Genomic DNA, 922746 nt, shown 5'->3' with positions numbered 1-922746 from the left:
ACTTGGTGATTCGTTAGCCTATGGATTTCAACCTGATCTCGACTTCAGTCATGGGTACGCTGAAGATTTTTACGCTGACCTCAAAAACCACGGCACGTCCAGTTACGCGAATCTAGGATGTCCTGGTGAGACCTCAACGTCGATGATCAATGGCGGTTGCACATTCTCAGTGTTACGCAAATTCCCGTATATTGGCTCGCAGCTTAATGCCGCGGTTATCTACCTTAAATTGAATCCAGGTAGGGTAAGTCCAGTCACCCTGGATATTGGGGCCAACGACATGCTACCTGACATCAACAAATCGTCATGTACGGTCGACCCTAAGTGGCCCACAGATCTGGCACAGATGGATACGAATCTGCAGCAGGTTATATTGCCAAAGTTGTCCGCCGCCATGACGGTGAACGGTCAGCGCACAGGCGATCTGCTCCTGATGAATTACTACTACCCCTACCAGAATCTCTGTCCCACGCTGTTGCCATACATCCAGCTATTCAACCAGCATCTGGCGGCAGATGCCAGCGGCTATGCAACTATCGTTGATGTATTTACGCCCTTCGGCGGCGCGGCCACCCCCAATCCCAATATCTGTAGCGATACCTGGATGTGTAGCATCTTTAAAGACATCCACGCAAAATCGGCTGGCTATAGGGTCATAGCTAATGCCTTTGAACAGACTGCCGGCTACTAACTACCGTCCACCTTATGTGCGTGCCTCCTTACGTACTCACTCTATACAGTCGCGCTATAGTAGTCTATCAGACATCATTTGATGGGAAAGCAGGAATGCAAGGCGCAGCCTGCATCCTGACTCGAAAAGCGGGGATGCAAGGGGCGGCGAGCCCCTTGACTGGGGGTTCGGGGGCTGTGCCCCCGGCAACTCTCCCCCTCCCGCCCGCGTAGCGGGCGAACAACCCATCAAACAAGTTTTGACAAAGCACTAGAAACAATAGCGCATAGACATGTGCCGCCCGGTTACACCCGTGAGGAGTAATGGTACACATCAGGCCGGGTGGCACATCATATCTAAAGCCAAAAATCAGTTGTTATCTATATACGATCAACCGTTATATACTATGCGATGGTATTTTTTACCCATTGGTGCCATTCCCTTCGTCTCAGTTGCTACTACTGCCTATTTGCCCTGTTGAATGCAATACACTGCTGTATCTTGTAGTATTTTTTGTCGTCCACTATGAAAAAAGGATCGATAATTGTATGAGGAAATTCGGTAGGGACACCCTGGGGGCGATGACGCGCCCACGTACACTTTCCTGGCGTCTATTGTTAGTATTTGGTCTACTATTACTGCTATTCGTTCAAGCTTTACGTTCCTCTTCAGCAGCAAGTGCAAACCCCTCTATCGCGGCTCCATCTGGACCTGGAGATCTCTCTTATTTTGATCAGGCTCGTAAGGATTGTGTGGGCACGGCCCGAAACACGACCTCGAAGGTCTGGTTCACGCTGGCGGATGGGGTGCTGAGCGATGTTTATTATCCCACGATCGATAATACCAATGTAAAGTCGCTGCAATTTATTGTGACCGATGGCAGCACGTTTACTGATCTTCAGACACGTGACACGACCTATACGGTGCAGGAACTCAATGGTCCAACCCTGGCCTGTCGTGTGACGACAACGGCGAAGAGTGGCAAGTATCGGGTGGTGACGGACTATGTGACCGATCCCGCGCGCAATGCGGTGGTGATGCGCATGCATTTTGAGCCACTCAGTGGAAAACTCTCAAGCTATAAACTCTATCTACGCTATGATCCGACGATCAATGGCAATGGCGGTGGTGGCAGCGGCAATGGTGGCGCGGACAATGCGACCGTGGATACGACGACCGGGCATGTGCTCCCTGTGGCCTTTGATACGCAGACAAAGACGAACGCGGTCAATCGTGATTATGGGGTTCCAGTCTATAGCGCGCTGGCGGCCTCGACGGCGTTTACTCAGGTTTCAAATGGCTTTGTGGGCACAGATAGCGATGGCTTGAAACAACTTGATGCCTCACATACACTCACATCTCTTTATAATGCGGCCTCCAATGGAAATATTGTGCAGACCGCGCAGGCTGATCTCTCACATAGTGGTGAGTTCACCCTGGGACTGGGCTTCGGGCAATCCCAGGCCGAGGCCGTGAAGACGGTACAGGGAGCGGTCGCACAAAACTTCAATGTGGTGCTGGCAAAATATACGGCTGGCTGGCTGCAATATGATGCGAAGTTGACGTTACAACGCCTGATGCCGGCAGCGAAGTCACGCTCCAGCATAGATTTCGCACGCCTGATCAATGAATACTATCTGAGCGTCAACGTGGTCAAAGCCTCAGAGGACAAGACCTATCCTGGCGCGCTCGTGGCGGGACTGGCTTCTCCATGGGGACAGGCCACCTCGGCGGGTGATCCTAATAACACCTACTTTGGCTCGTATCGCGAGGTTTTCGCGCGCGACCTCTATGAAACCTGGACCGCCCTGTATACCGATGGTGATCGGGAGACAGCACGTGACGCGGTCAATTTCCTGTTCAATCGCCAGCAGCAGGCAGATGGCTCGTTCCCACGTAATAGCCTGTTAAATGGGAAGCTCGCCCCCGATTCATTCAATACGCAGCTTGACGAGAACAGCTATCCTATCCTGATGGCCTATCAGATGGGCATGACGGATAGCACGCTCTATAAAAACCATATCAAGCCAGCAGCGAATTTTGTGGCCAGTCATGGTCCGGCCTTTGGTGTGGAGCGCTGGGAAGAGCAGGGAGGCTACTCGCCTTCTACAATCTCAGCCGAGATCGCGGGACTGGTAGCCGCCGCTGATATTGCGCGTAAGAACAACGATGTGGCGAGCGCGAATATCTGGCTGGGCGTAGCGGACGATATGCAGCGTTCAATCAAAAAATGGACCCTGACAACAAATGGTCCACTCTCCTCACAGCCCTACTTTATCCGCCTCTCTAAAACGGGTGATCCAAATGCCGCGATCTCTTATAATCTGGGCAATGGTGGTCCAACCCTGGATCAGCGCTCGGTGATTGACGCAGGCTTCCTGGACCTGGTACGCCTAGGCGAACTGTCGGCCACCGATAAAGATGTTGTAAACTCGCTCGCGGTAGTGGATAAGACCATCAAAGTACAGACGCCCAATGGTCCGGCCTGGTATCGCTATAATGGCGATGGCTATGGAGATGGCGCCTCAGACGGGCATCCATGGGCACCCAGTGGACAGGGTACAGGTCATCCCTGGCCGGTACTGGGTGCTGAGCGTGGCGAGTATCAACTCGCGACCGGTGATATTCCCACAGCGGTCTCGCTACTGGATACATTACAGAAATCCACTTCGGGCGTTGGCTTGTTGCCAGAACAGATCTGGGAGTTACCAAATCTGCCAGCATCTCCCTATGGAACCGATCCAACCAAAGCCTCGATTGGCTTTCAAACTGGCAAACCTGATGGCTCGGCCTCACCACTCACCTGGGCCGTCGCCTCATATGTACGCCTCTTCAACGATACATTATCCAACAAGTTGATCGAGCAGCCGCAGAATACCTACAATCGCTACGTTGCCCATCAAGTCGGGCAGACCGAGTTGAGCGTCACAGCACCAAAGGATCTCTCGGCCGTGACCGCCTCACCGGTTGTAGTTACTGGAAAAACCACACCGGGAAATACGGTCTATGTTGCGGCGACCAATACCGATCAACAGAACCAGACCAGCACCATCCAGGCACAGGTCGCGGCGGACGGTACATTTACGGCTTCGCTGCCAATTACTGGCGGCACCACGGTACTCAATACCGTCGCGGTCAGTCCGACTGGCGCCACAGCCCATGATCAGCGCACCGTTGTCTATGACTTTACCCCCGGCAAACTGGTCTATGATGCCAATGATCCGGCCAATGATGATAATGGTCCAGGAAATTATGCCTATCCAACGGCCTCGGACTTCCATGCCGGCGCCTACGATATCCAGAATTTCCGCATCTATGATGATGGCACCAATATCATCTTCAAGTTGCAGACACGCGACCTCACCCCAACCTTTGGGAGTCCACTGGGCGCGCAACTGATCGATGTCTATGTACATAATCCCACGGCGACCGCCACCTCGACGGCGGCGGCCTATCCGCAACGCAACTATAGCATCGCGCCAACAGCGGCCTGGAATCAGTTGATCGAGGTACAGGGCTTTGGCCAGCGCTACGTTGACGCGCAGGGCACATCGCTGGGAACCGTGCAGATCAACGCCAATGCCATCTCGCGCTACATTACCTTTAGCGTCCCGAAAGCTACGCTGGGAACACCGGCCTCTGGTTGGGGCTTTACCGTCACCCTGACCGGACAGGACGGATACAGTCCAGACCTGGCCCGAGCCTTCACAGCCACACCAGGAGGATACTCCTTTGGCGTCTGTGCAGTGGCCAGCAGTGATCCCCATTGTACGGTTGATCCCAATACAGTTCCTAAAGTCATGGATACCCTCACCCCAACCGGCGTAAACCAGTCCGACGAACTGGATTACACGAAACATCCCATAGTGCTACAAGACGTCGTGATCCCATAAGATCACTCCATACAACAAGAGAGAAGCGGACGGAACGTGTTTTTCCGTCCGCTTCTCTCGTTTTAGCCAGCCTGACATTCCTCCTGAACAACACATCCCCTCATTTATGTAACATCAATGATTTGTAACAAGTGTTAATTATAACAAAAATGCATATGTAACACCTGTTTACGATACTTTAACCCTGGCATTACTTCACATTAAAAGTGGGATCGTATGCTATCAGCAGATCCGTGAAGTTGCATACAGGAAGCCTCACGTTTCCGGTCTTTATTTTATTGAACCATCACCTTAGCGCCATGGTATGTTCTATCCGCATCAGGAGGTCATTTCATGATTCCAAAAGCCTGGGAAGGCACCACAACCGTTAACTTACCATATCCAACAAGCTTGATTGTCTACATTGTCATCTGGGCGGCAGTCATCGCTGGTCTGTTCTTTGTCTATCAGCGTAGCCGTTCGGCTGGCTTTGTCCGCTGGACCACACAGGACATTCTGATTGTTGCGATTATGGGCGTGCTCCTGGAAGTTTATGATAATTTGCTGGGCGATCAATTTATTACACCGATCATTCAGCTCATTCCATTTGGTCATCTGCTGGCCTTAAATGATCTGCCCTACATGTTCTTGCTCATGGTCGGTATCGCGCTCATCCGTAAGCCGGGCTGCGCCACCGCCATGGTCTTCCTCAATTTTATTTTGATGCAATTGCTCTACAGTGGTAGCGGTATTAACGTCTTGATGTGGCCTTATGGACTGCTGCAAGGACTGCTGCTGGATATTTATATTGTACAACGTGGTGGTCGAGTATTTAGCCGTGGCGGTTGGGTTGCAGTCATCGATGGCTTGATCCTGGGCGCCCTGCGCGCATTCCCTGCGGTCACCGTGCAGAGCGCGTTCCTTGGTCCCCTGCTGGAAGGTTCAACGAAAACACTCGGTTATATCTTCTTCTACACCCTGTTAAACACGATTGGTAATGGCGTTGAGGCCGCGATCTCGGGTCCACTGGCCGTACGCATTGCACGTTCCGTCAATCCAGGTGCTGAACGTCCCCTGACTCGTGAAAAAACCGTTCCAGTAGATAGCACGCTACAAGGAGGGAGCGCATTATGAATCCAGTTTTTCTCAGACGTACGGCGATCGCGGGACTGATCCTGACCGTTTTGCTGGCCTTAGATGGCATTTATATGATTGTCAGCAATTATCAGCCCGATGATGCCGGTGATCATCCCCTGCATATGTCAGACGGAACAACGGTCCTGATTGCGGCGGCCATACTCTTAATTGTGACGGTCGTAGCCTTTATGCTCTCACGGCGTCCACAGACCCAGGTAGCCACAGCAGGAGTCACACCGGAAGTCGACACAACCGGTGAAGCGTTGGCCGACACGAGTACTGCAGGAGTCACACCGGAAGCCAGTGCTGCCGGTGAACAGCCAGAACGAAGTTAAGAGGTACAAAAATAAATTATGCCTGCAATTCATGTGGATAGTGTATCGTTCACGTATGCTGGTTCGGTGCAACCCACGCTGCGTTCACTAAACGTAACCATTCCAGAGGGTGAATTCCTCTTGCTGGCAGGGCCATCCGGGTGCGGGAAATCTACTCTCGCCCTGGCCCTGGCCGGCCTGATCCCGACACGCATCGCGGGTGCATTCGAGGGACACATCTATCTGGATAAAAATGATGTGAGTGCGATGGAACTGCACCAGGTATCCCAACACATCGGCATCGTCTTTCAAAATCCAGATGAGCAACTGGTCCATCTCGATGTGGAGTCAGAGGTCGCTTTTGGTCCGGAGAACATGGCGCTACCAAACGAGGAGATCGAACGCCGGGTGGCACAGTCGCTGGCCTACACACAGATGGAACAATTGCGTACACTGGAAATCTTCGCGCTCTCCGGTGGCCAGAAACAGCGTGTGGCGATCGCCGCCACGCTCGCCATGCAATCCCGTATCTTGATCCTGGACGAACCCACATCCGACCTTGATCCGGTCGGCACACAGGAAGTACTGGGAGTCCTGCGCTCTTTAAATAAAGAGTACGGCTGGACGATTATTCTGATCGAACATAAAATCGACGAAGTGATCCCCTGGGTCGATCGTGTGCTCCTGATGGATGAGGGACGCATTACCATTGACGCGCCAGCACGGACGGCATTCACTGACCCCACAGCATGGCAACATCTGGGCGTCTCCATTCCACAAATGATCACCCTGGCACATACATTACCAGAGGTCTTTCAAGCTACGCTCCCACTGTCCGTGGATGAAGTTTATGCGGCACTGCGTAACACATCGTATGCGCAAGTACTCCGGCAGCAAGCACGGCAAGCTATCGCTATTCATCCGCTGGCAAGCAGACAGGAAAAGAACATCCTCTCCTGGGAAAAGGTCAGCCTGCGCTATGGCGCCAAACGGGTGCTTGATGAAGTGGATCTCAATGTCTATCAGCAGGAGTGGGTGGCATTGATCGGCGCTAATGGCATGGGCAAAACATCGCTGGCATCACTGGCGATGGGCTTTCAAGCACCGACGCATGGACAGATACAGTATGAGGGCCGACAGGTCATCCCCGGTCGCATCTCACGACAATCCGAGCACATGGCCTATCTGTTTCAGGCCGCCGATAAGATGCTCTTTACGGCAACCGTCGAGCAAGAACTCTTGTTTGGACTCAAGCATCAACGCAAAAAAAACAAACAGGCAACCATGCCCTATAGCATCGACCAACTACTGGAGATTATCGATCTCAGCGCATACCGTGACTTTAATCCGTTCCATCTCAGCCATGGTCAACGCAAACGCCTGGCACTGGGCGCCCTGCTCACCCGCTATCCACGCGTCTTTATCCTGGATGAACCAACCACAGGACAGGATGAAGGGCACGCACACGCCTTTTTACAATTTTTGGAACAGTTGCGTGAACGAGAACAGCTAACCTACTTGATGATCACACATAATATGGAGTCCGTGGCTCAATATGCGAGCCGTGTCGTGGTCCTCAACGACGGGCAGATTGTAATGGATGATGCACCCTCATTCGTCTTTGCACATGGCGAGGAACTGGCACGCTATGGGATTCTCCCACCGCCCGTTTCACGGCTCCATGCACGCTTATGTGAAGGCGATGCGCAACAGGTCGCACTGAATATTGATGTACTGGTAAAAGCATTTCAGGCGGTAAAGGCATTGTTATGATCAACTGGCTACACTATTTTCTCTGGCAATCGTTGCTCGGGCGTACCATCATTGGTTACCTGCTCATGTTTGTAGTGCCATTAATCCTACCCGTGATCTTTATCACGCTGGTAGGGGCACGTGGCCTGCGTCACATGTTTTCCTACGAGCCACAACAAACATTTGTCCACACGCTCGATCCGCGCATTAAAGTCCTGTATCCATTTATCATCAGCACCCTGAGCATCCTGCTCAACTGGAACTTTGTCTATCCTTTGTTGCTCTTTACCCTTATTCCCTGGATCCTGGTTCGACCTTCTTCGGCACGCGCACGTGTCGTACTGACCATGGTGATGACGCCAGCGCTGGGTCTGATCTGGTCACAAAGTCTGTTTTATACCATATCTACAACCAGCCTGCATATGATCTACAGTTTTCCGCCAACCTTAAGCTGGCTAGGAACGCCAGGATTATCCATAGAAGGTCTCTTAAACGGCTTACAGCAAGCCGGACGCGTCATGGTAGCAACATCAGCCACACTTATCCTGTTACTGACCACCAAACCATCCGAGGTCATCTGGGCTTTTTATAAGTTTCGCATGCCGGCCGCGGTTGGACTTGCATTCACGGTGGCGCTACGCTTCTTGCCACAATTGATTGAGCGCACAACGGTCCTGTTGCAAGTGGTCCAGGTACGAGGCTATGATCTGAGCCGGCCTGGCTGGCGCGAACTCAATGCCTGGCCCGGTTACCTGAGCCGTATCTTCGCCGTCATTCCTATTGTAACGGTACCACTACTCATCGGCTCGCTACGCTCCACCTCCACGACCGCCATGGTCGTCGACGCGCGCGCCTTTGGGACACAGCAGAAAAGATCGTTCCTGCACGAGCACCGGCTACAGAAAAATGATTATCTCGCCATCAGCGCACTTGCCTTATTGGCGGCAATCGTGTTTCTATTACTTATACTGCATATCGCGACGCGCCAGGCCTAAAGTATAAAAACAGAGCGCATCCTATAAAGCATACAATCAATTTTAGTTAGAATGGTATAAAGAAAAATGATCTCTGAAAACAAGCTATCCACACTCACAGGTCGGACATTCAGTTGCTTATTATTTGATCTTGGCAATACGCTCTGGCAACGCGATATACCGCGCTTAACGGAACTGGAGCAGGCAACAATTCAACAGGCGGCCCAGATCGCACGGCGCTTTAGCGCGTCAACTCCGCTGGCACAGTATGATGATGTCAACTTAGGAACAGAGTTGCGCGAGGAAATGCTACAACAATTCCACCTTGCAATCGCACAACGGCCAGGCTTTGAACCAACGGGAGCCGCTATGGTCGAGCAGGCATTCCTGGCCCTGAGCTTCTCACAAGGCGACAACAAGGTTTTTGAAGATATTTTTGAGGCGCTGCGCGTCCCCATTTTTCAATCCCGTGAACTCTTTCCTGATGTAATAGCGACCTTAAAGGAATTGCAGCGACGCTCATTTCAACTGGGAGTAGTCACCAATCGCTACTGGGGAGGCGAACCCTTTCAAAAAGATCTCCAGATTATGGGCATGACTAACTATTTTGAGCCGCATCAGACCATCGTTTCAGCTGATGAACATATTCGCAAACCGAATCCACAGATCTTTGCGCTGGCCCTCACCGCATGTCAGGCGGATCCACGCGAGACTATCATGATCGGCGATTCACTGATCGCTGACGTGGCCGGCGCGCAACAGCTGGCCATTTTCTCTGTCTGGAAGCCATCACGCTATCAAGAAGTCAGTCAATATCTGGCCGATACCGAAGGTATGACGGTCAATGAGTATAACCACCGCCAACTGGCCCTGCTCAAAGAGCATGCAACCATAGAGCCCCCAACCATTCCCACTGAACACTGGAAAGATCCCTACCTGCAGCATTTCGCCTCTGGCCTGATACGCCCCCAACTCATCATCAATAATGTCAGTGAACTTTTAGCATGGCTATAAAACAACCAGCACTGGGCACTGACCACAACAACAATAGTAAGTAACTATTCAAACCTGGTCCATACCTGCGGCATGGACCAGGTTCTTTATATGTGGGTGCAGAAAATCGTCGGTTGTGCCGACGATTTTCTGCACCCACATATAAAGTATAGGACTATCTGGTTTGCCATAGAACGAGTTCAGTTTTTTTAACGTAATGAATTCCAAGGTAATGATTTATTACGAATGCATATAAACTCGCAGGAGAAAAATAAATGCAAGACAAAACTTTCTCGGAGGCCGTCCAGGAGTTACACGATCGCATATCCAGTAATGTCCAGGAATCTATGCACCATATGCTGCTTTATCGTACAACCGCCACCAATGCAACGCTGCATATTACAGATGACACAATACGGACGGTGGTCACCAATGAATTGATTACTGATCAACTTATTGCTCTCCTCAATTTGATCAGAGATTTAGGTATGATCGATAGGGTACAGCATGAAGAGTTCAAGACCTATCTGCTACGCGCACTGGCTATTCAACATAATGAAGCGACGAAGTGGGATCAACCCGAGCAGTAGGTCCGGCGGTATTCTATCTATGCTATAGAAAACATCCCATAGCTATAATCAAAAAAAACATTATGATACTTATGGGGCGCAAAGGGTCTGCCAGGCGACGTTCGCCAGGGATGTGCTGATCACCGAGAAATCTATCTCGCGGCGATCACGCAACCAGAGGCGTACCAGTTCACGGCTGGGACCAAAGATCAAGGGAATATAGAGTTCCCGAGGATAGCGGGCGACAAGACCAGTTTCGATGAACGGTGAGAGCCATGCATAGATCCGCATGGGAAGTACTTCGGCGGCCTGGTGAATAGCGTGCACTTCAACGCCAAGATATTCGATGCTGTTGGCCTGAATCATAAAACGGCCCAGATCCACATGCCGGGCCATCCAATCAAAATAGGTAGAGATCAGGGCTTTGATGCCTTCTTCGGGCTGCTTGTTGACAAATGCTTCCAAGAGTTGAGCGTTCAGATCATTACGGCCCTCAACGTGCAAAGTGAGGGCTAGTGTCTCTTTGTTCTCAAAATGATGATAGATACTGCCAGTACTGGCACCCGATAACTGCCGAATATCCTCCATGGTAGTGTCGGTGTATCCTTTGGTCAGAAAAGATTGTAGCGCCGCTTGCAGGATGGCCTGCCGGCGCTGGGCGGTGGCGGTACTTCGGTAGGAAACACTATCAACCATGGTAAAACTCCTTTTAATTACACTGCTCCTATGTGCTTAAGCAACTTCATTGTTGCGCTTACAAGCAATATCTTCGTACAGCATGCTTCTTTCACTTTTTTCTTGCAAGTATCTTATCATAACCTTGACTAGAATTCTATTCTAGAATATCATTCTAGTGGAACGTTTAAATACGTTTATACGGAGATTGGCAAAAACCCTTTTTTTGTAACTAAGGAGAACTCATGGGAACTGCGATACGGCATGTGGAGGGGCGTGAAGCAAGGGCCCAGCGGCCAGTGGGACCAAATTATAAGTGGATTGCGCTCACCAATACGACGCTGGGTGTATTGATGGCAAGTATCGATTCGAGTATTGTCTTGATCTCGTTGCCTGCGATTTTCAAAGGCATCAACATTAATCCGCTAGCACCAGGAGAAACTGGTTACTTTCTCTGGATGCTACTGGGATATATGGTGGTGACGGCGACGTTACTGGTGACCTTTGGGCGTATCTCGGATATGTTTGGGCGGGTACGCCTCTATAATCTTGGTTTTGCGATCTTTACTGTAGGCAGTATTTTACTCTGGCTCACACCGGGCACCGGCAACACGGGCGCCCTTGAATTGATCCTGTTCCGTTTTGTGCAGGGCATTGGCGCGGGCTTCCTCTTCTCGAATAGCGCCGCTATCCTGACGGACGCATTCCCGGCTCATCAGCGTGGTTTCGCGCTAGGCACCAATCAGGTAGCGGCCATCCTTGGCTCGGTGATTGGCTTGATTCTGGGTGGTGTCCTCTCCTACTTCGATTGGCGCTTAGTCTTTCTGGTCAGTGTACCAGTCGGCATTGTCGGCACCATCTGGGCCTATACCATGCTGCGCGAGGTCGCTACGATCAAAGGCAAACAAAAGATCGACTGGGCTGGCAATATCACCTTCGCCGTTGGCGCGACCGTTTTGCTGATCGGCATCACCTATGGCATCGAGCCCTATGGCGACTCACCAACTGGCTGGGGTAATCCGCTGGTACTCGGGGCGCTGGCCCTGGGAATCATCCTGCTGGCCATCTTCGTCTGGGTCGAACTACATATGGAAGATCCAATGTTCCGGCTGGACCTCTTTAAGATCCGTATGTTTGCCGCCGGTAATATCAGTAGTTTTCTGGCTAGTATCGCTCGCGGTGGTCTGCAGTTTATGCTGGTGATCTGGCTGCAAGGCATCTGGTTGCCGCTACACGGCTATAACTATGATGTCACACCATTATGGGCCGGCATTTATATGATCCCATTGCTGGTAGGCTTCCTGTTAATGGGACCATTAAGTGGCTACCTCTCAGACCGCTTTGGAGCGCGCCTCTTCTCAACCCTGGGCATGGTCATTCAGGCAGTGTGTTTCCTGCTCCTGAATTTGCTGCCCGCCAACTTCGACTATATCTGGTTCGCCATCCTGATCTTCTTCCTGGGGCTGGGACAAGGCATGTTCTCCTCACCCAACACTTCGGCGGTGATGGGCAGTGTTCCCGCGGATCAGCGTGGTGTCGCTTCCGGTATGCGCGCCACCTTCCAGAACTCGGGCTCGATTGTCAGTATTGGTGTCTTCTTCAGTCTGATTACCGCTGGTCTGGCGTCCGCGCTCCCACAATCTCTATCCAGTGGACTGACCGGAGCGGGCGTACCAGCGGAAGTCGCCAATAAAATAGCGCACCTGCCACCCACGTCGGCCCTGTTCGCCGCATTCCTGGGGTATAATCCAATGGGCACGCTGTTGCCGCCAGCGGTACTAAAAGCCTTGCCGCTCGCGGATCAACACAATCTGCTCGGGCATACTTTCTTCCCGAATCTGATCTCGACACCATTTATGGATGGCATTCATAGCGTCTTCTATCTCTCCTGTGCCATGTGTCTGGTGGCCGCCGTCGCTTCGCTGCTACGCGGTAAACACCAGAGCACGGCAAAGCCCGTAGCGGCCAGTACTGGTGAAGATGTGACGGCGCAAGAAGTTTCCACGGCCGCCCCGCTAGATGCATCTCGTGCGGAAAGATAAGCGCGGCACAGCTACCCAGAGCGCTGATTGAAAACATCCAGTTAAAGGTGGTGGATGATAGATGCAAGGTTCAATCCACTACCTTTAGCAGCAGAACATGTTCATTTAGTGGAAAGAGAAAAATCTTATGGCAGAATTTATCGAACAGGATATCGTCCCTGGTGTACAATTTATCTCGGGCGGGATCTGCAATCGCGGCATCATCGCTGCGGGTGGAGATGTACTGGTAATCGATTCTGGTATCAGCGTAGCCGAGGCTGCACCATTACGGGCTGCAGTCAATAATCTACGCGATCAGAAGAGAGCTCTAACTTTATTTAATACCCATCCCCATCTGGATCATGTCTTTGGCAATCAGGCATTCGCCGATGCGACCATTATCGCGCATCAGGGTGTACGCGATAACATGCTCACGACAGCCGCAGCCACCCTGGAAGGCATGAAGAAGAACAATCCACAGATGGCCGAACAGCTCGGTGACGTAATCATTACGCCACCCAACCTCACCTTTCAGGATAGGGTAACCATCTTCGTGGGAGAGATCGAAGTACAACTAATCTACATCGGGATCGCCCATAGTCCCAGCGATAGTGTAGCCTGGCTACCACAATCCAGGACACTCTTCGCAGGCGACCTCCTCTTCAACGACATCGTGCCAGCCATGCCTCCTGGCGGCAACGCGGCTGCCTGGATTACGGCACTCGACACATTAAAAGATTTGGGGGCCGAACATGTCATCTCGGGCCATGGTCCATTCAAAACCCCACAGGCACTCGATGACCTGCAAAGCTGGATCAAGCAACTCTATCAACAGGTAACGAACGCCATCGACAATGGTTGGGACAAAGAGACCGCTATCGCAAAGATTCCGGCCGAAATGCAAAGAATCGCCCCACGTGGCCATGACGAGCGCTTTCCGGGCGCAATCGGACTGGTCTATGATGAAATACAGCGTAAAACTGCTTAAGTGATCATAGCTCATCTTATCCCATATCTCATAAGCAAAAAAGCGTTGGATCTGATCAGATCCAACGCTTTTTTGCTTATGAGATATGAGATATTCTACCTATTCCCCTACGATTTGTTGATGAAATAGATATGACTGGATAAATTCTGAAAGCGTGATAAGTGTTTTACAGGAAGATAGCGAGACAGCAAGCATGCTCAAGACACTTTATCCCATATGTACTGAGGAGATATACATCGAATATGCGCGCGTGAGATCAAAATGATGGTCATACATAGGAGATCTTGAATGAGCATACAAAGTTTAGTGCTGGCGATCGGTGCTGGCCTTACCCTTTTCTATAGCATCATTAAAACATTTGAAGTAATCACAGCCTTCGTGAAGCATTCAGCACAAAAGAAGAAACGGCTGGCATTCATCTTGATTGGCATCGTATTTGCCATCGTATTTGGATATGCATCCTATAACACAGCTATACCTGCCGCCAACCATAGCAGCACCCCTACTAAAACACCTGCGCCCCTTATCTCCATGGCGCCACATTCAGCCACAAACCCGCTCATCAATACTACTTCCATGCCATCACCAACCTCAAATGATCCAGCCCCATGGTTGGATACTGAATGCGCGCCACAATCCCAGCAGCCAGATATGGGCGGCAACCAATCAACCGATGGCAATGTTGGCAGTTGTATAAAGGTCATGGCAGGATTTCATTATTGGTCAGAAGATTCAGGTGCCCAGGCGACCTGGATCATTAAACATCCAGTGACATCATATGTGACGAGTTGCCAGGTTGACGCCTGGATGCCCAAAGGGGATAAAGCGTCCAGTACGAGTACACGGTATGACTTCTGGCGTGATAATACATGGCTCGGCTGGCCCGGTCATGATATAAATCAGGATACAACACGCGTAGGATGGTTCTCGATAGCCACCACCTTGAATGTAGATGGCGACCCGGCTAAGGTACGTGTCACAGCTAAACCGGATGGCGGCACAGGAAATATCGCCTTTGCAGCCATGCGCTTCATCTGTCAGCACTGATCTGCCATGCACAATGGCCTGGATAGTTTGTAGCTGGATTGCACGTTATCCAGGCGCAGCATGCTATTTTCTACCTGAGCAGGCTCAAGCTATCTAGATCACGGGCAGCATTGAGCAAGCACTGAAGTTTGGGCCACCAGTAGCTACGAGATGAACCGTTTGTCTGGTCCCAGATAGCCACTTGTAGAAAGACCAGGATCATCAAACGATAATCTTCAAGCAGTTGATCCCAGCTATAGTCGATGATGCCGGATGCCTGTAGCGTCGTAAAATATCGACGTAGCAGGTTTATTTCCCGATCGTTTTCGTGGCGCTGGGCCGATGTCCAAAAAGAGGCACACATGATGACCAGGTCATATGCCCCAATGCCAGCATAGGGAGATTGCCAATCCAGCAGATAAATGGAACCCGCCTGTCCGGTTCGCGGCACCAGAAAATTCGCTAAATAGGCATCGTTATGGGTCACGGTCAAATGCTGCCTGCCTGGAAAGCGGTGTGAAAGAGAGCGTTCCCACAGCGCTGGCAGTAAGCGCTGAATCTCATTGATATCGTGAACGACATCGAGTGGTAACCAATTTTCTTCAGCGGTAAGCAAGGACTGCCAGTTTTGCTGACATTCCTGACAATACGCACGGAAATGTCCTTCATCCTGAAAAATAGTATCCAGCACAAGAGGATAAGTTCCTAGCTGCGGATCGTCCCACCAGGTCGCATGGAAGGCCGCCAGAGTTTCCACAATCTGACCCAATAGAGCCTCGTCAGGCATATACGAGCCATAGATCTGTTGCTGGCGGGTGATGGGAGGTTGATGGGTAGCACTGAGGTCCTGTAGAAGGAGCACGGAATTTTCAGTAGCCTGATCATATTCAGCAACAAAATGTGGAATGAGCATCGGCAATCGCTCAGCCTGCCGATCAATCAACCGATAAAATTCCACCTCCCGACGACCATCCTCCCTTCCCCAATCCGCCTGCACATTCCTCTTAACAACCAGGGCCGACGGTAACTGTGGCATAGTATCCATTGAATACGTCACCACAAGATGCTGGACATGCGAATTAAACGCCTCGTTCTCAGTCACCTGTACCTCAACCGCACGTCCATCCTGAAGAACGCCTGCCTGGTAAAGCAGCGTAGTCAACTCGTCTGGGGTCATATTCTGGCCTCCATATTTATATGCGCAATAATAAATTCCTTCCTATTTTATGCATGTATGACGCTATCGTCAATCGAAAGCGCACTTGAGGGTGCCATGCATTTTTTGCAAGAGCAGCCATGGACCAGGGACCCATCCCCTCATATATCTCACATCGCGATATGTCATCCCCAGCATGATCATGATGAGGGACGTTCACGTGAGGCGAGGAGACAGCAACCCATGTCAAAGCACCTGTTTACGATCATGATCCCCGTCTCCTCACCCTATGTGAACATCCCTGAGCTTGTCTATGATGGTATGCAGGCCGTTGCAGAAAAATGCATGACACCCCCGCACTTGATGTTTATCGATAAGTTATGAGAAAGCTTTTTGATGAATTTCAAGGCGAGTTTTTCGAATTTATTGAGAATTTGAAATAATGGGAATAAACAGTTGGTGGTCCATGTTAATATAAGTGTATGACATCAAAAAGAAATTGGATTGCTTCTGTGGGAAATGGTTTCTCCGGGCTTCAATGTTTGAGAGATGTTCGCACAGGAGTATAAACACATGAGATTATATGTTGGGGGACTCCCCTATCAGACAACAGAGCAGGACCTTGGCGATCTTTTTGCACAGGTAGGCGAAGTCACACAGGCTTCGGTTATTACCGATCGTGATACTGGTCGCAGTAAAGGTTTTGGCTTTGTCGAAATGGCTTCCGATGGGGAGGCTCAGGCCGCTATCTCACAGTTGAATGGAACCTTGCTGGGAAATCGTACGATTATTGTTAACGAGGCACGTGAGCGCCAGGCAAGTAACAATCGTGGTTTCCAGAGCCGAGACAACTATTCACGCAATAGCCGCTACTAAATTCTACCGCCAGGTAGGATAAAGCGTATCAAAGATACAAAAAAGAGGGTTAGCCTGTTGGTTAACCCTCTTTTTTTATACGCTGTTGGATAATCGCAATGCGCATCATCCAACAGCGTATAAAAAACGTTTGAGTGTCGCAGTAACAACAAACCAGCAGGATTTTCGGGTCTAAAAAGACCCTTTTATGGCTTTTCTAGCGTCTAATGACAGATCACCTGAAAGCAAGGAGGCTGCTACTATATTATTGAGTAATGTATTCAAGTTGGCAGCCACTTTACTGTTATGGTCAAGGGATACAAATGAAAGACAACGAATAAAATGATTATGTGCCAACTTCAGGGAGCTTGCTAATGCTTTTTACGATTGATCCTTTACATAGTCTGGTTGAATTCAGGGTACAGCATTTGAAGATTAGTATTGTCAAAGGGCGTTTCTCAGAGATGCATGGGACGATCCAACTGGACGCGAATACACCAGAGAAAACAACGGTGCAGGCGGCGGTGAAGACTGAGAGTATTTATACGGGTGCCTCACAACGCGATGCACACTTACGGTCAGCCGATTTTTTTGATGTGGCGAAATATCCAACTATTTCTTTTGAGAGCACACAGATGCGGCTCGTGGATCAAACACGCTGCTATATGGAAGGGCTCTTCTCAATGCATGGCGTGACACGGCCAATTACGTTCCAGGTAACCTATACCGGCACGAACCGCGATCCCCTGACAAATGCCTGGCGTATCGGTATTTCAGCCACGACAAAGATTGATCGTCGAGACTTTGGCATGGGCTTTAACCGCCTGATCACAGATGGAATCGCAGCTATAGGAAATGAAACGATTATCGAGATCCATATCGAGGCCATCCAGATGCTCTAACATTCTTCCTGATGAGCTTCTTGGAGTACTATGGAGCAAGAAAAGCGATAAAACGTGGCAGGGTCATGCTTAAGAGGCCTGCACTAATAAGGATGACAGATAATGCCAGCAGTTTATTGCGTTTCCCGCGCAACGTGAGCGCCATCAGACTATACCAGATCAGCCAGCAGGCCAGACAGACTGGCAAACTAACGGTCATAGCGGTCCAGGCACCCAGCCAGGAAAAGCCATCGTGCACAATCACCCCCAGGAAAAAGATCAACGGTAATCCCCAGGTTACAATCAGAATCCAGGTTTTCGCATGTGACAATAGAAATGTCCCATACTGGATTCTCTTTGTAGCCTTGCGCTTCCCCCATTGCTTGCGCGTCACCTGTAGACGTTGCAGGACGACCGCAACAATGAAGACCTGCGTACAGAGATCAAATAAAAAGACCAGTGTCCGCGTCCACACGGTCGTTGGCTCGATCTCTGAGATGCTCCAATCATAGCTACTTGGCATATTGAAGAGCGAGGAATCCAGCATATGGGCCAGACCAAAACGGAGCCAGTGCCAGTAGCCATTCTGATGAGCCGCGAAGCCGCCAAACTCGATGGCCACGTGGCGGCAAACCTGCGAAAACGAGACCAGGGTTACGATGACACCCAGTAACGTCATTGAAAGATGGAATGGCGCATTCTCCTTCTTTGTAAACTCTCCCTCCATCAGATAGACATACATGATAAAGGAGGCCAGTAGTAGCAGAAATCCATAGCAAGCAATACTTAAAGGATTCCACAGGCGGCTCAAGGCCTCGATGCAGGCGAGCAGCACATAAATGACAAATGAGCCCAGTGCCATAAAAATTGAGAAAAATATAATTTCATCCAGTTCTGCTCCCCGCTGCTCCTCCTCCTTTGGCATCTCTATATAGGTTGCCGTCACTACCGTAGTCTCTATCTCTACCGTTTCTTTTTCCACACAGATGTCCTCTACAGACTTAAAATATACATAACTGCATGTACAGATAGCCTCTCAGTTGTCCCGCGCACAAAGTTGTTCATGAAAAAGTTGCACATGGAGTTAAATAAGATATTTTTTGAAAATTTGAATTAATTTATATTATTCTACAAAAGAAACTTCATACACGCAACAATAGAGACTATTGTTGCTGTGTTGTTCTTTAATGCTTCTCTCTGGCGCCTGCGGCGCCGGTTTGTGGGTTGTATGTGTGAGTCTGGGCGCCTGCGGGCGCCCAGACTCACACATACAACAAAGGGGGTGGGCCGCTGGGGTGCCTATCCCCACACTTTCCACAAAAGGAAGGGTAGGTCGCTGGGATGCCTGTCCCCACACCTTCAACAAAAGGAAGGGTGGGCCGCTGGGGTGCCTATCCCCACACTTTCCACAAAAGGAAGGGTAGGTCGCTGGGATGCCTGTCCCCACACCTTCAACAAAGGGGGTGGGCCACTGGGACCCAACCCTCTTTTCGCACGCAATGGGAGCTATGGGGTAAAGATTATGTTGGCGTTTGAGCTTTTGATCATGGCGGCGGATAGGTTGTCTTTGAGTTGTCCGGCAATATCGAGGTGTTTGAAGGTGACGTTAACGATATGGTCGTCCATACCCTGGATGACTGAGGGATTATTGCTGGCCTCATAGGCGGTAAAGTTGGAGATCTCGACGTTCTTGATCAGTCCGATGCCTGAGCGGTTGGTGATGGCGATGTCGATCAGGCGTTGCTTGGAGTTACCTCCGACGCTTTCGGACCAGTTGTTGCTATAGGTGATGTTTTCCATGGTGTTGCCGTCGGCCATATAGAGGGCGATCACGCGATCGGCGTGCACGACGTTGTTGTGGGAAAACGTGATATCGGAGAGCGTATCTTTGGTCTCGGTACCAACTTTCAAGGCGGACTTTTTGGTGTAGCAAACGGCGTTTTGGATCAGGATATGTTGGGTCGGTCGGATCATGTGGAAGGCGCCACTGGTCTTGATGGCGAAGCAGTCATCAGTGGTATAGATGAAGGCTCCATCGATGGTTACGTTACGCGAACCATCGGGATCGATGCCGTCATTATTGGTGTTATCGGCATCATTCAGGAGTTTCAGGTCATTGATCTTCACCCCATCTGAAGCCACCAGATGCACTGTCCAGGATCCTGAGTCACGCAGGATCAGGTCCTGTAGCACGATATCTTTGGCATTGATGGTGCGAATAATCTTGACGCGTCCTTCTGAGCCACCTGACCGACGTAGCTCCATGCCGCGCAGATCTATGGTGCCACGACCATAGAGTTTGACATTCTGGACATCCCGGAAGAGTAGGAAATGATCATGGGTATCTTGCGCTTTGCCACTCCCTGAGAGGAGCGCGCCACTGGACAGGTAGAGGGACACATTGCTTTTCATGGTCAGGGTGCCGGTAATATATTTGCCTTTGGGAAAGTAGACAATACCTTGCGTTTTGGCTGCTTCGTCGATAGCCTGCTGGATCTGCTCGGTCTGTAGCTTGTTACCGCTGCGATCGGTGGCATACTTCGTGACATCAAGGACATTATGATCACCGATCGCAGGCGCATTCTCCTCAGGCGCATCCGCAAAAATGAACAGCTTCTCACCATTCGCCTGCAGGATAAGTTTGCGCGGCTGGTCGATAGAAAAAGTCAGGGTATTCTGCTTAACGGCAGGATGGATCTGATAACTTTTGGGACTGATGGTGTAGCTGGCCGCGTCTGGAGAGGTAACTGCGATGTTGGCCGTGCCCTGAAAAGCAAAACGAGCATAGTTCACATCTTTATACTTCTCAACAAAAACCTCCTGACCATCCACCATCACTTTAATCGAGCTCCTGACAGCTCCTGGTGTCTGATCATATGGAAAGAGCATATCTTTCTGGGTCTCTTGACGCGGCGTCACGGCAAGCGTACCCGTTGTCTTGGGCGCAACAGTTGGCTTATGCACCTGCGGAGCCAGTAACCGGGGCACATTCAACGCAGCCACTGTCGCCAGCAGACCGGCAATGAAAAGTCCAAGCACAAACAAGGCCAGTTTTTTTCTGGAGTTACCCATCACTATCTATCCTCTTTTCTACTCAAACCACGTTTCCCATGGTTCGAAGGTAATAGATGAAGTCATCTCACAATGCGCATAGCTATCCGCTGGCCACTCTGCCTCCTGGAGACAAGCAATGATGTGAATGATTTCATGGCTGTAGGATTTATGTTGTCAAGATAGATAATCGGGTCATCGTGGCAATTCCTGCTATGATCATATACATGATCATCTATTTAGAGAAAAGCTACCCCAAATCAAGCGATACTATGCGGACTGACATAATGTGCTGTATACTTATTACATTCCAGGGATATGTCAAACACTTACTGGTCTGTTCTTTGTTGGTAACAAGGTGTGATACAAAGTAAGGAAGTGCGCAAATGACGACTGTTGTATTACTTGGGACGTTAGATACCAGAGGACCTGAGTATGCGTATGTGCGTGAGCGCGTTGTGGCGCAGAGTTGTCGTGTCCTGCTAGTCGATGCTGGCATCAAAGGTGAGCCCACGATCCACCCTGATATCTCACGTGAAGTAGTGGCTCGTGCAGCCCATATTGATATTTCCCAACTCGCTACGGTTGATCAAAATGCCGCGATCGCGCTGATGGCAAAGGGAGTAACCAGAACCATTGTAGAACTCTTCGCCCGTGGTCGTCTCCACGGCATCCTGGCCCTGGGTGGAGGTGGAGGATCACGGCTCGCCACCGCCGCCATGCGTTGCCTACCACTGGGTGTCCCCAAAATGCTTGTCTCACCATTAGGATCTGGAGATATACGACCCTATGTTGGAAGCATGGATATCTCGGTCATGTATTCAGTCGTAGAGATGCACGGGCTCAATCCTGTCAGCGAACGCATCCTATCTAATGCCGCCGCCTGCATCGCGGCGATGGCTCAGGCCTATAACGCCTTCGAACTCTCCCCACGCGCGCGTCTCCATCCCTATCTGTCCTATCCCGCTCCCGACATAACACCGGCCACGTCTCACTAATGGACTGACCCCCTTCATGTGATACGCTCTTCGCCCGCTACGCGGGCGGGAGGGGAGGAGGTTTCGGGGGCACAGACCCCAATCCCCCAGGCAAGGGGCTCGCCACCCCTTGCATCCCCGCTTTGCACATGAGCCAGGTCAGAGCAGCAGGCCCTTGCAAACCAATAGTATTATCTGGTTAGCAAGGGCTTATTGGATAGGCTAGCTGTCAGCATCAAGCTCGGTAAGGGTCTGGTGAATTTCGATGAGCAGGTAGTCGATGGCGGTCAGGAGTGGCTGGGCTGGTTGATCCTGGCGCAGAACCGTGAGTCGCTCACGGGCTGTCTGGACGAAGGTATGGTAGAACCAGAGCTTGTCGGCTTTGCCACGTGTAAAAGCAGCGTAGGCGGCCTCGCCCTCAATGTAGACCTGCTTACGAAGGTCACGAGCATTTTGTAGTTTGTCGGCGCACTTGATGAGCAGAGCCTCCATTGATGCCACCTTAACCTGCTGGAGATACCCTTCTTTACGCTCACGCCAGGGCGCTTTCGTCGCTCCTCCGGTTCCTGGCTCGGTACATTCCTCAACCAGCGCCAGCACATCAGGACCGAGTTGGTTCAGGATCAATTCCCGCGTGGCCGCACCCTGATCCTCAATAGCATCATGGAGGAGGGCCGCAGCCACCGCCACCTCTGAGGCTCCATTGGATTGGACAATGCCAGCAACCTCCATCAGATGCCCCAGATATGGTGTATTGGGAACAAGCGAGGCTTTACGCGTCTGCGTGGCGTGCAATTGGGCCGCCAGCGCAAAAGCACGGGTCAGTAGAGTTTCCATATGGCATCCTTTCCGTACGACTTCAGAATATCTTCAGGTTTTCAGAATAAGGGGCGGAACGTGGAGAGGAGATATTCTGCAATTTTCCAGTAGAATGGGCGATGCTCCCATTGGGCGAGGGTTAGCTCGTAGGCCTGGGATGAATCGTATTCAAAAATCTTTTCCATCTGCTGAGCGACTGCAGGACTATAAAATTCAATATTGAGCTCAAAATTGCCAACCATGCTCAAACGATCCAGATTGGCGGTTCCAACGGTCGACCAGACACGATCCGCGGTCGCGGTCTTTGCATGTATCATAGCATCCGAGTACAGCAATAGGCGAATGCCACCCTTGAGACATTGGGTATAAAAGCCGTGCGAGAGCCAGTCGGCAATGATGTGATTGGACTTGGCAGGAACCAACACGCGGACATCGACCCCACGATGAGCAGCCTTCAAGAGTGAATGCAGGATCGCACGATCAGGAATAAAGTAGGCATTGGTCAGGTAAAAACTTTTCTGCGCCCGATCAATGGTCTCCAAATACATCGAGCGAATCGGAAACATCAGTAGCGTCGGATCATTACGCTGTACAACCAGGTCGGCATTCCAGTCCCGTTTCGCCAGATCGGGGAGTTCCGGCTGGCGTCTCTTTTTATGTTCATTCCAAAAATCAATAAAGGTATTTTCGATCTCCAGCGTCCCCGGACCCTTGATGCGGGCATGCGTGTCACGCCATTTGCGCGCATAGAGGGCACCGATATTATAGCCACCAATATACCCGATATGATCATCGATAACCAGCACTTTACGGTGATCGCGCGCATACGTCTTGAGCGTAAAAGGACGAAAGGGAAACGAGATAAACGGATAGCGCAGGACGTGGATGGTGGGATCAAATTGAAAGAGACTGGATGAGACAACCAGATTGGCGAACTGGTCATAGATAATATAGACGTCAACCCCGCGCCGTGCAGCCTGTACCAGGGCATCCTTAAACTTGTTGCCGACCACATCATCCTTCCAGATAAAGGTCTCAAAAAAGATACGCGTCTGAGCCTGCTTGATGTCTGCCAGCATGGCCTGATAGAGATCGCTGCCGTACGTATAGAGTTGTACCTCACTATCATCCACCGCTACAGGAGGCTCATTACGCAGGCTTAAGAAATGTCCTTGCGAGCGACCATGCTTGCGCACACTATCGACCAGCACCAGCACAATACTCACAATTGTGGGTGGAACAAACAGGGCAGCCAGCAACCAGCGCAATAGCCGACTCACCGGTATCCAGGACAATCTAGCGCGCATAACAGATCCTCTCTCCATCTCCAACACACCACTGGCTCAGCACCAATACTCCTATACAGATAGTATTCGACATGCCAGCCTGATTGTCACCCCTCAAAGGAATGATCTTTGCCCATACACACCGCTCAATTGTGGATTTTTTACTATCTCCATGGTTTATAATAGAAGGCAATCTATTGTCAATTTTGCCTTGCTTTAAAGATGGGTCGTAAGCCCTATCTGGTGACTCACAACGCAAAACTTGACGTTCGTGCGCTATTTCTTTAGAATTGAGCAAGCAAGGTAAGCATGCGATTAGATCACGCATAATATAAAGGAGCAAGGATGGCGGATCGCATTGGGCAGCGACTAGGAAACTATACAATAAAACAACTCCTGGGCCAGGGCGGCTTTGCCGAAGTGTACCTCGGCGAGCATCTCTACCTGAAGTCACTGGCTGCCATTAAGATACTTCAGACGAGGCTGTCTGGTTCTGATGATACAGATAGTTTCTTGACAGAGGCACAGACCATTGCGCGGTTATCACACCCGAATATTGTGCGTGTAATGGATTTTGGTATTGATGGTGAGACGCCATATCTGGTGATGGATTATGCACCCAATGGGACGTTGCGGCAACGCCACGCACGTGGGAATCCGCTACCGCTGGCAACGATCCTTCCCTATGTGCAGCAGGTCGCGGATGCATTGCAGTATGCCCATGATGAGCATATTATTCACCGCGATATCAAGCCAGAGAATATGCTGCTGGGCAAGCGCAACGAGGTACTATTGAGCGACTTCGGCATCGCGCTGGTGGCCCAGAGCTCACGCTATCAAGGGACGCAGGATGTGATTGGAACGGTGGCTTATATGTCACCTGAACAGATCCAAGGTAAGCCTCGACCGGCTAGCGACCAGTATTCACTAGCGATTGTCGTCTACGAGTGGCTGACGGGCAATCGTCCATTTCATGGTTCATTTACGGAGATGTGTACACAGCATATGTTTGCCGCGCCACCACCGATCCGTGAGAAACTGCCCAATATCGCTCCCGAGGTCGAACAGGCCGTGATGCGGGCAATGGACAAGGATCCCAAGAAACGCTTTGAGCATATCAAGGATTTTGCTGCGGCCCTGCAACAGGCTGGCCAATCCTATCAAACAGAGTTGATGCCGCCAACCACCTCAAGTGCAGGCTACGGCACGGTCGCGATGCAAAGCAACACAACCAATCCTGTTCAGACCAACAATCAACCAGGCATGACACCACCAATAACGGCGGCGCCATATACAGCCATGCAGTCTCAGCCGTTTGGTCAGCCTGGCGGCAATGCCACAAATAATTCCAGGCAGACGCAGCAGGAGCAGAGATCGGCACAGGCTGGCATATCACAGCCGCAACAGCCAAACTTGCTGAATCAGACAAACCAACCTGCCAATACGGCGTATTCATCGACAACAGTAGCCCAGACTGGTTTTAATGTTGGTAGCAATCCAAATAATGCTCCCTACCAGCAGTCTCAGCAGCCCAATCAAACGCCAAATGCAGGCGGCCAGTTTGGTCCGCAAAAGATGATTCTACCGGGTCAGCCACCCCAACCCGGCTATCCCAATGGTCCACAGCAACAGCGACCGCCGGGACAGCAGTTTGGAGGCCCTCAGGGTCAGCGACCTCCACAACAGCACTATCCAAATATGGGACATGCACCGGTACAACCACCCTATCAGCAGCGACCGCAACAGTTTGGGAGTCCTCAACAGCAACAGGGGCAGCAATTCGGCGGTCCTCAGCAGGGGCAGGGATATCAACACCCCAACCGGCCCTCTCAGTTTGAACAACAGAGGCCGGCTCCGAGGCCAGCTCCGCCACCTCGTCAATATGAGGACTATGATGATCCACCGGAGCGGCCACAGTCGCGTGCGCGGGTCGCGGACGAGCCACGCGCCGCCCGTTCACGTAGCGCGCCAGAGCCACAGGAATCGCTGGCCGAGTGGTTGGGACCACTGAATAGTTTGAAATGGCCAATTATCGCCACGGTCGTGGGTATTATCCTTTTCTGCTTTTTGCATAATTTCCGGCCAATCATCTATTACCGTGCCATCCCAATGGTCCTGGTCCTTCCACTGTTCTTTGGGGCAGCCTTTGGTCCAATAGTTGGCATACTCGTCGGTGTTGGTGGAGCGCTGGTCGCCGATTTTATGTATCGTGGTAATGACAGCCTGGTCAACGCACTCACCCATACCGCAAGCTTCGCACCACTGCATAACTGGTGGTTCCCACTAGCCTTTTATGGCTTTGCCGGACTGCTCACAGGACTCTCTATGCTGCGTCCAAGAAAGTTTCCAAGTATTGGCTCATCGATTCGTGCCAGCCTGCTAGCAGTGATTGCCATGGCCGCCGCACTCGGCTATATCCTGTACAGTGCTAAAGCGCTGCGACTCTTTCCCGAACTCGGCATAATTATTCTGGCCAACATCATCGTCAGCCTGATCATCCTGCTCATCTACAGCATCATGGGACGCCTGATCGATCCAGCCTAAACGCACCCGACATGGTTGGTAGTAATGAATGCCAACCATGTCAACAAAGCGTCCACCCCCAGCGAGCCGCTCCCCAGGCGTAACGGCAGGGCTTGTCCCTGCGACCTGTACCACGTACGACCAGGAACAAGTCCGAGGGTGAACACACTTCGCTGCGCCGCCTCAACACGACCACGTGCCTAAGAGACATTTATTACGTAAAACGGTAGAAGAGGAATGCCTCCGACTCCAATCGAGTGGTGTCATGTACGTCGGATGGCGCCATAAGCGGGCCGAGCGTACGTGGAGTGGGCGCCACACGCAAGGCCGCACTGCTGGGTTTTCGTGGGCCAACGTGTATGAACGACGCGCAGTGCTGTGGCGCCTACACAAATCGTGGTTGGGGGTACCGGGCGGAACAGGGACATACGATATGTTAGATCTGGTCCCATCCCGATCCAAACCAGATCGCGAACCATGCTTCGTGTGTTTACACGTTGCTGAGCAAACATGCTTGAAGAAACATGATTGGTGTAGGCGCCACAGGCATATATGCTTTTCTACATGTTTCGCCTTCGAAAAAAGCTATATGTCGGCCTTGCGTGTGGCGCCCACTCCACGTACGCTCCGCTGGCTTCTCACGTCTTCCACTCGATGCACAATGCGTTGCTTTTTCCACCGTTGTCGAAGCTACGGTTGGTTGTTTTTATTGGTGGATCTTGCGCGCTGGTGGGCTACGGCTTGCTGCCAGGCGGGCATGGATCGCGGCTCGGCTGGAGTTTGCGCCACGCTATCTGCTTTTTTACCGGTGGCTGGCTTACGAGCAACGGCTGGCTTCTTCTCCGCTGCTGGTTTAGTACGCACGGCTTTCGGCTTTGATGCGGCGGTCGCTGCTCCCTCCTGTGTCTTTGGCTTTTTGACGGCGGGTTTCTTAGCGGTCGTAGTCTTTGGAGTGGTGGCCTTTTTACGTGGCACGGCAGCCTTGGGTGCATCCTTTTCGGTCGTCCGGGCACGTGAGACTTTTGGCCTGGCGGTTGAAGATGCGGCGGCGCTGGCAGTCCTGGGTTTGGTCGGACGAGTTGGAGCGGCCTTTGCAGTACTCGCACTGGTGCGACTACGCGCTGGTCGGACGGCCTTTTCGCCTATGGCGGGCTTTTTTGTCGTTGTTGCACGGCGCTTGCGTGGAGCGGGCAAATCGACCTCAGCCACGGTTGCCTCGCTGTGCATTGAGATCGTGTCCTCATAGAAGATATTCTCATCCTGCTTCCCAGCTTTGCCAGGAGCATGCAGGACCAGACGTGGACCACGCTGCTGCACCAGCGCGGCCGTTGGCCACTCGGCACCAGAGACACCCGTTGTTTGGACAGGATCGATGGCAGCCACAAACGTCGCCACATCGGGATAACGATCCTGATACTCTTTATCTAATGCTCGCAATAGAGCTTGCTCTATATGGAGAGGAAGATCGGGCCGCAGTTGCGTAGGAGGAACCGGTGGCTCATGGAGATGCTGTTGCTGTAAGGACTTTACATCGTCTCCCTCAAAGGGACGCCGGCCCGTTAGCATCTCATAGGCCATACATGCCAGCGCATATTGATCGCTCTCACGGCGCACCTTACCATGAAACTGCTCCGGCGCCATATAGGAGGGAGTGCCACCAATATTTTTGCCCTGCGCACTCGTCGATTTCAGGACGCGCGCAATATCAAAATCCGAGATCAACGCCTGATCCTCGGCATTAAATAAAATATTCTCTGGCTTCAAATCACAATGCACAATATTATGATCATGGGCAAACTGTAATCCCTCACCAATCTGACGGATCAGAAAAAGAACTTCATTGATTGGTAGAGGACGGTTACGCTTATGCTGCAAGTAATCACGCAACGAGCCATGTGGTGCAAACTCCTTCACGATATAAGGAGCATTCTCGTACGAACCAAAATCGATCACAGCGAGAATATGGGGATGTTGAAGTTGCTCCAGAATGTGGGCCTCTTGATATAAAATATCATGTTTCGCCTCAGGATCAACAAAGGTTCGATGTAAAATCTTAATCGCGACAATGCGCTGCGACAATGTGGTATGGGATGCCTTATAGACATAGGCATAAGCGCCTTGCGCGATCTCACTTACAATGCGGTAATTACCAATCTCTTGTCCTATCTGGAACACCATAAAAACTCCTCGCTACGTTTCTTGCTAAAAAATTCCTCCACATGCCTTAAGCGCTATGAATAGACGCAACTATTATATCACGCCTCGCGCCTGCTGCGCGCGCTTTCCTGAGTGTGTTGCTGCGGCCGCCGCAGCAACACACTACACATGATGACTATTAAATCCGCTTTATTTTAAAAGCGAGTGCGCTGGCGTGGTATCGCGTAGAAACACGATGAGATCAAACCACTGTTTGACTGGACCGGCAGTAGACAAATCTTCTCTACCAAGACCGTATTTCTGATACACGTGATTCCCATTAAACCAGTTGCTAACTGGCCCTGCAGGGGTGGTACGCAGGTCCAGGCTATACAGCGGCTTATTGGCACTGGCGAATACTTCTCTGATTATTGGTTGTTGGCGCTTGTGAACAGGCAGCCAGCATAATGGTAAGACTGAAGAGAAAAGGGAAAAAGTGACAAAGGCTGCGCTTATATGTGATCATTGCTCCTCCTAAGCTTTAAACAACATATAACATTTTCCATAGTTTTATGTGCTAAAAAGAAAAAACGGCAGTCCAGGTGATAAGCAAGCACACCATCGCCTAATACAAGAGACTTCCTTATCATAATATAGCTATTTGTAATTATGTATATAACATAAAGCTATAAACAAGTCAAGATGATGATCAGATGGAAGAGCACAAAAACGCAGGAGAAGTATTTTACGAGGAAAGAAAGCAGCAAATTGACAAGGTGCTGAAACTTTGTTACAGTGGGGATCCAAAACGCAGTTTGTGTGTATCAGGGACCCATGCCTGAAGGCGGGGGCTTGCTTCGGTAAATGGATAGCGAGAAATTAGATGCCAACACAACTTCCTTCGATTGTTGATGTAGCCAAAAAGGCTGGTGTCTCGGTTGCGACGGCCAGCCGGGTGATGAGTAGCTCTACCTATCCAGTCAGTGGAACAGCACGTGAGAAAGTGCTCAGCGCAGCCAGGGAGCTAAAATATGTCCCTAATTCATTGGCACGTAGCCTGAAGATCCAGAGAAGCAAATTGATAGCGGTCCTGGTCGGAGATAATGCCGATCCTTATTTTGCCCAGGTCGCGCGCGGAGTTGAAGAAGTGGCCAATGCACACGGCTACCTGACCATCATGTGCAATACCGGACGTGATCCTATGCGCGAACTTAGCTATCTCCAGACACTGCAGGACTATCGGGCCGATGGAATCATTTTTAGCAGTAGTGGTCTCAGTGAGATTGACTATCCAGAGCAGGTCCAGATCGATGAGCTGGTAGAGAAGATCCAGGAACGTGGGGCCGCGATTGTCACGCTTTCGCCTCATAGCATCAAAGCTCCTTCGATCCAGAGCGATAACATTGGCGGAGCCTACGAACTCACAGCTTACTTAATCTCGCTAGGTCATCGGAGAATCGCCTTCGTGACCGGTCCTGATAAAGTCGCAGTCTCTGAACAGCGCCAGCAAGGTTATACCCGTGCCCTGACCGAGGCGGGCATCCCACTCTCACCCGAACTGATAATCCCCGGAAACTTCACCCAGGCAGGTGGCGAAAGTGCCGCATCAATACTTGTCCAGCTACCGACTGAGCAGCGTCCCAGCGCCGTCTTTGCCTGTAACGACGAGACCGCCTTTGGCCTGATGAACGGCCTGCGCCAGCATGGCTGGCGGCTTCCCGAGGATATCTCGATCTGTGGCTTTGGCGATATCCCGATGGCACGCATGGTCACGCCATCCCTCACAACCGTCAGCATTTCGTTGCGCCAGTTAGGTCAGGCCGGAGCCCAGAAGGTGCTCTCGCTCCTCCAAAACAAGCAGCAGGAACCAGAGCCAACCACCGAAATCCTACCGGCCATGCTCATCAAACGTAATTCCACCATCCCGTATAGCTCTCATGCAAATTAAAAACGTAGTAGTATAAAGAGAGCTATTTTCAAAGCAACCACACATAGATCGGGCTATCTAGATGGTTGCTTTATAGGAAAGGAGTTTTTACAGTAATGCTAGAAGTATACTTCGTGTATGGTTTGATTCCGCTGTTTTTTATTATTCTAGGTATAATCATCTATTCTATGTTAAAGCAAGACAATCAGCCAGCACACCCAACAAAAAAGATTGATGAACAGTCGAAAAAGTCTACTGATAAGATCAACACTGTTCCAGCTGGAACACTGGCTGAACAGGAATAAGTCTTTACCAGAAAAGAACCATGCCTATGTATTAAGATCGCGTGTGGTGCGATCTGGTTCAATTTCCTCTTTGTTGGTTGGAGCTATAGCAACCGCCCCATTGTCATCGGTCAGGGTGAACTGGTCGCGATGCGTATGCCGCCACTCGATCCAGAACGCAATGAGCAGGGCCTGCAGAACACCAGCAATAGGGGAGGCCAGGAGAGCACCCCAGATACCAAAAAGTTCTGAGCCCGCGATCAAAGCCGCAATCGAGACGATCGGATGCAGTCCTACGGCCTCACCAACGATGCGGGGGCCAATGATATCACCTTCCAGTACGTGAACGACAATAAAGTAGATCAGCACAAAAAGAGCAATCAACCAGCCTTGTGTCAGGGCAATCAGGGTACAGATAGCTCCAGAGACCAGGGTTCCCAGGATAGGAATGAATTCCAGGATAAAGGCCAGCACGCCCAACAGGAGCGCATAGGGAACGTGAAAGAGCGCCATGCCAATCCCAACCAGGAGTCCTACCATGACCGCCAGGAGCAACTGACCACGGATATAGCCTCCAACTATTTTCTGCAGTGTATCCACTAAAAAGTTAGCACGCCACTGCTCGGGTAGATTCGAGCGCACCCAGCCTTCAATTCTGGCGCCATCGATCAAGAAGTAAATTGTAAATACCGCCACCACTACCATATCCAACAGGAAATCCAGCACACCGGTAATCAAGGGCAAGGCACTTCCGACTGCCCCCTCCGCACGTGTCACGACCTGCTGTCTCACCTGCACAATCTGGTCCGGTGTAATACCCAGCGAAATCAAGGTCTGTTCCAATGGCGACCTGTTACCATTCTTTGGCGATAACAAGAAATCAAAAAAACGTGAGAGCGAACTAAACTGGTGCAGGGCCGTGATCGCCACAAAATAGAAGATACCACCCAGGATAGCCAGGGATAACAGGCACATCGCGACAATCGCAAAAGGACGAGGAATATATTTTTCCAGCCAGCGTACACCCGGTGCCAGGGCGTAAGCGAGTAGAGCCGCAATCACAATCAACAAAAGCGCCCGTATAATATGTGCGGCGCCCCAGAATACGACCGCCACAACACCTACCCATGCCAGAATCGCCAGCGCGATATCACGTCTGCGCCTCCACTTTAAATCGGTCACCTCGTCACGCGGCAACCTTGGGATGCGACCAATAATAGCCATAAACATTGAGCCTTTCAGATAAACGCTTTACAGATAAAAGAAAATACTATCCCCTATTTAGACGTTGCAGATAGACAAAACGCATAATAAATTCTCTATCCTTTTATTAGAGCCAGCCCTTTTGTTCAGCAATATGTGCGGCTTCAATGCGATTACGAGCCCCCAATTTCTGGATAGCGACGGAGAGATAATTGCGTACGGTACCTTCAGAGAGCGCAAGGGTATTGGCAATAGTAGCGATAGTACTGCCTTTGGTGGCTGCAGCCAGGACGGCTCGCTCGCGCTCTGTCAGTGGATTGTTGCCCTCGCTTAAGGCGCTCAAGGCCAGGGTTGGATCAACGACACGCTCACCATCCATAATACGGCGAATCGCGTTGGCCAGTCGCTCGGCTGGAGCATCTTTGAGCAGGAAGCCAACGACTCCGTTCTCCATTGCCTGACGCAGATAACCGGGGCGCCCAAAAGTAGTGAGAATGAGGATACGACAGGCTGGCAGTTCGGTATGCAGCAGACCCGCCACCGTAATACCATCACTCCCAGGCATCTCAATATCCAATAAGGCAATGTCTGGTCTGGCCGCACGTGCCATGACCAGGACTTCGTCGCCACGGCTCACCTCCGCCACAATTTCGATATCACCTTCAAGGGTCAATAGAGCGGCCAGCGCGCCCCGTACCATCGCCTGATCTTCCGCTATCAATACACGAATCATTCTGAAGGGCTCCTTTCTGCAGAACTGATAGCAAGCGCGCTCGCAGGACGTAACTTGTGGCTATAGGGTAGGGTGATCGTCAGACGAAACAGACCATTAGCCAATAACCCAGACTCACAGGTGCCGGACAGAGCCTCAACGCGCTCAGCGAGTCCACGCAACCCATTACCTCTAGTGGACTGCATCTCCGAGCGGGGAACAACGCCATCATTACTGATGGTGAGCGTCACCGTGTCATTTGCGCGGTGAAGGGCAATCGTACAGTGGTGCGCGCGGCTATGGCGAATAATATTGGTGACCCCCTCACGTACCGCCCAGGCCAGCACACTTTCGATGGTCGTAGGAAACAATATATGGAGTTCAGCATCCAATGGCGGCTGATAGTCGATGCCCGCTGCAAGCAGAAGTTCACTGGCACCATGTAACTCATTTTCCAGAGTAGGCTGGCGATAGTTCGCTACCGCCTCACGCACCTCTTGTAGAGTCGCACGCGCAACCTGCTCGATATCAGCAATCTCACTGATCGCTCGTGCAGGCACCTTATCAACCAGGCGTCTGGCCAGCTCACTTTTCAGCGCAATCAAGGACAAGCTATGTCCGAGTACATCGTGCAGATCGCGGGCGATACGCAGGCGCTCATTCACCACAGCCAGGCGCGCGATCTCTTCACGGGCAATGCGTAGTTCCCGGCTCATTTTGATGGCGCGGATCACGATCATCACGATAAAACAAACGGCCAGTATAAATACAGTCGCCTGCAACAACTCCAACCAGCTAATAGTCACAAAGCGACTGAGCAAAATAATCGAGATCGCCAGCGCAATTGCGCTCCAGATAGCCGGCTTTGTACGCAGACTACCACCGATATAGCTACTGGTAAAAATGAACGGCGACAACCATTTATCAGCCGGACCGGATAGGGCCAGCACAAAGCCAAGTACCACCATACCCACTATCTTCAGCCAGATAGCTCGCTCACCCTCCTCCCGTGGCGCGATCCCAGCCATTATGCACCCTGCTATTTGCCAGGTAGCCCATAGATAGAGAGCAATAAAAAGAGCGGCCACGACAAGTATGATGATAAGCCGAAAAGGAGTTGTCCTATCTGCCTGTAACGTATCCACAATGGGTGGAATGATAAATGGTAACCAGATCACCCATACCAGCCAGATTAAGTAGCGTGATATGGGTGAAGAGGAGATCATGCTCGGGCTCTCTACATCTTTTGTATCCATCTGCTTCCTCTTGCATGATTTTTTGTGCCTGAATGGTTGGAATATGGCTTGCTTACGCTCCTACAGTGACCGACTGGACAGGCTTTACATTGGCAGCAACGGCTCTGGCCGTGGCGATCAAGGTGATCGCAATGGCCAGATACCAGACTTCCTGCACACTCAGTACGATATCGATACTGTTTTGCATGGGTGTAAAGGTACCGATAAAGCCAAGGATGACCAGCGCGACACCCAGGACAAAGGCGATGTAGCTAAAGACACGGTGCACCAGGCGTGTACGGTAGAGAACAATACCAATCGCAATCAGATTCGCTGGTGCGGGCGCAATAACATAAGCGTGCTGGATGGCTTTGATCAGGTTCAGGCTGACTCCCAACGTCGCCATATCGCCACTGACACCACCAGCAATCGCACTGAGGTAGAATGAGACCTCGACAAAACTGATACCCACAATGACTGTAGCGGCAAAGGCGGTTACCAGACCGGCCAACGTACGCGTAGCACCAGCCAACTGCAGCAGACCCAGCATAAAAATGACCTCTAGTAAAGATCCAATCCCCTGTAACCATGCCCCAGCTTCAATCAACACCTGATGTTCTTTCCCCCAGACAACAATCTGAGCGATGCTTGCACCGGCGGGCGGGGCTGGATTAATAGAGAAAGAGGCCATTAAAGCTACAACTCCCAGGATACCACAGATAGCGACCATAATGCGATATAAACGTGATGACATTTCTTTTTTCTCCTTTAAAAGTAGATAAAACGAAAATTTCATTGTTGGAAGTACGGCTCTTGTTGTGTGCCTGCACGTTCTTCGTTGTTTCTAGTGTAGTCCGAAGCAGAGCCGTTTTGTAGTGAAGGGCATCATAAACCTGGCATGACAAATGTCATATATTTGCAGCAGCATGCACACCATGGGAGTTACCACCTTGCGAGCCAGCAGAAATTCAAGCCATTGTAAATATGGGCTATACTAGCAGGAGTATGATAAATCACTTCTTTACATTGAAAGGCTAAAAATATGTATATTGATCTGCGTAGTGATACAGTAACCCATCCAACTCCTGCTATGCGTAAGGCGATGTATGAGGCCGAAGTTGGCGATGATGTGTATGGGGAGGATCCTACGATTAATCGTTTGCAGGAACTGGCCGCTAAGCTGACGGGTAAGGAGGCAGCTCTGTTCGTGCCAACCGGGACGATGGGGAATGCTATTGCGCAGTTGACGCATGCGGGCCGTGGGCAGGCGGTGATCGTTGGGGATCAATCGCATATTTATCATTATGAGGCCGGTGGTGCCTCCACGCTTGGTGGCTCACCAATGTATGTCGTGCCGACACATCCAGACGGCATGTTGGATATGGATGCCTTACGGGGCGCCATCGCCGATGAGAGCGATGAGCATACGGCTGCCACGGCATTGATCTGTCTGGAAAATAGCCATAATCGCTGCGGAGGAACCGTATTAAGCCAGGAGCAGGTCGCAGCGATCGCGACGCTGGCCCATACCAATGGCATAGCGGTCCACATGGATGGAGCACGCATCTTTAATGCCGCCACCGCCCTGGGGATTCCTGTGCGCGACCTGGTACGCGATGTCGACTCGGTCATGTTCTGCTTATCAAAAGGCCTGAGCGCCCCTGTAGGCTCAATGCTGGTCGGCTCCCGCGAGTTTATACGCCGCGCACGCCGGACCCGTAAATTGCTCGGTGGTGGCATGCGTCAGGCTGGAGTCCTGGCTGCCGCCGGCATCGTCGCCCTTGAAGAAATGGTTGAGCGCCTCGCCGAAGATCACGAGAACTGTGAACGCCTCGCCTATGGACTGGCCGACCTGCCCATGGTCTCAATCCAGACCGATCAGGTCGTCACCAACATCCTGCTCTTCTCACTCCACAACGCCGATGGACAGGAATATAACACCAATCAGATCGCCCTCTTCCTCAATAAGGCCCGCGAACATGGAGTTCTATTAGGACCCATGGGCGAAAAAAATATCCGTGCCGTCACCCATCACGGCATTGAAGCAGAACATATCGATCAAGCTCTCGCTGGTATCCAGGCAGCCCTACAAGAAATAGCACACCTGGAGTAACCAGCTTTTAAATATGCTGCGCAACCAGCTTTTGCTATACTGCGCAAACCAGCTTTTGCTATGCTGCGCAAACCAGCTTTTGCTATGCTGCGCAAACCAGCTTTTGCTATGCTGCGCAAACCAGCTTTTGCTATGCTGCGCAAACCAGCTTTTGCTATGCTGCGCAAACCAGCTTTTGCTATGCTGCGCAAACCAGCTTTTGCTATGCTGCGCAAACCAGCAAATATGTTACAAAATCGTGCGCATTGCGCACGATTTTGTAACATATTTAAAAAAAGCATGGGCACTTTAGTGCCCGCGTGTGGCAGGGCTATACGCTCCCCAATAAGGGCAAAAATCCAGCACAGCGCTAAAAACTCTAATGAGAAAGCGCATTCGTAGCAAAAAACGCCAGGACAAGAATACCACTCACAACAAGCGCAAATACAATACGCAAGAGCACCCGCGATGCCCTCGGACCAATACGTTTTGAGATAGGGGGCCGCCCATTCATGCCCATTTTTTATCCTCCATCGCCTTTGGTAGCCTACTGCTAAAGATAGGGCGCATTACAAAAAATATGCCTTACTGTTCCTATCATATTATTCTTTTCCACTACCTAAGACGAGGGGGATATTGAATCCTAACAGTTACTGTTTTCTATGATCTTTTCTTCCTACACTCATCGCAATCACACATCGCACGCAATTTTTCGTACGTATAAATGCCCGTCTTATGACCATCTTCCCAGACCGGGGTTAGTCCATAGCGGCCAACCGGCTCGATATTAATCAACGTTGTCTCTTCACGACTCAGGCTCTTCTTGCTGGCCAGTACACCTGGAACGCCACCTTCACCAGCACACCAGGCACAGGGACAGGCCCAGCGCAAGCGCTCCCAATCGTGTTTACTCTCGTGCTCGTCAGTCCACGATAAGTAGAGTACCCGGTTCTCCTCATCGAGAAAAAATGAAGTCGGCGAAACATTGCTATATTGTGACATAGAGGCTCCTCTTAAACCATTTCTATTCGTGGTGTAATAATTTTTTTTGATGCAATGCTATTATAGTGCTTTCACGCTACATAGGTCTATAAAAGAAAACAGTGTCAACAAGCTTATATCATCCCGAGGACCCAGACACAGCACACAAAAACCCCTTGTATACAAAATAACATGAAATATACTACGGTCTATCGGTAATATCTTCGTTACTCTCTCAGCGTAGCGACGTTTTAGCAAATAGAAACCATTGGGGGAAAGTGATGAAGATGACGGATATTATCTTAATTATTAGCGTGACTGTTACCTGCATGCTAGTGCTCTGGATAGCATTAACAGCAACACGGCAACAAAAGCAAGGTATTGAAAAACTCTATAGTCAGTTACAGGGCTGGATAAAAGCTCAAGAGGTGCGTAGGAAACGTTGGGAGGAGCAACAAGAGAAAGATCGGGCTATGATGGAGGCTCGGTTGATGGCGCATATTGAACATCTACAACTTGAAGAGCGCCGCCGCAAGCTCCAGGAGACGGATCGGGCAATCTATGAGCTTTCACATCTACCACGCATCGAAGATACACCACTACCAACAAAAATTCACATTGCCGATCCTGTGAATGCGATGCCACAAATGCCCCGCAGTTTCCACGGAGCGAATCTAGCGGGCTTTGATCTCTCATATCGCTACTTACGCTATGCGGATCTGCGTAACGCCAATCTGGCCCAGGCCAATCTCTTTATGGCCGATCTCACAGGAGCCTGCTTACGCGGCGCCAAGCTGAACCGGGCCGACCTATCAGCCGCGAACTTTATGCATGCCGACCTGACCGATGCAGATCTTAGCGAAACCAATACCCTGGTCACCGACTTTTACGATGCTATTCTGGTTGGAGCCAACCTGCGCAATACACGCAACCTGACCAATGAACAGATCCGGGGAGCCATCGTTGACCGCACAACCGAGCTAGACAAAAAAATTGATATCACGCTTCCCCGCATTCCACGGATCGCCCTCCATTAAAATTAGCGGTGGAGATCTACATACTATACGCGCATTATAAATGCATCCTTTGAATCAGGAGAGGATGCTAGCGTGCTATGCTATACTACAAAAAGCGCTGTAGCCATACATTCTATTTCTATTGAAGGAACAAAATATATGTCACAAGAACATCCTCTTCCACTGGCAGGAAAGGCTGCTTTGATCACGGGCAGCAGTCAAGGTATTGGCCGGGCTATTGCTTATCGCCTGGCCCAATCAGGAGCAGATATCGTGATCAACTATCGCAGTAATGCCGCCGCGGCTGAAGAGGCAAAAGCAAGTATCGAGGCGCTGGGCCGGCGCTGTATCGCGGTCCAGGCAGATGTCAGCAAGGAAGAAGACGTCACCCGACTCTTCGCGGAAGCGACAAAAGCTTTTGGTCCGGTGGCAATCCTGGTGAATAACGCTGGTACGACCCGCGACAAATTGATTATTCAGATGTCGCTGGCCGATTTTGAACACGTGATGGATACCAATCTACGAGCAGCCTTTCTCTGCACAAAAGCCGCGCTACGCGGGATGATGAAGGCCCGCTGGGGACGCATAGTCAATATCGCCTCAGTTGCCGGCCTGATGGGTCCTGCTGGCCAGGCCAACTATGGCGCATCGAAGGCCGCAATTATTTCTTTGACATTGAGCACGGCCCGCGAAATGGCGAGCCGCAATATTACCTCCAACGCACTGGCCCCCGGCTTCATTCCAACTGAACTCACATCAGTCGTCAATGAACAACAACGCCAATATATGCTGGATAATACGCCACTTAACCGCTTTGGTACTACCGAAGAAGTTGCTGCCGCCGCCGCATTCTTATGCTCACCGGAAGCAGGCTATATCACAGGTCAGGTTCTCGCAGTGGACGGTGGAATGTCAATACATATGTAGTTTGCATGCCAGCACGCCGAATTATAAGAAACAAAGTTAGTGAAACAAGTTGGCGTTGAAAACCATCTAACTTTTTAACAAGAATTTGTTAAGGAGGGCTTATTATATTATGGGTCTTATTGAAACTGATGAAACGAATCTTTATACTTTTGAGCCATTTGCGGCTCATGAATTTTATACAGAGGTAAACCGGGCGCTGGTCAAGCAGACGCTGGCCCATCTGAAACCAGCGGCGGACAACGCCACGCTCACTATTGTAGATATGGCCTGCGGAACCGGTGCGGTAACACGTCTTATCGCCGAAGAACTGGTCCGACAGGGTCGTACTGACAATATTAAACTGGTTGGTGTGGATCCTTCGGCCGAAGCTTTGCGCCGTGCCGAAAAGGGAATGGAAGAGTCAGGCCTGCCTATTACTGCGACCTTCCTGCAAGGTGAGGCTGAAGATCTGCCAAAGATCGTACAGAATGTTGATGCTGCCTTCTTCTGTAACGCCATCCACCTGGTACCAGACAAACTGGCCGCCTTCCAGCAGGTCTCCTCTATCCTGGCACCCGGAGGTATTTTCGGCTGTAATAGTGCCTTCTATGAAGGAACGTATGTTCCTGGTACCGAGCGCTTCTATCGCTTATGGACACGACGAGCAGTTGGCTGGCTGAAAAAAGAGCATCCGGAGGCCCATCTGTCCCGCGAGGCTAAGGCGATGGCGATGCAGTGGCTCACCAAGGATCAGTATATTCAGGATTTGCAGCAGAGCGGCTTTGAGAAGGTTGAGACGCAGCAGACTGATGCGATCATTTCGCTGGACGGCTGGCGCGATCTGGGTCAGTACTGGCTCTTTATTGAGGGTGCTTTGCCGGGGATTCCGCTGGCGCTTGGTGCTCAGGCGTTGGATGTGGCTGTTTATCAGGCTGGTGAGGAGATGGGGCTTAAAGAGGTGCCGCGCACGTGGCTGCAGATGGTGGCTATTAAGAACTAATTCTGTTTTTTCTTTGGGCGCACTCGGGCACTAAAGTGCCCGGCATTTTAAAAAATAGGGAGTGTTGTGGAACAGGCTGCGCACCGCGCAGCCTGTTCCACAACACTCCCTATTTTTGGGGATTTGGGATGCCTGACAACACTCCCTACTTTTTGGGGATTTGGGATGCCTGACAACACTCCCTACTTTTTGGAGCAGAGTTAACTAAAGTGCATAATATTTTTGGAGCAGAGTTAACTAAAGTGCATAATATTTTTGGAGCAGGGTTAACTAAAGGACGTAATATTTTTGGATCGGGGTTAACTAAAGTGCCTAAAATAGTGGATTGACCGTGTACATAGTAGTTCATTCATTTCTGTAACGATAGTATGCGTGAAGATTGAGAATAGAGGGGAACTACAAATACTTATGAATATGTTCCAAAAAAACTGGAAGGTGCTGGCGGTTGTGGTGGGGGCAGGCGTGGCTCGTGAGTTTTTGCAGCGACGTCATCTGATTGATTTACATGGGAAGGTGGTGTTGGTGACTGGTGGTTCGCGCGGGTTGGGATTGGCGATCGCTGAGGAGTTTGCTCACGAGGGTGCTAGACTGGTTCTGTGTGCACGCGATGGACAAGAATTGGATCAGGCACGCAAACAGATCGCGAGTCTGGGGGCGGAGGTTTTTACGGTTACCTGCGATGTGTCGAATCCACAGGAAGTAGAGAGGACGATAGAGCAGGCGACGGCCCAGTTTGGGGGTATCGATGTGCTGGTCAATAATGCCGGTATTATCAGTGCCGGTCCCTGGCAGACGTTGACGCGCGAGGATTTTAAGAACTCGATGGATACGATGTTCTGGGGTACATATAATATGACGATGGCGGTCCTACCTCAGATGCGCGCACGCCAGAGCGGACGCATTGTGAATATCGCTTCGGTCGGTGGTCGCGTCAGTGTGCCGCACCTGCTGGCGTATTCCAGTGCCAAATTCGCCATCGTTGGCTTCTCTGAAGGACTGCAAGCTGAACTGGCACAGGATGGTGTACGCGTCACGACGGTTATTCCTGGTTTGATGCGCACCGGCTCACAGGTCAATACAGTTATGAAAGGTGAGAGCCATGAAACAGAATATACGCTCTTCACCTTGTTGGATACACTGCCACCATTCTCTACCAGCGCCAGGCATGCGGCCAAAAAGATCGTGCAAGCGACCCGCAAAGGCAGCCGAGAAATCATTATTACTCTGCCCGCCCAGATCCTGGCTCGCCTTAATGGAGCTTTTCCCGAGCTCGTCTCCGGCATTATGAGCATCTCTACACGCTTCCTTCCCAAAGGAGACGGGAAAGGCAATACAGCCTATACCGGTCGCGAAAGCGAAAACATCATCACTCGGTCTTTTCTCACAGGATTGGGTCAACAAGCCTCACGCGACTACAACGAAAATCCCAATGACTAGTAGTCTTGTAGTGTGAGGTGGCAGGAAATTGTCGGCTGAGCCGACAATTTCCTGCCACCTCACACTACAATTTTTTGCTTTTACCCTTGCAAATCCCTGCTCTAAGCATCAATGGCACAAGTTGACGTTATGAGCATTAGCTGATATGATGATGAATACTGGGGTGCTTTACATAGCAATTTCAGCGATAGGGTAAAAAATATGCAAGAAGCACGTACATGGCGCGAATTATTAGGAATAATTATCAAGGATAATAAAGAAAAACAACATTTAATAGAAACGTTAAAGATTACTCCTATTACACTCACCCGCTGGATCAATGGCGAATCGGATCCACGCCCACAAAATCTGCGACAATTACTGAATGCCTTACCACCAAAGTATCAAGAACTGATGCGCAAGTTAATCAAAGAGGAACAGGGATTTGGAGACTTTACCCCTCCAATCCTGGAGCCGATGATTACAACTATTCCGTCAGAATTTTATTCCCGAGTCCTGGCAGCCCATGCCTCAACCACAGAGAATCTGCGCTTCTGGTCTACCTGCAACCTTATCTTACAACAGGCCCTGGGCCATTTAGATCCGGAACGGCGCGGCATGTCTATCTGGGTGGTGCGCTGCATGCCTCCATCTGGACCCTATTATAAGGTGCGCAGTCTACGTGAGAGTGTCGGAATAGGTACACCCCCCTGGGGCAACAATCTCGAACAAAATGCCATGTTTCTCGGAGCTGAATCCCTGGCCGGCAACGTGGTCACGCTCTGTCGACCAGGCATTATCCAGAATCTAGAGATCGAGCACAATCTGATGCCAGCAACGCACGTTGAACATGAGAAAAGCGCGGCAATTTACCCTATCCTTAATGCTGGACGCGTCGGTGGGGTACTGCTGGTCTCAAGCGCAGAAATCAACTATTTTCTGCCATCTGCACGCGTCAATCTGGTTAAAGGGTATGCCGATCTGGTAGCACTGGCCTTTGAGGCAAAGGATTTCTATCCTCCAGAAGATATTGCCCTATCAGTCATGCCGCCACACGCTCAACAGAAACCCTATTTTACCAGGTTCCGGCAGATGGTCTCTGAAACTATTCTACAGGCGGCCGCCCAACAACAGGTTCTAAGTAATCTGCAGGCCGACCTGCTGGTCTGGCAAAAATTGGAAGAAGCTCTGTTAGAGCTTTCCATCAGATGAGTATGTGAATTGTATCCAAAAGCACCAATTCAGTATTCTTAGCTCTGTATTTTCCTGAAATGTTCTTGCTAGCTATTGAAAGAAGGAAAAAGCCACGAAATCGACCAGTTTCTTCGAAGAGTTCGAACAACACATTGATCCACGCTGGACCCAACGCTGTGTAGGCACAGGTACATTAGGAATTGAGGATTCTGCGCTACAAATGCAGCTGGCAGAGACGGCGGACGGTGCCTATGCGGATGCACAGATCGATGACTATGGACAGCTAGCACGCTCGCAATTCCCCTGGCGTCCACCGTTGCGGATGGAGGTACGAGCACGCTCATCGGCGCCTGCGGCCAATGCGGAGACAACGGCTCAGGACCTGAGTGTGTTGCGCGGGACGGCCGGCTTCGGTTTCTGGAATTATCCTTTCTCAGTGCGGGGCGATATCCTGATGTTACCAGAGGCGGTCTGGTTTTTCTATGCCTCGCCCCCCTCAAATATGGCCCTGGTTCCAGGTATACCCGGCTGGGGTTGGAAGGCCCAGGTTGTCCATAGCATGCGTCCCGGCGCCTTATTAGCAACCCTACCAACGGCGCTCGCGACAGGGTGGGGACGCTTAAGTCGAGATACAGCGCCAGCAGCCCGCTGGTTACAAAGATTGAGCGGCACCCGGGAAGCGCTTCTGGACGTTGATATGACCGGCTGGCATACTTATACTCTTGAATGGTATCCCAAAGTCGCCCGCTTCTGGGTCGATGGTATCCATGTCCTGACCGCGCCCAATCCACCCACACGCGCACTCGGCTTTGTCGCCTGGTTGGATAACCAGTATGCGGTCGCAACTCCACAGGGCTCACTGCGCTTCGGGGCCATCGCCACACCTGAACAATGGTTCGCCATTGATAGCATCAATATCAACACCAACTAAAAAAAGGTTCGCCCTGGCGAGAGGCGAACCTGAACTTATAGGACCAATGTACAGACACTATTCTTTGTCTGACAAAGGCAAAACTTCATCGATAAGGCCATACTCGACAGCTTCCTGAGCGCTCAAGAAAAAGTCACGCTCAGTATCCTTGCGAATGCGCTCCAGGCTCTGTCCGGTATGTTTATGGATAATACCATTGATCACATCCCGGGTGTAGAGGATCTCACGAGCATGGATATCGATGTCTGTGGCCTGTCCACCAATACCACCCTGGATCAGAGGCTGGTGCATATGAATGCGAGCATTGGGCAGTGAACGGCGGCGACCTTTGTCACCAGCCAACAAGAGGATGGTACCAAAGCTGGCCGCATAGCCAACACAGGTCGTAGCAATCGGACAAGGCAACGAACGCATCGTATCGTAAATGGCCAGTCCTGCCGAGATGACACCGCCAGGTGAACTGATATATAGATTGATCTCGCGCTCCGAGCTTTCAGAGGCCAGGAACAATAACTGGGCCACAATCAGGTTGGCCATCGTATCCTCAACCGGACCATTGACCATAATGATGCGCTCCTTGAGCAAGCGCGAATAAATGTCATAGGCACGTTCACCACGACCAGTATTCTCTAACACGGTTGGTACTAATAAACTGGACATATCTTTAAGCTCCTTTCAAGCCAATAGGTTATGCATGAATGTTTTGACGTGTAAAGTAATAGTAGACACGAGACCCATTGCCAGTCGCACGCTCATCAACCACACTCACCAGAATCCAGCCCTCGCTTCCCAGAGCATTCAATTGCTCCGCATCGGGCAATGCATCCTCTCTGGTATTGATGGTCAGCAGATGGTATTCCCATTGCACCTGCTTGACAGGAGGCTGCTCATAGATGGTAGGAATTGGTAAGGATGAACGGACTTCAGGACCAGATAACATAGGTGAACGTCCAACAGATGGTGTAAAAAACATAGAATGGTCCTTTCTCTTCTTTAGCAATCAACTAAGCTTTTTCATAGCTCACGAGTAGCGTACATGTCACATCTCGCGACACTTCTTGCTACACCTTGAATATAGCAGGCTCATAGCCTATACTGATAGGGTATATCTATGCTGTTAGCATAGGTCGAATTCTGAGCAATGCTCTAAGCATAGGTCGAGACAAAATCTTTGTGGTGGTCATATGCTTTAATATAAAGAAGTATATTTATAAGAAAATGAGGGTGAAAACTATGGCGGACCTACAAGAAACAATCGGACGTGTTGTACGCCAGGAACGGCAATACCGCAGCCTGACGATCAAAGAACTGGGAGAAAAAGCCGGACTGTCAGAAATTTATGTCGGCGAAATTGAGCGTGGCCAAAAGTATCCGTCCGCCAAAGTGCTGGAAAGTCTGGCCCAGGCACTGGGACTGGATCTAGCGGAATTACTGGAACTGATGGCAGAAGAGATCAGAAAGGATCGCGAGCCAGAATACACCCGTGTCATCGGCTTCACCATTCCTACCACACCCAACCAGCCACGCCGTACAGTGGTCAAGCGTATCGTCAATCTGCTCGACGAAGGAGAGATCGAGAGCGTCGCCAACTTCAGCGCCTTCCTGCTCTCTAAACATCTAACCCCACAATAGCAACAGGACAGAAAAAAGCGCGGCCGCAATCGAGCCGCGCTTTTTTCTGTCCTGTTGCTATTGAACTTGCAAGGTAGCTTTTTTGTTATCGACAGGATGCCCCTCTTTAGCCGCTCGGCGTTTGGCAAGCATACTGGTGACCCAACGATAAAGGAAAATGAAAAAGAAGAGATAGACAGCCCCTTCCAGATACCCTCCAAGCACGTCAGTAAACCAGTGATCACCTTCGAGGATGCGCGAATAGCCAATGACTAAGATGTCATAGACAGCATAGATTTGCAGAGGCAGCAGGAACCAGCGATAGCGCCATTCGCGAACCGGTCGCAGAAAGCTTAGGTAAAGCAGAAATCCGTAATAGGCAATATCGTGCTCAGTGTGACCAGATGGATAGGTGGGAAATGGCACAATCGCTCCAGCCACGTGGATGTGATCAGTCTTTGGATTTGGTCGGGGACGGCCAACCAGATCGTCGGCGAGCACATTGAGTCCTGCGGAACTCATCACGGTCACCACCAGGAAAACGACTGATTGCAGCCAGGTCAGCGGCGATTTGCCACGCAGTTTGAAGATCAGAGCCATAACTAACATAAAGGTCAGCCAGGTACCCAGAGCAATCTCAGACGGTAAAGGATCATTGAGAGTGCTAGGAAAGATCAATAAGGCAGTAATGAAGGCCGGCAATTGAAATCCCTGGATCGCATGTGTCATGGTCAAATCAATGGGATAGGGCTTAGGATGGCCATGGACAATGAAACAGGTGATAATAAATACAATAAGTCCAATACACCAGGCAATAAATTGGATGCGATAGCGCCGCATTGCATCCTGGCGATCTTCTCCACCGGCCGTTGTCTGGGCCGTTGGGCGCTGTATTCCTTTAGGATCAGTTGTTGAAGACATTGTTATCCTCATTTTTCTTTTTTAAGATGAATAAATCTATCTGCATAGATTACGTTTTGTTGAACTCATCTGGATACAATGTCAGCCGCAGAAGAGAATATACAGGTATTAGCTGCATATTATGTCACCAAAAAGTCATGGCCCGCCTGTTCCAGGACTACTCTGGCCCGCTCAAGTTGAGGCTCTTTGAGGAGGATATAATCGGTGTCAAAGGTCGAAATAGCAAAAATGGAGATCTGTGCCTGTGCCAACACTTCTGCCAGTGAGGCCAGAATGCCGACCAGCGAAAAGTCCAGCGTCCCCACAATCTTGATTGCTCGCCATGGCTGCTCACACCGTATGCCTTCAGGCACAGCCGACGCCGCACAGACAATCGACAACTCATCCCCGGTAGCCGTAATCGAAAAGAAGCCATGCCGCTGTACAGCCCAGCCAGGAAGCGGCTCATCCGCTGCCAGCCGACAGACCGCCAGCGTTAATGGCACAATAGCCAGCTTCATCATACCCTCTTCTCTCTATATAGAATCTAGCAACATTTCTTCCACGTAATAACCATATATTTACCTATTATAAATACGAGGATAGAACATGGCAGCAATTCATGCAACCATTACAGGACAAGCGCTAGATGTTGGTGGAGAAGTATTTATCTACATCTGTTTTTTCATATTCCTTTTCATTGCAATGTATACATATATAAAAGAACCCAAACCATTCCTTAGAGGAACGCTTGGGATCATCTCCATCCTGATAATCACCATACTTTACTTTGTCGGGATCATTTTTTTCCCCGGCAGCCGCTATATACCGACTTTTATGCATAGTAGCCCTCCATCGGCTGCAGTCTTTACCATCGGGTATCTGACCTTAGTGCGTAGACCTTATCGCGTTGTTACGATCATCATGGCGGTGCTGCTGGTCTTGCTTGTAGTTTCATACATAAGTGCGGTACTTTTCGATTGAGCGCATCTCTGCACGAGGCACCATACTTAATCATCAGGGGGGTACGTATTTTTGCATTCGCCTCTTGCGGGTACAACGGGAGCATATGCTGAGAAGAGGCAAGAAGGCAGAAGCAGTTACTAGCTCGAAATGGCTATTTCCTAGCCTTCTTAGTGGTGGGCGTTACTCTTGTCTGGACAAACCAACATAGGAACAGGGGAAAGGAACCACGACGAGAAGGGGGCACCATGCCTACCCGCAAGCGGAAACGCCGCGAACGCACCCACAACTGGCAAGACATTCAGCAAGCAACCCTCTGGCCTGAACAGGAGGTCTACGAGCGTCTGCGCCCATTGTCCTGTTCGGGGAAACAGCAGCCGAGCGTGCCAAAGAAACTGGGATAGCGGCAGGCGTGGCAAAATTATATAGAATCGCACTTATACGTTACTTGGAATACCCCTTTGTGGTAGAATAGAGCTAGAACCCTTGTACTACCCTGATCTCATTTTAACTGTACTGGTATGCGTCTCATGCGCGTAGAATCAGCCTACCAGGCCTACAAGGAGGAAATCATGGCAGAAAACAAAACCACTCCCAACGACCAGGATGTTGAACAATTTCTGAACAGCATCTCTGATGAGCAGAAGCGGAAAGATAGCTTCACACTCTTGGAACTCATAAAGCAGGTCACTGGAATGGAACCCAGGATGTGGGGCAGCAGTATCGTTGGATTCGGCAGCTATCATTACAAGTATGAAAGTGGACGCGAGGGTGATACGATCCTCGCTGGCTTCTCGCCTCGCAAGCAAAATTTGACGCTTTACAACATGGGCAGCGTTGAACCGTCTCACGACCTGCTCAAGCAATTGGGCAAACACACCAGAGGCGGGGGGTGTCTTTACATTAAGCGTCTTGACGATGTTGATCTGCCCACGCTGAAACGTCTGATCGAAGAGTCAGTCGAACATGTCAAACAGAAGGCGAAGACCCAATAATGCCATCTCCTGATCTGTACCTGTTTTCCTCTGCTTTGAGGTGATCATCAGTAACGATAAGCATGATGATTCCTTTCTCGTAAGGAGCACTCACGAATGAGTGTTCTGCCAGAAAAGTATACCAATCATGACTGCTGTGCTAGCCTGTTCAGAGGGCTTGTTTTCCCGCAAGAGGCAAGTGCAAAAATACGTCCCCCCTGATGATTAAGTATGCGGAGCACGATATACCACCAGGCATACCGCTCCCCTTGCAGTTGGCCAACTGCAAGGGGAGCGGTATGCCTGGGTTTACTGATGTTATAGGCGGGGATCAACGGGCTCGCTTTCGAGGGCGAGGACGCCGAAGACGCATTCGTGGACACGGCGCAGTGGCTCATGGTGTGCAAAGCGTTCCAGGGCTTCGATACCGAGGGCGAACTCGCGCATGGCAAGCGAGCGTTTAGCACTCAGACCACGTTTGCGCAGGCGGGCCAGATTCTCAGGCACATCATATTCCAGTCCGTAGATGATGCGCAAATACTCTGATCCACGGCATTTAATGGCCGGCTGTAAGGTTCCACGCCTGCCGGTGGCGATGAAGTCAAAGGGCTTGACAACCATGCCTTCACCACCATGGGCCGTGACCTGCTTCCACCAACCAATTCCCTGCTCGACGCTGGCGGGATCATTGACATCCACAATCAAATAGGGGGTGGCCAGCAGGATCTTTTCGTCGGCGCGACAGATCTCGGCCAGGGTCTGCATATGCCAGACATGATCTTTATCGATGTAGAGCTTGCCTTCAGTAGCCAGCAGGTGGAATGGCGCTATCTTTAGATCGTCGATACTATTGACGGGCCAGCAATACTGGCGATATGCGTCCACATAACGTCGGGCCAGTCCCTGCCGCTGCCGATAGCTCTCCAAGACCGCATCAATATTTTCGCTGCCATCACTACGCGCCTGTTCAAGGGCCTGCAAAGCTTGGTCCAGGCCCGTACGCGAGGCCGCGCCAACGGCGGCATATTGCTTGAGGACCAGGGATTGCGCTTTAACGGACCATGGCAAGAGCTCGCAGTCCAGACAGACCCAGTCTGTCTCGAAGCGTTCCCAGAAATTGGTGGCGGTCAGGGCTTGCTGCACACGCTGTAGGAGGGTGGCTTCCAGTTGCTGATCATCAAAGAAGCGGCGACCGGTACGCGTGTAACAGATACCGATACCTTCATTGATCACGCCAAATCTGTTCCGGGCCGCCTGCTCATCACGACACACGATAACGATGGCACGTGACCCCATATGTTTTTCTTCGCAGACGACGCGCTCGACTCCTTCATGGCGATAATAGGCAAACGCCTCCTCGGGATATTCAAGCAGGCCCGGTTCCTGCGTGGTTTCGCTCGGCGACATCGTGGGCGGCAGATAGATCAGCCATTTGGGATTGGCGGCAAAGCGGCTCATAACTTCCAGAGCAGCAATGGCATTTTCTTCACGGATCGTGACTTTGTGCTGCAGACGTGTCTGCACCAGACGCTTCCCAATCACATCCTCAACATCCAGCACCTCATCATTAGCCTGCTGGGCCGAAAGGACATCCGGCGTCTCGACAGGATGTAATGAGCGCACAGGCTCACAATAGACCTGCCGGGCCTCTACCTCTACCAGTTGCTGTTCAGGATAACGCAAGGCGGTCAATTTTCCACCGAAAACGCAGCCTGTATCGATATTGATCGTATGATTGAGCCATGCAGGTGCGGGGACAGGCGTGTGACCATAGACAACCATGGCGCTCCCGCGATAATCGGCGGCCCAGTTATAGCGAATGGGCAAACCAAACTCATCGGTCTCACCGGTAGTCTCGCCATACAACGCAAACTCGCGTACAGCGCGTGAGCCACGTCCCTGCATGCCGGCTTGCAAGCCAGCATGGGCCACCACCAACTTACCAGCATCCAACACATAATGACTGGTCAGGCCATCAATAAAATCGACCACGCGCTGTTTGAAGTCCGGCGGTTCCTGCTCCAATTGTTGTAAGGACTCGACGATACCATGTTTTAGCGAGACATCCTTACCTTTGAGCTTGCGCAACAGCTTGACGTCATGATTGCCCGGCACACACAGCGCCACACCTGCCGCGACCATATCCATCACCAGACGCAAAACGGCCGGCGTGGCTGGACCACGATCTACCAGATCACCAAGAAAAACAACTTTGCGCCCCTCTGGATGCGAGACCTGAAATTGTGGGATCGCCTGCTCGTCGTGCCGGATGTCATAGCCAAGCTCCTGGAGCAGTGCAGACAATTCAACAAAGCAGCCATGCACATCACCAATAATATCGAATGGACCATGCTCATGCTTCAAGTTACTATAGAGCCGTTCGCGCTCAATCTGCACATCTGCGATACGTTCAGGACTAGAAAGGGTATAGATATTGTGGAAGCCCTCGGTTTTCAAATTACGTAGCGACTTACGCATCTGGATCAACTGGTGTCGCACCACATGCGGTCCAAATTGGCGATCTGCCCGCTCCCGATTACGGTCCTGGCACAGCTTTTCAGGCAGGTCAAAGACGATCGCGGTCAGCAAACAATGATACTGACGGGCTAACGCGATCAGGGCCTTGCGCGACTCTGGCTGTACATTGGTCGCATCGATGACGGTTAATTTACCAGCCGCCAGACGTTTAGCAGCGATAAAGTGCAGGACCGCAAAGGCATCCTCCGTGGCCGCCTGATCATTCTCATCGTCAGAGACGAGGCCACGGCAGTAGTCCGAGGAGATAACCTCGGTCGGTTTAAAATGGGTACGGGCAAAAGTGGACTTACCTGAGCCGGATGGACCAACCAGGACGACCAGCGAGAGTTCTGGAATAGTTACTTTCATATCTCATCCTCTGCATTAGCAGCTCTAAGCGAGAAAACGCCCATTTGTGAAGGGGCTCCGACCTCAGTATCCTCAGTCCCAATAGGCGCGAAGCGTACCTGATAGCCAGAGCGCTCAGCGACCTGTGCGGCCCAATCCTGGAATTGTGTCCGCGTCCATTCAAAGCGATGGTCCTGATGGCGAAACGTGCCGGCATCCAGGGTCTCGTATTTGACGTTATACTCGGCATTCGGCGTAGTGATGATCACCGTAGCAGGATGTGCAAACTCAAAGAGCACACGCTCAAAGGCGCTCAGACGCGCTGGATCCAAATGTTCAATAACTTCAATGACAGCGGCAGCATCATAGCCGGCCAGACGCTTATCGCGATAGGTCAGGGCACCATGCAGCAAGGTAATACGGGCACGCTGACGAGGCGCCATGCGCTCCATATGCAAACGCTTCTGCGCCAGTTCCAGAGCATGATAAGAAACATCCAGTCCCAGGATATGCTCAAAATTTTTCTCTTGTAGTAACTTCTTGAGCAAGCGACCCTCACCACAACCCAGATCAAGCACACGTCTGGCTCCACTCTGCTTCAAAACCTCCAGTGCCGCATCCAAACGCTGTTCGTGCAGACTGGTACGCTTTTCTTCAACGGCAGGTACGCTCTCCACGGCAGGCTCAACATCTATAATGCTACCGGACGTAGTTACATCTGCTTCCTCGGCCTCAGTTGCCGAGGCTGTATCCTCTTCCTGCTGCACATCTTCAGTTAGCAGGCGCTCCAAAGCATCACGGGTCAAATTATGTTTATGGCGCAGATAATTATAAGCGATCTGCCGACGCTCGGGATGACCCTGGAGCCAGCCACTCCCACGCTTTAACAGCTTCTCGACCTCGTCGTTGCCGATCCAGTAGTGCTTAGCATTATCCAATACCGGAATCAAGACATAGAGATGGGTGAGCAATTCACTCAGACGACAGGTGGCCCTGAGTGTAAGCGTAAAGTAAGGGCTGTCCCCCCACTCAGGGTGTTCCGCATCCAGGCCATGTTGTAGCGTCTCAACCTGATAGCCAAGTGGCTCAAACAGTTTTCGTAGCCACTCTTCCCCCTTACGCGAAGGGATAACCGTGATTTTAGCCTCCAGAGGGATTGCTGAGGTAACCAGCTCCGGTCGCTGCTTGCAACGTCCATTCAGGGCCGCCCCAAACACGTCGGCCAGGGCGACGCTCAGAAACGAGGAGGCGACATAGGGCCGATCATTCACATATTGATCCATGGAGATACTGCTATCCTTGCTACGTACCAGATCAACAGTATTGATATCCAGTAACAACGCTGCGGTACAGCGCTCGATGCTGGTCTCCGTATAGAACACGTGGGCCTGACCAAAATTCAAAGAAAAGCTCTGCAGGCTCGCAGGATTTTTGTGCAGCAGATAGCCAAGATCTGTGGCTGGCTGATGTGTGGTCGAAATCGTCAATAACATAGCTGTGCTGACCCATTTCTACAAAAAATGTAATGTCTGACGGGTGATGGGTATGCTGTTTTAGAGCGAAAAACTGCCTGCATTATAACAAAATTGCATTCATCCGTATAGCAGAGGAAAAGAATGGGTCGCCAGGAAGAGGACTATGTTAAGGGACCGGCATCGCCAATGAGGTGGAAGGCGGCCCAGAAGTAGGGGTGGATGCGATAGGAACGATCGGAGGCGCGGGCACGGGCGATAAAGATGCGCTGGGCGTAGGCGAGCGCGGCGGCTTTGCTGGCTCCTTGCAGTAAGACCTGGTAGAAAAGCTCCATGAGCTCGGCACTGCTGGCATCGTCGACCTTCCAGAGGGTGGGCAGCAAGGAGGCGGCACCCGCATAGAGGAAGCCACGACCAAGGCCCATAACCTCATCAACACCCCCAACAACGGCCCGTCCGGTCTCACAGGCGCTGAGTACGAGTAGTGAGCAGCGCGCCAGATTCAGGTTGAAGACTTCGATGGTACTGAGTTGGCGATCGGCCAGCTGGATATGGGAAAAATTCGGTGCATCCAGGCGGAAAAGGCCGTGGGCCGCGATATGCACAATCGGGCTGGATGGTCCACGATTCCATAACAGCGAGGCGGTAGCAGCCTCGTTGAAGGCAGCAGGAACCTGTAATTGTTGCGCCACCGTCTGCGCCTCCTGAATGGCATAGGCGAGCCGACCATTATCCGATAAGCCCATCACCAGTGATTTGTAGAGGGGCACGTGCTGGGATAGCACAGACTGACCGCGTTTGCGGCAGATGTCCATCAAGCTGGCCGATGGCAGATAGGAAAGCTCGGTCCGTTCGATCACAAACTGGGTACCATCATAGAGGCAGTGGAATGGGATGTAGTGCAACATACCATAGGGCACAACGGTCAGGTGCCGACAATGCTGGATTTGTGCTGAAATGGGTGCCAGTAACAGATCATAGAGGCGCTTAAGCAGACCCAGGCTATTGCCCTGTAGACTATGAAAAGCCTGACCTTGATCACTGGTCATGGCGGCCCGGCCCGAGAGATCCAGGTTCGTACGCCAGAGAGAATACAGGCGTTCCAGTTGAGGGACCGCACCTGGCACGCTACTCACCGTCACAGACTCACGCGTCAACTGGAAAATATAGAGATCCTGATCCGTCAGATAGTACTCAACCAGCAGCGTTCCCGTATCTAGTTGCCTACCCAGGGTAGAAGCACTGGAATCGGACCAGTTGGAACGGGGGCGCGAAACCAGGGAGCCGGCGGAACGCAATTGGATCTGCTCAAATAGCTGCTCGATGCGGCGCTCACGACGCTGCATCTCCTGACGGGCTGTATGAGGATCAACCGAGCGGATACGCATGATTGCGGTATCACTTAAATTCGCTTCGTCCTCGGTATGGTAGACAATCGAACTAAACCAGGCCTGCTCTTCACGAGCCTTCACCAGAGCATCCAGGATATCCTCACTCATACGATCATCGGCCCGCAGACGAATATCGATGTTGTGGCGCAGATAATCACCCAATACACGCGACTTGGCCTTCTCCACATACGTCAACGCCTGCGCCACCTCTCGACGGCGTAGCGCCAGAGTAATTGCCCGCTGATAGATCCCACCTTTATTTTCCAGGAAACTGGTTCGTTCATCCAACACCAGGCGGCTCTGGACTTCATCGATACCCTGGATCGCACGATCATAATAGCTGGCGGCACCCACCAGATCATCGCGCCGCTCGGCCAGTTGGCCCAGGAGATCAAAGCAGCGATATTGCAGATCCAGCAAACCCTGTCCCTGAGCAACATCCAGGGATTGCGCGCAGAGATCCTGTGCCGTAAGGATATCGCCATGGGCATCGGCGATACGGGCCTGAAGCAGGATAGCCTGGGCTAGGCGGGGCAGATCCTCCTGCTCGGCAAAGATATCCGCGACATATTCGACCTCAACCGCACTGGCCTCAACCTGCTGGTCCGCGAAATAGAGCTCGGCCCGCTGTAGACGAGCCAGGGCTGCCAGGCGATTAAAACCACCGGCCTCAAGGAGATTACTGGCCTCACGGAGCATCTCTTCCGAGCCACGCACATCATCCAATAAGATTGCCGCGGCAGCTTGCTGCATCAGAGAACGGGCCAGATAGTGGGATTGGGCGGGCGCGGTACGGAAATACTCGACGGTCTCGCCAGCCAGATCATAGGCCTCATGGGCGCGATTAAGGCGCACCAGACAGAGGCACATCTGCTGCGCTACCTCATAAGCCGCAAAGATGATGGCATGGCGCTGAAAGCGCTCACGGCTCTGATTATATAGCAGCAACGCCCGGCTATAATGACCCTGCGACGCCGAGATCTCAGCAATATTGAGCTCTTCACGCGCCACCGAGATCTCTTCCTGATCCCCATAGCGAGCGAACGTTGCCCGGGCCTGCTCATGAAGCGCCTCGGCCTCACGAAACTTCCCCTGGGCCGCCAGTGTCAGCGCTTTATTTCCCTGAGCCCGTGCCAGATACAGGTCCACATCCTGTCCATGTAAAAGATAGGTTTCAATAGCGCGATCAAATAATCGTAATGCCTGCTCATAGTGACCAAGCTCGTAATTAAAGATCGCCGCATTCGCATCAATCTGGCCAGCCCGTAGCAGTTTGCCATGGCGCATAAAAATTGTCCGCGCCGCCTCAGCATCCTGCAACGCTTCGCTGGTACGGTTAAGTCCCAGACAAGCATTAATACGTCCAAAACGCGTCCGTGCCCAGCTTACCTCATCCTTAATAGAGAGAAACTCATCGCCAGCCGCGTCAAAAAACGGCAAGGACTCCTGGTTGCGCCCCAGACGCCGCAAGGCATCGCCACGCGCCATCAAGCCAAGGGCATGATAATAGACACTTTTGGTCAGATCCCCGATCAGCAAAAGATACCCTGAAAGCGTCAGTGAACGCTCGGCATCAATATTCCAATGGTGATCGGCCTCTTTTTTCAAGGCATACACCAGCCGATCAAGGGCGGCGGAACTAAAGAAAGGCACATGATCCTGCAATAATTGCCGACCCTGCTCCTCATTCATTCCAACCACTGCAGCCACTAGATCCTGAGGGGTCATATGTTTATCAACTTATAGTATTTATTATTCTTGCTTATTCAGGGGCAATTGATCCACAACAACGATACCTTCGGGCAACTGCACTTCCATGGTATAGGTGGCGGGATCAAGGGCAGAAAAGATGACATTCCCTAATTCATCAATATGTTGTGTCTGCACCACACCTGCATCTGTCAGCAAGCGGGCCGTTGTTCCCTGCAAAGCATTGACGGCGGTCCCTTGCCGCGTGACAAAGCCAATCAACTGTAGAGCCCCTCGGGACTTGGGACTATGCTCTAGTTGCAAAGAGATCATGACATCATCTGCCATATAGTTGCGCGGCCAGTTAAGATCCTGGCCGCCAGCACTACGCTGATAGGCAAGTCCAGGCTGTGGAGGCAGGAGGAGCGCAGCAATACGCCGGATTCCTGACGCGGCCTGATCGCGAACCTGCTCAATCGTACGTTTAATCTCTTGCAATGGCTGCTCGCTAACGGGTACAGCAGGTTGCCCCACTTCTTGTCCGGCAGCGACAGGAGCATACACCAGCGGCTCTACAGCCATGAAGTTGGTTAATATCGCCATTTCAGCACTACAGAGCACACACATATGTAAGTGCAACTGCACCGATGAAGCCACATTACCATCAAGCATCCCTAGCAGGTATTCACCCAGCACCTGATTCGGCGGGCAATCCCAACGATAGAGTCTGCGAGTAAGCTTACCCTCTACCTGGCGGTAAGAGGCAAGTTGAAACGAACATTTTTGACAGCGCGCAAGGTGCTCAACCACCGCGGGCCGCACTTTTTCGCCCTCAAGGTAGGCAATGAGTTCCTCATTACGAATCGCACCTGGTTCACTACACTCCATGACAAATCCTCTAACACCAACAAAGGATACAGGTTTAGCACCAGTCTTCTTTGTGCATACACTCAACAAGTAATCGTGCTACTAATCGTTTTGGATAAGTACAGCAGCCAGACAAAGAATTGAAAATAAAGGGCACTAGCATCCCCTCATCTATCTATTCCACGCATCAATACCGTTCAGCCAGCCCAGTATCTTTCTTCTTCTCCAAAATAAACGAGGTCATTCACAATTTTAGGACGTGTTTATTTGTATTTTGCTTACTATTAGCATAGCTTAACGCCAAAAGAGGGACTGAAGGCGGCGATTACGGCGTAGACGCTCCAACACATTACGCTTGATACGATACACATCATCGACCGAAGCGAAATAGCGTGGATGCTGGCGACAGATCTCTCCCGGCTTCATACCATGCACATATGCTTCATAAATCAGAACTCTCTCATCTTCACTACGTACCTCCTCCAAAATGAGTTTCCATAGATCTTGCGCAGAAAGATTTGACACCACATCATCGGCGGGATCAGCACTGGCAGGCTCATGCTCAATGGATTCCAATGTATCCTCATACTGGCGAGATTGACGTACACGTACTTCATCGGCCACCACGCTATGGACACACATCTTGAGATATTTCAATATGGCGGCCAGGGTATCAAAATTGCTGATTTTCGTCGGAGTAAGCGCCTGCGCAAATTTAGCGAACGCGGCATTCACAAGGGGAGCGCTCCCGTCCTGACCCAGAATTGGTGTCGCGCTTTGATGCTGCGTCACCCAGGTCAGAACCAACGGCGCATATTGCTGATAAAGACTTCCCCACGCCTCATCATTGCGGTACAGAATAGCGCGACGAAATAATTCAAGGCAAAAACGATCATTTGAGGCGCTCTGTTTCAGAAATTTGTTGGTCTCCTCAGAACAACAACGGGCCAATTCAGTGATTGAAAGTAGTTCAGTTTGTGGTGTGCTGTCACCCGATCCTCCTCGATCGTGCGATAATCCAGACGATTGAGTTGGGTTGTGAGACTCCATCGACATGCTCCCTGCTTCCAGACTACTACATATTTTCGGCTAAAGATGGCTGAACGTGCTGATGGTATAGCATTAGACAGAGAATGATGAACGTTTTTATATGTACGCAAGCACATCTCTAAGCTGTTTTCACCTATTATCGCACTTTTACGGAGTGATAGCTATATATCCTTACCTTTTCCTACTCTGGACATGCTGATTAAACGACTATTTACTCCACAATTTCAGCACGCCGGACATGATGTATAGGCTGCTTGTAGGCTTGCTTCAACGGCAATCTCTACACAATGAGTAGCAAAATGTCTATCCTCTATTTATATGGATTTATGGCAATATTGACATTTAAAGGTTTTTATATTATATATAGCTGTAAGGATTTTTCGACAATTAATAACAAATTCTCCACAATGGATGAAATATCCAGACATGCCTCCGAAGAACATGGTTCATAGCTACACTATTCAGAACTTCAGGCTCTGAATAACAAAGGAGACAAGATGACAGCGCACAATTTTCGAGAATTAACCACAACGTTAGCCCACACAACTTCCCGTCGGCGCGCGATCAGAGTTATCTTTACTGGAACGTTAGCAGGGCTAGGAGGACTACTCGGTCTAAACCACCTCGAAACTGCTCGGGCAGACGCCTGTCTGGGGCCCACAAAACACTGTAACCACGACAACGAATGCTGCTCGAAACATTGTTTTTACGATGGACATGCTAACACCACCATCTGCGCATAAATAATCTCTGGCAAAAAAGAGGAGTGAAGATGAAGGCTCACACATTCGATGCTTTGACCAGAGCGCTGGGTACGACCACCTCACGCCGGCAAACCTTCAAGATACTCTTTGCCAGTGTAGCCGGAGGTATACTGAGCTCTGGTCACCTACCCATTGTCTATGGCGCAGGTTGTGCAGATATAGGATCAGCCTGTAAGCAAAACAACCAGTGCTGTACCTATACCTGTGATAGCGACCGCTGTAGCTGTCGCAAGAATGGGATCGACTGCAGCGATAGTAGTCAATGCTGCACCAATACTTGCGACAACACTACTGGAAAATGTGGATGTAGGAAGAGTGGGGTGAGTTGTGACAGCAATATTGAATGCTGCTCCGGCAACTGTACGCTGGGAGTTTGTAAGTAATACCGTAAAGTAAGGTCGCAACCATCCTGCATAATTCCTACCCACGAAGTTATATGAGCTCAAATAACACGAGAGAGGGAAAAAAGAAGATGACAAGCAACCATTTCGATGATTTGACCAGAGCTCTGAGTACCACAACCTCGCGTCGACAGACCTTCAAAATACTCTTTGCCAGTGTGGTCGGAGGCGTGGTGGGTCTGAGTAGTATGCAGGTCACCCAGGCAGCCGGTTGTGCAGCCGTTGGATCAGCCTGTAAACAGAACAACGAGTGCTGTACCTATACCTGTGATAGCGGTCGCTGCGGTTGCCGCCAGAATGGAACAAAATGCAGTGCTGATAGCCAGTGTTGCACCAACACCTGCGACACCACCAGTGGAAAATGTAGTTGTAAGAAGCATGGCATCAAATGCACCAACAACATCGAGTGCTGTTCAGGTACCTGTACCGCTGGCGTCTGTAAATAATCCACGTAAACGCGAAAACATGAGTTACCCCGAATTTTAAGAGCGGGTATTCTCTTTTCCTCAATGCGCCTGAGAAGCGGGGTTGCAAGGGGCAGCCAGCCCCTTACCGGGGTTCGAGGGGTATTCCCTCGTTTCTCTTCTTTCCCCGGGCGCCGCCTGCGGCGGCGCGCAAAAGGAAAAAAAGGGGGTTGCGGGGGACACCCCCGCCCCCCCGGCAGGGCGCTCCGCCCCTGCACCCCGGTTTTGGATTTTTGTTCCACAAATTCGAGGTGACTCATGTCTTCTTTTTTGCAGGGGTGCAGGGGATGGCAATCCCCTGATTGGGTTCCAGAGCTGTGCCCTGGTCTCCTTCCTCCCCTCTCGCTTGCCCGCGTAGCAGGCAGACAGCGAACCCACCTGAACACTTATTGAACATAAACATAAACAAATACCATATATTTTTCAGCACATAACATTACCATATACAAACTGAATTTTATTGTGCTATATTTTTAAAGAGCAGTACGTTCATTCTGACACAAGGAATCATAAATACATAACCGATCTGCCTTAAATCAATGAGCGAATAAAGGAGAATGGTACTGCTTATCAGGGTATTTTGCTTAGTAAAATAGCAAAATCATCACAAATACCGTCATTTATGCTATGCTTGTATAAATTTCCACGATAGAAGATGCTAAAAATGCCAAGGCTAGGACGGAGCATGATGCCGATGTCACTACGACGGGGTATCCCGACTGATCAGTTAACGAATGTATTGCAAGTAATTCAGCTTGGACGCAGAACAGGCCAACTTTCTGTTGAGCGCGGAGAAGGCACACAGAGAGAAACTGGCGAAATAACATTTGCGAACGGCCATATTACTGCTGCACAAAGTGGACAACTCGATGGACGAATGGCATTGGATTGGCTGAAAACCTGGGGACCTTGTCGCTTTGTTTTTGTAAATACCCAGACTGATCGGATCACAGGCCCTATGACAAATATTCAAATGTCACCGTCAACGCCATCGACACTTCCAACCACCCGGCCATCTTTTCCTGCCATATCCTCCACAACGGATCCTAAACAGCGTGCGATAACAGGACCATTGCAGGCAATGCAGCAACAACCACCTACTTTATATGGGCCACAACGTACCTGTGCCGCGGATGAAGGATTAAAACGATTAGCGCAGGCAAACGCTTCACGCCTTCATCGCCATCTTTATCTTCTAATCGATGGAAATCGACCTTTCACCGAGTTGGTGCGCTTGATGGGCCGACAACCTGGAGAAGTACAACAGATCCTTCGTGATCTGGAACGTATTGGCATCATCCAAATCCCTTAATAGTAATAAAGGATATTTTATCTATGGCTCAAAGAGATATACAAGCAAACAAACGTAGCTGGTTCCCTTTACCAGTACGCATCTCCTTCGGATATGTATTAGCCGCGCTTATTCCACTCGCCCTGGTACTTGCTTTTGTCTTGACTCAGACGCGTCCGACCCTGGTTGATCAAGCCAAAACATCGATGACCAACGATGCGCAAACACGTGTCCAGTTGATTGACACCTATTTTCGTGAGCGCAAACTGGATGCATTAACCCTGACCCAGGTAGCCAGCGTCCAATCGTTTCTGGCACTGCCACCAACAGACCCATTCTACCAGGACAGCAAAATGCATGCTGCCTTCGCATTGCAAGCCGGCTTATCTCGTAATCCTGACTATACCTACTGGTCCCTGTTTGACGCCAGAGGCAACCTGATCAAATCAGTGCCAGATGGAGTGCCCAGGCACGGTAACAGTTATTTTACAACCGAGCAATTTCAAAGCGTCAAAGCGGGTAATGCTTTTATTTCGCCCGTCTTTTATGCTCCAGACAAAAAAGTGGCCAGCGTTGATATTTATGCACCAGTCAATGCGCAGACCTTAAATCCCAAAGTCAAAGGAAAATTCCTGGGTTTTATGCGCGCCACACTAAGGCTCAATTATATCTGGAATGAGATCGTAAAGAAGGATCTCAATGCGAATGGTCAGAATAGCTATGCTTTTATCACGGACGAAAACGGCGTGCGCATCGCAGATACCAATCCCGATCGCCTGTTTACCACCATCAAAAAGCTCCCGGATAATGTCCAACAGGACATCATGGACCAGCAGCGCTATGGCAGCCAGTCTGAAATCACCGCTCCAGAGGATACTAATATCAGCAGCCAGACAGCAGATAACTTCCAGACCCGTCCTCAAGGTCAGCAAGAAGACTTTCAGGTGGTACGCAAGGCGGCAAGCAGCGTCCCCTGGCAATATTTTGTGCTCAGCCCAATTAATAGTGTCACCAATATCGCTAATCAGCAAACATTGAATATTATGCTGCTGGCCGCGTTCGCCTCATTGCTGGTCGCCATCGCAGGCTATGTCACCAGTCGGAGTATTTCACGTCCAATCATGAATGCGGTCGAACAGCTACGTGGCAATAGCCAATCGTTGAATACCCTGGCCCAGAACCAGCAGGACGCCGCTGGCGAGCAGATCTGGGTGGTAGATTCCTCGCAAGTTGGATTGCAATCGGTGCAATACTATACCGATGCAGCCCAGGTCGCCTCCAAGAAACTGGTCAACACCACGCAAGGACTCAAGCAGCAATGGGGCTATGTCACCCAGCATCAAGCCGAGCAGGCATTGGACGATATTATGAATTCCTCGAAGTATCTCTCCAATGCGCTCGAATATCAGTATTCCAGTAACCAGAAACTGGCCACAGCCCTCAAAGTCGCGACCCAGGTGACCGAACAGCTGCATCTAGGCGCCACCTCAGCTACCGAGGCCGCCGAACAGCTAGAGCAGGTTGTGCAAGAACTACGCTCCGTCGTCGGACGCTAAATCCACTATAGCCTTTACTTTAGGAGTTCTGTGATATTTGCTAAGGTTAGCGAATATCACAGAACTCTTGAAGCATAGCAATTCTCATGCTCCTCCTCAATACTTCTACCATCTTTCACCATACCACTTACAAATTTCAGGATTATAAGTCTATGCCATAGTCTTTTATTCCTGAAAAGCAATTTTATGCTAAGTTAGTGGAGCCGCTTATCACTCACATCTCCAATTGATACATTTCGCTATGTCATCAAGGCCTATCAGACTCCAGGTTCCCTCCAAATACTGAATATATTGAATCTCGTGAGCATCCTTATTCCGATTGTGACCCTGATTATTGGCTGGAAGCGTATCCCGCTCCACTACAGTCTTTTCGCGGTTATACTGATTCTATTCGCAACTATTTACCCAATGGGAACTGCAAATGCCCTGACATCGGTACCACGTTTTATGACAGTCGTTTTCCCGGTAACGATCATTTTTGCCAGCATCAAATGGCCGCGCTTCGATCATATCTATCTGGCACTAACCCTTCCCATTTTTGCGCTAAACGTCTTACTGTTCTTGAACCATTATTGGGTGGCTTGAAAACAAACAATGTATGCAGGCCAGCAGGTTCCTATTGACGACTGCATAGAGACTGGCCTGAGCAACAGCCAGTAAGAAGAGAAGGACCGGAATAATGACTATTCCAGTCCTTCTCTTTATGGGTAAGTTTATTCGCCGTAAGGGACCCAGATGTTTTTGATCTGGGTGGCTTCGCGCAGGAATTCTTGGCCTTCACCCTGGGGTCGGTGTAGCCAGTTGCGGCTGCGACCGTAGTTGACCCAGGTGCGTTTCATGTTGCTGGTGGAGGCGAGCTCAACGGTTTTGGAGCCTTCGGCTGTGCCGAAGTACCACATGGCGTTCACGTCGTGGTGCTCGGCCAGCACTTTACTGAGCTCTTCACGGTTACCGGTGACGATGTTGACGACACCTGCGGGCAGGTCTGAGGTCTCGAAGATCTGATAGCAGTCGGTGGCGCTCAGAGGTGCCTGCGTGGAGGGTACCACGACGACACTATTGCCCATGGCGATGGCTGGCGCGACCAGTGAGATGAAGCCAAGCAATGGATATTCGTCGGGACAGGCGATTCCGACGACGCCAATGGCTTCTTTCATGGCCAGGACGACACCACGCATGGGTGGACGGTGCACACTGCCTTCGTATTTGTCGGCCCAGGCGGCATAACTAAAGAGGCGCGACAGGCTGGTCTGGACTTCGCCGAGGGCATCGGCATACTCACGTCCCGTCTGCTCGACGATGCGACGGGCAAACTCGGCTTCACGTACAGCTAGATTTTCGGCGATGTAATACAGGATCTGGGCGCGGTTATGGGTGGTAGCACCAGCCCAGGAACTGGCTTTGTGCGCGGCTTCAACCGCATTACGGATATCCTTGCGATTGCCTTCGCCGACTTCACCGATGATACGTCCGTTGCCAGCGGTGATCGTCAGGCTATAGCCAGAATCTGGCCGGACCTGCTTCCCACCAATAAAGAGTTTTGGGGTCCGATCAATGGACGGCAATGAGCTCTGATCCTCAGTTGTCAGGGCCTCTAAAGCATCGGTATGCACAACACCGTTGCCGGTGCCCTCGTCAGCATCCTGGTCTGCTACCACAGCTGGAGCCGTCGCGTTTTTCGGCTGCGAGCGAGCAAGCCAGGCCGGCTTGACATACTCATAGAGTCCTTCTTTGCCACCTTCACGGCCATAACCACTCTCTTTATAACCACCAAAACCACAGGCGGCATCAAAGAGATTGGTGCTATTGACCCACACGCTGCCCGCTTTGAGCTTAGGAGCAATATCCAGGGCCAGATTGATGTTGTCGCTCCAGATACTGGCAGCCAATCCATAACGGGTATTGTTGGCGATCTCAACCGCTTCAGATGGTGTTCGGAAGGTGAGCGTGACCAGCACAGGACCAAAGATTTCGACCTGCGCCAACGTGGAGGCCGGGGCAACATTGGTGAAGAGGGTTGGTGGGAAGAATGAGCCGTCTGTAGGACAGGCCGTAGACGGTTGCCAGAGCTGTGCCCCCTCTTTCACACCAATATCGACCAGCTGCTGGATCTCGGCACGCTGTCCCGGTGAGACGATAGCACCGATATCCATGGTCTTATCCAATGGATCTCCGATGCGCAGGTTTTCCATACGGGCACGTAGTTTGTTAATCAGACGCTCGGCGATATTTTCCTGGACCAGTAAGCGGGAGCCGGCGCAGCAGACCTGGCCCTGGTTAAACCAGATGGCGTCCACGACACCTTCAACCACGCTATCCAGGTCGGCATCGTCAAAGACGATAAAGGGAGATTTGCCACCCAGCTCCAGCGAGAGCTTCTTACCACTACCCGCGGTAGATTTGCGGATACTGCGCCCAACATCGGTGGAACCGGTAAAGGCAATCTTGTCGATATCAGGATGATTGACCAGGGCATCACCGGCCTTGGAGGCCTCGCCAGTTACAATATTGACGACACCAGCGGGCAGCCCAACCTCTTGCAGGATCTCAGCGAACTTGAGCGCGGTCAGCGAGGTATAACGGGCCGGTTTGAGGACGACGGTATTGCCCATGGCGATAGCGGGCGCGATCTTCCAGGCCATCATCAGCAGGGGAAAGTTCCAGGGAATAATCTGACCAACCACACCGACCGCTTGATAATCTGGTAGCTCGCTCTCCATCAACTGCGCCCAGCCGGCATGAGAATAGAAATGGCGGGCCACCAGTGGGATATCCAGATCGCGGGTCTCACGAATGGTCTTGCCGTTATCCAGCGCCTCCAGCACGGCCAGCAAGCGGGAATGCTTCTGGATATGGCGGGCAATGGCATATAAATAGCGCGCACGCACATGGCCCGGTGTCTTGCTCCAGGACTTAAATGCCTGACGTGCCGCCGCCACAGCCGTATCTACATCAGCTTTATCGGCAGACGCGACCTTCGTCAGGGTCTTACCATTAGCGGGATTGTTGCTCTCAAAATAATTGCCCTGATCCGGCTTGACCCACTGGTTATTGATAAACAGCTGGAACGGCTCATGCTCTTTAATCCAGGCCAGAGCCAGGGAAGACGATTCAGGAGCTGGACCATACTCCATTGTTTCAAAAATTTCCATAACGCTCATACTTGACGCCTCCCTCAACTAAACCATTGGATTTTCATAAGCGGCCGCATACTGGCCGGTAACATAGTGGGCCAGCTGGCGCTCAATGTCCGATAGCAGACCACTGGCTCCAAAACGGAACAGTGAATTATTTAACCACTCGTTGCCGAGCTCTTCTTTGATCAGTGCCAGCCAATCAAGCGAAGCTTTAGCAGCACGAATACCGCCGGCAGGCTTGAAACCAACCTTGTAGCCGGTCTGCTCATAATAATCACGGATAGCACGCACCATGACCAGTCCAACAGGCAAGGTGGCATTGGTCGGCTCTTTACCGGTCGAGGTCTTAATAAAGTCGGCTCCAGCCATCATACAGACCAGACTGGCCATGCCAACGTTGCGTAAGGTTGCCAGTTCATGGGTCGCCAGGATCGTCTTCATGTGGGCATCACCACAGGCCGCACGGAACGCCTTAACCTCGTCATACAGCGCCTGCCAGTTACCGGTCAGGACATGATGACGCGAGATCACGATATCGATTTCCTGCGCGCCAGCCGCCACAGAAGCTGAAATCTCCTGCAACTTCTGGTCAAAGCCATTCAAGCCGGCAGGAAAACCAGTCGAGACTGCGGCTACGGGAATATCACTCCCCTTCAGGGCCTCGACGGCCGTAGCGACAAAGTTATGATAGACACAGACGGCACCGACATGCAGTTCCTCAAAGCCTAAAGCTGAGAGGAGCTCCTGCCGCACAGGCTGGCGTGCCTTGGCACAGAGGCGCAGCACATTACCAGGAGTATCATCACCGGCCAGGGTCGTTAAATCCAGACAGGTCACAGCCCGTAGCAGCCAGGCCGCCTGCCAATCCTTTTTTACCGTACGTCGTGTTGGCAACGTAGCGGCGCGACGCTCAATAGCGCTACGATTGATATGGACGCGATTGACCCATCCCATATCCAGCAAAAGGCCCGGATTACGCACCAGGGCCTCGGTCTTTGCCGGCTCCGAGCCAGCCACAGACGCGGCACGCGATTTTGTCGTGGTCATGAATTTTTTTCCTTTGGTGGTATACACAGCAACATCATCGTATCTATAAGAAATATAATAAAGGACTAACGCCAGCGCTCCACCAGTTCCACCCAGTGTGCTTCATGGGCGGTCAGCAAACGCAACGTCGCCACCATCTTCGATGTCTCCCGTATACCAATCTGTTCTTCTTCTTCGCTCGTCACGGATTCGCCGAGCGATCGACGCATAGTAAAAAGCAACCATCCCAACCAGGTTCCCATACAGCCATGGAGCGCGTCCCGACCAGTGTCCTGGATCACGCCACCGGCGGCGGTATAACCAGCAAGAATGGCAGAAAATATTTCTTCACGTGGCTGGCCCGTAGTAATCCCACTCCAGGTCAGAGCCGTCCGGACCAATTCCATCGTTGGATTAATCCAGCCAGCCGCCTCCCAGTCAATCAACCAGGGGCTAGACTCGCTGCTCCAGATGACATTACCGGGCTCACAGTTGGTGTGGCTGACCAGCATATGTTGTCCCAGCACGGTCCCTGCCTCCTCATAGGCACGCGTCCACTCAAGCAATTGAGGTAAGAGTGAGCGCACAGGATTAGCCCAGGCCAGATTAAGGTCAGATGCTTGAAAGGTCAGAATATCCCAATCCTCATCATGCAAATGTTTCCAGACAAATGGAGGCAATTCGGGGATCGTCAGTTGGAGCGCATGCAGTTGGGCCAGCAAGCCTCCAAGCGTGTTGGCAGCATGCAGGTCCAGACTGCTGGCAGACAGCAGCGGGCCTTCAATCCATGGATAGACCAGCAGCGCCATGCCATCCAGATTGTAGATAACATCTCCATCCGCCAGTGGGAGCGCTGCCACTGCAGGAATACCCCGTTCAGCCATCAGGTGAGCGATTTTTTCAGACATACGATAGGCATCCAGAGTATCTGGCTCACCCATCATCGCCGGATTCAACTGCTTGATGGCAAATACTCCCTGGCTGGTCTCTAGCCGACACACATGATGTAACAGCCCACCAGCCACAGCCTGAAGTTCACCACGTGGCTTGCCCAACCCTCCCATGGTACACACACGTTCAACATCTATTGTCTTCATGCAAAACCTCTAAATTCCAATTAATGCTTTGTGTCCCATAAGAGGAAGCTCACAACGCTCCCAAGAACTCGCACCGCAAAAAAAGAGCTTCTTAATCTACTGATAGCTAACCCAATTCTATCATAAGAATCCCAGCCTGAAAATTGAAAGCGTGTGGGCAACTATGTTACACTGCCTGTGCATTTATATCAATTGTAGTTATCAGGCATTGAAAGGCTTGTGTGTGGTGAGCGAAATTCAAGAATCTTTAGAGTGGATGTCTATCCTGCAAGCGGTCCTGGATCTGGATGTGCGGGCATCACTATCTCGGCTGGATCAAAGTGGCATTATAGCGTATACCGATGGAGCCTGTATCAAAAATCCAGGTGGGCCGGCAGGCTGGAGCGCCCTATTGTGGGCCGCCTGCGACTCGGTCAATGGCCAACTGCCGTCCCATGCGGAGTGCCTGGAGTGCTATGGACATATTCCACGCGCAAAAACAACGACAAATAATCGTGCAGAGATCTCAGCCGTGCTGGCCGTTCTCTCACTAGCACCACCTGCCCTACCACTAACCATCCATAGCGATAGCGAATATACCATCAAGGTCGCAACCGGGGAATACCAGATGAAGGCCAATCCTGACCTGTGGGAGATCTATCGTAAGATGCTCAGCTATCGTAAAACCAAACCAAAATTCAACTGGGTACGTGGACACGCCGGACATCAACAAAACGAGCGCGCCGACTATCTGGCCGGCCTGGGTGCCTGGAATAAGGACGAGGGTGCCTTCAAGAAATGGCAAGAATCCCAGAGCCCTGAAGCACGTAGCGGGCTCTCAGGTCCACAGGTCTCACGGGTGCGCCTGAATATCAAAAACCTCAAAACTTACTTTGATGCCATGGATGTCGATAATTCTCGCATCACGCCACAAGAACGCAAATTCATCGACGAGATGGCGAAACGCTGCCAGAAAAACACGTTTGTCCCATCCGAGAAACAAAATACCTGGATCCAGACCCTGGTTACCAAATATCGACTCGGATAGGACAGTTGCCGCTCATATAATTGAGCGGCAAACCAAAGTGCTTTTCAGCTACGTGTCATTAGTGGTCTTCGTGGTGATCACGAACCATTTCAAGTACCACCGCGAGCGCGATCATAAAAGGAACATCCACACCAGGCGCAACATCGACCGCATAGGATTCATGGAAGAGCGACAACTCACGACCCACCTGACCCATGAGATTGCCAGCATCATCGCTCACGGTAAAGTTCCAGTTCCAGACACTACCATCAATATGGAAGACCATACCGTTGCCACCTGTAACCTTGAAACGCTCACCAAAGAGATGAAACTGCTCATGGACATTGGCCCAATGCTCACCATTACGATAAATGTCATAACTTGGCTTTAAAGAAAGCATATGCTGCTTGATCTGGATCAAATCCTGACCGCTATAGCTATCCCGTATGATCAGGTTATCGCCAATATGAAAAAACTTTCCATGAATCTCAAAAACCGCATTACCGGCATCGTCACGTACCGTAAAAGTATCAGTCAAACCCCAGGCATGTTCCCTCAGATGATAGCGCATGGTTCTATCTGCCTTTCAGAGCGTGTCTAATGCTCACAATCGAGCGTTAAAGCGTTCATAGAGTTCCAAGCAGTTAAGGTAGCACGATCCGCTTGGCTTGAACGACATTACGCTTGCTACGTTTACCTTCCACAATCACGACCGCGCCTTCTGTCAATTCCTGCATAGCGGCGTTGAGGTCGTTGACATAGTGACCATGATGATCAAAGATCGTGGTCTTCGCATTGACGACCACAGCACCAGGAGCAGACTGGCCGCTACTTTTCTGGACGGCACCAGCAATAACATAGGTATCAGATACAGCGGCGTTTGGAGCTTTAGCGAAGACAGCAACTTTACGGCCATGCTGCGAGAGCGACTCCATTACATCGGGCAACTCGCGGCTCAGCTCTTTCTGATGCTCTTCCCGCTTTTCAGAGATCTTTTCCTGCTTTATTTCTGAAGAAGCCAGGGTCTCCTCAACCGCAGTCTGTTTCTGCGATGAAGTCTCAACTGATCGATCGTCTTCCTTCGTGAAACGGCTGAATAGGCCACGTTTCAGCTTCTGACCGGAACTTGGAGCGCTCTCCGCATTGGTGATCTGCTCTTGCTTATCTTCAGGATGATAGCCATGCTCAAACAACTCATCGTCATAAGCACGAGGAATAGCGACAGGGAGAGCTTGAGGCAGGGTATCAATCTGATAGGTAACAAACACCTGTTCCTGCGCCTCTTTATCCAATTTAGACAACTTTTTATAATCGGCGGCGCTCAAGTAATCTTTCAGCTTGACTGCGCTACCATCTACCTGTAAGGCAATAGTGGCGGGAACCTTAATGCGTAAATGGGATCCTTTGAAGTATTGAGCCGTCGTATTATCGGGTTTCTGACGTAACAACAACGATGTGACCTGCTGCAGGGTGCTCAATGGATTTCCAGCGGTAATTACACAAACATCGATCTGGCCATCGTCAACATACGCTTCAGGAGTCATACGCTGAGCAGTAGCGTAGCGGCGGGTATTGCCCAACACAACCTGTATCGCTTCACCCTTCCAAAGAGAGTCACCGGCCTCACCTGACTGAATCTCAATCGGGTAAGGATGCTGTTCGGGTAGCTCCTGGGCCGCCGCCAGGCCGACCGCAGCAGTTCCAATCTGATACTTCAAGGGCTTGGAAACATTGCCCATCACGGCCGCATCCAGCCCGAGACCGGCCATTAACAAGAAATGATGGCGTACCTTAGCGCTCTCCTCGGCTGCCTTCTTACGAGACTTCTCAAGAGAGGCTCCGGATGGCTGGTCTTCGCCAGGAAATGCGATAGAGCGCACAAAAACGCAACCCACATCCACTTTACGTACATCGCTATTGAGCAGGGTCAATGCAGCTTTGACAGGATCGGCAGGAACACCAATCTCGCCCGCCCACACATTAGCGGTTCCACCAGGAATCAGGCCAACGATCGGACGCTTTCCCTTGGCGCTCATTACGCCATTGACCACTTGATTCAGTGTGCCATCGCCACCATAGGCAATGAGAAGATTCTTCTTTTGCTCGGTTGCTTCACGAGCCTGCTCCATGATATGGCCGCCATATTCTTTCAGGCCAATCTCAGTTTTCCAACCACCAGCTGCCAGAACAGCCAGGATATCAGGTAATTTCGCTGTGTTCTCGCCAGCCCTGGGGTTAATAAGAAATGATGCATTTTTACCAGACATAGAATACCCCTTATGACTCTATTTAAAATGTTAACTATTTCTCATAGGATACGCGAAAATCAAGAGTCCAGTTTCAAACATAGGAATTATTCGATCAAAAAAAAGAGCTCAAATAGGAGAAGCCCCAGCGACAAAATGTTGCTGGGGCTTCTCTTGAATATGGGATGGGTTATTTGACGAGTACTTTGACTGCCTGAACAATGTCATGGGCGCTGATGCCGGCTTCTTCGATCAGCTCAGCGGGCTTACCGGAGCTAGGCATCGATTGGACAGCGAGCTTTACAACCTGAGGCATTGGAGCATCTGCCTGGGAGAAAGCTTCCAACACGGCTTCGCCAAGTCCGCCTTCGGGCCAGTGGTCTTCAACGGTGATGATCTTGCCACCTGCCTCCTGGGCAGCGGCGAGCAGGGTCTCATCATCGATAGGTTTGACCGAGTAGGCGTCGATAACACGGATAGTGATGCCCTCTTCCTGCAGTTCTTTGTAGGCCTGAATGGCTTCGTGCAGCGTGATACCGGCCGCCACAACGGTTGCCTGGTCTTTATCTGACTGATAGACAACCCTACTACCACCAATGGAGAAGGTGTCGTCAGGACTGTAGATGACCGGTGTTTTTTCGCGGGTAGTACGGATATACATAATACCACCGTGATCAGCCATCTGGGCGACCAGTTGGGCGGCCTGGTTGGCATCCGATGGATAGAGGACGGTGCTGCCAAAGACAGCACGCATCATGGCCAGATCCTCTAAGGCCATCTGCGATGGTCCATCTTCACCAATGGAGACGCCCGCATGCGAACCGGAGAGACGAATGTTGGCACGTGAGATGGCCGCCATGCGGATAAAGTCATAGGCGCGTGACATGAAGGCCGCAAAGGTGGAGGCAAACGGAATCTTGCCACGCACCTGTGTGCCAACGGCAAAGGCCACCATCTGCTGTTCCGCGATATACTGCTCAAAGAAGCGATCAGGATAGGCTTTAGCAAACTCGTTGGCATAGGTTGAGTTGCTAACCTCACCATCCATCGCTACGACATCAGGATTTGCCGCACCAAGGGCGAGCAGCGCATCACCATAAGCTTTACGGGTAGCTTCTTTGGAATTGAGCTCATAGCGTGGCAGCTTGATTGGCTGTTTGGCAGCTTCTGGAGCTGGCTTATCATTTGCTGGCTTCTGAACCGGGAAGACCATACTGCGTACCTGTGGATTCAGTTCCGCGATAGCTTTTTCTTCCTGCTCGGCATCCAGGGCCTTACCATGCCAGCCTTCCTTATTCTCAAGGAACGAGACGCCTTTACCTTTCATGGTTTTAGCCACAATCAAGGTTGGGCGATCAGCGGTTTCAGCAGCCTGGCGATAGGCATTATCGATCTCTTCATAGTTGTGGCCATCAATCACAATAGCGTTCCAGCCAAAGGCGCGACCACGCTCTGCATAGGCCTCAGTATTCCAGCCCAACTCGGTCTCGCCACGCTGTCCCAGGCGGTTACAGTCGATGATCGCAATCAAATTATTCAGTTTATAGTGGCTGGCAAGGTGGAACGCCTCCCAGTTAGATCCTTCAGCGCTCTCGCTATCACCCAGCAAGACCCAGACTTTGTAAGGAAGCTTATCCAGATACTTACCAACAGCAGCGATACCCACGCCAACGGGCAGGCCCTGTCCCAGGGAGCCAGTCGCGACATCAACCCAGGGAATCTCAGGTGTAGGATGACCGGCCAGGCGGCTACCAAACTTACGCAGGGTTAGCAACTCTTCATCGGTGATCGCGCCTGCTGCCTTATACATAGAATACAGAAGGGGAGAGGCATGGCCTTTCGACAAAATGAAATGGTCATTATTAGGATTCTTCGGATCGTCGAAATCGTAATGGAAGTGGCTTAACATCAGAACCGACATCAAGTCTGCAGCCGACATAGATGAGGTGGGATGTCCTGAACCTGCCGCAGTTGTCGCACGTATACTATCAACACGTAACTGCTGAGCAAGATTCGTCCATTGCTGCACTCGAGAAGTTTTTTCTGCCGTTGTCATATGCACTCCTAACTAAATGAGTATCTTACGCGTATAACTGGGAATTTATCACGCCTGCAAATAATAAGCAAATAACGCAACAAATGTCTTCTAAGCACCTTCACAAAAAAGGCGGAGAAAAAAACAGTTGAAGCCACTACCCTCACTATTGAGAGTAAGAAATATCAACTCCCTCTTCTTACTGTATAGAATCCAACAAGGCTGCAGTATTCTCTCCATAGCAGCCCAGGCCTGTCTGTTTTAATCGACTCCCAGTCATAAACCGGAAGAAGCCGGGGCTCTGTATCCAGCATAAAGCAGTCTGGACATCTTCTAACACGAATTGACGCGAAGAAATAGTTTCAGTACGCAGACAAAGAAAGCACAAAAGGTGAAAAGACTAGAGATAAAATTATGAGACATACACACCGCCGTGGTTAGATCAGTTGTGTATGTCTCATGTGTGGCCTGGCTGGATTAGCGGTTGGCTTTTGGGGCCAGTGCCCAGAAGAGCAATCCTGCCAGCACAAAAAACAGGACCAGCATGAAACCCATAATGGGATCGACAACGCCGGTGATTGGAAGTTGGAAAACGGCTGCTACAAGTAAATAAAGCAACCACAGTCCTCCCAGGACCGGAAAAATGTATAAAAAGTTGAAGCGTGCACGTGGATTGGGTTCACGGGCAACAACTTCGTAGTCTGAATTTAGTGGCTCCATATGTTACCTTTCCTTCATGACTGGGATGACATATTTATTGGCTTGCTTGCGATATGAAATATGTCGAGTTAAGCACATGATAGATAATATCTGCAGGCTGGCCGTTTTTGGGGCGGCCTCCTTTATTGCAAATCATATTATAGTCGTTCATCCCCATCAGCGCAACTTATAGAAAACAAGTAACGCTGCAGGGCGGACCCGCAGCGTTACATATTTGCGCGCATATAAAAAAAAGGCCATCAATGGCCGTAGCTGCAGAGGTCTAATTGGTTTTCATTGGGTAGGTCGGGATAAGTGGGTGCGAGAAGGTCATCCAGGAATGAAATAGTGGGAAAAGCATGGCTCTTGTTGAAGTGACGACGCAGTTGAAATGCACTTACTTGATACATAGAGCCGTCGGAGGCGGCGATAAGATGTCCTTCAGCAATTGCGCTACAAACATCAGCAAGAGTCGGGATATGGTCGGGCATGAGACTCCTCCCCTACAAATATACTGCGGCGTGTTTGACAATCGACGCAACAACAGTTGAAAACATTCAGTACCAATTATTGACACGGCTAAACGTATGAACTGGTTTCACCGTATCTCTCTACTCAGGACACTGGCTAAGCGCCTGTTTGATGTGGCAATCGGCTGACCGCATCACGATCTCCCATTGCCACCTATCGGTCTCTGACGTTTAGCCCCTCCACTATCCGCCACCACTCAGAATATTTGCCGGTAATTACTCTTCGTCTGCCTGATTAGGATCATCAACCACCGCATCATCATCCAACAAACCCCTCATAGGATCAATATACATCACTCGTCGGATCAGGTCAATCTGTTTAATGACCTCTTTTATGGCTGGGATCAAAAATTGCTGACCCTGTGGTCCTTTGAGCACATAGACATCATTTCCGCCGGTAGCCCAGATATCGGTGATCGTGCCGACCTCTTGTCCATCCATGCGTAAAACCTGCAGACCTAGAATATCATGCTGATAGTAAGAATCAGGGGGAAGTTTAGCAAGCTCGTCAAGGGGGACCATAATCGCACGGCCACGCAATTTTTCGGCCGCGTTAGGTTCATCAATGGACTTGAATTTGATCAGCAATTGGTCGCCTTTATGGGGGCGTACACCTTCAATCTCATAGCGCGTATGGTCGGGAGCAAGATACACCGCCTTCAGTTTGAAAAAGCGGTCTGGGACATCACTTAGTGAGAAAACCCTTACCTCACCCCGGATACCAAAAGGGGCCACTATATTAGCGATAGTAGCCCATTCTGTCGTGTTTTTCATTGGCACTTTGCTCTATTTCTGTCTGACCAGCCTGAGAGAGCACCAACACGATATACCTGGCCCAGAGGTCAGATGATATGTGCCGGGCAGATAGGCTTGTGCTGCGAGCTGGTACACAATAAACTTATTGAATCTCTAGCGAAGTATGACGACCTTCACGTGTTCCGCCGGCGCGCATCAATGTACGCATAGCTTTTGCAACACGCCCCTGACGACCAATCACTTTACCAAAGTCATCAGCCCCCACGTGGAGTTCTAACACGAGCGCATTGCGGTCATTGCGAACTTCACGCACCTCGACGGCCGAGGGGTCGTCTACCAGCGACTGAGCGATATACTCAATCAATTTCCGCATATAGTATCCTTACTGCAGATACAACTAAGCCTCTTTAGATGTTTTCTGTTCAGCAGTCGCAGCTTTGGCTGCAGTTTTCTCCTGAGTGAAACGCTCTAGAATGCCAGCGCGCTTGAGGAGCAGAGAAACGGACTCTGTGGGTTGCGCACCATTTTTTAACCAGCCGAGAGCTTTTTCCTCATTGATGTTGATCGCGGAAGGCTCGACACGTGGGTTATACCAGCCGATATTCTCGATAATGCGGCCATCACGAGGAGAACGTGCATCAGCCACTACAACACGATAGCTAGGGGCTTTCTTCATCCCCGTACGTTTTAAGCGAATTTTGACAGTCATGCTTTGTTATTTCCACCTCTGCCCCACACAAAGGGGGCTGTATTTTCAGCAGCGCCACGTTTTACATAGCACTAAAAGTGCCCCTAAATTACGGCTTGATTAGAATAGCACGGAGCGGCCAAATTGTCAATGTCAAAGGATATTGCTCTCAAGCTGTTCTTAAGATATATTTCATTATGCAAACAGTAGTAGAGAGGATGCCGGATTGCGCATATTGCGCGCAATCCGGCATCCTCTCTACTACGAAGATTTTTAGCCTAGTTCGCCGATATGGTGCAGGCGAACGAAGTTGGTGCGCATACGGCTGGCGACGGGCATGCCGCCCATGATGACGATGCTGTCACCAGGTAGAATTTCATGTTCTGCCTGCAGCTTTTTTTCCACGATCTCAATCAACTCTTCCGTTGAGCCGGTGAGGGGGATGATATGTGGCCAGACACCCCACCAGAGGCAGAGGCGATGATAGACCTCTTTGGAAGGTGTATAGGCCATAATTGGTGTGCGTGGACGATCTTTGGAGACCAGTTGCGCCGAAGTACCACTTCTAGTGAAGACAGCGATATATTTCACACTGGCCTCTTCCGCCAGAGCTTTGGCGGCATGACAGACCGCGCGATCCTGAGTCAATAAAGGCACATGACGTTGATAGTTCATCAAACCTTCGCTCTCGGTCTGACGCGCAATGCGATCCATCATCTTCACAGCTTCAATGGGATAGGAACCGGCGGCGGTTTCAGCGCTTAACATTACGGCATCGGTACCGTCAAAAATAGCATTTGCGACATCGCTGGCTTCAGCACGCGTTGGACGTGGATTGCTGATCATAGATTCAAGCATCTGGGTGGCGGTAATCACCGGCAGATCCAGATCATTGCAGCGCGAAATAATATGTTTTTGGATCAGCGGAACGCTCTCAGGGGCCATCTCTACGCCTAAATCACCACGGGCCACCATGACCCCATCGGTAACGCGCAAGATCTCATCAAGGCGCTTCACAGCTTCCGGCTTCTCCAACTTGGCAATCAAGGGAATAGGTCCATACGCAGTTTCACAACCCAGTTCGGACTGAATCGCTTCAATCTGCTGGCGGGCCGACAGGATATCTTCCGGCCTGCGCACAAAACTTAAGGCAACATAATCAACCCCATGCTGCACCCCAAAGCGTAAATCGGCTAAATCCTTCTCCGTCAAAGAAGGAGCACTCACAGCAACCCCTGGTAGATTAATACCCTTATGCTCTTTTAACAGACCGCCATGCACAATCTCACAATGCACATCGGTCGCATTTTTGTCGATCACACGTAACTCAAGAAGTCCATCATCGAGTAAAATGCGATCACCAATCTTAACATCCTGTGGTAACTGCTTATAGGTCGTCGCTACACATTCGGAGGTGCCTACAACCTCACGCGATGTAATCGTAAGCTGAGCCCCATCCACAAGGCGGACCGGCTGCCCGTCCCGGAGGAGTCCTGTACGAATCTTCGGACCTTGCAGATCTTGTAAGATAGCAACCGGAATATTTAAGCGCTTCGATATACTACGAACACTTTCAATGACCTTCGCGTGGCCTTCCTGTGTCCCATGGGAAAAATTCAAGCGAGCCACATTCATCCCTGCAAGCATCAGTTTTTCAAGCTGTTCATCACTATTAGTTGCGGGTCCAATAGTACAGACTATTTTGGTGCGTCGCATATACTTATTCCTCATTTAATAAAATATTTCAAGGCTTTCCTTGCCTCCTTCTTTGACTGATGGAATGCAGGTTGCCTGATAATGCAAGCCATCGTATGGCAATTGTAGCATTATGAAAAGAGGAGTCGCAATACGTAGTGCTTATCTATAGGTTTAAGAATTTTGCCTACCCGGCCCTCAAGCATATATGCTATACTTTGAGAAGAATACCCCTTAAGGACCGCGGCGGATAACAGTGCAGTTAGCCGCCGCATGTCATTGCAATGAGGCACTGAATGGCATGATTATGTAGATCCTGGCATTCAACAAGATAGAGAGAGATGGAGTAATAAAGCAATGACCACTCAGGAACGAAAGGCAATTCCAGTACCACAGGTCGAGCCACGAGCGACTATCCCTCCCCAGAATTTGCGTGTACCTGGTCCTACTCCTGTACCCCAGGAAGTACTGGATGCTCAGGCGGCTCCGATGATTAATCATCGTGGACCTGAATTTTCCGCCATTATGAAACGTGTTACCCCACGTCTACAATATTTTTTCCAGACAGCATCGCCCGTGTTAACCTATCCAGCCTCCGGTACCGGTGCGCAGGAATGCGCGGTGGTGAATGTTTTTTCGCCTGGCGATCATGTTGTCTCAATTATTATTGGAAATTTCGGTACCCGGCTGGCAAAAATCGCTGAGGCCTATGGCTTGAACGTCTCGCGTATCGAGTTCGCCTGGGGTGAGGCCGCCGATCCTGCAGTAGTTGAAGCACGGCTCAAAGAACTGGCTCCATACAAGGGTGTATTGATGACGCACAACGAAACATCGACAGGCGTCACCAATGATATTCAAACCCTGGCCGCGCTTGTGCGCAAGCTGAGTCCTGATGCACTGGTTGTAGTGGATGCGGTTAGCTCACTGAGTAGTTTGCCCTTAGAAATGGATCCCTGGGATCTGGATGTGGTCTTTACCGGATCACAAAAGGGCTGGATGATTCCTCCTGGCATTATGATGATCGCGGCCAGCGAGCGCGCCTGGCAGGCACATAAAACGTCAAAACTCCCCCGCTTCTATTGGGATTGGAGCTCGACACGGAAGCAGTTGGAGACCAGCTGGCAGCATCCAACGACGCCGCCCGTCTCCTTGTTCTATGCCCTGGATGTCGCGTTAGAAATGATGCTGGCCGAGGGACGCGAGGCGATCTTTGCACGCCACAAGAAAGCTGGCGAGTATGTGCGTGGCCGTGTGCAGGCGCTGGGACTACAATTGCTGGCAACTGATGCCAGATATGCCTCCAATACGGTGACTGCAATTAAAGCTCCTGAAGGCATTGAAACAAAAGCGCTATTAAAGAAGCTGCGTGAAAGCGAGCATATCGTTCTGGCCGATGGGCAGGATCATATGAAGGGCAAAATGTTCCGCATAGGACACCTGGGCTACTTCACAGATAGCGATCTTGAACAAACACTGGATGCAGTAGAGCGCCATCTTAAAGAACTTGGCTATCAGGGTTAAGCCAGACGGCGAGAAAGAGAGCAGATCCATGGCAGACGTACGTGCTGAGGTCGAAAATCCACAGGAACAGACAGGGCCTGTAAAGATTCTGATTACAGATCGTATTGCACACGAGGGTGTGGCCTTTTTGCGTGAGCAGCTACCGGATGCCCAGATCGATGAGCGACCTGGGCTGAAACCGGAGCAGTTAAAAGCGATTATTGGTGAATATAGCGCGCTGGTGGTACGTAGTGAGACACAGGTGACCAGCGATATTTTAACGGCGGCGCACAATCTCAGGATTGTGGGTCGCGCTGGCGTGGGCGTCGATAATATCGATACCGCAGCGGCAACCCGGCAGGGTATTATCGTTGTCAATTCGCCAACCGGCAATATTATGGCCGCCGCAGAACATACGATTGCGATGCTGATGGCGCTGGCCCGTCATGTGCCAGCCGCCGATGCCAGCATGAAAGCGAATAAGTGGGAGAAGAGCCGCTTCCTGGGTATCGAAGTACGCAACAAAACACTTGGCGTGATTGGCCTGGGTAAAGTAGGTATGGCCGTGGCGCGACGGGCACAGGGACTGGAGATGCAGATCATCGCCTTTGATCCTTTTGTCTCAACCGAGCAGGCTCGCAAGTCTAATGTCACCATGCTCAGCCTGGAGGACGTTTTAAAGCAAGCTGATTTCATCACCCTGCATACCTCCCTGACCAGTGGCCCCAATGGCACGCGCGGCCTGATTAGTGAGAAAGAGCTGGCAATGATGAAGCCTGGCGCGCGCCTGATCAACTGTGCGCGTGGTGGACTGATCGACGAAGAGGCTCTACTCAAAGCACTGAACGAAAAACATATCGCGGGCGCGGCACTAGACGTTTTCAGCCAGGAGCCGATACGCGATAATGCCCTCTTACAGCAGCTCATCGCGCACGAGCATATCATTGCGACTCCCCACCTGGGAGCATCTACCGAAGAGGCACAGGTCGGGGTTGCCACCGACGTAGCGGAGCAGATCGTATCAGTACTTAGTGGTGGCTTCCCACGCGCGGCCGTCAATGCCCCACTGATCCTACCAGAAACACTCAAAATTCTGCAGCCTTATATGGTTCTGGTTGAAAAGATGGGACGTCTATACACCCAGCTACAGCCCGAGCCATTGCGCAAAATCGAGCTCACTTATAGTGGCGAAATTGCCAGCTACGACCTGCGCCCACTGCAGGCTGCGCTGGTCAAAGGGCTGCTGGAGTCGGTTTCAGAAGCGCACGTCAACATGATCAACGCCCAGGTGCTGGCGAAAGAATGGGGTATCGAGATCGTTGAACAGAAATCAACGACCCCGGCCGAATTCGCCAATCAGGTTACCCTGCGTGTCAGTAGTGAGAGCGGAAGCAATACCAACAAAGACGACTATGTCAACGTTATCAGCGGAACCGTTATGCACAACGAGCCACGCATCGTCCAGGTCGGACCTTACTGGACCGAGTTTGTGCCAGAGGGACCAATCCTCTTCTGCCGCAACATCGACCAGCCAGGCATGATCGGACTCGTTGGTACCGTGCTGGGCAAAGCCCAGGTCAATATCCGCCACATGGATGTTGGACCCAGCGAGCGCAAAGCTCGTTCCTATGAGCTTGCCCGCCCAACCGAATCAGCCCTGATGGTCATCTCTGTGGATAATCCCATTCCCGAATGGGCCCTTGACGAAGTCAACCAGACCGGCACCATTTATGGCGTAAAGATGGTTAATCTGTAAAACAACAAGCAGCGCCGCCGAAATTTTTTTCGGCGGCGCTGCTTGTTGTTTTACAGATTAACCTATGATCTGCGCCCGCTATGCGGGCGGGGGAGGAGAGAAGGTTCGGGGGCACAGCCCCGGAGCCCCCAGTCAAGGGGCTCGCCGCCCCTTGCATCCCCGCTTTCTTGTTACTTGAAGGGGATCGAAGCTCTAGTACAGGTATGTATTAGCCTGCGCGATAGCGGCGGCGACGTGAACCGAGGCCACGCGTGAGCAGGTGCCAGATACCAATCATGATGATAGCACCAATCAACCCGCGCAGCAAAGGCACACCGAACCAATAAATATCACCAATGCCCGTAATGTTGATAACGCGAGTCATCAACCAGACGCCGATGACACCAGCAATAATCGCGCCGATGATTCCCAGGGGAACTCTCCATCCCACAATGAACTCTGCAATCACACCAACAACTGCAGCGATCACGATATACATGATCAAGTCAAGACCAATTGTCCATACATTGGAACCAATCTGAATTTTCACAGCATCTGCAAGAACCAGCATAGAATTCTCCTTTACGTCGTTTCTCAGTTTTTGCCAGGAAAACGCACGTTGCCACGATAATAAAGTCCATAAGGCCGGTAAATAAAAAAAACAGCTAAACCGTGCAATCGGCAAATATGCTTCTCCCTATCTATACGTTTTAGCACGACTATAAAGTTTCGAGAAAGAGCACAAAAAACTGATGACATGAAAAAGCTTATAGCTGACGTTACTTTTGGGACAGGCATAGTACAATGTACAACAGAAGGTTTATGTTCTACGTAGGATCTAAAGAAGAGCCTATCAGTTTGATTAACTGTGACAATAGAAACATGTCAATGAAAGGAACCAGGGATTGAATACTGCCACCCCCTCAGTTCAACGAAAATATTTCACCAAGCCAACGCCAACGCAGGCACGCTTTGCATTCGTCATTTTGCTCATTATAAATATTCTCAACTATACCGACCGTTCCGTCCTCGCAGCGGTCCAGATCCTCATCCAGAAAGAGTTCGGATTAACAGATATTGAGCTTGGCCTGCTCAATTCCTCATTTCTGTTTATCTATGGACTGTCAACACTGCCCATCGGCATCTGGGCGGATCGAGGAGTACGCAAGAATATTGTGGCCATCTGTGTTACCCTCTGGAGTATCGCCACAGCCCTGAGCGGTATGACCCATAACTTCATACAGATCTTCCTGACACGTTCCGTCCTGGGCATCGGAGAGGCTGGCTATGCACCGGCATCCGTTTCATTGATTGGAGACTACTTCCACAAAGAGAAACGTGGCCTGATGCTCTCCATCTGGTCCATTGGCAATCTGATTGGTACTGCGATTGGATTAATCGTGGGTGGCATTATTGCTGAAGCCCTGGGGTGGCGCTGGGTCTTTTATGTGGTCGGTATACCAGGACTTCTGGCAGCCTTTTTTATCTGGCGCGCCGTAGAACCTAAGCGTGGAGCTTTTGACCGTGAAGGAGACAATAGTAGCAATGATGCTGCGGCCGCACATGGCAGTATTGGTGGCAATATCCTTCAGGTCATCCGCCAACTTCTGAAAACACCAACCTACTGGGTACTGGTAGCTGCATTTATCTGTAGCTTCTTTATCATCGGGGCCGCACTCTCCTGGGTTCCAACCTTTCTGAGCCGCGAATTTGGTCTGTCCATCAGTCAGGCCGGAACAATATCCGGTGGCGTCCTAGCCGGCGGTAGTCTGGTCGGAACACTGATTGGCGGCTGGCTCTCCGACTTCCTGCAGCGCAAGATGCCAGAGGGGCGTATGATCATAACCACCATCGCCTTCCTGACTGGCGCACCACTAACCTGGGTGGCTCTTTCCATGCACCAGTTAGCAGCTTTCATTGCGGTCTTCTCCTTTGCCATCATCTGTCTCAGTCTTTGCCTGGGACCGATCCAGGCCATCATCCAGGATATCACCCTACCGGAAATCCGCTCCACGGCCGTAGGTCTGGCCCTGCTGCTAGGACATCTGTTGGGAGATGCGGCTTCACCACTGATTGTGGGCCTCATTAGTGATAGCACCCACTCGCTCGGCTTTGCCCTGCAAATTACCGGTCCGACCTGCCTCCTGCTGGCCGGCTTGATCTGTGTTATCGGTGTCAAAACTGTCCCTAAAGATATGGAAAAGATGCGCAAACACCTCAACGAAGAATACAACGCCTCCTAAACAGGCAAAACGGCCGCCGGGAGAAACTGGCACTCTCCCGGCGGCTATTTCTTTGGCAGACACAGGCATACAAAAAAGCCACCTGGATATCCAGGTGGCTTTTGAAAAAGCGGGTTACGGGGATCGAACCCGTGATCTCAACTTTGGGAAAGTTACATGTTAGCCACTACACCAAACCCGCATCTGTCCTTGACTGACATAGAAAAGTATACCTGATATCCATACAAAAGTCAAGGCATTTTTTCCCCTTTTCCCTTTTCTCCCAATTTCTCATAGGGGCCGATGTCGCCTTAAGTATGATATGATACAAGCAAAAAGCAACGAATTTCTACATAGGGCGTATATTATTGCAGGGCCTACTATTCTTTATTATTCATAGCCTCTGGAGGACGATATGGGACTTTTTAGTCGATTTATGAACCTTTTTCGCATCCGTGCCAGTTCTGCCCTGGATAAAGCTGAAGATCCTGGTCAGGTCATGGATTATTCTTATGGAAAGCAGCTTGAGCAGTTACAGCAGTTAAAGCGATCGATTGCTGATGTGGTGACCCAGGAGAAGCGGCTTGAGCTCCAGCAAAAACAGGTGGCAGATAAAGTGACGACGCTGGATAGACAGGCTCAGCAGGCCCTACAGGCTAACCGAGAAGATCTGGCTCGCCTGGCCTTGCAGCGCAAAGAGACACTGATCGTCCAATTAACGAGCTATGAGCAACAAATTGCGCAGCTCAAGGCCCAGGAAGAGAAACTGATTACCATGGAGCGCAATGTCTCGTCCCGGGTTGAGACGTTCAGGACGCAGAAGGAAATGGTCAAAGCGCAGTATGGCGCCGCCCAGGCTCAGGTGAAGATTAATGAGGCGCTCACCGGTATTTCGCAGGAAATGACCGAGATGAATCTGGCTATGCAGCGGGCACAGGATAAAGTACTGACCATGCAGGCCCGGGCCAACGCTATGGATAGCCTGATCGAGCAAGGTGCTCTAGGAGAGCAAGGACTACTCGGGGCCGGAAGTAGCGATACACTTGACCGAGAGTTGCAGCAAATTACCGCCCAGCAAAATGTTGAAGCACAATTGCAGGCTTTAAAACAACAACTGCAACTCGAAGGTCCGAATGTGCAACAAAAACAAATTAAAGGGCCAGCTACAGAATTGTAGTTAGCCCTTCTTTTGCTCTTTTTCTTTACGTGCCTTATCCTTATAATAGGATTTCGGCTTAGGACGACGCTCAGTGTCTACATAGGCCGCGGGAGCGGAATCTTCACGCGCCATGATTTCTGTCTCATCGCGTTCACTGATCAGCTCTTGTAGATCATTGTAGACGTTGTAGTTATCTTGCGTTTCAGGCATGCGCAACATGTGACGCAAAACTTGTACTTGAGAAATACTCGTACGGTCATTTCTGGCAGATTCGGCCTTCTTCAGCAATTTCTCAACTTGCTCCATGCTATCATCATGCGCTCCAATACCTTCGAGCCGCTGTCTCACCACCAATAACTGCTCGTATAAGTTCATTGTGACACTCTCCTCAAGAATAGCAGACCTTAAAAATCCACTTAAGGTTATGGTAACATAGAGCATAAAACCCGTCAAATTAACGCAACGGGTTAGTACAATTCATTGGGGGTGTGTCTGGCTCCCATGCGGTGTGTTTTTAGCCAGCCTGGGGAGCGCAGGCGTCCCCATTCTTGTTTTATTGGTTGGTGCAGAAATGGCGCATTCGCGCCATTTCTGCACCAACGATGAAAGAGCATGTGAGCTGATATGTTGCCACCAAACGATGAAAGAGGATGTGAACTGATATGTTGCCACGACCCTGCGAGAGAAAAGATGGCCATCACGAGAGTAAGGCACACACTTAAGATTTGTTTTCGACAAAAACGCCGACTGGACTTTCTTGCGGCTGGCTGCTTTCTTCGGGAGTGACAAAGACGAGATTGGTGTAAAATGTGCTGCCACCGTTGAAGTCGGCGAGACGGTCCGAGGTGGTCCAGTTAATGTTGCGCTGGTCGGGACTGAATTTTGGCCACCAGACGGTGGTGGTGGCGAGGACACCAGGACGGACAACTTCTGAGACTTCGGCGACGAGCCGGCACCAGCCACGTTCGTTGCTGACATGCACCAGTTGACCAGAGCGAATACCCCGTAGCTTTGCGTCTTCGGGATTGATACGCAGGGTTGGAGCGTGCTCTTTGGTCATCAAGGTCTGCTGGTTGGCGAATGTAGAACTGATAAAATGATGGGCCGCAGAACTGAGTAAGGGGAGTGCCTCACCTTTTGTCGCAGGCCGAAGTGGATCTGGTCGGGACTCGACTTCAGGGACCCAGCCGGGCATTGGATCATAGCCTTTAGCGGCCGCTTGTTCTGAGTAGAATTCAACTTTGCCTGAAGGGGTGCGGAATTTACCATCGCTGAAGGGAATACGCTCATGTTCGGGAATGGCCAATGGGATCGAGCCTTCAGCCTGGAAGCGTTCAAGGGTCAGGCCCGCCAGTAGCGGCTGCCGGGCCGCCGTTGTTGTTAGCACCTCGTCAATGATCTCATTAGCATCCGCGGTTAACCAGGATTCCTGGAAACCCATGGCTGCAGCCAGGGCGCGCATGACATCCCAGTTGCTACGCGCCTCACCTTGAGGCTCGATGGCAGGCGTATTATATTGCAGGAAGAGATGCCCATAGGGCTTATGGATATCCACCTGCTCCAGCTGGCTAGTCGCCGGCAAAATAATATCGGCATAACGAGCAGTATCGGTCTCGAAAAGCTCATGGACAACCGTGAAGAGATCCTCACGCATCAAGCCCTCGACGACCTTACCCGCATTGGGCGTTGAAGCTACGGGATTAGCATTATAGACATACAGCGAGTAAACGGGAGGATCGGCCTCACCGGTCAGGATAGCGCCCAGGCGATTCATATTCAAGCTACGGGTAGCTGGCGGACAGGCGGGGTCATCACCACGGCCAACAGTCGCGCGATCCCACTTCAACCAGTCACTGGTACTATACATCAAGCCCCCACCGGCCACACCATATTGTCCCACCACAGCAGGCAGGCAGGCCAGAGTACGTACCATCTGACCGCCATTGGTATGGCGATTAATGCCATCAGAGATCCTGAGTAGCGCAGGCGCGGTCGTGGCATATTCCCGGGCCAGCGTGACAATTGTCTCCACGGCCAATCCGGTAATCGCCGCGGCCCGTTCTGGCGGATATTGCTGGATGCGTTCTCGTAGCTGCTCCCAACCAAGCGTATGCTCGGCGATCCAGGCAGTATTATGCAGACCTTCATTGACCATGACATACATCATGGAGAGGGCCAGCGCGGCATCACTTCCGGGCAGGGGCTGGATATGTTGATCGGCCGAACGAGCCGTCAAAGTACGAATAGGATCAATGACGATGACACGTGAGCCGTTGCGCTGAGCTTCGCGCAAGAAAGGCATGACGTGCGGCGCCGTACTGGCAGGATTACTACCCCAGATCAGAATCAACTTACTCTCAGCTAGGGACTCTGGAGAAGCAGCGAGACGGCCGCCAACAGTCAGTAAGACAGCCTCTTCAGCGGCATGGCCACAGATCGCACGCTCAAGCTGGCTGGCACCCAGGCGATTCCAGAAACGCGAGTCGGTCACAGCTCCCTGGACTAATCCCAGCGTACCGGCATAGCTATAGGGTAAAATAGTTTCCGCGCCATGCGTGTCTGCTAACTGACGCCAGCGGCCAGCAATCTCAGCGATCGCTTCATCCCAGGAGATACGCGTAAACTGGCCGCTCCCCTTGGGTCCACTGCGGCGTAGAGGATACAGCAGACGTTCTGGATGATAGACACGTTCAAGATAGCGATTGACCTTGGCACACAACCAGCCACGCGTAACCGGATGGTTCGAGCGTCCCTGCACCCGTACGGCACGACCCTGTTCATCCACATGCGTCTCTAACGCACAGGTATCGGGACAATCATGGGGGCAGGCACCATACACAACACGCAACTGGCGACCATCAGCACTTTTCGCAGGGGTATTCAGCGACATACATCCAGCTCTCTTTCCAGCTCCTTGTAGATAGAACAAGCATAATAGAATTAGCACACATAAACCGTGTAACGGCACTCAGGTTTGAGGAGGCCCACACTCCTGACATCAGGAGTTATTATCATCCCAGGACCCTTCAGCAGTCAACCAGTCCAACATTGCATCAGGCATCAACGAGACAGAACCCTGACGTTGTGAGCAACGGGGCAAGCTATGGAGGACGGTAGAACCATATTCTTTGGAAGTCACACGGCGATCGAATAAGACCACAGTATTCCGCTCACGGCCACTCCATATAACACGATCAATGACTCGTCGCACACGCTGCGTCGCCATCGGCACCGTCAACTGGCGGAGTTGATCAGAATATTGTTCGGCACGCGCCGCAAGGGGAGGATCATTCAGGACCGGCATCGGCAAGCGGGCAATAAATAGACAGGTGGGTGTGCGCGCAACATCATCCACACTATCCCAAAAGCTCCCCGTACCAAGGATCACCACGCGTTCCTGCGATTGAAAAACCTGCCAGAGTTGGCGCGGAGAGCCGTCCGCTCCCTGACCCAGGACCAGGATATCACGCGCCTCCAGGATGGGTTTTATCGCCGTATAGGTACTACGTAGAGCAGCATGGGACGTGAAAAGGGCGACAACTTTGCCTTCGAGAGCCGTAGCGATATTGATCAGGGACTCCTCAACATGACGCTGATACTGTGGCGAATTCGGCTCAGGCACATCGTTTGGCAGATAGATCAGCGTCTGTTCAGCGTGATTGGCTGTCAGGGAAGTCTCAGCAATCGATTCCTGCTCCAGTCCCAGACGCTGACGGGCAAAGCCAAAAGAACCATCTACCGACAGGGCGGTACCAACAAAAATCGTACCAGTGTGTTCCTGCAATAGTAACCGTTTGAAGATAGCCGAAGTCTGCACCAGTTGAGAATGTAAGATTGGGGCATGCTCAACAGCTAAAGAACGTGTAGCGGGGTCAGCCGCATTCCTGGCCGCATTCTGCTGGGTCGCAGGCATCGGCGGTGTCCGTAGCCAGTGGACCGAATCGCTTTCCTCAAGAGACATCGCCTGCTGCACCTTCTGTACCAACTCACCCAATTGATAGGCCGTAGTCACCAATTCTGAGGCCACGGAACTATCCTCACCACTCCCCTTCTCAGGCTTACGGCGCCCCTTCTGAGCAGAAAGAATGGTTTTTTCGGCCAGATTGGCCATATCGATGACGGCCCGCAAACGCTGTGAAGCCTGCTGCCAGGCCTGATTGGCCTCATCCCAGGAACCAAGCTGGCGAATATTTCCATTGATGCGCAACGGCTGATCCGCCCGTTCATGTCCACGAGCATGAGCGCGATGCGCCGCATCCGAACGTCCCTTGCCACTTTGAGCAGAATCTTCAACCAGCGCGAGAAAGGCCGCGAATAAACGCTCAACCGACGCCCGTGCCTGACGCAAGGTCTGAAACCACTGTAATAAACGCTGATCCAGTTCAGCCTTCGTCACCGTCTGCGTAGTCGACAGGCCACCAGGACCATTCTCACGCAAAACCGGAGCAGCCAGCGCCAATAAGCCTTGATAGCGTCCGTCCGGCAACTCGGTACCAATCGTATTCAAGAGCCGTAGCACCTGTACCTGATCAAACTCTGAGCCTCCCCAGCGAATATTCTCTTCCTCCAGCAAATCAGCATCCAGGATCAAGCGACGATCAACATCGGCCAGCAAAGGATGGGACAGACACAGGTCATCGAAGAGTCCAGTATGGGTCGTCACCACCAGTTGAGCAGCTTTAATACGCTCCTCGGCCAGTTCGACAAAACAATAGCCTTTCCGGCGATATGTGCAGTTCTGATAACTCTTCTCAAAGCGTGGATCAAGCGAGCGCTTCTGCTCAAAATCGGACGAAATTCTATCCCAGGCTGCCATCTCTTGCTGCAAGAGTGTCAGCTCACTACGATTACCTTGCAGCGTCTCATGGGTCCAAAGCCGCAGCTTGGCCAGACCACGCGCCTGCTCGGCCGTGAGTTCACCACTGGTACGGCGCATGGCCGCGCCAAACCAACGATGGGTGCAGAGGTAACCGCCATGTTCAGCCATATACGCGACAGGGATCTGAGCATGAAGTTGGGCCTGCAGGGTGGGGAGAATGATATCAATTAAACGGCGGGCATACTGCTGATTCACACAAGCGATCACTAAACGGCGTGGAGGCTCAGCAGGCCCAGGTTCTTCAGCCAACCATTCAAGCACAGGCCGCAAAGCAGCATCATAATCATGTCCACCCAGCGTAAGCTCCAACAACAATGGCGCACGCTGCTCTAAAGACTGGCGCACGGCGGCCCTGGCACTATCACGTTGGGCGCTCGGCTGCTGGCCATCAGGAGCTATGTGTACGGGAGGATCAATAGCCGGAATCACCGCAGGAGTTGCGGGTTCGGCGGCACTGGCCACATCGCGACCAACCGCGAAAGAAAGGACCCGTGGATCCATACCCAGTTGAGCAGCAAAGCGATCACCCAGGCTGCCACGGGACAGGCGACCCATCAACCCATCACGCTCCTGCCGATCACGCAACTCCTGCCGAAAGAAATGCAACAAAGGCCAGGACCGAGGCGCATCCAGATTCGCCAGATCATTCAGCACATCCAGGTCCACTTCCTGCAGACGCTGATGTAGTACATTAAAGACCTCCATGGCCAGTACCGTATCCACCATAGCACGATGGCGATCATGTGGCACCCGCACACCCAGAGCCTCCGCGACCTGTCCCAGATTATAGCTAACCAGTGACGGCAATAAAACAGTTGCCATCTCAAAAGTATCGATGAGAGGATTCGAGCGAGCGATGCCGCGCATCCGTAAGAAGCTCGCATCAAAAGGAATACTATGTCCAACAATCGGCAGGTCTGCCAGGAAAGCCTGCAAATCCTTAGCGACAGCCGCAAACGGAGGTGCGCCAACCAGATGCTCTGGCTTAATACCAGTCAAGCGCTGCACCCGATAAGGAATAGGACGTCCGGGAGTCACGAATGTCTCTAATGTATCGATGACTTCAGTCCCTTGAAACTTTACAGCAGCGATCTCCAGGATCGTATCTTGCTCGGGATGTAAACCGGTCGTCTCTAAATCAAGGGCAACACGAATGGCTGGTCTTTTCGCCATAAATTCTCTGTCCTCAGCTCTCTCGACTACATTGAACAAACAACATCCCCGTACCTATTGGGGAGACAAGGGGGATGGCGACCAGTTCTCCAGTAAAGCATGCGCCTTAAGCGCTGCTCGTCCGCGATGGCTAATCTGGTTTTTCTGCGCTGGTGGAAGTTCAGCGGTTGTCTTTCCGAGTTCTGGAACCAGGAAGATAGGATCATAGCCAAACCCGTTGGCTCCACGGGGTGGATCAGTAATGACGCCTTCAATCGCCCCATCAACACTCTGATGATACCCGGAAGGTTCAGCGAGCGTAATCACACATTTGAAACGGGCGGTCCACTGATCTGCAGGAACATTGCGTAAGCGCTCATAGAGAAGCGGGAAACGTTGCTCATAGGGGGTATCAACGCCCGCAAAGCGAGCGGAATACACTCCAGGTTCCCCTCCAAGGGCATCAATTTCCAGACCAGAGTCATCAGCCAGTGTAAGTACACCTGCTGCACGAGCATATGTCAGAGCTTTTAGTTCCGCATTTTCCAGAAAGGTCGTACCCGTCTCTTCTACATCAAAATCGATAGCGAGGTCTTTTAGCGAGAGCAATTGATAAGGTAGATCCTGAAATATTGCTCGATACTCTTCCAACTTATGACGATTTGTGGTTGCAACCAGTAGGACGCGCATACAAAACTCCAAACTAGACGGGATCGAAACGTTGGACTCTATTTTACCATACCATAGTAGAGTTGTCGAGATGAACATTTCTGTATTTAAGCACTAGAAATCATTACGAGATGCATCAATTGCAAATAAGAAAATACACTTGGACTATAATCGCCTGGTTGATGCTTGTCGCCTGGGCACACGCCTCGCGCCTGCGGCGCTCGCCTATGTTGTGTGAGGATGGTGCGCGGCCGCGGCCGCGCACCATCCTCACACAACATGTGGGATGCAGACTGGTAACCATCCTCACACAACATAGTGGGATGGGGGAGTAGTATTTTTGGGAGGGGAGAAAATTTGTGTTCTAAAGCGCTTGACATAGCATAGGTTTACAGGTATAATCGGCAGTGTTAAGAGGAGCGGACATAAATCATTATGGACTGGTTCCTGCGACAATACCCGCCGATGTAGCTCAGGGGTAGAGCAACGCTTTCGTAAAGCGTGGGTCGTCGGTTCAAATCCGACCTTCGGCTCTTTTTTATGACCAAAACCCTCATAAAGCCGCTTCAGTACTGGCTTTATGAGGGTTCTTTATTTATCGCTACAAGGCCTACTGTAGCAACGCTTATTTATTGCTCAGATTTATCATCTTCTGACGGTTGAGACTCACCTTTTGCTGTCTCCTGGCTCTTCTTGCCCTCGACTGGGGGTTCGGGGGCTGTGCCCGCGGCAACTCCCTCCTCCCCCTCCGCCCGCGTCGCGGGCGAACAATCCATCAAAAGAAGTTTGACAAAAGCAATAGGCATTTGAGGTGACTTTTAGGTTATTGAGAAAATGTGACTTTATCGCTTCGTGTAAAAGCACAGAAGGTCGCAAATTGTGCGATATATTTGTGTTTATGTATTTAACTTGTCTTTGACAAGAAGGGAAGAAGTAGAGATGTCACTTCTTAACACGGCGCATACTCAGCCCGCTACGGCAGGCTCCACAAAGTTTTTATCTTCACGTGGTGGTCGTCTGGGTATCATGGCGACGATTGTAGTACTGTTGGGTGCGATCATATTTTTTGCTTTACAGCAATTGAGCACCTCACACGCGGCATATCAGCAACATAAACAATGGCACGCTCCAGCCATCACCAACATCAATGGGCTGAAAAATATCTCGCAGATCGGGAGCACAGCTAACGTGCTCGATTTCACTGGAAAAAGAGCCATGGTTGATCCTAACCCTTACAAGATCGTGATCACCCCGGCCAATCTATCATCAACGCTGAAGGCTGGCGATGTACTTGTCTCTAATATTGGTAATGAGGACAAGGGTATGACGTTGGTAAAGTTCGCTCCGGTTGCGGGCAAGGGACGCGTCTTTAATATGCCAGCCGCCAACGGCGTATCGGGTCCCTCGGCGATGGCCTTCGACGGCGGCAGGCTGCTGGTGGCAAACTCGGCCGGCAATGACGTGTTGATCCTTAATGCCAATGGCTCCATTTTCCAGACCCTGAAAAGTCCCCTCTTCAATGGACCCTGGGGCATTACGGTTGGTCAAACCAACAATAAAGATATGGACAATATCGCGACCTTCTTTACCAGCAACAAACTTGACGGCAAGATCTTGCGCGTCGATATCAAGCAGCAGGAGCGCGGTAAGCCTGTCAAATTCAAGGTAACGCAGATCGGCCAGTTCGGACTGCGGGATAAGATTTCGAAGATTGAGCTGCGCTGGCTGCCGGAGCTTAAAGTTGGCCACGACAAATGGAAAGATGTCCTGCTGGCCGTTGATCCTTCAACCAACCGCATCGCTGGCTATCCATTCAGCAGCAAGCTCAAGCACTCGGTAAAATCGCAGACCATCTTCAAAGGTGGACCATTGAATAACCCCGGCGGCATGACGATCAATCCTTTAAATGGTGACGCGCTGGTGGTAAACCTGAATAACAATAATCTGGTTGAGATCAATCTGCAGAAGGGGACTGTGGTTGGGGTAAAACAGGTCGATCCGGCCATGGTCGATGCTCAGGGCAACAACTCGGCCCTGTTTGGCGTCGCGGCGGCGAAAGATCAGCAGGGGAACCTCAAGGTCTACTTCACCAATGATAATACTAATAGCTTGAATGTGCTATCCAAATAATCCTTTTGTTTTGCAAGCCGTAGTGCTTTGTCAAACTTTGTTTGATGGATTGTTCGCCCGCGACGCGGGCGAGAGGGGGGGAGTTGCCGCGGGCACTGCCCCCCCGCGCCCCCAGTCAAGGGACTCGCCGCTTGATCATGCCCCGGCATGCTCGCTTGCATCCCCGCTCCCCTATCAAATGAACTTTGACAAAGCACGATGGATATACAGATAATAAAAAGGTACCCCTCCTTATTTACCTTCGATGCAAACTTCGTTACACGGAGATCGCGCTGACCTCTTTTGCGCTTCGCTTTAAGTAGGGCTGGTTGTGTTATTATAAATAGATAAGCACGACTATAGTGGTCTATTTCCGATAGAGGGTGAGATTATTGGGTAAGAGACGGAAAGCGTGGGTACGTGTATTTTTGCCGATGGCGCTTGTAGTGCTGGGGCTGTCGACATTGGCTACGCTATTGTATACGGGGACGATATGGCCGAATGCCTGGTTTGTAGCGGATTATCCTGTGCGCGGCATCGATGTATCGAGTTACCAGGAGCATGTTGATTGGAGGAGCGTGGCCCAATCGGGCCAGTTTTCGTTTGCCTTTATTAAGGCGACCGAGGGCAAGAATTATAAAGATGCCTATTTTCAGGAGAACTGGCGCGGGACTAAAGAGCAGAATATTCTGCGTGGCGCCTATCACTTCTATTCTGACTATAGAACTGGCATTGAGCAGGCCAACAATTATATTAGTGTGGTGCCTAAAGAAGCCGGGATGCTGCCACCTGTGCTGGATCTAGAGGTCTCTGGTAATGACCATAGCATGATGTTGCGTGAGCTCAATCGTTTCATTAATCGCCTGCAGCAACACTATGGCGTGAAGCCAATTATTTATACCGATCACGATCGATATACCGAATATATTCAAGGCAACTTTGCGAACTATACGATCTGGATACGAGATGTCTATACGCCAGTCCAGTGGAACAAGGTCCAGAATTGGAGCTTCTGGCAATACAACAATCGTGGCCATGTTCCCGGTGTGTCCGGCTATGTTGATATGAATGTTTTTTCGCGTCCGCAAAAAGAGCTCGCTGCGCTGGTCCTTTAGCTATTGAGGAAGCGTGCGCTATCTTGACGCTTCCTCCGGGCATGATGATCATGTTATATGTGGACAGGCCTCACGGAAGGCTTCTACCAGTTCGCCAACTTTGAGGATCGGGCGATGCATGGCGGATGGGGTGGAGAGGTTGAGGGTGAGTATTTTGCTGTTGATCTGCCGCAGTTCTTCGTCGTATTGGATGGCGGCTTTTTCGACAGAGGCGTTGAAGCTGCGCTTCTCGCTTTCGAAGGGAGCAATGCGGCGGTGGGACAGTTTCTTCCTACGCGTAATCAGGAGCGCGACTCTGGCGTTGGTGCGTTCAAGCGCCCGATCAATCTGTCGCTGTAACTCAATTTCAAATGGCACATAGCCGTTATTCTTCAGCAGTCCATAAGCCATACGATTATCATCATCTGGCTTCAGCTCTAGCTCTAAGGGCTTACCCATACCTTTCAGATTATCAAAATCGCCACGGGCCTGGGCGCTACGGATCTGCTCTTCAACATAATCCCCCATACGGCGACCACGGTAGCTCTGCTTATTTTCTTCGGTCTCGGTTGAAGGTTTATCCATTCTTTTACGCCAATCAACAAAATCCATCGGAAAACCTCCTTAATTTTCCTGCGTTGTAGTATCTATACGATCCTTTTTATCTATTATAACGTTTTTGATGGCATCTCGTGCAACCTCATAGACCTCTATCAGGGGGAGCTGGCGCATGGTGGCGATGCGCTGGCATTCTTCGTATTCGGGAGATGCGCTGATGAGTTGTGCTCCCAGGCGCTTGATTTTGACCAGCATCGGGCCGAGAGCGGTGTCGATGCGTACCTGCTCTCGCTGCGCTTTCAGGCGGCGAATATGCTGGATGCGTACACCAAGGGTGGGGGTTTCGCGCAATAAGATGAGCGCCAGTTGGTCTCCCAGAGAGACGGGACAGATGACGGTCAGGAGCGTGGCGGGCCGATTCTTTTTCATTTGGAGAGGGGTGTAGGTCACGTCCAGGGCGCCGAGCGTAAAGAGCCGCTCCATCAGACCACCCAGCAGTTCACCAGTCATGGTATCCAGGTTTGACTCGATTACCGCGACCCAATCGGTATCAGCATCCATGATACTGGCAGGTTCCTCTACCTCAGTGGAGGTCCCGAGGTAGAGGCGCATGGCAGCAGGCGGATTTTGGCTCGTGCTGCCAAAGCCATAGCCAACGCGCTCGATTGAGAAGACCGGTACTTCAAAGCGTGCACAGGTGACGAGAAGCGCGGCTCCGACCGGTGTGACAGGCTCACCGCCCGAAGAAACGGGCTTCCAGCTAGCCCCCGACGCACGCAGGATCTCCAGCGTCACTGGCGATGGTGCCAGGTCATGCTCTCCCTCAAAACCTGTATTTAGCGGCAAGGGTGAAGCGTACAGTTCGCTTATATTGAGTTCCAGCAGCCCAGATACAACGCAGACAAGTTCCATCAGCGCTACGGAAGAAAGCTGGATAGTAGTCAGGGGGGTGTCATGCACAACAGATTCAGCCTCAGCCAGACAGCGTAGACAGGCCAGCACACGGGCGATCACAGGCTCAGGTAAAGCGGAACTTTTTAGCTGCTGACTCCACGCATCCAACGAACGCAGCGTAACCTGATCCAGTGATGTCCAGGCCAGACGGATGCCAGAGGCCCCCCGTTCAAACACCTGAAGTGGCTCAACCTGATAGATGTCCAGGTCTACGGCGGCCAGAGCGCGCCGGATGCTAGCTACGGACAAGCCAAGATCCATCAGGGTAGACAACCACAAGGAGCCACTGCTCCCCAGCGAACAATCTATAAACGCCATCTTCCGCGTCATATTTTCAATGCTCCTCTTGCTTGCAACCTCGACCCAGAGAACCAATACATTTCGCTTCATAACAGCGCGTAGCGGTAGGTCTTGTACCTGCAACCTGTAGACGTATAACCATGCACAAGCAGTACGCAGCACGCGCCTGATCTGTTCGCCGTCATACGATCATGTGTTTGAAGAACATTTCGTACGTGAACAGGTTGCAGGTACAAGACCTGCCGCTACAATGCCTAACCGAAACGTGTTGACCACGGGGGCGGCCGTTGCGTTCAGTATGGCATATTGGCCATACAGGAGCAAGCGCAAGCAGGCTTTGATCTGTAGGTACTAATATGCCAATATGAAGACAAGATGATAGCTACAAGTTGTCTGGATCTGGCCGCAAGCCATGGGGGATATAGGCCATGCAATCAGGCTCACAGATCAAGGACTGCGATAGGATGCGCATGGCCATCTGTAAACGATTGCGTACGGTGCGATCAGAAATGCCAAGGATGGTGGCAATATCTTTCTCGGTTTTGTCTTCCCAGTAAACCAGGTGGACAACTTCAGCCAGACGCTGGGGGAGGCGCTTGACAATATCCATCAAAAAACTGGAGTCGATGGCGTGCAGGATGGCGTAGGCACGCTCATCCTCGATTTCGTAGGGGTTATGTAAAACATCGGCATGGACAACCATATCGTCGAGACGATAAACCAGGCTACGAGGGATGCGGCGCCCCTTCTCGACGTGCGCGGAACTTAAACGTCCTTCACGTAACATAAAGGAGCGGTATACATGCATACGCTCATAACCAAGGCAATGCACAAAATTCTCTTCCCAGAAGTGACGTTGAGGATCAAAAATGGCTTTGAGGATTGCTTCATTTAAATCAGCGCATAAATCAAGGCTCATATTCCGCTGCTCATCCCAACCCAACTCATAACATTTTTGCGCGATACCCTTGGCCCAGAACTCGTTTTTCGCCAGGGAGCGAGCAACGATGATGGACGCCAGACCCTCGCAGACCGCATCCTGCTGCATCTGGCGAGCCGCCCGTAAGGACTTTACTAAAACTTCGCGGGGGAAATCCTTTTGTTCCACGGTAGACCAGAAATCCTGTGAATCATATGCGGGAAGTGTTTCAAACACCTTTAATAAATGTGAGCGCCGCTGGTTAACATCAGCATAATAATTGGAAACCAATGCCTCCTCCCTTCCACAACCACTGATACAGGACCTGCTTTACAGGCAAGCCCCAACCAAACAATCCCTGCATTATTTGTGATGCTTTGAATGAATTGCACTATTATAGACTGCAACCGCTAAAACGTCAATAGCTTTATCAGGTAGAATTCTTCGCCACTTATACAATACCCAGCAAAGACAAAGAACAGGAAAAGACCAGAGGATCTTTTCCTATTCTTACCCATTCTTGTGACGATAGATGGTTGATTGGCGCTATTTGCCAGTCTGGTGATAGGCCAGAGCGTTACGATAGACTTCAACATAGCGCAAAGCCGAGGCGTTCCAGGAATGATCGGCCGCCATGCCACGCAACTGCAAGGTATGCCAGAAATTCTTAAAAGGGTACAGGGCCAGCGCACGCACAATCGCGGCAAAGAATTCCCAGGCATCATAATTCTGGAAGACAAAGCCATTGCCATCACTGGTATGGGGATTATATTCCTGAACCGTGTCGGCCAGACCGCCAACGTGGCGCACAATGGGCACACAGCCATAGCGCATCGCATACATCTGGTTGGTGCCACACGGCTCAAAACGGGATGGCATCAACAACATATCACTACCAGCATAGATGCGCTGCGCCACCTCCGTATTAAAGGTCAGGAAGATCGCCACCTGATCCGGATAGCGCGCCGCCAGATTCTGGAACATCTCATGATAATGTTGATCGCCCACGCCCAGCAGCACAAACTGCACGCCCTGGGCCAGTAAAGGATGAATGATCTGCGCCAGCAAATCAAAGCCTTTCTGGTCTGCCAGCCGTGAAATCATCGCCAGCATCGGCACATCCGGCTTCACCGGCAAATGAGCCTGCTCCTGAAGAGCCGCTTTATTCTCTGCCCGCTTCTCCAGACTCGTTGCATCATATTGCGTATGGATATGATTATTGGTGGTAGGATTATTTTCCTGATAATCCACTCCATTTAAAATACCAAACAAGCGATCGCGCCGGGAGCGCAACATATGATCCAGTTTCTCCCCAAAAGTCGGCGTCAGAATCTCCTGGGCATAGCGCTCACTCACCGTCGTCACCGCGTCCGCGAAGAGGATTCCCCGGCCCATAATATCCACCACATTCGCCAGTTCAGCGATCTGCGGATAGACAAAGCCGTTCGCGGCCACGCCGGCCACCTCAAGTAAGCGATAGCCAAAGATACCCTGATATGCCAGATTATGGATCGTATAGACCGACGCCGTATGGGAAAAGAACTCATCTTCCCGATACAAAGTATGTAGCCAGTTAGGCACAATGCCCGTATGCCAGTCATTGCAATGTACAATATCCGGTGACCAACCTAAAGCCCGCACAGCCTCCAGAGCTGCCCGGCAAAACAAAATAAAACGCTCACCATCATCGGTATATCCATAAATATTTTCACGATCAAAGTACCGTGGCGCATCAATCATATAGACAGGAATATGATTCCCGATCTCCGCCTGCCGTACGCAAGCCGAAACCTGGAAATTGCCCATCGGCACAGAAATCGTATCAAGGCTCGTCGTCAACTGAAAATGCTCGGCATCAACCTGACGGTAGCGCGGCATCACCAGGCGTACATCATGCCCAAGAGCTTGTAAAGCCTTTGGTAAGGCACCCACAATCTCCGCCATACCACCGACCTTCACAAACGGCTCAATTTCAGCAGCAAGGATCAGTACCTTGAGAGGTTGTTCAGACTGCATACTAGTTCCCTCCCACTCACGAAATGTACCCCATTATAGCATGTTGGCATGGTTGGAAGAAAGGTAACCACGTCCACACGTGCTCAAAACTCATCGCGATGCGCCTGTTGTGGTCGGCAGAACTCCGTTGTAATCAGTGCAATTGGATGTCAAATTGGCTGCCAGCAATACATATCAGCCAACGCCTCTACACCTCGGTTTGTCAGCTATGAGTAAGATCACTAATACGTGATTGAAGGATTGCAGCAAGCGCAAAACAATCGAGTGGTCAGGCAGGATGGTGAGAAAGTCATCAAAGGCTTCTCAGCCTGAAATTGAGCCTCTGAATCAACATCCAGATAACAAGAGGCGAGAGTATTTCTTGTCGCAGTTCCAGATAGCGATCTACCCTTTGATCATCAATGAGCACTTGTACCTCATAAGAAATTTACAGAATGACTTTACTACCTTCCGCAATATGCTTTCAACCTCTCCAGATAAAATTATGTGCACAAATAACTATAAGCAACATTCAATGGTTAGTATGGTACCAGTTTTTGTGAGCAAGCCCTAGAGCAAGCCTTGAGATGCCCAATATTGGCTCCAATCATCAGGAAAGTATATATAATCTCTTCGTTTTATTGCTCCATAATCCTTACCGCGTTTTTGTATGAAGTCCTCAATCTCGTTAAAGGTGATATTAGCCCATGGGCCTTCTATTTTGAGGGTGTACAATACTTTGTGAATGTCCCTGTCCCAAGGCGCTATGTGATGGATGTATATCAATTCCTCGCCGAGCGTGAGCAAGCAGGCGCTTCTAGCTCTGCTAATAAAGCAATTAATGATCATGCTAGCGGCGATAATCGAACTCAATGGTGGGCCGTCACTTTGGCCCATGTCCAAGCCCCTGTTTACGATTATGATCACCGTCTCCTCGCCCCATATCTAAGCCCCTGAGCATGTCCACGATGGTATGTATGTCGTTGCAAAAATTGAATGATACCCAACCATACCCCAGCGATCCCTCACCCTCATCACGAGCAAGCCCACGTAGTTACGACCTTCAACGGTCGTTTGCCACCCGCCGCAGCGAGGTGGCCCGGTATCATCTTCGTTCGGCTCCTTCACCGCCGTCACCTCGCCCAGAGAGAGGGCCTCTGCGATACCTTTGGGGGGTTCCTTTTGGGCACCGCGTGAGGCACCGAGTTAGCCTGGAAGGAACTGCATCGCGGGGATACTGGGCCACTACGCTGCGGCGGGTGGCAAACGACCGTTGAAGGTCGTAACTACCTTGTTTGTCTCTGGGTGATGAATCCCATGGTCCACATCTCGCTGCAAAATTCGCAGGCCTAATTCATGTTACATCAAGGGTGTCGCCTGGAACGGAGAAACCGCATCGTGTTGAAGCAACCGAACCGTACCAGGCATTTGTCTTTTGTTACTCTTGTACCACTCCATCGGTACTTAACAGACTCTCACTCACATTAACAGATTCGCCTAACCAGTCTTCAGCCGTTACAGCTTCAGCGAGTTCTTTGACGAGCTCAACCGTCTTCACGCTTACTGTGATGACTTGTTTGATTAAGCGTAGGATGTACTGAGGATCATCCAGGCGATTGGGATCACTCTCAATGCCGCTGCGTTTATCGGTCGAAACCTGATATTGATCGATCACCCATTCCAGAGCCGAGCGATTGCCTAAGCGATATTCAAAGCACTCCTGGGGAATACCTGCTATGGTCAGGCCCTGGCTATATACGAGGGATCGTTTATCTGCTGCAAGCTTCATCTTCTCAACCCGTAGACGCTGGACAAATGGGATATTCTTATCAGCTACAAGCTCTAGAGGATACTCTTCTGCCTGCTCATAATTTACATGCAGTTCCATCAATTGCTTGCCGACACTCACGCACGCCTCAAACGCTTCCTGGCTCAGCACCAATGGGATATGTGGCAAGTCACGCTTCAGGTTCTCTTTGTATAGCGCGCGATACTGTGGATGGTGCAACAGTCCGTAGACATAGTGGAAGATATCCCACTTTGAGACTTCGGAGCCATATTTCTCCTGGAACTGCTTGAGCGCCCAATCTGTGATGTTCTCACGGTGATTGATGCCATCATTTGAATAAGTGTAAAAGGGAAAGCATTGTATCGTGGAATTGCCATTTATACCACATTTAACATCGACAATAGTATTAACGGCCAAGAAGGTTAAGTGATCTGCTCCAGGCCCAATAGTGCAAATAGCAGTATTCTTACTTTCTTGGGTTGGAAAAAAAGACCGTAATAAATATTGCCTCTCGTTGAGCAAAGAATCAAAATACAAATACTGCCTTACAAAGGGACGATATATACAATCTCTGATATTTTGCCGCACAAATGAAAGGCGCTTACCATTCAATAAAGACTTTTTTAGAGTCTCACTCCACTTGATTTTTTTATCGTCTGAAGTTACAAAACTATCTATCTCTAAGTCAGTTCTTGCTTTATTATTCCAACGATCTAAATCTGCATTGTAGGTATCAATAATAGTTTGTAATTTCTTTTCTAAGTTTTCTTCATCAAAATCATACACCCAAGGATCACGATTAGTCTTAACACCCCCTCCATATGTTTTAAAAATTGTGTTTTCGCTTTCCACCAAAGATGATTTACTATCTTTCGTCCCCAAAGGAGGAAACGAAGAGTATTCAACTTTCATGCCTTCTGTAATCCACGTATTTCTCTCATCCGGATGTAAATCTAACCAATTAATACCATTAATACTTTTGCTTTTACTCAGGGATGCTAATTTTTCTGTTTTTCGCCAATATTCTGGGACTCTGTGATATTTAAGTGTAGATTGAACAGCTTTGGAATTACGTACAGCAAGTGTAATGCCTACTCCTAGTTTGATGCCAAAGACATTATGGGTGGTACCAGAAAGTTTAGGGTTTTTCACTACATTACCATGTAGGTCCACATGATAAATTTGAGTAAAATGCTTTTGTAAATGCTTGCGCATACCATCAAAAGCAATCTGATCAATGAAAGAATTATTGGTAACCAGGCAAACGATTCCATCACGATTTCCTAAGCGATCTACTGCCCATCGGAAGAATTTGACATAAACATCACCTAGAGCAATTTTATTACTTGCTTGTGAATCTTTCGCATATGTTTCTCGCACACGCGCATCAATAATAGGATATTTGCGATTTTTATTGTTGTCGTTCTCACTCTTTTGCCACGCATTATATGGAGGGTTTCCGATCACTACCATAACATCAGCTTCTTTTTCTCGTTTAACCCTTGTTGTATTTTCCTCAACAAACATTTCGAGCGCCATTTGTTGGCCTTCTGCCAACTCCAAGGTATCGGCGAAACAGATACCTTCAAACGGCTCATACTGGCCCATTTTGGCATAGTATTCGTGCTCAATGTTGAGGGAGGAGATATAGTAAGGGAGCAGCATGATTTCGTTACAGAAGAGATCTTCTTTGTATTTCTTTTCCAGGTTGAACTCGTCGATGCGGCGAATGATGTTGACGATAAAGTTGCCGGTACCGGTGGCTGGATCAAGGATCTTGACGCCTGGTGTCTCAATTGACTTACCAAACTCTCGCTTCAATACTTCATCAACGCTCTCAACCATGAAGTCTACGATCTCCTGGGGCGTGTAGACAATGCCGTGAGTATCGGCCTGTTTCGCAGAGAAGCTCTGGAAGAAGCGTTCATAGACGGTATTCAAGAACTCCTGACGCGCACTCCAACTTTCTCGCTCGATGGCGGCGCGCTCAATGGCGACATAGAAGCGGTCCAGGGTCTTCAGGAATTCATTGCGGTTAAAGGAGCGGCTGGCCAGGGCGCGCACGACCTTTTCGATCTCAGAGGCGATGATGTTGTTGTTGACGAAATCAGGATTATTGAAGACGGTACGGAATAAGCGCTCCGTTAGCAGGTGCTGCACTAGCATCTCATCAATGGCGGCATCATTCATTTTAGGATCAAGCGAGGTACGGCAGACTTCAGCGAACGTCGCAAATGAGTCCTGGAATTTTTTATTGAGCTTATGCTCATCTTTAATGATATTGAGGAGCGCCTGGGCGTTTTCCGGAATGCGTTCCTTGAATTCCTCAACCGCTTCCTCAAAGTTCTCAATATCAGGCTCTACATAGGTGAAGAAATCACGGAGGAGGTCAATGACACGGTTGGCATCTAACAGGTCATATTCGTTCGGGGTGCTACGTTTCCCTTGATACAGGACGGCCCGTTTACTATCCTCAAACAAGGTATTGGTGAGTGGATAGCCGGTGGCGATCTTTTTGCGAATCTCTTCGTCTAAGTTCACCTTTGGTCCTTTGGCTTCCCAGTAACCGCGACGGATACGGAACTCGTCCAGGACAACACCATCGGGTCGAATTCTATCTATGGTCATTTCAGGAGCAAGGGACCAGCCACAATGCCTGGCGACTGCGGATAGCATATTCTGGAAGGCGGCACGCAGGCCTAGTTCGTAGTTAGCAACTTCCTGGTAATCTTTTAGCTCGGTATAATACTGCCTGACAATCTTCTTGAGGTAATTGCGATCAATATTCTGTGGTGTACGTGCCATATTCTTTCTCCCAGCTTCCCCACCCCTGGCATTTTTCTTATTACTCTTCGTCTCTGCTTCGGTGTCAGGATCGTCGGTTCCATGTAACTGATTGACAACTTTACGGATACCTTTAGCGACATTGGTGAGTGCAGCGTCTTCATTTGACCACATTTTAACAGGCTTTCTATTGTTAGGCAAAGGTGCGAGCTTTGCGAATGGCGCATCTTCCCAGTCACAGGGATGCAGAAGGATCGGAATAACACGTGCCTCGCCTGCATCATGGCGTCTCAGGGCTTCTTGCGCTTCAACGCTGTAGCAGTAGTCGGAGGCGATAAAGTCCGCACTCACAAGCAGAAGGATAATGTCAGCGGTCATGAGGTGAGCGCGCAACTCCTGATCCCACAACGTTCCAGCGCTAATATCTTGAGAAGACCAGGTTGAAATCAAATTCTGTCGCACGAGGAGCGAAAGATGTTTATTTACCTTCTTCAGTAGTTGTTTATCTTCATCTGCATATGCATAGAACAACTCGAATGTATCAGTTGGCACTCATAGCACTCCTTGCAAAGATAAGACGCCTATGAAAACAGCAATGAGAGAAAAGAAATATGGGTACAGGCTATGCTTCAGGATTACTGGCATCCGGACGAGAATGGGGCTCTCCGCGTACATCCATCAGATCGTCTAGTGGAACGTTCAACGCCCAGGCAATCTTCACTATCGTGCTTAATGAGACATCCCGAGTTGGATCCTGAAATATGCGTTTAACGGTCTTGAAGTCTACATTGGCAGCACGCGATAAAGATGATTGATTAAAACCTTTTTGCGTCGCGATCTCTTTTACCTTTAATTGTATCTCCATCGCACTAATATATCAGCGTTCCCTTCTTGACAACATTGGTCTTACCGAGTTAACCTTTTGTACTAACCACATAGGTTACCCTTTTAAGGTTAGCCAGGCAGGAATTGTCCCCCCAATCCTTTTCGGTCAAAGGGGAAAAGGAATACCCCCTATGCTATGGCGTGACGTCGTGTACGTCAAATGGCGCCATCAGCCAACCGAGTGTACGTCGAGTGGTACCATAAGCCGGCGTTGCGTACGTCGAGTGGGCGCCACACGCAAGGCCGCACTGCTGGGTTTTCGTGGGCGAACATGTCAGAACGACTCGCAGTGCTGTGGCGCCTACACGAATCACGGTGAATGTTGCCTGAGCATGTTGGAACATGGATGTGTGAGGCAATGTCCCATGATCGCCCACCAAACCGTTCCGGAGCGACCATGCATCAAGAAACATGATTCGTGTAGGCGCCACAGGCATGCGATGCTTTCTTAACACGTATCACCGTCGATCATGCCGCATGCCGGCCTTGCGTGTGGCGCCCACTCCACGTACGCAACGCCGGCCCATACCCCCAATCGACGTATGCAACGCCGGCTCATGCCCCCACTCCACGTCACGTCATGGAGCCAGAGATATCATTCTTCCCCCTTAACCGAAAAGGATTGGCCGGTTTGCCAGACGCTGATGAATGCGGCGGCGGCATTACTGGTGGCAAGGCCCATACGGGACGTTTCCATGGATATAGGAAGTGAGGCTATTTCGGGGCCATCGAGGAAGATGCGCAGGCACGCGGGCTGGCATTGTAGGCGCAGGGTATGCCAATCATGGAGGTCACTACCCTGGGGTAGCTGCTGCTTGATGGGATCTGCCAGGCCTGCGACACGCAGGCTGACGCCGGTCGGCTCCTGGACAAACCAGACGGTGATCGGTGCGCGCTCCGGTGCGTGCAGGACCAGGCCCAGGGCGGCTTCAGCGTTTTCCGCGCGCTGCGTCAGTTTCATGGTGGCACTCCCCTCGCTCTGGCTATAGCTCTGGCCTTTGTAGAGCATATGCGTGCCGGTAGCTGAACTTGTCTGGTGGAGCGCGTCGTCGTGGATCTGCCAATCCTGTAGATCAGTGGCGGCGCTCCAGCCAAGCATGGCGGGCGTGTGGTCGGCGCTGAGAAATTCGTCGCGATAATGGTCGGTGAGGCTGATGGCACTGAATGCGGCACTGCACTGCTCTGTGATTAAGGCAAAGCTATGCATAACATGGTCCAGGACTACGTCCATCATCGGTAGGCCGTCAAACTGGATGGTAAGGATATGGCCGGATTGGGAGAGCAGGAGTTGATGCCAGCGCTCAAGGATGGTGTTGGCCGGTAAGGCTCGGGCCTGCGTGCTTCCAGTCTGGAGGTTCGTACAGACCAACTGCTTATCGGCTGTAATGGTACATTGGATGGCATCACGCTTGTTATTATCCTGGAGCAACACGCCATAAGTGCCTTGTCCACTCTCCTGTTTAAGGTTCACTTCCAGGAGCCAGTTAGCACTGAGCCGTGTTTGCTGGCATAATATGGACCGTTTCAGGCTTTGATCATGCTGCACCACCGCCCCTTCTTCTACTACAACCTTCCACTCACCCGAGGTTGCCTGCCAGTTGGACGATAATGCAGGCGCGGCAAAAAGGTCACGCAGACGTGGCATCGTGGGAACTGGCTGAGGCGTGTGGGTCGCGGCAGGGGTCCACAATTCATCGCCGTGGAGAAACAGGCGATCCAGACAGGGCTGGCGCTCAGTCATCCCTGGTTGGGTCGCGTGATACGCTATGTAGTGGTCCACGTTATTGGGTCCGAGCACGATTGAGTTATGGCCTGGACCAATCATCCATTCATCACCATGTACCAGACGAGGATCGCCCTGCCGACCGGACCAATCATGCCAGGAGGTATCCTGGAGGCCGCCCGGCCCCATTGGCCTCTCCGCACTGGCGTAACTCATGGCATAGTTGTCGCGATAGTAACATCCCCCGGAGTACATCTGATAATAGTTTCTGCGCTGGCGCAATACGGCCGGTCCTTCCACCGTATACCAATCCACTCCCCCCTTGGATGCGCGTCGCTGTTCAAATATCTGCCATGCCTGTGTGGGACGCGTCACCCGCGTAATGGGTCCCTGTACAGTAAATGGATCCAGCAGGCGCGCCACGGCATTCCCACTGCCAACCAGGCCAGACTCAGCATCTAGATACTCAATCGTCATGTAGAGATACCATTGACCATCATCATCTTTAAACACATGCGGATCAATGGCCCAGGGAACAAGGCCAGCGGTGAGATCATGACCACTATCCACAAAGGGTCCCTCCGGTTGATCCGCAACGGCGACACGGATACTGCCCGCGAATTCTTCGGTATGGACCGCATAATACATAAAGAACTGCCCATTCGATACCGTCACCTCGGGCGCCCAGTAGAAAAAGTGTGGCGCCCCAAGGTGGGCCATGGCCTTTCCCACCTCTTGCCAGGAAACCATATCAGTACTGGTCAAAATAGGAAAGACCCGCGCCTGCTCAGTTGGATGGGCTATATTTTCGGTGGCGTACGCATAATAACGTCCGCGCACTTTTAACACAAATGGATCGGCAAAACCTTGATGCCAGAATGGATTGCTCCATGTTGCTTGCTGCTTTACTGTCATTACGATTGCTTTCAATACAATTGGCGTGCATTGTGCTCACCCGGTCTACCTGCCAAAATTGCCTGGCGTTGGGACAGGCTGGGCATGGGTTGTTGGTCCCTGCACCTGTGGCTTATCGTCCTTCCAGCTTATACGATCCAGCCACATGGTGCGGCTATCGCCACGCGATCCATCGGAATTGGTATTCCAGGCATGATAGATGATCCAGGTCTGATCACCAAGTTGGAACACGGTCTGTCCGCCAGGACCAATGACAAAAGGCGACTGCTTCATTTGACTGGCCAGGATAGGATTCTCAGCAGCTTGCTCACAGGGTCCGGTTGGACTCTGGCAGAGGGCATAACCAACGGCATAGGTCTGATCAGCATAGTTATTGGCGGAAAAGAAGAGGTAGTATTTTCCATTGTGCTTAAACATATTCGGGGCTTCAACCAGATCTCCCTGCCAGCTTTTGTCGTTATGCATCAGTTGCGTCGGCTTGCCGGTGACATGCAGACCGTCGGCAGACAATTCCTGGGCCCAGAGATAGGTTGGTAGATGCAAACTATTGCCGTCATTTTTGAAGTAGAGATAAAGCTTATCACCATCACGGAACGGCGCTGGATCGATGCTTCCCCCCTGGTCAGCCTGACAGATAAGCGGCTTTGTACTGCTATCCTTGAATTTACCTTCCGGCTTATCACTCACGGCCACACTGATACATTGTACATTCGTTTGCGCATCACGCAGCGTATAATACATCACATACGTATTGCCCAGTTGAATCACATCCGGTGCCCAGACATAGGAGCCGCCCGCCTGCGCCCAGGCAGGGAGAGCCGGCAGCGCATCCGAGAGCATATCCCAGTGAACCAGATCACTGGAACGAGCAACCTGGATATTTTTGCCTGCGGCATTCGTGGCGTAGGTATAATAAAAATTGCCCGCGCGAATAATGCCTGGATCGGGAAAATCACTATCAAGTACCGGATTCTGAAATGTTGGTTGCATGGTTCCCGCCTTATTCTTTGACTGTGTATCCTGACTTTGCTGACCGCATCCGGTAATACCGTTCAAGAGTATCACCGGCACGAGGAGCGATCCCAGCAAGGTTGATAGTACGCTTTTACCTTTGAGGTAAGAGCGCAACAGCGACATACTCATCACTTACCCCTTCAAGCCTGCGTTAGCCACACTCTGGACGATAAAGCGTTGGAGCGCGATATAAATGATCAACACAGGGATCGCGACAATTACAGCCGCCGCCATAGTTGGTCCATAGAGTGTCACATACGAGCTTTGCAGGGTGCTCAAGCCGGGAGGAAGCGTATACATATTGGGATCCTGCAAGATCAGCAGAGGCCAGAGGAAATCGTTCCAGCTAGCCAGAAAGGTAATCACAGCAAGCGTTGCCAACGCTGGCTTTGAAAGAGGAAGCACCACGCGATAAAAGATCTGGAAGGTCGTAGCCCCATCGATCTGCGCCGCCTCCTCCAGTTCTTTAGGGATAGACTGGAAAAACTGACTCAAAAAGAAGACACCAAACACACCCGCCAGACCGGGCAGAATAACACCGGCATAGGTATTCAGCAGTCCCATATTGTAGATCGTCAAAAAGTTAGGGATCAAAAACATCAATCCTGGCATAAACAACGTGGCCAGCATCAATGTAAAGATCAGCTTCCGACCAGGAAACTCAAGCCGAGCATAGGCATAGGCAGCCAATGCATCCAAAAACAAGATCAGTCCAGTACTGATCGCCGAGATCCCCAGACTATTCAGGAACCAGCGCACAATCGGCGTGTCTGGATTACTGAAGAGATCGCTATAGTTCTTCCAGGTAAAACGCTTCGGAATCCAGCGAATATCCTGCAAGAACCATTCCGCCTTGGGCTTAAATGAAGTTGAAAGCATCCACAACATCGGTAGGATGATGAGGAGTGCGATAAACACCAGAATAATATAGATCAATGTACGCTGCGTGACCATACTCAGTACACGCCTTCTTTTCAGATCAACATCCTGACGCGCATCCAGTCTATTGTGAGGCACGCGGGAATGAGTACTCGTAGCCATCCTGATTTACTCCCTTTCTATTCGTCTATCCAGTGCAACTGCGCAACGGCGGCGTTCATCAGGTGCGCTCCCTGAAGAGACGGAAGTTCGTATATGAGATCGCAATCATAATAATGGCCACCACAAAAGACATGGCCGCCGCGCTCCCCACAAAGTGTCGAACAATACCATTGTTGTAGATCTCATACATCACCGGGGTCGTTGCGCCACCACCCGAAGGCATTGCTGGTCCACCCTGGGTCATGATAAATGGCTGCCCGAACAGATTAAATGAGGCAATGATTGAGGTAATCACGATGAACAGCAGGATTGGCCTGAGGAGCGGCAAGGTGATACGCCACAAGAGATGCCATTTGTTCGCGCCATCCACACTGGCGGCTTCATACAACTCACTGGGAATATTCTGCAAGGCGGCCAGCAAGATGATCATATTGAAGCCCATTGTCCACCAGATAGTCGCGACAACGATCGCCACCCATGCCCATGGGAGCGTCGATAACCATTCCGGCGTATCTATATGAAAGAGGGCAAGATAATTATTGACCAGCCCACCCGTACTCTGAAAGATCCACCACCACAGGAGTCCGACAACCGAGACTGAGAGCACCCATGGAGCAAAATAGATCGTCCGGAAGACCGTTACGCCTGGGATCTTCGCGTTTAAGAGCAGTGCCAGTAGCAACGGTATGATCACCAGCAACGGCACACTATAGACCACAAATTGCAGCGTATTCCACAAAGAGTTCCAGAATTCCTGAAACACGACTGTTCCCTGTGTGAAGAGATCGATATAATTTTGCAGTCCAACAAACGCATTGGTACCAGGCTGCAAGTAGTCGTAACGAAACAGACTTAAGTAGAGTCCATTAAAGAATGGATAGCCAATAAAGAGTACAAAAAAGAGTAAATGTGGCAAGATGAACAGGTATGGTGTAATTTTGATTTTGCGGGATGTTCTTCTGGGCGTGTCTTGAATGATACGCTGCGGCTGTAGTATGCTCGCCATTGATGCCGCCTTTCTCCTCTAGGGGTTCTATCGCGCTCTCTCGCCGGGGTGCAGGGTCCTCCCTGCCGGAGGGCTAGCCACCCTCCTGCACCTCCCAGACGGGATGACTCATAAGATAGTGGTAGAACGCAATATACATCTTTAAGCTTAGAGTGTGTCTGACTCCCATGATGGCCATCTTTTCTCTCGTTGTGCTTCAGTAGCGTAGCAGTTCACATCCTCTTTTCTCGTTGGTGCAGAAATGGCGCGCATGCGCCATTTCTGCACCAACTAATAAAACAAGAATGGGGGCGCCTGCGCTCCCCAGGCTGGCTAAAAACTCACCACTCCCATTGGGATGGGAGTCAGACACATGCTTATGAATTTTTCGGTGCTGATCCATATTTCTGCTGATTCTGTTTCAGGATCTGGTTGGCCTGGTTGACAGAAGTATCAAGGGACTTCTTGACATCCTGACTGGTTCCAGCCATGATGGCGCCGATGGCGTTGCTCAAGGGAGCGAAGGAGTCAGAGATACCTGGTACAGAAGGTGGGAAAACAGGATTTTCGACGGACTGTGAGAGCGACTTCATCAGAGGAATGCTCTGCACGGATGCATCGTTGCGGGCCTTACGATAAGCGGGCAGGTCACCACCCTGGGCCATCTTGGCTGAATTATCGACAAGGTATTTAATGAAAGTAGCGGCCGCCGAACGTGTACAGGTGTTGCTCTGCTTGTTAGCAGGAATGGTCAACGAGCCCATACCAGCCCAGGTCGCGGGCTGCGAGCCAATCTGAGGGGTAGCCGCCGCTTTACCAGCGAATTCAACAGCATCGCCAGTCACATTGCTATTCTGCCAGATACCATTCCAGATCATGCCAACGTTCCCTGTCTTGAAGGAGTTCACATCTGCATCAACAGGAAGTTTTGGCTGCGAGTATTTGCTCTGGGCATCCTTCATCCATTGTAATGCTTTAACACCAGCAGGACTGTTCCAGGTTGCCTGTGTATTGTCAGCATTGAATTCGTTGCCACCAAACTGGTGCAAGAGTTGTTGGAAGATCTGCTGGACCGGGAAACCAGTGGTAATCTGGAAACCGTGCTTGCCGCCGGCATTCATCGCGGCCGCGGCACGCTGGAAGTCTGCATCGGTAGTGGGAGGATTACTCAGGCCAGCTTTTTTCAAGAGATCTTCATTGTAAAAAGCGGTCATGGGATTAATGAACAGTGGAATACCATAGCGTTTGCCCGCTACTTCATCCTGCGACCAGGCACGATCTGGAAAATCGTTCTGCGTGTAGCCGATCTTTGACATAACGTCATCAATGGGTGAAATTACATTGCGGAACGCCTGGGTTGCAATCTGATCTTCATTAATGATCGCGACATCAGGTAGTGTTTTGGACGCCGCCGCTGTATCAAGCTTGGTAGCGAAGTTGTTCAGAGGAATAATACTCATCTTCACCTTACTCTCAGGATGAGCAGTATTAAATTGGGTCACCAGTTGCTGTATAAAGGGGCCATCAGGGCCACTCAAAGCATTCCAAAAGGTGAGTTGCACATTTGAACAGTTGCCATTGCTAGCATTACCTGTGTTCGTATTCGTCGCACCTGGACCACCGCATGCTGAAAGCACAACGGCAAGCACGGTCAACATGAGTGCAGGTACACTCATCATCTTCTTTGACCTGGAAAGCATATTCTGTCCTCCATAAATACAAGTATCTCTTCTTCGAGCCTGGCCTACCTTCTGTAAGATAGATATCAATAGCAATGACAACATGTCGTCATGTTGATATGCCATCGAACGCCATAAATCCAAATTACCATCCATGGGCGCTTGCTCTGACAATCATGTTCATGCATCATCACACGTCTATGTATTGCGCGTAGTGTATTGAGCCCGGTGGTATAGTATTTACAACGTTGTAAATACTATACCACCGACATTCTTTATCTGTCAATAGTGGTTTTTTATGAAAGAACTGGTATGAATTGACAGCTCAGCACGCCTATGCTACAGTCTTTTTACTAAACACAAGAATAAATTTTAGAGGGGAGACCTCATGTGGGAGTTACATTGAAAGATGTGGCGCGAAGGGCAGGCGTCTCGATCAAAACAGTCTCGAATGTGGTCCATGGTTATGAGCATGTCACGGTTGAAATGCGCCAGCGCGTAAATAAAGCGTTGGAAGAATTAAACTACCAGCCCAATCTACCAGCCCGCTATCTCCGTCAGGGTCATGTAAGCATAGTAGCCCTCGCGATCCCATTTCTCACCAATCCCTATTTCTCCGATATTGGCAAAGCCGTCGTGAGCGCCGCAAACGCACGCGCGTATACCGTATTGATTGATTCCACAGATGGAGAGCGCGCCAAAGAAATGATGGTAATCAACGGCATGTATCCCCACCTGATCGACGGCGTCATACTCAGTCCTCTGGCGTTAGAGGCAGAGGATCTTCTGTCTCGCCGTGTGGACGTACCCATTGTGCTGTTAGGCGAGCGCCTGTTCAATGTTCCTTATGACCACGTGGTAATTGATAATGTAGCCGCAGCTCGCCTTGCGACCAGCCATTTAATCAGCCTGGGTCGAACCCGCATTGCGGCTATCGGCGCGCAAGAAATTAGCGCCGGTGATACCGCCCGTCTGCGCTTACAAGGATATAGAGAAGCACTGACAGAAGCGGGCCTGGCCTACAACCCTGATCTGGTCACACGCTCGTTATCGTATGATCGCATTGATGGCATTCAATCAATGCACCAGTTACTGGCCTCTGGCACGCCTCCTGATGCCGTCTTTTGCTTTAATGATTTGCTGGCATTGGGAGCTCTGCGCGCGCTCTACGAAGCTGGATACCGTGTTCCAGAAGATGTGGCCGTGGTTGGCATTGATGACATTAAAGAGAGCGCCTTCTCCATGCCTTCGTTAACCACCATCGCGCCCAATAAACAGGAGATTGGCGATCTGGCCGTGGCCTTTCTACTTGATCGCATCGCGAAAACCTATACCGGACAACCACGCCAGACGCAAGCCTCATTTGAACTCATTGTACGTGAAAGTACCGCTGGCCGCGCCGCATCCCCTCAGCAAACTTCCCCCATTGTACCCAGACCAGAATGACACGCTCCACGCCAATCTCGTCTGTTCTAAAATGGGTCATATGACAGGTGCGACTATCCATACTTCTATGGCACAATTCTGGGGATATGGAACATAAATACATGCAATATGGATAAATATTTACCTTTCCAATAGAAGTATGTTACTATATCCAAAATGATCAAGCAGAACCAGAAGTACGCATAGTCTTGATGCATTCTTCTGGTTCTGCCATGCCTTTTGGAGTTTGGAGCTTATCCATAGAACTTCAGAGGGCGGTGATAGCAATCTGTACGATGCAGGAGTTCATCTCAATGGGACTATTTCAGTGGCTATGGAAGGGCCTTAAAGGTTCCTTCGTAGAACACGCCGATCAGCGCCTGGTCAAAGTTGGAGATCGCGATTATGTCGAGAATGCCCCCTACGTGCTCCCCAAAGACGAACAGGAAATCGATCGCCTCGACCTTCAACACTATGTTTTCCGCTATATGCTGCGCGAAAATTACGTGGCTCCCCTTAAACATCCTAATCGCGTTCTGGATATTGGCTGTGGGACCGGCCGTTGGGCAATTGAGATCGCGAAAAGCTTTCCTTCGGCCGATATTGTTGGTCTGGATATCGTGAAACCGACGCTTGATGCGGCACAGCGACCAGCGAACGTTTTATTTTTACAGCGCGATGTCCTGAAGGGTTTACCATTTACCGATCAGACTTTTGACTATACCCATATGCGTTTCTTGATTGGTGCCTTGCCGGTCACTGATTTTCAGAATGTGGTCAATGAGATGAGTCGCGTGACCACACCAGGTGGCTGGATTGAGCTGGCTGAACCTGGCATGATCATTAATGCCGGGGTTGGGCTGCAAACCTTATGGGGCTGGCTGATCGAGTTTGGCAATCAGCGTAATATCGATCTGGCGGCGAAGAAACGCCTGGATACGTTCCTTAAAGACGCAGGGCTGACCAATATTTCGTATAAAGAGGTGACGTTTCCACTGGGTGACTATGCAGGCCAGTCAGGGCATCTGGCCGGTAAAAATATTTTGATCCTGCTGGAAGCGGTCCGTGCCCCCATTCTTGGACTGAAAATCGCTACGGCCTCCGATTACGATATGATGCTTTCCAGGGCGAAGGCTGAATTATCTGCCCCGAAGGGCTCCTGCTCAGCTCCTATGCGTATTGCTATCGCGCAAAAAAAGTAATGAAAGACTGACTCAAAAAAAACGGGAGTGGAGATCAAGTTGATCTCCACTCCCATTTTTTTAAGTTAGTCTGGTACTGATGGGTTGGTCGCCCGCTACGCGGGCGACATGGGGGAAGCCGAGGGCATAGCCCCCGAACCCCCAGTCAAGGGGCTCTCCGCCCCTTGCATCCCTGCTTTCACTGTCAAATGGTGTCTAGACACGATAGCGATTACGTGTCAGGAAGAAGAACTGGATGGCACCCAGGACCGCGAACAGGGCAAGCATAACGAATGCATCTTTGGCGGTAGCGGGGGTACCAGGAATGGTGTTCGGAATATTGGGCGGCGTCTCTTCCGCCGCAAAGTTTGCCATCGAGAAGAAAGCAAAAGAGGCCAGATAGACGAACAGACAGGTGCCCATCACTAACCATTGTCCCAGACAACCCAGATTGTTCTCACCAACGACGGCAAACTCACGGCGAGCCGTGATGGTCCAGACGGTGGCAACAATCAAGATGCCGGCACACAGCATCATAGCCGTTGGCAAGGCAGTAGGAGCAGTATGCATGACCAGAGCGGTCAAAGCGATGACCGCAGTAATCACAACACTACCAACAACAACCAGGTTACGATTAGACTTCCAGGCCCAGACGGCAGCCAGCATGGCGCCAAAGAAACTGGAGGTAACGATCGCATCCACGATATAACCAGCATCCTGCGAGAAGGTACAGCTGTTTGGAACAGCGGTCGCACGCAAGCAGTTGGTCAGGTAAGGTCCAAGCACAGGCAAGGGATGAATGAGAGCCAGCAGAGGATACGCAATAATCCAGAGCAGGACAAAGACAGCGCCGGTCTGGGCTAATCCCAGCGCACCAATCGCGTACAGACCAGGCATGACACGTTTGCGGACCGGGCGCATCAAATAATGTAAGCGCAGTCCGAAAGCACCCAGGGCCAGGAAGACGGCAATACCCAGCACGATATTCTGGAAAAGAGCGCCGGCCACATCATAGTTGTAGCAATACAGGAACACAATCAGCAGCAGGCTGGAGATAATAATCATCCAACGGATAGCTGGAGTTGTGCCCAGGTCACGGCGATCTGGATTGCGCAGTTCGCCCATAGCCAGCACACTATAGAAGACCGTTGCCACACCCACAAAGAGAATGATCAGTCCAATAGCCACCAGGTCAATGGCGTCTGGCTGGAACCAGAGGAAGTACCCACCGAGCAGAGGCAAAATTTTGGTATCCGCATGGGGGAAATCCCGATAACCGGTCACAGAAACCAGTATGGTCACAGCAAGGCCAACCACCGTCACAATACCACCAACGCCAGCAAGTAGCGCAGGAGGCAGAAGCGGTTTGGGATCGAACAGAAGCTCGATCACCATGACGACAGCAAAACAGGCCAGACAGATCAAGCCGAGGCTCAAAGAACCACGCTCAAACTCCACCAGACTGGATGCAGTCATCGCATTATAAACATAGCCGGGAATTTGCCCGACGAGGATCGCGGCAAGCAGGAAAAAGCCAATGGCAAAAACCATCGCACGTGCCCACGATATTCGCTCTGGCAACTCACGTTGTTGCGTCACTTGTTGCATGAATCGCAATTCCTTTCGACATGCTGTCCATATCCATCGCGACAGCATGAGCAGCGATCAGAATCAGGAATAACATCGCGCCCCTTGAGAGGCGCGATGGAAACATTTACTTCACAATAACCAGTTGAGCCACCATATCCGGGTGGATCGAGCAGTAGTACAGCAGGCGATGCGTGTCAGAATTGGCATTATAGGCCGCTTCGGTCACGGTATAGGTGAAGGTATCATTTGTCGCCAGTTGCTTCTTGGAGTCAAAGATATTGCTGGCCGGTTTTGGACTGGCAATATCCTGGCCCTGCACAGCAACGACTGTGTGCGCAAGCTTCGACTTATTCACCCAGGTAATTTTTGTGCCGACCTTCACTTGCATGTTAATCGGACTAAAACAGCCCTGCTGGCTCTGACAGGTAACACCATTGGACCCATTATCTACGATGTCCACCGTAATATTTGTCTGGCTGGTCATATCTTTGGCCGCGCCAAATTGACCTTGTTTCCCATAGGTTACCGCGGCATTATACAGACTCGTATTGTTTGCCTGCAGGTACGCGGGTAAATCATTGAAACCATTCTTCTCGTGGTTTTTTGGATCACTAGAACGGATAAGAGCCATCAAATAATCAACATCATTGCTTAAGAGTCCACCGCCATACTCTTCCGCACGCGGAACCGCGTTCGGGTTAACGGGCTGATGTACCGCCTTTGGATTATAGACGCCACCAGAGATAATGCGCCGCAGCTCATTATCGGTTACCGTCTTAAAATAATCCATGGTATAACCGTTATAGGTCACATCCTTGACTTTATCATTGTCAATCGCAAAACACTGGTCTGTACAGACCTGGGCATACGTCTGCATGCCACGTTCAATGGCAAGATTTTGCTGCTTCGTCGTAGCCTCAACCTGATTTCCACCCTCAACGATCCAGAAAACAGGGATCATCAGAGCCACCAGGCCCAGCATAATCAATGAGCCAAAGCCCGTTTTCTCGACGGTATTCGTCTTTGAGTAGAATATATACAGCAAGCCACCGACGACTACCAGCAGGATGACGATACCCACGATAGCTTGTACTAAATTTCCCATAATACACACCTTTTGATATGCATCCTATCAGTCCCTCGCCCATGGAGAGCGTCAACCTCAAGGTGTTTCTCACCGATCTTTATCTTGTCACAAAAGCACACTGCCTCTGCAGGTCCATCCAGGCCAGTTAGAGCGAGACGACCTGTAGAGACAGCTTTGCTCATGAGATATTGGTTTACGAATGCATATCTGACACATGTCAGACTTATCATGCACAGCGCTACGCTGAACACTCCACCGTTGGTGCAGCAATCAACTTCGTCGTGGCATCCGGGTGTGCAACAGTCGAGTTAATCGTACCCGTATTCACAACCACATCATCGCCCTGAAGCACCATCTGGAAGCGGTCAAGGCTACGAGGAGCCGGACCATCCAGGAACTCACCGGTGACGTTATAGTGGGAACCATGACAAGGGCACTTAAAGCTCACACAATTGTCACGGAACGGCACGGTACAACCCAGGTGCACGCACTTCTGGTACAGAGCAATCCAATAGGAGCCATCCTTAGGATCTTTAACCACATTTTCCGACGTCAACTGCTCTTTCAAGACATCGCCCTTCAACAGGAAGGCTGTCGAAGGATCCAGGTGAATGACATAAGCACGTGCGGTCGGACGATGGTAGACGCCCTGAATCTCTAATTTGAAATCTGCTGGCTTTGAAGCCTTAAACTCACTGGCTTTTCCCACGGTAATCGCCGAACCGAAACCGCCCGACAGATTAGGGAACATATAGTAGAGCGCGCCTGCAACCGAAGCTGTAGCCGAAACACCCCATACTGCCAACATTGACCGGCGAAGGAAACGTCGGCGTGAGATACGCTGCTTGGCAAGCTCGGCAGCTTCCGCACCACCACCATGCAGTACTTCATACTGCTGCGGTGAAATGGGAGGTGTATCAATACTCATAGTTAGTAATCCTCTTTCCTCAGCCTATAAATCAAAGTAGACATGCACCCATGGCCAGACCCAGAGCCAACCAGGTCCGCGGAAGAAGCTACCAGCTAGCGTAATCACCGCCCAGAAGACAACAAACATAGTGAATGTTACAATTGCAACTTTACGATCCGCATAAGCACGGCTAGGATTACGATCGATATAAGGTAGCACCGCAAGGGCGGCCAATGTAAAACCTGGTACCAGCACACCGGCCGTGGTCGGTGGGAAGTAGTGCAAGAGTTCCTGCAAGCCCAGGAAGTACCATGGCGCTTTTGCCGGGTTCGGCGTTGAATTCGGTGTCGCCGGTTCCTGCAAAGGAGCATCAATAACCAATGAGAGCAGAGTGATCATGACCATCAATGCAGTCGCCGCGAAAAACTCGCGAACGAGCAGGTGAGGCCACACGAAGACAGAGTCTTCAAGTGGCTTCTCTACACGCGTAATAGCTTCCTGCTTCACAACTGCCAGGGTACGATAACGCCGCTGAGTTGCCCCCACTGGCGCCTGTACCTTTGGTTCTTTCTGTTCAATCGACATAGAGGTATCCTCTCATGGTACCGCAGCACATACTGCGGTACGCCTCATTATCCGCGTGTACCAGCGACAGCCTGATCGCGCTCAGCACGGGCTTCCAATTCACGACGGGAAGGAGGAGGAGGTCCTGCCTCACCACCATCTTTACGGATGCGCCAGAAGTGAACAGCCATCAGAATAGCACCGGCTAGTGGCAACAGGATCACGTGACCAACATAGAAACGGATCAACGTAGCCTGACCAACAGCACCGCCACCAACCAGAACTTTGTAGACAGGGTTGCCGAGCAACGGTGTGTACGGAGCCAGGTTGGTACCCACAGTAATAGCCCAGATCGCAATCTGGTCCCAGGGCAGCAGATAACCGGTAAAGCTTAAGAACAGCGTTACAAAGAATAACAATACGCCAACCACCCAGTTGAACTCTCGGGGTGGCTTATACGCACCATGGTAGAACACACGAATCATGTGTAGGGTTACCGACACAACCATCAAGTGGGCCGCCCATCGATGCATATTACGGACAAGGTGACCAAATGAAACAGCACTACTTAACTGGTTAATATTTTGATAAGCAACGTTGGTGTCTGGAACATAATAGAACATAAGAAAGACACCGGTGATAGTCAGTAGCAAAAACAGGAAAAATGAGATACCGCCCATACACCAGGTGTAAGTAATCTTCATCGCCTGACGGCTAACCTTAACGGGATGAAGGTGCAAAAATACGTTACTCATCATTACCAGTGACTGGTTCAATGGAGTATCTGGATAACCATGGCGGAAGATGGAACGCCAAACTTGGCTCTCGACGATCTTCTGCGTGGCTACGTCGAGTAAGCTTTTATTAGTAGAGCTCACTGTGCCTCCTCAAAAGAATCAGGCCTGAAAAAGGGAGAAAGGCCTGCTCAGGTTGGAAAGATATTATCGCCAAAATTCTTGTTGCAATGTGACGCTGATTATAGCATACGAGCCTCAACACTGGTACCCCTCTAGCTAACATTTTGGGTCAGCATCCTGATCTAGCCTGGCTTTTTTCTCATGTCCAGCCAGATCAACATATGGTAGAAGTTAGAATTTTTGCCCTCTTTACTATAGATTATAATGGATTGTCTAGACTAAGTGGAAGAGAGACGGATGATTATCCCAGATATCTCACACCTTCCGCTAGACATGTAAACCTAAGATACTCCCCGCTTTAAGCAGAAGCATCAGGTACTCACCTGATTTTTTTATGCGGTATACCTGATTTTTTTGGAACTGGTCACAGACAAGATTTTTCCCTGCAGTGGGGGTCCTATGTCACCAGGACCCCCTTAGACAGATCAACACAGGAGAATCCTGGTTTGACGTTCGGCACAATAACCGATACAATTACAATATATTCAATTGTTATCTTCAAAAAAAGTGTCGATAAAAGAGATTTCACCATGCCCGATGCCGAACTCATGACGTCAAATACGCGCAAAAGCAACAAATTCCTGGGCGCAATGAACGAGCTATCAGTCTTTAACCGCGTACTGCTAGCCAATAGTGCCATCATCTTTGTGGGAGCAACCGGAGGAACCTGGTTAGCCACCAGACTCAATACGTTTTCCTACGTCCCCCTGATCATCTTTGTGGCAGTGGGATGGTTGGTGAGTATTGCGCTGAATTTTGTACTCTTGCAGTTCGCATTTCGGCCACTGCTGGATCTGGGAAAGGTGATGAATCGGGTACAGGCCGGCGATCGCACGATGCGGGCCCCGCTCACTGGAACCGATCCACAGGCAGACCAATTGGCGCGCACCTTTAATATGATGCTGGAAGCCATCGATGAGGCCAACCGCCAACGCGCTGCTCAGATCATTAACGCGCAGGAAGAAGAACGCAAACGCGTGGCGCGCGAGCTCCACGACGAAACCTCACAGGTGTTGACATCTTTGTTGATTAGTCTGGCCGTCCTTGAAGAGTCCATTACCTCGCCAGAGGCCCGTGAACGCATTGCTGAGACCCGACAACTGGCACACCAGACCCTGCGTGCTATTCGTAGCCTGAGCATTGATCTACGCCCAAGCGCCCTGGATGATCTCGGCCTGCTACCCGCGCTCCGCTGGTATATCAAGGAATATCAACAGAAATTCGCCATTGAGGTAGATTTCCAGACCACCGGCCTCAAGGATCGCCTGACATCTGAAATCGAGACCGTCCTGTATCGCATCGTGCAGGAAGCCCTGACGAACGTGGCACGGCACTCGCATGCGCAAAAAGTACAAGTCATTTTAAGAGAACATGATCAAGCCATCGACGCCACAATCTCAGATAATGGTGATGGATTTGATGTAGAGAAACTGAAGAAGAAACCCAGCATCGGACAAGAACGCGGCTGGGGACTGGTGGGAATGTATGAACGCGCCCAGTTGCTGGATGGCACCCTTGATATCGATTCACAACCTGGCAAAGGGACAATCATACGCGCCCACATCCCAATCCAACTGGCATCGTCCCAATCTGATATGGTTGCGACACATTGAACCTGATGCATATCAGCTATTATTGATAGGAAAAAACTTTATTCATTTACTGGCATGCATGCTACCCGGAAAGCATGCCGCTCAATGGCGTGGGCAGTGTTCACGATCGCTTTTCAATAGCATGAAGGTTAGGAAAATATGAAGATACGCATATTATTGGCGGATGATCATACCATACTACGGGCCGGTCTAAAAATGATGTTGAACGCCCAACCAGACATGGACGTTGTGGGAGAAGCGCAGGACGGACGGCAAGCGATCCAGGAGGCACAAAGAATTCAGCCGGATGTTATTCTGATGGATATCACCATGCCAGACATCAACGGCATCGAAGCCACCAGACAAATTAAGCGCCTGATACCAGATGTCAGAATCCTGGTACTGACCATGCATGAAAATGACGAATATGTCTTCCAGGCCTTACGCGCAGGTGCTTCAGGCTACATGCTCAAAGAGGCCGCCGACACCGAACTTATTACCGCCATCCACGTCATTAAAAGCGGACAATTCTACCTCTCGCCCACGGCCCAATCAGTCGTCGTAGGCGATTACCTGCAACGTGTACGCACCGGAGAAGAGCGCGACAGCTATAGCAGCCTCACCGAGCGCGAACGCGAAATCCTGAAACTGGTCGCCGAAGGTCACACCAACAACCAGATCGCCGAACGCCTCATCATCAGTCCCAAAACCGTCGACACCCACCGTACCCATATCATGGACAAACTCAACCTGCACAGCCGCGCCGAACTCGTCAAATACGCCATGCGCCGAGGCCTCCTCGAAGACTAACCCCAACCAGCAACATCGTCCATGCCCCCGCTCACACAGCGGGATTGTTAAGGGCAGCCGCCCTTAACCTGGGGTCTGGGGCTGCGCCCCGGTTCTCCCCCCTCTCCCTGCCGCCGTAGGCGGCAAATAAAAAAACAGAAAAGGCGCCCGCCATACACTAGCAAAGGCAACCTCTTCTGCTCTTTTTGTGACCAATCCTCACTATATGGACTGATCATCATCATCATCAAAATCAAGAGAATCACTATTCTCTTCCGCAAAATATTCATCGCTATAGAAACCAACGTCTTTACCGACATACACGCTCACGAGAAAATCATCACGCGGCATATCGGCCGACAAAACAAGATCTTCATCAATCTGCTCAATCAACTTCGTCAGGTCAGCCTCCTCCAGCTCACGCTCCAGAATCAGCGTACCATGGACCGCAGTGGTCGTGAAGTGAATATCCACCGTCCCCAGACGATTATTACTCTGCAGGTTATTTCCCTGCATAATATAATACCCCTCTGAATGAGGAGTGCGGAAATGGCGCTCGAAATGTATATCGTCCATGTAGTTCTGTATGTGTGCGCAGCAGACAAGCTAGCTACGCGCTCCTTTCTCCAATGCGTTTAGCAGATTTTATCTTACAACTCTATACAGTTCACACGCTTGAATGGCACCGTGCGTCAACCTGCATACAATTGAAACAGCGACAAAATAGTATCAGCCTACGTGTGTAGAACTAACAGTCATTATACCATACATATCCGCTCAAACACCCCACTCGAACTGTGACCAACATGGCCTTCGGCCGGGAACCTATGCAGCATGAATTACAACCAGGCTAGTGCTTGATTTCCACTCCTACCGAGAAGCGTGATGCCAGCCACACTCGGGCCCTGAAGGGCCCATGCTTCTTTTATATGTGGTGTCAAAAACTGAGCTTTGCTCAGTTTTTGACACCACATACCGTTGCAGCGCCAGCGGCGCGAAAAAAATGACCAGCGGGGGCATGGGTTTCATGGCAATCAAACCCTATCTGACACGAAAAGGACTATCATACACTATGTATGATAGTCCTCAAAGATATTGGTGAGACCTTTTAGCGCAGATGCAAAGAGCTACGCGCCGGAACAAAGACAAGCCGTTCTTCATCCTGGAAAACATTTTTAGGGGCAATCTGTTTCCAGGTATAGAGATGGTTATTATAGGTAGTCGCATAGAGCGTACCTGTATAGTTAGCACCAGACAACTGGAAATCCCCACTGATCTGCTGCCAACTCTGACCAGCAAAAGAGATAGGGGCACCAGCCTTTGCATTGGTCATCCCTAGTTGAGTCGCCTGCTGCTGGAGATATTTGGTCGCATCACTGCTATCACCTTGCGTCAAGGTGATTTGAGCTGTATTGCTACTATCAGCCAGATTCATGGCCGTTCGAGTATTTTGCGACTTCCAGCCGGTGGGATACGTGATGGTAGCGCCGATACCATTATTGGTCGCAACCTGCACAGGATTGGTATCCGCGGAAACGGTGAACGGTTGCGCCACTACAATCCAGCTGCCAAGCGCCAGTACACAAATGATCACCAGTGCAATAGCTGCGATCAAGATCGTACGCTTCTTGCTCTTTGGAGCATGAGCTGGAGCCATCGGGGTCAATGGTTGCGCCGATGACTCAGGTCGCGCCTGCACGGGCGCAATCGCGGCAGCCTGTCCTTCATTGAAACCCGGTGCCGAGTGATCTCTGAGCGCATCTGGATGACCGGGATGCGAGGGACTGGAAGTCGCTGGCTTCTTTACATCCTGCATCTGCCACTGGGCTGTCGGCATCTGCTCAATATCTGCCCGATCCGCCCGAGCACGTGCCTGCTCATGCTGTTTCAGCTGCTCTTGTGCCGAGACCGAGCTAAGGGGCGTCGTTGGTAAATCAGGAACAGATGATTCCTCAGCGCTTCCCTTGTGAGGAAGTGGATAGTCAGTTAAAGGACCCGTAGGAAGTTCTTCAACCTGCTCTTCCTGCGTCTCCGGTCCTGGCTTCGCCGGACTGGCGGCCGGTGTTTCATCCCAGACCGTCGTACGCAGGTCGCGCTCCGGCTGAGGGGTGGATGGGAGCACAGGCAGTTCGGCCTGGCCAGCATCCTTACGTTCTATCACTGTATCATTGCCCGTCATCACATGCGTCATTGGCTGGGGCCAGGCAATATCATTGGAGGAGGTACCACTACTCGGACGTGGCATTCTGACCCCTCCCGGTTTACGCGGACCATTCGGCAAACCAGGATTACTGGGCGAACCTGAAGTCGGCTTGCTGGGAATACGGGACTCCACCTCACGTCCAGCGGCAGGAGTGACATCACTTTGTGATTTGCTTTCCTCCGGTGCAGGCTCATGCTTCTCTTGAACCGGAGCCACTGAAGCAACCGGTCCATCAGACGCCTCATAGCCTGGGATGCCCAACCACGGAGTTACATTGGACCCATCATGTCCCTGAATGCCCAGCCAGGGAGTCACATTCGTCGTATCAGGTTTATTCGCCTTACCAGGCTGTTGGGCTACCTGTTCTTGTACATGCTCTGCAGGCATTTCGCTCTTGGCTGCCTTGCTTGCTTGAGGGCTTAATGGATGATCTGAGACCAGCGTTCCACAATTCGTACAAAACCGTGCATCATCTCGCGGTAACGCTTTCCCACAATGACTGCATACTATCGCCACGGAGCATCTCCTATTATCTAGCTCTTATCAGATCTTACGGTAGCTGAAAAGCAGCAAACAGTCAAGTAACGACACCACATATAGCACATATATACAATACTATACATATACACAATAACATTTCGTAGCTAACACCATACACAATTTTTTAGTCTCACCCTTCCACAGCCACGCCATACACAATTTTTTAGTCTCACCCTTCCACAGCCACGCCATACCAATTTTGTGCGGTGCAAGAAGTGCGCAGTGCGCACTTCTTGCACCGCACAAAATTCCTCCTCGCGCGCCGCAGGCGCGCAAACTCAAGCTCGAAAAAGCAATTGACATAGAAATAAAAAGCATCAGCCAGAGGCTGATGCTAAAACATAAGAAGATTATGCTTTTATCTATTCGGTGCGTGGTTGAATGCTCAAGCGTTAACTAGAACTACTTCTGTTGTCAACTCCTTGCTGCAATCATCTCCAGGGAGGAGGGGATGGCGGCGGAGCATCTTGTACAGTCCTACGAGTCCTCCCATCCCGCAGTGGAGCCGATGGTGGAGGTGGCGTTTGTTGATTCGGTGATGCTGGTTTAGGCGAGAACTGCTGATTAGGCACCTTAGAACTCAAGGCAACAATAATTTCATCCACGGCCGTACCAGTTCTCTGGGTAGGTAATGTTCCCTCATGCAAATGACGTGCAAGCGTATGGATCGCATTTTGTTCCTTGAAACGTTCTTGTTCAAGATTGGCATTCTTGGCTAAGCGAGCCAGAAGATTGTTCAATGAATAGGCAACACGCCAGAGGATGTTATCCTGACTCAACGGGGCACGCGCGGTAAAATCCCCGTTCGCAGCACGTGTATGTGTCTGCATGATAACCTGAATACCATTTTCTAGCTGCTGCTTTAATCCCAACTCTTCTTCCTGACGCGCAATCTCACGGCGTTCAAGTTGAATAATCTCTTCCGATCGATCAAGGTTAGCAATCGCCTGATTAGAACTTGAGACAATGATAAAAGAGAAGACAGCCACAATAATTTGAACCTCGAAAAGTCCAATGAGAATTGTTGGGTTGTTTACATACAACGTCTTCAATGCAGGCGAAAGAAATTTCGACTGAAAAATAATGTAGGTCACAACTAAATTGAATACCATAACAATAAATGACCATTGCGGTGAGAGCATGTACGCCGCAACAATGATGCTCTGAAACAGAAGGGCAAATAAGGGAATATTGATTGCAGTCGCACCACCTGGTACAGATAAAATAGTACCAATCAAACCAGCTTCAATCGTAAAAATAGCAATAACGCCTGCAAGAGTCGTCTGTTTGTTTTTATTAAGGATTAAAGCTACAACATCAAGAACGAAAGCTACAAGTACTGGAATGAGGGCAAACGGCTTACTTATAAGACTGGGAATCGGAATAAGCACTAAAATAATGACCACCAGAAGAATCCAGCTACTGGTTTGAGAACGCCGGATAGCGTTCTTTTCCTTAAAAGAAAGATCGGTTTGTGTCTCCACCACAGAGGCAAATCTATACCACCAGCGAGTAAAAAGGTTCATACGCATTGTTTGATATTTTCTTTTAGGCGAAAATATCATTCTCCTTTCACGTAGGCTGTGTTTCAAGCCTGAGTCTGGTCATGTTCGGCGTGCAAACAGCCTTTCGTCCGTGTGCAAGCCCCCGCTTTTCAGCGGGTGGTTACAAATATAAATAACATCTTATCATAGAAAGACTTAAAATAACATCTTTAAATCTATTGGTAAGTCCTTCTTTCTTAACCCCTATTAAATCAATAGACATAATTTTATTGGCAAAAATATCAAAGTAGGCTTATTTTCCTATTTTACATAGATTATAGGAAAAGAGAACTAAGGTGGTCCTAGAATCCTGGTATCATGATAAACATTACATCTTTAGATGAGAGGATCGCCCGCTATTGCTTCAACCTATCTTCTACATTGCCATTATACTTGAAATGATCTCCATAACATGAAAAACTTCCCTTTTCTTCAGTCTCAGCTTTGCAAACAATCAAAAAGGCGTTGTTTACATACGATATTGTATAGCAGTTTTTTTCTTTTGAAAAGAGAAAATATATATACATAATGTTATTTACTATTTCCAACAAAGATTAGTTAGTTGACGACATTCTATATTTTGTAGTAGCATAAAATTATGATTGTAGCTCAGATACTATTGGATCTATTCAGAATGCATACACACATCACATAAAAAATATGGTTTTTCAAACAAATTGCCTGATGAGATAACTCACAATGGGCAACGATAATACTGAATAGAAACAGGTAAAAATGGAAAGGAAAGATTTATGCCAGGCATAAAAAAATGGCAATACACTAAAGGATTACATGAAATCGGCAATGGCATCTATGCCTATCTACAACCAGATGGAGGATGGGGATGGAGCAATGCTGGATTAATCACTGGCGATGATAGCAACACCCTCGTGGATACGCTCTATGATTTACAGCTTACCCACGAAATGTATAAAACAATGCAGCAACAAGTGACTTCTCATCTCTCTATTGGGAATATCATAAATACTCATAGCGATGGAGATCACACAAATGGCAATCAACTATTTCCTGAAGCTACTATTATAGCGTCAAAAAGTACAGCAGAAGAAATGCGCCATGCTGTTCCACCACAAGTCATGGCTGACATGCTCAAAAAAGCACCACCACAAGCTCCCATACGGAAACGCCTGGGAGCATTTGATTTTAATGGCATTAGCCAACGTTTCCCTACTGAGACGTTTGATAGAGAAAAAAATATTGTGGTGGGAGAGAAACAGGTGAGGCTGCTTGAGGTAGGGCCCGCCCATACCCTGGGCGATACACTGGCTTACCTTCCCAAAGAGAAGGTAATCTTTACAGGAGACATTGTCTTCGCCGAAGCACATCCAGTTGTATGGGCAGGCCCCATCTCAAACTGGATTACCGCTTGTAACACAATATTAGCATTGGACATTGATGTAGTAGTTCCAGGGCATGGTCCGATTACCGACCTTTCCGCTGTAGAAAAACTAAAAAATTACTTTCTCTATATTTTTGACGAAGCAAGCAAACGTTACCAGGCTGGCATGAGTGCATTAGATGCTGCATACGAGATCAATTATGATATGTTTGCATCATGGAAAAATTCCGAACGCATGATTCCAAATGTCATGGCAGTGTATCGTGATTTATCTACGACACCTGAGCCAGAAAATGTCCATACTATTTTCGCGTGGATGGACCAATGGGAACAGCGCCATCAGGAAGGATAAACGATGGACCTCAAAAATAAAGTCGCCATTATCACTGGTGGTGGGCAGGGGATCGGGAGAGCCATTGCGCTCGCTTTTGCAGATGCAGGCGCTAAAGTTGTGCTGGCATCTCGCAACAAGGAGAATCTAGAGGAAACACAGCGTTTGATACAGGCACAAAATCAGGAAGCGCTGGTGCTTCCAACCGACGTTAGAAACGCTCAAAGTATTCAAGCTCTGGTTGAAAAAACAGTTCAGACGTATGATCACATTGATACAGTTGTCTTTAATTCAGGGATTGCCGGTCCAACGGCACCATTGTGGGAAATACATCCAGAACAATGGGATGAGGTACTCTCAACAAATTTAACTGGCGCTTTTTTACTCTGTTCTGCTGCCCTACCCTCTATGCTTGCCAGGGAACAAGGCTCAATTATTTTCATCGGTTCTGGAACTGGAAAGCATCCGCTACCTGGTCGAACCCCTTATGCTGCCAGTAAAATAGCTCTGGTTGGACTAGCACGAACGCTTGCTCATGACGTAGGACCGAAAAACATACGTGTCAATGTCATTTCGCCAGGTCCAGTTGAAGGAGAACGGCTACAGCACGTCTTTGAAAAGCAAGCTGCTTTAAGGAAAGTATCTATTGATGCAGTACGAAGCATGGCCACACGGGATACAGCCCTGAAACGCTTTATACAAGCCGATGATGTTGCCAACGTAGCCACGTTCCTTGCATCAGATGAAGCACAGTCTATTACCGGTGAAGACATCAATGTAAGTGCTGGTCTGGTCATGGTCTAGAAAAGGGGTACGTTTCTGGCTGGGCTGACTCGTGGCTTTACACTTCGCATGGTGCTACCCAGAGAAAAGAATATTGGAGATCGACAAAATAGGCACTTTTCCACTTCAAGTGGAAAAGTGCCTGCTTCATTCGCAAGATCATTCTTAAAATCCAGAATGTCTTATATTTTCAGCTAAGCATAGCCAGAATGCACAAGAATCTTATTTGAGCGTCAACAAGGCCTCACGTTCAGTGGCGGTGGCGAACGGTTGCTGATTTTTGACGATCTCGACCAATTTCTTACGGCCCTTTGGACTGCCAATCATCAGGACACCAACCAGCTTATTTTCCAGGAAGAAGAGACGGCGATAATTCTCATTGCCTTTCTCACCTGGCTCACGCAACGCGATCGTCTCCATCTCTGGATTGTTCGATTCCGCGCTACCCACCACGGCGATATTGACATCGAAGAGTGGACTGGTGTAGGTGGGCACATCGACATAAGCCTGGTGGCCGCCAGCCATATTCACGGCCGCAACCTGACCATGAGACTTGGCATTATCCCAGGTTCCCATCGTATGATGGCGCTTTACGGTCGCATCGTAGAAGTTGGCAACGTCACCGGCTGCATAGACACCCGGCACATTGGTCTCCAGATATTCATTCACGACCACACCACCATTTACCTCAATAGGCGACCCCTCAAGGATCTGCGTATTTAGGGTAATGCCTAGTCCAACGCCAACCATGTCAGCCTGGATCTCGCGACCCGTTTTGGTTTTCACATAACTGGGTACGCCATTGGAAGGAATAATTGAAGCGATCTCATCGCCATGGATAACCTCAACCCCAAATTTCTTGGCAATATTATCCACCACCTCACCACCATCGGTATCCAAAGAATTACGCAGCCAGTATGGACCACGCATCAGCCAGGTTGTATTCAGTTTGCGTACCGCGAAACCATCACACAACTCATAGGCAATAAAGCTACCACCATATGCCAGCGCCGTCCTAGACTCCAGCATACGCTCAACAATAGTGCGCGTATCATCAAGGGTCACAAAATTATAAATATGTTTCGTATCCTGCGCACCCGGAACCTTCAGTGGATTGGCCCAGCCACCATTGGCGACCAGTAGGGCATCATAGGGGAACTCCCGGCCATCTTCGGTGCGCACCACGCGCTCTTCCGTATTGACGCCGCTCACCAGTGTCTCTGTCACCAACTTAATATTGAGCTTCTCATGCCAGGCAAAATCGCGGATCATGACTTTCTGTTCCACAATTACACCCTGCAAAAAACGCGGCAATGAGACACGGTTATATAGTGGATAGCGCTCATTTGTCAACAAATGAATGCTACAAGTAGGATCATTCTTGCGCAACGTTTCGGCCGCAGTGGTGCCAGCGACGCCGTTGCCTATGATTACATATCTTTTCTCGTGAGTTGCCAAAAAAGTCTCTCCTTATACAGAATATCATCGCTCGGATGATGAGAGGTCGTATGTATATTCCTGGTTTAGCAAAATTTTAGCACAGTCAGCCATGAAATACTATGGTTGAGTAGGCCACATCGTGCGATGGGCTATGTTGAAAATTTCCTATGTGGTGCTATTTTATCGGTGCTGGGATTTGCTTTTTGCTCCTGGTGAGGAATATCTGACTGGCCACACTCGGGCCCTGACGGGCCCGTACTTTTTTTATCTGTGCTGTCAAAAAATGAGTGTTGCTCATTTTTTGACAGCACAGATAAAAAAACTCTTGGAGTGCCAATGGCAATGTTGTTATTTTGTTATAGGGGTAAGTAGCTTAAGATGAGCCAGATGTTGAGGGTGGTGACAATCACGGCGATGATGGTTTGAATGATGGTGACGGTACGAGTGTTGGTGAATTCACCGAGCAGGTCACGGCGACATGAGAGTACAATCACGGCGACGATGGTAAAGGGTAATTGCAGACTGAGCAGAACCTGGCTGATGACCAGTACCTGTACGGTTGAAAAGTTCAGCAGGGTGACGATAAGGGCGGGTATCAGGGTAATGATACGCCAGACCCAGACGGGCACCTGTTTTTGTAGAAAGCCCTGCAAGACAATTTGTCCGGCGAGTGTGCCGGTCATGGATGAGGAGAGGCCAGAGGCGAGCAGACCAATGCCAAAGGCGATGCCAGCAAACACGCCCAGGACGGGAATCAAGGATACATAGGCGGTCAACAGGTCCAGTTTGTCAGGATTGATGTGCTGATAAAAGACCGATCCGGCGACGACGAGCATGGCCGCATTGACAAAAAAGGCAACATTGAGGGCCGCAATGGTATCAATTTTGGCCAGACGCAAGACTTTACGCCGCTCAGAGAGTGACGCAGATAGACCACTGAGACGGTGCTGGGATAGATAGGAATGCAGGAAAATGTTGTGCGGCATAACGGTTGCGCCCAGGATACCTACCGCGACCAGCAAGCTACCTGATGAGACCTGAGGGACAACCACATGGAAGGCAATTGAACTCCATGAAGGATGGAGTAGGGCCGTTTCATAGACATATGCCAGGCCAATAATCGAAACAAAGCCAATAATAACATACTCAATTTTACGAAAACCCCAGCGGCTCAAACCCAATAACACCATCACGATAAGTCCGGTCAGGATAGCTCCTGCGAAGAGTGGTATACCAAAGAGAATATTAAAGCCCAGGGCACCACCTAGAATCTCTGCCAGATCAGTTGCCATAATAGCGAGGATCGAGGTAAACGCAAAGAAGATGACAACAGGACGCGGAAACTGCTCATGAACCAGACGAGCAAGATCCTTGCCAGTGGCAATCCCAAGTTTCGATGAAGCAATTTGCAAAAAGATCGCCACCACATTACTTGCAAGGATTACCCATAGCAGTTGATAGCCAGAACCCGCACCGGCCGCCAGATTTGTGCCCCAGTTGCCCGGGTCCATATACCCCACACTAATCAAAAAACCAGGGCCCAGCGCCAGCAAAATCTCGCGCAAACCTAATTTCCGACGATTATTGCCCGTCCAGATCCGCTTCATCCGTGCCAGTAAACCTACATGAAAAGGCTGTCCATAGTCAACTTTATCCCGTGATTTTGACAACAAAGCCATACCTACTCACCTCGCTACAACATATATAGTGCATTCAGAATGATTTATGCATATCAATCTAAAGTTAAAGATGGTTACCCTTTAACACTCTCCGAGCTATTTAAATGGTTTCACAGACATATAGATTTATTGTGAGGAAAGAGATGGTGGAGTAACAATTATCTCATCTGCCAATTCAAGTCCTAACATATGCTCAACCTCGTCCGGAGGCTGACCGACACGAACATGCAAAGGACCACCAAAGGGGGCCCGTGATAGCAAATGGAGAAAAGATTCGGGATATAAGCCCAGTTGCCCCAGATAGCACAGCTTCTCAGGATCCTGATCGCTGACACGCACCACTTGAGCACTCTGTCCTACCGGCAATTCAGACAGTTTAATGCCCTGCCGCACCACCATAACCCCATCCTTACTGGGAATAGGATCACCATGGGGATCGACGGTTGGATATCCCAGCAGCGCATCCAACTTCTCCTCAAACTCTTCAGAGATCACATGCTCTAACTTATCCGCTTCAGCATGCACCTTATCCCAGCTATAGCCCAGTTCACGTGCCAGATAGAGTTCAAGTAAACGATGATGGCGAATCACCTCTATCGCCTTCTGCGCACCCTCAGGTGTCAAACGCACACCACGATAAGGCATATGTTCAACCCAACCAGCAGCAGCGAAATCCTTAAACAGCATCGTTGCCGTCGCATCACTCACCCCTAAACGTTCACTCACCACAGAAGTAGAAACCTTCTGGCCCTGCTCCTGCAACGTATAAATCAGCTTGAGACAATCACTGATGCGCGGCGCAAGCTCCTGAATAGGTTTTTGCACTTTCCTCTCCCCCTAAAAATAATATTTTAGCAAGCTAAAATTTATAGTACCATACGAGAAAAACATCGTCAAGCCAGAAATATAGGAGGAAGTTCCGTGCCACTGTGTGTGCGGGGAGAAATACGATTGTAGCGATGACGTTATGAGTCAGATGGGGTCAACCATTGGCGGCCATGGTTCCAGTAGGCCTCGATCTGTTCCAGGGTCTTGCCTTTCGTTTCTGGTACCAGACGCCGGCAGAAGATGAGAGCAATCACACCTACAACAGCATAGAGCCAGAAGGTGGTCGAGGTGCCAATGGCGTGGATCAGGGAGAGAAAGGTAATGCTGACAATAAAATTGGCGACCCAGTTGGCAAATGAGCAGACACTGGCACCGGCGGCACGGACATTCGTAGGGAAGATCTCAGCGCTCATGAGCCAGAAGACAGGCCCCATACTGATCGCAAAGGCGACGATGTAGAGGATCAATGCCAGCAGGGTCAGAATACCAGCCTGTGAGGAACCGAACGCAAAGATTGCTCCCAGCAAGACCAATCCGATAATCATGCCGATCGTACCGATGATTAATAGCGTGCGGCGGCCGCTGCGATCCACCAGAAAAAGCGCAACGATAGTGGCAAGTACATTGACCACACCAACAACACTGGTAGCCAGGATGGCGCTACTGGCGGAGGCAAATCCAGCCGATTGGAAGATGGTTGGCGCATAATAAATGACGGTATTGATACCAACAAATTGCTGAAAAACGGCCAGGGCCACACCGACGAGCAAAGCCATCCATACACCCGGTGCAAACAGATCACGTAACCGACCCTGCTGACGATCAAGGCTTAATGACGTACGGATTTCAGCCAGTTCAGTCTCAGGATGCGCCCCCTCAATCCGTTCAAGCACATTGCGCGCCTCATTCCAGCGTCCTTTACCCGCATACCAGCGAGGCGTTTCAGGACTGATCAACATCCCCAAAAAGAGGAGGCATCCTGGGATGGCGGCGGTCGCGAACATCGGGGGCCAGCCCATACCAACATGGGCAAAGGCCAGATCAACCCAGTATGAAACCGCGATTCCAATAGTCACAGCCAGCTGGTTAAAGGTTACCAGTTTGCCACGCATCTGGGACGGAGACATCTCAGAAATATAGACCGGCACCACGCTGGCGGCGGCACCAATACCCAGGCCAACAATCGCGCGAAAGAAGATGAAGAGTTGATAGTTTGGCGAGAATGCAGTTAATAGAGCGCCGAGCGTAAAAATAATTGCCAGTAGCAACAAAGTTTTTTTGCGGCCAAGAGCATCATTGATTTTTCCCGCCACAATCGCACCAATAATCGCACCAATAAGAACGGAACTCACGGCCAGCTCTTGTTGTTGAGGGTCAAGCGCGAATGTTTTCACCAGGAAAAGCTGGGCACCAGAGATAACGCCTGTATCATAACCAAAAAGGAGGCCACCTAGCGCGGCCACCGATGTAATAAAGTAAATAGAGAGTTTTCTCTTCTCATGAGGATTGTACGATTTCTCCATAGAGAACCTCCCGCTTCATAGGAAAGTAACCAGCCCGTCCAATGGCCTTTTCGTGATACGTTGCTTCATACGGCAACATATGCCTACGATAGTATAATGAGGACAACGGCGTATTGACATCCATCCAAAGGTGGAACTATTTGGTGGATTTCTTGGATAGGAACCAGATAATGCTGGCATGTGCTATACAAGTGGAGGCGATGTGTGCCAATATATAGAGGGTAACAAACTATTAGCCGCGAATGAGCGACATTCGCGATTGCTCTTCGAGAGGAAACTCCTGGAAAGCAATCGCGAACGCCGCTCACGCACGACGCGTACAGTCATCACAGCCTGTCAGGCGACCTCACGCACATAATTGAGTGGCCTGCTATTTATAATAAAGGCGACATCGTATATACTTTTATTTTGGCATAAAGAAGATAGTTTCTCGGCGCAAAGGATGCATATGGTGAAGGATGAATTACTAGGCAAGCAGTTAGCGAGCTATATACTGACAGAATCCCTGGGGCAAGGAGCTTTTGGTAGTGTCTATCTAGGAAAACACTTTCTGCTAACTCAGAAGCCGCCAGTGGCCATTAAAGTATTGAATACTGTGTTGAATTCGCAAGAAGAATTTGATCGTTTCTTCCAGGAAGCCGTCATACTCGACGCCCTGACCCACCCAAATATTTTGCCAGTTCTAGACGCAAATTTATATGAGGGGTATCCTTTTTTCGTGGCTGAATATGCGCCAGGCGGATCTTTAAGAGATCGATTGGATCAACTTGATGGTGAACCAATGCTCACTGAAGAAGCGATAGAGATCCTGTCACAGGTGGGAGCTGGTCTACAGCATGCGCACGACATGGATGTGGTCCACCGCGATCTCAAGCCCGCTAACATCTTATTTAGTAGCACAGAAACCGCCTTGCTGGCCGACTTTGGTATTGCCCTCCAGATCAATAAAACGCGTCGCGTCGATGAGATCGGCACGCCAGCCTATATGTCGCCCGAACAATTCAAGGGTAAGCTGAGCAAAAAAAGCGATCAATATGCGCTGGGCTGTATTGCCTATGAAATGCTGACCGGCCAGCAACTCTTTATCGCCGATGATCCTTATACTATTGGCTATAAACATATTTATGAAGCACCAATCCCGCCACACGAATTAAACCCTGATCTTTCACCTGCCCTTGAGGATGCGCTGTTAAAGGCACTCTCAAAAGAGCGCGACGATCGCTTTGAAAACGTTTCGGACTTCATTCAGGCTCTCCAGAACACACTGAGTAGTAAAGGGACAACCCCAAAGCGCCCGGCATCAACGCAGAAACGCCCGGCAACGAACCCGAAGCCGACCACTAAACGCCAATCAACCAGGCAGGCGACCCAAAAAACAGCCCAGACAAGCCAGCCGGACGAGTCGCCACAAAACGTCATTGAGACCAATCCACCGACGAGCGAGCGCAGAACTGCGGGTCCAGATAATCCGGCAACCCTGCCCAAGTTTTTGCAGCAACACCAGCAAAATCATACGCGCCAGCCAACCAGGCAAATGGATCAGCTCATCCCGATCTGGAGCACAACCAGCGGTCTGAAGAACGTCTATTATGCCGAGCCAATCGCGGCCAATGGCATGGTGTATGCTGGCACCTATACCACTGACACCTATATGACAAACAGTCCACGCCATTTGCGCGCCCTGGACATCTCAAGTGGTGAACATCTCTGGTCCTATAAAACCCAGGGTGGCATTTATGAGGCCCCAATAGTAAGCAATGGCTACTTGTATGTGTGCTCAGGCAATAGTGGGGGTGGCGGCAAAATTTCAGCGCTGGATGCAGATACTGGCGAGGCATACTGGATCGTCGAGACCGATGAGCCGCTCCGAGCTGCTCCGAGCATCTTCAATGACATCGTCTATGTGCATTCAGAGCATGCGGTCTATGCACTGAACGCCGCCACCGGTCAGCAATACTGGGATGTCACCTTAAAAGCGCCACTCCAGGGCCGACCAATGATCAGCAATAATGTCGTCTATATCGCCACAGAACGTGGTCACTGCTATGCAGTCGATGCTGAACGCGGCCAGAAACTGGCGACCTATGCCGATGTTGGACAGGTCTATGGGACCGTCACATTTGACGAACATGTCGTCTGTATCTGCGTCTATAATGATCAGCTCTACGCACTGGATATGCAAAGCGGAGCCACCTACTGGTCCATGTCACTCGAAAACCAGATCACCAACGAAATGGAGATCGCGAATGGCGTTGCCTATATCAGTATCGAAGGAAACTTTGCCAACAGTTCAGCGCGTACCCGGTTGCTGGCCGTTGATCTGGCGACAGGACAGCAACTATGGGGGGTCTACCTCAGAAGCGAGATTGATGCCACCCCACTGGTTGTCGATGGCATCGTCTACCTGACCACACGCAACCAGGAACTCTATATGCTGGACTCTCAGCACGGCAAGCTCATATATTCCAAGAAAATGCACGGCGACAGAATCAGCCGTCCCTATGTTGACAACGGCTGGCTCTTCATCAATTCCAACGAAATTTATGCCTTCCAGATCAGCTAGCACGACAAGGCGGAGGGAGAAGGAATACCCACCAGACAAACAAATGGAAACGTCTTACCATGGGAAGTCCGTGTAGAGAATATCAACCTCAGTTTTCACGCTATTTAAGTAGAAAGATGGAGCTCTATGGTGAAGCAACCTGCACGGCAAGGACGGAATAATGCGGATTATGGGTATCCTTCACCGGATATCGTGGCACTGTCAGCCAAAGCGCTAGAAATCTCGGAACGTCTGACCGAATACTATGGTGTATCTGCCTGGTCAAAAAAGGATCCAATGAGTATGTTGGTCGATATCCTGCTGTCACATCGAACCAAAGATGAGCAGACTGCGGCGGCGTATGCTATGTTGCTGAAAACATTTGGGAATTGGGAGGCGGTGCGGGATGCGCCAACGCAGGAGGTACAGGATGCGATCGCGAATGTGAACTGGCCTGAAGTAAAGGCGCCACGCATACAGTTGATCATGCGGCAGATTACCGAGGAGCGTGGCAACCTGGACCTCAATTTTCTGCGCCAGTTGCCAGTGGAAGAGGCGGCAGCCTGGCTTAATCGCTTTGAGGGTGTTGGACCCAAAACCACGGCCTGTGTCCTATTGTTTAGCTGTAGAATGCCCATCCTCCCCGTGGATGTCCATGTCCATCGCGTATCGGGACGCCTGGGCTTGATCGGCAAAAAAGTCACGGCCGACAATGCCCATCAGCTCTTGCAGGCACTCCTGCCACAGGATGCCCAGAGCATCTACAATTTCCACAAAGCACTCTTACGGCATGGTCAGCGCATCTGCGGCTATGATCCACAATGCCATAAATGTCCCATCACCGATCGTTGCGACTACTACCACAACGTGATCAAAGCCAAACAAAAAGATCATACTGAGCACATATAAATATCCATCATCCTCACAGCCTGTAGCACAAAGAACATACGGCCCGAACGCTCGGGCCGTATGTTCTTTGTGCTACATAATGATTACTTGCCGCTCAAACGCTCAACAATTGGCGCAAAGCGCTCAAGGTTGATGGCCCCCATAGTAAAGTAAGAGATGCCATACAGTTCACGGCGGCGATACAGCTCATCACTAATACTATCAACTGTACCGCTAACACTGAGCAGTGATTTTTCTAGTTGTTCAACAGTAAAACCAAACATGCGGGCCGCCCAGTTGAATCCCTGGCGGTGCTGTTCTGTCAGTGCAATACCCAGGAGAGGCATACTAAATTCTAGAGAAGAAAATCGCTCTCCAGCAGCCTCACGTATCCAACCAATTTTTGCTTGTAGCAACTCAGGCGTAATGTCATTAAGATCAAGATGCCCATGAGCACCACCAGCTTTAGCCGTGATCCCAATAATATTGGCTTGTCTGGCAGCAACGGCCAGCATTTTTTTACCACCACCACCAATATAAATAGGAGGATGTGGATGCTGTATCACCGGAGGAAATGCCAATGTATCAGCATGTGAAATACCTTCAGGATTTTCGCCGCCACCCTTCTGCTGACTAAACAATTCTTTAATATGTTGCACAGAAGCTTCCAGGCGTTCAATACGTTGTCCAGCGCTATAGAACGGTACGCCAGCCAACGCGATATCCTGGGGACGATTGCCCGCACCAATGCCAAGCTCCACGCGTCCATGAGAGAACGCATCCAGCGTGGCGATGTCACGCGCCAGCATAGTAGGATTATGCAGGTCATTACAAAGCACGTGGCTCCCAACCCGAAGGGTGGTCGTAGCCTCCAGGGCAATAGACATCAGACTGAGAGTGGAATATGGAGTGTCAAGATGCTCTGGCACCAGCAGAGCTGAATAGCCACACGCCTCTGCCCGCCGCGCCAGATCTCGCCATTGTGATGGAGAGGTCGCACTACCAATGAGACTGAAACGAAAAGGATTGATGGGAAGTGTTGTCATTACTTGTATTCCTTACCTTTTATATGCTTTCTATCCATAAAAGCATAAGTATACTCATATGAAGAATAAAATAAATTCAAGCAGATGGAAACCCATTAAGAAGCCATTATTACTTTTATCTTATCCTGTGCCTTCAAGCGAAGGAATAAACAACAATTCATTATTATGTTAAAGCATTATTCTCGGGAAATCCCTGGTCTAACGTGTGTTTTTTGGCATTTTTAGGCTTCAAAGGGTTTAAAATGTGCGGTAATATTGTGCGCGTTGCGCACAATATTACCGCACATTTTAAAGAAAGGTGGGCGCTTCAGCGCCCGCGTGTGGCTGGCTGCACGCTACCTCGATAAGGATGAGCATCAAGCATTATTTACAGGTCAGTTTTGATCGGTAGCAATCTAATAGATGCTATGATAGAGGACGACTAATAATGGGTTTCAGGGCTGGATAGAGGGCCTGGTAGACGGCATAAGCTTGTTGATAGGCGGGAGCAAGCTGGCTGTTGGGCTCTGTGCGTTGGGTGACACGGACGGTCTGGGCACAGGCTTCCTGGACGGAGTTGTAGACTCCTCCCGCTACACCAGCAAGCAAGGCGGCTCCAAAGGCGGGACCTTCAGCGGAGTTGGTGACGACAAGCTCAACCTCCAGTACGTCCGCGATGATTTGTCGCCAGAGAGGACTCCTGGCCCCACCTCCTGTGGCGCGTACCTGATTGAGTTGCAGTCCTTGTTCGCGAATGATGCCATAGCAATCCTTCAAACTAAAGGCGACACCTTCCAGGACGGAGCGCACCAGGTGGCGACGATCATGGCTAGCCGTGAGGCCAATCCAACCACCACGGGCATAGGCGTCCAGGTGGGGAGTACGCTCACCCTGCAAATAGGGGAGGAAGATCAGGCCTTCGCTGCCAGCGGGCACGCCCTCAGCTTCTTTCGACAGGGTCTCATAAGAATCAATGCCGGTCCAGCGCTCCAGGGCCCGCTCGGGCAGGCCGATGTTATCACGCAGCCAGCGCAAGGAAAGTCCAGCCCCCTGCGTGACACCCATAAGATACCAGGCATGCGGCACGGCATGATTAAAAGTATGAACGCGGGGAACAGGACCCGAGGTATCAACCTGCGGCGAGTCAGCGTGGGCCAGTACAATCCCACTTGTCCCGACTGAGACCAGGACCAGACCAGGCTCCACAACACCATTCCCAACGGCACCACAGGCATTGTCAGCCCCACCGCCGGCGACCGGTGTTCCTGCGTGGAGTCCGGTCAGGGTAGCAACCTCTTGCGTTATCGAGCCACTGGCAGCATCGGCAGGTACCACAGGCGGAAGCAGGCCTGGATCTAATTCTAACGCCGCCAGCACCTCCTGGGACCAGGATCCATGTTTGACATCCAGCAGACAGGTACCTGCGGCATCCGAGATCTCCATTGCCAGCACGCCTGTCAAGCGATAGCGGATATAGTCCTTTGGCAGTAACATGGTCTGGGCACGAGCAAATATCTCTGGCTCGTTATCGCGCACCCAGAGTAGCTTCGGAGCCGAAAAGCCGGTAAGCGCGGGATTACTGACATATTCGATCAGTTTACTGGCCCCCACCTTCTCGGTGATCCAGCGGCACTGCTCATCGCTGCGTTGATCCGCCCAAATAATGCAGGGCCGCAAGACCTGCTGGTTAGCATCCAGCAACACGACGCCATGCATCTGCCCCGAGATACCCAGGCCACGCACATCTTCTGCAGTGGCTCCCTGTTTAGTACCTTGCTGCAAACACAGCCGAATCGCTGCTACGGTCGCCTCCCACCAATCAGCCGGATTCTGTTCAGCCCAACCGGGATGAGGATGAAATAAGGGATACTCAAAAAATGCATCAGCGATAACTCGCCCATCCTCAGCCGCGAAGAGGGCTGCCTTAACACCTGTTGTTCCCAGATCGATACCCAGAAGTGTTTGCATAAATGGCTCCTTTACAATTACAATGAACACTAACCAGAATTATCTGGTTTGCAGCGGTGCTGCTTTGAGCACGCACAAAAGGAAAAGTGCTTAGCTTGATTGTACGCTAAAATTTATTTCGCTGCACGTTACTGTCAGGATAATCGGGCTATCTTCCATAAGCCCATAAATACTAAAGGCGCAATCTTTGACAGTGCTAACGCGATATATTACTGTATAGTAGGTCATGAGTTTTTATTTCCAATAGCATATAGATATTTTATGCTTACATTTATTGTCCTCAATGTTTCTTATGGAGGCGTGAATGCCTGAACCACCTGGGCAAAACAATTTCCGTTCACCTTATCCATCTGGTCAGCTAGCGCAGCGTCCAGACCAGCCTGTACCTGGCCAACAACCAATTATGGGAAACTATCCCAATACAGGTACAGGATACAATAATAATAATAATAATAAACGCATCACTGGCGCACTGTCACCAAAGGCGCTATCACCATATGCAACCAAACCGCTATTAGATCGACGCAATGGTGCGCAGCCACCTTCTACCCCGAATAATGGGTTTGCATCAGGAGCGAGTTTTCCGCAATCGCCGCCCAATACGCCTCCCAGGCAGAACTGGGGTCTACCGCCAGAGGTAGCTACCCGCGCGAAAAAGAGAAGATTGATTCAGAGGGCCCGCAATAGATATGAACGGCTCTCAATGCCCAAAAAAATCATTGCCCTTGTCCTGATTATTGCGCTCTTATTGCCATCGCTGTTGACGGTCTTTGAAGTAATTAATGGAGCCATCCTCTATAGTCAGGTGAGAAGCGGGCTTGGCCATTTGCAGGCTGTACAGACTATTTTTAGCGGCGCAAACAAGGATGATTACGCAGCATATTTTGAGCCCGAAAAGCTCCGGCAGGCGCAGACCGAGATCCAGGCTGCGCATAGTGATTTTGCGACCTTGAGCGATGAATTTGATCATGATGGCTCCATTGGCTTTGTCGGCTCATTACTGCCGAGCCAGATTCATGCTGCCCGTTCACTAACACATATCGCCACGGATGCAACGGTAGTCGGGGATAAACTAATTTCGACCGCAATCAAGCATTCTCCCTCAATAGTAAAAACATTGAATGAAAGTGCCGCCAATAAAGACACCGACCATCCCAAACCCTATATTACCGAGGAAGTATTTACCGCCCTCAACCAGGATCTGGACACGCTCATGCCAGTCTTTCGGGATATGAGTAATTACTCGCAAGGCGTATCGCTAGATGGTCTACCAATCAGCGAGAGCCAGAGTCATACCATTTCATCGGCATTAGCGCTCCTGCCCACCATTAATATGCTCCTGGAACAGGGACCGAGCGTACGCAATGCCTTTGGCTGGCTGATCGGCGTCGATCAACCACGCACATTTCTGCTGGAACCAATGGATAGTGCCGAACTGCGTTCCACCGGCGGCTTCACCGGCCAGTTTGGTGAGCTCACCTTCAGCGGTGGCCATATGAACAAACTCAAAATGAAGAATATCGGCGCCTACGAAGAAGACCACTCACAGCTTGACGGTGGCTCAGCTCCAATTGACGAGAAATTGTACGCAAAAGTCGTACAACAAAGTGCCCCTGATGGCTATCAAAACTGGTGGCCAATTGAGAATTTTGGAGTGCGTGACGCTACTGTCTCGGCTGATTTTCCAACCACGGCAAAAATCATTATGCAATATTACCAGGGTGAGTTTGGTACACCACTCAGTGGCGTAATTCTCTTTACACCTACATTAATCAAGCAGATTTTACATGTCATAGGCCCGATTAAAATCGCTGAATATGGGGAGACGGTAACCGAACAAAACCTTGAAGACAAATTGCATTTTTATCAGTTGGATAATAAGGGTATTGGTCGTGAGATAATCATTGAGCATATAAAAGACGCTGAACTTGCGCGTAAAGCCTTCACGCAACGCGTAACGCAAGCACTGATGGCAAGTGTGATGCACTTACCCGTGGCTCAGTTGGCTCCTATGGGCGCTCAGATGTTCCAATCGATGAAGACCAAAGATCTTCAAGTGTATGTGAATAATCCACAACTACAGGATTTGATCGCGAAATATGGTTCGACGGTGTCAATGGATCGCTCAAACTCGCATGATGGTCTGTATGTGGTGCAGTCAAATATAAGTGCCAACAAAGCATCCCAATATGTCTCAACCGCCATCAAAGATACAGTGACACTGGATCAGCAGGGGAATGCTACCCACGCTATGACGATGGTACTGGATTATCAGAAAAAAGGCGATATCTACGGACCTGATACCTACCGTGATTATGTACGCGTGTATGCACCGAAAAATAGTACCCTGATAAAGGGCAATGGCTTTTTTCAACCAAACCTGGGAGCAGTTTGTGGATCACCAGACGTTTATCAGGCCTGCTCGCAAGATGTCTATAATAATGGCACACTTGTATGCAGTTCTCCAACGGTCAATGTTGATAGTCCAATCCGTTACTTACCTAATTTGGGACCTGGTGGAGCCTACCTGGGCCAGGTTGGAGATCCTCCCAATACGACGAGCGATGAAGATGGGCGTGCCATGTTTGGAGGCTGGGTCGTTATTCCACCCAATTGTAAGATGACGGTCACGCTGTCGTGGACGGTACCTGCGATGGGTCAAAATGATTATAGCCTGATGTTCCAACCCCAGGCCAGTGTCGCTCCAAAGCTGGATTTGACGGTAAAATCTCCGGCGTGTAGTGCTGGGGACAATCATTTCGCGGGCACGATGAATGGTCAGGATAGCATGTTCAAGCTGACAAAGCAGGGTAGCAGTTGTTCTTTACAGCGTAAATAGTACATGTAGCCTCCTGGAGGTAACTGTAAAGTATTTCGGAGAGAGCCTGACAATCCAGTTGAGAGATTACGAACTGATGAGCCTTCTCCGAAAGGGCTACTTTTTAGTGAATGCATAGTCAGTAGAGCGATTCGTGCTCTATAATGGCTAAGGTTGATTAACTATATTTATTGGTTGCTACATACATACATACATCGTTATGGAGCTGTACAATGCAAAGGGATGATGCAGTGCATAAAAAGAGGCAAATCCTCTACTCCTTATTTCTACTTGGTTGCATTTGCCTATTAAGTGGATGTTCTTTACTTTCTTCTTCCGATTCCACTTCGACTTCCAATAGCAATTCTTCAATTACCAAGCCTGAAAATACGAGCATAACACCAACACCAACGCCAGATCCAATGAAGAGTCGGGCACAAGCGCTGCTCAGTAAGATGAGCTTGAATGACAAATTCGCACAGATGATCGTGGTTGAGTATCTCGGTAGTAGCTATGCGGATAGCGGACTGCAACAGATGGTAGCCCAGCAACATGTAGGCGGCTTTTTGTATCAGGAGAGTGACGGTAATTTTAAGTGGCCAGTGAATACTATCGATACCCTGCATACATTTTCTGCTCAGGCGACCGCCGATGCAGCCACTGCTCCACTGATCGCCATTGATCAGGAAGGTGGCACGGTGAGCAAAACGTCCGCGTTCTTTGGGCCTAAGCCTTCTGCTGAAGAGCTAGCGCAGTCAGGTGATCCAAAGACCGCATATGATCAGGCAAAAACAGATGCGGGTGAAATGAAACAGTTAGGGATTAATGCAAATCTCGCCCCGGTTGTCGATGTCGGTCCTGATACCACGCTCTATGAATCACGTTTCTTTAGTGCCAACGCCAATACAGTCGCGACCTATGCCGGCAGCTTTATCAAGGGTTTACAGGATAATAGCATACCAGGAACGCTAAAGCACTTCCCTGGTCTGGGCTCTTCGGATGCCGTCGATCCTCACTCTGGCTTACCGGTGGTGACAAAAAGTCTGGATGATTTGCAGAAGAGCGATTTTGTCCCTTATAAGAAAATAATTCAGCAGGATAATCCAGCCATGATTATGACCACAAACGTGGTAACCCAAGCGCTGGATCCCAATACACCGGCAGAACTTTCACCTAAAGTACTTGATTATTTACGTCATACACTCAATTATAATGGTGTAATTATTACTGATGGCTTATATATGAATGGCTTATACAATGGGGTGAATCCTACTCCTGATCAGTTCGTACAGGTCTGTGTACAGGCGATCAAAGCCGGCAATGATATGATTGAGGGTCCATCAACACCAGATGAAGTCAGTGGTATATTGGCGTCATTGAATGCTGCGATTCAGAATGGGTCATTAACGCAGTCGCAAGTTGATCAATCGGTCTCTCGCATTTTGCTGATGAAACTTAAGTATGGAATTATCAAATAAACGCAAAGCAGCGTTTATTTGATTGGTGTTCTGCACTGATTTTGATGAAGGCGCGCCCCTACGGCGCGCGTCTTATATAAGAGGATGGAACAAGGAGGGCGGTCGCGACCGCCCTCCTTGTTCCATCCTCTTATGATTATGGGGATATTGAGGCTAATACGTTCAAAATAAGCGCTCACCCCCCAGGCGTAACGGCAGAGCTCGCCCCTGCGGCCTGTACCACGTACGCCCAAGCACAAGCCCAAGGGCGAACGCGCTTCGCTGTGCCGCCTCAACATGACCACGTGTCTAAGGGACATTTCTTACGTAAAACGGTAGCAGGGACAAGCCCTGCCGTTATGTTGGGGAGGGCGGCTCGCTGGAAGTGAGCGCTTACGTTATCCATGCTTTGGGCGTTTTTTGAGGCGGATGAGCCAGAGGCCGGCCAATTGTCCAAGGAGGACGGCGATGAGGCCGCCACCGAGGCTACAGATAAGGTAGAGGAGGGCCGGGATGAGTTGCTGGTTTGTCAGCAGGGTTATATCACCCAGGGCCAGAGTGCTAAAGGTGGTATAGGCTCCCAGGAAGCCGACGTTGAGGAGCAGACGGAGGCGAGGGCCAATGAAGAGTGTGGCATCAGCGAGGGTTGAGAGGAGGGCCAGGATAAAGGCACCGGTGATATTGATCAGGAAAATATCGTACGGCCAGCTTTTGCCCCAGGCTCCCTGTATTGCCTGGCTTAATAGATAGCGCGTGATTGTCCCCAGAAAACCGCCGGCGAAAACCAGTAGTATGCGCTGAAGGTAGTCAGCTTTTTTCACCATCATAACCACCAACCTGACGCGATTCCGGCCGCCACGGCCAGCAGGCCAAAGAGCGTGGTGGCTCCCAGGTATAGGACGCTGAGTCTGGCATTGCCACGCGCCAACTGGACACTCTCCCAGGACATGGTGCTAAAGGTGGTATAGCCACCAAGGAAGCCGGTTGCCAGGATCAATTGGAGTCCAGGACTAAGAAGATGATGGGTAGTTAAAGCAAATACCAGACCTATAAAGAAAGAGCCACTGACATTGATTATGAGTGTTCCATAAGGAAAGTTTGAGCCAAGCAGATGGGTCATAAAATGTCCTAGCATATACCGTGCCACGGCACCGAGAGCGCCTGCCAGGCCGATCAAGATTACCTGCAACAGAAATTTACCTCCAATATTCCATAAAAAAAGCCCCTGACAACCATAGAATTTTTCGGGGTTGTCAGGAGCTATCAGCAGCGTGCGGTTCGGCCACAAGATCTATGACCTGGCGAGCTCCATCGCCAAAGCTATTTATTCTACTGGAAATTATATCATAGGAAATAGGTGTTGAAAAGACAGAAGGCTGCCGATAACAATAGAAGGGAAAGTGTCAGGAGGGCGGAAAGGATGAGCTGCGGTAGTTATACTGAGCAGTTCTAGCGGTAGAACTCAGGGCGGCGCGTCAAGTTTTGCGGACGCGGATTTGCAAGCTCTGTAGAGACGAAACATCCATTGGCACGAATATTAAAGAAGAAAAATATGGATTTTCAGCAAAAACGGCAGCAAGCCAATATCAAGCGGACGGGCAAACTCATGGTTTGTCTTGGCATCGTTGTATTTTTTTTCGTGTTATTGCTCATAACAGATGCAGACACACTCCTCACAAACACCATACAGATGACACACGGGTTGGTGGATGAAAAAGTGGTCATGGCCAATAGAGCAGAACAATGGGAACATAACAGCAACATAACTCCTCCCTATACTAATTTTACATTCCTGCTGCAAAATGAAATGATAGCTCCATGCTTTCAACGCTACTACGAGCTTTATGATGGTGAACATAGTCTGGGTAATCCCCTGACAGATGCATTTCCAGTTCAACAGGGGTGGCTGCAATTTTTTGATAATGGCGCACTCTTTTACCCGCTTAAACATAGATTGCCAGTGCAATTTTCATCAATAAACTTGAATGAAATGATACGGATGGGAACGCAAGATACTCAGACAGGCATTTTACGTCTGCCCCTGCTCCAGGCGCTCCTGACGGCAGGGAGCCTGGTACCAATTGGTGGACAGTCCAGTACGGCGACTTATGCTGATCTACGTAGAGCCAGTGCTCCCAGTTTTGCTACTCCACTACCGACGAAGGATCAAGCCAGTTATCTTTCTGCGCTCAGCACGCAAGATGTGATTATTCCAGTTGGGCAGCGTGGTAAAACCAATATTGGACATCATGTCCCTCAGGTTTTCTGGAACTATCTGCATCGTCCGATGGTTGCGCCCAATGGCTGGCAAAAAGATTTTGGGCTACCACTGACCGAACCATTATCATTCATCACGAAACAGAATGGTCTTTCACACCATATGCTCACGCAGGCCTTCTTAAAGGATGGTCTGCTACTTGATCTGGATACAGCAAACGTTTCAGGTCAACCAACCATTCAACGCTTGACGACGGGTCGCGATTATCTGCGTACCTTCAATTTTCCAACAATTGTGTTAGAAAAAAATCAAAAAATCTGGACCCAACAAAACGCGGTACTGATGAAACAGTTGGCCATCAAACGAGATAGCACCAGCATTGGTCCTCATTTTCCACTCAAGTTGCTTGGTGATACCGTGTGGTTCAAAGGTCAACTCTGGTATCATATTCAATGGACGACGTTGAAGAGAGGGACGGATACCGGTTGGATCATGTCGACAGATGCCACATTTGATGCGCCGGTTAATCTTGTTTCTCGGACATCCATCGAAGCCTTATCACCTGACCTCGCGCGCTACCTGGCTTCTCTTGGAGATAACATTAGTGTGAGTGTGCATGATCTGAGCCGCCAGCGCACCTATGTTTACAATATAGACAAACAATTCACCGTGGCAAGCTCCATCAAGGTGCCAATCATGCTGGCCTTTTTTGATATGTTGGAGCAACAGCAGCGTGAACCAGATGAACAGGAAATGTATCTGCTCACAACGATGATTGAAAATTCTAATAATGATTCTGCATCCATACTCTACTATGAAAAAATGGGCGCGGCCCCGGGTCTGACCACATTTTTACAAAAATACGGGATCAAAGATTTCACAGTAGATCCAGAAGCCTGGGGCTCCTACCAGATCTCAGCGCAGGCGATGGTTGATCTACTCACGTTGTTACAAACTGGAGGCATGCTTACGCGTCCTCACCGTGCCATCGCGCTAGATTTGATGCGCCATATAGACCCAGATCAACGCTTTGGCGTCGGTGATACCGCGCCTTCTGGAGCAAGCGTGGCCATGAAGAATGGCTGGCTGATCGATGAGGATAATCTGTGGGCGGTGAACTCCTCTGGCATCGTCACCATCAAGAATGAGACCTATATTATCGCGGTGTATACACGAGGACAGCCCACATCTGAAGGGGGTCAGAGTATTATTAATCATGTCTGTAAGAGTATCGCGACACTGCTCGCTTAGTACTTTGTCAAACTTCGTTTGATGGGTGGTTCGCCCGCTACGCAGGCGGGAGGGAAGGATGTCGGGGACACAGCCCCCAATTCCCCAGTCAAGGGGCTCGCCGCCTCTTGCATCCCCGCTTTGCATATGAGCCTGGCTCTTCGCCCGCTACGCAGGCGGGAGGGGGAGGAGGTTACGGGAGCACAGCCTCTGATCCTCCAGTCAAGGGGCGGCGAGCCCCTTGCATCCCCGCTTTCCAGTTAAGGGACGACACTGTCCCTTGTACGCATCTTGGCTTGTATCAACCTAGCTAAGACGCCAGCGGATCAGGTCGGCGTTGCGGGTGAGGCGTTTGAAGATGTTGTGGCGTAAACGATAGATGTCCTGTACATCATTAAATTCAGTGGGACAAAAATGGACAATTTCGCGGGCTTTGAGTCCACAATGGAAATACAGGTACGCCAGACGGATTTCACGTGGATCACTGAGGAGGGAACGTACAACATACCATACTTCATTGGTGTCTTCTGGCTCTTCGGCTACGGGTTCAGCACTATACATGGTATCGTTATCATCCGGCAGAGATACCTCGTTGGGATGGTTGTAGACACGTAGGGTGTCCATAATGGCGCCATTCAAACTGGCGCGTAAATAATTTAAGGCGGCCGCGACTGAAGTGAAATGAAGTTCCGCGTTATTCATGCTGGCTTGCCATAGACGCGTAAAGGCTTGCGCGACATAATTTTCTTCGCTATCCAACGCATAGGCTCGTTCACGCTTGGAGTGGCGACGCATCCATGTATACACGATACCGGAAAAACACTGGTATAACACATCCCAGGCCTGTGCATCATGCAGACGCATGGCACGCCGAAAAATCTCTAGTGCGTAACAATCATCCACGACCTTACCCTGACAATAGTTTCTCATCTCTTCCTGACTGTGCTGCGCTAATTCGTGCAACGTCATGGTGGCGACAGGCGGTACAGCACGGGTGGCAAGAGGTACCGGGGAGGTTAAATCAGCCCTAGCTGTTGCATATTCTACTGACACACATACACCTCATTTTGCATAGAAAGAAAAAAGCGTTCGTCAATATTTAGGACATATCTGGCTGTGCGTACACAATTTAAGATCTGCTTAAGAAGGGGGGTTTCTTTATTCATAGTTCCTCCACCGTAAACACAAATCCACGTATTTTGATACTTCATTATTGTACAGTTAGATCGTTACGAGATCGTTACGGTAAGCATAAATACTATGGTCGGGGCTTGATTCTTCAGCACAACACATCTGTGTCTTCTCTATATGCTGCAAGACACACAATGACACAGAAAATCGGAGGTAGGTAAGCAGAGGGTATGGTGGTTGGTGTCAATGGTTCTGCAAGTTTTGCTGTTTAGGAAGAGTTTGCAGAACCATTAAGTCGTTATAGGGCTGTTAGTTGGTTTTTTGGGTTGGATGGCCGGAGGTTCCGGCGTGTTCGCCGCGATCGGGACCAGTTTTGTGCAATTTCAGGGTGGCGGGTTGTGTTTGTGCACTGAGAGGGAAGGCGATTACCAGGACTCCGTTGCCATAGTTGACATTGGCGTTGACGCCATCTACGGGGACAGGGAGTTCGATTTCGCGATAATAGCCTCCGACACTCCATTCGTCTATCAGGAGCTCTTTAATATCTTTGAGCATGCCGCGCAGGTCGCCCTTGACAACGAGACGCTGATCCTCAAAGATCTGGGCAGTGATATCTTCTGGTTGTAGCCCCGGCATGGGGGCTGCAATCATCAAACGATCAGTTGTACGATACATTTTGATAGGAATGTGTTGGACTTTGGCCTGCTCTTGCATAATATCAACCTTTCAGCGTTCCTGAGACACTAATCCCATATCTTTTAGAACTACAACCTGCTATATAGAAGGATTTTTCTTGTCGTAGGTATCGCGCAGTTTCCCCATTTGTTCCTGTGAGGACCAGGCGGTGCCCTCTTCGCGGCCAGGAGTCTCTGTAGGAGCACCTGGTTTGTTTTGAGGATGTCTGACACCACTATGAGCGGGATCATAGCCCTCGCGCTCATCTCGCTGCGGATCTGCATAATCTTCGCCCTCGGTCTGCTCATAACCATCTACCAGGCGGTCTGAGGGCTGCTGACCAGGAACAGGCTTTACCTCTTGTGAGCGCTCCTGCCGCAATTTTTCAGGGGTGGTCCCCTTCTCTATTGCTTCCTTATTAAGATCCTGCACATTATCTCTATATTCTTTTTCGTGTTGATTATCCATCGTGATGCCTCCATTCTGAATGAAAGATACACTCTATGCATTGAGACCATATCGGTCAGTTTCCCATGAAAAATAGGTGCTTAAATACAATGTGAGTGCTACCACTCTCACGTACTGATCGGGAATGAAGTTTCAAGTTATCCGCTTGTCTGGGCTTTAAAACTGCTGCTAAAGGTACTGAAAGATTGCCACATCCAGGCCACTGAGGAAGAATAGGAGTGTAGAACACAAAAAAAACTTCTTCGGGGGATGCAATCATGGAATTAACGATCACCACCGATCAAGTCAGTAAGATGGCATTAGATGCCAGTGCGGAAAAGGCAGGAAAAAAACTTGCCGTGCCAAAGCACTGGCAGAACCTGGGGCAGAATACCCAGGCACTGTGGGGAGAGTGTCAGGGTAGTGCCCTTTACCAGGTACGCGTTGACCTCACCAGTTTCACCACCCAATGCAGTTGTCCTAGCCGCAAACTGCCTTGTAAGCATAGTCTGGGCCTGCTCTTCTTAGCCGCCAGTACTCCGGGAGTATTTTCCGAGGCCGAGCCACCTGAATGGGTGAGCAGCTGGCTACAGAAACGGGCAGCCGCTCAGAAACGTCAGGAGACACTGGCGTCAAAAGAAACACAACCAACCTCTTCCAATAAGAAAGCCAGCCAGAGTATAGATAAACGTCAGGCCAAAGTGCAACTGGGCATTGAGCAATTAGATCTCTGGCTCAATGATCTGGTCCGCAATGGCCTGGGAAGCGTGGAGGCACTGCCCGCAACCTTCTGGGAACAGCAGGCCGCGCAGATGGTGGATGCCCAGGCATCAGGACTGGCGGCTCGGGTACGTATCCTGGCCGATATTCCCAATGCTTCAAAAACATGGACAGCCAGACTACTAGCTCAACTTGGCAAGCTTGCCCTGCTAACAGAGGCCTATCGGCATCTTGAACGCGTGGATTCCAATCTTCAGGAGGAGATTCGTCAGCTGGTTGGCTGGACGGTAAAAGAGCCAGAGGTGCTGGCGCGTGGGACACACATCACGGACGATTGGCTGTTCCTGGGCCAGAGGCAGGAAAGCGCGCAACGCGGTCGCTTGCAGCGTACATGGCTCTGGGGTGCCAGAAATCAGCAGAGCGCCTACATCTTGCAATTCTCTTTCGCAGGTGCGCCCTATACCGAGCATTATCCCACTGGCTTTCATCAAGAAGCTGAAATGGCGTATTGGCCGGGAGCATTGGCGCAACGCGCACTCTTCGTCGAACGGCAGAGCACTATTCAGCCAATTCAAACAGCCTTACCAGGGAAGGAAAGCTTTACTGAATTTCTGGCGGAAGTTGCCAGCCAGCTCGCACAACAACCGTGGCAGGAGCGCTTTCTGTGTATTCTACGCCAGGCAATTCCCATCTATGATGTGGAGAGGGATCGCTGGTATCTGCGCGATCAACTGGGAAAAGCATTACCACTCACAGCATCCGACCACTGGAAACTCCTGGCGCTCTCTGGAGGCCATCCCGTGGACTTTAGTGGTGAGTGGAATGGCGAAACCCTGTTTCCCCTGGGCATCGTGGTAGATCAGCACTATCATGTGCTGTAGAAGAGGATAAAGATGGACGCATTTCTCAAAAACGCGGTGGTGGGTACGGATCGGCATGCGGCCCCACTACCTGCAACGGATAGTGAACTGGATCCGCTTATCACCCAGCTACCGGCTGAACAGAAAGAGCGCTCGTTATTGTTAGCCGCAGGTGCCTATGCCATCTATAGTCAGGCTGGCTTTGTGGCCCCAGAGGCTCCAGCAGTTCTAGCGCAGGCTGAACCAGAAATCCTGCCTGCCTGCTCAGATGCTATTGCCCATCAATTTGAGGGTTTGTTACAGCTACACGCCCAGATCCTGTTACCTGAAGCATTACAGTGCTTGCAGGCCGCCCAACTGCGCCTGCCGCATACTTTACTACCAGCAAGTCTGAGCGTCGCTACTGACAATCCAAATTTACAGCAGGCATTCCTACCAATGCTAGGTAAACGAGGCTCCTGGCTCAGTCAATTCAACCCCAGATGGAACTGGATAAGCCAGCGCCAACCTGAGGAGCTGACAATAGCAGAACAAGAAATATTGTGGCAAGAAGGCACTATTGCGCAACGCAAAAAAATCTTGCAGCAACTCCGTGTCATAGATCCAGCAAAAGCTCGGGACTGGCTACAGAGCGTCTGGAAACAAGAAAAAGCTGAGATCCGTGAGGATTTATTGCATGTCATTGCCACTAACATCACTTCTGCCGACACGCCTCTGCTGGAACAGGCATTAAACGACCGGAGTCAGCACGTCCGCGCCCTGGCAGCAAAACTATTCTCTTATCTTCCAGAAACAGCACCCATGCAACGCATCCTGCTATGTGCAGATAGCATCCTCAACTATAAGAATAATGAGCTGCAGATCACGCTACCAAACCTTGAGGATGCGCAGTGGAAAGGGATGGGAGAATTCGTAACGGATGTAACAGAGAAATCCTCCCCACCTGAGTGGCTCCACTCTATTCTGCGTCTGGTTCCACCACCGCATTGGGAAGAACACCTCAGACTCTCACCCATACAAATAACTGAACTCCTGGTAAAACTTGAACGAAAAGACGAAATCATCAATGACCTCACGTTAGCAGCAGTATGGCACCATAGCCTCAACTGGTATGAGCCTCTATTACACTGGTCTATTGAACATGTAATACTAAGAACACGACAGGAACGCATAAACACACCTTATCCGATAATGCTGGCAGCTCTGCCGCAGGAACAGGCCGAGGCATTGGTCATGCCAATCGTGGAACATCCGGATCATTGGGCACGGGCAGTACACTTATTACCTACTCCGTGGTCAAGAAAGTATAGTCAGCATTTCATTCAAACGCTACAAAAATATTATGCGCAGAAAAACAATACCAATTATACAGCCTGGACAGACAGCCTACCAACGGTTGCCAGTGCCTTGCATCCAGACACGCTAGAACTGGCACAAGGACCCTGGGAACTACCAGAAGAGGCTGGCTGGTATACTACCCACCGCGCACAACAGGTTCAGGCATTTCTGGCACTTATTGATATACGTAAACAATTTTTAAAGGAGCTCAATTAATATGACCACTCAAACAAGCGCCGTAACAGATACAAAAATCGAGGCCATTTTACGTCAGCACGCCGAGCAGCAATATGCGGAAGAACTGGCCGAGCTGATCAAGGTTGATACGCGTCAGCGTCCTCCCAATTGGAAACTCTCTCCATGGGCGGTACGCACCTACTTGATGGGTGGTAAGTTGGAGAGTGGTTTTGTGGTCAGTCCCAAATATGTTGGCAATCCACGCCTGATGGAGATCGCCATTGCGACGCTGGCTACTGATCGCGCCCTGCTCCTTTATGGCATACCTGGTACCGCCAAATCCTGGGTCAGTGAGCATCTGGCGGCCGCTATCGCTGGCGATTCCACGATGCTGATCCAGGGTACAGCTGGCACCGATGAAAACGCCATTCGTTATGGCTGGAACTATGCGCGTTTGCTAGTCGAGGGTCCAACCGAGGGCGCGCTGGTCGTCAGTCCGATGATGCAGGCGATGAAAGATGGAAAACTGGCCCGCATTGAAGAGTTGACGCGTATTCCCAGCGAAGTACAGGACACATTGATCACGATCCTGTCTGAAAAAACGCTGCCAGTACCAGAATTAAATACGGAGGTCCAGGCAAAAAAAGGCTTTAACATCATCGCCACCGCCAATAACCGGGACAAAGGCGTGAACGAGCTCTCCAGCGCTCTGACCCGCCGCTTTAATACGGTAATTCTGCCACTGCCTGCCAGCATTGATGAAGAGATCCAGATCGTGGATCGCCGCGTGGCCAGTCTGGGTAAGGCATTGGAGCTCCCCGCTGAAAAGCCTGCCCTGGAAGAGATCCGTCGGGTGGTTACGATCTTCCGTGAACTGCGCTCAGGCGTGACCATGGATGGCAAAACCAAACTCAAATCACCCAGCGGCACCCTCTCGACCGCCGAGGCCATCTCGGTGATCAACAATGGCCTGGCGATGGCCGGTTATTATGGAGATGGAGAGCTCCATGCTGGTGACCTGGCTGCTGGCCTGACCGGATCCATCGTCAAGGATCCGGTCCAGGATCGCGTAGTCTGGCTGGAATACCTGCAAACCGTCGTGAAGGAACGTGAAGACTGGAAAGATCTGTATCGCGCCTGTAATGAGGTATTATAGATGAGTATACACGTCTTTGGCATTCGCCATCATGGTCCGGGGTGTGCGCGTAGTCTGCGCGCCGCCCTGGAGAAGCTCAAGCCAGATATCCTGCTGGTCGAAGGTCCACCGGATGCGCAAGAAGTGTTGCCTTTTCTGGCTGATCCCAAAATGAAGCCGCCGGTGGCCCTGCTGATCTACGCTACGGAACAGCCGCAGAAGGCCGTCTATTATCCTTTCACCCAATTCTCGCCTGAATGGCAGGCACTGAAATATGCGCATAAGGTGGAGATTCCGGCACGCTTTATGGATCTACCACAGGCCTTTCAGTTCGCCCGACCCGCTGCGGACACTGAGAACGGCGATGACGCAGCGGCGCCCAATAAGCAACAGGTGCGCAGTAAACGCATTCGCAACAGTGTCGTCGCCGAAAAACCGCAGGAGAGTGAGGAAGAGACGCTGTTACGGGAAGATCCTTTGACGATGCTGGCTCAGGCGGCTGGCTATGCGGACCATGAGATGTGGTGGGAACGCCAGATCGAGCAGCGTAAAAATGTGGTCAACCTTTTTGAGGGGATTCTGGAGGCGATGACGGCGCTACGGAATGAGGTCAAGCCACGCAATAGTGAGGTCGCGCAATACGAGGAACAGCGTGAGGCCTATATGCGCCAGACGATTCGCGCGGCGCAAAAAGAGGGCTTCCAGCGCATCGCCGTCATCTGCGGGGCCTGGCATGCTCCGGTTCTGGTTGAGCCAGGTCCCGCCAATGCCGATAGCGAACTACTCAAAGGCTTGCCACAGCTCAAAGTTTCGAGCACCTGGATTCCCTGGACCTATTCGCGACTCTCTTCACGTAGCGGCTATGGGGCGGGCATGCCGGCTCCAGGCTGGTATGCGCATCTGTGGAACTCACCAAAGAACATGACGACACACTGGATCACCAGGGCAGCCCATCTCTTGCGCGAACAGGGGCTGGATGCCTCATCGGCCAGCGTGATCGAGGCGGTACGTCTGACGGAAGCGCTGGCGGCGATGCGTGATATGTCACAGCCAGGACTCGAGGAGCATAGCGAAGCCATTTTGACGGTGCTCTGCCACGGAGAGATAGCGCCAATGCAGTTGATTCGTGAGCAGCTAGAGATCGGTGAAAAGCTGGGAGAGGTTCCCAAAGAAGCGCCAACCGTCCCACTGCAACAGGATCTGGAGACGCTACAGCGCCGGCTGCGCATGAAGCCATCAATTGAAAAAACAAAATTAGAGCTTGACCTGCGTAAAGAGACTGACCGTGCCCGCAGTCAATTATTGCATCGCCTGCAGTTACTCTCCATTCCCTGGGGAAAACAGGAACATGTACGAGGCAAGTCTGGCACGTTTCATGAAAACTGGCAGCTCAAATGGAAGGTCAGTTTTCCCGTGGCAGTGATCGAGGCCAATGTCTGGGGCAACACGGTCGAGGCCGCCGCCAGCCATTATGCTTACGCGACTGCTAAAAAGCAGACTGAGCTACCACCGCTCACGGAACTCTTACAGCAGGTCGTACTGGCAGAGCTGCCAGAAGCGATCGAGCAGTTGCTCGGTGAGCTACAGCAGCGCGCCGCCGTTTCATCCGATGTACGCCACTTGATGGATGCCTTGCCACCGCTGGCCCGTGTAGCCCGCTACGGCGATGTGCGCCAGACCAAAGCCGAGCGAGTCATCCCGATCATCGAGAGTTTGTTTGAGCGCAGTGTCATCGGACTCCCCGGAGCCTGTTCCTCACTAGACGATGACGCGGCTCAGGCCATGCTTAAAAGTATCGAGAATGTACAGGAGAGTCTGCAGTTATTGGCCTGGCCAGAGCAGCGACAAATCTGGCAGCAGACATTAAAGAATCTGGCGCAACGCGATACTATCCATGGATTAATCCGAGGTCGTTGCTGTCGCTTGCTGCTAGATCAACAGGCACTGGGCGAGGATGAGATGCAGCGCTTTGTACGTCTGGCTCTATCCCCCGGTGCTCCAATTCTCCAGGCTGCCGCCTGGGTTGAAGGTGTCTTACGCGGTAGCGGACTACTGATCCTGCATCAAGACGAACTCTGGAATGTACTGGATGCCTGGTTAAGCCAGCTGAGTCCAGACAACTTTATTCAACTACTCCCCATCCTGCGCCGCGCATTCGCAAATTTCCAGCCACCAGAGCGCCGACATATGGGAGAAAAAGTCAAACAGTTGCATCAGCCCAAACAGGCTCAACCAGATGCTGGTATACAGGCCGCTAACATCGATACCGAGAACGCCGCCCATGTATTACCCGTACTGGCACAACTGATAGGAGTTACTCATGGCCATTGATGAAAAAGAACGGCTGCGCCGCTGGCGACTGATTTTAGGCAAACAAGACGCCGATCAGGGCAGTGAGGTCGAGATCAGCGCGCTAGAGGGGCAGGATCTTGGTATGGATCAGGTACTTGAGGCGCTCTACGATAATGAGCGTACAGGCGGCCTCGGAAGTTCAGCGCCGAATGTCAGTCGCTGGCTTGGTGATATTCGTAGCTACTTCCCAACCTCAACCGTACGCGTCATGCAACAAGACGCTTTGCAGCGCTTAAACCTGACCCAGATGTTGATGGAACCAGAAATGTTGGAACAGGTCGAAGCAGATGTCCATCTTGTGGCTTCACTGCTCACCTTGAGCCGGGTCATCCCTGAGAAAACCAAAGATACGGCACGCATGGTTGTACGCAAAGTCGTCGAGGAACTGGAACGCAAACTGGCGCAACCGTTGCTACAAGCTGTGCGCGGCAGCTTGAATCGAGCCACCCGTAACTACCGGCCCAGACAGAATGAGATCGATTGGGATCGCACCATTCGCCTCAATCTCAAGAACTACCTGCCAGAGAAGCGCACGATTATCGCCGAACGATTGGTGGGACATGGACATAAGCGTTCATCGCTGCGTGATATCGTCCTCTGCGTCGATCAGAGCGGCTCCATGGCCTCGTCCGTAGTCTATGCCGGCATCTTTGGAGCGGTATTAGCCACGCTGAAAGCTGTCAGCACACGTATGGTCGTCTTTGACACGGCCGTCGTAGATCTCACTGACGACCTGCAAGATCCTGTCGATCTTTTGTTTGGAACACAACTTGGCGGAGGAACCGATATCAACCGGGCACTCACCTACTGCCAGCAAATCATCACCCGACCGGCGCAAACCATCCTGGTACTGATCACCGATCTCTATGAAGGCGGAAATAGCCAGGGGATGCTACGGAGGGCCGCTGAACTGGCCAGTTCGGGTGTCCAGGTAGTCTGCCTGCTCGCCCTGAGCGATAAAGGCGCGCCATCCTACGACAAACGGCATGCCGCCGCGCTGGCGCAACTGGGCATCCCATCGTTCGCCTGCACACCAGAGCTCTTCCCAGATCTGATGGCAGCCGCGATCCAACGCCAGGACCTCAATCTATGGGCCGCCAGCAACGAGATCGTCGCCACCCGCGCCGAACAATAACGCCAGACAAACAAGCAAAGCAACGTAGCTGTGACCCTCGGCGGTCACAGCTACGTTGCTTTTTCTTAGGGGTCCGCCGCTGCAAAAAAATGAATGGCACTTAAGGGTGTCAGGGTGTCATTTGCCTTGACTTTTCATTAGCTCTTAAGTATACTTTATATATACGTTTTTTCCCCAAGGAGATTTTTACTTGTAACATGAGCAACACAAACATTCGGTAGCACAACACCACAAATTACTCACTATAAATAGAGTGTTTTTGGTGTTCTCATTTCTTCAATGCTACCCCCCCATTCTGTGCTCATGTTTCTGACATTTCTGTTTTTCAGCAATCTCTTTTTGCCTGCTATAGAGTAGCTATTGGTGTTACCTGGCACCATGACTATACAGTTCACATACATGAGCACAGCCACCATAATTTCTTTTGATGACTGCGGTACTTCCTGTTCCGCTTGTCATATACAGGTAGAAGCGAGGTGCTCACTTTATGTTATTAAACAGTAAAGAGCTAACAAAAAGCTACGGTATACATACCATCCTGCATGATATCTCTTTTGTGATTAATGCGAGCGATCGTATCGGCATAGTCGGACCAAATGGTGTCGGCAAATCCACGCTGCTACGGCTCCTGGTGGGTCAGGAGGAGTTTGATAGTGGCACGATTACGTATGGGCCGGGTGCCGAGTTTGGTTATCTACCCCAGACAACACCCAACTTTTATGGTCAGACGATTCAGGATCTGATTCTGGAATCGGTCGGCAATCTTAAGCAGCTTGAGGAGCAGATGCATGCGCTGGAGGCTGCAATGGCCAGGGCTGAGGGCGAACAGTTGACCAGTTTAATGGAAGAGTACACAACCATCTCGACGCGTTTTCAGGATCGCGGCGGCTATGATCTGGATCACAAAATCGATATGATTATGGATGGCCTGCGTCTGAGCTATCTGCCACGTACACGCGTAGTTGAAACGCTGTCAGGTGGAGAGAAAGAGCGCGTGGGATTGGCCACCTTGCTTCTACGCTCACCAGATCTGCTGTTCCTGGATGAGCCAACAAACCATCTAGACTTCGCTACAATGGAATGGCTGGAACAGTATCTGGCCTCGTATCGAGGTGCGATCGTGATGGTATCGCATGATCGACAATTCCTGAACAAAACGGTCAACGCCATCTTTGAGCTCGACGAACATAGCCATCAGCTACACATCTATCATGGCAATTATGATGCCTATGTAGAAGCCAAGCAGGCCGAACGCAAGCGCTGGGAGGAAGCATATGAGCAACAACAAGAAGAGATAAAAGAACTCCACAAAAGGATCAAGGTCAGTGGTCGCCAGGTAGGCCACACCTATCGTGCGCCCAGGGACAATGACAAATTCGCGCGCTACTTCTTTAATCAAAACGTCCAGAGTGCCGTGGCTCGCAACGTGCGGGCCGCACAGGTACAGTTGGAGCGCATCGAAGCCGATCCTATTCCCAAACCACCGGAGCTGTTACCAGTCAACTCGCATTTCCAGACCGAACAGATCCAATCTGACAGTGTTATCAGGCTGGAGAAAGTCAGTAAAAGCTTTGGAGAGCGCAAACTCATCGATAATCTGGACATGATCCTGGGATCCGGGGCGCGCATCCTGTTGACAGGTCCTAACGGAACGGGTAAGACCACTCTGTTGCGCATGATCATGGGGGAGATCGAGCCTGATAGTGGTAGGATCCAGATTGTGGAAGGGGTACGCCTGGGCTACCTGGCACAAGATCCAGAGTCGCTGGACCTGGAAAAGACGGTGATTGAGAATTATAAGTATGGGCTGATTGGCTTTGAAGGTGAGCTGATTGGGCGGCTGCTGGGATACGGCCTTTTTCGCCTGGAGGATATGCAGAAAAAAGCCGGACAACTCAGTATTGGACAACGGCGAAAGCTGGAGCTAGCCCGCCTGCTGGCGGCCAGACCCAATGTACTACTCCTCGACGAGCCAACCAACTATATCAGCCTGAATGTGCTTGAAGCCTTTGAGACGGCAATCCAGAACTTCGCAGGACCCGTGATTGTGATCTCACATGATCGCTGGTTTATACAGCGCTTCGGCGGAGAGATACACGAGCTGGAACCCACAACCATGGCACCATAAGCTCGTCTGAATACGAATAGTAGCTAATGTCGCTCGTGTATTAGCTACTATTCGTATTCAGGGAGTAGTGGTGTGGATGGTGCTGCTATCGGTTGGCGCAGCGATGATGGGTAAGGGAAGGATAAGCGAGAAGGAGCTCCCCTGTTTGGGAACACTTTCAACTTCGATACGGCCGCCATGGCTTTCGACGATCTGTTTAGAGATATAGAGTCCCAGCCCAAAGCCGGTACTGGAGCCGGTCTGGACATCGTTGCCAGGCACACGGTAGAAGCGATCAAAAATCATGGGCAGTTCATTCGCTGGAATGCCCACACCAACGTCTTTGATAATCAGGCAATAGGTTTGTTCCTGCTTCTGCAAAATAACTTCAATCGGCGAACCGACTTTAGAGTATTTGCGTGCATTTGAGAGAAGATTGATAACCACCTGCCCCAGTCGTTCAATATCAACCTCAGCTTCAATCGGCTCGGGTGGTAGGTAGGTGTGGATGACTGGATGGGGGTTAGTGCCAAAGACATATTCATCGACAAGGCTCTGGATCAGGTCAACAATATCGCATTTCTGACGATGCAGATCAAACAAGCCCATTTCAATTGATGAAATATTCAGAAGATCATTGACCAGAACCTCAATACGGCGAATCGAGTTCTCCATACTGACCAGGCTAGGTACTTCGGGAGATTTGGAACGGATCAATCGGCGATGCAACAATTGTGTCATGCCTTTCAGGCTGGCCAGGGGTGTACGCAACTCATGGGAGGCCATACTGATAAACTCGTCTTTCGCTGCATTGGCCTTGACCAGTTCTTTGGTACGCTCCAAAACCGTCATTTCCAGCGATCTGGCGTGCTGCTCTAGCGCCTGCTGCTGCTGCGTGACCTGACGACGTAACTGACGCGTCTGCGTGGCACGCCGCAGGGCCGCCACAAAATACTCGCGATCAATCGGCTTTTGAATAAAATCATAGGCACCACCACGCAATGCCTGGATAGCAAGATTGTGATCTCCATGGCCGGTAATCAATAACGTAGGGATGTCTGGTCGAAGTTCTTGAATTTTTGATAACAGCGTCAGACCATCCATGCCAGGCATCTTAATGTCACTGACAATGGCATCATAATCATTGGCCTTAATCAGCTCCAGCGCATCAGCCGCGGTATCCGATGTATCTACTTTGCAGCCAGACATACGCAGGTAGAGCGCCTGGGGCAGTGCCTGCAACAAAGCAGTATCATCATCAACGATAAGAATATATGCTTCGGTCATACTGTAAATTACTCGCTGTCATGTACATCAAAAGGTAATTGGATCAAAAATGTGGCGCCTTCACCAGGGCGATTATCGACCATGATGGTTCCCTGATGTTCTTTGATAATGCCATAGGTAATTGATAGGCCCAATCCAGTACCGGCGCCAACATCCTTGGTCGTGAAAAATGGATCGAATATGCGCTGCTCTAAGCCTTCAGGTATACCAGGACCGGTGTCACGAATATTGATGAGCACCATCTTATCTTCAATGATACAATCAATCGAAATCAGCTTATAGGACACCTCGTTCAAGGCGTCGCGTGCATTAGTCAAGAGATTAATAAAGACCTGCTCTAGTTGGATCGCATTCCCGATGACTACCACATCCTGGTCGGGAAAATTTATCTTGACCTCAATCTGGCGGAGACGTAATTGTTCCTGCATCAATGAGATCGAGTTCTCAATGACCTCAGTCAGCACTACCGGCTCACGACTCACCGAAGCTGCGCGCCCAAAGGTGCGCAGGTGCGAGATAATCTCAGTTGCCTTTCGCACCTGCTGCATAGCATTGTGTAGTTCCTGGAGAATGCGCTCAGGATCTGTATCAGCCATACCCAGCTCGATCAGGTCAATTGCGTTTCCCACAAACAAACCAATATTGTTTAAAGGATTATTTAGCTCATGAGCTACACCAGTCGTCAGTTCACCCAACGTAGCCAGCTTCCCCGCCTGCACCAATTGTTCCTGCTTTTCACGCAGCTCCAATTCACGCCGCTGCACCTCACCTGAAGTCTCCTTCAGATCGCTCATAATATGAATCATCGCCTTACGGCTATTCTCCAGGCGCAAATTTGACTGGTGAGCATCCTGCAAAATATGCATCAGGGCCCGCCGTGAATTATCCAATCGCTCAGTCTGTTTCGCCAGGCGGCTGCGATCATGTTCATAATCCGCCAGAATATGGATCATCGCCTTACGCTGATCATTCAACTTATGATTGACCATATTGAGATCGCCAAGGATATGCATAAAAGCGCGCCGGCGCTCCTCGCTCTTCGCAATGCGCATCTCAAGCGAGGCATTTTTCTCCAACAGATGCTCATACGCCTCGCGCAACTGCTCAAGGTCCATATCCTGATAATTCTTAAGAGAAGATGGAGTAAGTGGAAGAGTTACGTCCATTTACCCTGGCCCTTTGTCTTCTCCAGATCACGCTTCAGATTCTCAATCTCTTTCTCCAGCGCAATCATCTTCAATTCACGTCCCACCACCACCTCTTCAAATTTCTCCAGATCCAGGATCTTCTCCTGCAGCTCGGACTTGGATTCCTGTAGGTCCTGCAAGACCTTCTCATACGCACGCATATCGCGCAGAATACCGATGGCGCCAATGGCCTTACCATCTGGATCGCGTAAGGCCGAGGCGTTCAGGGTCGTCGGAATTACCTCATTAGAGGCCGAGCGCGGATTTAAGCGCGCATTACGGGTTGTACCACGCTCAATTACCTCTTTAAGCGCCGCCAGAAACTCACGCGTCTCAGCCGGACTAATAAAGCGCGACAGCGACTGTTCCAGCACCTCATCAGGGCGGAAGCCAAGCAACTCATAGACCGCGTCATTGGCCGACAGAATCTTACCTTCCAGGTCCGACACAAAGATCGGGTCCGGCGCATTCTTAATCAAGCTATCCGCCAGTGCCCGCGCCTTATCCAGCTCACGCATATCGCGCAGAATACCGATCGCGCCGATCGCCTTACCATCTGGATCACGCAAAGCCGAAGCATTCAACGTCGTCGGAATAACTTCATTAGAGGCCGAGCGCGGATTTAAGCGCGCATTACGGGTCGCGCCACGCTCAATCACCTCTTTAAGCGCCGCCAGAAACTCACGCGTCTCAGCCGGACTGATAAAGCGAGACAACGACTGTTCCAGCACCTCATCGGTACGGAAGCCAAGCAACTCATAGACCGCATCATTGGCCGACAGAATCTTACCTTCCAGATCCGACACAAAGATCGGGTCCGGCGCATTCTTAATCAAGCTATCCGCCAATGCCCGCGCCTTATCCAGCTCACGCATATCGCGCAGAATACCGATCGCGCCGATCACCTTGCCATCTGTATCACGCAAAGCCGAAGCATTCAACGTCGTCGGAATCACCTCGCCCGAAGCACTCTGAGGATTCAGACGCGCATTACGGGTCACGCCACGCTCAATCACCTCGCGCAAAGCAGCCGTAAACTCACGCGTCTCCTCAGCACTGATAAAGCGAGACAACGACTGCTCCAACACCTCATCATTACGGAAGCCAAGCAACTCATAGACCGCATCATTGGCCGAAAGAATTTTGCCCTCCAGGTCAGAAATAAAAATCGGATCAGGCGCATTCTTAATAATAATATCGGCATCGAGAGAACCAAGCGACTTGCTACCGGGCTGTTGTGAGGTCGTAGCTGTCGGAGAAATATTGTTAAACATAGGAACCTACCTCCGCTCAAAAACTCAAGCCTTATCTCAACCAGCCACGCCAAACCCAATGCTCAGCCGTAGCTCTATAGATCCATAAATAAATAATTTAACCTCTTCCAACACAGACACGGGGAAGAGATATTGGAAAGTATAACAGAACTTTTTCCCAAAGTGCAAGGGCGTATCCACCCTCCCCAGGCGCCCAGCATGCCCCTGACCCATCCGCCAGATCATAGATCACCCACCAATAGTATAATCGAAAAAGACCGGAACCACGTGCTCACCACCCCAATCAAGCCGTCCCATAGTACCATTGATTTACCCGACACAAAAAAAGACAAGCAAACACAATGCTAAACTATAGGAAGACAAAACTAGACGAGCAGGCCGACCCAGCAAAAATGACCCTCGAGCCGAAAATCTCAACCACATCCAAAAGAGCCACAAAAAACTATTGACTTCTGCATATAGATGCGGTATTATAAATCCCGTCAAGATAAGCCGGTGTGGCGGAACGGTATACGCGCTTGTCTCAAAAACAAGTCCCGCAAGGGTTGAGGGTTCGAATCTCTCCACCGGCACTTAATAAAATAAAGAAACCCCTCAAGCTAGGTTTAAAGCCACTTGAGGGGTTCTTATTTAATGTAGCAACGGTCTCAGTACAGCAACGGTACATCAACCCATCCAAAGGTGCTAGATGTCAGTTTCCTCGCTCTCATCTTCCAGAAAACTAAGAGCATCATTCAAGCGACTAGTGGCATCAGCCTGTAAACTAGGCAACATATGCGAATACACATCCAGGGTCATGCTAATTTGACTGTGACCTAACAATTCCTGTACTACTTTCGGATGCACGCCAAAACTAAACAGGAGAGTTGCAGTACTGTGACGAAGATCGTGAAAACGGATATCAGGCAACCCGGCACTTTCAAGTAGCTCTTTTAGAGGATCAAGCATATCACGACTAGGATTAAGATTTGTACCAATAGAAGTGCAGAATACATAGTCATGTTCTTGCCAAGAAGCACCAGCTTTCATTTTAATGGCAAGCTGTTTTTTTCTATGTTGCTTGAGTGCATCTAATGCAAAGGACGCTACCGTAATGCTACGGCGACTTTTACGCGTTTTTGGCTCAGACTCTTTATATCCCTTACCCTCTAATTTAGAAGGTATGCGGGTCAAGACACGACGTACTTGTAACACACCGGATGAAAAATCAATGTCCTGCCATTTTAGCCCCATCAGCTCACCACGACGCATACCTGTTGCAAGAGCAAGCTTCAAAAGAGCTTCCATAGAATGTCCTTTTGCAACTTCCAGAAGTGTCTGTATCTGATCTAACGTCAGCGGATGACCCTCAAAACGCTCACGACGAGGGGGGCTAACAAGCTTACTAACGTTCTTATTCACAAGACCCCACTTGAATGCCGTATCCAGAGCCTTATGAAGCACGTTATGGATTGTAGTGACGGTAGTAGGTGAAAGCCCTTCCTGGAGCTTCTTTGTATAGAATGCTTGCAAATGCTGCGGCGATAATTTCTGTAGTTGATGTCGACCCAATACGGGAATCACATGAAGCCTGACAATCTCCTCATAGCGCTCAAATGTACGTTCACGCACGCTCTGTTTTTGCGAATGCTCTAGCCAATCCCGCAAGAATTGTTCAAGAGTCTGCTTAGGAGTCGCGACCAGGGCGCCATCTTTTCTGTCGTTGAGAGCCTTAGTCAGTTTATCAGACGCCTCTTTACGTGTCTTGCCATAAAAGTACTTTCGCTTACCGTCTTCTGTCGTGAGGCTAGCAGCCCATAAACCATTACGCTGTTTGTAGACAGAGCCCTCACCATTCGCACGTTTACCCATAACCCTTACCCCTTTCAGCTAAAGACTCTGACCACGCCGCTGTAACCATAGCTCAAGATCTATACGAGACACCCGCACAGCACGGCCAAATCGCTGAACAGGTAAACCTTCCTTATTAATCAGGTCATAAACTTTGTTACGCCCCAAGTTTAAACATGCCATAACTTGAGGAATCGTCAATAACAAAGGTCTCACAGCCACATTTTCAGCTTGACCAGCAATAACACCAATATTTACAGCCATAGGCACACCTCCTTATGCTACTTGCCAATCAGTAGACCGCAGTTCACTGCGCTGATAAGCCCACACATGAATCACCCGTCTGGATAACTGTTTCCTGTTTTCGCGCACATCCTCCAATACATCTAGAAGCGCCTTCCGTTTGCGCTTTTTGTATTCCTTGATGTCGTTGGTAAACTCATAGCGCTCAACCAAATGCCAGGGAGAACGCACAGGAACTTCTTCTACCTCCTCACTCTCCTCCTCATCCTGCCCTAATGGCAGGCCATTATCTACTACACTCACCGCCTCAACGACCTCTACAGGCTGTTCCATCGATTCTTCCATGCCCTCAAACAATTTTGCCCGCATAGCGGCCACGCGCTCAGGGAAAAATTGACGAGAGTAACGGACCCGATGTGCTTTACTGGTAGCTTGCTCCACAACTACTTCTGTCACATACTCACTATGCCCCTGTTCATCTTGCGCCAGGACTCTCCGCTCACGCTCAACTTGTCGTGTCCCCTTCTCACCCGTGGTCAGGGCCTTCGTGAGATACTTAGTCACGTACCCAATAGCGCGAGGGTTACGAATACGCTCAATGTGTCCAATCTCAGCGACCCCATGACGAGCGGAGCGCCATAATGGCTGGATCACCTCTTTATACGGGATACTGTCAACGCCCTTGATCAATAAGTGCCAGTGAAAGCCGTTTTCCTCAAAGTTGGAGTGTCGTTCCATCACCGCAAAGTACTCAACAGGATAGGCTGGACGAGCGCCGACATGACCCTTACCCCGTCCTTTTGACCCACGACGTAAAGCTTGCATAAAGGTGGTAAGCGCCCTGGCTGCCTCTTCTACCGTCTGCCCTGCTTTCGTCAGCGTGAGAAACAAGACGGGTTCAGATGCTTTTACCAGTTGTCGCCAGAGATCGACTTTCCGAGGACCACAGTGTAAGCAGCTCCAACGATTGCAACGCGCTCGCACCTCTTCACCCGTCTCATGGTTGATAAAGCGGTGACGTATTGCCCAGGGGTCACGGCAGTAGAGGAGCGTGTCTAGTCCATAGTCCTCGACTAAATCCGCTTGCTGCTCAATTGGAGGCAGTTCCCAGCGTCTTTTTTCTGCTTTGATGGTGATTGCTTTCCCCATAGACAGCACCTCTACTTTCTGGTGTTTTGCGCGACATTTCTTACTTGTGTGATATATGCTTATAAGGGTCAAGGGAAGGCCCGGAGGCTTGTACGTCGTTCGGCGGGGCCCCTACCCCACCGCCGCGTACAAGCCAGCCCCCAGGAACGGGCCAGCCGATCAGAGTCCCGGCGGTGCGGCTAGCGCCAACGTCAGCATGCTCGTAGCCGGGTAGCGGGGCGATGCCGCCCTTGACTCTGGCGGTTGGTCGGAAAGGGCCGAGAGCGACCTGGTACTGCATTGGAACCGAGCAGTAGCCGGTCGCTCTCTGACGGGAGAGTATAACCGCCTGTGTCAAGGGTCGGGCCTGGCGGCATCGCTTGTTCCCGCTACCCGCCATGTGCAAGCCGAACAGCCCACCGACGTTGTGCCTCAAGCTCCCAAGGATGCTTGGGTAAAACGCCGTGAGCTAGCATGATCGTGCGCCAAAGAAATCCTGGCACGTACTGCACAATGCCACCTCCTCTTCGACCAGGCGGGACAGACAAAAGGAACAACGCCCCATCACTTCCTCACGCCAATCCGCCCAGGCATCAATAAACCAGTCAATTTCCCGCTCACTGGCAGACTGCCACCAGAGATAGGCGGTACTCTGTGGTTGAGAATACGCCAACTCATCCAGCGCACCAAATGCGGCATCAGCATCAACCGTTTCGGACTCGATACCCATCATGCGCAACAATTCTTTTGCTGCTTGGAGCGCCATCAACCCCTGCTTTTTGCGCCCAAACTTTCTACGGCTTGCCATTTGAAATGGACGAGACACATTCATCCCTACCCCCTTGCTTGATCCACCGCAATCACGAGCTGCCAAACCTCCTCATATACGCCCCACTGTTCCTCAACTAATGCAGTCGTGAGTTGTTCACACGTCCATTCATGATGCCGTGTCCACACATCCATCACCTCACCAAACAGAAAAGCACTCAGCTCCTCTTGCGTAACCTGGACAGTATGTCCGAACACGGTAATATCAGTTTCTTGAGAATAGTCACCCATAGACACCTCCCTCAGTCCAATCATCTGACCTGTCGCCCTGGTAGGCCTCGACGCTCAGACGATGACGATACACTTCTAACTCAAGCCAGCGCTGGCGTTCCTGCCAGGAGTAGTCATAGCGACCATGACAGGAAGGACACAACGCTGCTAATCGTGGTTCCGGGTTCCAGGGATCATGATCCAGGTGCGCTGCTGCAAGGTACACTGTGTAGATCACGCCCGTCCGTTCCGACACCGCCAGCTCCCCATGCGCAATCCCACAGTGTTCGCAGCACCACCCGGCACGTTCCTTGCAGTCCCAGGCCAATTCCTCCCAGTTGGCCGGGTACAGATGCCGGTTCTTCATGCAGCTAGGAACGGCCCTGGAACTGTTTATAGGCCTCAATCTGCTCCACATACATGCGCTCAGAGTTGTAGAGCCCATCCCCCAATTCCACCGCCTCTTCTGGACCAGGAGCCGGATATTGATCCACTAAATCCCGATCACGTTCCAGTTCGAGCCGGATATCATGCCAGACCCCGCGCAACCGGTCGCTGAAGTCGCCCAGGCGTTGCTCGACATCGACCTGGATGCTTTCATACTCATCCCGAAACGCCTGGATGAGATCCTCATAGCCCCGAATCACCCATTCCCATTGCGTACTGAGTTGCTGCTCAAGCGCCCGCTGCTGCTGCTTGACCCGCTCGGCCAGGGAAACATCATAGTACTGCTCAATATGCTCAGAAAGAATCGCCGTCAGCGCTCCAGGGTAGAGCGCTTCCAGGGCGTCCAATTCCACCGCCCCTTCTCCATGCCGAGCCTCAAAGCCACCGCGCCGCCGTTCCGTCTCTTTAATGGGCGTCCGAGGGAGCTGGTAATGCTGGACTTGCTCCAATGTCAACACCACCGGGAAGACGCGAATATCCAGATCAAGCCCGAAGCGCCGCACAAAGTACTCAATTTTGCGCGACATCGCCACCGGCATCGACTGGCCCGCCGGATCAAAATCCGAGACGTAGAGAATGCGTGCAGGCTTATTGGCTTGCTGTAAACGATGAACCAGGGCCAGAGTAGCCGTGATACTCATCTCCCCCATGCCAGTCTGTAGGTTCGCGTTATATCGTTCACACAACGGGCCAAGCACATCATTCATGGTGGACTTTTCGCACCAGACTTCCAGGTGATAGGCCTGTTCAGGATAATAGCCATACACCGAATAATCCGGCAGTTCAGGAAACGGCGGCAGCGTGATACCCGCACGCGATAGGTAGCCATTCACGGCCACATATGGTTCTGCTTTGCGGTCCGTCGCATAGATCATCGTCTCAGGTGTGCGGCGATCATTAAAGGCCCCAGGATCAACTAATTCCAAGTATCGAGCCGCCTTAGAAGCGGCGTTGAGCGCGTCCCAACATTCCACGGTATTTTCATATGGCTTGCCATTAGACAGTTTCGCCGTCCCCTGTGACACCAGCCAGTAATGGACCCGTCGGATATGCATCCGTTCATCCCCAATATGGTGCCAGAGTTCGGCGAACCACTGACCAGATGCCACATCCGTCGGCGTCCCAGTATAAAAAGGATCGTTTTGCGGAGCCAAGACAATCAAGTCATTGACGGACACGCCCTGCTGTTTCGCCATTTGTTTGATCCATCCATAATCGATGCGCTGTTCTTCAAAGGTGTAGCTCATAGGCTCCCTCCAATCTGTCAAAAAGGCGCGGTTTCGACCGTCTGCACAGCCTCCACACGCGCCCAGGTCACTCTCAACATATCTGCCAACCTACAAGGATCGAACTTGAAAATGTCGCCACTGGTGCCGAGTCGCAAACTGCACATCCTGCCCATCGGCCAACGCTTGCCGGACCATCTCAGCCTCTTCACGTGATAACCGCCGCCCACCGGCCACCAGCAAGGCACCAGTCACCGGGTCCACACTTAGGAGGTCGCCCCCACTGGCTGGGGCTGTGGACGGACCCCCGGAGAAGGGTTGAGCGCACCTCGTTGTGGTGGTGCCCCAGGAGCCACCTGTGGACGTGATGCGCCCTGTACTGGCCCCTGTGGCTGTGGTCGTGGTGCTGGAACTTGCGGCTGTGGACGCCGTGGTGCAGCACTGGCACCTTGACCGATCACACTCACTTGAGCTTGAGCGCCGGGGGCTTTTTGCTTATTGCGTTCCAGGTCCATATCGACCACCGCCAGGAACACCGACGCCAACGGAATAATCGAGAGCACAATATAGGTCGCCACGATCAACACCCCTTGTTGTCCTTCTGGTGCTGAATGTATCCAAGCCGCATGCTGGATCACATCCGCTGCTTGCGCATAATTGGCGAAGATTTCGACCAGTTCCACCACCAGACAAATCGGGATATAGGCCCAAAATGGTTCTTTTTTCATCAGGCGATAGGCGAGGCCGCGACTGACAAAGTAGCCCAGGATACCAAAGCCCGCAGCCGCCGCCCAGGTCACATAGGGCTGAAGCATATCAGCCCCGGTTGTGGTATCCAGTGGAGAGAAAATCCAACGGATCGCATGTGCAGAGACCACCGAGAACACAAACGACACCATGCGCAAGACCACGTGTTCTGCACCCCGTATCCAGGCTTCTTGCTGCCCTCTGGCCTGTTGCCATAATTTCATAGGCACCTCCTACTTAAGCAGTCACCTGCGCAAAACGGCAGACGAGTGTCAAGAACGAGCCTTTACCCTTAATCTTGACCACATCAAAATTCAAGGTGGTCATGGTCGCAGGCAGATTCGCACGCAGCCGATTGACCACTTCATCACACTGCTCAGGCGTCGCATTCATCTGACGCAACTGCTTCAACTCTTCAAGCTCAGCAAAACCGCCAGAGAACTGGCATTCGTATTTCTCAAAGGTATCGCCATCAATGACGGTCAGTTTGACCGAATGGCCTTGACGCGGTGCACCCGTCATCTGATCATAAAAAGTGCTCTCAAGCACGTCAGCATTTAACACAATCGCATTCATATTCATGGGCAACCTCCAATCAGTCATCACCTCGACTGCAATTCATCATGTTGTCTGTATGTAAAAATGTGCGTACGTACAGAGTTCGGGCCACATCCCCACCACACTCTGTTCTTACGCACCCCAACTACCCGCCTACCCCGCCATGTATCCGGCCCGCCAACCACTGATCATTTATTTACCCAACTGCCTCATCAATCATCCGCTGAAATCGCTGCTCCCACGCACGAACCACATCCCCCGTCGGATCATCCCACCACATCTGCAACGCCTGCCCACATCCAGGACAACACGACACGATCAAACCCGGCTCATCCCTCACCCCATCCCGATAGTTGACCATCACCTTGCCACCAAGCACCGTTTGCACATACGACCACAGGCGATAACCACACGCATGCCGCATCCACTTGCCACGACTCATAGCCACCCCCTACGGAATATGGAGATGACCTAACCACACATACGCACACGCCAGAGCCACCACAGTCAGCAGACTAATTCCAACCATACGCAGACGACGCACACCAAAGGCGAACAAAATGCCGAGTACCAACAGAATCGCAAAAATGTAGACAGTATTCATAGGCCGACTCCTTCCCGCCTGCTCCCAGGCGTCACAACAACACCAACATATCCTAATGGCTTGCCGTATACACCACGACACCACATTCACTGACCTCAGACCGCTGCCAGCAGCCCACACACCGACGACCACGCAAGACAAAATGATGATCCTTGTGCAGTTCCACACCACATTCCACGCACTGAACCGTTCGAGACAAATGATACTCATGTGAGTACTGATTGACTGGTTGACCAAGACGACGGCGCATTCCATGCATAGGCCACCTCCTCACAGACTGATAGACCGCTCCACAGGAAATTCATAGGTAATGCCACTCTGGCACAGGATCACATCGTGCAACCACATCTCACGCTCTTGAGAGCGCACATACACCTCCGCCGCCAGGTTGATGCCATAGCGGCGCATCACCGCAGACACCGCGCCACTCACAGAAACCGCCATTTCTTCCGTTGAGACATCTGGCTCGACATCCAGCAACGAAGGAGAACAGAAAACATGGACCTGTAATACTTGTGCCCGCAAAATCGCCATTAGCTCACCACCTCAACATCAGCCACGCCAAAGTGCAGGGTAGACCAACAAGCGCGGCAGCGGCCACCAAACCGACGTATTACATGAGTGATCCGAAGTTCACGACCACAATCCTGGCACTGGGCCGCGTGAAATGATACACGAGCATGCTTCGGCTGTTTGACATACTCAAGTTCCGTCCGACGAATATCTCGACTCATAGGCCACCTCCTACATACTCAAACCTTACGGCTTGCCATTTAAACGATAACATTTTACACACTCACAAAGTTCACATTCACATTCGATGCTTTAATAATACCTGAGAAAATCCAGCTTGTCAATTAATTCACATTCACATTATTGATATTAATGAAATCTTAATGTTCACACTATTGATTGCTTGCCTATTTCACATTGACACTGTATAATCTTAAAAGTAGCACTGGAAGCACATAGAGAAAAGGAGGCCTGAAATGGTGCAATTAAGTGATAGGTATTACAGCGGTAGAGAGGTGCAAAGGAAACTTGCAATCACAGAGCCAGCATTAAGAAACCTGGTTAACCAAAGAAAACTCAGAAAGATCACTCCCCCAGGAAGAAAGACTGGCGTTTATCTCAAAGAAGAAGTGGACACATACGCAGAGAAGTGGCTCGCATTTCTCACAGCAGAAGAGCCACCAAAAACCAATTTCGCGATAGCACAAGAAGAAGATATGGAAACTGTGTATCAAATCTCAAAAAGAGCCATTTCACCAAACACGATGAGCAGCCAACTACGACAAAGCTGGTTGAGGAAAAACCCAGAAAGCTGTTATGTGGTTAAGCATGGGGATAAGGTTGTCGCCTTCTTCCATCTACTCCCTTTAAAGCATGAAACCTTGATGGATTTTATGAACGGTAAAATTCGTGGGTGGGAAATAGACGCAGAGAATGTTGAAGCGTTCGAGCCAGGAAAAGCAGTTGAATGTCTTGCCATTATCGCCAGTGAGCCTGATGTCGATGCGACAACGAGAAAACACTATGTTCGCGTTTTAATTAGAGGTCTTACTAATGAGCTGGGTAAGTTGGGGAGGAGAGGTGTTATCTTATCCAAAGTCTATGCAACAAGCGAAACACCCACAGGCATCGCAATGGCTTTACATGTCGGTATGGAACAATTTGGAAATAAGTTAGGTAAGAGACTCACATTTGTGCTAGATCCAAACACATCAAAATCATTCCTCGTAGACGAATACAAGCGGGGCGTTAAAGAATGGCAAAAGTTTCATCATAAGTAATCTCACAGTAGTCTATAACTAACACGAAAACCATTCCTAATTGAAAGTTTTAAATTGAAAAGCACCTCACTTATTGTTTAAATGAGGTGCTTTTCAATTATACTTTTAATTAGCAGTTCAAGAGCTAAAAAATTAGAGCAATCTATGTCCCTAGAATAAGGTAGCTTGTGCCACTTCTAGTTCTTTGCCTTTGACTATCTCCGTGACAAATAGTGCTTTAAAAATAGCCATTCCAACTGCTTCAGCCAATAATGGCGGTACGGCATTACCAATTTGAGCATATTGTTTTGATCGTGGTCCAGTAAAGTCGAAGGTATCTGGAAATGATTGCAAGCGAGCAGATTCACGTACAGTTAGGCGTCGAACATTATCGACAATCCCTAATCGGGGAACTCCACCATTCATCAAATGCTTATGATACTCAAGCAAAATACCGTCTGGGTCTAGAATATGAGTCCTATTTCCGCCTGCTGATGCTGGAATAGTAAGGCTTGGCTCATCCATATTAAGAGCTCTTCCTTGGCCATTGACATACAGACCGGCCCAAGGGCTGGGACGAAGTACTGGGTTTTTAGCATACGTTATAATTGCGTTATTTGGTATATCTGCTGGAACCCCATTTAGTGCTCTTCGTACTGTAACATAAGGTTCAGGCGCTTGAGGTCCATAAGTTGGGTTAGGAAATTTAAAAGGTGTTTTTTTAGGAACTCCAACAATAAAAATTCGTTCTCGATGCTGAGGTACACCATATGATGCCGCATCTAACACAGCCCAATGGACTGAATACCCTAATTGTTCTAGTTGGTTTATTGCTAGTAAAGCATATGTCCGATGTTTAGGAGTAATTAGGCCTCGGACATTCTCCATTAAAAATGCTTTAGGTTGAGCCTCCTTTACTGCCCTAATAAACTGTGGTAACATATCGCGTAAATCTTTTGCAGCCTCTTGCTTTCCCGCAACTGAAAAAGGCTGACATGGAGGACCACCTGCTAATAAATCGATACCCTGGAATTGCTTAAAATCTATCTCAGAGACATCGACATTCATAATAGTAGCATTAGGGAAATTTTGCTGATAAGTTTTAGTAGCATACTTATCAATTTCTAAGGCTGCTTCAACATTCCAACCAGCCATATGAAGGCCTAATGAAAGACCACCAGCCCCTGAAAAAATATCTATGGCTCTGGGTTGTATAGACTCATTCATAAGCACTCCTTGGACGACCAGTTTTTTATGAATCTCTAAAATATGACTGTCAGTCATATGTACATGATCAATGTACCATGATCATGTACATATGTCAAGAGGTTAAAAGCGTCCACTTCAAGTATAATCTGTTTTTGTTATCAACAAAATCATCAGAGTGAGGGGTGTGATGAACAACCCAAAAGGGCTATCTGCTGAAAAGCTAAATCAAGTACACAGCATTACAAATAACTTTACATCTCTGTTTGGTGAAGAAGTTAAATATAGAAGGCTAAGCCTCCAATTAACTCAAGCAGACCTTACACATCTTCTATGCGAATGTGGCATTGAAATTACCCAAAGCTACATTTCTCGATTAGAAGCAGGTAGTCGTAAGGATCCTAGCATAAAGCTAGTTTTGGCACTAGCAACAATCCTTTCTATCTCTTTGGACAAGATTGTTGCCTCTTCAGAGCATGATGAAAATTCGCATTGAACCAGGAAGGAGCTTACAGTGGATAAATTGCCGAGTCTATGGGGGGATGATGGAATTACCAACATACCCTCCTCTAAACCCCTCATCAAACAAAAAGCAAAAAAATTGAGCGCACAGCAACGGAATACTAGAGTTACAGAGTTAATGCAAGTATACTTTGATCGAGCTTCAAACAATAACTTTTTGCCATTGGATACTGCTTTGGAGGAGGATTTAAAAACGTTATTTTCTACTCACGTTTGGGGCTTTAGAGAAGTTATCATCACAATTGTGATGGCCCGTTTGCTTGATCCAGAATATCGAGCAAGCGAAGATTTCTATAAATGTAAACCTAGAAGTATATACGAACAGCCAATACGTTCCATTTTGCTTGAAAAAGAAATACCCCACAGGCAATCAGGCGTGTTAAATATTGCAAAAGCTGCACAAAAGATTAATGAACAGTGGGCAGCAGGAAAAGATCAAAAAAATGTTGCGGATGCCGTTGTTAGACTAGTCAAAAAAATTGAACAAATGCCACAAGAAGAGGTGGAAAATTTTGCGATCCATGTTCATGCATACTTTCTAAGAGAGCAAAAGGCATCCTCACTTCTAAAGGTAGAGGTTCAGCCTGAAGCAGATCCCGATTTTCTTTACAAAATTTGTAAGCAGCTCATTATGGAGGTTCCAGACGCAGGAAATACACCCCAGAGGATTGCGGGATATTTGCTGCAAGCTTACCATGAGGTGCTAGAAACAGGCATCATTGTTTCCGGTCATGAAGATAGTGCAAATACTACTAACAGAACGAGCAAAAAAGTAGGGGATATTGTAGAGGAAGGGTTTGATAATGATGGGACAAAAGTTACTCATAACATATACGAAGTGACTGTCAAGAAATTTGACGAACAACGGATAAGGGATGCGTTCTCATCAGTAAGCGAATTTGATAGAGAGAGCGGGACGGAAACAAAAGAGATCATCATTTTATGTAGACAGCAAGACATCCATCCAAGTATAATTGCCACAACTAATGCAAGTGGTTACTTCGGCAAATTAGAATATAATAGCTTAACATTCTACTATCAAGATATCTACGAGTGGGTATTATCACAGCTATTGAGAATGCCACCTGCCGCCCGCATAGATTTTTACACAAAGCTTGATGCTTATATTCAAAGAGCAAACACGTCTCCGAAGGTAAGAGTGCACTGGAAACACCTACACGAATAAATGCCGCAAAAAGTTAAGTCTATGCGATAAGCTCTTTGTTCCTAGCGGCGCCATCCAGCATAAAGATGTATTTATTCTCTGAGGAGAGGCTCTAACTTTAACCGTTAGGGCCTTTTGTATAAAGCATTATATACTTAACAGCAAGCCATTTTTTGTTTCCTAGCTAGGAAGCCTTAGTAAAAGTCAGTTATAACAGTCAGCCTTTTGTATGAGAATGACGCTAGTTACGAACTATATAAATTTATATGTTATATTTAAACCTGGTATTGTAACTCTTAACAAGTGAAACATGCAAATTGGCAGCCACCAACAAGAAGGAAGGAGAGAGTAGATGAATAGCCAAAATGAAAATGCTGCGGATGTCTTAATGCGTAGTTATTTTGAAAAACTTCAGCAAGATGTACGCGTGCTTAGAGCTGAAGTCGAAAGAATAGAGCAGCAGTTAGCATTAATACAGAATAATCCAGGGGAAATACATCGCCTACCTTATCGCAAAATTATTGATCAAGCATTACAAACATATCATCACGCTGAGGCATTCAAAGAAGTTTTCAATAATCGAGCCTAGTTTCTGTTCTAAAGAAGCACCTGCCTTGAAGAGAATACTTGGGGCAGGTGTTAGGTTTATTTAGCGATAGCAAACCCTAGCTTATGAAAAATAGCTATACAACAGAAACTATTGTTGTTTTGTCTAACGTTTATGCTCCTTGCACAAGCCACAAACGATAATTCGAAAATGCAATCAGACGTAGATGTACGAAGTATTATTGACTTCGCATACACAGCACAATATAATCTTAAGCATAGCTAATTCACATATAACTATCTTTATATCGTAAAGTGAAATCATTGTTCTTACCTTGTATAATATTCACTTGTAGCCGCAAATAGGAACGCTTAAAGTAACGACGCATCCTACTTCATCAAATAGTATTCTGAAACAGATGGTAACTCTCTGTAGAAAGAGATCCGTAAAACAGATAATGGATCAAAACAATAACACACAACGCATAAATATCAGACCTGGAGTAAGCATTTTATCTGTCCTCCGCCACTTGAACTATAAGCCATGGTTTGCGTTGGCTGAGTTCGTTGATAATTCCTTACAAAGCTTTTTTGACTATCGACAAGAACTCGAGGAAGTTAGTGATAAGCAATTCAAACTAAAAATTAGTATTGAGCTAGATCCGGCAGATGAGGGACAGATAATCATAAGGGATAATGCCGCAGGAATACACATGAAAGATTTTACAAGAGCATTTCGGCCAGCAGCAATTCCACCTAATCAAAATGGGTTGTCAGAATTTGGTATGGGAATGAAAAGCGCCGCTTGCTGGTTTGCAGATCAGTGGACAGTAAGGACATCAGCCCTCAACGAAGAGACAGAAAGGCTTATAACTTTCGATATCGGAAAAATTGTCCATGATGACATAGAGGAATTAACCGCTCAATCACAAATGGCTAGATCAGATACCCATTATACCGAAATTACCCTTTCTAAGCTACATAAAAAGCCACAGAAACGTACTATTGCAAAAATAAAGGAACACCTTGCAAGCATCTACAGAATTTTCATCAGAGAGAATGTTTTAGAGTTACGTTTCAATGGTGAATTGTTAACGTATACTGATCCTGTGATTCTATCTGCCCCTTTTTACAAAAACCTTCATGAATCACCTAGATTATGGAAGAAAAACCTGGATTTCGATTTTGGATTAGGACTTCGGGTATATGGTTTTGCAGCATTAAGAGAGAGGGGGAGTACTTCAAGTGCAGGATTTGGGTTATTTAGACGTGATCGCATCATTGAGGGAAGCGCTGATGAAGGTTATCGCCCAGAATATATTTTTGGTCATCACAATAGTTTTGTTTATCAAAGACTATTCGGCGAGTTGCACATCGAGGGATTCGAGGTTAGCCACACAAAAGACGGATTTAGATGGGAGGAACATGAAGAAATCTTCCTTGAATATCTAAAAAAAGCACTTAATGAAGAACCTTTACCTCTACTAGACCAGGCAGAAGGCCATAGAACGCGCCCCAAACCCCAAGAAATCATACCAGGAGCTGAGGTTGCCACAGCCAGAACTGCGGATGTCATAGAGAAAGAGATACCTCAAGTTCTTGAGCAACAGATTAAGGCTCTACCTGATACGCAAAACCCTCCTATATCTTTGCCTTCTGTAACGAAAGCCTCTCAAAGGGTGATAAACATAGAACTTAATGGCAACCAATGGCAGATCATACTCGAATTATCAAATGACCCATCTGTCGGCGACTGGGTAAGTATTTATGATCAGTTGATTGCCGAAATCGATCTATTCGGAAGCAGTATTCGCCGGCTTGGAGTTCGTTTGGCGTTAGCACATCCATTCACTGAGAGCTTTGGCGGTGTTGAGTCAGCACGTATTGAACCCTTACTACGTATTGCAGTAGCTATAGCTTTGGCAGAAACTTCTGCACGTGATAGTGGAGTAAAAATGGCAGGAACAATAAGGCGCAATATTAACGAGTTGCTAAGAAACGCATTATTCAAGATAGATTAACAAAGTAGAAAAGGGGAAGAGTATTTCATGAGCGATTTTCTAGCCTCAGAAATTATTGGTATAACTTCACAATCTCTTAATCAGTTTGCCCGTTGGCGTCCTTATGTTGGATCTGAAACTCTAAAGCTATTGAATAAGTTGGAAATACCTAAAGAAGGGAAAGAAACTATCCTAAAGGAAGCCATATCTATACTAAGTCGCTGTACCCCTCCAACGCAGACAGAGGACGACGTGACAGGTTTAGTGGTTGGGTATGTACAAAGTGGAAAAACGATGTCGTTTACAACCGTTTCGTCACTCGCTTTAGATAACCGCTATCAAATAATCATTGTGATTACTGGTATTTCTGCTCCTCTATTTAGACAATCTACCCAAAGATTACAACAAGACCTTGAGCTAAATACAAGATCCGATCGTAAGTGGCAACACTTCTCTAACCCATCATTAAAAGGTAGGGCTGATCAGACTATTAGAGATATTCTAGGAGATTGGAAAGATCCTACTGTACCAATATTAGAACAACAGACAGTATTAATAACCGTAATGAAAAATCATAGACATTTGAAAAACCTCATCCAAGTTCTTTCAAAACTCGACCTCCAACGAGTACCAACAATTGTGATAGATGATGAAGCAGATCAGGCAGGTTTAAATACGCTTGTAAAAGATGGAGAGGAGAGCACCACATACCAACGTCTGCTCCATTTGAAAGCAAGTCTTCCTCATCATACTTTTCTACAATACACAGCTACACCACAAGCACCTTTACTAATTAACCTTATTGACATGTTGTCCCCAGATTTCGCAGAAGTACTCACTCCAGGTGCAGATTACGTCGGCGGTCAAGACTTTTTTTCAGAACCGAATAAACTTATCTCAGTTATCCCTGAGAGTGAAATTTCGACAAAACATAACGAAATTATTGAACCTTCAGAGAGCCTACTATATGCTATAAGAATCTTCCTTTTAGGTGTTGCAGCAGGTTTAGTCAAAGATGGCGGCAAAGGTAATAGATCTATGCTAGTTCATCCTTCGCTGAAAACAATGGGACACAAGCAGTATTATTCCTGGGTCATGCATGCAAAAGAACTCTGGAAAAGCATACTTGAACTCAATGAGCAAGATTTAGATCATAAAGACTTACTTAGTGATTTTCATGTTGCTTACCAAGATCTTCTAACCACTGTTTCAGATCTTCCCCCGTTTGAAAGTCTTACTCATCGTTTGTTACATGCTGTCCGCAGAACACGAGTGGAAGAAGTCAACTCAACCAGAGGCAAAACACCACAAATAGACTGGAAAGCAAATTACTCTTACATATTAGTAGGAGGCCAGGCAATGGATAGGGGATTTACAATAGAAGGGCTGACTGTTACGTACATGTCGAGAGGTATAGGCGTGGGGAATGCCGATACTGTTCAACAAAGGGCACGCTTCTTTGGATATAAAAAGAGTTATCTTGGTTACTGCCGAGTATTTCTAGAAAATGTTGTTCGAGACTCCTATCATCATTATGTAGAACACGAAGAGGATATTCGGCGACAACTACTGATTCATCGAGATACGGGAAAGCCTCTCTCAGAGTGGAAACGAGCGTTTTTTCTTACTCCAATGCTAAAGCCAACTCGCGATAATGTATTAGATTTAGATTATATGCGGGGGAATTTCAGTGATGATTGGTATGCTCCCAAAGCACCGCACGAATCAGAACAAGCAACTCAAAACAATCGTATAGCAGTAGAACAATTCTTGGCTGGAATAAGAGAAAAAATGCAACCAGACGTAGGACACGAGGGCCGAACAGATATGCAGCGCCATTTGATGGCCGATTGTATACCGCTTAAGATGGCTTATATAGAACTGCTCACCCAACTTAGAATTGCAAAACCGAGCGACTCACAAAAATTCGTAGGTCTTATGATCCAGATTAAAAACTATCTTGAAACTCATCCCAACGATACGTGCCGAGTATATGTGCTGAGCCGTGGAAAGAATCCCTCTGCCATCCGAGAAAGGTCTGAAGATGCAAAAAAAGGAGAAATACCAACACTATTCCAAGGCGCATATCCAGATCGCTTTGGTAAAATCTACCCAGGAGATCGAAATATTCATGCAGAAAATGAACTAACTATCCATATTCAGTATTTGCGAGTACTTGAAGAAGGGACAAAAAACGTCGTTGCAGATAATGTCCCTGCGATTACGGTATGGGTACCGCGCAAAATGTCATCTCCCTGGTATAGCCAAGAACCAGCTTCCATTAAAGGGCAAATATATGAATAATAGTTCAGAACAAACGCCTCAGGAGCGTTCTAACAAAGTGATTTCTCTGATGAATAACTTTTTAGAGAAAGCTAAACACGAGAACTACCACCATTTAGACAAAGACACTTCAGATAAAGTAGAGCTAGTTTTTTTATCAGAAATTTGGGGATATCGAGAATTAATCCTAACTATAGTTATTGGCAGGCTATTAGATGAAGATTACAAAGCAAGCATTGAACTCCATAAATGCCATCCACGATCAATATATGAAGGGCCAATACGTTCCGTACTGAGTGAAAATAGTATTCCCCACAGACAATCGGGAATATTAAACATCGCAAAAGGAGCATATAGAATCGATGAACAATGGATCAGTGGCAAAAGAGATCCTATTGTTCCAAGCGCAATTGTTGAACTAGTAAAAAAGATAGATAAAATGCCAAAGGTAGATTTAGAGAACTTTGCTATTGTTATTCATGCCGAATTCTTAAAAATCAAATTGACAGCAATATCTGTGGCGCAAGACGACTATGAGCGCCTTTCTAGCCAAGAACCAACAAGTATCAGATTAATAAGACAATTGGACAGCTTATCAATAGGACACAGCACAGCATACCAATATCAACGCCTAATCTTCCAAATATTAAAATATCTATTTGAAGATACTTTAGTTGATGGAAAATTAGAAGAGCCAACTATCTTTTATACTGAAAGACGAGATATTATTTTTATAAATGAAGGAGAAAACTCATTTTGGCGACATGTACTGAACTACTATAAGGGTTACTTTGTAATGTTTGAAACTAAAAATGTTCAAGAGCTTACGATGAAAGATATTGATCAAGTGGCCACTTATATCGGCAAACACTTAGGCTCGATCGGTTTCCTTATTACAAGAAAACAACCAGGCCAAAACATAGTCCTTAAAACATACGCTGTGTGTAACCATAGTGGAGAAATCCCTCCAAAAACCATCTTAATTCTATCAGATAATGACATTAAACAGATGATTTCTCTCAAGCAGGAAGGACAAAACCCAAATATGTACATGAGGAATTTACTTAGAGAATTTGTCATAAAAATACAGTAGACCTATATTATTAGATATTAGATCCTTTACCCATCAATCAGAGAAATTACTCCATACAGCAAGTACAGCACCTAGACAAGTAAGAGTCGATAAACATAAGCAAACACAAATAAACCAAATTATTTTGGGCTTAAGAAGGATGAGAAGAAATAGCAAAAATAAAGGGGGCGAAACTCTCCACAGAAATCAAATGAATAACATATCTAGCAGCCACAAAACAGGGAGCAAAACGGTTCAACGCACGTTATGAACGTTCGATTCAATTGGACAAAATTAATAGGCTAAATCGTTTGAGAGGCCAATCGAGGCAGTTGGCAAGCCATTAGAAAATGGGCCTGTGGGTAGTTCAAATCCGCTCACCAATGACCAGGCTACAATAAGGCAGGTCTCGTTTTTTCTAGAAAGGCCTGTCTTATTTTGAGCCATCTATCGCCATATTAGCGGCATCTGTCAACTACTTCCGCTACATTAGGATACAGCAACGTGTACAGCGACCCGGACAAATAAGAGCCAATAAACATAAACAGCCATAAATAAGCCGCCTTATTTTGAGCGCATGAGGGACGAGAATAAACGGCAAAAAACAACAGGAGGCGAATCTCTCCACCGGCATAACCCCTCTTCTGGAGTCCATCGAGATCTATCCTGTGCTCAAATTCCCTCCCAAATTCTACTGGTTTCCACGAAAATCCCTGATCGTCTCCCCCTTTTCCTGTCAACTTTCCTGTCAGGATTCGGAGCGTGAGACATGCATAAATTAAGGTAAGAACACAGCCCACTATCAGCTAGCAGACAAACAAGAAAGCCGTCGCGAAAAGAGTAATCTTGCGACGGCCTTCTTGGCACCATATTTATGTTCACCTTTTCTATACACTATGATAGAAAAGGTGAACATTGTAGCAACACGAAAAAAAATCCTCTCCACTTTTATTCCTAATCCATTCTATTCGTATTAATTCAAAATACTTCGAGGGCATTTCCTAACTCAGAAGCCCTCCCATGTATGAGCTAAAACGCGTTTAGGAGAGCGGATGAGATCGGGGCGTCCAGCTTGCTGGGCAGCCAAAGCGACGATGATGGTAGCGGTGTAGGTGAGGGCGACCTGCCGAACCACCGTGGACCAGCCAGAAAGGGGAGGGCGTTGGAGGCGAATTAATCAGCTTAAGGCGGTGGACCTGAGCCTCGACCTGTCCCTGAGACCAGGGTTGATCAAGTCCAGCCCGCACGGCTTTTTCATCACGTTGTAGACCTCTTGCGAAACTGCGTATCTCTGCAGTTTCGCAGGCGAGAGCCTCCTGGAGTCATTGATCAAAGCCTGCCGAGACATGCTGGTTAAGCAGGCTCCTGAAGCGCTGTGCCAGTTCATACGCTGTGTTGAGTTCTCCATCATGAGATCGCAGCTTCTGCAACTGTTCTTGTTGCTTCTCTCGAAGGCGCTCATGGGGAAGATAACACCACCAGGCAACCTGCCGTGGTGTAGGAAGCGCATCGTTAGCGAGAGTTGGTTGAGTTCGCGTCACGGGCCCTGCGGTTGAGCGTTCTCCAATTTGTTGGCGCAGTTTCGTCACGTAGTTCACCACAATCGTCATACAGCCATCGTAGCCCTGAGAATGGATTTCCCGGTACAGTTCCAGCGAATTGCGACATCCATCCTCGAAAAAGCGGCTTCTCAAGTAGGACTTTCATGGACTCAGTTTCGGGGAAGGATGTTTGTGAATAGTCCGCTCTGGCGGCCCCTTGAGCAACCGGCGCACCCGTTGGCGGCCCATACGAAGATGATCGGCAATCTGACTCACAGTATGCCCCTGTTGCTGGAGTGCGATTACCTGCTCATAGGTTGCCATTTTTTCTGATAGGTGACTTCTCGTGCTGCATCATGGTATTTGAACGGAAGATCTTCATCAATGGGTACTGCTGGCACTGGGGTAAGAAGCTTCTGAATATCTGGAAAGCGTCTGCGCATGATGCGCTCCAGCGTTTCTGTAAGATTGTGTGCCAAATGATAGCGATCCACCACTTGAATGGCTTGTGGAGCAGCTTCTCGCGCTGCTTCTGCATATGGCCCTCCACGATCTCGACCAGCACCGGTACCTACGCTGGTCAACCAAGCACAGGTAGCACCAGCTATACCTATGACGGAAATGGCAACCTGAAGAGTATTACCTATGGCAGCGCTGGTCGTGGAGCACTCTCATTGCCCAGACGCATAGTTATAATGTTGCCAACCAGGATGTCAGTGGCAATGGAACAGCAACAGGCTCGACCCAAACCTATAGTTTCGGGTATACTGGAACTGACCAGACCCAACGTGTCAACAACAACGGCACCAGTACCGTGTATACCGGCCTAGGCCTGAGTAGCGAGAAAGTTGGAGGCAACACCACCGAATACGTCCGCTGTAGCTGTGGTCTGCTCAATAGTGAGCGCACCTCCGCGGGTAAGGTCTACTATTATCTCTTCGATGGACTCGGCTCCATCGTGGGCCTGACCGACAGTGCCGGCAACATGGCCGCCAGCTACGACTACGATCCTTTCGGCGCAATCGCTGGCAGCGTCATCCAAACCGGCGTCAACAGCCCCTGGCAGTATGCTGGCGGCTACGCGGACAGCTCCACTGGGCTGATCAAATTCGGCATTCGGTACTACGACCCGATCTTCGGGCGCTGGACCCAACGCACCCCCGTCGGCGGCAGCCTGCAGGAAACGCTGAAGGCCAATCCGTATGAGTATGCTGATGATAATCAAGTGAATGAGACTGATGTGAGTGGTGCTTGCACACCTGTGGAATTAGTTGCATATTTCATAGCTGATGCATCTGCTGTAATAGCTGCTACCATCGCTTTTGCTGCGCTCGCAGCAGTTCTTGCTCCCATATTAGCACCCGTACTAGCAGGTGGTGCACTTACAGCTGCGATTGCTGGAGAGGCAGCTACAGCAATTTTAGGAACTGCAGCTGGCTGGGGTCTCATTGGTTCAATTTTAGGAGGAGCTTCAGTTGCACTCTTTACCGGAGCTTGTTTGGCTAGTGTTCAAGATGGAGGTCGTTCATAAAGTAGGTTTTTTTTAACACACTGGATGTTGAGCATACAGACAAATGCATAATTAGTCCGCGAAATACATCTATCTTGTCATTTGTCGAGTTAATTTTCGCGTCCGACAAATATCTTTTCATTGATTTTTGATGCCTGGGAGGCAATACAGACATACTTTGACACATAAAATTTCTAGGTTGCGCTTGCAACTTTTTAACTCTGTAGATCTATAAAAAAGGACCTTTTTAACGGCTTGGAAATTTTATGTGTCAGAATATTCACGCCGCTCTCCAGGCGGAACCAGCATACAGAGCGAAATTTTATGTGGGCTCTGAGACATATTCGGTGTGCCTGTCGCGTAATTATGTGCTAGAATAGCATCAGTTCTCATCATTTCAGTCATCTGGAGGTATTTCCATTGATCTCTCCCCTGTTTTTGCATTTCCTTCAATGGTGCGTCTTGAGACTATCGAGGTCCAGAATCAGACCATCATTGTCCATCTTCATGCCATCTCGGCAAGTGCACTTTGCCCACGGTGTGGGACGCCTGGCTCTCGGGTCCATAGCCACTATCAGCGCACCATTGCCGATGTCGCCTTTGGCGGGCGATGCCTCGTGCTCAAGTTACGGGTGCGCAAGTGGATCTGTCGCGAGGTATCCTGTTCCCAACATATCTTTGCCGAGCGCTTCCCAGAGTTGGTCCAGCGCTACGCACGGATGATGGATCGGCTCGTCAACGCGCTTCAGACACTAGGAGTGACCACCAATGGAACCGATGCGGCTCGGATCGCTTCGTCCCTTGGCATGCCCACCACCGCCAAAACCATCATCCGTCGCGTCTTGCAGCTTCCCTTACCCAGCGAAGGCGAGGTCGTGAAGGTGGGAATAGACGAGTGGGCGTGGAAAAAAGGCCAGCGCTATGGAACCATTCTCGTGGACCTGGAAAAGCGACGGGTCGTGCAGTTGTTAGCCGAGCGTTCTGTCGAAACGAGTACCGCATGGTTGCGCACGCATCCCGAAATTGATCTCGTCTCACGCGATCGCGGCAAAATCTTTCGTGCAGCCGCCACGGACGGTGCTCCTCAGGCCAATCAGGTTGTCGATCGTTTTCACTTACAGAAGAACTTTGCCGAAGCGCTGGAGAAGTTCTTTCGTAAGCAAGAACGTGCGCTCAAAAAGGCGATACAAGGGATCATCGGCAAAACACGTCCGGCTGCGAGGACGGCAGTCCCTGAAAAAGTCGCACAAGAGCGGCAGGCGCGTCATCGCCAACAAGTACAATTGCATAAGCGGATCTGGAAACTGTATCGGCAAGGATGCCATAAAGAGCAGATTGCCCAGCTTGTCGGGGTCAGTTCGCGCAAAGTCTACCGTGTCCTTGAACAAGAAACGCCCCCGCCTCCGCGACGACGATCTCGCTCTTCTTCCATCGTTGATCCCTACCTTTCTTATCTGACTGCGAGATGGAACCAGGGGTGCCACAATGTCGCCAAGCTGTACGAGGAAATTGTCACTCGGGGATACACGGGGACGCAGCGCACGCTTCAGATGCGGCTTCGTCCTTTTCGTCAGAACGTCGCACGCCCTGTCTCCAAGCAGACAGTCATCTGGAATAAACCTCCTTCGTCCAGAGGTGTTGCGCTCATGATGATAAGGCCAGCACAAAACCGTACGAGAGAGCAAGCGGCTTATCTAGATCAGCTCATACAGTGCGACGTGAGCATTGCTCTCGTGTTTAAGCTTGCGCAGGACTTTGGTCGCCTCCTACGAAGACACGAGGGACGGATACATCTGGAGCAATGGAAAGCTGCTGTCCAAGCCAGTGGAATCGCGGAACTGATTACTTTTGTTGATGGACTGGCCGATGATGAGGAGGCAGTTGCCAAAGGATGCAGTCTGACCTGGAGCAATGGCATGGTCGAGGGATTTGTCAATAAAGTGAAATGGATCAAACGTAGTTCGTATGGGCAAGCAGGCTTTCCGCTGCTGCAACGCCGCGTGCTGCTCCATCCGACTGCGCATGCATCGTTGGGAAAGGATGAGAGAGAGCGCTCTCCTCGGGGCCAGCGTATCGAAAGGCGAAAGCTGTACTTTAAGGAGTCAGCATGACATGCACCTCTCTTTCTGTATTTGAAGAAAGGTTTGATCAATGGATATTCTACTTCCACCCTCCAGCGAGTCTTTTGAACAATTGAGTTGGTCAGAGATACAACCTTGGTATGAGGAATTAACAGCGACAACGCTCTCACAAGAGAGCGTGCCGTTCTGGCTCGCACAGTGGTCACGTCTGAGTGAACTGGTTGATGAAACATTGGCGAGACTGGAAATTGCTTGTACACAAAATACCGCAGACCAGGAGGTTGTCCAACGCAAACAACGCTTCCTGAATGATATTTCCCTTCCGGTGCAGTCGTATGACCAGCAGCTCAAACAGCAGTTGCTCGCCAGTGGTCTCTCTCCAGAAGGTTTTTCGATCCCCTTGCGTAATCTACGCACGGAGGTAGCACTGTTCCGTGAAACCAACCTGCCACTCCTGAATGAAGAGGAGAAGCTGAGTAACGAATACATGCAAGTGAATGGGGCGCAAATGGTCACTTGGGAAGGCAAAGAGGTGAGCGTCAATTCGTTACGACGTGTGTTGTTTGACCCAGAGAGACAGCGGCGTGAGCAGGCTTGGCACAGGATGAATGAGCGTCAACTTGCAGATCGAGAGCGACTCCACAGACTCTGGGTGGAAGAGATACAAGTGCGGCAGCAAATCGCTCACCATGCTGGCTATGACAACTATCGTGACTATCGCTGGCAACAGTTATTGCGTTTTGACTATACTCCGGCTGATTGCCAGCAGTTTCATGAGGCGGTTGAACAGGTGATCGTGCCAGCCGCTAGTCGCATCTGGGAGAAACGGCGTCAGAAACTGGAAGTGGATATCTTGCGTCCCTGGGATACGTGGGTTGATCCACAGGGAAGTGTTCCCCCACGTCAATTTTCCGATATACACGTGCTATTACAACAATGTACGACGCTGTTTGGGTATATTGATCCACACCTCCAATCCTATTTTGCAACGATGATTCAGGAGGGTCTCTGCGACCTGGAGGATCGGCCACAGAAAGCGAATCGAGGATATAACATGCATCTGGAAGCTCGTCGACGTCCCTTCATTTTTGGCCAGACGAAATCGCTGTGGGATGTGGTGACCATTTTTCATGAAGCAGGACATGCTTTTCAGGTTTTTGAGATGAGTCATCTTCCCTACATCCAACAACGGCAGGCAAATGCTCTCCCGTTAGAGTTCGCTGAAGTAGCTTCGACGACCATGGAGCTGCTAGGAGTAATGTATCTTCACCAATCAGGATTGTGTACGTTGGCTGAAGAAACAAGGCTTCGAATCCAACATTTCGAGCGCTTCGTGACACAGCTGTTCCCGCTTGCTGTTCGCGGCGATGCTTTCCAACATTGGGTCTACGAAAACCCTGAGCAGGCCATGGACCTGGATGCATGCGGTCAGAAATGGGTAGAACTCTCTCTTCGCTATGTCCCAGACATCGATTGGAGCGGTCTGGAGGCGCAGAGGTGGTCAGAATGGCAGCAGGTACGGCATTTTTATGGATGGCCATTCTACTATATTGAGTATGCCTTTGCAGCCTTGGGCGCCCTCCAGGTCTGGAACAACTATCTGCGTGATCCGCACACTTCGCTCCAACACTATCGTTACGCACTTTCTTTGGGAGCAACAAGAACCGTTCCAAAGCTTTTCGAGGCTGCTGGAGTCAAGTTTGCTTTTGATGCAGCGACCCTCCAGGGGATGCTGCAACCAATGATGCAAACCATTGAGAAACTGGAAAGAGAGGAGAATCAACGGACAACGCACCAGGGAAAAACGGAGTGATCTCCAGAAAACACCCGTAAATCTGCACAATTGTTCAGTCAGACAAGCATTTTTCCATCATGTGGGCTGACCACCTTTGTTCATAGGTGTCTCTCTGTCAAGGAGGCACACCGAAAGTGTCCAAGATCCTATATTCGTCGGAAAACTGAACCATTATTCGACAAACAACATATCTGTATGTTCAACATCTAGTAAGAACAGCAAATAGTTGTAAAATAAAATTTGCATGGGAAGAAAGGGTTATCATCATGCATGCTCCAGAACTGAAACCATGTCCTGAATGCGGAGGAGCACGTGTGCGAGTTTCATATTCAATGGGTGTTATTATGCTTGCACAGTTCAAAAGATCTGCATCATTTTTGGGGAAAAAGTCACGTACTTCATCTACTCAACCGGTTACTTGTACGTCTTGCGGATATACAGTAGTCTACGCCACTGAACCAAACAATCTTATTCCTGATAACTCATAATCTTGGCGGCATATTGTTCTCACTGGAGTTGGCACCAGCTGGTGCCGCTCCGAATGCTGGCAGTTTTTCTGGCTGATCTGGCGCCTCACTTTTTCCCCTTTGGTCAGCGCAGCACGGTAGGGGAGAGCCGGGTCGCAAGGGCATCTCTATCACAACACTATCATAGGAGTATCACCACGCGAGGTAGGCCCAGGATACGTGTAAAATTCGTAACTGTTCAGAAGGGGTGAACCGGATGACCAAGAAGGGCCTGTTCCAGTGTCGAAAGCAGCGGAATGCGTTGCTTACGGAGCGTGGAGAGGTAGCTGCGAATATGGCAAAAGCTCCTCACCCCTTCCTCCGTGCGGAAGCAACCAGAAATCTTCTGCTGGACGGATGACTCATGCGCAGGTCGCGCTCGGCCTGGTTGTTATCGAAGGGCACGGTCAAGTCCAGCAGGAAGCGAAGCACATCCCACTTGCGCTGGGCAAAGCGGTCCAGCAGATTACGTGCGGGGCTTTGCCTCGGTCGTCCCGTCATCCGCTTGTATTGGTCCGACTTCTTCGGTTTTACCGCGAGCGGATTGATCTGGTACCCAGCCTAGACAATCTGATCATAGCGCGTAAGCAAACCAGCAAGAACGGCTGTTTCCAGTTCCGGCTGGCCTCGGGCGCGAGCGTGCTCAACGGCCTCTTTCATGTCCAGCAGCAGCACCTTCATATCTTTTGCCCACGCTTGCTCGAGTTCCTCTTCGATAAAAGTCAGATCGCGCAAGTGATGCACGTTGCACAGCGCTTCGGTGAACCGATAGCCCTGGTAACTGGGGAGGGCATCATACACCGAGATGCCCGTGAACTGGGGAGTAATCCCAATCGCGTCCATGCCCTCGCGCCCCCGGCTCGCGTTTGCCCCGTCGTGGGTCAACTGCTCGGTTGCACAGACATGGACCCACCAACCGCTTGTGCCGACGCGCATTCCGGTCTCATCCTGACGGAGAACGTGGGCTTTCACCAACGCGGCTTTGAGGATGCTTTCCCACTCGGCCAGATGCTGATGACAACGGGTTACAAACCGAGCGATGGAAGCTCTGGAGAGCTGGACACCGAAAAGATCTTGGAGCAGCTGGCTGGCACGTGCATAGGAAACGACCTGACCGGCGACCAGATACGCCGCGAGGGTTTGAATGCCCGTCCCATATTGCGCTGCCGCAAGCACATTGGCAGGAAAGGAGGCACGGCTCAGATGCAAACAAGCTGGACACAGCTTCTCCTCAGCCTGATGCTCCGTGACCCACAGCCGTTTGGCAGGCAGATCGATGACCTGTCGGCGTTCAGCAATCCTTGCAGCACAGGCGTCGAGGTTCTGATGGCAGTGGGCACAGGACTCGACCCGATGGGTCACCATCTCATCTGGCGTCTCGACTTGGTGCAAGGCATGCCCTTCGTGCCCAGGTTGGCCTCCGGCCTTTTTGCCGCTCTTCTGGCGCAACGATTTGGGCACCCGCACAAAGCGATCAGAGGAGGGTGGCAAGTTGCTGTTGTGGCTGTCTTTGGCCTGTTGCCCCTCAAGTGTCTTGATACGCTCTTGTTGAAAGGCAACCACCCCTTCCAAATCCTTGACACGCTGTTGGAGGGATTCAATGGCATGGATCGCCTCCCGCAACCCCTCTCGCAAGGTCTGGTTGGTTGTTTGAAGCGCCTCATTCGCTTGTCGGAGGTGGTTCAGTTCTTCGTCCTTCGTCATGGGGCTACTCTAGCAGATTGGAGCGTATCTTTGCAACCACATAGCCCTACTGAACAGTTACGAATTTTACACGTATCCTGGGCCTACCTCATCTCAAGTTTATTAACTAAGCCTTTTGTATTTTAGTTGTCGATAAATAAGATAAAAAAACAATAAAATTGAAATAGAAACTAAGAAATATATTACTATATTACTAAATCTTGTGTTTAATAAATATCTTAACTGTAAAAAATTTAAAATTTGTAATAAAACTAAACATATAAAAAGAAGTAATATATAAAAATTTGACTTTACATATAATGGTATATTTGAAACAGATCTATTTTTTATCAACGCAATAGAACATAGTAGTGCTATGAAGAGGGTAAATCCGAATAACAGTATAAGCAATAAATCATAAAGAGTGAGGCCAAATATAATTACATTTAATATACCAAGTAATATTGATATAAAAGCAGCTATGGTCAAAGAAAATTTTTTTCTGCTCGAGTAGTACTAAACCAAAACAGCGCACTATTCATGTTTCTATCTCTCTCTGTACAGTATATTGCTTGCGATTTTAAGACGCACTCTTAAAATGTTCGTTTTTCTAATAGAATAAAGGAAAAGAACTCAACACACATTAAATGAAAAGAACGAAGTCGATGCCTCGATCAGTACATCACAAAGGATATGTAACGGATCTTACTGATGATCAATGAAAATTATTAGCACCATTGATCCTAACTGTGTTTCCAAAAGTGACGTTCGAGATCATTTCTCGGCGCAAATCTTCAAACCTAAAAAGGGTTTTTAGGCACAACGCAAACGCAAGGTCGTCACATGTACCTTCATCTGATACGATCCATCAATGGGTCCGTAACTATGAAGAACTACCTTTCAGCAGTGAAGCTTTCATCCAGATTGCTTTGGTCCGTCTCTTTTTGACATGTTTGGCTTCATTCTAGCTCCCATAAACCATTTTAACAGTAATAATAGAGATATGAACAGATGTTAAGTAAAAATACCTAACATCTGCGAATGTTTATCTTACTCTTGATGTAAATGTGATTACTTGATGGCGGTAAAATTGGACAATTCTCTAGCGGCCTGCTAAGGTTGCCTTTTTCTTTCCCATCGTGGTGTAAAGGCTTGAAAAGCCGATTGAGGAACGTGTTTGCTGAGAAGTTCCTCCGCAAGAAGCGCCACGGAATTATCAAAAAACTACGCCATTTAGTAATCATATTTACAATGTCCAAATATCTGAACGTGTTTCCTGAATTGATGACCAGTATCTTTGTTCGAACCTGAGAGATCATCTGCCAAGGAGATACAACCTGTTGGCTGTGAAAAATGTTGCCAGATTGTGGATATCTGATACCCGAGCTTGTATCCTAAAAGGAGGTCTGGCCAAAATAGTTTTGGCCAGATCTCTGTGTGCGTTTCTTTTTTCTGTATCCTCAAAGGTTATGCGGGTGAGCGCAATACATTGGTCATGAGTCGGTTCCTTCCATTTACTTTCAACTTATGACCGAATTATAGCTGATTGCCCGTTAAGAATACATCAAAATTGAGTCAGAGCCCGAAAAACCACGTTAAGGAATTTGATCTCTTATGACTCCAATGAGGATGCCATGCTAGAGCGACTCACGAAGCTTTCGTTTGTTCACGTAGGTATTGAGAGCGAAATGGTTCGTGTACCCTAGCAAACTGGCAATCTTACGGACAGAGAGTCCCAGTGAGAGGAGTTCCTTGATGCGTGGAAGGTCAGCTTCAAACTGGCTCTTCTGGATCGTTCCCTTGGGCTTACCGAGCATAACGGCCTGACTTTTCTTGGCGCTCAAGGCTTCCTTTGTTCTCATACTCATGAGATCGCGCTCCAGTTCTGCCAGGAGAGAAAAAACCGTCACGATTATCTTTGAGCTCATATCATGCTGACCAGTGCTAAGAGCGTGTTTGGGAATGCAACGAGAGGCAACATTTGGTAGACGATGAAGTATGAGTACAATCTATCCAAGCAACCTCTCCGATGCTGAGTGGGAGTGCTTGCAACAGCATTTCCCCTCCGAACCCTCACGCGGCAGACCTCGGACCGAAACCTCATCACGACCGTGTTGACATGGGTGTTTCATATCTCTTGGACGAAGTGGGATGCAACGGAAAATCAATACGAAGGCGTCTATCGAGCGCTGGCGGTTAGCCAGAGGCTGGGAGAGGAACAGCTAGCCATCGCATTTTGTCTGGATTTCAAGCAGGCGGCGCTGCAAGAAGGCGCGTTCGACCGTATTTTGTGTGAGGGTGAGCGCGGTACGATAGGCTTCACACGCGCTCTGCCAGTCGCCAGCACGACGGAGGAGGTCCGCGCGTGCAGCGTGGAAGTTGCGGTACTTCTTGAGCCCACCGTCAGCGTCAAGTTCGGCAAGTAAGGTAAGACCGTGCGCGGGTGTGCTTGCCATCGCCACTGCGACGGCCCAGTTCAGCCTGACGACGAGCGAGCCATTGAGCCGGACCAGTTCGCTGTAGAGCAGCGCGATCTGGAACCAGTCGGTCTCTTCAGCGCGGGTTGCCTGAGCGTGGAGCGCGCTGATCGCGGCCTGAATCTGGTATGCTCCCGGTCTGCGCAGGGCGAGAGCACGATCCAACACCGCTATCCCTTCTGCTATCTGCGTTTGATCCCAGAGCGAACGATCCTGCTCTTCCAGAGTGATAAGTTCACCGTGAACGCTTAAACGAGCGTGGCGGCGCGAGTCGTGCAGCACCATCAAGGCAAGCAGGCCAAGAACCTCTGGCTCCTCTTGGAGTGTTGGTTCCTCGCAGAGCAGGGTGGAGAGGGCACGACAGAGACGAATGGCTTCAGCGCAGAGTTCCTGCCGTATCAGAGCATCCCCGATGCTGGCGCTGTAGCCAGCGTTGAAGATGAGATAGAGTACGGCCAGTACGCCATCAAGCCGTTCGGGCAGACGTTCAGGCGAGGGGACGCTATAGGGAATACCTGCATCGCGGATCTTGCGTTTGGCGCGCACGAGGCGCTGAGCCATTGTTGCTTCGGGTACGAGAAAAGCGTTCGCAATCTCTGGAGTCGTCAGACCACCCAGCGTGTAGAGCGTCAGGGCTACCCGCGCCTCCATGTGGAGTGCGGGATGGCAGCAAGTAAAGATGAGTTTCAAGTGATCATCGGGAAACGTCTCAGGCGGAGAGGGGACGCTCTGCTCCTCGATCTCAACGAGCGTCTGCAAGAGTTCTTGCTTACGCGCAAATGTCTGAGCGCGGCGCAGGCGATCGATGGCCTTGCGCCGGGCTATGGTCAGCAGCCAGGCAGCGGGATTCTGTGGAACGCCTTCGTCTGGCCAGTGTTCGAGTGCGGCGAGAAAGGCTTCTTGCAGCGCATCCTCAGCCAGTTCAAAGTCTCCCAGGCTGCTGATTAACGCTGCACGCACACGGCTCCCCTCATGACGGAAGACCTGCTCGATGCAATCATGAATATAGTGTTGCGTCTCTGTCATACAATTCTCATCTGCCCCATCTCACCCTCAGACCAGGCTGAAGGTGAGACAGCAAACTGCAGATTAGTCCCATTCCATTACAGGGCGAATCTCGATAGAGCCGATCTGTGCGCCCGGCATTTTCGCGGCGAAGTCGATGGCCTCATCCAGATCCTTACATTTCAGCACATAAAAACCGCTCAGCTGCTCCTTGGTCTCGGCGAAGGGTCCATCGGTCGTCAAGACTTTCCCATCGCGCACACGCACGGTCGTCGCCGCATTGACCGGATGCAGCACCTCGCCGCTCAAAAAGACACCGCGATCTGCAACTTCTTTGCTAAATGCTGTGTAAGCAGCAAACTCCGCATCCAGTTCAGCCTGGCTTCTCTGCCGCGCCACTTCTTCATTGCTAGCGATCAGTAACATATAACGCATAGTGAAAACCTCCTGTAGCATAGCATTTCTGTCAATTCTTAGCAGTCAATTCCGCTTCACCTTAACGACGAACGGCCATCGACGAATTCGACAGTTCAGGCGACGAGTTTTTGAGATTCCCAAAAATTGCGGTGATGGACTCAAAACTGCAACCCGCGCCCACTACATACATCTCATAAGACGTCTTTCATAAAAAAGACACGTTCGGATTATCGAGAGAAAGAACCACGCGTGGAAAACAAAAACCTGAAAATCCAGTCTCTTGTTCTCTTTCTCTTGATCCTTGCGAACGTTATCGCACACGTCCCCTCTTCCCTTCATCTCTACGACAATCCCAACACCCTCCTGGCGCAGGCAAAGGGGATATCCATTCTGCTCTTCGTCTTTGTGGTCTTTCTTCTCGCTGCCATCTTCTTTTTCAGGCGCACCGTTGCGGGCTACTGTACTGACCCACCAGTGCGGCGGCGCAAGAGCCGAGGTCGCATCGTCTTGATCCAACCTCCACTCTGGGAAATTTCCGCACTCGGCTAACTCCATGGTTTTCTCCTACGCATCGTTTTGGTCCAAGAGATATGAAACACCTATGTTAACACGGTCGTGATGAGGTTTCCTCGGACCCATTCCTTACGAGAAATTTGTCATGCCATCTTGTATGTTCTGCGAACTGGTTGTCCTTGGCGCTCCCTTCCTTGCAACTTTCCGCCTTGGCAAGCAGTGTATTCCCATTTTCGACGCTTCCACCTGAAAGGAAGCTGGCACCAGGTGTATACAGCTCTTCGAGTTGCTGAACGCGAACGAGTAGGCAAAAATGCGCAACCAAGTGCAGCAATCATCGATGCGTCATCCGCGTCAGAACTGTCGAGGAGTCGGACACCATCAGCGGTTTTGACGCTTACAAGCACGTCAAGGGCCGTAAAAGGCATCTTCTCGTTGATACACTCGGCTTGCCGCTCTCCATCTCTGTGACCCCTGCGGACGTACATGATACCAGAGGTGCTCGTTGCCTCCTGGCAGGGCTCGCTCCATTGGTGCCACATAATCCGCGAAAATCTGGGCGGATGCTGCTTATCGAGGCAAAGACTGAGCCGACTGGTGCCCGCGCTGAGGGCAACTGGGACCTGACGGTTGTGGGGCGATCTCCAGACACACGCGGGTTCAGCGTTCAGCCCTGAAGGTGGATCGTGGAGCGTACGTTTGGTTGGCTCTCCCGTTCTCGTCGATTGAGCAAAGACTATGAGCGGCATCAGTCCAGACCAGCGAGACGCTCATACAGGTGGCAATGATTCGGCTGCTCGTAGCCCGTCTAGGTCGGAGCGTCTAACCCATTTCCCAAACACGCTCTTAAAAATGTCGATTCCTGTACAATTCATTCGTCGTTTTAATGAAAGCGACAAAGGGTTGCTGGACAAAATAGAGGAAAGCATACAGGAGGATTGACACCATGCGTTTTTTAGCACTAAATTACGGTAGTGAAGCGGCAGCCGCTACAATGAGCAAGGCTGAGCAGGAGGCTGAGCTGACTGCATATAATACCTTTGGAAAGGAAGAAGCCGAGCATATAAATGGGGGCGAGGCTCTTCACCCAACGAGTACTGCCACAACTGTGCGTGTGCGCGAAGGCAGAACAATGACAACCGATGGTCCTTTCGCTGAAACGAAAGAGCAATTGAGGGGGTATTATATCCTACAATGTAAAGACCTGGATGAGGCTATAGCAGTTGCAGCCAAGATTCCAGAGGCGAAAGTTGGCTCAATCGAAATCCGCCCCATTGTTGAATGGGACTAGAGCATAGAATGGGCATGATGTTGTCGCATACGCGACAACATCATGTGCGTAATGGATGAGCATGGAAGCAAATATCCAACAGGTTCTGACAAACAGTATGTACGAGATATGGAACAAGGAGTAGAGATAAATGAGTACACAAGCGGCAGAGGGCAGCGTGAAAGTGGGCGATCAGGCTCCCGACTTCGCCCTGCCCACATCGGTCGATGGTGCGCAGCGTTTAAAAGACTTCCAGGGGAAAAAGGCCGTCGTCCTGTATTTTTATCCACAAGACGAGACCCCTGGTTGTACGGCAGAGGCATGCGCGTTCCGTGATCGTTATGAGGATTTTAAAGACGCGGGTGCTGAAGTCATTGGCGTCAGCTCTGACTCAGAAGAGTCCCATCAGCAGTTTGCCTCGCACCATCGTCTCCCTTTTATGCTTATTAGTGACCCCGATAGTGCTCTACGGAAGCTCTACGGTGTCCCTAATGAAGACACGCAGTATGGGCTGCTCCCTGGACGAGTGACATACGTCATCGATAAGCAAGGGATTGTGCGCCTCGTCTTTTCTGCAATTTTTGCCCCTGAGCAGCATATAGCCGAAGCGCTCAATATAGTGAAGGACACAAGCAACTCATAGTCGCCTCTGTTCCCTCCGATTAAAAGAAGATGGACGAGTTTACACTTGTCCATCTTCTTGCGTTAGAGCATAGCGTGCTCGTCTACGTCGGATAGCGAGAGCAAGTGGTGGAATAGCAAAAACGATAAATGCAATTGGACAGGGTTGGCTCTCCCGTTCTCGTCGATTGAGCAAAGACTATGAGCGGCATCAGTCCAGACCAGCGAGACGCTCATACAAGTGGCAATGATTCGGCTGCTCGTAGCCCGTCTAGGTCGGAGCGTCTAACCCATTTCCCAAACACGCTCTTAGATCGATATGTTGTTTTAAAGCAATCAGTCGGATGCCACGTTTGACTAGTTCGTTCACCAGAGCGCCGCATTGATGAAATTCTTGCCCGCCCGGAGTGGGGAGACACCTTGATGGTCACGGAGCTCTCGCGCTTGGGACGCAATACCTCTGAGATCATCCTGCTGGTCAATGCCCTCGTACAACGAGGTGTCCGGTTCGTCGCTTTGAAACAGCATCTTGATCTCACCGAGCACGATATGAGTTCCAACATTATCGTCACGGTCTTTTCTCTGCTGGCCCAGCTAGAACGCGACTTCATCAGCATGAGAACCAGGGAAGCTCTGGCGGCTAAGAAAAGCCAGGGGATCACCCTCAGCAAGCCGAAAGGAACCATTCAGAAAAGGGGTTTCAACATTTTTACCCCCAAATCCCCGCTAAGGATTTGGCAAGTCGATTGTAGTTTGTTCACTCCCCGTTAAGCGTTGGGTATGAGAAGAGAAACATAACGTATAGGAAGAAGGTCGCTTTATCCTCGAAATTTAAGAAATCTTCCCCATATACATGTGTTCATTTGATATCGATGGGAACCACTCCAAAAAACGTACAGTGAGACGATTCGCTCGTTTCCACCGTTTCCGTTGTAGGCTGCTGCTCGTTTTCCTGAACTGTTTCCTGCTCTCGTACCGTTTCATTGATACGTGCTGATGCTGCTCTATCCCTGTCAAGGACCAGATCATTAGGACCTGCACCATCAATGACTCGAAACGTATCTCGACGGAGCACGAGAAGCTTGCCGCTTCCTTGAGCGTCTCTGCTCGCACGTCGGTTTCTCCAGCAGAGTACGTCCATTCTAAGGCTATTGTGACAAGCTTCATGAGGTAGTCCATTGTGACGCGACCAGAGTGGGTCGGATCGAGAACGGGTTGTGTCAACCAGGCATAAATGGAGCTGGTCCATTGCCGTAAGTTGAGCTGCGGCAAGACTTCGCGGTGCACTGTTTCCAGGGTTGCCAGGATCTCGCGGACTTCTTCGCTGGTGTGTCCTGCGAAAGGCTGGATCTTGTCAAGGCGGCGACGCCATTGGAGCCAAGTGAGATCAGGTTGATCTAACGTTTCTTTGAGCGGAATGGTGTTGCAGCGTGCTGCTGCAACGAGGCACAGGCCCAGAGGATGATCGTACTGCAATCGCCCTTGATCTGTGATTTCCTTGATGAACATCAGGTGTTGCAGTGAAAGATCATAAGCATCGTCAACAATGATACACTGCGTCCCATACTGATTCAGGTGTCCCATGAGTTTCGGCTTACGGGTGCTCCAATGTCCTTTCGACGGTACGCCAAGCGCTGTGTAGAGCTGGTCGCCCAAGGCTTGCTCATCTTCATTGTTTTTCGGCGTCACTACCGCCAGAATCGCTCTGGAGCCTGCCGTTTTCACCATGTCGCGAATCCCCATCTTCTTCCCACTACCCAGATCAGCGACAATGACATGCCAGGAACGTCTTTGCCATCACCTAGTGGGCAGCACGTAAAATAACATCCATCGTTTCGCCAATCCGCTCGTCAGGGACTCCTACCACCTTGCGAGTCGCATCTTCCACCCCAATAATCACAACCCCTCCTTTGGCATTGGCCATTCCACACAGTCTTTCCGCCAGATCAACGGCACGAGGAGCCGCTAATTTGAGCCCAACCGTGTTTGTCTTACCGCCCTTTACAAGCCTCCTGAGTTCCGCATCACTCAGCTTACCCATAATACCTCCATTCCACGCTATTGTGACCTTATGTAGACCAATTCTAGCATACGCATGGGGGTCCCTCATAGGGGGTGTCCGAAGAAAGTATCTGGGCTCCCATAATAAGCACGCTAACGACTATAGGAATCCACTTACGCAGAAAAAAGATCAGCTTATATCATTCCTGTCATGCCCTCTTGTAACGCCTCACTTTTCGTGCGGCCTGGCGCCGGTGAGAGTCTGCCGCCAGGAATGGAAGACAGCCCTGTAGTATCACCCTCGTACATCATCCACTGTAGATTCGTTCCCATTCCTCATCCGGATGCTTATCAAACATCTGTACTGCAACTTCCTTCACGAGAGTGAAGCACGGTTTGTACGGATAAACAGGTAAGGGAGAAAAGATATGATCGAGGAGCGTCATCCTTTTCTATGGAAGCAACACGCTTCGGAAAATTCTCACCTCTCCTACTGTCCTTCTTACATGTGTTATAGAACAGAAAAGAGGTCATCATGGGCAAACGACCCGGCGTGAAATATGCAGCTGTTCAGCGATAAAGGCTTATATTGGTAAGCTTGTTCCATTTTGATAAAACAAGTGAGCCTGGCCGAAGTGGACAAGAGCCATCGTATCTGAGAAACGACAGTCAGATCAAACTACATGTGAGAGCAAAAGACAAACTCATTGTTCAAGGGAGATTGTTCCTATTACTCTGAACAGCTTTTCTCCTCTTCTGTCACTGTAATACTAGTAGCGGTCCATTACTGCCATTCCACCTGCTCGACGGCAGCAATGAGCGCCTGCATAGCGGGCGAAAGCCACTTTTCTTTGTGCCAGATCATCTGGACAAAAAGCTGTGCATCCTGCAATTCCCAGGGCAGCACAGCTATCTTGCCCTGGTCCACTTCCGCCCGCACGGCCATCTGCGGCAGAACGGATATTCCCATCCCCACCATTACACATTGTTTTACCGCTTCCGCATTGGTGACCTCTATCACTACAGCTGGCTGCACCCCTGCCCTGGCTAGGGAATGCTCAAACAGTGAACGATAGCTGCACCGCCCCTCTGTCAGCAAAATGGTTTCGTTCTCCATTTCAACAGGCTTTATCTGCTCTATCCCGACCAGTGGATGCCAGGGGGCAGCAATCACACACAATGGTTCGGGGAACAGAGGTTGTACAACCAGTTTGGCCGAATGCACCGACTGCTCCAGAATAATAGCGATATCCAGCGTGCCCTCATTGACCTGGCGCGAGATCTCTGCAGCTGCAGCGGGCCGAAATTGCAGATTCACATGTGGATAACGATTGTGCAGGTGATAGAACAACCTCGGCACCAGGTAGGTGCAGAGCGGCTCATGTGCACTCACCACCAGCGTCCCTCTCGGATCTTCCTGCGTCGAAGCCACTTCATACATTTCTTCGCTAAGATCCAGGATCTGCTCCGCATAACGCAAAAGACGTTCTCCCACCTCCGTCAAGGCTACCCGCCTGCCCAGCCGATCAAAGAGACGCACTCCCAGTTCCTCTTCCAGCGCCTGTATCTGCGCCGTAACGTTGGACTGTACATAATTCAGGGCCGTGGCTGTGCGCGTAAAATTGAGGGTTCTGGCAAGTTGGCGAAATGTGGCGAGCTGGCGTAATTCCATAGCTACCTACTTCTATCATTTTCATTGATGGTATTGATCACTATCAATCGTTGGACTTTATCATATCACCCCTGTACAATCACCTTGTAGGACGTCGAAGAGTCGATGTGGCAGGTGGTCACATCGGTGTTCAGATCAGGGAGATCGATCAGCCTGGAGACGGAAGGCAAAAGCACTGGTATTTTTTGGGGGCAGGGCTGGCCTTGTGGACAACTTTTCAACTGGGAGTCGCTACGTTTTTCCCCGCCAAATTACGCTAAGGACATTGAGACATGCAACAATCTAAACAGACACGAAAGCCAATTAAACGATCATATTCTCAGCGCATCAGAGAAGTATTGCTCTCGCTCTTTTTACTCAGAATTTTGACATGATGCTCCAAAAGAGCGGATGGTGTCTAGAATTCAGGAACCCCTTTTCAGGAAACTGAAACAACAGAAACGAGGAATGTATCATGGATGACTATATTGATAGTAGCGTACAAGTTGGTGAGATATCCATTGCGGTTCGTGATTTTGGAGGAAGTGGTCCGCCAGTTGTCCTGCTTCATGGCGGAGGACGCAATCTCTGTGACTGGTACCGCACGGTCCCATTTCTGCACCCCTATCATCGAGTGGTTGCTCTGGATTTGCGTAGCCATGGATATTCAACCCCCTACGAAGGGCGGCGACAGTTCGAAGATGATGTGAACGACCTTGAAGCTGTTATTGCTCACGTTGGCCTGGATAACCCATTTGTCATTGGTCACTCATTGGGCGGCCTCGTCGCGACCCTCTATGGAGCCCGATACCCTGATTGCCGAGGGGTGGTCAATCTGGATGGGATTGGGGTCTCGCTCCCAAGCACTTTTCCTGGTCCGGATCCCGAAGGGGCCCGACAAAAACTTCGTGCTCTCATCGAGGCGATGGCAGATCCTGCGAGACCAGCGGAGGATCTTCCTCCAACCTATCTTCATCAGGCAGATGTTGAGGCAAAAGTGGCAACAGTCAGAGCACAAGAAGGACATGACGTGTCCTTTGCTGTCTCTTTTACGGAACGCTCTTTCTTCAGATATCCAGACGGTCGTTACCAGGACAATCCCTCGGCCATCGCTCTGGCCGCACTTTCTGATGCCATCGTGGATTTTGATATTTTCGCGGTGACGCATCAGGTTCGTTGCCCTTTGCTTTTTATTGGCGCGGGAGAACAGAGTGGCGAGGCTCCTGGCGGCGATGAGATGGCCGAGAGTATGTATCTTTGGAGAAAAGGAGTTCAAATGGAGTTTGAATCCCTCTCCCAAAATTACCCCAATATCCATTGGGCTAGCGTTCCAGGGGATCACATGTTTATTTTGCATGAATCAGTGCCACATAGAGAACCCATTTTGCACTTTACAGGGGGAAAATGATAGAACTTTCATCGCCTCTCTCCTTGCTACGCCATAAAGACCTTCTTGGTCAATAAAGCGAAGGGTTGGTCGGAGTTTGAGGTGAGGAGTGGTTCTGTCTCCTTCGGCCCGGATCGCGTGGCGGATGAATGCTTGAAGCGTCGCGGTGAATCTTACGTCCATCGCTACCTTTCATCATTGGTGTTTCAACAAACCGAACGGTTTTGAAACACCAATGATTGGGTTCTCGTTCACCCTGGTCCAATGATCAGCTTCTGGCGTGCTGTCTCGACCACTTCTTTCGGGAGCTGACCATGGGAATCAAGCGTTTCCAGGAAAAGGGCATCAAACAAAGTTGGAAGAAAAACTGCGTCGTCTCGAACGAGAGAAAAAGGCGATTGTTACGACAATGCGATGGCAGTATCTTTCTTTGCCACGCTCAAAGCCGAATGCGTCGATCGTCAGTCTTACCCAACTCGACTTGAGGCTCGGCAAGATATTTTTCTCTTCATTGAACAATTTTATAATAGAAAACGGCTTCATTATAGATTTTAAATTTCTCTGCTCAGGTTTACAGGCATGGCAAAAAACAGCATGAACTAATCATTTCTGTTTGTGCATCCCTTTATCTGGAAGCTGAAATAGATCATCAATAATCATCTGTTGGCCTGTTTGTATGGATTCATTGGCAGCAATACCGACAAGAATAGAAGCAGCGCCATCAATATGTGAAGCCGCCCGTTGTAGGGGATCCTCAATAGTATGAGGCGAGAATAAGTGGCTTAATAAAACCGTGTCCGCACCCCCATGTTCTCCTTCACCTTCAGTCACAGCACTATCATAGGGTGTACCAAAGGTTGGATAGACGCGAATCCGCACGGCCTTAGATGAAGGCGTCGGCTTCTGAACGGCAGCAGGCGTTTCTCCATGAGAAAAAAGATCGGGAATAGTATCGGCAACATCCATTTCAAGACGCCCTTTAGTGCCTGTAATCGCGACATGCAATCCTTCCCAGGGGGAATAAGCAACGAGAGAATATGATAACAACACACGATTGCGATAGCGCACCATAACACACATGGTATCTTCAATGGTAATTGGTTCCCCAAAGACATTCCGATCACGCAAATATCCTGTCTCTTCCTCTGCTGCCAGGTACAAACCACGATTTTCTTCTTTGGCATGCAGCGACAAGGCAAATGGATCATGAGTCGCTTCTGGAACATCGGTATAGCGGTCGTAAGAATACCGTTCACCACGTTCTTCCGCATTCTTCTTGCCATAAAATTGGAGTGCACCCATAGCAAAAACTGCTTGCGGATACGAATCAATCCACCAATTGACCAGGTCAAAATGATGGGTCGCCTTATGTACTAAGAGCCCTCCGCTATACTGCTTTTCTCGATGCCAGCGACGAAAATAATCAGCCCCATGACGAACATCAAGCATCCACGAGAAATCAACGGCCAATGGCTTGCCTACCACGCCTTGCAAGAGCAATTCACGAAAGCGCGTGTGGATAGGCTCGTAACGTGCATTGAATGTGACCCGCAACGATTTGCCGGTACGGTCAATAGTGTGCATAATAGCACTTAGTTTTTCCACATCTGTTGTCATGGGCTTTTCTGTAATCACGTCATAGCCTTGTTCCATCGCCCGTGTAATATAGATATGGTGAGTCGCGTCCACAGTCGTCACAATCACAACATCAGGATGTGTTTCTCTCAACATCACATCAAATTGTTCAGCATGATAGGTTGGGACAGCGGACAATCCAGCACGCTTCTGGATGCGTTGATTATACCAATTCATTCGTATCTGACTCAGATCGCACAAAGCGACAAGCTTAGATGAATCATGATACGTCGTTGTGAGAGCATCAATAAACATTCCCGCGCGTGAACCTGTACCAACAAGAGCATACCGCTTCTTAGACATAGAATACATCTCACCTTCACTATGAAGCTGTTTACATTTCCCATCTACTATAGCGACTCACCAGGGGCACATCTATGTACAATTCAAATAATTGAAAAGGATCAGGAAAACGGATGACGAGTTCTTGGATACCAACTGCTTCATACGCAGTAATTCGTCGGCGGATCGTATCAAGGCTCCCAATAAGGACAGAGTGCATCATCGTTCCAAGCACTTCTTTCATTTTTTCAGGAACTCTTGCCAAAGCTTCTTCATCGGTATCGGCAACCATACAAATCGTTCCCGCCGTGCGATAAATATTCTGGTAGTTCCGTCCAACATTTTCGCAGTGGTGTTGAAGTATCGCAAGCTTGTGTCCAATAGTCTCCACATCCTCACCAATATTACAGGCGTCACCATACTTGGCAACAAGTTTGAGCGTGACCTTCTCACCATTGCCACCAATCAGTAACGGAATGTGAGGTTTCTGGACCCCTTTGGGCTGATTGATTGCACCATGCACCTGATAATAGTTGCCCTCAAAGATGGCTTCTTCCTGCGTCCACATTGCCTGAAGCACGTGAACTGCTTCGCTGAGTTGACTCAAGCGCTCAGGTGTTTCAAGCCATTCATATCCATATGCATAATGCTCTTGCTGACCGGAACCTGCTCCGATTCCAACCGTCAGTCGTCCATGACTGAGCACATCAACGGTGCTCGCCATCTTCGCAAGCAATGCTGGATTGCGATACCCATTACAGCTGACCATTTGACCAATGCGTACTCGTTTGGTATCACGTGCCAGCGCCGCCGTACTGGTCCAAGACTCAAAGATGAGGGCTTGCGAAGACTGAGGTGCTGTATGCACATGATCGACAAGCCAGACAGATTCATATCCGACTTCATCAGCGGTCTGAGCTGTATGCGTCATCGCTTCATAGGCTTCAACAGGACTTTGAATACTTGAGAGGTCCATCAACCAACCCTGGGGAAGAAAGAGACTATACTTCATACGCTTAAAACACCTACCCTTCCTTTTAACAGTATTACGTTATATTGAGTACAAAGTGCTCATTGAAATGGAGGGTCTTCACTCTTTCTGCGACGTATTTCACCGCTTACCAGGTTCTCACTCTGCCTTCAACGAGTTTATCCATCTCATTACAATCAGGTGGCACACAGCACTCGTATTCGAAGTAAATCGAACTTCGCTCGTCCATACATACTCAACGAGATCCTCCTTGTTTCGTCTTTCACATCATCTCTTGTCTGCTCACTCCGTTCTTTGCGTTCTTCATCTTTTGAATCGTCAACCAGTCGGTTGACATGTTTCTGCGAGAGATGTATACTAGCTATGTCAACCAATTGGTTAGCACTTCTAGTTGGATACAAGAAGAAGACGAACGATGCATCCATGCGTCACTTCATGGGATCAAACGGCATTGAACGTTCCTTACAGATGCAGCAGACAAAAGAGTATGTGTATCCCAATGATCAGCCTGCTTCTCTTCATTGGTACCACGACCATCGCATGGCTTCTCTTTTTGTTGCGGCGTGAGAGTCCCAAAGAGCCAAAACGAAAAAAGACGAGTGGAAGTGTGCAAAGAAGACACGCACGCTCTCCTTTTGTCAAGGAGACACAGTATGACTGAGACCCCTTTTCCCCGTGCTTCCTCATGGAGTATAATTACGTCGCGCAGGAGTTGGCAAGCTCATGTGCTCGCGCTCTCGTTACGCGTGTATCGCGTGTGGACACGCTTTCAGTCTCAGGACCTCTCGGTTCAACGCGCATCCCAGGATGCCTTTGGTGCCCATCTGCCACTGGCTCCCAACGTCCAATTCATTCCTCTGGCTGTTGGTGACTGTCCAGCTGAATGGGTGATCCCACCAAATGCCCTGCTTGATCGAGCCATCCTCTACCTGCATGGGGGTGCCTACATTGGAGGGTCGCTGACATTACACCGAGGATTAGTCAGTCGCATTGCAGCATCCTCCAGAGTACAGGTGCTGAATCTTTCCTACCGTCTTGCGCCCGAACATCCCTATCCAGCTGCTCTAGAAGATGCGACGAGTGCCTATCAATGGTTGTTGACGCACGGCGTTGACGCTCACCACCTTCTGATTGCAGGTGATTCGGCGGGTGGAGGGTTAGCCGCAGCCTTGCTCGTGACGCTACGGGATTCCCACCTTCCCCAACCCGCAGGAGCGGCATTCCTCTCACCCTGGACAGACCTTTCGGATACAGAGAGGTCGTGGGAGAGGCGGGAGGCCTCTGATCTTTTGCTGACCCCTTCCAGCTTACACAGAGGTGCGCTGCACTACCTGGGAACACACTCGCCACACATGCCGCTTGCCTCGCCAGTGTATGCCGATCTGCATGGGTTGCCTCCCTTGTTTATTCAGGTGGGCGGCAACGAATTGTTACTCGATGATATTCACGCGTTTGCGCGACACGCTGAGGAGGCTGGTGTCACCGTGCAGGTGGAAGAGTGGCCAGGGATGTTTCATGTGTGGCAGATGATGGCGGCCACGCTTCCAGAGGCACAAAGAGCACTTGAGCACCTGGGGCATTTTATTGACGCCGTCCTGGAGGAGAAGGAATGAGTTCTGTGCCTCTTCCCAATCACTGGACACCAACACAAGAAAAGAGAAAACGATCATGAACGTCGAGAAAAGTGCATCCTTTGCCCTTCCTGCAAGCGCTATCTTTCGAGTCATAACGAATTTCCAGACAAAATCTTCCTGGCAAACCGATGTGCTTGAGGCATATCTGGTCTCGCCCGGCTTGCTCCAACAGGGAGCAAGTGTTTTTCAAGCTCGCACGTATGGAGGACGCCGCAATGAAACGACCCTTATCATCAGCGAGTATGTGCAGGATCGCCAGTTGACATTGGAGACTCCGATCAATGAACGACCAAGGGCCCGTGAGTCCTATCACATCAAACCACTCTCTGAGCAAGAATGTCGTCTCTCCTTCCAACTCGAACTGGATGGTATTCCGCCCGTTCTCACATTTCTCGTTCGCCAGGTCATCGCCACCACGATGGTTTCGTCTTTGGAGCGTCTTCAGGCGTTACTCGCGAAGCAAGGGCAGAAGTAAGAAGGATTGCACCATGTTTCCCTGGCATATCATCGCTCTCTTGTTTCATCAACTTGGGACACCAGGATTGTTTTTCGCCATTGGCCTTGACTGGCTCAGCACAACGCAACTCCGACGTGTCCAGACCATCGAACTGGCGCGACTCTGGGCGACCGTCATGCAGCCCCTGGCACTGATCTACGCAGTCGCGAGATCCTTTTGCTCACGACGGGCATTTTCCTGATTCAAACAGCGTGGGGATGGTCTCATGCATGGATTGACCTTTCCTTAGGGGCAACGCTCGCCCTCGCAGTCATAGACACAGCAATAGGAGGGCCTCGTCTCCAGGCGATTCGTCGGCATCTTGCATCCCTCCCTGGAGGACCACTTCCTGCATCATTGAAGCACCGGACTCGTGATCCAATATTGCTAATCTGTGTTCGAACACTCACCCTGCTGTCGGTTGGAATCGTGGTGCTTATGGTCGTGAAACCAGCAAGCTGGTGGAGTTGCATCGGTGTGCTGCTGGGAGCCGTCCTCATTGGACTGATCGCTGCAGTTCCTGCATTTACCATGCAGAGACGAGATGCTGCATGAGAGAAGAGGCGCGAAAAAAATGAAGCGGTTTCTAAAAAGTTGTTTGTGACAAAAGGATCCTTTTCATGGAAAATCATTTGTATTCGTACTCACCAATCATCAGACGACCACGTCTTCACCTTCCCCACAATGCTCGTGTCGCATTCTGGGTAGGAGTGGCCGTTGAACACATGCCATTGGATCAGCCTGGGATGAGCCTCAATCCATCCACAGCCATGTTCAAACCAGACCCCTTAAACACGGGCTGGCGGGACTACGGCCCACGTGTGGGCATCTGGCGCTTGATGGATCTCTTTGACCGCTCTGGCATCCGAGCGAGTTGCCTGCTGAATTCTGATGCGTGTACGTATTACCCGGAAATCGTAGAAGAAGGGAAGAAACGAAACTGGGCCTGGATCGCACATGGAAAGAATAACAGTGTGCGTCTTGGGACGATGACACGCGAAGACGAGCGAGTATACCTGACAGAGATGACGCAGGTGATTACAGAGGCAACGGGACAGCAACCGAAGGGGTGGCTTGGGCCAGCACTCACCGAAAGCTTCAATACCCCCAGTCTTCTGCAAGAACTGGGATATAGCTATCTCCTTGACTGGGGGTGCGATGACCAGCCGTTTTCCCTCAACGTTCTACAGGGTCGTCTGCTCTCGGTGCCATACTCTCTCGAAATCAACGATTCTGCCATCTATGTAAGCAAGACCCTCCCAGGGAAGGAGTACGCACAAATGCTCATCGACCAGTTCAAGGTACTCTATGCTGAAGGAGCAGACACTGCCCGTGTGATGGGATTGGGTCTGCATCCTTTCATCAGTGGTCAGCCTTTCCGTATTCGGTATCTGCAAGAGGTTCTTGCCTATATCTCTCAGCAGAAGGATGTCTGGCTGACCACAAGCGACGAGATCGCTACATGGTATTTGAACGTTGAAGCTGAGGCGTGAAGGAAAACGTTCCCCTTTTGAAAGAGAGTATACTTTTATGACTCAAACAGACCTGCGTTTTCGCATATTTCGCTTGACGCTTTTAGATACCTGTGGATAGGGGCCGCTTGCAAGAGATCATAACGAGATTTCGGCCTTGACCACAGGATGAAGGCTAGTATCGCTGTATGTTTGCTGCTTCTTTCCAGATACTAGCCTTCGCAAGTATGTTTTATATCCATCAATCGTTTAAACACAAGCAAGGATTGAAATCATGATACACACAGATGAGATGATATCCATTAGTTTGTCTATGCCACATTTCAACCTTTCGTTGAGCAACGTGATGAAACCGTTGGAGCTATATGGAACCAATCGCACTTGCTCATGGCCTTAATCTCCATAGACCGAAGTTGTCATTCTGAGAAAATGGGCACGCGAAGGCAATTCTTGCAAGATACGCGGGTGAACGGTTTCAGGCAACGGCATCTGCTGCTGTCGCCAGTTTTGAGCCAGTTCTGGTCCTAAGTAGGCTAACCAATACACATCTGATGGTGCCAGAAGTTGTGCACTATCTCCACTCTGTATTAATGGCAAGAATTGCGTCTCTAAGAGCGTTAGTTCAAACATATGCTCAAATGGGCTAAAATAACCAAAAACTGCCTTACCTTGTTCGCATAATTGGAGCCAACGCTTGACAAAGGCTTCGCTATACTCAGGCCAGTCCTCATAGTACATCGCCGAATCGACTACCCAGATTGTTATTACTGGGTATGGACCAACCTTAGGGTCAAACCAAATTGTTTCTCGCTGATCGGGTCCCTCCGCCTCAATAATGCCACTCTCTAAACGTACAAGCGCAGCAAGTGACAATTCAGGAGTTGCTTCTGTCCTCACAGGATATCCCTCCCCAGCAAAACGTGGAAAACCATCCTCATCAGGAAGCCGCACATCATAGGAATCCAGCAAGAGCTCCATAGCATTCAATGTGGCCGTAATCAACGCATCCCTTGTCTGATTCGACTCAAAAAAGAGGCAACTGCCAACATAATCGCTCATAAGGTCGCTCCTTTCTCTTTTAGTAATGCATGCTTTACGCATCACACCACAAAGAAACAGAGCAGTACACGGGATGAGAAAGGCTCTCTTCAATCTCATCCCAAGCTTTTATTACTGATCATCCCTGCTTTGTTTACAGGGCGTGATCATCCAATCATTTTTCCCCAAAGACGCCTTCACTGGTACGAATAAATTGTGCTCCAGAAGGTTGTTCATGTGTGAGAAATGGTTGAGGACTGGACCATGATGTAGGCCAACGGATGTGCTCCTGCTGCCACCTTTTGGCCAGTTCTGGTCCAACATAGACTAGCCAATTCTCATCACTGTCCTCAAGAAGTTGAGACAAATCATCAGCCTGCAGATGAGGAAAAATGTGCTCGTCAAGGAAATCCCGTTCAGTCCTCAATTCAAAACGGCTAAAATACCCATAGATCGCATGGCCTTGTTCGCATAATCTAAGCCAACGTTCCGCTAATTGATCAATCGATGTATACGGTGATTGATTCCGTAAAGCTGGCTCAGCTATAGAAATGTTCATGACAGGATACGGTCCGGTCACTGGCTTAAACCACGGCTCATCCTCTACCCAGAGATTCGAAAGACTATACGGACCAGCCGCAGGCTCCAACCAATATGTCTCTGGGCGTGTCTCATCAAGGACATTGATTCCACCGCCGCGATGACCTAACTCCACGAGTGCCTGCTCAATTGGTAAACTGGTCGCAATAGGAACGGCATATCCTTCACGAGGCAGCAACACTTCAATATCAACAGGAGTCAGTTCCATGGCTTGGAGTATTGCTTGTACAAGGCCGGCATACGTCTGGGTTGATGGAAAGAGGAGATATCCTCCAAGGTAATTCACGTGTTACTCCTTTTTCGCTTATCAGATTTCTATTCCGCATATTTTACGGCAGCAGACTTCCCCAATCACCAGCAGGCGGATCATAAGGAATTGATGAGGCTGGCGGTATCAACTTAAAGTGGATATCTTTAAATTTATTTTCCAGGTATTGTAGATCTTTTAATGACTTCGCATCAGTTGGCGTAGCCACCACTACATCAAATACAATAGCAGGGTGTACATTTTTTATATCCTGTATGTTTTGTATTTGTTGCGCACCTGGAAGTGGATACCCTGGTTTGCCCTGCTGTGGAAGTTGAATGACGACTTCAGTGGCACCTTGATTAATATAATTTTGAACTTGCTTTAACGCTGAACGCCAGTTAGACTTTACTGAACCATTTTTTATCTCAATCCACTTTAATGGATTTCCACTGCCATCCTTTTCTTGAATATCAACTTCTCCACCGGCAATTGGAACTCCGAAATGTACTAGTTGATGATTAGCATCAGCTAGTTTGACTGATGCCCATTCCCCCCAGAAGCCGACTAAATATTTATAACTTCCTTCTATTTGTGCATTTGTGAATGTAAAAGGATCAGTCACAGAGGTAATGGGGTTCCAAAAATCCTTGTTAAACCGATCTAACATTCTTTGCGTATCTACCGCGTAACGCCGAGCAAGAGAGTTTGGATCTGTACTCGTGAGTTCATTATATATTTGCTGCCCCTGACCCTTCATCTTCATATAACTAAGATAGTTTTGTACCTGTGCTGATGTCAACCCTGGATGAGTTGCCTGATACAGCTCAGCAATGCCAATGAATTTTAACTGTTGCGCAGTCGTCAATTCATTCATCATCTTAGCAGTGTTCGGATCATTGAAAACAGTAAAGGTTCCTATGCCACCTTTAATGATAGCGGCAATCGCATCGGGGTCCAGGTAGCCTGCTTTAATGAGCTCATCAATTTCGAGTGTTGTATAACCCAGGCGCGATACAACATCATTATGTAAGCGTTGTTGTTCCGGTGTAAGCAAATTCAATGGGCTCGGTCCTGGTCCCACTCCGGGGGGAGGCACTGGTGTTGGCAAGGTATTTTTTTGTTGGGTCTGGTATCCAATCAGCTCATCGTAGAGCATACTCCCAAGCACAACAAGCACCAACACAATGACCAGCACAACGAGCACAATTACGAGCACAATAAAAATGATGAATTGAGTGCCTTCTGTCGGGTCTCCATCTTCTTGCTCTGCTTGCTCACCAGTCACCGCAACCCACTCTATGGCCTGCTCTACCCCTTGCACTACCGGGTCGTCCAACACCGAAGGTGGAGGGCTCATCGTCGCAGTATCCAGGGTTAATACGCTCAACGCTGCCATAGGCGCAGAGAGGCTGTACACGCTACCAGGTGCCTGACTGAGATACGCATTCACGTGGCCTTCTAGCGTGGCGTGGTACATATGCTGCGTCTGCGCATGTTCTATCAGCACAGTAAAATACTTATGGTAATCTTGATGCGTTTTTAAGAGGGACTCCGCACCCGGTCCATCATAGGAGGAAGCGGTTCCACTTCCTTGAAAGAGCTCTTTCATATGGGCATCGATGGCCTGTGCGGTATCTTGATGCAGAGAGGCTGCCTGCGCCCATTGCTGGGCCAGCAGCGAAAGGGTCGTGTCCAGAGGTTTGGCTGGTCCCGTCAGACGTTGTAACAACAGCTGATGCGGATCACCCCTCATAAGGTTTACAATGCCAGACAAAAATGCTTCTACTGAAAGTCCGAGCCTGGCCGAAAAGGAGAAGACATCAACACCATTTCCATCAAGCTCGTTCACGATGGTTTCTAGCATACTGGCATCCACACCCACAGAGGTCGCCAGACTTTCCACCGTATGCCCAATCGTATTCGCAATATCACTGAATAGAGACATCATGCCTCCCTATACAAATTGACTCATTTCAATTTATCAAATAGGACTACGTTGCTGCTTCTTTAGCCAGAATAGTCAAAAAGATTTTTCACCGTATGATCACCCTTTTCATAGGCATCAGCAGCTTTTTCCATGTTCAATGCGAGTTGATGATAGTGTTCATAGTGTGCATGAACAGCCGTGTGCCAGGAACTATTGGCAGAGGAATGACTGGCAGCTAAATTGTGAGGAAGCATCCCAGCATTTGCCGAAATCTGTGTCCAGAGTTGCTGATGGTTCGCTTGACTTTCTTCAAGCAGTGTACGAATAAGCCGTGCCTTTTCGCGTAGCATCGCGGGAGAAACAGTAAATTTATCCATATCCCTCCTTTACAAGCCAGGATAGAATGACATGTTTTGTAACATCTTTGAGCAAAAATAGCCACTGGGGTTTTAAATGCATAAAATTAGTACATCGAACTAAAATCAATATGCAGCCATATAATAGCATAAAAGACTTCGATAATCTACCAGGTATATTCAAGTAATGTTTTGTGAAATGAGAGTAACTGTCAGGAAAAGAAGAGACTCATGCGAGCACCCCTGGTGATACCATCCACCTCTTCTGCATATGCAAGATACTTATCTCCGTTGTAAAAACGTGAGATTCTGACGGTGACACATTTTTTGAGACGGATCACATCCCAACATGCATGTTCACAAACCTGACCCGCCACATTGAAGAAAAAGCTGAACTATGTATGTCAGAAGCCGGCTGATTTCGAGACAGAGAAAACGACTGTTTTCTACGATAATATAGCTTTGCTTTCCCACGGGATGCGCAACGAGCTGCGAGGTGAATGACCGAGAAGGAGACCGGATAGATTGGAGCGACACCCTTGCTCTGGGAAGAAAAAAGGGATAGAATTTCTCAAAGAAAATCCGAACAAGAATACTTAGGAGAACGAGGATGGATCAGTGGGAGACAAACGAACAGGATTCGGACAAAGCCTCAGGTGAATCTCTGGGACACGCCCCGAGCGAGTTGACATCCATCTGGTCCTGGCGACAAACAACGCGGCTGACCTTGCGTCGCTTACAGCCGACCGATGGATCAGCGATGTTTGCGGTGCATGGTGATCCAGCCACCTACCACTGCAGCCCGGCTCGTCCGCATCCAGACCTGGCGACCAGCGAAGAGATGTTGCGAGGATGCCTGTGCGACTGGGAAACTTTTGGCTTCGGGTACTGGGCCGTTACCCCCAAACAAGAGGAAAAGATCATCGGTTTTGGGGGAGTAGAACATCGAGTCTGGCGTGATCGAGACGTGCTCAATCTCTACTACCGGTTTACGCCCAGTGCCTGGGGGCAGGGATACGCAACCGAACTAGCGCAGACGGCTGTGAGCCTGGCCCGAACCTATCTTCCCCAGTGGCCTATCGTCGCTCGCACAAGAGCAAACAATCTCCCCTCTATCCGTACTGCTGAACGAGCGGGATTGATCCGGCGTCCGGATCTGGATACGGAACATGTAGTCTTCGCCCTGGGCTGGTAGCTTCCCACCTGCCCATTACAGCAAGAGACCTGCTCTCTTGCCTGGAGCGTGCTTATAGCAAGGGCAAGATGCTCAAAGACAGAGCGGGCCGAGATGATCAGCAAACGACTGGGAAACCCCAAACAGTCTGACTGCTCTTCCAGTTCGGGACGCAGTGGGTAAAGGTTGTCGAGAGAACGAGCTGAATTATATTGGTACTACATCCCTACGACATCTAACCATAGATCTCCCTCAGTCAAAGCTTGGAAATGCCTCAAAGTTAATGGGAGAAGTATACCTGTGATACGTTTTCGCTCATTGTTATGAAAAAGAAAGAGAGGTAAGAAGACCTTCAGGATCAACCTGACCATATTGTTCGCCAGGATGGAAGATGACGGCCTGATGTTCCTCAAAGAAAATTTGGTAACCAACTGGCATCGTTATATATGGAAATAAGCCTGGGAAAGACTCCACCAGATGACGCAGGTGAATGGTGGCTAATTCAGCGGGATCGTCATGGTTATGATCATGGTCACAACAGCCAATGAACCAACCACTCTCACGGGCAGTAGGTTCCCAGGCTCGATGGGCCATAATGGGACGAAGATGTGCGATCGTCTCAGGATTCACGCGTGCACAGGTGAGGGCAATATGCGCAGGAGAGGGATGGTCTCCCAGGCCAGTGATATGATTGCGCCGCATCACTTCGTGTTGGAGTTGCAGTAATGTCAGCGTATGAGCGACACCCATACCATACGATGGATCATCATGAGTGAAAGCATGCTTCTCTTCCTCAATCAATAACGTATCCGCGCCAGCGCCACTCAGCTGATACTCGTCATTCACAAAACGCAACATCGTCCAGCCATAGCGAAGCGTTTGTCCCGGCAAAATGCGCCTGGGTTGACTTCTCAGATAATCTTCAAGAAATCGAAGCAGATCAATAAGGAGCTTTTCTCGCGGATCGTGCTCAGGCCAGGAAATCTGGGTCGCGAGCTCGCGCTGTCCAAGCATGCGTAAGCCGTCTGTATAGACCCAACGCACGTGTTGTTCATCTTTACGAAAATGAAGTTGCATCATGTCTCCAATCTCACAAAGTCCGGTTCCCATACGCTACAAAACAAGCTCGTTAATGATTATGTACAGATAAATACGTATGTGCATACTCATAACAGCCACTAATAGTCATGGAACGTATTGTATCTTAACAATAATAATTGTATTATAATAGAGATATGCAATGAACGAAGAAATTTCCTCTCTTCGTTCTTTCCTACAACAAAGAAAAGAGTCTAGCGATGCTAGAAACCCTCAACTCCGTTCCATGGGACACGTTAGAGCATGCCTATGGGAAAGCCAGTAACGTCCCCGATTTAATTCGGGCTCTTGCCTCACCAGTGCAACACGTATGCGATGATACATTAGAGCAACTCTGGTTTAATGTCATCCATCAAGGAACTGTGTATAGTTCGACAGCGTTCGTCGTTCCTTTTTTCTGTGAATTAGTAAAAGCACCAGATGTACTCAATAGGGATCAATTACTCTATTACCTCGCCACCATTGCACGTGGAGCTTCTTATGCCGATGTTCATGTGAAAGAAGCAGCACGACGAGAAACACCAGAGATGCAAAAGCAAATCACGGAAGAGCTCGGATGGGTGCAAGCAGCCAGCAATGCCGTGAGCGATGGATATCCAACATATATATGGTTGTTACATGATCCTGATCCAACCATCAGGGAAAGCGCAGCCCATACACTCTCACGTTGCCAATCGCACGCAGAACAAGTCATACCAATCATGAAAGAACACCTCACGAGAGAAAAGGATTCCTCTGTACAGGCCAGCCTCATCTTGAGTCTGGGCATGCTTTCACGCAATGATGAGGAAGCGGTGCTCTTTTTTCACAACACACTCCAGGAAGAAACGGATCCCCTGCTACAGATTGCGACCGCGATCAGCAGTACTTTTTGTCTGCGAGAACAGACGAGTCAAGAGGCACTCAAAGTGCTCATCCAAAGTTATGAGCTCCCTTTGGCAGTGAAACAACGCTTCGGTAGACTTTCCTTCGCAAACGTTAATCTAGGCGCTTACGTAAGTAGTGCCCTGCGCCGTATCGGTCTATCTATCGCTCCTCTCGTCACGCCTATCCTTATCCATAATGTTCGACATAGTGATACGTGGAACGGTCAAACGCTTGTCAACAACCTTCTCTTCTTTGCCCTGGAGGGCAAGAAAATTACGCACACGATGACTGTAACTGACCTTTCTGATCTTCAGAAGGACGCGCTAACCGCCATCTATGAAACGGAGGATCTTTGGGAATGGGGAATGTCATTTACCGTTGGTAACTTTTTTGATCCCAGGTTCAACCCATCTCCTCCGTCAGTTTGGGGTCGAGAATATGTAGGAGCTTTTCTCGCCGGTCAAAAAGTATTCAACTATTAAATCTTCTCACATGCTAATGTAGCATTTTCATAGAGGTTCACACACAGGCTATTTTCTTGTTTTCATCTTATAGTTCGTATGTGAACCTCTATGAGAGGAAACAGCGTAAAGCTCTTCTCATTGTCTCAGCTATCAGCGTGATAACCTGGAGCGTTAGTTCTTTCTCCCCATTTCTCCTGTTCCCGGTCTGGGCGCATAAGTGTCTATATCGTCTCGTATTGTAATAGGAGAAATGATCGTGTATACTCACTTCTATACTCCTGTTTAACCATTTTCTACCCAATTTGGAGACGCATCAATGCTCATCGCACAGAAGCGCGTTCTGCCACAAAGCTCGTATGGCAAAGTCGCAGCCGTGGCCCAGGGGGCTACTCTGCCCTTTTTGCCTGCGTGCGCCTCCATTCTGTGCGGTCCATAACCTCCCTAAACGAACGGTAGACCGCAACTCTCACCAGCGTGTGCAGCAGTGCAACCGGTGCGGGTGTTTGCGTGTTATAGACACTGCTTTGCATCCTCCCTTCCCTCCTACCTGGATGAAGCACATCTTTCTCGGATGCATCCCAGCGGTTGCTCTTGCTGCTTTCTCATGAACATGGAAAGTTAGAGGAACCGATGAAACTTTCTCACGTCTTCCAGTCCCTCAAGGCCCGTCATTCACCAACGCGGGTCACATTGCAGCAGTATGGGACACTCTTCGCGACCTACCTGGGACCGCAGTGGCTCCGGGCCTGCGTTATGGCGCTCTTACTCATCGGCAGTATCGTGTTAGAACTGCTGGGACCGCAGATTATTCGAACATTTATTGATACGCTTCAAAGCGACAGTCGTATGCAGGCGCTCAGCATCATCGCTCTGCTCTACCTTGGTGTTGCCCTGAGCAGCAGGCTGGTCGCAGCTTTCGCCACCTACTTCTCTGAAGATGTCGGTTGGAACGCCACCAACCAGTTGCGCGCCGATCTGACACGACATTGTCTGAACCTGGATCGCTCCTTCCATGCCGCTCACACACCTGGTGAACTGCTGGAACGGGTCGATAGCAATGTGGAAACGTTGGTCACCTTTTTCTCGCAATTTGTTATTCGCATCCTGGGTAGCGGCATCTTGATGCTGGGTATACTGGTGTTGATAGCACGCGAGAATGTCTGGTTTGGCGCGATTCTGGGTGTGTATCTCATTCTGAGCAACATCATCTTTGTCTACGTGCAACGCCGGGCGACCTCTATCTACACATTACACTGGCAGGCGGAGGCCGAGCTGAGCGGCTTCTGGGGTGAGCTGTTTCATGGCCTGGAAGATGTCACGTCGAGTGGCGCGGCCCACTATATGATGCGCCGCTATTTCCACTTGCAACGCCGGGAGAATACGACTGAGATCAAGAGCATTGTCTTCTGGGCAGGCTTTGAATGCACTGGTTTGATTCTGGACGTGATCAGCATGCTGATTGTGCTGATCCTGAGCGCCTCCTTGTTTGTACAGGGTATGATCTCGCTCGGCACGCTCGTCCTGCTTCTGACCTATACCGCTCAATTGCTTGCTCATGCCTTTGATATCGCTGAGCAACTCGGGACGCTGCAACAAGCGAGCGCCAGCATCGAGCGTATCAACGAAATCTACCAGACGCAAAGCGGTGTCCAGGATGGTCCGGGCGTGACCTTTCCTACAGGCGCGTTGGCTCTCACCTTCCAGAATGTCTCCTTCTCCTACGAGGCCGCGCAAACTGTGCTGCATACCATTTCTTTCCAACTGGCAGCAGGCGAAGTGGTGGGACTGATCGGACGCACTGGCAGCGGCAAAACAACACTCATGCGTTTGCTCACGCGCTTTTACGATCCCACATCTGGATCTGTATGCCTGGGCGGGCAGGATCTTCGCCAGGCGCGCCTGGACGATCTGCGCGCACGCATTGGGCTGGTGACGCAAGAAGTGCAGCTCTTTCAGGGCACGTTGCGCGACAATGTGACCTTTTTTGCGGACACGATCCCTGACCAGCGCATCCTGGAGGCAATAGAGCAATTGGGAATGAGCACGTGGTACGAGCGCTTACCACAAGGTCTGGATACAGAACTGAGCAGTGATGGCGGCGGGCTGTCTGCGGGCGAGGCCCAACTGCTGGCGTGTATTCGGGTCTTTCTGCAACAACCACAATTGCTGCTTCTGGATGAGGCCACCTCGCGCCTGGATCCCGCGACCGAGAAGATCCTCACCCAGGCCACACGGCGCCTCATGGCCGGGCGCACGACGCTTGTCATCGCCCACCGCCTCAGTACAGTCGAGAGCGTGGATCACATCATGGTGCTCGAAGATGGGCGCGTCCTGGAGTGCAACACGCGGGCAGCGCTTGCCTGCGACCCGACATCTCACTACAACCACTTGTTAAGAATGATGAACGCGGAGGACATGTTGGCATGAAAACGCACGCTTTTGTTTGGCGACTTCTCTGCTTCACGCGCAAAAATTACCTCTGGACGGTGTTGCTCCAACTGCCGCGCCGACTCCTGCCACTGGCACCAGCACTGCTGGTACAACAGATTATTGATCACCTGACGCAGCATAGGCAGCTCGACGTCACTATCTGGGGCTTGCTTGGCTTGATGCTGGGCTATCTGCTGGCACGGGTGACCGTGCTGATGGCGGTCCAGCTCACCGAGCGCCTCCCCATGTTCAAAACGGAGACGCTTTTGCGTACGAATCTGCTGGAACATCTGCTGAGCCAGCCGGGAGCCGCCGCCTTGCCTCGTGATAGCGGCGATATGATCAACCGTTTTCAGAAGGATTGTAGAAGCCCTGGCATTTTTCTGATAATGTGCGCCTTTGTCTTTGGCATGAGCATTGAGACGCTGGTTGCGCTGTTCATTATGGCGCGTATCAATATACAGATCACAGTTATCACCGTTCTCCCATTGCTGCTCGGAAATATCATCGTCAATACGCTGGGCAAACGCGTTGAAGACTACCGACGCAAGAGCAGCGAGGCGTTCAGCGCAGTCAGCAGCTACCTCGTCGAAATGTTTGGCGTGGTCCAGGCCATTCAGGTGGCCAGTGCGGCTCCCAATATCATCAGGCGCTTTCATACCCTGAATGAGCAGCGCCGCGTGGCCTCGTTACGCGAGAATCTTTTTAGCAATGTGGTCCTCGGCGTGTTCGGCACAGGCATTGCAGGCATCAGTACGGGCCTGATCCTGCTGCTGGCTGGCAGTTCCTTGCGAACCGGCCATTTTACCATCGGCGATCTCACCTTGTTTATGGCTTATATGGGGGACACGATTAGCCGCTTCAGTGATGAGGTGATTGGACAGATGACCAGATACCGCCAGCTTGCAGTGGCACAGGAGCGTTTAACCGAACTCATGCCCGGAGCCACGCCGGCCACGCTTGTTACTCCTGGATCATGCTACCAGCAGGCGGCAACGTTCGATACACCAATGAGGATGCCCCAGATCGTAGAGCGTTTAGAACAACTGGAGGTCCACAATCTAAGCTATGCCTATCCGGGTACTGAGCGGGGAATCAGGAACATTGATCTACGTTTGGAGCGTGGTCAGTTTATGGTGATTACCGGGCGCATCGGTTCCGGCAAAACGACGCTGTTGCGGGTACTGCTCGGCTTGTTAGCGATGCAGGAGGGTGAAATCTGCTGGAATGGTGCTATGGTGGACGATCCAACGGTGTTCTTTCTACCACCACACAGCGCCTATACTAGGCAAACGCCTACCTTGCTCAGCACGACGTTGCGCGAGAACATCACCCTCGGCCTGCCGCTCAACGAGAGCCAGGTCCAGCAGGCAATCCATACGGCGGTGATGGAACGGGACGTGGAGACGCTGGTCGATGGCCTGGAGACGGTGATCGGTCCCAAGGGCATCAAGCTCTCTGGTGGGCAAGTTCAACGCACGGCCGCGGCTCGCATGTTTGCGCGTCCATCTGAGTTGTTGGTGTTTGACGATCTGTCCAGCGCCCTCGATGTCGAAACAGAACGGCAGCTCTGGCAACGTATCTGCGCGGACGAGCAGCGCACCTGCCTGGTAGTTTCCCACCGCGAAGCAGCGCTACGCCGCGCAGATCATATTCTCGTCCTGAAGGATGGGTATGTAGAGGCTGAGGGCACGCTGGCTGAATTGCTGGCAACATGCGAGGAGATGCAGCGTTTATGGGTGGGTGAAATCTAGCGCAAGGAGGCAAAAAGGTTGGTGGGATGCGTAGACCACGCATCCCACCAAGGTTCCAATTCCCGTTGCAAAAATATGACGAGGTGACGCAGTATCTTCTTCGGTTATACAAGGAGGCTGCCTTTGGACGGCAGCCCCTTTCGCTTAACAAAAGGATTCTCCATCAAGCTGCTATCGTTCAACTTGTGGGTACACCATGGCGATTCCATGCAGGTAGGTAAGTGCAATCCCCTCGGAACCGTGACCTTCACCGGCATAGATTTCGCTGCTCACCGTCAAACCAGGATAGTTGCCCTGCTCTAAGAAGGTAACAAATCGCCGAAAGTTCGGAATGTCATCCTCCTCCAACTCGCCTACGGAAAGGTAAAGCTGAATCGGATTGCTGCCATTGTGGGCAGCCAACTGCGTATCGTGATGAATCCAATAATCGTAGGTGGATTTCAGAATCGCGCTGCCGGAGATATAGCGCTGAAAGGCATCCGGCTGACGGAACAACGTATAGAGCACAAAGAAGCCACCCGACGAATAGCCTTGCAGGCAGCGATCCGAGGGAATGGTGCGATAGTTTGCATTAATAAAAGGGATCATCTCCTGCGTAAGGGCATCTAAAAAGAGGTGCGACACACTCTCGCTAGAGGCGCCGGGCACTCCGGGAATATCGAAATCAAGGTCTCGTAACGCAGCGAATTCATCAGAGGTTTCCATGTCATAGCCAATGCCGACAATGATAAGCTCAGGTACTTTCCTGAACCAATTGCTAAAGCGCGTCAACCCAGCCGCCACACCAAAGTTATAATCACCGTCTAACACATAAATCACGGGATACGCCTGTGTAGATGTCTTGTAGCTGTCCGGAAGAGCGACGGACAAGTGATATTCCCGACCACGGATAGTAGAGAAGAGCGTTCGCTCCTCTGTGCCAAACAAGGCTGCCCGTGGATACTGTTCACTCATATATGCCTCCTTAGGTTTATCATGCCACCGAGATTCTGTTGGTCCTGGCTCCTTTGATATGCCCGCAGGAGCTATGCCAGAGTTCTCAGCAAAAACTGTTGGCAAAAGATAGCCTCAGTTGCTCTGAGGTCACGAGAGACGACCCATTTCGGCTGGCTCCGCCACGCCGTGTTTCTCTGCATCCCATTCAGGATGATCGTCATCCCAGGAACGCATAGCCTCATACACTTGGCGACCATAGATACTGCCAGAGCATACATGGATGTTTCCTTCTCCTAATCTTACCCGTTCCCTTCGAAAAAAACTTCTCCGATCTTGCTCTTCTCTTCCTACAGTCAACACATTTTTTTGATCCCAGCTTCGACACTCCCCAGGAGTGATGTGGCACAGAGAACAATCCCCAAACGGAAGCGCTTGACCAAAAAGTACATGGTCTGTTCAGAGGTTCTCCACCGGCACTCAGTTGTTAAGCGAAGCGTCTCAAACGTACTACAAAACAGTTGAGGCGCTTTGCTTTTTGTGCTTTACTCCGATTTACGACAAATCTCACAAAAATCCCTTATTTCTTCCTCACGCTCTTTTACCAGGTCGCCGAGGTATGTGGGTCTCGCTCAATTACCTTCCCTTTGCAGTGTTTTCAGCGCGGGGGCAGTTTGTGATGGTCGCTCGTCGCCAGTTGGGATTGGCAAGCCAGTCTGAATACGTTCGACAAACGTGTCAAGGGAGTGCGCGAGGCTGATCGGTTCCTTAAATGGGAGTTGATGGGTGCCGTCCAACCACTGGAGAGACAACTCTGGGTGTAGATGCGCGAGTTGTTCTCCCCCGCCCGCCACAGTGCATTGTTTCGCTCAGCGCGCGCTCCCTTTTCCCCGGCTGTTTTCGCTGCAAGAACCAGCTCAACTGGACAGTCGAGCTTTTCATAGGCCGAAAGAAGCTGCTCGCGGCGTCTATTGAGCTCAATGGTGAGGGTTGCATACTCGTCAGGCGTGAGGCGATAGCCCATACCAACCAGGTACATGAGCAAAGGTCCAATGCGCATCGTTGGCGTATTGAGTCGGCGTCTGACATCATCAGGATCGCTGACAAGATTGACCGGTAACGCACCGTCAATGAGAAACAATCCTGCTACCCTTCCTGGATGGCTCGATGCATACCAGACAGCCAGATCTGCCCCCAGAGACCAGCCGACCAGAATCGGTCGATCGGAAGCAACCTTGTCCATCATGACCTCGGCATCCGTCAGGAAGCTCTCCAGGGAGGTGCTGTGCGAGGTGGTAGTTTTCCCATGGTTGCGGAAATCGAAGGTTACGAGCCGATATTGCCCTCTGAGCTCGCCAATGATGCGCTTCCAGGACACTTGTGTGGCTCCACCACCGTTGAAGAATAGGAGCGTTTGCCCCTGCCCGGTCTCGCTGACTGCGAGTTGCACATCTCCATTGGCGACCTTGTAGTGTTTTACCTCTGTTCTTGACATTCTATCTCTATCTTTCTATCTCTCAAATAAACCCTGAAACAGGGCTTGCAACCCAAAGTCAAACTCCTGGTCAGCATGCCACTGTACAAGCTCTGGCAAGAGCGTGTGAAGCCTGGGGTAGTGATCTGCTGGGAAGTGTTGCCAGACCGTCGGACCGTTTGGCCCTGGTTCCAGGCCCGCAACTGCTTGCGTGCCGGTGCCGAGCAGGGTATGTCCAACAATAAAACCGACGAGGCATTGAAGCGCATAGATGGACTGAATACCAGTAATCTGTGCCCGGTGGAGTGTTTCAAGAAGATGATCTAACATGGTAAGAGAGGCCGATGTGCGCAGAGGACTGGTAGCCACGAGCGGAAGCACACGCGGATGAGCGCGGAGGACGTCCCGAAAGGCATGAGCAAAGGCCCACAATTCCTCACGTGGCGTTGCATTGGGGGGCAGAGGCAACGGTGCCTGGCTGATGAGTAGTTCGATTACCCCATCAAATAGGGCTCGCTTACTCTCCACATGGTTGTAGAGCGACATCGCCTCGACACCAAGCGAAGCTCCAAGCTTGCGCATACTAAAGCCTTCTAGACCCTCTTGATCGATCAAGTGCAGGGCCGCTTCCAACACCCGTTGCCGGGTGAGCGGCTCACCAGATTTTGCCATCCTTCTTCCTCTGTCCTATACTTACGTTGTAAGCTTAGGACAGAGGAAGAAGGATGTCAAGAGAGTTCTTTTCATAAAGAAAAGAGCTCGTTGCGCAATTCGTGGGCGGAACCAAATTATGAGTCAAACGACAATGATTCGTTTCGTAAGACTGATTTTCATGCAGCCGATGATAATAGTAAGTCTCCTTCCTGCGGCATCTACGTTAGTCTCGTGCTGCATACCAATCCAACACTCGTAAGGCACGGAGGGTGTTCCAACGGCTTGGCTGGCCTTCGCCTTCGTCCGTCTCGACCAGCATCTTGCCGGGGTAGCGGGTCTCGAGCGGCCACAGGCCCTCGCTGTCGCGCTTCGACACAACCAGATCGATCGCCTCGGCTACGCGCTCGTCGGGCGCGACTCCAGCGCGACGCAGGTATTCAAGCCCCCGCAGCACGTCGTAGTGCCACCAGGTCGGGAAGGCGAAGCGGGTCCACGCGGCGTCGCTCATACGATCTCGCTCGATCACCTCGCCGGTCGACCGTCGGTGGAAGAGGCGGCGCTCGAGGAGGTACTCCTGCCCACGAAGGCGGGCCGCGGTCAGCAGCGGGTTGCCCCCATTCGCCTGTTCGTATTCGAGCAGGGCCTCAAGCACACAGATCGTGGTATTGAACGACGACCGCATCGAACCATTGGGTGCCTCGCAGTTCCAACCGCCGTCGACTAGCTGTTCGCTAAGTAGCCGGTCGACGATGCTCCGAACGTCCTGGCCGAAGTAGGCACCGCTCGCCGCTACCTGCCCGTTGATGCAGGGTTCAACCTCGCCGGCGAAGAAGGGATTGTCGTCCGCTTCCTGCGGACCACATCCTTTCCATGTCACGTGATCGCGGACGAGGCCCACGGCGCGCCGTGCCTCGGAGCTTTCGGGATCGAGACCCATCTCTCGCAGCAGCGATAGGACGTGCATGGTAGAATCCCATCCGCGGTTCCACGCCGCGCCGCCCCACCGTCCGTCTGGCGCCTGGAGGGAGAGCAGTCGGGCGCCCACGCCCTCGGTCGCAACCCTTGTACGCTCGGTCGCGACCTCCTCATCGGATGCATCGGTCAAGTCTTGCATCGCCTGCCAACGGATCGAAGGATCAGAATCAAGCAGCCAACGTATGGCCGAACTCGTTGGCTGCAAAGCTTGCCGTTTGGGTAAATGTGTCGACATCTGCTGGTGTTCCTTCCTTTGGTGAAAAAGACACTGATAGTGAACTCACTTGCATGAAACCAATTTTGTCTCGCTGTAGCCATCTGGCATCCGCCCAGGTTCGATGAAGCGGGGCTTGGGTAAACCACTTACGCCTCCGTAAACTCAGTTACTTCTTTTCTCGACAGCTTATCACTAAAATCGGTGATAATCTGCCCTAATATCAAGCGTTCCTGCCCAAACCCCAAAAGATAACGAATTTCCATTTGCGCTCGGATTTCTTTCGCTGGAATTTACGCTTGTGGGAATGTCGCTTGCCGCATGTGCCGAGAGAGAAACAGAAATCCGGTGATCAGAAGCAGGCCACTCCACACAATGCCTACGGTCGGCAAAATGCCCAGATGCTCCAGGCTCAGCCCGAGTGCGGAGGAGCCGATGGTGAGGACGCTGAACAAGAGCAGGCGATAGATGCTATTGACGCGGCCTTGCAGGGCATCTGGGACGACAGCGAAGCGATAACTATCCATGAAGATCGCACGGATCGAGTCAGAGAGAGCGATGGCAGCGTATAAGGCTCCCAACAGCAGTGGCGTCGTAATGAAGCCATAGAGAGGGAAGAGCACCACGAACACGATCAGGGCACAGCGAAGCGTGAGATCCATGCGTATGCGCCGAAGCAGCAGCGGGCAGAGTGCCGCGCCGAGCAGGTTCCCGACGCCGCCACATGCTCCGATCAGACCGTAGAGCACGGACGGGATATGCTGCTGTTGTACAATGGCCAGGACGAGAAGCACGCCGGCTGTTATAGCAAGGTTGACATAGCTGGAAATCAGGAAGATCGAGCGCACGATCTCATGCCCCCACAGCCAGGTGAGTCCCTCGCGCACTTCTAAGAGCAGGTGGTGACGCTCCGTCCTCCGTTCATCTTGCATGGGCGAGCGGATCGAGAGCAATGAGCTGAGCAAGATCAGAGAGGAAAGCGCGTCTGTGACGAACGGGAGCAGCCTGCTGATGCTAAAGAGCAAGCTGCCCAGGGCGGGTCCAACAAGCGCGCTCGAGCCAACGATCACCTCGTTCTGTGCGATTGCTGTGGGGAGCTGGCTCTTTGGCACGATCCATGTTAGTGCTGCAAATCCAGCCAGCTCATAGAAAAGCGAAGTGGCTCCCACGCCAAAGGCAATGGCGTAGAGGAGAAGCAGCCGCAGTGGTCCGCTGGTCAGGAACAGCACCAGGGGAATGCTCGCCACGCACATCATCAAGCAGAAGGTAGAGAGCAGCATCACGCGTTTGCGCGGCCAGCGATCCACCAGCGATCCGGCGGGGAGGCTCAGGAGGACGTAGGGAAGCTGGCCCAGGCTATACGCCAGCCCGGCAGCAGCGATCGAATGCGTCAGTCCCACGATGAGCAGTGGAAACGCGAACTGCGTGCATGAAGTACCGAGCGAGGAAACAGCATTGCCGAACCAGAGCAAAAGATAATCACGATTGCGCCAAAGGGAAACGGGCTGTTGAGGAGTGACTTTTGTGTCCATACATTCTGGTCGCTTTCTCTATGGTAAATAGACTCAATCTTCCGGTGGTTGAAGCTAGTAATGACCATGAAACATCCTTTCGTTCGACGTATTTCTGCGAGAAAGGAAGAAAGCAAAAGGAGCCCGGAAACACAGGAGGGGTTCAATCAATACGGGGCTGAGATACATCTCAGAATGAAGGCAACGCATATCCTCGCACCAACGCGATCAGCGCTGCGCGTGAGGAGGTCGCTATTCACAAATAGCCACGTAAGCCGAAAGTGCCGGGCTTATGTGGTCAAAAGCGGTTTCACACCGCCTGAGGGGAATAGATATCTTTTACTCATCATCCGGATAATAGCATGGAGACGGCATTGGTGTCAATGGATACCAGTCCCCTCAATGCCCCGGTCTCCAGGTCTGAAAAAAGTACGATGTGAGGAGATCACACTTATAGCAATGAAAAACACTGATAGTTACTATAGTTGAAAAACAGGCATCTTGTAAGATTGTACCAAAAAGTGATAGACTTACCTCATGGGAACAAAAAAACAATCACCTGATATTTTCCGCTCCGACTGCTTGTCGCGGCAAACCCTCCGATTGATTGCTGATGAGTGGACGCCCTTGATTGTCTATGCATTGGAAGAAGGTACGCTGCGGTTCAGCCAGCTACTCAAACGTATCGATGGTATTTCGACTAAGATGCTCACGCAGACATTGCGGGCAATGGAACGCAATGGCCTGATCCAGCGTGTCGTCCATCCCGCCGTGCCTCCAGTCGTCGAATATTCTCTCACGCCGCTGGGACAAACACTGGTTGAACCCGTGCACATACTTCAGAACTGGGCATACGAACATTTGCAAGAGGTCTCCCAGGCCCGTATAGCCTATGATCAGAGTGATCATTCACCGATCCAGGAAGAAACCGCTAGCCGTGTTCAACAGCGATAGCGCTAAGAGTTTGAAAAAACCGCATACAGGTTTGTACGGCACTGTTATTTGCCAGTGACCCAAAGTTCAAACGATAGTGGAAAGGAAACTCCCGATGGATGGAAACCAGCAAGAGATTGACCCTCGTGTTACCCTCTGGCGCACCATTATTCAAGGTGATCAGAAAAGTTGGGTCCTGTTTGAGCATAATACCTGTTTGATCTTAATGGAGCCAGAAACAGATATGGCCGCACAAGCTCATCAGATCATGTCCAAATGGGGACCTGTCGTTGCAGGAACTCCAGCTGGCGACTTTGACATCATTTCCCTCCCAAACTCGCCTGGTGGCTGGATTGTCACTGGACATCATCCCGATATGCTCAACTACGTCTCCCCTGAGGACCTCACCAATCCAAACTCTCCTGATTTCATGATTGGGCTACTCGGTAGAGGAAATCGTGACCAGGACGCCCACTCCTTGAGGATTGTACATATAGAAGACAAACGCCTCACAAATGGTTAAGATGAAATACTACACCAACGTCGCGCGCAATGGAAAGTAAACAGAAGATAGGCTTCCCATTGCGCAGATTGCTTGACCTTTATAATACACCTTCATAAATTGAACTTAACGGCAGTTCTAAGTCCAACTGGTCCAGTTCAATCATTTGATCTTCCTGGAAACGCTCTTGTACCCAACCAGTTGCTCTGCGGTACATCTCAACATGCTTTTCATCCTGGCTGACAAGTATATAAACTTCCAGTGTGGGAGAGTGTTGATAGCGAGCAAACTTCTCGACTCGATCATAGGCCTCAGTACTGGGGGAAAGAACTTCGATCGCAATCAGTGGGGAACGGATTTTGAAGGGTCGCATGCGTTTTTCTTTATCTCGATCACCAACATCACAGGTGACAACAACGTCAGGCACCACTGATGGCTGGCCTGGAATAAACACGTACTGCTCTCGATAGACACGACACGGCCCACTTCTTCCCAGTTGCTCTTTCAGCAGGTATTCAAGGTTTGAGCTAATATCAGCATGTTCTGGAGAAGATCCAGTCATATCATACATAACCCCAGCAATAAATTCATACCGATACGGACCTTCAAGGCTGATCAGCTGCTCAAAACCTTCTTCCGTCACAGGAATACCATGAAGAGAACTACTTCCATTTTCATGTTGGGGATTTATCGCCACCACCATAGCTCCTTTCCATTCTCGCCATCTATCGCAACACCCAAAGTATACCATAGTGATCAATATGCCCCGCTCTTATCTGCAGTCGATGAGCTGAAAATCTCTCTCCAGGTTCAATAACGAGAGGCGCATAAATTATTTTTTAAAGCTTCAAATGTTATCTTTTCACCTGCCTGATCCCTCTTTAGATATATATTGAATCAAAAATATCATCAATCAAATACTACATATAAGTTATGATCTATCCTCTAAATCTAATGATACGATACCAGCGATGATGAGTTTTTGATATTTTTCCATATTGATGCGTTTATATTGATAAAAAGATGTCGTCGAGACTTGGAGATGATAGAAATGAATGAGGCTGTCGAAGTACTGTTAAGATTTATAGACCAGAGATATTCTCAACGTAGACATCACGAAGATCAGCGCGCAGCTATAACAGGAGTTGTTTTCGTCGTAGCAGCAGCAATCCAGGGTGCTTTAGCACAGATGGGATTTAATAAAAATGCACTCACGCTAGCATTGACGCTAATCATACTTGGCATATTTGGCATGATTGCGAGCGCAAAACTGAGCCAAAAGTGTGCATGGCATGACCATATGCTAGCCCAACTCTTTCGACAATTAGACGAATTTATTCCCGAACTCAAAGTCCGAGATACGCATAGAACTACACGTGAGGAATATGAAAAAAACCATAAGCTTCTCTTGAAAATTCATGCCCATGATATTTGGGCAGTGGTAAATCTTCTTATTGCACTACTAGGGATAGTTTATACGATTGTTATCGTTTTCAAATAGGCTCTCTCCATCAGAAACCAGTTATTAAGCGAAGCGTCTCAAACGCAGGCTAAAAGCCAGTTGAGACGCCTTTATTTTATGTTTTATTGGAATTTACAGCCGAATCATTGCCAGGCGGTGCTATTCACTGTGAGTGACGAAGAAGTTTCGGGCTCACAGTAACCGTTTTAGTTGGCTAGCCTTACGCTCGTGGCTTTGATGACGCTGCGCTTCGTTTTCTCTCCTTCGGCCAGGATGGTCTGGCCCTCTTGTAGTTCGAGGAGCTTTGCGGGTGGTATGGGCTCCCCGGCGTTGTTGAGTACCTGTGTGCGCTTGTTGATGCGCACCGCGAGAACCTGGACCTCGTCGGTATCTGGCTTTTTGAATTTGCCGGCGACAATGATGGTTGGCTGCTTGCCTTGATGTGCAATACTTCCAATAACTTCTATGTTATAGGCTGGTTTATGCCGACCTGGGGTGTGCTCCTCGCTCTGCGCGTGCGCTGGCTGCGGTTTAGCGAGCGGAAGGTGTTCCTGGGGTACGCTGTTTCCTGGCTGCGCTGTTTTCTCAAACAGTGGGCCAGCATAGGTGCGGGGAACGGCGACGTGCAGCGCCTGTGGTCTGGCATCGAAGTGATAATCGACCAGCATCTGTTCTGGATCGTTGGTTTGCTGCAAGGCACGCTGGTCCGCTTCCAATAGAAGATCTTCGGGTTCGACCGTACTCCCGTCCACCTGGATGTCGATCGAGGCGGGGAGGCGCAGCGAAAAATGGGTGCCGTGGAAATAGGTGGTGATATTTCTGTCTGGCTTGTGCTGCGTAAGTAATGAAACGGCCTGTCCGACCGTCTTTAGCGGTCCGTTAGCGGTAATCAATGTGACATAGAGCAATCCATCATCGGCGCGCGAACCTGGTTCTATGTTGACCGCTCCCGCGAAGAGTGGCACTTTGCTGACATATGCTTCCCAGACATCTCCACGCCAGCGATCGATGACACGGCCCTTGTCGTCTGTCTGCTGCAGTTCCACGGGAAACGGGCGCTGGCTGGGAAGCTCTTTCGCGGCGGCAAGGTCAAAGGCCAGCGGTCCAACACGATACTTTAGCGGTTTGGACATATGCGCCATCATTGTGGCATCCAGGCCAAAGCCAACGTTTAGCAAGAAATAGTGCCTGGTGTCGGTCGATTCCTTTGACTTTTTCGATTTTTTCCCATTGGAAGCTGCTTGCCGGGCGTCTCTGGCATCTTTGATAGGGGTCAGACCGGTTGCCTCAAAATGGCCGAGATCAAGGCTGCGGGGTTCGCTATCCACCAGGGCCAGAGCAGCTTTTACGGGATCTTCCGGCATCTCGATGGCCTTTGCCCATACGTTGAAGGTGCCTCCTGGTATATCTGCAATGGTACCTTTCCCCTGGGCATACATGGTACCCTTGAGCAGGGCATTCAAGGTGCCATCGCCCCCATAGCCAATCACGAGCTCATAGTCCTTTTTGGCGGCCTTCTGTGCCAGTTGCAGCGTCTCGCCCCCATACTCCTTCAGGGCGATCTCGGTTTTCCAGCCCGCAGCGGCTAACACGGTCACGATCTCAGGAACGTGTACCAGATGTTCCCCTGATCTAAGATCAACGATGATACAAGCATTTTTGTTTCCCATGTGTTTCTTTCCCGTTCTACAAAGCAATAACTGATCCTTGAAACGGATACGCGCTAGAAACGTGCTCAGTTTCAAAGGGGCCTACTCGGCAGCACCACCCTACTCAAGCGTGCAGCGAAGCTATAAACAGTAGGTATAAAAATATGATATGCTGAAGAGCAGGGCCATTATATCAGCAAGTAGCAGCATTAAAGGAGCAACTATGGCGCTTCCAGAGTATCTATTCATGAGTAGAGAAGACTATCTGGCACTCCATAATAACAGCCAGGATGCACACTATGAATATCTCGATGGAGAAGTCAGGATGCTTGCGGGTAGAAGTACCTACCATTCTGCGCTTAGTTCAAGACTGGGATCGATCTTGGAACGGGCTTTAGAAAATAGCTCTTGCTGGACTTATAATTCTGATATCCGCCTGGAGTTGTCAGCGTCTTACTATGTCTATCCTGATTTAAGTGTGAGTTGTGAAGACAGCGATCATACACTCGACAATTCCATTCTTCACCCTCGTTGATTCCCTCAGTATATGGATTGAGGTATACCACCCTGAAGATGATGGATGGAAATTGCGCACATATGGACCTGGCGGCACTGCCAGGCTCGAACATCTCAATATTCAGTTCGCCGTTGATACACTTTACCGAGGAATGGATCTCCAGGCAACACGCAGACAGGCGAAACGAAAAAATACCCATAATGATAAATGATGATATAGGAGAAAAAAAATGGTAGCAAATACATTGCTCGTTGATGCGTTCGGACGCATTCAGGAAGTTGTTCATCAGGTACTCAAGGATCTTAGTCAGGAAGATCTGGCTTTCCGTCCGAATGGAACGGCAAACTCGATTGGCTGGCTCGTGTGGCACTTAACTCGCGTACAAGACGACCATATCGCTGACGTAGCGCATACAAAGCAAGTCTGGCACACGGGATGGTCACAGCGCTTCGCATTATCACTGGGAGCCGATGACACGGGCTACGGTCATAGCAGCAATGAAGTTGCCGCGGTAAAGACGAGTGCGGACTTGTTGCTCGGCTACTATGATGCGGTCCATACGGCCACCGTCAACTATCTCCAGAGCCTCAAGGATGAAGACTACGCTAAAGTAGTCGATACGCGCTGGGACCCGCCCGTAACCCTGGAGGCACGGCTAGTCAGTGTGATTACTGACGACCTTCAACATGCCGGACAGGCCGCCTATGTACGGGGATTACTGAGTAATCGCAAGTAACCATCCGGGGCAATAGAGGAGCCTGATCAAGCCTGACGAAATTCACTATAGATGGGGACCGCCTTTCTGCGTAAAGGTGGTCCCTTTTATTTTATATGCATATACAATTAACATTGCGGCGCATAAGGTAACGCCGTTGCCGAGGTGCGATTAATCATCCAGGCAGCGACACCATTGCCGGAGACAAACACTTCCATGGCGTCATCATTCTGCCCCGGCGCGAAATACGTGGGTAGTGAACTACTATATTGCGTCGGAAAAATCATATTGTCTGGACCCACGGGAATACTCACACCACTACTTCCGGTATTGATATAACCAAACCGGGCCATGTATCCTCCTGATCCGTTTGGTTGCACACATTCAAGGATTGGTTTGACGGTAGCAGGGCCAACAGCAGGCACGACCGCGATACTGGTAGGTGTAACCTGTGGAGGAGTTGTTGCTATGGGCACAGGAGTAGGAGTTGCGACTATAGGCGCACGCGTAGGAGTAGGCACCGCCTTCAAACGGAGATTCGTTGGTGTTGATGTAACGCTCATGGTTGGTTTGGCAGGCGTCTCGATATCCACTTGCTGCGTTACAGTTGGATGAAAGACAACTGGCAACCTGGCAGGTTTACCATTTAAAAGAGGGGTAGATACACCTGAAAGATAAAAGGTGCTCGTTGCTATGAGCAAAACGAAAAGCATGGCCGCCAGCAACAAACGCTTGCGCGTCAACTGCGGTCGGAACAAGCTTTCCGGCAGTTTGACAGGACTCTCCTCCAGCAAAAGAACTGGTAAGAGCGATTTCTTTGTCTCAACCCGTGCCTTAATAGCCGTCAGGTCAGGTGACTTAATAGCCATCAGGTCAGAGGTTTCAAGCGCCTCTATAAAATCCTGGACCGAAGCAAAACGCTGGGTGGGATTTTTAGCCAACGCCTTGATAATAGCTTGCGAGATAGTGGCTGGCACTGCTGTATTCAGGACATTGGGAGCAACTGGCAGCGAGTTTTCGTGCTTATGGCGCAGAGTCTTACGCGCTGAACCGGCAAAAGGAGTCTGGCCCGTCAGCAATTCGTACGCGATGGCGGCCAATGCATATTGATCAGCCAGCACACTACGCTCGCCTCGAAATTGTTCAGGCGCCATATAATGCCGCAGTTGCGGATGCTCATTGTCACGATTCATAGTATCTAACGAGACCAGCGATGGCAGATAAAAATCAGTAATCGCCACGTGATCACGCGCCGCAGTCTTAATAAGCAGTCCCTCTCTAACCTCCTCTTTCTCTGCCTCACAGCGCAGAAATAAAACATTATTGGGCATCAGATTGCCATGCACAATCTTCTGCTCATGAGCAGCTTGTAGCCCTTCACCAATCTGACGAATAATAGCCAGCGCACGCGCCGGCGCCATTGGCTTACCAAGAAATTGTTGTAAAGAACCAGCGGGAGCATATAAACTAACAAAAACCATGCCCTGCCAGGTTTTACGAACTTTTAGTGGATTTAATACATTCGGATGTTTTATTTTTTGACGACGATTAACTTCCTGACATATATGCTGATAAATTTGCTGTAGTTGCTCGGGGGTCATAAATGGCGTAAAACATATTTTGAGAACTACCTCGCGCCCCGAGCGAGGTAACGGCTCACAATAGGCAATTGTCGATCCATGCCGTCCCAATAATCGTACATTGTGTTGCTCTGGTGTACTTGTATCAGACACGATTGCACCCTTAGTTTCTTACTACACGCTTTCTTTTAGTATACCTTATAATCTGATAGAATTGAATATATGATCACAGTATTAGGAAAAGATAGTAAATAGTCTAAGCTCTATTTTTGCTTTTATCGACACAACGGATATTAACTATAGCAAGAAGCCCTTTCTTGCTAACGCTTTATCAATATGCGATTCTATGCCTTCTTTGCTCAAAAATTACCACTATATATCACAGAACAGGTGCCCTACACCATAGGGTAACAGCAGGTTAGAGCAGCAGCACGAAGCTACACAATGAAACAACATTATAAGCTATGAACAGATATGCATTATTAATCAACCCGCTGGATACTATTTTTCAATAAACCAACCTCTTTTGAGGTGACACATCAGTTGATCAAGTGGCTCTCTGGTTCTGCGAAACAACCAACAAAGCATAGATTCACCTTGACAAATATTATTTGTAAGTACATACTAATAACATGAAAAGGAAACGCTCGGAGTCCACTACACGTCTGTCTGCCCAGGAGCGACGTGAGCATATTTTGGAGGTGGCACTTCCTGTCTTTGCAACGTATGGCCTGCATGGAGCCTCAACACTGACCATTGCTGAGCATGCTGGCATTTCAGAAACTTACATCTTTCGGCTCTTTGGCACCAAGAAAGAGTTGTTTCTAGCTGTCGTTGAGCATGTCCATACCCACGTAATGACATTGTACCGATCCGTGCTGGAGAACCATCCAGTTCATCCACTTGAGGCTATTCAGGCGGCAATGAAGAGCGCGGTATCCCGGGATGAACTTTTGCTGCTGCTCCAGGCATATGTAGCCTGCCATGATGAAGATATTCAGCGCATCATCAATCAACGCTTTCGTGAAATGTATACCTACGTTTCACAGCAAGTGAATATGCCGCAAGAAGTGCAGACCTTCTTTGCTTACAGCATGTTTTCAATGATTCTGATGGCGATTGGGATTTCTGACCTGAGCATGCTTTCGGAACAACAACTTCCGAATACTCATAAAGAGTCCTGAATTTTTTTTGCATTGGTGGTTTAGAAGTACTTACAAACAATATGTTCCAGATGATTGTAGCATCTGAGTGTTCTCTTTTTTTTACGATTTTAGTTTGTAACTACTTACAAACAATAAAAGAATGTCACTTGAGTAAGAAAGGTAAAGAAATGCATCCAACATCATATCCCTTAGGGCATCTAGCCTTACGCGTCAGCAATCTAGCTCGGGCAAAGTCCTTCTATGTGGATACGCTCCATTTTCCTCTATTGCTAGAAATCCCTGGCCGCATACTCGTCAATGTCCAGGGATTAGCCATCGCACTCATCGGCGACGATGCCCATACCGCGCCTGAAGATCGTTTTGATCCATACCGGATTGGACTCGATCATCTCGCACTAGCCATTTCCGATAAGGAAGATCTAAACAGTTTATTGCAAACACTCAATCAGCATAATATACCCAATCATGGTATAGAAGAGGACCAGATGACGCATACCAGCTACATCAGTTTCTATGATCCTGACGGCATCGCCTGGGAATTCTATCTCACACCGCAGCCTAATACAGCCCGTTAATAATACATAAAAGAGGAGATTGGTGTATTTCTGACAAAATGAAGGTGGCCTACATCAATCTCTCACCGCAATTCGCCAACAAGCGGTCCGCATGGCAGCAATTACCAGTCGGCAGACTCAAACGGAGCGCTATGGCTTTATCGAAGCGGAACGTCAAAAATGATCGTGCACAATGTTCTATATAAGATGTATATCTCGGCGTGAAAAAGCGTAGCGCGCGATGAAAATCGTAGCAACCATATAGAGGATGATAATAGCAGCCCAAAACCAATCCCAGCCAGTAATCTCTCCTTGCACAGCAAATTGATAACACATAGCAATTGGCTGTAATGGCACCTGGAAGACCGTGAGAAACTGCGGGCTATTAAGCGTTCTACTATATAATGCGAGGACGATCCAGGCTAAAAAAATAATCAAAGTCAAACGCGTTGCGATCGGCTTTGAAAGCGCAACAACCAGGAGGGCACATAAGATACAGATCAGTAGCAAACCCAGGGAGCCACTCAAAAAAAGGTCCCAGTTCATATCGATAAAATTCTGTCTGATCACTATCAGCAACAGTAATAACAGATATAAGGGAATCCGTAAAATACCGGTCGCGATCATTACTCCATAGAGGTATGGAGAACGGGAGGAAAGGCGGGAAAGTGGAAGATAGATGCTCGGTCTCATTGCACGGCGTACCATAATCACGGTACCTAAAATTGTCTCTACCACCATAGAGGGAGTTGCTATACCAAAAAATTCGCTGGCTCTTACACTGTAGGCATAAAAAAATGTGGCAAAAATAAGCCAGACCAGCACGATATCGAATAAGATCCATCCACTACGCACATAGTTATAAAGAGTAAAGCGGGCTATTTCCAGGCTGGGAGATGTAAACATCCGTTTGAATTTATATTCCTTCTGAACTTGCGTCTGCATTACGAGGCTCCTCCTGCGTTTGACAGCGAATGAGGGGGTATACTGCTGGCTTCCTGATCTGTCGCGTGTACATAGAGATCTTCTAGCGATTGATTCAAAGGGTTTAACGAGATAAGAGGAATATGCCCTTGAACGATTTTGTCCAACACGATGCTTTGTGCTCTGGCCTGGATCTCGAATGTATGCGCTTGCATGGTAACAATATATTCTTCAGGAATAGCAAGTGAAGACACAACGTCGCAGGCGCTCAAGTGCTCTGCCAGCACAATTTCGACCACCTGTTTGGATTGCAGCAGGTCATTGACACTACCAGAAAGCTTGACCCGGCCCTTATCCATAATAGCGATAGCATCACACAATGCCTCTACTTCCGACAGGTAGTGTGAACAAATAAGTATCGTCTTACCTTCTTGACGCAATCCCTGAATAATTTGACGGATCTCCCATTGGCTGCGAGGATCCAGACCACTGGTCGGTTCATCAAGGATAAGTAATTCAGGATCTGCTAAGAGTGCCTGAGCAAGCGCCAGTCGCTGCTGCATGCCTTTTGAATAGGTACCAATCGAGCGGTTGGCCACATCCTGTAAATTCACGCGCCTTAACATCTCATCAACACACTTTACCCCATCCACGCCTCGGATGCCAGTCAGACGACTTAAATGTATGAGGTATCTCTTACCAGAGACATGGGGATCAAAAATTGGCCGTTCATGGACATATCCGATCTTCGCATGAGCCAGTGCCACATGCTCCTGACCAAGCACACGCAATTGACCCGAGGTAGGAAAAATAAATCCCATGATCAGACGCACAAGTGTCGATTTACCCGCACCGTTTTCACCAAGTAAGCCAAAAGACGTGCCATACTCAACACGAAGCGTCAGATTTTGCAAAGCGGAGAGGGATTTATACACCTTTGTCAATTCAAGACATTCTATAGCGTACATATAAAACCTTCTAAGCTAACTCTACTGTCCATGCATTAATTATATTGATTATCTTTTTAAGTACTCAAATATAACCATACATAGCAATATTAACATAAAAATCAATATATTGTCCATTACCAGGTATATAGCAGGTGCACCTCATTTTTTTGCCAGCGCAGCCATAAGAAGAAAAACCATACCCCAGCGATCCCTCCTCTCATCACGACCACGTCCCCGTAGTTACGGCCCTCAGCGGCCGTTTGCCACCCGCCGCAGCGTAGTGGCCCCGTATCCCAGCAATCCTGTTCCTTCCAGGCTGACTCGTTGCCTCACGCGGTATCCAAAAGGAACCTCCCCATGGATGGTCTCACCCAGTGGTATCGCGGGGGAACTCTCTCTGCTGGAGGTGATAGCGTTGGAGGAGCCGAACCGGCCGGATACCAGGCCACCACGCTGCGGCGGGTGGCAAGCGACCGCCGAGGGTCGCAGCTACGTTGCATTTCTCGGGGGAGGCTCCTATTCGGCACTTGCCGCTGCAAAAAATGCATGGCACCCGTATATAGCTCTTTTTAAACTTTATAACCTGACACCCATATACAAAATATTGATTCTGGCCCCTCACGTCTGTGACCCTGGCTTGTGGTGAAGTGGGAAATATGCATATTCCCAATGTAAAATGGACTCACCTGTATCAAATAACAGATGAGTCCATGTCATACCGTAACATCGTGGTTTTAGCGCGCTACAGAGTGGTTAGATTAACTTTTCGTCAAAGGAATTCAGTACTTTCATATAATTCGCACGCTCAAACGCGCCAGGTTCTACTACTCCGCGCTGGCTCATGCTGCCTATCATTTGCTGGATCGATTCATATTCGTGCTCAACCATCCAGGTGTGTATGTCGAATAGGATCTGCGTTAGCCTGCCACTACCGTGTGCAAGTAGCTCCGATGCCATCATGGCAACATTCGCACCCGCCATCATGGCTTTGAGTACATCCTGTGCCGTGTGCACTCCACTGGTGAGGGCGAAATCGGCCTGGATGCGTCCATAAAGCAGGGCGATCCAGCGCAACGGCATCCGGAGTTCACTGGATGTGCTTAATTCCAGGCTGGGAACAACCTCAAGCGTCTCCAGATCGAGGTCGGGCTGATAGAAACGATTGAAAAGCACCAGGGCATCGGCACCTGCATCGACGAGACGCATGGCAAAGTTTGGCAACGCCGTAAAAAATGGACTCAGTTTGACCGCCAGCGGCAGCCATACAATGGACCTTACATCTCTGACAAGCTGAATATAATTCTCTTCTAACTGCGCACTGCTGACGGTCAGATGCGTTGGCATATAATAGATATTGAGTTCCAGCGCATCAGCGCCGGCCTGCTCAATCTTGCGTGCATACTCAAGCCAGCCACCCGTAGAGATACCATTCAAGCTAGCAATTACCGGAATATCCACCGCCGCCTTCACGCGTGCTAGATGTTCCAGATAGGCCTCAGGCCCTTTATTATTATAGTGTTCCAGGTCTGGAAAATAGCTCAAAGCTTCTGCATAGGTATCGGTGCCACGGGTAAGATAATGATCCAATTCATAGCTCTCATGAGTGATTTGTTCCTCGAAGAGCGAATACATCACCAGAGCGGCTGCCCCTGCGTCTTCCAGTCGCTTAACAGTATCAAGCTTCTTTGACAACGGCGAAGCAGAGGCAACCAGAGGATTTTTCAGGTTAAGGCCCAGATACGTTGTGTGCAAATCAAGCTGTGTCATATACTTTCCTCTCTTCTTTGCAAGAAAATACTACTCAGTTTCCATCTGGTGATAGCGGCTCCAGCTTTCTTGCACATCTTTTTGCGCCAGTTGTAGTAGTTTTCCGGCCCGTTCCTCATTACTCTGAACCAACATCCGGTAGCGCGCCTCATTGTAGATATAGCGCTCAAGCGGCAGTGACGGCTCTTTAGAGTCCATCATGAACGGATTTTTTCCTTCAGTAAGTAGCGCTGGATTATAGCGATAGAGCGGCCAGTAGCCAGTCTGTACGGCGAGCTTTTGTTGCTCAAGGCCTTTGCGCATATCAATTCCATGCGCGATACAATGGCTATAAGCGATTAGCAGCGATGGTCCATCGTACGCTTCAGCTTCCAGAATGGCTCGTAGCGTCTGTTGATCATTGGCGCCCATGGCAATGCGCGCCACATAGACATGTCCATAGGCCATGGCCAGCATACCCAGATCTTTCTTCGGCGTTCCCTTACCCTGCGCCGCAAATTTGGCCAGCGCAGCCCTGGGTGTGGCCTTGGATGCCTGTCCACCTGTATTGGAGTACACTTCTGTATCCAGAACCAGAATATTTACATTGCGCCCGGATGCCAGGATATGATCCAGACCACCATAGCCAATATCGTATGCCCAGCCATCGCCACCGATGATCCAGACACTTTTGCGAATCAAGTTATCGGCCAGGCTCAATAGTTGCCGAACCTCTGCGCTAGCCTGTCCGTTTTGTGGCAGGCGTTGTTTGAGCATTGCTACCCGCCCACGTTGAGCGCGAATACCGGCCGGATGTGACTGATCAGCGTGCAATAGATCCTGTACCAGTTCTTTGCCCAGACTCTCTTCATGTTTTAAAAGAAGTTCAGAGGCATATTCGCTCTGTTTGTCGAGCGATAGGCGCATCCCCAGGCCAAACTCGGCGTTATCTTCAAACAGCGAGTTCGACCAGGCTGGACCATAGCCCTCGGCATTTGACGTCCATGGCGTTGTCGGTAGATTGCCACCATAGATCGAGGAACAACCTGTGGCATTGGCAACAATCATATGATCACCAAAGAGTTGCGTGACGAACTTGATATAGGGGGTCTCACCACATCCTGAGCAGGCACCGGAAAACTCGAAGAGGGGTTGCAAGAGCTGCGAATTTTTGATCGCGCCCACGTTCAGGTGAGTATCATCGACCTCGGGCAGTGTAAGGAAGTAGTCCCAATTGACTTTTTCCTGCTCGCGCAGCGGCGGCTGTGGAACCATGTTGATTGCCTTGTGGCCAACCTGGTGTTTATCCTTCACAGGACAGGCCTCGACGCATAAGCCACAGCCGGTACAATCTTCTGGTGCAACCTGCAAGGTATATTTCATGTCAGGAAACTCTTTAAAGCGAGCATCTGTCGCCTGGAAGCTGGCAGGCGCGTCTTTGAGGGCTGCTGGATCATACACTTTCATGCGGATAACTGCGTGCGGGCAGACCATAACACATTTGCCACATTGGATACATATATCTGGATCCCAGGCAGGAATCTCTAAGGCGATGTTGCGCTTCTCCCAACGAGCCGTCCCAACAGGATAGGTTCCATCACAGGGAAGCGCACTCACCGGCAGGCTATCTCCTTCTCCAGCAATCATCGGTCCAAGCACGCTACGTACAAAGTCAGGGGCCTCTGCTGGTACGGGCGGCCGCCGCGTGAGCATAGGTAAGGCCACAGCATGCCGGCGTTGCGGCTGAACTTCGGGTATAGTTCCTACTGAAGAGGCTAATGGCAGCTTCTCTTCTACCGCCAGAGAGGCTTCTACAGGCAGGGGGACCTCATGCAGATGCACCAGGGTCTCATCTACGGCCTGGTAGTTCTTTTGAACCACAGCTTCTCCGCGCTTACCATAAGTTTTCTGAATACTGCGCTTGATCTGTGTAATCGATTGCTCCCGTGGCAAAATACCACTGATAGCAAAGAAACATGTCTGCATAATAGTATTGATGCGCCCTCCCATCCCAACGCTGGCGGCAACCTTGTGCGCATCAATCACATAGAAACGAACCTGCTTGTCGCGTAGCACTTGCTGCACCTCTTGCGGCAAGAAGTTCCATACCTCGTCGGCAGCATACCTGCTATCAAGGAGGAAGACGCCGCCTGCCTTGATGTGCTTTAACACATCAAATCTTTCTAGAAAGGCAAACTGGTGACAGGCCACAAAATCGGCCTGCCCATCGCCAATCAGATAAGGAGCCGAGAATGGACGGGAGCCGAAACGCAGATGCGAGATAGTCACTGAGCCGGACTTTTTTGAATCATAGACAAAGTATCCCTGGGCAAAGTTGGGCGTCTCTTCACCAATGATTTTAATCGAGTTCTTATTCGCGCCCACCGTTCCATCAGAGCCCAATCCCCAGAAGAGACACTGGACTAAACCAGTATCTTCAAGCACAAAGGCAGGATCATAATCCAGGCTGGTCATGGTCACATCATCATGAATTCCGATGGTAAAATGCCTCTGAGGCTGCTCACAAAGCATTTCGTCATAGATGCCCTTAACCATGGCGGGCGTGAACTCCTTGGATGAAAGTCCATAGCGCCCACCAATGACACGAGGAAAGCTGGCTCCGGTCCATCCCTCATGCAAAGCAGTGATCACGTCAAGATAGAGAGGCTCGCCTGCGCTGCCCGGTTCTTTGGTGCGATCTAAAACGGCAATATTCCTGACCGTAGCGGGAAGCGTCTGGAGCAGATGCTGGACCGAGAATGGTCTGAACAGCCGCACTTTCAAGACTCCGACCTTCTCGCCTTGCGCGCATAAATAATCTACGGTAGCCTGCGCGGTCTCGGCTCCTGATCCCATCATCACAATCACGCGCTCGGCATCCATGGCTCCCGCATAATCGAAAAGATGATACTGCCGTCCCGTCTGAGTCGCAAAGGCATCCATGGCGCGCTGTACAATAGCCGGGCACTCTTGATAGAAACTATTGACACTCTCGCGTGCCTGGAAATACGTGTCTGGATTCTGGGCCGTACCCCGAATAACGGGATGCTCGGGAGAAAGGGCACGCTGGCGATGAGCCTGGACCAGCGAATCGTCGATCAGCGCCCGTATATCCTCATGATCGATGAGTTCGATTTTATCGATCTCATGCGAAGTGCGAAAACCATCAAAAAAATGCAGAAACGGAATACGCGCCTTGAGTGTGGAGGCATGGGCTATCAATGCCAGATCCTGCGCTTCCTGCACAGAATTGGAGGACAAGAGTGCAAAGCCAGTCGAGCGCACAGCCATCACATCTGAGTGATCGCCAAAGATAGAGAGTCCCTGGGCCGCAAGGGAGCGGGCCGCAACGTGAAAAACGACCGGAGTCAGTTCGCCCGCGATCTTATACATATTTGGGATCATCAGTAACAGGCCCTGGGAGGCGGTAAATGTGGTAGCCAGGGCGCCTGTTTGCAGCGTTCCATGTAGTGTTCCCGCCGCCCCACCTTCCGACTGCATTTCCATCACCAACGGGATAGTTCCCCAGAGATTTGCCTGTCCGCTGGCTGACCAGCTATCAGCAAACTCACCCATGGGCGTTGATGGAGTGATAGGATAAATAGCGATGACCTCACTTAAGGCATGAGCAACTTTCGCGACCGCCTCATTGCCATCAATCATGGCCCATTGACGTTCCATGCTCTTACTTCCTTTCCAGTTTTCTGCACACGCACTGTTGCGATCTTTTCTGGCTTTATGAAGCAAGCATAGCTTTTTATTATCACACTATCATCACAGCCGCACAACCCGATCTCTCAATGCAATCACGGCAGCAACAACAGGACTATCGTTTCAATGATGATAGGAGGAGGACAGGACACAACATAAATTATGCTCTACCTACGGTATGTACCATAGGCAGAGCAAACTATTTATGCTGTGCTACTATTTAAGAATAGCGGAATTACACCCTGGTTGGTGTCCATTCCTCATTGGAACCACCTGTGTGGGAGTATTGGATAATAGCGGCACCATTATCCGTCGACCAGCTATCAACATTTAAAAGCTTACCGCTCTTCTTGTTGATGATGTCATAGTAACCATTATCGGTTTTCACCACTTGCCAGAGCTGATTGTCAGCCCCGGTGTAAGATTGCAATAACACGGCCGCTCCATCGCTCGTTGAGGCCCCATCGACGTCAAGCGACAGGCCATTGCCAGTATTGGTGATCTTATAATAGTTCCCACTAACAGCCGTAAAGTTCCAGTGCTGATTATTGCCATTGTTATCGGCCCATTGCACGAGATGTGTACCAGCACCACCTCCGGCCGGATCGTCCACCGCAAGATTACTGAAGTGGTTGATCAATTTGTAGTTGCCATTGGCTATAGGTTGTGATCCAGTTGGCGTCGGTGTCGGATTTTGCACCGGCGTTGAGGTTGGATTGGATACTGGTGTTGAGGTCGGGGTTGGTGTGCCAGGCCCGGATGATGTGTCACCATAGACAAAACCATTGCCACCAAAGCCCACATAGACGCGTCCCGCTATGTTCATATCACCGTTAACCACGGTGACATTGTCATAGAGACCAAGGGGAGCGGTCGAGACCAGATCCCAGGTAGCTCCTTTGTCACTGGAACGCCAGATGCCCCACTTATCGTTAATTTTGGCATTGGCATAGACGGTTGGATAAGAAGATCCGGGCAGAGCTGCACCGAAGCCAAATGAATGGGATTCCTGTACCGCACTGACCTTTGTCCAGGTATCACCTTTATCTTCAGTATAGGCGAGACCACCCTGTGCCGTTGAGGACCAGACACTGCCAGCATGATCAGGAACCGCGTGAATCTGGCTGAAGACCCAGCCATCACTGCCGCCAGCTGGAGCACTGGCTGTCTTTTCCCAATTCTGACCACTATTGCTTGAGCGATAAAAAGCACCACTCGAACTATAGAGATAGAAGGTCCCATCGACTTTATCAGAAGCCAGCAGTTTCAGCTGATTAAGATAATACTGTACATGTAAACCTGTTACGCCATTGAAAGAGGTAACCTCATGCCAGCTAGCACCACGATCAGTCGAAACATAAGGATTACGACCATAGGTTGGCAGCCAGACAATATTATTGGTATCAGTCGCCGAGACCGCGATATCGCCCGCAAAACGATCATTTGCAGTGCTTTGCGCGCTAAAAGGAGTCCAGGTCTTTCCACCATCAGTTGAATAGCCACTATAATCTGGATTCAGGAAACGGTGATCAGAGATGGTAGCAACCAGGAACTGCGGATTCTTACCACTGTAATCTAGATTCCATCCACTAGAGAACTTATCGTTTGTCAGTTCTTTCTGGGGATACTGATCAGGATTCGCATGGTAGAAGCCCTGACGATCCCAGTTTGCGTTGACAGGTTGACCACCTGGTGGAGCGATAATATCGTTCGCAACCATCTCTTCAATACCGTTGCTGACAAAGTCGAAGGTAAGCGACGAGCCGCTGAGACCATCGGCGCGCCAGACACCAACACCTTGCCCAAACCAGAGACGATCACGAACCTGTGGATCGAAGATAATATTGCCCACGCTCAACCAGTTCTTTTCATCACTATTTGTCACCCAGGGAATGTCAGCGGAGGTCAGGGAAACATCGATGGCATTCCAGCTATCGCCTCCATTTGTGGTGCGATAGAGGTGTCCGCCAGTAACCGGACTTGTGCCGACAATCAAGCGTTTTGGGTCAAAGGGATCAACAGCTACCGTCAGGTAGTTCGGATTACCGCTTGGGCTGACATCCTTCCAGGTATTTGAGGAAGGAGTAAAACGTTGTAGATGGCCATCGGTGATCGAGAAGTAGGCATTGCCATCACTACCCACGTCAGCAGCCTCAATATCACTGTTCGTAGGGTAGATATTGCTCCAGGAATTACCACCATCTTTGGATTGATAGACACCCGAACCGGCGACACCGGCATAGATGATATTTGTCGCACCATTGGAGGTACCACTGGTTGGATCAAAAACCACAAATTTGATGCCAGCAGGACTATTATCGCCCTGTTTATAGACAACAGGCACCTGATTGGTAGAGATCTGAGACCAGGTATTGCCACCGTCGGTCGTGCGCCAGAGTCCCATGTTGCGCGAACCGAAGTAGACAATATTCTCATTATTAGGATCGATGACCAGGCGCTCACTCTCCTGACGATTATCAGCATTGCCGGCAATTTTCCAGCGCTGACCATTATCGGTCCAGGTGCGCCCTCGATCAGTGCTCTTGAGGATACGACCGGAGGGAGTATCGGTCGTGAAATTGTAGGTCATGCCCACGGCCGCATAGACGAGCTGGCTATTGGTTTTACTGACCGCAACACTCTCCACATTGTAGTCCGTAGCAGTGGGATTGGGCACGGAACTGGCAGTGAACAGTTGGGTCCATGTCTTCGTCGTCTCATCCCATCGATATAAACCACCAACATCAGCACGACCGTACAAAAGACCAGGGGTTGTAGGTTGCGCTACGATACCCGTAATCCAACCACCACCACCAATCTTGAGTTGTTTCCAGTTATAATTATTGGAGACGTCTGCCGCATGGGCATTTTGCGCAGGCAACCTGAGGGTAAAGAAGAGAGCGCCTCCTACTAGTACCAACAAGGCGACCAGCAAAGCAGGCTTTTGAAACTTTGCACGTCCATTGTGCATAATCAGATCCTCCTTAATATGATATCAGTGTAGATTAGATGCCATCTGCATCTGCGTCATTGCATCAATTGCAATATACAGATAGAGATTGCTTTGTAACATGTACATGTGAGAAAATTCTGTAAGTACCATCACCTCCTATCAACAAAGTGAACCAGGTAATACAACAAAGCAAGAATAGTGGTCGCATTAACGCTAGACACATTGTGTTTAATGAAGAAAAAAGAGATAATTTCCATAAGAGAGAGATATATAAGTTTATTATTCCTCTCTGTTTATGTTAATATAAGTATAAGGAGAGGAGATTTTTCTGTCAAGCTCTAGTAGGATATTTGGTACGAATATCACTCCTTTGGATTAATTTGACATGCTTATAGCGTAGAATAGGACACATATAAGCTCATCAAACAGGAAATCGAGGAGGATTCAAAGGAAAAATGATACAGATGCTAAGCATAATGCCAAAATATATAGTCCTATAAATTATATATATTAATATAATGCAGAAGTTTTTTTCCTGTGAGAGGCTAGCGAGGAAGCAAAGGAAAGATCATTATGACACCACGACAATTGCGGGCCGACACGCGTGTAGAGGAGGTCTGTAACAGTTTACGGAAACTGGCCTTTGAAAGAGGACCAGGAGCCCAACTCCCCACTGTAAGCGCACTATGTAAAGAGTTAGCTGTCTCCAGCGTCACTTTAAGGGATGCCTTAGACCATTTGGAAATGGAGCAGATCATCTACCGCAAGCGCAGTCTGGGGATTTTTGTTTCGCCCAATATCCATCGAAAATCTATTCACGTCTTATTTGCGGCCGATAAATTGATTTCAGAGTTACTCTCTCCATTCTGGGCCTTAATATGGCTCCATCTCGAGCAAGAGGCACACAGGAGAGAGGGGTTTAAAAATGAAAAATATACATTTCAACTTGTGACGCAGATCGCAGACACCAAAAATTCCTTGCCTGAAGAGGTCAGGCATATGTTGCAAACCAGAAGGGTTGATGGCATATTAGCGGTAGGCCTACACACACAGGGAGTTGGCAAAGATATGGATCCCCCCCTCCCATGCATCACATTTGCGGGTGGTGGAGATCAGCTGGTTGTCATGGATTCGGAAGAAGCAGGACGCCTGGCAGCAGGAGAACTGATACGCCAGGGTTGTAAACGGCTGGCCTGCTGGATGCCAAATATCGCCTATTTTAATGTTCCCGGCTGGAATCCCCGAGAGGTGCCGCATCTTGACATGGAGCACATATCAGGCTTTACTGGTTTTCGCCAGACATTGCTTGAACAAAAGATGACATATCATCCTGAATTTATGCGTCAGCCTCATCTTCCTATGACGATGAATGCACTATCCGCGCAAGAGCAGGGTTATCTCCTGGCCAAAGAAGTGTTTGGAGAACACAATAATCATAAACCTGATGGTTTATTTATTGGCGATGACCTGATCGCCGACGGAGCCCTGGCTGCGTTAGAAGAATTAGAGATCCGTGTTGGCAAAGAGCTCAAGGTTGTCGCGCAGCGAAACACCGGTTCGCCAATTTTATTTGGTCACTTACGTAAGCTAACCGCGCTAGAGTTTAATCCGGTTGATATTACGCAGGCGATGTTTTCGATGCTTGATATGCTCATGAGCGGTCAGGATGCGTCCGGGAATATCACATGGATACGGCCTCATCTCCGTTGAGGATGTCATCTGAGCTCAATATCTCTTGGGATGATAAGTGGAGGGCACACTCGTTCCCTGAAGGGAACTTACCTTTTAATAATAATGTTAGTGGCAAAAAATGTGCGGCGCACATTTTTTGCCACTAACATTATTATTTGGGTTATGGGTGCCTTGATGACACCTATTCAGGTTGTGGGGACTTTAGCGTACGCTACGAATTGGGATGATTGCTAATGCGCCCAGGATTGTGAAGACGGCTGCAATGCTGAAAAGGGCTGGATATCCCTGCAAGACGTTGAAGGCAAGAAACGATACCAGCGGAATAAAGAGTTGTGGCAAGGTATTGGCTGCCGTGATCAGTCCTAGATCTTTGCCCAGATTGTGGTTTTTGGGTAAGACCTGGGTTGCCAGGGCAACGTCGGCTGAAAGGAAGATGCCAAAGCCAATGCCGAAAATAGCTGCGGTTACCAATACCAGGATCCAGGATTGCGTAAATGCGATCAGGAGTAATGCAATGGTCATAATCAAACCGGCCGCGATTACAAATGGTTTGCGGCGCTGAAGCTTATCAGAAATGATACCCGAGGCAAGCGTAGAAATGACCACAAAAACGGTGTTGATCACCTGGAACATAGAAACACCCTGCTCAGCAGTCTGGCCGGGGAAAAGGCGTTCATAATGAATGACGTCTTTAAGATAGTACAGCATAAATTCCAGTAAGAGAATCTGCGCAAAAATAATCAGGAAACGTCCAACCCAGGTCAGGGTAAAATCTCGCTCTTTCAGAGGCTCAAAGAAGGAAATCAAATAATCTTTGAGGTTGAATGCTGGGAGATCTGTTTTCGCAACTGGCTCTTCACGTACAAAAAAGAGAAACAGTGCTACCGCTACAAATAAGATACCTGCGATAGCATAGTATGAACCTTGCACAGACTTGATAATGACAGCGATAAGAATGCTACCAACAACAATACCTATAGGTTGAGCCAGTCCAACAAAGGCTGAAGCTGTAGCCCGCTGACTTAAAGGCACACGGTCTGGAATAATGGTCAGTACCGGTGTCATGATCATGCCAATGGCAAAACCATATATGCCGGCCTCAATTGCCAGGATAAGGATACTGGGGGCATTGGCCTGCAATAATAACAGGAGTACAGAAAAGATCATACCGACCAGGATCCAGGTACGACGACGACCCAGACGGAAGGTTGTGCGATCACTGAGCGCTCCCACGACAGGCTGCGCGATAACGCTCGTGATACCTGTCACTGCCAGCACAAATGAAAGGCCCGATACTTTGTTGACAGGATCAATAATTGAGACCTGCAAAGGCTGGAGGATCTGTTGCAATGGGATAATAGCTAACCACATCGCCATATTTGCCAGCGAGAGAAGCAATTGAAAGCCCAGACTCACCCGTGGAGGCTGATTTTCTCCCACATCTGTGGTGTGCAAAGATTCAGCAACCTGAGGAGACTGATTCTCCGCCAACTTTGAAGCTGACACTTGCGCTTCAGGAGGCAAAGATTCGGCTGGTGAAGTTGTACTTTCGTCAGTTAAACGTGACTCAGACATACTTACTTTGTCCTTTCAAATCGAGAAAAATAGCAAAAAAAGATACTACCTATTCATAATTGAATGAGTAGAGGAACAATCCGTAGTGAAATTTTATAGTTGGTTACGATAATCATGTACAAAGTCGCGTACCGTCTTTGGCGCATGTCCCAACATAATGGCAAGGTCCGGGGTAACCGCTTCAACCAGACCTGCGGCGGCAATGCCATAGACATCTAGCATGACCTGCACAAAAGCGGGTGGCACATGCTTGCTCAACATGTGTGCTTTGAATTGTTCAGGGGTAGGATTCGCGTATGTGATCGGACGTCCCAGTTCTTCTGTCATGATTTGTGCAACGTCATAGTACGTAAGGGCTTCGCTGCCAGTCAGGGTATAGCCTTTATTCCAGTATTGATCATCCAAAAGGCTTTTAGCGCCAACTTCACCAATGTCACGCACATCAATCAAGCTCGTCTTTGAATCGGCAGCAGGTATATAAAGTGTCTGCTCCTGCTGTATTTCATTGAGGTGCGAAGTAACCAGATTTTGCATAAAGAAGCTCGGGCGCAGAAAAGTATATGCGATACCAGCCTCAGCTATCGCTCGCTCAATACGCGCATGAGGAATCATAGGCTGGTATTCAGCACCCATCACGGAAAGAAATGTGATTTGTCTCACACCCTGCTTTTGCGCAGCCTGCACAAAAGGCAGAAACGTCTCTTCTACATCAACCACATCTGATGGGCGAACCAGAAAAAGCTTCTCCACGCCGGCTAACGCAGGTAAAAAGCTTTCAGAACGACGAAAATCCAGGTAGACTTCTTGCTCATGATTGGTTCCTTCAGATCGACGTGTGGTGACCCTAAAAAGAACATTGCTCTTGTTCAATGCGTTTGCAACTTCACGACCTACGGTACCGGTCGCACCGGTAATAAGGATTGTGGACACCTCTATTTTCCCTTCTCTATTATCCAGGTAAGCATTATAAGCACTACGTATGCCTACCCGCGGTCATATGGCGACAACAGTCCGCTGTTCTTCAGCCTGTTATCTCGAGCCTGCAAGCTAGCAATTTCTTGATACAAAATCCCTAACCGGGCACTATTACCATACGCAGGGGGACGTAATGGCTGGTTACTTCTTCGCGCCACACGGACCGCTTCAAGCAACTGCTCAAGTTCCATTGATATTTGTTGATATTCATGTTCAGAGTGCCGCATACGCTCCATACGCGCAAGGATATTATTGATTGGACCAATAATTGTCCAGAGCGGATTCCCCTGGGTGCTGATCCTGCTGAAGTTTCTCTCATTGTTAGAACTTAACAGAGCATGTGTGATCTCTTGAATGGCGGCATCCAATTGCACCTTCTGCTGCGCAACCTGCTGCCGTGATTCAGCGATATCATGCTCCAACTGAGCAATCTGTTCCGCCCGGTCAGCACGAACAATGGCCTTGGATGCACTTTGCACCCAGATAAAGGCCACAAAGGCCGTCACAAACTGAATTGCGATCGGCAAAGAGACAAGTCCAGGTCCAGAAGTTTGTAATGCGGCAGTCAGATCAGCTTTGTGCGGCATCGCTAGAATACCCCACGCAATAAAAGCACTATTAAGAGACGCGAACAAGAACACATAGTATCCAGGGAGAACCGATGCACAAATGACCAGACTGATTACCAACAAATCGAAGAGTGGCAGCGTTGAAAGGCTTAAACCTTCAGGAGTCGTCAGGATGTTAGTAATTGGGGTCATGCTGATGCTGACCACAATAAGGATACCAGCCAGCGTAAGTTTGTTACTGCGGTTCAAAAGCATAGCAACAAAATTTACAGCAATGGCAATAAAGAGCAGAACCGCAAGAAATTTGTTTGTACCAGAGAAGCCAGCAGGTAAAGAAGTAATAGCGTAAATCTGGAGAATAAGAAGTAAGATACTGGCGATTCGAGCGCGACGGAATTTTTCGCGCTGCATCAATGGCGCATCAGGTGGGGGTTCTGGGATGCAGGACCAGCCATACCACAACCGCGCCCCCAACCACTGGCGCGACCGGGCTGACCGCGGCTCAGGCATCAAAATATCGTTCGTCGATGGTTGCATATTCATGTTATTCATGGTAAGTCAATATGCCTCTATAAATTACAAAAAAAGTACATGAGCAGAAATATATGCTCCCACTCATGCATCTTTCGCCAAATAAATAATAGCTTCGCGCTGCAATCCTAACAATTCAAAATAAACAACGTTGATGGGAAGAGAGAGCAAGCCTGCGATACGTTCTATAGAGTTTTTGCCGTTGATCAGAGCATAAATATTACGTGTGGATCGAGACATATTACGTAAGTACACTGGTGAGAGATTTTGATGCCTTATCGGAATAAGCACACCATATTCAGCACCGGCATGTACCCCGGAGTTGCTCAATGGCTGCGTAGTCATAGGACTCTGTTGGCGAAGTCCCTCCCAGTCAGAACGTATATCCGGTGAGTAGGAGGCCAAAGGGTCAGTGTTTGTGGCTCTCCTCAGCAAAGGGTCGGTATTTGTGGCTCTCCTCAATGAAGGATCGGTATCAAGAGATCCAGGCAACGGAAGGCGACCACTGATTGGCTCCCTGTCCACCGTTAAGGTTGTGGCAGATGGAGCCTCAGTTAATTGCCAGCTAAATACAATCCGGCTTATCTTTTGAATGGCCTCATTCCCCTGGTAAAGGATGCGACCATTTTTATCATAGATAGAAGCCGAAATGATTTTCCCCGCACTCAGTTCTATGCGCGCAGATCCCTTCCGTAATTTTTCAGAAACCTGACCAGTTGCAAGATCAGCTTCGAGGACCCCCTGAATCTGGCGATGCTGTAATACGCCTATGAGCGTTTCAAGATCCAAACTATACACAAAAATGGATTTAGTTCTCTTATATACATCTGTATACGAGAACCAATGCTCCTCTTTTTATTCTTTTATGCAAGTAACGAATAAAAACTATAGATATATTCAAATATTATACCTACAGATCTCTCAACCTTCTTCTATTATTGATAATAGCATTTTTAGTTCTTTAAAACAAGCAACTTGACAAAAGTAATCAATAGGACTCGTATAGAAAAATATTTCTGGCACTAGATATTATTTATGGAATTTTAGCATGCAATGTCATAATAGAGTAAGATATAAGAAAGAATATATTATAAACAAGTATAATCATTAAAAAGGCTGCAGTGAGGCAATGGAACTATTTACTTCAAACCTGGTGTCACACGATAGAGGACCCCGTCAATTGGGGTCCTCTATCGTTGCTTGTTCACGCCTTCAACGATATTTACGCACCATTTTCAGGACATTTTTCTAGTTCTAATTCTACGTTGTGGCATACATGTTGGAGGCTTTTGAGCACCTCAACCGTCTGAATAGGATTATCAAAACCTCTGGTCTCCGTTTCTTGCAGTGTTTCCTGCAAGAGACGAATCTCCTCATTCATACGTTCACGTAACCGGCGTAAATGAGCACATCTGGTGGTAATGTCTTGTTGTATCATAACTATCCCCCTTTCAGGTAGGACAATGCATACTATAAATCAAGCCCTTTTCAGCATACTATGCGATCCCAAAAGACATGTATGTTGCTCATAGCAACTATTTGAATAAGAGAGGCTTATTTTAGCCAGCTTCATGTACCAGTATATGCTCTGGTCCACGCAAACACAATCACAACAATGAAAAAAGGATTGGCAGGAGATATTATATTATGTATACTGTTACATGCGACGCAATAACAATCAAGTTCTTTTTTGAGAGAGTGTTTGTTGTCCACTGTTATCATGAAGCATGCAGCCAGCCGCACGCGGGCCCTGAAGGGCCCATGCTCCAACGGTTTTACGTGTGGTGTCAAAAAGTGTTCGGAGAACACTTTTTGACACCACACGTAAAACCGTTGGAGGTCAGAGGTGCGAAAGCAACGATCAGTAGAGCATAGATTTCATGGAAATCAAACACTTACGTATTGAGAGACCAGACAAGAGGAAGGAAGCATCATGGAAAAACGAGAAACACTTGATCCAGCCCTGGTCAGCGATTTTGTTGGCAATGCCCATGGTGATCTTAAACGCGTACAAGAGCTGCTGGCACAAGAGCCAGCACTACTAAATGCCGCCTGGGATTGGGGCGGTGGCGACTGGGAGACCGGGTTAGGAGCGGCCTCGCATATGGGTCGCAGAGATATAGCGCTCTTCCTGATTGAAAATGGTGCGCGCACCGATATCTTCTCCGCGGCCATGCTTGGACAATTAGAGATCGTGCAAGCGATCCTCTCAGCTTATCCGCACTTGCGACACTCGAAAGGTCCCCATGGCATTCCACTAATCAACCACGCAAAGGCAGGAGCCGAGGAAGCGCTCCCGGTCCTACAATACCTGGAAACACTTGGTTAAACACATCAACAATGTATACGCCCCCAAACAAAATGAAAATAGTGCTGCATCCAATAATGCAGCACTATTTTCATTTTGTCGATACTTACTACTCTACACTATACGCATAGTCAGGCTCGGTATAGGCAACTTGAATCAGGGTGGGAGGCGCTTTCTGCTGCACCAGTGAGCCACGTCCAGCTGGTTGCTGTGATGCGGCATAGCCGTGCATGATACGTCCCTCCTGGGGATCGCCGCTCATGATCAAGGTAGCGGTACCCATCTCACGCAGTCGTTGCAAGGCAGGCTCGAAAGAGGCACGACCCATACCACCAACGCGACGAGCCAGGATAAGGTGAAAACCAATATCCTTACCAGATAACAGGAAATCTACCAGGGGGCCTAAAGGACTACTACTCGGTGAGGATGAGATGGAATCATAGTCATCCACAAACAGGAAATAATGCATACCATCCCAGCGCTTCCGGCTCCGCAACTGGTGCAACGGCAGGTCCGCCCCGGTCTGCATACGTTTATCGAGATCAGCTTTAAAGTTGCCGATACACTCAGTCAGGGTTGATGGATTATAAGCATACATGAGCAAATGTTTACTATCCACAAAGTCTAGGAGCGTTTTGCGATAATCGATAATGCCGAATCTTACCTGAGCCGGTGTGTAGCGCTGCTCAATGCCGCGCAGGAAGGTGCGCAGGAGGGTGGTTTTCCCACATTCCATATCACCAAGCACCAGGAAATGAGGTCCAGCCGATAATAGATCTACATGGAATTGCTCAAGGCGGAACTCCTCAAGTCCCAATGGAACACCCAGAGGCTGTTCGGCCGCCGGACTTAATAGCTCTTCCGCACGTACCATCAATGGTAGCAAACGGATCGGAGGGGCAACCTCGCCTTCCCAGGCTATGCGTGCCTGACGGACAAAGTTTTCCAGTATTTGCTGCATAGCTTTTTTATGCTGATTAGGATCCTCCACTGCTGCTTTATCAGCTAGAGGCAGTGCGACCTGAAAATGCAACTTATCTTTGTTTAAACCACGTCCGGGCACGCCTGGCGGGATGGTTGATGCCGCCACTTTACCAAATTCTGAGTCAAGTGGATCATTCAGTCTCAATTCCAGGCGCATCCCCATGTTGTCGCGCAATCTGCTACGTATCTCAGGCCAGCGGTTCGCAGCCAGCACAACGTGCACCCCATAGGCCAGACCACTGGCAATGATTTCAGTGACCTCAGTTTCCAGATCAAATTCCTGACAGAATAATGCAAAGTTGTCGATCAACAGGAAGACATCACCAAAAGGAATATCCTGTAGCTCACCAGCCTGGCGGCGAGCACGAAAAGTACTCATGCTATCGATGCCATGCTCACGGAAGAGGAAATCCCGATCCTCGATGATCTTGCGCATCTGCCGAATCACGCGACGCACTTTATCACGGTCACCTTTACCACATACGACACCAACGTGTGGAGAGGACTCAAACACACGTAACAGGCCACCACCCAGGTCAATACAGTAGAGCTGTACATCAGCCGGGGTATGGGTCAGCATAAATGAAGTAACCAGGGTGCGCAAAAAGGTACTCTTACCTGTTTGTGGCGCGCCCACCAGAGCAAGATGACCGCCAGATCCCGAGAAATCCAACCACATTGGCTCCTGAGCCTGCAACAGAGGCATATCCACCAGGCCAAGGGGTAGGCGTAACGGACCAAAGGCTGGCGTCGTATCCCACGCACGTCCTGTCAGATCCGGTCGCTGGCAGTGTTCCAGCACCTCATATAAAGGCAGACTATTGCCCAGTGGCGGTAACCAGACCTGATGGGCACGACCGCCCGCTTCACGATCAAGGGTAAGATGGCTGATAACAACATCCATCTCAGTATGTAATTCACTCGCCTCCTCCTGCAGTAGCAGGGTGGGAGTAGTAGTAAGCGATGCATATTGATGCTTTACCAATGCACCGGTCGAGGTGAAATCACGAATTCTGGCTAGTGGTGAAACCTGTTCCTGTACTGGCACAAAAGGTACGGAGATCAAGGCCGTCTTAAACATATGATAGGTATCGGTATCAACTTTAAAATAGCCTACGCCCGGCGCAGATGGCAGGTAATAGGCATCGGACTTGCCCAGGACAGCGGTACTTTCAGAGGCACTAAACGTGCGTAGGCAGATACGATAGCGCAGGTGCCCCTCTAAGCCACTGATACGCCCTTCATCGATACGCTGGGTAGCAAACAACAGGTGCAGTCCCAGACTACGACCTACGCGCCCCATGGTTACAAAAAGTTCCAGGAAATCTGGTCGCTTTCTGATTAATTCAGCAAACTCGTCGGCGATAATCACCAGATGGGGCATCGGCTCCATATCTGGATTGGAGCGCCATTTCTCACGATACTGCTTGATGTTATCCAGGTTGCCCGCATCATGTAGCATACGCTGTCGACGCTGCTGCTCACCTAATAACGAATCGTAAACGCGATCAACCAGTAAGACATTTTCTTCGAGATTGGTAACAATACCAGCCACATGCGGCAGCGCAGCAAAGTCGGCGAAAGAGGCGCCACCTTTAAAGTCGACCAGCACAAAGTTCACAGTCTCAGGATCATGGGTGGCCGCCAGACTAATCACGATTGTTCGTAAGAGCTCACTTTTACCGGAACCGGTCGCACCTACGACCAGACCGTGCGGCCCCATACCTTTATCCGCCGCCTCTTTGAAATCCAAAATCAGCGGCTCACCATCTGCCTTAATGCCCAGGGGAACCCGCAAAAGATCCTGGCGCAGCCGTGGCTGCCAGGCCTCTTCAGGTCGTATGGCGTCAGCCGATGGCACAGCGAGTAAATCTAACAGGCGTACATCCTGGGAAAGATCCTGCTGCGCATTTGCCTCGATCAGGGTAATCGCCGCCAGGCTACGCGTAAGCTTTTCACAGGTCTTTCTTTCAATCGTATCAGGTTGAAGGCCCTCTAAGCGGCGGCCCCCAAAATGCATCTCCTCAAAATTCAGCCTGCCAATGGCTGAGATCGAGAGCCTGGCCTGGATCTGGGTGGGCTCCTGGCTGGTATCATCAACCAGACAGAGCACGGTCACACCCAATTGAGCGGCATCACGCAGCAGATCATCAAGTTCTGGTAGCTGTCCAATCGGGCCATAGGGGGTAAAACCATCCAGCACAATAAAGATGTGTGGTCGCCGCAGGTTTTTGAGCTCATCCTGCTTATTTCTATCCGAGAGCAAACGACGGCGGCGATCCAATTCTGGCTGGATCTGGGTTTTGAGGAGATCGCGTATATTCTCCAGATTACTGGCAAGCATACAGAGGTGATCGGGAGCATTTTGTTTTTCAGCCTTGATGGGACGGAGGCGGCGCAGGTGTGGCGCCCATTTAATCCAACTCCACTGCGGCGCGATATGCTCAGGAAAATACACCAGACAGCGTACATCTTCAGGCGATTGGAAGGCCAGCAACTGACAAAGCATGGCCTGGGTTAATGCACGCGTACGGGCACGTTGACCACTGATAGCTAGCACGCCAATCTTTCCCAACGGAATATGGGCCGGCATATCATCCAGATAGCTATATTCATTCACCAGCGACTCCGCCAGCGAGCGTAACTCTGGTACAAACTGCACCATTGGATTATCACCAAGATCCAGGCACACCCGCGCGGAAAGAGGGACCGGCCCTACACCAATACGTACGCGCAGAAAATCTGCATCATCGGGACGACGTTCCCATAAATAACGATGCTCCTTGACCTGCTCGATTAAATGGTCGTAGGACGGATATAAACGCTCGCTGACCTGCCGCTGCTCATACGCAATAGTACGCAATTTTGTGCGATATTTCGCCAGATAAGCGCGATAAAGCTCACTATTGAGCCGGTTCTGCTTCTTCAGCATGTGGCGCTGAACAAAGCCCATGCCCACACCACTACCAATAGAGCCCGCGATCATCAGAAAACCAGCAGCCACCATCAGTCCATTTGTGCGATAGGCAAACATAAAAACCAGCGATCCCATGCACCCAAACATAGGCAGCAGATACTGCATCCAGGCCATCACCCCTGTCTGGGCCACCTGGATCACGGGAGGAGCCTGGATCACAATCTCCTCTGAAGACAAAACAGCAGGATAAGCCCTGGCTGGTCGATAAAATTTTATGCCATGCATAAGCCTATGTACATCCCTTCAACAATAGTACCTCAGTACGAAGCAGGGGCATTTTACATTGAAGATAGCCGCAAAAGCGTTAAAAGTTGAGGTCCCCTTTACTCCAACGCACACCAATACCGCCTGTTCCCGGTCCTGGTACGATTTGCCTGGTCTCAATGGATTTTTTCGGCTGGTTGCTTACTTCAAGGGATGCCAGGGTCTGCAGATAAAGGATCGCACCATCCAATGCGCCTGCATCAATCAGTGTATGTGTACGTTGTAAGGCCGTCGTCTGTTCATCCAGCCGCAAGCACCACAATTCAGCTTCCGAAAGTTCGGCTGTTTCTTCCTGTAAGCCACACAGCTCTAATAAAAAGGGCAGGAGGTCACTGATCGGTAAATCTCCGGGCAGTTCAAGATCAAATGACTTTTTATTCGGCTGCCCAATAACAGTTACCAGTAGAGTTTGCATAACGTATACTCAATACCATTCAAGAAGATGTAATAGAGGCTTCATTCCCCGCCACACAGATTCAGGATCCTGAATAAGGACACATTATAAATTGTAAAGGTGCACCTGCCACTCTATTGGTAGATGCACCTTAAAGCTGTAAAAGCTATAAAATTTAGATCTGAAAACCCTGGAAAGATTTTGAAACTGCCTGCTCAACCTTCTGATATTCCTGGTTACTGGCACTGAGGTTCTGGTTGATGTCATGAAGCATCTGTTTCATCTCTTTCGAGACTTTTTCCCAGGATTGTGAGGCGAGCAGGAATTGTTCGTATCCACTCCCTTTCCAAACAGCACCCAATCTCTGGACAGCTGTGTTCACATTGGAAATGGCTTCTTCTAAATGGATCACGTTGGTATCAAATGTTTTTACCGCCGCGTCCATTTCTCCGAAATCTGTTGCTACTTGATTGCCGCTCATAAAAAACCTTTCTCGAATGGGGGAGAATAAAGTACAAACAAACGATAGAGACTTCAGATCTTAATTTACTACTGGAAATCTCTCCATGCTAGTATTACTAACATCAGGTTACTCAGCGTGTAAATCCTTCGATATCTAATTTACGACTTTCATCGATAAATTGCAATGAGTCTATATGAAAGATGTAACTAGAGACATGGACCAGGCACTAAAATCAGGACAATCTTCGATGCGCTGAGCGTACCAGGCCTGATCAAATAATTCGCGTAAAGCTGGATTCATCTGCTCCAGGGTTCTACGGATACGTCGCCAGCGTGGCAGATCTGGCTGCTGTAGTTCCTGTTGCGTGAAAAGAGATTCGGCACCTTCAGGCGTCTCGGCACGCACCACGGGATTCCACCAGGTGAGCATTTCAGTCAGGAGCATCGCCCCTGCAAAGCGATCACCATCGGCACGCCACTGCCCGCGCGCATCCTGATTTGGATGCTGATAACCTGGTGAGCCCCGACTGTGCTTTTTCGGCATCTTCAAACCTTTTATGTACATGGTATCTATATCTATCAATTGAATTTGCCGTAAATCAGGACTCAGAATGACGTTGCCCCCCGCGATATCAGTATGCGCCATGGCACGATCTTCCAGGCTCCATAGTACATGGGCGGTCGCGGCAGCCAGCTGGCGTGCATGAGATGGCGTATAGCGTACACTTGCAGCAGGATCAAGGAGCAAGCCTGCCCAGGTGCGCCCGTCAATCCAGGGCATCAAAACTGCGTATTCCAACGCTGGAAAGCGTCGCAGTAGTTCAGGATATTCCTCTTGAGTCAGACAGGTACGGCGTGCCAGAAAAAGTCCTGGCGCATGCATATATTGTGCCAGAGTCTGTGTAACTTGAAGGGTGTAGCGATCACGGAATCCACTCTTCATGACCTTCAACGCATAGTCCCTTTTCTCACCCATGTGCTGGATTTTATAAACAAAGGCTTCACCCCCCTCAAGGACAAAGACCTCTTGCCGATCATCCAAAAAATAGGGATGTGGCAAAAAGCGATAGTAGGCTCGACCGATCGGTAAAAGCATCTCTTGCGTTGGTTGGAATATGCTCACCGCCAGTTCACCTCTGCCTCATATACATCATCCTGCCAGTAAAGGTCTAATAACGTCATGTCGTCGCTTTTGGGGAGGGTTAATAAATGTTGAATCTCTGCCAGCAATGCATCATCATCAAGGGTTGCCAGAGATGTTCCTATTTCATCCAATCCATCAGTATGTATGACCAGGCGCTCCAGAGCTGGCAACGAGCGACTCCAGGTATGCAGTTCGCCACGACAACCACGACGGGTTGACCAGCGTCCATTTTTATCAGTTTTCTCGCCCAGCGAAATAGACTGCTGAGAATCTAAAAAGAGCCGAGCCGTGACGTTCCCCATCCAGCAAAATAAAGCATCGCTCAACTGTCCAGGCCGTCCATCTACACTCATTTCATAGTCCAGACGTCCACATAAGAAGACCGCCTCGCTGCCATAATCGCGGCACAGGTCCTCTAATACCTCGCGCACAAGAGCAGGAGTATCGTCTGGCATTTCCAACTTGATCAATTGACCTTGAGCCACCGGTGCCAGGCGATCGAGTTGCTCTTGCAGTGCAGCATCTAATCTGGTTGGCCGCTCCTGGCGCGCTGGCAGCGCCTGTAGCCATTTCACCAGATACGAGGCCAGACAGCAAGCGGCAAAATCACCTTTGTAGGAGCTACCCACGCCATCACAGATGCAAAAAATCAGCGATGAGCCATCTTTGCAATAAGATACGGTAGCATAGTCTTGATTAGGTAACGATTGCTCTTGTGCCTCACGACAACGGAACGAGAGCACCCGCGCGTTAATGGAAGAGCCTAGCATGGTACGCGTAAAACTATCTATCACCTGGTCTGTTTCCAAGACGCGAAACATATTTGCAGCATTTTCTGGCGGCATAGAGACTTCCATTCCTTCTTATTTCAATTGGGTTGCCGACGAAACAGCAAAAGCCAGTCGTACAAGGTCTGTATGCACGCCAGGAAAGAACAGGGCGGCTCCGCTCTGCAAATGATACCCATAATTGTTGATATTCTGCCGATACGTCTCAGGCAACGGCGAGGAAAGATGGAAGAGCACACGTGCATACTCGTTCGTTAGCTGGCCGGGCTTGACCACCCCACCCCAGTTATGCCAATCGCCAACAGAAGAACGCAACATCTTATCCGCTACATAGACGTTCTCAACCAGCACAGGTCCATCATCTACCGTCATGGCTTGAATGCGTCTAATCAGATTGGTGGGATCGCTCTCAGTAAAGAGGGCATCAGTGAGATGGCAAACGAGAGGGGCCGGGTGGGATTGGAAGCGGGCAAGGTTTTCCTGCAACAATGACTCTACAGCCGCAAAACCCGCACTGGTATCTGTCTCTCCGCCCGCGCTCAACACCGGCGTACCGCCGTTCACCAGATCAGGTAAATCACGAATACCCCCTGACACATCCACAACCTCGGTGCTGTATGCCAGAATAGCAACTTTATATCTGCGCTGGACAATACCATCACGCATAGAGCGGCGTACCATATCTTTGAACACATCCCGCAATGCGCGGTTCACCAGATCAATTTTCGTTACCGAACCACATAAATCATTCATAGAATGGCTGGCATCAATCAAATAAATAATCAGTGCAGGCGTCAATGAAGTCGCCGGTCGTGTATACAACATACTACTATTACTCATACCTACAAAACTCCCAGTGTATTTCGTTTCTGGCATCGACCAGTCATATAAATTGTACTGACCTTACCTTTTAAGGTATTAAACGAAAATGCAACTATATCCTAGTACTACTTGAATAAGCATACCACACTCTGTTATACTTGCAGTCGCGATGCTTGCCAAATAATTTTCTACACAGTACTTCTAGGAGACGATACATGAACGTTCCGAGAGTCTTCATTTGCTATTATCCAGGCGAAATTCCAGATGAAGGACAATATTTGCTGCGTCAACTCTTTAATGATCTCCGTGCTGCTGGCGCAGAGGTCATCACTGATGCAGGCAGAAATTCAGATGAGGAATTTTCTCAGTATATCGCTCGCGCACTGCCTGGCTGCCAATGGATAATTTTCGTGCAGACGGCCGAAACGTTACAAAATGCCAGAACTCGTACGATTTTTACGGTTGCCCTTAAGCTTGCCGAGCAACAAGATACCGAACTAGTACGCATTATTCCTACATCAACCGGGACTGTTCAAGGTCCCAATGAGTGGACCGATCTCAACACCATTAATATTGCGCAGGATTATCCAAAAGCGCTAGAAAAGATGCTCTTCCTTTTTTCAATTGGAGACACCAGTAGCTTAAAACAAGTTGAGGCTCCAGAGAGTTCGCGCCTGCCCAAACGAATTAGCAATTTCAGCACTCCATCACCAACCTATGATCGACCACTGGCCCTTCCACCCAGGAAGGCTGTATTCAGAGATATGCCCTATACAATTGGTCGCAAAAATATGCTGATCGGCTCCATTGCGCTGGCCTCTCTGATCGTAATTGCGCTCATTAGTGTTGTACTCATTAATGTTTTTCGTCCACAGCCGCCAGCAAAAATCCCTAATCCAGTTGTCGGCAATGCCTATTTTACCAGCTCGGAATTATTTGATACAGATGGCCAAAAAGGCGCCAACGACGGCATCAATGTAATTTTAAATAATCTTACTTCTCCTAAAGCTGATAAGAGCTATTATGTCTGGCTTCTACCCGATACGCAAGCAGGTGAAGCAAATACCATACCAATGGGTAAGCTTTCAGAGATTCATGATAGTACTGCCACGCTGTCCTATATCAGTCCAACCCATAATAACCTGCTAAAACTGGGGAGCCGCATCCTGATAACCGAGGAAAATAGTGCCATCGCTCCTAGCACCCCGACGACCGATAAAAGCATGTGGCGCTACTATGCAGAAATTCCACAGGGAAATGGCCCTGGCATGCCAATGAACAATAACAATGGCTCAATGAATATGGCGGGTGGCTCGCAGCTGGATCATTTGCGCCATCTCCTCTACCTGGATCCAACGTTACAAAACAAAGACCTGAATGTAAACCTCCAGGGTGGAGTCGCCTTCTGGTTCCATCAAAATATCCAAAAAGTGATGTTACTGGCAAAGGACGCACGCGATAAAAACAATACCGCCACCACCCGATCAGACGCCATTAAAATCCTGGATTATATTGATGGATCACAATATGTATCCCAGGATATCCCAGGAGGCACCAAATTCCTTATTGATGGCAGGGTCGGCCGCATCGGCTTGTTGACACTTGACTCCGAACATGAGAATCCAGCCGGCTTTGAGAGACTAATGGGACACCATCTAAGCGGTCTGAGCGAAGCCGCCAACATTACAGCGGACCAGAAACAGCAGATTAACCAGATCAATGCCTCGGTTAACGGCATCGTGGATAGGTTAAATATGGTCCGTACCGATGCCACCAAACTTCTGGCCAATCCCAACGACACGAATAGCCTCAATGATCTCTACACTCAGAGCACCGATGCCTACCTTGGTCAATTCGATCCCGCTACCGGCAACCGCGTGGGTGGTGCCGTCTGGGTATATGATCATATCCAACACCTATCCAGCTTTACCGTCAAAATATATAAGTCTTGATAGTCTGTTTGTTGGCAGTCCATTCCATAACACAAAATCACACAGATAGAACTTACATGAGCCGCCATAGCCTACCAATCTTATCAACGTAAGCCGTGGCGGTCAGCCTCCTCTCTCCAGCAACAAACTGCTGGAAGCTCATCTCCTCTGCACGCCACTCACTATTCAGTATTGCTTTCCAGGCTGATACGGCTATAATGAAGTAAGTAAGATACAAAGCAAGTGAAAAGGGGAACTTCTAATGAAAAGTACTGATACCAGCAAATATACAGCTCCAGTAAATCAATTATTAACCTATGGCAAGCCTGACATTGAGGCCGATGAGTGGCAGGATTATCTGGCCGTGGGACTCAAGCAAGAACATATTCCTGAGCTCATCCAGATGGCAACCGACGATGAACTCATGCAGATTGATGAAGAAAGGCCAGAAGCCTGGGCTCCTATCCATGCGTTACGCGCCCTGGGTCAACTTCGTGCTGAGGAAGCGGTCAAGCCGTTACTTTCCATCTTTTCAAGACCTGATGTAGTAGATGAGTGGTTTATCGAAGAAATACCTGAGTCCCTGGGATTGATTGGTCCAGCTGCGCTACCGATACTCAAAAATTTTATCGCAGACGAGACCAGGGATAATGAAGCTCGCTACATGGCCGTTCCCGCAATTCTCAAGATCGCGAATAAGTGGCCGGAAACACGTGCAGAAGGTATTGACATCCTCAGCAAGCAATTAGAGAAATTCACGGAAAATGATCCTGAGCTCAATGCATTTCTGATTGAGACATTAAATGAGATGCATGCAGTAGAGGCAGCTCCCTTAATGGAAAGTGCCTTTGAAGCGAACGTTGTCGACACGATGATCGCAGGAACCTGGGATGATGCACAGCTTTCGCTAGGCCTGATTACAAAGGAAGAATATAATCAAAAAGCGCTCGAAGAGAGGGCTAAAATCGCAACTGCTCTGCCGTCAGTTCCAGCCAAACCAGCGGCGAAGAGCGCGCCGATCCATGCGCATAATCTTCCTTATGCTCATGAACATACCCATACGCATACACATGACGAACATGCTGAGGAACGATCCATACCAGCCAATCGCGCTCGTGTGACGGCAAATAAGAAAGCTAAAATCAAGATGGCAAAAAAATCACGTAAGCAAAATCGCAGGCGCTAAATTCTGATAGGGTGAAAAAATGTGCGAGGCACATTTTTTCACCCTATCAGAATACTATTTATGAACGTGCGTCTTTGCGCTTCAAGAAGATGCCAATCACAATCATAAGCACAATCACAATACCACCCAGAGCCCCCCAGGAGACGAGCAAACGCTGAAGTGCTTCGGTATGGCTATATATTGAGTAGAGTGTGCCATGATAGGTATAATCATCCCCAAAGAGTTTATCGCCTCCTGTAGTATCAGCATGCAGGCCAATTGAGGATCCCAGGGCCGCCATGGCCCAACGAGTGGGAAAGACCATCGACATAATCTGCGTCACCCAATCTTTGAGCGGGATGATCGCACCTGAAAAGATGACCTGTGGCAGCAGAATAATTGGCACCAGACTGATGGCACGATCGTTATTGGGCGCGATAGCCGAGATCGTTAATCCAATCATCAGACCACCCAGGGATGTCAGGCTCAAGGTGATATAGGTCTCAAGGATAGGTGGAAGAAAGATGCCCTGCTGCAATGGTTCTCCAATCTGCACGACCAGCGTGAGGATGGCGCTTTGAAAAAGACAGAGGAGTCCGAGTACAACGACTTTGGAGAACATATAGGGCATAATACCAAGGTTCACCGTGCGTTCACGCCGATAGATCGCGGCTTCTTTGACAATCTCACGCGCACCATTGATACAACCAAAGAGGACGGTAGCAAAGGCCATGATAAACAAGACCTTTTGCGCATCCGCACCGGGTCCCTGAATCAGAAAGGACTGTAGCGCCTGGGCCACGCTCCCTTTTTGGTGCACAAAGGTCTGGGCAGTTGTATCATTACTCAGAAAATCCATGACTTTCTGACAATCAATCAACTCAACCTGCTTAGCCTGGGGCAACGCCAATGGTCCAGAACTGGTGAGAATCTGTGTTCGGCATTGGGTCAGTTTATTGGCATCAAAAACGCCAGCTCCTACCTCAAAGCGCACCATGAGTACCAGCATAATCGCGATAACAGGAGCCTGTAAAAGCAGGATTAGGAGATTGCCAACATCGTTCTTGAGTAGTTCCAGATAACGCGTTGAGAGCAGAATAAACTGTGTCCAGCCACTACCTGCTTTGACGTGTGGATGAACTTTTTTGGTATGCGTGCCCGCACTCTCGGCCAGCTTTTTTTGCGCCTGACTTTCACTCAGCGGGGTTGCCACATAGCGTACATAGTCAGCAGAATTACGGAAACGCTCCTCCGCCTGTTGTGGGATATCAGGATGGTCCTTCGTCGGCTCTAAGGCGCTATAGATCTCACTGAAATCTGTTTTCTCAAAGTAATCTTTGGCTTCATTGGGTGGACCAAAGTAGGCCAGGCGTCCTCCCTGCGCCAGGAAACAGACGTAATCGCAGGTATTGATATTGTTGGTTGCATGCGTCACCAGAACGATGGTACGACCACGATCAGCAAGCCGTCGTAAGAGGGTCATCATTTTACGGTCCAGACCAGGATCCAGGCCCGAGGTAGGCTCATCAAGAAAAAAGACACCAGGATTGGCCAGCAGTTCAAGAGCAATTGAGACACGCTTACGCTGTCCTCCTGAAAGCTTACTGACCAGCAAGCTACGCCGCTCAGTCATCTCTACATCTTCGAGCACCTCATCGATACGCCAGGAGATCTGTTCCCTGGTAAAGTCACCCGGCAAACGTAACTTAGCCGCATAGTAGAGCGCACGCTCAACGGTCAGATCACGATGCACGATGTCATCCTGGGGCACATACCCAAGTTGTGTATTAAAGGCGGCCAAATTGCTATAGTAATCCACATCATTATAAAGCACCACACCATCCTGCGCCGGTCGCAAACCATTTAACGCGTCCATCAAGGTCGACTTACCAGCCCCCGAACCACCCACCAATGCCACAAACTTGCGCGGTGGAATGACCAGCGAGATATCATTGAGCAGCACAATATTATTCGTACCAGCCTTTTTCAGGTGAAAGGCCTCAATACGAATATGGCTACTCTCATCATATTGCCGGAGTTCAGTACCCGTATAAGTTAATCTGTAGGGACCAATCCTGATCTCATCACCGGTACGCAACAACTGATTATTAACAGGCTCACCATTAACATAGACATGGTTGGTGCTATTGTTATCAAACAAGCGATAACCGCCAGGGACCTTTTCCACCATGGCATGGTGCGCCGATACCTGTGGATGATTAAGCACAACAGTATTATCGGGGGTGCGTCCGATGGTGAGTCGCCCCTCTTGCAAGACAATCGGTGGCATTTCAGGCCACTGTTCTGCCTGAACATCGCTACCTGCATCATATGCCAGTGTTACCAGCGACCCATGCTCATCCCCGATACGGAAAATATCGCCGGCCTGTAACTGGCGGCGAAATGGTTGATCCCCTAAAATATGCTGGCCCTGATACCACAAGCCATTCAACGTACGCCCCCGGCGCGGATGAGGATGAATGAAAAAGAGCTTATCGTCCTCCTGCACAATCTGCGCGTGATTGCCAGAGATAATCGGAGAATTAATAACAATTTCATTATCAGGGGTGCGCCCGATATTAATAACCTTCTGATTGAGTGGATAGGCCTGACGATCACTATTCGTATTGCTACTCACAAAGAGAGAAGGTCCCTTGCTCCCCTGCATACCTGACAACATTGTCCCTGATGGAGAGCCCGGAGGTACCATCACTCCACCCAACCGTTCTGTCCGCATATAGGTAGGGCCCGCAACTGGGGGAGGCGGGGGGGAAAGAGGCAGTTGAGATGCGGGATTGGGCGTCATTGAGACCGGCGCTGGCGTCTGGATATCTGGTTGGCGCAAGAAAAAAACAAAGCTAATCGTTGGATTGAGCTTTACAACGCCATTATGGTAAAGCTGCCCCTGCTGAATCCGCTGCTCATCAAGGGTAATCTGATTATTTTGCGAAATATTTTCGATGATCCAGGCATTGCCAAACCAACGAATACGAGCATGATGCCTTGAGACGCGAGGATCAGAGACCACAATGTCATTCTGCGCATCACGGCCAATCGTAATCATCGGCTTATCGAGAAAAATGACCTTTTCTGCCAGTGGACCATCCAAAAAACGCACGGCCGCCTCAGCCGGAGGCTTCTGCACTTTTTCCAAGAATAGAACTCCTCACATAATATAATAACAGGAAAGTAGGCTGATCTACATTCCTGAGCATTATCTTCCCCTTTATCAACGCTCGATCCATGAATATTTAGCTACTACATTTAGAGAAAGACTATAGTTCCACATGAATTGGACAAACATAATATAAGGCAAATTATTAAAAGCATTGTGTTCCCACTAGAAGTAGCGTATACTCAGAATACTTTCTACTCACTCTTACATACTGTGTATTTGTATGCGTTAGGAATTCTCATAAACTAGCAAATACTAGAGCTAAAGTTTATGAGCAGCGATAAAACAAATATATGGGTGTAAATAAACATGCCCTTTACAGGGAAAAGATTGGAGGATTTCATCATGAAAAACCGCTACTATGTCCAGCCACTTTCAGAGCAAGCCTTTATTATTCGTGAACGTATCTCAGTCCAAAAAGGTCCAGGACCAAACGACCGCGTAATTCAGTCATTCACCATACGCCATGACGCCTACACGTATGCTCATCAGATGAACGCAACTACCGTTAACCCCAGTATTGAAGCTTCAAAAGTAGAACAACCACAGAGTGAGGCTGCACTCCTTGCAGCACAATTTTAGAGATTGATGGCGTATCGATGGCGGATGTTAAAACCAGTCAATGGACTCAATTCCGCCAGTCACGCCGACAAAAAATGGATCAACCTCTGACTTGCGCCTCAATCCAAGCATCTTCATTGATCATTGCAAATTACTAAAGGCACCTCATAAAGAGCCACATATTCCTGTGATTCAAGCATGATTGCTTATTCAGCAATGATAGGTGAATCGCTCTCTGCCGGGATCTCTTGAGAGCGCTGATGCTGTTTATCACTTTGATCCCTAATGCTGTGAATGATACGAACAAACACTGGAATAAACGCCCAGCTATAGAAAACCATATATGGTTCAATGTTCGGTATCAGCAATAGCAAGAGCGAAAGACAATAATAGACCGGACTGATAAGAATGCCAATCGAACGCGTCACAATCTCATGGCTGCTTACAGTTGGATCAATCAATCTATGCTTCCATGAAGCATAGGCCCAAAGAAAGAAGGAGGAAAGACTACAACCAATCAACACACATGTGTAAAAAATGACAGCCTGGGGGAATTTTCCACTTGCAACTATCACATTAAATGAGACTGGAAAAAAAACGATGAAGACCAGAAATACAAAGGTCAGTGTGGTGAACAGGCGGTCCTGGCGCTTAACATAGGTCATCAAGCGACGATGTCCTACCCAGTAGCTAGCCACTATCGCAAATGTCAGCGCATAAAAGGCACTTTTAAGCAACAAGTTAAACAGGTCCGCAGTAAATTGCGCAGAACTACCATCTGCCGCGCCTTCAGGTAATTTGATGTCAAGTACGAGTAGGGTCATAGCGATAGCAAATATGCCATCGCACAGCATAACCAGACGTTCAAAAGCAGTAGATTTTTCTTCAAATACTATTTGTGTCGCTGCATTCTTTCTCGATTCCATCAACATTAACTCCATACATAAATTTATAATCCATTTGTATAGATCTTCTTATGTATCATCTTTAAAGTTATCTATCTCGCTGAATCACCAATCTAACATATTGCTAATTTTTTGTCTAGATACATGCATTAGTCACCTTTTATACAAAGCTCTGACAAAACGTAGACATGAAAGTAAGCGTGAAGGGAATTAAATACTGATCATTGGTGTTTTCACACATGAATACGATGGGACTACGCAATAGGATAAGTGACTATTTCGTCCCGCATATCTATTCCCGGGCGTTAGATTTTCCATACTATGTGGAGAACTGAACGAACCCAGAGCTAAGAAATAAACATCTCTATTATGAGAAGGAGCTTTTAATGGCTGATACAAATAATTGGAATGAACAGGTTATTAATGAATTTCGTGCCAATGGTGGCAAAGTTGGCGGCCCATTTGAAGGCGCTTATATGGTGTTGGTGACCAGCATCGGTGCCAAAAGCGGCCAGCCTCGCACCACACCACTGGTTTATTTACCAGATGGTGAGCGCATACTTATCTTCGCATCTAAAGCGGGTGCCCCAACCAATCCTGACTGGTACTACAACCTGCGCGCTAATCCAGAAGCCACGGTAGAAGTCGGCACGGAGACGTTTAAGGCAAAGGCGAGCGAGATTACTGGCAAGGAACGTGATGAACTCTATGCACGGCAGGTTAGCATCGCACCAGGATTTGGAGATTACGAAAAAAAGACCACCCGCAAAATTCCAGTTATTGCTTTAGAGCGCATCTAAAGTCAAGACAGCATAGCTCAAAGCAAACGTTTGAAAAAGAGCATCTAGTGTGATTGCAGAAAAGTGTCGGCTGAGCCGACACTTTTCTGCAATCACACTAGAATTTTTTGTTGATATCCTCAAAAATCCTCTATCTCTTGTACTTTTATTATACTACAAGCTCTGGTTATGCGCACTGTTCTAATGGCCGATTTTTTTCCTCAACTATTCCTTGTATACTAAGAAAGTGTTTCAATATGCTCTCTGCCGAAGATCTACTGCTACTGAGAGTAGTATAGTTCAAATCATTATCACTGATGGAAGAAAGGCAAAGCATGATTGACAGGATAGTTTTTTGCCGATATAATTAGGTTACCAAATGAATTAACTACAAAATTATTTGCACATTCAGGTAAATAGGTACATATGCAAAAAGGGGGAGCGCACATGCACGTACAGGACAATGCAGTGGCGCAACAACTCATGCGGTCCTTCATGCAGTTTGATCGAGCGGAATGGCATAAAAGATCAATTGAGGGATGTAAGCCGAGTGAGATTAAGGTATTAATGTGCATCAAGAGGAATGTCGCACCTCCTAATCACGAGATAAAGGTGTCAGAAATCAGTAAACTTTTACATGTCACCTCACCAATGGTTACGCAGTTGTTGAAACGTCTGGAGGCAGATGGACTGATCGAACGCAAGACAGATCCTTCAGATCGCCGAGCCGTTGGCATCAGGTTGACAGAGAAAGGTGAACTGGTCACAAAAAAAGCGGCCGAGGCTTTTTTTGCCTCATTCAATGGATTAATTGAATATCTGGGCGAGGAGCAGAGCAAGCAACTTGCTGAACTTTTAATCAGCGTATATACATACTTCAACGAGAAAGACACCAGTATGCAGCATACATACTGGCACACGAGCGAGGAAGCATGATCAAGTTATTCAGATTTTTACAGCCATATCGCTGGTATGTGGCACTAGTCGTGATCCTGGTCCTTTTGCAGTCCCTTTCCGATCTTTATCTGCCCACACTGATGGCCGATATTGTGGATACAGGTATTGTTAAAGGGGATACGAATTATATAATACGTGTCGGCGGCTTGATGTTGCTGATCGCGATCGGCGGCACATGCTGTTCAGTTATCGCCAGCTACTTTTCAGCGAAAAGCGCCATTGGTTTTGGTCGTATTGTGCGAGCCAAAATCTTTCATCGCGTCGAGCAATTTTCGCTGCATGAGTTTGATCAGATTGGTACCGCCTCACTGATCACACGTACCACCAATGACACGACTCAGGTCCAGCAGATCTTGATTATCATGTTACGCATGATGATCGGTGCGCCGCTGATCTGTATTGGTGGCATCATTATGGCTCTTTCGCAGGATGTACAACTTTCCTGGGTCTTCGTGGCGGCGATACCTGTCATCATCATCTCGATCCTGATTATCACCGGCAAAGCGATCCCGCTGTTTAAGATCATGCAGCTGAAAATTGATAAGTTGAATCTGGTGCTGGATGAGGGACTGACCGGGGTACGCGTCATCCGTGCATTTGATCGTGTCAGACATGAAGAGCAGCGCTTTGATGCCGCGAATACGGATCTAACCAATACTGCGATCAAAGTGAACCGCACCATCGCGGCCCTGATGCCACTAATGATGCTCCTGCTGAACTTTACCACGATCGCGATTGTCTGGTTTGGTAGTATCCGCATCAACAATGGAGATATGAAGGTTGGCGCACTGATCGCGTTTCTACAATACGCGATGCAGATTATGTTCTCACTGATCATGGTCTCAATGATGTTTGTCATGCTGCCACGTGCCTCAGCGTCCGCCGAGCGCATCAATAAAGTGCTGGAGATTGATCCTGAAATCGTCGATGCCAAACAACTCCAGCGTACCGGTCAACAAAAAGGTTATGTGGAATTCAAGCATGTCACCTTCAGCTATCCTGGTGCGGAACAGCCTGCCCTGTCAGATATCACCTTTCAGGCCAATCCCGGTGAGGTCACCGCGATTATTGGAGGTACCGGTGCCGGTAAATCGACCCTGGTTGGCTTGATACCGCGCTTCTACGATATCGATGAAGGCAGTATCCTGATCGATGGTGTAGATCTGCGTGAACTGGCACAGGAGGATCTGCGCTCCAAGATTGGCTTTGTACCACAGAAGGCCGTACTTTTCTCGGGCAGTATCGCTGAGAATATCCGCTATGGTAAAGAGGACGCAACCAGCGAAGAAATCGAACATGCCGCTCGCATCGCGCAGGCCACAGAATTTATCTCCGATATGAAAGATGGCTTCGATTCTACGATTGCCCAGGGCGGTAATAATGTCTCCGGTGGTCAGAAGCAGCGCCTCTCAATCGCGCGCGCCCTGGTCCGCCATCCTGAGATCTACATTTTTGATGATAGTTTCTCGGCCCTGGACTTCAAGACAGACGCCAGATTACGTTCCGCGCTCAAAGAAGAGACACGCGCATCAACCGTCCTGATCGTGGCGCAACGCGTCAGTACAGTGATGGACGCCGATCGCATTATTGTCCTGGATGAGGGCAAAATTGTGGGCATCGGCACGCATCGCGAACTGATGGAGACCAGTAAGGTCTACTATGAAATTGTCTCCTCACAGCTCTCAATGGAGGAAATCGCATGAGCCAAGAACGTGGAGTACGACGTCCACCTGCTGGCGGTGGTATGGGAATGGGTCCTGGCGCTCGCCCTGGAATGGGGATGGGGATGCCTGTGGAGAAAGCCAAAGATTTTAAAGGCACCTTGAAGCGGCTCGCTGGCTACCTGATGCCACATAAGTTTCTACTGACGGTCGTCTTTATCGCCGCGATTATCAGTACAATCTTTAATATTGTCAGCCCAAAAATCCTGGGTCAGGCAACCACCAAGCTGTTTGAGGGTCTGATCGCCAAATATAAAGGTTTGCCGGGCGCCGGTGTGGATTTCAATGCCATCCTGCACATTTTGATGATCCTGGCCGTCCTGTATGTGATCAGTGCCGCCTTTGGGTATATCCAACAGTATGTTATGGCCAGTGTGGCCCAGCGCACGGTCTATGATCTGCGCAAACAGGTCGAGGAAAAGCTGAACCGCCTGCCATTAAAGTTCTTTGACTCACGTACCCATGGTGAGATCCTGAGCCGTGCTGTCAATGATATGGATAATATCAGTAGCACATTACAGCAGAGCCTGACCCAGCTCATCACCTCACTGGTCACCATTGTGGGTGTGATTGTGCTGATGCTGACCATCAGTCCATTGCTAACGCTGGTAGTGGTATTGACCATTCCATTGAGCCTGGTCGTGACTGTCGTGGTGGCCAAGCGCTCCCAGACCTATTTCGTGGGGCAGCAACGGTCATTGGGTGAATTGAATGGACACGTCGAGGAGATGTACGCGGGCCATAAGATCGTAAAGGCCTTTGGCTTCGAGCGGCGCTCGGTCGCGGAATTCGATCAGCTCAATGAGAAACTCTATGAGTCCGGCTGGAAAGCACAGTTTATCTCGGGCACAATCATGCCATTGATGATGTTTATTGGCAACCTGGGTTATGTCTTTGTCAGCGTCATCGGTGGTATTCTGGTAACCCAGAACGCCATCCAGATCGGTGATATCCAGGCATTTATCCAGTATTCACGGCAGTTTTCGATGCCGATTACGCAGCTAGCAAATATTGCCAATATCATTCAATCGACCATTGCTTCAGCCGAGCGCGTCTTTGAGCTCCTAGATGAGCAAGAGGAAATTCCTGAGGCTGTTGAAGCCAAAGTTATCGCGGCACCACATGGCGCGGTCGAGTTTGAACATGTCAAATTCGGTTACAAACCTGATGTGCCGCTGATGGAAGATATGAATATCGATGTGAAACCAGGACAGACCATTGCTGTGGTTGGTCCAACCGGTGCCGGTAAAACAACGCTGGTCAACCTGCTAATGCGCTTCTATGAGCTTGATGGTGGCCGCATTCTGGTGGATGGTATCGATATTACCGATCTGAAGCGTGGCAACTTACGCAGTATGTTTGGTATGGTGCTGCAAGATACCTGGCTCTTTAACGGTACGATCCGCGACAATATCGCCTATGGACGAGAAGGGGCAACCGAAGAGGAGATTATCCAGGCTTCAAAGGCCGCGCATGCCGACCACTTCATCAGGACCTTGCCGGATAGCTATAACACGATCCTGAATGAAGAAGCCACCAACATCTCACAGGGTCAAAAACAGCTCTTGACGATCGCCCGCGCCATCCTGGCTAATCCATCGATCCTGATCCTGGATGAGGCGACAAGTAGTGTAGATACGCGTACCGAGATCTATATCCAGAAAGCTATGAGCGATCTGATGCAGGGCCGCACCAGCTTTGTGATCGCCCACCGGCTCTCAACGATTCGGGACGCCGATCTGATCCTGGTGATGAATCACGGGAGTATTATCGAAAAAGGCACACACGAAGAGTTGCTGGCCCAAAAAGGCTTCTATGCAGATCTGTATAACAGCCAGTTTACGGGTGGAGCAGCTGCCAGTGCCATGCAGATACCGGAAAATGTAGTGTAGCAGTCTTCTCACGAGGATAGATAGACCGGCGGGGCGGTGAACTTGCACCAAGTTCACCGCCCCGCTTCTTCTCTGTTATTGACCACGAAATTGGGGGGTACGCTTCTCCAGGAAGGCCTGAAGTCCTTCGGCATGATCCTCACTCTGGCCAGCGATCTCTTGCAGCTCGGCCTCATAATCCAACAGATCATCGAGGCTGGCGCTGGCACTACGGCGCAGGAGTTGTTTGGTCAGGCCGAGAGCCAGTGTGGGTCCATGGGCCAGATCCACAGCAAATAAACTCACATCATACTGAAAATCGGCCGCGGGAAAAATGCGATCGGCCAGGCCCATCTCGAAAGCTTCTTCAGCACTAATGCGCGGCGAGAAAGCCATCAGATCAAAAGCTTTATTCCATCCGACAATACGCGGCAGAAAATAACTCATGCCGCTATCCGGCACCAGGCCGATACGGCTAAAGGCAGGCGTAAGAAAGGCATTGTCAGCGATCAGACGCAGGTCACAGGCCAGCGTTAACGAGAATCCTGCTCCAGCCGCCGCTCCATTGATCGCCGCCAGTACTGGCTTCTCCAGGTGCTGTAGCTGCTTAATGACTTTATTATAATGGCCTAGATGCGACTGAAACGATACGTTGCCACCCTGGAACTCTTTAAGATCCTGGCCCACCGAAAAAGCGCGTCCAGTGCCGGTGAGCATAACCACACGTACAGCTGGATCCTGAGCTTTCTCGAGCTCGCCACTCAATTCAACCAGCAACTCGGTCGTAATGGCATTCAGGGCATCGGGACGATTCAAGGTCAGCGTCAGCACCCCTTCTTCCAGTTGCGATACAATCGTCATATGTGTACATTCCCTTCTGTGAATGAACTAGTACATCATTGTAGCTCCAATAGATATCAGAGCTATATTATAACCGTTCAATGATGGTGGCAATCCCCTGGCCGACACCAATACACATACAGGCCAGCCCATAACGCCCATTGCGGCGGCGAAGTTCATACAGGAGAGTAGTCAGGATGCGTGCACCTGAAGCGCCAAGTGGATGACCAAGCGCGATAGCTCCCCCATTAACGTTGAGCCGCTCAACAGGAATCTCCAGCTCACGCATACACTGCACGGATTGGGCGGCAAAGGCCTCGTTCAGCTCAACCAGATCCATATCCGCGATCGAGAGTCCGGCCCGTTGCAGGGCCTTGCGGGCAGCAGGGATGGGTCCCAGTCCCATATACGCTGGATCAACGCCAGCCACGGCGGTAGTAACAATACGGGCCAGTGGTTGGAGTTGATGGGACCGGGCATAGTCCTGGGAGGAGATAAGCAGGGCGGCCGCGCCATCATTGATGCCAGCAGAATTTCCGGCGGTAACGGTGCCATCTTTTTTAAAGGCTGGCTTGAGTTTGCTGAGGGCGACCAGCGAAGTATCAGCACGCGGATGTTCATCTTTGTTGATGCTGAGTGGCTCGCCTTTTTTCTGCGGCACGCTGACCGCGACCAGTTCGTCCGCGAAGCGACCAGCCTCTTGAGCGGCTACGGCCCGCTGCTGGCTACGCAGGGCAAACTCATCCTGGTCAGAACGGGAAAGCTTGTAGCGTTCAGCCACATTCTCAGCGGTCTCGCCCATACTATAGGGATAATAGAGCTCGGCCAGGCGTGGATTAGTAAAGCGCCAGCCAAGGGTGCTGTCATACATGGTGATATTGCCACGCGGATAGCCTGTTTCGGCTTTGCCCATCACAAATGGGGCACGCGTCATACTCTCAACGCCACCAGCTATAAATAAGTCACCTTGCTGAGACCAGATCGCCTGCGCGGCTGCATTGACCGCCTGCAAGCCTGAGCCACAGAGCCGATTGACGGTCTGACCGGCCACCGTAACCGGCAGGCCAGCTAACAGCAGAGACATACGCGCCACGTTGCGGTTGTCTTCTCCCGCCTGGTTGGCGCAACCTAGAATCACATCCTCAATCTCGTCGACCGGCACCTCAACCCGCTTGAGGGCTTCATGGATGACCAGGGCCGCCAGATCATCGGGACGAACATCTTTGAAGACACCATTATAGCGTCCAATCGGAGTACGGACAGCCGCCAGAATCACTGACTCCTGTGACATAAATATGACTTCCTTCCTGCCTATTTGGAGGCTACAACTGTCTTAGATGGGCTTGAATTGTTCAAAGGGTTGATGACAGTTCGCACAGTAAGCAATCGCCCGACAGGGTGTGGGACCAAAAGCATTTTCCAGACTGGTCTGCTGCGAACCACAATAGGGACAGGTGAGCTTCTGCTGCATCAGCATCGGCAAGAGGGGACCGCGACCGAGCTTTGGTGGTGGCGCGATGCCGACACCCCTGAGCTTCTCCTGCGCCTCTACACTCAGCATATCGCTGGTCCAGGGCTGCTCCATTGTGACCACAACGTCAACGGTCGATGCGAAGTTTAATAAGCATTCGCGGATCGTCGTCTGGATCTGGCTGAGGGCGGGACAACCAGCAAATGTGGGCGTAATGGTGATGCGTAACGCCGTGTGCTCATTATCAATCTCGATATGGCGCACAATCCCCATATCCACCACCGAGATCGCCGGCAATTCTGGATCAGGCACAGTGCGAAGAGCATCCCAGATCTGCTGCTCGGTAACGATGTGATTGGTTGTGGATGGATTTAACTCGGACATGGCGCGCCTCCTACCAACTGGCCTGGGGATCAAGGCGATAGACCATCGTCATCTGCTCCCATAGGTCCGCGAAGTCTGCTATATGCTGTCCCTGACGGCCACCATAGCGGGCTGGTACGAGTGAGCGGAATACTTCTCCGGCCGCGTTATCCTGGGAATTATGCGGGACAGGTTCCAGGGGTAGCGATAGATTGAATTGTCCGAGTATAGGAGCAATGCTGGTGAGCCATTGCTGCTCCAATGCGGAAGATGGGCGGGAGAGGATGCCAGCCTCCAGGAGAAGCGCCTCAGCAGCAAAGGGCTCAAAGAGACCCAGGGCATCTGGCCAGAGTTGCTGCAATGCCTGCTCTAATAACTGGCGAGCTTCAGCAGTACCACGTGCCAGGCGCTGCAGCCAGGTGCCAATATGCATCTGATGATAGACCTCTTCACGTTGAATCTTGGCAATAGCCTGGGCCAACGGCACATAGGCCGAATCCTGCAAACTGGCCAGTCTGATCTGATCGGCCATCTCATAATAGAAACGGCGCGCAATAGTAAAGGCCCAGTTGCCACGCCGATGCTCTACCAGTTGCGCCTGACGATAATCCTCAAGCTTGCGACCATAAGCAATATGATCCGGGCTCACCCCGGTCAGGGCCGCCACCTCTTGATAGAAGAGGCGTGCATGGCCAATCTCATCCTGGGCAATCGAGCTACAGGCCACATCCTCCTCCAGCATCGGAGCCACGCCGGTCCATTCTGAGTCCCAGTAGCCCAGGATAAATTCATCATCTGCCAGGGAGAGCAGAAAATTACTTAACGGCTGCCTGAGTTGGACAGGTACGCCGCTGGCATCAGTCATCTTACTCATCGACGACTCTCTTCCTCGGCCTTCACACGCTGGCGGGCCTGCGCTAATTTGTCACGGATATCATAGCCATCCAGGCGGCGATACGAACGGTCCAATGGTGGTTGGAGCAGATCCGGCTGATCCAGGAGCACAATGGCGGTCAATGGACAGAGCCAGAAGCGTAGATATAGGCCTGCGTGATCTCTGGCCAGTTGGATCAGGGCCGCCTCAGCCTGAGAAATGCTTGCCGCATCTAGATTGTGTAGCCAGAGCATGGGTCGGCCCGCCTGCTGCTGCGCAAAGACGGCATAGGTCAGCATAGTTTCAGTGGATGACTCATCAACTACGACATGACTACTATCTGGAAGGACTTCAGTCAGGCTGCGACGTGGAATAATCCACAGCTTCTGGCTCTCCTGCCGGCGTGCGTAAAATTCTCGGGCATAGTGTAGAGCCAGTTCTGGATCCGGGGCACGTAAATTGCCACCATGATGTGGAAAGGGATCGCGGGCGGCCTGTTGAAAAACTTCAAAGATCTCGCCCTCATCTTTTGCGCCTGAGAAAGCCTGGAATTGTTCATTCCCCATGTGCTCCAGCATTGTCATTCTCTCTTTCTCAAGTTCAGGCGATGTTGACAGGTGTGGCGGCGGAACGCTGCTGCATCACCTGGCGCACCCATAGACCATCTTCATAAGAGAGACGACGGAAGCCAATGCGTTCAGCGGATGCCGGACCCTGGTTACGCGAGATAGCACGTAGCACATCCCATTGTGGCTCACTATACAGCCAGCGTCCCTGTTCTGCATCAAAACGCAGTTCTGGATCAGGAATCACCAGGCCAACCTCACGCAAGCGTGGAACCTGCAGATTCAAGAATTCCTGGCGTAGTTCTTCGTTCGCTTTAGCCTTGATGCGCCACTGTAAATCTTTATCTTTTTCGGGCGGGGTTGCAGGACCATGAAAGACCATCAGGGCCGGCCACCAGCGATTCAGCGACTCTTGTACCATCTGGCGCTGCGCCTCGGTGCCATTCATCATGGTAATAATCATGTCGCGACCATGCATCATATGGAACGACTCTTCCCAGCAAATTTTCTGCATCGTACGCGCATAGGGTGCATAGCTGCTATCGCGTAGAGCGTGCTGCGAAACAATCGCCGCCGCATCCACCAGCCAGGCGATAATACCAACGTCGGCCCAGCTATAGGTAGCATAGTGGAAGGTATTATGGAATTTGCCCTTGCCAGCAATCAGATCATCCAGGCAGGCGCTACGTGGCTTACCCAGATCCTCAACCAGCCGATACAGCAACTCCGCATGCCCAACCTCATCCTGGATCTTCGCAGTCAGAGCCAATTTACGATGAATCGACGGTGCCCGCATAATCCAATCCCGCTCAGGGAGCGCCCCCATTAGCTCTGAGTTCGCATGCATCTCAATAAAGCGGATCAACGACTGCCGATAAGCATCCGGCATCCAATCAGTCGCCTCAACCTTGCCTCCCGCGGCCAGATAATCCTGGAACTGCTCAGTCCGAGCTTCTACGTTATCCTGAATCATAAATCTCTTTCCCTCTCTTCCCTGAGGCGCTGGCTTACTAGTTAACATCATTGTATGTACTGAAATTCTACCACCTGGTAAAAATATAAAGGAGAAATATATAAATGTCAATGAACAGCAGACATATTTTTTAACGATGGGTAAAAAAAATACACGGTTTATAGGCTTTCGGGAGACGCTGCTAGAGGCATCTGAGAGAGCAAACCACCTTCGATCATACCAATAAACATAGTGGCAATCTGCTGATGGGTATAACGGCCGGCGGGATTATACCAGTGAGAGAGCCAATGGCACATACCGAGCAGGCCAAAGGTAATGATTTTAGAGTCGAAATCGGCTTTAAAGCTATGTTGAGCAATTCCCTCTTGCAGGATCCGCTCAAAATAGCGCTCATAATCTTTTTCGCGCAGCGCGATTTCACGTGCAAAGGGTCCGGTGAGATGGGCCTGCTCACGGTAAAAGACGGTGACGGCGGGTGAGGAATTGGCGGTAACGGCAATATGATGTTCAATGGCTTGCTGTAATTTCTCCCGGGCCGACACATCGGACTCGACAATACGGCGCAAGGGCTCCTCAACACTATTCAGCACATTCAAATAGACCAGGCGCAGAATCTCTTCTTTATTCTTGACATGATAATAGAGGGCAACCTTGGTTACCCCAAGTTTGTCGGCGATATCATTCAGGCTAGTGGCGCCAAAGCCACGTTCCGCAAAAAGCTCGGCGGCAACCTCCACAATCACCTTCTGGGTTAAACGGATGCGCTTCAAGACTTCACCCTGGCTATCCTGCTTACGCGCTCTCTGACTGACTGAAAGCTTCTGTTCATGTCGCTTCATAAAATTTGTTTCCTGTTGTATGTTAATTATGAGAGATTGTCACCTTAAGTCTTGCTATTTTACCATAGCGTAAAGTAGACAGGGATAAATATTGACTTTTAGTGGAGTAGTAGGATATATTTTTACCATGTGGTAAAAATAGACAAAGGAGATTAATGACAATGGCAGTCACCGCGATCGTTTTCTACAAAGAACCAGCCGACCGTGAGAAATTTGAGCAACACTATCTTGGGACGCATATTCCCATGGTGGAAAAGATTCCAGGTCTGCAAAAGGTAGAGGTCAGGCGCTTCACTGGTAAAGACGCTCCTTATTATCTGATGACCACGCTCTATTTCAATAGCAAAGAGGAGCGCAAAGCTGGTCTGGGTTCGCCAGAAGGACAGGCAACCACGGCCGATGTGCCCAACTTCGCTGATCCAACTAGCGTCACCATCGCTTTTGCCGATATCATATAAGTAAAGATCCAGACCAGATACCCAATGGTTCATCACCATGGCGATTTATGCAGTCAGAAAAGCCAGGGCATATTCAAAGTCTATACGTATAAGACTAACAGCCGAATATGCCCGGTTTGGCCGCAAGGGAGCGGTTTCTCTGAAGATACTATGAATAGTAAGTGCAGGAAGTAGACCATGACGAGCACACTACATGAGCAGGACATACGCCCACCCGAGCCAATTTCCGTGCTGGCACCCAATGGCTCATTACAACCAGGGATGCAGCTAGAAGAGACTCCGGAACTGTTACTGGAGATGTATCGCTGGATGACCTTCGGGCGTATTTTTGATACACGTTTAATTCATCTGCAACGCCAGGGACGGCTATGTACCTATGCTCCGGTCGCTGGCCAGGAAGCGGCCCAGATTGGCTGCGGGCTGGCACTACAGCAGGATGACTGGCTATTTAGTTCGTATCGCGATGGCCTGGCGAGCATTGTCCATGGACTCCCCCCCGAGTATGTCCCACTCTTCTTCCGTGGCCATCCTAAGGCTGGCGCGATCCCGGCCGATGTAAATGTCTTTGGCTTGCAGATCGGTATTGCTGAGCAGATCCCACATGCGGTCGGAGTAGCATGGGGGATGAAGTTACGACGCGCAAAGACGGCCACGCTCGCCATGTTCGGTGATGGCGCCACGTCCGAGGGCGCCTTCCATGAAGGCACAAACTTCGCGGGCGTCTTCAAAGCTCCGGTTGTATTGGTCTGCCAGAACAATGGCTGGGCCATCTCAGTACCGCGCTCCCGTCAGACTGCCAGTGAAACCCTGGCCCAGAAAGCGGTCGCCTATGGTATTGCTGGCCGCCTGGTAGATGGCAACGATGTACTGGCAATGTACCGCGAAGCCAGGGCCGCACTGGAACGGGCCCGTAGTGGTCAGGGGCCAACCTTGATCGAGGCCGTAACCTATCGCTTTGGTCCACACTCTACCGCCGATGATCCACAGCGCTACCAGCCAGCGGGAGAACTCACCGAATGGCAAGATCAACGTGATCCAATCACACGCCTGCGCATCTGCCTGGAACGAGAACAGCTATGGGATCAAACACGGCAGAAAGCGCTAGAAGAAGAGTTACGCGAATATATCGCCCGCAGCATCAGCAACGCCCTGACCGAAGAGATTCCGGCTCCTGAAAGCATGTTCGAGCAAGTCTATGCCGAGCCCACACCGATCCTGCAACAACAAAGGCAAGAGCTACTGGATCACCTAAAAGCAACACAGAGAGGAGTCACATTTCCATGACTCAACGCAATCTGATCGAGGCAGTGAATGATGCGCTGAAGGTAGCTATGCTCGAAGACGAGCGTGTCATGGTGATGGGTGAAGACGTCGGGCGTAATGGCGGTGTCTTCCGGGCCACCGACGGCTTGATTGAGCGCTTCGGTGAGGAGCGGGTGGTAGATACCCCGCTGGCCGAAGCTGGTATCGTCGGGACCGCGATCGGGCTGGCAACCTATGGTATGCGACCCGTAGCTGAGATCCAATTTCTCGGCTTCTCGGTCCAGGCCTTCGCCCAGCTTCTTTTACAGGCAGCCCGTATTCGTGGTCGCTCACGAGGACGCTTCACCTGTCCACTGGTGCTACGCGCACCCTTCGGCGGAGGCGTACGCGCCTTCGAGCTCCATGGTGATGCCCTGGAGGCTCATTTCGTCCATGCCCCGGGCCTCAAAGTAGTCGCACCATCTACCCCATATGATGCTAAAGGGATGCTCCTGGCAGCGCTCGCTGATCCCGATCCCGTAGTCTTCCTGGAGCCCTTGCGCGGCTATCGCGCCAAACGCGAAGAGGTGCCAGACGGACACTATACCGTGCCACTGGGGAAAGCCGCCATCGTACGCGAAGGGACGGATATCACGATTGTGGCCTGGAGCGCCATGGTCGCGACCGCGCTGGAGGCAGCCGAGCAGCTAGCCGACGAAGGTATTTCAGCCGAGGTCATTGATCTACGTACCCTCTCACCATTTGATGCCGAGACCATTATCCACTCAGTCGAAAAGACCGGACGCGCCATAGTCGTGCATGAAGCACCAAAGACCGCCGGTGTGGGAGCCGAGATCGTAGCCACCATCAACGAAAAAGCTCTGTTCTGGCTCGAAGCTCCAGTCGTACGCGTTACTGGCTACGACGTTGTCACCCCCGTCATCCTGGAAGACTACTATCTGCCGAGCGCCGCCCGCATTATCCAGGCCACCAGAGCCAGTATGATCATCTAGCAGACACGTTATGCACTGCTAAGCAGCCCGGAGGAGCCAAAAATGACAGTAGAGTTCCATCTTCCAGACCTGGGAGAAGGTATTACAGAAGCAGAGATTGTCCGCTGGTTAATCAAACCTGGAGATAGCGTGGTCCAGTATCAGGAGATTGTGGCGGTCCAGACGGATAAGGCGGTCGTGGAGCTACCATCGCCTGTATCCGGCACCGTCCTCGAACTGGCGGTGGCGGAAGGCGCTGTTGTGCCAGTCAAAAGCGTCCTCTTGAGATTCAATGAGGACAAGCAGGAGATGGCCGGTGTCGGTAGTAGCTCCACCAATGGACACGCTAAACCGGAGGCAGCCACAGCCTATACTGATACCATTTCGATTCCACAACACAATGGCAGCCGGCACAGCGATACACAACGACCACCACATCCCAACCGCACACAGGCCACGCCTGTGGCTCGCCGGATGGCACGCGAATTCAACATCGATATCGCCACGATCACCGGCAGCGGCCACGCGGGACGCGTCCGTACCGAGGATGTGCAGCAAGCGATCGCGCGTCTGACCGCTCCAAAGGAAACGATTACATCAAACGCCGAAGCTAGTGCCAGCGTGCCTGCCAACGTCAGCAACGGGAACACAAGCACACCAAAACCGCTCCAACAGGCCGCCAGCAATCAGGTTGAGAAGATAGCAGAGGAACGCATCCCCCTGCGTGGTCTGCGACGCAAGATCGCCGAGAATATGCTGCTCTCCGTGAGCACCATTCCGCAGGTCGCGTCCATGGTCGAGGTAGATGCCAGTGGACTGGTTGCGCTACGTAAGCAGTTACAGCCCACAGCCGAGGCTCAAAACATCAAGCTCTCTTATCTGCCATTTATGATTAAAGCCCTCGTGCAGGCCCTTAAACAGTATCCCTATATCAACGCCTGCATCGACAACGAACGTCAGGAAATTGTCCTCAAGCATGAATATCATATCGGTATCGCCACCGCCATACCAGAGGGACTCCTGGTGCCAGTTATACGCCATGCTGATCGGCTCACACTCCTGGAGCTAGCCAGTGAAATCAATCGGCTTGCAGAAGCTGGTCGACAACAAAAACTCCAACTTGACGAACTACGTGGTAGCACCTTTACCATCAGCAACTATGGGAATATCGGAGGCTTTTTCACCACGCCGATCATCAATCCAGGTGAAGCCGGAATTTTGGGACTGGGTCGCATCACCAAACGTCCCTGGGTCGTCGAAGATAGCCTGGAGGTCCGACCGGTCCTCCCCCTCTCCTTCACAGCTGACCACCGTCTGATCGACGGAGAGCTCGCCATGCGTTTCCTCAATACCCTGATAGAGACCCTGGAGCAGCCACAACGCCTGCTCTTACATATGCGCTGAGGATTATATGCGTTTAATTCCGGCGGACCATGAAACAAAGATGCGCATTGTGGTGACGGCAGAGATGACGGCGCAATTCGAGGAAATGGGCGAAGTACATCCAGTCTATGCCACCTACTGGCTCACCAGGCATATGGAACTGGCAGGTCGCCGTCTTATCCTGCCATTCCTTGAAGAAGGCGAAGAAGCAATCGGCTATGAGGTCACGGTACGGCACCTGGCCTCGGCCCTCCCCGGCATGTGGATCGAATTCACCACACAATATGTGCGTACAGAAAAGAACCGCATCTATGTCCAGTGTCAGGCCAGCAGCCAACTACAAGAGATCATTGGCATAGGACAAACCACCCAGGTCGTCCTCCCAAGAGAAAAACTCCAGGCAAAATTCGCCACCCTCATCCAACGCTGGAAACCGCTCCAAATGTAAAGGGGCATGCAGCCCCATCGTAACGGCAGGGCTTGTCCCTGCTACCGCTTTACGTACGATTTGCCGCTCAAACACGTGAGCTTGAGCCTGGCAGAAACCAGGGGAAACGCTTAGTATTATACTGATAGGTAAATCAAACGGGCTATCATCTGGTAGTGTATTTAGACGATCAGTATAGATAAATGAAAGGTTTGGCAACTATGAACGTAGAAGCCAGGACATCAGAGACGGGACATCCCAGGGTTGTAATTGTTGGCGCTGGCTTTGGTGGACTACAGGCGGCTCTGGCTATTGGTAAGCAGCAACCTGAGGTTGATTTGACCGTTATTGATCGTACAAATCATCATCTTTTCCAACCATTGCTGTATCAAGTGGCGACGGCGGCGCTTTCGCCGGCGGATATCAGTACGCCGATTCGGCATGTCTTGCGTAAGCAGAAGCGTACTGAGGTGATTATGGCTGAGGTGACAGGCATTGATATAGAGTCAAAGCGTGTTATGATGGCGGACAATCTCAGTATCCCATATAATTATCTGATCATTGCAACGGGGGCTCATGAAAATTACTTTGGGCATCAAAAAAGTTGGGGACCACTCGCACCAGGATTGAAGTCGATTGAAGATGCTCAGGCGATCCGCAACAAGATCCTGGTGGCCTTTGAGCAGGCGGAAATAGAAACTGATCCCGAGCAACAAAAAAAGTTACTGACATTTGTGGTCGTTGGCAGTGGTCCCACGGGTGTGGAGATGGCTGGCTCGATGGCCGAGCTGGCCTACCAGACATTGACACCAGAATACCGCCATATTGATCCTGGCATGATCCATATCATCTTGATTGAGGCGCTACCCAAAATCTTGAATGCGTTCCCGGAGAAGCTTGCACGCAGGGCAAAGAAAAAGCTGGAACGATTGGGAGTCGATGTCAGAACCAATACGCCACTAGAAGAGATTACCAAGGATGGTGTCGTTGCGGGTGGACAATGGATCGCCTCGACTACGATCATCTGGACCGCTGGTGTACAGGCGTCTCCCGCGGGCCAATGGTTGGGCGCGGAGACAGATCGCGCCGGTCGCGCTAAAGTCATGCCCGATCTCTCGCTCCCCGATTATCCAGAGGTCTTTGTACTGGGAGATACCGCGAATCCTTCACAGGATGGACCACCACTGCCTGGTGTCGCGCAGGTGGCAATGCAGCAGGGTCGCTATGTGGCCTCAGTGATCAAGCAGAGGATTTCCGGAGAGCCAGCCCCTGAGCCGTTCCATTATCATGATAAAGGGAATCTTGCCACAGTTGGACGAGCTTACGCGATTGCCAGCATCGGCCCCATACGCATCTCCGGCTTTATCGCCTGGATCATCTGGCTGACAGTGCATATCGTGTATCTGATCGGCTATGAAAATCGCACCATCGTCTTACTCCAATGGGCCTGGTCATACCTCCTCTTAAAGCGGCGTGTACGTATTATTACGCGCTCGGTGCGGCTATCTCCCCCATCAGATCCAAACCATAAATCTATACCAGAAAAGGCAAAGATCGCGACCAATCCAAAACAATAGAAATGAATACACGAAAAAGCCAACCGTGTGATATATGGTTGGCTTTTTTTTGACGAAAGATTGGTTGATAAGCTAAACTAAAACTTAGTGCATATCTAGTTTCACATCGGAACCGGAAGGCTGCTCGCCTTTGGAGGTTAAGCCCTTCACAACGGAATAGAGTGCCCCCATCTTACCCGAAGGTGCATCCCAGTATTCCGCGCTCTCAACGTGCACTTTCAGCAATGCCAGATCTGGATCATCCTGGCCTTTTGGGAACCAGGCTTTGTAGATGGGATTCCACAGATCCTTGATTTTTTGGCGATCCTGTACCAATTGTCCCGTTCCGGAGACTGAGATGTACAGGTTGTCACCAGGCTTGCTATAGCTCAAATTGACCTGCTGATGCTGCTCCACATCACCTACTTTGGGAGCGGTCGCATAGGTAAAGAACCAGAGATCTCCATCAAACTCGACGGCTTTCAGATCCTGGGTCGCCATTGGGCGGCTACGCAGGGTGCCATCTGGTTCGGTGGTGGTCATCATAGCGATGCGCACATCTTTAATTTTCTCGCTCAGAAGTTTTTTATCGCTTTTATGTTCAGTCTGTGAACTCATAAGAATTTCTCCAATCTATGTTCATCAACAACCACATCCAACTCATTCTCGTTTTCGTGAATACCAATAATACACGCAATACACGGACTGAAAGATGCAATATGAAACCTTTTGAGATCCGTTGTGGTAGAGCTTCAGGCCTACTCGGACCAGACGGTTAAGGTGTTGGCGTCGTGGTCGTCGAGGGTCGCCAGTTCATCGCGCACAGGTGACCAGGCAGCCATTAATTGACCAGGAGCGGACAGAGTTGGGGCAGGATCGTATGGCGAACCAAGTAGCAAGCGTTTCTCACTTGATGCCAGCGTGATTCTCCCCTGACGCGAGATGGTCAGCATGCGGATCAGAGATGGCAATTTCTCCCAGCGCAACAGTTCAGTGCGCTCCTGCACCTGCCAGCCAAGCACACGACGATCATTGGTCGCCACTACCAGTTGCGCGCCATCTCGCGACCAGCACAGGCCCTGAATCTTGTGACCCAGGCTGGCGACCTGCCATACTGCCTGCTTACCTCCAACGGGCCAGCAGGCAATATTGCCTTGACTGGAACCAATGGCTAGCTGTGTACCGTCAGGCGACCAATGCAGGGTACCAGGATTATCACAGCGCATACCACCGGTTGAGAGATGCTGAGGAGCCTGCACACGCACCTGTTGCAGGCGGGATAAAGGTAGATGATAAATCCAGAGTTCGGTATCAACCCAGATAGCCAACTGATCACGCACAGACCAGTCCAGGCCTTGCGGCATACTCAGTGCCAATTGCAATACCTGAGGAAGCAGGCGCGCGTCCCCTACCTGCCAGAAACAGATTTTATGGTTACCAGCTACCGCCAGTACCTGACTATCAGCAGACCAGCAGACGGCGCTGGCTCGTGCTGCGTTTGGCGTTAGAACCTGACTCAGCGCCCCACTGCCAGGCCAGTAGATATAGACGGTACCATAAAGGACACAGGCCAGGGACGAACCATCAGGCGACCAGGATAGCGTCTTGGGACGTGAGGCGAAAGCCACACGTGTGGGTCCCTGTAACAACAGAGGTTGCAGGATCAGCCCTTCTTGACGCTCAGGCACAATTGCACGCGGGGGCTTGATCGGCAAAGGATCGTCCAGGGTGCGTACTTCCTGCACATCTGAGGAGTCCAGGCTGAGTGAGAAGCGGGCTTCATGTGAGATGGCACCTGGATTCGGCTCGGTTTTTTCTTCCCCATAAGCATAGATCGCTTGCTGGAGGGCATGAGCAAAGCCCATCACCGAAGAATAACGCTGCTCAGGTTGCTTTTCCAGGGCCCGCAAAAAGACAGCGTCGATCTCTGGCGATTGCAGGCGCTCCGGTAACAGACTACTGGGGGGCAAAGGCGGTGTATTAAGATGGGCCAGCAGATAGTGCTGTTGATTTTGATCAGTATTCTGGATAGGAAATTTGCCTGTCAATAACACACAGGCCATTACCGCTAATGCATATTGGTCTGAGGCACTATCCACCTCCTTCCCAATCTGTTCGGGTGCCATAAAGGCAGGCGTGCCCACGATCTCACTGGCCATTTCAAAGGACTGATGTTTATAACGAGAGATACCAAAGTCAAAGAGATACAGATAGACTGCCCGCTCAGGAGTATTGATCGAACGATACAGGAAATTACCTGGCTTTACATCCTCATGCACAATCTGTGGATTCTGATTATGCAGATACCAGAGGCAATCGGCTGCCTGCATTACTGCATCGGCCACCTGGCGCAAAGACCAGGATTGCCAGGGGGGACGCTGATTCATCAACGTTGCCAGTGATCCCTCTTCAATATAGGGAGAAACCAGAAAAGGCACACGGCGCTGCTTATACTGGCGATAACCAGAGTCCAGCAAGGGCAAGATCTGTGGATGGCTCAGACCCTGAAGGATAGTGATCTCACGTGCGAAACGCTCCTCAGTTTTCTGATTGCGCTTCTCATCGCCTTCATGCACCTTCATAATCTTCACCACCACATCCCGCCCGGACTCACGATCCTGTGCCAACCAGACCTCGCTCATATGTCCACTGGGCAAGGTCTTCTTCAGCGTATAGCGCTCAGCGCCCATGGTTCCTCCCTATGAAAAGTTGATCTTAGCGTATACGCTGCGAGGGACTACTGGCCTGTCCCTGTCCTTGATTCCTGGATGCTGTATGCTGGCGATGCAGGGTCTGATATTGTTCAGCCAGATCTTCATTGACGCTCTTAAGCTGTTCAAATTCGATGCGTAGCCGGTTGCGCTCCTTGGTCAACTGATCCACACTATTCTTAAGTTTATCCCTGTCGCTGATAGCCTTCTTGATCTCATCCTCGTTGAAGCCTTGCTCTTCACGCACTTTGAGTAACTCTTCTTCCAGGCCACTGATCGTCTTCTGCTGCTCCGCCATCTTCATAGCTGAGGCCAGCAACTCCTTCTTAAAGGTCTCACGCTGCACATCAATGTCCTGCTGTAGCTTGGCCATCTGTGGCTCATAACGCCAGCCCAACAGCACATTAGAGACCTCATGCAGAGCCCCCTCATCCGTTTTATCTTCACGCAACTCCTGCAACTTACGCACGTCCCACTGACCACTGGCCAGCAGACCACCAAGGGCACGCAAGGCGACTGAGAGTTCTTCTGGATATGGCGCACCCGGCCGTCGATTGGCGATCCCGTAGCGATCAATATGATAGACGTACTCTTTCACATCCTCTGGCGCAATCGTCATGCTCAACACGGATGCGATCTCGGCACGCAGGGCCGCAGGCGACTCAGGATCATCAAAGACCTCCAGCAAGAGATGCTGTGTCTTGGACCCAAGCAGTAAGAAAAGATAGATCAACTGCTTACGCTGCTGCGGATTATCAATCAAGGACTGCACCAGATGATCAATAATTGCCTGCTCACCTAGCAGGAGCAACAGAGCCATCACACGTAGATTGGTCTCCTGGGCTGTACTCTGCTCGACAAAATCGATCAGTTCAGGTACCATCACATGTTCCTGATAATCCAGCTTGGATTCCTCATAGATACGCTCTAAGAGCAGCGAGACGGCCATGGCGATATCATCGCGATCGTCACCTACCAGCAGCGAGACCAGTTCGTCCTTGATAACTTCTGGCGCCATGCTGCGGAAGACCTTCATCGCCGCTTCACGTCGGGGTACATTATTACGGTCACTCTGCGCCGTCCAGATAAACGAAAGGGCCGGTACACCAATCTCACTAAGGATAAATTGTGCCGACTTGGCCACGCCAGGATCGCTGTTGACAATCAGATCACCTACCCGCGAGACCACCAATCCACCATTTCTGATCAAGGCGATTTCAGCGCCCCGCCGTTGCTCCTCATTAAACAAAGCATCCACCAGACGATTCAAGACACTTTCCTGTAGAGCGGGCTTACGAGCCAGGCGCACAAATGCTTCAGCCACATCTTCGATCAAGCGCGCATCTTCCAGGCCATCCAACAGGGCTGGAATACTGATATCAGAGAGTGTTTCTGAGAGCAGATCCAGCAAGGACTCACGCGCATAGGGAGGCAGGGTTGGATGGAAGAGGCGCACGATCTCGCGCACAATCTCTTGCTGCTCACGATCCTGACGTTGACGAACCAGGGTAATTACCACGCGCTGCGCCATCTCACGAGCCGTGGCCCGCTGATCGTTTAAGCCCTGGACCAGGGGACGCAAGACCGTCACCCCATAGCGCGGCAAGAGATCCGCGATAATAGGACCACGTTCATGTTCTCCTAACAGGCTTACCAGTGGAGGAATGGCGGCGTCTGGATATTTCAGCAACAAGGTCGAGACCGCGTTGCGGGTTGTTGGCTGATACAGGGCATCTAACAGCGCCGGCACGACAGTTGTACCAGGCATCTGCTCAAGCGCCTGTTGAATATATTCCCGCACCGATTCATCGCGATGCAAAAGATGCTGTACCAATACCGGAGCCGCATCCCGGCCTTTATCGCGCAGGACCATCACGATCTGATCGGCCTGGGCCGCACTCTGACGCTGCTCTAAGCGACCAATCAAAGCCTCACCAGGGAAAGGTGTCATCATCATCAAAGCACGACGCACGCGCTGGGTTACCGCATTATCATTTGGAGTATCCAGGGCCAGCACAAGTCCTTCAAAGGCGACCATCCCTAACTGGCTCAAGCCCTGGATGGCTGCTTCATAGACCATGGTATTGTTCATTGCCAGGATCTGTAGCAAAGGCTTGACTACACGTACATCCTGGAACTGACAGAGAGCGCGAATGATAGCGATGATCACTAACTGCTCAAGTTGTGGATGTTCCAATAAATGGATTAAGGCCGGAATGGCCCGTGCATCGTGCAGGTGCTCCAGAATCTGGACCAGGAAGCGTGTACGGCCAGAGACGCCGGTTGAAAGAGCATCAATGACTGGCTCAACAACGGGCTCGCCAATCGCTTCCAGCACGGTAGACGCGCGCTCGGCGACAACATCATCGGCATCAGTCAGAATACGCTCGATCAGGCCAGGAATACTCTCAGGTGCATAGATCTTCAGGGCCTGGAAAACCTGTTGGCGCACCGATGCCTGTGGATCACCAAGTAAGCGCAGCAGCGGCTCCAGGGCACGGAAATCACGCGCCTCGCTAAGGATCTGGACCACACGGAAACGCACGACTTCGGATGGATTATTCAGGCGCTCAATCAAGCGCGGCACCGCCGGCGAACCAATCTCCTGTAAAGCCTGGACCACGTGCTGGACCGCACTACTATCCTGAGAAGAAAGGAGGCCTAATAGCGCATCAATCGCCTTCTCCCAGCGCCGCTCACGGCCACCAGTCGGCGAGAAACTCTTCCCCTGGCGCACCAGGAACTCACGTGCCACCTGCTGGGTCTCCGGCTCACCCTGATATTGCGAGGTCAGCATCGGAACCACATGCTCAAGGATATGCTGATACTGCATCAGCGTCATCTGATACTTCGTACCCTCCTGCTCATCCAGAAAGCGATCCAGAATCGTCAGCAAAGCCTGATGGACACGCTCCTGAAAAGGTCCACTATTGCGTTGCTCTAATTCCTCCAAGGCACGATTCAGGATCAATTGTGGTCCCAGGCGGATCAAAGCGTTAGTAGAACGCTGAGCAATAAAGATATCGCTATCACGTAAGCGCTCAATCAAAGGCTCGACCGCTGAACTCTCGCTGGTCCAACCAAGGGTATTGACCGCCGCCGCACGCAGACGCAAAGAGCGCTCGGGGGCTGGAAGACTCAAGAGGACCGCACGCTCAACGACGGTATCCCCAAAGCGACCCAGCACGCGCACGATACGCTTGACCTGCTGCTCGTAAGCCATATCATCCACGGCATCCTGCAACTGGGTAAACAGAAGGTCAGGCACGACCGTACGATCCAACAAGGTCAATAGTTCATCGACGCCCTCGGCCGTAATCAGTGGGAGCAGGGAACGATATACTTCCTGTCCACCTTCTTCAGCACAGTGGGTAAAGATTAATGCTAGCTCTTCACGGGCCGCTTTATTACGTACCGCTACCGAGAGTGCCTCCTCAATACTTGGAGGCAACACCACCCGCTGCTGATTCTCTGCCTGCGGCGGTGTCCAGAGTACACCGACACAGACCAGTCCCAGGGTTAGAGCCTGCAACACATAGGCCTGATTATTCAAGCCCAGCAGACCAAAGCTTTCCGCCAGTTCCAGAGGATTATCCAGCAGACCAGCCCAGATCGCGACCGGCTCACTCCAACGGCCCACATCTTCTAGCAGATCCTCACGAATCGTCAAGGAGGCCAGCGAGCGTGGCGCACAGGCCGCGAAATATTCGGCCACCAGATATTCGGCGATCAACTCATGGCGGAAACTCAACACACCATCCGCGCTGATCTCAATCAGGCCAGCCTTCTGCGCAAAGTTCAGCAGGAGCGCGCTATCATCATAAGGATCATTGATAAGCTCACCCTCTGACATAAAAGGACTCTGCGCGGGATGATCATCCAGCCAGAATTTTAGTTCGTCGCGCACCTCGTCAAAATTACGCGCGCCATGGGCATTATTGGCTGCCCCGGCCGCTGAAACTGAGAGTTGAATCGCATTGCGGTCCTGGGCCCAGCGTGCCGCGCACGCCACTTCGCTCAAGAAACGCACCACCTCATGTTCTTCAGGAGCACCACTCCCCCACTTCACAATCTCCTGCCGTAAAAGCTGGCGCACCGACTCACGCAGCAAGCGTCCACGTGTATCCACCTGCTTACCACGCTCCATACCAATCTTATCGATGATACCCATCAATGTGAACAACATCATCGGATTGGTACAATGGTAGCGCAAGCGGCTACGATCGATCACCGTCATAATTTGTTCGGCACTATGTTGCCACTGATCATCCTGCTTCTCCACGTAGCGCGTCACAAACTCTGTCACCTGCTCCGGTTGCAGTGGATATACCACGACCCGTGCCGCCTGCCCATCTTCGACCAACTGCACAAACTCGGGCTGCTCACGATAATCCACCTCACGACAGGTCATCACCAGACGATTCTGGCTCCCACGCATCAACTCCACCAGTTCACTACTCACCTGAGGTAGATAGCTACTATCGATCTCATTTAAGCCATCACAGAGCAACAACAATCGCCCTTGAGTAAATAATGAAGCCAGATAAGGACGGAGTTGGCGCACACCGGGTAGATCGCTCTGAGTGATATAAGAAAGCAACGAAGGCTGATCCACAGCTGGCTGCTGTCCCTCATCATCACTCACAGGCACACTCAACTGCTGCTGCTTGAGGAAAAGGCTATAGTTTTTCATCGGCACATAAACTGGAATCTTATTACGCGATAGTGCCAGGCCAAAAGTTTTTTGCGAAGAAATATACTGATATACGCGCAGAGCCATCGTCTTACCAGCACCCGGCACGCCTAAAACCAAAAGATGACTACGCTGATTCTCCACCAGATGCAATATCGAAACCTGCTCATCGCGCTGTATCGTCCCATGTTGTTCCGGTAACTGAGCCAGGTCAGCGGTCTGCCGAATATTAGTCAGGGCCGTCAAAGGAGTATATAAATCATTATAGTCTTTTTGCGCGGCATGGACGGCACGTAGATAACGCATAATCGCCAGCGGGCGAGCCAGGAATAAAGCCAGGCCAGTAAAGATACATAATTCTGGTAAAGCAAGTATAAGAATAAGAGTCAGTTGCGAAAGAAGATGGAAAGGAAAGAGAATACCAAAGACAAGAATTACAGTTAGCAGGCAGGTTATGCCCAGTCCCACCAGGGAACACAAGAGGATACGTTGCGGGGTTATAGCTGACCGCTGCCCTCCGCTTGTGACCAGGGGAATATCTATTTTTTGCACCTGTTTCATTGAGGATACCCCGGATTTCTTTTTATACACATAATAAAAACAGTATATCGCAGTCAATCCATCTAAACAAGCAATAATAAATATTGACCAGATAACTCCTAGTGGTCTGACAGATAGTGTTTGTTTCCCACTTTTATCGGGGAGCGTGCAGCCAACCGCACGCGGGCCCTGAAGGGCCCATACTTCTTTTACGTGTGGTGTCAAAAAGTGTTCTCAGAACGCTTTTTGACACCACACGTAAAACCCTTGGAGCGCCAGAGGCGCGAAAACGACGATCAGCGGGGCATGGATTTCATGGTAATCAAACACTGTCACACAGTTCGTTTGACCGGTTCTTTCTTCGCCCGCTACGTGGGCGGGAGGGGAAGGAGGTTTCGGGGGCACTGCCCCCGATCCCCCATGCAGAGGGCGGCGAGCCCCTTGCATCCCCGCTTTACATATGAGATGGGTCAAATTACCAGGTTCACAGCCGAAAATGTCACTGGTTTTTTTGTGGGATATGTGTTTTACTTTGGGAAGATTATCATTGAAATATACATATATTATTTGTACGGATTATAAATGCAATGTGGTAGTGAGGATGGAATCTCAGGATGTCGATGTCCTTTCTATGGTTTACAAGCTGACAATTTTCTTTCTATAAGGGGGTTCTTGCATGGAGCCAACCGCTCCTCTATCTATTGAAGAGTCAGGGCACAAAAAGCTGACATTGGCTGATCAGCATGAAATTGGAGAGGCGAGTGAGCCACGAGCAAATCTTCAGGCAGGACAGGGCAAACCAATACCTGCCATCTCTTTCAGCCGTAAAAGAGCAGCCGTCTTGATTGTGGTGCTTCTGTTACTGGTCGCACAGGCGATGAGTCTTGGACAAGAACAGTTTATTGGATCACAGGGGTGGGCCAGTATACTTGCTCCCGATCAGATTAATAGCTCAACCGCATCGACGACGAAAAGTGGCCATGAACAAACGACAGTCAAAGGCACAAATTCTTCCCAGAATCCTAAAAATACAGCCATAACACCACAGGCCTATATCGATCAACTCGTCGGTAAGTTATCTATGGACCAGAAAATTGGTCAGATGATGATGGTTCAATTTGTGGGAGCATCATATTCATTGCCTCTAGAGACAATGGTAAATCAATATCATGTTGGATCGGTGCTATTATTCTATGCTAATGGCAACCTTATCGATAAAACACAGCTCAAAGATCTTACTCAGGAACTGCGGCGTGCCCGGCCTGATCTACCGATCAGTGTCGCGCTCGATCAAGAAGGCGGAACAGTAGATCGCTTAATAGACCTGGATGGACCTCGTCCTGCGGCGGCAACGATCGGGGCCACCAATGATCCGCAACAGGCCAGAGCAGCCGGTGTACAGGATGCAAAGGATCTATCTTCTTATGGAATTACGCTGAATCTGGCGCCTGTGGTCGATGTAGATACATCACCCTATTCAGAACTGCATCAAGATCTGAGGACATTTGGGACGACTCCATCCACTGTAAGCACTATGGCTACGGCCTACCTGCAAGGGCTGCAAGCAAGCAAGCAGGTAGTCGGCACGCTCAAGCATTTTCCAGGTCTGGGCAATGTAACGACCGATCCACATTTCGGCATACCAAGTGTCCAGCGCTCAAAGGATGAGTTAGAGAATCTGGATTGGGCACCCTATCGAACTCTGATCAAGCAAGGCGAGGCACACGCCATTATGGTGACCCACGAGATTGTGCCAGCCATCGACCCTAATCTACCTGCATCGCTATCCCCCAAACTGATTCAAGGCATTCTCAGAGATGAAATGGGTTTCCAAGGCGTGATTATGACCGATAGCCTGACAATGGCAGGTATTACCGCCTATTATCAACCCGATCAGGCAGCCGCAATCGCAATTGAAGCCGGCTCAGACATGATCATGGGGGCAAGCAGTCCCAACGATGTCGCTACAATGATCCAGGGGATCAAACAAGCCATCTCTAACGGCAGCATTTCAACCTCACGTATCGATGCCTCGGTACGCCGCATCTTATTGCTGAAATATCAAATGGGATTATTAGCAATTCCAACAAATTAATAGATAGAAGGATAGAGCATGATCTATTTGCGCCTTATGCATAAGCAGACCGTCAAGTATCAGAACCCACTGCGCATTAGCGCTATTGTCCTGGAAACGCTGCTGGTGGCGACCGCACTCGTACCGGCACAGCTCTGGACACGTATTCTTCCACTTTCGGCCAATACACCACTAAATGGTCCTTATCCCGCCAGTATCGCACCACTAATTACGTTACTGTTATATACTATTCCTACCCTGATCGGCCTTAGCTGTCAACAATGGCAACGCGCCCTGCTCTATGCAACCTTGCCAGCCTGGATTGGACTGGGACTCTTTCTGGTGGCGGCAACATTTAAAGTCGGTGCCTTCTATCTGGTCTCACCTGATCATATTACGGCCAACGTTAGCCTGTTAGAGTTGTTTGCCGCGCTAGGATCTATTGGCTGGTTAGCAAGATTTTTATTTAAAATGAGTTAAAATATAAATCAGAAACTTTAACAACTATGCCAACAGAAAATCTAGCGAATGAGAAGCCGCAAACTGGTGATGCCGAGGCGCAGCGTCTCTTAAAGCGTACACCGAATAATTATCTCATCAACCAGATCTATAATCTCTGGTTTTATGTATCGTCGTTTCTTTTAACGGTCCTGATTACACGCTCGGTCGCTACCGATCAGTATGGTGTGTATGCGATTATCCAGACGACCTTGAATACGCTCACCTATCTGATCGCGTTAGGACTAGAAGATGCGACGGTCACTTTTGTACCACGCATCCTGGCTGAATATGGAGTAGCCGCAGCCGCCCGACTGGCCCGCTATCTATTAATCTTACGCCTGCTACTCCTTGGTATTGGTATCGCAATACTGATGTTTGGGCTACCATTGCTCTCAAAAGGGATCGCCCTGCTCCCATTTCCTGAAAGTAGCGCCATCAGCCAGGGCTTACAGAATCCATTATTAGTAAAATACAGCATCCCTATCGCCCTGTATATTTTTGGCAATGGCATCGGCAACCTGCTCAACGCCTGCTGTGCCGCCCAGATGCGCATGCAGATCGTCCTGGTAGTTGGTGGCCTGACGCAGGCGATTATGCTCGTGATCAGCTTTTTCTTGCTCAGAGCAGGTTGGGGTATCGATGGTATCCTGTGGCTACAGGCGCTGGTTGCCCTCTTCAACGCCCTGGCCTTTGTCAGCTGGCAGGCTCCATTTCTGGTCAAAGGTCCAACCGAATATAGCCTACCGCTTAAAGAGATCCTACAACTCAGTTTCTCAGCCTGGTTAACCAATCTGGCCTCAGGTGCCCTGTTCAAGCAACTCTCAATCATCTTGCTGGGGATCTTCCTGATCTCAGTCGAGAACATCGGCTACTTTAATCTCGCCTTTCAACTGGCGGATTCCGCCAATCTGCTTCTGGTCGCAGGCTTCGCGGGCGTTGGAGGATCTGCCCTCTCGACCGCATTTGTCGGCCAGGATCATGAACGGCTCGGTCAGACCTGGCAAGCCCTGATCAAAGTTGAGACCCTGCTGGCCGCGCCAGTGCTAGTATTCTGTCTATTTAACGCCGCCAACATTACCTCAATTCTCTATGGCAGCCGCTTTGATCCTGTCTGGCCGCTACTCACCATCTTTCTCTTCTTCAACCTGCTTGTACGCATCCTGGGCACAACCGTGCATCAGGCCAGCCTGTACGTAGTTGGCAAACCCAGACGCGTCGTACTCAGCCAGTGGCTGGGACTGGTAATCGTGGTGGGAGCGGGTGTTATCTTTATCCCCATCTTCGGAGCCGCGGGTGCCCTGATCGCCGATGGCCTGGCCAAAACATTTGTGGGCATACTCCTGCTACTCTTCCTGCTACATTCAATTCCCAGAGCCTATCGCCGCGACCTGCTGACTTTCACGCTACGTTTTATGGTCGCGCTGGCAATTGCCGCCATTCCATCACTGCTCTGGCATCCAACTGATCGCATCTTGTTAGGAGTCTCAGGCGCCATCTTTATCGTACTCTGCCTGCTCTTGCTCCAATGGATCAAACCACTCAGTCGAACCGACCTGGGAATGCTCCATGGCTTAAATCCACGACTAACCAAATATCTCGTCTATTTCAGCCGTCAGGCCTGAGAAAAAGCGGAGTTTAAAAGAAGTGATACGACAAAGACAACCAGAAAAACTTGATCCTGTACTAGTAGTACGGGCCTATGCGCAGGGCATCTTTCCTATGGCGGACGAACGTGGCAAGATCAACTGGTATGCGCCAGATCCACGCGCGATCCTGGAACATGAACGGTTCCATGTGTCGCGCTCATTGCGCGCCACATGGCGTAAACAGCCCTATCAGATACGTATGGACACAGTCTTTGAGCAGGTTATGCACTGTTGCGGTGGACGTGAAGATACCTGGATCAATCAGGAGTTTATTACTACCTATACCTATCTGCATTACAAAGGTCTGGCCCATTGTGTCGAGGCCTGGGATGGGGATAAACTGGTAGGTGGACTCTATGGGGTGGCACTGGGAGGCGCGTTTATGGGTGAGAGTATGTTTTCTAGCGCCCCCGATGCATCCAAGCTCTGCCTGATAGCGCTAGTAGAACATTTGCGTAGCCGTGGCTATATCCTCCATGACACCCAGTTTATCACGCCCCATCTGGCCAGTATGGGCGTGATAGAGATACCGCGCCTGGAGTATGAGCGGCGGCTACAGCAAGCATTACAACTCCACTGCCAGTGGTAAGAAGCAACTAGTGCGTCTGTATTTGCAGATCTTCCTCATCATCGTCATAGTACACCTCTTCCGCATCTTCCATACGGCGCTGATCGGCCACGCGGGTCTTATGCTCCATCTGTCTCATCCAGCTAATAAAGAGTGGCGACATCACCGCCAGATCGACCAGGCCGGGAACCAGCAACATGGCACCCGCGATGCCCTGATCTCCTCCAGGATTTAAGGCATTCAATGGATAATGATACAGGGGCACGCCCGTATAGACCAGGATAAAGGCAAAGATATCAACCGGCTGTCCATCTAAAAAGACATAGAGCATCTGTAGCGGATAACCGTGCTTTTTTAGCTCGGATAGCGATCCAATGACCGGCCACCAGTTGAGCAGCGAGGTCAGGAAGATCACCAGGAGCATAGTATCGTAAAGGGGGACATTAAGGATCGCGTTATTATATATTTTCGGTGCATGCCAGAGGAGGAACGAGACATTAAAGATCACTGAGGCCGCTACTGGATGGGTGACAAAGCGCACGATGGAATTCACCAGTGGCAGTTGTAATATTGGACGTAAGATCACCTCGGAACAGCCCAGCAACAATAAAGGAGCACATACCGTGGTCAGCGTCACTACTACAGCCATATGGACAGAAAAGAGTTGCGTGCGCCCGATGGTATTAAGCGGCGAAAAGAGCAGCACGGCAAACAACAGCAGTCCAACAAAAAATGAAATAACGCGCACAGGATGAACGCTAGGAGCCTGCGGATCTTGCCGATGAAGGCGCTGGACACTCCACAGCCTCAACAGGTAGAGTAATCCCAGCACGACCATACATACCAGAGCACCTGGACTCCAGGACCAGGCAAGCGAAAGACCAGTTGGCATAGATAGACTCCACAAAATGTAGCTAGTAAAGACAAAATATATCATTGCGTAGTATAAGGCAGGAGGAGCCAACGTGCAAATTATATGTGCCTCAATTTGATATAATGACCACAACTCAACCAGCGAAAAAGGAGCAGCCGCTATGCATATTCTTATCGCCCCACAATCCCTCAAAGGGAGCCTGAGCGCAGCCGAAACAGGCGCAGCGATTGCACAGGGTGTACGCAACGTTTTCCCTACAGCAACGATTACCAGCATTCCCATAGCCGACGGCGGCGAAGGAACGGTTCAGGCCCTGATCGATGCCACCCATGGAGAACTACGTAGCCAGATCGTCACAGGTCCTGCAGGCGAAGCGGTCGAAGCTCAATATGGCCTGCTGGGAGATGGTCAGGGAGCCGTCATCGAAATGGCCGCCAGTTCTGGACTGCCCCTGCTACGTCCTGCACAACGCAATCCACTCACAACCACAACCTATGGTGTTGGGGAGCTGATTAAGGCTGCCCTGGACCAGGGACGACGTCACTTTATCCTCGGCATCGGCGGGAGCGCCACCAATGATGGTGGGGCTGGCATGGCGCAAGCCCTGGGTGCCGATCTCCTGGATCAACAGGGACAAAGCCTCCCTTTCGGAGGAGCGGCCCTGGCACAATTGGACAGAATTAGCATAGAGAAGATGGATTCACGCCTGCAAGCATGTCATTTCGAAATTGCCTGCGATGTTAATAATCCCCTCTGCGGGCCCAGCGGTGCCTCCGCCATCTATGGTCCACAGAAAGGAGCTACCCCGGAGATGGTCGCCGAGCTCGATGCGGCCCTCGCCCACTATGCCTCTATCATTCAGCGCGACCTCCAGCGCAGCGTCGCAAATATCCCTGGAGCAGGTGCCGCTGGGGGACTGGGAGCCGGCACGCTGGCCTTCTTGAACGCAGAACTGCGCCCAGGTGCCCGGATTATCCTGGAAGCTCTACAACTAGATGAATATATGAAAAATGCCGATCTGGTGATTACCGCCGAAGGCCGGCTCGATGAACAGACAGCCTATGGAAAAAGTGTGGGTGCCATCGCAGCCCTGGCCAAAAAGCACGGTCTGCCAGTACTGGCACTGGCAGGAGGATTAGGAAAAGATTATAAAGGTATTTACGACCTCGGCATAGATGGGCTTATGGTATTACCCTCCGAGCCTATGTCATTAGTCTATGCTATAGAGCATGCAGCACCATTGATGAGTGAGGCAACCGAACGCGCATTGCAGCTTTTTAGGATGGGGCTACAATACAAAGGGAGACTCATATAGATTGAAGTGTTATTCTCATCCTTATCAAGCGTCTATGTAATTAGTAGCAGAAAGCATCTTTCTGGAAATCTCTTAGTACACCTGTTCATAGCACTGGAATAAATAGTGAAAGGAACACGTTATATATAATAGAGAGAGAGGCTTTCACGCATATACACGCCTCGCAAAGCATTAAAAAGGTCTCCTCCAAAACTTAGCCATGTAGTTTGTTCGGTTCATCATCAAAGGGAGTTTGTTCATCATGCCAGAACATTCATATACGGCCGAAGGTACCGACTTTCAAAATCTGCTTTCCATGGGTTTTTCAGAAAGCGAAGCCGCTCGGCTCACGCATATGAGAGATCACGTTACCGAGCAAACCGAATACCGGGAGCTGCTACAAGAGAGCCGTCGCCTGGGTTTTATCCGTTGGCTCATTGACCATGATCGTATCAGTCACTAGAAGGTGTACTGTTTATAAATTATAAATCAGGAGAATGGGAATGGAAACATTTCCATTCTTTTTTTGTGTCTGTCTAAGATAGTTGTCAGGCTCTCGCTCTCATTGGGAAGCGTGCAGCAGCCGCACTCGGGCGCCTCTGGCGCTCCAAGGATTTTAATTATGCTGTCAAAAAGTGTTCGTAGAACACTTTTTGACAGCATAATTAACGGTTTTACGAGCATTTTAATAACAGCATAATTACGGTCTTACACGCATTTTAATAACAGCATAATTAACGGTTTTGCACGCATCTTATTCTTTTAAGTGTGATGTCATATTGCGCGCATTGCGCGCAATATGACATCACACTTAAAATATGCATGGGCCCTTCAGGGCCCGAGTGCGGCTGGGAGTACGTTCATCGTTGAGAGTGGGCATCAAGCTCTATCTTAGTGATGGGAATATTTTTGTGTGGGCAGGTTTGAGGAAGCCATAAGCCGAATTTTGTACCCGCGGCCGCTTACGCAGCTACAGGCGGTAATCATCTATCTAGGACACAGGTTACCCTGAGTCTCAAGCGACCAACCCGAAGATAAACAGGCGAGCAACCTGCCCGATCAAAGATCAGAATCTTCTGTTTAGTCTTGCTCCAGATGGGGTTTGCCCAGCCAACCAGTCACCTGGCTGCTGGTGAGCTCTTACCTCACCATTTCGCCCTTACCCGAACATAAAAGCCCGGGCGGTATGTTTCTGTTGCACTTTCCTTGAGGTCACCCTCACTGGCCGTTAGCCAGCATCTCTGCTCTATGGAGTTCGGACTTTCCTCGGACCCAAAGGTCCGCGATTACCTGTCTTCCTCAAACCCACGCCATAGTACCATATCTTAAAAGAACAGTCCAGTGGCTTCGCTCTGGGGAGATAATACAACAGAGATTCAGGCTGGCCATTGAATTGCTTGTATGTATACAGTGAAAGCCGAATATTCCTACATGGTAGCGTTGCGATTCCAGGCAAAACACGTTACAATGAGCTTCATCAGAACTCTTTTGTGATATGATAAGCACAAGAACAGGCTGTCATTTGTATTCAATCCAGCACAGCCTTCAAGGCGGCTGGATGTTGACATATATATACAGCCACTACTTGTCTGGCAGACAAACAATCCATCAATGGGATCAGTGTAACTATAGAGGTATATTCATGCACGAACAATTGGAAGAGATTTTAGGGGTACAATTTCAGGACCCTAAACTCCTGAGGTTAGCCCTGACACATCGCTCATATATCTATGAAACTCCTGGCGTAGGACAAAGCTCAAACGAACGGCTGGAGTTTCTGGGCGATTCAATTCTCGCATTGATCAGTGCGGACTTCCTCTATCGCACCTTCCCTGATCTCAGTGAGGGTGAGTTGACCGATGTTCGCGCGGTCCTGGTGAGGACCGAGACCCTGGCAAAATTTGCGAATGAGATCAATCTGGGCAAGTTTCTGCTGATGGGCAAGGGCGAACAACACAGTGGGGGTGGGCAGCGTGTGCAAGCATCAGCCTTTGAAGCCGTTCTGGGAGCCATTTACCTGGATCAGGGACTGGATGTAGCACGAAACTTTTTGTTGCCACGCCTGGATCCACTGGCCCATACGATTATTACGAAACGCCTTTTTAAAGATAATAAATCATTATTCCAGGAAATGGCACAGGCACATGAAGGTATTACCCCTTCCTATCGCCTGGTCAGCCAGGAAGGGCCATCACACAATCGTGAGTTTACCGTTGAAGTTATGCTAGGTGATCGCGTTGCCGGTCAGGGCCAGGGTCGCAACAAACAAACGGCAGAGCAAGAAGCCGCACGCAACGCTCTTGTGAGCCGGGGTTGGATGTAAACCACTTAGTACAAGTACCAGTAGAGGCGCTAACAGGGGATCAGGTAGAGGTAGTGTATGCGATTGGAACAAACGCCAAGAACTGAACAGGCCGTCAGAATCAGTGCTCGACTGGTGACATCGAGCACGATATTACATCTTTCAGCAGATGAACTTGAACGGACTATTAATCAAGAACAAACAGAGAATCCTGCGCTTGAGGTGACAGAGCAGCACCTTTGCCTCTTCTGCTCAACACCACTCTATGGACCAACCTGCACAGTCTGTGGCCCCATCGCCCCGAATACGCCACAACTGTCATTTACTCCTGAAACTCCACGTAATGCGATCAGTTCTGAATGCCAGTGGGAACAACAATCTCTCTGTTACGATAGCGATAACTATGGTTTCAATGAGGTCGATGCCGATGATGCCTATGATGCCATAGCCCATATTCCAACTGAAGAGACCCTGGCAGAACATCTTCTGACCCAGTTAGAGACACTGGTACCACCAGAAGATGCTTCAATTGCGGAACAGCTGGTGGGCAATCTCAATGAGCGCGGCTATCTAGAGATCAGTCTCCCTGAGATCGCGGAACATCTGGAGGTACCACTTGAGCGCGTCATCTATGTGCTCAGTCAGCTGCAAACGCTGGAACCGTTAGGAATTGGGGCACGTAACCCACGCGAGTGTTTACTTCTACAGTTAACGGCACTCAGCGAACAGAGCCAGCCACATCCACTGGCCTATGCCATTATTGATCGTTATCTGGACCTGCTGGCTCGCAACCACTTTGCCGAGATCGCACGGCAATTGAAAGTTCCAGAACACGAAGTACGCGAGGCTAGCAAGTATATCCGCAGCAAGCTCCACCCTTCTCCCAGCCATCTTTATCGTTCAGAACTCAATGAGAGTCCGCTTGGGAGCAGCACCTCGTATATTCATCCAGATGTGATTATCCGTCCAGGCGAGAGCGGCTTTGAGGTAGAGTTGATGGAAGAGAAACGCTACAACTTCCGCATCGAGACTCAGTATAACGGCTCACCAGATCAAGGGTATTGTGAGAGCAATAATGATGTCCAGAAATACATGTATCAGCATCGTGACCGGGCAAAGTTCTTTGTCGAGTGTATTCATCGCCGCTGGCGCACCTTGAAACGTGTCGCGGAGATTGTGGTGGGACAGCAAAAGGATTTTCTGGAGAAGGGTATTCGCTATCTATATCCCCTCACCCGAGCTGAAGTTGCCTCGATGCTCCATCTCGACGAGGGAACAGTCAGTCGTGCCACCGCTAACAAATATGCGCTCCTCCCCAATGGTCGCTTGATCCCAATTGCTGATTTCTTTGATAGTTCGCTGCGCGTCAAAGATGTGTTGCGTGAACTCTTACAGACGGAGAGTCCTGATCATCGTTTTAGTGATGAAGAATTGGCCCGCATGCTAGCTGAGCGGGATATTCCGTTAGCGCGACGCACGATCACCAAATACCGTGAAGAGATGGGTATCGGGTCATCGCGCGAACGCGGCTAACGGACAGACAAACTCAGGACTTGAGTAGAGCGATAGCCATGTCTGGCTCAACATAGATGGTGTGCTCACGCTCATAGATCACCATGCCTGGTCCCCCACCCTTCATATGCCGCACATGGCGTTGCAGCGTATAGTCGACGGGGGCGCTGGTGGTACCACGTGACTCACTATAATATGCCGCCAGACTGGCGGCCTGATCGATGGTGCTGCGTGGAATTTCACGTCCAGCCGCCTTGATAATGACGTGGGCGCCGGCAACTCCACGTGCATGCAACCACATATCATTCGAGGCCGCCTGATGGAAGGTTACCTCCTCATTCTGGCGACTATTTTTGCCGACCAGCAAGGTGAAACCTTCGCGACTCTGGATATGCAACGGCACGCCACCACCAGGACCCGCAGGTCGTCCTTTGGCCTGCTTGCCACCTTTATTGCCTTTGCCTTTCTTGGCAGCCTTGAGCGCCTTCTTATCTACCAGAGCTTTACCACGAATATAGCCGGCCGCCTGCACCTCAGCCTTCACATGCGTAATTTCACCCGCATTCTCGGCCAGCTTCAGGTCGGTCAGCAACTGATCCAGGACAGCTTGCTCAGTATCATTCTGCTCAATCTGTGCTGGCACCAACTCAAGGGCACGCCGCAACTTATGATATTTATTAAAGTAGCGATTGGCGTTTGTGACCGCATCAAAACGTGGATCCAGCGGCACCTTCACCTGTGTTTCCCCTTGCCCGTCCTGATCAAAGTAGTTCTCCAACATCACACTTGCAGGACCCTGACCTACCTCTTGTTGATGGGCCAGCAAGAGCTCACCGTACAGGCGATAATTCGCAGCCTCGGCTGAATTGTTCATCTCCTGCTGTAAGAGCTCATTTTTACGCTTGCAGCGCTCGCTATTGGTCTGAAGAATCTTACGCAGGGGCGCACGTAGCGAATCCAGGGCATCGCTCCACTCGGCCCGCGCAAAATAATCATCCAGCAACACATTAATCGATGGCGATTGGCGCAGGCGTATATCGGCCCGTCCAGCATATTGCTCCAAAGCATACGCTGCGAAGGCCAGTGGCACATAACTGGCCTCACCGGAGGTAGCGAACGATTTCTGCTGCTCCTCGGCTGTCAGGTGGCGTTCTAGTAGCTGTGGCTGCCACTGATGGCTGTCATAGGCGCCAGTCAGATCATTCACATTCCAGGCCAGCTCCTCCCAGACCGCTTGATTTGCCTCTTTCAGCGGCGTCTCAGCATTCTCGGTCGTACGGAAAACTACCTCACGTGCCAGTAGAGGACTACAACCCAACACATGGCGGGAAAGCAGTTGCCATAGCTTCGTTTGCTCTGGCGCCCGTTTACGCTTTTTATCGCGGGGAGCAACCTCATCGGGAGGAGTCTCATCAGCGGCACTGATCGACAATTGGGCCGCAGTCACCGTCGTCGGCTCTAAACGCGGCAACATTTGACCCGCCAGTTGACGCTGCTGTGGGGGCGGAGGCACATAGGGGAGTCCAGTCGCCACCACACGGTAGCGATTAACATCAGCCCCCACACGCTTCAAACTGCCCAGGATGCGGCCATCCTCATCACAAAAAATAATATTGCTGAGTCGGCCCATCATCTCAATAATTATGCGAAAACGGATACGTTCATCGCTATCAGGACTCTTACGATAGCCGGCCACAATCTCCAGCACACGCTCCCAGCGCGGCTGACTGATTGACTCGATGCGCGCTCCCTCCAGGTATTTGCGCAACAACATCACAAAAGCGGGAGGTTCACTGGCAATTCTTTGTGGCTTCAGAGCCGTGATATGCGCCCGCGCAAATTGCGGATGGGCGGAGAGATAGATCCAACGGTTCTTGCCACCCTCACCCTCAGAGCCTGGCGCATAACATTGCAACGCCACCGCATGTTCCGTCGGCTGAATAATCGTATCGATACGGGCACCCGCCAACAGTTTACGCCATTCATCGGCCACAGCCGCCAGCGTCATAGCATCCACATACATAGTTATTCCCAATCTACTATCCTGACTTGACATACAAGGGAAGCAAGCCCTCCATGCGGATGCACGAAATATCCTCATCTTTTCAAATTTTTTTGCGATCAGTGCGCCTCAAAGGCGCGACGAAGCGAAAAAAGACAAGCTGAGCGACTTTCGAGATACCTGTCAGTGTTGTACAATAGTAGTGCAAGCACGCACCAACTCAAGTTTTTTTGAGTTCTCAATGGCTTTTATTTACCATGGTGCTCGCAAACATACCATAAAGTATAACAAAGAGATGTTTGTTCGTATACTAACCCTCTCTCTAATTAAGTAACCGCAGGAAGAATAGCATGCAACTTGAGACGTCATCGCCGTTGTCACCATCTGGTCAAACTACAATCACCAGGCCAGGACTCCTTTTTGTGCTTTCAGCACCCTCTGGAACGGGAAAGGATACTGTCATCAACGCCTTAAAACAAAGGGGCGCTGATTTTTATGTTGTCGCCTCGGTGACCACGCGCCCACCTCGTCCCGGAGAAAGCGAAGGGAATCCATACCATTTTGTCAGTCAGGTCCGATTTCAAGAGATGATTGAAAAAGACGAGCTCATCGAGCACGCCCAGGTCCATGGAAACTGGTATGGACAACCACGAAAACCGATCGCCGACAATTTGCAGCAAGGACGCGATGTCCTGCTCAAAATCGACGTTCAAGGGGCGGCCACAGTCAGAGAGAAGGTCCCAGGGGCGATCTACATCTTCCTCGTTCCCGGTTCTGTTGAAGAACTTGTAGAGCGTCTAAATCACCGTCAGACAGAGACGGAAGAACAACTTAACCGTCGAATCGCTGATGCCCAATACGAGTTGGCACAGCAAGAACACTATGAGTACATTATTGTGAACCGACAAGGTCAACTTGAAGAAGCCGTCAATAAGCTGCAAGCAATCATGCATGCAGAACATTGTCGTTCCAAGCCACGCTATGTACAAATACAAAATTAATATAAAGGGATTAGAAGAATGTCACCAGAAGAGGCACGTTTTGAACCGTCACGCACAATAGAGCGCAATCTTGGCATGGAACTTATCCGTGTAACTGAGGCCGCAGCCTTGAGCGCAGGCCGTTGGATGGGTAAGGGCAACAAGGAAATGGTCGACCAGGCAGCCGTGGACGCGATGCGTCACGCAGTCGATGGTGTCGATATGCATGGAGTCGTCGTCATCGGTGAGGGTGAAAAAGACGAAGCCCCAATGCTTTATATCGGCGAAGAGATCGGCAATGGCAACAAGCCTGATGTAGACGTGGCGGTTGATCCCGTGGATGGTACACGCCTGTTGGCTTTAGGTTTGCCTGGTGCCCTGGCCGTCGTCGCGACCGCTGAACGTGGCACCATGTACTCGGCACCTCCCGGGGTCTACTACATGGAAAAGATCGCAGTTGGTCCTGCGATGAAACATGTCATTGACATTAACGCCCCCGTGACCGTCAACCTGGATCGAATTGCACGCACACGTCAATCCCATATCGATGACCTGACTGTGGCAATCCTCGATCGCCCACGTCACCAGGACATGATACGTCAGATTCGTGAGGCTGGTGCTCGTATCCGTTTGATTACCGATGGTGATGTCGCGGCCGCGATTCAGGCTGCGATGGAAGATTACCGTGGTATCGATGTGATGATGGGTGTTGGTGGCGCGCCAGAGGCAGTTTTGGCCGCAGCCGCACTGAAATGTCTGGGAGGCGAGATCCAGGCGAAAATCTGGCCACGCACAGACGAGGAGCGCGAGCGCTTCAAAGCAGACGGCATCGATCTCAACCGCGTCTATCGTACAGACGATCTGGTCAGTGGTCACGATGTCAGCTTTGCTGCCACTGGCATTACCAGCGGTGAACTGCTGGATGGAGTCCAGTACTTTGGCTGGGGCGCCCGCACATCGTCGATTATGATGCGTGCCCATTCTGGCACGGTGCGCTACATCCAGGCCCGCCACAAATGGCGCAAAGGCGTCGCTCAGGACTAAAAACGCCCACGGCAGGCCGGACAGCGTAAGGGGATACAACACGTGTCTTCTTACGCTGTCCGGCCTGCCGGCTCATTATGAAATCGCTTGGAGATGCTCAATAACTGCATCGGCCACTTGCGATGTCCCTACGGCCGTGGGATCATCTGGTCGCGGCTTTAAATCATAGGTTACAGACTTGCCTTCGGCCAGTACTTGTATCAGCGCCGTTTCCAGCCTTTGGGCGGCGACTCTTTCTTCCAGGTGGCGTAACATCATCACCCCCGAAAACATCATGGCCATAGGATTCACTTTGTTTTGACCGGCATATTTAGGCGCGCTGCCATGCACTGGCTCAAAAACCGCGTAATTATTGCCAATATTCGCTCCCGGCGCCACACCCAATCCACCAATCAAGCCAGCCGACAGGTCAGAGATAATATCACCATAAAGGTTGGGCAGGACTAACACATCGTAGAGCTCAGGCTTCTGCACCAGTTGCATACACATATTATCTACAATGCGATCTTCATACTGAATATCGGGATATTCTTTGGCAACTTCATTGGCCGTCGATAAAAACAAGCCATCGGAGAGGCGCATGATATTGGCTTTGTGGACAGCTGTTACTTTGCGCCGTTTATTGGCACGCGCATATTCGAAAGCGAACTTGACAATGCGCCGTGTAGCGAGGACTGAGATATATTTGATGCTCATGGCAGAGTTCAGATCGATCTGGTGTCCAGTAGTACGCCCAATCAGCTCAATCAGTTCCTCATATTCAGGGGTGCCGCGTTGAAACTCAATGCCGGCATAAAGATCTTCCGTGTTCTCACGCACAATTACCAGATCAATATTTTCATAGCGAGAACGCAAGCCACGATAGGTTTTCGCGGGCCGCAAATTAGCATAGAGGTCAAGTTTCTTACGCAATGTTACATTGGCACTGCGCTGCCCCTTGCCAATTGGCGTTGTAATCGGTCCCTTCAAGCCCACTTTGGTACGTTGAATGGACTCGATCACATCATCTGGCAAAACGGTCCCTTGCTTTGCCAGCGTTCCCGCTCCCGCCTGTCGCACATCCCAATGAAACTGTACTCCAGTCGCTTCAAGGACGCGGCAAGTCGCCTCTGCAATTTCTGGCCCGGTTCCATCGCCGGGAATCAGCGTCACTGCATGCGGCATGTAATCCTCCATAATAAGCAGAACTCCCCGTGTTTCGGGAATTTGGAGAGAGTAATTATTTCCCGATTATATCACACTTTTTCCCAGTAGTTCTGCTTTTTTGATTACTTTGTAGCCTTTGTGCGCTTTGTCGCGGCTGCTGTTTTCGTGGCACTCGGAGCACGGCGTACAGTTGCCCTGGTGGTGGTTTTAGTCGTTCGCTTGCTGGCTGTAGCACGCTTGACTGGCTTCTTCACCGTGGTGGACACTTCACCATCCGCGCTCGCAGTGGCCTTTTTACGCGTCGTGGTGGTACGCTTCGCAGTTGTGGTGGAACTGGTGGCGCCAGTGCTGCGTTTACGAGTTGTCGTCGCGCGGGCAGGAGCCTTCTCGCCATCTTGCAATGGCTTGTCCTCAGCACTACGCTGGACCGCAATCACCTCATTATAACAGACAGGTTCCTGGCCGCCTTTTGGCACAACCATCAAACCACCACAGTTTGGACAGAGTTCCGGTACCGGCCGTTCCCAGATCGCGAAGTTACAGGTTGGGTAGTTACCACATCCGTAGAAGATACGCTTCTTCACCCGCGTCTTACGCTCAACCAGATCTCCCCCACACTGTGGACAGAGAGCACCGGTCTTATTGACCACTGAACGCCGATAACGGCACTCAGGAAAACCAGAACAGGAGATAAAGCGGCCAAAACGACCCGTGCGAATAACCAGGTGACGACCACAATCGGGACATAGTTCGTCGGTCTCCTCTAACGGCTTCTGCACCCGGTTCATCTCAGCTTCAGCCTTTTCCATAGAGGACTTAAAGTCTCCATAGAACGTGCTCAAGAATTCAATCCAGGAGCGTTTCCCGTCCTCAACATCATCCAGCTTGCGCTCCATATCGGCTGTGAAGCCGGTATCCACAATATCAGGAAAATGTTTGTTCATGACCTCATTGATTGTCTCACCCAACCAGGTCGGCACAAAACGCCGTTGCTCCTGATCCACATACCCACGATCCTGAATCGTACTGATAATCGGAACATAGGTACTTGGGCGACCAATGCCACGCTCTTCCAGTTCTTTAATCAGGCTAGCCTCAGAGTAACGTGGAGGTGGCTGCGTAAAGTGTTGCTCTGGCTTCAGGCCATGAAAATCCAACTGCTCATTGACCTGCATGGTCGGCAACAGTTTCTCATCCTCTTCACGTGACCAGACAGCATAGAAACCTGGAAACTTCAGATTTGAACCGGTCGCACGGAAAACATATTGACGAGCAACAATATCAGCACGGACAGTATCAAAGATCGCCGCCGTCATAAAGCTCGCCACAAAGCGACGCCAGATCAGATTATAGAGCTTAAACTGGTCCGCAGAGAGATGCGGCTTCACGATCTGCGGAGTTAACGAGACCTCCGTTGGTCGGACCGCTTCGTGGGCATCCTGGGTTGTCGCCTTGGATTTTCCAACACGTCCCTGACCCACATAAGGCTTACCAAATTCTTGCTCAATATGGGCTTTTACGCTCACCTGCGCCTCATCCGAGATACGCGTTGAGTCGGTACGCATATAGGTGATCAAACCCTGCTGACCACGCTCGCCCAATTCCATACCTTCATATAACTGCTGTGCCAGACTCATTGTCTTCTTCGGCTTAAAGTAAAGACGCAGAGACGCATCCTGCTGCAATGTACTGGTCGTATATGGCAGAGGTGGCTGCCGCCGCTGCTCACGTTCCTCATACTTCAGTACACTATAGCTCGCCCCCTGCAAATCCTTAAGGATCGCATCCGCCTCAGCCTGCGAGGAAATCTTAATGCGCCCCTTACCGCCCTTTGCCGGCTTACTACCATTAGCCCCCGGAGCCTCCACCGCCGCCGGCTCCTCCCCATCCGTAGCAGAATCATCACCATTCATGGAATCCACATCATTAAGACGTGAAATCAGCGTCGCCTCAAAGCGTTCTTTGTGTTTCTGCTTGCTGAGTGTGGCTGCAATACTCCAATATTCTTCAGCCACAAACGCACGGATCTCCGCCTCGCGATCACAAATTACGCGTAAGGCCACCGATTGAACACGCCCCGCACTCGTCCCGGACTGAATACGTCGCCAAAGCAAAGGACTGATTTTGTAACCCACCAGGCGATCGAGTACCCGACGTGCCTGCTGAGCATTGAAGAGGTCCTCATTAATTTGACGAGGCTTACGAATAGCCTCCTGGACCGCACGCTTCGTGATTTCATTAAAGACAGCGCGATGCGGATTCTTAAGTTCCAGGATATTTTTGAGTGACCAGGCAATAAATTCGCCTTCGCGATCAGGGTCTGGGGCCAGGTACACTTCATCGGCACGCTTAGACGCTGCTTTAAGCTCGTCGATCAGCTTATCTTTTTTCTCGATAATCTCGTATTTAGGAGTAAAGTCTTTCCGTGTATTAACGCCAAGACCTTTTTTAGGCAAGTCAATAATGTGGCCCATAGATGCACGGACCTCATAATCGCGACCAAGAAATTTTTCAATAGTCTTTGCTTTGGCCGGTGACTCGACAATTACTAACTTTTTTGCCATTCAGTTTTACCTGACCTTCGTTATTGAACAAAACCTTGTTATAGTTATGAGTCTTCGTCTTAAAGGATAGAATAGCATATCGTGACAAGTGGGTATTCTATCCTGGATTATAGCTATTCAAAATTTACGGCTGTACTTTCCTTTCACCCCTGCTACCTATCTACCCTCTAACTAACGCTTTAAATATATCTTTTTGAATGCCGCTTGCGGATGCTTAAGGAGAAATGCCAGGTAAGCAGCAAAAATTTCTTTTGAAGCATACCATACGTGGCAAGAGTACATTCATATAAGCATTATCACGATTACCACATTCTGGCAAGTGTTTCGCAACTGTGGTGTAGTATTTTATCTAACACAATGTGCAACATCTTCATTCCCAAAGCTCTTGTATCCGAGATAATAAAGCAAACTATCCAGAAAAGAAAGGGCATACACCCAGGCGAAAGCAGGAGTGTCCAGGATGTCGTATCCCAGCAATTATGCCTGCTTATTGATAAAATATGTCTATCTTTGCCATAGACTTGACCCCATCAGGCTTGCATGCTATGCTGCATTCATCTACTATAAAGGATAGAAGCAGAAGCGCCGATGCGGAGGAACAGCATGCGAAACGAACAACCATCTCAGCCACTCTCGCCTGAAAATAATCAGTCACCTCCAGAGAGTTCACTGGAGCCCGCACCGCCGCCTGCTGCGGAAGAAGAGGCTACAAAAAAACCACGTCCAAAACAACCACCGGCAATGCGCGCGGGTTTAGCAGTTGTGGCGGGTCGCACAGCTGGTGCGATTAGCCGCCGCTTGCATCTTGGTGGAGGTACCAGCATTGTTGGCGTTGTGGCTCAACGTGTCTACCCCGATATTATTGAGCACCTGGCGACCGAGCTTGAACATGGTAGCATCATGGTGACAGGCACGAATGGCAAGACCACAACCAGTAGCTTTATCGCGGCCATCTTGCGCGACGACGGACTACGCGTCTGGCGCAATCGTGAGGGCTCAAATCTGGTTGGCGGCGTAGCCAGTTCACTAGTAATTCGCGCGCAACCCAATGGACACCTCCGACGCGCAGGTCAGGCCATCTCCATCCTGGAAGTCGATGAGGCCGCCCTCCCACAGGTGGTACACTCCATTCCGCCTCGCGTCGTCGTCTTTACCAATCTTTTCCGCGATCAACTCGACCGTTATGGAGAAGTGGATAGCGTGGTCACTAAATGGAAAGAGGCCATTGCACAGCTGCCAGACACCACCATCCTGGTCCTGAATGCCGATGATCCAGCTATCGCCCAACTGGGTGATTCTTTCGCCGGTCGTATCCTTTATTATGGAATTGAAGACCTCTCACTCAACGACGAAACAACAGGTCCGGAAACGGAGCGTCATCAAGTTATCGATACACGCGCCTGTAGCAATTGTGGTAGCGAATACGAATATACCATGCACTTCTACAGCCATATGGGTCACTACCGCTGCGCCAATTGTGGCAAGCAACGACCAACACCAGATGTGCGCGTAACCCATGTACAGACAGATACCTTTGATCGCATCCGTATCCAGCTTGTATCTGACGAGGAGCAACGCGAAGTTATCGTTCCATTACCAGGACTATATAATATCTACAATGCCCTGGCAGCCGCCACCGTCTCAATGGCACTCGGAATTGATTGGGAACCGATCATCAGTGGTATCGAACAATCCAAGCCAGTCTTTGGACGTGGCGAACGCATCCAGGCGGACGGCAAAACTATGCGTCTGCTGCTGGCAAAGAATCCGACCGGCTTTAATGAAGTACTGCGTACCCTATTTGCCGATGGGCTTCCACGCCATCTGCTCTTTGTCCTTAATGACAACATCGCCGATGGACAAGATATTTCCTGGATCTGGGATGTGGATTTTGAGCGTGCCCTGGGTCAGACGGAAACACTGGTCGTCAGTGGAACACGCGCCCTGGACCTGGCCTTGCGGCTAAAATATGCCGGTATCGATGAAAATAACATGAGCATTATACCAGCAGTTCGTTTAAGAGCTGATAAAAATATATCAACCGCCCAACAAAAACGTCTCAAGAAGAAGAGAGGCAGAGAAGTACAGCCAGATGAGAGTACAGAACGCGTGTACGGCCTCAAAAATGCGTTAGATAGTGCTCTGCAGCAAACACCTGCAGGCGAAACTCTCTTCGTGGTGCCGACGTATACAGGTTTACTGGAAGTACATCGAGAGTTAGAACAGCGCGGTTTTACCCCACATTATTGGGAAGGAAGAGATGCCTAAAATGATGTCGCAAAATATGGCCGTGCAGCCGCTCACACTTACCCTGGGCCACCTGTATCCAGATCAACTAAATTTATATGGTGATCGAGGAAATATATTAACCCTGCGCCGACGTTGTCAATTACGTGGCATTGAACTCAAAGTAGTAGGGTTAGGCGTTGGGGATGCCCTGGCACCTGACGAATACGATATGTTGTTTATTGGTGGTGGACAAGATAAAGAGCAGGCACCCGTCGCACAGGATCTCTATGAGATGAAGGGGATTGGCCTGTGGGCCGCGATCGAAGATGATATGCCTGTGCTCGCCGTTTGTGGTGGCTATCAATTATTAGCCCATTATTATCGTCCTGCTGAAGGACCCGATATGCGCGGATTAGGAGTCTTCGACGCCTGGACCGAACATAAAGGACCAAAATCTCCGCGCTGTATTGGCAATATCGCCATCAGTTGGAATGGACAAACCCTTGTAGGTTTTGAAAATCATGGGGGTCGTACTTACTTAGGAACCGCCAAACCACTAGGAAAAGTTATCAAAGGCAACGGCAATAATGCTGAGGATCAGACCGAGGGAGCCGTCTACCGACATACGTACGGCACCTATCTACATGGTTCCTTGCTCCCAAAGAATCCACATTTCGCCGACTACTTAATCGAACTGGCACTTCAGCGAAAATTTGCAGATCAATCTTTTACTGATACTGGCATATTCAACGGAAATCACGCAGATAACGCTGCAGGAATCGGTTCAACTGTGTTAGAATTACAAAAAACAATTGTATCGCCATTACTTACACCATTGGAAGATTCGTTAGAATGGGAGGCACATGCCTCCATCCTTGAGCGTCTAGGATTGTATAGTGAGGCTGCAAACGTCCTGCGCACTCACAGAAGCTGATTCATTGGTTTAACTGATGGGGATTTTGCTATGAGTTTTGATCGGTCAATGGCCCGCTGTTCGTTTTGTGGTCGATACTCTTCAGATGTACGGCGCATGATTGCTGGTCCTGGTGCAGCCTACATCTGTGATGAGTGTTTGCAATTGTGCAATGATATCCTTCATGACCCTGCACCTTTTTCGCCGCAAGCTCTGGAACTGGCGTCGCGACCACCTGTGGTTGTCGCGGCACCTCAGCCACTCACCCCACAGGAGCGCAGCGCACATACGGGCGCGCAAAGTCCTGTGCGCACCATTACTATTGAGTTAGAACAAAAGCAACAAGGGATGACCTTGATCTTGCATCAACTCCAGTATTATCAAGAATTTTTCGAGCTACAATATCTGTGGATACGACCACCATTCAACGCTGGATTTGCTTTTGTTCCTCGCATCATCTTTTTCGTCAAAGATAATACCGGCGTCCAATGGACTGGAGATCGTGGCGGGATGATTCTGGCGCGACCAGATCTTGCCAGTGGACCTAATAATGCCGTCTATCAAGGGACCGCGCGTTTCCGACCATTGCCTTCACCCGAAACCCGTACCCTGACCATTCGTGCCGCCGACCCGCTCGGACAATTTGAAACACCGCCATCCCAACCATGGCAATTTGAAATAACCCTCTAGACAAAAGCGGAGTCCCCTATCTCTTCAAGAGACAGGGGACTCCGCTTTTTCTTTCTTTTCAGCGAATAGCGAGTCAAACCTGTTTATTCTTGTGCTGGAACCAGCAATCCATACCCACCATTTTCCAGCTTATACATTACGTTCACACTGTTGGTTTCTTCATTGAAAAATGGATAGAATGCGTTGCCGTTTTGCTCCATCACCTCAATCACCTCATTATCAGTCATTGGCCTGGTTGGTAGGCGACGAATTTCCATAACTCGAGACCAGATCTCCTCATTATGCTCATCACTTACCGAGGCTGACACGTCTTCCGCCTCCTCATATTCATCTGTAGATGAAAGTTCCCCCAGGCGAGACAAAGATAAGATTTTGATAGGAGTAGCATGTTGCCGTCGCGTAGTTAAACGATCCTTTTGTTTCCCAAGCTGAGCAATGATCTTATCAAGCACCAGATCGAGGGCTGCGCTTGCAGTTAAGGCGCTTACCTCGCTGCGAATAGCATGAGCATTTCCGGCCAGGGCCAACTGAACTGAATAGCGATCATTGGCGCTCCGGGTTTGTTCTTCTGATACAGTTACTTCTATACGCGCATCGTCATTAAGCCAGCGAGCAAGGCGCTGAGTTTTGCGCTCAATGCGTTGGCGCAACTGTGGTGTAACCTGCATCTGTCTGCTTTTAATAATCACTTGCATAGTTCGCTCTCTTTCCAATCCAACAACACAGCGTAACGAACAAAACAGATGACTCTTCGCTGAAAAAACGGGTACAGACACTATTATATCACCATTCCACAAACGTATGCCGGCGCACAGATAAGCACCCAGAGCGTTGCGCAGATCCCCCCTCGCAAGCCACAACGGCGGCCGCAGACAAAAAAACATCAATAGAATACCAGCGAAAAAGAAGAAGACCGCCTATTCTTCCTCATAAAAGGAGACGAAAATCCCTTTTTATCTCCATATGAAAAATGTGTTATATAAAAGTACATTTGCACGCATAAAAATAGACACAATATTAACATTGTTTAATATTTTGCTATAACATATTCAGAAAATGTTCATGCAATGATGGTATTATATGAACAGAGTTAAAGGTCACGGTTATAGTATAGCTTTGTGGAAGGGGTACGTGATTCATGGCAGTCATACCAAGTGATCAACATATTACATACCAGTTACAATTTCGTAAGTGTGGGAAACCATCATGTAGCACCTGTCGCACTGGACAGGGGCACGGTCCCTACTGGTATGCCTATTGGCGTCAGGGATCACGCCTGCGCTCAGGCTACATTGGCAAAGTTAGACCAGCAGGGTGTAAGCAAACCGCCGCCGAGAAGAAGCGGAAAGCGTCAACAGCAAAAACAAAGGAACATACCGCTACCACTGCCATCCCTGCCCTGCCATAACAGAAATCGAATCATCTGAATGGAAGAGGCACACGTGTGATAGAATAGTGCTACTATACAACATTCAGAGCAAGGATTTGGCACGTTAAAATGAAATGTCCTTTTTGTGGAGGAGCAGAGTCCCGGGTAAAGGATTCACGGGATATTGGAGACGCTATTCACCGGCGTAGAGAATGCGAGCAGTGCAAAGGTCGCTTTAGCACTTATGAGCGGGTCGAAAAGTTTCACTTGATGGTGATTAAACATGATCAGCGACGTGAGCCTTTCGACCGGCAAAAACTCTATGTTGGCATTCGTAAAGCCTGTGAGAAGCGTCCCCTCCCGGCCGGGGAAGTTGAAAAAGCGGTTGAAGAGATTGAACAGGAACTCTATCGCTTTGGCAAACAAGAGGTTCCCAGTGATGTAATTGGAGAACTCGTTATGGAACATTTACGTCATATGGACAAGATCGCTTATATCCGCTTTGCCAGCGTCTACCGTAGCTTCGGGGACGTAGAGACGATGTTCGAAGAGATTCAAAAATTGCTCAATCGCGAGAAACCCGATGCAACCTCCCTTGACCAGATGGCCCTGAGTACCGATGCCGATACGCATCAGTCAGAAGATCTTTAATTCGGTTACAGTGCCCACATAAAAAAAGTATTCCAACAAAGAGCACAAGATGGCTTCGCCCTGTGTGGAATACCTTCGTGTCTTCTTTCAGGCGCATCACGTTGAGGATGACACGACCCGCAACAAGCCTATTCGGGTTTGATATTTTCTGCTTTGCGCAGACGGCGACTCAAAACAGAAAGCAGCTTTAATGACACATCAGGATGGTTGCGCAAGAAGCTGCGGAACTCCCAGACAGGCACCAGCAAAGCCGTCACATCATCCACCGCAGTAGCAGTAGCCGAACGGGGTAAATCATCCAGCAAAGACATCTCACCCAGTACACTACCCGGTCCCTGAGTGCCTAGATCCTCATCCCCACGGTCCGCATCTTTATTCCTGGTAATACGCACGTTACCAGCAGTCACAATATAGAGGCCAACACCTGTATCACCCTGAGCAATTATAACTGAGCCAGCACTATATGAGCGTTCCTGGCAACTTTTGGCAAGGGCTTGAAGTTCCTTTTTATCGAGTGAGGAAAAAAGATCTACACGTGCAAGAGCATCTTCATACATAATGAGAATTGCCTTTCAAAAATACTAGCACATAGCGATTGTCAAAATACTGCTTTATTCGCAGAAGAGATTTCTTAAAAGAAAGCAGTGGCCAACGCAGAAGCATGTGCATATGGCTATCCTGTACTCTACCATTATACCACTCCCACCGGTTCCTGTCTGCATTTTTTAGGGTTTCAGCCAAAAAAGCGAGCAAGCGGCAATGCAAGTTATAGGTTGCACCATTCCAACGTGTCCACCTAAAATAGGAGTGTGCGTTTCTTTGACTTTACAAAGCCAGGGAATATACAATAGAACAGAACTTAAAGAACTCACCGTCTACACTCAGCAAAACATGAGTTAAGGAATATATAAGTTATGACGACATCAGAAAACGAAAAAAAAGAGAAGGATCGCCAGCTTGCGGAACAGAGGCTGCAGGCTGGCTTTACTGCCTATAATGATGGCAAGTTAGATCAGGCGACCGAGGCTTTCGGGGACGCTGAGATTCGTTTTCGTATGATTGGCGATTTTAAGCAGGCCGGCGATTGCCGGGCGATGGTCGCTGATATTCAAGATCAGAATAATGCCCTTGAAGCAGCGATTAACAGCTATCAACGTGCAATTCGACATTATGAACAGGCTGAACGTCAACTGCTCGTGGCTTCAACGTCGCTCTCAATGGGACATGTAGAGCGGCGCCTGGCTCATTTAGATCGGGCCCAGGATGCGTACCAAAAAGCGGAACAGATCTATCGTAAGCAGCAGAATGCCAAGGGTCTGGGTAATGTTGAGCTAGCGCTGGGACATATTGAATTACAGCGGGCCAACACTACTTATGCGGCGGAACACTATCAGGATGCAATCCGCTTCTTTAAAGAAGCGAATGAAACAACCAATGAGGCGGATGCCAGCCGTAGCCTGGCGGATATCCAGCGCATGAACCGCGACTTTAGCGCTGCCGAGAGCGCTTATAAGCGCGCCCTGGAAATCTACCAGCAAAATAGTGACAACTATGGGATCGTCGATGCTCAGGTTGGGCTGGGCCAGATCTATATCGGTGAGGAACTGCTGGATGAAGCCAGCAATATCCTGGCCGATGCACTTAATCGCGCCGGCTTGATCGAATATGAATTAGGTCAGGCCGACGCCAATCTGGGCCTGGGCGAGATCAACTTCCTGCAATCGCAGATCGATCAAGCCTTGATTGCCGCACAGTCAGCACTACAAATTTATAGCGATCAACATAACGCACTTGGTACCGCCAATGCCGGTCGTTTGCTAGGTGAAGTTAACCTGCGCCGCGGTCAGATCTCCTACGCGAACGCCATCATGGAGCGCTCATTACGCACATATCAGGCCGTCTCATATCGATTGGGACAGGCAGAAACGCTGGTTGGTCTGGGCGCAATCCAATATCAACGTGGTTTCCTGAGCCGGGCCAAACAAACGCTGGAAGATGCACTCAAACAAGCCAATACCCTGAATAATCCTGATGTTGAGGGTCGAGCCCTGCTGACACTAGGACTGGTGCATAAACAAAAAGGTGAACTGGTCCAGGCGAAAAAAATCTTCACCGATGCTCATGAACAAGGAGAGAGAACGGATCAAGCCATCGGTATCCCGGTCATAATTGCTGCGGAGATCGGACTGGCACGCTTGTCTATCTTAAACGGTAATCTAAGTGATGCTGAAACCCAACTCAAAACTGCCGAGGAGCACAGCAAACATAACGAGCTATCCAAACAATTACAGCCAGAAATCCTGGCCGTCCGTGGTCAATTGCGGCTGGCTGAAGGAGATTTTAGCGAAGCGGAACAGCTCTTTACCCAGGCCCACAAACAGGCTGAAAGCTTGCAGCAGGCCACTCTGGCAACCGAAACAGTGCTAGGAAATGCACAGGCACTGCTGGCCAAAGGTGAGCTAGAAACCGCGCTCAATACGTTCTATGAAGCAGGCCGACAATATCAGTTGCTCGAAAATACCGATGGTGATGGCTCGGCCGTGCTTGGAGTGGCCCAGGCACACATTGGGCAGCAACAGTGGGATGAGGCACTGGAAAATTGTGAGGCCGCCCTGGTTCGCTATCGCCAGACCGACGATCAAGTGAACGAGGCCGACGCTTACCTCACCCGTGGGCTGGCCAATCGTGCGAAAGATGAACAGGATCAGGCGCTCCAGGATTTTGAGCAGGCCTTACATCGCTATCATCAGCAACGTCGTCCGCTCGGGGTTGCTGATACGCGCTTCGCACGAGGCGCCATCTATCTACTACGTGGTGACTTTGAACGTGCTCGCGACGAACAAAGCAAAGCCATTGTCCAGGTTGAAAACGTTATGAATAGTATCAGTACACCACAACGCTGGTCACTGTTCTTACGCCAATATGCGGAACAATACGCCCAGACGGCCGTTACTGACTTGCGCCAGAACAATGATGCTCAGGCACGAGAGCTGCTCACAAATTTTGTGCGCATTGCCGGATCCCAGGAAGTCGTCCTACGGCTCCAGAACTATGAGGCTGACATTCCCATCGGCGGGGAAGAACTCACGACAGAAGAAATTCAGCGCAATAGCGATCTGGTCAAACGCCTGGCACAACTTCGTCGCAGTCTCTAAAGCAGAAATATTGCAATCAATGATATACTAGAAGGCGTGCTGCGTGCCTATTGAAGGTTAAAAGCAGCCGAAAACCATTCCTTCTCAAAATTAGCTCAAGTAGTAGCTATTACTACCTTGAAAAAAAACTATTACAATTAAGGGAAAGGCGATCAATGATCGCCTTTCTCCCCGAAAGTTGAAGGGACACTTCGTTATGGGTATACAATTCTTACGTGGAAATCCACAAGCCCCCAAAGGGCATGCTATTTTCATAGCAAGAAGTAGAAGCAACTCGCGAGTTGTTTATAGTACCTATTGTCTCGTACCACCCATACCCATGTCGATCGCGAAGTATCTACCTCCTCTCTTTGCAGCCCAGATTCCTTCAGAGGAGTTACAGGGAGCCGAGAGTATCGCAGGTATGCCCATTCCACCTATGCTTGAAGAAGGAATGAGCCTGGAACAATTAGAAATACTAGCCGACCGCCGCGATGACGATCTCTGTGATATAGGGACAACCTCAAGTGAGGAAGTCGAGCGTATGCAGATGGCCGCAACCAGCAGCCAGGAATATGCTCAACTCTATGCCGACACCATTTCACAGGCCAGCCAAATCTCCAAGCAACCTGCCAAAACGACACTGCCAGAAGCAACTCCCATCGAGGATCTAGATGCTGAAGGGCTCCTGCTCCAAAGCATGTCCGAACGGCAAAAATTGGCCGAAGTTGGCAAACTTGTTGGTATGGCTCGCTATGCGGTTGAGGGGCAAGATAAAGCAGCACTCCAGGATACACAACAACGCATTGAACGCCTGGCTCGTCTGCTACCCGATAAATATCGTGGCTCCGAAATTGCGAAAGCTGCCATCGCACCTGACGAGCGTGGCGCGAAATTAGCGGAGCTTTATCTGAGTCGAGCTTATAAATTGATCGACGAAGAATATGCAGAAATTCCCCGTATAGAAAATGCTATTCGCGAACTTAAAGAAGAGTAGTATCTCTATGCACGTTCTTATAAATACGTGCTTACTACTTATCCGAAAACCTGACTGCTCAGCAGTAACTGCGAGAGCAGCGTTGGGTTTCGGAATAAGATTTTACATATGTAGGAGTCATATATGGCTGCAGTAGAACTGAGAGTGGATCTCTCAACGCTGATTGATGCAGTAGTCAGCGGAGATAATACACGCATTGTTTCCAGCGCACGTGCGCTATTAGAGCAAGATCGCAATGCCGATGTCTTGATCGGTCGGATCGGTGTGCTCGCCAGCAAAGGCGATCCCGAAGGCCATGTCACCATTACCCTGGCGGCAGCGGCAATGCTGGCACGCGCCTTACGTGTCCGACCAGCACCATTGGATACCGAACTGCCACCACAGATCCGTACCCTGCCACTATTTGTACGCGCCCTGATCACGGCGGCACCCGCGGTTCGCAATGGCCAGAACGCTAGGTATGAGAAGCCTAAAGCCTTCTTCCCAAGCGAGTTACTTGATACGAATGAGAGCGTCAACGACGTCATGAATCGCGCCATTACAGAGAACGACGTGAGTCTGACGGAACGTATTTTGCTTGGACTCTACGGTACCGGCGCTGACTATCGCACCTTACAGGTACGAACCTATGAGGCCATTGCCACCAACTTTGGTAATGGCGGACATCCACTGATCTATACACAGCGCGGCTTCCAACTTCTGGATGCGGTTGAGTGGGGTAACGAGACACCAACAATGTTGCATTGGCTGGCTCCACACCTGACATTGCAACCACAGAAACCCGAAGCAGACTGGGCACCGGTTGTGCGTAACTATATCGCTGAACCCAAACATAGCATTGCCAGCCTGCGTACACGTCTCTCAGCACCCAAAAATGCCAGTGCCCTGCCCTTACAGCAGATCATTCTCAGCGATGCGGACACCACACGCGTCTGTGAAAATGTCTACGATGTCCTGATCAAAGGTGAAGCTTCTCCCCGCGCAGTAGCCGCAGTAATTTCACTGGCGGCCGCCACCATTCTTCAGCAAATCGGCGACGAGGATCGGGATCTGTTTATTCGTGCCTCACATGGCTTACTGTACGCTTCGGCAGCCCACAATGTCTTCCGCCAGGTACAGGATGAAGAGGTCTACAATCTGCTCTTTACGGCGGCATCGTATGTGAATAGTCTGTATAAAGAACTGGCTTCACAGACCAATCCAAGCACCCTGCCACAGACAGAGGCTCACGCTGGCACAGGCGGCGGGTTGATCGCAGTCAGTCAATTGGAGACCCTGGAGAGCCAGTTGCAGGACAAAGATCTCCGTGGTGCATTCTCTACGGCCCAACGCTATTTGAGACTGGGACATGATCCACGCGCACTCTTTGGTACCATCAGTCTGGTAGCCGCCATGAATGATACCACGATCGATCAGGGCCATTCATTGCAAATCGTCCAGGCAGCTAGTGATGAGTTTATCAGCTGGCCAAAAGATCTGGCCAGTACACATATCGAAGGCTACCTGCACATCGCTCTGCGAGCTGCCGCACTGGGTAAGCGCGATGGACTCATTTCACAGTTGTAATGGCTGGTAACGCGAAAAGACCATAAACACGCATTGTTTATCATAAGCAGTGGCCTCCTGGCTGGACATTCATATACACCATGTATCTCAAGCATCATGGTGACAAGGAAAAACCAGTCTGGTACCACTGCTTTACTTATGGTACTGACAATTCTCACAGCTAAAACATACAATCCAAACGGCAATCGTGCACACACGATTGCATGACCACTCCCCACCATCAATCAGACATGGCAGAGATATATTTTTTTTGTCCGTGAACTTGAAGGAGAGGCCCTGATGTCAATTGGAAGACGAGGCTCAATGGCAAGTCAGCCCAGGCTCTTGCTCCTGAGCTGTCTCTTAGCGCTGCTCCTGGCAGCCTGTAGCAGTCCATTTGGCGGTGGTAATGACACCACCAATCAAGTGCGCACAAAAGCACCGCAAAACAAACAAATTTTTACCGCTCCTCTGGTAGGAGTCACAGACTTCGATACCCTGGATCCAGCGCTCGCCCACGATCCTGTCTCAACCAAAGCAATTCAGATGATGTTTACAGGACTCGTACAGCTGGACGATAAACTACAGGTTCGGCCGCAACTGGCCCAATCATGGAAACAGGAAAGTGACGGTATTACCTGGACCTTTAAGTTGAAACCCCATCTCACCTTTAGCGATGGTACTCAATTGACGTCTACTGATGTAGCATATAGCCTGGATCGTGCGCTACAACCTGAGACAAAATCAACCATCGCACCCATCTATTTACGTCTGATCAAAGATTCCGATCAATTACTGGCTGGACGCATTCCTACACTAATCAACGATAGTATCCTGACGCCAGATAAACAGACCATCGTCATTACGACCAATAAGCAGGCCGCCTATTTTCCCTCAATGTTAACCTATCCTTGCTCCTATGTCGTAGAAAAAAGCCTGATCGACAAATACAAGTCCCAGTTTACCGACCATCTCAACGAAGGCGGAGGAGCCGGCCCCTTCAAAGTTGATACATATGCCCATCGCTCACGTATCGATTTTGTGCCAAACAAAAAGTATTATAATGCCCAACCCCAGTTCCAAAAAGTGTCCTATATCTTTTACAATACGTCACAAGAGGCCTACCAGGCCTATGCCAACAACCAACTCGATATGACTGGTGTGCCCATAAACACCTTTACCAACGACAAGAAGCGCAAAGATTTCCATCAGATCCCGCAGCAATGGATCAACTACTATAGCATGAACTATCTGACCAAACCCTTTGACAACATCCATATCCGTCAGGCCTTTGCTCTGGCCATCGACAAAACAACCATCGCCAACGATGTCTGGAAGGGGACCGCCAGGGCCACCAACCATATCGTGCCTGAAGGTATGCCTGGCTATAGCACAAAAACTACTGGCCCCGATGGTACAAACAATCTACAAGGAAATTCCAAAAAAGCCCAGGAGCTACTGAAACAAGGTTTACAGGAAGAGAAGTGGACCACAGTCGCGCAGATACCACCTATCCACCTCACCTATGTATCCGGCATTGGCACCTTTGACCAGGAAGTGAAAGTGCTGACCCAGATGTGGCAAAAAGTCCTTAACATCCAGGTCATAGCAGATCCAGTAGATTATAATACCTTGCTGGATAAAGTTACCGCAGCCACCGGCAACGCCAACGGAATCCAGATGTGGGGTCTGGCCTGGGTAGGAGAATATCCTGATCCGCAGGACTGGCTTTCGCAGCAATTTAGCAAGGGCTCTCCAAACAACAATATGAATTATGGCCAGAATACCAGTAGTACAGCCGCCCAACAGCAACTGGTACAGAAACAATTACTGGATGCAGATGCCAATCGCACACCTGGCGAACGCCAGCAAAGTTATCAAAGTGCCGAGCAGCAGCTTATTAATGATGTTGCCTGGCTGCCAATGCAGCAGGTTACCGAGACGTTTCTACGCACCCCCGCAATTGTGGGCATAGTGGATAATGGCCAGGATAGCATCTCACCCGATGATTGGGCAAAAATTTATCGCGTTCAATAATGCGACACAGCTGCGACACACTTAGCATTTCATGCTACTTTGCACCAACAGTGCTTAATATTATATATTGAAAAATTGTGCACGGCACAATTTTTCAATATATAATAAAATAAAGCAAGTTCCCGTCAGGGAACGAGTGTGAGTTGAAGCAAAAATCAGACATTCAAGCTAAATATTCAAAGACTTTTTATAATTCTCTATTTTATTTGGTCAGTTTGTGTGAGATTTGCCCAGGCCATGACGTAATTATTATACAAAGACCAATAATCACAGTTCCATTTAACACCGAGCCGTCTCTATTTCTAATCCGGACAGCTCATATACGTCTACTGTGAATGGTTAATGTATGTATGACCATGGAATATAAATCTTTTCACCAGTAGAATGAAAAGTATTCCATGAAAAAAAGAACAGGAGTAGCCTCTTTCGCAAATGGGGAACATGTGATGCAGCAAAACCTGATCCAGGTATTGCCACATATCACTAAAGCGAAAAAGACTTTCCATCACTCATCTTTATTCCTTTATAAGGAGAAGCCTTGATGCGAACGCAAAAGAAATCGGCATTAGGTATCATTGCAACCATGCTGATCCTGATGGCAACCGTGCTGAGCGCCTGTGGCGGCGGCGACGCTGGAACTGCTAAACCCAGTGGAGACAAAGCCCCGGCCGACAAACAAGTATTTAACTGGCCATTAGTCGGAATTCAGGATATCAAAACATTTGATCCTGCAATGGCAACCACACAGACCTCCCTGCAGGCCATCGGCATGGTCTTCACTGGCCTGGTCTCTCTGGACAACGACCAGAAGGTCGTACCAGAACTGGCCGATTCCTGGAATGTTACCGATGGTGGTAAAACCTATACATTCAAATTGCACCCCGGTTTGAAGTTTAGCAGCGGCCGCGAAGTTACTTCAGCTGATGTGGCTTATAGCCTGGATCGCGCACTGCAACCTGATCTGGCTTCTCCAGCTGCTCCTAGCTATCTTAACCTCATTCAGGATTCAGATAAACTCCTGGCCGGCAAAATCAAAACGATCATCAATGACAGCATCACCACACCAGATAAGGACACCATTGTCATTAAGATCAATCAGCCTGCTAGCTACTTCCTGGCTACTCTGACCTATTCGACCGCGTTTGTGGTTGATAAAGATCTAGTCACCAAGTATGGCAAAAACTTCACCGACCACCTGAATGAAGGCGGCGGCACAGGACCATTCAAGGTACAAGAGTACACCCATGGTAAGCGTATTGTCTTTGTACCAAATGCTAACTACAACAAAGCCAAACCAACCATCAAGGTCGTCAGCACTTTCTACAAAACATCGGCAACAGCATATCAGGCCTACAAAAATGGCCAGATTGACCAGGCTGCGGTACCAACCGACTATCTGGCAGAAGCCAAGGCCGGTAAAGAGTATCACAAAGTACCAGTTCTCTCCATCTTCTACTATGGAATGAACTACCTGGCCAAGCCATTCGACAATATCAACATCCGTAAAGCCTTCGCTCTTGCTCTGAATAAAGATGCGATCATCAAAACCGTTTACAAAGACGTCTATACCCCAACGAACCACATCGTACCGAAAGGTATGCCTGGTTACAATGAGAACCTGAAAGGCCCGGATGGCACCACCAGTACAGCTGGCAACCCAACCCTGGCCAAACAGTTGTTCGATACTGGTTTGAAAGAAGCCGGTTATGCCAACGCTGCCGCACTGCCAAAGATTAAATTCCAGTACGCAAGCGGTAGCCCTGACACCGACAAAGAAATGGCCGTCGCCGTTGCACAGTGGAAAGATGTACTGGGCGCAAACGTTCAGGCTGTCCCCACCGACTTCGAGACACTGAGTGCCGCTCAGCCTAAAACTGTTGGTAATGCCAGCTTGCAGATGTTCCAGACCGGCTGGGGCGATGACTATCCAGATCCTCAGGACTTCCTGACCCTGCAGTTCACCAAAGATTCCCCCAACAATGCTACCAACTGGGGCCAGAATAAGTCTGCAGATGCAGCTAATCAGGTCAAAGTACAGAGTGCATTGACAGCTGCTGACGTTGAGCAGGACAACACCAAGCGCATGCAAGCTTACAACGACGCTGAGCAGACTCTGGTCAACGACGTTGTCTGGCTGCCAATCTTCCAGTTGGCTCGCTCACGGGTGTTGAAGAGCTATGTCGTAGGTCGTACCTTCAATGCTGGTGACGCTACCCCTCCATTCGAGTGGGCAAAAGTCTATATCGCCAATCACTAAATAGTGCACACTGTGGCAGGCGAGCCTGCCACAGAACCAGGGATAATGGATGGGCAACCATACGTTATCCCTGTCCTATTGCGCAGGATACAGGATCGTATGAGCAAAGCTAGCCGCAAAGGGGCGGACAAAAGCATCCTATTTCTGCTCAGACACGTGGAGTGTCAAAGGGTATACATATTTACCATCAAGGCCATAGGCAAAATTACATATATGATAGCCAGTTACCTTGACAATAATAGCGCCCTCACATAAAATAGCAAAAAATCAGCTCATGTATGACGACCTGTTGTAGTTATTTGGACAGAGATCTAGCGAAAGGTGCCTCGCATAGATACAGCTGGCATACAACAGTACAAAGGATACACGAGCAACGTCCCTTAGCGTGACTCCGTTACAGGATAACGAGAAACATTTGGCGTACGAAGCTCAAGCCTGGATGCTGCAATCTAAAGTGTATCCGATTCCATTTTTTGTCTACTTTGTAGCCGTTTCACAGGTACGACCATTGTAACCCCAGATGCTTTAAACAAGGGAGTAGAAGGTTCAAGATGGCTCAATTTATCATTAAAAGGCTCATTGGCCTGATTTTTGTCCTTGCTGGCGTGACATTTATCACGTTCATCATTGGATATGCGGCCCCGGGTGATCCTATTCAGGAAATGTTAGGGCAACATTTCAACGCTGATCAATACATGCGGCTCAAGCATGCTTATGGATTAGATCTGCCCTGGTATCAGCAGTATTTCAACTACATTTTTCGTCTCTTACAAGGTAACCTCGGCTATTCCTTCCAGACTATGAACCGTCCTGTAGCGGAAATTCTGGCGGATGGCGTACCTACTTCTCTGGAATTAGGTTTGTGGGGATTATTTATTCAATTGATTATTGGTGTCCCGCTGGGTATTTTGAGTGCGTTGAAATCTGGTACCTGGATCGATACCACCAGCATGGGAATTGCAATCTTCCTGTTTGCGGTTCCATCCTTTATCCTTGCGTCTCTCTTCCAGGTGGCAATTGTCTATCTACACCTTTCGATAGGCCTGAGTTGGCCAGTTTCGGGTTGGGGTAATACCTGGCAATATTCACCAAGTGATATCCAGGCGAAAATAGGTCCAATCCTTATCTATGCAGCGATCGGTCTAGCATATTTTGCCCGCCTCACGCGTACCAGTACGCTGGAAATTCTGCGTCAGGACTACATCAGGACCGCACGTGCCAAAGGACTGAAAGAGCGTATCGTTATCTATCGCCACGCGATGCGCAACGCATTGATTCCGATCATCACCGTGTTAGGTGTCTCGCTCGGTTTCCTGGTCTCAGGTGCCTTCTTCACTGAGAGCGTCTTCAACATCTCAGGAATTGGCTATATCACCATTCAGTCTATTACGACACGTGACTATCCAGTCATCCAGGCTACAACGGTATTGCTGGCAACGGCAGTCGTGTTAGGGAATCTTTTATCTGACCTGCTGTATACAGTGGTAGACCCTCGCATTAAAGTTTCATAGGAGAAGACATGGATTCAAGCAATCGCAATAACGAAACAAATGCGTCCGGATTTATCGCACCTACATCAAATTCTGTTGAGCCTGAATTTGAACTGAGCACCACACCAGGGCATGAAAATGTAGCCCCCCTGGCAGAAGATGCGCTGATAACGGATAGCGAGCCAGTGGCTAAAGCCAAAAAGCCACGCACACCTTTTCAGGAATCGCTCAGTCGTTTCCGCCGCGATAAACGCGCCATGACCAGCCTGATAATTATTGTCTTGATGATTGTAATTGCCGTATTTGGTCCCTTCATCTATCATCATATTGGAGGACCATATAAAGGGGATTTGAGTACCAAAATAATAGGTCCTGATCTCTACCATACATTTGATCATCAAGAATTAGATCGAGCCCATGAAGGGCCATCAGCCCAGTATTGGTTGGGAACAGATGGTATTGGCCGTGACATCTTGGCCCGCCTGATGCAAGGTATGTTGATCTCAATCACTCTGGCGGTCGTCGTTGAAGTCGTTGATATCTCATTGGGTATCACGGTCGGCGTACTGGCAGGTTATTATGGTGGTTGGATCGATCAGTTCCTGGCCCGTCTGGCCGACCTGTTGTTCGCCTTTCCTGGTCTGCTCTTCATCATCCTGGTCGCCGGTATCCTGGGCAACTGGGCCGATGATCACCTGAGCGTTATTCCTATTGTGGGTCCAGGTGGTAATGCCCGCCTGTTGTTAATCTCAATTGTGCTGGCCCTTACTGCGTGGCCATTAATGGCACGCTATGTGCGTGGACAGACACTGCAACTCAAAGAGCAACAGTTCATTGAAGCCGCAAAAACCTCAGGTACCAGTGATTTCACCATTTTAACCCGACACATCGTGCCCAACCTGTTCAGCATCGTCATGGTTGCCTCAACCCTGAATATCACAGGTACAATCATCGGTGAAGCCGGTATCAGTTACCTTGGCCTGGGTGTACAACCACCGGGAGCAAGTATTGGTTTGATGATTTCCGATGCTTCACAGTCCCTGTCGGCTTATCCCTGGGAGCTCTTAGTCCCATCCTTGACACTTGTCATCATCGTGCTATCATTCTCATTTATAGGTGATGGATTGCGCGACGCTTTCGATCCTCATTCAAAAGACTAGTAAGTGGAGATAGATATATGGCAGCAAATTTGCTGGAAGTCAATAACTTAAAGACCTACTTCTACACGAGAGGAGGTGTGGTCAAAGCCGTTGACGATGTCTCGTTTATTATGAAACCAGGTCAAACCCTGGGCGTTGTAGGCGAAAGCGGAAGCGGAAAAAGCGTCACCGCCCTCTCCGTGATGCGGCTGATCGCGACACCTCCTGGCAAAATCGCCGGTGGAGAGATCCTCTTTAACGGCGAAAATATTTTGGACAAAAGCCGAGACGAGCTAACCGAGCTACGTGGTAGCAAAATCTCGATGATCTTCCAGGATCCCATGACCTCGCTGAATCCAGTATTTACGGTCGGCTATCAGATCGCCGAAACAGTGAAGCGACACCGCAAAGATGTGAGCAACGATCAGGCATGGCGTCGTGCGGTCGAAATGCTGGACCTGGTTCGTATTCCTGACGCGAAGAGACGCGCCAAAAACTATCCCCACGAATTCAGTGGTGGTATGCGTCAACGTGTTATGATCGCTATCGCCCTGGCCTGTAATCCTCAGTTGTTGATTGCCGATGAGCCCACCACCGCCCTGGACGTTACTATTCAGGCCCAGGTTCTGGAGCTGATGAAGGGTCTATCACAGGAGTTTGGCACCGCAGTGATGATGATCACCCACGACCTGGGTGTTGTCGCCGGCACATGTCAATACGTCAATGTCATGTATGCCGGACACATCGTGGAATCAGCTCCTGTTAAACAGATCTTTGAGTCTCCGGCTCACCCTTATACCGTGGGACTTCTACAATCGATTCCGCGCGTAGATGATGTGCGTGGTTCACGGCTTACGCCTATCGCGGGACAGCCACCCGACATGGTCAATATTCCCAAGGGGTGCCCTTACGCCTCACGTTGTCCCAAAGTGCAGGAACGCTGTCGCCAGGAGAGACCAGAGCTCCAGCTCGTTGGTCGTGGTGAACAAACTGCAGCATGCTTCTATCCAAACTAGCGCAAGAGGAAAACTATGGTACAAGAAGTTCAGAATAAAAAAGCCATTGGAACCACACTTGTGGATGTCAAAGGACTCAAGGTTCACTTTCCTGTAAAGGGCGGTATCCTTGGGCGCACCGTAGGACAGGTTAAGGCGGTCGACGGGGTTGATCTCTTTGTCCGTCGTGGTGAGACACTCGGTCTGGTTGGTGAAAGTGGTTGTGGTAAATCAACCACTGGCCGCGCCATTCTGCAGTTGATCAAACCAACCGAGGGTTCCGTGAAACTGGATGGCGTTGAGCTCACCACAGCTTCGTCAAACGATATTCGCCGCAAGCGCGCAGAGATGCAGATGGTCTTCCAGGATCCCTATAGCTCACTGGATCCACGCTATACCATTGGTCAGATCATTTCTGAGCCCCTGGAAAACTTCCATCGTGGCAACAGTAAACAGATTCAGGAAGAGGTTGCCAACCTGATGGAGACCGTGGGACTCAATCCGTTTTATGTTAATCGTTTCGCCCATGAGTTCAGTGGTGGTCAGCGTCAGCGTATCGGTATTGCCCGCGCCCTGGCCTTGCATCCATCCTTTGTGGTTGCCGACGAGCCGGTCTCAGCGCTTGACGTTTCGATCCAGGCACAGGTTCTGAACCTGCTACAAGACTTGCAGGGAAAATTCGGCCTGACATATCTGTTTGTAGCCCACAACCTCTCAGTGGTAAAACACATCAGCGATCGTGTCGCTGTAATGTATCTGGGGCGTGTTGTTGAGCTGGCGAAAAGTGAGAGCCTGTATGAGACGCCACTGCATCCATACACTCAGGCCCTGCTTTCAGCTATTCCAGTGCCTGATCCAGAGGTTGAGCTACGTCGTAAGCGTATCATTCTGGAAGGTGACGTTCCCAGCCCGGTCAATCCACCCAGTGGCTGTAACTTCCATCCTCGTTGTTGGAAAGCACAGGCTATCTGTCGCGAGGTTATTCCACAACTGGAAGAAAAGCAGTCCAACCACTATGCAGCCTGCCACTTCCCCGGCTAATTAGCCCTGGTAGCAGAAAATTGCACACGAGAATAAAGCGTCTAGACGGTTGTACGCCGCTCCAGACGCTTTATTCTTGCCAGCAACCTGATACGGGCCACCAGATGATGAACATCAAATGGTTTCACCACATAATCATCGGTTCCAGCCTGGAAACCAGCAACTTTATCCTGTAAGGTTGCCATTGAGGTTAACAACATAATTGGAAGATGCTGAAGAGAAGAAACACTACGCACAAAGCGACACAGATCTAAGCCGCTCTCCTGCCCCACAACCACCTCTGAAATAAGGATATCAGGCGGAGATTGTGAGAGGCTAAACTGAGCCTCTGGGACAGACCCGACACACTGTACTGCAAACTCGCCACCCAGCGCATGTTTCATCCTGTCCTGTATGTGTGGATCATGGTCCACAAAAAGAATATGTAACCTACGCAATGTTTGTAGCTCACATGCGCACCAGCGCTGATTTATAACGACAAAGGCGAACACCCATTTCGCACGTCTGATCGCACTACTGCACCGGACATGCCTGGTAGGCATTCTAAAGAAAAACAATCGAACACTTTATATACGCAAAAAAAATGCTGTTATTCACGCTCGGATTGCGTTTGTACCAGGGAATCAGTGCGGCGTTGACGCTCAGCGGGAGTCAGGCGAAGCACGCGCTCGATGGCTGAATTTAAGGCGGTCGGTTTAAACGGTTTGGTCAAATATTCATCCGCACCTGAAAGCAGCCCCGTCATCTGATCCTCTTCACGGGTCATGGCACTTAAAATGATCAACGGCACATTCGCAGTGTTAGCATCACCGCGTAAGCAGCGTACCAGCTGGTAGCCATCCATCTTAGGCATTTTTACATCAATGATGACACAATCCGGTTGTTCAGCATACACGCGCTCGAGTCCTTGAACTCCATCATATGCGACAACGACCTCGTATGAGCCCTGCAAATTTACTGCATATTTGATGAGCTCAACAATTGTTGGGTTGTCATCGATAACCAATACTTTCTTTATTGCATTGATGCCGCTCATTTAGATTAGATGCCTCTCGCAAAGAATCGCACAATGTACTGGTTACACATTCCTAAAAAGTGTTTTGTTACCCCTCGCATTGTAGCACAGTTGTACAGTGCTGCCAACTTTTACCAGCAGGCCAACCAATGTCCGCCAGATGAGCATCGACCACGATGTAAGCGGCCACGAGTCCGAATTATAGGATAGAGAGAGACACTATGATTGAGCGCGTGCTACAATACAAAGGACAACTATCTGGCTGTACGACTGAGAAGGGGAAGATACGCGATGCTTGAGCGCTATTCACGACAAACGCTGTTTGGTCCGATTGGAAAAAAGGGGCAAGAGCGCCTGGGCGAGGCGAAGGTGACAATTATCGGATGTGGAGCGCTGGGGACGGTGCTGGCCAATAATTTGTGTCGCGCGGGTGTGGGACATCTGGTGATTGCTGATCGAGATTATATTGAACTCAATAACCTGCAGCGACAAATTCTGTTTGATGAAGACGATGTGGCGGAACATTTGCCAAAGGCGGTGGCCGCCAAACGGCGGCTGGCACGCATTAATAGCGAGGTTGAAGTTGAAGCGCTGGTCGATGATATTACTGCCGATGGCATCGAGTCGCTGGTCCGCGAGACCGATCTAATACTGGATGCCACGGACAATTTTGAGACGCGCTATATTCTCAACGATGCTTGCGTAAAGCACCAGAAGCCCTGGATCTATAGCGGGGTCATTGCCGCTTACGGAGTGACCATGAATATTATACCGGGCCAGACAGCCTGCCTGCGTTGTGCGTTCCCAGAACTTCCTCCTCCTGGCGCAACCCCAACCTGTGATACAGCGGGCGTGCTGAATGGTATCGTAGGAGCCATCACCGGCATTGTGTCCACGGAAGCCTTGAAAATAGTACTGAATAGCGATAAGGTCAGCCGTGATATGACCTGGCTGGATCTGTGGGAGAATACGTTTGAGCGCATCGAGATACCACGCCAACCGGATTGTCCTGCCTGTGGTGAGCAGCGCTTTACCTTTCTGGATGCCCGTGGCACCAGCAGCACCAGCCTCTGCGGGCGCAACGCGGTCCAGGTACGCAACACCAATCCGGGCCAGCCAGTAAAACTGAATTTTGTGGAACTGGCCGAACGCCTACAACCCATCGGTGAGGTTCAGTATAATAATTACCTGTTACGTTTCCAGGTCGACGGCTATGAATTCACCGTCTTTCCCGATGCACGCGCCATCATTAAAGGAACCGACGACCAGCAAGTTGCACGCTCAGTCTACACCCGCTACATTGGTATGTAAAAGAGGAGGGCTCGTAGGTGAGTACAGGCAGCCGCACAAAATGGTGCTTGTACTCATCCGCCACACTTGTTATAATACCCGTGGTTCATCTCCTGTTTTTCTCTGGTGTGGTTACGTTGAGATACGCAGAAGGTTGAATAGAAGATCCTCCCCCCATTCACCACACAATCCTTCAAACCTATAAAGGGAGAACATAGATTTTATGAATGAGCATATTCTTGTCTGCGTAGCCTGGCCATACGCAAAAACATCGACACACGTTGGGCAGGTCGCTGGTGCCTATCTACCGGCAGACACCTTTGCACGTTATCATCGCATGGCGGGGGACCAGGTGTTAATGGTCTCAGGTAGTGATGAGCATGGCACCCCGATCATGGTTGAATCCGAACGGCTCGGCATCTCACCCCGCGAATTTGTCGCCAACTATCATCGTCAGATCACCGAGGTTTGGGAGAGGCTCGGCATCTCATGGGACCTCTATACCGAGACCGGAACCCAGAATCATTATCAGATCACGCAAGATTTTTTTCTGACCCTACACGATAAAGGCTATATCTTTAAAGACAGTATGCAGTCTGCTTATTGTCCAACCGACCGCCGCTTCCTACCCGATCGCTATGTGGAAGGCACCTGCCCACTCTGTGGCTATACGGGCGCCCGTGGCGACCAGTGTGATAACTGTGGGCACACGCTTGATCCGATCGATCTGCTCGATGCAAAATGCAAATTGTGTGGCAGTAAGGATAGCAAGCTTGAGATGCGCATGACCGAGCATTTCTTCCTGGATCTCCCAAAATTGCAAGAGCCGCTTATGCAATGGCTCGAACACGGTAAAGAACACTGGCGTCCAAATACACTGGCCTTTGCCATGAACTGGCTTAAAGAGGGACTGCGTGCCCGTGCCATTACTCGCGACCTGGACTGGGGTGTGCCGATCCCGCTGGAAGGCTATGAGGATAAGCGCATCTATGTCTGGTTTGACGCGGTCATTGGTTATTACTCAGCCTCTGTCGAATGGGCGGAAAAGCACGGCAATCCAGAAGCCTGGAAAACCTGGTGGGTGCCAGGACAGGTTGAGCCGCCAGTCAAACCTTACTACTTTATCGGTAAGGATAATATTCCTTTCCATACGATCATCTGGCCCGCCATGCTCCTGGGCTACGGCAACCGCAACCTGCCTTATGATGTGCCCGCCAATGAGTTTATGACCATGAGCGGAGCCAAGGCCTCGAGTAGTCGCGGGAATGCCATCTGGACCAAAGATGTGCTGGAAAAATATGGGGCAGACACGATACGCTATTATCTATCGGCTGCAGCCCCTGAGGGTCGTGACAGTGACTTTACCTTTGACGAAATGATTCGCCGCAATAATGACGAACTGGTCGCCACCTATGGCAACGTGGTACATCGCACCCTGACATTTTTACAGAGCAAATTTGGTGGGGTTGTTCCACAGCCACAGACCCTGCGTCCTGTCGACCAGGCCATCCTGGATGAGCTTGATAACGGCTTCAGAGTCGTTGGCGAGCAGATCTCCCACTGCCACTTTAAAGAAGGCCTGAACTCCGCCATGATCGTCGCACGCGCAGCCAACCGCTACCTGGATGAACAGGCTCCATGGAAACAGATCAAGGTCGATCGTGAGGCAGCCGGAACCACAATCTACACCATAATACAGGTACTCAGTGGCTTACACCTGCTCTTCTGTCCTTACCTGCCCTTCTCATCCCAAAAGTTGCATGGCTATCTGGGCTTTGAGGGTGATGTTGCCACCCAGGCATGGGAGCCACAAACAATTCCAGCTGGTATCACCCTACCCAAGCCTGCCCCCCTCTTCCCCAAACTAGAAGAGGCCGTGGCCGCCACCGAATAACACAACGCATAAAAGCATCCCTTTGTGACCAGTATATTTTAATGAAACATACTGGTCACAAAATTCAAATAATGCCGCAAAAAGAATATAAACGAGCAGTAGCGGCAGCCCTGGCGGCTGCGAACGTCCCCTATCGAGCGAAGCTAGCAAGCACTTTAAAAGCACGTACCCTCTAGCCTCCCTTCACGATTCCCTCCACCCACCTTCCCTTGCGTTTACGTGCATAAACATGATCTCGGGGGAAGGTGGGCGGAGATGGTCACTGAGCGAGACGTAATGGGAGGTGAGCTCGTGGTGTGTGCGGCTACGCTCGTGAGGGGGACGTTCGCAGCCGCCAGGGCTGCCGCTACTATATTTATTTATTCTTTTATGGTTTTTTGCTATTTTTGTGTATTTATTGATATTGAAAATACAGAAAAGACGGACGTATCTGGATACGTCCGTCTTTTCTTATTGCGCTAGATGGGGGTGTTAGTTTTTGGGCTCAAGTTTATAGCCGGTGCTCATGGCTCCTAGAGCGGCGGCGCCGACGACGCCAGAGAAATCGCCCAATTTGGCACGTACGATTGGAGTCTTCTTGGCCGAAGAGGAAAGGGCCACATTGCGGGCACGGTTAACTGCTGTCTCAAAGAGCAGGTCAACTGCTTCAATAACACCACCACCCAGGATGATGCAATCAGGATTATAAAAATTCATGATCGAGGCCAGGCCATAGCCCAGATAATTGGCGGCCTCGGTCACGATCTCAGTAACCAGCTCATCTTTTTGATTAATGGCGTTAGCAATGATGCCAGAGCGAATAATTGTATCGCCCTCTTTCAGCTGCCCTAATGCCTCATCAGCCAGAATCGATGAACGGCCGTGATGAATCTCACCCATGATCGCCTTAGTAATGGCTGTACGTGAGGCATAGGCCTCAAGACAGCCACGCGAGCCACAGCCACAGATACGGCCACCCGCCTGAATGGTCATATGCCCGGCTTCACCAGCCGTGCCGGTCAGGCCAGTATACATGCGGCCATTCTGCACAATGCCGGATCCAATACCTGTGCCGACAAAGAGGCAGACAAAGTTATTATAGCCACGGCCAGAACCATAGAGGCTTTCACCCATGGCTGCGACCTCAACATCATTACCAACCACCACAGGCAGATTAAAGCGTTTACTTAAAATCTCGCCCAGCGGCATATTGCGTACACCCAGATTTGGAGCATCCAGCACCACGCCAGCCGCACGATCAATCTGGCCGGCCGCACCCACCCCAATAGCCAACAATTCAGCATCTTCAGGTAGTTTCGCCGCTGTAATTGCAGCATTCGCCAACTCAATTGTGCGTTGCGATACAAAATCCTGTCCACGTTCCGCACGTGTGCGCTTACGCGCAGAAGCCACAACGCTTCCAGAGGAAAGATCAATGACTGCGGCCAGAGTTTTGGTACCGCCCAGATCAATTCCCAATGCATAGGCCTTTGACTTTGGCATTATGCGTCTCACTTTCTAAATGGCAGACTTAATCCAGGTTGAACATCCAGTTCCATGCCATGGTGTTCACCTAAACTGAGATGGAAAAAGGCTGCACTCGCAATCATTGCGGCATTATCAGTACAAAAATCAATGGAGGGATAGCTCAGGCGAATGCCAAGTGGATCTAGCTCCTGGCGCATACGCGCGCGCAGGCTAAGATTAGCAGCCACGCCGCCGGCCAGAATCACCTGCTTCACCTGGTATTCTTGCGCAGCCATGCGTGTCTTGACGGCCAGGACATCAACGATCGCTTCCTGAAAACCTGATGCCAGCAGCGCTACGTCAGGTGCTCCCTCCTGGGCAGCCTGTTCACCCATACGTGTATAACGTGTGTACTGGGTCGCTGGCTTCCCATTCTGGAGGGTACGTGCAGCGTCAGTAGCTCCCTCGGCCAGGTGCAGCATCGCAGTCTTGACGCCACTAAAGCTAAAATCATAGGTGCCACGCAGCCATGCGCGTGGCAATCGATAGGCATTACGCGCCTTCTTAACGGTCTTCTTCTGCGCTACATACGCATCCTCTGCCTGCTGCGCCATTCGCTGAATTGCTGGTCCACCTGGATAGCCAAGTCCCAGCACACGAGAAACCTTATCCAGCGCCTCGCCAGCCGCGTCGTCGCGCGTACGGCCAAGCAATTGATAGTCTCCATGGTCCCGTACCAGCACAATTTCACTGTGCGCACCTGAGATCACCAGACAGATCAACGGAAAAAGCGGATCGCCTGGCTGATCGCGTTTAGCACTCTCCGCCACGGCCTCAACCGGCGCAGGCTCATTGCGCAGCCAGTTGGCATACATATGAGCCTCCAGATGATTGACGCCCAGGAACGGCTTATTGCGGGCCAGAGCCAGCGTCTTACCAACCGTCAAGCCTACCAGCAATGAACCTGCCAGGCCAGGGCCATAGGTTGCTGAGATCGCATCCAGATCCTCCCAGGAACAAGAAGCCTGAGCCAGCGCCGTTTCCACCACAGGAATAATAGCCGCAATTTGTTGGCGCGAGGCTACCTCGGGGACAACACCACCATAACGATTATGAATTTCAATTTGTGAGGCCACCACGTTGGAGAGCAGATAACGCCCATCTCGCACGACCGAGGCCCCGGTCTCATCACATGAACTTTCAATACCCAGTACAAGCATAGATTATATCCCCGGCAACGCAGCTATCACACACAAACACACAGACGACTATTTTGCCTCTAGTTTTTGTAACAATGCCGCCTTTAATTCTAGAAATTTTTGTTTATAAGCAGGAGAGTTGATCTCATCGGTCCACATAATTAAAGCATCTTCTTGATTATCGCTATAATAGCGATGCCGTACACCAGCTTCACGGAACCCATATTTACGATAAAGATTCTGGGCCGTATGATTGGAGACACGCACCTCTAATGTAACCCATTTTGCCCCTATATTATATGAAATATCAATCAAGCTCACCAATAAAAATTCACCCAGGCCATTCCCACGGAAGTCCGGGTGCATAGCAATGGTAGTAATATGGGCCTCATCGACCATCAGCCAGAGGCCAGAGAAGCCAATAATAGCTGCCAGGTCCGGCGATGGTGCAGTTACCGCTGGCCGACTAGGCAAAAGTGAAAGCGGAAACGGACGCGTCTTACGAACCTTTTCTGGTTCCGAAGTTACCGCTGACTGCTCCTCAAAGATGTGCTTATCGCGTAAAACGATATAGTGCGCCCAACGATTATCTTGTAGTTCCTTGCGATAGGCGCTCGGAGGCCACGTTGATGGATAAGCCAGACGCTCAATCTCTATAACGCGAGGCACGTCCGACATCGTCATTCGTTCAATGGCGTAACGCACCCTGTTCCCTTTCTTTCGTATCATGATCGATAGCCTGTGGTGATTCTGCTCCAAGCAATGCTTGCTTGCGCGAACTTTTCGTAATAGATGGCCGGCGCAGATATAATGGTTCCAGTAGCAAAGGATCGTCGATCTTCCCATCCTGCAAACGTTGCATGGCCAGATAAGCCAGCACCGAAGCATGACGGGTCGAGAGGAGGCCATCCCTTATCCGGCTCTGCCCTGCCATACCCTGCTGCAGAGCCTGGCGCGATGCGGGCTTAATCTCTCCGCAAAAAAGCACCGGCGTTGAGATAGGGACAGGCCATCTGGCTATTTGGGACTGAAGATGCTCAAGCAACTGCGGAGCCGTACCTAGAAAATAATCTCCAACCTGTTGCTGACGATAGCGCACATCGGCATCAGTCGAGCCCTGCTCCTCTGAAAGATAGCAGGCTGCATAGAGTTCAGAGCGACCAGCCTCTAAAATCGCACAGATGGGACCACGCCACTGCTGCTGCTGGGCCGCAATCACATCAAGCGTCCCAACACCTATCAACGGCTTCTGCAATGAAAAAGCCAGAGCTTTAGCCGCAGCCAGAGCAACCCGTACTCCATTAAACGAGCCGGGCCCCGTCGCCACTGCAATCGCATCAAGCTGCTGCAAAGAAATTTGTCGTTTAGCCGTCATACTTTGAATACGCTCCAACAAATCAACGCTATGATTGTTTTCCGCATACCAGGTATATTCGCTGAACAACTCATTTTCTGAGCATAAAGCCACGCTCGCAAAGCGAGTTGAAGTATCAAGAGCGAGTAATAGCATACATATTCTTCTGTAACTGTTGTAGCAGTTCACAATAGCGGGCACCAGTTGCCACAAATAACAACCGGCGCTTCGTTTCATCCACAGAGCTCAAGTGAATATATAGTCGATCCACAGGCCAGAGTTCATCTGCTTTACCTGCCCACTCAACCACACACACACCTGAACCATAAAAGTAATCTTCAAAACCGAGATCGATAATCTCATCAGGATCATCCAGCCGATACAGATCAAAGTGATAAAGCGCCAATTTTGCGCCAGCCGCGTTCTTCTGATCTTGCGCCTGAGATACCGTAGACGACCCCATATATTCCTTTAACAGTGTAAAGGTCGGGCTATTCACTACATCCGTTACATTCATCCCTTTTGCCAGACCCTGGGTAAACGTCGTCTTGCCCGCCCCGAGTTGTCCGTCCAACAAAATCAGATCGCCAGCCTGCAATAAAGCGCCTAGAGCCATCCCTAAACGCTGTGTCTGACTTGCCCGCTGACTCACCACCTCAAGAGAACAGGACCCATCCTGAACAGACAGATCTGCATCACGCTCCTCGCGCACTGGAAGCCTCCCTACCGTTTAGTAGCATACAACCGAGTTCACGGTTTCAAATAGCTATTCCCACCCCACACACCAGAATAAAAAAAGCCAAACGCCCCAAACACACAGAGAGAATAGTGAATACCATTATAGCATACAAGGAACTTGGTACGACAATCTGGCTGAACGAGGAAAATAAAAAATGCCTGCGGTCCCCGTCGTGCATGGACGGGGACCGCAGGCATTTTAAATGGAAGGTTGGGTTGGAATAGAGTGGATTAGCGGCAGCAGGGATCGCAGCAGGGATCGCAGCAGGGATCGCTAGCCTGGATGTGATGGATATGATGATGGTGGTGATGGCGATGATGGAGGAAATGGGCACCTCCACAACAAGCATCCAGGTCTACTCCGCAGCAAGGGCCAAAGGCGCCTACGACCTCGGCAAGTTCCTGATCATTGAGCTCGATGCTGGCTACTTCTGCATTCATTTCGGTGTTCTTTTGAATTGTATTGTTCATGAATAAATTCCCTTTCCGTATGTATCAATAGTAGTGATAGCTTTCACTATCCTGTAAGAGACCACTCCGTAGCACGTAGCACGTGCGGTTCTTATGGGGGAATTGTAGTCTGGAAAGGTAGATGAATCCATGAGGTGCTTCACATTTTTAGCGTGCTATATGTAATAGTATTATATTACATAGTATGTTATACTACATAGACAATTGTAGTATAGGTGTTTTTCGATATAATGAAGTATGGGCGTGTGTGGTTCTTAACCAACGCCATGTACAAGTTCGATCCCTCACATCTCGCGCCTACGGCTCTCGCGTGTTTTGAGGAGGAAAATGACGAGGTGGTCGCGACCACCTCGTCATTTTCCTCCTCAAAAGAGTGGGTATGTGGAAACCTTGCACATGGCGTTAACCGGGTTGAAAGTTTTTATGCCAGCCTGGAGAGCGCAGGCGCCCCCATTCCTTTTTTTGTTGGTTGGTGCAGAATAGATGAGGATGTGGTGGGTATCTAGTGATATTAATTGCTAGATACCCACCACATCTTCGCAAAAGACCTGTGTTTGCTGTTATTAGCGCAGTTTGGTGCCGCAATTTCGGCAATAGAGGGCATTGGGGCGCAGGGGATTGCCACAGTGTGGACAACGTTGCGACTGAGCATCTGGAGCTGCGTTAGGGGTTGAGGTTGGCGGTACATAGCCACCAGCATTAGCATTGTTATAGTTGTTGTTAGGTGGATTACCGGGCGCGCTGGCATTAGATGAAGGCGTGGGTGGAGCATAATTCATAGTTGGCTCTGGCCCAAATTGATCTGCGGGATACGCCTCATTTTTAGCATCCTGAAGCTGCGTCTCACGTGAACGCAAATCATGGTCCAACTCAAAGATACTGGCGCATAAACGCGACAGCTGAGAATCACTGAGCGAGCCCTGCTGATAAAGATTCATAGCAACCTGGCCCAATTCATCCATCAATTGATGGCGCTGCTCCAATAACTTATCAATCTCGGTCTGTTTACTGCGCACACGCATCTGCTTCTGTGCTTCCCAGCTGGTGCGGCTCACGGCCGAATTCACAAAGTTTTTGGCCGATGAAAGAAAATCACTCATTTAAATTGCCTCCATAAATCCCTTGCGAGATAGATCATCCGAATATAATAGCTGAAATTGATTTATTCAGTAAATGCATGTTGATAGATACGGATCTCTTCAAGACGGCCAGCCACACTCAGTTGGACAGCCACCACATCAACACGCCAGGCACGCATACTATAATCATGTTGCAACAGATAGTATTGACCTACCTGGATAATTTTTTGTTGTTTCCGACGATTGACGGCCTCTTCTGGCAAACCATGGCTTACCCCCCGTCGGGTCTTGACCTCAATAAAGACGAGGTCAGCATCATGTTCAGCAACCAGATCAATCTCTCCATAACGACAACGAAAGTTGTGTTCCAGAATACTATAACCTGATTGTACTAATTGTGCCGCAGCCAGGCGCTCACCGGTTCGTCCCAGCCCCTGACGTGCCCCATGACCAGATAGGTGCATAGATTTTTATACTTCCTTCTCAAACTCCACCACATAACTACTCTGTATCTATGTACGCTTTGTTAGCCGTTGTGTTGTATAGATAGGTCACAGATCCTGTTGAGGATCCCTGGTCGGGCTTAAATTGGGCATAAAAATGAGCGTAGGCGAATTTTTCGTCTCGGCAGCGCAAAATAGCGTGTGCTATGCTCATTTTAACACAAAAAAGCTGGACGGTAGCAAGCAAAAAAATCCTGCCAGCGAATATAAAGCCATGGCGGATCGATACTGGCGATCGAGCTAGAATGAAAGGAGGGAACATGGAGGGGACGCAAATCCGCGAACTTCACAGCATAGCCCCCTCGACGCTCTATACCCGTTCGTGTTAAAATAGGCCCGACAGCTATTGATAACACACAGCAACATGTAATATATGCTTACGGCATATTTTATAGAGAGAATCTTCTGAATAGATTAGGGGAGCAACGATATGTCAGGACATTCAAAGTGGGCACAGATTCGCCGCTCAAAAGGCGTCAATGATGCACGCCGGGGCCAACTGTTCACTCGACTAGGACGCGAGATCGTTGTCGCGGTACGTGAGGGCAACAGTGGAGACACAGCTGCAAATTTCCGCCTGCGTATTGCGGTACAACGAGCACGCGACGCCAACATGCCAATGGATAACATTGAGCGCAATATTAAGCGTGCACTCGGTGGTAGTGAGGACAACAACCTTGAGGAGATCACTTACGAAGGCTATGGTCCTGGCGGTACCGCGATTCTGGTACAAACATTGACCGAGAACCGGAACCGTACGGTTGCCGAGGTACGTAACGCATTCAATCGTAATGCAGGCAACATGGGTGAGAATGGCTGCGTGGACTGGCTGTTTGAAAATAAAGGGGTCATCGAAGTTGAACTGGATGGCCATGATGCCGATGAGCTCTCGCTAGAAGCGATTGATCTGGGTGCAGAGGATGTTGAGCCTGCCAATCCAGGCGATGAAACGCTGACAGTCTATACCGATCCAGCGCACACTGAACTGGAAAAAGTACAGAATGCACTTGAAGAGCACGGCTATAAAGTGTTAAAGGCCGAGAGTACCCTGGTACCAAAGACCAGAATCGAATTGGATGAAGAGAAAACGGCCCACCAGGCGATCCGCCTGATTGAGAAGCTAGAAGATCTGGACGATGTCCAGAACGTCTACACGAATGCTGATTTCCCAGAAGAATTTGCGGCTTCCTACAACGCGTAAGTAACATGTAACTTTTTTTGTAGAGGTCGCCGATACGAGAAGGGAAAGTGGCAGATGCAAAAAGATCTTGTGCCGCCTCCACCTTCAGATGCGCGTATTGCGCTCGGCATTGATCCAGGTACAGCTATTGTTGGCTATGCAGTGGTTATGGCGCGGGGTAGTGAACTCAGCATGCTCGCATGCGATGTAATTACGACCCCGGCCAAAATGCCGCTGGCACAACGCCTGCAAATTATTTATGAAAGCCTGAGCAAGATAATTACAACCTACAAACCGCAGGAAGCGGCGATGGAGGAACTCTTCTTTGCGAAAAACGCACGTACCGCGATGACCGTGGGACAGGCGCGTGGAGTTGCAATGCTTGCTCTGGCTAATGGCGGTCTCTCCGTCGCCGAATATACGCCGAAACAGGTCAAACAGGCCGTTACCGGATATGGCGGGGCCGATAAGAATCAGGTAGGAGAGATGGTCCGTATCCTACTCAAATTGACAGCGATTCCCAAACCCGATGATGCCGCCGATGCCGCGGCTGTCGCAATTTGTCATTTAAATACGGCAACCTACGCGGCCAATCTCCTACGATATAATCGATCGTAAGGCTTGCAATTTGCTCTATTCAAATATAACCGGATGATAGAAAAGGGATATGCGGGGCGATGATTACAAGTATTCACGGAACCCTGGAAGCAACCGGGGCCGATCATGCAATTATACAGGTGGGTGGTTTCGGAATACGAGTTTTCGCGCCATCATCCACCCTGAATCGCTTAAGCGAGCCAGGTATGGAAGTAACGTTAGCAACACACTTTCATATGCGTGAGGATGGTATTTCGCTTTATGGCTTTTTTAAGGCAGCCGATCGCGATGCCTTTGAACAGCTTATTGGTGTGAGCGGCGTTGGCCCAAAGGTAGCACTGGCAATCCTTTCTATAATGGATGCCAGTGCTTTCTATCAAGCCATTGCCGAAGAGGATCAGCAACGCCTTGGACTGGCCAAGGGTGTTGGCAAAAAACTGGCCGCGCACCTGATCCTCGAGCTTAAGGGTAAGCTACCTTCTCTGGCTGCTCTGGGTGGCAGTGATGCGACTCCAGCCGCTGGCAAGATCCAGGCGGAGGCACTGGAGGCGTTAATGGGATTAGGCTTTTCAACCGCTGAAGCACAGACTGCGCTGGCAAAGATTCCTCAGGATAAGCCGATGACGTTGGAGGAGCAGGTTACTTTTGCTTTGCGTTCTTTTTCGCGCTGATGCATGTAAGTAAAGTTGAGGCGGTAATTTTGCAGCATAGTTCTGAGTTATTGGTAGTTACACTGGCCCGCATACAGTCTGGAAAAGATATTGAAGCTCGTGGACGTATACGCTCGATTGTTGAGACATTACGGAGCGCGCCAGGACTGATTTCAACACGTATGTATTCCGGACAGAGCAATGGACTGTTTTATCTGCTCTTCACTACCTGGGACGACGAGGAGAGCTGGTTAAAGGCGCAGGAACGCCATACCCCCAGGCAACTGCTATCAGTGCATATGAAAGATCTCCTCATGGTCCCGCCTGAGCAATGGCTGATGTATTATCTCTGGGGCTATAGCAAACCAACGCAACCGCCACAATTTGCCGCCGTACAGTTGATGGGGGTTACACCACAACGCATCCAACAGGTACAACAAACCTGGCTGACTGGCTTGCAACAACCCGAGCTGCAGTCCCTGCTAACCTTCGCCTTTTTCGCACGAGGCATCAATGATACACCAACTGCCACTCGCATAACCACAACCTCCCCGTCCACCAGCTACCGTGAGCTTTTTTCTCAACGGAGCTCACTCCTCCTCTGCTTCTTCAGCTGGTCCGACGAAATCGAACGCGAAGATTTTTATGCGCAAAGAATCTACCAGAATCTCAAAAAAAGCACCGAAAAAGAAGGCACCATTATGTTACTTCCCCTCGAAAACCAGCAGTAGCGGCAGGGCTTGTCCCTGCTCCATTTCACGTAAGACCAGAAAAAATTGTATCAACCCGTACCCATCATCATCAACGATAATGCATGTTTAAGAGGCGTTTCTTACGTGGAGGGGTAGCAGGGGCGAGCCCTGCCGCTACAGGATGGGGTGTGTTTCTTTAATCGGCAGAGGTTTCGGCTACGGGGCGATCATAGTATTTTTTCAGCTCAGCTTTGAGGAATTCTCGATCGGCCCACATAGGGGCGGTTAAAGTATGGTACTCGCCATCGCAGATGGGAGCGCTATGGGCACAGACACGATGGGGGTGCAAACGGAACAGAATAGAACTGCCACGAACTTCCATCCACATGTGACGGCGGGTTGAATGTGTTCCCCAGCGAAAAAGGATAAGGTTATCGTACTCTTCAAAATGGCCGCGCCCCTTCAACAAATTTTTATTGATGCTCTGCAGCATCTCAGCCAGGCCACTTTCACGTAGCACATGCTTGGCATTCTCTCGGGTAGCAATACGGCGCGCTTCCTGTTCCTGCTTATGGAGAGCTTCATCTGACTCAAATGAGAAATCTTGTTTATCCTGGCTCGTAGACATGGTAACCTTCCAGACAACAATAATAATAAGCTAATACTCTCAGCATAGCACAAAGAGGCAAGAGGTCACGCATACGACACTGCTGCAGCGCTTATTTAAACTTGGCCAAAATATCTTCATCGGCAAAGTGGAAAAGGTTCCGACCAATGTTACCGACAAGGTTAAACGTTGCTGGCGTGTGTGAAACCTGTGGGGGGATGCCCCATTGAGGAGAGACACGAGAGACGTTATTCGAGGATTGTTTCGCCAGACGCTTGGCTTCTGCAGTCAGGGAACTGACCTCATTCATAGAGTGAGAACATTTGATTTGATCGCTAACCACACCAATTGAGAGCGTAACCAGTGGAAACTGGTGGGGACGCCCTTTACGATCCACGCTATGAAGTGAACCACGCGCAACATCTTCTGGCCGATAAAAGGCCAGGCTCTCTTCTTTATAACGAGCCAGGATATGTCGGCAGAGCAACTTCTCACGATCAGGGGTCGTTACAATGACAAAGTCATCTCCCCCAATATGCCCCACAAAATCATCAGCATTGCCATATTCATAGACCACCCGTTGGCAGATGCGGCCAACCAGCAGAATCATATCATTGCCCGTAACAAAACCATAGGCATCATTAAAAGCTTTAAAGTTATCGAGATCAAGATAAAGAATGCTCCAGGGATCTGACCCACGTAACTTATAATCGATCGCACGTTCTAATTGAAGGCCACCTGGAAGACGCGTGAGAGGAGACAGCGTACTTTGCTGCATACGACGAAGTTGTCTACGGATATGGGCGAGAAGTTCATCAGAGCTACATGGCTTTGTAATATAGCTATCCACGCCGAGCTCATAAGCACGGACTTTATCAACCAGAGATGTATATGCACTGATCATAATGATAGGAATGTGCATACATTTGGGGTGATCTCGTAATTGTTGGATAACCTGATAACCATCGACATTAGGAAGCTCAACATCTAGAATAGCCAGGCTGGGCATCTCACGCATAGCAAACTGTACCGCCTCCTCACCACCTGACACCATAACGGCTTGATATCCCTCATCCCCAAAGTGTTCCCTGACTAATTGTGTGATAACTCCTTTATCCTCGACTACTAGAATGCTGGACATATATGCTCCTACCTCTACGTTTCACTATATACACCGTGTATACCTTTTAGAAGACCCACCTGCTTTTTATACGGATGAATTATTCAGCACGTATATCAATTTTCCATGAGTCAAAATAATTGTGATCCGCCGTTTGCTATAGGTACACCACCGTAGCCATGAACATCTATGTCAAGCACAGGGTACCAACAAAGATACAACATGCATAGAACAGAGTATTTCCAAGACTAACAGTGTATAAGTAGCACAAAATACGCGGCATGCGTATCAAAAGGACAAAATCACCTCCTGATGCGAGCCCATCAAATGGGAGGGCGGGGCATTGTGCCCTACGAGAAGCCACTGCAGCGCAACACCTGATATGAGAAAAAAATATAGGAACAGGCTTACACATCATACCTACCTGGATAAAAGTAAGTATACATATGTCACAGTTAGTATAACATCCTTCGACCCACATGCAAAGCTTTTGTTGAACAAATCGAATCAATTCGTCGTGAGTTGCCAAAATCTCACACAACTGTGACTTTTAGCGATCTCTCCCCTATCTCTCATCCACCATACCTTTTCATGTCGTAAAAATATTCCAAAGCCTGAAATGTAAGCCCAACAAAATGATCTCATATATTAGTAGAGACGATTAACTATGGGCAAGAATGAGATGTAATTTCATAAAAAGGCGGTGAATATTGACGCATGAGCCTGTCTGGGATACTATTTAGACAGAAGAACATAGTAAAAAAACCAATCGTGAATGGCGCTCGATCGCAGCTCACTTCGCTTACACGATTGCCAGGAATTCACACCAGGGAAGCAGAAGGATAAGCGATGACCTTATCAGTACAAGTGGAACGACCAATAACATTTCACAGTAAAGGCCAGCCAGCCTTTCTTCTGGAAGGAGTTGTGCATACTCCCACAAAGGCGGAACAAGCACCGATTATTATTCTCTGTCATCCTCAACCTGCCAGTAGTAATATGCAGGATCCATTAAATGTGGCGCTGGCCCAGAGTCTGGCCGAGGCAGGAATGGTAGTTTTACGCTTCAATTTCCGGGGTGTCGGTCGCAGCCAGGGTCAACAAACAGAGGGTCGGCTCGAGCCATTGGATTTAGCAGGGGCTATTGATACGACCCTTACGTTTCCTGGCGTTAATCCCGCAAAAGTGTGTGTCATTGGTCATGGCTTTGGAGCGCATACAGCCCTGCTCTATGGACCATTTGATGCACGCATTCGCACCATTGTTGCCATCAGCTTACCCTTATTCAGAGCCGGTAGCGGATTTCCACGCCAGTTTGAGCGACCAAAATTATTTGTGACCGGTGAGTTCGACGAAATCTGCCCACTCTTCAAACTTGAACCATTTGTGGAGCAGCAGAAGGGCCCCAAAGGTATCAAAGTAATTATTGGTGCCAGACACTTGATGCGCGGTTATGAAGGTCCAGCCACGGAAGCAATTGTAAAATATGTCAAAGCCTGGGCCACTATGCCTGGGGTATAACGCTTGTGGCAAGAAGACGTTGGAAGAAGAGGAACAGTTATGAATCCAGGAAACCCCATTATTGTCCAGAGTGATCGTAGTATCTTATTAGAAGTTGATCATCCGCTTCATGACGAGGCCCGTGACGCACTGGCCCAATTTGCCGAGCTTGAGAAATCACCAGAACATATTCATACCTATCGCTTAACACCACTCTCTATCTGGAATGCGGCCGCCGGCGGCATGGATGCACCAGAGATCCTGGAACTACTGACAACCTATAGTAAATATCCACTACCCGCCAATATCACAACCGAGATCCAGACCTATGTGCACCGTTATGGACGCGTCAAACTTATTCGCGAGGGCGATAATCTGCTTCTCTACTCGGATGATAGTGCCTTGATGACCGAGATCATCAACCATAAAAAGATGCAGCCCTATATCCAGCAACAACTGAATCGCAATACCATACAAATCGATGCTGTCCGCCGTGGACATGTGAAGCAGGCGCTGATCCATATCGGTTTTCCTGCCGAGGATCTGGCCGGCTATACGGAGGGCTCACCGCTCCCCATACAGATGCGCGATGTGACACTACAGGGCAAAGACTTTGAGCCACGCCAGTATCAGCAGGCCGCCGTCTCAACCTTCTACGCAGGTGGAGCACCCAGTGGAGGCAGTGGCGTCGTCGTTCTGCCCTGTGGTGCCGGAAAAACCATTGTCGGCATTGCTACCATCGCTACCCTGCAACGCGCCACCTTGATCCTCACACCCAACACAGTCGCCGTCCGCCAATGGATCCACGAAATTCTGGACAAGACGAATATTCCACCCGAGATGATCGGTGAATATACTGGTGAGAAAAAAGAGATCGCCCCTATCACGGTAAGTACATATCAGATTTTAACTTATCGTCGACCACAAGAGGATTCCGAGCACAATACTGGACCAGAGGCGTATCCCCATTTCTCGCTCTTCACCAACTATGACTGGGGACTGATCATCTATGACGAAGTTCACCTGCTACCGGCACCTGTCTTCCGCTTTACCGCAGAGATTCAGGCCCGGCGCCGATTAGGCTTAACGGCCACACTGGTACGCGAGGATGGCTGTGAGGCAGATGTGTTCAGCTTAATAGGCCCCAAGAAATACGATGTACCATGGCGTGAACTGGAACACCAGGGATGGATCGCCACAGCCGAATGCCATGAGATCCGCGTCAGTTTTCCTGGTGAAGATGAGCAATTGAATTATGCCATGGGCGAGACGCGCGAAAAATATCGGCTAGCCGCTGAAAATCCAGCCAAACTAAACGTTGTGCGTCACCTGATCGACAAACATAAGGACGCGCAAATATTGATTATTGGTCAGTATATTGATCAGCTCAAAATCCTGGCGGAAGAGCTCAAAGCCCCTGTCCTGACGGGCCGTACGGCTACAGCACAGCGCGAAAAACTCTATGAGCAATTTCGCAGAGGCGAGATCAAACGGCTCGTGGTCAGTAAAGTCGCCAATTTCGCCATCGATCTACCTGATGCTAACGTCGCTATTCAGGTCTCAGGCACCTTTGGCTCACGACAGGAAGAAGCACAGCGCCTGGGCCGTATCTTGCGTCCTAAAGCTGATGGTGGCAATGCCTACTTCTATTCCGTTGTGACCCGTGACACCAGGGACCAGGAATTCTCAGCTAATCGGCAATTGTTCCTGACAGAACAGGGCTATCGCTACTTAATTGAAGATGCTGAAGCGCTCTTGACACCTCAGCCATAATAAGAACAATGCTAGCATTTTTTCGTGGAAATACTAGCCGTGCTTAGCTTAAAAGCCGGTGAACATCTATACGATTGAGTCGCTTGACATGCACCTGTACAGGGTGATACTTTGAGAGGCGAGAGCATAATTTATTACAGACGACAAGAGGATGGCATGGCAGATAATTATAACGAAGTAACACCAGATACTTTCACAGAAAAGGTACTCCAGTCTTCTGAATTGGTGGTCGTCCATTTTTCGGCCGAACAAAGTAATGCCTGCAAAATACAGGAGCCCGAAATCGAAGCGATCAGCAAGCAATATCAAGGACGAGCAACCTTTACCCGCCTGGATGTCACCGGACAAGAAGAATTGACGAAACAATGGAACGTCGAGGGCATTCCAACCCTGGTCTTCTTTAAAGGTGGCAACGAGATACATCGTATCACGGGTATCGTTATGCGTGACAAGTTACGTCGCCAGATCGAGGGTGTCTTACTCGCAGGTTAGACATCCACATAGCATTTTGCCGCTACTACTAGGAGTTGTATTTTGGCACATATCTATCCTATCCGTTTACATTCATCACTACACGAAACCATCTGGGGGGGACGCAGATTAGAACGAGATCACTGGAAAACCCTCCCAGCAGATAATAGCCTCATTGGAGAGTCCTGGGAAACTGAGGTCAGCACCATTGTACAAAATGGTGCCTATGAAAATAAAACGCTGGCAGCAGTAGTTGAGGACGCTGGTGAGGACTTTTTAGGAACCCAGGCCGTCGCCATCTTTGGCAAGCGCTTCCCTCTCCTCGCGAAATTCATTGATGCGAATGGCCAACTCTCGGTACAGGTTCATCCAAAGGATGAGTATGCCCATGCATTTGAGGGCGGCAAACTGGGAAAAACAGAGTTCTGGTATATCCTCGATGCGGAACCCGGTGCCAGCATTGTCCATGGCTTCAAAGCCGCCACCAATCCTGATGAGGTGCGCCAGGCCATTGAAAGCGTGAAACTCGAAGAATTGATGCACAATGAGCCAGTTAAGGCCGGCGATATCGTCTTTGTACCTGCTGGAACGGTGCACGCCATTGGCAGTGGCATCGTTCTGTATGAGCTACAAGAATATTCTGACGTGACCTATCGCATGTATGACTATGGTCGCTTAACTGCCTCTGGCAAACCACGTGAACTGCATATTGAGCGCTCACTGGACGTTTCTGACTATACGGTCTCACCACAGATTAAGATGCATCCGGTTGAGATCAGCAACACACCCGAATATAGCGAACGCTGCCTGGTGGCTTGTAATTATTTCGTGACCCGCGAAGTGCAACTCAGGGGTGGAGCCCGCAACGGGACCACTGAGGGTAGTTGTATTATCCTGACATCGCTGGGTGCAGATGCCAGAGTGGCCTATGGAGAAAATCTGGGCCAGAGTGAAGCGTTTAACCGTGGTCAGACCGTGGTGCTGCCAGCCACATTAGGAGACTTCCGTATTGAAGGTGAGGGCTCGCTGCTCTTTTCGTATGTACCCGCTTCCAACGATTCCGCCTGGCAAGCCTGGAAAATAGCCAATCCCGAGAGTGCTCATTAGAGCACTCTCCCAATTTACTCGCGGCGCCGTCGCTGCCGCTCCTCATCCAGATCCGTAATAGTTCCTTCAACCACACGGTCCTCGCGCGCGGGACCAGAACCACCACCCATAAACGGTGCATACGTCTGATGGAGAAAGTCGTTTTGTTGCTGCTGCATACGCTTCACATCTGAAACAGCCCTTGAGATACCAGTGGTGACATTCACCACGATCAATACGCCATACAACACGGCCCAGACGAACAGACCAACAAACACTGTAACTATCCCGCTAACCAATCCATTGAAGATCCCACCAACTAACCCATTACTATATGCCTCATAAATGGCCATAATCAGAATGGGCAACCAGAAGAAACGGACCAATACCTGCAATAACCAGTGAAAGAACCACCAGATGGCCTTTACTGGATCTGAGGGCATGTTCCAGAGTGGGATCGATAAGCGCAAACGTTTGATTCTATTCACAAGAGACCTTCTTTAGCCAGTAGGCTTGAGTGGCAGGTAGATAAAAGAACACACTCAACCAACAACATTCCACTAATCGCTTCCTGCTACAAAGACAGCGCTTCATAAGGGATTGAGTGCTGAGTTACATAGATACTACATATATTGTAGCAAGCATTAATTCTGCTGCCAAGAGGCATATACACATCTATTAGCGACACTCATCATACATAAAAAGAGAAAGCATTCGCCGTGAATGCCTCCTCTTCCTGGTTAGCTTTGCTCAGTAGAGCATCAGCCGTCATTTTTTGCCTGCTAAAATAGGAATATACGCACGTCCACTTTTAGTACGCAATTGTTGCCCGGGTGCATCGTACTGTTGAAATGTATCAAACTGGAGAGGAAAGGCACCCATAACATTATACGAAAGGGTGGTTGGCAAGGTTGTAAAGGTTTTTACCTGCATTGAGGTCTTCGCCTGGGCGGGATCACCCAGGGGCACAACGATCTCATCACCAGCACGCAATGCACTAAAAGAGCAGGTACGCTGCTGCATGGGAGCGCTATTAGTATCCTGTTTATAAGCCGCAAAACTATAGTTATAGCTGATCCGTTGTCCCGCTGACTCCGACTGTGGTAATTTCCAACGAGTAGCTAGCACGCCCTGCTTACCATTATTAAATGAATGCGCGTCGACGAAACTGAGCCCCTGCGTAAAATCATCTTGCAACGGTGTCACCACCTTCCCTGGTTGTAATACATACAGATTAAAAGCAGGGCCACCGGGATGTGGAGAAGTTCCAACCTGTGGGGCATGCGCATAATTGACTACCAGATCCAGGCGATGGCTATGTGGGGCAGTCAGCAACATGGCCGCACCATATTGAGATCCGGGTAGGACCAGGCAGGTATCATCCACTACCGTCGTAGGTGTGTTGGTCTGGCCCGCCAGATATGCAAAAGCCGATTGTGTTGCCAGGTCCGCGCTTACATAGATATGATTAAGATGGCGTTGCTGTGCCATAAGATCTGCGGTATGCAGGGCCTTCTGCAATGAAGCAAGATCATTATAATACTGACCCGCCCACGTCGTATCAACGTAACGACCATGAGAAGCGTCATAGACATAACCAAGTGAGGTCAGGCCCAGAGATCCAATCAACACGGCACACAGCAAGATCAGCATCATGCGCAAACCTTGCAACCAGGCAAGCACACGTATACGTAACCAGTTTAACAGAGTCGCTAGAAAGACACCAATCAGGATAAAAGGGCCAGGCATAAACATAATAAAATAATGTAAATGCAAGACAATATCATGACGTGTCAAATAGAGCAGTGGCACAATCTGCCAGACCAATAGGATCAGCAGGCCACAGCTTAGGGGCGACTGACGCAAGCGCTTCCACCATCCCCACTGGCGACCAGAAGTGGTCGAGGACTGAGAGGAGACACTCGAGCTATCCGGTTGAGGCACCACTACTTTGATCACTGCCAGCACAATACCAGCGATAAGCAACAGCACCATCAGTGGCAGAATCCAGGAGAACGCTGTCAGATATGGAAAGAGAACCGATTTATTATTCGTCAGAGGATCAGGCAAGGGTCCAAGGAATTGCAGGTAGAAAATCAGAGCCTGCGCATCAATTAAGCTTTGTCCTTTAGCCGTATTAAGCAGCGTAGAGATATCTTTAAAATGGGTTTGAAACAGCCAGACAATATAGGTAGAGTAGAGAAATAAAACACCAAGAGCGCTTAAAAGGAGATCATACCAGCGCAGGGTTTTGCGAGGAGCCAGTAGTAGAGCCACCAAAAGTGGAGCGGCCAGCACAATACTAGAAGCGTGAAACTGTACCAGCAGGGCCACGAGAATCACAGAGGGAAAAAGCCAATTTGGTCGATGTGCTACTGCTCCTCTAAATAGGAACCAGATCAAAAGTGGAACAAAAAACAAAAGCATATTCTGGTTCCACATAAAACGGGAATAGAAGATCGGTATGGCGGCCACCGCATAAAGCATTCCGGTCAGCGTTCCAGCCAGGCGACCATAATAGCGACACGTCAAAATATATGTTAGCACTACCGCAGCAATCGCCAGGACCGCTGTGAGGACCGCGCCCCACAAGGGATTAGCGCTAAAGGCGGCCGGAACCATCAAAGCATAAATGATAGCAGGAGGATTAAAAATTTTAATTGATGCAATATTACTGGTTGCGACAAGATGGCCATGACTCACAGCATTGTGAGCCATGGCAAAGATATCCGCCTGATCCCCATCAAACTCGGTGGTATTAAGTTGATATAGACGTAAGAATCCAGCGACCAGCAAGATCAGATAGAGTTCCCACGATCTGAACAGGCTTGCCCAGGAAAACCCGGGCGCCACAACAGTTTGTTCATCAGGTGCCACAAAAGAAGATTTTTTCTGCATGTCCAGACTCATTGCGCCAACACTCTCCTCACAGCATCGATCGTTGCTTTGACGGACCCGCCACCAACGGTTTGTGGAATGCCTGTCTTGCTATCCTTTAACAGATTACCTGTCAGGATACCAACAACCTGCTCATCTCTTTTTATAATACCGGCCGCCACCAACTTGCGTACACCAGCCAGAGTCGCGGCTGAGGCTGGTTCACATCCAATACCAGCACGATCGATCACCGTTTTAGCGGCCAAGATCTCTTCATCGGTTACCTGCTCCACCACGCCATCGCATTCTTCGATGACACGACGCGCACGTGTATAGCTCACAGGATTTCCAATACGAATAGCGGTAGCCAGCGTATCCGCCTGCACCGATTCGCGTCTGGCGAAGCCCTGTTTAAAGCTCTTGTAGAATGGATTAGCTCCAGCAGCCTGGATCGAAGCAATGCGCGGCATATGGCTGATCAAGGACAGGTTATAGGCCTGCCGAAAAGCCTTACCAATCGCGGATGTATTGCCCAGATTACCCGCCGGCAACACCAACCAATCCGGTGCCTGCCAGTCTAATTGCTGCAACAACTCAAAGCCAATGGCCTTCTGACCTTCAACACGGAATGGGTTCAGGGAGTTCAACAGATAGATGCCAAGTTCATTGCAGACCTGCTCAACCAGGCGCATAGCATCGTCGAAATCGCCCTCAATCTGGACGGTTTTGGCGCCATATGCCAGTGACTGAGCCAGTTTACCACCGGCAACATTTGTCGCGGGCAAAAAGACGATCCCTTGCAATCCAGCCTGGGCCGCATACGAGGCCAGCGAAGCCGATGTATTGCCAGTCGAAGCACAGGCCACGGCCTTTGCACCCAGCATATTAGCCATCGTCACGCCTACCGTCATACCACGATCCTTAAAGCTGCCAGTAGGATTTTCGCCCTCATGCTTCAAAAAGAAACGTTCCAGGCCTGCATACGCACCAATGTGGCGATGCCCTGCCCGACCTGAGCCACAATTCTCAATACCAACCGGATAAAGGTTCGTATTACCCTCTGGTCGCGTCACGACAAAACGTTCTGGAGCCGGTAAAATGAGCTCGCGATACCGCCAGACGCCACTACCATCCAGCAACATTTTGTCTGAGCTGATCGACCAGATCGGAGGATTCGCGGCCCGCTCATCAAAGATCTGACGCCATGGTGAGCCCGCCGACGGAGTTCCACCATCTGGTTCCGCGTCAAAGCCATAAAGCATGCTATCCACTTCTGTCGCCGCCTGCATTGTCTGTTGTGGAAGCTTGAACTCACATTCCACATCAAGCACCCCACCACAATCACAGCGATAGCGCGGAGGCTGACCGGGCTCGATAGCAGGATAAAGGGTAGAACATTCGACGCACCGCAACGAGGTTGAGGACAATGCCTCAACCACATCGGGAGCGAGTGTAGGGAGCGAAGCGTGATGATTATCGTCCGCTTCCCGGTCTGGCTGGAGACCAGTAGAATTGATCGCCATAACGTGCACTAACTTCCTTTCGTATGCGACTACGAGATGTATTAAGGACCCGTGCCCCATTCTGATCCGCACGTAAAATCATACCAGTTCCCTGGACGCCAGCAGCATTAGCAGTCTGCTGCATAGCATTCAAGATATCATGAAAATGTGAACTGGCAAGTGCGATAAGGGATGAACCGCCTCCAGAAAGGCAAGCGCCATGCGCTCCCGCAGTAACGGCAGCGTTGATAATCTCGGGCATAGCTGGAAAAAGTACCTGGCGATAGGGCTGATGAAGCCTATCTTGCATGGCATCGCCAATCAGCTCATAACGACCAGTCTGTAATGCGGTCAAGAGCAATGCGACGCGTCCAGTGTTAAACGTCACATCCGCCTTCGAATAGTTCGCGGGCAATAGTTGACGGCCCGCCACGGTGTCCATTGGGAATGAAGGGGTAAAAATAACCGCCTTCAATGAATTGGGGAATTTTGTCTTGATTGCGTGTATCTTGCCATCGACATGGGTTGTCGCAACCAGTCCGCCAAGCAGGGCAGGAGCCACATTATCTGGATGATTGCCAGCTTCTGCCTCCACGGCCATTTCTAACAAGTCTTCCTTTGGCACGGCAAGGCCTAGTGGACGAACCCATTCATTAGCAGCCATCAGGCCACCAATAACTGCCGTTGCACTACTACCCAGACCACACCCATGAGGAATATTGATAGTCATACGAATACGAACCGAGGGAATGGGCACATCCAATCGTTGTAAGAGCAGCATAAAGGACTGGAAGAACATGTTGTCTGGTCCAGTCGATAAGCCTGTGCCGAGCGCGCCAATCACCTCGATGTTTGGGTGGGCTGGATCATCGCCCCATTCTTCAACCTCAAAACGATTATAAAGCTGTAATGCTAAGCCGAGGCTATCAAAGCCTGGACCCAGGTTAGCTGATGTTGCTGGGGTTAAGACTGTAACCGATACAGGTAATACCAGTGCCATCGCCGGCTACCTGCCTTTCTGACGATGAGTGCATAGTTCATCCTTTCTTCAATCTACCTATTCTATCATGTTCTGTTATGCTCAGGCTATTTGTGGGGACAAAAGTCATCCTGTTCATCTATGCACAGATTTTGTGGATAGAATGGAGTTTTTTTACGCTAGAGTATTCTATAATTTGTGCCGCCTGCGGCGGCAATAGGGAGGGGGGGATGCGTGGGGGGACACCCCCACGCCCCCAGCAGGCGGGCCTCGCCGGCCCTCCTGCACCTCCCGGCTTATCAACGGCGGGTGGATCCAGGATGCCCCCATACATCCCTGCCAGAGGGGCTTCATTAGTTCTCTTGCACCTTCCGGATTACAGGGCGTCAAGTTGTACCTGGAAAGCGCTCCCCCACTCCAGCAGGCGGGCCTCACCGGTCCTGCTGCACCTTCCGTCTCATTTATTTGCGAGTACAATATTTATACGGCGGCGGGTGTTTCTTTGCCGCTTTCGATGATGTAGTTCAGGTCGGTGTCGTTGATGAGTTTCTTTTGATCAGCGAGGGCTACAAAGCGGTTGTAGGCGGCTTGTAGCTGGTCGGCGTCAAGTGTATAACCCAGTTTCCGCAGGCGCGCATCGAGTCCATGACGGCCTGAATGTTTGCCGAGCACGAAATTTGTGTCGTTCCAGCCAACAGACTGAGGAGTCATGATCTCGTAGGTCATACGATTTTTGAGCATGCCATCCTGATGAATTCCGGCTTCGTGGGCAAAGGCATTATTCCCAACGATGGCTTTATTGGGTTGGACGGGCACGCTAGTCAAACGGCTGACGATTTGACTGGTCGCCAGGAGTTGATGGGCATTAATACGGGTATCGATACCTCCAAAGAAATCCGTGCGGGTACGCAGCGCCATAACGACTTCTTCCAGAGGCGTATTGCCAGCACGCTCACCCAATCCATTAACGGTAACTTCAACCTGGCGCGCTCCACCTCTGATAGCGGCCAGAGTGTTGGCCGTAGCCATACCCAGATCGTCGTGGCAGTGGGCGCTCATTGTGACAGTGTCCATGCCCGGGACGCGTTCGCGCAACATACGGAAAAGCGCCTCGTACTCGTGGGGGAAGGTGTATCCCACGGTATCCGGTACGTTCACGGTGGTTGCACCAGCCTGGATGGCAGCCTCAAAGACACGACAGAGATAATCATGGTCACTACGCGTGGCGTCCTCGGCCGAGAACTCGACGGTCGGACAAAGGCTGCGCGCATAAGCGACCATGGCACGCACAGAGGCAAGCGCCTCCTCACGACTCAGAAAAAGCTTGTGTTGAAGATGGATATCGGAGGTAGCAAGGAACACATGGATCACCGGCTGTTCAGCAGCACAGACAGCTTCCCAGGCCACATCAATGTCATCTTTGTTGGCACGGGCAAGCCCGGCTACGGCGACATTGCGGACCAGTTGGGCAATCTCTTTGACCGCTGTAAGATCTCCAGGTGAGGCAGCTGGAAAGCCAGCCTCGATAATATCAACATTCAAACGACCAAGTTGCTCGGCGACCTGAAGCTTTTCAGCGATAGTCAAAGTTGCGCCAGGAGACTGCTCACCATCACGCAGGGTCGTATCAAAAATTTTTACTACTGCAGGATCTCCCATGGTTCTGTTCCCTCCCTATGGCCATGATGTTCTGGCTGAGGCATAAACGCCTCAACCTTTACTTCGTTGTTTCAGCTTTTTCGGACTGTTTTGTTTTCAACCAGGGCATCATCGCGCGTAAATCACTGCCAACCTTTTCAATCTGGTGGGCGGACTGGGCACGGCGCATTGCCTGGAAGCCTGGACGGCCTGCTTGATTCTCTAAAATGAAGTTTTTGGCAAAGGTGCCATTCTGAATCTCTTTCAGCACCTGTCGCATCTCGGCCCGTGTCTCATCGGTGACAATACGTGGACCCGTAACATAGTCACCATACTCGGCGGTATTACTGATGGAGTAGCGCATGTAGCTCATGCCACCCTGATACATCAGGTCAACAATCAGCTTCATCTCATGCAAGCACTCAAAGTAGGCAACCTCAGGCTGATAACCGGCGTTGACGAGGGTCTCAAAGCCAGCCTGAATCAGGGCAGTGACGCCACCACAGAGAACGGCCTGCTCACCAAACAGATCTGTCTCGGTCTCTTCCGCAAAGGTCGTATGCAGAACACCTGCACGCGTCGAGCCAATACCCCGGGCATACGAAAGCGTTAAGGCCTCAGCCTGACCGGTAGCATCCTGGAAAACCGCCCATAGTGCAGGAACACCTGCGCCCTCTTCAAATACGCGACGCACCATATGTCCAGGACTCTTAGGGGCAACCATGGCGACATCGATATCAGCTGGTGGTACAATCTGTGAAAAGTGAACGCTGAATCCATGCGCGACGAGCAGCAGTTTTCCTGCCGCCAGGCCCGGACGGATATCACGCTCAAAAACTTCACGGTGGAGTTCGTCTGGAATCAGGATCATAATAACATCAGCCTGCTGAGCAGCCTCAGCGGGGGTCAGAACACGCAGGCCATCGGCCTGGGCTTTAGCACGACTCTTACTGCCAGGTGCCAGACCAACTACAACATCACAACCATTATCCTTGAGATTTAAAGCATGGGCATGACCCTGGCTACCATAACCAATGATCGCAATGCGCTTGCTCTTGATAAGATCCAGGTTTGCATCGGCATCATAATAAATATTTGGCATCAGTATGTGACTCCTTAAACATTTCTACATGGTCTTAAAATAAAGACCTCCACTACCTGCTTTTAAAAAAAAGTCCCTGCACCCTACTTTTCAGTGGCCATGCGCGCCATGGCCACGCAACCAGAACGAACAACATCATGCAGTGTATAAGCTTGAAAGGCCGTCAAAATGAGATTGATCTCTTCAGGACTACCGGTGGCCTCAAAGGTCATCGCTGCAGGAGTTGTATCGACCACAGCCGCACCAGCCTTCAGTCCAATGGCGATCAACTCATCGGTATTGACATTCGCTGTGGCAACCTGGATCAGGACCAGCTCACGCTGGATGGCCTGGGTGGAAGTCACATTGGTGACTTCCTGCACATCAATAATTTTGCGAATCTGAGCGACCAGATGATCAACGACAACCTCGGCATCCTTCACCTGGGCTGTAACGCGGAAGATATCTGTCTGCGTGTCAGGTGCCAGCGAAAAGGATTGCAGCATCGAGCGGCGCCGGCGCAGTACGCCAACCACACGATCAACCGCACCGGGCCGATCAACAACGGTAATGATCAGCGTATGCGTTTTTTCGGTCCCCTGCTGGGCATTTGAATGATGCGCGCGAACAGTGGTGGCAGTATTATTTGTCATTATTTGTTTTCTCCTGCGCGGTCTCCTCAATCATCTCAGTGATAGCTTTACCAGGAGCCACCATCGGATATACATTGGCTTCGGGCTCGATAATAAATTCGACAACCACACTTCCCTCGGTCGCCATAGCTTCACGGATCGCGGGCTCAACATCCTCGCGGCGCTTGACGCGAATCCCCTTCAAGCCATAAGCATCCGCCAGCTTTACGTGATCGGGTCCAGTCATTGGAGTCTCAGAATAGTTGCGGGAATGGAAGAACTGCTGCCACTGACGCACCATACCCAGATAGCCATTATTCATAATCGCTACTTTGACCGCGATCCCCTCTTGCTGCAACGTTGCCAGTTCCTGAATATTCATCTGGATGCCACCATCACCAGCAACAGCCCAGACAGGCGCGGTAGGAACGCCCATCTTCACGCCCATAGCAGCCGGCAAGGCAAATCCCATTGTCCCCAGGCCGCCAGAAGTGATATGGCTATTCTCACGCGTCCACTGATAGAAGCGCGCAGTCCACATCTGGTGCTGACCAACATCAGAGATCACAATCGCCTCACCATCAGTAATCTCATGGATCGCATGTAGGATACTAATAGGATCTGGCAGATCATCATTACGCTGTACCTGCTTGCCACGCTCTTCACTGGCTTGCTCCCAGGAACGAATCTCTTGTAACCACTCGCGATGGTCACCAGCCTCAATCGTCTCCGTCAAGGCCGCCAGCGCCACACGCGCATCCGCGACAATAGGAACAGTAGCGACCTTCACTTTGTGCATCTCCGAGGCATCCACATCAATATGGATCAGTTGTGCATGAGGAGCAAACTTAGAGACATCGCCAGTCACACGATCATCAAAGCGCAGGCCCACCCCGATAATCAGGTCAGCCGCCCCAATGGCATGATTGGTATGGGCTGGTCCATGCATACCCGGCATACCAATATGCAATGGATGAGAATCGGAGAAAGAGCTCAGGCCCAACAAAGTCGTGATTACCGGAACAGAGGCCTTTTCAGCAAATGCCTTTAACTCAGCGTAAGCATTTGATAGGATGACACCATGTCCCGCCATAATTACAGGACGCTTTGCCTGAGCAATCAACTCGGCGGCACGCCCCAGGATAAATTCAGAAGGAGCTTCAGTCTGGGCTGCAAGGGCATCCAGATATTCAGAAGAAGTCTGATGTTCAGAAGCGCGATAGGCAGTTCTGGCAAACTGTACATCCTTTGGTACATCAATCAGAACAGGACCAGGACGGCCGCTACGAGCGACACAGAATGCCTCGTGTAAGGTAGAAGCCAGTTCCTCAACGTTACGAATCAGAAAATTATGTTTGGTAATTGGCTGCGTTACACCCAGAATATCAGTCTCTTGAAATGCATCACGCCCAATAAAATTGCGAGCCACCTGTCCCGTGATCGCCAGCAGCGGCACAGAATCCATAAACGCTGTCGCCAGACCAGTTACCAGGTTCGTCGCACCTGGACCACTGGTCGCCACACACACACCCACCTTACCAGTTGCCCGAGAATAACCATCGGCCGCATGGGCCGCAGCCTGCTCATGACGAACAAGCACATGATGGAGAGCAGGATAAGACGTAATCGCATCATAGAAAGGCATAATAGCCCCACCGGGATAGCCATACATCAGATCGACGCCTTCACGCAATAAAACTTCACAAATGATTTCACTACCAGTTAACTCACGAACCTCATCCCCATGTTGACTGGTCTGATAAGCCCTGCTCGTCTGCTGAATATCCTTTGTAGCGATTGCCATAATTCCTCCCGAATAAATCGATGATAAAAAAAAGAAGACCCCCCATACTGGGAGGTCCTCATTAGGATACCTTCTTTGGATTGGGTGGCTTCTTTGCTCCCTTTTAATCTCCCCGTGCATTTCTTGTGGCTGGCTTATTGTTTTGCCCTATCAGACTCTCATGCCCTGTTAGTCTGATAAGGCCGATAAGCACGAGTCCAGTAAGAAGAAGGCTAATAATAATGACCACAAGCCCTGGAAGGAGAAAAACAGGGATTAAGATATGAGCAAGCACAAACAAAGAAACCGACGTAATCACGTCGGTTTTTATCATTAGAGCCAATGCGCTTGCTGCTGCTGCTCCACAAGCACACATATCTTGTGCAGGCATAGAGAAGGGCATACGTCGAGACGGGTGTTGATAAGCATTCATTGCTATCGCCTTTCCGTTTGACATTGCCATCATTTCTCTCTCCATTCACACATACGACAATATGCGCATCTACATAGTTAAAACTCTTTTGGCACAAGTCCATATATTTACAGATACACCATAAGCAACTTTGCCAGATCATTCCGTAACATGTCTTTGTTGTTTTCGAGAATACACCACCTGGTAAATAGTTGTCAACCCCTAATACCGCCTCTAGAGAGAGGTTTGGAGAAAGCATACACGTCAAGGTAGCAAGCTATGTATGTTTACTACATACAATAGGGTTTCAAAGACTTGAATTAGAGGATGTTTCTATGTTATACTAAACAGATATAGTCCCAAATAGGAATATCAAATTCTCTCGACATATCTTCTATTCTCAACCAAAGGTCATCTCCTACTTTTATATACTAGCCCCAAAATTTTTTATATTTGTTCAGAGAGAGTGTCACTCATCTCAAGGCTATGTAATTTTCCCCTTTGGCGCCTGCGGCACAATATTTCATAGGTGGCACATTCCACCTATGAAATATTGTGAGGTCGATGGTTTGATAGTGACCTCCACACAACATCTACTTGAAAATGAAAAAGCCCTGCCACTCACCCGCGCTTGCTTGATGAGCTTTTCTTACTTTCTATACATGGAGATATCACACCAACTGTCCTCTCGTTGTTTAGGATGGGGTGCAGAAAAGATGAGCGTTTAATATCTTTCTTATTTAAAGCTATATTTTTGTAGTTCAGTGTAGTGAGCACCGGTACTGGTGAGTTCGCTTTTCATGACGTGTAGGTAGGTTGCGGGATAGGTCTGCGCAGAGGGTTGAGGTCTGGCGAGCAGTTTTTGCAGGCTGGCATATTCCTGGGGAGTGAGCGGCATCTTACCACGGGCAAGAGTGAGGTGGGGGGAAAAAGGACGTGTGTCGAGAGAAAAATTACGCTGGCTCAGTTGCTGTTGTAAAAAGCGGTGCACCTGTACCAGAGAGCCACTATTTTCTTCAATCCCCATCCATAACACGCGTGGCTGACGGGGAGGACCAAAGATGCCTGGCCGGGTAAGATGATAGGTGAAAGAAGATGCCTGCCAGGCAGTCTCTTGAGCAGCGGCGGAGACATCCGCAAGTTGCTCATCGTCTAGCTCACCCAGAAAGGCCAGCGTCAGATGAATACCTTGAGGATTTACCCATTTCATGCCTGGAAGCACAGGAGCCACCTGATGGATAAATCCGCTCAGGTGGCTTTGTAATACTGCATTCATTTCAAGGGCGATAAAGGTTCTGGTCATGCGGCAAATAACATACGATCCAGTTCGTCTCCATCGATGGTCTCAACCTGAATCAGATGCTCTGAGATCAACATCAATTTATCTTGTTTCTCACGCAAAACTTTCAGGGCAGTCTCATAGGCCTGAGCAATCAGGGCTGATACTTCTTTATCGATGCGCGATGCCATCTCTGCACCCATCGACATATTGCCGTCCGCGTCAGCTTTTAGTGAGACATTGCCCAGGGGCGACATACCAAACTCACAGACCATGCGCCGGGCAATGCCGGTCACGTACTCAATATCCTGACTGGCACCAGTCGTGATGTCACCAAAGATAATCTCTTCAGCCGCGCGTCCACCCATTGCTCCAGCCAGTTTAGAGATCAATTCAGAGCGACGCATCAGGTAACGATCCTCTGAAGGAGACTGAACGGTGATACCCAGGGCCATACCACGGGCGATCGCAGAAACTTTTTGCACAGGATCCGCGTTAGGCATTGAGCGCATCACGATAGCATGACCAACTTCATGATAAGCAATAATCGCCTTCTCAGCTTCGGTGATCATTCGGCTCTTACGCTCAGGTCCTGCCATGACACGCAGGATAGCTTCTTCCAGTTCAAATTTACCGATGGCGTTTTGTCCCTTACGGGCAGCCAGCAAGGCGGCCTCATTAAGCAGGTTAGCCAGATCAGCGCCAGAGAAACCAGCGGTCTGACGAGCCAGTTCGGTCAGGGTCACACCCTCAGCGATTGGTTTATCTGCGGCATGTACTTCCAGAATTGCCTGACGGCCACGAATGTCTGGATTATCCAACATGACACGACGATCAAAACGGCCCGGACGTAGTAATGCCTGATCAAGCACATCTGGTCGGTTGGTCGCGGCGATGACCACCACATTGGCGTGTTTATCAAAACCATCCATCTCAACCAGTAGCTGGTTGAGTGTCTGTTCGCGCTCATCATTACCACCAGTACCAGAGTTTGTACGCTGGCGACCGACGGCATCAATCTCATCAATAAAGATGATGCAGGGTGAGTGATCTTTGGCCTCTTTAAACAAATCACGAACACGAGCCGCACCAACACCCACAAACATCTCAACAAACTCAGAGCCACTGACACTATAGAAAGAGACACCGGCCTCACCGGCCACGGCACGAGAAATAAGAGTTTTACCAGTACCTGGTCCACCAACCAGCAACACACCTTTAGGGGTACGAGCACCCATGGCAGTAAAGCGCTCAGGGTTCTTCAAGAATTCAACAATCTCTTGTAACTCAGCTTTAGCTTCTTCAACCCCGGCGACATCCTTAAACATGACCGCTGGGCGGGATTCAGAAAAGCGTCTGGCCTTGGAGCGAGCAAATGGCATCGCCTGTCCACCCAAACCATTACGACGCATGTAAAGAAATGTCAGGCCTACAATTAACAATACAAACAGCAATCCCATGACACCTTGCAACCACTGACCTGGTTGATTAGTATCAATGCTAACGTCCACTTTATCTCGTCTAAATAGCTCGGTAACTGCCTGGCCTTCTTCTTTGACTGTATGATACTGCTGGCCCGTAACGCTTGTCGCTGTAACATCATTACCATTAAGGCTTACTGATTTCAATTGATGCTGATCAGCCATATTTAAAACGGCACTGATCGATTGTTCCTGCACCGCTGCTCTACCCGCTGAGAGGCTAACAAACCTCGCTCCCACAATTCCTAGCAGGAGTACGCCCACGATAATCAATGCGATGGGCAACCCATAACGCGCGGCAAAGCTACGCTTGCGCGTTGTTTTAGGGGTAGAATTATGTGTATCTGGTTTCGTTGTTTTCTGATTTTCTTTTGGAGGCATTTCCATACGATAACATTAGACCCTTCTATATCTTTCTAATGTACTTCCTACCATGCCTGTATCAGCGTGTATCGAAATGTACTTTTCCTACTCATTGTTGATACTTGAGGCTAGTATAACTTATAAGAAAATGTTTAGCAAGATAAGTATAAGCTTAGAAGTCTGAGAAAGCTTAGAATTAGTACTAAGGTACATGGTATGGTAAATTGCTTTATCTCGCAGATAGTTTGTTTATTTTTACGCCTTTTCTCTGTTTCTGGGAGCTGTAAAAAGGCTTGTAGCTATAATGGTTCGGGTATTCGTATTAGAATAGTGCATTATTTGTTTTGGTAGCTGCATTCAAGAGGAGAAAAGTACCAGGGAGCGGGTAGTTTTGTTTAACTAAAAGGGTGATGTTTCTTATCTCTGGTTTATCTTCCTTATGGGCATGCTACAATATGGCCACAGAGTTAACACAGGTAAAGAGACTGATTTCTGTTATATGGGATAGCACTGTTTTGCCCTATCGGGAGGGTGAGGGGAGTGAAGCGGGGGACCCCCGCTCCCCGGCAGAAGGGCCTCGCCGGCCCTCCTGCACCTTCCGGCTTTTACCGCTTTCTTTAAAGTGTGGCTGAAGAGTGTGGCTGACCCCCACTCTCTTGGGGAAGCATACAGCCAGCCGCACCCGGGCCCTGTGGCGCTCCAATGGTTGTAAGTGTGCTGTCAAAAAGTGTTCTCCGAACACTTTTTGACAGCACACTTACAACCATTGGAGCGCCACAGGCGCGAAAAAAAACGCTTAGCGGTCCATGGGAGTCAGACACTTAAGAGAAGAGGATATTGCGATGCAGGAACAAAAAAATAGGCCATCGGGAACTTCCAGGGTTCTGGAGGATGTGATGGAGATTGGTTCCAGGGTCCAACCATTTAGTCGTGAGAGTCAGGAGAAGGCGCCACGCATTCGGGATGCACGAGTTGTGCATAGTGTTTGTCCTTACTGCGCGGTTGGCTGTAGCCTGAACGTTTATGTCAAAAATGGGAAGGTTATTGATATCGAGGGTAATCCCGATAGCTTTATCAATCATGGTACTCTCTGTCCCAAAGGTTCAGCTACTTTTCAATATACGATTAATTCGAGCCGCCTGACAAAGGTACTTTATCGGGCCCCCTATAGTGATCATTGGGAGACAAAGACACTGGATTGGGCAATGGGACAGATTGCGCAACGTGTAAAAAAAGTGCGTGATGAGTCCTTTGTGGAGCGCCTCGATGATGGACGAGAAGTTAATCATACGTTAGCTATGGCCTCTCTGGGCGGCGCAACCCTGGATGTTGAAGAGAATTATGTGATCAAAAAACTCTTTAACGCCGGTCTGGGTATTGTCTCGATTGAGAACCAGGCCCGTATATGACACAGTTCTACAGTGCCCGGTCTGGGTACAACGGTAGGACGTGGCGGAGCCACAACATCTCCACAAGATCTGGTCAATAGCGACTGTATTTTGATCATGGGTAGTAATATGGCAGAGGCACATCCGGTCGGATTTGCTAATGTTGTGAAGGCCAAGGAGCGAGGCGCTAAGGTCATTCATGTTGATCCACATTTCTCGCGTACCTCAGCACTGGCTAATCTTTATGTGCCCACACGCGCTGGATCAGATATCGTATTTCTGGGGGCGATTATTCGCTACTTGCTGGAAAATAACGCCTACTTCCATGACTATGTAGTCAATTATACAAATGCTTCTATGCTGATTCGCGAGGATTTTCAGGATACTGAAGAACTCGACGGGTTATTCTCCGGCTATGATCAAGAGAGCAAAACCTATGCGGACCAGAGTAGCTGGGATTATCAGCGTGATGAGAACGACAAACCTCTAACAGATCCAACTATGCAGCATCCGCGCTGCGTGTTTCAAATTATGCGCCGGCATTTCGCACGCTATACTCCAGAAATGGTTGAGGCTGAGTGCGGCGTACCACAGGAAACCTGGCTGCAGGTAGTACAAACACTGGTTGAGAATTCGGGACGCGAGAAAACCGGAGCTTTATGCTATGCGGTTGGCTGGACCCAGCAATCCAAAGGCGTACAGATTATTCGCGCGGGGGCCATTATCCAATTATTATTGGGTAATATCGGTCGACCGGGCGGCGGCGTACTGGCGCTACGAGGACACGCCTCTATTCAGGGTTCAACCGATGTACCAACTCTGTATGATCTGCTCGCGGGCTATATGCCTCAACCCGCTGAAATGCTGCACTCAAAGCCAGAGGCACAACATAGTCCCAATGCCACAACCTGGGGAGAGCGCAAAGATCAACATGTCCATAAGCGTACGCAGCAGACATTGCAGGAATATATCGATGTCGCTGGTATGAAGCTTGGCTGGTGGTCAAATGTACCCTCATATATTGTCAGCTTACTCAAAGCCTGGTACGGCGATGCGGCGACACCTGAAAATGATTGGGGCTATCACTGGCTGCCAAAAATTATTGGAGATCACTCGCATATCAATACCAGCTATGACATGCTAGACGGCAAAGTTAAAGGCTACTTCCTGCTGGGACAAAATCCAGCTGCCGGCAGCACAAATGCACGTATGCAACGCAAAGCTCTGGCCCAACTGGACTGGATGGTTGTACGCGATCTCTATGAAGTGGAATCAGCGGCCTTCTGGTATAAGGGTCCTGAAAAAGTGGATCCTACACAGATTAAGACCGAAGTCTTTTTACTACCAGCCGCCGCATCTACGGAGAAGGAAGGCAGTTTTACCAATACCCAGCGCCTGATTCAGTGGCGCGATAAAGCGGTCGATCCACCTGGAGATGCGCGCTCAGATCTCTGGTTCATCTACGATCTGGGGAAACGCCTGAAAACCTTGTATGCTGATAGTACCAAGCCAAGAGATCAGGCACTACAAGCCCTGACCTGGGATTATGAGCGGGCCGAGTCCGAACCCGGATCGCGCTTGCTGGATGAGCCCGATGCTGAACTGGTACTTAAAGAACTCAATGGCTTCTATGTACGCAAGCAGGATGAGCAGGGTACAACCACTACCTATGGCATCCATGATGCGCCCCATGTGGCTAGCTTTACCGCTCTGAAGAACGATGGCAGCACCGCCTGTGGCTCATGGATCTATAGTGGCGTGTATCCAGAACCAGGCAAAAATCGGGCCGCCTCACGTATCAGTGATGGTGGAACGAACCTGGACTGGGGTTATGCATGGCCTGCTAACCGACGTATCCTCTATAATCGGGCCTCGGCAGACCCAGAGGGAAAACCATGGTCTGAGCGTAAGAAGTATATCTGGTGGGATGAGCAACAACAAAAATGGACGGGGAAGGATATTCCTGATTTTCCCGTGGATAAAGCGCCAGATTATCGTCCCGCGCCCGATGCGAGCGGAATGGCGGCAATTTCGGGTACAGATCCATTTATCATGAAACCCGATGGTCGTGGCTGGCTCTATGCACCAGTGGGACTGAAGGATGGTCCGTTGCCAACCCATTATGAGGCTATTGAATCTCCGGTTCACAATGCGCTCTACATGCAACAGAGCAATCCTGCAGCCAAGTATCATAAAGATAGAAAAGACAATCCATTGTCCCCGGTGGGCGATCCAAACTATCCAATTGTGATCACCACCTACCGGCTCACAGAGCATCACGTCAGCGGTCCGATGACACGCTGGATGCCCTGGCTCAACGCCCTCCAGCCAACCCTGTTCGCCGAGCTCAGTCCAGAGCTGGCAGCCGAGCGACAGATTGTCCATGGGGGTTGGATGGTACTGAATACGCCACGTGGCGAGATTGAGGCACGGGCAATGGTTACACGGCGTATACAACCGCTACGCATTCGTGGTCGTGTGGTGCATCAGATCGGACTCCCCTTCCACTGGGGCTTCCAGGGAAAGAGTACCGGTAGTATCACCAATGACCTGACCCATTCCGTGCTTGAGCCCAATGTCAGTATTGAAGAGGCCAAGGCTTTTACCTGTAACGTGCGTCCTGGACGCCTTTCATGATGAGAGAGGACCCACAGGCAATGTTAGAACAACGTGGACGAGAAAGCGTTTCGTCCATTACGCAAGGGGTTAAGCAGCTACCACAGCTGCTAACCCTCTTACAAAAACAGACGCCACCACCCGAGCAGCCTGCACTTGGCTTTTTTACCGACACCAGTCTGTGTATTGGCTGTAAAGCGTGTGAGATCGCCTGCAAACAATGGAATCAATTACCGGCGACGGAACCGGATTGGAGTGGCACCAGTTACGATAATACGCAAAAACTGGGCGCAACTACCTGGCGCCATGTTCAATTTATTGAACAGATCGGTCGCCGTGTGCCAGCCGGACCAGAGTTACCCATGTTACAACAGCATAGTGTCCCACTACCAGAGCTGCCAGTGTACCAGCCAATGGATAGGGCTGACGCTATTCCTGAAACACCGCCAGGCACGGCCCTGCCATTTTTTAACAGTGACCGCTGGCTGATGCATAGTGATGTCTGCAAACACTGCGCCAATGCTCCCTGCCAGGAAGCATGTCCAACCGGAGCTATCATCCATACTGAGTACGATACGGTCTATGTACAACAGGACATCTGCAATGGCTGTGGATACTGTGTTGTCGCCTGCCCATTTGGAGTCATTGCCCGCGATACACAGGGTGATGGGCAAGCCCACAAATGTACCCTCTGCTATGACCGTCTGAAGGACGGTATGAAGCCTGCCTGCGCCAAGGCATGTCCGACCGACTCGATCCAATTCGGTGAGGTGAAGACCCTCAAAGCACAGGCTCAAGAACGTCTGGGACACCTGCAACAGCGCGGTGTTAGCGAGGCACAGCTCTATGGCGCAGACGACAAAATCCTGGAGGGTGGCCTGCACTCTTTCTTTTTGCTGTTAGACCAACCGGAAGTATATAACTTGCCAGCCAATCCAGCGCGGCCAAGCAATCATGTGCTCCCGACATCATTGGGTACGATTATAGCAGCGCTACTTATGGGTCTGATGAGTATTTTCTTTTTTAAACAGGAATAGGTTGAGGCATTTTTATGAACGATACGCATGTCTCAGGATCAGCTGATGCGGCGCTACCGGCCCACAAAGAGCAGCAAGACAATAGCAAGGTGCCAGAGTTAACGCTATTGGAGAAGCTGGCAGCCTGGAGTACCGGCTATCAGCCAGATCCAGCACGGGAACTACAAGAAAAAACATATTATGACTATCCAGCCATCAAGGCTCCGGTCTGGAGCTGGGAGATCATCTGGTACTTCTTCATGGGTGGATTGGCTGGCGGTTGCTATGTGATGGCGACGATTGCCTCATTCTTTGGCTCCAAAGAAGATCGCATCGTAACCCGCGTTGGCTATTATGCTTCTCTGCTGGCGCTCCTCCCCTGTCCACCATTGTTGATCAAGGATCTGGGGCGACCCGAAAAATTCTTAAACATGTTACGTGTCTTTAAGTTTAAGTCACCCATGTCGATGGGTGTCTGGGGTCTGCTGACCTTCTCATTGTTCAGTAGTTTGACCGCTGTGCTACAAGCCGCCCATGATGGACTACTGGGAAGATGGTGGGGAGCCAGACTACTGACCAGATTGCCACAAAGGCTCATTGCAGTACCAGGCAGCCTTTTTGCCATCTTCCTCGGTGGCTATACAGGTGTCCTGTTGGCCGCCACCAGCGTCCCGGTCTGGTCCCGTAGTCGCCTGCTTGGTGCTGTGTTCGTTTCATCCGCCTTCTCAACCAGTACAGCCCTTATCTCATGTGTCCTGCGCATCCTGGGTGCCCCGGTCAAAACGCTGCACAAACTGGAGCGCATCGAGTGGATGAATATGCTGATTGAGCTGGTAAGTCTGCTGACCTTTTTACGCACATCTGGCCGGGCCGCCAAAGCCCTGGTTGGTAGCGGACCCCAGGAAAAAGGGCCAACCTTCTGGAGTGTCATGTTTGGAGGAGGCCTGGTCTTACCATGGCTCTTGCAAACCTGGTTATTATTTAAGAAAGAACCAGTTTCACCCAGAAAAAAGAAACGCGGTGGCGTAGGTCTGATCATCTCACTACTGGTACTGGTAGGAGGTTACTTCCTGCGTAGAACCGTTGTCGAGGCGGGTCATGTATCCAGCGCCGACGCTCGCACCACCCTGTGGAATGCTCGCCGGTAATCACTGCAACAATCCAGACACAGAACAGAGGTTTGCATAGCCAGGATAGGCGGCTGCAAATCTCTGTTCTAACTTTCTTTCCCCTGCCTCGTACATAGAATGAGCATCCAAAATAACGTCACCAACACGATGCAAATTTCTTCGTGGATGTAAAGAGAGGACATATGCAGGAGCCACGTACAACATCCAATACAAATACAGCAAACAATAGCTCCGACGAACCAACACCGATTACCGCTAAACTTAACGGGGAGGCACCAAAGCATACCACGACCAAACTGGTCGGGGAGGATGCAGAGCAGGCGACCAGTGGATCGTCAGATGGCCAGCCGGTAGACTCCACCGAAGATCGCTTGTCGTTAATCGTCGTCGAAGGTTTCCAGGTCGGGCGTGGCGCCGCTCGCATCGATCCCAGTGATATGGCCCGCCTTGGCTGTCAGGCCGGTGATATCATCATGATCGAAGGCTCGCGCACCACTGCCGCAAAAGTCGTCCCAAGCGCGCTAGTAGATCGCGGCCAACAGTCTATCCAGATGGATAGCCAGGTGCGCCAGAATAGCGCATCCGGGCTGGGCGAGCATGTTCATGTACACAAAGCCAGGGTTAGCACCGCTGAAAAAATTACGTTACTCCCACTGAGTGGAGGAGCACCGATTCAGGAAAGTGATCTACAATATATCGCGCGCTACCTGGTGGGTTTGCCAGTCACCATTGGAGATTTGCTACGCGTCGGTACACCTGGTACAGCGGCCCGTGAATTCTTGATCATTGGCACCACTCCCTCTACCCCGGCCTATACCCTGCAAAACCGTCAGCCAACTGGTGATTTGCCAATCGTAGCATCACCGGCCGCCACGACCGAGGTTGAGGCAGTCCTGGTCCAACCTGGAACAATTGTCAGAGCCCAGGCACGCGGGGCCAATAATGGAGCCCCCAAACGAGTCGGCTATGAAGACATCGGCGGACTCGGCAAAGAGCTACAACGCATTCGAGAGATGCTCGAATTGCCACTAAAATATCCAGCCGTCTTTGATCGTTTAGGCGTTGAGCCTCCTAAAGGAGTCCTCCTCTATGGACCTCCTGGAACGGGTAAGACCCTGATCGCACGCGTGGTTGCCGCTGAAACCAAGGCCGCATTTTTCATTATCAATGGCCCTGAAATCATCAATAAATTCTATGGTGAAAGCGAATCTCGTCTGCGCTCCGTCTTCCAGGAAGCACAACGCAAAGCACCCAGTGTCATCTTTATTGATGAGATCGATGCCCTGGCCCCTAAACGCGCGGAAAGCGGAGGAGAAGTCGAACGCCGTATTGTAGGACAGCTACTGGCCTTGATGGACGGCCTGGAATCACGCGGACAGGTGGTGATTATCGGCGCCACCAACCAGCCGAACGCGCTTGATCCAGCGATCCGTCGACCAGGACGCTTTGATCGTGAAATCGCACTACGCGTCCCAGATGTGCGCGGACGCATAGAGATCCTCCAGATTCATAGTCACGACGCCGCCCTGGCCAACGACGTAGATATACAGCGACTGGCCCAGCTTACCCCTGGTTTTGTGGGAGCCGACCTGGAATCCTTATGCCGTGAAGCCGCGATGATCGCCCTACGCCGCGTCTTACCACATATCGACTACCAACGCGGCTACATTCCCTACGAGACACTGGTTAATCTAAATATCACTATGGCCGACTTCCAGGCAGCACTCCGAGAAATTGAGCCGTCCACTACCCGCGAAGTCTACGTCGAAGTCAGCGATACCTCCTGGGATGATATTGGTGGACTTGAATATACGAAGAACATGCTGACCGAGAGCGTTGAATGGCCATTGCGCTATCCAGAGATTTATAGCAATGCCCATGTTGAACCGCCACGTGGAGTTATCCTTTCAGGCCCTCCAGGATCCGGTAAAACATTGATTGCGCGTGCGCTGGCAAATCAGTGTGAGGCCAGCTTCATCTCGATCAAGGGACCTGAATTACTCTCCAAATGGGTCGGCGAATCAGAAAAAGGTATTCGTGAAGTGTTCCGACGCGCTAAACAGGCCGCACCCTGCATCGTCTTCTTTGATGAGTTGGATGCCCTGGCACCGCGCCGTGGTGGTGGCAACGATGGTAACGTCGGTGATCGCGTCATTGCGCAATTACTGACCGAGATGGATGGTATCGAAGGCCGTGAGGGCGTTATCGTGCTGGCCGCAACCAATCGGCCAGACATGATCGATCCCGCTCTACTTCGTCCAGGTCGTTTCGATCTGAGCGTCGAGATGCAATATCCAACCGAAGAAGAGCGCCAGGCTATCTTCGCAGTTCATCTGCGTGAGCGACCGATCGCACCAGAGATTACCGTTGAAGAACTAGCCAAACTTACTCCGGGCAGGAGCGGTGCCGATATTGAAGCCATCTGTCGCCGGGCCGCGCTGTTCGCCTTACGCGAATGGATCGCCCCGCGACTCACGCTGGGACACGTCTCAGTCACGCCGGTCATTGAGAGCGCCGATGGCAAGACAGTCCCAATCGATCCAGCCAACGAGAAAGCCGCAAATGCCGCAGCCCAACAAGAAACGATGGAGAATGTTACCAAGCGCTTCCTGATTCGGCCTGAGCATTTTGCGCGCGCCATCGACGAGCAGCAAGAACGCTACTCAATTCAAGAAGCCACGGAAGAAGCACGTGAACGACAAGATCGCGGGCGTCAGCGGCTCATCGATATGGCCGCCGACTACGACAATCCTGGTGAAAAACCAGCACTGCGCGGTTTCCGCCTCTGGCTGGCCCGGCTCTTTGGGCTGGTGTAAACACCAGTAGTCTGACCCGGCTCATGTGCAAAGCGGGGATGCCAGGGGCCGCCAGCCCCTTGCCTGAGGGTTCGGGGACTGTGCCCCTGGCCTCTCTCCCCTTTACCGCCCGCGTAGCGGGCGATAAGAGCAATCTACCAAATGAAGTTTGACACAATCCTGAATAGCGACAAAAGCTCGGCTTTACATAAAGCCGAGCTTTTTCGTGTTCCTCATAAATTTCATCCCGCACATATTATGTCACCAGAGGACAATATCTGACGTTTTTATCAATAGGGACAATTCAAGTCTACAAGAGTAGATAAACTATATTGATTAGCCGCAATATCGTTGTAGGTACTATCCACTTACAATATATAGGTGACTATGCTATAATAAACATCGGAGCACATTAGCAATAAGCGAAGGGAGGAAACAGTGTTACCCATACATGATAACTCCTCTTCCGTCTCCCGTGAGCAAGTTACAGAGGCGTACTTGAAGGCCATTGGGTTGATAGATGAGCGAGTCGCCCCCTACTTAGGGAAAGCAACCACTCGTGTTGTCGTACAAGGTGCCGCTAAACGAATCAAAGATGCGTATCCCTTTCTCAGTTGTTTAATTAATCGTCCTTATACAGATGTTATTCCATCTATTATCCATGAACATCTTAGCGGTATTACGACACATGAACTGTCGAAAGGGCTTAATGCCTTATTAGACGAGTGTTTTGCTGGATTGCGTGAACTCACAGGTGATCTAATCGTTCCACCCCTTCATGAAGAAGTAGCGCAGCAATTACAACAGTTGCAGTAAGGGGGCCGCATGGAGAGCAGTGTTCAATCCGAGTCACAAATGGTAGATATCTCCTATCGCTCTCCACACGGACCAAGTGCGGACCGCTTAAGCGCGCTTAAACGGGAAATGGAATATCTCAATACCATCGGGAAACAGTTCGTCGCTGCCCTGGATCGTTTTCAAGTTCATCGTGCCCTCCTGGCGGCTCTGCAAGAACTTTATAGTTTTTCAGCTTGCTGTATCCTGATGGTTGGAGAGCCTTTCGACCTCTTTATCATTCCTTGTTATCCACTCAATGCCTCCTTTTTAGAGTCGATGATTCAACGCATCGCTAGCGCGGCCAATGCGCTGAACTTTCCCAATATCACCTCCGAACAACTGGCCCGTAGTGCCTACTTTGATGCCCCCGATGAGCTCGCCCAGCGGCGCGGTACCGGCGAAATATCCAGTACGACCATTGGTTCAGGCTTGAATATTCCATTGACGGTTGAGAATCGCATCATTGGTATGCTCAGCCTTTTTGATGAGAAGCCAGGGACCTTTGATGCTGACCTGCTCCAACTCACCACAATGATCGCGGACTATGCGGCGGTCGCGCTGGATAATGTGCGCTTACGCGAACGCGAGAACGCACTCTGGCGCGAGGCAGAACTTGAACGTATGCGCCTGGAATTGATTATTGGGAGCATGGCTGAAGGTCTGGTAATTACCGATGCCAATGGAGCCATCACGTCACTGAACAAATCAGCGGAACAGATGCTCATGCAGACGCAGACCGACTTTATGCCTGGTATACCACTACAAGTGCTGGCAGAGGCCAGCGAAGCGGATTCATGGCTCCCTCGCCTGGCCGATATTATCAATCAAGCCCTCAATGGTCATACCGTTACCAATCAAGAACTGGTCGCTGGCAAGGAAGATGTACGCGTCCCTTTAACGCTGAATATCAGCGCGGCCCCTTTACATGATGCCAGTGGATATCCTGGCAAACCAGTCGGGGTCGTAGCCGTGGTCAATGATGTCACATCCAGCAAACAGGTAGAAAAGCTAAAGGATGACTTTGTCTCGGTTGTCTCTCACGAGTTGCGTACTCCCCTGACCGCCATCAAAGGCTACACCCAGCATCTGGTACGGCGCATCGAGCGCAGGCTGCGCAAACTACGCAGCGATCACCAGGAACTGGCAACAGACTTGCCAGAAAACCAGGACCTGCGCAGCCTGAGCATTATCCAGAGCCAGACCGAACACCTGGAACGTCTGGTAAATGATTTGCTGGATCTCTCTCAAGTACAATGGGGGCAGATTCACCTGCAATATGATACTTTTGATCTACAAGAACTCCTGAGCAGGCTGGTGCATTCAGTCCAGGCCAGCGCTGAACAGCATCTATTGATCCTGGAAAACAAACTACAAGAGGCGAAAGTGGTTGCGGACCGTGCGCGGGTAGAACAGGTGGTAGGCAATATTCTGGATAATGCTGTAAAATACTCTCCCCATGGAGGGCAGGTCATCGTGAGCCTGCAGGCGCAAGCGGGCAACTATCATATCAGCGTCAAGGATTATGGAATTGGGGTTAATCCTGAGCATTTCAAGCATATCTTTGAACGCTTCTACCGGATTCAAAATACTGCCAGCCAGCACTATGCGGGGATTGGCTTGGGGCTGTATGTAGCTAAAGCTATTGTGGATCGCCATGGTGGAAAAATCTGGCTAGAAAACAATCAAGGAACGGGATGCACATTCCACGTAACCCTACCAATTATCCCGCCTGAACAACAACAATCAACCACACACGAGTTACAAAACGCAGCCACATTACGGAAGAATTTGTAACAATTCAGCTGGATTTGAGCCAAAATGCGTGCGCAGGTACGAATGACCAAATGAAGTAAAATGGATCTTCGACCAGTTAGCACGCAGGAATTGCATGGTTCGTAGGATACGCGCCTCCCCCCAGAGCGGATAACGCAGGTCCGATACGGCCCGTACCAGATCGGGAATACTGGTAAAGAGCATGCCACAGATCATCACAATAACCTTAAACAGGGTACTGGGAAAGATGACTGGACTCAAAGAGGTGAAGAGTCCAATAAAAAGGATACTACCAGAGACCAGGGCAGGCACCAGAACATCAAGCCAGATATAAAGGAGCGAAGGCTCGCGTAGCGCCATAAAGGTAAGTCCGAACGGGCCTACAGCCCAACCAATAAGGGGTTCGCGCCGCCAGAGTAGTACAACAACGTGAGTTAATTCACAGAGGATAATCCAAAGCACGAGGAACAGAATAAAATTCAACGTATTTGGAATAGAGATACCGACTAAAAAATCTGGCATGCAAATTTTCCTCCACAGCAACAACTGGCTTCAGGGAACATGTTATATTCTTATTATAAAGCAACAGTTGCTGATCACGCAATTGAACAGCCCAAATAGATTAGCTACTCTCGATACGCCATCATGTATAGCCACACCTGCTCTACGCACGATTTACCTGCATGAGATTACTGGTGTGAACGCCAACCTTCTTCACCAATAAGAGGAACAAAAACACAGCGACCCAGGGAATTGATATGCGTTCTCCCCTGCTCAAGACGTTCAATGACTTGAAGTTCTTGCTGAGATTGATCGCCAACGGGTACAACAAGTAGGCCACCAGGCGCAAGTTGTTCAATCAGCTGATTCGGAATGTGGGGAGCGGCCGCTGTAACGAGGATACGCTCAAAAGGCGCATGCTCCTCCCAACCGATGGAGCCATCGCCCACCAATACAGAGACGTTTTCAATATCGAGCCGCGCCAGACGCTGCATGGCTTGCTCGGCAAGTTCTGCATGGCGCTCAATACTATAGACAAAACGGGACAGGCGGGATAAGATAGCAGTCTGATAACCTGAACCAGTGCCAATCTCTAACACACGCTCCTGCCCGCTTAATTGCAGAGCCTGGGTCATAATCGCCACCATCTGCGGCTGAGAAATCGTCTGACCCAAAAGCAGGGGGAGTGCTTGATTGGCATACGCCATCTCGTGGAAGGATTGATCGACAAACAGTTCGCGTGGAATAGTAGCCAGAACCTGAAGAACCCGTTCATCATGAATACCGGTTTGCTGGAGTTGCGTAATCAATTGCTGACGCTGCAAGGAAAAATCGTTCGTCATACACATCCAATGCCTGCTAACTCAAAAAATCAGGAATTTATGGAACTAATCGACAACTACAACAGAGGCACACTCGTATAAACAGTAGGATGTGGAATTAACTTCTTCAGGAGATTAGGGTGGGCGCTACTGGGTTCGAACCAGTGACCTCTTCGGTGTGAACGAAGCGCTCTCCCACTGAGCTAAGCGCCCTAATTACTGACGGGGATAACTATAACACCAAGTACATTAGATTGTCAAGCATTCATGTACGGAAATTTCAGCGCCGTCATTGTTTGATTTCGTCGTCAATTTCCCGTCTCTCATTATAGGTGAATGATGTGCATTCCATCTTGTTCGAAGGAGACAAATTATGTTCATTGCGATTGGCATTATCCTGGCAATTCTCGTCCTCTTTTTTATTTTGCCCGGCTTTCGGGTCGTACAACAATATGAACGAGGCGTGATCTTCATATTGGGAAGTTTACAAGGTGCCAAGGGCCCTGGAATTTTCTGGGTACCGCCATTGATTACACGTATGGTAAAGGTTGACCTACGTATTGTAACGATGCAGGTACCACCCCAGGAGATCATTACACGTGATAACGTCACTATTCGTGTGACGGCGGTCGTTTACTTCCAGGTGGTCAATCCCGAGGCTTCGGTGACGAATGTCGTCAATTTTATTGATGCCACTATGCAGATCGGGCAGACCACACTCCGTAATGTGCTGGGTCAATTTGAGATGGATGAGCTCCTGGCCCATCGTGATCGTATCAACCAGAGCTTGCAAACTATTATTGATGAGTACACTGAGCGCTGGGGTGTGAAGGTCACAGCCGTTGAAGTCAAGGATATCGAGCTACCTGCTACGATGCAGCGTGCAATGGCCAAGCAGGCTGAAGCCGAACGTGAGAAACGCGCCAAGATCATTCATGCTGAAGGTGAGTTACAGGCCTCCACACAACTGGCTCAGGCCGCAAGTGTGATCGGCTCACAGTCCAGTGCACTACAGTTGCGCTACCTGCAGACGCTCACCGAGATCTCGGTTGAGAAAAACTCAACCATCATCTTCCCATTGCCAATGGATATCATCGAGCCATTCCTGAAATCTTTGCCTAAGCAGGCTGAAGAAACTCACGAACGGCCCTCAACGCGCCCGGTAAGCGAGCAACCACCACGTCCAGCACCAAAAAATGTCTATGTCGATCAAACAACCGCTCGACCAATGCAGACAAGAAATGATTAAAGAAAAGGAGCCACAAAAATGAAAAAGATGGTAGCAAAATGGATCGTTACTGCTGTAGTCCTGCCCGCCGTGGTCATGATCTTACAAAAACGCATCTTTGAACAAATCGACAAACGCTTCTAAAACAGAATGAGAAGTGGTTCCGCCGTATGATATACTGAGGGACGTAGTTCTAATACACGTTCTTCTGGAGATACCTATGGACGAAAAGACTTTAGGTTCCATGGCGGAACCAACACAAAAAACGCCTTCTGAGAAGGCACCCATACAACCAGCTGCAGCCTCAACGGAGAGAGCCGACAGTGAACAGCGGCAAGCCTATGGTACAGCGAAGACTGAAAACTTACGCGATTCAGGACTCTGGCGCACACTGCTACCAGCTGTGGTTATCCTCAGCTGTGGGGCTCTGCTGGTTATTCCCCTGATTATTCTTATCCCCTTGCTCTACAACTCTATTCAGGCATTCAACACCCACCGCATCGAAGGACAGCTGATCTGGCTATGGGTAACGATGATTGTGATAGAGGTAGGTTTATTTATTCTAATTGCTCGGGGCATCATGAGAATTTTTCTGACCCAGGCAGGCAATTATCAGCACTCACGCTAACGATCATCTGCTTGAGAAGGGGTGCGGGAAAGGATTCTGACTATTCCCTACCACCCCATCACCTTTTGTATGCTACAAGACACTGGCAATACGGCTCTTGAAACCAATCCCCTCTAATGAGAGCAGCCAGGCTTTGGTCGATAGTCCACCACCATAACCGGTCAACGTCTTGTCACTGCCGATAACGCGATGGCAGGGAACAATAATCGCGACAGGATTAGCCCCATTCGCGGCTCCCACAGCACGTGAAGCGGCAGGGCGTCCAATGGAGGCCGCCAGTTCTCCATAAGAGCGTGACTCCCCATAGGGAATATCCCGCAGCGCCTGCCAGACAGAAATTTGAAACGGCGTGCCACGCAAGTTTAAAGGACAGGAAAAATGAACCGCCTCTCCAGAAAAGTAGCGCTGCAGTTCTTCGGCTGCCTGACGTAGCACCGGCACCGCTTCATCTTCCACTGTCCGCTCAAAATCAATCCAGCGTTTTGTGCGCAAAAGTCCATTCTCCATAGCTGATCCAGGTGTTCCCGCCCAGCAAATGCCATCATTTGTAGCCATAAGCACACATTCACCCATAAAAGAAGAAACCCGACTCCAATATAAGACCTGAGATTGCACGTGTATCGCGACCATACTTACCTCTTTGATAACTATAAATAGCAGCGGCACTATTCTATACACAGTGCTCGCAGTGTAACATGCTGCCTGAAAGCATGCAAGCATTCACCCTTAAATTAGCCAGTATCAACACAATAAACCCATCAAACGTCCATGATAGGATAAGGCAGAAGTCCCTCAACTATTCCCCCATATAGCCAGATCCGGCTAAAGCTATGAGCAGTAACAAATATGGTCAAAAAATGGCTTGACAATTATAGCGTTGCCAAGTACACTCATTAGCAGTTAGCAGGTGTTTTCGAAGTCTGTATATAGTAGATTTTAGTTGACACATAATTTTTGGAGGTGAGTTCTATGAAAAACACACCGATCTATGTAATGCAGTGTGAGCAAAGAGCTGGAACTCATAGGACCAATACAATCAAGGCATAATCGATGCATACAGCCATTATAAAACGGGCTCAGCCCGGCGCCCATTCACGTCTCCACTCTTCCTCACCATGCCAGGAATTCCCCATAAAAAAGAAAACGTTACTTCATTGATAGAGAAAAGTCGTATGTTTTACCTGATTAGTCAGTACTTCAGCATGAACAATGTTTTTTTCGTCGTACAACAAATACGATTGTAATTCTGCAGGAAAGATACATGCAGCTGATAGATCATTTATGCATTCCTGAATGGATGCATATACCTACCTCAACGGAGAGGAGGTGAAGCATGAGAGGAAAGCTACGAGATAAAAGCTCGACAAATAGGCGAGATACATTTCGTCGTAGTGAGGGCGATGTTCGTCGTCCATATAAGCGTGATCAACGTAATACAAGTTGGATTGATCCGCAAAATGACGACGATGAATATACATATGATGTAGATGAAGAAGAGCTTGAGGCTGAAAATCTGGAAGAGATCGTTGAGCCAGCTATGAAGTCTACCATCAAGAAGTAAGAGGCCGGAGAAAGAAGGGTATTTCCAGCGGCAACAGCCTGCTGGGAATACCCTTCTTTCTCTTTGGTGCGGGGACTGCGTGTTTGTATGACGCCTCGCGCCTACGGCGCTCGCCTGGTTTTAATAAGGTGTGGTGGGGGCTGCGGCTCCCACCACACCTTATTAAAATGGGGAGGAAACTTTTACCAGGGAGGCGGCTGGTTGGATTATTTGGGCAGGAGAGAGAGCAGGGTGCTGGGTAGGACGAGTTCATATTCAGCGCCGAGTTGGTCGATGACTTGTTTGGCGTCTGAGGGGGTCATGTTCCAGGCGATGAGGTAAACGCTGAGAAAGAGTGGGCGCTGACGGAATATACGGGAGGCGAATTTGATCATTTTAACGGTGCGGTCAACGCTGAAGGTGAAGCCAAGGTGATGGTAGATGGGGAAGTCTCCTTGATAGCGCCAATGGCCGGGACGCCCGGTATAGCCTGAACCGCTGAGGATGCCTGTAACTCCATAGTCTGCGAGTTGCTGCGCGAAGAGGCGTTGCAGGGCTGCATTTGTGAACTGCATACCTCTAAAGCTGAATCTGGCGATCAATGGCAGTCCGGTGCGAAAGACAGGATCAACATCCAATATATCCAGGGTGGTCATGCCAAAATCTTGCATCAGGCTACCAGTCTGCTGTACAAAGGGTTCAATATGGGATTTAGGCCAGCAGGAAGGATATATATAGCCGAGGCCACTGGGTCCGGCCATGATTTCATCATTTTCAGTGGCGGTACGCAGATAATAGTCGGCCATGGCTGGCGCAGCCTGCAGTAAGACAGGCGGCAGACCCCAGCCAAGCGGTAGCGAGCCGCGAGCAGGATCTTGCCAGAGCTGGCGTAAGCGATGCTGGCAATACTGGATATTATCACCGTCGCTCATAGTTAGTGAGAGGTAGATTTTCTCTTTGTGCGGCTGGATCCGCTCAACTTTTCTGGGAGGCCGGGGAGTGCGCTCGGTCTGCATGGCGCTCCAGACTTCCATATTCAATGCATAGTCTGAGGCGACGACGGTCATGCCAATGTGTGAGGCCATGGAGACCGCGCTCTGCTCATGGACTACCCAGCCCATATGCACCGAGCCCACAGGATAAAAAGATAAGATACGTTTAAACAGGCTACGCTCGGATATTTTTGCATTGGACGCAGGCAAGTATTTACGGGAGTCAAGCCAGTAGATGAAGGCTCGACAAGCCACCAGGAACGAGCGTAGACCACAGAAGGCACCCGGATCCAGGCCAGCAATCACGTGAGTTGAACACAATGGCTGTAGATGCTCCTGGGCCCACTGATAGGCCTGGAGGCGATTACGCCAGCCATAGCGCCTCAAATCGGTTAAGAGTGGCAAGCCCAGCTTTGTCTGCAACATTTCAGCCAGGGCAGGCGAAACACAGAGACCATCCTGCAGTCCGGCCATGGTGGTCGCAACGTTAATCGTATCAGGCAATGCAGGATCATAGACAATCAGACCTTTGAACATAGCTACATGGTTGGCAAGCAGCTCATGCAGCGCGGCCGACCCTTGCATATTGACTTGAGTATGAGGGATAGCAGTAAAAACCTGTTCAAGCCAGAAGAGCTCATCTTCACTGGTAACCAGATAGATCTGGCATTGAGAACGATTGATAATACCTGCCGCCGCCGTAGCAGTATGCAGCTCATCGCGTGAAGCGCCACGCAAATCATAGACCTGCAGATGAGCAGGAGCCGCAAAGGTTGGCAGCAGCCATGGCTGAGAACCGATTAAATTAGCTACGTGATTGGACATACTATACTCCTGTATTCCTTTACTTAACAAGGTATCCTCACCAGCACGTAATTTCCGTTCTATTTCCAGCAAAGCTTGACCTTCCTGAAAAACGAGAGTATGCTACACTATACAAGCAAACTGCTGTATGCTCAAAAGCACTCCCATCCTGGTAGACCCACTGTCCTGTAGAAATTTTCTGAAGCTCATAGTCGAGTTCGTACAGAAAGGACGCCTGGCATGTCGAAAAAAATGGTTGCCCCTGAACTTTTTCGCCCACCCATGGATTTTCCAGATGTTCCCTACGATCACCTGTTACGCGCGGCAGCTGAACGTAATCCAGACCATCTGGCCATTATCTATCATGATCTAAATCTTACCTATCGAGAAGTTGTCTCAATGGTCAATGGTATCGCTAATGGTTTATACGGATTAGGCTTGCGCAAAGGAGACCACCTCTGCCTGTTCACAACCAATCGGCCGGAATATATTGTTACATTTATCGCTGCCGCTTCAATTGGCGTGGTAGTCAGTCCAATGAATCCTTCATATAAGGAACGCGAGATCAGTTATCAGCTGGCCAACTCGGAAGCCAAAGGTATTCTCGTTCAAAAGGAACTGGTGCCGATGTTAAGTCTGGCACTTTCGGAGACGGAATTTCCAGAGTTAAAGCATATTATTGTGACCGGCAAAGAGCAGCCCGCCAATCTGCCAGACGCAATCCTTTTCAGCAAGTTGCTGCGCGAATCCTCACCAAAACCACCACCCCATGTTGATATCAGTGGCGATGATCTACTCGCCTTGCCATATTCCTCCGGAACCACGGGACTGCCCAAAGGCACGATGCTCACCCACCGTAATCTGGTCAGCAATAATCTACAGTTCAACACATGCCTGGGCATTACCATCACCGATGTGGCACTGCTCTTCCTGCCGTTCTACCATATCTATGGCGTCATGCTCACAGGTAGCTTCCTGGCCTGTGGCGGCACCCAGGTTATGATGGAACGCTTTGATCTGATGAAGTCTCTAGAACTCTGTGAGAAGCACAAAGTCACCTATTATTTTGCGGTTCCACCCATTATCATAGGCCTTGCCAATGCACCCATTGATCTTGGCAGAATGGCATCGGTCAAATACATCTTCTCAGGCGCGGCTCCCATGCCTGTTGATCCAGCACGACGATTACAGGAAAAGATTCCTGGCAATATCGTCCAAGGCTATGGATTGACCGAAGCATCACCACTAACCCACTCGCAGCCACGCGATCCCGAGTTAATACGGCTCGGTAGTATCGGCTACCCGATCCATAATACTGAATGCAGAATTGTGGATATTGATACAGGCACCCAGGATTTACCACAAGGGGAACAGGGCGAGCTCCTGGTACGTGGTCCTCAGGTGATGCAGGGCTACTGGCATGCTCCAGAAGAAACAAAACATGCCCTGCAGGATGGCTGGTTGCATACCGGGGATGTTGCCTACGTCGATGAAGATGGATACACCTATATTGTGGATCGCAAGAAAGAGATGATCAAATACAACGGTTTCGGCGTAGCTCCTGCCGAGATTGAGGCACTGCTCCTTGAACATCCCGCCATCATTGATACGGCCGTCATTGGTATTCCCGATGATGAGGCCGGCGAACTGATCAAAGGCATTGTGGTCCAGCGGCCAGGTACGACCGTCACCGAAGAGGAGATTCTCACCTTTGCTAACGGAAAACTGGCTGGCTATAAACGTCTGCACTTTATCGAGTTCATCAATGCCATCCCCAAGACCGCATCGGGCAAGATCCTGCGGCGCGAACTGGCGGAACGCGAGAGAGCGCGCAGACAAGCGTAGCTCATTTCGCATGAAAAAAGAGGGCGTCTCTATGAGATGCCCTCTTTTGATGACGGTCTTGAGGTTAGAGTCCACCCACAAAAAGGCCACGAGACATAATTTCGCCGGCCAGTGAACAGACCACAACCAGATAGAGCATACCAGTAGCAGACTGGAATGAGCGGTCACGAATCAACTTCCAGGATAATCCACCCAGGACCAGCGGCATTACATAGCCAACCAGCACACGAATCCAGCCAATGGCTTCTGTTCCCAGTGGCGTAGCCTGTGGTGCGTTTGCCGGCTTGATCTGATTAGCAGGAACAGGGGTAGCCTGGGCAGTCACAGGAGGCTTGGCAGAATGAGCCCTGGTTGCGTCGCTGGCATTACCACCGGCCAGAATGAAAAGCAGTACCTGAGCCGCAACCGCAACCAGGACCAGGGTCGTTGAGAACTGCAAAGGACGCTCAGAAAGCGCTGGCGTAACCAGATACCAGTGTCCGAGCCACATGGCCGTCAGGACACCTCCAAGAGCAAACGCTGCGGCAAAGAAGCCAGCTACAGTAATGATGCCGCCGAGTTCGCTACCAGCCATTGGGCGATAGATCATCGCCATCACAAAGAGCGTCACCATGCCTGCCGCAACAGTAGCCACGCCACTGAGCAAGCGCAAAATACGGACTGGAGAACTCTTACGCGCAAGCGGCTGTTCAGTTGTCGCGTCACCATCTTTCAGCGTAGCATCCTGCACGCCCGCCGACTTGTCCAGTAACAAAAAGAAACTATAAGGAATGAGCAAGAGGAAAAAAAGCAATAATGGCAGTGACTGATAGCCAGTCCAGGCCTTATCCAGTTGGGAGTATGTATTAAGCAATTCTGGTGTCGCAAAACCCTGCTGGAACCAATACGTCAGGCCAGCCAGGACCAGATAAATCAGGGCGTACGAGACCAGAAAACCACGCTTAACCTCGTTACGCCAATCAAGAAAAACCAGCACGCTTACTGCGCCGATTGAGACCTCAGCCATCACTATAAAGAGAACTAACGGTAACGTCTGTAGCATGATATCCTTTTATCCTTTGAGTGCGTCAATCAGTGTCTGAAATATGAAATCTCTATGACCATTCAGATTATAGCGCTGTCTCTGTCTATCGACAACTTTTTTGTGCCTCTAACGCCAGGTTGGAGGTGTGGATTGTGTTTGGGTGTGCGACCGCGCATCCAAACACAATCCATATCAAATATGAAAAAACCTGGATACACAACCAGGGCTTTTTAATTTTCAGCCGCGAGTAACTGTCAGGCAAATCATATACAGAGTATTTCTGGTGTGGTGTGTGTTCTGTGGGTGGCTGCGGCCGCCCACAGAACACACACCACACCAGACTCCGGCGCCGTAGGCGCCAGGAAGAAGAAAATTAAAAAGCCCTGATACACAACTCGCTTATATTGACAGATGTAAGGCATTCATCTACACTTAATGGGCACACGCTTGTGTCAACCTGCCAAAGTTACTGGATAAGATCATTGAGAGAAAAAGTATGCCGTCTTGCCTGAATCCTCGTTGTCAGACTGTCTATACGCCTGGAACGACACAGTGTACGAATCCTTTTTGTAAATGCCTGTTGCCAGAAGCGCTGGTGGCTGGCCGCTATCGTATTGAAACGCTCATCGGAATCGGCGGCATGGGGTCGGTATATCGGGCAAGCGATACGTTTGAAGGTCAACAGGTCGCGCTCAAGGTACTGACACTATCCGCGAATACATTAGATGTTGATGTCTCGATTGAGCGCTTTCGCCGCGAGGCTCGCTATGCACATCAGTTGCAGCATCCAAATATTGTGCCGATAATGAATTTTGGGCAGGATGGTCAACTGCTCTATGTGACCATGCCACTGATTACTGGTGGTACGTTGAAAACGTTATTGAAGCCGGAGCAGCCACTCCCTACCGATTTGGCCTTGCGCTATATAAGCGAATTAGCCACCGCCATTGATGTGATCCATCAACATCCACAGCAGATCGTGCATCGCGATATTAAACCCTCTAACTTGTTAATCCATCAGGATGATCAGCGTCTGATGGTGGCAGACTTTGGTATTGCGCGGGCCATGCAGCAGGAAAAACCATTGACACAACGTGGTTGGTCGCTGGGTACCGAACACTATATCGCTCCTGAACAAGAGCAGGGCAAGGCGGAGCCAGCCAGCGACATTTATGCGATGGGAGTGGTGGCCTATCAGATGTTTACCGGCCTGCTGCCATTTCAGGCTGTGGTCAAATATCGTACCAATGGGATTCCCAGACCAGATGAAATCAATCCAGGCCTACCAGAAGCGGCCAGTGAAGTGATCCTCAAAGCGATCGACAATGATCCGACACAGCGCTATCAGAGCGGTCAAGATTTTCTCGCTGCACTGAACGCAGCCCTACCACAGCAAGGCATCTGGTTAGAGGAAACCATCACGATGGGTAGCCCTCCTATCGCTCCAGATATGGCAGCAACCATGATGGATACGGTTAACGATAACGTCGTAGTGCGTATGATCATTCCGGAAAATCCTTGCGCTAAATGTGGGCGGGAGAATCGGCATGTCTCGCGCTTCTGTCGTCACTGCGGCCATAGCCTGAGCGATACTTCCCCCATGGTGCATGACGTTTATCAAGTAGGATATACCAGCGATATAGGGGGCAGTTCTTCCGCCAATGAAGATATGCTGCTCATCGTGCAGGGATTATGTATTAATCTCGCACCGCCCCCACGACCATTTGGACTGTTTGCGGTCGCCGATGGCTTGCGTAGTACCACAAACAAATTAAACAAGGGTCGGGAAGCCAGTCGGTTAGCGGTAGATACGCTGGCAGATATCTTGTTGCCCCTCTTAACCACTCCCTTAACGAGTTCGACCCAGCATAACTATGGCACACCTGCAGGCAACCGTCAGACCAGTCGCTCCCTCCAGCGGCCGGTACAACCTGATGAGGTTATTATGGAACAATGGGTGCGCGACGCGGTGAGACAGGCCAATCAGGTGATTTATCACTGCAATGCCGACTATGACGCCACCATGGCCAGCACCATCACCATGGCGCTGATGTATAAGCGCCGGGTCTATATCGCCAGTGTGGGCGATAGCCGTGCTTATTATTATAATCGTCAGAAAGGCTTAAAGCGCATTACCCGAGACCATTCAATGGCCGCCAACCTGGTGGAGGCCAATCTCTTGCATCCCGATGATGTGGCGAAAAGTCCGAAGCGGAACCAACTTTATCGCTATCTGGGCCAGAACTACACTATTCCCATCGATATATTTCAATTGAGTGTCGAGCCAGATGATGTCATTCTGCTCTGTAGCGATGGCATCTGGCATATGTTATCTGATCAGCGTATCGGACAATTTCTGGCTCAGGAAGATGATCCACAAAGGCTAGCCATGATGATGGTAGATAGCGCCAACTCTGGTGGGGATGGCGGAAACGCCAGTGCCATTGTGATACGCGTACAGTAATGAGAATCTGGGCGGGAATCAAAACGACAACGTGATTGGGAATACTTCTTGCGTGAACAGTTGGCAGGGTCAAAACCTGCATTTACGCTGGCGGTTCCTTTAGCTGATAACCGGCGCCACGGATCGTAACGATGACATCTGGCTCATTCTGTTCGCACAACTTGCGACGTAAATAGCGAATATAGACGTCAATCACATTTGAAAGGTGCTCGGTATCGCTATCCCATACATGCTCAGCAATCATGGTTCGGCTCAATACCTGATGTGGATGGCGCATAAAGAATTCGAGGAGAGAATATTCTTTACTACCCAGAGCAATTAAGCGCTCCCCACGATACACATCATGGGTCCGGGTATCCAGTTTAATATCCAGAAATTGTAAGACAGGTGCTCTGGTGGGTCCTTTACGGCGCAGCAGCGCGCGCACACGCGCTTCCAGTTCGCTAAAGGCAAAGGGCTTGACCAGATAGTCATCGGCTCCCAGGTCCAGGCCTTTGACACGATGATCCACTTCACCAAGTGCGGTCAGGAGTAGGATCGGCATGGCACGCCCTTTTTCGCGCAAGCGTTTACAGACCTCAAAGCCATTCAGGCCAGGCAATAAAATATCCAACACCAGCAGATCATAGGCGGTTGCCAGAGCAGCCAGATAGGCATCTTCACCATTAGCAATCAAATCAACAGCATAATGATTGCCTTCCAGTCCCTTCTTTAAACTTGGCCCCAGGCGTGGATCATCCTCAACAACCAGAATACGCATACGCCCCTCCTGTGGTGCTTATCCATAAAAAATGCAGTGCATTGATCGTTGTCCTACGACTCCAGTAGAAAACAAACAATCAATGCAACGTGATGTAGTGTATCGGCTCTACATTAGAATAGGATGAAATTAGCCCTGTTGATTATGTTGAGTGCGAATAAAGAGCCAGCAACGGAGTATTTCTGCGACACTCCAGGCCTGAGCAAAACAACCGCCATTCATAAATGGGGGTTCCGGCTCAGACAACTCGCTAATCGTGCCCAGACAGGTTCCCCATAACTGTTGCACAAAAGGCTCCAACAAAGGCAGCAAGGCCGCAGGATCATTATAGAGTTGGAGATGTACATCAACATATGGTCCGATCAACCAGGGCCAGACTGCCCCTTGATGATAGGCTGCGTCCCGCTGCTCGCGATTACCGATGAAATGATCATGATAGTTCGCATCTGTTGGACTAAGCGAGCGCAGGCCAACTGGTGTGAAAAGATGTTCTGTGACACGCTGAAACAGGCTCTCTACTTGCTGCTCAGACAACAAATCACGGGTCAGCGATGCAGCAAACAATTGGTTGGGACGTAATGCGGTATCATTTTGTCCCGCTACACCTGCTACATCCACCACATCATAGAGATAACCACCATCGGCATACCAGAAACGGCTACTAAAATGTTGACGTACCAGGGCACGCAACTGGCCATACTGGGCTGCGTCAGTTGACAGGCGTACCGCCCAACCCTCCATCGCCGTCAAGGCATAATACCACAACGCATTAATCTCTACCGGCTTCCCAGAGCGCGGCGTTACCACCCAGTCCCCTACCTTGGCATCCATCCAGGTCAATTGTGCTCCAGGCACACCCGCCTTCAATAAACCATCGGCGGGATCCATCTGAATACCATATTCGGTCCCATTCACATGCCATTGAATAATTTCACATAAGGTCGAGAATAATTCTTTCAATAATGACCAATCACCTGTCGTTGTGAGATAGTAGTCCAGAGCCCGGAACATCCACAGAGTAGCATCGGCAGTATTATAGATGGGATCAAAGCCGTCATCGGGGAAACGATTGGGAATCAAGCCGTTATGAACAAAAGAGGCAAAGGCTTTAAGCAAGCCGCGAGCCTCACTATAGCGGCCCGTACATAAAAGCAGGCCGGGCAAGGAGATCATGCTATCGCGTCCCCAATCAGTAAACCAGGGGTAACCAGCGATAATCGTCTTACGATCGGGCGCCAGGCGCAGCATCTGCTGATCATCGGCGGGCCGCGTATAATCGGGGCGCGCCACGATAAATTGATCAGCCGCCAGCACCAGGCGCGCAAACATAGGATCCTGCTCGAACAGGGCAACACTGGAACGATCAGCAACATTCAATAATTGTTGTATGCGCCGCCGATGACGCAAAAGCGCCTGGGTCGCCAGTTCCTCATGGCGCGCTCCCCCATAACCAAGAGAGGTACAGGTCGTCTCATTCTCAGCGGTCAAGACCAGGGTTGCCGGCATCCCTGGTACCAGGTGCAGCCGAAACACGCCTGGCTGATAAACATCCTCCTGATCAGGCAAGCCCCGTTCATGATCGCGGCGATGCCAGATATGCCAGTACCAGAAGCCATCGGAGGTAAAGGTCGCCCCTGGGGCAGCAATAATATGATAGGCAGGAGCCCCATCATACGCCTGAATACGGCAGCGATTCGTGGAATTCTCCACTTGAAACTGCCAGTTCACAGATCCGACAGTTGTGGCGTGGTAGTCTCGCGAGAGGCAAAAAGGAGCAATATCCAGGATTAATGAAGCAGGCTCAAACGGCTCCGCCCCATTACCGGTCTGCTCACTATGCTCATCAAAGGCTCCATGCAATATATACTGAACATACGTCGTATTTTGTCCATACTCCATCCAGATACGCTTCTCCAGGGTGAGCGTTTCCGATAGGGTATAAAAGAAGCAAGGAATATCACCATCCAGCGAGATAGATTGTAAATAGGAATATCCTTGTGGTGCGATGGTACCTGTAGAATATTCATTCACTCCAAGAGCCAGCTTTTCCCCGTCCGGAAGAGTTACAACCTCATCAACTTTCGCCACCAGCACGGTTCGCTGCACAGGTGGATGCAAGGCAGCAACCAGCAGACCATGATAACAACGCGTCGTCGCACCGAAAAGAGAACCTGAGGCATAACCGCCCAATCCATTGGTGACAAGCCACTCACGATCAAGTCCAGATCGGTCATCCTGGTCCAGGTTCTTGTTTACCCTCACATACCAGGGATTCGCCTGTACACGATAAGGTGTAGATGCATCTTGCTTCAGGGCCATAATCTCTATCCTTTTATCCTCAGCTTACACAATAGAAAGGTACTATTCATACACGATAGGCAAATGAAGAAACGTTCCACAAACATTGACTGCAACATAGATATGCTGTTAAAGCAAACAGGCGTACTTCGTCAGTGGTAGCAAGCCATACATTGAAAGTTTCAGGTGCAGGCATCCCTTCCTCATGAGAGAAGAGGTGCCTGCATTTATGCCCTATCTTATTCTACACGGAGAACTGTACTCATTCTTTGTAATGCGATTCGTAAGCGTTCTTCAGATTCAGTCATGGAGATGCGAACATACCCTTCGCCATGGGCACCAAAGTTGGTACCAGGCGTGAGAAAGACACCAGCTTGATCAAAGAGCCAATCAGTAAAGTCTTTTGAGGTGTAGCCAGCAGGAACATGGGCCCAGACGTAGAGACCGGCGCGCGTCTTTTCCGCCTGCATGCCAAGGGAGTTACAGCCATCAACCAGGATGTCACGCCTGCGCTGATAAATGGCATTACGTTCCGCAAGCCAGGACGGTGGAAGGTGTAGGGCTTCAATAGCCGCATATTGGACTGGCCGAAAAATACCGCTATCAATATTGCTCTTCAAACGTCCCACGGCATCCACCAGTTCGGGATTACCGACCAGCATGCCAATCCGAAATCCAGCCATATTATAGGTCTTGCTGAGAGAATGTAGTTCAACCGCCACGTCACGGGCACCTGGTATCTGCAAGATACTCATAGGACGGAAATCATCAAAATACACTTCGGCATAAGCCATATCATGGATAATCACAATATCGTGGCGGCGCGCAAAAGCAACGGCCCGCTCGAAAAAGTCACCATCGGCACAGGCAGCGGTAGGATTGTTAGGGTAATTCAGCCAGAGCAATCGAGTCTGGGCGATAACCTCGGATGGGATACTATCCAGATCGGGCAGATAGTGATTTTCTGCGGTCAATGGCAACAGGTAGGGTTCAGCGCCGGGCGTTGTCGTCCCTGAAACATAGACGGGATAATATGGATCTGGCACCAGAGCAATATCACCAGCATTCAGGACCGAGGTAGCGGCATAAGCCAGACCTTCTTTAGATCCCAGCAGAGGCAAGATATCCTGTTCTGGCGTCAACTGCACACCAAAGCGTTGCGCAAACCAGTCAGCGATCGCTTCGTGAAGCGCACGCATACCACGATACTCGGGATAACGATGATTTTGCATATCCTGCATTGCAGTGCAGAGCCGCTCAACTACCGCCGCTGGGGCCGGGAGGTCGGGATCTCCCATTGAAAGGGAGATCACATCTACTCCGGCCGCCTGACGATCCAATATTTTCTGTTTGGCATTGGCAAAATGATATGGGGGTAAGCTAGTAATCAGTTTCGACAAACGCACGGGCAACATTCCTCCTCCAGGTAGCAAACAAACAGAGATGCACCATACAGTGCCCTCTCTTTTATGTTATACCATGGGTTCGGCTTCATACCAATTTTTACCCATCTTCATTTCAACCTTGATCGGCACATCCAGTGTCTCGACGCCCTCCATCATCGAGCGGATCAGCCTTTTAGCACGATCAAGCTCTTCGACAGGTACTTCAAACACCAACTCATCATGTACCTGCAGGATCATACGCGTCTTCATGTGCTTCTCTTTCAGCGCGTGGTGCAGACGAATCATCGCGATTTTGATCAGGTCCGCATTGGTACCCTGGATCGGCATATTGGTTGCCTCACGCTCCAGCGCCTGGCGCTCGGTATGGGAGAGAGCATGCATATCAGGGAAGAAACGCTTGCGCCCATAAAGCGTATTGACGTAGCCCTGGGTTCGCGCCTGCTGCAAGGTACTATCCACATAGGTTTTGACATTCGGAAAAATCTCGTGATAGTGCTTGATAAATTCAGCCGACTCGGCATTGGTCATACCAGTCACCATGGCCAATCCATACGCGGACTGTCCATAAAGCACAGCATAGACGACCGTCTTAGCCAATCGGCGCTGATCTTTTGTCACCTGCTCAACGGGAACAGCGAAGAGTGTGGAGGCCGTAATTGTATGGATATCCTCATCATTGGTAAATGCTTCCACCAGGCGAGGCTCATGCGTTATGTGGGCCAGGATGCGTAGTTCAAATTGCGAGTAGTCAGCGGTAAGCAACACATAGCTGGGATCCGCGATAAAGGCCCGGCGAATCTGGCGTCCTAATTCGGTGCGCACCGGAATATTTTGCAGATTTGGGTTACTAGAAGACAGACGGCCACTAGAGGCAATAGTTTGATTAAAGGAAGTATGCACGCGACCAGTGGTTGGCTCCATCAGCGTTAACAAGCCATCCACGTAGGTGGATTTCAACTTGCTAAGCTGACGATAATCCAGCAGATAATCGACGACTTCATGTTTACCACGCAGGCCCTCAATCACATCGGCGTTGACCGAATAGCCGGTCTTGGTCTTCTTACCGGTGGGCAACTGGAGCTCAACAAACAGCACATCCGCCAGTTGCTTGGTCGAATTGATATTAAAACGGTGCCCAACCGCCTCATAGATCGCATCTTCCTGCGCCTCCAACTGTTCCTCTAAAGACTGACCAAACTGGCGCAAAAACTTTTCATCCAGGGCGACACCATACAGTTCCATCTGCATCAGAACATTGATCAGCGGTAACTCAATGCGCTGATACATATCCATCAGACCATGCTGCTGTAACTCATCCTGGATCGGCTCGACCAGGCGCAGGGTCATATCAGCATCCGCGCCAGCATAATCGGCAGCCTTACGGATGGGAACCTGGGTCATACTGATCATCTTGCTACCTGAACCGATCAATTCAGAGATCGGTGTCATCATAATACCCAGGCGCTGAAACGCCTGATCCTTCAGTCCAACACCACGCCGACCAGGCTCAGCCAGGTAGGCACCCAGCATCGTATCAAACGCCAGTCCTTTCACATCAATACCATAGCGTAACATCATGGCCAGATCATACTTGGCATTATGCATATATTTCAGGACATGTTCATCTTCCAGGACAGGCTTCAACTTCTCCAGTACATATGCGCAGGGTAACTGCGTATCGGGCTCCTGTCCATCTGGCAGTTGCTTATGGCCAACCGGTATATAATACGCTTCGCCGGGTGCCATAGAAAGCGAGATGCCGACCAGTTCCGCGTGTCGTGGCTCATCTGAAGAGGTCTCGGTATCGATGGCAAAACGTCCCGCATCCGTCAGGCTCTTAATCAGGATGCGCAGGGCCTCTTCACTATTCACAACCATGGTATTGGTCTGCCTGATCTGCTCAAGATCCGCGGGTAGAGGGCTATCAGTACTCACCATACCGGGTAGGCGCAACTTATGCACCACCTCTTCATGGGGTACCTCTACCTCAAACAAACTAAGCTGGGCGGGACTCGGCTCTGGCATAGCCACCGCTACCTGACCGTTCAATGGCTGTTCAACTTCCGCATGTCCCAATGATAACGGCTCCAGCACATCTTGCGGCACGACCGTTTCCTCACCTGGAGGCAAAGGCGGCAACACAATGGGTACCACACCCATGGGAGGTGCAAAGCGTGGATTCTCACCCAGATCCACACTATCAACGCTGGTAGCATACTCAGCGGGGGCGGCAGGTGTAGAGGAAGAGGGCGTACTATGAGCGTCTGAAACAGGAATATGGAGCTCACGGAAGAGGGCCAGGGCCCGCTCAATCAAGGAGCGGAATTCCAACTGCCGAAAGAGCGTCATCACCTTATCGCCATCCACCTGCGTCATCCTGCAGGCCTCCAGATCCAGCTGGACCGGAGCATCCAGCACAATGGTGGCCAGATATTTACTCTGCCGCGCCTGCTCGGATGCCGCACCGATCAACTTTTGTTCTTTTGGCTTCAAGCTATCCAGATGGGCCAGAATTCCTTCCAGGTCCCCATATTCATTTAGCAGGCGGCTGGCCGTCTTCTCACCAACACCAGGCACACCAGGAATATTATCGGACTTATCGCCGACCAGACCTTTGAAATCCGGCAGGATCTTGGGCTCAAAGCCATAGCGCTGCCTGACTTCATTTTCATCATAGTCAGTGACCTCTGTAATACCACGCTTGGCAACCTTCACCAGCACCTGATCATTGACCAGTTGCAGCGTATCCATATCACCCGTATAAATAACCGTATCTACTCCCAGCTTGTGTGCCTGTACTGAAAGCGTGCCCAGCACATCATCGGCCTCAAAGCCATCCTTCTCATAGATCTGGATGCCAAATGATTCCACGACCTCTCGAATGCGTGCAAATTGCGGCTTCATATTGTCAGGCAACGCTGGACGATGCGCTTTATACAGGCTGTATTCCTGATGTCGGAAGGTCGGTGAGGGGCGGTCAAAGGTTACCGCGATATAATCAGGCTTCTCTTCAAGCAGCGCTTTCATGAGCATTGAAGTAAAGCCAAAAGTAGCATTTACCGGCTCACCAGCACTGGTAGAAAGATCCTCTGGCACAGCGTGGAATGCGCGATGGATAATAGCATGCCCATCTATCAAAATCAGTTTTTTGCGTTTCATCTCTGCCGTCATTTCTATTTTAAAACCATCTTTTCTTTATCTATTCCAAGCCTTATGCCTGAACCCGGTAATAGCAGGCACCCTTTCTTGCAGGTGACATTTGCTCTTGCTGTATTTTAATATGTTTAGGTCGAGATGTATAGTATAGTTAACTGGCAGGCAGTGTTATTGCCTCCTCATAGCGTATCAAGAGGCTGCACGCTAAAACATTTCAACGCAAGCATTGCGAGAACAAATTCTCTTCCGGGCATCAGCGCTCCCTGTTAGTATGACTAGACCTCAGTATGTGCTGGGGTCTGTCTTTCCAATCACAAAAAAATATTAAAGGGGATGCTATGCCACAGAGTAATGCTGTATTAGATAAACATCAATCCGAGGCCAAAAGGCCAAAGATGGCGGAGGAAAAGGATGAGCTGCTGACGGTGCGCGAAGTAGCACGCCGTTTGCGCGTCGATGATACGACGGTGCGACGTTGGATCAAAAGTGGAGCACTGGAAGCAATTGCCCTTCCTCACCGTGCGAAGCGGCAAGCCTATCGTATCAAACGCTCAACGCTAGAATCACTCCTTGGTGGTGCTCTTCCCGAAGCTTGATATATCATTTATCATCTCGTCTTCTTTTTAAAAGATACTTACAACCTATATCAACCAGTTTGAACCCGTAGCTGCTCATTATAAATTAAGCAGTAAACAGGCCTTCAGCTACGGGTTTTTATTGCTTGCATTTCTTTTATAAAGAGGGACAATATATTAAATTATAACAGATGCACAGATATCAATAGGGGAAACACATACACTGAAAGGGAGAGGGATAGCGAGAGATATCCTCTCGTACCGTGCAGCGTGGACGGTCCGGCCTTTTATGACGCCTGTCATGTAATGGAGGAAGGACAAAGAAGATGTCCTCTGCATATTCGCCTCTCAGCAGCGCCATGTGGCGTACGTTAACACAACGCACACGATATCCAATAGATAAAGACTAAAAAAATACATGGAGAGGCCCAGTATGAAAATAGCTATCACCGGTGGAGCTGGTTTCGTCGGAAGCCATCTAACGAAAGCATATCAGGATGCAGGGCACGACGTTATTGTGCTCGATAGCCTGGTCGCAGGATCAGCCGAGACGATAGATCCGCGTGCACGTTTCTATCATGTAGATATACGCGATGGAAAATTGCGGCAGATACTTCAGGCTGAACGTCCAGATATCGTTAGCCACCATGCAACTCAACAGCACGAAATGGGAACGGGAGCACACACCCTGACGGACGCTGATGTCCACGTGAGAGGATTAATCAATGTCTTGGATAGCTGTGTTAGTGCCTCAGTAAAACATTTTGTCTTTGCGTCAGGTGGCAATAATCTGTACGGGCGTGTTACAGCCGAACAGTTACCATTACCTGAAGAGACCTGCTTACAACCCCGTAGCGCGCAGGATATCAGCAAACTGGCGGGCGAATGGTATACACGTTACTATACGCAACAATATGGGCTCAAACATACGATTCTACGCTATGCAGATATCTATGGTGAGACCAATGCCAATCCGCTTCACCATCCTTTGAGCTACTTTATGCATATGCTCAATGAGCAAAAGCGCCCGATCATTCGTGGCAGTGGCAATGAGGTGCGCGACCACATCTTTATCGACGATGTGATCCGGGCCAATATGCAATTGCTAAAAAAACTGGTTCACGCCGAAAATCGCACCTTCCATATCAGTACCGGGCAGGGCCATTCCTTGAATCAACTGTACCATATGCTGGCGATTATGCAGGCGAGCAAACATGAACCCATCTACCTATCAAGTTCACAGTTAGAGACACCCGCGATTATTCTGGATAATACGCGTGCGCTGCATGCATTGGGCTGGCAACCATGCACTCCCCTCTCGGAGGGTATACGCCAGTCGGTACAGCGCCTGCTGCCAGAGCAACATCCAGCTACATTGAGGGAATATCGCGCTCCACAGATTGTCATCGCCGCCGAGGCTACCTTGTCAAGAGCATAGAGAACAAGCAAAAAGGACTGGTCGGGTATACCCCAAACCAGTCCTTTTCCTTTTGAGCGCGTCTACTGCTGTAGACCACTCACGACACGTGCATATTTTTCCGCCAGAGCCTGAGCTTGTTCGTTAGAAACAGACTCGGCAAAGACATGGAAGAAGGGACCATCCGCATCAGGGAGGATCAACACCCACTCTTTACCCAGATCGATCTTGATACCATCAATTGGCTTGGATCGACGCTCACGATACTGCTCGCTCAAGATACGCATGACCTTGCCCTTGTTTTCCCAGGGACAATTCACACGCGTGCTACTCATATAGTATGCTGGTAGATCATCTACGACCTCAGAGAGACGCATCTCAAAGGTGGAGAGTAATTCCAGCAGCTTGGCGACTGCCAGCATGCCATCAAAGGCTGGATGCAGTTCAGGGAAGGCAAATTGTCCACTCCCATCACCGACCAGTACCACACCTTCGCGACCTGCGGCCGTCATCAAGGCATGAGGCAGAACTTTGGTCTGTTGAATATTGCCATCGTAGCGCTGCGCAATATGTTGCAAGGCACTGGGAGCCGTTACCGGGGCGGCCACGGTTCCATTGCGATGTCGGCGTAAGGAAAGACTGGTCATAACGGCCAGAATCTTCATGCCATCAAGAATACGACCACGATCATCCACAACCGAGATGCGCTCGCCACTTGGATCAATACGAATACCCATATCGGTATTCAACGCCGAACTAATGGTGGCCAGGCGCTGCATATCCTTGGCCAACTCATCCGGTGTGCGCGCAGCATTAGACTCTTCTGATGAACCTGAGTTCAAGACAATGACTTCACAACCCAGATCGCTCAAAATCTTCGAGAACATAGCAGTGGTGCTGCCATGAGCATAGTCCACAACCAGTTGGAATTTACGCCGGCGTACAGCCTCGAAATCGACCACACGGTTAAAACCTTCAAGATAATGACTCTCAATGGAGGCCGTGCTTAAGACATCAATCGCTCCGATCTCATCGATATAAACACGACGAAAATCTTCGCGGAAGTATAAATTCTCAATCTTACGTTCGGTTGTTTTATTGATATCCAAACCATTTTGATCGAAAATCTTAATTTCCACTACGCGCTGATCTACAGGAGACATACTGACATGGACGCCTCCAGCTGCTTCAGTTGTACGAATAAAGTAGCGCGCCACCGGCAGCGGAACCTGATTAATATCGTGAACATTAATACCCGCTGACGGCATGCCAGCGTTAATGCCACGTTTGATCATACGAGAAGTACGATGTGTATCACGATTCAGGCAGACAATCGAGCCTTTGGGTAAGATTCCACCATAGGCGGCACCCAGTTTGGTCGCGAACTCTGGCGTCAGATCCACATTCACCAGGCCAGTAACACCATAGCGACTAAAGAGTCCACGGCGTCCCTGTGAGCCCCAGATAATGCTGGTATTGACGACAGCGCCAGCCTCAATCTCTTTGTCAGGCCAGATCTTCACGTTCGGCTGAATAATCGCGCCATCCTGAATAATGGAATTATCGCCGATCACCGAACCCTCAAACATCACCGATTTACTCTTGATATTTGAAGATGAACCAACGATCGCCCCACGCAGTTCAGCACGATCTCCGATATACGAATTATTCCAGACGATACTACGATCAACCTGTGCTCGTTCATCGATAATCGAATAACTACCAATCATGCTAGGACCATGAATAATCGCACCGGCACGCACCTTAGAATCCCGTCCTAAATAAACCGGACCGTACAGTTGCGCATCCTCATGGATTTCGGCACCCTCTTCACACCAGATATTATTGCCGATATGACGAGCAGGGATTTCCAGATTCACATTATGTTGGAGCATATCAGCATTTGCGCGCATATACTCGCTTAAGCTACCAACATCGCACCAGTAACCTTCAGGGGCCACATAGCCATAGATTGGGTCCCCTTGCTTCAACATCATTGGAAAAAGTTCCTGGCTAAAGTCAAACTGTTTATCCCGTTCAAAGTAGCTAAATACCTTGGGGTCAAGAACATATATACCCGTATTAATAGTATCGCTAAATACTTCTCCCCAGCTTGGTTTCTCCAGGAACTGAGTGATATGGCCATCTTCATTCGTGATGATGACACCATATTCAAGAGGATTATGGACGTGCGCAAGAAGAAGTGTAGCGAGAGATTTTTTTTCGTTGTGATACTTAATGAGTTCAGTCAGATCATAATCGGTGAGGGCATCCCCACTAATTACCAGAAATGGCTCCGTCAATTGGTCTTCTGCATTTTTTACACTACCCGCAGTACCCAGAGGGACATCTTCGCGCGAATAGGTAATACGCATACCCAATTGTGAGCCATTACCAAAGTAATCTTCGATATTACTTGCCAGATACTGAACCGTGACGACGACCTCGGTGATGCCATGACGCTTCAACAAATTAAGGATATGCTCCATCACGGGCTTACCCACGATAGGAACCATCGGCTTTGGACGTCGAATTGTCAATGGTCGTAGCCTCGATCCTTCCCCGCCGGCCATTACAACCGCTTTCATAGAGGCCTCCCTTGTATCAAGGGTAACTTGCATAGTCACCCAGGCTTTTATAGGAAATACAAGGACGGCGTAGCAATGCCACGCCGTCCCATATGCTCCGCTATTCTCATTGTACAACATCCACGAAGAACGCTGCAAGCTTCAAACACCCTACCACTCGCTAAACCGTCCATGTTCCACAAGCCAGCGTACAAAACGATGATGATTTGTTTCTTCAGTGGCTTTGCGCTCTTCGTACTCTTGCTGAAGTTGAATGAGTCGCTGAGCTTCCTCTACACTAAAACCCTCATCCAGGAGGGCGTCGACGAGCAGGTCCATATATTGCTGCATAAAAAGTCCTCCTTCCTTCGCTTCTACTACTCTTCCAGCCAACACACGCGAAGCACCGGACACTTTTTTTACCGACCAACGGCTCTCAGCAGTACAAGCTTCAGCATCGAAAACTGACTGCCTGGATACACAGACATCCTGGCCGTATCAGTCAAGCGAAAAAGTATGAAGTGCCACTGTCGGTTGGAATACAGAACGCTATCTCTTTCCATTCAGATGAGTTTCGATGATCTCACGAATAAATGATAGATTGGAAACAGACAGAATATTCTGCTTATGCAGTTACTTTGTTACTGCCTTCATACTCATCACGAATATCACCGCCCGCTAGATCCAAAAAAACCAGATTGGTACAGGCACAAATGTTTCGGCACGTGAGAAAATCCCGGGAGGATGCAAATGCCGATCACACTATGTTAGAACCGCTTCACAGTGACACATTGATGGCATGCAGCAGAATAGGCAGAAACAGATCCCATATCATCATCTTTCCACACTACCCTCTTATCTGTTACTTACACTAGTATAGCACATGATCATTTGACAACGCTACATCCACCCCCCAACCAGGGCTTTTTAATTTTCCTCTTCCTGGCGCCTACGGCGCCGGAGTCTCGTGTGGTGTGTGTTCTGTGGGCGGCCGCGGCCGCCCACAGAACACACACCACACGAGAAATACTCTGTATATGATTTGCCTGACAGTTACTCCTAGCTGAAAATGAAAAAGCCCTGACCCCCCAACGTACCAACCAGTAATAGAGCAGCTTAGAGAAGATAGAACCAGGTAAAGTAGCCCACAATCATCTAATGGAAGAGAAGTCTTATAAGCAGGTGCAAAGATATAGACCAAAGTATTTTCACACAATATTCACAAAGCATAGTAGAGCCTGAAGGCACATGACAAGCCATTTGTGCGTATCAATCTCTACCATGCCCTGAATGAATTTTAAGATAAAGCTTGACAACAGTTAAATCTCGATGGTACAATATCGACATCGAAAGGAGGTGGTGTGTAATGAACGATTGTATACGCTGCACAGGCAGCGGTGTTGAATCCCACACCTTCCAGCAGAGAGGAATGGGGCGTTAAAGCCACGTTCTTAGCACTAGGCTTTGGAGCTTGGTGAGGGTTTAAAGCAAACACACACTGCAGGTGGTGAAATTTTCCCCCTGCCCGTGCAGCACCCCCAGAGCATTGGCGAAAAGACTTACTTGCCTTGCTCTGGTTTTTTTGTAGATACTCACAACTCATCCAATGCCAAAACATGCCAGGACGTATTTTTGCTTGCACACCGGCTGTTTTTAAAGATAGTATAAACAGAGATAGCACATATAATTGTGCGTGCAGAACAAAAATTGAAGCGTCAGGCGCATGTTTCCCTTCCGATCTCAGATCTATGCTCGATGGGAAGAAGCTACATTGATAGATAGAAGTGGTAGAGCTTGGACAAAACAGACAATCCACCATCCAGAAACCTGGATGTCGAGCGTATACGACATCTTCTGGATACTAAAATACTTGGAACTGGCAATCATCTTGTATATACACCAGTAGTTGATTCGACAAATGCCCTGGCAATGCAACTGGCTCAGAGCGGGTCAGAGGAAGGGGTAGTGGTACTTACCGATAGTCAGACAGCCGGTAAGGGCAGACAAGGACGACGGTGGGTGGATGTGGCCGGGTGGAATGCGTTGTCATCTACTGTGCTCCGACCATTATTTCCGCCATATCAGCTCGTGATGATCGCTTCACTGGCAGTTGTCGACGCGATTGCTGATACCTGTAATGTTACGGCAACCATCAAGTGGCCAAACGATGTCCTGATCAGGGATCGCAAAGTTGCTGGCATACTTATCGAGACCAGCCACGATCGCACTGGCCGTCTCGTGGCTATCCTGGGCATCGGTGTCAATATTAATGGGAATATCACACGTTTCGATACCACTCAGACAAACCTACAGACCAACCCGGGGCTTGTTACGACAGCCACCACACTCGAGGCAGAGAGCGGTCATGTAGTAAGTCGCGAAACGTTTATCGCCCATTTACTGTCTCATATTGAGAATCGCTATCTAGCGTTACAGCAAGAAGCACAAGAGACCCATCCTAATGGGCCTATCTCTCGCTTCATACGAGAGCAATGGCGTGCTCGACTTTCAACACTTGGTTGTGCTATACACGTACATCAGGGGGCGAAAAGACTCAGCGGTGTAGCTGAGGATGTGAATGATCATGGAGAGCTGTTACTCCGCAGTCATTCTGGTGAATGTATTACGATTACCTGGGGAGATATCGAATAACTTATCAGTTTGATATATCCTGCACAGGCTCACTGGAGAGATGAAACAGATATTCGGAGGTCCCCCTCCATTATACAAACGAGAGGAATTTAAACATGGAGTCACAAGAAATCTTCCTCACCAATGACGGTATCGCACGTGCAGCTAACCAGCTTGAGTTTTTACGTACCGTTAAGCGTGCTGAAATTGCCCAGTATCTTCATGACGCCAAGGAATCAGGCGATGTTATCGATAATGCGGCGTATGAAGAAGCTAAAGGTCAGTATGCTCGTCTCGAAGGTCGCATTTCCGAACTTGAAGAAATGCTGGCTCGTGCACAATTAATCAATGATGTGCATGGAGACGTTGTTTCGCTCGGCTCCTTTGTTAATCTGGAAGTAAGCAATGGCCGCACATACCGCTATCAACTGGTCGGTGCCTTTGAGGCTGATCCTGGCTCCGGACGTATTTCCAACGAGTCGCCAGTCGGAAAAGCCCTGCTTGGACATAAAGCGGGCGACATGGTGATCGTTTCAACCCCCGGCGGTGTCAAAGAATACACGATTATGAGCATCGAGTAAACAAAATTTCCCCCCATCGCAGTGACCAATGCCATAAACTAACCAGATCCCGACGACCTGACCATATTCGCGTAATATGATCAGGTCTTTTTTGCTTGTCCAGCCGCCTGGATTGGTATCCATTAGCTTCCCTACCCAGGAAAACCAAACGATGTTACAATACGTCAGGCATATGCCAGCCACCACCACAAGCTCTTGCATGCATTGTAGATACAAGTTTGGAAGGTTACATTTATTATGACTGAAGAACGAGATATACGTATCCAACACTTACAAGCCTTACGCGATCTGGGTATTGATCCTTATCCCAATTCTGTTGAGCGTACGCACAGTATTGCCGATGTCCTCAAGAATTTTGACGAGTTCGTCGGACCCGAAGGAGCATATACGCTGGTTGGCCGCATCCGCCTGCTACGTGAGATGGGAAAGGCCAGTTTTGCGCAGATCGAGGATGGCACTGGTCGCATACAGATCTATATGCGCGTCAATGATCTTGGTCCAGAGACCTACCAACTCATCAAGCTCCTGGATCTGGGTGACTTTGTACAGGTTCAGGGCTTCTTGTTCCGTACCCGCACAGATGAGCGCACACTGCATGTCAAGTCGATCCGGGTCCTGGCTAAAGGATTACGTCCCTTGCCCGAAAAATTTCATGGCCTGGAAGATCGTGATACACGCCAGCGCAAACGCTATCTAGACCTGATCGCCAATGGGGACGAGATCAAACAGATCTTCGTGATCCGCAGTCGCCTGATTACAGCGATGCGCCAGTTCCTGGATAACGAGCAGTTTATTGAGGTCGAGACCCCAATTCTACAGCCTCTCTACGGAGGCGCCAATGCACGTCCCTTCACCACCCATCATAATACACTGGATCGAGATCTGTTTTTACGCATCGCCATTGAGCTCTATCATAAGCGCCTGCTCGTTGGGGGCTTTGAGCGTGTCTATGAGATTGGACGGAACTTCCGTAACGAGGGCATTGATCGCAGCCATAATCCAGAATTTACCATGATCGAGTTCTATATGGCCTATGCCGACTATAACGACACCATGGTCTTGATCGAAAATATGCTGGCCTTTATCGCCCAACAGGTCAAAGGCAGTACCCGCATCGTGTATCAAGGTACCGAAATCGATCTCGCGCCTCCCTGGAAACGCTACTCACTGCTGGACGCTATCCACGAATTCACCGGCATTGATGTCCAACGCTATCCTGATACTGAAAGTCTAGCTGCCGCGATGCGGGAAAAACACTTCGAAGTCGATCCTAAGCTTGGCCGTGGCCGCCTGATCGATGATCTGAAGAGCGAAATGTTCCGCCTCAATCATCCAGAACTTCGTCAGGCCCTCTTCCTGCTAGACTATCCAGAAGACGTTTCACCCCTGACCAAACGGCATCGCTCCCTACCAGGACTGGTCGAGCGCTTCCAGCCATTTATCGGCGGGCTGGAATGTGGAAACGTCTATACCGAGCTTAACGATCCACTCGATCAACGCGCCCGCTTTGAAGACCAGGCCCGCCAGCGCGCCCATGGAGATGATGAAGCCCAGCTACTGGACGAAGATTTCTTAGAAGCACTAGAAATTGGCATGCCTCCCACCAGTGGCGCTGGACTCGGCATCGACCGCCTGGCAATGCTCATGTCAGACCAGGAGTCCATTCGCGATGTAATTCTCTTTCCCACTATGCGCAAAACCGCCGAAGAACAATCATAATCCCCCGTACGCGACAAGCATTGCCTATGTTCTGATCGAGAAGGCACATTCTCGATCAGAACATAGGACTTCTGACAATCACACGTATAGCATCCCTTCTTAGAGGTATCTCAATAGAAAGGGGGGAATCAAACATGCAGATCATACGGAGATATCTCAGAGAAGCGCTAGACATACTTTACCCAACACAGTGTGTACACTGTCGAAGAGTTGGTAGCATCCTTTGCAAGCAATGCCTGGCAAGCATCTCATGGTTCCAACCACCATGGTGTGTACACTGCGGATTACCACAACTGCCTGGTAAGCCCTGCCAACCCTGCTACTATCATCCTCTACAGCTAAGCGGACTACGAGCTATCAGTAGCTACCACCAGAACCCACTGCGCGCAAGCATTCACGCATTCAAATATGCAGGCAAGACACGCTTAGGTGGTCCGTTGGGAAACTTATTGGCACAGGCCTATCAACACTATCAGCTACATGCAGACCTGATTATTCCTGTCCCACTACATAAGACCAGATTAGAACAACGTGGGTATAATCAGGCCGAATTATTAGCGCAAACGTGCGCCGACACACTACAGATACCACTACAAACCGATCTCTTATATCGGGAAAAAACCACATCAACGCAAGTGAACCTGACGGCACCAAAACGCAGAGAGAATCTACAGGACGCTTTCTATTACATGCCTGGTTCTACAACTAAAACAGTGTTCAAGCGTAAAATCCTTATTATTGATGATGTCAGCACCACAGGAGCAACCCTTGAGGCATGCGCGGCACCACTGTTTGCAGCAGGAGCGCAGTCCGTATGGGGATTAGTCCTGGCTCGACCGACTGTTACAAAAGGCAAGCGCCCAACGTAAGAAGCAGCAGAAGCTCTATTCAGCTATGTTTATACATGTTATAAAGAGATTCCAGACGGGGTGTGCTATAATAAAGCACACAAGAGTCACAAATTCAATGCCAGGTAGTCACCATGCATATGTTACAGCTCTCTCTGGTATTACTTGCATTTACTCATCTTTAGAGAGGAGCCCTCATGTCAAATAATGGAAAATGGCTCAGAACGAGCGTTTTCTGGCTCCTGATCTTGCCAATCGCCGTTCTGATCATCGTTTTTATATTCCGACCACAAACATACGTGAAATCGGTATCAGTATCGACTGCACTCAGCCATCTCAAGGCTGATATCGCAAAAAAACAACTAGATACAGTCACCGTTGGTAACGGAACACTTACGCTGGTCAGAGGGCAAACAGCAAATGCTCAGCAGGAAGCAGCGACCCTCGATAGTACTTTTGACGTTACGCAAGTTCTCAAAGAGAACAACATCGATTACACCAATCCTGAACTTATCAAGCTACAGTTTGAGTCCCCCAGCCCGATATGGGGTTGGCTGGGCACACTGGCAAGCTTTCTCCCATTTATATTACTGGCAGTCATCGTGCTACTGATGTTCCGACAGTCACAAGGCGGTAATAATCAAGCCATGTCCTTTGGCAAGAGCCGCGCCCGTATCTTTATGGGCAATAAGCCGTCGGTGACCTTTACCGATGTGGCTGGCGTAGAAGAGGCCAAGCAAGAACTTCAGGAAATTGTTGAGTTTTTGAAATATCCTGAGAAGTTTGCCGCGCTCGGTGCGCGTATTCCCAAGGGATTACTCCTGGTGGGACCGCCTGGAACCGGTAAGACACTAATCTCACGAGCCGTGGCCGGTGAGGCTGGTGTACCTTTCTTCAGCATCAGTGGTTCTGAATTTGTTGAGATGTTCGTGGGCGTTGGTGCCAGCCGTGTGCGTGATCTGTTTGAACAGGCCAAACGCAATAGTCCTTGTATCGTCTTTGTAGATGAGATTGATGCTGTTGGTCGCCAGCGAGGTGCGGGTCTAGGCGGCTCACACGATGAGCGTGAGCAGACCCTCAATCAGATCCTGGTCGAGATGGATGGCTTTGATACCAATACCAACGTTATTGTCATCGCTGCCACTAACCGACCCGATGTACTGGATCCTGCCTTACTACGGCCCGGTCGTTTCGATCGTCAGGTTGTACTGGATCGACCAGATATTCGTGGCCGTATTGCCATCCTGCAAGTACACGCCAAAGGCAAACCATTGGACACTGATGTCTCATTGGATGTACTGGCCAAACAGACCCCCGGTTTCTCGGGCGCGGATGTCGCGAACCTCTTAAACGAGGCGGCGATCCTGGCTGCCCGGCGCAACAAGCGTAAGATCAGCATGAGCGAGATGGAAGAAGCCATCGACCGCGTCGTGGCTGGACCTGCCCGCAAGAGTCGCATCATCAGTGAGCGCGAAAAATCAATCACCGCGTACCATGAAGTCGGACATGCCCTGGTTGCTCGTATGTTACGCAACACAGATCCAGTCCACAAAGTATCTATTGTCGCGCGAGGACAGGCTGGTGGCTTTACCATGCTCCTGCCGACTGAAGATCGCTATCTCTGGAGTAAGCCACAGTTTGAAGATATGCTGGCTTACGCCCTGGGTGGACATGTCGCCGAACTGATTACCTTTGGCGAGGTAACCACGGGTGCCTCTAATGATATTGAGCGCGTAACCAAAATTGCCCGCTCGATGGTCACAGAGTATGGCATGAGTAATCGCCTTGGCCCAATGGCTCTCGGCCATAAAGAGGAACTGGTCTTCCTGGGTCGAGACTTTGGTGAGCAGCGCAACTATAGCGAGCAGACAGCCCGTGAAATAGACGAAGAGATCCATCGCATCATTCAGGAGGCCTTTGACAAGGCATATAACATTTTGCAACAAAACAAAAGTCGCCTGATCTTGATTAGCGAGCGCTTGATTAAAGAAGAGACCCTCGAAGGTCCAATCTTTGAGTCACTCTTCAATCAGCCCCTGGGTGATGATGCACAGGAAGAAGTACAAACCATCCTGACAGGCTATGTGGGGAATCCTCCCACAGGGAATGGCGAAAAGAAAAGTCTACCACTGCCCCGATCGTCTTACCCTTTACCACAACAACTGCAGCCACCATACAATAACGAGACGAACACACCACATCCTTAGCAATGGTGATCTTGATAGTGTGCGGTCAACATGCCATAGTATGTTGACCGCACACTATCAAGAGACCTCTTGAGAGCCATCTGTTAATTCTGGTACAATTTTCTCATGAGATGCATTGCAACTGGTGCTAGAGAAAGGACGCGATTACATGGTCAATGCAGGCATGGGAGAGCTTGTAGAGATTATTCTACCTGTCCGGGATATGAATACGCAGGTGGCTTTTTATCGGGATATGCTGGGGCTGCATGTCTATGAGCCGGAAGCTGTGCAGGATTTTCGCGATTTCTATGATGTGAAGCTGTATACAGGTACCTGTATGCTAGTTCTCCATACGGTCAGGGGCGAAGAAAGCAACAGCGAGCATGCACCTAAACTGGTTTTCCGCGTGGCGGATCTACGCCAGAGTCGGGAACTACTCCAAGAGCAACAGATAGAGATGGGAGAGATACGCTCACCTGAGAACGGGCTCCTGATCTGTGATGGCAAAGATCCTGAGGGTAATATTTTTTCGCTGGAAAGTAGCGATGAGCAGGCACAGCAACCAATAAAAGTAACCTCACAACCGGGACGAGCAACGACCTATGTCTCGATCAACTCGCGCCGGGGCCGCAGCATTACCTTGTTACGTGACAATAAATTTGTCATTGCGCTGGAGGTTGCAGGTATTATATTGCTCAACATTGCCCGCACACCATTAAACCTGGTAAGTCTACTGACAGTTTTCCTGGTGATTATGGCCTTACTCTGGCTACGTGGTAGTAGCTGGAGCCAGATGGGTTTGCGTACACCTCTCCATTGGAGATCAACGCTGCTAACCGGCCTGATCGGAGGGCTAGTCTTATTTCTCATGAGTACACTGGTCTTTTCCCCTATCATCGAAACATTCGTCCATAGCGCACCAAATACCCAGCTTCTAGACACAGTCAGAGGCAATCCCATAGAATTGGCCACCACTTTAATCAGCATCTGGACATCCGTGGCCTTTGGAGAAGAGCTGATTTATCGCGGCTACCTGTTTAATCGTATCGCCGATGTCTTTAATGACAGCGGACTTGGCTGGACGATCGCTGTCTTTGGACAGGCAATAATTTTTGGCCTGGCCCACATCTACCAGGGCTTAGCCGGTATATTATTAACCACCGCCTACGGCGTGATGGCTGGACTCCTCTATCTCATTTCCAGACGCAACCTCTGGCCCTGCGTCATCGCCCATGGTCTGGTTGATACAATCTCAACCATACTACGCTTCACAGGCATGGCGTAAAACGGGCGCAAGCAGGGGGTTGTCCAGACAGATTCCTCATAGTACAATGGAAAGAGAGAAGAGTTCCAGGTGTTTCGCATCTTTGTATACAGAGAAAAAGAGATAAGGAAAGCGAAACCAGAGCCTGGAGCTTTTCTGATTGAAATCAGGTGTTCTACCACCCCGAGCCAGCTACAGTTTGGTCACGCACGGACGCAAGCAGAGAAATACAGTATTTTGCGAGAACACCGTTAAAGCCATACAGGCATAATTGGATGAAGAGGAGCGGTCTATGACAACAACAGAGTTGAATCAACGCGACTGGGTTAGCCTTGAACAAAAATATTATCAGGGCACGTTTAAGCGCCATCCTATCACACTTGTACGTGGTGAGGGACCAAGAGTCTGGGACAGTGAAGGCAAAAGTTATCTGGATTTTGTCGCAGGTATCGCCGTCAATGTATTGGGCCACTGCCATCCCGCCATTGTTGAAGCCGTACAACAGCAGGTGACCCAGCTCGTACACGTATCGAATCTCTACTACAATACACGTCAGATTGAACTGGCAGAGCTCCTCAGCATTCAGAGTGATGGTATGCGCTCATTCTTCTCTAATAGCGGCGCAGAAGCCAATGAAGGCGCGTTCAAACTGGCCCGTAAATATGGTCGCCTGCATCGCAATGGTGCTTACGAGATCATCAGTATGGAGAACAGCTTCCATGGTCGAACCATGGCGACCACCGCCGCAACGGGTCAGGCCACCTACCAGGCCACCTGGGCTCCCCTGCCAGATGGTTTCAAGCAAGTTCCGTTTAATGATCTCCAGGCAGTCAAAGAAGCCACTAGCGAGAAGACTGCGGCCATTCTGGTTGAGGCGGTTCAAGGAGAGGGCGGCATCTGGCCCACCAGCCTGGAATACATGCAGGGTCTGCGCGAATGGTGTGATGAACAGAATCTGGTCCTGATCTGTGACGAGGTCCAGGCAGGCTCCGGGCGCACCGGCAAATTCTTTAGCTGGCAGCATTATGTGCGTCCAGACATTGTTACGATGGCCAAGGGTCTGGCCGGCGGTATACCGATTGGCGCCATGCTGACCGGTCCACGTACCGACCTGTTTGTGCCTGGTGATCATGGTACTACGTTTGGTGGTAATCCTATCGCCTGTGCTGCAGGTGTGGCCACCATCAGAACTATCACCGAGCAAAATCTACTCGACAATGCCACCAAAATGGGTGAGTACTGGAAAGAGAAACTGGAACAGCTGTGTACGAAATATGCATTCATTGACAGCCCTCGCGGCATTGGTCTGATGCGTGCCATCAACATCAAGCACGGCCTGGGGCCAGTCATCGTCCAGAAAGCCATGGAACATGGACTGCTGCTCAATAGCACCAATCCACAAACCCTACGCATGATTCCACCCCTGATTCTCACTACCGCGGACATCGACGAGGCCTCAGAGCTCCTCGACGCTACCCTGGCCGAGGTAGCCGAGCTACCCGCTGCGCAAGCCTGATTTTTATGCGTGGAGAGTGTGGTGCGCGACCGCGCACCACACTCTCCACCTCTGATGCCGCAGGCGCCAGGATGCTCAAGATTTTGACACCTTATTTCAAGCTATGCTATACTAAGCAACAAAGAATTTCCTCAACAATATCTCAAATCCAGGTATTCCAGGGATGTAACACACTGTAGTGTACATGTGGGTGGGAAAGCCAACTATTCAATAAATAATCATCCTTTTTTCCTGCTGCAAGCGCTAAGAAGCGCGCAATTTTTATACGCAAAAATAATCAGAAAAAAAAGCAGGAGTTTGCGGTGAATAATCAACAATCACCTTCTATCGTCCCCTCATTATTAACCCGGGAAAAAAAGAAAATCAAACGCGACTTTCGCTTTATAGATATGATCTTCTATACGATCGCAGCCATCCTCGGCATCGATACATTAGGAGCCGTCTCTTCTTATGGCGGACAGGCATTGTTCTGGATCCTCTTTTCAGCATTAACATTTCTTCTTCCTTACGGTCTTCTGACTGCAGAACTGGGCAGTTCCTTCCCACAGGAAGGTGGTGTCTACGAGTGGGGCAAAATGGCCTGTGGACGCTTCTATGCAGCCCTGACCTCGATGTTCTACTGGATCTCTAATCCGCTCTGGATCGGTGGCACCATGTTTGTGACGGTGATAACCTCGATCAAGCTCTTCTGGTTTGGGGATATTAATACACTTCTGGGGGGGAATAAAGTTAGCGATACGATCATTACGATCTTGATCTCGCTCGCCTTTATCTGGGGCACCATCGTCTGCGTGCTCCTACCAATGCGTATCGGTAAGTGGCTCTCCACCGTTGGCTCGATCCTGAAACTGGTCCTGCTAGGCTTATTTGTGCTTCTAGCCCTGATGTTACTGCTGGGAGGCCACGCAACAGGCAATCATCTACAATTCAAAGATTTCTTGCCGACTAACGATTGGAGCCTGATTATCAGCGGTATCCTGCCCTTGCTGATCTTTAAATGGACCGGCTTTGAGGTTCAGAGTGGTGCCGGAGAAGAGATGCAGAATCCACAGCGCGATGTTCCTCGTTCACTACTCGGGGCTGGCAGTGTGGCTTTGATTGCCTATGTCATTCCCATTGCGGTTATTCTGCTCGCGCTCAATAAACAGCAGATTGCTAACTCCAGCGGCTTCTTACAGGCCATTAGCAACGTTCTCATTGTCTTGCCACAGCCGTTGATTATCACCTTAAAAATCGTTCTGGTACCGGCGATCATTATCACCATGGCTTCAAGCGGCTCTACCTGGATGGGTGGCGCAAATCGTACGTATGCGATTACGGCCCTGGATCACGCGGCTCCACAGGCGCTGGGTCGCTTTAGTAGTAAATATGGCACTCCTATCATGGCTACGCTGGCCTGTGGCGTGATAGCGACGATCGCAATGATCGCCGCCGTCCTGATCACCTCCTTTGGAGATGGTTCAGTCCAATCCCTGTTTGCACTGGTCCTGGGCTTTACCGTCTCGATCAATACGCTGGCCTACCTGCTGATTTATCCAAGCTACCTGATATTGCGCTACAAATATCCCGAGGTCAAACGTCCCTATCGTGTACCGGGTGGCAAATTTGGCGCATGGCTGGTTACGATCCTGACGACAGGCTACGCCGCCATCGCGGTCTTCTTTATGCTCTTTCCCACCGACGAAGTGATCAAGCAGGCCAGAGTTGGACGTTTCATCTATGAGGCCACCCAATTAACCGCCCTGGGAGCGGTTATACTACTGACCGTGGTCTTCTACTACTGGGGTAAACGCGAACAGAAGCAAGATCTGTCAGCACAAACAGTGGTCACCACAGAAACAGTATCGTCTGAATATGCTGAAGCCAACTAAAGATGGACGTTTAGCAACCGTAATGACAACAGAAAAGAGCGGGTCAGTGGAATATCCTATTGGCCCGCTCTTTCTGTTATGGGTAATCAGGTAGCAGCTCAATTGCGCATAGTGATGCGTTGAATCGCTATACTGGCAATGTCTTGTACCCGTTGACGCTGCGTGCCCATTTTGCCAGGCCGGGCCAGGGCATCATCCTTGAGCAAGGGTGTTAATAATGGGATGGCCTGGGTGGCGTTGAGAAAACCAAGGGCCTCGGCGGCACGGGCGCGTACCTCGCTATTTTCGTCGCTCAAAGCGCTTAGGAGCGGGGCAATAGCACGACCATCTCTCAATTGACCCAGGGCTTCAGCAACTCTTGCTCGTACGACTGGATGCGGATCCGCTAGAGTACGAATAAGTGGAATGACGGCACACTCACCACCCAGGTCGGCCAGTGCGCTAGCGACATGCTCGCGCACATAGAAATTATCATCCTGTAAACGGGTAAGCAAAGGCTCTACCGCACGATGATCGCCCAGCCAGCCCAGCACCATAGCAGTCGCAGCTCGTACATAATGAGAAAGCTCATAATGGCGCTCATAAAGCCAGGGCAGCAAGGTAATAACTAGGCAAGAAATATGTTGAACGTGCTTCATGCCAAGTTGACCCAGGGCCTTAATAATGCAGGAGCGTAAAATATTATCACTGGTAGTAGGCAAAGCATGCAAGAGCGGCTCAAGCGTACGCTCAATCCCCAGGCGTCCAAGCGCCATAATAGACTCCTGGCAAACGCGCTCTTCGTCGTCATGAAAGGCACGATGCAATAAAGGATCAACGGCCTGCTCATCACCTAGATAGCCTAGCGCCTCAACGATCTCAACCCGCTCATAGCCCAGGGAATCCGGTAGCAAAGCCACCAGAAATCCTACGGCACGGCGATCACCCAGCAACGAGAGGGCATGGATAACCTCCACGCGTACACGCTCTTTTGGATCATTCAATGCCAGTAGCAGTGGCACGACCGCGCGTAGATCGCACAGAAGTCCCAGGGCCTGCGCAGCATTACTACGCGCCTCTGTATATTTGTCATGCAGAAGAGCAAGCAAAGGCGCCAACGCACGTACGTCACCAATTTTTCCCAGCGCCTCGGCAGCCTGGGCACGAATATATTTATCTTTGTCGCGTGTAGCAAGCAGCAAGGCAATGACGGCACGTTTATCGCGCAGTTCGCCGAGCGCTTCTATCGCGCAATAGCGCATATCAGATGACGAAGTATCAGCCAGCGCGGTCAGCAATGGCTTTAAGGCTGGACTTCCAATGGTAGCCAGGGCTCTGGCAGCCACCAGACTGATCTCGCCGGATTCGTCTTCAAAGAGTGCCAGCAACGGTTCAATCGCCTGCGGATCGCGCAACTCACCCAGACGCCGAATGGCCTCCAGGCGCTTCTGTGGATGAGCATGATCGAGGGTCGCTAGCAAATCATGGAACAATTCGTGATCACGTGATAACGAAGTAGATTTTATAAACGGTGCTTCAAAATTGTGAGCAGCTGTCAAAGGTTCCACGACTTGCTCATCATCTCTCTCCCATTGTTCCCCACCGGTTTGAACCTGAACAACATCTTCCTCGTTTCTTAGATCGGCAATAAGCTGATCTAAAGACTGCTCTAGATCTATCATAATGTCCTTAAATTTTCTCTTTACCTGGCAAAGAAGCACAAATTACTTGATGCCAATTTGCCAATTTGCAAGAAGTTCCATCGTAACAACTTCTACTAACACTACGCCATCTCACTACTATCCCCTCACAAAATTTGTCTCAATAGAATAAATAAACTCGTCAATAGTATTTATTTTGTTATTTTCAGGGCTTGCTAGTTTTCCTTTTTGGCGCCTACGGCGCCAGGTTGGAAGTGTGGAGTGTGGAGTGTGGTGGGCGGCCGCCCACCACACTCCACACTCCACACATGAATTACTGTCTATCTGCGATCTCTGGGCGAATATTAAGAAGCCTTGTCTCTATTTCGAGACTACTTGACTGTGCTTGCGAGGCTGTTATACTAATAATAGCTATATCGTCGTGAGACGAATATTATTTACAAGATATAGAGAGTTCTCCTGGCAACTGGCGATGCAGTGGATTAACCACGAGGAAGCCTGGAGATGTTACTTCTACAGTCGCTCGCCTGGGCTGGACATACCGAAGAACGTTTTGATGCGTTTATTGGCATATCGACAGCAAAGGAGTAGCAATGATATCTACAACCACGACTGAACCATCCTACCTGGTTCGCTATCTGCAAACCCTCAATGGAAAGACCCCTCACTCTGCAGCGGCAGCATTTTATGCTTCTCTGGATCAGATTACAACAGTCTCCCCTTCTATTGCAGCCAATATTATTCAAGAATTGCAAGATCAACGTGGCAATCTAAAGATGATTGCCAGTGAGAATTACAGCTCACTTACCACACAATTGACGATGGGTAACCTGCTAACCGATAAATATGCTGAGGGTTATCCCCATCATCGGTTCTATGCTGGCTGTGATAATGTGGATGCTATTGAGGCCGAAGCGGCCCAGCTGGCTCAGGAACTGTTTGGAGCTGATTACGCATATGTACAGCCACATTCTGGTGCCGATGCCAATCTGGTCGCATTCCTGGCCATTTTGTCTGCAAAGGCTCAGAAACCAGTACTGGCTGAACTGGGACAGGAAGATCCGTCCAAACTCTCACGTGAAGATTGGAATAAGGTGCGTGAGGTGGTACATAATCAGCGCCTGCTCTCCTTAGATTATTATTCTGGTGGCCACCTTACCCATGGGTATCGCCACAATATCTCCAGCCATCTCTTCGATGTCTCAACGTATTCGGTAGATCGCCAGACTGGCTTGATCAATCTGGATCAGTTGCGGCAGCAGTTACACGAAGTACGACCATTGATCCTGCTGGCTGGCTATAGTGCGTATCCACGCAAACTGAACTTTGCGCGTATGCGTGAACTGGCAGATGAAGTCGGGGCCGTCTTGATGGTGGATATGGCCCACTTTGCTGGCCTGGTGGCGGGTAAAGTCTTTAGCGGTGAATTTGATCCGGTTCCTTATGCCCATATCGTGACTTCGACGACCCACAAGACGCTACGCGGACCACGCGGTGGTCTGATACTGTGTAAAGAAGAATTTGCCGAGTGGGTCAATAAGGGCTGTCCCGCAATGTTGGGTGGACCGCTACCACATGTGATGGCGGCTAAAGCGATCGCGTTCCGCGAAGCCTCCAGACCCGAATTTCAGACCTATGCGGCTAAAATCGTCGAGAACTCACAGGCGCTGGCCGCAGCCTGCGTGGCTGAAGGGCTGGATGTTTTGACTGGCGGTAGCGACAACCACCTGCTGCTGATCGATGTGGCTAAAACCTTTGGTCTGACTGGTCGCCAGGCTGAATCGGTATTGCGCGAGTGCAAAATCACCTTGAACCGCAACTCACTCCCATTTGATGTTAATGGACCCTGGTATACCAGTGGACTGCGCATCGGCACACCGGCCATCACCACATTGGGCATGGGTACAGCCGAGATGCGTGAGATTGCCAACATCATCAAGCGCGTCCTATCCAATGTTACGGCAGCCAAAACTGCCAGCGGCAAAAAGAGCCTCAACAAATATATCCTGGACAATGAGATCCTGGCCGAAGCTCAAAAACGCGTCGAGGCCCTATTGGCCAACTATCCCCTGTATCCAGAACTGGATCTAAATTTGGTTCAAGCCGCTACATTGACCAATGCATCCCTGTAAAGCTTCCAAAGAAAAAGCCAGGTCAAGCTGCTATACAATAGTAGCTCGCCCTGGCCATGGCTTTGTTGATACCATTGCTTATATATAGAGGAAATGAACTTCACCATGACAAATACAGAACTGACACTACGCTATGGATGTAATCCTCAACAGAAACCAGCTCGTGTGCTGGCTAAAACTGGTGAGTTACCATTTCAGGTCCTTAATGGAGCACCTGGCTACATTAATCTGTTGGATGCCCTTAACTCCTGGCAATTAGTCAAAGAGCTCAAAGCGGTCCTCAAGTTACCAGCCGCCGCCTCCTTTAAGCACGTTAGCCCGGCCGGTGCGGCCGTGGGACTTCCCTTGAGCGAAGAGCTTAAGAAGGCCTATGATGTCGATGATCTTGAACTGTCACCGCTGGCCAGTGCCTATGCTCGCGCTCGCGGAGCTGATCGACTGGCATCCTTTGGAGATTGGGCCGCGCTGAGCGATATTGTGGATGTACCGACCGCTCGGCTGCTGAACCGTGAGGTCTCGGATGGTGTGATCGCACCCGGCTATGAGCCTGAGGCCCTGGCAATCCTGCAAAAGAAGCAGAAGGGCCGCTATATCATCCTCCAAATCGATCCAAACTACGAGCCCGCTGATGTAGAGCAGCGCGAGGTATTTGGTGTCACCTTTGAGCAAAAGCGCAACACCAGTATTCCCAGTCCTGATTGGTTCGCTACAGTTCCAACCACCAATACAGACCTTCCTGAAGCCGCCCAGCGCGATCTGTTGATCTCATTGATCGCACTCAAATACACCCAATCGAACTCCGTCTGCTTCGCGGTTGATGGACAATGTATTGGGATCGGCGCAGGTCAGCAGTCCCGTATCCAGTGTACACGTCTGGCGGCCTCGAAGGCTGCGATCTGGTATCTACGCCTGCATCCACGTATCTCGGAATTGCGCTGGAAAGCTGGCATCAAGCGCCAGGATCGTGTCAATGCGATCGATCTCTATCTGCGCGACGATGTGGCACCAATTGAACTGGAACAATGGGCAGAAAACTTTGAAGAGGTACCCCAGCGCCTGACGGCCGAAGAGAAGCAGGAATGGCTCAAGACCCTGACCGGCGTTGCCCTGGGATCAGATGCCTTCTTCCCATTCCGCGATAGCATCGATTGCGCGGCAATGTATGGTGTCAAATATGTGGCCCAGCCTGGTGGCTCATTGCGCGATGATAATGTTATCCAGGCCTGCAATGATTATGGCATGGCAATGGCCTTCACCGGAGTTCGCCTCTTCCATCACTAAACCAATCTCCCCCTCCCCATTACACTAACCAGATCCAGGCTGTTCGATCATGAACAACCTGGATCTTTTTTTATAGCTTGAGACGCTGAGTAGCTAAAAAAACTATAAGAAGGATTACGACAAGGGGGCAGCAGCCTCATCAAGCTTAGCGGAAGTCAGCGTAGCCTCATCAGGTTTGGATGGCTTAGAGCGAACGGTCCGACTTAAGGCAAAGATAATCAGGCCTAAGAGCACAACCACGCCGAGAGCAATACGCAGGCCAAAACTATCCGCCACAAAACCGATCAGCGGCGGCCCTACCAGGAATCCCAGATAGCCACAGGTTGAAACGGTAGCGATCGCGACCTCGCCACTACCAGCAAAGTTCTGTCCGGCAGCGCTCAGGACGAGAGGAAACAGGACCGCCAGACCAAGGCCGATCAAGCCTAAACCAACAATCACCACCGGAGTCCAGGGAAAGATCAATCCCAGACCCAATCCAACGGCTGAAAGCAGTCCTCCCAGACCAACCAGCACAGCGGAGCCAAGTCGGACGGCAAGATAGTCACCAACACCACGACCAATTGCCATACATAACGAAAAGACCGCAAAGCCAGCAGCAGCCAGTCCAGCAGTGGCATGAACTGACCCGGACAAATACAACGCACTCCAGTCAGAGATGGCGCCTTCGCTGATCAAGGCACAAAAAGCGATTGCGCCCAGGGCAACCAGCGTACGCGATGGGCGCGTAAATAAGGGCTTCTTCTCGGATGCGGCTGCCTCCGTTTCGCTGACAGTCTTAGGTTCAGGAGGTAAAAGAAAATGAGAGGCAATCAAAATACCAAGCGCGCCAATGCTTGAGATGCCCAGAAAATGATAGACTGGACTGATATTATAGGTCGCGACAATACCACCAATGAATGCTCCAGCTAACGCTCCCACGCTATAACAGGCATGGAATGAATTAAAAATAGGTTTACCATAGCCTCGCTCAACGGCGGCACCTTGCAGGTTCATAGTGACATCCATTGATCCATTGGTAGCGCCAAAGAAGATAAGCGCCAGTACAAGCCATAACAGGTTGGGAGCCAGAGCTAATAACGGGAGCGAAATACATAAGCCAATAGCGGTCAATACGGTAACAATGGCGCTGCCAAAGCGTATGGAGACGCGCCCGGCAATATTCATAGCAACCAACGCGCCGACCGCTGATCCCAGTAAAGCGATACCCAGTTGACCCGGTTCCAGACCAAGTCTCGACTGGACAGCCGGAATACGAGCCGCCCAGCTAGCAATAAAAGATCCATTAATAAAAAATAAAGCAATAACGGCTATACGAGCCATACGGAACCGATGCTGCTTATCTACATGTGTATATGTTGATATCATGTCGACCTTCCAGTGGCGCAAAACTTTTCAGCGATTAAACCCTAACCACGCCAGCGCTGCGCAAAAAAACGCAATATATTGCAGAACTACCCTTATATTACCCGCATAAATACGCAAAAATCAAGGGATTACATGCGTTTTTTTGCACCAATCACCGGCAACAAAAAAATCTCGCAATCAAAAGCTCGATTGCAGACCAGCAAACATCCCATATTAAGTTACAAACAACATAAACAGAGTTTCTATTTCCTCCAGAAATACAAGTCATTCGTAGAAATCTTATGTGGTGCCCAAATACGTTGGGCACCACATAAGATGGGCTGATAGATTATTTAAACAGCGCGTGTTGACGTGAGCGCTGCTGTTGTCTGGAGCGTTCAACTGCATATTCAGTCGTATTCACGGTCACACCATGGTCAGCGAGAATTTTCTGGGTCAGGTCTAGCGGGAACCCAAAGGTATCGTGCAGTTTAAATGCCTCTGAACCTGGCAGGATACGCTGACCGGATTCTGAGAGGTAGCCGCTAATATCCTCCAGATAACGTAGCCCTTTCGTCAAGGTACGCTGAAAACGCTTTTCTTCGGTGGTCACTATCTCCTGGATAACCATGCTTCTCTCCTGAAGTTCTGGATAGGCCTGAGCAAAGTGCTCAATGACTATTTGAAGTAGCATTGCGAGAAATGGCTGCGCTAACCCGAGAGTTTGGCCAAAGTAGGCCGCACGGCGGATAAGTCGGCGCAGGACATACTCACGGCCACCGTTACCGGGCACAATACCGTCCGCAAGCAAGAACGCGATCGCGCGACTATGATCCGCGATCCGGTTATAAGTGACACGCTGCTGCTCATCGTGGCTGGTCAATTCTCGAATACGGCGCAGAATAGGTTGAAAAAGATCGGTCTCATAACTGGTTTTGACACCCTGCAAAATCATCGCCAGGCGCTCCAGTCCCATACCAGTATCGACCGCTGGGACTTCCAGCGGCGTTAGCTCTCCATGCTCGTCACGATCATATTGCATAAAGACCAGATTCCAGAGCTCCATGTAATCATCATCCTCTGAGTTGACTCCTTCCGCACGTTGTAATCGCAGATCACCCTGATAATAATGGATCTCCGAACACGGTCCACAGGGACCAGTCTCCCCCATCGACCAGAAGTTATCTTTATCACCAAATGGTAGGATACGCTCTGGTTGGACGCCAAGCGCTTTCCACAAGCGGACCGCTTCCAGATCATCCTGATGCACCGTAATCCAGACTCGCTCGACAGGAAGTTTGAAGACCACTGTGAGGAGTTCCCATGCATAGGTAATCGCCTCGCGCTTAAAGTAGTCGCCAAAAGAGAAGTTGCCAAGCATCTCAAAGAAGGTATGGTGACGGGGAGACACGCCGACACTTTCTAGATCATTATGCTTGCCCGAGACGCGCAAACACTTCTGGCTACTACAGACACGCGCAGATGGCGCTGGCGCTAAGCCCAGGAACACATCTTTGAAGCGTACCATACCAGCATTCACAAACAGCAAACTGGTATCTGATGACAAGACAAGCGGACTACTGGACATAATTTGATGGCCGTGTTGTGAAAAGTAATCAAGGAAAGTCTGCCGAATTTGATCGCTCTGCATAATAATTTTCTCCTGTAATGATGCTATTGATGGGTAAAACAACAATCGTACGCAAGATCCGAACATACAAAAAGCCCGCCCCGAGTAAAACTCAGGGCGGGCTGATAGTTTTTTTATCAATACCCGTGGTACCACCTGTATTGGAAGCCACGCTGGAATGTGCGCTTTCCCACTTATCAGACACGGAAGCCATGCGCACCACAATGCGACATCTTCGATGTCCTGCCCCAGGATAACGGAGGGCTACCGGCAAGAATTATTGACAACACAGGTTGTGTTCGTTCCGCATCGCGATCCAGATCACAACAGGTGATCCACATCAGAGGGGGGCATTCCAGCTACTTGCTGAGATATCGGACTCTCACCACTTCCGATTCGCTGTCACTCAGAGTAACATGTACTCGTCCCTCGCGACGATTTCTGCATATGATACCTTGAGTATACCTGCTCCCCCTAAAAAAAGTCAAGCAGCTATAGATTTTTGAGGATATACCCTCCGATTTCGTAGCCCCGACCGGGGCGTTCGTTGTCGGGGAGATCGGTGAGCCATTCCCATTGGCCTTCTTCGACAATGTCAAAGGTGGCTTTGATGAGGTCGGGGAAGGTGCGTGGGACAAGGGGGAGGATGCGCCGATGGGTGGCGTCATGGTCGGTTCCGTGGACGTCAAAGGCAAAGCCACGGATGTCGGTGAGCAGGACGGCGATGCCACCCAGGTCGAGCAGGGAGCGCATAAAGTGCAGGTGGGCATTGATGACTTTGATGCGGAAATTCTGCGCGGCATCCTGGTAGCGACGATGGCGCTCTTGCTCCAATAACAGTTCAGGTGAGGCTTGCTGGGCACGATCCAGTACATCGAGGAGTGGATAGCTGAAGAGTTGTGAGAGCACAAGTGAGCTGACAACCAGGCCAAAGTCAGCAGTACGTAGGGTGTAAATCTCTGGTGGATCGGGGACAGGGCATTGCTCAAGACATTGGGCGGCGGCATCAAAAAAGGCTTGTCCGCCCGCCGCAGCCAGGGCTGTCCAATCCTGCCGTCGGAGCAGACGAGTCAGGTTGGTGCTAACACCGCCAGTAATATCACACTGCACCAGGCGTATCCGTTTACGCAGCGAAGCAGCTAGCAGTTCATCCCGACCGCGCTGCATAGCATTCAGGTCCAGATCCGCCAGCACAACCTCTTCGGAAGAGCGTCCCACATCGGAGAGCGGAACCTCGGTACAGGCGCCTGCGCCCAGTATAAGGCTGCTTCTGGAGGTGCCCACGGAGCGTTGCATCAAGCCACGCGAAACAAAGGTGGCACAATTTTTGAGGTGTTGCGGCGCTTGCTGGCGAAACCATTCGCGCCGCTCTTTGCCTTGCATCTGGCTATTATATGAAGAAAGTGTATCAATACGCACGATTTGCTATTTCCCGCTATATTTTGGTGGCCGTTTCTGCATAAACGCCTGCACACCTTCACGATGATCGGCGGTTTCAATGGCCATTGACTGATATTTACCCTCTAATTGTAGCACGGCTGCGAGATCTTTATCCTGCGCTTCCTGGAATAGCTTTTTGATCAGACCATAGGTGCGCGTTGGACCATGGGCCAGACGTAGAGCCAGAGCCCTGACAGTCTCTTCAAGCCCGGACTGTGGGACACTGCTTGTCACCAGGCCAATACGCGCAGCCTCTGTACCGCTGATCTCTTCAGCTAATAATGCCAGCTCTAACGCTTTACCGGCGCCCAGTAGACGCGTCAAGAAATACGCGCCACCTCCATCCGGTACTAATCCGATACGAGCAAAGGCTTCAGATAATCTGGCGTTATCGGCCGCGATGCGCAGGTCACAGGCCAGGGCAATATTGAGCGAGATACCTGTGGCGACACCATGGATGGCGGCAATAATGGGCTGGGGTAGTTGTAGGATACTGTTAATCAGACGATGGTAGGCAGCAAGGTGTTCTTGAGCGGCCTCTGAGTCATTGGCAGAAGGTTCACCAGCAAAAGCGGAGAGGTCCTGACCAGCCCCAAAAGCACGGCCGGCTCCAGTGAGAATAACACAGCGAATAGTTTCATCCTGTGCCGCAGCTTCAACAACCTCGGTCATTTCCTGGATCATAAGCTCATTAAAGGCATTTAAGACCGTTGGACGATTCATGATGATGGTGAGAACACCGGCCTCAAAGTTGATAAGGACATGCTGAAAATCGGTTCGCATAGCATAACTCCTCTTCCTTGATTAGTTATCAATCGTGCTCTAAGGCGAAAGAAGCAGAAGCAGAGGTTAGCGGGCAATGCTATGCCTTGATGGTTGGGGTATCCAGCATCAAAACTTCCAGGGCCACACGGGCATTGACGTTTTGATCAAGGGATTCCTGGGTCTGCAAGATAGCACGCACCATACGCTCAGCCTCTCGCGTCCCAACCTTTGCGGATTGCTTTTTGAGTAGATCGCGCATATCCACATTGACGGTCAGGTCGAGACAATTATTCGCTGCCAATACCATATCACGCCACCATAATAACCACAACTCTAGCAACTGGCGCAGTTTCTCGCCATCCGTTCCCTGACGTTGCACAAAGTCGAAGCGCTGGATAGTAGTGCTCACCGGAATTTTTGTCAGGAGCTCTAATTGGGCCTTGCGTTCGTCCAGGAGATCTTCATCCTCTACCGCCTCCACGGCCCAGCCTAGGCGACCTGCGGCCAGGGCGGCAATCAGGGTAGCCTCCTCAGGCTCAACCTCCCAGCGTTCAGTCAAAGCCTGTTGGATCTGTGATGAAGTCAATAGCTGCATTGATAGCAGTTGTACACGCGAAATAATCGTTGGTAGGAGCACACCTACATCTGGGACTGTCAGCAACAAAACTACATCCGGCTCGGGCTCTTCCAGTGTTTTCAGGATACAATTGGCTGCCTGCACATTCATATCCTGCGCGTTTTCAATAATGAAGATGTTGCGTCGGCCCTCCATCGTACGTCGGGAGGCATCGGACTGTAAGGCACGCACCTGCTCGATCACAATGAATTGCTTGTCAGCGGCCTTACTGATAACATGGATATCGGGATGATTTCCATGGAGAACCTTACGGCAAGCGAGGCAATTATTACAGGGTTCTTGAGGAGCTATCTTTGGATCAGGACCACCGGTACACAACAGGGTTTGGGCCAGGCGGTGGGCCAGCAAGCTCTTGCCAATCCGGGGCGGACCAGTGAGTAAATAGGCATGACGAATCTGTTGCGCGGCTAATGTACGGCGCAAAATATCTATTACATGTTCATGGCCAACAATATTCCAACCTGGTGCTTGTGTTTGCGGGATTCCCATACCCTCTATGGTAGCAGAATTGCTCTACCTTCGCAAGTAAAATATGCACGTTTTTTTAATCTTAAGCCGCATGCCAGCAGTCCTCAAAGAGATTGTACAATGGTAGCAGAAATTGAAATGTAAAGTAGCAAACTCCATGTGCAAGTGAGTACCATATGTGATAGGAGATTTATGCCTGTTCAAAAAAAGCTAAGAATATGCTTAGGATTGCTGGAGAGCACCAATCTCTTCACATAAAAACTGCATAAGCTGCATCAATCTAGAGGGAAATATGGTATACTAGCTCGTAAGAGTGCTCGTTTCAGCCAACAAAATCTCACAAACAGCACTTTCAAGACCACAAGAGTAAAGTCAACGCTTTTCCGTGAGCTTATCGGGCTCACGGTTCTTATGTATATATAATTATCTTTCAACCCGAAAAGTAGTAAGAATGAGAGGGTACAAGGCGAAGCAATCCAGGCGCTGGTTCGTTTGTACAGCGACTGTTACACCTACATGCTCCCGTAGAAAATATGAAAACTCTGCATTATATAAGGCCGATGTAACCGATGGATACCTCTATACGTTTCTACAATGCGAATAGCAAATTGGGTTCATCCGCAAACGATGAACAGCAAGGCCATTCAACTATTCCTATATCTGAAGATGAAACTGGCAATAAAGAGGCAGTCGTTGAAGTTGATGAGACGTTGCAACCTTCTCAGCCAGAAATAGCGGCACAACCTGAACAGGTAAATGTGGCTGACTTTGAAGCTATTTTCACCCGCTTTCAGGGTCCGATTACAAACTTCATCTATCATTTAATAGGAAATAGAGAACAGGCCTATGATCTTGCTCAAGATGTATTCGTAAAAGCCTACAAAGCACTCTTAGGAGGGACAGTTGTCCAACCAGGGGCGCTCTCGGCCTGGCTCTATCGCATCGCGGCCAACACCACAACTGATTCATTACGGCGTAGACGTTTAATTGCGTGGTTACCGCTCTCATTATTTAATGAAGATCGCGGTATTGGCGCTGGCATGGTTTCAGATTCGGGTGGCAACACAGGAGACGGCTTTAACACGGGCGAAGAGCAGCATGCTGAGCCCCGTTCCAGTTCAGTCAACTCGATGTATGAGCGCAATGGATATGATGGTGGACGTTTTGAAAGTAGGGTGGCGGATCGTGAAATTGTGGAACGCGTCTTTCAACAACTCCCACAGAAATATTCAGCGTGCCTCTGGCTTTACGAAAATGATGGTTTATCTTGCGCGGAAATTGCCGAAGTACTGAGTATTAGTCCATCAGCAGTAAAAATGCGTTTAATGAGAGCAAGAGAACGATTTATTGGTTTGTATCAAAAAGAGGTCGGTGAAGATTGAACTGTCGTCAGGCGCGGGCAATGCTCGCCATATATCGTGAACAAAAACAAGATCCGACGAAAGTGCCCGAATTAGAAGATCATCTAGTGCATTGTGCAGATTGCAAAGAAGCATACGCTCAATACCAATTAGTTGGAGAGCGCATACGTTCTATGCCAGCAATCGAGCCAGCCCCAGATGCTCGTCAAAAACTGTTGCAGGCGTTAGCGGTTGAGCATGTGCGTTTCCTACAGAACGCACCGGCTTCAACTACCTCAATTCCAACGCCAGTCTTTCTTGGCCCTTATTTAAAAGATCTTGCTCAACAACCAGCCAGGGCTGATTCCCTGGCAGCCTTTTCAACCGCGGATACGGGACCTCTGCCTGCCATTCAGGCGGCACGCCCACGGCGGCTACGGCAAACACAACATTTTGCGATCATCGGTCTGGCTGCTTCCTTTATGATTGTCGTCATGTTAGGTGGACTTATTTCGCTCCTTTTCCTGGCCAATCAGGGACAACAAGTGGTCTCGTTACCATCTAATCCCGCCAGCCTCGGTCATACCGAGATTGCGCAGGCTGATCCTGCTATCGTGGCCACACAGACACTCTATAATCATGTTGTTAGTGCGAGCACCAGCAATGATACGATCTATTATTCAGCGTACGATAATAGCTCAAATTGGATGTTGCAAAAACTGGATACGAGCGGAGATCCCAATACCAGTCGTGCAAGCACCGAATTGCTGACCCATCCCAATACACGTCCGTTGATCGTGCTGGGTAGCAATGAGGACTGGCTGTTCTGGCTGCAACTAGAGCAATCCAGGAATGCGAATAACAAACAAACGCAGCAGTCAGCTACACCTACAAATACCTTTGAAGGTAGCTGGAGCCTTAAAGCCCTCTATCTGGATAAAAGCCAGGATACAACAGAGAAAAACGCAAATAGCGATACGACCAAACCGCTCACTCTCTATACAGATACATTTAATAAAGCCAGAGTGGCGGATTGGGTGACATCACCAATTCAAGGTTTGAGCTTTTATCATAATCATGCCCTGGTGGCTTTATTAGACAACAAAGGCGTATCGCATCTGCTGAATTATCAATTTACTCAGAACAGCATTGAGAAGAAAACGGAACTGGCGACCGCGAAAGATCAGCATGTGCTCACCTCCCCAACAGCTACAACCGATGGCTATAGTATCTATTGGGCTGATGAGTGGTTGTCGCAGGATCAAAAGCTCAACAGTAATATCTGGACACAGCAGGCCGAGGATGCTCAACCAAAAGAGACTGGTCGTTGGGCTCCGCATGCCAGCAATCATACGTATCTGTATCGCGACGATGAACATTCATTCCGTCCACAGTTGGTGAATGGCACCCTTTTCCTGCTTGACAGCGATACAGGCAGCGATCAAGCAACAGCCAGCACAACCCCTACGGTGCAAGCTACCGCAACCACTACGGCGACGCCTGGCGCACAGGCCAGTGCGACACCTACTGTTGAGGCCAGCCCTACAGCTACCCCACAGGACCTGAATAAGCTGTTGCTCAATCCAACCGAGGTTGATCCCACGGTACAAACACCACAGATTGATGCCAATGTGTCAGGTAAGTTGCTGGCCTTTTCAGCCAGCGGCGCAACACCTGAGACAACCAATATCAATGATAATGAGATCCTGACAGGACTCCAGAGTGGTGGGACCTTCTTGATCTGGCAAAATAGCGCCAAAGATTTCAAAATGTATGATACCCGCGCCAAAGTTATGGTCAATGGTATTAATAACATTACCAAAGGTAGCGCTGCCTTTGTCTCGGTCAACAATACCACAGTGATCTGGACAAAATATGTCACCCCTGATGCCTCACAGGCTACAAGTGATGCGTCTAATGTGGTTTTCAACACATTGAAATGGCCGAAATAAAACATTTCGCGCCTTTGGCGCTCCAAAGGTTTTAAATGGCGTCAAAAAGTGTTCTCCGAACACTTTTTGACGCCACATTTACAAGAAGCATGGGCCCTTCAGGGACCGATTGCGGCTGGCTGCAAGCTCCACGATAAGAGTGGGAATAAACACTATCTCAGAGGTTATTAGCAGCCGAGTTGCTTGGCTATCAGCATGCGTTGTACTTCGCTCGTGCCTTCACCGATCTCGTTGATTTTGACACTACGCCAGTAGCGCGAGACTGGATATTCATCCATATATCCATAGCCCCCATGAATCTGTACGGCCTGGTCGGCAGCCCGCTTGGCCGTTTCAGAGGCAAATAGCTTGGCCATTGAAGCCTCACGGGTATAGGGCTTGCCCTGCATATGTAGCCAGGCGGCTTTATAATACATCAAGCGAGCCAGCTCAATCTCCATATCCATATCCGCTAACTTAAACTGAATGGCCTGAAATTTGCTGAGCGGCTGTCCAAACTGTTTACGCTGCTGAGCATAGCTCAATGCCTCGTCCAGACAGGCTTGCGCCAGTCCAACAGATAGGGCGGCAATGGCCACGCGGCCAGCATCCAGGATATGTAGAAATTGCTTAAAACCATCGCCTGGCTGTCCGAGGATATTTTCCTCAGGTACGCGGCAGTCCTCAAAAGAGAGTGGACGCGTATCCGAGGCCTTCCAGCCCATCTTCTTGTAGGGCTTTCCGATCACGTAGCCAGGGGTATCTTTAGGAACAATAATATTAGAGATGGCATTGCGACCACTGGGGGTTTTACCGGTGATGGCTGTAATGGTCACACCACCAGTGAGATCAGTACCAGCGTTCGTGATAAAGGACTTTGAGCCATTGATACGCCAGGAACCGTCCTCTAGCACAGCTCGCGTCTGCGTTCCACCGGAATCAGAGCCAGCTTCAGGCTCGGTCAGACCAAAGGCCCAGAGCTGTTCACCACGGGCCAGCGGCAATAGGAAACGCTCTTTCTGCTCCTGTGAACCAAAGAGGAAGAATGGTGTCGCGCCAAGGGAGGTATGAGCTTCCATAGTAATACCAACCGACACATCCCCACGTGAAATCTCTTCAATTGCCAGGCAGTATGAAAGAAAGTCAGCGCCAGCTCCACCATACTCCTCAGGAAACGGGAGTCCCAGTAAACCTAGCTCCCCCATCTGGCGTACCAGATCATAAGGGAATGCACCTGTGGCATCTATCTGTTCAGCAATAGGCTTAATTTCTTGTTCAGCAAAATCTCTACACGTCTGACGAATGGCCATCTGCTCTTCGTTGAGTGAAAAGTCCATTTCGAAGGACCGCCTTTCTGCACTATAACATGTTATTTTAAACAGCCTAGCCATGGCTGTCCGTTACCATTATAGTCGATCAAGGCAATCAATAGCGAGGATTACGCAGGGCTTTTTCATGATCTTTTTTTGACGCCTGCGGCGCCAGGCCAGGGGTGGAGTATATGGTGCGCAGAGCCGCGCACCATATACTCCACCCCTGGCGTGTGATCTGTGGGCGAACACAAAACATAAAAAAAGCAGTGCTACTGTCTTTTCGACAGTAGCACTGCGATAGGATGTTCACCTGTTATTGTGAGACAACCTCGTTGCCTGAAACGTTAGCGCCTACACCTTTACGCAGCATAGGTACTTTATCCAGGGCCTCCCAGGGGAGATCCACATCAGTACGACCAAAGTGACCAAAGGCAGCTGTCGGCTGATAGATCGGCCGGCGCAGGTCCAGGGCCTGAATGATTCCGGCTGGACGCAGGTCAAAATGTTCGTTGATCAGGCGGATAATCTCTTCGTCAGAGACTTTGCCGGTACCGAAGGTTTCCACGAAAAGTGACAGTGGGCGAGCTACACCGATCGCATAGGCGATCTGCAACTCAACCCGATCAGCCAGACCGGCCGCCACAATATTCTTGGCGATATGGCGAGCAGCATAAGCGGCAGAACGGTCCACTTTGGTGGGATCTTTACCACTGAAGGCGCCGCCACCATGACGGGCCATGCCACCATAGGTATCGACAATAATCTTACGACCAGTCAGACCAGCATCACCCATTGGGCCACCAGTGACAAAGCGTCCGGTTGGATTGACATAGATTTTGGTCTCAGCATCCAACAAATGCGCAGGGATCACAGGCTTGATAATATAATCAAGCACATCCTGGCGAATCTGTGCGCGGTCCACATAATCAGCATGCTGGGTAGAAACCACAATGGTATCGACACGGGTGGGTGCACCATTCTCATATTGAACGGTGACCTGAGCCTTCCCATCGGGGCGCAAATACGTCATTGGGCCCTGTCCACTCCAGGATTTACGGCGTACCTGGGATAACTGGCGAGTCAACTTATGGGATAGGCTGATGGGCATTGGCATCAGTTCAGGGGTCTCGTTACAGGCAAAGCCGATCATCATACCCTGGTCGCCAGCACCAATGCGCTCTAGTTCATCATCGCTCAGGACGACAACCTTATTGTCATCTCTGGATTCTAATGACTTGCTGACACCCATATCAATATCTGGTGACTGCTTGCCAATGGAGGTGGTCACCCCACAGGTACGATAGTCAAAACCATAATCAGCATTGATATAGCCAACCTGCTCGATCGTCTGGCGAACCACAGCCGACATATCGATCCAGGCCGAAGTCGTAATCTCACCAGCCACAAGCACCAGGCCAGTAGTCGTAGCCGTCTCACAGGCAACGCGAGCCATTGGATCCTGCACCAGGATGGCGTCCAAAATGGCATCTGAGATCTGATCGCACAGCTTATCGGGATGGCCTTCGGTCACCGACTCACTGGTAAAAAATGTCTTAGGGCTGCGCATGAAACTTGTCATGGGCCATTCCTTTCTTACAAAGAACATTATGATACATGCATATGTATGGCCAGGTGATTACATATCATCTATGCTGAAGATTCAATGAGAATTTATTATGTGGGGTTAAGGCATAAAAAAACCCCTCTTCATCAGGGGGTGTGACATTTGCACATTCCCCTCATCTTGCGGCATAGCATAGACCGCCGGAATTGGCACCCTTCTTGTCGGAACAAGCGGGTTGCCGGGCTTCATCGGGCCGTTTCCCTCCACCTCTCTTGATGAGAGTGATTACACTCATGTATTTATTTGTCCATGTATGGAGATGAATTGTTATCATCTCTGTGTCTGTTATCACTCTTGATTGTACTTTATAGCCTGGCCTGATGTCAATGGAATGAACTACTTTTCTCCTACTGGTTGCTGGCTACTTTATAGCACCCAGTAGCCAGTAGGAGAGGATAGCACCGGTCGGCAGCTATCCGTCAGTAGGCACTATGACTTAGGTACCAGACTCCCAGGAGCTGAGGTATTTCTCTTGCTCTTCGGTCAGTTTGTCATACTTGATACCCATGGCATGCAATTTGAGGCTGGCAATCTCTTTATCCAGCTCCTGAGGTAATGTGTATACCTCGTTTTTCATCTCTTTGGCATTTTTGAGCACATATTCGGCACCCAGAGCCTGGTTGGCAAAGCTCATGTCCATGACACTGGCTGGATGGCCTTCGGCGGCAGACAGGTTAACCAGGCGGCCTTCGGCGAGCAGATGGACGTGACGACCATCGGCATAGGTGTACTCATCAACAAAATCACGGACGCGGCGTTTGTTAACGCCGAGTTTCTCCAGGGCAGGAATATTGATCTCGTCGTTGAAGTGACCGGAGTTGGCAATCAGAGCGCCATCTTTCATTTTTTCCAGATGAGCCTGATCGATGACGTTGATGTCGCCGGTTACGGTGATGAAGATATCACCAATGGCAGCAGCCTCAACGCCAGGCATGACGCGATAGCCATCCATAACGGCCTCTAAGGCGCGAGTAGGATCGACCTCACATACAACCACGTTGGCACCATGTCCATGGGCGCGTGAAGCGACACCACGACCACACCAGCCATAACCAAAGACAACGATGGTACGACCGGCCAACAGGATATTGGTTGAGCGAATGATAGCATCCAGGGTGCTCTGACCAGTACCATAGCGGTTATCGAACAGGTGCTTGGTATCGGAATCATTGACGGCCAGCACTGGGAAGCGCAGGACACCCTGCTTCACCATACTATGCAAGCGGATAACGCCAGTGGTGGTCTCTTCCAGTCCACCGATGATGGCAGGAATCAGATCGGTACGTTTGGTGTGCAAGGTCGAAACCAGATCACAACCATCGTCCATGGTCATCTCTGGATTGTGGTCCAGGACAGCGCTGATGTGCTCATAGTAGGTTTTCTCGTCCTCGCCTTTGATAGCGTAGGTAGGAATACCATACTCGCTCACCAGGGCAGCCGCCACATCATCCTGAGTGGACAAGGGATTTGAGGCACACAGCACCAGGTCGGCACCGCCGGCTTTTAAGGTGATGGCCAGGTTGGCGGTCTCAGTTGTGATATGCAGACAGCCAGACATGCGCAAGCCTTTCAAGGGCTGCTCTTTAGCAAAGCGCTCTCGAATCAGGCGTAGCACCGGCATCTCCTTGGCAGCCCACTCGATACGGTCTTTACCGCGAGGGGCCAGGGAGAGATCTTTCACATCTCCACGTGTTGAAGTTGTCATATATTTTATTATTTCCTTCCGTTTGAAGTAGGATTGCGCAGGGCAACAAAGGAACGCTCCAAAGAGCGCCTCAGCATATTCTACAACATTTCTTGAGGTATGACTATGGCACACAACGTGCATAATACACACAACAAGATTTGTCGTGAATGCTCTTCACCCACGACGGTCTCCTCATACAAACAATTAGTTCGTCTTTTGTGTATTCCAGTTTGGATCAAAATGCGAATAGGTTACCAGTTCGTTATAGCGAGTCTCAATATCATTCATCGACAATGAAGACAGGCCACCAATGCCAAATTTGGCACAGGCAAAAGAGCCAACGATATTGCCATGGACCACGGCGCGCTTGAGATCATCAACCGCATAGCGACCAGAAGCATCGGGCTGTACCGAAGAGAGATATCCGAGGAAACCACCAGCAAAGGAATCACCCGCACCGGTTGGATCCACGACCTCTTCCAGAGGATAAGCCGGGGCACTGAAATAGGTACCATCCGCGCCAAAGAGCAAGGCACCATAGCTTCCCAGTTTTACCACCACGTACTTTAAGCCAAGGCTAAAGAAGTGACGGACTCCGGTCAGGATGCTGGCCTGATTGGTATAATGGCGAACCTCTTCTTCGCTCATTAAAAGCACATCCACCTGCTTCATGACTTCAGTCAAAGGATCACGAGCGATATTGATCCACAAATCCATGGTATCCAGCACCGTGAATTGGGCACGAGGAGTCTGCTGAAGCACCTCTAGCTGCAACTCGGGTTGAATATTGGCCAGAAAGACCAGAGGACTCTGTGTATACTCTTCTGGCACCACAGGATGGAAATCTCCGAAGACACCCAGTTGTGTATCCAGCGTGTCGCGGGTATTCATATCCATATGGTAACGTCCATGCCAGTGAAAGGTTTTGCCTTCCTGAATCTGCAGACCGGCGAGATTGATGTTGTGGCTACGCCAGAAGTCAAGATGTTCACGAGGAAAATCACTTCCCACAATCCCCACAAGGTTCACCTGATCATAAAGAGATGCAGCAGTTGCAAAATACGATGCCGCTCCACCTAGAACACTATCCATCCTGGTAAAGGGCGTCTCTACGGTATCGAGGGCCACGGAGCCCACAACAAGAATAGGCAAAATTCGCCTCCATTAAAAATGTCTCTGAAAGGTAAGAGAGTGGAAACCCTTAAAAAGTTTCATTACTCGCCACCGGATTTACACACATCCATTTACACGGGTGTAGCATCATTGAGATGTTCAATGACACCATCCAGAAATGCAATGGCATTATTAAATTTGTCTCGCGCCATATTGCGCGCGGGAACGGTGTTTAAGGATTGGTAGAGCTCAATAAAACGCTCTTCGACATGGCGCAAGATGGCTGCCAACACCTCACCGGTCACAGCCCGATTAGGATAACGGGCCCCGAACTCGATCAGGGAAGTGACAACTGCAAGGCCACTCAACCTTCCTAGTTTATCAGCATCGTACAAGATGCGCCCCTCAGTCACCGTCTTATCACGTTGATCAGGCTGAGCCACCGTCGTATGAGTTAAAATAGCTTGCTCCACCTTCTGGATCAACTCCTCAGGAGCCTCCCGAGCACGCAAGAACTCAACCGCCATTTCAGCCGATTTCACCTGATGATCTTGAAAGCCATGAGCCACGGTCGAAATATCGTGCAGATACCCTGCAATGCTCAAAGCATCAAGATCAATGTTCGGTGACGCTTCATCCTCCTGAACCTCTAATTCCAGGGCCAGCATCTTACAGTTTGCTACAACGGCACTCACATAGCGGAAGCCTTCATTCCCCATGACTTCTTCAGCATATTGGGCAACCGCTGGCACAATCTCTTTATCCATGTATCTACCTTGTATCTATTTATTCGCTTTTATTCTGCCTGCTCGGCATACACCTGGCGCGTAATGTCTCAGTATACGGGGCCCTCATGATTCCTTTTTCTGTCACGATCGCCGTCACATACGCATGCGGCGTGACATCGAACGCAGGATTCGCCACGGCAACATCCATGGGGGCAATGCGCGTCCCATAGAGGGTCGTTACCTCCTCTGCCTTGCGCTGCTCAATCGGAATCTGTTCACCGCTGAGGAGTGCAAGATCGATGGTGGAACATGGAGCAACCACATACAGTGGGATCTGATGTACATGAGCCAGTACGGCCACACTGTAGGTGCCGATTTTGTTGGCCACATCACCGTTGGCAGCGATACGATCCGCACCAACAAAAATAGCCTGTATGCGCTTCTGACGCATAAAATAGCCGGCCATATTGTCAGTGATTAGCGTCAATGGCACCCCTTCTTGCTGCAATTCCCAGGCCGTCAGGCGAGCACCCTGAAGGACTGGTCGGGTTTCATCCACAAATACATGCACATGCTTACCAGTGTGGGCCGCCATATAGACAGGAGCCAGCGCGGTGCCAATTCCAGTGGTTGCCAGCGCACCAGCATTACAATGCGTCAAAATTGTATCACCATCCGCAATCAGCTCGGCCCCATGGAGTCCCATCTGCCAGCAGGCCTGTACATCCTCGACCGCTATCTGGTGTGCTTCTGCCTTCAATACCTCAGCAAGCTGTTGACTTGAGAGGCCAGCCTGGCAGGCTTGTCGAGTGGAGCGCTGCATACGCTCAATGGCCCAGAACAGATTGACCGCCGTAGGGCGCGTCTGGCCCAACAGCTGACCAACCTGAGCAAGATGAGCCTCAATTTCTGCTGGAGTCGTCTCCAATCGATCCGCATCCCGTTCCGCAAGGAAGCGCGTCACGGCCAACGCCATGCCAAATCCAGCGGTAACACCAATCACAGGTGCACCCCGGACCCGTAGCTGCGCGATCGCCTCAGCCACCTGCTGCTCATGGGTGAGATGCAGGTAAACCACCTGCTGTGGAAGAAGAGACTGATCCAGCATATGCACAACTGCACGACCATCACCATCATCTTCCCACCACACCGTCCGTACCTTAGGATCGAAGTTATAATCATTCAAGGGAGCCGTGCCTCCTTCACATCTTTCCAGGTAAGACAGGAAAGATACATTGGGCATAATCCCCCGGTATGTAACGAAGGGGCAGCGCGACCTGCGCATTATTAACCCAATAGTACTAACAAATCGGCTAATGATTGCAGTAAATCCACCAGAGTATGCTACCATGATAAACGATACATCACTCAACAGCAAGTATGCATGACTACTTTATCATGTTACTGATAGCCTTAGTTGTCCGTTCCACTAGACAGAAGGAAAAAGCGTTTCCGTATCCGCCTGAGAGCCGTGGGCACACACGCACGCATTATTATGTGTGTCCACCAGAAAAAGGCCCGGAGACAGCTACCAATCTCTCTTGTATGGAACGGACAAGAGAACACAGTAGCTATCGAAGGGATTGTAGCGCATGGTCCGGGTGGAAACCAAGGAAAACTCCTGGTCTTTCGAACAAATTTACGACGAATATAAGACACCTATTTATAATTATGTGTACCATTTGGTGGGCGATCGCGAACAGGCCGACGACCTGACTCAGGATACGTTTTTGAAGGCTTTTCGCGCATTACCGAAAATGGATGCAAACTTAAAACTATCGGCCTGGTTGTATCGTATTGCCACGAATACCGCGTACGATGCGCTTCGTCGTCGTAAGCTCATAGCCTGGTTACCATGGCAAGATCTCGACCACGAACCCGCCGACGTTGAAAGTGCCGATCCACAAGAAATTTATGGCACAACGGAGATGGTGCGAGCCGCACTTCGTCGCATGCCTCAGCAGTATCGGGCAGCATTGCTACTCTACACCCAGGAGGGCTTCTCCTACAGCGAGATCGCTCATACCCTGAACATTGCTGAGAGCGGTGTCAAAATGTATCTCTCACGTGCCCGTCAATCGTTTCGAGAACATTATCGATCCCTGGAACAGGGAGGAGGCACCAAATGAACTGTGAGCAGGTCAAGGATTTGCTCAGCCCTTACCTTGACGATCAACTCACAGTACAAGAGCGTCAAAGCGTTGCGAGCCATCTACAAATCTGCGAGATGTGCTGCACCATTCTGACGGATTACCGCCGCTTTGACGCCCTCCTATCCCAGCTTCCACGCTTCGCTCCGCTCCTGGTTCAGCCACAAGAAGCATTCAGCTCTAGCCAGAGTTTGCTGCTCTGTGAAATCCAAAGTATCCAACCAGGAACGCCCGCGAAATTACGCCGCCGCCCCTCCTCCTTTCCAACCCATTTAGCCGGCACGCGCGGCCACTACCGTTGTACTTACCACCAGACCACAACCACTCCCCATTGGATCGCAAAGACAGCCTGGAAAACTGGCGATCAATATCCCAATATAAAACTCCTCATCTGCCTGGTAACTATTGGCACCAGCCTGCTCAGCAGCTACTACCTCTGGTCAAAATACCGCCAACACCCCCCGGCGTCTGAATAAACACACACACACCTCATCCTTCTCCCCTTTCACCACACCAGACCCACCAGATCCATCCTTCCTCTCTTAAATATTGTAGAGTGGGCGGCCGCGGTCGCCCACTCTACAATATTTAAGAGACAAGCGAGCACCGTAGGTGCGAAGCTTCAGACAAAAACAAAAAAATGAGAAATAAAAGCAGCAAACCACCATATCGCATTAAAATTCAGTGAATTTCCTCATGCCCAGAAAATTGCCCCAAAAAACGCTAACAAAATGCACGCTCATGCGTTATAATACATAGGCTTGGGATGGATGGCGGGATGTGCGCTGGCAAGCAGATCCACCTCGACGAGCAGCTTGTACCGTACATCTAAGATCTACGTGCAACCTTTTCCCCATGGGGTTGGCACGCGCACCTCCTGACGTTTCGCGTCGCGCCAGATGCAGACGCGCGGTAAGGAGGGAACGAGCTGGCACCCCGTTCTCTCTTTACTCTTACCATGCATAGAAAGGGTCGCATGCAATTCACAGTCCGATCACTGGGTGGAAAACTGATAATTGTTGCGACGTTGACTCTTTTGCTTTGTATGCTCCTCTTTTACGTTTCATCCTGGGGCATATTCAGGTTTTATTCCGAATATCAGGCCAGGAGAGACGCGCAAACACATCTTTCACAATTACAAGTAGCCTATCAAGAACACACAAAGGCTTTAATTCAAAGCGTTGCAAAGGTAACACAGGATGCGCGTATTACCGCAACCCTTGCGCACCCGGAGCAAGCAGATACACATGGCGCGGTTCGTACCCTTTTAGACCAATATGCCAATGACAAACACCTCCACTCACTGGACCTCTTCAACGATGCGGGGCAGGCTCTACTACCGGGGAGCGCGACTGTTAACGCCACGATGCAACCACTCTTCAAGAAAGCCAGCCAGGGCGAAACCGTGGCCTTGCTCCAACCGCTACCTTTAACTGGACCTGGCTCGGACGCCCGGCCGCAATGGATGCTGCTCGTGCTGATGCCCGCTACTCCCCGGCATACTGGTATCCTGATGGCGTCTCAGTCAATTGACACCCTTCTCGCCCAAGACTTGAGCCAGAAGGCGAACACACAGGTATTGCTCTGCATACAAAATCAACTTGTAGGCACGACCACGCTGGACGTTCTGCAATCCGCGGGCAACACCAATGGCAAGCTATGTCAGGCCAATACACCCAGAGTACTGAATAGCTCTCAACATAGCTACCTGCTACAAATCCAACCTGCGCGCCTCACGCAACAACCAGCAGGTTCAACCAGCCTGCAACTGGCCACCATTGAGCCCTTATACGAGATCAATACATATCCAAAGAGCTCAACACTCTTGTTGATCGGAACAGGATTATTTGTCCTGGCGCTGGGCATCATTCTGTATACCTTCTTTGTCAGTGTCCTGTTAATCCGACCCTTGCGCCGACTTCAGGCCCATGTCCAGGTTCTGGTGACACAGGACACGGACATAAAGATGACTCTGGCACGTACCAACGAATTTGCGATGTTGGAGCAATCGTTCCAGTTCTTGCACGAGACGCAATCAAATGAAAGTCAGGCCCTACTGGACCAGATGAGCAACCTATTGATTATGAGCGATGCACTGATGTCGACCCTCAATCTTGAGCAGTTGCTGGGCGAATTTGTCTCACGCATGGGACACATCATGAACGTCAAACATGTCTCGCTCCTCCTCTATGGCAGAGAAAGTATTGCTCCCTGGGCCGTCTCACAGTGGTCTGCTGAAGGTGAAACATCCGAGCTCCTGACCACGCCAGCCGAGGATGGCCCGGTGGCGGTCCATATCGATCCCGATAACGACATCACCATGGTGGTCACAAAAAAAATGGCGGCCATGCCAAATACACGCACGGCTCATTCAGACGCGCAACCGGGAGCGCTACGAGCCAGGATACCGGTGCAGTCCAAGTCGATCCAGGCAACGCGCATACCCAATCATGCCTTACGTGAATTGGATATGATGCTGGCGCGTATGGCGATCCAGAGGCAGAAAATTGTCTATGGGGAAGATATCGCCAGTATCTATCAGAATCGGCAGGAACACTGGGCCCGCCTGGCACTTGAAGCGGGCTATTATTCCGCGATCGCGGTTCCGCTCCTCCTGCAAGATCAGGCAATCGGTGCATTTATACTTTACACCGAAAAATCGTATCCAATCAGCCAGCGCGATACATTCTTGCTCAGTTCAGCTTCATTGCAAACATCCATGGCTATTGAAAATGCCTTGTTATTCGCCGAGGTCAAGGATAAAAATGCCGCCCTTGAGCGCGCCAACCAGCTAAAATCACAATTTCTGGCGAATGTTACGCATGAATTGCGCACACCGTTACACAGTATTATTAGTTATGGAGCGCTTATCCTGGAAGGCTTCGTTGATGGCACGCTCACAGCGGAACAAGAAGAACATATCCAATTTATGGTCGGTCGGGCAGAGGATCTTTCCCATCTGGTAGATGATATGCTCGATCTCTCAAAAATTGAGGCCGACCACATCGAAGTAAAGCTGGAACCCTTGCAACTGACGAAAAACCTGGCAGACGTGCTTGAGCAGGTCAAACCCCTGGCAAATAATAAGGATCTTCACCTGCACCTTGATATTCCGGACGCGCTCCCAATGGTGGCTGCGGATGGACACCGGCTACGGCAGATCGTGATTAATCTGGTATCCAATGCGATTAAATTTACCGAGAAGGGGAGCGTCACCGTACGCTGCCACCATCTCAAACAACAGGGCATGGTGCGGATCTCAGTCACCGATACAGGTATCGGTATCTCACCGGCCGCTCTGGACTACATTTTTGAGGCCTTCCGACAGGCGGATGGCAGCACGACACGTCGCTTTGGCGGCACCGGACTTGGCTTAACCATTGCCAGAAAGTTAATTGAGTTACAGGGTGGTGAGATCGCGGTAGAGAGTATTCCTGGGGAGGGATCAACCTTCTCATTCACATTACCAATCGTTCTGGTCTGAACATAATGCTCACAATCCCTGCTCCCTGAAGACAAAACTTTCTCCGCCTTCGTTGCGTGCTATCTGGCGGACAGACGTGACAGGCAGAGCGTATTACTATAACGAAAGAGTGCCGTATGAATACATCAGCACATACCATACAACAACCAGCTATTATGGTGATTGAGAACGAAGTCTCCAATCGCATTTTAATTGAGCGCGTCTTATCGACCCGTGGCTATCGCTGTATCTCCGCCTCCAACGGACGAGAAGCCCTGGAGCTGCTCGAACGGGAGCACGTCGATCTTATTCTGACCGATCTTTCCATGCCTGTACTGGATGGGTATCGCACCACCCAGTTGATTCGCGCCCGACCGGGGATGGAGAACGTACCAATTGTAGCCGTTACCGCCTTTGCCCTCAATGACGAAGGCGAGGCCGCCAGAAAGATCGGCTGTACCGAATACCTCACCAAGCCATTCAAGCCACGGCAGTTGCTCGAAGTCGTTGAAAGGTTGCTCAATCGATAGCTGCAGACATATGCTTGTTCTCTCTACTGTCAATGTGCCATACTGAAGAGAGATTACACAAAACGTGTTCCTGACTGATCCAGCTTCGATCGGTTGGTGTATTTTTGTGCTTTATTAAGAGGCCAGGTACCATCGTGACTGACCTGATGAAAGCGTAATGAAAGGCGGATGTGGCATTGGATATAAAGTTGACGACACAGGCAGTAAAAGATATTGCCTGCGATGCATTGATTGTGGGAGCAGCCCGCAAGAATGGGGGTGTAGAACTCTCTGCTCCAGCCGCGACTATCGATAACACCCTTGCGGGACTGATCGTGGAGCGCGCCACAGCTGGCGAGTTCAAAGGCAATAGCGGCGAGATCCTCACCATCCATCCTCAGGGTAAACTTACGGCCAAGCGCGTAATTGTAGTAGGTCTGGGCGCGCAGGAGAAGGTAGATACACAGTCCGTACGACGGGCCACGGCTGTCGCCGCTCGCCATGCACAGAAAACGGGCGCACAGACAATTGCCATCGCTGGCGGCTTTAGCAGCACCAAATTTCAGGCCGTAGAAGAGGCTCAGGCAGCCATCGAGGGCGTACTGCTAGGCATCTATAACTTCCGTGCCTATCAGAGTAAAGAAAACGGTACCAGTATCTCCCAGGTACTGCTGGTGAGTAGCAAGGAACAAAAAGCCGAGTTCGAACAGGCCTTACACCGGGCACAGGCTCTGGCAGAAGGCACCAACTTTGCCCGTAGTCTGATCAATGAGCCCCCCAATGTCCTCACGCCCAGCGAACTGGCGAACCGTGCCAGTAGCATGGCCAAAGAAGTCGGACTGGAATGCGAGATCTTTGATAAGGACAAAATTCAGGAACTTGGCATGGGTGGCCTGCTAGCGGTATCCAAAGGCAGCGTCAATCCTCCTCACTTTATCGTATTGCGCTATCGCGGTGGCGCCAGTGCGGACAAAGGTATGGCCCTGGTTGGCAAAGGCATCACCTTCGATACCGGCGGTATCTCGCTCAAGCCTGGTGCTGGTATGGATGAGATGAAAGGCGATATGGGCGGTGCCGCAGCAGTTCTTGGCGCGATGCAGGCTATTGCACAGATCAAACCCGCCATCAATGTTACCGCGCTGGTCCCAACCTGCGACAACATGCCCAGCGGTAGCGCCTATGTTCCCGGCGATATTGTACGCATCATGAATGGCAAGACCATCGAGATCGTCAACACCGATGCAGAAGGACGCATGATCCTGGCCGACGCCCTCTCCTTTGCCTCACGTGAAGGGCTCTCACCCATTCTAGACCTGGCAACCCTGACCGGTGCCATGGTCGTCGCCCTTGGTCATACCATGACTGGTGTCTTCAGTAACGACGAACAGTTGACGCAGGACATCATCAGCGCTGGCCGCGTCGCAGGCGAGAAATACTGGCCAATGCCAATTGACGAAGAGTATGGTGAGTATATCCGTAGCGAAATCGCCGACATCAAACAGACCGGTGGCCGCGAAGCAGGATCGATCACAGCGGCGAAGATCCTGGAGAACTTTGTCGGTAACGCCAGTTGGGCCCACCTCGACATTGCAGGCACCAGTTATGTCGATAGTGTCAAAGCCTACCAGGAAAAAGGCGGCACAGGCGTCGGTGTACGCACCCTGACCGAGCTAGCCCAACGCCTCGCACAATCCACCAAAAAATAAGCACTTTTATATACAGCTTTGGGGTAATTTTATTATCCCAAAGCCGCCTACCAGCCACTATCTACAAAAATACGCCACCAACAACTCCAACCAGATTTATTTCCTGTCTTAGCAATTCCAGATAAAATTGGTTTGTGCATCGCCATAAAACCACGTCAATGAAATATATATGCCATCTTTGACTTCTACATAAATGGGGCTATACTTTTGAATTGGGTGGAGGTGTTATTTTTATGACAGAACTCACATTATTCTTATTCGGATCCCCAAATATTGAATATAATGGGAAGCGCATCAGCGTAGATACACGCAAGGCCAGTGCTCTTTTAATTTATCTGGCCATGACACGGCGGCGGCATCGGCGGGATGCCCTGGCAAATTTATTATGGCCGGACTATGATCAGGCTCATGCACGGGCGACGCTACGGCGGACGCTCTCTGCCTTGAATAAAGCTCTGGACAATCAATGGCTACAGATCGATCGCGATACCCTGGCTATCGATGCACATGCACAGATATGGCTCGACGTTGAAGAGTTCCATACCCAACTAGCGGCCTGCCAGAAGCATGGGCACGCGTCTACAGAAGTGTGTCGGCATTGCCTGCTACCACTCAAACGTGCAGTAGAATTATATCAGGCTGATTTTTTAACCGGCTTCCACCTCCATGGCAACACGAATTTTGAGAGCTGGCAATTTTTTCAGGCCGATCACTTACGGCGAGAATATGCCTATGCCCTGGAACGGCTGGTCCAGTGCTATTGCCTGCAGGCTCGTTTCGATGATGCACTCACCTATGCTCTGCGCTGGCTGTCATTAGATCGATTACATGAACCGGCCTATCGTATCCTGATGCAGATCTATGCCTGGTCAGGACAACGGACTGCGGCCCTGCAGCAATATGAAGAATGTGTGCGCATTTTACAAGAAGAACTTGAGATACAGCCGCTTGAAGCCACAACACAACTCTATCAAGCTATTAAAGATAATCGTGTACCACCACCACCGCAGCTAAGCGAGAAGAACCAGTACACCCCCAGACCTGTCTCCCAACTGCCACCGGAGGCACAAAGTCCAGGGCCAAACGCGCAGGCCATACCGCCAGGACCATATCCACTGGTGGGTCGTAGTGCCGAGTGGAAGATCCTGCTCTCCGTCTATCAAAAAGCCCGCAGCCAGGGACAGGCTCTGATTCTAGAAGGCGAGCTGGGCATTGGCAAGACACGCCTGGCCGAAGAGTTGCTGGCCTATGCACGCCAGCAAGATGCCTCAATCCTGATGGCACGCTGCTATGCCGCAGAACAGCAACTAGATTATAGCTCTATTGTCGCGGGACTCAGGGCCGCGATGGTACAGCAACAAGATGCGCTCAAGCGCGTACCCACCCAATGGCTGGCAGAAGTTGCCCGCCTGCTCCCTGAATTGAGTATCTATCGGAAAGAGCCACTTCCTCAGATCGAGCAGCCGGGCTCACAGTATCACTTTTTTGAGAGCCTGCGACAATTTTTTCTGTTTTTATGCCAGAATATGAAAACCACGGCACCAGGTATCATCTTTTTTGAGGATGTACAGTGGATCGATGCATACTCACTGGAGTTCCTGCTCTATTGCTTGCGCCGAAGCACGGAAAAAGCGGTCTGCCTCGTGCTCACCTATCGTACACCCCGGCGTAGTAAGGATCATCAGCTACACTATCTGTTGACTGAGATGCAACATATTGGTCAGGCGACCCTGGTGACGCTAGCACGCTTACCATCCGAGGCCATCGCCGCGCTGATCACAAAAAGTAATATATCGCCCTCACCCGCGCTCACGACACGCCTGTACCAAGAGAGCGAAGGCTTGCCTTTCTTGTTGACGGCCTACTTGCTGGCCCTGCAAAAAGGTCAGCTCACCATTGAAGCAAGTAACTGGCCGATCCCAGCACAGGCTCGTGACCTGCTGATCCTGCACATAGCAGCGGTCAGCAAGACGGCCAGACAGATCTTAGGAGCGGCCGCCACCATCGGGCGCACATTTGATTTTGACACCCTGAGCAAGACCAGCGGCACGCACGAAGAAGAAACGATCACTGCGCTCGAAGAACTCATCAGCCAGGGCCTGATCCTGGAGATGATCGCGGATGGAGAAGAACCACTGGTCAGCAGGACATTACTCTATCGCTTCAGTCACGAAAAAATTCGCCAACTGGCCTATGAGGAGATCAGCCAGGCCCGCCTTCGGCTCCTCCAGCGACGTAAAGCTGAGATACAACAGGCACGCAGGCAGAGCGATAACACACGATAGTATGCGATCGCTCTGCGCCTGTTTGAAGAGTCCGGCATGCATTGGCAAGCAGACAACCCGACAGGCTCATAGCGGCAAGAGCTTTACTGAGCAATAAAACGATTGCGAACCAGGATACGACTGGTTCCTTCCTGGGCGGATATCTGTTTCACCGCAATCGCCACACGGTTCTCAGCGTTCAAGATGTTCCAATACGCATCCAGCACAGCCTCAGCCTTGCCTGAACATGGTAAGAACAACGGATCACCACTAAAACTTGGTAATGGGTTGCCATCACCACGATAGGTTGTCAGGCCAACACCAAAGCCACGCGGTGGTCTGGCGGGCCGATAGGTGAAGCGATCCGTTTTAGCAGGATTGGCCTGATTGGCCTTGAGAATACTCAAGGTAACGACACCAGGATAATTCTGAAGATCGAGCATGCCACTGATACGTGGAGTATAGTGAGGCGCATCTGGCTCACGTTCGCGCTTCTCCAGTGCAGAGTCAAAACTTCCGCCGGCCAGCAAGCCATCATAAATAGTTCTGGTCTGATCTCCATTACTGACCAGGTAGATACTTGGCAGTTCCAGCATGGCATCATAGATCAGCAGTTCAGGATTATCCATCAGATGTGTATCGATAGGCTCGGTACGTAAGGTGTTTCCAGTTGCGACAAACTTACGATTACGGCTCTGGGCGCTACGACCCATAATCCAATAGATCATCAACCAGGCATCATCGACAGAGGAACGGCCGATGACCAGACCTCTTCCCGGATATGAATTTTTCCGGAGAAGCTCTAGATTTGCCGTTGCGATAGCACTAGCATCCATGATTTCCACTATCTCCCTTTTCTATTATAGAACGATTATTGCTAAACAATGTGTTGCGCAAGTTCTTTAATTACAGTCTCGCGCCTGCGTTGCCCGCTCATGATGTGTGGCAGGTACGCTCCCTACCCTTCTATATCACACACCACAAAATATATTAAAACGAGTATACATTAAAACCGGGCACAGGTAAAATATAAGGATTGTTTCTTGCCGGACGCCTGCCGCTTAACGCTTCTGTTTAAGTACGGATTGGGCGGCAAAGTAGCCGCACATACCATGCACGCCACCACCGGGAGGCGTTGAGGACGAGCAGATAAAAATGTCCGGGGCAGGAGTAGTATATGGATCCAGGCGAAGAGTGGGACGAGTAAAGAGTTGCAAGATATCTTGCTTACCACCGTTAAAGTCGCCACCGATATAGTTGGGATTATATTGTTCGAGGGCCACAGGATTGGTGACGTGACGCGCCAGAATACGCTCACGAAAGCCCGGGGCAAAGCGCTCGATCTGCTCCTCAATACGCGCGGTCATATCAAAATTGGAACCATTGGGCACGTGACAGTAGGCCCAGGCTGTGTGTTTACCAGCGGGTGCCCGTGTAGGATCAAACATGCTCTGCTGAGCAATCAATACATAGGGATGCTCAGGAGGCAGGCCACGCTGAACCTGTTGCTCCGATGCCGCAATCTCAGCAAACGTTCCACCCAGATGGACGGTACCAGCCTTCAGGCATTCCTGCGCCGTCCAGGGAATGGGACCATCCAGGGCCAGATCCAGCTTAAACGCGGCCGGACCATAGCGATAATGCCGTAGCTGACGCTTATAGCCCTCTGGCAAGCGATGTCCAGCAATCTTTAACAGCTGACGCGGAGTAACATCAAAGAGATAGGCATCAGCGGCTGGCAGATCATCAATATTTTTGACTTCCGTAGAGGTTCTGATTTCTCCTCCCAGAGAGCGTAGATAGGCAGCCAGAGCATCAACGATAGCCTGTGAACCACTACGCGGCACGGGCCAGCCCGAAACGTGGCCGGCCGTAGCCAGTAAGACACCCGCAGCCGCACTGGTAGGCTGGCTCAAGGAAAGCATAGAGTGGGCGGCGATACCAGCCAGCAGCGCCCGTGCCTGTGGACCTCGAAAGGCCACATCAGACAACAACTCAGCCGAACTAAGGGCAGCCAGTACAAAGGGAGCCAGCTTGAATGGATGCAACAGTGGCTTCAAACGCAGAGGACCAAGGAAAGCCTGGATAATCGTCTCCCAATTGTCCACAAAAGGGATCATCAACCGCTGATAGGCATCCTCATCACTTCCCAACGTCGCAGCCGTAGCAGCGATAGAGCGATGCAAAATCACGGCGGAGCCATCATCCAGAGGATGGGCCAGATTGATTTCTGGTTGTATCCACTCAAGTCCAAATTGCTCCAGGGGTAGCGTCTGAAAAAAAGGCGAGGCCAGACCAAGTGGATGGACCGCCGAGCAGATATCATGGACAAAGCCAGGCAAGGTCAACTCTTTTGAGCGTGCACCTCCACCAATCATGTCCTTCGCCTCAAGCACCAGCACCGACTGACCAGCCTGCGCCAACTCGACCGCCGCCGCCAATCCATTAGGTCCTGAGCCAATCACAATAGCATCATACGTTTGCTGTCTTCCCATAAATTCCACGCATTTCGTCTGCTAAAACTACCAGTAAACTGGCTTATCTGCTACATTAACAACACTTTGACCATACATACTCTATAGCAAGTCTCATAAAGCATACAAAGAAGTATAATATACAACAATATATACACAAAGCACATGGGTACTGAAGTGCCCTGTCTTGAAAGTGTCAAATATCTGGCTCTTCCGCACTTTCCATGCTGTATTTGCAAACCATCTTCTTAGAAAAAAATGGAGCGAAAGAGCCAATACTTGATAGATACCTCTCTCTTTGTAAGAGTCGACAATCTCTAACTTTCAAATACGTAAAACAATTACATATACTTAACACTTTTCTCCTATACTTTATTAAACAAGGGGTACTTGATATCACTATAAAGTATAATGAGTTCTCTACTGATATTATGAAGTTTATTTTATACCATTTCTATTTTCGATAGACACTATTTTGACATTGCAAGAAAGGCTTTTTTTTTGTTATGCTTGCTGTAATACAACATGATTTGTCACAAACAGCTCATGATTCTGCTTCGCAACCAGGATGGTTGCGAATACTCTGCTCACCACTACTTCTTTGCCTTTTCATTGGTATCGCCGTACGCATCTTCCTTATTGTCCATTCATCACCTACGATCCCTGGCGATGAAGCCTTGACTGGCATTCAGGCCGAGAATATTTTACGTGGTCTACATCCCATCTATTACTATAACCAACCGTATCTGGGTAGCCTGGAAGCCTACATTCTCGCTATATTCTTTGCTATCGCGGGTCCGTCGGTGACGGTGGCACGCACTGCTATGATGTGTATCTCCCTTCTGATGATCGTTCTTACCTGGTTCCTTGGTTCGGCTCTCGCTGATCAAGCCCATTTAAAAGGGAGCATGAAGCGACTATTTGTGTTTATTGCAACACTGATCGCGGCATTCCCTCCCCTTTATGATACCGTTCTTGAGTTACGTTCCTGGGGTGGCTATACCGAAGCCATGATTATTATGCTTTGGCTATTGCTGTGCACCCTTCGTCTAAATCAACGCTGGCAGGCGGGGGCATCACACCGTGAGCTTACTCTGCGCTGGCTTGGATTCGGGTTCGTCGTAGGATTGGGCTTTTGGATCGATCCGCTTGTCGTATATGCAGTAGTGATTGCGGCGCTCTGGCTGGGAGGAACGTTTATTACCGGATTGATACATCCCATCCAACGTCCCAATGCTCGCCGTACTTTACTTACAGAAGCACTTTTTGCTCTGGTCGCTATCCCTGGTGTCTTAGTTGGTTTTCTACCAGGTATCATTTATGGGTTGAAAAATCAGTGGGCAAACATCATTTTTATATTTTATTCTAACTCAAGCCATGCACCAACCCTCACAAAAAAGCTCCAAATGCTCAGCTTATATGCGCGCTGCACAGCACCACGCGTTATTGGTGGCTCTCTACCCACCGAACCTTATGTCAGGCTAGGCAATTCAGCCGTTGTAACTCCCGGTCTTGTAATCAGTGGCGTCTGTATCGCACTAGCGGTCATCGCTATCGGACTCTCTTTTTTCTGGCATCATCCTGCGGTAGTGCGCACCCGTCAATTAACCCTCATGCCCATTGTATTTATGCTTGTTGTTACAGTGATTTTCTGCAACTCCACTTTTGTAGCGGTAGAAAATAGAGCAACCACTTGTACGCAAATAGATGCTTCGGGACGCTATGCAACGCCTCTTTGCATTGTGCTCCCATTTATCCTGGCTGCCATCATAACGCTCTGCTGGCAATTTCTAGCCACACGCCCAAACCAGCAGACACCATCCCAGAATCCACAAGAATCTATACCATCAGGTACACGGCCCAACACCTACGCTGGACGTCATTCAAAGAGTTTATTGGGTCGGCCAATCAAAATTGTCCTTTTGCTCGTCCTGGTTGTATATTTTGCCACTCAAGCCTACGCCTATGCTGCATCTCATCCCGAGGCAGTGTTTAAATCTTCTGGCTGTTTGCAAATGGTACAAGATGAAACAGCTATCAATCAGTATATGCAGCAAAATAATATCCATTATGCCTTTGGTAATAACTGGATTGCTGATCCAATTACGTTTACAACCAATGCCTCTATTCTTGTCTCGCCTCTCCCTTTTTCCACACGGATCAAGGTCAACGAGCAAAAAGTTGAAAATGCAAGTCGCTATGCCTTCCTATTCTTTGTCGCCGCTTCGGAGAAAAAACCACCTTTTGTGACGCTGCTCGATAAAGAACATTATAAGTATAGTATTGCACGTTTTCAATCACAGCCTGGCTGGGATGTGATGATTGTCTATCCCGAGCGCAAAATTTCTATCCATGACAAAATTTTTGGTGAGACGATCAATGCGACTATCTTTAAAAGTTGTTGATAATCAACAACTTTTAAAGATAGTCGCAGGAGGTCTTATTGGACAAAAATACGCGTTTCTACAAGCTCAATTATGCTACCAACAGAGGTACAGCAAGCCTCGCAATGTTTGTGCTATACTCAAACCATGAAAATTAAAATACGTTATTTTGCTTTATTTCGTGAGATCATCGGGCAAGGCGAAGAGGTGTTAACAGTAGCCGATGCGACACGGATCGCTGATATACGAGCACTCTTAGTAGAACGCTATCCACGCGTACAGCCGACCATGGAACGGTCAGTAAATGCGCTTAACCATCGCTATGTTACGGCTGAAACGCTCCTCCATGAGGGAGACGAACTGGCTTTTATTCCACCGACAGGAGGAGGACGCTAAAGATGGAGCCTATTATTCAGTTGACACGCGAGCCATTAGATCGGGAGGCGCTGGTTGCGGCCGTGAGCGATCCCAGCGTTGGCGGCATTGTGGTTTTTGAAGGGGTCGTACGCGATAACGCACGCGGCAAAAATGTACGCTATCTGGAATATGATGTGTATGAGGAGATGGCACGCCAGCAGATAGCCAGCATTATCGAGGAGGCACGCCAGCGCTGGTCCGTGGAGCGTGTAGCGGTCGCCCATCGCTTTGGTCGCTTAGAAATTGGTGAGGCCAGTGTGATCATTGTCGTCGCCACACCACATCGCTCAGAAGCCTTTGAGGCCTGTCGCTATCTTATCGACACCCTCAAAAGCACGGTCCCTATCTGGAAAAAGGAAGTTGCCACAAACGGTGAAGAGTGGGTCGAGGGCTAAACAAACGCCCTCACTGCCCCTTCTTACATAGCCTCAACCATAACAAGGTGATACACAAAGCCTAAACTCGCGCTTTTCTTTATGGTATACTTGCAAGTAAGCGAAGTATTATCCATAATAAGTGCGTTACCTTGCATAAGCCAGCGATCTGGGAAAGATCCAGGGTTTTTCGCGGAGGTCGTTGATGAACTTATTCGAAAAACAGTCCCGCCTTAATCAGTTCTTTGCCCAAAGCCCTGTCAACGCCGCCTACCTCGCAGGTGCTCTCTCCAATCGGGCCACGTTTGGTCAACTCAGTGATGTAGATATCGCGGTCCTCCTGATGGATCAGATCAAAGCAGACCAGTTTCTCGATTACCAGTTGTACTTCTTGAGCGAACTGGCTCGTCGCCTGGAATCTGATACCATTGATGTTGTGATCTTAAACCAAGCCTCGCTCCTCTTAAAGCTACAAGTAATTAAATATGGTCAGATCGTTTTTAGTCGCAATGAGAAACAACGGGTCACCTTTGAGACGCGTGCAGTTATGGATTATCTGGACTTTAAGAAGTTTGATGAGATCCAGCATCAGGCGCTAAGTCGACGACTCAATGGCAATATGTTGCCGATCGACAAAAGCCTGGTAGAGGTTTTTCTACAACAATTACGCTCGGCAATCATCATTCTGCAAGAATTAGGAGAAGAGTCACGGGAGAAATTTACGACCGACTATCACTACTATGGCCTGGCCGAACGCTATATGCAACTGGTTATTGAGGCCTGCCTCTCCATCTGTAGTACATTGATCGCCGCCTTTGGCCTGCGTCGGGCTGAGAGTTATCATGAACTACTGAGTATCATTGCCAGCCAACAGCTTATTCCACGTGCCCTGGCCTATCGGCTGGAAGTATTAACAAATATCCGTGATATGCTCGTCCACGAGCCAGCCTCGCTCAGCCACGATCTCCTTTATGACTATATCCAACACAATCTGAAAGATTTCATAGAGTTCGCAGACAGTATAGAGCAGAAACAGGCATAAATATCAAAAGCGGCGAGGTCCCTGTTTTGCCAGGGACACCTCACCGCTTCTGGTTTGGCAGGCAACCATTACTCGGCAACAGAACGCAGTGCATTGGCCTGGCTCATCGCCTGGGCAGCCTCGTCTGCACGACCGGTCGCTTCATAGATCTGTGCCATGGTCTCATAGGCAAGGATCATCGAAGGATCCATCGAAATCGCCTGCTGAACAGTATCCAGGGCCTCGTCATAGCGTTTGACTTCACGCAGGGTATCTGCCAGATCATTGTAGTAATCCGCATTGAGTGGATCACTCTCGATAGCATTCTGGTAGTTATCAATCGCCTCTTCATAGCGCCCTAGAGCGTCATAAGCGGTTGCTCGCTGGTAATACCCCTCTGGATCATCTTCAGAGCGCTCTAGCAGTTTCTCAGCGGTCTGTATAGCCTCTTCATAGCGTCCCAGAGAGTTGTAGGTTTCAGCCAGACCCGCATAGGCTGCGGCCAGATCGTCTAATTGCAAATCACCACGATCTGCACTCTCGACCAGACCTTGATACAGCGCTAACGCTTCATCAAAACGTTCGGACTCCAAATAGGTTTCAGCCAGGCTAAAGCGTGTGGTGATGCGTTGAGGATCGATCTGAGTAGAACGAGAATAGGCCTCAATCGCCTCTTCACTGTTTCCCTGGATCGAACGCCAGGTACCCAGATGCTCCCAGGCCTCAGCATCATCTGGATCAATCGTCACAATCTGACGATAAATCTCAGCCGCCTGATCGCGCTCACCCATCTGCTCATAAATAGCGGCCAGGGCATCATATCCAACGCGTCCCTCAGGATCCAGTGTCAGGATCTGATTGGCGGTTGAAAGAGCATCATCATAACGGCGCATATCCAGATAAATGCTTGAAAGCTCAGCATAACGAGCAGGATCAGTTGGGTCCTCATCAATCTTATGTTCCTGATCCATTACCCGTCGCCACTGCTCATTGACACGCTCCCGCACATCCAGCAGATTGTTACTGGCATTAGCATTATCAGGATTCAACATCAGGGTCTGACGATACGCCTGAATAGAATCCTGATAAAGATTCTGGGTACGATAAGCATCACCCACACTCAGATAAAGCTCATCATTCTCAGGATCCAACTCAATCGCCTGCTGGAAAGTCTCAAGGGACTCCTCATACAGACCTAGCTCACCATACAAATTGCCAAGATTGATATAGCCATCAATCAACTGTGGATCCAGATCTATAGCACGTCGATACCCAGCAATCGCTGTCTCAACATCGCCTAAATACTGTTGCGCCAATGCCAGATTATAGCGAGCGCGAGCATTATTAGGGCTCACCTCAACCGCCTGAGCAAAAGCCTCAGCGGCAGTCTCATAATCACCTTCCTGGGCCGCGGTATTGCCGCGATCAGTCCACGACTGCTCATCACGGGCAAGCTCACTGCGCTTCACAAAATGCATGGGCACACTTGTATTAGGATTGGTATTAGTATTGGTATCGGGCTCATCTTGCATATTACTCATACGTGGCCTACTCTCCTCTATACTCTATATTGTACTGTACGCAGGAATATTCGGTAAATCCTTGCGTAGTATAGCACATATGGGCCCAATCACCATCATAGAAACCATCCCATAAAACAGCTACGAAACAAGGCAGGAAGCCGATCTAACACGAATAGCCATCAAGGTTTTTTCTTCCTTAATGGCCTCTTTTTTGATCGAAAATGAGAACAGTATAGCACTTGTGAACCCTCTCACAAGTGCTATACTTCACTTTTTCGGCTTCTTGTGGGAGCGCAATTTTATACTATTGATAGGTGAGTGCGAATCATGTTGCAGACGCGCATTCTTGCTTGTGAAACTTCTCAGATAACGCTCAGTAGTTTTTATATCTTTATGTCCCATTTCACGGGAAAGGCTGAAAACATCTCCCCCTGCATCTAGATACATGCAAGCAAAAGTATGGCGGAACGTATGAGCGGACAAACGTACGTCATCAATACCAGTTTTGGATTTTAGGTAGCTCATCAATCCACCCATTCCACCTCGCCCAAAAGGCAAACCAACCCGACCACGACCAAGCGAAAGAAACAAAATGGGCTCATCAGCACGGGCCGGACGACGGTACTTGTGGATATACTTCCAAAGGAGGTTACTTATTTCAGGATGAATGCCTACCTGACGTTCCTGACGCCCCTTACCAAAGACAGTCACATAAGTATCATGGACATCCTCTACACGGATCGTAGCAACCTCAGAACGCCGCAGACCAGTATCTAACATCAATAGCAAGATGACATAATCACGGAACCCCTCATTAGTCGAGAGATCGAAAATGCTAAGCATCTGTTCTATCTGCTTTACAGAAAAAGCATCGATTATTCGCTCATCTACTTTCGGATATTCCAAACGTGTACCAGGATTTTTTTCTATCAACTCTTCTCGCTGGCACCAGGTAAAGAAAGTCTTCCAACGACGAATATAATCACACACACTACCAGCTGATAGAGTTGAACCGTTCTCAGGTGGTCGACGCGACTTCTGAACCTCTACAGACTCAGTCAAAAGATACTGAACACATTCCCGAAGATGAAGCACTGTTATCCGTTCCAGGTCGGTCACACCGCAGATATCAGCCAACAAACGCATCAGAAGATTGAGAGCATAACTATAAGCTAGCTGAGTATGTGGAGAAAGACGCCTGGTCACAAGACTTCTTAAGTAATGTTTGACGGTCTCATCAAGTTTCATGAAAACACCCCCCTATGCTACAGACTCAGCAATGTGATAGAGCACACGCTTTTTGCGCACAATTTTAGAGTAGTCTTTTTTCCGCTGCTGCATATATTCTTCTGCTAAGCGGTAGTAGACAGACAGTGTATCCGAGAAATCTGCTTCCACATCAGCAGGCAATTTATCATCAGAATGAGCACGCCACGCCTCAAAAGTGGAGAGGCAGCCCGTCAGTTGTGCAACCATCCGATCCATGTTGACCTGGCGCTTCCTCTTACGGATGTACGGAGCCAGATTGAAGAGCAGAGGATTCACAAGAGGCACCACATAACTAGGCTGTTTCAGTGCTGATTGTTTACGTTTCTTCACAGGTGTTTTTGAGGTGTCCATAGGATGTTCTTCCAGGTAGGCATCTACTTCAGACAGCAGGTCTTCACGTTCCTTCTCTTCCGCTTCATAGTCAGACTCTTCCACCGCAGGCACTGCAAAGGCAGTCTGAATAACTTGCCAGTCTGGATGCACATCCCATCGTGAGCGGTTCACATCCGTGTCACTTGGAATCACATAGCGGAGCCAGCCATCAGGCAACCCATCAGCGCCACCATCAACATGTCCCACGGCATATCCCCACAGGCCAGCAATATAACTTTCCAGCATGAAGGCATCTTCGATCCCATGAAACAAGACCTCTTCATGTTCCACACCATCTTCAACTGTGGTCACAGACTGTTTCATTTCCCGCAGAGCTGGACGACGGAAGCGCATTTCTGTCCGCATGACCTGCATATCTTCGCTATACTCAAAGCCCTGAACACGCGCCGACTCACTCCAGAGATCAAAGAACCAGGACTTTGCACGCGACTTGTATTTAATCTCGTGCGTTTTGTCATAGATAAGCGCAGAAATGGCAGCCCCACGAGCCCCAAATGGCAAGCCAGTAATACGGCCCCAGCGACGGTTAATCTCTTCAGGACCATCAACAAAACCATCATCCAGGCAACCAGGACGTTCTTTTGAAAGTTGCGCACGAGAGATAAATCGCTCTTTGATGTCATCTGCACATGGCAAATGGAAATTGACCGTATCCACAGCCAGGTCAAGCGCCGACACCTGGAGGCAGATAAAATCTCCAAAGACGTGTGTGAGAAAGCAAAAGACATTGTTCACGATCAGCCCAATATCACGCAGCTTCCACAGGTATTCAGAGGAACACCGGACCTGGGCACACAAATTCATTTTTGAGCTACGATTGACGCAAAGATTGATACTCTCATTTTTCAGAATCCAGTTGAAGCCCTCACCACCTTTCATCATCATTAGCAATGGTTGACCATCGAAGACAAAGCGCGTCGGAATATTTTCCTCTTCTTCCTGTGCCTCATCCTTTAATAGCTGCAACTCCGCTTTCAGCTCATCAGAAAGCTTTTTCTTAACCACCTGATAACTGCTATCCGTCTGGTAGACATTCAGATACAAGGTATCCAGAAAGGCACCAAGTACTTTTACAGGACTATTCATAGGCATCTCCAATCTTGAAAAAAACGACTATAAAGCTGGACAATAGCTGTGAATGAAGAGTTAAATATAGATCAAAAGAGAACTGCTATTCTTCAAAAGAAGGGATGTTAACAGTGAAAAATGTTTTTCGCTTCTCATTTCAGCTTGCTCTATTTATTTTCACATTTTTACTTTTGCTTTTGATTGATGTGTCTTTTGCCCATAACATTACGTATAAAATTGTTCTGCAATCTCTACTCAAAGCCTTAGTAATAACTGTTTTTTCTTTTGCAATTTCATATGCACAAGAAAAACAAAGAAAAATCAGAGAAAAGAAAAAAAAGGAAAACAACCAGTGATGTATTTTGAGCGGTCCGGTTTACTTACGGGACCGCTCAGGTCACATGCCTAGACGTGACCACCTGCCTGAAGAAGTTTGAACACATTCCAACAGGCTGGACAGAGCAGAAGGACATTCCACTTGCCCCGCCGATCCTGCCAGGTGAAGGGCTTGCAGTGGGCTTTCTGTCGGCATTCGTGACAGTAGGTATGAAACAGATCCATTGTGTGACCACCCTTTCCTAAAACTGAGCACCCGCACGAATACGCGCCCACAAATCACGAGCATCCAGGCCGTAGTACAAGCGGAAGAAATCGAAGACACTGCCACCTTTTCCCCAGGCATAGCAGTACCAGCACATGCCACCAGGAGTTGTCGGGTGAAACACTTTGAAGGAGCGCCGCCGATCTTGCCCATGGTCATGATGAGCACCAAAGGGACAATGTCCCATCCCTCGTTGATTGAGTTCGACATAGTGACCAATCAACACAAAAGAGTCCTGGCTTGCGCACCAATCGGCTATCATCGTGTGCGGCGAGCTGGGTCGTGGAGCATCGTTTTTGGTCATCGATCTTTTTTGGTTCACGGCCCCGTGCGTTGATCGTTGTGAGCGAGCGGCCGTGACATCGAAGGTTGGGGCCTCGACCTGGCTCACATGCCAGAGCCAGTGCAACATATCATGCAGGGTGGGAGCCACCGGCACCGGACGACCTTGTTCCAGGGTGATAAAGGGATAGCGCCGCCCCGTGAGCTGATGAATCCCAAGGGGAACCCGGATCAATGATCCATACCCATCCGTCTGATCTTGTTTCGGAAAAAATTCCATGCCCTCTGGACAATAGGGGCGCAGCCACCACCGAACCGTTGCCGCGGGAGCTGGTTGTTGGAAGAAGACCCACAAATGTCCCTCTCGGTGTGATTGCTCCAGGTACGAAGGAATCCCATCCGCAGCCAATGCTTGTTGCGCCTGGCCGAGAAGCTGCAAGCCCCCTGGTTTATCGGCATCCATCACTGCAAATGTGCATGACCCATGAGTGTTTATGACATAGGTGCCAATGGTGCAATCTCCTTGCAAATGGGCATAGAGCACATCATGAGTTAACGGACGACCTGCACGCCGATACAAGCCGTTGGCCCCCTGGAGCGCATAATCATCTGAGCGACCGACAAACAAAGCCGCAAACCGAGCGTAGAGAGAAGGAGCAATAACCATCGTTTTCACCTCTTCAATGATAGGCCGGACACCGTGTGTTGGCGTCCGGCTGAAGGCGTTGCCTCTTTGGCGTCATTCTTAGATCATCAACCGTCGACCTACTGCCAATCCGACACGACCTGGGTTTGCATCCCCGGCCACTCTTCTTGCTCCACATGACGAGCTGGATGTGGGCGATCCGCCGGCCAGACGGTACCCTTAATTTCTTGTACCGGCTGTTCAATTTGTTTGATATCTGGAGAAGGTAATTGTTCGGTAGTAGGGGTAGCCGTTTGAGAACCAAAGGTCAAATCTCCATCACGCGCTTTGTCCACAAATCTCTGTGCCCGATCTTCTGCAACCTCTTCATATTGATTCTGAATCGTCCCTTTTTGCACTCTCTGAGCTTTCAGAAAGGCAGTGCGATGCATACGCCGTTCATCGGAGAGCATGGCTTGATTATCCAGGTGATCTTGATTGACACCGTGTTCAAAGAAGTGATCCAGATCGACCAGAGCGATAGCCAGCAAGGAAAGCGGCAGACAAACAGCCAGCGTAAATTCATAGGCGGAATAGAAGGCACTTTTCGCGCCCAGGACGGCACCAAGAGAACCAAGCATGCCCGCCATTTCATGCCCAGACAAGACCCACCCAAGATTATTAATGGCGCTGACATAGGTGATACTTAAGGCGACAAAGGCCATCATGGCCGCGCTAAACACCTTTTTTTTGCCAATGAGGAGGAAGGCTTGACGAGCACAAATGTAGATAACCAGATCAAGGAAAAGGCCACGGAGAAACGCCACGAAGGTCCCACCATAGACCCACCCGTTCGCGATGCTGGACTCAAAAATGAGTCCAGGCACCACGAGCGCACATAAAGCAATTTCAAGCCGTTTCCAGAGCAGATGTAACCCAATCGCTAAACGCATAGTCGGTATCCTTTCCAGCCCTAACGGGTTGCAGGCTGAGCAGCAGGAAACAACACTTTTTTGATGAAGAAGCGAACGGTCGGAGTCTCTTTGCCCGTGTCTTTATCCTTTTTGGTGCCAGGAAGGCAGCGACGAATAACGACCTTAATGGGTTGATCGAGCATGGATTGATCACGCTTGCAGAGATCTTCAAACTGGGGATTGTCTGCACTCATCTGAAGAGGAATGCGTTCGCCCTCGTCGGTATCCAGAACAATCAGGGAAAAGAAATCATAGGCCTTACCAGAACCTTTTGCAGTTCCATTCATGCGACGAGCATATTTGACGGTACCGGTTAATTCAAAAGCCATGGGACACCTCTTTCTTTTTGAATGGCCTGAAGAACTGGACCCCAGGCCAAACAAACGAACATCAAAACAACCTATCGTGAAGATCGCCGACCTCGTGAGGAGGAGCGACCACTCTCATTCGGAAGCACGCCGTTAATCGTATGACCCTGACGGAGCAGTTGATCTATCTCGCGTTGAGCTTGTCGCTCATTCTCCACATCCGTCCGCACCAGCTCCTTAGAGCGAGGGCTTGACCAGGTCTGTTTACTGCTAAAAATGGAAAGGCCCATCTTACTTCCTTTCCTTGCGCCGTTTCGCATAGGCAGAACAAAGCTTGACCAGGTAAGGACCCATCTTGACTTGATGGAGCCGGACGCCCTGGGCAGAACAATACGCGTACTGTGTCATCATCACCTCCAGTAGTTTTTCAAATCACGCATCCGATCAGCATCAACTAAAGAGACTTCATAACTGGTATTGAGCATTTCATATTCAAGCTCTTCCCAGGTTTTAACTGATCGTTTACGCGTGACCAGTTGAACATCTTGCCAATCAGAACCAACTAGCCGTTGCGCAGCACCACACTGTGAGCGATCACACCGACGATAATTAGCAGCTGTTGTACTTCTCCACTGATGTCCCACCAAACGGCACTGAGAGTTTTTCGACCGAATAGGAGGGTTGATCTTATTGGCGCAAGAACGACACACGAGAAATGGGTGATGATTGAACATGACACTATAAAAGGCTTGCGTATAGACTCCACAGTGTGGACAATTGTGCTGTTTTTTTTCATTGGCTCACCTGTTTACCGATGTGAAAAGAAGGCGATAAACTGAGTTACAGGAACTTGAAATTTCACAAAGAACAGCACCGCAAATGCGACGACGGCCAGCAGCAGTAAGGAACGCAATTTCAGAGCGCGAAAGATCAACGAACACACGACCAGGACACCGAGAACCATAAGCACCTGTACAGGTGACAGAATGAATGTCGTCATAGGAAAGCTCCTCTCTTGACGTATCCGATCCCATCCCGCATACTTGAAATATGAGAAATGGTCACAGTCAACACAAAAACTAATCTCATACGCTGGACTAGTGGCGGCAACCGCTAGCCAGCACCCCTACAATCGCCAGAAAACCAACCGCGTTAATGACCCCACCAATAACATTCCCAACAAAGAGACAATAGACAGCCCCAGCACCAAAGATCAATAACACGAGTAAAAATGTGAAACGAAGCGATCGTCTATCCTGCAAGAATTCACCCCCTCAATATGAAACTTTATCAGAATCTGTTATTCAATATCAACCTGCTCGAATTATACACTCCAATAACTTTGAATGTCAATACTTTCAAGCTTTGATTTTGAATATCAAATTCTGATATAATTCAAGTAAATGGTAAAGGATAAAAAGAACATCGGGAGAGGCTAAATGAATACCAGATTTCCAATATCAGAACTTTTATCAGAAGGAAGGAAAATATTTGTTCTTCCAATTGGAAGCGTAGAGCAACACGGGCCATATCTACCTATAGATACCGATCTTAGAATTGCTCAAATGCTTGCAGAGAACCTGGCAGCTTCATTGAGTGATAAGAGAGCCCTGTTACTTCCAGCAATTCCCTTTAGTTCGTCCTGGGAACATAAAGGCTTAGGAACTATTGCTTTAAATATAAGCACCCTGGCAGCTGTCTTACATGACATCGCGTACAGTATTCAGACATGGGGCATTCACAGTTTTCTTATCCTTGTAAATTGGCATGGAGGTAATAGCATCCTTGGATCATTAGCAACAGAAATCACTGCCAGGGAAAATCTTCCAACAGCTGTTATACCGTCAGCATCTGACATAGGTAAGGCTTGGAGAACAATCGACATCACCAAAGCGCACGAGGTACACGCCGGAGCTGTAGAAACATCAATTATTCAAGCCTACTGGCCTGATCTAATTCACCAGCAGATACAAGATAAAGATAACTTTGAGCCTGCTATACAACCAGTTAATACTCAAGCAGCACTACAAGCCATAGGAATACATCATCTTAGTAGTACTGGCATATGGGGTGCACCAGCGGAAGCCGATGCCAACAAAGGAAAAGAACTTATTGAGCAGCTCAGTACTAATATGTCAACGCAAGTCAAAAAGCTTTTACAACTGATAAGCCAGGATGAAGGAGAGAGGCAATGAGAGGCCCATTAGCAAAAGATATCTTAAACACAGCACCACCAGAGCTACGTATGGGAGCAAAGGCAACTAAAGCATACCTGGATATGCGAGAAAAAATTTTAAGTGGTCATTATCAAACCGATCAGATAATTATTCCTAAAGATATCGAGGAAAATTATCATATCAATAATAACAGCACTCAGTTACTGATACTCAGATTAGCCATGGAAGGGCTTATAAAAGTAAGTCCTGTAAAAGAAAGATCATGGCCTAACAATGCAGCTATCAACGAATACCGCATAGCAGATATGAATATAAGACACAGAATACTTTCGAATAGACAGGGAGGCTTCACGGTTGATATTTCTCAGGGACAGAAACAGTCTGCAATCAAAGAGGTGCAAGCAATCGAAGTTGAATATGCGGATAGAGAAGTTGCCGAACTTCTAAATATAGAGCCAGGTGAAAAAGTAGTTTTCTATCGCACTATTCAAAAGCTCGACCAGGAAACGGTAATTGCTATTAGCGATACTTATATTCCATTCTGGATAGTTGAAGCGCTTCCAGAACTCAAGAAACCAACTACAAGCTTATACCAAACCATGCGTCAACTTGGTAAGAAACCCACATGGTGCACAGAGACAATAGATATCACCCAGGCTAGCAGTCCGGAACGTGTCGCCTTTAAACTGTCTCCCGATGATCCATCCCCTTTAATCAAAATAATCAGAAAAGTATACAACGATGATGGAGAAGTGCTGAGTGTTGATTTCTTAACAGACCGAGGAGATTTATACAGATTAAAGTACTCATTCCCTCTTTACGCCGAAGACATCCCCAAACAAATGAGAAATAAATAAAACAGATCTAGATTATGCCATAGAAAGAAAATTTCTATGGTACAATCACCTGTATAGCCGAGTGGAAATCGAAGTGGCCGAAGAAAGGCAGAAAATCCGATGCCAACACAAGAAGAACGACTTGCAGCGCTAGAACAAACAACAAAAGAATACCGGCCAGTCTTACACAATTTCGCGTATGAGTTAGCAATGGTCAAAGGACTCATCATTGACCAAACAGGTATTTCTCAAGAACTAAGAGGAGACGTAAGCGAAGTAAAAAAGCAACTTGACCGCATTGAAACCCGCCTGGATCGACTTGACCAGATGGAAGCATTGCTTACCAGGATACTTGATAACTTACCAAAAAGACCTACTGAATAAATTCAAATCGATAAAGAGCTTTTGGATTGATACTGCCCAAATGCTCTTCTTTTTTATATTCCATGTGATACAGATGCTTTTCAAATTAGCCAATAGAACTGTAAGATTTTGCGAGGCACGCAGTGGTAAAAATACTAAGCTCAATGCCTCGCACAGCTTGAGAAGGGAGGTCAGCAAGATTTGATACATATTTGCCTTCCTTGGAAAAGCCAAAAATACCTGTGCCTCGCAATTACTAGATTTTACTGGCTTCTCAGGCTATACTAGAAGTGGTGCCCTTGTAGAGGAGAACCCATCCCGTCAGAGGGGTGCAACTAATTCATTTGTAGAAGTCCTCTGTTGATCGAAATGGCTCGACTGAGAGCACGTACATTAATAATCACATAGATTAATGTGTTGAGATTGGCAACGGAGCGGCCATTGTGCACTCTAGGATGCTCGATTCCAAGCTCCTTCGCCTGGCTATTGATACGTTCACAACTCGTGCGTTGCGTGTAGATGCTCTTGAAAAGAGGGCTCGTGCGATCAAGTGAGATGCGCATTCTTGCTCCTTGTTCCCAGTTGACATCCTTGACACAGCCTTTGCCCTTGGCAAATTGTGCGTGATCACAGGGAGTTCCCGTTGGTTGAGGGAACAGTAGAGGGCAACGGAAGCGTTGCGATCGATAGCCATAAGTATGATTGAATTGAGTAGTTGGATGCATCCTCAGCTTTTTCGGGCACAGTGGGACCCCATCTGAGGCACGTTCATAGATGAGATGCCCATGCTGATTGAGCGGAACTGCGGCGATACCACCATGGATGGTGGCACGTTGATACACATACCAAGCATCAAAAGCAGCATCAGCTGTGATATGGGTTGGAAATTGGTGAAGTGCCAGGGCACACTGCTGGTAGAGTGGGAGAAAATAGGTCACATCTGCTTCATTGAAGGGCTGCGTATATTCGGCAAGGACCACATCTCCATAGTCGGATGTGGTGGCCGCCGCCACTCCAGATCCATAGCCCCAGAGCAGCTCTTTCTTTTCTTTGGTGGAACCATCCGGTTGTTCTTGATTGGTGCTGCGCTTGACGCCGAGCTTACAATCAGGATCTCCAGCCAGGACCTGATCTTTGTTGAAGCGCTCGGAGACGTAGGCACGCATGTTGTTTTCTTTCACCCAGGCATACAAGTGCTTCACATCGAAGGCCACGGTCTCGCCGAGTCCAGGAATCTCGGCTTGGAGTGCAGAGACGGTGGCGTGCAACACATCTTGGAGAAGCGCTGGATCCAGTGTACGAAGCTTTTCTCCAAACCAGTAGCGGCAAGGAAGCGTCTTTTCGGCGTCGAAACCATAGGGAGCGCAAGGATCGTAGACGAGCTCAAAGTTGAAATCAATGATGAGAAGCGGATGTTTGAGCAAAAAAGACCGGAGTTGCGTTGAATAGATCAATCCTTCTCGCAGACGGAGAAGGAACGCTTTGAGATAGGCACTCGTTGGATGGGTGAGTGGTCGCCCGCGAGATGATCGTTGCTGTTCCCACGTGTCGACGAGAGACCAATCGAGCAAAGAAAAAAAGGCACGATAGTCCTGGACAACGGGATCCTGTTCGATGAGAGTGATCATGGTAGACTGGTCAAAAAGAGAAGATGAAGGTATCATAACGGAGAACTCCTTTTCTGGGTGGAATTGTGTTATGAATACTCTGCAAAAGGAGCTTCCCTTCAGTCAAGCAACAGAGACTTTTGGGTAGAAAAGGAGGAAGGGTTCGACAAATGAATTACTTGCTCTTGTTTTTATCGAAGTGAACGACGATTGTATATCGATTGTTTTCGAAAAATCGACAAATGAATTACTTGCTCTCGTTTTTTGAGAATCTGATCCGATCTTTGATCGAGGAAAAGAACGTTTTCAATAAATGAATTACTTGCACCCCTCCCGTCTGAGGGGTGCAACTAACGTATTTGTAGAAGTCCTCTGTTGATCGATTTCACCCGGAGTAATGCTCGCACGTTTATAACCAAATAAATCAGGGTATTGAGATTGGCGACCGAACGGCCATTGTGGACGCGAGGATGTTCGATGCCAAGCTCTTTGGCCTGGCTATTGATGCGTTCGCACGACGTGCGCTGCGTGTAGATAGCCTTGTAGAGCGGACTGGCGCGATCCATAAGCAGACGAGTACGACCTCCTGGTTCATCGTTGATTTCCTTGTGGCACCCTTTCCCTTTGCGAAATTGCTCATGATCGCAGGTGCCTCCTGTTGCGTGAGGAACAAGGAGCGGGCAGCGGTAGCGTCGAGCGCGATAGCCGTTAGGATGAGCATAGTGGAAGGTCGGTTGCATACGCAGCCCGATAGGACAAAGCGGAGTACCATCAGGGTCAAAGGTGGTGGTGCTCCGAGCATTGAGCGGGACCGCAGCCATGCCACCACGACGAGCAACCGTGTCGTAGACATACCACGCATCATAGGCGGCATCAGCGGTAATGTGAGTAGGGAACTGTTCCAGAGCCATGACGCTTTGTTGGTAGAGTGGACGGAAGTAGGTGACATCGCCTTCATTGAAAGGTAGCGTCTTTTCTGCCAGCACGACATCGCCATAATCTGGGGTGGTGGCAGCGGCAACACCGGAACCATAGCCCCAAAGAAGTTCCTTCTTCTCCTGAGTGCTGCCATCATCCTGTTCCTGATTGGTGCTGCGTTTGACACCGAGTTTGCAGTCAGGATCACCCACGGGAATGCGCGTTTTGTCATAGCGCTCGCCAACGTAGGCACGCCAGTTGTTTTCTTTCACCCACGCATAAATATGCTTGACATCAAAGGCTACCACCTCGCCCAATCCAGGAATCTCTTGCTTGAGAGCGGCAACTGTGGCGGCCAGCAGGTCGGTGAGTAAGGTATGGTCTAACTGGCGCAATTTCTCACCGAACCAATAGCGTGTAGGAAGCGTGCGCTCGACATCAAAGCCGTAGTCAGCGCTCGGATCAAGCTGGAGGTGGAAGCCCAGTTCGATGATGAGCAAGGGATGGCGGCACAAAAAGTCGCGCAATTGCTTGGCGTAGAGCAAGCCTTCTTTGATGCGGAGCAGAAAGGCTTTGAGGTAGGCGGTAAGGGGATGACCATGGGACCCGCAACACTTGGAACGACGGGCAAGCCAGTGATCAACGACAGACCAGTCGAAAAGAGAAAAGAAGGCGCGGTACTCTTGGACAAGCGGGTCAATATCGAGCAGGGTGGTAAGGGTGGACTGGTCAAAGCGAACAGATGCAGGTATCATAAGAAACAACTCCTTCGTGTATGTAGGATGAGTTTTTTTATACAGTGCACGAGGAGTTTTTCTTTGCGCAAGGGATGAGGGACGTTTTTCCTACCGGAGTGAGAGTTGTGTGAGTGAGAAGTTACTTGCTCGATTGGTACTCGACCTCGTGGTCAAGCAATACATGACGGATGTGTGTCCTGGTCGGAAAAATCAAGAGGTTTCCACTGAGAAGTTACTTGCTCTTGCTTTTGGGGAAATGCTGCTCGATCCAGAATCGGGAAAATTCCTGATTTTCACAAATGAGTTACTTTCACACCTCCCGCCTGGGATTGAAACTTAAGACGATACAACTTGCCATCACGAGGATCTAATCTTGCAGAGGTGAACACATCCCGCCTGGGATTGAAATTCATAAGTTAAGTGGTTTAAAACAAAATGATGCTTGGATATTATCCAAGCATCATTTTTTGTGCCAAAAAAGCAGAAAGCACCTGGAAAAAATATAATCCAGGTGCTTTTATTTTTAGACAGAACAACATGAGGAAGTATAACACATGAATAGCCATGAAATGGCTTGAAGCCGCTCAAGAAGCCGATTCATGTTATTGGATAGTTGCGTAGTATAGCACATATGGGCCCAATCACCATCATAGAAACCATCCCATAAAACATCCATGAAGCAAGGCAGGAAGACGATCTAACACGAATAGCCATCAAGGTTTTTTCTTCCTTCATGGCCCCTTTTTTGATCGAAAGTGAGAACAGTATAGCACCTGACAAAAACGAAACGCGTCGTCAGGAAGCACTGCGGATGTTGTAGTGCTTCCTGACGACGCGAGACGCTGCGTGTTTCTACTTTGTAACACGCAGGGTTAAATGAAAGTCATACAAAGTTGCCGGGAAAAAGGCTTCGGTATACTCGATCGGGGCTCCAGTCTCGTCAAAGGCAGTGCAAAACATGCGTAAACCTGCGTCTTTTTCCGAGACACGTAACAATTCAGCTTCACGAGCTGAAGCGCTATCAGCTTTGATCGATTGTTCAGCAATATAGGGCTGCAGTCCTTCTGAGGCCATTAAATTATAGAGAGAGCCATCAGCGGTTTCTTTCGCCCGTTGATACACGCCAGCAGCACGGGGATAGGGTAAGTAATCCACTTCATAAGCAACGGGAGCATCGTCAGCAGTACGTAAGCGTTCCAGGCGAATAACCTGTTCTTCATCGGTCAAACGCAGTTGCTCACGGACCGTTTGTGATCCACGAACTAGTTCGCTCACAAATAGCATTCCCCCAGGACGCTTCCCACGGCGACGTAATTCTTCAGAAAAGCTTGTAAGTTCACTAATAGTTTGTTGTTGTACACGTGGCTCACAGACAAATGTGCCGCGACCATGCTGGCGATACAAAAGACCCTCATGGACTAGTTCTGTCAGAGCCTGCCGTACGGTTGCACGGCTCACATGATATTGTGTGACCAACTCTGGTTCTGAGGGTATAGCGGTATGAGGGGCGAGGTGCCCGGCACGAATTTGCTGCTTCAGCACTTCTTTTAATTGATAGTAAAGCGGTAGAGGATTTGAGCGCTCTAATATTGGCATATACGGTTCCCCTTATGTCCATACAACAAATTTTTGGATATGTAACATTATGGGAAGAATATATCACAAAAAGAGAAGAGAGTCGAGGGGTTAAGAGTATAAATTTGAATAAACAGGAAATATGACCTGGTAAATTTGATCATATACCAGGTCATACAATATTTTTTTAGGCAACCTGAACGCCATTTTCGGTCAAAACGCGATCAATCTCGCTTTTCAGGCGGGTAGGATGTGGGCCAACTAAACGCCCAATAACATTGCCATCTTTGAACATCAACAAAGTAGGGATAGCCTGAATTCCGAGGCGGGAAGGTGTCAGACCATGCTCATCAATGTCCATTTTAGCGAATTTGAGCTTACCATCGTATTCTGTGCTCAAGCGCTCAAAAACAGGGGCAATATTGCGACAGGGTCCGCACCAGGCAGCCCAGAAGTCCACAATCACTGGCTCTGAAGATTTTAGTACTTTGGCATCAAAGTCCTGATCTCCAACATGAAAAAGATTAGCATTTTCCATTATACTTCTCACTCACTTTCCAACTAAATCTATTATGACCATTATCTGCAAGCAAAGCTTGTGGTATTTTACTCACTACATCTAAGACAACACGCATAAGATTTTGTTTATTCCATCCGCCGCGCTTTTTTGTGTCCTTAAAAAAAGGAAAGCCACGTTTTTCTTAGCGATCATCACGGGTAATGGAGAGAATCTGTAGGATATAAAGAAACAGATTCAACACAGTGATGAACAGCGAAACGGTCAGGCCAATGGCATTTGGTAGGGTATCAGCCATATACTTGGCACGCTGTACATAGAACAGGACATAGCCAGAAAAGATGGCAACACCCACAAAGGATACCAGCAGCGTAAACAACGTACTATGGAAGAAGATACCAATCAGTCCTGTCACAATCAACAGGATCACACCAAAGAAAAGATAGTCGCCAATGCGCGAAAAATCTCGCTTGGTAGTCCATGCGTACAAGCCTAATCCCAGGGAGGTAAGAGCCGTGATCACAAACGCCTGGCCAAGGATATTCCCTAGTCCTGAAGAGAGGTAGATCGAAACCAGTGGTCCAAGCGCCAAACCTTCCAGGAATGTGAAGAGATAGAGCAAAAACAGATTGATGCCTGGCTTCTGAATCAGCAGATTCAATGCAATCAGCACCACAAAGCCTGCAATGGCTACTGCCCAGTAACCACCATAGCTCAGTTTCATCACAACGCCAACGAGAGTGCCCAGGGTAGCAAAAATGAAGGAGAAGGCCAGCAGACCCATCACCTTACTGATCAAGCCACTCGCTGAAACGCCAGTCTCTGGGTATCCATAAGGTAAGGTTTGATACTGATATCGCGAACCGAACGAATTATTTCCCCTATTACCATAGGGGCTATTTCCGTAAGAGTAATTATTTCTTGGATTCTGGTTAAACATCGTGAACCTCTATTTGAAACACTATCAACGTCATCTTTGAAGAGTGCCTTACTAAAAAGACTCTTTCATCACGTATATACGTGTAACGCCGAGTGCTGGTTGCAGGTGGATCACACACATTTTGATCTTATGTGAAATGAATCCCAGGTCCCCAACCAGTACCATACTTCCATCTTCACACCACCCCTGACATTGGTTCAGAACCATCTCTACAGTATCAAAAATGAAAGGTTTCAACGTGTAACGTTCAGGTAATCGCCGAGACGACTACATGACACTCCATACTCCACAAATTTCGCAAAAAGCCACGCCAACCTCACCAAAGGTCTTGCTACGTGTATTCCAGCGATCATAGACGATTGCCAGCGAGCCACAGCTCCAGCAGCGGGCACGACCACCAGCCTTACTCTCACTCTCCAGCTTTTGCAATAAAGCGCTACGGGCCTCATCAGAGCCTGTATAGCCAGGATTGTATGCCAGATGTAACAGGTTGCCCAGTGGCAAGCTAATTTCATGCGATGGTGGCTGTAATGGCGCGGGAGTGGCGGCCGCTGGCGGTTGGACTGGCGCAGCAACAGGTGCCTGCGGAGGCCGGCGGAATAATTCGCCACGGGAAGTTCGGCGTCCACCCTCAATCGTTGGCGTATATTCAGGACGCTCATGGCGTTCTCCACGATCCGTGCGCGTTACACGCTCTGATCGGCGAGGACCCGGAGTCTCTGAATTTTCTGTACGCTCTGGCCGTTGAGAGCCTGGAGCCTCTGAATTTTCTGCGCGCTCACCATTTAAAACAGGTGTCACTGGAGGTTGCGCAGCCGCAAAAGACGGCGGAGTCGCAGAAGTCGTCGGGGCCTCTGGACTTACTGGCGCCTGGTTCTCGGTCTCCCTGACAGCCTCAGACGCATGTTTCGTAGCCGTTGGCTCAACAGCTCGCTCTGACTGCTGTTCAGCAACACTATTTGTCTGCTCTGGTTGTTCTGGTGGATTAGTAGCACGTCTTCGTCGGGTAATTGGCATAAGAGGTTCACTCCATAAGAAAAGAAGTTATGTGTGTGTGCAAAGTAAAGCGCAGCACATGTATTATATCACATTGTAAAGAGAAGAGAAAAAATATCCAGGCAAGATAGAGGGCAAGCTCCTCTTTCCCGATGAAAAACAGGAGCCCCACCCTTTTACACGCCCATTGAGTTCACCTTACTTAAAGAGACCTCTTTTGAGCTATCGTCTGCTCTCACCCGGACTATTGACCATTGAAGAAGTCTGCATTAATCTTGATATAGCTTTTCCACTCATCAGGCACTGCCGACTCTTCAAAAATAGCCGTCACCGGACAAGCGGGTTCACAGGCACCACAATCGATACACTCATCAGGATTAATATAGAGCTGCTCTGCCTCTTCATATCCCGCTTCACCGGATGAAGGGTGAATGCAATCTACCGGACATACATCAACACAGGATGCATCCTTAACGCCAATACATGGCTGTGTAATTACATAGGTCATAGTTCTGGACATCCTCCTCTAGACATACTGCAATAGCTGGAAAGCTATACAGTAGGAATGTTTTGTTTTGGGCCAACTTCAGTATAGTGGGTTGTCCAGATGATGTCAATTGTCCTTGCCGGTGGCCCGGGGCGTCTCTAAAGTCTTGGAGTGTGTCTGAATCCCACTCTCCTGGAGAAGCACCTGCCAGCCGCACTCGGGCCCTGAAGGCCCATGCTTCTTTTACGTGTGGTGTCAAATTGTGTTCTCCGAACACAATTTGACACCACACGTAAAACCCTTGGAGCGCTAAAGGCGCGAAAACAACACTTAGCGGTCAATGGATTTCATGGGAGTAAGACCCTCTCTTAGAGAGTGACTGACAGTACGTAAGCCTGCTCTTATTTAAAACTATCGACCGAAAGATTAGAGAACGTCACTTCGACACCTTGATTCTCAACGTAAAGTCCAATCGAACCAGGCTGGGCTGCAGTAGTAGCATAAGGATCCACCATGGGCTTTTCCATTAATGGTGTCCCGTTGATCACAAAGGAAAAAGCGTTCCCTTTCGCCACAATGATAATGGTATTGCTCTTCCCTTCATCCCCAATAATAGCGGGACTTCTGCCGCTCGTGATTGTTTTCCACGGCTGCTGCTTATCAGTATCTGAAAAACGCAAGAAGGCATACTGTTGATCATCATAAGGGGAAATCTCAAACAAATAGAAAAATGATTGATCAATGGCAGTACGAAACATGACACCATGGAAATCAGGACCATCTTTCTTACCACCAACCTCAAGCATGGTCACAGACAACTTGAAATCCTGCACCTGGTAATCCCTGAAGCGGGCAAACATGGCGGACTTCACCTGGGTGTTTTTCACATGATACTGATGGTTGTCGTCAAAGAAAAAGTTCTGGCTTTGGGGCCACTTCTTAATCAACTGCAAAGGATTATTGGGCATCAGTGTGGGTATAGCCGTTGCGGTAGAATGCTGCACAACAATTGGTGGGGCCGTGGGGCCACTATTATTATGCATAAATATCAGTGTCAGGCTGGCGGTAACAACCACCACCAGTACCGCTGCCAACGCCAACAATACACGCTTCCCTTTAGAAGGCTTCATGGGGCTGGACCACAGCGGCTTGACGCGTACGACTGGCCTTGGAGGAGTCATAGCGGTCTGGGGACCGGTGAAATCCAGTTCGGACTCAAAGGGAGTCAGCTCAGGCGAACGTGCCGGCTGTGAACGCTTCTCACCTGCGTCAATGGCGGCACTAAAAGCTCGGCTTAAATCACCCGCCGACTGAAAACGTTCTGAAGGCTCTTTCGCCAGGGCTTTACGTACCACACGATCCAACAAAGGCGAAACATCTGCCCGGAGTAGGGCCAAAGATGGAGGCGGTTCATGCACATGTAACAATGCCAGTGCGATAGTTGAGTCGGCGCGAAATGGCAAACGTTTCACTAACACAAAAAAAAGTGTGACTCCTAAAGAATACACATCTGACCGACCATCTAAAGGTCGGCCCAAAGCTTGTTCAGGCGAAATATAATCAGGAGTCCCCATTACCGCTTCCGCTGATTTGGCATCCTTCTTATCAGAGACAAGCTCGGGTTGCATGGCTCTGGCAATACCAAAGTCGGACAAGACTACATGCCCTTCGCTATCCAATAAAATATTGGCAGGTTTTACATCACAATGCACGCAACCATGAGCATGGGCGTAATCCAATGCCGCCGCCAGTTGCTCTAAATACCAGCGCGCTTCCTTCAAAGAAAGCGGACCCCGTTTCACCATATATTCAGAGAGGGTTCCACCAGGCATATAGGGCATCACAATATAGGGCAAACCGTCCTGTTCACCATAGGAATAGATTGGCAGAATATTCGCATGCTCCAATTTACTGACCGCTTCTGCCTCGCGCAAGAAACGCAGGTAGAAATCTCGCTGCATCCGTATATCCATGCCTGCACGCGGCAAGAAGACTTTGACCGCAACCTTACGCTGTGGATCCTGCTGCTGCGCGAGAAAGACAGCACTCGACCCTCCATACCCGAGCAGCTTTTCCAGCACACATGAACCAAGCATCTTCCCAATCAGATGCTGCCCCCTATTTGAAGCCACGCTCAAGCTCCTCTCTAGCTTCCACCTTGGGTCTTTGCGTACTCATTGGAACGTTTTGATTTGCCATAACACACCCAGGCATACATTGTATTTTAATCATGGCTGATACCTATTGTCAACTCTTAAGCCTAAATATATGGAGAAATTCGAATGCACATCTTTCACCTACTAGATTGCTTCAGTCGGCTTTTATAAAAAAAGATCCACTTCGTTCCTACATCCATCGGAAGATAGCAGGGCCGGGTAGGCCCATGTATCTTCCTACATTACTGGTCGTAACTAGAGCACAAATTGTCCATTACGCATGATTGTGCGCCCATCAACCTCAATCGTACAATTAGTGGGGATGACATCAACATGGACAGTTGAGTCCCAATCAGCGCCAGTAAATTCGGGATAGGGGTTACCAAAGGCAACATGCAAGCCTGGTAGTTTTTCGTCCTGGAGCAGGTTGCCAACCAGTTGCTTCAAACTGGTCAAAGTGCCAATCGCAAATTCACCAGCTCGATTACCATTGGGAACCGAGAAAAGATAGTCACGCACTTCCTGCACAATACTCTGATTGTCGCCGCTGATGTCTGTGATATAACCATCTTTAACTGTAATCACCAGAGGTTGTTCAAGCACCCCATACTTTTCAGAGAAATAGTCACCCAGGACATCGCAGACCAGAACGCCATCTACCGTAGCAGGAGCAGTATAGACTTCTCCTTCAGGCAAGTTACCCCACTTCCCTTGTTCGGTATAGCGACCATGGCAGGGAATCCATTTCCAGTCGGGATGGAAAGTAGCGGTTACATCGCTGCCCTTTTCAGAGGTCACATGAATCGTTTTCGCGTGTTTCACCATCTCATAAATACGATTGGTAATAGTAAAAACTTCATCATAGTCCGCGCACATGCCATCGGTCATCAAGGTATCATCGATACCAATCATGTGGCCATGGCGCACTTTTAATTCATTCACCAGGAAAGGCAACAAAGGAATACGGAAAGCAATCTCACCGGGTTGTGCCGTTGCAATATAGTACGAAACGGTTGGACGGACCTGGAGAAAATCATTGCGCAATTTATCAGGCAACGCTGTCAACGGGCGCTCACCATAATGCTCAAGAAAACGTATCTCTACATCAGCACCGCGGGCCAGCGCGGCTGCCGCTACACGTTCCGCAATAAACGCACGCGCAAAATCAGTCAAAATAAAGACACGATCCTGTGCATTCACCCCCATACAGTGTAAAGCATTTTCGGCCCCCAACTGCATCCGCTCATCAAAAGTTAACGTCTCTAAACGTTGTGCCAGTTCTCTTCTATCTATCATCACTAGATGCTCCTTTATAGAACACGTCCATTATTTTCTTCCAGATCGCTTGTTTCTATTGATAGAATACTGCCCATCAGCAAACAAATTCGTCTCAAGACATTATCGCAAATATCGCCAGATATACAAGAGTTTTCTACAAATACAATCGAATATACGAACTGCCAAATCGGAGGTAACATCCTCACCAGCCGATCATACTTTTGGACAATCCTACGGGCTAGTACATATGGAGTGACGGAATGGGAAACCTCTCCCCCTCCACACTCTATTCTCAACGATATGTTATACTTGAAAAAATTTCACGGATGGGTTACCAGCCCTTTGGTCCTTTATCACCTTCAAGAGAAAGCAGAGCTTCATGACTAATAGCTTTAGCATACTCCACGTTGCAGAATACCTGAAACGATTGGGATTAAAGATTTCGCAGGTTGATCGCTCACAAAATACCATTGAGTTGACCTTCCGGGGCGAACAAGGACAATGGCACATGATTGCGGGTATTCATCATAGCGGAAATGCAAGCAAGCTAATGCTGATCGTGCCACAAATCGGGATTATCAGTGAGCAAAAACGTCTGGAGTGTCTCGAAGCATTACTTGCGGTCAACTATCGTATCGCGATGGGCAAATTTGGCCTGGATCTGACAGATGGCGAGGTACGCCTGGAAGAAAGTATTCCTCTGGCAGACCAAAAAATTACCTTTGAGCAGTTCCGACTGGCTTTTAGCGCCCTTGTGCAGACCGTTGCCATTTACCATGATTTGCTTCACCGTATTACCGATGGTGACCAATCCCCCCAGGAAGCCTTACAGGCCTGTGAGAATGAGTTCTTTGCTCAGGCTCCTGATGAGAGCGATTTTGGCTTAACGGCATCCATGGCACAAGTAACCGAGACGCCATTACAAACCACGACCTCTCAGGATCAGGAAGAGCCACCTGAACTGGACGTTAATGAAGTCCTTGAAGAGGTGGCCCGTTTATTAGGTAGACATACCGAATAGTAGCTCTACTAAATAAAGGTCGCACCCCGCTCGGCCGTCACTTCCCTGAAAGCCCTCACGTCAGCAAGGCTATTTTGCTTGCGTGAGGGCTTTCAGGTTACAGTAACGGCAACCCACATCTAAACGACAGTGATTGTACCGTCACCATTAACATTCACCTTGACCATTGGCAAGGGGGTATCTGCCGGACCTTGCACAACTTTTCCGCCATTAGCGGGATCAAAAATGGCGCCATGCGCCGGACAGACCAGCAATTTTTTGGCCGGATCATAATTGACTTTGACTCCCTCATGGGTGCACGCTTTTTCATAAGCTGCAAAGTTTCCATCAGGAAGGTGAATCATAAGGCTGGCCTGCTGATCAGCAGGATTAGTGAAAGCGATGGCGGTATTCACCGTCTGATTTTTGGAACTAACAACGGTCCCAACGTGACCAGCGATAGGCTTTTGCGCCGGGTTGGCCGCACCAGGATTTTTCGGCTGTTGCCCCTGGGCAGGATTATTAGCAGGCTGATTCGGCTGGGGATTTTGCGCTACCTGTTGGGGGGCCGCCGGTGGAGCAGTCAATTTTCCCAGATTAAAGGCGACACCTACGCCGGCAGCGGCCACGCCTCCGACGGCCAGTAGAGCCAGCACGTTCCGGCGGCTAACATTCTTCTGTTCAGGCTGCCGGGAAAGAGGCGCAGGCTGGGAGCGTTTTTTCTGGCGTGCAGCCCCGGTTGAGACAGGGGTCTCCAGTCCCCAATCCACCATATCGGTGGCAGGAAGCACGACAGGCTCAGCAGGCGCCTGCACATTATTGGGTCGTTGAGGGATAGCCGTAGGTAGAGGCTGAATTGGGGCCACAGGTGACCACCACTCATACGCTTTCATCAAATCTGCATCAGATGCATGGGTGCCCGCAAGGGTCACGCCGGCCTTCGGTAATGACACAATCTCATCATCCTCCGGCTGACTTTTAGCAGGTGCAACTATCGGCTGGTTGTTATTCGTATTTGTAGCGATAGGAGCAGGCAGTGGCACGGCTGGTGGAATCGTAGGAGGTGCAACAACAGCAGGTCTTGCCGTCTCCGCCAGATGTTTCGTACGGCGTATTCCACTGGTCAGCATTCCTGCCTGGATACCGTCAGGAAGATCCTGTTTGGAGGATTTTATTGCTGGAATATGGCCTGTTACGATAGGAGGAAGCAGTTGCCAGTTACCAGAAGTATGGGCAGAGCGAGGCATATCCTGCTGGTTGGAGGCCACTTTCTTATTCACATCCAGTGGTCGCATACGTACCGCGGGAATACTCTGGGTCGCGCCAATAGAAGCCTGGGTAAAGGCCTCACCGAGTTCGCTCACACTCTGAAAACGCGCCTCGGGATCACGGGCCAGCGCTTGATTGACAACCGAAATCAGAGCAATCGGAATATCGGGACACAATTTACGCAAAGCTGGGATGTTTTGCTGGACATGCATCTGGGCCACTTCAAGTGGATTATTACCACTAAATGGCGGACGTCCACTCAACAGTTCATACACTATACATCCAAGTGCATAGATATCTGAACGTTGATCAACCGACTGACCCTGAACAATCTCGGGAGCAACATATTCAGCGGCCGCTAAAAAGGTATCCGCGACACTCAAAAGATGGGCATAGGGAACGGCAGCCTGGTCGATGCCACAACGCTGCAAGATATGCATCAAACCAAATCCGGCAACTTGAATATTCTCATCATCCAGGACCACAATATTAGAGGGCTTCAAAGTACCATGGATAAAGCCGCGTGTGTGAGCATAGGCCAGCCCATCTATAATTTGCTTCAGGAGAGAAGTTACAAACGTGTGCTCACAACGTCCCTGGTGCTTCACAATATCAGCCAGTGAACCATTAGTTGTGTAGGACGTAATCAAATATGGAGATCCGAGCACCTCACCATATGAATAAACTGGCAAAATATGTGGATGATCTAATGTCGTGATTAAAGAGGCTTCCTTACGAAAACGCGTCAAGAAAAATGTTCGGGCCTCATTTGAAAAGTGCTCGGGCAAATGATACAGTGCCAGCGCGTCAACACGCTGCAAAGCCTGGTGTCGAGCCAGATAAACAGTCTGTAAACGTCCTTTTCCAACAAAACGTTCTACCCGATACTGCCCAAGAACATGGCCAACGAGTTGGTCCTCTGATTGTGTCTGCATCCAATATTTCTCCAAAGTACAAACTACACACAACAAACAACCTGCATACCTTCATGTCATCCCCAAATGACATGTTGTACGTGAAAGAACACCATCTATTTGTAAAACATAGGGGCCGGTAAGTTTATGCAGGTCTCTATTTATCGATACCGGACCGCTTCATACTGAATCAGCACCCATGATGTGGCAATAATGGGTTTTTCTCATCCACAATCTTGAATTTACACTTTGTATCAACATGAGTCAATTTGTCAGGCAATAATTAGGACTTGTGGATGAAAAAGCATTGTGACCTTAACCAGCGAGTGGTCCCATCAACACTACCCGCCTTCCATAAAAATGGTACAATGAGCGCGAAAGATCTTTAATGAAATCATCCAGAAAAGCAATGAGAAGCTTGCCTGACATCAAGCTTTTTTTATATGTTGTGTTCCTACTGGGAACAAAAGGGATTGGAGAATCGTTGCATGGCAGATGTTCAACCACTACGCGGGCTACGTTTTGTACCGGAAATTATTGGCAATCAAGCGGATACCATTACGCCACCATTTGATGTAATTAGTCCGGAAGCGCAAAACAGTTACTACGAACGGAACCCTTATAACATTATTCGTCTAGAACTGGGCAAAACCTATCCCACCGACAATGGACTGAATAATGCGTATTCGCGCGCGGCAACAACACTGGCTGAGTGGCGCTTAGAAGGCGTATTACACCAGGAAACTGATCCCTGCTATTATCTTTATCAGCAACGCTTTACCTATGAGGGAAAACCATATACACGCACCAGTTTACTGGCCCGTATCCGCCTGGAGCCGTGGAGCGCACGTGTAGTCCTGCCGCATGAACATACCCGCAACAAAGACAAAGAAGACCGCCTGCAGCTTCTGCGTGCCAGCGCGACAAACTTTAGTCCAATTATGTGTATGTATGACGATCCTCAAGGACGTATCCGCCGCCTGCTCGCTACCTATGCCAGTGAGCCAGAAGTACAGCTTGTCGATGAGAATGGAGAAGAGCATATCCTTCAACCAATTACCAATCAAGAACATGTGGCATTGATGAAGGACTTCTTTGCGCAGCGTCAGCTCTATATCGCCGATGGACATCATCGTTATACAACAGCGTTAGCATACCGGGATGAGATAGCGGAACAGCGACGTGGCCTGCATCCACAGGATGGAGCAAACTTTATGTTCATGGCCTTGATCGATATGGATGATCCAGGCATGCTCGTATTACCCACTCATCGCCTGTTGTTTGATCTTACATCAGAGCAGTTACAAAAACTCTCAGGAGAGCAACTCTCGGCCTATTTCTCCGTACAAGCATTAGAGGCTACAAGCGATGAAGCGCTGCTAGAACGGCTGGCACAAGCCAGTGGAGCGCAGCCAGCTTTGGTAGTCAAAACAGCAGAGCAGACGTTGCTACTGACGATCAATGAACAAGGCCAGCAGTTGATGAAAGAGAGCGGCCACTCTGAAGCCTGGAATGCTCTGGATGTTGCGATGGTACAGAGGTTGATTTTTGAGAGCGTGCTCCAGATCACGGCGGAAGATGTTGCCGCAGGTAAACATGTGCGGTATATGCATGATACCAGACAGGTACTACAAGCCCTGCACACGCAAGAGGCACAAGCACTTATATTACTTAATGGGATTCCATTCCACCAGGTACGTGATGTGGCACTGGCCGACGATCGTATGCCACAGAAATCTACGTACCTCTATCCAAAGCTCATCACCGGATTGGTGATCAATCCTTTATGGTAAGGAGCAGAGAAATATGATTATTATCGTCGGCGCAGGTCTGGCTGGCTTAACCTGCGCAAAATTATTGACCGAAGCAGGACAAAAAGTTGTTGTGCTGGAAGCAGCCGATCAGGTAGGTGGTCGAGTACGCACCGATTACCACGAAGATGGCTATCGTCTCGATCGCGGTTTTCAGGTGCTCTTTACAGGGTATGAGGCTGCCGCGCGCCACTTGAATTATAGTACGCTCAAACAACGCAAATTTGATCCAGGCGCGATTTTAGAGAAGAATGGCAAGCATTACGAAATCACGGATCCTATTCGTGAGCCAGCACACGCATTTTCTAGCTTGCTCAATCCATTAATTTCGACGACAGACAAGCTACGTGTCCTTAAATTAAGGACACAGCTACAGCGCCTCTCGACTGAGGAGATCTTCTCGGGTGCCCAGCAACCAGAGGGTCAGGACGAGACGACGGAAGCCTATTTACGCCGCGAAGGATTTTCAGACAAAATTATTGACAATTTTTTCCGGCCCTTCTATGGCGGCATCTTCCTGGATCGTTCACTCCAGACCAGCGCCCGCATGTTTCAATTTACCTTTAAAATGCTGGCGATCGGGGACATTATCTTGCCCGCTGAAGGCATTCAGAGGATCCCCGAACAACTCGCCGCCAGCTTACCCAAAGGAACGGTACGCTGCAATGCACGCGTGGGCGAACTACTCAACAGCGATGGTCAGATCAAGGGTGTACGCCTGATTAATGGTGAACAGATCAAAGCCGATACAGTCGTGGTGGCAACCTCAAGTCCGATTGCGGCAAAATTCACCAATATGCCTTTGCCTACCCAGGGAGTTAGCGCGGTCTGCTTATACTTTGCGGGTAATGAGCGTCTGTATAATCAGCGCAAAATTCTCCTCAATGCTGATCCGCATGCCTATGTCAATAATGCCGTCCTGCTTACCAATATCGCGCCAACCTATGCGCCGCCGCGCAAGCACCTGCTCTCAGCTACCGTACTGGGAAAGCCCGGTGAGGATGATGAGCAGATAGCCGAGCGTAGCAAAACAGAGATCGCAGGTTGGTTCCCCCAGCATGATTTAAGTCACTGGCAATTGCTGGCGGTCTACCGTATTCCATTCGCCCAGTTCTTCCAACCACCTGGTACCTTTGATGCGCTACCAACCAATCAGACCGATATGCCCGGCCTGTATGTGGTAGGCGAATACACACAATCGAGCAGCATTCAAGGAGCGATGCGCAGTGGGGAAGTGGCAGCGCGTGAACTCTTAAAAGCGCGGCCATTGGTCACCAGTAAAGCTTAAAAAAAGCCAGCAAGGGCTCAAGCATTCTCAAGAAAAAGAAGCCTGGGCCCCTGGCTAATCCTGCTGTAAAAACTCTACCGGAAAAGAGCTCAAACTGCCACTACGCAAAGATTCAACCATTAAGCGCAGTGGACCCTGTTCAATAGATATACTGATCATAGTACGAGGAAAAGTTTGTTCCTGGATAGGCACCTTTGAAGCTGGATCTAACAGCGTTGCCGTTGCTCGTAGCATTTCCAGATGTTCAGTCTGCCCCGCCTGCTGCAGTAATGCTGCCTGTCGCAGCAAACGCGAAGCATAGATGGTACGCCACTTATCGTCAATCAAATCATGCAGAGATTCGGTTGCCAATGAGTTCAATAGCTCACGTTGTTCCTGTAATCTGGCTTTTTTACGCTTATTATTAGTAGATTCAAACACATTTAAAGCCGCCCAATAGCGAGTAATAAATGGCTCAATACGTTCAATTGGTTCATACAGCCAGGAGGAAAATTCTTTAAGCTGATAGATTTCATCCGCCCGAGCAGCCAGCGCACGGCTCTCTGCAGTAAGCTCTACGGGTGTGAGGGCCGTCGCGGGCAACTTGCTCAAAGCCTTCTTATCACGGATACCAGCCTCTGTCAGTGGACGCCAGATCGAATACGCAATAGGCAACCTGGTACGCGTCCGTCTATTCAAGGCACGAGCCTCCATAATCACCGCACAGGCATATTCAAATGGAACCTTGAAGCTACTAAAACCTTGCTCATCCAAATCATCCACCAGGGATTCCCACTGCTCCATATCCATCTCATCAACCCCGTAACAGTCCTTGATGCCTTTCTGATCCTGATACAGGACATTGACACCCTTAATCAAGCCGTCCGGACGTAGCCAGGATAACATGATTAATTGGGTACCAGAGCCATCAATAGAACTGACACGAGCCTGATAAGCAGGATACTGCTGCTGACGTGCCTCAAGTAACGCAGCATCCTCTGAGCCTAACATCGACTGCATCGTCAAACGCCCAAGCGTTGTACGCGCCTGTTGTTTTAGCTGTCGATTAGAAGTGGTCGAAATCACATGATTCAAAGCCGGAATAGTCTGATTGATGGCAATAGGACCTAACAATTCCAGTGCTTCAATTACTGCCATTACCACCTTACCGGTCTGGTTCTCCAACAAAGGCACCAGCAGATTCGCTGCCCTTGGATCATTGCTATTACCTAGCCAATTAATAAAGGCGAAACGTCTCTCAACGGGCATCGAAACCACATCTTCCAGAATTGTCTCAACACCCATCTCATTTTGTCCAACCAGCTCAAGCAGACGCATCTGCATCTGGCGAATCGCACCAGCAGGATCATTCAAGTACTCGATAATGCCATCATCGGCCATCTCTGACCCTAATTCTTTTAAAATCGGGGAAAGAGAAAGTTTGGCCAGGTCACCAACCGTTGGATCGGTAACAAAGTCTTCAAGTCCTTCAAGATCAAAATCGGTAGCTAGTTCAGCCAGAATGCGCAATGCCGCCGCCTGGGCCATAGCATCATTACTACGCAGCAAATGCAGCACTTTTTCCCGAGCTCCCTCAGCCCACTCCTGATCCAACCGATCCAGATAATGGGACATGGTCTCGGAATCGATATCTTCGCGCCGACTTACCGCCAGTAAAATGCTATCCACACTCTCTTGAGGAGACCCCTTGCGTCCTCTTGGCATAAGCGTTCGCCTTCCTTTTATGTGAGTTATCGCACACCCTTGCTGGGCGAGCACTAATGCAAAGAATTGTATCACGTTGGCTCATACGCGTCGAGATTCCCCCCCAGATGTGCATAGCATCTGATGCCGTCACTCATGGCTCACCAGAAGCGTGTTTACAGTTTCTCTCTATACAATCCTCTCTCAAAGAACGCCTGACCCTTATGACTCGCTTCACCAGATAGAAGCACGACAAGTGAAGCGCTCGCAGGGCGGATAGCAAGGCAGCCAGACGCGATGCTCCTTTACCATGCCGGGAAGAGCTAATAGCGCCTCTTATGCTTTCTGTCCTGGCTTACGCAATACTCTGAAAGGTCGGGGGATATAGCAGTGGTATGAATTATTCATAGCAGCGGCATTGATAGCGCAAAATGTAAGAATTCCAGCTTCTAATCCTTATGAACAAAAAATAGAGAGCGGTGAATACAGCGGCTATTAATGAAACGTAAGGTAGCCAAGATTCGATAAAAGCAATAACATAAAAATGACCGTAAAACAGATTAAGAGGAGCGTACCGAGGAACCAGATCAGGAACTCCAGGCGACCTGGATGTAATAACCAGCAACGCACGCCCTCAAGCGGATGGGGACTGGCTGACCATGCCTTTAATGGAGACGTGATCAATGGCGGCACAGTATCAAATTCCGCGTAATCGTGTCTGCGTAAACGTTCGACAATAGAGTATTGAGGAGCGACCTGTGGTTCCTCCTGTGTCTCCTGCTGAAACTGCACAGATTGGCTCGCCGGTCGCATACTAGCTACTGTATCAGTAATTGCCAGGGTCAACGCAGATAAACTACTAGAGGCCGCGTAGTGGGGTGTCTCATATTCCCAGACCGCCCGTGTCTGTGGCATGGTGGGAACACGGGTCATATCAGCTTGTGCTAACATTCCCGCCCCACGAGGATAACGCGGATGTATTTTCACCACCGCTGCTGGATGCGCCGAGGCGCGAGCAGGAATCGTCGGTAACTTTGGCGACCTGCGGGCAGGGCTATAATCACCAACCAGAAAATGTCCACCATACGCGCGTAATTCTCTATTTGTAGAATGGATCGACTTCGCCATATTTTTTCTTCCCGCTCTATTGAATATACGTACACATGATTTTTCGCATCATCCTTCTGTGCAAATAAACGGCAATCCAATCCTTTTTAGTCGGAGTATAATGAAGTCAAAGAGGAAAGAAATAAAGCCATAAAATTTCTCCTGCTGGCTATGGAACGCTGCGTAAAAATCCTCAGGGCCTGGAAAAAATTTCGGCATGTTCAGGTGCCAAATCTCCCTTTATGTTCCCCATTAATGCTCATTTACCCCATAGAACGTGGCCGGAAGCGCGTACATCTCTACACCTCTATATTGGCACATATCTTGCAGTAGTAGTATATGAGGGGGATTATGTTCGTAAAAATTCATGGACAAGCTATTGTTTATTCAGACACACGCAACGTATCTCTCCGGTTACCAAATTGTGGAATGGGATTTGAGGTTTAAGGAGGAGTAGGTATATGGTAGCCATAACCAGAAACATGCAAACACTTTCTAGCGGCCCTACCGAAGTACCGTCATATGAAGCAACAGAAAGGACTGGACTCTCTTATACAAAGGGAGATCTCAAAACACCAACGACTCACACCAGCACACTCACGTCTAAGAAAAGGAAAAGAAATAATCCAACCAATGATGAAAATATGACTTATTATGCCACTACCATGGACGCTAAAAAACAATCTTCCCCGTTATCAAATAAAGCTGAGAATGAGACCAGAAAAGGGAAAAATACCACCACTTATGGCGATTCAAGCTACAGTGAAGCTGAGGAATATGTAGATGAGGAAGAAGAGATTGAAGAAGGGGATTTGGAGGCGGAAAACGCTATTCGCCAATACCTGGCGGAAATTGGCCGCTATCCACTTTTATCGGCGGAGCAGGAGATGCAGTTGGCCAGACGCATCATTGCAGGGGAGATGAGAGCCCAGCAGCATCTGGTTGAGGCTAACCTGCGTCTGGTTGTCAGCATCGCTAAACGCTACAATAACCATGGTGTCTCGCTACTTGATTTAATTCAAGAAGGAAATCTAGGCTTGATTCGAGCGGCCCAGAAGTTTGATCCTGTCCGTGGTTTTCGTTTTAGTACCTATGCCACCTGGTGGATCAGGCAAGCAATCAGTAGAGCCGTAGCGGAACATACCAGGACTATTCATATTCCGGTCCACGTTGTTGAGCTCATCTATAAGATGAAGCGCATCACCCGCCAACTCTATCAAGAACTGGGTCGTGATCCATTTCCAGAGGAGATCGCTCAGGCCTTGCATCTGACCAAGGAACGTGTGGTAGAACTTCAAAGTATGTCCGAAGCTCCGATCTCGCTAGATGCACCCCTCAGCGACGACGAGCAGTATCACCTTGCCGATGTCATCGAGGATCCACATGCCGCGGCCCCCGCCGATATCGTAACCCATCAGGTCTTGCGTGATCAAATCTCACGCTCGCTTGAGATCTTAAGCCAGCGTGAAAGACAGGTGATTGAGTTACGCTATGGATTGCAGGATGGCTACTGCCACACCCTGGAAGAGCTTAGCAGTTACTTTAAGCTGACACGCGAACGTATTCGGCAGATTGAAGTAAAAGCCTTACGCACTCTTCGTCAGCCAGTTCAGGTGCATTTATTACGGGATTACGCCTGAACATAGTGTATCCATGCTGTTGTGTGGTTTTTTTACCAAACAGTACAGATAGAAAAGCCAGTACAATCTGAGGGTCATATTGGTGGCTAGCACATTGAACTAGCTCCTGGCAAGCACTTAAAATAGGCAGCGGTTTCCCATACACACGGTCGGAAACCATCGCATCGTAGGAATCTACTACGGTCAGGATGCGTGCTAAAAAGGGGATATCTGTTTTGTACAGACCCCTGGGATAGCCGCTGCCATTCCAGGCCTCGTGATGGGCAATCACTAATGAGGCCACCTGCTCCAGGATCGCTCCCGCGCCCTGGAGTATGTTCCAACCCATTTCTGGATGTAAACGGATGAGTGTCCATTCTTGCGAGTCAAGTGGACCTTGCTTATGCAGGATAGCAGGAGGAATAGCAACTTTGCCAATATCATGCAATAATGCCGCCAGACGTAATACCATCAGGTCGTGCCTGGATAGCTGCAGTTCTGTGCCGACTGCCTCGGCTAAACGTACCACACGCTGGGCATGCATGTTGGTGGCAAAATCACACCAGACTGCCAGTGTATCCATCACCGCCATCTCCATAGCATATAAAAGATAGGCGAGATTCTCCGTGGCAATACTATCATCCTTATGGTACAAAGTACTGGTGCACCCATAGCGCTCTAATGAATGACCAATGTTATACTGCAGAAAATCCTTGCAACGCAAAGTAGCCGTGCCGTTCATGAGCATATTCCCTACTCCTTCTTTGAGGTGGGCGGCTAAAGATGCGATAACTTTCATATTTATTACTACGCCAAAACTGGCTCTCTGTTACACAATAAATTACAATGAAACAAGAAGAAGTAGAGGCATGCGACACACACTTCCTTTAAGGTTAATCATGTGTAGAGATCGCAGTCAAATCCGGCAAGAATAGATAGATACTAGTACATTTTTCTGTCGGCTTGACGATACATAGAGAGTCCATCTACACTTGATTCGATCCGTGTTTTTCAACGCAAAAGCGCCCTATAAATTCTACTCCACCACGATGATACAAGAGTGGAGAGGCAAGCTCAGAAAACAGCACAAATCTGCTGGGAGATTGATGTAAGTGAATAGAAGTATGAAAAAAAAAGTATTAAAGCAGCTCAAGAGGGCAATAATCGGTAGCGTATTCATCTTTTTTATTGGATTAAATCTCATAATTGTACAAACCCATGCCCATGCTACCCTTTTCGCCCCGACAACTATTGCTACATCAACCCTGGCAATCATGGATCCAACGCCAACTGATACACCAACACCAGTGCCGCCGACGGATACTCCAGTACCGCCCACTGCTACTCCCGTGCCGCCTACGGCTACGCCAGTGCCTCCTACGGCTGTTCCTACTCAAAAACCTGTTCCTACACAGGTTCCAACGGTGATACCTCCAACGGTTCCAGTGCAACCAACGGCACCTCCAGTAGATGCGGGAACCGGTGGGAATGTGATACCAACCGTTACGCCAACCCAAAAAGCGTCTGCTACGCCAAAACCGACTGCTACCCCAACGCCTGAAGCCGGGGTAACGCCAACCGCTACCCCGGCCATTGGAGGTGGGCATGTGGCGGATCCAGCAACAACACAGGGGAGTGGCATGAGTGGAGCGCTGGTCCCTTTGGCAATCGGTGGTACTGTTTTTCTATTGCTGATTGTGGGTCTGATTAGCTTTATGTTTTTACGCAAACCCAAATCCCAACCACGCGCCTACTCACGTTTCCCAAGAGCGACAGCCGGAGGAGCCGCCTGGCTTAATCGTCCTGATCCTAATGCTTCCTTTGCCTTGCCTGGAGCGGAGCCCCAACAGGCAGCATTTGCCAGTCCAATGCAAATGAATATGGCCCAGACCGTTGGACCAGCTATTGCCATGCCCACCAGTACCCATAAGATGACGCCTCCTACACCACTACCACCACCGATGTTCACTGGCCCTCAGCAGGCGATTACACCTACACCACCACCACCTATGGTCACCGGCCCGCAGCAAGCGATTGCATCGGCGGCAGCTGAACCAGGTTATATGCCTAGTGATCTGCGTCCCATTACCTCGGCCTTACCACAGCAGGTAACAGCCGCGACGCAGAAAAATCCTATCAGTACCAGCGATATGAGTCCATTGCCCTTAGACAACTTCGATCTCTCACAAATACTGCCTGAACGAAAAGGGAATAATGGCATCCAGCGGGATGCTTCTGGGAAAGAGAGAGAGACACCAATCTCTTTCTCTCCGCTGGTTGCACCAAATGTGCAGGATGATCCAGTTCTGGAAACGATTATGCGTCAGGCACAAATGGGTCTGTATGCACTTCCAGACCAGAGTTCTGAAGGAACAAATAACACACCAGACGATTCGTTCCTCTCCTAAAAGGTTATGAGTCATCCCTGACTTTTTCAAAAGTTCCTAAAACCGGGGTGCAGGGCCCTCCCTGCCGGGGTGCGGGGTGTTCCCGCTCATTCTTTCTCCCTCTCGTGCCGCCGCAGGCGGCGTGCCAAAAGAGAAAAAGAGGGTTTTGCGGGGACACCCTGCACCCCGGCAGAAGGGCTCACCGCCCTCCTGCACCTCCCGCATGAGAAGAGTGGAACCCATTTTTAGATTTTTCAAAAATCTGGGATGACTCATAACATGGCGGTAGTTGCATTGTAAGAGATGATCACGATATGAGCTGATGGTACTCTAGCACTAGGCATTTGGAGATAGAGAAAAATAGCAGTATTATGTAAAAGGATAAGATATGCCGAGGATATGGATGATAAGTAGGGGATGGGTGCATGATAGTACGCCTGCATGGTTTTGATTGGGATACATATGCTGAGCGCATAATGCCGGCTTTTAAACAGTGGCTCGGCGATGGTAATGAATCCTCACTCTATCAACTTTACACGGAGACACGTTGCGCGCGTGAAGAACAATTTCTTCCACCTGCGATGCTTCCACTCTGTACCTGGACACGGGCCCAGACTTTGGTGAAGCAATTACCACAGGGCTCACAGACACGGCACGCATACCAGCTATTATGTAGCGCAACCGATTTTACTGAGGTGAGCGATCTCTATGTGCATAGACATGCGCCCCGACTTTATCAAAATGCTGACACGCTGCGCGCAATCTGGGGGGCTCTGGTCGAGGAATATTGTCTGGTTCCATTGGGATTTTCTGATGCTCAGGAACCCGCTACAAAGCCGTCTGGACAATTCATGGACGAAACAAAACAGGCGGATTTTATAGCCCTACTCCATTCAGTCAACTTAAATACGCTGGCACTCGAAGTAAAAAATCACACTGTCCAATCACCACCAGACCTGTTAAGTACTGACAATTATACAGAGTTAGCGGGCGTTGAGATTGGTCGTCAGCCTACCACGTTACATTTGCGAGGCTGGCTGGCCGGTATTTCGGTGCGGGCGATGGCGCTTTTTGAACTACTGGCGTGCGGACGCCGAAGTATGCCATTTGGATACCGCTCGGGTGAACCCTATGAGAACTATATTGGCTACCTGACACCAGCCGAAACCAGCCAACTTGCCACTTGTCTGCAGCATGTACAACCACCAGATCCTATCCAGGCGCGTCAGGATTATGCACTATTTCGCTTGCATCGACAGTCTATGCGGGATATACGCACCATTGATGAAGTGCTGCCAGAACATGCAAGTATCTTTCTGCAAATCATCAAACTGGCTGCCCAATACGACCTGGGACTCCTTTGTAGCATTTAGTCTGTATTCAAATATCAATTGACAATTGATGTTGAATACCGTAGTCTTAACATAAGCCACTCTAATGCTTGCTACACATGCAGAATTACCTATCATGCGGTTCGGGCATTTCTCAAGGGCTGGTGAATCCTGTTTTGGCTGGTTTTCCATTGGACAGAGCAAAGGAGCATTTGTATGGTAACTCGCCCCGTCAGAAAAAAACGTCGTTGGATCCTGCTGCTATTGATCATCCCCTACATCTTCTTACTGATACCACCCTTTTACAACTCGCTACAGCCACCACTGTTTGGGATGCCTTTCTTCTACTGGTATCAGATGCTGTGGATTATTATCACGTCTATTATTACTGCCTTTGTCTACTTTGTCGGAGCTTGATATACGTTCCGCATTCGCCTGCAAGCCAGATAAAGCCGTAATGCGCTGGCAAACACGACTTCTGGCAATCTTTTAGATAAGGGAGAATCTCCGATGAAATTAGACGCTACAGCGATTGCTGTGTTTTGCTTTTTTTTCGTGGTTGTTACGGTGCTGGGCTTCGTCGCGGCACGCTGGCGGCAAGGTGATCTTAATCTATTACACGAATGGGGCCTGGCAGGCCGACGTTTTGGTACCGTTGTTACCTGGTTTTTACTGGGTGGAGATCTCTATACCGCCTACACCTTTATTGCTATTCCCGCCGCGATGTATGGCGCCGGCGTCGTCTCAGGTTTCTTTGCTATTCCTTATACCGTCATCGTCTATCCACTCGTCTTTGTGTTGATGCCAAGATTCTGGTCGGTCTGTAAGCAACGCGGCTATGTGACGGCCTCAGACTTTGTCAAAGATCGCTTCGGTAGTAAAAGTCTGGCCCTGGCCATCGCCTTTACCGGCATTCTGGCGACCATGCCATATATAGCGTTGCAGATGTATGGCATCCAAATTTCACTCGCGGCTTTGGGAATTCCTATTACTGTCCCGCTACTAGGCTTCCAGGTCGATGTGCCGCTGCTGATTGCCTTTGTCATTCTGGCAGCCTACACATATACAAGTGGACTGCGTGCCCCGGCGATGATCGCTCTGGTGAAGGATGTGATGATCTTTATTGTACTCTTCGCCATTATCGCCATCATTCCTACCCATTTCCATGGCTTTGGTCCCATCTTCGATGCAGCGCACCAGAAGGCGCTGGCAAATCCAAAAACCTTTTTTGATATCATTCCCGCCAATCAGGCCATTGCCTACTCAACCCTGGCACTGGGTTCAGCACTGGCGCTCTTCCTCTATCCCCACTCATTAACCGGCGTACTGAGCAGTAACAGTACCAGAGTTGTCAAACGCAATGCCGCCCTGTTACCCATTTATTCACTGATGCTGGGCTTTCTTGCATTGCTGGGATATATGGCGATTGCGGAAAAGATTAAGCCATTTGGAGGCTTTGGCAATAACAGCGCGGTCCCTGCTTTGATTAATGCGATCTTCCCTCCGTGGTTTGCTGGCTTTACCTTTGCGGCACTCTCCATTGGAGCCCTGGTACCAGCGGCCGTGATGTCAATTGCCGCCGCTAACCTGTTCACGCGCAACATCTACAAAGAATATTTCCGGCCCGCCGCTAGTGATCGCGAAGAGGCCCAGGCGGCTAAAATCTCCTCACTGCTGTTAAAATTTGGCGCGTTACTTTTTATCGTCATCATCAATCCAGCCCAGGTCGTCTACTTTCAATTGCTAGGAGGCATCTGGATCCTTCAGACGCTCCCCTCAGTTTTCCTGGGACTCTACACCAGATGGTTTAATCGCTGGGCATTGTTAGTCGCCTGGGCGGTAAGTATGATCGCAGGCACAACAATGTTTATTGTCGCTGGCAATAAACCTACCATGGCCATTCTCAATATCCCCATCTACACCGCTGTCTCGGTACTGCTACTCAACCTGCTACTCGCGGTAGTCCTGACTCCCATATTCAAAGCGCTTGGCCTGGCTAATGGCAACGATATCACCAGGACAACTGATTACGAAGAGGAGCAAGCGCCGGTTGAGAGTCCTGAACTCGTAAAACAAGCTTTGCAATAAAATACGTGTTTAATCGTCTAGAAAGATACCGGATGAACCTGGTATCTTTCTTTTTCGTGGCGATCAACAAAATCACATCTGGAAAGACCTTGCAAAACTATGCTACGATTACATCAAAACGTTGTATCAAAAAGAAGGAAAAGCATCGAATGGACTTTGACGACGAACTGTTTGAACAAGAGGATAAAATCGGTAGTGATGATTTGCTTGCGGCTGATGATTTACGTTTACCAGAAAGTGCCAATCCATTGGTGCGTTTACATGCTATGCGTTCATGGCTAAAGCGCAAAGAGAAGGAAGCCAATCTAGATATGGGTACGGCAGCGCTGGATTTGCAGGATCTGCAGGTGAGCAGCGAGACGGCGCATTTACGACGCCGCGCCTATCAGGAGCAGCAGGAGCAATTACAGATCAAACAAAACGCCTTTCAACAGGCACAGGAACGCATGGCCGCGTATGAAGAGGCGGATGATATGCTAGAAGACTGTGTTAATCACACAACGGTCAGCGAACGCTTGATGGTCGAATATTATCTCCAGGTCGAAGAGCTCATTCAAACTGGTCTGGCGGAAAGCGACCAGGTAGCAACACCACGGCTAGAGGCACTTTACGAGGTGCAAAATCGTATTGAGCGCATCGGGGCCAGTTATGAAGAGGATTAATATATGTGTGGCCTCATCTTTGTCTATAAGCATGAGGCCACACATATATTTGTCGTATTGGAAGGCTAATCAAGAATCTCGCGAACTTTGGCGGCCAACTCATCCAGATCAAATGGCTTCTGCAAGAAAGCAAAACCTTTGTCTAAGACAAAGTTCTGACTGATCTGGTTGGCTTGATAACCACTGACAAAGAGAAATTTGATATCTTCATTGATAAGATGGATAGCGTCATAAAGCTCTTTCCCTTTCATTCTGGGTGTCACCAGATCTGAGACAACCAGAGCGATCTCGCCCTGATGTTCCTGAAAGATTTTCAGCCCTTCTACCCCATCGGCTGCGCTCATCACTGTATAGCCATATTCCGCCAGAGCTTCTTCCATCAGACAGCGCAGATCTGGATCATCCTCTACCACCATCACCATTTCATCCCCTCCGCGTACCGCTGGCGGTACAGCGTTAGTATCATTGATTGGTGAATATTCAACGATATGACTGCCGATGGTGGGAAGATAAATCGAAAACTCTGTGCCCTGGCCGGGCGCACTTTTTACATCGATGAAGCCATTATGCTGACCAATAATACCATGGACCATCGAGAGACCCAGGCCAGTTCCCTTTCCAATCTCTTTAGTGGTAAAAAAAGGTTCAAAGATATGCGCCCTGGTCTGCTCATCCATGCCAATGCCATCATCCTGGATAGTGATCAAAACATAATCGGCGCGCTCCAATTGACCACGGCTGTGCAGATACGCCTCTTCATATGGAACATTGGCGGTCTTAATAACGAGTGTGCCACCATCGGGCATGGCATCGTGGGCATTAACACAGAGGTTCATCAGGACCTGCTCGATCTGAGCATAATCCACATGGACGATCTGCAAATCTGGCTCCGGCAAAAACTCAATCTCAATGTGATCCGCCAGTATTTTGCCAAAGAGACTGAGCAGGCTTTCGACGACACCATTGAGATTTACATCTCTCGGCTCCAATACCTGACGCCGTGAAAAGGCCAGCAACTGATGGGTCATCTTCGCGGCCCGATTCGCGATTTCCTGAATATGATGTAAGTTATCGTAGAGAGGATGGCTCGGCGTCACCCGACTGAGGCCACGACTGGTATAGCCAAGAATGCCACCCAGCATATTATTAAAATCATGCGCAATACCGCTGACCAGAAGTCCTACACTCTCTAACCGCTGCGCCTGTTGCAGTTGATCGGCTAATTTTCTACGTTCAGTGGTATCAAAAATATAGCCTTTGATCTCTACCAGTTTGTCCTGCTCATCAAATGTGCCTACCACATTCTCAACAATATAGATGGGCGTACCATCACGCTGCACCATATCAAGTTCGTGATATTCAAGCCGCTTTTTGTGTTCCAATAGAGAAAGGAAGTCCTGATAACCGGTTGGAGATGGATAGAGTGAGGACATGTTGGTCTGCAAGGCCTCCTCTTCTGAGGAAAAGCCAAAGATATGCGCAAAGGCAGGATTACATGTGAGGAGCTTTCCTTGAGATGTGCATACAAAAATACCTGTGAGACCCTGTTCAAAGATTTCTCGATAACGTTCTTCTGAATTGCGCAACTGCAAAATGGCTTCATCGTATTGCTTTTGCAAGCGCTCCTTCTCTAAGCTTTCGTGCACAGCCTGAGGCAGACGCTCTAGATGGCTTTTCAGAATATAATTGCTCAAGCCAGAACGTAGGCCTTCAACAGCAATCTCTTCACTACCGGTTCCGGTCACCATCAGCACAGGAACATCTGGATAGCGCTGCTTGACGATCTTCAGAATCTGTAAACCATTCGCCCAATTCAATTGATAGTCAGTCAGCACAATATCAAAGTGATCGCGAATAATCGCCACATTCAGATCTGCTTCACAGCCCACTTCCACATAATCCACGTCCGGAAACTCTCTTTTCAGTCTCCGTACAACAAGTTCACGATCATTGGTACTATCATCAACTATAAGAAACCTCACAGGCTAACTCCAACATAATTGTTTGTGCTCATACAACGTATATCATGCGCTCTGATCTACAGGTAACCACAACCATCCATTACAAAATTATACTCTGATATGAAGTCATTGGTTTCACAAGCAGAAGAGTTTCTCATATGCTCACAAAAAAACGGTTCTACGATATATTCATGGGTAATTTCACAAAAAATGTACTGCCTTCACCAGGGGTGGATTCAACCCAAACATGTCCACCCAGCAGGTCGGTGGCCTTTTTGACAATAGCCAGACCAATACCGGTGCCGGGATACAATTCATCACCATGCAGTCGCTGAAATAGATTAAAGATCCTCTCATAGTGTTTAGGAGCGATACCTATACCATTATCAGCCAGACGTACGACCGCAAAATCGCCGTCCTGGTACCAACTTAAACTCAACCTGGTCTGGTCATCAGGTTTCCGATATACCAGGGCGTTATCGATCAGATTGACGAAAATCTGGTTGATCAGGGTAGTATCACCATAGACCATTGGCAGATCTTCAGCAACGGTGATCAGGGCCTGCGCTTGATTGATGCGCTCAGCCATATTCTCAATGATTTGTTGCACGAGATAACCCAACGCCACCGGTTTGTAGTGGATCGCACGGTGCTCGATGCGTGTATAACTTAACAGATCATCGATCAAGCGATCCATCTGGGTGCAGGCATCAACAATATTATCAACATAATGGCGGCCATCGGCATCCAGTGCGTCTTTATAATCTTGCGCAACGATCTGGGAGAAACCTGTAATCGCACGTAAGGGGGCACGCAAATCATGGGCCAGCGCATATGCAAACGCCTGGATTTCCTGATTTTTCTGCTCTAGATCTTGCTGATGCTTCTCCAGCGTGCGACGCATAGTTGAGCGTTCAATGGCATTATGGATAGCACGAAACAGATTACCGGGTGTCATCTCATTCTTCACCAGATAATCCTGTGCCCCACTCTTCATCGCCTGTAACGCAATAGATTCATCGCCCATACCTGCCAGCATAATTACCGCAAAAGGAATGGAACCGGAGCTATCTACTAACCCGGCTAAAAATTCCAGCCCATTAATATCAGGCAACGTATAATCCAACAAAATACAATCAGGCTGTACCCGCCGACAAAGCGCAATACCCTCTTCACCCGTCTCCTCTTCATAAAATTGATAGTGATAGCGGGTATCTTGCAGCAGATAGCGGCGAAAAACTTCACGATCAACTGGATTATCATCAATAATACAAATTGTAGGGTTCTTCTCCGCCATGCTTACATCTCTGCCACGCCAGGAAGCTTGACCACCCCGAACCAGTATTGATTGAGCAGATCAACGGCCTGCAAGACTTCGTCAGACGACATTGGCTTGAGGATATAGCTGTTAGCCCCCTGCTTAAAACAGATATCAATATCTTTGGGATCGTCTGAAGTGGTCCAGATGATAACCGGAATCATCTTAAGCTCGTCATCAAGTTTGATCTGGGTCAAGACCTCCTGTCCATTGAGCAGGATCAAGTTCAAATCCAGCAAGATCAACGCGGGGCGAGGAGATAACGCTCTATCTTCATATTTCCCTCGATGAGAAAGAAAGTCCAACGCTTCATCTCCATCCTCACAGCGATATATGGGAGTTTTAATCGACAACTTCTTGAGCGCCCACTGTATCATCTCAAAATCTTCATCAGTATCTTCTACAATAAGTATAGGATAATCTGAACGGTTAAGCATATGCATCTATCCCTCCTGCAAGGTAAAGTAGAATGTCGTCCCTTCCCCATAGGTCGACTCGAGCCAGATCTTTCCTCCGTGCCGCTCAACAATACGTTTCACAATAGTTAAACCTGCACCGGCGCCACCATCGAATTTATCGCGACCATGCAAGCGCTTAAAAATCTGAAAGATGAGATCAAAATACCTGTCACGAATACCAATACCATTATCGCGCACATAAAAGACCAGAGGCGCTTGTGGATCTGCGGCTGACTGCTGATAACCTATCTCAATCCACTTGTCTGGCTTGTCATTATATTTTAATGCATTGCTAATCAGGTTCGTAAAAATTTCTCCAATACGAGCGCGATCGCACCAGACAGTGGGCAGGGGACGGGGAATGCGAATAATCATCTGCTTTTCCTGAATCCTATTTTGCACCATTGCCAGCGCGTTTTCTAGCACAGCATTCAGGTCTGTCTGCGCAAAGGCGAGGTTTACACGACCCACCCGTGAATAATGTAAGAGGGAATCAATCAGAATATCCAGGCGTTGGGTCAAATGGAGCAGTGTATTTAAGCGGCCCACACCTTCTGCATCCAGATATTCGGCATAATCCTCTTTCAGGATATGAACATAATTCGTAATGCCGCGCAACGGTTCTTTTAAGTCGTGCGAGACAATATAAGCAAACGCATCCAACTCCTCGTTGCTATCAGCCAGGAACTTATTCATCTCCTGCAAGTCACGAGCGCGCTGCTCTACGAGGTCCTGCAGGACACGGTCGATGATGGCGCTCCTGATGGCGCGGGCCGCATCTACTTCCACGGCTTTCCATGGCTGCGACTGCAAGTTCACGGTCTCACTCCAGGAGGCGAAGGAGGTACGTGGATGCAGGACAGGACTTCCCTCTTGCGTTTGTACTGGTTTATGGGGGTCACCGCCCCAGGTGACTTCATGGATTACTTCTGGCCGAAACCAGAGAACATAACTGGACTGTAATGAGGGAATAGAAATTGCCAGCAAGCCGCTTGCGCGTTCTTTGAGTTGCTCCGCTTCAGGCCAGTGACGGGACAAAGAGTCTGTCACAAAGATATCAGCATGAATATTGGATTGCAGCCATGCAACGATACGTCTACCATCCGTTGCATCCGGAGCCTTACCGACAGCGGTATAGCTATCATCAAAAAAGAAGGCCGCTCCCTGCGCGCCAACCAATTGCAGCAATTGTTGTGGGCGTTCTAACAATTGTTGATAATGGCCGTGCTCACCCCGCATAGCTGCCAGTACCTGAGCCTGTCTATCTTTGATCTTCATCTCATATGCATAGTCATCCACGTCTTCACGGGCAACAATCTGCAGAGAGAGCAGTTGACCCAGAAATTCACAGGCGGCTCGAATAGTATAAGGGACAAATTTTGGTTGGTTATGGTGGCAGGAGATCAGGCCCCAGAGCTGATTGTCTTTGAGGATAGAGATCGACATAGAGGCTGCCACACCCATGTTTTTCAAATATTGAATATGCATCGGCGAGACGCTGCGCAAAACTGCGGAGCTCAAGTTGAGGGGATGCTGTGTTAGAGGACTGTCGGTTGGAATGATCGCGGCCGGCTGATAGGCAACATCAGCAATTAAACGGAGCCAGTTATGGCGATACAGTTCGCGTGCCTGACTGGGAATATCCGAAGCGGGATAGTGCAAACCGAGATAGGGTTCCATGTCCTCGTTACGGGCTTCGGCGATCACTTCACCATGCCAATCTTCGTGAAAGCGATAGATCATGATGCGATCAAAGCCGGTTAACTTGCGCACGGCCTCGGCCGAGAACTGGCACAGATCAAATAAACTGGATGCGCCCTGGAGGACAGTGGTCGAGGTACGCATAATTTGATAAAAATTGGGGACATGCAGTTTGTGCTTATCTGGCGCAACTTCCAGTTCTAACAGGAGTAATTCCTGTTCATGACCAACTACACGATGGATAACACCATCAAAGGCCTGCTCCTCTCCATGACCAATCTGGGGAGTAATCAATAATGGATTGGCCGCTTCAACCTCGGCTAATTGGAGGGCATCCCTGAGTTCAGTAATCTGCTCGGCTGGAAGAAACGCTGCCAGATCCTGCTGTAATAGCCGTTCAGGAGCGATACCCAATAGATCCTGTGTGTTATTGCTCACCTGTGTGATCTGGAGTGAAGGGATATTGAGCACAAACAAAACACCATGTGGCTGAATAGAGCCTGGAATATGAATCGGTTCACGCTCACAGTTTGTAAGATCAATAATTTTAGTTGGATTTTTTACGTCTATGGGATAGTCCTTATTAAACTGATTCATACTCATCCATTATCTCTAGAATTATGTATACGTTTGCGCTTTTAAAGGCTCTCCCTCTTTCTAAGGGAAGGGTGTGGGGAGAGGGTTGCAAGGACACCTCGTGCTCCGTCATGGGCTGCCACCCCTGCACCCCGCTTTCTCCATATAGTGGCACTGATTTCTCTATGTTATTTATCACAATTTGGCCTAAATCTCAAGTGTGTAGGCCCTATACCGGGCTATGTAATTTCCCTTTTTGGCGCCTGCTGCGCCAGGTTGGGGGTGTGGAGTATTGTGGTGCGCGGCCCGCGCACCACAATACTCCACACATGAAATAATGGTTGCCGGGTAACTCTTCAGGACTAGTGGATGCCTGCGGCATCCACCATAAAATTTATGTGTTGTTGCGGCAAATTGTGGGCAATGCCCACAATTTGCCGCAACAACACATAAATTTTTGGCTCTGCGAAGCAGAGCATAGAAGAGAAGCTGGTGGTTGAGAGGCCGAGACCGGCCTGACTCTCCTGGAGGCTGGTCTCGGCCTCCAGGAAAGTCAGGCCGGTCTCGGCTAAAGTATGGCTATATGGTGGGTAGGAAGTTCTGGTTGGGATAGGTGCCTTTGAGGACGTCTTTGGAGGAGGCTCCCATCCAACGATCAAGGACGGTGGAGTAGATGGAACGGAAATCGGTGGTATATTTCAAGTTGCCGTTGGGATCCAGTTGCTTGAGGTCTGGTGGCTCACCATAGATGCCTTTTTTGACACCATTGCCGAGGACGAAGAGTGGGGCGGCCGTTCCGTGATCGGTACCCAGGCTACCGTTTTCTTCTACGCGCCGACCAAATTCGGACCAGGTCATGATGACGACGTTATCGGCCTTGCCGTGCTTTTGGAGATCGGTGTAGAAGGCTAAGAGGCCCTCGGATAGGGTTTTCATCAGGCCATCATGGGTTGTGGTCTGGCCCGCATGGGTGTCAAAACCTCCCAGGGTAACATAACCGACACGCAGGCCAAGGTTCTGGACGATAGCTTCGGCTAAGGTTTTGAGTCCAGTAGCAAATGGACCCTGGGGATAGGTGACGGCGGCTTTATAGGCGGCTTCGGCCTGCTGGAGTTGTTTTCCACCTTCATTGGCATTGATGGCGGTGGTGTCCAGTAACGCCGCATACGGTGAGGAACGAGGATAGGTGTTGTACAGTTTCAATAGGGCTTGCAGGCGGGCGTTTCCACCATCGGACTCACTGGGATCTGTGGTGAGGCGATAGGCCTGGGGAGTGGTCAAAGTTGGTACTGACGCACTGATGGAGGAAAGGGCGCGCGCCGTCTGGGTACCAATATCCATAGACTTGAATGGATGGCCGTCTTTATCAACCATGCCTGCGACTAAGCGGCCCAGCCAGCCTTCATTGCCGTTGCCGGTGGTATCTAAGGTCTGCCAGACATCCATGGCCTGGAAGTGCGAGAGGCTGGAATTTTCATAGCCAACGCCCTCAACGATGGCCAGATGCCCTTGATCCCATAAACCTTTGAGCGGGGCCATGTTTGGATGCAAACCCAGACGATCATCTAAACGCAAAACTTTGTCGGCCTTCAGACCAATAGTTGGGCGCTTCTGATAATAGGTACCATCGGCGTAGGGCACGACAGTATTGAGCCCATCGTTACCGCCCGCTAACTGTACAACAATCAGGGTATGGTCATTGCCAACCTGAGCGATGCGCTCACCCTGCTGGCTAAGGGCATTGGCCGAAGCCACACCGCGACTAAAAATTGCCGGCATCACCATGCCCGCGGACACTACCAGCATGCCATCTTTGATCATGGCTCTACGCGAAAGTTTCATATCTCTCTTTTTCCCTTCTCAAAGGACTCATCTCAGACCGGTCTGGCCGGGAACTTAATTCAACTGGTATTCTGGCGAGGCCATCAGCAGATAGAGGGTACCTCGAACTTTACTTAAGGGATAGCTTTTTCCGTTGCTGAGTGTCACATTTCCCTTACGCGAATGTGGATCAGGAGTGGTAAAGTAGCTGACCAGTTGCGCTTTGCGTTGCTCATCAAGCACACCATCCAGGAGGAAACTGGAAAAATGGGTCACAAACGTCTCTGGCGTGTCGATTTTATATTTTTCGATAGCGGCCTGAACATCAAAGGGCTTGTAGACCGAGGTGCGGCTACGACCGCCAGCGATCAAGAGGTTCAGGTAGTTCAGGCGCGAAAGCCAGGTGCCTCCGTTGAGCCAGGTGGCGCTAACTTTATCTCCTGGCCAACCAGCAACGTTGGGAGGCCCAAAGATGGTCTGGCCCAGAATCGTGGTCTGGGCGGGCAACTCTTTCCCAGAGGTTTGAGCGTCCAGCGCCCGATAAGAGCCAACCACAAACTCGGTTGGTGACTTCACACGGGCACGATAGGCTTTGTCAGATGTAAATTGTGGGGAGAGCAACAGGGTTTTCATGACCGCACCCACATTATGATTGCTCTTATTATATGTGTCGATCAACGGAGCCAGATCGTCATTGCTAGGATTTTCATAGGCAAAAAACGTAAACAACTTGCGACACAGAAATGCGGCGGCGGCCGGATGATTGGCGAGAATCTGGATGACATCTTTATAGTTCAGCTGACCCGTGTGGCCCAGGAAGGTTACCTCTTTATTGCTATGATCACGCGGATTGTACTGTGCGACTGAAGTTCCACCTTTAGTATGCCAGCCGGTCAGAGCCGCCGCCGCCGCCGTAACATCCGCCTGAGTATAGTGGCCGATGCCAAGGGTAAAGAGCTCCATGAGTTCACGGGCATAATTCTCATTGGGTGCGTTTTTGCGACTACGCGTCAGGTCCAGATAGAAAAGCATGGCGGGATCACTGGTAATGCCCAGCAAGATATTATCAAAAGTATCAAAGGCATGGGTGCGTAAAAAGTTATTCTGTACAATCATACGCGTATAGACGCTGGGGCCACCAATCTTCTGATAATTGGTCGTCAGCACGCCATGCCAGAAAAGCGTCATTTTTTCCTGTAAAGGACGCTGAGTACCAGCCATGCGTAGCAACCACCACTGCTGCTGACTGGGAGCCTTATTCAGGTCCAGTTTGGCAGTAGTTAAGCGTTGCTCTAAAGCCTGATCAGAGACCTGCTGATAATTCAACAATTTATTGACCGCACCCTCATAGCCAAGGCTAGTGTAGGAAGCCAGATCATCGGGATGGACGCCAAAGCCGGTACGGCGTAGGAGATGTCCGATCCGCGCATTGGCGGCAGAGCCAGACTGCGAACCAGGAATCGCATTAGTACTGGAATGGGACTGCTGTTGCCATTCAGCCAGGGCAACTCCCCCTACCGCTACAGCCGCCCCGGCTCCAGCCAATCCGGTAAAGAGGGCACGGCGCGAGATACGTCCGGATTTGGAGGGAGGAGTAACCACCGTTCCCGGCACAACGTTGGTTGGTTCATTATCCCTATTCATCCATGGCTCAGTCGGTTGGTCGTGTATATCCATTACAAACTCCTCAAGGGTTATTGCAATACAATCGTGAATGCTACTCCGCTTATTCACGTCAGGGGTAGCTCAGACGATTAAAGGGCTGACAGAGTGATATATAGGTAGAGAGAAATACAAAGATACCAGAATGTATATATGTATTTTATTTTACTTTACTTCTTCTGTGTTATCTGTAGGGAATTGTAGCAGAAAGTTATTAAGGAAAAGTCAAGATGGGATAATGATTTGCTCTTTTTTTCCGGCTGGACGGAAAGGGTGAAGATTAGTTGATGAGTACACGCACGGCGTCCAGGAGATCACGGACGTGGAAGGGTTTGACAATTATGCGCTCAACACTTGAATCATTGAGCTCGATGTTGCCCGATCTAGCGGTAATCACGACAACTGCGGGTAGCGGAAAAGCGTGGGACGTACTATGCCAGTATTCCTGTAGGCGTGCGAGAAAGGTTGATCCATCCATACCTGGCATGGACAGGTCAAGCAAGATGACAGAGGGATAGCGACCCTCACGGGCGGCATTCTTGACCCAATCCAGGGCCTCCTGTCCTTCGGCCGCCACAACTGGTTCATAACCATCTAGTTCCAGTGCCCAGGATACCATATCCCTGATCGCGGGATTGTCATCGACCACGAGTACGACTGGCAAGCGATTCTGATCGGGAAACTCCGGCTGGAGCATGCTTCCCCCTTATAGATGCGATTGATAATGCAACAGGTACGATTTAAAAGTTGCTACGTAGAAATGTAGTAATTAATTGCTGGAAGGCGTCCGGTCGCTCCAGGTTGGAGAGATGACCGGCTCCGGGTATGACGGCAAATTGCGCACCGGGAATACGTTGTGCATAGGCCTGGGCTACAGCGGGCGGCGTCGGTAGATCGTGTTCACCAGCAATCACCAGCGTGGGACAGGTAATGGTGTCCAGCATAGCGGTGAAGTCGGCGCGTGTAGCCATACCACGCGCCGCGGCGGCAATACCCGAGGGCTGTGCCGCCAGGATCATTTGCCGAATCCTTGTCTCTACTTCAGGCATATTGGCACGTGTGGATGCAGTGATCAGACGCGGTAGTTGTAGGTCAGCCACAGCATCGGGACCTTGCTGCACCGCCATCAGAGCAACCTTTTCCCGTGTGGCTCGCACCTCCTCATTGTCCGCGCCTGCCTGGGTATCCGCTAGAATCAGGCCTCCAACACGATGTGGGTATTTATGATAAAACGCGAAAGCAGCATATCCTCCCATGGAGAGACCACAGAGGACCGCCTGTTGCATGCCCAGGGCGTCCATTAACGCCGCCAGGTCGTCAGCAAAGAGGTCCATGGTTGAGATGTCATTGTTGATACCGCTCTCACCAAAGCCACGGAAATCTGGCGCGACCAGACGATAACGCTGCTCATTGAGTAGGGCGGTGATCTGTTCATCCCACATACTATGATTTAACGGAAATGCATGTAATAATAGGACAGGCATTCCGATGCCATGATCTTCATAGGCTAGATCCACGGAGTTTATGCTTGCTTTCAGCGCCATATCTTCCTACCTATTCCTTTGTAGCTCCATCTGTAGCGGTATCTGTAGCTCCGTCGGCCTGTTCGTGTGCGTGGTATGAACTACGCACAAAGGGACCAGACTCAACGTGGCGGAAGCCTAGTTTCTTGCCTTCAGCCTTTAAGGCGGCAAATTCTTCCAGGGATGCATACCGCTGAATGGGCAGGTGCTGGAATGATGGGCGTAGATATTGACCAATGGTCAGGATATCGATGTCGTACTCGCGCATGTCGCGCATGACTTCAAGGATCTCGTCCCAGGTCTCACCCAGACCTAGCATAAAGCCAGACTTTGTACGGGTGCCAGGATACATCTCTTTGGCCAGTTTGAGTACCTGCAAGGAACGCAGATAGACGGCCTGAGGACGAACCTGCTTGTACAAACGGGGGATCGTCTCTACGTTATGGTTAAAAATATCTGGTTTGGCGTCCATTACTACACGTAAAGCGTCGGCCGAACCTTTGAAATCCGGGGTCAGTACCTCAACCTTACACTCAGGATTCAAGCGACGGATCCAGCGGATCGTGGAAGCGAAGACGCCGGCGCCGCCATCTTTGAGCTCATCGCGGTTCACCGAAGTAACGACCGCATGACGCAAACCCATCTGCTGCACCGCCTCAGCCACACGCTTCGGCTCCTCCCAGTCCAGTCCCATTGGGCGGCCAGTTTCAACCGCACAAAAGCCACAGCTTCGGGTACAGACTCGACCCAGGATCATAAATGTCGCGGTCTTGTGACCCCAACATTCACCAATATTTGGACAACGAGCCTCTTCACACACCGTATGCAGCGATTGACCGCGCATCAGTTGCTTGAGTTCTTGATAATTCTCTCCCTTGGGGGCACGCACGCGTAACCACTCGGGACGGCGCTCTGGGATAATGGTCGTCATGGAAAATTTCCTTGCTCTAGATCTGCAACAGTATGACAGCCGTAATCAGTGATCCTCAACTTTTGAAAAAGTTCTTAAAAACAGGGGTGCAGGGTCCTCCCTGCCAGGGTGCGGGGCAGGCATGCTGGGGGCATGACGTCCCCGCTCATTCTTTCTCCCTCTCGCGCCGCCTGCGGCGGCGCGCAAAAAGAGAGAAAGGGGAGTTTGCGGGGACACCCCGCACCCCGGCAGAAGGGCTCGCCGCCCTCCTGCACCCTCCGCATGAGAAGTGAGGAACCTATTTTTCAGATTTTTCAAAAATCTGGGATCACTCATTACTGCCGTTCTCTTTTATTTGTCTGTACAGTCATACCTGGTATAACTAGTATACGTCGATGTCACGTCCATAGCTTTGTAATTTGGTGCGTACAGCTTGCAAGAATCCACCGGCACCAGCACCATCCAGGAGGCGATGGTCAAATGACAAACAGAGAAACATCATCGAACGTACAGCGATAGCATCATCCTCAATTACTACAGGCCGTTTCACGACCGCATCCATACTAAGAATACCAGCATGAGGTTGATTGATAATTGGCATAGATATAATTGTACCAAATACGCCAGGATTATTCACTACAAACGTACTATTTTGCATATCCTGGATGGTTAATTTATTGCTACGAGCACGTTGCGCGAGCGCATTCACCTGTTTGGCCAGGCCAGCCAGGGTAAATTGATCGGCATCATAAATGGTCGGTACTACCAGTCCTGTGTCGGTGGAGACAGCCATGCCCAGGTTGATATGGCGCTTGATAATAATTTTATTATCTTCAGTCCAGGTGGAGTTGATGATAGGGAATTTACGAATGCCTTCACAGACTGCCTTCATCACAAACGGGACGTAGCTGATGCCATAGCCCTCACGGCGCTTGAACTCTTCTTTGTTTTTCGCCAGCCAGCGGGTAATGTTGGTCATGTCGACCTCGACGACAGTGGTGGCATGGGGCGAGGTGCGTTTGCTGCGCACCATATGCTCGGCGATGGCCATACGCATACGGCTCGGGACAATAACCTCGTCACCGGCCTCGGTGGACTCACTGGAGGCGATCATGGGTGCCGCCGCCTGAACAGGCTGAGATGGTGCTGGCGCTGGTTTCACAGGAGCAACGGTGGCGGCGGGAGTATAGCTGACGGGTGCGCTGGCGCTCTGGCGCTGATCCACATAGGACAGGATATCTTCTTTGCGCACACGACCGCCGGCTCCGGTTCCGGTAATCTCGTTAAGATCGATGCCATGTTCACGGGCCAGACGGCGGGCCAGCGGAGAGATGCGTTGGCGCTCCTCATCCTCTTTCCTGGCTGCCTGCTCTACCGCACCATTCGCATGGCTGGCACTCGCAGCATATTGTGGCTCGGCTATGGGAGTTCTGGCTTCCTGTACCGTCTCAACCGGGGCCGCATCGGGACCAGCGGGATGGCTTGCGGGAGCCACATCGGAGCTCTCTTCAATCACAGCAATCTCGGTACCAACCGGCACCGTCTCATCTACCTGGACCAGGATTTTCACCAGGCGTCCCGCCACAGGTGAGGGAAGTTCAGCATTAATTTTATCGGTAATCACTTCAGCGAGTGATTCATCACGCTCAATCACATCACCTTCCTGCTTTAACCAGGCACCGATGGTGCCTTCAGCCACCGATTCACCCAGGCGTGGCATCTTTACTGAAGTTGGCATAAATACATCCCTTCGTCTATGGTATGAATGCATGGGCATAGAAGCCATACAAAAGAATAGCGCATAAAAATAGTACCTCTAGTATTAGTAAGCGGCCAATGCTCTGGCGGCTACAAGAATTTTGTCTGCATTGGGCAGGAATGCAGCCTCTAGTTGAGGCGCATAAGGGAACGGCACATCAGGTGCAGCAACGCGGGTAATGGGACCATCCAGATATTCAAATAAGTCCTGCGAGAGGATAGCGGAAAGCTCGGCGCCAATGCCACCGGTCAGGGTATCCTCGTGCACGATCAGAACCTTGTTGGTGCGCTTGACCGATTCCATGATGGCTTCACGATCCAGGGGAGATAGACTACGCAGGTCCAGGACCTCTACTTCCAGGTCATCGGACTCCTCTAAGATCTTAGCGGCCTTCAGGCATTGATGGACCATGGCACCATAGGTCAGGATGGTCATGTCCTCGCCCTCACGGCGCACGATGGCTTTGCCAAGGGGGACAATATAGTCCTCGGTGGGCAGTTCCTCGCGTAGTTCAGGCATGCGGTAGAGCAATTTGTGCTCTAAGTAGAGGACCGGATTGTTATCACGAATCGCGGCCTTGAGCATGCCCTTGGCGTCATAGGTGGTAGATGGCACGACGACTTTCATGCCCGGCGAATGGAAGAACCAGGCCTCTGGACTTGAAGAGTGGAATGGTCCACCTTTGGTCCCGCCGCCTGAGGGGCCACGTACCACCATCGGTACCGGCATGCCTACGCGCCAATACATTTTTGAGGCCATATTGATGATCTGGTCAAAGCCACAGGTAATAAAATCGATAAACTGCATCTCCGCGATGGGTCGCATGCCCATCAAGGCCGAACCGACCGCGGAGCCAATAATGGCCGCTTCAGACATCGGGGTATCAATGACCCGCTCAGCTCCAAATTCATCGATCAAGCCCGCGCTCACCTTGAATGCCCCACCATACGAACCCACATCCTCGCCCAGGAGAAACACGGCCTCGTCACGCAGCATCTCTTCACGGATGGCCTGACCGATTGCCTCTAAGTAGGTTACTTTTCTATCATTCATCGTCGTCCAACGGCCTCCTCTGCCTTGCGCACGGCGGAAAACGGCTGACCGGTACGGCTATCGAATGCATTGATATAGTGAGGATCGTCCGCATCTGGTTCGCCAACGATTGCTATTGGTCCGTCCGGGGCAAAAACATAGTCTGAAACCGTTGCCCCATCCGGATCAGGACTGCTTTCAGCAAAGCTTACAGCGTCATTCACAATATTTTTAATGTCTGCTTCGATCTGCGCGTTTATACTTTCCGTCAAGATGTCGTGTTGGGATAAATATGCGCTAAAACGCCGAATAGGATCTTTCTCAAGCCATTCAGCGCGTAGTTCTTCTGGTACGTAGTCGGCCTTATCCGCTTCGGAGTGACCGCGCACTCGGAACGTTTTACATTCCACGAGCGCAGGTCCCTGGCCGCTACGTGCATGTTCGACTGCCTCTCCAATGGCCTCAATCACCGCCAGTACATCATTGCCATCAACGCTCTGCCCTGGTATTCCATAGGCGACCGCACGATCGGCAAGATCCTGAATAGCGAATTGCTTAGAGGTTGGAGTTGAATAGGCATACCCGTTGTTCTCAATCACAAGCACGAGTGGCAATTTTTGCACGGAAGCAAAATTGAGTGCTTCATGAAAGGAACCGGTATTGGTCGCGCCGTCTCCACAGGAGGCGAGGACCACACCCGAACGTTGACGCATTTTCATGGTTAATGCGACACCACATGCCACTGGCAGTGATTCTCCCAACATACTGATCATTGGGACAACGCCTGCATGCATATCACCGATATGCATTTGACCATCACGACCTAAGGTGGGGGAGTTACCACGAGCGAGCCATTGACACATAATACTACGAGGCGAGATACCGCGTACAATATGCATCCCTAGATCCCTGTGCTGCGGAACAATGCAGTCCCCATCGTGAAGCGTCATCGCTGCCCCGACGGTAGTGGCCTCATGCCCTTGCGCTGTATAGACGCCACCCACAATACGCCCTTGTAAGAAGAGTGTACGGATGCGGTCTTCCAGAACGCGGGTGAGGCGCATAAAACGGTAGATCTGTAGCAGGTTTGCCCGCTCCAGTTCCATAATCACCCATCCTTTTCTGTCTCAGGTGCATTTTCGTTCATGCTAACATGCGATTAGAAGAGGTGTCAAGATTGCGGCAATGCTGTTCTTTTACCTCTTGCTCGCTGTTATTTGTTCTCATTGTACACTTTACCACATGGAGATTTCTATAGTATGTATTATCGACGCCTGTCTCTATTTTCTGATGTGGAGATGTACGCGAGGAGTCACAAATATCAATACTTTTCGGTTTGCCCAGTTCCATAGCGTGGCGTCGAGTAGGGGTATGAGCCAGCGTTGCGTACGCCGGCTTCTCACTCCTCGATGGACGATTCGCTGCTTTTCACGCCGTTTTCGTGGTCCCCAACGTGCTTAACCGAAAAATATTAGAGCTGCCCCTGCTACCAGTTCACGCATGAAATGTCCCTCAAACACGTGTTCGCATTGGGGCTGGCGAGTGCGTCGAGCCTCTTATGCGTTCGTGGTCGTACGTGGTACTGGTAGCAGGGACGAGCCCTGCCGTTACAGGAAGTGGGGCGGGGTGGTTTTTTCGGCGAGCTTGATCTGGTGGCGCAGGCGCTGGATGCGTTTGCGGTAGGCATCTTCGGGTTGGACGTAGCCGAGTTTGGGTTTGTCGCCCATGCTGACATGCCATTTGCGGAAGGCAAGGCCGATCTCGGTCTGGTAGAGGGCTTTGACACGTATCCATTGCTTGAAGCCGTGGTGCAGGAGGATGCGGCGCTCGATTTTTGTGCGTAGAAATGAGTGCTGTAAGAGGGCGTATTCGTCGACGGTAACGATGCCGCTGCTGACTTCGGAGGCCAGGAATTCACGGATGACGGCGGCTTCGTGGGCGAGCGATTTGATCAGGCAGTAGATGATGACCATCTGGGCGATAAAGGGGAGGATGTAGTCACCGATGCTGGCGACGACGGAGAAGGTGACGATGCTGGCATTGTCGGGCGAGGCCAGGACCAGGGCGTTGGCAAAGAAATTGATAAAATCAAAGGCGGTATGCAGACCAACTGAGATGAGATAGCCGATCAAGGGAATGACGATATGTTGCCAGCGTACACGGGTGTGGCGGATGTAGCCCAGGGCGATACCCAGACAGATGGTAAAGGTGGAGTGACTTAACCATCCCAGCACGATACGGCCAATCAGGAGGAAGATAAAGGCTTTGGGGTTGCCGGCGAAATAGAAGATGTTTTCGAGCATGGCAAAGCCAGCTCCAATCAGGGCTCCATAGACGATACCGTCGGTAATATTATCGAACTCATCACGTAACACGACAAAGAGTAAGAGCAATCCCAGTCCTTTGACGGTTTCTTCGGTGATGCCGGCGTTGAGGGCTGAGAAGAGCGCGTGCAGGGCTTTTCCCGCCTGCGGCCCCAAAATGGTGGCGCGTAGAGCGTCTACGTTGCCTTCGATAAAGGTGGTCGGCGGAATGGCGATGACAGCACCCCAGAGGAAGGCCGCCAGACGCAGAAACCAGGGCTCACGCTCATAGCGGTCAATAAAATTGACCAATAGATTGATGCCTAACGCGGTAACTATAGGAATAGCCAGGACCGAGAAGATGTTTAAGGGACTTTCCTGGATCAGCGAGACAATGCCCAGGAGGTTATTCAGGATGATAGCGGTAAGCGCGCTCAGTACTAAAAAGATCAGAATGATGCCAATCAGGGCCCAGCGCACCTGTTTCTGAAATCTCTGGGGGAGCGCAAATTGGAGCGTGATACTGCCATCCTTATCATTATCCCAGGATTGTGCCTCCGGCTTGTGACGCTTCGGTCTTTTTATAGGCGTGATCGATGTGTGCAAATTTTCGGGTGCATGCCTGCCATTGAGTGCAGCGGGCCGCTCTGGCTGCAGCAATGGCAAGCTCTCGAAAGCATGATCGACAGAGACGAGATGAGGATCGGTAACAGACAGGGTAGAAGCTGATGTATCCGCAGGGTGCTGCTCGCGAGCAGGCGGTAATGGAGTACTGGGTATCTGTTTGGGGGCGACGAGTTGTAGCATGGTATTGCCAAGTAACAAGAAATCTTGAGATTGGATAGGGCTCTGGGATCCAGGCTTAATGGCACTTCCGTTGATTTGTAGTTCGTTTTGTTCGGAAATATTATGAATACACCACCCTTCCGCCGTTAGCAGCAGGCGTGCATGCTCACGCGAGACCGTTGGATCCATCAAAATAAGATCATTGCTCAGGGCTCGTCCAATGGTAGTTTCACGATCCGTTAATACGTGTACCAGATGCTCTTCCGACAGCAGTCCTGGCACATTTTTTTCCAGGTGCCTGGCCTTGTGGGCGGATCGACGCACACGTATGACACGCAACACTCCATAATTGCGACTTACACTCATGTATCTACCCCAACAAACAAACAAGCAGAGCAGTGTCCGCTTGTCCCTCTCTCTTTTATGGACGTGACTCTTTGTCTAGCCCATCAATACATAGGCCAAAGCTGAATGGTTTGTTGTTTCCTCCATTTTGGTGATCCACTACCCGTTGCTATAAATTGTACCATGGGCTGGCTTGAAAAAATATGTATTGCCTGGCATTTATACGTCAATTATGAGCCTATATTCAAACACATCATTACTATACATGGGAGATCAAAGAAAGACAAGATATATACCGACGTCTTGTATTTTTTGCAACACGTCTGGGTGGTGTATCCGTGGGGGAGGTTCCTTTTGGGCACTGCGTGGGGGAACGTGTCGGAACAAGGGGGAACGGATTGCGGGGAGACCGGGCCACCACGCTGCGGCGGGTGGCAAACGGCCGCTGAGGGCCGTAACTATGGGGACGGGGTCGTGGTGAGGAACCTTGACGTGGGTCGAGGAGACGGCCCACGGCCGCAAGGAGATTGCCCTACAAGAGTCGTTTCCAGGTTAATTTATCGTCTATTCGAGCGATAAGAACATCTTGAATTGCTGTTATTCATAGGTAGACAGAGATGATACTATAGTGCTGAGATCTGAGGGTTATATCGATCATCTATACTTTCTATGTGTGTATATTTTGTGAGCAGTTATGATCAAACAAGAAGCAATGCTCTCCTCCTGGGTGCTGTATGTGCTTGAACAGAGTAGCCGTTTTTTTGCTGAGCACGGCCAGTCAGCGTATCTGGTGGGAGGGTCTATACGCAATCTTCTCCTTCAGCAGCCTTGCGTGGATTGGGATATTGCGCTGGCTGGCGATATTCGTCTGCTGGCTCGCCAATTGGCTAATCGCCTGGGTGGCTTCTATGCGCCTATGCATGAGAAGGCCTGCCGCGTTATTGTGAAGCAAGAGCCATATGAGGTCGCGATCGATCTCTCTCCTTTACAGGGAAGTACGATCGCGGAAGATGTAGCTACACGCGATTTTACGATCAATGCGATCGCCGCTCCGTTGGGGGCCGTTGTCGATCTCCTGATGACACGAGCTAGCCTGGAGGGTATTGCGGACCTGGCGATTGATCCCCTGCATGGGATTGCAGATCTGGCGACGCGGACACTGCGCGTTACGAGTGAGACGGCATTGCAAAAAGATCCTCTGCGCTTGCTCCGGGCGATGCGTTTTACGCTCCAATATCAATTGAAGATTGAGCCGGCGACCGCACGCCTGATCAGACAGGAGGCGCATCTACTGCCTCAGGTTGCCGCTGAACGTATCCATGATGAACTCTATGCCCTGCTGCGCTCAGATGGCGCCTGCGAGCGTTTGCGTTTTCTGGACACGTATGGCCTGCTGACCATCATCATTCCTGAGCTAGAGCCGGCACGCGGTATGCAACAGCCGAGTTTGCATCATTGGGATGTGTTTGAGCATTCATTGGAAACGGTGACGATGCTGGAAAAGCTGGCCCGCCTGCTCCAACAAACTCCAGCAGAGTTAGCACAAGCGGATTTAGAGGTGGGCGGACAGGGGGATATGCTGGCGTTACAGCAGTTACTTCAGGAGGCGGAGGAGCAGCGGATCTTTTCATTTGCCCGACTAACCTCGCCTGAGATGAAGCTAGCAGCCCTCTTACATGATATCGGCAAGACGACGACCCATGCCGTGGATGAAGAAGGAAACATCACGTTTTATCATCATCCTCAGGCCGGCGTGCCACTGGTCCAGCAGATTACGCGCCGTTTAAAGATCAGTACCCATGAGAGTCGGGCGATCCAACAGGTCGCGGCACATCATATGCGGCCGGGACAGCTCAGTCATAGTACGATCACGCCACGCGCGATTCGGCGCTTCTTTGTGGATCTGGGTCCTACGGGCATCTATGTCGCGCTGGCCTCACTTGCCGATCATCTCTCGATGCGTGGACCCGATCCACTGACCGTGCATTGGCAGCGACACCGGGGAGCCGTCCGCATCCTGTTGACGCGCTACATTCGCGAACGTCAACAAATTCTGCCGCCACGCCTGATTCAGGCGGAAGAATTAATGCGGCGCTTTAATCTCACGCCCGGACCCTTCATAGGACAACTGCTCGAATCCATTGCGGAAGCACAGGCCGAAGGAATACTCCATTCTAAAGAAGAGGTGCTCTGGTTCGTCGAAGAGAAACTGCAGCGAATACAGCCGGACAGCGAAAAATAAGAACATTCATACTACAAATAGAGTTGACAATACGCGCCCCATAGCGTACCATTACTGAGGCTAAACATGTAAGGGCGGCACATCGTGTTCGCCCTCACTTGCCAATTGGAGAGTGTTTGTGAAGACGATCGCGATTTTCTACCAGGGACGTAAGCAAGCTTCGTCCGACTTCGCAGCCAAGCTTGTACCCAGCCTGGAAAAGCAGGGACATAGCGTTCGCGCCATTGATATCCATCAAGAAGGCCTCGAATCCGAGGCAGCTTATGATCCCCAGACATTCAAAGGGCTGGACCTGGTTCTGGTACTCGGTGGCGATGGTACTATTGTTCATGCGGCCCGTATGTGCGCCAGCACGGGCGTTCCTATCGTAGGGGTCAATTTCGGACGGGTGGGTTTTCTCACCGAGATGGAACCAGACGACATAGCTACCGACTTACAGCACTATTTGAATGGAGATCCCTCGGTCTGGGTTGATGAGCGCGCCATGCTTAAAGCGGTACTGGAACAGGATGGTCAACGCGAGGATTTCCTGGCATTAAACGATATCGTCATTGCACGCGGCACCTGGCCACGGGTGGTCCAGGTACGCATCTGGGTGGATGATTATTATTATAATACGAGTTATGCCGATGGCATGATTATTTCTACCGCAACCGGCTCGACCGCGTATAATATGGCGGTAGGAGGCCCCCTGCTGCATCCTCAGGTCCAGAGTATGGTCCTGACACCGATTGCAGCACACCTTGCCTCTGATCGCTCACTGATTATCCAACCAGAAGCAACTATCAAGCTACAAATCTTTACTGGCTCTCAAAATGGGGTTTTCTCTGCCGATGGCCAGTTGAACCGTGAGATTAAAGATGGCGCCATTGTGACGGTCCATAAAAGTCAGTACGCCACCCGCTTTCTCAGACGCCGACCACCAACGTACTTTTATCAAATTATCAACGCGAAGTTAAGAAACGATAACCTATCTGCTAACGAAACAAATCATGCTAATTGAGTTAACGATTAAAGATTTCGCAATTATTGATCGCCTGCAACTACGCCTGAACCATAATTTTAATGTGTTTACCGGCGAGACAGGCGCGGGTAAGTCAATCATCATTGATGCAGTCAATGCATTGCTTGGTGGCAAAATTGGCGCTGAATTTGTCCGTGCGGGCACCGAACGCGCTACGGTAGAAGGGGTATTCTCGGTCGAGGCTCTCCCCCAACTCCCCACCGATTGGCTTCCCTTTGAAGAGGGTTCAGCAGCAAATGGTTCTGAGGAATCGCCGCTCCTGAACCTGATAGAGCAAGCGGAGCAAGGCTCAAATTCTGATGCCGCTACGCATAGTGCCGATGCGCTGGTCGCATTGGCTGCCCTTCTGCGCGAATATGATCTGTTCCCGGAAGATGGTCAACTGATCCTTACCCGCGATATTTTTCGTTCCGGTCGTACGGTTGCCCGTATCAACGGGCGTGCGCTCTCCTTGCATATCTTACAGCAGGTCGCGAGCTGGCTGGTGGATATCCATGGTCAGAGCGAGAACATGAGTTTGTTGCGGCCAGATCAGCATATTAATTTCCTGGATCGCTATGCCGAGACGCTCCCCCTGCGCGAACGCCTGGGTGAGAAGGTGGCGGAATGGCGCGATGCACGCAAAAAATTGCACTCGCTGCAACAAAATATCCGGGAGCAGGAGCGGCGTGCCGAGTTTTTGCGCTTTGAAATCGAGGAGATTGAGAAGGCGAATTTGCAGCCCGGCGAGGTTGAGGAACTTGAAGAGGAGCGCAAGATCCTGAATAATGCTGAGCGCTTACGCGAGTTATGCGCCCATATTTATGGCTCAATTCAAGGTTCAGATCTCGGGGGTGATGGCTTTCAGTCCGCATTGGATCAGATTCGCCAGGCCCAACGTTCGTTAAGTGAGCTGACTCGCCTCGATAAATCTATGGAGGAATACGAGGAGACGCTGGCAGGCGCGATTTATCAGTTGGAAGATGTGGCGACCTCGATCAGTAGCTATGAGACCGATATCGAGGATGATCCTAATCGCCTGGCTGAAGTTGAGGAACGCCTGGATCTGATTACGAAGCTGAAACGGAAATATGGTTTCACCATCGAGGAGATCCTGCAAAGGATGGAGGATGATCAGACCGAGCTAGAGACGATCGATAATCGGGATGAGCTGATCTTGCAGTTGCAGCAGCGAGATGGCGTGTTCCGGCGCGAAATTGGTGCGCTGGCACAGGCATTATCAGCGCAACGTACGGTGGCGGCTCAGACGCTGGCGACAGCCATGGAAGAACAACTCAATGATCTGAACATGCGCCGCGCCCGCTTCCAGGTTGAAATGCTCCAGGTACCCGATGAGCAGGGCGTTCCGGTCAGCCTGGATGGTCAGAGCGAACAACACTATAGCTGCGACCTGACCGGCATTGATCGTGTCCAGTTCCTGATCGCGCCAAACCCTGGTGAGCCATTTAAGCCACTGACAAAAATCGCGTCTGGTGGTGAAACGTCTCGCTTGATGCTGGCCTTAAAAACCATCCTGGCAGACGCTGATGCGACCCCAACCTTGATCTTTGACGAGATTGATGCTGGTATCAGTGGTCGTAGTGGACAGGTTGTAGGTGAGAAGCTCTGGCAACTGACCAGGAACCATCAAGTGATCTGTGTCACTCACCTGCCACAAATCGCTGCGTTTGCCGATACCCACTACAATGTAAATAAGCAAATCTTTGATAATCGAACCATGACGATTGTCAACGAACTACGCCCGGAACAGCGGGTCCGCGAAATCGCCCATATCATGGGTGGCAATGCAACGGATATCGCCATGAAGAGCGCAGAAGAGATGCTTGGACGTTCCAATCTCTGGAAAGATAACTGGCGACGCACCAAAAGTCAGCCTGAACAGGCCAGACTCTAACCCTTAGAGCAGAGTAAAGCAGAGCAGAGCAGAAATCGAGTGTCTGGAAGCGAAGCGATAAAGGATTGTTATGCCAACTGTAGCTATTATCGGTGCAGGATTAAGTGGACTTGCTGCGGCCCACACTCTTCAGGATGCAGGCTATACGGTGACACTCTTTGAGAAGAGCCACAGTGTCGGTGGTCGAGCGGCTACGCGCAAGCGGGGCGGCTTTATTTATGACCATGGGGCTCAATATATTAAAGAAGGTACACCGACCAGCCTGGCATGGATTACGCAACGCTTCCGCGCACCCGATCTGCTTGATATCAAAAAACCTGTCTGGACCTTTACGGGAAGCGGCACGATCCAGGAAGGCGACCAGGACCAGAATGCGGAACAGAAGCTGAATTACCGCAGTGGCCTGAATACCCTACCCAAAAAGATGGCCGAGGGACTGACCATCCGCTCCGATACACGCATTGATCGCGTGCAACGCACGAACTCAGGCTGGCAGCTCTTTGACCAGAGCGGCCAGAGCCATACAAACTTTGATCTGCTGGTAATCACTATTCCCTCCCCCCAGGCCAGAGCACTGATCCAGGATAGTATGCTGGACCCTGGTGTACAACAGGCGATCATGCAACACCTTAGCCCCGCAAGCTATAATCCCTTGATCTCAGTCATGCTCGGCTATCATCCCCGCCCACAGACACGGCCGTATTATGCCCTGGTCAATAGCGATAAAAAACATGCTATCTCCTGGCTGGCCTGGGAACATGAGAAGGCAGAGGAACGCGCTCCAGCCAATAGTGGCCTACTCCTGGCCCAGATGGCACCCGACTATAGCCGTGAACACATGGAGAGCAGCGATGCGCTGATTGTGCAGCAGGTAGCACAGCAGGTAGCGACCCTGATTCAAGAAGAGCTGCCCGAACCAGTCTTTAGCGATATCCAGTGCTGGCACTATGCACTGCCAGCCCAAAAAGTCGGGGCCGAACCACTCAACCAACAGACCATTCCATATGGCCTGGCCTTCTGTGGCGACGCCTTTGTCGGTGGCCGCCTCCATCTTGCACTGGAAAATGGCATCACGGTCGCCCAACAACTCATCGCCCACCACTAAACCCCTATGCTTCTACGTTCTACGTCCTACGTTTCTCTCTACGTGATAGCAGGGCTGGCCCCTGCTACCGTTTCATGTATGAAGTATTCCCGTATTGAGGCAAGCACGGCCTCTCTCCGTGAATTGCTTCTCAACCACCCTATAGTACTTCTTTGCCAAGCATGAGTATAGCGATCGTGATACAAGATAAAGCATGCTTTATAATGCACGATATGTCACGTTAGCTCTGTTTCACTTCTTGATACCGTTTCTCTGACCTCATAGCTTAGTCAGAGAGGTACGCCTTTATAAGCAGTGGAAATAAAGAGCGCAGAGCATCAAGAGCCAGAGCAACCACATGCTATTTTTCAAGAAAGAGGTACGTATGAGACGACTCCAGTTCTGGACAAGCATCCTTTTCCTCCTACTCGTTGGCACGCTTAGTGCTTGTGGTGGGGACAGCGGGAGCACCGCATCCAATACGTCTGGTACAAACAGTAGCAATGCCAGCACATCAAAGGATCCCCAGGAAGTACGCATAGTGATGGGAGAGATGTACTTTAAGCTTCCCTTCACCACCTTTAAAGTTGGTCAGCCCTATAAATTCATTATAGTCAATGAGGGAAAGAATCCTCACGAGTTCACTATTGCACCTCCTCGTAAAGCAGGGCAGAACGAAAAAGATGAGGATACAGCATCACTGCTTGATGCCGATCAGATCGCGGGCGGGCAAAGTAAAACGCTTGATGTCTTTACCTTCAAAAAACCCGCTCCGGCGGGCACGCTCGAAATTGAATGTAGTTACTCTGGCCATTACGAAGGTGGCATGCACACACCAATTGTGGTCGAAGCATAAACGAAGAGATTACGCATGGTGCCTTTCTTGAAGGCACCATGTATGGGCAAACGCTCCATCTTGGTGAAAAGGATATGGTAACAGAAATAGCACACGCAGCGGTGCAATCCATCTTGCTATTCCATACCCGATGTGGATTTCGATGTATCTGAAAAGGGCTGGGCGCGATGCGGCGGGCAAAGAGTATGCGCATGTCATACAATAAAAATAAAAGCTACTCTATGGAGATGTTTTATGTTTTCAACATTACCGCAAAATATCCAGGATGAACTCGCTCGCCTGAGCACACGCTATGGGCAGCCCATTGTTGCGTATGCCCGCTTACACACCAATGAGAGCTTTGATCCTGTGAGCAAGAAGGATCGTTATGGTGAGGTCTGCATGGTCATTCGCCGCAAAAATGGTCGCCTGCTCACGATGATCAAGACATTTTATCCTGAGGGGGCGTATCGCCTGCTCACGGGCGGCATTAACCATGGTGAATATGTGCTGGATGCATTGCTGCGCGAGACCCAGGAAGAAACCAGCCTGCAAGTCGAGGTCAAACAATTTCTGGCTGTGGCCGCCTACCACCTGACCGAACAGGATCAGACACCCGTTTTTTATACCTTCGCCTTTCTCCTTGACGAGATCGGTGGTGTCCTGACGGTAGAAGATGAACATGAGCAGGTGGACGATTTCCATGAAATTACGCCAGCCGAACTACTTCCGCTAGCGGACCGTTTAGAGCAGTTGGGAGCAAACTATAGTCCGGATCTTGAGGGTCGCTGGGGTGATTGGGGGCGTTTCAGAGCCGTTATCCATCGCCTGGTCTGGCAAGCCCTGGAAAAGCCTGTACAAGAGCATAGCTAACACCCTATCATCCTTCAGGAGAGCGAGAATGCAACGGCCCTCCAGCGGGGATGCAAGGGGCGGCGAGCCCCTTGACTGGGGGATCGGGGGCTGTGCCCTCGGCATCTCTCCCCTCGCCCGCGTAGCGGGCGCACAACCCATCAAACAAAGTTTGACACAGCGCTAGCCTGATTTACTCATCTTTATCAGCCAACCGTCCTGTTTTTAAGCGTAGCTATGATAGGTATGGTATAATTCTACAAAATGGTTTACCTTCAATCGTGTAGGCGTAACAAGTTAGTCGCCAGCACGATTGCACTTTTCAAGGGACTGATCCAAACAATGAGCAAGAAATATACCAGCACAATTCTTTTGTTTGCTGTTTTTATAGGATTCTTTATCTGGGGTGGCTCGATGCTCTATAGTAGCGTTACTGCATCGGTTAAAGATGGCGAGAGTATCGTCTATGCCGTGATGATCCTTGGCTGCTCACTGGTAGCCCTCGTCGCTATTTTAATGTTACCCAAAAAACGAAATTCGTAAACAAGTAGTTTGCTAGAGACCAGGACACACCGTATGACAGATAATCAACCAACAACGACGTTGGTCATCCGCATGGCCAATCCCGAAGATATCATCCACATCGATCATCTCGACAGCTTCAGTGCATCTCCTACCCGTGATATACACCGCGACATGCACAAGTATTTTGGCTCGGTTGACCCCTCAACACATGAACATACGATTATTTTTTTGATGGAACTCGATGGCGTCATTGTTGCGAAAGCGGAACTGATGCTTCCCCCTATGGATGCCCTGAATCCCATCGGCTATATTAAGCGTGTCATCGCTCATCCCGATCATCGCGGCAAAGGCTATGCTCAGAGTCTGATTGAGCATATCATCATCTATGCTCAGACAGAGCAGAAGCTTGATGCCATTGATCTGCATGTCTGGGATCAAAATACTTCAGCGATTCGACTCTATGAAAAGCTCGGCTTTGAACTGCAACATCGGGAGCTTTATTATCGGCTATCATTATAAGTAACTAGTATAATCAACACAAAAGAGCCAGAAGAGAGCTACACTTCAACACGATTCAAAACAGCATGCAACAAGTTGTGACGAATTTCGTTTTTCCTTCGTCTTAAATCTTGGACCGAGAGAACACGTCTCTGAATCACTTTTAGTTGGACGCTTCGCTCACTCATCTTCTCGGTACTTTGATGGGAGGTAAAGCGCGTCGCCTCACACTCATCTCGTAAATCGTGCACGTATGAATTGATACTTATGCTTTCTAACAACTGCACGCGTTATCCATGAGGCCCAGCGCGAGTATATGGCACTGCAAGCTGTACAAGAACAAGTTCTAAATAAAAAAACAGATAAACAACTTTTTCATTACCGATGGATGCGACACTTTTTTACTGAAGACACATCGCATGCGCAAAGTTCCGTCGTGGAACTGCAACACCGAGCAGCCTGGATCGCGGTAGCTATTCTTTTCCAGGCCTGCAATGAAATTCCATATATTGGGAATGTCAGTGCGCTGATTCCTTTTTTCCTGTTATTGGGGAGTTTCTGGGCTCTGTGGATGGCGTTACGTCCTGGTTCGAAAAAGCTGCAAGAACAGTCATTGCGCCAGACTCAGCAAACGCATTTGTGGAAACGCGTCGTGCTCATTTTGACGTTGCTGGTAACTACTGCTGGCGCGCTCCAATTTAGCCGGGGTGTGATCGCTAGCTTCTCATCTCCCCAGTTCTCAAATGATGGAACGTCGTTGGACACCAATGCCGCCATTTTGCTGGTTCAGGGTCGCAATCCCTATAGTGATTCAAATATCCCCGAGCTGTTCCGCCGTTTTGAGATCAATGCCAACTGGACAACCCCGTTACGCCAGGGACAGTTCGCAGATCGCCTGGATTATCCCAGTATGTCGGAACTGCAATCGATTCTCAATACGTCCCTGAAATCGGGTGATGTGCCAGAATTTGAGGCCAAGGTCAGTTATCCGGCTCTCTCATTCCTGACCCTGGTGCCCTTTGCGCTCTTCCAAAACTATAATGTGCTCCCATTCTACATGCTCTCGTACTTGATGATCATTATACTGGCCTGGCGGGCGGTCCGACCCGAGTTGCGTCCCTGGGTTGTGCTACTGGCGATCGCGAATGTTCCCATGTGGGCCTCAACCATTGGTGGCAATCTGGACATCTTTTATACCCTGCTCCTGATGGTATCCTGGCTCAAGCGAGACCAGCGCTGGGTATCAGCGATCTTCTTTGGTCTGGCCCTGGCCACCAAACAGATTGCCTGGTACTTTGTCCCGTTCTACATGATCATGGCCTTGCAACACTATGGTTGGAAGGATGCCGCCTATCGCCTGGCGATCGCGGGGGGTGTAGGCTTAGCGCTCAACCTGCCCTTTATCATGTGGGACTACCATTCCTGGTTCGCGGGCGTGATGGCCCCGATCGCGGATCCGATGTTCCCAATGGGAGTAGGCCTGATCAGTTTAAGTACCTCCCATCTACTGCCATACTTCCCAACCTGGGTCTATACGGTCCTGGAACTGGGCGGCATGCTGGCAACCTTTGTCTGGTACTGGCGCATCTGCCGCGCGCGACCAGAGGCGGCCATGCTCCTGGCGGTCCTGCCACTCTTCCTGGCGTGGCGTAGCCTCTCATCGTACTTTTACTGCGTTGCCTTTCCGATGTTCGTGCTCTTCTCAGCCCAGGCGAAACCGGCCAGACAGCGCGTCATTGAATACTTGCGCAATCGGGAAACGAGCGGTCGGCGTCTGACATCAACGTTGCATGTCTAGCCCTGATCGACACGTCCACCGACTGGAAGCTCTTGAGAAAGCCCTGATCAATGTTGATAGGCCTTTCTCAGAAGCTCCCTTCTGTAAAGATCATACCGAGAAACACCCCCTCACCACGAAAACCTTCCCTTAACGACCATGCTTGAAGCCCACTCCACGTATGATACGCCCTCTTCACACGCCGTCCCAACCAAAACCGGATTCCCAATCATGACCATGATCAGGAACCTTTACATGGAGCGAGGAGACGGCAACCCGCAAGGGGATTGCCCTACACAAATCGTGTTTCTTATTGCATGATCATATCAAATACGTATTATTTTTACCAATTCAAATTATGACAAAGTACCTGGAAATGATTCATGTAGGGCAATCCCCTTGCGGGTTGCCGTCTCCTCCGCCCACGTGAAGATTCCTGATCACGACCATATCGGGTATGAAATAGCCTTCGTGTTATCTTTCACGGCAGCAAAATGCATGATACCTACGAGCTTCGTCCTGCTCGACTCTTCTAACACTTCGTGGTACAATCGACAGGAAGACCGTTGAAGTGAGGAGTAAAGAGCGACCATGTCATCAAAAAAACAGTCGGATATTCAGCTTTCATCCGAGGAGAATACACAGGTTGAAGCGGTATTCTCCCGTTATCCATCGATAAGCCAACAACTCCATTCCAGCCAGGATCAGACACAAATAGAGGCAGCACTCCAGGAACCATTTTCCTTATCGGAGGCTGCCCAGATCAGTCTGGTCAAGTCGCTGGCAAAAGCCAATACAGTAGATGCGGCTGACATGCTGGTCGCCATCAATGCTTTGAGCCCACAAAAAGAGGTACGCAAAGAGGCTCGACGTGGACTGCTGCGCCTGGAAGGCGCAAAAATTGCTCCTAAATGGGTCGCCCCGACCAGCCAGGCTCCCGCCGTTAAGCTCAGTGTCAGCAATCCCCCGCGTTTCGTGCAGGGCTTTGCCACCCAATCACGCGAAGAAGGCGAGATCCAAGTGGTCCTGAACTGGGAATATGGCTATGACTATGGCGAGGCCCGCATCTGTGGATTTTTGCTTGACTTCTGGAATGATGGCGTCAAAGATTTCTACATGGAGACGGGCACCAAACGACATGTTGAGAATCACGTCAAAGAGATGCGCCAGCAGTTAGCGAATGTCGAACTGGTTTCCTGCTCGCTGGCCGAGGCGAAGCGCCTGATTGATGAGGCGCTCGCCGTCAATGACTGGCATAAAACGCAACCTGCGCAGGATTACCGGACACAATTGCCCCTGCTCCAAAAATTGATCTTCCAGGCTGCCGAGCCGGGCACGGATAATGGTCAAACGTTTGTCACGCCAGAGCTGGAAGAGCAAGAGGTTGTGGCTAATTTCATTGGCGCCTGGTCCTTTGGAGACTATGGCCTGGCCTATGATCTGCTGACCACCAATAGTCCTGCACGCGATAATCTGGATCGTGATGAGTGGGTCACCCTGCATCGCGCCTGGTTTGACGAGGCACATCCTACACGTATGGAACTGGGCTTTATCCATGAAGGAAAACCAAAGCAGAGCGCCATCTGGCTACCCGGCGGACGTACCAGCGCCCAGAACAATACCAAAATATTGGAAGTTGGCTGGTCCGTCGAGCTACTGGAGACGCCGCTCAACGGCACGATTAAAGAGATGCCGATGGGGACCGCCATCAATAAGGAAACCGGTCGCTATTGGTTCTGGAATAACTATACCTTGACCAGAGAGCAAAACGTCTGGCGTATTCAACAGATCGAGGATGAAGGTGCTGCCTTACAGGGTCTTTCCATCAATGAACTGCAAAACCGTATTAAAGAATACGAGGATGCTATTGATGCGGCCATAAAAACATCGGAGAGGGATACAGAGACCTTCATCGAAGAGATGTCCTGGCGGCTAGGTCAGCTCCTCCATTTTGAGGATGCGCTGATCGCTCATTTGCCACTCGATTATACTGCTTATGAAGAGGCATATGGTCGCGCCGTCTTAACCGGCAATCCAGAACGGATCATGGTCTATCTGGATCGGATCGCGCAGCGTTTCCCACAACAGCATCGGGCCGATACGCTACGCCGGCTGGGATCAACCCTGGCCGAGCTGGCCTTTAAGTACGATGAGAGACAGCTTGGTGAGCGCCATCGGCATCTCCTCCAACGGGCCGAAGAGGTCCTACAGGAGGCCGCTACCCTGGATAATAGTACGGCGAGCTATACCTTACTTGGCGAGCTCCTGATGAGCCTGAACCGCAATGACGAGGCGCGCGCAACCTTCTTGAGGAGTCGTGAATTACTGGACAAAAGTAAGCCAGATCCTAAGACAGAGGCCGCTATCGAAGCTGGACTTGGTAATGTGGCTATGCGTCAGCAAAAGGCTGCGGACTCGATACCGCATTATCAACGGGTGGCTGAACTTGATGCTAACTATCCAGGCGTCTGGTTTAGTCTGGGTTTCGCTCATCGTCAACTTGGACAGATGGATCAAGCGGAGTCATATTATCAGCAAGCTCTGGCCCAGGATGATACCGACGTACGTACGTATAGCGAACTGACGGCCATCTATATGCAACGCGCACAGGCAGATAAGGCGAAAATCTTATTACAAGGAGCAATCAGCAAAAACCCAGGAAGCGCCAACCTGCATGCCCTGCTCGCGTCAGTCCTGGCTGAAGCGGGAGATAAACGTCAGGCCGTACAACACTTAGAAGAGGCGGAACGCCTTGATCCAGAATCAGACTTTGTTCCAGCCGTACGCCAACAAATCGCGGGTAGCCGCAAACGAATATAGATAGAAGATAGAGTGCCATTCCTCACCAGGAAACAGGGAAAGGAAAATATTTACCATGGCAGATCAGGATGAACAGAAGATAGTGCTCCACACCGAGGAAAATCTGTTACAACATTATCACGATATTGCCCACCGGCTCAATAGCAGCGAGAGTGTCGCCGATGCAAAGGCCGCCCTTGAGCCCATTCATGTCCAACCGGAAAATATCCAGGTTGACATCTTAAAGCTTTTAGCCAAACAAAATAATAGTGAGGCGGCCGACATCATTCAAGCGGTCTACACCTTGAGCGAGAACAAAGCTATCCGTAAAGAGGCACGCCGCCGCTTGATCCAGCTTGAGGGCAACGATATATACGCCGATTGGACCATCCCAACAGGTCCATCCTTAACTGAGGCGATGACCGATCTCGTAAACTCTGAAAACACAGAGATCGATCCATTTGTGGCCGAGTTGCAGTCACTCTTCGGTCAGGCTGAAGCGCTCATAGAGCAGCCAGACTTTGTGGAACTCCCCAGTAGCTTCTTAGAAGACTGGGCCAATGGCGATCTTGAGGCGGCTCATCAGTACCTCTCCACATCAAGTCCGTTACGTGAAGGACTCTCAGATGATGAGTGGATCACCCGACGCGTCGAGTGGGCAGAAGCGACCGACCCCGAAGACATACAGATTGCCTTTGTCCAACCGGTGGAAGAGGAAAACACCCAGGTCATTGTGGGCTGGTCAATGCGGCTGGGCAACGAGCCGACGACACCCTTCTTACCAGAGCTCACCCAACCCTTGATCACCCTTAAAGAGACCGGACGCCGCTGGTTCTGGAGCCGCTTTACACTCATCCAGGAAAATGATGAGTGGGTGATCCAGGATGTCGCTAATGAGTTCGACACGGTCAACACACTCTCGTCCGATGAAATCAAAGAGCGCATTCAAGAGCTTGATGCACGTATCGGCTCCGAAGAAAAAATCATTGAGTCAGAGCTCGGCGATGATGAGGATGAGGACGAGGACGAGGATTTAGATGCGGACGAGGATGATGAGGAGTTTGATGAGGACGATGAGGACGATGAGGAAGCAGAGTTACAGGAAGCCCTCTTAGCCAATGCGCTTGGTCATATGGGTTCGATGGTCGGACTGATGTCGCAGCTCTTGAACTACTATGACGTGCTGATTGCCCGCGCTCCTGAAGAGAGTGGGGACCTCTACAAAGAAGGCTTCAATATCTCTGGCAGCATCTTTGATGTTGAGCGTGCCACGTATTATACGCAACAACTGGCTGAGAAGGTGCCCGCCGAGCGTGGTGTTGCCTTGCGTAATCTGGCCTTTAGCTATCACTCCCTGGCCGCCAAGTTCCATAATGAAGATCTGCATGAACAAGAAGAGCGCTTTGAAGCCATGGTCGAGCCTACGATCCGTCAGGCCCTGGCCATCGACGAGAGTCCTGAAAATCAGATCTTACTGGCAACCATCCTGATCCAACAGGAAAAGGACCTGGATGAGGCGGAAGAGTATCTGCACAAAGCTCAGCGCGGTCCTTTGAGTCAGGAAGATTCGATCGATGTGGCGATGGGACTGGCAGAACTGGCGATGCAGCGTGAGGACCATGAACTGGCACTGCAGCATTTCTTGAAGCTTGCACATCTGGCACCTGAAGATCCTCAGATCTGGTATCGTATCGGCTACCTGCAACATCAATTGCAACATCTTAAAGAGGCGGCTGAGGCTTTACAGCAAAGCATCCAATTGGATGGCTCGCTAACTGAGGCCTATAGCGAGCTGGCCAGCATCTATCTGGTCCAGGGAGATGAGAAAAAGGCGCGCGAAGTTGCCCGTACTGGACTGGAAGAGAATCCTGAGTCGGCTGATATGTATGCGACCCTGGCTCTGATCTATATGCATAGCGGAGATTTCCGTAGCGCCCATAAGTATCTGACACAGGGTGAGGCCATTGATAGCGATGATGAGTTTTTACAGGAGGCTCGTGAGCGCTACAATATTGAGAGCAAGCAGCAGAAAAAGCAACAGCCACCACGCGGACAGAACAAAAATAAACACAATAAAGCAAAGAAACGATGACGCAAACACACGCACAAGAACGCATAATTACCTATCATACCGTTGTACTGGGCGCGCTCACCAGAGATGGGCACGCGACAGCCGAGATCAGTGAGCAGAATGAGGCAGGCGAGACAAGCACTCGCCTGCTTCAGGTGCCCGCGGGACTTCCCGGCGAGCGGGTGACCATCGCCGTGGAGGCCCCACTCGCACCAAAACCTGGTCGTAAACGCCGCCACTGGAAGCAACGTCCACCACGTGTCTGGATTACCGAGCTGCATGAGACCTCGCCCATGCGCGTGCAAGCCCCCTGTCCCGTCTTTGGGACCTGTGGTGGCTGTCAGCTCCAGCATATGAACTATCCCGCTCAACTGGAATGGAAACGTGAGGTTGTACGCCAACTCCTCAACGAAATTGGCAACTTCGCCGATCCACCATTACTGGATACCGTGGCCTGCGATATTCCCTGGAATTATCGCAACCATATGCGCTTCTCCGTCAATCGTGAAGGTCGGGCCGGCCTGACCGCCCGTGGCACCCATTGGGTCCTACCACTGGCCGAATGTCCCATCGCCCATCCACAGATCAACCTGGCCCTCCAGGTGGTCAACCAGCACATCAATCCTCGCCCACAGGTCCTGATTCGCTGCGCCACCGCCAGCCCACAGATGCTCTTGCAACCCATTCAGAATGAAGAGGTTACGCAGGAATTGACCGAGAAGGGGATCGAGGTCTGTACGGATACGATGGAAGAAGTGCTGGGTGGACAAACCTTCCGCATTCGTCCCAGTTCGTTTTTCCAAACCAATAGTGCGCAGGCTGAGAAGATGGCCAGCATGGTCCTGCAGGGCCTACTGGCAGATCAAGCGCCAGACCAGATCCGTCAAATGACGGTGGTGGATGCCTATTGTGGTGTGGGTACGTTCGCCGCCTTACTGGCTCCCCACGTTGGCAAGGTGATTGCCATCGAAGAATCGGCCAGCGCGATCAAAGACGCCCAGTGGAATATGCGCGATGTTGAACACGTCGAGATACTCAAGGGCAAGGTTGAGGATATGTTGCCAGGCCTTTCAGACCAGATCGATGGCTTTGTGATTGACCCGCCACGCGCGGGCTGTCAACCCATTGTTTTAGATGCCCTGATCCAGCATCCAGTAGCCCGCATCGTCTACGTCTCATGTGACCCATCGACACTGGCGCGGGACCTGAATATCCTTTGTAATGTCAGCCAGGCGTATCGTCTGCGCTCAGTTCAGCCGTTAGATATGTTCCCACAAACCGCCCACATCGAAAATGTAGCCGTATTGGAGCGCGCATCCTTATGACCACGACACAACTTCCCTTATTGCTTGCCTCTGCCTCACCACGGCGGAGGCAGATTCTCGCCAATCTAGGACTCCCCTACGAGGTTACGGTCGCCCCTGGCGATGAAGATGCGGCCCAGGCCCAATATCGTGGACCGGCCGCTGGCATGGCCCAATGGACCGCCTCGTATAAAGCATTGATGATGTTTTCGCGGGCGGAGCTTCCGCAGAATCTGGTGATTACCGCCGATACTACGGTGATATTGGATGATCAAGTGCTGGGCAAACCACGCGATGAGGAGCACGCCCGCGAACTGCTACGCTCACTCCGTGGTCGCTGGCATCGCGTCGTCACCGGCGTCGCTGTGACCGCGTGCCAGAATGGAGAGGTCCATATGCAGGGCGCAAGCTGTAGCACGCCCGTACTCATGCGTCCCTATAGCGATGAAGAGATCGACGCCTATATCGCCACCGGCGATCCCATGGACAAGGCGGGAGCCTACGGTATTCAACACACCAATTTTCGCCCCACCGAAAAAATCGACGGCTGCTATTTCAACGTTGTCGGACTCCCACTCTGCACCTTGGTCCAACTACTCGCCCGCTTCAATGTCCAGCCCGCCAACGCCGGACTCGCCAACGCCGGACTCGCCAATAGCGCCTGCCCATGGTCGGAACAATGCCATATCAACAAGTAACGGCAACCCTCGTGGCTGCGCACGTTCCCTTGCGTCAATAGGTCTGGCATAAGGTCACAGAGGTAGGTGGCCGCAGATGATCATGGAGCGGGGCGTGGCGGAAGGTGCATTCACGGTGTGGGCGGCTCCGCTCGTAAAGGGAGGTGCGCAACCACCAGGGATGCCGCTACCGCTATTATCCTGAAAGATTCAGATATTACTCAAAGCGGACAACCACATCCATCTGGGCAATGTGTTTGTAGATACGGTTCTCGCGTAGCGTGGTGGTAAGATCGAAGAGCAAGAAATCGACTGGTCGCCATAAGATAACCCAGAAGGCGACGTTAAAGCCATCGTTGAGGAAAGTACTGAGAAAGACAGGCAGGACCTCCAGATAACTGAGCAGGAAGAGCCCTATCCCCATAAAGAGGGTGCCAACCACCAGGGCCCGTAACGAATCCTGTTTAAGGGTGGTGGAGGCCTCATGATTTTGCCAGATCTTGAATTCGCAATAACGGCGTAGCGCGCTCTTGATCTTACCCACCAGGTCCGCTTCATTACATTTCGCAGGCAAAACAATGACGATCCGTGTCCTATCAGCCTGACGCAACATCTGCGGCTTGACCTGACTCTTGATCACATCAATGCCCGATAGAAAACGCACCTGAGCCGAAAAAGGATCCTGTTGTGGCAGCACAAACAGCTCATGAATATCATTCAGGTGGACCACAATATCATGTACCTTCAATTCAGCCATACCCCTACTCCCTTCTCCCCATGAGCGCCACCATGCATGTGCTAGCAAAAACCAGCCTTCTATTATTCAATCGACCAGAATAGCCTATTCCGATCTCCCGTGAGCACGTACAATTCCCAATCTATCTTACATCGCGACATTTCGTACCTGACATGGTCATGCTCAGATACTTTTAACGAGGAGCGAGGAGACGGCAAACTCCCTATTTACGATCATGATCCCCCCGTCTCCTCACAACGTAAAAGATAGAACGTAGATTGACAGGTACATACGATAAAGTTGTTAAAAGGTGATCAGTACTAAACGGCTTGTGGGGACCAACAGAAAAAAGAGGTATGGTATAATGCGCGCAAAGATACATAGTTGAGCTCGTATTCACCATCTTATAGAGGGTTGGTTTCTTATCGCGTATGGTACATGTTATCAATAGTATTGCTTTAGAGCCTCAAACCGTAAACAATGTCAATATGACTATCAATATTATCCTTGGTGCTATCGCCATTGCCGCCTCCGTTGTCCTTGGTATTTTGCTGCGGCGCCTGCTGGTCCGTCGTTTACAAAAGACGGTACTGGATAATTGGATTGTACAGACGCTGGGTGCGCTGGTCATTATTGTTCCTGTAATCCTGGGACTGATTGGCGCGATCGCCATTTTTAATGCGTCGTTTGTGGTGGCGGCACTACAACAGAATGTTTTTAAAGATCCTAAGCCTACGATCAATCTCTCCTGGAGCTTGATCCAGACGGCGCTGATCCTGGCGTTGGGCAATGGTATCGCACGCACACTACGCGCCATGATGATGCGCAGCCTGGGCAGTAGCCGCATGGATATCAACATGCGCACCCTGATGGCGCGTGTGCTCTATATCGTCGTACTGAGCATCACCGGCTTCCTGATTCTCTCGGTCTGGAATATTCCAGTTGCCGTCCCGGTGGCGGTCCTGAGTGCGTTCACCGTAGCGATTACGGTCGCCTTCCAGGATATCCTGAAGAACCTGGTGGCTGGCTTCTATATTCTGATGGAGCGCCCCTTTTATATCGGCGATCAGATCAATATCACCTCCGGCATGATTACTTACGTCGGGAAAGTGGAGGATATCCAGTTGCGTGCCACCCTTCTGCGCCTGACAAGCGGCGAGGAGGTCAGTGTGCCCAATCTCTTTATCTTCAGTAATGCGGTCATCAACAATACCCACTTCGGTGAGCGCCGCTCAATCCTGGTATTGACGATGCCACAAGAGGAATTTGATCGTGACGGGACCACTAGCAAGATCTTACTCCTGCTCAAAGAATATCCTGAAGTTATGTCAAAGCCTGAGCCGGCAGTCATGGTTGATGGCTATGAGGATGGGAAGATCTCCTTACAGGCGCGCTTCTGGGTCGCGACCGGACAAATGATTGATATTTCACAGGTCGTGTATGAGCTGCATAATCTTTTCCCGACCGCGAATATTAGCATTAAAGAACCGGTCTAAACTCTATCAGAAACGCTGACCGTATGGTAAAATCCACTCAGCAAACAAAAGGTTGTAACAATTAACGGGGAGCAATAAAGGGATATGCGATCAATTGGCTTAATGGGCGGCACATTTGACCCTATTCACATTGCGCATCTGATCATGGCGGAGGAGGTGCGTGCCGCTTTGAATCTAAGCGAGATGGTCTTTATTCCTGCCGCCGAGCCCCCCCATAAAGCCGGGCGCCATAAGGCTGCTCCGCACCATCGGCTGGCAATGGTTGAACTGGCCATCGCCTCCAATCCCCATTTTAGCATCTCCCTGGTCGAACTGGATCGGCCCGGACCATCTTATCTGGTGGATACACTCCGTCTGCTGCGGAAAGAATGGGGAACAGATGTTGAGCTCTCTTTTGTTATAGGCTGGGATAGCCTTGAGGATTTCCCTGACTGGTATCAGCCCGCTGAGATCTTAGCACAATTAAAGCGTCTGGTGGTTGTACGCCGTCCAGGCTATGAGGAAAATCCCGCCTATGATCAACAGCTAGAGGCACGTCTACCCGGATTACAGCAAAAGGTGTGTCAGATTCCGTTTCCGCAACTGGACATCTCCTCAACCGACATACGCCGCCGTATTGCCGAGCACAGACCGATCAAATATCAAGTACCCGAGGCGGTCGAAGAATATATCCTGACCCACAACCTCTATCAGACAGTAACAGAAAGCCAGTGACCTATGCAACCAATGCGCTTTGAATTAGGAGAACGTCTACGGCTCCGCAAAAAACATCCCTGCGGTAGCTTCGATTGGGCAGTCGTCCGTCTAGGAGCGGATATTGGACTGCGTTGTGAAAAATGTGGTCGCCGTATCCTCCTACCACGGTCCGAGGTTGAACGCAGGGTCAAACAGGTTCTTCCACGCCTCCAACCCACCGAACTTGATCCATTTGACGAGGAATAATAGCCTGGATTGGCAAGTGAAATCGGTGCTCAAACATGAATAAGCACTTGCATCTTCTTGCCAAATCCCTGTATACTCAGCTTTATAGAAGGAATTATTTTGCATGCACTTAAAATGCAATCGTGAATGTCGCTGGCTGGCGGCTAACTTTGCACTCACGCGATTGAAGCGCATGACGTACAAGGATAGAGCATAATATGGCAATCGCCCACTCGAACAAAGGTTTCTTAACGCTCTTAAAAAAGAAGAATTTTCTGCGCCTCTGGCTGGCCCAACTTATCTCGATGACCATCTTCAACGCCACCAACTATGCGTTAATTATGTTGATCCACAGCATTACCGAATCCACATTCATGATCGGACTAGCTGTTATCTGCTTCAGTGTGCCAGCCGTAGTCTTTGGCGCACCGGCCGGTGTCTTTGTGGATCGCATGAATAAGCGCCGTGTGCTCTGGGCCAGTAATTGCCTACGGGCGATTGTGACGATTCTCTTTGCGGTCCTCCTGCTCGCCAATCGCAGCGGCATGCTGGTATTACTCTATTTGTTGACATTTATCACATCATCCATCGGACAATTCTTTACGCCGGCCGAAGGTTCGGCGATTCCGATGCTGGTCGATGAAGATGAGCTCATGCCCGCCCTGTCATTATTTAACATCACCTTCATGGTCTCGCAGGCCGTGGGCTACGTTATATTAGCACCAGTCGCTATCGCTTTGCTGCCAACCATCACCCTGTTTCATATGCAGTTCGACTCCTATTTCCAGCTCTACGGCATCATCGCGCTACTCTATCTCATCTGCGCCGGACTCATCTTATCCATTCCGCAAACGGGCTTTATCCAACGCGACGAGCACAAGCCGGAGCGTATGCCGGATCTCACCAGCCAGACGCTTGGGATTATCCAGAATATGAAAGCCGAGATGCAGCAGGGCTGGAGCTTTATTAGCCAGCGCAAATCGCTGTTACTGGCGGTTATTCAATTATCGTTTGTCGGGGTCTTAATCCTGGTTATCGGGCAGGTCGCAACGCCGATCGTGACCGACCTGTTGCACCTCCCATCTAATCTTATGGCACTGGTCTTTGCGCCCGCCGGAGTTGGCCTGGTACTCGGCTCCATCGCCATGCCAGGACTGGCCCACAGACTGGGCAAACCACGTACCGTCCTGATCGGCAACCTGGGACTGGTACTGGCAACCCTGTTACTACCACTGATCACCCTCTATGCGCAATGGCTAAATCCCAAAGACTGGAACACCAATCCACTGTTGCTCGTAGCAATGGGATCCTGTATGTTTGTCGCCGGTATCGCCCTGGATTTTGTGAATATTCCAGCGCAGACCGCCATGCAAGAGTTAACGCCCGAATGGATCAAAGGCCGTGTGCTGGCCCTCCAACTGGTACTGTATAATGCCTGGTCCATTCCCATTATCCTCTCAATCGGCGCGCTGGCCGACCTGTTACATATTGATCGTGTGCTCTATCTGATGTCGGCCACTATCCTGGTGTTCACTATCTGGAGCATTTATTATGAGCGTAAACATCCATTGGTGGAAAAATTTCAAAAGGGTGAGGAGCCAGACGCTTCATCCGAGCAACCAAAAGAGTTGAGTCACCAACAAACTATTGATTGAGACATAGAAATGTGCGTACAATTCGGACAGAAAGATCATCGAGAACAAAGTAAGGATAGCTAAGAAATGTCACCAGAGACCCGATTGATGGATCAAATTGCTCCCTACCAACCCTGGCTTATTATTGCTGGAGTATTTGTTCTCTTTGCCTTGTTGCGCGTGACGCGCAAGGCTTTGCGCCGACGTGTAGATGAGTTTGGGTATCGTACTATGCGCGAAAAAGGCCTGCTGATCTGGTTCTGGTTGAACGCCCCTGGTGTGATGATCCATGAACTCAGTCATGCCCTGGTCGTCCTGCTCTTCTCGCCCTTTGGCTTCCGTATCACCAGCATCACGCTCTTCCGCATCAAACCTGTCACCCCACGTACGCCAAATGGGCGTGTCATTCGCCGCAATGGCCCCCAATCGCTCCAACTGGGCGAAGTACAGTACGTCCGACCGCAGGGCCGCCTGATGAGCTATATTGGCGACGGCTTCAGTGGTGTGGCTCCCCTCTTCGGCGGCATTGCCATGTTCATTTTCCTGTATTGGGTCGGCACCGGCTACACCATCTGGGATATCCCTTTTGATGTCCTGCATCAACAATGGCAGATCATCCGGCCCGGCTGGCCACTCTGGACCCTGATCTTTGCGCCCTACCTGATTCTCTCAGTGACATCCGAACTCTGGCCCAGCCATCAGGACTGGCATGGGGCACGCTGGTTTGTGGTTGGCATATTCATCATCATCGGCATATTCCTGGCCGCCATCTGGTATGCCCAGCGCCTCAACGAGTTGTTGATCCTGGCAACCTTCATCTCGTCACGCATCGACTTCGCGCTCTGTGTCCTGCTGGCCCTCGACATCGTCTTCCTGGTCATCGCCGAAGGCCTCGTCCGCCTCGTCCGACATTAAGCCCCAGCCTCAATACTTTTCGGTTCTGCATTTTTACGGCGACGAAAGATGCTGTAAAAATGCAGCGAATCGTACGTCGAGTGGACAACGTGATAAGCCGGCGTTACGTACGTGGAGTGAGTGCCACACGCAAGGCCGGCATGCGGCATGATCGAGGGCGATACGTGTAGAAAAGACTTCGCATGCCTGTGGCGCCTACACCGATCTTGTTTCTTCATACATGATTGCTCTGGAGCGTTTTGGTGAGCGATCATAGTCATGGTGAGTGATCTTGCTCATCAAGGGGCGGCAATAATGAGATATTGCCTCACACACGTTCCAACATGATCAGGTAGCATCCACCGTGATTCGTGTAGGCGCCACAGCACTGCGAGTCGTTCATGCACGTCGGCCCACGAAAACCTAGCAGTGCGGCCTCGCGTGTGGCGCTCACTCGACGTACGCTCGGCTGGCTCATGAAGTCACTACACGGACACGATGTCGCGTCATGGAGCCTGGGACATTCCTCTTTCCCTTAACAGAAAAATATTGCCCCTAGGAGCTCCACACTTTTGGATGGTTACCAGTCAAATTTGTCGATTAAGAAGGTGCGGCTATAATGGAGCAGGATCGGACTACCATGAGGACAGACAGCGGGCGCGGCGACGCTGGATAGGGCTTTGAGCAGGCTTCTTTGCTCGCCGGCACTGAGCTCACGGCCACGGCGTAAGGCGGAGTTGCAGGCGAGGCCGATCAGGAGATGATCCTGCCAATCGGTACTGTCTTCAGCGGCGATCTCGGCCAATTCTTGCAGGTGGTTGGCGAGCTGTTCGCTGCCCTCGGCAGCAGGTACAGAACGAATCACAAAGCTACGGCCCCCGAAGCGCTCACACTCAATGCCCAGGCCACGCAACATAGGCAGGCGCTGCTCCAGCAACTCGGCTTCAAAGCGCTTCATTTCAATAATCACTGGCTCCAACAGAAGATGAGAACTCACCTCCTGATCCTCAGCTCTGGTACCCGCATAAGTACTGCGCAGGTGCTCATAGATCACGCGCTCATGGGCCCGATGTTGGTCGATCAGATATAGACTCCCGTCGGTGGATTCAGCCAGAATCAGGGCTTGTTGTAACTGGGCCAGCGGTTGGAGCTGAGCGATAACTTCTGCGGTACCAGGGGGAGCGGATTCAGCTCGATAGCCTTCAGCTGATTCAGCGACATGCAACCCACGGCGCCGTGGCCCAGGCAGCCGACGTTGCGTAGCCAGGACAGGTCCAGGAAACTGCACAGCTTCTGGCAGGGCCGGACTCCGTTCCAGCACAGCTTTGACGGCCTGGGTGATCGCCTCAGTAATGATCGCCTCTTGTAGCAAATGAACTTCCGTTTTGGCCGGATGGACATTGACATCTAATTCATGAGGTGGAACCTCAATCGCCAGCACAAGGAGAGGATGCTTGCCCTTAGGGAGCAAGCTACGGTAGCCACGCTCCAGTGCATCCTGTAGAGTACGCGACTGCACCCAGCGTCCATTCACAAAGAGGTTGATATACTGGCGACTCCCTTGAGCCAGCACACGGTTACCAATATAACCACGCAGCACATAATGCTGCCCATCACTAGCCTGGATCTCCTGAACCATCTCATCCAGGGCAAGATGATACAGCTCGGTCAGGGTCGTCGCCAGATCACCGCTTCCACTGGTCTGTACCGCCATATGTTCATCAAGTGCCAGCGAGAAGCGCACGCCCGCATAGCCCAACGCATAGCGCCGTACCAGTTGCACGATATGACCATTCTCCGTACGGGCCGCCCGTGTATAGCTCAGACGCGCCGGCACATTATAGAAGAGGTCAGTCACCGTCACGGTCGTACCCTCGGGCCGTGCGCGCAGCCCACGCTCTTCAAGCTTTCCTCCCCGCCATGTGGCCCAGGAGGCTGGCTCTTCATCACTGGTACCGCGTACCCGGCTCTGAATGGTCACCTCGGCAACCGTCGCGATACTGGCCAATGCCTCACCACGAAATCCTAGCGTCGCTAAATGGTCAAGATCCTCAAAGGCGACAATTTTACTGGTCGTATGTCGTATACACACGGCAGCTAATTCACTGGCGGGAATCCCATAGCCATCATCAATCACACGGATCAGGCGTAGTCCACCACCACGCACCTCAATACGGATATCCTGTGCGCCCGCATCCAGTGCGTTTTCCAGCAATTCCTTGACCACAGAAACTGGCCGCTCAATCACCTCACCAGCCGCGATCCGCTCCGCGACCGCATCCGGTAAAGCGTGCAGCGGACTACGCACAAAGGCTGGCCGTTCAATTAACGCATGCAAAAACTGGCTCATCTATGCAAAATATTCTTTTTCTTCTGTAATAAAGACAACAGGTTCAGCGCATCCAATGGCGTGATCGCCTGGACATCAATCTCATCCAGAGAGGGCTGATGACCATTCTGCTCGACAGACTCAGCCATGCGGCGGGCCGCCTCGCTCTGCCAATACACATGGGGGACGTGTCCATTTCCCGTTGCGTAACTGCTATCCCCCACCTCAGCGATCCTGGATTCTCGTACACCATGGCTATCGATGCTGTAAGCAATATGCTCCCCGTCTCGACTGGTCTCTAGCTGCGCGAGGACGGTCTCGGCACGCTGTACAATTGAATCGGGCATACCGGCTAATCTGGCGACATGGACCCCAAAGCTGCGTTCAGCACACCCAGGTACCACACGATGCAGAAAGACGATCCCCTGGGATTCATCTTCACTGATGGCAACGGTATAGACACGTAAATGGGCTAATTCGGTGGCCAGGGCCGCTAACTCATGGTAATGGGTCGCGAAGAGTGTACGCGCCAGCACAGTGCTGTGTAGATGCTCTACCACCGCACGAGCAATGGCCAGTCCATCATAGGTGCTGGTGCCACGTCCAATCTCATCCAGAATAATCAGACTGTGGCTGGTCGCATGGTTGATGATCGTAGCGGTCTCCTCCATCTCGACCATAAAAGTACTCTTGCCGGAAGCAATATCATCCTCGGCACCTACACGGGTAAAAATACGGTCCACCAGGCCAATCTGAGCCTTACGGGCCGGCACAAAGCTCCCGATCTGGGCCAGTAAAGCGATCAAGGCCACCTGACGCAAATAGGTGGATTTACCAGCCATATTTGGACCGGTCAACAGCACAATCCGCTCCCCATCAGTAGCCTCCAGATGGGTATCATTCGGAATAAAGATATCGCCATCCAGGGTATATTCAACCACTGGATGCCGGCCACCAATAATCTCCAGCCGATGTCCCTGCTCCAAAACCGGACGGACATAGCCTTGATGGGCCGCCACTTCGGCCAGGCTCAATAAAACATCTATCCTGGCCACAGCCGTCGCGGTAGTCATAAGTTGAGGATAAAATACAGCGATCTGGCGCAACACATCGGCATAGATACTGCGCTCCAACCCCTCAATATTCTCGACCGCGCTTAAAATACGCGCCTCATGTTCCTTTAACTCGGGAGTAATAAAGCGCTCGGCATTGACCAGTGTCTGCTTGCGCATATAATCATCGGGCACCAGTTTAAGATTAGCATTGCTGACTTCAATATAGTAGCCAAATACCTTATTAAAGCCGACCCTCAAAGCCTTGATCCCCGTACGCTGGCGCTCACGTGTCTCCAGCGAGATCATCCAGCGCCGCGAATCACGGATCGAGTTGAACAGTTCATCCAACTCGGCATGATAGCCCGGACGAATCAGCCGGCCATTATCGCCTTCATCCTGTTCTTCATCCGGCCGGATCAGAGCGCGTTGGATCAGTTCACTTACCTGCGGACACGGATCAAGCTCGCTGGCGATCGTTAGCAGTTGCTCGGCCTCGCAGCTTTGCAAGAGATCGCGTAACGTCGGCAACTCCGCCAGATAATCGCGCAACCCCAGCACCTCATTCCGTACCGCCGTCCCCTGCCGAATCCTACCCGAGACGCGCTCCAGATCACCCAACTCCTGTAAAGACATCGTAAAGCGGCGCCGAATAGCCGGACTCTCATAGAGTTCTTCGATACTCTCAAGGCGTCCATTCAGCTCAAATAAATCCAGGAGCGGCTGAGTAATGGTACGGCGTAAGTGCCGCGCCCCCATCGGCGTAATCGTACGATCCAGCACACCCAGCAAACTCCCCTGGAGTGAGCCACTACGGGTTCCCTGTAATAACTCCAGGTTGCGCTGCGTATGGGCATCCAATACCATAAAATGTTTCGTACTATACGAGTTCAGTGCAGTCAGGAGCGTCAGGAGCGCGCTATTCATCTTTTCAACATACGCGATAATAGCTCCGGCCGCAGCAATCGCCTGAGGCTCATTGGCACAGCCATAGGCCTCCAATGATTGCACGCCAAATTGCCGACACAGACGCGTCTGGGCCGCCTCCTGTTGATAAAAATACGCGGGACAATGTGTGATCGTCACATTTTTAGAGGGAAATTGATAGGCTTCGGCATGGCCACCCTCAACCAGCAGACACTCAACAGGCGATAGGCGCTGCAACTCGGCATCCAGAGCCACCGGTAACTCATCAGGAGTAAACCAGGTCACCTGAAATTCGCCCGTACTGACATCCACCGAGGCCAGACCGGTCTGTGTGCGACCAGGAGCAATAGAGACAAGATAATTATTCTGGCGTACCGGTAATAGATTCGGTTCAGAGAGCGTACCCGCCGTCAAAATACGCGTCACCGCCCGCTCCACCACATCGCGCCCCTTCTGAACTTCCCCCACCTGCTCGCAAATCACCACTTTATACCCGCGCTGGATCAACTTGCCCACATAATTATCCAAAGCATGTTTAGGAATACCCGCCAGCGGGACCCGCTCCTTACTCTTACTATAGCTACGCGTCGTACGCACAATCTGGAGCTCACGGGCAGTAATATACGCATCTTCATCAAATGTCTCAAAAAAATCCCCCACCTGATACATCAAAATCGCATCGGGAAATTGTTGTTTGAATTCAAGATATTGTTTGCGGGCAGGACTCGGACTGGACATGGGCAAGCACCCCTCTACATCAGGCAAAGATAGACGCTAAATTTTCTATTGAACGTCTGTACATTACCGCATTCTTTTCAGGTTGTCAAAAAGTGGTACTGTTTATACAGCAACACGTGCTAGATATGTCTCAAGATGAGTAGAGGGTCTGAACAGGTCCAGGAAGACAAGACTGGCCAAAACTTTTCATGCTTTACAGCGTACTTCATAGTGTAGCTATTGAAATAGAATAGATAACTGAAAAAGCTATTTCTTCACACCAACCTAAAACGCTGCACGCAATGCGCTGCATCTATTTCATCGGTAGGAAGGGGTATACCATAGAATGAACGATATTACCGCAGCAATTACAGCTGTTACCGTCTATTCAGATCGAGCGCTGATCACGCGGCAGGGGAAAATATCGCTGGAAGCGGGCGAACATGAGATTCGTGTGAATAACCTGCCGCAATTTTTGCGTGATTCGCTCCGTGCTTCGGGTCGAGGCCCGGCAGGCACACGTATTCTGAATGTGGATATTACGACGGCCTTTTATCCACGCCCACCGGAAGAGGACTTCGCACACCTGCAAAAGGAACTGGAGGACCTTCAGCAGCAGCACAGGTTACTCCAGGCCCGGCAGGAGGCACTACAGGATCGTCGGCAGTGGTTACGCTCACTAGGAGAACAATCCAGAGATTTCGCGCGTGGCCTGGCTCGTGGTCAGATCAAAGCACAGGATTGTGGCGAGTTTTTCAGTTTTATGTCGACACAGGCCACCGAGGATGCCGAGGCCGCGCTCCAACTTGAGACGCAGTTGCAACAATTGCAGTTGGAGATCGACGCCAAACAGCGCGAATATTATCAGCGTCGGGGCGATGATACCGGCACCGATCGCCAGGCCGCAGTGATCCTGGTCGAATTGGCCAGCGCAGGCGAACTTGAAGTAGAGATCTCCTATCTCGTCCGTAATGCCTCATGGTATCCACAATACGATATCCGCGTCCATATGGATGAGCAGGAGAATAAGGGGCAGGTTGAACTGACCTACATCGGCATGGTCCAGCAATCTACCGGAGAAAATTGGGATCAAGTGGAACTGGCCCTCTCGACCGCACGTCCCAGCCAGGCGGCAGTCCTACCAGAGCTACAACCCTGGTACCTGAAAGAATATAATCCACCGCCACCACGCCCTCTGGCGGTCCCAGGGGCCGCGCCAATGTTTGCCAGTGCGAGTGCCTCACCAACTATGCATATGCGCGCCAAGTCAACCATCAATAGTGACATGGATCTGCAAAGTCTCGCGGACAGTCCTATGCCAGCACCCATTGAGGCCGAGGTTGCCACCGCGACCGTTGAGCGCAGCGGCACCGCCCTGGTCTTCCGCGTTGGGCGTTCGATCGATATTCCCTCGGACAACTCACCGCACAAGACCACCATTTCGCGCGATGATCTCCCTGGCAACTTTGATTATGTTAGCGCGCCCGCTCTGGAGACCAATGCCCATGTACGGGCCACCGTCACCAATACCACCGAGCGCATCCTCTTGGATGGGCAGGCCAGCATTTTCCTGGATGCTGAATATGTCGGCACCACCAAACTGGCCTTTACGGCGGTCAGAGAGGAATTCAAGATCTTCCTGGGCATCGACGATAGCCTGAAAATCAAGCGCGAGCCTATCGAACGTTCCGTGGATAAAGGCAATCTATTGCAGGGTGATATCCGCCGTAGCACCTATGCGTATAAGATCACCATCCACAACTACGCCACCGGCCCGCGCAAAGTCGTGATCAAAGACCATATTCCGGTCCCGCAACACGAGCGCATCAAAGTAAAAATCCAAAGTATCACTCCCCAGCCGGTTGAACATACCAAGTTAGAACTCTTAACCTGGGAACAGCTCCTACCGGCCAACGGAGAATATACCATCGAGTATCGCTTTATTGTCGAACATCCCCAGAATCTCCGTGTTGTCGGCTTACCCTAGCCGGCACACACGTCCTACATTGGAGAATGCATAGAACGTCTGCTACAATACAGAAAAAAGGGGAGGGAACTTATGCCTTTGTTTGATATTGAGCGGGCGCGTCAGGAGACTCCTGGAAGCCAGCATGTTCTGCACCTGAATAATGCTGGCTCATCTTTGATGCCACAGGTGGTTTTAGAGGCGACTGTAGCTCATTTACAGCTAGAAGCTCAGATCGGTGGCTATGAAGCCGCTGAGCAGCAGCAGGCGGCCTTTGAGCATGCGTATGATGCGGCCGCGGCCTTGATCAATGCTTCTCGCGACGAGATTGCCTTTATCGAGAATGCGACCAGAGCCTGGGATATGGCTTTTTACTCATTGCCTTTTAAAGCCGGAGATCGTATTTTAACCTCGATGTCAGAATATGCTAGCAATTACATTGCCTATTTACAGGTGACCCGTAGGACTGGCGCGGTCGTCGAGGCGATTCCAGATGATGCCTATGGCCAGGTGTCGGTCGAGGCGCTCCGCAATATGCTCGATGAGCGCGTCAAACTTATTTCCATCACCCATGTCCCAACCAGCGGCGGCCTCGTCAATCCAATTGTGGAGATCGGCAAGGTTGCCCGTGCAGCGAACATCCTCTATCTGGTGGATGCCTGTCAGTCCGTGGGCCAGATGCCAATTGATGTAGAGAAGATCGGCTGCGATATGCTCTCAACCACTGGCCGCAAATATCTACGCGGTCCCCGTGGCACCGGATTCCTGTATGTACGCCGCGCACTGCTTGAGCAAACGGAACCAGTCTTTCTGGATCTTCATGCCGCCACCTGGACCTCACGGGATAGCTATGAGATGCGGAAAGATGCACGCCGCTTCGAGACATGGGAAACCAATTACGCCGGCAAGCTCGGACTGGCGAAGGCTATCGACTATGCTATGGATTGGGGCCTGGACACTATCTGGCGCCGCATCAAAGAGCTATCCTATTCCCTGCGCTCCCAACTGAGTCCGCTTCCAGGTGTCATCGTACACGATCGTGGCATTACACAGTGTGGCATTGTGACCTTTACCGTCGATGGGGTTGATCCCGCGGAAATCAAACGGCAACTGGCCGCACAACAGATCAATGTGTCGGTGGCTGTGCGCACCTCTACCCTCTTAGACATGGAGGCACGCGGCCTGCATACGATGGTCCGAGCCTCGATACACTATTACAATACAGTGGAAGAGCTCACACGCTTCAGTGCCGCGATCGCCCAACTGGCAGAATTGTAACCTTCAGGATGCAGAGAAAGAGGAGGACATGCCAATATAGTGGCTGCCCTCCTTCTCGTTTTAGCCCATACGCTCAAAAGGTTTGAAACGAATAAACTTGTCATACAGGCTGGCATCGTCCAAATGCACGCCCTTCATGGTCTGCTGGATCAGGAACTGACTGACCTGATCGGGATCATTTGTTTCCTTGAAAATGGCCATCTGCCGATCGGCTCCGGTTCCCTGTGGATCATCCAGCAGGGAGCGGATATAGGTGATTTCTTTGCGGCTCCCCAGTTCATCTACCATATCATCCACAAAGTCCAGTAATTCACGAATAGAGTCGCGCATAGAGAGGCGCCGACGACCTACAAAATCAGCCACCTCGGCATCCAGCCCATAGCGCATGGCACGCCACTTATTCTCGTCGATCAGGTCCCGCGAGAGCACTGGAACCTCTTTCCCCTGTTCAGCCAGCGTGGAGAGTTTGGCAACCAGGGCCTGACAAAGCGCGGCCAGGGCCAGTGTATCCTCGATAGTGCCAGGCATATCACAGATGCGGAACTCAATCGTATCAAAGAACGGATGCGGCCGAATATCCCACCAGATCTTCTTGCCGTTATCGATACAGCCCATCTCAACTAGATCATTGACATAGCCATCAAAGTGGGCCAGATCTTTAAAGACATCCGGGGTGCCACTGCGTGGAAAACGCTTCCAGACAACTGAACGATAGGACTTAATGCCGGTCATGCGACCATTCCAGAATGGAGAGTTGGATGAGAGTGCCAGAATATGTGGGAGCCAGGTACGCACCTGATTCATAATCTTCACGGCCAGCTCTTTTGATGCTACCGAGACATGCACATGCATACCAAAAATCAGGATTGAGCGGGCCACGTCCTGATATTCCTCTTCCAGACTCTGATAGCGCGCCTCAGGAGTTGGCTTCTGATCATGCCAGGAAGAACTGGGATGGGTACCGGCACTGATCAGGGCGAGATTTTCATTCTCTAAAATACGGGCCAGTAATGAACGCGATGTATAGAGCTCCATGCGGGCCGCGCCAATATCCGCCAGGACAGGCGAAACAAACTCCAGCACCGACTGCAACATCTCTGGCTTAATCTGCTCCTCAAAGATCGGAGCACCTTTATCTAAAATACTCTGTGCCCGTGAGGCCAGTTTCCCTGTACGAGCATCGACGAGCTGGAACTCTTCCTCAATACCAAGCATAAAACGCTGAGCCATATGCTAACAACCTCCCTGGAAATCCAGTTCATAGTTTTACTATTGGTACGCATAGAAAGAAAGTTGCGACTCTTTATCACCAGAATGTTTTACTCTCAAAAGCGCGTATGATAACCAGAAAGACGTAGCACAGGGAAACGGGATTTTTATTTACGCACAGCACATGTTATAATACACCTTGACACCTATACACCGAGGCAATATTTGCTATGCGTTTACAAAGAAAAATCATCGGGTATATTGTCACCGCAGGAATTCTCCAGGGACATAAAGCAACCGCTATTTATCCCCATAGCTAGACGGAGGACAAATGAGCCGATTTCTCGATACACTGGCCCAGCATATTTTAATTTATGACGGCGCCATGGGCACAAATATTCAACTATACCAACTCACCGCCGAGGACTATGGCGGCGAAAAGACCGAAGGCTGTAACGAATACCTGGTCCTGACAAAGCCATCCGTGATCGAAGAAATCCATACGGGCTTTATGGAAGCTGGTTGCGATGTCATTGAGACGGATTCCTTTACCGCCAGCCGCTTGAAACTGGATGAATATGGACTGGGCCATCTGACCCACGAGGTGAATTTCACGGCCGCGCAACTGGCCCGTAAGGTGGCCGATCGCTATAGCACACCAGAGCAGCCACGCTTCGTCGCCGGTTCCGTGGGTCCGACCGGTATGCTCCCATCCTCAGATGATCCATTGCTCAGCGCCATCACCTATCAGCAACTGGTCGCCATCTTCCGCGAACAGGGGGTCTCCCTGCTCAAAGGCGGCATCGATGTCTTCTTGATCGAGACCAGCCAGGATATTCTAGAGGTGCGCGCAACGATCACCGGACTGCGCCAGGCGATGCAGGAGGCTGGCCGTGAGGTGCCCATTCAAGCCCAGGTCTCACTGGACACCAGTGGGCGCATGCTACTGGGTACCGATATCGCCGCCGTGATGACTACGCTGCTTGGACTGCGTGTGGATATCATCGGGATGAACTGCTCCACCGGACCAGAACATATGCGCGAACCGGTGCGCTTCCTGGCCGAAAATTGTCCGTTGCCGATCTCAACGATCCCCAATGCCGGTATCCCAATGAACGTCAATGGGCAAGCGGTCTATCCAATGGAGCCAGAACCAATGGCCCAGGCGCTGCTGGACTTTGTGACCGAGTTTGGTGTGAATATCATTGGTGGCTGTTGTGGGAGTAGCCATGAGCACCTGCGCGCCATCGTCAAGGCCTGTCGCAACGCTCCGCGCCAGCCACGACCAATCGCCGATCATAATATTGTTCAGAAAGACTTCCAGCAGATCACCCCATCCTTCTTATCCAGCGGTATCCGCGCGGTCTCCCTGCAACAAGATCCTGCGCCACTGATCGTGGGTGAGCGTGTCAATGCCACTGGTAGCCGTAAAGCCAAGCAGGCCCTGCTGGCCGATGACTATGATACCCTGCTGGCCATTGGTCGCGAACAGACCGAGGGTGGAGCCCACGTGTTGGATGTACAGGTGGCCCTGACCGAGCGTACCGATGAAGATGTGCAGATGGCCACCCTGGTCAAAAAGCTCTCAATGGGCAACGAAGCGCCGCTGGTCATTGATAGTACTGAAGCCGATGTGATCAAAGCCGCGCTTGAGATCGCGCCTGGCCGTGTCCTGATCAACTCGATTAACATGGAGATGGGTCGGCAGCGTATCGATAGTGTGGTGCCGCTGGCCATCGAGCATGGCTCGGCAGTCATCGCCCTGACCATCGACGAGATCAGTATGGGTAAGACAACCGAGCGTAAAGTCGAGATCGCCCATAAGATCTATGATATCTGCGTCAACGAATATGGACTCTCACCCAACTCACTTGTCTTTGATCCTTTGACCTTCCCCATCACGACCGGCCAGGAGGAATTACAGACGGCCGCGATCGAGACGCTGGAGGCCATCAAGCGCATCAAAGCGGAACTACCCGGTGTGATGACCATTCTGGGCGTCAGTAATGGCTCCTTTGGTCTGAAGCAACATGCGCGCGCAGTCCTCAATAGCGTCTTCCTGTATCATGCCGTAAAAGCAGGCCTGGATATGGCCATCGTCAATCCAACCCATATCACCCCATATGCAGAAATCGATGCCGAGCAGCGCCAGCTTGCGGATGACCTGATCTTTAATCGGCCCGATGCCCTGCCACGCTATATCAATTACTTTGAGAACCATGGCCCACAGAAAAGCGAAGGCAACGACAAGGTTGATCCCACCGAAGGCATGGAGGCCGCCGAGCGTATCCACTGGCAGATCCTGCATCGCCGAAAAGAGGGCATTGAACCACTGATCGATCAGGTGGTAGCCGAGCGGGCCGCCAGTATGGAAGTGCCCAACAATGATGCCGCCGTCAACGTCCTGAATACAGTCCTGCTACCGGCGATGAAAGATGTCGGCGACCGCTTCGGGGCCGGCGAGCTCATCCTCCCCTTTGTACTCCAATCGGCCGAAGTCATGAAACGCTCCGTGGCGCACCTGGAAAATTATCTGGAGAAGCAGGAAGGCTATACTAAAGGCAAAGTGGTCCTGGCCACGGTCTATGGCGATGTCCACGATATCGGCAAAAATCTGGTCAACACCATCCTCAGCAATAATGGCTATACCGTCTATGATCTGGGTAAGCAAGTGCCCCTCAATACGATCCTGGAAAAAGCCGTCGAGGTCAAAGCTGATGTCATTGGTCTGTCTGCCTTACTGGTCAGCACCTCCAAGCAGATGCCCCTCTGCGTCAAAGAGCTGCACAAACGCAACCTCTCCTTCCCCGTCATTATCGGTGGGGCCGCCATCAATCGCTCGTTTGGACGCCGCATCCTCTTTGTGGATGATCAGAAGGCCGACTCGACACCCAATCCTTATGAACCTGGAGTCTTCTATGCGCGCGACGCCTTTGAAGGTCTAGATATCGTCGATAAACTGACCAAATCACCAGAGGAGCATCAAAAAATTGTGCAGCGTATCCAGCAGGAAGCGCTGAGTGAGCGCCAGAAGAAGAACGCCAAACCTGTCGAGATCGCCACACCCAGCGCGGAGGAACTGGCCACCCCATCCAGCAGCGTCACACCCGTGAGCGCCACGCCAGTCCCTCCCTTCTGGGGCGCACGCGTGCTGGAACGGATCGGACTGGAAGATGTGGCGGCCTGTATGGACTACAAGACGCTGTATCGCCTGCACTGGGGTGGAAAGTCACACGGCGAAGAATTCACGCGCCTGGTTGAGCAGGACTTTAAGCCACGCCTGGAGCGCATGCTCCGTGAAGCCCGTCAGCAACGCAGCTTACATCCCAAAGCTGTATATGGCTATTATCCCTGTCAGTCCCGAGGTAACGAATTAATCATCTATGATCCAGCTCTCTATCAGCAGAAAAAAGAGCTACACGAAATCACACGCTTTGTCTATCGCCGCCAGACCGAACATGACCGGCTCTGTATGGCCGATTACTTTGCCTCAGTCGAGAGTGGACTGGTGGATGTACTCCCACTCCAGGTCGTCACCATGGGTCATGAAGCCAGCAACGCCATCCAGGCGCTCCAGGATCAAGGCAACTACTCGGAATCCTACTTCCTGCATGGACTGGCCGTTGAGATGGCCGAGGGACTGGCCGAATATACCAATCGCGTGATACGCCAGGAACTCAAACTGGATGGTGAACGGGGTCGCCGCTATAGCTGGGGCTATCCCGCCATCCCTGATCTGGCCGACCATGAAAAAGTCTTCAAACTCCTCCCTGTGGAGCAAACGATCAACGTGGCACTCACCGAGGGCCATCAGCTCGTCCCTGAACAATCCACAGCCGCCATGGTTGTCCACCATCCACAATCCGTCTACTTCTCCATTCGCGTCCAAAATGAAGAAGCCGTCAGCGTCTAACAACCTCTCATCGCGGTGTAATCGACCCTATCGTCGATTACACCCAGGCCAGCCGAGCGTACATCGCGTGGCGCCGCCAGCCAACATTGCGTACGTCGAGTGGGCGCCACACGCAAGGCCGCACCGCTGGGTTTACGTGGGCGAACGTGCAAGAACGACTCGCAGTGCTGTGGCGCCTACACGAATCACGGTGGATGTTGCTGGGGCTGAACAGGGGCGTTTGGAATGACAAGTTTCCTCTTCAGGGTTCTCGTGCATGATCGCCAATCAAAGCGTTCCCTAGCGACCATGCTTGAAGAAACATGATTGGTGTACCTGCCAAACGTTCCTCAACGACCATGAATTAAGAAACATGATTGGTGTAGGCGCCACAGGCATGTATACCTTTTTAACCTGTTTCGCCTTCGATAATGCTACATGCCGGCCTTGCGTGTGGCGCCCACTTGGCGTACGCTCAGTTCGCTTCACACGTTGTTCCATCCAAGACCGGATCGTCATCCATGATCGTGATCGGATAGAAAATGCTGCTACGTAAAATGCATGCCACCCAATTTTCGCAGGGCTTTTTAATTTTCCTCTTCCTGGCGCCTACGGCGCCGGAGTCTGGTGTGGTGCGTGTTCTGTGGGCGGCTGCGGCCGCCCACAGAACACGCACCACACCAGAAATACTCTGTAGATGATTTGCCTAACAGTTACTCCCGGCTGAAAATTAAAAAGCCCTGCAATTTTCGTAGGTGCCTGTACTCATGTGGGTTTGTGTGCTATACTAGAAGCAAGCCAATCAGGAAATTTTCAGAGTATGTTGGAGTGACTTGTGGACATTAGAATGCACAATTGCACCTGTCTATGCGTTCATAGAGGCAGCATCAAACGGTAGCTCAGCCCTCTGTGAACGTATTGGCGTGTCCTCCAACCAGACTCTATACCTTGCTCCCCCCACACGTCTTCTGTCTGAGCTACAACCTCGTACAAATACAAGCAATATCCATGCCCAGGATACAAGCACAAGCACAAGCAAAGAATATGACTCAGTTAGAGGAGAACTAGCTCATGGCAACTACAGCCAATAAACCAGTCTATCTATATAATACACTGACACGCACAAAAGAACTGTTCAAGCCCCTGCATGCACCTAAAGTAGGTATCTACAGCTGCGGCCCTACAGTCTACAAAGATATTCATATTGGCAATCTACGCACCTTTACGACCACGGACTGGATACGCCGCATGCTGGAGTATAACGGGTATGATGTGTATCTGGTCCGCAATATCACGGATGTGGGTCATCTCCATGAGGATGATGATGCACGCGGCGGAGAAGATAAGCTGGAACATGAGGCCCGCACCACTGGTATCTCGGCCTATGAGATTGCGGCCCGCTATACAAAGCAGTATCTGCAGGATAGCGACGAGATGAATATCCTACCACCACAGATGGTGCCAAAGGCAACTGAGCATATCCCGGAGATGATCGCGATCACCAAAAAGTTGATCGAGAACGGTCTGGCCTATGTGAGTGATGGCAATGTCTATTATGCCGTCAACCAGTTCCCTGGCTATGGTGCGCTTTCCGGCAATACCATCGATAACCTGCGTGCGGGCGGCCATGGCCGTGCCCAGATGGAGGTTGCGGAAGATAAACAGAATCCAGAGGATTTCGCGCTCTGGAAAAACGGCGACCAGTCTCGTCAGATGAACTGGGAGAGTCCCTGGGGCGTTGGCTTTCCTGGCTGGCACATTGAGTGCTCCGCTATGGCGACCAAATACCTGGGCGAGCAATTTGACATCCACACGGGCGGTATCGATCTGGTCTTTCCACACCATGAGGATGAAATCGCGCAGAGCCAGGGTGCGACAGGCAAAAAGCCGGTGCAGTACTGGGTGCATAATGAGTTCCTGGACTTTGGCAATAGCAAGATGTCGCGCTCAGTTGGCAATGTGCTTTTACTGAGCTCCCTGAAAGAACGCGGCATTGAGCCGATGGCCTATCGCTACCTGTTGCTGACGGCCCACTATCGCTCAAAGCTGAATTTCACCGATGAGTCGGTTGCGGGCGCGCAGAATGCCCTGAACAATCTGCGCGCGGATATCGCTGAACTCCCTGTGACTGATGCTCCTACCAGCTGGTCGGCGGAAGCACAACGTACACGGGAGGCGTTCCATGACGCGATCAATAACGACCTGGATCTCCCCATCGCCATCAGCATTACGCGTGAGGCGGCACGCTCACATAAGATCGAGCCAGCCGAGCGCCGCCACCTGATCCTGGATTTCGATCGTGTACTGGGATTACGCCTGGATACGGTCAAACCCAAGGCGCCAGTCACGATCAGCGAAGAGGTACAGGAACTGGTACGCCAACGCGATGCGGCACGTACTGGTCGCAACTGGAAGGAGTCAGACCGGCTACGCGATCTCTTGAAAGATATGGGCTTCGAAGTGCGTGATACGCCAAAAGGAACCCAATTGGTGTAAAATACAGAGGCGGATGGTTTACCAGACAGGTAGCCATCCGCCTTAAGAGTTTATTCGCTGCTACCCAGCACTGCTTTATGGTCCGTTTCCAACGAAGGAGGACACATTTATGGCATCCAGATGGCGTAAGAACCTGACGAAAACCACCGCCGCAACGGGCTTTGTCAGCGGTATGTATTCCCTGCTGACACACCGCAAACTTTCATCCAAACGTGGCACCTTTCAACTGACGGGATTACATGAGCCAGTTGAGATTATCACAGACACGTATGGCGTTCCACATATCTATGCCACCAATGATGATGATCTCTATTTCGCCCAAGGCTATGTACACGCTCAGGATCGCCTGTGGCAGATGGATCTGAACCGCCGCATTGGTTCTGGTCGCCTGTCTGAAATATTGGGGCCTGTGACTCTAGAGATAGATCGCCTGTGTCGCCGCATCGGCATGCACCGCGCCGCCGTCACGGATGCCGCATCCTTACCCGAACCAGACCTGCGCATCCTCAACGCGTATGCGCAAGGGGTCAACAGCTTTATCGATCAGCATAAAAACAAGCTCTCAGTCGAATTCACGATCCTGGGCTATCAGCCCGAAGCCTGGCAACCAGCCGATACCTTACAATGGGGAAAGGTTCAGGGTTGGAGCCTGTGTGGGAACTGGGAAACCGAGCTGATTCGCGCGCGTATCGTCGGCAAGATCGGAGTCGAGCGGGCCGCGAAACTGGAAGCGGGCTATGATCCGCAACATCCACTGATCATCCCTCCAGGTGTCAGCTATCAAGGCATCAATCTGGGCCTGCTAGAGCAATATGAGCAAATTCAGACCCTGAGCGGCTTTAGTATCATGGGTGGCAGCAATAACTGGGTCGTCGATGGCAGCATGACCGAAAATGGTGCGCCCCTGCTCTGCAATGATCCGCACCTGGGTCAGGCCGCTCCCTCTATCTGGTATGAGTGCCATCTGGTCTCAGGTGACATGGACGTCATCGGAGCTACCTTTCCCGGAGCTCCCGGCGTCATCATCGGACATAATCAACATATCGCCTGGGGAGTCACCAACGCAGTCTCAGATGTACAGGATCTCTATGTCGAGAAGTTTAATCCTGACAATCCGCGTCAATATGAATTTCAGGGTCAATGGCTGGAGGCCGAGGTTATCCGTGAGGAGATCCTGGTCAAAGGACAGGAGTTACCGGTCGTGGAAGAGGTGCGCGTGACACGCCATGGTCCAATCATTACGCACCTCCCCGCCATCTCGCAGGCACAAATTACTGAAGGTGAACCAACCGAATTGCCGCTGGCCTTACGCTGGACCAGCCTGGAGGCTGGCACGCTGCTCACCTCTGTTCGCCAGCTTAATCGCGCCTCAGACTGGCAGGAATTCCAGTCTGCATTGCGTAGCTGGGATACGCCCGCGCAAAACTTTGTCTACGCCGACAATGCGGGCAATATCGGCTATACCATGGCCGGCAATATTCCGATCCGCGCCAAAGGTCAGGCCATCGTGCCTGTACCTGGCTGGACCGGCGAATACGAATGGACGGGCCGCATTCCGTTTGAGGAGCTACCCCGCACCTATAATCCTGAGCAGCATTTTCTGGTGACGGCCAACCACCGGGTAGTAAATGATGAGTATCCTTATTATATTACTCATGAGTGGCTGAATGGTTATCGCGCCCAGCGTATTCAAGATCTATTAAAGCAGCAGAAAAAATTGACCGTCGCAGACATGGCCAGTATTCAATACGATCAATATTGCTTGCCCGCTACTGAAATCGTGCCCTACATGCTCCAGATAACGCCGACAAGCGGCATCGCACGCGCGGCACAGGAGATCTTGCAGACCTGGGATTATCAGTTGCGGCCCGACAGTATCGGCGCCAGCCTCTACACGACCTTTGTGCGCAAGCTGGAACGGATTGTACTGGATGCCATCCTGGGAGATGACGAAGTACTCCTACAACACTACCTGGGACAGAGCCTCAGCGCGATGGGAACCCTGAATGGCTACGCTGGCCGCACCCGGCCATTACTGATCCGTTTGCTGCGTGAGCAGCAGGATAGCTGGTTCGCCAACTCGATACTGCCCAATGGACCAACCAGCTGGCAAATCGCGCTGGAGCGTGCATTTGAGGGCACTTTGGAGGAGCTCAAAGTGCAACTGGGCGGCAACATCCTGCGCTGGCGCTATGGGGCCATCCATAGTATGAAATATGCCCACCCGTTAGGAACGGTCAAAGCGCTAGAGTCCTTCTTCAATCGCGGCCCCTTCCCGGTCGGTGGCGATGGCGATACCATCAACGTCGGCTCAGCCAATTCAGCCACACCAGAAAACGTACTGGTCGTTCCCTCCTATCGCCAGATCATCGATCTCCATGATTTTTCAGCCAGCCGCTCAATCCATGCACCTGGACAATCGGGGCATCCAGCCAGTAAACACTACGATGACTTTATCGAACTCTGGCGCAACGGTGAGACGCATCCCATGCTTTATAAACAGGAAGAAATCGAAAAACACCGCGAGGAAAAGATGCGCCTAGAACCAAAAAATCTGTAAGGAAATCCCTAAACAAACTTTACAAATCCGTGATGGTTTCTTGAATTATTGCGTTTATACTAGGGACATGTGAGTAGCAAGAGTGAGTCACAGGCTCTGCATCACTTGATGAGAGGCTTGTTCGCATGTGCAAGCCTCACCCTTTTCATGGAATCCCTTTCTTTACAACCCATATACCCTTACCCTTCTTTCAGTTCCATGGTGTGGCGATTTCTGGTTACCTGTCCTTTCCCACCAGAGCGGTCATCCAGGCTTTAGCCTGATCAGATGTACCGCTCTGGTTATTTTAACCTACGTTACACACTTTTTTCGTCACAACCGCTATACTAGAAGAGATAGGTCTGATCATTGTCGCTAGCTCCGCTCTTTCGACTCTTTAAGTGTTATCAGCAGTACTTAGTAGTGTGCCAGCCATCATGTCATATGAAAGCGGGGATGCAAGGGGCGGCGAGCCCCTTAACTGGGGGTTCGGGGGCTGTGCCCCCGGCAACGCTCCCCCTCCCGCCCGCGTAGCGGGCGCACAACCCATCAAACGAATTTTGATAAAGTACCCATCATACCAGTAAACCCCTTTTTTTCCCTTGACAAGTACATAGCGTTTAGCTATACTCTATATAGCAAATAGCTATGAGGTTGCCATGAATCTAGCGGAGAAGATTAAACATTTACGTACAATTGAAGGTGATATCAGAGGATTCAATCGCCCGATGACCCAGATGGAAGTTGTAAAAATGATGCACCAGGAGCTCGGGGAAAGTATCAGTCAGGCCTATCTTTCGCAACTCGAGAGTGCAAAAAGATTGCATCTGACCGCCTCAAGCCGAGATTTACTGTCACGTTTCTTTAAAGTTCATCCCGGGTATCTGGTCAACGATCCGCCGGATTATAGTACCGACCTGACCACAGAAGTCGGACAAGATACTGACAGGCTGGCTACCTGGCTGCTAGCCAGTGCGGCCGAATGGCGCAAAGAGCCAGTCTTGAGCGAACTTTTGCACCTGCTTGCCGAAGTTGAGGAACCACGACGCTATCTGGCGGTATTTCGTACCTTTATGGAATTATCTATTGAAGAACTTGAAGCAATTATCGATGCCCTCGATATGCATGAAGAAGTTGAATGAGGCATTGTATTTTGAGCCCAATGTATCGTCTATTATATATATGGTTATGCATGAAGTGGTTCAAGGCAATTTAAAGACAGAAAAAGAACATGTAGGGGAAGTAAGGATTAAGAAGCACCTCAAACGACGAATCATAGTGTAAAAGAGAAGGAAAGCAGAACGATGTTTCGGGAGCCGTATCACTTGTCTGGCCAGTCTCGCCTGATTGAACACAGGCAACGACGTCATCCAGTGCTGCAACGTCATCCAGTCCTTGTTTCATTATCACTGCTCATCAGTGCCTGCTTACTGGCTATGGTCGGTGAGTTTTCCAATACCCTATTTCCTTTCCTGACATTTATCGGAGCGTCACTGGCACTACCCTGCCTGTTACTGGCATGTGTGCTGGGGACATGCGGTATACTCACCAGTATTATCAACATTATTGAGCATGTTGAGCAACGAGGAGTATACATCATAGTATGTCCAAAGCTAAAGGAGCATATCTATGATCGCCACTGATCAGCTTTCCCTATTGTTTATTGGTTGTTTTCTCCTTGGAATGCTCTACCTGATCATCACAGCACTCTTTGGCAATCTTGGCCATCATGGTGGTGATGGAGGCCATCATATCCACCACATCCATGTTGATGGTCACCATAGCGGTGGGCAGCATCATGGCAATAATAGTGACGGTGATGACGGTGAGTTTTCCATTCTCAGTATTCTGAATCCAACCAGCATCGTTCTGTTTCTGATTGGATTTGGTTTCTTTGGTTATGCCTTACACACCACCACTTCTTTTACGATACCCATCATCTTAGGTCTGGCATGTATTATCGGACTTGTGGTAGCGGCACTCATGCTTTCCCTGTTTTCGCGCATGTTTGGCAACAGCGAAGCAGCGACGATACAGGATATCTCGGATCGCACTGGCTTGCTGGGTAAGGTCAGCACAACCATTCAAAAAGACAGCCTGGGTGAGATTTTGTATGTCTCTCCCGGTGGTATGCGGAAAAGTATTCCCGCTCGCAGCATCGATGGTCGTCGCTTAGAACGCGATCAAGAGGTTGTTGTCGTCAATTATCAGCGTGGGATCGCCGAGGTTGATACCTGGGATCATTTTGTCAACCAGGAAGAGTCCGCCAGCGTTTCTACCGCCGAGACCGATGATATGGCCACATTACGAGCTCTACTTGAAGAACCCAATAAAAATGAATCTGAAATTATTATGCGCAATGATTCAAAAAAGGAGTAATCCATTATGCCTATCTTGTTTCTGGTTGGCATAGGTGTTGCCGCTGTCCTCATTATTGTAACCATCTTTGTACGTATATGGGGCACTCTCTTACGCAAAGTGGGTCCTAACCAGGCATTGATTGTCTATGGTCAGGGTGGTACCCATGTGATTACCGGTGGCGCCAAGCTGGTCATCCCCTTGTTTAATCGTGCCCAGGAATTCTCACTGGAATTAATGTCCTTCGATGTCGCCCCACGCCAGGCACTCTATACAACCCAGGGTGTGGCCGTCAATGTCGAGGCAGTTACTCAGATCAAAGTACGTTCGGATGACGAAAGCATTCGTACAGCCGCCGAACAATTTCTGAGTAAGAGCCAGGAAGATCGTGAGAACCTGATCCGTCTGGTCATGGAAGGTCACTTACGTGGTATTGTTGGTCAGCTAACCGTTGAGGATCTGGTGAAAGATCCTGAAAGCGTTGGCGGCAAGATGCTCCGGACCGTCACACCGGATATGCAGAAGATGGGACTGGAAGTTATCTCCTTTACCATTAAAGATGTTCGTGACGAGAACGACTATATCGTCAATATGGGTCGTCCACAGATCGCCCAGATTCGTAAACAGGCTGATATCGCCGCCGCACTGGCCCAGCGAGACACCCAGATTGAGCAGGCCAATGCTTCACGTCAGGCTGCGGTTGCCCGCGCACTGGCCGATCAAGAGCGTGTAAAAGCCGAAGCAGAATCCATGGCTCTGCAGGCGGAATCCCAGCGTAACCTGTCATTGAAAAAGGCTTCATTTGATGCCGAGGTCAAGAAACAGCAGGCGTCTGCCGATAAAGCGTATGATATCCAATCAAATATGACTCAGCAGCAAGTCGTTGCCGAAGCTGTACGTGTTACAGAGGTAGAGAAAAACGCGCAGATCAAAGTGCAGCAGGCTGAAATTCAACGCCGTGAGTTGGAACTGCAGGCCACAATCCAGAAGGCCGCCGAAGCTGAGCGCCGCCGTATCGAAACGGTCGCTGAAGCCGAGCGCCTGCGCATGATCCTGGAAGCTCAAGGTCAGGCAGATGCCTCCAAGACACGTGGTATCGGTGAAGCAGATGCGAACCGTGCTCGTGGTCTGGCTGAATCTGAAGTCATTCGTGCCCGTGGTCTGGCGGAAGCCGAAGTTATCCGCGCCAAAGGTGAAGCTGAAGCGGATGCCATGAAAGTGAAAGCCGCTGCCTTCCATGAATACAACCAGGCTGCCGTACTGGATAAATTGCTGACAGGTATGCCAGAGATCGTCCGTGCGATTGCCGAGCCATTAAGCAAAGTCGACAAGGTCACCATTGTCTCCACAGGCGGCGATGGCAACCACAACGGCGTAGGCGCCAGTCGTCTTACCGGAGATGTCATGAACATGGTCGCCCAGGTTCCTGCACTCTTCGAACTACTCAGTGGCACACGCATTGGGGACTTGATGAGCAATGTACCCGCATTGAACAGCAATCCGGAAGTAAAGCCGAAAACCAATCAAGATGGTGCCCGTGTCAATGGTACCGCCTCGGTTGAGTCGACCTCAGGTAAAATCTAGTATCAATAGGGAGTAGGTCTGTTTCTACAAACCTACTCCCTATCATCGTCGTTCTACGTATGAATAAGTAATCAGACAAACAAACAGTAGATACGACTACACAAATGCAATAAAACGGAGATCGCCCATGAATTTGTTTGAACGTGCACTCACTTTGCTGCGGGCAAACCTCGATACGGTCGCGGAGAAGGCCGAGGATCCCGAAAAGGCCTTGCGGCAACTGCAACTGGATATGCGTAATCAGCTGGTCCAGGTTAAGACAGAGGTTGCCAAGGCCATTGCAGAGGGGCATGTTCTGCAAAAACGCATCCAGGCCCGCAAAACGGAGACAGATAGCTGGCTGAAGAAAGCTGAAATGGCGGTACAACAAAACAATGATGCGGCCGCTCGTAAGGCGCTTACACAGTATAATGAGGGTCAGAAGGTTGTCCAGCGCTATCAAAAGCAGAAACAAGAGCAGGAACAACTGGTGTCGACAATGCGCAATCTCTTGCATAAGTTAGAGGCCAAAATAGCTGAGGTTGATACCACGATAGAACTCCTGGCGACCCGCAAGCGCAACGCCATCATTCAGCAACGTGTCTATGAAGCCTTACAAAAAACCAGCGCCGCCGGAGCCAATAGCGCGCATACCAATGCCAGCGAGACGCTTCTGGACGCCGAAGCACGAGCCCAGGCACTGGCAGACCTGAATCGACGCACGCTTGCCAATCAGCTTGATGCATTAAGTGCCGAACAAACGGTTGAAAATCAACTCAATACCATCAAATATCAGCAACAAGAACGCGCAAATTCAAAAGAGCGCACCCCCAAAACGGGTCCACTGCATTCTGCATCATCCTCGGAAGAAACGACAACGCGCAGGCGTATCAAGATTAATCCCAGAAATACCAGCAAAGCTGAAGATACAAGTACAGAAAAAGATCTGGATCTGGAATATCTTAAAAAGTTGCTCGAAGCATCGCAAAACCCTGAATAAAGGGGGACCACCCCAATTACGCTAGTTGGGGAACAAGAATGCAAAGAGTATAATAATTGCCAGCGCGATAAAGATACCAATAATGAAAGAGTAGCCCTTATTTGGGGCTTCTTCTTTTTTTGTTTCCAGCTGCTTCTCGTTCATGATTTTTATTTCTCCTTTTTAATCTTAGCGTAACGCAAGATGAATGGTTTCTGCAACATTGGCCATGATCTCTGAGCACTCGGTAGCATCGGCTTCGCGCGTTGTGATCAAAATTTGAAAGTTTTTCTTGTCGCTTCCGATCATACGCATAAATATCTGTCTTCCCCCGCTATTAATCACAGTATCTTCATAATCACCCCATGATTGCTCTGCAGAGACTGCTTGCAGGATGCTTTTCTGGATAATGCTGAAGTAGCGACATAATTTTGAGATATCTGTATCATCAATCGCAACCTGCGCAATCGGTTGTCCGTCAAGAGTTACGACGGCGGCCGCAATAAAACCAGATACTGAATATCCTAGCGTTTGCAGGGCCGAGACCAGGGAGGCATAATTGCGGCGCGCAGCCTGTTGGGCGCGCATAACACCAGTCGATAACTGTGGATTACTACTATCCACGGTTTGCTCGGTTGGAGTTGTCCCGCTAAGAGTAGTCTGCCCTGGCGTCAGCGGAGCAGCATCGAGGGGCCCTGATAGTTGCGTGGTTCTCTTCCTATCAGTCTGTCCATCGGCCGGGGCTGGCTCTCCCCAATCCTGGCCAGAAGGCTGGCGTAGTCCGCTCTGCTGCAACTGAGAATTGGACGGGCTGCTTGCCCGTTCGGGAGCAAGATTATCAGTTGTGGGAAAAGAGACAGGCGCCGTCGGCCACTCACCAGATCTGGCTTTCATATCGGGTGTGGCCGGAATAGTATGTCCACCTGTCTGTTGGGATACAGTTGGAGATTTAGGGATGGCACGCTGCGCTGAGGTTGGCTGATCGGTGAGCCAACCAGGAAGATCCGCCGGTGGAGCCGGCGCTGGATCAGGTGCATCTTGCAAAGGCTGACCAGGATTCCCCATTTTGCGCAATAAGTTCATCAACTCATGCCCATTCATCGCCACAGTTGGAGCAAGGGACGGAGAGCTATCCTGTTCAACTGGCTCAGCGGTCTCTGCACGAGGCATGTGACCGGTACGTTCCCACCACTCTTTTTCCGCCTGATCATCGTTAAACTCGGTCAACACATCATCCAGGTGATCCTCTGTAGTCTGGGTATCACCAGCAAACACAAATGGGGTATCATCTATTTCATTGAAGGAAGAGGCAGGTAAGGCATGGACGGGCTCGATCTCACCGCTGAGTTGCTGCTGATTGGCATATTTTGTACGGTATTGGAGCGCCTGAAAAATCAAGCGCGAAAGCGGCTGCGTCACATTTGAAGCCACCTGATCGCTCCAGGGCTGCTGGATAACGGTCCCGTTTTTATGGGCAGCCAGAGCAAAAAAAGCTTCTTCTCCACGCAACACACCATATTCGGCCCAGCTCAGATCACCATTTTGAAAGCGCAGGATGCCGCGCTCTTCCAAACCAGTATTGACCAGGAGTGTAATACTTTTGCGACTCATGGTAATAATCTGAATCACATCCAGCAAATCGAATGAGTCCAGGCTAGCAGAAAACCCCGTTTGTTGCAAAAGACGCCGCAGCTCTTCTTTTAACGAACGGATATCTAATGGCTTCTCTAAATAGCTAACCGCTCCACTCTCTAATGCTTGTATCCGTAATGGTTCAGAGTTCGCTTCACCAAGCATAATCATACGTATGCCCGGTCGATATGCACGTAGCCATTGAAGCAATTCAAAGCTATCAGTGCCAGGCGTTTTCACATCGCAAATGAGCACATCACACTCTTCTGTCCAGAGAACACGCACGGCATCCGCCCCACTCAGAACTCCTTGTACAATATAGCCATCTTTGTGCAGAGAGTTGACCAGATTCTGGTTGAGAGTGTCATCGCTCGCAACCACAATAACGCGCCAAACATCAGACATTATTACTACCACCTGAAACAGATTCGGCTATTCCAACCACATCAGCGCCAACAAGAACAACAGCCTGCATCGAACAGCCAAAGGAGGAGCAGGACTTTTCTGCAAAATTTCTTTAATTACTCGAAGAGTGTATCACGACACTGTAGGGATGGCAAGATGAATAGGATCAGGTACCAGGCAACGTAGCGAGCATATTTGTAGCACCTTTATGGAAAGTGCTATACTCGACACAACAAGCGGTACCCTGCCGCGAAAAAGAGCCGGCGTACATCTCGCTGCACTGCTTCTTCTCGCAGCCATGGGCACCTCGCAGAAAAGGAGTACGCATTATCATGTCATCAGCAACGAATCCACAAGATACATGGAAACAGTTAGCAGGCGCGGCCGCCGCCGAGCTGGTTGAAGAAGGTATGGTTGTAGGACTGGGAACCGGATCAACCGCCAGCCATTTTGTGCAGGCCCTGGCGCAACGCATACAGCAAGGCTTACATATTACCGGAGCCGTCGCCAGCTCTCAAGCGACCTATACCCTGGCCGCTGATCTGGGCATCCCCCTCACTGATCTGGATACCCATCCTGAACTGGATATTTATATTGACGGCGCCGATGAGATTGATCCACAACTATGCCTGATTAAGGGGGCCGGTGGCGCCCTGCTACGCGAAAAGATTCTGGCTTCGTCCGCCCGCCGCTTTGTCGTTGTGGCGGATCCCACCAAGCGCGTCGAGCAACTGGGACATCACTATCCCTTGCCAGTAGAGGTCATCCCCCTGGCCCTCACGCCTATTAGCCGCAAAATCGCCAACCTGGGAGCTCAGGTAAAACTGCGCCATGCGGGTGCGGCTCCTTTTATCACTGACAACCATAATTTTATCCTCGATTGCACCTTCCCCCAGGGTATTAGCGATCCAGGAGCATTAAATGCACGCCTGCACGCAATTGTTGGTCTGGTTGAGACCGGACTCTTCATCGATATGGCTCAGCAGGTCATCGTGGGTGGTCCCGACGGTGTGCAAGTTTTCCAGCAATAATCAATTTCAAGTAAAGAGGAGTTCTGCAACTATGCGCATAGTCCGCACCGTTCAGGCAATGAGGCATGAACATCAGCAGTGGACGGGTAGCGTTGGCCTGGTACCAACCATGGGATATTTACATGAGGGTCACCTCTCGCTGGTCCGCAAAGCACGCAGCGAGAACGAACATGTGGTCGTCAGTATCTTTGTTAATCCAACCCAATTCGGACCGCAAGAGGATCTTGCGACCTATCCAAGTAATATTGAGCACGATCTGGCATTACTCAGGGAGCTCGATGTAGAGAGCGTCTTTCTTCCCAGCGCTGCAGAGATGTATCCCACAGGATTCTCTACCTTTGTACATCCCGAGGGTCCACTGGCGGAACAAGGGGAAGGAGCCATTCGTCCGGGCCATTTCCGGGGCGTTGCGACTGTCGTACAAAAATTGTTGCATGTTGTGCAACCCACGCATGTGTACTTTGGTCAGAAAGATGCCCAGCAGGTCGCGGTCGTCAATCGCATGATCCTGGATCTGGATATTCCTGTCACCCTGCATGTGCTCCCTACCGTTCGAGAGCCAGATGGACTGGCCATGAGTAGTCGCAATAGCTATTTAAGTACGGCGGACCGTGCCCGCGCAAACGTGGTCTACCGGGCGCTACAAGCCGCCAGGAATGCCTTTGAACAGCAAGGTGAGGCAGATATCACTCCCCTGACCAGAGCCACGATAACGGTGTTACAGCAAGAACAGGCGGTCCAGCTAGAATATTTTGAGCTGCGAGACGCCAATACGTTCCAGCCACTTGAGACTCTCCACAAGCCGGCACTCTTACTCCTGGCTGTCCGCCTGGGAAATATTCGTTTAATTGATAATTTTGTCCTGCACGCGGATGGAACATGGGATACCGGCACAATCCTACACCAGCCATCCACGGCGAAATAACCTGGAAGAGAGAAAGAATACACAATGCGTGATAAAGTAACGGTTCCTGCCATCAAAGCCCGGAAACACCAGAGCAAAATTACGATGGTTACCGCGTATGATGCCCCCATGGCCCGGATTGTTGATCAGGCCGGGATCGATATGATTCTGGTTGGTGATTCCCTGGCCACCACCGTCCTGGGACATGCCAATACCCTGGCGGCAACGGTAGAGACAATGATCTACCATAGCGCCGCCGTAGCCCAGGCACAGCCGAGCGCGCTTATCGTAACCGATATGCCCTGGCTCAGCTATCATATTTCGACCGAAGAGACTATCCGCAATGCCGGCCGCCTGATACGTGAGGGCAAGGCTGAGGCCGTCAAACTGGAAGGCGGGCGCAAGCGTATCCCGATGATTGAAGCATTACTGGCAGCGGAGATTCCTGTTGTGGGCCACCTTGGTCTCACCCCACAATCTGTCCATGCCATGGGAGGCTATAAGGTACAGGGCAAAGAGCTTGAGGCCGCACATGAGCTATTAGCGGATGCCCGTGCGCTGGCACAGGCAGGCGTCTTTGCCCTGGTACTCGAAGGGATTCCAGATATTCTGGCCAAAAGGATCAGTGAAGAGATTGCGATTCCAACTATCGGTATCGGAGCTGGCCCATACTGCGATGGACAGGTGCTGGTCTTTCATGATGTCCTTGGGCTTAGCAGCGGTCACCTGCCCAAATTTGTGCGCCAGTATGCCCAACTGGCAGAGATAGCCACACAGGCACTACAACAATACAAGACCGATGTTCAAGGCGGAACATTTCCGTCCGACCAAGAAACATATCACACACACGCCGACGTGGCACGGGTATTACAAGAGGAACAGCCTCAGGGGCTGGATAAGCCCGAGTCTGAGCAGCATTAGATCACTATGTGCCAATCTTCAAACACGAGAAACGAAGGATAAACACATCCATGGCAACCCTTTTATATGACGCAGACGCGAATATTGAGCTCATACAACAGAAACGTATCGCCATCATCGGCTATGGTAGTCAGGGCCATGCCCATGCTCTTAACTTACGTGATAGCGGCTGCACGGTCCTGATCGGCCTCCCTGAGATCAGCCGCAGCCGCGCCCGGGCCGAAAAGGATGGCTTCTCACCGCTACTTCCCCACGAAGCGGCGGCCCAGGCAGATTGTATTATGCTACTCGTCCCCGATCAATATCAAGGCCAGGTCTATAGCGAGAGCATCAAAGAGACATTAGCGCCGGGTAAGTTGCTCCTGGTCGCCCATGGCTTCGGCCTGCATTATGGACAGATCGTGCCCCCTGACAATATAGATGTGGCTATGGTGGCCCCTAATGGTCCAGGTGTACAGCTACGACAGATGTATGTTGCGAGCTCAGGCATTCCAGCACTCTGGACCATATATCAGGATGTCAGCGGCCACGCCAGAGAATTGACGATCTCCTATGCACGTGCCCTTGGCTGCACTCGAGCAGGTATTATCCAGACTACACTGGCCGAGGAGACCGAGACAGACCTTTTTGCGGAACAGGTCGTCCTCTGCGGTGGTCTCACCTCGCTGATTCGTAACGCCTTTGAAACACTGGTCGAGGCTGGCTACCAACCAGAAGTGGCTTATACCTGCTGCTTACAGGAAGTCAAATTGATCGCCGATCTCCTCTATAAAGGTGGCATCCACTTCATGCATAACTCGATCAGCGATACCGCCGAGTTTGGCGACTATCTGACCGGGCCGCGCATCATTGGCCAGCAGAGCCGGGAACAGATGCGCAACGTTCTCCATGAGATTCAAGATGGCACCTTTGCCCGTAACTGGATCCTGGAGAATCAGGCTGGTCGCCCCACTTTGCAGGCGCTGCGCCGAAAAGATGCAGCTCATCAGATTGAAGCGGTAGGAAAGCACATGCGTCAAATGCTACCGTAGCATTTGTAGGCATAATCTGTTATCCTATATCAAGCATTCACAGCACTAGCGTTTCTTGAAAAGTGCAACCTCAACATAGATAGCGAAAAGAGCAGGAAGATTTCATCATCGGTTTATAGTATTTCTTCTGCTCTTTTGCTCTTCTCTTACACAAAAGAGAAAAACGACCTATAAATTTTTGAAGTGCAACAAAAGGCCAGCATAAAACGTCTAATGTACTGATAGTACTCAAAATCCGACACCGACATATCTGGAAAAACTGGTGAACAACACACTCTATATCAGTAGAACAGTATGTTTTAATTGAGCAAAACACATTTCTAAGGACCTGATTGATGTAATCATACATTTACTAGAGAGGCTCAGAGATATGCTCATGTTACAGATACAGCCTCGGCGCGTGTTACGGCCGGCAACGCTTCTTATGGCTAGTATCATCATTTTTGTCATTGCACTACTCCTCGCCCCCACGGCTTCTGCCCACTCACTACAACCAATGGCAGGCGGTCCCACCATTGATAAGGTCAGTATTGGCTTTGATGGTATGTATCAAGATGGCAACTGGACACCGATTCAGATCGATCTAAGCAACACGGGTAACGATTTTACCGGAAAAGTCTCGATCAATGTACCATCATCATCACCTTCGGGTCAGAATGGGATGCAGACCGCCAATATGTATCAAGAAGCCATTAATCTGCCGCCAGGCGCAAAAAAGCACATTACAATATCTGCCCCGATCAATTTAAAGATTCAGGGCTTCAATGCCCACATCACCATGGATCTCCTTGATGGTACAGGACACAGTATCACCCATCGCATTATCGACACCAATACTAACACCTATAACCAGACCCTGGTCGGGGTCCTGACCGATACCCCCAATAACTTTGGACAATTGAATTTAGCCCTCTCAAACTTGTTTAGCCCAGCGGGACAGGTAAAGAACCTGAGCGCGGCAACACTACCAAAGCAAGCACAGGTCCTGAAGAATTTTAATGCCATCGTCATCGATGATTTCACCAGTAGCAATCTCTCTCAAGAACAAACCAATGCCCTACAGAGTTGGGTTAATCAAGGAGGAAACCTGATACTGGCGGGTGGCCCCGAATGGAAACGCACCTTAAATACGTTACCTGCCAGTCTGATGCCAGCCACAATCAAAGGCACTGGCACACTGGCCGCGGGCAAACAGCTTCTTCCTGTAAGGACCCTGACCAAAGGCGATCAATCTACCGCCGACACAGTCAAATCTACTATCCCCATCAGCACGGCGCAAGCAGCGCCCAATAGCACCACCATTCTAGCTGATGGAAAGACACCGCTGATTGTCCAGCAGGTCCAGGGACAGGGTACCGTCTATTATCTAGCCTATGATCCAACGATTGAGCCACTGGCTAGCTGGCAACAGACCAATCAATTATGGTCAACGCTCCTCTTGCGCTCACTGGGTGATCAGGCACTGATGAGTACAAGCAGAAACAATAACGCCAATATGTCCATGCAAGGCAACAATGACTATTTCGGTACGATGATCCAGGTACTCCAAACACTTTTTCCTAATGCATTTCCTTCCATCTGGCTTATTCTCGCACTCCTGCTCAGCTATGTCGCCATTCTGGGTCCACTGCGACTGCTGCTGGTGCGTATCCTGAAGCGTCGTACCTGGAGTTGGCGCATCGTCCTATCAACCATCGTGGTCTTCACATTTCTCAGTTATGGTCTGGCCCTCCAGCAAAAAGGGTCGGCGATTATCAATAGTAGCATCACCTTGCTACAGCTTAACGCCCCGGACCAAACGGGTACCAGTGGTCACGCCACCACCTTTTTAGGGGTATTTGTACCCAGTCAAGGCGATTTCCAGGTGCATGTTCCCGGCGCAAGTCTGGTGCAGCCGATTGATCAGAATAATATGCCCTATTCCTCCTATAATGGTAGCCCTTCTGCCAGTACCCAACGTGCAATTTTCACGACGGGCACCAACAGCACTGATATTAACTTACAAGGTGTCGATATCTGGACCACCAGGACCTTAATGACCCAAAGCGATACCCATACCACTGGCGGGCTTAAGGGTCAGTTGCAAATCCAGCAGGATAAGGTGAGCGGGACCGTCACCAACACGCTACCATATGCGCTCAGCGATGCATTTGTGCTGGTTGGGGATAGTTATGTAGCGATCGGCGAACTGCCATCTAATAGCAGCAAGCAGATCACGCTTGATCTCAAAAGTAGGGATCCCACTGCCACAAATAGCCTGACCATCGCAGATCAGATCGCCAACAGTCGTGGCCTGCAGAGCAATCCAAACGGTAACGTTTACACATCCGGTGCTATCCAATCCAGTGATGTCCTGCAACACCATGTCATGGTGCTTGAGGCTCTCGGTGGGGGGTACTGCGATAGCAACAATTGCTATCATCAAAACGTGCAGAGTATCAATAATAACGGAAACATTACCAAAACTTTTATCCAGAACAATGGAAATGGTACCAGCAATCGAGATCCACTGCTCCTTTCAGGGGCAGGCGCGACGCTTATCGGTTGGGCAAAAGATTTAACCAATAATAATGGAGCTATCACTGTCAATGGGCAAACCACCAATGGCTCACAAGAGACAGTAGTACAGGCGCCACTAGATGTGAATTTTTCGGGACCGATCACATTCCCTGCAAGTTTTATTAACAGTCAGGTAGTAAGTGTGCAACAGAACGCCCCCGGCAATGTACAAGAACCGGCCCCAGGAACCTATATGATCACCACAGGGAGTATGACCCTGGAATATACCTTGCCAGTCAGCGGAACACTAAAAGATAGTGCGATAAACCTGACCTCATCGGCAGTTGCCAATAGGAACACAATTATAAACATTGGTCCAAGCATAGATATTAATCATATCCAGTCGTATCTCTATAACTGGCAAAAACAATCCTGGGACGCGATTACGTTCAGCCAGTTCTCGTGTTCAGTGAACAACGCCCAGGCCTACATTGGCCCCAATGGCCGCATCTTGCTCCATTTGAGCAACCATGATACCAATGTTGTTTTTGATAAACCTGCCTTAGTGGTACAAGGAACGATCACACAGTAGAGAGGGACAGCTATGCAACCAATGGTTCTACCATCTCCGGCCACGGTAACCACAGAGCCGTTGATAAAAATACAGCATGTCTCGAAGCGCTATCGCAATACCAATGCGTTACGAGATATCAGCCTTGAGATTCCGCGCGGCACCATCTTTGGCCTGATTGGCCCTAATGGCGCCGGCAAAACCACACTCCTCAGAATTCTGGCGGCCCTCCTCACTCCTAGCGATGGTCAGGTCTGGTTTGAGCAACAAGAGGTGACACGCGCACCAGCGATCATTCAGCGGAAAGTCGGGTATATGCCAGACTTCTTTGGGGTCTATCCCGATCTGACTTCAGCTGAATATCTGGAGTTCTATGCCGGTATCCATGGCATCCCACGTCAGAAACGCGCCGGCATTGTCAACGACCTCTTAGAACTGGTCGAACTCTCATCCAAACGGGATGCGATGGTTGAGACCCTTTCGCGTGGTATGAAACAGCGCCTCTGCCTGGCTCGCGCGCTGGTCCATGATCCAGAGATTCTTATCCTGGATGAACCAGCTTCAGGACTGGATCCACGCGCCCGTGTGGAGCTACGTGAACTGGTAAGAACGTTACAGGGAATGGGAAAAACCGTCTTAATCAGCTCACACATCCTGCTTGAACTGGCTGAAATGTGCACAGATATTGCGATTCTACAAAATGGCGAACTGATCATCGCAGGTGATGTCGAAAAGGTCATCCGCCAGTTAGGGGGCGGTCGACAAATAGAGATCCGTCTGCTGGACAACGCTCGGGTGGAAGACGCCGTTCAGCATTTGAAGAACGTTACTGATATTCAGAATCTCACAACGCCTGAAGACAGGCTGATTCAAGCGGACTTTAGCGGCGATGATCAGGCACTCCATCATATTCTGGCTGCCCTGATCAACGCTGGTCTGCCGATTGTCTCCTTTGCACCACGTTCTGGTGGCGGTCGATTGGAAGAAGTCTTCTTAAATATTACGGAAAGGAACAGTCAGTCATGACCTTTATCTCACTTCTGATCAAAGAGATGCGCCTGCGCATGCGCCGTGAACGCACCATCTGGCTGATTGTTATCTACATTTTGCTGTTGGGGTTATTGGGCTGGCTGGACATTAGTGTAAATAGTAGTAATGCCAATAATAGTAACAGTTGGGGCAATATTGGAATTAGCTTATATATCCTGCTTATGATTGTGCAGCTCTTTCTGATCCTGTTTATCACACCAGCCTTTACCTCGACCGCGATCAATGGTGAGAAGGAACGTCAGACCTTTGATCTGCTCCTCTGCTCAAACCTCTCGGCCGCATCCCTGGTTATAGGAAAACTCCTGGCAGGACTGATCAACGCCCTGCTCCTGATTGCGGCCTCAATCCCCATCTTCAGTCTGGTCTTTTTCTTTGGAGGAGTTTCTCCTCTTCAAGCACTTCAGGCGTTGTTCATTTTTGTCATTACAGCGATCCTGGCGGCTAGTCTGGGCATCTTTTGCTCAACGCTGATCGCGCGTCCTGCGATTTCCACGGCCCTCTCTTACGTCATGATCCTTCTCTGGCTGGGACTGCCACTTTTGTTGCTCGTATTAATGCCGCTCAGACCAACCACTAGTCCAACAGGAGTCACAACTCAACCCGCGATACCCGCTTATCTAACCTGGCATCCGGTGCTGGCTTTGTTGAGTACTATTAACGCCCTCGGATCTTTGAATGGCGGCATCAATATCCCGGGTCTGTTTCAACTGGCTCTCTGGCAAAGTTATTGTATCTTTAGTGTCATTGCAACACTCATTTTTATCGCGTTAAGTGTATGGTTAGTAAAACCACATGCCTGGGATAGATTGAAAGAACGTACACAGAAAAAGCACACATTGCCCAAAAAACAAGAAACAAAGGCAACAGCTACAGCGTAATTCAAAGAAGACGGTGGAAATGAATAAGGACATCAATCCAGCAGATAATACGAGAGAAAGGGTGTAGCATGACAACCTTCATACCGTCGTCACATACACCGACAACGACCACGGGGGAACCGCGTACGTCGAGCACATTACAAAGCGTACTCGTTCCCTGGCGTAGACGCATCTGGACCCAGAAGGTTTTTTTCTGGGGCATCACAGGCCTGATTGTAGGACTGGGCCTGGCGTGCCTTGTGCTGGTTGTGGCACGGCTTATTCCCTGGGCGCAGGCTCCCTACTGGGCATTGGGACTGGGAATCGCCTTTCCGCTCATTGGGATCGCGTTAGCGCTCTGGCTGCGGCCAACGTTAACTGCCACAGCACAACGCATCGATCAGCGCCTTGAGTTACATGATCGTATTGGGACTGCCTGGGAATTACGCGACAAGACATCGGTACTGGCCGGATTACAACGACGAGATGCGCTCAAGAAGTTGCAGGCTCATACGCCGGCCAGGAGCATCTCTCTACGCCTGCAGCGTGCAACCACCATTACGCTCGTCGTATTACTGTTACTGCTCATTCCACTCATCTTCGCGCCCAATCCCATGACAGCCATACTCAAGCAACAGGCAGCCCTACAAACACAGCTCGCCAAACAAGTTACTAATATTGAGAAGCTCAAACAGGTTATTGCGAAAGAACCATCTATCTCCCAGGATCAAAAGCAAAAGATTGATCAGGTATTACATAACCTGCAAGCCAAACTACAGCAGGCGAAGAATCCTACCGAAGCGCAGCAGGCGCTCTCAGAAGCCCAGGCCAAACTGGACCAGTTGCGCAATCCGCAGGCGGCCAATAGAAATCAAGCCCGCTCTTCAGCTGGAGATGCCCTCAAAAGCAGTTCAAACGCAAATGCCAAAGCCACGGGCGATGCCTTAAAAAATAACGATAGTAAAAGCCTGCAGAAAGCCTTACAGGATCTGGCCAAACAGGCGAATACACTCACACCGGATCAACGCAAGCAACTTGCGCAAGATATGGAGAAAGCCGCCAATCAAGCCAGTAAAGATCCTGAGCTCAGTTCATCACTACACCAGCTTGCTAAATCACTGGCCGATGGCAGTAGCGGTGAAATCTCTGATGCCACCAAAGCAGTTGAAGCCGCGAACAGTAAAGCGGCAGCCGATCAGGCCGGCGAGAACGCCATCAATCAAGCTAACCAGGGCTTACAAAACTCAGCCACTGATCTGGCTTCCTCTACAGATAATACACCTACCCAAGCACAACAGGGTCAGGGCCAGCAGGGTCAAGGTCAACAAGGCCAGGGTCAGCAAGGTCAGGGTCAACAGGGCCAGGGTCAACAAGATCAAAGCCAACAGGGTCAAGGCCAACAAGGCCAGGGTCAGCAAGGTCAGGGTCAAGGCCAACAACAGGGTCAGGGCCAGGGAAACGGTGGCTCTAGCGGTACTGGTGGTACTGGTGGCGCTGGTGGTACGAATAGCACAGGCAACCACAAGAATGAACGCGTTTATGTGCAGGGACAAAATGGGCAGGGCTCAAGCACTCAATCCAACGATAACAATACAGGAGTCGTACAACCAGGATCCGATGTGCCTTATTCACAGGTTATCGAACAATATAATCAGAAAGCGCACGACGCCATCGATAACAGCAATGTTTCTCCCAATCAAAAGGATCTGGTTCACGATTACTTTAATACATTAGAAGGGCAACAGTAAACCATGCCAAATGTAGATGCTAATTTTAACCCATATGATGACACGCCTGTTCAGCGCTTGTCTCAACCAGCACACTCTGAGGTAGCCACCAAAACACCAGCCACGTCAACCGAGGAGCCTGATGAAGAAGATATTGCCCAGTTCATCGAAGTAACCCGGAAGTTGGAGGAGGAATTGTGTCGCATCGTGGTTGGTCAGGACCGTGTGATTCGTGAACTACTACTGGCAATGCTGGCAGGTGGCCATGTCCTGCTCGAAGGCGTGCCAGGACTGGGCAAAACCTTGCTGGTCCGTACCCTCTCGGATGCGCTCGAGCTGAAATTTGCGCGTATCCAGTTTACGCCTGATCTGATGCCAGCCGATATTGTGGGTACCAATATTGTCTCTGAACAAAGCGAGGGCACAACCGGTGGCAAACGCGCATTTAGTTTCCAACCAGGTCCGATCTTCGCCAATATCGTACTGGCCGATGAGATCAACCGCGCCACACCCAAAACCCAATCTGCCTTGCTTGAAGGCATGCAAGAGCGTACAGTCAGCGTTGGCGACCGGACACGCCCACTCCCCCAACCTTTCTTTGTACTGGCAACCCAAAATCCATTGGAGATGGAAGGCACCTATACCTTGCCAGAGGCACAGTTGGATCGCTTTATGTTGAAGATCATCGTCAACTTCCCTAAAGCGGCTGACTTGATGCGTATCATTGATACAACCGTGGGAACCGAGAACCTGCGCGCAAAGACCGTGACGACAGGCGAACATCTGGCCCATATGATTAACGTGGCACGGGCAGTACCGATTGCTACCCACGTCAAAGAATATGCGGTACGTCTGTTGCTGGCAACCCATCCCGATCAGGAGGATTCGCCAGAGAAGATCCGCCAGTATGTGCGCTATGGTGGTAGTCCACGTGGGCTACAGGCCTTGATCATGACAGCCAAAGTACGTGCACTTCTTGAGGGCCGCTATAATGTGTCGCTTGAAGATATCAAAGCCGTCGCCTTTCCTGCCTTACGCCATCGCCTGGTCTTAAACTTTGATGGGCTGGCCGATAACATTACTACTGAGCAATTAATCGAGGTCATTATCGCAGAGATAGATGCTGCCTAAACATAGAAAGAAAGCTCATGCCTGATTCCGACAAAGCGCGTTTTCCATTGGATGCCAGCGTTCTGCAGCGCCTGGACAATATCGCTCTGTTGACACGCCATCCGATGGCGACAGGACGACCAGGCCGGAGAAGGTCACCTCTGGCTGGCTCTTCCATGGAGTTCGCGGATTATCGACGCTATTCTCCAGGCGATGATTTCCGGCGCATTGACTGGCGGGCATTCGCACGCCTGGAACGGCTTTTCCTACGCGTGTTTGAGGCTGAGGAAAACATTGCCGTCACCATTTTAATAGATTGCTCGGATTCGATGTACCACGGAACACCTCAAAAGAACGAACTGGCGGTCGCGGTGGCTGCAGCCATGGCTTATATCGCCCTCAAAAATGAAGATAGCGTGATCCTGGGTGCGCTGACGGATCGGCTGGTCTCGTATCGGCGCATCACTGGCGGAAAACATGCCATCTGGAGCGTGGGTGAGTTCCTGCATCAACTGCCGCGCGCGGGTACGACAGATCTTAATCGAGCATTATATGATATCGGGCGCGTCGTTACGGCACCGGGACTTACCGTGGTGATCTCGGATTTTCTAGCGCCCCAGGGTTACCAGACCGGTGTACGCGCGGTACGCCAGCTACGACAAGAAGTGGCACTCCTACAGATATTGTCACCGGACGAACTGGATCCACAGATTCAGGGCGACTGGCAGTTGCGCGATAGTGAGAGTAGTCAGAGTGTCGAGGTGAGTGCCTCTTCCAACATTCTACATGCCTATCGGGAACGCCTGTCACGCTTCACCGAGGAGTTGGCCGCCTTCGCCCATAATCATATGGGCACCTATACCCTGATTGCCAGTGATACCGATATTGTAGACGTCGTTCAACGCCTGTTACGACAAGTAGAACTGGTTCGCTAGCGCTAGAAGGATACAGCTTATGAGTATACTTGTCCCGGCAGCCCTCGCGTTTAGTGTGATTATTCCTATTATCCTTCTGCTCTATTTTATGCGCCCCAAACGTCAGGAACGTGTGGTTGGAAGCACGCTGCTCTGGCAACAGGCCATGCAGGATCTTCAGGCCAGCCGACCATGGCAGCGCTTGCGTATTACGCCACTACTCCTCTTACAATTGCTGGCCGCTATCGTAATCATCATCGTCTTAATCCGTCCCGCTATCTTTCTGAATAGCCCTATCAGCGGGAATACCATCATCATTTTGCAATCATCCGCCAGCATGCAAGCAACTGACGTTGCCCCTACGCGCTTCGACAAAGCCAAAGATACCATTAATGACTTTATCAGTGCCCTTGGACCTGACGACCATCTCTCTCTGATAACCATGGCACGTACCCCACAGGTCCTGATCGCGAATTCACAGAATAAAGGACAACTCACGAACGCCTTACAGCATACGCACGTCACAAATCAGGATGCTGATCTGGAGCAGGCGATCTCACTGGCAGGCTCTCTGGCGGCAGGACAAAGCAACGCACGGGTCCTGGTACTTGGAGATGGGCATACACTAAATAGCAATCAGACTCTGGATGCCCCTTTTCCAGTGCAGTATATGCCGATTGGCACCGATGCACCCAATGTCGCATTAATGGCGCTGTCGGCCCGCTCTATCCAGGGCAAACTGATTGGATTTGCGCAGGTCAGCAACTACAGCCATGAAAAGCGTTCGATACCGGTAGAACTCTACACAGATGGGAAACTGTTTGGCGTGAAAACGGTGACGCTCAATCCGGGTAGTAGCGGAGCAATCGAGTGGGGACCACTGGCTGCCAAGACCAGCATGCTGCATGCCCGTCTGGTATCCCAGGATGCGATGACCAGTGATCATGAGGCCTGGTCTCTGGTTGGAAGCTCCATTCGCGGACGCGTCCTGCTGGTCAGTAAAGGCAATATGTATCTGGAGACCGCCCTGCGCTTGCAATCCAATGTCATCCTCTACACGATCGATCCGGATAAATACACACGCACCACGGGTAACTATGATCTGACGATTTTCGATGGCTATCTGCCAGCCAGAGAGCCAGCGGGAAATATACTTTATGTGGATCCACCAGACCACAATTATTCCTTTGGCACCTCTGGTCCATTGACGGCGGTCACACATATCAGTACTGGTAATGATCCACAGAAGTTACTGAGCAGCGTTGACTTGAGCAGCATTCATACCATGCATGCCAGCCATCAATTAAAACCAGCCATCTGGGCCCAGACAATCATCAATACACCCGAGACACCGCTGATACTGGCTGGGGAAAGCAATAATCGACGGATCGCGGTTTTTGGCTTTGATCTGCACGAAACCGACCTGCCACTTCAACCATCCTTTCCCATCCTGATATTCAATCTGGTCAACTGGTTTCTGCCATCACCCGTAAGTGGCAATGGACAGGTGGCACCCGGGGTACCAGTGTCTATCCAAACCTGGCCGGGTGCCGAACAGGTAACGGTCACAGGACCCGATCAGCAGGCGGTCAATGTCGGACCACCATTTCCCGTAACCCCCTATGCACGCACCAATCCTGTAGGCATCTATCAAGTCAACCAGAAGGTACACGGTCAGACCCTGAATGGATTATTTACTGTCAATATGTTTGATCCGATACAATCAAATCTGGCACCAGCCAAAACCATTCCCGTGGCCCACAGTACCAATGTCGCTGGCGATAAAAATACCATCTCACGTCAGTTACGCGAGATCTGGCCATGGATCGCCGCGATCCTCTTATTAATTCTGTGTGCCGAATGGTGGCTTTTCAGTCGCAACTATCAGGCGCCAGCGGGTGGACAAACAGGTACGATCAACGCCCGTACCAGCACACAGCGTGGAAAATCAAGATCACGCCTGACCAGATATCCACCACTGGCAAACTTACAGCAGCAGGTCCAGAAAAGTTGGGGGCGGGCCCAAAAGCACAGTAAAAAAATCAAGAAACGTCTGAATATACAAGCCAAAAAACAAGCGAAAGGGGAGCGCCGTGTTAACATTTGAGCAGCCACTGCTACTCTTGCTCCTGATTCCTATCGGCATCCTGGTCTATTTGACCTGGAAACGCATGTCGCTACCCTACCCTAACAAACAGCGCTGGCTGATCTTGGGATGTCGCTTACTACTATTTATCTGCGTTATTCTTGCCCTGGCTGGTACGGCCTGGGCAATGCCGGTCTCGCGACAGGCCACTATCTTTGTAGGAGACATTTCAGCCAGTACAGGACCACAACGTACCTTTATTGAGCAATGGATCGGTTCAGCGATCAAGCACAAGCGTGCGGATGACCAGATTGGCATTGTGGCGGTTGGGCGTAACGCACTCGTCGAGCAATCAATCCAGTCCTCCGTGATAGACTTTTCACGCTTCGAGTCTACGCCAGATACCAACTATACCGATCTGGCCGCTGGACTACGACTGGCATCAGCGATATTGCCCTCCGATAGTCAGCGCCATATCGTGCTACTCACCGATGGTCAACAAAATATGGAGGATGCGCTCCAGGAAGCTCAACTTCTCCAACAACAAGGGATTCGGCTGGACATCGTGCCTTTGCCATCGGCCAATAGCGAAGATGTACGCGTCGATAGTTTTGATGCGCCCAATAACCTGCATACGAATGAGCGCTTTAGCCTGCGCGCCAGAATCTCTAGTAGTGTCGCCCAGGAAGCCACGGTACGTATCTATCTAGATTCAACGGTGATCACACAACAAAAATTGAACCTGGTTAGAGGTGATCAAGATCTTAGCTTTACAATGCAGGCGCCCGCGGTTGGCTTCCACACATTCCGCATTACTCTGGAGGCACCCAGAGATGCCATTGTCCAGAATGATGAGGCCGCAGCCTTTGTGAATGTTCAGGGGCCGCCTAAGATTCTCGTGATTGAGGGTCAACCTGGCAATGGCCGCAATATTGTGAACGCGCTCCAGGCCTCCCATATCAATGTCACGGTAGGCACACCAGGAGATGTACCAGGCACACTGGATGGACTGGTGCCTTATAGCAGCGTGATCCTGGCGGATGTGCCTGCCATTGCTCTTGGCAATACACGCATGCAGATCCTCCAATCGTTTGTGCGTGACCTGGGCCATGGTCTGGTGGTCAGCGGCGGTCAGAACAGCTATGGGGTCGGTGGCTATACTGATACGCCCCTGGAACAGACGCTGCCGGTCCGTATGGACATTCCACAGCACAAAGAGACTCCTTCAATCGCGGTTGTCTTGATCGTGGAAAATCTGGAGTCCCAGGTACAGATTAATATCTCCAAAGAGGCCGCAAAAGGCGTCATCGGACTCCTCACACCACGCGATCAGGTCGGTATCTCGGGTGGCTATGGGACACTCAGTATCAAGATGCAACATGTCACGAACAAGCAAGCCATCACCAAAGCCATCGACAATCTCAATCCGGTCGATCCTCCCAGCTATAATCCAGATTTCGCCAATGCCGAGCAGGAACTATTGCATACCGATGCCAAGATCAAGCATATTATTCTCCTGGGTGATGGGGACGCCTATGATAACTATGCCCCACAGGTGACGAAGCTGGCGAATGAAAACATTACGGTTTCAACGGTCGAGACCAATGCCTCAAGTGCCGAAGATCTAGCCACCATGCAAAATATTGCCCAATGGGGTAAGGGACGCTTTTACCGCGCCGATGATGCCAGTGTCATTCCACAAATACTGCTCAAAGAGACGCAAAGAGCCTCCAAGCGCTCATTGATCAATGAAAACTTTAATCCGGCTGTGGTTGGCGCTCATCCAATCTTGAGTGGCATCAATGGTTTACCCTCGCTAAGTGGCTATGTCGCAACCACCCCCAAGCCGTCCGCGCAGATGGTGCTGGTCAGTCATCTGGATGATCCGGTACTGGCGGTCTGGCAATATGGCCTGGGCCGTGTAGTAGCCTGGACCAGTGACGACCTGGGACTCTGGACAAAGAACTGGGTGGCATGGGATAATGCGCCCAAATGGTGGGCTAATCTGGTGACATGGACCCTACCGGCTGCCAATGATGGAGGCATGAATATTAATGGCAAGGTCACCAATGGGACAGGACAACTGACGGTGGATCTTCCACCCGGTACGACGGCGGGCGGTGGTCAGCAGCAAGTTCAGGTGCATATTATTGGACCTGATCTCTCACAACAGAATGTCAATTTGCAGCCAACGGCCCCTGAACGCTGGGAGGGGAGTTTTCCGGCTGAACAAGTTGGTGGCTATCTGCTTCAGGTTACCTGGCAGGGGGCCAACAAAAACGAGAGCCGGTTAACCTCAACGACAGGTATGGTCGTCCCGTACTCACCTGAGTATCATCAGCAAGGGACAGACCTGCGCTTCTTGCGCCTGCTCGCCCAGACTGGGGGTGGAACTCTGCTCAATGCCAACGATGTGGAATCAGCCTTCAATCAAAACCTGCTTCCAACCAACGCATCGATCCCATTGGCATTCTGGCTCTTGATGCTGGCAGCCCTGTTGCTTCCAATCGATATTGCCGCCCGCCGTCTGTCCAATCTGGACTTCCTGGCGGAGGGATATAAGTGGTTACTGGCACTGTTTGGAAAAGGCAAAGCGCCACAACTGGCTACCGCTCAGGGTGACAGCACAAACACAAGTCCAAGCGTGGCCTCTCTGAGCAATATGCGCGCACAGCGTGCCAGGCAACGCTCACAGCAGGCTCCACCGGTCAAACAAAATAAGACACGCGTAACAGCAGCAGGACAGGACAGGAAGGTTGAGCCACAGCAGGCAACGGTCAGACCAGCAGAGGCACCAGCCACGCCACCAAAGCCAACCCAACCGGTACCGGCGGCCACCAACCCACCTGCCCCGGCGGGTCCTTCAACCACGTCACGCCTGGTGGAAGCCAAACGTCGGCGCACACAAACCAATAAAGATTAGCTTCGAGCAAAACTGAAGCATAATAACAATATGAAAACATGGAGTGTTTACCTATGTTGTTAGCAGACTTACGAGCCGATGTCGCCCACTATGCGCGAAAGATGTATGAAAGCCAGCTGGTACGCGCCACTCAGGGTAACCTGAGTGCCCGCGATCCCGAAACTCGCTTGATCTGTATTACACCCAGCGGAGCAGATTATCAACGCCTGAGCGCTGAGGACATCATTGTGCTGGATGAGCAAGGGACCATCGTAGAGGGTAAGTGGAAGCCATCGGTAGAGACGCCACTACACACCTATATCCTCAAGCAGCGCCAGAATATCAATTGTGTTATGCACACCCACCCACTCTACACCTCAGCCTTCGGGGTGGCCTATCAACCATTACCCATGATCTTGCAGGAATCCGCCGCCTGCCTGGGTGGAGATGTACCAATTGTGCCATATCAGGAATCTGGAACACAGGCATTCGCCGAACTGGTCGCGCAGACCCTTGGTGATAGGTCGGCGGTAATCTGGGGCAACCATGGAGCGATGGTCGTAGGCATCAATCTGGCACTTACCTTCTCGATCGCCCACGCCCTCGAAGATACGGCCCGCATCTATACCATTGCCAGACAACTCGGTACCCCTGTTCCCATCCCACCCGAAGAGGTCGCGAAACTGCATGCCAGCTGGCGCGAAAGCTATGGTCAAACCGCCCTCGACACACCACGAACAACTGATTAAGCCGATCAATCTGGATGATATATGTTATTATAAACAGATTAATACAGTTCCAACGTCCAGAGAAAGAAAGGCTTCTATGCAAAAAGATCGGGTGAGATTTCAGAACGAAGTAGGTCTCCATGCACGGCCAGCCGCCCAGTTTGTTAAACTGGCCAGACAATTTACCAGCACGATTACGGTCACATTCAATACCAAAACCGCTGATGCTAAAAATCTTGTCCGGCTACTCACACTTGGAGCCGGTAAAGATGCTGAAATAGAGATTGCCGCTGAAGGCAGCGATGAAAAAGAAGCCATTAATGCTCTGGTTGGACTGATTCAAGGGAATTTCAAAAAATAGGTGTGCGTTAAGATAACAAAGCTTCGATGTCCGTGGCAGTCTCGGCTGCCAGCACACGTGTAACAAGATCCTGAGCCTGGGCTCCTGAAGTGCTGCGGATGGCCTGCTTAACCGCGTTCAGTGAACTGGCTTCCATACTCAACTCGTTGATACCCAGACCTAGCAGGAAAGCACTGGCACGTGGATCTCCCGCCATTTCACCACACATACCAACCCAGCACGCTAATTGCCGTGCCGTGCGGATAATATGGGCGATAGTACGCATTACAGCCGGATGGAAGGGGCGATGGAGTTCTGCCAGATTGGCGTTCAGACGATCACTGACCAGTATGTATTGAGCCAGATCATTGGTGCCGATGCTAAAAAAATCAGCTTCTTTAGCCAGCTGATCAAGCAACCAGACTGCGGCAGGCGTCTCAATCATAATCCCCTGTTGGATACGTGCCAGGACTGGTGCGGTGAGCTGACTATCCTGAAGTAACTGCTGTTCAGTCTCAGCCACAAACGCCTTAGCCTCCCGCAGTTCACGCACGTCACAGATCATCGGAAACATAAGCCAGAGCGTTGACGAGGAGTTCTCCTGGGCCGCTAAAAGCAAGGCCCGAACCTGGGTACGGAAGAGATGCTGATAGTGTGGAGCCAGGCACAAGCGAATACCACGCAGGCCCAGAAAAGGATTATCTTCTTTTGGGAGATCAAGATAGGGCACACTTTTATCTCCACCAATATCCAGGGTACGTACAATCACCGTCTTGCCTGTAAATGCTTGCAGGACAGTGCTATAGGCTGCAACTTGCTCCTCTTCCGTCGGGGCACTTGTACGCTCGAGAAAAAGGAACTCGGTCCGGAACAGACCAACACCAGTAGCCCCGGCCTCAACTGCGGGCCCGGCATCTGCCGATCGACCAATATTGGCAGCCACCTCAACACGTATCCCATCAGGAGTTATCGCCGGCTGATCTTTTAAAAGCGCTAGCTGCTGTTGTTGCTGCTGGTAAACGACCTGATCAGCTTGATACTGTTGCAGGGTAGCTGCATCAGGCGTTAAAAGCAGCTCACCTGTCCGTGCGTCCAACACCATTTTATGATCATCATGATGATGCAGGGCAGAGACATGTTCCAACAAGCCAGGGATAGCCACCACAGCGGGAATGCGTAGCTGTCGTGAGAGGATAGCGGTATGCGAGGTCGGCCCACCCTGTTCAGTAGCCAGCCCAAGTACCAGTTTTGGATCGAGTCCCGCCGTATCGGAAGGTAAAAGATCACGGGCAATCACGATCGTAGGCTCACGCAAATGGTCGAGCTGGGCAGTCGGGCGGCCCTGCAAATGATTGAGCAAGCGCAGACGAATATCCTGAATGTCCGCACCTCTAGCTCGCAGATACTCATCTTCGATTTCAGCAAACATCTGAGCGATCTCGTCAGTTGTTTCGGACAACGCCCATTCTGCATTCTTATGCTCTTGTTCGATACGCTGATAGGTTCCATCCAGCAACGTATCATCCTCGAACAGCAGTAAGTGCGCGTCAAAGATTTCCGCCTCTTCTTCCCCTAACTGGAGCTCGACCCGATCACGTAACTGCGTCACCTCAGCAATCGAAGCCTCGATTGCCTGCTGGAAACGCGCTTTCTCGCTCTCCACAGCCGTCCCTTCAATCCGCACCTTCGAGACGACCGGCGGTGTAGGATCATACACAAACCATGGGCCAAGCGCAATCCCACCCATAACCGCAATGCCTTTTAAGCTTGTAGACATAATCCTTCCCTCCCAATAGATCCTGGAAGATATAGCTGATCTTTCACGCCAAAAATAGTCTGACTAACTATGTACCATTATAACCTTTACAGCCCGATTATGTCGCAGAATCAGGGCATCCAGGGCGCTATCATATTCATCAATGGAGAAGCGATGGGATATCAGGCTTGTTAGTTGGAGAGAACCATTTTTTAATAACTGGAGGGTATAATCCCAGGCAGCCGCGTTGGCCCCAAAAATACCCTGAACGGTAATCTGATTTAAGACAAAGAGATTACTAGCAAAACCGAGGGGCGTAATGGACGCCTCCAGGCCGGTAAGAAGCACAGTACCACCACGCCGGATGTCGCTCAGAGCCTCTTCTACCGCCTGCACATGGCCGGTTCCTTCAAAGATCAGATCGACGCCACCTTCTCCAACGATCTCTTTCATTACCGCCTGTGAATCCTCGCGACTCATATTGATGGTATGCGTCGCTCCATACTGTTCGGCCAGTTGCAGGCGCTCGGCACGAAAACCCAGGACGATAATGATGGCCGGACTGTACAAGCGAGCAATCTGGACGGCCAGTAAGCTGGAGGGTCCGTCTCCAATAATGGCGACTACGCCACCTGGACGTAGCTGGGCACGCAAAAAAGCATGGGCCACAACCGCTACCGGTGCTAATAAGGCCGCCTCTTCAAAAGACACATGATCAGGCAACACATGTACCAGTCGGGCCGGGACTGCTACATATTCAGCTAAGCCACCAGGACTGGTAAAACCAAGCTCATCGTAACCACGCTCACACAGATTTGTAGCGCCCGCCCGGCAATTCCGACAGCTACTACAGAAACGCAAACTCTCTACCACCACCCTGGCTCCTGGCAGTATATCCGGCACCAGTTCACCAACTGCCACGACTTCTCCCGACCACTCATGGCCCGGGATGATAGGATAGCGAAAATAGCCATCAGCACGCTTGCCTTGATAAAGCTCTACATCGCTCTCGCACAATCCTACCACACGTGAACGAACCAGAACCTCGTCAGCACGGATCTCTGGCCGCTCCAATTCAGTAACATGAGCCTCACCCGGCTCGGTAATCATCATGGCTTTCATTACGGGACCTTTTAATCTCTTAACCGCACACATCATGGCTATGCATAACACTCAAATTGCCAAACCATTATACACCGCATTGTGCGCTGATAGGAAAATCAAGCCAGAGCGTAACATGTCTTTCTACTTTCCCTGCCATTTTCGCCATAAAACTGACAAAAACTTCATGCTAGGTATTTTATAAACTGCAAAATATAGATAATCAATGAATAATAGATAGTGAAATATCGCTTATGTGGATGGGGTGAGGTAAAGGGTGATGAAACTTGTACAGAAAAGCCGTCAGGCAGGGACGATACCAACCGCGAATTTATATTCAGAAGTCTATATTCCGCAAAAGATGCCACGGATTCTGAATAGCTGGGATATGACTACAACATTTGTGGTGTCCACATATCTGGCCTCGTGCGCCTCTACGATTGCGGCAGGTGGACCGGCGGCCATGACGTATCTGTTACTGGTAGGAGTAACTTTTTTTGTGCCCTGTTTAATTGCCACGGCTCAGCTCAGCCAGATGTATCCCCATGAAGGTGGACTCTATAATTGGGTGTATCATGCCATTGGTGGCTATTGGAGCTTCTTTGCGGGCTTTTGCGCCTGGTTTCCAGGCGTGTTGATCTCTGGCAGTCTGGCCAATCTATTTGTAGTGTATGCCACCCCGCTGATCAATCCAGCCTGGCTTGCACAACCCTGGCAACAAAGTATCGCCACCTGTCTTGTTCTGGCAGTGAGTGGCATGCTGACACTCTGTCATTTTCGTTGGCTACAAAACCTGATCAATCTCCTCGTCATCCTGATGTTCATGGGCACCCTGCTCATCGCGGTCGCCTGCATTCTCTGGCTGGTAAGGGGTCATCATTCTGCAACAATCTTCACAAACTGGACCAATTGGCGACCGGGAACTGACAATGTTGTAATGTTTGGACTGGTGGCTTTTGCCTATCTGGGAACGGAGAGTCCCTTGAATCTGGCAGGTGAGTTTACTGGACGGTCGGTGATCAAGCGCCATCTGATATGGGGAGGCATACTGCTTGTGCTGATATATATCAGCAATACCATGGCAGTCTTAATTGTCCTGGGACCACGGGCGGCCTATGATCCTTTTGCGCTGGTGAATACGGTAGCCATCGTCCTGGGCAAAGGCTACGCCAGCGCGACAACAGTATGCCTGATGGCTTCTTTTCTGGCAACGATTCTGGTCTATAACTATCTTTATGCCAGGCTACTCTTCGTGGCCAGCATCGATAAGCGGCTACCTCAGGGTTTGAGCAAGCTGAATAGATGGCACGTACCCGGCAACGCCGCAGTAGTACAAACCACCCTGGCAATGATCATTACCCTGCTCCTCTTCAATCTCGCGCCATTTCTGAATCTGGCCCACACTGCCAGTGGCATCGCAGCCCAGATCTATGCCGTCAGCCAGGCATCCGCCTCACTGGTCTGGGCAGTTTCAGCGGCCTTCCTTTTTATCAGTATTATTTTATGCTATACGAAAAATCCACACTCGTTTATCAGCCAGCGTCACTTTTCCCTGCCGGTGATCTGGATCAGTGTTGTTGCGGGCCTGCTAAGTTGCGGCGTCATGCTTATCGACACGCTCTTATTCTCCTGGACCAATCTGCTCCCTGATTCTCAATGGGTTTACCTGGTCGGAGGCCTGACCATCATCTTACTGGCGCTCACCACCTTTATCAGTATCTTTGCCAGAAGCGAGGTTGATTGGCAGATACTGAACAAGGATGTGATCGAGTTTACGACCAATCGGCCAGCAAAAGCCACAGGAGATGCGCCTATAAGCCAGGGCAAATCTCCTGTGTAGATTGGGTAAAGCTTTATAAGCGGGCATTCCTGAATTGATACCAGAGCCGATTGGCAAGCTGGCTGGAGTCCCGCTTCAAACCATAACGCGCAAAATATTTGCAAACGTTATCAATATCACGCGTCAATAGCGATAGAGCGTGCGAGTTAAAGCGCGGATCAACCGCCTGAGGGAAATCTATGATGGTAATTTTACCTTGCCAGTAAAGGATGTTATAAGGCGAGAGGTCACCGTGGATCACATCGTGTTTGAGCCAGAGCTGAATGTTATCCATCAGCAATTCAAAAACGGGATAGACCTCATCTTCTTTTAACTCTACACCCTGCAATGCATATGCTGGTTCCTGTTGATCTCCCAGGTATTCCATGATGATAGCATTGCTATTACTGGCAATGGGACGAGGAATGGTGGCGCCAGCTTGGTAGAGGGTGGTCAGAGTCTGGAACTCATGGGCTACCCACATACCAAATTGCATCTCACGGCCTGCACTGGACTTGTTTTTGACGGCGCGACTGGCACGTTGATCAGTAATGGTACGGCCCTCTTGATAGACTGCATCATTTTTAAAGCCACGATTATTGCGTGACCGATATACTTTTGCCGCCAGATATGGCACACCTTGCGATGGATGGGCCCGACAGCAAAAAACGGTTGCCTCTTTACCACTTTTGACGGTATGTAAGACCTCAGTAATCAGGCCCTCGGTAAAAAAGCTATCCAGGGTAGACAGGATCGGATCTTTCTGTTGCTCTTCCATAGCCTCTAAGGCAGCTTGCTCTTCCAGTTCATCCATAGCGCGGAACATTTTTCTCTTCGACAAGTGATACTCCTTTGAAATTGAAATGAAACATGACAGGTTATCGGCATAGCACAACGCGCACATACAATCTCTTCCATCAGGCACCTCTCTTTCGTCTCTATCAGCCCACGCTGACACAACAAAAAAAAGGCTGGAAGCATCACGCTTCCAGCCTATCTCAGAACATGAAAAAAGCCATCTTGTTAGCAGATGGCCAGAACGGTATCGTTTCTTAGTGGATGATGTATTTTTATTATGCGGGTATCATTCCACCAGCGTACTGAGTTGTTATGGCCTGCCTGGATGCGTGATGCAGCTGATATATGACAAAGTTCTGCATGCGGCACGCTCCTTTCTTTTTTCTGGCAAGCCAACAAGGCTTCCAGCAACCATAACAAGTAAAACTTATATAAATCATAACAGATACAAAAATGCCTGTCAATGAGGAAAATCGGCAGATTTCCAACTGTTTTGATTTCGGTGAAGAATTCGATGGCGGCTGGCCCTTGGTCACGCGTACCAGGAGCGTTGCCTTTGACCATACTCAGGCACTAAATTACCCGTAATTTATAGAATAAGATGTTTTTTGTGTGATACCTGGCAACACACAAAAAACATCTTATTCTATGGTTGATCACTATAGATGCTATAGCAGGTTAACTGATTTTAATCGTTATAGCTCCTCCATTTTATCTAATGAGGGTAGCTAATAGAATGGAGGCGGCGAAGACGACGCCAAAGATGAGGTGTAGCTGCGAGGTTTTCTTGATGCCCTTAATAAAGGCCAGGCGCTCTGTGGCGTAGAGAACCGAACGCACATTGATGAAGGCCAGAGGGAAAGTTAACCAGACGAGCAGTGCGGTCCAGGGTAGCAAGTGCACAAGCACAAAAATGGTGGTAGCAAGATAGCTTCCCACCAGCAGAGCCGCATGGAAACGCTGACCAAACTTGAGTCCAAAGCGTACTGGTAAGGTCTTTTTATTGACCGCCAGATCATCCTGGTAATCGCGCACATTATTCATATTCAAGATCGACGTCACCAGGAAACCAACGGGCACACTGGCCGCGAACGCGCTCCAGGACCACTGCTGAATCTGTACATAATAAGATCCCCAGGTCATCAAGACACCCATGGCCAGAAAGACCATGATGTCGCCCAGACCACGGCTGGAAAACTTGAAAGGCTTGGCACTATAGAAGTAAGCAATCAGGATTCCGGCCACTCCGAACAGGATGATTTCGGGTCCCACAACAAAGATTAAAACAATACCCAGCAGGGCCGCAATGACAAAGCAGAAAATACCGCCACCCAGCACCTGGCCAGCCGTCATCTCTTGCTTGAAGATAACTGTCATCGCACCTAACGAGCCAGCATGATCGAGACCATAGCGATGATCAAAGTATTCATTAAAGTAGTTCGTACCTATCTGCAAAAACAGGCATGAAAAAAGCGTGGCCAGAAAAGTCCAGAGATGAAAAGTTCCTTCATAACCAGCCAGGGCCGTCCCTACCAGAACCGGGCTCACAGCCGCAGTCAAGGTAAAAGGACGACTCGTCTTGACCCAGGTCTGCCAGGCAACTGGTCGTGCCTTCTCCCCGGCTATTGTGTGAGCGTCTCTCATAATTTTTTCTCTCAAAGTAGACTACTATATAGAAAGGATAACGTCATTAGTATATCTCAAAAAGGGGGAAATGTTCAGCCCGTCATGCCACAAGACTCTCATCATGGTCTACGACAAACATAGCTAAATAACCACCTTGTTCCGTTTAACAAACAGGTACACTAATGTACAGGAACAATCTGTCATCATTCACTTTTTATATTCTCTTTAAAGAGCGAGAAAAGAGGGAGATAAGCTATGCAGGCAACACCTACAACGAAAAAATGGTCAGACATCAAGGGGCTGGCCGCAGTAACCATGGATATGGGCAAGAGAGTCGGAACAATTGATGATTTTTATCTGGATATACAAACGCATATTGTCCCTGGCTTCGTAGTAAAAACTGGCCTTATCGGACATCGCTCCATGCTCACCAACGCCATCCAGGGTATTGGTGACGATGCCCTGACCTTTACCAATGAAGATGCCCTGATCAAAGAGGGAGATGAGCCAATATTAAAGTCAGCCTTCAAAGGTCGGGATATTCTGGGCTATCGCGTGCTGAGCGAAGGTGGAACAGTCGTGGGAACCCTTGGCAATATCATTTTATCTATTAACCTGCCGCAAGGCATTATGGTCACAGGCTATGAGCTGACTGGTGGCCTGCGTGAACGCTTCAGCAACCGCTATCCAACCTTCACAATCCAACAAATCGTGCGTTATGGACAAGATGTCCTGGTAGTCCCAGATGCAGTAGCTGTAGAGCTTATGAAGTAAAACAATCGCTCATCAATATGATCAAGCGACCAGCTACCCACTATGCTGAACGTCCTGCATAGTTTCCTCTTTAGGCAGTCATTCATTTTATACTCGATGAGTGACTGCATATCTATGCACACATACCTCAACTATCAAAACGGGAATAGCATAATTTTTACCCATTTTTCAAAAAGCCAACATCTAATGTACGGATGCATCGTCGCGACGAACCCACACAACTACCTATTAGATAGATAGTAAAGAAAGGGTTATTCATTTCATGACAGATACAAGAGATGCCACACAGAATGTGCAGGAACAATACTTCCGTATTACAGACGAAGTGCCAGAGGAGATCTGGTATTGGGCAGCATTAGCCTCTATTGTTGCGTCTGCGCTTCTGTTCATTTCCAATAAACGGGACTGGAGCATTTTTGTAGGCCAGTGGCCACCAACCTTCTTGCTGTTTGGTCTTTTCCACAAGGTCCTCAGACCACATACCCATTAATCGGGACGTTTACTAAAACCGGAGGTGCGGGGGAGTCCCCCGAAAAACCCCATTCCTCCCTTTTCGCGCGCCGCCGCAGGCGGCGCGCGGGTGAAGAAGAGAAACGAGGGGACACCCCTCGAACCCCGGCAAGGGGCTGGCTGCCCCTTGCAACCCCGCCTCTCAGGAGCATTGAGGAGGATCAAACTCCAGTTCTTAACATTTGGGATAACTCATACTTACACACCACGATACGTTTTCCTCCAACTCATGGCGTGCACATGGGCAATAGCCGAAGCATCCTGTAAAGTAGCCTGCCTGATCGTTTCCATGAGACTGCGGTCTCCCCTCATATTATGTGCTATAATCTTCGCAGAACAGAAGAAAGGTTCCGGTACGTATGCCGAATACAACCACTACAGCGGAGAACATTCTTAATCGCCTGAAAGGGCTACGAGCACAGATGCAGCCTGGTGAGGAGCCTGTGCTGGCATTGCCTGCTATTTGGGATGGTGGACAGAGTAGCCATAGTACGCCTTGCGATGTAATTATTACGAATCAACGCCTACTTGGTTTTTATTATAAAAGTTTTCCCCGTGAACGCATCTTTGTAGACGCATTGAATCTGGCCGATCTGCGTACCGTAACCTGGCGTGACAAGAATCATGAACCGGTCTTCCGTGAGATTCAGGTCAAAGACGACAAACGCAGCATATATATTCGTACTCCACGCCAGAAAAGTGAGTCTTTATATGCAGCATTACAGGCAGCGGTGGGCACAACCTATAAAACGATTCCCACACCAGGCGAAACCGAGCCAACCATAGAAACTACAGTGGATCAACCAGACAGTACTTCAACGGGACAGCTACAATCCAGCGCTGAAGAGTCAGGCCCGGTCTTTAATCGTGAAGAAGTGCGGCGTCCTTTTGAGAATACGTCATTAGCTGCAGTACTGCTAATGGTTGGTGGCATCATATTGGAAATCATTAGCTTGAGCGTGTTATTTACTACCCACAATACTTCTGTCAGTACCCCGCTCTTCATTGCAGGCTTTGTGGCCGTGGCAGGCAGTTTTATGGCACGCCGCAGCCCCAAGTAAACATGAGTTACCTCGATTTTTTGAGAGTGTGTTTCTATCCCACTCTCAACTTGGAGCATACAGCCAGCCGCACTCGGGCCCTGAAGAGCACACTTAAAACCGTTGGAGCACCAACGGCGCGAAAAAAACGTTAAGCGAAGCATGGATTTCATACGAAACAACACTCTCTTAGCAGCGAGTTTGAGGATCTGTTAGCCAGTTATATTGACAGTGCATTTTTTTGACAGGTACAATAAGATAGCTCGGGGAAACAATGTAGTTTCTCGTATATCCTACGTCCCCCCACAACAGAAGACGAGGCATATTGCAATGAAGATCTTTGTTTGTATAAAACAAGTACCTGATCCTAATACTACTGTCAGTAAACTTGACCCCAATACAAAACGGCTCGTACGCAATGGCGTTTCGCTTGTACTAGATCCAGGCGATGAGAGCACTATTTCAGCAGCAATCAAATTGCGTGATAAAATTGGCAATAGCGAATTGGTCGCGATAAGCATGGGTCCAACCACCGCTCAGGAAGCAATGCGCAGAGCATTAGCCATGGGCGTTGACCGTGCGATCCTGATCAGCGATCCTGCTCTGGCCGGCTCGGATGCTGGCACGACGGCTCGCGTCTTAGCCGCATTGCTGAAAAAAGAGGGCGCAGAGCTCATCTTCTGCTCAACCGAGAGCACCGATGGTTATACTGGTATGGTGCCCGGTGGTATTGCAGAGTCGTTGGGTATCCCACAATTGACCTTCGCACGCGAAGTAAACATTGAAGGTCAGAAAGCCATCATCAAACGCGTCATCCCCAAGGGCTATCAGACCGTCGAAAGCTCACTGCCAGCGGTGATTACCATTGCCAGTGGCTCATTCGAGGCCATTTACCCAACCATGAAAGGTATCATGGGCGCCAAAAAGAAGCCATATTCACAGGTTGGCCTGGCCGATCTTGGTCTCGAGGCATCTCAGGTTGGCGAAGCTGGAGCACGTGAACAAGTTCTAAGTATTGGGACCGCGGAAGCCCGCGCCGCCGGTCAAATCATCAAAGACGATGGCAACGCCGCGCAACAGATTGCGGAATTCTTGCAGCGTTACCAGTTACTCTAGGAGGTTTACAATGGCAAACACTATTTGGGTTCTGGTAGAACTGGAAGGTGGAGCGCCTGTGCGCTCATCCCTGGAAGTGCTGGGCAAAGCCGCCAAACTGGGACGAGCCGAGGCTATCGTACTGGGAAATGGCGCCGCCGAGGTTGCTCCTACCCTGGGACAGTATGGCGCGGAAAAAGTTTATGTCCATGCCGATGCCGCTTATGATCAGTATCTGACCCTGCCAGCGGTCGAAACACTTAGCAAGTTGTTTGCGGAACATCAGCCGACCCTGTTACTCCTACCTACAACGTACGATCTGCGTGATATCTCCGCCCGTCTGAGTATGCGTAGTGGCATGGGATTGATCACAGATGCCACGGATCTGGCCCTTGGAGATGATGGACTTAAAGTGACGGTTCCCTGGGGCGGCGAGACGGTGGTGACGGCCACCCTCACGCAGCAGCGTCCAGGTATCGTACTTACCCGGCCCAAAGCTTTCTCGGTTGAGCAGTATGATGGGCGGACAGCTGAAATTGAAAATATCAACACAACGATTAGCACCGAGTCACAGACAATCAAAGTCATCGAGACGGTCGAAGTCAAGAGCGAGGGTCCTGCCCTTGAAGATGCCGCGGTCATTGTCAGCGGTGGACGAGGATTAGGCAAGGCTGAGAACTATCACTATGTTGAAGAGCTCGCAGCTATCCTGGAAGGCGCTCCTGGCGCGACCCGTGCTATCGTAGACGCTGGCTGGCTACCCTATAGCTATCAGATCGGTCAGACCGGCAAAACGGTCAAGCCGACACTCTACATTGCAGCCGGTATCAGCGGAGCTATTCAGCACCTGGCAGGCATGAAGGGCTCAAAGTATATCATCGCGATCAATAAAGATGAGCATGCACCGATCTTTGCCTCAGCGGACCTGGGTGTGATCGGAGACGCGGTAAGCATCCTGCCACAGCTCAGTAATGAGATCAAACGCCGTAAAGCGTAAGTAGCAGTAAGTGAATAGCAAACATACCATAGACACCTACAAGTGATCGTCTATGGTATGCCGCTTTCACCTGAATGCATCCATAGATACGCATCCTCAAACAGGGCACACAGTAACTGCGCCCCAACCAATGGAGGTTTACATATGACTCCCCCTGCAATTTCACCAACCGGGGGATGGCTCGGTACCACGCTCTTTGTGTTGCTATTCCTGGCGGCCCTGGTCCTTTTTGGGATACGTGCCGGTCAACTGGTTACCCTGCTGACCAAAGCACAGCCCGAGGACCGCACCGATCATCTCAACGAGCGCATCGGCGCATTTTTTAAGGTTGTGCTGGGACAGAGCGGCGTACTACGCGATCCTATTCCAGGTATTGCCCACTTCTTTACATTCTGGGGCTTTATCCTGATCCAATTTGGACTCTTGAATCTGATCCTGGGAGCATTTAATGGCTCATTGCCATTTCTTGGCGATAACCATGTCTTCGCCATTATACTCGACGTATTTGTAGTCCTGGTAGCCTTCGCACTGGTGGTCTTCGCCATTCGACGTGGTATCGTTCGTCCACGCCAGCTTAACAGTGCACTCCATGGTCCATGGGACGGTTTTATTATTCTAGGACTGATCTTGCTGGTCATTCTTACCCTGGCATTGGTTGAAGGCTTTGAATACGCAGCCAGCAATGGCGCGGCATGGACACCGATCGGAGCCTTCTTCCATCCATTGCTGGGTCAGGCCAGTCAACAGACCAATATCATAGCCTATCGTAGCTTCTGGTGGCTGCATATGCTCACCGTGCTTGGTTTCCTGGTCTATCTCCCCCGCTCCAAGCACCTGCACCTGATGGCCACGCCCTTCAATGTATTTTTCCGTAGCTATAAACCTAAAGGCGCACTCCCCTTAATCGAGAATCTGGAAGAGCGTGAAGATTATGGCGTCTCTAAAGTAGAGCAGTTTACCTGGAAGCAGTTGCTGGATGGCTATGCGTGTACCGAGTGCGGACGCTGTAACACGGTCTGTCCCGCGCTCAATACCGGCAAACCACTGTATCCTAAAGAGATTATCCTGGGCGCTAAAGAGGCTCTATTTGTGCGCAGTGGCGAGATCCTGGGAGAGAACTCAATCTACAATAAACTGGGCATTGCTGGTCTGAAAGCCGATAAGACACCAGCGGAAAAAGAGGCGCATCATGAGCCTATGATCGGTGGCATCATCTCGAAAGAAGCTCTGTGGGCCTGTACGACCTGTATGGCATGCGTCGAGATTTGTCCGGTCTCAATCGAACATGTGCCAAAGATCGTAGATATGCGTCGTTCCCTGGTGATGGAAGAGAGCGATTTTCCACAAGAAGTGACCTCGCTCTTCAACAATATCGAGCGCAACGGTAATCCCTGGGAGATCAGCAACGACAAGCGGGCCGAGTGGGCCGCCAGCCTGGAAATTCCTCTGCTGGCAGAGAATCCTGAGGCCGAAGTTCTGTACTGGGTTGGCTGTATGGGATCCTTTGATCGCCGTAACCAACAGGTAGCAACGTCGGTTGCCAAGGTATTAAAAGCGGCTAATGTCAACTTCGCCATCCTTGGTCCTGAGGAGACCTGTACCGGTGATCCAGCCCGCCGTATCGGCAATGAATATCTCTGGCAGATGCAGGCCATGCAAAACATTGAGACCCTCAATGGCTATGGCTTTAATACGAAAGCCGAGAGTGCAAAAACTGACGATACTGCAACCGAGAGTGCGGAAAAAACCGAGCCAGCACGGGCAGTAGAAAAGATGGCAACCGCGACGGCAACCAGACATCGCACCATCATTACGGCCTGTCCACACTGCTTTAACACCATCAAAAACGAATATCCACAACTAGGTGGTGATTATGAAGTGATCCACCACACGGTGTTTATTGATAACTTGATGGCCGCCGAGCAATTGAAGTTACCAACTGGTTTTGATAAACGTAAGTTGACCTATCATGATCCTTGCTATGTTGGCCGTTACAATGACACGTACGACGAGCCCCGACGCGTCCTGACGGTCATCAATGACAAGGGCGTTACCGAGATGGAACGCAACCGCAATAAAAGCTTCTGCTGTGGCGGTGGCGGCGGTCGCGTCTGGATGGAAGAAACAGTTGGCAAACGTATTAACCAGACCCGTGTTAATGAGGCCCTGGATACCAACGCCGAAGTTCTAGCCGCTGGCTGTCCTTTCTGCATCACCATGTTTGAAGATGGCATCAAAGGCGTCGAGGCCGAAGAGAAAATGAAGGTCGAAGACATCTCTGAAATCATCGCCCGTGCGATTGAAAGTCCTGCTCAATAGGATTATAATTCAGCACCTGACACTCCGCACCCATAGCGTTTACGGATCTCTGAGGGGAGGGTGGAGGAGAGAACAGCTGTTCTCTCCTCCACCCTCCCCTTAACCATAAGGATTGATCTGTTTCCTCTATCCCCTCTTAAGCCGTATTATAAGAACTACCCTGAATATTTTATCTCTGAGTGATAGGCACAATCGCCAGGAATGGTATATTAAAGTAAAAAGTAAAAAGGTGATACACAATGAGTGGTTTTCCCGGCTTTGAAGTCATCATTATTTTTGTTCTGATTCTCGCCAATAGTTTTTTTGCAGCCTCTGAGATTGCAATTGTTTCTTCGCGTCGCGGTCGCTTGCAACAGCAGGCAGATGCAGGCAAGAAGAGCGCCAAACAGGCCCTACAGCTGTCCGAAAATCCGGATCGCTTCATGGCCACCGTTCAGATCGGTATGACGCTGATCAGTACGCTGGCCTCGGTCTTTGGTGGCGCCAGTGTCAGTGAACCTCTGTCAAGGTGGATCTCAACCTTTCCAGTTTTGCAACCATACGCGAATACCATTGCCCTTGGCCTGGTCGTTATGATGATTACCTATTTTTCACTGGTCATTGGCGAACTGGCCCCCAAACGTCTGGCCCTTCAGTCAGCTGAAAAAATCGCCGTGGCTGTGGCTCCTTTCATGGATCGTTTATCAAAAATCGCCAGGCCAGTCGTCGGCCTGCTGACCTTTTCAACTAACTTGATCCTCCGTCTGGTGGGACAATACGAACATAAAAAGGAGGGGGTCACTGAAGAGGATATTGTTTATCTGGCCCGTGAAGGTACGGTTAGTGGTACCGTTGAAACTGAAGAGGAAGAGTTTATTAATCGCGTCTTCCGCTTTACCGATCGTACCGTGAGTAGCGTCATGATGCCACGCACCGAAATCGTGGCTGTTGAAGTCAAAACACCATTCCCACAGGTCATCGAAACATTCATGAGCTCCGGCTATACGCGCCTTCCCATCTATGAAGAGACCCTCGATAACATTATTGGTGTCCTCTACGCCAAAGATTTGCTGCGATCACGCACGACGAATCAAAAGGAGGAGGAGATAAATCTACGCTCCCTGGCCCGTCCAGCCTTCTTTATCTCGGAATTCCAACATGTGGATGATCTGCTGACCACGTTCCGTCGTAAAGGTATTCATATCGCCCTGGTCATCGATGAATACAGCCAGATCACCGGACTGGTGACCCTGGAAGATGTATTGGAGGAACTGGTTGGAGAGATCAATGATGAGTATGATCAGCCAGAGGATAGCGCGATTGTCCAACGTGAAGATGGAAGCTGGCTTGTTGATGCCATGACTGATCATGAAGTGGTGCGCAAGAAAATTGGGATGTCAGTAGATGAGGAAGAACACCGCAATTATCATACCCTGGCCGGTATGCTACTGTCGAAGATGGGACGTATTCCAAAGGCCGGCGATAAAGTGACGATTGAGGATTTCGTATTTGAGGTCGTTGATATGGATGGCAGGCGTATCGACAAGGTATTGATCAAACATGTCTAAACGCAAAAGGAGGATTGGTCGCGGTACCGCGACCAATCCTCCTTTTGCAAGCGTGCGCAGCACACGTTATGCCTGCGCCGTCAGCAGGGCACGGGCAATCACCAGGCGCTGAATTTGATTGGTTCCTTCATAGATCTGCGTAATTTTAGCGTCACGCATCATACGTTCGGCCGGATATTCCTTCATGTACCCATAGCCACCAAGCACCTGAATGGCGTCGTTGGTTACCGAAATAGCGGCATCTGAGGCAAACATTTTAGCCATCGCGGAATATTTGCTCAAGGATTTGTTGCCCTGATCAATCATTTCAGCCGCGTTATAGACCATCAAGCGTGCCGCTTCAACCTGGGTCGCCATATCAGCCAGCATAAACTGAATGCCCTGATTCTCCGCAATCGGCTTATTGAACTGCACACGCTGCTTGGAATAGGCAACGGCCAGATCCAGGGCCCCTTGCGCGATACCCACCGCCTGCGCGCCAATACCAGGACGCGTCCGGTCCAGCGTCATCATCGCTAGCTTAAAACCATCTCCTTCACGTCCCAATAGATTCTCCGCAGGCACCTCACAGTCGTTAAAGATCAGTTCCGCGGTTTGGGAACCTTTAATACCCATTTTATCTTCGATACGGCCAACCGAGAAACCAGGAAAATCTTTTTCTACGATAAAGGCGCTGATCCCACGCGTGCCTTTAGAAGGATCGGTCTGGGCAAAAACAGAATTAACCTGAGCCAGGCCACCGTTCGTAATAAAGCGCTTGGAGCCATTGAGAATATAGGTATCGCCCTTACGGACCGCATGGGTCGTCATCGCGGCAGCATCTGAACCAGACCCTGCCTCGGTCAAACCAAAGGCTGCCAGCCATTCGCCAGTAGCCAGGCGTGGAAAATATTTCTGCTTCTGCTCTTCAGTTCCACCTAACAAGATTGGCAGACTACCTAGCTGCTGTACCGCCAGAATCAAGCCGGTCGTGGCGCAGCAACGAGAAAGCTCCTCAATTGCCATCACGATCGCCAGTTCACTGGCACCAATGCCACCATATTTCTCAGGAAAAGGCATCCCTAAAATATCCTGTTGCGCCAACAACTCTTTCATATCCCAGGGAAACTGCCCACTATGATCTATCTCTGCCGCACGAGGAGCAACGCGCTCCTGAGCAATCTCACGAATTGCTGCTATCAGTGCCTGTTCGTCTTCGATGACATGAGATACCGCCATAACTATGACTCCTTTTTACTGCTCAATAGCGAGGTTCATATATCTATATAGAAGTATAGCATATGGCCTGCCAGATTTAATATGCGGCAAATAATTGTGTTTAGAGGAGAGAGTGTTAGTTGAAATTAGCCTTTTTTGCTATTCGCTTGAAAAGCCAATAGCTACTCACTTATGATAAAAAAACCAAGCATATTTAAATTATTGTATTTTGAGAAAGTGTCAAAAATATTTACTTCTAAAAGAGGCACAATTGATAACGAACATGAAGATAAAAAAGTTTAAACTGAATTGGCAAATGGCAATACTCATGGTGTTATTCTGTGTTGCCATCACCTTACGTGTCTTTCTCGCCTATTACAATTGGCCTCTGCCTAATAGTGATGAAGGCACAATGGGTTTGATGGGAATGCATATCCAGCAAGGGGCCCGACCAATTCTTTTCTATGACCAGGACTACATGGGAGTTTTACAGGCATATCTTGGTGCTTTTTTCTTTACATTTCTTAGTCCTTCAGTCTTCACATTGCGCCTGGGCATGGTCACCCTCTATGCAGGCTTCTTACTCAGCATGTATTTTCTCGTTGCGCAACTTTATACGAAACGTTTTGCGCTCTTTGTGGTTGCACTCTTCAGCTTTGGCTCGGCCGCAATGCTTTCACGACAACTCATCGCGATTGGTGGCTATGCAGAAACAGTGTTTTTCGCCACCTTATCACTGGCAATCGGACTCAGATTGGCTCTCACAATACCTGGCGGTGATTTCTGGTATCAAGTAAGAAGATATGGCCTTTTCTTTCTCTGGGGATTAGCAATAACATTGGGAATATGGAACGATACCCTTATTTTACCCTGGGTAGCCTGTTCCAGCTTGCTTTTACTCTTCACATTACGCGAGCTTTTCTTTAAAGGCACGATTCTGGCTTTTCTTATCGGTCTCCTATGTGGCGGTATTCCCCTTATTATTTACAATCTCAATGCACCAATCCATCACGATACCATTTCTGTACTTGTAGGCCAACTGGGACACGTACCCCTGAACATACAAACCCTGCTCTTACAAATTAAAAATACGTTCATAGTCAGTTTACCAACTATTTCGGGAAGTCCAACCTGTTATAAATCTGAGTATTCATTTTTGAGCTATTGGGGATTTGGCACCTACTGGCATAGCTATTGCACTGTAACTAACAGTATCTGGTCTATTGGTTTTGTACTCCTCGCTGTGATTGCAACCTGTCTGGCAGCTTGGGCGCTGATAAAAATGCTTTTCCCATTCCATTGGCGAACACGCTCGCCTGAAGAGCGTCGAATAATAATACTCAACTGTACCCGCCTGATACTCATAGCCGGTATCCTGGGCACACTCCTCCCATATCTACGGAGCGCCACGGTAATCAATGGTCCAGGTGCAAATGCTCGTTACTTGCTTGGCGTCTGGATAGGTCTACCAGCACTCCTCTGGCCACTCTGGTCTGGCGCCACTGCCCTCACGTCTTCAGTCAATCCCAACAAGGCAGGACTTGAAAAAGCAGGTAAAGCTATCTGTATAAGTATACTATCGCTCCTGCTATGTATCTCTCTTTATGGTACATATTTGACTGTGGTACAGATTCCGACTGCCCAGGCTGCCACACAAACTGAGCAGCAACTTATTGAAAAACTCAAATATTATAAGATCACCCATCTTTATGCAGATTATTGGGTGAGTTATCGCCTTAACTTCGAGACCCAGGCAAGCATTATCTGCGCATCCTACCGCTATAACTATCGTAATAATGGCTTGATTGAGTGGAACAATAACAAATATAAGCCTTATATGGAGATAGTGAATAAAGATCCTTATGCATCATATTTGATTTCTCGTCGTTATACAAGTTTGCAGCAATCAGTTGAAAAGCAGTTCAAAGCCAAAAAGATCTCAGTCAAGATAATCGATATTAATGGTGAATATATAGCTATTCAACCGATACGCCCAAAATAAGAGCTTGCGGCTCCGCAACATCATCAAGTTGAACCAATGGCGTCCTCATGGTGAAGCAGAATAGCGGTTGCATAGATTGGATAAATGCCGCTCTAGAGGACCAGGCCATAACTATGCTATAATAGCTATTCACACATATCTCATGGGATGTTGGGAGCTTATAATCTCATTTACATACGGCGAATTCCGTGATATAATAGCTACAGAATTAAGTAAACATGTAAAGAAAAGTGGGGATCCCCCACTTTTCTGTTTGCTAGAGACCTTTTTTCTATTGCACTCGAAAAAATGATGTATGATTACCGGGCGCCAGCGGGAGGAACATGGCATATGAGGAGCGAATTTCAAGCGGCTATCGCACAGCTGATTGCCGAAAAGGGACTACCCCGCGAAGTGGTAATGGAAACCGTAGCCACCGCCCTGTTAGCGGCCTACCGTAAAAGCTTCGGCGGCGGTGAAAATGTCCGTATCGAAGTTGACAAAAACGGGGAAGTCCATGTGTGGGCATCCAAAAGAGTCGTTGCCCAGGTAAGGGACGCTAACGAAGAGATTTCCCTGGCAGAAGCCCAACGCCTCATCCCAAATGCAGCACTTGGACAATTTGTGGATGTTGACTCTTCTTTTATCTTCGCCCGTATTCCAACCCAGACAGCCAAACAGGTGATTCTGCAACGTATTCGCGAAGCTGAACATGAGCACCTCTATGATCAAATTAAAAACTGGATCGGCGAGATCCGCCTGGGTACCCTCACCCGCAAAGATCCTGTTCGTGGCTGGTCACTTGATTTTGACCTTGACCAGGTGGATAAAGTAGAAGGCTATATGCCACCCAGTGAAGAAGTGGGGACCGAGAACTATCGTCACGGCCAGCGTATTCGTGTGTTTGTCTATGACGTACGTCGCGTTCAGGGTCGCATGCTCCAGATTCTTGTCTCACGAACGCATCGGGACCTGGTACGCCGCTTGTTCGAGTCTGAAGTTCCTGAAATCTATGAAGGGACCGTCGAAATCAAAGGTATTGCACGTGAGCCAGGAAGTCGCTCCAAGGTAGCTGTAGTGGCACGCCAGGAAGGACTTGATCCGATCGGCTCTTGCGTCGGTGTACGTGGGTCGCGTATCAATAATATTGTGCGTGAGCTGAATGATGAGAAAATTGATATTATCCAGTGGAGCCCTGATACAGCTACCTTTGTAGCGAATTCGTTAAGTCCGGTAAAACCACTTAAAGTTGAATTGCGTGAGGAAGATCATACAGCTTTGGTAACGGTTCTGGAGAAACAACTCTCACTGGCGATTGGTAAAGATGGGCAGAATGCTCGCCTGGCCGCCAAGCTCACCGGCTGGCGGGTAGATGTCACCAAGCCAGCAGAAGGTGAAGTGTTTGAGGAACCGGTTACAGAACTGGCCGAGCAGACCAGCAGCGCGGGTAGCCAATATCCACGCCGCGAACGTTCCGAGCGTTCATCTGGACGTCATGATCGAGACAATAATGGTGGAGGGTCTCGCCGTGGTGGCCGCGACCGTGGAGAACGGGGAAGCCGCCATAGTCACTCTGGATATGGATATGATCGCGATTAGGGAGGGGAGAGTGTCTGGTGAAAACAGCAAACAAACAACCCAAGAAACAAAAACATCTGCCACTGCGTACCTGCATCGCTTGCCGAGAAAATAAATCTAAGCGCGAGCTGCTACGCGTGGTGCGTACACCTGAAGGGCAAGTCATGATCGATGCCACCGGCAAGAAGTCTGGCCGAGGAGCTTACCTCTGCGCCAAACTTTCTTGCTGGCAGAAGGCGCTCAAAGATCATCGCCTGGAACAGGTCTTCGAGACACAAATCTCAGTTGAAGATCGTGCAGCCCTTGATGAGTATGTCGCTACTTTGCCAAAAGATGAGCCCGAGCCATCTACGGCAAAAACGACAAAAGTACCATCAAGTCGTAAGAATGCAGCTGAGACAAAAGCATAATATCAACAGTTTAGTGGGTAGACCCATCCTTATCGCATACATCAGGCATAAAAAAACGTCCATACACGCTATTGACGCACACCGCTGCTCTGCAGCTGAGCTGAATGCATGTTATGATATTGCAAGGATCTATCCAGTAAGCTATACTGACCTAGTAATGTATATTGTTCCTATCCCCGATGGGGGGATAGATCTTTCAATACTGGCATCTGATCTCCGGGTTAGATGAGGATTGAACAATGTTTCGTTTTTTCTCTACTCTTGACAGAGACACAGCCCCTCGTACACAGGGCAGCTGTAAGCGAATGTTTGCGGAGCGATTAGCTATGATTATATAACCATAGTTTCTACGCCAGAGAGCGCAGACTGATATTCGCCTGGCACTGCACCAACGAGGATCTGTCACCCTGTTTTCCTTTAGGAACGGGGGGCAGACCTTTTTTATGGCTGTGAAGAGAGATTCCGCCGCCACTTGTGGCGCATGATCTATAAGAAAGGGAGTCTTCTTCATGAGAGATATATCAGAACTTCCAGAGGGCACCGAACAGACGCAGGCTAAACCAGCCACACCGAAACCTCGGTCCGCCCCACGCCCAAAAACAGAGAACCAAACAACGGGCAGCCAGGAACAGGAGACAAGACCAGCGCCTCGGCGTCGTACAGCAACGCCAACTGATGCAGCTCCAACGACAGAGCCGCAACAGCAAACATCTCGCCCAGCTCCAGCACGTCGTGAAGGGGCAGATCAACCGCAGACACCACGTCCTGCCGCACCTCGCCGCGATGGCGATCAGCCGACACCACGTCCCGCCGCGCCTCGCCGCGATGGTGATCAGGCGTCTCGTCCTTCAACTCCATATCAGGGTAATCGCCCTTATAATAATAACGGTGGCCAGGGACAGGGTGGACCTCGTCCAGGCGGTTATAACCGCAATCCCAATCAGCCATCAGGACCTCGCCCTCCATATAATGGCGGCCAGGGACAGGGTGGACCTCGTCCTCCATACAGTGGTGGCCAGGGACAGGGTGGACCTCGTCCTGCTGGTGGCCAGGGACAGGGTGGATTTTCCCGTCCTGCCGGTGGTGGAGCACGTCCTCCTTATCGCGGAGGCAATGCCTCGGGTCCTCGACCAGCCACAAATAATGCGGTCGTTACCCCGGCACCACATGCACCAGAACGTGATCGCAGCCGTGATCGCGATCGTGATCGTAGCCGCGATCGTGAAGGTGGAGCACCTCGAACCCAGGGCAGTGGACCATCCAGGCCCCAGGGTACTGGAGCACCTCGTCCAAACGGTGGACGCCCAGGTGGCGGACGCCCAGGTGGTCGTCCCGGTGGGCATAGCGCACAGCGCACACAGGAACGCCGCACAGCACCAGTGAAAGAGAAGCCAACCGGTCCGATTTCTCTGCCACCACAGATCGTGGTGAAAGACCTGGCTGAAATGCTGGGAGTCACACCCATCGAAGTTATTCGTGATCTGATTAATAAGCATGCAATTTTTGCCAGCATTAACCAGGTTGTGGATTATGACAAGGCCTCACTGGTCGCACAGGATCTAGGTTTTGAGCCCAGCCCTATCGCGGCCGTGGAGAATCCTGCTGTTCGTGGCGAACGACCACTCTCCGCTAACGAAGCCATGATGGCGACACGTGACGAAGAGGATATGGTTACCATTCCGCCGGTCGTCACCATTATGGGTCACGTCGACCATGGTAAAACCTCCCTGCTGGATACGATCCGCAAAACAAAGGTAGCTGCCGGTGAAGCCGGTGGTATTACCCAGCATATTGGTGCCTATCAGGTTGAGGTCAACGGCAAGAAGATCACCTTCCTGGATACACCCGGTCACGAAGCCTTTACCGCCATGCGTGCCCGTGGTGCTCAGGTTACCCACCTGGCCATCATTGTTGTCGCAGCAGATGATGGTGTCATGCCACAGACCCGTGAAGCGATCGATCATGCACGCGCCGCTAAAGTGCCCATAATCATCGCCCTGAACAAAATTGATAAAGCCAACGCCAATCCTGATCGCGTCAAACAACAGTTAGCCGAGATCGGGGTCGTCATCGAAGAGTACGGTGGTGATACGGTCTGTGTGCCGATCTCTGCCCGTCGCGGTGAAGGTATCGATGAGCTGCTCGATTACATCTTGCTGGTCTCAGAGGTACAGGACATCAAAGCCAATCCGAATCGTCTGGCCACTGGTGTCATCATCGAGGCCCGCCTGGAGAAAAACAGTGGTGCTACCGCCACCGTTCTGGTCCAACAGGGTACCCTGAAAATGGGTGACAATATCGTGGTTGGTTCGATCTCTGGTAAAGTACGCGCCATGTTCAACGATCGTGGTAAGCGTATCCAGAAGGCCACACCAAGCACACCAGTCAGTATCCTGGGCTTGCCCGAGGTACCAAACGCTGGTGATCGTCTGGAGGTGACCGCAGACGAGCGCACAGCCAAGCAACAGGCCGAGAATGAGAGCGAGAAACGTAAGAGCGAGGCCACACCACTGGGTCAGGTCAGCCTGGATACACTGTATATGCAGATGCAAGAAGGTAAGGTCAAAGAGCTGAACGTGGTCATCAAGAGCGATGTCCAGGGTTCACTCGAAGCGATCAAGGGTTCCCTCTCCAAACTGGGTGAGGAAAACCTGAAGGTACGCCTGATCCGTGAAGGTATCGGTAATATCAGTGAGACCGACATTCATCTGGCTGCCGCGTCTAAAGCTATTATTATTGGCTTTAACGTCAAAGCTGATGGTGCCGCTGCCAGCGAGGCCCAACGCGAAGGCGTGGACATCCGCTACTACAATGTCATCTATAAGTTGATCGAAGATATTCAGGCCGCCCTTGTCGGTATGCTGGAGCCAACCTTCCGCGAGGTTGTCGACGGACATGCTGAGATTATGCAGACCTTTAAATCAGGTAAGACCGTCATTGCTGGTTGTCGTGTACTGGATGGTAAAGTTACACGTGGCTCGCAGGTTCGCCTGATGCGTAAAGATGAGAAAGTCCTGGATGGTAAAGTTGCCTCCTTACGTCGTGGTAAAGACGATGTACGTGAAGTACTGACTGGATACGAATGTGGTATCCTGCTGGAAGACTTCAATGCCTATGAGGTTGGCGACATCATCGAGGCATACTCCCAGGAGCGTGTAGCACCTGGAGCATAATATGCAGTGGATGGGGTGGCTAGCGCACTTTGGTACGCTAGCCACCCCGGCATTGTTGAAGGGAATGACCATGCCAAATATTCATCGACAAGAAAAACTAGGCGAATTGATGACGGCAGACCTCAGTGAGCTTATTCGCACCAAGATCAAAGATCCACGCGTCGGTTTTGCTAGCATTACTCGCGTCGAGGTCAGTGGCGATCTGCGCCACGCACGCGTCTTTGTGAGTGTTATGGGTACGCCTGAAGAACAGGCGGAGACCATGAAGGGGCTGAAAAATGCCAGTGGTTACTTACGCCATGAGCTTGCGACACGCCTGACGTTACGTTATATGCCAGACCTTTCATTTAAACTCGACACATCAATTGAAGAGGGCGCACGTATCCTGGGCTTGATCAGCAGAGTTGAACAAGAGGATCGTGAACGAGCCGCCAGCCTGCAAGAAGAGGCAGCCAGCCTACAAAAAGAGGTGGAATGAACGCATCATTTTGTCCAGGAACCGATTCTCTGGCAGAACAATTAAATCCTACCCAGTTCACACAGGCGATGGCATTGATTGAGCGAGCAGAGCGTATTGCGTTGCTCGCTCATGAGCATCCAGATGGGGATTGCCTGGGGGCCGCACTCGGCTTTGCTCATATCTTACGCCAGCTTGGAAAAACATGTGTTCCCGCCTGTGCTGACCCTGCGCCGCGATCGTTTTCGTTTCTGCCTGGCGTCGAAACCCTGCAAACGACACTGGGCGATGAACACTTTGATCTAGTGATCGCACTGGATGCCGGTGAGTTAAGCCGCTATGGCGCGCTCTATGAGCAGCATCAGGCCTTTCTAGATCAGGCAACAATCCTCAATATCGATCACCATATCAGTAGTAACGGTTGTGGGCAGGTCAATATTATTGAGCCACTGGCAGCTTCTACCACAGAACTCATCGTCTTATTTCAACAGCAGGGCGGCCTGCCACTCTCAAAAGATGCTGCGGTCTGTCTGCTTACCGGTCTGATCACCGATACAGGCTCATTCCAATATCCCAGCACATCACCACGTACCATGATGGTTGGTGCGGCCTTGATTGAAGCCGGAGCCAGCGCTGATGTCATCGTCAAACCAATCTTCCGCACCCATCCATTGGCACAGATGCGTTTTACTGCCGCGGCTATCAACAACGCGCAGACAGCCTTAGATGGACGCCTGATCTGGTCCTTTGCAACCGATGAAACCCTGCAAGCCACTGGGGCGACCAACGATATGGATACCAACGCTTCAGGCATGTTGCGCGATATCGAGGGGGTCCAGGTGGCCGCCTTCTTTAAAAACTATGGGAATCCGGCTGAGACGCGTATCAGTCTGCGTAGCAACGAGCCATACAATGTAGCAGCCATCTGTATGCGTCTGGGTGGCGGTGGACATCCACGCGCGGCTGGCGCTACCATTCAGCAGCCGATGAGCAAGGCGATCCCCCTGGTCCTGGCAGAGATTGAGCGCGAGATGCGTACAACAGATCAGCAGCTTGCCATGCAAGCGGGTGAGTAAAAACGCCATAAATAATGTGGAAGCATAAATAAAAAGCGGAGAGATATAAAGCGTGGTGGACGGAATTCTGAATATCAATAAAGATCTGCATATGACCTCCCATGATGTGGTCGCCAGGATACGCAAGCTCCTGAAGCAAAAGCGTGTCGGGCATACTGGCACCCTGGATCCAGAGGCCAGCGGGGTCCTGCCTATCTGTGTGGGACAGGCAACGCGGGTAGCGGAATACCTGAGCGAAAGTGGCAAGGCCTATCAGGCAACTGTTACCTTTGGGACAGTGACCGATACCTATGATGCTGAGGGGACGGTGTTACGGAGCACGGATGCATCCCAGTTGACCCGTGAACAGATCGCCACCGTCCTTCCGCACTTTATGGGCGTACAGATGCAGATGCCCCCACGCTACTCCGCCATCAAGATTCAAGGACAGCCCGCCTATAAACTTGCACGGGCGGGAACCGAGGTTGTCATGCAGCCCCGGCAAGTAAAAATCTTATCGCTGGAGATTGTGGCCTGGGAAAATCCACACCTCACGCTGGCCGTCACATGTAGCAAGGGAACATATATCCGTTCACTAGCCTACGATCTGGGCGAGTACCTGGGTTATGGGGCCTACCTCACCGGCTTGATCCGTACCCGCAGTGGTCCGTTTATGCTGGCCGAGAGTGTCACCCTGGCACAACTAGCCGCCGCACAGGAGGAGGGAACGCTACAACAACGGCTCTTTCCCGCCGATTTCGCGCTCCAGAATTATCCAGCCCTTCACCTCGATGAACAACTTACCCGGCGCGTCACACATGGCAATGCCTTTGCCTATCCAAACCTCCCCAACGCTGAACAACCCGAACTGGGACGTGTCTATAGTGTCAATGGACAATTTTTAGCCATTGCCAGCTGGGATGCTGAACAACAACTCTGGAAGCCTAAAAAAGTTCTTGTTTAAAGCATGGTCCTGTACAATCATGCCTTTATTGCGAGCATGCACCGGCTGTGGTACTATAAACGAGAGATTAACAAGGAACAGGCACTTCCAAACAGGTAGCCATGGAAGAGGACCTCTACAAACATGACTGAATACCAGACAACCCTAGCAGAACGGACTCCTATCGCGATTACGATCGGAAATTTCGATGGCATCCACCTTGGACACCAACGCTTGCTTCACGAGGTTCGCGCGATGGCACAGGCGCTGCAGTGTACACCTGTGATGGTGACCTTTGCGCCACATACATTGATGGTTGTGCGACCAGATATAAATGTGTTGTATCTAACCACGCTAGAAGAAAAATTAGCTCTGGCCAAAAAATATGGCCAGATTGAAGACTCGATCGTCATCCATTTTACACCCGAAGTGGCGGCGCAGTCGGCAGAGGATTTTATGAATAACCTTTGCACACGTTTTTCTATTCGAGGGCTGATCGTGGGCTCGGACTTTAGCCTTGGTCATAATCGCATGGGAAATGTGGCCTTTCTGGAAGCATATGGACAACAACACGGGATCGAGGTACGCGCACTGGCCCTAGAACAGGACCGCCAGATGCGCATTAGCAGTACACGTATCAGGTCATTGGTCAGTGAGGGACGTATTACTGAAGCCAATGCCTTGCTCGGCCACCCCATCATTCTGGGGGGGACAGTTGTTCACGGTGATGAACGTGGCAGGTTGCTGGGTTTCCCAACCGCCAATATTCGTCCCGATAATCACAAACTTCTTCCCGCCAACGGCGTATATGCAGTAAGGGTTACTATTCATGACAGTGAGACAAGTGACCCGGAAGATTCTTCTACCGTCTATAATGGTGTAACCAATATTGGTATTCGTCCTACGTTTAATGGAAAAGAACGTCTTGTAGAAGTTCATCTACTGGATGTAACTATGGATCTCTATGACCGCTACCTGCGAGTCGAGTTCATTGAACATCTACGTGGGGAACAACGTTTCTCAGGAATTGATGCTTTGAAAAATCAGATTTCTATCGACGCGCAACAAGCACGTCAGATTTTAGTGAGCAGGAGGGTGAGCCATTGAACGCTCGCCAAAACCCATTCGCAAAATTAGAAGCATTTATGCAACGCATGATTGAGGGTCCGTTCAATCGATTGTTCCCATCCAAGATGGAACCGATTGAGGTGGCACGAAAATTAGAGCGGGCCATGGATGACAATACGATGTTGCAAGGTGAGGGTCGCCGTTTATCACCAAATGTGTATGATATTTATCTCAGTATAAATGATCATCAACAGATGGCACCTGGCCAGGCCGCCCTTATCCGGGATTGGCAAAATCATCTGGTGGAGTTTGCACGCCGACGACACTATACGTTGAAAACAGTGCCGATTATTCGTCTGCACTCCGATACGTCTCTACGTGCCGGCTCAGTACGCATTGAGACGGAACAGGCTGATCCACGTAACAATGGTAGTGGCGAAGGTTTAATGTCAACGCAGGCCTTAAGTGCTGAGCAATTAGCGCAGATACGCGCTCAGCTAGCACCTAATCAGCAACTTCCAGGTATTGGGGGCAACAGCTCACCTAACCAGAATATGCAAGGCTCCCATTCTGGCGCCAACCAGTATAGCGGACATGGTCATCAGGGTAACTCAGGAGTGGTGCCAACCATACCACCTACCCAGCAAGCGCCAGCTATGCCGCAGGCCTGGCTTACTATTCGTTTGCCGCAGGCAGGACAACAGACCTATCGCATCGAAAAACCACTCGTCAATATCGGTCGACAACTGAGCAATGATATCATCGTTGAAGATAAACGTGTATCTCGTTATCATGCACAAATCAAATATCAGCCAGATGGACAATTTGGCATTTATGATCTCGGCAGTACAAATGGAATTACAATCAATAATACGCCGCATATGCGCCAACATACTCTGCGCAATGGTGATCAATTCACCATAGGCAGCTATGATTTTTACTTCGAGAGAAGGTGAGATCTCCGCTCTATGCAACTACCAGTATTCTTACTTATATTGCGTCTCTTATTCATTGTTCTGCTTTATCTTTTCTTAATGCAGGTAGTAATCGCCATTACACGCGACCTGCGCAAGACGGCCGCGATCGGAGATAATCCTGATGCGAGTCGTATCGCGCAGGCCCTCGGTCACCTGATTGTGGTCGACAGTGGTCCCAGCACCATCGTACAACCAGGCATGCGTTTTGATCTGGAGCAGCAAACAACTATAGGGCGCGGTCCCACCAATACGATTCAGATATCGGATAACTTTATCTCATCAGAACACTCGCGACTCTGGTTCCGTAATGGTGTCTGGTATGTACAAGATGCAGGCAGTGTCAACGGTACATACGTCAATAATCAGCCGGCCCGTGAACCTGTGCCAGCTCGATCTGGCGATATTGTCCGCGTCGGATATATTCAATTCAAACTCACGCAATAATCTTGAGGCAACCGCTAAAGGTTGCCTTCCCTTATTCAACCATACTTCTTATCAGCACACATTCCTGCTGCTAGATACACGAGGTTTTGTTCGATGGCACAAGCAATTTCACAACGAGCAACAGGAGCCTTCCGCCAATATCGCTGGAAAGAATTAGGATTACTGATTCTGCCAGGCCTTATATTACTGTTGTTGATGGCTCAGTTGCTCATCATTCACTCAAGTAACGATACGACCACCCTGAACAATCTGAAGAATTTACCGATCCTGGATGGCTTGATCCCCATCCTGGGCTTTATCGCAGCTATTTTAGGCGTGCATTTCATCTTAAATATCTTTTTCCGCAAGGCTGATCAAGTCCTGCTACCACTGGTCGCCCTGCTCAGTGGTCTGGGTATCGTCATGCTGACGCGCCTGGGTCCCGATATCCCTCGCCCAGTCGGGCCGATCTCTAATTTGGGATCACGACAATTACTCTGGGTCTTAGCTGGCTTGATTATTTGCCTGGCGATTATGTTTGTTTTGCGTAATATCAACTGGCTTTCACGCTACAAGTATACCTGGCTCCTCTTCTGCATGGCCGTTCTCCTTCCTGGTATTATCAAGGGTATTCTGACCTTCAAGAGTGGTGCTCCCACCCGTGACGTGCTCGGCTTTGGACCGTTAAAGCTCCAGCCCTCAGAGTTCTTGAAAATTGGCGTAGCTATTTTCTTCGCGGGCTATCTCAATGATAACCGCGACATCCTGGCTCAGGGCCATTATCGCCTGGGACCACTGCGCCTGCCCCCTTTGCGCCAGCTTGGACCTCTGCTCTTTATGCTGGGCATTGCCCTTTTAAGCTTCCTGGTCGTGCGCGATCTGGGACTGGCCCTGCTGGTTTATAGTCTGTTTCTATGCATGACCTATGTCGCCACCGGCAAAACATCCTATGTCATTGTGAGTTTGACCGCCTTTATCGTCCTGGGCTTGGTTGGCTACACCCTACTCACCTACGTGCAAAACCGCTTTGCAACCGTCGCCTTTAATCCTGCCGACTGGGCCCATCTGACCCCAAAAGAGGATGAATTTGCCCTTGGTGATGGGAACCAGGTCTATCAAGGATTAATCAGTGTTGCCAGTGGCGGTATTCTCGGGAGCGGCTTTGGCCTGGGTCTACCAGCACGGGTACCGGTCATTGACTCGGATATGGCCTTTACCGCTTATGGCGAAGAGTTCGGCCTGGTGGGGTTGTTTGCCATTATTGGTATCTACCTGCTGATCGTGCATCGTGGTTTTCGCATCGCGGCCGAAGCCTCCGATACCTTTAGCAAATTGCTGGCAACCGGGCTGACCTCAATCTTTGCCCTGCAAACTCTGGTGATTACGGCTGGCGACCTGAAGTTACTACCCTTGACCGGTATCCCATTACCCTACCTGAGCAATGGTGGTAACGCGATCCTGGCCAACTTTATTATTGTGGGTATTCTGCTGCGCATCTCACATAACTCGGCGGTAGAGCGCGAAGGGAAGTATTGAGCATCATTTAAAATGTGATTAGCCACAATCAGGATACTGTATATAAGGTCTGGTAACATGGAACAAAGCATGTCGCAACGAGCAACAGGAGCCTTCCGCCAATATCGCTGGAAAGAATTAGGTCTACTCATTCTTCCAGGCCTTATATTACTGTTACTGATGGCCCAATTGCTCATCATTCGCTCAAGCAACGATACCACCACCTTGAACAACCTGAAAAATCTGCCAATCCTGGATGGCTTGATCCCCATTCTGGGCTTTATCGCGGCGGTTCTGGTGGTCCATATTATCTTAAACATCTTTTTCCGTAAGGCAGACCAGGTGCTGTTGCCACTGGTCTGCCTGCTTAGCGGCCTGGGCGTCGTGATGCTAACCCGCCTGGGACCAGACATCCCTACATTCCATGGTGGACCTATCTCTAATTTAGGCTCAAAACAACTGCTCTGGGTTTTAGCTGGACTAGCGCTTTGCCTGATTGTCATGTTTGTTTTGCGTAATATCAACTGGCTCTCACGCTACAAGTATACCTGGCTCCTCTTCTGCATGGCCGTCCTCCTTCCAGGTATCATCAAGGGTATTCTGACCTTCAAGAGTGGTGCTCCAACCCGTGACATTCTCGGCTTTGGACCGTTAAAATTACAGCCTTCTGAGTTCTTGAAAATTGGCGTGGCCATTTTCTTCGCGGGCTATCTCAATGATAACCGCGACATCCTGGCTCAGGGTCACTACCGCCTGGGACCATTACGTCTACCGCCCCTGCGCCAGCTTGGGCCTTTGCTCTTCATGCTTAGCATTGCCCTCCTAAGTTTCTTGGTGGTGCGTGATCTAGGACTGGCCCTACTGGTCTATAGCCTGTTTCTGTGTATGACCTATGTCGCTACCGGCAAGAAATCCTATGTCATCGTCAGCCTGGGTGCCTTTCTCTTGCTCGGCTTCATTGGCTACAGTCTGCTTTCCTATGTCCAGAGTCGTTTTGCGACCGTTGCCTTTAATCCTGCTGATTGGGCTCATTTGACTCCCCAAGAAGACGATTTTGTTCTTAGGAATGGAGGTGGCGGCCAGGTTTATCAAGGGTTGATCAATATGGCGAGCGGTGGCATCTTAGGGAGTGGATTCGGCCTGGGTTTGCCTGCTCAAGTCTCAGTCATCGACTCAGATATGGCTTTTACTGCCTATGGAGAGGAATTTGGCCTGGTTGGTCTTTTTGCGATTATTGGAATCTACCTGCTGATCGTGCACCGTGGCTTTCGCATCGCGGCTGAGGCGCCTGATACCTTTAGCAAATTGCTGGCAACCGGGTTGACCTCAATCTTCGCCCTGCAAACTCTGGTGATTACGGCTGGCGACCTGAAGTTACTACCCTTGACTGGTATTCCATTGCCCTACCTGAGCAATGGTGGTAATGCGATCATGGCCAACTTTATTATTGTGGGTATTCTGCTGCGCATCTCACATAACTCGGCAGTAGAGCGGGAAGGAAAATATTGAACATCATTTAAAATGTGATTAGTCACAATCAGGATAATGTATATGAGGTCTGATACTATGGAACAAAGCATGTCGCAACGAGCAACAGGAGCCTTCCGCCAATATCGCTGGAAAGAATTAGGTCTACTGATTCTCCCAGGCCTTATATTACTGTTACTGATGGCCCAATTGCTCATCATTCGCTCAAGCAACGATACCACCACCCTGAACAACCTGAAGAATTTGCCGATTCTGGATGGCTTGATCCCCATTCTGGGCTTTATCGCGGCGGTTCTGGTGGTCCATGTCGTCTTAAATATCTTTTTCCGCAAAGCCGATCAGGTGCTGTTACCCCTGGTCTCCTTGCTCAGCGGCCTGGGTGTCGTGATGTTGACTCGCCTGGGACCCGATATGCTGAAACGCTTTGGAGGCCCTATTCCTACCCTTGGCTCGCGCCAATTAATATGGGTCATCATTGGCCTGGCCATTTGTCTGGGCACGATGTTTATCTTGCGCAATATTGGCTGGCTCTCCCGCTATAAATACACCTGGCTGCTGTTCTGCTTTGCCGTCATTCTTCCCAGCGTGATCAGAGGTATTCTGACCTTCAAAAACGCAGATCCCACCCGCGACACTCTCGGTTTTGGTCCATTAAAATTACAGCCGTCCGAGTTCTTGAAAATTGGTGTGGTGATTTTCTTCGCGGGCTACCTCAATGATAATCGCGACGTGTTAGCTGAGGGGCACTATCGACTGGGTCCATTACGTTTACCTCCACTCAGGCAACTGGGACCAATGCTTTTTATGCTCGGCATTGGACTGCTCAGCTTTCTCGTTGTGCGTGAGTTGGGACTGGCCCTGCTGGTTTATAGTCTCTTTTTGTGTATGACCTATGTCGCCACCGGCAAGAAATCATATGTGCTTGTCAGTTTGCTGACATTTGTGGTGCTAGCAGTGATTGGCTATAGTCTTTTACCTTATGTGCAGAATCGCTTTGCGACCGTGGCATTCAATCCGGCTGATTGGGCCCATCTTACCGATGCAGAAAATACGTTCGCTCAGGATAAAGGTTATCAGGTCTATCAGGGGCTCATTAATGTGGCCAGTGGCGGTATTCTCGGGAGTGGCTTAGGCCTGGGCTTTCCTGTCGGGGTACCGGTCATTGACTCGGATATGGCCTTTACCGCTTATGCGGAAGAGTTCGGTCTGGTTGGCCTCTTTGCCATCATTGGTATCTACTTGTTGATCGTCCACCGTGGCTTCCGTATTGCCGCAGAAGCCACTGATTCCTTTAGCAAGTTGCTAGCCGCTGGACTGACCTCGATTTTCGCCTTGCAAACGCTGATTATTACCGCTGGTGACCTGAAGTTACTGCCCTTGACTGGTATACCCCTTCCCTACCTGAGCAATGGTGGTAACGCCATCCTGGCCAACTTTATCATCGTCGGTATCCTGCTGCGCATCTCGCACAACTCGGCGGTGGAGCGCGAAGGCAAATATTGACCTTGCAAAAGTATGAAAAAAGCAAGCGGACACATATAATAGTCACGCTTGCTTTTTTATGTTGGTTTATGCGAGATCAAACTTTATTACCATTTGACACTTTCAAATGGTAATAAAGCTGATAGTTCAGCCCATTCTAACGATACAAGGAATAGGATACTCGATATGGTTGCTTGTCTGTGATCATGGCACATGTTATACTGCCCATGAAATAAGGCTTGCACAGATACAGTAAGAATGCGTGGGGAAACAATGGGCCAATACAGGCAATGGCTATTCTACCGCAATATTGATCAGCAGCTCACACAGCAGATTCAAACGTTTGAGCAAGAACTGGCAATATTACAAGCCGAGATACGCCATTTAGAAAATGATACAACGTATTCAGAAAATAGTATTTTACAAACACTGATTGGTGTCCAGCATATACGGCCGGACATTCATCAAGCGCCAGAGAGAGCTATGCCTGCGCCAAAGCAGAAAGCGGCTGAACAATCAGGTGGCTCTGTCTCTCCAGCACTTTTTGCCTGGAGCCAGTTGCCAAATTTCGATGCGCAAGAGATGCAGAAACCCATCGTGAACGCTACCACCCAGAGTCCAGTACCACATGCCAATACGTCATCAGACGACCTCTTACCCGGCGACCTGAATGCATTTGTTGAAGCACACAGTCAGACAGATCCACAACTGAAGGTTCCCTGGTGGCTCCGTAATACACGCAAACCAGCCGAAAAAAATCCACAAAGCACCAGTCCGATCGACCAGCAAAGTATCCGCACCAATCAATTGGTCGAGCGCTGGTTTGAACGCTGGGGCGAACAAACAGAGCAGACAGGTCCAACGGAAGAAGGGAAGCGGCATGAACGAGGGTAAAATGCAGCCAGCCGGACGGCTCGAGCGCGCAGAGATCGATCAGCTTTTTTCGCAGTTAAGTATGCAGGAAGTTGAACAGTTTTATGCCGCCTACCAGTTGTGGCAGAAGCAACAAAAAGCAGCGCAGCTACAAGCGGAAATCCACCATCTGCAAAGCAGACAAGTTCAAAATGCAGAACAGATACAGGCCGTAGCCCCCTCAGCAATCTCACTGGCTGCGCTTGCCCAGCTACGAGCCAGTGGAGTTGAAGATATTGATCTATTGGACCGTATGCTGGAACGTGGCGAGGACTGGCTGGACAATACCATGCAGCTATTGAGCCGCTGTGAAGCCCTCAACGTGATTCAAGGCAACTACACACAGTGGTGTGAGCATGCATTAGAAGGCGCATACGAATGGATGTGGTCAATGGACGACGCGGGACTGAGTAATTATTTTGAAGTTGATCTCCCTGAAGGACAACCATCAACCAGTGCGCCAGCAGCTACCGAAGAGCAGCTATTACGAAAGCTGATGAGCGAACCAGGCGATCCCGGCGCATCCAGACAGACCAGACCGTTACCATCGCTTAACGAGGAAGCAACCACGCCAGCTATCACCATGGATCAGCCAGAGCCATCCAGCACAGAAGCAGCCCAGGCAGAGATTCCCCCTGCTCTGGCGGAACTGCTGGGAACGCAGACAGAGGATGAAGTATCCCCCCCCACCAGCGAACCAGCCGAAGAGTCCACAGACAGCATAGTTGAGGATGTTGAACAGCCGGAAATCGCCGCCACTGAACAATCAGCAATAGCTATCAACATTCCGGTTGAGCAGCCAGACAACGAGCCTGACAAAACTGAGGCTGAACCACTGGCCGAAGAGGAGGCGGTCAACGCTGAAAGTGATCCCGCTGACCGGCCTGAAACAGTTGAGCCTGCATCAGAGGAAGAGCTATCACTTCCGGCCACAGAATTACCTTCTTCAACAGATGAAAACGAACAGAACACCGACGAACCAGCTTCGGACTCCGACGAACAGCCACGAGTTCAATCACCAGAAGAGGTATCAACCACAGCGGAACCGGACGAGGATCCAGAAGAAAACGTGCCAGCAAAGACACAGGACGTCGATCATGAGCCTGTTGAGGTGCAGGATATCGCAGATCCGGCTGCTACGGCGAGCGCTGTCGAGGAAGCCACAGAAGCCGAAGCAGCGGCAGACATAGCTACTGATAACGCTCAGGAGGCGACAGAGGTTGAACCCCAGGCTGACGTGTCCATAGCTAATGCTGAAGATGTTACGGAAGAAGAGCCTCTGGCGAAAGAAACAGCAACCGCTCCAACACAGGAAGCTACATCTAGCGAAGAACAGACAAATCACATGCAGTGGCCCTATGTCTACCAGGAAATACCAGATCCTATTCATGAATCTTCACCTGTCGAGACAGGGACACCCGCTGAATCCAATGAACAGCAACTGGAACAAAAAGATGTAGAGGAGCAAAAAGCAGACGAGCCTCACGCTGACACGATGCAGAAAACGCGGGGCCCGTTGCAACGTTGGTTAGCGAGGATTTTTGGGCGTTAGATTACCACTCTGAGAGGTAATACTGGGCATGGGCATGATTTGATGGTAGGTATTTTCAGGTATGTTCGTAGGATTGCTTACTGCAGGAGTTGGCTGGGCAGGCTGGGCTGACACGCTCTGCTGCTCCAGGGTAGCAATACGTTGCTGCAATTTCTTAATCAGTCGCTTATCTGACCAGGCGGAAACCACTGAAACCAGGTACAGCATGAGCGCGCCAAGAAAAAAAGCAATCAAGATCCACATACCAATTGGAAGATCTGGAGACTGCCAGAAGAAAAGATCCACATGGACCTGTGTTGAAAAATTCAAAACGGTCAGTACTGCCAGTCCGCCGCATACCAATAAGAATAGTAGTAGTATGAGGTAGAACATAATGACCTCCTTCGCATAGCGTCAAAATAGAAAATAATTCCAGGGTCCACGAATGTTCGCGGATGATGAGCAATCACTTACGCCTGATTATTGGACTTACAAATAATACGAATAACCTGTTATATTATACTCACAGAACCTGCAAGCAAGCAAAATTAACCTTCAACCCCGAAACATCCTCTTTGCCGTTAGGCAAATTGACGGCACACGGCAATAGGCTTATACTTTGGGTGGAGCATTAGGGAGGCAGAACGTGCTATTTGAAGAATATGAGAAAGATAATCCTGTCCACAGTCCGGTACGCGCACAGTACCTGAATATTAAGCGTCAAAATCCTGACGCGATTCTTTTTTTTCGCATGGGCGATTTTTATGAGATGTTTGATGATGATGCGGAGATCGTGACGCGCGAGTTAGAAATCGCTTTGACACGGCGCGACTTCGGCCGTGGCCAGCGCTCTCCAATGGCCGGTATCCCCCATCACGCCGCCGATGGCTATATCGCTCGCCTGGTAGGCAAAGGATACCGTGTAGCGATCGCGGAACAGACCAGTGATCCCGCCCTCTCCAAAGGCCTGGTTGATCGCGAGGTCATACGTATCGTTACTCCTGGTACCGTCATTGATCCGGCGATGCTGGCGGCCAAACGCAATAACTTTCTGGCGGCGGTGATCGTTGGTCGTGATGCGGTGGGTATTGCCTATGTAGATATCACGACAGGCGAGTTTGCAGTAACACAGTTTAGCTCCACAGAACCAGATGTGGCTGCGCAGCAGGAGATCGCGCGTGTAGGTCCGGCTGAGGTACTGGTGGAGGCCAATTATAGCCGCCATGGTAGCCGCAAACGGCGCTGGTTGGCCGCTGTCATGAACGAGAAACAAGTGACCAAGGTCGGCAGCAATGGCAACCCTAACGCGGAAATTCCCGCGTTGGAGGAAGAGGAAGAGGATGATGTAGCGCCACTGGCAAAATTGCTTGAAGGGGTAGCAGGACATGTGACACCCTATGATACGCGCTACTTTAGTGAGGATGATGCACGCCACCGCCTCCTGCGCCAGTTTGATGTGGCTTCGCTGGAGGGTTTTGGCTGCGCCCATCTCCCCTTTGCCATTCGTGCCGCCGGTGCGGTCCTGGCCTATGTACAGGAAACCCAAAAAGGCTTACTACAACAACTGAATGCCCTGGAAACCTACTTTACCGATGGATTTATGACCCTGGATCCGTATACGCGCCGCAATCTGGAGCTCTTTGAGACCGGACGTGGTGGCTCGGTCAAGGGCTCTCTGCTCTGGGTACTGGATCACACGCGTACCCCTATGGGTGGTCGCCTGCTGCGCCGTTGGATTGGACAACCCCTGCTGGATATTGGTATCCTGCAACAGCGCCAGCAAGCTATTAGTGAGCTGATCGGCGATACACTCTTACAGGCCCGCCTGACTGAAGGATTGAAAAAGGCCGGCGATGTGGAGCGCCTGATCAATCGCGTCAAGCAGCGCATTGCCTCACCACGCGATCTGGCCGCCCTAGCCAATGGCTTGCGGGCCGCCTCGGAGGTGCGCAATTGCCTGACCCAGGAAGAGATCACCAGCAAACCCTCACTCCAACGTATTGTGGAGCGACTGGCCGATAACGACGATATCATCGAGCTGATCGAAAAAGCCATTGCCGATGATCCACCCATGAGTATTACCGAGGGCAATATTATCCGCGCTGGCTTCAGTGCTGAATTAGATCAATTGCGCGACGCCTCACAGAATGGACGGAAATGGATCTCGGATCTGGAGCAGCGGGAGCGTAAACGCACCGGCATCAATAATCTTAAGGTTGGTTTTAATAAGGCCACAGGCTATTTTATTGAGATCACAACGTCTAATCTCAGCCGGGCTCCTAAAGAATATATTCGTCGCCAGACACTCACGAATTCTGAACGCTATATCACACCTGACCTGAAGGAATATGAGACGCTTATTCTCAACTCGCAGGAACGCGTCAATAAGATGGAGAATGAGTTCTTTGTGCAGTTACGCTCGGATATCGCTATCCATGCCGCCGAACGTATTCTGGATACAGCCCATGCGCTGGCGGAAATCGATGTCTATCAGAGTCTGGCCGAGGTGGCCGCCAAACAGAATTATTGTCGGCCAACCTTAAATAATGAGGATACCATCCATATCGTGGCCGGACGCCATCCTGTGGTGGAACAGGCGCAACCCGATATTCCTTTTATCCCTAATGATGCCAATCTTTCAAACCATGAAGCGCAGATCAGTATTATCACTGGTCCCAATATGGCTGGTAAATCAACATATCTACGTCAGGTAGCACTCACCGTCTTGCTAGCCCAGATTGGTAGTTATGTGCCAGCCGAGACGGCCATCATTGGTATCGTCGATCGCATCTTTACACGTATTGGCGCCCAGGACGACCTGGCTACCGGTCAGAGTACCTTTATGGTTGAAATGGTCGAGACTGCCAATATTCTACATCACGCCACGCCACGCAGCTTGATTATTCTCGATGAGATCGGACGTGGTACCAGCACCTATGATGGTCTGGCCATCGCCCGCGCGGTCGTGGAGTATCTGCACAATAATAAGCGCAGCGGCGCTCGTACCCTGTTCGCAACCCACTATCATGAACTCGTTGAGGTCGCGCAACTGCTACCGCGTATCAAATGCCTGAATGTCGCAGTCACCGAAGAAGGTGGTCAGGTCATCTTCTTACGCAAAATTGTACCAGGAGGCGCTGATAGAAGTTATGGCATCCATGTGGCCCAGCTGGCTGGTATTCCACGTCCAGTTATTCACCGCGCCGAAGAAATCCTGGCGGAATTAGAGCGTACAGGTGACGCCAAGATACGCCGCAAAACGATGCGCGATATGACCATGCCAGTCGCATGGCAAATGACTTTAATGGAACCCGAATCTCACCCGCTCATCGAAGAGCTGAAAACGCTGGCCGTCGATGAACTGACGCCGATCGAAGCCATCAGCAAACTCTATGAATTCCAACAAAAAGCCAGGAAAAATTCCTGATTTCCGTGCTGATTTTATGGGTTTTGCTGACAATAAACACGACATCCGACCACCAGATGTGATATGATTATGGTGGTTAGTGTATTGTGTACAATATTAAACATCCAAATTGGGAGGATTAATGACAACCCAACAACACGTTTCTGTAGATGACAAACAAGCCTTAGAAAATCTCGCTATCAATACGATTCGCACACTAGCCATGGACGGCGTACAAAAAGCAAATTCAGGACATCCTGGCACCCCTATGGCGCTAGCTCCTTTAGCATATTTACTTTATACACGTCACATGCGCCACAATCCGAAGAATCCACATTGGGTGAACCGCGATCGCTTTGTGCTTTCGGCCGGTCATGCTTCAATGCTGCAATACAGCTTATTGTATTTAACCGGCTATGGGCTCACACTGGATGATCTGAAAAGTTTCCGCCAGTGGAATAGCCTGACCCCGGGCCATCCTGAGTATGGCCATACCACAGGTATCGAGACCACCACAGGTCCTCTGGGACAGGGTATGGGCAATGGTGTTGGCATGGCCATCGCTCAGCGCTACCAGGCCAGCCGCTACAATCGTCCTGGCCATGAAGTGATTGATCACTATATCTATGCTATTGCTGGTGACGGCGATATGCAGGAAGGTGTCTCGTCGGAGGCCGCTTCACTGGCAGGAACCCTGAAACTAGATCGCTTAATCTACTTCTATGATGATAATAATATCACCATTGAGGGAGATGCCAGCATCGCCTTTACGGAGAACGTTGGCGGCCGCTTCGAGAGCTATGGCTGGCATGTCCAGCGCGTGGCCGATATCAATGATCTGGCCGCTCTTGACCAGGCGATTGAGGCTGCTAAAGCTGAGCATGAGAAACCTTCGCTGATCATCGTCAAATCGAAAATTGGCTATGGTAGCCCTCACAAACAGGGCAGCCACGACGCTCATGGTAGCCCCCTGGGTGCCGATGAGGTTGTGCTGACCAAGCGTAACCTGGGCTGGCCTTCTGAGGAGCCTTTCTTTGTTCCTGAGGAAGCCTTGAATTTCTTCCGCCAATCCATCGAGCGCGGCGCAAAATTCGAGCAAGAGTGGCAGCAACAGTATGATGCCTATGCCGCCGCCAATCCCGAACTGGCTGCACAATGGCAGCAGGAATTGAGTGGCAAACTGGCCGAGGGCTGGGATAAAGATATTCCTGTCTTTAAAGCTGGTGAAGCACTCGCTACCCGCGTCTCTTCCGGCAAGACCCTCAACGCGATCGCGCCCAACCTGCCCAACCTGATCGGTGGTTCCGCCGACCTGGCTCCTTCCAACAACACAAACATGAAGGGCCTGGGAGATTTCAGCGGCACCGAGTCCGGTCGCAATATGCACTTTGGTATTCGCGAGCATGGCATGGGAAGCATCCTGAATGGTATGGCCCTGTACGGTGGCTTGATCCCCTTCGGCGCCACCTTCTTGATCTTCTCAGACTATATGCGCCCACCGATCCGTCTGGCATCCTTAATGGGAATCAAGACGATCTATGTATTCACACATGACAGCATTGGTGTCGGTGAAGATGGTCCTACCCATCAGCCAATTGAGCAGTTAGCCGCACTCCGTTCCATTCCTGGAGTTACCGTGCTACGTCCTGGCGATGCCAACGAGACAGCCGAAGCCTGGCGTGTCGCCATCACCCACAAGGGTCCGGTCGCCCTGGCCTTAACACGTCAGAATCTGCCAACGCTGGACCGGGAAGTATATGCCAGTGCAAGTAACCTCTCCAAGGGCGCATACGTGCTAATGGATAGTGAAGGTACACCCGATCTTATCTTGATGGCCAGTGGCTCTGAGGTATCACTAGCCGTTGATGCTGCCCAACAATTGCATCAGGATGGCGTGGCCGTCCGTGTAGTAAGTGTTCCTAGTTGGGAACTGTTTGAAGAGCAGAGTGCAGAATATAAAGAGACCGTCCTGCCGAAAAATGTTCGTGCACGTATTGCAATTGAAGCTGGACGGTCAATGGGCTGGGATCGCTATGTGGGCCTTGATGGTGATATCATTGCATTAGATCACTTTGGCGCATCCGCTCCTGCGAAGACCCTTTTCCAGGAATTTGGCTTCACAGTTGAGAATGTTGTAGCGAAAGCAAAAGCTCTGTTAAACAAATAAAGATCATTTTTACAGGATAGTCATTGCCAACACATCAATTGGTGGGAAAGCGGGGATGCAAGGGGCGGCAAGCCCCTTGCCTGGGGTTTCGGGGGCTGTACCCCCGTCATCTCGCCCCATTCCACTCGCGTAGCGGGTGCACAACCCATCAAACGACGTTTGACAAAGTGCTACACATCCAAAAGAGCAATAACGATGCCTGGCTATCCAGAATACTGGATGGTCGGGCCTGCTGGAAATGTTCAATAGTAAAAGGAAGGTACAATTCCATGGCAAATCCTTTAACCCAACTGCATTCCGAAGGCCAGAGCGTCTGGTATGACAATATCGATCGTTCACAACTCGCTTCCGGCCAATTCAAAAAGATGCTGGACGAAGATGGCGTACTGGGCGTTACCGCCAATCCAACCATTTTCGAGAAATCGATCAGTGCAGGCCATGCGTATGACGAGCAGATCAGCGAGTTAATTAAAGAAGGCAAAAGCACCAGTGATATCTACGAAGCTGTCGTGATCAAAGATATCCGCACTGTCGCCGATCTGCTGCGCCCAATCTATGATCGCACAGAGGGTCAGGACGGCTATGTAAGCCTTGAGGTCTCCCCTGAACTGGCCAATGATACCGAAGGTACCGTCGCAGAAGCCAAACGCTTCTGGAGCATGGTCGAGCGCCCTAACCTGATGATCAAGATTCCTGCTACACCAGCCGGTATTCCCGCCATCTATGAGGTTCTGCGCAGCGGCATCAACGTCAACGTGACCCTGATCTTCTCCCTGGATTCCTACCGAGATGTAGCTGATGCTTATATCCGCGCCCTTGAGGATCTCAATGGCCGTGGTCAGGATATCAGCAAGATTGCGTCCGTCGCCAGCTTCTTTGTCAGCCGTGTTGATACCCTGGTCGACAAACTGCTTGAGGACAAGATCAAAGCCAGCAGTGACGAGAATGAAAAGCAGCAGCTGAAGGCACTGGAAGGCAAAGCCGCCATCGCCAATGCACGTGTCGTCTATCAGGACTTCAAACGCATCTTTGGTACACCACGCTTTGCGACACTGAAAAACACCGGTGCCCATGTCCAGCGTCCACTCTGGGCCAGCACCAGCACCAAAAATCCTGCCTACCGCGACGTTCTCTATGCAGAAGAACTGATTGGTCCTGACACCGTAGACACCATGCCCCTGGAAACAATCGTCAATTTCCGCGATCATGGTAAGGTCCGCAACAGCATCGAGGATGACATTCCTGGATCCAAAGCGGCCCTGGATGCCCTGGAAAAAGTTGGCATCCACTACGCCCAGGTAACCCAGCAGCTACAGGACGAAGGCGTAAAGAAGTTTGCCGACTCCTTCCACCAGTTGTTTGAAGGCATCGAAAGCAAGAAAAACGCCATCAAAGAAACCCAGGTCGGCAACTAAAACGCCCACCCAGACAAAATCTTTACTATAAACAATCAATACCAGTGAACTGACATACCTCGCCTCAACAGCGAGAACCCGGTCTGCATCTCCCTTACTACTGGGGATTTGCACCCTCTCGCCTTAACAGCGGGATTGTTAAGGGCAGCCGCTCTTAACCTGGGGTCCGGGGCTGCGCCCCGGACCCCTCCCTTCCCCCGCCGCCGTAGGCGGCGGAACAAAAAAGGTGCGTCAGAATACCAGGTACTAATTGTATCTCCATCTCAGTACATGAGAATCATGCGCCGAGATGGAGATAACCCTGAGTACACTTACCCACAGGTTCCATCATAGGGGACGAGTAAAAAGACCTGTTTATGTCCCAAAGCAATATACGCGACCACCATAAACAGGACCCCATACTCATCAACCAACCATAACAATAACGAATATGGTATCATGCAAACCGAAGGTAAAAAATTCAAACCCTTGAAAGCTTTACCAGGCAGACACAAGAGTACTCATCAAACATTTTAAAAAAACGTCATTAGTTGTAAGAAAACTAAAACAAGTCATTTAGGAGATATCACATGCCTCAGCGTAGCGTCGTCGAGGCGCCTAATCCTTTTCGCGAAGGATTACGCATTAAAGAGAGCCTTGAACCCTGTGTTATGGTCATCTTCGGTGCAACAGGCGACCTGACACACCGTAAATTGCTGCCCGCCCTATATAATTTAGCGCTGGAGCATCCTTTGCCGGCAGGCTTCTCAGTCGTTGCGTTTGCACGACGCCCTTATACCGACGAATCATTTCGCCAGCAGGCCCTCGAATCAATTAATCAATATTCCCGCCAGAAGCCAGTTAATCCTCAAGTATGGGAGAGTTTTGCCTCTGGTCTTCATTACCTACAGTCAAATTTCCATGATCCTGAGGGCTATAACAAACTTAATCAACTGCTCAACAAACTTGACCAGGAGCGTGGTACTAGCGGCAACCGAATCTTTTATCTATCAACCCCACCCAGCCAGTATCCTGAAATTATTCAGAATCTGGGCAATGCCGGTTTAAATAGGAATCGCAAGGGCTGGACACGGATCATTGTTGAAAAACCCTTTGGCCATGATCTCGCCACTGCACGCGAGCTCAACCGCCAGATCGGTAAAGTCTTCAAAGAGGATCAGATCTATCGTATTGACCACTATCTTGGTAAAGAGACCGTTCAGAACATTCTGGTCTTCCGCCTGGCCAACGGCATCTTCGAGCCGGTCTGGAATAGACGTTATGTTGATCATGTTCAAATTACTGTCGCGGAAAACCTTGGCCTGGAAGGGCGTGCTGGCTACTATGAAGAATCAGGCGCGATCCGCGACATGATTCAAAATCATATGTTGCAGTTGCTTACCCTGGTAGCGATGGAACCACCAATCGCCTTTGACGGCAATTCTGTACGCGATGAAAAAGTAAAAGTGCTGCATGCACTACAACCTCTGGTTGGACGTGAAGTACAAAACAACACCATCCGCGCACAGTATGGTCAGGGTTGGGTCGGCGGCAAACAGGTTCCTGGCTATCTACAGGAACAAGGAGTATCCCCTACTTCTACTACTGAAACCTATGTTGCTATAAAAACTTTTATTGACAACTGGCGGTGGGCCGGGGTACCATTTTACTTACGCACCGGTAAGCATTTGCCCAAGCGTGTAAGTGAAATCGCTATTCAGTTCAAGCAGCCACCACTCATGCTGTTCAAGGATCACGACACCCAGGGACAGGTAGAACCAAACGTCCTTACCTTACGTATCCAGCCAGATGAAGGTATTTCACTGAAATTTGGCGCTAAGGTACCAGGCACCGATATGCAGATTCGCTCGGTGAATATGGACTTCTTCTATGGTTCGTCCTTTGTGCGTGAGCAGCCAGAAGCGTATGAACGCCTCTTGCTTGACGCTATGCATGGTGACTCAACGCTCTTCACACGCCGTGATGAGGTCGAGGCAGCCTGGGCCTTCGTACAGAACATTCTGGACGAATGGGGCGCAGCTCCACGCGATACTATTCATACCTATGAGTCAGGCTCATGGGGACCACAGGCCGCAGATGAATTCATCTGGCGTGATGGTCGCCGCTGGCGCCGCCCATAGTGAGCAAGCGTTAAGAGCAAACACAGAACTCAATAGCACAATGTTGTCCTTTAGAACGATGAGGTTCACTGATGAAGGGTGTAGGAATGGTAATGGATAACTCCGCAGCCCCAGGAATGCAATTGCCCTGGGCAGGCAAAAAGGTCAGCCCGGAACAAGTCGAAGTTGAGTTGTCGACTCTCTGGCGTCTGGCTTCCGACAACATGCGTATCAGTCAGAATATGAATGTGCGTACCAGTGTGCTGAATTTCGTTATCTGTGCTCAGGACGAAAAAACAGCGCGCCAAGCCAGTGCAGTTCTACGAGACTTAGCCAGTACCCATATCGCTAGAGTTACCCTTTTAATTCTTGACACGCGCAGTGATGGTCCATCTGAAGTTTCCACCTGGATCACGCTGCGCTCCTTCCCTATCATTTCAGATATTATGCGCCACCATTTTGAACAGGTTACGGCCACTGTCAGTGGCAAAGCTGTTCAATATGTAGATAATATCGTTCAATCTCTGCTCAAACCTGATCTTCCCGTCTATCTGTGGTGGTTAAATGACCTGCCGACAGATCATGATATCTTCCACCGCTTGATTAGCCTCAGTAGTCGGGTGATTATCGACTCAAGCCATTTTACTCAGCCTGAAGCACAGATTAGTGCCGCTTCAGCCATTTTGCAGCAGGCACCACAATGCGCGCTTAGCGACCTGACCTGGGGGCGCGTTACCGCATGGCGTGAGCTGATCGCACAATTTTTTGATATTCCCGAATACCGTCCTTATCTGATGGCATTAGACACTATTTCGATAGAGCATGCCATTTCCACCTCCAGCCAGGCACTAGATCATCATTCAAGCCAGATGAATCCAATTAGAGCCTTATTATTAGCCGCCTGGTTAAAAACACGCCTGGGTTGGAAATTGTCAGAGGACGAGAATGACAATTATCGAGATACAGGAGCAGGAACATACTCCTGGCATATGTCGGATCGGGATATGAGTAAGGTTGTGACCCAACCACTTATGGTCACGAGCGATGGAAAAAACACCAGCATCCCCCTGGGTGGTATTACCATCTCTATCCAGACACGTGAACCGGTAAAATCAGCTCCAGGCACACTTTGTCTGGTGCGCATGGTTGGGACAGTAGAGGGAAAAGAGGCAATCTTTACCATTGAACGTGGTGATGATGACGAGCACGTGATCACGACAGCTGAAGTACCGGGAATTCCTCGCCCCCCTCGAACCGTGAGTATTGCAGCGACCCATAAGGAAAGCGATCTGCTACATAACGAGTTAGAGATCATGGGACGCGATCATCTTTATGAGCAAACCCTCCATGAGGTGTTCGCGCTTCTTGCACAATAAACGTTACTAACACTTATTCTATTGGAGCTTTGTATGAACGTTACCATTTTTTCAGATGGAGAACAACTTAGCCGTGCCGCCGCCGAGTATATCGTGCGCGTCGCTCAGGAAGCGATCGCCGATCATGGCCGCTTCAGCCTGGCCCTTTCGGGCGGCTCCACACCGAAAAAGTTGTATGGATTACTGGCAACCGAGCCATATCGCAGCCAGATTGATTGGTCGAAAATCGAAATCTTCTGGAGCGACGAACGTTGCGTGCCCGCTGATGATCCTGAAAGTAATTATCGCATGGCCAATGAGGTCATGCTGAGCAAACTACCCATCCAACCAGCGCACATTCACCGCATGCCTGCGGATGAGGCCGATCGTGAGGCAGCCTCACAGGCTTATACACAAGATATACAACGCACCATCGGGACCAATGGTACCCCACGCTTCGATCTGATTCAGCTTGGCATGGGTCCTGAAGGTCATACCGCCTCCCTCTTCCCACATCAGGCTTCGTTGAAGGAGTTCGAGCGACTGATAATACCGGTGACAGTGCCCAAGCCACCACCAGCACGGCTGACATTTACACCAGCCTTACTCAATGCCGCCAACCACATCCTCTTCCTGGTTACAGGAGCAGAAAAAGACGAGGCGGTCCAGGCGGTCCTGGAAGGTCCGGATCAACCCGAAGAGTATCCAGCCCAGATTGTACGCCCAACCAATGGCGAAGTCACCTGGATGCTTGATACGGCCGCCGCAGGAAAATTGCGCAAACAGAGCTAGGAGATTTTTTCATGGTAGAGATCGTCCCATCCATTCTGTCTGCCGATTTTACGCGCCTGGGCGAGCAAGTGCGAGACGCTGAGGCCGCTGGAGCCCACCGCATCCAGATTGATGTCATGGATGGCCACTTTGTGCCCAATATCACCATGGGACCAATGGTCGTTGAGGCGGTGCGCAGTTGTACAAAGGCCACGCTTGAAGCCCACCTGATGATCACCAATCCTCAGGAGTACATTGAGACATTCGCCAAAGCTGGTGCGGACGTCATCATTGTCCATCAAGAGGTCTCGCCCCATTTGCATCGCGTCCTCAAGCAGATCAAAGCGGCTGGCAAACAAGCCGGCGTGGCCATTAATCCTTCGACCCCGGTCTTTATGTTGCAGGACATGCTGCCATTCTGCGATCTGATCCTGGTGATGACGATCAATCCTGGCTTTGGGGGACAAGAGCTGATTCCAGAAACATTGCCAAAAATTGAAACGCTCCACCGCATGCTTCAACAGCGCAATCTCACATGCGATATTGAAGTGGATGGTGGCATTAATGCCGAGACTATTCCCCAGGTCGTACGAGCAGGAGCCAACCTGCTGGTAGCAGGCTCAGCCTTCTACAATACCAAAGAAAGTGTTGAGCAGACCATGGAGAAATTGCGCAAAGCCATTCCTAATGAATCCTGAAGCTCTCTACACATAATCTCATAAGTAACAAAAAAGGCTGTGGTCCAGATGATCACAGCCTTTTTGTTGTCTATCACATATGGAAGCACACATAATAGGAGAGCAAATAGTGCTTATGATGGCGTATAGTGTTGTTTATACTGTTGCTTACATAATTTTGGATGGTGTAGATCCAAAAAAGGAGGCATTCTACATGTTTGATGATATCACGGATGTACCCGGGATCCGCGTCGGGCACGATACTAATCTGGAGGCTGGAACCGGCTGTACGGTCGTGCTCTGTGAGACGCCAGCAGTTGGTGGGGTAGATGTGCGTGGTGGGGCACCAGCTACCCGTGAGACCGATCTCTTGCATCCTCTGTGTATGGTTGACGAGGTGAACGCTGTACTCCTGACGGGCGGGAGCGCCTTTGGCCTGGATGCGGCCAGTGGCGTGGTGCGCTATCTTGAAGAACGGGGCGTGGGCTATGATACAGGTGTGGTGCGCGTACCGATTGTACCTGCAGCCGCGATTTTTGATCTGCCATTTGGTTCGGCCACAATTCGACCCGATAGCGCTTCTGGCTACCAAGCCTGTAAGTCCGCTGAAACGGCAACAGGGCCCCTTGAACAGGGGACAATCGGCGGCGGCACCGGTGCGACCGTAGGCAAAATGTTGGGCCCGGATTTTGCGATGAAAGGTGGTGTGGGATCTGCCAGTCAAGAACTCATTGGAGGCATCATCGTGGGCGCGATCGTGCTTGTTAACGCCCTGGGAGATATCATTGATCTCCAGACGCAACAGGTAGTCGCAGGTACACGTAACGCTGCCGGCAAGAGTTCAGCAACGAACAATCCGTTTGGGAATACCACTATCGCTGTCATCGCTACCAATGCAACCCTGACAAAAGCCGAAGCCACGAAGGTCGCGCAAATGGCACATGACGGTATGGCGCACGTCATCCGACCTGCCCATACAATGTTTGATGGTGATACAGTATTTACACTGGCATTGGGAGATAAGACATCAGGAATACAGCATGACACTGCAACCGCTGCACAACATGTAAGTACGTTAGGCGCAGCAGCAGCTCATACACTTGCGCGGGCAATAGTCAAGGCCGTACGCCAGGCAAGCGAATTACACAATATTCCAGCAGCCAGTTCTTTATTGTAATCTCAGAAAAGTAACCTTATCGCTATATATGCACGAACTCCAATCCTGTAAGTCATGGTTGTAGCATTACAAATAACACGATGCCCCCGCCAAATAGCATGAGCAGGATGCATCCCATAATGACCAGAGCAAACATATAACTACGTGAGGTAGCTACAATATCTGGCACGACGCTAGCAGGGCGTCGCTCAGGTCGTCTAGGGAGCTCTCGTTTCGCGGTCAGGGTTTTCAAGCCACCAGTGGCCAGATCCCAGGAGTGGGTTGCAAAGTCCAGGGCATGTTCGTGATCCGGAGAATGGGAACTTGCCGGTTCCACCATTGAGGATTTTTTTGGGGATAGAGAAGAGGGGGAACCCGTAGGGTTTGCGGGCATCGAGTGATCGGGTGAGATCATTTGTGGCCGGCGAGGGACCGTTCTTTTGGATCGCGCATCAGGACCAGGCAACGTCACAGCTTTTCTCCACTTCAGGCTTCATAAAACCAACCGCAGCAACATGAACAGCTTACAACGTACGCACTACAGCATTCTTGTCCGACTACTTTTAATTGTAGTGATATGTCAGAGTTTCGCAAGGGGCCTATGACTATTGGGTAAAAGAGGTACGGTAAAAACTAGGAGTCGTGAGGCGTGAGGAGGTCAAACAAGGAGGCGATGATACGGCCAGTGGCTCCCCAGATACGATGATGACCATAGTCATAAAAATGCACTGTCCGTGTCTGATTATTGCGTGTCCATTGCTCGGTATGGGCAATAGAGGGATCAGCCAGACGAGCCAGACTGACAATGACTAATTCAGCTACTTCGCTTTCCTGTAAGACAAGTTCCCCCACACCTTGCGGTAAATATGCCACCACAGGAGTAATCAGATAGTTACTGACAACTGTAAATACAGGATCCAGCACACCCAGAGGCTGAACCAGCTCTGGCTGCAGTCCAATCTCTTCATGCGCTTCACGTAGCGCCGTCATGACCACCGAGTGGTCCGTAGGATCGACTTTCCCTCCTGGAAATGCAATCTCACCACTATGAGATCGTAATGTGCTGGCACGACGAATCAACACCAGGTGCAATTCATTATCTTGCAAAAAAAATGGTAACAACACCGCGGCCTTGCGCGCTTTTTCCTGCTGCCCCTCGATCGTATCAATCAGGGACTCTGCCAGATCAACTGGCGCCAGACGCTGGCGCAGGCGATTGATTACCTCTGTATTGTTTGCTAAATTCAACCCATCCATAGGTGTATTGTAGCATATCCAGTAGGGCTTGCGTCACTGTGATACAATTTGAGTCAGGAAAAACATCGGAGAGATTTGCTAAAAGGTTATATATTGTCTTGCAATCGGTGAGAGCATTTGGTATAATAGAGAGTATCGAGTGGGGGTATGCTTACATTCAGGCGCTCATTATATTTTTTATGATGGCGTGCTGCCTGCGAGTATCGTTTCGTATCACCGTTCTGTAAAGCAAACAATTGGTTATAACGATATCCTGACATGATTTAGCGATATCGAAACCGAAACGAGACCGCCTGAGCACCTCCTCCGATTAAGCCCAAGTCCGATGGTACACTCCCCAGGGTCCCAATGTTGCTGCAATGCAATCCATTTCGTTGTTCTTACTGTTTAAAGAACAACGATGCGGAGGTCGGTTAGGCATGGCCGACAACATAACCAGTACACAATCAAATGGGTAGGGATGAGTGTAGTATCGTAGATGAGGCACAAACCGTGGATCGAAGGGGGTTAACTACCCATGCATGCGAAAAAAAGCACGGCGACCTTTCGACAATGCCAGCGGAAAATCAAAACAGCGGGCGGGTACAGACGATGATCGAAGGAAATGACCTACAAGGCCAAAACAACAACCCCGAAGAGATGGAAGAAAACCAGAACGAGATGGCAGCGCTGCTGGCAGAATCAGCAAACCCCATCAGCATCAAACGAGGTGATGTAGTCGAGGGCGTTATCGTGCGCATTGACCAGGACGAAATCCTGGTAGATATCGGCCTCAAATCAGAGGGCGTCCTCTCAACAAAAGAGTTGCCGTCAAGTGGCTATGGCTCTTTTAGCGAGTTGCACCTCAATGATAAAATTCTGGTTTATGTTATCCAACCAGAAACTTCGGAGGGCCATGCAGTCCTCTCACTGAAGAGGGCTAACACCGAGCGCCAGTGGCGTATCGCGGAAGAGCAGTACAAAAACAACGAGCTCCTCAAAGCTAAAGTCATTGATTATAACAAAGGTGGCTTGATTGTTGACGTAGCAGGAATTCGTGGTTTTGTGCCGATCTCTCAAATCTTGAACCTCAAGCGGGAAGAAGTTGCCGCCGGTGGTGAAAACCAGGAAACTGCAGCGAAACTGCAGAGCATGAAGGACAAAGAACTTCAGCTGAAAATTATCGAGATCAATCGAGCGCGCAATCGCTTAATCCTCTCGGAGCGTCTGGCAGTCCAGGAATGGCGTCAGCGCCGTCGCGAGGAATTGCTCGATGAGTTGAAGCCGGGTGAAGTCCGCAAGGGCGTTGTTAGCAATCTTGCTAATTTCGGTGCCTTCGTAGACCTGGGCGGCGCAGACGGACTGGTTCATATCAGCCAGTTGGCCTGGAGCCGTGTTAACCATCCAAGTGAAGTGCTACACGTCGGTCAGGAAGTCGAAGTACAGGTCCTGAGTGTCGATAAAGAGAAAAAGAAAATCGCACTCTCGATCAAACGTGCCGAGGTTGATCCCTGGACTACTGTCGAGCAGCGCTATACACCTGGACAGGTTGTCACCGGAACCGTGACCAAGATTGCACCATTTGGTGCCTTCGCACGGATTGAAGATGGCATAGAGGGTTTGATTCATCTGTCTGAATTGACACCTGGAACAGATCCCAAGTCTATCTTGCATGAGGGTGCACAACTTCAGTTACGTATCTTACGCATTGATGCCGAGCGCCGACGCCTTGGCCTCAGCTTACGTCAAGCTGATGAAGTCGATGCTGTAGAAGAGACAACCGAAGTTCCTGGTCAGGAAGAAATTGAAACTACCAGTGCTGCTCCCCAGGAGAGTGTCGCGTCAGTGGCAGAAACACCAGCCGCTCCCGCCACTCCTTCTCTGGAGTCTCTGCCAGCACTTGGAGAGCAGACTTCCACCAATAAGCGCGAACAGCGCCGTGAACGCCAGGATCGCACAAGTGATAGCTCGACGAATAATCAGCATGACGAGGGCGAACTTACAGCTATGGCTGAAGCCTTCCGCGCAGCTGCTCGTCAGCGTTCATCCAAGGATGATACTGATTCTTCAGAACAGTAAATTCCCTGGCAGTTCCATGCGTCAAATGTAATCTGTAAGAGAACCTCCCTGTAGTCTTTCCCAAAAAAGAGTACAGGGAGGTTCCCTTTTCATCTTCTTCATCTCACAGTTTTTCCGCACAAAATAGGCCTTCTTATGCACTCGAGCGGAAAATTGTTCTTGACGCTATAAAAAGAGTTGTAGTATGATGAAAGGCACAGGCTATGAGGCACTCGAGGGTCTCTCTTCAACGTTAAATTGGTGTAAAGCAACAGGCCAACATCCAGGATGCTATTTCCATGTTTTTGTTGTACAATAGAGGATCATCGAAATCGCGTGTTTACCAATGGCAATAACGATGAAGGGACAACGATCATGGCTGAAGCACACCGCACAGCCGCTCGCTTGTCAACGCATCAAAGAAGATACGGAGACAGCTGAATAGGCAAGGTTTCTTGGCTGTTTGAGCACATCGTACCTGAACAGATGATCTCGCGACCTCTCCGCTGTGTGCATCTATGCCAATGCAGTGTGGAGGTCGATTGTTTCTCAGTAAGAAGGTTGAGCGTTTATTGACAGACGGGAGGCTACAGTTGTTATCCTTGACGCTGTATGATGGGTGTTGTATGATGAAGCAAATAGTTTACCTGAGCGACACAGAGGGCTCGGTTCCACCCTCTGCCAATGAAAGGGGGGTGACAAACAGGTGAATGATAGAGACAGATTCGATAAGTTCACAGAGCGGGCCAGAAAAGTTCTGAGCCTTGCCCAGGAAGAAGCCCAACGCTTCCAACATAACTATATTGGGACAGAGCACCTCCTCCTCGGTCTTGTACGTGAAGGCGAGGGTGTTGCTGCTAAAGTACTTGCAAATCTCGGTGTCGAACTGAATAAAGTTCGTAGCGCCGTCGAATTTATCATTGGTCGTGGTGATCGCATTGTTCTTGGCGAAATCGGCCTGACACCACGTGCCAAAAAGGTGATCGAGCTAGCAGTTGATGAAGCTCGCCGCCTGAATCATCATTATATCGGGACAGAACACCTCTTACTGGGTTTAGTTCGTGAGGGTGAGGGTATCGCAGCCGGCGTTCTTGAAAGCCTGGGTGTGAACCTCGAAAAAGTGCGTACGCAGACCATTCAGGTGCTGAGCCAGTCGGGCACACCACATGAACGCGACGCCAAGCACTCAAAAACCCCCACCATTGACCAGATGGGCATTGACCTGACGGCAGCAGCCCGCGCAGGCACGCTCGATCCAGTCATCGGACGTCATCAAGAAATTGAGCGCGTCATCCAAATCCTTTCCCGACGTAACAAAAACAATCCGGCTCTCATCGGTGAGCCCGGTGTTGGTAAAACAGCTATCGTTGAAGGTCTGGCTCAACGCCTGATCTCCGGCGAGGTTCCTGAAACACTTTCGGGCAAACGCTTGCTTACGCTTGACGTTGGCTCGCTGGTCGCGGGTACCAAATATCGTGGTGAATTTGAAGAGCGCCTGAAAAAGATTATAGAAGAGATCCGTAATAGCCGCGACTGCATCATCTTTATTGATGAAGTACATACCCTGGTGGGTGCCGGTGCCGCTGAAGGAGCTGTCGATGCAGCGAATATCCTGAAGCCAGCCCTGGCTCGTGGTGAGTTACAGTGTATCGGTGCAACAACTCTCGATGAATATCGCAAGTATATCGAGCGCGATGCTGCACTCCAGCGCCGCTTCCAGGAAGTGATTGTACGCGAGCCAACCGTCGAGGAGACCGTTGAGATTCTCAAAGGTATCCGCGAACGCTATGAGCAACACCATCGCCTGATTATTACAGACGAGGCGCTTAAGGCCGCGACCGATATGGCTAGCCGCTATATCACCGATCGCTTCATGCCGGATAAAGCCATCGACTTGATCGATGAGGCTGCCAGTCGTGTACGTATGCAGAACTCATTGGCTCCTCTGAACTTGAAAGAGGCCATGAAGGGTCTTGAGTCGGTACTGCGCGAGAAAGAGGCCGCTATCCAGCAGCAGGAATATGAATTGGCCGCTGAGTTGCGTGATCGTGAAGTGAAGTTGCGCGATCGTATCGCAAAGCTTGAATCTGGCTGGCATAAAGAGCGTGGCAATGAGAAGCCAACGGTTGGCGAAGAGGAGATCGCGCAGATCGTCTCGATGTGGACCGGCATCCCAGTAATGCGGATTGCTCAGGAAGAGTCACAGCGACTCCTCCAGATGGAAGACGCGCTGCACTCTCGCGTGATCGCCCAGAATGAAGCCATTGAAAAGATTGCACGCGCTGTACGCCGCGCCCGTGCCGGCCTGAAAGATCCGAAGCGCCCTATCGGCTCCTTCATCTTTATGGGTCCCACTGGTGTTGGTAAAACAGAATTGGCCAAGACACTCGCCGAATTTATGTTTGGCAGTGAGGATTCCTTGATCAAAATTGACATGTCAGAGTTCATGGAGCGTCACGCGGCTGCGCGTCTCGTTGGTGCCCCTCCCGGATATGTTGGTTATGAAGAGGGTGGTCAGTTAACCGAGGCGGTCCGCCGCAAATCCTATAGCGTGATCCTGCTCGACGAAATCGAAAAGGCTCACCCAGACGTCTTCAACATGCTGCTCCAGATTCTGGAGGATGGTAAGTTGACAGATGCCAAGGGACGCACGGTCGACTTCCGCAATACGATTATCATCATGACATCCAATGTCGGTGCTTCCCTCTTAAACAAAGAGGCCTCAATGGGCTTTAAGGCTTCGAAAGATAAGACGAAAGCCAACCAGGCAGATTATGATGCCATGAAGGGTAAAGTACTTGGTGAACTGAAGAATACCTTCAAGCCAGAGTTCTTAAACCGTATCGACGAGGTGGTTGTCTTCCATTCCCTGCGTATGGAAGAGATGTACTCTATCGTTGATCTGTTACTGAACCGCGTACGTACACAGTTAACGGAACAGCAGATTGAACTGGTGGTTCCACAGGTCGCTAAGGACTTCCTGATCGACAAGGGCTTTGATCCGCAGTATGGTGCCCGTCCATTGCGCCGCACCATTCAGCGTATGGTTGAAGATCCGTTGGCAGAAGGCTTGCTGCAAGGCAAGTTCCATCCTGGTGATCTGGTTGAGGCAAGCATTGTCGATGACGATCTTGCCTTGCAGGTTCGCAACCGCATTGAGCAGTTGCCACCACCGGCATCCGCAACCCCCGAAGCAGCCCTCTCGGCTGGCGGCGAGGGTGGTAGTACGACCACTACCGAATCCTAGTCAATACCTGGGGGGCGTGAAGATTTCACGTCCCCCTTTTTCTTTCTACCCTCAGATCAGTAATTCATTTCGCTCTTAACAAAACGCTGTCAAAAATTTCAGGTTCACAAACATTGGTTTTTTTGGCAGACAATAGATTGCAGATTCATACATGGCAAAAATTCGCACAAAATATATCTGCCAGCAATGCGGTGGGGAACATAGCAAGTGGATGGGAAAATGTCCCGATTGCGGGGCATGGAATACGTTAGAAGAAGTTGTTGATGTGCCACAAAGTCCTGCACAGCAGCGGCGACAAAGCATGCTGGGTATCTCTCCTTCTACCCATAATACACATACCCCGATTCTGCTTCCACAGATTAAACCACTCGTACAAGAACGTATTCCTGTTGGCTATGCCGAAATGGATCGTGTGCTGGGTGGTGGCCTGGTACCTGGATCCTTAATCCTGGTTGGCGGTGAGCCCGGCATCGGTAAATCTACGTTGCTTCTTCAGGTTTCAGGTGAGATCGCTAAAAACGTTGGCCCTGTCCTCTATATCTCCGGCGAGGAATCAATGGAGCAGATTAAGATGCGGGCCGAACGCTTAGATATTACGGGCGAACAACTTTACCTGCTGGCCGCGGTAGAACTAGATGTCATTATCGAGGCGGTCAATCGCTTAAAGCCTGCCCTGGTAATTGTGGATTCGATTCAGACGGTGTTGGCAGGACATCTGACGGCAGCTCCGGGCAGTATCAGTCAGGTGCGTGAGTGTACCGTCCAGTTAATGCAACTGGCCAAAACCACACAGGTACCCATCTTTGTGATCGGTCACGTTACCAAGGAAGGAACCGTGGCAGGACCAAAAGTCCTTGAGCATATTGTGGATGCGGTACTGTATCTGGAAGGTGAACGCTATCATTCGTATCGACTCTTGCGTGGCGTAAAAAATCGCTTTGGGGCCACCCATGAGATCGGCGTTTTTGAGATGCAGGGCGAAGGTCTGGTTGAAGTCACCAATCCTTCAGCGGTATTTTTATCTGATCGGGCTGTCAATGCATCTGGCTCGGCCGTTGTGGTGAGCATGGAGGGCACACGGCCGCTACTAGTCGAGGTTCAGGCACTGGTTACACCCAGCAACTTTGGCAATCCACGCAGCACGACCAATGGTATCGATCATAATCGTCTGGTGATGCTGATGGCGGTTCTAACGAAACGTGTCGGACTGGCCGTTGGTGGCCATGATGTCTACGCCAATGTGGTTGGTGGCTTTACGATTGAGGAACCCTCAATCGACTTAGGGGTTGCGGCAGCGATTGCCTCCAGTTATCGTGAGAAGCTGATTCCAGCCGACATGGTCCTGATAGGTGAAGTTGGACTTTCAGGAGAATTGCGCGCCGTCAGTCGCCTCTCATTGCGTGTACGCGAGGCCGCCAAATTAGGCTTTAAACGTTGCTTGATTCCAAGTGCAGGACAGGGAAACAGGTTACGTAATGAAATAAACGATGCAAACCTTCCATCCGATTTTAAAGTGGTTACCGCTAGCTCATTAGCCGTCGCACTTGAGATTGCACTTCATTAATGAAGCGGGAAAGAGCAGGACTTATTTCATCCTGTATCTGTAATACAAGCAACATACGCAGAATCAATGATAAGTCTATTGCTTCCAGCACGTAAACGGTGTATACTGCATATTCAACAGGCACTGTCACCAATAGTTTGTATGGCATAGCTTGATGACACAGCAGGAATTACATTTTTCTATGCTGTTACTGCCAATGAAAATGAAACGTACTCTTTGTCTCGAAGAGAGGTCTCATAATCATCGCAACAAAAACATTCGTTAGTTCGTATATATTTTGAAGATTGTTTGCTCAAAAGGCACGTTCTTTCTGGGATAGCAGGCCTGATAATCGTTTCATCTGGAATTATCATTTATCATTTTTTATTCTTACCATAGGACCTGCCAATCGTACAAAGAAGTAGCGTTGACCTCTTGAGCGTTTGAGGAGCACATACCCATGTGCTTGCTTTGGAGGATGCAGGGATGTCAGTGAACACCGTTACCCGCATCATAGGAGCGCTGGTCGCGATAGGCGCCGCGATCAGTATTTCGTTGTATCGTTCCGCAACATTAACGACACTACCATTACCTGTGCCGTGGACAATTGCGATTATTGCTACGGTCAGCGCCATTGCCGCTTTTATTATCACCCCGTATATTACTGTCATTCCTTATCAATGGATCAGCCACAAGATCCGCGCTGCCTCCGCCAGTGATCTGGTCGCGGCTGCAATTGGCCTGGCTATCGGACTTATCCTTGCCGTTTTACTGGCAATTCCTTTACAGTATCTCCCCTTTGGACTCGGACAGATTTCACCATTTCTGGGTGCTGTGATTTTCGGCTATATTGGCCTGACCACAGCTGTTCTGCGTAAAAGTGATATCGCCCATCTGTTTCAATCGACCGTGGCCCGCCGTCGTGATCGTGATCGCGATGAGGATCGCGATCGTGGCAAGAAACGCGATCAGGAGAAGGAGGCGACACCAGCCGTCCCTACCGGCCCAGTCTTGCCAATTCTGTTGGATACCAGCACCATTATTGATGGCCGGATCGCCGATATCAGCCAGACAGGCTTTATTGTGGGTACGCTGGTGGTCCCCCGTTTTGTCTTGAATGAGCTACAACGCATCGCTGATTCCGCTGATACGATGCGCCGCAATCGTGGCCGTCGCGGACTGGAAATCCTGAACCGCTTACAAAAAGATGCGACTGTCCCCATAGAAATCGTGGATACAGATGTTGAAGGGATTGCTGATGTCGATGGCAAACTGGTGAAGATGGCCCGCGATCAGCATTGTCCCATTATCACCAACGACTTCAATCTGAACCGGGTGGCTGAATTGCAGGGAGTCAAAGTCCTCAATATCAACGAACTGGCCAATGCAATCAAACCAGTCCTCTTGCCAGGAGAAGATATTCACATTAAAATCATGCAAGACGGTAAAGAACTTGGACAGGGTGTTGGCTACCTGGATGATGGAACGATGATCGTGGTGGAAAATGGACGCCAGTTTATGAATGTGATGATTGAGGTCACCGTGACACGGGTACTACAAACCGTAGCCGGTCGGATGATTTTCGCCCATCCCAAACAGCAGTTGAATGCCAGTAACCCGGCTCCAGCTCCACAATCGTCTTTGAAGCAAAGGCAAGCTTAATTCCTACTGAGATCCAAACACAGAGCACCCTTTGCGGTGCTCTTTATTTTTTATGGAGAAGGAGGATGGTTAGTCACCTACCTCCACATATGTCATGCAAGAGAAATCAGCCGTTATCATCGTAGCCGCAGGTGCCAGTCGGCGCATGGGTCGCGATAAACTCTGGATTCCCCTGGCCGGACGCATCACGCTGGCCCGCACGATCGATGCTTTCCAGCATGCTCCACAGATCGATAGCATCATCATCGTAACCAGCACAGAACGCCTGGCCGATATCGAGCAGCTACGTCAGCAGGAGTCCTGGGACAAGGTGCTGGCCATCGTGCCAGGAGGAGCACGCAGACAGGATTCTGTCTGTCAGGGATTGGATACGATCGCCCGCCTGCAACCTGAATGCCGCTGGGTGATGATTCATGATGGCGCACGGCCCTTTGTCTCGCCCAGGGTAATTGAGACAGGTCTACACGCGGCCCAGGAGCATCAGGCAGCCATCGCGGCCGTGCCGGTAAAGGATACGATTAAAGTGGTTCGTGATGACATGATCCTGGATACCCCGGATCGTTCCCAGCTATGGACCATTCAGACACCACAGGTCTTTTCATTTCCGCTGATTCATCAGGCACATCATTCGCCCGAGGCCAGCGGCGATGCCACCGATGATGCGCTGCTACTGGAAAGACTGGGCCATCACGTGGCGATCTTCCCCGGCTCTTATACCAATATCAAAATCACCACTCAGGAAGACTTACTCTTCGCTGAGGCATGTATTAAAGGACAAGAAGTATGACTATACGCATTGGTTCTGGTTATGATGTCCACGCATTCACTGCAGAGCGCCCGCTGGTACTCGCTGGCATCACTATTCCTCATGAATATGGTCTGGCCGGCCATTCTGACGCCGATGCGGTCATTCATGCCATTGTAGATGCCCTGCTGGGTGCAGCGGCCCTTGGCGACATTGGTCAGCATTTTCCATCCAAAGATATACGTTGGAAAGATCAACCCAGCACGGTCTTTCTCAGCTATACCGTTGATCTGCTACGCCAGCAGCAATGGAGCATCGGAAACGTGGATGCCACGATTGTTGCCGAGCAGCCCAGGATGTCTCCCCACATTGAGGCGATGCGCGCACATCTAGCCGAACATCTACAGTTATCCCTCGATCAAGTGAGTATCAAATCCAAGACCACCGATGGGCTCGGCTTTGCCGGCCGTCGCGAAGGGATTGCCTGTTATGCGGTCGCGCTACTTGAGAAGTAGCAGAACCCATTCAGGTCTGCCGCTACATACAGCATCGACAGACCTGAAGTAGTGTGAGGTTGTAGAAAAGGGTCGGATGATCCGACCCTTTTCTACAACCTCACACTATCATTTTTTGCGCTGCGAAGCGGAGCACAAGAACTGTGGCAATTCACTTAGCTGGCAGCGAAATCGTGATAGATCTCATCCGTTTTGGCCGCCATAATAAAGTCGTTGCGATGGAGTCCATGGATTTTATGCGTCCACCAGGCGACACCGACAGATCCCCATTCGGTCAACAGAGCGGGATGATGGCCCTCATCCTCGGCCAACCTGCCCACTTTCTGGGTAAACGACAGGGCGGCCACAAAATCTTTAAATTTGTAGACACGCTCCAGACGCTGCACGTTATCGCGCTCGATGATGACCCAGTTTGGAACCTGCCTCCGATAGATTTCCACTTCTTCAGCGGTCACCTTTGGCGCGCCAGCATGACAGGCTTCGCATTTCATTTGTGTCAATTCATCCATTGATGCCACCTACCTTTTGTAGCAGAAAGAAGAAAACCGCGTCATGGCGCTGTTTTCTTGCTCAATATTATCTCTATCATGACACATAAGAAGAGAGCACAAACATCCAACAGGATAATCTCTATTCTGTGGTGCGGGTCTCCGTGGTGCTCGGAGGAGTTTTCTCACCCATGGCCGCCGCTTTTTTCTCCTCTGGAGTCATCAGCATCTTAAATGCCTGAGCTGGATTTGTGGGAACACTGTTCAGCTTTTGGTGCAACTTTGAGATGTCTTCAGCTGGCACATGTGACATGAATTTATCTTTTGCATTCTTCGCTTCGCCGGTTGTTTTTCCTGCATTCCGAGCTATAGATTGTAATGCTTTCGGCCCAAACAAGGCCAGAACAATGCCCGCCAGGACTAAAAATTCTAAGAGGTGCATCAAGGTACTCCTTCGCAAGTGGCACCACTGCCAGCTATATTTGGTGATCAGTTCATCAACATTGTTATTTTACCACAAGAGAGGTGGTCTTTTATATGCAACGAAATAGCATAGATGATTCGTTTCATGTCTGCGTTTTGCCCAAAAAACACCATCACGTTAGTTATTTCAATGTAGAGGGTAAACAGAGGGACCTGAACACAATGGCAAATGCCTCCTGCCATAAGACGGTAGGACCAGCAATAAACCATGTATATCACCCCCCTGCTTATCATGCTCAGACAATTTCCCCACCTACCGCCTGAGTGTGCTGATCGCGTCTCCCCAGAACGCCGATCAGTCTCCCTCTTTTGCAACTATACCTGGTACTTGATAGTAAAATCCCCTTTTTCCTTATCAACATCCATCAAAAATAATAAAACATGTACCAATTTAGGCTACCAATAGCCACGTTCACCCGCTCAATAACAGGCCACATGGTATGATAACAACAAACAATCAACATAGAAAGAAAAAGAAGAGAGCTTAGACGGAATGCAACAATCGGCTAAACCACAAAACACTGGTGCGACCTCACTTATTATTACAGCCATTACGCTGTTCGCCCTCTCAGGTGCCATCCTTGGCTTTGCCATTGGTGCCTTTACCCATCCACGTGCACCACAGCAGGTCGCCAATAATAACAACAATAATAATAATAAACCAGCGGCGAAACCAACAACGGCAGTGAAACCAACCGCCACACCAACACCCTCTGTTATTGCCCAGCCTGTCGGTTGTCCTGCCATGACTACCGCAAGCAATCTTGATGGTATGACGTTTACAGTTACGCTTGTAGTTAAAAATAAAGTGCAAGGTACATGTGATCCAGCAAAAGAACCAAATATGATCAATGACAATGTCACTTGTCGCATCTGGCTTGCAAAGGCCAAAGATGATAAACATCCTGTAATTGAGAATGATGAAAAGCTTTTTAACAAGCCTGAGAGTTTCGCCACACCATTTCCAAACGAAGTCCCTAATGGCCTTGTTTTTAGTAATGGTGCTTCACAAACCCAGATGTGCAAACAGGGTCAGGCGAACTGGACTGTGAACCTATCTCCAAACTTACCAAAGGGCAAATACTTTGTCGTTGGCTTGACGAACTGGGGAACATACTACAACTGGAGTTGGTCCGGATTGTTTGACACGAGCAAAAATAAGTAGCCGCACCAGGAACAAGAGAAATTCTAAAGGCATTTCGTCACAAACAAAGAAGAGGTCTTGGCATAAGCAAGACCTCTTCTTTGTTTGTGCTTTAGATTGCTAGCTCTGAGTTCCGATAGCTTTGACGACGCCCATGACGAGGTGGGCAAATTTGGTACGAACCGCGTCGGCGGTAGAGAGGACTTCGGCGTGGTTGACTTCTTCAGTTTCGTTACCGGTGGCGGTATTCGTGATCAGGCTAAAACCCAGGACACGCATACCGACCTGACGGGCGACGATGACTTCGGGGGCCGTGGACATGCCGACGGCATCGCTGCCAATGATGCGTAAGAAATTGAGCTCGGCCGGCGTTTCATAGCTGGGACCAGCTACCATGCTATAGACGCCTTCATGCAGGGTAATGTCGCTATGCTCCTGCGCTACACGCCTGGCTATTGCCCGCAGTTCGGCATCATAGGCCTTGGCTACCGCGGGAAAACGCGCTCCTAGTCGCTCATCGTGTGCTCCAACCAGCGGGCTGGCACCGGCCAGGCCAGGAAAATAGATATGATCACGCAATAACATAAAGTGGCCCGGCTGATAAGCGGGATTGATGCCACCAGCAGCGTTACTGACAATCAGCGTCTCAGCACCGAGCAGGCGCATAACGCGTACAGGTAGGGTGGTTAGAGCCGGTTCATGCCCCTCATAGAGATGGAAACGTCCCTGCATTACTACTACCGGTACATCTTCCAGCGTACCAAGCAACAGGCGACCAGCATGTCCAACGACGGTCGATTGCGCGAAATGCGGAATTTCCTCATAGGGAATCGCGACCGCATTCCGAATTTCGGTGACCAGATCACCCAGACCTGAACCGAGGATAATGGCCAGCACAGGTTTGATAGGTGTCTTCTTTTGAATAGCCTGTGTGGCTTCTACTACTTGATCATACAGCATAAAGCAGATTGCCTCCTTGAAAAATACTGGCTACAGGATAGCATACGTACACCAGAAAAACAGTAGCGCCAGGCAGATCAACCGCTTTCCACAATAATCTGCGCCCCCACACAGAGCCCTCCGCCTTTTTTCTTAGAAAGTGCTATAATGGACTCACGTTCGTGCGTTCTGCACACTACAATTACGTGATTAACCTAATTGATATCGCTACGCTACCCTTCAAAAAGCTTGATGCAGGCCTGGAGATGAGTGGCTGTAGCCATAATAACTTGTCCACATGCATATGCGAGTCAATATCATTACACTCGTTTCATGATAAGGAGAGAAAGTAGCAATGGCTAAACTGCAAGATATGTTTACGCAGGCACGTCGGGCACAAAATGGCGGTGGAATGGGCTTCCTGGGCAAAAATAAAAATGAAGCTAAAGCTCGTGCCGCTGCTCTCGTTGTTGAACTGGATCAGATCAGCGCCGGAAGTACCGAAGCCTTGTTAAAGGCTGGTGCAGATGGTATTCTCTTCCTCTGGGATGGAAAAGATACTGCCCAGTTAGAAGTCTTGAAGCAAGAAATTGAGGCTGCCAAAGCTCACAACGCGAATGCAGTCACCGGTCTCCATATCACTGGTAACCTGAATAAGCTGAGCACCGAGAGCCTGAAGGAACTGAAAGAGCAGGGGGTTCAGTATGTGATCCTGCCATTTAACGCTCCTGCACGCTTGCTGGCCCAGGAAACCAAGGATCTGGAAAAAGTCATCGTTGTGCCTATGCGTAAAGAGGAAAACTATCCACTCTATATTCGGAATCTGACGGCCTTCGATAATATCGCAGCCGTTCTGTTAGATTTCGACCTGGGTGAAAAAGTTGGCTCAATGTCCATTGAAGAGGTACTGGATTATCGTGCGGTCCGTGAAGCGGTACGCTTTCCAGCTTTCATCTATGTCAATGGAAAAATAAACGAATCTGATGCTTATACGATCAATACGCTGGGTATTCAGGCAGTCGTGCTACCAGCAACTGATAGTGAAGAGGGGACACGCGAGCAGATCAAGAGCTTGCGTACACTGCTGGAAACAGTCCATCAGGATGAGAATGATAAGGACTCTCCTTCACTCCCATCAGGTCGCAAATAGTTAAAGCATAAGTTCAGGAGTAGAAAGGGGACACCGTCCGACGGCTGTCCTCTTTTTTCTCTCCTTTTCCCCTTGGAAGCAGCGGGTCAGGCTTATTCTTCTCCCAGTGGTTGCGTGACGGGCAGACGTGGGGTTGTTTGCCAGAATAACTGGCGACGTGGAATGCGCCGCAACAGTCCTCTGGTCTGCTGCCAGACATGTTCAGGATTGGTGTTGTTGCGCCAGAAATAGTAACAGGCGACCTCGTCTGGATCAGACCTGAGCAAGCCTGAGAAGGCCGTTTCTAACGATTGTTCATCTGGTTCATCCAGATTAAAGTTCTGTAGCCAGAGCTGGCTACGCTTCCCACTTTGCCTGACCGCCTCCGCAACTTCATGTCCCCAGCTTTCAACCATTGCGACATCCTCACCCAATAATTGCCAGAATAGGTGACAGCCAATGGTATCCAGGGTAGAAATAGTACCAAGCTCCTCAATCAAGCTCAGGTCTTGCGGCAATAAAGCGATGTTTGTTCTGGCTTGCCAGTTGACGCGCTTCACGCAAGCACACAACTCATTGAGGAAATCGACCAGCGAGCGACGTCGAAAGTGCTGGAGATCAGCGATATCAGGACAGAGCGCGCGGCAGACGGAGCAGAAGCAGGTGATATCTGGTATACGCGGCTCGTCGATAAGGATGCCAGCCACATTATAATTGCTTAAATAATATTCAATTTCACCAAAAAGCCATGACCGGAATGACTCATGGTTGAAACAGGTCATATCATGGGCTCGCCCATGTCGATCCTTGACCAGAGATTGTGGATGCCGGAACGTATACCAGCTCGGTACAAAAGCAGGTCCGGCGAAAAGATTGCCAAAGCGGCCCAGGCTCAAATATACCTTTAGTCCAACCTCCTGGGCGATCCGTAATCCTCGCTCCAAATCTCGCGGCCAGCGTTGCTCCTCCTGTTCATGAATAGCATATACAATGCTACTCGCGCCCGCGGCACGAATTTGCTCAAAATCGTGCCTGACAGAGGCTTCATGAAAAAGTGGATGAAAATACGCGACTGTTATATCCATGTTTCCTACCAGCTAATTGTTGTAAAAAAAATACAGGAGTGAAAAAAGTAATATTTACGCATGTATACGTTACAGTATAACATCATGTCTACATTAATTCTAAAATCAAGTAGTTTTAGGCTATTCAATGGAATAAACGTTTGTTGAGGTCTTTTTCTCGTGAGTAGGGATGGAGATGTTTTGTTTATGTATAGTTTCGCGCCTGCGGCGCGAGACGGGTTATCTGGTCCGTTGGAGGCGGCTGCGGCCGCCTCCAACGGACCAGATAAATGGGGATATGGGAGCATAGTATACGAAAGCGGAAAGTGGTTCGCGCAAAAACAAGAGTTCAGAGGGCGATAGCCTTTTGCCGGAGCGCGAGGTATCCTCGCTCATCCTCCCTCTCCCCCACCGCTGCCGTTGGTGGCAAAAGCACGTCTTTTAAATTCCGTGCGTATTGAGCTTGACAAGTTGTGCTTTTGTAGGCACAATGCAAGCATGAATCAATCACAGGATGGCTTACAGCAACAGGCTACTTCTGGCAATGTGTGTTTTGTCCAGTCGTATGCAAAAATCAATTTGACCCTGGATGTATTGGGGAAGCGAGCCGATGGTTATCATGAGCTGGCAACGATCATGCAGACCATTGATCTCTACGATACCATTTGTCTGACAAGGCTGGCGGAAGATCGCGTGAGTATGAACTGCAATCGGCCTGAGCTTAGTAATGATTATAATCTGGTGGTGCGCGCAGTACAAGCGGTGCGGCAGAAGCTAGGTTTGCATCAGGGGCTGGCTATTGAGCTTCATAAGCGCGTTCCCGTTGCCGCTGGACTCGGTGGGGGGAGCAGCAATGCGGCTGCGACCTTGCTGGCTTTACAGCAATGGTGGAACTTGCCACTATCAATGCAGGATCTCTGGGAGATCGCTGCGTCTCTTGGTTCAGATATCCCTTTCTTTCTGACTGGCGGACTGGCTCTTTGTGAGGGACGTGGCGAACGTATTACGCCTCTGGCTTCCCACTGGCCCGCTACGATGCGCTGGCTCCTGCTGGTCAAACCGGACATCAGTGTCTCAACGGCAATGGTGTACCGCAATCTGACACCCGACGATTACACTAATGGTGGCTGGAGCCGTGCGGCCGAGGTAGCATTACAGACGCAGAGCAAACTGCAAGCCAGCGATCTCTATAATAGTCTGGAACGTGGGGTACTGGAACAGTATGCCGAAGTTGCCCGGGCACGCCAGGAGATGCTGGATGCTGGCGCGCATTATGTTCGTCTATCAGGGAGTGGTCCAACACTTTTCACGACCTTTGATACACTGACTGAGGCGGCGGCTGTCCAGCAAAAGCTGCAGTCTCAGAGCTACGAGGCTTACCTTACTCACGCCATTCATCCGGGAAATAACCCGATTACCTACTTCTAAAAATTTATTGCAGGGGAGAACATCACTTATGGCAGAGCAATACTATTGCGTTAAATGTCGCAAGAAAAATGAACTCAAGGATACCCAACACGTTACCATGAAAAATGGTAAGCCCGCCCTTAAAGGTCAATGCTCGGTCTGCGGTACCACCGTTAATGCTATTCTCAGCACCAAAAAAGCCCAGGCGTAAACCAGCCATCCTTGTCTGGCGCCTGCGGCGCCGGATTGAAAGTATGGAGGTGTCTGTGCCGCATGGCACAGACACCTCCATACATGAAAGACTATCTGACACATAAAAAAAGCCCTCAACCATTCTCAAGGTGATGCTAACACCGACCTCGACGTAGCTCTGCCGTTTTGATATAATCAAGCTGAATGTACATGATGTATGAACGAGGCACATAGCAAAAAAGAGAGGGCCGTGATGAACATCTGGGATTCAGTTCACCGGGGTTTAGAGAAAGCTTCTAATGAGGCGGGACGCATAGCCAGAATCCAGCGTACACGTTTCCAAATTGATAAGCTTGGGCGACAAATTACGGAACAGGAACGCGCGTTAGTAGAAAAAGTAATAGATCTTTATGTCACCAGGGCATTGGTCCAGAATGAGTTAGTTACTCCTGCGCAGGAACTCTTTCAGGCACGCCAGCAACTGATGCAGGCACAACAAGAACTTCAGACCCTACATAATCAGAATCCGACTGCCACAGCAGATACCAACACTTATCCACCGCAAACACTTCCTGGTGAGGGAGATGCCTCACAATATGCACCAACATCACCATATCAGCAACCCTATACTGGTCCGACTATTCCTGTGACACCACCTCCGGCGGATAATAAGCCGGCAGCTTCAACCGGGGAACAGCTTCCTTCGCTCCTTCCACCTCCCCCACCTGGTATGAGTCCTTTGACAATCCATTCGGAGGAGACTATCATAGATACGATGGATGTGCCGCATGTTCAGACAGGGCCAGCGGAGGTCCATTCAGCGGATATGCAAACTGTGCGTGAAGGAACTCCAGTTCCGCCACCACCGCCACGGCGCTGCTCGGCCTGTGGCTCACTCGCTGATTCAGAGAACATGTATTGCCATAACTGTGGTAAAGCACTCCAACAACCCATGATAGATCATCTTCCAACTGTACGGGCCAGGTCATCTTCACCAGCGATTGAAGAACTTCCAACGACGACTTTGCCAGACGGCGGCGAAGAACAGAGTATCGTGCGTAGTGAGAGTCCTCAGCCATCAATAGATACACCATCTTCAGAGAAAGATTGAGGATAACAGTTCTGCGTCAACAACTTATTACAGCGTTATGTACCGGCCTGCGCCTGCCGTTTGCTTTCCTTGATGGCATCAGCAGGCCGCTGACCAGGCAAGCCAGGCGCTATCCAAAATCGATCATGGTGATCAAGCCTTGCTGTATTGGGGATGTCATTATGACGACCCCTTTATTGGAAGTGCTCAGACAAAATTATCCACAGGCACAGATCACCTATATCACGGGTACCTGGTCAAAAGCTATTGCGGAACATCATCCCGCCGTAGATACAATCATTGATTGCGGCACTATCGGCATTCCTGGCCGCTATACACTGAAGGAATATGGACAACTGGCTCGTCAATTACGCGGCCAGCACTTTGATCTGGCGTTTGTGTTAGATCGTTCACCGCTCCTTACCTTACTCCCCTGGCTGGCTGGCGTACCACGCCGGGTGGGACCAGACAGTCTGGGTCGTGGCTTCTCGCTAACCGATCGTGTGCCGGTCTCAGTTGATCCCACCCATCTAGAACATCAGGCTGAGATCTATCTGGATCTGGCACGTGCCATCGGACTCACAATTGAGCAGCCGGCGATGCGCTTTGTGCCGACAGAGCAAGAGCGTCAGTCTATCTATCGCTCTGACTATCCACAGGTGGTGGTCTTTCCAGGTGGGGGGAGCAATCCAGGCATGGACCTGACAGCCAAGCGCTGGCCATTGGACCGCTATCGTGCCTTGACCAGACGCATCGTAAGCGAACTAAAGATGCAGGTCCTGCTTATCGGCGGCGAAAGCGATAGAGAACTGAATCAGACGCTGATCGACGGTCTGGAAGAGGTTCCACCAGAGATGGTGGTGAACCTGGCTGGCAAGACCAGCTTTGGCCAATCGGCGGCCCAGATTGAGGCCAGTACACTCTTTATCGGCAATGACAGCAGCCCGATGCATCTAGCGGCGGCTGTAGGCACACCGGTCATTGCCATCTTTGGTCCGACCAGCCCTGCTGAATATGGCCCCTATCCACTCAGTGATCCACAGCATATCGCGCTCTGGCGCCATCCCACCGGGCAACCTTGCTTCTTCCTGGGCAAGATGCAGGCATGTGATAATTGCACCTGTATGCACTCGGTGACAATCGACGATGTGTGGGATGCCGTCATGCAACTGCTGCCGCAGATCCGGCAGGAAGAGGTTCAGCGATGAAACGCCTGCTACGCTCAATCATCCTGTTTCTGGTGCGCATCTATGGGAGCTTCCAGAACAGGACAGTAGATCAAAAGTCATCACCGCAGTCCGATCAGGCCCCACGCATTCTCCTGATACGACCAGACCATCTGGGAGACATGGTGCTGACAACGCCAATCTTACAAACGATCAAGGAACAACTGCCGAGCGCACAAATCACCATGATGATTGGACCCTGGTCCAGCGAGATCGTGGCACGGCATCCGGCGGTTGATCGTCTGCTTACTTGTCCATTTCCTGGCTTTCAGCGCGCCTCCCAGAAGCCATTGGATCCCTATAAATTACTGTTCCGCACCGCCAGGCAGTTGAAAGAAAATCACTATGATCTGGCCATCAATCTACGACCCGATTTCTGGTGGGGCGCGGCCCTGATATATCTGGCGGGCATCCCCCGGCGTATTGGGTACGCAAGCAGGCTAAATAAACCATTTTTAAGTCAGGCCCTCCCATTCCCGGAGGCGGAACACGCCACCGTATCAAATCTACGTCTGGCTAGTGCAGGCCTCCAGGCGCTGGGCTCTCCAGCCCTGGCCGAGCCATTTACGCCAGAGAAGTATCCACTGGTGTTCCAACCACATGAGGACGAGTTGGCCTGGGCCGATGAGCAATTAAAAGAGGCCCAATGGGACGATGGCGCGCCGATAGTGGTTATTCATCCCGGCACAGGAGGCGCGGTCAAGCTCTGGCGTACCGATGGTTGGTCACAGATTGCCAATCAGCTTACCAGTGGCAAACTACTCTCAGCTCCTGCCCATGTTATTTTCACGGGCAGTAAAAGTGAACAGCCGATGATCGAGGAGATTGCCAGTACGCTGGAAACACAGCCACTGATGATGACCAGCATGAGCGTTGGCCAGTTAGCAGCCTTGCTCTCACGTGCCGATCTGGTACTGGGAGTCGATAATGGGCCGCTCCACATCGCGGCGGCGCAAGGCGTACGCTCCCTGCGACTCTTCGGTCCGACCGACTCACATATCTTCGGCCCGTGGGGCGTGCCAGACAAGCAACAGGTGCTGCTTGCCACCCAGCCCTGTCCTGGTTGTCCCTTTATTCCCTGTGGCCGCCTGGATTTTTCACCTGAAGAACTTCCAGCCCATCCCTGTGTCCGCCTGATCCCGGACCAACAGGTTGAGCAGGCCATCAAAACATTGATGCAGACAGAACCAGTGCAACAAGCCTGATCATGAGGAAGCCATGCTTCTTCATGGTTTCCTCCCCCCTTACCACTACAGCCGAACCATCCCACATAAATCCCGTTTGATTGCAACTTCAATTCTTGCCTCCTATAATGACAGAAAGAGCCCTCTTTGGCTGATATAGGATTAAAAAAAATATGGCACAAGCATTACAGAATAGAGATGAATATGGCTATCCAATCCGGCCCGATTCCCGTAAAAAATTGCGCAATACTGCGGTACGTGGGAGCAAACGGCTACTCCTGGCGGCTATCTATATTTTCATGAGCCTGGCTGGCTTCATCATTCAGGCACAGGTACGTGGCAAAAGTAGGCCAGCACTCCATCCTCAGAGCTTCCAACCTCGACGTATCCTCGTCATCCGGCTGGACTTGATCGGGGATCTGGTGCTGTCTCTTCCTGTGGTGCGCCTCTTAAAGCGTACCTATCCTGATGCTGAGATCGATTTACTAGCCTTGCCATCCAGCGCCCGGGTCATCACGAGCGATCCTGATATTCAAACGATCTTCACCTATGATCCCAATATCTGGCGACGCCCCAAAGGTCTGCTCAATCCCAAGAATTGGCGCGAGGCCCGTCAGTTACGCCAACGCCTGCAGGAACGGGACTATGATCTGGCTATCAGCGTCTTTGGTCCCTGGGCCGCCATACTCTCTGTACTGAGTGGTGCGCGGCGCAGGGTTGGCTTTGGCAAAGAGGGATATCCGGGTCTGCTCACGGACTCAGTGGCGGGTCAGCACTGGGATCCACGTGATCATATCCATGAGGTCGACTACTGCCTGCGGCTGGCACAGGCGGCGGGTGCCACCATCCAGCCTGAAGATCGCATACCCACGCTAGCCGTCAGTGATACGGCCCGGCAAGCGGTCGAGACCCTGCTGCAACAGGAAGGGATCCCGGTTGGAAAAACACTGATCGCCTGCCATGTCAGTTCCAATAATGGTCAGGCCAAACGCTGGCCTATCCCGTATTGGGCCAGGCTGATTGATCGACTCATCCAGAGCGGTCTGGCCATGGTCGTATTTACCGGTGCACCTGACGACCAGGAGTTGATCGCTGCGATCATGGCACGTATGCAAGAACAGGCCAGCAACCTGGCTGGCAAGACCAGTCTGGCCCAGCTGGCCGCCCTCCTGCAACGCGCAGACATCGTCATCACCGGCGATAGTGGCCCTATGCATATCGCCTGCGCCGTCGGCACCAGGGTCATTGCCATTCATGGTCCTACTGATCCCGCGCTCAGCGGTCCGGTCAGTCCACAGGCTACGGTCCTGCGTGATGACATCTGGTGCAGTCCCTGCTATAAAGCCAAAGGAGCACCCGCCGACTGTCGCTTCTTCACCACACAATGTATGAAAAATATCACACCTCAGCACGTTTTCAATACTGTGGAGACTGTATTAGGGCAAAACGGCCAGTTACAACAACAAGACAGCATTGCCCTGGAACAAACACCTCCAGTGGAGGAATTGCACGATGAACACCATCTTTCATAGTCTTTCAGAGCCAGGCGTACTGGCTGCCGTTGAGGGCAATTTTGCTGAGGAAATGGCCTGCTTTGGTCGTAGTTTACCAGGCGCGATACTGCATCAGGATGCTGAGTTAACCTGGTTTCTCACTGGACCAGCAGGACCTAACGGTATCTTACTCACCCGGTTTGTACAGGATGATCAGCTCTATATCGATAGTCGGATTGAGGAGACGCTGGCGCAGTTCAAAAAACATCAGGTAGAGGAGATTGGCTGGCGCATCGGCCCTACCGCAACACCGCCGGATCTGGCGAATTATCTGGAAAATCAGGGATTTTTCCATAAGGCAACCATGAACTGCATGGTGCTCGACGTCCATCAGGCTAGCTTTCCTACTGCGATGCCTGCCGGTCTAAATATACAGGAAGTGCTGACGGTTGAGGATCTACAGGCTAAATGTGAGATCGAAAAAATAGGGTTTGGGGCAAGCGAAAGTATGGCACAGCATTATTTCCAGACCTATCTCAATAGCGGCTTTGGCTCATCCGCCGGCTGGCATCACTATATCGCCCGGCAAGATGATAAACCCGTTGCGGTTGCCGCCGTACTTCTACATCAAGGTGTAGCCGGCATCTATGGCGTAAGTACCTTGCCCGAGGCACGCCAGCAAGGTATCTGCACCGCCTTAATGGGACATGTACTACAGGAAGTCGGGCGACTGGGGTATAGTATTGTCAGTCTGTCACCAACAGAAATGAGCGACGGCATCTATCGCCGTTTAGGCTTTCAGGATTATTGTCATCTGCATCATTACAGAATAGCCTCTCACAAAGAGGGCAACGAAGAAATATAAAGCAATTATGCATAAAACACAGATAACCTTGCCCGCCAATGCACGTATCCTGGTGGTAAAGATGGCGGGAATTGGCGACCTTTTACTGGCGACTCCGGCTTTACGTGCCTTGCGTGAGACATATCCGCAGGCACGCATTGATCTGCTGGTCACACCAGACTCGGCAGGACTCTTAAATGGCTGGGAAGTGGTGAATCAGACGATCGTACTCGATAAATATCTTTTTGATCAGCCCAAACAATTATTGCATAATCCACAAGCCTTACTCAAGTTACAAGAGCTCTGGCAGACCCTGCGCTCCGGTCACTATGATGCGGTCCTGCTCCTCCACCATCTTACACTCCCCTTTGGACGCTTGAAACATCAGCTATTGATGCGGGCCACAGGAGCTAAATGGCGCATCGGGCTGGATAATGGACATGGCTGGTTTCTAAATGTGCGCGTCAAGGATCGTGGCTTTGGGGCGATGCATGAAGCCGAGTATGCCATGGCTGTTGCCGAGGCCGCGGGTGCCCATGTCCGGGATAAAAAACTGGTCCTGCCACTCAGCGCTGAAGAGCGCCAGCAGGCTCATGCTCTCGTGTATGGAGAACAGGAAGCCACAGCTATAACTCGTCCTTTGATCGCTATGCACCCTGGTAGCGGGAGCTATAGTACCGCTCGTCGCTGGGCTCCGGAACGCTTTGCCCAGCTGGCCGATAGGTTATATGCTGATGTTGGTGGGCAATTACTTCTCATGGGCGGTCCAGAGGAAAAAGAGCTCCATCAGCAGATCATTGGCCTGATGCAATCCAGTATGCCCGTCCGTAGTCTGGCCGGTCGCGGCAGTATCAAAACGGCGGCGGCGGTCCTTGAACTGGTAGATCTTTTTGTAGGCAATGATGCTGGCGTCATGCATCTGGCGGCCGCGGTCGGCGCGCCCACGGTGGCCATCTTCAGCCTCTCCAACCATAAAGCCTGGGGGCCCTATACCGGTGATCCCAACAATAAACGCGCCACCGTCGTACGCCTGGATCTGCCGTGTATGCCCTGTTTCTATAGCGGCCACCTGCTCGGGACACCCGAGGGCTGTTCCACGCGCGATTGCATCGTGCAGCTCGGCGTCGATCCTGTTGCCAGCGCCGCCCGGCGTATGCTCAAGAATACCTATAGCTCCGAGCCATACGCCCACTTATAATCATGCTCAGGTGCGTTCGTGATGGGCAGATCCGGATGGCATATGGGTTTGCAGATGCTGGGGCAGGTTAAGCACAGCAATTCCTGGCCGAAAAAGCAGAGCCGTCTTCAGGCGTAGCGCGGTCTGATTATGCAGCGGGTATTCCCACCAGTGCGAAACCACGAATTCTGGCAAGATGACCGTCAGGATCTCCTCGGGATGGCGCTGGTGCATGACATCAATATAGGCGAGGAGTGGACGCACCAGGGAACGGAACGGGGAGGCAATGATCAGCAGATGGATCCCTTCGCCTTCAGGGATCTGTTTCTGCCAGCGCTCCCAGTCGGCCCGCATCTGGTTGGTGTGCTCTTCATCTATATCCACATGCACAGCCGTCACATGGTTCGCGATTGAGCGAGCATAAGCCAGACTCTGAATGGTCGCGCGGTCCAGGCGATCAATCGGTACCACGATACGGTGATGAATGTCCTGAGGATGCAGTGGCAGATCAAAGGTGCGTTCCTGTTCCACCAGGTGATAATGGCGTGAAATACTCTGGAAGAGCCAGACCATCAGGGGAATCAGGATCACGACGATCCAGGCGCCTTCCAGAAATTTCATCGTAGCCACCACCAGGGCGACCAGGGCGGTGGTCAGGGCACCAGTTCCGTTGATGATCATGCTGCGCAGCCAGCTTTTCTGTGAGGCACGCAGTCTCCACCAGTGCACAACCATGCCAGATTGTGACAGGGTAAAGGCAATAAAGACGCCCACGGCGAACAGGTTGATCAGTGAGTTGGTGTCGCCTTTGAAGCCAATAAGCAGGAGTGCGGAGAGCAGGGCCAACGCGATAATACCAGAGCTAAAGGCCAGGCGATCACCCCGAAACGAGAACATCGAGGGTAGGAATTTATCACGCGCCAGGAGCGAAGCCAGGCGCGGAAAGTCAGCGTAACTGGTCTCAGCAGAGAGTGTCAGAATGCCCAGCACCGATAACTGAAAGAGAGGAAACAAAAAGACCAGTGGACCAGTGAAGACGTCGCTGGCGATTTTGGCGATGACGGTCGGGTTGCCCGATGGCTCGGCCTGCACCGCATAGGTCATGGCTAGCAAGGTAATACCCAGGAACAGCGTACCAAGAATACAGGCCATCCAGGTTAGTGTAATCGTGGCATTGCGCGTCTCCGGCTTGCGGAAGATCGGGATGCCATTAGAGATGGCTTCAACTCCTGTCATGGCTGAACAACCGGTGGCAAATGAGCGCAGCAGTACAAAGATGGTGAGTGGCTCAATTGCCTGGACAGTTGGCACGAAATGTCCAATGAGTGGCTGATGATGAAACACATACGCTTTTGTCAGGCCCACCCCGATCAACAAGAGGGCGCTGACAATAAAAAAATAAGTTGGGAGGGCAAAGATGGTACCAGATTCCCGAATGCCGCGTAAATTGAGGACCGTCATCACCAGGACCAGGACCAGATCCATCAGAATGACATACGGTTGCAGCGAAGGGAAAAGCGAGACAACATTATGCACACCGGCCGCGACACAGACCGCAACGTTCAAGACATAATCAATCATCAGCGCGGCCGCCGCCACCAGTCCTGGGATGGTGCCGAGGTTTTCGCGCGCGACAATATAGGAGCCACCTCCATTGGGATAAGCTGGGATGGTCTGGCGATAGGAGAGCGTGACGACAACTAACAGGGCCAGGATAACCAGGCTGATCGGGAGTGTCCAGGCCAGGGCCGCCGAGCCAGCGGCCACCAGATTGATCAGGATAGCTTCAGTAGCGAACGCAACTGAGGAAATGGCATCCGAAGAGAGGACCGCCAGAGCCTTAAATTTAGTCAGGCGCTCCTGATCAGAGCGCGCCGTAGCGATCGGCACACCGATCAACGCCCGTTTCAGCCAGTATGTGGCCTGCTGCATACGCCCCTCTGGAATCTCGGCCGACTCGGTGGCTTCCAGCGTACCTTCTCGTAAACGATGAAATGGGGGTCTGGCTGGCAAAACCATCCGTACCCGACTATCACCCAACCTGCTGCCCTGACGTTCCTCCATTGGACCAAACAAGATAACATCAAAGTCATCTGTCGCCGCTGATCCGTCCTGCCGAGCTTTGCCTGGCTGCTGCTCAGGCTTATCTCCAGATGCGTGGCGTGGATTCATCCGTCACTTCCTCCTGAACGCTTATACCCTCTGTCAAAAGGCTAACCAGTGACCTATTATATCTCATTATAGATGGCAGGAAGCTCAAGAAATCCTAAAAATAAATGTATCATGTACACATACAGGTAGCGTCTGGGGAAATGGTGCGCAGGAGCCAGCCAGGCGGGTTTTGCGCTCGTCTGGCTGGCCATGGTGTTCAGGTTACACCTGTGCAGAACTGGACTGGCGCTGGATCGGGCGGGTGAAGTTACCGATCTCGACATCTGGCAGTTCTTGTTTGAGGATCTGGATCAGTTTGCGCATGCCTACTGCTTTACCCATCGTCTCAAAGTCTGGCATGCGGGGCAGGAAGACTTCGGGATCAATGTTGAGGTTGCGCAACTGAATGAGACGCAGGCCAGTATCACGGGCCAGGGAGAGTAAGGCTTCTACTTCGCGCTCACGATCGATCAAGCCAGGAAAGCTTAACAGGTTGATTGAACTATACACACCCTCCGCATTGGCTCGGCGCAGGGATTCTTTGACATCATCAAAGGTATAGCCAAGTGGCCGGTAATAAGCGTTATAGGTTTCAGGATGGCCAGAGATCGTGCTAACGCGAAGCGTGTCCAGGCCAGCATCATAGAGATGCTGGAGCCAGCGCGGATTACTACCGTTGGTATTGATGTTGATCACGCCCCGATCAGTCTGTTGACGCAGGGCTTTGATGGCTTTCCCGATACGTGGCCATTGCAACAGCGGCTCACCCTCACACCCCTGACCAAAGCTGACGATCGCATCTTCGGCGCTCTCCAGGTGTCCTTTGGCGACTTCGACGATTTCATCAACACTGGGAATAAAATCCAGTCGGTCCTGTGGCGAGATCAGGTCTTCTTCTTCCTGCTTGGAAATACAGCCAACGCAGCGAGCATTACAGCCAGGAGAGACGGCGATCGCCATTTCCCAGCGCTCAAAGAACAGATTGCTTGCCGTAGGACATGAATAGTCCAGCGCGCAGTGGGCATGCTGACCAATGATGCGGTTCTCTGGATATTTTTCCTGCTTCTCATGGACCAGGCGCTCAAGCTTCTGGCGATTGAAAGAGCGTGGATGCCATTTCCTGACCTCGTCAGTTTTGACGGCCGCGACATATAACTTACCGTCCATGCCGGCTACAGCGCTATAGCCAAAGAAGGGCAACGGCTCCGTATCAGGAACTTTTTCGTAGGCTGGCAAGAGCGTGCGTGTATACCCAATTGGCAGCAAGGCTGCGACCGCCCAGCCACGCGACTGCGGAAGCACCTGCCGCACGCCAGAACGCTTCTGTCCAACGGCCAGACGATCTGGCATCATGGAAAGGGTCACGCCATCAGGCAATGGAATCAGATCGCTCTCCCGGAGGGGACGATCCCCAAAGGAGAGCGCCTGTAAACGGTGCTCTTCAACAATTTCTCCCTCTGGAGTGACATATAATAGATATGGAGTCGCCATGTTAGTCCTTATTGGTGTGATAGCTAAAGCACATAGATACTTCTGCAGAGCAAAACTCAATGCATGGGAGGAGGGGTCGCTGGTATGCTTGGATTAGTCGGCCGATCCTCAACCGTATCATCTTCAAAAAAGCGAGGATACCCGCCAGTAATCGCGGTCGCTGGATTCTGTAATGCGATCCGCTGCTCTAATTCGTGTGTATCTTCATAAACAAAACTTAAAATGATGTGTTGGCCGCGAACGCTCTGGCTCATCTGTCGAATACGTGGCCTCTCCCCCTCCATCCAGGCATTGACAATAGCTTCTAACGCGGCCATACTACCACCACAGAGAGCGCTATCAAAGCCTTTATACCTATACACAAGCGTATTCCTTTCGGCTGAATCTAAAAACAGCACATTGACCACGCAGACAAGAATATCTTCCTTTATGACCGAAGAGTATTGTATCATTCTATTGCAAAATTTGCCATAGTTGCTAACCCTAGCTGCGTCAATAGCGCACGACACCGGTATGCCAACGCAAGCACTTCATGAAGGGATTTCAAATGAAGCAAGAGTATCCTATTCTTGAGTTTGATCGTACACCAGAAGCTATGTTGGAGCCATCACGCTTAATCAGGCCCATGGATATTTCGCCCCATGCGGTAGTCTGCTTTTTTCAGGATGTGATCACGACATTAATCCACAAACATCAGGCCCGTGTCATTCACAACTTGAGCAGTGAGATCGGGGCTCATCCAATCTATGAAGTCGAGATCGAACAACGCAAATTAACCGTCTTTCATCCTGGTATTGGCGCGCCGCTCTCGGCAGCCTTGCTGGAAGAAGTGATCGCTCTGGGTTGCAACAAATTTATTGCCTGCGGCGGTGCCGGTGTACTCGATAGTAGCCTGGCGGTCGGTCATGTGGTCGTTCCAACCGCCGCCATACGGGACGAAGGCGTATCCTATCACTATCTTCCACCGGGCCGCGAGGTGCTGGCCCATCCTGAGGGTGTGCAGGCCATTGAAGCGGTACTCCAAAAACACCACTGCGCGTATGTACTGGGAAAAACCTGGACCACCGATGCTATCTATCGGGAAACGCCACAAAAGGTCCAGCTACGACGCCAGGAGGGCTGTATTACGGTTGAGATGGAGGCGGCGGCCTTTTTTGCGGTCTCCCAGTTCCGTAATGTACAGTTTGCCCAATTGCTATATGGTGGTGATGATGTTGGCAGTGAGCAGTGGGATGGACGGGACTGGACAAGGCAGACTTCGGTACGGGAAAAACTGTTCTGGCTGGCGGCCGAAGCCTGTCTTGCCTTGTAGACTTGCTTATTGCTGTGGTGCAACTGGATGGATGTCCGCTCCACAGCGTTGCAGTTCCTCAAAAAAGTGCGGATAACTTTTGGCGATGTGCTCGGCACCGGTGAGAATCAGCCCACTACGGCTGCGTAGTCCCACGATTGCCAGCGCCATCAGCACACGATGATCGTTATGACCATCTACCGTCACGCCGCCTTCCACACCCTGGGGTTGTCCCTGGATAATGATCGCATCTTCTTGTGGCTCTACTGAGCAGCCGGCTTTACGTAATTCAGTACAGAGGTCATTGATGCGATCAGATTCCTTATAATGCAGACTCTCAATATTCGAGATCACGCTCTCCCCTTCGGCGAAACAGGCCGCGGCAACCAGCACAGGAATACAGTCGATGACGGGATCGCCATCCAGGCTAAAGCCTTGTAAGCGCCGTCCCCCGCGCAACGTCACTTGCTCACCATCTACCCGCAGGTCGGCTCCCATAGCGCGAAAAGCCTGCAGCAAAGCCTCTCCCACCTCATCACCTGGACGCAATCTGGATAATCGCAAGGTACTGGAGGGATCATTCGACACGGCATAGGCAGCCAGTAAAGCGGCCGCGGCAGGATAATCACCGGGAATGGTATACTCGCGAGGCTGATACTGCTGTCCCGGAGCGATGCGGAAGGAGAGCAAGTTCTCCGCATAGTCCACCTGAATACCCGCTTCCTGCAATACTTCCAGGGTTGCACGTACCAATGGTTGGGACTTCAAACCATCGACCACGGTAATCTCCAGTCCATCCGGCAGCAGTGGGGCCAGGAAAAGGAGTGAGCTCAGATATTGGGAGCTTCGTGCTCCAGAAATAGTGACCTTGCCACCATGAATAGCGCCACCATGCAGCGTGATGGGTAAAAAGCCCTCGCTACCGGTGCTTTCACACATAACACCCAGCTGTGTTAAGGCCTCTAGCAGCTCACGATTGGGACGTTTACCCAGAGATTGGGGATGATCGGTGACAAAGGTTACATCCGGCAGCATGGCCCCGAGTCCAAGGAGAAGACGCAGGACAGCACCGGCGTTCCCAACATTGATCGTCACAGGACCAGTCGCGTGTGGCCGGCCAATGCCACGAATGAGCAAGACATGCTGCTGCTCATCTTCCCATCGTAGCTCTGCGCCCAGAGCGCGACAACCACGAAAGAGGGCATCACTATCATCACTCAGCGCCGGCAAAATAATACGACTCTCACCAGGAGCCAGCACCGCAGCCAGGATATAGCGCAATGTATAGTATTTCGAGGATGGTACCTCAGGCTGGGCCGGCAAGAGACTTGATGGAGCCACAAAGATCGGGTCTTGTAATATATCAGGCTTATGCATAGGTCTACAGCTACCACTTTCTTGCTAAAATTGATAAGTGATTACACTGGCGCGTCATACTAGTAGTTAACGGTATAAAAAATTCCAGCGCGACGTGTCTATCAATTGTATATGACCACACAACTTCCGTCGAGAGAAACCAGACCATCCAATCGAGTGAACGCAACCAGCAACGTTCACGATTGCTTTTAATAGCGGTGCCATTGAATGCTATTACTTGTGACACAACGCGCTCCATACACACTAGCAGCATACTTTTTACGACAATGTGGCGTCCATTTTTTCGCTTGTATAACATTGTAGTCGAGTACCGTTGACTTTTATATACATGAGTTTACACAAAGCCATCCACAAATATATTACACTTTAATTACATTTATAGCTCAATGATAGTATTTGTAAGTACACTAATATTCCTAAAAATACTCGTTTAATTTATTGAAATTTAGTGTAGATTTTGTTATAATCGTATCCTTCAATACAAGTAAATAGACAGGAGGCAGTTTTATCGTGCATCAGCAACGTACTATCGTCGTAGGCGCTGGTATTATCGGTCTTTCCACAGCCTATAGCCTTCTCCAGCAGGGCTTCCATCAGGTGACGGTGCTGGAACAGGCAACTGTTGATCATAACCAGGCATCCTCACATGGTATGTCGCGTCTACTCCGCCTGGAATATGGGAATGACGCCTTCTATTCAGAGATGGTACGATTAAGCCTGAAGCGTTGGAAACAGTTGGAGCAGAGAACACACCAACAACTGTATACGCCCACGGGGGTCCTCTCCTTGGGCTTCGATCAGGAAGAAAATTTTACCAAACAAAGTTATTACACTATCAGAGAGCTAGGACATTCACCAGAACGCCTGACACAACACGATTGCGCCCAACGCTTCCCTCAGTTCAATACTCAAGGGTTTGATTTTTTAACGTATAATCTGGAAGCGGGTATGCTCCACGCTTCAACCTGCTTACAGACTTTGCGTGCATGCATTCAGGATATGGGCGGGACCATTCTGGAACATCATCAAGTTACCGCCATCGAACATGCCGATTCTCAGCGTCCCATCCGCTTGAAGCTCGCCAATGGACATAAAATGGAGGCGGATCAGGTTGTAGTAGCGACTGGTCCCTGGGTTCATCGCTTACTTGGAGAAGAACTGGCATTACCAGTACGACTGACACGTCAATATCTCTTGTATTTTGCGAATCTGCCAATTCAACAATTCAGTCGTTATGTATTTCCAGCTTTTATGGCCGATGACCTGTATGGTTTTCCCATCCATACCCAAAACCAGAACGAACCAGCCCTGCTCAAAGCGGCCTCACACATCTTTGGCGCACCAGCGGAGCCAGGAGAAGTACCACCGGTAGATGAACGCGTCATCCGTCAGGTTGTCAGACGCCTCTACAATTTGATTCCAGCCTTGCGCGACGCAGAACTTGCCAGGGTGGAATCCTACATTTATGATGTCAGCCAGGACGAAGATTTTATTCTCGACTATCTACCTGGTGATGCTCGCATCGTGTTGGGAACAGGTTTCACCGGCCATGCCTTCAAATTCGGCATCTTATTAGGGGAAATGCTAAGTTCACTGCTTACCCGCAACGAATCCGTCGTGCCACTGGCACGCTTCCAGCTTTCACGTTTCGCGCACCAGTGGCAGACGCCTACCCATTCAGTGGCATGAGCCTGTCACAACGATTCGATTGTGTTAACGCGATAAGTACATTGTTATCACAGATAATTTTGAAAATAAATACTGAGGATAACAAGTGTATTGATACACGTGAGCAATAATCCAATCAGTGAGAGTACAATAGCCCAGGCAGAGGTTGTTTTAAGCGGCGTTGCCTGACGACCATACAGTCCCAACAGAAGACCGGTAATAGAGACAGGAAAACCACAAATGGGGAAAAATGCAGCCAGGATACTCACACATCCGAGTGTAAAGCTGGTGAGCACAAAATGCCTTTGGTCCTCTGTTGGGATTGCTTGCCAGGCAGCGGGGGCATCGATCTTGCGCACAATCTTGCGCAGAACCTCAGTCGGATAGACCCGCTGGGAAAGAATGCGTTCTCGTAGAGATGAAGTTTCGGGCCGCTGGCCTACAAATGATGGTAGACGCACAAAAGCCTCCCCTTGCATACAGCTTGATGTCCTATCATTACCAATAATACCACAATGCAGGGGTTTCTCTACGAAAAAACGCCATTCTGGTAACAAAACAGCTAGAGCAACACAGCGCGAGAGGAGGCTCAAAACTAGCGCACGCGTTTGATACCCCAGACAATGGAGTCCAGGCGTGCATGATAGTCAGCGTGCTGAGGATCAAAACTCGTGATGACGACACGATTAAAATCTTGTCCTTCAGCATGGATAAACTCACAGGAACTGATGGCCATGCCCACATGGGTAATGCTTTTACTGCCAAAGAAGATCAGGTCACCGGGTTGCATATCCTGACGCTCAACAGATTGTGGTAAGAAATCATATTGCTGGTCGGCGTCGCGCGGAATAGTATTGCCGCCCATACGATAGCATAACTGGACGAAACCGCTACAATCAATCCCACGCCAGCTGGTACCACCCCAGAGATAAGGAATGTCCAGAAAAGCTTTGGCATACTCAATAACCGTCGAAAGGTCCTTGCGGGGATAGAGCTCGCTATTGCTACGGATATCCACGGCTTCACGCGCAATCCAGCCCTCTTGTTCACCGGGCAAAGCAATGCGTAAACGCTGAGGATGCGCGAGATCGATATAGGGCAATATGGTCGAAAGATAGATATCAAACAGCTTTTCGTCACCCTGGGCATGCGCGTAGACTGGCGTATGGGTCTCAGTCACCACCACCGAATACGGGAGCGCCACGCCACAGGTTCCTTCATCGCCCTCACAGACACCACGCACAATCGGAAAATCTAATTCGCTTGTGCGAATCCAGCCACTATAATCGGTAAGCTGCACATGGGTCCATTCGCCGGACGCCTCACCCGCGATCGCGGGCATATTCATCAACGCCTGTGTGACTAATTCCGCCTCCGGATCAGGATCGTGCCGGATATCGGCTACGCTAGTCGCAATAATAAAATTCTGTGTCAGTATATCTTCCAAGATTGATACCCCGTCTCCATAAATAAAAATGTTCCCTGGCTATTTTTACCTTCTTCTATTATAACCCAACATTTTGATAAAAACTTCCACCGCTAAAAACTGGCTTTACCTTCGTGATCTTCACTTGAATAAAGTGATACAAGCGCAAGGTAGCAGGGGAGAAAACCTCTCGTTAACTAAGCGCAAAAATCTTCTCACCACTCCTTTTTTGAGCGCGCTCATGTATTATCTATACACAGTGGGCGTGTTCTTTTTGATATACTACCCCTTAGAAGGAGAAACATCTATATTATGACAGATTTACCACATGCACAAAAATGGCTTAGTAGCAATAAAGACAATCCAGCCATCCAGTTTTTGATTGAATGGATTACTCAGACTTTACAGCGGCCACTAGACTCAGTCGAAAATATTGAGATTGTTCCGAATAATCCAGATACACCAACTTCAGTGGATTTCGTGGTGAGCTTCACTGACGGTGCAACTGAGACTCAGACAGTTGAGGTGCAGGACTAGCAGTACTGGCCTCTACTTTTGCGATAGCCAAAACTTTTCTCTGTTCCGATATTTAAAAAGACAGCCTTGATGCATCATCCAGGCGGTCTTTTTTCGTAGAACCCCGTACTATTGTTGCTATTCTTGTTTCTTCTGTAAAAACTGTTATAAGATACTAGAGACGATAAAAATAATAATGCTCTGTCGCATGCTAGCCTACAAAGATTGTTGCGAGGTCAGGAAATGTTCAAAAGAAAAGTAAAAGCCGATCTGGGTAAGTTTGTTAAAGCGAAAACAAAAGAAGGTGAAATAAAGGGTGTACTGGTTCCGTTCCGTGGGAAACAGATGGTGGAAAATCGTTCGGGGATCTATGATATCCGTGAGGTCACAGATGTAACCCCGACGCAGACGCTGGGGAAAGAGACACGCCTCTTCTTGCAGGCGGTGCGCCGCCGCCATGATTTATCCTGAACACTACCCTGCAGCATCCTCGAAAAGTCATGGGAGTGTTTAGCCGGATGATCGCCGGCCGTACGTCTCGGCCGGCTTTGAAAATCATCAGACACCGCATTTCAATCCTCCTAACGTTTAAAATACGCTGGAACTTTATGGCCAGTTTGTATACATATATGCATGCTTATGCTACAATCAGGCAATAGACGCTTTACATGAAAGCACATTATCACGATGACAGGGGATGATTGAAGGGTTGAAGAAGTTTATGCCAAGAAAGAAAAAAGGTGCCAGAGTCCAGGCGCAACTACGTCCTTTTGCCAGAAAAGGGCGGCAGTCCTGGCTCAACGAACAAAGCGGTACACTGGCCGATATTGCCGAGCAGCTCCATATTCCATTATATTCAGCACTACCCCCCACAGGTGAGCCCATCACGGAGAATACGCCCCCCACTGAACAGTAAACACTCTGCTTGCAACTTGAACAAGGTGCTATATTCAGTATGATAGTAATAAATACTATACGAAATGGAGGAGTTGACGAATCACCTGCCCTTGCGCAAGGCGATCAAAGCCTGTGTTGATTTCCGCCAACGTAATAGCTGGACTCAGCAATTCATCCAGGGGCAATTTTCCTGCCATGTAGAGATGGGTCAAACGGTGAATATCCCGGCGCGGTATGGCGGATCCCATAAAAGACCCCTGGATAACTTTCTCTTGCAGGACCAGGGCGGCCGCGTGGGTGGAGAGAAATTTGTCTGTCGGGGGGATACCTATGGCGATGGTTTTACCACCGGGACGTGTGGCTTTGAAGGCCTGGGCCAGCACATTGGTGTTGCCAACTACGTCAAAGGCATACTCGACCCCACCATTGGTGAGCTCACGAATCCTGGCGACTGGATCCCCTTCGCCTGCCGCTATCGTATGATCGGCCCCTAGCCGTCTGGCCAGCTCGAACTTGGAAGGTAACATATCGATGGCGATGATCGGTGAGGCTCCGACTAACTTTGCTCCCATAATGGTACTTAAACCTACACCACCCAGCCCGAAGATAGCTACCGGCTCGCCGGGCGCAACTCTGGCCGTATTCATCACAGCGCCTACGCCAGTAATCAAGGCACAACCAAAGAGGGCAGCTTTATCCAACGGAAGTTTGCGATCAACCACGATCAGCGATTCCTGCGCCACCACCGTAAAGTGCGCGAAGGCCGAGGTGCCGGTAAAATAGGCAATCTCACGGCCAGTGAGGGTATGGAAACGCCGCCCACCACTGATCAGGGTGCCATGCGCGTTTGCACGATTACCATGCTTACAGAGTACAGGACGGCCAATCGCGCAGTACTGACAATGTCCACACATGGGCACAAATGAAAAGACCACATGATCATCAACCTGCATATCTTTGACCCCTGGACCTACTTCCTTGATAATCCCACTGGCCTCATGTCCAAGGATGATTGGATCGGGTAATTGCGCATACATCGAACCATTGATAGCAGAGAGATCGGAGTGGCAGAGTCCGGCACTGACAACTTCTACCAATACTTCTCCTGGACCGGGCGCATCCAGTTCGACTTCTTCAATCACCAGGGGCTTTGATTCAGCATAGGGGGATGGTCGGCCTGGTTCGTATAAGACCGCGGCTTCAACACGCATACTTATTCCTCCTTGAAAGACTATTGGACGGGCACCACACTGTTACACCCGCTGTCGAGAAGGGGTTGAGCGAGAAAACATATCGTTGTTATCTATTCAGTGTATTTTCTGAACTGGCGAAAGTCAAGCTAACTAGCAAGCAAGGCGTGTTCTATTGAATATTCAAATAAAATATGCTACGCTTGTGCACAAGGCGATTCTGACGTTCCCAATAGTGATAAACGCGTTGTACCCTGTGCCATGGTGGTCGCTAGTACAACGAGAAGGCGGCGTCTCAGTCCAGTCCATAGTGCAAAGGAGCCAGAACATGGATTTCAGCCTGACGTACGAACAAAAAATGGTCCAACAGACCGTTCGCGACTTTGTCAAAAAAGAACTGCTGCCTCTGGAAGGTGATGTCTTGCGCAATGAGCGCGAAGGACGACCCGGGATTGAGGCAGGCAAGATTCGTGAGCTCCAGGCCAGGGCCAAAGAGATGGGCTTCTGGGGCATTAATACGCCAGAAGAATATGGCGGAGCCAATCTTGGTCCCTTAATGACGGCGGTCATCAGTATGGAACTGGCCCGAACATTTGTGCCTTTTGCCTTTGGCGGCACGGCCGATAATATCCTCTACTACTGCAATGAAGAACAGAAACAGCGCTACCTGATCCCCACTATTAATGGCGAACGACGCTCCTGCTTTGCGTTAACCGAGCCGGGCGCGGGCTCCGATGCTGCCAATATCCAGATGCGTGCCATCAAGGACGGCGATCACTGGGTCCTGAATGGCGAGAAGGTCTTTATCACCAATGGCAATGAGGCGGACTTTGCCATGGTCTTTGCGGTGACCGATGTTGAGAAAGGCGCCCATGGGGGCGTGACCTGTTTCCTGGTGGATCGTGAGATGGGCTGGCATTCCACCTATATCCACACGATGGGCGAGTGGGGACCGGCCTCGCTATATTTTGAGAATGTGCGTGTCCCGGAGCAAAATATTTTGGGCCAGCTACATGGTGGCTTTAATCTGGGCATGCAATGGATTGGCGCTGGACGCTGGGCTATCGCCTGTCGAGCGGTGGGAGTCGCCGAGCGGGCACTACAGATGGCAATCGATTATGCACAGACACGTGTTACCTTTGGCCAACCCATCTCCGAGCGACAGGCCATCCAATGGATGATCGCCGATTCACATGTCGAGATTGAAGCAACCCGCTGGCTGGCCCTATACGCGGCGTGGCTGGCTGAACAGAAGCAGGATAACCGCCATGCGTCATCGATCGCCAAACTGAATGGCTCAAATATGGTCAATAATGTCGTGGATCGGGTCTTGCAGATTCATGGTGGCATGGGTTATACCAAGGAGCTGCCAGTTGAGCGTTGGTATCGTGAGGTACGCCTGTGGAGAATCTTCGAGGGTACCGATGAGATCCAACGCTTTATTATCTCACGGAACCTGCTACGTGGACATGTCAAACTTGGGGAGTCACTTTGATGGCTGCGCTCGCAGGCGAACAACTTCAGCGCTTGTTCCGCCCCCATAGTATTGCACTCATCGGAGCTACTGATAACTCACGCTGGTCGATCTATACCTTTGACAATCTCAACACCTTTGGCTTTCCTGGCCCAATCTATCTGGTCAATCCAAATCGTGAGCTGATCCATGGGCAGCGAGCCTACAAAAGCCTGCGCGAACTCCCAGAGGTGGTTGATCTGGCCTTTGTGATGGTCTCGACCCGCCATGTCCTCGCGATTGTCCAGGAAGCGGCCACCTTAGGGACCACCCATTTTGTCTTGCTCACCTCTGGCTTTAGCGAGGTTGGTCCGGAGGGTGCCAGGTTAGAGCAGGAGCTACTGAGCTTCGCCCAGGCGCATAAGCTGACGATCCTGGGTCCAAACGGCAACGGCTTCATCAATGTCACCGATCAGATCACGCCCTATGGACTGCCGATCGCGCCACCACTCAAGGCTGGTCCGGTGGGTATAGTCTTACAGAGTGGAGCGCTCGCCAGCGCGGTACTGGCCTTTGCGCAGGGGCACGCCATCGGGCTGAGCTTGCTGGTGGCTCTGGGCAATGAAAGTATGATCTCGGTCACCGATGTGGTGGATTATCTGCTTGACGATGAGGCCACGCGCTCTATTGCGCTCTTTCTGGAGTGCATACGCCATCCCGCTGAATTGCGCCGTGTGGCGGACAAGGCCCGACGGCTGGGCAAAGCGATTGTGGTCCTGAAGATTGGCAGGAGTGAAGCCAGTTCACGGAGCGCTCTGGCCCATACGGGTGCGCTGGTCGGAGACAACGAGATCAATGAGGCTGCGTTTCGTCAGCTAGGGATCATGCGCGTCTCCTCACTGGAAGATCTCTTGACCACAGCAGGTCTGGCCGGCTATAGCCCACCGCTAGCCGGACGACGCATGGCCGTCGTCACGCCATCCGGGGGTGCCTGCGATATCATCTCAGATCTGGCGCAAGAGGTTGGCCTTGAGCTTCCTGATTTTGCCCCACAAACCGTGGCGCGCCTGAAGGCTATCTTGCCACCATTCTCTACCAGCCACAATCCATTAGATGTGACGGGCTATGTGGTCGTAGATCCAACCCTCCAGCAGCGTGCCCTTGAGGTCGTGGCGACTGATCCCAATAGCGATTTTGTCTTATATCTGGCTACCGTCGAAGGTAGCCGAGAACCTACAGCGGAAACGCTGGCAGTTTTACTCCCACAATATGAGACGCTCAAGGCTATTATTGCGGCGGCCCCACGTCCTGTACTGGTGACCACCAATACCTGTCTGAATCTGCCAACCGGCATCCACATTGTCATCGAGCGTACCGGTCAACATTTCATGGCCGGCCTGGAACACGGCGTACGCGCCCTGGGCAAGTTCGCCTGGTGGTCTGAACAGCTTGATAAAATCGCCATGCCATTATCAGCAGAGCCACGACCGCTCCATGTAGAACAACCCGTCAAAGGCTCTTGTTCAGAAGTACAGGCGCGCCTGATCTTACAACAGGCGGGCATTCCGCTCGTACCGGGCCAGCTGGCCCACTCAGCGGATGAAGCGGTGCGGGCCGCACACGAGTTTGGCTTACCGGTGGCACTCAAAGTACAATCTGCTGCGCTTCCGCATAAAAGCGATGTGGGTGGTGTCAGCCTGAATGTCGCCAGCGAGCAGGAGATACGGCAGGAGTTCGCTGCGATTATGCGGCGTGTACAGGAGTACCAGCCGGACGCCGCGATCGAGGGTATTCTGGTCAGTCCGATGCGTCCGGCGGGCATCGAGCTTCTGGTGAGTATCGTGCAGGATCACCTCTGGGGACCAATCCTCACACTCGGCCTGGGTGGCCTCTGGACCGAAGTATTCAATGATACCGTGGTGCAGCTATTGCCCGTGGCTCGAGAACACATTCCAGATTTGCTGAGTACATTACGCAGCGCGGTACTACTAAGGGGAGCACGCGGACAGCCGGGGGTCGATATGCAGGCTCTGAGTGAGGTGATTTACAGGATTAGCAATCTGGCTCTTGCTCTGGGACCACAATTACGGGTGCTGGAGATTAATCCGCTGCTCATCACTGCAACACGTATTGAGGTACTTGATGTGTTGCTCACCTGGCAGGAGTAAAGATTAGGAGAGACAAGGATCAAGCGACCAATCGCAAATCGTATGTTATAGAGTCGTATTTTACAGGCTTAGGAGGATTATGTTATGGGAAAATTAGATGGCCGTGTGGCCTTTGTTACTGGTGCTGGCCGCGGTATTGGGGCCGCCACCGCACTGCGTCTGGCTGAAGATGGAGCACGCGTCGTGCTGGCAGATATTAATACCGATGATTGTGCACAGGTGATTACAGAAATAGAGCAGGCAGGTTCACAGGCGTTCGCCATCTCCTGTAATGTCACCGAGAAAGCACAGGTTGAGTCCGCCATCCAACAAGCGGTCGAGCGCTTCGGGCAGTTAGATATCCTGGTGAATAACGCTGGCGTGACACGGGATAACTTGCTATTCAAAATGAGCGATGATGATTGGGAGACCGTGATCAATGTACATCTGCGGGGAGCATTCCTATGCAGTCGCGCCGCCCAGGTCCAGATGGTCAAGCAAAAATATGGACGCATCATCTCGCTCTCTTCCACGTCTGCTCTCGGTAATCGTGGCCAGAGCAACTATTCTACCGCCAAAGCCGGACTGCAAGGACTGACACGTACCCTGGCTATTGAGTTAGGACCGTTCGGCATTACCGCCAACGCGGTTGCCCCTGGCTTTATCGACACCGAGATGACCCGCGCGACCGCGCGCCGCATGGGCTTTGATCCCGAGGAGCGTATCGAAGCCGCATCCAAAACCATTCCGGTCCGGCGCGTAGGTCAGCCACGTGACGTCGCCAACGTCATCAACTTCCTGGCCTCCGAAGAATCCAGCTATGTCAGTGGCCAGATTATTTATGTCGCCGGCGGCCCACGTTAGGCCCTCAAACAGGAGCATGCCTCGATGTTCGACACAAGTAAGATCGGCTACAAATTCGCGCCCTTCACCTATGAGGTACAGCGCAACAAGATTCAAGAGTTAACCAGCGCCATCGGAGATCCTAATCCGATCTACCAGAGTCGTGAGGATGCGCAGGCGGCTGGCTTTCCGGACGTTCCTATTTCGCCCACCACGCCCACCATGTTCAGCTTCTGGGGCAATCGCAGCAGAGGAAGCAGCATGGCAGAGCTTGGCATCAACGTTGCCCGCATCCTGCACGGTGAAGAAGAATACGAGTACCTGGCCCCCATCTATCCCAATGATATTCTCACCGGTACCACCACACTGATAGATGGCAAGACCCGCCCTGGCAGCGGCGGCTATAGTATGGATATTCTGACCCTAGAGACACGCTACCTGAATCAGCACCAGCAACCGGTGCTCAACACCAGAACCATTATTGTGGTCCGCGAATAGCACATACCCATCATGACGCGGCGGGGGCATGCATCGTAGCTGTGACCCTCAACGGTCACTTGCCACCCGCCGCAGCGTGGTGGCCCGCTATCATCTTCGTTCGGCTCCCCCCATCGTCATCACCTCGCCCAGAGAGAGATCCCCCTCGATACACTCGGGGGGGTTCCTTTTGGGCACCGCGTGGGGGAACGGGTCTGACAGAAGGATCCGGATCACGGGGATACCGGGCCACCACGCTGCGGCGGATGGCAAACGGCCGCTGAGGGCCGTAACTACGGGGACCTGATCTTTATGAGGGGAAGGAATCGCTGGGGGGATGGGATGGGTACACTCCTGATGATTGCGCTCACAAAACAAGGAATGCCACCCAGAGAAGAGAAAAATTGTGTAAGCTCATCCTTTATTTATGGATGAGCTTACACTAAAATAAAGAAAAAGTAGAAAAAATTCAAAAATTGCTTGAAAAACCTCTTGTTTTTTTGTCGCACCTTCGGGTATACTTGCTTCTGGTAGCTATGCACGAAAAGTCATGTTATCTTTATTTGGTTAGATAGATCACTATGTATTCCTTTTTAGTAGGAGGGAACATTTTTCTTATAAGAGTGCTATGAATCGTTCAGTGCTATTTATTCTCGCGCTGATTCATACATCTCTTCATCTAGCAAGGATGCTTTTTGCCGTGCTTGAGTGTATAGACGCAAGCATGTCTTTCTGCTACCCATATATCTCTCCAGACAGATGCTCTTTTTTTGTGCGTATTTTCAAAGAGGATCCTTTCCTCTGCCCTATCTCTTTGTGTTCTTTTTTTGTAGAAATGGATTTCACTGAATGGATCGTTTTTCTTCATCGATGGATTCGTATGAAACCTCCCCTTCTATGAATGTAGTACCCACCAGACAAGTGACGCGTTCATCCTGGACCTCTCTCTGGCGTCTCCTGCTGGTCATCAGCCTGACAACTGGAGCTATTTTAACCACAGTTATGGGCGCGACCCCTTCAGCCTATGCGGCGACGGCAGTCACAGCAGCCCCAGGCACAGATCTACCACCAACCTTTAGCGGGGTACGCACACCTCGTCGCAATGTGCCGGTCCCGACCAAGGTTCATGACACCAGTTCACACGTCTCACCATTTAAGCCAGCCCAGACTAAGACAGTCCAGGGCAAGACAGTACAGGCCAAAGCAGCGGTGATCGTCAATGACACCACCCCACTCAATGGCCTGGGTGATTCCTCCCTCTATACCTTTGTTGACAAACCGTTGTCCGATCGGTTGGACCTCAAGGTCAACGTTGCCAACGGCAACCTGGTCCTGCACACAGTCGAGTTACAGGTAACCGGGACCGGACTCAACAATACGGTTGGTGGCTACTATAACAGCCAGAACAACTGGTGGTTGGCCGATCATGGGACCAACTGGGGCTTCACCACCGGTCGCGGTGCCAGCCTGTACCTGGATGATGTGCCCAGCGGCGGCGGTATCAAATTAACCCTGCCCACGGGACTCAAAGCCTACTTTGCTCCTGATGGTAATGGCGGCTACAAAGATGCCCCCAGTCTCAAAGCCACCCTCGTCCATCCAGATTCCGCCACCTATGAACTGCGCTTTCATCAAAGCGGTGAGCGCTGGATCTTCAATCAGTGGGGGACCCGCTACGAGGTGCTGGACAAAAATAATAATCTGATCGATTATAATTATCTGGATAATGGAGATTGGACGGGCACAACCGATACTCAGGGGCGTACGCTGAGTACCACACTGGATGGGAACCATCTGGTCAAAACGGTCACCGATAATACCCTGGTTGGTGGCAAGACACGTACCATCACGTATGGTTATGATGCGCAGCTCAACCTGACCAGCATTACCGATGCCAACAACAAGCAGACCATCTTCACCTATGATCCCGATGGAGATTCCGAACTGCTGAGTATCAAGGATCCCCAGGGGCGTACCACCACCATCACCTATGGCGCCACCGGTCAGGTCAGTAGTATCACCGATGCGTATAACAAGCAGACCATCTTCACGTATAACAGTGGCAATACCGTCGTCAAGGATGTCAACGGGCACTCCACCACCTATACGTATCAGACAAATCTGCAGGTGACCAAAACCACCAATGCCCTGGGCAAGAGTACCACAAGCAGCTTTGATGCCAACTCCTATAATGTCACGAAGTATGCGGACGCTCTCACCACGCAGACACCAACCAATTATCAATATGCCACCAACGGGCAAGTCTCCCAGATCACGGATCCCACGGGAGCGAGCACCAAGTTCACGTATTCTCCGTTGTCTGGTGGACAACAACAGAATGTACCATATCAGCCCACCACCGCGACCGATGCCCAGAATAATGTGACCACCAATGGCTACGACAACTATGGAAATCTGACCTCGAGTAGCGACACTACTGGTGGCAAAACCAATGGCAGCAAGCTGCAATATTCCTATAACGCGGATGGCACACCATCTGGCAGCAAGGATGCCAACGGCAATACCACGCTCTATGGCTATGATGGCAAGGGCAATCTGAGTACAGTGACGCCGCCGGCACCAATGGGTCAGACCACCCTGACGTATGATGCGTTGAGCCGGGTGAGCACCGAAACGGACGGCGTGGGCAATAAGACCAGCTTCACCTACGACGTCTTTGATCGCATCCTCACCATCACCTATGGCACCGGCACCGCCAATGCCGCCACCGTCACCTACACGTATGACAATGACGGCAATAACCTGACCGAAAAAGATGGCACCGGCACCACCACCTTTACCTATGATAACCTCAACCGTCAAACTAACAAACTGCTGCCAGGTAGCACCAACATTGTCAGTACCTTTGATAATATTGGCAACCTGACCAGTTTGAATGACGGAACAGGATTGACCAAATATGGTTACAATGAAATCAACCTGATGACCACCCTGACCGATCCAGGCAATGCCATCACGACCTATGGGTATGACGATGCCAATCGCAAGATCCGCATCCAATATCCCAATGGCACGGGTATGCTCATGGGCTATGATGCGGCAGGTCGCCAGGTGAGCAACGTAGGGGGCAAGACCACCGGCAGTGGCAGCACGCTCGCTATCCCCACTCCCTACACGGGCTATACCTACAACTATGGCTCTTCTACAGCCTCCAAAGAGGTCTTGCAAAGCGCGGTCAAGCATAGTGCCAATAATTACAGCCAATACGGCACCTGGACCTACCAGTACGATAACCTCAATCGTTTGAGCGATGTCAAAAATCCAACGCAACATTGGGCCTTGGACTACGATGCGAACGGGAACTTGCTCAAAAAGGCCTATAGTGGTGCGTCAACCAATACCGCCATCTACAGTACGTATAATGCGGCCAATGAGCCCACGACCGCGACCAGCACCGGTACCTACGCTGGTCAACCCACCGCAGGTAGCACCAGCTATACGTATGACGGAAATGGCAATCTGAAGAGTATTACCTATGGCAGTTCTGGTCGTGGAGCACTCTCGTTTGCTCAGACTCATAGTTATAATGTTGCCAATCAGGATGTCAGTGGCAACGGAACAGCAACAGGCTCGACCCAAACCTATAGTTTCGGGTATACTGGAACTGATCAGACACAACGTGTCAACAATAACGGCACCAGTACCATCTACACCGGCCTGGGCCTGAGTAGCGAGAAAGTTGGAGGCAACACCACCGAATACGTCCGCTGCAGCTGTGGTCTGCTTAATAGTGAGCGCACCTCTGCGGGTAAGGTCTACTACTATCTCTTCGATGGCCTCGGCTCCATCGTGGGCATGACCGACAGTGCTGGCAACATGGCCGCCAGCTACGACTACGATCCTTTCGGAGGCATTGCTGGAAGCATCATCCAAACCGGCGTCAACAACCCATGGCAATATGCTGGCGGCTACGCTGACAGCACCACGGGGCTGATCAAATTCGGCATTCGGTACTACGACCCGATCTTCGGTCGCTGGACCCAGCGCACCCCCGTTGGCGGCACCCTGCAGGAGACGCTTAAAGCCAATCCGTATACCTACGCCGACAACGATCCTGTTAATGAAACCGATCCAAGTGGCAAAGATGGAATTTTAGGGTCGTTCTTTGGTGGTATTAATCGTTTCACCTCATGCGTCATGGGAGGCTATGATGATGTGGCTAATTTTCTCGGGACTTTAGGTATTGTTCTAGGTTTTGCTGGAATGGTAGCTGCATATGCAGGAGCAACAGCATTTGCGGAATTTCTAATTCCGATCGCAATAGCGGTTGGTGCTGCATTTCTTACGTATTGTGCTCTTCATACAGTTGATCCTGGGCACCCGAAGAATTTAGGTTTCTAATGCTCTCCATCTTCAATATGGTACATCATTACATAATGGGTACCATATTGAAGATCCCCCCATCCGTTTTAAATAAGTAAAACTTGTTTATTAAGCTTGACCAAGATTATAGTAACGCTAAGTCAAATTGATGAGTCAATTGATCTTGGTTCTATTGTATCCTTAGGAGGTTTTACAGAAATGTTTGCTAGGCGCCAAAAGTACATTATCACAATGGTTGTCATCGCAGTTGCGATTATTATTTTGCTCTGGATTTTAACACGGTAGTTGTGTTGTAGCTGTTAGCAGGTATACGTACCAATGCCAAAGATATATAATTGATTATTTACGCTTTGTGCTAATGATTTAGACAGCCGGGTCAGCCAATTGAAGGGCAGGCCTGTCGAAAAGCATTTTGAGCATCATGCCCACACTATGAGCGGTGACCTTGCTTGCAATGCGAGTGATCAGTCCCCAGGTGCTTTTGGCATAATGCTTGGAAAGGTGCAGCTGTTCTTGCAATTGCGCATTGACGGTTTCGCAGATCAAACGGAACCGATTGAGCAGCTTTTGCTCGTTTTCTGGCCGCTTGGCTGCTTGATTGGCTTTGGCCGGAGACAACGAGACCAGAGAGCGATGCTGCTCAAGATAGCTTTCCAGAGCGGCATCATTGTAGGCTCCATCTCCCAGCAGGTGCTGCAGATGATGGGATGCCGAGTCCAGCACATCAACCACAGGCTGATTATCGTAGGGACTGGCTTTGGTGAGCACAAAACCAAGAATGAGTCCATTGAAGCTCACGACGGTATACAATTTGCAGCCAAAGTACTTCAGCGCTTTGCTGCTGCAAATGCCATAGTCGGCATAACCGACAAAATCGCTGGCTCGTTTACTGCGTTTGTAGCTCACACAGGGGACCAGAGCTGAATCAATGGCTGCTATCTTCTCGAAACAGAGGCCATCTTGCACCAGTTGCAAGCTCGTGCGGACGGCCAGAATGACCGACCAGAGCGATCGTTTGCGACGATTATACCGGCTACGTTCATTGAGTCGAGGAAAAAAGACGCGCAAACTGGCTGCATGCAGTCGGAAGAAGTGGTCCTCTCGTAGTTCACCGATGAGTTCCTGGTAAAGCGCGATGGTGACCAACTCGCTGTCGGAGAGCTGTGGCGCTCTTCCAGGTCGCTGTAAGGCTTGTTGAATCATACTTGACCCTTTCATTGTATCGTCAACTATGGTAAAAAGGGTGGTGAGAACTGTTGCTTTGTCAAGCATCATGAGTATGCTCCTTGGTTGTTTTGGTTTACGAGCCTAAGCGTACTACAGTTCTCTTTCTTTTGCACCCATGAGCACAATGCGTGTTTATTTCATGGTCTATAGCAGTACAAGGAGCTAGGTTACCAACACCGCCGTTTATAGTAACCTGAATAGCAAGAAGGCAGGGGTTACCATCTACGAGTACGTCCGCTGTAGTTGTGGTCTGCTCAACAGTGAACGCACCTCCGCTGGTAAGGTCTACTACTACTTCTTCGATGGCCTTGGCTCGATCGTGGGCGTGACCGATAGTGCCGGCAACATGGCCGCCAGCTACGACTACGATCCCTTTGGGAACATAGCTGGCAGCGTCATTCAACCCGGCGTCACGAATCCCTGGCAGTATGCTGGTGGCTACTGCGACAGCACCACCGACCTGATCACATTCGGTATTCGCTCCTTTGATGTCCGCTTCAATCGCTGGACCCAGGTACACATCCGTCGGCGACATCCTGCAAGAGACGCTTAAGGGCAAATATATTCGCCCTTAAGCACATATTGCTAGAAATGGTCCGACGTAGTTACATTGAATGTATTGACCATCCGCCCTTCCCACCGAAAGGTGGAGAGCCATAATCTCTTGCTTTTTTCTCGCTTCTTTGGGTATACTTGCTTTTGTCAACTATGCATGAAAAGTCGTATTTTCTTTATTTAGCCTGATGAATCATTCTATATCCTTTCTAGTAAGGAGATTACGCTCTTATGAAACGAACACCTGGTCAACTAGTGGCAACGGCTCTCATCATCTTTTTCTTAGGGGTATTAATGCTAATCCTTTCAGCAAGTGGTAATTCATTCTTTGTCGATGTGGCTTTTATATTTTTTTGTGGTGCTCTCCTTCTAGCCATTTATGCTTGGAGAGTAAAAAAAGTCTTTAATAAAGATAGCTTGCTAAAAAGTATAGTATCTGACTAATAGGAACACCTGTATGAGAATATTCTATTATGCAGCGAGGATTATGGCGTTTGTCAGTTTTATCTCAGGTTTGATTTTATTGTTCACCACCTACAGAGTGATAGGTGTATTTGTGATATGTTGTGGGCTTATTTTCCTTGGACTAACTTTTTTGTTAAGGTCCAGGCTGCAACGTGATATAAACTGATAAAACTCCATTCGGAGAGTATTGACAACGATGGTTTCTGTAGCCTGCCGGGGACAGGGTATCCGTATGGGTGTAAGCAAATTTTGAAAACTTGTATAGGATACTATACTAATAGTAATACAGTATTCTGCACTTATTGGAGAGAAAGAGTTACAGGTATAAATAATGGGCGAATCAACAGAGCATGCTCAGGTAAAACCATGTCCAGAGTGTGGAGGAAAGCGCGTAAAAGCAATTGGGAGTCAATATATGATTATACTTCGTACCCCAGTAAAAATGTGGCTTTCGCCAAATGCGAAAGGCCAATCCAAATTAGATGCGCTTGTATGTACTCAATGTGGCTATACTTCATTTTTTGCAGATCCCTCAAAATTTGCAGATTGAGTTGATAAAAACTATTAGTTTATAAATCGTCGCTTATTGTTTTAATTAAATACATAACATTCAGTAGAACCCCACATTCTACACACTGAAAAAAGACTTTTTAGTATTAACAATTGATACTTTTACATCTTTTCGCGCGCAGAAAAAAGACAGGATATACATCCTTTTAAGTAGCTTTCATCGAAGTTTATGAATCAGAGTCAGGATGCCACAAGTTTGTGAAAAGTAAGTAAGGAAATAGCTCTATGAAATATGTTGGAGTCGTTGTATTGGCTCTTTGTAGCCTTATGCTGATAGGTATCGGATTGAGTAACATACTTGAAAAAAATTATAATGGTGTCTTTACCTTAATTGGTGGATTTATGAACCTTGTTGTGACTATATTGGTTTTTTCTCTTGTTAAAAAGAAACATTAATTCTATAGCCAGGCCATAATGAACCAGCCGGGACATCACAAGCATAATAACGTGCCTTTTCCTTAAAGTCACTGAGCTGAATGTAGATTTCATATCTACTTTCTAATAGAAATTGGAAGGCGATGAAAAAAATAGCATGTCTTTATGGGCGTTCTATAGTAAGTCACCTGAAACCTTGTCAGCTGAAAATTTCTCAGAGAGCATTACTACATAAGGAGGCAAATCATTGAATACCAAATTTGTAGTAGCAAGTATTCTTTTTGTACTTGCAGTTGTTTTGGAAACAGTTGCAGCCATAAAATTTTTGGGCTTTCCTGATGTCTCAATGCTCAAAATGAGTGTGCTTTGCTCTGTAAGTGGTGCAATTACTTTCGTTATTTCAGTGCGCCTATATAGATCGATTAAGCGCAATAATACTTCCCCAACGGCCGCTCATTTCGTTGCACGAGAAGATGAATAGCTTCTAATTAGTACGCGGTGAAAAGTATTTTACTACTTTCACCACTTTTAGGAGATTTATGAAGGTAAGGTTTTTGGCATATATCATAGCTGGTGTATTTTTGCTAATAATGACGTATAAAATGGTTCCATACTTTGAAACCAGCTTTTATACATGTAAAATTTCTGTTCCTTTTTGTAGTACTTTGAAGGTCTTGTGGTTTTTAGGAATTTTAGGACTTCTTTTCTTTTGGATGTTTTTATTTGCCATTGTTAAATACGATATAAAACGTAACAAAAAAAGATGACGCGAACTGCTTATAGATTTTTACCTTGGGAGAAATCATAATAGTGAGAAAAAGAATTTTTGCATTGCTTACTTTTTTATTATTGCTTTTGCTCATCCTGGCTTTCTTTGTATGGGTAATATTTTTTACATCATTCAAAGTGTTAGGAATAGTTGGATTTGTACTATTTTTTATGTTTCTTTTTATTGGAATTAATAGCCTCAAGAAAGGGTGATGTGACTCTTAGCGTGCAGGTAGACGTTACAAATAGACAGACACAGGAAGTAGTAATCATTATTACGTAAATAACGCATAATAGTAAGTAATCCAAATTTACTCCTATAAATCGATCATGGCAAATAATCAGGAGGCCAAATTGGCACAAGAGAAGAAACAAAGAATGGTATCAATAGTATTCATAATTGGGAGCATCTTTTTAGCCAGGTTTGCTTTTATGTCGCTGAAAGATCTGGTTACTATGGTCTTTTTTCTATGCTTAAGTTTAATACTGCTACTTTTTAGCTTTTTACTATTTTTTAGAAAAATTGTTTTGTAGTGCATCTGGCAACATACTGGTGGCTACTATGGCAGCCTCGCTAACCTGATCAAGTTCGGCATCTGTTTCGGCGATGCCCGCTTCAATTGTTGGACCCAGCGCACACACCCGCCAGCAATACCCTGCAGAAGACACTCAATGGCAAATATATTTCACTTATGCACATATTGCTAGAGATGGTCCGACGTGTTTAGTGAGCATGTCGTACGTGAAGTGGGCGCCATACGCAGGCCCAATACAACTCACTTAGTGATATTTCAGGCCCAATATGGTCTTGCCCAGGGACATTGACGTAGAGCGAGGAGACGGCAACCCGCAAGGGGATTGCCCTACAATAGTCATTTCCATGTTACTTTATTTTCTATTTCAAGCATGAATATTTCTTACATCTTGAAGCAATGTAACAAGAAAAACGATATTTGTAGGGCAATCCCCTTGCGGCTGTGGGCCGTCCCTTCGGCCCACGTTAATGCTTCTGTCCACGACCATGATCGCCCTCCCTTCGCCAGCAATCATGGTGGCTTCAACACGATCGGGTTTGGTTCTGCCACGCAATAAAATGTTAGGTTTTTATCTAGATCTGGCCTCTATTTACTCCTCGTGATACTACTATTCAGCGTTGGCACTATATTTCTATTATCATATATGGAAATATGGCATATTTTACTGTACACTAAGGCTAAATATAATTTTGCAGGGAGAGATACAGTATTATGTCACGACCAGTTTCATTCGCGAGCCGTCAATCTAGCGTGGTGACGGCTGCATATCTGGCATCCATGCTCTTTGCTATCCATTTGATTACGTATTTGATTCCCGCGCTAAGGGATGTGACGGGGCTCAGTGCTCCTCTCATTGCGGAACCATTAACGATCCTGGCGGTGGCCGAGCATCTATGTGTATTTCCGGTAGCTGCCGCCCTGGCTGCTCCAGATTGGGCTCGTGTGGCTGGCTATGGCTGGCTGGTCGTTGATATGGCGACGGATATCATGCAGTTGAATGGCACGCCTAAAGGAACCTATCTGCCCTTGCGCTATGGAGGTCATATCTCTGCCGCCCTATGGATTCTGTTTGTCTCCTTGAATGCCAATGGTGCCTTCCGCGTTGTTGGTATCCTGCTCGCCCTGGATCTGGCCATCTATTCATTTATCGCCTTTATCCCATTATCCTTTATACTGCTACTTCCGTCACTCATATTACTACCACTCTGGCTGGCTCTGGCCGGACGCCTGCTCGCCACGGCAAAGACAGGTGGAGCGACTCTGGATAGTGCCAGTGATGCAACGGCTGGTCAGCATGCCCTCTAGCAAAAGTAAGGATGCTCGCGCTGTTCTAGATAATGGTCGATACGCAGTCTGATAGCGGGAGGTATATTTAAGGCGTCAAGGGTCTGCACGGCATAGAAACCAATCTGTGTCGATTCAGCACTTGCCTTGAGTGTTCCTCCCTGCAGGATGCAATAAAAGCACATGCTAAATTGCTGCCGGACCTCGCCATCTGTATAGGCGATAACGTGCGCTGGATCGCTATACAGCCCGATCAGGTAGGCGGGCTGGACATCCAGTCCTGTCTCTTCTTTGACTTCCCGGATAAGACATTGGACAATGCTCTCTCCAGGTTCCATCGTGCCACCGGGCAGGCCCCATTGCTGGTTATCTACGCGCCGCTGTAAGAGTATCTCCCCTTTGCTATTGGTCACAATAGCTGAGGTCGCAGGCTTTACACTATTGGCTTTTGGAGCCATGGGATTGTTGTAATAGTCGGTACGTGTCATTGGCCTTAGCGTTTCCGGTTAAACAAAATGTTGGCAAATATCACAAAGCCCGCAAACATTAGCAGTCCTAAGATCAAGAGATAGTTGATATACTGGGCGGCTGGACTGGGCGACACGTTCGCGACGCCAATGGCGATAATCACGGTAAACGCGAAGATCACAAAAGCGGCCAGTGAGATAACCGCCAGCACCAGTTTCTGGCGCAGAGGGGGCGCTTGCTGTATATCAGTGACCTTATCGCCATGATCATGATTATGGTGGTGCGCGTGCTCTGCCTCCAGCTGCCTGTGAAATTGTTCGTGCTCAAAGTCCATATCCTGCTTACTCAAAATTTATCATCCTCTCTTTAACGACTCAACATCTCATGCTGTCCTTTTGGTCAGTTCAGACCTGTTCACTCGTGCGATGTAACACCAGCATTTTACAGGTATAGTATTTCCAACAAGATCGTAATGGCAATGAAAGGACACTAGAAAGATGGTTTCTCCTATTTCACATACATTTCCTGGTCGTGGCAATGCCCTGATCACCGGTGCTTCACGCGGACTTGGGCTGGAGCTTGCTCGTGAGCTTATCCAACATGGCTGGAATGTGGTGATCGATGCACGTAACGCCGATGCATTGACACAGGCCAGTACAGAGTTATCCGGCCCTGGAAAGGTTATCGCGCTGGCCGGTGATGTGACCAATGCAGCCCACAGAGCCGATCTGGTTCAGGCCGTGCAACAGCTAGGCTCGCTGGACCTGTTAATCAATAATGCCAGTCTGCTGGGACCCAGTCCTCAGCCCAATCTGCTTGCTTATCCGTTGGATGTGCTAGAACAAGTATACCGCACAAATGTGATCGCGCCACTGGCCTTGATCCAGGATCTCCAACAGTATCTCCATGCAGGCGCCAGTATTATTAATATTACCAGCGATGCTGGACAGGAAGCCTATGCGGGTTGGGGTGGATATGGCTCAAGTAAGGCCGCGCTGGAACATCTTTCCGCGATCCTGTCAGCCGAGCAACCAGAATTCGCTATCTACTGGGTGGATCCAGGTGATATGAATACCCAGATGCAACAGGAGGCATTTCCAGCGGAGGATGTCAGTGATCGCCCACTACCAGAGGTAAGTGTACCAGGAATATTGAGTTTGTTTAGCCAGAAGTATCCCAGCGGCCGCTATACGGCCCGCGCGCTACCAGCAAGGAACGCATAATGATGTATCTCAACGCAGAGACTTTTGGTCCCGACACGGTGGATATTGCCTTGACGAGTCTACTAGACTTTACGCTCCCCGCCGAGTTGGAGGCCAGTATGCCACCAGAGGCCCGTGGTTTGACCCGTGATCAGGTGCGCTTGCTGGTCTCTTATCGCTCCAACAATCACATCATCCATACACAGTTCCAGCATATCGAGGAGGTCTTGCAGGCCGGTGATGTGCTGGTCATCAATACCAGTGCGACGATGAAGGCCTCGTTACCGGTGACGAATAGTCAGGGAACGCAGCTAGAGCTTCATCTCTCGACGCACCTGCCCGCGGATCTATGGATTGTGGAGATACGCCAGCACCATCACAAAACAACCTTACCTTTCTTCGCTATTCAGCCAGGCGAAGTCTTCCAGCTACCAGAGGGTGGGAGTGTCACGTTGCATACCCCCCACCATGCGGGCTATCGCGAATTAGACAGGGCCGCGCTGCATCCTCGCCTCTGGATTGCGACACTCAACCTGCCAGCAGTAACCACGCGGGACGAGTTTTTAACTAAGCACGGACAACCGATTCGCTATAGTTACGTGAAAGATGCCTGGCCGATCGAATATTATCAGACGGCCTATGCCAACGAGATTGGGAGCGCCGAGATGCCTTCGGCCGGACGAGCGTTTACGCCAACGCTCCTGACCAGATTGATAGCCCGAGGAGTTCAGATTGTTCCACTGCTTCTACATACCGGGGTAGCCAGCCTGGAAAGCCATGAGCCACCGTATGAGGAGTTCTATCGCGTTCCCGCTACGACTGCCAGCCTGGTAACCACGGCCCGGCAGGAAGGCCGGCGTGTCATCGCGGTAGGCACCACTGTCGTGCGAGCCCTAGAGACCGTCACCACTCCCAATGGCATCACCCATCCCGGCGAAGGGTGGACGCGCACCATCGTTACCCCTGAGCGTGGCATCCATAGCGTCAATGCCCTGCTCACGGGTTTCCATGAACCCCAGGCGACCCATCTGGCCATGCTAGAGGCGCTCGCCACGCGGAGCCATCTTCAACTCACCTACCAGGAAGCCTTGCAACAGCGCTATCTCTGGCACGAGTTTGGAGATCTCCATCTACTATTACCATAACCCGGCACGACTGGAGGTCTCTTTAACCCTGGACCTCCAGTCTTTCCACGCCGCAAGTTTACGCTGCCGTTGCTTGCTTACGCGCATACATCTCCTGGACGGCATCGGCAAAGGTAGGGCTCATGCCATGCTGGCCTGCGATCCACCACTCATACCACATCACTCCCACACAGGTTGGGCACAGCGTAACTTCGGCAGAGGTATCCATTTTCTGGAGCGAATCAAACAAATGTTGTGCATACATCTCAACAAGATCGCCCGGCATATCTTCAAACGCTTTATCCATAACTATCACCCCTCTCCTCACGAAAGAACTTAAAAAATTGCGGACCGCTAAAAGTGTACCTCTGCATTTACATCTTCTTATTCTTTTCCAGTAAAAAGAAAGTGGTAAAATAAAGGTGTCTTTGCGCTAAACTGCTGTAGAAAAGGAAGGATGTGTATGACCACCAAAGTAATTCTGGATACTGATATTGGTAGTGATATTGATGATGCGGTCTGCCTGGCTTATCTCTTGGCCCAACCGGCGTGTAATTTACTGGGCATTACCACGGTGACAGGGGAGGCAGATAAACGCGCGATGCTGGCGAGTACCCTCTGCAAAATTGCGGGCAAGGATATTCCTATTTTGCCGGGGACTGAAAAGCCTTTACTGATCAAAGCACGCCAGCCTCATGCGGCCCAGGCTGCGGCTCTGGCCAAATGGGATCATGAGACCACCTTTCCACGTGGTGAGGCCATTGAGTTCTTACGGCAGACGATTCGAGCCAATCCAGGTGAAATTGTGTTACTGGGAATTGGTCCTATGACCAATCTTGCCCTGCTCTTCAGTGTCGATCCTGAGATACCTTCGCTCTTAAAAAGCCTGGTCTTGATGTGTGGTGTCTTTACGCGTGGAGAATCTGAACGGGAGTGGAATGCCTTGAATGATCCACACGCGACGCATATCGTGTATCAAGCCGCGGTACGCCAGCATCGCTCGATTGGACTGGATGTGACTACCCAGGTCAAGATGAGCTCTGAACAGTTCAAGGAAAAATGTACGACTCCGCTGCTACAGCCTGTGCTGGATTTCGCGCAGGTCTGGTTTCAAGGGAGCGATACCGTGACCTTCCATGATCCTCTGGCGGCAACGACTATTTTTAACGATACGATCTGCACATTCACGCCTGGAGATGTGACAGTAGAATTACAGCAGCCAGAACTCGCAGGAAAAACCGACTGGCATCCGAATAGCAGCCAGCCACGGCATGAAGTTGCGTTAGCCGTCAATCAGGAACGTTTCTTTGAGGAATATTTTAGCGTCTTCTAATATCTAAGACCCGTCTTGAAACGCAAAAATGCGACAGATTATGTTTATACCCTGTCGCATTTTCGTGTCTGACATCTTTGCTGGAAGATCATTGTTCAGGACTCCAGACATGGATGGCTTTATCGTTACTCCCTGAGGCGATCCACTTGCCATTGGGCGACCATTTCACAACATTGACACTCTCACTATGCCCACGGTAGGCACAGATCATTTTTCCTTTAGTGGAGTCCCACACCTGTACAGAGGTATCCGCGCTGGCTGAGGCGATAGCGGCGCCATCCGGCGACCAATCAATAGCCAGGATCTGATCGACGTGTTTGGCATAATGAACCGGTGAAATGCCCGTGATCGGATTCCAGATATCGACACTCTTGCTACTTCCACCATACGCTAACAGGCCTTTATTGGGAGACCAGGACAGCGCTTTAATGGCGTTGACGGCGGTTTTTTGATAGACGCGCGTCTGCTCACGCTGGAACGCCTCTCGATCTCCGTCCATGGCAATGCCCACAAACCACATCTGCATCGAACCCTCAGTATTGCCAGCCACAATATACTTGCCATCGGCCGACCAATCCAATACCTGTAGATGCTGAATCTTACTTTTATAATGTGCCACCAGTTTACTTGTCTTGGCATCCCAGATTTTAATATTGTCACCGGCAATATTGATCGAGACCAGAAACTGACCATCTGGCGACCAGACAATATGCTGAATGGGAGCATCCTCTAGCCAGGAAGCAAGTTGCATACCCGAATTGGCATTCCAGATCTGGATATGTCCTTCACTACTCGCTGAAGCGATGGTATTGCGCATCGTTTGAGGTCCCCATGCCACACGCTGAACCTTTGCGCGATGCCGCTGGTAGGTTTGTACGGCCTTTTTAGCCGCCACATCCCAGATTGAGACGACCCGGCCACTGCCAACTGTGACAATATAGTTGCCATCTGGCGACCAGTCCAGGCTCACAATCGGCTCTTTTAGCATGCAAATTGGGCTAACGGGTGCCACCGTCATCGTATGCGGGCTGGTTTGCTGCGCCCCTGGCTGGGATGGAGATGAGCTCGAGTGGGAAGGCGCGGCATTGTGTGGGGGCACATGCACGGGATTCACATGGGCAGTCTCGTACGTTTTTCTAGCGCCCTGCGTCTGATAACTGGCAGCCTCCAAAGCATGCGCAAAGGCAGCCATGCTGGCAAAACGCTGTTGAGGATCTTTCGCCAGGGCCGTCAGGATGACACGTTCAACCTCTACCGGCAAATTTTCCACCTGTCCACGCAATGGCGCTGGTGCCATCAAGCGATGCTGCTCAATCAATGCGGCCGGATCACCTTGAAAAGGGGATCGCCCACTCAACCACTCATATGCGATCACTGCCAGAGCATATTGATCACTGGCGGGAAGCGACTGCTTCTGAAAGCGTTCAGGTGCCATGTATGGCAGATTATTCAAACCTATTTGTTTGGTAGAGGATGCGAAATGGTGAGCGATAGAAGGAATCCAGATATCCGTTAGCATGACGTTATTTTGTCCATCTAACAGAATATTCTCTGGCTTCATATTCAGATGAGTCAACCTGTTATCGTGGAGATATTGCAGGGCCTGACTCAATTGCTTCATATAGGTTACTACCAGTGAAAGAGGAACACGCTGGCCCGGCCTGAGTCGCTGGCGCAACGAGCCATGTGGCAATTCTTCCATATACACGACTGGAACGCCATATTGCACATCAAACTGCAAAATACGGAGAAGATGGATGTGCGTTAGCTGCGAGAGCATCTGAAGTTCATGCAGAAAAAGCTGTCGCTCACTCTCAACCAATTGTGTATGCCAGATCTTCACAGCCAACTGCCTCTGTGACTGTATATGCCGTCCCTCATATACTTCAGTAGTACTACCGCGTCCAATCAAACGCTCCAAACGGTAATCGCCTATCTGTTTACCAACAAGAACCAATTGATCAGCCATCCAAGGGCCTCCTGAAGTATATATAAATAAAGCTTTAGGCTATCTATTGTAAGTAAAGAGAGCGATAACGTCAACAGTTTTCATACTTGTATAGAAGATAGTACTTACTCCATGTTTAGCGAATTTATTTTTTTCTGCCAGAAAATGTATTTATATTAAAAAACGCATCTCTATTGATTTATAATCTAGCAACGCTCATGTATCTGCTCTTCTCCTGAAGCTTCGCGCCTATTGAGCTCATAGTTTTTGTAGGTGAAGCAGTTGAAAGATGATTACCAACGCCTTTCGCTTGCCGCACCTACAAAAAGTCATAATAAGAAATTTACACATGCTCTTAAATAATAGTATATATATGTGTAAATTTCTTTATCACAACCATAAAATTCTTTCACTTATCGTATCAAAAAATACTCTCTTTATCTTATTTGATACGACAAGCTATTGTAATACTTATAGGATAGTAAAATTATGTTCCTTCAGGCGCCTGGTTAAACCTGGCAGGCGTCGATACTGCTGAACCCAGCTATTGAAGCGTGTCTGGAAAGCAGGCAACTCATGATACTCCTTAGCCATGTCACGTAATTCAATCAGCCATTTAACGGCCTGATCATAGGCAGTAGCTATTTTACGACTGGCAATGTCATCGATCTGTCTCCACTGATCATCCTGATTCAGGTGGAGATATTGCAAACGGACCTGCCTGGCATGGCGATTCTGCTCCTCAAGCTGACGCATCTGTTCCTGCCGCCGACGCTCCTGCTCTGCCTGAATCTCCTTAACATCCGTGAGCAGGGTTGCAAAGGAGACACGCTGCTCCTCCTTGGTAGTAGGCTCTGGCCGCCCGCTCTGACCTGCCTGGCGTAGCTCTCTGATAAGTACACGCCTCAAACCCGCTTCATTGCGGGCGAAGCGTACAAGATAATCATCACAACGTTCGCGTGGTAGCAGCTTGATCCAGGCAGCAAAATCATCCATGGGAGATGCTTCCATAGGCTCGCTATATTGAGCCGCCGCTGCTACAAATTCCTCGGATAAGCGCAGTAGCGACACAAGTTCTTTCTGTGCAGCACTCAGACTTTTCAGCCCGGGCGGAACCCTTGGGAAGACTACATCTTCCTCTTCATCCTCGTCTTCCTCCTCCTCGTCTTCCTCGTCATAATAATAGTCCTGCATACGTATCTGGCTGGCCAACCAGGCAAGATACAATGCACGCAGGTCACCGTTTATCAACTCTTCCCGAATCGCGATCATCGATCCCAGATCATAATCCATCCATTCATCTGGCGGCTCCTCATCGTTAAAACTAAAATGGAGCACATCATAGTCCTTTGCCTTGTTGAATGTGACAAATTCATCGCAATCATACTCATCAAGTAAATTGGCTGGCAAAATACCATGGGGAAAGCGAAAGGCCAGTTGTGGTGAGCCCCAATTCGCCCAATACAAAAAGCCATCAAAATACTCACGTAACACTGCAATAGGATCGTATTTGAAGTCCCCCCAATTATATTCGATTAATGCATGGCTGGAAGAGGCCTCAATATGACTGGACAGGTCTTCAACCTCCTCTAACTGCTCCGCAGTCAAAGGCTGATCCACCGTCATAAACTCGTAACGCTGATATTCACTCATACATATTTTCCTCCATCTATCATCAATACTAGTGAGATTGATAAACAAGACCAGAGCATGGGAGTTATCACAATCTCACTATACCGCAGAAAGTTACTCTCGCAACAGGCCACAGTACGACTGCGATACCCGGCCTGAACAAGAATCTGTGTCCACGTCAAAGCTTACACGATATGAAACACCTCACCCCGGGGGGTAAACGGCAATCTGTTGCCTCGTGGTATCAGAAAAGCATGTTCGCGCTTAATATGCAAGCGATCACAGTAACCATCAGTGATGATCAGCAATGGTCCTTCACGCGGAAAATCGGCCGCATGCTCCAACAGATCTACTCCCGGCTGTAGCACCGTACCACCACGTCCACGCACTTTGACGCTGCCCGCGATAGCTTCGGGGGCCATATAACCCTGATCAAAGATTGCCGCATCACAGAAAACCACTCGTACCTGCCGGACCTCGCGCGCCAGGCTATAGCTGGCAATGGCGCCCAATGCCTGCGCCAGCAGGTGACGATCCATCGAGCCTGAGGTATCCAGCAGGACGCCAAAGGTACGATTATCGTCATCAGGCGGTGCCACCCATAGTGGACGCGGAATATCTGGCGTGGCTGACTGTCTCCGGCTTAGCCGGGCATAGGTACGTACCTTCTCCAATGGTGGAAAATGCTCATCAAACCACTGGGCTAAGCGCACATCCCAGGGAATCGGTGGCTGACTCAAAGCTTGAATCTCTTCGATCAAGCCCGCCGAGAGATAACCGCGATTCTGGTCCTGGTGCAACGTCAGTCCTTGTGCCAGACAACTGCGATAGAAATCGTCTAGATCCCTTCCCTCCTGACTTTTCCACCACTCCGCCTCATCCAGAATATCGCTCTGCCCAATGCCACGCATCGTGGCGAGCTTACGATAGAGCCTCAGGTCCGTCACGATCCGATCGTAGATCGCCTCGGCCGACTCGGACTTCAGAGATGGATCATAGAGGGCACCGATTTTGGGCATCTCGCCAACCTCCATCTCGATCAGCCAGCTATTAATCACATAATCACAGGCGACGTTCCATAAGTAGTGATCGCGTCCCTCACAGCGTACGTCGTGGCGGAGCCCCACATGTAACAATTCATGCGCCATCACAAAACGCAGTTCCTCATCCTTCAAGCCAGCATGCGGATTGATATAGATCTCCTTCAGCTTCATATTCACCGCCGCGACACTGATCTGCATACGCTGACAGATCAAAGGATCTTCGATGATCTCAAAGGAGGCGGCCAGCGCTCCCAGGAGAGGATAGCGCCCGATAAACCAGTTCCGTGCCCGCTGGGCGGGACTATCTAGCCGCTTGCCGGTCACATAATACGCATGCTGGCCCGCATCCTCAATTACTTCACTGATGGCCTCAACCAATCCCTCGCCAAATTTTTTGCTCCAATTGAAAGATCTCTTCCATTCGGGCAGATCGTTGAGCGACTCATAGCGTAGATCCGACCGCGTGCCGGCCGTACCGATCACCTGCAGGCTCTCTGGAATACCAAGATCACAGAAATCGGAAAACAGCCGCTCTTCCGAACGGCCTGCATAACCGTGAGCACGCAGATCCTCGGCCAATCCCTTCAGTTCCAGCGGTGGTTCGCCTAATTGGAGGTCATACAAAAAACTGGCAATATAGCAATCACAGGCGGTATTCCATTCCTGCTGCCGCTTTTGTCGATATTCAGGACGAAAATGCTCGAAAGTCAGATGCAATAGACAGTGAGCAAACACATAAGCCCACTCCTCTGGATCGCCTATCCGTGTGGGATGGACATAGATTGTGCCGGTATTCGCAACAACCGCCCAGCCATCGCGTGGGCAGATCTCGCTCGGCACCACATGCATAGAGCAACCAACGCCAGAAAAAATGCGGCTCCCCCTGATTATGCGCTCGCCAATCTCACAATTGTTCCGGGCTTGATCATTATGCATCAGGCCCTTCTTACGCGTCGCCATGCTGCACTACCTCTTATTTGCTTTTCAAGGCCTCACGCTCTTGCTTATCTACGATACGCGGTAAATCACGGATGACCTCAATCATAAACCAGCCCGGCAATCCTTCGCCGCCCTCCCCGTCTTCGCTATCTTCATGTTTCGCCACGACCATCTGCGCCATCTCCAGATTGATAGCCGCCAACTCTTTCAATAGCGCCTTGGCACGATAGGACAGTTCTTTATGGTGACCCGTGACCATCCCCTTATCCTGCGGCAAATTCTTGAGGAGATGCGCCCGAAATGACTGTGAGAGGAAGTAGAGCACATCACGATCCTCCGGCTTATAAGGCCAACTCGCATCACCTTTCAGCAGTGCCGTCAACTGATATTTGCTATGAATCTGCTTGATAAAGGCCTTGAACTGCCCGGCATGATGCGGTGAGAGCGTTCCATATGCCAGCACCAGCAACGTCTCATCTGAGGGCATCCCTTTCCCATATTCTTTGAGCAAATCGCTCAACATATGCCAGGAGCGCGGCGATGAGAAGGGCTCCTCATGTTTGGGCGGCGCGCTCCACAGGTGGTCCGGCCGATTCTGAATATATTCGACTACCAACGGATGAATATCGCTCTCCCGCGCCCATTCCAACCAATCACGGTGTGAGACCTTCAAATGCACATGCACCATACGGTTCAACAATGCCGACGACATTGGCTTGACAATCGCGCTATCCTGGGCCCGATTGCCAGCTCCGATGACGATTGAACCGGCCGGTAGCACATACTCACCAATTCTACGCTCGTGAATGAGGCTATAAAAAGCCTTCTGCACCTCATGTGAACAGGCATTTAACTCGTCCAGAAAAAGACAATATGGCTCCGAGCGCGCAATCATACGTGGAGGGCAAAAACGGCTGGTACCATCAATAATCTGCGGCACACCGATCAGGTCCTCTGGTGCCAGTTGACTTCCCAACAGCGAGACGCAGGGCAGACCAACCTGCGCCGCGAACTCCTGCACCAGCGCTGACTTACCAATGCCCGGTTGTCCCCATATAAAGACCGGGCGTGCAATGGCTACGTTCAAGAGCAAATCATACAGCTGCTTCTGTGTTACGGTCACAACAGGATTCAATGTCATTCCCTCTTCTTCTTGAAATTGGCTTCTTACATGCGAAATTTTTTACAGCAGCAAAAGACGCCATCAACATCAGGATGGACGTGATACCTATGGAGAAAGGTTTTCGTATACCTGTCAGACGCTATGCCTACATTTCATATCTTTTCTGAACCGGGTCAAGAAAAGGCACATCTTAAACATATTCTGTAGCGATACTACGACCAGTGGAGTACCAGACAGTGAGCTGGCGAAAGAGGATCGCAACGGGCTATTGCAGCTGTGGAACTGCTGGAATAGGGCATAATGGCCAACAAGGCAACATCTTATATCGTCTCATATGTCCCTCCCGTTACGTTGTATCAAGAATAATCAGTTATAGCTAGCTGACGACTCTTTATTACATTGTTATTTGTCAATATATTACAATGTACCTGAGTTTAACCTGCTTGTCAAGCTTTTTGCTGCACTATTTCACCGGCGCATTGAGAAAAACAGAACACTCGTTCTTAAAATTCGGGGTCACTCATACGTAGTCTAAGGATAGTTATGACGTTTCGTTTTCTAGCAGACCTTTAAGGCGCAACAGACGTTCATCCCATTTTGCGCTGATCTCTTTGATCCAGTCATCAATATCGCTGAGGGGTTCAGGAGTGAGGGTATAGCGTTTTTCGCGCCCCTGCTGATGGACGGCAACAGGGAGCAAATCAGGATAATGTTGGATGGGGCAAACTCAATGTTGTCAAGTAATATGCAGTTATTCCATTATAAACTGGTACCCTCCATGAGTATGTGAATTGGCTCTACCTCAGACTGGCAAGTCCGTGGTATTGTAGATATTGAGACGGGAACAACACTATATCTGGAATACAGGCCTTGCGAGAAAAGGAGATACGAATGCATATTTTCCAATATCACCCCGCTATCCTGGCACGTTATCCCCAGGTCGTCGGAGGAGCCATCCTGGCACAGGACGTCACCAATGGTCCAACCCCAATCCATTTACAGACTCTTTATCAGGCTGAACAACAACAGGTACTTGAACGCATTGGCAGTACCCCTTTGAGCCAGATCGAGTCACTGGCAGCCTGGCGACGTGCTTTTCGTGCATTTGGGGTGGATCCTACCCAATACCGCAGTGCCGCTGAAGCTCTGTTGCGTCGCCTGACCAAAAAGGGGAATATTCCGAGCATTAATCTACTGGTCGATCTGGGAAATCTTGTGAGTATCCGCTATGGCTTGCCGGTGGCGGTCATTGAGCGGCGCGTCTTGCACGGAGCGATAACGGTGCATTTTGCTGATGGATCAGAACGCTATAGCGAACTGGGGGCCAGCGATGAGGATCATCCAGAGCCAGACGAGGTCATATTTTCGGATGAAAGCGATCAGGTCATCGCACGCCGCTGGTGCTGGCGGCAAAGTGAATCGAGTGCGGCAGTCGAGCAGACGCGAGAGTGTCTGGTGACCGTCGAAGCGCACCACGCGACTGCGCACCATGATATCGAGGCCGCACTTCACGATCTGCGAAACCTGTTAAAAGAATATGCCGGCGGAACCTCGACCTCAGCTATCCTGGATGCGGACCACCCGGCACTAATCTACCCCACCGAGCATTGAACAATGCTCGGTGGTTCTCAACAGTTCAGTATATTTGCGGAATAACTCGATAGGACCATGCTGGTTCTTGATATCCTTTGGGAGACTGGCGTTTGGGGAGGGTGATCGGTTCAGAGGGAATTTCCTGGTATGGTATCTGATTCAGGAGATGGGTGATGCAATTCAGACGAGCCCTGCGTTTATCATCAGCAGGCACGACATACCACGGTGATTCAGAGGTATCGGTTGCAGCAAACATCTCATCTTTGGCCCGAGAATAATCATACCAGCGTCGATGCGCTTCTAAATCCATGGGACTGAGCTTCCAGACCTTGCGTCCATCGTCGATACGCGCTTGAAAGCGGCGCTCCTGCTCTGGTTGACTCACCTCAAACCAGTATTTGATGAGCATGATGTCGCTGTGGATAATCATATTTTCCACCTCGGGACAGCGCCGCAGAAAATCTTTGTGCTCTTGCTCGGTACAAAAACCCATCACATATTCAACGCCGGCACGATTATACCAGCTACGATCAAATAAAATAACTTCTCCCGCCGCTGGCAGGTGCACCAGATAGCGTTGAAAATACATCTGAGATTTCTCGCGTTCCGTTGGCGCTGGCAATGCGACCACATGGAAGATACGCGGGCTGACACGCTCGGTGATACGCTTAATCACCCCTCCTTTACCGGCCCCATCCCGACCCTCAAAAACCACAGCCACCTTTAATCCAGCCTGTACCACCCAGGATTGCAACTTGACCAGTTCAATTTGAAGCTTTTTTAACTCGTCCTCAAATTCCTTTCGCGTAAGCTTTTTAGCAGGCTGGCTCTCACTTTCTCCCGGTTGATTTTGCTTTTTCACGTTGGCACCCATCATTTCCTCCATCACTTTTTCATAGAAACCCGACTATTCGATTGCACTGCTATTCACCCTGTTCCTTTCAGCATAAGCGCTATTGCGCACTTTTAGCATCCCCTGGATGGATGATTTCATGCTCATCACAGCTTGTGGGTATGAACATCATGCTTTTGGATGATGTTGGACGGGGAAGCTCCCTACGATAAAGCAAACAAGCTCGCCTCGGTTGAAGCGAGCTTGCTTATTTCTGGGAGAAAGAAACGCTACGCATAGCGCCGCATTAAGTAGCGCTTGACCAGTTCAACCAGGAACAAGTAACCTACAATCATTCCGGCTAAAAAGAGAAAGTAGAGAGGGGGCAATGGCGTAAAACCAAGTGTCCCGGCAAGTGGTGTATACGGCAGCACAAAGCCAACGACAACAATTAAAACTGTCGTGATCGCGAGGGGAAGGCTCGGACGGCTGCGAAATGGATTACCGGCGGTCCGAATAATAAAGAGGACCAGGGTCTGGGTCGCCAGTGACTCGACAAACCAGCCAGTATGGAAGAGTACCGCGTCAGCACTGAACACGTGTAACATGATAAAGAACGTTAAGAAGTCAAAGATTGAGCTGACCGGTCCAATGAAAATCATAAAATTCCGGATCAATCTGATATCCCAATGCTGCGGCTTTCTGATATAGCTGGCATCAACATTATCCGTGGGAATGGTTACCTGAGAAAGATCATACAGGAAGGTATTGAGCAGAATCTGCGATGGCAGCATCGGCAGGAATGGCAGGAAGATATAGGCACCCGCCATACTAAACATATTGCCGAAATTGGAACTGGTACCCATGAGCAGGTATTTGATGACGTTGCCAAAGGCTTTGCGTCCCTCTAAAATTCCATCGTGCAGGACCTGCAAGCTCTGTTCGAGCAGGATAATGTCAGCGGCATCCTTGGCAATATCAACGCCGGTAGAGACTGATATGCCTACATCGGCCGCATGCAGCGATGGGGCATCGTTGATACCGTCACCCATATAACCAACCACGTGTTTCCGGCTCTTGAGCGCCAGAATCACACGGTTCTTCTGGGCCGGGGAGACACGTGCGAACACATTGACCTCCTCAACCACCTGAGCCAACGCCGGATCGGTCATATGCTCGACCTCGCTTCCCAGCACAATCCTATCGCTCTTCAGGCCAACCTGTTCACACACATGCCGTGTCACCAGTTCATTATCGCCTGTAAGGATCTTGACCTGGACACCATCATTCTTGAGGGCCTGTAGTACCCGCGCAACATCGGATTTCGGTGGATCGGCAAAGTTCAGGAAGCCCAGTAACACCAGTGACTGCTCATCCACTTTCTCGTATTTCTCCTGTGGCGATATGACACGATAGGCAACGGCAAGCACACGATATCCCTGCGCACTCAGATCACGATACTTGTTCACATAGGTTGCCCGCTCCTCATCATTCACATCGTCCAATGGCTTGCAGACACCATTGCGTTCATAGGCGGTGCAACGTGCCAGGACGCTCTCGGGGGCCCCTTTGATGATCAGTAGATTTTCATCTCCATGGCGGACAACCACAGAGATACAGCGCCGCTCAAAATCAAATGGAATCTCACCAACTTTGGTGTATCCACTCATATCCACAGCGCCATGACGCAAAATCGCTTCATCAAGGGGACTCTTCATTCCCATCTGGTAGGTACTATTCAAGTAGCCGAACAAGAGCACACGCTCGGATTCTTGCGCGGTGAGATCAAGAAAGCTTTCGAGCTTTGTCTCGCCACTGGTCAATGTTCCTGTCTTATCACTGCACAATGTGTCGATACTGCCAAAGTTCTGAATCGACTCCAGGTGTTTCACAATCACCTTTTTTTTGGCCATTCTTAAAGCGCCCTGCCCCAGGGTCACGGTCGTGATCATCGGCAGAAATTCGGGGGTTAGACCGACGGCAAGCGAAATAGCAAAGAGCACCGTCTCAAATGGCTTATGATGACCAATGGTGCCAACCATGACAATAAAGATCACCAGGAAAAACACGGTCTGCATGATGAGCATGCCAAAGCTCTTGATGCCACGCTCAAACTCGGTTTCAGGTGCGCGACTGGCCAGACGGACAGCGATATCACCAAAGGCAGTCGTCCGACCCGTCGCCGTGACAAGGGCGATTCCCAGACCGCTCACGACCGAGGTCCCAAGAAAAACACGATCAGGAGCATCAGCAAAATCTTCTGTATCCTCACCCCCAACATCGGCACTTTTATCTACCGGTAACGATTCACCGGTTAACGCGGCCTGCTGCACATGTAAGTCGGTAGCCTGAAGCAGGCGTGCATCGGCGGGGACCAGATCACCCGCCGCCAGACGAATGATATCTCCGGGCACGATCTGGCGACGCGGCAAATCGATCCATTCCCCATCACGGCGCACGTTCGCCATCGGCGCTACGCCCGCACGCAATTTCTCGACGGCTTTCTGGGATTGTGAGGTCTGGACAAAGTTGAGTATATTACTGAGCAGGACAATGACGATGATAATACTGGCGTCGACGGCATCACCCAGGATTACTGAGACGATACTGGCAACGAGCAAGATGGCAGTTAGTGGATTCAAGAACAAACGCAGAAATTGGACCACCGGTGATGAGTGCTTGACGGCCAGCATATCGTTGGGACCATAGGTTTCCAATCGCTTATCTGCTTCAGCACTCGTTAAGCCTTGATCGCTACTCTCTCCATGAGTGGGCACATCCCTGGACTCATCAGATAGCGAAAGCCCTTTGAGATCTTTTCCCATAGCTACACTCTTTCCATAAGCATACTAACGCCCTGATGCAATGAAACAAAAAATTTGCTGGTAGCATAAAAAAGAGGAATATGAAGCCTGGATGTGCCTTCGTTTGAACTTCATACATGTGGAGAAGGTCACAGCCATATATTCTTCTGACCAAAAGATGGTGGATGGGGAAAGCTCAGGAAGTCCCGGGCTCTTGTCAAAAAGAGCAAATTCCACGAGAGCACTTTATTTCCCAAACAGAAACGTTTGACGGTCCTTCTTTGCTGAGAGCAAAAAGGGAGGACAGCACAATTTCGTTGTGCTGTCTTATTTTCATGATACCACATTTACCGAGGGTGTCGAAAAGCTCGTAGAGATAATGCTAGAAGCATTTACACTTTTTGTAATACTTCTATGGTGATGGTACACGCTGGAAACCAGCGCAGTAAATGAGCTTTCAATTCTTCTCCAGCAGCCAGAAGCGTTTCACTGGGGTAAGGAGCAAGGCGATCCAATACAAAGTAGGCTGCTTGCGTGCCTTCTGTTAATTGTGTACGGCGTCCCTGTCGCCAGTTCCAGCGTCGGCAAGTAACGCCAGCCGTATCAGCCCAGATGACTTCGCCTGCCTCTGGATAGATCGCTTGCTCCTGCCCATCTTGCATCGTCACAAACGGCTCATTCCCTTGCGCATACGTCAAATGGAGATCACTCACCAACGTATCCAGGTCCTCTCCCCCGGCTGGCAGGAGATATTTCAAGCTCACTGCATTATACAGATCAACAAGCCCATTGATCGATGGAAGATCCTGCCCTTTCAGGGTACGGCGCAGCAAGGCTTCAATCGAACTGGGATATTTTTTGGGGTTGGCACCGAATAGACGATAAGCCTCGCGCCATGCATTAATATGTGGGTGTTGAAGCAGTGTATCAGATGTGAGGGTAGCGCGACATGCCTGTTCAGCAGCACGCAACAACGCCTCGCTTTCTGCGGTACTGGGAAAATTTCGTATTCCTTCTGCATAGACAATCAGAGCCTGATACTCGGGAAACCGTTCAAAAATTTGAGCATCAACAATAAGACGATGGTTGATCACAATATCCTCCATGTAATAGCAAAGCTTGATCATATACGGCCTCTATGATATCGTGCAAGTGACCTTGCCAAAAGAGCCACTTACCCCGAATATGAAAAGGCCACTTTTAAAAAGCAATGAAAATAAAAAATAAACACAGTAGCAGCAGGTCTTGCACCTGCGAAAATTTCACGTATGACCATGCACAAGCAACAAGCTATACAATCCTGGATATGTTCGCCTTCACACGACCACGTGTCTCTGGAATATATCTTACGTGAACAGGTTGCAGATACAAGACCTGCCGCTACTGTTTTTATTGGTGCTCGTTGACGTAATTACCCTGCCATAACTGCCTCATCTCTTCATTGGTGGCCAGTAACTCGTCTAGCGTCCCTTGGGCGTCGATCTTGCCATCTTTGAGCACGATGATGTGATCGGCCCGTTGCAGGGCGGTACGGCGGTGTGTGACAACCAGACAGGTGGCATCTTGATGCTCAAAGATGCGTTCCCAGAGGGCACGTTCGGTCTCAACGTCTAGCGCGCTGGAGAGGTCGTCGATCACCAGCAAACTGGCAGATCGTGCCAGCATACGCGCCGCAGCGGTACGCTGTACCTGTCCACCCGAAAGTTTGACGCCACGGGTCCCTACAGAGGTCTCTAATCCTGCCTCCAACGTCTGCACGTCGTGCTCCAGGACCGCGCCGCGCACGGCGGCTGCCAGTACACCAGGCTCATCAGGTTGTCCTAGAAGGATATTCTGCTTGAGCGTCTCGCTGAACAGGCGTGGTACCTGGGCCGTGTATGCTGCACGAGGAGGTACAAAGAAGGAGGCCGCATCATCCACAAGTTGCCCATTCCAGCGGATCTCGCCTGCATCGCGTGGCAACAAGCCCAGCAAGGTCTGCAGGAGTGTGGTTTTGCCCGCGCCTACGCGTCCCGTCACCACTGTCAGGGTGCCGCGAGACAAACGCAGATCGACCGCTTCGATGCCTCGCCCGGACTGGGGATGGCGATAAGTCAATTCCCGCACCTCTACAAGATCCAATTGATCGTTCGCACTACGCGTTGGCGGTGGCACGGCAGGGAGAGGCCCGCGCAGGTACATGGGAGTATGTTCCACAAGGGCGGTTGCCGCGGTGCCGTCCAGTAAGCTCTCCATACGCTCGAACGAAACGCCCGTCTGTCGATAGACAGCGAGAAACTGGCCAATATCAGAGGTAAAGTCGGCAATATAGCTCAGGTACAGGACAAACAGGGCATAATCACCTACCGTCATACTCCCACTGCGCAGGTTGCCAGCAGCCAGTAACATGATCAGACCCGTGCCTATGCTCACAGTGTTAGCCGTGACAGCATTCATAACCTGTGTCGCCACGCGATCAGCCAGCATCGTTGTACGGCGCTGCTCATTCAGGCGTCGGAAGCGCTCCACGATGCGCTCTTCAGCACCAGCAGCCTGCAATGTAGGCACGGCAGCCAGGATATCCCCAATGGCTCCCGTGACCTGACTGGTAGCCTGACTGCTGGCTTCACGGTAGCGACCCAGCGTAGTACTGGCCTGCCGTGCTAAGGCCGCCACGATCACAAGAGGCAGGATAGTAACCAGGGTCATACGAACGTCAATCGTCAAAAGGATCAGGAAGGCCACCACGGCAAACAGGCCCTGGCTCACAATCTCATCGCTCCAATCGACATTGTCCTCAGCCTGATAGGCATCATCGCGAAAACGGCTGATGGTCTCACCGATGGAGTAGGGCAGTGCATACGCGCCCGGCCGCTCCAGCACGTGTCGCAACAAGTTGCGGCGCAAAAATCCACTCATCGTGAAGCGCATAGTGATTTCGGCAAAGCCAGCACTAAGCCATACAAACACCCGGCAGACGGCGAACATGACCATGACGATAATAAGTCCCGTCGTGCCCCCGGGCAGGTGTGCCTTTCCGGTCAGGGTATCAAAAAAGGTACGCGCAAGCAGTCCTGTCAGAATCGTTATGATGTTGCCGACGCTCCATAAGGTTCCGTGAAGCAAATAGAGCCAGGGCCTATAGCGAAACATTTCCAGCAGGTAGCGCCAGGTTGGTAATTTTTTCATATGGTAACCTCCTCAGTAGCGACCCGCAGCAATCCAGCAAAACGCGAGGTGGGGTCAGCCGCAAGAGCAAGCCGCGATCCATACTCGCTCACCTGCCCATCCTCCAGAACCAGAATGTCATCGGCATACGCGACGGTATCCAGTCGGTGCGCCACGATGATGCCTGTGCGCCCATCGAGCAGTCGATTCAGAGCCGTATGCACCAGCCGATCCGTGGCTGGATCCAAGCGCGATGACGCCTCGTCCAGGATTACCAGGTCGGGATCACGCAGCAAGATGCGTGCGCAGGCCAATACCTGTGCCTGTCCAGCGGAGAGTTCGGCACTCCCAGGTAAGATCTGCGTATCCAGCCCCTGCGACAGTTTCCCTAGCCAGTCGGCCAGACCCATCGTTTCCAGTGCGGCACGAATCCGCTCATCCGGCACGCTATCATCGAAGAGGGTCAGATTATCACGTACACTGGCATGGAAGAGGTGCACATCCTGGGTGACCAGACCAATGCGCGCACGCGCCTCCGCAAGATGAACCTTTCTCAGATCCACGCCCCCCAGTCGTACAACACCAGCGAGAGGATCGTAGAAACGCAGGCATAACCGTGTCAGCGTCGTCTTACCACTCCCTGTACGCCCCACCACACCCAGCACGCGACCCGGCGCGAGCGAGATACTGACGTTGCGCAGGATCAGCGTGTCCTCCCCATAACCAAAGAAAACATCATCCAATTCCACAGATAGTGGGCCTGCAGGTAACGCGCTGCCGGGACCATCAACCACACGCGGCATCGTAGCCAGCAGCTTCTCAATACGGACCATACTGGCATCCGCTTGCTGTAGATCCTGCACTTCATTGCGGATCTGTTCGGTCGGCTGGCGGAGCATCTCGGTACACTGAAAGATCAGGTAGATCGTACCGATGGTTAACGTACCATCCTTGAACAGCATGGCACTCAAGGCTAAAGCGAACGCTGTACCGAGCGCGAACAGCCCCTGACTGGTGGCGACCATAGCGTAGCCCCACATCTGTGCCTTGCGTGTGATCGCCAACCAGGAGCGCATCACCTCCGCACAGCGACGCAGCACAAACGCACCAGCCCCGCTGGATTTGATATCCTGCAGGCCAGCCAGATATTCACTCAGGAAGCCATAGAAATCAGCGCTGGCCTGCCGATCTGCTGCCCAGGATGGAGTAGCCACAGAACGAATGCGCAGCATAGCGATAAAAGCCACGATCACAAAGGCGCTCATCCCCAGGCCGACACGCCAGTCGACGTAATAGAGTAGCCCGAGTACACCCAGCAGCAAGATACCATTGCCTAATACGTAGACCACAAAGCGTGAGAAAAAGCGAGCCAGCGTGCCAACATCACCATCCACGCGCTCAATCAACTCACCTGGCGTATGGGCAGTATGAAAGGTAGCATCCAGCCGCAACAGGTGCACAACCAGGTCAGTGCGCAAGGCATTAGTGGCCGCCCAGCTTACATTTTCAGCAACATAGGTTTCGGCAACGGCCAATCCCTGTCCCAGCAGGGCCAGACCCATAGTGAACACAGCCAGCATAATCAGGCCTTGTAAATCTCCACCAGAGGTAGCCTGATCAATAAAACGGCTCGCCACCAGCGGTGTGATCACCTGTACACCGATCGTGCAGAACAAGATCACAGCCAGCAGGACCATCCACAGCCATTGGGGGCGCAGATAGTGAACTAACAACCGCCGGTAGCGATTCAGTGTGTGAGAAGGATGCATAGGCACCTCCTTGTCTCACCGTAAAGGGCAGCTAAGAGGACAGCAAAAGAGAGGGCATATTCTCCCCGCAGCTTGAGATACATGGGCGGAACGTGCCAGGAGCGTCTCAACTGAACATGCATAAAATCTTTTTTTCTTTCTTTCGCTCAAAGGCGTTGGATATGCATTTTTTCGAACATAGTCGCGCACAGAATGCGTGCAGAACGTAGCATATGCTCGATAGTAAGAGTGGATAGCCTGCGATAGAGCATGGCTATAGAGAGTGGAGAGCGGTGATGCTGAAGGAGAAACAACGCGCTGCTGCATACAATGCGCAGACAAAAAAAGTAGCCCTATGAGGCTAAGCGGGCTGATTGTGAAGAGTAAAAAGAAGCCTACAGCAGAAAAGAATCTATCTCTGTAGCTTGACTAAAGAAAGTATGGCCAACGCATCAGCAAAATCATACGAATGCTCCGCATCAAAAGACCATATTCATTGATAGACACAGCTCACTTAGCTTAGCAACACCTTCGTGGTGAATAAGCGCATGATAATTGAACCTCCAAAATTAAGATAAAAGAATTATAATCTATCTTTGCTCGAAAGTCAAATGTAGTATAGCGAGATAGGCGATGCAACGTTCGCGTGAGCATACGCATCAAATACTATTTAAGCACCTGCTAAAGAGAGGGTAAAATTCAAACGTATGGACAAAGAAGCGTAGCGTTTCATAGAATGAAGTGAAGTACTATTCCCTACATACGATAGAAAAGAGAAAAACGCCATGGGACAAAGTCTACCAGCAGATGATCAGGATCAGAAAGCCCGGGTTCAAGCGTATTTCAGCCGCACCGCCGCAAGCTATGTTACCAGTGCCTCACATCGTTATGGCAACGATCTTCAGCGTTTGATTGAATTAGGAGAATGGGAACCTCAAGATCATGCCCTTGATATCGCGACCGGGGGCGGGCATACCGCACTCGCAGTAGCCCCCTATGTTGCCCGCATTGCGGTCACTGATCTCACGCCAACGATGCTGGAAACCGCTCAGACATTTCTCCTTTCACAAGGAGTGTCCAATGCCTATTTTCAGCGAGCGGATGCGGAAGCTCTGCCTTTTGCTGATGCCAGTTTTGATCGCGTCACGTGCCGCATTGCTCCCCACCACTTTCCTGACGTGGGAAAAGCGGTGCAAGAAGTCGCTCGTGTGCTCAAAGCCGGCGGCCTGTTTTTGTTGATCGATAACATCGCGCCAGATGATGCCGCGTTAGATACCTTTAACAACACTGTAGAGAAATGGCGGGACCATTCTCATGGCCGCTCTTATACACAAAGGGAATGGGAGACATTCTTCACTCAGGCCGGGCTCCTGATCGAACACACCGAGACCTTCCGCAAAACCCATAACTACGATGATTGGACGGCCCGTTCGCAGCTTGCGACCTCTGAAAAGGCCGCGCTTGAGGACTATATTTTACAGAGTGATGAATCCACCCGGCACTATTTCGAGGTCCATAGCAACGAAGATGGACACCTCAAGGATTTCACGATGGATACGCTCCTCTTGAAAGGACGGAAACCACTCGCATAGCATGTCCTCTCGTCATAAACAGGAGCACGTAGTAATGATCATAACTACCACGTGCTCCTGTTTATCTGCTATCTCGCGCCTGCAGTGTCTGTTTATGCGAAGGCAGATGCAAAGATGCATGTGAAGCTATATGTGGTGTATAATACACGCGATTTGCACTATTTTATCCGAAAAGGAGCAATGTATGCCCTATATACATGTCAATGGCGCTGAACTATATTATGAGGAACAAGGCAGCGGTTCTGAAACAATCTTCTTTTCACACGGCCTGCTCTGGAGTTGTCGCATGTTTGATGGGCAGGTCGCAGCGCTGCGCGATCGCTACCGTTGTATTGCCTTTGACCATCGCGGCCAGGGTCAGAGCAAAGTGACGCGTACCGGCTACGATATGGAAACGCTCTATGAGGATGCCGCCGCCTTGATTGAAGCATTGGGAAACACGCCATGCCATTTTCTTGGACTCTCCATGGGTGGTTTCGTAGGCATGCGCCTGGCAGCACGACGACCTGAACTACTCAAGTCACTGCTCCTTCTAGACACCTCCGCTGATCCAGAGCCCGTCGAACACCAATCCAAATACAAACAGCTTGCCTTCATCGGACGTTGGATGGGTATACGCATGGTCAGCGGACCAGTAATGGAGCTAATGTTTGGGCAGAAGTTTCTTCACGATCCAGCCCGAGACGAGCAACGTACTACATGGCGGCAACGACTCATCAACAACAATCGTATTGGCAGTGCCCGCGCCACCATAGGTGTGGCCAAGCGCCAGAGCGTCTATGATGAGATCGAGAAGATCAGTGTCCCAACGCTCATCCTCGTTGGCGAACAAGATATAGCCACGCCACTCACACACGCTCAACGACTCCACAGCAGGATTGCTGGCTCGCAACTGATCGTTATCCCTGAAGCGGGACACACCTCAACAGTTGAGGAACCAGAGGCGGTCAACGCTGCAATCAATACATTCCTTGCTAATCTGTAGCGTGTTATAGTACTAGTAAAGCAATCTACTCCATCTGCTTTGAGGTTACGAGCATCTAGTAGAGTCAAAGGTTGGCTCTCTGAGGCTGTATCTGGAGGCAGCAAGAGCTAAAACAAATTTTAGAAAGTGAGTTCGCATAATAGATGGATCCATATTGGCCTCACCACGCTCCTGCAAAAAGTCATTTTCATTTCCCAGTTTTACCCGCAGGCGCTGGCTCACATATTTCTCTTGCTGGCATCCAGCCAGATGCAGGCATGAAGATCATTCAAGATATCATTGCCTCAGCCACAAAATCGTTGTGGATCGAAATGTACCTATTCGACAATGATCATGTGGCACAGATGCTTCTGAGACAGAAAGCTGCCCATCCCGGGCTAGATCTCCGTCTTCTGCATCATCAACCAATCTTGCCGCTCAGCCTGGATCCCACTGGCAAGCAGCGTTTTCCTGCCTGGGCCATCCCCAATAGAGCTATTCGTACAGATGGACAACCTGTCTCCGTCCACCATGCTAAATTCATACTTGTCGATGCAGATGTGCCGGGGAAGGCGAAGGCATATATCATGACCGCCAATTTTACGGCCCAGGCGCTCGGTGGGAATCATGCAGGCTACGCCAATCGCGAATACATCATCTGTGATACCGATCCCCATGATATTGCGCTCCTCAAAGCCATCTTCTTAGCGGATCAAGCCGGTCATCCGCTACCTATGATCCCTGCTACGTCCAATCTCATTGTCTCCGATATCAACGCACTTTCATTGTTGCCTTTATTACTGCGGACCGCCAAACACAGCCTGGCCATCCAGATAGAATATCTCAACGATCCTCCTGGCGAAGGTGCACTCAATCTGAAGCAGATCGTCTTGCATTCGGCCAGGAGTGGAGTTGCGGTACAACTGATGTTACCTCCACTGTCGCCTCAGCCAATGGGGGCACCAGCGGCTGATAACAATCAAACCTATCGCATCCTGGCACCTGAGGTCGCAGTCAATGTGACACCACACTATTTTATGCATGCGAAAATGATTATTGTTGACAGACAACTCGCATTTGTCGGTTCACAAAACCTCAGTCATCAATCGCTCCACTATAGCCGTGAGGTTGGTATCATGATCTCGAACCCACACGTCGTATCGAGCCTCCTTGCAACCTTCAATGCCGATTGGAAGTATGCTCAGGCGTATGCAGCAAAAATTCATCATCAATAACTGACGGATAATCCTCAGAAGCGTTCTTCTGAGGATCTGCTATGCCACTATTGGCCGGTGATCAGCGACCAAAACTCCAAATCTTCTTCTGCAGCATCACTCCAGGTAACATTTTCCAGCCTAAAAATGCATGGTCATTTTTCTCAAACAGAGAATGGTGGTAAAACCGGTATTTGATAAAATTTTCGACGCATCATCGCTTCAATTGCCCTGTCTCACTCGGAATTCTTTACTCATCCATAAATCCTATATCTCTTTAAATTTAAAAAATGCAGAATTAGAGTAGTCATATCTTCCTGTATTTTAGTGATTCATTTGACATCACCCTGTACCATCGGTTAAAGTCTACCAATATAGTCACTACATATGGTCATGTACCATATGTAATGCTTATTTACATGGAGATAACGATGATGTGTAGTCTCATCGCTATCTCCATGTAAATAACTATCGTTCAACTGTAAAAAGTGAGAGGGAATTCGTATGTTGTTTAGAAATCGTCATTGTAGCATCGTTACTGATATTCAGGATAGTGCTATTCCAGCAGAGACACCAGGAGGTACTACAAGTCAATTCGTTGAGCAAGGGTCATCTCCTGATACTGAAAAAGTGCTGGCTGCCCCTGCCAAAACGAATTCTGCTTCTTTTTCAACCGCTAAAAACTCCCTGGGGAAATCAGGGGCAATGCGCAACAAGCTTACAACGACATCACTACGTATGCCTGCCATTTTTCCTATCAATGGAAAAATGGGTCTGAGTATGGTACGTCCACAAGGAAGCAATGCGCTCATTTATACCGGCATTGCATTGATGCTCGCGGTGATCATCGCTGGAGCATTCATGGTTGTGCTTCCATCTCGTTCGAGCGAGGCATTTGGAACGAGCACGCCTCCTAAACCTACCGTGCATAAGGCTCCGGCGAAGCAGCAGCATAGACCCATTCTTACGGCAAAGACGGCAACACCAAAGCCTGTAAAACGGAATACATCTCATGCCAGGCATGCATTCAAGGCAGCAGAAAGAGCTCAAAAGCCTGTCCCAACTCAGGCCCCAGCGCCAGCTCAAGCCCCCGTGCAGGCACAAGCTCCTGCACCAGCACAGGCTCCTGTCCAGGCACAGGCTCCTGCACCAACTCAGGCTCCTGTTCAGACACAGGCTCCTGCCCTGACATCCTATGTAGCCGGCAATACTGATAGTTCAGCACGCTTTTTTGTCGGTCAGTGTACTTTTTGGGCGAACATCCATTACCACAATTTGACCGGATGGTGGGTTGGCTGGTCAGGTAACGCCAATGCATGGGCAGGTGGGGCTGGTGCCTCTGGTTGGATTACATCGTCTATGCCTAATCCAAATGGACCGTCCATTGTGGTACTGCAAGCCTATACCCAGGGAGCCGGTGCTGCCGGGCATGTGGGTGTTGTGGAGTCAGGTGTGAGTGCGGCAAGCGCCAATGCGAATGGCGTAAGTGTCAGCCATATGAACTGGGATGGCGGTTGGAATCAGGTCAGTTATGGAAAATTCCATCCTGGTGCAGGCGTTACTTTTATCTGGCATCCATAGACGTTTTTCGATACCTGCCGGCGAGGACGTATCCTTAGATAGATACGTGCGCTTTATCTTGCAGGTACAGGTAAACTTTTAGCAAGTTTACAACAAGAGGTAGACTGAGAGCAAGGTACTGCTACCAACTCTTTTCTCTCAGTCTATGCTGTCCATAGTATTTCTAAAGCTATTTCAAATCAGCATTCACCAAGCCACCGGGCCTGTTAGAGGTACTTACCCGTCAGCGAATGACTGGCGCTAAGGAGTTCTTGCGGTGTCCCCTCGAAGATGACCTTGCCACCTTTATTGCCGCCTTCTGGTCCCATATCAATGATCCAGTCTGCGTTGCGAATCACATCAAGATGGTGCTCAATCACAATTACTGTGTTCCCACTATTGACCAGCCGGTTCATGATGGTGAGCAGGCGACCAATATCTGACAGGTGCAGCCCGGTCGTTGGCTCATCCATGACATAAATACTCCCCTGTTTGTGGAGTTCGCTGGCCAACTTCATGCGTTGGCATTCGCCACCCGAGAGCGTGCTCAGTGGCTGGCCCAACGTCAGGTAATCCAGGCCCACGTCGCTCATCGCCTGAAGCTTTGGCAGCACTTCTTTGATGGTAAAAAACGAACGTGCCTGGCTGATGGTCATGCTCAGGACATCGGCAATTGATTTGCCGTTGAAGGTATAGGCCAGCACCTCCTCCTTAAAGCGCTTGCCGCCACACACTTCACAGGGAAGCTTGACGCCCTCCAGGAAGCCCAGGTCGGTGTAGGTCACACCCAGACCCTGACAGTTAGGACAGGCCCCCTTGGAGTTAAAGCTAAACAGGCCAGCATCAACCTTGTTGGACGCCGCAAAGGCCTTACGCACATCATCCATAATACCGGTATAGGTGGCGGGATTGGAGCGACTGGAAGTGTTCAGGGAGGCTTGATCAATCACTACTGCTGCCTGGTGCTGACTGAGAAAGGCTTCATTGATTAACGAGCTTTTGCCTGAACCAGCCACGCCGGTGATGACCGTCAGCACGCCGGTGGGAATATTCACGCTGACATCCTGCAAATTGTTCACCGTCGCGTGGGCGATTGACAGTGCCCCGGTCGCCTGGCGAAAGCTCTCCTTCAACGGCCTCTTACGCAGCAAATGGTTGCCGGTCAGTGTATCGGACTGGAGCAGGCCGGAGAAATCGCCTTCATAGACAATCTTGCCGCCTTCACTTCCAGCATGTGGTCCCATATCGACGATGTAGTCAGCCCGCTTAATCACATCAGGATCGTGCTCTACGACAATGACCGTGTTCCCTTTGTCGCGCAATTTTTCCAGCAGTTCGTTCAGACGATGGACATCGCGCGGGTGAAGTCCGATGCTTGGCTCGTCAAAGATATACATGACATCGACCAGGCTACCGTTAAGATGCTTGACCATTTTGACCCGTTGCGCTTCACCTCCAGACAGGGTATCAGTGGATCGATCCAGACTAAGATACTCCAGGCCAATATCCACCAGATGTTGCAGCCGTTGGATCAACGTGCGCGCGATTGGCGCCGCCGCCGGTTCTATGATACCCTTGACGACCTCCAAAAGCTCATCAATCTCCATCGAGGCCATGTCGGCAATATTGTACCCATTGACCTTACAGCTTAAGGCGGCCTGGTTGAGACGGGCACCCTTACAGAGCGGACAGGGGCCAGGTTTCAAAAAAGGCTCGACCTTTTGCCGTATGCGAGGCGAGAGCGTCTGGATGTCACGCGCAACGAACTTACGATTAAACTTGTACACCAGTCCCTCATAGGTGTTGTACGGCAGCCCTGTATGTTTGCGCGGTTCGCTATAGAGAAGCAGGTCCCGTTCCTCTGTTGTATAATCGGCTATCTTCTTGTCGTTATCGAAGAAGCCAGACTGCGCATAAATGTCACTTTCTAATTTGACCAGCCCTGGAGCAATAACGGCTCCCTCGTTCAGCGATTTTGTGGTATCAATCAACGCGTCCAGGGTAATGCCAATCTTACGACCCAGGCCATTGCATTCCGGGCACATGCCCTGTGGATCGTTAAAGGAAAAGGCGTTGGCCAAACCTACATATGGTTTTCCGATTCGTGAAAAGAGGATGCGCAACACAGGCGCGATGTCAGTGACCGTGCCCACCGTCGATTGCGATCCACCCCCCAGACGTTTCTGGTCAACAATCACGGCCATGCTCAGATTCTCAATCTCATCGGCGTCTGGTTGAGGATAGCGTGGCAGGAGGTTGCGAATAAACATGCTAAAATTCTCGAACAACAACCGTTGTGCTTCGTTGGCGATGGTATCAAAGACCACCGATGACTTCCCCGAACCAGACACGCCAGTAAAAATGATGATTTTGCGCTTGGGCAGCCTCAAGGAGACATCCTTAAGGTTATTCTCGCGCGCGCCACGAATCTCGATATATTCTTGAACCATAGTGATCTCTGTTTCCTCTACATCGCTTAACCAGACGTTACCAGGCATCCGCTTTTGACTGTGCATGAAGGCAATTGGCGCGACGCTTTACATAATCCAGCGTCGCGCCGAGTGAGAGGCGACTAGGCCTGCACCGCCTGCCACCGGTTGCCATCAGGATCCGCAATTTGAAACCACTTGACACCAGAACCCGGACCATACAGATCATCCTTCACTTCGTCGACCTGGACCCCCTTTGCTTTAAGCTCGTTGTACTCTGCTTCAATATTTGAAGTCGAGAAATAGAGCGTCATTGTACCAGGTTTCATGTGTTCATGCATCGTTGACAGCGTGAGAGAGGCGCCTCCTCCTGGCAGTGCAAGAGAGACCCAGTGATGGTCACCTTTTCCGTAGTCAGTGGTGACGGACCAACCCAATTGCTCCGCGTAAAATGTTTTGGCCTTCGCCATATCTGTGACCGCTATCATTACCATTAAAATCTTTTCATCAGCCATAGTTATAACCTACCTTTCACATACCATAAAACAGCGTGTTTGGTGTCCTTTTCGATTTCACCGCAGGCGGCTCTTTGAGCCAGATCTCAGTGGTGTTTTCGTGCGTCACTTGGTTGACGAACCAGCGCGCAGAAATGTGACCGTTGGACGCACCATACAAATTTCTTGACGTTCAGGTGTAATCTCGAGGGGGCCACGCCCATGCAACGCTTTAAAGAGGGTCTGTTTCCCTGTTACATCGGCTAGATTTCCCTCGTCACTACAATGACGGAACGCAACGAAAGAATGTGACCGCTAAAAGTACGTCTCACCCATGAGAGAATAGCATGAAAGAATAGAACTGATGAACAAACACGAATGGCTGACGGAACAATTCGAGGCTAACCGGACCCACCTGCAAGCGGTGGCCTACCGTATGCTCGGCTCACTGAGCGAGGCAGACGATGCCGTACAGGAGTCGTGGCTGCGCCTCAACCGCTCTGATACAGGCGATATTGACAACCTGGGAGGATGGCTGACCACGGTGGTCGCGCGAATTTGCCTCGATATGTTGCGTTCGCGAAACTCACGACGCGAGGAATCACTGGAGGCGGTTGTATCCGAGTCCATCGAGAGCCGTGAAGAGGGGGTCAACCCGGAGCAGGAAGCGTTGCTGGCCGAGTCAGTCGGGATTGCGCTGCTGGTCGTTCTCGACACGCTACCTCCCGCCGAACGGCTCGCCTTTGTGCTGCACGACATCTTTGCGATCCCGTTCGACGAGATTGCGCCGATCGTGGAGCGTTCGGAGACGGCAACAAGGCAACTCGCCAGTCGCGCACGCCGCCGCGTACGGGGAGCGGAAATGGCGAAGACGGCCGATTTCGAACGCCAGCGTACAGTGGTCGATGCCTTCCTTGCCGCCTCGCGCACCGGAAACTTTGAGGCGCTGCTCACAGCGCTCGATCCGGAGGTTGTGTTTCGCCTGGATGGAGCGACCTCGCCCAAAGGTCTATCAAGAAAGGTCCACGGTGCGTCAGCCGTGGCCAGGCAGTTCTCAGGACGTGCTCAAGGTGCCCGAGAGGCTCTCGTGGATGGCGCAGTGGCAGCTATTGTGGCACCGCGTGGCCACCTGTTCCTCGTCCTCACTTTCACGATCAAGAACGACAAGATCGTCGAGATCGAGGCGGTCGCCGATCCTGCACGTCTGCGCCAGTTGAACCTTGCCGTCCTCGACGACTGACGAACGGCCACCCGTCAAACACCGCATGCCTGTCCGGCTCGGTCAAGTTCGTGCTCTCTCAATCAACCGAGGGAGCACGATGGGCAGCACGCTTTTCTCTATTTTGAGATACGTGGCCTGGGACGGATCCAGGTCACCTCTTGTGCAGGTTGCTGACCTTGTATGAGAATATCGAGCATCGCAAACATCGCCTGCACAATATCCTGTACATCATACTCAAATACCGTCATTCGTTTGGTTCGGCCAAATAAAACGGATGATCCGACGTTCGCATGGGTGACAATTTTCAGCTCTTCTCCAATACGTACACCCAGTTCTTCTAGCGCCACAAGTGCCCCATCGGTCATCATGTCATCACCAATCACCACTCCATCTGGTCTGGCATGGTTGGATGTTCCAAAGACTTCTTTGGCCAGCAAATAGCCTTGCTCTTGCAGCGTCAGGGATTTATGTGCCAGCAGATCGTGTGGTAATTGTTGCGTCTGTCTCACCAGATCGGGATTAAAGGGAATCATATTCCTGGTAAGAGCTTCACGAAACCCACGCCATTCGTTGACAAGCTCCCAGTCCTGAGAATGTCCACTATTATACATCCAGAGACCAATCTTCTTGCATTTTTGTTGAATGAGCGAGGTTGTTGCCAGTTGACCAAACTCTACACCGTCCAGTTGCACAATCCAACGACCGGGACCCGCAAAAGTGATATACGGGACATGCAGGTTGTCAATCCAGTCTTTTGCTAGGGTGTTGAGACCAACCGCTAAAATAGCGTGTGCCTCACCATTCTGAATCAATTTCGTTATATCTTCACAAATAGTATCAACAGTATTCTGCATGGAATTGACGACATGAAACGAATAACTTTCATCCTTCACCAGGGCACGCCTTTGCGCCTCCTGCTCCAAACGTACCCAGAGTAAAGGCCAGAAAGGAGAGATGGTGTCGCCCTGGAGATTGGCCGAGTCGAACATAATGGAGATGGATTTTCGATAGATCCTGGGGGATACATAAATACCCTGACGATCTTTTCTATACACAATATGCTCTTTCTCAAGCAGATTTAATACTTCCCCGATAGTAACACGCGTAGTGCCTAGCATATCACACAGCATACGTATAGACGGTAATTGCGCATCTGGCCCTCTCTCATAAGCAAGAGTGCGCAGGCGCTTACTGAGTTCCTCAAGTTTGCTTTCTTCTCGTGCTGGTTGTTTTAGTACCACGTTTTCTTATTCCTCGTGCCTTATTCCATATCAGTCAGGTCAAAAACATTTGTGAACTAGCACAATCATAAGCTATTTCGTGGATCCTGTCAACACACTCACATCTTATGCTCAATTCATGCAGTAAGTACCGAAATTCCACCAATTTCAGACAAAGTCTTGACAAGCCATGAACCACTTCCCTATACTTGTACTAGCACAGAGAAAGAGACACAAGCAATCACTATAGACCCTGTTTCTTTCTCCTATCCTACTCATTCCAGTACGCAGTTCAGGTCATCATGTGTTACAGACATCATAATTTTGATGAACAGAACACTCCATAGTGGGGTTTTGTGCTCATTCATCTCGCAGAGGGGAGGCAGAAACCAGGGATGTAGTCATATGCCTACACGATCTTTTCATTTAGCGGGTCGTACATCTTATTCTGTACGTTTCAACCAGTATCTTCATAGCAGAAGATCTCTTCATTAAGGAGTCTACATTGATGTTCACAAACCCTGGCTTGCATGAGCAGAACAAACGTTCAGCGTTGAAACAGAAGCGACGAAGGACCTATCTCGCCCTTCTCAGTATCTTTCTCCTGACCGTATCGACGGTGGCCGCTTTCACCACAAAGGCGCATGCGGATGCCCCCACGATCACGATCAATAAAAACGTCGCCTTCCAACAGATTGAGGGCTTTGGGACGTTCGGCAACAAGTATCCAGACTATTTTGGCACCTCTGAACAGGATCGCTGGAATGATAGTTTCCTGACGTACTATCTGAAAGATCTAGGCGCAAGTATGAACCGTGAGGCCATAAGTCCTGATTATGAGCCATCAAGAGGTCAGTACGATGCGAGCGTCATGAAAACCTCAACCGATTACGTGAAAGCGCTAGAGGCAAAAGCCAGTGATTTAGGACTTCCTCCTGTCAGGATTATTCTATCTCTATGGACACCGCCGGCATGGATGAAACAGAATAATAGCCAGTCTGGAACCGATAATAGCACGAATCGGCTCAAGGATGATGATCAGACACGACAGGATTATGCCGATTTTCTGGTCCACTACCTCAATGACTTTAAAGCTCAGTCTGGCGTGTATCCTTATGCGGTCAGCCTGCAAAACGAGCCAGAATTGGCACTTAGCTATGTTTCTTGCTACTATCCTGCTCCTGCTCTGGCAAAGTTGCTGTCTGTTGTCGGACCAGCATTAAAGCAAGCAAATATTCCTTCTAAGATTGAATATCCTGAGGATGTTTCAAACCCCGGCATGCTTGCTAACTATTTGTCGAGTGCGGAACAAGACGCAACGGCGAAGCAATATCTTAATACCTTTGTGGTCCATGGCTATTCGGGCAATGGGGTCGACCCCGTCGGGGATTCGCAGAACTTCTGGCAGGGCATTTATGATATGACGGCGCCGTATAATTTGTCGAATTGGATGACGGAAACGTCCGGGTATGATGATACACAGTGGGCGGGCGCTTTTAGACTGGCGACCGATATGCAGACGGCCCTGAAATATGGTCATTTGAGTGCCTGGGTCTGGTGGCTCAATAGTGACTCTGACGATAGCAAACAGGGGCTATTAGATAATAATGTACAGCCAACCCAACGTTCTGCTGTCTCTACCCAGTTCTTCCGCTTTATCCGCCCGGGCGCTGTGATGGTGGATGCATCATCTAGCGATTCAGGGATCCTTTCAACCGCCTTCAATGACTCAGCCAATCACACGCTAACAACTGTCCTGATCAATAATAGTAGCGCTGAGAAAACGGTCTCGCTGAATTTGACTGGTCAGCATGTGCCTTCTCAGTTTACGGCCTATCGCACATCGGCGAATGAACAGGTCGCGAATGTAGGCACGGTCACCAATAGCGTTACCCTTCCAGCCAATAGTGTCACGACCCTCAGTGGCACCTTCAGTGGCGACGATAACCAGCAGGCCGCCCCCACGATTGTAACCCAGCCAAAGAGCCAGACTGTCAGCGCTGGTCAGCAAGTAACATTGAACGTCCAGGTAGGAGGGCCTGTTCCTTTTACCTATCAATGGCAACGGAACGGCGTCAACATTGCTGACGCGGTTGGACCACAGTATACGTTCTCGTCAACGGGTAATGATGATGGCGCACAATACACGGTCACAGTGAAAAATGCCAATGGCCAGGTAACCAGTCAGGCGGCGACTATTACACTGGGAACCTTTACTGGAGCAACCTCGGTCTATACGGCGTCACCGGTCAAAAGCAATACGGATGCAATCTGGAGTACGGCCCCTTCCTACAATCTGACGAAGACAGAAGGCTCGTCTCAAAATGGCTTCTCAGGCAGTTTCCAGAGCGCATGGGACAATGACAATCTCTATATCCTGGCAAAACTGAACGATAGCAACTATAGTCAGGATAGTGACGCGATAGAAGTATATGTCGATGGGAACAACGACAAAGGCTCAGGATACGATGCAAATGACTGGCAGATAGCCCTCGATCAGAGCAGCTATTCCATGAAAATCTACCAGAATGGTAGCCAGGTGAATCCTTCAAGTTTCCCAAGCTATGGGCAGTTCGGTGGATCTGGCAGCTATACACAACTGCTGGCGATTCCATGGTCTATCCTGAATCAGACCCCTTCGGCTAACGCTCTGGCTGGCCTGGATGTCGCGATTATCCAGGGTTCAACTAATAGCAAGACATTCTGGAATGCGACCAGCAATGATGATTGGCATAATCCTGGCCTGTTCGGAACTGTCCAACTGAGCAATAGCGGCGGCACAGGTGGAGGTACGCCAACACCTACACCGACGCCTGCTCCTACAACGACACCGACGCCTGCTCCTACAACGACACCGACGCCTAATCCCACAGCGACTCCTACTCCTGACCCCGGAGGTTCGCTGCCGGCTCCCTGGAAAACCCAGGATATCGGTTCTGTCGGTGTTGCGGGTTCAGCTTCCGCGAATAATGGCACCTTTACGATTGCGGGTGCGGGTGATGATATAGCGGGAAACTCCGATAGCTTCCGCTATGTCTATCAGGATCTCAATGGTGATGGCACGATTATTGCCCATGTGGCCAGCATGGATTACGCCAATGGCTATGCCAGGGCTGGAGTGATGATACGTGAATCGCTCAACAAAGATGCGTCACATGCCTTCATGGCCCTGACCGCCTGCTGCGGCTCAGTTCTGCAGGATCGAGCAAGTTCAGGTGGCGATAGTTCCTGGAATAATGGACCCATCGCTGGCGCACCCTATTGGCTGAAACTGGTCCGGCAAGGTCATACCTTGACTGGTTACATTTCTAGCGATGGCACTCAATGGTCACAGGTCAGCGCGCAAACCATCACTATGGCCACAAATGCATACATCGGTATGGCAGTAGTTTCTCACAATAATGGAGTGCTTGAAAAAGCGAGCTTCGATCATGTCAGCGTAACAACACCATAGCGTCTCTTCATTATAAAATAGACAGTTCCAGGAGGTGCATTGCATCCCCTGGAACTGTCTATTTTAGTTGACGGCTTTTTTCACGTACTCTCTCTTATGAAGATGAGCCGCGCACTTTTATGGGATAGATGCGCAAGGCTACCGAATACTCCGCCGCAAACTGTGCTGGCGAGCCAAACTTGCTGGTCATCCAGTGGTGATATTTCGCCAGATAGAGCGGATGTTGATCAGCAGGAGATTCAGCGGGGCTGATCTGGGCATGTCCGGTAAATACGATGATTCCAGAACCGGTCTGGTCACCATTGAAATGCAACGCCACCTGGGAATTCTGGCGCACAAAATCCAGGCGTTTGGCATGAGCCAGATTATAGACCAAAAAATTGGATGCAGCCTCATCCCACCAGAACCAGATGGGGGCTGGTTGAGGCATCCCACCTATATTCACTGTGGTAAGCCACATAAGATACTCTTCATGCACGCGACGCCGTACATTTTTCCCAAAGGGCGTGTCGCCATCGGGAAGTTGAAAGGTCATGCTCTACAGTCCTTTCTCATTTATTGCTCTATGCTCTCATTCATCAAAGAGCATTACCGCGCTATCTCTGTGATACTGTCAGATTGACACAAGCATACCATTGAGCTACCTTTAAAACAAGAATGTACAAAAGGAATTCTTGAGTCTAGAAAGCTAATACATAAAGAATGATTCGACTTACCTCTATCTACCATATGGCAGAAGCCGCTAATTGGCCTGCGATCCAGCGAGACGGTCTGCACAGCGCCAGCACCCTTCTGGATTTCGCAGGCATTCTCGGAAAGGACCGGGAACGATTAGAGAAGCATCAGCGATTGACGCATACAGAACTACCGAACGGTATTCAGATTCGGGATCAGCGGCCCATGCCTGCGGCGGCCCTCGCAAACTGCTTAATCGGCATAACTCCATCCGAATGGTACACGCTCATCAATGCCCACATCTTCTTCTGGCTCGATCCAACGCGCCTCAATCGGCATCGGGCTGCCTGCGGTGCCCGTCCACAGGTGGTATTGACCGTGGATGCGAGCAAGCTCGTAGCTGCCTACGCTGAGAAGATTGCCATTACCCCAATCAATACTGGGAATGCTCGCCGTCGTCCAGCCAGACGTGGAGCAGCAACCTTCGTTCCCTATACGACATGGGTCACGTCCGCCTGGACCAGTGAAGCAGCAAGCTTAGGCACCCCGGTACGACCATCCTCGCATCATCCTGTGGAACTGACCGTAGTTGGATCGATCCCAGATATCATGCAATTCGTTGTGGGAGTGCAGCAGCTGGCACCCGGTCAACTGTTCACGCCGGTCAGTCCATAGTTGATCTGGCATTCTCTGATTTGGTATACTTCCTGATGTTGGGAGGAATGGAAGGGTCGTTGGGAACAAGACAGACACAACAAGGAAGGTTTGATGTCGAGAGCACCTCTTCACGCCCTGGTCTGGTCTAAAGAGCAGCATTTCTACGAGTTGTATACTCACGGTCAGCTTATGCAACGTTTTCAAGCAACGGAGGAAGCCACATGGCAGGACTGGCTCCAGGGTGTATCTTCCTTTGCCTTCCACGGTGCAAGAGGCTCTCTTAATGTCCACCGGGAGCAGCGCCCACGGGGAGGGGCATACTGGTATGCCTACCTGACGAAAGCGGGCCGCACCCGCAAGCGGTATCTTGGGCGGACGGAGATCCTCAAGCTGTCGCTGCTCGAGGAGACAGCGCAGACGATTTTGCCTACGCAGCAGCCTGCGACCATGACCGAGCGGGAGATGATACCGTTCTTCAGCCGACTCACTCCCCCGCGACAGCCAAACACCCTGGTGAAGCGTGAGCGTTTGTTCATTGCACTCGATAAGGCACTTTCGACACCCCTGACCCTGCTCTCAGCCTCGGCGGGCTGGGGCAAAACCACCCTGCTCTCCGTTTGGGCACATCGGCAAAAAAAGGCGCAGGTGGCCTGGCTCTCACTGGACGAACTGGACAATAGTCCGGCACGCTTCTGGGGCGCGTTGATCTCAGCCCTGCGCCGCTGCCCCGGTCTGGCGGCAAACTTTGGAGAACATGTGATCACACAATTGCAATCGCCCCAGCCACCACCACTTGCCTCCTGTCTTTCTGTACTTCTCCATGAACTGGAGGTGTATCCGTCTCCCATCGTCCTGATTGTGGACGATTACCAGGTCATCGAAGCATCTGCTATTCACCAGGGCATAGCCTTCTTCCTGGAGCATCTGCCCGCTCATCTCCACCTGATCCTCTCCAGCCGCGTAGACCCGGACCTACCCCTTGCTCGTCTACGAGCCCACGGACACTTGACCGAGGTTCGCGCGGACGAACTGCGCTTCCAGGAGGGCGAAGCGAGTCAGTTTTTGGACAGGCTCCTCTCTCCACCGCTCTCGGAAGCTGAGTTGCAACGGCTCATGAGTCGGACAGAAGGCTGGATCGCTGGTCTGCACCTGATCGTGCTCACTATGCAAAAGCGTGAAGATCGTACCGCATACCTTGAGACAGTAACTGGTAGCCAGCGGTATCTGCTGGACTATGTGCAGGAGGACATCCTGGCGCGTCTGGCCCCCGATACACGCGACTTTTTACTCCACATCGCCATCCTCTCGCGGCTAGACGCCGCTGTCTGCCAGGCCGTTACTGCCGCGCCAACCCGATCGGCCAGCCAGCACATGCTCACGTTACTGGAGCGAGCCAACCTTTTTCTGGTACCCCTGGATGAGGAGCGGCGCACCTACCGGCTGCATGATCTCTTTCGTGAAGCCCTGCTCTCGGCGCTGCACACCAGCCAGCCAGAGATGGCGTTGCTCTTGCATCGCCGGGCCGCCGACTTTTATGAGGCCGAGGGACAATGGACCGAGGCCATTATCCATGCGCTTGCTGGAACCTCCTTCTCCATGGCAGCTCGACTCATGGAGCAAACTATCGAGCAGTTCTGGGTACGTGGGGAGGCAGCAACAATGGCACGCTGGATCCTGGCCCTGCCAGATCCACAACTCTATGAACACGCACGTCTGGCACTCACCACAGCACTCTACCTGCTCCATCCCGTCTCCTATGCAACCCGCGAGCAGCGCGAAAGTCGTCGTCAGCAGGTGAGGCAGCTTATGGAGCGGGTCGAAACCGCCTTGCGTCATCAAGCAAATGATGCCAACCAGCAGATACTGGCAACGCGCGCAGACGCAACCGTGCAGGCAACCAAACTCGAGGCTAGTGAAGCACCGGAAGCGCTCCTGCGGCGGCGTCTGCACCTGTTACGCGCGGGGATAAGCTTGTATGAGGCAATAGAGAGCTCGGCATTTGAGCGCTTGCCTGCCCTCCATCAGGAGATGCAGGAGCTTGACAGGGACGAGGAGATCATCTGGCACATGCTTCCACTCTTCTGTGACGTCGTCTACTATACGGCCAGACAAGAGAGAGCGAAGCTTTTGCCGCACCTGCTAGAGGCCAGACAACGAGTACGTCGGTCGGGAAGTCAATTTGCGGCGACCAGAGTCATACAGTGGCTGGCACTCGCAGCAGAAGAGGCGGGACAGTTGCACCTGGCCTACCAGGAGAGTCTGGCCGCCCTCGACATGATTGAGCAGACGGCGAGCTATGTCCTGCTTCAAGGATACTTCAGGGATATCCTGACGATAGTGTTGTACCAGTGGAATCGACTGGAAGAGGCGCGTGGCTGGCTACGAAGGGTCATTCAGGATGCAACTACCTGGCAACAGAACGATCTCCTGCTGTCAGGATACGTCCGCTTGCTGCACGTCGAGCTGGCCAGAGGTGACCTGCCGGCCGGCCGGCACACACTGCAGGAGTTTGAGCAGTTGGAAGGATATCACCGCCGGAACTGGCTTCCCATGATGCGCGCACAGTGGTGGCTGGCCCAGGGACAGCTGAAGGAAGCCATCAACTGGGCGATAAGCACGGTCATTCCAGAAGGAGCATGGGAACGCAGCGTCTATGCTGCGTTCCCTGTCATTATACGCGTGTATTTTGCAGCACAGCGTTGGGAGGAAGCGCTAGAACTGCTCGTGCGCTTTCGCCAGAGCCTGGGTCGCTCTGCCAATAGCAGGATTACCCTCACCTATCTGGCCCAATACATGGTGGCGCTCTACCACACAGGCCAGAGCGAGCAGGCCTACGAGGTTGGGATGCGCCTGTTGGCTTTGACTGAAACCGAGGGCTATCTACGCGTATATCTAGATGAAGGCGAGCCGATGCGCCAGGTCCTTGAGGCGTTGCTTTCCTCACATGCTTATCAGCACGCTCTGGCCGACTCTACGCTGGTCTACATCTCACAGTTGCTGGCCACAAGTGTCCAGGAGCAGGCTCATGCCAACAGCTCTCTGGTCCCGGCGTCCGCGCTCGCGCCTGACACTTCCCCCGGCCGGCAGGAGTCCGCCAGTCTATCAGCGTCAGGCGTTTCCCTGACGCAGCGTGAACAGGATGTCTTACGCCTGCTAAATATAGGAGCCTCGAATCAAGACATCGCTCGAACCCTGGTAATAGAGTTACCTACCGTCAAAAAGCACGTCAGCAACCTGCTCGGGAAACTGGGGGCTACCAGCCGTATCCAGGCGGTTGCCATGGCGCGGGCTCGCTCCCTGCTCTAAGGCGATTCCTCCCAACACGGGATGATACTCCTCGGGCACCTACTCCCATTGGTATCCCTTTGGCGACTGTGGAATGCCTGGTTTTCTGTTATTCTTTACACAGACGCAGGAAGGCGATGCTGGTGATCGTACTGGTTCGCATTTCCAACCACGGCGCGCAGGCCGTGAAACGTGCAGAATGCGGAGGAAGCAGATGTTCTACACGATACGCATCCAGGGGCACCTGGACTCGTCCTGGCAAGACCGCTTTGGTGGGCTCTGCATCACACAGCAGGAGACCGGAACAACGCTGCTCTCAGGGACGTTGCCAGATCAGGCTGCACTGCATGGAGTGCTGCTACAGATTGTCCGCCTTGGTCTGACGCTCCTCTCCCTTGAAACAAGCGAGAGCGAGCAGACAGGCTCTGGCGTATACTGTTGAGCACATCGGCGTGAAACGGGAACAAGTGAGGGAGGCTTCACGCCAATTGAGGCGAAGTGAAATAGACATATGAGGAGAATGTATGAAACAGTCCTGGCAAGATTTTGCGCTTGTTGAACCAGAACTCTCTGCCTTTGGTGAGGCTCACTTCAAAAGTGGTCCAGCCTATCTGGCAACCGTTCGAGCTGACGGCATGCCCCGTGTTCATCCTGTGACGCCAATTATAGGCGAGGGACATCTTTTCTTGTTCATGGAGCCAAACTCTCCAAAGGGGCATGATTTACAACGTGGCTCTGGCTATGCGCTCCATTGCTGGGTAAGGAACAATGATGGCGGTGAAGGAGAGTTCTGGCTGGTAGGACATGCTTTTTTCACTGAGAATCCAGCCATGCGCGAGCTTGCTACTACCTATGGGTATCAGCCACACGATCATTACATTTTATTCGAGTTGACGGTAGAAGGCGCATTTTCAACGACATACGCTGATACGGGTAAGCCAATCCGAAAAAAATGGCAGAGCCAGTAAGGCTCTGATGTAGCAACAAGCGGCATGTGGCATCACTGTCACGTAAAGCGATCCATGATGAGCATAGTTTGCGTCCGCAATCGAACTGCGGTGAGCTTTTAACCTGAGGAAAGATGAGGAGATTTTTATGAGTCAGTCTGAAAAGAACGGTACACTGGCATCCGCCACGAACGCCGAAGCGGTCAACAAGAAGTCCAGGGGGTTCTCAGACGAGGAACGATCCGCGATGAAGGAGCGTGCGAAAGAGCGGAAAGCGGAAGAGCGCGCTCTCAAGGACAGAGAGGCAGGGGAAAGCGACGTGCTCGCGAAGATCGCCGAGATGTCAGAACCAGATCGCGCTCTGGCCGCGCGCTTCCATGAGATCATTCAAGCGGGGGCACCAGTGCTCTCGCCGAAAACCTGGTATGGGATGCCCGCGTATGCCAGGGATGGTAAGCTTATCTGCTTCTTCCAACCCGCACAAAAGTTCAAAACCAGGTATGCGACGATCGGCTTCAACGATAGCGCGAACCTTGACGAAGGGTCGATGTGGCCGGTCTACTTCGCGCTCAAGGAAATGAATGCTGAAGTAGAAGCCAAACTCATGGCGCTGCTCAAGAAAGCGGTGGACTGAGGACTGAACTCGCCTCCAAACTGAAACGTATCGAGGGCTCGATGCCTTATACCATCCTTTCTCCTCAAAGAGAGCATTTTGATAGCAAAAAGCTGTACAACTATATCACCCATACATCGAGATCCGCCTATGCCAAGAGCATAGATTTGCCCTTCTCTCTAGAACACAGAGCTGTTATCATGGGGAACACCTGACATTTTTTTGAGGAGAAAGGTACCATACGCATGAAAATTGCAGCCCTTTACGATATTCATGGAAATCTGCCGGCGCTCAAGGCGGTACTCAAGGAACTTGAAAGCATCCAGCCAGACGTAGTCGTTGTCGGGGGAGATATTGTCTCCGGTCCCATGCCAGGTCAAACCCTGGAATGCCTGCGCCAGTATGCTGGAAAGGTTGTTGCTCTTCGCGGCAATGGGGATCGGGAGGTTGTCGCGGTTTTCAATGGTCAGTGCACGGCTGGGGACCTGCCAGAGAGAGTGTACGAGATTACCCGGTGGGTCGGCCAGCACATCGAGGCGGATCAGCTGGATTTCCTGGCCCACCTTCCAGAACAGGTCACGCTCTCTTTGGAAGGGCCTGGTGAGGTATTGTTCTGTCATGCCACACCGCGCAATGATGAGGAGATCTTTACCCCGCTCACGACACCGGACCGGCTCCGTCTGCTTTTTCAGGATGTCGAGCAAGCGATTGTGGTATGCGGACATACCCATATGCAATTTGAGTTACAGATAGGGAACGTGCGCGTTCTGAACGCTGGGAGTGTCGGAATGCCGTACGCAGACCGTCCGGGAGCGTACTGGCTTTTACTTGGGCCAGAGGGAAGCGAGTTCCGCAGAACTCCCTACGATCTGGAGGCGGCAGCACAGGCGGTACGAACCAGCGGCTATCCACAGGCACAGGAGTTCGCAGAAGAGAATGTGCTCAAAGTTCCGACCGCACAAGAGGCTATGGAGATTTTTGAACGAATGACAACGGCAGGCCAGGGCCGATGAGGAAGGGGGCGAGAGGTTCGGGAAAGAGCAAGATCGAAGAAGTTTTAGCCATTGTTCTCTGCTATGATATTCTCACTCGTGAGAGCACATCATTAGAAGCAAGGAGTAGACAGTCATGACAGAACAGACATCTCCCCTCGTCAGCTTTTACAAACAAGGCTGGGAAAACTATCAGCAGGCCCTTGTCAAAACGATCGCAGCGCTTTCTTCCGAACAACTTGCCCTCCCTATTGCAGCACATACGCGTTCAATCGGCGAGCTTCTCGATCATATGATTGGCGCGCGCTTCAACTGGTTCTACTTGTGGATGGGTGAAGGAGATCCCGCCCTCGATTGGAACGATGGAGACGACAATGACGAGCCAACCTTGTCCAGGCCAGCTTCACTAATCGCGATGTTTGAGAAGAGCTGGCACGTGATCTCCTCCGTCCTGGACCGCTGTACTAGTGCTGATCTGGAACAGCTTGTTTCACCTGCCGCCTCTCATCAGGCATGGTTACGAAATCAAGGGAAGCCAGAAGAGGTAGCCCATACCCGCCAATGGATTATCTGGCATGTACTTGAACATGAGATCCATCATGGCGGCGAGCTTTCCCTGGCCCTGGGAAGCAATGGGCTAGAAGATTTCTATACCTGGTAGGCATCAAACACATCAGGCAACTCTATAGGGCCGAGTAGGACTGGCTGGCGCTAGCCGGAGCGATCACGAAAGCGCCGGGTTGCCTGGATAGGCGGTTAGAACGTGTGGGCAAATGTCACGAAATCAGGGTACTGGTGCTCAAGCAGATCGAGAAGGGCGGCTAGATCCCGAACACAGGAGTGAGGCAAGTAGGCGAACAACATGGTCTGGTCGTGCATAGGAATGGCGACAAACCCGCCGCTTAGATGGGTCTGAGCGATATGCTCGATCAGGTCGAGGAAGTCATTGGCAACCCACTTCAGGCTGGGGGTAGTCCACTCTCCATGAATCGCTGCGCCGCGCACGTCAACATCGAGTGTGCAATGAAAGTCACCCACGTTCTTGTCGGCGTTGACGCTATACTCCACCTGTTCAGGTGACCACTCACCACTTGTAGCAGCCGCGAAGCGCCGCACCAGATCTTCGTAGGCGGAGTCATCCATTTCTGCATCAAACCAGACGAGGCGTTGAGGCGCCTCAGGCAAAAAGTGCCTCAGTGTCTCCAGGAGACAGGCAGACGATACCTCCCACCTTTGCAGGTATGAACCGGTCGCGTGCCTATGCAGTTCTTCGCCAGCATGACGCTTCATCTCCGCAGTGACCTTCTGGATGATGCCATACTGGAGCAATAGCTGTGCGATGTGTTCCAGGTACTCCGGGCCGGTCATGGTACGCCTCTTTTCTATTCAAACGTTCCTGGTTGGATGCCTTTTTGTCCATACACCCAGTATAACAGATTATTTGGATAGACTTTTAGAGCCTGTTTTGTAATGCGGCGGCGCTACTTCTGCATGAACAAAAAAGCAAGCCAGGAGAAGTTTTTTGCGGTGTCAGACGGTAGAATGTCTTACATGCCATCTGGCTATCGTGCAAAAAGGATAGGCTGATAGCTTCTCACTTCCTGCGAGAGAAGCGAAAGAAAGGAGTTCTGAGAATGAACGAACCCATCACAACACGACAGGGCAGACCAGACGGAGCGGTCACGCCATGGGAGGAGACGCAGCGGGTGCTGGAAACAGCCGATCTGTTTTGCCTCTCAACAGTGCGGTCCGACGGTCGTCCTCATGTGACACCGCTCGTGGCCGTGTGGTACGACGAGGCCATCTACTTTACCGCGACCAACACGGCACAGAAAACGGTCAACCTGCGTGCAAACGCGCACGTTATTCTGACAACCGGCAGCAACCAGAAAGGTGGACTCACCGTAGTAGTTGAAGGCGATGCCGTGCAGGTCACCGACCAGGATGCGCTCGAACGTCTGGCCTCAGTGTGGGCAACCAAGTGGGATGGAGACTGGTCATACCAGGTACGCAACGGTTATTTTTATCTCTACGATGAAGAGACACAAACAGTTCTCACAGATTCGAACCTCGTGTTCTCCGTCAAACCCACGAAGGTTTTCACATTCGCCATCGGCATCGGCCAGACACGCTACCAGTTCTAACTCCGCACATGGTGCCGCGTTCTATCTCAACCGATAGAACGCGGCCTCCAGAAATTATTTTCTGTATGAGGGACAGAAAGACGTGATGCTGGCCATCACAGATTTACCACATGGGGAGGTTCCGGAAGAAAAGAGAGACTCTGACCCGCATGGCGAGAAAGGCGGAGATGATGGGCGCGTCACAAATCATGTAGAAGAAAGGCTTGACATCCTTTTTTCTCTCTGGCACACTATTAATAACCAACGGTAAATAAATAAAACAAAGGTAAAAACCATGGATAGGAAAGAACGACGGCTACGAGATCAGCAAGAGCTCAAACAGAGCGTGTTGGAGGCCGCACGCGCTATTGCTCTGGCCGATGGGTGGAGCAATGTGACGATGCGCAAGATCGCTGATCGCATTGAGTACAGCCATGCCGCCATTTATGCCTATTTTGAAAACAAAGATGTGCTTCTCTTAGAACTCGTGCATGAAGGCTTTCGCCTGCTGGAAGCAGATCTAAAGCGAGTCCGAGCACAAGCTCATGATCCAGAGGAGGCGATGCGACTCATCGCTCATGGTTATCTCGAATTCGCCTGGCGCTATCCTGAGTACTACCGCCTGATGTATGGTCTCGACGGCGTCACGTTTAGCATCTCAGAGCCAGAAAAAGAGGGATTACAAATAGAGGAGGTGGTGACGCTGACCGTCAAAGATATCCTTGATGTTCATGGATGGTCAACAAAGCACCTTGCCAACAAGGTAAATATCCTCTGGGGAACAGCACATGGGCTGGTAACACTCACATTGGCAGACCGCATTCGCGGTGGACAGGCACAGGCAACGCAATTAATCGAGCAAGCTATTCAAAGTATGCTGCTGGCCTGGAAACACGAGACGGATACCACCCACCCGGCTTCCCCTTCGGAACGTGGGGCTCCACGTTAGGTCCATTTCGTCCGTAGCAAGCCTGAGAACACTTGTCATCTTTTATTTACCAAAGGTTAATAAATAAAACAAAGGTAATCAACGTTACTCATGGAGGAGACACTATGCTTTATCCTTATCTGCTTTTACTCCACATCGTCGGCGTGTGCGGCCTGTTTATCGCCCTCAGCCTGGAAGTAATTATCATGTCTCGTCTACAGGTGGCGAAGACAACGTTGCAAGTCCATGAATGGCTCACGCTCAGCCCTGTGATTCATCTGGTGTTACCAGCCTCTGCTGTCTTCATTCTCGTTAGTGGCCTGGCTCTGGCATGGACAGCCTGGGGATGGGGGCACGCCTGGATTGTGTTTTCGTTGGGGTTACTCGTTCTCCTGGGTATCCTGGGACCGGTGATCAACGGGCCTCGCATGAAGGCGATTCACGTGGCAGCGCTCGCCGCACCTGTGGGCGAGATCTCTCCCGCGCTACGCAGGGCCATCGCTCATCCTGTGCTACAAACATACGTCCCCATCCCGATCCTGGCCGCATTGGGCGCCGTTGTGATGATGGTCCTAAAGCTAGATTGGCCTGGTTCTGGGATCGTGATAGCTCTGATCCTGATTGCCAGCCTCATTCTGGCCGGCGTACGTCAAGGACAACGTGTGTGTTTTCTTCGCTCCCTGCGGGGATAGCAAGTCCAAGTCGTCGATAGAATTCCAGTGACTTCTGCATATCCTGCACGATCAGGCCGAACATAGAAAGTTCGAGTGCCATGTTGCCTTTCCTTTCCTTGGCTCCCATATTGAGGAGCGCAATACACAGAGGGTGCCAAACAATGTGCTTCTATGATACATGGAAAGGACGAAGGCAATCTTGCAGATACCTGCGATTTTTGTCAAAAATGTGCTCAGATGGAGTGTGCTTGTCGATAGATTCGTGGTGTCAGGCCGAGATAACGTTTGAAGACCTGGGTTAAGTGGCTCTGGCTCGCAAATCCGCTCTCTAACGCGATAGAAATAAGAGGCAGATCACTCTCTTTAAGCAAACGCTGTGCATGCTCGATCCGCTGACGCAGTACAAATTGGTGCGGACTCTCTCCCGTCGTCTGGTGGAACAGACGGGTAAAGGTACAAGGCTGATCGGCTCCTTCAATGGAAGGTGATGGGTGCCATCCAACCACTGGAGAGACAACGCTAGATGCAGACGCGCAAGCTGTTCACCGCCCGTTCGCCACAGCGCCTTGTTTCGTCTGGCACGCTCACCTTGCTCCCCGGCAGTTTTTGTCGCCGTCTGACATCATCGGGATCACTGACAAGATTGACCGGTAACGCACCATCAATGAGAAACAATCCTGCCACCCTTCCTGGATGGCTCGCGGCATACCAGACAGCCAGATCTGCCCCCAGAGACCAGCCAACCAGAATCGGTCGATCGGAAGCAACCTTATCCATCATAACCTCAGCATCCGTCAGGAAGCTCTCCAGGGAGGTGCTGCGCGAGGTGGTGGTTTTCCCATGGTTACGAAAATCGAAGGTGACGAGCCGATATTGCCCCTTGAGCGCACCAATGATGCGCTTCCAGGACACTTGTGTTGCTCCACCGCCGTTGAAAAATAGGAGCGTTTGCCCCTGCCCGGTCTCGCTGACGGCGAGTTGCACCTCTCCATTGGCAACCTTGTAGTGTTTACCTCTGTGCGTGACATGCTGTCCCTCATCTCTGTCTATCTCTCAAATAAGCCCTGAAACAAGGCTTGCAACCCAAAGTCAAACTCTTGATCAGCATTCCACTGTCCAAGCTCTGGCAAGAGCGTGTGAAGCCGGGGGTAGTGGTCTGCGGGAAAGTGCTGCCAGACTGTCGGACCGTTTGGCCCCGGTTCCAGACCCGCGACCGCCTGCGTGCCGGTGCCAAGCAGGGTATGGCCGACAATAAAACCGACGAGGCATTGCAGGGCATAGATGGACTGAACACCAGTAATTTGTGCCTGGTGGAGTGTTTCAAGGAGATGATCCAACATGGCAAGAGAGGCCGATGTGCGCAGTGGACTGGTGGCCACCAGCGGAAGCACACGCGGATGCGCGCGGAGAACATCTCGAAAGGCATGGGCAAAGGCCCATAATTCCTCGCGTGGCGTGGTATTGGGGGGCAGAGACAACGGTGCCTGGCTGATGAGCAATTCGATGACCCCATCAAATAGGGCTCGCTTACTCTCCACATGGTTGTAGAGCGACATCGCCTCGACACCCAGCGCAGCTCCAAGCTTGCGCATACTAAAGCCTTCCAGACCCTCTTGATCAATCAAGCCCAGGGCTGCTTCCAATATCCGTTGCCGTGTGAGCGGCTCACCAGATTTTGTCATGATACTCATGCTCCCTTATACTTACACTGTAAGCATAAGGGAGCGAAAGAAGAATGTCAAGAGATCTCTTCTATGGATGGTCTCTGTTCCTCTGGTTTACTTAATAAACTCTTGCGCAAAAAAACGCAGGGAATCAAGGTGTAAAGCATCAGGGAACCCAAGTATGACTTCCTGGACGCCTGCTTCCTCCAATTCAGCCAAACGTTGACGAAGTGTATCCGGGCTCCCAATCAACGCGCCAGCAGCAACAGGACGACCCAGGAGTGCAGCGGGAAATTTTGCCCTTGCCTGCTCGTCAGTTTCTCCAAGGGAACAGGCAAGGGTTACCGTACGGCGAATGCTCTCATAATCACGCCCCATGGTCTCACAATGGTCTTTGACCACTGCAAACTTATGCTTGATGGTCTTGAGATCACCAAACACGTTACAGGCATCTCCATACTGCGCAACCAGTTTGAGCGTGACCTTTTCACCGCTGCCACCAATCAATAGAGGAATGTGCGGTTTCTGGACACCCTGAGGCTGATTGATGGCACCACGTACGTGGTAATATTTGCCTTCAAATGTCGCTTCTTCCTGAGTCCACATAGCCCGAATCACCTGCACAGCTTCGCGTAGAAGACGTAGTCGGTCGGGCGCATCAGGATAATCGTAGCCGTACGCCCGATACTCGTGCTCATGCCAACCGGCTCCAATGCCAAAGTTGAGCCTTCCATGACTCAAGACATCAACCGTGCTCGCCATTTTCGCCAGTAGCGCAGGATTACGATAACCATTGCATGTGACCATTTGACCAATACGTATGCGTCTGGTGTCACGTGCAATGGCTGCAGTAGTGGTCCAGCACTCAAATGTGACTTCCTGCGATGGCTGCGGGATCGTGTGAAAGTGATCGACAAGCCAGGCAGATGCGAAACCCAACTCATCAGCAGCCTGGGCGACACCTGTCATCGCTTCGTAGGCTTCAACTGGATCCTTGATCCTGGCCAGTTCCATTGTCCAGCCTTGCGGCAGAGACACACCAAATTTCAACGTCATAAACAATTCCCTCACTTCTGGTAACAATGCAAGAAAGATATTCGTGCCCTGGTAAAACAATCCTATAGAACCCGTCTTGACGCGGATGTTCTGTTTGAATATACTCTGTTCATGACCGCACAACCAGGTTTTTTTGATCATAGGTCTCTCACTACCAGGGTAAGGAGTAACTGACATGAAGGACCGTGAGCGACGGCAAACCCTGGCCACCTTTTTACGCCAGCGAAGAGCTCACCTTTCTCCCACTGACGTTGGACTGCCGCCTGGCATCCGTCGACGAACACCAGGGCTGCGCCGTGAAGAGGTAGCACAACTTGCCAACATTGGCACCTCCTGGTACATATGGCTGGAACAGGGACGTAATGTGCATCCCTCAATGCAAGTACTGGAGAGTCTTGCTCAAGCGCTCAGGTTAACGCCGAATGAACGTCGGCATCTGTTTCTTCTCGCAGGACAACCACTCCCTTCTCAGGTGTCTTTTTCAGAGGAGAGCATCAATCCAGCACTCCAACAGATGCTCGATGACCTCAACCCAACTCCTGCCTATGTCATGGGCAGACGGTATGACTACCTGGCGTGGAACAAAGCGGCGGATGTGCTCTTCACTATTTCTGAAGCATCCTCCCCTTATGAACGGAATCTGATCTGGCGAATCTTCACCAGTCCGACAATGCGGGAGCGTCCCAATTGGGAAATGATTGCGCGCACAACGTTAGCAGAGTTTCGCGCGACGCACGCCCACTATCCCAATGATAGATGGTTTGAGGAGTTGATTGAGGATTTAAAACAGATGAGTCCTGAATTTTGCCTGTGGTGGCCCCGGCATGATGTACGTAGTGCACTGGATGGACATAAAGTCATACACCATGCAACCCTGGGACACCTGGAATTTGAGCATTTTACCTTACAAAGTCTCAATAACCCCGATATGAGGATTATGATCTACACGCCAAATGCCGTAACACGAACCAAACTGCAACAATGTATCAATAGAAACGCAAGCAAGCAAGCAGCCGAGCACACATAGTTCAGCGTATCAGCAGAGAGAAATTACGGTTCTGCAACAACATGTCCAGCATATAGCGAGAACTGAAATAGCTGCCATCCATCGGGTGGATTCCACAGTATACTGGATACCTGGCAATACCACCGAAAAAGTTTGCGGAAGGTTGATAATATTTCCAGTTGGCCCAATCAACACCACTACGAGCCACACACCAGATATCAGAAGTATCAGGTGGGGTGGGAGTTACGGATGGATCAAGTAGAACAAATCCCTGAAAACAAGGATTAGCATTGCCATTGGCAAGATAGTTCACACAGGACTCATCAGGAGCTGTATTCGCGTTCCCACCGGGATTGCCCGGGGGATCATACAGATTATTATCACCAGTAATGCAGTTCCCTCTCCCAGTCGGAAAGCCGATGATACAACTGCCCATGTTGGTTCCATCAGGCTGCGAGTAGGACCCATCATCTCCAATACAGAGACCTGATACACTATCAAATGATGCCCCAGGACTCACTGCTCCACAGATGGTGCCTCCAAGCGCTGTTCCCCCTGGAGTCCTGTCTTGACCTCCATCATAACACAGGCCCGATGAGTCGTCCGGAGAGCCTGAGGAACAGGCAACAGATAGATTCTGACTGAGCTCATTGGCATAGGCGGCTCCATTCGCATCGCTGGTCGGTCTATCCGGAAAGAGCTTATTCGCCAAATCCTTGTAGAAAAATAAAGTAAAACCTCCTGCACACGTCGTAATGAACGCTGTTGCAACCGATGGCAGAAGGTTAGCTACAGTGACTGCCGCACCTTCAGTGATCTCGACATATTCGGCATAGGTCACCGCTTTAGCCGCCGCCGCTGCACGAGCCAGTAAAACATAAAACGAGTACACAAGCTGATTTTCCCCATTGACAGGGCTATAGATCTCGTTCTACCATTTTTGGTAGTCATTCATTGTCTACATCACACGTGCAGATGCACAGGGAGAAGGGTATAATGGACACCAAAGCTATTGCTCAAGGAACGGTGGCTGCGCTCAAACAAGGTCAGTACACGACCCCAGAGGGCAACACTATCGATCTCACAAGCCTGCTTGCCGCCTGCCTGAGTGGCACGCAGTCGTATGATCCTCACGATCTCGAGCGTCTGCGTGAGCGCGTACTGGCTCAGCCAGTCAACCAGCAAACCACCTCATTGGCCATCGTGAATGAAACGACCCTCCAGGGATGTGCCCGACTGATTGCCAGCCAGCAATACCGGCGTATTGGTGTCTTAAATTTTGCCTCGGCCAAAAACCCTGGTGGTGGCTTTTTACGCGGAGCGAGGGCACAGGAGGAGAGCCTGGCCCGCAGTTCTGCCCTCTATTTCAGCTTACGCCAATGCCCAGAACACTATGCCTTTCATCGAGCGCAGGACACCTGCCTCTATTCTGATCGCATGATTTACAGTCCAGCATGCCCCGTATTCCGTGATGACGCGGGTCAGTGGTTGGCACAGCCGTATGTCATTGATATCATTACCAGCCCTGCGCCCAATGCAGGGGTCGTACTGCAGAACGAGCCAGATCATCGTCTGCACATTGTCCCCACCCTCACCGAACGTGCCAGCAAAATCCTCGCTCTGGCTGCGGCTCACCAGTGCGATACCTTAATACTCGGTGCCTGGGGATGTGGAGTCTTCCAAAACGATCCTCGCACCGTGGCTCGTATCTTCCATGACTATCTCGGCCCATGCGGTCTGTACAGCCATTGCTTCCGCCACGTGCTTTTTTCGGTCTATGACCGCGCGCATCCGCCGAAAACCTTTGAAGTCTTTGCCAGACAATTTGCCAATCTGGCCTGATCCTTAGGAAACACACGCTTCCGTTTTCTAATCAGAACCCCCTTCCCATATTTTGCAGTCAGAGACACCTTCAGATTGAAACATACACATTGGAAAGCTGTTACGACCGATGAAGTGGACCGTGATGACTATCTGCTGGAAAAAGCAGATGAGGGACGCATACGCAAAGAGCAACGCAAGCGAATCCTGTGCATCTGGGATGGAAGCGTGCTGGAGAAAGCGAAAAGCTCGAAGGGCTCTGCCCGGTTGTCTCAAGTAAAGCGAAGAGGTGACAGCGAACCAGGCGAGGGGTCGTTCCCAACTTTCAGGCCATACAACACGGAATGAACGCTCCGGGCACGCAACGTCTAGCTACCTCGACAGCTACGTTAGAAGCCTAAGTACCAGAGTCCTGCCAGTTTTCCAGTTTCCAACGGATTTGGTAGAATAGCCAAACAAAATATATGGAGCGAATGCTGTAGGTACTTCTCTATTGATGAAGACTGCGCTGAACGTTCATATATAGAAATTTGAGAATAGAGGTATAGTGCATGTCTATTCATGTTCCATCTACGAATATGCCCCCTCGATCACCTGCTCAGAGTACGAGCCGTAGTACCATTGCCACGGCAGTGCGGCTCGTACTTATCGCATTTATTACGCTAGGATTGCCGGTGCTTTATGCCCTGAGTGCCATCCCCTATATGTCTGCTGGCTATGATTTGAGTAAAGCACAATTGAACGTTACCGGGGCACCGGGGGCATACATTCTTTTTACCCTCTCGCTTTCAAGTGCCGTCTCTGGCCATTGGAGCACCAGTGGTATTACTGCTCAACTACAAGGCATCAATCAAAAATTGACCGTCATTCCTGCCAGAGAACAAGATTGGAGTGACTCCATCGAGGGGAAGGCGAATACGACTCGCATCGATGGAGCCTTGCTTCTTCCTTCTTCGGTGAGCGAAACAAAAGATCTCATCGGTACAGTTACTGGTGCCATCGATTATCCCAGAGCGTCGTCCTTCAACGATTTTCAGACTTCTACCATTCCAATCTCTGTGTCCTTACATATCAAGCTCATTTCGGGACAGGAAATGTTTTTCCAAAGCGGGCGCGCCTTGCTCTATGGCGTTGGCATTCTGGGAACACTCTTACTCGGAGGTTTTTTCTTGCTCTTGCGTCTCTATAACCGTGTGACAAAAATGTCACCCTTGCTTGCAAGCGTGCAAGGGTTCAAATCATGGCAGGGGGTAATCTATCTTTACCAGTTCTATCTTCTCGTTATTCTAGGTACCTCTTTCTTCATCTCTCTCGATACGCCTGCACCCAAAAATGAAGTATTCTTGCTGGCTACAATCATGGCGGCTGCCGCATTCCTTGCTGTACTGATATATATCATAGGCATGTATCGGACGATACAGCAGACAGCACGCTAGAGGATGTCGACCCAACGCTTCTTCCTGTCAAGCACCTGTGAAGGAAAGCCCCCCACGCTATCGAACCCTCGGCCTGTAGAGGCAACATCCTTAAGCTGTTGTCTCTACAGTTAATGTTCCGCATCCTCACCGCATACATTATTTGACCCCACCAGTACGTGAACCCCAGATACCAGAACCCTCTACAGGAGGGATCAGAAGGAAATACATGTCAGTTTCGTGTCGTCTTCGTCTCTTGCTCGCTCAACTGAATGTTGAACGTGCGAAAAGTGGGCAGCTTACCATCAGTTTGCGTCGCATTGCTCAGGAGAGTGAAATTGCTCAAAGTGTTCTGGTTTCGCTTCATACCGGACGCAGCCAGCGCGTTGATTATGCAACCATCGACCGGCTCCTCCCTCACCTACCTCAATCATTTTTATCCGGTGCATATCGACAATTTGTTTAGCTGGGAAATGACACAGGAAACGACACTACCAGCGGCAATCCTGATGTGATAATACAATAAAATGAAAGCCGAAAAAGTATGAGCATCCGAAACCGTCGCTCCCATGGAGATCCTATTTACGCCAGAAGGCAAAAAAAATGCATCGTTTTGATGCCTCGCTTCCTCAACTCGTCCAGGATATGTTTGAGACCATGCAGGCTAATGATGGGGTTGGATTGGCGGCTCCGCAGATCGGTCTTTCTCTACGCTTGTTCGTAGTCGAAGGGATGGAGAGAGAAACGAACACGCCTTTCAAACTTGCGATGGCGAACCCAGAAATTGTAAACGGAGTCAATGTACGGAGAGCAGCCCGCGTTGTGGTAAAAGGACAGGATATTCATGGCAAGCCCCTGCGTGTCAGTGCTCATGGATATTATGCCTGGGCGTTGCAGCACGAGATCGATCATCTGAACGGCGTCCTCTACCTGGATCATCTGGATCATCCTGAAGATTTGAGGGAGATCCATGAAGATAATGCTGTGGAAGAAAAGGTTTCTGTTGAAAAGAAAAAATAGCCCTCAAAGCTTTCTCAAGTATCCAGGCACTCATACCGCCAAGGGCATCACCCTTCAATGCATTGAAATCTGTAAATATTGGCAACTGGCCGCGAAAGAAGGCCTGAATCGTTTCTTGCACCAGCGCCGCCATGATCAGCCCCAGGATATACCAGTGGAGATGGCGGCGGAGCGCAGGGACAAGAGAGAGGATCAGCATCCCAATGACAAAAAAGAAGATGGTATGTCCAACAAAGTGATCATGCGCATTGTGGAAAACCTGGCGGAAAGGAACACCAAACGTCGGCCAGACCTCACTCAACCAATCAAATGGGAACCAGAGAATGCCGAGCAGGGAAAGTACGATCCAACCGTAACGCAAGCCAAACAACGTCCAGCGCCGCCATGGGCGCTGATGATTGCTATCCTTGAACATAGATATCCCATTCTTATTTATGATAATAATCGTTCCACACATACGGATGAAACAGAATGCCAGAGTAACACAGCTTCATTGCCAGTGCACATACCCGTGTGTCACCTCTAGCTTACTCCAGTGCGTGCCATCTCGCACGCCAATCTCTTTGATCACACACGTAGACTGATATTTATTTCTGAAAGATGGCTCGTCATCTACACTTTTGCTTGTTTCATTGCAATCTCTATCGTAGCATTTTTCGTATGACCTGAATTATGAGCGAGAGTATAAGAACCGCAAATATAATCATCAGCATACTCAGAGGCAAGAAAGTGAAGAACTGGTTCCCATCATTGATAGCTTTACCTTTATAAAAGTTCGCGATACAACCGATAATAACTATTACAGCAGTCGCGATAAACCATATAAATTTCCCCTTTTCCAATTTCTCCAATTTCTTTTTTTCCAATTTTTCTTTTTTTAGAGCATGCCTTTTTCTTTTATTCATAGAATGCCTCTCCAAATTGGAATACGAATTTTTTATCCCCTGGATATTTCATACGCCTTTTTACGCTTGTTGTCCAGCCTTTTTACTCATATCTTTGTGAGATGGAGATGTTTCTGGCAAGTTCTAGACGCATATCAGGTGAATTACCTTCTTGCGACAGTGCAGTCAAGCACTGGAAAGCTCTGGGGAACGATGGAGACGGGAAGAAAGGATCACAACAAAAGATCAAGGATCGGCGTGAGCACGTGGTTCGTTAGTGAGATAAAGAAAGGCAGCTGAAGGCGTAGCTGATGCATCAGCTACACCTCTTTTGCTGTCTGAATTAGGGTACTTCTGGTTCCTTGGGGTGGGCATCGGCAATTAGATGTAAGATGACGTTGTGTTCAAGGAACGCTTTGAGTCCTGCAAGGAGGAACGTGAAGCCTTGGGTTGCATCAATAGCCTGTTTGACACCTTCATCATTTCCGCTGAAGCCAGTGTTGGTGATACGGACAAACGTGGTGTTGTCTTTCCGCGCGGTAAAGATCCACTCGACCAGATTCGAGGTGCCATAGCCAGGCCATTCAATGAGAATGCGCTTCTGCTCTTCAATGGCGAGCACTGTTACCTGGATGGAGATATCATACATCTCCCAATCCCACTGGACCCGACGGCCTTGTTCCAAATTGCCACTGCCCCTGGTAAACCAGAATTTGGAGGTGATTGCTGGGTCAATAAATGCCCTGAAGACTTCGGCGACCGGACGACGAATAAGCGTGGCCGTTTCCGCAACTGGCATCTGTGTAAGTTGGAGGTTGCTCATCGATGGATTCCTTTCAATATATTCGCGTTGGGGTCTCTGTTTTCGCTTTCCAGCATAGGCAGCTGAAACCCCTCACAATTCGTCGTTTTCGATAAGGTCCTTTAAGCGCTGCAAACGCTCGTTCCATTGCTGATTGATGGCTTCGATCCACACGCTGGCTGACTGGAGAGAAGTAGGATCGAACACATACTGTTTCTCGCGCCCTGACGTTTGCACCTGCGCCAGTCCTGCCTGGACAAGCAGATCGAGATGTTTCATAATTCCCTGGCGACTGATAGGAAATTCGCGTGCAAGCTGCGTTGCCGTCTTGGGACTGCTTCGGGCCAGCGTCGTCAACAAGCGCCGCCGATTCCCATCTGCGAGGGCGGTAAACACGCGATCTTCGTTCTCAATCATGATGACCTGCCAGGATATAGGCAGTAAGATTGCTCAGCACTTTTTCCCATCCCTGGATATTCCCTTTGAAATAGCTCTCTCGCATTTCTTCGGGCAGCGCTTCAAAACCTTGCTCCGTGACAGTGAGACGGGTCCCTTCAGGCACTGTCTCCAGGGTAAAAATCACCAACGTCTGCGCCGGGTGAGAAAGGGCAATTTGCCCGTGAAAACCAAAGCGATCCACTGGCTCGATGATGGCGATCGAACCTTTCGCCCCACGATCAAAGGTCACGGCCTCCCCAATGGCAAAACGTTCAAAGTGGATCGGTTGAAACCACTTCGCAATATGCTCAGGCATCGTAATTGCTCGCCAGACTCGCGAACGCTCTGCCTGAATGACGATACTCTGTGTGATCACGACTGCTTCCATAAGGAGCTCCTTTCTAGTGCAACCATTTAGTTGCAGATTTATTGTAACAGAGATGATCACATTTTGCAACCAATTAGTTGCAGATTACAGAAGACTTTTTGACCATAATGCGAAGATGGGACTTTGTTAAGGTCTTCGTCAAAGTACGCTCGTCAAGCATCTACAACGATACGGGTAAAGTTCAATAGAACTATAGGAAATTCAGAGCTTCGTACCTGTAGAGAACCAGTTTCTTGCAGTGTTCCGTCAGCTTGTACAACCACTTTGTCAGTAGAATCACAATCGCCTCCTATGAGACAAAAATAAGCTGACTATAGCTTATTCCCGATGCTCATCCGTAGCAGTACGTCGCGCAAAAGTTTCAAGCGCCCCGCGTGCAGCTTCGCGCACACTTGCTGATTCTGGATCATCGAGCAAACGCTGGAGCTTCTCAATGGTTGGCTCAAGACCATGTGGTGCCATCTGACTCGACCCAATGATCGCCCACATGCGAACTTCCCAAGAGGGACTGTCCAGGGCTTGATCAAACCACGAGAGCAGATTAGGGTGGGTACTGCGTAGCGCGGCCAGAGCCTGCGCGATCTGGATGTCTTGCAATGGCTCCAGTAGCGGTCCCACCTGTCCGGTACAGAGCGTTTCTACGAGCTCGGGCACGAGTTGTGGAAGTAGTTCAGGGTGGGTCTCATAGAGAGTTGCGGCTACACCCTGGCGCACCGATATATCGCTTGCATGGAGTTCTGCCAGCAAAGGCTCTGAGGGTGCTTGTTCGCCTAATTCCCCGAGAACTGCAAGGGCATAATCGACACGAAAGCTCGTACGAAGATTGGCAACGAGGATATCTATCCCCTCCTGCCGTCCTTGTCTGGCGATGAGACCTGCAAGCTCTACATTCTCACCTTCGAGGTGGGGCAATAACCTCTCTACCGGGACAGGTATATCGAAAGAGCTAAGCACCTTGGCTGCTTGGCGACGCGTCTCTATATCTTCAGTATCCAGAGCGATCAATACAGATTCGATGGGAATATACCGACTTAAAGGGACGTCATCGCCTAAAAAGGCCAGTGCGTACAACGCCGCTCGGCGTGCTTGAGGCAAAGGGTCAGACAGCAAGGCATGCAGTTCTGTAAATGGCGCGTTCTCGCCCAACATCGCAATCATCCCTGCTGCCATATATCCTACCGGCCACCACGCATCCTTGAGCAGGTGCAGCAGTTCTTCAATAGGAAGGCGCTGGACAATCGCATTTCTCACAGCACCAAGTGGTGTACGTAACCAGACCAGGGCGTTCTCGCGTGCCCATTCATGGTCTGCATGCAGCCAGCCCACAATGATCGAGAGAGCCTCCGGGTCACCAGCACTGGCCAGCACTTTCGTTGCCTCACGCTGAATTAATTGATCGGTGTCATCAAGCAATGCACGTAGCTCGGTTTGTGGCATCCGTTCGCCCGATTTGGCAAGTGCCCAGATGGCTTCCAGGCGCACGCTTTGCTCTGGATCATGCAGTGCCTCGATCAACGGCTCAAGAGGGATGCGCTGCTCTTCCACATTCCCAAGTAATCTGGCTGCCGCGACGCGAATATGAGCATTCCTACTCTGCAGCATAGTGAGGAGTGTCTCGACAGGCACGTGCTCCCCCAGGAGACCAATCAGATAGGTTGCTGCCGCGCATAGTCCTTGCTCTGGCACATCTAACGCCTCCAGCACCATGGCAACGGGAGCCCGCGTCCCAAGCGCATAGAGGACGGCCTCGCGCACCTCTGCATCCGGATCGGTGAGATGCGGATGCAGGGCCTCCTGCGGAGCATGTGCTCCGACATCTACCAGTGCCCATTTTGCGGCAGATCGAACCCGCTTATTGGGATCCTGCATCGCCAGGAACAATGGCTCGAGCGGGACATATTCACGCCACTCACGCAAAATGTTTGCCGCGGCCACCCGCAGAGGTATCGTATCAAGCTGCATCATGCAAATAAACGACTCGAGCGAGACCTGTTCTCCTGGTTCTCCAAGTTGGCGCAGCGCCTCTGCCGCTTTCCTGCGTCTTTCTGATCTCAAGGAGTAAAGCTCTTGAGCCAAATGTTCAATGTGATGATGTGACAAGAACAATTTCCCTTCCAACAATGCAGCGCTAGATACACGCTCTAGATATCTCGATGCATAAAAATATGTGCAATACATTATATAATCAAAGTCCGATGGCCTGTTAAGTACGTTTGCGAGAAGGGCATCGAGGGGTATTGCTACGCGTTCTTTTTCGGGAGGAATATGTCGGAGAAAGGAAGATACTGATGGAAGCACGATGACGCTGGATACCTATTCCCATGTCCTACCATGCTTGCAAGCGCAGGCCGTCACGCGGCTGAACGGTCTCTTCACGACCGCAGCATCTGGACACGAACCCTGTTACAGCCATGAGCTGAAAAAAGGCAATCATCGAGGTGCAAAAAATGAAAGAGCTCGCATGGAAGCGGGCAATAACAGGCAATGTGCTCAATTGGGACTGCCTCATCCAAGGAAGAACGCTCTCAATACGGGGGCGAGAATGTCGTTAGCGAGGCCGTGGCCTTGCCCTTCCAGGGTTCGCAACTGCGCATGAGGGATCGTTTTCGAGAGCGTTTGCGCGGTCTCATACATAAAGGGATAGCTTGCGCCACCGTTCATGACCAGCGTTGGCACACGCACCTGCGCGGCTCGTTCGATAGGCACCGCCCCATCATTGCCTAAAATGGCAGTGTGATCATAGGCAAGCGTTGGCGCTATCGCCTCAAGTGAGGGCCAGGCCGGTGAATGACGCATGGCTTCAATCTGATCAATTGGCGTCCCAACTAACTCCATGAACAGCGCCACGGCATCGCCACGACGATCTGCTGCTAACAGCACTGTCAGGTGTTGGATGTATGCTCTCCATGCAAGCTTCGCCTCACTCGCATCATTGTAAGGAGCCTCATACATGGTAAGCTTCTTGACCTTCTCACCAAGCGTTGCGGCTGCTTCAAGAGCAAGAGCGGCCCCCGAGGAATGACCATACAGGTACACCGATCCGCCAGCCTCGTCAATCAATACCTCAATGTCCTCAATTTCACGCATGACGGCATATGGCCTGATATCTCCGCTGTCACCTCGCCCTCGACGGTCATAGTTATAGACCGTAAAATATGGCGCAAGAAGTTTGGCGAGTTCCGGACCAGACCAGGATAATCGGGAGCAAAGTGCTCCAGCCACCAGGATAAGTGCGGGTCCCTGCCCTGACTGATCGAATGCAATGGGAGTGCCATCTTTAGAAATGACTGTTCTCATGGTGTGTCCTCTCTTGTGGATCAACTGCTGTTTCCCTCTTGTACATAAAAACAGTGTAGCACTCTGGCCTGAAAAAACTTCTCGGATCTTGCTCTTCATAACCTGAGGGAGCAGGCTGGGGACAACAGAGGTCAAACTAACTGAGAATATCCTGTAGAGTCGAGGGCCACGCCACCATCACGTGTCAGAGACTTCCCTCGTGGTGCTAATCGATATGAGCTGGTCATATCGACCAATCCGGCATTGCAGCGCGATCCTTGCAGTGTGCGCATGGTACAGCATGCGCCAGCCTTCTGTTTTTAGCGCAATAAAGCGGTGGGCCGCGGCAAACGCTTCTTCGGGGGTCGCAAATCCAACGTTTTCTTCTTTCTCAAAATAGATACCTGAGATATCGCGGAATTGCACCCCGGCTAGCCATCCTTTCTGCCACGTCTCTATCAGTTGGACATAGACTTTATGAAAATTGACTCGCGTCGCCTGTTTCGCCTGATAAAGTTGCCCTTGACCCATCTGCTTTTGCCACACAAAGTCGCTATGATTAATCCGTAAAGGAGGCCTGGCTGGCACGGATGGCACACTACCACGCGTGATGACCATGGAATCCTGGGGGTCAATCTTTCCAAGTTGTTGAACAAGGCTACGCACGCTCTCTTCCTCAGCACAGAATGCAAGCAGCGTTTCCAGGGCATGCTCTGGGGTGAGGAATAGTTGATCGGCTGCTAGCTCAAATGTCACACTCTGCGTCTTCGAAAAACATATAATGGCTTCCCACCCTTTTCCATAAACATGTGCCAATCGCAGATTAATAGTCGCCTCTGCCACGCGCCTACGTTCCCAGGATCGATAAGCAGCCTCGGTATTGGTGAGATGATACAGAGTAAAAATGATCCTGTTCACTTCCAGCACCGAAGGAGAAAAATAACGCTCTGGATCCACGTCGGCTGGCCTGGGTGGGGCATGATGGAAGATTTGTCGAGCTTGTTTCTGCTCTTTCATCTCTTTGAACGCTTCATATACACGGTGTTCCCTGGCAAGAAATTCTTCGGTTACCAGAAACGCAATCTCTGAAGTGGGAAAAAGAGCTTCAGAGGAAAGCTTCAGTTGAATGGTAAAACGTCCATTCAAGCGTATCACTCCCCACCATCCTTTATCAGAAACATACTCGAGAAAGAGGTCAATCTTCATCTCTCCAAGCACACGCGGTTCGCGTGCCTGGTACACAATATAATCCTTGCCCTGAGCAACCTGGGTAAAGGCACAATCATGAATATAAATATGAGGCTGCTCGACGTCCTTGTTTTCCTGGGTTTCATCCATAAAAGTAAATATACTCACTTCTTGCTTTACTACAATATGTGTATTGTACCTTTATCACATCCATTCATACAACCATCAGTTTACGTATCAACCAATTATGTTTATAAATAAGGTGAGAGCCAAATTGAGATATCATCGTCCTGATACTATTCTCATTCTTCTAGCCAATCTGCACCTTATTTACTACATGCTCATCGAATGCCTGCTTTACTGCACTTCGCTCATGAATATACCCACTGATCACAAGCGTATCGCCATTCGTCAGGTAGATATGGCAAAATGGAAGCAAAAAAGCTGGCATAGACTTGTGGTAGATGATCTTCTCAATCTGCTCCCAGCGTACAACTTCAAATGAACCACCCTCAATATAAACAAAGCCATCTGTATAGAGATGGAGCCGTAGAAAGCGTGCATAGAAGCGTGGCATAAATAGTAAAGAGAGAATAAACAAGACCCAAAAAAGTGCTGTCGTATTTGAAGCCAGAAATGAAGGGAGAAAACGAAAATGAAAAAATCCTTCAATAAACAGGGAAGGAAAAGCAAGCAAGAGCAGATAGTGAATTGGCAGGCCAACAGCCTTCCTGCGCAAAATTCCCTTAAAACCACCATGGTATGTTGCCACTACTCCACCCAAACGATACTCTTCTCGAAGTCTGAGGGCTTCCTCTGGCGTCTCATTCTCGATTAACCTCTTCTTTTTCTGAACATGATCATATTTCTCTTGCTCTCTGACCGTCTGGTGACTCACCAGATGTTCAAATTGTACCTCTAAGGTTTCTCGCCCCTCTGGACGCTTAATCAATCGGGCTTTGAGCTCGATTTCTTGTGCGAGTGTTTCTAAGTGGTCAATCAATTGGCCCAAGATCACTTGCTCTTTATTGGTCAGGTAGACGATACAGCGTTCCTGGTTCGAAGAAACCCATTCAATGTCTTCCCAACGTACAATCTTATACATGCTTTTATGATGGAAAATAAAACCAGCCGAGCAAATATAAACCGTCGCCCTGTGAAGCAGCAGAACAGGAATAATAAAGATGAGAGCAGCTAAAAGCATAATTGACAGAATAATACCATAGAAAGGAATATTAGAAACAGTAAAAGTAAAAGGAGTCTGCGTATATACAACAATAATAACAATGACATAAGTAACGGCTATTGCCCACCCAAGTGATTTCAACCGTGGTCGTTTCGTCGTGCGATACACCCTGATCGGCTCGCCCAGTGTATATGTTGCTGCTAATTGATAGACTTCATACGGCAAATGCCTCGATATCATCTGTATTGGATCCTTCCACAAATTATCTCAATAATAATAACGCATTGGCGGAGAAAAATTATCGATGACGAAAAAAGGTTGCAAAAGGCAGAAGAATCATTTATACTCTAATATAGATACGTTTGTTTGTAACAATGCGCCAGCTCTAGCGCATCCCCAAAGAGCATCCTCAATGATCATTCAGTGTCATCATCTCCGCGAATTAGCCATTATTCAAGACAATTGCTGCTTCCATTGTCATGTCCTGGCTGGCTGTGTAGGTCACGATTTACCTGATGGGCACCAGGCGGTCTTCTGTTGTGCTTATAGAGCCAATTTTACGACAGAAGAAGTAGAAGCGATCCTGGCGAAAATCCCGGAATGGCAAGCACAAGAACCGCCAGGCGAGCTCACATATACGGCGGCGCTCACGATTCCCGAACGCTTTCGCCCTGTCTATCAGGCCATCCAACAGCTTGAAAGTGATGAACGATGCCTTGCTGCACTCATGAGTGAGAGCAGCTTTCGAGAAAACCCATCCAGTATGTATGCCATCGTCATTGTCGACCCATCTTACTCATCTCGTAACAGACACCGCATGAGAATAGAGGATATCACACTTACTCTTATTTTTTTATCACTGGAAAAGTTTAAAAGTGTAATATACGATGAAATTGAGCAGCATGATCGCCACTTGAAGCTCTCAATAACAAGAAGCCTGATTATCTTTGATAAAAAGGGTTCGATCCGTGCGATGCAAGAGAAGGCTCGACGCCTCCAACGTCACACAGTCTCCCCCGAAGATCTCTACCACATCAAATCTAAAGCACTGTACTTTCATGATATCGTGAAACACCAGATACAAAGCAAGCCAACACAAGCGCTCCTCTTCATGCATACCTATCTACAGAACCTACTCATGTTCCATTATCAATTACAACGAAGATGGTGGCCGGGACAACTTCAGTTGGCCGAAGACCTGCGGCACTGGAACCATGAACTGGCCAACCTGATAGATACTTTTGTGACAATCGGTGATGTTGAGATGAAATTTCAGCACTGGTCTGCCATCATTGACTATATCTTGCAGCCGTTTGGTGGCCACACCATCACAATTCCAGATACCTATATTCGTACTGATCGCCAGTACGACCTCTCACAATTACTCAGCAAATAAAAAATATGCCTGCTTTGCTATCAAGGAGAAAGCAGGCATATTTTACAATACATCGCTTTTGATTGAGAACACGATAAGGAGACTTAGTATTGGAAGACAGATACGAATGGAATCTGCGTCTTCAAGATATGCTGGAACAAACAGTGAAAAACGCATATCAAGGGACTTGGGAATAGAAGATAACCCACATATCCATCCAGGATTCCGCTAGCGCTAAAAGGGCCTGATATCCACTTTATGAGCTCCTCTTCTCGCACAAAAATGATAGCAAAACAGATGTTGATGAGCATATGTAGAACAGGTCTACCACTGGCCCATCTATGGTAGACCTAGTTCATTTTCGTAAAGCGTCCAAACACAAAACATCAGAAGTATTCTATTTACTTGCTTAAAGCTCCTACCCTCCAAAAGCGTGCACAATTAATTGTACCCGTCATAAGTGTCTGCCCATTAGCCTTGAATGCTACTTTCTCAATATACGTCTAAGCATGTAACCAGAGTGGTCCCGTAAGTAAACCGGATCGATCAAAATACATCACTACTTGCTTGCTTTCTCTTTTTTCTTGTTGTTAAAAAAGTTCAGGATAAGGAACATTGGAATCCAGACAATGACAACACCCACTGTTATGAATGCAGAGTTACCAAGTGCTCTCTGTATTGAATATCCAAACGCTACATTAATCACAGTTTGCACACCAAAAAGGAGGATTCCTAGAATAGGGGCAACAAATACGACTCTTTTCCAATTATTTCCAACTTTCATTCTTTTCATCCTTGAAGTCTACTTATACTCATTTATCTATATCACGTTTTTGGAAGAATGAGGACTCATCTCAAAATTCAAAAAGTTGAAAGTTGGCATCAATGCTTAAGCCCAAGGTCCAGCTGCATAAACTCAGGCAACATACAATCCATATGATAAACTATCATTATGGATAAAGCTGATCATAGACGTAGTATGGTTATACCTGAGCGAGTTCGACTGCGGGCCGAACAATCAAGCGCCCAGACAAGACAGTGGCTGAAAGACCTGCCTGATCTTATTGTCGAACTTGAACACGAATGGGAGCTGAGTATTGGCCAACCGCTTTCCGGAGGATCTTCGGCATACGTCGCACCCGTAAAAACTGCAAGCGGCAATGCTATCATAAAGATAGCGATGCCGAGACCAGACGGCTTTCAGCAAGAGATAGACACGATTATCCGGACAAATGGCCACGGCTATGTTCGCGTGTTCCAGTTTGACTACGAGCGACGTGCCTTGCTTCTAGAGCCGCTCGGACTATCCATGCAAGAGAGGAAATTGGAACCTGAGCAGGCCATACGATTGCTGTGCAAGCTCCTTCAACAAGCATGGCTTGTGCCATCTGGTGTGGATCAGACGATGAATGCCCAGGAGTACAAAGCGCAGACATTGGCTCAGCTCATAAGCGAACTATGGGTCAAACTTGAACGGCCATGCTCTGAGGAAATTATCGCTCAGGCCCTGGAGTTCGCGTCCCGGCGCATAGATGCTTTTGACCGCGAACGATGTGTCGTCGTCCATGGAGACCCCCATCCAGCGAACGCCCTTCAGGTACTTACCCCACGTGCTGGAACTGAAGCGGGCTATGTCTTTGTTGATCCAGAAAGCTTCCTCTGCGAGCCAGAATATGACCTTGGGGTAGTCATGCGTGACTGGAATGAGGAGTTGCTTGCAGCAGCCGATCCTCTTCCTTTAGCCCACCAATATTGCAAGCTCCTTGCCAGGGAATCTGGCCTCGAGGAAGCCGCTATCTGGGAATGGGGCTTTATCGAGCGCGTATCCACTGGTTTATATATTTGCGCCTATGGTTCACGCGAGCATGGTCAGCCATTTTTCAACACCGCACAACGCTTGCTGGGATAGTACTACACGCGTGGAACATCCCCAAGACGCAGCGCATCCAGCATCTTCAATATTTTGTACAAATCGGCACTTGCTTGAGCATATTCGCTTGACTCAAAAAGAGTAGTCGCAAATGGGTACTTAACATCATTGACAATACCTCAATAAAACCGTCTACCAGCATCTATTTTGAGCTCAAAATCGCGACCAAAGTCTATCAAACAACACAAAAATCAAACAACATCTACCCTGATTGATGTACCGTTGCTGTCAAAATTAACGGCTGCAAATGATAGAGGAGCTGGATGTTTTCCAGATTTTAGAGATAGCTGAACCAGTCAAATAAATGACCAGTATCTGAAAATATCTCTCAACCGAACGATGTTGAGACATCTCATCATCAAGAACAGGTAGAAGCTTTTCGGCGTCTGGCTCCACAATGCTTCTATTGCGCATCCATAGTGCGGCGGCTTATACTATCCATTATGTTTACTCTAGCACAAATGAATGAACTCCACGATCGCCTTGGCAACGCGGAAACGCTTCAGATCTACTTACAGGCGCTGAATGCAATTGGAGTAGATACATTTAGTTCATTCATAACTGATGGGCATTCTGAATTCTTGGGGAAAGATGGTCAAAAAGTCGTCTCTCCCCCAGCGCATGAGATACTCACCGTTGCCACCACGAGCAATCGAGAGAAATTCATGGAACATCTTGACCGACATCTCCAGGGGAAAACAAACTACCTGGAAATGTCAAAGGGTCTAGCCGAGAGCGGCATAGCAAAATGGACGTTTGATACCAACCGCATGATGGTGACATACTACGACAAAGCTGACAATGAAATGCTTGCTGAAGAAGTGAAGTAGGATCGTGTTCCCAACCAATTGCGCAACGAGTAAGGTGAAGAGCTACTCATTGCGCAATCTGTGGGTGTCAGCGATGAGAGGCCGCACGTCAGTGGCAGCCATACCCTGGCATACCGATGTGTCGCTTGCATGGATACACACGTTCGCCAGGCAACAAGGCCTTCGCTTTCACTTCCTTGCCCTCTTGCAAGAGGGTAGAGATCTTTCTCACCAGGGGAGTTGCATCTCGAATCTCCACGATCCATTCATGAACATACTGCTCAATAATAGAGCGACTCAGACCCACTTGAATACTATTGATAGGAAGGCTCTTGCCTCTGAGAGACCGTTCAGGATCCCATTGCACATGGACACGTGCCTGCTCAAACTGCGTGGCCCACTCGTCATAACTACGGTAAACCGATGAATCATACGCGGTCAACACAGCCTGCGAAAGCGCCTCCTCCCATCCATGCCGTGTCATGCGAATAGCCAGGATCATTTCCTGGCCCGATTTGCGTCCCCAGTTGCTGCGTTCCACAAGCCAGAGAAAAGAGGGTTAAGTGTACCACAAACAATCTTTGATTACCCATTCTGTCCGTACTCAGACGATGGAGTTCGGCAGCCATACAGTTGTGGTGAATCACAATCAGAGGAATTATCGTGGAAGGAATTTGTGCGACCTAAGTGTAATTGGCTTAAGACTGGATACTCAAAAGCGATATCACCACTATGACCTCCCAGGGGGGACAATGGCAGAGCGGGGATATTGTGTGCCTTATTTTGAGTTATGGTATTGTTGGTAATAGTGACAAACGTGCTTGGATCAATCCAGCTCGCGATAAAAATAGCGCCTCCATCCCCTCCCTTTATAGTATTGTTAGAAATGGTACTGTTAGAAATGGTAAGCTTGCCTGGATCAGAAGCAGTAAGATTGTCAAAATAGATGCCTCCACCTCCGACAGTGGCGACAGCATCGAAGCCAGTTAATGATCTATTGGTAAGACAGTTTGCGGATACACCATCACTATTGATAACATTGTTGCCAGAAACATCACTATGGTTAATTTCTAATGTACCACCACGCTCGACATGAATACCTCCTCCTCCATTTTCCAAACAATAGACCATATGAAATATATTATCACTTACAGCACTATTCATCAGTTCTACTATGCCACCTACACTTGAGATACCGATACGATCATTACCAGATACAGCACTGTGTCGTATGATCATGTGTCCTGAAGTAACGCTAATTGCTGCGTCGCTATTCTCATCAGCAAATTGGTGTTTGTGGGTAACGATACAATCAGTAAGCGTCACTATTCCTGTGGTCTTCATATTTCCTGTGCCATGCGCTTTGATAGGTGCCGCATCAAACACGAGGTTCGATAGCGTGACGGTGGCCTGAGGATTTATATCAACTCCATAGCCTGCAATCGTGATGTTTCGTGTGCTGGGTCCTCGAATAGTCAGGTTCTTGGTAATAGTGAGATCACCTGTTGTCAAGCGTATTATTCCACTGATATCTTGTGCAAACGTGATGACATCACCTGTATGCGCCCTTGCAATATCTTGTCGCAGTGATCCTACACCATCATTGTCTAGTGTCGTCACCTGGTTGATATTAGACTCTCTTTGTAATTGGAGAAACAGTCCCGCAGATGTCCCAAAAATCAGTACAACCACAAGAATAGCTGAGATAGCATACCAACGGGAGAGGGCATGATGACGAACGCTCGCGCGAAGAAATGCTCTCTCCTCCTGATTCAAGTCACATTCATGATCTTTCAACTGCTCGTTAGCCTCTGCGAGATCACGCCCTCTGAGCAACGTATTGGTATCATGGGAATTCGTCCATGCACGGACACGTTTCTCAAGTTCCTGATGCCATAGAAGAAATTGGCGATCGTTTTCTAGCCATGTCTTTAGCTTTCCCCATTTCCGTGGCAATATATCGTGGATGATCTCTACCGTTTCCTGGTTGCTTTGTAGATCGCGATCTGTTGTCAGCAGGCGTTTTTCTACGAGATGCTGTATGACTTGCTGGACATGTTCTTGCTCATGTCCACGTTGATAGAATGAGAGTATCGGTCGCCGACGTCGGCTATCAAGCACGCCTTGCTCTTTCTCTCCTACATACATAAGACCAGTAAAGATGCGACGAGCAAGTTGCCGTTCTTCTTCACTCTTCAGTTCACGAAAGGTTTGCTCGGCCCAGCGTGTCAAAGCGCCTGCTACCGCACCTATTTTACGGTATTCCTCGAAAAGGAGCATCCCTTTTCGGCGTCTTTTCCAGAGTTCATACAGTGCAAACTCCAGAAGGGGAAGTACAGCGCTTCGTCCAACCTGCCCTCTGTCTTCATCTTCCAGAGAAGCTTCTAGCGTATCTCTCACAATAATCTCAACCAGGCCCTCCTCAAATAGGAGCCCTACTGCCTCTGCAGGTTTTTGCACCATAGCGGTCAACTCATCTTGCTTGATGGTTTGTGGAACATGAAGAGGGCCTCTATGTTGTTCCAACAATACCATTAATGTTTCATACGGTGTGATACGACTGTAAAAGTCATCTCGCATGATGAGCATGACAGAAATGGATACAGGGGATTGTACAAGAGATATTATTTGCTCAATAAATTGTTTGCGGAGAGGATCAGCACAGTTCACGAATAGTTCTTCAAATTGATCAACGATGAGCAGTAACCTTTCCTGCTCAGGATGCTGACGTTGCCATGCTCGTGCACCTTGGATGAGATCATCTCCACCATCTGAGAAACCCTGGTTCGCTAGCTCATCAAAAGGACTATTGGTGGGACGGGTCACAAGAACTCCCCACTGGTCACTCCCTGGTATCTTTCCGCTCTTCAATTGTGGGACAACCCCTGCTTGCACAACAGATGACTTTCCGCTACCAGAGGGCCCCAAAATAATGAGAAAGCCTGGCTCATGGCGCAATCGGCTTAGGATGCTATCAACAAACTTTTGGCGACCAAAGAAAAATTCAGTATCAGCTTCACTAAACGCTGCCAGACCGAGATAAGGACACACATCGGATATATGGAGCACTGGACACACATCACGCAGAGTTTCTGTAGACACGGCAAAAGCGGTCGTTTGAAGTCGATGATACTGATCTGGTTTAGTGATATCAGAAACCATCCCTATTACACGTCGCCCCAAAATATCCCAAACCGGGGCTCCACTAAAACCAATGGTAATTTCGCCTGACTGTAGCTGGAGAATGGGCCTTCCAGTTTCTTTTGATACTCTGACAACTCTGCCACTTCCCCCCAAACCCTCTCGGTCACCAATATCAGGAAACCCAAATACTGAAATAGTGTGCCCACTCGTCCCTTCAGCAGGTCCTAATGGTAATGGTTGTACACCCAGGGGAAGCGTCCCTTCGAGTTGTAGAATAGCCACATCACCCATATTCCAGGGAAGCCACCATGGTACTAAAATACGAGCGTCTTGCTCATCGCCAGTTGCATGGAAAATAACGGTTACCTTCTCTGGACGAGGTTCTCCCTGTTCTTGTAATATGTCCCGCTGAATAACGTGAGAACACGTTGCAATCAAGCCGGACTCCGAGATTAGAAAGCCGGTTCCAGCCGTTTTCCTCTCGCGATCAAGAATACGGACAATACCTCGTATTAACTTATCGTGCAAGAAATTCCTCCATATAATTGACATACATCTACATATTCAATAGATCGTCCATCACATTATAGAGTGCTTTTCTGCTCCTCTTGCTTCCAGCGCAACGTTACTTTATAGTTTGCCTCTGTACTAGCAGAGGCGATCACTACCCCGGCGATGGCACTCATATTAAATCCAAATTCCATCTCAATCTCATCGGGCTTATGTGCCAATGTGCGAAGTGTATGAATCACCTTTTCCGTGGCGGGACGAATTTTACTGAGCGCCTGCTCAAAGGTATCTTTCGCTTCTTCAGCAAATTCACTGCGGTGACGAGAAGCGCGAATGGTTCCTTCTGGCTGCGGGCCATCGGCCTCTACTATAATAGTACTACCATCTTCTATTTTGAATTCGATAAAATGCTTCATGGCTGTTTCCTCAATCAGTTGTCTTCAAGTATGATTTCCCTATCGAACAACCGTAATATATTTTTCAGGAGAGCTCAACAATAAGCAGTTTCTCAGGTACTCTTCAGCCGTCCAGAGAGATCTCATTGGAACAATCACCTGATTCAAGGTACGCCAATCTGGCTGCCTAGAACGAGGTGATCCTCTTTGTGGGCACAAAATGCTCAATGATTTCTTCACACCGCTTCATAGATTCCTATCCATTCATATATACTCACAAATGCCAACGGCACTGAAATCGTGATCTGCTGGTCATTCAATTCAATAGTAACAATCAAAGCAACATCCTGGCAAGTGATTAAGAAAAAGATGTACTATAATACTATAGACTATATTTTTTGATATTGATGTTGCTTATTCCAAATCAAGCAGATAACTCACATTCACTGTACGATGACAAGTCATGACGGTCAAGAGGCGCATCTGCTCGATGACTATCAGTTTGTTTATGAACGCGGCCGGCATCATACCGCCCTGCTCGCTGGACCATGGTTATCCCAAAAATCACATCTCAGCCATCATTCCTTCACACCGTGTCCAGAGGGAGTCATGATTGGCGATATCACTATTCCAGGACATCTCACCCAAAGGGACGCCGTGAGGAACAACTGTTCCCAGATGGTTTTGAGGCCCATCCATTAATGTAAGATGAGGGAGTCATGATCGTGTGTTCCTTTCACATTGCTTTGGTGAACAAATTCCTCCTTCTCTGTTCCTCAAATGTGAACAGCATGTTTGCTACCAAATATGCTATTCTGAAAAGAGATTACAAGGTAGCGTTCTCCCCGGCAAGCACAAAGGAGGGGAACAGTTCTCTACCGAACAACTGGCCCTGATTGTTCGTCAAAGAAAGAGGGAATAGCAGTGAAACAGCAGAAAGCCGATCGTCACCCAGCAGATTCTGGCCTGCGATATCTTTTTGTTTGTGCTTGATGGCCAGGTCCCCGATGAAGGAGCATGTGTGGAACTTGGCATCGCTTATTGCCAAAGAACACTCCAGCACAGCCGAAAATTGCTGCTTGGTTCACAGACTGACAGCCGGGCAGCGTTCCTGGGTTCAAAACTCAATCCAATGATCCGGGTCCCACTCGATGGTATTGCCCCACGAGGACAAGGGTCGGCAGCTTATGGGGAGGGGATACATTCAGCTTTGCATGTGTGTGTGAGCGTGTAGATCGCGTAGCAAACCCATCTTTCGCTAAAAATGGATCGGGAGCAGGGGCGCATGATTGTTGTAACAGAGCAGTTTCGTGAAGACAGACAGTATCCAGCCAGACATCCATGAGTCCCCCCTTCTTCCTCTTCAAACCAAGCGCCTCCTCTATGGAGTGAAAAACGTACGCACCTGGTGGAAAAGGGATGCTCTCTCCAGGAGATTATCCCTTCTTTTGCTCCTTCCAATGGAGCAGCATCACTGTATAGTCTATGTAGACTAGAGCATTGCAAGCATTGTTTCCATCTGCATGCCACGTGATCCTTTAAGGAGTACGAGATCGTCGGGCCGTAGCTCATGCTTGAGGAGATCAGCGGCGGCACGTTTGGCGGTTTCTAATTCCGCACTGTTGTTCACGTCAGCACTAAAATAGTACGTGTGCTTTTCGGGCATACCCGCGGCGATAGCGCCCTCAACGTAGAAACGGGCCTGATCACCGATGGCGATGAGATAGTCCACACGACCAGCCAGAGAGGAACCACACATGGAGTGTTCGGCGCGTGCGTAGGTACCAAGCTGGAAGATATCGCCCAGAATGGCCCAGCGCTTCCCATTGGGATAATGACTTGTGTTGTGCATAGCGCTAGTAATGGCGAGAATCGACTGGCGATTGGCGTTATAGCTATCGTCGATGAGGATACTGTTGTTGGGACCAGTCTTGATTTCGCAGCGTCCTGGTGCGGGTAAGAGATCTTCCAAAGCCGAGGCGATATCATCCAGTGACATCTCTGCCGCGCAACCAGCTGCTGCCGCAGCGAGGGCGATGGTGATACCATGTTTGCCCGGAAGGCGAAGCTGAACGGGCCGCTGTTGATCGTGATAGTGCAGTGTGAAGCTGTGCCCGAAGAGGGTATCACCACCGATGTTGCTGGCACGTACCGTAGCACCTTCACCTGTGCCATAGGAGAGAATGCGCGCTTGGGTTTTCGCTGCCATCGTGCGAACAAGTTCATCGTCATAGTTGAGAATGGCGAAGCCGTCGGGGGTGAGAACCCGCACCAGTTCGCTTTTGGCGATGGCGACGCGTTCCTGTGTGCCAAAGTATTCAAGGTGAGCGGCGCCGACAGTGGTAATGATAGACCAGTGGGGGCTGGCAATGGAATTGCAGAGCCAGGTGAGCTCGCCGACATATTGAGCGCCCATCTCCAGCACTGCGTAACGGTATTGTGGCTCCAGGCGCAGGAGCGTGATAGGATAGCCAAGCTCGTGGTTATATGATGCATAAGTTTTCAGGGTGGAGGCTTTATGGCTGAGTACAGCAGCCACCGCATCTTTTGTGCTTGTTTTACCATTGCTTCCGGTAATGCCTATGCGTATGGTGTCTTTCTGACGTTGAGTGCGTGCGCGTGCTGTAGCGTGAAGGGCCGTAAGAATGTCAGGGACGATGATCTGTAGGAAGTCGGGAGGCACATCGTTAACTGGTGTGCTGCAAAGAGCGGCCAGCGCGCCTGCACGAGCAGCAGCAGGAATGAAGTGATGACCGTCGCTGTTTGCTCCTTTGCGAGCAATAAAGAGATCGCCAGGCTCTATCTGGCGACTATCATGGTGTGCCGAGCGAAAGACAAGCTCAGGGTCAGGCGACGTGCTACTGAGTAGATTGGGCCTGGCAACGTCATCCGCATTCCCTTGTAATATGTCATTAAGGGTAAACATCTTAATACATCCTTTGCTCTTAAAAAATAAGAATAAACATTTGAACAAACTAGCCATAGCCGGGCTCGTAGGTATAAAGGTGAATACTGTTTTAGACAGTATTGTAGCTACTCAGGTCCCCAAACCTCGCCAAGACCTTGATAACATATCCATGCAGGATCGTTTACAAAACGCTCACGCCTCTCAGCATGTCAGCACTCACCTGACTTGCCTGGGTGTGGTTTGTCTTTCATAAACGCTTTCGGAACACAAATGAAGTGACGGGCTCGTACCCCATTGTGTGATAGAACTGGTGGGCATCGATGCGAGTCTCACGCGAGCGTAAATACATGCCCCAACATCCCTGCTCGCGTGCCCACTGTTCAGCCGCTTGCAGGAGACGGTGGCCTGTACCACTGCGACGAACGGCCGCATCCACCACCAGTCCTCCGATTTGCGCTTCCGGGTCCGTATGGACGAGGAAGCAGTGATACACATGGACCCACCCGAGCAGATGTCCATCTGCTCGTTCTGCCACAAAGAGCGCATGATCACTTTGCAGCAGAAGAGAAGTCAGCCGAAGCAAGAGATGTCCTGCAGCAACAGGGTATCCTAGCTGTTCACACAAATGTGCCAACTGTTCTGCATCACTGAGGGAGGCAAGGCGAATTGTTACTGATCTGTCGTCATTGCTCATCGTTCATCATCTTTTCCGTTCAATGCAAGCGACACCATCCGGTCGATCACTTCGGCAAATGGCAACCCTGCGGCCGCCATCATTCGCGGATAACGGCTGTATGAAGTCATACCGGGCAAAGTATTGACCTCGTTAAGTACTACCGTTCCATCTTCCTTCAGGAACATATCCACCCGCGAAAGTCCCCTGCATCCCAGGGCGTGATAGATGACTTTTGCCTTCTGCTGAACGAGTAAGCGCTCCTCTGCAGAAAGGTCAGCGGGAACAATTACTGTTGAGTTTTCGGAACCGCTTTCAGGATTATTCTCCTGATGGATTCTGAAGAAGCCATGCGATAGACAAATTTGATCTACCTCGCCTACAAGCAAATCCAGATCGTTCCCTACTATCGCACATCCCACCTCGCTTCCGACGACAACCTCTTCAATCAACACCTTCGAGTCATACTGTCTTGCGGCTTCCACTGCACTCAGCAATTCTTCTTTTCGCGATATCTTGCTGACACCGAAAGATGAACCCGAACGGGCCGGCTTTACAACAACGGGATAAGGAAGCCGGTCGGCGTTAATGTCCTCATCCACCGTGACAACCCAGAAATTTGGCGTAGCAATTCCCGCGTTTCTCACGACGATATACGCAAGAGATTTATCCATACACAGAGCAGAACTTTGGATATCACAGCCTACATAGGGAATGCTGGAAAGCTCTAACAAACCCTGTATCGCACCATCCTCGCCGAGTTTGCCGTGCAAAACGGGAAGCACCATATCCAAACGAATCGTTTTGTATTGTCCCTGTTCCAGAACAAGCAATCCGTGTACGCTTCTGTCCGGTGACAGCAGAGCCGGACGACAATTGTTGTTTTCCCAATTGGCACCAGGGCCGTCACACAACTTCCAGGCTCCGCTCTTCGTAATCCCGATATAGAACGGTTCATACTTCTCGATATCGAGATGCTTTGCGACCTCTTGCGCAGATTTAACGGAGATGGGATGTTCTTCGGAGCAGCCTCCGAATAGAATTGCGATGTTCAACCTATCCATACTCTTTTTTCCTCTCTAAATGACCAATGTGGTGCCAGATGGTGTCCCCAGATTGGATGATCTCCTTGCAAATTTCAGGCAATTGATCAAAGTATTTTCAACCGTATCTCTCAGGGCGTGGTCTGTGTAATAGGCGGTATGCGGAGTAATCAGCACATGCGGTAATTTTTGTAACCGCAACAACAGTTGGCTTTCAATAGGTTTGTTTCTGTAGTCAGCGTAGAATATTCCTTCCTCTCCTTCGAGGACATCCAACGCCGCACCGCCTAACCTGCCGCTTTCCAACGCTAGAAGAAGAGCCTCAGTATCAAGAAGTGAACCACGTCCAGTATTGATAATGAACGCGCCAGGCTTCATCTGCTCGATACGTTGATGATTCAAGAGGTGGTTTGTATCCGCATTAAGTGGTGTATGGAGTGTTACCATGTCGCTCTGCTGTAGCAATGCATCAAGAGGAACATAATTGGCAGAGGTTTTGGGACGATGGTCATAGGCTACTATGCGGCAACCAAAGCCCCGCAGCCGGTCTATAACTGCTGCGCCAATATATCCTGTTCCAATTACCCCGACGGTCATGTCGCGTAATTCTTTCCCGCGTACGTCATGCAATCTGAAGTCGTGAATATCTACACGGCTGAGAGTGGATTTGGTATGTCGAATCACCATAAGCATCAGCATGAGTGTGTAATCAGCCACGCTGGCGGGCGAATACACAACATTTTCAACCGAGATGCCAACACTCTGCGCGAAATCTACATCAATATGATTACATCCACTACTTCTTGTGGAGATATATGCGACGCCAGCCTGACCAAGCGCACGAAGAATGGATTTGGTGATGTGAGTCTTATGATTGACGCTGATGCATTGATTCCCAGATGTCAGTTCAATATTCGCTTCAGATACCGATGCCGCTGTGATAGTTGGTATAACGTCAAAGCGAGACGCCATCTCTCGGAACAAAACAGCCTCGTCCTGTCCGCATCCATATATAGTAATTCCCATTTTTGTCATGATTTATGCACCCACCCTGTTTAAAGCTTTTTGTATTGATGTTTTAGCTAATTAAAAAGGCTTCATAGACGACCTTCTTATTAACTTTGCAGGAGTAAGCGTAGCTGCAAGTTGTGAAAATGATATGAAATGACCCCTATCTCGATCGTTGTGGAAAGACAAAATCCCTCAAAAACAGATCCATGACTGATCAGAGAAAGGTCACGCTTGCTCCTCCCAAAGGTCAAAAACGCCATTCGGGATGATGCCTGAAAGTTACACATCCAGTACCGCTATCTGGGAATTTCATATCATTTTCACACGTAAACGGCATGCTAGTGGATAGAAAGAGCAGACGTTTCGTGATGAAGGAGCAGACGTTTCATGGTTACAGCCGAACATGTAATATATCCAGCAATTCCTCTCGGTGCCGGCCGGGTTCAAGGATGGAGCGATATTCCTATCAGAGAGGACGACAGCCTCGACCCATTAATTCCATTAGGGCCATTATCACAGGAGGCTGAAATTTTAATGACCTCCTCTCTCTATTTTGGTGAACATAGTAATTCACCTTATGCAGAGAATAGAAATACATTAGAAGGGAGCCTGCTAACGCTTTTTGCCCGTCGGTCAGTCGTTCATCGTCTATTAGTCGCGGAGCAACTCTTGCCAATTGGTCATCATCTACTAGTGTTCGATGCTTACAGGTCTTATCAGGTGCAGAAATCGCTGCATGCTTTCTATCAGCAAAAACTCAGAGAAAAGTATCCAGAGATGGACAATGAGGCACTGGAGTCTGAAACCCACAAATATGTGTCGCTTCCATCGATGGATCCAAATAGACCTTCTCCACATACCACAGGCGGATCGGTAGATGTCGCGATTGTAAAACTTGACCAGCCGCATGAAGAGGAGTTGATTCAAATCCGTTCCCACCTGACCGATATTCATCTACCTATTGCCAAGCGGGTTGGTATGGAAATGCGGCTATCAGCAATCATGAGACGCCATGCCAAAATGCTCGATTTTGGTACTGCATTCGATCATGGGGGTGAAAAATCCGCTCTGGCATATTATGAGGCTAAAAGTGCCGCCGGGGAAATCTTAACCGATACTGATATGCTGGCCTGCAACAATCGTCGCTTCCTCTTCGATATTATGACGCAGGCTGGTTTCCAGCCCTACTTTGCAGAATGGTGGCACTTCAACGCACCCGAGTCTCAAATGGGAGCAGCTACTGCCGGACACGCTTACGCAACGTTCGGGGCTGTAGATCTTAATGAAAGCAATAGAGCACATGAAAATACACGTCTTGCAATTCGTCAGGAGGCGCTGAAGCTGCAAAGAGCGGGAGGCCAGGCTGTTGCTCGAACAGCCTTACAAGCTGAAATGCTTACGGCTATTCGCGCAACAGGCGACCCAATACTGGTAGAGGATTGGCCCGCAGAGATTATCGCACCACTAGAAGATGTTTGTTGATAGACCACACCTGACACAGATCTATCCTTAGAGATAAAAGATGAGAGGTTGTAGCTTCAAAAATGAAACGGAATACGTTCGTTGGCACAGTATCTGATGTGCCCTTATCAGGTAGGTATTGTTTTCCCAGAAAAATCTCTTACACCGCCCAATTTGCCAGTCCTGAACTCATTTATTCGTATTGCCATGAGCATTTTGATGGAAGACAAGATCCATGTTGGCGTGAGTTTGGAACTGAAGACGTTGAAGAGTATTGTTTTTGGTGCTCTCGATCTTGCGCAATTGCGTGCTTAAAAATGTGTATTGAAACCCTGGCAAGGCCCAAACAACCTCCAAGCATGATCGAGCTTATTCAGCAGGGTCTTGCTGCAGGTGGATATATCATGCACAATAAACAGGGCGAGTTGGTCAATTTCGGATGGATCTATCAACCACTAGTAGACGTAGGACAGTCCTATGGGATCAAGGGACACGTTTATAAGACGCTCTCTATTGAAGATATCTGCTCTTTGCTTCTGACAGGAGCGCTCGTTATTGCTTCCGTTAGCGACGAAATTGGTGAACGCAATGGCACGCCTATTACCCATAAAGGGGGGCATGTTGTGCTTGTGCATGGCTTTGAATGGTCACATCAGGAGTGTCAAACGCTGCTGATTCACAATTCATCTGGAAGATTTCCAGAGCTCCAGGAAAATGCTGTGATTCCCTACGACAGATTTGCGGCAGCCTTCGCCGGGAGAGGATTTGCATTTTGGTCGGTCGGTAAGAATGATCGGTCTGGCTAGCGCACTCAGTTCAAGGATTGTGGTCGCAACGGTGCGAGGAAACGACACGATCAGCGGCGCCTCATGATTGCGTCCACTCCTCGCTGTTGACAAACAGTGGTACCGTTTCATATCATTTTCACAACTTGCAGCTACACTTATGATTATAACTATGAAGAAGTAGGTACACGAGATATGGAAGTTTTGGTTATTGAAGATGAGGCACCGATTCGTGAGTTTGAAGTGACGTATCTGCATGATGCTGGATACAGAACAATTGAAGCGGTAGATGGACAAACTGCGGTCGAACTGTTTGTAGAACATCAACCCGATCTCGCAATCATTGATATTAACCTGCCAAAAATGAGTGGGCTCGATGTCTGTAAAGCTATCCGAACGACCTCAACCATGCCAATCCTTATAGTCACCGCCCGCGATAGTGATGAAGATGAGGTCAAAGGGCTCTCCATGGGCGCCGACGATTACATCAGAAAACCATTCAACCCAAACGTCTTAGTGGCACGCGTGCAAGCGCTCTTGCGCAGACACGATAGGACAAGGCGACGACACTTTAAGGGTCTGGTTATCGATCCTGAAACCATGTCGATTATGAAGGGTGAGAAGTCTATCATCCTTACCACCACGCGATTCAACCTCTTGCTGGCGCTTGCTTCTCATCCTCGCGCAGTACTTTCGAGGGCGCAACTTGTCAACCAGATTTATAGCGATCCTTCAAGTCATTTTGTCTATGACCGCACCATCGATGCTCACATAAAAGCACTGCGCCAGTCGATTGAGACAGATCCGAAACATCCACAATTTATAGAAACAGTATTCGGTAGCGGCTATCGCTTCATCGGAGAACCAGAGAAATGATAGGTCCAGGTTTCTACTTCTTCCTTTTATGTATCTTTATGATCGCTGTCATCGTCGCTATCGCCATAATGGCGATCCTAGGCATCTTTAAAAGGAGCCCATATGACCGGTTAAGCACTCGTATTGCTGCACTTATACTTGCATCAGGACCCATTACCCTCATTTTAATCCCTGTTTCAAACGAACTTATCGGTCGGGTACTCCTAAATGCCTTTACGACAAAAGGGTCCTTTGCTGCGCTTGCTATCTATGTGCTGATTGCGCTCGGCACTCCCCTGGTGCTTGGTTTACTTGCGGCGCGTTTCGTACGGCGGCCGTTGCACCAGTTTAACGAAGCTATAGCCTCCTTGGAACAAAGCAATTATAAAGTCCAACTCCCGTCAATGGGCATCCGCGAGTTTGACGAAGTCTTTATGAGGTTCAACAATCTCATCCATCGATTACGGCACGAGGAAAAGCTCCGCAAAGACCTCATTTCAGATACCTCACATGAGCTGAATACACCACTGACCACAATGATCGGGCAACTCACTGCCATCCAGGAAGGTAAATATCCTATGACACAGGAGCGAGTAGCCACCCTAAAGGATCAAGCGGAGCGACTTGCAGAGCTGGTACAGCAGCTGGGCGCCTATACAAAAGCCCGAATGCCCGATACTGGCCAGCCTGAAGATATACACTTAAGACCGTTCTGCGAGGAACTCATTAATCACTATAGCCTTGATCTCAAGCAAAAAGGAATTACTGCGAAGCTAGATATTGCAGAGGACTATATCATCCATGCAAACTATGGCGCACTTCAACAGATTCTTACGAATCTTATGCAAAATACTTTGCGCTATTCACAGGCGACAGAAGTCACTATTGAAGCCACTGCACACAAACTTTTGTTTTCAGACAACGGGAAAGGTGTACCGGCCAAAAGCCTCCCCTATCTGTTCGAACGTTTTTACAGAGTAGATCAGTCTCGCAGCAGAACAACAGGAGGTCTTGGACTCGGCTTAGCAATTGTAAGAGAATTAGTTGAGAGCCAGGGTTGGGCTATAAGCGCCGTAGCAGGCCACCCCGGCTTAACATTCGTTCTAAAAATCAATGCATAATTATCGTATCCAGCGATCCAGGCCAATGAATTGCATTAACTGTTTACTTGTTCCTATGATAACCCAAAAACTGCAAAGATAAAGCCGTTTACATCTGCTTCATCATGTTTCCTCCTCATTCTGAGAGCGCCCATGCTGTCGGCAGTATTCCTGGGTGTGGCAGCATGAGTTGCGTTCCATACCGTTGATGTACAGCAACAACCTTTTGCCGCTGAAATGAGGTCGAACCTTCAGATCATTTATCAGCAACACCCCCATGCAACGGAGGCGGCCAGAACGAGATAGGTCAGGTTCAACAACATATGCTTGAACTTGTGACGTCAGAACTCCACGAGCCTATTTAGGCGCCTAAAACCGTCTACCAGCATCTATTTTGAGCTCAAAATCGCAACCAGGGTCTATCAAAAAACACAAAAATCGAACAATGTCTACTCTGATTGATGTACCGTTGCTGTCAAAATCAAAGGCTGCACATCTTTTCTTTTGATGCTTTAGTAGAATCTACACCAGAAAAAATCTTTATAAAACATCTTCGTACATTGCGTTCAGAGAGACATGGCTGCGGGCCATGGACTCCAGGCACTCTCGGATGCAGTCGCGCGCCAGATCGCATTGGCGCTCTTTCAGTTGAACATTACCTATACCGTAAGCTCTTCAATTGCAGAGCGCTGGCCTGCATCATTGTCCATGAGTACAATGCAACAAGACTGGGCTGCTGGGAGCCGTGTTCCCAATGTCCTTCTCGGCGGATCGTCTCTCGGTCAGGGGCCACGTCTGCTCCACGTGCTCAAAGAGGGGCAAGGAAAACAAATCTTGCTCATTTTTACAGGTTCAGAGGAAGACCAAACCATTCTCGATCACTTGTGTGACGTAGGACGCAGCGTCCAGCAGCGCTATGGAGAGAGCATTGCTGTCCATATGGTCGTGCCGCATCCCGCTGTCCAGAAGCGTCTGTCCTGGGCAGGATCAGTCCTGCTTGACGGTCGCACCCCCCTATCGAGCCTGCAAGGTCACTGTCATATTGAGCGCAATGGACTGAATCTCCTGCGTCCAGATGGCATTGTTGCCTATCGTTGCCAACCTGTACAGCCGGAGCATTTCTTTGCCTACCTGCAAAGATACTTTCTTGCCTCAGACAACCATCAAGAAAGGTCCTGATGTTTTCATGAAATGAGGGTCATAACATCACTGATAAGTGAGATGGATGGACCTTGCCAGATTTCTGCATCAGGGCGAATAGCATCCTTATCATTATCAGAACCAGTCAGTAGCACTGGATAGAGACCTGCGTTAGCTGCGCCACTGAGTTCGTGGCTGCTCCCATCTCCAATATAAAGGCAGTGTTTGGGATCAACATTGAGTCGCTCACACGCCAGTTGATAGATGCGTGCATCAGGCTTTTTGATCTTCACTGCGCATGACAGAATAGATGTATCAATGAGATGAGCCAATGATGTATGTGGCCAGTGAAGTTGAACCTCTATCGCGCAGTCACTAATCAACCCTAATTTATATCCGATTGAGTGCAAATGCGTCAGAATACGAATAACATCTGGACGAGGATGGAGCAGCTTGAGCGTGAAGTTTGACCAGAGATGGCATACATGCTGGATCTGGTTCGTTTTGGCATGTGTGTTGAGAAGGTGGCAGATATGCTCAACGCTGGCTTCAAGTGAAGAAAAATTGCCACAGGCACGTACATACCAGGTGTCAATAATCCATGTGGTAATAAACTCTTGCTCTGGGATGCGTAGAATATGGGCCATTTCTGCGAGTACGAGATGGCTTTGCTGCAAAGAAATATTATCAACCAGTGTCCCAAAAAGGTCAAAGATAACCGCCTGATATTTCATGTCAGGATCCTCCAAGGTAAATACAGCAGTAACAGATAGGGTATCGTTCAAGAATTGGCTTGTTCAGATGGAAAAGCAGCCCATACTGGACATCATGGGATCGTTCTTTTCCAGGTGCTATTCCGATTGTCTGTGGGCACTTATAAAAGACAAAGTTCCTGTGTTCGTAGAATTGCCTGTGCCCTGGAGGTGACATGTAATTTGCTATAGATGCGGGTAACATGGGCTTCGACTGTCTTAATTGTGACATAGAGATGTTTGGCAATGGAATAATTGTCTGCACCTTCGAGAATGAGTGCTAATACCTGTGTCTCTCTGGCAGTCAAAGAACCTATGTTATTTGAGGAAACTGTCAGGCTGTTATAAATTGCGCGCGCGTGAAAAATATTTCCTGTCACGCTGGCCTCGATCGCATTTTTGAGATCTTGTTCTGTTGAGGATGTATCGAGAATGCCCTGGATACCACTTTTGATGAGGAGACGAGAGGCTTCTGGGGTTACATTATCTGTGATGATAATAATGTTTGTTCGACGACCATATTGCTTCAGCAGTTCTATGATCATGAGCGTTTCTTTAAATGAAACCGATGTGCTCAGAACAACGATCTCCGGTTGTGTATGGTGTACTATCTCTCCTACTTCCGTCAGCGTATGTGCAGCCAGAACGGACTGGATATAAGGAAGTTCTTCAAGTGTTTTACGCAAAGGCCTCTGGAGCAAGAGAAATTTCTCGACTATGAGTGCGCTATATGTTAGCTGGTTCGTCGAGTCATTGTTGTGATAGTTTAAAGCTGTATCCTTTACTGGGAGCATGGTGTTCATCAAGAATCCTCCATATGTGCCCGTATTTGAACTTTATTGTTTAGGCGATAGGTTATCAATGATGCACTGGCTGAACTCAGCTAAATCATGAACATGAATGTGTTGCAGGACATGAATCTCTTCGGGTGAGAGCACAAACTCGCGTTCATAGATGGCATCAAGAGGGGAGGATAAGAGTTTTTTTTGAAATACTGGATCGATAATTGCTAATCCCAGTATTTCGTTTAGTATCGACCAAGACATGTTCCTCCCCTCTCGTTATCGTATTTGAGACAGGTACGTCTTGCATATATATCCTACTTACTAGGTCCAGGGGTCAATATCAGGATGCACGACCTTAAGAATAAGCATACCTACTATGGTGATAACGACTAATTGCTTATGATAGCAAAAAAACCAGTTGAAGCATTTTTGCTTTGTCTCAACTGACACAAGTTTTTGCATAGATGGAAGGACCTGTCTGGATTTATTTTTGCTTTCCATGGGATGCCCCTTTCTTCATAAGAGAAGCGAATTAAGGAATGAAGTTTTGTATGTACTCTTCAATGTCTTGTATAGATAAGAGTAGCCTATCTATGTTCCCATACTGTTGCCTATCTGTACCTGGTGTGTTTGGAAACAGGAGATGAACCCGTACTGCTTTTGTTGCCATGGCGTGTGTAACATTCCATTTGATCTGATTTTAATGCAATGATATCTGCTTATAAAGTTTAATGAGAGATTAAATTATAAAAAATAATACAAAGTATTTAAAAGATAAAAATAGTAGAAAAAAGCAAAAATCCTGCTGAAGCTGTTGTTTTTTCGTCGATGAACATAGTATACTAATAAATGTGAGCAGATTTGAACATATAATCTTTTTCGGTAAATAGTCCTATTAAAGGCGACTGTCTATTTCGGCTATGAGGAAAAAACGTGCAACCGAGTAATTTGACGTGGAAGTTGATAGCTCCGATTGTCCCTGAGGCATTGCTTCATCGTAGAGCCCTATTAAAAAAATTGCATCATGCACTGATTGAATCTTCGCCACAATATAAGCTCAGCCTGATCTGCGCTCCCGCAGGGTATGGAAAATCAACGCTCCTCGCTGATTTTGTATCCCAGTCCCCTATTTCTTATTGTTGGTACACTCTTGATCAAACCGATCGTGATCAACACACTTTTCTGCGTAACTTAGTTGCCAGTATTCGCTACCGCTTTCCCTCCTTTGGCCCGACGTTGGATCAACTTATTGCCCATTCTGCACGCAATGGAATGCATTATGGTGCAGGGGCGTCGGATCCAGGCACCATTATTGATAGTATTGTTGAAGCGATTACGCGAGAAATCACAGATCCCTTTCTTTTATTTCTCGCGAATTATCATGAAGTGAATGAAGCTAATGCCATTAATCAACTTGTCGATCGACTCATTCAATTGTTACCAACATTTTGCTCTGTTGTCATCGAGAGTCGTGGCACGCCCTCACTCAAGTATGCCTTTCTCCTTGCGCAACGCCAGATTTTTGCATTGAGTACCATAGATTTTCAATTTACGGCTCAAGAGATTAAAGAACTTGCTGCGATCCAGGGTGTTACTACACTTACAGAAGCGGAGATAGAGCAATTCATTACCTATTTCGATGGTTGGATCGTTGGGATATTACTCGGGACACGTCTTGGTGATATGCAGTTTTTGCAAACATACCAGCAAAATCAGGAAACACCTCACGCGATAGAATTACTTATTGATCAGGAAACCCTGTTTGAATATCTTGTGCAGGAAGTGCTTGGGCGAAAACCGGAGATGTATCAGTTCCTGGGAGAAGCTGTCGTTCTTCAGCAGATGTCCCCGATATTGTGTGCGTCGCTGCTTGACATCGAAGTTTCAGAGGTAACTGAGCGTTTAGGCTCGCTTGAAGTTCAGGGACTTTTCGTTTCCCATTATGAGGAGAAGGGACAGATTGTTTATCTTTGCCACCCGGTGCTCCGCGATATCCTCTGTAAGGTATTGTATACTCAGCGACCGGAGCGTTTTTTTCAACTTCATCAGCAAGCGGCACACCTTTTTTACTCCATGCAAGACTATGAATCTGCCATGTATCATGCGCTTGCGCTTGAGGATTCCTCTTTTGCGATAAATTTGATTATCGAAATACATGAACGCCTGATTGCTGAAGGGAACGTCGAAACGGTCGCTCGTTGGATAGGGAAACTTCCACAATCTGTCACAGCTTCTCACCCACTACTTCTCTTAATTGAGGCCAGGGTTTCTACTATCCTGGGCGATCAAGCCCATGCACTTGATGTCCTCATACAGGCGACCGAACTAGAGCAAGAGCTGCATCTGTTTGCTGATCAGGCGGTTCGCTTCCGGGCCGATGTGGCGATTGTGCGCAGTCGAGCGCTCTTTCAAGCCGGTGAATATGTTCAATCACGAGAAGGATTACGGGAAATTCTAGCCAGCGTACCCGCGAAAGAGTCCGCGTTGCATGCAGAAGCACACACCTTACTGGGCATTAGCGCGAACGTGCAAGGCAATATCAAGGATGGAATTGTGCATTTGCAGCATGCGCTCCAATATAGAGGAAGAGAGAAAGCAACGCGCCATGTTATTGATTTGCATAGTATGCTTGCAAGTTCTTACAGCTTGATGGGAAATTTTTTGCTTGCCGAGCATCACTTATCACGTGCTCTGACCCTGTGGAAGGATGTTCCCGATGAATACGAGAGAGTGTTTCTTCTCATGCGCATGGGTTTAATCAAACAGCGCCAGGGATTATATAATGAGGCAGAAGAGTCATTCTTGCAGGCACTTGCGGCCGCACGCAAGGGTGCTCGTTTTTTGCGCGGTGAAGCCTATACACTGGTTAATTTAGGCGAATTGTATCAGGAGCAAGAACAGTATCATCAATCATTAGAGATTCTAGAGGATGGATTGCGCTTATCGCGCCAGATTCAAGACATGTATTTGACCCGTGGGTCGCTACGAACGCTAGCGATTACCTATATGTTTATGGGCGATGCTGCTACGGCTTTGCTGATCTTAACCGAAGCTGAACATCTCTCGGACCAAAACAGAGATCATACCATTGAAGATGTGCAGTTAATGCTCACTCGTGGCACCATATTTTTATATATGCAGCGTTATGAAGAAGCATTGCAGATTTTATATGAGGCCAAAGAAGCATTTAGTGCTGCCCATCTCAAACAAGATGTGTTACGTGCCACGCTTCGACTTGCAGACTGTCAGTACGGATTGCAAAATGACGTGAATGGGGATACGTTATTGCAGGAAGTTATTTTGCACATACGCCCTGATGAGGATTATGAACGTCTATTGCGCTTTGAATTGAAGCATCTTCCGCATATCCTTGCTCGCATCACGGCGCAAGAGAAAGGCGACCCCGTTGAGAAACTTTTACAATGGAGAATCCAGGAGAAAAGCACTGTATCTTCATCGACTGCACCTGTAATTCTCACGAACACCAATCACCAGATCAAGATTCAAGCATTTGGGGAACCTGCTATCTTCGTGGATGATGTTATGATCACCCATTGGCGTAGAGCAAAGGCCATGGAATTGTTCTTCTATTTGCTAGACAAGAAAAAAGCGGTGCGCAAAGATCAAATTATTGATGACCTCTGGCCGGAGTGGGATACGATCAATGATCAGGCATTTCGCTCAACTGTCCATAGCTTGCGCAAAATCGTAGGAGAGAAAAGTGTCGTGTCAGGAGGGGGCCACTATTCGCTCGATCTCACCACTTCTTTTCGCCACGTCCTTTATGATGTCGAACTGTTTTTAACCTATGAGGAGCAGGTAAAAACAACGCTTTCAGGTAATAACTATGAACAAGCTGAAAAATGCTTGCGGGCCATGATTGCACTGTATCAGGGGGATTATGTACAATCTTTTTACAGCAACTGGTGCCTCTTCCAGCGTGATGTGTTAGGTCGTATCAACATGGATGCCTATGGAAAACTCGCGACGTTGTGCTTTCAGCAAGAGCGTTGGAATGAAAGCATATCCCTGTGGGAGCAGATCATAACGAGAGATCCCTACCAGGAAGAAGCCCATTATGGACTTATGCGTTGTTATGCGCGCATGGGGCAACGTAGTTATGCCTTGCGCCAGTATCAGCACTATGCCCAGCTATTACAGGATGAGCTTTCGGCCTCACCGAGCACAACGGTTCAGAGTTTCTATCAACAGTTAGTAAAATCGGAGAGCGACCCTCAGAATTGATCAGGTAGAGAGAAGAGCTTCTGAACCGCTGAAGACTCAAGGGCACCACGATCACTTATTGGTGGCCAGGGAATACGTTGTGCTGAGAAAAGCCAGATTCACAAGCACGAGGAGGCCCGCAAGGATATAGACGCTCCCCTGGATGTTCAACATCAGTGTTGCGCCCAGGCGGTCTCCGAAAAGGCTGGCAAGTCCCATGCCGGCCAGGCTGGCGAGTCCTTCAATTGCCAGGAATGCGCCGAAGACGCGTCCGCGAATTTTGTTTTCGACCAACGTCTGCAGCAATGAATTCGCCCCCACCACGATGCCTGTTCCTGGTATGCCGACAAGTGCAAAGAGGAGGCCGATAATAAAGAGGCCAGGGAGCACAAATGGGATATCGATAATGATGAGATCAATGAGCCCGAAAAGAGCGAGACATATACCAAGGAGTTTCGCAGGCGCGAAACGATTTCCTAGATTCCCGATCAGAACGCCCCCAGCCAGACTGCCTATGGCTTGAATAGAGCTGAGAAAGCCATAGACACTGGCTCCATAGCCAAGGACATGTTCGACAAACACGACTATCAGCACACCAAACACCCCCTCACCAATCGATTGGAGAGCGATCACCAATACAATAACTTTTAACGCTCTTTGTTGGAAGATCAGCTGTATACCCTCGCGCCATTCCTGAAATAAGCTTTTCCAATACAGCGGAATAGTAGATGGAGGAGCATGTTCCGCCTGGGGTAATGCAGCCATACGAATCAGTACGAGCATCAGACCCACAAACAGGAACGACAAAGAGTCAACAAGCGCAATGCCGCCCAGACCAAGTATGCCAACCAGAAGGCCGCCGGCGGCTGCCCCGAGGAGTCTTGAGGCGTTCTGGCTTACTGAGCGTAGCGCATTCGCTGGTATCAACAAATCTTCACTGACAAGGAGTGGAATAAGTGCGCTCTCAGCGGGCAGTGTGACCAGGGAGAGGCATGCTTCAAGAAACTGGACAGTATAAATAATCCATAAGCTGTTTTGATTATGCACAAGCAGCAATGGGAGTAGCCCCACAGCTTGTAAAAGGGTACACACAATCATTGTGCGGCGACGATCCCAACGATCGACAAGGACACCAGCGAAAGAACTGAAGAGCATCGGGATATTCCCGGCAATGAACATGATTCCTGTTTGCAGGGCTGAACCGGTGAGTATATAGATATAGATTGGTAATCCAATACGCAGGAGCCAGTCGCCAGTAAGTGAGATGAGGCTGCCAAGCCAGAGAAGTGTGAAGTTACGTTGGCGTAATGTCGCTAGCATGGTGTGTATCCTTTCAAACGTTCGTTCCTGGTGCTTGATCCAGCTTTCTGCCATCTGCTCGTGGGGAGATGCTAAGATTGTGGCTGATTTTTGTCCCATACCAGAAAACAGATGAGAGCACTTTTGGTGCAATATGTATGCACAGAAAAGGTGAAAGGGATAAGCATCAGTCGCTCTAAGAAACGGCCTGTAAATAAGGAAACAGTGAGGTCGTGAGTTTCAGTCTGAACTGGTTCACGATGTGAAATGTCGTTTTTACGCCAAGACGATTGAGATTCTCTTGCGCCGTTTTTTCAGGATCGAAATTGTCATATATTCTGCGTAGGGATCTCTCCTCAGGAGTTGCTGGGAATGGAATTTCCTTTGCAGAGAGTTCATACATGTGGGAGCTTTGCGGTGTAAGAATAAAGCTTCTCTGGGTCGTGGTGGGTTTAACGAATCTGGTAGCCAGGAATTCTTCACATATCTGCTGTTCAGTTTTCCGAGGCGCGACGTTATCTTTTCGTTGTACATAAAACCAGAGCATGGGAGAGTGATTGAGCTTGAGGTAGTTTGTGACTTGCCAGCGTCGCGAGTCGGGTAGCTGGTCATATTGGTGTTGTAGCTTGCTATCTTCGAATTCTATATTCCAGCTGAAGGTGCTGCTCGCCTTATCAAAGGGATTGAGGTATGGAGCCTGTAGACGCAGACCACATTGATCCAGTAGTGTTTCCATTGACTCTACAGTATAGTAGTGTTCGATTGGTTGCAAAAGGGTATCAGCGAGCATCGGTTCAGGGCAATCTCGATATTCGAGCAGAGAATCGTAGAGCGAAATTTCAGTGGTCGCATGCATGACCAGGGCTCTCGCGATAGCCAGTTCTTGCTCAAAATTTCTCTCGTGCGTCTTCTCATCTTGCGTGAGCAGCCTGATGGCCTTTTGAAAGGCCCGGATGGTCACGCGATGATACTCATTATAGACCATTACTTCTAACACACCGTTGGGTTTGAGGGCAGTTGCAATTTTTTTGAGCGAAGCGGCGGGATCAGTGTTATGGTGAATGACACCGGTGCAGATAATATAATCAAATGCTTCTACATAGGTGGCCTGATTAATACTTTCTTCTCGCAATTCCAGGTTGGAGATCTGAAGCTCTTTGGCGATAGTTGCACTGATATCAAGGGCGTTGCGCGAGAGATCAGAGGCGATGATGCGCGCATTGGGAAAGCGCAAGGCGGTGAAAATCGCTTGATTGGTTCCACATCCCGCGATCCAGATATCGGGATGGCGAGGGATCGTACGTTGTTGCCAGTCACCAATACTTTGATTGAGCATCACCGTCTCAAAGTCTGGATCGGTGAGATAGCTGAATTTCATGGGAGGCCAGGGATAAGGGAACCTTTTATAAAACTCTGTGTTTGCCGTATCGGCAACCTCTATCGAGTCGGTTTGCAATAAGCCTGCAGTCTGGTTAAGCTGTTTCATAAGCACCTCCGTCTTCTTTTTGATCGCATAAGAGCTAAATCCCGAGGGATTGTTTGGTACATTACGTCGGTAATACGGGGAGCAGGTCAGCTTGTAAGGGTGTGTTCATCCTGCTTTGCGGACGGAATGGCCATCCTCGTAGTGCCATACAACTGAAGCAATACTGCTCATCCAGACAATCGACGCTGCTCTCGCTACTCAAAGGAGTTCTGTGCGCGTTCTTCAACGCCGTATTGAGTCCTCTCAGGCTCAAATATCCCACGCTGTCGACCTGCAATTCCTCGGCGATCTCCTGCGTATCGCGTCCAGCTGCGATTAACTCGGTTTCCTTCGGAATATCAATCCCGAAGTGGCATGTATGACGAAGTGGGGGAGAACTGGAGAGGAGGTGAATCTCTCTTGCACCCAGTTGGCGTAAATGGGATGCGAGATGTTTTAATGTATTTCCGCGTACGATAGAGTCATCTACAATGATCAAGCGAGCGCCAAGAATCTTTGCTTTGACGAATGAGAATTTCTGAGCCAGGGCTTTCAAGCGCTCATTCTGTGTGGGTTTTATAAATGTACGATCGCTGTAGCGGTTCCTGGTAATGAGCTGTTCATAGGGGATGTTCGTTGCGTCTGCGTAGGCTATCGCCATAGGGATGGACGTTTCGGGCACTGGCACGACATAGTCTGCACGTCGCGGATATTCCCTTGCCAGTTCTCTGCCTATTTCCTGACGGATTGCATAGGTGACCGTCCCATTTAGCTGGCTTGTAGCATCTGCGAAGTAGATTGGTTCAAGGACACAGAGACGTGAGATGGGCGTAGTGGCGATGACTTCGCTACGCATTCCCTCGTCATCGAGCGTAATTAATTCTCCGGGATCGACCTGGCGAATAAACGTTGCGCCTATACGGTCAAGCGCGCAGGATTCAGAGGCTACGATCCAGGTATTATCTGTGTAGCCTACACAAAGGGGACGTAGGCCCCACGGATCACGTAAGGCATACAATTTGCCCTCGGCCAGGATCGTGAGGCTATACGCTCCACGCAAGCGAGGGATAATATTCATCAAACGTTCACGCATCGAATGGCCTGTATCATGCAGTAGCAGAGAGGCAATAATCTCACTGTCTGTTGTCGACGTGGTAAAGTAGTGGGGATGCCAGGCTCGTAGCACATCTGTATTGATGATATTCCCGTTATGTGCAAGCGCTAACGGTGGAATGGAGCCCTGGTCGTCCCTCACAACAAAAGGACCAGCATTTTCGATACAACTTGAGCCTGTTGTCGAATAGCGTACGTGCCCAATGCCACACTTCATTGGAGGAAATGTATCTGGATAGCCATCAGAAAACACCTCCTGTACTTTTCCCATGCCACAGCGATAGAAGAGTGTGTCTTCATTGTTATATATCGCTATGCCTGCACTTTCCTGTCCCCGATGCTGGAGAGCCGCTAGCGAAAGAAGCAGATGCTGTTCTGACTCATGGATCGCTTTGGGATTTCGTGTGTATATGCCCACAACGCCACATTTATCATGCAGACTTTCCATGTTATTGATGTCCTCTAATAGAGCAGAATGAGACACTGGAGTCGCTACATTAGCACTCTGAACACACTATACCGTGTTCTTCCCTCCTGGGCATCCATCATCACCCTATAAACGAAATGAGGGGAATCCCTATAGCGTAGATAGCTCGCGGTAGCAGCTAGCCGATCTCGATCAGTTGGCGAGTCTTTATAGGGGAATCCCTAAGCCCTTTTTTGGGGTATGGTTGGATGCCCTTTGATCCACGTCAGAGTACACTTGCTGGCAGAAGCTAATGAAAAAAGGATGAAAGGATGATTTTTCATGACTGTAAATGAGCAAGAGGATGCAAAAACATATCTCGTCGTTGTCAACCACGAAGAGCAATATTCCCTCTGGCCTCTTGGCAAGGAAATACCCATAGGATGGCGCGAAGCAGGGGCGAGCGGATCAAAGGATGATTGTCTCGCTTATATCAAGGATGTGTGGACTGATATGAGGCCTTTGAGCTTGCGACAGAAAATGGATACTGCCAGACACGAAACGAACATTGTTGCATACCGTGATGATGGATCATGTGAACCTGGACATTTTTAGAGGCTTAACTTTGGAGGCTCGGTGAAGACATCTGTAATCACGCAAAGTTCCTGGATACATCGGAACGACTTGAAGCCAGACGCACGTCTGCGCATCTTCTGCTTTCCGCATTCGGGGGGAGGCGCATCATTTTATCGCCGGTGGAATAATCTCAGCGGCCAGGAGATTGATGTCTGCCCGCTGCAATTGCCAGGACGAGAAAATCGTCGTAGCGAGGCACCGATGACACAATTTGATGCTTTGATAGAGCTGCTTGCAGATGTCCTTGCACCATATATGGGCACACCTTTTGTATTTTTCGGACATAGTCTGGGTGCATTGGTGAGTTTTGGGCTGGCCCGTTACTTACGTCGGCAAGGTAAAAAAAGCCCTCTCTATCTCTTTGTGTCGGGACGCCGGGCTCCTCAGATTCCTCGTGACGACAGTTCAGTCGCCAGGCTGACGGACAAAGAGTTTATTGAAAAAATCCGCCATTTTCATGGAACCGATGAAGAAATTCTGCAAAATCCGGAGTTGATGGAACTCTTTTTGCCTCTCCTTCGGGCTGATTTTTCAATCTATGAGTCCTTTGTATATACTCCTGAGCCACCATTTACGTTCCCGATCTCTGCCTTTGGAGGGCGCGATGATATCGGAGTCAATGTATCAAGTCTCATTGCCTGGAAGAGCCATACGGTTGGTACATTTGGATTGCATCAATTTCCCGGTGGCCACTTTTTTCTACGCGACGCTGAAGAACAGGTGTTGCAGCTCATCAAGGATGACCTGGCCCCTTTTTTAGGTGCCCTATAAGGGGACTGATCGGACAAGAACCGTATTTGTGGGGGCATAGCCATTGTGGAAGGAGGATGAAACGTGACTCAAATTGAAGAACAGAGACAAAGCCAGAGCAATGTACAAGCAATACGTGGACACCATCCATCAGCACTTGAGGAGATTGCGGCCCCATTACGTCTCCCTTATAGCAGGGGACAATCGCAAACTTCACCTTTTCTGGATGGTGAGTATGCTTATTCACTGGGGGGAGAGCTGGTTACGGAACTGAGGCAGGCGAGTCTGTCCGCCCAGGTTTCAAGCCAGGCCTTTCTTTTTGCGGCCTTTCAGGCATTACTCTATCGCTATACACTACGTGAAGATTTTATCTGCGGTCTTGAGATGCAGGATGATGATGGACAGCTAGCTATGCAGGTACATCTTAGAGGCGAAATGAGTGCTGATGACCTCGTACAACGGGTGCAAACACGACTTGATGTATCTGAGCGAGATGCGTTTTCTTCCTTGCATGAGTCCTCCTCGCCTCAGGTAATATTTCGTCTGGTTGTTTGTCCACCGACGGAGTATGAGTCCCGGCAGATTTCTGAACCAGCGTCCGGTTGTGAGGTCTTGTTTGAGCTAACTGAGGACGAACAGGCGATTCATGGGTCAATCCACTATACTATGCAGCTCTTTGATGCAACCGCGATTGTTCGTATGGCCGGACATTTCCAACGGATCCTGGAAGGAATGGTACAAAATCCGGTGTGCCTGCTCTCTCATCTTCCATTGCTTACCGACAAGGAGAGCGAACAGCTACGCTTATTCTCGACGCAGACGGCGGTAGATGGCACAGCACATGTGCTGGTGCAGCAGGCATTTGAGCAATGGGCCGAGCGTACGCCAGCCCAACTGGCGCTCACGTCTGATACACGTTCTCTTAGTTATGGCAAGCTCAATGTGCAGGCAAATCAGCTTGCGCACTATCTGCAAAGTCGGGGCGTGGGACCTGAAACGCTGGTCGCTCTCTATCTCCCCCGTTCGATCGAGCTGATCGTTGGTATGCTGGGTATCCTGAAGGCTGGTGGGGCATATGTACCAGTGGACCCCTCGACCCCTCCCGAGCGCTTGTCATTCTTACTCCAGGATACCGGTGTGCCCTGCGTCTTAACGACCCATGAACAGGCTGGTGCCTTCACTGATTATGTCGGGTCCCTTCTTTACCTGCCAGATGAGGTGTATGCCAGAGAAAGCGGTGCTAATCTGGTAAGCGACGTTGGTCGTCGAAATAGCGCCTATATTATCTATACCTCAGGTTCAACTGGCACGCCTAAAGGAGTTCAGATCGAGCATCAAAGCCTCACGAACCTGTGTCGCTGGCATCAGCGAGCATTTGCCATCACGTTGAATGATCGCGCATCCCAGGTCGCGGGTATCAACTTTGATGCAGCAGGCTGGGAGATATGGCCGTATCTGACGGCCGGTGCGAGTGTGCATTTTGTTGATGAAGAAACACGGATTACCCCTGAGAAGTTGCAAGCCTGGTTTATCGCTCATTCCATTACCATTGGTTTTCTGCCAACACCATTGATGGAGAGCGTCCAGCATCTGACATGGCCCCAGGCATCTCCACTGCGCTGCTTGCTGACTGGCGGCGACCGACTGCATCGCTTTCCATCACCGATGCTGCCTTTCGAGATTGTCAATAATTATGGGCCAACCGAGAACACCGTTGTATCGACATCTACCGTGTTGCCGAAGTGTGAAACCGCCGAGGAAGCGCCATCAATCGGAGGCCCAATTGATAACACCACAGCCCATATTCTCGATCCCTGGATGAATCCTGTTCCCATTGGGGTTGCAGGTGAACTCTATGTTGGTGGTATCGGGATCGCGCGTGGTTATCATGGGCGACCGGATCTGACTGCGGAGCGCTTCCTCCCTGATCATCTGGGGAAACAACCAGGTGCTCGACTCTATCGAACGGGAGATCTGGTGTGCTATCGGCTTGATGGAACCATTGAATTTCTGGAACGTATCGACTTCCAGGTCAAAATTCGTGGGTTTCGTATCGAGTTAGGTGAGATTGAGACCTCACTGAGTAGCCATCCCACTGTTGGTGATGTCATTGTGCTTGTGCGCGAGGATGAGGATGGCGAAAAGCAACTGATTGCCTATCTGGTGTCCGCTCACTCGACGCATGTCTCCCCATCCGAATTACGAACGTATCTGCGCCAGCGTCTTCCTTCCTATATGATCCCATCTGACTTTATCTGGATGGAGCAATTTCCACTGACGCTCAACGGAAAAGTGGATCGGCAGAAGCTTTCTGTCTTTCATCAGCAGCAGGTGGAAGAGCAGTGCATCAAACCACGCACTGAGATGGAGTGCTCCCTGGCAGAGATCTGGCAGGATGTTCTGCATATCGAGTGCGTGAGTGTTGAAGACGACTTTTTTGCTCTGGGTGGGTATTCGTTGCAGGCGACCCGGATTATTGCGCGCATCCGTCAGGCTTTTTCCGTCGAGGTGCCCTTGCACCATTTCTTCCGCACCCCAACGATAGCACGTCTGGCCGACTATGTTGAGCATGATGCTCAAGCGGAGCCACACCAACCTGGACTTGCTCTGACGAAGCGTTCAAGCATGGAGCTTCCTCCGCTCTCTTTTGCGCAGGAACGTTTATGGTTTCTGCATCAATTGGCCCCGCAGAGTGATGCTTACAATATACCGGTGGCGTTCCACCTGCGTGGTCCTGTCGATCATGAAGCACTGACAGATAGCCTCAACATGATCATCGCGCGGCATGAAGTGTTACGCACCCTATTTCGTACCATTGGGGGTGTGCCTGTTCAGACTATTGTGCCTCAATTGTCGATCTCTCTTGTCCGGCACGAAGTCAGCGCGGAGAGTGCCGATGAGCGCATGGCACAGGCCATCCAACTGGTGAGCAGGGAGGCGCACATACCGTTTGACCTGGTGCAAGGTCCGCTGCTCCGGGCAACGCTGGTCCAGGTGGGGGAGCAGGAACATGTATTTTTCGTAAACATGCATCATAGTATTACCGATGGATGGTCTTTGGGCGTACTTTGCCATGAATTAGGTGCCTACTATCGAGCCTTGACTGCGGGTGTCGAGCCGGATTTACCGCCCCTGCCGCTTCAATATGCTGACTATGCTGTGTGGCAGCGACAATGGCTGCAAGGAGCAATGCTCCATAGCCAGCTGGAGTACTGGAAAAAGCAGCTCCAGGGCGCGCCAGCGCAGCTGTCTCTCTCTTTAGAGCAGTTCGATGCTGGCAAGCAAACCGCAATGAAAGGGAAAACACGTTCCCTGCTCCTGCCCCAGACGCTGGTGCAGGCGCTAGCCAGGGTCTGTACACAGGAGAAGGCAACGCTCTTTATGGCGTTACTAACAGCGTTTAAGATGCAGTTGTGCTTATATACAGGGCAAACGGACCTCGTGCTAGGCACGCCGGTCGCCAGCAGAACCATGATTGAAGTTGAACCACTGATCGGTTTCTTTGTCAATATGCTTGTTTTGCGCACGAAGTTGGAAGGAGATCCTACCTATCAGCAGGTATTACAGCAGGTTCGTACAACCGCATTAGAGGCCTATGCGCACCAGGATCTTCCATTTGAGATGCTTGTTGATGCCTTACAGTTGCAACGCAGCGTTGATCATAATCCACTTTTTCAGGTTGTTTTTGCCCTGCAGGATACGTCTGGAGTTGTGCCGGCGTTTGAGCAGGTTACGGTAGAGCCGCTGACCATTCAGCTTGAGGATGCTCTTTTCGACCTATCTGTGGAAGTGAAAGAGGTGGCTGAGGGCTATGTCGTGACCGCGAACTATACAACGAACCTGTTTGATGATGAGACGATGCAGCATTTCTTGGATGATTACGAGCGGCTCTTGCAGCATATCAGCAGGAATCCATCCCTCCATCTTTCAGAGCTCTCACCGTCACCTGTTCTCCCTATTCCGCAAACATACAAGGTGATTCCCACAGAGACAGAGAAACGCCATGAACAGATGCGAGAGCATACGGGGCCACGCACGCCACTGGAAGAGATTCTTGTCGCTAGCTGGTCGCAGATTCTTAAGAAGGATGATATGAGCATCTGGGACAACTTTTTTGAGATCGGGGGACATTCCCTCCTGGCGGCACAACTGGTCTCACGGCTGCATGACATTTTTGAGATCGATCTCTCTGTACGGATCATCTTCCAGGCCCCGACTGTAGCTGGATTAGCGGAAGAACTTGTGCGCTGCGAGCCCTTCCCTGGACAGTTCTCGCTGATTGCTGAGATCTATCAGCAGGTGGATGCACTCTCTGATGATGAAACATTGAGTGCATTACAACAGAAGAGAAGTGATAGGAATGAGGTGTAGTATGAATAAAACAATTTCTGCCAATACGCATAAGAAAGAACTGCTGGCTCTTCTGCTCGCTGAGAAGGGGATTCGTAGAGCACAGGATCCACCGCTTCAGCAGGCTCGGAGAGGCAACACTATTCCGCTCTCCTTTGCGCAAGAACGGCTCTGGTTTCTGGATCAGCTTGACCCCGGAAATTCAGTCAACAATATTCCATCTGCCTGGCGTCTGTATGGGCACCTTGAGAGCACCGTACTTGAGAGATGCATTGCCACGATTATTCAGCGTCATGAGTCCTTGCGGACAGTGTTTGTTGATCATCTGGGAGAGCCCGCTCAGGTAATCATTCCCGCTAGCGATTTTACCCTGAGCACGCTTGTGGTGACCGCTCAGGATACGGATGAACAGGAAGAGCAGCTTCAATCTCTGCTGAAAGCAGAGGCGCAACACTCATTTGACCTGGCTTCTGGCCCACTTGTGCGCGCAACACTGGTGCACCTGGCTGCAGAAGAGCATGTGCTTTTGCTTACCATACATCATATTGTTTCAGATGGCTGGTCTATTGACATCTTTACCCGTGAGCTCAGCCTGCTCTATCACGATACCCTTGCTGAGATGCATACAGCATCCTTGCCGGAATTGGCAATGCAGTATGCAGACTACGCACTGTGGCAGAGGAATTGGCTGCAAGGTGCGGTCTTAGAAAAACAACTCCACTACTGGAAGCAGCACTTAGCGGGAGTTCCACCACTGCTGGAACTGCCGACGGATCGTCCAAGGCCAGCGGTCCAGACCCATCGGGGGGCCTACCTCCCCTTTCAGATCGAAGCTCACCTGGCTCAGGAGATCAAAGAATTGAGCCGACGTGAGAACGTCACCTTATTCATGACGCTGCTCGCTGCTTTTCAGATCCTGCTGGCGCGTTACAGTGGGCAGGAGGACATTGTTGTAGGAACACCGGTAGCTGGTCGCAATCGCAGTGAGATTGAGCATTTAATTGGCTTCTTTCTGAACAATCTCGCATTACGCTGCACTATTGCTAGTGATGCCAGTTTTCTTGCCACCTTACAGCAAGTGCGTAGAATTACACTAGATGCATTTGCGCATCAAGATGTTCCATTTGAGCAGGTATTGCAAGAAATAGGTGTGGAGCGAACCTCAAGTCATACGCCGCTCTTTCAGGTATTTTTCAATATGCAAAACTTTGACAGCAGCGAGCTCTCTCTGCAAGGGCTGCGTGCGGAGAAGATCCCGCCTTCCGACGTCGAGTCAAAGTTTGATCTCACATTCTATATCGAAGAACACCAGCAGACGATCCAGGTGAATCTTTTGTACAATCCAGACCTTTTTGATCAGGAACGCATGGTGCAGATGCTTGAACAATATCACCTGTTGCTTGAGCAGATTGTCAAGCATCCTGATGCACCGGTTATGCGCTACTCGCTTGTTACCGAGACAGCGCGGAAGTATCTGCCGGACGCAACACAGGTGTTGGACGATAGCTGGTATGGCGCGGTGTTTGCTCCGCTTGAGTTGTACGCACAGCATGAACCACAGCGCGAGGCTATGCATGATGAATTCGGGTCCTGGAATTATCAGCAGCTGAACGAACGCAGTAATCAGATTGCGCACTACCTCATTGAGCATGGTGTACGCAAAGGGGATGTCGTGGCCATCTATGGGCATCGCAGTGCAGCCCTGGTTTGTGCCCTGATCGGAGTACTCAAAGCTGGAGCCGCCTTCTGTATCCTTGATCCTGCGTATCCCGGCGGGCGTTTGCAGGACTATCTGGATGCTCTCTCCCCGTGTGGCTGGATTCAGATAAGTGAGGCCGGGCCTCTGGCGCATGAACTACGGGACGCTATTGCAGCTGAATTGCAGCACTGTACGTTAGAGTTTGCAGCCACAGATGGTCCAGCCGAATACGCGGCCCTGAAAGGCTACGCGACGGATAATCCCCAGGTGAGCATAGGTCCGGATGATCTGGCTGTGATTGCATTTACCTCTGGCTCAACCGGGAAACCCAAGGGCGTTCTGGGCAGACATGGTCCATTGAGCCATTTCCAGTCCTGGCAGCAAAAGACATATGGCTTTGCTGCTAGAGATCGTTATAGCCTGCTCTCCGGGCTGTCCCATGATCCACTGCAACGAGAAATTTTTACGCCATTGTGGTTTGGGGCAATGATCTGTATTCCAACGGCCGAGGAACGAAGTTTCCCTGATAAGCTGTCCGCGTGGATGAGGCGTGAGGAGATTAGCATCGCCCACCTGACCCCGGCCATGCTGCAATTGCTCGCGTCAAAAGCGGCCCCGGTAGCCTCGCAGGGGACCATGCCAGCGCTACGGGCTATTTTTATCACCGGCGATATGGTCACCCTCCAGGACGTACAGAGCATACAGCGTGTTGCGCCACGAGCCATCTGTGTCAATTCGTATGGTTCTACTGAAACACAACGTGCTGTGGCAAACTTTCGCATTCCCAGTTTGGACGCTCGTGATGAGGTACTGCTGACAGGGAAGAGGACAGGAAGTCTGACGAAGGCAACTATTCCGGTTGGCCGTGGTATTCAGGATGTCCAGTTACTGCTCCTGACTGCTGAAGCCGGGCTGGCTGGGGTTGGAGAAGTGGCGGAGATCTGTGTACGGAGCCCGCATCTCTCGTCTGGTTATCTGCATGATGAAGCGTTTACCAGGCAGCGTTTTATCGGCAATCCCTTGACAGGTAGTGCATCCGACAGGCTCTACAGGACAGGGGATCTCGGTCGTTATCTTCCTGATGGCAATGTCGAGGTTCTGGGGCGCATGGACAGGCAGGTGAAAATCCGGGGATTCCGCATTGAGCTTGGAGAGATAGATGTAGCCTTGAGGCAGCACCAGGCTGTTGCTGACTGCCTGATCATCATGCGCGAAGATGCCCCTGGCGATAAGCGTCTGGTTGCTTATGTTGTGTGGCAGGCGGGTGAAAAGACAACGACCAGGGACCTGCATCGCTACTTGAAGCACACCTTGCCAGATTACATGCTGCCCTCAGCCTTCATCGAGGTTGAGGCGATTCCGGTCACACCAAATGGAAAAATTGATCGCAAGGCGCTGCCTGTCCCTGATCTGAAGTCCACGGCACAAGATGTGCAACCAGACATGCCACTGACAGCAGTCCAGGAGAGGCTGATAGCTATCTGGACGCAGGTCTTAGGACGTCCCGTTGTGCATAGTGAGGACGACTTTTTTGAACTTGGTGGTCATTCTTTGCTCGCCATACAGGCCATCTCCCGTGTCCGTGATGTTTTCCAGATCGAGCTTCCGCTCCGCTGTCTCTTTGACGCACCAACCATTGCCGGGCTCGCTGAGCACATTGAGGCGGCGCTCGCCACGACGAGTGATGTGCAAGCGCTGCCAATCGAGCGCGTTGCACCTGACAGACCGCATCCGCTCTCCTTTGCGCAGCAGCGTCTCTGGTTCCTGGATCAGTTGATGCCGGGGGATCCTGCGTACAATATGCACGTTGGTTTGCATCTGTTGGGATCACTGGATCGGAACGCGCTGGAACGCAGCCTGAACGAAATCGTGCATCGTCATGACGCATTACGGACGACATTTGCTCCCGATGGATCGCAGCAATTCATTGCCGCCCCTGCATATATAGCGCTGCCATGTGTTGATCTGCAAGCAAGGCTCACTGACATGGACGATGAGAGCCGGCAGGCGATCATTGCGCAGGTAGTCACTGAAGAAGCCAGGCGTTCGTTTGATTTGAGCGCCGGGCCGCTATTCCGTAGCCTGCTCTTACACGTAGGATCCGAAGAGCATATCTTGCTTTTCATCATCCATCATATTGTGGCTGATGGCTGGTCGATCAACATCCTGATGAAGGAACTGATGAACAACTATCGTGCCTTTTATCAGGGTGAGGCTCCTTCGTTGCCCGCGTTGCCTGTACAGTATGCAGACTACGCACTCTGGCAACGGAACTGGCTGCAAGGCGCGGTCGTCGAAAAACAGTTGTCCTACTGGACGCAGCACTTAGCCGGGGCACCACCGCAGTTGGAGCTACCAACCGATCATCCGCGGCCAGCCATACAGACGCACCGTGGAGCCTACCTGCCATTCAATGTAGATGATCGGCTGGCTCAAGGAATTAAAGAACTGAGTCGACGTGAGAATGCCACCGTGTTTATGCTGCTGCTGGCAGCCTTTCAGGTCCTGCTGGCGCGTTACAGTGGGCAGGAAGATATTGTTGTAGGGACACCGGTAGCTGGTCGTAATCGCAGCGAGATTGAAAACCTGATCGGTCTTTTCGTGAATACCCTGGCCATACGTGCGCAACTTCCTGGAGAACGTTCATTCCGCGAGGCGCTTCGGCATGTGCGAGAGCAGTGCTTAAGTGCCTATTTCCACCAGGATCTCCCCTTTGAGCAGCTGGTTGAAAAAATTCAGCCAGAGCGTATTTTGGGGGTCAACCCATTGTTCCAGGTCATGTTCGTGATGCAAGACACGCAATTGGAAGACCTTGCGCTACCAGACCTCGTTGTCAAAGCGCTGAATGCCGAACGAGGAACGGCTCGTTTCGATCTGTTACTCTCCTTTGCCGAGACGCCGTCTGGCATTGATGGATACTTTGAGTACAATACCGATCTCTTTGAGTCTGCAAGCATTGAGCGCATGAAAAATTGCCTGTTCAATCTGCTGGAGGCTGTGGTTGTTGATGCTGAGCAGCCGCTCGCCGATATCTCGCTATTAGCTGAATATGAGCGACAGAAAATTCTAGTGGAATGGAATGATACTTCTACGGCCTGTCCTGCACTAGATAGTCTGATTACTATGTTCGAGCTACAGGTTGAGGAAACGCCGCAATCCACAGCTATCATATATGAAGAGCATCAGCAGACATACCGAGAATTGGATCAACGCGCGAATCAGTTGGCGCGGCTGCTCCAGGCACGTGGTGTTACCGTTGAAACGAGAGTTGGTCTCTATCTTGAGCGTTCGTTAGCCATGCCTGCCGCAATCTTTGGGATACTCAAGGCTGGTGGTGCGTATGTACCTTTCGATCCCTCATATCCCGAAGAACGCATCGCCTATATGCTCCAGGATGCGGATATTACGATAATGATTGCCCAGCATGCCTCGATCGAGCGACTGGCAAAACTGGCACCAGACTGCCAGTTTATTTGTCTGGATTGTGAGGAGGCAGAACTGGAGCGGTTAGCCGGGGAGCGGGTTATTGTGCCGATCGATCCTGAGAATCTGGCTTACGTGCTCTATACCTCTGGCTCAACCGGTGTCCCCAAAGGCACTATGATTACGCATGGTGGCTTGATGAACTATCTCTCATGGAGCCGGCAAAGATACGCAGTGAGCGCAGGCACGGGAGCACCCGTGCATTCATCGCTGGCCTTTGATCTGACGGTAACCAGTCTGTTTTTACCACTGCTCGCGGGAAGAAGGGTCCATTTGTTGCCATCTGAGAGAAGTGTTGAGGCTTTAAGTGAAGCATTCGTGGCCCAGGATGCATTTAGCCTGATTAAAATAACGCCATCACACCTGGATCTCTTGCGTCAGCATGCCGATACGCGTCAACAGATGGAGGGAACAAAGCTCTTTGTCATTGGTGGGGAACAGCTTTTCGGGGAGAAGTTAGCCTTCTGGCGTGAGCACGCGCCCAACACTGGCTTTATTAACGAATATGGTCCAACGGAAACAGTGGTGGGGTGTTGTGTCTATGAAATTCCGGCTGGACCCCTGGAAGTCGGGCCGGTGCCCATTGGACGTCCGATTGCCAATACACAATTGTATGTCTTAGGCCGCGATCTCCAGCCGGTTCCGGTTGGCGTCTTTGGCGAACTGTATATCGCCGGTGCTGGTCTGGCACGTGGCTATCTACACAAAGCCGAGCTTACCGCCGAGCGTTTCATCCCGCATCCATTCAGCACCCAACCAGGGGCACGCCTCTATAAAACTGGTGATCTGGTTCGGTATCGTTCTAACGGTGTCCTTGAATTTCTTGGTCGCAATGATCAGCAGATCAAGGTACGAGGATTTCGGATCGAATTGGGCGAGATTGAGCACGCCTTGCGCCAGCATCCAGCGGTACGTGATGTGGTCGTGATGATGAGAGAGGACCGACAGGATGATAAGCGATTGGTCGCTTATGTGATCGTACACCAGGACCTGGCTGCGGATATGCATGAGATCCGTCACTTCCTGGAGCAGCGGTTGCCAGTATACATGGTGCCAGCCTATCTGCTCCCAATCGAGAAATTTCCCCTGACCTCCAATGGGAAGATTGAATATCGTCAGTTACCAGCGCCAAAGGCGCACCTGCAAGATAGAAAGGTGGAGTACACACAGTCTTATACCACGATCGAGAAGTTCCTGGTTGCCTGCTGGCAAGACATCTTGCAAGCAACGGAGGTCGGACTTCATAGCAATTTCTTTGATCTGGGAGGTCATTCATTACTACTCACCCAGGTGCACCAGAGGCTCAAACAAAGCATGAATGTCGAGCTTGCGCTGGTTGACCTGTTCCAGAACCCCACGATCCATACGTTGGCCGAGTGTATTGCCCAGAAACAGCGTGCGAAGTCTGCAAACCAGCAAGAAGACACTCGTACGGAGCAACTTGCTGCTGGCAAGAACCGCAGTCGCCAGCGACTCACGCAGCGACGACAAGGAAACAAATAGTCAGAGAAAAAGGAGCACTTTTTATGGGGACACCTGTAGCGGATCGGGACGAAAATGGACTGGAAATCGCCATCATTAGTATGACCTGCCGTTTTCCGGGCGCCAGAAACGTGGATACGTTCTGGCAAAACGTACAGAACGGCGTCGAGTCCATCTCCCACTTTAGCGATAGTGAACTGAAGGCAGCAGGGATTGACGTGAGCATGCTCCGTGATCCCGCCTTTGTAAAAGCCAGAGGCGTCGTGGATGGTATCGAAAGCTTCGACGCCGCCTTTTTCGAGTGTAGTCCGCGTGAAGCTGAGATGCTGGATCCGCAGTATCGCCTGTTTCTTGAAGGCGTGTGGGAAACGTTTGAACACGCAGGGTATAATCCCGATTCCTACAAAGGATTGATTGGTATCTATGCTGGTTCGGCTACCAACCATTATCTGTTCGCGAACCTTGTCCCAGAGTATGGAGTGAGCACATTACAGGAAAACGCCCAGGTCATGATGGCCAACGACCGAGAATACCTGGCGAGTCGTGTGGCCTACAAGTGTAATTTGAAGGGACCGGCAATAACCATCCAAACAGCCTGTTCGACCTCACTGGTGGCAGTGCACCAGGCGTGCCAGGGGCTCTTGAATGGGGAATGTGATATGGCGCTGGCCGGAGGGGTATCGCTAGGTATTCCACAAAAGACAGGCTACCTCTATCAGGAAGGTGGCATCGGCTCATCAGATGGGCACTGCCGGGCCTTCGACGCGAACGCGCAGGGGACGGTCTTTAGTGATGGTCTGGGCATTGTGCTATTGAAGCGGTTGTCAGATGCCATTGCAGACGGGGATTGTATTGACGCTGTAATTAAGGGCTCGGCGATCAATAATGACGGTGCCTTAAAAGTCAGTTTTACTGCGCCAAGCGTCGATGGGCAGGCCCGGGTGATCCAGGCAGCCCAGTTGGTAGCAGAGGTGGACGCCAGAAGTATCACCTATGTTGAAGCTCATGGTACCGCAACGCCTCTAGGTGATCCCATTGAAGTTGCGGCGCTTACGCAAGCGTTTCGTTCCGCAACTGAAGAGCGCGCATTCTGTGCGCTGGGTTCAGTCAAAACCAATATTGGACACACCAACACCGCCTCTGGCATTGCTGGTCTGATCAAAACAGTCATGGCACTCAAGCAGAGACAATTACCGCCCAGCCTCCATTTTGAAGAGCCGAACCAGCAGATCGACTTTGCTCATAGCCCTTTTTATGTGAACACCCGTCTGGTGCCGTGGGAAACTGAGGGTGGACCACGGAGGGCTGGCGTAAGTTCGTTTGGTATTGGAGGGACTAACGCACATATTATTCTAGAGGAGGCACCATCAGTAGAGCCTGCTGATCCCGCTCCTGGCTGGCAACTGCTGCCTCTTTCGGCCCGAACCACCTCTGCCCTGGAGCAGATGAGCGCCAATCTGCTGTCGTATCTGCGGCAGAGTGCGGATGAGCAGTTGCTCAATGTCACCTATACGCTCCAGGAGGGACGTAAGGCTTTTGCCTATCGGCAGATCTGTGTGTGCCGGGACCGTGAGGACGCTGTGCATGCGCTGGAAACACCCGACGTCCAATGGGTGCTCAAAGGAAAAGCAGAGCCGCATGCACGTGCCATCATCTTTATGTTTTCAGGACAGGGAAGTCAGTACGTGCACATGGCGCAGGATCTTTATCAGACCATCCCCCTGTTTCGTTCACAGATAGATCAGTGTGCAGAGATCCTTGCTCCACACCTGGGATTGGATCTACGCAAACTCCTGTATCCAGTGGATGAGACCGGTGAAGCGGAGCAATTGCAGCAGACGGCCCTGGCCCAGCCAGCATTATTCACCATTGAGTATGCCTTGAGCCAGCTCTGGATGTCCTGGGGTGTGCAGCCACAGGCCATGATTGGTCACAGTATAGGCGAGTATGTAGCGGCCTGTCTCTCTGGCGTGATCTCGCTTGAAGATGCGCTGCTGCTTGTGGTGGCGCGAGGCAAACTTATGCAGTCTATGCCAGCCGGTACGATGCTATCGGTGCCGCTGGCGTTGGAGGGAGTGCAACCTTTACTGACCGGGGCCTTGAGCATCGCGGCCAGCAATGGTCCGGAACGTTGTGTTGTATCGGGGCCAGATAGTGAGATTACAGCATTAGAACATCGCCTCAAGGAGCAAGATGTGCTGTGTCGACGGTTGCATACCTCACATGCCTTTCACTCGGCGATGATGCAGCCGGTGGTTGAACCCTTTGTTGAGCGTGTAAGGCGGATACAGCTCCACGAACCAACTATTCCATATATCTCGAATCGCAGTGGGACCTGGATCACCATTGAAGAGGCGACCAATCCTGAGTACTGGGGTGAACATCTCTTGCGGAGTGTACGTTTTTATGAGGGCATCCAGACGCTGCAGCAGGAGCATGATGCCCTCTTTCTTGAGATTGGTCCCGGGCAGGCTTTGAGCTTGCTGACAAAACCTCTGCTGGATAAAACCGCCAGAGCGTTCGTGTTCCCCTCGCTACGTCGCTATCAAGATGCCTGTTCCGATGTTGCATTGCTGTTGAAGACCGCAGGCCAGCTCTGGCTGACAGGTGTTCCTCTCAACTGGCAAGCCATGAGAGCGGAAGAACGTTATCAGCGTATCCCTCTCCCAACCTATCCTTTTGAACGCAAACGGTATTGGGTCGAAGCCCATAGCCTCGTGCCTTTAGCAGATGAAGATTCAAACGAGCAAGGAAAGGTGACATCTATGCCTGAAACGACGAGTGTTACAGCGGGCCCTGAGTTGCGGCACACCAAAATAGTGGCGCTGCTCTTGGAGATCTTTGGGCGGCTCCTTGGAGTGGAACCTGCCGAGATTGACCCACAAGCGACCTTTTTGGAGATGGGCGCTGATTCGCTGCTGTTGCTCCAGGCCAACCAGGCCATTCGGCAAAAGCTGCAGGTGACCGTGCCTTTCCGTCTGATGCTGGATGAGTACCCTGATATTGATGAGCTTGCCTCCTTTATTGATGAGAAGTTACCCGTCACTATGTTGCAAGATGCGGTGGTGGAAAGTGTACATCTACCGGTGGAAGCGCAGGCAGTGCAACAGCATCCAGCGCCTCCTGCTCCCGTTGTGCGTGAGGCTATGCCCTCATTGGTTCCTGCTTCCATCCCGAGCGTAGCGCCAGAAGTAATGGCTGGCTCGACAGAAGTGACACAGTTCATGGAACGACAACTGCAAGTGCTGGCTCAGCAGCTTGAAGTCTTGCGTCTGAGTCAGACCGTGAGAATGGCACAGCCCCCATCCAATCAGACGCAGCAGATTGCGCCAGCCGCTGAGCCAGTGATGCCACCGATCAGTGCACAGCCACCTGTCGCCCCTGATGAAGCGATACCACAGGTTGAAGTGGGAGATCCCGGCGGATTCGTCTTTAGCCGAAACATCAAACAGGAGACCTTTGTACCATACAAGGCCAGGTCGAAAGGCGGAAAATATGGACTTAGCGAGCAGCAACAAGCCTATCTACAGGACTTTATTGAGCGCTATAATGAACGCACCCGGCGATCAAAGCAGCAGGCGCAACAGTATCGTGCAGTGCTAGCAGATAATAAAGGCGTCACCAATTTCCGTTTGCCATTGAAAGAACTCCTCTATCCTCTAGCCGTAAAGTATGCGCGGGGAGCGCGCCTGTGGGATATTGATGGTAACGAATATGTGGATACCGCGATGGGATTTGGTGCATTGCTCTTTGGACATTCACCAGCATTTATTGTCAAGGCGCTTGAGGAACAGATTCAACGTGGTATTCAGCTTGGACCGCAATCCCCACTCGCCGGACAAACCGCGCAATTGCTGTGTGATATTACTGGCCACGAGCGCGCGACGTTCTGTAATTCTGGTACAGAAGCCGTGATGACCTCTCTGCGCATCGCCCGTGCCGCGACTGGTCGGCCGAAGATCGCGATGTTTACTGGTACATTTCATGGGTCATTTGATGGCATCCTCGTCGTGCCACGAGAAGGGGCGGAAGGAGATGGCTCAGCGGCCCCCATGGCTCCTGGTGTGCCACCGCATATTGTTGATGACGTTCTCATCCTGCAATTTGATACGCCGGAAGCGCTTCAGCTGATCAAAGCACATGCACATGAACTGGCGGCTGTCCTGGTTGAGCCAAGGCAGAGCCGTAGGCCGGACTTGCAGCCTATTGCTTTTCTGCGTGAGTTACGGAACCTCACGCAAGACATGGACATCGCCTTGATTTTTGATGAGATTGTCACTGGTTTCCGTACACATATCCGTGGTGTGCAGGGGATGCTTGATATTCAGTCTGATATAACGACCTATGGAAAGGCTCTTGGTGGTGGTATCCCAATCTCGGCGATTGCGGGCAAGGCACGGTTTATGAATGTGATCGATGGTGGTGCCTGGACATTTGGGGATGCTTCGTATCCTGAAACGACCGAAACGTTTTTTGCCGGGACCTTTTTCAAGCATCCGCTGGTCATGCCCGTTGTCTGGAATGTCCTCAATCACTTAAAGGAGCAGAGTCCGCGGCTGCAAGAGCAGCTGAATCTGGCAACAGATCACATTACCGAAGAATTGAATAGCTACTTTGAGCAGCAAGAAGTTCCGATGCTCACGGTGAATTTTGGCTCGCTCTTCCGTTTCGTTTTTCCCCATGAGCTCAAAAACATCACGGCTGATATCTTTTTCTATCATTTGCGCGCCAAAGGTCTCTACCTTTCTGAAGGACGGAACTGCTTTATCTCAACTGCGCATACGGAGGAGGATCGGCGCTATATTATTGAGGCGGTCAAAAGTAGTATTGTCGAGATGCGTAGCGGCGGCTTCTTCTCAGATCCCAATCTGCCTCCCCCAACGGCAGAGGATGAAGGGATTCAAGTTGCGCCACGTCGCAAAATAGCTGCAGGTGATCCTAATGTCGCACCTATGCCTGAACGTGCTGCCACACATTCTGCTGTGAGGGCTAGCGCCCAGGGTGCTTTGACAACGCGCTACATACCACTAACCGATACACAAAAGGCGCTCTGGATTTTGCTGCAGGCGGGAGATGATGCAGCCAGTGCGTACAATGAATCGTTCTCCTTATTCTTGCGCGGAGCCCCCCTCAAGATGGATGCTGTGCGCGCCGCGGTACAGGTATTGACCGAGCGGCATGAAGCCTTACGTACGACATTTAGCATCGAGGGTGACTATCAGGTGATTACCCCGGGCATACAGCTGGAAGTTCCGCTGCTAGATCTTGTACAAGAAAATAGGGGAGAGCCTGATGAGCAGATTGACCGCTGGTTAAAGGGTGAAATGGCGCGTCCATTTGATCTCGAACATGGTCCGCTCCTCCGTGTCTTCGCCCTCAAGAAGCGTAACAATGAGCATATGCTTGTCTTCATCTATCATCACCTTATCGTGGACGGATGGTCGATCAGCATACTGCTGCGAGAATTCAGTGAGCTGTATTCATCGTTCTGTCGCGAGCAACCAGTGCAGCTGGCGGAGCCAGGCAAATTTAGCGAGTATGCCCAGTGGCTGAATCAACAGCAGCAGGGAGCTATGCAGCAGGAAGCCGAGCATTACTGGCGGGCACATTTTGCCTCTGTTCCACCTGCCGTAGAATTGCCTCTGGACCATCCACGTCCAGCCCTCAAGTCCTTTGCTGGTGCTCAAGCAAAGCGTGTCATTGGCAAGGCCTTGACCGAACAATTGAAGCGCTTCAGTGCACGCCAGCGTTGTACGTTGTATGTGACGCTCCTGAGCAGTTTCGAAGTGCTGTTATCACGCTTATCAACCCAGGAAAACTTTGTGGTCGGCATTCCAGTGGCGGGTCAGCCTTTGTGGGGAGTGAAAGGGAATAACTTGATTGGTCATTGTATGAATCTTCTCCCCTTGCAGAGTAGAGTGCGTCACGACATGACCCTGGTCGAGCACCTGAATGCCACGAAAAAAGAGCTGATGGATGCCTATGACCACAGCATCTATCCCTTCCTGCGCTTGTTGCAGACCCTCAACATGCCAAGGGATTTGAGCCGTTCTCCCCTCTTTAGCACACTCTTCAATTTTGATCGTCCCTCAAATTCGCGTGAAGAACTTGATTTTGCGGGCTTGCAGTGTGAAGGGGTCACCAATCCCGTTGAAGCTTCGAAGTATGATCTGACCCTAGAACTGATTGAGGCGGATGGCGAGCTTCTTGCTGATTTCACCTACTGTACGGATCTTTTCGACGCAGAGACGATTGAGCGCTGGGCTGGATACTATTGTACGTTGCTCGAACATATCGTGGAGGCAGCCGAGCAACCTATCTCGCACCTGTCTCTCTTGCCGGAGGCGGAAACCAATGAGCTCTGTATTGAGCGCAATGCGACCGAAACTAGCTATCCCGCACATCTTTGCGTCCATCACCTCTTTGAAGAACAGGTAGATCGCACACCGGATGCTTGCGCCGTTGAAGATAGTACGCACAAGTTTACGTACCGTGAGCTGGATGAGCGGGCTAATCAGATCGCCCATTATCTGAGAAAGTTGGACGTGGGACCAGGAGAAAATGTCGGTATCTGCATGCAGCGCTCGGTGGAGATGCTGGCTGGATTGCTGGGGATCTTCAAAGCCGGTGCGGCCTTTCTCCCATTGGATGCCGCTTTTCCGCAGGAGCGCATGAGCTTTATGCTTCAGGATGCGCAGGTGAAGGTGTTGCTCACGCACGAGCACCTGTTACCACAGCTACCGACCGCTGGATTACGCGTCATCTGCCTGGACAATGCCCCGGATATTGTTTCCGGTGAGCCAACGCAGCGACCAGTGGTTGACGTCACAGGCGAGCACCTGGCATATATCATGTATACCTCAGGTTCAACTGGGAAACCCAAGGGCGTGCTCATCCCACACCGTGGCATCGTCAACTACCTGGTCTGGTGTGCCGAGGCCTATGGCTCGGCGCATGGGCATGGTGCTCCCGTCCAATCCTCGATTGCCGCTGATGCGATTTTCCCAAGTCTCTTGAGTCCCTTGCTCGTCGGGACCTGTGTGACCATGCTCCCTGAGTCGCGATCCCTGGAAAGTTTGAATGAAGCCCTCTGCGCTCAAAAAGGCTTCAGTATGATCAAAATCACGCCGACGCAACTGGAGGTCTTGAATCAGCAGCTTCCGCAGACAGATGCCAGCGGCTGGGTCCGAACGTTGGTGGTGGGTGCAGAGGCGCTACGAGGAGATACCCTGCACTTCTGGCAGGAGCATGCTCCAGGCACGATTCTGTTGAACGAGTATGGTCCAACCGAGACAGTAGTCGGCTGTAGCATCTATCAGATTCCTGAGGGGCACCTCTCCACGGGTCCAGTCCCGATAGGCTTGCCGATTGCCAATACCACATTTTATGTGCTTGATAAGCAATTGCAACTGGTTCCCATCGGTGTGCCGGGTGAACTCTACATCGGTGGTGATGGGGTTGCCTGGGGCTATTTGAATCGGGCGGATCTGACGGCTGCGGCCTTTATTCCCGATCCATTCAGCACAAAGCCAGGAGCGCGACTGTATAAAACAGGTGATCTCGTGCGCTATCTGCCCGATAAGGCTGCGAACATCGAGTTTTCCGGGCGCATAGACCAGCAGGTCAAGATCAGAGGGTACCGGGTTGAGCTGGGAGAAGTCGAGGCGGTCCTGGCTGAGCATGAGGATATAGAGCAAGTGGTCGTGGCCGCCCGCGAGGACATACCTGGCGTCAAACAACTCGTTGCCTATCTGGTAGCTGCTCCAGATCGCGATCCTGAGGTGAGAGAGATACGTCGCTTCGCGCAACGGATCTTGCCTGACTATATGGTGCCCGCGGCCTTTAATCTCTTACCCGCACTCCCGCTCACGGCGACCGGGAAAGTCGATATGCGTGCGCTGCCAGCACCGGATCACCATCACCAGGATGTCGAGCGAGAATATGTGGCACCAGAAAATGAACTGGAGCAACAGATCGCGACCATCTGGTCTGACGTGCTCCACATCGATCGAGTAAGTATCCATGATAACTTTTTTGAGATCAGAGGCGATTCTCTGCTGGCGACGCAGGTTGTGGCACGTATCCGCCAATCCATACATAAAACGTTCACTCTACGCAATTTCTTTGAGGTACCAACGGTGGAGGGGCAAGCGGCACACATTGAAGTTGCCGCGCATGCGACGCAACCGGAAAACGACAAGTTTGCCAGCCTCTTGAAAAAAGTGCAGGGGCTTTCAGACCTGGCGATTGATAACATCCTTTCCAGATAAGATCGGGCAGCACATCGTGTATCGGAAGATGTGGGAATAACGAAGAAAGAAGAACTTGTCATGAGCACCATCTTTGAAGATATCACCAAATTATCCACGAAGCAGCGCCAATTGCTTGAGCAGTTATTACAACAAGAAGGGATGGACGTATCACAATTGCCGATCATGCCCCAGAGGCGGGATGGTCAACCGTTACCACTTTCCTTCGCACAGCAACGACTCTGGTTTTTTGATCAGTGGCAACCAGGGAGCCCGGTCTTTAATATCTCGCGGGCAATCCGTCTGCGAGGTACGTTGAATGTCGACGCCTTTGAGCAGAGCCTGCAAGAAATTGTGGGGCGCCACGACATTTTGCGGACCACATTCGCAACCGTAGATGGACAGCCAGCGCAGGTCGTATCCTCGTCACAGCGCTGGCTGCTCGCACGCTCCAATATTGAGGGACTGGCGGCCGCGGAGCAAGAAACGGAAGTGCAGCGGATGATTGTGGAAGAGACTCATCGTCCGTTTGATCTGGTTCGAGGGCCACTGTTGCGCACATGCCTGGTCCAATTGAAGCCGTATGAATATGTGTTTATTCTAGTGATGCACCATATCGTTTCCGATGGCTGGTCGGTGAGTGTGTTTTTCCATGAATTGACCTCGCTTTATAACGCCTATACGCAGGGGCTGGACTCGCCGTTACCCATACCGACTCTCCAATACGCCGATTTCGCCGCCTGGCAGCGTGCCTGGCTGCAAGGGGATGTCCTGGAGAAACAACTGGCGTACTGGAAGCCGCAATTTGAACAGGTACCCGCAGTATTGCAACTGCCTACCGATCGGCCCAGGACGCCATTACCTACGTATCGTGGGTCCACGTATGAGTTCTCGTTGCCGAAAAAACTGTCCGACCAGATCCAGGAATTGGGGAGACAGGAAGGTACGACCCTGTTTATGACGCTGTTGGCGGCCTTCCAGGTGCTACTGATGCGCCATAGCAACCAGGACCGAATTGTGGTGGGGACCTCCATTGCTAACCGGACACGTTCCGAGGTCGAGGGATTGATCGGTATCTTCTTTAATACGCTGGCGTTTTCAACTGATCTGAGTGGACAGCCAGGCTTCCGCGAGATCTTGCGACGCGTGCGGAAAGTAGCATTGGATGCCTATGCACATCAGGAGTTGCCATTTGAACAACTGGTGGATGCGTTGCACCCTGAACGTAGCTTACAGCACACACCGTTATTCCAGGTGCTCTTTGAACTGGAGAATGCGCCACGGACAGACCTGAATTTTACTGGACTGCTCGCGCAACCTCTGGCTATAGAAAGCCGGACGGCCAAATTTGATTTATCACTGGCAATGATGCAGACAGACCAGGGGTTACAGGGCACACTGGAATACAACGTTGAGTTGTTTACAGCCACGACGATTGCTCGGATGATGGACCATTTCCGTGTACTGTTAGATGGTCTGGTTGCTGCTCCCGATCAGAGCGTGACCGATCTCCCGCTGCTTACGAGCTCAGAGCGGTATGAGTTAGTAAGTACACGCAATGATACGGCGTCTGCTTACCCCCACCAGAGCTGTTTCCATGAACTCTTTGCCGAGCAGGTAACCAGAACGCCTCAGGCCATCGCGGTGGAATATCTGGGCGAGCGCCTCACCTATCAAGACTTGCATTCGCGTTCCAACCAGCTAGCTCACCATCTTCAGGCGTCAGGCGTAGAACCCGGTGATTGCGTCGGCTTCTGTATGGAACGCTCCATTGAGATGCTGGTAGGACTACTGGGGATCTTCAAAGCCGGCGCGGCCTTTCTGCCCCTGGACCGCAAGTTCCCGCAGGAGCGACTGGCGTTTATGCTTGAAGATGCACATGTTTCCTTGCTCTTGATCCAGCAGAGGCTGCTTGAGAGCCTGCCGACTGAGGGGGTTCATGTCGTATGTCTCGATAGTGACTGGGATACTATTGCGCAGGAAAGCGACGAAGTCCCCGTCTGCGAGATTACCGCTGATTTCCTGGCCTATGTCATCTATACCTCTGGTTCGACTGGCAAACCTAAAGGCGTGTTAATTCCTCATCGCGGGCTGGTCAATTACCTGATCTGGTGCCAGGAGGCCTATGGAGCGGCACACGGGCGCGGTGCTCCTGTCCAATCCTCAATTGCCGCAGATGCGATTTTTCCGAGCCTGTTTGCGCCTTTGCTGGTGGGGACCAGTGTCGTGCTGTTACCTGAATCGGATGGCCTTGAGGCGCTGGCGGCCGTGTTGCAAGAAAAGGGGGGGTTCAGTTTGATGAAGATCACCCCGACGCAACTGGAGGTTCTCAACCAGCAATTACCAGAGACCGATGCCACAAACTGGGTACGCACCCTGGTCGCAGGAGCCGAAGCATTGCGTGGTGATGTCCTGGAATACTGGCAGCGGCATGCCCCTGACACAATCCTGCTCAATGAGTACGGTCCGACCGAAACGGTGGTTGGCTGTAGTATCTATCAGATTCCGGCCGGTCAGGCGGCCACAGGCTCTATCCCGATTGGTCTACCTATCGCGAACACGCAGTTTTATGTTCTTGATACCCAGCTTCAGCTCCTCCCGATTGGCGTCGCTGGAGAACTGTATATTGGTGGTGACGGTGTCGCCTGGGGCTATTTGAATCGACCAGAATTAACGGCGTGCTCATTTGTGCCTGATCCATTCAGTACGGTGCCAGGGGCCCGATTGTATAAAACTGGCGATCTGGTGCGCTACCTGCCGGATCGGCAGGCAGACATCGAATTTCTGGGTCGTATTGATCAGCAGGTGAAGATTCGTGGCTATCGGGTAGAACCAGGTGAGATTGAGACGACGCTGGTTGAACATCATGCCATAGATCAGGTGATTGTGGTGGCACGTGAGGATCTGCCCAGTATCAAACAACTGGTCGCCTATCTGGTGATCGTCCCTGGTATGCAGGTGTCGATCGTTGAGTTGCGTCGCTATCTGGAGCAGAAACTGCCAGCATATATGGTCCCAGCCCACTTTTTCTTCCTGGATACATTGCCATTAAAAGCTACCGGTAAAGTTGACCTGGAGGCGTTGCCGGCCCCTGAGAAAAAGCAGCTGGAAACTGAGGACACATTCGTGGCGCCGGAGACGCCAGGCGAAAAACTGCTGGCTGACATCTGGGGTGAAGTGCTTGGTTTGAAGCAGATTGGCAGATATGATAACTTTTTTGAGATTGGTGGGGATTCTATTCTGAGTATCCGTATCATTGCGCGTGCCCATGCAGTCGGTATACAACTGACGCCGAAGCAGATGTTCCAGTATCAAACCATTGCTGAACTGGCGGCGGCGGCAAGCGTTGTTCCTGCATCTGCCAATAGTGGAGAGCAAGCGGTACCGACGGATGCCATTCCACTTACGCCCGTGCAACACTGGTTTTTTGAACATGACTTTCCCAATCGGAACCACTATAATCATGCGATTGTTCTGGAACTGCCAGCGGATCTCACGGACGCAGAATTACTGGAAGAGGCTATTGAGCTCCTGATACAACAGCACGATTCTTTCCGGTTACGCTTTACTGCGGGTCCACAGGGCTGGCAGCAGCGTGTTGTGGCGCACGAGGGGCGCTTGCCTTTTGCAGCCTATGATCTCTCTCTCCTGGCTACCGCTGATCAAGAGCAACGCTTTGATGCGATGGCCCACGAGTTGCAGACAGGTCTGGATATAGCCGCAGGGCCGATAGTGCGCGTGGGTCTGTTCTCCTTTGGCGCGGATCAACCGTCTCGTCTGCTGATGGTGGTACATCATCTCGCAATTGACATTGTCTCCTGGCAAATCGTGCTCGACACCTTGCAAACCATCTATCAGCAACTACTGAACGGGCAGAAGGTGCAGGTGAGACATACCTCTACACCATTTACGTACTGGGCCAATCGTCTTTTCCAGTACGCACAATCGCCAGAGGTACGCCAGGAGTTTAGTTACTGGATGGCGCAGCCCTGGTCGGAAGTGGCAGCGCTCCCAATGGATACGCCAGGTGAGAATATACAGGCCTCTGCACAGGTGGTGATCGCAGAACTTGATAGTGTTGAGACGCAGGCATTGTTGCGTGAGGTGCCCAGGCGGTATCGTACGCAGGCGAATGATGTGCTGCTGGCCGCTTTGCTGCTGGCATGTAGCGATTGGACCGGCAAGCATACGCTGCTGGTTGATCTGGAGGGTCATGGACGAGAGGATCTCATGGACGGCATTGATCTTTCGCGCACCGTGGGCTGGTTTACGTCAATTGTCCCCATTGTGCTTAATCAAGATACGCGCTATCGTCGTCCGAGCGAGGTGCTGGTAGCGGTGAAAGAGCACTTACGTGCGATTCCCAATGGTGGGATCGGCTTTGGCCTCCTGCAATCCCTGGTGCAGGATCGAGAGATAGCGGAGCAGATCCGTGCACTGCCTCAGGCACAAATTATCTTCAATTATCAAGGGCAATCTTCGCGAGCCCTGGCGAAAGAAAGTCTTTTCTCACGTTCAAATGCTTCAGCTGGTTTGACGGTGGCGCTCGACGGTGAACGCAGTCATCTGCTAAGTGTGAATGCTGGCACGATTGATGGTGTGCTCACCGTGGAGTGGACGTATAGTGAGAATATCTACGCCAGAGCTACGATTGAACATCTGGCACAGCTCTACCTGGATGCGTTGCGTCTCATTATCACTGATGATGCCTCGGCTGGCCAGCGGCCGCAGTATACACCGGGCGATTTTATGGATGCTGGTTTGAGCCAGAATGAACTTGATGATCTGTTCGCAAACCTGGACGCATAGAGGGAGGCTACTAATGGATAAACATGAGATTGAAGCGATTTACCCGCTCTCACCCATGCAACAGGGGATGCTCTTTCATTATCTGTATGAGCCACAGGCAGGACTCTACTTTGAGCAAATGCAGTGTCACATGCCTGCCGGCCTTGAGGTTGCGGCCTTTCGGCAGGCCTGGCAACAACTGGTGAGCCGTCATTCGATCTTGCGTACCCAGTTTATGTGGGAAAATCTGAAAGAGCCGCGCCAGATTGTGCGCTATGAAGTTGATCTGCCGTGGGTAGAAATGGATTGGCAGCATCTGGATGAACAAGAACAGCGTAAACAGTTTCTGACATTGCTTGCCAGTGATCGCGCGCTCGGGGTGAAAATGACGCAGGCGCCGTTACTGCGTATAACGCTTATTCAGTTAGCCGCGCACCACTTTGAGTGCATCGTGAGTTTTCATCATCTGATTCTTGATGGCTGGAGCATGCCAGTGTTGCTGAATGAGCTGTTTGTGCTCTACGCCGCCTGTGTACAACAGGTTCCTGCTGAACTAGCAACGCCGCGTCCGTATCGGGACTATATTGCCTGGTTGCAGCGGCAAGATCAAAAGCAGGCTGAGACGTTCTGGCGTGAGCACTTGAAAGGGTTTCGTACCCCCCTTGTGCTGTCCGTCGATAGCGGGACCGGGAAGTCGCCGGGTGTTGGCTATGGAGAAGCAACGCAGCATTGCCTGCCCCAGACCGTCCAGACCTTACGTCAGATGGCGCGTCGGTACAAATTGACGATAAATACAATCGTTCAGGGTGCCTGGGCCTTGCTTTTAAGTCGCTATAGTGGGACGAATGATATTGTATTTGGTGGTGTCGTCTCCGGGCGTCCACCCGATCTGCAAGGAGTCGAACAGATGATTGGTCTGTTTATCAATACCTTGCCGATCAGAATACGTGTCTCGACCGCCGCCGACAGGTCCATTGCCACCTGGCTGCAAGCTATTCAACTGCAACAGATTGAGGCACGGCAATATGAGTATAGTTCTCTGGCCCAGGTACAGGGTTGGAGTGACGTGCCGCATGGTCAAGCGCTTTTTGAAAGCATCCTAGTTTTTGAAAACTATCCGGTTGAAGCGCATGCCGGTGAGGATGGCGGCGGATTGCAGATGAAAATTGACCAGGCGCTTGAGCAGACGAATTATCCTCTCAGCCTGGAAGTTTCTTTCAACGCGCTGCAATTCTCTCTCCGCCTCGTTTTTGATCAGCAGCGTTTTGATGACCGGGTTGCCAGCACGCTACTCACCCATTTCTGCTCAATCCTGGAGCAGATGCTGAGCCAGATGGACGGCAGTGTTGCTGCGCTCTCACCTTTGACGGTGGAAGAGCGCAGACAGATGATGGTGGAGTGGAATGACACGCGGGAAGAGTATCCAGCCACGACCTCTGTCCACACACTGTTTGAAGCTCAGGTTGAGCGCACACCGCATGCGCCGGCGCTGAAGTCAGAGGAGGGCATATTGACATATGCCCAGGTGAACGAGCGGGCGAATCAACTCGCCCACTTGCTGCAAACGTTGCAGGTTGGGCCAGACGTCCTGGTTGGCCTGGCGCTTGAACGTGGCCCGCTCATGGTGATCGCGTTGCTGGCTGTGTTAAAAGCAGGTGGCGCATATGTACCATTGGATCCCTCTTATCCCAGTGAGCGGCTGGCTTTTATGCTGCAAGATACTGCACTTTCCGTGCTGCTCACCTCACAGCAGGTTGTGGAGCGCTTTCCTGATGTCACTGTTGCGCATAGAGTCATGCTGGATGTCGATTGGCCGCTGATCCAGCAACAGGGCATCGACAACCTGATGCAGCAGCTAGAACCAGAGAATCTCGCCTATATCATTTATACATCAGGATCAACGGGCCAGCCGAAAGGAACCTTGATCTCTCAGCGGGGACTGATGAATTACCTGCACTGGTGCAACCGGTATTACCATGTACAGGCCGGGTCCGGTTCGATTGTGCACTCCTCGCTGGCCTTTGACCTGACCGTCACCAGTCTGTTTCCCGCGCTGTTGAGCGGTGGCTGTGTGGTGCTCGTGCCAGAAGAGCAGGATATGGTTGCTGTGAGCGAGATCTTGCGGCAGCACAACGACTTCAGTGTCTTGAAGATCACGCCTGCACATCTCGAACTGCTGAATCGTCTGCTGGAGCCGGAGGAGATGGCAGGCATCGCACGCGCGCTAGTGATTGGCGGGGAGATGCTGCAAGGCGATAGTCTGACGCTATGGAGAACCTATGCGCCCGCAACCCGGATTATCAATGAGTATGGTCCGACCGAGACCGTGGTGGGGTGTTGTATCTATGAAGTCGCGGATGGAGCGTCCCTTCAGGGCCCGGTGCCGATCGGACGCCCGATTGCCAATACCCAGCTCTATATCCTGGATGCCGCTTTGCTACCGGTGCCAATCGGGGTTGCGGGCGAACTCTATATCAGTGGAGATGGCCTGGCGCGCGGCTATTTGCAGCGCCCGGATCTGACTGCTGAGCGATTCATTGCTGATCCTTTTAGCCAGGAGCTGGGAAGCAGGATGTATAAAACTGGTGACCTGGCACGGTACCGCGTTGATGGCACCATCGAGTTCCTGGGACGGATAGATCATCAAGTGAAGGTTCACGGCTATCGGATTGAATTGGGGGAGATCGAAGCTGTCCTCAGACAGCATGCGGCTATTCAGGAGGCTGTCGTGGTCGTGCGTGCTCAGGCTGGCACGATGGATAAGCGCCTGGCTGCTTATGTGACCATTGAAGGCGATCAGACCAGCGCAATCAAGGCTATCAAAGCGTTTCTCAAAGAAAAGCTGCCTGACTATATGCTTCCGTCAATATGGGTGGTCATGGATGAGTTCCCTCTGACCTCGAATGGGAAGGTCGATCGTAGTGCGCTCCCTGAACCTGAAGAGGTGTATGCAGTACCGGCGGCCAACGAAACAGAACAAACATTATCTTCAGTTGAAGAGCTGCTGGTTGAAATCTGGAGCCGAGTCCTGCAAGTACAAAGCCCTGACATCCATGCGAACTTTTTTGAACTGGGTGGAGACTCGATCCAGGGTATTCAAATCATTGATCAGGCACGACGGCGCGACCTGCGCCTGACGCTCAAGCAGCTTTTTCAGTCCCCGACGATTGCTGAACTGGCAGGGCTGATCGAGGCAGCACCGGAACAGCTTACTGAACAGGGAGCGGTCACTGGCCGTGTTCCGCTTACCCCGATTGAACACTGGTTTTTTGAGCAGGAGCTGGCTGAGCGCCAGCATTGGAATCAGAGTATGGTGTTAGAAGGATGGCAGGTTGTACAACCTGCCATCCTGGAGAAGGCGCTCACCGCGTTGCTTGTTCAGCATGATGCATTGCGGTTGTGTTTTGTTGCCGGGCACGCTGGTTGGCGGCAAGAAAACGCTGCGTTTAACGGCGAGACGCCATTCCAGACGATTGACCTCTCAGCCTATAGCGAGGAAGAACAAGAGCAACGCCTGAGGCAGACCGAGGCTGAAATCCAGGCAAGTCTAAACCTTGAGTCAGGGCCATTGCTGCGGATGGCGCTCTTTGAGATGGGAAAATGTCGCCCCAACCGCATTCTGATCGTCGTGCACCATCTTGCGATTGACAGTGTCTCCTGGCGGATCCTGTTAGAAGATTTGCAAACGGCGTATCAACAACTGGTCCAGGGCCAACCGGTGCGGCTCACCCCTAAGACGACCTCATTCAAGCGGTATGCGGAGCACCTTATCATCTATGCGCAGTCAGATGAGGTTGCACGTGAAATACCATACTGGATCGCTGTCACGCGGCATCAGAGTAGCGCTCTGCCCCTGGATTATCCTGAAGGGATGGACCTGAACACCGAGGGCTCAGTACAGACCATTGCTTGTTCGTTAGATGAGGAGGAGACGCATTTGCTCTTGCATAAGGTGCCAGAAGCCTATCATACGCAGATCAACGATGTCTTGCTCACGGCCCTGGTGCAGACATATGCGGAATGGACTGGTCAGCGCTCTGTGCTTGTTGATATGGAAGGTCATGGGCGCGAGGATCTCCTGGAAAACGGAGATCTTTCCCATACGGTGGGATGGTTTACCACGCTGTTCCCGGTGTTGCTGGATATCGAGCAGGCGCAAGGGCCTGGAGAAGCATTGCGTACGGTCAAGGAACTGTTGCGCCGTATCCCAAATCATGGCCTCGGCTATGGGGTGCTACGGTACCTCCATCCAGATGAAGAGGTACGCGCGCGTTTACGTAATCGGGCCAGCATCAGTTTTAATTACCTGGGGCAGTTTGATCAAAAGCAAACGGGCGAAACCCTGTTGGGCAGAGTACGAGAGGCAGATGGTTTGACACGTAGTCCACGGGCTAAGCGCTGCCACGTGCTCGACATTGGTGGTGCCGTCGTCGATGGGCAGCTGACCATGCACTGGTCATTTAGCGCACGGTTGCATCGTCCCGAACAGATAGAACGCCTGGCTGAAATGTATCGAGACAAACTCCGTGCGCTCATTCAGCACTGTCTCATCCCTGATGAGGGAGCCTATACCCCGTCAGATTTCCCCCTGGCACAGCTCTCGGACGAGAAGTTGGACGCATTGTCGATGCTTATTGGCGAACTGGATGAGGAGGAAGCAACATTATGAAAATGAAAAATGTAGAAGACCTTTATCCCCTGGCTCCTATGCAGCAGGCTATGCTTGCTCATGCACTCTATGCGCCCGACTCGCGTGTCTCTTTTGAGCAAGCCTGTGAACTGCTCAAAGGAGAACTGCAACTGCCCGCGTTTATGCAGGCGTGGCAACAGGTAATACAGAGGCATTCGATCTTGCGCACAGCGATTATCAGCAAGGTGGTCGATGAGCCACTGCAGTTGGTCCGTCAGCAGGTCCCGCTCCCGTTGCAGCACGTTGATTGGCGTCAGCAAGCGGCAGAGGAGCAGGAGCACGCGCTCAAAGCGTTGTTGCAGGCAGATCAAGCGCAGGGATTTGAGCTGGATAAAGCGCCACTGTTACGCTTGTATCTGGCTCAGATCGCTGATGATGCGTACTACTTCGTCTGGAGTTTTCATCATATCATTCTAGATGGTTGGAGCAAAGACATTATTCTGAATGATTTTCTGCGGTACTATCGTGCGGCTGTCCACCATCAGGATATACAGATTGAGCGCGTGCGTCCGTATCGGGACTATATTGCCTGGTTGCAGCAGCAGGATAGTGAGAAAGCCAGGGAGGCATGGCAGCAAGAATTGCAAGGTTTTACGCTTCCAACGCCATTGCCGATGATGCCGCCAGCGGCGCGGCAAACGGGGAGTGAGAAGCATGAAGAACGGCGTCTTTGTTGTTCGATAGAGACGACGGCGGCCCTCAACGCACTGGCTCAGAAGAGTCAGGTAACATTAAATGTCCTGATACAGGGCATCTGGTCCCTGTACCTCTATCATGTTAGCGGAAAGCGTGATGTTGTCTTTGGTGCCACCGTCTCGGGACGTCCTCTGGCACTCAGAGGATCAAATGAGATGGTCGGGCTATTTATCAATATCCTGCCTATTCGTGTGCAGGTGCCAGAAGCCACGACCACTCCAGCGCTCATGACCTGGCTGCAAGCTATCCAGGCGCGACAGTTAGGATTGGAGCCATTTTCCTCCACACCATTGTTTCACATTCAACAATGGAGCGAGGTTCCCTGGAATCAATCCCTATTTGATAGCCTTTTGGTCTTTGAAAACTATCCGGCGGAACAGCCGATGGCGATGGAAGATGCTCTGCCGTTTCAGAGACAGAACATCTATGGTGCCAGTGAGACAAACTATGCACTGACGATTATTGTCGAGCCAGGAAAGGTGCTGACTTTGCAACTCATGTATGATAGTCGTGCCTTTGATCATGGAGCGATGGAGCAGCTCACCAGTTCTTTGCAACTATTGTTAGAGGCAGTCGCTACCTGTAGCGCAACGGAGCCAATACAGGCCTTGTTACGGAATACTGAACAGGTGGCGGCAGCATGTGCTCACTGGCAAGGAGATCCAGGCCAGCCAGAGAAGCATGCAGAAGAGCTGCAGATGGCTCCTATGCAGCGCCGGACACCAGTTGTCGCTCCACATAATCAACTAGAATTTCGGCTGATCCAGCTCTGGGAATCCGTATTACACGTTCATCCTATCGGCATTAGCGATAATTTTTTCGCATTGGGCGGCCACTCACTTTCAGCCTTACAACTTGCCTCCCAGATTCGGAAAGAATTTCAACAAAGTTTCCCCATCTCTCTCCTCGCGCAGATTGGGACCGTCCAACAGTTAGCCCAGGTGCTCCGCCAGCAAGGCTCGCTTGCGGGGCCGCAGTCGCCAGTCATCGCGCTACGCAAGGGTGCAGGAACACCATTTTTTTGTATTCATCCTGGAAGTGGTAATATTCTCTGCTATTATCGCCTGGTCCAGCATCTTGATCATGATCAGCCATTCTATGCCATCCATGATCTTGATATTCACAAGCCGGAATTTCCAGAGATTCCAATTGAAGAGATGGCGAGTCGCTACATTGCAGCTATACGTGAGATTCAACCGCATGGTCCTTATGCGCTGGGAGGTTTTTCCTTTGGAGGCATTATCGCTTTTGAGATGGCGCAACAGCTCCGGAAAAGCGGCCAGCATGTAGAATTGCTGGCACTGCTAGATAGTGCCTCTCCGCTATCAACGCAGGGATTTGAAAACGAGGATAACGCAGGCTTTCTTTCCGTGATCACCATGGAGGCCATACGCACTTCTACACAGAAAACGGTTGAAGAGGTGTATGCCGATCTGCGGTCCCGCACACTGGACGAGCAATTGCGCTATGTTGTGGACCAGATGGTGCGGGCGGGCCTTGATCCGCCGGAGAACGGACCACTGGGGGTGCGGCACGAATTACGGATTTACCAGACAAGAACAAGGATGATTCAACGGTATCGTGCAGGCGTCTATCCAGGATGCATCACCGTCTTTCAGGCACAAGATCATGATGGGCTTGCACCTGAAAGGCACCTGGATGAAGACTGGCAAAGGTTCTCGGCTCAGCCGATCACGACCCATCCGGTTCCCGGCTATCATGATACGATCTTGGATGAGCCACATGTGCAGATAATGGCCAGGCACCTCCAGGCCAGCTTACAAGCGACATGTTTAGCCGTAGCAGAAGGATCTTGACAAAAAGATTGAACGTTGTTTAGCGCATTAATTCAGGGAGGAAAATACCAATGAGTGCCAATCAGCCACAGCTCACACCGAGCCAGCAGGAATCGATGAATTCATTCGCCAAAATAGTGAAAGAGCGTTATAGCTTCTTATATGAGCAGATACTTGCAGGCAATAGCAGCCCGCTGCTTTCGAATGTTGCGGCGCGCCTGGACATGTCTGAAGACATGATTATCGATGGCGTTGTTGCCTACGAAACGGGAAAAATTCTCAGGGACGTAGAAATGGATAGCAGTTCCATGAAAAAGTTAATGAAAATGGTAGAAGGTATGAACTATAGTGCATAGGTAGTTCAACGTAGAGCATCAATGTTTCTGCGCTTTGACGAATATATGTCTACGCATTGTGCTCATGGGTGAAAAAGAAAGAGAACTGTAGTACGCTCAGGTTAACAAACAAAGCAACAGTTCTCACCACCCTTTTTACCATACCACGTGGCGCTAAACACCCGTTGATGTCAGCGAGGGATTGTAAGGGGACCCGGGCATGGACAAAAAAAGCAAAGAATCCGCCTCTCAGGCGGATTCAGCGTGACGCGCCCAGAGGGATTGGAACCCCGACACTCGGTTCCGAAGCGCCCCTTTAGGCGTCTAAAGCCGTCTACCAGCATCTATTTTGAGCTCAAAATCGCGACCAGAGTCTATCAAAAAACACAAAAATCGAACAATATCTACCCTGATTGATGTACCGTTGCTGTCAAAATCAAAGACTGCAAATGATAGAGGAGTTGGATGTTTTCCAGATTTTAGAGATAGCTGAACTAGTCAAATAAATGACCAGTATCTGAAAATATCTCTCAACCGAACGATGTTGAAATATCTCATCATTGGAGAATAGCACTTAATCTGGCCCAATGATGAGATTAGCATGCAAACCTGACCCATACCTATCCTCTGCAGAGCTTACCAGCCTTCCTAAAAACAACCCATAGAGTATGCCCAGTTGGCTCAACAGCTCATTCGCGAGATTGACCAAAGCGATCCTTGCAGGTGGATGATTGACCTGAGGCGCAATACGGGAGGGAATATATGGCCGATGGTAACAGGACTCGGACCCATTGTAGGAGAAGAGGCGTGGCTTACCTTTGTAACATCTCAAGAACAGCAGATGGCGTTCTTCGTGACGGACAGGCAGGGATCTCACCTGATACGGTGCTTGTCACCGTGGACAAGCCCTATCACATCAAAAATCCCAAGCCTCCAGTCGCAGTACTGACCAGTCAGTTATGAGGAGATCAGTCCGAAAAACGCAGGCAGCTTCCTATAAAATGGCTCTAGAAGACAATCCAGGTGATTAAAATTTTTGTGTGCGCCAATGAGCTGATTGGTCAATACCTTTTTAGCTAATTGGTCGCTCTATAGAAAAGTAGAGCATAATACAATTTGCGTGAACATAGCTAGAGTTGCTTAAAAACTTAGTGAGAGGTAAGCCATAGAGGACATGCTCAAAAGGCATATGCTTACACATACACAACCTGCTTATTTCAAAATGACCCAAGAAGCTAATTCATACTGCTTGATAGCACCAGCGAAAAGACAGTTACTCACTGCTTTATGATGAGTATAATATCCCTGAGGGATTTGGATAAGGAATATAAGTAATTTGAAGAGCATAAATTTATAGGAAACACAACAGTGAGTAATTTATTTTACACTCTCAAAACGCTGCCTGTTTATCTCATCGAAACCTTAAAACTAGTTCAAAATCAAATAAGCGCCTATTCTAATTGGATAAGTGCCAGAGCTAGCTAATTATTATCTTTTGAAGAGATGTAAAGCATGGCTTCATTATTTTTACATAGTAGCTACATGCCCGCTTATATCAAAACCACTTAAAAGTACTATTGATTAAAACCTATATGCTGACTCCATGTTGATATTTATTTAATTCTACATTAAAATAAGTATTCGTCATTAAAAGTATTCTAAGATTATTGTTTGCTTAATAAATCTGCAGAGGTTAATACAAAATGCCATTTGTGAAAAACCCCAATTCTAAACATGCTCAAGCGCAACCTAAAGTTGCCGGAACTTTTATTGGACGACAAAATGAAATGGAATTTTTCTCTCAATATATTCTTAAGCCAGAGGATCCCTCTCATAATGTAATATCTATATCAGGGCAAGGGGGTGTTGGCAAGTCAACATTAACAGATAAATTTAGAGAGCTCACACAAAAAGACGAATTTAAAGATTATTGTGTAGTTTGTTTGGTAGATAAGCAACAAACAACAATTGTTAGTATCATGGAAAGATTTGTAGAACAATTAAATATTAATGGGGAATTTGAGCATGCTCTCACTCATTATAAGGATGCTTTACGAAAATTACAAAATGAGAGAAACACACTTCATGAAGCGACTTTACGAAAAGCTGCAACTGATGTTACTGGCTTAGTAGCAAAAAATGTTCCAGGCGTAGGTAATATGTTAGAGCAAGGAGTTGGAGTGTTAGGCCTTGCAACTGGATATGTGGTAGATGAGATTCATTATCAGCAACAGCTTAAAGACATTAAAAGATTAGAAGATTCAATAAAGGATCTAACAAAAGCATTTGTAATAGACTTAAATGAATTAGTAGAGAATCAAGTGACTACAGGGCTTGATAAAAAAAGACGAAAAAAACGACTTTTTCTCATTTTCGACGCTTATGAACAATTAGCATCTGAAGTTTCCCCGTGGCTCCTAAATTGTTTTTTAGAGATGGATATCAGTACAAATATTGTTCTAATAACTGCAGGTAGAACCTCGGTAGAAAGAGCCCATATAGAAGATTCAAAAAAATGGTTATCTTATATAAACAATGGTCATGTATATCAAATAAACTTAGAAAGTTTTACCAAGGAAGAAACAATACAATATTTACTTAGTAAGGGAATCTCAGACTCATCTCACATAGAAACTATCTGGCAAGAATCTAGAGGCTTACCTCTTTATCTAGGTCTGCTAACTTCCAATATACAGGTAACTATCGATCCAACAGCAGGAGTAGTAGATAATTTTTTGATCGGGATACCAGAAAGTGAAAAAATTAAAAGAAAATTGGCACTTGATATAGCTTTACTTACTAAAGCTTTTAATCAAGATGATTTAGATATTTTCCCTTATGTTTCAAATAACCATGATGAGAAAGAATTACTCTACCGCTGGCTCACTAAACTGCCTTTCGTACGTATCACTCTTAATGAGGGAAAACATAGTTATCATGAAATTGTCCAAAATATGTTCATAAAGATAATTTACCAATCATCTACTGCAGAGTACTATTCAACAAGAATATTAATAGCAAAATATTATGAAAAAAAATTAAATGAAATGATATTCGAAGATGAAGAAATTAATTTTTCCAAATCAGAAACCAGAGAACTTATCCTAGCATTTATAAATCAGCTTTTATTGCTGTCTGACCAGAACAGTTATATCAAGGCTATTAGTTATATATTACAGATAAGCAAAACAAGCCAATATAAACAAGAGGTCATTAAGCTATTAAGCCAGTTAGAAACTCATAATTTTAATATGTACATTACACCAGATGCAAAACAAATAATTACATTATGCATGGATTATCTTTCTCGCAAAGCAAGCAAGAAAAATCAAATCAAAAATATCAATGAACTAATAGCAAAGCTTAGTAACAAAGATTTCGTAAAACATCATATACTATCTCAACTTTATACCGATCTTGCATACATGTATAATAACATAAAAGATTATCAATCAGCGCTCACTAACTTCAATAAAGCTATTGATCTCGATGTACTTAATGATAAAAACTATAATGGTCGCGCAATTTTTTATCAACGACGCAATGACTTTCAAGCTGCTCTTGCTGACTTCACTAAAGCTATTGATATTAATCCTGATAATCCACGCTGGTATAACAATCGTGGGGATCTTTACCAAGATCGCCGGGACTTCCAGGCTGCACTCGCTGACTTTACGAAAGCCATTGAGCTTGATCCTACTAGTTCACGCTGGTATAGCAATCGTGGAGATCTCTATAAAGAATGTAAGGACTTCCAGGCTGCACTCGCTGACTTCACGAAAGCTATCAATCTCGATCCAGATAATTCGCGCTGGTATAACCACCGTGGAGATCTTTATCAAGAGCGCCGAGACTTTCAGGCTGCACTCGTCAACTTCACGAAAGCTATTGATCTCGATCCTGCTGCTCCAAGCAACTATATTTCTAGAGGCCTCTGCTATCAAGACCGCAAAGACTTCCAGGCTGCGCTCACCGACTTCACGAAAGCTATTGATCTCGATCCCACTGATCCAAGCAGCTATATTTTTAGAGGTCTCTTTCATAAAAAGCTCAGAAACTTCCAAGATACGCTCGCTAACTTCACGAAAGCTATCGAGCTTAATCCTACTGATCCACGTTGGTATAACAATCGCGGTCTCTTCTACCAAGACCGCGAAGATTTCCAGGCTGCGCTCGCCGACTTCAACAAAGCCATTGAGCTCGATCCTACTGATCCACGTTGGTATAACGGCCGAGGTCTCTGCTATCAAGACTGCAAAGACTTCCAGGCTGCACTCGCTGACTTCACGAAAGCTATCGATCTCGACCCTGCTAATCTAAACAGATATATTTTTAGAGGTCTCTGCTACCAAGAATGTAAAAATTTCCAGGCTGCACTCGTCGACTTCACGAAAGCTATCGAGCTTAATCCTGCTGATCCGCACGGGTATAACAGCCGAGGTCTCTTCTATCAAGCTCGCAAAGATTTCCAGGCTGCACTCGCCGACTTCACTAAAGCTATTAAGCTTGTTTCTGCCAATCCTGGCTTCTATAGCAACCGCGGTCTTGTCCACAAAAACCGTAAGGATTTCCAGAGTGCGTTCGCAGATTTTACTAAAGCCATCGATCTCGATCCTGCCAATCCTGGCTTCTATAGCAACCGCGGTCTTGTCCACAAAAACCGTAAGGATTTCCAGAGTGCGTTCGCTGACATCAACAAAGCCATTGAGCTCGATCCTGCTGATCCACGCTGGTATAGCAACCGTGGAGGTATTCATCGAGAGTTCCAAGACTTCCAGGCTGCACTCGCCGACTTCAACAAAGCCATCGAGCTCGATCCTGCTGACCCAAACTGGTATAGTAACCGCGGAGATTTTTACCAAAGCCGCCAGAACTTCCAGGCTGCACTCACCGACTTCACGAAAGCCATTGAGCTCGATCCTGCTGATCCACGTTGGTATAACAGCCGCGCTCTCTTCTATCAAGACCGCAAAGATTTCCAGGCTGCACTCACCGACTTCACGAAAGCTATCGATCTCGATCCTACTAGTTCACGCTGGTATAGCAATCGTGGAGATCTCTATAAAGAATGTAAGGACTTCCAAGCTACACTCGCCGACTTCAACAAAGCCATCGAGCTCGATCCTGCTGATCCACGTTGGTATAACAGCCGCGCTCTCTTCTATCAAGACCGCAAAGATTTCCAGGCTGCACTCACCGACTTCACGGAAGCTATCGATCTCGATCCCACTGATCCAAGCAACTATATTTTTAGAGGTCTCTATTACCAAGACTGTAAAGATTTCCAGGCTGCACTCGCCGACTTCAACAAAGCCATCAAGCTCGATCCTGCTGATCCAAGCGGGTATAACAGCCGAGGTCTCTTTTCTCAAGGCCGCAAAGATTTCCAGGCTGCACTCGCCGACTTCAACAAAGCTATCGAGCTCGATCCTACAAATCCACGCTGGTATAATAACCGCGCTTTCGTCTACCAAGCACAGAAAGATTTCCAGGCTGCACTCGCTGACTTTACGAAAGCCATTGAGCTTGATCCTACGAATCCACGCTGGTATAACAGTCGTGGAGATCTTTACCAACGCAAAGATTTCCAGGCTGCACTCGCCGACTTCACGAAAGCCATTGAGCTTGATCCTACGAATCCACACTGGTATAACGGCCGCGCTCTCTTCTATCAAGACCGCAAAGATTTCCAGGCTGCACTCACCGACTTCAACAAAGCCATCGAGCTCGATCCTACTAGTTCACGCTGGTATAGCAATCGTGGAGATCTCTATCAAGACCGCAAAGATTTCCAGGCTGCACTCACCGACTTCAACAAAGCCATCGAGCTCGATCCTGCTGATCCACGCTGGTATAATAACCGCGCTTTCGTCTACCAAGCACAGAAAGATTTCCAGGCTGCACTCACCGACTTCAACAAAGCCATCGAGCTCGATCCTGCTGATCCACACTGGTATAACGGCCGCGCTCTCTTCTATCAAGACTGCAAAGATTTCCAGGCTACACTCGCCGACTTCACGAAAGCCATCGAGCTTGATCCTGCTGATCCACACTGGTATAACGGCCGCGCTCTCTTCTATCAAGACCGCAAAGATTTCCAGGCTGCACTCACCGACTTCAACAAAGCCATCGAGCTCGATCCTACTAGTTCACGCTGGTATAGCAATCGTGGAGATCTCTATCAAGACCGCAAAGATTTCCAGGCTGCACTCACCGACTTCAACAAAGCCATCGAGCTCGATCCTGCTGATCCACGCTGGTATAATAACCGCGCTTTCGTCTACCAAGCACAGAAAGATTTCCAGGCTGCACTCACCGACTTCAACAAAGCCATCGAGCTCGATCCTGCTGATCCACACTGGTATAACGGCCGCGCTCTCTTCTATCAAGACTGCAAAGATTTCCAGGCTACACTCGCCGACTTCACGAAAGCCATCGAGCTTGATCCTGCTGATCCACACTGGTATAACGGCCGCGCTCTCTTCTATCAAGACCGCAAAGATTTCCAGGCTGCACTCACCGACTTCAACAAAGCCATCGAGCTTGATCCTACTAGTTCACGCTGGTATAGCAATCGTGGAGATCTCTATCAAGAATGTAAGGACTTCCAAGCTGCACTCGCCGACTTCAACAAAGCCATCGAGCTCGATCCTGCTGATCCACGCTGGTATAACAGCCGTGGGGATTTTTTCAAAGAGACAAAAAATTATCATAAAGCTTTAGAAGACTTCGATAAAACCCTATATATAATAAATCATCTATCAAAACCTGATATTGATATCGATTTAGTAACAAGGGTATACAATAATAAAGGCCTTACCTTAAGCTATTTTGAATTTTACAATAGAGCAGTAGAATGTTATAAAAAAGGCCTAAGATACGCAAAAAACAGCGAAGAGAGAGAAAATTATACATTAATATATAACCTTGCTGTTAGTATTTGTAGATGGAAAGGTCTTTCTCAAGCACAAGCTTATATTGATGACGCTAAACGTGTGCTTTTGTCAATAGAGGAAGAAGATAGCAAAGCTCAAGTGCTATATGGCTTAGCAGGCTTAGAAGCCATAAGCGGGCACACAGCAACAGCATTAAATTACCTTGAAATGTCAATAAAGCAAGACGCAAAGCTTATTAACTGGGCAATTAGCGATACCGCTTGGAAGAACATAAGGAACAATGCTTTCTTTCAGACTTTATTGTCTAGGAATACACAGATAAATTAAGCTAGTTCTGCCCAGTTCCTATAAATAAATTAATAAACAACCTGGACTGAACCTCTTTGACCAGACAGCTAGCTAAGAACATTTTGGGTCACCAGTGTTTGTGCATATAAACGGCGCGTGTAGGCCAGACTCGCATACGGCACCCCATGATCAGAGTGGTGGATCAAACTCGCACGAATAGGGCGCTGGCCCAGCGCCCCATTTAAGGCATCCAGGGCAATTGGGCATCGAGAGCGATTGACACGTTCCAGTGCCTACCCACAGACGTGAGAAGGCATCTAGAATCGTGGCCAGATACACAAATCAGCTACCCAGGCTTGGTTGGGCGCGTCCAACACTACCTCCTGCAACAGATTGTGAGAGATGGGCAGTCCATGGTTGGAATTGGTTGTCTGCACCACAATATGTTTTTTGAGATGTGGTCTTGAGCCAGAAAAATGGAGGACGGAAACTCGAAAGACTGGACCCCCCATCGAAAAGGGACGTAATTCGGTTTATCCTCTCCATTTCCTCGTCTGCCCTCTCCACCTGACGTTAGGACAGGGTGGTAGACCGGCCCAAAATATGCGAAAATACCTGCTCAAGCACAGACTCAGCGCTGGCTGTGAAGGTCCTGCTGTGCCATGCTACAAAGCCATCAGGTCGAACCAGCACTGCTCCCTCAGGCGAGACGCCCATCTTAGCTGTCCAACCATTTTCTAGGTCGGGCAAGTCGGCATCGGGCCCGATGCGGTAGGCCATCAAGTCGATTCCCAGGGATACTTTGACTGCCGCCGCCGCTTCGCACCAGAAGGCTCCATTGGAGCCGACGAGCAAGACAAAGCGGCCATCAAGCAAGTCCAGTGTGGAGATGCGTTGTCCCTGCTGTTGCAACCACAGATGCGGGACACGTGTGCCAGGAAGCCCGGTGAGTTCCTCGCGGTCCAGAAGCACGATCTCATCCTGCGACGATACGGCAGCATCTTCTGAGAGAATCGCTTGGGAGCGATAGCGGTAGCCAACAATGGGATAAAAGAGCGGAAGGTCTTTCTCCAAAGGTAGGTGTTCACTCTTTGTTCCCTTCGGTAGCCAGGCCGCGCCTGGACCAGTGAGTGACTGTCTGGCTGCAAACCATCCAACGGGATGCCGCTCCTGCTGGTAGGTTCTCAGCAGTTGGGGAGCTGCTTGTCCATGGATAACCGCGGCCAGTTTCCAGCCCAGATTCTGTGCACTCTGAATAGCGGTGTTGACGCCAAGTCCCTTGTAAGCAGGCATGGTATGAGCAGCATCACCAACCAGGAAGACGCGCCCTTGCTGGAATTGCGAAGCGACGCTCTCAGCAGGCTGCCAGGAGGCAATGTCCACTATCGAGACCTCCATCTCCGGTTTTCCAATCGCCTTCTGGACCAACTCATTACAATGTTCGGAGGTAAAGTCCTGAAAGGATTCTCCAAGTGCGGGCCGATATGTAATCAGAAACATGCCGAGATCACCTTTAGCGACCAGGAAAATGCCCTCGACATCAGCGTTCTTGATCATAAACCCGTCAGCTTCGCGGCCTGCAATCAGTTCTTGCCAGGGAGCACGGAAGTAGACGAAGATAAAGTGCTCGGGAAGCACTCCAACCCCTTGCGTTGGGATGGCGAGTGCCTCGCGAATGTGACTATGAGCACCATCAGCAGCAACGAGATAGTCTGATTGGATGACATACTGTCTTCCGGTCGTGCGGTCTTCAAGTGTTGCAGTCACGCCGCTGTCATCTTGTATGAAAGAAATGAGTTGTGTGCTGTAACGCACATCACCGCCACGTTGCTTCGCTGATGCCCACAGGAGTGGTTCAAGCCGACTTTGTGGACAATGCCATCCGAATGGGTCTGGGCTGAGAGCCTCTTCATGGTGCATGAGCGTGGTTGGATCGAGTATCTGCTCAGGCTTGGAGGCAAGGGTCTCTTTGAAGACGACCTGCGAGATTCTTGTGCCAGCCCCGCGAACCTCTGCGGCCAATCCCAGACTACGTAACACTTCCAGGGTGCGAAAATTGAGGTTACGCGCGCGCGGGTAGATCGAGATCTCGGTGCGCCGCTCGATCAATAGCGGGTGAATCCCCTGTTGGAGGAGGAGAAGTGAGAGGGATAAGCCCGCTCCTCCAGCGCCTACAATCAAAACGGGGACACGTTTCTGAGTCATAGGATGTTCCTTTCCGTTATCTGTTCTGTTTCTCGCCTTCATCATATGTTGATGTCTCTGCTCATTGCCCTTACGTGTTTCGCAGAGGAGCATCCACACCGCCGCCTTCTTCACGTGTGTTTTGTCCAGCAATCCCCTGGAGGATAGCATCAATGAGTCGTTCGGGTTGGGCGAGTGGAGAAAGTGTCTTGTTCGCGTTGAAAAGCAGGTGGGACCAGATGGGGCCAGCGAGAAGACTCATGATCTCAGTTGCGTCAAGGTCCTGTCGAACTTCTCCTTGCGCTTGCGCCCGCTCAATTACCTGAAGAGCCTGCTGAAGGCGAGATGCGAATACCTGATCATAGTATGCCTGGAAAACGTCAGGATACGTTGCCATCAGCCCGATCAACTCAAGTAACAGGCGCCTTGCATCAGGGTTACTCCAGGTCTGAAATGTATTTCTGAAGAGGGCAATGAGATCATTGCGCAAGGATCCTGTATCAATCACTGGATTTTTCGTCTGTTGCACATTTTTGATTGCATCGATAACCAGCGCTTCTTTTGAACTCCACCAGCGGTAGATGGTCTTTTTGCCGACGCCCGCCCTGGCAGCAATGGCTTCGATACTCATCGCTTCAAATCCTTCTGTTGCCAGTAAGGTGAGTGTGGCATCGAGAATCGCCTGTTGTGATTGCACACTGCGCGGACGTCCCCCTTTAGACGCTCCTAACTCCTCTTTAGTCGTCACTCTGCTTGTTCCTTTTCTTCTTAATATGGTTACGATACGGTATCGTTTCCATTGAAGGAATTGTACCATGAAGAGAAGAATGAATCAAGTGGGTAAGAGACTACTCCCGATACTCATCCGTAACAGTACGTAGTGCAAAAGTGTCAAGCACACGACGTGCGGCTTCACGCACCCTCGCAGATTCCGGATCATCGAGCAAACGCTGGACTTTCTCAATGTTGTCTCAAGAACCTGTGGTGCTACCTGATTCGACCCAACAACAGCCCACATGCGAACTTCCCAATGAGGATTGTTCAGAGCTTGATCAAACCATGCGACAAGGATTGGATGTGGAGTGCGCAAGGCAGCCGGAGCCTGGGTAATCAGGATGTCTTGTAGGGGCTCTAGCAGAAGCCCTACCTGTCCAGTACAGAGCGTTTCTACCAGCTCGGGCACGAGCTGTGGAAGCAATTCGAGGAATGTCTACTAGTGATCATTTGTATTGACACGAGAAAGAGCAAGGAATACACTCTTATGAAGAAGGAGAAACACAGATGCGAACGCAATCACCCGATACGAGCATTAAAGCCGAACGCACGCTGATTGAGCGGATTCGTCAGGTCCCTGTTTCCAGGCGTTTTCGCCTGGTGCAATCTCTCTCGCAACGGATGCTGAGTGGGCGTGATTGTGAGCAAGGCATACAGGGGGAAGCAATCCGTGCCATTACTATTGGCTATGGCCAGCGCATCGGTCAGCGTGTGCAAGATGCACTTGCCACTCGACCTCAGTGGCAGGAACAGCCAGTGGATTTAACAGCGGCACTTCTCCCAGTGATGCAGGCGCTCCACGAGGGAGGCATCTCCTCCTACATTGGCGGCTCCATCGCGAGCTCAATCCATGGGATGCAGCAGAGTGCGTCTGATATTGATCTGGTGCTCATCCAGCAGGAAAACAATTTCCATTCGGTGGGCGCAGCACTTGCGACTCTCCAGGATCAGTATCTTGTTGGGCCAGAGGAAATTGCTCAGGTATTTCACGGGGGGACCTCTCTGTCTTTGATCCATTTGGACACGCTCATGAAAATCGATGTAATTCTTCCTCATGCTCCCGACTTTGACGAGGCCATGCAGGCCAGGGTTGAGTCCTTGCTGATTGATGACCGTTATGCCCCATTCCCCATGGCTTCCGCTCTCGAAATGGTGGTATGGAAGCTGGCACGCTGTGCCAAAGAACTCGCCAGGAGTTCCGATGGGGTGATCAACGATGCGGAATGGAACGACGTGCTTGGTGTGATGAAAGTCCAGGGAACACAATTGGATATCGCACAACTCACGCACTGGACGCAAGCCCTGAACGCCGGGCATCTGCTTCCGCTAGCCCTGAATGATGCGGGTCTCATCCCAGAAGACGAACAGTCTCCTATCTACTAGCAGGAAGGAAAGCAGGATGCAATCTAATTTCCGGGAGATCGTTGAGGCGCTTCTCCCGTTTCTGCAGGCGCTTGACCGCTTTAGTATCCCCTACTATGTAGGCGGATCTGTGGCCAGTTCGTATTATGGGAGCTGGCGCCGAACCCAGGATGTGGATGTGATACTCGCTATTCGCCCGGACCAGATTCGAGCGTTAGCCAGCCTACTTGCGCAGGACTATGATATCGATGCCAGCGCCTGGATTGATTCGTTTCGGCATGGACAAGCATTCAACATTTTTTACCAACGATCCTTTACCAAAATTGATGTGATGCCCTTCAGACGGCTCACCGGCAGGAAGAGGAGCGACGAGCTCAACCTCGGTCCCTCTTCGCAGGCACACCTCCGATCCGATTGTCGTCAGCCGAAGATACTATTTTAGCAAAACTCAAGTGGTATAGAGCGATGGGAGGCTCGAAACGGCAATGGATAGATATTCTCAGCGTGATTAGCAACCAGCAACCCAATCTCGATCTGGCGTATCTCCGTGCGTGGGCAGATACGCTTGGAGTACGAGCCGAACTCGAACAGGCTCTAGTAGATGCTCAGTCAGGAAAACCATAGTCGATTAGAGGATCGCTACAGGCTGCGAGAAGGAACTCCTCATTAAGTCAAGTTGACCAGCATGAGCCGTAACTGCGTGCAACCATTCAGGAAGTTGTAAAACGAATCCGCTCTGATGCCCCTCCAGCTCAACACATCCCTTCTTGCCGATCCCACAGAAAGTTTTTCAAAACCTCACTTTCTGTTGCTTTTCACAACCTGTGGCTTACTCCCAATGCTCATCCGTAGCAGTGCGTAGCGCAATAGTTTCAAGCGCCCCGCGTGCGGCTTCACGTACACTTGCGGATTCTGGGTCACCAAGCAAACGCTGGAGCTTCTCAATGGTTATCTCAAGAATATGTGGTGCCATCTGACCCGACCCAATGATAGCCCACATGCGAACTTCCCAAGAGGGACTGTCCAGGGCTTGATCAAACCACGCGAGCAGATGAGGGTGTGTACTGCGTAGCGCGGCAAGAGCCTGCGCGATTTGAATGTCTTGCAGTGGCTCCAGTAGAGGTCCCACCTTTCCGGTGCCGAGCGTTTCTACGAGCTCTGGCACGAGTTGTGGAAGTAGTTCAGGGTGGGTCTCATAGAGGGTTACGGCTACACCCTGGCGCACGGATGTATCGCTTGCATGGAGTTCAGCAAGCAAAGGCTCTGAGGGTGCTTGTGCGCCTAATTCTCCGAGAGCTGCAAGAGCATGATCGACTCGAAAGCTCGTACGAAGATTGGCAACGAGGATATCTATCCCCTCCTGCCGTCCTTGCCTGGCGATGAGACCTGCAAGCTCTACATTCTCATTATCAAGGTGGAGTAATAGTCTCTCTACCGGGACAGATACATCGAAAGAGTTGAGCACCTCAGCTGCTTTTCGACGCATCTCTCTATCTTCGGCATCCAAAACAATCAACACAGGTTCGATGGGAATATATTGGCTCAAAGGAATTTCTGCTCCTAGTAGTGCCAGAGCATGCAATGCAGCATTGCATGCCGGAGACAAGGGATCAGACAGCAAAGCGAGCAGTCCAACCCATGGTGCGTCCTCACCCAACGACGCAATCATCCTGGCTGACATATATCCTACCGGCCACCACGCATCCTTGAGCAGATGCAGCAATTCTTCAATAGGAAGATGTCGAGCAATCGCATTTCCCATATCAGCAATTGGTGTACATAACCAGACCAGGGCATTTTCACGTGCCCATTCATGGTCTGCATGCAGCCAGCCCACAATGATTGAGAGAGCCTCTGGATCGCCAACGCTGGCCAGCGCTTTTGTCGCTTCCCTCTGAATCGATTGATCGACGTCATCAAGGAAGGTGCGTAGCTCGGTTTGTGGCATCCGTTTGCCTGAACGGGCAAGAGCCCGGATGGCTTCCAACCGGACCATTTCTTCTGTATCGTTGAGGGCCTCGATTAAGAGGTCAAGAGGGATATGCTCCCCTAAAGTCCCAAGTACTCTTACTGCCGCAGCACGCCTCTGAGCATCCTCACTCTGTAGCATGGTAATGAGCAACTCAACAGGTACTTGCGCTCCCATCAGATCAATCAGATAGGTCGCCACCTCGCGTAATCCCTGCTCTGGCGCATCTAACGTCTCCAGCACCATGGCAACGGGAGCCCGCGTCCCAAGTGCATAGAGGACGGCTTCGCGCACCTCTGCATCAGGATCGGTGAGATGCGGAAGCAGGGCCTCCTGCGGAGCATATGCCCCGACATCTACCAGTGCCCATTTTGCGGCAGATTGAACCCACTCGTTGGGATCCTGCATCGCCAGGAACAATGGCTCGAGCGGGACATATTCACGCCACTCACGCAAAATGTCTGCCGCGGCCATCCGCAGAGGTGTCGTATCAAACTGCATCATGCGAATAAACGACGAGAGCGAGACCTGTTCGCCTGGTTCTCCAAGCTGACGCAGTGCCTCTGCTGCTTTCCTGCGTCTTTCTGATCTCAAGGAGTACAGCTCTTGAGCCAGATGTTCAATGTGTTGACGTGACAAGAACATTTCCCTTTCAACAATGCAGTGCCAGATACACACTCTGGGTATCTCAATGCACAAAAATATGTACAATACATTATATAATCAAAGAAGCTCTGCTATGTACATCGACGAAGGGAAGATACTGATGGAAGAAAGACAAGATGAAGTGCTTTTAGGCAAGGGAATAAAGCGCTGGCCGATTGAACTGGCTGAAACGCTTCTTGCCAGCTCACTTTCATGGGGGCCACCCACATATGCTCTGGGGATTGGTTAAAATCAGCTTTGTTTTTCTACAAATACGTATGAAGAAAAGTATCGACTTGCGCAAAGGTTTCAGTCAAGGACATTCCCAAAAGAGGTTTTTTTTCAATCAGCCCATGGACAAGTGGGAAAAGCTCAAATGCATATTCCCGTGTTTCCACAGTCAGCCAAGCTCTCTGTATTAATGCGATGAGGGCATGCAGGTCGTTCATCTGTGCGAATGCTTTGGCAATTGCAATCAAAACATAGACACGAGCAGACGCACTCTCAATCTCCCAGGTTACTGCTTCAGCTTGCCTGGCCAGGGCGGTTGCTTGTTCCCACTGCTGGGCCTGCATCAACACTTCTACTATTCCACTCAAAGCTCTTGCACGATCAGATGCATCCTCGATCTCCCTAACTACCGCGGTAGCCTGTTCCACCATTACAGCCGCTTGTTCCCACTGCTGCTCCTGCATCAACACCTTTGCTATTTCACCCAAAGCACTGACACGATCAAATACATACTCGATCTCCATAACTACCACAGTAGCCTGTTTCACCATTTCGGCTGCTTGCTCCCACTGCTGCGTCTGCACTAACACTTCTATTATTCCACTTAGAGCTCTTGCACAATGAGATGCATCCTCGATCTCTCCAACTACTACGGTAGCCTGTCCCACCATTTCGGTTGCTTGTTCCCACTGCCGCGCCCGCACCAACACCTTTGCTATTTCACTCAAAGCTCTGGCACGATTAGATACACGCTCGATCTCCCCAACTACTACGGTAGCCTGTCCAGCTATCGCTGCTGCTTGCTCCCATTGTTGAGCCTGTGCCAATACCCTTGCTATCCCACACAAGGCGTATACACGATCAAATGCACTCTTGATCTCCCCAGCTACCGCAACTGCTTGCTCCCACTGTTGCGCCCGAGCCAACATCTCGGCTATTTCACGTAAGGCGTATGCCCGATCAGATGCATCCTCAATCCATCTGGCTACCGTTGCTGCCTGCTTGGCTAGCGCTACTACCTGGTCGCTTTGCTGCTCACAGAGCATATCTTCTGCTATTTTATGTAATGATCTAAGAAGGTTATGTAAATCATCCGTCTCCCTATAGACATCCGCAGCCTGCTTAGCGAGCCTCGTTGCTTGCTTCCACTGCTGGGCCTGCACGAACATTTTCGCAACTTTACTCAAAGCTTCTGCTCGATTTGACGTATTCTCGATCGTCCAGGCTACTGCTCTCGTCTGCCCTGCTATCGTTGCTGCTTGCTCCCACTGCTGGGCCTGCGCGAACACCTTTACTATTCCACTCAAAGTTTCTACATAGCTATATGGATCCTTGATCTTTTGAGCTTCTGCTGCTGCCTCCTCAGCTATCGTTATTGCTTGCTTCCTCTGCTGCGCTTGTACCAATGCTTCCGCTATCCTACACAAAGCATTTATACGGGCAGATACATCCTCGATTTTTCTAGCCATCTCTGCCGCCCGACCAGCTGTCTCCGTTGCCTGCTCCCACTGTTGCGCGTGCACCAACGCTTCTGCTATTCCATTCAAGGCTCTTGCATGGCCAGATGCATTACGCATTCTCATGATTGCCGCTTCTGCCTGGTTCATCACCATTACTGCTTGCTCCCACTGTTGCACATGCACCAGCACCTCTGCTATTCCATTCAAAGCCTCTGCACGAGCATATGGGTCCTCGATCTCTCTCGCTAGCTCCGCCGCCCGCCCAGCCGTCTCTATTGCTTGCTCCCACTGCTGAGCCTGCACCATCACTACTGCGATCCTACGAAAGGTTTCGGCACGAGCAAATGCGCCCTCAATCTCTCTGGCTACCTCTGCTGCTCGCTCCCATTGTTGCGTACACGCCAGCGCTTTTGCTATTTCACTTAAAGCTTCTGCGCGAGCATATGGGTCCTCGATCTCTCTTGCTATCTCCGCCGCCCGCCCAACCGTTTCTATTGCTTGCTCCCATTGCTGGGCCTGCACCATTAATACTGCTATTTCACTTAAAGCTTCTACATAATCAGATGCATCCTCGATCTCCCTGGCTACCTCTGCTGCTCGCTCCCATTGCTGCGTACGCGCCAGCGCTGCTGCTATCCCACGCAAGGCGTATGCACAATCAGGCGCATTCTTGATTTCTCTAATGATTACTATCGCTTGCCCGGCTATTCCTACCTCCGGCTCCCATTGCTGCACCTGCGCCATCACTTCTGCTATTTCACTTAAAGCATATACATAATCATACTCGTCATCAATATCTCTGGCTATATCTATGGCCTTTTTCATTATTTTTGCCGATTGCTCCCATTTCTGAACTTTCACATACACTTCTACTATCCTACATAAAGCGTATACACGATCAGATAAGTCCTCAATCTTTCTTGATATCCCTACAGCCTGTCTAGCTACCAAGGCTGCTTGCTCCCACTGCTGAGCCTGCACCCACACTTCTGCTATTTCACTCAAAACTTTTGCGCTCACAGATGCATCCTCAATCTCCCAGGCTACTGCTGTGACCTGTCCTGCTATCGTTGCCGCTTGCTCCCACTGTTGCGCCTGCACGAACACCTTTGCTATTGCACTCAAAGCTCTGGCACGGGCAGATACATCCTCGATCCCCCTGGCTATCGCTACTGCCTGCCTGGCTAGCTCTACAGCCTGGTCGCGTTGTTGCATCCGCACCAATGCTTCCGCAATCCGACACGAGAAGATTGTACGATCATATGCCCCTTTGAACTCTCTAACAACTACTACCATTTGTTTCCACCGCTTCGCCTGCGCCAACACCTTTGCCATGCCAATCATAACTTCTTCACGAGAATAGGCATAGTCAATCTCTCTGGCTACCACTATAGCCTGCCAGGCTATTTCTGCCGCTTGCTCCCACTGCTGGGCCTGCGCCATCGCTTCGGCTATTGAACTCAAAGCACGTGCACGATCAGATGTATACTTCATCTGTTGAGCAATACTTATCGCCCACAGAAACATTTGCATACCTTCGGCTTGTCTTGAATCTTCCACATAATGAAACCCAAGCAAATTTACTATGGTAATACGCTTCTGATGATCCCTGATGAGTTCTACTAAGCCAAGTACTTCCCTTTCACGATGCAAACATAACATTGCATAAAAAATGCTTTCAGGATAATGATCGGCTCGGACTCTCAAGCTCCCTCGCAATAATGTATATTTCCATAGAAATGGAAGAGCAGTAATATCATTAGTAATCTCTTTACCATAATCGATAGCAGCCCGCTGTCCGAAAACAAGATCTTGCATATACAATCGATTGGTACAATCATACCTGCCTTTTTCTTTACCATGGATTCCATCATCAAACATCTGAAAGATCTTTTCATATTGATGGGCCGCATAAAGGTGTTCGATATAATGATATCGGGCATACTTGCGCCGCCCTTGCTCCCCTATATTCTGAGTATCTTCCCATAGATGCATAAGTGATCCGTGCTCACACCACGTCACAAACATAGCATGCCACTGCACTACCGCATCATTCGTAAACACAAAATCTTTTTCTGGTCGCTGCTCATCCTGGCACAGATACTCCTGCAATTTCAAATGGAACAGGCTATAGCAATGTTGCTCGTTTTCACATAAAAGACCACCTAAGCGCATGATACCATCGCGCAAACGGTCCCCATCCAGGCCTAGTATGTGCTGAATATGCCACGCTGCTAGCGGCTCTCGAGATGCTAACAAGATACCGAGAATAGGCTTAATCACTTCACGCCACGCTAGCGGTTGCTGTTTGAAGCGAGTGATAGCGAGAGTAAAAATATTATCTGGATTGTTCCCAATATTCACCATAAGCTCTTGAGGAGAAAGACCTGGATTATCATACAGTTCTTTGGCAACCAGGTCGAGATACAATGCATTCTCATCCATCACCTGGTAGAACCAATCCACCAGGTGAGGCTCAAGGGCCACACCGCGATGCTGCAGGATCAGATCAAAGTCCTCGTGTCGCAGATTGGGCAGTTGATACTGCTCATGTGGCTTCAATAAGACCAGGGGGCGTAGGGTATCATCGGGACGGGTAGCCAGCACAAAGACAATACCTGACGGAGGATTAGTGGGCAAGAAGGAAAGATCGCGCATACCATTCATGTCCTCTTCAATCTGATCCAGGCCATCAATGAAGATGATTTCCTGTCCCTCCTTAGCCACCACTTCACGCAATACATTGGGAAAATAATCGCGCAGCGTCGCCCGGTTTTCTGCCGAGACATACATCTCCGAGAGCTGATATTTCAGGACCAAATGAGCCATGAGATTACGCAATAATCCTATCTGGTGATCCGGACCGGGATTGAAGGGGATAAAATGAAAGGGCACCTGTTCTCGACCATAGGCATCAACCAGTTTAGCCATGATGCTGCTCTTACCCTGTCCTGCCTGACCCGTGATGATGACATAGCCGCCCGTTGGCATCTTGTCGCGGATACGCTGTTGTAGCTCGGCGACTTCCTGCTCACGACCAACAAAGCTCTCCAGGCGATCGTGGAGCAAATCGGTATGATCTGCCAGCATAGCCTGGACATCCTCCCCTTTTTCAGAGATACGGGACGTACCAAAGGCATGCATATGCTCTAATGCTGGCCTGACTAGATCGGGATAGCAGACGATCTCAAAGGAGTCATGCTCGATGCCGCTAAGCACTAGACGTTGCGTCTCTGGCAACTGCCAGGAGAGGTACTCTAACAGGGTGTTGACGGTCAGACAGCCATCATGTCGCAACGCTTCCGGTGCCTTCCCCTGCAGGGCCTTTAGCAGATAATAGGTAAAATAGCCATGGCCATGCTTCGCGGTTTCGACCGCAACCTGTTCGGGCAGGCAACTAAGCAGGGCAACGCGTCCAGTACTGCTGCTGCCCAGCATCTTCTGCATGGGCTGCTGGACAGCCTGTTCACCCCCTGAGCGAAAGCCCGCAAACTCACCACTGTAGCAACTATCAAAGAGGAAGAGGCGCTTGCGTGATCCCTGGCCCTCGAAATACTCGCGCTGTAACCGCTCCATACCCAAAGCGTCTCGCGTGCGCAGCGAACGTCGCTGCTCTAATTTCTGAGGTTCAAAGTCATAGGTGGCCAGGAAAACATCACGCGTGTCATCTTTCTCGAAATAAAGCGGAACGCTATAGCCCGCGAAGTAGAAGACCACCAGGTCATTCTCATCGGCCCGATCAGTCATCTCATTCAACGCCTCATTGATCGCTGCCAGCGTAGCTTGCTCACCTAGTAAGAGCACGCGATCATTCTGCTCAAAGCCCAGTGTGCCTAACGTTTCATTCATAGCTTGAGCATCGTGTTCGGCAAAATGTAATGGGTTGAGTTCTGAGAAAGGGGCATAGGTGTTGATTCCGACACAGATAGCATAGCGTTTATGGGTCAGCGTTGACGGCTCAAGCATAGTCTTCTACTCCCTGATAGAGATATTACGGTTCAAAAAACAAAAAAAATATGTATATGCATTAATATATTATAAACGAGCATTCTCTATCAAAATTGGAATAGGTATCATAGTTCCCGAATCTTGGATCTCCGTCATCTTCCGTGCAAGGCTCATGCACTTCGCGCACGCATGGCTAATAGCGTGAGATATACAACCCAGTAGACCAATATACTGCCGGTCTATAAAACCTGAGGAGGAATCCTGATGGCCAATCAAACACATATTGAGCAACTCACACTGGGAGCCCTATCCTGGAATCAATGGAGGATGAACCATCCTGAAGTCATTCCAGATCTTAGCAATGCAGACCTGTCAAAATCCAATTTCAGCACTGCCGATCTTAGTAGAGCCAACTTACGCGGAACTGACTTGAGTTGGGCAAATCTCAGAAAGGCAAACTTAAATGAAGCCAACCTCTTCAGAGCGAAGCTGGTTGAGGTAAACCTGAGCGGTGCTCATCTAGAGAGGATCGATTCGTTCTGGATTAATTTGAACATGGCCAATTTGCAGGGAGCAAACTTACCAGAGGCCAACCTGAACCAGGCCGATTTGAGAAATGCCAACTTAAGTGGAGCTAATTTGTACCGAGCTGACTTAAGCGGGTCAGACTTAAGGGGTGCTCGTTTAAGAATGTCCAACCTGTCGCAAGCCAACCTGATAGAGATACAACTGAGTGGAGCAGATGTATCTGGGGCCAGCTTTAGAATGGCTGATCTGCGCTGGTCCCATTTGAGCCTGGTAGACTTAAGTGACATCGAATTAAGCCATGCCAACTTACAAGGGGCAGACCTGAAACAAGCCAATTTGTGCGGCGCCAACTTAGACCATACTGATCTGAGTGGGGCCGATTTGAGCCGGGCAGATCTCAGGAAGGCCAATTTAAGCGACGCCATACTGACCGGAACAAACTTGCAAGAGGCTGATCTACGAAACATTCCCTGGCTCTTCATTATGCAAATAACTCTGCAACCAGAAACGAACTTCACAAGCGCTCTATGGGATCAACCATCTACCTAAAGCATTGCCATTGGATTCAACCAGCAGGAAAGAAACCAGACAAAACTGGGAAAGATAGAAGAAGAACTCAACCAGTAAAAACTGGCGCGGGTGACATACATATGCGAAAAAGCATACCCATCAGGGAACATCTAGGTCTGGGGTATCAGGAGTATATATAGTGCACGAAAAAATCATCCATTTGTAATGGAGCACAAAACCAGGTGCTATTGCGCTCTACACATCCCTTCTTGCCGATACCCACAAAAATTTTTTCAAAGCCTCACTTTCTGTACCTTTTCACAACCTGTGGCTTACTCGCGATGCTCATCCGTAGCAGTGCGTAGCGCAATAGTTTCAAACGCCCTGCGTGCGGCTTCACGTACACTTGCGGATTCCGGGTCATCGAGCAAACGCTGGAGCTTCTCAATGGTTATCTCAAGAATATGTGGTGCCATCTGACTCGACCCCATGATAGCCCACATGCGAACTTCCCAAGAGGGACTGTCCAGGGCTTGATCAAACCACGAGAGCAGATGAGGGTGGGGACTGCGTAGCGCGGCCAGAGCCTGCGCGACCAGAATGTCTCGCAATGGCTCCAGTAGAGGTCCCACCTTTCCGGTGCCGAGCGTTTCTACGAGCTCTGGCACGAGTTGTGGAAGTAGTTCAGGGTGGGTCTCATAGAGTGTTGCGGCTACACCCTGGCGCACCGATATATCGCTTGCATGGAGTTCAGCCAGCAAAGGCGCTGAAGGTGCTTGTTCGCCTAATTCTCCGAGAGCTGCAAGGGCATGATCGACACGAAAGCTCGTACGAAGATTGGCAACGAGGATATCTATCCCCTCCTGCCGTCCTTGTCTGGCGATGAGACCTGCAAGCTCTCCATTCTCACCTTCGAGATGGGGCAACAACCTCTCTACCGGCACAGGTATATCGAAAGTGCTGAGCACCTTGGCTGCTTGGCGACGCGTCTCGCTCTCTTCGGCATCCAGAGCAATCAATACAGATTCGATGGGAATATACCGACTCAAAGGGATTTCTGCTCCTAGTAGTGCCAGGGCATGCAAGGCAGCGTTGCATGCCTGAGGCAAGGGATCAGACAGCAAAGAGAGCAGTTCAGCCCATGGTGCGTCCACGCCCAACATCGCAATCATCCCCGCAGTCATATATCCTACCGGCCACCACGCATCCTTGAGCAGGTGCAGCAATTCTTCAATAGGAAGGCGCCGGACAATCGCATTGCTCACAGCACCAAGTGGTGTCCTTAACCAGACTAACGCATTTTCACGTGCCCATTCATGGTCTGCATGCAGCCAGCCCACAATGATCGAGAGAGCCTCCGGGTCACCAGCACTGGCCAGCACTTTCGTTGCCTCACGCTGAATCGATTGATCGGTGTCATCAAGCAATACACGTAGCTCGGTTTGTGGCATCCGTTCGCCCGAGTTGGCAAGTGCCCAGATGGCTTCCAAGCGCACGCTTTTCTCTGGATCATGCAGCGCCTCGATCAACGGCTCAAGAGGGATGCGCTGCTCTCCCACATTCCCGAGTAATCTGGCTGCCGCAACGCGAATATGAGCCTTCCTACTCTGCAGCATAGTGATGAGTGTCTCGACAGGCACGTGCTCTCCCAGGAGACCAATCAGATAGGTTGCTGCCGCGCATAGTCCTTGCTCTGGAGCATCAAGCGACTTCAGCACTACGGCAACGGGAGCACGCTTTCCAAGTGCATAGAGGACGGCTTCGCGCACCTCTGCATCAGTATTGGTAAGATGGGAAAGTAGGATCTCTTGCGGAGCATACGCCCCAACCTCTACCAGTGCCCATTTTGCGGCAGATCGAGCCCGTTTATTGGGATCCTGCATCGCCAGGAACAATGGCTCGAGCGGGACATATTCACGCCACTCACGCAAAATGTCTGCCGCGGCCACCCGCAGAGGTGTTGTATCAAGCTGCATCATGCGAATAAACGACGCGAGCGAGACCTGTTCGCCTGGTTCTCCAAGCTGACGCAGTGCCTCTGCTGCTTTCCTGCGTCTTTCTGATCTCAAGGAGTACAGCTCTTGAGCCAGATGTTCAACGTGTTGACGTGACAAGAACAAAATCCCTTTCAACAATGCAGTGCCAGATACACGCTCTGGATACTTCAATGCATAAAAATATGCAAATGTATTATATAATCAAAGCTCGATGATCTGTTAAGTACGTTTGTGAGAAGGGCATCGGGGGAGTTGCTACGCGCTCTTTTTCAGGAGGAAATATAGCAGCCAACCCGGTTTCTCACAGCATAGATAAGCTGCTTACAATCAGAAATATGGCGGAAGAATGTCCGAGAAGCCCTGCTATATACATCGACGAAGAGAAGAAACTGATGGAAGAAAGACAAGACGAAGTGCTTTTAGGCAAGGGGATAAAGCGCTGGCCGGTTGAACTGGCTGAAACGCTTCTTGACAACCCCCTATCATGGGGGCCACCCACATATGCTCTGGGGATTGGTTACGTTGATGATCCAAAACCCGAAGATCAATATGATGGTTTTATACAACTAGCAATGTGCGTAGATGGTGCATATAACCGCCATAGTGAAGCGGGGCAATGGGCCAATCCCATCTTGCGTCAAGTTAAGGTGAAAGCTTCTTATGAGGAACTCTCAACACAGGACCTGTTAGATGTCGTCTTTCTTGTTTGCCGTGGGGAACGCTTCTGTGATGGCCTTATCCGCCAACATGAGCCGCAGCTGCGCGCAATCATCCAGGAGGTTGTACGACGCATCCACTCTGATGTCCCTCCAGTGTTTACCGTGCAGAAATCACACAATAGTAGGTCAACATGATCTTCAAATCCTCATTGAGCCTGGCAACGGTCCCGGCTGTTAGCGGCCGGTATCCATCTACTCTGGCCTTTTTCTGTTGGAGGCAAGCCGCCAACCTCGCGTCCATAATCGGCTTCTGCTGCTTACTCACCTGGTATCATTCCCTTTCCATCAGATATCTATACAACGGATGACAGAAAAAAGCTTGCTCCGTTGTATAGTTTGTGTTTATTATACAGTGTGTTTTATACAACGGATGGATAAATATATCATGTTCCGTTGTATAATCACAGAAGAGAATGTCGAGGACGAACTGGCACGTATGGACGGCAGATGATGAGCGCAGAGAGTGCCGCCTCGGTCCCTTTCTCACGAGCACGCAGGAGGCGACACAATAGTTATCGAATAAGACATCTTACCTGGATCATCAAACAGACTGACTTCTCCACAGAGCGTGTACCACCGCTTTACGTCTTCTGGTACAACCTGATTTGGCTCTAAAATTAGAAATACTGCAGGCTCATACACCTGACAGTGCGGAGCTGCACGAATACTATGAGTAAGATGAATCTATTTCCATCAAAACCTCTTATTTCACACTGACTGACCTACTATTATTTACACGCATATATATTTACCTCTATAATACGATAGCCACCGTGTACGTGGCTATTTCACTGAAAAAATGGAGAAGGATCACCATGACGTGTTTTTTCTGTGGCACCCGGCTCCCCGATGACAGCACTGTCTGTTCCCAATGCCAGGAAACTCAGCCAGAGCAAAATGCTCATATCCAGGGTACACCATCGTCACCGGAGTGGTTGACTCCAACGTTCGAGTACCACGCGCCACTGCATCCAGTACCGCACTCCTCACGGTCTGCCCCTTTCAAGAAGAAAAAGCTGTACACCATCCTCTTTGCCGGGGGAGCGGCTGCAGTACTCCTGGTGGCACTGATGGTCTTCTGGCTCTATACAGTAGAGACCATAATTCACCACGGCAGCACACGACCCTCGCTTACGAGCGGGGCTCCGATGACGTTGAACCCGTACAGACAGCAGCAGGAATTACTGGTGATACGTGATCCCATGCACGATAACGCTCTTGGTGATGCCCATGGCTATCATTGGATGGACGATGTCCATGATGGAGACCCTGGATCAGCCGCGACAAAGGGGTGCTATTTTGCCGATCACATGTATCACGTCTCGACCAGCGATCAATCGTCCTCGCATACAGAGGTATACTGCCTCAACGGCGGGACGCGCTTCAGCAATTTCACCTATCAGGTAAAAGTGAGCGTGCAACAGGGCCATCTGGGCGGCATCATCTTCCGGCAAAGTCCCCATGCACACTTTTACGCCTTTCTCGTGTCCGACAAGGGAGACTTCATAGTGTTTTCGAGCGCGAACACTGACGCGCCAGTTCTTGCCAGAAGCGCCTCGTCTAGCATCAATCAACGGCGGGGAGCGGCCAATCTGCTCGCGGTCGTCGCACATGGGAGTAAGCTAGATCTCTTTATCAATCAGCACCACGTCGCCAGCGTGACTGACGCAACCTATAGCACTGGTCTTATCGGGACGATCGCTCTTTCCGATGATGTATCACAACGTACCGATATTGCCTTTGCTGACGCCAGCATCTGGATTCCCTCCCAGTAACCCATCAACCTTATCTCTTTCTGACATAGGATTGGCACAACAGTACATTACTGCATCTCTATGTTAAGAAGAGGAAAGAAAAACACGATGCACGCCAACAATATTCAAGGATGTATGATCCCGATGACGAATGGAGAGACAACATCTATGGCTAATCAAGAACACCTTGCACTCCTACAACAAGGGGGGGAAGCGTGGAATAGTTGGAAACGTGAACATCCTCAGATAAAACCCGATCTCGATCATGCTCACCTTGAAAACATAGATCTCAGCAATAGTAACCTTAGCGACGCATCCTTTCGAGGTGCGCATCTTTCGCATATAGCCCTCATTGGAGCTAATTTGATGAAATCTGATTTTTCCGGCGCAACCCTGCATGAAGTCGAACTCATCGAGGCTCATCTGAATGGGGCAAATTTTCACCATAGCGATCTCTCAAGGGTTGATCTGCGCCATACTGAGCTCGTGTACGCGAACCTGACACAAGCCAACTTGTACTTCGCCAGTCTGGCTAGCGCCAATCTCAGGGGCTCAGATTTTACCCAGGCCAACATGGAAAAAGCGGACTGCGATGACGCCAATCTGCGGGATGCCAGATTGGATGGGGCCAGGCTCGTCAAAGCCAGTTTGCTGAGAGCCGTACTGGAGCGAGCGTCGCTCAGAGAAGCCGATCTTACTGCATCCCACCTCAGAGGGGCAATCCTGAATGAGGCGGTACTAACCGGAGCAAATTTCTCGCGGGCGCTCTTGCAGGGAACTAACCTGGGCAATGTAGACCTGAGCCAGGTCAAGGGTCTGGAAAGTGTCTGGCATGGCGGGCGCTCCTACATTGATATACAGACCTTGATGCGCTCTCAGGGCGCTATCCCCGACATCTTTCTCAAAGGAGTGGGCGCCTCTGAAAGGGGAATCGAGTATGCACAGGCGCTCACAAGAACACCGTTTCCCACCGCAACGTGCTTTCTCATCTATGAGAACCATGATCAGACATTCGCTAGCCAATTGCATGCTGACCTGCAACACGCAGGTGTTCGCTGCTGGTTGTCTTGTGTTGATTATGAGGAGGATGAAGGTATGACCTATCATGGAGCTGTAACGAATCACAATCTCTGGCTAGATGCTCTGAATCCTCGCGACAAGCTCCTGCTCGTACTGCCAGAGCTCACTCCAGAGAAATGGAATCAGATGGGCCGGGACTTGCTTCTCAGACTGCAAGTAGCAAAACGTCTGAACCTTCAGAACCTTATCATCCTGTGCCTAGATCAGTCCCAAAGCCCACAAATGCAAGACTGGAAACAGTGTCTTGATCAATCACCATGGGAGGAGATGGACGCTCCAGATTGGCTCAAAAATCAGCTCAAGCAACTCCTGGGCAGTACATTCGTTGCACTAGAAGAACGATCTCCACTGGATTTTGCCGGGTGGGAGGATCCCAAAGTCTATCAAAAAGTATTCAACTGCTTACTCGATGAACTCAAAGCTTAATTGTATATTGAAGTAAGCCTGCAAGCGCTGTATCAAAGTATGGTTGCTACAATGCTCATTTTCAGCAAGAATTACCTCTTTTTTAGGCAGAGAGGTAGTGCATTCACAACATAACACTATTACATGTCCTCCATCATAACAAGGAACAAGGACGCATGTGCCGGTCAAACCAGCCTTCATGTACATACTGCTTGCTGCTCATCCTCGTCTTTTGGTATCAGTTGCTCAAACGATCTGACCAATTTGGGAAGAAGAGAAACATCAATATCAAAGGCGACGCTGAGGTGATGATCGATACATTGAGCGGCAGTAGAGAGGAGCACGCTGCGTGTGAGATCGATTTTGGCAATCATATGTCCCACCCGATCGACTGATTGGAAGGAAAGAATAGCTTCACTCGGACTCATGCTGACTAATACGGCCGTCCCAGCACGCTGCTGTTCTAGACGTACCAGATCGGTGAGGAAAACGTGCATGTCATCGATACTCCACCAGACAGAATGCATGCTGGCAGAGAACCCATGCGCGCTGGCTTCGATCTGGACACACACGCCTGGATAGTAGAGCATATTCACTTCTTGAAGGGTCAACTGAATGAAGTACAAATTATCTTCTGATTGAATTCTCATAAAATTGATCTCTCCCAATACATACGCGTCTGAGGAACTATTGTTCTGCAACAATATGTCCAGTGTGTAGCGCAAGCTGAAATGGTCGCCATCCCCCCGGCGGATCCCACTCGCCTTCACCATAGATGATGTTGCCTGCGACGCGACTGATGACGACGCCATCAATCCCCAGATCTTCCGTGATCCATTGCAATCGGGCCTGCGCATCAAAGCACAGCAGATCCGAGGCCGATGCGACAAGAAGCGCCCCTTGAAGCGGATAGAGATGTCCAAAGTAGCCGCACAAGGCATGAGAAGAGTACTGTCGCGTCTCAAGAGAGACAAAATGGACCATATCGGCAAAACCGATGACCAACCAGTTGTGCCATATCTGTATATCAGCGAATCCTCCCGTGTCTCCATACACATCAATCCTCATCACGGGTTCTCCGTTCTCCTCCACCAGACAATATTGTGATGGAGTTCCAAGCCCGCGTGGAACATCCCCGAGCGGCAGCGCATCGAGCATCAAGGCATCATCTTCAAGAGTTTGTACAAAGCAACAAGTATACATCTATCAGCAGTAACCTTTCTCTACCTTTGATCATAGCCATATCACAGTATATGCTCCGATCTCATACCTATGCGCCGGGCAAGGGGTTGTAGTAATGGATACACACGTTCGCCAGGCAACAAGGCCTTCGCTTTCGCTTCCTTGCCCTCCTGCAAGAGGGTAGAGATCTTTCTCACCAAGGGAGTTGCATCTCGAATCTCTACGGTCCATTCATGAACATACTGCTCAATAATAAAGCGACTCAGACCCACTTGAATGCTATTGATAGGAAGGCTCTTGCCTCGGAGAGACCGTTCAGGATCCCATTGCACATGGACACGTGCCTGCTCAAACTGCGTGGCCCACTCGTCATAACTACGGTAAACCGATGGATCATACGCGGTCAACACAGCCTGAGAAAGCGCCTCCTCCCATCCCTGCCGTGTCATGCGAATAGCCAAAATCATTTCCTGGCCAGATTTGCGTCCCCAGTTGCTGCGTTCCATAAGCCAGAGAAAAGAAGGCTTAATCCAGGTCATACGGTACATCGAAAACGGGGGCACAAAGCGATTGTGTTGTATTGCAGGCAGGGCAATCGCCTTCGAATACGCCTGGTAGACCGTAATTGACCGGCTGTCATACACAGCGCGAATTTCATTACTATTCATATCGACATTTTACGCGAAGAATCCCTGATTGCCTATCATGTATCTTGATGAAATGAATACAATTGAGCCAGTTCAACTGCATTCAGCAATGACACATCATTGAAGAGTGCTTCAACCTCTGCATTCATTCTCAATCGTTTCTTCTTCGTGTCGTCCTTCTCATCTGTATATCTCTTCCACAGCAGATAGAGGCCAGCCAGCCACAAATACCGATCAAGTTCTTTGTTCGAACATGATAAAGCGGCACGCTGCTTTAACCGCTCTACGTCTTCTACAAAAGCCTTATACAGTGAAGTTGTTCCAACAGCACGCGCAGGTGATGCTCCCAGATGGTGGGCAACCATGTTTCTCGCAAAGGAATCATAGAGAGGGAAACGTTCCATATGGATGAAAAAGTGAGCAAACTTGGAGGCAAAACTGAGATGTTTGGGGCCTGAAAACGCGGCAATCTGCTCGACGAGTTCTGTCTCCTCTCGCCTATCTGCCACACGCATGACCTCAGTGACATGCCTGGCCATCGGGACTACCGTATAGAGTTGCGTCCCATACAGTTGGTTTACCGCAACAACCTTTAACAGCGTTGCGTCCATGTCGAATCCAGGAAAGCGAATGTGCAAAGCTTCAAGTGCTTGATCTGTATCTTTCCATTGCCGTAATTGCTGATACAACCTATTTGCCACATCAATCTGCGATTCCAATAAAGGTACAGCAAGAGCAGTTTCCATAAATTGAATCCCTTCAAAAACACGAGGGGCGACTAATTTAAGCTCAATCGTATTCATCTCGCCGGCGTTCACAAACCTCTGAGTTCCGCATTGCTCATTTTACCCATATTGTCTCCATTCTATGCTATTAGAACATTATGTGGACCAATTCTAGCATACTCCCGGGATCTCTCATAGAGGATTTCCGAAGAAATGTCCGAAAGGAACGGAAAAGCGGAGAAGGATGTGGATCTTTTGCACCACCAACGAGTAATTATTGCATGTGAATGATCTTATCTATGGATCATTTCGGCTAATATCAGAAAAACAGGCATTTTACTCATCTGTTTTCATGATCTGCGACATACCACAGCCACGTTCCTTCTCTCTATGGTAACCTATCCGAGAACTGTACAGGAACTATTTGGCATAATCAGATTATTGGCACGGTCGAACTTAAAAATATTAAACGAACTTTTTATTACGGTTCAAATAATCAACTAAGATTTACTACTTGACAGGTAGCATACAATAACATCAATATAATAATTATTATATGTATCCGCCAAGCAACCACTTTTAATACTTGAATGACAAGTATTAATAAATATTAGCACCAAAGTGCAAATTTGATTCCTGGGATTATCCTATATGAACTGAGGAGAGGCAATTCAGATGAATTGCTAGGCATTCCTACCATCAGTCTTATCATCACTATGAATAGACTTGAAGTATCGGAAAGGCTACCAGGCCATGCCATCTAACATTAATATTCCGAAGTTAGCTCAAGTTGTTGCTAACACTCACAATACGGATGAGTTAGAAATATTTTTATCCGACTCTTTTCAAATACGCCTAGACCATATTATCGAGCCAAGAGGATTAAGTTTCACAACAATTGTCCACAAAGTTATCGATTATTTCGACCGCAAAAGAAGCTTAACAGAATTTGTGCGTGAATTAGAACGAACTAATCCTGGAGCAATAGATCTACGCAGTTTACTTGTGTCACCGTCAACGATACCCACAGCCAATTCAGACTCACCTTCGTCTACATCATCACGAACAAAAGTGGACATAAGTCCTGATGAGGTTGATTTCTACTTTGTAATTGAACCAGATCGAAGAAGTGTTTCCCCCTCAAAGAAGCACAAATCCACTAATCATGCCATATATGTCCGTATCCCGGTGGTAAGTAGTTCACTACCCATAGCATCCACCTCACGTCAGGCAATGGCACTAACTTTTGATCGCAGTGGAAGTATGAAAGGGTATAAAACTGATGTTGCACGTGCAGCAGCAGATTACCTTCTAGATAGTGCACAAAAACCAGATCATCAGGCTGCAGTTCTGGCATTTGATGATTATATTGAGGTTCCAGTACCACTTCAACAGATTAAGAACTCAATACCATACAAACTTTTATTAAGAAATATCGTACCAAGAGGAAATACTGATCTTTTCGGTGCTTGGCAAGCAGCAATTAGCACACTTCGCATATTAGATAATACATGGGATCGCCGGGTGGTACTTATTACCGATGGTCTCATGAACCGAGGTATGACCAATCCAGTTAAATTTAGGCAACAAGTGGAAAGCATCTGGAGAACCGAAAAAATTGCAACTACTTGCATTTCAATGGGAGAAGATTGGAACATTGACTTACTGAATGAGCTTGCTTCCGTTGGAGGAGGCAGCCTTCACTTCATAGATACAGTGAGCCAGGCAGAACAAGCATTGCATGAAGCATTCCATTCAAATTCAGGTGTTATCGCCTGTAATTTGCGCGTAGAACTGGAACCATTGAACTCTGCACATATTAGCCAAGTGAATGGAGTAGTAACTCATTTAGAAGCAGGAAACACAGCAACATTTCCAATAGCGAACCAACTTCTTACTAATGTAGAAGAGCAATTCATATTGCGCCTCGAATTTCCTCCACTTATTAGTAATCAGGCAACAGACCTGCTCCGATGTGCGTTGGTATACGAAACGCCAACATCTGCAAAAACGCAGAGGACTGCAGATAAGTTCCTTCATATTTTTGGAGAGGCCTCGGGCTCTTCATATGGTCCAGCAATTGTCCACCAAGGCATAATATGTACAGCTCATGCTATACTCTCTCGGGAATTATTTAAACAGGCACTGGACGCATACCTTGATAAAAATCCAGAGTTGGGAACTGCCCTACTTGAACAGGCAAAAATCGCACTTCAATCCACACCGACAACACCCAGAGGATACCAGTCTAATGTCACGATGCAAGAAAGGCGAATTCGTGACCTTGAACGCTTCCAAGGTCACGTACCACTAGAATACATTAAGCAGAAATATATAGAAGAGCTATCTCACCGAGATGTTATTTGGGATAAATTATGCCAGTTATTTGATAGACTGCTCACTTCAAGTGACAATGTACATTTCGCCAGAGAACTTACGGAACTGTTTAAATGGAGCAATCGCATGATTGATAACTATAAGCTGCTCTTGCCAATCCCTTTCGACAATTCTAACGCGGAATATCTTCAAGACAAAAATCACCTGAGCAAAAGAAAGCGATTTCTCTCTATGGAAGCATTCTGGCTCAGCGTTATGGCAAATCATGTCTCAAAGATGCTAGATGAACAGAAAGAACTTGTTCAATGGCAAACTGAAAATTCAAGAGATCAATCGTCTATAATTGCTATCCTTGCTGGTGCATGCTTTGGTTTAGAACGAACTCGACAAGGCACACAAGAAGAAATTCGAGAGTTAATGGAGAGTTATCTTGAATCTAAATATGCAATTATTCTTGCACACGGATAGAGCAAATCCCTTCATTGTTTAGCAACTTATTAAGGTAGATTAAAGAGAAAATGGTTATAAATGTAAATCAATATCGACTCGCTATCGTCACTGCTCTTCCAAAAGAATTCGCTGCTGTTGAGGTAATGCTTAACCAGCCTTTTGATATAGCGATTCCTAATGACCCCGTACGCTACACAGTAGGTATGATCGGTCCACATCCAGTTGTAGCGACATTGTTACCTAAGATGGGAAACAACTTAGCGACAGCGGTTTCTAGCAATCTCCTCCGTAGCTTTCCCAAGGTAAGTGACATATTGATGGTTGGAATCGCAGGAGGGGTGCCAGACCCAGGGCACCCAGAGAAGCATGTTAAACTTGGCGATATTGTCCTTTCTACAGATGCTGGGGTAATCCAGTTTGACCTTGGTAAGTTTGAACGGATTGCTCAGGGCAAAAAACCATTACAAAAGCGTTTTACTATGCGCGCCTCGGATCCTCCGCCATCTGCACGCCTGCAACAAGCAATACGCTTATTAGAAGCGAGAAGAATCCGCAATGAACGCCCCTGGGAACAATATATTGCTTTGACTACCACCCTCGAAAACGCAACACGGCCATCAGATACAACTGACAGACTCTATGATTCGCACGAGCCAAATAAACTTATACCGCATCCTGTAGACACAATGCGTATTTCTGGTCAACCCAAGCTTCATTATGGCGTGATCGGATCCTCGAATATGTTGTTGAAAGAGCCACAACTTCGAGATCGCCTACGCGATGAGTACAACGTTCGGGCTATCGAAATGGAAGGTTCTGGAATTGCCGCTGCCACTTGGATGAGTAGTAGCACCGGATACCTTCTCATCCGAGGTATCTGTGACTATAGTGATTCACACAAAAATGACAGATGGCAAGGATACGCTGCCGCAGTGGCTGCTGCCTATGCCAAAGCTTTGATTGAGTCTATTCCAGTAGAATCTGCATCGCCTACTATGTCCCAACTATCTCATATTCAACTTAACAAACTTAGAAAAGTCCTGGTAGATGCTTTCACTATAGATGATTTGGAACTTCTATGTAGTGATATCGAGCAAGACTTGAAAAATGACGGAATTGATTTGAAGGTGAATCTTGACATAGTAGGAGGTAAAGGACAAGAAATCCGTTGTCACAACTTACTCACCTATCTAAATCGGCGTGGGTATCTCCAATACCTAATAACAGCTACACTGAAAGTTCGTCCCAACGCAAATTTACTCTCTTCATCAAGTGAGCGCAATATCGTCATTGGTGGTAATGTATCTGAAAGTACAATCATTAGCGGAGACCAGAACACTATACTGTAGAAAAAAGAAAAGTATCAACAACGTACAAGATCGTGCCAGAACTAAAAAAACGAAGACGAAAACGGATCAAACCATTGGCTAGCCCAATCAGCCAAAACGGCCAGGGGAACAACCTCGCAAAATCTTTTTGAGCTCATCCACCGTTTAGCGTGGCTGTACCCTGAGCACAAAACGAAGATTCATAGAAATATAAAATAGTTCACACGCTCCTAAATAGTGCCAATAACTTGTTGAAATGTATAGTAACAAATATTACGCCAGAAACACATCACTAGCAAAAATAAAGCCACTTACCTGTCGCGTTCAATGTAGTCTCTTACAGTATCTTAATCATAAACATGAAGCAATGAAAATCACTAGTTCGAATAATCATAAGGTCAATATGCTCCTGTGGAGCTATCAAGCATATACATGAGAGGCCGTTCGTATTGCTTATGTAGACTTTACCAAGAGGGACACCATACTATTACAAAGCTATTTCTAAAGATGCAAGATAATAAGATGCATCTTTAGAAATAGCTTTGTAATAGTATGAGGAGACAAAACGCCCCTACGTCTATCGTAGTACATCAAGAGAGATTCTTCCCTCTAACACTGGCTTCTGGAATACAAAGCTTCAAGAGCTATTCAATAGCACCTAATTGCAAAAGGCTGGCCTTTTGCGCATCCGTTAATCCTGTCACACCAGAGATATTTATGCCTTCGTAGGGTTTTTCACAAGCATATATATTCTCACATTCAACTGTCTCAGTGTTCCATAGACGTATAGTCCCATCATCACTTCCACTGAGTAAAAGAGGCAGATGCTGATGAAAACTTATGGTTCGTACACGTGCGCTATGTCCATGTAATTTTTTAAGGCAAGCACGAGTTGCAACGTCCCAGAGAAATATATCTTTATCATCACCAGCACTCGCCAGTAAGGCTCCAGATACATTAAAGCTGAGGGCTCGTATCCAACTCCTATGGCCATCCAAATCAGCAAGCAAGCGTCCCTGAGTAAGGTCCCAAAGATATATCCTTTGATCCTCCCCACAACTAGCCAGTATCTTGTTATCTGGGCTAAAGACAAGTGAACGAACACGACCAGAGTGAGCCTGGAATATCCATTTGCATGAGCCAGTTTTCAGATCCCAAAGGCGAATTGTACTATCATCACTTCCACTAGCAACAACATTTCCAGATGGGCTAAACGCAACAGTTCGTACCCAGCTCGTATGTTCAGCAAACGAGAAGATACACTGTTTGGTCTGAATACTCCATACCTTTACAGTATTGTCTTCTCCGCCACTAACGATAAACTGACCATCAGGACTAAATGAAACTGATCGAATCCAGTTGGTATGCCCCCTAAAAATATGCGCACAAGAGTTGGAATCGGTATTCCAAAGGCGAACAGTCTGGTCCTCCCCAGCGCTCGCATACAACTTGCCATCTGGACTAAACACAACCGACCTGGCTCCATGGACATTACCCTGCTTAATGTCCATCGTCTCAGGCACAGTATTGTCAGTGACCATTCTCCATACGCGTAGGCGCTGATCCTCTGAGCTACTAATAAACATCTGCATTTCTGGATGAAAAGCTACTGACCAAACACGATTAGCATATCCAGTTAATGTCTTGAGGCATACCCCTGAGTACATATTCCAGATACGAATTGTCTGATCATCGCCACCACTTACCAACAAATTCCCATCAGAACTTATGGCGATAGCACGTATACCACTTGTGTGAGCATGTAATGTTCGTAAGCACATACCACTATTCATATCCCATAGGCAAATGCAGTGATCCTCGCTACTACTAATAAGCATCTGATCAGCCACATGAAAGGCGACCGACCAAACACGGTTACGATGACCAACGAGAGTATGGAGACAAGAACCATCTTTCACACTCCAAACACGAACAGTTTGATCATCACTTCCACTTACCAAAAACTTCCCATTATGGCTATATGCCACCGATCGCACCCAACCAGTGTGTCCAACTAATGTAGTGACACACTTTCTACTTTTTACATCCCACACACAAATGGTACCATCAGTACTTCCTGTCACAATTGACTGACCCTCAGGGCTGTAAGCAACTGACCAGACACGATCTCGATGTCCCTGGAATGTTGCTATACATTCTCGAGTATCAACATCCCACAATTTCACGGTTCGGTCATCGCTGCCACTCACTAAATAGCGTTGGTCCGGACTAAATGCTACTGATCTCACCCGATTCATATGCCCATGCAACACGCAGATACAACGCCCAGTACTTATATTCCAGAGGCGTATACTCTGATCATCACTACTACTCGCTAGTACACTGCCATCAGAGCTATAAGCAACTGACCAAACACCATCCGTATGTCCTGTATATTGCGAAAGAGCAACACAGTTCAAAGCATCATAGATCCATACTTCTCCAGTGGCGGTTCCCATGGCAAAAGTGTCATCTAGAGGATTGTATGCAATGCATAATATATTACTGAAAGTGCTCTTAAAAATGGAGGAAGTAAAGTGGGCATGAGAGAAATTTGTATAATGCAAAAGGATATCCTGAAAGTATGTTTGTTTGAAGGCCAGGTATGAAAAATCAATATCTCGCAAATCATCTTGCAAGTAAGCCAGCACTCTCAGCACATTATTCGCCAAATAGTTTCTCTGTAAAGGGGCTTCACTACGCTGTAGCATGACCATGCTCAATAAACGTTGTCTCACTTGCTTCTTTCCAAATAAAGAGAGTAAGCGCTCAATAAGAGGATTAAAGATCAAATGTTCCTGACTTACCCGTATAAAATCTTTGCTCTGAGCCTTCAATAATACATAGTTCTTCCACATCTCTGAGCTTTCAGCAGTAAATGCTATACAGAAAGCGTCGATAAGATGCGTTGTGACATATTCCATGATCACAGGCTGTAGCGTAAACTTAGCAGTCGAGCGTAGCTCTATGAAATTACGCCTTCGCAAAGAGTCCAGTGCAGAAATAACATCCTTGCGAGTCACAGTTGGAACAATATCATCACAAATGGTTTCTAAAGAAACTGGCTCACGCTCAACAGCCAGCCAATACAGAATACAACACTCTTGATGCGTCAGACGCTCAAACTGCACTGCGATTAAATCTTCAACATATCCAAAGGAAAATTCACCGCTTGCTAGAAAAAGCGCAATATCACCACCAAATATCTCTCTAATTGTATCTGACACGAGTTTTAGCGCAAGAGGATTACCATTGTAAAAATCAGTCAATTGATGCCAATCCTCCTGCGTTCCTACGAGTTTCTTTTCCTTTAACAATTCTTGACCTTCATCAGAGGCAATCCCAGATAAGTGTAATTTATACACAGGAAAAGCACCACCTTCTAATAAAGCAATCTCCCTGGGTTGTTCACGGCTGGTCAACAATAAACAGCTCTGATGTTGGGTTTCACCAATCCTTTGTATCAACCTTCCATACGCACTAAACCCCTGACGATATTGACTGTTTAAATGTCCTTCTTCGATGATAGACTCAACATTGTCCAAGATAAGCAAACAACGGGAGTGCCTCAAAAAACGCAAAAGGAGTTGCTGTTGCTCATCAAAACTTTCAGGTACAGTGATATATTGCTCCTGCGTTAAAAATCGAATACATTGGCGCATAAATTGATCAATGGTTGGAGCATTTTGTAGAGAACGCCAGAACACATAATCGAAGGAACCTCCTAGCTTATCTGCAACCTTTGTACACAACGAGGTCTTGCCAATTCCTCCAAGGCCCAGAATTGTAACTACCTTGCATTGCCGATCCACTATTGCTTGTTCTAATAGATACAATTGATGGGCACGTCCATAGAAATTGCCTCCACGTGGTGCATCACCCCAGTCCTGGTACTCAAAAATACTAACGGAGGCAGCCTCATCAACCAAACCAAGTTCTTCCACATCCATTGCAAAGAGCTGGCTTAACGCTTGTCGCTGATAGGGCTGCGGGCGATTTCGTCCCTGCTCCCAGCGAGAAATAGTCTTTGCATTTGTTTTCAAACGCTCAGCAAGGACTTCTTGAGACCAACCTCGCTGCTCACGTTCCTGTCTTAAGCGTGTTGAGAAATTTTCACTCTGCTTCATGCTATTCCCCCATAACATCTCAATAAAACAGACAAAGTAAGATCTGCGAAATGTCCAGAAACTGTCTGGAAAATGTCCATCCTTTCTAGTTCACACTTACATTCACATACGGTATGCTTATCAATGTGGTACATAAAAACATTATACGTAACAATCAAACACATATAAAAACAGTATGGCACATAAAACCTCCTGAAAGGATGTGTATCAAGTGTAGGTTTTTTATCAAGCAGAGAGTTATGCATTATATGGAGAAGAATAAGGAGTAAAACATTGGATAAGCAAACAAATCTTAATGCGGTCATTCTGACAGCAATTCCTCTTGAGTACCAGGCTATTCGTGCCCATCTCAAGGATCTACAAGAGGAAATTCATCCAGAAGGGACCCTCTATGAAAGAGGAGTATTTCTCGCATCTAATAGACGTTGGGAGGTTGGCATTGCAGAAACGCGCAAAGGTAGTGCTAACGCTGCTTTTGAAGCAGGTCGCGCCATAGATTACTTTAAACCACAGGTAGTTCTCTTCGTTGGTATTGCTGGTGGGCTCAAAGATGTACTAATTGGAGATGTAGTTGCAGCCACAAAAGTTTATGGGTATGAGTCTGGTAAAGCCAGCAAGACGTTTCTCCCTAGACCCGAGATTGGTCAATCAACCTATCGTATGATACAGCGAGCGCAGAAGGAGGCTCGCGATACAGTATGGTTTAATAGATCAATCAAATCAAACGTTACTCCACAACCACGTGTCTTCGTCGATGCTATTGCCGCTGGTGAAAAAGTCATTGATTCAACGCGTTCTGCTACCTACCAATTTCTCAGAAAACAATATAGCGACGCCATTGCAGTTGAAATGGAAGGCTATGGTTTCTTACAAGCCACGCGCGCCAACCAACATGTTGAGGCACTGATCATTAGAGGAATATCAGATCTCATTGATAATAAAAATGTGACTGACAAAAACAATTCTCAGGAAATCGCCGCCAATCATGCTAGTGCTTTTGCTTTTGAAATTCTTTCAAAGCTTACCCCACCAGAACTTCAAGGGGCATTTGATCGTCGTTCATCAGAATCAGTACTATCAAACCCAACATCCACATCTTCAATTCGTCAACAAACAACGTCAGGCAACATTATCGCACCGATTGGAGATAATGGGCATAACGTCATCAACTATACAGAACATTCAAAGCGACGTAGAGAGAAAGACGCATAATTGGGAGATTACAGGTTGATGGCAGCAAACACAAATACAAATAATGAAGTTGAAGAGCAACAAAACACCAATTCAACAATGAACACAGAAGAAATGATATCTCAGGAGTATAGTACAAATACAACTGAAACAAAATCCTCCCAACCGATTACAAAGGAAACAATTATCAGCCAAGAAACCATATCGGGCAATATTATTGCGCCCAATGGAGATAACCAACATGTCATCATCAATCATAATTATTACTACAATCGCAATTACTACAACGATATCATCCATGGAGCCAATCAGATTGCTGAGCAAGGTGATACAGATAATAAGCGGGATAACAAAATAGAAGGCGACACAGCAAAATCGTTGAAGGAAGATTTAGCATTTGAACAACGGCAACAAATAGCCTTCACCGACACAACATTGGAAGATCAAATTAGCACAATGCCATCCACAGAGGACGAGATAGCTACCTGGTTTTATGAATTGGATGACTATGAACAACATTATGTATTTACTACTGCAATCCTCCACGGAGCACCTGCCCATATCATTTCTAAACAAGCAGAAATTCTATATAAGGAACTTAAGCAATATGAAATAACATCCTACTATATTACATCCTCACAAGCGCCAGCTGAGGCGTTCTCGATACTTCCGAAGCAGCACCGTCATTCAATAAGTCATCTGCGCACACACACACACACACTTATGCGCCAATCAAATGGAGTTGCTTGCATTTATTGGCTTGATACAGATAATTTTGGGCTATCACAATTCAACACACGAGTCATTACATTCCTCAGCAGAGAATTTATCAATAAAGGTGACTATGGCGATTTCTTTTTCCGGAAAGCAAAAGACTGGTCAAAACACCGCGATGCTGAGTACGACTATTGGTTAGCAGCAAAATCGCTAGGGGCCATACTACACATAAAAAACGTGCAGCAGCTGAAAGCACAAGCCTACGAATTCGCCAAACAAAGCTCAACAGTTGGATATCGACGAGCTGCATCACTACTTGCTGGAGCTTATGAAAATGAGCAGTATAGGCAGTTGACAGGAAACCATAATGGCTCAGTTCTTACAATCATCGATAAATGGACAAGCAAAATCTATGAAGAACAATATAATGAAACAAAGGTACAAGTAAATATCGATCTCGGGCGCACAATTGCCTACGCATATAGCTTTATTGGTAGAGAAACACCAGAAATTGCTCTCAAAAAAACGAATGAATTACTATCAGGATTACCAATAGTCGATATCAATTGCACAAAGACTCTTTCTTCTGCCTGTGTCTCTACTTACATCAGCCTCGTTTGGTCAGGGCATCTCCGCAAAGTGCTACACAGCCTTGCTGACGTAGCAGAAAAATCCATTGATCAATGGTCTGCGACAAACAATCTCAAAGCAAGAGAGTATGAACGCCAACAGAGGGAGTGGTGCATAAAGAATGTCAATGATGCCTTTTTTCTCACACTTGCAGCAACTACCCATTCCAATGGAGATATCGCCTCACCAGAATCCTATACACAACAAATACCAACTGAACGAATACAAATTGTAGAGTTAAACTGCAATATTTTCATTTCTGCGATCTTCCATGACGATCCTATAAAAAACATACTTACAAGACTTTTTCAATATGCCATCGTCACAGCACATGTAGATGATGCATTATCTTTTTTACGAAACTGGGCTGAGACAGTTATCAGAATGCATGCAGAAGAGTCGGATCCACAGGCAGAGCTTATCTATCATTCCTACACATCATTTTTAATTCATTTAGGGCGAGATATACAAAAGCGAGAAAGCAAATGGAAGCAGCCGGGTAAACATTCTTCAGCAATTAGCAACATGTATCGACGCCATTTGACACAGTGGCAGAAGGAAGGGCAAATCCGTAATGCTGCTCTCAACCAGATGGCATCAACGGTCCTTCAACAAATATCAGGTCATTAATAGACCCAGGAGGTACCCATCATGACTAATCTCGTGACAGATCAACTCTGCCTTATACAGACAAGAGACATCATCTGCTTACCATTTTTAGCACAAACAATAACACCAGACCCCATTCGCAGTCTTGTTATCTTTAACGATGAAAATGCCATGCAGATAGATCATATAAAACCGCAAAAATTAACCTCAAATGCACGGATAAAAGTCAAAAATGGTTGCAAGATCTTAGCAGTAACCCATAGTCCAAAAAATTATAGATTAGCAGGCACTGTTCGCACCCGAGAAAACTATCAATATATATACGAGATTCCGATAGTGCTGACTGTAAGGGATGCAATAGCAGTTGCTCGATCCTATTTCCAAAATTTGGATCCTGCACAACAAGCAATAATCCAGCTACAGCAATTAATAGAAAAATATATATCTCGAATACCTTTTGACAAAGTGCAAATCAATAACATGCCCTTATTGTACTGGAGCAACACAGAGCTTGATCAGAATGGATTCTCTATCATGCAAATTGACAAAGCATCATTCCATATAGACCCACGATACAATGGTCCAGATATGGAAATTTTCGCGATTCGCAGAAACCGAGATATCAAACTTGAGGAGATGCAAGCAGAGCAAGACGTTTTGGACTACAAGGATGAACAAGACCGCTTAAACAAAGAAATTAAGAATGAATTTGAGCGCCAGGAGGGAACCAAAGATCAGCTTTACAAAATATGTTGCCAAATTAGAGATAAAACATCAGAAGAAACGATTAAAGCGCTTCAAGCTCGTATTCAAGAGAGCTTTGCTGTGGGTGAATCTCCTAATCAGATTGCTGATATCTACTTTACGCTCTTGGGAATCTTCCAAGGGCAAAAGCATGCGGATATAGAAAATAATGTTATCACAGCTGGATTGACAATCATCAATGAGACAGAAAAGGATAATGCTTAAACACTAATTTACGAACCTCAGTATCGATAATGATTTCACTTGTTAATCAGCAAAGAAAGAAGGCATATTATGCCATTACATCACATATCTAATCGCGCAGTTATCCTTACAACACATGCTATTGAGTACCAGGCAGTTCGAGATCACCTCAATAATCACCAAGAGGAAATGCATAATGGTTCTATTTATGAATCGGGCTACTTCCAAACAAAGACTCAAACATGGTTAGTGGGTATTGCGCAGGTTGGATCAGCGAATAGCACAGCAGTCGCTGCAGCAACAGAGAGAGCCGTTACTCATTTTCAACCATCTGTTGTGATATATGTTGGTACAGCTGGAGGACTCAAAGATGTACAAATTGGCGATGTTATAGCGGCAAATAAAATCTACGGATACGAGTCTGGCAAGGCAAATATCTCATTTGAACCACGCCCTGAAATAGGTAGCCCAACACATGCTCTAGAGCAAAGAGCACTAGCGGAAGCCAAAAAAGACGATTGGCGAGAGAGAATCAAAACAGATACAGGTAAGAGAATACCTCAGGTATATGTTGGACCAATCGCAGCAGGTGAAAAAGTTATCGCATTTTTACACTCAGAGACCGTTCAGTTTCTACAAAAAAATTATGGAGATACGTTAGCAGTAGAGATGGAGGGATATGGCTTCCTCAGAGCCATGTATGCCAACCAGCATGTAGACACACTTGTCATCAGAGGAATCTCCAATATCATCACTGATACACCAAAAACGGATAACATCACTCATCAATTCATGGCCACTCAGCATGCAAGTGCATTCGCATTTGAAGTTCTCGCAAAATTCCAAACGAATAAAACCACCATATCAACACCACATACCTCATACAGAGAACAAAGAGCAGACAATAAAATTCGTGTGCTGGCAGTCTTTGCAAACCCGATGGGAACAAGTCGTCTAAGACTTGATATTGAAGAACGGACTATACACAACGCTATCGAGATAAGCAAGCATAGGGATAATATCCTTTTGGAAACGCGACCAGCTGCAACATTTCGCGATTTAAGCAGAGCGTTGCTCAATGAGAAGTTCCAGATCGTTCATATTGCTAGTCACGGTCATGGACAAGGATTAGTATTAGCAGATGAGTATGGCGGACGCAGTCAGATCAATCCGACAGTATTACAAAATCTGTTTCAAGAATATCATGAGACTATTGAATGTGTCGTCATCAATGCTTGCCATTCTTTGGAGCAAGGTTCATTGATATCACAACATATCTCCTATACTATTGCCATGGATGATGCTCTTGACGATCTAGCAGCCATCAAATTTTCGGAAGGCTTCTATGACGCAATTGCCGCCGGAAAAGATATAGAAGCAGCATATAGAGAAGGCATTCGACATCTTCAAGAAATTTTCCCTAACATGTCTCCGCTTCCGCGACTGATTAAAAAAGGTGAAAATCTCCAGGAAGATCTAGAGCGCCAGAATTCAGAAACAGAATTTGATAACACTGAGCCGATCTATATTCAAAACACAAAAGCGCTTGTTGGTGTTGCCATTGATCTCTCAGCCTCTATGAAGAAAAGCTTTATTAATCAGTCAGGCAATGAGACCAAACGGCTGACAAGTATTCAAAGAGCATTTAAAGAACTCACACAATCAGCGCGTCAGGGAATACAAGCCATACAAACTGAGGATACAGCAACAGAGATAGATATGTTTGTCTATGCATTTGGCCTCCAAACAACAGGGGTATGCGATCTTTTATCTCTCTGGAAAGCCAGTCAACAGATTATTACATCTGACCTCATTGACACAACGATACAACGGGCTAAACAGGAAAATCAGCAGAGAATGAACAACTATCAAGGGCTAGGGAAATTCATTCGAAGTATAGGCATAAACAGTATAGTTAACTTAGCTGAAGGTTTTGCTCAAAAAACAATGCAGCAACAGATTCGTAAACGGATCTGGGATGAAGTAAAGGAAAAAGTAGAAATTCGTGCACTTGCAATTGGTAGCACAACATTAGCACTTAATGAACTCACTACATGGTGGAATGATAGCGGAGAGATGCTAGAAAATGCAGAGGGCCTTCTCTTTGGCAAGTCCACACCTGTTACTGAAGTACTCACAAAAGTTATTGCTCGCTTTGAGAGCGAACTTAATCTCAAAGAAAAGGGAACACAGCCGATTCTTATCCTTATATCTGATGGGAAATTTTCCTCATCCAATCCACTCCCTCTAGCAGCAAAACTACGCGCAATGGGAGTCACAATACTCTCCTGCCTCATTACAGATAAAGATGTAATCAATCCTCGCCAATTGAGCAATCAACCCTTAGTTGAGTGGAGTGATGATGCGAGAATTATGTTTGAAATGGCATCCCCATTAAAAGAAAGCACAAGGATTGAGACATTCCTCTTGAGTAAAGGTTGGACGATCTATCCACAACCAAAACTCTTTGTACAAGCAAACCACTCAGATGTTTTAGAAGAGTTCGTACGAATTACATTGGGGCATTTAGAAAATCCAACAGCCTATAGACAAACACACAATCAATAATCTCTACTATCTAGTAATTTTAACAAGCATAGGAGTACGGAGCATGATCGATTCCAAACAAACATCCAACATTCTTTTAGGGGTCATTCTTGATGTTTCTAGTTCAATGCAAAGGAACTGGAACAATCATGATAGTCGCAAAGTACCTCCAGTCGAGATTATTCGAGAATTACTAAATAAACGCATTTTTGAATTTCAAAATGACATGCACGACTCTGAAAAAAGAGATGATACAGAAATCTTCTGCCTAGGTATGGGCTTTAAAACGTTCATGCATATGAATAACGAAGATATCAGCTACCAAAGAGAACATGGCATGGGACCGAATACCAAAAGATTACCTGTACACCATCTCGTCTGTGATCTACTTGCCCTAGCAGATATAGTGCCGGATAGAGATAAACTCGTTGATCTTCAAGAGCAATTAAATAAACGGTGGCAATATTACGCGAAAGATATAATGGAGCACTCCACCATTACCGAATCAGTAGGGGAGAACTTACGATCTCACATACAGCAAGAAATGTATCAATCGGCAATACGTAGACTTCGGAGGGGCTGGCAATACAAATTGTCACAAATCGAACAGCAAAATAGCTTGCCAGATTGGTTAGCCAAATATGCACAGAATTATGCAGTCGGTAGAGAAAGAAAGATAGCAAAAGTCTCGTTCCAGGATTCACAAAGTTACGTCAATGATGTCATTAAAGACACGAAAAATAATTTCGAGCAAAATGCAAGCACATACATACACATCATACAAAATTGCTTGGAGAACTTCATTGAAGAATATACACATTTAACGTTAAAGGCACTGACACTTGGTTTTGGTAATTCAGAATTAGTTGAAACTCTGGACGCGGAGACAGCCATGGTGCTTGTTGCTCAAGTGCAATCGGAACTGGCCCTAGAGGTTAAGAAAAACATCAACCTTATTATGGCAAAACACTTAGCACATTTAGAAATCTCAAAACTTAGCATTGGGGCACACATAAACAATCAAAAGGCACGTAACCTGACGGAACGCTGCATTGCAAAACATGGATGGGACATTATTCAGCCGCTAATTGAAACAACTATCTACACTATTTTTCTAGAAAAATTCGAAAAGCAAATAGAGCAAGATTTTCCATACTGGATACAACTGGCCTCGATGCGAGAAGTTACGCGACCAATACGGCAAATTACAAATATCCTACCGCTCATCCAAACAGAGCATAGTACAGCAGACAAGATTATGTTTGGTGGCACACCTTTTGCTCTGGCTCTAGACAAAGCAGCCATCCGTTTTATTGATCCTCAATATCAAGAAAATGCAAAAGTATTGATCATTATATCGGACGGAGAGTTTTTCCAATCATCTTCTGTCGTAGCAACTGCAGACTTATTGAAAAAGAGAGGGGTCAAAATAATATCATGCATAGTTGCAAATCATGATCTGCGTACGCGATTTATTAAGCAATCACCAAAAAATTGGCCAGAAGGAGCAACGCAGATGTTAGAAATAGCATCAGATCAAGATAACCTTCTTTTACCCCCTCACATTGAACTCACAGATGAAAAACTATGCATACAAGTTAACCACTCTTCTATTATAAATGATGTACTAAGCACATTTCTAAATTAAGGCTTCCAGAATAAGGCAAATCAGAGCAATAATAATTGAAACTATTTGCCATATTCCCAAGCCATTCGTTATAGATAGCCCACTATCCACATTTTGTGCAACGTGTAAACGAAACGGAACAAAGGGTAGCAACAATACACTACAAATACAACGTCATAAAACAATTCTCATATGATAAATGTAGTTGTTGCATAGATCTTACAGCACATGATACTTGTAAGTACATTGTAAATATGCTATATTCTTTTAACTACATATATATATTATTATTTTAAATGAAAAAAATATGCACTTCCCATTTTAAGTAGCGTATCGCCGTTGTGAAACGCTATAGCACATGATGAGTAATTAAAAAATCTTAAAGGAGCATTTAACGTGGCCGAATTAATAGGTGCGGGGCCATCTTCTTTTGCGACTGAAGGAGAACGCCAGGCTGCAAAGGTGTTACAACAAGAGCTTCCGAATGATTGGATCATTATTTGTAATAAAATTCTTCCAACCAATGATGGCCGCTCTTTTGAAATTGACTTTATTATTATTGGAAAAAATTGGATTTTCTTGCTGGATGAGAAATCGTGGCATGGGCGTATTCGTGGCGATGATGAGCAGTGGATACGGGCCAATGGATCTTCTGAACGAAGTCCTTTAACGAAAATCGATTATGCCGCTAAGATTTTTGCAAGCCAGATGAGCTATAAAGTGACGCCACTCAAACAGGGCGGACATTATGTCCGTGGAGGGGTGCTCTTATCAGCTCAGGATTTATATCCACAAATCCATGATTCTCGTGCGACCAATGGGATATTTTTACTCTCTGATGTTTGTCAGCGGCTACAGAAGCTGGACCGGCAAGGCGGCAATCCTATCGTGGGACAAAAGAGTACACAAATCAAGGAAGCATTGGTCCATTTCAACAATCGTCCAGAGGTACCGAAAAGTATCAATTTCTTGAAGATCGAGGATGCAATCTCGCTCAGGCCGAAGGTCCGTCTCTTCTATGCGACAACCGATGAAGAGCCCCAGGAACCTCGCCATTTACTAGTCTATGACCTTGGCAAAAATCCTCTGGAAACCAAAGATCTGGCTGATTTCTATAAACAAGAATATAGAACCATTAAAAAGCTACAATCCACTAATCTGGTGCCTGATGTACAGGATCCATTTATCTGGTCAGAGGATTTCCTGGTTATCACCATCACACCTCCTTCTGGTAAATCCTTAAAAGCCACGCCGCTTCCCGAGACACGTGAAGAATTTATCCAGGAATTGCAACTGGCTGCCGCCTGCTTTAAAGGATTGGATCAGATTCATGCACAAAATGTACTTCATCGAGCACTTGGTCCTGATACGATCTATGTCCAGAGCAAACAACCTGCCAGGGTAATGTTTACTAACTTCTATGCCGCACGCATGGGAACGCAAACGATTGCTCCCTCACTTGATACGCTTACATTTGAAGATCCATATGCACCAATAAATATCGCGATCGGTTATGAGTACGCTACCACAAAAACAGACACCTTTAGCCTGGCGCTGATCTTATTAGAGCGTCTTTCAGGTACTGCCGTTACCAAGTTGCGCGCAACCGTAGAAGATAAGATCCTGTTTCCTGATCAACCACGCTGGTCTTCTTTCCTGACAAAGGAACAATCAGACCAACTGAAATCCATCTTTAGCGACCTTTTACAAGCGCCAGAAGAGGCACAACTTACGGCAAAAACGGCTGCAACCCAGCTATCAGAGCTCGCACGCAATATAAGCACCTCGACCAAAGGCGATGAGGGACGCATACTCTGCAAAGATTTCCGTGTACAACGTGTGCTGGGACAAGGAATGATGGCACGCACGTATCTGGTTGAAAATATAAATTTTCCAGAGCTTGGCTCCTATGTGCTCAAACAATTTCTCCGCGCTGAAGATGTCAATAAACAAGCTGTAGCCGAGTATAAAGCGCTCAAAGATATCGCCAGTCCCTATCTGCCACGTATCGACTATATCTTTGCTCCAACTGATGATGCCCACATCCTTATGCAATATATTCCCGGCCCTACGCTGCAACAGGTTGAGAGTGAGTTTCCCTGGTCGCTAGAGCGCTGGTGGCCCTTTGCCCAACATCTACTAAGTGCGGTAGATGTCCTGGAACAAAAGGCGCTACTACACCGTGATATCAAACCAGCCAATATTATGCTTCATGAAGGTGATAATCGTCCGGTATTGATTGATTTTGGCTTCGCTATGCAGGTCGGAGGAACCGAACGTATTGCAGGAACGCCGCTATATTTGCCACCTGAAACTAAATATGGTGAACCAACACCAGCATCTACCGATCGCTATGCGGCAGCTATCGTGCTTTTTCAAACACTCACAGGGCTTCTTCCCTTTACACTAGCACCAGACAGCCAACGCACCCCTATTTCCTTGGAACAATTTATTGAAACCAGAATACGACGTATAGCGATGGTCCTACAGCGAGCCATCTCCAATGATCCTGAGCAGCGACCAACCACAGTGGCTCAGTTACGTGAAGAACTGCAACTGGCTTTTCTCACCTTAGAAGAACCACCTCCAACTCCCGAGCTTGATAAACAATTCAATCCCTGGGTCGATAATATTCGTAGCCTCTATCGCAATAGCGAAGGTGGCAATATGAATAATCGTGGTCTGGATAGCGAATTTGTACGTGAGACATATGTCCCAACCGCCCTCGATAAACAGCTCTTGCCAGCTATCTTTGAGCAGTTACCGCATGTTTTGTTTCTCTCGGGTAATCCTGGAGATGGCAAAACAGCCTTTCTGGAACAGGTATTTGAGGCACTCAAGCAGCGTGGTGGTCAGGTGATCAATAAAAATCCAAGTGGCTGGACTGTTAGCTACCAGGATCACACTTTCCGTAGCTGCTATGATGCGTCCGAATCACACGAGCATCTCAGTGCTGATGAACAATTAAGCGAGAAGTTGCAAGGACTGGAAGGATCAACGCCTCCGACCAACAATGTGACTGTGCTGGTTGCCATCAATGATGGTCGCCTCTTTGACTTTTTCCAGCGCCAACGCGAACAATTCTCCTGGCTATCCAGGCAGGTTGATCAATTGACGGATCGGCAGGAAATGATAAATCATGATGTCTGGCTCGTCGATATGAAACAGCGCGCCTTCGTCAGCCTGCCTGGAGAAGAAGAGCATTCGATTTTCAAGCCGATGCTGTCGAGCTTTGTGAAGCCACAACACTGGACCATCTGTGAAAGTTGTTCGGCACAGGATATCTGCCCTATTCGCAAGAACGCAATTGCACTCAAGAAAAAGGTAGTAGCCAATCACTTAGAGTATCTCTTCCTTCTTATTCACCTACGCCGACAACGGCATATTACGATGCGCGACTTACGCTCGGCGGTCTCCTATATCCTCACAGGAAATAAAAGCTGCCAGGATATCCATGACCTCAACGAAGGAACAGAGATTGGGACATCCTTGACGAATCTTGCCTACTGGCAAAATATCTTTATGGATAATAATACCCATGATGAGCTCTTAGATGACATTGCAAGCCTTGATCCCGCGCGTTTTGCACGTCCTCATCTGGATCGTTTTCTGCACTTCCACCAGTTGGAAAGTGATGCTCCTATACGCCGACAGCTCTTTCGCGATAAGCAGGATCTAGCCCCACAACGTTTCAAGAGTACAGCTGATTGGATGGCGGCAACCAAACGTCGCCTCTACTTTGAGGCTGCTCCATCTAAACCAGAGACTGGCTTGCCGGAAATAAAATGGAAAAATCTGCTGCCATATCGCTATGCAACTAGATTCATAGATTTACTTGACGAGAGTGTCGATCCTGATGCAGTCTTCAAAAATCTTGCAATTGGCTTACTGCGCTCAGATGAAATATTCGAAGAGGTACCAGACAACAAATTGAGTGTGAAAGTTAGCGCATCTATTGAACAACAACTGGTTGTCCTTAAGCAACTTCCATTAGAAGATTTCGAGCTCATCGTATCTACACCATTGAACACGCAATTAATTGAGACACTCCCTGAAGTGGTCGTGTTCCAGCATAAAAGCGGTATGCCTCGTATGGAAATTACGTTGGATCTTTTTGAATTGCTAATTCAACTCGCCAGCGGATTACAGCCCACCGCGCATGAATATGCTCCTTTACTTGAAGATCTCAAACCATTCAAAAATGCCCTTCTGTTGCGTGAGACCCAGGACCTTATCCTTATTGAAAGTGAATTCCGCATCCATAAAATCGTACAACGTCATGGAAAAATCGTCCGCGAACAGATATAGGGGCTAGGAGAAATTGCAATGAAAATCAAATTACCTAAAGATTTGCGAGGAGCTAGCTTTCCACGAGTATTAAATTTAGAGTTAAATGGCTTTGATATAGATTTATTCCTTCCATCACTTTTTTTCACCATTTTATCTCAAGGTAAAGGTAAAGCAAGACAAACAAACAATCCAGAGGACATAAAAAAATATATTGAAAGTTTATCAAAACATCAAGCGTTAGAAGGTTTCGATAATGCTAACGGTCGAATTCTATTAGAACGCTTCGTTCGTACATCATTAATAGTCACAGGCCGTGTAGGGCGAGCACAAAAGGGAGAACAAATCCTATCTCTAGTCCCTTACACTATTCTTACACATAAAGCTGGTTTTCCAACTCACAATAGCCGTCAACGGAAAGCCGATATTTTTATCTATCAGGCACTTAGAGACTACCTACAAGGTGATGATGCACTACGAAGTTTTGCCAAACAGGTATTTGGACGAGGGATAGAAATCGGCCAACTTCCAGATTTGGGCGGTACATATGATGACCATACACAATTAGATATACTTACGCGATTGTCCATTGCCTTTATTGATGGTTTCAATAATACACGTCCACAACTTAACCGTGAAAGAAAGTTACCAAATGCCTTTCCTTCCTTGGTTAATGGATTAGCTAGGGACTTACTACGCTACCTCTTTGAATTTCATGACAAAATGCCAACCCAGGCATTTACCTATAACTTGCTCGCAATGATCAATTTTGAGTTCTTCAATTACACGTTACATGTAGTGCATGCGATCAATGCACTAGTCGCTAATCCCGAAGTGTTACCCGCTGCAATGCAAGATGATAAGCAACCCTCTGCATTACAGATGTATGTAGATTTTACCAATGGGTCTACACCGCGAAGCCTCGAAATGTCAAAAGCCTGTGTGCGTCGAGATATTGAAGCGTATCAACAATTCTCATTTTCTAATTTACTTTTACGGCAAATTGATATCTATACCGCTAAACTGCGTAATAATTCACGCAGAAAAGCAGACATTGAAAAAATCTTACCAATCGATACCTCTGGTGCTCATTACCTTCAGGGATTATTGCTACTACAAGAGGATCCTAAGATTAATGTTCATTTAGAAGCTGCTGCACAATTAGATGAAGAACGTATTCGTACAGAAAATATAGAAAAAGAAGAAGGCGAAGACTCTGAAGCATGGCAAATGTTAGATAACATTGCAAACACCGGGGAGACAGACCTGGAACGTGTCATTAGCTTGCTTGCTGAAACCCAACGTGGGGATGGCTCAAAGAACGTCATTTCATGGTTCTATGGCACTGGAGGCATAAAAAAAACGCATGGCGTCTTACGCGGTCTGACGACGCATCGCCAGACATGGCGCTATGCGCCTGAAAACGACCTCTTAGCGGCGTTAGTGCAGGTGGCTACAGCACGGCTGTCTGGTCCCAACCAGCTACGTCCCATCAAGCTGCGGGAATTTCTGGATTTCTTAAAAGAACGCTATGGTATCCTGGTCGATACTCCGCCAGCGCCATTTGAAGGGGCAGAGTATGCGGCGGCGGCACGCGATAATCTGCGCGCCATGCTTGGACGGTTACGGCAGATGGGGATTTTCCGCGATCTTTCCGATGATTTTACAGTACAGCGCCTGCATGCTCCCTATGCTGGTACCGAGCATGTGAAGGTTGAGGCATAAGCATAATGATTAGTAATAATATAGATACAAAAAGTACAAAACTTGTTGAACTGCTAGCAGCTGACATCCTATCTCAATTCAAAGGAACACAGCCAGGACACTGCGCCCGTGTCAATTATCTTTCCAATGCAGAGGCAAATGCTCTTTGCGAATATATTAACGCGACCTCCCGCAAGAAAATTTCCGCCTACGTGCTGACTAAACAAAGCACACAGCTTACTTCATCCTCAATTACAGTCGATAAAGCTATTGAATTACGCAACCGCAAAGAAGAGTCACTCTGTCTCTTCGTGCCAGCCGATCTGATCGACGCAGCATATAGTTCCCTGGGCAACTCCTTTGCGATTATTAATGGTCAGGAACTGCATACCCATGCGCTCAGACGTGTGATGAATCAATTACCGGTCAAAGCAGCTCGATTCGTGCGAACCACATTCTCGCAATTACGTGGTTCATTAAATGTCAGCGATAATCAAAAACTTGATTTTGCCATGGCAGTCCTTAAAAGGACCGAGGAACTGGAGTTGCAACAGGCTGGATTAGAGCTCTGGCGGGTGGGATTAATCAGTGATGCAACGATTGGGGAATTAGTCGATGCTCCAATCCCTTCGGAGCTTGATAACAAACTGGAACAGAATCGTCGCAGCACGCTGGCCTTAGCCCGTCCAACAAAAATTGATGCAACCACAAGGGACCGTATTCAAAATTTAAAAGTGGACGAACAAACTGCGTTCAAACTTAATCTGTTCTTTAAAGGACGCTCCCTCAATAATGTACAATCATGGTCGCGTGCCCTGGCTAAAACCCAAGAACTGACTTTTGATACCTGGGTATTTCCAGCCTCCGAAAAAAGTGACATTCGCGAGATAAAAATTAAGTCCTTTGTGAATGCAAAGGGAGAGGTTGAAAAAGCCAGCAAGCTCCTTCAGCCCGATGGAGCCCGCGGCAGCTTGATTGCGAAATGCGCACCAAAAGAAAAGCTGGCGGTAAGCTGGACCAGTGATCCCGAACAACCTCAAAACCTTGGAGGGTGGCGCGTAGCGATTGTTCCAGCTGATGGTAGTTTTGAAGCCGATAGCAGCATCGAGTTGCCAGAGCGGGATTTACCAGCCGCACGACGTACGATTACACTGAGCATGGATATTGAGTTTGAGGAACCACCCGACTTTGCTGTCTGTGTGCGTATTATGCCTATCAATAAAGACGGAACGGTGATCGTCGATGGTGATGGCAATGAAATCTATAAGGAGAGCGGTGAATTTTATCTCTCCAAGGATATTGTGAAGCCAGAGACAAGTCCTACAGTACGCGATAGCAAGTTTGCGGTTCCTAATCTGGCCTATGGACGGCTCGCATACAGCGCTGAAGTTAAAGATACAGACTTAACTGAGACCGAGTCGCAATGGAGTACGAAGGATCTGTCCTACTTCAATCTCAAGCTGAATGAGCGCCATATGTTACAGGTTGGCATCAGTCAACCCTTATTAGACATAGAGCGCAGAAGCCTGGCAGAGCCTCGCAAACATGCCAGTTTTGTGCTCGATGTCAACGACATACATACTGTCAGTGCAGACGATATTGTTTCTCGAGCATTATCAACAAGTGGAAGCGCAGACTGGTCAGCCTTCTGGAAAACACGTGATAGCTTCTTCACACGGCTAAAAAAGACTTCTCACCGTGATGTTATGGAAGTAGCTGAGTGGACCCCAGATCTGGTGAGCGCCGGCCTACGCTATGCGCAGGCTTATAAAGAATTGCTTGAAGATTTATTAGAGCGCGAGGGAAACCATCAGGCACTTCAAGAAGCACTCTCAATAGATTCAGTGCTTGTGCGCATCGCTGGTCGCCAGAATAGCGTTGAGGAGGCAATCGTAACCTTGCCAATTCATCCACTGCGAGTTGCCTGGATGGTAAGCTACACACAACTCCTACAGACCTGGGAAACGAAAGTGCTGGCGCTTAAGACGCCGCGAGAGCGCAAATATAACCTGGATCTTCAGGCCTTAAGCCTGCTGACGCCCATCAATGTGCCGCCCTTTGCCTATCATGCAGAAACACCAACGACCTTTACCTTTTTCCAGAACCTGCGTTTCTTTCACGGCGTCTCGCTACCTGCTGGCGTTCCCGATCCTCATCGCCGCTATGGCGACGTTGGACTCATCTTTGGTATGGCAGTAGATCAGAGTGAGTTTGGTAATACCCATCCGGAACAACTGGCAGAACATCTTAAAGGCTTCCTTGAGCTCCATCCTTACACGAATACACTGGTTACCACCCTGGTCAATCCTGATCGCGGTGACTTTTTTGCGGAAGCGATCAAACAACTGCTTCCAACCCATAAGCTGAATGAAGACGATGAGACACAGCGTCATCAGGCTCCAACCTTTCAGATTACCGCTTATACCGATAGTCGCCATAAAAGCACCCTGCAAGCAATTGAGCAGGTACGCCAATTGCAGGTTGATCAACAACAATATAAGCAACTGACTGATCATTTTCTGCCTGGAATTACAACCACATCGCGCAAAATGGAACAACTCGACAAATCAATTCCAGAGGCCCATATCGCTGTCGTGACAGACATCACGCGGCCAGAGATGAGAACGTTAACAGTTTCTGATCAGGATAATGTAACCACGACGAGCTTTTCGCTTTATGGATTGGTCATCCGTTTTGTTTCACGCTTCTCAGTTGCGCAAGATGAGCTACGCTGGCAACATCGCATTATTACAGAGGGTGTACGCAAGCCAGAGACCCATCCCGCAGGTATACGCTATAGTGAGCTACTCATCGAGTTACATACAGCCATCCTTGATGCTGGTGGCTACGTACTCAGCAATACCGTTGGTACCCATCCTGTGTTAGAGGTCACCCTGGGTAGCGAGCAGCGCCAGCTCCTGGAGCGCCTCCACGAGAGTACGAACTGGGTCGTCACCTTAGATCGTTTCTTTACCCTGGATTACTACGATTCACCCAATGAACCAGAACTAGACACACTAGCACGTAAGTATGTATTGGACTACTCGCCCGAGTTTAGCGACGGCTTGGGACATCGCATGATGGTCACGACCGCCTGGCACGAAGAGATACAGTCCCTCCTGAGTCAGGCCATGAATGATCTCGGCTTTGCACATGTAGACCAGAGTGTCAGCCATTTACTCCATCACTTGAAAACGATCTCAGGAAGACTGGCCTTGCAAGCGCTTGAATCTTCAAACACAGCTGCTGCCGCCGTTGGTCTGGGCGTTGTCACCGCCTGGCTACAACAGAAAGGCCGCTTAAGGCAGAGTGTACTCATACCCGTAGATACGTATCCACGTCTTTTCTCAGTGGATAGCTCAGGCAAAACTATTGCCGGCGAACGGCGTTGTGATCTCGTGCTCATTTCTTTGAAGAGAAATATCGTCGATGCGACCTTCATTGAAGTCAAATGGAGGCGTGGACGGGTCCCATTCGAAGATCTCTCGCGTGATATGGTACTCCAGATGAAGAGCTCGGCTACCATCATGCGTAATCGCTTTTTCAATGATAGCCGTGTGGATGGTGCCCTGCAGCGCTCATATCTCGCCAACGTGCTACGCTTCTACTTTGAACGTGCCAGACGCTATAAACTGTTTGATCCAGAAGCCGAACACTCCTTCCTGGAACATATCTCTCGCCTAGAGAAAACCGGACTCGACTTCCGACCTGGGTATGAAGGATATATCGTCAGTCTTGAAGGGGATGAGCGCAAACCATTCCCTATGGATGATGCACGCATTACTGTTCTGACCGCCAGAGATTTTGAGCAAGCAACCGAGTTCTCGTCCCAAATCTACACGCCAGTAGACTATGCCGACGAAATAATTGAGGACCTGGCAGTGCCAGGAGAGGATGAGAGCGACGAAGATCATGATGCGCCCCCACCGAAATCAGTGAAGACCGGTACAAAGGAACATCAATCGGTTACCATTCCAAAAAATGAGCCTTCTGACCCCACTGATACTGTTATCTCAGTGAATCAGCCAGACAACGAATCAGGAGAGGCTGAGAACGATACTGACTTCGAAGAAGAAGATTATGCCAATGATAAAACCCAAAAGTTAAGCGCGATCAATACGTCGTCCATATACGCACCCGAACAATCATCCCATACAGAATCGGTGTATGCTCAACCAGAGGTGTCATCAGAACCGGTACAAGAGAGTAGCGACCCTCAAGCACCTGTGCAGGTTTCTCTGGGACAGGCCATTGGCTCTAATCTGGATGTTGACTGGCAACCAGCCGTGAGTGGCAGTCCACACCTATTCGTTCTGGGCATTCCAGGTCAAGGAAAATCGTGGACGGTTACCCGCTTGCTAACAGAACTTGGGAAGCAACAAGTACCCGCATTAGTACTGGATTTCCATGGGCAGTTTGCCGATCCCAGTGAACCATTTGTGCAGGCGATTAATCCCACGGTGCTTGACGCCTCACGAGGACTCCCTTTTTCACCATTTGAATGCACCCAGGATGGTGGCAGCGGTGGTTGGCAAGCCAACAGCTATGCCATCTCGGAAATCTTCGCACATGTAGTGGATCTAGGGGATATGCAGCGCGACGTGGTCTTCTCAGCGATCCGTGACGCCTATAAAGCGCATGGCTTCAATGATGATCCAGATCAATCAATTAAAGGACTCAGCTATCCAACGCTGGCAGAGGTGCTCCAAAACATCGAAAGCCTAGCTCAGGCACGTAGAGTCTCCAACGTCGCCGCGCGTTGTCGTCCACTGCTTGAAATGAACCTGTTCCGACCCACAGAGAACGCGCCAGATCTGCTTTCATTGGTACGATCAGGACTGGTCGTTGATCTTCACAACCTGTATGTAGAGACCTTACAACAAGCCGCTGGAGCCTTTGTGCTCAGGAAGATCTACAAAGACATGTTCAGTTGGGGATATGCCAAACGCATTCGCCTGGCCATCGTCCTGGACGAAGCTCACCGCCTGGCCAAAGATGTTACGCTCCCCAAGATCATGCGCGAAGGACGCAAATTTGGCGTTGCCGTCATCGTCGCCAGCCAGGGTATGGCCGACTTCCATCCCGACATCCTGGGGACCGCTGGGACCAAAATTATCTTCCGCATGAACTACCCGGACTCCAAAAAAGTCTCTGGCTTCATCCGTGGTCTCCCCGGACAAGACCTCCCGGCCCGCATCGAGCAACTCGGCGTCGGCACCGCCTATGTCCAGACACCCGAGATGAGCGTTGGCTCAGTCGTCAAAATGCACCCACTAAAGTAAAGAAAGAAAGATTAATGATGAAGAGATCACGGTATCGGTTAAAAATAATCATAATGCAGTGGTCTCTTCATCGAAGTTTATCAACAAACAAATATGCCATCATCAAAATATTTATAAATACAAACAAGGTTAATCTAGAAACTTCGCAAAAACTCTTCTATTTCTATCATATTTAGTTTTCCAACATTGGCCGGATGAACAACAACAACTAATTCTGGAGATACCATTTTTTCACGTGAAGCTAGCACAAAAGACAATATAATAAGTCTAACTAAATCAGAATGCGACGCATTTCCGATCCTGGCCAAATCAGATCCGATAACAGCCATAGCAACCTTATCATGCTGCCCTTTTACCCGAATCTCCTCCCACAATTTCTCCAGGCTAACTGTTAAACTTTTTATATTGGATTCCGCCTTCAAATTATTTTCCATCCTGGCATATGCACTACAGAAATATTTTTTTGTTCCCACTGCCAAGGTGGCAACCGTACCAATAGGATAGCGCTTATTTTTCCCTCTTGTTTTATGGTTATCTTGCTTTGATGCAATACCTTGTAAAGCACGATCGATATCTTGATCTAATTGGTTAGTGTTATCTTGATAAATTGCAGTCAAGAACTGCCCCTGGAGTGAGACTGGCTTAATAATATCGCCCTTTTCTGTGTCAAAAGTATCAGAGAAACCAATGACTATATTTGCATCTTGTTGGAATAGATCACCTACCCTAATAGTAATTTTCATATCTGGTACAACTAATTGATGCGACACCTCTCTTTTGGGAAGAGTATTAAAGACTGCCCACAAAAGAGATATAATAGATATAATGGCTATACCAGTATAGCGATACATAAATGTGTTTGGGAACAATATATCTAGTACACCTAAAATTAAAGCTATAACTCCGAATGCTTGGAAATAGAGCAAGAGTGCTTTCTTAAATGACTGCCAAGAAAACACTGTTTTTTGATAAGAAAATAAAGCACGCAATAGGTTTCTCCTTATGTGAGTTGCCTTTGCTAAAGCACATTCAAAAAATGTAAAATTACCAACTTTTTTCTGCCATCCTTAATAATTTTTGCTTTCGTTCCTCAAATTTACTTTCAGCTGGATCAATAACTTTTGATTCGAGTACTTCCAGCAGATGTTCTTTATTTTTATACCGTACAAGATCAGTAACCTTATAATCTACTAAAAAATCAATAAACATTGAAAATGGTCGTACACTCTCTTGTATTATTGGCACAATTGAAACATGTATACTTGATGCTATATTCTCTAATTCAGCGGGTACCGAAGGTCCACTGATCTCAGCAATAACAAATCTAGATAAACCAGCTAATATTGAAACGGTTTCCCGCAGATTTCTATGTTCGGGCCTTGCAAATTCAAATATTATCGGCAGATATTTCATCTGCCTTAGCTTATCAGCCATGGCATGTAATATCTCAATGCCCCCGTTATCAAACCCTCCAAGAAGTAACACGCCTCTATTAATTATTGAATTCAGGGCATCTCGCAGTTTTTGATGTTCAAATAATAAAAACATAAATTGAGCTATTTCAAGGTCATCGACACTAATCGCTGGTCGATCTGGAGGGGTTACTATTAAATTAATCTGTTTAGCTTCTTCTAGTTTAGTATCCCAAACTGATGCTCCATATACCCGACAATCAGTTAAGGTAGATTTTGTTAGATCAGTTTCCACGAGTATAGCTTTGGTCAGATTTGCCCCAGTTAAATTGGCGTGGTACAAACAAGCACCAAATAGATTAGCTCTGCTGAGATCAGACCCACAAAGTGTGGCTTCTCTAAAAATAACTTGATTCAAATGTACACCGCTCAGATTGGCTCCCGTTAAATCTGTTCCCGTTAAATCGGTAGGTTTAATATTATTTTCGATTTCTTCTCTATCCTCAAACTCCAAATCTTCTAAATCAACCTCACTAATAGCCTCTCTACAAAGCATTGCTTCTCTGAGATCCGCATTTACAAGCTTAGCATTAGTGAGATTTGCGCCAAAAAGACTTGCTTTACGAAGTGTAGTGTTGCTGAAATTAGTATCGCGAAGATCTTTTCCACTCAAATATGCTCCCGTTAAATCTGTATTACTTAAATCAGTACCAATAATAGTTGCATTCTGCAAAAAATTGCTTGAAAGAGAACATCTATGCATAATTGCTTGACTTAAATTAATCTTATTTGGTACATCAAAAAAACCCAATTCGGCACCTGATAAATCTGCTTTTCTAAGGTCTGCGTCATTTAAATGTCCAAAAAGAAGGTTAGCTCCTCTAAGATTGGCCTTTTGAAGATCAGCAGAGTTAAAATTTGCGCGACTCAGATTTTGACCACTGAGATCCACCCCAATAAGTTTGGGACGAATCGCCGGATTATCTTGCCTCCATTTATTCCATACTTCTACTCCTTGCTCAAGAATTTTAATGTGTTGCATAGATATTTTCTTCCTTTTTTAACTAATAATACAAACGATCAATGTCCCAATTTCAAGTAAACACAAAGCATGCGTATATGGCCTGTAAGCAATAATACATTATTTTTCATGTGAATTCAAAAGCAAAAAAACCACGAGTAGTAGTAATTTATGTATAGTAAATTATTACTACTCGTGGTTACGTTATAAAAACTTACTCTTCATAGAATTCACAGGTGTCGAAGCGCATGGTGCCACCATTTTCTTTGATGGTGCTGGCTGTCTTGTCGGGAACGCCGTCGGGAATTTCGGCGGCAATGTCGATGGTGACGATGACTTTTGAGCCGTTGAGGGCGGTCAGGTGGCGAACGATTTCGTCCATGACGCGACCAGCCTCTGAACCCATCATACGCTCGTTGATCTGGATGGAGCCGACAAAGCGTCGTAGCTTTTTTTCAGGTGGTGGTCCAGGATTGTATATTCTGGGCGGGTCCATAGCAATAGAACCGCCACCTTTGCCGCCTGTAGATCCGCCGCCACCAGGTCCATTTGTCTCCCTATCGCCCTCCGTATCTGGTTGTTGGCGGCCTCTTTCTTCTTCTTCACGACGGCGTTTCTCTTCTTCTTCCCTCTGCCATTGTGCATATGCAGCGTCTGATTTCACGACGAGTGATTGGCTGTTGACGATCACGGTCAGAGACTGCCCCATGGTTAGGCCTAGATAGTTCTGCTTTTCTGGATCCCAGTTCAGGGCATAGGCGAAGGTTTCTTTTTGCCATTTGGGAGATTGCGCGCCTTGCTGGATGGCTTCGATAAGAACATCGGTGCTTTTCAGGCGCGGTAAATAGATGTAGCGGGCAAAGATTTCGGTGAGTTCTTTGACCGTGACAAAGTCTCCACGCCAGAGGGGGATGCGGTCGAGTTCTTGTCGCAGGCGTATGCCAGAGAATTGGGTGATCAGTAACTCTTCGTCACGCAGCCATTTACTGATTCTGGCCGCCAGGTTCCCTAACCCACGTTGCGCTTGTAGGCGATGGTCGTTGATCATGTCTGGCTTGCGGGGATTTGGTTGCTCTGGAAAGAGAAGCATCGAGTAGGTTTCGGGAATCAGGGCGTGAATGCGTTCTTCCGCATCTGCGCGCCGTGTGGTGGCCTGCTTGCGCAGAAAAGCATCCAGGTTGAGTTCTTCGTGGTCTTGCTCGATGGATTCCCAGGCCATAAACAGGCGTGTGGCCTGCTTGAGTTCATCTATGCGTGTACGGTCGGCGGCGAGGAAGATAAGGGTGTTGCGATTAATGCGTGGAGCGTTGCCGCGCGAATTTAAGATCGCTTTGACCTCTTCCATAGCAGTAGATGTGATGTCACGTGTGACATGGGTATAATGTGGCTTGAGAATGACCAAGCGCACGCCACTATTGTCATCCAGGACATCGGCTCCGCTGTCAGGGCAGACGTGCACACTGGCAAAGTCGCCTTTCTGGCGTTGCTCGACTCTCAAGTAGGTTTTGATACGCTCATAGACCAGTTCTTCGTCGTATTGCTCGGCACGATCCTGCGCCAGTCGCGTCACGCTGGGCTGGGTACCATACCAGTAACGCTGATCGTTTTGATACAGATAGGTGGCCTGATCGGTTAAGCGATGCAAGACATCACCAAAGGTGGGAACCGTTTCACCTGGTTGCGCACAGCCTAGCTTGATGCTGGCCTCTTGAATGCCTTTGTTGGTACTACCAAGGGTAGGGGTGGCGCTAAAGAAAATGGTGCGTGCAACCTTGCGGGCGGCAGAGTAGCGGCCAAAGTTCGGATTATTGCCATCTATCCTGCGTGGTAAAGCGTTCGCGCCATCCACGTCTTTCTCAATAATCGGAACCCAGTTGTCATCCAGGTATTGCGTAAATATCGATTGTACGGTGGCGGTATGTAATGGGATGTTGGCAGGCAGGATGAGCAGGCTATGATCTTGCTGCGTCCAGAGTTCATGGACAACCGAGGCCATGAGGCGGAGTACGCCGCGTGTGCGTTGAAACTTTTCGATACTGGACCAGTCGTTGAAGAGGCGATCAAAGAGTTCGGGATGGATCGGGTAACATTCTTTGATGCGCCGCTCGTAATCGGCTTCGCTACACTGCGAGGGAAAATCGTGGCGCTGTGAGCGATAGAACTCGGAGAAGGTGCGTGCAACGCCATCACGTGAGGCATAGTGTTGCGGAGGAATCGGCTCAAAGAGGCGTCGGCGTACAATCTCGAAACCTTCTTCAGGATCGGCAGGACGCCAGGGCGACTCGATACGACCGAAGATCTGGCGCAAACGGATCGCAGCCTCCTGTCCACCAGTTCCACCCAGTTCTGTATTGGAGGCAGGAATACTGGCAACAACCAGCGTTTTGGGGGCAGCTTTGGCCGCTTCTGTCAGGTTCTGGGCAAAGCTCAGGTTAGCCTCAAATGATCCAGCAGGCAAATTGTTTTTTTCGTAGAGCTGGCGCACGAAGACGACCCATTCATCGATGAGAATCAATACTGGACCGGCGGCGACAAAGAGCTGACGCAAGACTTCAGCACCGGGACTCACCCCATGCAGGTCATCCTCCTCGACCATAGCATAGCCTTGCCTACCAAGGAGTTGCCAGGCCATCTCACCCCAGATTGTATGCACGACACAGCCATCTGGTTTTTGTTCGGCTCGCGCCGGGGAGAGGTCATAGCCGACCAGTACAGCGCGCCGGGCCGCAGGGGCCGTTTGCAGACCAAGTTCGTGTAATACGGCATCCACACCCGTCAGTTCGGCAGCCGGGATGCCAGAGAAGAGGTGATAGAGTGCTAAGAGCGAGTGCGTTTTACCGCCTCCAAAGTTGGTTTGTAGTTCAACGACTGGATCGCCACCCTGCCCACTTAAACGTTTGAGTGCACCACGTAGCAGTTCCCGCAAACCGTTCGTTAGATAGGTGCGCGCAAAGAAAGCAGTGGGATCTCCATACTCGCTGGATGCCACGCCGCGCCGTACCTGGGAGAGGTCGGCGGCGAATTCGGCCATCTGAAAGTTTCCGGAGGCCACATCGGGGTGCGGTGTGATCACTTCACGCCAGGGCAACAAACCATGTGGGAACTGGCTACCCGTCAGAGGGCCAGACTTGCGGCGCGTGATTGTACGAGCCTGCTCCTCAAAGCTGATACGGAAAAGATCCATGCGCTGCCGCTCGGCCTCATTGGCTTGCTCATGAGCGGAAATGGCTTTTAAGAGCAGACTAACATTCTCTAAAATACGTCCAGCGGCCTGGGTAGTAAAAAGTTCCTGGTGTGCCCACTGGTTGCGTGCGATACGTAGCTCACTCACATAATTGCGCTCCGCATGTCCCAGCGTTTTCTTAAAGACTTGATTCCACAGATTCCACATGATCAGCATCAACGCCTGCACATCCAGGTGTAGATCCTGACCATCGTCGGTAATATGATGGTCCTGCAGTACATTGACAGCTTCATATTTCCAGCGCGGGCCATAGGTCGTTTCTAGCTCGCGCACCACAAATGGCTTCAAACCGCTATTGAGAAGTTCCAGCCCCCGCCCCACCCGATCGCTATTACTGATTGACATCGATTGTGCTCCAATCCATAGGATACCGTGTATGCATCATTGCCAGAGCGCTCTCCCTAAACAAAAGCAAACGGTAGAAGAAAGACAAAAAAAGGTTAGACAAAGATTATTAATCATCAAATGATAAAGTATCCTGACGTGGGCTACGCGCAATTATACGGGCCTGCACCTCTATATCAGGCCAGGAAGAAACCAGCATATTGTAATAGAGCCCCGCACCAGACCAACCCTTGCGCTCGCAAATGTTATACAACCGATAGGCCAAATCGCGCGCCTTTTCACCATACTCTGGCAGATCTGCCAGAATTGCCCCTGCACCAGGCGTTCCTTGCTTATCCAGCGCGTGGATTAAGCGCTGCATCACTGCCCATGTCGTCACTTTTCGATGTACTGCAGACTCAGGATTCCAAATGGAAGCTACTTCATCGCGCTTCAATAAACGTACCTTACCTGCCCTGGATTCCAGTACACCAGCCTCTACCAGAGTTTGCAGAGATGCATTCTTCGCCTTCGATAAGGTCTCGGCACGGCCAAAGGTGCCAGCCTCCATCGTATACTCCTCAAACCATGCTACAGCCCAACGTGTCTCCATGTCGTATTCCCCCTCCTGATCTACCAAGATACTGTCCAGTTCGCGATTGATTAGCTGCAATGCGGCACGTACCGATAACGGCGAACCATCTGGTTCCAAAACTTGACTATATTGTGAGTAGACCTTCATTCCTGGTCCGATGCTAGCCTGTGCTAAGTCTACGGGAGCAATCCCATCATGTTTCATTTTCTTTAACGCGTCTTCTAGTTCATTTCTCAATTCGTTGATAAACTGACGACGCCGGGCTGAAGGAGCATCTATAGGACGGGGACGACACACCAGTACAATCGAAGAAGCTAGAGCATTAGCGCTAATACTGATTGTTCGTCCAGTTCTTTCGGTACGTACAGGCCATGTGCCAGTAATAGTAAATCCAGAATGAATCAAACCAGCTAACATAGTTTCCCATCCAGTTGATGCAATAAGGGATTGCATGTTATCTTCATTATTTATTAGGTTACTATTTTCAGTTGAATCATCTTCAGTCTGTTTAAAAGCATAATAAACAGTCAGGGGATAATCAGGATGTTGTACTGCTCTCATGCGCTCAAATGCCTGATATAAACCATTCTCAAAAAACTGCTGCGCTTTCTGCTTACTTCCCCCAAAACGGTAAGGAGTAGCTACCAACTCCTGAGCTTTTGGCACCAACATGGTGCCAAATAGATCAGGATAAATATTTGAAAGTGAGCGACGCAACCAGACATAAAAGAAATCAGATAGATCGGCATAACCTATATTGTCATAATAAGGAGGATCAGTTGAAATAAGTGGCCTCACCAGCCCATTCACAGAAGCAGTCGCATCCCGCTGAACCACTTCACCTGGAACAGCACAAGAAGAAAGTTCAATAACTCCAGCAACCCAATCGATAGCTCTCAGAAAATTTCCAGTTGAATCACTAAAAGGATTTACCTCAGCAAAGTCCCACACCATTGGTATAGCTTGGCGTGCAAAAGTGTTGCGTATTGTATCGCGGCCAGTATTCCAAGAACAAATGCTTGACCAATAATCGGCGCCCTTATCAACAGCTAAAGCCAAGTATGTCATAATTGCATTTATGTACTGATCCCTATCCAAAGGATCATTTTCATTCTTGCCTTGGCTATCACCCATATTAGAAGAAATACACTCTTTTACATCCAGAACAAGGTCACTAAAGGTGGTAAGAGCCATAAGCTGACGTGGCGTAAAAAGCTTATCAAATGTATCTATGCCATAAATAGGGGTATTAAAGTTGCGTGGATTTTGAGGTAAAGAAAAACTTGGAAGCCAATAATGATTCATAGCATTTGATGCTTCAATATGTATTTCATCAGGTGCTATATAGATGCGTCCCCTTTTGCCCTCTATAACCACTGCTGTCATTTGCTCGCCCATACGACCATTTTTGCCTTCACCACGAATATATTCGAATGGTACATTTTCCCCACAAGCTATACATTTTGCTCCACGCCGGTTGACAGTCCCCTCCTGTGGAGATTTTTTATCGACCTTAAGAGTGTGTCTTAACACACAGAGTTAGTAACGGAAAGGAGCCAAACGCACCAAGAAGAGACGAATGGCAGCCACTTTGATAAACGCCTCGCTACTGGAGGGAAGCCCTTCATAGTCGCGAGCCAACCGTCGGAAGCGGCACAGCCAGGCAAACGTCCGTTCGACGACCCATCGTTTGCGTTGCACCTGAAAACCACCTTTGGGTTTCTTGATCTGAACAGGTTTTCCATCAATGAGAACCCAATCACTCTGCGACGTTTTCTGCTCCTGCGGAACGATTTCGGTATCCCATCCCAGATGTTCTTTGATCCATGTGGTCAGTGGCCCAAGATATCCTTTATCCGCGAACATATGGCTCACCCGAGGAAAGCATTTCTTGAGTTCCTCTAAGAGCAATGGTGCACCCTTACAATCGGCGATACCGGCCGTATGGACTTTCACGGCCAGCAGAAAGCCTTGCGTGTCAACCAGAATATGACGTTTGCGTCCCCAGATTTTTTTTCCCGCCATCAAACCCACGCTCGATGCCTCGCACCGCACTGGTTTTGATGGATTGGCTATCAATGATGGCCGCACTTGGCTCTTCCTCTCGGTCGAGCGTCCGGCGGGCTTGCTTGCGCAAACTGGCCATGGCTTCGTCCCAGACGCCAGTGCGTTGCCAGAGGCGGAAGTAATGATAGACCGTCTTACACGCCGGTAAATCATGGGGCATCTGTCTCCAGGAACACCCGGTACGCAAGACGTAGAGGATCCCATTGACGATCTCGCGTCGCGCAACAGTTGGAACGGTCGCCGTGGGTGAGACCTCTGGAATGAAGGGAGCCAGCAGCTCCCATTGGGCGTTTGTGAGGTCGCTGGGATACGGTTTTCGGCCAGATGGGTAACACATCTCGTTTGGTCCTTTCTCAGTGCTTTGTGAACTCCTTTCCTTTTCTTATCGGCATTTTACTTGGGTTAAGACACACTCTAATAGAAAATTGAATAACCGGGGGAAATTTTGTATTATCAATACTTGCATGTATATAAGTATTATTTTTCTTTGATAATTCAAAAGAGCGAATCAGTGGCATTTCAGCAGTACAAGCAGGGCTTGGGCATTTGACAGTTCTAGCCCAGATCCATGCAATAACTGTGGCCTGACCACCACCATATTCTTTTGGCAAATGTGCTTGCGGATAAAGGCGTCCAATACGCTTTTCCGCTTCGTCACGCATCCATTTACCATAGTAACGAACATCGTCTGCTAATCCTTGAGCACCATGCCATTGACTCTGTAGTAATGTCTTTTGTGCCTCTGGATTTACTGGTGGTAGACCAGCAAATTTAGGGGGGATTTCAATCAAAGCTTTATTTAACAATACAGCTACTGGATTGAGGTCGCTCGCATGAGCTTCCAGGCCCAGGCGTTGCGCTTCTAAAGGTATCGAACCACCACCAGCAAAAGGATCAAGAACGGGTGGCAGATTTCCATTGGTCGCTTTGTGGATCTCTTCTCGTACCTGTTGCATAAATTTTTCGTCGTTGGAGTTCTCCCATTTCACCATCTTTTTAATAAGATCAAAAAGACGTTGGCGCTCTGTAGCCTGTTCTGCCTCAGTTGGAAATAATTCAGGATGTTCACCTGGATCATCAACCAGGGATGCAAATAACACGGCACGGCACGTAGCCAGAGGGCGGCGCGCCCACCAGAGATGCAAAGTTGAAGGATGCCCGTGACGAATTGACTTCTCACGTCCAGCTTCTTCGTTAATTGCCTCCAGTGGCAAAGAGACTTCGATAAGCTTTTTATGGTATGTCATAATACAGGATTAGCTCCTTTGGCTAGTAGTTGGGAGAGGTCGTAGGCCACACTGGTGGCGGCAAAATCTGGTTCTTTCTGGAATGGTTGACGAATATAATGCGTTTCGCTACTATCGCCTTCGATGAGGACGACCGCCAGAATAAAATCGTCGGGCTTATTGAGTGCGGTCAGGATCTCGTTGCGGGTGACCATGACATTGCGGGCACCTTTAATACGGCCTTTGACTTCAACAAAGCGTAACTTGCCTGTGTCGGGAACACGGGATTCGATGTCGTAGCCGCACTTATCCATGCTGACATCGCGCGGCTCATAACCCAGCTGGCGCTCGATAGTCATCACCGCCTGCATAGCTCGCTGCTCTACCTCGGCAGTATCGCGGGCAAACATATCAGGGGTAGTGTCAGTTGGCTGAGTGCCCTGCAGGCGGTTAAGCAATCCTTGCGGGATCACCAGGACACCACCAACGACAACAGGAGGCAGAGGTGAGAGCCGACTCTCAAGATCGAGTTCCTGCATGCGACGCTGCAAACGGGCATAGAGATCTTGCGCACGTTGATGGGCCTTCTGCGAGTTCAACCTGGCATTCACCTTGCCGCTGGCCTCTAACGCTTTTAGTTGCACCGAACGATTATCCCAATAACTGATCTCGTTGGTCAGGCGCTCATTCACCGCCTCGCGGGTTTTATTGATCTGCTGCTCACGGTGCTGCTTCACTTCTGAAAGGTGACGCGGCACCAGTTGCGTCATAGCATAATTACGGGCCTGCTCTTCCAGATCGCCAGCCAGCCAGGGCAGCGTGGTGAGTTGCATAGCACTGGCTAACTCCTCTTCTGTCAATGGACGATAATCCAGGAAGGGGGCATAGCCTGCGGCATGCAATTGCGTCTGCTCATCCAATTCCACAAACTGTAGTTGGCGCGAGACCACATTGCGGCGTCCATTGGCATCTACACGCGCATCCTGGATTGTATGCTCCAGGTAAAAAAGCACGCGTGCCTGCTCACCATTGTCCTTGGCATCAACCAGGATCGCGCCTTGTTTAAGCAATACGCGATATTGCTCTAAGATCAGATCAATCGTGGCATCCAGCAAGGGATGACCAGGACACACCAGGACGGCCGGTGGACGCCCTTGAACATTCACGAGATCCTTTTCAAAGGTGATACGCTCATAGCCGGACTGGATAATGGTTCGTGGTCCAAGCTGTGAGGCGCGATTGCGGATAGCTGGTGGTACAAATCTGAGCTCATAGCGATCGGCCTCCCGCTGCACATAACGACCACCAAAGCGTTTCAGCGCCGCCAGGAAGAAAGAACCGATAAAATGTGGCTGAAGACGACGAGCATCTGCACGCTCCATCTCCTCACGGATCTGACGCACACGCACCACATCCATCACTTCATGCGTCAGGGCACGCTGATCCAACAAATCCTGCAGATGCTGGTGATCCAGTGCATCCGCCACCACCCGTTTCAGGCGTGAGCGCTGTGCTGGTTGATCACCATAGCGGATGGCTTCGATCATCAGGTCGCGCAGTGGACGGCTATCAAAGAGAACCTTGCCCAGCACATCAAAGACCTGACCACCCAGAGCGTCGCGCTCCTCCTCCAACTTCTTGAGCAGCGTATGAAAAACCTCGCCCTCACGTGTATCCAGGGCCACCAGGTTCCACAAATGGCAAATCTCGGTCTGGCCAATACGATGGATGCGGCCAAAGCGCTGCTCCAGCCTGTTCGGATTCCAGGGCAGATCATAATTCACCATCAGATGCGCCCGCTGCAAATTGATCCCCTCACCAGCAGCATCGGTCGCTAGCAATATCTGCACCTCGCGATCCTGCGTAAACGCTTCCTGCGCCCGCAGACGATCCTCACGCCTCACGCCGCCATGGATCGTCACTACCGCCTCCTGACGACCAAGCAAGGTACGAATACGTATTTCCAAATAATTCAATGTATCGCGATGCTCAGTGAAAATAACCAGCTTACGCCGATGTCCTTGCGCATCAAACATCTCGGCATTACTTTGCAGCAGCGCAGCCAGCTCCTCCCACTTGCGGTCCTGTCCGCCCATGCGCACACGATAGGCCAGCTCCTCCAGTGTACTCAGCAGAGCAATCTCCGTCTCCAACTCAGCAATCGTACGCGCAGTCGAAGCTTGATCAACCAGCCGCTCCTCCAACGCCTCCACCTCAGCAGTTGGCGCATCCTCCAGATCATCCAGATACTCATCCGAGAGATCCGGCAAAGTATCCTGCCAGGCGGGCACTTGATCTAAGGAAGTATGATCATCCGACTGCTTGCCAGCCTGCTCTTCGAGCTTCACTCGCTGCTCCAGACGCTCACGACGGCGGCGCAACGACTGATAAATCGCCTCAGGAGATGAAGCCAGTCGCCGCTGCAATGTGGTCAAAGCAAAACCGACCGTGCCTCTACGTCCATTATTCTGCAACTGATCGGCACGATTAAACTCGCGCCGCACATACTCCGTCACATCACGATACAGCTGCGCCTCCAAAGGAGAAAGCTGATAATTCACGGTATAGGCCAGGCGCTCAGGAAAAAGCGGAGTCCCATCAAAGCGATAGAGCTGCTCCTTCACCAGGTGACGCATCATATCAGAGACATCCACCGTACGCACCCCGGTTCGGAAGCGACCCTCAAAACGATCCTGATCCAGCAACGCCAGAAATAACTGGAAATCCTCTTCCTTACCATTGTGGGGAGTCGCCGTCAGCAGCAACAAATGACGCGTCAGTGAGCCCAGCAACTGACCAAGCTGATAGCGGCGCGTATATTTCACCTCACCACTAAAAAAGGTGGCCGACATCTTATGTGCTTCGTCAACCACCACCAGATCCCAATCCGTCTGCTGCAACCGCTCACGTGCCCGATCGTCACGCGACAACTTATCCAGGCGCGCAATACACAACGGCATCTCCACAAAAGGATTGCCAGCCGCAGCCTCAATCCGATCATTCGTCAGGATCTCAAACGTCAAATGGAAACGCCGCTGCAACTCATCCTGCCACTGCTCCACCAGATTCCCAGGAGAAACGATCAAACAACGCTTTAAATCCCCACGGATCAACAGTTCTTTGATCAGCAATCCAGTCATAATCGTCTTGCCCGCCCCAGGATCATCGGCCAGCAAGTAACGCAAAGGCTGCCTGGTCAGCATCGCCTCATAGACAGCCGTAATTTGATGAGGGAGAGGCTCAACTTGAGAAGTATGGACAGCGATCAATGGATCAAACAAATAAGCCAGGCGAATACGATAAGCCTCAGAGGTCAAGCGGAAAAGGAAACCATCGGCATCGAAGCGCCAGGGAAGCTCCTTCGTTACCACCTGAAGATCAGCGACACGATCCAGATACAATAACTCGCTCCCGAGATTCCCTTCAACATCTTTATACACCACCTCCACACCAATAGCATCCAGAGGGCGAACGCTAATCAGGGTGACGGGATTATTTCCTGGAAGCAAACCACGAATAAGCGTACCAATCTGCAAATCAGAGAGTAGCGCCACAGTATTAGCTTCTTTCTAACTTTTCATAAAATAGAAGGTAATAGTAAACATAACAAACTAAGGGATAGGTGTCAATATTTCACTATATAGCGATATGTGTCATTCATATCGCTTATTTCAGCAGCTTGAGTTCACATCCCATATCAGCCGTACAACAGCGAGCATTTTTTCTTTTGCTCAGGCCCATTGGGCCGAACCAACACAAATTTGTTACCAAGCAAAAGCTTGTTGATTTTACTGAAACACCTGGGGCAAGCAGCGAGGCCAACAAGATGCATAGCAATTGCTAATACCATGCGCAAACAAGGAGTTCCCAGAAATGGCAGGAAGTGAGCCTACTTCCTGCCAACTCCACATATAGGTGCGTGCGTACTAGTCGCCCATAGCAGCCATAGCATCATCAGCCTTGCCAATACTGGTTTGCCGAGAAGGAGATGCCAGGCATGGAAAGAGAACGATATCCAGTTGGTCGCCCCATTGCGTCCAACCAGCACGATGGTGACGAGCAAACAATTCTACATGTGGGCCAGCACTGCACTGCTCAATGACGTCATACAGTTCATCTGGCTTACGTGAATGTTCTCGCTTACGTGTACGGATAACGTTTACTTGCCTTCGACCAGGTGCGAGCGTCCGCAGCCGACCACGCGTCCCAAACAGAATGACTTCTGTGACATTACGAAAATAGAAGCCAGTTCCCCGACCATCTGGTTCGCCGTCCTTGCGAATTTTTTCCCACATCAGATAGGTCTTATAGGTAAATCCCCATTCCTGCATCACAGCCAATCCATCAGCCAGCAATGCATTGGGAACCCAAAGGTATAAATGAGATTGGGGCAAGGCTAGTGACGCCACAGGAAGAGAGCGTATTTCGGCAAGTGTCATCGTGTGATAACGCATTAATCGCTTATGCTCCGGCGCATTTTTTCCTGTCCGGTTCTCAAATTGCCATGGAGGATCAACAAGGATTGTTCCAAATCGTCCAAGATCAGATGAAAGAGATGGAGGTGTTAGCATTATGCACCCTCCTTTTGGTCGATATAGAGTGCTTCTGTGATCCCAAATACAAGAATAGGACAACCAGCACCGCCACCTGCATGGATTTTTTGCTCTAGCTTTCCCATCTGCGTTGTGGTCGTTCCAAACTTTGTGCCTTTGAGCTTATGGCTCTTTCTCAATTCCTTGAACAAGTGTTGCAGACTATCTCCTCGTGTGATAATAATACCGGCACTAATCAGATTCAGTTGGTACAAGAGGCGAAATTTTTCAAGGTCCCGATCGAAAAACTCTTCTTTACTGTTCCATTCGACTTCTAAAGCCACACCATCTTTATAGTGGTCAATTCTCCGCTGATATGAAAGATGGGGCTTTTCATTCACAAACAATTGGATATCAAACGTTCGCTTTTCCCATCCCAAATAGGTCAGAGGCGTCTCAATCCCTTTGCTCATAGGAGACCTGGAGCCACCTTCAGCAAGAATATCACTCCGGTACAAACGAAACTGAAATAATACATTGAGGACATCTACATAGGCTTGAGAAAATTGATAGGAGAGAAGAACTTCGGCATGCTTCCAATCGAGCACGCTGTAGGCGCTGTGTACAAATGAGCGCACAGTTACAGAAGTATCTGTTTGCATGAGTGCTTCCTTCTCGTAAATATTTATGTACAAGGAAATATGCACTACATCGACATTGTACAAATGTAATAATCAGGAGCGTCATAGAATTATTTCTACTTCTTTATAATCATACCATATTATTAACTTTAATTACACCATACGCAATTAAGTACATTACTTGTTCTGCTTGGATCTAGTAACGTATTTGCAGCTCAATAGCTATCACAAGAGAGGTATGTTCGTCACCTTACCTCTTTTCTTCCACGATGGAGAGCCCTTCATTCTATGAGCACTCGCCCTTTTCCATATAATCTATTCTAATAATTTAATTATTATATTAATACATAAATAAACCTTCAAATATCCCCCAATTTTCCAATACAACATGGATATCTTTTTATTTTTATACTTGAACAGAAATATGAAGTGCATGGATATGCTATAGTAATCTTGGTACAGCATCTCCAAGGAAGGAGCAAATATGAAGAACGAGAAGCTAAGAGCAGAACGTGTAAACCAACAACTCAGCCAGGAACTTCTAGCGAACCTGGCTGGCGTGTCAAGGGCGAGCATTGAAAGAGCCGAGAATGGGGCCATGCCTCGTAGTGATACGATCAATCGCATTTGTCATGCCTTAAATAAGTCACCAGAGGATCTCGGCTTTGTGACATTTTCACGTCGAGAGGTCAATACAAAGATAGCCACAGGTGTGCTTGGTGGGCTGCTCCTGCTATCAAGCTTGTCCAGCAGTGCTGTCCCGAAAACGTTGGAACACTTCTGGGGCAATGATTCACTTGCTCAATATGCAAAAAGTATTATCGCCTGTCAGAATATCTACTTCGCGGGCCGTCCTCAAGAGGTTGAGGACCTGCTCCCCATACTCATTACGCACACGACTCACCTTGCCTCAGTTGAAGGACCCCAGCAGACGTCAGCAGGCCAACTGGCCTCGCTGGCACTGCAGCTCGCCAGTGAGATCGCCACAGATCGGGAGAACTTCGGACAAGGGGAACACCTCGCTCGCCAGGCCTACGACTTCGCAGAGTTGGCGGCAGACCCGAACCTGCAGGTATCGTCCCTCATTGCACTTGCGAATATTGGTTTCCACCGCAAACGGAGTACAGCAGCCCTGCACGCATATCAACAGGCGGTTTCGCTATTTAGCGATGAACGCATCACCGCACTGTCGAAAGGACGTGCCTACGCAGGACTGGCGGAAGTTCAAGCCATGCGCGGCAATCTTCAAGAAGCAATGCGAGCCAAAGGCATGGCCTATGATTGCTATCCCGAGGTTCCAGAGAATGACCCTGCCTACCAGCATCTGAGATCCTCCCATTACGCTCTCTATGTGTTTGCAGACCTTCAAACTCACCTCTTTCTGGGACAACCCAAAGAGGCAAAGCTAGCATTAATCCAGCTACAAAAGACGAATAAGGATAGTGAGAAAGAACCCATCACCAAACTAGACCTGCTCTATTATCAGGCAGAAATCGACGTTGCCCAGAACAATATTGAGAGCGGCACACGTATCCTGGAGGAGGCTGCAACCCTGGCCAGAAAACTAGGATCACGACTCTACTTCAATAAACTGACCACGAGCTACGAACAGACCCTATCTAAGTGGCCTCATGAAACGATGATTACCAATCTGGCAGACATCTTTCACTGGAACGAGATATCACATATACACAGATATACTCCCTAACGCGATTTGATGGCTCCCACATGGCAAGGCCAGTTCTCCTTAGTTGTTGCCGTGAACCTTCTCCTGGATGACGCTGTTCAACGTTGTCAGGATAATCTCAGGTGGGACGCGATTTTTGGGAGGATAGAGTTGTGGCTCATACAAGACATGGACTTTATATTTTCGGAGTAAGCGTACGCTTCTTTTGAAGGCTGGATTCGTATCCAAACCACCCCCCGTTCTAAAACAGGGAACAGCCACAATTGGCCTATTGAGACCCGTATATTCGCTGAGCAGACCAACCGCCAGCGTATCACTTATACCCAGTGCCCATTTATTGATGGTATTAAAGGTGGCAGGAAACACAATAATGGCGTCCGCTGGTGGCAATACATCTGGTTCTTCCGGCTTTTTGTATTCGCTTCGTACGGGATATCCAGTAAGCTGTTCGAGTGCAGAAATATCAAGGAAATTCCTGCCATAGGGTGTCGTGATGACACACACAGTCCATCCTGCCGATTGAGCGCATTTCACCAATGCCAGTGTCAGAAATGCCGATGAACTTCCGCATGCAATCACATAGAGTACTTGAGGATGCGGCCGATCAAACATAGTTATAGCGCTCCTTGAAACTGGATATATGGCAATATACTTTCAATATGTGCATCAAGATTTTTCACATGTGTTGTTTTCTTCCGTTGTTCTAGCTGATGCCGATGAGCGAGGACACGTTGAAACACTCGTGCAGAGCCAGTTTGTTCAATGATGGTAAGAGCTTGTCCAGCATACGTACATGCAGTTTCGACCTCATCTAACTGAGCGAAGGTTGTTGCAAGATCCACAAGCGTAATCGATTTTTTGTGGAGACGCTTTTCATCCATCGATGATAATCGCTTATTCAAAAATATTTGCGCTTTCTTTGGCTGTCGTAAACGTACATAACACGCGCCTTTATAACCGAGCAAATGGGATTGGGTGAAAGGAGCATATGCTAGATCAGAAAATGTGTAGGAAACATCACCATCTTGTCCACGTTCTATTAAACTCTCAGATTGGTGTAATGCATGAAGACAATCGTCTGAATTGTTGAGGTGCGCTTGAACTTCTGCCTCCACAGCCCACAACCAGGCAGTAATGACATCTGCAGCTTTTCCTGCTGCATTTGTACGTGCCTCTTGCAACAGCGGGAGTGCATTCTCAGCATCTCCTCTATAAAGAGGGATAAAACTCTTCCGGCCAAGGATGACCGCCTGTAACACAGCATGGCTACATTCTTCTGATGCCTTCAAAGCCACATCATAATAACGCTCTGCCTCTGTATTATTCCCTGCATTAAATAAAATGTCACCAATAAGCTGGCTTGTCTCGGCGGCTAAATTGCAAAGAGAACTAGTGATATGTGCAGGCAGAGAAGACTCCAGAAGTTGAGTGATTATTTCTAAGTGTTTAGAAACATCTTGTAAAAGATACACGGATTTTTGGGAACGGATAAAACGTTGCCGATTATTTTTTGTGATTAATTCAAGATGCGCCAGCAATGATATATCAACGCTTGAAGGTTTTTTCAACGCTCTTATAAGCCTCACAACGATATCAGCATCGGGCAAGAGCGAGGAACCAAGGGTTGCTCCAAACGCTTGCTGAATGAATTGGCGTCGTAATGCATCCAAGTTTATACCTCCTTCTAGCTCTTTTACTGCAGTCATTATACCTTGAGAAACTGCCTGTGAAAGATAGGGAAGCTCTCCTTGTATGTCAACTTGTGGCATCAACAATGAGCTCTCAGTATGTGAATTCCCTGTGTGGTTATGGTGGGAGGGAACAATGAACCCTAACTCTTCTGCTGTAAGACGAAAAAGACTGCACAGCTTTTCTTGATAATAAGGACCTGGGCTCCTTTCGCCTGTTTCCCAACGACTGATCATATCTTTACTGGTATCAATTTCAAGCCCCACCTTTTTCTGGGACCAACCGCGCAACTCTCTCTGAAAGCGGAGTTTTGTATTCGGCTTCTTCTCTCCTGCCATATCTATATTCCACCCGCATCTTACTATTTTAAATTTCCACCATGAATTATACCATGAAACATACTACCATTATACATGGCATCTTTTGTCATAAAGAAGACATTTTATTTGGGCACCAATCACGTTACGCTATACCTAAGCAATATATGTAGAAAGACTGAATGTGATCAGAAATATCCATTATGCGTGATCCCACTCTCATATGGGGGGAGAAGTTATAACTTAGCTGTGGAAGAGGAGGTCAATTATGCTACGAGGTGGTCGGGGCAATGACGACCTGAGTAAGCAACATTACGAAAATACAATCGATTGCGAATATTACTCACATAACCTTCAGTGTCCATACTGGTAGCAAGAACCTGAGGATGGTGTCTGGGATCACAATAGATGAGGGTAGTGGTAAACGCCATAATCTCATACATTACAATTATAGCAACAAAGAGGTCAATTTAGCTTTCCTCATCAACGTATTCGATGAGATCAGATATGTCAACGCCTAACGCTACTGCAATCTTATCCAATGTATCAAGAGAGGCGTCACGAAATGGATCATCATAAATGAGCTTAATTGTTCGATAAGACACATCTGAAGAACGCGACAATTTTCCCATGCTCATTTTCTGGTCTGCCGCGACTTCTTTAATCTTTAATCTTCTACGACGCATGTCCATTCCTCAGTTTAGCTCATTTTAGATACATTGTAACAAAGTACTACTCTTGAAAATAGTCGTAATGTAATGGTAGTATATTTATCAGACAACTTTGATACTAGTATTGTATTACTACTACCACTAAAAATCGGAGCATTCTCAAGGGACATGGTACAGCTAAGGGCAGCATATCAAGCGAGACAGAACGTGAAGTTGGCAATGATTATTTTCGAGTAACAACTTTAAACAATACTATCCACCATCAATACTAAGAGGGCATCCTAAAGGAAGAAGGATAAAGAAAAGAGAGCTCATGATGAAAACATAAAAAATCTCCTGGTTATTTCGCGCCACATAATAGTATGGCCATATCCATGGTTGTGCTCATAAAGACACCAATAGAACACTATTAAAAAACGCACCTACATGTTTTCACATGGACAATATGTAGACAGGACATCATTTTGTCATTTTATACATGGAGCCATAGTATATATCAGGAGAAAGAGCATGCAGCAGCATCCCAGCGACGTGGTTCGCTTACTTGAGCTTATTGATGCAGAATACACGGCCGCCAGGCGTGGCCTGTCGGGAACAGCAGCGGGCGTCTCGCAGCATCAGTTTATTACGAACAAAATGGAGCGGATGGAACTGCTCCATCAGGAATTGCGTACGCATGTCGGCGAGCAGGCCATGATGCTGATTACCCAAACTATTGATGCTTCCCACAGTGATACCTCGGATAGCTCCGACAACCAGGAAGAACCACCAAAGCTCTTGTGATTCATGTCATTCATTGGATAGCAGGGGTCACGCACACCATCACACAACACTCGACCTTGTTCACACTATTGTCGGGAGCCTGGCTGGCTCACGAGTAAAGGAGCAACAAAAAATGGGTCTCTTTTCGTTCTTGCGCAGAAAAAAACCGATACGGAACGATTGTCATGATCATCTCTTCACCCGTCCCGTCGCCTTTATCCGAGGCCGTAGGCACCGCGTGGATGTTCCCTATGCTTTACCAAAGGATGAGCGTGAGGAGGAACGCATTAATTTTCAGCATTATACCCTCCACAAGTTATTGGGAGGACACTATCACGCGCCCATTGATCCTACTACAGTGCAGAGGATCCTGGATGTTGGCTCAGGAACAGGCAAATGGGCTCATGATATCGCCCGCCACTTTCCTCAGACGCAGGTGTATGGCCTGGACCTGGAACAGCCGCAGGCAATGGGATTGCAGCCTCCTGAGAATTATCACTTCGTGCAGGGCAATGTCATGGCCCCCCTCCCATTTCCAGACAACCATTTTGATTTCGTCCATCAACGCCTCCTCGTCAGTGCTATCCCATCGAGCCTGTGGCCCGCCGTGCTCCAAGAAATTGTTCGTGTGACCAAATCAGGCGGCTACATCGAACTGGCGGAGGCGGGAAACGGCTATCAGCATGTCGGGACCTCTACACAGACCTTCCTGCAATGGGGACAAACTGCCAGTACCAGGAAAGGCATCGACCTGACCCTGATGAAATACCTGGGAGACCTGCTGGCCAGTGTGGGAGTAGGACAGATCCAGACCAAAACGTTTCAACTTCCCGTTGGCGCCTGGGGTGGAAAAGAAGGAAACCTGTATGCGAAAGATATGTATGCCGCCTTCCAAGGGCTCAAAAACTTTTATTGTCTGGTCGGTGGTGTCCATCCCAACAGCTTTGACGCCACCCTTGCAGCCCTCCCACAGGAGTGGGAAGCCTGCCATACCACCCATGAGTTCTATATTGCCTATGGGCAAAAATAAGGCGATCACGAGCGCGTCTGTCCAGCCTGGATACCTGCTGGACATTCTGCGTCAAGCGAAGTTCTCCCTGCTCCTGACTGACGACAGGACAGACACTATGATCGCGATGGAATACTCCACAAGGAATAGGAGGAGAGGCCATTGATGGAAGCCCAACCAACAAAATCAACCCTGCAACAACTCCGCATGCGCTATCCCTTTGATATCCCAACCCTGGCTCGGCAAGCCGGGGTCGGGACCGCCACCGTCTATTACGCGCTGGTGCAAAAACCCATTTATCGGCAGAGCGCTGAAAAAATCCTGATCGCACTCTCACAGCATACCGGTCGCCCACTTTCCTTTGAGCAGGTGGACATCATCACCTGGGATGACTACCTGTTTCTCTGGATTGTGCGGGCAAGCCGCGAAACAAACCAGAACGATACAGAGGCGCATCTGCTCGATGAATACCAGTTTGTCTATGCACGCGACCGGCACCATGCAGCCCTTCTCGCTGGACCATGGTTATCCCAAAAATCACACCTCACCCATCATTCCTTCACGCCATGTCCAGAGGGCTTCCTGATTGGCGATATCGCTATTCCAGGACATCTCACAAAAGGGGCGCTGTGAAGAAAAACTGTCCCTGGATTTTTTTGAGGCACATCCATTCCAGCCACTACAACCTGGAAGATCCTCTCTGGCGTTACGCTCCTACGGATTGCCCCACCCACCAACGCCAGAGTGATACAATGAGCATCAAAGACACAAGGAATGGAAGAACAGAAACGCCTGTCCATTCGCACGCGAATTCGTAGCCAGTATCGCCTGCATCCAATCTTTTAGGACAAGATGACACATGGCACGTCTACCTCGCTGATCTGGTAGAACGGCATCACCAAAAATCAAAATTATTGCCACTCTTGAGAGCTTTCGCATACATGTATTCACGTTCAGAATGAGAGGAGTCACCCGCATGGATACCTACGACCAGGACAAAATAGACGAAGTAGTCCTCGCCCTGCTACAACTGACGCTCCATGATTCCTACCGCGCCTGGAAAGGATTCGACTGGGAGGTCCTCAATAGGCTCTATGAGAAGGGCTGGATTGATAATCCCCGGAATAAAGCAAAATCTATCGAGTTCACCCAGGAAGGCCTGACCCAATCCGAGCGTTTCTTTGCAAAGCATTTTGGCCTCGACCATCCATCTGACGAATAGTCTTCCACCGTTGCACTGCCGTGCAGGCTCGTCACCCACGACACGGGTACAACGTCAGTCGTGACCTTGCAGGACGCCTGATACGTTCAGGGAAAAGGAAAATATGATGCTTCTGTACTTTGCGGCGCCCCTCTTTTCACGTGCGGAGCGCCTGTTCAACGACAACCTGGCACAGCGCCTGGAAGCGCACGGCTTCACTGTTTTCTTGCCCCAACGAGATGGTGTCGAGAAAAACAAGCCACCCTACGACGCTATGCCACCAGAAGAACGCCGACAAGCCCTTTTCGACCTCGACACCCAGCAGATTCTGGCCTGCGATATCTTTTTGTTTGTGCTTGATGGCCGGGTCCCTGATGAAGGAGCATGCGTGGAACTTGGGATCGCCTATTGCCAAAGAACACTCCAGCGCAGCCGGAAATTGCTGCTTGGTTTCCAGACCGACAGCCGAGCAGCGTTCCTGGGTTCAAAACTCAATCCAATGATCCGGGTCCCACTCGATGGCATTGCCCCTGATGAAGACACCTTGTTTGATATGCTCCAACGCTACCAGACAACAGGAAGGATACACGTGTCAGAACAGCGTTGAAAGCATGCTTCTCAAACCAGACTCCTGGATAGTGCACACCAGGCTCCTTCTACCACCAATGCGCACGGCTTACGCCAGATCTTTTTGCATGAGCATCACTTTGAGGATGCCATTTCTGTGCTGAAAACGGATCGGCGGCACACGCTGGTGACACTGGTCGTAGACGCCGCACGCAAAGAGCAGGCCGTCCTGAAATGGGTGGTCCAGGCGTGCCGCCAGCAAGCCGAGGATAGTATGAATGGAGCCAAAGCTTCCCACTATCAGGCAGCAGCAAACTGGTGGTAAATGACCCGGCATGTCAGCAGCTTTTGCCTTCAAACAAACATGAGCACCTGCCCCCGATCATGAGCACTGGTAGAGATGTTCCAGGGAAAAAGGCTCTCCATCTGGTATACTTGCCTCAGACGTTGTACATTCGGTTCTTCATCGCAGGCTGACTTGGCGTCAAGAACGCTTCATTTCCCGCTTGTGCAAGAGAGAGACCAATGATTGCATCAGCGGTTGAATGTCACATACATCGAAAGGGACTGCTTTATGGAGAGATCTATTGAGCACCAGGCTATCATACAGGCTGCCCTCGATTATATTGAGGGATGGCATGAAGGAGATGCGCAACGGATGGAGCGGAGCCTTCATCCTGATCTGGCCAAACGAATCGTGATGCGAAAGACCTCTCCCTATGGAGGAGACCAGCTTTCCCAGATCAGTGCTCTGGGCCTCGTACAAAAAACACGTCGAGGGATTGGTCTGAAACCGAGAGAGGAACGACGTACGAGCGTGACGGTGTTAGACCAATCGAGACACAGTGCGAGCGTGAAGATTGAAACACCTGATACGGTTGAGTATCTGCATCTGTCGACATGGAATGAAGTCTGGGTTGTGGTGAATGTTCTGTGGGAACTGAAAGAGGGCTGATGGCACTGGTGCATACCCATGCCGCTTTGAACCTCCTTGGAGAAGTGACAAAACGTGGTCCTTCTGACCACATTGTTCCAGTTCGCCAGGGTTTTTATGTACAGGTATCATTATGGTATTGCGTACATTTAACATTACCTGGAATAATGCCCCAAAAGGACTTGCCATCGCTTTTCAGATCACGCCAACCACGGCTCTGTCTTTTGCCTTACTCTGGTTGCCTGCTCTCCTCAGAATATTCACCCTCCTGGGAGGAGGACTCAAAACGCCAGCAGGAGAGCTTTCAAGTCCAGGTATCAAAGAGGATTTGTAGTAGACCAGGAGCACGCAGCTGAATGATTCCCCTCTCGAATTCAGGCCCTCGAGTACAAACGGATGCGAATAGCACTCCAAGCGCTTAGCGTGCTATTCCAAGATATGACAAGGATCCGTACAAATATGGGCCATTTCACAGAAATGAGAGAAGCCCAGCCGTTTATCATGCTCTTTGTCGCCTTTCTCCTCCTGGCTTGTTCTGGATCAAAGGATACCTGATAGGTTACCTCGATAAGGGTTCACGACCCTATCCTTCGTAACGGCTTACGTGTGCACCAGACCCTATAAAACGACAAGAGCAAGGATGTGCGCAACAGCACATCCTTGCCATTCGACAAGAAGAAGAGGAAGTCCTCCCAGGGCAGCAACCTATGCAAAACGTGAACTCTTGACGGGTGAACTATCCCATAGCTGCTGACGACGCCCCTGTGTGCTCAAGGCAGCCGGAATAGCCGCTCCATGACTGGTTGCAGCAGTCTTCACCAGGGCTTGTAACGTCGGCACATCCGCTAATGCTTCGCTCTTCAGCTGGGTTTGCAGCAGCTCTGCCGCAATACTGGCTGCATCGTGCTCATCTGGTTGGGTGTGTTCCACCTGTTTGGTATCGGGATTCACTCTCATCTGGCTCTCCCAGGGAGCATGGTTCACCTGATAGAAGAAGGTGGTAACGTCAGCGGTTACGGGGAATGATTCCGTCCAACAGGTTGCATGGCTCCAGAGCACCTGTCCCGGGTGATGCTCGCGAATCGAGACCAGAATTGGGCCGTCCAACAGGCTCAGATCATACGCGGCGATCAGGCCCGGCTCTGTGTGCCCCTCATCACTCCAATACACCAGCGGAACGTGAAGTTTGAGTGCCAGGGCCTGGGCAAGAATAGTGCTGCCACGCTCAGGTAAAGCAAAGATGCGTGGGACAGAAATGTCCATTTCCTTCAAGGTGGCTTCCAGACGCAGGATGCCCTCCAGGCAAAGATCTCGGGTATCCTGCACAAAGGCATAGCGGCCATTCATGCCCTCATCAAAGCCATACGGTGAGAGATGAAGTAAAAAAGCACCCGTTACGACATAATGCCAGCCGCGGAGATCCTGCTGGTCCAGTGAGGAAACGTCTTTGATCGCATCTGCGCGGGCCAACATGCTCGCAATACGACTCGCCAGTTCCTCCTGGTGCTCATAGGACCCTTGCTGAAGGGATGCAAGGAGTTTACGTGGAGTTTCCAGATCACGGCTCATGATCGCGTTAAAAGCCAACAGATAACGGCTCAGATAATTATGCTGTATGACCTCAGGGCGAGCCTTGAGGAGACGGCAGGCCTCTGCGTTCATGCCCATCGTCTCCAGGGCGCTTACCAGCTCGTTGAGGACACCTGCTGAATCGGGAGCCAGGGCATGTGCTCGGGCGAGTGCCGTTGCCGCCAGATCAGGAAGCCCCTGCTCAAACAATTGATATCCTATATCATACAGAGCTTGCACATCGTCAGGATGACGTACAACCGCCTGCACACCATTGGTGAACTCTTCGCCCGCCAGGATCGCGGAGATCTCAGCAAAAACGCTCCACGCCTCGACGAAGTCGCTTCGCTCCCAGGTCTTTTCCGAATACCGCAACACCGAACGAACGATCTGAAAAGCCTCCTGCGCATTCCCCTGCTCCAGTGCCTCTCGTGCCTGCTGTAATGCAGTCATATCAGTATTATGCATCCATACTCTCATATAAAAATAGTGAAACAACGTCTCTCTAGGAGAAATTATAAACGATGGCTTGTGCAGAACAAAAGACCCTGGCCGCTCCATAGGCCAGTCATTGACCCACACACCTTCCGAACAGGGCAAGGGGAGGTCAAGACTGATGAGGGAGCGGGCCAGGGCCAGAAGGTGATGAGGCGATAGCTTACAACCTGGGCGCAGGCGGTAGCCACCACCAGGTCCGCGCATGCCTTCCGCCGGCATCCCCACTTCTGCAGCATCAGAATAGAGCAGCGCACCATTCGCGGCTCACCCTCCAGGCGGCTCGCAAACGCTTCTCCGCTCACATGCGCATGCGTTTGCAACAATTCCAATAAGGTCAGCAGGCGCGTCGTTGGATGGGACATCTTGTGCCCTTTCCCCGCAAAATCAGCGAATACAGGACCAATTGTATCCGCTACTTCGGGTAAACTGCAGGGGATGGATGTTTCCTCATCCAAAGAAAAGCTGTGTTGTCGGAAGAGAGAGAAGGAGCATGAGATGGACCTTTTGGGCTTCCGTTTGCTCGTCACAGATTGCAGCGCGGCGGTTCATTTCTGGCGCGATCTGCTGAAATTCTCCCCACACGTTCAGGATGAGACGCCGGGTTATGCGTACGTTGACACGAGTACGGTCGTGCGGGATTTGATGCGTCACGACGAGTTCGCCGCTGCGATGGGCTCTCCGGTGCCGGTGCCAGTGCCGGTGCCAGTGCCACAGGGACGCCAGGTGGTCATCGAGGTGCGCGTGGATGATGTCGACCCCACCTCTGCTGAATCGATCACGCAAGGCGCGAGCGCTGTTTCAGAGCCGAGGGATCGTCCCGCGTGGCGAGCACGCACGGCCCATGTCGCTGATCCCGATGGACACATGATCGAGATCTTTACGTCTTTGCCTGCCTGGTAGGTGGGAAGAAAGATCAGGCTGAATATGACAGACATTTATCTCGAACTCGCTGGAAAGAAAGCCGTTGCCTGGTCGCTAGAGTGGCCCGGCTGGTGCCGGGTTCGCACACATGAGGCGGAGGCCATCCAGGCATTGATTGAGACCGAGCCACGGTACCGGCTGATTGCGCAGCGGGCCGGGCTGGACTTTACGCCCGGCGATCTCGTGGTGGTTGAACGCCTGGCAGGCGACTCGAACACTGCCTGGGGTCTACCCGCCGTTCAGGCTCCTGGAGAAAGCAAGCCGCTCAACGCAGCAACCGCGCAGCGTTCTGTGGCACTTCTGCGCGCTTCGTGGGAAACACTGGAAGAGGTCGTGGCGCGTTCGCCAGAAAAACTCCGGAAGGGACCACGCGGCGGCGGTCGCGACCGCGACGAGATCCGCCGCCACGTCATCGAAGCTGAACGGGCTTACGCGCGCAAAATCGGTATACGCCACAAGCCGTTCAGGGTAAATGATCTGGGCGCGCTCAAAGCCATGCGAGAAGAGATCGCCACCGTGTTGAGCCAGCCAGCCTCCGGCGAACCTCTAGTACCCGGCGGCTGGAATGCCAGTTACGCGTTCCGGCGTATGGCCTGGCATGTGGTTGATCACATCTGGGAAATCGAAGATCGTCGAGACGCATGGTTGTAAGACCAGAGAACAACCACACTGATGAAGGGTAGGGCCACGACCATCACGTTCCGTCAGAGGAGTAAGAAGCAAAATCTGACCGATAGAAGATGAGCAAACGCCTGAGGCATTGATCGAGACAATGGCGATGATCAATGCCTGGAACTGTATTAACGCTTCCACCAGGCAAGTCGCAGGCCAGAAGTGGTCATGGGACAGGGTAGTTGACGTTCAAAAGCAGCACACATCCATAGGTCACATGACTGTGCTGGAATGACAGCTCTTTTGCTCGCTTCCATTTCCGTTTGGCTCCAGACGAGCAGAGATTGAAGTGGGGTCAAATGGAGCAGAATCACGCTGTCGTCTCTATATTATCCGCACATCCATAGCCACAAAGCAGTCATCGTGTCACTATGGGAGCGGAGGCGAGATGATGAGACGAAAACATTACCCGATCCCTTCGGCAATCGCTGTTCCCATGGGATTCGCCATATCCCATGCGGTGGCCACCAGGCGACGACCGGTCACTCCTGCTGAGGCATCTGACGCGAGAAACACCGCTGGAGCCTGCATGATCTCTGGCTGCAGCAGCCGCGCTCGCATCTCTTCGGGAACCTCTGAAGGGAGCATGCCAGTATTAGTTGCCCCTCCAGGGAGCAATATATTGACCCGAATACCGGTAGCGGCAAGATCCTGCGCCCAGATGTCCGAGGCCGCCTCCAGCGCCGCCTTCGAGGGGCCATACGGTGAGAAACCACGCCGCTTCATCGTCTCATAGCTCACGCTGATATTGAGGATACTTCCTGGGCGTTGCTGCTCTCGCATGCGTGTCACCACGGCGCGGGTCATGTAGAACGGCCCATTGACATTGGTGGCAATAATCATCTGCCATGTCGCAGGGTCGACATCCCAAAACTGGGAAGGCTCGGTGAGAAACGACGCATTGACGTATTTCATCCCGCGACCGGCGTTATTGACCAGGATATCGATCTGCCCAAAGCGTTGGATCGTCTGATCGACGACCTGTTCGCACGCCTGTGGGTCCGTCACATCGGCAAGCAGGGGCAGCAGGCGTTCAGACCATCCCTGTTGTGTGAGTTGCTCAAGTTCTGCCTGTTCTCGTGCTGCGGTCACCGTCACGGCTGCCCCCTCTTGCAGATACGCTTCTGCAATCGCTCGCCCTACTCCTCGTCCCGCTCCTGTCACAATCGCAATTTTGCCCGTTAAGCTTCCCATCTTCGTGTTCCTTTCGTTCTTCTTCTACCGGGTACGCACGTGTTTGAGCCCCGCTCGTTCAGGCCAGTTTCTCCACCGGAAACTGGATCTCGGTCAGCGCATCATCCAGATTTTCGCCCCGACGCAGGCGAAGCTTGCGGCGTGATCCAACAATAGTATAGGCATTCTGTTCCATCCAGGTGCCCAGTGCGTGATAGGCTAACGGCGCCAGTGAGGGATGTCCATGATGGAACGTACTCGCCATGCGGGGACACGCTGGCAACTCGCAGCGTGTCAGCCGTCCCTCACTCTGTGTGATCAGCGTCGTGGCATCTCTCGCCTCAACCGGTACGACAATCTCCACGGAACCCGGAGTGTGCTCGTCCTCACACCCGGCATGAAGGACGAGCAGATGATCGATGGGTTTGACCCCGCAGCGTTGCAACATCGCCTCGATGGCACCAATCCAGTGCGCCTGAGACGCCACATCTGTCGTTGTCAGGTGCAGGCAGACCCCTGTGATCGGCTTGACCGCTTTGAGCACGACTTCATAGGCCGGGAGACACGTGCCATGCTCAAGAGACCTGAGCCGTGCTTCAATGCGCACCAGTTACTCCTGTTCAGCCTGGATCTGCTGCTGGAGTTGTGCCTGTCTGAGCCGCAGCATTTCGTGTACCGCCTCAGGAGCTATGCCGTCGTTCAGAATCTCAACGATCTGGGTGAGTCCCAATCCAAGCTCTTTGAACGCAAGAATGCGATGCAGGGACGGCAACTGATCCATCGAATAAAACCGATAGCCCGTCTCAGGATCAACCTGGATCGGCTTGAGCAGTCCGATCTCGTCGTAGTAGCGCAGGGTGGTCATCGACACCTCGGCGAGCCTGGCAAAATCACGAATTTTCAACATCTTCTCTCATCTCTTCCTGCCCATGTATAGATACATAACCCATGCTTGTCACAAGCATACAACGTTCAGGTAGGGTGAAAGTCAAGAGGAGGCACAAGCAGAGCACACAACGTCTCCATCATCTTCACCCCACCATCTCTCTCACAACAAAACGATGCGTTTTATCGAAGATAATGATTGCGTACTACACTCTTGCGCTCTCTAAGCAAAGGGCTCCGGGGTGCTGGACAACACCTCCAAAGCTACGAAAAGGCTTTTACACGTATCCTGGGCCTACCTCGAGTGGTGATACTCCTATGATAGTGTTGTGATCGAGATGCCCTTTCGACCCGGCTCTCCCCTACCGCGCTGCGCTGACCAAAGGGGAAAAAGTGAGGCGCCAGATCAGCCAGAAAAACTGCCAGCATTCGGAGCGGCACCAGCTGGTGCCAACTCCAGTGAGAACAATATGCCGCCAAGATTATGAGTTATCAGGAATAAGATTGTTTGGTTCAGTGGCGTAGACTACTGTATATCCGCAAGACGTACAAGTAACCGGTTGGGTAGATGAAGTACGTGACTTTTTCCCCAAAAATGAGGCAGATCTTTTGAACTGTGCAAGCATAATAACACCCATTGAATATGAAACTCGCACACGTGCTCCTCCGCATTCAGGACATGGTTTCAGTTCTGGAGCATGCATGATGATAACCCTTTCTTCCCAGGAGAATTGTGTGATCAGCCAGGAAACGCTCCTGGAGCCAATCATAAGGACGGCAACACTTTGATGTGCTTTTCATCCTGGCTGACAAGCTAAGCCTGGTAAACCGCTAAGGACGACAACATCCGCCAACATATATTTATCCGTAAAGTGAAGGTAAAAGGTTCCTCGATTGACATTGGCCCGCTCGGTGATCTCCTGGATACTCATCGCCACAAAGCGTTTTTCTATCTCCCGCAGACTGCTAAGAGCCTCGCCCTTTTCTCGTACGACTTCCACGAACGCTTGCTGTAACACCTGGCGCGTTCGCTGGATACGCCGATCTTCCTGTCTCTTCCGGGTCGCCATGCCCTCTGTTCCTCTCCCTTATTTCTCAACAATCTCTCGCGTGTGTTCAATACTCAACAACAGCAGGGTGATTGCTCATTGCTTGTTGTGCCATCGAACCCTAGTATTATAGGCGACAGTTGTAAAGGCAAGCAACTGACAGACCATTTTGCACGCTCTTCTTGAAAGGAGAATGCGTAGGCATATGAAAAGCGCTCGTGCAAGAGTGACAGATTGCCTTTCCTCTTGTCAGAGCGGGCGAAAGGCGCGTCTCACCAAGCAGGAGAAGTGCTGAGGAGTATATTGTACAGTTCATTCTATCGAACTGACATTTCATGCACTCTGCGATACCGTTGACGAAACCGCTTTTGGATCTCTCGTGCCAGCTGCGAGGGATCCAGATGATCAAGAGGAGGTTTAGCAACGGTATCGGATTCAACACCGCCTCTCTGCTTTATTGAAATAGAAAGAAGATACGCGTATGGCAAGGCCCTATCATACACGGCAAAATCGTCAATCCCCAGAAAACGAGGCGTGGGCAACGTGAGGGCAGATTGCTGTCTGCTGTTTCGCGATCACTTTGGCGTTCACACGTCCATCGTCAAGCCACGTCTGGCTCACGACCTGAAACTCAGGCAAATCAAGGGGAATGAGCCTCTCAACCAAGATGCTCACGCAGACCTTACGGGCGATGGAACGCAATGGCCTGATCCAGCGTGTCGTTCATCCCGTCGTGCCTCCAATCGTCGAATATTCTCTCACGCAGCTGGGACAAACACTGGTTGAACCCGTGCACATGCTCCAGAACTGGGCATACGAGCATTTGCAGGAGGTCTCGCAGGCCCGTATGGCCTATGATCAAGAGTGATCATTCACCGATCCAGGAAGAAACCGCTACCCGTGTTCAACAGTGATAGCGACGAAAACGCCCCGCACACAGTTTGTTTGTAGACAACACGGAGATGGAAATCATCGAAGATAATGATTGAGCACCACATCCGTGCGTTCATGGCCTAACGCACGGGATACCCGATGCGTGGCTGTCAGATCATAGTCCGTTGGCTTGAGTCGCTTGCCCGTTGGTGGGAGCGTGCAATCTGGCGCGTGGGACAGGTAGCGCTGCTGGGCCGAGGCGCGTCGATAGCTTTGCACGTCCATGTTTTTCGGCAGATGCTCAAAGATATGCTCATTGGGATCTCTTCCCTGCATGCATGCTCTAATAGCATCTTCATAGTCAGCCAGGACGGGCACCATTCTCGCTTTCCCCCCTTTCCCATTTCTGACATAAACCTCGACTGGCCCTGTCTCTTCTGGACAGCGTACCTCTTTGACCAGGAGATCGCGCAGCTCGGCACGACGCAATCCCGTTGCACGCGCAAACAGGATTACGTCCGGCCAGTTCGCGGGTTGAAAATGCGTGTCTTGCTTGACCGGGATACGCGACCGGGTAATCCTGCTTTGGGCTCGTGAAGGCAGGACCACGTCGGCGGCCAACTGAGGATTACCGAACACTTTCCGTAAGGCTGATCGCTGTGTCGCCAGAGTATAGGGGCTCTTCTGGGCGGCAATCTGCTCTCTCATATAGCATATTGCCACCTCATCAAGCCGCTCATACAGGTGCGCCAGACGCCTGATCCCATAGGTGTCCCGTGCCCAGTTGACGAACGCAAACACCTGTTGTTGATAGGTCTTGCGCGTGCTATAGGAATAGATTTTCTCAGTCACCATGGGCCAGCACGGCTCAGGCAGGCTACGGCGCAGTTCTTGCTTTGCCTGATAGCGACTCTGGCCAGTGGCCATCAAACTATCCAGTAACAGACGCGTTTCGTAGATGATACTCGGTCGACTTCCCATCTGTACGACTCCTCTCAACGAGATTCGCTATGCTTAGAGATACACGTTTTCCGCATCACGAGAACGATGGTCAGGGTAAGGAATTCTGCGAGGTCTTGACATCACTCAGGTGCCATCTATCGGTGCCCCGAAACACAGTATCTGGCAGCGAAGCTGTTTATATCCCCAGAAAACGGGGGCAATCTTCTCCTCCTGAGGAGCAGAGAAGGACAGCAGAGACAGAACTACAGGAAAACGCGCTACCAGGAACAACAGGAGATGGTGCCGTACATGACACGTCACGCTCAACCATACCGTCCAGATGGAGCCGGGGAGCGACGCCGCCAATACCGTTAGCACTCTCAGTTTCTTTGTGTGCCAAAGCCAGCTCGACATGATCTCTTCTATGCCCAGAAGGCATACAAAAGCAGGAGCGAATTGAACCCAAAGATGGAAGAGAAACTCCACGTGGTACAACTGTACAGATCGCACAGTATCGTGAAACATATGGCCAGCTCCTTTCCTGAAGACGAGGAGTCATAAGCCAGATTGTTACGCTGCTAGCATACCAATCACCGTGGGAGAATACAGAGGTAACACAGGGGCAGCCAAGAGGCAACAGAGCTGGAAGGTATTCGCTCTCAGTACAACCAGGAGGATCCCACTCCATATTTTCACGAGATACGGGAATATGTGTGCACTAGAAGCCTGAAAAATGCCGCGTACAGGTTTGTACGGTACAGAGGTCGGGACGCGCCATGGATATAATGATACGGTATACTGAAAAATGCCGCGTACAGGTTTGTACGGTACAGAGTCCAGCTTTTCATGGACAATAACGGGACGCGGGCTCTTTCATGCGCCATGTCCACAGAAATGCTGTACACATCCACAGAAAGTGCGTCCGTGTACAGGAAAAATGGGGACAATACTACATCATCTGATGGGAGGAATACCTGGATAAAAATCGCTATTACTGCATAAAAAAGGCATCTATGCCCTACTCCTCTCTACGTCTCCCTACCCTCCCCCTCCCTGCCCCTTCGCTACCCCGGTGCATCAGGTAAAGTAGAAACACACACCGTCCCAATTTTTCCGGTACGGGCCACTACTATTCAGTACATACATCATTTCAGTAACTGTCGTAATTTCAGAAAGGATACGGGGATGCAATCGTCTTCCTACCCACGCTACTATGCAGGTTTTGAGGTTGGTTCTGGCATCGCTGGCCTCAAAGTTATCCCGGCCGATGGCCTTCCAATGAGTCAGGATCTTGTCACCCTTCCCAGCTTCCTAGCTGATGGGGACATTTCACTCCTACTCCAGAGTGGTGATAGTGATGCCACACTTTCCTCGGTTCTCCAGCCTGGAGATTATGTGATGAGCTGGCAGGACCGAACCTACTTTCTTGGCAATCTGCTCGCCCATGGCACCCATCTTGACAATGCTTTTAATGATGAACGCCGCTACTGGTCTGAGCATGCGCAGATTCTACTGCTCTGTCTGGCCTGTATCCTCATCCCTGAACGTTGCTTTGAGCTTCGTCTGGTGACAGCCTTACCAGTCAGTCTCTATGAGCGGGAACGACGGCAATACGTTCGTCATGCTCTTTCACAGACCTACCATTGTACCTTTAATGGACGGGAGCGCGAGATTATTGTCCGCTGCGGCTATGTTGCTATGGAGGGACAAGGGATACTCATCCATTACGGAGATGAAACGAGTGAACAAGCGGTCATCGACATCGGTGAGCGCACAACCGATCTCGTTGCCGCATCTGGACAGCGTCTGGTAGGACGCCTCTGTAAAGGGGAGCAATTTGGAGTGGGACAACTGGTAGAAGATCTCCAGCAGATGGGACGAGCACATCGTCGCAAAATCACCACCGAGAAAGCACATGCCATTCTTCAGGCATATGCCCATCATCAATGTTACCCCATCATCACCATCAATGCCGGACAGATCACTGATGAGCTGATTACAGACACCATTGAACAATCCATCCAACGCATTGCTCGTCCACTTTCATCATTTCTCGCCGGAAGCTGGAATGTGGAAGAAGCTCCACCAGGATCACAATTCGATACCATCTATCTTGGTGGCGGCGGCGCATACTACTTCGAGGAGATCGTCCGCGCAACGCTCCAGGATTGTCACATCGTGACCATACCGGATCCACAGGACGCCAACATCTGCGGTTATGCCGATCTTGCCCTGGCCCTTGATGAAGAACGCTGGGAGGGCCAGTAAATGCGCAATGCAGATGAAGTGTATTGGAGTACCAGTCTGCCAAAGGATCATGAGGCGTTGCAGGCCCTGGATGCCTATCGTCACGAATGGGGCGGGCTCAGCAGAGCGGAAGCCACACGTCGCTTATTGATCGAATGGAACAAACTACGCCAGGGACAATCCATTGGGGCCTGGATACCAACAACGCTACCTCAGCAGCAAGCCATTAAATCAGACGACCAGCTAAACACATCTAGGATGGCATCCACCTCTAAAACGTCCAATACGGTGGCACGAGCAGCCAGCCGTGTTCTTGACGATTGAACGATTAAAAGGTATGAGTCATCCCTAATTTTTCAAAAGAAGGGCTAGGCAAAAAAGAAGGGCTAGGCAAAATGGATCTCGTCATTTAGACTGTTGAATATGAAAAGCAAACAATCACTAAATGAGGAGATCCATCGTTATTATGTCAGAATTGTCAGAAACCTTCAAACGCTTGGAACAAGATCCGCAGGGGGGATCACAGCATCTGCTTCAGTTGCTTGAACAGTTTTTGCAGCCTTTTTTGCTCAGGCTCGATGATGTCTTGGACAAACGGGTGGTGCGCACCTTGCTGCAATGCCTGGTCGCCATCATCCGCTTGCGCAATAACCCGCAAGCCCTGTGGATAAGTGAACTTGGATCCTATCTGCAAGGCTATGATGGCTACGCATGTAGTGCTACCGCAGGCACCAAGCGGGTCGGAAAGCTGTTGCGATCCGTGAAGTGGACGGTAGGACTCATTGACCACTATCTGCTGGAAAAAGCGGATGAGGAGGTACGCACCCTCAAAGAGCAATGCAAGCGGATCCTCTGCATCTGGGATGGAAGTGTGCTGGAGAAAGCCGAAAGCGAAAAGTTGGAAGGACTCTGCCCGGTTCTCTCGAGTAAAGCCAAGAGGCGGCAGCGGACAAAGCGGGGCTTCGTGTTCAATTGGCCTGCTGCTCGTCCGGTCAGGGTCATGGGAATGCAGTGGAATGCTGCACTCATTGTCGGAATGCAAGGGCTTCCTCATCTGGCAGTCACGAAGTGGTGGTCAACCAAAGGCGTCTTTGCCACCAGGCTCCGAGATGCGGAAGAAGAGGGATTGCGGATCTGTGTCAGGAAATGGGGTTCTTTGCTGGTTCATGTCTTTGATCGCGGCTATGCCTCAGGATATTGGCTGCGCGTGCTCGCCAAGTATCGGGCCCGTTTCATTATCCGCTGGGTCAAACATCACGTGTTTCTGACACTGGCCGGAGAGGAAAAGAAGCTGTGGCAAATTGGCCAGGGGAAGAAGTATCGCGCGCACAAAGAGATCTGGGATGGCAGAACGGGAGAAAAGATGGCCTGTGATCTGTGGTGGACAGCCCTTCGCCATCCTCAGACGCACGAACCATTGTTTCTCGTGAAAGCGCGGGTCAAAAAAGGCATCATGTATTTGATCACCAATGAGCCAGTCCACACCGAAGAGCAAGCATGGGATGTGTTCTTCAGTTATCGTCGGAGATGGCAAATTGAGGTGAGTTTTCGCTATGCGAAATGTGAATTGGCCTTGGAATGTCCTCGGTTGTGGTCGTTAGAAGCTCGACTCAAGTTGCTTGGTATGGTCATGCTCGTCTATGCCTTCCTGCTTTCCTTGCTTGATCCGAGGCATCACGAACTCGTGCAAGCGCTCTTGCGCTTCCGATGTCACCGAACCGGAAAGCGGTGCCTGCACGTGCAGGCACCACTCTATCGGATCCGATGGGCACTCAGTCGCTTGTGGAACGATGACCGTCCCCGCTTCGGTTGTTTCCTCCCACCTTCTGATGATCCCCTCACGGTTTGCTCACTCATCCGAGACCTTGAGCGATTTCAGAAAAATTGGGGATGACTCATGACAATAGCTGAAGACGCTTAAGTCATTATCCTACTTCACGCGAAAACATGATTCCCCGAGAAAATCAGCTACAACAAAAGAGGTTGTTGAGAATCATGAATATAAGAATATCTTGGCCTGTAGCAACATCTAAACGCCATATTCGAAACAATACATGCAATAGTATTAATCTGAATCTGTACTATCAGGCAGGGGTACCCAAAATTGATAGGTACCTAAATCGTGTGCTCTCTTTTCACTAATTTTTTGAAACCGATAACGAAAGGTATCACGGCGCCAATGAAGAAATGCTTCTGGTGAATTGACAACTTCAGGCTGATATGGGACTTTCTGTCGATCTCTATTGCCATAATCGTTGCAACTTCGGCAACACAAAACAAGATTAAGAATACTGTCCCAGATGTTCTGATCAATACTTAATAAGAGTGCTGTCTTTCTTGGGACAACATGATCTACAGACATCATAAGCCAATGTGTAAAGTTGTTGCTATTACTATCAACAAAAGAAATTCCACAATAGGCACAACCAGTTTGTCCTGTTTGTCGATACAATTCAAGACCATAACTTTCTCGAAAAGTTTTCTGGTTAGTGTTGAGAGATTTTAACTTACTGAGATCAAGTACGGGATAGTGGTCGAGTGGATCAGAGAGTAGATGTGACGAAATCTGTGGTCCCATAAAGACCTCCCTGGCAATATGCAAAGTACATATTTGTGTCATCAACACAGAATATGTAGTGTTACAAAAACGACAGATAGATCTAATTGGCAAGATCAGCCACGTCATACTCATCAGTATAAATGAGAGGATTATTAGACTCAACACATCGATGAAACAGTTCAATTTCACGAGAAGACAACAACATATAGCGAGCATGGGCAACACGTTTGAATACAGGATGCGATAACCAATAGGCTGGCTTTCTTTTATCTTTGCTATCAGGAAAACGTGAACGCATATTAATGCAATGGTAGTTAATAGTAGCGTCAAAACTACCTCGTGTCGCACCTTTCCCAATACCAGGATAAGCACTCAGATAAGCAGTATGTAAGTCGGCCAGGGAAACAACATGCTGTTCAGCACCAATCTCCAATGCTACTTTGGTAATAAGGTCGATAAGGGTACGATTTACAACATTGGGATCTCCCTCAACGGGCATTGCTTGCTTAACATCTTCAACCATCAAAGCAGGCCACATCCGATAGAATGCAGGTAACAGACGTTTGGGGATTGGCACATATACGATCTCATCATTATCAATTTGATCCTTGCCCATTTGTATCACCTCTTAAAGAACTATGCTATCCTTTGATAATTTCTCCAAACTCCTTACACTTGTAAGTATAATATATTTTTACTAAAAAATCAATATATTAATCAATATATAAAAAATACAGCTCTAAAGCGTGAAAAATAAAAGTCAATAAATTAACTTTAAATGCCACGCATAAATCGAATGCCCACGCTCAAATGGTTCATCACCATCCCTGCTACCTGTTTGGTTTTTCACAGTGGACGACACTACTTAGTACTATTTATTTATTGGCTCCTATTTCTCCTTGCCATGGTTGGATCCAAAGTTTTGCCTTAGGAAAGGTGTTCCACTCTCTCCGCCAGACACTGGTAAGGTCGATAATTGACACAGGAGCCAGCCAGGATGTGGTAACAAATCGTTCCGAACGTTTTTCTGGTGCAAAGCGACTCGGTCCCAGCATATATGGACCAAATGTGACGGGCTGCAGTTTGATATCGTGATCCCAATAATAGATCTTCCCAAAGTACAGCGTATGCAGATATCGCTCCCAGCTTTTTGGGGCATATCTCTGAAAAATCATCTCTTTGTTCCAGGGTGGGGTCCACAATACCGCGATATTCTTTTGGGCATACGCCACGGTGCGCCGTGCAATATTCTCTGTTGAAAGCGTGCTTACCTGTACTTCAATTGCCACATAGTGACCATTAAACTCAAAGCTCACATCTGGCCGTACCTCTCCCAGAAAGCGTTCGAGTTGCAATTTTGTGACGCCCGGGGTAGTAAGAAGGGACTGATAGATGGCGACCTTCGCACGTCGATGTTCCTCACTCTCGCCAGAATGGCTGTACTCGCACACCGTCTCTGGTCGATGAGCAAAGTGAGGACTCTTCTTTTCGCCTTTTTTCAGAATGACCTCATCCCGGCAGGCTGGACAACAAAATGGCCCATCATCTTTGTCGACATTCATAGCCAGGACATCTCCATTGCTGTTTCTTGCACTGAGCATCATCTCTCCCGCATACCTGGCATGGGCATCTATGCCCACACGCTGGCTCCATTGCTATTTTCCTGACACATCTCTACATTGAGCCTGATGAAAACAAGAAAGCATATCATCAGACACTGCGAGCGTAACATTGAGGGAGAGGCAGCAGAGAGGCAACGGTGGAGAGAAGAGCGGGGCACACCGGCAGTACTGTAGACAAACACGAGACCTCTCCCTCCATCCATACCACCCATGCCCCGGTGCTCCGGGTCGGAAAAAAGTACGCTGTGAGGAGATCATATCCATGGAGAGAAAATAGCCGAAGAAACAACCCGTAACCATCACACCAATGAAAGGATTCAGCCCATGTCATCAGCACAAGCACCTGAAGTGCCCCAATTGCTCCTCACCATTCCACAAGCGGCCCAGAGTCTTGGCCTTTCTCGTGCCAAGCTCTATTTACTGCTCGCACAACAGAAAGGGCCTCCCGTGATTCGCTTTGGAAGATCCGTACGCATCTCTATCGATTCCCTCCAGAAGTGGATTAAAGAGCAGGAAAATGCATCGCTATAGGTGGTTAACACGAACAATACAAAGGAAGGCAGACACGCTATGGGCAAGCGAGCAAACGGTGAAGGCACCGTCTACCGTCGCAAAGATGGACGCTGGACTGCCAGCATCACTATAGGACAGGGCAGGAGGAAATATCTCTACGTTGCAACACAGAAGGAAGCAATAAAAGCCATCAAAGAAATCAATAATTTGAAAGATCAGGGTGTCATACTCGCCAGCAAAGATCAAACGGTTGCCTTTTTTCTAGAGACCTGGCTACAGGATACAGCGCAACCACGTTTGCGCCCCAGAACCTATATTCGCTATCAGCAAATGATACAGCGCCAGATCATTCCCGCTATTGGCAACGTCAAACTGCAGCAACTCTCGCCGCAGCACTTATACCGGCTGTATAACGGCGAGTTGCACAAAGGGTATGCCCCACAAACGGTGAAGCATGTCCACCGCCTCCTGCACCGTGCGTTACACGACGCGCTTCGCTGGGGTCTGGTGGTGCGCAACGTCTGCGACGCGGTAGATGCCCCCCGTGTCCCCAGAAGTGAGATGCAGGTCCTCAATGCCGAGCAGGCGAAACATTTCTTATGCATAGCACAGAGAGATCCTCTCGAAGCCCTGTATGTTCTCGCCCTGACCACAGGCATGCGCCAGGGCGAACTGCTGGGGCTTAAATGGGCGGATCTCTCCTCTGACATGAAAAAGCTCCAGGTCAGGCGCACAATCGCTCGGATTGGAAAACTGGGCTTCGTCGTTGATGAGCCCAAAACGGCAAAGAGTCGGCGAAACATTTATCTGACAGATATCGCGATTGATGCTCTCAAGCGCCATCGGGTCCATCAGCATGAACAACGCCTGCAGATGGGGGCCGCATGGAATGATCACGACTGGATATTCTGTAATCAACTGGGCAACCCACTGGAAGCAAGCAATATCATGCGGCGCTCGTTCAAACCACTCTTACAAAAAGCGGGATTGCCCATGATTCGCTTTCACGATCTACGTCACAGTGCCGCAACCCTGCTCCTCACCATGGACGTACATCCAAAGATCGTCCAGGAACTGCTCGGCCACAGCACCATCACGATGACGCTGGATACCTATTCACATGTCCTACCATCCTTGCAAGCGCAGGCAGTCACACGACTGAACGGTCTCTTCACGACATCAGCATCTGGACACTAAGCCTGTTGATGTCAATGAGCTGAAAAAAGGCAATCATCGGTGCACAAAAAGAAAGAGCCCGCATGGAAGCAGGAAAAAACAGGCAATGTGCTCAATTGGGGCGGTCTCATCCCATGAATACTACCGGCGTTTTCTGCCTGATTCTCTTCGTCGCGGCTTTGCTACACGCGGAAAAGGATCGCGATGAATCTGCGGAGCATCTAGATTGAGTGGTTTCAGAAGATCTAGCAAGACCTTCATACGCGTATCACTTAAAGCGCTAACAGTCAGAGAATAGTTCTCTTGCAGCTGATAATCTCCAAAGCAAAGTATTCCAAGGGGAGCATCGAATGCCGGATCGCCCAAATAAAGCCAAAAATCGTGCGGCGGACTATCTTCCACAGCAAAAAGCCGCAGATCATTCTGTAAGAAAGCATAGACCACATCCTCAGGAATATGCGTGAAGTAGGCTGATTGTGAATGCATCAGGCTATAACCCTGCATATCTGGATTCGGACAGACAGGACGCCAATAGGACAAGGATTGGCAACAAGCGGCAAAATGCTTTCCACTACCACCATGACACGGGTCTGAGGCGTCGGTAGGTAGGTAGCTCAAAGCAAAGAGTTTCTCGCCAGGTTGATCAGGATTGGGATCTTTTGCACATGGTCGCCAATATACCGTGACAACCAGGACGCCTCCATTCGGATCGAGGGAGTACAGATCAGGACCTGCAAGCTCATCAAACGCATCCATCAGCACTTCCTCCTGGCTTCATTTCGAAATATGTTACACATCTTTTGCTTTGCAGCTTTCTTTCAGTATATTCAGCGCAACAATGACCAGGTGAAAGAAAAGTCTGGCCCACGCAATTTAAGTGATTCTTTCACAAGATGAAGAGAGCGACAGAACTTCATCGAGCTTCTCAACCAATTACCTTTAAATTGCTTGAAGTGGGACTATATTGTGACGGCATGGTTATCTTTTACTTATCAGAGACTTCCCTCGTGGTTCTAATCGATATGAGTTGGTCATAACGACCAATCCGGCATTGAAGCGCGATCCTTGCATTGTGCGCATGGTACAACATGCGCCAGCCTTCTGTTTTTAACGCAATAAAGCGGTGGGCCTCGGCAAACGCTTCTTCTGGGGTCGCAAATCCAACGTTTTCTTCTTTCTCAAAATAGATGCCTGAGATATCGCGGAATTGCACCCCGGCGAGCCATCCTTTCCGCCACGTCTCTATCAGTTGGACATAGACTTTATGAAAATTGACTCGCGTCGCCTGTTTCGCCTGATAGAGGTGCCCCTGGCTCATCTGCTTTTGCCACACAAAGTCGCTATGATTAATCCGTAAAGGAGGCCTGGCTGGCACGGATGGCACACTACCACGCGTGATGACAATGGAATCCTGGGGGTCAATCTTTCCAAGTTGTTGGATAAGGTTGCGCACACTCTCTTCTTCAGCACAGAATGCAAGCAGCGTTTCCAGGGCGTGCTCTGGGGTGAGAAACAGTTGATCGGCTGCTGGCTCAAAGGTCACACTCTTCGTCTCCGACAAACGTATGATGGCTTCCCACCCTTTTCCATAAACATGTGCCAACCGCAGATCAATAGCCACCTCTGCCACGCGCCTACGTTCCCAGGCTCGATAGGCTACCTCGGTATTGGTGAGATGATACATGGTAAAAATGATCCCGTTCACTTCCAGCACCGAAGGAGAAAAATAACGCTCTGGATCCACGTCGGCTGGCCTGGGTGGGGCATGATAGAAGATTTGTCGAGCTTGTTTCTGCTCTTTCATATCCTTGAACGCTTCATATACACGGTGTTCCCTGGCAAGAAATTCTTCGGTTACCAGAAACGCAATCTCTGAGGTGGGAAAAAGAGCTTGAGAGGAAAGCTTCAGTTGAATGGTAAAACGTCCATCCAAACGTATAGCTCCCCACCATCCTTTATCAGAAACATACTCGAGAAAGAGGTCAATCTTCATCTCTCCAAGCACACGCGGTTCGCGTGCCTGATACACAATATAATCCTTGCCCTCAGCAACCTGGGTAAAGGCACAATCATAAATACAAATAGAAGGCTGCTCGACGTCCTTGTTTTCCTGCGTTTCATCCATAAAAACAAATATTTCTCACTTCACTATATGTATGTGTATTGTATCTTTACCACATCCTTTCACGCAACCATCCAGATCAATCAAAGAGAAGCAATAATCTGGCATAGCACCCTTACATCTCTCTTTCCGCTCGATCTCCTTCTTTGTTGCAAGATTTTGAAAGGTGTATGATATTAAGTATAGACTGACTCGCCATAATGGTGGAAAAGTTGTTGCATATGCTATACTTGAGAAGCGTAATTGCGACTACTCAATTCATCCATTTCAGGGTAATACCTACAATATTGACAGAAAAGGCGTGCAAGAATCTCCCATTAGGGGCTTCAATGGTAGAGTAAAAAAGCCTATTCACAGGACTTTTGGAAGAAGCGTTTCGATCCAGGAGAGGATATCGAAGCGTTGTTCCTGGAAAAGGAGAACAATGGCGACAAATTTCCGCAACGATCCGACACCGCCAATGTGGCATCGTCCTGGGACGAAGATGACCGAAGAGCACTATCACGAACTTGAGCACCTCTCTCCCGATCGCAAATACGAATACATCGATGGCATCGCGTACATGATGAGCGGTGGAAGTGTCGCGCATGATCGGATCGCGTATAATGCACGACTCGCGTTAGACTCACACCTTCAATCGCGTGCTTGTACCGTCTTCGGAGCAGATGTTCAGGTATATCTTGCCCGAAAGAAAAATGGAAAACCTCATTTTGTCTATCCAGATGTCACGGTTTCTTGTGATGTGGCCGATAGCAGATCAGATAATACACTGATCGAATCACCTCGTGTCGTTGTGGAGGTGCTTTCTCCAGGCACCGAAACCAAAGATCGCGGTGCAAAGTTTAAAGCGTATCAGAACCAGGAAACTATCCAGGAGATAGTTCTGGTCAGCCAGTTTGCTCAGTATGTCGAAGTCTGGCAGCGCAATGAACAAGATCCCAACAATCCTAAGGCCTGGCTCTATCGCCACTATGGACCTGGTGACACCGTTGATCTCGTCAGTATTGATGTACACATCGAGGTTGCAGCCTGGTATCGAGGATTAGTATTTGATGACGAAGAAGGATCTTAGTCAATGGCTTCATCATCGATATACGCCATGCACCCAAAGAGATCCAGGAGGTCGCCTTCCACAAAGGGTTGATCCCCTAATCCCTGATGTATGAGCAGTGGGCTCCAAAGTCAAGATGGCATGCCGAATATGTCCCAGAAACAAAACAAAGATTCTGCTGAAAGAGCTCTCCTGATGATCAGTAAAAATCTATTTGTCTTTTGAATATCAAGGCACAAATAACGATGAAAACACAATCACCAGATACAAGCGTTAAGGCTGAACGGGTTCTTGTTGAACTCATTCGTCATGCGCCTATCAGCAAACGCTTCAAACTTGTCCAATCAATGACGCAGGGAACCATTCTGGCAAATATACATGCATGGAAAGAGAACCATCCAGAAGCGAGTGAACAAGAAGCGGGCATACATTTTGTCTCGATGACTTATGGTTCTCAACTTGCCCAACAAGCACAAGCTGATCTGGAAGCATGTGAAACCTGGCATTTACAGCCAGGTAATCTGCTCACAATTATAAGCGATCTAGCAAAAACGTTTGACGCATTCAATATCCCCTGGTATCTCGGTGGCTCTATTGCCAGTTCTATCTATGGCATGCAACAACTCGCTCAAGATATCGATCTTATTGTTGACCTTTCCACGCAACATATCCCGTTATTCATCCCTTCCCTCAAACAACACTACATTTTTGATGAAAGAGCAATTCAGAAGGCAAAAGACAAAAAAACATCGTTTTCAATACTCCACCGCAACTCGTTCACAAAAGTTGATATCATTTTGGGAGATACATGCATGTTCAGCTCTTCACGGAAGCCTGGTATCGATAGACAAACGCTTGATGAGCAATATCCAGATATTCCCGTTGCTTCTCCCTATGAAATGATCCTTTTCAAGCTCTACCGTTATTATCAAGATAAGGTATCCTGCCAGGATGGTATGATAAACGACGCAGAATGGAATGACATTATGGGCATGCTTAAGGTTCAAGCTCCCTTCCTTGATTTTTCACTCCTTGACCAATGGATAGAGCACCTTGGCATTAGAGACACCTGGAAACTGGTGCTTATAGATACCGGATTGAAAGAAGCCTAAAAATTATATAATATCAGCACTACGTGTAAGGCCTGGATCTATACATACTTTCACTCCTTATTTCCTAATCTCGTAATTTTGAATAGGAGCAAGCCTCCTTTGCTTTTTTCTCTCGGCCCTTTTCTTCGTTACGACACACTCTCATAAAACCAAGTGAGGAATAACATGATAGAGTCAGTTGCGGATGTGTTAGTTATAGAAAACAACAAAGTACTATTAGTACAGCAGAAACAACAGAGTTGCTACGGCTTGTGGGGTTTTCCTGGTGGGCATCTTGAGCCGGGTGAGACCGCTCAGGAGGCAGTCGTGCGGGAGATTCACGAAGAGCTTGGTACAGTACTCATGCAAGTCAAACCGTTCAAGGTGACCCATATTGAGCTACCAGGCGGAACGCTTGAACTCAACACATTCACCGGTGTATTACGTGGCCCCCTAGTCCTAGAGGACCACGAACTCATGGCCTATGGTTGGTTCAGCCTCGAATCGCTTCAAATAATGCGGGAGAGACTCCGGCTACCAATCTTGCTGGAGCACGCTCAAGAACTACTCATATCTCTTCCGTCCGTAGCAGGCAAATAAGCAAGTAAGGATCATTCTTAAACGAGAAGATAACCCACATATCCATCCAGGATTCCGCTAGCGCTAAAAGGGCCTGATATCCACTTTATGAGCTCCTCTTCTCGCACCAAAACGATAGCAAAGCAGGTGCTGATGAGCTGATGTAGAACAGGTCTACCACTTGCCCATCTATGGTAGACCTGGTTCATTTTCGTAAAGCGTCCAAGCATAAAACATCAGAAGGATTCTATTTACTTGCTTAAAGCTCCTACCCTCCAAAAGCGCACACAATTAATTGCACCTGTCATAAGTGTCTGCCCATTAACCGTGAATGCTACTTTCTCAATACGTCCCTGGTAAGGATACAGGCAATAGCACTCTTCCCCATGAGCATAGTCCCACAAACGGGCAGTTCGATCATCAGAAGCCGAAACAAGAAAACGCCCATCGGGGCTGAATGCCAGACTATTGACTCCCTCTGTATGTGCCTGCCAATGCCCTATCTGTGTTTGCTCTATGACACTCCACAAGCGAATCCTTCCGTCTTGATCTCCAGAAGCCAGTAGCAATCCATCAGGGCTGAAGGCGATAGAAAGAACGCCACATTTATGCCCGATTAGTTTGCCCAGACATGTGCCATCCTCAACATTCCAGAGGCAAAGCGTTTGATCCAACGAACCTGAAACCACTATAGCGCCATTGGGAGCAAATGCAATACTTTTAATAGCCTGTAGGTGGCCTACACAGTTGTAACGTTCCTGTTTTCTCTCAAGGTCCCAGATACGAAGCGTCTTATCCGTGCTCCCTGAAGCAAGCATCCTTCCATCAGGACTGAAAACTAAACACAATACACTCCAGGTATGTCCCTGCAGAGAACACAGCAATCTCCCGTCAGACGTATTCCAGAGATGAATAAGGAATTGTTGAAAACCATACTGCGCAGAAGCAGCTAATAAACATGTATCCGGATCAAATGCCACATCCATGACGCTCCAATTTTTCTGAGGCGAGAACGTCTGCAGCAAAGTGCCATCTGCAGTACTCCAAAGGCACGCTTTCCCATTTCCTGCTCCAACCAATACATGACCGTCAGATGACAACATCTGCGATATACCACAAAAATTGTGTGCGGTTAACTGCAACAACTCCTTCCCTGTTGCAGTTTCAAGGAGGTATGCACACCCTGTCGTAGAAGTACCGACAGCAAGAAACCGTCCATTCGAGTTAAAACTTGGACGCGACATAGAACCACGGACCTCATAAGCTATCTGCCAGGTCCCAATCTCAAAAACACGTAACGAACTATCGCGAACACTCTCATGGGTCACAGCAAGAAAACGCCCGCATGGATCAACGGCGAGCCAACTCGGTTGCAAGTCCCCAGGCGAAACTGGACCAGCTATCTCTTGCATACTCTCAACATCCCAGATACGCAACCCCCAGGTTCCCCGACCAACAAAGAGGTGGGCACCATCATGGCTAAATGCCAGATCATAGGGTCGATCGTGACTATCATCTTCAAGTGACTCAGGTTCCCAAATATGGCAGAGGCTTCCATCACTCAATTGCCAGAACCAGACCTTACTATTATTGAAGCTTCCTCCTACAAGGAGATTACCACCAGGATGAAATGCAAGTGTGGTGATATCAGCATAGCCATCGTCTATAGGTAACACACGAATAAGATGTCCATCGGTAGTACTCCAAAGCACGACCACATACTTGTTATGCGCTCTCATTCCCACTGCAAGGATGCTTCCATCGAAGTTAAACTCAATACCATTAGGATTTACTCGATATTCAGCATCCTCAGCCCTGTATGTGAGGCGGTGCATAAGCTGGCCTGTACGCAAATTCCAGAGCATGATTGTTGTATCTTCAAGGACCAATGCGAGCAAATTATGTGGGAGATCAATCGCAAAATGAAACGAAGGGCAGTCGATTTCCCAGAGAGTTTCTTGGGCAGGCAACGAGCGTAAAAATACAGAAGTATCAGTGTGGATAATAATATGGGCCTCATCAATTGGAATGGAATGAGCAATACGACCATCCCCAAGCCGGTACAACAATCCCTGTGCAGTTAGCTCGGGAAGGTGGAATGTGCCACGGAGACCCAGAAATCCTGATGCGCCAGAGGACATGAGGTTCCTTCTTTATATGAAATGAATCTATTTTTTATGCAGTATATCATCTTTACTCCTTAAACAAGAATCAGGCATTGCTATGTGAGACATTCCTTTCTAACCGCTGCAAAGTCTGAATATCATAACCACTCCAAATATCCAGGAATACTTAATGGCATAAAGTCTCTCCTTGCGCTTTTTTCTCCCGTATCATCGACCATTACTTTCCCGATCTCCTCTCCGCTTCATCAGAGAGAAGCAAGTCAGCAAATCCGTCATCCTGTGGCTGATAGTTGACCAGATCACGCGTTCGAGTCGTATCGAGTCGTGAAAATCGATTCCCAGAGAGAGCATGAAGCAGAGCAAAAGGAATATTTGGTGTCTCAATGCATTTTATAAGCAAATGATGTAAATCGCGGGGACTGAGAAAAGCGCTGCGATCACGCGCAGACATGCTTTGTGGGTTCTCCTCAGAGTAGTTCCCAATACGTAGGATGACGGTCGAAAGACCTTGTTGATAGGCATAATACGATGCCAGCGCTTCACCAAAACATTTACTGACCCCATAGAGATTTTTCGGACGAATGGGCATGTCAGGATGAACTTGCACATCCAAAGGATACCCTTCAACAGCTTGGGCACTACTCGCAAAAATAAATCGACGGCATTTTGCCTCGACCGCAGCGGTAAACAGGTTATACGTCACCTGAATATTGTTTTCGAGGAGTGAGGGATAGAAGACTGCCTCCGGAGAAGGGTCGGCTGCAAGATGAACAACCGTATCGATCCCCTGGCATAAGTGAAAACAGGTTTCTTGATCGGTCATATCGACCTGATGCCACGAGGCCGTGCCAAGAGGAAACGCAGGAGGGACACGATCAACGCATCGCCACGTATAGTGATGAGCAGTTGCCTGAAAAAACGCTGAACCAATTCGACCAGCGGCTCCTGTGAGTAAAATAGAACGCATCATATCTTCACCTCTTCTGTTTGTGCTGTGGTATACTTTACCTGATCATCTAAGGGAAAGATAGAGAGAATAGCTCATCTTTTTGCCATTTCTTTCACGAATCAAAAGGAAAAGAGAACAATGAGTCGTGATTCCACAAAACTACTTGATCCCATAGGCTGGCGGCTCCTTGAGGTCCTTCAACAGAATGCTCGGCTCTCTCTTGCAGAGATTGGTCGATTGGTTGGTTTATCCGCCGCTGGAGTAGCAGACCGGATTCGTCGATATGAAGATGCTGGGATCATTGGAGGGTATCACGCCCATATTTGTCCCGAAGCAGTTGGTCTTTCCGTGAAAGCTTTTTTACATCTGCGTGTTCCGGTTACGCAAACGCAGCGTTTCTTAGAGATTGCTCAACAGACACCGGAAATCCACGAATGTTCTTTTGTGACGGGCGAAGAAACCTATATTGCTATCGTCTATGTGGAGTCACTTGATCATCTTGCGGAGGTGATTGAACATCTCCGAGTATATGGTGAAATTGTGACATCGCTCGTCCTGAAAACTCCGATCTCCTCTCGCCTGTTTGGACCCAATAGATACCATGACCACTAATGACGGGATTTTCTCATAGAAATGAATAGCAAACAGCGATCGGTCGATTGAAGAAAACCATCGCTGACCAAAATACTAATCCCATACCTTTTATCTGGAGTGGCAAGAGCCAACAGGATCGCACTTGCCTGTATCATCTGGGTGGCTTAGGGCCGCTCTGCTTCAAGCAAGTTAATCGTCAGATGACCCACTAGCTAACATAGCATGCATCGTGTATTATAGAGCAGAGCTCGCAATAGATCTGGTAGACGGTAGTGGATCAAGGGAGAGGCAGATTCAGTGATGAAGCCACTCATTGATCCACACAAATACATCCCCTGACATTTGCCGAACACGAGAAAGAAAGGATCCATACACGCTATGGGTAAACGAGCAAACGGTGAAGGGACCGTCTACCAACTCAAAGATGAAAGATGAGCTTTTTTCTGGAAACGTGGCTCTAGGATACCTTTCATTACGAAAATGCCAGGGCATCAGCACATTTTTAGCATTTATTAAAATATACATATACGTTACAATTGTAAATATGGGAGGAAATTGATGCCCTGGAAAGATAAAAAGAAATATCACACTGAAGAATATCGCGAATATATGCGGAACTATCAAAGAGGGTGGCATCAAAAGAAGAAAGAAAGTCGCCTCATTAAAATCTATGAGAGAAAAGAGGAGCTTTGGAAATTTTATACTCAGCTGAAAGAACAAATAAGTTGCAATCAATGTGGAGAAAACCATCCTGCTACATTACAGTTTCATCATCTCGAACCTCAAAAAAAGGATTTTAACTTATCAAATGCAGTGCGTCAGGGGTATAGTATTGAAACGATAAAGAATGAAATAGCAAAGTGCGTTGTTCTTTGCGCTAATTGTCATGCAAAAGAGCATTATAAGTTGGCATTACAAAAGAAAAGTACTTTTAAAGAAGGCCTGACTGTACAATTTCAAGAGCTCGAACAAGTATTATATTCTAATGAGATATCAGAAAACAATTAAGAATAAAGGCGGCAAACAACTTCACTATTGTAGGCAAAATAAAACGCGCCCAGAGAGATTCGAACTCCCGACACTCGGTTCCGAAGACCGATGCTCTAATCCGCTGAGCTATGGGCGCAACACCGATAATGTAACATACCTCTACCTGGTTGTCAATAGTCAGGGGAGCTCCTTTTTGCTGAGCTTTAACAAGGGGTGGCCAGGACTATAGTCCTGCTTTGATATGCTTTGATACAGCTTACTCGTAATTTTAGCTTTTCCATGGTAATATCTGCTGAACGGTACTGAACAATTCCAGGTCCTCTTCCTGGCTGTGTGACCCACTTCAATGCTGAACTCTGCGGTCTTTTTTTACTGCGTTATTATTGAAACGTTGTGTCATTAATGACAGTAAAGGATGCTTGTCATCATGAGCCGGATGAGTCGGTGAGTTATGAGGTTCACAAAAATATGAAGACTCTTTATTGCACGACTATTACTTCACGCGCGCTACAGTTGATTCGGAGCTATGAGGGTGATGTGAGCGGCTCTGAGGCTATCCTGTGTCATTATGTTCATGAGGAGCCGAGCCGCGATAAATATGGCCGTCTGGTTGAGGATGCTTTTAAGGTGTATTTCCCCAATAATGAGGCGATCTGCTATACGCTTTCAGGCGAAATTTCTTATGTTCTAGGCTAGTCCCGACTAAAGGGGTAGCGTAAACCAGGCGGTGGTGCCTTCACCAGGCTTGCTCTGGATACCAACCTGCCCATGGTGCTGCTCTATGATGCTCTTGCTGATATATAAACCCACGCCTAAACCTGAACTACGGTCCGTGTATTTGGGAGATCCGTCTCTTCGCACAAAATTATCCCAGATGTTCTCAAGCTGCTGGCTGGCTATGCCCATGCCAGCATCCCTCACAGAGCAGCAGACTCCTGTAGTAGCTGGTCGTACGCTAATATCAATAGGGGTATCCGCAGGTGAATATTGAATGGCGTTGTTGAGGTAGTGGTTGATGACTTGCTCGATCTTCAGAGGGTCTATATGAACATGGAATTCCTGGTGCTCTGGTAGATCCATCCTGATCTCGCGGGCATTGTTGGATTTCCTTGTATAGGAGTGAACGGTATGCCTGACCAGGCTGACAAGTTCACATGGAACGGTACATAGTTCCATTTTCCCGGACTGGATACGGAAAACATCTTGCAGGTTGCTCAGAAGCATATTGACGCGATCTACCTGCTGATCAATGACCTGTAATAAAGTCGCTTCCGCCAGATAGTCGGGGATGATCTCGGGTTGCCGACGATGGCGTTGCAGATGGCGGTTGGTGAGTTGGATATTGCCTTTAATCACGGTCAGAGGCGTTTTTAGCTCGTGGATTACGTGAGCCAGAAAATCTTCTGGATGTGGATGAAGAGACTCCCTGGAAGATGCTACTATTGCTTCAGATCTCTCACCCTCCCTCTCGTGCTGGGAGTTGACCTGCACGGGTACATTTTGTGGCGACGTTCTTCTTTCCATCCGACATAACCTCCACCCGATAACTATATTTCTTGTATTGTAGCTTCCTTCATTTTTCACTGTCAATATGTATATTACTAATAGCCACAAGCAGCCAGGCAGCGATGGATTAGATACACCAACACCTATTTAATCCATCGCTGCCTGTTCATGAGAGCTATGCTTCAAGGGATGAAGCCTGAATACCGGCATCTACTTTTTGGATCAGTTGCTTTAGCGGCAGGCTGGCCAGTGAGGTGAGGCGCAGATCTGCATGGTCCAGTGGAAGTTGACCGGTGATAGGATTGGGAACGGCTACGCAGAAGATGCCGGCGTTCTGGGCGGCTCGTACGCCATTAGGAGAATCCTCAAGGGCGATAGCCTGCTCTGGTCGGGCGCCAAGAAGGTCCAGGGCGCTAAGATAAAGTTCTGGATGTGGCTTGCGGTGGACAACTTCATCGCCAAATTTCATGGCATCAAAGGCATCTCGCAGGCCTAAACGTGTGAGATGGTCCACCACCCAGGAACGTGGAGAACTGGAGGCCACGGCGATTTTGAGTCCAAGTCGATGGGCATCTTCAATATATGTCTCCACACCGGGAAGGGCTACCTGGGACTCGATTAATTCCAGGTGTCGCTTGAGGCGACGCTCAGCCAGCGAGTGGCGGGGAATGCTTTCCTCGATTAATTCTTCTAAGTAGCCATGAGGATCAAATGTGTCGAGTCCACTACCAATGCAGGTAGCCCACATCTCCAGTGGCAGTTCCTTGTCGTATTCCTGATAGATTTCTTGCCAGGATTGAAAAGCGGAAATCTCAGTATCTAAAATAAGTCCGTCAAAATCAAAAATCAGTGCCTGTATCATCCAGTACCTTCCGTCTCTATGTCTCTCTAAATAGGAGTTATTTTGATGTGATTGCTTCTCATCATATCATAATTGGCTTCCCGATCATCCCGAATCGACCATAGCAGCTCTCAACATTATGGCCGAGATGCCTACCTTTTTTGCCTTGAATTTATGACAGGAGCGTTCTATACTCAAGTTGTCCATGAAGTAACATAGAGATAGCACATCGTTGGTAAAAACACATTCCGATGATGGGTGCTTTTGCGTTTTCTGTTGAGTGTTCACGCCATGAAAGGAGTTCGTGCATATCTGCACAGCGATAACGACTATTTTCAGGCAGATACTGTACGTACACATACGATGAAAATTGCTACATTAGAACTATTTAAAGTACCTCCTCGCTGGCTCTTCTTGAAGATTACGACTGATGATGGGATCGTGGGCTGGGGCGAGCCGGTGGTTGAGGGGCGGGCCGAGACGGTGAAGACGGCGGTAACTGAGATGGGTGAGTATTTAATTGGGAAAGAGGCTTCACACATTGAGGATATCTGGCAAACGCTTTATCGCAGTGGTTTCTATCGTGGCGGCCCAATTTTGACGAGCGCGATTTCTGGCATCGATCAGGCACTCTGGGATATTAAAGGCAAGAGTCTGGGTGTACCTGTCTATGACCTGCTCGGTGGACCAGTACGGGATAAGGTTCGTGTCTACTCCTGGATCGGTGGCGATAAGGCTACGGAGGCAGCGGAACATGCCAGACAACGCGTCACCGCTGGCTATACGGCCTTAAAGATGAATGCGACAGCAGACTTTGAATGGATCGACTCTGCACTTAAGGTTCAGGAGGCGGTTGAGCGGATCGCGGCCGTTCGTGAAGCGGTGGGCGATGGCATTGGTCTGGCGGTTGATTTCCATGGCCGCTTGCACCGTGGTATGGCCAAGGTCATGGCGAAAGAACTTGAGCCGTATAAGTTGCTCTTTATTGAGGAGCCGGTCTTGCCTGAGAACAATGAGGCCTTGCTCGAACTGGCCCGGCATACCAGTATTCCAATCGCGACCGGCGAACGCCTCTACACCCGCTGGGGTTTTAAGCCCTTGCTCACCAGCGGCGTGGTTGATATTATCCAACCCGACTTGAGCCATACAGGCGGTATATGGGAGGGACGCAAAATCGCGGCCATGGCCGAGGCCTTCGACGTAGCCGTCGCCCCCCACTGTCCTTTAGGTCCCATCACACTAGCTTCTTCATTACAACTAGACTTTTGTACCCCCAACGCGTTTATTCAAGAACAATCGCTGGAAATCCATTATAATCAGAGTACCGACCTGCTTGACTATCTGGTAGATCCTCATGTCTTCCACTATGAGGATGGCTTCGTACCACGTTCCACAAAACCTGGACTGGGTATAGAGATCAATGAAGACAAGGTAAGGGAAGCCGCCAGTATTGGTCATCAGTGGCATAATCCAGTCTGGCGCAATGTCGATGGTTCAATTACTGAATGGTAGCACCTTCAATTGTGTGAACAGCCTTCACAATTAAATAACAGGTGGATAGGAAAATTGTCACAGTAGCCAGTCAAAAAAAACAGACTAAACCGAGAAGCTGCCTTGATTTTCAATACCAGGCAGCTTTCAAATATCATCAATACCATGTACAATAAAGCATCGCTATCCAGATGAATATCCAGGCCAGTAGATAAAATATTCACAACGCGCCAGATTAGCGGTCTTTATTATTATGTATATTCTATAATTCTGTGCTCTTAAACTAAATACATATAACTTGTGAGGAAAGGAACTTGGGATGAGGTACATCTGTGTGGTTTGCCAATCTCTTTGTCCTTGCCAGACGCTTTATGGGTCAATGGATGTCTGGACAGATTATGGTTCAAAACAATAAGTAGTTCATTCACCTGACAAGCCAATTGGCAAAGCAGAGGTAAATGGTACCACTCGACGCCAAAGGCATCCAGTTGAGCAAGATCCCGACTCATACACTGGTTTTTATCAATTTTGAAGCATATCCTGTCCAGTTTGAACCATTTCTTGTCCTGGTAGTCCATGCAAAAGCGAGCAAAGACGCAAACTTTTGCGCGAATGGACCAATGGACAATAAATCTGTCAAAAGTTGTGCCACAGTCGCGGATATGCGTCAAAAGCAGAGCAATACTGCTTTCAGTTGCAGTTCTCCATCAGCTTCTCAGGCTGGCTGCTGGACAGGATATGCTTCACCAGCGAGGACATTTCGATTGTCAAATCACAATCTGTGTCTTTGCTGGATCAAATCCGGGAGTACAACCGGAATTTGCTCAGGCGGCACGTGACCTTGGACGGGATTTAGTAAACCGTAATATAGGTCTGGTCTATGGAGGAGGAAGCCTGGGATTGATGGGCATACTTGCCAATACCACCCTGGATGCAGGCGGCGAGGTGATTGGTGTCATACCAGGGGGACTTTTTCAGCGTGAAATTGCACACCAAAATTTAACGAAATTGTATACCGTTAAAACCATGCATGAACGCAAAGCGTTGATGGCTGATCTCGCGGATGGCTTTATCGCGCTTCCAGGTGGCTTCGGGACATTTGATGAACTTTTTGAGATTGTAACCTGGTCTCAAATTGGCATTCATCATAAACCGATTGGTTTATTGAATGTATCTCATTTTTTTGATCCTTTACTTACATTAGTCAACCATGCTTCTGACGAAGGTTTTATTAGTCCATTTCATGTGCAGCTACTGCTTCAACAAGAAACGCCTGCTGCGCTATTAGACGCCCTGGATGCGTATACACCACCCAAACAGCAATCTAAATGGACAGAGCTTCCACCGGAACGGTAATGAAGATAGCAACGGGTAGAATGTAAATAGGAGGGATGCATTGTTTTTTCGGCAAATGCATCGCTCACACGTCACTAACTTTACCCGACAACCGTTACATTAAGGTATAACACTATATTCGCATCTTAGCTATCGCATGCGGAAAAGGAGTTCATCATGCCACGAGAGGTCATTCCGCCAGCGGCCCAGGGCCCACGGAACCCAACAATTTTAATTGTCGAAGATGATGCAGACATCGCGGAATTTCTGCAGCAGTTGATTGAAGAGGAGACACCATACCATACAACGGTTATTGATAATGGTCAAACAGCTCTAGAAAAGGCTCCGGCTATTCACCCTTGTTTAATGTTATTGGATTATCGCTTGCCCGGACTGAATGGCCTGGAACTTTATGATCTCCTCCAGCATGAAGATGAGACCAGAGGTGTCCCAGCAATCATGATGAGCGCAACGTTACCTGTCAAGGAATTGGAACATCGCGGCATTTATCAGATCCGTAAACCTATGGATATCGGCAGTGTCATTCGGATGATTACCCACGCCCTGGCAACCTTTGAGGAAAAACGTCTGCAAGAACAGTACAATTATCCCTAAAGATTGCTGCGCTACCACCTCATCCAAATTTTTGATACAATAGAGATATCCTATTCAACATGTCTATGGCTTAGGTAAATCAGTTCAGGAGGTACTATCGTGGCAAATAAAGAACAGAAGAAGGTGCAAAAGGCTGCACCTAAATCAAATAAACAGAAAAAAGAAGCTCAGCGTGAGAAGAAGGCTTCAAAAGCAGGACCTTCTCTTAGCCTTAAGAAAGATTAAGTTCTCTTGAATCAAGCCTGGTAGATAGCTGGTGTTACGCATCTTTGTTTTATCTGCGTATCATCTATCTACCAGGCTTTTTGTCACTAAAGTTCATATTTTTTTTCCTGCTTAATTCGTGTTTCTATATATGAGGCAAGCAACTACAGTAGCATAAGAATACTCCCAACGCTATACTTGACACTCTTGTTACAATGCGGATGGAATGCTTTTATTACGTCAGGTACCCCCCGCTCAAAGGCGGGGCCTGTATTATGCTCTTAAACAGGTATCCAGTATATATATATTTTTTCATTGCAACAGGATATAATACATGGCCTGAACCTGACCAGCCTCAAAGAAAAAGCCAGGAAGATGGATGGTACGTAGTGCTAAACGATGTGCCATCTGGTTCAATGAGAGGAAATGGGGGTGTGCATGCAACCAACGTCAGATAATGCATACAGTAAGCGCAATAAAGCCTCAGAAAAGCGCATGAGGCAGGCCATAAATGAACCCGGCGTATATAAAGGACAGGACGCACAACAGGTACAGCCACAGTGGAATCAACGTTATACCGATAGTGATGTTCTTTCACCTGAGTCCACTTTTGAATCTAGTGCCCCGGAAGATGCTCCACATCATGTAGATATTGTGGTGGTTGGCGTCGGTGGCGGTGGTATGAACGCGATTAATCGAATGATTCATACGAATGTGCGTGGTGTGCGCTTTGTGGCCTTGAATACAGATGCTCAGGTTCTGGCATTGTCCGAGGCTCCTGATCGTATCTGCCTGGGTCAGCATCAAACGAAAGGGCTGGGAGCGGGCGGCAATGCGGCGGTGGGCATGCGTGCGGCGATGGAGAGTTCAGCAGAGATTCAGGCGGCGCTGGGAAATGCGGATCTGGTTTTTATCGCGGCTGGTATGGGTGGTGGTACGGGAACCGGGGCGGCTCCAGTGGTGGCTTCGCTCGCGAAAAAAATGGGAGCGCTTACCGTTGGTATTGTGACACTACCTTTTACCTTTGAGGGCTCACGCCGACGCAAAATTGCTGAACAAGGTCTGGCGGAACTGAGTGCCGAGATTGATGCGCTGATTACTGTTCCCAATGATCGTCTCCTACATACCGTGGCACGCGATCGCAATCTGGCCGATGCCTTTAAGGTTGCTGACGATGTGTTACGTCAGGGCGTTCAGGGTATCGCGGAAGTCATTAATGTACCTGGCATGATTAATGTGGATTTTGCCGATGTGCGTAGTGTGCTGGTAGAAGCAGGCACGGCTTTGATGAGCATTGGACAGGGAACGGGAGTCGATCGGGCGGAAATCGCTGCGAATGAGGCGATCGCAGGTGGTTTTCTGAATGTCACTATTCGGGGCGCGAAACGTGTCTTATTCAATATCAGTGGCGGCGAGGATATGACGCTTTTTGAAGTAAATGAAGTGGCTGAACGTATTGGGGAAGCAATCGATGATACCGCAGATATTATTTTTGGTGCAGTTATCGATCCAGCCCTTGAGGATACTATTCGCGTAACCCTGATCGCGGCAGGCATGGAAGAATTGCATAATTCACGCATGGACCATCATCATAATACATCCACGTTCCAGTCGAGACATATTCCTCGTTCTGATATGTTTCCTCAGAACAGATCAAACCTTTCAGGTACTGGCTTCGCTCCGGATACGGCGGCCCAGGCACGCTCTATACCACCAGCACAGCCAATAGCCCCTCCACCAACACAGATACCACCACCCTTGCAACCAGCAACACCAGCGTTGGAACAACCAGGGCGGCCACAACGCAATATACGTGGTATGCGTGACATGGGTCGACGGCAGGATATATCATCTTACAATCACCAAACAACGGACCATGATACGCCCATCGCACCACCACCATTTATCAGACGTCAGCAGGATAAGAAATAGTGTACCTCTGTACAGCTAGTCGATGCTTGCGGCACCAGCCAGGCTTTTCCTCTGGCATTGCACACAACCATAAAAATTGAAGACCGTATCCTACCTGTTTCTTCCTGTATGCAGGATAAAACTGCAGCGGGATACGGTCTTTACTTCGCGGGAAAACAACCAGATCTGTAGTACACAACTTCCCTGCTCAGCAGAACGAGATAAACATCAAGAGGAAAAGAACAGAACTGAAGAGAGGAAAGATAACGGCATTTACTCCTCCTGGTTGTCCGTAGCCGCCCGGCCACGCTCGCCGCCCTTTTTCCCAATCCGTGAGTAGAACTCGGAACCTTGCTGACGCTTGGTTGACTCGCCACCCTTCTTCCCAATCTCGGCATAGAACTGTGGTCCGCGTTTCTCTTTCACCGTCTCTCCACCCTTTTTCCCAATCTTTGAGTAGAATTCCGGACCATATTTCTCGCGTACAGCTTGACCACCATGTTTGGCTTTTTGTGATCCCGGTTCAGGCCCACGCTTATTATTTGCCATAGAAAGTCCCGCCTCTCTTAAACTTCGTACCCACGTTTACCCAACATTGTAGCGGTGAGACATTCTAACATTCAGAACATCTCGCTGCTTCCCTACCGCGATTGATGTTCACGCGCCTGCGCCACACGATTGGCAATCAGCGCCGCCGTGATACCCGCACCAACACCGTTATCGATGTTGACGACTGAAAGTCCTGGCGCACACGTTTGCAACATCGAAAGCAAAGCGGCAACCCCATTGCCGCCCAAACCATAGCCGATCGACGTTGGTAATCCGATCACGGGAACTGGTACCAGTCCTGCAATAACTGAAGGTAACGCTCCATCCATACCTGCGGCGACGATAATCACATCTACCTCTTGTGTGAGTAGCTCACGCAATGGCCCAAACAAACGGTGCAATCCTGCAACCCCAACATCATAGATAGTTGTGATCCGGCATCCCATCTCTTCCGCGATGAGACCCGCCTCTTCTGCTACGGGAATATCTGAAGTACCGGCACTGATCACACCTATATGACCACCGGTCTGCTTCCGTATATAGTCAGGACGATAGATAGCCATGGCACGAGCAGCTGCAAGCGTACGAACCGTGTATGCTTGAAACTCTGTCTGGAGAGGAAGAACGGATTCTGGACGCAAGCGGCTAATGATGGCGCGACCAGTCCCGGCTAAGAGACCATGTGCCATTGAAATGATTTGCGTCGTTTCTTTGGTAGCCCCTAGAATAACTTCAGGGGCTCCTTTCCTTTGCTCGCGTCCGGGATCAGGACGGGTATGGATGACAGAAGAATGCTCAGTTTGCCCATTCTGTGGTACCGCTGACTGTGCCTCCGGGTTATCAATAGAACTTGCCGAATTCAATCCTTGCTCAGCTTGTCCCGCGTGTGTTGTGTTGTGCCCGAATGGTTCATTCCCGAGCAATTGATTAAAGAGTTCGAATTGTCTATCGATTTCGTGATTCACAGAAGTAACACCTCGTATTAATCTTTGCATAGTGATTATTCATCTACATCCTACAACCAATCACAGTGTAGCACAGTCTAACTTATTCAGCAAGCCAACGGTAGTAATTTCTTACTCATAAGTAGCTATTCCTGTGTTTACTACATTAGGAGTATATAAAAGATACAGGGCATGGTGTGAAAAGATGTCACTAGGCCATACGTACTGGTATGCTACCACTGCTATGGTATACTATAGGTGATTCCCAGGGGGAGCCCATCATGCCTATAACTATGCGCAGGCGCTGCATAGAATTATCCTGACAATGTATTGTAATGTATTCAAGGACACCGTAGAAATCCATTTTTAGAGTGCTATGAAAAAAAATTATTTATACATAATGAGCGCGCTGCTCCTGACAATCCTGTTTTCGGTCTCGGCCTGTGGCCCTACGATCGAGGTCAATAAACCTAAACCTCAGCCGACAGTGACGATAAAAAAGTCTTTTCAGCAAGGGGTACCTTCTGTTCCCAAGTTTCCGTCTTATGTATGTGGATCCTGGTCATCAGCGAATAATCCTGGCACCTATAGTGTGATCAGTATTTATGCTCGCTTGACCCAGAATACAAAACCGGTGGCCGGCATGTCAGCCCAGGCGACGGCCCACTTTAAATATGGGGACGTCAATCTGGATCAGGCTCCTGTCAGCGATAGCGGTGGCTATGTGACTTTTTATCTACAGTTGCAGGGCAGACAGCCACGTCAGCAAGCCGCCACGGTAGATGTGTCATTTAATGTCAATGGCAAGACTATCAGTTGCACACCAGCGTTCTTTGCGCCCCAATAAACATCGCCAGCAAAATAAAACGGCTCGTGATTGCCATAATAGCAGCTACGAGCCGTTTTATTTTGCTCTATGTAATAACTATTTCAGGAAATACATGATTCATGTAGCGTTGCTCTCGCGCCTCTGGCGCTCTAAAATTTTCTTTTTATGTGTGTTGTCAAGTTGTGCGCAATGCGCACAACTTGACAACACACATAAAAAGAAACATGGGCCCTTCAGGGCCCGAGTGTGGCTGGCTGCACGCTCAACAATAAAAGTGATTATCAAGCAGTATTTTATAATTATGGAGCTGCGATAACCACGTCTCCAGGCTGCACTGGCGCTGGCTGGCACGTAGGACACAGATGGGCGCTACGCTGCGCAATCACCATACGTTCAATCGGCGTTCCACAACGACTACACGGCTTACCCTCTTGATGATAGACCTGCACATGATTATAATTATCGCCCGCCTCCCCCCACAGATCCCGGTAATCATTAAATGAGGTCCCACCATGCTCGATACCCTTCCTCAGAACGGTAATGATACCCTCGTGCAGGAGTTGTACTTCAGCTAGCGTCAGACTTTCAGCACGCCGTAGCGGATGGATATGCGCATAAAACAATGCTTCATCAGCATAAATATTACCAACTCCCGCCACAACGGTCTGATCTAACAACACCTGCTTGATAACGGTACGACGACCAGCCAGGGAGCGGCTAAAGCGTTCCAGGGAGAAGTCTTCTTCCAGTGGCTCGGGTCCCAATCCTTTCAAAGCCTCCTGCTCACGCTTACGCGGCCAGAGCCCTACTTTGCCAAATTTGCGGGGATCGGTAAAGAGCAGACAACGTCCATCTGTAAAGATAAAGCTGACACGACAGTATTTTAGCTCAGCACTGGAAACGGGAGATCCATCTTCACTCTGCACATAGAAGGTGGGGCCTTTGGTATTCCAGGTAGCAGAATCCTGTTCGCGTAGACTGGTATCCACCCTCCAACCTGGAGCTAGCAATAAGAAATTACCAGTCATACGTCGATGGATGCTCAGGAACAGTCCACCGCTCAAATCGACTAGCAAAAATTTTCCGCGCCGCCGGACAGACTCAATACGCCGATCAGCGACTTCGGCAAGAAAATCAGGGACAGGTGGGTGGCTGATGCTGCGCTCCCAGAAAACGTGCGCCTCTTGAATCGTCGCCCCTACCACTGATGCACGTAACTGGCGTGCGGTATATTCAACCTCTGGTAACTCTGGCATAATTTTCCGTTTCCATCTCCACAAAAGGGTCCAATCTAACACGATCGGACACTAGTCTTTCAAAAAGTTGGCAATAACTTTAAAGCGAAACTGGCATAGTATAATGTTCAATCCCTGGCCCCGTCAAGTTTCCAGGCGGTATAACCAACCTCGGTATCTTCAATCAAGGTGGAGGCTGGCTGGCGCGCGATATGCTGCGCGACCATGACATCACCGGCGGCCCCTGAAAAGTTGCCGCTCAAGGCTAATAACAGATATGAAGCTGGACCAGGAAAGAGCAGGATCACAATGATGCCAGCCAGGGTCAGAACGATTAAAGGAGCCAGCCCTACTGCCAGGTAGTGGTTACGCCGGAAGAGCTGTTGCCGGGCACCACAATACAACGCTAGCGGCAATTTCGCGCCAAAGTGTGGCGATCCTCCCCACCAGGCAAAGACGGCACCATGAATGATTTCATGGACACAGAGAATGAGCACATAGCCAATAATATTCAGGATAATCCAGCTGACAGTGCCACCAATAGAGGGGTCAGACCACCAGCGCTGATAGTGCCAGAAATAGGAGAGTAGATCCAACACCACAAAAAAGAGGCCGCCACCTAGCAACATCTGAAAACTGAGGATGGCTAATGGACGAAGCTGCGGTTCCTCTAACAAGGCAAGCTCTTCTGTTTTAGCTAGCTTACCAGCATCAATCAAGGCCTGTTGTTCATCGCGCAGTTGGCGATTAAAGCGGTCCACAAGAAACAATGACATAAAAAAATTCCCTCTCGCTTCAGTTATACTATCATATCACCAATCCCGAAAGAGGACAGAAAGCGAGAGAAGAATAGAGCTGCCAGGGCAGAGAGTCAGTACATATCTAGCCGGGCTTATTCTCTGGCGGCAGATCCAGGAGCGCTGATTCTATCTGTTGCCATTCAAGCTGTTCCGCTTCCGGACTCGCTAGACGCTTCTCAGATCGTGATGAATCTTGCATCAGTTTGAGGACGCGTTGACGGAAACCATCAAAGAAGGTTTGCTGACGCGTTGGTGGCGGCATAATATGTAGCGCGATCTTTTCAGGATCATAAAATTCATCGGGATTAAAAGCGAGCGCGACAAGGTTGGTGTAGCCACGAACCAGTGAGAGGCGCGCTTCCGGACCAAAGTAATCTAACTGGGTACTTGAAAGTAAAAGGCAACCGGCAACCCGACATGCATGCATAATAGGACAAGCCACCGCACTGACCTCATGCTCTACCTGGTATGCAGGCAAAAAGGTCTTGTTGGCCTGAAGATCACCAATATGCTCCAGTCGACAGGAAACGGTCACATGGCCAGCTAGAGACTCTGCTCCTAGCAGGAGGGCCTTCTCTTCGAGGT

General features: G+C 49.9%; 732 protein-coding genes, 5 tRNA genes, 1 other RNA gene, 12 pseudogenes and 3 riboswitches (2 of these 753 cut by a window edge). Of the genes and pseudogenes, 399 read left to right on the top strand and 351 right to left on the bottom strand.

The genetic code is table 11. From position 1 onward, the window contains the following. From EL633_RS18075 to EL633_RS18040, 8 genes are all read left to right on the top strand, one after another. Window positions 1-691 carry the 3' portion of an SGNH/GDSL hydrolase family protein gene (locus EL633_RS18075; RefSeq protein WP_161982222.1) on the top strand. 128 nt of this gene lie to the left of the window's left edge, so the window shows 691 of its 819 coding nt (coding positions 129-819); its start codon lies beyond the left edge, outside the window; the stop codon is at window positions 689-691. Window positions 692-1218: 527 nt separating this feature from the next. Continuing rightward, window positions 1219-4563, top strand: coding sequence for a glucodextranase DOMON-like domain-containing protein (locus EL633_RS18070; RefSeq protein WP_246039164.1), 3345 nt, complete (start codon window positions 1219-1221; stop codon window positions 4561-4563). A 333-nt stretch (window positions 4564-4896) separates the two neighbouring features. Then, complete coding sequence (locus EL633_RS18065; RefSeq protein ID WP_174845168.1) at window positions 4897-5676, top strand: hypothetical protein; 780 nt, start codon at window positions 4897-4899, stop codon at window positions 5674-5676. Further along, window positions 5673-6014, top strand: a complete 342-nt coding sequence (locus tag EL633_RS18060) for a hypothetical protein (protein WP_126628524.1) — start codon at window positions 5673-5675, stop codon at window positions 6012-6014. The genes EL633_RS18065 and EL633_RS18060 overlap by 4 nt, the downstream gene beginning before the upstream one ends. Window positions 6015-6032: 18 nt before the next feature. Then, window positions 6033-7766 carry an ABC transporter ATP-binding protein gene (locus EL633_RS18055; protein ID WP_126628523.1) on the top strand — a complete coding sequence of 578 codons (1734 nt, stop codon included), beginning with the start codon at window positions 6033-6035 and terminating at the stop codon, window positions 7764-7766. Beyond that, a complete protein-coding gene (locus EL633_RS18050) occupies window positions 7763-8740 on the top strand; it encodes an energy-coupling factor transporter transmembrane component T family protein (protein ID WP_126628522.1) in 978 nt (325 codons plus the stop codon). The genes EL633_RS18055 and EL633_RS18050 overlap by 4 nt, the downstream gene beginning before the upstream one ends. Before the next feature lie 66 nt (window positions 8741-8806). After that, window positions 8807-9733 carry an HAD family hydrolase gene (locus EL633_RS18045; RefSeq protein ID WP_126628521.1) on the top strand — a complete coding sequence of 309 codons (927 nt, stop codon included), beginning with the start codon at window positions 8807-8809 and terminating at the stop codon, window positions 9731-9733. 254 nt (window positions 9734-9987) lie between these two features. After that, a complete protein-coding gene (locus EL633_RS18040) occupies window positions 9988-10302 on the top strand; it encodes a hypothetical protein (RefSeq protein ID WP_126628520.1) in 315 nt (104 codons plus the stop codon). A gap of 69 nt (window positions 10303-10371) precedes the next feature. On the opposite strand, the gene EL633_RS18035 is transcribed toward EL633_RS18040, so the two are convergent. Further along, the gene (locus EL633_RS18035; RefSeq protein ID WP_126628519.1) at window positions 10372-10977 is read right to left on the bottom strand and encodes a TetR/AcrR family transcriptional regulator; all 606 of its coding nucleotides are present in this window, start codon (window positions 10975-10977) and stop codon (window positions 10372-10374) included. 224 nt (window positions 10978-11201) lie between these two features. Here EL633_RS18035 and EL633_RS18030 point away from each other — a divergent pair, with 224 nt between their 5' ends. The 3 genes from EL633_RS18030 to EL633_RS18020 all read left to right on the top strand — a co-directional run bounded on the left by EL633_RS18030 (window position 11202) and on the right by EL633_RS18020 (window position 15012). Beyond that, window positions 11202-12998 (top strand): MFS transporter, encoded by a 1797-nt coding sequence (locus EL633_RS18030; RefSeq protein WP_126628518.1) that lies wholly within the window; start codon window positions 11202-11204, stop codon window positions 12996-12998. Between the two features lie 127 nt (window positions 12999-13125). Next, a complete protein-coding gene (locus EL633_RS18025) occupies window positions 13126-13965 on the top strand; it encodes an MBL fold metallo-hydrolase (protein WP_126628517.1) in 840 nt (279 codons plus the stop codon). 288 nt (window positions 13966-14253) lie between these two features. Beyond that, a complete protein-coding gene (locus tag EL633_RS18020) occupies window positions 14254-15012 on the top strand; it encodes a hypothetical protein (RefSeq protein ID WP_126628516.1) in 759 nt (252 codons plus the stop codon). Between the two features lie 70 nt (window positions 15013-15082). On the opposite strand, the gene EL633_RS18015 is transcribed toward EL633_RS18020, so the two are convergent. Beyond that, complete coding sequence (locus EL633_RS18015; RefSeq protein WP_126628515.1) at window positions 15083-16168, bottom strand: phosphotransferase; 1086 nt, start codon at window positions 16166-16168, stop codon at window positions 15083-15085. 222 nt (window positions 16169-16390) lie between these two features. Here EL633_RS18015 and EL633_RS36590 point away from each other — a divergent pair, with 222 nt between their 5' ends. The 3 genes from EL633_RS36590 to EL633_RS18005 all read left to right on the top strand — a co-directional run bounded on the left by EL633_RS36590 (window position 16391) and on the right by EL633_RS18005 (window position 17904). Further along, the gene (locus EL633_RS36590; protein WP_161982221.1) at window positions 16391-16531 is read left to right on the top strand and encodes a hypothetical protein; all 141 of its coding nucleotides are present in this window, start codon (window positions 16391-16393) and stop codon (window positions 16529-16531) included. Between the two features lie 189 nt (window positions 16532-16720). Continuing rightward, on the top strand, window positions 16721-17023 hold the full coding sequence (rbp, locus tag EL633_RS18010) for an RNA-binding regulator (protein WP_126628514.1): 303 nt from the start codon (window positions 16721-16723) through the stop codon (window positions 17021-17023). 353 nt (window positions 17024-17376) lie between these two features. Continuing rightward, complete coding sequence (locus EL633_RS18005) at window positions 17377-17904, top strand: YceI family protein (RefSeq protein ID WP_126628513.1); 528 nt, start codon at window positions 17377-17379, stop codon at window positions 17902-17904. Between the two features lie 28 nt (window positions 17905-17932). Here EL633_RS18005 and EL633_RS18000 read toward each other — a convergent pair whose 3' ends face one another. Together EL633_RS18000 and EL633_RS17995 are read right to left on the bottom strand one after the other, a co-directional pair. Beyond that, the gene (locus EL633_RS18000) at window positions 17933-18865 is read right to left on the bottom strand and encodes a hypothetical protein (RefSeq protein WP_126628512.1); all 933 of its coding nucleotides are present in this window, start codon (window positions 18863-18865) and stop codon (window positions 17933-17935) included. Between the two features lie 524 nt (window positions 18866-19389). Continuing rightward, a complete protein-coding gene (locus EL633_RS17995; protein WP_126628511.1) occupies window positions 19390-20955 on the bottom strand; it encodes a glycoside hydrolase family 28 protein in 1566 nt (521 codons plus the stop codon). Between the two features lie 365 nt (window positions 20956-21320). Here EL633_RS17995 and EL633_RS17990 point away from each other — a divergent pair, with 365 nt between their 5' ends. Then, window positions 21321-21932: a Tm-1-like ATP-binding domain-containing protein gene (locus tag EL633_RS17990; RefSeq protein ID WP_126628510.1), complete on the top strand. Its 612-nt coding sequence runs from the start codon at window positions 21321-21323 to the stop codon at window positions 21930-21932. 201 nt (window positions 21933-22133) lie between these two features. On the opposite strand, the gene EL633_RS17985 is transcribed toward EL633_RS17990, so the two are convergent. Next, a complete protein-coding gene (locus EL633_RS17985) occupies window positions 22134-22748 on the bottom strand; it encodes an HD domain-containing protein (RefSeq protein ID WP_126628509.1) in 615 nt (204 codons plus the stop codon). A gap of 41 nt (window positions 22749-22789) precedes the next feature. Beyond that, window positions 22790-24037 carry a phospholipase D-like domain-containing protein gene (locus EL633_RS17980; protein WP_246039163.1) on the bottom strand — a complete coding sequence of 416 codons (1248 nt, stop codon included), beginning with the start codon at window positions 24035-24037 and terminating at the stop codon, window positions 22790-22792. 324 nt (window positions 24038-24361) lie between these two features. Between EL633_RS17980 and EL633_RS17975 the strand changes: the two genes are divergently transcribed. Then, the gene (locus EL633_RS17975) at window positions 24362-26560 is read left to right on the top strand and encodes a serine/threonine-protein kinase (protein ID WP_126628507.1); all 2199 of its coding nucleotides are present in this window, start codon (window positions 24362-24364) and stop codon (window positions 26558-26560) included. 669 nt (window positions 26561-27229) lie between these two features. On the opposite strand, the gene EL633_RS17970 is transcribed toward EL633_RS17975, so the two are convergent. Further along, the gene (locus EL633_RS17970; RefSeq protein ID WP_126628506.1) at window positions 27230-28717 is read right to left on the bottom strand and encodes a serine/threonine protein kinase; all 1488 of its coding nucleotides are present in this window, start codon (window positions 28715-28717) and stop codon (window positions 27230-27232) included. A gap of 841 nt (window positions 28718-29558) precedes the next feature. On the opposite strand from EL633_RS17970, the gene EL633_RS17965 reads away from it, so the two are divergent. Both EL633_RS17965 and EL633_RS17960 read left to right on the top strand, forming a co-directional pair. Further along, window positions 29559-30623 carry a LacI family DNA-binding transcriptional regulator gene (locus EL633_RS17965; protein WP_126628505.1) on the top strand — a complete coding sequence of 355 codons (1065 nt, stop codon included), beginning with the start codon at window positions 29559-29561 and terminating at the stop codon, window positions 30621-30623. 95 nt (window positions 30624-30718) lie between these two features. Beyond that, window positions 30719-30907 (top strand): hypothetical protein, encoded by a 189-nt coding sequence (locus EL633_RS17960; RefSeq protein ID WP_126628504.1) that lies wholly within the window; start codon window positions 30719-30721, stop codon window positions 30905-30907. A gap of 24 nt (window positions 30908-30931) precedes the next feature. On the opposite strand, the gene EL633_RS17955 is transcribed toward EL633_RS17960, so the two are convergent. The 4 genes from EL633_RS17955 to EL633_RS17940 form a co-directional block, all read right to left on the bottom strand. Next, window positions 30932-32110: an AI-2E family transporter gene (locus EL633_RS17955; RefSeq protein ID WP_126628503.1), complete on the bottom strand. Its 1179-nt coding sequence runs from the start codon at window positions 32108-32110 to the stop codon at window positions 30932-30934. A 106-nt stretch (window positions 32111-32216) separates the two neighbouring features. Beyond that, a complete protein-coding gene (locus EL633_RS17950; RefSeq protein ID WP_126628502.1) occupies window positions 32217-32822 on the bottom strand; it encodes a response regulator transcription factor in 606 nt (201 codons plus the stop codon). Beyond that, window positions 32819-34057, bottom strand: a complete 1239-nt coding sequence (locus tag EL633_RS17945) for a sensor histidine kinase (RefSeq protein WP_126628501.1) — start codon at window positions 34055-34057, stop codon at window positions 32819-32821. The genes EL633_RS17950 and EL633_RS17945 overlap by 4 nt, the downstream gene beginning before the upstream one ends. A gap of 52 nt (window positions 34058-34109) precedes the next feature. After that, window positions 34110-34790 carry a hypothetical protein gene (locus tag EL633_RS17940; RefSeq protein WP_126628500.1) on the bottom strand — a complete coding sequence of 227 codons (681 nt, stop codon included), beginning with the start codon at window positions 34788-34790 and terminating at the stop codon, window positions 34110-34112. Between the two features lie 288 nt (window positions 34791-35078). Here EL633_RS17940 and ltaE point away from each other — a divergent pair, with 288 nt between their 5' ends. Both ltaE and EL633_RS17930 read left to right on the top strand, forming a co-directional pair. Further along, window positions 35079-36149, top strand: coding sequence for a low-specificity L-threonine aldolase (gene ltaE / locus EL633_RS17935; protein WP_126628499.1), 1071 nt, complete (start codon window positions 35079-35081; stop codon window positions 36147-36149). Between the two features lie 60 nt (window positions 36150-36209). Then, a complete protein-coding gene (locus EL633_RS17930; RefSeq protein ID WP_161982220.1) occupies window positions 36210-36530 on the top strand; it encodes a hypothetical protein in 321 nt (106 codons plus the stop codon). A 258-nt stretch (window positions 36531-36788) separates the two neighbouring features. Here EL633_RS17930 and EL633_RS17925 read toward each other — a convergent pair whose 3' ends face one another. Continuing rightward, complete coding sequence (locus tag EL633_RS17925) at window positions 36789-37130, bottom strand: gamma-butyrobetaine hydroxylase family protein (RefSeq protein WP_126628497.1); 342 nt, start codon at window positions 37128-37130, stop codon at window positions 36789-36791. A 266-nt stretch (window positions 37131-37396) separates the two neighbouring features. On the opposite strand from EL633_RS17925, the gene EL633_RS17920 reads away from it, so the two are divergent. The 6 genes from EL633_RS17920 (at window position 37397) to EL633_RS17895 (ending at window position 43572) form a co-directional block, all read left to right on the top strand. Further along, window positions 37397-38146 (top strand): pentapeptide repeat-containing protein, encoded by a 750-nt coding sequence (locus tag EL633_RS17920; RefSeq protein ID WP_126628496.1) that lies wholly within the window; start codon window positions 37397-37399, stop codon window positions 38144-38146. A 138-nt stretch (window positions 38147-38284) separates the two neighbouring features. Next, window positions 38285-39052 (top strand): 3-oxoacyl-[acyl-carrier-protein] reductase, encoded by a 768-nt coding sequence (fabG, locus tag EL633_RS17915; RefSeq protein ID WP_126628495.1) that lies wholly within the window; start codon window positions 38285-38287, stop codon window positions 39050-39052. Between the two features lie 109 nt (window positions 39053-39161). Beyond that, a complete protein-coding gene (locus tag EL633_RS17910) occupies window positions 39162-40031 on the top strand; it encodes a class I SAM-dependent methyltransferase (protein ID WP_126628494.1) in 870 nt (289 codons plus the stop codon). A gap of 408 nt (window positions 40032-40439) precedes the next feature. Next, on the top strand, window positions 40440-41468 hold the full coding sequence (locus EL633_RS17905) for an SDR family NAD(P)-dependent oxidoreductase (RefSeq protein ID WP_126628493.1): 1029 nt from the start codon (window positions 40440-40442) through the stop codon (window positions 41466-41468). 201 nt (window positions 41469-41669) lie between these two features. Then, the gene (locus EL633_RS17900) at window positions 41670-42659 is read left to right on the top strand and encodes a hypothetical protein (protein WP_126628492.1); all 990 of its coding nucleotides are present in this window, start codon (window positions 41670-41672) and stop codon (window positions 42657-42659) included. Window positions 42660-42861: 202 nt separating this feature from the next. Beyond that, entirely contained in the window at window positions 42862-43572 is a 711-nt protein-coding gene (locus EL633_RS17895; protein WP_126628491.1) for a hypothetical protein, read from the top strand. Between the two features lie 57 nt (window positions 43573-43629). Here the strand turns inward: EL633_RS17895 and EL633_RS17890 are convergent, their stop codons facing one another. Beyond that, window positions 43630-44232, bottom strand: a complete 603-nt coding sequence (locus EL633_RS17890; RefSeq protein ID WP_126628490.1) for an ATP-dependent Clp protease proteolytic subunit — start codon at window positions 44230-44232, stop codon at window positions 43630-43632. A gap of 28 nt (window positions 44233-44260) precedes the next feature. Then, a complete protein-coding gene (locus EL633_RS17885; protein ID WP_126628489.1) occupies window positions 44261-44545 on the bottom strand; it encodes a hypothetical protein in 285 nt (94 codons plus the stop codon). A 260-nt stretch (window positions 44546-44805) separates the two neighbouring features. Here EL633_RS17885 and EL633_RS17880 point away from each other — a divergent pair, with 260 nt between their 5' ends. Beyond that, window positions 44806-45204 carry a helix-turn-helix domain-containing protein gene (locus EL633_RS17880; RefSeq protein WP_161982219.1) on the top strand — a complete coding sequence of 133 codons (399 nt, stop codon included), beginning with the start codon at window positions 44806-44808 and terminating at the stop codon, window positions 45202-45204. 57 nt (window positions 45205-45261) lie between these two features. Here EL633_RS17880 and EL633_RS17875 read toward each other — a convergent pair whose 3' ends face one another. Further along, window positions 45262-46104: a phosphatase PAP2 family protein gene (locus EL633_RS17875; RefSeq protein WP_161982218.1), complete on the bottom strand. Its 843-nt coding sequence runs from the start codon at window positions 46102-46104 to the stop codon at window positions 45262-45264. Between the two features lie 119 nt (window positions 46105-46223). Beyond that, window positions 46224-46607, bottom strand: a complete 384-nt coding sequence (locus EL633_RS17870; RefSeq protein ID WP_246039162.1) for an ACT domain-containing protein — start codon at window positions 46605-46607, stop codon at window positions 46224-46226. An 85-nt stretch (window positions 46608-46692) separates the two neighbouring features. Between EL633_RS17870 and EL633_RS17865 the strand changes: the two genes are divergently transcribed. The 3 genes from EL633_RS17865 to EL633_RS17860 all read left to right on the top strand — a co-directional run bounded on the left by EL633_RS17865 (window position 46693) and on the right by EL633_RS17860 (window position 48041). Beyond that, the gene (locus EL633_RS17865) at window positions 46693-47067 is read left to right on the top strand and encodes a hypothetical protein (protein ID WP_126628486.1); all 375 of its coding nucleotides are present in this window, start codon (window positions 46693-46695) and stop codon (window positions 47065-47067) included. Window positions 47068-47294: 227 nt separating this feature from the next. After that, window positions 47295-47450: a hypothetical protein gene (locus EL633_RS36585; protein ID WP_161982217.1), complete on the top strand. Its 156-nt coding sequence runs from the start codon at window positions 47295-47297 to the stop codon at window positions 47448-47450. A 168-nt stretch (window positions 47451-47618) separates the two neighbouring features. After that, a complete protein-coding gene (locus EL633_RS17860) occupies window positions 47619-48041 on the top strand; it encodes a DUF1801 domain-containing protein (protein ID WP_126628485.1) in 423 nt (140 codons plus the stop codon). A 297-nt stretch (window positions 48042-48338) separates the two neighbouring features. Here EL633_RS17860 and EL633_RS17855 read toward each other — a convergent pair whose 3' ends face one another. The 5 genes from EL633_RS17855 to EL633_RS17835 form a co-directional block, all read right to left on the bottom strand. Next, a complete protein-coding gene (locus tag EL633_RS17855; protein WP_126628484.1) occupies window positions 48339-50906 on the bottom strand; it encodes a polynucleotide kinase-phosphatase in 2568 nt (855 codons plus the stop codon). Next, on the bottom strand, window positions 50903-52378 hold the full coding sequence (locus EL633_RS17850; RefSeq protein ID WP_126628483.1) for a 3' terminal RNA ribose 2'-O-methyltransferase Hen1: 1476 nt from the start codon (window positions 52376-52378) through the stop codon (window positions 50903-50905). Before EL633_RS17850 ends, EL633_RS17855 begins: the two co-directional genes overlap by 4 nt. Window positions 52379-52521: 143 nt before the next feature. Further along, a complete protein-coding gene (locus EL633_RS17845; protein WP_246039220.1) occupies window positions 52522-55440 on the bottom strand; it encodes a CHAT domain-containing protein in 2919 nt (972 codons plus the stop codon). Between the two features lie 60 nt (window positions 55441-55500). Continuing rightward, window positions 55501-56325 (bottom strand): hypothetical protein, encoded by an 825-nt coding sequence (locus EL633_RS17840; protein ID WP_126628481.1) that lies wholly within the window; start codon window positions 56323-56325, stop codon window positions 55501-55503. A gap of 273 nt (window positions 56326-56598) precedes the next feature. Next, a complete protein-coding gene (locus tag EL633_RS17835) occupies window positions 56599-57354 on the bottom strand; it encodes a sigma-70 family RNA polymerase sigma factor (RefSeq protein WP_126628480.1) in 756 nt (251 codons plus the stop codon). A gap of 497 nt (window positions 57355-57851) precedes the next feature. On the opposite strand from EL633_RS17835, the gene EL633_RS17830 reads away from it, so the two are divergent. From EL633_RS17830 to EL633_RS17810, 5 genes are all read left to right on the top strand, one after another. Further along, window positions 57852-58097, top strand: coding sequence for a hypothetical protein (locus EL633_RS17830; protein WP_126628479.1), 246 nt, complete (start codon window positions 57852-57854; stop codon window positions 58095-58097). Between the two features lie 493 nt (window positions 58098-58590). Then, window positions 58591-58965 (top strand): hypothetical protein, encoded by a 375-nt coding sequence (locus EL633_RS17825; protein ID WP_126628478.1) that lies wholly within the window; start codon window positions 58591-58593, stop codon window positions 58963-58965. Between the two features lie 712 nt (window positions 58966-59677). Further along, window positions 59678-60295 carry a DUF4388 domain-containing protein gene (locus tag EL633_RS17820; protein WP_161982215.1) on the top strand — a complete coding sequence of 206 codons (618 nt, stop codon included), beginning with the start codon at window positions 59678-59680 and terminating at the stop codon, window positions 60293-60295. Between the two features lie 23 nt (window positions 60296-60318). After that, complete coding sequence (locus EL633_RS17815; RefSeq protein ID WP_126628476.1) at window positions 60319-61830, top strand: cache domain-containing protein; 1512 nt, start codon at window positions 60319-60321, stop codon at window positions 61828-61830. 300 nt (window positions 61831-62130) lie between these two features. Next, on the top strand, window positions 62131-62415 hold the full coding sequence (locus EL633_RS17810; RefSeq protein WP_126628475.1) for a hypothetical protein: 285 nt from the start codon (window positions 62131-62133) through the stop codon (window positions 62413-62415). Between the two features lie 128 nt (window positions 62416-62543). On the opposite strand, the gene EL633_RS17805 is transcribed toward EL633_RS17810, so the two are convergent. The 3 genes from EL633_RS17805 to EL633_RS17795 form a co-directional block, all read right to left on the bottom strand. Continuing rightward, entirely contained in the window at window positions 62544-64991 is a 2448-nt protein-coding gene (locus EL633_RS17805) for an aldehyde dehydrogenase family protein (protein ID WP_126628474.1), read from the bottom strand. An 18-nt stretch (window positions 64992-65009) separates the two neighbouring features. Next, complete coding sequence (deoC, locus tag EL633_RS17800; RefSeq protein ID WP_126628473.1) at window positions 65010-66014, bottom strand: deoxyribose-phosphate aldolase; 1005 nt, start codon at window positions 66012-66014, stop codon at window positions 65010-65012. Window positions 66015-66079: 65 nt separating this feature from the next. After that, window positions 66080-67090: a phosphotransferase gene (locus tag EL633_RS17795; protein ID WP_126628472.1), complete on the bottom strand. Its 1011-nt coding sequence runs from the start codon at window positions 67088-67090 to the stop codon at window positions 66080-66082. Window positions 67091-67316: 226 nt separating this feature from the next. Between EL633_RS17795 and EL633_RS17790 the strand changes: the two genes are divergently transcribed. After that, complete coding sequence (locus EL633_RS17790; RefSeq protein WP_161982214.1) at window positions 67317-68117, top strand: ribonuclease HI; 801 nt, start codon at window positions 67317-67319, stop codon at window positions 68115-68117. A gap of 58 nt (window positions 68118-68175) precedes the next feature. Here EL633_RS17790 and EL633_RS17785 read toward each other — a convergent pair whose 3' ends face one another. From EL633_RS17785 to pyk, 9 genes are all read right to left on the bottom strand, one after another. Then, entirely contained in the window at window positions 68176-68667 is a 492-nt protein-coding gene (locus EL633_RS17785) for an LURP-one-related/scramblase family protein (protein ID WP_126628470.1), read from the bottom strand. 73 nt (window positions 68668-68740) lie between these two features. After that, window positions 68741-70363, bottom strand: coding sequence for a diacylglycerol/lipid kinase family protein (locus tag EL633_RS17780; protein ID WP_126628469.1), 1623 nt, complete (start codon window positions 70361-70363; stop codon window positions 68741-68743). A gap of 169 nt (window positions 70364-70532) precedes the next feature. Then, a complete protein-coding gene (locus EL633_RS17775; RefSeq protein WP_126628468.1) occupies window positions 70533-72398 on the bottom strand; it encodes a transketolase in 1866 nt (621 codons plus the stop codon). 456 nt (window positions 72399-72854) lie between these two features. Then, complete coding sequence (locus EL633_RS17770) at window positions 72855-73097, bottom strand: hypothetical protein (RefSeq protein ID WP_126628467.1); 243 nt, start codon at window positions 73095-73097, stop codon at window positions 72855-72857. Window positions 73098-73336: 239 nt separating this feature from the next. Beyond that, window positions 73337-73567 carry a hypothetical protein gene (locus EL633_RS17765; protein ID WP_126628466.1) on the bottom strand — a complete coding sequence of 77 codons (231 nt, stop codon included), beginning with the start codon at window positions 73565-73567 and terminating at the stop codon, window positions 73337-73339. Window positions 73568-73822: 255 nt separating this feature from the next. Further along, window positions 73823-74380 carry a ribosome maturation factor RimM gene (gene rimM, locus EL633_RS17760; RefSeq protein ID WP_126628465.1) on the bottom strand — a complete coding sequence of 186 codons (558 nt, stop codon included), beginning with the start codon at window positions 74378-74380 and terminating at the stop codon, window positions 73823-73825. A gap of 124 nt (window positions 74381-74504) precedes the next feature. After that, complete coding sequence (locus tag EL633_RS17755; protein WP_126628464.1) at window positions 74505-74735, bottom strand: KH domain-containing protein; 231 nt, start codon at window positions 74733-74735, stop codon at window positions 74505-74507. Window positions 74736-74759: 24 nt separating this feature from the next. Next, window positions 74760-75071, bottom strand: coding sequence for a 30S ribosomal protein S16 (gene rpsP / locus EL633_RS17750; protein WP_126628463.1), 312 nt, complete (start codon window positions 75069-75071; stop codon window positions 74760-74762). 252 nt (window positions 75072-75323) lie between these two features. Beyond that, window positions 75324-76766 carry a pyruvate kinase gene (pyk, locus tag EL633_RS17745; protein ID WP_126628462.1) on the bottom strand — a complete coding sequence of 481 codons (1443 nt, stop codon included), beginning with the start codon at window positions 76764-76766 and terminating at the stop codon, window positions 75324-75326. 336 nt (window positions 76767-77102) lie between these two features. Here pyk and EL633_RS17740 point away from each other — a divergent pair, with 336 nt between their 5' ends. Together EL633_RS17740 and serA are read left to right on the top strand one after the other, a co-directional pair. After that, the gene (locus EL633_RS17740; RefSeq protein ID WP_126628461.1) at window positions 77103-78266 is read left to right on the top strand and encodes a pyridoxal-phosphate-dependent aminotransferase family protein; all 1164 of its coding nucleotides are present in this window, start codon (window positions 77103-77105) and stop codon (window positions 78264-78266) included. Between the two features lie 28 nt (window positions 78267-78294). Next, window positions 78295-80001, top strand: a complete 1707-nt coding sequence (gene serA, locus EL633_RS17735; RefSeq protein ID WP_126628460.1) for a phosphoglycerate dehydrogenase — start codon at window positions 78295-78297, stop codon at window positions 79999-80001. 208 nt (window positions 80002-80209) lie between these two features. Here the strand turns inward: serA and EL633_RS17730 are convergent, their stop codons facing one another. Further along, window positions 80210-80551 (bottom strand): GlsB/YeaQ/YmgE family stress response membrane protein, encoded by a 342-nt coding sequence (locus tag EL633_RS17730; protein ID WP_126628459.1) that lies wholly within the window; start codon window positions 80549-80551, stop codon window positions 80210-80212. A 334-nt stretch (window positions 80552-80885) separates the two neighbouring features. On the opposite strand from EL633_RS17730, the gene EL633_RS17725 reads away from it, so the two are divergent. Continuing rightward, a complete protein-coding gene (locus EL633_RS17725; RefSeq protein WP_126628458.1) occupies window positions 80886-82223 on the top strand; it encodes a spinster family MFS transporter in 1338 nt (445 codons plus the stop codon). A 108-nt stretch (window positions 82224-82331) separates the two neighbouring features. Here the strand turns inward: EL633_RS17725 and EL633_RS17720 are convergent. After that, window positions 82332-82404 (bottom strand) — tRNA-Gly (locus tag EL633_RS17720). Between the two features lie 213 nt (window positions 82405-82617). On the opposite strand from EL633_RS17720, the gene EL633_RS17715 reads away from it, so the two are divergent. Further along, entirely contained in the window at window positions 82618-83379 is a 762-nt protein-coding gene (locus EL633_RS17715; protein WP_126628457.1) for a PspA/IM30 family protein, read from the top strand. Here the strand turns inward: EL633_RS17715 and EL633_RS17710 are convergent, their stop codons facing one another. The 4 genes from EL633_RS17710 to rdgB form a co-directional block, all read right to left on the bottom strand. Next, window positions 83380-83736: a hypothetical protein gene (locus tag EL633_RS17710; RefSeq protein ID WP_126628456.1), complete on the bottom strand. Its 357-nt coding sequence runs from the start codon at window positions 83734-83736 to the stop codon at window positions 83380-83382. 343 nt (window positions 83737-84079) lie between these two features. Continuing rightward, a complete protein-coding gene (locus tag EL633_RS17705) occupies window positions 84080-86251 on the bottom strand; it encodes a molybdopterin-containing oxidoreductase family protein (RefSeq protein WP_126628455.1) in 2172 nt (723 codons plus the stop codon). Between the two features lie 108 nt (window positions 86252-86359). Continuing rightward, window positions 86360-89413 carry an exonuclease domain-containing protein gene (locus EL633_RS17700; RefSeq protein WP_126628454.1) on the bottom strand — a complete coding sequence of 1018 codons (3054 nt, stop codon included), beginning with the start codon at window positions 89411-89413 and terminating at the stop codon, window positions 86360-86362. A 54-nt stretch (window positions 89414-89467) separates the two neighbouring features. Continuing rightward, window positions 89468-90082, bottom strand: a complete 615-nt coding sequence (gene rdgB / locus EL633_RS17695; RefSeq protein WP_126628453.1) for an RdgB/HAM1 family non-canonical purine NTP pyrophosphatase — start codon at window positions 90080-90082, stop codon at window positions 89468-89470. Window positions 90083-90522: 440 nt separating this feature from the next. Here rdgB and EL633_RS17690 point away from each other — a divergent pair. From EL633_RS17690 to EL633_RS17680, 3 genes are all read left to right on the top strand, one after another. Further along, window positions 90523-90594 (top strand) — tRNA-Thr (locus tag EL633_RS17690). Window positions 90595-91000: 406 nt separating this feature from the next. Next, complete coding sequence (locus EL633_RS17685; protein WP_126628452.1) at window positions 91001-92191, top strand: NHL repeat-containing protein; 1191 nt, start codon at window positions 91001-91003, stop codon at window positions 92189-92191. Between the two features lie 371 nt (window positions 92192-92562). After that, the gene (locus tag EL633_RS17680; RefSeq protein ID WP_371865546.1) at window positions 92563-93285 is read left to right on the top strand and encodes a GH25 family lysozyme; all 723 of its coding nucleotides are present in this window, start codon (window positions 92563-92565) and stop codon (window positions 93283-93285) included. 48 nt (window positions 93286-93333) lie between these two features. Here EL633_RS17680 and EL633_RS17675 read toward each other — a convergent pair whose 3' ends face one another. The 4 genes from EL633_RS17675 to EL633_RS17660 all read right to left on the bottom strand — a co-directional run bounded on the left by EL633_RS17675 (window position 93334) and on the right by EL633_RS17660 (window position 98011). Next, on the bottom strand, window positions 93334-93876 hold the full coding sequence (locus EL633_RS17675) for a DnaJ family domain-containing protein (protein WP_218027512.1): 543 nt from the start codon (window positions 93874-93876) through the stop codon (window positions 93334-93336). A 12-nt stretch (window positions 93877-93888) separates the two neighbouring features. Further along, a complete protein-coding gene (larC2, locus tag EL633_RS17670; RefSeq protein WP_161982213.1) occupies window positions 93889-95106 on the bottom strand; it encodes a nickel pincer cofactor biosynthesis protein LarC2 in 1218 nt (405 codons plus the stop codon). Between the two features lie 352 nt (window positions 95107-95458). Further along, window positions 95459-96286, bottom strand: a complete 828-nt coding sequence (locus EL633_RS17665) for a sigma factor-like helix-turn-helix DNA-binding protein (protein ID WP_126628450.1) — start codon at window positions 96284-96286, stop codon at window positions 95459-95461. Window positions 96287-96541: 255 nt separating this feature from the next. Next, window positions 96542-98011 carry a glycogen synthase gene (locus EL633_RS17660; protein WP_126628449.1) on the bottom strand — a complete coding sequence of 490 codons (1470 nt, stop codon included), beginning with the start codon at window positions 98009-98011 and terminating at the stop codon, window positions 96542-96544. A 750-nt stretch (window positions 98012-98761) separates the two neighbouring features. Here EL633_RS17660 and EL633_RS17655 point away from each other — a divergent pair. Then, complete coding sequence (locus EL633_RS17655; protein ID WP_126628448.1) at window positions 98762-98947, top strand: hypothetical protein; 186 nt, start codon at window positions 98762-98764, stop codon at window positions 98945-98947. Between the two features lie 481 nt (window positions 98948-99428). On the opposite strand, the gene EL633_RS17650 is transcribed toward EL633_RS17655, so the two are convergent. The 7 genes from EL633_RS17650 to EL633_RS17620 form a co-directional block, all read right to left on the bottom strand. Beyond that, window positions 99429-103115, bottom strand: coding sequence for a type ISP restriction/modification enzyme (locus EL633_RS17650; protein ID WP_126628447.1), 3687 nt, complete (start codon window positions 103113-103115; stop codon window positions 99429-99431). A gap of 70 nt (window positions 103116-103185) precedes the next feature. Further along, window positions 103186-103428, bottom strand: coding sequence for a helix-turn-helix domain-containing protein (locus EL633_RS17645; RefSeq protein WP_126628446.1), 243 nt, complete (start codon window positions 103426-103428; stop codon window positions 103186-103188). A gap of 615 nt (window positions 103429-104043) precedes the next feature. Then, window positions 104044-106086 carry a glycoside hydrolase family 43 protein gene (locus EL633_RS17640; RefSeq protein WP_126628445.1) on the bottom strand — a complete coding sequence of 681 codons (2043 nt, stop codon included), beginning with the start codon at window positions 106084-106086 and terminating at the stop codon, window positions 104044-104046. Between the two features lie 45 nt (window positions 106087-106131). Then, entirely contained in the window at window positions 106132-107229 is a 1098-nt protein-coding gene (locus EL633_RS17635; protein WP_126628444.1) for a glycoside hydrolase family 43 protein, read from the bottom strand. Window positions 107230-107232: 3 nt separating this feature from the next. Next, entirely contained in the window at window positions 107233-108141 is a 909-nt protein-coding gene (locus EL633_RS17630) for a carbohydrate ABC transporter permease (protein WP_218027511.1), read from the bottom strand. A 58-nt stretch (window positions 108142-108199) separates the two neighbouring features. Then, window positions 108200-109147: a carbohydrate ABC transporter permease gene (locus EL633_RS17625; RefSeq protein ID WP_126628443.1), complete on the bottom strand. Its 948-nt coding sequence runs from the start codon at window positions 109145-109147 to the stop codon at window positions 108200-108202. A gap of 356 nt (window positions 109148-109503) precedes the next feature. Further along, window positions 109504-110826 (bottom strand): ABC transporter substrate-binding protein, encoded by a 1323-nt coding sequence (locus EL633_RS17620; protein ID WP_161982212.1) that lies wholly within the window; start codon window positions 110824-110826, stop codon window positions 109504-109506. 369 nt (window positions 110827-111195) lie between these two features. On the opposite strand from EL633_RS17620, the gene EL633_RS17615 reads away from it, so the two are divergent. Both EL633_RS17615 and EL633_RS17610 read left to right on the top strand, forming a co-directional pair. Beyond that, window positions 111196-112251 carry a LacI family DNA-binding transcriptional regulator gene (locus tag EL633_RS17615; RefSeq protein WP_126628441.1) on the top strand — a complete coding sequence of 352 codons (1056 nt, stop codon included), beginning with the start codon at window positions 111196-111198 and terminating at the stop codon, window positions 112249-112251. Window positions 112252-112544: 293 nt separating this feature from the next. Continuing rightward, complete coding sequence (locus EL633_RS17610; RefSeq protein ID WP_161982211.1) at window positions 112545-113432, top strand: class I SAM-dependent methyltransferase; 888 nt, start codon at window positions 112545-112547, stop codon at window positions 113430-113432. A 195-nt stretch (window positions 113433-113627) separates the two neighbouring features. Here the strand turns inward: EL633_RS17610 and EL633_RS17605 are convergent, their stop codons facing one another. The 5 genes from EL633_RS17605 to extP all read right to left on the bottom strand — a co-directional run bounded on the left by EL633_RS17605 (window position 113628) and on the right by extP (window position 118440). After that, window positions 113628-115019: a hypothetical protein gene (locus tag EL633_RS17605; RefSeq protein ID WP_126628439.1), complete on the bottom strand. Its 1392-nt coding sequence runs from the start codon at window positions 115017-115019 to the stop codon at window positions 113628-113630. A gap of 106 nt (window positions 115020-115125) precedes the next feature. Beyond that, entirely contained in the window at window positions 115126-116106 is a 981-nt protein-coding gene (locus EL633_RS17600; RefSeq protein WP_126628438.1) for a cupredoxin domain-containing protein, read from the bottom strand. A 220-nt stretch (window positions 116107-116326) separates the two neighbouring features. Then, entirely contained in the window at window positions 116327-117016 is a 690-nt protein-coding gene (locus EL633_RS17595) for a Rieske (2Fe-2S) protein (protein WP_126628437.1), read from the bottom strand. Between the two features lie 24 nt (window positions 117017-117040). After that, window positions 117041-117583, bottom strand: a complete 543-nt coding sequence (locus tag EL633_RS17590) for a cytochrome b family protein (RefSeq protein WP_126628436.1) — start codon at window positions 117581-117583, stop codon at window positions 117041-117043. A 47-nt stretch (window positions 117584-117630) separates the two neighbouring features. Then, the gene (gene extP / locus EL633_RS17585; protein ID WP_126628435.1) at window positions 117631-118440 is read right to left on the bottom strand and encodes a selenite/tellurite reduction operon b-type cytochrome ExtP; all 810 of its coding nucleotides are present in this window, start codon (window positions 118438-118440) and stop codon (window positions 117631-117633) included. Between the two features lie 569 nt (window positions 118441-119009). Between extP and EL633_RS17580 the strand changes: the two genes are divergently transcribed. Together EL633_RS17580 and EL633_RS17575 are read left to right on the top strand one after the other, a co-directional pair. Then, window positions 119010-120092 (top strand): sensor histidine kinase, encoded by a 1083-nt coding sequence (locus EL633_RS17580; RefSeq protein ID WP_126628434.1) that lies wholly within the window; start codon window positions 119010-119012, stop codon window positions 120090-120092. A 138-nt stretch (window positions 120093-120230) separates the two neighbouring features. Next, the gene (locus EL633_RS17575) at window positions 120231-120881 is read left to right on the top strand and encodes a response regulator (protein ID WP_126628433.1); all 651 of its coding nucleotides are present in this window, start codon (window positions 120231-120233) and stop codon (window positions 120879-120881) included. Between the two features lie 201 nt (window positions 120882-121082). Here the strand turns inward: EL633_RS17575 and EL633_RS17570 are convergent, their stop codons facing one another. From EL633_RS17570 to EL633_RS17560, 4 genes and pseudogenes are all read right to left on the bottom strand, one after another. Next, window positions 121083-121376: a hypothetical protein gene (locus EL633_RS17570; RefSeq protein WP_126628432.1), complete on the bottom strand. Its 294-nt coding sequence runs from the start codon at window positions 121374-121376 to the stop codon at window positions 121083-121085. Between the two features lie 592 nt (window positions 121377-121968). Then, complete coding sequence (locus EL633_RS17565; RefSeq protein WP_246039160.1) at window positions 121969-123450, bottom strand: hypothetical protein; 1482 nt, start codon at window positions 123448-123450, stop codon at window positions 121969-121971. A gap of 57 nt (window positions 123451-123507) precedes the next feature. Further along, window positions 123508-123579 (bottom strand): annotated as a pseudogene (locus EL633_RS38165) (zinc ribbon domain-containing protein); the annotation flags it as partial. 455 nt (window positions 123580-124034) lie between these two features. Further along, window positions 124035-125168, bottom strand: a complete 1134-nt coding sequence (locus EL633_RS17560) for a hypothetical protein (RefSeq protein ID WP_126628430.1) — start codon at window positions 125166-125168, stop codon at window positions 124035-124037. A 731-nt stretch (window positions 125169-125899) separates the two neighbouring features. Between EL633_RS17560 and EL633_RS17555 the strand changes: the two genes are divergently transcribed. Next, window positions 125900-126859 (top strand): MBL fold metallo-hydrolase, encoded by a 960-nt coding sequence (locus EL633_RS17555; RefSeq protein ID WP_126628429.1) that lies wholly within the window; start codon window positions 125900-125902, stop codon window positions 126857-126859. Between the two features lie 3 nt (window positions 126860-126862). Beyond that, window positions 126863-127642: an SDR family NAD(P)-dependent oxidoreductase gene (locus EL633_RS17550; RefSeq protein ID WP_126628428.1), complete on the top strand. Its 780-nt coding sequence runs from the start codon at window positions 126863-126865 to the stop codon at window positions 127640-127642. 201 nt (window positions 127643-127843) lie between these two features. Here EL633_RS17550 and EL633_RS17545 read toward each other — a convergent pair whose 3' ends face one another. The 4 genes from EL633_RS17545 to EL633_RS17530 form a co-directional block, all read right to left on the bottom strand. After that, a complete protein-coding gene (locus EL633_RS17545; RefSeq protein WP_126628427.1) occupies window positions 127844-129079 on the bottom strand; it encodes an NAD(P)/FAD-dependent oxidoreductase in 1236 nt (411 codons plus the stop codon). A 338-nt stretch (window positions 129080-129417) separates the two neighbouring features. Further along, window positions 129418-130740, bottom strand: coding sequence for an Nramp family divalent metal transporter (locus EL633_RS17540; protein ID WP_126628426.1), 1323 nt, complete (start codon window positions 130738-130740; stop codon window positions 129418-129420). 126 nt (window positions 130741-130866) lie between these two features. After that, window positions 130867-131565, bottom strand: a complete 699-nt coding sequence (locus EL633_RS17535; protein WP_126628425.1) for a metal-dependent transcriptional regulator — start codon at window positions 131563-131565, stop codon at window positions 130867-130869. 140 nt (window positions 131566-131705) lie between these two features. Continuing rightward, the gene (locus EL633_RS17530; RefSeq protein WP_126628424.1) at window positions 131706-133091 is read right to left on the bottom strand and encodes a sugar porter family MFS transporter; all 1386 of its coding nucleotides are present in this window, start codon (window positions 133089-133091) and stop codon (window positions 131706-131708) included. Between the two features lie 202 nt (window positions 133092-133293). On the opposite strand from EL633_RS17530, the gene EL633_RS36580 reads away from it, so the two are divergent. From EL633_RS36580 to EL633_RS17520, 3 genes are all read left to right on the top strand, one after another. Beyond that, window positions 133294-133449, top strand: coding sequence for a hypothetical protein (locus tag EL633_RS36580; protein ID WP_161982210.1), 156 nt, complete (start codon window positions 133294-133296; stop codon window positions 133447-133449). Between the two features lie 90 nt (window positions 133450-133539). Next, entirely contained in the window at window positions 133540-135654 is a 2115-nt protein-coding gene (locus tag EL633_RS17525; protein WP_161982209.1) for a serine/threonine-protein kinase, read from the top strand. 126 nt (window positions 135655-135780) lie between these two features. Beyond that, a complete protein-coding gene (locus EL633_RS17520; protein WP_126628422.1) occupies window positions 135781-136542 on the top strand; it encodes an endonuclease III domain-containing protein in 762 nt (253 codons plus the stop codon). A gap of 83 nt (window positions 136543-136625) precedes the next feature. Here the strand turns inward: EL633_RS17520 and EL633_RS17515 are convergent, their stop codons facing one another. After that, window positions 136626-137567 carry a TIGR03621 family F420-dependent LLM class oxidoreductase gene (locus EL633_RS17515; RefSeq protein ID WP_126628421.1) on the bottom strand — a complete coding sequence of 314 codons (942 nt, stop codon included), beginning with the start codon at window positions 137565-137567 and terminating at the stop codon, window positions 136626-136628. 405 nt (window positions 137568-137972) lie between these two features. Next, on the bottom strand, window positions 137973-139514 hold the full coding sequence (gene xylB, locus EL633_RS17510) for a xylulokinase (RefSeq protein WP_126628420.1): 1542 nt from the start codon (window positions 139512-139514) through the stop codon (window positions 137973-137975). 304 nt (window positions 139515-139818) lie between these two features. On the opposite strand from xylB, the gene EL633_RS17505 reads away from it, so the two are divergent. Further along, the gene (locus EL633_RS17505; protein ID WP_126628419.1) at window positions 139819-142353 is read left to right on the top strand and encodes a DUF4012 domain-containing protein; all 2535 of its coding nucleotides are present in this window, start codon (window positions 139819-139821) and stop codon (window positions 142351-142353) included. Between the two features lie 212 nt (window positions 142354-142565). Beyond that, a complete protein-coding gene (locus EL633_RS17500) occupies window positions 142566-143810 on the top strand; it encodes a glycoside hydrolase family 3 N-terminal domain-containing protein (RefSeq protein ID WP_126628418.1) in 1245 nt (414 codons plus the stop codon). 377 nt (window positions 143811-144187) lie between these two features. On the opposite strand, the gene crcB (EL633_RS17495) is transcribed toward EL633_RS17500, so the two are convergent. Both crcB (EL633_RS17495) and crcB (EL633_RS17490) read right to left on the bottom strand, forming a co-directional pair. Beyond that, window positions 144188-144616, bottom strand: coding sequence for a fluoride efflux transporter CrcB (gene crcB, locus EL633_RS17495; RefSeq protein ID WP_126628417.1), 429 nt, complete (start codon window positions 144614-144616; stop codon window positions 144188-144190). Continuing rightward, window positions 144613-144978 carry a fluoride efflux transporter CrcB gene (gene crcB / locus EL633_RS17490; protein WP_126628416.1) on the bottom strand — a complete coding sequence of 122 codons (366 nt, stop codon included), beginning with the start codon at window positions 144976-144978 and terminating at the stop codon, window positions 144613-144615. Before crcB (EL633_RS17490) ends, crcB (EL633_RS17495) begins: the two co-directional genes overlap by 4 nt. 58 nt (window positions 144979-145036) lie before the next feature. Beyond that, window positions 145037-145114: riboswitch (Fluoride riboswitch) on the bottom strand. A gap of 227 nt (window positions 145115-145341) precedes the next feature. Here crcB (EL633_RS17490) and EL633_RS17485 point away from each other — a divergent pair. Continuing rightward, window positions 145342-147258: a serine hydrolase gene (locus tag EL633_RS17485; protein ID WP_126628415.1), complete on the top strand. Its 1917-nt coding sequence runs from the start codon at window positions 145342-145344 to the stop codon at window positions 147256-147258. Window positions 147259-147543: 285 nt separating this feature from the next. On the opposite strand, the gene EL633_RS17480 is transcribed toward EL633_RS17485, so the two are convergent. From EL633_RS17480 to EL633_RS17470, 3 genes are all read right to left on the bottom strand, one after another. Then, window positions 147544-148290 (bottom strand): sigma-70 RNA polymerase sigma factor region 4 domain-containing protein, encoded by a 747-nt coding sequence (locus EL633_RS17480; protein WP_126628414.1) that lies wholly within the window; start codon window positions 148288-148290, stop codon window positions 147544-147546. A 387-nt stretch (window positions 148291-148677) separates the two neighbouring features. Continuing rightward, window positions 148678-149082, bottom strand: coding sequence for an Hsp20/alpha crystallin family protein (locus tag EL633_RS17475; protein ID WP_126628413.1), 405 nt, complete (start codon window positions 149080-149082; stop codon window positions 148678-148680). Between the two features lie 60 nt (window positions 149083-149142). Continuing rightward, window positions 149143-149511 carry a hypothetical protein gene (locus tag EL633_RS17470; RefSeq protein WP_126628412.1) on the bottom strand — a complete coding sequence of 123 codons (369 nt, stop codon included), beginning with the start codon at window positions 149509-149511 and terminating at the stop codon, window positions 149143-149145. A 257-nt stretch (window positions 149512-149768) separates the two neighbouring features. Here EL633_RS17470 and EL633_RS17465 point away from each other — a divergent pair, with 257 nt between their 5' ends. The 6 genes from EL633_RS17465 (at window position 149769) to abc-f (ending at window position 159335) form a co-directional block, all read left to right on the top strand. Then, complete coding sequence (locus tag EL633_RS17465; protein ID WP_126628411.1) at window positions 149769-151091, top strand: SWIM zinc finger family protein; 1323 nt, start codon at window positions 149769-149771, stop codon at window positions 151089-151091. A gap of 12 nt (window positions 151092-151103) precedes the next feature. Next, window positions 151104-152624 (top strand): DUF5691 domain-containing protein, encoded by a 1521-nt coding sequence (locus EL633_RS17460; RefSeq protein WP_126628410.1) that lies wholly within the window; start codon window positions 151104-151106, stop codon window positions 152622-152624. A 1-nt stretch (window position 152625) separates the two neighbouring features. After that, window positions 152626-153741, top strand: coding sequence for an ATP-binding protein (locus EL633_RS17455; protein WP_126628409.1), 1116 nt, complete (start codon window positions 152626-152628; stop codon window positions 153739-153741). Further along, window positions 153742-156051, top strand: a complete 2310-nt coding sequence (locus tag EL633_RS17450; protein ID WP_126628408.1) for a DUF5682 family protein — start codon at window positions 153742-153744, stop codon at window positions 156049-156051. It abuts the gene before it with no gap. Continuing rightward, window positions 156041-157207, top strand: coding sequence for a VWA domain-containing protein (locus EL633_RS17445; RefSeq protein ID WP_126628407.1), 1167 nt, complete (start codon window positions 156041-156043; stop codon window positions 157205-157207). Before EL633_RS17450 ends, EL633_RS17445 begins: the two co-directional genes overlap by 11 nt. A 487-nt stretch (window positions 157208-157694) precedes the next feature. Further along, window positions 157695-159335 carry a ribosomal protection-like ABC-F family protein gene (gene abc-f / locus EL633_RS17440; protein WP_126628406.1) on the top strand — a complete coding sequence of 547 codons (1641 nt, stop codon included), beginning with the start codon at window positions 157695-157697 and terminating at the stop codon, window positions 159333-159335. A 57-nt stretch (window positions 159336-159392) separates the two neighbouring features. On the opposite strand, the gene EL633_RS17435 is transcribed toward abc-f, so the two are convergent. Genes EL633_RS17435 through EL633_RS17425 form a run of 3 tightly spaced genes read right to left on the bottom strand, consistent with a single transcriptional unit; the run spans window position 159393 to window position 163062 of the window. Further along, window positions 159393-160601, bottom strand: coding sequence for a hybrid sensor histidine kinase/response regulator (locus EL633_RS17435; RefSeq protein WP_126628405.1), 1209 nt, complete (start codon window positions 160599-160601; stop codon window positions 159393-159395). An 8-nt stretch (window positions 160602-160609) separates the two neighbouring features. After that, window positions 160610-161767 (bottom strand): sensor histidine kinase, encoded by a 1158-nt coding sequence (locus EL633_RS17430; RefSeq protein WP_126628404.1) that lies wholly within the window; start codon window positions 161765-161767, stop codon window positions 160610-160612. After that, window positions 161758-163062, bottom strand: a complete 1305-nt coding sequence (locus EL633_RS17425; protein ID WP_126628403.1) for a PAS domain-containing protein — start codon at window positions 163060-163062, stop codon at window positions 161758-161760. The genes EL633_RS17430 and EL633_RS17425 overlap by 10 nt, the downstream gene beginning before the upstream one ends. Window positions 163063-163553: 491 nt before the next feature. On the opposite strand from EL633_RS17425, the gene EL633_RS17420 reads away from it, so the two are divergent. Continuing rightward, a tRNA-Leu gene (locus EL633_RS17420) sits at window positions 163554-163634 on the top strand. A gap of 112 nt (window positions 163635-163746) precedes the next feature. On the opposite strand, the gene EL633_RS17415 is transcribed toward EL633_RS17420, so the two are convergent. From EL633_RS17415 to EL633_RS17350, 16 genes are all read right to left on the bottom strand, one after another. Next, window positions 163747-164913, bottom strand: a complete 1167-nt coding sequence (locus EL633_RS17415) for a tyrosine-type recombinase/integrase (RefSeq protein ID WP_126628402.1) — start codon at window positions 164911-164913, stop codon at window positions 163747-163749. A gap of 18 nt (window positions 164914-164931) precedes the next feature. Next, window positions 164932-165156 (bottom strand): helix-turn-helix domain-containing protein, encoded by a 225-nt coding sequence (locus tag EL633_RS17410; protein ID WP_126628401.1) that lies wholly within the window; start codon window positions 165154-165156, stop codon window positions 164932-164934. A 12-nt stretch (window positions 165157-165168) separates the two neighbouring features. After that, window positions 165169-166284: a rolling circle replication-associated protein gene (locus EL633_RS17405; RefSeq protein WP_126628400.1), complete on the bottom strand. Its 1116-nt coding sequence runs from the start codon at window positions 166282-166284 to the stop codon at window positions 165169-165171. A 40-nt stretch (window positions 166285-166324) separates the two neighbouring features. Then, entirely contained in the window at window positions 166325-166699 is a 375-nt protein-coding gene (locus EL633_RS17400) for a hypothetical protein (protein ID WP_126628399.1), read from the bottom strand. Between the two features lie 33 nt (window positions 166700-166732). Beyond that, window positions 166733-167095 (bottom strand): hypothetical protein, encoded by a 363-nt coding sequence (locus EL633_RS17395; protein WP_126628398.1) that lies wholly within the window; start codon window positions 167093-167095, stop codon window positions 166733-166735. 2 nt (window positions 167096-167097) lie between these two features. Next, window positions 167098-167322 (bottom strand): hypothetical protein, encoded by a 225-nt coding sequence (locus tag EL633_RS17390; protein WP_126628397.1) that lies wholly within the window; start codon window positions 167320-167322, stop codon window positions 167098-167100. Next, a complete protein-coding gene (locus EL633_RS17385) occupies window positions 167315-167668 on the bottom strand; it encodes a hypothetical protein (protein ID WP_126628396.1) in 354 nt (117 codons plus the stop codon). Before EL633_RS17385 ends, EL633_RS17390 begins: the two co-directional genes overlap by 8 nt. 4 nt (window positions 167669-167672) lie before the next feature. Further along, window positions 167673-168995 carry a CCDC90 family protein gene (locus EL633_RS17380; protein WP_126628395.1) on the bottom strand — a complete coding sequence of 441 codons (1323 nt, stop codon included), beginning with the start codon at window positions 168993-168995 and terminating at the stop codon, window positions 167673-167675. A gap of 90 nt (window positions 168996-169085) precedes the next feature. Next, window positions 169086-169238 (bottom strand): hypothetical protein, encoded by a 153-nt coding sequence (locus EL633_RS36575; RefSeq protein ID WP_161982208.1) that lies wholly within the window; start codon window positions 169236-169238, stop codon window positions 169086-169088. Window positions 169239-169240: 2 nt separating this feature from the next. Beyond that, entirely contained in the window at window positions 169241-169945 is a 705-nt protein-coding gene (locus EL633_RS17375) for a hypothetical protein (protein ID WP_126628394.1), read from the bottom strand. Window positions 169946-169958: 13 nt separating this feature from the next. Further along, window positions 169959-170303 (bottom strand): hypothetical protein, encoded by a 345-nt coding sequence (locus EL633_RS17370; protein WP_126628393.1) that lies wholly within the window; start codon window positions 170301-170303, stop codon window positions 169959-169961. A gap of 172 nt (window positions 170304-170475) precedes the next feature. Further along, window positions 170476-170721, bottom strand: coding sequence for a hypothetical protein (locus EL633_RS17365; RefSeq protein WP_126628392.1), 246 nt, complete (start codon window positions 170719-170721; stop codon window positions 170476-170478). A 9-nt stretch (window positions 170722-170730) separates the two neighbouring features. Continuing rightward, on the bottom strand, window positions 170731-170883 hold the full coding sequence (locus EL633_RS36570; RefSeq protein WP_161982207.1) for a hypothetical protein: 153 nt from the start codon (window positions 170881-170883) through the stop codon (window positions 170731-170733). A 52-nt stretch (window positions 170884-170935) separates the two neighbouring features. Beyond that, a complete protein-coding gene (locus EL633_RS17360) occupies window positions 170936-171142 on the bottom strand; it encodes a hypothetical protein (RefSeq protein ID WP_126628391.1) in 207 nt (68 codons plus the stop codon). 11 nt (window positions 171143-171153) lie between these two features. Further along, entirely contained in the window at window positions 171154-171417 is a 264-nt protein-coding gene (locus tag EL633_RS17355; protein ID WP_126628390.1) for a hypothetical protein, read from the bottom strand. Next, window positions 171417-171617, bottom strand: coding sequence for a hypothetical protein (locus EL633_RS17350; protein WP_126628389.1), 201 nt, complete (start codon window positions 171615-171617; stop codon window positions 171417-171419). The genes EL633_RS17355 and EL633_RS17350 overlap by 1 nt, the downstream gene beginning before the upstream one ends. 255 nt (window positions 171618-171872) lie before the next feature. Here EL633_RS17350 and EL633_RS17345 point away from each other — a divergent pair, with 255 nt between their 5' ends. Beyond that, a complete protein-coding gene (locus EL633_RS17345) occupies window positions 171873-172676 on the top strand; it encodes a hypothetical protein (RefSeq protein ID WP_126628388.1) in 804 nt (267 codons plus the stop codon). A gap of 150 nt (window positions 172677-172826) precedes the next feature. Here EL633_RS17345 and EL633_RS17340 read toward each other — a convergent pair whose 3' ends face one another. Next, entirely contained in the window at window positions 172827-173882 is a 1056-nt protein-coding gene (locus EL633_RS17340; RefSeq protein WP_126628387.1) for a DNA cytosine methyltransferase, read from the bottom strand. A gap of 169 nt (window positions 173883-174051) precedes the next feature. Here EL633_RS17340 and EL633_RS17335 point away from each other — a divergent pair, with 169 nt between their 5' ends. The 6 genes from EL633_RS17335 to EL633_RS17310 all read left to right on the top strand — a co-directional run bounded on the left by EL633_RS17335 (window position 174052) and on the right by EL633_RS17310 (window position 181470). Then, complete coding sequence (locus tag EL633_RS17335; protein ID WP_126628386.1) at window positions 174052-174357, top strand: helix-turn-helix domain-containing protein; 306 nt, start codon at window positions 174052-174054, stop codon at window positions 174355-174357. 18 nt (window positions 174358-174375) lie between these two features. Next, window positions 174376-175569, top strand: a complete 1194-nt coding sequence (locus EL633_RS17330) for a hypothetical protein (RefSeq protein ID WP_126628385.1) — start codon at window positions 174376-174378, stop codon at window positions 175567-175569. 331 nt (window positions 175570-175900) lie between these two features. Further along, window positions 175901-176137: a hypothetical protein gene (locus tag EL633_RS17325; protein WP_126628384.1), complete on the top strand. Its 237-nt coding sequence runs from the start codon at window positions 175901-175903 to the stop codon at window positions 176135-176137. A 415-nt stretch (window positions 176138-176552) separates the two neighbouring features. After that, window positions 176553-178115 (top strand): ATP-binding protein, encoded by a 1563-nt coding sequence (locus tag EL633_RS17320; protein ID WP_126628383.1) that lies wholly within the window; start codon window positions 176553-176555, stop codon window positions 178113-178115. 27 nt (window positions 178116-178142) lie between these two features. Further along, on the top strand, window positions 178143-180398 hold the full coding sequence (locus tag EL633_RS17315) for a Z1 domain-containing protein (RefSeq protein ID WP_126628382.1): 2256 nt from the start codon (window positions 178143-178145) through the stop codon (window positions 180396-180398). Then, window positions 180391-181470, top strand: a complete 1080-nt coding sequence (locus EL633_RS17310; protein ID WP_126628381.1) for a hypothetical protein — start codon at window positions 180391-180393, stop codon at window positions 181468-181470. The genes EL633_RS17315 and EL633_RS17310 overlap by 8 nt, the downstream gene beginning before the upstream one ends. 1019 nt (window positions 181471-182489) lie before the next feature. On the opposite strand, the gene EL633_RS17305 is transcribed toward EL633_RS17310, so the two are convergent. The 4 genes from EL633_RS17305 to EL633_RS38160 all read right to left on the bottom strand — a co-directional run bounded on the left by EL633_RS17305 (window position 182490) and on the right by EL633_RS38160 (window position 183484). Continuing rightward, window positions 182490-182696, bottom strand: coding sequence for a hypothetical protein (locus tag EL633_RS17305; protein WP_126628380.1), 207 nt, complete (start codon window positions 182694-182696; stop codon window positions 182490-182492). A gap of 75 nt (window positions 182697-182771) precedes the next feature. Continuing rightward, window positions 182772-183143 carry a transposase gene (locus EL633_RS17300; protein WP_126628379.1) on the bottom strand — a complete coding sequence of 124 codons (372 nt, stop codon included), beginning with the start codon at window positions 183141-183143 and terminating at the stop codon, window positions 182772-182774. A 9-nt stretch (window positions 183144-183152) separates the two neighbouring features. Next, window positions 183153-183314, bottom strand: a complete 162-nt coding sequence (locus tag EL633_RS17295) for a helix-turn-helix domain-containing protein (RefSeq protein ID WP_126628378.1) — start codon at window positions 183312-183314, stop codon at window positions 183153-183155. Then, on the bottom strand, window positions 183293-183484 hold the full coding sequence (locus tag EL633_RS38160; RefSeq protein ID WP_371865562.1) for a hypothetical protein: 192 nt from the start codon (window positions 183482-183484) through the stop codon (window positions 183293-183295). The genes EL633_RS17295 and EL633_RS38160 overlap by 22 nt, the downstream gene beginning before the upstream one ends. 320 nt (window positions 183485-183804) lie before the next feature. On the opposite strand from EL633_RS38160, the pseudogene EL633_RS38400 reads away from it, so the two are divergent. From EL633_RS38400 to EL633_RS17275, 4 genes and pseudogenes are all read left to right on the top strand, one after another. Then, window positions 183805-184179 (top strand): annotated as a pseudogene (locus EL633_RS38400) (RHS repeat domain-containing protein); the annotation flags it as partial. Window positions 184180-184215: 36 nt separating this feature from the next. Continuing rightward, complete coding sequence (locus EL633_RS37510) at window positions 184216-184521, top strand: hypothetical protein (RefSeq protein ID WP_246039157.1); 306 nt, start codon at window positions 184216-184218, stop codon at window positions 184519-184521. A 431-nt stretch (window positions 184522-184952) separates the two neighbouring features. Beyond that, window positions 184953-186611, top strand: a complete 1659-nt coding sequence (locus EL633_RS17280) for an ISL3 family transposase (RefSeq protein ID WP_246039156.1) — start codon at window positions 184953-184955, stop codon at window positions 186609-186611. A gap of 40 nt (window positions 186612-186651) precedes the next feature. Continuing rightward, window positions 186652-188394 carry a M3 family oligoendopeptidase gene (locus tag EL633_RS17275; RefSeq protein WP_126628376.1) on the top strand — a complete coding sequence of 581 codons (1743 nt, stop codon included), beginning with the start codon at window positions 186652-186654 and terminating at the stop codon, window positions 188392-188394. 797 nt (window positions 188395-189191) lie between these two features. Here the strand turns inward: EL633_RS17275 and tnpC are convergent. Both tnpC and EL633_RS17260 read right to left on the bottom strand, forming a co-directional pair. Continuing rightward, a pseudogene (tnpC, locus tag EL633_RS17265) lies at window positions 189192-190586 on the bottom strand (IS66 family transposase). A gap of 1616 nt (window positions 190587-192202) precedes the next feature. Next, entirely contained in the window at window positions 192203-192493 is a 291-nt protein-coding gene (locus EL633_RS17260) for a hypothetical protein (RefSeq protein ID WP_371865545.1), read from the bottom strand. A 70-nt stretch (window positions 192494-192563) separates the two neighbouring features. Here EL633_RS17260 and EL633_RS37115 point away from each other — a divergent pair. Next, a pseudogene (locus EL633_RS37115) lies at window positions 192564-192659 on the top strand (transposase); the annotation flags it as partial. A 128-nt stretch (window positions 192660-192787) separates the two neighbouring features. Here EL633_RS37115 and EL633_RS17250 read toward each other — a convergent pair. Beyond that, a complete protein-coding gene (locus EL633_RS17250; RefSeq protein WP_126628373.1) occupies window positions 192788-194068 on the bottom strand; it encodes an RNA polymerase sigma factor in 1281 nt (426 codons plus the stop codon). Between the two features lie 63 nt (window positions 194069-194131). Continuing rightward, window positions 194132-194482 (bottom strand): YciI family protein, encoded by a 351-nt coding sequence (locus EL633_RS17245; RefSeq protein WP_126628372.1) that lies wholly within the window; start codon window positions 194480-194482, stop codon window positions 194132-194134. 231 nt (window positions 194483-194713) lie between these two features. On the opposite strand from EL633_RS17245, the gene EL633_RS17240 reads away from it, so the two are divergent. From EL633_RS17240 to EL633_RS17210, 6 genes and pseudogenes are all read left to right on the top strand, one after another. Further along, the gene (locus EL633_RS17240; protein WP_126628371.1) at window positions 194714-195013 is read left to right on the top strand and encodes a hypothetical protein; all 300 of its coding nucleotides are present in this window, start codon (window positions 194714-194716) and stop codon (window positions 195011-195013) included. A 78-nt stretch (window positions 195014-195091) separates the two neighbouring features. Continuing rightward, window positions 195092-195864, top strand: a pseudogene (locus EL633_RS17235) (IS5 family transposase); the annotation flags it as partial. A gap of 59 nt (window positions 195865-195923) precedes the next feature. Beyond that, window positions 195924-196268 carry a YciI family protein gene (locus EL633_RS17230; protein ID WP_126628370.1) on the top strand — a complete coding sequence of 115 codons (345 nt, stop codon included), beginning with the start codon at window positions 195924-195926 and terminating at the stop codon, window positions 196266-196268. A 130-nt stretch (window positions 196269-196398) separates the two neighbouring features. Continuing rightward, the gene (locus EL633_RS17225; protein ID WP_126628369.1) at window positions 196399-196890 is read left to right on the top strand and encodes a peroxiredoxin; all 492 of its coding nucleotides are present in this window, start codon (window positions 196399-196401) and stop codon (window positions 196888-196890) included. 142 nt (window positions 196891-197032) lie between these two features. Further along, window positions 197033-197148: pseudogene (locus EL633_RS38150) on the top strand (IS5/IS1182 family transposase); the annotation flags it as partial. 101 nt (window positions 197149-197249) lie between these two features. Then, on the top strand, window positions 197250-197639 hold the full coding sequence (locus EL633_RS17210) for a recombinase family protein (protein ID WP_126628368.1): 390 nt from the start codon (window positions 197250-197252) through the stop codon (window positions 197637-197639). A 60-nt stretch (window positions 197640-197699) separates the two neighbouring features. On the opposite strand, the gene EL633_RS17205 is transcribed toward EL633_RS17210, so the two are convergent. From EL633_RS17205 to EL633_RS17195, 3 genes are all read right to left on the bottom strand, one after another. Continuing rightward, complete coding sequence (locus EL633_RS17205) at window positions 197700-198641, bottom strand: AAA family ATPase (RefSeq protein WP_371865561.1); 942 nt, start codon at window positions 198639-198641, stop codon at window positions 197700-197702. A gap of 28 nt (window positions 198642-198669) precedes the next feature. Then, window positions 198670-198909, bottom strand: a complete 240-nt coding sequence (locus EL633_RS17200; RefSeq protein ID WP_161982205.1) for an AlbA family DNA-binding domain-containing protein — start codon at window positions 198907-198909, stop codon at window positions 198670-198672. A gap of 744 nt (window positions 198910-199653) precedes the next feature. Next, window positions 199654-200541 carry a LysR family transcriptional regulator gene (locus EL633_RS17195; RefSeq protein WP_126628366.1) on the bottom strand — a complete coding sequence of 296 codons (888 nt, stop codon included), beginning with the start codon at window positions 200539-200541 and terminating at the stop codon, window positions 199654-199656. A gap of 454 nt (window positions 200542-200995) precedes the next feature. Between EL633_RS17195 and EL633_RS17190 the strand changes: the two genes are divergently transcribed. Together EL633_RS17190 and EL633_RS17185 are read left to right on the top strand one after the other, a co-directional pair. Next, window positions 200996-201928 (top strand): alpha/beta fold hydrolase, encoded by a 933-nt coding sequence (locus tag EL633_RS17190; protein WP_126628365.1) that lies wholly within the window; start codon window positions 200996-200998, stop codon window positions 201926-201928. A 393-nt stretch (window positions 201929-202321) separates the two neighbouring features. Next, entirely contained in the window at window positions 202322-202462 is a 141-nt protein-coding gene (locus EL633_RS17185; RefSeq protein ID WP_126628364.1) for an IS3 family transposase, read from the top strand. 48 nt (window positions 202463-202510) lie between these two features. On the opposite strand, the gene EL633_RS17180 is transcribed toward EL633_RS17185, so the two are convergent. After that, complete coding sequence (locus tag EL633_RS17180; RefSeq protein WP_126628363.1) at window positions 202511-203845, bottom strand: Gfo/Idh/MocA family oxidoreductase; 1335 nt, start codon at window positions 203843-203845, stop codon at window positions 202511-202513. A gap of 31 nt (window positions 203846-203876) precedes the next feature. Beyond that, window positions 203877-204836 (bottom strand): TIGR03560 family F420-dependent LLM class oxidoreductase, encoded by a 960-nt coding sequence (locus EL633_RS17175; protein ID WP_126628362.1) that lies wholly within the window; start codon window positions 204834-204836, stop codon window positions 203877-203879. Window positions 204837-205178: 342 nt separating this feature from the next. On the opposite strand from EL633_RS17175, the gene EL633_RS17170 reads away from it, so the two are divergent. From EL633_RS17170 to EL633_RS17145, 6 genes are all read left to right on the top strand, one after another. Further along, complete coding sequence (locus EL633_RS17170) at window positions 205179-205382, top strand: hypothetical protein (protein WP_126628361.1); 204 nt, start codon at window positions 205179-205181, stop codon at window positions 205380-205382. Window positions 205383-205468: 86 nt separating this feature from the next. Continuing rightward, the gene (locus EL633_RS17165; RefSeq protein WP_126628360.1) at window positions 205469-206428 is read left to right on the top strand and encodes an alpha/beta hydrolase; all 960 of its coding nucleotides are present in this window, start codon (window positions 205469-205471) and stop codon (window positions 206426-206428) included. Window positions 206429-206483: 55 nt separating this feature from the next. Beyond that, window positions 206484-206924, top strand: coding sequence for an SRPBCC family protein (locus EL633_RS17160; RefSeq protein ID WP_126628359.1), 441 nt, complete (start codon window positions 206484-206486; stop codon window positions 206922-206924). A gap of 13 nt (window positions 206925-206937) precedes the next feature. Then, on the top strand, window positions 206938-207147 hold the full coding sequence (locus EL633_RS17155) for a hypothetical protein (RefSeq protein WP_126628358.1): 210 nt from the start codon (window positions 206938-206940) through the stop codon (window positions 207145-207147). A 155-nt stretch (window positions 207148-207302) separates the two neighbouring features. Continuing rightward, entirely contained in the window at window positions 207303-207500 is a 198-nt protein-coding gene (locus EL633_RS17150) for a hypothetical protein (RefSeq protein WP_126628357.1), read from the top strand. A gap of 65 nt (window positions 207501-207565) precedes the next feature. Next, window positions 207566-208438, top strand: a complete 873-nt coding sequence (locus tag EL633_RS17145; protein ID WP_126628356.1) for a polysaccharide deacetylase family protein — start codon at window positions 207566-207568, stop codon at window positions 208436-208438. Between the two features lie 372 nt (window positions 208439-208810). On the opposite strand, the gene EL633_RS17140 is transcribed toward EL633_RS17145, so the two are convergent. The 4 genes from EL633_RS17140 to EL633_RS17125 all read right to left on the bottom strand — a co-directional run bounded on the left by EL633_RS17140 (window position 208811) and on the right by EL633_RS17125 (window position 212609). Continuing rightward, window positions 208811-209476: a hypothetical protein gene (locus tag EL633_RS17140; protein WP_126628355.1), complete on the bottom strand. Its 666-nt coding sequence runs from the start codon at window positions 209474-209476 to the stop codon at window positions 208811-208813. 154 nt (window positions 209477-209630) lie between these two features. Beyond that, entirely contained in the window at window positions 209631-210341 is a 711-nt protein-coding gene (locus EL633_RS17135; RefSeq protein ID WP_126628354.1) for a hypothetical protein, read from the bottom strand. Between the two features lie 43 nt (window positions 210342-210384). Beyond that, window positions 210385-212253: a hypothetical protein gene (locus tag EL633_RS17130; protein ID WP_126628353.1), complete on the bottom strand. Its 1869-nt coding sequence runs from the start codon at window positions 212251-212253 to the stop codon at window positions 210385-210387. A 59-nt stretch (window positions 212254-212312) separates the two neighbouring features. Continuing rightward, complete coding sequence (locus EL633_RS17125) at window positions 212313-212609, bottom strand: hypothetical protein (protein ID WP_126628352.1); 297 nt, start codon at window positions 212607-212609, stop codon at window positions 212313-212315. A 589-nt stretch (window positions 212610-213198) separates the two neighbouring features. On the opposite strand from EL633_RS17125, the gene EL633_RS17120 reads away from it, so the two are divergent. Beyond that, window positions 213199-213783, top strand: a complete 585-nt coding sequence (locus EL633_RS17120; protein WP_126628351.1) for a GNAT family N-acetyltransferase — start codon at window positions 213199-213201, stop codon at window positions 213781-213783. 300 nt (window positions 213784-214083) lie between these two features. On the opposite strand, the gene EL633_RS17115 is transcribed toward EL633_RS17120, so the two are convergent. Continuing rightward, window positions 214084-214842, bottom strand: coding sequence for an immunity protein Imm33 domain-containing protein (locus EL633_RS17115; RefSeq protein ID WP_126628350.1), 759 nt, complete (start codon window positions 214840-214842; stop codon window positions 214084-214086). Between the two features lie 218 nt (window positions 214843-215060). Between EL633_RS17115 and EL633_RS17110 the strand changes: the two genes are divergently transcribed. The 3 genes from EL633_RS17110 (at window position 215061) to EL633_RS17100 (ending at window position 220375) form a co-directional block, all read left to right on the top strand. Then, window positions 215061-216209, top strand: a complete 1149-nt coding sequence (locus tag EL633_RS17110; RefSeq protein WP_126628349.1) for a HEAT repeat domain-containing protein — start codon at window positions 215061-215063, stop codon at window positions 216207-216209. A gap of 612 nt (window positions 216210-216821) precedes the next feature. Continuing rightward, window positions 216822-218618: an ABC transporter ATP-binding protein gene (locus EL633_RS17105; protein WP_126628348.1), complete on the top strand. Its 1797-nt coding sequence runs from the start codon at window positions 216822-216824 to the stop codon at window positions 218616-218618. After that, window positions 218615-220375 (top strand): ATP-binding cassette domain-containing protein, encoded by a 1761-nt coding sequence (locus EL633_RS17100; protein ID WP_126628347.1) that lies wholly within the window; start codon window positions 218615-218617, stop codon window positions 220373-220375. Before EL633_RS17105 ends, EL633_RS17100 begins: the two co-directional genes overlap by 4 nt. A 171-nt stretch (window positions 220376-220546) precedes the next feature. Here EL633_RS17100 and EL633_RS17095 read toward each other — a convergent pair whose 3' ends face one another. From EL633_RS17095 to EL633_RS17070, 5 genes are all read right to left on the bottom strand, one after another. Further along, the gene (locus EL633_RS17095; protein ID WP_126628346.1) at window positions 220547-221329 is read right to left on the bottom strand and encodes an alpha/beta hydrolase; all 783 of its coding nucleotides are present in this window, start codon (window positions 221327-221329) and stop codon (window positions 220547-220549) included. Window positions 221330-221966: 637 nt separating this feature from the next. Beyond that, window positions 221967-222803, bottom strand: a complete 837-nt coding sequence (locus EL633_RS17085; RefSeq protein ID WP_126628345.1) for an alpha/beta fold hydrolase — start codon at window positions 222801-222803, stop codon at window positions 221967-221969. Between the two features lie 15 nt (window positions 222804-222818). Further along, window positions 222819-223454, bottom strand: coding sequence for a TetR/AcrR family transcriptional regulator (locus EL633_RS17080; protein WP_126628344.1), 636 nt, complete (start codon window positions 223452-223454; stop codon window positions 222819-222821). 205 nt (window positions 223455-223659) lie between these two features. Then, window positions 223660-224646: a prenyltransferase/squalene oxidase repeat-containing protein gene (locus EL633_RS17075; protein ID WP_126628343.1), complete on the bottom strand. Its 987-nt coding sequence runs from the start codon at window positions 224644-224646 to the stop codon at window positions 223660-223662. Between the two features lie 272 nt (window positions 224647-224918). Continuing rightward, window positions 224919-226157, bottom strand: a complete 1239-nt coding sequence (locus EL633_RS17070; RefSeq protein ID WP_126628342.1) for an MFS transporter — start codon at window positions 226155-226157, stop codon at window positions 224919-224921. Between the two features lie 516 nt (window positions 226158-226673). Here EL633_RS17070 and EL633_RS17065 point away from each other — a divergent pair. Together EL633_RS17065 and EL633_RS17060 are read left to right on the top strand one after the other, a co-directional pair. Beyond that, on the top strand, window positions 226674-227090 hold the full coding sequence (locus EL633_RS17065; RefSeq protein ID WP_126628341.1) for a winged helix-turn-helix transcriptional regulator: 417 nt from the start codon (window positions 226674-226676) through the stop codon (window positions 227088-227090). A gap of 94 nt (window positions 227091-227184) precedes the next feature. Next, window positions 227185-227592, top strand: a complete 408-nt coding sequence (locus tag EL633_RS17060; protein WP_126628340.1) for a hypothetical protein — start codon at window positions 227185-227187, stop codon at window positions 227590-227592. Between the two features lie 79 nt (window positions 227593-227671). Here the strand turns inward: EL633_RS17060 and EL633_RS17055 are convergent, their stop codons facing one another. Next, the gene (locus EL633_RS17055; protein WP_161982204.1) at window positions 227672-228268 is read right to left on the bottom strand and encodes a Uma2 family endonuclease; all 597 of its coding nucleotides are present in this window, start codon (window positions 228266-228268) and stop codon (window positions 227672-227674) included. A gap of 354 nt (window positions 228269-228622) precedes the next feature. On the opposite strand from EL633_RS17055, the gene EL633_RS17050 reads away from it, so the two are divergent. Further along, complete coding sequence (locus EL633_RS17050) at window positions 228623-229072, top strand: hypothetical protein (protein WP_126628338.1); 450 nt, start codon at window positions 228623-228625, stop codon at window positions 229070-229072. A 167-nt stretch (window positions 229073-229239) separates the two neighbouring features. On the opposite strand, the gene EL633_RS17045 is transcribed toward EL633_RS17050, so the two are convergent. After that, entirely contained in the window at window positions 229240-230703 is a 1464-nt protein-coding gene (locus EL633_RS17045; RefSeq protein ID WP_126628337.1) for a diacylglycerol/lipid kinase family protein, read from the bottom strand. Between the two features lie 202 nt (window positions 230704-230905). On the opposite strand from EL633_RS17045, the gene EL633_RS17040 reads away from it, so the two are divergent. Both EL633_RS17040 and EL633_RS17035 read left to right on the top strand, forming a co-directional pair. Beyond that, window positions 230906-231217, top strand: coding sequence for a Uma2 family endonuclease (locus EL633_RS17040; RefSeq protein WP_161982203.1), 312 nt, complete (start codon window positions 230906-230908; stop codon window positions 231215-231217). A 211-nt stretch (window positions 231218-231428) separates the two neighbouring features. Then, the gene (locus EL633_RS17035; protein WP_126628335.1) at window positions 231429-231935 is read left to right on the top strand and encodes a mycothiol transferase; all 507 of its coding nucleotides are present in this window, start codon (window positions 231429-231431) and stop codon (window positions 231933-231935) included. A 107-nt stretch (window positions 231936-232042) separates the two neighbouring features. On the opposite strand, the gene EL633_RS17030 is transcribed toward EL633_RS17035, so the two are convergent. Next, the gene (locus EL633_RS17030) at window positions 232043-233647 is read right to left on the bottom strand and encodes a serine/threonine protein kinase (RefSeq protein WP_126628334.1); all 1605 of its coding nucleotides are present in this window, start codon (window positions 233645-233647) and stop codon (window positions 232043-232045) included. A gap of 479 nt (window positions 233648-234126) precedes the next feature. On the opposite strand from EL633_RS17030, the gene EL633_RS17025 reads away from it, so the two are divergent. Both EL633_RS17025 and EL633_RS17020 read left to right on the top strand, forming a co-directional pair. Then, entirely contained in the window at window positions 234127-234678 is a 552-nt protein-coding gene (locus EL633_RS17025) for a TetR/AcrR family transcriptional regulator (protein WP_126628333.1), read from the top strand. A gap of 149 nt (window positions 234679-234827) precedes the next feature. Then, complete coding sequence (locus EL633_RS17020; RefSeq protein ID WP_161982202.1) at window positions 234828-235235, top strand: VOC family protein; 408 nt, start codon at window positions 234828-234830, stop codon at window positions 235233-235235. 177 nt (window positions 235236-235412) lie between these two features. Here the strand turns inward: EL633_RS17020 and EL633_RS17015 are convergent, their stop codons facing one another. The 5 genes from EL633_RS17015 to EL633_RS16995 all read right to left on the bottom strand — a co-directional run bounded on the left by EL633_RS17015 (window position 235413) and on the right by EL633_RS16995 (window position 245516). Further along, window positions 235413-236159: a hypothetical protein gene (locus tag EL633_RS17015; protein WP_126628331.1), complete on the bottom strand. Its 747-nt coding sequence runs from the start codon at window positions 236157-236159 to the stop codon at window positions 235413-235415. Continuing rightward, window positions 236159-237106, bottom strand: a complete 948-nt coding sequence (locus EL633_RS17010) for an ABC transporter ATP-binding protein (RefSeq protein WP_126628330.1) — start codon at window positions 237104-237106, stop codon at window positions 236159-236161. The genes EL633_RS17015 and EL633_RS17010 overlap by 1 nt, the downstream gene beginning before the upstream one ends. Before the next feature lie 735 nt (window positions 237107-237841). Next, entirely contained in the window at window positions 237842-238855 is a 1014-nt protein-coding gene (locus EL633_RS17005) for a dihydroorotate dehydrogenase-like protein (RefSeq protein ID WP_126628329.1), read from the bottom strand. Between the two features lie 30 nt (window positions 238856-238885). Further along, window positions 238886-242515: a pyruvate:ferredoxin (flavodoxin) oxidoreductase gene (gene nifJ / locus EL633_RS17000; RefSeq protein WP_126628328.1), complete on the bottom strand. Its 3630-nt coding sequence runs from the start codon at window positions 242513-242515 to the stop codon at window positions 238886-238888. A 265-nt stretch (window positions 242516-242780) separates the two neighbouring features. Then, window positions 242781-245516 (bottom strand): RICIN domain-containing protein, encoded by a 2736-nt coding sequence (locus EL633_RS16995; RefSeq protein WP_126628327.1) that lies wholly within the window; start codon window positions 245514-245516, stop codon window positions 242781-242783. 555 nt (window positions 245517-246071) lie between these two features. Here EL633_RS16995 and EL633_RS16990 point away from each other — a divergent pair. Continuing rightward, window positions 246072-247208, top strand: coding sequence for a substrate-binding domain-containing protein (locus EL633_RS16990; protein ID WP_126628326.1), 1137 nt, complete (start codon window positions 246072-246074; stop codon window positions 247206-247208). Between the two features lie 183 nt (window positions 247209-247391). Here EL633_RS16990 and EL633_RS16985 read toward each other — a convergent pair whose 3' ends face one another. The 5 genes from EL633_RS16985 to EL633_RS16965 all read right to left on the bottom strand — a co-directional run bounded on the left by EL633_RS16985 (window position 247392) and on the right by EL633_RS16965 (window position 252278). Continuing rightward, entirely contained in the window at window positions 247392-248765 is a 1374-nt protein-coding gene (locus EL633_RS16985; RefSeq protein WP_126628325.1) for an MFS transporter, read from the bottom strand. Window positions 248766-248858: 93 nt separating this feature from the next. Further along, window positions 248859-249695: an SDR family oxidoreductase gene (locus EL633_RS16980; RefSeq protein WP_161982201.1), complete on the bottom strand. Its 837-nt coding sequence runs from the start codon at window positions 249693-249695 to the stop codon at window positions 248859-248861. Window positions 249696-249748: 53 nt separating this feature from the next. Then, window positions 249749-250861, bottom strand: a complete 1113-nt coding sequence (locus EL633_RS16975) for a prefoldin domain-containing protein (RefSeq protein WP_126628323.1) — start codon at window positions 250859-250861, stop codon at window positions 249749-249751. Between the two features lie 63 nt (window positions 250862-250924). After that, window positions 250925-251638 (bottom strand): hypothetical protein, encoded by a 714-nt coding sequence (locus EL633_RS16970; RefSeq protein ID WP_126628322.1) that lies wholly within the window; start codon window positions 251636-251638, stop codon window positions 250925-250927. 424 nt (window positions 251639-252062) lie between these two features. After that, window positions 252063-252278 (bottom strand): hypothetical protein, encoded by a 216-nt coding sequence (locus tag EL633_RS16965; protein WP_126628321.1) that lies wholly within the window; start codon window positions 252276-252278, stop codon window positions 252063-252065. Window positions 252279-252773: 495 nt separating this feature from the next. On the opposite strand from EL633_RS16965, the gene EL633_RS16960 reads away from it, so the two are divergent. Next, window positions 252774-253169 carry an ankyrin repeat domain-containing protein gene (locus tag EL633_RS16960; protein WP_126628320.1) on the top strand — a complete coding sequence of 132 codons (396 nt, stop codon included), beginning with the start codon at window positions 252774-252776 and terminating at the stop codon, window positions 253167-253169. A gap of 88 nt (window positions 253170-253257) precedes the next feature. On the opposite strand, the gene eccCb is transcribed toward EL633_RS16960, so the two are convergent. The 6 genes from eccCb to EL633_RS16930 form a co-directional block, all read right to left on the bottom strand. Then, window positions 253258-257334: a type VII secretion protein EccCb gene (eccCb, locus tag EL633_RS16955; RefSeq protein ID WP_126628319.1), complete on the bottom strand. Its 4077-nt coding sequence runs from the start codon at window positions 257332-257334 to the stop codon at window positions 253258-253260. A 79-nt stretch (window positions 257335-257413) separates the two neighbouring features. Beyond that, window positions 257414-257788 carry an EsaB/YukD family protein gene (locus EL633_RS16950; protein ID WP_126628318.1) on the bottom strand — a complete coding sequence of 125 codons (375 nt, stop codon included), beginning with the start codon at window positions 257786-257788 and terminating at the stop codon, window positions 257414-257416. A gap of 154 nt (window positions 257789-257942) precedes the next feature. Next, on the bottom strand, window positions 257943-258248 hold the full coding sequence (locus EL633_RS16945; RefSeq protein WP_126628317.1) for a WXG100 family type VII secretion target: 306 nt from the start codon (window positions 258246-258248) through the stop codon (window positions 257943-257945). A 171-nt stretch (window positions 258249-258419) separates the two neighbouring features. Continuing rightward, entirely contained in the window at window positions 258420-259352 is a 933-nt protein-coding gene (locus EL633_RS16940) for a serine/threonine-protein kinase (RefSeq protein ID WP_126628316.1), read from the bottom strand. Next, window positions 259349-260218, bottom strand: coding sequence for a protein phosphatase 2C domain-containing protein (locus EL633_RS16935; protein WP_161982200.1), 870 nt, complete (start codon window positions 260216-260218; stop codon window positions 259349-259351). The genes EL633_RS16940 and EL633_RS16935 overlap by 4 nt, the downstream gene beginning before the upstream one ends. Window positions 260219-260236: 18 nt before the next feature. Next, window positions 260237-261001 (bottom strand): vWA domain-containing protein, encoded by a 765-nt coding sequence (locus EL633_RS16930; RefSeq protein ID WP_161982199.1) that lies wholly within the window; start codon window positions 260999-261001, stop codon window positions 260237-260239. Window positions 261002-261198: 197 nt separating this feature from the next. Here EL633_RS16930 and EL633_RS16925 point away from each other — a divergent pair, with 197 nt between their 5' ends. Both EL633_RS16925 and EL633_RS16920 read left to right on the top strand, forming a co-directional pair. Further along, complete coding sequence (locus EL633_RS16925; RefSeq protein WP_126628313.1) at window positions 261199-262935, top strand: TIR domain-containing protein; 1737 nt, start codon at window positions 261199-261201, stop codon at window positions 262933-262935. Window positions 262936-263176: 241 nt separating this feature from the next. Beyond that, window positions 263177-264100 carry a DUF1186 domain-containing protein gene (locus EL633_RS16920; RefSeq protein WP_126628312.1) on the top strand — a complete coding sequence of 308 codons (924 nt, stop codon included), beginning with the start codon at window positions 263177-263179 and terminating at the stop codon, window positions 264098-264100. A 58-nt stretch (window positions 264101-264158) separates the two neighbouring features. On the opposite strand, the gene EL633_RS16915 is transcribed toward EL633_RS16920, so the two are convergent. Further along, window positions 264159-267224 (bottom strand): FHA domain-containing protein, encoded by a 3066-nt coding sequence (locus tag EL633_RS16915; RefSeq protein ID WP_246039219.1) that lies wholly within the window; start codon window positions 267222-267224, stop codon window positions 264159-264161. 375 nt (window positions 267225-267599) lie between these two features. Between EL633_RS16915 and EL633_RS16910 the strand changes: the two genes are divergently transcribed. Then, a complete protein-coding gene (locus EL633_RS16910; protein ID WP_126628311.1) occupies window positions 267600-267836 on the top strand; it encodes a hypothetical protein in 237 nt (78 codons plus the stop codon). A 185-nt stretch (window positions 267837-268021) separates the two neighbouring features. Here the strand turns inward: EL633_RS16910 and EL633_RS16905 are convergent, their stop codons facing one another. Then, window positions 268022-268741 carry a TMEM175 family protein gene (locus EL633_RS16905; RefSeq protein ID WP_161982198.1) on the bottom strand — a complete coding sequence of 240 codons (720 nt, stop codon included), beginning with the start codon at window positions 268739-268741 and terminating at the stop codon, window positions 268022-268024. A gap of 365 nt (window positions 268742-269106) precedes the next feature. Between EL633_RS16905 and EL633_RS16900 the strand changes: the two genes are divergently transcribed. The 4 genes from EL633_RS16900 (at window position 269107) to EL633_RS16885 (ending at window position 274069) form a co-directional block, all read left to right on the top strand. After that, entirely contained in the window at window positions 269107-269520 is a 414-nt protein-coding gene (locus tag EL633_RS16900; RefSeq protein ID WP_126628309.1) for a nitroreductase family deazaflavin-dependent oxidoreductase, read from the top strand. Window positions 269521-269946: 426 nt separating this feature from the next. Beyond that, window positions 269947-270435, top strand: a complete 489-nt coding sequence (locus EL633_RS16895) for a MarR family winged helix-turn-helix transcriptional regulator (protein WP_126628308.1) — start codon at window positions 269947-269949, stop codon at window positions 270433-270435. Then, entirely contained in the window at window positions 270432-272159 is a 1728-nt protein-coding gene (locus EL633_RS16890; protein ID WP_126628307.1) for an ABC transporter ATP-binding protein, read from the top strand. Before EL633_RS16895 ends, EL633_RS16890 begins: the two co-directional genes overlap by 4 nt. Continuing rightward, a complete protein-coding gene (locus tag EL633_RS16885) occupies window positions 272156-274069 on the top strand; it encodes an ABC transporter ATP-binding protein (RefSeq protein ID WP_126628306.1) in 1914 nt (637 codons plus the stop codon). The genes EL633_RS16890 and EL633_RS16885 overlap by 4 nt, the downstream gene beginning before the upstream one ends. A 75-nt stretch (window positions 274070-274144) precedes the next feature. On the opposite strand, the gene EL633_RS16880 is transcribed toward EL633_RS16885, so the two are convergent. From EL633_RS16880 to EL633_RS16850, 7 genes are all read right to left on the bottom strand, one after another. Beyond that, window positions 274145-274909: an enoyl-CoA hydratase-related protein gene (locus EL633_RS16880; protein WP_126628305.1), complete on the bottom strand. Its 765-nt coding sequence runs from the start codon at window positions 274907-274909 to the stop codon at window positions 274145-274147. A 67-nt stretch (window positions 274910-274976) separates the two neighbouring features. Further along, window positions 274977-276179, bottom strand: a complete 1203-nt coding sequence (locus tag EL633_RS16875; protein ID WP_126628304.1) for a thiolase family protein — start codon at window positions 276177-276179, stop codon at window positions 274977-274979. A gap of 42 nt (window positions 276180-276221) precedes the next feature. After that, a complete protein-coding gene (gene paaD / locus EL633_RS16870; RefSeq protein ID WP_126628303.1) occupies window positions 276222-276743 on the bottom strand; it encodes a 1,2-phenylacetyl-CoA epoxidase subunit PaaD in 522 nt (173 codons plus the stop codon). 10 nt (window positions 276744-276753) lie between these two features. Further along, the gene (gene paaC, locus EL633_RS16865) at window positions 276754-277596 is read right to left on the bottom strand and encodes a 1,2-phenylacetyl-CoA epoxidase subunit PaaC (RefSeq protein ID WP_218027510.1); all 843 of its coding nucleotides are present in this window, start codon (window positions 277594-277596) and stop codon (window positions 276754-276756) included. Next, window positions 277593-278174 carry a hypothetical protein gene (locus EL633_RS16860; protein ID WP_161982197.1) on the bottom strand — a complete coding sequence of 194 codons (582 nt, stop codon included), beginning with the start codon at window positions 278172-278174 and terminating at the stop codon, window positions 277593-277595. Before EL633_RS16860 ends, paaC begins: the two co-directional genes overlap by 4 nt. Before the next feature lie 22 nt (window positions 278175-278196). Beyond that, complete coding sequence (gene paaA / locus EL633_RS16855) at window positions 278197-279135, bottom strand: 1,2-phenylacetyl-CoA epoxidase subunit PaaA (RefSeq protein WP_126628301.1); 939 nt, start codon at window positions 279133-279135, stop codon at window positions 278197-278199. 158 nt (window positions 279136-279293) lie between these two features. Then, a complete protein-coding gene (locus EL633_RS16850) occupies window positions 279294-279974 on the bottom strand; it encodes a TetR/AcrR family transcriptional regulator (protein WP_126628300.1) in 681 nt (226 codons plus the stop codon). 155 nt (window positions 279975-280129) lie between these two features. Between EL633_RS16850 and EL633_RS16845 the strand changes: the two genes are divergently transcribed. From EL633_RS16845 to EL633_RS16820, 6 genes are all read left to right on the top strand, one after another. Next, complete coding sequence (locus EL633_RS16845) at window positions 280130-280432, top strand: EthD family reductase (protein WP_218027509.1); 303 nt, start codon at window positions 280130-280132, stop codon at window positions 280430-280432. 177 nt (window positions 280433-280609) lie between these two features. Further along, a complete protein-coding gene (pdhA, locus tag EL633_RS16840; protein ID WP_126628299.1) occupies window positions 280610-281716 on the top strand; it encodes a pyruvate dehydrogenase (acetyl-transferring) E1 component subunit alpha in 1107 nt (368 codons plus the stop codon). After that, on the top strand, window positions 281713-282687 hold the full coding sequence (locus EL633_RS16835; RefSeq protein WP_126628298.1) for an alpha-ketoacid dehydrogenase subunit beta: 975 nt from the start codon (window positions 281713-281715) through the stop codon (window positions 282685-282687). Before pdhA ends, EL633_RS16835 begins: the two co-directional genes overlap by 4 nt. A gap of 42 nt (window positions 282688-282729) precedes the next feature. Further along, window positions 282730-284070 carry a dihydrolipoamide acetyltransferase family protein gene (locus EL633_RS16830; protein WP_126628297.1) on the top strand — a complete coding sequence of 447 codons (1341 nt, stop codon included), beginning with the start codon at window positions 282730-282732 and terminating at the stop codon, window positions 284068-284070. A gap of 7 nt (window positions 284071-284077) precedes the next feature. Next, on the top strand, window positions 284078-284497 hold the full coding sequence (locus EL633_RS16825) for a thioesterase family protein (RefSeq protein ID WP_126628296.1): 420 nt from the start codon (window positions 284078-284080) through the stop codon (window positions 284495-284497). Window positions 284498-284697: 200 nt separating this feature from the next. After that, window positions 284698-286053 carry an NAD(P)/FAD-dependent oxidoreductase gene (locus tag EL633_RS16820; RefSeq protein ID WP_126628295.1) on the top strand — a complete coding sequence of 452 codons (1356 nt, stop codon included), beginning with the start codon at window positions 284698-284700 and terminating at the stop codon, window positions 286051-286053. A gap of 84 nt (window positions 286054-286137) precedes the next feature. Here the strand turns inward: EL633_RS16820 and EL633_RS16815 are convergent, their stop codons facing one another. The 3 genes from EL633_RS16815 to EL633_RS16805 form a co-directional block, all read right to left on the bottom strand. Continuing rightward, entirely contained in the window at window positions 286138-286650 is a 513-nt protein-coding gene (locus EL633_RS16815) for a pyridoxamine 5'-phosphate oxidase family protein (RefSeq protein ID WP_126628294.1), read from the bottom strand. 140 nt (window positions 286651-286790) lie between these two features. Continuing rightward, window positions 286791-288722: a WD40 repeat domain-containing serine/threonine protein kinase gene (locus EL633_RS16810; protein WP_126628293.1), complete on the bottom strand. Its 1932-nt coding sequence runs from the start codon at window positions 288720-288722 to the stop codon at window positions 286791-286793. Window positions 288723-288747: 25 nt separating this feature from the next. Next, on the bottom strand, window positions 288748-293997 hold the full coding sequence (locus EL633_RS16805; protein ID WP_126628292.1) for a HEAT repeat domain-containing protein: 5250 nt from the start codon (window positions 293995-293997) through the stop codon (window positions 288748-288750). 655 nt (window positions 293998-294652) lie between these two features. Here EL633_RS16805 and EL633_RS16800 point away from each other — a divergent pair. Genes EL633_RS16800 through aat form a run of 4 tightly spaced genes read left to right on the top strand, consistent with a single transcriptional unit; the run spans window position 294653 to window position 298786 of the window. Beyond that, window positions 294653-296071 (top strand): glycoside hydrolase family 3 protein, encoded by a 1419-nt coding sequence (locus EL633_RS16800; RefSeq protein ID WP_126628291.1) that lies wholly within the window; start codon window positions 294653-294655, stop codon window positions 296069-296071. 18 nt (window positions 296072-296089) lie between these two features. Next, the gene (locus EL633_RS16795; RefSeq protein WP_126628290.1) at window positions 296090-296530 is read left to right on the top strand and encodes a hypothetical protein; all 441 of its coding nucleotides are present in this window, start codon (window positions 296090-296092) and stop codon (window positions 296528-296530) included. 26 nt (window positions 296531-296556) lie between these two features. Continuing rightward, entirely contained in the window at window positions 296557-298173 is a 1617-nt protein-coding gene (locus EL633_RS16790; protein ID WP_126628289.1) for a lipopolysaccharide biosynthesis protein, read from the top strand. 22 nt (window positions 298174-298195) lie between these two features. Next, window positions 298196-298786 (top strand): leucyl/phenylalanyl-tRNA--protein transferase, encoded by a 591-nt coding sequence (gene aat, locus EL633_RS16785; protein WP_218027508.1) that lies wholly within the window; start codon window positions 298196-298198, stop codon window positions 298784-298786. A gap of 7 nt (window positions 298787-298793) precedes the next feature. Here aat and EL633_RS16780 read toward each other — a convergent pair whose 3' ends face one another. Next, window positions 298794-299657 (bottom strand): cytochrome c oxidase assembly protein, encoded by an 864-nt coding sequence (locus EL633_RS16780; protein ID WP_161982196.1) that lies wholly within the window; start codon window positions 299655-299657, stop codon window positions 298794-298796. Window positions 299658-299799: 142 nt separating this feature from the next. Here EL633_RS16780 and EL633_RS16775 point away from each other — a divergent pair, with 142 nt between their 5' ends. Together EL633_RS16775 and EL633_RS16770 are read left to right on the top strand one after the other, a co-directional pair. Next, window positions 299800-300954, top strand: coding sequence for a glycerate kinase (locus tag EL633_RS16775; protein WP_126628287.1), 1155 nt, complete (start codon window positions 299800-299802; stop codon window positions 300952-300954). A 241-nt stretch (window positions 300955-301195) separates the two neighbouring features. Continuing rightward, on the top strand, window positions 301196-301396 hold the full coding sequence (locus EL633_RS16770; protein WP_126628286.1) for a hypothetical protein: 201 nt from the start codon (window positions 301196-301198) through the stop codon (window positions 301394-301396). Window positions 301397-301853: 457 nt separating this feature from the next. Here EL633_RS16770 and rnpB read toward each other — a convergent pair. Beyond that, window positions 301854-302235: RNase P RNA component class A (gene rnpB / locus EL633_RS16765), an RNA gene on the bottom strand. Window positions 302236-302575: 340 nt separating this feature from the next. On the opposite strand from rnpB, the gene rnc reads away from it, so the two are divergent. Together rnc and rpoN are read left to right on the top strand one after the other, a co-directional pair. Continuing rightward, complete coding sequence (rnc, locus tag EL633_RS16760; protein WP_126628285.1) at window positions 302576-303256, top strand: ribonuclease III; 681 nt, start codon at window positions 302576-302578, stop codon at window positions 303254-303256. A 57-nt stretch (window positions 303257-303313) separates the two neighbouring features. Then, window positions 303314-304768: an RNA polymerase factor sigma-54 gene (gene rpoN, locus EL633_RS16755; RefSeq protein ID WP_126628284.1), complete on the top strand. Its 1455-nt coding sequence runs from the start codon at window positions 303314-303316 to the stop codon at window positions 304766-304768. Between the two features lie 13 nt (window positions 304769-304781). Here the strand turns inward: rpoN and EL633_RS16750 are convergent, their stop codons facing one another. Next, window positions 304782-306803, bottom strand: a complete 2022-nt coding sequence (locus EL633_RS16750) for an Rqc2 family fibronectin-binding protein (RefSeq protein ID WP_161982195.1) — start codon at window positions 306801-306803, stop codon at window positions 304782-304784. A 296-nt stretch (window positions 306804-307099) separates the two neighbouring features. On the opposite strand from EL633_RS16750, the gene gmk reads away from it, so the two are divergent. Together gmk and glpX are read left to right on the top strand one after the other, a co-directional pair. Next, window positions 307100-307750 carry a guanylate kinase gene (gene gmk, locus EL633_RS16745; RefSeq protein ID WP_126628282.1) on the top strand — a complete coding sequence of 217 codons (651 nt, stop codon included), beginning with the start codon at window positions 307100-307102 and terminating at the stop codon, window positions 307748-307750. Window positions 307751-307768: 18 nt separating this feature from the next. Further along, window positions 307769-308773 (top strand): class II fructose-bisphosphatase, encoded by a 1005-nt coding sequence (gene glpX, locus EL633_RS16740; protein ID WP_126628281.1) that lies wholly within the window; start codon window positions 307769-307771, stop codon window positions 308771-308773. Between the two features lie 75 nt (window positions 308774-308848). Here the strand turns inward: glpX and EL633_RS16735 are convergent, their stop codons facing one another. Together EL633_RS16735 and topA are read right to left on the bottom strand one after the other, a co-directional pair. Continuing rightward, entirely contained in the window at window positions 308849-309937 is a 1089-nt protein-coding gene (locus EL633_RS16735; RefSeq protein ID WP_126628280.1) for an isocitrate/isopropylmalate dehydrogenase family protein, read from the bottom strand. A 104-nt stretch (window positions 309938-310041) separates the two neighbouring features. Beyond that, window positions 310042-312483: a type I DNA topoisomerase gene (gene topA / locus EL633_RS16730; protein WP_126628279.1), complete on the bottom strand. Its 2442-nt coding sequence runs from the start codon at window positions 312481-312483 to the stop codon at window positions 310042-310044. Window positions 312484-313086: 603 nt separating this feature from the next. On the opposite strand from topA, the gene EL633_RS16725 reads away from it, so the two are divergent. Genes EL633_RS16725 through EL633_RS16715 form a run of 3 tightly spaced genes read left to right on the top strand, consistent with a single transcriptional unit; the run spans window position 313087 to window position 316315 of the window. Continuing rightward, the gene (locus tag EL633_RS16725; protein ID WP_161982194.1) at window positions 313087-314751 is read left to right on the top strand and encodes a Mur ligase family protein; all 1665 of its coding nucleotides are present in this window, start codon (window positions 313087-313089) and stop codon (window positions 314749-314751) included. 1 nt (window position 314752) lies between these two features. Further along, on the top strand, window positions 314753-315646 hold the full coding sequence (locus tag EL633_RS16720; protein WP_161982193.1) for a type 1 glutamine amidotransferase: 894 nt from the start codon (window positions 314753-314755) through the stop codon (window positions 315644-315646). A gap of 30 nt (window positions 315647-315676) precedes the next feature. Further along, window positions 315677-316315, top strand: a complete 639-nt coding sequence (locus EL633_RS16715) for a ClpX C4-type zinc finger protein (protein ID WP_126628276.1) — start codon at window positions 315677-315679, stop codon at window positions 316313-316315. An 83-nt stretch (window positions 316316-316398) separates the two neighbouring features. Here EL633_RS16715 and hpf read toward each other — a convergent pair whose 3' ends face one another. Then, the gene (gene hpf / locus EL633_RS16710) at window positions 316399-317010 is read right to left on the bottom strand and encodes a ribosome hibernation-promoting factor, HPF/YfiA family (protein WP_161982192.1); all 612 of its coding nucleotides are present in this window, start codon (window positions 317008-317010) and stop codon (window positions 316399-316401) included. A gap of 443 nt (window positions 317011-317453) precedes the next feature. Here hpf and EL633_RS16705 point away from each other — a divergent pair, with 443 nt between their 5' ends. Both EL633_RS16705 and nrdR read left to right on the top strand, forming a co-directional pair. Further along, window positions 317454-317723, top strand: a complete 270-nt coding sequence (locus EL633_RS16705) for a DUF6788 family protein (RefSeq protein ID WP_126628274.1) — start codon at window positions 317454-317456, stop codon at window positions 317721-317723. A 90-nt stretch (window positions 317724-317813) separates the two neighbouring features. Continuing rightward, window positions 317814-318335 (top strand): transcriptional regulator NrdR, encoded by a 522-nt coding sequence (gene nrdR / locus EL633_RS16700; RefSeq protein ID WP_126628273.1) that lies wholly within the window; start codon window positions 317814-317816, stop codon window positions 318333-318335. A gap of 128 nt (window positions 318336-318463) precedes the next feature. Here nrdR and EL633_RS16695 read toward each other — a convergent pair whose 3' ends face one another. Then, complete coding sequence (locus EL633_RS16695; protein WP_126628272.1) at window positions 318464-318892, bottom strand: cyclic nucleotide-binding domain-containing protein; 429 nt, start codon at window positions 318890-318892, stop codon at window positions 318464-318466. Window positions 318893-319249: 357 nt separating this feature from the next. Between EL633_RS16695 and EL633_RS16690 the strand changes: the two genes are divergently transcribed. The 9 genes from EL633_RS16690 (at window position 319250) to EL633_RS16650 (ending at window position 332970) form a co-directional block, all read left to right on the top strand. Further along, entirely contained in the window at window positions 319250-321490 is a 2241-nt protein-coding gene (locus tag EL633_RS16690; protein WP_126628271.1) for a tetratricopeptide repeat protein, read from the top strand. A gap of 196 nt (window positions 321491-321686) precedes the next feature. Next, entirely contained in the window at window positions 321687-322466 is a 780-nt protein-coding gene (locus EL633_RS16685; RefSeq protein ID WP_126628270.1) for a hypothetical protein, read from the top strand. 123 nt (window positions 322467-322589) lie between these two features. After that, a complete protein-coding gene (locus tag EL633_RS16680) occupies window positions 322590-324032 on the top strand; it encodes a hypothetical protein (RefSeq protein ID WP_126628269.1) in 1443 nt (480 codons plus the stop codon). 279 nt (window positions 324033-324311) lie between these two features. Continuing rightward, entirely contained in the window at window positions 324312-326048 is a 1737-nt protein-coding gene (locus EL633_RS16675) for a peptide ABC transporter substrate-binding protein (RefSeq protein WP_126628268.1), read from the top strand. Between the two features lie 541 nt (window positions 326049-326589). After that, window positions 326590-328305 (top strand): peptide ABC transporter substrate-binding protein, encoded by a 1716-nt coding sequence (locus EL633_RS16670; protein WP_126628267.1) that lies wholly within the window; start codon window positions 326590-326592, stop codon window positions 328303-328305. A gap of 551 nt (window positions 328306-328856) precedes the next feature. Further along, window positions 328857-329816 carry an ABC transporter permease gene (locus EL633_RS16665; protein WP_126628266.1) on the top strand — a complete coding sequence of 320 codons (960 nt, stop codon included), beginning with the start codon at window positions 328857-328859 and terminating at the stop codon, window positions 329814-329816. Window positions 329817-329824: 8 nt separating this feature from the next. Then, window positions 329825-330955 carry an ABC transporter permease gene (locus EL633_RS16660; RefSeq protein ID WP_126628265.1) on the top strand — a complete coding sequence of 377 codons (1131 nt, stop codon included), beginning with the start codon at window positions 329825-329827 and terminating at the stop codon, window positions 330953-330955. Window positions 330956-330972: 17 nt separating this feature from the next. Continuing rightward, a complete protein-coding gene (locus tag EL633_RS16655; protein ID WP_126628264.1) occupies window positions 330973-331950 on the top strand; it encodes an ABC transporter ATP-binding protein in 978 nt (325 codons plus the stop codon). 15 nt (window positions 331951-331965) lie between these two features. Next, on the top strand, window positions 331966-332970 hold the full coding sequence (locus EL633_RS16650; RefSeq protein WP_126628263.1) for an ABC transporter ATP-binding protein: 1005 nt from the start codon (window positions 331966-331968) through the stop codon (window positions 332968-332970). A 41-nt stretch (window positions 332971-333011) separates the two neighbouring features. Here the strand turns inward: EL633_RS16650 and EL633_RS16645 are convergent, their stop codons facing one another. Then, complete coding sequence (locus tag EL633_RS16645; protein WP_126628262.1) at window positions 333012-333512, bottom strand: response regulator transcription factor; 501 nt, start codon at window positions 333510-333512, stop codon at window positions 333012-333014. Between the two features lie 47 nt (window positions 333513-333559). After that, on the bottom strand, window positions 333560-334006 hold the full coding sequence (locus tag EL633_RS16640) for a response regulator transcription factor (protein ID WP_126628261.1): 447 nt from the start codon (window positions 334004-334006) through the stop codon (window positions 333560-333562). Between the two features lie 270 nt (window positions 334007-334276). Between EL633_RS16640 and EL633_RS16635 the strand changes: the two genes are divergently transcribed. Together EL633_RS16635 and metG are read left to right on the top strand one after the other, a co-directional pair. After that, a complete protein-coding gene (locus tag EL633_RS16635) occupies window positions 334277-335296 on the top strand; it encodes a ThiF family adenylyltransferase (RefSeq protein ID WP_126628260.1) in 1020 nt (339 codons plus the stop codon). 202 nt (window positions 335297-335498) lie between these two features. Beyond that, window positions 335499-337169, top strand: coding sequence for a methionine--tRNA ligase (metG, locus tag EL633_RS16630; RefSeq protein ID WP_126628259.1), 1671 nt, complete (start codon window positions 335499-335501; stop codon window positions 337167-337169). 471 nt (window positions 337170-337640) lie between these two features. On the opposite strand, the gene EL633_RS16625 is transcribed toward metG, so the two are convergent. The 8 genes from EL633_RS16625 to EL633_RS16590 form a co-directional block, all read right to left on the bottom strand. Further along, window positions 337641-338651 carry an ROK family protein gene (locus EL633_RS16625; protein ID WP_126628258.1) on the bottom strand — a complete coding sequence of 337 codons (1011 nt, stop codon included), beginning with the start codon at window positions 338649-338651 and terminating at the stop codon, window positions 337641-337643. An 8-nt stretch (window positions 338652-338659) separates the two neighbouring features. Then, window positions 338660-339835 (bottom strand): tRNA (adenosine(37)-N6)-threonylcarbamoyltransferase complex transferase subunit TsaD, encoded by a 1176-nt coding sequence (gene tsaD, locus EL633_RS16620; RefSeq protein ID WP_126628257.1) that lies wholly within the window; start codon window positions 339833-339835, stop codon window positions 338660-338662. A gap of 48 nt (window positions 339836-339883) precedes the next feature. Next, a complete protein-coding gene (rimI, locus tag EL633_RS16615) occupies window positions 339884-340519 on the bottom strand; it encodes a ribosomal protein S18-alanine N-acetyltransferase (RefSeq protein ID WP_218027507.1) in 636 nt (211 codons plus the stop codon). Then, window positions 340503-341324 carry a tRNA (adenosine(37)-N6)-threonylcarbamoyltransferase complex dimerization subunit type 1 TsaB gene (gene tsaB, locus EL633_RS16610; RefSeq protein WP_161982190.1) on the bottom strand — a complete coding sequence of 274 codons (822 nt, stop codon included), beginning with the start codon at window positions 341322-341324 and terminating at the stop codon, window positions 340503-340505. Before tsaB ends, rimI begins: the two co-directional genes overlap by 17 nt. Next, window positions 341305-341880, bottom strand: a complete 576-nt coding sequence (tsaE, locus tag EL633_RS16605) for a tRNA (adenosine(37)-N6)-threonylcarbamoyltransferase complex ATPase subunit type 1 TsaE (protein WP_218027506.1) — start codon at window positions 341878-341880, stop codon at window positions 341305-341307. The genes tsaB and tsaE overlap by 20 nt, the downstream gene beginning before the upstream one ends. 257 nt (window positions 341881-342137) lie before the next feature. Next, window positions 342138-342377: a hypothetical protein gene (locus tag EL633_RS16600; protein WP_126628254.1), complete on the bottom strand. Its 240-nt coding sequence runs from the start codon at window positions 342375-342377 to the stop codon at window positions 342138-342140. A gap of 563 nt (window positions 342378-342940) precedes the next feature. Beyond that, complete coding sequence (locus EL633_RS16595; protein WP_126628253.1) at window positions 342941-343477, bottom strand: zinc ribbon domain-containing protein; 537 nt, start codon at window positions 343475-343477, stop codon at window positions 342941-342943. Window positions 343478-343539: 62 nt separating this feature from the next. Beyond that, the gene (locus EL633_RS16590) at window positions 343540-343920 is read right to left on the bottom strand and encodes a YraN family protein (RefSeq protein ID WP_126628252.1); all 381 of its coding nucleotides are present in this window, start codon (window positions 343918-343920) and stop codon (window positions 343540-343542) included. A 469-nt stretch (window positions 343921-344389) separates the two neighbouring features. On the opposite strand from EL633_RS16590, the gene EL633_RS16585 reads away from it, so the two are divergent. The 4 genes from EL633_RS16585 to EL633_RS16570 are packed head-to-tail and all read left to right on the top strand — an operon-like array spanning window position 344390 to window position 347117. Further along, window positions 344390-345160 carry a YebC/PmpR family DNA-binding transcriptional regulator gene (locus tag EL633_RS16585; protein ID WP_126628251.1) on the top strand — a complete coding sequence of 257 codons (771 nt, stop codon included), beginning with the start codon at window positions 344390-344392 and terminating at the stop codon, window positions 345158-345160. A gap of 54 nt (window positions 345161-345214) precedes the next feature. Next, on the top strand, window positions 345215-345757 hold the full coding sequence (ruvC, locus tag EL633_RS16580; protein ID WP_126628250.1) for a crossover junction endodeoxyribonuclease RuvC: 543 nt from the start codon (window positions 345215-345217) through the stop codon (window positions 345755-345757). Window positions 345758-345816: 59 nt separating this feature from the next. Beyond that, entirely contained in the window at window positions 345817-346407 is a 591-nt protein-coding gene (gene ruvA, locus EL633_RS16575) for a Holliday junction branch migration protein RuvA (RefSeq protein WP_126628249.1), read from the top strand. 29 nt (window positions 346408-346436) lie between these two features. Beyond that, window positions 346437-347117: an antibiotic biosynthesis monooxygenase gene (locus tag EL633_RS16570; RefSeq protein ID WP_126628248.1), complete on the top strand. Its 681-nt coding sequence runs from the start codon at window positions 346437-346439 to the stop codon at window positions 347115-347117. Window positions 347118-347274: 157 nt separating this feature from the next. Here the strand turns inward: EL633_RS16570 and EL633_RS16565 are convergent, their stop codons facing one another. Continuing rightward, window positions 347275-347706: a hypothetical protein gene (locus EL633_RS16565; RefSeq protein ID WP_126628247.1), complete on the bottom strand. Its 432-nt coding sequence runs from the start codon at window positions 347704-347706 to the stop codon at window positions 347275-347277. Between the two features lie 91 nt (window positions 347707-347797). After that, entirely contained in the window at window positions 347798-348826 is a 1029-nt protein-coding gene (locus tag EL633_RS16560; protein ID WP_126628246.1) for a GGDEF domain-containing response regulator, read from the bottom strand. 828 nt (window positions 348827-349654) lie between these two features. Between EL633_RS16560 and EL633_RS16555 the strand changes: the two genes are divergently transcribed. From EL633_RS16555 to EL633_RS16540, 4 genes are all read left to right on the top strand, one after another. Beyond that, on the top strand, window positions 349655-350326 hold the full coding sequence (locus tag EL633_RS16555; protein WP_126628245.1) for an alpha/beta hydrolase: 672 nt from the start codon (window positions 349655-349657) through the stop codon (window positions 350324-350326). A gap of 39 nt (window positions 350327-350365) precedes the next feature. After that, window positions 350366-352078, top strand: a complete 1713-nt coding sequence (locus tag EL633_RS16550) for a DNA repair helicase XPB (RefSeq protein WP_126628244.1) — start codon at window positions 350366-350368, stop codon at window positions 352076-352078. A 156-nt stretch (window positions 352079-352234) separates the two neighbouring features. Next, window positions 352235-352570: a thioredoxin family protein gene (locus tag EL633_RS16545; protein WP_126628243.1), complete on the top strand. Its 336-nt coding sequence runs from the start codon at window positions 352235-352237 to the stop codon at window positions 352568-352570. Between the two features lie 42 nt (window positions 352571-352612). After that, window positions 352613-353656, top strand: a complete 1044-nt coding sequence (locus EL633_RS16540) for a type I phosphomannose isomerase catalytic subunit (RefSeq protein WP_161982189.1) — start codon at window positions 352613-352615, stop codon at window positions 353654-353656. 14 nt (window positions 353657-353670) lie between these two features. Here the strand turns inward: EL633_RS16540 and EL633_RS16535 are convergent, their stop codons facing one another. The 11 genes from EL633_RS16535 to ftsH (EL633_RS16485) all read right to left on the bottom strand — a co-directional run bounded on the left by EL633_RS16535 (window position 353671) and on the right by ftsH (EL633_RS16485) (window position 367686). Further along, a complete protein-coding gene (locus tag EL633_RS16535; protein ID WP_126628241.1) occupies window positions 353671-354123 on the bottom strand; it encodes a hypothetical protein in 453 nt (150 codons plus the stop codon). Window positions 354124-354403: 280 nt separating this feature from the next. Beyond that, the gene (locus tag EL633_RS16530) at window positions 354404-356545 is read right to left on the bottom strand and encodes an ArnT family glycosyltransferase (protein WP_126628240.1); all 2142 of its coding nucleotides are present in this window, start codon (window positions 356543-356545) and stop codon (window positions 354404-354406) included. After that, entirely contained in the window at window positions 356542-358035 is a 1494-nt protein-coding gene (thrC, locus tag EL633_RS16525) for a threonine synthase (protein WP_218027505.1), read from the bottom strand. Before thrC ends, EL633_RS16530 begins: the two co-directional genes overlap by 4 nt. Next, window positions 357986-359014 carry a homoserine kinase gene (gene thrB / locus EL633_RS16520; protein ID WP_126628239.1) on the bottom strand — a complete coding sequence of 343 codons (1029 nt, stop codon included), beginning with the start codon at window positions 359012-359014 and terminating at the stop codon, window positions 357986-357988. Before thrB ends, thrC begins: the two co-directional genes overlap by 50 nt. 459 nt (window positions 359015-359473) lie before the next feature. Then, window positions 359474-360652: a 2-isopropylmalate synthase gene (locus tag EL633_RS16515; protein ID WP_126628238.1), complete on the bottom strand. Its 1179-nt coding sequence runs from the start codon at window positions 360650-360652 to the stop codon at window positions 359474-359476. A gap of 58 nt (window positions 360653-360710) precedes the next feature. Next, window positions 360711-361733, bottom strand: coding sequence for a ketol-acid reductoisomerase (ilvC, locus tag EL633_RS16510; protein ID WP_126628237.1), 1023 nt, complete (start codon window positions 361731-361733; stop codon window positions 360711-360713). Window positions 361734-361816: 83 nt separating this feature from the next. Beyond that, a complete protein-coding gene (gene ilvN / locus EL633_RS16505) occupies window positions 361817-362365 on the bottom strand; it encodes an acetolactate synthase small subunit (protein WP_126628236.1) in 549 nt (182 codons plus the stop codon). Next, window positions 362355-364148 (bottom strand): biosynthetic-type acetolactate synthase large subunit, encoded by a 1794-nt coding sequence (gene ilvB / locus EL633_RS16500; protein WP_126628235.1) that lies wholly within the window; start codon window positions 364146-364148, stop codon window positions 362355-362357. Before ilvB ends, ilvN begins: the two co-directional genes overlap by 11 nt. A 103-nt stretch (window positions 364149-364251) precedes the next feature. Next, the gene (locus EL633_RS16495; RefSeq protein WP_126628234.1) at window positions 364252-364593 is read right to left on the bottom strand and encodes a DUF1700 domain-containing protein; all 342 of its coding nucleotides are present in this window, start codon (window positions 364591-364593) and stop codon (window positions 364252-364254) included. A 682-nt stretch (window positions 364594-365275) separates the two neighbouring features. Then, window positions 365276-365842, bottom strand: a complete 567-nt coding sequence (thpR, locus tag EL633_RS16490; RefSeq protein ID WP_126628233.1) for an RNA 2',3'-cyclic phosphodiesterase — start codon at window positions 365840-365842, stop codon at window positions 365276-365278. Beyond that, window positions 365839-367686, bottom strand: a complete 1848-nt coding sequence (gene ftsH, locus EL633_RS16485; protein WP_126628232.1) for an ATP-dependent zinc metalloprotease FtsH — start codon at window positions 367684-367686, stop codon at window positions 365839-365841. The genes thpR and ftsH (EL633_RS16485) overlap by 4 nt, the downstream gene beginning before the upstream one ends. A gap of 872 nt (window positions 367687-368558) precedes the next feature. Between ftsH (EL633_RS16485) and fdnG the strand changes: the two genes are divergently transcribed. The 6 genes from fdnG (at window position 368559) to EL633_RS16455 (ending at window position 379238) form a co-directional block, all read left to right on the top strand. Beyond that, a complete protein-coding gene (gene fdnG, locus EL633_RS16480) occupies window positions 368559-371687 on the top strand; it encodes a formate dehydrogenase-N subunit alpha (protein ID WP_136624409.1) in 3129 nt (1042 codons plus the stop codon). Between the two features lie 20 nt (window positions 371688-371707). After that, complete coding sequence (locus EL633_RS16475) at window positions 371708-372703, top strand: 4Fe-4S dicluster domain-containing protein (RefSeq protein ID WP_126628230.1); 996 nt, start codon at window positions 371708-371710, stop codon at window positions 372701-372703. Window positions 372704-372717: 14 nt separating this feature from the next. Further along, entirely contained in the window at window positions 372718-373830 is a 1113-nt protein-coding gene (nrfD, locus tag EL633_RS16470; protein ID WP_126628229.1) for an NrfD/PsrC family molybdoenzyme membrane anchor subunit, read from the top strand. 164 nt (window positions 373831-373994) lie between these two features. After that, complete coding sequence (locus EL633_RS16465) at window positions 373995-376628, top strand: CDC48 family AAA ATPase (protein WP_126628228.1); 2634 nt, start codon at window positions 373995-373997, stop codon at window positions 376626-376628. A 417-nt stretch (window positions 376629-377045) separates the two neighbouring features. Then, window positions 377046-377423 (top strand): hypothetical protein, encoded by a 378-nt coding sequence (locus tag EL633_RS16460; RefSeq protein WP_126628227.1) that lies wholly within the window; start codon window positions 377046-377048, stop codon window positions 377421-377423. A gap of 9 nt (window positions 377424-377432) precedes the next feature. Continuing rightward, window positions 377433-379238, top strand: coding sequence for an ATP-binding protein (locus EL633_RS16455; RefSeq protein ID WP_126628226.1), 1806 nt, complete (start codon window positions 377433-377435; stop codon window positions 379236-379238). Here the strand turns inward: EL633_RS16455 and EL633_RS16450 are convergent. From EL633_RS16450 to EL633_RS16440, 3 genes are all read right to left on the bottom strand, one after another. Beyond that, window positions 379221-379739 carry a hypothetical protein gene (locus EL633_RS16450; protein ID WP_126628225.1) on the bottom strand — a complete coding sequence of 173 codons (519 nt, stop codon included), beginning with the start codon at window positions 379737-379739 and terminating at the stop codon, window positions 379221-379223. The genes EL633_RS16455 and EL633_RS16450 overlap by 18 nt on opposite strands. Window positions 379740-379906: 167 nt before the next feature. Then, on the bottom strand, window positions 379907-380560 hold the full coding sequence (locus tag EL633_RS16445; protein WP_126628224.1) for a protein-L-isoaspartate(D-aspartate) O-methyltransferase: 654 nt from the start codon (window positions 380558-380560) through the stop codon (window positions 379907-379909). Between the two features lie 120 nt (window positions 380561-380680). Further along, a tRNA-Val gene (locus EL633_RS16440) sits at window positions 380681-380752 on the bottom strand. A 160-nt stretch (window positions 380753-380912) separates the two neighbouring features. Here EL633_RS16440 and EL633_RS16435 point away from each other — a divergent pair. Continuing rightward, complete coding sequence (locus EL633_RS16435) at window positions 380913-381788, top strand: slipin family protein (RefSeq protein WP_126628223.1); 876 nt, start codon at window positions 380913-380915, stop codon at window positions 381786-381788. Between the two features lie 199 nt (window positions 381789-381987). Continuing rightward, window positions 381988-382395 carry a hypothetical protein gene (locus tag EL633_RS16430; RefSeq protein ID WP_126628222.1) on the top strand — a complete coding sequence of 136 codons (408 nt, stop codon included), beginning with the start codon at window positions 381988-381990 and terminating at the stop codon, window positions 382393-382395. A gap of 72 nt (window positions 382396-382467) precedes the next feature. Here EL633_RS16430 and EL633_RS16425 read toward each other — a convergent pair whose 3' ends face one another. Then, window positions 382468-383025: a methylated-DNA--[protein]-cysteine S-methyltransferase gene (locus tag EL633_RS16425; RefSeq protein WP_371865544.1), complete on the bottom strand. Its 558-nt coding sequence runs from the start codon at window positions 383023-383025 to the stop codon at window positions 382468-382470. Window positions 383026-383728: 703 nt separating this feature from the next. Between EL633_RS16425 and EL633_RS16420 the strand changes: the two genes are divergently transcribed. Next, window positions 383729-383956, top strand: coding sequence for a hypothetical protein (locus EL633_RS16420; protein ID WP_126628221.1), 228 nt, complete (start codon window positions 383729-383731; stop codon window positions 383954-383956). A 206-nt stretch (window positions 383957-384162) separates the two neighbouring features. Here the strand turns inward: EL633_RS16420 and EL633_RS16415 are convergent, their stop codons facing one another. After that, window positions 384163-385752, bottom strand: a complete 1590-nt coding sequence (locus EL633_RS16415; RefSeq protein ID WP_126628220.1) for a GxGYxYP domain-containing protein — start codon at window positions 385750-385752, stop codon at window positions 384163-384165. 219 nt (window positions 385753-385971) lie between these two features. Between EL633_RS16415 and EL633_RS16410 the strand changes: the two genes are divergently transcribed. Further along, window positions 385972-387576, top strand: a complete 1605-nt coding sequence (locus tag EL633_RS16410) for a class I adenylate-forming enzyme family protein (protein ID WP_126628219.1) — start codon at window positions 385972-385974, stop codon at window positions 387574-387576. A gap of 64 nt (window positions 387577-387640) precedes the next feature. Here EL633_RS16410 and EL633_RS16405 read toward each other — a convergent pair whose 3' ends face one another. Then, the gene (locus tag EL633_RS16405; protein ID WP_126628218.1) at window positions 387641-388618 is read right to left on the bottom strand and encodes a hypothetical protein; all 978 of its coding nucleotides are present in this window, start codon (window positions 388616-388618) and stop codon (window positions 387641-387643) included. A 478-nt stretch (window positions 388619-389096) separates the two neighbouring features. Between EL633_RS16405 and EL633_RS16400 the strand changes: the two genes are divergently transcribed. Then, window positions 389097-391064, top strand: a complete 1968-nt coding sequence (locus EL633_RS16400; RefSeq protein WP_126628217.1) for a protein kinase domain-containing protein — start codon at window positions 389097-389099, stop codon at window positions 391062-391064. A gap of 82 nt (window positions 391065-391146) precedes the next feature. Here the strand turns inward: EL633_RS16400 and EL633_RS16395 are convergent, their stop codons facing one another. From EL633_RS16395 to polA, 4 genes are all read right to left on the bottom strand, one after another. Next, on the bottom strand, window positions 391147-391824 hold the full coding sequence (locus tag EL633_RS16395) for a response regulator transcription factor (protein ID WP_126628216.1): 678 nt from the start codon (window positions 391822-391824) through the stop codon (window positions 391147-391149). A 129-nt stretch (window positions 391825-391953) separates the two neighbouring features. Further along, window positions 391954-394143, bottom strand: coding sequence for an amylo-alpha-1,6-glucosidase (locus EL633_RS16390; RefSeq protein ID WP_126628215.1), 2190 nt, complete (start codon window positions 394141-394143; stop codon window positions 391954-391956). Window positions 394144-394361: 218 nt separating this feature from the next. Then, entirely contained in the window at window positions 394362-395528 is a 1167-nt protein-coding gene (locus EL633_RS16385; RefSeq protein WP_246039153.1) for an LL-diaminopimelate aminotransferase, read from the bottom strand. Window positions 395529-395594: 66 nt separating this feature from the next. Then, window positions 395595-398687: a DNA polymerase I gene (gene polA / locus EL633_RS16380; RefSeq protein ID WP_161982188.1), complete on the bottom strand. Its 3093-nt coding sequence runs from the start codon at window positions 398685-398687 to the stop codon at window positions 395595-395597. Window positions 398688-399022: 335 nt separating this feature from the next. Between polA and EL633_RS16375 the strand changes: the two genes are divergently transcribed. After that, window positions 399023-399280: a helix-turn-helix domain-containing protein gene (locus tag EL633_RS16375; protein ID WP_246039152.1), complete on the top strand. Its 258-nt coding sequence runs from the start codon at window positions 399023-399025 to the stop codon at window positions 399278-399280. Window positions 399281-399692: 412 nt separating this feature from the next. Further along, window positions 399693-400697: an NAD-dependent epimerase/dehydratase family protein gene (locus EL633_RS16370; protein ID WP_161982187.1), complete on the top strand. Its 1005-nt coding sequence runs from the start codon at window positions 399693-399695 to the stop codon at window positions 400695-400697. Window positions 400698-400759: 62 nt separating this feature from the next. Here EL633_RS16370 and EL633_RS16365 read toward each other — a convergent pair whose 3' ends face one another. Next, window positions 400760-403264 (bottom strand): mannose-1-phosphate guanyltransferase, encoded by a 2505-nt coding sequence (locus EL633_RS16365; RefSeq protein WP_126628211.1) that lies wholly within the window; start codon window positions 403262-403264, stop codon window positions 400760-400762. A 150-nt stretch (window positions 403265-403414) separates the two neighbouring features. Further along, complete coding sequence (locus tag EL633_RS16360; protein WP_126628210.1) at window positions 403415-403594, bottom strand: hypothetical protein; 180 nt, start codon at window positions 403592-403594, stop codon at window positions 403415-403417. A gap of 1443 nt (window positions 403595-405037) precedes the next feature. Here EL633_RS16360 and EL633_RS16355 point away from each other — a divergent pair. The 8 genes from EL633_RS16355 to EL633_RS16320 all read left to right on the top strand — a co-directional run bounded on the left by EL633_RS16355 (window position 405038) and on the right by EL633_RS16320 (window position 415859). Then, complete coding sequence (locus tag EL633_RS16355) at window positions 405038-405895, top strand: biotin--[acetyl-CoA-carboxylase] ligase (protein ID WP_126628209.1); 858 nt, start codon at window positions 405038-405040, stop codon at window positions 405893-405895. Between the two features lie 95 nt (window positions 405896-405990). Further along, window positions 405991-406455 carry a transcription elongation factor GreA gene (gene greA / locus EL633_RS16350; RefSeq protein WP_126628208.1) on the top strand — a complete coding sequence of 155 codons (465 nt, stop codon included), beginning with the start codon at window positions 405991-405993 and terminating at the stop codon, window positions 406453-406455. A gap of 237 nt (window positions 406456-406692) precedes the next feature. Next, entirely contained in the window at window positions 406693-408174 is a 1482-nt protein-coding gene (gene lysS / locus EL633_RS16345) for a lysine--tRNA ligase (RefSeq protein WP_126628207.1), read from the top strand. A 134-nt stretch (window positions 408175-408308) separates the two neighbouring features. Next, complete coding sequence (locus EL633_RS16340; protein ID WP_126628206.1) at window positions 408309-409043, top strand: ComF family protein; 735 nt, start codon at window positions 408309-408311, stop codon at window positions 409041-409043. Between the two features lie 176 nt (window positions 409044-409219). Next, window positions 409220-411229 (top strand): ATP-dependent zinc metalloprotease FtsH, encoded by a 2010-nt coding sequence (gene ftsH / locus EL633_RS16335; protein WP_126628205.1) that lies wholly within the window; start codon window positions 409220-409222, stop codon window positions 411227-411229. A 148-nt stretch (window positions 411230-411377) separates the two neighbouring features. After that, window positions 411378-412493, top strand: coding sequence for a CPBP family glutamic-type intramembrane protease (locus tag EL633_RS16330; RefSeq protein WP_126628204.1), 1116 nt, complete (start codon window positions 411378-411380; stop codon window positions 412491-412493). 271 nt (window positions 412494-412764) lie between these two features. Continuing rightward, window positions 412765-413988: an aspartate aminotransferase family protein gene (locus EL633_RS16325; protein ID WP_126628203.1), complete on the top strand. Its 1224-nt coding sequence runs from the start codon at window positions 412765-412767 to the stop codon at window positions 413986-413988. A 302-nt stretch (window positions 413989-414290) separates the two neighbouring features. Beyond that, the gene (locus tag EL633_RS16320) at window positions 414291-415859 is read left to right on the top strand and encodes an APC family permease (protein WP_126628202.1); all 1569 of its coding nucleotides are present in this window, start codon (window positions 414291-414293) and stop codon (window positions 415857-415859) included. Between the two features lie 98 nt (window positions 415860-415957). On the opposite strand, the gene EL633_RS16315 is transcribed toward EL633_RS16320, so the two are convergent. After that, window positions 415958-417520 (bottom strand): HEAT repeat domain-containing protein, encoded by a 1563-nt coding sequence (locus EL633_RS16315; protein ID WP_126628201.1) that lies wholly within the window; start codon window positions 417518-417520, stop codon window positions 415958-415960. A gap of 431 nt (window positions 417521-417951) precedes the next feature. Beyond that, window positions 417952-418039: riboswitch (ZMP/ZTP riboswitch) on the top strand. Window positions 418040-418092: 53 nt separating this feature from the next. Here EL633_RS16315 and EL633_RS16310 point away from each other — a divergent pair. Beyond that, entirely contained in the window at window positions 418093-419631 is a 1539-nt protein-coding gene (locus tag EL633_RS16310; protein ID WP_126628200.1) for a glycine hydroxymethyltransferase, read from the top strand. Window positions 419632-419736: 105 nt separating this feature from the next. Beyond that, window positions 419737-420912, top strand: a complete 1176-nt coding sequence (locus tag EL633_RS16305; RefSeq protein WP_126628199.1) for a phosphoribosylaminoimidazolecarboxamide formyltransferase — start codon at window positions 419737-419739, stop codon at window positions 420910-420912. Between the two features lie 114 nt (window positions 420913-421026). On the opposite strand, the gene EL633_RS16300 is transcribed toward EL633_RS16305, so the two are convergent. The 5 genes from EL633_RS16300 to holB form a co-directional block, all read right to left on the bottom strand. Continuing rightward, a complete protein-coding gene (locus EL633_RS16300) occupies window positions 421027-422235 on the bottom strand; it encodes an MFS transporter (protein WP_218027502.1) in 1209 nt (402 codons plus the stop codon). A 373-nt stretch (window positions 422236-422608) separates the two neighbouring features. Then, complete coding sequence (gene alaS / locus EL633_RS16295; RefSeq protein ID WP_161982186.1) at window positions 422609-423910, bottom strand: alanine--tRNA ligase; 1302 nt, start codon at window positions 423908-423910, stop codon at window positions 422609-422611. A gap of 471 nt (window positions 423911-424381) precedes the next feature. Next, window positions 424382-425308, bottom strand: a complete 927-nt coding sequence (locus EL633_RS16290) for a hypothetical protein (RefSeq protein WP_126628196.1) — start codon at window positions 425306-425308, stop codon at window positions 424382-424384. A gap of 6 nt (window positions 425309-425314) precedes the next feature. After that, window positions 425315-426112 carry an enoyl-CoA hydratase/isomerase family protein gene (locus EL633_RS16285; RefSeq protein ID WP_126628195.1) on the bottom strand — a complete coding sequence of 266 codons (798 nt, stop codon included), beginning with the start codon at window positions 426110-426112 and terminating at the stop codon, window positions 425315-425317. A 79-nt stretch (window positions 426113-426191) separates the two neighbouring features. Further along, window positions 426192-427220 carry a DNA polymerase III subunit delta' gene (gene holB / locus EL633_RS16280; RefSeq protein ID WP_126628194.1) on the bottom strand — a complete coding sequence of 343 codons (1029 nt, stop codon included), beginning with the start codon at window positions 427218-427220 and terminating at the stop codon, window positions 426192-426194. A 548-nt stretch (window positions 427221-427768) separates the two neighbouring features. Between holB and EL633_RS16275 the strand changes: the two genes are divergently transcribed. Together EL633_RS16275 and EL633_RS16270 are read left to right on the top strand one after the other, a co-directional pair. Then, a complete protein-coding gene (locus tag EL633_RS16275; protein WP_126628193.1) occupies window positions 427769-428581 on the top strand; it encodes an RNA polymerase sigma factor in 813 nt (270 codons plus the stop codon). Then, window positions 428578-430491 (top strand): anti-sigma factor family protein, encoded by a 1914-nt coding sequence (locus tag EL633_RS16270; protein ID WP_126628192.1) that lies wholly within the window; start codon window positions 428578-428580, stop codon window positions 430489-430491. Before EL633_RS16275 ends, EL633_RS16270 begins: the two co-directional genes overlap by 4 nt. A gap of 167 nt (window positions 430492-430658) precedes the next feature. Here EL633_RS16270 and EL633_RS16265 read toward each other — a convergent pair whose 3' ends face one another. From EL633_RS16265 to mtnA, 6 genes are all read right to left on the bottom strand, one after another. After that, window positions 430659-431807: an acyl-CoA dehydrogenase family protein gene (locus EL633_RS16265; RefSeq protein ID WP_126628191.1), complete on the bottom strand. Its 1149-nt coding sequence runs from the start codon at window positions 431805-431807 to the stop codon at window positions 430659-430661. A 289-nt stretch (window positions 431808-432096) separates the two neighbouring features. After that, window positions 432097-433350 (bottom strand): methionine adenosyltransferase, encoded by a 1254-nt coding sequence (metK, locus tag EL633_RS16260; RefSeq protein ID WP_126629455.1) that lies wholly within the window; start codon window positions 433348-433350, stop codon window positions 432097-432099. A 169-nt stretch (window positions 433351-433519) separates the two neighbouring features. Then, a riboswitch (SAM riboswitch) is annotated at window positions 433520-433629 on the bottom strand. A gap of 214 nt (window positions 433630-433843) precedes the next feature. After that, complete coding sequence (gene ahcY / locus EL633_RS16255) at window positions 433844-435112, bottom strand: adenosylhomocysteinase (RefSeq protein WP_126628190.1); 1269 nt, start codon at window positions 435110-435112, stop codon at window positions 433844-433846. Window positions 435113-435298: 186 nt separating this feature from the next. Then, entirely contained in the window at window positions 435299-436246 is a 948-nt protein-coding gene (locus EL633_RS16250) for a PfkB family carbohydrate kinase (RefSeq protein WP_126628189.1), read from the bottom strand. Between the two features lie 92 nt (window positions 436247-436338). Continuing rightward, the gene (locus EL633_RS16245) at window positions 436339-436974 is read right to left on the bottom strand and encodes an HD domain-containing protein (RefSeq protein ID WP_126628188.1); all 636 of its coding nucleotides are present in this window, start codon (window positions 436972-436974) and stop codon (window positions 436339-436341) included. Between the two features lie 19 nt (window positions 436975-436993). Beyond that, window positions 436994-438121: an S-methyl-5-thioribose-1-phosphate isomerase gene (mtnA, locus tag EL633_RS16240; protein WP_246039150.1), complete on the bottom strand. Its 1128-nt coding sequence runs from the start codon at window positions 438119-438121 to the stop codon at window positions 436994-436996. 406 nt (window positions 438122-438527) lie between these two features. Between mtnA and EL633_RS16235 the strand changes: the two genes are divergently transcribed. The 6 genes from EL633_RS16235 (at window position 438528) to EL633_RS16210 (ending at window position 447048) form a co-directional block, all read left to right on the top strand. Beyond that, a complete protein-coding gene (locus EL633_RS16235; RefSeq protein ID WP_126628186.1) occupies window positions 438528-439064 on the top strand; it encodes an RNA polymerase sigma factor in 537 nt (178 codons plus the stop codon). Beyond that, window positions 439061-439561 (top strand): anti-sigma factor family protein, encoded by a 501-nt coding sequence (locus EL633_RS16230; RefSeq protein WP_126628185.1) that lies wholly within the window; start codon window positions 439061-439063, stop codon window positions 439559-439561. The genes EL633_RS16235 and EL633_RS16230 overlap by 4 nt, the downstream gene beginning before the upstream one ends. Before the next feature lie 500 nt (window positions 439562-440061). Beyond that, window positions 440062-442569, top strand: coding sequence for a sensor histidine kinase (locus EL633_RS16225; protein WP_161982185.1), 2508 nt, complete (start codon window positions 440062-440064; stop codon window positions 442567-442569). Window positions 442570-442685: 116 nt separating this feature from the next. After that, complete coding sequence (locus tag EL633_RS16220) at window positions 442686-443078, top strand: response regulator (RefSeq protein WP_126628183.1); 393 nt, start codon at window positions 442686-442688, stop codon at window positions 443076-443078. 170 nt (window positions 443079-443248) lie between these two features. Next, complete coding sequence (locus tag EL633_RS16215; RefSeq protein ID WP_126628182.1) at window positions 443249-444763, top strand: leucyl aminopeptidase; 1515 nt, start codon at window positions 443249-443251, stop codon at window positions 444761-444763. A 233-nt stretch (window positions 444764-444996) separates the two neighbouring features. Continuing rightward, complete coding sequence (locus EL633_RS16210) at window positions 444997-447048, top strand: ATP-binding protein (protein WP_126628181.1); 2052 nt, start codon at window positions 444997-444999, stop codon at window positions 447046-447048. An 83-nt stretch (window positions 447049-447131) separates the two neighbouring features. Here the strand turns inward: EL633_RS16210 and EL633_RS16205 are convergent, their stop codons facing one another. Both EL633_RS16205 and EL633_RS16200 read right to left on the bottom strand, forming a co-directional pair. Continuing rightward, window positions 447132-447863 carry an IMP cyclohydrolase gene (locus tag EL633_RS16205; protein ID WP_246039149.1) on the bottom strand — a complete coding sequence of 244 codons (732 nt, stop codon included), beginning with the start codon at window positions 447861-447863 and terminating at the stop codon, window positions 447132-447134. Window positions 447864-448088: 225 nt separating this feature from the next. Beyond that, the gene (locus EL633_RS16200; protein ID WP_126628180.1) at window positions 448089-449522 is read right to left on the bottom strand and encodes a phytoene desaturase family protein; all 1434 of its coding nucleotides are present in this window, start codon (window positions 449520-449522) and stop codon (window positions 448089-448091) included. 485 nt (window positions 449523-450007) lie between these two features. On the opposite strand from EL633_RS16200, the gene EL633_RS16195 reads away from it, so the two are divergent. The 4 genes from EL633_RS16195 (at window position 450008) to hepT (ending at window position 453718) form a co-directional block, all read left to right on the top strand. Continuing rightward, on the top strand, window positions 450008-451906 hold the full coding sequence (locus tag EL633_RS16195) for a glycosyltransferase family protein (protein WP_126628179.1): 1899 nt from the start codon (window positions 450008-450010) through the stop codon (window positions 451904-451906). A 126-nt stretch (window positions 451907-452032) separates the two neighbouring features. Further along, window positions 452033-452281, top strand: coding sequence for a MoaD/ThiS family protein (locus EL633_RS16190; RefSeq protein ID WP_161982184.1), 249 nt, complete (start codon window positions 452033-452035; stop codon window positions 452279-452281). A 2-nt stretch (window positions 452282-452283) separates the two neighbouring features. Beyond that, entirely contained in the window at window positions 452284-452697 is a 414-nt protein-coding gene (locus EL633_RS16185) for a molybdenum cofactor biosynthesis protein MoaE (RefSeq protein ID WP_126628177.1), read from the top strand. A gap of 184 nt (window positions 452698-452881) precedes the next feature. Next, a complete protein-coding gene (hepT, locus tag EL633_RS16180; RefSeq protein WP_126628176.1) occupies window positions 452882-453718 on the top strand; it encodes a type VII toxin-antitoxin system HepT family RNase toxin in 837 nt (278 codons plus the stop codon). 68 nt (window positions 453719-453786) lie between these two features. Here hepT and EL633_RS16175 read toward each other — a convergent pair whose 3' ends face one another. The 3 genes from EL633_RS16175 to EL633_RS16165 form a co-directional block, all read right to left on the bottom strand. Then, window positions 453787-455238, bottom strand: a complete 1452-nt coding sequence (locus EL633_RS16175) for a tetratricopeptide repeat protein (protein ID WP_126628175.1) — start codon at window positions 455236-455238, stop codon at window positions 453787-453789. A gap of 249 nt (window positions 455239-455487) precedes the next feature. Next, a complete protein-coding gene (locus tag EL633_RS16170) occupies window positions 455488-456468 on the bottom strand; it encodes a tyrosine-type recombinase/integrase (RefSeq protein WP_126628174.1) in 981 nt (326 codons plus the stop codon). Between the two features lie 12 nt (window positions 456469-456480). Further along, window positions 456481-457968 (bottom strand): hypothetical protein, encoded by a 1488-nt coding sequence (locus EL633_RS16165; RefSeq protein WP_126628173.1) that lies wholly within the window; start codon window positions 457966-457968, stop codon window positions 456481-456483. Window positions 457969-458081: 113 nt separating this feature from the next. On the opposite strand from EL633_RS16165, the gene EL633_RS16160 reads away from it, so the two are divergent. Beyond that, the gene (locus EL633_RS16160; RefSeq protein ID WP_126628172.1) at window positions 458082-458306 is read left to right on the top strand and encodes a hypothetical protein; all 225 of its coding nucleotides are present in this window, start codon (window positions 458082-458084) and stop codon (window positions 458304-458306) included. 222 nt (window positions 458307-458528) lie between these two features. Here EL633_RS16160 and EL633_RS16155 read toward each other — a convergent pair whose 3' ends face one another. The 6 genes from EL633_RS16155 to EL633_RS36565 form a co-directional block, all read right to left on the bottom strand. After that, window positions 458529-459500, bottom strand: coding sequence for a TOTE conflict system archaeo-eukaryotic primase domain-containing protein (locus EL633_RS16155; protein ID WP_126628171.1), 972 nt, complete (start codon window positions 459498-459500; stop codon window positions 458529-458531). Between the two features lie 98 nt (window positions 459501-459598). Further along, a complete protein-coding gene (locus EL633_RS16150) occupies window positions 459599-460411 on the bottom strand; it encodes a hypothetical protein (RefSeq protein WP_126628170.1) in 813 nt (270 codons plus the stop codon). A gap of 20 nt (window positions 460412-460431) precedes the next feature. After that, entirely contained in the window at window positions 460432-460761 is a 330-nt protein-coding gene (locus tag EL633_RS16145; protein ID WP_126628169.1) for a hypothetical protein, read from the bottom strand. Between the two features lie 71 nt (window positions 460762-460832). After that, window positions 460833-461030 carry a hypothetical protein gene (locus EL633_RS16140; protein WP_126628168.1) on the bottom strand — a complete coding sequence of 66 codons (198 nt, stop codon included), beginning with the start codon at window positions 461028-461030 and terminating at the stop codon, window positions 460833-460835. Between the two features lie 518 nt (window positions 461031-461548). After that, window positions 461549-461740, bottom strand: a complete 192-nt coding sequence (locus EL633_RS16135; RefSeq protein ID WP_126628167.1) for a hypothetical protein — start codon at window positions 461738-461740, stop codon at window positions 461549-461551. A 97-nt stretch (window positions 461741-461837) separates the two neighbouring features. Continuing rightward, window positions 461838-462002, bottom strand: a complete 165-nt coding sequence (locus tag EL633_RS36565) for a hypothetical protein (RefSeq protein ID WP_161982183.1) — start codon at window positions 462000-462002, stop codon at window positions 461838-461840. A gap of 177 nt (window positions 462003-462179) precedes the next feature. Here EL633_RS36565 and EL633_RS16130 point away from each other — a divergent pair, with 177 nt between their 5' ends. From EL633_RS16130 to EL633_RS16120, 3 genes are all read left to right on the top strand, one after another. Continuing rightward, window positions 462180-462935 carry a creatininase family protein gene (locus tag EL633_RS16130; protein ID WP_126628166.1) on the top strand — a complete coding sequence of 252 codons (756 nt, stop codon included), beginning with the start codon at window positions 462180-462182 and terminating at the stop codon, window positions 462933-462935. Continuing rightward, entirely contained in the window at window positions 462932-463774 is an 843-nt protein-coding gene (locus EL633_RS16125) for a UTRA domain-containing protein (RefSeq protein WP_126628165.1), read from the top strand. Before EL633_RS16130 ends, EL633_RS16125 begins: the two co-directional genes overlap by 4 nt. A 99-nt stretch (window positions 463775-463873) precedes the next feature. Further along, window positions 463874-464137: a hypothetical protein gene (locus EL633_RS16120; RefSeq protein ID WP_126628164.1), complete on the top strand. Its 264-nt coding sequence runs from the start codon at window positions 463874-463876 to the stop codon at window positions 464135-464137. A 314-nt stretch (window positions 464138-464451) separates the two neighbouring features. Here the strand turns inward: EL633_RS16120 and EL633_RS16115 are convergent, their stop codons facing one another. Continuing rightward, window positions 464452-465780 carry a transposase gene (locus tag EL633_RS16115; RefSeq protein WP_126626872.1) on the bottom strand — a complete coding sequence of 443 codons (1329 nt, stop codon included), beginning with the start codon at window positions 465778-465780 and terminating at the stop codon, window positions 464452-464454. Window positions 465781-466073: 293 nt separating this feature from the next. Then, window positions 466074-467396, bottom strand: coding sequence for a transposase (locus tag EL633_RS16110; RefSeq protein WP_126628163.1), 1323 nt, complete (start codon window positions 467394-467396; stop codon window positions 466074-466076). Between the two features lie 109 nt (window positions 467397-467505). Here EL633_RS16110 and EL633_RS16105 point away from each other — a divergent pair, with 109 nt between their 5' ends. Beyond that, a complete protein-coding gene (locus EL633_RS16105) occupies window positions 467506-467718 on the top strand; it encodes a hypothetical protein (protein ID WP_126628162.1) in 213 nt (70 codons plus the stop codon). 512 nt (window positions 467719-468230) lie between these two features. On the opposite strand, the gene EL633_RS16100 is transcribed toward EL633_RS16105, so the two are convergent. From EL633_RS16100 to EL633_RS16070, 7 genes are all read right to left on the bottom strand, one after another. Next, entirely contained in the window at window positions 468231-468974 is a 744-nt protein-coding gene (locus EL633_RS16100; protein ID WP_126628161.1) for a GntR family transcriptional regulator, read from the bottom strand. Between the two features lie 166 nt (window positions 468975-469140). After that, window positions 469141-469491, bottom strand: a complete 351-nt coding sequence (trxA, locus tag EL633_RS16095) for a thioredoxin (protein WP_170216694.1) — start codon at window positions 469489-469491, stop codon at window positions 469141-469143. Between the two features lie 163 nt (window positions 469492-469654). Further along, entirely contained in the window at window positions 469655-470410 is a 756-nt protein-coding gene (locus EL633_RS16090) for a Bax inhibitor-1/YccA family protein (RefSeq protein ID WP_126628160.1), read from the bottom strand. 267 nt (window positions 470411-470677) lie between these two features. Continuing rightward, complete coding sequence (locus EL633_RS16085; RefSeq protein ID WP_126628159.1) at window positions 470678-471427, bottom strand: prolipoprotein diacylglyceryl transferase; 750 nt, start codon at window positions 471425-471427, stop codon at window positions 470678-470680. A 223-nt stretch (window positions 471428-471650) separates the two neighbouring features. Then, entirely contained in the window at window positions 471651-471914 is a 264-nt protein-coding gene (locus EL633_RS16080) for a 4Fe-4S dicluster domain-containing protein (protein WP_126628158.1), read from the bottom strand. Between the two features lie 380 nt (window positions 471915-472294). After that, the gene (locus EL633_RS16075; RefSeq protein ID WP_126628157.1) at window positions 472295-474025 is read right to left on the bottom strand and encodes a serine/threonine protein kinase; all 1731 of its coding nucleotides are present in this window, start codon (window positions 474023-474025) and stop codon (window positions 472295-472297) included. 279 nt (window positions 474026-474304) lie between these two features. Then, window positions 474305-475345 (bottom strand): aminopeptidase, encoded by a 1041-nt coding sequence (locus tag EL633_RS16070; protein WP_126628156.1) that lies wholly within the window; start codon window positions 475343-475345, stop codon window positions 474305-474307. 361 nt (window positions 475346-475706) lie between these two features. Here EL633_RS16070 and EL633_RS16065 point away from each other — a divergent pair, with 361 nt between their 5' ends. Beyond that, entirely contained in the window at window positions 475707-476348 is a 642-nt protein-coding gene (locus EL633_RS16065; RefSeq protein ID WP_126628155.1) for a YbjN domain-containing protein, read from the top strand. 119 nt (window positions 476349-476467) lie between these two features. On the opposite strand, the gene EL633_RS16060 is transcribed toward EL633_RS16065, so the two are convergent. Continuing rightward, a complete protein-coding gene (locus tag EL633_RS16060; protein WP_126628154.1) occupies window positions 476468-478531 on the bottom strand; it encodes a protein kinase domain-containing protein in 2064 nt (687 codons plus the stop codon). Between the two features lie 467 nt (window positions 478532-478998). Between EL633_RS16060 and EL633_RS16055 the strand changes: the two genes are divergently transcribed. Then, window positions 478999-480303, top strand: coding sequence for a DUF1015 domain-containing protein (locus EL633_RS16055; RefSeq protein ID WP_161982182.1), 1305 nt, complete (start codon window positions 478999-479001; stop codon window positions 480301-480303). A 13-nt stretch (window positions 480304-480316) separates the two neighbouring features. Continuing rightward, window positions 480317-481609 carry an NAD(P)/FAD-dependent oxidoreductase gene (locus EL633_RS16050; protein ID WP_126628152.1) on the top strand — a complete coding sequence of 431 codons (1293 nt, stop codon included), beginning with the start codon at window positions 480317-480319 and terminating at the stop codon, window positions 481607-481609. Between the two features lie 54 nt (window positions 481610-481663). Here EL633_RS16050 and EL633_RS16045 read toward each other — a convergent pair whose 3' ends face one another. Continuing rightward, the gene (locus EL633_RS16045; protein WP_126628151.1) at window positions 481664-483313 is read right to left on the bottom strand and encodes a HEAT repeat domain-containing protein; all 1650 of its coding nucleotides are present in this window, start codon (window positions 483311-483313) and stop codon (window positions 481664-481666) included. Window positions 483314-483787: 474 nt separating this feature from the next. Next, a complete protein-coding gene (locus tag EL633_RS16040; protein ID WP_126628150.1) occupies window positions 483788-484420 on the bottom strand; it encodes a hypothetical protein in 633 nt (210 codons plus the stop codon). A gap of 440 nt (window positions 484421-484860) precedes the next feature. Between EL633_RS16040 and EL633_RS16035 the strand changes: the two genes are divergently transcribed. Further along, on the top strand, window positions 484861-486039 hold the full coding sequence (locus EL633_RS16035) for a sigma-70 family RNA polymerase sigma factor (protein WP_126628149.1): 1179 nt from the start codon (window positions 484861-484863) through the stop codon (window positions 486037-486039). Here the strand turns inward: EL633_RS16035 and EL633_RS16030 are convergent. Further along, complete coding sequence (locus EL633_RS16030) at window positions 485942-486766, bottom strand: HD-GYP domain-containing protein (RefSeq protein WP_161982181.1); 825 nt, start codon at window positions 486764-486766, stop codon at window positions 485942-485944. The genes EL633_RS16035 and EL633_RS16030 overlap by 98 nt on opposite strands. Window positions 486767-487142: 376 nt before the next feature. On the opposite strand from EL633_RS16030, the gene EL633_RS16025 reads away from it, so the two are divergent. The 5 genes from EL633_RS16025 (at window position 487143) to EL633_RS16005 (ending at window position 492486) form a co-directional block, all read left to right on the top strand. After that, complete coding sequence (locus EL633_RS16025; RefSeq protein ID WP_126628147.1) at window positions 487143-488426, top strand: hypothetical protein; 1284 nt, start codon at window positions 487143-487145, stop codon at window positions 488424-488426. Between the two features lie 404 nt (window positions 488427-488830). Then, window positions 488831-489778, top strand: coding sequence for a hypothetical protein (locus tag EL633_RS16020; RefSeq protein ID WP_126628146.1), 948 nt, complete (start codon window positions 488831-488833; stop codon window positions 489776-489778). 174 nt (window positions 489779-489952) lie between these two features. Beyond that, the gene (locus tag EL633_RS16015) at window positions 489953-490153 is read left to right on the top strand and encodes a DUF3311 domain-containing protein (RefSeq protein WP_126628145.1); all 201 of its coding nucleotides are present in this window, start codon (window positions 489953-489955) and stop codon (window positions 490151-490153) included. Window positions 490154-490246: 93 nt separating this feature from the next. Next, window positions 490247-491824, top strand: a complete 1578-nt coding sequence (mctP, locus tag EL633_RS16010) for a monocarboxylate uptake permease MctP (RefSeq protein ID WP_126628144.1) — start codon at window positions 490247-490249, stop codon at window positions 491822-491824. A gap of 149 nt (window positions 491825-491973) precedes the next feature. After that, window positions 491974-492486 carry a hypothetical protein gene (locus EL633_RS16005; RefSeq protein WP_126628143.1) on the top strand — a complete coding sequence of 171 codons (513 nt, stop codon included), beginning with the start codon at window positions 491974-491976 and terminating at the stop codon, window positions 492484-492486. A 65-nt stretch (window positions 492487-492551) separates the two neighbouring features. Here the strand turns inward: EL633_RS16005 and EL633_RS16000 are convergent, their stop codons facing one another. The 13 genes from EL633_RS16000 to EL633_RS15940 all read right to left on the bottom strand — a co-directional run bounded on the left by EL633_RS16000 (window position 492552) and on the right by EL633_RS15940 (window position 510662). After that, window positions 492552-494468: a hybrid sensor histidine kinase/response regulator gene (locus tag EL633_RS16000; protein ID WP_126628142.1), complete on the bottom strand. Its 1917-nt coding sequence runs from the start codon at window positions 494466-494468 to the stop codon at window positions 492552-492554. A gap of 157 nt (window positions 494469-494625) precedes the next feature. Further along, window positions 494626-495744, bottom strand: a complete 1119-nt coding sequence (locus EL633_RS15995) for a hybrid sensor histidine kinase/response regulator (RefSeq protein WP_126628141.1) — start codon at window positions 495742-495744, stop codon at window positions 494626-494628. 2 nt (window positions 495745-495746) lie between these two features. Beyond that, window positions 495747-496202, bottom strand: a complete 456-nt coding sequence (locus tag EL633_RS15990) for a response regulator (protein ID WP_126628140.1) — start codon at window positions 496200-496202, stop codon at window positions 495747-495749. Window positions 496203-496208: 6 nt separating this feature from the next. Beyond that, window positions 496209-498521 (bottom strand): ATP-binding protein, encoded by a 2313-nt coding sequence (locus EL633_RS15985; RefSeq protein ID WP_126628139.1) that lies wholly within the window; start codon window positions 498519-498521, stop codon window positions 496209-496211. Window positions 498522-499079: 558 nt separating this feature from the next. Beyond that, window positions 499080-500342 carry a DUF1501 domain-containing protein gene (locus EL633_RS15980; protein WP_126628138.1) on the bottom strand — a complete coding sequence of 421 codons (1263 nt, stop codon included), beginning with the start codon at window positions 500340-500342 and terminating at the stop codon, window positions 499080-499082. A 54-nt stretch (window positions 500343-500396) separates the two neighbouring features. Next, complete coding sequence (locus tag EL633_RS15975; RefSeq protein WP_126628137.1) at window positions 500397-501998, bottom strand: DUF1800 domain-containing protein; 1602 nt, start codon at window positions 501996-501998, stop codon at window positions 500397-500399. A 265-nt stretch (window positions 501999-502263) separates the two neighbouring features. After that, entirely contained in the window at window positions 502264-502680 is a 417-nt protein-coding gene (locus EL633_RS15970; protein ID WP_126628136.1) for a response regulator transcription factor, read from the bottom strand. Between the two features lie 43 nt (window positions 502681-502723). Further along, window positions 502724-503527 carry an alpha/beta fold hydrolase gene (locus EL633_RS15965; protein ID WP_126628135.1) on the bottom strand — a complete coding sequence of 268 codons (804 nt, stop codon included), beginning with the start codon at window positions 503525-503527 and terminating at the stop codon, window positions 502724-502726. Between the two features lie 10 nt (window positions 503528-503537). Then, on the bottom strand, window positions 503538-504437 hold the full coding sequence (gene lipA, locus EL633_RS15960; protein ID WP_126628134.1) for a lipoyl synthase: 900 nt from the start codon (window positions 504435-504437) through the stop codon (window positions 503538-503540). A 361-nt stretch (window positions 504438-504798) separates the two neighbouring features. Next, window positions 504799-506154, bottom strand: a complete 1356-nt coding sequence (locus EL633_RS15955; protein WP_126628133.1) for a dihydrolipoamide acetyltransferase family protein — start codon at window positions 506152-506154, stop codon at window positions 504799-504801. 84 nt (window positions 506155-506238) lie between these two features. Beyond that, window positions 506239-507228: an alpha-ketoacid dehydrogenase subunit beta gene (locus EL633_RS15950; RefSeq protein ID WP_126628132.1), complete on the bottom strand. Its 990-nt coding sequence runs from the start codon at window positions 507226-507228 to the stop codon at window positions 506239-506241. Next, a complete protein-coding gene (locus EL633_RS15945) occupies window positions 507225-508313 on the bottom strand; it encodes a thiamine pyrophosphate-dependent dehydrogenase E1 component subunit alpha (RefSeq protein ID WP_126628131.1) in 1089 nt (362 codons plus the stop codon). The genes EL633_RS15950 and EL633_RS15945 overlap by 4 nt, the downstream gene beginning before the upstream one ends. A 501-nt stretch (window positions 508314-508814) precedes the next feature. Continuing rightward, window positions 508815-510662 carry a PrsW family glutamic-type intramembrane protease gene (locus tag EL633_RS15940; protein WP_126628130.1) on the bottom strand — a complete coding sequence of 616 codons (1848 nt, stop codon included), beginning with the start codon at window positions 510660-510662 and terminating at the stop codon, window positions 508815-508817. Window positions 510663-511335: 673 nt separating this feature from the next. Between EL633_RS15940 and EL633_RS15935 the strand changes: the two genes are divergently transcribed. From EL633_RS15935 to EL633_RS15875, 14 genes are all read left to right on the top strand, one after another. Beyond that, window positions 511336-512883 (top strand): tRNA nucleotidyltransferase/poly(A) polymerase-related protein, encoded by a 1548-nt coding sequence (locus EL633_RS15935; RefSeq protein WP_126628129.1) that lies wholly within the window; start codon window positions 511336-511338, stop codon window positions 512881-512883. A gap of 118 nt (window positions 512884-513001) precedes the next feature. Continuing rightward, window positions 513002-513886 carry an NAD(+)/NADH kinase gene (locus tag EL633_RS15930; protein WP_161982180.1) on the top strand — a complete coding sequence of 295 codons (885 nt, stop codon included), beginning with the start codon at window positions 513002-513004 and terminating at the stop codon, window positions 513884-513886. Further along, window positions 513876-515801 (top strand): DNA repair protein RecN, encoded by a 1926-nt coding sequence (gene recN, locus EL633_RS15925; protein ID WP_126628127.1) that lies wholly within the window; start codon window positions 513876-513878, stop codon window positions 515799-515801. The genes EL633_RS15930 and recN overlap by 11 nt, the downstream gene beginning before the upstream one ends. A 70-nt stretch (window positions 515802-515871) precedes the next feature. After that, a complete protein-coding gene (locus EL633_RS15920) occupies window positions 515872-516906 on the top strand; it encodes an NAD(P)/FAD-dependent oxidoreductase (protein WP_126628126.1) in 1035 nt (344 codons plus the stop codon). Window positions 516907-517270: 364 nt separating this feature from the next. Continuing rightward, complete coding sequence (locus EL633_RS15915) at window positions 517271-517741, top strand: cupredoxin domain-containing protein (protein ID WP_126628125.1); 471 nt, start codon at window positions 517271-517273, stop codon at window positions 517739-517741. 234 nt (window positions 517742-517975) lie between these two features. Next, window positions 517976-518593, top strand: a complete 618-nt coding sequence (locus EL633_RS15910) for an NUDIX hydrolase (protein ID WP_126628124.1) — start codon at window positions 517976-517978, stop codon at window positions 518591-518593. 28 nt (window positions 518594-518621) lie between these two features. After that, window positions 518622-518759, top strand: coding sequence for a hypothetical protein (locus EL633_RS36560; RefSeq protein ID WP_161982179.1), 138 nt, complete (start codon window positions 518622-518624; stop codon window positions 518757-518759). 155 nt (window positions 518760-518914) lie between these two features. Continuing rightward, the gene (locus tag EL633_RS15905) at window positions 518915-519115 is read left to right on the top strand and encodes a hypothetical protein (protein ID WP_126628123.1); all 201 of its coding nucleotides are present in this window, start codon (window positions 518915-518917) and stop codon (window positions 519113-519115) included. A gap of 33 nt (window positions 519116-519148) precedes the next feature. Continuing rightward, window positions 519149-519616, top strand: a complete 468-nt coding sequence (locus EL633_RS15900) for a GNAT family N-acetyltransferase (RefSeq protein ID WP_126628122.1) — start codon at window positions 519149-519151, stop codon at window positions 519614-519616. 415 nt (window positions 519617-520031) lie between these two features. Beyond that, entirely contained in the window at window positions 520032-521393 is a 1362-nt protein-coding gene (locus EL633_RS15895; RefSeq protein ID WP_161982178.1) for a glycosyltransferase family 87 protein, read from the top strand. A gap of 570 nt (window positions 521394-521963) precedes the next feature. Continuing rightward, entirely contained in the window at window positions 521964-524192 is a 2229-nt protein-coding gene (locus EL633_RS15890) for a tetratricopeptide repeat protein (protein ID WP_126628120.1), read from the top strand. A gap of 55 nt (window positions 524193-524247) precedes the next feature. Beyond that, a complete protein-coding gene (locus EL633_RS15885; RefSeq protein ID WP_126628119.1) occupies window positions 524248-526263 on the top strand; it encodes a tetratricopeptide repeat protein in 2016 nt (671 codons plus the stop codon). Beyond that, window positions 526260-527567 (top strand): class I SAM-dependent RNA methyltransferase, encoded by a 1308-nt coding sequence (locus tag EL633_RS15880; RefSeq protein WP_126628118.1) that lies wholly within the window; start codon window positions 526260-526262, stop codon window positions 527565-527567. The genes EL633_RS15885 and EL633_RS15880 overlap by 4 nt, the downstream gene beginning before the upstream one ends. Further along, window positions 527564-528244 carry a Maf family protein gene (locus EL633_RS15875; protein ID WP_126628117.1) on the top strand — a complete coding sequence of 227 codons (681 nt, stop codon included), beginning with the start codon at window positions 527564-527566 and terminating at the stop codon, window positions 528242-528244. Before EL633_RS15880 ends, EL633_RS15875 begins: the two co-directional genes overlap by 4 nt. 196 nt (window positions 528245-528440) lie before the next feature. Here EL633_RS15875 and EL633_RS15870 read toward each other — a convergent pair whose 3' ends face one another. Continuing rightward, window positions 528441-528980, bottom strand: a complete 540-nt coding sequence (locus tag EL633_RS15870; RefSeq protein ID WP_126628116.1) for a hypothetical protein — start codon at window positions 528978-528980, stop codon at window positions 528441-528443. A 467-nt stretch (window positions 528981-529447) separates the two neighbouring features. On the opposite strand from EL633_RS15870, the gene EL633_RS15865 reads away from it, so the two are divergent. The 5 genes from EL633_RS15865 (at window position 529448) to EL633_RS15845 (ending at window position 533925) form a co-directional block, all read left to right on the top strand. Continuing rightward, the gene (locus tag EL633_RS15865) at window positions 529448-530455 is read left to right on the top strand and encodes a mechanosensitive ion channel family protein (protein WP_161982177.1); all 1008 of its coding nucleotides are present in this window, start codon (window positions 529448-529450) and stop codon (window positions 530453-530455) included. Window positions 530456-530539: 84 nt separating this feature from the next. Next, window positions 530540-531169 carry a nicotinate-nucleotide adenylyltransferase gene (gene nadD / locus EL633_RS15860; RefSeq protein WP_126628114.1) on the top strand — a complete coding sequence of 210 codons (630 nt, stop codon included), beginning with the start codon at window positions 530540-530542 and terminating at the stop codon, window positions 531167-531169. Window positions 531170-531172: 3 nt separating this feature from the next. Further along, window positions 531173-531397: a DUF951 domain-containing protein gene (locus EL633_RS15855; protein WP_126628113.1), complete on the top strand. Its 225-nt coding sequence runs from the start codon at window positions 531173-531175 to the stop codon at window positions 531395-531397. A 197-nt stretch (window positions 531398-531594) separates the two neighbouring features. Next, entirely contained in the window at window positions 531595-533031 is a 1437-nt protein-coding gene (locus tag EL633_RS15850) for an MFS transporter (RefSeq protein ID WP_126628112.1), read from the top strand. Between the two features lie 66 nt (window positions 533032-533097). Then, window positions 533098-533925 (top strand): hypothetical protein, encoded by an 828-nt coding sequence (locus tag EL633_RS15845; protein ID WP_126628111.1) that lies wholly within the window; start codon window positions 533098-533100, stop codon window positions 533923-533925. A 559-nt stretch (window positions 533926-534484) separates the two neighbouring features. On the opposite strand, the gene mutL is transcribed toward EL633_RS15845, so the two are convergent. Both mutL and mutS (EL633_RS15835) read right to left on the bottom strand, forming a co-directional pair. Further along, window positions 534485-536254: a DNA mismatch repair endonuclease MutL gene (mutL, locus tag EL633_RS15840; protein WP_126628110.1), complete on the bottom strand. Its 1770-nt coding sequence runs from the start codon at window positions 536252-536254 to the stop codon at window positions 534485-534487. After that, the gene (gene mutS, locus EL633_RS15835) at window positions 536251-538950 is read right to left on the bottom strand and encodes a DNA mismatch repair protein MutS (protein WP_126628109.1); all 2700 of its coding nucleotides are present in this window, start codon (window positions 538948-538950) and stop codon (window positions 536251-536253) included. Before mutS (EL633_RS15835) ends, mutL begins: the two co-directional genes overlap by 4 nt. Window positions 538951-539275: 325 nt before the next feature. Between mutS (EL633_RS15835) and EL633_RS15830 the strand changes: the two genes are divergently transcribed. After that, window positions 539276-540916, top strand: coding sequence for a mucoidy inhibitor MuiA family protein (locus EL633_RS15830; protein ID WP_126628108.1), 1641 nt, complete (start codon window positions 539276-539278; stop codon window positions 540914-540916). 72 nt (window positions 540917-540988) lie between these two features. Further along, window positions 540989-542173, top strand: a complete 1185-nt coding sequence (locus EL633_RS15825) for an aminotransferase class V-fold PLP-dependent enzyme (protein WP_126628107.1) — start codon at window positions 540989-540991, stop codon at window positions 542171-542173. Window positions 542174-542233: 60 nt separating this feature from the next. On the opposite strand, the gene EL633_RS15820 is transcribed toward EL633_RS15825, so the two are convergent. After that, window positions 542234-543403, bottom strand: coding sequence for a carboxylate-amine ligase (locus EL633_RS15820; protein WP_126628106.1), 1170 nt, complete (start codon window positions 543401-543403; stop codon window positions 542234-542236). 310 nt (window positions 543404-543713) lie between these two features. On the opposite strand from EL633_RS15820, the gene metH reads away from it, so the two are divergent. The 8 genes from metH to EL633_RS15780 all read left to right on the top strand — a co-directional run bounded on the left by metH (window position 543714) and on the right by EL633_RS15780 (window position 557230). Next, the gene (metH, locus tag EL633_RS15815; protein WP_126628105.1) at window positions 543714-547295 is read left to right on the top strand and encodes a methionine synthase; all 3582 of its coding nucleotides are present in this window, start codon (window positions 543714-543716) and stop codon (window positions 547293-547295) included. A gap of 1050 nt (window positions 547296-548345) precedes the next feature. Next, window positions 548346-549770 carry a cysteine--tRNA ligase gene (cysS, locus tag EL633_RS15810; RefSeq protein WP_126628104.1) on the top strand — a complete coding sequence of 475 codons (1425 nt, stop codon included), beginning with the start codon at window positions 548346-548348 and terminating at the stop codon, window positions 549768-549770. 109 nt (window positions 549771-549879) lie between these two features. Then, the gene (locus tag EL633_RS15805) at window positions 549880-552330 is read left to right on the top strand and encodes a penicillin acylase family protein (protein WP_126628103.1); all 2451 of its coding nucleotides are present in this window, start codon (window positions 549880-549882) and stop codon (window positions 552328-552330) included. Between the two features lie 707 nt (window positions 552331-553037). Beyond that, window positions 553038-553451 carry a transcriptional regulator gene (locus tag EL633_RS15800; protein ID WP_126628102.1) on the top strand — a complete coding sequence of 138 codons (414 nt, stop codon included), beginning with the start codon at window positions 553038-553040 and terminating at the stop codon, window positions 553449-553451. 162 nt (window positions 553452-553613) lie between these two features. Next, complete coding sequence (locus tag EL633_RS15795) at window positions 553614-553952, top strand: hypothetical protein (protein ID WP_126628101.1); 339 nt, start codon at window positions 553614-553616, stop codon at window positions 553950-553952. Next, window positions 553939-554688 (top strand): NfeD family membrane protein, encoded by a 750-nt coding sequence (locus EL633_RS15790; RefSeq protein ID WP_126628100.1) that lies wholly within the window; start codon window positions 553939-553941, stop codon window positions 554686-554688. Before EL633_RS15795 ends, EL633_RS15790 begins: the two co-directional genes overlap by 14 nt. A 6-nt stretch (window positions 554689-554694) precedes the next feature. After that, on the top strand, window positions 554695-556251 hold the full coding sequence (locus EL633_RS15785; protein WP_126628099.1) for a flotillin family protein: 1557 nt from the start codon (window positions 554695-554697) through the stop codon (window positions 556249-556251). 127 nt (window positions 556252-556378) lie between these two features. Next, a complete protein-coding gene (locus tag EL633_RS15780; RefSeq protein WP_126628098.1) occupies window positions 556379-557230 on the top strand; it encodes a PspA/IM30 family protein in 852 nt (283 codons plus the stop codon). 21 nt (window positions 557231-557251) lie between these two features. On the opposite strand, the gene EL633_RS37845 is transcribed toward EL633_RS15780, so the two are convergent. Beyond that, entirely contained in the window at window positions 557252-557374 is a 123-nt protein-coding gene (locus EL633_RS37845; RefSeq protein ID WP_281275885.1) for a hypothetical protein, read from the bottom strand. A 24-nt stretch (window positions 557375-557398) separates the two neighbouring features. Beyond that, complete coding sequence (locus tag EL633_RS15775; RefSeq protein ID WP_126628097.1) at window positions 557399-559246, bottom strand: response regulator; 1848 nt, start codon at window positions 559244-559246, stop codon at window positions 557399-557401. Window positions 559247-559578: 332 nt separating this feature from the next. Between EL633_RS15775 and rpiA the strand changes: the two genes are divergently transcribed. From rpiA to EL633_RS15705, 14 genes are all read left to right on the top strand, one after another. Further along, window positions 559579-560277 (top strand): ribose-5-phosphate isomerase RpiA, encoded by a 699-nt coding sequence (rpiA, locus tag EL633_RS15770; RefSeq protein ID WP_126628096.1) that lies wholly within the window; start codon window positions 559579-559581, stop codon window positions 560275-560277. A gap of 31 nt (window positions 560278-560308) precedes the next feature. Beyond that, window positions 560309-561202, top strand: a complete 894-nt coding sequence (panC, locus tag EL633_RS15765; protein ID WP_126628095.1) for a pantoate--beta-alanine ligase — start codon at window positions 560309-560311, stop codon at window positions 561200-561202. 24 nt (window positions 561203-561226) lie between these two features. Next, window positions 561227-562102 carry a 3-methyl-2-oxobutanoate hydroxymethyltransferase gene (panB, locus tag EL633_RS15760; protein ID WP_126628094.1) on the top strand — a complete coding sequence of 292 codons (876 nt, stop codon included), beginning with the start codon at window positions 561227-561229 and terminating at the stop codon, window positions 562100-562102. 50 nt (window positions 562103-562152) lie between these two features. Further along, window positions 562153-563133, top strand: coding sequence for a ketol-acid reductoisomerase (gene ilvC, locus EL633_RS15755; RefSeq protein ID WP_126628093.1), 981 nt, complete (start codon window positions 562153-562155; stop codon window positions 563131-563133). 376 nt (window positions 563134-563509) lie between these two features. Further along, window positions 563510-566224, top strand: a complete 2715-nt coding sequence (locus tag EL633_RS15750) for a DUF8815 domain-containing protein (RefSeq protein ID WP_126628092.1) — start codon at window positions 563510-563512, stop codon at window positions 566222-566224. A 12-nt stretch (window positions 566225-566236) separates the two neighbouring features. Next, a complete protein-coding gene (locus tag EL633_RS15745; RefSeq protein ID WP_218027501.1) occupies window positions 566237-567229 on the top strand; it encodes an ABC transporter ATP-binding protein in 993 nt (330 codons plus the stop codon). Then, on the top strand, window positions 567226-568131 hold the full coding sequence (locus EL633_RS15740; protein ID WP_126628091.1) for an ABC transporter permease: 906 nt from the start codon (window positions 567226-567228) through the stop codon (window positions 568129-568131). The genes EL633_RS15745 and EL633_RS15740 overlap by 4 nt, the downstream gene beginning before the upstream one ends. Before the next feature lie 68 nt (window positions 568132-568199). Continuing rightward, the gene (locus EL633_RS15735; RefSeq protein ID WP_126628090.1) at window positions 568200-569858 is read left to right on the top strand and encodes a DUF8809 domain-containing protein; all 1659 of its coding nucleotides are present in this window, start codon (window positions 568200-568202) and stop codon (window positions 569856-569858) included. Between the two features lie 3 nt (window positions 569859-569861). Beyond that, complete coding sequence (locus EL633_RS15730; RefSeq protein ID WP_126628089.1) at window positions 569862-570968, top strand: AAA family ATPase; 1107 nt, start codon at window positions 569862-569864, stop codon at window positions 570966-570968. A gap of 17 nt (window positions 570969-570985) precedes the next feature. Further along, complete coding sequence (locus tag EL633_RS15725) at window positions 570986-571882, top strand: DUF58 domain-containing protein (protein ID WP_126628088.1); 897 nt, start codon at window positions 570986-570988, stop codon at window positions 571880-571882. Between the two features lie 19 nt (window positions 571883-571901). Then, window positions 571902-573968, top strand: a complete 2067-nt coding sequence (locus EL633_RS15720; protein WP_126628087.1) for a vWA domain-containing protein — start codon at window positions 571902-571904, stop codon at window positions 573966-573968. Then, window positions 573955-576870 carry a glutamine amidotransferase gene (locus EL633_RS15715; protein ID WP_126628086.1) on the top strand — a complete coding sequence of 972 codons (2916 nt, stop codon included), beginning with the start codon at window positions 573955-573957 and terminating at the stop codon, window positions 576868-576870. Before EL633_RS15720 ends, EL633_RS15715 begins: the two co-directional genes overlap by 14 nt. A gap of 53 nt (window positions 576871-576923) precedes the next feature. Then, entirely contained in the window at window positions 576924-577598 is a 675-nt protein-coding gene (locus EL633_RS15710) for a class II aldolase/adducin family protein (protein ID WP_161982176.1), read from the top strand. 76 nt (window positions 577599-577674) lie between these two features. Further along, a complete protein-coding gene (locus EL633_RS15705; protein ID WP_126628084.1) occupies window positions 577675-577938 on the top strand; it encodes an HPr family phosphocarrier protein in 264 nt (87 codons plus the stop codon). A 7-nt stretch (window positions 577939-577945) separates the two neighbouring features. Here the strand turns inward: EL633_RS15705 and ptsP are convergent, their stop codons facing one another. Together ptsP and EL633_RS15695 are read right to left on the bottom strand one after the other, a co-directional pair. Then, window positions 577946-579694 carry a phosphoenolpyruvate--protein phosphotransferase gene (ptsP, locus tag EL633_RS15700; RefSeq protein ID WP_126628083.1) on the bottom strand — a complete coding sequence of 583 codons (1749 nt, stop codon included), beginning with the start codon at window positions 579692-579694 and terminating at the stop codon, window positions 577946-577948. 63 nt (window positions 579695-579757) lie between these two features. Next, on the bottom strand, window positions 579758-580795 hold the full coding sequence (locus tag EL633_RS15695; RefSeq protein WP_161982175.1) for a zinc-dependent alcohol dehydrogenase: 1038 nt from the start codon (window positions 580793-580795) through the stop codon (window positions 579758-579760). A gap of 259 nt (window positions 580796-581054) precedes the next feature. On the opposite strand from EL633_RS15695, the gene EL633_RS15690 reads away from it, so the two are divergent. Beyond that, window positions 581055-582614 carry an APC family permease gene (locus tag EL633_RS15690; RefSeq protein WP_126628081.1) on the top strand — a complete coding sequence of 520 codons (1560 nt, stop codon included), beginning with the start codon at window positions 581055-581057 and terminating at the stop codon, window positions 582612-582614. A gap of 13 nt (window positions 582615-582627) precedes the next feature. Here EL633_RS15690 and EL633_RS15685 read toward each other — a convergent pair whose 3' ends face one another. The 3 genes from EL633_RS15685 to menA all read right to left on the bottom strand — a co-directional run bounded on the left by EL633_RS15685 (window position 582628) and on the right by menA (window position 585035). Then, window positions 582628-583434 (bottom strand): serine protein kinase RIO, encoded by an 807-nt coding sequence (locus tag EL633_RS15685; RefSeq protein ID WP_161982174.1) that lies wholly within the window; start codon window positions 583432-583434, stop codon window positions 582628-582630. Window positions 583435-583616: 182 nt separating this feature from the next. Continuing rightward, entirely contained in the window at window positions 583617-583955 is a 339-nt protein-coding gene (locus EL633_RS15680; RefSeq protein ID WP_126628079.1) for a hypothetical protein, read from the bottom strand. Between the two features lie 147 nt (window positions 583956-584102). Further along, window positions 584103-585035, bottom strand: coding sequence for a 1,4-dihydroxy-2-naphthoate octaprenyltransferase (gene menA / locus EL633_RS15675; protein WP_126628078.1), 933 nt, complete (start codon window positions 585033-585035; stop codon window positions 584103-584105). A 237-nt stretch (window positions 585036-585272) separates the two neighbouring features. On the opposite strand from menA, the gene EL633_RS15670 reads away from it, so the two are divergent. The 7 genes from EL633_RS15670 (at window position 585273) to EL633_RS15640 (ending at window position 593299) form a co-directional block, all read left to right on the top strand. Continuing rightward, window positions 585273-585791, top strand: coding sequence for a PRC-barrel domain-containing protein (locus EL633_RS15670; protein ID WP_126628077.1), 519 nt, complete (start codon window positions 585273-585275; stop codon window positions 585789-585791). 262 nt (window positions 585792-586053) lie between these two features. Beyond that, entirely contained in the window at window positions 586054-586281 is a 228-nt protein-coding gene (locus EL633_RS15665) for a hypothetical protein (protein WP_126628076.1), read from the top strand. Between the two features lie 379 nt (window positions 586282-586660). Then, window positions 586661-587362 (top strand): hypothetical protein, encoded by a 702-nt coding sequence (locus EL633_RS15660; RefSeq protein ID WP_126628075.1) that lies wholly within the window; start codon window positions 586661-586663, stop codon window positions 587360-587362. 309 nt (window positions 587363-587671) lie between these two features. Beyond that, window positions 587672-588457: an electron transfer flavoprotein subunit beta/FixA family protein gene (locus tag EL633_RS15655; RefSeq protein ID WP_126628074.1), complete on the top strand. Its 786-nt coding sequence runs from the start codon at window positions 587672-587674 to the stop codon at window positions 588455-588457. A gap of 10 nt (window positions 588458-588467) precedes the next feature. Next, on the top strand, window positions 588468-589433 hold the full coding sequence (locus EL633_RS15650; RefSeq protein ID WP_126628073.1) for an electron transfer flavoprotein subunit alpha/FixB family protein: 966 nt from the start codon (window positions 588468-588470) through the stop codon (window positions 589431-589433). Between the two features lie 144 nt (window positions 589434-589577). Continuing rightward, on the top strand, window positions 589578-591752 hold the full coding sequence (locus EL633_RS15645) for a (Fe-S)-binding protein (protein WP_161982173.1): 2175 nt from the start codon (window positions 589578-589580) through the stop codon (window positions 591750-591752). Window positions 591753-591991: 239 nt separating this feature from the next. Further along, window positions 591992-593299 carry a hemolysin family protein gene (locus EL633_RS15640; protein ID WP_126628071.1) on the top strand — a complete coding sequence of 436 codons (1308 nt, stop codon included), beginning with the start codon at window positions 591992-591994 and terminating at the stop codon, window positions 593297-593299. 66 nt (window positions 593300-593365) lie between these two features. Here EL633_RS15640 and EL633_RS15635 read toward each other — a convergent pair whose 3' ends face one another. Next, window positions 593366-594517 carry an acyl-CoA dehydrogenase gene (locus EL633_RS15635; protein WP_126628070.1) on the bottom strand — a complete coding sequence of 384 codons (1152 nt, stop codon included), beginning with the start codon at window positions 594515-594517 and terminating at the stop codon, window positions 593366-593368. 307 nt (window positions 594518-594824) lie between these two features. Between EL633_RS15635 and EL633_RS15630 the strand changes: the two genes are divergently transcribed. The 15 genes from EL633_RS15630 (at window position 594825) to EL633_RS15560 (ending at window position 613510) form a co-directional block, all read left to right on the top strand. Continuing rightward, the gene (locus EL633_RS15630) at window positions 594825-596498 is read left to right on the top strand and encodes a glycosyltransferase family protein (RefSeq protein ID WP_126628069.1); all 1674 of its coding nucleotides are present in this window, start codon (window positions 594825-594827) and stop codon (window positions 596496-596498) included. Between the two features lie 330 nt (window positions 596499-596828). Next, window positions 596829-598076, top strand: a complete 1248-nt coding sequence (nusA, locus tag EL633_RS15625) for a transcription termination factor NusA (RefSeq protein WP_246039148.1) — start codon at window positions 596829-596831, stop codon at window positions 598074-598076. A gap of 17 nt (window positions 598077-598093) precedes the next feature. Further along, window positions 598094-598465 carry an RNase P modulator RnpM gene (gene rnpM / locus EL633_RS15620; protein WP_126628068.1) on the top strand — a complete coding sequence of 124 codons (372 nt, stop codon included), beginning with the start codon at window positions 598094-598096 and terminating at the stop codon, window positions 598463-598465. Window positions 598466-598974: 509 nt separating this feature from the next. After that, window positions 598975-601638, top strand: coding sequence for a translation initiation factor IF-2 (gene infB, locus EL633_RS15615; protein ID WP_126628067.1), 2664 nt, complete (start codon window positions 598975-598977; stop codon window positions 601636-601638). A gap of 1 nt (window position 601639) precedes the next feature. Next, the gene (gene rbfA / locus EL633_RS15610; protein ID WP_246039147.1) at window positions 601640-602116 is read left to right on the top strand and encodes a 30S ribosome-binding factor RbfA; all 477 of its coding nucleotides are present in this window, start codon (window positions 601640-601642) and stop codon (window positions 602114-602116) included. Next, on the top strand, window positions 602113-603171 hold the full coding sequence (locus EL633_RS15605; protein ID WP_126628066.1) for a DHH family phosphoesterase: 1059 nt from the start codon (window positions 602113-602115) through the stop codon (window positions 603169-603171). Before rbfA ends, EL633_RS15605 begins: the two co-directional genes overlap by 4 nt. Before the next feature lie 52 nt (window positions 603172-603223). Then, entirely contained in the window at window positions 603224-604114 is an 891-nt protein-coding gene (gene truB / locus EL633_RS15600; RefSeq protein ID WP_126628065.1) for a tRNA pseudouridine(55) synthase TruB, read from the top strand. A gap of 123 nt (window positions 604115-604237) precedes the next feature. Continuing rightward, window positions 604238-605200 carry a bifunctional riboflavin kinase/FAD synthetase gene (locus tag EL633_RS15595; protein WP_126628064.1) on the top strand — a complete coding sequence of 321 codons (963 nt, stop codon included), beginning with the start codon at window positions 604238-604240 and terminating at the stop codon, window positions 605198-605200. Further along, window positions 605197-606117: an FHA domain-containing protein gene (locus EL633_RS15590; RefSeq protein WP_126628063.1), complete on the top strand. Its 921-nt coding sequence runs from the start codon at window positions 605197-605199 to the stop codon at window positions 606115-606117. The genes EL633_RS15595 and EL633_RS15590 overlap by 4 nt, the downstream gene beginning before the upstream one ends. Before the next feature lie 12 nt (window positions 606118-606129). After that, window positions 606130-606582 carry an FHA domain-containing protein gene (locus EL633_RS15585; RefSeq protein ID WP_126628062.1) on the top strand — a complete coding sequence of 151 codons (453 nt, stop codon included), beginning with the start codon at window positions 606130-606132 and terminating at the stop codon, window positions 606580-606582. A 93-nt stretch (window positions 606583-606675) separates the two neighbouring features. Further along, window positions 606676-608097 carry an FtsW/RodA/SpoVE family cell cycle protein gene (locus EL633_RS15580; RefSeq protein ID WP_246039146.1) on the top strand — a complete coding sequence of 474 codons (1422 nt, stop codon included), beginning with the start codon at window positions 606676-606678 and terminating at the stop codon, window positions 608095-608097. Between the two features lie 69 nt (window positions 608098-608166). Beyond that, entirely contained in the window at window positions 608167-609585 is a 1419-nt protein-coding gene (locus EL633_RS15575) for an FtsW/RodA/SpoVE family cell cycle protein (protein WP_126628061.1), read from the top strand. A 69-nt stretch (window positions 609586-609654) separates the two neighbouring features. Continuing rightward, the gene (locus tag EL633_RS15570) at window positions 609655-611067 is read left to right on the top strand and encodes an FtsW/RodA/SpoVE family cell cycle protein (protein ID WP_126628060.1); all 1413 of its coding nucleotides are present in this window, start codon (window positions 609655-609657) and stop codon (window positions 611065-611067) included. A 252-nt stretch (window positions 611068-611319) separates the two neighbouring features. Further along, on the top strand, window positions 611320-611940 hold the full coding sequence (locus EL633_RS15565; RefSeq protein WP_126628059.1) for a hypothetical protein: 621 nt from the start codon (window positions 611320-611322) through the stop codon (window positions 611938-611940). Next, on the top strand, window positions 611927-613510 hold the full coding sequence (locus EL633_RS15560; RefSeq protein ID WP_126628058.1) for a hypothetical protein: 1584 nt from the start codon (window positions 611927-611929) through the stop codon (window positions 613508-613510). Before EL633_RS15565 ends, EL633_RS15560 begins: the two co-directional genes overlap by 14 nt. On the opposite strand, the gene EL633_RS15555 is transcribed toward EL633_RS15560, so the two are convergent. Further along, entirely contained in the window at window positions 613487-613882 is a 396-nt protein-coding gene (locus EL633_RS15555) for a LapA family protein (protein WP_126628057.1), read from the bottom strand. The genes EL633_RS15560 and EL633_RS15555 overlap by 24 nt on opposite strands. 253 nt (window positions 613883-614135) lie before the next feature. On the opposite strand from EL633_RS15555, the gene mutS (EL633_RS15550) reads away from it, so the two are divergent. From mutS (EL633_RS15550) to EL633_RS15515, 8 genes are all read left to right on the top strand, one after another. Further along, on the top strand, window positions 614136-616916 hold the full coding sequence (mutS, locus tag EL633_RS15550) for a DNA mismatch repair protein MutS (protein WP_246039145.1): 2781 nt from the start codon (window positions 614136-614138) through the stop codon (window positions 616914-616916). A gap of 121 nt (window positions 616917-617037) precedes the next feature. After that, window positions 617038-619062, top strand: a complete 2025-nt coding sequence (gene tkt, locus EL633_RS15545; protein ID WP_126628055.1) for a transketolase — start codon at window positions 617038-617040, stop codon at window positions 619060-619062. Between the two features lie 269 nt (window positions 619063-619331). Then, window positions 619332-620477 (top strand): transaldolase, encoded by a 1146-nt coding sequence (gene tal / locus EL633_RS15540; RefSeq protein WP_126628054.1) that lies wholly within the window; start codon window positions 619332-619334, stop codon window positions 620475-620477. Between the two features lie 569 nt (window positions 620478-621046). Then, a complete protein-coding gene (zwf, locus tag EL633_RS15535) occupies window positions 621047-622597 on the top strand; it encodes a glucose-6-phosphate dehydrogenase (protein WP_126628053.1) in 1551 nt (516 codons plus the stop codon). Window positions 622598-622689: 92 nt separating this feature from the next. Beyond that, the gene (locus tag EL633_RS15530; protein ID WP_161982172.1) at window positions 622690-623952 is read left to right on the top strand and encodes a glucose-6-phosphate dehydrogenase assembly protein OpcA; all 1263 of its coding nucleotides are present in this window, start codon (window positions 622690-622692) and stop codon (window positions 623950-623952) included. A gap of 33 nt (window positions 623953-623985) precedes the next feature. Next, window positions 623986-624723, top strand: a complete 738-nt coding sequence (gene pgl / locus EL633_RS15525; RefSeq protein ID WP_126628051.1) for a 6-phosphogluconolactonase — start codon at window positions 623986-623988, stop codon at window positions 624721-624723. Window positions 624724-624734: 11 nt separating this feature from the next. Then, window positions 624735-625400: a ribulose-phosphate 3-epimerase gene (rpe, locus tag EL633_RS15520; RefSeq protein ID WP_126628050.1), complete on the top strand. Its 666-nt coding sequence runs from the start codon at window positions 624735-624737 to the stop codon at window positions 625398-625400. 193 nt (window positions 625401-625593) lie between these two features. Then, window positions 625594-626556, top strand: coding sequence for a P1 family peptidase (locus EL633_RS15515; RefSeq protein ID WP_126628049.1), 963 nt, complete (start codon window positions 625594-625596; stop codon window positions 626554-626556). Between the two features lie 52 nt (window positions 626557-626608). Here EL633_RS15515 and EL633_RS15510 read toward each other — a convergent pair whose 3' ends face one another. Continuing rightward, window positions 626609-627007, bottom strand: a complete 399-nt coding sequence (locus tag EL633_RS15510; protein WP_126628048.1) for a hypothetical protein — start codon at window positions 627005-627007, stop codon at window positions 626609-626611. A gap of 161 nt (window positions 627008-627168) precedes the next feature. Next, on the bottom strand, window positions 627169-627783 hold the full coding sequence (locus EL633_RS15505; RefSeq protein WP_161982171.1) for an NUDIX hydrolase: 615 nt from the start codon (window positions 627781-627783) through the stop codon (window positions 627169-627171). 600 nt (window positions 627784-628383) lie between these two features. Here EL633_RS15505 and EL633_RS15500 point away from each other — a divergent pair. The 6 genes from EL633_RS15500 to ispF all read left to right on the top strand — a co-directional run bounded on the left by EL633_RS15500 (window position 628384) and on the right by ispF (window position 637541). Continuing rightward, on the top strand, window positions 628384-629850 hold the full coding sequence (locus tag EL633_RS15500) for a 30S ribosomal protein S1 (protein WP_161982170.1): 1467 nt from the start codon (window positions 628384-628386) through the stop codon (window positions 629848-629850). 685 nt (window positions 629851-630535) lie between these two features. Beyond that, window positions 630536-633076 carry an ATP-dependent Clp protease ATP-binding subunit gene (locus tag EL633_RS15495; protein WP_126628045.1) on the top strand — a complete coding sequence of 847 codons (2541 nt, stop codon included), beginning with the start codon at window positions 630536-630538 and terminating at the stop codon, window positions 633074-633076. Window positions 633077-633227: 151 nt separating this feature from the next. After that, window positions 633228-634640: a DNA repair protein RadA gene (gene radA / locus EL633_RS15490; protein ID WP_126628044.1), complete on the top strand. Its 1413-nt coding sequence runs from the start codon at window positions 633228-633230 to the stop codon at window positions 634638-634640. Between the two features lie 465 nt (window positions 634641-635105). After that, a complete protein-coding gene (locus EL633_RS15485; protein WP_126628043.1) occupies window positions 635106-636281 on the top strand; it encodes a PIN/TRAM domain-containing protein in 1176 nt (391 codons plus the stop codon). A 94-nt stretch (window positions 636282-636375) separates the two neighbouring features. Then, window positions 636376-637068 (top strand): 2-C-methyl-D-erythritol 4-phosphate cytidylyltransferase, encoded by a 693-nt coding sequence (gene ispD, locus EL633_RS15480; RefSeq protein WP_126628042.1) that lies wholly within the window; start codon window positions 636376-636378, stop codon window positions 637066-637068. 2 nt (window positions 637069-637070) lie between these two features. Beyond that, a complete protein-coding gene (gene ispF / locus EL633_RS15475) occupies window positions 637071-637541 on the top strand; it encodes a 2-C-methyl-D-erythritol 2,4-cyclodiphosphate synthase (RefSeq protein ID WP_174845177.1) in 471 nt (156 codons plus the stop codon). Window positions 637542-637696: 155 nt separating this feature from the next. On the opposite strand, the gene EL633_RS15470 is transcribed toward ispF, so the two are convergent. Next, on the bottom strand, window positions 637697-638050 hold the full coding sequence (locus EL633_RS15470) for a 4a-hydroxytetrahydrobiopterin dehydratase (protein WP_126628040.1): 354 nt from the start codon (window positions 638048-638050) through the stop codon (window positions 637697-637699). Window positions 638051-638171: 121 nt separating this feature from the next. Continuing rightward, window positions 638172-638471 (bottom strand): twin-arginine translocase TatA/TatE family subunit, encoded by a 300-nt coding sequence (locus EL633_RS15465; protein ID WP_126628039.1) that lies wholly within the window; start codon window positions 638469-638471, stop codon window positions 638172-638174. Between the two features lie 534 nt (window positions 638472-639005). Between EL633_RS15465 and EL633_RS15460 the strand changes: the two genes are divergently transcribed. After that, complete coding sequence (locus EL633_RS15460; protein WP_126628038.1) at window positions 639006-639677, top strand: hypothetical protein; 672 nt, start codon at window positions 639006-639008, stop codon at window positions 639675-639677. A gap of 99 nt (window positions 639678-639776) precedes the next feature. On the opposite strand, the gene EL633_RS15455 is transcribed toward EL633_RS15460, so the two are convergent. Then, window positions 639777-640616, bottom strand: coding sequence for a purine-nucleoside phosphorylase (locus tag EL633_RS15455; RefSeq protein ID WP_126628037.1), 840 nt, complete (start codon window positions 640614-640616; stop codon window positions 639777-639779). Window positions 640617-640950: 334 nt separating this feature from the next. Here EL633_RS15455 and EL633_RS15450 point away from each other — a divergent pair, with 334 nt between their 5' ends. Beyond that, a complete protein-coding gene (locus tag EL633_RS15450; protein WP_126628036.1) occupies window positions 640951-641745 on the top strand; it encodes a hypothetical protein in 795 nt (264 codons plus the stop codon). A 92-nt stretch (window positions 641746-641837) separates the two neighbouring features. Here the strand turns inward: EL633_RS15450 and EL633_RS15445 are convergent, their stop codons facing one another. Beyond that, window positions 641838-642809, bottom strand: coding sequence for a hypothetical protein (locus tag EL633_RS15445; protein WP_126628035.1), 972 nt, complete (start codon window positions 642807-642809; stop codon window positions 641838-641840). A gap of 477 nt (window positions 642810-643286) precedes the next feature. Here EL633_RS15445 and ispE point away from each other — a divergent pair, with 477 nt between their 5' ends. The 8 genes from ispE to EL633_RS15410 all read left to right on the top strand — a co-directional run bounded on the left by ispE (window position 643287) and on the right by EL633_RS15410 (window position 651422). Further along, window positions 643287-644216: a 4-(cytidine 5'-diphospho)-2-C-methyl-D-erythritol kinase gene (gene ispE, locus EL633_RS15440; RefSeq protein WP_126628034.1), complete on the top strand. Its 930-nt coding sequence runs from the start codon at window positions 643287-643289 to the stop codon at window positions 644214-644216. Window positions 644217-644244: 28 nt separating this feature from the next. Beyond that, window positions 644245-644406: a DUF5679 domain-containing protein gene (locus tag EL633_RS36985; RefSeq protein ID WP_170216692.1), complete on the top strand. Its 162-nt coding sequence runs from the start codon at window positions 644245-644247 to the stop codon at window positions 644404-644406. Between the two features lie 234 nt (window positions 644407-644640). Further along, window positions 644641-645498 (top strand): hypothetical protein, encoded by an 858-nt coding sequence (locus EL633_RS15435; protein WP_126628033.1) that lies wholly within the window; start codon window positions 644641-644643, stop codon window positions 645496-645498. Then, entirely contained in the window at window positions 645495-646685 is a 1191-nt protein-coding gene (gene waaF / locus EL633_RS15430) for a lipopolysaccharide heptosyltransferase II (protein ID WP_126628032.1), read from the top strand. The genes EL633_RS15435 and waaF (EL633_RS15430) overlap by 4 nt, the downstream gene beginning before the upstream one ends. Further along, window positions 646682-647908: a glycosyltransferase family 9 protein gene (locus EL633_RS15425; RefSeq protein ID WP_126628031.1), complete on the top strand. Its 1227-nt coding sequence runs from the start codon at window positions 646682-646684 to the stop codon at window positions 647906-647908. The genes waaF (EL633_RS15430) and EL633_RS15425 overlap by 4 nt, the downstream gene beginning before the upstream one ends. 152 nt (window positions 647909-648060) lie before the next feature. Beyond that, window positions 648061-649419 carry a lipopolysaccharide heptosyltransferase II gene (waaF, locus tag EL633_RS15420; protein WP_126628030.1) on the top strand — a complete coding sequence of 453 codons (1359 nt, stop codon included), beginning with the start codon at window positions 648061-648063 and terminating at the stop codon, window positions 649417-649419. After that, entirely contained in the window at window positions 649400-650245 is an 846-nt protein-coding gene (locus EL633_RS15415; protein WP_126628029.1) for a GNAT family N-acetyltransferase, read from the top strand. The genes waaF (EL633_RS15420) and EL633_RS15415 overlap by 20 nt, the downstream gene beginning before the upstream one ends. Before the next feature lie 7 nt (window positions 650246-650252). Then, window positions 650253-651422, top strand: a complete 1170-nt coding sequence (locus EL633_RS15410) for a glycosyltransferase family 9 protein (protein ID WP_126628028.1) — start codon at window positions 650253-650255, stop codon at window positions 651420-651422. A gap of 6 nt (window positions 651423-651428) precedes the next feature. Here EL633_RS15410 and EL633_RS15405 read toward each other — a convergent pair whose 3' ends face one another. From EL633_RS15405 to EL633_RS15395, 3 genes are all read right to left on the bottom strand, one after another. Further along, window positions 651429-653573, bottom strand: a complete 2145-nt coding sequence (locus EL633_RS15405) for an APC family permease (RefSeq protein WP_246039144.1) — start codon at window positions 653571-653573, stop codon at window positions 651429-651431. A 201-nt stretch (window positions 653574-653774) separates the two neighbouring features. Continuing rightward, window positions 653775-655043, bottom strand: coding sequence for a radical SAM family protein (locus EL633_RS15400; protein WP_126628027.1), 1269 nt, complete (start codon window positions 655041-655043; stop codon window positions 653775-653777). Between the two features lie 56 nt (window positions 655044-655099). After that, the gene (locus tag EL633_RS15395; protein WP_126628026.1) at window positions 655100-655405 is read right to left on the bottom strand and encodes a hypothetical protein; all 306 of its coding nucleotides are present in this window, start codon (window positions 655403-655405) and stop codon (window positions 655100-655102) included. A 185-nt stretch (window positions 655406-655590) separates the two neighbouring features. Here EL633_RS15395 and EL633_RS15390 point away from each other — a divergent pair, with 185 nt between their 5' ends. Beyond that, window positions 655591-656355 carry a nucleoside phosphorylase gene (locus EL633_RS15390; RefSeq protein WP_218027500.1) on the top strand — a complete coding sequence of 255 codons (765 nt, stop codon included), beginning with the start codon at window positions 655591-655593 and terminating at the stop codon, window positions 656353-656355. Window positions 656356-656361: 6 nt separating this feature from the next. On the opposite strand, the gene aroA is transcribed toward EL633_RS15390, so the two are convergent. Together aroA and EL633_RS15380 are read right to left on the bottom strand one after the other, a co-directional pair. Continuing rightward, complete coding sequence (gene aroA / locus EL633_RS15385) at window positions 656362-657711, bottom strand: 3-phosphoshikimate 1-carboxyvinyltransferase (RefSeq protein WP_126628025.1); 1350 nt, start codon at window positions 657709-657711, stop codon at window positions 656362-656364. A gap of 10 nt (window positions 657712-657721) precedes the next feature. Continuing rightward, window positions 657722-657937, bottom strand: coding sequence for a hypothetical protein (locus EL633_RS15380; RefSeq protein ID WP_126628024.1), 216 nt, complete (start codon window positions 657935-657937; stop codon window positions 657722-657724). Window positions 657938-658221: 284 nt separating this feature from the next. On the opposite strand from EL633_RS15380, the gene EL633_RS15375 reads away from it, so the two are divergent. Next, window positions 658222-659400, top strand: a complete 1179-nt coding sequence (locus EL633_RS15375) for an FAD-dependent oxidoreductase (protein ID WP_161982169.1) — start codon at window positions 658222-658224, stop codon at window positions 659398-659400. 47 nt (window positions 659401-659447) lie between these two features. Here EL633_RS15375 and EL633_RS15370 read toward each other — a convergent pair whose 3' ends face one another. Both EL633_RS15370 and EL633_RS15365 read right to left on the bottom strand, forming a co-directional pair. After that, a complete protein-coding gene (locus EL633_RS15370; protein ID WP_126628022.1) occupies window positions 659448-659840 on the bottom strand; it encodes a hypothetical protein in 393 nt (130 codons plus the stop codon). A gap of 134 nt (window positions 659841-659974) precedes the next feature. Continuing rightward, a complete protein-coding gene (locus EL633_RS15365; protein WP_126628021.1) occupies window positions 659975-660826 on the bottom strand; it encodes a C40 family peptidase in 852 nt (283 codons plus the stop codon). A gap of 291 nt (window positions 660827-661117) precedes the next feature. Here EL633_RS15365 and EL633_RS15360 point away from each other — a divergent pair, with 291 nt between their 5' ends. The 3 genes from EL633_RS15360 (at window position 661118) to EL633_RS15350 (ending at window position 662237) form a co-directional block, all read left to right on the top strand. Continuing rightward, the gene (locus tag EL633_RS15360; protein WP_126628020.1) at window positions 661118-661342 is read left to right on the top strand and encodes a hypothetical protein; all 225 of its coding nucleotides are present in this window, start codon (window positions 661118-661120) and stop codon (window positions 661340-661342) included. A gap of 222 nt (window positions 661343-661564) precedes the next feature. Further along, window positions 661565-661792, top strand: coding sequence for a hypothetical protein (locus EL633_RS15355; RefSeq protein ID WP_126628019.1), 228 nt, complete (start codon window positions 661565-661567; stop codon window positions 661790-661792). Window positions 661793-662042: 250 nt separating this feature from the next. Continuing rightward, the gene (locus EL633_RS15350) at window positions 662043-662237 is read left to right on the top strand and encodes a hypothetical protein (protein WP_126628018.1); all 195 of its coding nucleotides are present in this window, start codon (window positions 662043-662045) and stop codon (window positions 662235-662237) included. A gap of 55 nt (window positions 662238-662292) precedes the next feature. Here EL633_RS15350 and EL633_RS15345 read toward each other — a convergent pair whose 3' ends face one another. Continuing rightward, window positions 662293-663429, bottom strand: a complete 1137-nt coding sequence (locus EL633_RS15345) for a zinc-binding dehydrogenase (protein WP_126628017.1) — start codon at window positions 663427-663429, stop codon at window positions 662293-662295. A 307-nt stretch (window positions 663430-663736) separates the two neighbouring features. Between EL633_RS15345 and EL633_RS15340 the strand changes: the two genes are divergently transcribed. The 5 genes from EL633_RS15340 to EL633_RS15320 all read left to right on the top strand — a co-directional run bounded on the left by EL633_RS15340 (window position 663737) and on the right by EL633_RS15320 (window position 672690). Beyond that, a complete protein-coding gene (locus tag EL633_RS15340; protein ID WP_126628016.1) occupies window positions 663737-664903 on the top strand; it encodes an acyl-CoA dehydrogenase family protein in 1167 nt (388 codons plus the stop codon). Continuing rightward, window positions 664903-667029 carry an acetate--CoA ligase family protein gene (locus tag EL633_RS15335; RefSeq protein WP_126628015.1) on the top strand — a complete coding sequence of 709 codons (2127 nt, stop codon included), beginning with the start codon at window positions 664903-664905 and terminating at the stop codon, window positions 667027-667029. The genes EL633_RS15340 and EL633_RS15335 overlap by 1 nt, the downstream gene beginning before the upstream one ends. Before the next feature lie 84 nt (window positions 667030-667113). Continuing rightward, window positions 667114-667872: a beta-ketoacyl-ACP reductase gene (locus EL633_RS15330; RefSeq protein WP_126628014.1), complete on the top strand. Its 759-nt coding sequence runs from the start codon at window positions 667114-667116 to the stop codon at window positions 667870-667872. A 24-nt stretch (window positions 667873-667896) separates the two neighbouring features. After that, window positions 667897-668349, top strand: coding sequence for an FAS1-like dehydratase domain-containing protein (locus tag EL633_RS15325; RefSeq protein ID WP_126628013.1), 453 nt, complete (start codon window positions 667897-667899; stop codon window positions 668347-668349). An 828-nt stretch (window positions 668350-669177) separates the two neighbouring features. Further along, window positions 669178-672690, top strand: a complete 3513-nt coding sequence (locus tag EL633_RS15320) for an RHS repeat domain-containing protein (RefSeq protein WP_126628012.1) — start codon at window positions 669178-669180, stop codon at window positions 672688-672690. 345 nt (window positions 672691-673035) lie between these two features. Here the strand turns inward: EL633_RS15320 and EL633_RS15315 are convergent, their stop codons facing one another. Next, complete coding sequence (locus EL633_RS15315; protein ID WP_126628011.1) at window positions 673036-673947, bottom strand: IS982 family transposase; 912 nt, start codon at window positions 673945-673947, stop codon at window positions 673036-673038. A gap of 145 nt (window positions 673948-674092) precedes the next feature. On the opposite strand from EL633_RS15315, the gene EL633_RS15310 reads away from it, so the two are divergent. From EL633_RS15310 to EL633_RS15295, 5 genes are all read left to right on the top strand, one after another. After that, window positions 674093-674452 (top strand): hypothetical protein, encoded by a 360-nt coding sequence (locus EL633_RS15310; RefSeq protein ID WP_503826487.1) that lies wholly within the window; start codon window positions 674093-674095, stop codon window positions 674450-674452. Window positions 674453-674685: 233 nt separating this feature from the next. Further along, window positions 674686-674898 (top strand): hypothetical protein, encoded by a 213-nt coding sequence (locus EL633_RS15305; protein WP_126628009.1) that lies wholly within the window; start codon window positions 674686-674688, stop codon window positions 674896-674898. A gap of 816 nt (window positions 674899-675714) precedes the next feature. Further along, window positions 675715-675885 (top strand): hypothetical protein, encoded by a 171-nt coding sequence (locus tag EL633_RS36555; RefSeq protein WP_161982168.1) that lies wholly within the window; start codon window positions 675715-675717, stop codon window positions 675883-675885. A gap of 226 nt (window positions 675886-676111) precedes the next feature. Then, window positions 676112-676345, top strand: coding sequence for a hypothetical protein (locus EL633_RS15300; RefSeq protein WP_126628008.1), 234 nt, complete (start codon window positions 676112-676114; stop codon window positions 676343-676345). A gap of 1534 nt (window positions 676346-677879) precedes the next feature. After that, the gene (locus tag EL633_RS15295) at window positions 677880-678473 is read left to right on the top strand and encodes a hypothetical protein (protein WP_126628007.1); all 594 of its coding nucleotides are present in this window, start codon (window positions 677880-677882) and stop codon (window positions 678471-678473) included. Here EL633_RS15295 and EL633_RS15290 read toward each other — a convergent pair. Both EL633_RS15290 and EL633_RS15285 read right to left on the bottom strand, forming a co-directional pair. Further along, the gene (locus tag EL633_RS15290; protein ID WP_126628006.1) at window positions 678470-678940 is read right to left on the bottom strand and encodes an NUDIX domain-containing protein; all 471 of its coding nucleotides are present in this window, start codon (window positions 678938-678940) and stop codon (window positions 678470-678472) included. The genes EL633_RS15295 and EL633_RS15290 overlap by 4 nt on opposite strands. A gap of 5 nt (window positions 678941-678945) precedes the next feature. Beyond that, window positions 678946-679269, bottom strand: coding sequence for a hypothetical protein (locus EL633_RS15285; protein ID WP_126628005.1), 324 nt, complete (start codon window positions 679267-679269; stop codon window positions 678946-678948). A gap of 148 nt (window positions 679270-679417) precedes the next feature. Between EL633_RS15285 and EL633_RS15280 the strand changes: the two genes are divergently transcribed. Together EL633_RS15280 and EL633_RS15275 are read left to right on the top strand one after the other, a co-directional pair. Continuing rightward, window positions 679418-680143 carry an SDR family oxidoreductase gene (locus tag EL633_RS15280; RefSeq protein ID WP_126628004.1) on the top strand — a complete coding sequence of 242 codons (726 nt, stop codon included), beginning with the start codon at window positions 679418-679420 and terminating at the stop codon, window positions 680141-680143. Next, window positions 680143-681267 (top strand): S-adenosylmethionine:tRNA ribosyltransferase-isomerase, encoded by a 1125-nt coding sequence (locus EL633_RS15275; protein WP_246039143.1) that lies wholly within the window; start codon window positions 680143-680145, stop codon window positions 681265-681267. Before EL633_RS15280 ends, EL633_RS15275 begins: the two co-directional genes overlap by 1 nt. Before the next feature lie 58 nt (window positions 681268-681325). On the opposite strand, the gene EL633_RS15270 is transcribed toward EL633_RS15275, so the two are convergent. After that, window positions 681326-681553, bottom strand: a complete 228-nt coding sequence (locus tag EL633_RS15270) for a hypothetical protein (protein ID WP_126628003.1) — start codon at window positions 681551-681553, stop codon at window positions 681326-681328. A gap of 156 nt (window positions 681554-681709) precedes the next feature. Here EL633_RS15270 and EL633_RS15265 point away from each other — a divergent pair, with 156 nt between their 5' ends. Continuing rightward, a complete protein-coding gene (locus EL633_RS15265; RefSeq protein ID WP_126628002.1) occupies window positions 681710-682579 on the top strand; it encodes a nucleoside hydrolase in 870 nt (289 codons plus the stop codon). Window positions 682580-682667: 88 nt separating this feature from the next. Here EL633_RS15265 and EL633_RS15260 read toward each other — a convergent pair whose 3' ends face one another. From EL633_RS15260 to EL633_RS15245, 4 genes are all read right to left on the bottom strand, one after another. Continuing rightward, window positions 682668-684548 (bottom strand): WD40 repeat domain-containing serine/threonine protein kinase, encoded by a 1881-nt coding sequence (locus EL633_RS15260; RefSeq protein ID WP_126628001.1) that lies wholly within the window; start codon window positions 684546-684548, stop codon window positions 682668-682670. A 450-nt stretch (window positions 684549-684998) separates the two neighbouring features. Continuing rightward, entirely contained in the window at window positions 684999-686180 is a 1182-nt protein-coding gene (locus EL633_RS15255; protein WP_126628000.1) for a hypothetical protein, read from the bottom strand. Between the two features lie 164 nt (window positions 686181-686344). Beyond that, the gene (locus EL633_RS15250; protein ID WP_218027498.1) at window positions 686345-688162 is read right to left on the bottom strand and encodes a vWA domain-containing protein; all 1818 of its coding nucleotides are present in this window, start codon (window positions 688160-688162) and stop codon (window positions 686345-686347) included. Between the two features lie 13 nt (window positions 688163-688175). Then, window positions 688176-689276: an AAA family ATPase gene (locus EL633_RS15245; RefSeq protein ID WP_126629445.1), complete on the bottom strand. Its 1101-nt coding sequence runs from the start codon at window positions 689274-689276 to the stop codon at window positions 688176-688178. A gap of 879 nt (window positions 689277-690155) precedes the next feature. On the opposite strand from EL633_RS15245, the gene EL633_RS15240 reads away from it, so the two are divergent. Then, window positions 690156-690875, top strand: coding sequence for a B3/B4 domain-containing protein (locus EL633_RS15240; RefSeq protein WP_126627999.1), 720 nt, complete (start codon window positions 690156-690158; stop codon window positions 690873-690875). 25 nt (window positions 690876-690900) lie between these two features. On the opposite strand, the gene ppk2 is transcribed toward EL633_RS15240, so the two are convergent. The 5 genes from ppk2 to EL633_RS15215 form a co-directional block, all read right to left on the bottom strand. Beyond that, the gene (gene ppk2 / locus EL633_RS15235; protein ID WP_126629444.1) at window positions 690901-691734 is read right to left on the bottom strand and encodes a polyphosphate kinase 2; all 834 of its coding nucleotides are present in this window, start codon (window positions 691732-691734) and stop codon (window positions 690901-690903) included. Window positions 691735-691979: 245 nt separating this feature from the next. Next, a complete protein-coding gene (gene mgtA, locus EL633_RS15230; protein ID WP_126627998.1) occupies window positions 691980-694514 on the bottom strand; it encodes a magnesium-translocating P-type ATPase in 2535 nt (844 codons plus the stop codon). A 371-nt stretch (window positions 694515-694885) separates the two neighbouring features. After that, on the bottom strand, window positions 694886-695587 hold the full coding sequence (locus tag EL633_RS15225) for a B3/B4 domain-containing protein (protein ID WP_218027495.1): 702 nt from the start codon (window positions 695585-695587) through the stop codon (window positions 694886-694888). A 295-nt stretch (window positions 695588-695882) separates the two neighbouring features. Then, entirely contained in the window at window positions 695883-697661 is a 1779-nt protein-coding gene (locus EL633_RS15220; protein ID WP_126627997.1) for an ABC transporter ATP-binding protein, read from the bottom strand. After that, the gene (locus tag EL633_RS15215; RefSeq protein ID WP_126627996.1) at window positions 697658-699409 is read right to left on the bottom strand and encodes an ABC transporter ATP-binding protein; all 1752 of its coding nucleotides are present in this window, start codon (window positions 699407-699409) and stop codon (window positions 697658-697660) included. Before EL633_RS15215 ends, EL633_RS15220 begins: the two co-directional genes overlap by 4 nt. A 764-nt stretch (window positions 699410-700173) precedes the next feature. On the opposite strand from EL633_RS15215, the gene EL633_RS15210 reads away from it, so the two are divergent. The 4 genes from EL633_RS15210 to EL633_RS15195 all read left to right on the top strand — a co-directional run bounded on the left by EL633_RS15210 (window position 700174) and on the right by EL633_RS15195 (window position 704739). Further along, on the top strand, window positions 700174-700980 hold the full coding sequence (locus tag EL633_RS15210) for a class I SAM-dependent methyltransferase (protein WP_126627995.1): 807 nt from the start codon (window positions 700174-700176) through the stop codon (window positions 700978-700980). Window positions 700981-701164: 184 nt separating this feature from the next. After that, window positions 701165-701965 carry an alpha/beta fold hydrolase gene (locus EL633_RS15205; RefSeq protein ID WP_126627994.1) on the top strand — a complete coding sequence of 267 codons (801 nt, stop codon included), beginning with the start codon at window positions 701165-701167 and terminating at the stop codon, window positions 701963-701965. A gap of 143 nt (window positions 701966-702108) precedes the next feature. After that, a complete protein-coding gene (locus EL633_RS15200) occupies window positions 702109-703179 on the top strand; it encodes a phospholipase D-like domain-containing protein (RefSeq protein WP_126627993.1) in 1071 nt (356 codons plus the stop codon). A 483-nt stretch (window positions 703180-703662) separates the two neighbouring features. After that, window positions 703663-704739 carry a hypothetical protein gene (locus EL633_RS15195; RefSeq protein ID WP_126627992.1) on the top strand — a complete coding sequence of 359 codons (1077 nt, stop codon included), beginning with the start codon at window positions 703663-703665 and terminating at the stop codon, window positions 704737-704739. Window positions 704740-704945: 206 nt separating this feature from the next. Here EL633_RS15195 and EL633_RS15190 read toward each other — a convergent pair whose 3' ends face one another. Both EL633_RS15190 and EL633_RS15185 read right to left on the bottom strand, forming a co-directional pair. Further along, a complete protein-coding gene (locus tag EL633_RS15190; RefSeq protein ID WP_126627991.1) occupies window positions 704946-707168 on the bottom strand; it encodes an ATP-binding cassette domain-containing protein in 2223 nt (740 codons plus the stop codon). A 122-nt stretch (window positions 707169-707290) separates the two neighbouring features. Then, window positions 707291-707662, bottom strand: a complete 372-nt coding sequence (locus EL633_RS15185) for a VOC family protein (RefSeq protein WP_246039142.1) — start codon at window positions 707660-707662, stop codon at window positions 707291-707293. A 343-nt stretch (window positions 707663-708005) separates the two neighbouring features. Between EL633_RS15185 and EL633_RS15180 the strand changes: the two genes are divergently transcribed. Beyond that, the gene (locus EL633_RS15180) at window positions 708006-708881 is read left to right on the top strand and encodes a sigma-70 family RNA polymerase sigma factor (RefSeq protein WP_126627989.1); all 876 of its coding nucleotides are present in this window, start codon (window positions 708006-708008) and stop codon (window positions 708879-708881) included. Between the two features lie 98 nt (window positions 708882-708979). Here the strand turns inward: EL633_RS15180 and EL633_RS15175 are convergent, their stop codons facing one another. Continuing rightward, entirely contained in the window at window positions 708980-710104 is a 1125-nt protein-coding gene (locus EL633_RS15175; RefSeq protein WP_126627988.1) for a substrate-binding domain-containing protein, read from the bottom strand. A gap of 487 nt (window positions 710105-710591) precedes the next feature. Here EL633_RS15175 and EL633_RS15170 point away from each other — a divergent pair, with 487 nt between their 5' ends. Next, window positions 710592-713537, top strand: coding sequence for a sugar-binding protein (locus EL633_RS15170; protein WP_126627987.1), 2946 nt, complete (start codon window positions 710592-710594; stop codon window positions 713535-713537). A gap of 94 nt (window positions 713538-713631) precedes the next feature. Here the strand turns inward: EL633_RS15170 and EL633_RS15165 are convergent, their stop codons facing one another. Then, a complete protein-coding gene (locus tag EL633_RS15165) occupies window positions 713632-714072 on the bottom strand; it encodes a TIGR03667 family PPOX class F420-dependent oxidoreductase (RefSeq protein WP_126627986.1) in 441 nt (146 codons plus the stop codon). A gap of 167 nt (window positions 714073-714239) precedes the next feature. Here EL633_RS15165 and EL633_RS15160 point away from each other — a divergent pair, with 167 nt between their 5' ends. The 7 genes from EL633_RS15160 to EL633_RS15130 all read left to right on the top strand — a co-directional run bounded on the left by EL633_RS15160 (window position 714240) and on the right by EL633_RS15130 (window position 721367). Next, window positions 714240-714887, top strand: coding sequence for a DUF7002 family protein (locus tag EL633_RS15160; RefSeq protein WP_126627985.1), 648 nt, complete (start codon window positions 714240-714242; stop codon window positions 714885-714887). A gap of 93 nt (window positions 714888-714980) precedes the next feature. Next, window positions 714981-718175, top strand: a complete 3195-nt coding sequence (locus tag EL633_RS15155; RefSeq protein WP_126627984.1) for a DUF6788 family protein — start codon at window positions 714981-714983, stop codon at window positions 718173-718175. A 193-nt stretch (window positions 718176-718368) separates the two neighbouring features. Beyond that, window positions 718369-718596, top strand: a complete 228-nt coding sequence (locus tag EL633_RS15150; protein WP_126627983.1) for a DUF8691 family protein — start codon at window positions 718369-718371, stop codon at window positions 718594-718596. A gap of 82 nt (window positions 718597-718678) precedes the next feature. After that, a complete protein-coding gene (locus EL633_RS15145; RefSeq protein ID WP_126627982.1) occupies window positions 718679-719122 on the top strand; it encodes a pyridoxamine 5'-phosphate oxidase family protein in 444 nt (147 codons plus the stop codon). Between the two features lie 127 nt (window positions 719123-719249). Further along, window positions 719250-719735, top strand: coding sequence for an iron chaperone (locus EL633_RS15140; RefSeq protein WP_161982167.1), 486 nt, complete (start codon window positions 719250-719252; stop codon window positions 719733-719735). Between the two features lie 224 nt (window positions 719736-719959). Continuing rightward, the gene (locus EL633_RS15135; RefSeq protein ID WP_126627981.1) at window positions 719960-720727 is read left to right on the top strand and encodes a metallophosphoesterase family protein; all 768 of its coding nucleotides are present in this window, start codon (window positions 719960-719962) and stop codon (window positions 720725-720727) included. Between the two features lie 115 nt (window positions 720728-720842). Then, a complete protein-coding gene (locus EL633_RS15130; protein WP_126627980.1) occupies window positions 720843-721367 on the top strand; it encodes a DinB family protein in 525 nt (174 codons plus the stop codon). A 95-nt stretch (window positions 721368-721462) separates the two neighbouring features. Here EL633_RS15130 and EL633_RS15125 read toward each other — a convergent pair whose 3' ends face one another. Further along, complete coding sequence (locus tag EL633_RS15125) at window positions 721463-722074, bottom strand: hypothetical protein (RefSeq protein WP_126627979.1); 612 nt, start codon at window positions 722072-722074, stop codon at window positions 721463-721465. Window positions 722075-722340: 266 nt separating this feature from the next. Between EL633_RS15125 and EL633_RS15120 the strand changes: the two genes are divergently transcribed. The 3 genes from EL633_RS15120 (at window position 722341) to EL633_RS15110 (ending at window position 724449) form a co-directional block, all read left to right on the top strand. After that, complete coding sequence (locus EL633_RS15120) at window positions 722341-722850, top strand: pyridoxamine 5'-phosphate oxidase family protein (protein ID WP_126627978.1); 510 nt, start codon at window positions 722341-722343, stop codon at window positions 722848-722850. Between the two features lie 274 nt (window positions 722851-723124). Beyond that, window positions 723125-723778: a TetR/AcrR family transcriptional regulator gene (locus EL633_RS15115; RefSeq protein ID WP_126627977.1), complete on the top strand. Its 654-nt coding sequence runs from the start codon at window positions 723125-723127 to the stop codon at window positions 723776-723778. 104 nt (window positions 723779-723882) lie between these two features. Next, window positions 723883-724449 carry a hypothetical protein gene (locus EL633_RS15110; RefSeq protein ID WP_126627976.1) on the top strand — a complete coding sequence of 189 codons (567 nt, stop codon included), beginning with the start codon at window positions 723883-723885 and terminating at the stop codon, window positions 724447-724449. Window positions 724450-724664: 215 nt separating this feature from the next. Here EL633_RS15110 and EL633_RS15105 read toward each other — a convergent pair whose 3' ends face one another. The 4 genes from EL633_RS15105 to EL633_RS15090 form a co-directional block, all read right to left on the bottom strand. Further along, window positions 724665-724937 (bottom strand): helix-turn-helix domain-containing protein, encoded by a 273-nt coding sequence (locus EL633_RS15105; RefSeq protein ID WP_126627975.1) that lies wholly within the window; start codon window positions 724935-724937, stop codon window positions 724665-724667. 13 nt (window positions 724938-724950) lie between these two features. After that, window positions 724951-725415 carry an alpha/beta fold hydrolase gene (locus tag EL633_RS15100; protein WP_161982166.1) on the bottom strand — a complete coding sequence of 155 codons (465 nt, stop codon included), beginning with the start codon at window positions 725413-725415 and terminating at the stop codon, window positions 724951-724953. A gap of 62 nt (window positions 725416-725477) precedes the next feature. Continuing rightward, the gene (locus EL633_RS15095) at window positions 725478-726113 is read right to left on the bottom strand and encodes a TetR/AcrR family transcriptional regulator (protein ID WP_161982165.1); all 636 of its coding nucleotides are present in this window, start codon (window positions 726111-726113) and stop codon (window positions 725478-725480) included. A gap of 96 nt (window positions 726114-726209) precedes the next feature. Then, window positions 726210-727151, bottom strand: a complete 942-nt coding sequence (locus EL633_RS15090; RefSeq protein ID WP_126627972.1) for an LLM class F420-dependent oxidoreductase — start codon at window positions 727149-727151, stop codon at window positions 726210-726212. Between the two features lie 175 nt (window positions 727152-727326). Here EL633_RS15090 and EL633_RS15085 point away from each other — a divergent pair, with 175 nt between their 5' ends. Next, entirely contained in the window at window positions 727327-728178 is an 852-nt protein-coding gene (locus EL633_RS15085) for a helix-turn-helix transcriptional regulator (protein WP_126627971.1), read from the top strand. Window position 728179: 1 nt separating this feature from the next. Here the strand turns inward: EL633_RS15085 and EL633_RS15080 are convergent, their stop codons facing one another. Further along, the gene (locus EL633_RS15080; RefSeq protein ID WP_126627970.1) at window positions 728180-729049 is read right to left on the bottom strand and encodes a hypothetical protein; all 870 of its coding nucleotides are present in this window, start codon (window positions 729047-729049) and stop codon (window positions 728180-728182) included. A 104-nt stretch (window positions 729050-729153) separates the two neighbouring features. On the opposite strand from EL633_RS15080, the gene EL633_RS15075 reads away from it, so the two are divergent. The 5 genes from EL633_RS15075 (at window position 729154) to EL633_RS15055 (ending at window position 732939) form a co-directional block, all read left to right on the top strand. Next, complete coding sequence (locus tag EL633_RS15075) at window positions 729154-729999, top strand: TIGR02452 family protein (protein WP_126627969.1); 846 nt, start codon at window positions 729154-729156, stop codon at window positions 729997-729999. 530 nt (window positions 730000-730529) lie between these two features. Then, window positions 730530-731414 (top strand): hypothetical protein, encoded by an 885-nt coding sequence (locus tag EL633_RS15070; protein WP_126627968.1) that lies wholly within the window; start codon window positions 730530-730532, stop codon window positions 731412-731414. Window positions 731415-731622: 208 nt separating this feature from the next. Continuing rightward, window positions 731623-731859 (top strand): XRE family transcriptional regulator, encoded by a 237-nt coding sequence (locus EL633_RS15065; protein WP_246039141.1) that lies wholly within the window; start codon window positions 731623-731625, stop codon window positions 731857-731859. 137 nt (window positions 731860-731996) lie between these two features. Beyond that, window positions 731997-732413 carry a peptide deformylase gene (locus EL633_RS15060; protein ID WP_218027494.1) on the top strand — a complete coding sequence of 139 codons (417 nt, stop codon included), beginning with the start codon at window positions 731997-731999 and terminating at the stop codon, window positions 732411-732413. Beyond that, a complete protein-coding gene (locus EL633_RS15055; protein ID WP_126627967.1) occupies window positions 732397-732939 on the top strand; it encodes a hypothetical protein in 543 nt (180 codons plus the stop codon). The genes EL633_RS15060 and EL633_RS15055 overlap by 17 nt, the downstream gene beginning before the upstream one ends. 701 nt (window positions 732940-733640) lie before the next feature. Here the strand turns inward: EL633_RS15055 and EL633_RS15050 are convergent. From EL633_RS15050 to EL633_RS15020, 7 genes are all read right to left on the bottom strand, one after another. Continuing rightward, entirely contained in the window at window positions 733641-734120 is a 480-nt protein-coding gene (locus EL633_RS15050) for an SRPBCC family protein (RefSeq protein ID WP_161982164.1), read from the bottom strand. Window positions 734121-734192: 72 nt separating this feature from the next. Next, window positions 734193-734516 carry an ArsR/SmtB family transcription factor gene (locus tag EL633_RS15045; RefSeq protein WP_126627966.1) on the bottom strand — a complete coding sequence of 108 codons (324 nt, stop codon included), beginning with the start codon at window positions 734514-734516 and terminating at the stop codon, window positions 734193-734195. Further along, window positions 734509-734925 (bottom strand): SRPBCC domain-containing protein, encoded by a 417-nt coding sequence (locus EL633_RS15040; protein WP_126627965.1) that lies wholly within the window; start codon window positions 734923-734925, stop codon window positions 734509-734511. The genes EL633_RS15045 and EL633_RS15040 overlap by 8 nt, the downstream gene beginning before the upstream one ends. Window positions 734926-735243: 318 nt before the next feature. Further along, entirely contained in the window at window positions 735244-736980 is a 1737-nt protein-coding gene (locus tag EL633_RS15035) for a HEAT repeat domain-containing protein (protein ID WP_161982163.1), read from the bottom strand. 450 nt (window positions 736981-737430) lie between these two features. Further along, window positions 737431-738222 (bottom strand): alpha/beta fold hydrolase, encoded by a 792-nt coding sequence (locus EL633_RS15030; RefSeq protein ID WP_126627963.1) that lies wholly within the window; start codon window positions 738220-738222, stop codon window positions 737431-737433. A gap of 177 nt (window positions 738223-738399) precedes the next feature. Further along, complete coding sequence (locus tag EL633_RS15025; protein WP_126627962.1) at window positions 738400-739539, bottom strand: hypothetical protein; 1140 nt, start codon at window positions 739537-739539, stop codon at window positions 738400-738402. 160 nt (window positions 739540-739699) lie between these two features. Continuing rightward, entirely contained in the window at window positions 739700-740815 is a 1116-nt protein-coding gene (locus EL633_RS15020) for a DUF6585 family protein (RefSeq protein ID WP_126627961.1), read from the bottom strand. A gap of 172 nt (window positions 740816-740987) precedes the next feature. Between EL633_RS15020 and EL633_RS15015 the strand changes: the two genes are divergently transcribed. Next, on the top strand, window positions 740988-741971 hold the full coding sequence (locus EL633_RS15015; RefSeq protein WP_126627960.1) for a hypothetical protein: 984 nt from the start codon (window positions 740988-740990) through the stop codon (window positions 741969-741971). Window positions 741972-742509: 538 nt separating this feature from the next. Here the strand turns inward: EL633_RS15015 and EL633_RS15010 are convergent. Next, window positions 742510-742734, bottom strand: a complete 225-nt coding sequence (locus EL633_RS15010; protein WP_126627959.1) for a hypothetical protein — start codon at window positions 742732-742734, stop codon at window positions 742510-742512. A gap of 168 nt (window positions 742735-742902) precedes the next feature. Here EL633_RS15010 and EL633_RS15005 point away from each other — a divergent pair, with 168 nt between their 5' ends. Together EL633_RS15005 and EL633_RS15000 are read left to right on the top strand one after the other, a co-directional pair. Next, the gene (locus tag EL633_RS15005) at window positions 742903-743859 is read left to right on the top strand and encodes an aminoglycoside phosphotransferase family protein (protein ID WP_246039140.1); all 957 of its coding nucleotides are present in this window, start codon (window positions 742903-742905) and stop codon (window positions 743857-743859) included. Between the two features lie 464 nt (window positions 743860-744323). After that, window positions 744324-744710, top strand: coding sequence for a DUF1398 domain-containing protein (locus EL633_RS15000; RefSeq protein WP_126627958.1), 387 nt, complete (start codon window positions 744324-744326; stop codon window positions 744708-744710). Between the two features lie 88 nt (window positions 744711-744798). On the opposite strand, the pseudogene EL633_RS14995 reads toward EL633_RS15000, so the two are convergent. The 8 genes and pseudogenes from EL633_RS14995 to EL633_RS14960 form a co-directional block, all read right to left on the bottom strand. Then, window positions 744799-745236 (bottom strand): annotated as a pseudogene (locus tag EL633_RS14995) (DUF4291 family protein); the annotation flags it as partial. A 38-nt stretch (window positions 745237-745274) separates the two neighbouring features. Beyond that, the gene (locus EL633_RS14990; RefSeq protein WP_161982162.1) at window positions 745275-748361 is read right to left on the bottom strand and encodes an nSTAND1 domain-containing NTPase; all 3087 of its coding nucleotides are present in this window, start codon (window positions 748359-748361) and stop codon (window positions 745275-745277) included. Between the two features lie 56 nt (window positions 748362-748417). After that, window positions 748418-748759, bottom strand: a complete 342-nt coding sequence (locus EL633_RS14985; RefSeq protein ID WP_126627955.1) for a CU044_2847 family protein — start codon at window positions 748757-748759, stop codon at window positions 748418-748420. Window positions 748760-749564: 805 nt separating this feature from the next. Then, window positions 749565-749786, bottom strand: coding sequence for a hypothetical protein (locus tag EL633_RS14980; RefSeq protein WP_126627954.1), 222 nt, complete (start codon window positions 749784-749786; stop codon window positions 749565-749567). A gap of 444 nt (window positions 749787-750230) precedes the next feature. Next, the gene (locus EL633_RS14975) at window positions 750231-751664 is read right to left on the bottom strand and encodes a UDP-N-acetylmuramoyl-tripeptide--D-alanyl-D-alanine ligase (RefSeq protein ID WP_126627953.1); all 1434 of its coding nucleotides are present in this window, start codon (window positions 751662-751664) and stop codon (window positions 750231-750233) included. 229 nt (window positions 751665-751893) lie between these two features. Continuing rightward, on the bottom strand, window positions 751894-752340 hold the full coding sequence (locus EL633_RS14970) for a GNAT family N-acetyltransferase (protein WP_126627952.1): 447 nt from the start codon (window positions 752338-752340) through the stop codon (window positions 751894-751896). Then, window positions 752337-753383 (bottom strand): D-alanine--(R)-lactate ligase, encoded by a 1047-nt coding sequence (vanA, locus tag EL633_RS14965; RefSeq protein WP_126627951.1) that lies wholly within the window; start codon window positions 753381-753383, stop codon window positions 752337-752339. Before vanA ends, EL633_RS14970 begins: the two co-directional genes overlap by 4 nt. 15 nt (window positions 753384-753398) lie before the next feature. Beyond that, entirely contained in the window at window positions 753399-754397 is a 999-nt protein-coding gene (locus EL633_RS14960; RefSeq protein ID WP_126627950.1) for a D-isomer specific 2-hydroxyacid dehydrogenase family protein, read from the bottom strand. Window positions 754398-754760: 363 nt separating this feature from the next. On the opposite strand from EL633_RS14960, the gene EL633_RS14955 reads away from it, so the two are divergent. The 6 genes from EL633_RS14955 to EL633_RS14935 all read left to right on the top strand — a co-directional run bounded on the left by EL633_RS14955 (window position 754761) and on the right by EL633_RS14935 (window position 759753). Further along, window positions 754761-755855: a M15 family metallopeptidase gene (locus EL633_RS14955; RefSeq protein WP_126627949.1), complete on the top strand. Its 1095-nt coding sequence runs from the start codon at window positions 754761-754763 to the stop codon at window positions 755853-755855. 81 nt (window positions 755856-755936) lie between these two features. Next, window positions 755937-756149, top strand: coding sequence for a hypothetical protein (locus tag EL633_RS37500; RefSeq protein ID WP_246039229.1), 213 nt, complete (start codon window positions 755937-755939; stop codon window positions 756147-756149). 2 nt (window positions 756150-756151) lie between these two features. Beyond that, entirely contained in the window at window positions 756152-756640 is a 489-nt protein-coding gene (locus EL633_RS14950) for a cysteine peptidase family C39 domain-containing protein (RefSeq protein WP_246039217.1), read from the top strand. Window positions 756641-756814: 174 nt separating this feature from the next. Then, window positions 756815-757495 (top strand): response regulator transcription factor, encoded by a 681-nt coding sequence (locus EL633_RS14945; RefSeq protein WP_126627947.1) that lies wholly within the window; start codon window positions 756815-756817, stop codon window positions 757493-757495. Beyond that, window positions 757492-758595 carry a sensor histidine kinase gene (locus tag EL633_RS14940; RefSeq protein ID WP_126627946.1) on the top strand — a complete coding sequence of 368 codons (1104 nt, stop codon included), beginning with the start codon at window positions 757492-757494 and terminating at the stop codon, window positions 758593-758595. The genes EL633_RS14945 and EL633_RS14940 overlap by 4 nt, the downstream gene beginning before the upstream one ends. 555 nt (window positions 758596-759150) lie before the next feature. After that, complete coding sequence (locus EL633_RS14935) at window positions 759151-759753, top strand: hypothetical protein (RefSeq protein WP_126627945.1); 603 nt, start codon at window positions 759151-759153, stop codon at window positions 759751-759753. 5 nt (window positions 759754-759758) lie between these two features. On the opposite strand, the gene EL633_RS14930 is transcribed toward EL633_RS14935, so the two are convergent. The 3 genes from EL633_RS14930 to EL633_RS14920 all read right to left on the bottom strand — a co-directional run bounded on the left by EL633_RS14930 (window position 759759) and on the right by EL633_RS14920 (window position 761512). After that, on the bottom strand, window positions 759759-760448 hold the full coding sequence (locus tag EL633_RS14930) for an HAD family hydrolase (protein WP_126627944.1): 690 nt from the start codon (window positions 760446-760448) through the stop codon (window positions 759759-759761). 140 nt (window positions 760449-760588) lie between these two features. Beyond that, window positions 760589-761269: a response regulator transcription factor gene (locus EL633_RS14925; RefSeq protein ID WP_126627943.1), complete on the bottom strand. Its 681-nt coding sequence runs from the start codon at window positions 761267-761269 to the stop codon at window positions 760589-760591. 33 nt (window positions 761270-761302) lie between these two features. After that, window positions 761303-761512, bottom strand: a complete 210-nt coding sequence (locus EL633_RS14920; protein ID WP_126627942.1) for an Os1348 family NHLP clan protein — start codon at window positions 761510-761512, stop codon at window positions 761303-761305. Window positions 761513-762184: 672 nt separating this feature from the next. Here EL633_RS14920 and EL633_RS14915 point away from each other — a divergent pair. Continuing rightward, window positions 762185-765496, top strand: a complete 3312-nt coding sequence (locus tag EL633_RS14915) for an AfsR/SARP family transcriptional regulator (protein ID WP_126627941.1) — start codon at window positions 762185-762187, stop codon at window positions 765494-765496. A 51-nt stretch (window positions 765497-765547) separates the two neighbouring features. Here the strand turns inward: EL633_RS14915 and EL633_RS14910 are convergent, their stop codons facing one another. From EL633_RS14910 to purF, 3 genes are all read right to left on the bottom strand, one after another. Beyond that, on the bottom strand, window positions 765548-766795 hold the full coding sequence (locus EL633_RS14910) for an MFS transporter (RefSeq protein WP_161982161.1): 1248 nt from the start codon (window positions 766793-766795) through the stop codon (window positions 765548-765550). 175 nt (window positions 766796-766970) lie between these two features. Beyond that, window positions 766971-768260 carry a class I SAM-dependent methyltransferase gene (locus tag EL633_RS14905; RefSeq protein ID WP_126627939.1) on the bottom strand — a complete coding sequence of 430 codons (1290 nt, stop codon included), beginning with the start codon at window positions 768258-768260 and terminating at the stop codon, window positions 766971-766973. A gap of 61 nt (window positions 768261-768321) precedes the next feature. After that, window positions 768322-769800, bottom strand: a complete 1479-nt coding sequence (gene purF / locus EL633_RS14900; RefSeq protein WP_126627938.1) for an amidophosphoribosyltransferase — start codon at window positions 769798-769800, stop codon at window positions 768322-768324. A 300-nt stretch (window positions 769801-770100) separates the two neighbouring features. Here purF and EL633_RS38145 point away from each other — a divergent pair, with 300 nt between their 5' ends. From EL633_RS38145 to EL633_RS14845, 13 genes and pseudogenes are all read left to right on the top strand, one after another. Beyond that, window positions 770101-770373, top strand: a complete 273-nt coding sequence (locus EL633_RS38145; RefSeq protein WP_126627937.1) for an MbtH family protein — start codon at window positions 770101-770103, stop codon at window positions 770371-770373. A gap of 21 nt (window positions 770374-770394) precedes the next feature. Further along, entirely contained in the window at window positions 770395-771165 is a 771-nt protein-coding gene (locus EL633_RS14890; protein WP_126627936.1) for a thioesterase II family protein, read from the top strand. Window positions 771166-771528: 363 nt separating this feature from the next. Next, window positions 771529-775068, top strand: a pseudogene (locus tag EL633_RS14885) (amino acid adenylation domain-containing protein); the annotation flags it as partial. Window positions 775069-775155: 87 nt separating this feature from the next. Further along, window positions 775156-775377: pseudogene (locus tag EL633_RS38365) on the top strand (phosphopantetheine-binding protein); the annotation flags it as partial. Window positions 775378-775516: 139 nt separating this feature from the next. After that, entirely contained in the window at window positions 775517-782179 is a 6663-nt protein-coding gene (locus EL633_RS14880; protein WP_161982160.1) for a non-ribosomal peptide synthetase, read from the top strand. Window positions 782180-782202: 23 nt separating this feature from the next. Further along, entirely contained in the window at window positions 782203-790428 is an 8226-nt protein-coding gene (locus tag EL633_RS14875) for a non-ribosomal peptide synthetase/type I polyketide synthase (protein WP_126627933.1), read from the top strand. A 60-nt stretch (window positions 790429-790488) separates the two neighbouring features. Continuing rightward, window positions 790489-795216 carry a non-ribosomal peptide synthetase gene (locus tag EL633_RS14870; RefSeq protein ID WP_126627932.1) on the top strand — a complete coding sequence of 1576 codons (4728 nt, stop codon included), beginning with the start codon at window positions 790489-790491 and terminating at the stop codon, window positions 795214-795216. A gap of 13 nt (window positions 795217-795229) precedes the next feature. Next, on the top strand, window positions 795230-799864 hold the full coding sequence (locus EL633_RS14865) for a non-ribosomal peptide synthetase (protein ID WP_161982159.1): 4635 nt from the start codon (window positions 795230-795232) through the stop codon (window positions 799862-799864). Continuing rightward, the gene (locus EL633_RS14860; RefSeq protein WP_126627930.1) at window positions 799861-802398 is read left to right on the top strand and encodes an alpha/beta fold hydrolase; all 2538 of its coding nucleotides are present in this window, start codon (window positions 799861-799863) and stop codon (window positions 802396-802398) included. The genes EL633_RS14865 and EL633_RS14860 overlap by 4 nt, the downstream gene beginning before the upstream one ends. 50 nt (window positions 802399-802448) lie before the next feature. Continuing rightward, entirely contained in the window at window positions 802449-802733 is a 285-nt protein-coding gene (locus EL633_RS14855; protein ID WP_126627929.1) for a hypothetical protein, read from the top strand. Between the two features lie 706 nt (window positions 802734-803439). Further along, window positions 803440-803517, top strand: a pseudogene (locus tag EL633_RS38140) (S41 family peptidase); the annotation flags it as partial. A 2-nt stretch (window positions 803518-803519) separates the two neighbouring features. After that, window positions 803520-803675 (top strand): hypothetical protein, encoded by a 156-nt coding sequence (locus EL633_RS37495; protein WP_246039138.1) that lies wholly within the window; start codon window positions 803520-803522, stop codon window positions 803673-803675. Between the two features lie 740 nt (window positions 803676-804415). Continuing rightward, entirely contained in the window at window positions 804416-809935 is a 5520-nt protein-coding gene (locus tag EL633_RS14845) for a tetratricopeptide repeat protein (RefSeq protein WP_126627928.1), read from the top strand. A gap of 534 nt (window positions 809936-810469) precedes the next feature. Here EL633_RS14845 and EL633_RS14840 read toward each other — a convergent pair. Both EL633_RS14840 and EL633_RS14835 read right to left on the bottom strand, forming a co-directional pair. After that, window positions 810470-812101 carry an FAD-dependent monooxygenase gene (locus EL633_RS14840; RefSeq protein ID WP_126627927.1) on the bottom strand — a complete coding sequence of 544 codons (1632 nt, stop codon included), beginning with the start codon at window positions 812099-812101 and terminating at the stop codon, window positions 810470-810472. 70 nt (window positions 812102-812171) lie between these two features. Then, window positions 812172-812828: a TetR/AcrR family transcriptional regulator gene (locus tag EL633_RS14835; RefSeq protein WP_161982157.1), complete on the bottom strand. Its 657-nt coding sequence runs from the start codon at window positions 812826-812828 to the stop codon at window positions 812172-812174. Between the two features lie 533 nt (window positions 812829-813361). Here EL633_RS14835 and EL633_RS14830 point away from each other — a divergent pair. Genes EL633_RS14830 through EL633_RS36550 form a run of 3 tightly spaced genes read left to right on the top strand, consistent with a single transcriptional unit; the run spans window position 813362 to window position 814840 of the window. Continuing rightward, on the top strand, window positions 813362-814237 hold the full coding sequence (locus EL633_RS14830) for a hypothetical protein (protein WP_126627925.1): 876 nt from the start codon (window positions 813362-813364) through the stop codon (window positions 814235-814237). A 16-nt stretch (window positions 814238-814253) separates the two neighbouring features. Next, entirely contained in the window at window positions 814254-814658 is a 405-nt protein-coding gene (locus EL633_RS14825) for a hypothetical protein (protein ID WP_126627924.1), read from the top strand. A 23-nt stretch (window positions 814659-814681) separates the two neighbouring features. Next, window positions 814682-814840 carry a hypothetical protein gene (locus EL633_RS36550; protein WP_161982156.1) on the top strand — a complete coding sequence of 53 codons (159 nt, stop codon included), beginning with the start codon at window positions 814682-814684 and terminating at the stop codon, window positions 814838-814840. A gap of 205 nt (window positions 814841-815045) precedes the next feature. On the opposite strand, the gene EL633_RS14820 is transcribed toward EL633_RS36550, so the two are convergent. After that, on the bottom strand, window positions 815046-816824 hold the full coding sequence (locus EL633_RS14820; RefSeq protein ID WP_161982155.1) for a HEAT repeat domain-containing protein: 1779 nt from the start codon (window positions 816822-816824) through the stop codon (window positions 815046-815048). A 100-nt stretch (window positions 816825-816924) separates the two neighbouring features. On the opposite strand from EL633_RS14820, the gene EL633_RS36545 reads away from it, so the two are divergent. Further along, on the top strand, window positions 816925-817080 hold the full coding sequence (locus EL633_RS36545) for a hypothetical protein (RefSeq protein WP_161982154.1): 156 nt from the start codon (window positions 816925-816927) through the stop codon (window positions 817078-817080). A 16-nt stretch (window positions 817081-817096) separates the two neighbouring features. Here the strand turns inward: EL633_RS36545 and EL633_RS14815 are convergent, their stop codons facing one another. Then, window positions 817097-822487 carry a caspase family protein gene (locus EL633_RS14815; protein WP_126627922.1) on the bottom strand — a complete coding sequence of 1797 codons (5391 nt, stop codon included), beginning with the start codon at window positions 822485-822487 and terminating at the stop codon, window positions 817097-817099. 246 nt (window positions 822488-822733) lie between these two features. Here EL633_RS14815 and EL633_RS14810 point away from each other — a divergent pair, with 246 nt between their 5' ends. Continuing rightward, a complete protein-coding gene (locus EL633_RS14810) occupies window positions 822734-823546 on the top strand; it encodes a pentapeptide repeat-containing protein (RefSeq protein ID WP_126627921.1) in 813 nt (270 codons plus the stop codon). Between the two features lie 293 nt (window positions 823547-823839). Here the strand turns inward: EL633_RS14810 and EL633_RS14805 are convergent, their stop codons facing one another. Then, on the bottom strand, window positions 823840-825621 hold the full coding sequence (locus tag EL633_RS14805; protein WP_126627920.1) for a HEAT repeat domain-containing protein: 1782 nt from the start codon (window positions 825619-825621) through the stop codon (window positions 823840-823842). A gap of 275 nt (window positions 825622-825896) precedes the next feature. Here EL633_RS14805 and EL633_RS14800 point away from each other — a divergent pair, with 275 nt between their 5' ends. The 3 genes from EL633_RS14800 to EL633_RS14790 all read left to right on the top strand — a co-directional run bounded on the left by EL633_RS14800 (window position 825897) and on the right by EL633_RS14790 (window position 829483). Beyond that, complete coding sequence (locus EL633_RS14800; RefSeq protein ID WP_126627919.1) at window positions 825897-826358, top strand: hypothetical protein; 462 nt, start codon at window positions 825897-825899, stop codon at window positions 826356-826358. A gap of 680 nt (window positions 826359-827038) precedes the next feature. Next, a complete protein-coding gene (locus EL633_RS14795; protein ID WP_126627918.1) occupies window positions 827039-827998 on the top strand; it encodes a hypothetical protein in 960 nt (319 codons plus the stop codon). A gap of 147 nt (window positions 827999-828145) precedes the next feature. Next, on the top strand, window positions 828146-829483 hold the full coding sequence (locus tag EL633_RS14790; RefSeq protein ID WP_161982153.1) for a pentapeptide repeat-containing protein: 1338 nt from the start codon (window positions 828146-828148) through the stop codon (window positions 829481-829483). A gap of 176 nt (window positions 829484-829659) precedes the next feature. Here EL633_RS14790 and EL633_RS14785 read toward each other — a convergent pair whose 3' ends face one another. From EL633_RS14785 to EL633_RS14770, 4 genes are read right to left on the bottom strand one after another with little or no spacing between them, the layout of a single operon-like run. Next, the gene (locus EL633_RS14785) at window positions 829660-830112 is read right to left on the bottom strand and encodes a hypothetical protein (protein ID WP_126627916.1); all 453 of its coding nucleotides are present in this window, start codon (window positions 830110-830112) and stop codon (window positions 829660-829662) included. Window positions 830113-830149: 37 nt separating this feature from the next. Beyond that, window positions 830150-830665 carry a hypothetical protein gene (locus tag EL633_RS14780; protein ID WP_126627915.1) on the bottom strand — a complete coding sequence of 172 codons (516 nt, stop codon included), beginning with the start codon at window positions 830663-830665 and terminating at the stop codon, window positions 830150-830152. Window positions 830666-830706: 41 nt separating this feature from the next. Continuing rightward, on the bottom strand, window positions 830707-831312 hold the full coding sequence (locus tag EL633_RS14775; RefSeq protein WP_126627914.1) for a DUF4291 domain-containing protein: 606 nt from the start codon (window positions 831310-831312) through the stop codon (window positions 830707-830709). A 35-nt stretch (window positions 831313-831347) separates the two neighbouring features. After that, window positions 831348-832037: an HI_0787 family protein gene (locus tag EL633_RS14770; protein ID WP_126627913.1), complete on the bottom strand. Its 690-nt coding sequence runs from the start codon at window positions 832035-832037 to the stop codon at window positions 831348-831350. Between the two features lie 732 nt (window positions 832038-832769). On the opposite strand from EL633_RS14770, the gene EL633_RS14765 reads away from it, so the two are divergent. Beyond that, window positions 832770-834821 (top strand): vWA domain-containing protein, encoded by a 2052-nt coding sequence (locus tag EL633_RS14765; protein ID WP_126627912.1) that lies wholly within the window; start codon window positions 832770-832772, stop codon window positions 834819-834821. 50 nt (window positions 834822-834871) lie between these two features. Continuing rightward, window positions 834872-836152 carry a phosphorylase family protein gene (locus EL633_RS14760; RefSeq protein ID WP_126627911.1) on the top strand — a complete coding sequence of 427 codons (1281 nt, stop codon included), beginning with the start codon at window positions 834872-834874 and terminating at the stop codon, window positions 836150-836152. Window positions 836153-836775: 623 nt separating this feature from the next. Here the strand turns inward: EL633_RS14760 and EL633_RS14755 are convergent. After that, window positions 836776-840258, bottom strand: a complete 3483-nt coding sequence (locus EL633_RS14755; RefSeq protein WP_161982152.1) for a WD40 domain-containing protein — start codon at window positions 840256-840258, stop codon at window positions 836776-836778. Window positions 840259-840531: 273 nt separating this feature from the next. Between EL633_RS14755 and EL633_RS14750 the strand changes: the two genes are divergently transcribed. The 8 genes from EL633_RS14750 (at window position 840532) to EL633_RS14715 (ending at window position 859800) form a co-directional block, all read left to right on the top strand. Then, window positions 840532-841470 carry a 5'-methylthioadenosine/S-adenosylhomocysteine nucleosidase family protein gene (locus EL633_RS14750; protein ID WP_126627909.1) on the top strand — a complete coding sequence of 313 codons (939 nt, stop codon included), beginning with the start codon at window positions 840532-840534 and terminating at the stop codon, window positions 841468-841470. Window positions 841471-841488: 18 nt separating this feature from the next. Next, window positions 841489-843426: a hypothetical protein gene (locus EL633_RS14745; RefSeq protein WP_126627908.1), complete on the top strand. Its 1938-nt coding sequence runs from the start codon at window positions 841489-841491 to the stop codon at window positions 843424-843426. Between the two features lie 21 nt (window positions 843427-843447). After that, entirely contained in the window at window positions 843448-844374 is a 927-nt protein-coding gene (locus EL633_RS14740) for a hypothetical protein (RefSeq protein ID WP_126627907.1), read from the top strand. Window positions 844375-844443: 69 nt separating this feature from the next. Then, a complete protein-coding gene (locus EL633_RS14735; RefSeq protein WP_126627906.1) occupies window positions 844444-846921 on the top strand; it encodes a phosphorylase family protein in 2478 nt (825 codons plus the stop codon). A 43-nt stretch (window positions 846922-846964) separates the two neighbouring features. Beyond that, window positions 846965-848548 carry a vWA domain-containing protein gene (locus tag EL633_RS14730; protein ID WP_126627905.1) on the top strand — a complete coding sequence of 528 codons (1584 nt, stop codon included), beginning with the start codon at window positions 846965-846967 and terminating at the stop codon, window positions 848546-848548. 375 nt (window positions 848549-848923) lie between these two features. Further along, on the top strand, window positions 848924-852835 hold the full coding sequence (locus EL633_RS14725) for a protein kinase domain-containing protein (RefSeq protein ID WP_126627904.1): 3912 nt from the start codon (window positions 848924-848926) through the stop codon (window positions 852833-852835). Window positions 852836-852853: 18 nt separating this feature from the next. After that, window positions 852854-854539 (top strand): methylation-associated defense system protein MAD7, encoded by a 1686-nt coding sequence (gene mads7, locus EL633_RS14720; RefSeq protein WP_126627903.1) that lies wholly within the window; start codon window positions 852854-852856, stop codon window positions 854537-854539. 5 nt (window positions 854540-854544) lie between these two features. Further along, window positions 854545-859800 carry an ATP-binding protein gene (locus tag EL633_RS14715; RefSeq protein ID WP_126627902.1) on the top strand — a complete coding sequence of 1752 codons (5256 nt, stop codon included), beginning with the start codon at window positions 854545-854547 and terminating at the stop codon, window positions 859798-859800. 134 nt (window positions 859801-859934) lie between these two features. On the opposite strand, the gene EL633_RS14710 is transcribed toward EL633_RS14715, so the two are convergent. The 9 genes and pseudogenes from EL633_RS14710 to EL633_RS14670 form a co-directional block, all read right to left on the bottom strand. After that, a complete protein-coding gene (locus EL633_RS14710) occupies window positions 859935-860789 on the bottom strand; it encodes a macro domain-containing protein (RefSeq protein WP_126627901.1) in 855 nt (284 codons plus the stop codon). 55 nt (window positions 860790-860844) lie between these two features. Further along, window positions 860845-862254, bottom strand: a complete 1410-nt coding sequence (locus tag EL633_RS14705; protein ID WP_126627900.1) for a pentapeptide repeat-containing protein — start codon at window positions 862252-862254, stop codon at window positions 860845-860847. A gap of 193 nt (window positions 862255-862447) precedes the next feature. Further along, the gene (locus EL633_RS14700) at window positions 862448-865822 is read right to left on the bottom strand and encodes a DUF499 family protein (protein ID WP_126627899.1); all 3375 of its coding nucleotides are present in this window, start codon (window positions 865820-865822) and stop codon (window positions 862448-862450) included. A gap of 109 nt (window positions 865823-865931) precedes the next feature. Further along, on the bottom strand, window positions 865932-867794 hold the full coding sequence (locus EL633_RS14695; protein WP_126627898.1) for a DUF1156 domain-containing protein: 1863 nt from the start codon (window positions 867792-867794) through the stop codon (window positions 865932-865934). Between the two features lie 141 nt (window positions 867795-867935). Then, a pseudogene (locus tag EL633_RS38135) lies at window positions 867936-868800 on the bottom strand (IS5 family transposase). A gap of 145 nt (window positions 868801-868945) precedes the next feature. Further along, window positions 868946-869710 (bottom strand): annotated as a pseudogene (locus EL633_RS14685) (DUF1156 domain-containing protein); the annotation flags it as partial. Beyond that, on the bottom strand, window positions 869707-873243 hold the full coding sequence (locus EL633_RS14680; protein WP_126627896.1) for a protein NO VEIN domain-containing protein: 3537 nt from the start codon (window positions 873241-873243) through the stop codon (window positions 869707-869709). The gene EL633_RS14680 and the pseudogene EL633_RS14685, both read right to left, overlap by 4 nt. Window positions 873244-873615: 372 nt before the next feature. After that, window positions 873616-874260, bottom strand: coding sequence for an MT-A70 family methyltransferase (locus EL633_RS14675; RefSeq protein ID WP_126627895.1), 645 nt, complete (start codon window positions 874258-874260; stop codon window positions 873616-873618). Continuing rightward, a complete protein-coding gene (locus tag EL633_RS14670; protein ID WP_126627894.1) occupies window positions 874260-874883 on the bottom strand; it encodes a BglII/BstYI family type II restriction endonuclease in 624 nt (207 codons plus the stop codon). The genes EL633_RS14675 and EL633_RS14670 overlap by 1 nt, the downstream gene beginning before the upstream one ends. A gap of 463 nt (window positions 874884-875346) precedes the next feature. Between EL633_RS14670 and EL633_RS14665 the strand changes: the two genes are divergently transcribed. Next, window positions 875347-876570, top strand: a complete 1224-nt coding sequence (locus tag EL633_RS14665; RefSeq protein WP_126627893.1) for a helix-turn-helix domain-containing protein — start codon at window positions 875347-875349, stop codon at window positions 876568-876570. A 39-nt stretch (window positions 876571-876609) separates the two neighbouring features. On the opposite strand, the gene EL633_RS14660 is transcribed toward EL633_RS14665, so the two are convergent. From EL633_RS14660 to EL633_RS14650, 3 genes are all read right to left on the bottom strand, one after another. Beyond that, window positions 876610-877161: a flavoprotein gene (locus EL633_RS14660; protein ID WP_126627892.1), complete on the bottom strand. Its 552-nt coding sequence runs from the start codon at window positions 877159-877161 to the stop codon at window positions 876610-876612. 2 nt (window positions 877162-877163) lie between these two features. Then, window positions 877164-878576, bottom strand: coding sequence for a helix-turn-helix domain-containing protein (locus EL633_RS14655; RefSeq protein ID WP_126627891.1), 1413 nt, complete (start codon window positions 878574-878576; stop codon window positions 877164-877166). A gap of 449 nt (window positions 878577-879025) precedes the next feature. Then, window positions 879026-879241 (bottom strand): helix-turn-helix domain-containing protein, encoded by a 216-nt coding sequence (locus EL633_RS14650; RefSeq protein ID WP_161982151.1) that lies wholly within the window; start codon window positions 879239-879241, stop codon window positions 879026-879028. 495 nt (window positions 879242-879736) lie between these two features. On the opposite strand from EL633_RS14650, the gene EL633_RS14645 reads away from it, so the two are divergent. The 8 genes from EL633_RS14645 to EL633_RS14615 all read left to right on the top strand — a co-directional run bounded on the left by EL633_RS14645 (window position 879737) and on the right by EL633_RS14615 (window position 884033). Beyond that, window positions 879737-880009 (top strand): hypothetical protein, encoded by a 273-nt coding sequence (locus tag EL633_RS14645; RefSeq protein WP_174845166.1) that lies wholly within the window; start codon window positions 879737-879739, stop codon window positions 880007-880009. Window positions 880010-880121: 112 nt separating this feature from the next. After that, window positions 880122-881018, top strand: a complete 897-nt coding sequence (locus EL633_RS14640) for a class I SAM-dependent methyltransferase (RefSeq protein WP_161982150.1) — start codon at window positions 880122-880124, stop codon at window positions 881016-881018. A gap of 144 nt (window positions 881019-881162) precedes the next feature. Then, complete coding sequence (locus tag EL633_RS14635; protein WP_126627888.1) at window positions 881163-881630, top strand: hypothetical protein; 468 nt, start codon at window positions 881163-881165, stop codon at window positions 881628-881630. 343 nt (window positions 881631-881973) lie between these two features. Further along, on the top strand, window positions 881974-882219 hold the full coding sequence (locus EL633_RS14630; protein WP_126627887.1) for a DUF6429 family protein: 246 nt from the start codon (window positions 881974-881976) through the stop codon (window positions 882217-882219). A 103-nt stretch (window positions 882220-882322) separates the two neighbouring features. Then, window positions 882323-882805, top strand: coding sequence for a nucleoside 2-deoxyribosyltransferase (locus EL633_RS14625; RefSeq protein ID WP_126627886.1), 483 nt, complete (start codon window positions 882323-882325; stop codon window positions 882803-882805). A 117-nt stretch (window positions 882806-882922) separates the two neighbouring features. Further along, window positions 882923-883090 carry a hypothetical protein gene (locus EL633_RS36540; protein ID WP_161982149.1) on the top strand — a complete coding sequence of 56 codons (168 nt, stop codon included), beginning with the start codon at window positions 882923-882925 and terminating at the stop codon, window positions 883088-883090. Window positions 883091-883339: 249 nt separating this feature from the next. Further along, window positions 883340-883720, top strand: a complete 381-nt coding sequence (locus tag EL633_RS14620) for a nuclear transport factor 2 family protein (RefSeq protein WP_126627885.1) — start codon at window positions 883340-883342, stop codon at window positions 883718-883720. A gap of 112 nt (window positions 883721-883832) precedes the next feature. Continuing rightward, window positions 883833-884033 (top strand): hypothetical protein, encoded by a 201-nt coding sequence (locus EL633_RS14615; protein WP_126627884.1) that lies wholly within the window; start codon window positions 883833-883835, stop codon window positions 884031-884033. Between the two features lie 371 nt (window positions 884034-884404). Here the strand turns inward: EL633_RS14615 and EL633_RS14610 are convergent, their stop codons facing one another. Together EL633_RS14610 and EL633_RS14605 are read right to left on the bottom strand one after the other, a co-directional pair. Beyond that, window positions 884405-885721, bottom strand: coding sequence for a tetratricopeptide repeat protein (locus EL633_RS14610; protein WP_126627883.1), 1317 nt, complete (start codon window positions 885719-885721; stop codon window positions 884405-884407). Between the two features lie 62 nt (window positions 885722-885783). After that, window positions 885784-886128, bottom strand: a complete 345-nt coding sequence (locus EL633_RS14605) for a hypothetical protein (RefSeq protein WP_126627882.1) — start codon at window positions 886126-886128, stop codon at window positions 885784-885786. Window position 886129: 1 nt separating this feature from the next. Between EL633_RS14605 and EL633_RS14600 the strand changes: the two genes are divergently transcribed. Together EL633_RS14600 and EL633_RS14595 are read left to right on the top strand one after the other, a co-directional pair. After that, window positions 886130-886666, top strand: a complete 537-nt coding sequence (locus EL633_RS14600) for a VOC family protein (RefSeq protein WP_126627881.1) — start codon at window positions 886130-886132, stop codon at window positions 886664-886666. Further along, a complete protein-coding gene (locus tag EL633_RS14595) occupies window positions 886667-887338 on the top strand; it encodes a hypothetical protein (protein ID WP_246039137.1) in 672 nt (223 codons plus the stop codon). It begins immediately after the preceding gene. Window positions 887339-887764: 426 nt separating this feature from the next. On the opposite strand, the gene EL633_RS14590 is transcribed toward EL633_RS14595, so the two are convergent. The 4 genes from EL633_RS14590 to EL633_RS14575 all read right to left on the bottom strand — a co-directional run bounded on the left by EL633_RS14590 (window position 887765) and on the right by EL633_RS14575 (window position 890487). After that, a complete protein-coding gene (locus EL633_RS14590) occupies window positions 887765-888553 on the bottom strand; it encodes an SDR family NAD(P)-dependent oxidoreductase (RefSeq protein ID WP_126627880.1) in 789 nt (262 codons plus the stop codon). A 58-nt stretch (window positions 888554-888611) separates the two neighbouring features. Further along, on the bottom strand, window positions 888612-889139 hold the full coding sequence (locus tag EL633_RS14585; protein WP_126627879.1) for a GyrI-like domain-containing protein: 528 nt from the start codon (window positions 889137-889139) through the stop codon (window positions 888612-888614). Between the two features lie 3 nt (window positions 889140-889142). Further along, the gene (locus tag EL633_RS14580; RefSeq protein WP_126627878.1) at window positions 889143-889439 is read right to left on the bottom strand and encodes a MerR family transcriptional regulator; all 297 of its coding nucleotides are present in this window, start codon (window positions 889437-889439) and stop codon (window positions 889143-889145) included. A gap of 775 nt (window positions 889440-890214) precedes the next feature. Then, window positions 890215-890487, bottom strand: coding sequence for a TetR/AcrR family transcriptional regulator (locus tag EL633_RS14575; protein ID WP_126627877.1), 273 nt, complete (start codon window positions 890485-890487; stop codon window positions 890215-890217). Window positions 890488-891115: 628 nt separating this feature from the next. Here EL633_RS14575 and EL633_RS14570 point away from each other — a divergent pair. After that, the gene (locus EL633_RS14570; RefSeq protein WP_246039136.1) at window positions 891116-891334 is read left to right on the top strand and encodes a winged helix-turn-helix transcriptional regulator; all 219 of its coding nucleotides are present in this window, start codon (window positions 891116-891118) and stop codon (window positions 891332-891334) included. Between the two features lie 101 nt (window positions 891335-891435). Here EL633_RS14570 and EL633_RS14565 read toward each other — a convergent pair whose 3' ends face one another. After that, window positions 891436-892320 carry a site-specific integrase gene (locus tag EL633_RS14565; protein WP_126627876.1) on the bottom strand — a complete coding sequence of 295 codons (885 nt, stop codon included), beginning with the start codon at window positions 892318-892320 and terminating at the stop codon, window positions 891436-891438. A 1146-nt stretch (window positions 892321-893466) separates the two neighbouring features. On the opposite strand from EL633_RS14565, the gene EL633_RS14560 reads away from it, so the two are divergent. The 3 genes from EL633_RS14560 to EL633_RS14550 all read left to right on the top strand — a co-directional run bounded on the left by EL633_RS14560 (window position 893467) and on the right by EL633_RS14550 (window position 896422). Further along, a complete protein-coding gene (locus EL633_RS14560; protein ID WP_126627875.1) occupies window positions 893467-894549 on the top strand; it encodes a ParM/StbA family protein in 1083 nt (360 codons plus the stop codon). Further along, window positions 894550-894852: a hypothetical protein gene (locus tag EL633_RS14555; RefSeq protein ID WP_126627874.1), complete on the top strand. Its 303-nt coding sequence runs from the start codon at window positions 894550-894552 to the stop codon at window positions 894850-894852. Window positions 894853-894994: 142 nt separating this feature from the next. Next, the gene (locus EL633_RS14550) at window positions 894995-896422 is read left to right on the top strand and encodes a hypothetical protein (protein WP_126627873.1); all 1428 of its coding nucleotides are present in this window, start codon (window positions 894995-894997) and stop codon (window positions 896420-896422) included. A 171-nt stretch (window positions 896423-896593) separates the two neighbouring features. On the opposite strand, the gene EL633_RS14545 is transcribed toward EL633_RS14550, so the two are convergent. The 3 genes from EL633_RS14545 to EL633_RS14535 form a co-directional block, all read right to left on the bottom strand. Beyond that, a complete protein-coding gene (locus tag EL633_RS14545) occupies window positions 896594-897106 on the bottom strand; it encodes an HNH endonuclease (protein WP_161982148.1) in 513 nt (170 codons plus the stop codon). An 82-nt stretch (window positions 897107-897188) separates the two neighbouring features. Next, a complete protein-coding gene (locus tag EL633_RS14540; RefSeq protein ID WP_126627871.1) occupies window positions 897189-897704 on the bottom strand; it encodes a hypothetical protein in 516 nt (171 codons plus the stop codon). A gap of 259 nt (window positions 897705-897963) precedes the next feature. Continuing rightward, window positions 897964-898728, bottom strand: a complete 765-nt coding sequence (locus tag EL633_RS14535; RefSeq protein ID WP_126627870.1) for a competence protein CoiA — start codon at window positions 898726-898728, stop codon at window positions 897964-897966. Between the two features lie 306 nt (window positions 898729-899034). Between EL633_RS14535 and EL633_RS14530 the strand changes: the two genes are divergently transcribed. Together EL633_RS14530 and EL633_RS14525 are read left to right on the top strand one after the other, a co-directional pair. After that, window positions 899035-899241 carry a helix-turn-helix transcriptional regulator gene (locus EL633_RS14530; RefSeq protein WP_126627869.1) on the top strand — a complete coding sequence of 69 codons (207 nt, stop codon included), beginning with the start codon at window positions 899035-899037 and terminating at the stop codon, window positions 899239-899241. Between the two features lie 39 nt (window positions 899242-899280). Continuing rightward, on the top strand, window positions 899281-900420 hold the full coding sequence (locus EL633_RS14525) for a site-specific integrase (RefSeq protein ID WP_126627868.1): 1140 nt from the start codon (window positions 899281-899283) through the stop codon (window positions 900418-900420). A gap of 120 nt (window positions 900421-900540) precedes the next feature. Here EL633_RS14525 and EL633_RS14520 read toward each other — a convergent pair whose 3' ends face one another. After that, complete coding sequence (locus EL633_RS14520) at window positions 900541-901155, bottom strand: hypothetical protein (protein ID WP_126627867.1); 615 nt, start codon at window positions 901153-901155, stop codon at window positions 900541-900543. Between the two features lie 229 nt (window positions 901156-901384). Then, on the bottom strand, window positions 901385-902524 hold the full coding sequence (locus EL633_RS14515) for a hypothetical protein (RefSeq protein ID WP_126627866.1): 1140 nt from the start codon (window positions 902522-902524) through the stop codon (window positions 901385-901387). A gap of 421 nt (window positions 902525-902945) precedes the next feature. On the opposite strand from EL633_RS14515, the gene EL633_RS14510 reads away from it, so the two are divergent. The 3 genes from EL633_RS14510 to EL633_RS14500 all read left to right on the top strand — a co-directional run bounded on the left by EL633_RS14510 (window position 902946) and on the right by EL633_RS14500 (window position 905263). Beyond that, entirely contained in the window at window positions 902946-903593 is a 648-nt protein-coding gene (locus tag EL633_RS14510; protein WP_126627865.1) for a Uma2 family endonuclease, read from the top strand. Between the two features lie 224 nt (window positions 903594-903817). Next, window positions 903818-904684, top strand: coding sequence for a hypothetical protein (locus EL633_RS14505; protein WP_126627864.1), 867 nt, complete (start codon window positions 903818-903820; stop codon window positions 904682-904684). A 165-nt stretch (window positions 904685-904849) separates the two neighbouring features. Then, entirely contained in the window at window positions 904850-905263 is a 414-nt protein-coding gene (locus EL633_RS14500; RefSeq protein WP_126627863.1) for an NUDIX hydrolase, read from the top strand. Between the two features lie 230 nt (window positions 905264-905493). On the opposite strand, the gene EL633_RS14495 is transcribed toward EL633_RS14500, so the two are convergent. Both EL633_RS14495 and EL633_RS14490 read right to left on the bottom strand, forming a co-directional pair. Next, complete coding sequence (locus tag EL633_RS14495) at window positions 905494-907383, bottom strand: WD40 repeat domain-containing protein (RefSeq protein WP_126627862.1); 1890 nt, start codon at window positions 907381-907383, stop codon at window positions 905494-905496. 202 nt (window positions 907384-907585) lie between these two features. Beyond that, on the bottom strand, window positions 907586-908338 hold the full coding sequence (locus EL633_RS14490) for an NAD-dependent epimerase/dehydratase family protein (RefSeq protein ID WP_126627861.1): 753 nt from the start codon (window positions 908336-908338) through the stop codon (window positions 907586-907588). 117 nt (window positions 908339-908455) lie between these two features. Between EL633_RS14490 and EL633_RS14485 the strand changes: the two genes are divergently transcribed. Then, the gene (locus EL633_RS14485; RefSeq protein ID WP_126627860.1) at window positions 908456-908929 is read left to right on the top strand and encodes an Lrp/AsnC family transcriptional regulator; all 474 of its coding nucleotides are present in this window, start codon (window positions 908456-908458) and stop codon (window positions 908927-908929) included. A 540-nt stretch (window positions 908930-909469) separates the two neighbouring features. Next, on the top strand, window positions 909470-909919 hold the full coding sequence (locus tag EL633_RS14480) for a hypothetical protein (RefSeq protein WP_126627859.1): 450 nt from the start codon (window positions 909470-909472) through the stop codon (window positions 909917-909919). A gap of 44 nt (window positions 909920-909963) precedes the next feature. Here EL633_RS14480 and EL633_RS14475 read toward each other — a convergent pair. Next, window positions 909964-910037, bottom strand: a tRNA-Arg gene (locus EL633_RS14475). 332 nt (window positions 910038-910369) lie between these two features. Between EL633_RS14475 and EL633_RS14470 the strand changes: the two genes are divergently transcribed. After that, a complete protein-coding gene (locus tag EL633_RS14470) occupies window positions 910370-910597 on the top strand; it encodes a hypothetical protein (RefSeq protein WP_126627858.1) in 228 nt (75 codons plus the stop codon). Between the two features lie 6 nt (window positions 910598-910603). Here the strand turns inward: EL633_RS14470 and EL633_RS14465 are convergent, their stop codons facing one another. Both EL633_RS14465 and EL633_RS14460 read right to left on the bottom strand, forming a co-directional pair. After that, window positions 910604-911425 (bottom strand): sensor histidine kinase, encoded by an 822-nt coding sequence (locus EL633_RS14465; protein ID WP_126627857.1) that lies wholly within the window; start codon window positions 911423-911425, stop codon window positions 910604-910606. A gap of 157 nt (window positions 911426-911582) precedes the next feature. After that, the gene (locus EL633_RS14460; RefSeq protein ID WP_126627856.1) at window positions 911583-912269 is read right to left on the bottom strand and encodes an HAD family hydrolase; all 687 of its coding nucleotides are present in this window, start codon (window positions 912267-912269) and stop codon (window positions 911583-911585) included. A 342-nt stretch (window positions 912270-912611) separates the two neighbouring features. Between EL633_RS14460 and dgoD the strand changes: the two genes are divergently transcribed. From dgoD to ftsZ, 5 genes are all read left to right on the top strand, one after another. Beyond that, window positions 912612-913760: a galactonate dehydratase gene (gene dgoD, locus EL633_RS14455; RefSeq protein WP_126629437.1), complete on the top strand. Its 1149-nt coding sequence runs from the start codon at window positions 912612-912614 to the stop codon at window positions 913758-913760. A gap of 717 nt (window positions 913761-914477) precedes the next feature. After that, window positions 914478-915095 (top strand): LOG family protein, encoded by a 618-nt coding sequence (locus EL633_RS14450; RefSeq protein ID WP_126627855.1) that lies wholly within the window; start codon window positions 914478-914480, stop codon window positions 915093-915095. A 156-nt stretch (window positions 915096-915251) separates the two neighbouring features. After that, a complete protein-coding gene (locus tag EL633_RS14445; protein WP_126627854.1) occupies window positions 915252-915689 on the top strand; it encodes a response regulator in 438 nt (145 codons plus the stop codon). Window positions 915690-915788: 99 nt separating this feature from the next. Next, the gene (locus EL633_RS37840) at window positions 915789-915914 is read left to right on the top strand and encodes a hypothetical protein (RefSeq protein ID WP_269822445.1); all 126 of its coding nucleotides are present in this window, start codon (window positions 915789-915791) and stop codon (window positions 915912-915914) included. Between the two features lie 417 nt (window positions 915915-916331). Next, window positions 916332-917825 (top strand): cell division protein FtsZ, encoded by a 1494-nt coding sequence (gene ftsZ, locus EL633_RS14440; RefSeq protein WP_161982147.1) that lies wholly within the window; start codon window positions 916332-916334, stop codon window positions 917823-917825. Window positions 917826-918077: 252 nt separating this feature from the next. Here the strand turns inward: ftsZ and EL633_RS14435 are convergent, their stop codons facing one another. After that, window positions 918078-918353: a KGG domain-containing protein gene (locus tag EL633_RS14435; protein WP_126627852.1), complete on the bottom strand. Its 276-nt coding sequence runs from the start codon at window positions 918351-918353 to the stop codon at window positions 918078-918080. A gap of 92 nt (window positions 918354-918445) precedes the next feature. Beyond that, complete coding sequence (larB, locus tag EL633_RS14430; protein ID WP_218027490.1) at window positions 918446-919318, bottom strand: nickel pincer cofactor biosynthesis protein LarB; 873 nt, start codon at window positions 919316-919318, stop codon at window positions 918446-918448. Between the two features lie 355 nt (window positions 919319-919673). Between larB and EL633_RS14425 the strand changes: the two genes are divergently transcribed. Next, a complete protein-coding gene (locus EL633_RS14425; RefSeq protein WP_161982146.1) occupies window positions 919674-920144 on the top strand; it encodes a hypothetical protein in 471 nt (156 codons plus the stop codon). A gap of 281 nt (window positions 920145-920425) precedes the next feature. Here EL633_RS14425 and mutM read toward each other — a convergent pair whose 3' ends face one another. The 3 genes from mutM to EL633_RS14410 all read right to left on the bottom strand — a co-directional run. Next, complete coding sequence (gene mutM, locus EL633_RS14420; protein WP_126627849.1) at window positions 920426-921382, bottom strand: DNA-formamidopyrimidine glycosylase; 957 nt, start codon at window positions 921380-921382, stop codon at window positions 920426-920428. 107 nt (window positions 921383-921489) lie between these two features. Beyond that, window positions 921490-922137 (bottom strand): DUF3267 domain-containing protein, encoded by a 648-nt coding sequence (locus EL633_RS14415; RefSeq protein WP_126627848.1) that lies wholly within the window; start codon window positions 922135-922137, stop codon window positions 921490-921492. 106 nt (window positions 922138-922243) lie between these two features. Next, on the bottom strand, window positions 922244-922746 hold the 3' portion of the coding sequence (locus EL633_RS14410) for a helix-turn-helix domain-containing protein (protein WP_126627847.1). 475 nt of this gene lie beyond the right edge of the window; 503 of the gene's 978 nt are visible here — the last part of the coding sequence; its start codon lies off the right edge, out of view; it ends in the stop codon at window positions 922244-922246.

It is taken from the genome of Dictyobacter alpinus (assembly GCF_003967575.1).
Taxonomy (GTDB): Bacteria; Chloroflexota; Ktedonobacteria; order Ktedonobacterales; family Ktedonobacteraceae; genus Dictyobacter; species Dictyobacter alpinus.
Note: the sequence above shows the minus strand (reverse complement) of the source record. Positions and strands in the feature narration are given on the sequence as shown.

Coding starts and splice junctions, on each gene's coding strand:
- EL633_RS15890 (WP_126628120.1), top strand. CDS start 521,964: ATGTCATCAAAAAAACAGTCGGATATTCAGCTTTCATCCGAGGAGAAT.
- EL633_RS15640 (WP_126628071.1), top strand. CDS start 591,992: ATGAGTGGTTTTCCCGGCTTTGAAGTCATCATTATTTTTGTTCTGATT.
- EL633_RS15295 (WP_126628007.1), top strand. CDS start 677,880: ATGTCACGACCAGTTTCATTCGCGAGCCGTCAATCTAGCGTGGTGACG.
- mctP (WP_126628144.1), top strand. CDS start 490,247: ATGAAATTAGACGCTACAGCGATTGCTGTGTTTTGCTTTTTTTTCGTG.
- EL633_RS14435 (WP_126627852.1), bottom strand. CDS start 918,353: ATGGCAAATAATAAGCGTGGGCCTGAACCGGGATCACAAAAAGCCAAA.
- EL633_RS17980 (WP_246039163.1), bottom strand. CDS start 24,037: ATGCGCGCTAGATTGTCCTGGATACCGGTGAGTCGGCTATTGCGCTGG.
- EL633_RS16960 (WP_126628320.1), top strand. CDS start 252,774: ATGGAAAAACGAGAAACACTTGATCCAGCCCTGGTCAGCGATTTTGTT.
- EL633_RS14550 (WP_126627873.1), top strand. CDS start 894,995: ATGTCAGAATTGTCAGAAACCTTCAAACGCTTGGAACAAGATCCGCAG.
- EL633_RS17505 (WP_126628419.1), top strand. CDS start 139,819: ATGCCTGAACCACCTGGGCAAAACAATTTCCGTTCACCTTATCCATCT.
- EL633_RS15965 (WP_126628135.1), bottom strand. CDS start 503,527: ATGGCGCTGAAAGCAAGCATAAACTCCGTGGATCTAGCCTATGAAGAT.
- ilvC (WP_126628093.1), top strand. CDS start 562,153: ATGGCAACCCTTTTATATGACGCAGACGCGAATATTGAGCTCATACAA.
- nusA (WP_246039148.1), top strand. CDS start 596,829: ATGAGGAGCGAATTTCAAGCGGCTATCGCACAGCTGATTGCCGAAAAG.
- EL633_RS16200 (WP_126628180.1), bottom strand. CDS start 449,522: ATGGGAAGACAGCAAACGTATGATGCTATTGTGATTGGCTCAGGACCT.
- EL633_RS15190 (WP_126627991.1), bottom strand. CDS start 707,168: ATGGTTCAAGAATATATCGAGATTCGTGGCGCGCGCGAGAATAACCTT.
- EL633_RS17700 (WP_126628454.1), bottom strand. CDS start 89,413: ATGGCGAAAAGACCAGCCATTCGTGTTGCCCTTGATTTAGAGACGACC.
- EL633_RS17645 (WP_126628446.1), bottom strand. CDS start 103,428: ATGGAGATACAATTAAAGGTAAAAGAGATCGCGACGCAAAAAGGTTTT.
- EL633_RS15410 (WP_126628028.1), top strand. CDS start 650,253: ATGCATAAAACACAGATAACCTTGCCCGCCAATGCACGTATCCTGGTG.
- EL633_RS15800 (WP_126628102.1), top strand. CDS start 553,038: ATGACCCAGATGGAAGTTGTAAAAATGATGCACCAGGAGCTCGGGGAA.
- EL633_RS15655 (WP_126628074.1), top strand. CDS start 587,672: ATGAAGATCTTTGTTTGTATAAAACAAGTACCTGATCCTAATACTACT.
- EL633_RS17990 (WP_126628510.1), top strand. CDS start 21,321: ATGACGACTGTTGTATTACTTGGGACGTTAGATACCAGAGGACCTGAG.
- EL633_RS15780 (WP_126628098.1), top strand. CDS start 556,379: ATGAATTTGTTTGAACGTGCACTCACTTTGCTGCGGGCAAACCTCGAT.
- gmk (WP_126628282.1), top strand. CDS start 307,100: ATGCAACTTGAGACGTCATCGCCGTTGTCACCATCTGGTCAAACTACA.
- EL633_RS15680 (WP_126628079.1), bottom strand. CDS start 583,955: ATGGTCAAAGGCAACGCTCCTGGTACGCGTGACCAAGGGCCAGCCGCC.
- EL633_RS15745 (WP_218027501.1), top strand. CDS start 566,237: ATGCAACCAATGGTTCTACCATCTCCGGCCACGGTAACCACAGAGCCG.
- EL633_RS16565 (WP_126628247.1), bottom strand. CDS start 347,706: ATGTCTACGAGCCAGGATAAACAAGATTTCTCATTTGAGTCAGATGAA.
- EL633_RS17865 (WP_126628486.1), top strand. CDS start 46,693: ATGGCAGCAATTCATGCAACCATTACAGGACAAGCGCTAGATGTTGGT.
- ispD (WP_126628042.1), top strand. CDS start 636,376: ATGCAAGAGAAATCAGCCGTTATCATCGTAGCCGCAGGTGCCAGTCGG.
- EL633_RS17410 (WP_126628401.1), bottom strand. CDS start 165,156: ATGGCTGTAAATATTGGTGTTATTGCTGGTCAAGCTGAAAATGTGGCT.
- EL633_RS17155 (WP_126628358.1), top strand. CDS start 206,938: ATGTTTCCCTGGCATATCATCGCTCTCTTGTTTCATCAACTTGGGACA.
- EL633_RS17120 (WP_126628351.1), top strand. CDS start 213,199: ATGGATCAGTGGGAGACAAACGAACAGGATTCGGACAAAGCCTCAGGT.
- EL633_RS16810 (WP_126628293.1), bottom strand. CDS start 288,722: ATGGGCGCTGAGCGCTATACGCTGAAGAAGACCTTGCCCAGTGGACAT.
- EL633_RS14510 (WP_126627865.1), top strand. CDS start 902,946: ATGGCGACAAATTTCCGCAACGATCCGACACCGCCAATGTGGCATCGT.
- EL633_RS16860 (WP_161982197.1), bottom strand. CDS start 278,174: ATGCTGGAGCACATGGGGAATGAACAATTCCAGGCTTTCTCAGGCGCA.
- EL633_RS15795 (WP_126628101.1), top strand. CDS start 553,614: ATGTTTCGGGAGCCGTATCACTTGTCTGGCCAGTCTCGCCTGATTGAA.
- EL633_RS16370 (WP_161982187.1), top strand. CDS start 399,693: ATGAAAATAGCTATCACCGGTGGAGCTGGTTTCGTCGGAAGCCATCTA.
- EL633_RS14695 (WP_126627898.1), bottom strand. CDS start 867,794: ATGGGCGAGCAAATGACAGCAGTGGTTATAGAGGGCAAAAGGGGACGC.
- EL633_RS17740 (WP_126628461.1), top strand. CDS start 77,103: ATGACCACTCAGGAACGAAAGGCAATTCCAGTACCACAGGTCGAGCCA.
- EL633_RS17870 (WP_246039162.1), bottom strand. CDS start 46,607: ATGATGAAGCTGGCTATTGTGCCATTAACGCTGGCGGTCTGTCGGCTG.
- EL633_RS14715 (WP_126627902.1), top strand. CDS start 854,545: ATGATTAGTAATAATATAGATACAAAAAGTACAAAACTTGTTGAACTG.
- lysS (WP_126628207.1), top strand. CDS start 406,693: ATGACTGAAGAACGAGATATACGTATCCAACACTTACAAGCCTTACGC.
- EL633_RS15155 (WP_126627984.1), top strand. CDS start 714,981: ATGTCGAGAGCACCTCTTCACGCCCTGGTCTGGTCTAAAGAGCAGCAT.
- EL633_RS36985 (WP_170216692.1), top strand. CDS start 644,245: ATGGCAGAGCAATACTATTGCGTTAAATGTCGCAAGAAAAATGAACTC.
- EL633_RS17850 (WP_126628483.1), bottom strand. CDS start 52,378: ATGTTATTGACGATTTCGACCACACATCAGCCAGCCACAGATCTTGGC.
- EL633_RS15140 (WP_161982167.1), top strand. CDS start 719,250: ATGAGTCAGTCTGAAAAGAACGGTACACTGGCATCCGCCACGAACGCC.
- EL633_RS14625 (WP_126627886.1), top strand. CDS start 882,323: ATGATGCTTCTGTACTTTGCGGCGCCCCTCTTTTCACGTGCGGAGCGC.
- EL633_RS17010 (WP_126628330.1), bottom strand. CDS start 237,106: ATGTACGCTATAGAATGTCTTGAATTGACAAAGGTGTATAAATCCCTC.
- EL633_RS17225 (WP_126628369.1), top strand. CDS start 196,399: ATGAGTACACAAGCGGCAGAGGGCAGCGTGAAAGTGGGCGATCAGGCT.
- recN (WP_126628127.1), top strand. CDS start 513,876: ATGCTAATTGAGTTAACGATTAAAGATTTCGCAATTATTGATCGCCTG.
- EL633_RS14525 (WP_126627868.1), top strand. CDS start 899,281: ATGGGCAAGCGAGCAAACGGTGAAGGCACCGTCTACCGTCGCAAAGAT.
- EL633_RS17385 (WP_126628396.1), bottom strand. CDS start 167,668: ATGAAGAACCGGCATCTGTACCCGGCCAACTGGGAGGAATTGGCCTGG.
- EL633_RS16590 (WP_126628252.1), bottom strand. CDS start 343,920: ATGCACCTATCTGGTCATGGGGCACGTCAGGGGCTGGGACGAACCGGT.
- EL633_RS17730 (WP_126628459.1), bottom strand. CDS start 80,551: ATGCTGGTTCTTGCAGATGCTGTGAAAATTCAGATTGGTTCCAATGTA.
- EL633_RS17885 (WP_126628489.1), bottom strand. CDS start 44,545: ATGTTTTTTACACCATCTGTTGGACGTTCACCTATGTTATCTGGTCCT.
- EL633_RS14580 (WP_126627878.1), bottom strand. CDS start 889,439: ATGTTGAAAATTCGTGATTTTGCCAGGCTCGCCGAGGTGTCGATGACC.
- EL633_RS17445 (WP_126628407.1), top strand. CDS start 156,041: ATGGCCATTGATGAAAAAGAACGGCTGCGCCGCTGGCGACTGATTTTA.
- EL633_RS16130 (WP_126628166.1), top strand. CDS start 462,180: ATGAATACCAGATTTCCAATATCAGAACTTTTATCAGAAGGAAGGAAA.
- EL633_RS17320 (WP_126628383.1), top strand. CDS start 176,553: ATGGATCAAAACAATAACACACAACGCATAAATATCAGACCTGGAGTA.
- EL633_RS15910 (WP_126628124.1), top strand. CDS start 517,976: ATGTTTTCAACATTACCGCAAAATATCCAGGATGAACTCGCTCGCCTG.
- EL633_RS14630 (WP_126627887.1), top strand. CDS start 881,974: ATGGATACCTACGACCAGGACAAAATAGACGAAGTAGTCCTCGCCCTG.
- EL633_RS15400 (WP_126628027.1), bottom strand. CDS start 655,043: ATGGCGACTCCATATCTATTATATGTCACTCCAGAGGGAGAAATTGTT.
- EL633_RS15725 (WP_126628088.1), top strand. CDS start 570,986: ATGCCTGATTCCGACAAAGCGCGTTTTCCATTGGATGCCAGCGTTCTG.
- EL633_RS17415 (WP_126628402.1), bottom strand. CDS start 164,913: ATGGGTAAACGTGCGAATGGTGAGGGCTCTGTCTACAAACAGCGTAAT.
- EL633_RS15340 (WP_126628016.1), top strand. CDS start 663,737: ATGGATTTCAGCCTGACGTACGAACAAAAAATGGTCCAACAGACCGTT.
- EL633_RS15985 (WP_126628139.1), bottom strand. CDS start 498,521: ATGAATCAGTTTAATAAGGACTATCCCATAGACGTAAAAAATCCAACT.
- EL633_RS15020 (WP_126627961.1), bottom strand. CDS start 740,815: ATGATATCGAGGCATTTGCCGTATGAAGTCTATCAATTAGCAGCAACA.
- EL633_RS14935 (WP_126627945.1), top strand. CDS start 759,151: ATGGCTGCGGGCCATGGACTCCAGGCACTCTCGGATGCAGTCGCGCGC.
- EL633_RS17015 (WP_126628331.1), bottom strand. CDS start 236,159: ATGCAGACGCAAGTTCAGAAGGAATATAAATTCAAACGGATGTTTACA.
- dgoD (WP_126629437.1), top strand. CDS start 912,612: ATGAAAATTGCTACATTAGAACTATTTAAAGTACCTCCTCGCTGGCTC.
- EL633_RS36570 (WP_161982207.1), bottom strand. CDS start 170,883: ATGAATACTGTCTACATTTTTGCGATTCTGTTGGTACTCGGCATTTTG.
- EL633_RS15500 (WP_161982170.1), top strand. CDS start 628,384: ATGATCGAAGGAAATGACCTACAAGGCCAAAACAACAACCCCGAAGAG.
- EL633_RS15710 (WP_161982176.1), top strand. CDS start 576,924: ATGTTGTTAGCAGACTTACGAGCCGATGTCGCCCACTATGCGCGAAAG.
- EL633_RS14735 (WP_126627906.1), top strand. CDS start 844,444: ATGCCATTACATCACATATCTAATCGCGCAGTTATCCTTACAACACAT.
- EL633_RS16325 (WP_126628203.1), top strand. CDS start 412,765: ATGACAACAACAGAGTTGAATCAACGCGACTGGGTTAGCCTTGAACAA.
- ftsZ (WP_161982147.1), top strand. CDS start 916,332: ATGCAACCAACGTCAGATAATGCATACAGTAAGCGCAATAAAGCCTCA.
- EL633_RS14940 (WP_126627946.1), top strand. CDS start 757,492: ATGATAGGTCCAGGTTTCTACTTCTTCCTTTTATGTATCTTTATGATC.
- EL633_RS15935 (WP_126628129.1), top strand. CDS start 511,336: ATGATCAAACAAGAAGCAATGCTCTCCTCCTGGGTGCTGTATGTGCTT.
- EL633_RS16770 (WP_126628286.1), top strand. CDS start 301,196: ATGCCAGAACATTCATATACGGCCGAAGGTACCGACTTTCAAAATCTG.
- EL633_RS16015 (WP_126628145.1), top strand. CDS start 489,953: ATGGTAACTCGCCCCGTCAGAAAAAAACGTCGTTGGATCCTGCTGCTA.
- EL633_RS15115 (WP_126627977.1), top strand. CDS start 723,125: ATGGATAGGAAAGAACGACGGCTACGAGATCAGCAAGAGCTCAAACAG.
- EL633_RS17465 (WP_126628411.1), top strand. CDS start 149,769: ATGGAATTAACGATCACCACCGATCAAGTCAGTAAGATGGCATTAGAT.
- EL633_RS17895 (WP_126628491.1), top strand. CDS start 42,862: ATGCAGCTGGCAGAGACGGCGGACGGTGCCTATGCGGATGCACAGATC.
- EL633_RS15260 (WP_126628001.1), bottom strand. CDS start 684,548: ATGGCTGATCAATTGGTTCTTGTTGGTAAACAGATAGGCGATTACCGT.
- EL633_RS17775 (WP_126628468.1), bottom strand. CDS start 72,398: ATGACAACGGCAGAAAAAACTTCTCGAGTGCAGCAATGGACGAATCTT.
- EL633_RS16820 (WP_126628295.1), top strand. CDS start 284,698: ATGAACGTAGAAGCCAGGACATCAGAGACGGGACATCCCAGGGTTGTA.
- EL633_RS16950 (WP_126628318.1), bottom strand. CDS start 257,788: ATGCAAACTCTACTGGTAACTGTTATTGGGCAGCCGAATAAAAAGTCA.
- EL633_RS15635 (WP_126628070.1), bottom strand. CDS start 594,517: ATGGCGGTATCTCATGTCATCGAAGACGAACAGGCACTGATAGCAGCA.
- EL633_RS14555 (WP_126627874.1), top strand. CDS start 894,550: ATGCGCAATGCAGATGAAGTGTATTGGAGTACCAGTCTGCCAAAGGAT.
- EL633_RS15125 (WP_126627979.1), bottom strand. CDS start 722,074: ATGACCGGCCCGGAGTACCTGGAACACATCGCACAGCTATTGCTCCAG.
- EL633_RS16885 (WP_126628306.1), top strand. CDS start 272,156: ATGAGCCAAGAACGTGGAGTACGACGTCCACCTGCTGGCGGTGGTATG.
- pyk (WP_126628462.1), bottom strand. CDS start 76,766: ATGCGACGCACCAAAATAGTCTGTACTATTGGACCCGCAACTAATAGT.
- ispE (WP_126628034.1), top strand. CDS start 643,287: ATGAATCAATCACAGGATGGCTTACAGCAACAGGCTACTTCTGGCAAT.
- EL633_RS17500 (WP_126628418.1), top strand. CDS start 142,566: ATGCAAAGGGATGATGCAGTGCATAAAAAGAGGCAAATCCTCTACTCC.
- EL633_RS17515 (WP_126628421.1), bottom strand. CDS start 137,567: ATGACAACACTTCCCATCAATCCTTTTCGTTTCAGTCTCATTGGTAGT.
- EL633_RS16185 (WP_126628177.1), top strand. CDS start 452,284: ATGGAGCCTATTATTCAGTTGACACGCGAGCCATTAGATCGGGAGGCG.
- EL633_RS17550 (WP_126628428.1), top strand. CDS start 126,863: ATGGACCTCAAAAATAAAGTCGCCATTATCACTGGTGGTGGGCAGGGG.
- EL633_RS17370 (WP_126628393.1), bottom strand. CDS start 170,303: ATGAATATGAATGCGATTGTGTTAAATGCTGACGTGCTTGAGAGCACT.
- EL633_RS15075 (WP_126627969.1), top strand. CDS start 729,154: ATGGACACCAAAGCTATTGCTCAAGGAACGGTGGCTGCGCTCAAACAA.
- EL633_RS15240 (WP_126627999.1), top strand. CDS start 690,156: ATGCATATTTTCCAATATCACCCCGCTATCCTGGCACGTTATCCCCAG.
- ilvC (WP_126628237.1), bottom strand. CDS start 361,733: ATGCCAAATATTTATTATGATGCCGATGCAAACCTGGATCTTATCAAG.
- EL633_RS15465 (WP_126628039.1), bottom strand. CDS start 638,471: ATGCACCTCTTAGAATTTTTAGTCCTGGCGGGCATTGTTCTGGCCTTG.
- EL633_RS17275 (WP_126628376.1), top strand. CDS start 186,652: ATGGATATTCTACTTCCACCCTCCAGCGAGTCTTTTGAACAATTGAGT.
- EL633_RS16925 (WP_126628313.1), top strand. CDS start 261,199: ATGAACGTTCCGAGAGTCTTCATTTGCTATTATCCAGGCGAAATTCCA.
- EL633_RS17035 (WP_126628335.1), top strand. CDS start 231,429: ATGGTAGCAAATACATTGCTCGTTGATGCGTTCGGACGCATTCAGGAA.
- EL633_RS14955 (WP_126627949.1), top strand. CDS start 754,761: ATGGTTACAGCCGAACATGTAATATATCCAGCAATTCCTCTCGGTGCC.
- EL633_RS14910 (WP_161982161.1), bottom strand. CDS start 766,795: ATGCTAGCGACATTACGCCAACGTAACTTCACACTTCTCTGGCTTGGC.
- EL633_RS17185 (WP_126628364.1), top strand. CDS start 202,322: ATGGCAGTATCTTTCTTTGCCACGCTCAAAGCCGAATGCGTCGATCGT.
- EL633_RS17395 (WP_126628398.1), bottom strand. CDS start 167,095: ATGAATGTGTCTCGTCCATTTCAAATGGCAAGCCGTAGAAAGTTTGGG.
- EL633_RS17940 (WP_126628500.1), bottom strand. CDS start 34,790: ATGTCATCACGTTTATATCGCATTATGGTCGCTATCTGTGGTATCCTG.
- EL633_RS16230 (WP_126628185.1), top strand. CDS start 439,061: ATGAACTGTGAGCAGGTCAAGGATTTGCTCAGCCCTTACCTTGACGAT.
- EL633_RS15705 (WP_126628084.1), top strand. CDS start 577,675: ATGCAAAAAGATCGGGTGAGATTTCAGAACGAAGTAGGTCTCCATGCA.
- EL633_RS17100 (WP_126628347.1), top strand. CDS start 218,615: ATGAAAACGCACGCTTTTGTTTGGCGACTTCTCTGCTTCACGCGCAAA.
- EL633_RS17900 (WP_126628492.1), top strand. CDS start 41,670: ATGCAAGAAGCACGTACATGGCGCGAATTATTAGGAATAATTATCAAG.
- EL633_RS16905 (WP_161982198.1), bottom strand. CDS start 268,741: ATGGAATCGAGAAAGAATGCAGCGACACAAATAGTATTTGAAGAAAAA.
- EL633_RS16285 (WP_126628195.1), bottom strand. CDS start 426,112: ATGCGAACCGATTTTCAGCATGTCCTTATCAACTTTGAGGCCGGTGTT.
- EL633_RS15740 (WP_126628091.1), top strand. CDS start 567,226: ATGACCTTTATCTCACTTCTGATCAAAGAGATGCGCCTGCGCATGCGC.
- EL633_RS36590 (WP_161982221.1), top strand. CDS start 16,391: ATGTCAAAGCACCTGTTTACGATCATGATCCCCGTCTCCTCACCCTAT.
- EL633_RS17705 (WP_126628455.1), bottom strand. CDS start 86,251: ATGTCGCTGAATACCCCTGCGAAAAGTGCTGATGGTCGCCAGTTGCGT.
- EL633_RS16715 (WP_126628276.1), top strand. CDS start 315,677: ATGAGTTTTGATCGGTCAATGGCCCGCTGTTCGTTTTGTGGTCGATAC.
- EL633_RS16115 (WP_126626872.1), bottom strand. CDS start 465,780: ATGATACCTTCATCTTCTCTTTTTGACCAGTCTACCATGATCACTCTC.
- rpiA (WP_126628096.1), top strand. CDS start 559,579: ATGTCATCAGCAACGAATCCACAAGATACATGGAAACAGTTAGCAGGC.
- panB (WP_126628094.1), top strand. CDS start 561,227: ATGCGTGATAAAGTAACGGTTCCTGCCATCAAAGCCCGGAAACACCAG.
- EL633_RS15650 (WP_126628073.1), top strand. CDS start 588,468: ATGGCAAACACTATTTGGGTTCTGGTAGAACTGGAAGGTGGAGCGCCT.
- EL633_RS17620 (WP_161982212.1), bottom strand. CDS start 110,826: ATGCTTTCCAGGTCAAAGAAGATGATGAGTGTACCTGCACTCATGTTG.
- EL633_RS15870 (WP_126628116.1), bottom strand. CDS start 528,980: ATGGCTGAATTGAAGGTACATGATATTGTGGTCCACCTGAATGATATT.
- EL633_RS15335 (WP_126628015.1), top strand. CDS start 664,903: ATGGCTGCGCTCGCAGGCGAACAACTTCAGCGCTTGTTCCGCCCCCAT.
- EL633_RS17835 (WP_126628480.1), bottom strand. CDS start 57,354: ATGGAGTCTCACAACCCAACTCAATCGTCTGGATTATCGCACGATCGA.
- EL633_RS15595 (WP_126628064.1), top strand. CDS start 604,238: ATGACTGAATACCAGACAACCCTAGCAGAACGGACTCCTATCGCGATT.
- EL633_RS15050 (WP_161982164.1), bottom strand. CDS start 734,120: ATGAGCAACCTCCAACTTACACAGATGCCAGTTGCGGAAACGGCCACG.
- EL633_RS16300 (WP_218027502.1), bottom strand. CDS start 422,235: ATGGCTCGTATAGCCGTTATTGCTTTATTTTTTATTAATGGATCTTTT.
- ruvC (WP_126628250.1), top strand. CDS start 345,215: ATGCAAAAAGATCTTGTGCCGCCTCCACCTTCAGATGCGCGTATTGCG.
- EL633_RS15630 (WP_126628069.1), top strand. CDS start 594,825: ATGGTGTTATTCTGTGTTGCCATCACCTTACGTGTCTTTCTCGCCTAT.
- tal (WP_126628054.1), top strand. CDS start 619,332: ATGGCAAATCCTTTAACCCAACTGCATTCCGAAGGCCAGAGCGTCTGG.
- EL633_RS16360 (WP_126628210.1), bottom strand. CDS start 403,594: ATGCAGCAATATATGGACCTGCTCGTCGACGCCCTCCTGGATGAGGGT.
- EL633_RS15470 (WP_126628040.1), bottom strand. CDS start 638,050: ATGGATGAATTGACACAAATGAAATGCGAAGCCTGTCATGCTGGCGCG.
- EL633_RS15360 (WP_126628020.1), top strand. CDS start 661,118: ATGACAGATTTACCACATGCACAAAAATGGCTTAGTAGCAATAAAGAC.
- EL633_RS15785 (WP_126628099.1), top strand. CDS start 554,695: ATGCCTATCTTGTTTCTGGTTGGCATAGGTGTTGCCGCTGTCCTCATT.
- EL633_RS15825 (WP_126628107.1), top strand. CDS start 540,989: ATGCCTTTGTTTGATATTGAGCGGGCGCGTCAGGAGACTCCTGGAAGC.
- EL633_RS16695 (WP_126628272.1), bottom strand. CDS start 318,892: ATGTATGAAGATGCTCTTGCACGTGTAGATCTTTTTTCCTCACTCGAT.
- EL633_RS17130 (WP_126628353.1), bottom strand. CDS start 212,253: ATGATGTCTCTATTCAGTGATATTGCGAATACGATTGGGCATACGGTG.
- EL633_RS17160 (WP_126628359.1), top strand. CDS start 206,484: ATGAACGTCGAGAAAAGTGCATCCTTTGCCCTTCCTGCAAGCGCTATC.
- EL633_RS15290 (WP_126628006.1), bottom strand. CDS start 678,940: ATGACACGTACCGACTATTACAACAATCCCATGGCTCCAAAAGCCAAT.
- EL633_RS17350 (WP_126628389.1), bottom strand. CDS start 171,617: ATGAGTCGAGATATTCGTCGGACGGAACTTGAGTATGTCAAACAGCCG.
- EL633_RS16435 (WP_126628223.1), top strand. CDS start 380,913: ATGTTCATTGCGATTGGCATTATCCTGGCAATTCTCGTCCTCTTTTTT.
- EL633_RS17555 (WP_126628429.1), top strand. CDS start 125,900: ATGCCAGGCATAAAAAAATGGCAATACACTAAAGGATTACATGAAATC.
- EL633_RS17580 (WP_126628434.1), top strand. CDS start 119,010: ATGCCCGATGCCGAACTCATGACGTCAAATACGCGCAAAAGCAACAAA.
- EL633_RS16690 (WP_126628271.1), top strand. CDS start 319,250: ATGACGACATCAGAAAACGAAAAAAAAGAGAAGGATCGCCAGCTTGCG.
- EL633_RS14790 (WP_161982153.1), top strand. CDS start 828,146: ATGGCTAATCAAGAACACCTTGCACTCCTACAACAAGGGGGGGAAGCG.
- EL633_RS15445 (WP_126628035.1), bottom strand. CDS start 642,809: ATGGATATAACAGTCGCGTATTTTCATCCACTTTTTCATGAAGCCTCT.
- EL633_RS14705 (WP_126627900.1), bottom strand. CDS start 862,254: ATGCAACACATTAAAATTCTTGAGCAAGGAGTAGAAGTATGGAATAAA.
- EL633_RS14960 (WP_126627950.1), bottom strand. CDS start 754,397: ATGACAAAAATGGGAATTACTATATATGGATGCGGACAGGACGAGGCT.
- EL633_RS16900 (WP_126628309.1), top strand. CDS start 269,107: ATGGCTGATACAAATAATTGGAATGAACAGGTTATTAATGAATTTCGT.
- EL633_RS16805 (WP_126628292.1), bottom strand. CDS start 293,997: ATGAAACAGGTGCAAAAAATAGATATTCCCCTGGTCACAAGCGGAGGG.
- EL633_RS17380 (WP_126628395.1), bottom strand. CDS start 168,995: ATGAGCTACACCTTTGAAGAACAGCGCATCGATTATGGATGGATCAAA.
- EL633_RS15980 (WP_126628138.1), bottom strand. CDS start 500,342: ATGAAACTTTCGCGTAGAGCCATGATCAAAGATGGCATGCTGGTAGTG.
- EL633_RS16445 (WP_126628224.1), bottom strand. CDS start 380,560: ATGACGAACGATTTTTCCTTGCAGCGTCAGCAATTGATTACGCAACTC.
- EL633_RS17460 (WP_126628410.1), top strand. CDS start 151,104: ATGGACGCATTTCTCAAAAACGCGGTGGTGGGTACGGATCGGCATGCG.
- EL633_RS17715 (WP_126628457.1), top strand. CDS start 82,618: ATGGGACTTTTTAGTCGATTTATGAACCTTTTTCGCATCCGTGCCAGT.
- EL633_RS15750 (WP_126628092.1), top strand. CDS start 563,510: ATGTTACAGATACAGCCTCGGCGCGTGTTACGGCCGGCAACGCTTCTT.
- EL633_RS14670 (WP_126627894.1), bottom strand. CDS start 874,883: ATGCAAACAGATACTTCTGTAACTGTGCGCTCATTTGTACACAGCGCC.
- EL633_RS15325 (WP_126628013.1), top strand. CDS start 667,897: ATGTTCGACACAAGTAAGATCGGCTACAAATTCGCGCCCTTCACCTAT.
- EL633_RS17595 (WP_126628437.1), bottom strand. CDS start 117,016: ATGAGTATTGATACACCTCCCATTTCACCGCAGCAGTATGAAGTACTG.
- EL633_RS14640 (WP_161982150.1), top strand. CDS start 880,122: ATGGGTCTCTTTTCGTTCTTGCGCAGAAAAAAACCGATACGGAACGAT.
- EL633_RS14675 (WP_126627895.1), bottom strand. CDS start 874,260: ATGCTAACACCTCCATCTCTTTCATCTGATCTTGGACGATTTGGAACA.
- lipA (WP_126628134.1), bottom strand. CDS start 504,437: ATGACGACCATTATCCCAGAGCGCCGTCCCGAGTGGTTACGCGTGCGT.
- EL633_RS15900 (WP_126628122.1), top strand. CDS start 519,149: ATGACAGATAATCAACCAACAACGACGTTGGTCATCCGCATGGCCAAT.
- zwf (WP_126628053.1), top strand. CDS start 621,047: ATGCCTCAGCGTAGCGTCGTCGAGGCGCCTAATCCTTTTCGCGAAGGA.
- EL633_RS17165 (WP_126628360.1), top strand. CDS start 205,469: ATGACTGAGACCCCTTTTCCCCGTGCTTCCTCATGGAGTATAATTACG.
- EL633_RS17040 (WP_161982203.1), top strand. CDS start 230,906: ATGGCGCTTCCAGAGTATCTATTCATGAGTAGAGAAGACTATCTGGCA.
- EL633_RS14860 (WP_126627930.1), top strand. CDS start 799,861: ATGAAAATGAAAAATGTAGAAGACCTTTATCCCCTGGCTCCTATGCAG.
- EL633_RS16495 (WP_126628234.1), bottom strand. CDS start 364,593: ATGATGGCAATGTCAAACGGAAAGGCGATAGCAATGAATGCTTATCAA.
- EL633_RS17785 (WP_126628470.1), bottom strand. CDS start 68,667: ATGCGCTATCATCTGAGGGAACATGCCTGGGGTTTGACTGATACTTTT.
- EL633_RS15945 (WP_126628131.1), bottom strand. CDS start 508,313: ATGGAACTGGAGCGGGCAAACCTGCTACAGATCTACCGTTTTATGCGC.
- EL633_RS14545 (WP_161982148.1), bottom strand. CDS start 897,106: ATGGGACCACAGATTTCGTCACATCTACTCTCTGATCCACTCGACCAC.
- EL633_RS15995 (WP_126628141.1), bottom strand. CDS start 495,744: ATGGCGGAGAAGAACCCTACAATTTGTATTATTGATGATAATCCAGTT.
- EL633_RS15275 (WP_246039143.1), top strand. CDS start 680,143: ATGATGTATCTCAACGCAGAGACTTTTGGTCCCGACACGGTGGATATT.
- EL633_RS16450 (WP_126628225.1), bottom strand. CDS start 379,739: ATGCCAGATTTTTTAGTCGGTATCTCTATTCCAAATACGTTGAATTTT.
- EL633_RS15435 (WP_126628033.1), top strand. CDS start 644,641: ATGAACATCTGGGATTCAGTTCACCGGGGTTTAGAGAAAGCTTCTAAT.
- EL633_RS16190 (WP_161982184.1), top strand. CDS start 452,033: ATGAAAATTAAAATACGTTATTTTGCTTTATTTCGTGAGATCATCGGG.
- EL633_RS17250 (WP_126628373.1), bottom strand. CDS start 194,068: ATGACAGAGACGCAACACTATATTCATGATTGCATCGAGCAGGTCTTC.
- EL633_RS16875 (WP_126628304.1), bottom strand. CDS start 276,179: ATGTCACAGGAGTCAGTGATTCTGGCGGCTGTCCGTACTCCGATTGGA.
- EL633_RS17970 (WP_126628506.1), bottom strand. CDS start 28,717: ATGGTGTTCCAGATAGGACAAGAGATTGGTAATTACCGCATTGTAAGT.
- EL633_RS16645 (WP_126628262.1), bottom strand. CDS start 333,512: ATGCCTACCAGGCATGTCCGGTGCAGTAGTGCGATCAGACGTGCGAAA.
- aroA (WP_126628025.1), bottom strand. CDS start 657,711: ATGCATAAGCCTGATATATTACAAGACCCGATCTTTGTGGCTCCATCA.
- ftsH (WP_126628232.1), bottom strand. CDS start 367,686: ATGGAAATGCCTCCAAAAGAAAATCAGAAAACAACGAAACCAGATACA.
- EL633_RS17315 (WP_126628382.1), top strand. CDS start 178,143: ATGAGCGATTTTCTAGCCTCAGAAATTATTGGTATAACTTCACAATCT.
- EL633_RS16850 (WP_126628300.1), bottom strand. CDS start 279,974: ATGAAGCGACATGAACAGAAGCTTTCAGTCAGTCAGAGAGCGCGTAAG.
- hepT (WP_126628176.1), top strand. CDS start 452,882: ATGAACTTATTCGAAAAACAGTCCCGCCTTAATCAGTTCTTTGCCCAA.
- EL633_RS17520 (WP_126628422.1), top strand. CDS start 135,781: ATGGTGAAGCAACCTGCACGGCAAGGACGGAATAATGCGGATTATGGG.
- EL633_RS14825 (WP_126627924.1), top strand. CDS start 814,254: ATGCAATCTAATTTCCGGGAGATCGTTGAGGCGCTTCTCCCGTTTCTG.
- EL633_RS15270 (WP_126628003.1), bottom strand. CDS start 681,553: ATGGATAAAGCGTTTGAAGATATGCCGGGCGATCTTGTTGAGATGTAT.
- EL633_RS16310 (WP_126628200.1), top strand. CDS start 418,093: ATGATATCTACAACCACGACTGAACCATCCTACCTGGTTCGCTATCTG.
- EL633_RS16045 (WP_126628151.1), bottom strand. CDS start 483,313: ATGCCAAGAGGACGCAAGGGGTCTCCTCAAGAGAGTGTGGATAGCATT.
- nadD (WP_126628114.1), top strand. CDS start 530,540: ATGCGATCAATTGGCTTAATGGGCGGCACATTTGACCCTATTCACATT.
- holB (WP_126628194.1), bottom strand. CDS start 427,220: ATGGGAATCCCGCAAACACAAGCACCAGGTTGGAATATTGTTGGCCAT.
- EL633_RS38145 (WP_126627937.1), top strand. CDS start 770,101: ATGACTGTAAATGAGCAAGAGGATGCAAAAACATATCTCGTCGTTGTC.
- EL633_RS17905 (WP_126628493.1), top strand. CDS start 40,440: ATGAATATGTTCCAAAAAAACTGGAAGGTGCTGGCGGTTGTGGTGGGG.
- EL633_RS17005 (WP_126628329.1), bottom strand. CDS start 238,855: ATGACACAGCTTGATTTGCACACAACGTATCTGGGCCTTAACCTGAAA.
- EL633_RS36550 (WP_161982156.1), top strand. CDS start 814,682: ATGGGAGGCTCGAAACGGCAATGGATAGATATTCTCAGCGTGATTAGC.
- EL633_RS16935 (WP_161982200.1), bottom strand. CDS start 260,218: ATGCCGCCAGAAAATGCTGCAAATATGTTTCGCGTCTTGGAAACAGAC.
- EL633_RS14620 (WP_126627885.1), top strand. CDS start 883,340: ATGGAGAGATCTATTGAGCACCAGGCTATCATACAGGCTGCCCTCGAT.
- EL633_RS15180 (WP_126627989.1), top strand. CDS start 708,006: ATGAACAAACACGAATGGCTGACGGAACAATTCGAGGCTAACCGGACC.
- EL633_RS17910 (WP_126628494.1), top strand. CDS start 39,162: ATGGGTCTTATTGAAACTGATGAAACGAATCTTTATACTTTTGAGCCA.
- EL633_RS14570 (WP_246039136.1), top strand. CDS start 891,116: ATGAGCCTCTCAACCAAGATGCTCACGCAGACCTTACGGGCGATGGAA.
- ruvA (WP_126628249.1), top strand. CDS start 345,817: ATGATTACAAGTATTCACGGAACCCTGGAAGCAACCGGGGCCGATCAT.
- glpX (WP_126628281.1), top strand. CDS start 307,769: ATGTCACCAGAAGAGGCACGTTTTGAACCGTCACGCACAATAGAGCGC.
- EL633_RS17325 (WP_126628384.1), top strand. CDS start 175,901: ATGAATAGCCAAAATGAAAATGCTGCGGATGTCTTAATGCGTAGTTAT.
- EL633_RS15250 (WP_218027498.1), bottom strand. CDS start 688,162: ATGGCGACGCGTAAGAAGGGCCTGATGCATAATGATCAAGCCCGGAAC.
- EL633_RS17965 (WP_126628505.1), top strand. CDS start 29,559: ATGCCAACACAACTTCCTTCGATTGTTGATGTAGCCAAAAAGGCTGGT.
- EL633_RS15555 (WP_126628057.1), bottom strand. CDS start 613,882: ATGTTCTACCTCATACTACTACTATTCTTATTGGTATGCGGCGGACTG.
- EL633_RS14560 (WP_126627875.1), top strand. CDS start 893,467: ATGCAATCGTCTTCCTACCCACGCTACTATGCAGGTTTTGAGGTTGGT.
- EL633_RS14975 (WP_126627953.1), bottom strand. CDS start 751,664: ATGTTTACCCTTAATGACATATTACAAGGGAATGCGGATGACGTTGCC.
- serA (WP_126628460.1), top strand. CDS start 78,295: ATGGCAGACGTACGTGCTGAGGTCGAAAATCCACAGGAACAGACAGGG.
- EL633_RS14880 (WP_161982160.1), top strand. CDS start 775,517: ATGAATAAAACAATTTCTGCCAATACGCATAAGAAAGAACTGCTGGCT.
- EL633_RS16275 (WP_126628193.1), top strand. CDS start 427,769: ATGGATACCTCTATACGTTTCTACAATGCGAATAGCAAATTGGGTTCA.
- EL633_RS17430 (WP_126628404.1), bottom strand. CDS start 161,767: ATGGACGTAACTCTTCCACTTACTCCATCTTCTCTTAAGAATTATCAG.
- EL633_RS15735 (WP_126628090.1), top strand. CDS start 568,200: ATGACAACCTTCATACCGTCGTCACATACACCGACAACGACCACGGGG.
- EL633_RS14520 (WP_126627867.1), bottom strand. CDS start 901,155: ATGGATGCGTTTGATGAGCTTGCAGGTCCTGATCTGTACTCCCTCGAT.
- EL633_RS14425 (WP_161982146.1), top strand. CDS start 919,674: ATGAAAAAAAATTATTTATACATAATGAGCGCGCTGCTCCTGACAATC.
- EL633_RS17570 (WP_126628432.1), bottom strand. CDS start 121,376: ATGCAGGGAAATAACCTGCAGAGTAATAATCGTCTGGGGACGGTGGAT.
- EL633_RS15905 (WP_126628123.1), top strand. CDS start 518,915: ATGAGCAAGAAATATACCAGCACAATTCTTTTGTTTGCTGTTTTTATA.
- EL633_RS14745 (WP_126627908.1), top strand. CDS start 841,489: ATGGCAGCAAACACAAATACAAATAATGAAGTTGAAGAGCAACAAAAC.
- pgl (WP_126628051.1), top strand. CDS start 623,986: ATGAACGTTACCATTTTTTCAGATGGAGAACAACTTAGCCGTGCCGCC.
- EL633_RS15695 (WP_161982175.1), bottom strand. CDS start 580,795: ATGAAAGCCATGATGATTACCGAGCCGGGTGAGGCTCATGTTACTGAA.
- EL633_RS14865 (WP_161982159.1), top strand. CDS start 795,230: ATGGATAAACATGAGATTGAAGCGATTTACCCGCTCTCACCCATGCAA.
- EL633_RS16070 (WP_126628156.1), bottom strand. CDS start 475,345: ATGATAGATAGAAGAGAACTGGCACAACGTTTAGAGACGTTAACTTTT.
- EL633_RS16775 (WP_126628287.1), top strand. CDS start 299,800: ATGCATATTCTTATCGCCCCACAATCCCTCAAAGGGAGCCTGAGCGCA.
- EL633_RS16560 (WP_126628246.1), bottom strand. CDS start 348,826: ATGTCCAGCATTCTAGTAGTCGAGGATAAAGGAGTTATCACACAATTA.
- EL633_RS15015 (WP_126627960.1), top strand. CDS start 740,988: ATGATCATTCAGTGTCATCATCTCCGCGAATTAGCCATTATTCAAGAC.
- EL633_RS17600 (WP_126628438.1), bottom strand. CDS start 116,106: ATGGGAAATTTAGTACAAGCTATCGTGGGTATCGTCATCCTGCTGGTA.
- EL633_RS15575 (WP_126628061.1), top strand. CDS start 608,167: ATGTCGCAACGAGCAACAGGAGCCTTCCGCCAATATCGCTGGAAAGAA.
- EL633_RS17875 (WP_161982218.1), bottom strand. CDS start 46,104: ATGTCTTCAACAACTGATCCTAAAGGAATACAGCGCCCAACGGCCCAG.
- EL633_RS17860 (WP_126628485.1), top strand. CDS start 47,619: ATGGCAGAAAACAAAACCACTCCCAACGACCAGGATGTTGAACAATTT.
- EL633_RS16055 (WP_161982182.1), top strand. CDS start 478,999: ATGGCAGATGTTCAACCACTACGCGGGCTACGTTTTGTACCGGAAATT.
- EL633_RS17405 (WP_126628400.1), bottom strand. CDS start 166,284: ATGGGGAAAGCAATCACCATCAAAGCAGAAAAAAGACGCTGGGAACTG.
- EL633_RS17640 (WP_126628445.1), bottom strand. CDS start 106,086: ATGACAGTAAAGCAGCAAGCAACATGGAGCAATCCATTCTGGCATCAA.
- EL633_RS17070 (WP_126628342.1), bottom strand. CDS start 226,157: ATGGACACAAAAGTCACTCCTCAACAGCCCGTTTCCCTTTGGCGCAAT.
- ptsP (WP_126628083.1), bottom strand. CDS start 579,694: ATGTCTACAAGCTTAAAAGGCATTGCGGTTATGGGTGGGATTGCGCTT.
- EL633_RS16780 (WP_161982196.1), bottom strand. CDS start 299,657: ATGCCAACTGGTCTTTCGCTTGCCTGGTCCTGGAGTCCAGGTGCTCTG.
- EL633_RS15940 (WP_126628130.1), bottom strand. CDS start 510,662: ATGAGTGTAAGTCGCAATTATGGAGTGTTGCGTGTCATACGTGTGCGT.
- waaF (WP_126628030.1), top strand. CDS start 648,061: ATGGCACAAGCATTACAGAATAGAGATGAATATGGCTATCCAATCCGG.
- EL633_RS17815 (WP_126628476.1), top strand. CDS start 60,319: ATGGCTCAAAGAGATATACAAGCAAACAAACGTAGCTGGTTCCCTTTA.
- EL633_RS16025 (WP_126628147.1), top strand. CDS start 487,143: ATGAAAAAAAAAGTATTAAAGCAGCTCAAGAGGGCAATAATCGGTAGC.
- EL633_RS17930 (WP_161982220.1), top strand. CDS start 36,210: ATGCTGCGCAAACCAGCTTTTGCTATGCTGCGCAAACCAGCTTTTGCT.
- larC2 (WP_161982213.1), bottom strand. CDS start 95,106: ATGACGCGGAAGATGGCGTTTATAGATTGTTCGCTGGGGAGCAGTGGC.
- EL633_RS18055 (WP_126628523.1), top strand. CDS start 6,033: ATGCCTGCAATTCATGTGGATAGTGTATCGTTCACGTATGCTGGTTCG.
- deoC (WP_126628473.1), bottom strand. CDS start 66,014: ATGACCACGACAAAATCGCGTGCCGCGTCTGTGGCTGGCTCGGAGCCG.
- EL633_RS17245 (WP_126628372.1), bottom strand. CDS start 194,482: ATGCGTTATATGTTACTGATCGCTAGCAATGAAGAAGTGGCGCGGCAG.
- EL633_RS16235 (WP_126628186.1), top strand. CDS start 438,528: ATGGTCCGGGTGGAAACCAAGGAAAACTCCTGGTCTTTCGAACAAATT.
- rpe (WP_126628050.1), top strand. CDS start 624,735: ATGGTAGAGATCGTCCCATCCATTCTGTCTGCCGATTTTACGCGCCTG.
- EL633_RS15690 (WP_126628081.1), top strand. CDS start 581,055: ATGAAACTTGTACAGAAAAGCCGTCAGGCAGGGACGATACCAACCGCG.
- EL633_RS16080 (WP_126628158.1), bottom strand. CDS start 471,914: ATGACCTATGTAATTACACAGCCATGTATTGGCGTTAAGGATGCATCC.
- EL633_RS16800 (WP_126628291.1), top strand. CDS start 294,653: ATGGAGCCAACCGCTCCTCTATCTATTGAAGAGTCAGGGCACAAAAAG.
- EL633_RS16995 (WP_126628327.1), bottom strand. CDS start 245,516: ATGCACAATGGACGTGCAAAGTTTCAAAAGCCTGCTTTGCTGGTCGCC.
- EL633_RS15265 (WP_126628002.1), top strand. CDS start 681,710: ATGACCACCAAAGTAATTCTGGATACTGATATTGGTAGTGATATTGAT.
- EL633_RS16550 (WP_126628244.1), top strand. CDS start 350,366: ATGAATCCAGGAAACCCCATTATTGTCCAGAGTGATCGTAGTATCTTA.
- EL633_RS17335 (WP_126628386.1), top strand. CDS start 174,052: ATGAACAACCCAAAAGGGCTATCTGCTGAAAAGCTAAATCAAGTACAC.
- EL633_RS15355 (WP_126628019.1), top strand. CDS start 661,565: ATGTTCAAAAGAAAAGTAAAAGCCGATCTGGGTAAGTTTGTTAAAGCG.
- menA (WP_126628078.1), bottom strand. CDS start 585,035: ATGAGAGACGCTCACACAATAGCCGGGGAGAAGGCACGACCAGTTGCC.
- EL633_RS16880 (WP_126628305.1), bottom strand. CDS start 274,909: ATGACGATTGTATCGCAACTGGAAGAAGGGGTGCTGACGCTGACCTTG.
- EL633_RS15585 (WP_126628062.1), top strand. CDS start 606,130: ATGCAACTACCAGTATTCTTACTTATATTGCGTCTCTTATTCATTGTT.
- panC (WP_126628095.1), top strand. CDS start 560,309: ATGCGCATAGTCCGCACCGTTCAGGCAATGAGGCATGAACATCAGCAG.
- rbfA (WP_246039147.1), top strand. CDS start 601,640: ATGCAGTGGATGGGGTGGCTAGCGCACTTTGGTACGCTAGCCACCCCG.
- EL633_RS14660 (WP_126627892.1), bottom strand. CDS start 877,161: ATGTTTGATCGGCCGCATCCTCAAGTACTCTATGTGATTGCATGCGGA.
- EL633_RS17125 (WP_126628352.1), bottom strand. CDS start 212,609: ATGGATAAATTTACTGTTTCTCCCGCGATGCTACGCGAAAAGGCACGG.
- ilvB (WP_126628235.1), bottom strand. CDS start 364,148: ATGGCAATCGCTACAAAGGATATTCAGCAGACGAGCAGGGCTTATCAG.
- rbp (WP_126628514.1), top strand. CDS start 16,721: ATGAGATTATATGTTGGGGGACTCCCCTATCAGACAACAGAGCAGGAC.
- rpoN (WP_126628284.1), top strand. CDS start 303,314: ATGCGATTGGAACAAACGCCAAGAACTGAACAGGCCGTCAGAATCAGT.
- EL633_RS15485 (WP_126628043.1), top strand. CDS start 635,106: ATGTCAGTGAACACCGTTACCCGCATCATAGGAGCGCTGGTCGCGATA.
- EL633_RS17995 (WP_126628511.1), bottom strand. CDS start 20,955: ATGGGTAACTCCAGAAAAAAACTGGCCTTGTTTGTGCTTGGACTTTTC.
- thrC (WP_218027505.1), bottom strand. CDS start 358,035: ATGGCGATCAATTCTACTGGTCTCCAGCCAGACCGGGAAGCGGACGAT.
- xylB (WP_126628420.1), bottom strand. CDS start 139,514: ATGCAAACACTTCTGGGTATCGATCTGGGAACAACAGGTGTTAAGGCA.
- EL633_RS16120 (WP_126628164.1), top strand. CDS start 463,874: ATGCCAACACAAGAAGAACGACTTGCAGCGCTAGAACAAACAACAAAA.
- abc-f (WP_126628406.1), top strand. CDS start 157,695: ATGTTATTAAACAGTAAAGAGCTAACAAAAAGCTACGGTATACATACC.
- EL633_RS15330 (WP_126628014.1), top strand. CDS start 667,114: ATGGGAAAATTAGATGGCCGTGTGGCCTTTGTTACTGGTGCTGGCCGC.
- paaA (WP_126628301.1), bottom strand. CDS start 279,135: ATGATTCAGGATAACGTAGAAGCTCGGACTGAGCAGTTCCAGGATTAT.
- EL633_RS15070 (WP_126627968.1), top strand. CDS start 730,530: ATGTCTATTCATGTTCCATCTACGAATATGCCCCCTCGATCACCTGCT.
- EL633_RS14700 (WP_126627899.1), bottom strand. CDS start 865,822: ATGTCAATCAGTAATAGCGATCGGGTGGGGCGGGGGCTGGAACTTCTC.
- EL633_RS37845 (WP_281275885.1), bottom strand. CDS start 557,374: ATGAACGAGAAGCAGCTGGAAACAAAAAAAGAAGAAGCCCCAAATAAG.
- EL633_RS14415 (WP_126627848.1), bottom strand. CDS start 922,137: ATGTCATTGTTTCTTGTGGACCGCTTTAATCGCCAACTGCGCGATGAA.
- EL633_RS15205 (WP_126627994.1), top strand. CDS start 701,165: ATGCCCTATATACATGTCAATGGCGCTGAACTATATTATGAGGAACAA.
- EL633_RS14760 (WP_126627911.1), top strand. CDS start 834,872: ATGGTTATAAATGTAAATCAATATCGACTCGCTATCGTCACTGCTCTT.
- EL633_RS14610 (WP_126627883.1), bottom strand. CDS start 885,721: ATGACTGCATTACAGCAGGCACGAGAGGCACTGGAGCAGGGGAATGCG.
- EL633_RS17340 (WP_126628387.1), bottom strand. CDS start 173,882: ATGAATGAGTCTATACAACCCAGAGCCATAGATATTTTTTCAGGGGCT.
- EL633_RS18040 (WP_126628520.1), top strand. CDS start 9,988: ATGCAAGACAAAACTTTCTCGGAGGCCGTCCAGGAGTTACACGATCGC.
- EL633_RS16365 (WP_126628211.1), bottom strand. CDS start 403,264: ATGAAAGCGGTTGTAATGGCCGGCGGGGAAGGATCGAGGCTACGACCA.
- EL633_RS15850 (WP_126628112.1), top strand. CDS start 531,595: ATGGCAATCGCCCACTCGAACAAAGGTTTCTTAACGCTCTTAAAAAAG.
- EL633_RS15110 (WP_126627976.1), top strand. CDS start 723,883: ATGCTTTATCCTTATCTGCTTTTACTCCACATCGTCGGCGTGTGCGGC.
- EL633_RS15065 (WP_246039141.1), top strand. CDS start 731,623: ATGTCAGTTTCGTGTCGTCTTCGTCTCTTGCTCGCTCAACTGAATGTT.
- EL633_RS14770 (WP_126627913.1), bottom strand. CDS start 832,037: ATGGAAACTGCTCTTGCTGTACCTTTATTGGAATCGCAGATTGATGTG.
- EL633_RS14920 (WP_126627942.1), bottom strand. CDS start 761,512: ATGTCTTGGTCGATACTAAACGAAATACTGGGATTAGCAATTATCGAT.
- EL633_RS17660 (WP_126628449.1), bottom strand. CDS start 98,011: ATGCAGTCTGAACAACCTCTCAAGGTACTGATCCTTGCTGCTGAAATT.
- EL633_RS17565 (WP_246039160.1), bottom strand. CDS start 123,450: ATGCCTGCAGAGCATGTACAAGAACAGGTAGCCCAACAGCCTGGTAAG.
- EL633_RS16170 (WP_126628174.1), bottom strand. CDS start 456,468: ATGAAACTTGATGAGACCGTCAAACATTACTTAAGAAGTCTTGTGACC.
- EL633_RS17045 (WP_126628337.1), bottom strand. CDS start 230,703: ATGGGAAACAAAAATGCTTGTATCATCGTTGATCTTAGATCAGGGGAA.
- EL633_RS16330 (WP_126628204.1), top strand. CDS start 411,378: ATGGTCAATGCAGGCATGGGAGAGCTTGTAGAGATTATTCTACCTGTC.
- EL633_RS15645 (WP_161982173.1), top strand. CDS start 589,578: ATGACTCCCCCTGCAATTTCACCAACCGGGGGATGGCTCGGTACCACG.
- EL633_RS16685 (WP_126628270.1), top strand. CDS start 321,687: ATGGGTATACAATTCTTACGTGGAAATCCACAAGCCCCCAAAGGGCAT.
- EL633_RS15915 (WP_126628125.1), top strand. CDS start 517,271: ATGAGACGACTCCAGTTCTGGACAAGCATCCTTTTCCTCCTACTCGTT.
- EL633_RS14540 (WP_126627871.1), bottom strand. CDS start 897,704: ATGGGCAAGGATCAAATTGATAATGATGAGATCGTATATGTGCCAATC.
- EL633_RS17115 (WP_126628350.1), bottom strand. CDS start 214,842: ATGATGCAACTTCATTTTCGTAAAGATGAACAACACGTGCGTTGGGTC.
- EL633_RS15150 (WP_126627983.1), top strand. CDS start 718,369: ATGTTCTACACGATACGCATCCAGGGGCACCTGGACTCGTCCTGGCAA.
- EL633_RS15000 (WP_126627958.1), top strand. CDS start 744,324: ATGTTTACTCTAGCACAAATGAATGAACTCCACGATCGCCTTGGCAAC.
- EL633_RS14655 (WP_126627891.1), bottom strand. CDS start 878,576: ATGGCAGGAGAGAAGAAGCCGAATACAAAACTCCGCTTTCAGAGAGAG.
- nrfD (WP_126628229.1), top strand. CDS start 372,718: ATGAACGATACGCATGTCTCAGGATCAGCTGATGCGGCGCTACCGGCC.
- EL633_RS16110 (WP_126628163.1), bottom strand. CDS start 467,396: ATGATACCTGCATCTGTTCGCTTTGACCAGTCCACCCTTACCACCCTG.
- EL633_RS15460 (WP_126628038.1), top strand. CDS start 639,006: ATGCAACAATCGGCTAAACCACAAAACACTGGTGCGACCTCACTTATT.
- EL633_RS17820 (WP_161982215.1), top strand. CDS start 59,678: ATGTCACTACGACGGGGTATCCCGACTGATCAGTTAACGAATGTATTG.
- EL633_RS17575 (WP_126628433.1), top strand. CDS start 120,231: ATGAAGATACGCATATTATTGGCGGATGATCATACCATACTACGGGCC.
- EL633_RS14840 (WP_126627927.1), bottom strand. CDS start 812,101: ATGACTCAGAAACGTGTCCCCGTTTTGATTGTAGGCGCTGGAGGAGCG.
- EL633_RS16135 (WP_126628167.1), bottom strand. CDS start 461,740: ATGACGACATTCATTCTGTCACCTGTACAGGTGCTTATGGTTCTCGGT.
- EL633_RS15040 (WP_126627965.1), bottom strand. CDS start 734,925: ATGGAAGCAGTCGTGATCACACAGAGTATCGTCATTCAGGCAGAGCGT.
- EL633_RS15830 (WP_126628108.1), top strand. CDS start 539,276: ATGAACGATATTACCGCAGCAATTACAGCTGTTACCGTCTATTCAGAT.
- EL633_RS17560 (WP_126628430.1), bottom strand. CDS start 125,168: ATGATATTTTCGCCTAAAAGAAAATATCAAACAATGCGTATGAACCTT.
- EL633_RS14780 (WP_126627915.1), bottom strand. CDS start 830,665: ATGTATACTTGTTGCTTTGTACAAACTCTTGAAGATGATGCCTTGATG.
- EL633_RS17230 (WP_126628370.1), top strand. CDS start 195,924: ATGCGTTTTTTAGCACTAAATTACGGTAGTGAAGCGGCAGCCGCTACA.
- purF (WP_126627938.1), bottom strand. CDS start 769,800: ATGGAAAGTCTGCATGATAAATGTGGCGTTGTGGGCATATACACACGA.
- EL633_RS14985 (WP_126627955.1), bottom strand. CDS start 748,759: ATGAAGCATTTTATCGAATTCAAAATAGAAGATGGTAGTACTATTATA.
- EL633_RS15010 (WP_126627959.1), bottom strand. CDS start 742,734: ATGAAAGTTGGAAATAATTGGAAAAGAGTCGTATTTGTTGCCCCTATT.
- EL633_RS16975 (WP_126628323.1), bottom strand. CDS start 250,861: ATGAATAACATGAATATGCAACCATCGACGAACGATATTTTGATGCCT.
- thrB (WP_126628239.1), bottom strand. CDS start 359,014: ATGGCACTGGTATTACCTGTATCGGTTACAGTCTTAACCCCAGCAACA.
- EL633_RS16090 (WP_126628160.1), bottom strand. CDS start 470,410: ATGTTTAACCAGAATCCAAGAAATAATTACTCTTACGGAAATAGCCCC.
- EL633_RS14870 (WP_126627932.1), top strand. CDS start 790,489: ATGAGCACCATCTTTGAAGATATCACCAAATTATCCACGAAGCAGCGC.
- EL633_RS16410 (WP_126628219.1), top strand. CDS start 385,972: ATGTCGAAAAAAATGGTTGCCCCTGAACTTTTTCGCCCACCCATGGAT.
- EL633_RS17360 (WP_126628391.1), bottom strand. CDS start 171,142: ATGCATGGAATGCGCCGTCGTCTTGGTCAACCAGTCAATCAGTACTCA.
- EL633_RS15950 (WP_126628132.1), bottom strand. CDS start 507,228: ATGAATGATAGAAAAGTAACCTACTTAGAGGCAATCGGTCAGGCCATC.
- rpsP (WP_126628463.1), bottom strand. CDS start 75,071: ATGACTGTCAAAATTCGCTTAAAACGTACGGGGATGAAGAAAGCCCCT.
- EL633_RS16400 (WP_126628217.1), top strand. CDS start 389,097: ATGCCGTCTTGCCTGAATCCTCGTTGTCAGACTGTCTATACGCCTGGA.
- EL633_RS15845 (WP_126628111.1), top strand. CDS start 533,098: ATGTCACCAGAGACCCGATTGATGGATCAAATTGCTCCCTACCAACCC.
- EL633_RS16005 (WP_126628143.1), top strand. CDS start 491,974: ATGGACTTTGACGACGAACTGTTTGAACAAGAGGATAAAATCGGTAGT.
- EL633_RS17635 (WP_126628444.1), bottom strand. CDS start 107,229: ATGAGTATGTCGCTGTTGCGCTCTTACCTCAAAGGTAAAAGCGTACTA.
- EL633_RS16060 (WP_126628154.1), bottom strand. CDS start 478,531: ATGCAGACACAATCAGAGGACCAACTCGTTGGCCATGTTCTTGGGCAG.
- EL633_RS16390 (WP_126628215.1), bottom strand. CDS start 394,143: ATGGCCCTGAAGCAAGATGCATCTACACCTTATCGTGTACAGGCGAAT.
- EL633_RS16375 (WP_246039152.1), top strand. CDS start 399,023: ATGCCACAGAGTAATGCTGTATTAGATAAACATCAATCCGAGGCCAAA.
- EL633_RS17060 (WP_126628340.1), top strand. CDS start 227,185: ATGGATGGAAACCAGCAAGAGATTGACCCTCGTGTTACCCTCTGGCGC.
- EL633_RS17345 (WP_126628388.1), top strand. CDS start 171,873: ATGGTGCAATTAAGTGATAGGTATTACAGCGGTAGAGAGGTGCAAAGG.
- EL633_RS16555 (WP_126628245.1), top strand. CDS start 349,655: ATGACCTTATCAGTACAAGTGGAACGACCAATAACATTTCACAGTAAA.
- EL633_RS17180 (WP_126628363.1), bottom strand. CDS start 203,845: ATGTCTAAGAAGCGGTATGCTCTTGTTGGTACAGGTTCACGCGCGGGA.
- EL633_RS17470 (WP_126628412.1), bottom strand. CDS start 149,511: ATGGATAATCAACACGAAAAAGAATATAGAGATAATGTGCAGGATCTT.
- EL633_RS15530 (WP_161982172.1), top strand. CDS start 622,690: ATGGATAACTCCGCAGCCCCAGGAATGCAATTGCCCTGGGCAGGCAAA.
- EL633_RS15515 (WP_126628049.1), top strand. CDS start 625,594: ATGTTTGATGATATCACGGATGTACCCGGGATCCGCGTCGGGCACGAT.
- EL633_RS16665 (WP_126628266.1), top strand. CDS start 328,857: ATGGCTCAATTTATCATTAAAAGGCTCATTGGCCTGATTTTTGTCCTT.
- EL633_RS17840 (WP_126628481.1), bottom strand. CDS start 56,325: ATGGAGTGTAGTGAACCAGGTGCGATTCGTAATGAGGAACTCATTGCC.
- EL633_RS14925 (WP_126627943.1), bottom strand. CDS start 761,269: ATGAACACCATGCTCCCAGTAAAGGATACAGCTTTAAACTATCACAAC.
- EL633_RS16545 (WP_126628243.1), top strand. CDS start 352,235: ATGGCAGATAATTATAACGAAGTAACACCAGATACTTTCACAGAAAAG.
- EL633_RS36545 (WP_161982154.1), top strand. CDS start 816,925: ATGTACATCGACGAAGGGAAGATACTGATGGAAGAAAGACAAGATGAA.
- EL633_RS16425 (WP_371865544.1), bottom strand. CDS start 383,025: ATGGTCGCGATACACGTGCAATCTCAGGTCTTATATTGGAGTCGGGTT.
- EL633_RS15200 (WP_126627993.1), top strand. CDS start 702,109: ATGGATCCATATTGGCCTCACCACGCTCCTGCAAAAAGTCATTTTCAT.
- EL633_RS17675 (WP_218027512.1), bottom strand. CDS start 93,876: ATGGATTTTGTTGATTGGCGTAAAAGAATGGATAAACCTTCAACCGAG.
- EL633_RS17475 (WP_126628413.1), bottom strand. CDS start 149,082: ATGCAAGAGCAGGCCAAAGTCCAACACATTCCTATCAAAATGTATCGT.
- EL633_RS15030 (WP_126627963.1), bottom strand. CDS start 738,222: ATGAGAACAGTCATTTCTAAAGATGGCACTCCCATTGCATTCGATCAG.
- cysS (WP_126628104.1), top strand. CDS start 548,346: ATGGCAACTACAGCCAATAAACCAGTCTATCTATATAATACACTGACA.
- EL633_RS14810 (WP_126627921.1), top strand. CDS start 822,734: ATGGCCAATCAAACACATATTGAGCAACTCACACTGGGAGCCCTATCC.
- EL633_RS16640 (WP_126628261.1), bottom strand. CDS start 334,006: ATGAGCGGCATCAATGCAATAAAGAAAGTATTGGTTATCGATGACAAC.
- EL633_RS17355 (WP_126628390.1), bottom strand. CDS start 171,417: ATGGCGATTTTGCGGGCACAAGTATTACAGGTCCATGTTTTCTGTTCT.
- EL633_RS17780 (WP_126628469.1), bottom strand. CDS start 70,363: ATGTCTGGTAAAAATGCATCATTTCTTATTAACCCCAGGGCTGGCGAG.
- EL633_RS17140 (WP_126628355.1), bottom strand. CDS start 209,476: ATGAGCGATTATGTTGGCAGTTGCCTCTTTTTTGAGTCGAATCAGACA.
- EL633_RS17805 (WP_126628474.1), bottom strand. CDS start 64,991: ATGAGCGTTATGGAAATTTTTGAAACAATGGAGTATGGTCCAGCTCCT.
- EL633_RS14575 (WP_126627877.1), bottom strand. CDS start 890,487: ATGGCGACCCGGAAGAGACAGGAAGATCGGCGTATCCAGCGAACGCGC.
- EL633_RS15280 (WP_126628004.1), top strand. CDS start 679,418: ATGGTTTCTCCTATTTCACATACATTTCCTGGTCGTGGCAATGCCCTG.
- EL633_RS15195 (WP_126627992.1), top strand. CDS start 703,663: ATGTTGTTTAGAAATCGTCATTGTAGCATCGTTACTGATATTCAGGAT.
- EL633_RS14785 (WP_126627916.1), bottom strand. CDS start 830,112: ATGAGAATTCAATCAGAAGATAATTTGTACTTCATTCAGTTGACCCTT.
- EL633_RS15885 (WP_126628119.1), top strand. CDS start 524,248: ATGGCAGATCAGGATGAACAGAAGATAGTGCTCCACACCGAGGAAAAT.
- EL633_RS14485 (WP_126627860.1), top strand. CDS start 908,456: ATGAGTCGTGATTCCACAAAACTACTTGATCCCATAGGCTGGCGGCTC.
- EL633_RS14495 (WP_126627862.1), bottom strand. CDS start 907,383: ATGTCCTCTGGCGCATCAGGATTTCTGGGTCTCCGTGGCACATTCCAC.
- rdgB (WP_126628453.1), bottom strand. CDS start 90,082: ATGCGCGTCCTACTGGTTGCAACCACAAATCGTCATAAGTTGGAAGAG.
- EL633_RS14740 (WP_126627907.1), top strand. CDS start 843,448: ATGACTAATCTCGTGACAGATCAACTCTGCCTTATACAGACAAGAGAC.
- EL633_RS15560 (WP_126628058.1), top strand. CDS start 611,927: ATGAACGAGGGTAAAATGCAGCCAGCCGGACGGCTCGAGCGCGCAGAG.
- EL633_RS14500 (WP_126627863.1), top strand. CDS start 904,850: ATGATAGAGTCAGTTGCGGATGTGTTAGTTATAGAAAACAACAAAGTA.
- EL633_RS17425 (WP_126628403.1), bottom strand. CDS start 163,062: ATGTTTAACAATATTTCTCCGACAGCTACGACCTCACAACAGCCCGGT.
- EL633_RS16650 (WP_126628263.1), top strand. CDS start 331,966: ATGGTACAAGAAGTTCAGAATAAAAAAGCCATTGGAACCACACTTGTG.
- EL633_RS16675 (WP_126628268.1), top strand. CDS start 324,312: ATGTCAATTGGAAGACGAGGCTCAATGGCAAGTCAGCCCAGGCTCTTG.
- EL633_RS17825 (WP_126628478.1), top strand. CDS start 58,591: ATGACAAGCAACCATTTCGATGATTTGACCAGAGCTCTGAGTACCACA.
- EL633_RS14530 (WP_126627869.1), top strand. CDS start 899,035: ATGTCATCAGCACAAGCACCTGAAGTGCCCCAATTGCTCCTCACCATT.
- EL633_RS15320 (WP_126628012.1), top strand. CDS start 669,178: ATGGATCGTTTTTCTTCATCGATGGATTCGTATGAAACCTCCCCTTCT.
- EL633_RS36585 (WP_161982217.1), top strand. CDS start 47,295: ATGCCTACCCGCAAGCGGAAACGCCGCGAACGCACCCACAACTGGCAA.
- EL633_RS14665 (WP_126627893.1), top strand. CDS start 875,347: ATGAAGAACGAGAAGCTAAGAGCAGAACGTGTAAACCAACAACTCAGC.
- EL633_RS17080 (WP_126628344.1), bottom strand. CDS start 223,454: ATGGCAAAATCTGGTGAGCCGCTCACCCGGCAACGGGTGTTGGAAGCG.
- nrdR (WP_126628273.1), top strand. CDS start 317,814: ATGAAATGTCCTTTTTGTGGAGGAGCAGAGTCCCGGGTAAAGGATTCA.
- EL633_RS15605 (WP_126628066.1), top strand. CDS start 602,113: ATGAACGCATCATTTTGTCCAGGAACCGATTCTCTGGCAGAACAATTA.
- metH (WP_126628105.1), top strand. CDS start 543,714: ATGAGCCGATTTCTCGATACACTGGCCCAGCATATTTTAATTTATGAC.
- EL633_RS15455 (WP_126628037.1), bottom strand. CDS start 640,616: ATGCTGTATGATCAAGTAGTAGAAGCCACACAGGCTATTCAAAAGAAG.
- mutS (WP_126628109.1), bottom strand. CDS start 538,950: ATGTCCAGTCCGAGTCCTGCCCGCAAACAATATCTTGAATTCAAACAA.
- EL633_RS14515 (WP_126627866.1), bottom strand. CDS start 902,524: ATGGATGAAACGCAGGAAAACAAGGACGTCGAGCAGCCTTCTATTTGT.
- mads7 (WP_126627903.1), top strand. CDS start 852,854: ATGAAAATCAAATTACCTAAAGATTTGCGAGGAGCTAGCTTTCCACGA.
- EL633_RS16050 (WP_126628152.1), top strand. CDS start 480,317: ATGATTATTATCGTCGGCGCAGGTCTGGCTGGCTTAACCTGCGCAAAA.
- EL633_RS15045 (WP_126627966.1), bottom strand. CDS start 734,516: ATGATTGAGAACGAAGATCGCGTGTTTACCGCCCTCGCAGATGGGAAT.
- paaC (WP_218027510.1), bottom strand. CDS start 277,596: ATGAGTAAGATGACTGATGCCAGCGGCGTACCTGTCCAACTCAGGCAG.
- EL633_RS15660 (WP_126628075.1), top strand. CDS start 586,661: ATGCCGAATACAACCACTACAGCGGAGAACATTCTTAATCGCCTGAAA.
- vanA (WP_126627951.1), bottom strand. CDS start 753,383: ATGGATAGGTTGAACATCGCAATTCTATTCGGAGGCTGCTCCGAAGAA.
- EL633_RS18025 (WP_126628517.1), top strand. CDS start 13,126: ATGGCAGAATTTATCGAACAGGATATCGTCCCTGGTGTACAATTTATC.
- EL633_RS15730 (WP_126628089.1), top strand. CDS start 569,862: ATGCCAAATGTAGATGCTAATTTTAACCCATATGATGACACGCCTGTT.
- EL633_RS15880 (WP_126628118.1), top strand. CDS start 526,260: ATGACGCAAACACACGCACAAGAACGCATAATTACCTATCATACCGTT.
- greA (WP_126628208.1), top strand. CDS start 405,991: ATGGAGTCACAAGAAATCTTCCTCACCAATGACGGTATCGCACGTGCA.
- EL633_RS17985 (WP_126628509.1), bottom strand. CDS start 22,748: ATGGAAACTCTACTGACCCGTGCTTTTGCGCTGGCGGCCCAATTGCAC.
- EL633_RS15390 (WP_218027500.1), top strand. CDS start 655,591: ATGAAGCAAGAGTATCCTATTCTTGAGTTTGATCGTACACCAGAAGCT.
- EL633_RS17075 (WP_126628343.1), bottom strand. CDS start 224,646: ATGTCGACACATTTACCCAAACGGCAAGCTTTGCAGCCAACGAGTTCG.
- EL633_RS16420 (WP_126628221.1), top strand. CDS start 383,729: ATGAGAGGAAAGCTACGAGATAAAAGCTCGACAAATAGGCGAGATACA.
- EL633_RS16405 (WP_126628218.1), bottom strand. CDS start 388,618: ATGCTACAGACGTTACCGTTAGTTCTCTTTATAGTGATGGCTGAGGTC.
- EL633_RS16155 (WP_126628171.1), bottom strand. CDS start 459,500: ATGGTTATTGCTCCTTCTCTCTACGCTCGGTTTGCGGCTTTGTTTGTC.
- EL633_RS16225 (WP_161982185.1), top strand. CDS start 440,062: ATGCAATTCACAGTCCGATCACTGGGTGGAAAACTGATAATTGTTGCG.
- EL633_RS17200 (WP_161982205.1), bottom strand. CDS start 198,909: ATGGGTAAGCTGAGTGATGCGGAACTCAGGAGGCTTGTAAAGGGCGGT.
- EL633_RS16475 (WP_126628230.1), top strand. CDS start 371,708: ATGTTAGAACAACGTGGACGAGAAAGCGTTTCGTCCATTACGCAAGGG.
- mutL (WP_126628110.1), bottom strand. CDS start 536,254: ATGAGCCAGTTTTTGCATGCGTTAATTGAACGGCCAGCCTTTGTGCGT.
- ahcY (WP_126628190.1), bottom strand. CDS start 435,112: ATGACAACTTCAACACGTGGAGATGTGAAAGATCTCTCCCTGGCCCCT.
- EL633_RS17955 (WP_126628503.1), bottom strand. CDS start 32,110: ATGGCTATTATTGGTCGCATCCCAAGGTTGCCGCGTGACGAGGTGACC.
- EL633_RS17795 (WP_126628472.1), bottom strand. CDS start 67,090: ATGAAGACAATAGATGTTGAACGTGTGTGTACCATGGGAGGGTTGGGC.
- EL633_RS17655 (WP_126628448.1), top strand. CDS start 98,762: ATGGATGTATATCAATTCCTCGCCGAGCGTGAGCAAGCAGGCGCTTCT.
- EL633_RS16725 (WP_161982194.1), top strand. CDS start 313,087: ATGCGAAACGAACAACCATCTCAGCCACTCTCGCCTGAAAATAATCAG.
- EL633_RS15160 (WP_126627985.1), top strand. CDS start 714,240: ATGATTCGACTTACCTCTATCTACCATATGGCAGAAGCCGCTAATTGG.
- EL633_RS15975 (WP_126628137.1), bottom strand. CDS start 501,998: ATGGATATACACGACCAACCGACTGAGCCATGGATGAATAGGGATAAT.
- EL633_RS16085 (WP_126628159.1), bottom strand. CDS start 471,427: ATGCCAATTACCCGACGAAGACGTGCTACTAATCCACCAGAACAACCA.
- EL633_RS16210 (WP_126628181.1), top strand. CDS start 444,997: ATGACAGAACTCACATTATTCTTATTCGGATCCCCAAATATTGAATAT.
- tkt (WP_126628055.1), top strand. CDS start 617,038: ATGACAACCCAACAACACGTTTCTGTAGATGACAAACAAGCCTTAGAA.
- EL633_RS15405 (WP_246039144.1), bottom strand. CDS start 653,573: ATGAATCCACGCCACGCATCTGGAGATAAGCCTGAGCAGCAGCCAGGC.
- EL633_RS15345 (WP_126628017.1), bottom strand. CDS start 663,429: ATGCGTGTTGAAGCCGCGGTCTTATACGAACCAGGCCGACCATCCCCC.
- EL633_RS17920 (WP_126628496.1), top strand. CDS start 37,397: ATGACGGATATTATCTTAATTATTAGCGTGACTGTTACCTGCATGCTA.
- EL633_RS14460 (WP_126627856.1), bottom strand. CDS start 912,269: ATGATACAGGCACTGATTTTTGATTTTGACGGACTTATTTTAGATACT.
- EL633_RS14565 (WP_126627876.1), bottom strand. CDS start 892,320: ATGGGAAGTCGACCGAGTATCATCTACGAAACGCGTCTGTTACTGGAT.
- EL633_RS17170 (WP_126628361.1), top strand. CDS start 205,179: ATGTCAACCAATTGGTTAGCACTTCTAGTTGGATACAAGAAGAAGACG.
- EL633_RS15450 (WP_126628036.1), top strand. CDS start 640,951: ATGGCTAAACTGCAAGATATGTTTACGCAGGCACGTCGGGCACAAAAT.
- EL633_RS14830 (WP_126627925.1), top strand. CDS start 813,362: ATGCGAACGCAATCACCCGATACGAGCATTAAAGCCGAACGCACGCTG.
- EL633_RS16040 (WP_126628150.1), bottom strand. CDS start 484,420: ATGGCGAAGTCGATCCATTCTACAAATAGAGAATTACGCGCGTATGGT.
- EL633_RS16930 (WP_161982199.1), bottom strand. CDS start 261,001: ATGAGTAATAGTAGTATGTTGTATACACGACCGGCGACTTCATTGACG.
- trxA (WP_170216694.1), bottom strand. CDS start 469,491: ATGGAAAATGCTAATCTTTTTCATGTTGGAGATCAGGACTTTGATGCC.
- EL633_RS18070 (WP_246039164.1), top strand. CDS start 1,219: ATGAGGAAATTCGGTAGGGACACCCTGGGGGCGATGACGCGCCCACGT.
- EL633_RS15875 (WP_126628117.1), top strand. CDS start 527,564: ATGACCACGACACAACTTCCCTTATTGCTTGCCTCTGCCTCACCACGG.
- EL633_RS17375 (WP_126628394.1), bottom strand. CDS start 169,945: ATGAAATTATGGCAACAGGCCAGAGGGCAGCAAGAAGCCTGGATACGG.
- EL633_RS16795 (WP_126628290.1), top strand. CDS start 296,090: ATGATCTATTTGCGCCTTATGCATAAGCAGACCGTCAAGTATCAGAAC.
- EL633_RS16660 (WP_126628265.1), top strand. CDS start 329,825: ATGGATTCAAGCAATCGCAATAACGAAACAAATGCGTCCGGATTTATC.
- EL633_RS15185 (WP_246039142.1), bottom strand. CDS start 707,662: ATGGCTGATGAAAAGATTTTAATGGTAATGATAGCGGTCACAGATATG.
- EL633_RS15135 (WP_126627981.1), top strand. CDS start 719,960: ATGAAAATTGCAGCCCTTTACGATATTCATGGAAATCTGCCGGCGCTC.
- EL633_RS14450 (WP_126627855.1), top strand. CDS start 914,478: ATGCTTCACCAGCGAGGACATTTCGATTGTCAAATCACAATCTGTGTC.
- ftsH (WP_126628205.1), top strand. CDS start 409,220: ATGTCAAATAATGGAAAATGGCTCAGAACGAGCGTTTTCTGGCTCCTG.
- EL633_RS16150 (WP_126628170.1), bottom strand. CDS start 460,411: ATGCGTTTAGCGATTGGGTTACATCTGCTCTGGAAACGGCTTGAAATT.
- EL633_RS16340 (WP_126628206.1), top strand. CDS start 408,309: ATGCAGATCATACGGAGATATCTCAGAGAAGCGCTAGACATACTTTAC.
- EL633_RS17925 (WP_126628497.1), bottom strand. CDS start 37,130: ATGTCACAATATAGCAATGTTTCGCCGACTTCATTTTTTCTCGATGAG.
- EL633_RS15720 (WP_126628087.1), top strand. CDS start 571,902: ATGAGTATACTTGTCCCGGCAGCCCTCGCGTTTAGTGTGATTATTCCT.
- EL633_RS16720 (WP_161982193.1), top strand. CDS start 314,753: ATGATGTCGCAAAATATGGCCGTGCAGCCGCTCACACTTACCCTGGGC.
- EL633_RS15805 (WP_126628103.1), top strand. CDS start 549,880: ATGGCATCCAGATGGCGTAAGAACCTGACGAAAACCACCGCCGCAACG.
- EL633_RS36555 (WP_161982168.1), top strand. CDS start 675,715: ATGAAATATGTTGGAGTCGTTGTATTGGCTCTTTGTAGCCTTATGCTG.
- EL633_RS17145 (WP_126628356.1), top strand. CDS start 207,566: ATGGAAAATCATTTGTATTCGTACTCACCAATCATCAGACGACCACGT.
- EL633_RS16145 (WP_126628169.1), bottom strand. CDS start 460,761: ATGGCTTTTGAATTAACCGGTACCGTCAAATATGCTCGTCGCATGAAT.
- EL633_RS17455 (WP_126628409.1), top strand. CDS start 152,626: ATGACCACTCAAACAAGCGCCGTAACAGATACAAAAATCGAGGCCATT.
- EL633_RS15060 (WP_218027494.1), top strand. CDS start 731,997: ATGCATCGTTTTGATGCCTCGCTTCCTCAACTCGTCCAGGATATGTTT.
- EL633_RS15570 (WP_126628060.1), top strand. CDS start 609,655: ATGTCGCAACGAGCAACAGGAGCCTTCCGCCAATATCGCTGGAAAGAA.
- EL633_RS14970 (WP_126627952.1), bottom strand. CDS start 752,340: ATGAGCAATGACGACAGATCAGTAACAATTCGCCTTGCCTCCCTCAGT.
- EL633_RS16585 (WP_126628251.1), top strand. CDS start 344,390: ATGTCAGGACATTCAAAGTGGGCACAGATTCGCCGCTCAAAAGGCGTC.
- EL633_RS16265 (WP_126628191.1), bottom strand. CDS start 431,807: ATGGACTTTTCACTCAACGAAGAGCAGATGGCCATTCGTCAGACGTGT.
- rnc (WP_126628285.1), top strand. CDS start 302,576: ATGCACGAACAATTGGAAGAGATTTTAGGGGTACAATTTCAGGACCCT.
- EL633_RS16890 (WP_126628307.1), top strand. CDS start 270,432: ATGATCAAGTTATTCAGATTTTTACAGCCATATCGCTGGTATGTGGCA.
- mgtA (WP_126627998.1), bottom strand. CDS start 694,514: ATGGGAAAAGATCTCAAAGGGCTTTCGCTATCTGATGAGTCCAGGGAT.
- EL633_RS17950 (WP_126628502.1), bottom strand. CDS start 32,822: ATGATTCGTGTATTGATAGCGGAAGATCAGGCGATGGTACGGGGCGCG.
- EL633_RS17435 (WP_126628405.1), bottom strand. CDS start 160,601: ATGACCGAAGCATATATTCTTATCGTTGATGATGATACTGCTTTGTTG.
- EL633_RS14845 (WP_126627928.1), top strand. CDS start 804,416: ATGCCATTTGTGAAAAACCCCAATTCTAAACATGCTCAAGCGCAACCT.
- EL633_RS14615 (WP_126627884.1), top strand. CDS start 883,833: ATGGTATTGCGTACATTTAACATTACCTGGAATAATGCCCCAAAAGGA.
- EL633_RS16825 (WP_126628296.1), top strand. CDS start 284,078: ATGCGTTTAATTCCGGCGGACCATGAAACAAAGATGCGCATTGTGGTG.
- EL633_RS18035 (WP_126628519.1), bottom strand. CDS start 10,977: ATGGTTGATAGTGTTTCCTACCGAAGTACCGCCACCGCCCAGCGCCGG.
- crcB (WP_126628417.1), bottom strand. CDS start 144,616: ATGATGGTGAAAAAAGCTGACTACCTTCAGCGCATACTACTGGTTTTC.
- EL633_RS15955 (WP_126628133.1), bottom strand. CDS start 506,154: ATGCCAACTTCAGTAAAGATGCCACGCCTGGGTGAATCGGTGGCTGAA.
- EL633_RS14905 (WP_126627939.1), bottom strand. CDS start 768,260: ATGAAACAGCTTAACCAGACTGCAGGCTTATTGCAAACCGACTCGATA.
- EL633_RS14765 (WP_126627912.1), top strand. CDS start 832,770: ATGCCATCTAACATTAATATTCCGAAGTTAGCTCAAGTTGTTGCTAAC.
- EL633_RS17050 (WP_126628338.1), top strand. CDS start 228,623: ATGAATGAGGCTGTCGAAGTACTGTTAAGATTTATAGACCAGAGATAT.
- infB (WP_126628067.1), top strand. CDS start 598,975: ATGAGAGATATATCAGAACTTCCAGAGGGCACCGAACAGACGCAGGCT.
- EL633_RS16530 (WP_126628240.1), bottom strand. CDS start 356,545: ATGAGTCTGGACATGCAGAAAAAATCTTCTTTTGTGGCACCTGATGAA.
- EL633_RS17605 (WP_126628439.1), bottom strand. CDS start 115,019: ATGCAACAAGTGACGCAACAACGTGAGTTGCCAGAGCGAATATCGTGG.
- EL633_RS16680 (WP_126628269.1), top strand. CDS start 322,590: ATGGCTGCAGTAGAACTGAGAGTGGATCTCTCAACGCTGATTGATGCA.
- EL633_RS17450 (WP_126628408.1), top strand. CDS start 153,742: ATGAGTATACACGTCTTTGGCATTCGCCATCATGGTCCGGGGTGTGCG.
- EL633_RS16705 (WP_126628274.1), top strand. CDS start 317,454: ATGGCAGTCATACCAAGTGATCAACATATTACATACCAGTTACAATTT.
- rimM (WP_126628465.1), bottom strand. CDS start 74,380: ATGAAAAACACGACAGAATGGGCTACTATCGCTAATATAGTGGCCCCT.
- EL633_RS14480 (WP_126627859.1), top strand. CDS start 909,470: ATGCCCTGGAAAGATAAAAAGAAATATCACACTGAAGAATATCGCGAA.
- radA (WP_126628044.1), top strand. CDS start 633,228: ATGGCAAAAATTCGCACAAAATATATCTGCCAGCAATGCGGTGGGGAA.
- EL633_RS16635 (WP_126628260.1), top strand. CDS start 334,277: ATGCTTGAGCGCTATTCACGACAAACGCTGTTTGGTCCGATTGGAAAA.
- EL633_RS18020 (WP_126628516.1), top strand. CDS start 14,254: ATGAGCATACAAAGTTTAGTGCTGGCGATCGGTGCTGGCCTTACCCTT.
- EL633_RS15665 (WP_126628076.1), top strand. CDS start 586,054: ATGACAGATACAAGAGATGCCACACAGAATGTGCAGGAACAATACTTC.
- thpR (WP_126628233.1), bottom strand. CDS start 365,842: ATGACCAGAACCTTTATCGCCCTTGAAATGAATGCAGTATTACAAAGC.
- EL633_RS17525 (WP_161982209.1), top strand. CDS start 133,540: ATGGTGAAGGATGAATTACTAGGCAAGCAGTTAGCGAGCTATATACTG.
- EL633_RS17845 (WP_246039220.1), bottom strand. CDS start 55,440: ATGAATGAGGAGCAGGGTCGGCAATTATTGCAGGATCATGTGCCTTTC.
- EL633_RS16670 (WP_126628267.1), top strand. CDS start 326,590: ATGCGAACGCAAAAGAAATCGGCATTAGGTATCATTGCAACCATGCTG.
- EL633_RS14815 (WP_126627922.1), bottom strand. CDS start 822,487: ATGCTTGAGCCGTCAACGCTGACCCATAAACGCTATGCTATCTGTGTC.
- EL633_RS15820 (WP_126628106.1), bottom strand. CDS start 543,403: ATGGCTCAGCGTTTTATGCTTGGTATTGAGGAAGAGTTCCAGCTCGTC.
- EL633_RS16750 (WP_161982195.1), bottom strand. CDS start 306,803: ATGTCAAGTCAGGATAGTAGATTGGGAATAACTATGTATGTGGATGCT.
- EL633_RS14775 (WP_126627914.1), bottom strand. CDS start 831,312: ATGAATAGTAATGAAATTCGCGCTGTGTATGACAGCCGGTCAATTACG.
- EL633_RS14590 (WP_126627880.1), bottom strand. CDS start 888,553: ATGGGAAGCTTAACGGGCAAAATTGCGATTGTGACAGGAGCGGGACGA.
- EL633_RS14730 (WP_126627905.1), top strand. CDS start 846,965: ATGATCGATTCCAAACAAACATCCAACATTCTTTTAGGGGTCATTCTT.
- EL633_RS17590 (WP_126628436.1), bottom strand. CDS start 117,583: ATGTCGATTGAACAGAAAGAACCAAAGGTACAGGCGCCAGTGGGGGCA.
- EL633_RS15215 (WP_126627996.1), bottom strand. CDS start 699,409: ATGCATCCTTCTCACACACTGAATCGCTACCGGCGGTTGTTAGTTCAC.
- EL633_RS17610 (WP_161982211.1), top strand. CDS start 112,545: ATGGGACTATTTCAGTGGCTATGGAAGGGCCTTAAAGGTTCCTTCGTA.
- EL633_RS16655 (WP_126628264.1), top strand. CDS start 330,973: ATGGCAGCAAATTTGCTGGAAGTCAATAACTTAAAGACCTACTTCTAC.
- EL633_RS15350 (WP_126628018.1), top strand. CDS start 662,043: ATGCCAAGAAAGAAAAAAGGTGCCAGAGTCCAGGCGCAACTACGTCCT.
- EL633_RS17975 (WP_126628507.1), top strand. CDS start 24,362: ATGGCGGATCGCATTGGGCAGCGACTAGGAAACTATACAATAAAACAA.
- EL633_RS17855 (WP_126628484.1), bottom strand. CDS start 50,906: ATGAAAGTAACTATTCCAGAACTCTCGCTGGTCGTCCTGGTTGGTCCA.
- EL633_RS16165 (WP_126628173.1), bottom strand. CDS start 457,968: ATGAATAGTCCTGTAAAAGTACTTGGTGCCTTTCTGGATACCTTGTAT.
- EL633_RS16305 (WP_126628199.1), top strand. CDS start 419,737: ATGACAAATACAGAACTGACACTACGCTATGGATGTAATCCTCAACAG.
- hpf (WP_161982192.1), bottom strand. CDS start 317,010: ATGCAAGTGATTATTAAAAGCAGACAGATGCAGGTTACACCACAGTTG.
- EL633_RS15970 (WP_126628136.1), bottom strand. CDS start 502,680: ATGCTCCAGCCGGAGTTTCCCGATCAGAATCGCTTGCCAGTCGTACTC.
- EL633_RS18030 (WP_126628518.1), top strand. CDS start 11,202: ATGGGAACTGCGATACGGCATGTGGAGGGGCGTGAAGCAAGGGCCCAG.
- EL633_RS16205 (WP_246039149.1), bottom strand. CDS start 447,863: ATGGATGCTAGTGCTATCGCAACGGCAAATCTAGAGCTTCTCCGGAAA.
- EL633_RS18045 (WP_126628521.1), top strand. CDS start 8,807: ATGATCTCTGAAAACAAGCTATCCACACTCACAGGTCGGACATTCAGT.
- EL633_RS17175 (WP_126628362.1), bottom strand. CDS start 204,836: ATGAAGTATAGTCTCTTTCTTCCCCAGGGTTGGTTGATGGACCTCTCA.
- EL633_RS15305 (WP_126628009.1), top strand. CDS start 674,686: ATGAAACGAACACCTGGTCAACTAGTGGCAACGGCTCTCATCATCTTT.
- EL633_RS16735 (WP_126628280.1), bottom strand. CDS start 309,937: ATGCCGCATGCAGTGACGCTGATTCCCGGCGATGGAACCGGGCCAGAA.
- EL633_RS16065 (WP_126628155.1), top strand. CDS start 475,707: ATGACTAATAGCTTTAGCATACTCCACGTTGCAGAATACCTGAAACGA.
- EL633_RS16845 (WP_218027509.1), top strand. CDS start 280,130: ATGACAATGGCAGTCACCGCGATCGTTTTCTACAAAGAACCAGCCGAC.
- EL633_RS17105 (WP_126628348.1), top strand. CDS start 216,822: ATGAAACTTTCTCACGTCTTCCAGTCCCTCAAGGCCCGTCATTCACCA.
- EL633_RS16835 (WP_126628298.1), top strand. CDS start 281,713: ATGACTCAACGCAATCTGATCGAGGCAGTGAATGATGCGCTGAAGGTA.
- EL633_RS18050 (WP_126628522.1), top strand. CDS start 7,763: ATGATCAACTGGCTACACTATTTTCTCTGGCAATCGTTGCTCGGGCGT.
- EL633_RS16430 (WP_126628222.1), top strand. CDS start 381,988: ATGGACGAAAAGACTTTAGGTTCCATGGCGGAACCAACACAAAAAACG.
- EL633_RS16035 (WP_126628149.1), top strand. CDS start 484,861: ATGGTAGCCATAACCAGAAACATGCAAACACTTTCTAGCGGCCCTACC.
- EL633_RS14635 (WP_126627888.1), top strand. CDS start 881,163: ATGGAAGCCCAACCAACAAAATCAACCCTGCAACAACTCCGCATGCGC.
- EL633_RS17765 (WP_126628466.1), bottom strand. CDS start 73,567: ATGCCCGACCATATCCCGACTCTTGCTGATGTTTGTAGCGCAATTGCT.
- EL633_RS14490 (WP_126627861.1), bottom strand. CDS start 908,338: ATGATGCGTTCTATTTTACTCACAGGAGCCGCTGGTCGAATTGGTTCA.
- EL633_RS17890 (WP_126628490.1), bottom strand. CDS start 44,232: ATGTCCAGTTTATTAGTACCAACCGTGTTAGAGAATACTGGTCGTGGT.
- EL633_RS18005 (WP_126628513.1), top strand. CDS start 17,377: ATGCTTTTTACGATTGATCCTTTACATAGTCTGGTTGAATTCAGGGTA.
- EL633_RS16830 (WP_126628297.1), top strand. CDS start 282,730: ATGACAGTAGAGTTCCATCTTCCAGACCTGGGAGAAGGTATTACAGAA.
- topA (WP_126628279.1), bottom strand. CDS start 312,483: ATGGCAAAAAAGTTAGTAATTGTCGAGTCACCGGCCAAAGCAAAGACT.
- EL633_RS16175 (WP_126628175.1), bottom strand. CDS start 455,238: ATGAGTAATATGCAAGATGAGCCCGATACCAATACTAATACCAATCCT.
- EL633_RS16895 (WP_126628308.1), top strand. CDS start 269,947: ATGCACGTACAGGACAATGCAGTGGCGCAACAACTCATGCGGTCCTTC.
- EL633_RS15415 (WP_126628029.1), top strand. CDS start 649,400: ATGAACACCATCTTTCATAGTCTTTCAGAGCCAGGCGTACTGGCTGCC.
- EL633_RS17710 (WP_126628456.1), bottom strand. CDS start 83,736: ATGAACTTATACGAGCAGTTATTGGTGGTGAGACAGCGGCTCGAAGGT.
- EL633_RS17025 (WP_126628333.1), top strand. CDS start 234,127: ATGAAAAGGAAACGCTCGGAGTCCACTACACGTCTGTCTGCCCAGGAG.
- EL633_RS16790 (WP_126628289.1), top strand. CDS start 296,557: ATGCCAACAGAAAATCTAGCGAATGAGAAGCCGCAAACTGGTGATGCC.
- EL633_RS16195 (WP_126628179.1), top strand. CDS start 450,008: ATGCTTGCTGTAATACAACATGATTTGTCACAAACAGCTCATGATTCT.
- EL633_RS15165 (WP_126627986.1), bottom strand. CDS start 714,072: ATGACCTTTCAACTTCCCGATGGCGACACGCCCTTTGGGAAAAATGTA.
- EL633_RS15865 (WP_161982177.1), top strand. CDS start 529,448: ATGACTATCAATATTATCCTTGGTGCTATCGCCATTGCCGCCTCCGTT.
- EL633_RS14605 (WP_126627882.1), bottom strand. CDS start 886,128: ATGTCCCATCCAACGACGCGCCTGCTGACCTTATTGGAATTGTTGCAA.
- EL633_RS14505 (WP_126627864.1), top strand. CDS start 903,818: ATGAAAACACAATCACCAGATACAAGCGTTAAGGCTGAACGGGTTCTT.
- EL633_RS15565 (WP_126628059.1), top strand. CDS start 611,320: ATGGGCCAATACAGGCAATGGCTATTCTACCGCAATATTGATCAGCAG.
- EL633_RS17685 (WP_126628452.1), top strand. CDS start 91,001: ATGTCACTTCTTAACACGGCGCATACTCAGCCCGCTACGGCAGGCTCC.
- EL633_RS14800 (WP_126627919.1), top strand. CDS start 825,897: ATGGAAGAAAGACAAGACGAAGTGCTTTTAGGCAAGGGGATAAAGCGC.
- EL633_RS14930 (WP_126627944.1), bottom strand. CDS start 760,448: ATGAAATATCAGGCGGTTATCTTTGACCTTTTTGGGACACTGGTTGAT.
- EL633_RS15855 (WP_126628113.1), top strand. CDS start 531,173: ATGCAACCAATGCGCTTTGAATTAGGAGAACGTCTACGGCTCCGCAAA.
- EL633_RS17065 (WP_126628341.1), top strand. CDS start 226,674: ATGGGAACAAAAAAACAATCACCTGATATTTTCCGCTCCGACTGCTTG.
- EL633_RS15090 (WP_126627972.1), bottom strand. CDS start 727,151: ATGACGTTGAAATTTGGTGTGTCTCTGCCGCAAGGCTGGACAATGGAA.
- EL633_RS17540 (WP_126628426.1), bottom strand. CDS start 130,740: ATGGCTTTGTTGTCAAAATCACGGGATAAAGTTGACTATGGACAGCCT.
- EL633_RS16395 (WP_126628216.1), bottom strand. CDS start 391,824: ATGCGTATTCTGGTTGTTGAGGATGATCCACGCCTGGGGCCAAGTTTA.
- EL633_RS36560 (WP_161982179.1), top strand. CDS start 518,622: ATGCAACGGCCCTCCAGCGGGGATGCAAGGGGCGGCGAGCCCCTTGAC.
- EL633_RS16100 (WP_126628161.1), bottom strand. CDS start 468,974: ATGCCAATATTAGAGCGCTCAAATCCTCTACCGCTTTACTATCAATTA.
- EL633_RS17295 (WP_126628378.1), bottom strand. CDS start 183,314: ATGGCAACCTATGAGCAGGTAATCGCACTCCAGCAACAGGGGCATACT.
- EL633_RS15210 (WP_126627995.1), top strand. CDS start 700,174: ATGGGACAAAGTCTACCAGCAGATGATCAGGATCAGAAAGCCCGGGTT.
- EL633_RS14645 (WP_174845166.1), top strand. CDS start 879,737: ATGCAGCAGCATCCCAGCGACGTGGTTCGCTTACTTGAGCTTATTGAT.
- EL633_RS14795 (WP_126627918.1), top strand. CDS start 827,039: ATGACGTGTTTTTTCTGTGGCACCCGGCTCCCCGATGACAGCACTGTC.
- fabG (WP_126628495.1), top strand. CDS start 38,285: ATGTCACAAGAACATCCTCTTCCACTGGCAGGAAAGGCTGCTTTGATC.
- EL633_RS17945 (WP_126628501.1), bottom strand. CDS start 34,057: ATGGATACAAAAGATGTAGAGAGCCCGAGCATGATCTCCTCTTCACCC.
- EL633_RS16965 (WP_126628321.1), bottom strand. CDS start 252,278: ATGATACAACAAGACATTACCACCAGATGTGCTCATTTACGCCGGTTA.
- EL633_RS15120 (WP_126627978.1), top strand. CDS start 722,341: ATGAACGAACCCATCACAACACGACAGGGCAGACCAGACGGAGCGGTC.
- EL633_RS17830 (WP_126628479.1), top strand. CDS start 57,852: ATGACAGCGCACAATTTTCGAGAATTAACCACAACGTTAGCCCACACA.
- EL633_RS16815 (WP_126628294.1), bottom strand. CDS start 286,650: ATGAGTTCACAGACTGAACATAAAAGCGATAAAAAACTTCTGAGCGAG.
- EL633_RS16140 (WP_126628168.1), bottom strand. CDS start 461,030: ATGGGCCTTTCCATTTTTAGCAGTAAACAGACCTGGTCAAGCCCTCGC.
- EL633_RS16515 (WP_126628238.1), bottom strand. CDS start 360,652: ATGGGAGATCCTGCAGTAGTAAAAATTTTTGATACGACCCTGCGTGAT.
- EL633_RS17880 (WP_161982219.1), top strand. CDS start 44,806: ATGGCGGACCTACAAGAAACAATCGGACGTGTTGTACGCCAGGAACGG.
- ilvN (WP_126628236.1), bottom strand. CDS start 362,365: ATGACAAATAATACTGCCACCACTGTTCGCGCGCATCATTCAAATGCC.
- EL633_RS15095 (WP_161982165.1), bottom strand. CDS start 726,113: ATGACAAAATCTGGTGAGCCGCTCACACGGCAACGGATATTGGAAGCA.
- eccCb (WP_126628319.1), bottom strand. CDS start 257,334: ATGCATGGCATAAAATTTTATCGACCAGCCAGGGCTTATCCTGCTGTT.
- EL633_RS15425 (WP_126628031.1), top strand. CDS start 646,682: ATGAAACGCCTGCTACGCTCAATCATCCTGTTTCTGGTGCGCATCTAT.
- EL633_RS16945 (WP_126628317.1), bottom strand. CDS start 258,248: ATGAGCGGCAATCAAGTAGCAACAGATTTCGGAGAAATGGACGCGGCG.
- EL633_RS14650 (WP_161982151.1), bottom strand. CDS start 879,241: ATGCGTCGTAGAAGATTAAAGATTAAAGAAGTCGCGGCAGACCAGAAA.
- EL633_RS16245 (WP_126628188.1), bottom strand. CDS start 436,974: ATGGATAAAGAGATTGTGCCAGCGGTTGCCCAATATGCTGAAGAAGTC.
- EL633_RS14755 (WP_161982152.1), bottom strand. CDS start 840,258: ATGAAGCAGAGTGAAAATTTCTCAACACGCTTAAGACAGGAACGTGAG.
- EL633_RS16415 (WP_126628220.1), bottom strand. CDS start 385,752: ATGTCCAATCACGTAGCTAATTTAATCGGTTCTCAGCCATGGCTGCTG.
- EL633_RS17110 (WP_126628349.1), top strand. CDS start 215,061: ATGCTAGAAACCCTCAACTCCGTTCCATGGGACACGTTAGAGCATGCC.
- EL633_RS15130 (WP_126627980.1), top strand. CDS start 720,843: ATGACAGAACAGACATCTCCCCTCGTCAGCTTTTACAAACAAGGCTGG.
- EL633_RS15255 (WP_126628000.1), bottom strand. CDS start 686,180: ATGAGTGAATATCAGCGTTACGAGTTTATGACGGTGGATCAGCCTTTG.
- EL633_RS15775 (WP_126628097.1), bottom strand. CDS start 559,246: ATGTCTGATGTTTGGCGCGTTATTGTGGTTGCGAGCGATGACACTCTC.
- EL633_RS16920 (WP_126628312.1), top strand. CDS start 263,177: ATGAAAAGTACTGATACCAGCAAATATACAGCTCCAGTAAATCAATTA.
- EL633_RS17260 (WP_371865545.1), bottom strand. CDS start 192,493: ATGAGCTCAAAGATAATCGTGACGGTTTTTTCTCTCCTGGCAGAACTG.
- mutM (WP_126627849.1), bottom strand. CDS start 921,382: ATGCCAGAGTTACCAGAGGTTGAATATACCGCACGCCAGTTACGTGCA.
- EL633_RS16465 (WP_126628228.1), top strand. CDS start 373,995: ATGCAGGAGCCACGTACAACATCCAATACAAATACAGCAAACAATAGC.
- EL633_RS17485 (WP_126628415.1), top strand. CDS start 145,342: ATGGATTTTCAGCAAAAACGGCAGCAAGCCAATATCAAGCGGACGGGC.
- EL633_RS16220 (WP_126628183.1), top strand. CDS start 442,686: ATGAATACATCAGCACATACCATACAACAACCAGCTATTATGGTGATT.
- EL633_RS17755 (WP_126628464.1), bottom strand. CDS start 74,735: ATGCGGAAATTGATTGAGTATATCGCTCAGTCGCTGGTAGACGACCCC.
- EL633_RS17310 (WP_126628381.1), top strand. CDS start 180,391: ATGAATAATAGTTCAGAACAAACGCCTCAGGAGCGTTCTAACAAAGTG.
- EL633_RS14945 (WP_126627947.1), top strand. CDS start 756,815: ATGGAAGTTTTGGTTATTGAAGATGAGGCACCGATTCGTGAGTTTGAA.
- polA (WP_161982188.1), bottom strand. CDS start 398,687: ATGAAACGCAAAAAACTGATTTTGATAGATGGGCATGCTATTATCCAT.
- alaS (WP_161982186.1), bottom strand. CDS start 423,910: ATGCAGAGCGATCAAATTCGGCAGACTTTCCTTGATTACTTTTCACAA.
- EL633_RS17195 (WP_126628366.1), bottom strand. CDS start 200,541: ATGGAATTACGCCAGCTCGCCACATTTCGCCAACTTGCCAGAACCCTC.
- EL633_RS17625 (WP_126628443.1), bottom strand. CDS start 109,147: ATGGCGAGCATACTACAGCCGCAGCGTATCATTCAAGACACGCCCAGA.
- EL633_RS15580 (WP_246039146.1), top strand. CDS start 606,676: ATGGCACAAGCAATTTCACAACGAGCAACAGGAGCCTTCCGCCAATAT.
- EL633_RS17095 (WP_126628346.1), bottom strand. CDS start 221,329: ATGAGTGAACAGTATCCACGGGCAGCCTTGTTTGGCACAGAGGAGCGA.
- EL633_RS17390 (WP_126628397.1), bottom strand. CDS start 167,322: ATGGGTGACTATTCTCAAGAAACTGATATTACCGTGTTCGGACATACT.
- EL633_RS14875 (WP_126627933.1), top strand. CDS start 782,203: ATGGGGACACCTGTAGCGGATCGGGACGAAAATGGACTGGAAATCGCC.
- EL633_RS15990 (WP_126628140.1), bottom strand. CDS start 496,202: ATGCTTAACCGTTCAGATTATCCTATACTTATTGTAGAAGATACTGAT.
- paaD (WP_126628303.1), bottom strand. CDS start 276,743: ATGTCCGAGTTAAATCCATCCACAACCAATCACATCGTTACCGAGCAG.
- metG (WP_126628259.1), top strand. CDS start 335,499: ATGAATGAGCATATTCTTGTCTGCGTAGCCTGGCCATACGCAAAAACA.
- EL633_RS14470 (WP_126627858.1), top strand. CDS start 910,370: ATGAAGACTCTTTATTGCACGACTATTACTTCACGCGCGCTACAGTTG.
- tsaB (WP_161982190.1), bottom strand. CDS start 341,324: ATGCTATTACTCGCTCTTGATACTTCAACTCGCTTTGCGAGCGTGGCT.
- EL633_RS15145 (WP_126627982.1), top strand. CDS start 718,679: ATGAAACAGTCCTGGCAAGATTTTGCGCTTGTTGAACCAGAACTCTCT.
- EL633_RS16125 (WP_126628165.1), top strand. CDS start 462,932: ATGAGAGGCCCATTAGCAAAAGATATCTTAAACACAGCACCACCAGAG.
- EL633_RS15005 (WP_246039140.1), top strand. CDS start 742,903: ATGGATAAAGCTGATCATAGACGTAGTATGGTTATACCTGAGCGAGTT.
- EL633_RS18065 (WP_174845168.1), top strand. CDS start 4,897: ATGATTCCAAAAGCCTGGGAAGGCACCACAACCGTTAACTTACCATAT.
- EL633_RS15170 (WP_126627987.1), top strand. CDS start 710,592: ATGTTCACAAACCCTGGCTTGCATGAGCAGAACAAACGTTCAGCGTTG.
- EL633_RS17365 (WP_126628392.1), bottom strand. CDS start 170,721: ATGAGTCGTGGCAAGTGGATGCGGCATGCGTGTGGTTATCGCCTGTGG.
- EL633_RS15085 (WP_126627971.1), top strand. CDS start 727,327: ATGAAGGACCGTGAGCGACGGCAAACCCTGGCCACCTTTTTACGCCAG.
- EL633_RS17630 (WP_218027511.1), bottom strand. CDS start 108,141: ATGGCTACGAGTACTCATTCCCGCGTGCCTCACAATAGACTGGATGCG.
- ltaE (WP_126628499.1), top strand. CDS start 35,079: ATGTATATTGATCTGCGTAGTGATACAGTAACCCATCCAACTCCTGCT.
- EL633_RS15220 (WP_126627997.1), bottom strand. CDS start 697,661: ATGAAAAAATTACCAACCTGGCGCTACCTGCTGGAAATGTTTCGCTAT.
- EL633_RS15790 (WP_126628100.1), top strand. CDS start 553,939: ATGATCGCCACTGATCAGCTTTCCCTATTGTTTATTGGTTGTTTTCTC.
- EL633_RS17960 (WP_126628504.1), top strand. CDS start 30,719: ATGCTAGAAGTATACTTCGTGTATGGTTTGATTCCGCTGTTTTTTATT.
- pdhA (WP_126628299.1), top strand. CDS start 280,610: ATGACGAGCACACTACATGAGCAGGACATACGCCCACCCGAGCCAATT.
- EL633_RS18060 (WP_126628524.1), top strand. CDS start 5,673: ATGAATCCAGTTTTTCTCAGACGTACGGCGATCGCGGGACTGATCCTG.
- EL633_RS17190 (WP_126628365.1), top strand. CDS start 200,996: ATGGATGACTATATTGATAGTAGCGTACAAGTTGGTGAGATATCCATT.
- EL633_RS16990 (WP_126628326.1), top strand. CDS start 246,072: ATGACACCACGACAATTGCGGGCCGACACGCGTGTAGAGGAGGTCTGT.
- EL633_RS16600 (WP_126628254.1), bottom strand. CDS start 342,377: ATGAACAATACAATTCAAAAGAACACCGAAATGAATGCAGAAGTAGCC.
- EL633_RS15920 (WP_126628126.1), top strand. CDS start 515,872: ATGCCAACTGTAGCTATTATCGGTGCAGGATTAAGTGGACTTGCTGCG.
- EL633_RS14950 (WP_246039217.1), top strand. CDS start 756,152: ATGTGTATTGAAACCCTGGCAAGGCCCAAACAACCTCCAAGCATGATC.
- EL633_RS14855 (WP_126627929.1), top strand. CDS start 802,449: ATGAGTGCCAATCAGCCACAGCTCACACCGAGCCAGCAGGAATCGATG.
- EL633_RS16030 (WP_161982181.1), bottom strand. CDS start 486,766: ATGCTCATGAACGGCACGGCTACTTTGCGTTGCAAGGATTTTCTGCAG.
- metK (WP_126629455.1), bottom strand. CDS start 433,350: ATGCGCAGCCCTAAGACATTTTTTACCAGTGAGTCGGTGACCGAAGGC.
- EL633_RS17530 (WP_126628424.1), bottom strand. CDS start 133,091: ATGGAGAAATCGTACAATCCTCATGAGAAGAGAAAACTCTCTATTTAC.
- EL633_RS17085 (WP_126628345.1), bottom strand. CDS start 222,803: ATGTCAAGAACAGAGGTAAAACACTACAAGGTCGCCAATGGAGATGTG.
- EL633_RS17280 (WP_246039156.1), top strand. CDS start 184,953: ATGGTGCGTCTTGAGACTATCGAGGTCCAGAATCAGACCATCATTGTC.
- EL633_RS15670 (WP_126628077.1), top strand. CDS start 585,273: ATGCAGGCAACACCTACAACGAAAAAATGGTCAGACATCAAGGGGCTG.
- EL633_RS17770 (WP_126628467.1), bottom strand. CDS start 73,097: ATGGAGCCACTAAATTCAGACTACGAAGTTGTTGCCCGTGAACCCAAT.
- EL633_RS16910 (WP_126628311.1), top strand. CDS start 267,600: ATGAAAAACCGCTACTATGTCCAGCCACTTTCAGAGCAAGCCTTTATT.
- EL633_RS16455 (WP_126628226.1), top strand. CDS start 377,433: ATGGAGAGCAGTGTTCAATCCGAGTCACAAATGGTAGATATCTCCTAT.
- EL633_RS16020 (WP_126628146.1), top strand. CDS start 488,831: ATGATAGTACGCCTGCATGGTTTTGATTGGGATACATATGCTGAGCGC.
- EL633_RS16625 (WP_126628258.1), bottom strand. CDS start 338,651: ATGCCAAAGTCAAAGGCCTATGCATTGGGAATTGATCTGGGCGGTACC.
- EL633_RS16315 (WP_126628201.1), bottom strand. CDS start 417,520: ATGATAGATCTAGAGCAGTCTTTAGATCAGCTTATTGCCGATCTAAGA.
- ppk2 (WP_126629444.1), bottom strand. CDS start 691,734: ATGATGGGTGCCAACGTGAAAAAGCAAAATCAACCGGGAGAAAGTGAG.
- EL633_RS17020 (WP_161982202.1), top strand. CDS start 234,828: ATGCATCCAACATCATATCCCTTAGGGCATCTAGCCTTACGCGTCAGC.
- EL633_RS15025 (WP_126627962.1), bottom strand. CDS start 739,539: ATGGATGAAACCCAGGAAAACAAGGACGTCGAGCAGCCTCATATTTAT.
- EL633_RS18015 (WP_126628515.1), bottom strand. CDS start 16,168: ATGACCCCAGACGAGTTGACTACGCTGCTTTACCAGGCAGGCGTTCTT.
- EL633_RS14465 (WP_126627857.1), bottom strand. CDS start 911,425: ATGGAAAGAAGAACGTCGCCACAAAATGTACCCGTGCAGGTCAACTCC.
- EL633_RS15315 (WP_126628011.1), bottom strand. CDS start 673,947: ATGATGCTTGACAAAGCAACAGTTCTCACCACCCTTTTTACCATAGTT.
- EL633_RS16985 (WP_126628325.1), bottom strand. CDS start 248,765: ATGTCTGAGTCACGTTTAACTGACGAAAGTACAACTTCACCAGCCGAA.
- EL633_RS16595 (WP_126628253.1), bottom strand. CDS start 343,477: ATGAGTGATTTTCTTTCATCGGCCAAAAACTTTGTGAATTCGGCCGTG.
- nifJ (WP_126628328.1), bottom strand. CDS start 242,515: ATGGAACGTCAATGGGCCATGATTGATGGCAATGAGGCGGTCGCGAAA.
- EL633_RS14445 (WP_126627854.1), top strand. CDS start 915,252: ATGCCACGAGAGGTCATTCCGCCAGCGGCCCAGGGCCCACGGAACCCA.
- tsaD (WP_126628257.1), bottom strand. CDS start 339,835: ATGCTTGTACTGGGTATTGAAAGTTCATGTGATGAGACCGGGGCCTCG.